Source organism: Kitasatospora sp. NBC_00070 (genome assembly GCF_045041205.1).
Taxonomy (GTDB): domain Bacteria; phylum Actinomycetota; class Actinomycetes; order Streptomycetales; family Streptomycetaceae; genus Kitasatospora.
Window position 1 is genome coordinate 1193724 of the sequence record NZ_CP108247.1, and the last position, 913621, is coordinate 2107344.

At 72.4% G+C, this 913621-nt stretch carries 813 protein-coding genes, 10 tRNA genes, 1 other RNA gene, 9 pseudogenes and 7 riboswitches (2 of these 840 only partly in view); of the genes and pseudogenes, 406 read left to right on the top strand and 427 right to left on the bottom strand.

From position 1 onward, the window contains the following. Positions 1-552 carry the 3' portion of a glycosyltransferase family 2 protein gene (locus OHV05_RS05585; RefSeq protein ID WP_405016626.1) on the top strand. Its footprint begins 438 nt before the window's first position, so only the last 552 of its 990 coding nucleotides appear in the window; its start codon lies off the left edge, out of view; its stop codon occupies positions 550-552. A gap of 25 nt (positions 553-577) precedes the next feature. On the opposite strand, the gene OHV05_RS05590 is transcribed toward OHV05_RS05585, so the two are convergent. From OHV05_RS05590 to OHV05_RS05625, 8 genes are all read right to left on the bottom strand, one after another. After that, positions 578-1765, bottom strand: a complete 1188-nt coding sequence (locus OHV05_RS05590) for an ROK family protein (protein ID WP_405016627.1) — start codon at positions 1763-1765, stop codon at positions 578-580. A gap of 83 nt (positions 1766-1848) precedes the next feature. Beyond that, positions 1849-2607 (bottom strand): NAD-dependent epimerase/dehydratase family protein, encoded by a 759-nt coding sequence (locus tag OHV05_RS05595; protein ID WP_405016628.1) that lies wholly within the window; start codon positions 2605-2607, stop codon positions 1849-1851. A 5-nt stretch (positions 2608-2612) separates the two neighbouring features. Further along, complete coding sequence (locus OHV05_RS05600) at positions 2613-3758, bottom strand: hypothetical protein (RefSeq protein ID WP_405016629.1); 1146 nt, start codon at positions 3756-3758, stop codon at positions 2613-2615. Continuing rightward, a complete protein-coding gene (locus OHV05_RS05605) occupies positions 3752-5008 on the bottom strand; it encodes a glucarate dehydratase family protein (RefSeq protein WP_405016630.1) in 1257 nt (418 codons plus the stop codon). Before OHV05_RS05605 ends, OHV05_RS05600 begins: the two co-directional genes overlap by 7 nt. 2 nt (positions 5009-5010) lie before the next feature. Then, the gene (locus OHV05_RS05610; protein ID WP_405016631.1) at positions 5011-5934 is read right to left on the bottom strand and encodes a 5-dehydro-4-deoxyglucarate dehydratase; all 924 of its coding nucleotides are present in this window, start codon (positions 5932-5934) and stop codon (positions 5011-5013) included. A 33-nt stretch (positions 5935-5967) separates the two neighbouring features. After that, positions 5968-6822, bottom strand: a complete 855-nt coding sequence (locus OHV05_RS05615) for a carbohydrate ABC transporter permease (protein ID WP_405016632.1) — start codon at positions 6820-6822, stop codon at positions 5968-5970. Next, positions 6819-7739, bottom strand: a complete 921-nt coding sequence (locus tag OHV05_RS05620; RefSeq protein ID WP_405016633.1) for a carbohydrate ABC transporter permease — start codon at positions 7737-7739, stop codon at positions 6819-6821. Before OHV05_RS05620 ends, OHV05_RS05615 begins: the two co-directional genes overlap by 4 nt. Further along, entirely contained in the window at positions 7739-9073 is a 1335-nt protein-coding gene (locus tag OHV05_RS05625; RefSeq protein ID WP_405016634.1) for an extracellular solute-binding protein, read from the bottom strand. Before OHV05_RS05625 ends, OHV05_RS05620 begins: the two co-directional genes overlap by 1 nt. A 117-nt stretch (positions 9074-9190) precedes the next feature. On the opposite strand from OHV05_RS05625, the gene OHV05_RS05630 reads away from it, so the two are divergent. After that, entirely contained in the window at positions 9191-9970 is a 780-nt protein-coding gene (locus tag OHV05_RS05630; protein WP_405016635.1) for an IclR family transcriptional regulator, read from the top strand. A 28-nt stretch (positions 9971-9998) separates the two neighbouring features. Here the strand turns inward: OHV05_RS05630 and OHV05_RS05635 are convergent, their stop codons facing one another. Further along, on the bottom strand, positions 9999-11444 hold the full coding sequence (locus OHV05_RS05635; protein ID WP_405016636.1) for a cellulose binding domain-containing protein: 1446 nt from the start codon (positions 11442-11444) through the stop codon (positions 9999-10001). 14 nt (positions 11445-11458) lie between these two features. Next, on the bottom strand, positions 11459-13801 hold the full coding sequence (locus tag OHV05_RS05640; RefSeq protein WP_405016637.1) for a cellulose binding domain-containing protein: 2343 nt from the start codon (positions 13799-13801) through the stop codon (positions 11459-11461). A 169-nt stretch (positions 13802-13970) separates the two neighbouring features. On the opposite strand from OHV05_RS05640, the gene OHV05_RS05645 reads away from it, so the two are divergent. From OHV05_RS05645 to OHV05_RS05655, 3 genes are all read left to right on the top strand, one after another. Then, entirely contained in the window at positions 13971-14300 is a 330-nt protein-coding gene (locus tag OHV05_RS05645) for a hypothetical protein (protein WP_403040865.1), read from the top strand. A 97-nt stretch (positions 14301-14397) separates the two neighbouring features. Continuing rightward, entirely contained in the window at positions 14398-14898 is a 501-nt protein-coding gene (locus tag OHV05_RS05650; RefSeq protein WP_405021398.1) for a methylated-DNA--[protein]-cysteine S-methyltransferase, read from the top strand. 94 nt (positions 14899-14992) lie between these two features. Further along, positions 14993-15790: a DUF4389 domain-containing protein gene (locus OHV05_RS05655; protein WP_405016638.1), complete on the top strand. Its 798-nt coding sequence runs from the start codon at positions 14993-14995 to the stop codon at positions 15788-15790. 7 nt (positions 15791-15797) lie between these two features. Here the strand turns inward: OHV05_RS05655 and OHV05_RS05660 are convergent, their stop codons facing one another. Beyond that, positions 15798-17054, bottom strand: coding sequence for an amidohydrolase (locus OHV05_RS05660; protein ID WP_405016639.1), 1257 nt, complete (start codon positions 17052-17054; stop codon positions 15798-15800). A gap of 181 nt (positions 17055-17235) precedes the next feature. Here OHV05_RS05660 and OHV05_RS05665 point away from each other — a divergent pair, with 181 nt between their 5' ends. After that, on the top strand, positions 17236-18222 hold the full coding sequence (locus tag OHV05_RS05665; RefSeq protein WP_405016640.1) for an aldo/keto reductase: 987 nt from the start codon (positions 17236-17238) through the stop codon (positions 18220-18222). A 7-nt stretch (positions 18223-18229) separates the two neighbouring features. On the opposite strand, the gene OHV05_RS05670 is transcribed toward OHV05_RS05665, so the two are convergent. Together OHV05_RS05670 and OHV05_RS05675 are read right to left on the bottom strand one after the other, a co-directional pair. Then, positions 18230-18859, bottom strand: coding sequence for an MBL fold metallo-hydrolase (locus tag OHV05_RS05670; RefSeq protein ID WP_405016641.1), 630 nt, complete (start codon positions 18857-18859; stop codon positions 18230-18232). A gap of 68 nt (positions 18860-18927) precedes the next feature. Next, positions 18928-19923, bottom strand: a complete 996-nt coding sequence (locus OHV05_RS05675; protein ID WP_405016642.1) for an adenosine deaminase — start codon at positions 19921-19923, stop codon at positions 18928-18930. 103 nt (positions 19924-20026) lie between these two features. Between OHV05_RS05675 and OHV05_RS05680 the strand changes: the two genes are divergently transcribed. From OHV05_RS05680 to OHV05_RS05690, 3 genes are all read left to right on the top strand, one after another. Beyond that, on the top strand, positions 20027-20677 hold the full coding sequence (locus tag OHV05_RS05680; protein ID WP_405016643.1) for a hypothetical protein: 651 nt from the start codon (positions 20027-20029) through the stop codon (positions 20675-20677). 98 nt (positions 20678-20775) lie between these two features. Next, complete coding sequence (locus OHV05_RS05685; protein WP_405016644.1) at positions 20776-21579, top strand: thioredoxin domain-containing protein; 804 nt, start codon at positions 20776-20778, stop codon at positions 21577-21579. Next, positions 21576-22175: a vitamin K epoxide reductase family protein gene (locus tag OHV05_RS05690; protein WP_405016645.1), complete on the top strand. Its 600-nt coding sequence runs from the start codon at positions 21576-21578 to the stop codon at positions 22173-22175. Before OHV05_RS05685 ends, OHV05_RS05690 begins: the two co-directional genes overlap by 4 nt. 38 nt (positions 22176-22213) lie before the next feature. Here OHV05_RS05690 and OHV05_RS05695 read toward each other — a convergent pair whose 3' ends face one another. The 7 genes from OHV05_RS05695 to OHV05_RS05725 all read right to left on the bottom strand — a co-directional run bounded on the left by OHV05_RS05695 (position 22214) and on the right by OHV05_RS05725 (position 27515). Further along, positions 22214-22645: an SRPBCC family protein gene (locus tag OHV05_RS05695; RefSeq protein ID WP_405016646.1), complete on the bottom strand. Its 432-nt coding sequence runs from the start codon at positions 22643-22645 to the stop codon at positions 22214-22216. Positions 22646-22725: 80 nt separating this feature from the next. Further along, entirely contained in the window at positions 22726-23691 is a 966-nt protein-coding gene (locus OHV05_RS05700) for a MerR family transcriptional regulator (RefSeq protein ID WP_405016647.1), read from the bottom strand. Positions 23692-23774: 83 nt separating this feature from the next. Continuing rightward, positions 23775-24218 (bottom strand): hypothetical protein, encoded by a 444-nt coding sequence (locus OHV05_RS05705; RefSeq protein WP_405016648.1) that lies wholly within the window; start codon positions 24216-24218, stop codon positions 23775-23777. Between the two features lie 30 nt (positions 24219-24248). Further along, on the bottom strand, positions 24249-24758 hold the full coding sequence (locus tag OHV05_RS05710; RefSeq protein WP_405016649.1) for a DUF4383 domain-containing protein: 510 nt from the start codon (positions 24756-24758) through the stop codon (positions 24249-24251). A 114-nt stretch (positions 24759-24872) separates the two neighbouring features. Then, the gene (gene sigK / locus OHV05_RS05715) at positions 24873-25535 is read right to left on the bottom strand and encodes an ECF RNA polymerase sigma factor SigK (protein WP_405016650.1); all 663 of its coding nucleotides are present in this window, start codon (positions 25533-25535) and stop codon (positions 24873-24875) included. A 69-nt stretch (positions 25536-25604) separates the two neighbouring features. Beyond that, complete coding sequence (gene ligD, locus OHV05_RS05720; RefSeq protein ID WP_405016651.1) at positions 25605-26486, bottom strand: non-homologous end-joining DNA ligase; 882 nt, start codon at positions 26484-26486, stop codon at positions 25605-25607. After that, positions 26487-27515: a PHP domain-containing protein gene (locus tag OHV05_RS05725; RefSeq protein ID WP_405016652.1), complete on the bottom strand. Its 1029-nt coding sequence runs from the start codon at positions 27513-27515 to the stop codon at positions 26487-26489. A 130-nt stretch (positions 27516-27645) separates the two neighbouring features. On the opposite strand from OHV05_RS05725, the gene OHV05_RS05730 reads away from it, so the two are divergent. Both OHV05_RS05730 and OHV05_RS05735 read left to right on the top strand, forming a co-directional pair. Continuing rightward, positions 27646-27918 (top strand): DUF6158 family protein, encoded by a 273-nt coding sequence (locus tag OHV05_RS05730; RefSeq protein WP_057229164.1) that lies wholly within the window; start codon positions 27646-27648, stop codon positions 27916-27918. A gap of 22 nt (positions 27919-27940) precedes the next feature. Next, on the top strand, positions 27941-29326 hold the full coding sequence (locus OHV05_RS05735) for an NADP-dependent succinic semialdehyde dehydrogenase (protein WP_405016653.1): 1386 nt from the start codon (positions 27941-27943) through the stop codon (positions 29324-29326). Between the two features lie 15 nt (positions 29327-29341). On the opposite strand, the gene OHV05_RS05740 is transcribed toward OHV05_RS05735, so the two are convergent. Together OHV05_RS05740 and OHV05_RS05745 are read right to left on the bottom strand one after the other, a co-directional pair. Next, entirely contained in the window at positions 29342-30316 is a 975-nt protein-coding gene (locus tag OHV05_RS05740) for a Ku protein (protein WP_405016654.1), read from the bottom strand. Positions 30317-30325: 9 nt separating this feature from the next. Further along, on the bottom strand, positions 30326-31255 hold the full coding sequence (locus tag OHV05_RS05745; protein WP_405016655.1) for a LysR substrate-binding domain-containing protein: 930 nt from the start codon (positions 31253-31255) through the stop codon (positions 30326-30328). A 102-nt stretch (positions 31256-31357) separates the two neighbouring features. Here OHV05_RS05745 and OHV05_RS05750 point away from each other — a divergent pair, with 102 nt between their 5' ends. From OHV05_RS05750 to OHV05_RS05785, 8 genes are all read left to right on the top strand, one after another. Next, positions 31358-32080, top strand: a complete 723-nt coding sequence (locus tag OHV05_RS05750; protein WP_405016656.1) for an SDR family oxidoreductase — start codon at positions 31358-31360, stop codon at positions 32078-32080. A 61-nt stretch (positions 32081-32141) separates the two neighbouring features. Continuing rightward, on the top strand, positions 32142-33065 hold the full coding sequence (gene ligD, locus OHV05_RS05755; protein ID WP_405016657.1) for a non-homologous end-joining DNA ligase: 924 nt from the start codon (positions 32142-32144) through the stop codon (positions 33063-33065). Between the two features lie 46 nt (positions 33066-33111). Further along, the gene (locus tag OHV05_RS05760) at positions 33112-33333 is read left to right on the top strand and encodes a hypothetical protein (RefSeq protein WP_403040841.1); all 222 of its coding nucleotides are present in this window, start codon (positions 33112-33114) and stop codon (positions 33331-33333) included. A gap of 95 nt (positions 33334-33428) precedes the next feature. Beyond that, positions 33429-34886: a catalase gene (locus OHV05_RS05765; RefSeq protein WP_405016658.1), complete on the top strand. Its 1458-nt coding sequence runs from the start codon at positions 33429-33431 to the stop codon at positions 34884-34886. Positions 34887-35022: 136 nt separating this feature from the next. Continuing rightward, on the top strand, positions 35023-36051 hold the full coding sequence (locus OHV05_RS05770; RefSeq protein ID WP_405016659.1) for a phosphotransferase family protein: 1029 nt from the start codon (positions 35023-35025) through the stop codon (positions 36049-36051). 2 nt (positions 36052-36053) lie between these two features. Further along, a complete protein-coding gene (locus tag OHV05_RS05775; RefSeq protein WP_405016660.1) occupies positions 36054-37271 on the top strand; it encodes an acyl-CoA dehydrogenase family protein in 1218 nt (405 codons plus the stop codon). A 1-nt stretch (position 37272) separates the two neighbouring features. Further along, positions 37273-38442, top strand: coding sequence for an acyl-CoA dehydrogenase family protein (locus tag OHV05_RS05780; RefSeq protein WP_405016661.1), 1170 nt, complete (start codon positions 37273-37275; stop codon positions 38440-38442). Beyond that, complete coding sequence (locus OHV05_RS05785) at positions 38439-39515, top strand: acyl-CoA dehydrogenase family protein (RefSeq protein ID WP_405016662.1); 1077 nt, start codon at positions 38439-38441, stop codon at positions 39513-39515. Before OHV05_RS05780 ends, OHV05_RS05785 begins: the two co-directional genes overlap by 4 nt. 59 nt (positions 39516-39574) lie before the next feature. Here the strand turns inward: OHV05_RS05785 and OHV05_RS05790 are convergent. Both OHV05_RS05790 and map (OHV05_RS05795) read right to left on the bottom strand, forming a co-directional pair. Further along, positions 39575-39777, bottom strand: a pseudogene (locus OHV05_RS05790) (helix-turn-helix domain-containing protein); the annotation flags it as partial. 45 nt (positions 39778-39822) lie between these two features. After that, a complete protein-coding gene (gene map / locus OHV05_RS05795) occupies positions 39823-40590 on the bottom strand; it encodes a type I methionyl aminopeptidase (protein ID WP_405016663.1) in 768 nt (255 codons plus the stop codon). Positions 40591-40654: 64 nt separating this feature from the next. Between map (OHV05_RS05795) and OHV05_RS05800 the strand changes: the two genes are divergently transcribed. Then, on the top strand, positions 40655-40960 hold the full coding sequence (locus OHV05_RS05800; RefSeq protein ID WP_405016664.1) for a helix-turn-helix domain-containing protein: 306 nt from the start codon (positions 40655-40657) through the stop codon (positions 40958-40960). Positions 40961-41179: 219 nt separating this feature from the next. Here the strand turns inward: OHV05_RS05800 and OHV05_RS05805 are convergent. From OHV05_RS05805 to OHV05_RS05835, 7 genes and pseudogenes are all read right to left on the bottom strand, one after another. Continuing rightward, positions 41180-41470: pseudogene (locus OHV05_RS05805) on the bottom strand (pirin family protein); the annotation flags it as partial. After that, on the bottom strand, positions 41467-41772 hold the full coding sequence (locus OHV05_RS05810; protein ID WP_405016665.1) for a GNAT family N-acetyltransferase: 306 nt from the start codon (positions 41770-41772) through the stop codon (positions 41467-41469). The gene OHV05_RS05810 and the pseudogene OHV05_RS05805, both read right to left, overlap by 4 nt. Positions 41773-41808: 36 nt before the next feature. Then, positions 41809-41937, bottom strand: coding sequence for a hypothetical protein (locus OHV05_RS05815; RefSeq protein ID WP_405016666.1), 129 nt, complete (start codon positions 41935-41937; stop codon positions 41809-41811). Further along, positions 41934-43028, bottom strand: coding sequence for an LLM class flavin-dependent oxidoreductase (locus tag OHV05_RS05820; RefSeq protein WP_405016667.1), 1095 nt, complete (start codon positions 43026-43028; stop codon positions 41934-41936). Before OHV05_RS05820 ends, OHV05_RS05815 begins: the two co-directional genes overlap by 4 nt. A 238-nt stretch (positions 43029-43266) precedes the next feature. After that, positions 43267-44232, bottom strand: a complete 966-nt coding sequence (locus tag OHV05_RS05825) for an NADPH:quinone oxidoreductase family protein (protein ID WP_405016668.1) — start codon at positions 44230-44232, stop codon at positions 43267-43269. A gap of 5 nt (positions 44233-44237) precedes the next feature. Next, complete coding sequence (locus tag OHV05_RS05830; RefSeq protein WP_405016669.1) at positions 44238-44999, bottom strand: SDR family oxidoreductase; 762 nt, start codon at positions 44997-44999, stop codon at positions 44238-44240. Then, positions 44996-45751, bottom strand: a complete 756-nt coding sequence (locus OHV05_RS05835; RefSeq protein ID WP_405016670.1) for an SDR family oxidoreductase — start codon at positions 45749-45751, stop codon at positions 44996-44998. The genes OHV05_RS05830 and OHV05_RS05835 overlap by 4 nt, the downstream gene beginning before the upstream one ends. 127 nt (positions 45752-45878) lie before the next feature. Here OHV05_RS05835 and OHV05_RS05840 point away from each other — a divergent pair, with 127 nt between their 5' ends. Further along, positions 45879-46502 (top strand): TetR/AcrR family transcriptional regulator, encoded by a 624-nt coding sequence (locus OHV05_RS05840; RefSeq protein ID WP_405016671.1) that lies wholly within the window; start codon positions 45879-45881, stop codon positions 46500-46502. 68 nt (positions 46503-46570) lie between these two features. Beyond that, positions 46571-47362, top strand: a complete 792-nt coding sequence (locus OHV05_RS05845; RefSeq protein WP_405016672.1) for a DUF2470 domain-containing protein — start codon at positions 46571-46573, stop codon at positions 47360-47362. A 7-nt stretch (positions 47363-47369) separates the two neighbouring features. On the opposite strand, the gene OHV05_RS05850 is transcribed toward OHV05_RS05845, so the two are convergent. Beyond that, positions 47370-48137 (bottom strand): VOC family protein, encoded by a 768-nt coding sequence (locus tag OHV05_RS05850; RefSeq protein ID WP_405016673.1) that lies wholly within the window; start codon positions 48135-48137, stop codon positions 47370-47372. 120 nt (positions 48138-48257) lie between these two features. Between OHV05_RS05850 and OHV05_RS05855 the strand changes: the two genes are divergently transcribed. Next, positions 48258-49472 (top strand): NAD(P)/FAD-dependent oxidoreductase, encoded by a 1215-nt coding sequence (locus tag OHV05_RS05855; protein WP_405016674.1) that lies wholly within the window; start codon positions 48258-48260, stop codon positions 49470-49472. Positions 49473-49492: 20 nt separating this feature from the next. Here the strand turns inward: OHV05_RS05855 and OHV05_RS05860 are convergent, their stop codons facing one another. Both OHV05_RS05860 and OHV05_RS05865 read right to left on the bottom strand, forming a co-directional pair. Further along, on the bottom strand, positions 49493-49765 hold the full coding sequence (locus OHV05_RS05860) for a DUF1876 domain-containing protein (protein WP_405016675.1): 273 nt from the start codon (positions 49763-49765) through the stop codon (positions 49493-49495). 67 nt (positions 49766-49832) lie between these two features. Beyond that, positions 49833-49964, bottom strand: a complete 132-nt coding sequence (locus OHV05_RS05865; protein WP_405016676.1) for a hypothetical protein — start codon at positions 49962-49964, stop codon at positions 49833-49835. A gap of 123 nt (positions 49965-50087) precedes the next feature. On the opposite strand from OHV05_RS05865, the pseudogene OHV05_RS05870 reads away from it, so the two are divergent. Together OHV05_RS05870 and OHV05_RS05875 are read left to right on the top strand one after the other, a co-directional pair. Further along, positions 50088-50897: pseudogene (locus tag OHV05_RS05870) on the top strand (YndJ family protein); the annotation flags it as partial. A gap of 176 nt (positions 50898-51073) precedes the next feature. Continuing rightward, the gene (locus tag OHV05_RS05875) at positions 51074-51613 is read left to right on the top strand and encodes a DUF1990 family protein (RefSeq protein WP_405016677.1); all 540 of its coding nucleotides are present in this window, start codon (positions 51074-51076) and stop codon (positions 51611-51613) included. Between the two features lie 7 nt (positions 51614-51620). On the opposite strand, the gene OHV05_RS05880 is transcribed toward OHV05_RS05875, so the two are convergent. Both OHV05_RS05880 and OHV05_RS05885 read right to left on the bottom strand, forming a co-directional pair. Continuing rightward, positions 51621-52892: a tetratricopeptide repeat protein gene (locus tag OHV05_RS05880; RefSeq protein ID WP_405016678.1), complete on the bottom strand. Its 1272-nt coding sequence runs from the start codon at positions 52890-52892 to the stop codon at positions 51621-51623. Continuing rightward, a complete protein-coding gene (locus tag OHV05_RS05885) occupies positions 52889-54340 on the bottom strand; it encodes a DUF4331 domain-containing protein (RefSeq protein WP_405016679.1) in 1452 nt (483 codons plus the stop codon). The genes OHV05_RS05880 and OHV05_RS05885 overlap by 4 nt, the downstream gene beginning before the upstream one ends. A gap of 351 nt (positions 54341-54691) precedes the next feature. Here OHV05_RS05885 and OHV05_RS05890 point away from each other — a divergent pair, with 351 nt between their 5' ends. The 3 genes from OHV05_RS05890 to OHV05_RS05900 all read left to right on the top strand — a co-directional run bounded on the left by OHV05_RS05890 (position 54692) and on the right by OHV05_RS05900 (position 56460). Next, positions 54692-55312 carry a hypothetical protein gene (locus OHV05_RS05890; RefSeq protein WP_405016680.1) on the top strand — a complete coding sequence of 207 codons (621 nt, stop codon included), beginning with the start codon at positions 54692-54694 and terminating at the stop codon, positions 55310-55312. Between the two features lie 26 nt (positions 55313-55338). Further along, a complete protein-coding gene (locus OHV05_RS05895; protein WP_405016681.1) occupies positions 55339-55986 on the top strand; it encodes a hypothetical protein in 648 nt (215 codons plus the stop codon). Positions 55987-56061: 75 nt separating this feature from the next. Then, the gene (locus tag OHV05_RS05900) at positions 56062-56460 is read left to right on the top strand and encodes a thioredoxin family protein (protein ID WP_403040818.1); all 399 of its coding nucleotides are present in this window, start codon (positions 56062-56064) and stop codon (positions 56458-56460) included. Positions 56461-56527: 67 nt separating this feature from the next. Here OHV05_RS05900 and OHV05_RS05905 read toward each other — a convergent pair whose 3' ends face one another. After that, positions 56528-57145 (bottom strand): TetR/AcrR family transcriptional regulator C-terminal domain-containing protein, encoded by a 618-nt coding sequence (locus tag OHV05_RS05905; RefSeq protein WP_405016682.1) that lies wholly within the window; start codon positions 57143-57145, stop codon positions 56528-56530. A gap of 222 nt (positions 57146-57367) precedes the next feature. Between OHV05_RS05905 and OHV05_RS05910 the strand changes: the two genes are divergently transcribed. From OHV05_RS05910 to OHV05_RS05920, 3 genes are all read left to right on the top strand, one after another. Then, complete coding sequence (locus OHV05_RS05910) at positions 57368-58591, top strand: GNAT family N-acetyltransferase (protein WP_405016683.1); 1224 nt, start codon at positions 57368-57370, stop codon at positions 58589-58591. Between the two features lie 116 nt (positions 58592-58707). Beyond that, a complete protein-coding gene (locus tag OHV05_RS05915; protein ID WP_405016684.1) occupies positions 58708-59073 on the top strand; it encodes a PRC-barrel domain-containing protein in 366 nt (121 codons plus the stop codon). A gap of 98 nt (positions 59074-59171) precedes the next feature. Next, entirely contained in the window at positions 59172-59600 is a 429-nt protein-coding gene (locus OHV05_RS05920; RefSeq protein ID WP_405016685.1) for a hypothetical protein, read from the top strand. A gap of 171 nt (positions 59601-59771) precedes the next feature. On the opposite strand, the gene OHV05_RS05925 is transcribed toward OHV05_RS05920, so the two are convergent. Together OHV05_RS05925 and OHV05_RS05930 are read right to left on the bottom strand one after the other, a co-directional pair. After that, on the bottom strand, positions 59772-60389 hold the full coding sequence (locus OHV05_RS05925; protein ID WP_405016686.1) for a phosphatase PAP2 family protein: 618 nt from the start codon (positions 60387-60389) through the stop codon (positions 59772-59774). Next, a complete protein-coding gene (locus tag OHV05_RS05930; protein WP_405016687.1) occupies positions 60386-61033 on the bottom strand; it encodes a DedA family protein in 648 nt (215 codons plus the stop codon). The genes OHV05_RS05925 and OHV05_RS05930 overlap by 4 nt, the downstream gene beginning before the upstream one ends. Before the next feature lie 170 nt (positions 61034-61203). On the opposite strand from OHV05_RS05930, the gene OHV05_RS05935 reads away from it, so the two are divergent. From OHV05_RS05935 to OHV05_RS05955, 5 genes are all read left to right on the top strand, one after another. Continuing rightward, on the top strand, positions 61204-61878 hold the full coding sequence (locus OHV05_RS05935; protein ID WP_405016688.1) for a response regulator transcription factor: 675 nt from the start codon (positions 61204-61206) through the stop codon (positions 61876-61878). Next, positions 61871-63364 (top strand): sensor histidine kinase, encoded by a 1494-nt coding sequence (locus OHV05_RS05940; RefSeq protein WP_405016689.1) that lies wholly within the window; start codon positions 61871-61873, stop codon positions 63362-63364. The genes OHV05_RS05935 and OHV05_RS05940 overlap by 8 nt, the downstream gene beginning before the upstream one ends. A gap of 72 nt (positions 63365-63436) precedes the next feature. Next, on the top strand, positions 63437-63826 hold the full coding sequence (locus tag OHV05_RS05945; protein WP_405016690.1) for a BlaI/MecI/CopY family transcriptional regulator: 390 nt from the start codon (positions 63437-63439) through the stop codon (positions 63824-63826). Next, entirely contained in the window at positions 63823-64764 is a 942-nt protein-coding gene (locus tag OHV05_RS05950; protein ID WP_405016691.1) for a M48 family metalloprotease, read from the top strand. Before OHV05_RS05945 ends, OHV05_RS05950 begins: the two co-directional genes overlap by 4 nt. Positions 64765-64981: 217 nt before the next feature. Continuing rightward, positions 64982-66457, top strand: coding sequence for an APC family permease (locus OHV05_RS05955; RefSeq protein WP_405016692.1), 1476 nt, complete (start codon positions 64982-64984; stop codon positions 66455-66457). Between the two features lie 3 nt (positions 66458-66460). On the opposite strand, the gene OHV05_RS05960 is transcribed toward OHV05_RS05955, so the two are convergent. The 4 genes from OHV05_RS05960 to OHV05_RS05975 are packed head-to-tail and all read right to left on the bottom strand — an operon-like array spanning position 66461 to position 70603. Further along, positions 66461-68200 carry an ABC transporter ATP-binding protein gene (locus OHV05_RS05960; RefSeq protein ID WP_405016693.1) on the bottom strand — a complete coding sequence of 580 codons (1740 nt, stop codon included), beginning with the start codon at positions 68198-68200 and terminating at the stop codon, positions 66461-66463. Then, positions 68197-69966 carry an ABC transporter transmembrane domain-containing protein gene (locus OHV05_RS05965; RefSeq protein ID WP_405016694.1) on the bottom strand — a complete coding sequence of 590 codons (1770 nt, stop codon included), beginning with the start codon at positions 69964-69966 and terminating at the stop codon, positions 68197-68199. The genes OHV05_RS05960 and OHV05_RS05965 overlap by 4 nt, the downstream gene beginning before the upstream one ends. Next, complete coding sequence (locus OHV05_RS05970; protein ID WP_405016695.1) at positions 69963-70187, bottom strand: hypothetical protein; 225 nt, start codon at positions 70185-70187, stop codon at positions 69963-69965. Before OHV05_RS05970 ends, OHV05_RS05965 begins: the two co-directional genes overlap by 4 nt. Before the next feature lie 53 nt (positions 70188-70240). Next, a complete protein-coding gene (locus OHV05_RS05975) occupies positions 70241-70603 on the bottom strand; it encodes a hypothetical protein (protein WP_405016696.1) in 363 nt (120 codons plus the stop codon). Positions 70604-70750: 147 nt separating this feature from the next. On the opposite strand from OHV05_RS05975, the gene OHV05_RS05980 reads away from it, so the two are divergent. The 3 genes from OHV05_RS05980 to OHV05_RS05990 all read left to right on the top strand — a co-directional run bounded on the left by OHV05_RS05980 (position 70751) and on the right by OHV05_RS05990 (position 74490). After that, a complete protein-coding gene (locus OHV05_RS05980; RefSeq protein ID WP_405016697.1) occupies positions 70751-72169 on the top strand; it encodes a dihydrolipoyl dehydrogenase family protein in 1419 nt (472 codons plus the stop codon). A gap of 117 nt (positions 72170-72286) precedes the next feature. Continuing rightward, positions 72287-73975 carry a flavin monoamine oxidase family protein gene (locus OHV05_RS05985; protein WP_405016698.1) on the top strand — a complete coding sequence of 563 codons (1689 nt, stop codon included), beginning with the start codon at positions 72287-72289 and terminating at the stop codon, positions 73973-73975. Between the two features lie 62 nt (positions 73976-74037). Then, complete coding sequence (locus tag OHV05_RS05990) at positions 74038-74490, top strand: DUF5990 family protein (RefSeq protein WP_405016699.1); 453 nt, start codon at positions 74038-74040, stop codon at positions 74488-74490. 35 nt (positions 74491-74525) lie between these two features. Here OHV05_RS05990 and OHV05_RS05995 read toward each other — a convergent pair whose 3' ends face one another. After that, positions 74526-75287 (bottom strand): pirin family protein, encoded by a 762-nt coding sequence (locus tag OHV05_RS05995; protein ID WP_405016700.1) that lies wholly within the window; start codon positions 75285-75287, stop codon positions 74526-74528. A 142-nt stretch (positions 75288-75429) separates the two neighbouring features. Here OHV05_RS05995 and OHV05_RS06000 point away from each other — a divergent pair, with 142 nt between their 5' ends. Next, a complete protein-coding gene (locus OHV05_RS06000; RefSeq protein WP_405016701.1) occupies positions 75430-76518 on the top strand; it encodes a WD40/YVTN/BNR-like repeat-containing protein in 1089 nt (362 codons plus the stop codon). Positions 76519-76534: 16 nt separating this feature from the next. Here OHV05_RS06000 and OHV05_RS06005 read toward each other — a convergent pair whose 3' ends face one another. Further along, on the bottom strand, positions 76535-77272 hold the full coding sequence (locus OHV05_RS06005; RefSeq protein WP_405016702.1) for a hypothetical protein: 738 nt from the start codon (positions 77270-77272) through the stop codon (positions 76535-76537). 255 nt (positions 77273-77527) lie between these two features. On the opposite strand from OHV05_RS06005, the gene OHV05_RS06010 reads away from it, so the two are divergent. Beyond that, a complete protein-coding gene (locus OHV05_RS06010; RefSeq protein ID WP_405016703.1) occupies positions 77528-79006 on the top strand; it encodes a PucR family transcriptional regulator in 1479 nt (492 codons plus the stop codon). 6 nt (positions 79007-79012) lie between these two features. Here OHV05_RS06010 and OHV05_RS06015 read toward each other — a convergent pair whose 3' ends face one another. After that, positions 79013-79477 (bottom strand): MarR family winged helix-turn-helix transcriptional regulator, encoded by a 465-nt coding sequence (locus OHV05_RS06015; RefSeq protein WP_403040800.1) that lies wholly within the window; start codon positions 79475-79477, stop codon positions 79013-79015. 95 nt (positions 79478-79572) lie between these two features. Between OHV05_RS06015 and OHV05_RS06020 the strand changes: the two genes are divergently transcribed. Further along, the gene (locus tag OHV05_RS06020; RefSeq protein ID WP_403040799.1) at positions 79573-80070 is read left to right on the top strand and encodes a VOC family protein; all 498 of its coding nucleotides are present in this window, start codon (positions 79573-79575) and stop codon (positions 80068-80070) included. 113 nt (positions 80071-80183) lie between these two features. On the opposite strand, the gene OHV05_RS06025 is transcribed toward OHV05_RS06020, so the two are convergent. Continuing rightward, positions 80184-80534: a hypothetical protein gene (locus OHV05_RS06025; RefSeq protein ID WP_405016704.1), complete on the bottom strand. Its 351-nt coding sequence runs from the start codon at positions 80532-80534 to the stop codon at positions 80184-80186. A gap of 174 nt (positions 80535-80708) precedes the next feature. Here OHV05_RS06025 and OHV05_RS06030 point away from each other — a divergent pair, with 174 nt between their 5' ends. From OHV05_RS06030 to OHV05_RS06045, 4 genes are all read left to right on the top strand, one after another. Continuing rightward, positions 80709-82253: an AMP-binding protein gene (locus OHV05_RS06030; protein ID WP_405016705.1), complete on the top strand. Its 1545-nt coding sequence runs from the start codon at positions 80709-80711 to the stop codon at positions 82251-82253. Positions 82254-82283: 30 nt separating this feature from the next. After that, positions 82284-83060, top strand: coding sequence for a TIGR03084 family metal-binding protein (locus OHV05_RS06035; protein ID WP_405016706.1), 777 nt, complete (start codon positions 82284-82286; stop codon positions 83058-83060). 87 nt (positions 83061-83147) lie between these two features. Continuing rightward, a complete protein-coding gene (locus OHV05_RS06040) occupies positions 83148-83564 on the top strand; it encodes a hypothetical protein (protein WP_405016707.1) in 417 nt (138 codons plus the stop codon). Between the two features lie 87 nt (positions 83565-83651). Further along, entirely contained in the window at positions 83652-84077 is a 426-nt protein-coding gene (locus tag OHV05_RS06045) for an SSI family serine proteinase inhibitor (RefSeq protein WP_405016708.1), read from the top strand. 26 nt (positions 84078-84103) lie between these two features. On the opposite strand, the gene OHV05_RS06050 is transcribed toward OHV05_RS06045, so the two are convergent. After that, positions 84104-84604: a DUF1772 domain-containing protein gene (locus tag OHV05_RS06050; protein ID WP_405016709.1), complete on the bottom strand. Its 501-nt coding sequence runs from the start codon at positions 84602-84604 to the stop codon at positions 84104-84106. 130 nt (positions 84605-84734) lie between these two features. On the opposite strand from OHV05_RS06050, the gene OHV05_RS06055 reads away from it, so the two are divergent. From OHV05_RS06055 to OHV05_RS06065, 3 genes are all read left to right on the top strand, one after another. Next, positions 84735-85664 carry an AraC family transcriptional regulator gene (locus OHV05_RS06055; RefSeq protein ID WP_405016710.1) on the top strand — a complete coding sequence of 310 codons (930 nt, stop codon included), beginning with the start codon at positions 84735-84737 and terminating at the stop codon, positions 85662-85664. A 31-nt stretch (positions 85665-85695) separates the two neighbouring features. After that, positions 85696-86232, top strand: a complete 537-nt coding sequence (locus OHV05_RS06060; RefSeq protein ID WP_405016711.1) for a hypothetical protein — start codon at positions 85696-85698, stop codon at positions 86230-86232. 122 nt (positions 86233-86354) lie between these two features. Beyond that, positions 86355-87623, top strand: coding sequence for an MFS transporter (locus OHV05_RS06065; RefSeq protein WP_405016712.1), 1269 nt, complete (start codon positions 86355-86357; stop codon positions 87621-87623). Positions 87624-87630: 7 nt separating this feature from the next. On the opposite strand, the gene OHV05_RS06070 is transcribed toward OHV05_RS06065, so the two are convergent. Continuing rightward, positions 87631-88968, bottom strand: coding sequence for an NAD(P)/FAD-dependent oxidoreductase (locus tag OHV05_RS06070; RefSeq protein WP_405016713.1), 1338 nt, complete (start codon positions 88966-88968; stop codon positions 87631-87633). A 147-nt stretch (positions 88969-89115) separates the two neighbouring features. After that, a complete protein-coding gene (aspT, locus tag OHV05_RS06075; RefSeq protein ID WP_405016714.1) occupies positions 89116-90795 on the bottom strand; it encodes an aspartate-alanine antiporter in 1680 nt (559 codons plus the stop codon). Between the two features lie 353 nt (positions 90796-91148). Here aspT and OHV05_RS06080 point away from each other — a divergent pair, with 353 nt between their 5' ends. Continuing rightward, entirely contained in the window at positions 91149-91622 is a 474-nt protein-coding gene (locus tag OHV05_RS06080) for a MarR family winged helix-turn-helix transcriptional regulator (protein WP_405016715.1), read from the top strand. 9 nt (positions 91623-91631) lie between these two features. On the opposite strand, the gene OHV05_RS06085 is transcribed toward OHV05_RS06080, so the two are convergent. Together OHV05_RS06085 and OHV05_RS06090 are read right to left on the bottom strand one after the other, a co-directional pair. Beyond that, positions 91632-92015, bottom strand: a complete 384-nt coding sequence (locus OHV05_RS06085; RefSeq protein WP_405016716.1) for a BlaI/MecI/CopY family transcriptional regulator — start codon at positions 92013-92015, stop codon at positions 91632-91634. A gap of 31 nt (positions 92016-92046) precedes the next feature. Further along, positions 92047-92721, bottom strand: coding sequence for a phosphatase PAP2 family protein (locus tag OHV05_RS06090; protein WP_405016717.1), 675 nt, complete (start codon positions 92719-92721; stop codon positions 92047-92049). A gap of 220 nt (positions 92722-92941) precedes the next feature. Then, a riboswitch (cobalamin riboswitch) is annotated at positions 92942-93064 on the top strand. A 99-nt stretch (positions 93065-93163) separates the two neighbouring features. On the opposite strand from OHV05_RS06090, the gene OHV05_RS06095 reads away from it, so the two are divergent. From OHV05_RS06095 to OHV05_RS06145, 11 genes are all read left to right on the top strand, one after another. Further along, on the top strand, positions 93164-94216 hold the full coding sequence (locus OHV05_RS06095) for a peptidase (RefSeq protein WP_405016718.1): 1053 nt from the start codon (positions 93164-93166) through the stop codon (positions 94214-94216). A gap of 18 nt (positions 94217-94234) precedes the next feature. Further along, positions 94235-94678 (top strand): flagellar hook-length control protein FliK, encoded by a 444-nt coding sequence (locus OHV05_RS06100; protein ID WP_405016719.1) that lies wholly within the window; start codon positions 94235-94237, stop codon positions 94676-94678. Between the two features lie 169 nt (positions 94679-94847). After that, positions 94848-94998, top strand: a riboswitch (cobalamin riboswitch). Positions 94999-95156: 158 nt separating this feature from the next. Continuing rightward, positions 95157-97466 (top strand): 5-methyltetrahydropteroyltriglutamate--homocysteine S-methyltransferase, encoded by a 2310-nt coding sequence (gene metE / locus OHV05_RS06105; protein ID WP_405016720.1) that lies wholly within the window; start codon positions 95157-95159, stop codon positions 97464-97466. Positions 97467-97571: 105 nt separating this feature from the next. After that, a riboswitch (cobalamin riboswitch) is annotated at positions 97572-97705 on the top strand. A 107-nt stretch (positions 97706-97812) separates the two neighbouring features. Further along, a complete protein-coding gene (locus OHV05_RS06110; RefSeq protein WP_405016721.1) occupies positions 97813-100620 on the top strand; it encodes a prenyltransferase/squalene oxidase repeat-containing protein in 2808 nt (935 codons plus the stop codon). Further along, a complete protein-coding gene (locus tag OHV05_RS06115) occupies positions 100620-101588 on the top strand; it encodes a hypothetical protein (protein WP_405021399.1) in 969 nt (322 codons plus the stop codon). The genes OHV05_RS06110 and OHV05_RS06115 overlap by 1 nt, the downstream gene beginning before the upstream one ends. Positions 101589-101593: 5 nt before the next feature. Continuing rightward, complete coding sequence (locus OHV05_RS06120; RefSeq protein ID WP_405016722.1) at positions 101594-102775, top strand: energy-coupling factor transporter transmembrane component T; 1182 nt, start codon at positions 101594-101596, stop codon at positions 102773-102775. Beyond that, complete coding sequence (locus OHV05_RS06125; RefSeq protein ID WP_405016723.1) at positions 102772-104415, top strand: ABC transporter ATP-binding protein; 1644 nt, start codon at positions 102772-102774, stop codon at positions 104413-104415. The genes OHV05_RS06120 and OHV05_RS06125 overlap by 4 nt, the downstream gene beginning before the upstream one ends. Next, positions 104412-105221 carry an ECF transporter S component gene (locus OHV05_RS06130; protein ID WP_405016724.1) on the top strand — a complete coding sequence of 270 codons (810 nt, stop codon included), beginning with the start codon at positions 104412-104414 and terminating at the stop codon, positions 105219-105221. Before OHV05_RS06125 ends, OHV05_RS06130 begins: the two co-directional genes overlap by 4 nt. A gap of 130 nt (positions 105222-105351) precedes the next feature. Next, positions 105352-105777 carry a VOC family protein gene (locus tag OHV05_RS06135; protein WP_403040784.1) on the top strand — a complete coding sequence of 142 codons (426 nt, stop codon included), beginning with the start codon at positions 105352-105354 and terminating at the stop codon, positions 105775-105777. Between the two features lie 126 nt (positions 105778-105903). Further along, positions 105904-106914, top strand: coding sequence for an isopenicillin N synthase family dioxygenase (locus tag OHV05_RS06140; RefSeq protein WP_405016725.1), 1011 nt, complete (start codon positions 105904-105906; stop codon positions 106912-106914). A gap of 86 nt (positions 106915-107000) precedes the next feature. After that, positions 107001-107747 (top strand): MerR family transcriptional regulator, encoded by a 747-nt coding sequence (locus OHV05_RS06145; RefSeq protein WP_405016726.1) that lies wholly within the window; start codon positions 107001-107003, stop codon positions 107745-107747. Here OHV05_RS06145 and OHV05_RS06150 read toward each other — a convergent pair. Genes OHV05_RS06150 through OHV05_RS06165 form a run of 4 tightly spaced genes read right to left on the bottom strand, consistent with a single transcriptional unit; the run spans position 107744 to position 113426 of the window. Continuing rightward, entirely contained in the window at positions 107744-109903 is a 2160-nt protein-coding gene (locus tag OHV05_RS06150; RefSeq protein WP_405016727.1) for a 3-hydroxyacyl-CoA dehydrogenase NAD-binding domain-containing protein, read from the bottom strand. The genes OHV05_RS06145 and OHV05_RS06150 overlap by 4 nt on opposite strands. Positions 109904-109932: 29 nt before the next feature. Continuing rightward, the gene (locus OHV05_RS06155; protein ID WP_405016728.1) at positions 109933-111147 is read right to left on the bottom strand and encodes an acetyl-CoA C-acetyltransferase; all 1215 of its coding nucleotides are present in this window, start codon (positions 111145-111147) and stop codon (positions 109933-109935) included. A gap of 11 nt (positions 111148-111158) precedes the next feature. Continuing rightward, complete coding sequence (locus OHV05_RS06160) at positions 111159-112301, bottom strand: acyl-CoA dehydrogenase family protein (protein ID WP_405016729.1); 1143 nt, start codon at positions 112299-112301, stop codon at positions 111159-111161. A gap of 12 nt (positions 112302-112313) precedes the next feature. After that, the gene (locus OHV05_RS06165) at positions 112314-113426 is read right to left on the bottom strand and encodes a CaiB/BaiF CoA transferase family protein (protein WP_405016730.1); all 1113 of its coding nucleotides are present in this window, start codon (positions 113424-113426) and stop codon (positions 112314-112316) included. A gap of 172 nt (positions 113427-113598) precedes the next feature. Here OHV05_RS06165 and OHV05_RS06170 point away from each other — a divergent pair, with 172 nt between their 5' ends. The 7 genes from OHV05_RS06170 to OHV05_RS06200 all read left to right on the top strand — a co-directional run bounded on the left by OHV05_RS06170 (position 113599) and on the right by OHV05_RS06200 (position 119898). Beyond that, the gene (locus OHV05_RS06170; protein WP_403041184.1) at positions 113599-113862 is read left to right on the top strand and encodes a DUF1876 domain-containing protein; all 264 of its coding nucleotides are present in this window, start codon (positions 113599-113601) and stop codon (positions 113860-113862) included. 98 nt (positions 113863-113960) lie between these two features. Continuing rightward, on the top strand, positions 113961-114665 hold the full coding sequence (locus OHV05_RS06175) for a hypothetical protein (protein WP_405016731.1): 705 nt from the start codon (positions 113961-113963) through the stop codon (positions 114663-114665). Positions 114666-114856: 191 nt separating this feature from the next. Next, entirely contained in the window at positions 114857-116233 is a 1377-nt protein-coding gene (locus tag OHV05_RS06180; protein ID WP_405016732.1) for an FAD-dependent oxidoreductase, read from the top strand. An 80-nt stretch (positions 116234-116313) separates the two neighbouring features. Next, positions 116314-117297, top strand: a complete 984-nt coding sequence (locus OHV05_RS06185) for a hypothetical protein (protein ID WP_403041187.1) — start codon at positions 116314-116316, stop codon at positions 117295-117297. Continuing rightward, entirely contained in the window at positions 117294-118505 is a 1212-nt protein-coding gene (locus OHV05_RS06190) for a sensor histidine kinase (RefSeq protein ID WP_405016733.1), read from the top strand. The genes OHV05_RS06185 and OHV05_RS06190 overlap by 4 nt, the downstream gene beginning before the upstream one ends. Then, positions 118502-119146 carry a response regulator gene (locus tag OHV05_RS06195; protein ID WP_405016734.1) on the top strand — a complete coding sequence of 215 codons (645 nt, stop codon included), beginning with the start codon at positions 118502-118504 and terminating at the stop codon, positions 119144-119146. The genes OHV05_RS06190 and OHV05_RS06195 overlap by 4 nt, the downstream gene beginning before the upstream one ends. Positions 119147-119250: 104 nt before the next feature. Beyond that, on the top strand, positions 119251-119898 hold the full coding sequence (locus OHV05_RS06200; RefSeq protein ID WP_405016735.1) for a Pr6Pr family membrane protein: 648 nt from the start codon (positions 119251-119253) through the stop codon (positions 119896-119898). 8 nt (positions 119899-119906) lie between these two features. Here the strand turns inward: OHV05_RS06200 and aroA are convergent, their stop codons facing one another. Further along, positions 119907-121145: a 3-phosphoshikimate 1-carboxyvinyltransferase gene (aroA, locus tag OHV05_RS06205; protein ID WP_405016736.1), complete on the bottom strand. Its 1239-nt coding sequence runs from the start codon at positions 121143-121145 to the stop codon at positions 119907-119909. 355 nt (positions 121146-121500) lie between these two features. On the opposite strand from aroA, the gene OHV05_RS06210 reads away from it, so the two are divergent. Next, entirely contained in the window at positions 121501-124023 is a 2523-nt protein-coding gene (locus tag OHV05_RS06210) for a hypothetical protein (protein WP_405016737.1), read from the top strand. Positions 124024-124084: 61 nt separating this feature from the next. On the opposite strand, the gene OHV05_RS06215 is transcribed toward OHV05_RS06210, so the two are convergent. After that, the gene (locus OHV05_RS06215; protein ID WP_405016738.1) at positions 124085-124855 is read right to left on the bottom strand and encodes an SDR family oxidoreductase; all 771 of its coding nucleotides are present in this window, start codon (positions 124853-124855) and stop codon (positions 124085-124087) included. 96 nt (positions 124856-124951) lie between these two features. On the opposite strand from OHV05_RS06215, the gene OHV05_RS06220 reads away from it, so the two are divergent. Then, positions 124952-125599: a TetR/AcrR family transcriptional regulator gene (locus OHV05_RS06220; RefSeq protein ID WP_405016739.1), complete on the top strand. Its 648-nt coding sequence runs from the start codon at positions 124952-124954 to the stop codon at positions 125597-125599. Here the strand turns inward: OHV05_RS06220 and OHV05_RS06225 are convergent. Then, a complete protein-coding gene (locus OHV05_RS06225) occupies positions 125596-126396 on the bottom strand; it encodes a helix-turn-helix domain-containing protein (protein WP_405016740.1) in 801 nt (266 codons plus the stop codon). The genes OHV05_RS06220 and OHV05_RS06225 overlap by 4 nt on opposite strands. A gap of 49 nt (positions 126397-126445) precedes the next feature. Here OHV05_RS06225 and OHV05_RS06230 point away from each other — a divergent pair, with 49 nt between their 5' ends. Beyond that, entirely contained in the window at positions 126446-126889 is a 444-nt protein-coding gene (locus OHV05_RS06230) for a DUF2000 family protein (RefSeq protein ID WP_405016741.1), read from the top strand. A 26-nt stretch (positions 126890-126915) separates the two neighbouring features. Next, entirely contained in the window at positions 126916-127488 is a 573-nt protein-coding gene (locus tag OHV05_RS06235; RefSeq protein WP_405016742.1) for a YdeI family protein, read from the top strand. Between the two features lie 27 nt (positions 127489-127515). On the opposite strand, the gene OHV05_RS06240 is transcribed toward OHV05_RS06235, so the two are convergent. Beyond that, complete coding sequence (locus tag OHV05_RS06240; RefSeq protein WP_405016743.1) at positions 127516-127902, bottom strand: hypothetical protein; 387 nt, start codon at positions 127900-127902, stop codon at positions 127516-127518. Further along, positions 127899-128267: a hypothetical protein gene (locus tag OHV05_RS06245; protein WP_405016744.1), complete on the bottom strand. Its 369-nt coding sequence runs from the start codon at positions 128265-128267 to the stop codon at positions 127899-127901. The genes OHV05_RS06240 and OHV05_RS06245 overlap by 4 nt, the downstream gene beginning before the upstream one ends. 398 nt (positions 128268-128665) lie before the next feature. Here OHV05_RS06245 and OHV05_RS06250 point away from each other — a divergent pair, with 398 nt between their 5' ends. Further along, complete coding sequence (locus OHV05_RS06250) at positions 128666-130642, top strand: carbohydrate binding domain-containing protein (RefSeq protein ID WP_405016745.1); 1977 nt, start codon at positions 128666-128668, stop codon at positions 130640-130642. A gap of 31 nt (positions 130643-130673) precedes the next feature. Here OHV05_RS06250 and OHV05_RS06255 read toward each other — a convergent pair whose 3' ends face one another. The 3 genes from OHV05_RS06255 to OHV05_RS06265 all read right to left on the bottom strand — a co-directional run bounded on the left by OHV05_RS06255 (position 130674) and on the right by OHV05_RS06265 (position 132989). After that, complete coding sequence (locus tag OHV05_RS06255; RefSeq protein WP_403041199.1) at positions 130674-131051, bottom strand: toxin Doc; 378 nt, start codon at positions 131049-131051, stop codon at positions 130674-130676. Further along, complete coding sequence (locus tag OHV05_RS06260) at positions 131048-131296, bottom strand: hypothetical protein (protein WP_405016746.1); 249 nt, start codon at positions 131294-131296, stop codon at positions 131048-131050. Before OHV05_RS06260 ends, OHV05_RS06255 begins: the two co-directional genes overlap by 4 nt. Before the next feature lie 85 nt (positions 131297-131381). Further along, entirely contained in the window at positions 131382-132989 is a 1608-nt protein-coding gene (locus tag OHV05_RS06265; protein WP_405016747.1) for an ABC-F family ATP-binding cassette domain-containing protein, read from the bottom strand. 281 nt (positions 132990-133270) lie between these two features. Between OHV05_RS06265 and OHV05_RS06270 the strand changes: the two genes are divergently transcribed. From OHV05_RS06270 to OHV05_RS06285, 4 genes are all read left to right on the top strand, one after another. Further along, the gene (locus OHV05_RS06270) at positions 133271-134920 is read left to right on the top strand and encodes an ABC-F family ATP-binding cassette domain-containing protein (RefSeq protein WP_405016748.1); all 1650 of its coding nucleotides are present in this window, start codon (positions 133271-133273) and stop codon (positions 134918-134920) included. 56 nt (positions 134921-134976) lie between these two features. Continuing rightward, positions 134977-135651, top strand: a complete 675-nt coding sequence (locus tag OHV05_RS06275) for a nitroreductase family protein (RefSeq protein WP_405016749.1) — start codon at positions 134977-134979, stop codon at positions 135649-135651. Between the two features lie 108 nt (positions 135652-135759). Continuing rightward, positions 135760-136377 carry a GNAT family N-acetyltransferase gene (locus OHV05_RS06280; RefSeq protein ID WP_405016750.1) on the top strand — a complete coding sequence of 206 codons (618 nt, stop codon included), beginning with the start codon at positions 135760-135762 and terminating at the stop codon, positions 136375-136377. A gap of 110 nt (positions 136378-136487) precedes the next feature. Next, the gene (locus tag OHV05_RS06285) at positions 136488-137462 is read left to right on the top strand and encodes an aldo/keto reductase (RefSeq protein WP_405016751.1); all 975 of its coding nucleotides are present in this window, start codon (positions 136488-136490) and stop codon (positions 137460-137462) included. A gap of 48 nt (positions 137463-137510) precedes the next feature. On the opposite strand, the gene OHV05_RS06290 is transcribed toward OHV05_RS06285, so the two are convergent. Further along, on the bottom strand, positions 137511-138467 hold the full coding sequence (locus OHV05_RS06290; protein WP_405016752.1) for an aldo/keto reductase: 957 nt from the start codon (positions 138465-138467) through the stop codon (positions 137511-137513). 93 nt (positions 138468-138560) lie between these two features. Continuing rightward, positions 138561-139211, bottom strand: coding sequence for an HAD family hydrolase (locus OHV05_RS06295; RefSeq protein ID WP_405016753.1), 651 nt, complete (start codon positions 139209-139211; stop codon positions 138561-138563). Between the two features lie 36 nt (positions 139212-139247). On the opposite strand from OHV05_RS06295, the gene OHV05_RS06300 reads away from it, so the two are divergent. From OHV05_RS06300 to OHV05_RS06320, 5 genes are all read left to right on the top strand, one after another. After that, a tRNA-Trp gene (locus OHV05_RS06300) sits at positions 139248-139323 on the top strand. Between the two features lie 72 nt (positions 139324-139395). Continuing rightward, positions 139396-139471, top strand: a tRNA-Ala gene (locus OHV05_RS06305). A gap of 8 nt (positions 139472-139479) precedes the next feature. Then, positions 139480-139551 (top strand) — tRNA-Gly (locus OHV05_RS06310). 20 nt (positions 139552-139571) lie between these two features. Further along, positions 139572-140930, top strand: a complete 1359-nt coding sequence (locus OHV05_RS06315; RefSeq protein WP_405016754.1) for an SDR family NAD(P)-dependent oxidoreductase — start codon at positions 139572-139574, stop codon at positions 140928-140930. Continuing rightward, on the top strand, positions 140927-141388 hold the full coding sequence (locus OHV05_RS06320; RefSeq protein ID WP_405016755.1) for a hypothetical protein: 462 nt from the start codon (positions 140927-140929) through the stop codon (positions 141386-141388). Before OHV05_RS06315 ends, OHV05_RS06320 begins: the two co-directional genes overlap by 4 nt. On the opposite strand, the gene OHV05_RS06325 is transcribed toward OHV05_RS06320, so the two are convergent. Both OHV05_RS06325 and OHV05_RS06330 read right to left on the bottom strand, forming a co-directional pair. Next, complete coding sequence (locus OHV05_RS06325; RefSeq protein WP_405016756.1) at positions 141372-142412, bottom strand: hypothetical protein; 1041 nt, start codon at positions 142410-142412, stop codon at positions 141372-141374. The two genes, OHV05_RS06320 and OHV05_RS06325, sit on opposite strands and share 17 nt — an antisense overlap. A gap of 39 nt (positions 142413-142451) precedes the next feature. Beyond that, positions 142452-143102 carry a LysE family translocator gene (locus OHV05_RS06330; protein WP_405016757.1) on the bottom strand — a complete coding sequence of 217 codons (651 nt, stop codon included), beginning with the start codon at positions 143100-143102 and terminating at the stop codon, positions 142452-142454. Between the two features lie 248 nt (positions 143103-143350). On the opposite strand from OHV05_RS06330, the gene OHV05_RS06335 reads away from it, so the two are divergent. Further along, the gene (locus tag OHV05_RS06335; RefSeq protein WP_405016758.1) at positions 143351-144178 is read left to right on the top strand and encodes an SDR family oxidoreductase; all 828 of its coding nucleotides are present in this window, start codon (positions 143351-143353) and stop codon (positions 144176-144178) included. 69 nt (positions 144179-144247) lie between these two features. Further along, the gene (locus tag OHV05_RS06340; protein ID WP_405016759.1) at positions 144248-146605 is read left to right on the top strand and encodes a SpoIIE family protein phosphatase; all 2358 of its coding nucleotides are present in this window, start codon (positions 144248-144250) and stop codon (positions 146603-146605) included. Positions 146606-146668: 63 nt separating this feature from the next. On the opposite strand, the gene snpA is transcribed toward OHV05_RS06340, so the two are convergent. Beyond that, positions 146669-147301, bottom strand: coding sequence for a snapalysin (gene snpA / locus OHV05_RS06345; protein WP_405016760.1), 633 nt, complete (start codon positions 147299-147301; stop codon positions 146669-146671). 215 nt (positions 147302-147516) lie between these two features. On the opposite strand from snpA, the gene OHV05_RS06350 reads away from it, so the two are divergent. From OHV05_RS06350 to OHV05_RS06360, 3 genes are all read left to right on the top strand, one after another. Beyond that, the gene (locus tag OHV05_RS06350) at positions 147517-148473 is read left to right on the top strand and encodes a LysR family transcriptional regulator (protein ID WP_405016761.1); all 957 of its coding nucleotides are present in this window, start codon (positions 147517-147519) and stop codon (positions 148471-148473) included. Between the two features lie 74 nt (positions 148474-148547). Then, a complete protein-coding gene (locus OHV05_RS06355; protein ID WP_403041216.1) occupies positions 148548-148979 on the top strand; it encodes an SRPBCC family protein in 432 nt (143 codons plus the stop codon). A 4-nt stretch (positions 148980-148983) separates the two neighbouring features. Next, entirely contained in the window at positions 148984-149406 is a 423-nt protein-coding gene (locus OHV05_RS06360) for a MarR family winged helix-turn-helix transcriptional regulator (protein WP_405016762.1), read from the top strand. A gap of 20 nt (positions 149407-149426) precedes the next feature. Here OHV05_RS06360 and OHV05_RS06365 read toward each other — a convergent pair whose 3' ends face one another. Then, on the bottom strand, positions 149427-150242 hold the full coding sequence (locus tag OHV05_RS06365; RefSeq protein WP_405016763.1) for a hypothetical protein: 816 nt from the start codon (positions 150240-150242) through the stop codon (positions 149427-149429). A gap of 33 nt (positions 150243-150275) precedes the next feature. Further along, positions 150276-150509 (bottom strand): helix-turn-helix transcriptional regulator, encoded by a 234-nt coding sequence (locus tag OHV05_RS06370; RefSeq protein WP_405016764.1) that lies wholly within the window; start codon positions 150507-150509, stop codon positions 150276-150278. A gap of 80 nt (positions 150510-150589) precedes the next feature. Between OHV05_RS06370 and OHV05_RS06375 the strand changes: the two genes are divergently transcribed. Then, positions 150590-151159 (top strand): NUDIX domain-containing protein, encoded by a 570-nt coding sequence (locus tag OHV05_RS06375; protein ID WP_403041220.1) that lies wholly within the window; start codon positions 150590-150592, stop codon positions 151157-151159. Positions 151160-151199: 40 nt separating this feature from the next. Here the strand turns inward: OHV05_RS06375 and OHV05_RS06380 are convergent, their stop codons facing one another. Further along, a complete protein-coding gene (locus OHV05_RS06380; protein WP_405016765.1) occupies positions 151200-151901 on the bottom strand; it encodes a BTAD domain-containing putative transcriptional regulator in 702 nt (233 codons plus the stop codon). Between the two features lie 283 nt (positions 151902-152184). On the opposite strand from OHV05_RS06380, the gene OHV05_RS06385 reads away from it, so the two are divergent. The 6 genes from OHV05_RS06385 to OHV05_RS06410 all read left to right on the top strand — a co-directional run bounded on the left by OHV05_RS06385 (position 152185) and on the right by OHV05_RS06410 (position 156901). Further along, positions 152185-154548: a S8 family serine peptidase gene (locus OHV05_RS06385; RefSeq protein ID WP_405016766.1), complete on the top strand. Its 2364-nt coding sequence runs from the start codon at positions 152185-152187 to the stop codon at positions 154546-154548. A 53-nt stretch (positions 154549-154601) separates the two neighbouring features. Further along, entirely contained in the window at positions 154602-154805 is a 204-nt protein-coding gene (locus tag OHV05_RS06390) for a hypothetical protein (RefSeq protein ID WP_405016767.1), read from the top strand. Between the two features lie 34 nt (positions 154806-154839). Beyond that, complete coding sequence (locus tag OHV05_RS06395) at positions 154840-155052, top strand: hypothetical protein (RefSeq protein WP_405016768.1); 213 nt, start codon at positions 154840-154842, stop codon at positions 155050-155052. A gap of 45 nt (positions 155053-155097) precedes the next feature. After that, a complete protein-coding gene (locus tag OHV05_RS06400) occupies positions 155098-155322 on the top strand; it encodes a hypothetical protein (RefSeq protein ID WP_405016769.1) in 225 nt (74 codons plus the stop codon). Positions 155323-155392: 70 nt separating this feature from the next. Continuing rightward, a complete protein-coding gene (locus tag OHV05_RS06405; RefSeq protein WP_405016770.1) occupies positions 155393-155743 on the top strand; it encodes a hypothetical protein in 351 nt (116 codons plus the stop codon). Between the two features lie 39 nt (positions 155744-155782). Continuing rightward, positions 155783-156901, top strand: coding sequence for a peptidoglycan-binding protein (locus tag OHV05_RS06410; protein ID WP_405016771.1), 1119 nt, complete (start codon positions 155783-155785; stop codon positions 156899-156901). 68 nt (positions 156902-156969) lie between these two features. Here OHV05_RS06410 and OHV05_RS06415 read toward each other — a convergent pair whose 3' ends face one another. From OHV05_RS06415 to OHV05_RS06425, 3 genes are all read right to left on the bottom strand, one after another. After that, positions 156970-159312, bottom strand: coding sequence for a Tex family protein (locus OHV05_RS06415; RefSeq protein ID WP_405021400.1), 2343 nt, complete (start codon positions 159310-159312; stop codon positions 156970-156972). A 175-nt stretch (positions 159313-159487) separates the two neighbouring features. Then, positions 159488-159685, bottom strand: a complete 198-nt coding sequence (locus OHV05_RS06420; RefSeq protein WP_403041221.1) for a ferredoxin — start codon at positions 159683-159685, stop codon at positions 159488-159490. Between the two features lie 6 nt (positions 159686-159691). Beyond that, positions 159692-160924: a cytochrome P450 gene (locus OHV05_RS06425; protein ID WP_405016772.1), complete on the bottom strand. Its 1233-nt coding sequence runs from the start codon at positions 160922-160924 to the stop codon at positions 159692-159694. 355 nt (positions 160925-161279) lie between these two features. Between OHV05_RS06425 and OHV05_RS06430 the strand changes: the two genes are divergently transcribed. Together OHV05_RS06430 and OHV05_RS06435 are read left to right on the top strand one after the other, a co-directional pair. Beyond that, positions 161280-161756, top strand: coding sequence for a MarR family winged helix-turn-helix transcriptional regulator (locus tag OHV05_RS06430; RefSeq protein WP_405016773.1), 477 nt, complete (start codon positions 161280-161282; stop codon positions 161754-161756). 137 nt (positions 161757-161893) lie between these two features. Next, the gene (locus OHV05_RS06435; protein ID WP_405016774.1) at positions 161894-162556 is read left to right on the top strand and encodes an HAD family hydrolase; all 663 of its coding nucleotides are present in this window, start codon (positions 161894-161896) and stop codon (positions 162554-162556) included. Here the strand turns inward: OHV05_RS06435 and OHV05_RS06440 are convergent. From OHV05_RS06440 to OHV05_RS06450, 3 genes are all read right to left on the bottom strand, one after another. Further along, entirely contained in the window at positions 162525-163130 is a 606-nt protein-coding gene (locus OHV05_RS06440) for a hypothetical protein (protein WP_405016775.1), read from the bottom strand. The genes OHV05_RS06435 and OHV05_RS06440 overlap by 32 nt on opposite strands. 161 nt (positions 163131-163291) lie before the next feature. Then, positions 163292-163642 (bottom strand): VOC family protein, encoded by a 351-nt coding sequence (locus tag OHV05_RS06445; protein ID WP_405016776.1) that lies wholly within the window; start codon positions 163640-163642, stop codon positions 163292-163294. Between the two features lie 176 nt (positions 163643-163818). Continuing rightward, a complete protein-coding gene (locus OHV05_RS06450; protein ID WP_403041227.1) occupies positions 163819-164271 on the bottom strand; it encodes a MarR family winged helix-turn-helix transcriptional regulator in 453 nt (150 codons plus the stop codon). 99 nt (positions 164272-164370) lie between these two features. Here OHV05_RS06450 and OHV05_RS06455 point away from each other — a divergent pair, with 99 nt between their 5' ends. Then, entirely contained in the window at positions 164371-164745 is a 375-nt protein-coding gene (locus OHV05_RS06455) for a cupin domain-containing protein (protein ID WP_405016777.1), read from the top strand. A 22-nt stretch (positions 164746-164767) separates the two neighbouring features. On the opposite strand, the gene OHV05_RS06460 is transcribed toward OHV05_RS06455, so the two are convergent. Next, positions 164768-165556 (bottom strand): SGNH/GDSL hydrolase family protein, encoded by a 789-nt coding sequence (locus OHV05_RS06460; RefSeq protein ID WP_405016778.1) that lies wholly within the window; start codon positions 165554-165556, stop codon positions 164768-164770. Between the two features lie 94 nt (positions 165557-165650). On the opposite strand from OHV05_RS06460, the gene OHV05_RS06465 reads away from it, so the two are divergent. Then, positions 165651-166463 (top strand): GNAT family N-acetyltransferase, encoded by an 813-nt coding sequence (locus OHV05_RS06465; protein WP_405016779.1) that lies wholly within the window; start codon positions 165651-165653, stop codon positions 166461-166463. Positions 166464-166523: 60 nt separating this feature from the next. Here the strand turns inward: OHV05_RS06465 and OHV05_RS06470 are convergent, their stop codons facing one another. Together OHV05_RS06470 and OHV05_RS06475 are read right to left on the bottom strand one after the other, a co-directional pair. Continuing rightward, positions 166524-168098, bottom strand: a complete 1575-nt coding sequence (locus OHV05_RS06470) for a S8 family peptidase (protein WP_405016780.1) — start codon at positions 168096-168098, stop codon at positions 166524-166526. Between the two features lie 318 nt (positions 168099-168416). Next, complete coding sequence (locus OHV05_RS06475) at positions 168417-168803, bottom strand: winged helix-turn-helix transcriptional regulator (RefSeq protein WP_403041232.1); 387 nt, start codon at positions 168801-168803, stop codon at positions 168417-168419. 97 nt (positions 168804-168900) lie between these two features. Between OHV05_RS06475 and OHV05_RS06480 the strand changes: the two genes are divergently transcribed. Together OHV05_RS06480 and OHV05_RS06485 are read left to right on the top strand one after the other, a co-directional pair. Beyond that, entirely contained in the window at positions 168901-170112 is a 1212-nt protein-coding gene (locus OHV05_RS06480) for a pyridoxal phosphate-dependent aminotransferase (RefSeq protein ID WP_403041233.1), read from the top strand. 97 nt (positions 170113-170209) lie between these two features. Beyond that, a pseudogene (locus OHV05_RS06485) lies at positions 170210-170608 on the top strand (GNAT family N-acetyltransferase); the annotation flags it as partial. 152 nt (positions 170609-170760) lie between these two features. On the opposite strand, the gene OHV05_RS06490 reads toward OHV05_RS06485, so the two are convergent. After that, positions 170761-171456: a GNAT family N-acetyltransferase gene (locus OHV05_RS06490; protein ID WP_405016781.1), complete on the bottom strand. Its 696-nt coding sequence runs from the start codon at positions 171454-171456 to the stop codon at positions 170761-170763. A gap of 94 nt (positions 171457-171550) precedes the next feature. On the opposite strand from OHV05_RS06490, the gene OHV05_RS06495 reads away from it, so the two are divergent. Both OHV05_RS06495 and OHV05_RS06500 read left to right on the top strand, forming a co-directional pair. Beyond that, on the top strand, positions 171551-171883 hold the full coding sequence (locus OHV05_RS06495) for a YnfA family protein (RefSeq protein WP_403041236.1): 333 nt from the start codon (positions 171551-171553) through the stop codon (positions 171881-171883). A 91-nt stretch (positions 171884-171974) separates the two neighbouring features. Next, positions 171975-172460 carry a peroxiredoxin gene (locus OHV05_RS06500; RefSeq protein WP_405016782.1) on the top strand — a complete coding sequence of 162 codons (486 nt, stop codon included), beginning with the start codon at positions 171975-171977 and terminating at the stop codon, positions 172458-172460. Position 172461: 1 nt separating this feature from the next. Here the strand turns inward: OHV05_RS06500 and OHV05_RS06505 are convergent, their stop codons facing one another. Beyond that, positions 172462-172695 (bottom strand): Uma2 family endonuclease, encoded by a 234-nt coding sequence (locus tag OHV05_RS06505; protein ID WP_405021401.1) that lies wholly within the window; start codon positions 172693-172695, stop codon positions 172462-172464. Positions 172696-172753: 58 nt separating this feature from the next. Continuing rightward, the gene (locus OHV05_RS06510) at positions 172754-173512 is read right to left on the bottom strand and encodes a GNAT family N-acetyltransferase (protein WP_405016783.1); all 759 of its coding nucleotides are present in this window, start codon (positions 173510-173512) and stop codon (positions 172754-172756) included. Positions 173513-173677: 165 nt separating this feature from the next. On the opposite strand from OHV05_RS06510, the gene OHV05_RS06515 reads away from it, so the two are divergent. Beyond that, on the top strand, positions 173678-174151 hold the full coding sequence (locus OHV05_RS06515) for a Dps family protein (protein ID WP_405016784.1): 474 nt from the start codon (positions 173678-173680) through the stop codon (positions 174149-174151). Positions 174152-174293: 142 nt separating this feature from the next. After that, a complete protein-coding gene (locus OHV05_RS06520; protein ID WP_405016785.1) occupies positions 174294-175271 on the top strand; it encodes a hypothetical protein in 978 nt (325 codons plus the stop codon). 53 nt (positions 175272-175324) lie between these two features. Here the strand turns inward: OHV05_RS06520 and OHV05_RS06525 are convergent, their stop codons facing one another. The 3 genes from OHV05_RS06525 to OHV05_RS06535 form a co-directional block, all read right to left on the bottom strand. After that, a complete protein-coding gene (locus OHV05_RS06525) occupies positions 175325-176101 on the bottom strand; it encodes an aminotransferase class IV (RefSeq protein WP_405016786.1) in 777 nt (258 codons plus the stop codon). Between the two features lie 32 nt (positions 176102-176133). After that, positions 176134-176535 carry a (2Fe-2S) ferredoxin domain-containing protein gene (locus tag OHV05_RS06530; RefSeq protein ID WP_403041242.1) on the bottom strand — a complete coding sequence of 134 codons (402 nt, stop codon included), beginning with the start codon at positions 176533-176535 and terminating at the stop codon, positions 176134-176136. A gap of 102 nt (positions 176536-176637) precedes the next feature. Continuing rightward, a complete protein-coding gene (locus OHV05_RS06535; protein ID WP_405016787.1) occupies positions 176638-177354 on the bottom strand; it encodes a CPBP family intramembrane glutamic endopeptidase in 717 nt (238 codons plus the stop codon). Positions 177355-177535: 181 nt separating this feature from the next. Here OHV05_RS06535 and OHV05_RS06540 point away from each other — a divergent pair, with 181 nt between their 5' ends. Then, a complete protein-coding gene (locus OHV05_RS06540; protein ID WP_405016788.1) occupies positions 177536-178024 on the top strand; it encodes a carboxymuconolactone decarboxylase family protein in 489 nt (162 codons plus the stop codon). Between the two features lie 75 nt (positions 178025-178099). On the opposite strand, the gene OHV05_RS06545 is transcribed toward OHV05_RS06540, so the two are convergent. Together OHV05_RS06545 and OHV05_RS06550 are read right to left on the bottom strand one after the other, a co-directional pair. Then, positions 178100-178750 (bottom strand): hypothetical protein, encoded by a 651-nt coding sequence (locus OHV05_RS06545; RefSeq protein WP_405016789.1) that lies wholly within the window; start codon positions 178748-178750, stop codon positions 178100-178102. Between the two features lie 139 nt (positions 178751-178889). Beyond that, complete coding sequence (locus tag OHV05_RS06550) at positions 178890-180545, bottom strand: FAD-binding dehydrogenase (protein ID WP_405016790.1); 1656 nt, start codon at positions 180543-180545, stop codon at positions 178890-178892. A 394-nt stretch (positions 180546-180939) separates the two neighbouring features. Between OHV05_RS06550 and OHV05_RS06555 the strand changes: the two genes are divergently transcribed. The 3 genes from OHV05_RS06555 (at position 180940) to OHV05_RS06565 (ending at position 185630) form a co-directional block, all read left to right on the top strand. After that, on the top strand, positions 180940-182574 hold the full coding sequence (locus tag OHV05_RS06555; RefSeq protein ID WP_405016791.1) for a hypothetical protein: 1635 nt from the start codon (positions 180940-180942) through the stop codon (positions 182572-182574). Between the two features lie 229 nt (positions 182575-182803). Beyond that, positions 182804-184420, top strand: a complete 1617-nt coding sequence (locus OHV05_RS06560; protein ID WP_405016792.1) for a hypothetical protein — start codon at positions 182804-182806, stop codon at positions 184418-184420. 289 nt (positions 184421-184709) lie between these two features. Continuing rightward, positions 184710-185630, top strand: coding sequence for an SGNH/GDSL hydrolase family protein (locus tag OHV05_RS06565; RefSeq protein WP_405016793.1), 921 nt, complete (start codon positions 184710-184712; stop codon positions 185628-185630). A 58-nt stretch (positions 185631-185688) separates the two neighbouring features. Here OHV05_RS06565 and OHV05_RS06570 read toward each other — a convergent pair whose 3' ends face one another. Both OHV05_RS06570 and OHV05_RS06575 read right to left on the bottom strand, forming a co-directional pair. Next, complete coding sequence (locus tag OHV05_RS06570; RefSeq protein ID WP_405016794.1) at positions 185689-188112, bottom strand: endonuclease/exonuclease/phosphatase family protein; 2424 nt, start codon at positions 188110-188112, stop codon at positions 185689-185691. A 281-nt stretch (positions 188113-188393) separates the two neighbouring features. After that, positions 188394-189494, bottom strand: a complete 1101-nt coding sequence (locus OHV05_RS06575; RefSeq protein ID WP_405016795.1) for a HoxN/HupN/NixA family nickel/cobalt transporter — start codon at positions 189492-189494, stop codon at positions 188394-188396. 230 nt (positions 189495-189724) lie between these two features. Between OHV05_RS06575 and OHV05_RS06580 the strand changes: the two genes are divergently transcribed. Together OHV05_RS06580 and OHV05_RS06585 are read left to right on the top strand one after the other, a co-directional pair. Continuing rightward, positions 189725-191212, top strand: coding sequence for a peptide MFS transporter (locus OHV05_RS06580; RefSeq protein WP_405016796.1), 1488 nt, complete (start codon positions 189725-189727; stop codon positions 191210-191212). Between the two features lie 10 nt (positions 191213-191222). Next, complete coding sequence (locus OHV05_RS06585; RefSeq protein ID WP_405016797.1) at positions 191223-193253, top strand: CocE/NonD family hydrolase; 2031 nt, start codon at positions 191223-191225, stop codon at positions 193251-193253. A 10-nt stretch (positions 193254-193263) separates the two neighbouring features. Here the strand turns inward: OHV05_RS06585 and OHV05_RS06590 are convergent, their stop codons facing one another. The 5 genes from OHV05_RS06590 to OHV05_RS06610 all read right to left on the bottom strand — a co-directional run bounded on the left by OHV05_RS06590 (position 193264) and on the right by OHV05_RS06610 (position 198686). Next, positions 193264-194154 carry a hypothetical protein gene (locus OHV05_RS06590; protein ID WP_405016798.1) on the bottom strand — a complete coding sequence of 297 codons (891 nt, stop codon included), beginning with the start codon at positions 194152-194154 and terminating at the stop codon, positions 193264-193266. 91 nt (positions 194155-194245) lie between these two features. Continuing rightward, positions 194246-195583: a GH1 family beta-glucosidase gene (locus tag OHV05_RS06595; RefSeq protein ID WP_405016799.1), complete on the bottom strand. Its 1338-nt coding sequence runs from the start codon at positions 195581-195583 to the stop codon at positions 194246-194248. Positions 195584-195603: 20 nt separating this feature from the next. Then, positions 195604-196446 carry a carbohydrate ABC transporter permease gene (locus tag OHV05_RS06600; protein ID WP_405016800.1) on the bottom strand — a complete coding sequence of 281 codons (843 nt, stop codon included), beginning with the start codon at positions 196444-196446 and terminating at the stop codon, positions 195604-195606. Continuing rightward, positions 196439-197371, bottom strand: coding sequence for a carbohydrate ABC transporter permease (locus tag OHV05_RS06605; protein ID WP_405016801.1), 933 nt, complete (start codon positions 197369-197371; stop codon positions 196439-196441). Before OHV05_RS06605 ends, OHV05_RS06600 begins: the two co-directional genes overlap by 8 nt. A gap of 1 nt (position 197372) precedes the next feature. After that, on the bottom strand, positions 197373-198686 hold the full coding sequence (locus OHV05_RS06610) for an ABC transporter substrate-binding protein (protein WP_405016802.1): 1314 nt from the start codon (positions 198684-198686) through the stop codon (positions 197373-197375). Positions 198687-198830: 144 nt separating this feature from the next. Between OHV05_RS06610 and OHV05_RS06615 the strand changes: the two genes are divergently transcribed. After that, complete coding sequence (locus OHV05_RS06615; RefSeq protein ID WP_405016803.1) at positions 198831-200051, top strand: ROK family protein; 1221 nt, start codon at positions 198831-198833, stop codon at positions 200049-200051. Between the two features lie 325 nt (positions 200052-200376). Continuing rightward, entirely contained in the window at positions 200377-202938 is a 2562-nt protein-coding gene (locus tag OHV05_RS06620; RefSeq protein ID WP_405016804.1) for a discoidin domain-containing protein, read from the top strand. A gap of 45 nt (positions 202939-202983) precedes the next feature. Here the strand turns inward: OHV05_RS06620 and OHV05_RS06625 are convergent, their stop codons facing one another. The 3 genes from OHV05_RS06625 to OHV05_RS06635 all read right to left on the bottom strand — a co-directional run bounded on the left by OHV05_RS06625 (position 202984) and on the right by OHV05_RS06635 (position 206329). Next, the gene (locus tag OHV05_RS06625) at positions 202984-204324 is read right to left on the bottom strand and encodes an acyltransferase (RefSeq protein WP_405016805.1); all 1341 of its coding nucleotides are present in this window, start codon (positions 204322-204324) and stop codon (positions 202984-202986) included. Between the two features lie 45 nt (positions 204325-204369). Next, entirely contained in the window at positions 204370-205245 is an 876-nt protein-coding gene (locus OHV05_RS06630; protein WP_405016806.1) for a polysaccharide deacetylase family protein, read from the bottom strand. A 67-nt stretch (positions 205246-205312) separates the two neighbouring features. Next, positions 205313-206329, bottom strand: coding sequence for a LacI family DNA-binding transcriptional regulator (locus OHV05_RS06635; RefSeq protein WP_405016807.1), 1017 nt, complete (start codon positions 206327-206329; stop codon positions 205313-205315). A 152-nt stretch (positions 206330-206481) separates the two neighbouring features. Between OHV05_RS06635 and OHV05_RS06640 the strand changes: the two genes are divergently transcribed. Next, positions 206482-207600: an alpha/beta hydrolase gene (locus OHV05_RS06640; RefSeq protein ID WP_405016808.1), complete on the top strand. Its 1119-nt coding sequence runs from the start codon at positions 206482-206484 to the stop codon at positions 207598-207600. Positions 207601-207679: 79 nt separating this feature from the next. Further along, positions 207680-209995: a glycosyltransferase family 39 protein gene (locus OHV05_RS06645; RefSeq protein WP_405016809.1), complete on the top strand. Its 2316-nt coding sequence runs from the start codon at positions 207680-207682 to the stop codon at positions 209993-209995. A gap of 61 nt (positions 209996-210056) precedes the next feature. Here the strand turns inward: OHV05_RS06645 and OHV05_RS06650 are convergent, their stop codons facing one another. After that, positions 210057-210677, bottom strand: coding sequence for a TetR/AcrR family transcriptional regulator (locus tag OHV05_RS06650; protein ID WP_405016810.1), 621 nt, complete (start codon positions 210675-210677; stop codon positions 210057-210059). Positions 210678-210714: 37 nt separating this feature from the next. On the opposite strand from OHV05_RS06650, the gene OHV05_RS06655 reads away from it, so the two are divergent. The 4 genes from OHV05_RS06655 to OHV05_RS06670 all read left to right on the top strand — a co-directional run bounded on the left by OHV05_RS06655 (position 210715) and on the right by OHV05_RS06670 (position 213001). Further along, positions 210715-211041 carry a rhodanese-like domain-containing protein gene (locus OHV05_RS06655; protein ID WP_405016811.1) on the top strand — a complete coding sequence of 109 codons (327 nt, stop codon included), beginning with the start codon at positions 210715-210717 and terminating at the stop codon, positions 211039-211041. Between the two features lie 192 nt (positions 211042-211233). After that, positions 211234-211980, top strand: coding sequence for an HNH endonuclease family protein (locus tag OHV05_RS06660; RefSeq protein ID WP_405016812.1), 747 nt, complete (start codon positions 211234-211236; stop codon positions 211978-211980). 71 nt (positions 211981-212051) lie between these two features. After that, a complete protein-coding gene (locus tag OHV05_RS06665) occupies positions 212052-212660 on the top strand; it encodes a helix-turn-helix domain-containing protein (RefSeq protein ID WP_405016813.1) in 609 nt (202 codons plus the stop codon). Next, the gene (locus tag OHV05_RS06670) at positions 212657-213001 is read left to right on the top strand and encodes a hypothetical protein (protein ID WP_405016814.1); all 345 of its coding nucleotides are present in this window, start codon (positions 212657-212659) and stop codon (positions 212999-213001) included. Before OHV05_RS06665 ends, OHV05_RS06670 begins: the two co-directional genes overlap by 4 nt. Positions 213002-213147: 146 nt before the next feature. On the opposite strand, the gene moaA is transcribed toward OHV05_RS06670, so the two are convergent. Beyond that, positions 213148-214143: a GTP 3',8-cyclase MoaA gene (moaA, locus tag OHV05_RS06675; RefSeq protein WP_405016815.1), complete on the bottom strand. Its 996-nt coding sequence runs from the start codon at positions 214141-214143 to the stop codon at positions 213148-213150. A 130-nt stretch (positions 214144-214273) separates the two neighbouring features. Between moaA and OHV05_RS06680 the strand changes: the two genes are divergently transcribed. From OHV05_RS06680 to OHV05_RS06700, 5 genes are all read left to right on the top strand, one after another. Then, positions 214274-214918, top strand: coding sequence for an NTP transferase domain-containing protein (locus OHV05_RS06680; RefSeq protein WP_405016816.1), 645 nt, complete (start codon positions 214274-214276; stop codon positions 214916-214918). Between the two features lie 89 nt (positions 214919-215007). After that, the gene (locus OHV05_RS06685; protein WP_405016817.1) at positions 215008-215868 is read left to right on the top strand and encodes a hypothetical protein; all 861 of its coding nucleotides are present in this window, start codon (positions 215008-215010) and stop codon (positions 215866-215868) included. Positions 215869-216019: 151 nt separating this feature from the next. Beyond that, positions 216020-216805, top strand: a complete 786-nt coding sequence (locus OHV05_RS06690) for a hypothetical protein (protein ID WP_405016818.1) — start codon at positions 216020-216022, stop codon at positions 216803-216805. A 118-nt stretch (positions 216806-216923) separates the two neighbouring features. After that, positions 216924-217733 (top strand): (2Fe-2S)-binding protein, encoded by an 810-nt coding sequence (locus tag OHV05_RS06695; RefSeq protein WP_405016819.1) that lies wholly within the window; start codon positions 216924-216926, stop codon positions 217731-217733. Between the two features lie 170 nt (positions 217734-217903). Further along, complete coding sequence (locus OHV05_RS06700; protein WP_405016820.1) at positions 217904-218935, top strand: DUF2637 domain-containing protein; 1032 nt, start codon at positions 217904-217906, stop codon at positions 218933-218935. 19 nt (positions 218936-218954) lie between these two features. On the opposite strand, the gene OHV05_RS06705 is transcribed toward OHV05_RS06700, so the two are convergent. The 4 genes from OHV05_RS06705 to OHV05_RS06720 all read right to left on the bottom strand — a co-directional run bounded on the left by OHV05_RS06705 (position 218955) and on the right by OHV05_RS06720 (position 223686). Then, positions 218955-221177: a SpoIIE family protein phosphatase gene (locus tag OHV05_RS06705; protein ID WP_405016821.1), complete on the bottom strand. Its 2223-nt coding sequence runs from the start codon at positions 221175-221177 to the stop codon at positions 218955-218957. Positions 221178-221493: 316 nt separating this feature from the next. Continuing rightward, positions 221494-221895 carry an ATP-binding protein gene (locus OHV05_RS06710; protein WP_405016822.1) on the bottom strand — a complete coding sequence of 134 codons (402 nt, stop codon included), beginning with the start codon at positions 221893-221895 and terminating at the stop codon, positions 221494-221496. Between the two features lie 285 nt (positions 221896-222180). Then, positions 222181-222651, bottom strand: coding sequence for a MarR family winged helix-turn-helix transcriptional regulator (locus OHV05_RS06715; protein ID WP_405016823.1), 471 nt, complete (start codon positions 222649-222651; stop codon positions 222181-222183). 69 nt (positions 222652-222720) lie between these two features. Next, positions 222721-223686 carry a zinc-binding alcohol dehydrogenase family protein gene (locus OHV05_RS06720; protein WP_405016824.1) on the bottom strand — a complete coding sequence of 322 codons (966 nt, stop codon included), beginning with the start codon at positions 223684-223686 and terminating at the stop codon, positions 222721-222723. Between the two features lie 231 nt (positions 223687-223917). Here OHV05_RS06720 and OHV05_RS06725 point away from each other — a divergent pair, with 231 nt between their 5' ends. The 3 genes from OHV05_RS06725 to OHV05_RS06735 all read left to right on the top strand — a co-directional run bounded on the left by OHV05_RS06725 (position 223918) and on the right by OHV05_RS06735 (position 227549). After that, entirely contained in the window at positions 223918-224628 is a 711-nt protein-coding gene (locus OHV05_RS06725) for an urease subunit gamma (protein WP_405016825.1), read from the top strand. 141 nt (positions 224629-224769) lie between these two features. Then, complete coding sequence (locus OHV05_RS06730; RefSeq protein ID WP_405016826.1) at positions 224770-226488, top strand: urease subunit alpha; 1719 nt, start codon at positions 224770-224772, stop codon at positions 226486-226488. 20 nt (positions 226489-226508) lie between these two features. Next, the gene (locus OHV05_RS06735; protein WP_405016827.1) at positions 226509-227549 is read left to right on the top strand and encodes an agmatine/peptidylarginine deiminase; all 1041 of its coding nucleotides are present in this window, start codon (positions 226509-226511) and stop codon (positions 227547-227549) included. 252 nt (positions 227550-227801) lie between these two features. On the opposite strand, the gene OHV05_RS06740 is transcribed toward OHV05_RS06735, so the two are convergent. Next, positions 227802-227899: transfer RNA gene (locus OHV05_RS06740), tRNA-Tyr, on the bottom strand. A 228-nt stretch (positions 227900-228127) separates the two neighbouring features. On the opposite strand from OHV05_RS06740, the gene OHV05_RS06745 reads away from it, so the two are divergent. Further along, a complete protein-coding gene (locus tag OHV05_RS06745) occupies positions 228128-228277 on the top strand; it encodes a hypothetical protein (protein WP_405016828.1) in 150 nt (49 codons plus the stop codon). Between the two features lie 50 nt (positions 228278-228327). Here OHV05_RS06745 and OHV05_RS06750 read toward each other — a convergent pair whose 3' ends face one another. Beyond that, positions 228328-229212, bottom strand: a complete 885-nt coding sequence (locus OHV05_RS06750) for a spherulation-specific family 4 protein (protein WP_405016829.1) — start codon at positions 229210-229212, stop codon at positions 228328-228330. Between the two features lie 250 nt (positions 229213-229462). On the opposite strand from OHV05_RS06750, the gene OHV05_RS06755 reads away from it, so the two are divergent. From OHV05_RS06755 to OHV05_RS06765, 3 genes are all read left to right on the top strand, one after another. Next, positions 229463-231898, top strand: coding sequence for a DUF11 domain-containing protein (locus tag OHV05_RS06755; RefSeq protein ID WP_405016830.1), 2436 nt, complete (start codon positions 229463-229465; stop codon positions 231896-231898). A gap of 146 nt (positions 231899-232044) precedes the next feature. Next, positions 232045-234006, top strand: a complete 1962-nt coding sequence (locus OHV05_RS06760; protein ID WP_405016831.1) for a lectin-like domain-containing protein — start codon at positions 232045-232047, stop codon at positions 234004-234006. Positions 234007-234056: 50 nt separating this feature from the next. After that, positions 234057-236117, top strand: a complete 2061-nt coding sequence (locus OHV05_RS06765; RefSeq protein WP_405016832.1) for a hypothetical protein — start codon at positions 234057-234059, stop codon at positions 236115-236117. Between the two features lie 36 nt (positions 236118-236153). Here OHV05_RS06765 and OHV05_RS06770 read toward each other — a convergent pair whose 3' ends face one another. Beyond that, entirely contained in the window at positions 236154-236636 is a 483-nt protein-coding gene (locus OHV05_RS06770; protein ID WP_405016833.1) for a MarR family winged helix-turn-helix transcriptional regulator, read from the bottom strand. Positions 236637-236754: 118 nt separating this feature from the next. On the opposite strand from OHV05_RS06770, the gene OHV05_RS06775 reads away from it, so the two are divergent. Next, positions 236755-237099, top strand: coding sequence for an HGxxPAAW family protein (locus OHV05_RS06775; protein WP_405021402.1), 345 nt, complete (start codon positions 236755-236757; stop codon positions 237097-237099). Here the strand turns inward: OHV05_RS06775 and OHV05_RS06780 are convergent. After that, positions 237084-237530 (bottom strand): DNA-binding protein, encoded by a 447-nt coding sequence (locus OHV05_RS06780; RefSeq protein WP_405016834.1) that lies wholly within the window; start codon positions 237528-237530, stop codon positions 237084-237086. The genes OHV05_RS06775 and OHV05_RS06780 overlap by 16 nt on opposite strands. Before the next feature lie 146 nt (positions 237531-237676). Here OHV05_RS06780 and OHV05_RS06785 point away from each other — a divergent pair, with 146 nt between their 5' ends. Then, positions 237677-238276: a TetR family transcriptional regulator C-terminal domain-containing protein gene (locus tag OHV05_RS06785; RefSeq protein WP_405016835.1), complete on the top strand. Its 600-nt coding sequence runs from the start codon at positions 237677-237679 to the stop codon at positions 238274-238276. A gap of 7 nt (positions 238277-238283) precedes the next feature. Here the strand turns inward: OHV05_RS06785 and OHV05_RS06790 are convergent. Next, positions 238284-238385 (bottom strand): annotated as a pseudogene (locus tag OHV05_RS06790) (deoxyxylulose-5-phosphate synthase); the annotation flags it as partial. Continuing rightward, positions 238386-239861 carry a protein phosphatase 2C domain-containing protein gene (locus tag OHV05_RS06795; RefSeq protein WP_405016836.1) on the bottom strand — a complete coding sequence of 492 codons (1476 nt, stop codon included), beginning with the start codon at positions 239859-239861 and terminating at the stop codon, positions 238386-238388. 293 nt (positions 239862-240154) lie between these two features. Here OHV05_RS06795 and OHV05_RS06800 point away from each other — a divergent pair, with 293 nt between their 5' ends. The 3 genes from OHV05_RS06800 to OHV05_RS06810 all read left to right on the top strand — a co-directional run bounded on the left by OHV05_RS06800 (position 240155) and on the right by OHV05_RS06810 (position 242095). Next, positions 240155-240595, top strand: coding sequence for a hypothetical protein (locus tag OHV05_RS06800; protein ID WP_405016837.1), 441 nt, complete (start codon positions 240155-240157; stop codon positions 240593-240595). Between the two features lie 139 nt (positions 240596-240734). Then, positions 240735-241418 (top strand): DUF3105 domain-containing protein, encoded by a 684-nt coding sequence (locus OHV05_RS06805; protein WP_405016838.1) that lies wholly within the window; start codon positions 240735-240737, stop codon positions 241416-241418. After that, on the top strand, positions 241400-242095 hold the full coding sequence (locus OHV05_RS06810; protein ID WP_405016839.1) for a DUF305 domain-containing protein: 696 nt from the start codon (positions 241400-241402) through the stop codon (positions 242093-242095). The genes OHV05_RS06805 and OHV05_RS06810 overlap by 19 nt, the downstream gene beginning before the upstream one ends. Positions 242096-242183: 88 nt before the next feature. On the opposite strand, the gene OHV05_RS06815 is transcribed toward OHV05_RS06810, so the two are convergent. Beyond that, a complete protein-coding gene (locus OHV05_RS06815) occupies positions 242184-243617 on the bottom strand; it encodes an MFS transporter (protein ID WP_405016840.1) in 1434 nt (477 codons plus the stop codon). Positions 243618-243755: 138 nt separating this feature from the next. Here OHV05_RS06815 and OHV05_RS06820 point away from each other — a divergent pair, with 138 nt between their 5' ends. Then, a complete protein-coding gene (locus tag OHV05_RS06820; RefSeq protein ID WP_405016841.1) occupies positions 243756-244328 on the top strand; it encodes a MarR family winged helix-turn-helix transcriptional regulator in 573 nt (190 codons plus the stop codon). Positions 244329-244356: 28 nt separating this feature from the next. Here the strand turns inward: OHV05_RS06820 and OHV05_RS06825 are convergent, their stop codons facing one another. Next, on the bottom strand, positions 244357-244860 hold the full coding sequence (locus OHV05_RS06825; RefSeq protein ID WP_405016842.1) for a methylated-DNA--[protein]-cysteine S-methyltransferase: 504 nt from the start codon (positions 244858-244860) through the stop codon (positions 244357-244359). Further along, positions 244857-246401, bottom strand: coding sequence for a DNA-3-methyladenine glycosylase 2 family protein (locus OHV05_RS06830; RefSeq protein ID WP_405016843.1), 1545 nt, complete (start codon positions 246399-246401; stop codon positions 244857-244859). The genes OHV05_RS06825 and OHV05_RS06830 overlap by 4 nt, the downstream gene beginning before the upstream one ends. A 201-nt stretch (positions 246402-246602) precedes the next feature. Between OHV05_RS06830 and OHV05_RS06835 the strand changes: the two genes are divergently transcribed. Continuing rightward, complete coding sequence (locus tag OHV05_RS06835) at positions 246603-247661, top strand: LacI family DNA-binding transcriptional regulator (RefSeq protein WP_405016844.1); 1059 nt, start codon at positions 246603-246605, stop codon at positions 247659-247661. A 44-nt stretch (positions 247662-247705) separates the two neighbouring features. On the opposite strand, the gene OHV05_RS06840 is transcribed toward OHV05_RS06835, so the two are convergent. The 4 genes from OHV05_RS06840 to OHV05_RS06855 all read right to left on the bottom strand — a co-directional run bounded on the left by OHV05_RS06840 (position 247706) and on the right by OHV05_RS06855 (position 252610). Further along, positions 247706-248404: an RraA family protein gene (locus tag OHV05_RS06840; RefSeq protein ID WP_405016845.1), complete on the bottom strand. Its 699-nt coding sequence runs from the start codon at positions 248402-248404 to the stop codon at positions 247706-247708. Positions 248405-248429: 25 nt separating this feature from the next. Beyond that, positions 248430-248999: an NADPH-dependent FMN reductase gene (locus tag OHV05_RS06845; protein WP_405016846.1), complete on the bottom strand. Its 570-nt coding sequence runs from the start codon at positions 248997-248999 to the stop codon at positions 248430-248432. A 91-nt stretch (positions 249000-249090) separates the two neighbouring features. After that, complete coding sequence (locus tag OHV05_RS06850; RefSeq protein ID WP_405016847.1) at positions 249091-249633, bottom strand: hypothetical protein; 543 nt, start codon at positions 249631-249633, stop codon at positions 249091-249093. Between the two features lie 97 nt (positions 249634-249730). Beyond that, positions 249731-252610, bottom strand: coding sequence for a glycosyl hydrolase (locus tag OHV05_RS06855; protein WP_405016848.1), 2880 nt, complete (start codon positions 252608-252610; stop codon positions 249731-249733). A 309-nt stretch (positions 252611-252919) separates the two neighbouring features. On the opposite strand from OHV05_RS06855, the gene OHV05_RS06860 reads away from it, so the two are divergent. The 4 genes from OHV05_RS06860 (at position 252920) to OHV05_RS06875 (ending at position 257568) form a co-directional block, all read left to right on the top strand. Beyond that, a complete protein-coding gene (locus tag OHV05_RS06860; protein WP_405016849.1) occupies positions 252920-254224 on the top strand; it encodes an extracellular solute-binding protein in 1305 nt (434 codons plus the stop codon). 65 nt (positions 254225-254289) lie between these two features. Next, positions 254290-255228: a carbohydrate ABC transporter permease gene (locus OHV05_RS06865; RefSeq protein WP_405016850.1), complete on the top strand. Its 939-nt coding sequence runs from the start codon at positions 254290-254292 to the stop codon at positions 255226-255228. A gap of 4 nt (positions 255229-255232) precedes the next feature. After that, on the top strand, positions 255233-256111 hold the full coding sequence (locus OHV05_RS06870) for a carbohydrate ABC transporter permease (protein ID WP_405016851.1): 879 nt from the start codon (positions 255233-255235) through the stop codon (positions 256109-256111). 32 nt (positions 256112-256143) lie between these two features. Further along, a complete protein-coding gene (locus OHV05_RS06875) occupies positions 256144-257568 on the top strand; it encodes a GH1 family beta-glucosidase (RefSeq protein WP_405016852.1) in 1425 nt (474 codons plus the stop codon). Positions 257569-257632: 64 nt separating this feature from the next. Here the strand turns inward: OHV05_RS06875 and rsgA are convergent, their stop codons facing one another. Together rsgA and OHV05_RS06885 are read right to left on the bottom strand one after the other, a co-directional pair. Beyond that, a complete protein-coding gene (rsgA, locus tag OHV05_RS06880) occupies positions 257633-258733 on the bottom strand; it encodes a ribosome small subunit-dependent GTPase A (protein WP_405016853.1) in 1101 nt (366 codons plus the stop codon). Between the two features lie 309 nt (positions 258734-259042). After that, complete coding sequence (locus tag OHV05_RS06885; protein ID WP_403045498.1) at positions 259043-260293, bottom strand: YihY/virulence factor BrkB family protein; 1251 nt, start codon at positions 260291-260293, stop codon at positions 259043-259045. Between the two features lie 168 nt (positions 260294-260461). Here OHV05_RS06885 and OHV05_RS06890 point away from each other — a divergent pair, with 168 nt between their 5' ends. The 11 genes from OHV05_RS06890 (at position 260462) to OHV05_RS06940 (ending at position 270151) form a co-directional block, all read left to right on the top strand. Next, the gene (locus tag OHV05_RS06890) at positions 260462-260545 is read left to right on the top strand and encodes a putative leader peptide (RefSeq protein ID WP_310593185.1); all 84 of its coding nucleotides are present in this window, start codon (positions 260462-260464) and stop codon (positions 260543-260545) included. A 184-nt stretch (positions 260546-260729) separates the two neighbouring features. After that, entirely contained in the window at positions 260730-262454 is a 1725-nt protein-coding gene (locus tag OHV05_RS06895) for a nitrite/sulfite reductase (protein WP_403045500.1), read from the top strand. Next, the gene (locus OHV05_RS06900; protein WP_184921116.1) at positions 262451-262627 is read left to right on the top strand and encodes an IS1 family transposase; all 177 of its coding nucleotides are present in this window, start codon (positions 262451-262453) and stop codon (positions 262625-262627) included. Before OHV05_RS06895 ends, OHV05_RS06900 begins: the two co-directional genes overlap by 4 nt. Continuing rightward, positions 262611-263309, top strand: coding sequence for a phosphoadenylyl-sulfate reductase (locus OHV05_RS06905; protein WP_405016854.1), 699 nt, complete (start codon positions 262611-262613; stop codon positions 263307-263309). Before OHV05_RS06900 ends, OHV05_RS06905 begins: the two co-directional genes overlap by 17 nt. Positions 263310-263349: 40 nt before the next feature. Next, the gene (gene cysC, locus OHV05_RS06910; protein WP_405016855.1) at positions 263350-263949 is read left to right on the top strand and encodes an adenylyl-sulfate kinase; all 600 of its coding nucleotides are present in this window, start codon (positions 263350-263352) and stop codon (positions 263947-263949) included. After that, complete coding sequence (cysD, locus tag OHV05_RS06915) at positions 263946-264881, top strand: sulfate adenylyltransferase subunit CysD (protein ID WP_405016856.1); 936 nt, start codon at positions 263946-263948, stop codon at positions 264879-264881. The genes cysC and cysD overlap by 4 nt, the downstream gene beginning before the upstream one ends. Before the next feature lie 2 nt (positions 264882-264883). After that, entirely contained in the window at positions 264884-266197 is a 1314-nt protein-coding gene (locus tag OHV05_RS06920; protein ID WP_405016857.1) for a sulfate adenylyltransferase subunit 1, read from the top strand. A 228-nt stretch (positions 266198-266425) separates the two neighbouring features. Next, complete coding sequence (locus OHV05_RS06925) at positions 266426-267550, top strand: aliphatic sulfonate ABC transporter substrate-binding protein (RefSeq protein WP_405016858.1); 1125 nt, start codon at positions 266426-266428, stop codon at positions 267548-267550. 130 nt (positions 267551-267680) lie between these two features. Then, positions 267681-268484 (top strand): ABC transporter ATP-binding protein, encoded by an 804-nt coding sequence (locus OHV05_RS06930; protein WP_405016859.1) that lies wholly within the window; start codon positions 267681-267683, stop codon positions 268482-268484. Then, positions 268471-269379 (top strand): ABC transporter permease, encoded by a 909-nt coding sequence (locus OHV05_RS06935; protein ID WP_405016860.1) that lies wholly within the window; start codon positions 268471-268473, stop codon positions 269377-269379. Before OHV05_RS06930 ends, OHV05_RS06935 begins: the two co-directional genes overlap by 14 nt. 10 nt (positions 269380-269389) lie before the next feature. After that, positions 269390-270151, top strand: coding sequence for a sirohydrochlorin chelatase (locus OHV05_RS06940; protein WP_405021403.1), 762 nt, complete (start codon positions 269390-269392; stop codon positions 270149-270151). A gap of 9 nt (positions 270152-270160) precedes the next feature. Here OHV05_RS06940 and OHV05_RS06945 read toward each other — a convergent pair whose 3' ends face one another. Both OHV05_RS06945 and OHV05_RS06950 read right to left on the bottom strand, forming a co-directional pair. Continuing rightward, positions 270161-270532, bottom strand: a complete 372-nt coding sequence (locus tag OHV05_RS06945) for a hypothetical protein (protein WP_405016861.1) — start codon at positions 270530-270532, stop codon at positions 270161-270163. A 3-nt stretch (positions 270533-270535) separates the two neighbouring features. Then, a complete protein-coding gene (locus tag OHV05_RS06950) occupies positions 270536-271525 on the bottom strand; it encodes a hypothetical protein (protein ID WP_405016862.1) in 990 nt (329 codons plus the stop codon). Between the two features lie 149 nt (positions 271526-271674). Between OHV05_RS06950 and OHV05_RS06955 the strand changes: the two genes are divergently transcribed. Further along, the gene (locus tag OHV05_RS06955) at positions 271675-272499 is read left to right on the top strand and encodes a helix-turn-helix transcriptional regulator (RefSeq protein WP_405016863.1); all 825 of its coding nucleotides are present in this window, start codon (positions 271675-271677) and stop codon (positions 272497-272499) included. Here the strand turns inward: OHV05_RS06955 and OHV05_RS06960 are convergent. The 6 genes from OHV05_RS06960 to OHV05_RS06985 form a co-directional block, all read right to left on the bottom strand. Next, positions 272489-273085, bottom strand: a complete 597-nt coding sequence (locus OHV05_RS06960) for a hypothetical protein (protein WP_405016864.1) — start codon at positions 273083-273085, stop codon at positions 272489-272491. The two genes, OHV05_RS06955 and OHV05_RS06960, sit on opposite strands and share 11 nt — an antisense overlap. A gap of 12 nt (positions 273086-273097) precedes the next feature. Beyond that, positions 273098-273970, bottom strand: coding sequence for a WXG100 family type VII secretion target (locus OHV05_RS06965; protein WP_405016865.1), 873 nt, complete (start codon positions 273968-273970; stop codon positions 273098-273100). Beyond that, positions 273967-274293 carry a hypothetical protein gene (locus OHV05_RS06970; protein ID WP_405016866.1) on the bottom strand — a complete coding sequence of 109 codons (327 nt, stop codon included), beginning with the start codon at positions 274291-274293 and terminating at the stop codon, positions 273967-273969. Before OHV05_RS06970 ends, OHV05_RS06965 begins: the two co-directional genes overlap by 4 nt. 185 nt (positions 274294-274478) lie before the next feature. Further along, positions 274479-276152 carry a DEAD/DEAH box helicase gene (locus OHV05_RS06975; protein WP_405016867.1) on the bottom strand — a complete coding sequence of 558 codons (1674 nt, stop codon included), beginning with the start codon at positions 276150-276152 and terminating at the stop codon, positions 274479-274481. Positions 276153-276334: 182 nt separating this feature from the next. Further along, the gene (locus OHV05_RS06980) at positions 276335-276541 is read right to left on the bottom strand and encodes a cold-shock protein (RefSeq protein WP_403045523.1); all 207 of its coding nucleotides are present in this window, start codon (positions 276539-276541) and stop codon (positions 276335-276337) included. Between the two features lie 301 nt (positions 276542-276842). After that, positions 276843-279002 carry an MMPL family transporter gene (locus OHV05_RS06985; RefSeq protein ID WP_405016868.1) on the bottom strand — a complete coding sequence of 720 codons (2160 nt, stop codon included), beginning with the start codon at positions 279000-279002 and terminating at the stop codon, positions 276843-276845. Between the two features lie 328 nt (positions 279003-279330). Between OHV05_RS06985 and OHV05_RS06990 the strand changes: the two genes are divergently transcribed. Then, entirely contained in the window at positions 279331-280215 is an 885-nt protein-coding gene (locus OHV05_RS06990; protein WP_405016869.1) for a phosphotransferase, read from the top strand. A gap of 105 nt (positions 280216-280320) precedes the next feature. Then, on the top strand, positions 280321-281232 hold the full coding sequence (locus OHV05_RS06995; protein WP_405016870.1) for a polysaccharide deacetylase family protein: 912 nt from the start codon (positions 280321-280323) through the stop codon (positions 281230-281232). A 27-nt stretch (positions 281233-281259) separates the two neighbouring features. Here OHV05_RS06995 and OHV05_RS07000 read toward each other — a convergent pair whose 3' ends face one another. The 3 genes from OHV05_RS07000 to OHV05_RS07010 form a co-directional block, all read right to left on the bottom strand. Next, positions 281260-281961 carry an exonuclease domain-containing protein gene (locus tag OHV05_RS07000; protein ID WP_405016871.1) on the bottom strand — a complete coding sequence of 234 codons (702 nt, stop codon included), beginning with the start codon at positions 281959-281961 and terminating at the stop codon, positions 281260-281262. A 104-nt stretch (positions 281962-282065) separates the two neighbouring features. Further along, positions 282066-283298 (bottom strand): Dyp-type peroxidase, encoded by a 1233-nt coding sequence (locus tag OHV05_RS07005; RefSeq protein WP_405016872.1) that lies wholly within the window; start codon positions 283296-283298, stop codon positions 282066-282068. 181 nt (positions 283299-283479) lie between these two features. Next, on the bottom strand, positions 283480-284727 hold the full coding sequence (locus OHV05_RS07010) for an SAV2148 family HEPN domain-containing protein (RefSeq protein WP_403046339.1): 1248 nt from the start codon (positions 284725-284727) through the stop codon (positions 283480-283482). A gap of 391 nt (positions 284728-285118) precedes the next feature. On the opposite strand from OHV05_RS07010, the gene glgX reads away from it, so the two are divergent. From glgX to OHV05_RS07045, 7 genes are all read left to right on the top strand, one after another. Next, the gene (gene glgX / locus OHV05_RS07015) at positions 285119-287236 is read left to right on the top strand and encodes a glycogen debranching protein GlgX (protein ID WP_405016873.1); all 2118 of its coding nucleotides are present in this window, start codon (positions 285119-285121) and stop codon (positions 287234-287236) included. A 173-nt stretch (positions 287237-287409) separates the two neighbouring features. Then, positions 287410-289821: a malto-oligosyltrehalose synthase gene (gene treY / locus OHV05_RS07020; protein WP_405016874.1), complete on the top strand. Its 2412-nt coding sequence runs from the start codon at positions 287410-287412 to the stop codon at positions 289819-289821. A gap of 29 nt (positions 289822-289850) precedes the next feature. After that, positions 289851-291572, top strand: a complete 1722-nt coding sequence (gene treZ, locus OHV05_RS07025; RefSeq protein WP_405016875.1) for a malto-oligosyltrehalose trehalohydrolase — start codon at positions 289851-289853, stop codon at positions 291570-291572. Positions 291573-291644: 72 nt separating this feature from the next. After that, entirely contained in the window at positions 291645-292193 is a 549-nt protein-coding gene (locus OHV05_RS07030) for a DUF6939 family protein (RefSeq protein WP_405016876.1), read from the top strand. A gap of 108 nt (positions 292194-292301) precedes the next feature. Beyond that, positions 292302-293027, top strand: coding sequence for a WXG100 family type VII secretion target (locus tag OHV05_RS07035; RefSeq protein ID WP_405016877.1), 726 nt, complete (start codon positions 292302-292304; stop codon positions 293025-293027). Continuing rightward, positions 293024-296737, top strand: a complete 3714-nt coding sequence (locus OHV05_RS07040) for a DUF6531 domain-containing protein (RefSeq protein ID WP_405016878.1) — start codon at positions 293024-293026, stop codon at positions 296735-296737. The genes OHV05_RS07035 and OHV05_RS07040 overlap by 4 nt, the downstream gene beginning before the upstream one ends. Positions 296738-296809: 72 nt before the next feature. Continuing rightward, entirely contained in the window at positions 296810-297259 is a 450-nt protein-coding gene (locus OHV05_RS07045) for a hypothetical protein (protein ID WP_405016879.1), read from the top strand. Between the two features lie 23 nt (positions 297260-297282). On the opposite strand, the gene OHV05_RS07050 is transcribed toward OHV05_RS07045, so the two are convergent. Together OHV05_RS07050 and OHV05_RS07055 are read right to left on the bottom strand one after the other, a co-directional pair. Beyond that, complete coding sequence (locus OHV05_RS07050; protein WP_405016880.1) at positions 297283-298179, bottom strand: transketolase family protein; 897 nt, start codon at positions 298177-298179, stop codon at positions 297283-297285. 23 nt (positions 298180-298202) lie between these two features. After that, on the bottom strand, positions 298203-298907 hold the full coding sequence (locus OHV05_RS07055) for a thiamine pyrophosphate-dependent enzyme (RefSeq protein WP_405016881.1): 705 nt from the start codon (positions 298905-298907) through the stop codon (positions 298203-298205). A gap of 57 nt (positions 298908-298964) precedes the next feature. Between OHV05_RS07055 and soxR the strand changes: the two genes are divergently transcribed. From soxR to OHV05_RS07075, 4 genes are all read left to right on the top strand, one after another. Continuing rightward, positions 298965-299453, top strand: coding sequence for a redox-sensitive transcriptional activator SoxR (gene soxR / locus OHV05_RS07060; protein ID WP_405016882.1), 489 nt, complete (start codon positions 298965-298967; stop codon positions 299451-299453). A gap of 69 nt (positions 299454-299522) precedes the next feature. After that, positions 299523-300377, top strand: a complete 855-nt coding sequence (locus tag OHV05_RS07065) for an SAM-dependent methyltransferase (RefSeq protein ID WP_403046312.1) — start codon at positions 299523-299525, stop codon at positions 300375-300377. A 100-nt stretch (positions 300378-300477) separates the two neighbouring features. Then, on the top strand, positions 300478-302721 hold the full coding sequence (locus OHV05_RS07070) for a hypothetical protein (RefSeq protein WP_405016883.1): 2244 nt from the start codon (positions 300478-300480) through the stop codon (positions 302719-302721). 14 nt (positions 302722-302735) lie between these two features. After that, entirely contained in the window at positions 302736-303122 is a 387-nt protein-coding gene (locus tag OHV05_RS07075; protein WP_405016884.1) for a DUF5955 family protein, read from the top strand. Here the strand turns inward: OHV05_RS07075 and coaE are convergent, their stop codons facing one another. Together coaE and OHV05_RS07085 are read right to left on the bottom strand one after the other, a co-directional pair. Further along, positions 303123-303713 (bottom strand): dephospho-CoA kinase, encoded by a 591-nt coding sequence (gene coaE / locus OHV05_RS07080; RefSeq protein WP_405016885.1) that lies wholly within the window; start codon positions 303711-303713, stop codon positions 303123-303125. A 4-nt stretch (positions 303714-303717) separates the two neighbouring features. Beyond that, complete coding sequence (locus tag OHV05_RS07085; protein WP_405016886.1) at positions 303718-304362, bottom strand: MBL fold metallo-hydrolase; 645 nt, start codon at positions 304360-304362, stop codon at positions 303718-303720. Between the two features lie 62 nt (positions 304363-304424). On the opposite strand from OHV05_RS07085, the gene OHV05_RS07090 reads away from it, so the two are divergent. Beyond that, complete coding sequence (locus tag OHV05_RS07090; RefSeq protein ID WP_405016887.1) at positions 304425-304841, top strand: MarR family winged helix-turn-helix transcriptional regulator; 417 nt, start codon at positions 304425-304427, stop codon at positions 304839-304841. 87 nt (positions 304842-304928) lie between these two features. Continuing rightward, on the top strand, positions 304929-305081 hold the full coding sequence (locus tag OHV05_RS07095) for a hypothetical protein (protein WP_184921018.1): 153 nt from the start codon (positions 304929-304931) through the stop codon (positions 305079-305081). Here the strand turns inward: OHV05_RS07095 and OHV05_RS07100 are convergent. Together OHV05_RS07100 and rpsA are read right to left on the bottom strand one after the other, a co-directional pair. Further along, on the bottom strand, positions 305071-307308 hold the full coding sequence (locus tag OHV05_RS07100) for an MMPL family transporter (protein ID WP_405016888.1): 2238 nt from the start codon (positions 307306-307308) through the stop codon (positions 305071-305073). The genes OHV05_RS07095 and OHV05_RS07100 overlap by 11 nt on opposite strands. A 161-nt stretch (positions 307309-307469) precedes the next feature. Next, positions 307470-308960, bottom strand: a complete 1491-nt coding sequence (gene rpsA, locus OHV05_RS07105; RefSeq protein WP_403046291.1) for a 30S ribosomal protein S1 — start codon at positions 308958-308960, stop codon at positions 307470-307472. Positions 308961-309373: 413 nt separating this feature from the next. Here rpsA and OHV05_RS07110 point away from each other — a divergent pair, with 413 nt between their 5' ends. Together OHV05_RS07110 and hrpB are read left to right on the top strand one after the other, a co-directional pair. Then, the gene (locus tag OHV05_RS07110; protein ID WP_405016889.1) at positions 309374-310246 is read left to right on the top strand and encodes a class I SAM-dependent methyltransferase; all 873 of its coding nucleotides are present in this window, start codon (positions 309374-309376) and stop codon (positions 310244-310246) included. Between the two features lie 3 nt (positions 310247-310249). After that, the gene (hrpB, locus tag OHV05_RS07115; RefSeq protein WP_405016890.1) at positions 310250-312745 is read left to right on the top strand and encodes an ATP-dependent helicase HrpB; all 2496 of its coding nucleotides are present in this window, start codon (positions 310250-310252) and stop codon (positions 312743-312745) included. A 251-nt stretch (positions 312746-312996) separates the two neighbouring features. On the opposite strand, the gene polA is transcribed toward hrpB, so the two are convergent. Beyond that, entirely contained in the window at positions 312997-315675 is a 2679-nt protein-coding gene (gene polA / locus OHV05_RS07120) for a DNA polymerase I (RefSeq protein ID WP_405021404.1), read from the bottom strand. 202 nt (positions 315676-315877) lie between these two features. Between polA and OHV05_RS07125 the strand changes: the two genes are divergently transcribed. The 7 genes from OHV05_RS07125 (at position 315878) to OHV05_RS07155 (ending at position 322961) form a co-directional block, all read left to right on the top strand. Continuing rightward, positions 315878-316330, top strand: a complete 453-nt coding sequence (locus tag OHV05_RS07125) for a PaaI family thioesterase (RefSeq protein ID WP_403041894.1) — start codon at positions 315878-315880, stop codon at positions 316328-316330. Between the two features lie 314 nt (positions 316331-316644). Beyond that, positions 316645-317067, top strand: coding sequence for a hypothetical protein (locus tag OHV05_RS07130; protein ID WP_405016891.1), 423 nt, complete (start codon positions 316645-316647; stop codon positions 317065-317067). Positions 317068-317355: 288 nt separating this feature from the next. Beyond that, positions 317356-318585, top strand: a complete 1230-nt coding sequence (locus OHV05_RS07135) for a branched-chain amino acid ABC transporter substrate-binding protein (RefSeq protein WP_405016892.1) — start codon at positions 317356-317358, stop codon at positions 318583-318585. Between the two features lie 131 nt (positions 318586-318716). After that, positions 318717-319646, top strand: a complete 930-nt coding sequence (locus tag OHV05_RS07140; RefSeq protein ID WP_405016893.1) for a branched-chain amino acid ABC transporter permease — start codon at positions 318717-318719, stop codon at positions 319644-319646. A 5-nt stretch (positions 319647-319651) separates the two neighbouring features. Beyond that, positions 319652-321403, top strand: coding sequence for a branched-chain amino acid ABC transporter permease (locus OHV05_RS07145; protein WP_405016894.1), 1752 nt, complete (start codon positions 319652-319654; stop codon positions 321401-321403). Positions 321404-321411: 8 nt separating this feature from the next. After that, positions 321412-322248, top strand: a complete 837-nt coding sequence (locus OHV05_RS07150; protein ID WP_405021405.1) for an ABC transporter ATP-binding protein — start codon at positions 321412-321414, stop codon at positions 322246-322248. Then, on the top strand, positions 322245-322961 hold the full coding sequence (locus tag OHV05_RS07155) for an ABC transporter ATP-binding protein (RefSeq protein ID WP_405016895.1): 717 nt from the start codon (positions 322245-322247) through the stop codon (positions 322959-322961). Before OHV05_RS07150 ends, OHV05_RS07155 begins: the two co-directional genes overlap by 4 nt. 56 nt (positions 322962-323017) lie before the next feature. On the opposite strand, the gene OHV05_RS07160 is transcribed toward OHV05_RS07155, so the two are convergent. Further along, the gene (locus tag OHV05_RS07160) at positions 323018-323680 is read right to left on the bottom strand and encodes an ANTAR domain-containing response regulator (RefSeq protein ID WP_405016896.1); all 663 of its coding nucleotides are present in this window, start codon (positions 323678-323680) and stop codon (positions 323018-323020) included. Positions 323681-323778: 98 nt separating this feature from the next. On the opposite strand from OHV05_RS07160, the gene OHV05_RS07165 reads away from it, so the two are divergent. Next, positions 323779-323851, top strand: a tRNA-Leu gene (locus OHV05_RS07165). 177 nt (positions 323852-324028) lie between these two features. On the opposite strand, the gene pyk is transcribed toward OHV05_RS07165, so the two are convergent. Continuing rightward, positions 324029-325459, bottom strand: coding sequence for a pyruvate kinase (gene pyk / locus OHV05_RS07170; RefSeq protein WP_405016897.1), 1431 nt, complete (start codon positions 325457-325459; stop codon positions 324029-324031). 249 nt (positions 325460-325708) lie between these two features. Here pyk and OHV05_RS07175 point away from each other — a divergent pair, with 249 nt between their 5' ends. Genes OHV05_RS07175 through OHV05_RS07185 form a run of 3 tightly spaced genes read left to right on the top strand, consistent with a single transcriptional unit; the run spans position 325709 to position 328848 of the window. Beyond that, positions 325709-326788 carry a hypothetical protein gene (locus tag OHV05_RS07175; RefSeq protein ID WP_405016898.1) on the top strand — a complete coding sequence of 360 codons (1080 nt, stop codon included), beginning with the start codon at positions 325709-325711 and terminating at the stop codon, positions 326786-326788. Between the two features lies 1 nt (position 326789). Further along, positions 326790-328406, top strand: coding sequence for an extracellular solute-binding protein (locus tag OHV05_RS07180; protein ID WP_405016899.1), 1617 nt, complete (start codon positions 326790-326792; stop codon positions 328404-328406). Continuing rightward, on the top strand, positions 328393-328848 hold the full coding sequence (locus OHV05_RS07185; RefSeq protein WP_405016900.1) for a hypothetical protein: 456 nt from the start codon (positions 328393-328395) through the stop codon (positions 328846-328848). The genes OHV05_RS07180 and OHV05_RS07185 overlap by 14 nt, the downstream gene beginning before the upstream one ends. A 10-nt stretch (positions 328849-328858) precedes the next feature. On the opposite strand, the gene OHV05_RS07190 is transcribed toward OHV05_RS07185, so the two are convergent. Next, positions 328859-331627 carry an AAA family ATPase gene (locus OHV05_RS07190; protein WP_405016901.1) on the bottom strand — a complete coding sequence of 923 codons (2769 nt, stop codon included), beginning with the start codon at positions 331625-331627 and terminating at the stop codon, positions 328859-328861. A 224-nt stretch (positions 331628-331851) separates the two neighbouring features. Here OHV05_RS07190 and OHV05_RS07195 point away from each other — a divergent pair, with 224 nt between their 5' ends. The 3 genes from OHV05_RS07195 (at position 331852) to OHV05_RS07205 (ending at position 335456) form a co-directional block, all read left to right on the top strand. Then, positions 331852-332511: a LuxR family transcriptional regulator gene (locus OHV05_RS07195; protein ID WP_403041865.1), complete on the top strand. Its 660-nt coding sequence runs from the start codon at positions 331852-331854 to the stop codon at positions 332509-332511. Positions 332512-332665: 154 nt separating this feature from the next. Further along, positions 332666-334480: a 5'-nucleotidase C-terminal domain-containing protein gene (locus OHV05_RS07200; RefSeq protein WP_331730216.1), complete on the top strand. Its 1815-nt coding sequence runs from the start codon at positions 332666-332668 to the stop codon at positions 334478-334480. Positions 334481-334562: 82 nt separating this feature from the next. Then, positions 334563-335456, top strand: coding sequence for a hypothetical protein (locus OHV05_RS07205; protein ID WP_405016902.1), 894 nt, complete (start codon positions 334563-334565; stop codon positions 335454-335456). Between the two features lie 45 nt (positions 335457-335501). Here OHV05_RS07205 and OHV05_RS07210 read toward each other — a convergent pair whose 3' ends face one another. Both OHV05_RS07210 and OHV05_RS07215 read right to left on the bottom strand, forming a co-directional pair. Continuing rightward, on the bottom strand, positions 335502-336965 hold the full coding sequence (locus tag OHV05_RS07210; protein WP_405016903.1) for a DHA2 family efflux MFS transporter permease subunit: 1464 nt from the start codon (positions 336963-336965) through the stop codon (positions 335502-335504). A 40-nt stretch (positions 336966-337005) separates the two neighbouring features. Then, positions 337006-337416, bottom strand: coding sequence for a DUF3291 domain-containing protein (locus tag OHV05_RS07215; RefSeq protein ID WP_403041905.1), 411 nt, complete (start codon positions 337414-337416; stop codon positions 337006-337008). Between the two features lie 123 nt (positions 337417-337539). Here OHV05_RS07215 and OHV05_RS07220 point away from each other — a divergent pair, with 123 nt between their 5' ends. Beyond that, positions 337540-338166, top strand: a complete 627-nt coding sequence (locus OHV05_RS07220; protein ID WP_405016904.1) for a MerR family transcriptional regulator — start codon at positions 337540-337542, stop codon at positions 338164-338166. Between the two features lie 7 nt (positions 338167-338173). Here OHV05_RS07220 and OHV05_RS07225 read toward each other — a convergent pair whose 3' ends face one another. The 27 genes from OHV05_RS07225 to OHV05_RS07355 form a co-directional block, all read right to left on the bottom strand. Then, positions 338174-339502: an NAD(P)/FAD-dependent oxidoreductase gene (locus tag OHV05_RS07225; RefSeq protein ID WP_405016905.1), complete on the bottom strand. Its 1329-nt coding sequence runs from the start codon at positions 339500-339502 to the stop codon at positions 338174-338176. 85 nt (positions 339503-339587) lie between these two features. Continuing rightward, the gene (locus tag OHV05_RS07230) at positions 339588-340301 is read right to left on the bottom strand and encodes a 4'-phosphopantetheinyl transferase family protein (protein ID WP_405016906.1); all 714 of its coding nucleotides are present in this window, start codon (positions 340299-340301) and stop codon (positions 339588-339590) included. Continuing rightward, positions 340298-340546, bottom strand: coding sequence for a hypothetical protein (locus OHV05_RS07235; protein ID WP_405016907.1), 249 nt, complete (start codon positions 340544-340546; stop codon positions 340298-340300). The genes OHV05_RS07230 and OHV05_RS07235 overlap by 4 nt, the downstream gene beginning before the upstream one ends. Beyond that, on the bottom strand, positions 340533-342320 hold the full coding sequence (locus OHV05_RS07240; protein ID WP_405016908.1) for an acyl-CoA dehydrogenase family protein: 1788 nt from the start codon (positions 342318-342320) through the stop codon (positions 340533-340535). Before OHV05_RS07240 ends, OHV05_RS07235 begins: the two co-directional genes overlap by 14 nt. Before the next feature lie 28 nt (positions 342321-342348). Further along, on the bottom strand, positions 342349-343977 hold the full coding sequence (locus tag OHV05_RS07245; protein ID WP_405016909.1) for an acyl-CoA dehydrogenase family protein: 1629 nt from the start codon (positions 343975-343977) through the stop codon (positions 342349-342351). Beyond that, the gene (locus OHV05_RS07250; RefSeq protein WP_405016910.1) at positions 343974-345584 is read right to left on the bottom strand and encodes a PfaD family polyunsaturated fatty acid/polyketide biosynthesis protein; all 1611 of its coding nucleotides are present in this window, start codon (positions 345582-345584) and stop codon (positions 343974-343976) included. Before OHV05_RS07250 ends, OHV05_RS07245 begins: the two co-directional genes overlap by 4 nt. A 40-nt stretch (positions 345585-345624) precedes the next feature. Continuing rightward, positions 345625-352836, bottom strand: a complete 7212-nt coding sequence (locus tag OHV05_RS07255) for a beta-ketoacyl synthase N-terminal-like domain-containing protein (protein ID WP_405016911.1) — start codon at positions 352834-352836, stop codon at positions 345625-345627. A gap of 91 nt (positions 352837-352927) precedes the next feature. Next, a complete protein-coding gene (locus tag OHV05_RS07260; protein ID WP_405016912.1) occupies positions 352928-359698 on the bottom strand; it encodes an SDR family NAD(P)-dependent oxidoreductase in 6771 nt (2256 codons plus the stop codon). A 173-nt stretch (positions 359699-359871) separates the two neighbouring features. Beyond that, positions 359872-360732 (bottom strand): alpha/beta fold hydrolase, encoded by an 861-nt coding sequence (locus tag OHV05_RS07265; protein ID WP_405016913.1) that lies wholly within the window; start codon positions 360730-360732, stop codon positions 359872-359874. Further along, entirely contained in the window at positions 360719-360973 is a 255-nt protein-coding gene (locus tag OHV05_RS07270; RefSeq protein ID WP_313068733.1) for an acyl carrier protein, read from the bottom strand. The genes OHV05_RS07265 and OHV05_RS07270 overlap by 14 nt, the downstream gene beginning before the upstream one ends. A gap of 578 nt (positions 360974-361551) precedes the next feature. After that, positions 361552-363012 carry a glutamate synthase subunit beta gene (locus tag OHV05_RS07275; protein WP_405016914.1) on the bottom strand — a complete coding sequence of 487 codons (1461 nt, stop codon included), beginning with the start codon at positions 363010-363012 and terminating at the stop codon, positions 361552-361554. Then, entirely contained in the window at positions 363005-367588 is a 4584-nt protein-coding gene (gene gltB, locus OHV05_RS07280; RefSeq protein ID WP_405021406.1) for a glutamate synthase large subunit, read from the bottom strand. Before gltB ends, OHV05_RS07275 begins: the two co-directional genes overlap by 8 nt. Before the next feature lie 431 nt (positions 367589-368019). Beyond that, complete coding sequence (locus OHV05_RS07285) at positions 368020-368721, bottom strand: VIT1/CCC1 transporter family protein (protein WP_403041902.1); 702 nt, start codon at positions 368719-368721, stop codon at positions 368020-368022. Positions 368722-368922: 201 nt separating this feature from the next. After that, positions 368923-369858 carry a prolipoprotein diacylglyceryl transferase gene (lgt, locus tag OHV05_RS07290; RefSeq protein WP_405016915.1) on the bottom strand — a complete coding sequence of 312 codons (936 nt, stop codon included), beginning with the start codon at positions 369856-369858 and terminating at the stop codon, positions 368923-368925. Positions 369859-369932: 74 nt separating this feature from the next. Next, complete coding sequence (locus OHV05_RS07295) at positions 369933-370745, bottom strand: DsbA family protein (RefSeq protein ID WP_405016916.1); 813 nt, start codon at positions 370743-370745, stop codon at positions 369933-369935. A gap of 54 nt (positions 370746-370799) precedes the next feature. Beyond that, the gene (locus tag OHV05_RS07300) at positions 370800-371315 is read right to left on the bottom strand and encodes a MauE/DoxX family redox-associated membrane protein (protein WP_405016917.1); all 516 of its coding nucleotides are present in this window, start codon (positions 371313-371315) and stop codon (positions 370800-370802) included. Between the two features lie 157 nt (positions 371316-371472). Next, entirely contained in the window at positions 371473-371727 is a 255-nt protein-coding gene (locus OHV05_RS07305) for a hypothetical protein (protein ID WP_405016918.1), read from the bottom strand. A 279-nt stretch (positions 371728-372006) separates the two neighbouring features. After that, complete coding sequence (gene trpA / locus OHV05_RS07310; protein ID WP_405016919.1) at positions 372007-372813, bottom strand: tryptophan synthase subunit alpha; 807 nt, start codon at positions 372811-372813, stop codon at positions 372007-372009. Between the two features lie 2 nt (positions 372814-372815). Beyond that, complete coding sequence (trpB, locus tag OHV05_RS07315) at positions 372816-374051, bottom strand: tryptophan synthase subunit beta (protein ID WP_405016920.1); 1236 nt, start codon at positions 374049-374051, stop codon at positions 372816-372818. A gap of 54 nt (positions 374052-374105) precedes the next feature. Further along, positions 374106-374249, bottom strand: coding sequence for a tryptophan biosynthesis modulator TrpM (gene trpM / locus OHV05_RS07320; RefSeq protein WP_405016921.1), 144 nt, complete (start codon positions 374247-374249; stop codon positions 374106-374108). An 8-nt stretch (positions 374250-374257) separates the two neighbouring features. Next, positions 374258-375070 carry an indole-3-glycerol phosphate synthase TrpC gene (gene trpC, locus OHV05_RS07325; RefSeq protein WP_403041809.1) on the bottom strand — a complete coding sequence of 271 codons (813 nt, stop codon included), beginning with the start codon at positions 375068-375070 and terminating at the stop codon, positions 374258-374260. A gap of 198 nt (positions 375071-375268) precedes the next feature. Next, positions 375269-375718 carry a DUF2752 domain-containing protein gene (locus OHV05_RS07330; RefSeq protein WP_405016922.1) on the bottom strand — a complete coding sequence of 150 codons (450 nt, stop codon included), beginning with the start codon at positions 375716-375718 and terminating at the stop codon, positions 375269-375271. Positions 375719-375833: 115 nt separating this feature from the next. Continuing rightward, positions 375834-376088, bottom strand: a complete 255-nt coding sequence (locus OHV05_RS07335; RefSeq protein WP_403041805.1) for an HGxxPAAW family protein — start codon at positions 376086-376088, stop codon at positions 375834-375836. Between the two features lie 111 nt (positions 376089-376199). Continuing rightward, on the bottom strand, positions 376200-376820 hold the full coding sequence (locus OHV05_RS07340; protein WP_405016923.1) for a TIGR02234 family membrane protein: 621 nt from the start codon (positions 376818-376820) through the stop codon (positions 376200-376202). 43 nt (positions 376821-376863) lie between these two features. After that, entirely contained in the window at positions 376864-378375 is a 1512-nt protein-coding gene (locus OHV05_RS07345; protein ID WP_405016924.1) for an anthranilate synthase component I, read from the bottom strand. A gap of 42 nt (positions 378376-378417) precedes the next feature. After that, a complete protein-coding gene (hisI, locus tag OHV05_RS07350; RefSeq protein ID WP_403041800.1) occupies positions 378418-378801 on the bottom strand; it encodes a phosphoribosyl-AMP cyclohydrolase in 384 nt (127 codons plus the stop codon). 38 nt (positions 378802-378839) lie between these two features. Then, complete coding sequence (locus tag OHV05_RS07355) at positions 378840-379313, bottom strand: hypothetical protein (RefSeq protein ID WP_405016925.1); 474 nt, start codon at positions 379311-379313, stop codon at positions 378840-378842. Between the two features lie 135 nt (positions 379314-379448). On the opposite strand from OHV05_RS07355, the gene OHV05_RS07360 reads away from it, so the two are divergent. Beyond that, positions 379449-379991 carry a hypothetical protein gene (locus tag OHV05_RS07360; RefSeq protein ID WP_405016926.1) on the top strand — a complete coding sequence of 181 codons (543 nt, stop codon included), beginning with the start codon at positions 379449-379451 and terminating at the stop codon, positions 379989-379991. 196 nt (positions 379992-380187) lie between these two features. After that, positions 380188-380826, top strand: a complete 639-nt coding sequence (locus OHV05_RS07365; RefSeq protein ID WP_405016927.1) for a TIGR03085 family metal-binding protein — start codon at positions 380188-380190, stop codon at positions 380824-380826. A 285-nt stretch (positions 380827-381111) separates the two neighbouring features. On the opposite strand, the gene hisF is transcribed toward OHV05_RS07365, so the two are convergent. From hisF to hisD, 8 genes are read right to left on the bottom strand one after another with little or no spacing between them, the layout of a single operon-like run. Next, the gene (hisF, locus tag OHV05_RS07370; RefSeq protein WP_405016928.1) at positions 381112-381882 is read right to left on the bottom strand and encodes an imidazole glycerol phosphate synthase subunit HisF; all 771 of its coding nucleotides are present in this window, start codon (positions 381880-381882) and stop codon (positions 381112-381114) included. Further along, positions 381879-382310 (bottom strand): RidA family protein, encoded by a 432-nt coding sequence (locus OHV05_RS07375; protein WP_405016929.1) that lies wholly within the window; start codon positions 382308-382310, stop codon positions 381879-381881. Before OHV05_RS07375 ends, hisF begins: the two co-directional genes overlap by 4 nt. Next, positions 382307-383029 (bottom strand): bifunctional 1-(5-phosphoribosyl)-5-((5-phosphoribosylamino)methylideneamino)imidazole-4-carboxamide isomerase/phosphoribosylanthranilate isomerase PriA, encoded by a 723-nt coding sequence (gene priA / locus OHV05_RS07380; protein ID WP_403041786.1) that lies wholly within the window; start codon positions 383027-383029, stop codon positions 382307-382309. Before priA ends, OHV05_RS07375 begins: the two co-directional genes overlap by 4 nt. Before the next feature lie 31 nt (positions 383030-383060). Continuing rightward, positions 383061-383696, bottom strand: coding sequence for an imidazole glycerol phosphate synthase subunit HisH (gene hisH / locus OHV05_RS07385; protein WP_405016930.1), 636 nt, complete (start codon positions 383694-383696; stop codon positions 383061-383063). 16 nt (positions 383697-383712) lie between these two features. After that, the gene (locus OHV05_RS07390; RefSeq protein WP_403041781.1) at positions 383713-383865 is read right to left on the bottom strand and encodes a hypothetical protein; all 153 of its coding nucleotides are present in this window, start codon (positions 383863-383865) and stop codon (positions 383713-383715) included. Continuing rightward, the gene (hisB, locus tag OHV05_RS07395) at positions 383862-384455 is read right to left on the bottom strand and encodes an imidazoleglycerol-phosphate dehydratase HisB (protein ID WP_184920902.1); all 594 of its coding nucleotides are present in this window, start codon (positions 384453-384455) and stop codon (positions 383862-383864) included. The genes OHV05_RS07390 and hisB overlap by 4 nt, the downstream gene beginning before the upstream one ends. Positions 384456-384460: 5 nt before the next feature. Beyond that, a complete protein-coding gene (locus OHV05_RS07400) occupies positions 384461-385561 on the bottom strand; it encodes a histidinol-phosphate transaminase (protein WP_405016931.1) in 1101 nt (366 codons plus the stop codon). Then, positions 385558-386865, bottom strand: coding sequence for a histidinol dehydrogenase (gene hisD, locus OHV05_RS07405; RefSeq protein ID WP_405016932.1), 1308 nt, complete (start codon positions 386863-386865; stop codon positions 385558-385560). Before hisD ends, OHV05_RS07400 begins: the two co-directional genes overlap by 4 nt. 95 nt (positions 386866-386960) lie before the next feature. On the opposite strand from hisD, the gene OHV05_RS07410 reads away from it, so the two are divergent. From OHV05_RS07410 to ybaK, 3 genes are all read left to right on the top strand, one after another. Beyond that, on the top strand, positions 386961-388538 hold the full coding sequence (locus tag OHV05_RS07410; RefSeq protein WP_405016933.1) for an oxidoreductase: 1578 nt from the start codon (positions 386961-386963) through the stop codon (positions 388536-388538). A gap of 80 nt (positions 388539-388618) precedes the next feature. Next, entirely contained in the window at positions 388619-389347 is a 729-nt protein-coding gene (locus OHV05_RS07415; protein WP_403041771.1) for an LON peptidase substrate-binding domain-containing protein, read from the top strand. 15 nt (positions 389348-389362) lie between these two features. Next, a complete protein-coding gene (ybaK, locus tag OHV05_RS07420) occupies positions 389363-389857 on the top strand; it encodes a Cys-tRNA(Pro) deacylase (RefSeq protein WP_405016934.1) in 495 nt (164 codons plus the stop codon). Between the two features lie 245 nt (positions 389858-390102). Here the strand turns inward: ybaK and OHV05_RS07425 are convergent, their stop codons facing one another. From OHV05_RS07425 to OHV05_RS07450, 6 genes are all read right to left on the bottom strand, one after another. Continuing rightward, positions 390103-390765, bottom strand: a complete 663-nt coding sequence (locus tag OHV05_RS07425) for a hypothetical protein (protein ID WP_405016935.1) — start codon at positions 390763-390765, stop codon at positions 390103-390105. Between the two features lie 49 nt (positions 390766-390814). Continuing rightward, positions 390815-391627: an ABC transporter permease gene (locus OHV05_RS07430; protein WP_403041766.1), complete on the bottom strand. Its 813-nt coding sequence runs from the start codon at positions 391625-391627 to the stop codon at positions 390815-390817. Between the two features lie 49 nt (positions 391628-391676). Then, a complete protein-coding gene (locus OHV05_RS07435; protein WP_405021407.1) occupies positions 391677-392603 on the bottom strand; it encodes an ABC transporter ATP-binding protein in 927 nt (308 codons plus the stop codon). A gap of 168 nt (positions 392604-392771) precedes the next feature. Then, positions 392772-393809: an NYN domain-containing protein gene (locus OHV05_RS07440; protein WP_403041763.1), complete on the bottom strand. Its 1038-nt coding sequence runs from the start codon at positions 393807-393809 to the stop codon at positions 392772-392774. Between the two features lie 199 nt (positions 393810-394008). Next, positions 394009-395046, bottom strand: coding sequence for an aspartate-semialdehyde dehydrogenase (locus OHV05_RS07445; protein WP_405016936.1), 1038 nt, complete (start codon positions 395044-395046; stop codon positions 394009-394011). 224 nt (positions 395047-395270) lie between these two features. Continuing rightward, on the bottom strand, positions 395271-396134 hold the full coding sequence (locus OHV05_RS07450) for a dihydrodipicolinate synthase family protein (RefSeq protein WP_405016937.1): 864 nt from the start codon (positions 396132-396134) through the stop codon (positions 395271-395273). A 71-nt stretch (positions 396135-396205) separates the two neighbouring features. Here OHV05_RS07450 and OHV05_RS07455 point away from each other — a divergent pair, with 71 nt between their 5' ends. Both OHV05_RS07455 and dnaE read left to right on the top strand, forming a co-directional pair. Next, positions 396206-397099, top strand: a complete 894-nt coding sequence (locus tag OHV05_RS07455) for a LysR family transcriptional regulator (RefSeq protein WP_405016938.1) — start codon at positions 396206-396208, stop codon at positions 397097-397099. A 46-nt stretch (positions 397100-397145) separates the two neighbouring features. Then, positions 397146-400703 carry a DNA polymerase III subunit alpha gene (gene dnaE / locus OHV05_RS07460; RefSeq protein ID WP_405016939.1) on the top strand — a complete coding sequence of 1186 codons (3558 nt, stop codon included), beginning with the start codon at positions 397146-397148 and terminating at the stop codon, positions 400701-400703. A gap of 10 nt (positions 400704-400713) precedes the next feature. Here the strand turns inward: dnaE and OHV05_RS07465 are convergent, their stop codons facing one another. Beyond that, positions 400714-401562, bottom strand: coding sequence for a helix-turn-helix transcriptional regulator (locus OHV05_RS07465; protein ID WP_405016940.1), 849 nt, complete (start codon positions 401560-401562; stop codon positions 400714-400716). A 140-nt stretch (positions 401563-401702) separates the two neighbouring features. Between OHV05_RS07465 and OHV05_RS07470 the strand changes: the two genes are divergently transcribed. Then, a complete protein-coding gene (locus OHV05_RS07470) occupies positions 401703-402482 on the top strand; it encodes an NAD(P)H-dependent oxidoreductase (protein ID WP_405016941.1) in 780 nt (259 codons plus the stop codon). A gap of 12 nt (positions 402483-402494) precedes the next feature. Here OHV05_RS07470 and OHV05_RS07475 read toward each other — a convergent pair whose 3' ends face one another. Beyond that, on the bottom strand, positions 402495-402950 hold the full coding sequence (locus tag OHV05_RS07475) for an Lrp/AsnC family transcriptional regulator (protein ID WP_403041744.1): 456 nt from the start codon (positions 402948-402950) through the stop codon (positions 402495-402497). Positions 402951-403119: 169 nt separating this feature from the next. On the opposite strand from OHV05_RS07475, the gene OHV05_RS07480 reads away from it, so the two are divergent. Next, a complete protein-coding gene (locus tag OHV05_RS07480; RefSeq protein WP_405016942.1) occupies positions 403120-404121 on the top strand; it encodes an asparaginase in 1002 nt (333 codons plus the stop codon). A 79-nt stretch (positions 404122-404200) separates the two neighbouring features. Continuing rightward, complete coding sequence (locus OHV05_RS07485) at positions 404201-405538, top strand: DUF2252 domain-containing protein (RefSeq protein WP_405016943.1); 1338 nt, start codon at positions 404201-404203, stop codon at positions 405536-405538. 333 nt (positions 405539-405871) lie between these two features. Here OHV05_RS07485 and OHV05_RS07490 read toward each other — a convergent pair whose 3' ends face one another. Both OHV05_RS07490 and OHV05_RS07495 read right to left on the bottom strand, forming a co-directional pair. Beyond that, positions 405872-406783, bottom strand: coding sequence for a transporter substrate-binding domain-containing protein (locus tag OHV05_RS07490; protein ID WP_405016944.1), 912 nt, complete (start codon positions 406781-406783; stop codon positions 405872-405874). A gap of 238 nt (positions 406784-407021) precedes the next feature. Next, positions 407022-407648, bottom strand: coding sequence for a dienelactone hydrolase family protein (locus OHV05_RS07495; protein ID WP_405016945.1), 627 nt, complete (start codon positions 407646-407648; stop codon positions 407022-407024). A 120-nt stretch (positions 407649-407768) separates the two neighbouring features. Here OHV05_RS07495 and OHV05_RS07500 point away from each other — a divergent pair, with 120 nt between their 5' ends. Beyond that, positions 407769-409421 carry an alkaline phosphatase D family protein gene (locus OHV05_RS07500; protein WP_405016946.1) on the top strand — a complete coding sequence of 551 codons (1653 nt, stop codon included), beginning with the start codon at positions 407769-407771 and terminating at the stop codon, positions 409419-409421. 48 nt (positions 409422-409469) lie between these two features. Here the strand turns inward: OHV05_RS07500 and OHV05_RS07505 are convergent, their stop codons facing one another. The 3 genes from OHV05_RS07505 to OHV05_RS07515 all read right to left on the bottom strand — a co-directional run bounded on the left by OHV05_RS07505 (position 409470) and on the right by OHV05_RS07515 (position 413637). Next, a complete protein-coding gene (locus tag OHV05_RS07505; protein WP_405016947.1) occupies positions 409470-409847 on the bottom strand; it encodes a hypothetical protein in 378 nt (125 codons plus the stop codon). Between the two features lie 134 nt (positions 409848-409981). Next, positions 409982-410836: an ABC transporter permease gene (locus OHV05_RS07510; protein WP_405016948.1), complete on the bottom strand. Its 855-nt coding sequence runs from the start codon at positions 410834-410836 to the stop codon at positions 409982-409984. Then, positions 410833-413637, bottom strand: a complete 2805-nt coding sequence (locus tag OHV05_RS07515; RefSeq protein WP_405016949.1) for an alpha/beta fold hydrolase — start codon at positions 413635-413637, stop codon at positions 410833-410835. The genes OHV05_RS07510 and OHV05_RS07515 overlap by 4 nt, the downstream gene beginning before the upstream one ends. Positions 413638-413755: 118 nt before the next feature. Between OHV05_RS07515 and OHV05_RS07520 the strand changes: the two genes are divergently transcribed. The 3 genes from OHV05_RS07520 to OHV05_RS07530 all read left to right on the top strand — a co-directional run bounded on the left by OHV05_RS07520 (position 413756) and on the right by OHV05_RS07530 (position 415261). Further along, complete coding sequence (locus OHV05_RS07520) at positions 413756-414133, top strand: VOC family protein (RefSeq protein WP_405016950.1); 378 nt, start codon at positions 413756-413758, stop codon at positions 414131-414133. A gap of 59 nt (positions 414134-414192) precedes the next feature. Further along, the gene (locus OHV05_RS07525; protein WP_405016951.1) at positions 414193-414558 is read left to right on the top strand and encodes a DUF488 domain-containing protein; all 366 of its coding nucleotides are present in this window, start codon (positions 414193-414195) and stop codon (positions 414556-414558) included. Positions 414559-414619: 61 nt separating this feature from the next. Beyond that, on the top strand, positions 414620-415261 hold the full coding sequence (locus OHV05_RS07530; protein ID WP_405016952.1) for a DUF6461 domain-containing protein: 642 nt from the start codon (positions 414620-414622) through the stop codon (positions 415259-415261). Positions 415262-415348: 87 nt separating this feature from the next. On the opposite strand, the pseudogene OHV05_RS07535 reads toward OHV05_RS07530, so the two are convergent. Beyond that, a pseudogene (locus tag OHV05_RS07535) lies at positions 415349-415648 on the bottom strand (beta-1,3-glucanase family protein); the annotation flags it as partial. Here OHV05_RS07535 and OHV05_RS07540 point away from each other — a divergent pair. Next, positions 415645-416364: pseudogene (locus OHV05_RS07540) on the top strand (site-specific integrase); the annotation flags it as partial. The pseudogenes OHV05_RS07535 and OHV05_RS07540 overlap by 4 nt on opposite strands. Before the next feature lie 160 nt (positions 416365-416524). On the opposite strand, the gene OHV05_RS07545 reads toward OHV05_RS07540, so the two are convergent. The 5 genes from OHV05_RS07545 to OHV05_RS07565 form a co-directional block, all read right to left on the bottom strand. Then, on the bottom strand, positions 416525-416890 hold the full coding sequence (locus tag OHV05_RS07545) for a hypothetical protein (RefSeq protein ID WP_405016953.1): 366 nt from the start codon (positions 416888-416890) through the stop codon (positions 416525-416527). Between the two features lie 555 nt (positions 416891-417445). Continuing rightward, a complete protein-coding gene (locus OHV05_RS07550) occupies positions 417446-417697 on the bottom strand; it encodes a hypothetical protein (RefSeq protein ID WP_405016954.1) in 252 nt (83 codons plus the stop codon). Next, on the bottom strand, positions 417697-418110 hold the full coding sequence (locus OHV05_RS07555; RefSeq protein ID WP_405016955.1) for a hypothetical protein: 414 nt from the start codon (positions 418108-418110) through the stop codon (positions 417697-417699). The genes OHV05_RS07550 and OHV05_RS07555 overlap by 1 nt, the downstream gene beginning before the upstream one ends. A 128-nt stretch (positions 418111-418238) precedes the next feature. Further along, complete coding sequence (locus OHV05_RS07560; protein WP_405016956.1) at positions 418239-419486, bottom strand: helix-turn-helix domain-containing protein; 1248 nt, start codon at positions 419484-419486, stop codon at positions 418239-418241. Positions 419487-420084: 598 nt separating this feature from the next. Next, positions 420085-421179, bottom strand: coding sequence for a GntR family transcriptional regulator (locus OHV05_RS07565; RefSeq protein ID WP_405016957.1), 1095 nt, complete (start codon positions 421177-421179; stop codon positions 420085-420087). 195 nt (positions 421180-421374) lie between these two features. Between OHV05_RS07565 and OHV05_RS07570 the strand changes: the two genes are divergently transcribed. The 6 genes from OHV05_RS07570 (at position 421375) to OHV05_RS07595 (ending at position 427127) form a co-directional block, all read left to right on the top strand. Next, on the top strand, positions 421375-421707 hold the full coding sequence (locus tag OHV05_RS07570) for a hypothetical protein (protein ID WP_405016958.1): 333 nt from the start codon (positions 421375-421377) through the stop codon (positions 421705-421707). Between the two features lie 97 nt (positions 421708-421804). Next, entirely contained in the window at positions 421805-423214 is a 1410-nt protein-coding gene (locus OHV05_RS07575) for a cell division protein FtsK (RefSeq protein ID WP_405016959.1), read from the top strand. A gap of 41 nt (positions 423215-423255) precedes the next feature. Then, positions 423256-424008, top strand: a complete 753-nt coding sequence (locus OHV05_RS07580) for a DUF2637 domain-containing protein (RefSeq protein WP_405016960.1) — start codon at positions 423256-423258, stop codon at positions 424006-424008. Positions 424009-424147: 139 nt separating this feature from the next. Then, on the top strand, positions 424148-425596 hold the full coding sequence (locus tag OHV05_RS07585; RefSeq protein ID WP_405016961.1) for a replication initiator: 1449 nt from the start codon (positions 424148-424150) through the stop codon (positions 425594-425596). Beyond that, on the top strand, positions 425593-425802 hold the full coding sequence (locus tag OHV05_RS07590; RefSeq protein ID WP_405016962.1) for a helix-turn-helix domain-containing protein: 210 nt from the start codon (positions 425593-425595) through the stop codon (positions 425800-425802). The genes OHV05_RS07585 and OHV05_RS07590 overlap by 4 nt, the downstream gene beginning before the upstream one ends. Then, positions 425802-427127, top strand: coding sequence for a tyrosine-type recombinase/integrase (locus OHV05_RS07595; protein ID WP_405016963.1), 1326 nt, complete (start codon positions 425802-425804; stop codon positions 427125-427127). Before OHV05_RS07590 ends, OHV05_RS07595 begins: the two co-directional genes overlap by 1 nt. A gap of 79 nt (positions 427128-427206) precedes the next feature. On the opposite strand, the gene OHV05_RS07600 is transcribed toward OHV05_RS07595, so the two are convergent. Further along, positions 427207-427749, bottom strand: coding sequence for a DUF4265 domain-containing protein (locus tag OHV05_RS07600; protein WP_405016964.1), 543 nt, complete (start codon positions 427747-427749; stop codon positions 427207-427209). Continuing rightward, complete coding sequence (locus OHV05_RS07605) at positions 427721-435169, bottom strand: RHS repeat-associated core domain-containing protein (protein WP_405016965.1); 7449 nt, start codon at positions 435167-435169, stop codon at positions 427721-427723. Before OHV05_RS07605 ends, OHV05_RS07600 begins: the two co-directional genes overlap by 29 nt. Before the next feature lie 343 nt (positions 435170-435512). Between OHV05_RS07605 and OHV05_RS07610 the strand changes: the two genes are divergently transcribed. Both OHV05_RS07610 and OHV05_RS07615 read left to right on the top strand, forming a co-directional pair. After that, positions 435513-439466 (top strand): LamG-like jellyroll fold domain-containing protein, encoded by a 3954-nt coding sequence (locus OHV05_RS07610; RefSeq protein ID WP_405016966.1) that lies wholly within the window; start codon positions 435513-435515, stop codon positions 439464-439466. Between the two features lie 636 nt (positions 439467-440102). Beyond that, complete coding sequence (locus tag OHV05_RS07615) at positions 440103-440357, top strand: hypothetical protein (RefSeq protein WP_405016967.1); 255 nt, start codon at positions 440103-440105, stop codon at positions 440355-440357. A gap of 197 nt (positions 440358-440554) precedes the next feature. On the opposite strand, the gene OHV05_RS07620 is transcribed toward OHV05_RS07615, so the two are convergent. Together OHV05_RS07620 and OHV05_RS07625 are read right to left on the bottom strand one after the other, a co-directional pair. Beyond that, positions 440555-440845: a hypothetical protein gene (locus tag OHV05_RS07620; protein WP_405016968.1), complete on the bottom strand. Its 291-nt coding sequence runs from the start codon at positions 440843-440845 to the stop codon at positions 440555-440557. After that, complete coding sequence (locus OHV05_RS07625) at positions 440842-441249, bottom strand: hypothetical protein (RefSeq protein WP_405016969.1); 408 nt, start codon at positions 441247-441249, stop codon at positions 440842-440844. The genes OHV05_RS07620 and OHV05_RS07625 overlap by 4 nt, the downstream gene beginning before the upstream one ends. 299 nt (positions 441250-441548) lie before the next feature. On the opposite strand from OHV05_RS07625, the gene OHV05_RS07630 reads away from it, so the two are divergent. The 3 genes from OHV05_RS07630 to OHV05_RS07640 are packed head-to-tail and all read left to right on the top strand — an operon-like array spanning position 441549 to position 442697. Further along, a complete protein-coding gene (locus OHV05_RS07630) occupies positions 441549-441890 on the top strand; it encodes a transposase family protein (protein WP_405016970.1) in 342 nt (113 codons plus the stop codon). Then, a complete protein-coding gene (locus OHV05_RS07635) occupies positions 441887-442429 on the top strand; it encodes an ISAs1 family transposase (RefSeq protein ID WP_405021408.1) in 543 nt (180 codons plus the stop codon). Before OHV05_RS07630 ends, OHV05_RS07635 begins: the two co-directional genes overlap by 4 nt. A 49-nt stretch (positions 442430-442478) precedes the next feature. Continuing rightward, the gene (locus OHV05_RS07640) at positions 442479-442697 is read left to right on the top strand and encodes a hypothetical protein (RefSeq protein ID WP_405016971.1); all 219 of its coding nucleotides are present in this window, start codon (positions 442479-442481) and stop codon (positions 442695-442697) included. A gap of 280 nt (positions 442698-442977) precedes the next feature. Here the strand turns inward: OHV05_RS07640 and OHV05_RS07645 are convergent, their stop codons facing one another. From OHV05_RS07645 to OHV05_RS07660, 4 genes are all read right to left on the bottom strand, one after another. Next, positions 442978-443517, bottom strand: coding sequence for a pentapeptide repeat-containing protein (locus tag OHV05_RS07645; protein WP_405016972.1), 540 nt, complete (start codon positions 443515-443517; stop codon positions 442978-442980). Positions 443518-443599: 82 nt separating this feature from the next. Further along, positions 443600-447706: a toxin glutamine deamidase domain-containing protein gene (locus tag OHV05_RS07650; RefSeq protein WP_405021409.1), complete on the bottom strand. Its 4107-nt coding sequence runs from the start codon at positions 447704-447706 to the stop codon at positions 443600-443602. A gap of 105 nt (positions 447707-447811) precedes the next feature. Further along, the gene (locus OHV05_RS07655; RefSeq protein ID WP_405016973.1) at positions 447812-448195 is read right to left on the bottom strand and encodes a hypothetical protein; all 384 of its coding nucleotides are present in this window, start codon (positions 448193-448195) and stop codon (positions 447812-447814) included. Positions 448196-448239: 44 nt separating this feature from the next. Continuing rightward, positions 448240-448614 carry a hypothetical protein gene (locus OHV05_RS07660; protein WP_405016974.1) on the bottom strand — a complete coding sequence of 125 codons (375 nt, stop codon included), beginning with the start codon at positions 448612-448614 and terminating at the stop codon, positions 448240-448242. Positions 448615-448854: 240 nt separating this feature from the next. Here OHV05_RS07660 and OHV05_RS07665 point away from each other — a divergent pair, with 240 nt between their 5' ends. Further along, complete coding sequence (locus OHV05_RS07665; protein WP_405016975.1) at positions 448855-450099, top strand: SUKH-4 family immunity protein; 1245 nt, start codon at positions 448855-448857, stop codon at positions 450097-450099. Positions 450100-450138: 39 nt separating this feature from the next. Here OHV05_RS07665 and OHV05_RS07670 read toward each other — a convergent pair whose 3' ends face one another. After that, entirely contained in the window at positions 450139-450648 is a 510-nt protein-coding gene (locus OHV05_RS07670) for a GNAT family N-acetyltransferase (RefSeq protein WP_405016976.1), read from the bottom strand. Positions 450649-450799: 151 nt separating this feature from the next. On the opposite strand from OHV05_RS07670, the gene OHV05_RS07675 reads away from it, so the two are divergent. Continuing rightward, entirely contained in the window at positions 450800-451819 is a 1020-nt protein-coding gene (locus OHV05_RS07675; protein ID WP_405016977.1) for a mechanosensitive ion channel family protein, read from the top strand. 13 nt (positions 451820-451832) lie between these two features. Here OHV05_RS07675 and OHV05_RS07680 read toward each other — a convergent pair whose 3' ends face one another. The 10 genes from OHV05_RS07680 to OHV05_RS07725 form a co-directional block, all read right to left on the bottom strand. After that, on the bottom strand, positions 451833-460319 hold the full coding sequence (locus OHV05_RS07680) for a toxin glutamine deamidase domain-containing protein (RefSeq protein ID WP_405016978.1): 8487 nt from the start codon (positions 460317-460319) through the stop codon (positions 451833-451835). Between the two features lie 6 nt (positions 460320-460325). Beyond that, the gene (locus tag OHV05_RS07685; protein WP_405016979.1) at positions 460326-461405 is read right to left on the bottom strand and encodes a hypothetical protein; all 1080 of its coding nucleotides are present in this window, start codon (positions 461403-461405) and stop codon (positions 460326-460328) included. 107 nt (positions 461406-461512) lie between these two features. After that, positions 461513-463357: a hypothetical protein gene (locus OHV05_RS07690; RefSeq protein ID WP_405016980.1), complete on the bottom strand. Its 1845-nt coding sequence runs from the start codon at positions 463355-463357 to the stop codon at positions 461513-461515. Positions 463358-463447: 90 nt separating this feature from the next. Beyond that, complete coding sequence (locus tag OHV05_RS07695) at positions 463448-463939, bottom strand: hypothetical protein (protein ID WP_405016981.1); 492 nt, start codon at positions 463937-463939, stop codon at positions 463448-463450. Between the two features lie 75 nt (positions 463940-464014). Beyond that, positions 464015-466219 (bottom strand): WD40 repeat domain-containing protein, encoded by a 2205-nt coding sequence (locus OHV05_RS07700; protein WP_405016982.1) that lies wholly within the window; start codon positions 466217-466219, stop codon positions 464015-464017. Between the two features lie 75 nt (positions 466220-466294). Next, positions 466295-466855 carry a GNAT family N-acetyltransferase gene (locus OHV05_RS07705; RefSeq protein WP_403038332.1) on the bottom strand — a complete coding sequence of 187 codons (561 nt, stop codon included), beginning with the start codon at positions 466853-466855 and terminating at the stop codon, positions 466295-466297. Positions 466856-467067: 212 nt separating this feature from the next. Then, the gene (locus OHV05_RS07710; protein WP_405016983.1) at positions 467068-467523 is read right to left on the bottom strand and encodes a GNAT family N-acetyltransferase; all 456 of its coding nucleotides are present in this window, start codon (positions 467521-467523) and stop codon (positions 467068-467070) included. Then, positions 467523-468461 carry an RluA family pseudouridine synthase gene (locus OHV05_RS07715; protein WP_405016984.1) on the bottom strand — a complete coding sequence of 313 codons (939 nt, stop codon included), beginning with the start codon at positions 468459-468461 and terminating at the stop codon, positions 467523-467525. The genes OHV05_RS07710 and OHV05_RS07715 overlap by 1 nt, the downstream gene beginning before the upstream one ends. Before the next feature lie 70 nt (positions 468462-468531). Beyond that, positions 468532-469134: a signal peptidase II gene (gene lspA / locus OHV05_RS07720; RefSeq protein ID WP_405016985.1), complete on the bottom strand. Its 603-nt coding sequence runs from the start codon at positions 469132-469134 to the stop codon at positions 468532-468534. Positions 469135-469285: 151 nt separating this feature from the next. Further along, positions 469286-469789: a TraR/DksA family transcriptional regulator gene (locus tag OHV05_RS07725; RefSeq protein ID WP_405016986.1), complete on the bottom strand. Its 504-nt coding sequence runs from the start codon at positions 469787-469789 to the stop codon at positions 469286-469288. Positions 469790-470369: 580 nt separating this feature from the next. Here OHV05_RS07725 and ileS point away from each other — a divergent pair. Next, complete coding sequence (gene ileS, locus OHV05_RS07730) at positions 470370-473498, top strand: isoleucine--tRNA ligase (RefSeq protein WP_405016987.1); 3129 nt, start codon at positions 470370-470372, stop codon at positions 473496-473498. A 212-nt stretch (positions 473499-473710) separates the two neighbouring features. Here the strand turns inward: ileS and OHV05_RS07735 are convergent, their stop codons facing one another. The 15 genes from OHV05_RS07735 to rsmH all read right to left on the bottom strand — a co-directional run bounded on the left by OHV05_RS07735 (position 473711) and on the right by rsmH (position 491275). Further along, positions 473711-475012, bottom strand: coding sequence for a DivIVA domain-containing protein (locus tag OHV05_RS07735; protein WP_405016988.1), 1302 nt, complete (start codon positions 475010-475012; stop codon positions 473711-473713). A 49-nt stretch (positions 475013-475061) separates the two neighbouring features. Beyond that, complete coding sequence (locus tag OHV05_RS07740; RefSeq protein ID WP_057233071.1) at positions 475062-475352, bottom strand: YggT family protein; 291 nt, start codon at positions 475350-475352, stop codon at positions 475062-475064. A gap of 87 nt (positions 475353-475439) precedes the next feature. After that, positions 475440-476048, bottom strand: coding sequence for a cell division protein SepF (locus OHV05_RS07745; protein ID WP_057233070.1), 609 nt, complete (start codon positions 476046-476048; stop codon positions 475440-475442). Between the two features lie 195 nt (positions 476049-476243). Next, entirely contained in the window at positions 476244-476987 is a 744-nt protein-coding gene (locus OHV05_RS07750; protein ID WP_405021410.1) for a YggS family pyridoxal phosphate-dependent enzyme, read from the bottom strand. Between the two features lie 168 nt (positions 476988-477155). Further along, positions 477156-478343 carry a cell division protein FtsZ gene (gene ftsZ / locus OHV05_RS07755; RefSeq protein WP_405016989.1) on the bottom strand — a complete coding sequence of 396 codons (1188 nt, stop codon included), beginning with the start codon at positions 478341-478343 and terminating at the stop codon, positions 477156-477158. Positions 478344-478729: 386 nt separating this feature from the next. Next, positions 478730-479512, bottom strand: coding sequence for a cell division protein FtsQ/DivIB (locus tag OHV05_RS07760; RefSeq protein WP_405016990.1), 783 nt, complete (start codon positions 479510-479512; stop codon positions 478730-478732). Further along, positions 479505-480611 (bottom strand): undecaprenyldiphospho-muramoylpentapeptide beta-N-acetylglucosaminyltransferase, encoded by a 1107-nt coding sequence (gene murG, locus OHV05_RS07765; RefSeq protein ID WP_403038359.1) that lies wholly within the window; start codon positions 480609-480611, stop codon positions 479505-479507. Before murG ends, OHV05_RS07760 begins: the two co-directional genes overlap by 8 nt. Before the next feature lie 6 nt (positions 480612-480617). After that, entirely contained in the window at positions 480618-481991 is a 1374-nt protein-coding gene (gene ftsW / locus OHV05_RS07770) for a putative lipid II flippase FtsW (RefSeq protein WP_405016991.1), read from the bottom strand. Positions 481992-482031: 40 nt separating this feature from the next. Further along, positions 482032-483453 carry a UDP-N-acetylmuramoyl-L-alanine--D-glutamate ligase gene (gene murD, locus OHV05_RS07775; RefSeq protein WP_405016992.1) on the bottom strand — a complete coding sequence of 474 codons (1422 nt, stop codon included), beginning with the start codon at positions 483451-483453 and terminating at the stop codon, positions 482032-482034. Further along, positions 483450-484511: a phospho-N-acetylmuramoyl-pentapeptide-transferase gene (gene mraY, locus OHV05_RS07780; RefSeq protein ID WP_403038368.1), complete on the bottom strand. Its 1062-nt coding sequence runs from the start codon at positions 484509-484511 to the stop codon at positions 483450-483452. Before mraY ends, murD begins: the two co-directional genes overlap by 4 nt. Continuing rightward, positions 484508-485908: a UDP-N-acetylmuramoyl-tripeptide--D-alanyl-D-alanine ligase gene (murF, locus tag OHV05_RS07785; RefSeq protein ID WP_405016993.1), complete on the bottom strand. Its 1401-nt coding sequence runs from the start codon at positions 485906-485908 to the stop codon at positions 484508-484510. The genes mraY and murF overlap by 4 nt, the downstream gene beginning before the upstream one ends. Beyond that, positions 485905-487461 (bottom strand): UDP-N-acetylmuramoyl-L-alanyl-D-glutamate--2,6-diaminopimelate ligase, encoded by a 1557-nt coding sequence (locus tag OHV05_RS07790; RefSeq protein WP_405016994.1) that lies wholly within the window; start codon positions 487459-487461, stop codon positions 485905-485907. Before OHV05_RS07790 ends, murF begins: the two co-directional genes overlap by 4 nt. Before the next feature lie 143 nt (positions 487462-487604). Continuing rightward, complete coding sequence (locus OHV05_RS07795; RefSeq protein WP_405016995.1) at positions 487605-489692, bottom strand: penicillin-binding transpeptidase domain-containing protein; 2088 nt, start codon at positions 489690-489692, stop codon at positions 487605-487607. After that, positions 489689-490264, bottom strand: a complete 576-nt coding sequence (locus tag OHV05_RS07800) for a septum formation initiator family protein (RefSeq protein WP_405016996.1) — start codon at positions 490262-490264, stop codon at positions 489689-489691. Before OHV05_RS07800 ends, OHV05_RS07795 begins: the two co-directional genes overlap by 4 nt. A 39-nt stretch (positions 490265-490303) precedes the next feature. Continuing rightward, positions 490304-491275, bottom strand: coding sequence for a 16S rRNA (cytosine(1402)-N(4))-methyltransferase RsmH (gene rsmH, locus OHV05_RS07805; protein ID WP_405016997.1), 972 nt, complete (start codon positions 491273-491275; stop codon positions 490304-490306). Between the two features lie 611 nt (positions 491276-491886). Here rsmH and OHV05_RS07810 point away from each other — a divergent pair. The 4 genes from OHV05_RS07810 (at position 491887) to OHV05_RS07825 (ending at position 497401) form a co-directional block, all read left to right on the top strand. Continuing rightward, positions 491887-492420 (top strand): beta-class carbonic anhydrase, encoded by a 534-nt coding sequence (locus OHV05_RS07810; RefSeq protein ID WP_403038385.1) that lies wholly within the window; start codon positions 491887-491889, stop codon positions 492418-492420. 230 nt (positions 492421-492650) lie between these two features. Next, positions 492651-493643: an AAA family ATPase gene (locus tag OHV05_RS07815; protein ID WP_405016998.1), complete on the top strand. Its 993-nt coding sequence runs from the start codon at positions 492651-492653 to the stop codon at positions 493641-493643. Position 493644: 1 nt separating this feature from the next. Further along, positions 493645-494967 (top strand): DUF58 domain-containing protein, encoded by a 1323-nt coding sequence (locus tag OHV05_RS07820; RefSeq protein WP_405016999.1) that lies wholly within the window; start codon positions 493645-493647, stop codon positions 494965-494967. A gap of 37 nt (positions 494968-495004) precedes the next feature. Continuing rightward, positions 495005-497401 carry a DUF3488 and DUF4129 domain-containing transglutaminase family protein gene (locus OHV05_RS07825; RefSeq protein WP_405017000.1) on the top strand — a complete coding sequence of 799 codons (2397 nt, stop codon included), beginning with the start codon at positions 495005-495007 and terminating at the stop codon, positions 497399-497401. Between the two features lie 81 nt (positions 497402-497482). Here the strand turns inward: OHV05_RS07825 and OHV05_RS07830 are convergent, their stop codons facing one another. From OHV05_RS07830 to OHV05_RS07840, 3 genes are all read right to left on the bottom strand, one after another. Then, on the bottom strand, positions 497483-497866 hold the full coding sequence (locus tag OHV05_RS07830) for a DUF3040 domain-containing protein (protein WP_403038396.1): 384 nt from the start codon (positions 497864-497866) through the stop codon (positions 497483-497485). A gap of 268 nt (positions 497867-498134) precedes the next feature. Beyond that, on the bottom strand, positions 498135-498887 hold the full coding sequence (locus OHV05_RS07835; RefSeq protein ID WP_403038398.1) for a methyltransferase domain-containing protein: 753 nt from the start codon (positions 498885-498887) through the stop codon (positions 498135-498137). A gap of 70 nt (positions 498888-498957) precedes the next feature. Next, positions 498958-499461 carry an SAV_6107 family HEPN domain-containing protein gene (locus tag OHV05_RS07840; protein ID WP_405017001.1) on the bottom strand — a complete coding sequence of 168 codons (504 nt, stop codon included), beginning with the start codon at positions 499459-499461 and terminating at the stop codon, positions 498958-498960. Positions 499462-500019: 558 nt separating this feature from the next. Between OHV05_RS07840 and OHV05_RS07845 the strand changes: the two genes are divergently transcribed. Then, positions 500020-500652 (top strand): DUF4126 domain-containing protein, encoded by a 633-nt coding sequence (locus tag OHV05_RS07845; protein WP_405017002.1) that lies wholly within the window; start codon positions 500020-500022, stop codon positions 500650-500652. Positions 500653-500659: 7 nt separating this feature from the next. On the opposite strand, the gene OHV05_RS07850 is transcribed toward OHV05_RS07845, so the two are convergent. Beyond that, the gene (locus tag OHV05_RS07850) at positions 500660-501544 is read right to left on the bottom strand and encodes a sigma-70 family RNA polymerase sigma factor (protein ID WP_405017003.1); all 885 of its coding nucleotides are present in this window, start codon (positions 501542-501544) and stop codon (positions 500660-500662) included. A gap of 144 nt (positions 501545-501688) precedes the next feature. Between OHV05_RS07850 and OHV05_RS07855 the strand changes: the two genes are divergently transcribed. Next, positions 501689-503074: a phytoene desaturase family protein gene (locus OHV05_RS07855; protein ID WP_405017004.1), complete on the top strand. Its 1386-nt coding sequence runs from the start codon at positions 501689-501691 to the stop codon at positions 503072-503074. Positions 503075-503081: 7 nt separating this feature from the next. Here the strand turns inward: OHV05_RS07855 and OHV05_RS07860 are convergent, their stop codons facing one another. Further along, positions 503082-503438, bottom strand: coding sequence for a tetratricopeptide repeat protein (locus tag OHV05_RS07860; protein WP_405017005.1), 357 nt, complete (start codon positions 503436-503438; stop codon positions 503082-503084). A 127-nt stretch (positions 503439-503565) separates the two neighbouring features. Here OHV05_RS07860 and OHV05_RS07865 point away from each other — a divergent pair, with 127 nt between their 5' ends. Further along, positions 503566-503820, top strand: coding sequence for a DUF2630 family protein (locus tag OHV05_RS07865; protein ID WP_405017006.1), 255 nt, complete (start codon positions 503566-503568; stop codon positions 503818-503820). 7 nt (positions 503821-503827) lie between these two features. On the opposite strand, the gene OHV05_RS07870 is transcribed toward OHV05_RS07865, so the two are convergent. Continuing rightward, positions 503828-504511 (bottom strand): hypothetical protein, encoded by a 684-nt coding sequence (locus tag OHV05_RS07870; RefSeq protein WP_405017007.1) that lies wholly within the window; start codon positions 504509-504511, stop codon positions 503828-503830. 92 nt (positions 504512-504603) lie between these two features. After that, the gene (gene metF / locus OHV05_RS07875) at positions 504604-505518 is read right to left on the bottom strand and encodes a methylenetetrahydrofolate reductase [NAD(P)H] (RefSeq protein WP_403038418.1); all 915 of its coding nucleotides are present in this window, start codon (positions 505516-505518) and stop codon (positions 504604-504606) included. A gap of 151 nt (positions 505519-505669) precedes the next feature. Between metF and OHV05_RS07880 the strand changes: the two genes are divergently transcribed. Beyond that, a complete protein-coding gene (locus OHV05_RS07880) occupies positions 505670-506776 on the top strand; it encodes a polyprenyl synthetase family protein (RefSeq protein WP_405017008.1) in 1107 nt (368 codons plus the stop codon). 148 nt (positions 506777-506924) lie between these two features. On the opposite strand, the gene thiE is transcribed toward OHV05_RS07880, so the two are convergent. The 3 genes from thiE to OHV05_RS07895 are packed head-to-tail and all read right to left on the bottom strand — an operon-like array spanning position 506925 to position 509137. Continuing rightward, positions 506925-507569 (bottom strand): thiamine phosphate synthase, encoded by a 645-nt coding sequence (gene thiE, locus OHV05_RS07885; protein WP_405017009.1) that lies wholly within the window; start codon positions 507567-507569, stop codon positions 506925-506927. Then, positions 507569-507928, bottom strand: a complete 360-nt coding sequence (locus OHV05_RS07890; RefSeq protein ID WP_184920711.1) for an Rv2175c family DNA-binding protein — start codon at positions 507926-507928, stop codon at positions 507569-507571. Before OHV05_RS07890 ends, thiE begins: the two co-directional genes overlap by 1 nt. Before the next feature lie 21 nt (positions 507929-507949). Continuing rightward, complete coding sequence (locus OHV05_RS07895) at positions 507950-509137, bottom strand: NAD(P)/FAD-dependent oxidoreductase (protein WP_405017010.1); 1188 nt, start codon at positions 509135-509137, stop codon at positions 507950-507952. Between the two features lie 77 nt (positions 509138-509214). Beyond that, positions 509215-509328, top strand: a riboswitch (TPP riboswitch). Between OHV05_RS07895 and thiO the strand changes: the two genes are divergently transcribed. The 5 genes from thiO to OHV05_RS07920 all read left to right on the top strand — a co-directional run bounded on the left by thiO (position 509324) and on the right by OHV05_RS07920 (position 513651). Next, complete coding sequence (gene thiO / locus OHV05_RS07900; protein WP_405017011.1) at positions 509324-510475, top strand: glycine oxidase ThiO; 1152 nt, start codon at positions 509324-509326, stop codon at positions 510473-510475. (Overlaps the previous riboswitch by 5 nt.) Then, on the top strand, positions 510472-510690 hold the full coding sequence (gene thiS, locus OHV05_RS07905) for a sulfur carrier protein ThiS (protein WP_403038432.1): 219 nt from the start codon (positions 510472-510474) through the stop codon (positions 510688-510690). The genes thiO and thiS overlap by 4 nt, the downstream gene beginning before the upstream one ends. 5 nt (positions 510691-510695) lie before the next feature. Then, positions 510696-511493 carry a thiazole synthase gene (locus OHV05_RS07910; protein WP_405017012.1) on the top strand — a complete coding sequence of 266 codons (798 nt, stop codon included), beginning with the start codon at positions 510696-510698 and terminating at the stop codon, positions 511491-511493. A 187-nt stretch (positions 511494-511680) separates the two neighbouring features. After that, a complete protein-coding gene (locus OHV05_RS07915; protein WP_405017013.1) occupies positions 511681-512424 on the top strand; it encodes an endonuclease/exonuclease/phosphatase family protein in 744 nt (247 codons plus the stop codon). Positions 512425-512496: 72 nt separating this feature from the next. Beyond that, positions 512497-513651 carry a low temperature requirement protein A gene (locus tag OHV05_RS07920; RefSeq protein ID WP_405017014.1) on the top strand — a complete coding sequence of 385 codons (1155 nt, stop codon included), beginning with the start codon at positions 512497-512499 and terminating at the stop codon, positions 513649-513651. A 7-nt stretch (positions 513652-513658) separates the two neighbouring features. On the opposite strand, the gene OHV05_RS07925 is transcribed toward OHV05_RS07920, so the two are convergent. After that, on the bottom strand, positions 513659-514225 hold the full coding sequence (locus OHV05_RS07925; protein WP_403038440.1) for a hypothetical protein: 567 nt from the start codon (positions 514223-514225) through the stop codon (positions 513659-513661). A 16-nt stretch (positions 514226-514241) separates the two neighbouring features. Continuing rightward, a complete protein-coding gene (locus tag OHV05_RS07930; protein ID WP_405017015.1) occupies positions 514242-515042 on the bottom strand; it encodes an alpha/beta hydrolase in 801 nt (266 codons plus the stop codon). 204 nt (positions 515043-515246) lie between these two features. Here OHV05_RS07930 and OHV05_RS07935 point away from each other — a divergent pair, with 204 nt between their 5' ends. Genes OHV05_RS07935 through OHV05_RS07945 form a run of 3 tightly spaced genes read left to right on the top strand, consistent with a single transcriptional unit; the run spans position 515247 to position 517933 of the window. Continuing rightward, positions 515247-516053, top strand: a complete 807-nt coding sequence (locus OHV05_RS07935) for a lysophospholipid acyltransferase family protein (RefSeq protein WP_405021411.1) — start codon at positions 515247-515249, stop codon at positions 516051-516053. Between the two features lie 21 nt (positions 516054-516074). Next, the gene (macS, locus tag OHV05_RS07940; RefSeq protein WP_405017016.1) at positions 516075-517238 is read left to right on the top strand and encodes a MacS family sensor histidine kinase; all 1164 of its coding nucleotides are present in this window, start codon (positions 516075-516077) and stop codon (positions 517236-517238) included. A gap of 41 nt (positions 517239-517279) precedes the next feature. Beyond that, positions 517280-517933, top strand: coding sequence for a response regulator (locus tag OHV05_RS07945; RefSeq protein ID WP_405017017.1), 654 nt, complete (start codon positions 517280-517282; stop codon positions 517931-517933). Positions 517934-517945: 12 nt separating this feature from the next. Here OHV05_RS07945 and OHV05_RS07950 read toward each other — a convergent pair whose 3' ends face one another. From OHV05_RS07950 to OHV05_RS07965, 4 genes are all read right to left on the bottom strand, one after another. Beyond that, positions 517946-518986, bottom strand: a complete 1041-nt coding sequence (locus OHV05_RS07950) for a transglycosylase family protein (RefSeq protein ID WP_405017018.1) — start codon at positions 518984-518986, stop codon at positions 517946-517948. Positions 518987-519064: 78 nt separating this feature from the next. Beyond that, positions 519065-520282, bottom strand: a complete 1218-nt coding sequence (locus tag OHV05_RS07955) for a VCBS repeat-containing protein (RefSeq protein ID WP_405017019.1) — start codon at positions 520280-520282, stop codon at positions 519065-519067. 117 nt (positions 520283-520399) lie between these two features. After that, positions 520400-520555 (bottom strand): hypothetical protein, encoded by a 156-nt coding sequence (locus OHV05_RS07960; RefSeq protein ID WP_405017020.1) that lies wholly within the window; start codon positions 520553-520555, stop codon positions 520400-520402. 141 nt (positions 520556-520696) lie between these two features. Next, on the bottom strand, positions 520697-521053 hold the full coding sequence (locus OHV05_RS07965) for a hypothetical protein (RefSeq protein ID WP_405017021.1): 357 nt from the start codon (positions 521051-521053) through the stop codon (positions 520697-520699). Between the two features lie 161 nt (positions 521054-521214). Here OHV05_RS07965 and OHV05_RS07970 point away from each other — a divergent pair, with 161 nt between their 5' ends. Together OHV05_RS07970 and OHV05_RS07975 are read left to right on the top strand one after the other, a co-directional pair. After that, complete coding sequence (locus OHV05_RS07970; RefSeq protein WP_405017022.1) at positions 521215-522210, top strand: LuxR C-terminal-related transcriptional regulator; 996 nt, start codon at positions 521215-521217, stop codon at positions 522208-522210. A 222-nt stretch (positions 522211-522432) separates the two neighbouring features. Beyond that, positions 522433-523800: an FG-GAP-like repeat-containing protein gene (locus OHV05_RS07975; RefSeq protein WP_405017023.1), complete on the top strand. Its 1368-nt coding sequence runs from the start codon at positions 522433-522435 to the stop codon at positions 523798-523800. Between the two features lie 54 nt (positions 523801-523854). Here OHV05_RS07975 and OHV05_RS07980 read toward each other — a convergent pair whose 3' ends face one another. Beyond that, positions 523855-525789, bottom strand: a complete 1935-nt coding sequence (locus OHV05_RS07980; protein WP_405017024.1) for an anthranilate synthase family protein — start codon at positions 525787-525789, stop codon at positions 523855-523857. 301 nt (positions 525790-526090) lie between these two features. On the opposite strand from OHV05_RS07980, the gene OHV05_RS07985 reads away from it, so the two are divergent. Continuing rightward, positions 526091-527425, top strand: coding sequence for a class II 3-deoxy-7-phosphoheptulonate synthase (locus OHV05_RS07985; RefSeq protein ID WP_405017025.1), 1335 nt, complete (start codon positions 526091-526093; stop codon positions 527423-527425). Between the two features lie 128 nt (positions 527426-527553). Continuing rightward, the gene (locus tag OHV05_RS07990) at positions 527554-527793 is read left to right on the top strand and encodes a bacterioferritin-associated ferredoxin (protein WP_405017026.1); all 240 of its coding nucleotides are present in this window, start codon (positions 527554-527556) and stop codon (positions 527791-527793) included. 12 nt (positions 527794-527805) lie between these two features. On the opposite strand, the gene bfr is transcribed toward OHV05_RS07990, so the two are convergent. After that, a complete protein-coding gene (gene bfr / locus OHV05_RS07995; protein WP_403038457.1) occupies positions 527806-528285 on the bottom strand; it encodes a bacterioferritin in 480 nt (159 codons plus the stop codon). Positions 528286-528482: 197 nt separating this feature from the next. On the opposite strand from bfr, the gene OHV05_RS08000 reads away from it, so the two are divergent. Continuing rightward, positions 528483-529112, top strand: coding sequence for a sulfite oxidase-like oxidoreductase (locus tag OHV05_RS08000; RefSeq protein WP_405017027.1), 630 nt, complete (start codon positions 528483-528485; stop codon positions 529110-529112). Positions 529113-529119: 7 nt separating this feature from the next. Here OHV05_RS08000 and pknB read toward each other — a convergent pair whose 3' ends face one another. The 5 genes from pknB to OHV05_RS08025 form a co-directional block, all read right to left on the bottom strand. Beyond that, positions 529120-530844, bottom strand: coding sequence for a Stk1 family PASTA domain-containing Ser/Thr kinase (gene pknB / locus OHV05_RS08005; protein WP_405017028.1), 1725 nt, complete (start codon positions 530842-530844; stop codon positions 529120-529122). A gap of 76 nt (positions 530845-530920) precedes the next feature. Further along, on the bottom strand, positions 530921-531862 hold the full coding sequence (locus tag OHV05_RS08010; RefSeq protein WP_405017029.1) for an ROK family glucokinase: 942 nt from the start codon (positions 531860-531862) through the stop codon (positions 530921-530923). A gap of 194 nt (positions 531863-532056) precedes the next feature. Continuing rightward, complete coding sequence (locus tag OHV05_RS08015; protein ID WP_405017030.1) at positions 532057-532320, bottom strand: DUF5304 family protein; 264 nt, start codon at positions 532318-532320, stop codon at positions 532057-532059. A gap of 66 nt (positions 532321-532386) precedes the next feature. Further along, on the bottom strand, positions 532387-533544 hold the full coding sequence (locus OHV05_RS08020) for an ArsA family ATPase (protein WP_405017031.1): 1158 nt from the start codon (positions 533542-533544) through the stop codon (positions 532387-532389). A gap of 8 nt (positions 533545-533552) precedes the next feature. Then, positions 533553-533984, bottom strand: coding sequence for an SRPBCC family protein (locus tag OHV05_RS08025; RefSeq protein WP_405017032.1), 432 nt, complete (start codon positions 533982-533984; stop codon positions 533553-533555). Positions 533985-534254: 270 nt separating this feature from the next. On the opposite strand from OHV05_RS08025, the gene OHV05_RS08030 reads away from it, so the two are divergent. Beyond that, positions 534255-536048 carry an AMP-dependent synthetase/ligase gene (locus OHV05_RS08030; protein WP_405017033.1) on the top strand — a complete coding sequence of 598 codons (1794 nt, stop codon included), beginning with the start codon at positions 534255-534257 and terminating at the stop codon, positions 536046-536048. Between the two features lie 138 nt (positions 536049-536186). Here OHV05_RS08030 and OHV05_RS08035 read toward each other — a convergent pair whose 3' ends face one another. Next, positions 536187-537326, bottom strand: coding sequence for a glycosyltransferase family 4 protein (locus OHV05_RS08035; RefSeq protein WP_405017034.1), 1140 nt, complete (start codon positions 537324-537326; stop codon positions 536187-536189). 221 nt (positions 537327-537547) lie between these two features. On the opposite strand from OHV05_RS08035, the gene OHV05_RS08040 reads away from it, so the two are divergent. After that, positions 537548-538921, top strand: a complete 1374-nt coding sequence (locus tag OHV05_RS08040; RefSeq protein WP_403038481.1) for a glycosyltransferase 87 family protein — start codon at positions 537548-537550, stop codon at positions 538919-538921. Positions 538922-538930: 9 nt separating this feature from the next. On the opposite strand, the gene OHV05_RS08045 is transcribed toward OHV05_RS08040, so the two are convergent. The 6 genes from OHV05_RS08045 to OHV05_RS08070 all read right to left on the bottom strand — a co-directional run bounded on the left by OHV05_RS08045 (position 538931) and on the right by OHV05_RS08070 (position 546223). Next, complete coding sequence (locus OHV05_RS08045) at positions 538931-540169, bottom strand: hypothetical protein (RefSeq protein ID WP_405017035.1); 1239 nt, start codon at positions 540167-540169, stop codon at positions 538931-538933. A 62-nt stretch (positions 540170-540231) separates the two neighbouring features. Next, positions 540232-541296 carry an NlpC/P60 family protein gene (locus OHV05_RS08050; protein WP_405017036.1) on the bottom strand — a complete coding sequence of 355 codons (1065 nt, stop codon included), beginning with the start codon at positions 541294-541296 and terminating at the stop codon, positions 540232-540234. Positions 541297-541517: 221 nt separating this feature from the next. Beyond that, positions 541518-542603: an NlpC/P60 family protein gene (locus OHV05_RS08055; RefSeq protein ID WP_405017037.1), complete on the bottom strand. Its 1086-nt coding sequence runs from the start codon at positions 542601-542603 to the stop codon at positions 541518-541520. A gap of 10 nt (positions 542604-542613) precedes the next feature. Continuing rightward, positions 542614-542778, bottom strand: a riboswitch (cyclic di-AMP (ydaO/yuaA leader). 367 nt (positions 542779-543145) lie between these two features. After that, positions 543146-544174 carry an NlpC/P60 family protein gene (locus tag OHV05_RS08060; protein WP_405017038.1) on the bottom strand — a complete coding sequence of 343 codons (1029 nt, stop codon included), beginning with the start codon at positions 544172-544174 and terminating at the stop codon, positions 543146-543148. A 198-nt stretch (positions 544175-544372) separates the two neighbouring features. Further along, a complete protein-coding gene (locus OHV05_RS08065; protein ID WP_405017039.1) occupies positions 544373-545815 on the bottom strand; it encodes an NYN domain-containing protein in 1443 nt (480 codons plus the stop codon). 144 nt (positions 545816-545959) lie between these two features. Further along, positions 545960-546223 carry a hypothetical protein gene (locus OHV05_RS08070; protein ID WP_403038498.1) on the bottom strand — a complete coding sequence of 88 codons (264 nt, stop codon included), beginning with the start codon at positions 546221-546223 and terminating at the stop codon, positions 545960-545962. Between the two features lie 182 nt (positions 546224-546405). Here OHV05_RS08070 and OHV05_RS08075 point away from each other — a divergent pair, with 182 nt between their 5' ends. Continuing rightward, positions 546406-547200, top strand: a complete 795-nt coding sequence (locus tag OHV05_RS08075; RefSeq protein ID WP_405017040.1) for a rhomboid family intramembrane serine protease — start codon at positions 546406-546408, stop codon at positions 547198-547200. Beyond that, positions 547197-547478, top strand: coding sequence for an Lrp/AsnC family transcriptional regulator (locus OHV05_RS08080; protein WP_057233015.1), 282 nt, complete (start codon positions 547197-547199; stop codon positions 547476-547478). The genes OHV05_RS08075 and OHV05_RS08080 overlap by 4 nt, the downstream gene beginning before the upstream one ends. A 259-nt stretch (positions 547479-547737) precedes the next feature. On the opposite strand, the gene OHV05_RS08085 is transcribed toward OHV05_RS08080, so the two are convergent. The 3 genes from OHV05_RS08085 to OHV05_RS08095 form a co-directional block, all read right to left on the bottom strand. Beyond that, positions 547738-549099, bottom strand: a complete 1362-nt coding sequence (locus OHV05_RS08085) for an aminotransferase class V-fold PLP-dependent enzyme (RefSeq protein ID WP_405017041.1) — start codon at positions 549097-549099, stop codon at positions 547738-547740. A 53-nt stretch (positions 549100-549152) separates the two neighbouring features. Next, positions 549153-549270: riboswitch (SAM riboswitch) on the bottom strand. A 104-nt stretch (positions 549271-549374) separates the two neighbouring features. Further along, entirely contained in the window at positions 549375-550451 is a 1077-nt protein-coding gene (gene trpD / locus OHV05_RS08090; protein WP_405017042.1) for an anthranilate phosphoribosyltransferase, read from the bottom strand. A 120-nt stretch (positions 550452-550571) separates the two neighbouring features. Then, entirely contained in the window at positions 550572-550997 is a 426-nt protein-coding gene (locus OHV05_RS08095; RefSeq protein ID WP_405017043.1) for a hypothetical protein, read from the bottom strand. A gap of 446 nt (positions 550998-551443) precedes the next feature. Here OHV05_RS08095 and OHV05_RS08100 point away from each other — a divergent pair, with 446 nt between their 5' ends. The 5 genes from OHV05_RS08100 to OHV05_RS08120 all read left to right on the top strand — a co-directional run bounded on the left by OHV05_RS08100 (position 551444) and on the right by OHV05_RS08120 (position 556193). Then, on the top strand, positions 551444-552064 hold the full coding sequence (locus OHV05_RS08100) for a heme-copper oxidase subunit III (protein ID WP_403038511.1): 621 nt from the start codon (positions 551444-551446) through the stop codon (positions 552062-552064). Positions 552065-552203: 139 nt separating this feature from the next. Further along, positions 552204-553013 carry a c-type cytochrome gene (locus tag OHV05_RS08105; RefSeq protein WP_403038514.1) on the top strand — a complete coding sequence of 270 codons (810 nt, stop codon included), beginning with the start codon at positions 552204-552206 and terminating at the stop codon, positions 553011-553013. Then, the gene (locus OHV05_RS08110) at positions 553010-554080 is read left to right on the top strand and encodes a Rieske 2Fe-2S domain-containing protein (RefSeq protein WP_405017044.1); all 1071 of its coding nucleotides are present in this window, start codon (positions 553010-553012) and stop codon (positions 554078-554080) included. Before OHV05_RS08105 ends, OHV05_RS08110 begins: the two co-directional genes overlap by 4 nt. After that, positions 554077-555729 (top strand): cytochrome bc complex cytochrome b subunit, encoded by a 1653-nt coding sequence (locus OHV05_RS08115; RefSeq protein ID WP_403038519.1) that lies wholly within the window; start codon positions 554077-554079, stop codon positions 555727-555729. The genes OHV05_RS08110 and OHV05_RS08115 overlap by 4 nt, the downstream gene beginning before the upstream one ends. Positions 555730-555797: 68 nt before the next feature. Continuing rightward, positions 555798-556193, top strand: coding sequence for a GntR family transcriptional regulator (locus OHV05_RS08120; protein ID WP_405017045.1), 396 nt, complete (start codon positions 555798-555800; stop codon positions 556191-556193). A 177-nt stretch (positions 556194-556370) separates the two neighbouring features. On the opposite strand, the gene OHV05_RS08125 is transcribed toward OHV05_RS08120, so the two are convergent. The 4 genes from OHV05_RS08125 to coxB form a co-directional block, all read right to left on the bottom strand. Further along, positions 556371-557621 carry an Ig-like domain-containing protein gene (locus OHV05_RS08125; protein ID WP_405017046.1) on the bottom strand — a complete coding sequence of 417 codons (1251 nt, stop codon included), beginning with the start codon at positions 557619-557621 and terminating at the stop codon, positions 556371-556373. A 188-nt stretch (positions 557622-557809) separates the two neighbouring features. Beyond that, positions 557810-558226, bottom strand: coding sequence for a cytochrome c oxidase subunit 4 (locus OHV05_RS08130; protein ID WP_405017047.1), 417 nt, complete (start codon positions 558224-558226; stop codon positions 557810-557812). After that, positions 558226-560007, bottom strand: coding sequence for a cytochrome c oxidase subunit I (gene ctaD, locus OHV05_RS08135; protein ID WP_405017048.1), 1782 nt, complete (start codon positions 560005-560007; stop codon positions 558226-558228). Before ctaD ends, OHV05_RS08130 begins: the two co-directional genes overlap by 1 nt. Then, positions 560004-560855, bottom strand: coding sequence for a cytochrome c oxidase subunit II (gene coxB, locus OHV05_RS08140; protein WP_403038532.1), 852 nt, complete (start codon positions 560853-560855; stop codon positions 560004-560006). Before coxB ends, ctaD begins: the two co-directional genes overlap by 4 nt. Positions 560856-561199: 344 nt before the next feature. Here coxB and OHV05_RS08145 point away from each other — a divergent pair, with 344 nt between their 5' ends. Next, positions 561200-562582 carry a cysteine desulfurase/sulfurtransferase TusA family protein gene (locus OHV05_RS08145; protein ID WP_405017049.1) on the top strand — a complete coding sequence of 461 codons (1383 nt, stop codon included), beginning with the start codon at positions 561200-561202 and terminating at the stop codon, positions 562580-562582. Positions 562583-562761: 179 nt separating this feature from the next. On the opposite strand, the gene OHV05_RS08150 is transcribed toward OHV05_RS08145, so the two are convergent. Beyond that, the gene (locus OHV05_RS08150) at positions 562762-563739 is read right to left on the bottom strand and encodes a carbohydrate kinase family protein (RefSeq protein ID WP_405017050.1); all 978 of its coding nucleotides are present in this window, start codon (positions 563737-563739) and stop codon (positions 562762-562764) included. 293 nt (positions 563740-564032) lie between these two features. Between OHV05_RS08150 and OHV05_RS08155 the strand changes: the two genes are divergently transcribed. Further along, entirely contained in the window at positions 564033-564200 is a 168-nt protein-coding gene (locus OHV05_RS08155) for a hypothetical protein (RefSeq protein ID WP_405017051.1), read from the top strand. 86 nt (positions 564201-564286) lie between these two features. Then, positions 564287-564874: a hypothetical protein gene (locus OHV05_RS08160; protein ID WP_405017052.1), complete on the top strand. Its 588-nt coding sequence runs from the start codon at positions 564287-564289 to the stop codon at positions 564872-564874. Between the two features lie 60 nt (positions 564875-564934). Here OHV05_RS08160 and erpA read toward each other — a convergent pair whose 3' ends face one another. Continuing rightward, positions 564935-565288 (bottom strand): iron-sulfur cluster insertion protein ErpA, encoded by a 354-nt coding sequence (gene erpA / locus OHV05_RS08165; RefSeq protein ID WP_057232998.1) that lies wholly within the window; start codon positions 565286-565288, stop codon positions 564935-564937. 218 nt (positions 565289-565506) lie between these two features. Here erpA and OHV05_RS08170 point away from each other — a divergent pair, with 218 nt between their 5' ends. Together OHV05_RS08170 and OHV05_RS08175 are read left to right on the top strand one after the other, a co-directional pair. Then, the gene (locus OHV05_RS08170) at positions 565507-566379 is read left to right on the top strand and encodes a GNAT family N-acetyltransferase (protein WP_405017053.1); all 873 of its coding nucleotides are present in this window, start codon (positions 565507-565509) and stop codon (positions 566377-566379) included. After that, positions 566376-567032 carry a (2Fe-2S)-binding protein gene (locus tag OHV05_RS08175; RefSeq protein WP_405017054.1) on the top strand — a complete coding sequence of 219 codons (657 nt, stop codon included), beginning with the start codon at positions 566376-566378 and terminating at the stop codon, positions 567030-567032. Before OHV05_RS08170 ends, OHV05_RS08175 begins: the two co-directional genes overlap by 4 nt. Here OHV05_RS08175 and OHV05_RS08180 read toward each other — a convergent pair. The 3 genes from OHV05_RS08180 to OHV05_RS08190 form a co-directional block, all read right to left on the bottom strand. Further along, entirely contained in the window at positions 567029-568390 is a 1362-nt protein-coding gene (locus tag OHV05_RS08180) for a pyridoxal phosphate-dependent decarboxylase family protein (RefSeq protein ID WP_405017055.1), read from the bottom strand. The genes OHV05_RS08175 and OHV05_RS08180 overlap by 4 nt on opposite strands. A gap of 212 nt (positions 568391-568602) precedes the next feature. Beyond that, the gene (locus OHV05_RS08185) at positions 568603-569067 is read right to left on the bottom strand and encodes an Lrp/AsnC family transcriptional regulator (protein WP_184920606.1); all 465 of its coding nucleotides are present in this window, start codon (positions 569065-569067) and stop codon (positions 568603-568605) included. 340 nt (positions 569068-569407) lie between these two features. Further along, positions 569408-570334, bottom strand: coding sequence for an NADP-dependent oxidoreductase (locus tag OHV05_RS08190; protein WP_405017056.1), 927 nt, complete (start codon positions 570332-570334; stop codon positions 569408-569410). Positions 570335-570510: 176 nt separating this feature from the next. Between OHV05_RS08190 and nadA the strand changes: the two genes are divergently transcribed. After that, positions 570511-571692 (top strand): quinolinate synthase NadA, encoded by a 1182-nt coding sequence (gene nadA / locus OHV05_RS08195; protein ID WP_405017057.1) that lies wholly within the window; start codon positions 570511-570513, stop codon positions 571690-571692. 63 nt (positions 571693-571755) lie between these two features. On the opposite strand, the gene OHV05_RS08200 is transcribed toward nadA, so the two are convergent. After that, the gene (locus tag OHV05_RS08200) at positions 571756-572049 is read right to left on the bottom strand and encodes a hypothetical protein (RefSeq protein ID WP_405017058.1); all 294 of its coding nucleotides are present in this window, start codon (positions 572047-572049) and stop codon (positions 571756-571758) included. Between the two features lie 25 nt (positions 572050-572074). Continuing rightward, complete coding sequence (locus tag OHV05_RS08205; protein WP_403038562.1) at positions 572075-572860, bottom strand: PspA/IM30 family protein; 786 nt, start codon at positions 572858-572860, stop codon at positions 572075-572077. Positions 572861-573132: 272 nt separating this feature from the next. On the opposite strand from OHV05_RS08205, the gene OHV05_RS08210 reads away from it, so the two are divergent. Both OHV05_RS08210 and OHV05_RS08215 read left to right on the top strand, forming a co-directional pair. Beyond that, complete coding sequence (locus OHV05_RS08210) at positions 573133-573729, top strand: DUF3043 domain-containing protein (RefSeq protein WP_405017059.1); 597 nt, start codon at positions 573133-573135, stop codon at positions 573727-573729. Between the two features lie 170 nt (positions 573730-573899). Beyond that, entirely contained in the window at positions 573900-574610 is a 711-nt protein-coding gene (locus OHV05_RS08215) for a class I SAM-dependent methyltransferase (protein ID WP_405021412.1), read from the top strand. A 7-nt stretch (positions 574611-574617) separates the two neighbouring features. On the opposite strand, the gene OHV05_RS08220 is transcribed toward OHV05_RS08215, so the two are convergent. Then, positions 574618-574818: a hypothetical protein gene (locus OHV05_RS08220; protein WP_405017060.1), complete on the bottom strand. Its 201-nt coding sequence runs from the start codon at positions 574816-574818 to the stop codon at positions 574618-574620. 87 nt (positions 574819-574905) lie between these two features. On the opposite strand from OHV05_RS08220, the gene cobU reads away from it, so the two are divergent. The 8 genes from cobU to OHV05_RS08260 all read left to right on the top strand — a co-directional run bounded on the left by cobU (position 574906) and on the right by OHV05_RS08260 (position 584015). Next, positions 574906-575466: a bifunctional adenosylcobinamide kinase/adenosylcobinamide-phosphate guanylyltransferase gene (cobU, locus tag OHV05_RS08225; RefSeq protein WP_405017061.1), complete on the top strand. Its 561-nt coding sequence runs from the start codon at positions 574906-574908 to the stop codon at positions 575464-575466. Positions 575467-575477: 11 nt separating this feature from the next. Continuing rightward, the gene (gene cobT, locus OHV05_RS08230) at positions 575478-576602 is read left to right on the top strand and encodes a nicotinate-nucleotide--dimethylbenzimidazole phosphoribosyltransferase (RefSeq protein ID WP_403038574.1); all 1125 of its coding nucleotides are present in this window, start codon (positions 575478-575480) and stop codon (positions 576600-576602) included. Beyond that, on the top strand, positions 576602-577342 hold the full coding sequence (locus OHV05_RS08235; protein WP_405017062.1) for an adenosylcobinamide-GDP ribazoletransferase: 741 nt from the start codon (positions 576602-576604) through the stop codon (positions 577340-577342). The genes cobT and OHV05_RS08235 overlap by 1 nt, the downstream gene beginning before the upstream one ends. A 221-nt stretch (positions 577343-577563) precedes the next feature. Next, positions 577564-579063: a leucyl aminopeptidase gene (locus tag OHV05_RS08240; protein WP_403038580.1), complete on the top strand. Its 1500-nt coding sequence runs from the start codon at positions 577564-577566 to the stop codon at positions 579061-579063. Between the two features lie 397 nt (positions 579064-579460). Next, positions 579461-580849, top strand: coding sequence for a dihydrolipoyl dehydrogenase (lpdA, locus tag OHV05_RS08245; RefSeq protein ID WP_403038583.1), 1389 nt, complete (start codon positions 579461-579463; stop codon positions 580847-580849). Between the two features lie 65 nt (positions 580850-580914). Further along, positions 580915-582672 (top strand): 2-oxoglutarate dehydrogenase, E2 component, dihydrolipoamide succinyltransferase, encoded by a 1758-nt coding sequence (gene sucB / locus OHV05_RS08250; RefSeq protein WP_405017063.1) that lies wholly within the window; start codon positions 580915-580917, stop codon positions 582670-582672. Between the two features lie 113 nt (positions 582673-582785). Next, on the top strand, positions 582786-583301 hold the full coding sequence (locus tag OHV05_RS08255; RefSeq protein WP_405017064.1) for a DUF4240 domain-containing protein: 516 nt from the start codon (positions 582786-582788) through the stop codon (positions 583299-583301). 111 nt (positions 583302-583412) lie between these two features. Beyond that, a complete protein-coding gene (locus OHV05_RS08260) occupies positions 583413-584015 on the top strand; it encodes a phosphoribosylanthranilate isomerase (protein WP_405017065.1) in 603 nt (200 codons plus the stop codon). A gap of 36 nt (positions 584016-584051) precedes the next feature. Here OHV05_RS08260 and OHV05_RS08265 read toward each other — a convergent pair whose 3' ends face one another. Further along, positions 584052-584987 carry a DUF2510 domain-containing protein gene (locus tag OHV05_RS08265; protein WP_405017066.1) on the bottom strand — a complete coding sequence of 312 codons (936 nt, stop codon included), beginning with the start codon at positions 584985-584987 and terminating at the stop codon, positions 584052-584054. Between the two features lie 66 nt (positions 584988-585053). Continuing rightward, complete coding sequence (locus OHV05_RS08270; protein ID WP_405017067.1) at positions 585054-585554, bottom strand: GNAT family N-acetyltransferase; 501 nt, start codon at positions 585552-585554, stop codon at positions 585054-585056. 106 nt (positions 585555-585660) lie between these two features. On the opposite strand from OHV05_RS08270, the gene OHV05_RS08275 reads away from it, so the two are divergent. The 3 genes from OHV05_RS08275 to OHV05_RS08285 all read left to right on the top strand — a co-directional run bounded on the left by OHV05_RS08275 (position 585661) and on the right by OHV05_RS08285 (position 589742). Next, on the top strand, positions 585661-586566 hold the full coding sequence (locus tag OHV05_RS08275; protein ID WP_405017068.1) for a TIGR01777 family oxidoreductase: 906 nt from the start codon (positions 585661-585663) through the stop codon (positions 586564-586566). A gap of 320 nt (positions 586567-586886) precedes the next feature. Next, complete coding sequence (locus OHV05_RS08280) at positions 586887-588212, top strand: NAD(P)/FAD-dependent oxidoreductase (RefSeq protein ID WP_405017069.1); 1326 nt, start codon at positions 586887-586889, stop codon at positions 588210-588212. Positions 588213-588518: 306 nt separating this feature from the next. Further along, complete coding sequence (locus OHV05_RS08285; protein ID WP_405017070.1) at positions 588519-589742, top strand: cation:proton antiporter; 1224 nt, start codon at positions 588519-588521, stop codon at positions 589740-589742. A gap of 22 nt (positions 589743-589764) precedes the next feature. Here the strand turns inward: OHV05_RS08285 and OHV05_RS08290 are convergent, their stop codons facing one another. Further along, complete coding sequence (locus OHV05_RS08290; protein WP_405017071.1) at positions 589765-591501, bottom strand: regulator; 1737 nt, start codon at positions 591499-591501, stop codon at positions 589765-589767. A gap of 298 nt (positions 591502-591799) precedes the next feature. On the opposite strand from OHV05_RS08290, the gene OHV05_RS08295 reads away from it, so the two are divergent. The 7 genes from OHV05_RS08295 to OHV05_RS08325 all read left to right on the top strand — a co-directional run bounded on the left by OHV05_RS08295 (position 591800) and on the right by OHV05_RS08325 (position 599192). Beyond that, positions 591800-592561, top strand: coding sequence for a 3-hydroxybutyrate dehydrogenase (locus tag OHV05_RS08295; protein WP_405017072.1), 762 nt, complete (start codon positions 591800-591802; stop codon positions 592559-592561). Positions 592562-592616: 55 nt separating this feature from the next. Further along, positions 592617-593981 carry an MFS transporter gene (locus tag OHV05_RS08300; RefSeq protein WP_405017073.1) on the top strand — a complete coding sequence of 455 codons (1365 nt, stop codon included), beginning with the start codon at positions 592617-592619 and terminating at the stop codon, positions 593979-593981. Between the two features lie 80 nt (positions 593982-594061). After that, the gene (locus tag OHV05_RS08305) at positions 594062-595963 is read left to right on the top strand and encodes a helix-turn-helix domain-containing protein (protein WP_405021413.1); all 1902 of its coding nucleotides are present in this window, start codon (positions 594062-594064) and stop codon (positions 595961-595963) included. Between the two features lie 218 nt (positions 595964-596181). Next, complete coding sequence (gene lipB / locus OHV05_RS08310; protein ID WP_405017074.1) at positions 596182-596979, top strand: lipoyl(octanoyl) transferase LipB; 798 nt, start codon at positions 596182-596184, stop codon at positions 596977-596979. 122 nt (positions 596980-597101) lie between these two features. Continuing rightward, on the top strand, positions 597102-598055 hold the full coding sequence (locus tag OHV05_RS08315) for a lipoyl synthase (protein ID WP_403038630.1): 954 nt from the start codon (positions 597102-597104) through the stop codon (positions 598053-598055). Between the two features lie 114 nt (positions 598056-598169). Continuing rightward, positions 598170-598361, top strand: a complete 192-nt coding sequence (locus tag OHV05_RS08320; RefSeq protein ID WP_405017075.1) for a hypothetical protein — start codon at positions 598170-598172, stop codon at positions 598359-598361. A 141-nt stretch (positions 598362-598502) separates the two neighbouring features. Beyond that, a complete protein-coding gene (locus OHV05_RS08325) occupies positions 598503-599192 on the top strand; it encodes a DUF4191 domain-containing protein (RefSeq protein ID WP_403038633.1) in 690 nt (229 codons plus the stop codon). Positions 599193-599304: 112 nt separating this feature from the next. Here OHV05_RS08325 and OHV05_RS08330 read toward each other — a convergent pair whose 3' ends face one another. Then, positions 599305-599772 (bottom strand): RDD family protein, encoded by a 468-nt coding sequence (locus OHV05_RS08330; RefSeq protein WP_405017076.1) that lies wholly within the window; start codon positions 599770-599772, stop codon positions 599305-599307. Between the two features lie 258 nt (positions 599773-600030). On the opposite strand from OHV05_RS08330, the gene glnA (OHV05_RS08335) reads away from it, so the two are divergent. Together glnA (OHV05_RS08335) and OHV05_RS08340 are read left to right on the top strand one after the other, a co-directional pair. Next, complete coding sequence (gene glnA, locus OHV05_RS08335) at positions 600031-601443, top strand: type I glutamate--ammonia ligase (RefSeq protein WP_403038638.1); 1413 nt, start codon at positions 600031-600033, stop codon at positions 601441-601443. Positions 601444-601698: 255 nt separating this feature from the next. After that, entirely contained in the window at positions 601699-601986 is a 288-nt protein-coding gene (locus OHV05_RS08340; protein WP_405017077.1) for a hypothetical protein, read from the top strand. Position 601987: 1 nt separating this feature from the next. Here the strand turns inward: OHV05_RS08340 and OHV05_RS08345 are convergent, their stop codons facing one another. The 5 genes from OHV05_RS08345 to OHV05_RS08365 all read right to left on the bottom strand — a co-directional run bounded on the left by OHV05_RS08345 (position 601988) and on the right by OHV05_RS08365 (position 606898). Further along, complete coding sequence (locus OHV05_RS08345) at positions 601988-603679, bottom strand: SpoIIE family protein phosphatase (RefSeq protein ID WP_405017078.1); 1692 nt, start codon at positions 603677-603679, stop codon at positions 601988-601990. A gap of 88 nt (positions 603680-603767) precedes the next feature. Next, positions 603768-603998, bottom strand: a complete 231-nt coding sequence (locus tag OHV05_RS08350) for a hypothetical protein (protein ID WP_405017079.1) — start codon at positions 603996-603998, stop codon at positions 603768-603770. 247 nt (positions 603999-604245) lie between these two features. Beyond that, on the bottom strand, positions 604246-604431 hold the full coding sequence (locus tag OHV05_RS08355) for a DUF6011 domain-containing protein (protein ID WP_405017080.1): 186 nt from the start codon (positions 604429-604431) through the stop codon (positions 604246-604248). Positions 604432-604435: 4 nt separating this feature from the next. Beyond that, positions 604436-605560 carry a PP2C family protein-serine/threonine phosphatase gene (locus OHV05_RS08360; protein WP_405017081.1) on the bottom strand — a complete coding sequence of 375 codons (1125 nt, stop codon included), beginning with the start codon at positions 605558-605560 and terminating at the stop codon, positions 604436-604438. A 117-nt stretch (positions 605561-605677) separates the two neighbouring features. Next, positions 605678-606898 (bottom strand): cytochrome P450, encoded by a 1221-nt coding sequence (locus tag OHV05_RS08365; RefSeq protein WP_405017082.1) that lies wholly within the window; start codon positions 606896-606898, stop codon positions 605678-605680. A 125-nt stretch (positions 606899-607023) separates the two neighbouring features. On the opposite strand from OHV05_RS08365, the gene OHV05_RS08370 reads away from it, so the two are divergent. Next, positions 607024-607383, top strand: a complete 360-nt coding sequence (locus OHV05_RS08370) for an arsenate reductase family protein (protein ID WP_405017083.1) — start codon at positions 607024-607026, stop codon at positions 607381-607383. Between the two features lie 33 nt (positions 607384-607416). Here OHV05_RS08370 and OHV05_RS08375 read toward each other — a convergent pair whose 3' ends face one another. Next, on the bottom strand, positions 607417-607887 hold the full coding sequence (locus OHV05_RS08375) for a pyridoxamine 5'-phosphate oxidase family protein (RefSeq protein ID WP_405017084.1): 471 nt from the start codon (positions 607885-607887) through the stop codon (positions 607417-607419). Between the two features lie 51 nt (positions 607888-607938). Here OHV05_RS08375 and OHV05_RS08380 point away from each other — a divergent pair, with 51 nt between their 5' ends. Beyond that, positions 607939-608493, top strand: a complete 555-nt coding sequence (locus OHV05_RS08380) for a DUF1697 domain-containing protein (RefSeq protein ID WP_405017085.1) — start codon at positions 607939-607941, stop codon at positions 608491-608493. Here the strand turns inward: OHV05_RS08380 and OHV05_RS08385 are convergent. From OHV05_RS08385 to OHV05_RS08400, 4 genes are all read right to left on the bottom strand, one after another. Then, positions 608490-609452: a DUF1152 domain-containing protein gene (locus OHV05_RS08385; protein ID WP_405017086.1), complete on the bottom strand. Its 963-nt coding sequence runs from the start codon at positions 609450-609452 to the stop codon at positions 608490-608492. The two genes, OHV05_RS08380 and OHV05_RS08385, sit on opposite strands and share 4 nt — an antisense overlap. 28 nt (positions 609453-609480) lie before the next feature. Further along, a complete protein-coding gene (locus tag OHV05_RS08390; protein ID WP_405017087.1) occupies positions 609481-610209 on the bottom strand; it encodes a hemerythrin domain-containing protein in 729 nt (242 codons plus the stop codon). 152 nt (positions 610210-610361) lie between these two features. Beyond that, positions 610362-611375 (bottom strand): alpha/beta hydrolase, encoded by a 1014-nt coding sequence (locus OHV05_RS08395; RefSeq protein WP_403038666.1) that lies wholly within the window; start codon positions 611373-611375, stop codon positions 610362-610364. Positions 611376-611688: 313 nt separating this feature from the next. Continuing rightward, entirely contained in the window at positions 611689-612945 is a 1257-nt protein-coding gene (locus OHV05_RS08400) for an ROK family protein (RefSeq protein WP_405017088.1), read from the bottom strand. Between the two features lie 198 nt (positions 612946-613143). On the opposite strand from OHV05_RS08400, the gene OHV05_RS08405 reads away from it, so the two are divergent. After that, positions 613144-613890, top strand: a complete 747-nt coding sequence (locus tag OHV05_RS08405) for an SDR family oxidoreductase (RefSeq protein WP_405017089.1) — start codon at positions 613144-613146, stop codon at positions 613888-613890. Between the two features lie 48 nt (positions 613891-613938). On the opposite strand, the gene OHV05_RS08410 is transcribed toward OHV05_RS08405, so the two are convergent. The 3 genes from OHV05_RS08410 to OHV05_RS08420 all read right to left on the bottom strand — a co-directional run bounded on the left by OHV05_RS08410 (position 613939) and on the right by OHV05_RS08420 (position 616820). Next, positions 613939-614033, bottom strand: a tRNA-Tyr gene (locus OHV05_RS08410). 333 nt (positions 614034-614366) lie between these two features. Beyond that, positions 614367-614588 carry a hypothetical protein gene (locus tag OHV05_RS08415; RefSeq protein WP_405017090.1) on the bottom strand — a complete coding sequence of 74 codons (222 nt, stop codon included), beginning with the start codon at positions 614586-614588 and terminating at the stop codon, positions 614367-614369. Between the two features lie 165 nt (positions 614589-614753). Further along, positions 614754-616820 (bottom strand): carbohydrate binding domain-containing protein, encoded by a 2067-nt coding sequence (locus tag OHV05_RS08420; protein WP_405017091.1) that lies wholly within the window; start codon positions 616818-616820, stop codon positions 614754-614756. A gap of 368 nt (positions 616821-617188) precedes the next feature. On the opposite strand from OHV05_RS08420, the gene OHV05_RS08425 reads away from it, so the two are divergent. Together OHV05_RS08425 and OHV05_RS08430 are read left to right on the top strand one after the other, a co-directional pair. Further along, complete coding sequence (locus tag OHV05_RS08425) at positions 617189-617839, top strand: TNT domain-containing protein (protein ID WP_405017092.1); 651 nt, start codon at positions 617189-617191, stop codon at positions 617837-617839. Positions 617840-618085: 246 nt separating this feature from the next. Further along, positions 618086-618784 (top strand): hypothetical protein, encoded by a 699-nt coding sequence (locus tag OHV05_RS08430; protein WP_405017093.1) that lies wholly within the window; start codon positions 618086-618088, stop codon positions 618782-618784. Positions 618785-618799: 15 nt separating this feature from the next. Here the strand turns inward: OHV05_RS08430 and OHV05_RS08435 are convergent, their stop codons facing one another. The 4 genes from OHV05_RS08435 to pulA form a co-directional block, all read right to left on the bottom strand. Further along, on the bottom strand, positions 618800-619138 hold the full coding sequence (locus OHV05_RS08435; protein ID WP_405017094.1) for a P-II family nitrogen regulator: 339 nt from the start codon (positions 619136-619138) through the stop codon (positions 618800-618802). Then, complete coding sequence (locus tag OHV05_RS08440) at positions 619135-620442, bottom strand: ammonium transporter (RefSeq protein WP_405017095.1); 1308 nt, start codon at positions 620440-620442, stop codon at positions 619135-619137. Before OHV05_RS08440 ends, OHV05_RS08435 begins: the two co-directional genes overlap by 4 nt. Positions 620443-620672: 230 nt before the next feature. Continuing rightward, the gene (locus OHV05_RS08445) at positions 620673-623000 is read right to left on the bottom strand and encodes a M4 family metallopeptidase (protein WP_405017096.1); all 2328 of its coding nucleotides are present in this window, start codon (positions 622998-623000) and stop codon (positions 620673-620675) included. A gap of 508 nt (positions 623001-623508) precedes the next feature. Next, positions 623509-629040 carry a pullulanase-type alpha-1,6-glucosidase gene (gene pulA, locus OHV05_RS08450; protein WP_405017097.1) on the bottom strand — a complete coding sequence of 1844 codons (5532 nt, stop codon included), beginning with the start codon at positions 629038-629040 and terminating at the stop codon, positions 623509-623511. Between the two features lie 289 nt (positions 629041-629329). Here pulA and OHV05_RS08455 point away from each other — a divergent pair, with 289 nt between their 5' ends. Beyond that, positions 629330-630280: a phosphatase PAP2 family protein gene (locus OHV05_RS08455; RefSeq protein ID WP_405017098.1), complete on the top strand. Its 951-nt coding sequence runs from the start codon at positions 629330-629332 to the stop codon at positions 630278-630280. 226 nt (positions 630281-630506) lie between these two features. Here OHV05_RS08455 and OHV05_RS08460 read toward each other — a convergent pair whose 3' ends face one another. Continuing rightward, entirely contained in the window at positions 630507-633527 is a 3021-nt protein-coding gene (locus tag OHV05_RS08460) for a bifunctional [glutamine synthetase] adenylyltransferase/[glutamine synthetase]-adenylyl-L-tyrosine phosphorylase (protein ID WP_405017099.1), read from the bottom strand. A gap of 111 nt (positions 633528-633638) precedes the next feature. Here OHV05_RS08460 and OHV05_RS08465 point away from each other — a divergent pair, with 111 nt between their 5' ends. Further along, positions 633639-634754 carry an acyltransferase family protein gene (locus OHV05_RS08465; RefSeq protein WP_405017100.1) on the top strand — a complete coding sequence of 372 codons (1116 nt, stop codon included), beginning with the start codon at positions 633639-633641 and terminating at the stop codon, positions 634752-634754. On the opposite strand, the gene OHV05_RS08470 is transcribed toward OHV05_RS08465, so the two are convergent. Beyond that, the gene (locus OHV05_RS08470; RefSeq protein WP_405017101.1) at positions 634747-635166 is read right to left on the bottom strand and encodes a MerR family transcriptional regulator; all 420 of its coding nucleotides are present in this window, start codon (positions 635164-635166) and stop codon (positions 634747-634749) included. The genes OHV05_RS08465 and OHV05_RS08470 overlap by 8 nt on opposite strands. Positions 635167-635295: 129 nt before the next feature. On the opposite strand from OHV05_RS08470, the gene OHV05_RS08475 reads away from it, so the two are divergent. Together OHV05_RS08475 and OHV05_RS08480 are read left to right on the top strand one after the other, a co-directional pair. Then, positions 635296-635949, top strand: a complete 654-nt coding sequence (locus OHV05_RS08475) for a class II aldolase/adducin family protein (RefSeq protein ID WP_405017102.1) — start codon at positions 635296-635298, stop codon at positions 635947-635949. Next, entirely contained in the window at positions 635946-636365 is a 420-nt protein-coding gene (locus OHV05_RS08480; protein ID WP_405017103.1) for a carboxymuconolactone decarboxylase family protein, read from the top strand. The genes OHV05_RS08475 and OHV05_RS08480 overlap by 4 nt, the downstream gene beginning before the upstream one ends. 79 nt (positions 636366-636444) lie before the next feature. On the opposite strand, the gene OHV05_RS08485 is transcribed toward OHV05_RS08480, so the two are convergent. Next, on the bottom strand, positions 636445-637725 hold the full coding sequence (locus tag OHV05_RS08485) for an ALF repeat-containing protein (protein WP_405017104.1): 1281 nt from the start codon (positions 637723-637725) through the stop codon (positions 636445-636447). Between the two features lie 189 nt (positions 637726-637914). Continuing rightward, positions 637915-639276, bottom strand: coding sequence for a type I glutamate--ammonia ligase (glnA, locus tag OHV05_RS08490; RefSeq protein ID WP_057239125.1), 1362 nt, complete (start codon positions 639274-639276; stop codon positions 637915-637917). A gap of 197 nt (positions 639277-639473) precedes the next feature. Between glnA (OHV05_RS08490) and OHV05_RS08495 the strand changes: the two genes are divergently transcribed. Further along, a complete protein-coding gene (locus OHV05_RS08495; RefSeq protein ID WP_405017105.1) occupies positions 639474-641213 on the top strand; it encodes an NAD+ synthase in 1740 nt (579 codons plus the stop codon). Between the two features lie 31 nt (positions 641214-641244). Here the strand turns inward: OHV05_RS08495 and OHV05_RS08500 are convergent, their stop codons facing one another. The 3 genes from OHV05_RS08500 to OHV05_RS08510 form a co-directional block, all read right to left on the bottom strand. Then, positions 641245-642255 carry an endonuclease/exonuclease/phosphatase family protein gene (locus OHV05_RS08500; protein WP_405017106.1) on the bottom strand — a complete coding sequence of 337 codons (1011 nt, stop codon included), beginning with the start codon at positions 642253-642255 and terminating at the stop codon, positions 641245-641247. A 120-nt stretch (positions 642256-642375) separates the two neighbouring features. Then, the gene (locus OHV05_RS08505) at positions 642376-643029 is read right to left on the bottom strand and encodes a TetR/AcrR family transcriptional regulator (RefSeq protein WP_405017107.1); all 654 of its coding nucleotides are present in this window, start codon (positions 643027-643029) and stop codon (positions 642376-642378) included. A gap of 51 nt (positions 643030-643080) precedes the next feature. Then, positions 643081-644682, bottom strand: a complete 1602-nt coding sequence (locus OHV05_RS08510; RefSeq protein WP_405017108.1) for an MFS transporter — start codon at positions 644680-644682, stop codon at positions 643081-643083. Positions 644683-644901: 219 nt separating this feature from the next. Between OHV05_RS08510 and panB the strand changes: the two genes are divergently transcribed. After that, positions 644902-645777 (top strand): 3-methyl-2-oxobutanoate hydroxymethyltransferase, encoded by an 876-nt coding sequence (gene panB, locus OHV05_RS08515; RefSeq protein WP_405017109.1) that lies wholly within the window; start codon positions 644902-644904, stop codon positions 645775-645777. Between the two features lie 62 nt (positions 645778-645839). On the opposite strand, the gene OHV05_RS08520 is transcribed toward panB, so the two are convergent. After that, on the bottom strand, positions 645840-646271 hold the full coding sequence (locus OHV05_RS08520) for a hypothetical protein (RefSeq protein WP_405017110.1): 432 nt from the start codon (positions 646269-646271) through the stop codon (positions 645840-645842). A gap of 221 nt (positions 646272-646492) precedes the next feature. On the opposite strand from OHV05_RS08520, the gene OHV05_RS08525 reads away from it, so the two are divergent. After that, complete coding sequence (locus tag OHV05_RS08525) at positions 646493-647512, top strand: ATP-binding cassette domain-containing protein (protein ID WP_405017111.1); 1020 nt, start codon at positions 646493-646495, stop codon at positions 647510-647512. After that, positions 647509-648339 carry an ABC transporter permease gene (locus OHV05_RS08530; protein ID WP_405017112.1) on the top strand — a complete coding sequence of 277 codons (831 nt, stop codon included), beginning with the start codon at positions 647509-647511 and terminating at the stop codon, positions 648337-648339. Before OHV05_RS08525 ends, OHV05_RS08530 begins: the two co-directional genes overlap by 4 nt. Before the next feature lie 7 nt (positions 648340-648346). On the opposite strand, the gene OHV05_RS08535 is transcribed toward OHV05_RS08530, so the two are convergent. Further along, entirely contained in the window at positions 648347-651655 is a 3309-nt protein-coding gene (locus tag OHV05_RS08535; protein ID WP_405017113.1) for a BTAD domain-containing putative transcriptional regulator, read from the bottom strand. 145 nt (positions 651656-651800) lie between these two features. Here OHV05_RS08535 and OHV05_RS08540 point away from each other — a divergent pair, with 145 nt between their 5' ends. Beyond that, positions 651801-652616, top strand: coding sequence for a site-2 protease family protein (locus OHV05_RS08540; RefSeq protein WP_405017114.1), 816 nt, complete (start codon positions 651801-651803; stop codon positions 652614-652616). Here OHV05_RS08540 and OHV05_RS08545 read toward each other — a convergent pair. From OHV05_RS08545 to npdG, 4 genes are all read right to left on the bottom strand, one after another. After that, positions 652613-653704: a Gfo/Idh/MocA family protein gene (locus tag OHV05_RS08545; RefSeq protein WP_405017115.1), complete on the bottom strand. Its 1092-nt coding sequence runs from the start codon at positions 653702-653704 to the stop codon at positions 652613-652615. The two genes, OHV05_RS08540 and OHV05_RS08545, sit on opposite strands and share 4 nt — an antisense overlap. Then, positions 653689-654339, bottom strand: a complete 651-nt coding sequence (locus OHV05_RS08550; protein WP_405017116.1) for a ThuA domain-containing protein — start codon at positions 654337-654339, stop codon at positions 653689-653691. Before OHV05_RS08550 ends, OHV05_RS08545 begins: the two co-directional genes overlap by 16 nt. A gap of 55 nt (positions 654340-654394) precedes the next feature. Then, a complete protein-coding gene (locus OHV05_RS08555) occupies positions 654395-654580 on the bottom strand; it encodes a hypothetical protein (RefSeq protein WP_403032851.1) in 186 nt (61 codons plus the stop codon). Between the two features lie 72 nt (positions 654581-654652). After that, positions 654653-655321 carry an NADPH-dependent F420 reductase gene (gene npdG, locus OHV05_RS08560; protein WP_405017117.1) on the bottom strand — a complete coding sequence of 223 codons (669 nt, stop codon included), beginning with the start codon at positions 655319-655321 and terminating at the stop codon, positions 654653-654655. A 66-nt stretch (positions 655322-655387) separates the two neighbouring features. On the opposite strand from npdG, the gene OHV05_RS08565 reads away from it, so the two are divergent. Further along, positions 655388-655960, top strand: coding sequence for a hypothetical protein (locus OHV05_RS08565; RefSeq protein ID WP_405017118.1), 573 nt, complete (start codon positions 655388-655390; stop codon positions 655958-655960). A gap of 43 nt (positions 655961-656003) precedes the next feature. Further along, positions 656004-657311 carry an MFS transporter gene (locus OHV05_RS08570; protein ID WP_405017119.1) on the top strand — a complete coding sequence of 436 codons (1308 nt, stop codon included), beginning with the start codon at positions 656004-656006 and terminating at the stop codon, positions 657309-657311. Between the two features lie 7 nt (positions 657312-657318). Here the strand turns inward: OHV05_RS08570 and OHV05_RS08575 are convergent, their stop codons facing one another. After that, positions 657319-657546, bottom strand: a complete 228-nt coding sequence (locus OHV05_RS08575; RefSeq protein ID WP_405017120.1) for a hypothetical protein — start codon at positions 657544-657546, stop codon at positions 657319-657321. 97 nt (positions 657547-657643) lie between these two features. On the opposite strand from OHV05_RS08575, the gene map (OHV05_RS08580) reads away from it, so the two are divergent. After that, positions 657644-658489, top strand: coding sequence for a type I methionyl aminopeptidase (gene map, locus OHV05_RS08580; RefSeq protein ID WP_403032865.1), 846 nt, complete (start codon positions 657644-657646; stop codon positions 658487-658489). Between the two features lie 18 nt (positions 658490-658507). On the opposite strand, the gene OHV05_RS08585 is transcribed toward map (OHV05_RS08580), so the two are convergent. Continuing rightward, positions 658508-659212 (bottom strand): bifunctional DNA primase/polymerase, encoded by a 705-nt coding sequence (locus OHV05_RS08585; protein ID WP_403032868.1) that lies wholly within the window; start codon positions 659210-659212, stop codon positions 658508-658510. A gap of 388 nt (positions 659213-659600) precedes the next feature. Between OHV05_RS08585 and OHV05_RS08590 the strand changes: the two genes are divergently transcribed. The 3 genes from OHV05_RS08590 to OHV05_RS08600 all read left to right on the top strand — a co-directional run bounded on the left by OHV05_RS08590 (position 659601) and on the right by OHV05_RS08600 (position 661287). Then, a complete protein-coding gene (locus OHV05_RS08590) occupies positions 659601-659816 on the top strand; it encodes a hypothetical protein (protein WP_405017121.1) in 216 nt (71 codons plus the stop codon). Positions 659817-659948: 132 nt separating this feature from the next. Then, entirely contained in the window at positions 659949-660296 is a 348-nt protein-coding gene (locus tag OHV05_RS08595) for a DoxX family protein (protein WP_405017122.1), read from the top strand. 52 nt (positions 660297-660348) lie between these two features. Beyond that, positions 660349-661287 carry a serine/threonine dehydratase gene (locus OHV05_RS08600; RefSeq protein ID WP_405017123.1) on the top strand — a complete coding sequence of 313 codons (939 nt, stop codon included), beginning with the start codon at positions 660349-660351 and terminating at the stop codon, positions 661285-661287. On the opposite strand, the gene OHV05_RS08605 is transcribed toward OHV05_RS08600, so the two are convergent. Further along, positions 661209-662078 carry a sterol desaturase family protein gene (locus OHV05_RS08605; protein ID WP_405017124.1) on the bottom strand — a complete coding sequence of 290 codons (870 nt, stop codon included), beginning with the start codon at positions 662076-662078 and terminating at the stop codon, positions 661209-661211. The two genes, OHV05_RS08600 and OHV05_RS08605, sit on opposite strands and share 79 nt — an antisense overlap. A 113-nt stretch (positions 662079-662191) precedes the next feature. Between OHV05_RS08605 and OHV05_RS08610 the strand changes: the two genes are divergently transcribed. From OHV05_RS08610 to OHV05_RS08620, 3 genes are all read left to right on the top strand, one after another. Then, positions 662192-662572 carry a hypothetical protein gene (locus OHV05_RS08610; protein ID WP_405017125.1) on the top strand — a complete coding sequence of 127 codons (381 nt, stop codon included), beginning with the start codon at positions 662192-662194 and terminating at the stop codon, positions 662570-662572. 49 nt (positions 662573-662621) lie between these two features. After that, positions 662622-663020, top strand: a complete 399-nt coding sequence (locus OHV05_RS08615; RefSeq protein WP_405017126.1) for an ACT domain-containing protein — start codon at positions 662622-662624, stop codon at positions 663018-663020. A 267-nt stretch (positions 663021-663287) separates the two neighbouring features. After that, positions 663288-664346, top strand: coding sequence for a glycoside hydrolase family 19 protein (locus OHV05_RS08620; RefSeq protein WP_405021414.1), 1059 nt, complete (start codon positions 663288-663290; stop codon positions 664344-664346). Between the two features lie 54 nt (positions 664347-664400). On the opposite strand, the gene OHV05_RS08625 is transcribed toward OHV05_RS08620, so the two are convergent. The 3 genes from OHV05_RS08625 to OHV05_RS08635 form a co-directional block, all read right to left on the bottom strand. Further along, positions 664401-665633: a serine hydrolase domain-containing protein gene (locus OHV05_RS08625; protein WP_405017127.1), complete on the bottom strand. Its 1233-nt coding sequence runs from the start codon at positions 665631-665633 to the stop codon at positions 664401-664403. A 239-nt stretch (positions 665634-665872) separates the two neighbouring features. Continuing rightward, a complete protein-coding gene (locus OHV05_RS08630) occupies positions 665873-668191 on the bottom strand; it encodes a glycosyl hydrolase family 18 protein (protein WP_405017128.1) in 2319 nt (772 codons plus the stop codon). A gap of 292 nt (positions 668192-668483) precedes the next feature. Then, positions 668484-668936 (bottom strand): hypothetical protein, encoded by a 453-nt coding sequence (locus OHV05_RS08635; protein WP_405017129.1) that lies wholly within the window; start codon positions 668934-668936, stop codon positions 668484-668486. A 223-nt stretch (positions 668937-669159) separates the two neighbouring features. Here OHV05_RS08635 and OHV05_RS08640 point away from each other — a divergent pair, with 223 nt between their 5' ends. Then, a complete protein-coding gene (locus tag OHV05_RS08640) occupies positions 669160-669717 on the top strand; it encodes a TetR/AcrR family transcriptional regulator (protein ID WP_405017130.1) in 558 nt (185 codons plus the stop codon). Then, complete coding sequence (locus OHV05_RS08645) at positions 669714-671177, top strand: MFS transporter (RefSeq protein ID WP_405017131.1); 1464 nt, start codon at positions 669714-669716, stop codon at positions 671175-671177. The genes OHV05_RS08640 and OHV05_RS08645 overlap by 4 nt, the downstream gene beginning before the upstream one ends. Here the strand turns inward: OHV05_RS08645 and OHV05_RS08650 are convergent. From OHV05_RS08650 to OHV05_RS08660, 3 genes are all read right to left on the bottom strand, one after another. Beyond that, the gene (locus tag OHV05_RS08650) at positions 671115-672479 is read right to left on the bottom strand and encodes an MATE family efflux transporter (protein WP_405017132.1); all 1365 of its coding nucleotides are present in this window, start codon (positions 672477-672479) and stop codon (positions 671115-671117) included. The two genes, OHV05_RS08645 and OHV05_RS08650, sit on opposite strands and share 63 nt — an antisense overlap. Positions 672480-672664: 185 nt before the next feature. Next, positions 672665-674416, bottom strand: coding sequence for an immunity 49 family protein (locus OHV05_RS08655; protein ID WP_405017133.1), 1752 nt, complete (start codon positions 674414-674416; stop codon positions 672665-672667). A 368-nt stretch (positions 674417-674784) separates the two neighbouring features. After that, complete coding sequence (locus OHV05_RS08660) at positions 674785-675231, bottom strand: anthrone oxygenase family protein (protein ID WP_405017134.1); 447 nt, start codon at positions 675229-675231, stop codon at positions 674785-674787. A 91-nt stretch (positions 675232-675322) separates the two neighbouring features. On the opposite strand from OHV05_RS08660, the gene OHV05_RS08665 reads away from it, so the two are divergent. Then, positions 675323-675901, top strand: coding sequence for a TetR/AcrR family transcriptional regulator (locus OHV05_RS08665; RefSeq protein ID WP_405017135.1), 579 nt, complete (start codon positions 675323-675325; stop codon positions 675899-675901). An 87-nt stretch (positions 675902-675988) separates the two neighbouring features. On the opposite strand, the gene OHV05_RS08670 is transcribed toward OHV05_RS08665, so the two are convergent. From OHV05_RS08670 to OHV05_RS08685, 4 genes are all read right to left on the bottom strand, one after another. After that, positions 675989-676669, bottom strand: coding sequence for a VC0807 family protein (locus OHV05_RS08670; RefSeq protein WP_405017136.1), 681 nt, complete (start codon positions 676667-676669; stop codon positions 675989-675991). A 228-nt stretch (positions 676670-676897) separates the two neighbouring features. Continuing rightward, positions 676898-677299, bottom strand: an RNA gene (rnpB, locus tag OHV05_RS08675) — RNase P RNA component class A. Between the two features lie 13 nt (positions 677300-677312). Further along, positions 677313-678806 carry an MFS transporter gene (locus OHV05_RS08680; RefSeq protein WP_405017137.1) on the bottom strand — a complete coding sequence of 498 codons (1494 nt, stop codon included), beginning with the start codon at positions 678804-678806 and terminating at the stop codon, positions 677313-677315. Further along, entirely contained in the window at positions 678806-680257 is a 1452-nt protein-coding gene (locus OHV05_RS08685; protein WP_405017138.1) for an RNB domain-containing ribonuclease, read from the bottom strand. Before OHV05_RS08685 ends, OHV05_RS08680 begins: the two co-directional genes overlap by 1 nt. A gap of 99 nt (positions 680258-680356) precedes the next feature. Here OHV05_RS08685 and yaaA point away from each other — a divergent pair, with 99 nt between their 5' ends. Then, complete coding sequence (yaaA, locus tag OHV05_RS08690; protein ID WP_405017139.1) at positions 680357-681157, top strand: peroxide stress protein YaaA; 801 nt, start codon at positions 680357-680359, stop codon at positions 681155-681157. A gap of 189 nt (positions 681158-681346) precedes the next feature. Here the strand turns inward: yaaA and OHV05_RS08695 are convergent, their stop codons facing one another. The 3 genes from OHV05_RS08695 to OHV05_RS08705 form a co-directional block, all read right to left on the bottom strand. Then, positions 681347-682495, bottom strand: coding sequence for a bifunctional RNase H/acid phosphatase (locus OHV05_RS08695; protein WP_405017140.1), 1149 nt, complete (start codon positions 682493-682495; stop codon positions 681347-681349). A 4-nt stretch (positions 682496-682499) separates the two neighbouring features. After that, on the bottom strand, positions 682500-683243 hold the full coding sequence (locus OHV05_RS08700; RefSeq protein ID WP_403032933.1) for a zinc ribbon domain-containing protein: 744 nt from the start codon (positions 683241-683243) through the stop codon (positions 682500-682502). Positions 683244-683333: 90 nt separating this feature from the next. Continuing rightward, positions 683334-684164 carry a Nif3-like dinuclear metal center hexameric protein gene (locus OHV05_RS08705; protein WP_405017141.1) on the bottom strand — a complete coding sequence of 277 codons (831 nt, stop codon included), beginning with the start codon at positions 684162-684164 and terminating at the stop codon, positions 683334-683336. 415 nt (positions 684165-684579) lie between these two features. Here OHV05_RS08705 and lanL point away from each other — a divergent pair, with 415 nt between their 5' ends. The 6 genes from lanL (at position 684580) to OHV05_RS08735 (ending at position 693340) form a co-directional block, all read left to right on the top strand. After that, positions 684580-687300, top strand: coding sequence for a class IV lanthionine synthetase LanL (gene lanL / locus OHV05_RS08710; RefSeq protein WP_405017142.1), 2721 nt, complete (start codon positions 684580-684582; stop codon positions 687298-687300). A gap of 44 nt (positions 687301-687344) precedes the next feature. After that, positions 687345-689309, top strand: coding sequence for an alpha/beta fold hydrolase (locus OHV05_RS08715; RefSeq protein WP_405017143.1), 1965 nt, complete (start codon positions 687345-687347; stop codon positions 689307-689309). A gap of 96 nt (positions 689310-689405) precedes the next feature. Next, complete coding sequence (locus OHV05_RS08720) at positions 689406-689540, top strand: VenA family class IV lanthipeptide (RefSeq protein WP_350667585.1); 135 nt, start codon at positions 689406-689408, stop codon at positions 689538-689540. A gap of 182 nt (positions 689541-689722) precedes the next feature. Then, entirely contained in the window at positions 689723-691318 is a 1596-nt protein-coding gene (locus tag OHV05_RS08725; RefSeq protein WP_405017144.1) for an ATP-binding cassette domain-containing protein, read from the top strand. Continuing rightward, positions 691315-693090: an ATP-binding cassette domain-containing protein gene (locus OHV05_RS08730; protein WP_405017145.1), complete on the top strand. Its 1776-nt coding sequence runs from the start codon at positions 691315-691317 to the stop codon at positions 693088-693090. Before OHV05_RS08725 ends, OHV05_RS08730 begins: the two co-directional genes overlap by 4 nt. A gap of 94 nt (positions 693091-693184) precedes the next feature. Beyond that, positions 693185-693340 (top strand): hypothetical protein, encoded by a 156-nt coding sequence (locus OHV05_RS08735; protein WP_405017146.1) that lies wholly within the window; start codon positions 693185-693187, stop codon positions 693338-693340. 61 nt (positions 693341-693401) lie between these two features. Here OHV05_RS08735 and OHV05_RS08740 read toward each other — a convergent pair whose 3' ends face one another. After that, entirely contained in the window at positions 693402-694478 is a 1077-nt protein-coding gene (locus OHV05_RS08740) for a Zn-dependent alcohol dehydrogenase (RefSeq protein ID WP_405017147.1), read from the bottom strand. Between the two features lie 196 nt (positions 694479-694674). Here OHV05_RS08740 and OHV05_RS08745 point away from each other — a divergent pair, with 196 nt between their 5' ends. From OHV05_RS08745 to OHV05_RS08760, 4 genes are all read left to right on the top strand, one after another. Then, a complete protein-coding gene (locus OHV05_RS08745) occupies positions 694675-695310 on the top strand; it encodes a class I SAM-dependent methyltransferase (RefSeq protein ID WP_405017148.1) in 636 nt (211 codons plus the stop codon). 194 nt (positions 695311-695504) lie between these two features. Beyond that, positions 695505-696707: a hypothetical protein gene (locus OHV05_RS08750; RefSeq protein WP_405017149.1), complete on the top strand. Its 1203-nt coding sequence runs from the start codon at positions 695505-695507 to the stop codon at positions 696705-696707. A 7-nt stretch (positions 696708-696714) separates the two neighbouring features. Next, positions 696715-697659, top strand: a complete 945-nt coding sequence (locus OHV05_RS08755; RefSeq protein ID WP_405017150.1) for an N-acetylmuramoyl-L-alanine amidase — start codon at positions 696715-696717, stop codon at positions 697657-697659. A 142-nt stretch (positions 697660-697801) separates the two neighbouring features. Continuing rightward, positions 697802-698737, top strand: a complete 936-nt coding sequence (locus OHV05_RS08760) for a hypothetical protein (protein WP_405017151.1) — start codon at positions 697802-697804, stop codon at positions 698735-698737. Between the two features lie 63 nt (positions 698738-698800). Here OHV05_RS08760 and OHV05_RS08765 read toward each other — a convergent pair whose 3' ends face one another. Genes OHV05_RS08765 through OHV05_RS08775 form a run of 3 tightly spaced genes read right to left on the bottom strand, consistent with a single transcriptional unit; the run spans position 698801 to position 701969 of the window. Next, a complete protein-coding gene (locus OHV05_RS08765; protein ID WP_405017152.1) occupies positions 698801-699859 on the bottom strand; it encodes a prenyltransferase in 1059 nt (352 codons plus the stop codon). Beyond that, complete coding sequence (locus tag OHV05_RS08770) at positions 699856-700590, bottom strand: class I SAM-dependent methyltransferase (protein WP_405017153.1); 735 nt, start codon at positions 700588-700590, stop codon at positions 699856-699858. Before OHV05_RS08770 ends, OHV05_RS08765 begins: the two co-directional genes overlap by 4 nt. 59 nt (positions 700591-700649) lie before the next feature. Then, entirely contained in the window at positions 700650-701969 is a 1320-nt protein-coding gene (locus OHV05_RS08775; protein WP_405017154.1) for a glycosyltransferase family 4 protein, read from the bottom strand. 334 nt (positions 701970-702303) lie between these two features. Here OHV05_RS08775 and OHV05_RS08780 point away from each other — a divergent pair, with 334 nt between their 5' ends. From OHV05_RS08780 to OHV05_RS08805, 6 genes are all read left to right on the top strand, one after another. Then, complete coding sequence (locus tag OHV05_RS08780) at positions 702304-702894, top strand: TetR family transcriptional regulator (protein WP_403032973.1); 591 nt, start codon at positions 702304-702306, stop codon at positions 702892-702894. Between the two features lie 114 nt (positions 702895-703008). Further along, positions 703009-703140: riboswitch (cobalamin riboswitch) on the top strand. 82 nt (positions 703141-703222) lie between these two features. Continuing rightward, the gene (locus tag OHV05_RS08785; RefSeq protein WP_405017155.1) at positions 703223-704569 is read left to right on the top strand and encodes a prenyltransferase/squalene oxidase repeat-containing protein; all 1347 of its coding nucleotides are present in this window, start codon (positions 703223-703225) and stop codon (positions 704567-704569) included. Beyond that, entirely contained in the window at positions 704566-705219 is a 654-nt protein-coding gene (locus tag OHV05_RS08790) for an SCO2322 family protein (RefSeq protein ID WP_405017156.1), read from the top strand. Before OHV05_RS08785 ends, OHV05_RS08790 begins: the two co-directional genes overlap by 4 nt. A gap of 1 nt (position 705220) precedes the next feature. After that, a complete protein-coding gene (locus OHV05_RS08795) occupies positions 705221-706366 on the top strand; it encodes an energy-coupling factor transporter transmembrane component T (RefSeq protein ID WP_405017157.1) in 1146 nt (381 codons plus the stop codon). Next, entirely contained in the window at positions 706363-707970 is a 1608-nt protein-coding gene (locus tag OHV05_RS08800) for an ABC transporter ATP-binding protein (RefSeq protein WP_405017158.1), read from the top strand. Before OHV05_RS08795 ends, OHV05_RS08800 begins: the two co-directional genes overlap by 4 nt. Further along, positions 707922-708800 carry an ECF transporter S component gene (locus OHV05_RS08805; protein ID WP_405021415.1) on the top strand — a complete coding sequence of 293 codons (879 nt, stop codon included), beginning with the start codon at positions 707922-707924 and terminating at the stop codon, positions 708798-708800. The genes OHV05_RS08800 and OHV05_RS08805 overlap by 49 nt, the downstream gene beginning before the upstream one ends. A 34-nt stretch (positions 708801-708834) precedes the next feature. Here the strand turns inward: OHV05_RS08805 and OHV05_RS08810 are convergent, their stop codons facing one another. Next, positions 708835-709170: an antibiotic biosynthesis monooxygenase family protein gene (locus OHV05_RS08810; RefSeq protein WP_405017159.1), complete on the bottom strand. Its 336-nt coding sequence runs from the start codon at positions 709168-709170 to the stop codon at positions 708835-708837. Between the two features lie 111 nt (positions 709171-709281). On the opposite strand from OHV05_RS08810, the gene OHV05_RS08815 reads away from it, so the two are divergent. After that, the gene (locus tag OHV05_RS08815) at positions 709282-710133 is read left to right on the top strand and encodes a GNAT family N-acetyltransferase (protein ID WP_405017160.1); all 852 of its coding nucleotides are present in this window, start codon (positions 709282-709284) and stop codon (positions 710131-710133) included. Positions 710134-710145: 12 nt separating this feature from the next. Here OHV05_RS08815 and OHV05_RS08820 read toward each other — a convergent pair whose 3' ends face one another. Both OHV05_RS08820 and OHV05_RS08825 read right to left on the bottom strand, forming a co-directional pair. Beyond that, positions 710146-710574 carry a PPOX class F420-dependent oxidoreductase gene (locus OHV05_RS08820; RefSeq protein WP_405017161.1) on the bottom strand — a complete coding sequence of 143 codons (429 nt, stop codon included), beginning with the start codon at positions 710572-710574 and terminating at the stop codon, positions 710146-710148. A gap of 53 nt (positions 710575-710627) precedes the next feature. Then, positions 710628-712679, bottom strand: coding sequence for a DHA2 family efflux MFS transporter permease subunit (locus OHV05_RS08825; RefSeq protein WP_405017162.1), 2052 nt, complete (start codon positions 712677-712679; stop codon positions 710628-710630). A gap of 249 nt (positions 712680-712928) precedes the next feature. Between OHV05_RS08825 and OHV05_RS08830 the strand changes: the two genes are divergently transcribed. Next, the gene (locus OHV05_RS08830) at positions 712929-713930 is read left to right on the top strand and encodes a peptidoglycan-binding protein (protein WP_405017163.1); all 1002 of its coding nucleotides are present in this window, start codon (positions 712929-712931) and stop codon (positions 713928-713930) included. A 7-nt stretch (positions 713931-713937) separates the two neighbouring features. Further along, positions 713938-714915 (top strand): protein kinase family protein, encoded by a 978-nt coding sequence (locus OHV05_RS08835; RefSeq protein WP_405017164.1) that lies wholly within the window; start codon positions 713938-713940, stop codon positions 714913-714915. 31 nt (positions 714916-714946) lie between these two features. Here OHV05_RS08835 and OHV05_RS08840 read toward each other — a convergent pair whose 3' ends face one another. The 5 genes from OHV05_RS08840 to OHV05_RS08860 all read right to left on the bottom strand — a co-directional run bounded on the left by OHV05_RS08840 (position 714947) and on the right by OHV05_RS08860 (position 720512). Further along, a complete protein-coding gene (locus OHV05_RS08840) occupies positions 714947-715531 on the bottom strand; it encodes a TMEM165/GDT1 family protein (protein ID WP_405017165.1) in 585 nt (194 codons plus the stop codon). A gap of 223 nt (positions 715532-715754) precedes the next feature. Continuing rightward, complete coding sequence (locus OHV05_RS08845) at positions 715755-716141, bottom strand: ABC transporter permease (RefSeq protein WP_405017166.1); 387 nt, start codon at positions 716139-716141, stop codon at positions 715755-715757. Then, the gene (locus OHV05_RS08850) at positions 716120-717679 is read right to left on the bottom strand and encodes a dolichyl-phosphate-mannose--protein mannosyltransferase (protein ID WP_405017167.1); all 1560 of its coding nucleotides are present in this window, start codon (positions 717677-717679) and stop codon (positions 716120-716122) included. Before OHV05_RS08850 ends, OHV05_RS08845 begins: the two co-directional genes overlap by 22 nt. Positions 717680-717753: 74 nt before the next feature. Then, positions 717754-719127 (bottom strand): FAD-binding oxidoreductase, encoded by a 1374-nt coding sequence (locus OHV05_RS08855; protein ID WP_405017168.1) that lies wholly within the window; start codon positions 719125-719127, stop codon positions 717754-717756. A 101-nt stretch (positions 719128-719228) separates the two neighbouring features. Next, positions 719229-720512 carry an MFS transporter gene (locus OHV05_RS08860; RefSeq protein ID WP_405017169.1) on the bottom strand — a complete coding sequence of 428 codons (1284 nt, stop codon included), beginning with the start codon at positions 720510-720512 and terminating at the stop codon, positions 719229-719231. Between the two features lie 122 nt (positions 720513-720634). Here OHV05_RS08860 and OHV05_RS08865 point away from each other — a divergent pair, with 122 nt between their 5' ends. Further along, a complete protein-coding gene (locus tag OHV05_RS08865; RefSeq protein ID WP_405017170.1) occupies positions 720635-721195 on the top strand; it encodes a MarR family winged helix-turn-helix transcriptional regulator in 561 nt (186 codons plus the stop codon). 83 nt (positions 721196-721278) lie between these two features. Here the strand turns inward: OHV05_RS08865 and OHV05_RS08870 are convergent, their stop codons facing one another. Both OHV05_RS08870 and OHV05_RS08875 read right to left on the bottom strand, forming a co-directional pair. Beyond that, complete coding sequence (locus OHV05_RS08870; RefSeq protein WP_405017171.1) at positions 721279-723087, bottom strand: glycosyl hydrolase family 18 protein; 1809 nt, start codon at positions 723085-723087, stop codon at positions 721279-721281. A 327-nt stretch (positions 723088-723414) separates the two neighbouring features. Further along, positions 723415-723906: a hypothetical protein gene (locus OHV05_RS08875; protein ID WP_405017172.1), complete on the bottom strand. Its 492-nt coding sequence runs from the start codon at positions 723904-723906 to the stop codon at positions 723415-723417. A gap of 96 nt (positions 723907-724002) precedes the next feature. Here OHV05_RS08875 and OHV05_RS08880 point away from each other — a divergent pair, with 96 nt between their 5' ends. The 4 genes from OHV05_RS08880 (at position 724003) to OHV05_RS08895 (ending at position 726937) form a co-directional block, all read left to right on the top strand. Next, positions 724003-724395 carry a BlaI/MecI/CopY family transcriptional regulator gene (locus tag OHV05_RS08880; RefSeq protein WP_405017173.1) on the top strand — a complete coding sequence of 131 codons (393 nt, stop codon included), beginning with the start codon at positions 724003-724005 and terminating at the stop codon, positions 724393-724395. Then, positions 724392-725267: a M56 family metallopeptidase gene (locus OHV05_RS08885; RefSeq protein ID WP_405017174.1), complete on the top strand. Its 876-nt coding sequence runs from the start codon at positions 724392-724394 to the stop codon at positions 725265-725267. The genes OHV05_RS08880 and OHV05_RS08885 overlap by 4 nt, the downstream gene beginning before the upstream one ends. 89 nt (positions 725268-725356) lie before the next feature. After that, positions 725357-725848, top strand: coding sequence for a hypothetical protein (locus OHV05_RS08890; RefSeq protein ID WP_405017175.1), 492 nt, complete (start codon positions 725357-725359; stop codon positions 725846-725848). A gap of 87 nt (positions 725849-725935) precedes the next feature. Beyond that, entirely contained in the window at positions 725936-726937 is a 1002-nt protein-coding gene (locus OHV05_RS08895) for an NlpC/P60 family protein (RefSeq protein WP_405017176.1), read from the top strand. Positions 726938-726945: 8 nt separating this feature from the next. Here OHV05_RS08895 and OHV05_RS08900 read toward each other — a convergent pair whose 3' ends face one another. Then, the gene (locus OHV05_RS08900; protein WP_403033037.1) at positions 726946-727503 is read right to left on the bottom strand and encodes a DoxX family protein; all 558 of its coding nucleotides are present in this window, start codon (positions 727501-727503) and stop codon (positions 726946-726948) included. Between the two features lie 98 nt (positions 727504-727601). Between OHV05_RS08900 and OHV05_RS08905 the strand changes: the two genes are divergently transcribed. Further along, positions 727602-727895: a barstar family protein gene (locus tag OHV05_RS08905; RefSeq protein ID WP_403033040.1), complete on the top strand. Its 294-nt coding sequence runs from the start codon at positions 727602-727604 to the stop codon at positions 727893-727895. Here OHV05_RS08905 and OHV05_RS08910 read toward each other — a convergent pair. From OHV05_RS08910 to OHV05_RS08920, 3 genes are read right to left on the bottom strand one after another with little or no spacing between them, the layout of a single operon-like run. After that, positions 727882-728517, bottom strand: coding sequence for a bifunctional 4-hydroxy-2-oxoglutarate aldolase/2-dehydro-3-deoxy-phosphogluconate aldolase (locus OHV05_RS08910; RefSeq protein ID WP_405017177.1), 636 nt, complete (start codon positions 728515-728517; stop codon positions 727882-727884). The genes OHV05_RS08905 and OHV05_RS08910 overlap by 14 nt on opposite strands. Continuing rightward, positions 728514-730112: an amidohydrolase family protein gene (locus tag OHV05_RS08915; protein WP_405017178.1), complete on the bottom strand. Its 1599-nt coding sequence runs from the start codon at positions 730110-730112 to the stop codon at positions 728514-728516. The genes OHV05_RS08910 and OHV05_RS08915 overlap by 4 nt, the downstream gene beginning before the upstream one ends. Then, on the bottom strand, positions 730112-731359 hold the full coding sequence (locus OHV05_RS08920) for an alanine racemase (RefSeq protein ID WP_405017179.1): 1248 nt from the start codon (positions 731357-731359) through the stop codon (positions 730112-730114). The genes OHV05_RS08915 and OHV05_RS08920 overlap by 1 nt, the downstream gene beginning before the upstream one ends. A gap of 127 nt (positions 731360-731486) precedes the next feature. Here OHV05_RS08920 and OHV05_RS08925 point away from each other — a divergent pair, with 127 nt between their 5' ends. The 4 genes from OHV05_RS08925 (at position 731487) to OHV05_RS08940 (ending at position 734366) form a co-directional block, all read left to right on the top strand. Beyond that, positions 731487-732506 carry a sugar kinase gene (locus tag OHV05_RS08925; RefSeq protein ID WP_405017180.1) on the top strand — a complete coding sequence of 340 codons (1020 nt, stop codon included), beginning with the start codon at positions 731487-731489 and terminating at the stop codon, positions 732504-732506. Continuing rightward, entirely contained in the window at positions 732503-733273 is a 771-nt protein-coding gene (locus tag OHV05_RS08930) for an IclR family transcriptional regulator (RefSeq protein ID WP_405017181.1), read from the top strand. The genes OHV05_RS08925 and OHV05_RS08930 overlap by 4 nt, the downstream gene beginning before the upstream one ends. After that, positions 733270-733668 carry a RidA family protein gene (locus OHV05_RS08935; RefSeq protein ID WP_403033057.1) on the top strand — a complete coding sequence of 133 codons (399 nt, stop codon included), beginning with the start codon at positions 733270-733272 and terminating at the stop codon, positions 733666-733668. The genes OHV05_RS08930 and OHV05_RS08935 overlap by 4 nt, the downstream gene beginning before the upstream one ends. Positions 733669-733730: 62 nt before the next feature. Next, positions 733731-734366, top strand: a complete 636-nt coding sequence (locus OHV05_RS08940; RefSeq protein ID WP_405017182.1) for a MarC family protein — start codon at positions 733731-733733, stop codon at positions 734364-734366. Between the two features lie 7 nt (positions 734367-734373). Here the strand turns inward: OHV05_RS08940 and OHV05_RS08945 are convergent, their stop codons facing one another. Next, entirely contained in the window at positions 734374-734808 is a 435-nt protein-coding gene (locus OHV05_RS08945) for an Lrp/AsnC family transcriptional regulator (protein WP_403033063.1), read from the bottom strand. A 156-nt stretch (positions 734809-734964) separates the two neighbouring features. Here OHV05_RS08945 and OHV05_RS08950 point away from each other — a divergent pair, with 156 nt between their 5' ends. Both OHV05_RS08950 and kynU read left to right on the top strand, forming a co-directional pair. After that, positions 734965-735798 carry a tryptophan 2,3-dioxygenase gene (locus tag OHV05_RS08950; RefSeq protein ID WP_405017183.1) on the top strand — a complete coding sequence of 278 codons (834 nt, stop codon included), beginning with the start codon at positions 734965-734967 and terminating at the stop codon, positions 735796-735798. Continuing rightward, positions 735795-737078 (top strand): kynureninase, encoded by a 1284-nt coding sequence (gene kynU / locus OHV05_RS08955; protein ID WP_405017184.1) that lies wholly within the window; start codon positions 735795-735797, stop codon positions 737076-737078. The genes OHV05_RS08950 and kynU overlap by 4 nt, the downstream gene beginning before the upstream one ends. On the opposite strand, the gene OHV05_RS08960 is transcribed toward kynU, so the two are convergent. From OHV05_RS08960 to OHV05_RS08975, 4 genes are read right to left on the bottom strand one after another with little or no spacing between them, the layout of a single operon-like run. After that, positions 737071-739620 carry an SAV_2336 N-terminal domain-related protein gene (locus OHV05_RS08960; protein ID WP_405017185.1) on the bottom strand — a complete coding sequence of 850 codons (2550 nt, stop codon included), beginning with the start codon at positions 739618-739620 and terminating at the stop codon, positions 737071-737073. The genes kynU and OHV05_RS08960 overlap by 8 nt on opposite strands. Then, positions 739610-740617: an AAA family ATPase gene (locus OHV05_RS08965; protein ID WP_405017186.1), complete on the bottom strand. Its 1008-nt coding sequence runs from the start codon at positions 740615-740617 to the stop codon at positions 739610-739612. The genes OHV05_RS08960 and OHV05_RS08965 overlap by 11 nt, the downstream gene beginning before the upstream one ends. A 16-nt stretch (positions 740618-740633) precedes the next feature. Further along, positions 740634-742448 carry a trypsin-like peptidase domain-containing protein gene (locus OHV05_RS08970; RefSeq protein ID WP_405017187.1) on the bottom strand — a complete coding sequence of 605 codons (1815 nt, stop codon included), beginning with the start codon at positions 742446-742448 and terminating at the stop codon, positions 740634-740636. 9 nt (positions 742449-742457) lie between these two features. After that, entirely contained in the window at positions 742458-742805 is a 348-nt protein-coding gene (locus OHV05_RS08975) for a CU044_2847 family protein (protein ID WP_405017188.1), read from the bottom strand. Positions 742806-742959: 154 nt separating this feature from the next. Here OHV05_RS08975 and OHV05_RS08980 point away from each other — a divergent pair, with 154 nt between their 5' ends. Beyond that, positions 742960-743457: a hypothetical protein gene (locus OHV05_RS08980; protein ID WP_405017189.1), complete on the top strand. Its 498-nt coding sequence runs from the start codon at positions 742960-742962 to the stop codon at positions 743455-743457. A 14-nt stretch (positions 743458-743471) separates the two neighbouring features. Here OHV05_RS08980 and OHV05_RS08985 read toward each other — a convergent pair whose 3' ends face one another. Then, entirely contained in the window at positions 743472-744959 is a 1488-nt protein-coding gene (locus tag OHV05_RS08985) for a choice-of-anchor A family protein (RefSeq protein ID WP_405017190.1), read from the bottom strand. Between the two features lie 248 nt (positions 744960-745207). On the opposite strand from OHV05_RS08985, the gene OHV05_RS08990 reads away from it, so the two are divergent. Beyond that, positions 745208-745690, top strand: coding sequence for a DUF2269 family protein (locus tag OHV05_RS08990; protein WP_403033084.1), 483 nt, complete (start codon positions 745208-745210; stop codon positions 745688-745690). 15 nt (positions 745691-745705) lie between these two features. Here the strand turns inward: OHV05_RS08990 and OHV05_RS08995 are convergent, their stop codons facing one another. The 10 genes from OHV05_RS08995 to OHV05_RS09040 form a co-directional block, all read right to left on the bottom strand. Further along, positions 745706-746599: an amidohydrolase family protein gene (locus OHV05_RS08995; RefSeq protein WP_405017191.1), complete on the bottom strand. Its 894-nt coding sequence runs from the start codon at positions 746597-746599 to the stop codon at positions 745706-745708. Then, positions 746592-748229: an acyl-CoA dehydrogenase family protein gene (locus tag OHV05_RS09000; RefSeq protein WP_405017192.1), complete on the bottom strand. Its 1638-nt coding sequence runs from the start codon at positions 748227-748229 to the stop codon at positions 746592-746594. The genes OHV05_RS08995 and OHV05_RS09000 overlap by 8 nt, the downstream gene beginning before the upstream one ends. Continuing rightward, positions 748213-748860, bottom strand: coding sequence for a TetR/AcrR family transcriptional regulator (locus tag OHV05_RS09005; RefSeq protein WP_405017193.1), 648 nt, complete (start codon positions 748858-748860; stop codon positions 748213-748215). The genes OHV05_RS09000 and OHV05_RS09005 overlap by 17 nt, the downstream gene beginning before the upstream one ends. Positions 748861-748917: 57 nt before the next feature. Continuing rightward, on the bottom strand, positions 748918-750138 hold the full coding sequence (locus OHV05_RS09010; RefSeq protein ID WP_405017194.1) for a sensor histidine kinase: 1221 nt from the start codon (positions 750136-750138) through the stop codon (positions 748918-748920). Next, positions 750135-750881, bottom strand: coding sequence for a two-component system response regulator CseB (gene cseB / locus OHV05_RS09015; RefSeq protein WP_405017195.1), 747 nt, complete (start codon positions 750879-750881; stop codon positions 750135-750137). The genes OHV05_RS09010 and cseB overlap by 4 nt, the downstream gene beginning before the upstream one ends. Next, positions 750878-751660 (bottom strand): hypothetical protein, encoded by a 783-nt coding sequence (locus OHV05_RS09020; RefSeq protein WP_405017196.1) that lies wholly within the window; start codon positions 751658-751660, stop codon positions 750878-750880. The genes cseB and OHV05_RS09020 overlap by 4 nt, the downstream gene beginning before the upstream one ends. An 81-nt stretch (positions 751661-751741) precedes the next feature. Next, complete coding sequence (locus OHV05_RS09025; protein WP_405017197.1) at positions 751742-752329, bottom strand: class F sortase; 588 nt, start codon at positions 752327-752329, stop codon at positions 751742-751744. 79 nt (positions 752330-752408) lie between these two features. Continuing rightward, positions 752409-752783 carry a sortase-dependent protein gene (locus OHV05_RS09030; RefSeq protein WP_405017198.1) on the bottom strand — a complete coding sequence of 125 codons (375 nt, stop codon included), beginning with the start codon at positions 752781-752783 and terminating at the stop codon, positions 752409-752411. A 190-nt stretch (positions 752784-752973) separates the two neighbouring features. Next, entirely contained in the window at positions 752974-753816 is an 843-nt protein-coding gene (locus tag OHV05_RS09035; protein WP_405017199.1) for a trypsin-like serine peptidase, read from the bottom strand. Positions 753817-753926: 110 nt separating this feature from the next. Then, the gene (locus OHV05_RS09040) at positions 753927-755780 is read right to left on the bottom strand and encodes a ricin-type beta-trefoil lectin domain protein (protein ID WP_405017200.1); all 1854 of its coding nucleotides are present in this window, start codon (positions 755778-755780) and stop codon (positions 753927-753929) included. 263 nt (positions 755781-756043) lie between these two features. Between OHV05_RS09040 and OHV05_RS09045 the strand changes: the two genes are divergently transcribed. Next, positions 756044-757450: an RICIN domain-containing protein gene (locus tag OHV05_RS09045; RefSeq protein ID WP_405017201.1), complete on the top strand. Its 1407-nt coding sequence runs from the start codon at positions 756044-756046 to the stop codon at positions 757448-757450. A 20-nt stretch (positions 757451-757470) separates the two neighbouring features. Further along, a complete protein-coding gene (locus OHV05_RS09050) occupies positions 757471-758649 on the top strand; it encodes an alginate lyase family protein (protein WP_405017202.1) in 1179 nt (392 codons plus the stop codon). A 60-nt stretch (positions 758650-758709) separates the two neighbouring features. Here OHV05_RS09050 and gcl read toward each other — a convergent pair whose 3' ends face one another. Continuing rightward, entirely contained in the window at positions 758710-760491 is a 1782-nt protein-coding gene (gcl, locus tag OHV05_RS09055) for a glyoxylate carboligase (RefSeq protein WP_405017203.1), read from the bottom strand. A gap of 198 nt (positions 760492-760689) precedes the next feature. Further along, complete coding sequence (locus tag OHV05_RS09060; RefSeq protein WP_405017204.1) at positions 760690-762690, bottom strand: FAD-dependent oxidoreductase; 2001 nt, start codon at positions 762688-762690, stop codon at positions 760690-760692. A gap of 576 nt (positions 762691-763266) precedes the next feature. On the opposite strand from OHV05_RS09060, the gene OHV05_RS09065 reads away from it, so the two are divergent. The 3 genes from OHV05_RS09065 (at position 763267) to OHV05_RS09075 (ending at position 766484) form a co-directional block, all read left to right on the top strand. Further along, a complete protein-coding gene (locus OHV05_RS09065; RefSeq protein WP_405017205.1) occupies positions 763267-764517 on the top strand; it encodes a hypothetical protein in 1251 nt (416 codons plus the stop codon). A 64-nt stretch (positions 764518-764581) separates the two neighbouring features. Further along, positions 764582-765400, top strand: coding sequence for an alcohol dehydrogenase (locus OHV05_RS09070; protein ID WP_405017206.1), 819 nt, complete (start codon positions 764582-764584; stop codon positions 765398-765400). A 52-nt stretch (positions 765401-765452) separates the two neighbouring features. Beyond that, complete coding sequence (locus OHV05_RS09075) at positions 765453-766484, top strand: aldo/keto reductase (RefSeq protein ID WP_405017207.1); 1032 nt, start codon at positions 765453-765455, stop codon at positions 766482-766484. An 87-nt stretch (positions 766485-766571) separates the two neighbouring features. Here OHV05_RS09075 and OHV05_RS09080 read toward each other — a convergent pair whose 3' ends face one another. Next, positions 766572-767006 carry a MarR family winged helix-turn-helix transcriptional regulator gene (locus OHV05_RS09080; protein WP_405017208.1) on the bottom strand — a complete coding sequence of 145 codons (435 nt, stop codon included), beginning with the start codon at positions 767004-767006 and terminating at the stop codon, positions 766572-766574. 229 nt (positions 767007-767235) lie between these two features. On the opposite strand from OHV05_RS09080, the gene OHV05_RS09085 reads away from it, so the two are divergent. From OHV05_RS09085 to OHV05_RS09100, 4 genes are all read left to right on the top strand, one after another. Next, positions 767236-768417: an NADP-dependent malic enzyme gene (locus OHV05_RS09085; RefSeq protein WP_405017209.1), complete on the top strand. Its 1182-nt coding sequence runs from the start codon at positions 767236-767238 to the stop codon at positions 768415-768417. A 64-nt stretch (positions 768418-768481) separates the two neighbouring features. Continuing rightward, complete coding sequence (locus tag OHV05_RS09090; RefSeq protein ID WP_405017210.1) at positions 768482-769525, top strand: aldo/keto reductase; 1044 nt, start codon at positions 768482-768484, stop codon at positions 769523-769525. 147 nt (positions 769526-769672) lie between these two features. Beyond that, positions 769673-770677, top strand: a complete 1005-nt coding sequence (locus OHV05_RS09095; protein ID WP_405017211.1) for a cyclase family protein — start codon at positions 769673-769675, stop codon at positions 770675-770677. A 175-nt stretch (positions 770678-770852) separates the two neighbouring features. Continuing rightward, positions 770853-771731, top strand: coding sequence for a ScbA/BarX family gamma-butyrolactone biosynthesis protein (locus OHV05_RS09100; RefSeq protein ID WP_405017212.1), 879 nt, complete (start codon positions 770853-770855; stop codon positions 771729-771731). A gap of 101 nt (positions 771732-771832) precedes the next feature. On the opposite strand, the gene OHV05_RS09105 is transcribed toward OHV05_RS09100, so the two are convergent. After that, positions 771833-772147, bottom strand: a complete 315-nt coding sequence (locus tag OHV05_RS09105) for a putative quinol monooxygenase (RefSeq protein WP_403033141.1) — start codon at positions 772145-772147, stop codon at positions 771833-771835. Between the two features lie 179 nt (positions 772148-772326). Between OHV05_RS09105 and OHV05_RS09110 the strand changes: the two genes are divergently transcribed. Continuing rightward, a complete protein-coding gene (locus OHV05_RS09110) occupies positions 772327-773589 on the top strand; it encodes an MFS transporter (RefSeq protein WP_405017213.1) in 1263 nt (420 codons plus the stop codon). A gap of 225 nt (positions 773590-773814) precedes the next feature. On the opposite strand, the gene OHV05_RS09115 is transcribed toward OHV05_RS09110, so the two are convergent. The 7 genes from OHV05_RS09115 to OHV05_RS09145 form a co-directional block, all read right to left on the bottom strand. Next, positions 773815-774225: an Atu4866 domain-containing protein gene (locus tag OHV05_RS09115; RefSeq protein WP_405017214.1), complete on the bottom strand. Its 411-nt coding sequence runs from the start codon at positions 774223-774225 to the stop codon at positions 773815-773817. A gap of 72 nt (positions 774226-774297) precedes the next feature. Continuing rightward, a complete protein-coding gene (locus tag OHV05_RS09120; RefSeq protein WP_405017215.1) occupies positions 774298-774513 on the bottom strand; it encodes a hypothetical protein in 216 nt (71 codons plus the stop codon). 110 nt (positions 774514-774623) lie between these two features. After that, positions 774624-775667 carry a 3-oxoacyl-ACP synthase III family protein gene (locus tag OHV05_RS09125; protein ID WP_405017216.1) on the bottom strand — a complete coding sequence of 348 codons (1044 nt, stop codon included), beginning with the start codon at positions 775665-775667 and terminating at the stop codon, positions 774624-774626. Positions 775668-775727: 60 nt separating this feature from the next. Continuing rightward, positions 775728-776423, bottom strand: coding sequence for an HAD family hydrolase (locus OHV05_RS09130; protein ID WP_405017217.1), 696 nt, complete (start codon positions 776421-776423; stop codon positions 775728-775730). After that, positions 776420-777538 (bottom strand): ScbA/BarX family gamma-butyrolactone biosynthesis protein, encoded by a 1119-nt coding sequence (locus tag OHV05_RS09135; protein WP_405017218.1) that lies wholly within the window; start codon positions 777536-777538, stop codon positions 776420-776422. Before OHV05_RS09135 ends, OHV05_RS09130 begins: the two co-directional genes overlap by 4 nt. 211 nt (positions 777539-777749) lie before the next feature. Further along, positions 777750-778817 carry an aldo/keto reductase gene (locus tag OHV05_RS09140; RefSeq protein WP_405017219.1) on the bottom strand — a complete coding sequence of 356 codons (1068 nt, stop codon included), beginning with the start codon at positions 778815-778817 and terminating at the stop codon, positions 777750-777752. A gap of 116 nt (positions 778818-778933) precedes the next feature. After that, entirely contained in the window at positions 778934-780505 is a 1572-nt protein-coding gene (locus tag OHV05_RS09145) for an MFS transporter (protein WP_405017220.1), read from the bottom strand. Between the two features lie 180 nt (positions 780506-780685). On the opposite strand from OHV05_RS09145, the gene OHV05_RS09150 reads away from it, so the two are divergent. After that, positions 780686-782284 carry an FAD-dependent monooxygenase gene (locus OHV05_RS09150; RefSeq protein WP_405017221.1) on the top strand — a complete coding sequence of 533 codons (1599 nt, stop codon included), beginning with the start codon at positions 780686-780688 and terminating at the stop codon, positions 782282-782284. Positions 782285-782422: 138 nt separating this feature from the next. Here OHV05_RS09150 and OHV05_RS09155 read toward each other — a convergent pair whose 3' ends face one another. After that, positions 782423-783079 carry a TetR family transcriptional regulator gene (locus OHV05_RS09155; protein ID WP_405017222.1) on the bottom strand — a complete coding sequence of 219 codons (657 nt, stop codon included), beginning with the start codon at positions 783077-783079 and terminating at the stop codon, positions 782423-782425. Between the two features lie 533 nt (positions 783080-783612). Further along, positions 783613-784554, bottom strand: a complete 942-nt coding sequence (locus tag OHV05_RS09160) for a ScbA/BarX family gamma-butyrolactone biosynthesis protein (RefSeq protein WP_405017223.1) — start codon at positions 784552-784554, stop codon at positions 783613-783615. 289 nt (positions 784555-784843) lie between these two features. On the opposite strand from OHV05_RS09160, the gene OHV05_RS09165 reads away from it, so the two are divergent. Continuing rightward, positions 784844-785494 (top strand): ScbR family autoregulator-binding transcription factor, encoded by a 651-nt coding sequence (locus tag OHV05_RS09165; protein WP_405017224.1) that lies wholly within the window; start codon positions 784844-784846, stop codon positions 785492-785494. A gap of 176 nt (positions 785495-785670) precedes the next feature. On the opposite strand, the gene OHV05_RS09170 is transcribed toward OHV05_RS09165, so the two are convergent. Together OHV05_RS09170 and OHV05_RS09175 are read right to left on the bottom strand one after the other, a co-directional pair. Beyond that, positions 785671-785970, bottom strand: a complete 300-nt coding sequence (locus OHV05_RS09170; RefSeq protein WP_405017225.1) for a hypothetical protein — start codon at positions 785968-785970, stop codon at positions 785671-785673. Positions 785971-786108: 138 nt separating this feature from the next. Further along, positions 786109-786276, bottom strand: a complete 168-nt coding sequence (locus OHV05_RS09175; protein ID WP_405017226.1) for a hypothetical protein — start codon at positions 786274-786276, stop codon at positions 786109-786111. Between the two features lie 80 nt (positions 786277-786356). On the opposite strand from OHV05_RS09175, the gene OHV05_RS09180 reads away from it, so the two are divergent. The 3 genes and pseudogenes from OHV05_RS09180 (at position 786357) to OHV05_RS09190 (ending at position 788377) form a co-directional block, all read left to right on the top strand. Then, positions 786357-787019 (top strand): HAD family hydrolase, encoded by a 663-nt coding sequence (locus tag OHV05_RS09180; protein ID WP_405017227.1) that lies wholly within the window; start codon positions 786357-786359, stop codon positions 787017-787019. Positions 787020-787152: 133 nt separating this feature from the next. Then, a complete protein-coding gene (locus OHV05_RS09185; RefSeq protein ID WP_405017228.1) occupies positions 787153-787635 on the top strand; it encodes a DUF6879 family protein in 483 nt (160 codons plus the stop codon). Further along, a pseudogene (locus OHV05_RS09190) lies at positions 787632-788377 on the top strand (helix-turn-helix domain-containing protein). The gene OHV05_RS09185 and the pseudogene OHV05_RS09190 overlap by 4 nt, the downstream one beginning before the upstream one ends. A 509-nt stretch (positions 788378-788886) precedes the next feature. On the opposite strand, the gene OHV05_RS09195 reads toward OHV05_RS09190, so the two are convergent. The 9 genes from OHV05_RS09195 to OHV05_RS09235 all read right to left on the bottom strand — a co-directional run bounded on the left by OHV05_RS09195 (position 788887) and on the right by OHV05_RS09235 (position 813965). Next, positions 788887-807432, bottom strand: a complete 18546-nt coding sequence (locus OHV05_RS09195; RefSeq protein ID WP_405017229.1) for a hypothetical protein — start codon at positions 807430-807432, stop codon at positions 788887-788889. A 659-nt stretch (positions 807433-808091) separates the two neighbouring features. Further along, the gene (locus OHV05_RS09200; protein ID WP_405017230.1) at positions 808092-808817 is read right to left on the bottom strand and encodes a hypothetical protein; all 726 of its coding nucleotides are present in this window, start codon (positions 808815-808817) and stop codon (positions 808092-808094) included. A gap of 482 nt (positions 808818-809299) precedes the next feature. Further along, the gene (locus OHV05_RS09205) at positions 809300-809641 is read right to left on the bottom strand and encodes a hypothetical protein (protein ID WP_405017231.1); all 342 of its coding nucleotides are present in this window, start codon (positions 809639-809641) and stop codon (positions 809300-809302) included. Between the two features lie 23 nt (positions 809642-809664). Further along, the gene (locus OHV05_RS09210) at positions 809665-810123 is read right to left on the bottom strand and encodes a hypothetical protein (protein ID WP_405017232.1); all 459 of its coding nucleotides are present in this window, start codon (positions 810121-810123) and stop codon (positions 809665-809667) included. Between the two features lie 40 nt (positions 810124-810163). Next, positions 810164-810625: a peptidase inhibitor family I36 protein gene (locus OHV05_RS09215; RefSeq protein ID WP_405017233.1), complete on the bottom strand. Its 462-nt coding sequence runs from the start codon at positions 810623-810625 to the stop codon at positions 810164-810166. A 20-nt stretch (positions 810626-810645) separates the two neighbouring features. Further along, on the bottom strand, positions 810646-811242 hold the full coding sequence (locus tag OHV05_RS09220; RefSeq protein ID WP_405017234.1) for a hypothetical protein: 597 nt from the start codon (positions 811240-811242) through the stop codon (positions 810646-810648). Beyond that, entirely contained in the window at positions 811230-811724 is a 495-nt protein-coding gene (locus tag OHV05_RS09225; RefSeq protein ID WP_405017235.1) for a hypothetical protein, read from the bottom strand. Before OHV05_RS09225 ends, OHV05_RS09220 begins: the two co-directional genes overlap by 13 nt. A 429-nt stretch (positions 811725-812153) precedes the next feature. Then, positions 812154-812693 (bottom strand): NUDIX hydrolase, encoded by a 540-nt coding sequence (locus tag OHV05_RS09230; protein ID WP_405017236.1) that lies wholly within the window; start codon positions 812691-812693, stop codon positions 812154-812156. Between the two features lie 12 nt (positions 812694-812705). Next, entirely contained in the window at positions 812706-813965 is a 1260-nt protein-coding gene (locus OHV05_RS09235) for a hypothetical protein (protein WP_405017237.1), read from the bottom strand. A 141-nt stretch (positions 813966-814106) separates the two neighbouring features. On the opposite strand from OHV05_RS09235, the gene OHV05_RS09240 reads away from it, so the two are divergent. From OHV05_RS09240 to OHV05_RS09265, 6 genes are all read left to right on the top strand, one after another. Continuing rightward, a complete protein-coding gene (locus OHV05_RS09240) occupies positions 814107-814391 on the top strand; it encodes a hypothetical protein (protein WP_405017238.1) in 285 nt (94 codons plus the stop codon). After that, positions 814382-814726, top strand: a complete 345-nt coding sequence (locus OHV05_RS09245) for a hypothetical protein (RefSeq protein ID WP_405017239.1) — start codon at positions 814382-814384, stop codon at positions 814724-814726. Before OHV05_RS09240 ends, OHV05_RS09245 begins: the two co-directional genes overlap by 10 nt. Then, complete coding sequence (locus OHV05_RS09250) at positions 814723-814944, top strand: hypothetical protein (RefSeq protein ID WP_405017240.1); 222 nt, start codon at positions 814723-814725, stop codon at positions 814942-814944. Before OHV05_RS09245 ends, OHV05_RS09250 begins: the two co-directional genes overlap by 4 nt. A gap of 1281 nt (positions 814945-816225) precedes the next feature. Next, the gene (locus OHV05_RS09255; protein ID WP_405017241.1) at positions 816226-817962 is read left to right on the top strand and encodes a hypothetical protein; all 1737 of its coding nucleotides are present in this window, start codon (positions 816226-816228) and stop codon (positions 817960-817962) included. Between the two features lie 196 nt (positions 817963-818158). Next, positions 818159-818614 carry a GntR family transcriptional regulator gene (locus OHV05_RS09260; protein ID WP_405017242.1) on the top strand — a complete coding sequence of 152 codons (456 nt, stop codon included), beginning with the start codon at positions 818159-818161 and terminating at the stop codon, positions 818612-818614. 14 nt (positions 818615-818628) lie between these two features. Then, a complete protein-coding gene (locus OHV05_RS09265; RefSeq protein ID WP_405017243.1) occupies positions 818629-819165 on the top strand; it encodes an HD domain-containing protein in 537 nt (178 codons plus the stop codon). On the opposite strand, the gene OHV05_RS09270 is transcribed toward OHV05_RS09265, so the two are convergent. Together OHV05_RS09270 and OHV05_RS09275 are read right to left on the bottom strand one after the other, a co-directional pair. Further along, positions 819162-819635 (bottom strand): NUDIX domain-containing protein, encoded by a 474-nt coding sequence (locus OHV05_RS09270; RefSeq protein ID WP_405017244.1) that lies wholly within the window; start codon positions 819633-819635, stop codon positions 819162-819164. The two genes, OHV05_RS09265 and OHV05_RS09270, sit on opposite strands and share 4 nt — an antisense overlap. Then, on the bottom strand, positions 819632-820402 hold the full coding sequence (locus OHV05_RS09275) for a helix-turn-helix domain-containing protein (RefSeq protein ID WP_405017245.1): 771 nt from the start codon (positions 820400-820402) through the stop codon (positions 819632-819634). Before OHV05_RS09275 ends, OHV05_RS09270 begins: the two co-directional genes overlap by 4 nt. Positions 820403-820987: 585 nt before the next feature. Here OHV05_RS09275 and OHV05_RS09280 point away from each other — a divergent pair. The 17 genes from OHV05_RS09280 to xerC all read left to right on the top strand — a co-directional run bounded on the left by OHV05_RS09280 (position 820988) and on the right by xerC (position 832989). Continuing rightward, positions 820988-821281 carry a hypothetical protein gene (locus tag OHV05_RS09280; protein WP_405017246.1) on the top strand — a complete coding sequence of 98 codons (294 nt, stop codon included), beginning with the start codon at positions 820988-820990 and terminating at the stop codon, positions 821279-821281. Next, positions 821281-821478 carry a hypothetical protein gene (locus tag OHV05_RS09285; protein WP_405017247.1) on the top strand — a complete coding sequence of 66 codons (198 nt, stop codon included), beginning with the start codon at positions 821281-821283 and terminating at the stop codon, positions 821476-821478. The genes OHV05_RS09280 and OHV05_RS09285 overlap by 1 nt, the downstream gene beginning before the upstream one ends. A gap of 8 nt (positions 821479-821486) precedes the next feature. Beyond that, complete coding sequence (locus OHV05_RS09290) at positions 821487-822413, top strand: DUF2637 domain-containing protein (RefSeq protein WP_405017248.1); 927 nt, start codon at positions 821487-821489, stop codon at positions 822411-822413. Continuing rightward, a complete protein-coding gene (locus OHV05_RS09295; protein ID WP_405017249.1) occupies positions 822410-822802 on the top strand; it encodes an RRQRL motif-containing zinc-binding protein in 393 nt (130 codons plus the stop codon). Before OHV05_RS09290 ends, OHV05_RS09295 begins: the two co-directional genes overlap by 4 nt. A gap of 107 nt (positions 822803-822909) precedes the next feature. Next, positions 822910-823293 (top strand): ATPase, encoded by a 384-nt coding sequence (locus OHV05_RS09300; RefSeq protein ID WP_405017250.1) that lies wholly within the window; start codon positions 822910-822912, stop codon positions 823291-823293. 21 nt (positions 823294-823314) lie between these two features. Continuing rightward, positions 823315-823527 (top strand): hypothetical protein, encoded by a 213-nt coding sequence (locus OHV05_RS09305; RefSeq protein WP_405017251.1) that lies wholly within the window; start codon positions 823315-823317, stop codon positions 823525-823527. Between the two features lie 258 nt (positions 823528-823785). Continuing rightward, the gene (locus OHV05_RS09310) at positions 823786-825999 is read left to right on the top strand and encodes a cell division protein FtsK (RefSeq protein WP_405017252.1); all 2214 of its coding nucleotides are present in this window, start codon (positions 823786-823788) and stop codon (positions 825997-825999) included. A gap of 137 nt (positions 826000-826136) precedes the next feature. Beyond that, complete coding sequence (locus OHV05_RS09315; protein ID WP_405017253.1) at positions 826137-826391, top strand: hypothetical protein; 255 nt, start codon at positions 826137-826139, stop codon at positions 826389-826391. A 56-nt stretch (positions 826392-826447) separates the two neighbouring features. Then, the gene (locus tag OHV05_RS09320) at positions 826448-826639 is read left to right on the top strand and encodes a hypothetical protein (RefSeq protein ID WP_405017254.1); all 192 of its coding nucleotides are present in this window, start codon (positions 826448-826450) and stop codon (positions 826637-826639) included. Next, positions 826639-826860, top strand: coding sequence for a hypothetical protein (locus OHV05_RS09325; protein ID WP_405017255.1), 222 nt, complete (start codon positions 826639-826641; stop codon positions 826858-826860). The genes OHV05_RS09320 and OHV05_RS09325 overlap by 1 nt, the downstream gene beginning before the upstream one ends. Then, positions 826857-827135, top strand: coding sequence for a hypothetical protein (locus tag OHV05_RS09330; RefSeq protein ID WP_405017256.1), 279 nt, complete (start codon positions 826857-826859; stop codon positions 827133-827135). Before OHV05_RS09325 ends, OHV05_RS09330 begins: the two co-directional genes overlap by 4 nt. A gap of 127 nt (positions 827136-827262) precedes the next feature. Continuing rightward, complete coding sequence (locus OHV05_RS09335; protein ID WP_405021416.1) at positions 827263-827874, top strand: SAM-dependent methyltransferase; 612 nt, start codon at positions 827263-827265, stop codon at positions 827872-827874. Between the two features lie 100 nt (positions 827875-827974). Then, the gene (locus OHV05_RS09340; protein WP_405017257.1) at positions 827975-828739 is read left to right on the top strand and encodes a protein phosphatase 2C domain-containing protein; all 765 of its coding nucleotides are present in this window, start codon (positions 827975-827977) and stop codon (positions 828737-828739) included. A gap of 139 nt (positions 828740-828878) precedes the next feature. Continuing rightward, on the top strand, positions 828879-829727 hold the full coding sequence (locus OHV05_RS09345) for a bifunctional DNA primase/polymerase (protein ID WP_405017258.1): 849 nt from the start codon (positions 828879-828881) through the stop codon (positions 829725-829727). A 2-nt stretch (positions 829728-829729) separates the two neighbouring features. Next, complete coding sequence (locus tag OHV05_RS09350) at positions 829730-831205, top strand: ATP-binding protein (RefSeq protein WP_405017259.1); 1476 nt, start codon at positions 829730-829732, stop codon at positions 831203-831205. A 462-nt stretch (positions 831206-831667) separates the two neighbouring features. Then, on the top strand, positions 831668-831856 hold the full coding sequence (locus tag OHV05_RS09355) for a helix-turn-helix domain-containing protein (RefSeq protein ID WP_405017260.1): 189 nt from the start codon (positions 831668-831670) through the stop codon (positions 831854-831856). Next, complete coding sequence (gene xerC, locus OHV05_RS09360; RefSeq protein ID WP_405017261.1) at positions 831856-832989, top strand: tyrosine recombinase XerC; 1134 nt, start codon at positions 831856-831858, stop codon at positions 832987-832989. The genes OHV05_RS09355 and xerC overlap by 1 nt, the downstream gene beginning before the upstream one ends. 68 nt (positions 832990-833057) lie before the next feature. On the opposite strand, the gene OHV05_RS09365 is transcribed toward xerC, so the two are convergent. Beyond that, a tRNA-Val gene (locus OHV05_RS09365) sits at positions 833058-833129 on the bottom strand. Positions 833130-833300: 171 nt separating this feature from the next. Between OHV05_RS09365 and OHV05_RS09370 the strand changes: the two genes are divergently transcribed. The 3 genes from OHV05_RS09370 (at position 833301) to OHV05_RS09380 (ending at position 835373) form a co-directional block, all read left to right on the top strand. Then, positions 833301-834557: a hypothetical protein gene (locus OHV05_RS09370; RefSeq protein ID WP_405017262.1), complete on the top strand. Its 1257-nt coding sequence runs from the start codon at positions 833301-833303 to the stop codon at positions 834555-834557. A gap of 62 nt (positions 834558-834619) precedes the next feature. Beyond that, entirely contained in the window at positions 834620-835108 is a 489-nt protein-coding gene (locus OHV05_RS09375; protein ID WP_405017263.1) for a DUF4442 domain-containing protein, read from the top strand. 46 nt (positions 835109-835154) lie between these two features. Next, a complete protein-coding gene (locus tag OHV05_RS09380; protein WP_405017264.1) occupies positions 835155-835373 on the top strand; it encodes a zinc ribbon domain-containing protein in 219 nt (72 codons plus the stop codon). A 70-nt stretch (positions 835374-835443) separates the two neighbouring features. Here OHV05_RS09380 and OHV05_RS09385 read toward each other — a convergent pair whose 3' ends face one another. The 3 genes from OHV05_RS09385 to OHV05_RS09395 form a co-directional block, all read right to left on the bottom strand. Beyond that, a complete protein-coding gene (locus tag OHV05_RS09385; protein ID WP_405017265.1) occupies positions 835444-836301 on the bottom strand; it encodes an HAD family hydrolase in 858 nt (285 codons plus the stop codon). Next, complete coding sequence (locus OHV05_RS09390; protein WP_405017266.1) at positions 836301-838766, bottom strand: phosphoribosyltransferase; 2466 nt, start codon at positions 838764-838766, stop codon at positions 836301-836303. The genes OHV05_RS09385 and OHV05_RS09390 overlap by 1 nt, the downstream gene beginning before the upstream one ends. Before the next feature lie 109 nt (positions 838767-838875). Further along, complete coding sequence (locus OHV05_RS09395) at positions 838876-840051, bottom strand: HpcH/HpaI aldolase/citrate lyase family protein (RefSeq protein ID WP_405017267.1); 1176 nt, start codon at positions 840049-840051, stop codon at positions 838876-838878. 345 nt (positions 840052-840396) lie between these two features. Between OHV05_RS09395 and OHV05_RS09400 the strand changes: the two genes are divergently transcribed. Then, a complete protein-coding gene (locus OHV05_RS09400; protein ID WP_405017268.1) occupies positions 840397-841206 on the top strand; it encodes a TerD family protein in 810 nt (269 codons plus the stop codon). Positions 841207-841215: 9 nt separating this feature from the next. On the opposite strand, the gene OHV05_RS09405 is transcribed toward OHV05_RS09400, so the two are convergent. Then, entirely contained in the window at positions 841216-841953 is a 738-nt protein-coding gene (locus OHV05_RS09405; protein ID WP_405017269.1) for a Tellurium resistance, read from the bottom strand. A 278-nt stretch (positions 841954-842231) separates the two neighbouring features. On the opposite strand from OHV05_RS09405, the gene OHV05_RS09410 reads away from it, so the two are divergent. After that, positions 842232-843299, top strand: coding sequence for a DUF2637 domain-containing protein (locus OHV05_RS09410; RefSeq protein ID WP_405017270.1), 1068 nt, complete (start codon positions 842232-842234; stop codon positions 843297-843299). A 68-nt stretch (positions 843300-843367) separates the two neighbouring features. Here the strand turns inward: OHV05_RS09410 and OHV05_RS09415 are convergent, their stop codons facing one another. From OHV05_RS09415 to OHV05_RS09435, 5 genes are all read right to left on the bottom strand, one after another. Further along, entirely contained in the window at positions 843368-844447 is a 1080-nt protein-coding gene (locus tag OHV05_RS09415) for a DUF475 domain-containing protein (RefSeq protein ID WP_403033208.1), read from the bottom strand. A 38-nt stretch (positions 844448-844485) separates the two neighbouring features. Further along, a complete protein-coding gene (locus OHV05_RS09420; RefSeq protein ID WP_184920069.1) occupies positions 844486-845061 on the bottom strand; it encodes a TerD family protein in 576 nt (191 codons plus the stop codon). A gap of 278 nt (positions 845062-845339) precedes the next feature. Beyond that, the gene (locus OHV05_RS09425; protein WP_403033211.1) at positions 845340-845915 is read right to left on the bottom strand and encodes a TerD family protein; all 576 of its coding nucleotides are present in this window, start codon (positions 845913-845915) and stop codon (positions 845340-845342) included. A gap of 177 nt (positions 845916-846092) precedes the next feature. Beyond that, positions 846093-846551 (bottom strand): peroxiredoxin, encoded by a 459-nt coding sequence (locus OHV05_RS09430; RefSeq protein ID WP_403033213.1) that lies wholly within the window; start codon positions 846549-846551, stop codon positions 846093-846095. A gap of 219 nt (positions 846552-846770) precedes the next feature. Beyond that, complete coding sequence (locus tag OHV05_RS09435) at positions 846771-847208, bottom strand: DUF3052 domain-containing protein (protein ID WP_403033215.1); 438 nt, start codon at positions 847206-847208, stop codon at positions 846771-846773. Positions 847209-847736: 528 nt separating this feature from the next. On the opposite strand from OHV05_RS09435, the gene aceE reads away from it, so the two are divergent. Both aceE and OHV05_RS09445 read left to right on the top strand, forming a co-directional pair. Then, complete coding sequence (aceE, locus tag OHV05_RS09440; protein WP_405017271.1) at positions 847737-850487, top strand: pyruvate dehydrogenase (acetyl-transferring), homodimeric type; 2751 nt, start codon at positions 847737-847739, stop codon at positions 850485-850487. A 103-nt stretch (positions 850488-850590) separates the two neighbouring features. Then, the gene (locus tag OHV05_RS09445; RefSeq protein ID WP_405017272.1) at positions 850591-851877 is read left to right on the top strand and encodes a cryptochrome/photolyase family protein; all 1287 of its coding nucleotides are present in this window, start codon (positions 850591-850593) and stop codon (positions 851875-851877) included. A gap of 77 nt (positions 851878-851954) precedes the next feature. Here the strand turns inward: OHV05_RS09445 and OHV05_RS09450 are convergent, their stop codons facing one another. Then, positions 851955-853565 (bottom strand): MFS transporter, encoded by a 1611-nt coding sequence (locus tag OHV05_RS09450; protein ID WP_405017273.1) that lies wholly within the window; start codon positions 853563-853565, stop codon positions 851955-851957. Positions 853566-853855: 290 nt separating this feature from the next. Here OHV05_RS09450 and OHV05_RS09455 point away from each other — a divergent pair, with 290 nt between their 5' ends. The 8 genes from OHV05_RS09455 (at position 853856) to OHV05_RS09490 (ending at position 861487) form a co-directional block, all read left to right on the top strand. Further along, a complete protein-coding gene (locus tag OHV05_RS09455) occupies positions 853856-854524 on the top strand; it encodes a TetR/AcrR family transcriptional regulator (protein ID WP_403033225.1) in 669 nt (222 codons plus the stop codon). Between the two features lie 310 nt (positions 854525-854834). Further along, entirely contained in the window at positions 854835-856142 is a 1308-nt protein-coding gene (locus tag OHV05_RS09460) for a histidine kinase (RefSeq protein WP_405017274.1), read from the top strand. Further along, a complete protein-coding gene (locus OHV05_RS09465) occupies positions 856139-856813 on the top strand; it encodes a response regulator (protein ID WP_405017275.1) in 675 nt (224 codons plus the stop codon). Before OHV05_RS09460 ends, OHV05_RS09465 begins: the two co-directional genes overlap by 4 nt. A gap of 107 nt (positions 856814-856920) precedes the next feature. Beyond that, positions 856921-858066: an alpha/beta hydrolase gene (locus OHV05_RS09470; RefSeq protein WP_405017276.1), complete on the top strand. Its 1146-nt coding sequence runs from the start codon at positions 856921-856923 to the stop codon at positions 858064-858066. A 22-nt stretch (positions 858067-858088) separates the two neighbouring features. Beyond that, positions 858089-859306, top strand: a complete 1218-nt coding sequence (locus OHV05_RS09475) for an acyltransferase (protein WP_405017277.1) — start codon at positions 858089-858091, stop codon at positions 859304-859306. 34 nt (positions 859307-859340) lie between these two features. Beyond that, the gene (locus OHV05_RS09480) at positions 859341-859703 is read left to right on the top strand and encodes an MmcQ/YjbR family DNA-binding protein (protein WP_405017278.1); all 363 of its coding nucleotides are present in this window, start codon (positions 859341-859343) and stop codon (positions 859701-859703) included. Positions 859704-859809: 106 nt separating this feature from the next. Further along, positions 859810-861021 carry an alpha/beta hydrolase gene (locus OHV05_RS09485; protein ID WP_405017279.1) on the top strand — a complete coding sequence of 404 codons (1212 nt, stop codon included), beginning with the start codon at positions 859810-859812 and terminating at the stop codon, positions 861019-861021. A 25-nt stretch (positions 861022-861046) separates the two neighbouring features. Beyond that, positions 861047-861487: an RICIN domain-containing protein gene (locus OHV05_RS09490; protein ID WP_405017280.1), complete on the top strand. Its 441-nt coding sequence runs from the start codon at positions 861047-861049 to the stop codon at positions 861485-861487. A gap of 293 nt (positions 861488-861780) precedes the next feature. Here the strand turns inward: OHV05_RS09490 and OHV05_RS09495 are convergent, their stop codons facing one another. Both OHV05_RS09495 and OHV05_RS09500 read right to left on the bottom strand, forming a co-directional pair. Continuing rightward, a complete protein-coding gene (locus tag OHV05_RS09495; RefSeq protein WP_405017281.1) occupies positions 861781-862785 on the bottom strand; it encodes an aldo/keto reductase in 1005 nt (334 codons plus the stop codon). Beyond that, positions 862743-863285: a MerR family transcriptional regulator gene (locus OHV05_RS09500; protein ID WP_405017282.1), complete on the bottom strand. Its 543-nt coding sequence runs from the start codon at positions 863283-863285 to the stop codon at positions 862743-862745. The genes OHV05_RS09495 and OHV05_RS09500 overlap by 43 nt, the downstream gene beginning before the upstream one ends. Positions 863286-863392: 107 nt before the next feature. On the opposite strand from OHV05_RS09500, the gene OHV05_RS09505 reads away from it, so the two are divergent. Continuing rightward, on the top strand, positions 863393-864223 hold the full coding sequence (locus tag OHV05_RS09505) for a serine hydrolase domain-containing protein (protein ID WP_405017283.1): 831 nt from the start codon (positions 863393-863395) through the stop codon (positions 864221-864223). 185 nt (positions 864224-864408) lie between these two features. Here OHV05_RS09505 and OHV05_RS09510 read toward each other — a convergent pair whose 3' ends face one another. Next, positions 864409-865185, bottom strand: coding sequence for a pirin family protein (locus OHV05_RS09510; RefSeq protein WP_405017284.1), 777 nt, complete (start codon positions 865183-865185; stop codon positions 864409-864411). A 230-nt stretch (positions 865186-865415) separates the two neighbouring features. On the opposite strand from OHV05_RS09510, the gene OHV05_RS09515 reads away from it, so the two are divergent. From OHV05_RS09515 to fabF, 5 genes are all read left to right on the top strand, one after another. Beyond that, on the top strand, positions 865416-866612 hold the full coding sequence (locus OHV05_RS09515) for a PucR family transcriptional regulator (protein WP_403033736.1): 1197 nt from the start codon (positions 865416-865418) through the stop codon (positions 866610-866612). Positions 866613-866701: 89 nt separating this feature from the next. Beyond that, positions 866702-867640 (top strand): ACP S-malonyltransferase, encoded by a 939-nt coding sequence (locus tag OHV05_RS09520; protein WP_405017285.1) that lies wholly within the window; start codon positions 866702-866704, stop codon positions 867638-867640. After that, a complete protein-coding gene (locus OHV05_RS09525; protein WP_403033263.1) occupies positions 867637-868668 on the top strand; it encodes a beta-ketoacyl-ACP synthase III in 1032 nt (343 codons plus the stop codon). The genes OHV05_RS09520 and OHV05_RS09525 overlap by 4 nt, the downstream gene beginning before the upstream one ends. A gap of 75 nt (positions 868669-868743) precedes the next feature. Next, positions 868744-868992 carry an acyl carrier protein gene (locus OHV05_RS09530; RefSeq protein ID WP_405017286.1) on the top strand — a complete coding sequence of 83 codons (249 nt, stop codon included), beginning with the start codon at positions 868744-868746 and terminating at the stop codon, positions 868990-868992. A 116-nt stretch (positions 868993-869108) separates the two neighbouring features. After that, positions 869109-870374 carry a beta-ketoacyl-ACP synthase II gene (gene fabF, locus OHV05_RS09535; protein WP_403033269.1) on the top strand — a complete coding sequence of 422 codons (1266 nt, stop codon included), beginning with the start codon at positions 869109-869111 and terminating at the stop codon, positions 870372-870374. A 70-nt stretch (positions 870375-870444) separates the two neighbouring features. On the opposite strand, the gene OHV05_RS09540 is transcribed toward fabF, so the two are convergent. Both OHV05_RS09540 and OHV05_RS09545 read right to left on the bottom strand, forming a co-directional pair. Then, complete coding sequence (locus OHV05_RS09540) at positions 870445-870939, bottom strand: DUF3145 domain-containing protein (protein ID WP_403033271.1); 495 nt, start codon at positions 870937-870939, stop codon at positions 870445-870447. A gap of 374 nt (positions 870940-871313) precedes the next feature. Next, positions 871314-872339 carry an NADP-dependent oxidoreductase gene (locus OHV05_RS09545; RefSeq protein WP_405017287.1) on the bottom strand — a complete coding sequence of 342 codons (1026 nt, stop codon included), beginning with the start codon at positions 872337-872339 and terminating at the stop codon, positions 871314-871316. Positions 872340-872440: 101 nt separating this feature from the next. Here OHV05_RS09545 and OHV05_RS09550 point away from each other — a divergent pair, with 101 nt between their 5' ends. Both OHV05_RS09550 and OHV05_RS09555 read left to right on the top strand, forming a co-directional pair. Next, complete coding sequence (locus OHV05_RS09550) at positions 872441-872911, top strand: MarR family winged helix-turn-helix transcriptional regulator (protein WP_405017288.1); 471 nt, start codon at positions 872441-872443, stop codon at positions 872909-872911. A gap of 176 nt (positions 872912-873087) precedes the next feature. Continuing rightward, on the top strand, positions 873088-874548 hold the full coding sequence (locus OHV05_RS09555; RefSeq protein ID WP_405017289.1) for an LCP family protein: 1461 nt from the start codon (positions 873088-873090) through the stop codon (positions 874546-874548). Positions 874549-874576: 28 nt separating this feature from the next. On the opposite strand, the gene OHV05_RS09560 is transcribed toward OHV05_RS09555, so the two are convergent. Together OHV05_RS09560 and OHV05_RS09565 are read right to left on the bottom strand one after the other, a co-directional pair. Next, entirely contained in the window at positions 874577-875458 is an 882-nt protein-coding gene (locus OHV05_RS09560) for a 1-aminocyclopropane-1-carboxylate deaminase/D-cysteine desulfhydrase (RefSeq protein ID WP_405017290.1), read from the bottom strand. A gap of 223 nt (positions 875459-875681) precedes the next feature. Next, positions 875682-875755 (bottom strand) — tRNA-Ile (locus tag OHV05_RS09565). 223 nt (positions 875756-875978) lie between these two features. On the opposite strand from OHV05_RS09565, the gene OHV05_RS09570 reads away from it, so the two are divergent. Further along, positions 875979-876833 carry a trypsin-like serine peptidase gene (locus OHV05_RS09570; RefSeq protein WP_405017291.1) on the top strand — a complete coding sequence of 285 codons (855 nt, stop codon included), beginning with the start codon at positions 875979-875981 and terminating at the stop codon, positions 876831-876833. A 71-nt stretch (positions 876834-876904) separates the two neighbouring features. After that, a complete protein-coding gene (locus OHV05_RS09575; protein ID WP_403033286.1) occupies positions 876905-877663 on the top strand; it encodes a trypsin-like serine peptidase in 759 nt (252 codons plus the stop codon). A gap of 85 nt (positions 877664-877748) precedes the next feature. Here the strand turns inward: OHV05_RS09575 and OHV05_RS09580 are convergent. Both OHV05_RS09580 and OHV05_RS09585 read right to left on the bottom strand, forming a co-directional pair. After that, a tRNA-Asn gene (locus tag OHV05_RS09580) sits at positions 877749-877821 on the bottom strand. A 34-nt stretch (positions 877822-877855) separates the two neighbouring features. Next, positions 877856-877928 (bottom strand) — tRNA-Asn (locus OHV05_RS09585). A 314-nt stretch (positions 877929-878242) separates the two neighbouring features. Here OHV05_RS09585 and OHV05_RS09590 point away from each other — a divergent pair. Next, positions 878243-878536, top strand: coding sequence for a hypothetical protein (locus tag OHV05_RS09590; protein ID WP_403033289.1), 294 nt, complete (start codon positions 878243-878245; stop codon positions 878534-878536). 90 nt (positions 878537-878626) lie between these two features. Next, positions 878627-880063 carry an FGGY family carbohydrate kinase gene (locus OHV05_RS09595; RefSeq protein ID WP_405017292.1) on the top strand — a complete coding sequence of 479 codons (1437 nt, stop codon included), beginning with the start codon at positions 878627-878629 and terminating at the stop codon, positions 880061-880063. A 2-nt stretch (positions 880064-880065) separates the two neighbouring features. On the opposite strand, the pseudogene OHV05_RS09600 reads toward OHV05_RS09595, so the two are convergent. The 5 genes and pseudogenes from OHV05_RS09600 to OHV05_RS09620 form a co-directional block, all read right to left on the bottom strand. Beyond that, positions 880066-880974: pseudogene (locus OHV05_RS09600) on the bottom strand (RNA polymerase sigma factor); the annotation flags it as partial. Between the two features lie 437 nt (positions 880975-881411). Continuing rightward, complete coding sequence (gene dnaG, locus OHV05_RS09605; RefSeq protein WP_405017293.1) at positions 881412-883313, bottom strand: DNA primase; 1902 nt, start codon at positions 883311-883313, stop codon at positions 881412-881414. A 9-nt stretch (positions 883314-883322) separates the two neighbouring features. Further along, the gene (locus OHV05_RS09610) at positions 883323-884600 is read right to left on the bottom strand and encodes a deoxyguanosinetriphosphate triphosphohydrolase (RefSeq protein WP_405017294.1); all 1278 of its coding nucleotides are present in this window, start codon (positions 884598-884600) and stop codon (positions 883323-883325) included. A gap of 55 nt (positions 884601-884655) precedes the next feature. Next, positions 884656-885459, bottom strand: a complete 804-nt coding sequence (locus tag OHV05_RS09615) for a sirohydrochlorin chelatase (RefSeq protein WP_405017295.1) — start codon at positions 885457-885459, stop codon at positions 884656-884658. Between the two features lie 94 nt (positions 885460-885553). Beyond that, positions 885554-886483, bottom strand: a complete 930-nt coding sequence (locus OHV05_RS09620; protein WP_405017296.1) for an NADP-dependent oxidoreductase — start codon at positions 886481-886483, stop codon at positions 885554-885556. 109 nt (positions 886484-886592) lie between these two features. Here OHV05_RS09620 and OHV05_RS09625 point away from each other — a divergent pair, with 109 nt between their 5' ends. The 6 genes from OHV05_RS09625 (at position 886593) to nirD (ending at position 893301) form a co-directional block, all read left to right on the top strand. Further along, complete coding sequence (locus OHV05_RS09625) at positions 886593-887558, top strand: GlxA family transcriptional regulator (RefSeq protein ID WP_405017297.1); 966 nt, start codon at positions 886593-886595, stop codon at positions 887556-887558. Positions 887559-887684: 126 nt separating this feature from the next. Further along, positions 887685-888839: a ParA family protein gene (locus tag OHV05_RS09630; protein WP_405017298.1), complete on the top strand. Its 1155-nt coding sequence runs from the start codon at positions 887685-887687 to the stop codon at positions 888837-888839. Further along, complete coding sequence (locus OHV05_RS09635; RefSeq protein WP_405017299.1) at positions 888836-889861, top strand: ParB/RepB/Spo0J family partition protein; 1026 nt, start codon at positions 888836-888838, stop codon at positions 889859-889861. Before OHV05_RS09630 ends, OHV05_RS09635 begins: the two co-directional genes overlap by 4 nt. A gap of 136 nt (positions 889862-889997) precedes the next feature. Continuing rightward, complete coding sequence (locus OHV05_RS09640; protein ID WP_405017300.1) at positions 889998-890252, top strand: hypothetical protein; 255 nt, start codon at positions 889998-890000, stop codon at positions 890250-890252. A 77-nt stretch (positions 890253-890329) separates the two neighbouring features. Next, positions 890330-892954 carry a nitrite reductase large subunit NirB gene (gene nirB / locus OHV05_RS09645; RefSeq protein WP_405017301.1) on the top strand — a complete coding sequence of 875 codons (2625 nt, stop codon included), beginning with the start codon at positions 890330-890332 and terminating at the stop codon, positions 892952-892954. Continuing rightward, a complete protein-coding gene (gene nirD / locus OHV05_RS09650; RefSeq protein WP_405017302.1) occupies positions 892951-893301 on the top strand; it encodes a nitrite reductase small subunit NirD in 351 nt (116 codons plus the stop codon). Before nirB ends, nirD begins: the two co-directional genes overlap by 4 nt. A gap of 166 nt (positions 893302-893467) precedes the next feature. Here the strand turns inward: nirD and OHV05_RS09655 are convergent, their stop codons facing one another. The 3 genes from OHV05_RS09655 to OHV05_RS09665 form a co-directional block, all read right to left on the bottom strand. After that, positions 893468-894622, bottom strand: coding sequence for an IS701 family transposase (locus tag OHV05_RS09655; protein ID WP_405017303.1), 1155 nt, complete (start codon positions 894620-894622; stop codon positions 893468-893470). 142 nt (positions 894623-894764) lie between these two features. Beyond that, positions 894765-895640, bottom strand: coding sequence for an SGNH/GDSL hydrolase family protein (locus OHV05_RS09660; RefSeq protein ID WP_405017304.1), 876 nt, complete (start codon positions 895638-895640; stop codon positions 894765-894767). Further along, positions 895640-896584 carry a proteasome assembly chaperone family protein gene (locus OHV05_RS09665; protein WP_405017305.1) on the bottom strand — a complete coding sequence of 315 codons (945 nt, stop codon included), beginning with the start codon at positions 896582-896584 and terminating at the stop codon, positions 895640-895642. Before OHV05_RS09665 ends, OHV05_RS09660 begins: the two co-directional genes overlap by 1 nt. Positions 896585-897228: 644 nt before the next feature. Here OHV05_RS09665 and OHV05_RS09670 point away from each other — a divergent pair. Next, positions 897229-897948 (top strand): GNAT family N-acetyltransferase, encoded by a 720-nt coding sequence (locus tag OHV05_RS09670; protein WP_405017306.1) that lies wholly within the window; start codon positions 897229-897231, stop codon positions 897946-897948. 40 nt (positions 897949-897988) lie between these two features. On the opposite strand, the gene OHV05_RS09675 is transcribed toward OHV05_RS09670, so the two are convergent. From OHV05_RS09675 to OHV05_RS09715, 9 genes are all read right to left on the bottom strand, one after another. Then, positions 897989-898642, bottom strand: a complete 654-nt coding sequence (locus OHV05_RS09675; protein ID WP_405017307.1) for an MOSC domain-containing protein — start codon at positions 898640-898642, stop codon at positions 897989-897991. 43 nt (positions 898643-898685) lie between these two features. Further along, on the bottom strand, positions 898686-899597 hold the full coding sequence (locus OHV05_RS09680) for an ADP-ribosylglycohydrolase family protein (protein ID WP_405017308.1): 912 nt from the start codon (positions 899595-899597) through the stop codon (positions 898686-898688). A 27-nt stretch (positions 899598-899624) separates the two neighbouring features. After that, positions 899625-900458 (bottom strand): alpha/beta fold hydrolase, encoded by an 834-nt coding sequence (locus OHV05_RS09685; protein ID WP_405017309.1) that lies wholly within the window; start codon positions 900456-900458, stop codon positions 899625-899627. A 39-nt stretch (positions 900459-900497) separates the two neighbouring features. Continuing rightward, positions 900498-900800, bottom strand: a complete 303-nt coding sequence (locus OHV05_RS09690; RefSeq protein ID WP_405017310.1) for a transcriptional regulator — start codon at positions 900798-900800, stop codon at positions 900498-900500. Then, positions 900797-901258, bottom strand: coding sequence for a hypothetical protein (locus OHV05_RS09695; protein ID WP_405017311.1), 462 nt, complete (start codon positions 901256-901258; stop codon positions 900797-900799). Before OHV05_RS09695 ends, OHV05_RS09690 begins: the two co-directional genes overlap by 4 nt. A gap of 81 nt (positions 901259-901339) precedes the next feature. Further along, positions 901340-901738 (bottom strand): ribonuclease domain-containing protein, encoded by a 399-nt coding sequence (locus OHV05_RS09700; RefSeq protein ID WP_405017312.1) that lies wholly within the window; start codon positions 901736-901738, stop codon positions 901340-901342. A 184-nt stretch (positions 901739-901922) separates the two neighbouring features. Beyond that, positions 901923-904631, bottom strand: a complete 2709-nt coding sequence (gene ppdK / locus OHV05_RS09705) for a pyruvate, phosphate dikinase (RefSeq protein ID WP_405017313.1) — start codon at positions 904629-904631, stop codon at positions 901923-901925. Between the two features lie 551 nt (positions 904632-905182). Next, positions 905183-906346 (bottom strand): tRNA dihydrouridine synthase DusB, encoded by a 1164-nt coding sequence (dusB, locus tag OHV05_RS09710; RefSeq protein WP_405017314.1) that lies wholly within the window; start codon positions 906344-906346, stop codon positions 905183-905185. Between the two features lie 37 nt (positions 906347-906383). Next, positions 906384-907226, bottom strand: a complete 843-nt coding sequence (locus OHV05_RS09715; RefSeq protein ID WP_405017315.1) for a helix-turn-helix transcriptional regulator — start codon at positions 907224-907226, stop codon at positions 906384-906386. Between the two features lie 54 nt (positions 907227-907280). Here OHV05_RS09715 and OHV05_RS09720 point away from each other — a divergent pair, with 54 nt between their 5' ends. Next, positions 907281-908744 carry an MFS transporter gene (locus tag OHV05_RS09720; RefSeq protein ID WP_405017316.1) on the top strand — a complete coding sequence of 488 codons (1464 nt, stop codon included), beginning with the start codon at positions 907281-907283 and terminating at the stop codon, positions 908742-908744. An 83-nt stretch (positions 908745-908827) separates the two neighbouring features. On the opposite strand, the gene OHV05_RS09725 is transcribed toward OHV05_RS09720, so the two are convergent. Continuing rightward, positions 908828-910150: a hypothetical protein gene (locus tag OHV05_RS09725; protein ID WP_405017317.1), complete on the bottom strand. Its 1323-nt coding sequence runs from the start codon at positions 910148-910150 to the stop codon at positions 908828-908830. Positions 910151-910387: 237 nt separating this feature from the next. On the opposite strand from OHV05_RS09725, the gene OHV05_RS09730 reads away from it, so the two are divergent. After that, a complete protein-coding gene (locus tag OHV05_RS09730; RefSeq protein ID WP_405017318.1) occupies positions 910388-911584 on the top strand; it encodes an MFS transporter in 1197 nt (398 codons plus the stop codon). Between the two features lie 64 nt (positions 911585-911648). Here the strand turns inward: OHV05_RS09730 and OHV05_RS09735 are convergent, their stop codons facing one another. The 3 genes in view from OHV05_RS09735 to OHV05_RS09745 are tightly spaced (at most 44 nt apart) and all read right to left on the bottom strand, a layout consistent with a single transcriptional unit that may run on beyond the window. Beyond that, on the bottom strand, positions 911649-912515 hold the full coding sequence (locus tag OHV05_RS09735; protein WP_403033346.1) for a helix-turn-helix transcriptional regulator: 867 nt from the start codon (positions 912513-912515) through the stop codon (positions 911649-911651). Between the two features lie 44 nt (positions 912516-912559). Further along, positions 912560-913405, bottom strand: a complete 846-nt coding sequence (locus OHV05_RS09740) for a class I SAM-dependent methyltransferase (protein ID WP_405017319.1) — start codon at positions 913403-913405, stop codon at positions 912560-912562. Next, on the bottom strand, positions 913402-913621 hold the 3' portion of the coding sequence (locus tag OHV05_RS09745) for a 4-hydroxyphenylacetate 3-hydroxylase family protein (protein ID WP_405017320.1). It continues 1259 nt past the right edge of the window; only the last 220 of its 1479 coding nucleotides appear in the window; its start codon lies beyond the right edge, outside the window; its stop codon occupies positions 913402-913404. The genes OHV05_RS09740 and OHV05_RS09745 overlap by 4 nt, the downstream gene beginning before the upstream one ends.

Sequence of the window (913621 nt, forward strand, 5' to 3'; positions counted from 1 at the left end):
TACTGGCTGATGCGCCGGCTGACCGGCCCTCAGCTGCCCGCCCAGGCCGGCGACTTCCGGCTGCTCAGCCGGGCCGCGGTGGAGGCCGTCAAGGCGCTGCCGGACCAGCAGCAGGTGTACCGGCTGCTGGTCCCGTGGCTCGGTTTCCCCAGCGGGCAGGTGCACTACGCCCGGGAGGAACGGGTCGCAGGGCGGACCAAGTACCCGGTGAGCAAGATGGTCCGGCTCGCGCTGGACAGCATCACCGGCTTCTCGGCCGCGCCGCTGCGGATCGCCACCTGGCTCGGCGTGGTGAGCTTCGTGGTCTGCCTCGGGCTGCTGGCCTTCTCGGTGACCGCCTACCTGTTCGGCCGCACCGTGCCGGGTTGGACCTCGCTCTTCGTCGGGATGCTCTTCATCGGCGCCGTCCAACTGATCTGCGCCGGGCTGCTGGGCGAGTACATCGGGCGGATCTACACCGCCGTCCAGCACCGGCCGACCTACTACGTCGGGACCGACTCCGCGCTGGACACCCGGTCCGGCGTGACCGAGCAGCGGATCTCCCGGGACTGAGCCGGCCGGTGCCGGGCCGGGCCGGTCAGGTGCCCGTGCGGCGCTCGAACACCTCGGGTCTGGCGGTGTCCAGCGCCGTCGCGACGGCGCCGAGCAGCACCGCCTCGTGCCCGAGCCGGCTCGGCAGCAGTTTCGGCCGCAGCGGGGTGAGGTCGTGCAGTGCCCGCTCCACCGGCTCCAGCAGCAGGTCCGCGCTGCAGCCGATGCCGCCGCCGAGCACCACCAGGTCCGGGTCGAGCACGGCCGAAACCAGCGCGACGGCGTACGCGAGCCGTTCGGCCTCGCCCTGCACCGCCTCGACGGCGGCGGGCAGCCCGTCCCTGGCGGCCTGGAAGACCTGTTCCGCCGTCAGCGGGCCGGTCAGGCCGAGCTCCCGGGCCGAGCGCACCACCGCCGCCGCGCTGACCGTGTCCTCCAGGGTGGCCCGCTGCCCCGGGACCGGGAGCGAGCCGATCTCGCCGGCCGCGCCGTGGGCCCCGGCCACCAGCTCGCCGTCCTTCACCACGCCGACCCCGAGGCCGGTGCCGACCAGCAGGTAGACGAAGACCCGGCCGCCCGCGCCCGCGCCGAAGGCGTACTCGCCCAGGGCCGCCAGGTTGGCGTCGTTGCCGACCGTGACGGTGGTGGCCAGGCCCTCGGCGATCCGGTCGAACAGCCCGGGCCGGCCCCAGCCCGGCAGGTTCCCGGCGTAGCGGACGCTGCGCCGCTGCTCGTCCCAGACGCCCGGGGTGCCGACCACGGCGTGCACGATCCGGTCCGCCGTCAGCCCGGCCTCGGCGGTGGCCTCCCGGGCGGCCGCCACCACCGCGTCGGCCACCTCGTCCGCCGAACTGCCGTGGTTGGGGACGTCCCGACGGGCGATCAGCTCCCCGGTCAGGTCGGCCACCGCGACCCGCAGGCGGCCCCGGCCGATGTCCACGCCGAGCACGTGGCCGGCCGCCGGGTCCGGCTCGTACAGCAGTGCGGTCCGGCCGCGTTCGGGGGCGAACACGCCCGCCTCCCGGACCAGGCCGCCCTGCTCCAGGGTGGCCAGCGCCGCCGACACGGTGGGCTTGGACAGCCCGGTGTCCCGGGCCAGTTGGGCCCGGGAGGAGGGGCCGTCGGTGCGCAGCCGCTCCAGCAGCAGCCACTCGTTGTTGCTGCGCAGCCGTTGCCGGTTCCACGGCTGGGCGGCGGTCTGCCCACCCGGTCCGACGGGCAACTGGCGGCTCATGGCTTCCTCCGGTCCTGATCATCCGATGCAGGAGTAGGAAGTTACCGCACGCCCGGTGGGGCACCGTCGGCTCGGAGTCCGGATCAGAGCGTGGTGAACCAGCCCCCCAGCAGCCGGGCGTCCGCGCTGTCGGGGTCCAGCGGTGGCAGGCGGTCCGCGAACGCCTCGGCGTCGTCCTGCGGCCGGTAGCCGAGCTTCCGGGCGCCGGAGAGGTCCCACCAGGCGCGGGTGTTCGCGCTGATCCCGTTGACGACGGTGTGGCCGACGTCGGGAGCGGTGAGGGCGGCGTGCACCAGTCGGGCGCAGTCGGCGGGGCTGAGCCAGGTGGCGAGCATCCGCGGGCCGCGCGGTTCGGGGAAGCAGGAGCCGATCCGGATCGACACCGTCTGCACGCCGTACTTGTCGGCGTACAACGAGGCCAGGCCCTCACCGAAGACCTTGGACAGGCCGTAGTAGGTGTCGGGCCGGCTGGGGATGTCGGTGCCGATCGGTCCGGACGAGTCGAGCGGGGTGTAGCCCACCGCGTGGTTGCTGCTCGCGTAGACCACCCGCCGGACGCCCTCGGCCCGGACCGCCTCGTACAGCTCGTAGCTGCCCTGGATGTTGGCGCCCAGGATGTTGGCGAAACTGTCCTCCACCGAGATCCCGCCCAGGTGGACGACCGCGTCCACCCCGCGCACGGCCTCCCGCACCGCCGCACCGTCGCGGAGGTCGAACACCAGGGAGTCGGTGTCCGGGATCGGCCGCAGGTCGGCGAGCCGCAGGGTGTGCCCGTGGCCGGGCAGCAGCTCGCGCAGCATGGTGCCGACACCACCGGCGGCTCCGGTCAGCAGGACCTGCATGAACGTCAACTCCTCGGACTGGAAGGATGGTTGCGGAACTCCTCGGCCAGCTCCGCCAGCACCGGCAGCTGCCGGGCGGGGAGCAGGCCGAGGTGGTACAGGCTGAGCCGCTCGGCACCCGCCGCTCGCAGGCGCCGGACGTGCTCCGGCAGTCCGGCCGGGTCGGCGGGTGGCAGCAGGGTCACGTACGCGTCCACCGGACGGCCGAACCCCGCCGCGCTCCGGACCAGTTCGGCACTGGCCGGAGCGGTCGGCCAGCACGGCACCAGCAGCGCGTCCACCTCGGCGGGCGCAGCGGGGGTCAGGCCGGGCGACGGGCCGGTGCCCCAAGGGTCGGGGTGGGCGTGCAGGGTGACGGGCACTCCGGGCAGCAACTCCCTTACCGCTGCGACCACTTCGCGGCGCATGCGGTCGGCGGAGCTCTGCCGGGCGGCCAGCAGGACGGTGGCGACCGGCGCCGGCAGCCACTCCTCATGCTCCACCGCCGCCCGCAGCGACCGGGTCACCTCGATCGGGTCGAGCCCGCCCCAGCCGGCCCGGCAGCCGGGGCAGCAGCACACCGAGAGCGCTCGCAGCGCGGTCGGTGAGTAGGCGCCGTCGGTCTTCTCGTGGCAGCCGAGGTGGCTCGCGCCCAACTGCCCCGCCGACTCCAGCGAGACCCCGCCCAGCGCCCCGGCGGGCAGTCCGCGCAGCGCCTCGACGGCGAGCGTGACGCAGTGCTCGCGCACCTCGGGGCGGCTCGGGCAGAGCGCGTACGGGTAGCGCTCGCCGTAGCAGTTGAGCACCGTCGACTCCGGTGCCAGCAGGCCGAGTCGGGTGTTGTGGGCGAGCACCACCCAGGCGTTCACCGGGATGCCGGCCGCTGCCAGGACCGCGATCGCCTCGCCCGCCGGGTCGGCCTCGGCCAGCCAGTCCGGGCCGAGCGGGGCCAGCCGCCGCCCGGCCCACACCTGCGGTCGGACCGGCCGGTAGAGCGCGGCGTACCGGGCGTCCACCAGCCGCCGGTGCGGGTGCTGCGGGGTGGCGGCCCGGGTGGAGTGGTAGCTGACGGCGAGCGTCACCGCGTCCAGCCCGGCGGCCCTCACCCGATCGGCGAAGGCCGGGTCGCCGAGCACGTCCCAGGGGTAGGCGTGTGCCGAGACGGTCACCATCGCGGCCGCCGCTTCTCGAAGCCCGGGTCGATGCTGCGCAGGTACGCGGTGTCGTCGCGCTCCCGGATGCCGCAGTGCAGGTAGTTCTCGTGCAGCCGGGCCAGCGCGTCCGGGTCCAGCCGGACGCCCAGGCCGGGGGCGTCCGGCACCCGGACGGCGCCGTCGACGATCCGCAGCGGTTCGGCCAGCACGTCCTCGCCGTACTGCCAGGGGGTGTGGGTGTCGGCGGCGTAGGTGAGTTCGGGCAGCGCGGCACCCAGGTGGGTCATCGCGGCCAGGCTGATCCCGAGGTGGCTGTTGGAGTGCATCGAGACCCCGACGCCCCAGGCCCGGCAGGTGGCGGCGAGTTCGGCCGAGCGGCGCAGCCCGCCCCAGTAGTGGTGGTCGGCGAGCACCACGCCCACCACCCGCTGCCCGAAGCCCTCGGGCAGGTCGGCGGAACTGACCACGCACATGTTGGTGGCCAGCGGCATGGTCGCGCCGCGCGCCACCTCGGCCATTCCGGGGATGCCGGGGGTGGGGTCCTCCAGGTACTCCAGCAGCCCTTCGGTCTCGGCCGCGACCCGGAGCGAGGTCTCCACCGTCCAGGCGGCGTTGGGGTCGATCCGGAGCGGGTGGGTCGGGAAGGCCGCGCGCAGCGCGTGCACCGCCTCGACCTCCTGATCCGGCGGCAGCACCCCGCCCTTGAGCTTGATCGAGCCGAAGCCGTACTGCCCGACCATCCGCCTGGCCTGGGCGACGATCCCGTCCGGGTCCAGCGCCGCGCCGTACTCGTCGCCGGCCGCGCCGGGGTGACCCGCCCACTTGTAGAACAGGTAGGCGGAGTACGGGACTTCGTCCCGTACCCGGCCGCCGAGCAGGTCCACCACCGGGCGGCCGACCAGCTGCCCCTGCAGGTCCAGGCAGGCCACCTCGAACGGGCTGAGCACCCGCAGCGCGGTCTTCTGCGGGGTGGAACCGCCGGTCAGACCGTGCTTGTCGGGGGCGTCCGCGTCGCCGAGCACCGCCCGGATCCGGCGCAGCAGCCCGTTGGTGTCGAACGGGTCGAGCCCGGTCAGCGCCGGGGCGACCGCGCGCAGCAGCGCCAGGTGCGGGGCGTCCCCGTAGGTCTCCCCCAGGCCCACCAGGCCGTCGCCGCAGCGCAGTTCGACCACCGCCCGGAGTGCCCAGGGCTGGTGCACCCCCGCCGAGTTGAGCAGTGGGGGGTCGGCGAAGGCGATCGGCGTGACCACCACGTCCCTGATCCGCACGGTCACTCCACCACCGTGGCCAGGGCGGCCCGGCCGCGCGCCAGGATCCGGCCCAACTCGTCGACGTGCTCCGGCGAGGCGTCCACCAGCGGTGGCCGGACCCGGCCCACCGCGAGGCCGGCCAGCCGGGCCCCGGCCTTGACCAGCGCGACGGCGTACCCGGGCACCCGGTCGCGCAGCGCGACCAGCGGCAGGTAGAACTCGGCCAGCAGCAGCCGGACGGTGTCCTGGTCGCCCCGCTCGACCGCCCGGTGGAAGGCGGTGGCCAGGTCGGGGGCGAAGCAGAGCACGGCCGAGGAGTAGCACTCCACGCCGATCGCCCGGTACGCCTGGACGGAGAGTTCGGCGGTCGGCAGACCGTTCAGGAAGCCGAACTCGGCGGCCCTCGGGTGGCCGCTGGTCCGGACGGCGGTGACCAGCCGGAGCATCGCGTCCACGTCGCCCCGGCCGTCCTTGATGCCGGTCACGGTCGGCACGTCGAGCAGCGCCAGCGCGGCGGCCTCGTCCAGGACGGCGTTGGCGCGCTGGTAGACCACCACCGGCAGCGCGGTCGCCGAGGCGACGTAGCGGACGTGCTCGACCAGCCCGCCCGGGGTGGAGGTGACCAGGTAGGGCGGGAGCAGCAGCAGGCCGTCCGCGCCGCACTCGGCGGCCACCACCGCGAACTCCCGGGCCATCCGGGGGCCGCCGCCGCAGCCGGCCACCACCGGCAGCCGGCCGTCGGCGACCCGGACGGCGGTGACCACCAGGTCGCGGTACTCGTCCAGGGCCAGTGCGGTGAACTCGCCGGTGCCGCAGGCCACGAAGAGCGCGGCGGGCCCGGCGGCCACCTGCTGTTCCAGGTGCTCGGCGAAGACGGCCAGGTCCACCTTGTCGTCGTCGGTGAACGGGGTCAGGGGGAACGACAGAAGCCCGTGCAGGCGCATGAAATCTCCTGATCAGAACGATGGTTGACGGTCCTAGCCCTTGACCGCGCCGGAGGTGAGCCCGCGCATGAACTGCCGCTGCATGGCCAGGAAGGCCAGCACGCTGGGCAGCAGGGCGAGCAGCGCGGAGGCCAGCAGCACCCCGACCCCGACCTGTTCGTCGGCGCGCAGGGTGCGCAGCGCGAGCGGCAGGGTGAACTGCCTGGCGTCGGTGGCGACCAGCAGCGGGAGCAGGTACTGGTCCCAGATCATGGTGAAGCCGAAGATGCCGATCACGCCGAGGGCCGGCTTGCACAGCGGCAGCACCACCGACCAGAAGATCCGCAGGTCGCCGGCGCCGTCCAGGCGGGCGGCCTCCTCCAGTTCGAGCGGGATCTCCTTCATGAACTCGGCGGTCACCAGGATCGAGAAGGCCCAGGCACCGACCGGGACGATCATGCCCCAGAGGCTGCCGGTGAGCGAGAGGTCGGACAGCACCAGCGAGAGCGGGATGGCCAGCACCTCCTCCGGCAGCATCATGGTGGACAGGATCAGCAGCAGCACCAGCCGCATCCCCGGGAAGCGCTTGCGGGCCAGGGCGTAGCCGGCCGAGATGCTCACCCCGACCTGGAGCAGCAGGCCACCGCCCACCACCAGGAAGGAGTTGAGCAGGTAGCGCAGCACGTCCCGGTCGAAGGCGGCCCGGAAGTTGGCCAGCGTGAGGTCGGTCGGCAGCAGGGTGAGCCTGGTCGGGTCGCTGACCGGGCTGAACGCGCTGACCAGCAGGGCGAGCAGCGGCCCGGCGAAGACCAGGACCAGCAGCCCGTAGAGGACCAGCTTGCCGATCAGGGCGAGCGGGCCGTTCCGGGCGTCCAGGCCGAGGGCGGTGTCGAGTTGACGGTTCTTCATGGCGCGGCCCTTCCGGATGTCGCGGCCTTCCCGGTTCGGCGACGGCCGAGCCTGACCAGCAGGGTGAGCAGCACCGAGACCACCAACAGCACCATCGAGCCGGCCGCCGCCACGCCCAACTCGCCGCGCTCCAGGCCGAGTCGGTAGATCAGGGTCATCAGCACCTCGGTCGAGCCGTTCGGCCCGCCGTTGGTGAGCAGGTAGATCTCGGTGAACACCCGCAGGCTACGGATCGCGGCCAGCGTGAGCAGGATGACGAAGGCCGGCCGCAGCGCGGGCAGCGTGACGTGCCAGACCCGCCGCCACACCCCCGCACCGTCGGCGGCGGCCGCCTCGTAGAGCGTCCGGTCCACCCCGGCCAGCGCGGCCAGGAAGATCATCATGTCGTAGGGCGCACCGCGCCAGACCCCGACCGTCATGACCGACCAGAGCGCGCTGTCCGGGCTGTTCAGGAACTGCGAGGGCCCCACCCCGACCCAGCTCAGCAGGCCGTTCACCACACCGTCGGGGGCGGGGTAGTAGAGGATCCGCCAGACCTCGGCGACCACCGCCATCGCGGTGACGGTCGGCAGGAACACCGCCGTCCGGACGATCCACAGCCGCCGCGAGCTGCCCTCCAGCACCAGGGCGAGCGCCAGTCCGAGCAGCACCGAGCCGCCGGTCTGACCGACCGCCAGCAGCAGGGTGTGCCCGATCGCGTCGAGGAACGCCTCGTCGGTGACCACCTGCCGGTAGTTCGCCCCGCCGACCCAGCGGTCGCCGAGGTAGGGCCGGACCTCGTGGAAGCTCATCCCGACCGCCCGCCACATCGGCAGGAACTTGAAGAGCCCGAACAGCACCAGCGCCGGGGCCAGGAACAGCCAGGGGGTCAGCCGGCCCCGACGGTTCGGCCACCCGACGGTCGGTCCGAGGTTCATCAGGAGCCGGCTCCCTGCTTGGTCAGCTCGGCCGCGAAGGTGTCCGCCAGCTTGGCGAGCACCGCCTTGGGGTCGGAGCCGCAGTCGGCGACCAGGCCGTTCAGCGCCTCGGCCGAGGCCTGCCGGAACGGGGTCCACTCCTTCACCACCGGCGCGTACCGGCCGGCCTCCCGGAAGACCTGGTCGAAGACCAGCCAGCGCTGGTCCTTGCGGACGGCCGCCAGGTCGACGCCCTTGTTGACGGGCAGCCGGACCACGTTGCCGTCGGTGTCGCCGGCCATCCCGATCGTCTGCCCCTCGGCCGAGACCAGGAACTCGGCGTACTTCTGCTGCCCGGTGCGGTTCTTCGACCCGGCCATCAGGTACGCGTTCTCGCCCTCGGCCAGCGAGACGCTCCGCCCGCCCGGACCGGCGGGCAGCGCGATCACCTCGTACTTGTCCTTGCCCAGGCTCTTGTCGAACCGCGCCATGTTGTACGGGCCGGTGAAGTAGATGCCGCCCTTGCCGGTCTCGAACAGCGGGTGGGCCTGGGTGGTCTCGGCGGTCGCCGCGCCCGGCACCACGGTCTTCGCGGTGCAGAACTGGTCCTTGAGCCGCTGGGCCGCCAGCACCGAGGCGGGGTCGGCGATCGCGGGCGTCCTGCCGTCCTTGCTGAAGTAGTCGCCGCCCGCCGACCACAGGAAGCTGGAGAAGTACCAGTCCAGGTAGCCGCGCTTGGTGGAGCCGGGGACCACGTAGCCGTAGCTGTCGGCCTTGCCGTTGCCGTCCGGGTCCTGCGTGGTGAACGCCTTTGCCAGCGCGTCGAGTTCGTCCCAGCTGGCGGGCTGGGCCAGCCCGAGCTTCTCCCGCCAGTCCTTCCGGATGAACAGCCCGAAGGTCTGGGCCGAGAACGGGACGCCGTAGTACTTGCCGTCGGCGCCCTTGGCCGCGTCCCAGGACGCGGGTATCAGCTGGTCGCCGCCCTTGGTGGCGGGGCGGTCGACCTCGCGGACCAGGCCCTGCTTGACCAGGGTGCCGAGCTGCGCGGTGTCGTTGACGATCAGGTCCGGCAGCTTCTTCTGCGCCGCGGCCTGCTGCAGCTTGGTCTCGAAGTCGTCGAACAGGGCGGTGACATGGGCCGGCACGCCGGTCAACTCGGTGAACCTCGCGGCCAGTTGCCGGTGGGTCTGCTCCGTGTTGGAGCCCGGGGGCTTGCGCACCCAGATCTCCAGCGGCGCCTTGTCGTCGGTGGCGCCCCGGCCGTCACCGGAGCCGGAGCCGCACGCGGTCAGGGTGGTCAGGGCCACGGCGGCGGCCAGAACGGCCGCAAGGGTGGTTGCGGATCTGCGGAGCATCGACGTCCTGTCTACGTATATGGACAGAATCTGAGAATGTGGCAGCACTGCAAGGGAAAGTTAGCGTCCGTTACTATGACGGTCAACACTCCTGCGGCACTTATCTGGATGGTGGACATGCCCTCTGCCCAACCGGACGCTTCGACGGTCAAGTCGGCCGAGCGCACCGTGCGCATCCTGGAGGCACTGGCCGCCTCCCCCGACCGACTGACCGTCAGCGAGCTGCAGGAACGGCTCGGTTACCCCCGCAGCAGCCTGCACGCCCTGATCCGGACCCTGCGCGAGCTCAAGTGGGTGGAGGCCGACGACAGCGGCTCCTCCTTCGGCGTGGGGCCGCACGCGCTGCTCTCCGGCACCGCGTACCTGGACCGCGACCCGGCCCTGCCGTACGCCAACGAGACCCTGGAGGACCTCCGGGCCGAGACCGGCTACACCGTGCACTTCGCCCGCCGGGACGACGCCTACGTGCTCTACCTGGCCAGCCGGGAGGCCCGCGACACCGTCCGGTTGGTCTCCCGGGTGGGCCGCCGGCTGCCGGCCCATCTCACCGCGCTGGGGCAGGCGTTGCTCGCCGAGCTGACCACCGCCGAGGTGGACGCGATACTGCCGGACGAGCTCCCCGCGCTCACCCCGCACACCGTCACCGACCGCGTCGAACTGCACGCCGAACTGGCCCGCTCCCGCGACCGGGGCTGGGCGCTGGAACGCGAGCAGGGCACGCCCGGCGTCAGCTGCGTCTCCGCCCCCGTGCACTACCGGATCCCGGCCACCGACGCGATCAGCTGCTCGATGCCGGTCGACGCCGCCACCGAGCAGGAGGTGGCACGCGTCGCGAGGGCGGTGGTGTCCCACACCACCGCCCTCGCCGGTACGCTCCGCCGGCACGGCATCAGATAGCGACCGCCCGGCCGGCGTTCCCGTCCCGCTACGGCGTGACGGGGACGTTGGTCAGGCCGCTCACCGCCCTGGTGACGGTGTTGGAGGCGTACACCACGTTGGGCCGGGCCGAGCAGCTCGACGGCGAGGTGATCCTGATGGCGTAGGCACCGACCCCGCCCAGGTCCGAGGTGTTGCCCCGCCAGAGGTTGCCGCAGCCGTTCGGGAACGACGGCGTGCTGCTCGGGTTGTGCGTCTCGTACCCGTTGGCGAAGGTGCCCGGGGCCGCGAAGCTGCCGGTGTTGCCCTCGATCAGGTAGTCGATGCCCTTGACGTCGATCCAGGAGTCGGCCGAGTTCTCACCGCTGATCCCGCGACCGTCGAAGGTGTTGCCCCGGATGATCCCGGCGAACGTGCCCTCCTTGACGTCGATCGGCTCGGCCGCGACGTACGGACCGATCCGGTTGTTCTCCACCAGCACCCGGTCGGACCGGTCCACCCCGCCGGAGTTGCCGTGGCAGCCCCAGTTCGAGCCCGCCGAGCCGAGGTAGACCCCTTCGCCGTACCCGGGCTGGACCAGTCCGGTGTACTCGATCACCGAGTTCCGGATCACCCCGTCGGCCGAGGACCGGCGGAAGTGCACGCCCTCCTCCTCGACGTGGTGGACGTACAGCCCATCCACCGTGACGTGGTGCGAACTGTCCAGCACCACACCCTTCTTGGAGTCCTGCACGGTGAAGCCGGTCAGGTTCCAGTACGGCGCCCCGGCCAGCCAGAGGCCGTAGCCGGAGTCCCAGCCGGGCGTCGGCTCCGGGCAGGCGGGCGGGTCACCCGAGGGGCCCTCGTTGACCAGCACGGCGGTGCGCGGGCCGGTCAGCGTGATCCGCTGGGCGGCGGTGCCGGGCCGGGTGGTGGCGAACGCGCCGTGGTACTCGCCCGGCGCCAGCCGGATGGTCTGGCCGGGCGTGGCCGCCGCCAGTGCCGCGCTCAGCTGTGCGGCGGTCGAGACGTCCACCACCGGACCGGCCGGGCCCGTGGGTGTGGGTGTGGGTGTGGGCGTGGGTGAAACGGTAGGCGTGGGCGTCGGGCTCGGGGTGGGCGAACCACCGCTGCACGGCGCCCCGTTGAGGGTGCAGTTCAGCGGCAGGCCGAGACCGGCGGCGTTGAACCCGAAACTCTGGGTGCCCCCGGGCACCACCGTGCCGTTGTAGCCGACGTTGACGAACTTGTAGTGCCGGCCGCTCTGGGTCCGGGTCGACGACCAGCTGCCGGCGACCGTGGTCCCGACCGGCAGGTCGAACTCCACCGTCCAACTCGCCGAAACGGCATCGCCGTTGTTGGCGACCACCACGTCGGCCCCGTAGCCGGTGCTCCACACCGACCCCTGCACCACCTTGGCGGTCAGCCTCGGCGCCGCCGCGTGCGCGGGCAGCGCCAGCAGGCTCGCGGCGGCCAACGCGGCGGCGGTGAAACCGCCCAGTACTGTTCTGCGCATCCCTGCGGCTCCCATCAGCGGGCGGTGAGGTTGGACGGCAGGCCGAGACCCCCGGCGTTGAAGGCGAAGCCCTGCTCCTGACCGGGGGCGATCGCGCCGTTGTAGCCGACGTTGACGAAGGTGTAGTGCAGGCCGCTCTGGGTCCGGGCGGACGACCAGCTGCCGGCGACCGTGGTCCCGGCCGGCAGGTCGAACTCCACCGTCCAACTCGTGCTCTTCACGGCGCAGTTGTTCTTGACGAAGACGTCCATGCCGTAGCCGCTGCTCCAGCTCGACCCCTTGACGGTCCGTGCGCTCAGGCAACCGGTGCCGGTAGGCGACGGGCTGACCGTCGGGCTCGGACTCGGGCTGGGCGACGGACTCACGGTCGGGCTGGGGCTGGACGACGGCGAGGGCGACAAGGACGGCGAGGGCGAAGGAGTGCTCCCGTTAACCGACTTGAGGAAGAGCGAGGCCCCCGGGTCGGTCCGGCTCGCGTCCACCCCGTGCCCGCCGGTGAAGTCCAGCTGCTCCCGGCTCGCCCAGTCCGGGATCGGCGTACCCCCGGTGTCCAGGTGCTGCCAGGCCGTACCGCTCCAGCCGAACTGGTAGATCCGCTGGTGGTCGGCGTAGTAGGGGAGGTACGCGCCACCGGCGGTGACCTGCTTGGTCATGGTGTTGTTGAAGAAGACGTTGCGTGGCCCGCTGGAGCCGGACCACTTCACCGCCTTCTTGCCCGCACCCCACCAGATCGGGAACCAGCTGGAGGCGTCCGGCGCCCCACCGCCCTCCTCCCCGCAGTTGGAACGGCAGTTGGCGGAGCGGTGCTCGTACGGCACGGTCACCGTGTTGAGCTCGATCAGGTTGTTCCGCTCCCACCCGCCGTGCAGGTTGACGTCGGAGTCGAAGTCGTTGCCGATCACCACGTTGCCGGAGGCGGACCACTGGAAGGTGAAGTGCCGCAGGTTGCGCGAGGTGTTGCCCGCGTACAGCGAGTCCCAGACCCGGGAGCCCCGGAAGTACCCGTTGCCGCCCTTGCCCTTGTTCCAGGAGCCGTCCAGCTGGTTGTCCACGATCTGGAGGTGGTACGCCTCCTCGGTGACGATCGGGTGCGACCCGGTCATCTCGGTCCGGATGCCCCGGACCCAGGAGTTGGCGGCCCACTTGAAGACGATGCCGTGCATCTCGTCGGCGGGCGACATGTTGCCGTAGTTGTGCACGGCGTCCGCCTGGTTCAGGCCGGGCATGTCCTGGGTGAGCGCGAAGTTCTCGAAGCCCACCCCGAGCACCGGGTCCACGATCGGTGCGGCCTTGGAGTCGTAGACCACGCCCTCGATCGGGGCCGAGCCGTCCGAGGTCGAGGTGACCGGGACGTCGTACTCCAGCGGCTTGTCCAGCGTGATGGTGCGGTTGGCGGTGTCGACGGCGGTGACGGTGAAGATCTGCTGCCGCATGTGGATGTTCTGCAGCGTGCCGTCGGCCGGCTGGATGTCCTGCTGGGCGTAGAACTTCAGCGAGTTGGCGGCCCGGATGTTGACCAGGCCGCCGACCTGGAGGTTGGTCAGCGCACCGCTGCTCGCCAGCGGCACCACGGTGTCGCCGGTCCTGGCCGCGAATCCGGCACCACCGGTCTTCTCCCGGAGCTTCAGGCCCGCCTTCCAGTGCACGTTGACCGTACCCTCGAACAGGTCCTTCCGGTTGGCCGGCGCCGCCGCGTACTCGCTGGCGTAGGCACTGTTCACCCCGCGCGACTGCACCCGGAACAGCCCGCGCCCGGGCCAGATCCAGCCGCCCTTGGCCGAGCCCGAGGTCATGCCGTCCTCGTCCCAGTCCGACCCGTCCGGCGTCAGCGCGTCGTACCGGGTGTCGGCGTCCGGCCGGAACACGATCCGGCTGCCGCCGGCCCCGCTGCCCGCGCCACGGATCGTCAGGTAGTCGGCGTCGACGCCGAGTTGCTTCGACACCTGGAGCACCCCGGCCGGCAGGGTGATCAGCGACAGCTTGGTGTAGCTCGCACCCGGCGAGCAGGCGGTCCGGATCCGGTCGATCGCGGCCTGCAGCCCCGCCGAGTCGTCCGCCCCGTCGTCGGGACGCACCCCGAACTGGGCGGCCAGCTCGGCCGGGGTGATCTGACAGGCGGCGTCCGGATTGGTGTCGGCGGCGCCGGGCAGGTCCGCGCCGCCTCGGTAGCCCGCCTCGGACCAGTCGTACAGGCCGGCGACGGGCGCCCGGCGGTTGGCCTTCGACAGGTCCGGCGAACCGCCGACCTGTTGCTGAACTCCGTTGGGTGCCATGCCGTTTGCCTCGACCGCGAACCCGCCGGCCGCCAGCAGCACCATCGTCGCGCAGGCGAGCGCGACGAGATTTCTTGTGGACAACGTACCTCCAGAGCAGTGGGGGAGAGGCAGCCGCCCATCATGGTGCTGACAGCGGTCCAGCAGGTCAATAGTTATCCTAAATTACGTATGCCTTCCACATATGTGGACGCGATGATCCCCCCTCGCCTGACGCACCGTCAGGCCCTCGTCCCAGCACTACGATCGGAGCATGTCGATTCTCGCTGACTCGCCGCTCTCGCTCTGGTCCAAGGACTCCGTGCTGTCGATCGGCTCGGTGGGCTCGGTGCTCTCCGTCGGATCGGTCGGCTCCGTGCTGTCGGTCGGGTCGGTCGGCAGTGTGCTGTCGCTCGGCTCGATCGGCTCCGCGCTCTCGGTGCTCTCGACCGCGTCCTGGCTGAGCACCGGCTCGCTGCTGTCCGCGCAGTCGCGCTGGTCGGTGCTCTCCTGGCGTTCCAACGGCGGCTTCCTCGCCGCCGGGGTGGTGGCGGCTGCCGCCGGGGCGGTCCTGGTGGCCGGGGCCCGCCGGCCCGCCCGGTGACCCCGCCAACGCGGCGTCCGATTTCCGCCGGTCGGCCGTCCGGCCACCCGGCAGACTGGGACAGGTACGAACACCCCGATCCCTGGGAGAGACCGTGATCACCGTCTGGACCACCCTCGACAGTCCGCTCGGCGAGCTGCTGCTGGTCGGCGAGGAGTCCGCCACCGCCAGGGGCGGCACCGCGCTCGCCTCGGTCTCGATGACCACGGGGCAGCGGAACGCGGCCGTGGTGCAGCCCGGCTGGATCGAGAAGGCCGAGGCGTTCGAGGAGGTGGCCGAGCAGCTGCGGGCGTACTTCGCGGGCGAGTCGACCACCTTCGACCTGGAGTTCACCGCGCACGGCACCGACTTCCAGCGCCGGGTGTGGGCCGCCCTGGAGCAGGTCCCGCACGGCCGGACGGTCACCTACGGCGAGCTGGCCGAGCAGGCCGGGCTCCCCCGCAAGTCGGCCCGCGCCGTCGGGACGGCCAACGGCTCGAACCCGCTGCTGGTGATCCGGCCCTGCCACCGGGTGATCGGGGCGGACGGCTCGCTGACCGGCTACGCGGGCGGGCTGGAGCGCAAGCAGCAGCTGCTGGAGCTGGAGGGCCGGGCCTGACCGGCTCCCGTTCGGTCCAGCCCGGCGGGCGGGCTGCGGGTGCACCTGGGATCTTCGGAGCAGGGGACTGCTGACGAAGCCTCAGGGAGACACCATGTGGGACGCATCCGCCACGCTGCCGGCGCCCGGCCGTGAGTGGCTTCCGGCGCTGGACGTGCCGGAGCCGAAACAGCAGAGCCGGCTCACCGTGTTCTTCCGGATGCTGCTGCTGATCCCGCAGTTCATCGTGGTCTGGCTGCTCTCGGTCGTGGCCTTCTTCGTGATGGTGATCGGCTGGTTCGGCGCGCTGTTCACCGGGCGCCTGCCGGAGTTCGCGGCGCGCTACCTGACCGGGTACGTCGGGTACTCCACCCGGGTCGAGGCGTACCTGATGCTGCTGGTGGACGCGTACCCGCCGTTCCGGTTCGACGCCCCCGAGTACCCCGTCCGGATCGAGGTCCGGCCCGGTGAGCTGAACCGACTGGCGGTGTTCTTCCGCATCGTCCTGATCATCCCGGCCGCGATCATCCAGGGCGTGCTGGGGCTCGGCTGGTGGGCGGTCTCGTTCATCAGCTGGCTGGTGGTGCTGTTCCTCGGCCGGATGCCGCGCCCGCTGTTCGAGGCGACCGCGGCCATCGTCCGGTACCGGTACCGCTACCAGGCGTACTACCTGATGCTCAGCTCGGCCTACCCGAAGGGCCTGTTCGGCGAGACCGCCGTCGACTCCCCGGTCGGTGGCGGCCCCGTCTCGGCCACCCGGCCGCTGGTGCTCAGCAGTGCGGGGCGCGGGCTGCTGGTGGTGTTCATCGTGATCGGCGCGCTGGCCTACCTGGCCAGCTCGATCACCACGTCGGTCACCTCGGACGACGACGACACCGCCCGGGTCTCCCGCCCGGTCACCTCGACCTACTGAGCCGCCGTCAGGTGCCCAGCCAGGCCAGCGCGACCGTCACCAAGGCGGTGACACCCGTGCCCAGGGTCGGTTCGATCACCGGCGCGTAGTGCGGCGAGTGGTTGGACGGGATGTCCTGGGCCACCCGGCCGGCCGCCTCGGCGCGGGCGTACTCGGCCGGGTCGGTGCCGCCGAGCAGCCAGTAGCAGGTCGGCACCCCGGCCGCCGCGCCGAAGGCGCCGACGTCCTCGCTGCCGGTCACCGGGCCGGGGTCCACCACGGACCGCTCCCCCAGCCGCGCCACCAGTGCCGCCCTGGCCCGGTCCACCGCCGCCCGGTCGTTGACCAGCACCGGGAAGCTGTCCAGCGGCGTGAACTCCGGCTCCCGGGTCGCCCCGGAGGCGGCCGCCTCGGCCCGGACGATCCGTTCGATCCCGGCCAGGGCGGCCGCCCGGACCGCCGGGGTGTAGCTGCGGACGTTGACCGTCAGCTCGGCCTCGGCCGGGATGACGTTGTCCTTGCTCCCGGCGTGCAGCGAACCGACCGTGACCACGGCGGTCTCGGTCGCCGCGATCTCCCGCGACACCACGGTCTGCAGGCGCAGCACGGTGGCGGCGGCCATCACCACCGGGTCGATCCCGGTCTCCGGCCGGGAGCCGTGCGCGCCCTTGCCGAACATCCTGATCCGCAGCGAGTCGGTGGCCGCGAAGGCCGGCCCGGCGTGCAGCCCGACCATCCCCGCCGGGTACGGGACGACGTGCTGGCCGAGCACCACGTCCGGGCGGCCGAACCGCTCGAACAGGGAGTCGTCCACCATCGCCTGCGCGCCCGTCCCGGTCTCCTCGGCCGGCTGGAACACCGCCAACACCGTCCCCGACCAGGCGTCGGGCGACCGGGCCAGCACCCCCAGCGCCCCGACCAGGCAGCTGACGTGCAGGTCGTGACCGCAGGCGTGCATCACCGGCACCTCCCGGCCGTCCGGGTCCACCCCGGTGGCCGTCGAGGCGTACGGCAGCCCGGTCTCCTCCCGGACCGGCAGCCCGTCGAGGTCGGCCCGCAGCAGCACGGTCGGCCCGGGGCCGTTCCGGAGCACCCCGACCACGCCCGTCCCGCCGACCCCGGTGGTCACCCGGTAGCCGAGCCCGGCCACCCGGCGGGCGACCTCGGCGGCGGTCCGGTGCTCGGCCCCGGAGAGCTCCGGGTTGGCGTGCAACTCGCGGTAGAGCGCCGCGAGTTCGGCCAGGTCGGGCTCGTCGGGTACCGCTCGTGTCGTGCCCTCGCCCATGCCCGGGTGCCCCTCGCTGCTCGTCGGATCCGCCGCTGCACTCCTTCCACTCCCCGCCCCACCCGTAACCGGCCGGAGCTCCCGGACCCTCGCCCGGCCGTGCTTGACCTGGAGTGCGCTCCAACGAGCAGACTCCCCGTCACCAGCCCGGAGACCCCGGGCCGTCCGGAGGAGCACCGCCATGAAATACCGCACGATCGGCACCGACCCGCAGCACCGCCGCACCGTCAGCGTGCTGAGCCTGGGCGCGATGCGGTTCGGCACCGACACCGACGAGGCCACCTCGTTCGCCGTCCTGGACCGGTACGTCGAGGCGGGCGGCACCTTCGTCGACACCTCCAACAACTACGCGTTCTGGGTGCACGGCTCCCAGGGCGGCGAGAGCGAGGCGCTGCTCGGCCGCTGGCGGCGCAGCCGGGGCATCGGCGCGGAGGTCACCATCGCCACCAAGCTCGGCGCCCGGCCGCTGGAGCCCACCTCCACCTTCACCCGGAACGTGGAGGGCCTGTCCGCCGCGGTGATCCGCGAGCAGGCCGAGCGCAGCCGGGAGCGCCTGGGCGTGGAGCGGCTGGACCTGCTCTACGCGCACATCGAGGACACCGCCGTGCCGCTGGAGGAGACCGTCGAGGGCTTCGCCGCCGTGGTCGGCGAGGGCACCGTCGGCCTGCTCGGGGTCAGCAACCACTGGACCTGGCGGATCGAGCGGGCCCGCAGCCTGGCGGCCCGGGCGGGCCTGCCCGGGTACGAGGTGGTCCAGGCCCACCACAGCTACCTGCGGCAGCGCACCGACCGGCCGAGCCTGCGCTCGGCCGACGGCACCCAGGGCGTGGTGACCGGCGAGCTGCTCAGCTACCTGCGCGCCGAGCCGCAGCTGGCACTGGTCGCGTACTCGCCGCTGCTCGGCGGCGCGTACGCCAGGACCGACCGGCCGCTCGGCCCCGGCTTCGACCACGTGGGCACCCCGACCCGGCTGGCCGCGCTGCGCGAGGTCGCGGCGGAGACCGGCGCGACCCCGAACCAGGTGGTGCTGTCCTGGCTGATCGGCGCCGAGATCCCGGTGATCCCGCTGGTCGGCGCGAGTTCGGTGGCCCAGCTGGAGGAGAGCCTGGCGGCGGTCGACCTCGACCTGACGGCCGATCAGCGGGCCCGGCTGGACGCGGCCGGCTGACCGGGCGTCAGAACGTCACGGACTCCCCGAGCGGGACCCGGGCGTACTCGGTGCCGCTCTTGAAGTCCATCCAGCCGTCGAAGTTGTCCCGGCCGAGCTCGTTCAGGAAGGCGTCGTGGATCGGGAACGCCCGGACCGGCCGGACCGCCCGGACGAAGTCCAGCGCCTCGCCCAGCTTGAGCCAGGGCGCGGCGGCTGGCACCAGCAGCGTGGTGACCGGCTGCTCGGGGACGAACAGCGAGTCGCCCGGGTGGTAGAGGTCGCCGTCCACCACGAAGCCGACGTTCGCGCAGCCAGGCAGGCCGTCGTAGACCTCGGCGTGGGCGCCGCCCACCACGTCCACGGTGAAGCCGGCCGCGGTGAACCGCTGCCCGGACTCGACCAGCACCGCCGCGTCGCCCAGTTCGGGCAGCTGCTCGGCGGCCTGCGGCGACAGGTACACCCGCAGCCCGGGGTTCCGCTTCCGGGCCGCCAGCAGCTCGGCGAGGTCCACGTGGTCGGCGTGCTCGTGGGTCAGCAGCACGTCCGAGACCGAGTCCAGGGCTTCGGCCTCGGAGAACGTCCCCGGGTCGATCACCAGTACTCGTCCGTCGGTCTCCAGGCGCACGCAGGCGTGGCCGTACTTGATCAGGCGCATCCGGCCACTATGGCAGCCGGGCCGGCGGGGCCGCCGGGAGTTTTCACCACCCGGCGGCCGACGCCTGGTCAGACCGGGACCGCCGCCGCCCAGGCGTCCAGCTCGGCCAGGTAGCGGGCCCGGGTCGGCTCGTCCAGGAAGCTCGCCTCGAAGGAGTTCCGGGCCAGGGTGTACTGCTCCCGCTCGGTCAGCCCGAGGGCGGCGGCGGTCTCGGTGAGGTTCTGGCCGACGTAGCCGCCGAAGTAGGCCGGGTCGTCGGAGTTCACGGTGGCGACCAGCCCGGCGTCCAGCATCCGCCGCAGCGGGTGGTCGGCCAGGGTGTCGACGCAGCGCAGCCGGACGTTGGAGAACGGACAGACCGTCAGCGGGATCCGGTCCCGGACCAGCCGGGCCACCAGCTCCTCGTCCTCCAGGCAGCGCAGCCCGTGGTCGATCCGCTCCACCCCCAGCAGGTCGAGTGCCTCCCACACGTACCCGGGCGGGCCCTCCTCCCCCGCGTGCGCGACCGCCCGCAGGCCCAGCTCGCGGGCCCGCTCGTACACGGCGGTGAACTTGGACGGCGGGTTGCCGACCTCGGCCGAGTCCAGGCCGACGGCAGTGATCCGGTCCAGGTACGGCTTCGCCGACTCCAGGGTGGCGAGCGCCGACTCGGCGCTCAGGTCGCGCAGGAAGCACAGGATCAGCCCGGTGCTGACGCCGTGCACGGCCTCGCTCCGGTCCAGCGCGGCGCCCAGGCCGTTGATCACGGTCTCGATCGGGACGCCCCGCGCGGTGTGCGCCTGCGGGTCGAAGAAGATCTCCGCGTGCCGGACGCCCTGCGCGGCGGCCCGGGTCAGGTACTCCTCGGCCAGGTCGGTGAAGTCCTGCTCGGTGCGGAGCACGTCCATCAGCCGGTAGTAGAGGTCGAGGAAGGACTGCAGGTCGTCGAACCGGTACGCCGCCCGCAGCTCCGCCACGCTCCCGAACGGCAGCGCGACCCCGTTCCGCTCCGCCAGCCGGAAGGCCAGTTCGGGTTCGAGGGTGCCCTCGACGTGCAGGTGGAGTTCGGCCTTGGGTATGGGCATCGGACCATCCTACGTGGACGGAGCACCACCCCCGCCGCCCGCCGGGTGAGGCCGCTCACAGGCTCACCCCGGCCATATGTCGGCTGTGGCAGACTCGGTCGTCATGAAGGGCAGTCAGGAGACCAGGACGGTGCGCGCGGCGGTGTTCGCCGCGCTCGTCGTGCCGCTCGCCGCCCTCGGCCAGGTCGTCCTGACCGGCCGGCCGCTGCCGGTCTCGGTGGTGGCGTTCGCCGGTCTGGCCGCCTTCCTGGTGGCCTTCGCGGTGCTCCGCGCGGGGTGGGGCTTCGGCCGGATCCTCGCGGTCCTGCTGCCGACCCAGCTCGCCGTCGGGGTGCTGTTCGACCTCGGTCAGCTCACCTGTACCGGGCCGACCGGGCCACGGCCGCTGGCCGGCTTCGAGCCGCTGGTCTGCTCCGGCGGGTCCATCGGCGAGTTCCTGCTCAGCCAGGGCTCGGCGCCCGCGCCGCTGGCGGGGCTGCCCGTGCTGCTCGGCCACCTGCTGGTCGCCCTGCTGGCCTCCTGGGCCCTGCGGCACGGCGAGGCCGCGCTGACCGGCCAGGCCACCTCCACCCGGCTGCTCGGCGAACTGCTCGCCGGAGTCTGGCGGTTCCTCCGCCTGCCGGCCCCGCGCCCGGCCCGCCCGGTGCTGCGGCTGCCCATCCCCGAGTCGAGCCGGGCCCTGGTGCCGGCCGACGACATCCTGCTCCGCCCCGCTCTGCGGCGTGGCCCCCCGGTGCTCGCACCGGCCTGCTGACGCACCCCCGCGCACAGGCCGTCCGACCGCCCCCAGGGCCTCCCCCCGAGTACCCGCGCGGCTTCCGCGCGCGCAGCGACAGGATGCGATCCACCGTCATGAGCAGCAACCAGCAGAAGAAGCAGTCCGCCACCTCCCGCCTCAAGGAGCAGCGCGCCCGCGAGGTGCAGGCCGAGAAGCGCCGCCGCCGGATCGTGATCGGCGTCTCCTCCGTCGCCGTGCTCGCCCTGATCGGCGGCGTGGCCTTCGCCGTGAGCGGCAGCGACAGCGGCGGGTCCACCGCCACCGACAGCGCGGCGAGCGGCCCGCTGGTGGTCCCGGCCAACGCGTCCGGCCCCGACGGCACCCTGGTCACCTACGGCAAGGCCGACGCCCCGCACACCCTCAAGGTCTACGAGGACTTCCGCTGCCCGATCTGCGAGAAGCTGGAGAGCAGCGCGGGCAAGACCATGCAGCAGCTCGCGGACGACGGCACCTACAAGATCGAGTACCAGCTCGCCACCTTCCTGGACAAGAACCTCGGCGGCAAGGGTTCGAAGACCGCGCTGAACGCGGCCGGTGCGGCGCTGAACGAGGGCGTGGACAAGTTCAAGGCGTTCCACGACGTGCTCTACGCCAACCAGCCCGACGAGCGCAAGGACGGCTTCGGCGACGTCAACACCATCCTCGACCTGGCCGGCCAGGTACCGGGGCTGAAGACCGACGCCTTCGTCAAGGCGGTCAACGAGGGCACCTACCTGCCCTGGGCCGCCAAGGTCTCCACCGCCTTCGACAACAGCGGCGTCAGCGGCACCCCGACCGTCCAGCTGGACGGCAAGCAGCTGAACGTCTTCCCCGGCAACCAGCCGATCACCGGTGACGCCTTCAAGTCCCTGGTGCAGCAGACCACGGGGGCCAAGTGACCACGCCGGTCCCGGCCGGCCGACGGCTCGGCTGGCTGTTCGTCGTCACCGGCCTGCTCGGGCTGTTCGCCTCGGCCGTGCTGACCCTGGACAAGATCAAGCTGCTGGAGGACCCGTCCTACGTCCCCAGCTGCAGCATCAACCCGATCATCAGCTGCGGTTCGGTGATGCTCAGCGATCAGGCGTCGGTCTTCGGCTTCCCCAACTCGCTGATCGGCCTGGCCGCCTTCGCCGTGGTGGTCGCGGTCGGCGCGGGCATCCTGGCCGGCGCGGTGTACGCCCGCTGGTTCTGGCTCGGGCTCCAGCTCGGCACGCTGTTCGGGATCGGCTTCGTCACCTGGCTGATGACGCAGACCCTGTACTCGATCGGCGCGCTCTGCCCGTACTGCATGGTGGTCTGGGCCGCGATGATCCCGCTGTTCTGGTACACCACCCTGCACAACCTGACGGCCGGTGTGATCCGCGCCCCGGGCGCGCTGCGCCCGGTGGTCCGGGAGGCCGCCCGGTACCACTGGGCGGTGCCGGTGCTCTGGTACGCGGTGATCGCCATCATGATCCTGCAGCGGTTCTGGTACTACTGGCAGACCCTGGTCTGACCTGCGTTCAGGGGCCCGGCCGGGCCCCTGAACGGCCGTCAGCGCGTCCGGAGCACGCGCGGCAGCTGCTCGGCGACGCCGTCGGCGAGCCCCTCGAACGCGGGGCGCAGGAAGGGTGCCGCTAGCCGGGCCAGGCCCTTGAACCGCAGGTGGGCTTGGTAGACCACCACCGTGCGACCGTCCCAGGGGCGGACGGTGATGTCGTCGGTGGCGGTCACCGTGCGGTTCTCCCCGACGAACACCAGCCGGTCGTCCTCGTACCGTTCGAGCCGGTAGGTCAACCGGGTGCGGCGGCCCCGGAAGCGGGAGACGTTGATCCACCGGCTGCCCCGGACCACCGGGCCGTCGTCCACCCGGACGCAGCTCTCGGTGCCCGGGTCCCACTCCGGGGTGTGGCCGAAGTCCGCCAGATACCGCAGGACCTCCTCGGCGGGCCGGTCCACGGTGATGCTGCGCTCCACACTGACCATCGGGTGCTCCTTCCGGCGCTGCGGCGCGCTGCCGACCGCCGACCGGTATTCGGGGCGGACCGGCGATCGGATGGGACGGGTCAGTCGGTCAGCAGCCGTCCGATCCGGTCCAGGGCCCCCGCCAGGTCACGCGGGCGCAGCAGGCCCGGCCCGGTCGGGGTGCCGGTCCAGCCCGGGCCGGCCGTCAGGACCACCGGCCGGCTCCGGGCGCCGCGCCCGCCCCAGGCGGTCTCGGCGGTCCGGCGGGCCAGCACCCGGTCGGCGGTGGGCCTGCTCTGCGACCAGATCATCACGGCGGCCGGACCGGTCCGGCGGACCGCCTCCAGCAGCGCCTCGGCCGGTACGGCAGGGCCGAACATCCGGTACGGCAGGCCCAGTTCGGCCAGTCCGGCGGCGACCGCCTCCAGCGGGAGGGTGTGCTGCTCGCCGGGCATCCCGGCCAGCAGCACGGGCGGCCCCTGCGGTGCCTGCCCGGGCCGGTCGGCGACCCGGCGCAGCGCGGTGGAGACGTGCCAGGAGAGCAGGTGCTCCACCTCGACGTACCGCTCGCCCTCGGCGGCCCACTTCCGGCCGGCGGCGCGCAGGGCGGGAATCATCACCTCGGTCCAGGCGGTCACCGCGCCGAGCCCGTCGGTCGCCCGACGCAGGATCAGCGAGACCTCGGCGGTGTCCAGCCGGACGGCCGCCCGGGCCAGGCCCCGGCACTCGGGCCTGACCTGACCGACCGGCAGTGCGTTGCTGCCCCCGGGCGCCGTCCGGCCACCGGGCTCCTCGGGCTCCGGCACCGGGGGTGCCGCGCCGCGCGCGAGCCTGGCCGCCTCGCCGGGCGGCACCCCACGGGCCGTCAGCCGGCACATCGCCTCCAGCACCGCGACGTCCGCCGGGCTCCAGCGCCGGTGGTGTCCGGACTCCCGCTCGGCCGGGCCGATGCCGTAACGGCGTTCCCAGGAGCGCACGGTGGTCGGCGAGACACCGAGGCGCCGGGCCACCCCGCCGGTGGTCAGGCTGGCTTCGGCGCGCGGCGGGACGCCGGTGGGTTCGGACACGGTTGGGAGCGTACGGCCGCCTGCGGCGGGGCCGCCCACCGGCTCGCCCGGCGCACCGGCCGTCAGCGGAGCGGTCACGACGTTCACCTCCTGGGGCGACCGCACCCGGGCGGCGCCGTGACGAAGTGGTGTGCGGGGACCGGACCCGGTCCGGGCGCCGGTGGCCGGGAACCGAGCAGGCCCGCCACCGACAGGGCGCCCCAGCCGACCGAGACGCCGAGCGCCATCAGACGGTGCCGGCGGCCGGGCAGGGTGCCGGAGAGCAGCGCCGCGTCACCGAAGTCCGAGGCGATCCGGAGCAAGGTGGCGGTGCGCAGACTGCGGTCGTCCGGTGCCAGCAGCATGGCCAGGCCGCAGGCCGCGTCCCGCAGGGCCAGCGGCCGGAGACAGGTGACGGTGGACGCGGCCACCGAGCCGTCCGGGTCGGCCAGTCCGGACGGCCCGGCCAGCAGGGCGGGCCGGGCCGTGACCGCCAGGCCGTACAGCGCGGTCGCGGCGCCGATCGCCCGGAGCAGAGGTCGGTGCATGAGGGAACTCCTGGTCTGGCCGGTGGAGGGTCAGCCGAGGCTGCGCCTGGTGGTGGTCGCGAGGGGAGCAGGCGCGGCCGCGTGCGGGTGCCGGGCCTGCCAGTACGGGTTGTCGCGCGGCAGCCTGGAGCTGACCCGGCCGTACATCCCGAAGGTGGCGATGACGAAGCCCGTCACGAAGCTGAAGATCACGTTGGAGATCCCGAAGGCCAGCACGTTGGCGCCGGAGTCCAGCAGCGTGAGGTTGACGAAACCGCTGAGCACGAAGAGGGTGCCGACCACGATGTTGATCGTCGACGCCGTGTTGCCGCCGATCACCGCGCCGGTGATCAGCACCGCCGCGGTGACGATCGAGACCAGACTCAACAGGCCGTTGCTGGAGAGCCCGGCGACGCGCTCGCCGTCGGTGCTGAAGAAGGCCAGCCCGTCCGCCAGACCGAGGCAGCCGAAGACCAGCAGCGCGGCACCGCAGAGTCCGGCGCCGTACCGGTAGACCCGGGCCAGCCGGTGGTCGAGGGGAAGTTCGTCGCGAAGGTCCATGAGCTCGCTCCGTTCGGTGCGGGAGGCCGATGCCCCTGTCCCCACCGTCGGTCCCCGAGGCGGGTCGGTCGACTCGCAGCGTTCCCGCGTCGCTTGGCCCGGTGTGGCACCTGCTCAGACCGTTCGGCGCCGGAACGCGGCCGGACGGCCCGGTGCCCGCCGCGCCTCGGCGGTCAGGGCGTCCCGCATCCGGATCAGCCCGTCCCTGGTGCGGGTCTTGACCGTGCCGAGCGGGGTGCCGAGCAGCTCGGCGACCTGCGCCTGCGAGTAGCCGCCGTAGTAGGCCAGCGCGATCGACTGGCGCTGCACCTCCGTGAGCTCCCGCAGGCAGCGCCTGACCAGCTCCTGGTCCGCCCGGGCCGCCACCCGCTCGGCCACCTCGTCGTACGGGCGGGTGTACGCGGCGACGGCCTCCCGCCGGTCCCGGTCGACGGCGGCCTGCGCGGCGCGGACCCGGTCCACGGCGCGTCGGTGCGCGATGGTCAGCACCCACGGCAGGACCTGGCCGCGCTCGGGCCGGTAGCGGGCGGCGCCGCGCCAGATCTCCAGCAGCACCTCCTGGGTGACCTCCTCGGCCTGGGCGCGGTCCAGCACCACCCGCCGCACCACGCCGAACACCGGCCCGGCGATCACGTCGTAGAGCCTCCCGAACGCCGCTTCGTCGCCGAGGGCGACCCGGTGCAGCAGTGCGGGCAGGCCCTGACCCGGCGCTCCGGCCTCCGGTCGGCCCTGGCCGGTCTGGTCCTCGGAGCATCGCCGGCGCCATGGTGAAGTCACCCTTCCACGGTGCGCGCCGGGGCAGACCGAGGGAAACTCGCAGCGTTGCTGCATCGTTCCGAGTGCCCGTCATTCCGGCAGCCGCCCCCGGTACCGGGGTTGGGCCAGCCCGGCCATCGGGTCGCGGCGGCGGGCCAGCACCTGCTCCGGGGTGAACTCCAGCTCCTCGGGACGGCGGCAGTCCCGGACGGCCGTCCAGCTCACCGGGGTGGAGACCAGCGGGCGGTCGCCGGCCCGGATCGAGTACGGGGCGACGGTGGTCTTGGCGCTGGTGTTCTGCGACCAGTCGACGAAGACCTTGCCGCGGCGCAGCGACTTGTCCATCCGGTCCACCACCAGCGCCGGGTCGGCCTTCCGCAGCCGCATCGCCAGGTGCCGGGCGTAGCCGGTGGCGACCCGTTCGGGGGTGGGCTGCAGCGGGACCAGCAGGTGCAGTCCCTTGGAGCCAGAGGTCTTGGCCCAGGCGGTCAGCCCGTCCGCCGCCAGCAGCCGGCGGGCGGCCAGGGCGACGGTGCAGCAGTCGACGATCGAGGCACCCGGGCCCGGGTCCAGGTCGATGATCAGGCGGTCGTGCTCGGCGGGCTCCAACTGCCACTGCGGGACGTGCAGTTCGAGCGCACCGAGGTTGGCCGCCCAGACCAGGGTGGGCAGATCGGCCACCACGACATGACGGAGCGTCTCCTCTCGGTGCTCGACGTCCAGCGTGCCGATCCAGTCCGGCGCCCCGGCGGGCACCCGCTTGGCCCAGAACCGCTGGCCCTGGACGCCCTCGGGGAAGCGCAGGAAGGAGGCGGGCCGCCCGGCCAGGTGCGGCAGCAGCCGGGGCGCGATGCTCGCGTAGTAGTGCAGGGCGGCGGCCTTGGTCCAGCCGGTCGCGGGGTAGAGCACCTTCTCCAGGTGGGTCAGCCGCAGCCGCCGGCCCTCCACCTCGGTGAGCGTCACCTCGGGCATCTAGCGTTTCCCCGGGGTGCGCCGGGTGTCCGCCCAGGTGCGGAGTTGCTTCGCGGTCCAGGTGGTGACGATCCGTTCGGCGCCGATGCCCGCGGCGGCGGCCCGGGCGCAGCCGTACGGCTGCCAGGCCAGCTGCCCGGGGGCGTGCGCGTCGGTGTCGATCGAGAACAGGCAGCCCGCCCCGGCCGCGAGGGCGATCAGCCGGGACGGCGGGTCGCGGCGCTCGGGGCGGCAGTTGATCTCGACGGCGGCGCCCGCCTCGGCGCAGGCCGCGAAGACCCGCTCGGCGTCGAACCGGGACTCCGGCCGGGGCTTGTCGCCGAGCAGCCGCCCGGTGCAGTGGCCGAGGATGTCGAGCCGGGGGTTGCGCACCGCGTTCAGCAGCCGACGGGTCATCAGCAGCGGGTCCATCCGCAGCTTGGAGTGCACCGAGCCGACCACCACGTCCACCCGGTCGAGCAGGTCGTCCTCCTGGTCGAGCGAGCCGTCGTCGAGGATGTCGCACTCGATCCCGGTGAGCAGTTCGAACGGGGCCAGCCGGGTGTTCAGCTCGGCCACCACGTCGAGCTGGCGGCGCAGCCGTTCGGGGCTCAGACCGTGCGCGACGGTCAGCCGGGGCGAGTGGTCGGTGAGCACCGCCCACCGGTGGCCGAGCTCGATCGCGGTCCTGGCCATGGTCTCGATCGGGACCTGGCCGTCGGACCAGTCGGAGTGCAGGTGGCAGTCCCCGCGCAGCGCGGCGAACAGTTCCTCGCCGCCGGTGGCCAGCGGCAGGTCGGCCCTGGTCTCCAGCTCGGCCAGGTAGGCCGGGGTCCGGCCGGCCACCGCCTCGGCGATCACCTTGGCGGTGGTCGGGCCGATCCCGGGCAGCCGGCTCGCCCCGGCGGCCAGCGCGGCCGGGTCCGGGTGCTCGGCCAGGTGTGCCCGGGCCGCGGCGGCGGCCTGCCGGAAGGCGCGCACCCGGTACTCGGTCGCGTGCTCGCGCTCCAGCAGGTACGCGATCCGCTCCAGTGCACGGACGGGGTCCATACGGCTGCTGGTCCCCCGTCCGGCCCGCCCGGAAACCGGTTTGGCAGCTCCTCGACCGGTTTGCCCGGTTTCCGCCGCCCGCACGGGGGCACTCGGTAGAACGGGGGGCGACAACCGAGGAGGAGGGACCATGCTGCACTCCGACACCCGCACGGGAGGCATCCCGGCCACCGACCTGGAGACGGACGTGCTGCTCCACGAGCTGGAGCAGCTGCACCGCACCCGGCACGAGACCTTCCTGTACGGCTCCGAGGAGGCGCTCTACCGGCACACCCTGCGCTCCGGCCAGCTGGAGGCGGAGTACCTGCGCCGCTTCCCCTACCGCCACGTCGCCCCCGGCCGGACCAGGACCGGCGCCCGGGCCCGGGAGGCCGCCACCCGGATCGCCGAGCACCCCGCGTGACCCCGACCCCAGGAGGCAGGCCATGCCGATCGCGACCGTGAACCCGGCCACCGAGGAGACCCTGGAGACCTTCGACCCGCTCGGCCAGGACGCCGTCGAACTGGCGCTGGCCAAGGCGGCGGACGCCTTCCGGACGTACCGCGCCACCGGCTTCGAGGAGCGCGCCGAGCTGCTCCGCCGGGCGGCGGGGCTGCTGGACGCCGAGCAGGAGCGGATCGCCCGGACGGTGACCACCGAGATGGGCAAGCCGCTGGCCCAGGCCAGGGCGGAGGCGGCCAAGTGCGCCAAGGCGCTGCGCTGGTACGCCGACCACGGCGCCGCGCTGATCGCCGACGAGCACCCCGACGAGACGGACGTGGCCGACTCCGGGGCCGCGCTGGCCTACGTCAGGTACCGCCCGCTCGGTGCGGTGCTGGCGGTGATGCCGTGGAACTTCCCGCTCTGGCAGGTGGTCCGGTTCCTGGCGCCGGCCCTGATGGCGGGGAACGTGGCACTGCTCAAGCACGCCTCCAACGTGCCGCGCACCGCGCTCGCGCTGGCCGACCTGTTCCGCCGGGCCGGCGCGGCCGAGGGCTGCTTCCAGGCGTTGCTGGTCGGCTCGGACACCGTGCCGCAGCTGATCCGCGACCCCCGGGTGGCGGCCGTGACGCTGACCGGCAGCGAGGGTGCGGGCCGGGCCGTCGGCGCGGCGGCCGGGGAGGCGCTCAAGAAGAGCGTGCTGGAGCTCGGCGGCAGCGACCCGTTCCTGGTGCTGCCGAGCGCCGATCTGTCGGCCGCGGTGAGCACCGCCGTCCGGGCCAGGATCCAGAACAACGGCCAGTCCTGCATCGCCGCCAAGCGGTTCATCGTGCACGAGCAGGTGTACCCGCAGTTCGCGGCCGCCTTCGGCGAGGCGATGCGGACGCTGCGGGTCGGCGACCCGATGGACCCGGACACCGACCTCGGCCCGCTGGCCACCCGGCAGGGCCGGGACGACCTGGCCGCGCTGGTCGCCGACGCACTGGCGCACGGCGCGACCGCCGAGACCGGCGGCACCCTGCCGACCCGCGGCTGGTACCACCCGCCCACCGTGCTCACCGACGTGACGCCGGCGATGCGGGTGCACCGGGAGGAGACCTTCGGGCCGGTCGCGGTGCTCTACCGGGTACGCGACCTGGAGGAGGCGATCGCGCTGGCCAACGCCACGCCGTACGGCCTGAGTTCGAACGTCTGGACCACCGATCCGGGTGAACGCGACCAGTGCCTGCGGGAGTTGGAGGCGGGCGGGATCTTCTTCAACGGGATGACCGCCTCGCACCCGGCGCTGCCGTTCGGCGGCGTCAAGCACTCGGGGTACGGCCGCGAGCTGGCCGGGCACGGCATCCGCGAGTTCTGCAACGTCACCACGGTCTGGCTGGGCCACCCCTGACCCCGCCGGAGCCGGTCAGGAGACCGCCTTCAGCCGGCGCTTGCCGCCGGCGGGGGCGGTCGCCTGCCGCACCGCCTGCCGGAGCTCGTCCCGGGTCATGGTGGAGCGGTGCGGGATCTTCAACTCGCTGGCCTTCTCATAGAGTTGCGCCTTGGTGAGCCCGTCGAGCCCGTCCTCCCCGGTCTCGGCCTCCGCCGGCTTCGCCTTGCCGCCCGCCGCCGCCATGCTCCGGTTCAGCGCGTCCATCAGGTCGACCACGTTGGTGGCGGCCACCGTGCTCTCCGGGCGGACGATCTCCTTGCCCTCCACCTTGGCCTCGACCAGCTCGCGCACCCGGTCCTCGTACTCGTCCCGGTACGCCTGCGGGTCCCAGTCCATCGCGAGCATCTCGACCAGCTGCTCGGCCGCCCTCAACTCCCGCTCCTGGACGGTGACATCGGCCTCCGGCAGGTTGTCCACCTCCTGGTGCGGATCCCGGATCTCGTCGGCGAAGTGCATGGTGTGCAGGGTCAGCGTGTCGCCCTCGGCGTGCACGGCGGTCAGGTACTCCCGGCCACGCATCGAGAACTTGGCGATGCCGGCCTTGCCGGTCCGGCCCAGCGCCTCCCGCAGCAGGGCATAGACCTTGGTGTACTCCTTGCCCTTCGGGCCCAGGTAGTAGGTCTTGTCGAACAGGATCGGCTCCACCTCGCCGAGCTCGACGAAGCCGATGATCTCGATCGTCCGGGAGCGCCCGGGCGCCAGCTCGTCCAGTTCGTGCGGCTCGATCACCACGTACTCGCCCTCGGTGAGCTCGTAGCCCTTGACCACGTCGGAGTACTCGACCTCCTCGCCGGTCCGCTCGTTCACCCGCTGGTTGCGCACCCGGTCGGAGGTGCCGCGCTGGAGCTGGCGGAACCGCACCGAGTGGTCCTCGGTCGCCGAGTACAGCGCCACCGGCACCGTGACCAGCCCGAAGCTCAACGTCCCCGACCACATCGCCCTGGCCATCGGGCCTCCTCAGCGCGTACCGACCCCCGCGCCTCCAGCTTCGTCGCCCGGGGCCGGGATTCCCACCCGGACGTGGCGACCGAGTACCGCGAGGAAGGCCGAGGTGAGCGGATCGGGGCCGGGGCGGCAGTACGCGGCCAGCGCCCGGCGCACCGGGGGCTCCGGGCGCAGCACCCGGCCGTCGAAGCCCGGCGGCAGCAGGTCGGCCGGGACCAGGGCCGGGCCGAGCCCGGCGGCGGCCAGCAGCGGGGCGGCGGCGGTCTGCTCGGTCCGTACCGCCGCCCGGGGGCGGAAGCCGGCCGCCGCGCAGACCCGGTCGAGCAGCTCGGCCAGGCCGTTGCCGGGGGCGTAGTGCACCCAGTCCCGGTCGGCGAAGTCGGCGAGCGCCGCCCGGTCCGCCCCCGGCGCCGCCGCCGGGTCGTCCGCGGCCAGCACCAGCAGGAACTCCTCGGTGCCCAACTCCTGGACCGGGCCGTCCCAGGCACCCGGCACCGGCCCGATCGCCAGGTCGGCCCGGCCCGCCGCCATGGCCGCCGTCAGCGCCTCGGTGTGCGGGAACTCCAGCAGCCGGACCCGGACCTCGGGGTGCCGCTGGCGCCAGGCCCGCAGCACCGGGGGCAGCACCCCGAGGGTGACCGAGTAGACCACCGCGAGCTGGAGCTCGCCGCCGTCCAGCCCGGCGGCCCGGCGGGCGGCGGACCGGGCCCGGTCCGCCTCGGCCAGCGCGGCCCGGGCGTGCGGCAGCATCGCCCGCCCCATCGGGGTGAGCCGGACGGCCCGGGGCAGCCGCTCCAGCAGCCGCCCGCCGGCGTCCCGCTCCAGCGCCCGCACCTGGTGCGAGAGCGCGGGCTGCGAGACGTGCAGCAGCTCGGCGGCCCGGGTGAACGAGCCGGTGTCCACGACGGTGACCAGGTACTCGAGCTGCCGCAGGGTTGCCATGCAGACAGTTTATGGCTGCCCGATAAATCATGTCTTGGACGTATCACCGCAGGTGGGAGCAGGATCGTGGCATCATCCGGAACGGACAAGGACAGACACCCCATGAGCAAGGAAAACCTCGACGGACGCCGCCTGGTCGTGGTCGGCGCAGGCTCCAACATCGGGCGCGCGATCGCCCGCACCGCCTCGGCCGCCGGTGCCGACCTGGTGCTGGCCGGGCCCGATCCCGCCAAGCTGGCGGACACCGCCGCCGGGCTGGCCGGGCCCGCCCTGGTCCAGCCGCTGGACCTGGCCGACGAGACCTCGATCGCGGCACTGGCGGAGCGGGTCGGCCCGTTCGACCACCTGGTGTCCACCGCCGCGATGCCCGCGAACGGCCCGGTCGCCACCCTCGAACTCGCCGCCGTGCAGCGGGCGTTCGCGGCCAAGGTGATCGGCCCGCTGCTGCTCGCCAAGCACCTGGCGGGTCAGGTGAACGAGGGCGGCTCGTTCACCTTCTTCTCCGGCGTGGCCGCCTGGCGCCCCGCCCCCGAGCGGGTCGTGATGGCCACCACCAACGGCGCGCTGGCCTTCCTGGTCGAGGCGCTGGCGGTCGAGCTGGCACCCGTCCGGGTGAACGCGGTCTCCCCCGGCATCGTCGACTCGGGCGCCTGGGACGGCCTGGCCGAGCGCAAGGACGCCTTCCTGCGCGGCGTCGCCGAGCGCAACCCCGCCCGCCGGGTCGGCAGCCCGGACGACCTGGTCCAGGCCGTGCTGTACGCGCTGGGCAACCCCTTCGTCACCGGCACCGTGCTGCACGTGGACGGCGGCCACCGGCTCGTCTGACCGCCCGTCCGCCGCGCTCCCGGCGCACTCTGGAGGGGTGACTCTGCAACAGTTCAGTCCCATGCTGGCCACCCCCAGCGAGCGCCGGACCTTCGGTCCCGGCTGGCTGCTGGAGCGCAAGCTCGACGGCATCCGGGCGCTCGCCTACCGCGACGGCGACGAGGTCCGGCTGTTCTCCCGCACCGGCAAGTCGCTGGAGGCGGGCTACCCGGAGCTGGTCGAGGCGCTCGCCGCCCAGCCGGTCCGCCGGTTCGTGCTGGACGGCGAGATCGTCGCCCTCGACCACGGACGGACCAGCTTCGAGCTGCTCCAGCGCCGGATGCAGCTGCACGACCCGGCCCGGGCCAGGGCCAGCGGGGTGACCGTCACGTACTACCTGTTCGACCTGCTCCAGCTGGAGCACTACGACACCACCGGGCTGCCGCTGCGCGAGCGCAAGGAGGTGCTCCGCCGGGCGGTGCACTACGGCGGTCCGCTGCGGTACACCCTGCACCGGGAGGTGACCGGCCCGGTGCCGCTCGCCGACGCCTGCGCCCGGGGCTGGGAGGGGCTGATCGCCAAGCGCGCGGACGGGCCCTACCTGCAGCGCCGGTCCCCCGACTGGCTCAAGCTCAAGTGCTCGGCCGCCCAGGAGCTGGTGGTCGGCGGTTTCACCGACCCGGCGGGCGCCAGGACCGGCTTCGGCGCCCTGCTGCTCGGCCACTACGAGGGCCCGCAGCTGCGGTACGCGGGCAAGGTCGGCACCGGCTTCGACACCGCCACCCTGGTGCGCCTGCGGGCCCGGCTGGACGAGCTGGCCCGCCCGGACTCCCCGTTCGCCGACGCCGTCCCCGAACGGCACCCGCACTGGGTCGCCCCGGAGCTGGTCGCGCAGCTCGCCTTCACCGGCTGGACCAGGGACGGCCGGCTGCGCCACCCGCGGTTCCTCGGCCTGCGCGAGGACAAGCCCGCCCGCGAGGTGGTCCGCGAGCACAGCGCGGGCTGACCGCCACCGGCTGCTGCTCCGGTGCCGATCGCGCGACACTTGAGGCATGAACGACATCTTCCGTCCGCCGGTGGTGGTCCGGGCCCCGACCAGGGGCGCCCGGCCGTACCGGCGGGTGGAGATCTACGGGCGCCTGGTCGGCAAGGCCACCGACGAGCGGGACGTGGCGGAGTTCGTCCGCCGCGCGGGCGTGGCCGACCCCGACCTGGACGACCCCGACCTGGTGGCCTGGGTCGGTGGCGACCGGACGGTCTGGGCCGCCGAGTAGCGGGTAGGCGCGGTCGGTGTTCGAGTAGGAACCGGCCGCAGCGGGGCCGACCGCCGGCCGGCCGGTACGCGAGTACCTCAAGGAGGCCCTTCCCCATGTCCGAAGCAAGCGTCCCGTACACCACCAACAACGCCGGCGTCCCGGTCGAGAGCGACTCGGATTCGCTGACCGCAGGACCGGTCGGCCCGATCCTGCTGCACGACCACTACCTGATCGAGAAGATGGCCCAGTTCAACCGCGAACGGGTGCCCGAGCGGGTGGTGCACGCCAAGGGCGGCGGTGCCTACGGGTTCTTCCAGGTCACCCAGGACGTCAGCCAGTTCACCAAGGCGGACCTGTTCCAGCCCGGCAAGAAGACCGAGATGCTGGCCCGGTTCTCCACCGTGGCGGGCGAGTTGGGCACCCCCGACAGCTGGCGCGACCCGCGCGGCTTCGCGCTGAAGTTCTACACCGAGCAGGGCAACTACGACCTGGTCGGCAACAACACCCCGGTCTTCTTCGTCCGGGACCCGATCAAGTTCCAGGACTTCATCCGCTCGCAGAAGCGCCGTCCGGACACCCACCTGCGCGACAACGACATGCAGTGGGACTTCTGGACCCTCTCGCCGGAGTCCGCCCACCAGGTCACCTGGCTGATGGGCGACCGGGGCATCCCGAAGACCTGGCGGCACATGAACGGCTACGGCTCGCACACCTACCAGTGGGTGAACGCGGGCGGCGAGCGGTTCTGGGTGAAGTACCACTTCAAGACCGACCAGGGCATCGACTTCCTCACCCAGGCGGACGCCGACACGCTGGCCGGCGTCGACCCGGACGCCCACCTGCGCGACCTCTACGACTCGATCAAGGGCGGCGACCACCCGTCCTGGACCCTGCACGTGCAGGTGATGCCGTTCGAGGACGCCTGGAGCTACCGGTTCAACCCCTTCGACCTCACCAAGGTCTGGCCGCACGGCGACTACCCGCTGCACGAGGTCGGCCGGATGACGCTGAACCGCAACCCCGACAACTACCACGTGCACATCGAGCAGGCCGCCTTCGAGCCGTCCAACCTGGTGCCCGGGATCGGGGTCTCGCCGGACAAGATGCTGCTCGGCCGGATCTTCTCCTACCCGGACACCCACCGGTACCGGATCGGCCCCAACTACGCCCAGCTGCCGCCGAACCGGGCGCACGTGCCGGTGCACTCGTACGCCAAGGACGGCCCGATGCGGTTCGACGCCTCGCGGGCCGAGACGCCCTACGCGCCGAACTCCTACGGCGGCCCGGCCGCGCAGCCGGAGCTGTGGGGCTCGCCGCTGGGCTGGGACGTGGCGGGGCGGATGGTGCGCGAGGCGTACCCGCTGCACGCGGAGGACGACGACTGGGGGCAGGCCGGGACGATGGTGCGCCAGGTGCTGGACGACGCGGCGCGCGAGCGGCTGGTCGGCAACATCAGCGGGCACCTGAAGAACGGCGTCTCGGCGCCGGTGCTGGCCCGGGCGCTGGAGTACTGGCGCAACGTCGACAAGGACCTCGGCGACCGGGTGGCCGCGAAGGTCAACGGGCGGTAGCGGCGGGACCGACGGCCGCCCCGGGAACTCCCGGGGCGGCCGTCGTGCTGCGCGGGGAGCGTTGACACCGGCGGGGCGGCGGGCAATGCTAAGCAAGCGCTTAGTCAGCCGCCCGGCCCACCCGTGAGGACCTCCCTTGAGCGATGACCACGCCGGCCCGCCCGGCCTCGACCCGGACCGCCTGCGGGCCCACCTGGACGCCGCCCTGCCCGGCCTGGTACGCGGACCGCTGCACGCCGAGCTGATCGAGGGCGGGCGGTCCAACCTCACCTACCGGGTGACCGACGGCACCGGCAGCTGGGTGCTCCGACGGCCGCCGCTCGGGCACGTGCTGGCCACCGCGCACGACATGACCCGCGAGTACCGGGTGCTGGCCGCGCTCGGCCCGACCGCCGTGCCGGTGCCCGAGGTGCTGCTGCTGGTCGAGGACCCGGCGGTGCTCGGCGCGCCCTGGTACCTGATGGAGTACGTCGCGGGCACCCCGCACCGCGACCCGGCGGTGCTGGCCGCGCTCGGCGAGCAGCGGGTGCACGGGCTGGGGCTGCGCCTGGTGGACACCCTGGTGGCACTGCACGCCGTCGACCCGGCGGCGGTCGGCCTGGCCGACTTCGGCCGGCCCGAAGGCTTCCTGGAGCGTCAGCTCCGGCGCTGGGAACAGCAGTTGGAGGCGTCCAGGAGCCGGGAGGTGCCGGGCGTCGCCGAGCTGCGGCAGACCCTCACCGATACCCTGCCGGCCTCCCCCGCCCCGGCCCTGGTGCACGGCGACTACCGGCTGGACAACGTGCTGGTCGGCCCCGACGACGAGATCACCGCCGTGCTGGACTGGGAGATGTCCACCCTCGGCGACCCGCTCACCGACCTCGGGCTGTTGGTGATGTACACCGAACTGGCCCGGCAGTACGACGGGATACTGCCCGGCGCCGCGCTCGCCCCGGGCTTCCCCGGCACCGCCGAACTGGTCGGCCGGTACGCCACGGCCTCGGGGCGGGACGTCTCGGAGCTCGGCTGGTACGTCGGCTTCGCCTCGTTCAAGCTCGCCGTGGTGCTGGAGGGCATCCACTACCGGTACAGCCAGGGCCGCACGGTCGGCCGGGGCTTCGACCGGGTGGGTGAACTCGTACCGCTCTTCGTGCAGTTCGGCCTCACCTCGCTGAAGGAGCACTGACCGTGGACTTCTCCTACGACGCCCGGACCGAGGAGCTGCGCGGGCAGCTGCTGGCCTTCCTGGACGAGGCGGTGTACCCGGCCGAGCCGGTACTGGCGGCCCAACTCGCCGACCCGGCCCGGCCGCAGTGGTCGATCCCGCCGGTGGTGCGCGACCTCCAGGCCCAGGCGCGTTCGCGCGGGCTGTGGAACCTCTTCCTGCCCGGTGATCTGGGCGCGGGCCTGACCAACCTGCAGTACGCGCCGCTGGCCGAACTGACCGGCCGCTCCGTCCTGCTGGCCCCCGCCGCGCTCAACTGCGCCGCGCCGGACACCGGGAACATGGAGCTGCTGGCCCAGTTCGGCGACGAGGCCCAGCGCAAGCAGTGGCTGGAGCCGCTGCTGAACGCCGAGATCCGCTCGGCCTTCGCGATGACCGAACCCGAGGTGGCCTCCTCGGACGCCACCAACATCACCACCCGGATCGAGCGGGACGGCGACGACTACCTGGTCACCGGCCGGAAGTGGTACATCACCGGGGCGATGAACCCGGACTGCAGGATCTTCATCGTGATGGGCAAGACCGACCCGACCGCCGACCCGCGCCGCCAGCAGAGCATGATCCTGGTGCCGCGCGACACCCCCGGGGTGACCGTCCGGCGCGGGATGACCGTGTTCGGGTACGGCGACGCGGACCACGGCGGACACGCCGAGATCCTGTTCGAGAACGTCCGGGTGTCGGCCGCCAACCTGATCGGCCCGGAGGGCGACGGCTTCGCGATCGCCCAGGCCCGGCTCGGCCCGGGACGGATCCACCACTGCATGCGCGCGATCGGCATCGCCGAACGCGCCCTGGAGCTGATGTGCCGTCGGGTCACCGAACGGGTCGCGTTCGGGCGGCCGTTGGCCGACCAGGGGGTGGTCCAGGAGTGGATCGCCGAGTCCCGGGTACGGATCGAGCAGGCCCGGTTGCTGGTGCTCAAGACCGCCTGGCTGATGGACACCGTCGGCAACCGGGGCGCGCACACCGAGATCCAGGCCATCAAGATCGCAGTGCCGGCGATGACCGAGTGGGTGCTCGACAAGGCCGTCCAGGCGCACGGCGCGGCCGGGGTCAGCCAGGACACCCCGCTGGCCCAACTCTGGGCGGGCAACCGCACCCTGCGGCTGGCCGACGGCCCGGACGAGGTGCACCGCCGCTCGCTGGCCCGCCGCGAGCTCAAGCGTTACCGGGAGGTCTGAGATGAACGTCCGGGAGCTGACCCGCGCCCTGCTCGCCGAGCACGACCCCGCCCGCACCGACCGGCTCGACTTCCTGCGGGCCCGGTTCGACGCCGGGCTGGCCTGGGTGCACTTCCCGCCCGGCCTCGGCGGGCTCGGCGCCCCGCGTGCCGAACAGGCCGTGGTGGACGCCGAGTTGGCCGCCGCCGGAGCACCCGACAACGACCCGCGCCGGATCGGCATCGGGCTCGGGATGGCCGCGCCGACCATCCTGCGCTACGGCACCGAGGAGCAGCAGCGGCGCTTCCTCCGCCCGCTCTGGACCGGCGAGGAGGTCTGGTGCCAGCTGTTCAGCGAGCCGGGCGCGGGCTCCGACCTGGCCGCGCTCGGCACCCGGGCGGTCCGGGACGGCGACGGCTGGGTGGTGGACGGCCAGAAGGTATGGACCTCGATCGCGCACGCCGCCCGCTGGGCGATCCTGCTCGCCCGCACCGACCCGGACGTGCCGAAGCACCGGGGCATCAGCTACTTCGTCTGTGACATGACCGACCCGGGGGTGGAGGTCCGGCCGCTGCGCCAACTCACCGGCGAGGCCGAGTTCAACGAGGTGTTCCTGACCGGCGTGCGGATCCCCGACGCGCACCGGATCGGCGCGGTCGGCGAGGGCTGGCAGGTCGCCCAGACCACCCTGAACAACGAGCGGGTGGCGATCGGCGGCCAGGCGACCCCGCGCGAGGGCGGCCTGATCGGCGTGGTCGCCGACACCTGGCGGGCCCGGCCCGAACTCCGCACCCACGAGCTGCACCAACGGCTGCTCAAGGGCTGGCTGGACGCCGAGGTGATCCGGCAGACCGGCGAGCGGCTGCGCCAGCAGCTGACCTCCGGTCAGCCGGGGCCCGAAGGCGCCGCGATGAAGCTGGCCTTCGCCCGGCTGGCCCAGGAACTCAGCGGCCTGGAGGTCGAGTTGCTCGGCGAACAGGGTCTCGGCTACGACGACTGGACGATGACCCGCCCCGAAGTGGTCGACTTCACCGGCCGCGAGGCCGGGTACCGCTACCTGCGCGCCAAAGGCAACTCGATCGAGGGCGGCAGCTCGGAGATCCTGCGCAACGTGATCGCCGAACGCGTGCTCGGCCTGCCCGCCGAACCCCGGACCGACAAGGACCTGCCGTGGAAGGAGCTGCCCCGATGAGCGACCTGCTCTACTCGGAGATCGAGGAGGAACTCCGCTCCAGCGTCCGGGATCTGCTCACCGACCACTGCCCGCCCTCGGCGGTGCTGGCCCGCTGCGAGGGCCCGGAACCGTACGACCTACCGCTCTGGCGCAACCTGACGGTCGGGCTCGGCGTGGCCGGGCTCCAGGTGCCGGAGTTGCTCGGCGGCGCGGGCGCCTCAGTACGGGAAGTGGCGGTGGTGCTGGAGGAGTTGGGGCGCTCGGTGGCGCCGGTGCCGTACTTCGGCAGCTCGGTGCTCGGCCTCACGGCGCTGCTCGCCTGCGCGGACGGCGAGTTGCTGCCGGCCGTCGCCGCCGGGGCCCTGACCGCCACGCTGGCGGTGCCGTTCTCCACCGCTCCGGGCGGGCCGCTGCCGACCGTCTCGGTCGGCCCGGACGGCACCATCACCGGGCGGATCACCTCGGTGGCGGACGCCCTCCCGGCCGACGTCCTGCTGGTCCCGGCCGACGGCGGCCTGTACGCGGTCGAGACCGCCACGGTGACCCGCCGGACCTCGCTCGACCTCACCCGGCAGCTCGCCGACGTGACCCTGGACGGTACCCCGGCCCGGAAGTTGACCTCCGACGACGGACCGGTCCGGCAGGCGCTGCTCACCGGCGCGGGACTGCTCGCCTCCGAACAGCTCGGCCTGGCCGAGTGGTGCCTGACCACCACCGTGGCCTATCTGAAGGAGCGTCAGCAGTTCGGCCGCCAGGTCGGGTCGTTCCAGGCGCTCAAGCACCGACTGGCCGACCTCTGGCTGGAGACCGTCGGCGGACGGGCGGTGGCCCGGTACGCCGCCGACGCACTCGCCACCGACAGCCCGGACACCGCCGTCGCGGTGGCCGTCGCCCAGGCCCACTGCGGCGCCCTGGCCGTCCGGGCCGCCGAGGAGTGCGTCCAACTGCACGGCGGTATCGGGATGACCTGGGAGCACCCGGCCCACCTCTACCTCAAGCGCGCCAAGGCCGACCAGCTCGCCCTCGGCACCCCGGGCCACCACCGCAACTCCCTGGCCGCGCTGGCGGATCTGCCGGCCCCGTCGCCCTGAGCACTGGCCTCCGGGGCGCGGATCCCCAAGACGCCGGCACCGTCGACCGCCTCGGCGGTCCGCGGCGACACGCCGCATGCGGCACGGAGGACTCGGCTGAAATGCGCCGGGTTGACCAGCGCTGGGCGACCGCGGACACCGTCGGTGCGCCAAGGCTCCGCCGGGCCAACTCCCGGTCGCAGGACTCCAGTCGGCGCTGCTGGATGAGCCGGCTCACCGTGACCCCTTCTCCTTCGAAGAGCCGGTGCAGGTAGCGCACCGAACTCCGATCACTCGATCAACGGCCCTTACCAGTTCGCTACCCCCTCTACGGTCGGGTGAGAATTTCAGCCCCACTGTCGGTGATGGCAATGGTGTGCTCGCTGTGCGCGGTCCGGCAGCCCGTCGCGCTGCGCAACGTCCATCCGTCGGCGTCGGTGACGAGTGTGGCGGTGTCGGCCATGACCCAGGGCTCCAGGGCGAGCAGCAGTCCGGGGCGCAGCTTGTATCCGCGGCCGGGCCGTCCGGTGTTCGCGACGTGTGGGTCCTGGTGCATGGTCGAGCCGATGCCGTGGCCGCCGAACTCGGTGTTGATCAGGTAGCCCGCCTCACTGAGGACCGTGCCGATGGCGTGGGAGAGGTCGCCGATGCGCGCCCCCGGCCTGGCGGCGGCGATGCCGGCGGCGAGTGCGCGTTCGGTCGTCTCGATCATCGCGACGCTCTCCGCCGGCCGGGCCTGGCCCACCAGAAAGCTGATCGCGGCGTCCGCGGCCACCCCGCCCCTGGCCACCGCGAGGTCGAGAGTCAGCAGATCCCCGTCTGCCAGCGTGTAGTTGTGGGGCCGCCCATGGAGCACTCCGTCGTTGACGGCCGTGCAGATGTAGTGCCCGAACGGGCCGCGCCCGAAGGAAGGCGCGTAATCGACGTAACAGGACTGCGCTCCCGCCTCGGTGATCATCTCCTTGGCCCACTGGTCGATGTCCAGCAGGTTCGTCCCGACCGTGCTGCGCTGCTTCAGCGTGTGCAGGATGTTTCCGACCAGGGCGCCGGTGTCCCTCGCCCGCTCGAGCTGCGCGGAGTTCAGGATCTGGATCATGGGGGCCTCTCATGGACGTCCAATAACTATACCGGTCTAACTGTACCGGTATTAGAATGGGGTCATGGTCAGGTTGCCACTCACCCCCGCCGAGGTAGAACGCGGACAGCGCCTCGGCGCCCTGCTCCGCCGAGCCCGGGGCCACCGCTCGATGCTGGACGTGGCGCTCGCCTCGCACATCTCGCCGGAGACCCTGCGGAAGATCGAATCCGGCCGTGTTGCCACCCCCGCCTTCCCGACCATCGCAGCGATCGCCGACACCCTCGGCCTGTCTCTCGACGCCGTCTGGGCCGAGATCAGCCAGGCGGAGCAAACCGTCGAGGATCGGTCGGCCCTGCCTGTCACACGGCGTCCATTGCTGGTTTCGTAACGCCGCACTCGCGACCTGGCCGCCTGCCGGCTCCGTCGATTCCCACCCAGAGGGCGGCGACCTTGTGGCCGCTGAGCCGACAGAGCCCGCAGCTGCCCACCGGCAGGTGCCGCTGCGCTTCACTCCGGAGGCTGGCACCACTCGTGGACCTTCCCCCTGCGGCCCGGGCGACGGACCTGCGAGGATTTGCCCCCCACTGTCCTCGACCACCCCTCGTCACTCCTCGGAGTGCGAGATGGCCAGGCCGGAGGTCATCAGGCCGAGCTCGCGGGGCCGGACGGTCTGCAGGCTGCCCAGGCTGGCGCGGTGCAGGACGGAACCCTCGTGCAGCCGGCTGGCCGTCTGCAGGCCCATGTGCGGGTGCGGCGGCACCTGCATGCCGGGCTGATCGGCGATGTCGTCCGGGCCGTAGTGGTCGACGAAGCACCAGGCGCCGACCATCCGGCGGCCCAGGTTCGGCAGCAGCCGGCGGACGACGGTGCTGCCGCCGCGCACGGTGAGGGCGGTCACAGGCCGAAGCGGGTGCGCTGGGACACGGGCACCAGGTCGACGTAGTCGGGGTGCTTGGTCAGCCAGCCCCGGATGAACGGGCAGTACGGCAGCACGTCCGCACCCTGCTCGCGCGCGGCGTCGAGGGCGGCCCGGGCCAGCGCCCCGGCCAGGCCGCGGCCCGCGTAGGCGGGGGCGATCTCGGTGTGGATGAAGGCGATCTCGTTCGCGTGCCGGAAGTACTCGGCGAAGCCTGCGAGTTCACCGTCCTCCGTGATCTCGAACCGCGAGTTCTCGGGGCTGTCCGTCACGGTGGCGGTCATCGCTCATCGCCGGCGGCGGGACCGGAGGCCGGCTGTCTACCGTGCCAGGTAGCGGAGTTCGACCGCTTTCAGGTCGACCTCCCGCCCGCTCTGGCGCAGCCGGGTCGACGACGGGACGGAGAGCCCCGCGCTGACCACCACGAGTCGCAGCGCGCCGTCGCTCACTTCGCCCCCGTCACGGTCTCGGCGGCCGCGGCGATCCGGGCGGCGTGGGTGGGACCGTCCGGCACGGTGGCGGGCCGGCCGGCCGCGAACTCCTTGCGCAGCACCGGGATGACCTCCTCGCCGAGCAGGTCGAGCTGCTCCAGGACGCTCTTCAGCGGCAGCCCGGCGTGGTCGATCAGGAAGAGCTGGCGCTGGTAGTCGCCGAAGGTCTCCCGGAAGGTCAGGGTCTTCTCGATGACCTCCTGCGGGCTGCCCACGGTCAGCGGCGTCTGCTCGGTGAACTCCTCCAGCGACGGCCCGTGCCCGTACACCGGCGCGTTGTCGAAGTAGGGCCTGAACTCCCGTACGGCGTCCTGCGAGTTCCGGCGCAGGAACACCTGGCCGCCGAGGCCGACCATGGCCTGCTCGGGCGTGCCGTGGCCGTAGTGGGCGTAGCGCTCGCGGTAGAGGCCGACCAGCTGTTGGAAGTGCTCCTTGGGCCAGAAGATGTGGTTGGCGAAGAAGCCGTCGCCGTAGTACGCGGCCTGCTCGGCGATCTCCGGCGAGCGGATCGAGCCGTGCCAGACGAACGGCGGGACACCGTCCAGCGGGCGCGGGGTGGCGGTGAAGGACTGCAGCGGGGTGCGGAAGCGGCCCTGCCAGTCCACCGTGTCCTCGCGCCAGAGCCTGTGCAGCAGTGCGTAGTTCTCGATCGCGAGCGGGATGCCCTGGCGGATGTCCTGGCCGAACCAGGGGTACACCGGGCCCGTGTTGCCGCGGCCCATCATCAGGTCCACCCGGCCGTCCGCGAGGTGCTGGAGCATCGCGTAGTCCTCGGCGATCTTCACCGGGTCGTTGGTGGTGATCAGCGTGGTGGCGGTGGAGAGGATGATCCGCTCGGTACGGGCGGCGATCCAGCCGAGCATGGTGGTCGGCGAGGACGGCACGAACGGCGGGTTGTGGTGCTCACCCGTCGCGAAGACGTCCAGACCCACCTCCTCCGCCTTGAGCGCGATGGCGACCATGGCCTTGATCCGCTCGTGCTCGCTCGGCGTCCGCCCGGTGGTGGGGTCGGTGGTCACGTCCCCGACGCTGAAAATTCCGAACTGCACTGTCTTCTCGCCCTCTGCGCCGTGTGTCTGCCTGCCCCGTCCCTGCCGACTCTAGGGCCCGCCCGGGTGCTGTCATGCCTGGCTGTACATCCATCCCAGTCCCTGAACGCCCTGCTCACCCACGCTCGCGGTAGCCGTCCCGGCCGACGTCGGCGGCGGCCCCGCCACCCGCCTCGCGCTGCACCGCCGTTGACCCTGGCGTCGGCACGGCCGGCCCGTGCCGACGCCAGGCGGGGGTTCACGGGAGGACGACCACCCGCCCCGTGGTGGTGCCGTCGGCCACCCGCTGGACGCCGTCCGCCGCGCCGTCGAGCGGCAGCCGCTCGCTCACCAGTGGCCGGACCACGCCCTTCGCGGCCAGCGCGGTCAGTTCCGCGTGGGCGGCCACGACTGCGGCCGGCTCGCGCACGCCGTACAGGCCCCAGTGCAGCCCGAGCACCGAGTAGTTCTTCACCAGGGCGTGGTTCAGGCCCGGGGTCGGGATGGTGCCGCTGGCGAAGCCGACCACCACGATCCGGCCCTCGAAGGCGACGCAGCGGGCCGACCCGGTGTACGCGTCGCCGCCGACCGGGTCGAAGACCACGTCGGCGCCGCGCCCGCCGGTGAACTCCTTGACCACCGCCACGAAGTCTTCGGACCGCCGGTCGATCACCACATCGGCGCCCAACTCCCGCGCCGCCACCGCCTTCTCGGGGCCGCCGACGACGCCGATCACGGTCGCCCCGGCCGCCTTGCCGAGCTGGACCGCCGCACTGCCGACGCCGCCGGCCGCCGCGTGCACCAGCAGCGTCTCCCCCGCCCGGAGGGCGGCCCGCCGGTGCAGGGCGAACCAGGCCGTCTGGTAGGCGATGTGCAGCGCCGCCGCCTCCGCGTCGTCCAGCGCCGCCGGGGCCGCGAACGCCGTCCGGGCGTCCATCAGCGCGTACTCGGCGAACGCCCCGGCCGGCAGCAGCGGTGTCCCGATCACCCGTTCCCCGGCCCGATCGCCGCCGACCACCTCGCCGCACAGCTCCACGCCGGGGGTGAACGGCAGCGGCGGCCGCACCTGGTAGTGCCCCCGACACATCAGCGCGTCCGGGAAGTTCACCGCGGCGGCCCGCACCCGGACCAACAACTGCCCCTCGCCCGCCGATGGTTGGTCCACCTCGGCCAACCGCATCACGGCACCGGGCTTGCCCAGCTCGCCGACCTGCCACGCCCGCATCGCGTTCACTCCTTCTCGAGTTGCCGCTGGAGTCGGTTCATCCCGTCCAGCCAGCGGTCCGGATCGGCCGCCCGGGTCGCGTAGTAGTCGGCCACCTCGGGGTGCGGCAGGATCAGGAAGCGCTCCTCGGCGATCCCCCGCAGCACCGAGTCCGCCACCGCAGACGGTTCCAACGCCCCGTCGGCCAGCAGCAGTTGCCCGGCGCGGCCGGACTCGTCCAGCATTCTGGTCCGGACGCCCTGCGGGCAGACCGCGTGCACCCGGACACCCCGGTGCCGGTAGCTGGCGGCCAGCCACTCGGCGAAGGCCAGCGCCCCGTGCTTGCTCACGGCGTACGGCGCGGAGCCGAGCATGGTGAGCAGCCCGGCGGCCGAGACGGTCGCCACGAACCGGCCCTCGCCGCGCTCCAGCCAGTCCGGGAGCAGCAGTTCGGCCGACCGGACATGAGCCATCACGTTGACGTCCCAGGCCGTGGCCCAGGCCGCCGGGCCGGCATCCGCGCCGCCTGCCGTGCCGACGCCCGCGTTGGCACAGTAGACGTCGATCGCGCCGAGCTCCGCGCGGGCGGCGGCGATCAGCTCGGTCGGGTCGGCGGCGTCACCCGGCACGGCGTACGCCCCGATCGGGCCGGCGACGGCCCGGGCGGCCCCGGCGTCGAGGTCGTTGACCACCACCCGGGCCCCGGCGGCGGCGAAGGCGGTGGCCAGTGCCGCGCCGATGCCGTGTCCGGCGCCGGTCACCACCACGCCACGCCCGGCGAGGCTCACAGCCCGCCGACCAGCGAGACGCCGCCGTCCAGGGTCAGGGTCTGGCCGGTGATCCAGGCCGACTCCTCGGAGAGCAGGAAGGCGACCGCGCCGGCCACGTCCTGCGGCACGCCGAGCCGGCCGAGCGGGTAGGCGGCGGCGACCCGCTCCTCCCGGCCGTCGTACAGCGCCTCGGCGAACTTGGTCTTGACGATGGCGGGCGCGACCGCGTTGACCCGGATGCCGGGGGCGAGTTCGAACCCGAGCTGGGCCGTCAGGTGGATCAGCGCGGCCTTGGAGACGGCGTACATGCCGAGCCCCGGCGCGGCCCGCAGGCCCGCCAGCGAGGCGACGTTGACCACCGCACCGCCGTGCTCGCGCATCCAGGCGTCGTACGCCAGCTTCGTCCAGGCGATCGGGGCCAGGAGGTTGACGCCCAGAATCTTCGCGGCCTGCTCGGTGCTGACGTCCAGGACCGGGCCGTACACCGGGTTGATGCCGGTGTTGTTGACCAGGTGGTCGAGCCGGCCGAAGGTCTCGATCGTCCGGGCCACCGTCTCGGCCTGGTGCGCGGGGTCGTCGGCCTTGCCCGCCACGGCGATCGCGTGGTCGGGGCCGCCGAGTTCGCGGACCGCCTCGGCCAGCGGCTCGGCGTTGCGGGCCGTGACGCAGACCTTGGCCCCCCGCTCCACCAGCTCCCGGGCGATACCGAGGCCGATGCCCCGGCTGGCTCCGGTGACCACGGCCACCCGGCCCTTCAACGACGGTGCCATCACGAGTCCCTCTCGACGGAGTTCCCAGGAGTACGGGCTGACTAAGCGCTTGCTTAGCATCCAAGCGGCCGCGCACACTGTCAACCACCCGCCGGGACCTGCGGCACCGTCTGGGAGGATTGCCCGCATGACCGACCGAACCTCCGCCGACCTCTGGCCCGCCGACGGCCTGGGCGAGCGCACCGAGGCGGCCCGACGGCTGCTGCTCGCGGCGGTCGAGTCCTTCGCCCGGCGCGGCTACCACGCGACCACCACCCGGGACATCGCCACCGCCGCCGGGATGAGCCCGGCCGCGCTCTACATCCACTACTCCTCGAAGTCGGCGCTGCTCTCCGAGATCAGCCGCACCGGCCACCAGGCCACCCTGGACCTGGTGGAGCGGGCCGCGGCCGCCGACGGACCACCGGTGGAGCGGATGCGCCGACTGGTCGAGGACTTCACCTGCTGGCACGCCCGGGGCCACACGGTCGGACGGATCGTCAACCACGAACTGCACGCGCTGCCGGAGCAGGACTTCGCGGTGGTCGCCGAGTTGCGGCGACGGATCGAGGAGACCGTCCGCCGGATCATCGAGGACGGGGCGGCGGCCGGCGCGTTCGAGGTGCAGGACGTCCGCACCGCCGCCCGCGCGGTCACCTCGCTCGGCATCGACGTCTCGCGCTGGTACACCGAGCGCAGCAGCGAGACGCCCGAGGAGCTCGGCCGGCGCTACGGCGTGCTGGTGCTGCGGATGCTGGGTGCCGCCGCCTGACCCTCCGACAGAGACTTCCGCCCTCCCCTTGCTTAGGTTAGGCTCCCCTTACCTATCGAGGAGGACGGATGTCCGACAGCCCTGCCCTGCCCCGCCCGGCCGGACCGGCGCCCACCGCCGCCGAACGCGCCCGCACCCTGCTGGAGTTCGGCTCCTCGGTGATCCTCGACGTGCCGGGCATCGACCTGGCCAACCGGCCGGGCGTCCCGCCGCTGGTGCGCTGCGCCGTCCTCCCCGACGGCGCGCTGGCGGTGCTGGCCGCGCACGACTCGCCGCTCTGCCGGATCGCCTCGGTCTCCCGCGCGGAGGAGGTGGCCGCCCTGCTGGAGGCGGTGGACGTCGCCCCGGTCGCGATGCCGCACCGGATCCGCGGCCGGGCCACCGTGCACGGCCGGCTCACCGCGCTCCGGCCGGCCGCGCCTGAGGTGCTGGACGGGCTCTTCCCGGACCGGCCCGCCGGGCAGTACGCGCTGCTCCGGTTCGACCCGGACCACCTCTCGGTCGAGGACCTCTGGGGCGCCGACTGCTGCGTCGACCTGACCGACTTCGGCCGCACCGCGACCGACCCGCTGGCGGCCGAGGAGGCCACCGTGCTCCAGCACCTCGCCTCGGCGCACGCCGACCGGCTCGCGCAGCTCGGCGCCCAGGCCGTCGACCACCCGGCGGGCCCGGCCGACTGGCCGGAGCACGGCCGGTACGAGGTCCGGCCGGTGGCGCTGGACCGGTTCGGGCTGCGGGTCCGGCTGCTGGCCGGGGACCGGGCGCTGGACGCCCGGTTCGAGTTCCACCGGCCGGTCACCGGACCGGAGGAGCTGGCCGAGGCGATGCACCGGCTGTTCTCCCGGGTCCGCACCCACTGAGGGCCCGTCAGGCCGGGGTGATCACCGAGAACAGCCCGCCCTCGCGGTCCCGCAGCCGGGCCACCCGCCCGTACGGGGTGTCGGTCGCGGGGCCCTCCGCCGCGCCGCCGAGCTCCACCGCGCGGCGGACGGCCAGGTCGGTGTCGGCCACCGAGAAGAACACCTCCCAGTGCGAGCCGACGTCCTCGGCCCGCCGCAGGGCCGCCACGCTGCGGTGCTCCGCCCGCAGCACCACCCGCTCGTTCTCGTACCGCACCTCGAACCGGTCCGGGTCGCGCTCGTCCCAGCGGAACACCTCGCCGTAGAACAGCGCCGCCTGGAACGGGTCGCCGGTGCGCAGCTCGATCCAGACCGGCGCGCCGGTCGAGCTGACCCGGGTGTTGCTGCCGAGGGCGCCCTCCCAGATCCCGAACGCCGCCCCGGTCAGGTCCGAGGCCAGCGCCATCCGCCCCGCGTCGAAGGCCAGCGGGCCGATCGCCACCGTGCCGCCGCGCTCCCTGATCCGGGCGGCCGTGTCGTCCGCGCTCTCGGTGCCGAAGTAGCTGGTCCAGGCCACCGGCGGCTGCCACTCCCCCTCGGTGGCCCCGATCCCGGCCACCTCCACCCCGTCCAGCACCACCCGGACGTACGGCCCGAACCCGTGCCGGCCGTCCTGGAACGACCACCCCAGCAACGGTCCGTAGAACTCCTGGGCCACCGTCAGGTCACGCGCCATCAGACTGACCCAGCACGGCGCGGCCGGCACGCATCGGACGGTCACGGTCTGCTCGCTCATTCGGAGCCCTTCCTTCCGGTCGTGGCGTTCTCACCCTAGGCCGAGCCGCCCGAGGAGGGGTGGTTCGGCTCGCGGCGGGCAGATCCTTCGGGTGTGATGGGGCCGACGAGAGGAGCCGCGATGAGGAACGGGTACGTCGTCGTGGGAGCGAGCCTGGCGGGGGCGAAGGCCGTCGAGACGTTGCGGGCGGAGGGGTTCGACGGGCCGATCACGCTGATCGGGGCCGAGTCCGAGCTGCCGTACGAGCGGCCGCCGCTGTCCAAGGGCTACCTGATGGGGAAGACCGCGCGGGAGAAGATCTACGTCCATCCGGCCGAGTGGTACGCCGAGCAGCGGATCGACCTGCGGCTCGGCACCCGGGTCGGCGCGATCGACCCGGCCGGCCACACCGTCGACCTGGCCGACGGGAGCCGGCTCGGGTACACCAAGCTGCTGCTCACCACCGGCTCCTCGCCGCGCCGGCTGACCGTCCCCGGCGCGGACGGCGATCAGGTGCTGTACCTGCGGACCGTCCAGGACAGCGAGCGGATCAAGGCGGTGATCCGTCCGGGCGCCCGGATCGTGGTGATCGGCGCGGGCTGGATCGGCCTGGAGACGGCGGCCGCCGCCCGCGAGGCGGGCGCCGAGGTGACCGTGCTGGAGTCGGCCGAACTGCCGCTGCTGCGGGTGCTCGGCCGGGAGGCGGCGGAGGTGTTCGCCGACCTGCACCGGGCACACGGCGTCGACCTGCGGTTCGGCGTCCAGGTGACCGGGCTGGCCGAGGACGGCGTCCGGTTGGCGGACGGCCCGCCGGTGCCGGCCGACGCGGTGGTGGTGGGCATCGGCATCACCCCGAACACCGAGCTGGCCGAGGCGGCCGGACTGACCGTCGACAACGGCATCCGCACCGACCGGTACCTGGCCACCTCGGCGCCGGACGTCTACGCGGCGGGCGACGTGGCCAACGCGATGCACCCGCTGTACGGCCACCCGATCCGGGTCGAGCACTGGGCCAACGCGCTGCACCAGCCGAGGACCGCCGCACGGTCGATGCTCGGCCAGGACGCGGTGCACGACCGAGTGCCGTACTTCTTCTCCGACCAGTACGACCTCGGCATGGAGTACACCGGCTACGTGCGGCCGGACGGCTTCGACCGGGTGGTGTTCCGGGGCGACCGGGCGGGCCGCGAGTTCATCGCGTTCTGGCTCTCCGAGGGGCGGGTGCTGGCCGGGATGAACGTCAACGTCTGGGACGTCACCGACCCGATCCGCGAGCTGGTCCGCTCCGGCCGCCGGGTGGACCCGGACGAGCTGGCCGACCCGGCCGTGCCGCTGGACCGGGTCGGCCTGGGCTGACCGGTCGCTCCCACGGTCCGTCAGCTGATCGCGTAGTCGGTCGGCCGGGAGCCCTCGCGCAGCTCGCCGTGCGCCTTGGTGAGCAGTTGCATCGCCAGCTCGTTCAGCGCGCGGGCTCCCGCCACCTCCTCGCCGACCCGCAGCTGCGGGCGGTCGGCGTGGTGCCGGGTGCTGTAGCCGTGCGCCCGCAGCTCGGTGCCGTCGGCGAGCCGGACCAGCGCGGCCGCCTTGGTCCGGTCACCCTCTTCGGCGAACTCCAGCTCGACGTGCCAGCCGACGAGTGTCCTGGTCATGGTCACCACCGCCTCCGGGAGGTCCTGTCCCTCCAGCGTGCTCCCGGAGCCGGGGTGCCGGCCAGGGTCAGTCCGGCCGGGGCTCGCACTCCTCCCGGCCGGTCTCGCGGTGCACCACCCTGGCCGGGCGGTCGGGGCCGCCGGGGACGACCTGCTGAGGACGTCCGCAGCGGGGACAGATGAGCGGGATCTTGGGCATGGCGTCCTCCTTGCTCTTCAGTGTGCTCCGGACCACTCCCCACCGGTATTGAACGCGTTCAGGGATGCCGTAGAGTCAGCGGCGAAAGAGCTTTGAACGCGTTCAACAGAGGGGGTGGCCGTCGTGACCGCGCTGGTCGACCTGATCGTGATGCTCGGCATGCTGGTCGTGGTGCCGCTCGGGCTCGGACTGCTCGGCGGACCCGGCAGCGCCGCACTGGCCAGGCTCTGGCCGCTCGCCGCGCTGCCCGGCGCCGTCACGCTCTGGCTGCCGCGCGGGGCCACCGCCACCGCACTGGCCTCGGTCTACGCGGCCGCCACCGTCGCGCTGGCCGCCCTCGCCCCGGCCCGGCTGGCCCGGCACCGCTCGCTCGCCCCCGCCGAACTGGCGGCGCTCACCGCGCTGCTCGCCCCCTCGGTGGCCGGGCTCGCCCTGGTCGCCGAACGCTCGGGCACCCGGCTGTTCGGCTTCGACCTCGACATCCTGGCGCTCACCGTGCCGCACTTCCACTTCGCCGGCTTCACCGCCGCGCTGGTGGCCGGGCTGGTCTGCCGCAGCACCCGGAGCCGCCCCGGCCTGGGCCGGGCGGCGGCGCTCAGCGTGCCGGTCGGCACCCTGCTGGTGCTGGCCGGGTACTTCGTCGACGACTGGGCCGAGCTGGTCGGCGCCGTCGTGCTGACCGCCGGGATGTGGCTGGTCGGCCTGCTCAGCTGGCAGGAGCTCGCCCGCCGGGCACCCGACCGGCTGACCGGGCGGCTGCTGCGCTGCTCGGCGGCCGTCCTGGTGGTCACCATGCTGCTCGCGCTCTGGTGGGCGCTCGGCGAGGCGACCGGCCTGACCCACCCCACCCTGACCTGGATGGCCGCCACCCACGGCCTCGGCAACGCGCTCGGCTTCGCGCTCTGCGCGCTGCTCGCCTGGCGCCGACTCAGACTCTCCGGCGATTGGGGGGTGGGTGAAGGAGCGGTGGTGGGGTGCGTGCCTCGGCGGCGCCGAGGAGGAAGTCCATGCGGAGCATCGGCGACCGACGAGAAGCCGGCGAGGTGCGTGCCCCGGCGCCGCGACGCCGCCCACCCCCCATCGCCGGAGAGTCTCAAGGAACTGGACCGATGACCGGAACTCGCACCAGCACCACCACCACCTTCAACTACCCCGAGGTCGGCGCCACCCGCACCCCCGACCGGCTGCCCGAGGGCTACCACCTCCTCCGCCACCACGAGCTGATCGGCCACGGCCGCGCGGCGCTGGAGGCCGCCGGGGCGATGGTGACCGACTGGCGGATGCACCGGGGCACCGGCGCCACCGTCCGGACCGAGGCCCGGGCGGCGGCGCCCGGAGTCCGGCTGACGGTCGGCCTCGGGATCGGGCGGCTGCGGTTCCAGGCGCCCGCCGAGGTGGTCTGGACGGTCGCCGAGCCGGACCGGATCGGCTTCGCCTACGGCACCGTGGCGAGCCACCCGGAGCGCGGCGAGGAGTCGTTCATCGTGTCGATGGGCCCCGACCGGTCGGTCTGGTTCACCGTCACCGCGTTCAGCCGCCCCGCCTGCTGGTACACCCGGCTGGCCGGTCCGGTGGTCCCGCTGCTGCAACGGCTGTACGCCCGGCGGCTCGGCCTGGTGCTCCGCCGGGGGGTCACCCTGCCCGGCTGAGCACCCGTCAGCCGAGCAGCTCCCGGGCGTCGGCGGCGTACCGGACCGAGAAGTACGGGTTGCGGCGCAGCGCCGTCCGGAGCAGCTCGGCCGCGCCGGGCAGACCGAGTGCGTGCTCGATCACCCCGCCGCGGTACGCGCCGAGCGCCCCGGCGCCGCCCGCCCCGGCGGCGAACCGGATCTGCGGCAGCGCCTCCCCGTCCCGCCCGGCCCGGTGCAGTGCCCAGGCCAACTCCTCGGCCACCAGCGGGCTCTGGCGGCGCTGCCACTCCTCGGTCAGTAGCCGGACGGCCTCCGCCGGGTCGCCGTGGTCGGCCAGGTAGCGGGCCAGCTGCAGGTCGACCGGGCCGGTGGCCAGCCGGGCCTCGGCCGCCAGGGTGGCCAACTGCTGTGCCGCCTCCACCCGGTGGCCGCCGCTCAGCAGCAACTCGGCGTACTCCAGCAGGAACTGCGGCTGCGGCACCCGGGTCACCAGCTCGGCGTACCGGCCCAGCGCCTCCTCGGTCCGGCCGAGCGCGGCGGCCGTCCGGGCCAGCCCGAAGGCGGCGAAGTGGTCGTCCGGCTGTACCGCGAGCGCGTGCCGGTAGTGCTGCTCGGCCTGCTCCGGCCGGCCCTGCTCCCAGGCCAGGTCCCCCAGCCGGTGGGCACTGAACGCCCGTTCACCCGGCGTGACCGCCAGCTCCAGGGCCCGTTCCAGCGCGAGCACCGCCTCCTCGGTCCGCCCGTGCGTCTCCAGGTCGTACGAGGCACGGGTGTACGCGGCCGTGGTGGGGGCCAGGTCCAGCAGGCGCTGGGTGGCGGCGGTGGCGGCCGGGAGGTGGCCGAGCTGGAGCTCGGCGTCCGCCAGCACCGCGTACCCGGCCGCCCGGTCGGGGGCCATGCCGGTGGCCCGCAGGCCGAACTCCCGGGCCGCCGCGAACTCGTGGCGGGCGTTGGCGAGCTGGCCCGAGCCGACCTGCGCCGGGTAGTTCTGCGCCGGACGCAGGTCGAGCGAGCGGGCCAGTGCCCGGTCGGCCTCCGCCAGCTGCCCGCTGTCCAAGGTGGTCCTGGCCCGGTCCACCGCCGCGATGGCCAACTCGGCCCAGGCGGTGGCGTCCTGGGGCCGCTGTCCGGCGGCCTGCCGGGCAGCGGCCAGCGGGTCGGCGGGCGGCGGCGGGACCACCACCGTCGCCGGGCCCGGGGCCGGGCCGCCCGGACCGAGCGTCAGCAGTCCGGCCGCGCAGGCCAGCACCAGCGCGCCCCGGCCGACCGCGCCCGCCAGGCCGTACCGACGGATCACGGTCCCGCGTGCGGCAGGTTGACGTAGGGGAAGACCGTCGAGGCGGGCTTCGGCTGCCAGTTGAAGGAGGGCGGCGGCAGCAGGTGCGCGGCCGAGCGGTCGGAGGGTTCGCCCTCCAGCATCCGCAGCAGCGGCACGTCGATCTCGTCGTTCAGGCGGCGGCCGTTGGGGTAGCCCTGGAGGTCGCCTTCCAGCACGCCGTACGGGTGCGGGTCGGCGCTGACCGGGGTGGTGAGGTTGAGCCGCAGCTGGTCGGCCCAGCGCAGGGCCGCCGGGTCGGCGTCGGCGTTCATCGCCTGGGTGTTCAGGTCGAGGCCGAACCGGGAGCCGTTGTCCCGGCCGAAGCCGCTGAGGAAGAGCGCCCGGATGTCGGTGCGCGGGCCGGCCGGGGCGGTGAAGCCCTGGGCCGCCTCGATCCGCCGGGGCGGCGCGGGGTCGAGCGCCGCGGCCAGGAACTCCTGGTCCTGTGCGTCGAGTTCGGCCGGGCGGGCGTTGAACCGGTCCTCCGGACCGCCCGGCTGGGAGAGCCCGGCGAAGGTGCCCCAGAGCGCGAACACGATGTGCGGGTTGCCCAGCCGGCCGATCTGCCGGTAGCTCGCGGCCTGGGTCCGCAGGTCTCTGGCCAGGTCGGCGCCCTCGCGGGAGACGGTGGCCCAGACGCCGACCACCGGGTTGCGCTCCGGGTCGCCGTTCAGGGCGAGTTCGCGCTTGGGGAGCTGGAGCACCAGCGCGCCGACGTTCAGCGCGGAGAGCGGTCCGGCGGCGGGGAGCGCCCCCGGCACCGGGCCGATGGTGCCGACGGTGAAGAGGCCGAACACCCGGCTGTCGGCGACGAACGGCTCGGCGATCTGGCCCGCCAGCGTCCGGCCGCCGCCGGGCAGGCTGCGGGTGGCCTCGCTGCGCAGCGCGGCGTAGTCGGGCATCAGCGCCAGACCGGTGTGGGTGGGTGCGGCGGTGCCGTCCGGGATCAGCGTCTCGGTCCGGCCGCCGCGGATCCGCTCCAGGGTGTAACGCTGCTTGAACAGCAGCGAGTTGTCCCGGAGCGAGCGCACCGGACCGACCGCGATCGGACCGGCCCCGAACAGCCGTCGGTCCTCGTTCCGGAAGGTCCACCGGTAGGTGGTGTCCGGCTGCCCGGTGCCCCGGCCGTCCAGGTGCAGCTCGTACCTGGCCCGGGTGGCGAAGGGGTAGTTCAGCGGCCCGGCGCCCGGGAGTTGGCCGGGCTGGACGTCGACCACGATGGTCACCTGGTCGGGATCGTCCGGGCTGGTGAAGGCGAACACGTCGGTGATGTTCGCCTGCCCGTCGGCCAGCACGGCGGGCGAGTCGAAGTGACCGCCGGCCTGGCTGCGGCCGAGCAGCGGGCCGCCCAGCGAGGCGGCGGCCAGGGTGGCGACGGCGCCGCCGAGGAACATTCGGCGGCTCGGACGGTGGGCACCGGCGGACATGGCGGCTCCAGGGATTGCGGTGGACCTGCCCAAATGCCCTTCATGGCACCGGCTTTGGGCAGCAAGGGGCCGGCCCGTTGCCCGGACGGCCAGGGCAAACCTAGGCCCGAGTGGATCTTCACGCACTCCACACCCGCCAACTCCCACGGACGAGTCACGCAATTCCTCCGTCCGGCCCAACTTCAGCCACAGGCCGTACCCCTCAAGCGTCATGCGTACACGCATCTACCGGAATCACCGCTAGCCTTCGAGCGCATCCCCCGACCAGGGCCCGTCGGCCCTGACTCGGCGCGCCCGCATGCCCATCACCCTGCTGCGGTCGGCGAGTTGCCCCTTCAGCCAAGGAATCATATGAAACTACGTCAACTCTTCTCGGTGCTCTTCGCGGCGTTGCTGATGACCATGGCCGCCCCCGGCCCGGCGCAGGCGGCCGGCCTCCCGCCCGGCCCGTACGTCTCCCCCTGGGGCACCGCGCAGGTCGAGTGGGCGCCGAGCTTCCGGGCCCGGCTCGCCGAGCAGGCGGTGGAGATCACCCCGATCGCCCCCGTCACCGCACTGCCGGACGACCGGGGCATCATCAGCGACATCGGCTGGACCTCGGGCGACTACATCGACCTGGAGAACTTCGGCCGGGTGTACTACCCGGGCGGGGTGACCCTCAGCAACCCGCAGACCAACGGCAGTTGGACCATGGACGAGTTCTGGCTGCGATTCTGGCCGGAGCGCGGTCTCTCCTCCCAACTGGTGGTCAACGGCGTCAAGTCGCCGACCGAGCAGCTGTTCTGCTCGTACACCCTGCAGGACGCCTTCGGCTCCGGCTGGGGCCTCACCTTCGGCGGTGTCCGGACCGCGAAGGTCCCGCTGACCCTGACCGAGGTCGGCGCCACCACCCTCAACGAGGCGCTCGGCACCTCGTTCTCGGCCGGGGAGCCGTTCGGCGTCCTGTCCGGCACCTTCCGCTACCTCCCCTGACCCGTCACCCTCCTCAGGAGCCCGACATGCGCATCCTCCGCAAGCTCGCCATCGCCGCCACCGCCCTCGCCCTGGCCGCCCCGGTCGCCCTGGCCCCGACCGCGCAGGCGTCCGTACCGGCCGCCCAGGGCGCTGAGCAGCGCGCCAACCGGATCTACATCTCCCCCTGGGGCAGCGCCCAGGTCCGGGTCAGTGACACCACCAAGGCGTGGCTGATCGCCAACGACGTCAAGCTCGGCGCGATCGAGCCGTTCACCCTGGACGCGGACGGGTTCGGCTTCAACATGCCGATCGGCTCCACCGCCGGTGACCACCTGGACGAGAAGGGCCGGATCTTCTACCCCGGCGGGATCACCCTGAAGCAGGAGAGCAGCCAGACCTTCTTCGAGCTGGTGCCGACCTGGATCCGGATCATGCCCCAGCCCGGCTACTCGGCCGGCGTCAAGGTGAACGGGGAGAAGCTCAGCGACGAGACGCTGATCGCCTACACCACCCCGGCCGAGGTGATCGCCAACGGCCGCCCCACGCTGACCGGCTTCAAGCTGGACCGGGTGCCGTTCCACGTCACCGCGGACGCCGCCACCCTGACCAAGGCGTACTTCGGCGACGGCCTCAAGGCGGACTCGATGTTCGGCACCCTGACCCCGAACTTCGACTACGTGCCCACCAACTAGGCCGGAATAGCTCGCCGGACCGGACCGTTGACGCCGACGCAGACCGCACCGGACGAGAAGGGCAGGAAGGCCGATATGAGCACCGTCGAACTGACCACCGAGAACTTCGACGAGGTGATCGGGGGCGCTGACGACAAGAACTTCGTCTTCATCGACTTCTGGGCCGGCTGGTGCGGCCCCTGCGTACGGTTCGCGCCGGTCTACGAGAAGGCCGCCGAGCGACACTCCGACATCGTCTTCGCCAAGGTCGACACCGAGGCGCAGCGCGAGCTGGCGGCGGCCTTCGACATCCAGTCGATCCCGACCCTGGCGATCATCCGGGACGGCACGCTGGTCTTCTCCCAGGCGGGTGCGCTGCCCGCGCCGGTGCTGGAGGACCTGATCGGCAAGGCCCGCGAGCTGGACATGGACGAGGTCCGGGCCAAGGTCGCGGCGGAGAAGGCGGAGACGGCCGAGAAGGCCGAGCAGCACTAGGCCACCGCGAGGAACGTGGGCGGGCCCGGGGACGAGACCGGGCCCGCCCTCCGCCTGCCCGGAGCTCTCAGACCCGGGCGGCCAGCCCGTCCAGCAGCAGCCCGAGCGCCAACTCGAAGCCACGCTCGTCCAGCCCGCCGCCCCGGGCGGCCGACTCGCTGAGCGCCTCGGCCAGGGCCGGGTACTCCGGCCGGTACTCCTCGGCGGGGCGGGCGAACCCGGCGGTGAAGGTCTCCAGCGCGGAGCCGAGCACCAGGTAGTCCAGCGCGGCCGCCGCCTCCGCCGCGTCGGCCGGCCCCAGCCCGGCCCGGCCGAGGGCGGCCAACAGCGCCTCGTACCCCAGCAGTTGGCGGTCGGCCTCGACCCGGCGGCGGGCCAGCAGGGCGATCGTGTTGGGGTGCCGGCGGAAGACCGCGCGGTACCCCCGGGCGTACCCGGCGATACCGTCCCGCCACTGCGGGTCGGCCAACGGGGCGAGGTCGATCTCGGCGTTGACCAGCTCGGCGAGCGAGTCGAGCAGCTCGTCCTTCCCGGCCACGTGGTTGTAGAGCGAGGCGGCCTTGACCCCGAGCCGCTCGGCCAGCGCCCGCATGGTGAGGCCGTCCGGACCGGTCTCGTCCACCACGGTGAGCGCCGCCCTGGCGATGATCTCCCTGCTCAGCAGTGCCCTGCTGGGTCTCCCCACGTCCCCGCCCTCCGCCCGCACCGTCGCCCGCCCCGGCGTCCGTCCGCCGGTCCGGCCACGTTACAGCCTGCCGCCGGGCGGTTTCGGGGCGCAGGCGGCGCCCGCCCGGAGCACGGCGGGCGCCGTGGCGGAAATTCGGTTGACCCGGCGCCCGGGCGGCGCTGCACTGTGCCGGGCAGCACGCGTCGTGGTGCCGGTGTTCCCGGGGAGGCAGCAGCAGCGATGGAAATACGTCCCGTCACCGACCAGGACCTCGACGTCTTCGTCGACACGCTCCACACCGCGTTCGGGCGCTTCCCGGAGACCCCGGCCGAGAGCGGTGGCGGGCTCTGGTGGTCGGCGCTCGAACCGGACCGCTGCCTGCTCGCCGTGACGGCGGACGGCCGCCCGGTCGGCACCGCCGGTGCGTATCCGTTCGAACTCACCCTGCCCGGTGGGGCCTTGGCCCCGGTCTCCGGGGTGACCGCGGTCGGCGTGCTCCCCTCGCACCGACGCCGGGGCGTGCTCAGCGCGATGATGCGGCATCAGCTCGGCGAGCTGCGGGCCCGCGGGGAGTTCCTCTCCGTCCTGCTGGCCTCCGAGGCGCTGATCTACCGTCGGTTCGGCTACGGCCCGGCCACCTACACGGCGCGGATCACGGTGCCGCGCCAGGACGGCGCGTTCGCCGCGCCCCGGGCGCGCGGAGCGGGCGACGCCCCGGCGGCCGGCTCGGTGGAGGTGCTGCGCCGCAGCGAGTGCGGCGAGCTCCTCGAGGAGATCTACGACCGGTACCGCCGCGCCCAGCCCGGCGCGCTCTCCCGGCCGCACCGCTGGTGGAGCCTGGGCGCGGGACAGCCCCCGGTCTCCTCGACACCGCGCCACGTCGCCGTCCACCGCGACACCGACGGCGTCCCGGACGGGTACGCCAGCTACTCGCTCGGCGACGGCGGCACCCTGACGGTCGACGAGACCATCGCCACCGACGACGCGGCCGGCACGGCCCTGACCCGGTTCGCGCTCGACCACGACCTGGTCACCCGGGTGGTGTTCAAGCACCTTCCGACCGGGCACCCGCTGCGCTGGCAGCTCACCGACTTCCGGGCCGCCGAGGTCGGCAACGACACCGACTGGCTCTGGGTGCGCCTGCTGGACGTCCCGCGCGCGCTCACCGCCCGCGACTGGGCCACCGACGGCGAGCTCGTCCTCGACGTCGACGACCCGTTCCTCGGCGAACACGGCCGCTACCTGCTGACCGTCCGGGACGGCAAGGCCGACTGCGGCCCGACCGACCGGGAGCCCGACCTGTCCCTGGACGTGAGCGACCTCGGCTCGGTCTACCTCGGCGGCACCGCCCCGAGCACGCTCGTCCGGGCCGGACACGTCCGGGCTCACCACCCGGGCGCGGCCGCCGTCGCCGACGCCCTGTTCCGCGCCGAGCGCACGCCGCACTGCCTGCACTGGTTCTGACCCCGTTTCGACCCCACCGCGCCGACATGAAGCGGCCGAACCGGGGCAGCCGAACCGGTGAGGACACGTCGGCCAGGGAGCGGCCCGGGGCGGCGCGCGAGTGGAGGGAGATCCGTATGAGCGGCACGGAGATCTGGCAGTTCCGTTCCACCTCCGGCCACATCTCCGGTGGTGACCTGATCGGTTTCCACGTGGAGGCGACGGACGGCCACATCGGCAAGATCGACAAGCTCTCCGAACAGGCCGAATACTCCTACCTGGTGGTCGACACCGGCCCGTGGATCTTCGGCAAGTACGTCCTGCTGCCGGCCGGGACCGTGGTCCGGGTCGACGAGGCGGCCCGGAAGGTGCACGTCGACCGCACCAGGGACGAGATCAAGGGTGGCCCCGAGTTCGACGGGCAGCACCACGAGGTCGACCCCCACTACCGGGAGCGGTTCGCCACCTACTACGGCCCGTTCCACGGCGAGCCGATGCCCTGACCCGCCGTCATGCCATCGCCCGCGTCGGGCCGCCATCGCCTGGCAGCCCCACGACACCTCCGCAGCCGGCCGCAGCCACCCCGCCAGGGAGCACTCCGATGAACCGTTCCGTCCCGCCCCAGCTCTCCACCGCCGAACTGACCTCCGAAGCCGCGGAGTTGATCCGCGCGGCCGGGCTGGCCGCCCAGCCCGGCGGCCCACCCGGCCTGCTCCACCTCGCCGACGCGGCGCACGTGGTCGGCGCGCTGGCCGGCCTGACCGCCCGGCTCCCCGAGCTGCTCGACCAGGTCGCCGCCTTCCTGAGCAGCGAACAGGCGACCGGCCGGATCGGCCCGCAGCCCACCCGGAACGACCACGCCGGTGCGGAGTTCGACGCCATCCGGCTGGCCCGCGACGCCCGCGAGCACCTCTACGAGGCGGGCCGCACCGCCGCCCTCCTCGCCGAGTCGGTCGCGGCAGCCAGCACCGCCCTCTCCCCCATGGGAGCCACCCGCACGGCGGGCGGTCCGACCACCCCGCACATCTGACGTCCTGACGCGTCGGGGCGATCCGCTCGCCCCGGTGCCCGACACGTTCGCGGCGACGGCCCCGCGTTCGGCCGAGAACTCCGGAAGCTCAGCCGTTTCTGACGGATCGTCAGATGTGCAGCTGCCAAGGCGAATGCGCCCCTGGGGGCGAGGGCCGGCAGGCCGGTCTGCTCACCCGGCCGGCCGTCGGCGCAGCCTTCCCTGCCGGACGCGCTCGACCACGGACGCGGCGCGGCCGGCGAGCCGGCCGAGACCGTAGCCGACGGCGGTGCCGAGGACAGCCCCGAGCACGACGTCCTGCGGGTAGTGCACGCCGACCAGCACCCGGGAGGCGCCCATCGCGACCGCCAGCAGCAGCGCGAGCCCGCCGAGGCGGCGGTCGACCTGCCACAGGACGGCCGCGCCCGCGAAGACGACGACGGTGTGGTTGCTGGGCAGCGACCAGTCACCGGCGCCGGGGCAGGCTTCGAGGGTCCGCCCCGCATCCAGCACCTGGCACGGCCGGGGCTCCCGCAGCACCGACTTGAGAAGCGTGTCGGCGGCGAACGCCACGACCACCACGAGTGGGGCGGCCAGGGCCCGCGCCAACGCCGCGCCGTCGGCCCGGCGGGCGCGCCACCAGGCGGCGGTCATCAGCACGGCCAGCAGGACCACGCCACAGGCGGAGAACGCCGCGACGGTGTGCTGCACCGGTACGGGCAACTGCTGGGCCCAGTGGTCGATCCGCAGATACAGGCCGCCGCCGAGCGGACGGCCGTCCAGGGCGAGCGCGCGCACGGGGCCGGTCACCGCGCCCTGGCCTGGCGGCGGGAGCGCAGCACCTCCAGCAGGAGGGGCAGCAGGGAGACGGCGACGACGACCGCGATGATCGGCAGCAGGTACTGGTCGACGTTCGGGATCGAGGACCCGAGTGCGTAGCCGCTCAGCACCAGACCGACCGTCCACACCAGGCCGCCGACGACCTGCCAGAGGGCGAAGGTCCGGGCGCTGACGCCGAGCGCGCCGGCCACCGGGTTGAGGACGGTGCGCACGACCGGGACGAAGCGGGCGAGCACGACGGCCTTGCCGTGACCGTACCGGTCGAGAATCTCCTCGGCGCGCCGGGTGCCTTCGTGCAGGTGCCTGTTGCGGGAGCGGGCGAGCAGGGCGCGCCCGCCCCGGCGTCCCAGCAGGTAGCCGACCTGCGCGCCGGCGAGGGCGCCGACCACGGCGGCGGCCAGGACCTGGGTGAGGTCCAGCCGGGGGCCGCTGTGCGCGCCGGTGGTGCAGAGCAGACCGGCGGTGAACAGCAGCGAGTCGCCGGGCAGGAAGAACCCGACGAGCAGGCCGGTCTCGGCGAACATGACCACGGCGATGCCCAGTGCGCCGAACGCGGCCAGCAGCGACCCGGCGTCCAGCGGGTTCACCGCCGACAGGGTGGAGGAGGAGAGCATCGTGCGGCGCCTTTCCGGGTGGGACGGTACGGCCGGTGGCACGTCCTGCGGTGGTGCGCGGCATCGTGCCGGGGCCGTCGTGTTCAGCATGGCCGGGTCCTGCTGAAGGGTTCCTGAAGACCTGAAGGCGTCTTCAGCTCCCGGCGTCGGCCACCTGACACCCTGGGGGTATGCGCGTACTAGTGGTGGAGGACGAACGGCGGCTGGCCCTGGCGATCAAGCACGGCCTGGAGGTCGAGGGCTTCAGCGTCGACATCGTGCACGACGGCCTCTCCGGGCTGGCCCGCGCCACCGACCACGCCTACGACGTGATCATCCTCGACATCATGCTCCCCGGCCTCAACGGCTACCGGGTCTGCTCCCGCCTACGGGCCGCCGGGAGCGACGCGGGCATCCTGATGCTCACCGCCAAGGACGGCGAGTGGGACGAGGCCGAGGCGCTGGACACCGGCGCCGACGACTACCTCTCCAAGCCGTTCTCCTTCGTCGTCCTGGTCGCCCGCCTCAAGGCGCTCGCCCGCCGCATCGGCTCCCGCGCACCGCGCCGCACCGTCCTCGGCGACCTGGTGGTGGACTCCGCCGCGCGGACCTGCACCCGGGCCGGTACGCCGATCGCCCTGACGCCCCGTGAGTTCGCGCTGCTCGACCAGCTCGCCCGCCGGGCCGGGGAGGTGGTCTCCAAGCGGGACATCCTCGAATTCTGGGACAGCGACCCCGACAGCGACCCGAACACCGTCGAGGTGCACATCAGTGCCCTGCGCCGGAAGATCGACGCTCCGTTCGGACGCTCCGCCGTCCAGACCGCGCGCGGGGCCGGCTACCGGCTGGCGGCCGACGGTGGCTGACGACCCGGCGGGGTTCCGCGCCGTCCGGCGCATCGCGCACCGGGTCTCGGAGCGGGCCCGGCGCAGTCCGCGAGCCGCCGCAGCCCTGCGCCGGCTCGCCCCACGGTCGGTCCGGACCCGCACCACGATCGCGGCCTGCGTGGGCGTCGCCCTGGTCCTGCTGGTCGCCTCCGCGGCCGTGCTGGTCCTGCTGCGCGTCAACCTGGAGCGCACCGTCGAGGCGGGGGCCAGGGAACAGGCCCAGGTGGTCGCCGGGATCGCCGCCGACGGGCACCTGCCCGACCAACTCCCGCTCGGCCACGGCACCGACTTCATCCAGGTCACCGACGCCGCCGGCACCGTCGTCGCCGCCAGCCAGAACCTGACGGGCCGCCCGGCCCTCACCCCGGCCGACGGCGAGGACGGCCACGATGTCCTCGACCTCGACGGGCTCGGCGACGAGCACCGCCAACGCGTCGCCACCCTGACCACCGGCACCCCGACCGGCCCCGTCACCATCCGGGTCGGCGCGTCCCTGCACACCGCCGACACCGCCGAGGACCTCACCACCGCCGCCCTCGCCGCACTCAGCGCCCTGCTGATCGCCACGGTCGGCGCGGTCACCTGGCGGGCGACCGGCCGCGCCCTGCGCCCCGTCGAGTCGCTCCGTGCCGAGGTGGCGGCCATCGGCGACCGCGACCTCGACCGCCGCGTCCCCGATCCGGGCAGCGACGACGAGATCGCCCGGCTCGCCCACACCATGAACGGCATGCTCGACCGCCTCGAAGGCGCCGGGATCCGCCAGCGCCGCTTCATCGCCGACGCCTCCCACGAACTGCGCAGCCCGCTGGCCGTCCTGCGCACCCAACTCGAGGTCGCCCACACCCACCCCGACCCGGCGGTCCGCGCGGACATGGTCGCCGGGGCCCTCCAGGACATCGACCGCCTCCAGTCCCTCGCGGCCGACCTGCTGCTCCTCGCCCGCCTGGACGCCGCCGGCCACGACGGCCGCTCGGAGCCGGTCGACCTCGCCGACCTGGTCGGCACCGCCGCCGGGGCCCGGGCCGGGCAACACCCCGGGATCACGCTCGACCTCGCCGACCGGCCGATCGTCACCGGCAACCCGCTGTGGCTCGGCCGGCTGCTCACCAACCTCCTCGACAACGCCGGGCGCCACGCCCGCAGCCGCGTCACCGTGCACCTCACGTTCGACCCGCGGACCGCGCAGGCCGTCCTGGACGTCGGCAACGACGGCCCCGCCATCGACCCCGCCGACCGCGAGAAGGTCTTCGAGCGGTTCACCCGTCTCGACCACGCCCGCAGCCGCGACGACGGCGGCACCGGCCTCGGTCTCCCCATCGCCCGCGACATCGCCGCCCTCCACGGCGGCACCCTGACCGTCCTCGGCACCCCGGACGGCTGTACGTTCCGCACCCGCCTGCCCGCCCACCTCCAGCCGAAGCGGTTCCGGGCGACCCCGCTCGGTGCTCCGTTCGGAGACCCGTAAGGTTTGCTTAGGCAAACCTAATCAACAGCCCGAGGGCACCCGGGCGGGGACATCGGCAGGGCGGGGAGCGCAATGGAGCACGGCAGCCAGGGGGCCAGGCGCCCGCACGGCGAACTGCTCGCGGACGTGCTGGCGCTGCTCTGGGCGGCCGACGGCCCGATGACGCCCCAGCAGGTCAACGCGGCGCTCGGCCGGAACCTGGCCAGGACCACGGTCACCACCATCCTGATCCGCCTGCACGAGAAGGGCACCCTGGTCCGGGTGCGCTCGGGGCGCGGCTTCGCCTACTCGGCGGCCGACGACGCCGCCGGGCTCGCCGCCGGCCGGATGCGCCGCGAGCTCGACGGCGAGGCCGACCGGGACCTGGTGCTCAAGCGGTTCGTCTCCGCCCTCTCCGAGGGGGACGAGGACGTCCTGCGCCTCCTCCTCCAGCAGCCCGGGACGCCCGAGGACGGCGCATGACCCTCGCCCTGCTGCTCATCCTGCCGGCCCTGGCGTTCCCCTGGGGCGCGGCGGCGGCAGCCCGCCGGCTCGCCGCCGTCCTCCCCCCGCGCGAGGCGTGCGCCGCGATCACCGGGACCGCGGTGCTCGCCGCCGGTGGCACCGGGGCGGCGCTGTTCGGGCTCGCCCAGGTCCCGCTCCTGGCCGGTCTGGAGCAGCTCTCCCTGCCCCAGGTGGCGGCCCAGTGGCCGGCCGCCATCCCCGTCGCCTGCCTCGCCGCGGCAGTGCTGGCGACGCAGCTGTTGCTGGTGGCACGCCGCTGGATCGAGCACCGCGCGCTGCTCGCCCGCGCCTGGGCGGCCACCGCCGACGCCGAGGCCGACGCCGACCTGCTGGTGCTCCCGGGCGAGAGCCCCGACGCCTTCGCCCTGCCCGGCCGGCGGCGCAACACCGGGCGCGTGGTGGTGACCCGGGGCATGCTCCAGGCGCTCAGCACGGAGGAGCGCGAGGTCCTGCTGGCCCACGAGCGCGCCCACCTGACGGGCCGTCACCACCTGCTGTCCGTCACCGTGTACCTGGCCGCCGCCGTCCACCCGGCCCTGCGCTCCCTGCGCCCGGCGCTGGACTTCCACCTGGAGCGCTGGGCGGACGAGGCGGCCGCCGCCTCGGTGGGCGACCGCCGCCTGGCCGCGACCGCCATCGCCCGCGCGGCCCTCGCCGGGGCCTCGGCCGCCCGGCAACGCCGAGGTCCGCTGCTGGCGATGGCCACCGGACCGGTGCCGCAACGCGTCGCGGCCCTGCTCGGGCCGGCGCCCGCCCGTCCCGCCGCACGCGGCGCCCGGGCCGCGGCCCTGGGGCTGGCCCTGTCGGTGGTCGCCTCCGCCCTGGTGGCATCGGGGCTGGCGTACGGGTTGCACGAGTACGTGGAACTGGCCGCCGAGACGATCCGCGGGCGCTGACCGGGCCCAGGCCACCTGAGCTCGGGGCTCTCGGCTGGATCAACCTCACGGCACCGGACCGGTCGGCCGCAGGACCGGCTGCCGGTGATCCCGGCGGCGCCTGTCGTCGGCCGGCGGCGAAAAGTATCAGTCGAGTGTCGACCCCTTCCGTACTCCCCGGTCAGCGGCTACCGTCCCCGACTAACAAAGTTAGTTTTATGACGGCAAGGTGGCCCCGATGACCGAGAGAACCGTCCCCTCCTCCGACGCCGAGCGGCTGGCCGCCCTCGGCTACCGCCAGGAGCTGCGCCGCAGCCTCGGCGTGCTCGGCAACATCTCGATGGGCTTCGCCGTGGTCTCCCCGGTGGTGGGCCTCTACGCGGTGGCCCAGGTCGGCATGAGCATCCGGGGCGGCGCCTGGGTCTGGGCCCTGCCGGTCTGTCTGCTCGGCCAGCTGCTGGTGGTCGCGGTGTACTCCGAGCTCGCCTCGCAGTGGCCGCTGGCCGGTGGCGCGTACCAGTGGGCCCGGCGGCTGGTCGGGCCCGGCTTCGCCTGGATGAGCGGCTGGCTCTGGCAGTTCGCGGTGATGTTCGCCAACACCACGGTCGCCTACCTGGCCGCCCCCTGGCTGTTCGCACTGGTCGGGGCCACCCCCACGCCCGCCGGACTGGTGCTGGTGGCCGCCGGGTTCATGCTCTGCTGCACGCTGGTCAACGCGTACGGGATCAACCTGCTGCGCTGGTTCGTCTCGGCCGGGATCGCGGCCGAACTGATCGCCTCGGTGCTGGTCGGCCTGGCCCTGTTGCTGTTCTTCCGGCAGCACGGCTTCGCGCTGCTCACCGACAGCCTGGACGCCTCCGCCGGCACCGGCACCGGCGGGCTCGGCTCGCTGCTGGCCGTGATCGCGGTCGGCGGCTGGGCCTTCATCGGCTTCGACGCCTGCGTCTCCACCGCCGAGGAGACCAAGGACGCCGCCCGCCAGGTGCCGCGCGCGATGCGCTGGGCGCTGCTCAGCGTCGGCGTGGTGGTGATCCTGAACGCCGTCTCGGTGGTGCTCGCCCATCCCGACCCGGCCGCCGTGGTCTCCGGTGCGGACCTCGACCCGGTCACCACCGCCGTGGTGACCGGCTTCGGCGACTGGGCGGCCAAGCCCTTCGTCCTGGTGGTCGTGGTCAGCTTCACCGCCTGCCTGATGGCCTCCCAGGGCGGGGCCGCCCGCGGCCTCTACTCGCTCGCCCGGGACGGCGTCTTCCCGTTCTCCCGCCAGGTCCGCAAGGTGAACCGCCGGCAGGCCCCGATCGGCGGGCTGGTCGCCGCCACCCTGGTCAGCACCGCCGCTCTGCCGCTCGGCCTGGAGTCCACCGCGATCGGCAGCCTGATCACCTTCGGCAGCGCGGCCACCTTCCTGCCGTTCTTCCTGCTCAGCGTGGCCGCGCTGACCGCCAGGCTGCGCGGCGGCTGGCGCCCGGCCGGCGCCCTCTCGCTCGGCCGCTGGGGCACCCCGGTGAACCTGCTCGCCGTGCTCTGGACCGGCTTCGAGGTGGTCAACATCTGCTGGCCGCGCGCCGTCCTGGTGCCGCCGGGCGCCCCCTGGTACCAGGTCTGGGCCGCCCTGCTCGGGGTCGGGCTGGTCACCCTGGCCGGCTTCGGCTACCTGCTGGTGCGCCGGCCCCAGCGCCTGATGACCGGTCAGCCCGACCCCGTGACGGCCTGACGGTCACTGCTGCCAGGACCGCCAGAGCGCCGCGTACGGACCGTCGGCGGCGACCAGTTCGTGGTGGCTGCCGAGCTCGGTGAGCCGGCCGTCCTCCATCACCGCGACCCGGTCGGCGTCGTGCGCGGTGTGCAGCCGGTGGGCCACCGCGATCACCGTCCGGCCCGCCAGCACGGCGGCCAGCGCGCGTTCGGTGGCCCGGGCGGCGGTCGGGTCCAGCAGGGCGGTGGCCTCGTCCAGGATCAGCGTGTGCGGGTCGGCCAACACCACCCGGGCCAGCGCGAGTTGCTGGGCCTGGGCGCCGCCCAGCCGGTGACCGGCCGGGCCGAGCTCGGTGTCCAGACCGTCCGGCAGCGGGTGCGCCCAGCCCACCGCGTCCAGCGCGGCCAGCAGGTCGCCGTCCCCGGCCTCGGGGGCGGCGATCCGCAGGTTGTCCCGCAGGGTGCCGAGGAAGACGTGGTGCTCCTGGGTGACCAGGACGACCTGGCGGCGCAGCGCCTCCGGGTCGAGGTCGGCGATCGGCACCCCACCGACCGTCACGCTGCCGGTGCGCGGCCGGTCCATGCCGGCCAGCAGCCGGCTCAGCGTGGTCTTGCCCGAGCCGGACGGGCCGACCACGGCGATCCGCTCCCCCGGACGGACCGTCAGTTCCACCCCGTGCAACACGTCCGGGCCGCCGTCGTAGGCGTACCGGACGCCGGTGACCTCGATCCGGTCGTCGACCGGCGTGCCCACGGCGGCGCTCGGAGTCCTGGGCGCCCCGGCGATCCCCTCCACCCGGGCGAACGAGGCGCCGCTGCTCTGGAGTTGCTCGATCTGCATCAGCACGACGTCCACCGGGTCGGCCAGCCGGCGCAGGTACATCGCGGTGGCCACCACACTCCCCAGGCTGAGCACGCCGTGCGCGTGCAGCGGTCCGCCGACCAGCAGGACGATCGCCACCGGCACCAGGTAGGAGGCGTCGATCACCGGGAAGAACACGCTGCGCAGGAACAGCGTCCGGAGCCGGGCCAGGCGGGCGGTGCCGATCGCCAGTTCGGCGGCGGCCGTCCGGCGCTGCTGGAGGCCGAGCGCGTCCACCGTCCGGGCCCCGGCTGCGGTGGCGGCCAGCACCTCGGCGACGACCGAGTTGGCCGAGCCCTCCGCCAGGTAGGCGGCACGAGCGCGGCGCAGGTACCAGCGGGTACCGAACCAGATGCCCGACAGGCCGAGCAGGCCGCAGGCGCCGAGCAGCGGGTTGATCACGAAGACCGCGCCGAAGATGAACGCGACCTCGAGGCCGGCGATGAAGATCTTCGGTACGGAGTCCCGCAGGGTGGTGCCGACGGCCGCCACATCAGTGGTGCCACGGGCCGTCAGATCGCCGGTGCCCGCCTGCTCGACCACGGTCGGCGGCAGGTCCAGGGCCCGGTCGACGAACTGCTCCCGGACCCGGGCGGAGGTCCGCTCGCCGATCCGGTGCCCGAGGTAGCGGGCCTGGCGGGTGAACAGCAGTTGCAGCAGCGCGCAGAGCACCACGGCCGCCGCGAGCCGGTCCACCGCGGCCACGCCGCCACCGTTGCCCACCTGGTCGACGATCCGGCCGAGCAGCGCGGGGCCGGCCAGCCCGGTGGCGGCAGCCAGCACATTGAGCGTCAGCACCCCGCCCAGCGACCGGCGGTCCTGCCGGAGCAGGCCACGGGCGGCCCGGCGCACCTCACGCACGCCGGCGACCGGGAGTTGGTGGTCGGTGGCGGTGCTCATCGGACGGACTCCTCGGCAGGACGCGGCGCGGGCAGGTCGGTGGCAGCCGGCTCTGCGGGCGCCTCCTCCCGGGTGACCAGGGCCCGGTAGCCGGGGTGGTCGCGGAGCAGTTCGCGGTGCGGGCCGGTGGCGGCCACCCGGCCGTCGACCAGGTGCACGACGGTGTCGGCCCGGTCCAGCAGCAGCGGTGAGGTGCTGGTGACCAGGGTGGTACGGCCCGCCCGGAAGGTCCGGAGCCCGGCGGCCATCACCGCCTCGGTGTGCGAGTCGACGGCCGAGGTCGGCTCGACGGCCAGCAGGATCTCCGGGTCGGCCAGCAGCGCCCGGGCCAGCCGCAGCCGCTGCCGCTGCCCGCCGGACAGGTTGCGGCCCTCGGCCTCGACCGGCGACTCCAGCCCGGCGGGCAGCCCGCGCAGCACGTCCAGGGCGGCGGCCGCTTCGAGTGCCTCCAGCAGCGCCTTGTCCTCCCGGTCCTGTCGACCACCGAGCAGCTCCCGGAGCGGGCCGGCGAACAGCGCCGCCTCGTTGTCCGCGATCAGGATCCGCTCGCGCACCGTCGGCAGCTCGACCTGGTCCAGCCGGACGGTTCCCCAACTGGGGCTGTCCGCCGATGAGTCGGTGTCGGCGAACCGGGTCAGCCGGTCCACCACCGCGACGGCATCGGCGGGACGGGCGCAGGCCAGCACGGTGAGCCGGCCGGGCAGCACCTCGACCCCGGAACGGGGGTCGAGGAGCGGCGCGGGGCCGTCCGGGGCGTCCGCTCCGGCGTTGCTCGGACGGGGCGTCAGGGTGAGGAACCGCACCGTACGGCGGGCCGCCACCAGCCCCCGGCTGAGGTCCTGGCCGCCCTCCATCAGGAACCAGACCGGGATGTTCAGCGCCGCCGTGTACCCGAACACCGCGACCAACTCGCCGATGGTGATGGTGCCCTGGGCCGCCAGCCGGGCGGCGGCCCAGGTGACCACGGCCACGAACAGGATCGGCAGCCCGGCCCCGATCGACTGGATCCAGCTGGTCACCGCGCCGACCCGGTAGCCGTCCGCCAGCAGCAGCTGCGAGTCCTGCCGGTACCGGGCGGCGTACATCTCCTTGCCGCCGAGCCCGTGCAGTACCCGAAGACCGCCGACCAGGTCCTCGAACCGGCCGGCCAGCCGACCCTGCCGGTCGCGGTAGCGGGCCTCGGTCTCCTGGAGCCGGCCGAGCAGCGGCCCGATCAGCAGCGCGAGCGCCGGGACACCGAGCAGCACCAGCACCGCCAGCAGCGGGGAGATCTCCAGCAGCAGGTACGCGACCGTCAGGTACGCGATCACCGCACCGACCCCCGGGCCGGTGAAGGTCAGGGCCGCGCTCATCCGCTGGACGTCGGAGACGCCGATGGTCACCAGTTCACCGGCGGCCGCCTGCCGGGACAGCGCCGAGCCGAGCCGGACGGCCTGCCGGACCACCACCCGGACGGTGCGGAAGGTGGCGTCCATCCGGACCTTGGTCATGGTGCGGTGCCGGGCGACACCGACCAGCGCGTTCAGTCCTCCGGCCACCACCAGGGCCAGCGACCAGCCGACCAGCGCACCGGGACGGTCGGCCTTCAGCCCGTCGTCGACCGCGCGGGACAGCAGGTAGGACGGGAGGATCAGCCCCAGCATCCAGAGTGTGCCGAACACCGCCCCCGCCACCGACCGGCCGGGCTGACTGGCCACCAGCCACCAGAGGTACCGCCCGGCGCTGCGCACGTCCGGCTCGCCCGGATCCTGATTTGGTTCGGTCACGGCCGTACCCTAGCCGGGCCGCCCGCCGCCGGGCCCCCGATTTTTCGGCCGGGGCGCTGGTCAGCCCGGCAGCAGCTCGCGCGCCACTCGTTCCCGGGCGGGGCGGGCTCGGCCGCCACCGCAGTCTGCTCGACCTCGCCGAAGGGCACCGGATGCGAGTCGACCGGGCGACGGCCGATCAGCGTGATCCGCAGGTGGGTCGGCGGGTGGGTGGAGTCCACCGCACCTGCCTCCCGGACGGACAACCGCAGTCGGCGCTCCCGCTCGAGCGGGGTCAGGCTGCCGGGCAGTGCACCGAGTTGGGCCCACAGGTCCGCCTCGGGGCGGCCGGCGTTCGGGCCGCTCCGCTGTCCCGGCCGGCCGGCGCCTGGTCGCCGTTCAGCAGGGCGTCGAACAGTCCCTCCGCCCTGGCCTGGGTCCTGCGCTTCCCGGCCTCCGTCCGGCGCTTCTCCCGCTCGGCCCGGCGGCGCTTCTTCGGATCCGACTCCCGGGCGGGTTCGGCCGGTTCGAGGTTCCATTCGCAGCCCGGGCACCAGACCGGGAACCGCTCGTCGGTTTCCAGCACGGCGGCGCAGTCCGGGCAGGAACCCGGGCTCGCGCGGTGGCGCGCGCCGGTCGCGTCGACAGGGGCGGGCATGGGCCGGAATCATGCCAGCGCTCGAGCGGGCACCCTCCGGGGGGGGCACGCACCGTCCGCGACACGCCGGGTCCGGCACTGGCGGGCCGTGCCGCACCCGGCGCAGGATGGGCCCGGTACCGGCCGGTCGAGCGAGAGCGTGAAGCGATGAGCCCCAAGCCCGAGCAGTACGACGTGGTGGTCCTCGGCGGAGGTCCGACCGGTGAGAACCTGGCCGACCGGGCCAAGGCCGCCGGGTTGAGCACCGTGCTGGTGGAGAGTCAGCTGATCGGCGGCGAGTGCTCGTACTGGGCCTGCATGCCGAGCAAGGCGCTGCTCCGCCCCTGGCTGGCGCTGGCGCACGCCCGGGCCCTGCCGGGCACCCGACAGGCCGTCACCGGGGAGCTGGACGCGGCCGCCGTGCTGGCCCGCCGGGACGAGTTCACCTGGCACTGGCACGACGACAGCCAGGTCGAGTGGCTCCGCTCCACCGGGATCGAGCTGGTCCGGGGCCACGGCCGGCTGGCCGGCGAGCGGGCCGTCCTGGTGGACGGCGAACGGCTGCTGACGGCCCGGCACGCGGTGGCGGTCTGCACCGGCACCCGGGCCGGCCTGCCCGAGGTGCCGGGACTGGCCGAGGCCCGCCCGTGGACCAGCCGGGACGCCACCAGCGCGGCCAAGGTGCCGGAGCGGCTCGCGGTGGTCGGCGGCGGCGTGGTGGCGGTCGAGATGGCCACCGCCTGGCAGGGGTTGGGCTCCCGGGTGACCCTGCTGGCGCGGGGCGGCGGACTGCTGGACCGGATGGAGCCGTTCGCCGGCGAGCTGGTCGCAGCGGGGCTGACCGCCGCCGGGGTGGACGTCCGCTTCGGCACCGACGTCACCCGGCTGGCCAGGACCGGCGGCGAGGTGACGCTCACCCTCGCGGACGGCGGCACGGTGGTCGCCGACGAGGTGCTGTACGCGACCGGGCGGGTGCCGCGCACCGACGACATCGGCCTGGAGACCGTCGGGCTGACGCCCGGGTCCTGGCTGGACGTCGACGACTCCTGCCTGGTGCGGGCCGTCGAGGGCGACTGGCTGTACGCCGCCGGGGACGTCAACCACCGGGCGCTGCTGACCCATCAGGGCAAGTACCAGGCCCGGATCGCCGGGGCCGCGATCCGCGCCCGGGCGGCCGGCTCGGCCGTCGACACCTCGCGCTGGGGCCCGCACGCCGCCACCGCCGACACCGCCGGGGCGCCCCAGGTGGTGTTCACCGAACCGGAGGCGGCCGCGGTCGGCCTGAGCCTGGCCGAGGCGGAGCGGGCCGGACTGCGGGTCCGCGCGGTGGACCAGGAGATCGGCAACGTGGCCGGCGCCTCGCTGTACGGCGACGACTACCGGGGCACCGCCCGGCTGGTGGTCGACCTGGACCGGGACGTGATCGTCGGCGCCACCTTCGTCGGCCCCGCCGTCGCCGAGCTGCTGCACTCCGCCACCGTCGCCGTGGTGGGCGAGGTGCCGATCGCCCGGCTCTGGCACGCGGTTCCCGCTTATCCGACCATCAGCGAGGTCTGGCTGCGGCTGCTGGAGAGCCTGCGGGGCTGACCGTTCGCTCGTTGGCAGGAAAAAGTACGTACCCGTATGACTTGACGGTGGTTCGTGTGCTACTCAAGGGAACTGTCGGAACTCGACGCCGAGTTGACACTCCTGGAGGAGCACACGATGCACCAGCCGGACGAGGCCACATCCCGTCGTTCCTTTCTGGGCCTGGCCGGCGCGGCCGCCGCGGGCTCGGCCACCCTGTTGCAGGTCATGACGGGAGCCGTCCCGGCCACGGCGGCGGCCGCCACCGACGGGCTGACCGCACCGGCCCCCCGGGTCGGCGACGGGCGGACGGTGGCGGTCCTCGGGGCCGGTCCGGCCGGCCTGGCGGCCGCGCTCAGGTTCACCGAGGCCGGGTACCGGGTGACCGTGCTGGAGGCGCAGGGCCGGGTCGGCGGGCGCACCCTCACCGCCCGCCCCGGCGACCGGATCAGCGAGGTCTGGGCGGACGGCTCGGTCCGCAGCCAGACCTGCGGGTTCGACCACGGCCTCTACCTCAACCTCGGCGCCGGGCGCATCCCGTACCACCACCAGCGGGTGATCGACTTCTGCCGCAGGCTCAAGGTCCCGCTGGAGCCGTACGTCCACACCTCCACGGCCAACCTGTTCCAGACCGACAAGGCCTGGCGCGGCGCACCGCGCCCCAACCGCCGGATCGCCAACGACACCCGGGGCCACCTGGCCCAGCTGCTGGCCCGGGCCGTCCCGAAGGCCACCCCCGGCGTCGACGCGCTGACCCCGGCCCAGCGTGACCGACTGACCGGCCTGCTGGTCGAGTTCGGCGCGCTCACCGAGCAGGAGAAGGAGTACGTCGGCTCCACCCGGTCCGGCCTGGCGAAGACCCCGACCGTGACGCAGCCGGAGGAGGCGGTCGACCCGCTGCTCCTCAAGGACCTGCTGGCCAGCGGGTTCTGGCAGCACGGCTTCTACCAGGACGCCGAACTGCACTGGCACACCACGTCGTTCCAGCCGGTCGGCGGCATGGACACCACCTGGCGCCGCGCGGCCGCCGCGCTGCCGGCCGGCACGGTCAGGTTCAACGCCCCCGTCAACGCGGTCGAGTTGGACGGCACCGGGGTCAAGGTCGGCTGGACGGAGGACGGCGCCGAGCGGTCCGAGCGGTTCGACTACTGCCTGAGCAACATCCCGGTCTCGGTGCTGCACAGGCAGGTCACCCTGCGGGGGTTCACCGACGACTTCCGCTCGGCCGTCCAGGGCACCCCGTTCGCCGCCGCCTGCAAGGTCGGCTGGCAAGCCAACCGGCGGTTCTGGGAGTCCGAGCGGTACCAGATCTTCGGCGGCATCAGCCGGATCGACCACGAGATCACCCAGATCTGGTACCCGTCCAACGACTACTTCTCCCCCACCGACAAGGGCACCCTGACCGGTGCCTACAACTCGTACCGGAACGGCGAGCGGCTCGGTGACCGGCCGCACGAGGAGCGGCTCGGTGTCGCCCGGGCCGCCGCCACCAAGCTGCACGACGAGATGGCGAGCAACGCGATCGTGCCCGACGCCCTCGGCATGTCGATCGCCTGGCACAAGGTCCCGCACCAGCTCGGCGCCTGGGCGGACTGGACACCGGAGGTGCCGGAGCACAAGAAGCTCTACTCCACGCTGATCTACCCGCAGGGCCAGGACAACTTCTTCGTGATCGGCGATCAGGTCTCCGCCCTCCCCGGCTGGCAGGAGGGCGCCCTGATGTCCGCCGAGTGGGCCTACGAGTGGATCGTCAACGGCAAGCGCGCGGTCCGCGCCCCGGTCCACCAGGTGCCCGACGCCCGGGCGCTGACCACCGGGGAGCGCTGACCACACCCGCCCCGGGCAGCGCAGAATGGGTGCACCAGTCGGCGCAGCAGAACGGGAGTACCGTGCAGATCCGGATCGAGGCCACCGACCTGCCGGGGCTGAACTGCCCCGCCGCACCGGGGTTCCCCGGCTACGCCAACGTCCACGTCGCCGTCCAGCAGCGGCGGCAGCCCGCCGAGCTGCTCGACCCGCAGCCCGGTGACGCCGCCTCGGCCGGCTGGACGCTCGACTGCCGACCCTCCGCCACCGGCGCCGACCTGACGGGCCCGCAGATCCAGGGCGGCCCGGGTGCCAGGTTCGTCTACCTCTCCTGGGGCGGGCTCGGCGCCGACGGGACGTTCACCGTGTTCCGCCGCGCCAAGCTGATGCTCGACGCGGTCGAACCGGCCACCCTCGCCGCCGCCGTCCGGTCCGGCGTCCTGCTCGCCCGCCTCGGCCTGACCGACGCCCTCGGCCGGCCGCTCTGCGCGGCGGTCCGCCCGCCCAGGATCACCTGGTCGGGCGGCCTGTCCTGACTCACCGTCAGTCCGGCCGGCCCCGGCCGCGCCGGTCAGGCGAGGTCGACGGCGGCGTCCATCTCCCAGAGCAGCACCTCGGCGCCCGCCGGCCCCGCCGTGATCCGCTGACCCTCGGCCCCGCCGATCCGGGCGGCGTCGCCCTCGTGGAACAGGCCGCTGCCCTCCAGAGCGAGTTCACCGCGCGCCACGTACAGGTGGGCGAACGGGGCGGTGACGGTGTCGAGGGTCTCGGACGGCCGGAGCCGGGCCACGTGCAGGGCGGCGTGCTGCTGCCGGATACCGATCGCGCGCTGGTTGGCGTGCTTGGCCATCCCGGACGCCAGCGTGGTCCAACCGCCCTGGCCCAGCTGGTCGTTGATGTCGAGCTGCTCGTAGCCGGGGGCGATGCCGGCCGCGTCCGGGATCACCCACATCTGGATCAGCCGGACCGGGTCACGGTGCTCGGGCTCGCCGGTGAGCGTCCAGGAGTCGTTCTTCTCGCTGTGCAGGATGCCCGCGCCCGCGCTCATCCGCTGGGCCAGGCCCGGGTAGATGACGCCGTTGTTGCCCTCGGAGCCCTGGTGGACCAGGCCGCCGTCGAGCACCCAGGTGATGATCTCCATGTCCCGGTGCGGATGGGTGTCGAAACCGGTGCCGGGGGCGATCACGTCGTCGTTGGAGACCAGCAGCAGCCCGAAGTGGGTGTTGGCCGGATCCCAGTGCCGGGAGAAGGAGAACGAGTGGTGCGACTCCAGCCACCCGGCCCTGGTGTGGAACCGCTCGCCCGCCCGGCGGATGTCGATCGTGGAGGCCATCGGACCAACCCTTCTCTCGATGTTGTTGAATCCTAAACCACAACGGTCCCCGTCCGCATTCCCGGCGCGCTCCCGTGCACGGCCGGGCCACCCGGAGCAGACTGGCGAGCGGGATCTGCCCGACACTCACAGGTGGTGCGCCATGACCGAGACGCTGTTGGCCGTCGGTACCCAGAAGGGGCTGTTCCTCTGCCGCAGCCGGGACCGCAGGGAGTGGGACTTCAGCGGGCCGCACTTCGCGATGAACGCGATCTACTCGGTCGCCGTCGACCGTCGCGGCGACCGCCCGCGCATCCTGGTCGGCGCCGACAGCAGCCACTGGGGCCCGTCCGTCTGGTGGTCCGACGACCTCGGCACCACCTGGCAGGAGCCGAGCCGCCCGGCGGTCCGCTTCCCCGAACACACCGGCACCTCGCTGGAACGGGTCTGGCAGCTCCAGCCGGCCGGGCCCGAGGCCCCCGGCGTGGTGTACGCGGGCACCCAGCCCGCCGCGCTGTTCCGCTCCACCGACGGCGGCGAGAGCTTCGCCCTGGACGAGGCGCTCTGGTCGCACCCGCAGCGGGCCGAGTGGGACGCCGGGTTCGGCGGCCAGGGCCTGCACACCATCCTGCCCGACCCGCGCGACCCGGCCGTGCTGACCGTCGCGGTCTCCACCGGCGGCGTCTACCGCACCGAGGACGGCGGCGACAGCTGGCACCCGGCCAACACCGGCATCCGGGTCTCCTTCCTGCCGGACGAGCACCCGGAGTTCGGCCAGTGCGTGCACAAGGTCGCCGCCGACCCGGCCGACCCCGACCGGCTCTACCTGCAGAACCACGGCGGGGTCTACCGCAGCGACGACGCCGGCAAGCACTGGACCGACATCGGCGCCGACCTCCCCGCCACCTTCGGCTTCGGCCTGGCCACCCACCCCCGGCAGTCCGGCACCGCCTACCTCTTCCCGCTCGACGCCGACTACGCCCGGCTCCCGGTCGACCGCCGCTGCCGGATCTTCCGCACCACCGACGCGGGCGCCAGCTGGCAGCCGCTGGCCGCCGGTCTCCCCACCGAGGACCACTACGGCGTGGTGCTCCGCGACGCCATCTGCACCGACGACGGCGAACCGGCCGGGGTCTACTTCGGCAACCGCAACGGCGAGGTGTACGGCTCCGCCGACGCGGGCGACAGCTGGCGCCTGATCGACTCCCACCTGCCGGACGTACTCTGCGTCCGCGCCGTCACCCTGCCCTGAGCCCCGGCCCTGAGCCCTACCCCGGGCCGGGTCGGCCCCGGGCCCGCAGCACCAGCCCGAGCTGGGTGCAGAGCAGCAGGAAGCCGCTGGAGAGGCAGTACAGGCTGGACCACCAGGTCCGGTCGGCCCCGAGCAGTTGGGGCTGCGCCGACAGGTAGACCGTCAGGCAGATCAGGGCGTGCACACTCTGGGCGGCCGGACGCCAGGCGATGTCGTGCATGTCCTCCGGGTCCAGTGAGATCGGCACCAGGATCACCAGCACCGGGATCAGGACCAGGCCCATCGCACCCCACGGGATCCCGCCCGCCTCGACCGCGCCCGCGTACGGGCTCGACGGGATCCGCATCCGGTCGGTCGACAGCATTGCCATCGTCACCAGGGGAAGGAGCAGCCAGACCGCCACCTGACGCGACCTCACCCACCCGGCGCTGCCGTACGCCTCCGGTGGACCCCGGAACCGGCGGGTCGCCGTGAGCCGCCGCCGTGGCGGCCGCCGTACCGGCCGGACGTCAGGCACCCCCCACAGCAGCGGCCGTTCGGGGCCTCCCCGGCTCCACTCCCACTGCCTGACCCAGAGCGCGGCGACCTTCACCCAGAGCAGCCCGATCGCCAGCCAGCCCAGCACCAGGGCGCCGGTCAGCGGCGGGTCCGCCCCACCGGGGGTGGCGAACATCCAGAGGCTCGCCCCCACCGCCGACGCATAGGCGAATGCGGCACTGCCCCGGGCCACCCAGTCGAACGTCGCCTCTGTCACGGTCCCCCGAACTCCGACAAGTCCGGGGAGTATCGCACGGCCGTCCGGTCCGACAGCAGGGAGCGCACCGGGCACCTGCGGCGGCCCCGGCGCAACTGGTCGGACCACCGGTGCCACCCACCCGGTCCACGGCCCGCCCTGGTAGATCGAACAAGAGGCATCAGGGCACTCCTGACTTGCATTTACGATGCATCTGCGCACCTTGCCCTCGCTGAAGCGAGACGCAGGAACGGCGCGGAGCACAGGGAGTGGAACATGATCGTCGGGGATCTGCTGGCACTGGAGGACCTGCACATCGAGCTGGCCTGGGGCCCGGCCGAGCTGCTGGACCGTCAGGTCACCGGGGTCACCTCCACCGACCTGCGCGATCCGGCCCGCTATCTGCAGGCGGGCGAGCTGGTGCTCAGCGGCCTGGTCTGGTGGCGGCCGGACGACGCCTCCGGTGCACTGCGGTTCGCCACCGCGCTGCGCAGCGCCGGCGTCGCGGCGCTACTGGCGGGCGAGGGCACCCACGGCGCGGTGCCGGCCGCCCTGGTCGCGGCCTGCCGGCTGCACGGCATCCCGCTGCTCTCGGTCCCCGCCGACACCAGCTTCCGGGCCGTCACCGACCGGGTGTACCTGCGGCTGTGGGGCGACCTCCAGGCGGGCGACCAGGCCGTGGCGGCGATCCCGGAGACCACCCGGCGCGAACTCCTCGCCCTGCTGCCCGCCGACGGTGCGGCACTGGGCCCGCTGCTCGCCCACGCCGCCACCCGGCTCGGCCTGCCGGACTGCTCCGTGCGCACCACCGGCGGCCGACTGCTGGCCGGACCCCCGGACCAGGGCGCCGGACCGGCCGCGCAGCCCGTACCGGTCGGCGGCCCCGGTGACTCGCCGTTCGACGGCTGGCTGCTCCAGCCGCACACCGGCGACGCCTCCCCCACCCTGCTGCGCGGCCTGGCCGAGCTGCTCGCCCCACTGGCCACCTCGGCCCGGACCGCGGCCGCCGCCCGGCAGCGGGAGGCCCGGCGGCTGCTGGACCTGCTCGGCCAGGACGGGGCCGACCTGACCGAGGCGCTGTCCGGCTGCGGACTGCCCGCCGGCGGACCGCTGGTGCCGGTCCGGGCCGAGGGCGAGGGCCCGTACGTGCTCGCGGCGCTCACCGACGCCCTGGTGGAGTCCGGCCGGCCGTTCGCGGCGGCGGCCGACGCGGGCGGCGCGATCGCCCTGGTGGCGGCCGATCCGGCCACCGTGACGGCCGGGCTGCGACGGGCGGCCCCCCGGCTGCGCCGGATTCTGACGACCCGTCGGACCACGCCGGACCGGGCGCTGCGGATCGGGGTCGGCCCGGCGGCCCGCGCCGTGCCCGACGAGCTGCGGGCCGCGCTGGTGCAGGCCGCGTTCGCGCGCGAGGCGGGCGGCGAGGCGGGGGTCGGCAGCAGTGCCGAACTCGGCACGCTGGCCGCGCTGCTGCGGGGCGTACCGGCCGAGGTGACGGCGGCGTTCCGGCAGCGGCTGCTCGCGCCGCTGGCCGATCACGACCGGGAGCACAGCGTCTCGCTGCTCGGCACGCTGCGCAGCTTCCTGGACCACGACGGCTCCTGGGCCCGCACCTCGGAGGCGCTGCACGTGCACGTCAACACCGTGCACTACCGGGTGCGCCGGATCGAGGAGTTGACCGGGCGCAGCCTGGCCCGGCTGGAGGACCGGCTGGACCTCAGGGCCGCGCTGCTCTGCGGGCCGCTGCCGGTCTGAGCCCGGCTACCGCTCGGCCGCCCGGAGCCGTTCGCTGACCGTGCCGAGGCTCTCGGCGAGCACCACCAGCTGCTCGGGGGTGAGCACGTCGATCAGCACCTCCCGGACGGTGGCGACGTGCCCGGGGGCGGCCTCCCGGAGCACCCGCCAGCCCTTCTCGGTGAGCTCGGCGAAGACGCCGCGGACGTCGCTGGGACAGGACCGGCGGCCGACCAGCCCGCACTTCTCCAGCTGGGTCACCTGATAGGTGAGGCCGCTCTTGGAGGTGACCAGCCGGTCGGCCAGGTCGGTCATCCGGAGCGAGCCGTCCGGCGCGGCGGAGAGCTGCACCAGGATCTCGTACTGGGTGTGGGAGAGCCCGGCGCTCTCCTTGAGCTGCTGTTCGAGGCGGCGCTCGATCAGATTGCTCGCGGCCACGAAGCCCCGCCAGGCCGCCATCTCGCGCTCGTCCAACCACCGGGGCTCGTCCATGTCCCTATCGTACCCAGTTGTTCAAATTCGAACCAAGGTGTACCTTGGGCGACAGACGGTTCGAATTTGAACTAACAGGGACCACAGGAGTAGCCATGTCCGTCCGCCGCCTGAACCACGCCGTGCTGTACGTCCGTGACGTGGCCCGTTCCGTGGCCTTCTACACCGACACCTTCGACTTCAAGGTCGACGTCGAGATCCCCGGCCGCGCGGCCTTCCTGAGCGCCGCCGAGACGCTGAACGACCACGACCTCGGCCTGTTCGCGGTCGGCGCGGACGCCCCGGCGCCGCCGCGCGGCAGCGTCGGGCTCTACCACCTGGCCTGGGAGGTCGGCACGCTCGGCGAGCTGGCCGCGATCGCCGAGAAGCTCACCCGCTCCGGCTCGCTGGTCGGCGCCACCGACCACGGCGTCTCGAAGTCGCTGTACGCCCACGACCCGGACGGCATCGAGTTCGAGGTGATGTGGCGGGTGCCCCGCGAGGAGTGGGCCTCGGTCCAGAAGGCCAAGCTCCAGGGCCTCGACCTGCAGGCCGAGATCGACCGCTGGGGCACCGAGCTGAAGACCGGTGCGGCGGCCGGTTCGGCCACCTGAGACGCCCGAGGCACTTGAGGCACCCGTGCCACCCGGGGCACCGGGCCGCACGCACCGCGGGGCCGGCCGTCGGAACGGCCGGCCCCGCTGACGATCGTTCGGCTGCGGTCCGGTCAGAAGCCGGCCGCGTCGCCGCCCACCGCGAAGGCGTCGTCGCAGAGCGACTCGGCGTCGCCGCCGACCGCCGCCGCCGGGCCCTCCGCCCACGCGTCGCCACCGACCGCGCCCGCGAAGTCGACACCCTTCGCGTCGCCGCCGACCGCAGCGGCCGCACCCGTGGCGTCCACGTCACCGCCGACCGCCAGGGCGTCGCCGCCGCCGTGCGTCACGGCGTTGCCGCCGACCGCCAGCGAACCGTGCGGGTGGTGGTGGTGACCGTGGGCCGAGGCCACGCCGGCGCCGCCGAGCAGCGCGCAGCCACAGAGGGCGGCGGCAGCGGTGATCCTGGCAAGGGTCGTACGCATGAATCCTCCAAGTTGGTACGAGACGCCTGAAGGATCGGCAGTCCACGACCCGACCATGAGGCGGGTTCCGCCCCATCACCCGTCCGGCCCAGATCTTCCCCCCGACCGGAGCACCGCGGATCGCCCGGTGACGCCCTCTGTCGCGCGGCCGGGCCGGGCGGGCAGAGTGATCGCATGCAGACTCCACTCACCGTGCTGGACTTCCTTCGCCGGGCCGAGACGGTCTACGGCGACCGGATCGGCCTGGTCGACGAACCGGACCAACCCGCCCTCTCCTGGGGTGATCTGACCTACCGGCGGATGGCCGAGCTGGCCCGGGCCCAGGCGGCCGGGCTGGACCGGCTGGGCATCGGCCCCGGTGAGCGGGTCGCGATCGTCTCGCACAACTCGGCCCGGCTGATGACCGCGCTGTACGGGGTGAGCGGCTACGGCCGGGTGCTGGTGCCGGTCAACTTCCGGCTGAAGGCCGAAGAAGTGGCGTACATCGTCGAACAGAGCGGCGCCACCGCCCTGTTGGTCGACCCCGAGCTGGACCGGGCGCTGGCCGGGGTGCCGGTGCGGCACCGCTTCGTGCTCGGCGCGGAGAGCGACGCCCTGCTGTACGACTTCGGCAACGCCCCGGTCGAGCACCCGGTGGCCGAGTCGGACACCGCGACGATCAACTACACCAGCGGCACCACCGCCCGCCCCAAGGGCGTCCAGCTCACCCACCGCAACCTCTGGCTGAACGCGGTGCTGATGGGCCTGCACTTCGGGGCGGGCGACCGGGACGTCTACCTGCACACCCTGCCGATGTTCCACGCGAACGGCTGGGGCCTGCCGTTCGCGCTCACCGGGCTCGGCGCCCGGCACGTCGTGCTGCGCAAGGTGGACGGCGCCGAGATCCTGCGCCGGATCGACCGCCACGGCGTCACCTTCCTGTCCGGCGCCCCGGCCGTGGTGACCGCCGTGCTGGACGCCGCCGCCGACTGGGACGGCCCGGTACCGGGCCGCGACCGGGTCCGGATGATCGTCGCCGGGGCGCCGCCACCGACCTCGGTGGTGCAGCGGGTGGAGGCCGAACTCGGCTGGGAGTTCATGCAGTTGTACGGCCTGACCGAGACCGCCCCGATCGTCACGGTGAACCGGGGCCGGGCCGAGTGGGACGACCTGCCGCCCGCCGAGCGGGCCGAGCTGCTGGTGCGCCAAGGTGCCCCCGCGCTCGGCACCGAGCTGCGGGTGGACGAGGAGGGCGAGGTGCTGGTCCGCTCCAACACCGTGCTGGCGGGCTACTGGGAGCAGCCCGAGGAGACCGCGACGGCGCTGCGCGACGGCTGGTTCCACACCGGCGACGGCGGGGTGCTGGCGGACGGCTACCTGAGCATCTCGGACCGGAAGAAGGACGTCATCATCAGCGGTGGCGAGAACGTCTCCTCGATCGAGGTGGAGGACTGCCTGTACGCCCACCCGGCGGTGGCCGAGGTCGCGGTGATCGGGGTGCCGGACACCAAGTGGGGCGAGACGGTCAAGGCCCTGGTGGTGCTCCGGGACGGATCGGCGGGCGAGCAGCCCGAGTTGACCGCCCGGCTGATCGCGCACTGCAAGGAGCGGCTGGCCGGCTACAAGGCGCCGACCTCGGTCGAGTTCCGCACCGAGCTGCCCCGGACCACCACCGGGAAGCTGCAGAAGTTCCGGCTGCGCGAGCCGTACTGGGCCGGCCGGGCCAAGTCCGTCAACTGAGACCGACCCTCTCCGAAGGAGCACCGCACCGTGGTCGACGCCACCGCCGTACTGACCGACCTCCGGGCCGAGAGCGCCGAACTCGACGCCCTGGTCGCCGGACTGGACCCCGCCGGGTTCGCCACCCCGACCCCGGCCGAGGGCTGGACCATCGCCCACCAGGTCGCCCACCTGGCCTGGACGGACCAGTGGTCCCTGCTCGCCTGCCGGGACGGGGACCGGTTCACCGCCGAGGCGACGGCGATCTACGCGAGCGGCGTCGACCCGGTGGACGCCGGGGCCGCCGAGGGCGTGGGCGAGGATCCGGCCGCCCTGCTGGGCCGCTGGCGGGCCGGGAGGGAGGAACTGGCCGCCGAGCTGGCCTCGGTGGCCGGCTCCGGCCGACGGCTGCCGTGGTTCGGGCCGCCGATGAAGGCCGTCTCGATGGCCACGGCCCGCCTGATGGAGACCTGGGCGCACGGCCAGGACGTCGCCGACGCGCTCGGGGTGACCCGGCCGCCGACCGACCGGCTCCGGCACATCGCCCACCTCGGCATCCGGACCGTCGGGTTCGCGTTCGCGCTGCACGGCACACCCGTGCCCGAGGCCCCGATCCGGGTGGAACTGACCTCGCCGTCCGGCGAGTTGTGGACCTGGGGGCCGGCCGACGCGGTGGACTCGGTCCGCGGCCCGGCGCTCGACTTCTGCCTGCTGGTCACCCAGCGGCGGCGGCCGGACGAGCTGGACCTGACGGTCACCGGGCCCGTCGTGGCGGCCTGGCTGCCGATCGCCCAGGCCTTCGCGGGATTTCCCGGGAAAGGGCGATAAACCTTTCCATTCGCATTAATTGACGCTCTATCAATTCACTCTTGCGAGCGATAGGCAGATTCGTCGACGAATGATGGAATCTGCGGCATGAACCGACACCTCGGCATTCCCGTGCTCACCGTCCTGCTCAGCCTCACCGCTCCGTCACCCCTCGCCCAGGCCGCGCCCCGCACGGCCGTCGGGGTGGTGGACGCGTTCTTCGAGGAATACCGCCTGGCGGCCCTCGGCGAAATCGACGAGTTCCCGAAGGAGATCCGCGCCAAGACCCTCCCGCCCCCGCTGAACGCCGAACTCGACCGCTGGTCCGCCACCCACCACGGGGCGGATCCGGTGTTCCGCGCGAAGAACATCCCGCGCACCTGGTCCACCCGCTCCCTCGGCACCGGCACGGTCGCCGTGACCGAGACCTGGTACGAGGGCGGCACCCAGGAGGTCCGCTTCACCGTCCGACCGTCCACCCTGACCATCACGGCCGTCAACGACCCGCCGCCCCCGCGGAGCTGAGCCCCGGGTCGCCCGATCGGGTCGAACCTCACCCCCGTGGGTGGCGGCGGCTTGGTGCCCGGCCCGGCGCGGGTCAGGCTGGGCACCATGACCGCCAGTGCACCGCACCGCCGCCTCTTGCCCGTCACCGTGGGCCTCGGCCTGGCCGCCCTCGGTCTCGCCCTGCCCGCACCCGCCGAGGCGCGGATCTTCCCGACCCGACCCGACCACTCCGCCCTGCTGCTGACGGTCGGTCCGGGTGAGGTGGTCGGCCCCGGCGCGACCACCACCACCCTGACCTGCGACGGCCGGCCCGGCGGCTCGCACCCCGACCCCGCCCCGGCCTGCGCCGCACTCACCGAGGCGGACGGCGACCTCGACCGCCTCACCGGCCTGCCCGGCTCGGCCTGCGCCGCGGTTTACGCCCCGGTCACCGCCACCGCCGAGGGCAGCTGGCACGGGATCCCGGTCAAGTGGGCCAGGACGTTCGGCAACGCCTGTGCCCTCCGGGTCGCCACCGCCCCCGTGTTCTGAGCCCGCGCCGGTCTCCCGACGGAGCGTCAGCCCGCGCTCCGCCCACCCACCACCAGCGCCACCGCCAGGCAGCCGAACCCCGCCGTCCCGGCGACCGCCCGGACGGTGTTCCAGCGCACCCAGGTGGTCTCGAAGGTCTCCCGGACGGCCGCCAGGTCCGGGATCCGGTCCAGTGAACCCGCCGCCGCCAGCTGGTCGTTCAGCGGGACGTTGACCGCACCCGTGACCACCAGCACCACCCCGTACAGCACCGCCGCCGCGATCAGCCACGGCAGCAGGCTCCGGTCACCGCCCCGGTACTGGAGCACCACCGCCAGCAGGGTGAACACGATCGCCCCGAGGAAGACCACCATGAACCACCCGTTCAGGATGGCCACGTTGATCCGCTGCATGGTCTCCACGAAGGTCCGGTCGTCGGCCTTGGCCAGCCCCGGCATCACCGAGCAGGAGTAGGCGAAGAACAGGCCCGCACTGAGCCCCATGGTCAGCGTCGCCGCCAGCAGTACCGCACCTCTGAACCCGGTCATCACACACTCCCCGTCGTCAACTCTCGCCGTCTGCCGCCCAGTCAACCGCCGACACCCACCACCGGGCCATCGTCGGTCCGCTCGATCGCATGCGCGAGCGTCCAGACCGACCGGTCTAGACTCGGGCGCCATGGACGCACTCGCCGGACTGCTCGCCGGACCGAGGGCCCGGGGAGCCTTCCTGCTCCGCTCGGTGCTGGCCCCGCCGTGGGCGATCCGGGTCGAGGACCGGGCACCGCTCACCCTGGTCACCCCGGTCCGCGGCTCCGCCTGGATCCTGCCTGATCACGGCGACCCGGTTCGGCTCGGCACCGGGGACGTGGCGATCGCCCGGGGCCCGGAGGCGTACGTGCTCGCCGACTCCCCCGGCACCCCGCCCCGGGTGGTGATCCACCCCGACCAGAGCTCCACCACCCCGGACGGCGAACCGCTCTGCGAGCCGATGACCCTGGGCACCCGCACCTGGGGCGACGCGCCGGACGGCCCGGACGCGCTGCTCAGCGGGACGTACCTGCTGCGCGGCGAGGTCAGCCGGGGCCTGCTGGAGGCGCTGCCCGCGCTGCTGGTGGTGGCCGCCGACAGCGGGATCGCGCCGCTGACCGACCTGCTCGGCGCGGAGATCGGCCGCGACCTGCCGGGCCAGGACGCCGTACTGGACCGGCTGTTGGACCTGCTGCTGATCGCCACCCTGCGCAGCTGGCTGGCCCGGCCCGAGTCCGACGCCCCGGGGTGGTACCGGGCCCACGGCGACCCGCTGGTCGGCCACGCGCTCCGCCTGCTGCACGGCGACCTGGCCCACCCCTGGACGGTGGCCGGCCTGGCCGCCGAGGTCGGGGTCTCCCGGGCCGCCCTGGCCCGCCGGTTCGCCGAGCTGGTCGGCGAGCCGCCGATGTCCTACCTGACCGGCCGTCGGCTCGCGCTGGCCGCCGACCTGCTGCACGACCCCGCCGCCACCCTGGGCAGCGTCGCCCACCAGGTCGGCTACAGCAGCCCGTTCGCCCTCTCCACCGCCTTCAAACGGGTGCACGGGGTCAGCCCGCAGCAGCACCGCTCGGCCTGACCTGTCGGTGCCCGCCCCTACCTTCGGGCCCATGGGTATCTATCTGGTGAGCACCGACCCGGACGACTGGGCCGACGACGAGGTGCTCCGGCCGACCGCGCTCGCACTCGACGCCGAGCTGGCCCGGCGCGGGCTGGCACCGTTCGCCTTCTCCCCCGGCCGCGGCTTCGAGGAGAAGCTCTACCGCCCGCTGGCGGGCTACGACCGGCTCGCCGACGCGCTGACCCCCGGTCAGTCCCCGTTGGAGTGGGACCTGCTGCTGCCGGTGGACCTGCCCGAGCCCTTCGTGCTGCCGGTGTCGTCCTCCTACTCCGACACCACCACCGTGCGCGGCGCCGGGCAGGTCCTGGCCACGGCCCGGACGCTGGCCGAGGCCCTCGCCCTCCCCCTCGCGCACATCCCGGCCGACTGCGGCAACCTCGACCTCTGCGCCTGGTTCGACAGCCCCGCCGTCTCCGCCCACCCCGGCCCCTGGCAGGACGACCTGGACACCGCCTTCTACGCCGCGCTCTACCTCCGCGCCGCCGAGCACGCCCTCCGCGAGGGCTGCCCGATGCACTACTGCTGACCGGGCCGGCCGAACGAGCCTCACACAGCGGCCCCGCCCCGGAAAACTCGGGCGACAGCGCGCCCCGCACTCCCTAGCATCGGGCTGCCCCCGCCGTGCCCGGTCTGCCGATTGGTCCTCCCGTGAAGAAGCTGGTCCCCGCCGTGCTCCGGGAGGAGCCGCAGTTCGGCCGGCTGTTCGCCGGGCAGTCGCTCTCGATGCTGGGCGACCGGGTCTCGATGGTCGCCCTGCCCTTCGCCGTGCTGTCGATCGGCGGTTCGCCCGCCGACGTCGGGCTGGTGGGCGCGGCCGCGCTGCTGCCGATGCTGCTGTTCACCCTGGTCGGCGGCGTCTGGGCGGACCGGTTCGCCCGGCACCGGATCATGCTGGTCTCCGACCTGGTGCGGTTCGCCGCCCAGGGCGCGGTGGCCGTCCTGCTGATCGCCGGGGTGGCCGAGGTGCCGCACCTGGTGGTGCTGATGGCGGTCTTCGGCTCGGCGAGCGCCTTCTTCATGCCGGCCGCCACCGGCCTGCTCCCGCTCGTCGTCCCGGCCGACCGGCTGCGCGAGGCGAACGCCCTGCGCGGTCTGGTGATGTCCTCGGCACTGGTGGTCGGTCCTGCGGTGGCCGGCCTGCTGGTCTGGCTGGCCGGCCCCGGCGGGGCGCTGGCGCTGGACGCCGTCAGCTTCGCGGTGAGCGCCGCGTTCCTGGTCCGGCTGCGGCCCCGCCCGGCGCAGCGGACCGGCGGCGCGCCCGGCGGCAGCGGTTTCCTCGGCGAGCTGCGGGACGGCTGGCGGCACGTCAGCTCCCGCAGCTGGGTCTGGTCCGGCATGGCGGCGATGAGCGTCTACCACGTGGTGGTGCTGCCGTCGATCTTCGTGCTCGGGCCGGTGCTCGCCGAGCGGGAGTGGGGCGGCGCGGCGGGCTGGTCGGCGGTGACCGCCGCGTTCGGGATCGGCTCGGTGCTCGGTGACCTCTGGGCCTACCGGCTGCGCCCGGCCCGCCCGCTGGCGCTCGCCGCCGCCGCGCTCGCGGTGGCCTCCTGCCAGGCACTGATCATCGGGGCCGGCCCCTCGCTCGCCGTGGTGGCCGTCCTGGAGGCGGTCACCGGGGTGGCCGTCTCGCTGTTCTTCGTCCTCTGGGAGACCAGCCTGCAGACCCACATCCCCGAGCAGGCGCTGTCCCGGGTCAGCTCCTACGACCACCTGCTCTCCTCCGGCCTGATGCCGCTCGGACTGCTGGTGGCCGGCCCGGTCGCGACCGCGTTCGGACTGCGCCCGACCCTCTACGCGATGACCGCGATCGGAGCCCCGGCCGCGCTCATGCTGCTCTGCGTCCCGGCCGTCCGCCGGCTGCCCGGCCGGGCCGAACCGGCCGAGCCCGTGCCGACGGTGGCAGCCGCCGCGGCCTGAGCCCCCGTCAGCGCGGCCCGCGCAGCACCGGGCCGAGCACCGAGGGGTGGAAGAGCGTGGTCGGCGGCGCCACCAGCGACATCACGCGCTGGAACCGGTCGCAGACGTGCGCGTCCGTGGTGGCCCGGGCCAGCACCCGGTCCAGGTAGCGGTGCTGGAACCGGATCAGGGCACCGGACGGGCCGCCCGCCGTGGCGGCGAACCGCACGTCCTCGGTGGAGGACATCACCCACGGGTCCTTGCCGACCCGGGCGATCGCCCGCCGGGCCGCAGCCGCCGCGGCCGGACCGATGCCCCCGTGCCGGGCCACCGCGACGCCCAGCGCGCGGGCGCTCATCGCGGCGACCGTGATGCCCTGGCCGTACACCGGGTTGAAGGTGCAGGCGGCGTCGCCGAGCGCGACCAGCCCCTCCGGGGAGCGGCGCTCGTACCGGCGGCGCACTCCCGGGCCGGGGCGGAACCCCCGGACCTCGCCGTCCGGTTCCGCCTCGGCGAGCAGCTCGCGCAGGGTCGGGTCGCGCAGCAGGCCGAGATGCTTGCGGAAGCCCTCCTCGCCCGGCTCGGGCTCGGCCCCGCGCATGCCGCCGAGACTGACGATCCATCGGTCGCCCTCGACCGGGAGCAGCACCGCGAGGTACGGGTCGTCGGGCGCCTTGGTCTGGATGTAGAGCGCCTGGTGCCGGAACTCCACCCCGGTCGGCCGCTTGAAGATCCGGCTGGAGTACGCCACCCCGGCGTCCACCCGCTCCTCCGGCACGGCCGGGATGCCCAGCGCGGCCAGCCAGCCCGCGACCGAGGTGGACCGCCCGGAGGCGTCCACCACCAGCTCGGCGGCCAGCTCCCTGGTCTCGCCCTCGGTGCCGCGCTCGCGGAGCCGGACGCCGGTCACCCGCCCGGCGGTGCCGAGCAGCCCGACCACCTCCGTCCCCTCCAGGAACTCCACCGAGGAAGCCCCCCGGACCCGGTCGAGCACCACGTGGTCCAGCACCGGCCGGGTGCAGGAGAGGAAGACCAGCTCGCTGCGGTGCTCGGCCATCCAACCCGCCGAGCTGAGCCAGCGCAGGTCACTGGCCAGCGGGACGCCGACCGCCCCGGCCGCCAGCAGCTCGGCCCGGGAGCCGGGCATCAGCTCCTCCAGCACCTGGTGCCCGGCCGCCAGCAGCAGGTGGGCGTGCCGCCCCTGCGGCAGCCCGGAACGGAAGGCCGGCTGCTCGGGGTAGCGGTCGCGCTCGACCACCACCACCCGCTCCGCCGCGTCCCGCAGGGCCCAGGCCGCCAGTGTCCCGGCCAGCCCGCCCCCGATCACCACTGCCGTGCCCCGCCCGGAGACCGCTTCGCCGCCCATCCGGCCATCCAACCGCAGCCGGCCGCCCCGCCGCCAGGGGGCGCCGACGGCGCATTCCCCGGTAGCCGGGCGGCCGTCGGTTCACGACCCTTGACGGTGACTCAGGTGCCGAATCACGTCCCGACTCCAGTCAGGTCCGCAGTCCGGTCAGGTCTGCAGCCCGATCAGGCCGACGAAGATCGGCCCGGTCAGCGGGAGCAGGAAGTTGGAGATGGTGTACGTGATCGTGTAGCCGAGCATCGGCACGCTGCTCTGCGCCACGTTGCTGACGGCCGTGATGGCGGGGGTCGAACACTGCTGCCCCGCGATCGCACCGATCAGGATCGGCTTCTCGATCTTCAGGAACTTGCGCCCGATGAACAGCCCCAGGAAGGCCGGCACCACCACCATCGCGATCCCGGACAGCGGCAGCAGCAGCGGGTACTGCTTGAGCAGCGGCCCGGCGTCCGGCCCTGCCGCCATACCGGTGACGGCGATGAAGATGGACAGGCCGAGGTCCTTCATGGTCTGCGCGGCCACCGGCGGGTACGCGCCGAAGGTCGGGCGCTGGGCCCGCAGCCAGCCGAACACCAGGCCGGAGATCAGGCAGCCGCCGCCGGTGCCGAGCGAGAGGTTGGCGGACCCGGCGTGAATGGTGATCATGCCGAGCAGCACGCCGAGGCAGATGCCCAGGCCGATGTAGATCCAGTCCGCGCTGTCGGTGCGCACCTTGGCGCCGACCGCCTTGGTGAACCGCTCGACCTTGGACCCGGTGCCGACCACGGTCAGCGTGTCGCCCTGGTGCAGCTCGGTCTCGCCGACCGCCGGGATGTCCTGGTCGACCCGCTGGACACCGGTCAGGTAGATGCCCTCGGTGGCGGCGGCCTCGCGCTGGCGCAGCTGGGTGACGGTCTGTCCGGCCACCCGCTTGTCGGTGATCACCACCTGGCGCACCGTCAGCGGGCTGTCCAGCCCGGGCACCCCGGAGGTCTCCGGGCCGAGCTCGTGCCCGGTCTCCCGGACCGCGTCCCGCATGCCGACCACCAGCACCCGGTCACCGCGCTGGAGCTTCAGCCCCGGCGCGACCTTGAGCACCTCGTTCCCCCGCTTGACGCCCTCGATCGAGGCGTCCTGCCGGACCGCGTCCTCCAGCTGCTGCAGGCTGGACCCCTCGCCCTGCGACACCAGGTAGGTCCGGCCCACCAGGCCGGGCAGCGAGGCGGTCTCGCCGGCCTCCAGCCCACCGCCGCTGCCGCGCATCTTGTCCCACAGCTCGCGGGAGGCGTCGGCCAGGTTGATCCGCATCAGCATCGGGAAGAACTGACTGGTCAGCAGGACGATGCTGATCAGACCGAACAGGTAGCAGACCGAGTACGCGGTGGCCACGTGCGCCTGCAGCTCGCTGGACTGGTCCGCGGTGATCCCCGGCAGCTTGGTGATCGCCTCCTGCGCGGTGCCGACCACCGCCGACTCGGTGGCCGAGCCGGCCAGGATGCCGGCCGCCGTACCGACGTCGAGCCCGCCCGCCTTGGCGATGCCGTACGCCATCGCGATGACGATCACGGCCTCCATCACCGAGAGCACGCCGAAGCGCAGGCCCTTGGCGTTCAGGTTCGCGAAGAACTGCGGCCCCGCCAGGTAGCCGAGCGAGAAGATGAACAGCGCGAACGCCACGTTCTTGACGTCCGCGTTCACCCCGACGTGCTGCGCCCCGATCAGCATCGAGACGATCAGCGTCCCGCAGATGCCACCGAGTTGGATCGGGCCGACCTTGAGCTTTCCCACCAGGTAGCCGAGTGCCAGACAGGCGAACAGGGCCAGCACCGCGTTCTCGCGCAGCAGACTCATTCCATGGACCTCCGTACGCCGGGCACTGATGATCGTCTACTGCATCAGAACCCACTCCGGTGCCCGGGGCCCGCCCGTGCTGCCGAACGAGTGACGGTGGATCAGCCGGACGGCCCCGGGCCCCGCGCGGGCCGCTGACCAGCCCTGGTGACGACATCGATGTAGACCGATCAGCCGGGCACCGGTTAAGGTGACCTCGATTTACTTCGCGTATCTGCCGGCGCGGAGCGCCACGTGCGTACGGGGCCCAGACGTCCCGTACCCGGCGCACGGCAGCGGTGTGCCGTGGATGTCGGCGGTCGCGGGCCCTCGGCCGGAGGTGGGACGGCCCTCCCCCAGTGATTGGACGCGGCGTGTACGACCGGAGACAGAGCTCGTCGAAGTCCTCGGAGCAGACCGTGCACCTGCTGTCCGAGGCGGGCCGGGCGGCGGACGCGATGCTGGCGGAGCGGCTCGGTCGGCGCGGGCTCGGCCCCGTCCACCAGCTGGTCCTGTCCACCCTGGCGGAGCACGGACCGCACGCCCGGTTCGACCTCGCCGTGCAGGTCGAGGCGTCGGAGGCGGACGCCTCCCGGATCATCGACGAACTCCTGGCGGCGGGCCTGCTGGACTCGATGGTGGTGCACGCCGGCGGCCGGCGGCAGCTGGTGTCCCTGGCCCCGGCCGGGCAGACGATGCTGACCACCCTGCGGGGAGACGCCACGGCGGCCCAGGACGACCTGCTGGCACCGCTGACCCGTGGGGAGCGCACCGAGCTCAACTACCTGCTGCGGCGGGTCTGCGCCGGCGCCGCGGCGCGCGGCCGGGCCCGGCCGGCCGCCCGGTGACCGCCTGGGTCAGGACCGGTCCCGCTCCTCCCGGGACGACTCCAGCAGTGCGCGCACCAGTCGCTCGTCGTCGGGGCTGAGCCGGGAGACGAACCGGGCGAGCGTGCCTGAGCGGTCGTCACCCCGGTCCAGCTCGCTGTGCATCCGCCGCGCGGACAGCGCGGCGCGGTCCTCCACCGCCGGACGGTAGGCGAAGGCACGCCCCTGGCGGGTCCGCCGGACCGTGCCCTTGTCGTGCAGCCGGGCCAGGATGGTGGCGACGGTGGTGCGGGCCGGGTCACCCGGCAGGGCGCCGCGGACCTCGGGCTCGGTGAGCGGGCGACCGGCGGCCCACAGTGCGCCGAGCACCGCGTCCTCCAGTTCGCCGGCCTGGCGGCGTATCGCCTCTGCCACGGGACCTCGCCTTCCACCCGGTTCGTCTACATCACCGTAGACCACTGCTCCGGGATTGTAGTTCGGTCACCCCCGGCGGTCCCGCCGCCCGGTCGAGCCGGGCGAGCAGGGGCAGCGTGAGCGCCAGCCAGAGCGCCGCGAGCAGCCAGCCGCCGAGCACGTCGAAGGCCCAGTGCACACCGAGGTAGACCCGGCTCGGGCCGACCGCCACCGCCGCCGCGCCCAGCGCGACCACGGCGGGTGCGACCCACGGCCGCCTGGGCCCGCGCAGCAGGGCCCAGGCGAGCAGCCCGGCGGCGACGGCGGAGGTGAAGGTGTGTCCGGAGGGGTAGGAGTACCCGCTCGCCGAGGTGGCCCAGTCCGCCACCGGCGGCCGGCTCCGCCCGAACACCAGCATCAGCCCGGTGCGGACCACCTGCCCGGCGGCCAGCACCACCACCGGCGCGCAGACCCGTACGACGCCGCGCCCTGCGCAGTGGGCCCAGCGGAGACCCGCCGCGACGGCCGCCAGGTAGGGCGGGGCCCCGGTCCCCAGGTCCGTCACGATGCCGACCGTCCGCACCGCCCAGGCCGGACGGTGCGTCAGCAGCCAGGAGTGCAGCTCGGATTCCACCGGGTAGGGGCCCCGGCCGTGCAGCACCAGCACAGTACTGAGCAGGGTGAACAGCAGCAGCGGGACCCCGATCAGCACGCCTCGCCGCGTCATCCGGCACACACGGGCGACGGTCCGCCTGGTCCGGGCATGGGTCGGTGCCTCTCGTCGGGGACGGCTCCGCATCCGTCTACATCACTGTAGACCCCAACCTGACTGACCACCCGTCAGCCGGGCACCCGGTGGAGATCCGGACCGGCCGGCCCCGGTCCCGGGCCGGAGTGTGACGCACGCGGCCTTGACCCCGGCTTTTGCCCGTCGCCATGATGGGCCGTCATCTTGTGACTCCGCCGCTGGGGGAAGTCCGGTTCGAATCCGGCGCTGACCCGCAACGGTAGGCCGTCGACCCCCGGGTCGGCGGCGAGCCCGGTTACCCGGCTGCGGAGGTGTGTTCCCTCCTCCCGTCGTGGTCTGCGGGCCGGAGCCTCGTGGGCTGTCCGGGGTCTCGATCCGGGTGCCTTCCGGGCCCCTGCGTCCAGGCCCGGAAAGGCCGTCCATGCCCACCCTCCGCCGCCCGCTGGGTCTGCTCGCGATATCCGCGCTGGCCCTCGCCGCCGTCCTGCCGACGGCCGCCGCCGCCCAGGCCACCCCGGCGTCCGCCACCACCGTCCGCCCCGACGCCGCCGGGGCCGGCTGGCTCGCCCGCCAGTTGGTGAACGGCGACCACTTCGAGTCGGTCTTCGACGGCACCGCCTACCCCGACCAGGGCCTGACCGTCGACGCCGTGCTGGCCTTCGCCGCCTCCCGCAGCTCCGACCGGGCAGCCGCCCGCGCCACCGCCTGGCTGGCCCGGCCCGCGAACGTCGCCGGCTACCTCGGCGACGGCACCACCGAGGCGTACGCCGGTGCCACCGCCAAGCTGCTGCTGGCGGCCGAGGTGCGCGGCGAGGACCCGGGCAGCTTCGGCGGCGTCGACCTCCCGGCCCGGCTCCGGGGCCTCCAGGCACCGTCCGGCCGGTTCTCGGACCGCTCCCAGTGGGGCGACTACAGCAACAACTTCGGCCAGTCCCTCGCCGTGATCGCGCTCAAGCGCACCCCGGGCGGCGCCCCGGCCGCGGCGGTCGACTTCCTGGCCGGCACCCAGTGCGCCGACGGCGGCTTCCCGGTCTTCTTCGACCGGCCCACCTGCACCGGCGACCCGGACTCCACCGCCCTCGCCGTCCAGGCCCTGGCCGCCACCGGTCGCACCGCCAAGGCCGACGCCGGGCTGGGCTGGCTGACCGCCCATCAGAACACCGACGGTGGCTTCGCGGCCGCCGGAGCGACCGTCTCCAACGCCAACAGCACCGGCCTGGCCACCCAGGCCCTGCTCTCGAACGGCCGCCTGGTCGCCGGCCTGAAGGGCTGGAGCAGCCTGGTCAAGCTCCAGCAGGGCTGCTCCACCACCCCGGCCAACCGGGGCGCGGTGGCGTACGACACCACCGGCTTCACCCCCGCCACCGCCACCCGGGCCACCGCGCAGGCCGTCCTCGGCCTGGCCGGCACCCCGCTGACCACCCTCTCCGCCCACGGCGCCCGCCCGGACGCGCCCACGCTCGCCTGCCGCTGATCCGAAGGAGTACAACCGATGCTCACCAGAAGAACGTTCGGCACCACCGCACTGGCCGCCGGCCTGCTGGCCGCCTCCGTGGTCACCGCCGTCCCCGCCCAGGCGGCCGCCTGCACCGGGACCTCCGGTGTCACCGTAGTGGTCGACTTCACCGCCGTCGGCGGCGGTATCCAGACCGGCTGCGCGCCGGGCGACCCGGCCACCGGCCTGGCCGCGCTGACCGGAGCGGGCTTCAGCTACGCGTTCCACCCGCGCTTCCCCGGCTTCGTCTGCAAGATCAACACCCTGCCCACGGTCTGCACCAACCCCACCGGCTCCGCCTACTGGTCGTACTGGCACGCCCAGCACGGCACCCCGTGGGTCTACAGCAGCCTCGGCGGCGCCTCCTACAACCCGGCCCCCGGCGACGTCGAGGGCTGGGCCTTCGGCGCCGGCACCCAGCCGGGCATCACCGCGCCCTGACGCCCCGTCCGACGCCAGCGCCCCGGCCCTCCGTGGCGGCGGCCGGGGCGCCGGCGGGCCCGGACCGGACCTCCATCCGCCATTCGGACAACGGCGTCCGGAACCGCTCCGGTGGGCCTAGGCTGGGCCTTGCAGTCGGTTCGCCCTGCCAGCCAGGCAGGCGCGTCGCAAGAGGGAACCCGGTGGGAATCCGGGACTGCCCCGCAGCGGTGAGTGGGAACGACCGCCGTCACATGCACTGGGCCCCGTCGGGGTCCGGGAAGCGACGGCCAGTAGGTGTCGGCCTTCCGAGGTCGGCGTGCCCGCGAGTCCGAAGACCTGCCACTGCCCGCGTGCACCCCGCACGCGGTGATCTCGGTGACCTCGTGGGCGGGTCGGCGGAGCGGGCGGGCACATCATGGTGCCGCGTCCGCGCGGCCGTACCTGCACGTCCTCGTGCTCTCCCGGGATCGCAGCGCGACTCGCGAAGGAGAGTTCCGTGACCACGCGTTCCACCGCTCCGCAGGCCACCGTGTACGGCTACCCGAGGCAGGGCCCGAACCGGGAACTGAAGAAGGCGGTCGAGGGCTACTGGGCCGGCCGCGTCGACGCCGACGCCCTGCACGCCACCGCCGCCGGCCTGCGCCGCAACACCTGGCGGCGACTCACCGAGGCCGGTGTCACCGAAGTACCCACCGGGGACTTCTCGTTGTACGACCACATGCTCGACGCGACCGTCGCGGTCGGCGCCATCCCGCCCCGCCACCGGGCCGCCGTGGACGCCGACCCGCTGGCCGGCTACTTCGCCATGGCCCGTGGCACCCAGGACGTCGCGCCGCTGGAGATGACCAAGTGGTTCGACACCAACTACCACTACCTGGTCCCCGAGTTGGGCCCGGACACGGTCTTCGCGGCGAACCCCGCCAAGGCGGTCGCCGAGCTGCGCGAGGCCGTCGTGCTCGGGCACCGCGCGCGACCGGTGCTGGTCGGGCCGCTCACCTACCTGCTGCTCGCCAAGCCGGCCCCGGGCGTGGCCGCGGACTTCCAGCCGATCACCCTGCTCGACCGGCTGCTGCCGGTCTACGCCGAACTGCTGGCCGAGCTGTGGACCGCCGGGGCCGACTGGGTCCAGCTGGACGAACCCGCGCTGGTGCAGGACCGCACCCCCGCCGAACTGGGCGCCGCCGCCCGGGTCTACCGCGAGCTGGGCGCCCTGACGGAGCGTCCGAAGCTGCTGGTGGCCAGCTACTTCGACCGGGCCGGTGAAGCGCTCAAGGTGCTGGCCAAGTCCCCGGTCGAGGGCGTCGGCCTGGACTTCACCGGCCCGGCCGCCGCCAACCTGGCCGAACTCGCCGCCGTCGGCGGCCTGCCCGGCAAGCGGCTGATCGCCGGCGTGGTGGACGGCCGCAACGTCTGGATCAACGACCTGGAGCAGTCCCTCGGCACGCTGGCCACCCTGCTCGGGCTGGCCGACCGGGTCGACGTCGCCCCGTCCTGCTCGCTGCTGCACGTCCCGCTGGACAGCGACCGGGAGCGCGACCTGGACCCGCAGATCTCCCGCTGGCTGGCCTTCGCCGAGCAGAAGACCGCCGAGGTCACCCTGCTCGCCCGGGGCCTGCGCGAGGGCACCGACACCATCGCGGCCGACCTGGCCGCCAACCGTGCCGACCTGGCCTCCCGGGCCGGTTCCGCGGTCACCCGTGACCCGGCGGTCCGGGCCCGGGTCGCGGCGACCACCGCCGAGGACGGCCGCCGCCCGCAGCCGTACGCCGAGCGGACCGTCGCCCAACGGGCCCGGCTCCGCCTGCCGTTGCTGCCGACCACCACGATCGGCTCGTTCCCGCAGACCACCGAGCTGCGCACGGCCCGGGCCGACCTGCGGGCCGGCCGGCTCGACCAGGCCGGCTACCGGGACCGGATGGAATCCGAGGTCCGGGAGGTGATCGCCTACCAGGAGAAGGCGGGCCTGGACGTCCTGGTGCACGGTGAGCCCGAACGCAACGACATGGTGCAGTACTTCGCCGAGCAGCTGACCGGCTACCTGGCCACCCGGCACGGCTGGGTGCAGTCCTACGGCACCCGGTACGTCCGGCCGCCGGTGCTGGCGGGTGACATCTCCCGGCCCGCCCCGATGACCGTCGACTGGTTCCGCTACGCCCAGGAACTGACCGACCGTCCGGTGAAGGGCATGCTCACCGGTCCTGTCACCATGCTGGCCTGGTCGTTCGTCCGCGACGACCAGCCGCTCGGCGACACCGCCCGCCAGGTGGCGCTCGCCCTGCGCGACGAGGTCACCGACCTGGAGGCGGCCGGCGCGGCCGTGATCCAGGTGGACGAGCCCGCCCTGCGGGAGACCCTGCCGCTGCGCACGGCCGACCGTCCGGCGTACCTGGCCTGGGCCACCGAGGCGTTCCGGCTCTCCACCTCCGGGGTCCGGGCGGACACCCAGATCCACACCCACATGTGCTACGCGGAGTTCGGCGCGATCATGACCGCGATCGACGAACTCGACGCCGACGTCATCTCGTTGGAGGCGGCCCGCTCGCACATGGAGGTCGCCCACGAGCTGGCCGAGGCGGGCTACCCGCGCGAGGTCGGCCCGGGTGTCTACGACATCCACTCGCCCCGGGTGCCCAGCACCGCCGAGGCGGCCGACCTGCTCCGCGCGGGCCTGGCGGCGATCCCCGCTGATCGGCTCTGGGTCAACCCCGACTGCGGTCTGAAGACCCGGGGCTGGCCGGAGACCCGGGCTTCACTGGACAGCCTGGTCGCGGCCGCCCACCTGGTCCGGGCCGAACTGACCGACTGAGCCCCGGCGCCCGGGGCGGAGGCGCCTGCCACGGCGCCCCCGCCCCGGGACCGGCGACGATGTGTCGAAGGCGATATGACGCCTCGTTGACTGGCCGCGCGGCCCCATGGTCTGATGAACCGCTTTTCATCCTCACCTGTAGGGGAAGCCGGTCCGAATCCGGCGCTGACCCGCAACCGTGGACCCGCCCCAACCGGGGAGGGTGAGCCGGAATGCCTACGGCGAGGTGCTTGTCAGCACTACGTGCGTCGTCGCGGACTACGACGCGGTCCAGCAGGAACCCTCTCCTCCTCGGAGCCTGTCGGCTGCGCCGTCCCACCCAGCGCCGACCGATCGAGGAGTCGCCGTGAGGGTCAGCAGCATTCGTACGCGTCAGGGAGGCCGGGGACTGGCGTCCCTGCTGCTCACCACCTCCGTCGCGGTCGCCGCGGGCGGCACCGTGCTGCTCGGCCACCCGGACAGCGCCGCCGCCGACCCGATCGAGGACTGCACCGCCGGCACCGGCGCGATCGTCGCCGTGGACTTCGGCCACTGGGGCGGCGGCGTGGTCCGGGGCTGCGACGCCCACCCCACCACCGGCATGGACCTGCTGCACCACGCCGGGTTCACCACCACCGGCACCGAGCACGACGGCCCCGCCTTCGTCTGCCGCCTGGGCACCGGCACCTTCGGCAACGGCGCCCAGTACCCGACCCCGGCCGAGGAGAACTGCGTCAACACCCCGCAGGCCACCGCCTACTGGTCGTACTGGATCGCCGAGCCCGGCCAACAGGGCTGGACCTACAGCCAGTTCGGCGCGGGAACGCAGAGGCCGGAGCCGGGCGAGGTCGAGGCCTGGGTGTACGGCGGCACCGACGTCGGCGGCACCGACGGCGCACCGTCCTTCACCCCGGACTCGGTCCGGGCGAAGAACAGCGCGAGCCCGTCCCCGTCCGCCTCGCCGTCGCCCAGTCCCAGCACTCCGCCTGCGGCCGGGGACCCCGCCGCAGCGGCGGCCTGGCTGGCCGGCCGACTCGTGGGCGGCGACCACCTGGAGAACGTCGCGTTCGAGGGCCCCGACCTCCCCCGGACCTCCTTCACCGCCATCGCGCTGGCGGCGGCCGGCACCCAGGACCCGGCCCTGCGCAAGGTGGTCGCGTACCTCCAGGCACACACGGACGAGTTCCTGTACCCGGACGGCCCGGGCTCCACGCCGGACTCCCGCGCCGCCGCCCTGCTGGCCCTGGTCGCCGAAAGCACCGGCGGCAACCCCCGGGCGTTCGGCGGCCACGACCTGCTCGCTGCGCTGACCGACCACGTGTGCACCGGCCAGGGCGAGAACGGCAAGTGCACCGCCGCAGGCGACTTCCACGGCGCGGCCTCGCCCTGGGTGCAGGCGTTCGGCGTGATCGCCCTGCTGCGCGGCGGGGTGACCCCGCCCGGCTCGACGCTCGCCCGCTTCGACGCGCTCCGGTGCGCGGACGGCGGCATCGCCGGTTCCATGATCGTCGCAGGCGGCCACTGCGAGTCCGACCCGTCCGGCACCTCCCTCGCCGTCCTCGCCCTGCGTGCCGCCGGGGGCCACGACCTGACGGTGCAGCAGGCGGCCGCCCAACTCGGCGCCGGCCAGCAGGCCGACGGCTCGTACGTCCCCTACGTCGGCGCCTCCGGCGACACCGGCAGCACCGCGACGGCGGCCCAGGCCCTCAAGGCCACCGGCCAGGACGCCAAACGGGCCGCCGCCAAGGCGTGGCTGGGCACCCGTCAGAACAAGGACGGCGGCTTCGCCCCCGACGAGTGGACCCCCGACTCGGACGTCCCCGCCACCGAGCAGGCCGTCCTCGCCCTGACCGGCACCGACCTCAGCACCGTCTCGCACAACCCCGGCACCGACACCCCACCCATCCCGAAGCCGGCCAGGACGCCGGACCTCGCCAAGGGCGGCAGCTACCTCACCGACCCGGCCCACCTGCTCGGCGGGCACTACTACGAGGCGTTCCCCGACTCCGGGTTCGCCGACTTCGGGCTCACCGTGGACGGGGCCTACGCGCTGGCCGCCACCGGTACCGACGACACCGCGCTGCGCCGGATCGTCGACTTCCTCGACCAGCAGGGCAAGGACGGCAACGACCGCACCGTCGACGACTGGACCGGCATCGGCACCGAGTACGCGGGCGGCGGCGCCATCGGCAAGGAGGCGCTGCTCGCCGAGATCGTCGGCCGCGACCCGCGCAACTTCGGCGGCCACGACCTGATCGCCGCCCTCGACGCGGCCATCTGCGCCCGCGCCGACGACACCCTCGGCTGCGCGGAGGCCGGCAACTACACCTGGGCCACCTCGGTGTTCTCCCAGTCCCTGGGGGTGCTGGCCCAGTTGCGGGCGGGCGACACGGCGAACGCCGCCGCACCGATCGCCTACCTGCGCGGCCTGCAGACGCCGAACGGCTCCTGGCCCAGCCTGATCCCGGCCACCGGCGACGCCGACGTGGACAGCACCGCGATGGCCGTGATGGCCCTCTCGCTGGTCCCCGGCGACGAGGCGGCCCAGGCCGTCGACAGGGGCCTGGCCTGGCTGGCCGGAAAGCAGGAGACCGACGGTGGCTTCCCCGGCGCGGCCGGGAACTCGACCAACTCGGCCGCGCTGGCCGTGCAGGGGATGACGCTCCGTCAGGCCGCTTACGCCGGACCGATCGCCAAGGCGGTCGAGTTCCTCGCCGACCGGCAGAACGGCGACGGCGGCTTCGACGTCGCGGCCTCCGGCCAGCAGGGTTCGGACGTCCGCGCCTCCACCCAGGCGCTCGGCGGCGTCACCGGGATCTCCTTCGGCACGCTGAAGCGGGACCTCGGCGCCACTCCCCCGTACCCGAGCGGCTCGCCCTCGCCCTCGCCCTCGGCATCGACGTCGCCCTCTCCCTCCGCTTCGACCCCGCCGTCGGCTTCGCCGTCCGAGTCCGCCTCCACTTCCCCCTCGGCAGCCGCTACCAGCACCACCCAACTACCCTCCACCGAAAGCCCCGTGGACAGCACGGCCGGCCCGCAGGACCCGGACCTCGCCTGGACCGGCACCGACGTCCTCGGTCTGGTCGGCCCCGCCGTGCTGCTCACCGTCGCGGGCGGCGCCATCCTGGTCGCCACCCGCCGTCGGACGGCCACCAAGCCCGGGCGTCACCAGTGATCCGCCGACCGGGCAGGCTGCTCGGGGCGGCCGGCACCACCTTCGCGCTGGCCCTCGGCGGGCTCGGCGCGGGCGCGGCCCCGGCCACCGCCTCGCCGCTGCCGATCGACCAGTGCACCACCACCTCCGGGGTGGTGCTCGCGGTGGACTTCGGCCACTGGGGCGGCCCGCTGCTGCGCTCCTGCGGCACCACCCCCACCACCGGCTACGCCCTGCTGAACCAAGGTGGTTGGAAGACCACCGGCACGGGCCACGACGGCCCGGCCTTCATCTGCCGGATCGGCTACAGCGGCCACCAGGGCGGCAAGCAGTACCCGACCCCCGACCAGGACAAGTGCGTGCTCACCCCGCCCGCCGCGGCCTACTGGTCCTACTGGCACGCCGATCCGGGCCAGGACACCTGGTCCTACAGCCAGTTGGGCGCGATGAGCTACAAGCCGAAGCCCGGCAGCGTGGACCTGTGGATCTTCGGTGGCACCGACATCGAAGGGACCGAGGGACGGCCGACCATCTCGCCCGACACCGTCCGCGCCCACAACACCGCCCCCGGCGGCACCACCCCGAGCCCCGCTCCCGAACGGCCCACCACCCCACCCGCCGGTGGCGGCAACGGTGTTACCACCGGCGGTAGTTCGAGCGGCGGCAGCGGCACCAAGCCCGCCACAGCGGGCGCCGGTACCCCGCAGCCCGGCGGGACCACCGCGTCCGACGGTGCGTCACCCACACCCGGCACCTCCACCGAGCCGACGCCGACGCCCACCCCGTCCGGATCGACCGAGGCACCCGGCCCCGTGAGCCCCACCGCGGCACCGAGCCCCGGCACCACGCCCGTGGACGCGGCACCCACCGCCGACGCCCCGCACTCGGCGGGCTCGATCGCCCCGGCCGTCGTCGGCGTCGCCCTGGTGGTGGCGCTCGGCGTCGCCACCGGGCTCACGGCACTGCGCCGACGACGACAGGCCGAGTGATCCGGGTGCCCCGACTCCCCACCTCCGCCGGTCGTCGGGTCCCGCGCGACCTCCATCCGGTCGCCTGGTGGATCTGGGCCCTCGCACTGGGCACCGCCGCCAGCCGGACCACCAACCCGCTGCTGCTGTTCCTGGTGCTGGCCGTGCTCGGCTACGTCGTCACCGCCCGCCGCACCGAGGCCCCGTGGGCCCGAGGCTTCAAGTACTACCTCTGGCTGGCCCTGACCGTGGTGGCGATCCGGGTCACCTTCCGGTGCATCTTCGCCACCGGCATCACCCCGCACGACCACATGCTCTTCTCGCTCCCGCACCTCCCCACCCCCGCCTGGTACGCGGGCATCCAGATCGGCGGCCCGGTCTCCCTGGAGGCCACCCTCTCGGCCGCCACCGACGGACTGCGGCTGGCCTGCCTGCTCTGCTGCATCGGCGCGGCCAACACGCTGGCCAACCCGAAGCGGGCCCTGCGGGTGCTGCCCGGCGCGCTGTACGAGCTGGGCGTCGCCGTCACGGTCTCGCTCAGCGTCGCGCCCCAACTGGTCCAGAGCGTCCAACGCGTGGTCCGGGCACGACGGTTGAGAGCCGGCCGGAGCAAGGGCATCCGCGCTCTGCGCAGCATCGTGGTACCGGTCCTGGAGGACGCGCTGGAGCGCTCGCTGCACCTGGCCGCCGCGATGGACTCGCGCGGCTACGGCCGGGCCGGCACCGCCACCCGGGCGTCCCGCCGGATCACCGGCGCGCTGATGCTGCTCGGCATGACGGGCCTGTGCGCCGGGATGTACGGGCTGCTCGACGGCACCGCGCCCGCCGCGCTCGGGCTGCCCGCGCTGGCCGTCGGCTCGGCGCTCTGCGCCGGGGGTCTGCTGCTCGGCGGCCGCCGGGTGCGGCGCACCAGCTACCGGCCGGACCCGTGGCGGCTCGCCGAGTGGGGCGTCGCGGCCTGCGGGCTGGTCGCCGCGACCCTGCTGTGCGTCACCGTGGGGTACGACGCGACCGACCTCAACCCCTCCCTCTCTCCGCTGACCTGGCCCGGACTGCCGCCCGTGCCGGTGGCCGCCCTGCTGCTGGCGGGCCTCGCCGGGGTCATCGCCCCGCCGCCGGGCCGTCCCGCCGCCCCGGCCGCCCTGCCAGGACCCCGGACGGCCGCCGAGGCCGGTACCGACCGCACGCCCACCGAGGTGACCCAGTGATCCGCTTCGACCAGGTCGGCATCCGCTACGACGGCGCCGACCACCCCGTGCTGCACGAGGTCGACCTCACCGTGCCCGAGGGTGAACTCTGCCTGGTGGTCGGGCGGACCGGCACCGGCAAGTCCACCCTGCTCGGCGCGGTGAACGGCCTGGTGCCGCACTTCACCGGCGGCACCCTCAGCGGCCGGGTCACCGTGGACGGCCGCGACACCGCGCACCACCCGCCGCGTGAACTCGCCGACGTGGTGGGCGTGGTGGGACAGGATCCGCTGGCCGGGTTCGTCACCGACACGGTCGAGGAGGAACTCGCCTACGCGATGGAGCAGTTGGCCATCCCGGCCGAGGTGATGCGGAAGCGCGTCGAGGAGACCCTCGACCTGCTGGGCCTCGCCGACCTGCGGTACCGGGGCCTGCACGAGCTCTCCGGCGGCCAGCAGCAGCGGGTCGCGATCGGTTCCGTGCTCACCGCGCACCCCCGGGTACTGGTCCTGGACGAGCCCACCTCCGCCCTCGACCCGACCGCCGCCGAGGAGGTACTGGCCGCGATCACCCGGCTGGTGCACGACCTCGGCGTCACCGTGCTGCTCGCCGAACACCGCCTGGAGCGGGTCGTCCAGTACGCCGACCGGGTCGTCCACCTGCCCGGCGACGGCACCGTCCGGCACGGCCCGCCGGCCGAGGTCTTCGCCGACACCTCGATCGCCCCACCCGTGGTGGAGCTCGGCCGGCTGGCCGGCTGGCGCCCGCTGCCGCTCTCCGTCCGGGACGCCCGTCGGGCCGCCGGGCCGCTGCGGGATCGGCTGGCCGGGCTGCCCGTCCCGCCCGCCCGCGCCGAACCGGCCCTGGGCGCAGCAGTGTTGTCCGCCGAACGGATCGTGGTGCGGCACGGCCGGGTGGTCGCCGTCCGGGAGGTCTCGCTGGAGCTGCGGGCCGGCCAGGTCACCGCGCTGATGGGCCGCAACGGCTCGGGCAAGTCCTCGCTGCTCTGGGCCCTGCAGGGCTCCGGGCCGCGCCAGGGCGGCAGCGTCCGGGTCACCCGGACGGCCGGGACGAAGCCGGTCGACCCCAAGCGGGTCTCCGCCGCCGAGGCCCGCCGTCTGGTCGGTCTCGTCCCGCAGACCCCGACCGACCTGCTCTACCTGGAGACCGTGGCCCAGGAGCTCGCCCAGGCGGACCTGGACGGGGCGCGGGACGCCGGGTCCACGGCCCGTCAGATCCTGGACCGCCTCGCGCCCGGCATCCCCGACGGCACGCACCCGCGCGACCTCTCCGAGGGGCAGAAACTGGCTCTGGTGCTGGCCATCCAGCTGGCCGCCGCACCCGCCGTCGTCCTGCTGGACGAGCCCACCCGGGGGCTGGACTACCAGGCCAAGGAGGCGCTGACCGGCATCGTCGACCAGCTCGCCGCCGAGGGGCGCGCCGTGCTGGTCTGCACCCACGACGTGGAGTTCGTCGCGGTGGCCGCCGACCGGGTGGTGGTGCTGGCCGAGGGCGAGATCGTCGCCGACGGCCCGACCGCCGAGGTGATCGTCGCCTCCCCCACCTTCGCCCCGCAGACCGCCAAGATCCTCGCCCCGCTCCGCTACCTGACCACCCGTCAGGTCGGCCTGGCGCTCGCCGCGACGGAGGCCGTCCGATGACCGCCGCCGCCCGCGTCGCGGTCCGGCTCCCCGGGCGGGCCCGCCTGGTGGTGGCGCTGGCCGCGTTCATCGGCCTGGTCGCCTTCCTCTGGCCGTTCGTCGTCGCCCCGGGGAAGTTCGGCTCGGCGTACGCACCGCCGCTGATCTTCGGCGCGCTGCTGGTCCTGGTCCTGGCCGTGGTGATCGCCGAGATCTCGGCTGGCGGCATCGACGCCAAGGCGCTCGCCATGCTCGGCGTGCTGTCCGCCGTCAACGCCGGTCTGCGTCCGCTCGGGGCCGGCACCGCCGGGGTGGAGACCGTCTTCTTCGTCCTGGTGCTGGCGGGCCGGGTGTTCGGCCCCGGCTTCGGCTTCACCCTCGGTTGCACCTCGCTGTTCGCCTCCGCCCTGATCACCGGCGGTGTCGGGCCCTGGATGCCGTACCAGATGTTCGGCTGCGCCTTCGTCGGCCTGCTGGCCGGGCTGCTGCCGAAGCTGCGGGGCCGGGCCGAGGCGGTGATGCTGGCGGTCTACGGAGCCGGTTCCGGCTACCTCTTCGGTTTCCTGCTGAACCTCTCGTTCTGGCCGTTCTCGCTCGACCCGAACAGCTCGATCGCCTACCTCCCGGGGCTGCCGTTCACCGAGCAGTGGCACCGCTACCTGCTCTTCGACCTGACCACCTCGCTCGGCTGGGACACCGGGCGGGCCGTCACCACCGGCCTGTGCGTGCTGATCGTCGGCCCGGCCGTCCTGACCGTCTTCCGGCGGGCCGCCCGCCGTGCCAACTTCGAGGCCCCGGTCCACTTCACCCCGGCGGCCGGCGACTGACACCCGGGCGGGCGGCGCCACCTGAATGCTCCGGCGCGGAATCCGCCGGGCCCGCGCGGCCCCGGCCTACCCTGGGCCGGGAACACCCGAGCCCGGACAGCCGACCGCAGGCCCGACCGAGGAGCATCCGATGACCCAGCCGCCCCCGCCCCAGGTCTGGCCCAGCCTGCGGGCGCACGACGCCCACGCGTTGATCGGGTTCCTGACCGAGGCGTTCGGCTTCGAGGCCACCGCCGTCTACGCGGACGGGACGCACGTGCACCACGCCCAGCTCAGCTGGCCGGCCGGTGGCGGGATCATGCTCGGCTCGGCCCGCGAGGAGGACAGCGACGAGGACCCGTGGCCGCTGCGGCCGGGCCACTTCGGCGCGTACGTCGTGGTCACCGAGGACCCGGACGCGCTGTTCGCCCGGGCGGTCGCCGCCGGTGCCACCGTGGTCGCGGAACCGCACGACACCGACTACGGCACGGACGGCTCGCGGGACTTCACCGTGCGCGACCCCGAGGGCAACCTGTGGGCCTTCGGCACCTACCGGGGCGAGCCCCGGAAGGGCTGAGACACCGCCCCGCCCGACGCTCCGAGGCCGGTCGCCGTCGGCTCCCCACCGGGTCAAGGCCCCCTCCGGGCCATAATCTGGTTCTGTGTACGATCCGTGGGGGAATCACCACCTCGGAAGGCAGCCATGACAGCGCAACCCACCGGCCTCCCCGTCATCGACCTCTCGCTCGCCGACGGCACCGCCGACGACCGGGCCCGGCTGCACGACGCGCTGCGCGCCGCCGCCACCGAGGTGGGGTTCTTCCAGCTCATCGGCCACGGCGTGACCACCGGGGAGACCACCGCGCTGACCGACGCCATGCACGCCTTCTTCGCCCTCCCCGAGGCCGACCGGCTGGCCGTCAGCAACCTCAACTCCCCGCACTACCGCGGCTACACCCGCACCGGCACCGAACGCACCGCCGGTGACCGGGACTGGCGCGACCAGCTCGACATCGGCGCCGAGCTGCCGGCCCACGTGCCCGGTCCGGGCGAGCAGCCGTACTGGTGGCTGGAGGGCCCGAACCAGTGGCCCGCCGCCGTCCCGGGGCTGCGCGCCGCCACCCTGCACTGGATCGACCGGCTGGGCTCGGTGGCCGCCCGGCTGCTGCACGAGCTGCTCGCCGCCATCGGCGCCCGCCCCGACTTCTACGACTACGCCTTCGCCGGGCACCCCCACCTGCGGCTCAAGCTGGTGCGCTACCCGGGCACCCCGCCGGAGGGCACCCCGCAGGGCGTCGGCGCGCACAAGGACTACGGCTTCATCACCCTGCTGCTGCAGGACGACGTCGGCGGCCTCGAGGTGCTGCGCTCGGACGGCGGCTACCTCTCCGTCCCGCCGATGCCCGGCGCCTTCGTGGTGAACCTCGGCGAGCTGCTCGAGGTGGCCACCGACGGCTACCTCAAGGCCACCCGGCACCGCGTGGTCAGCCCGCCAGGCGCCCGCGAGCGGTTCTCCGTCCCGTTCTTCTACAACCCCCGCCTGAACGCCCACATCACCCCGCTCGACTTCCCGCACGCCCACCACGCCCCCGGCGCCACCCAGGACCCGGAGAACCCCCTCTTCGCGGAGTTCGGCCGCAACGAACTCAAGGGCTACGCCCGCGCCCACCCCGAGGTCACCCGGCGCCACCACCCCGAACTGCTCACGGTCTGACGGCCCGCCCCCGGACGCGTACTGCTGTCACACTCTTGGTGTCACAGCGGTACTGCCGCGTCCGATCCCGAGCGGGAGGCTTCACCATGACAGCGGCTGCGCCGTCGCAGATGACCGTCGACGAGCTGGCGGCCAGGGCCGGGGTGACGGTCCGGACGCTGCGGTTCTACAGCGCGAAGGGGCTGCTGCCGCCGCCGGAGCTGGGGCCGCGCCGGGTGGGGTGGTACGGGGCCGAGCACCTGGGGCGGCTGGAGCTGATCGAGGAGTTGCAGCGGCAGGGGCTGACGCTGGCCGCGATCGAGCGGTACCTGTCCCAACTCCCGGAGGAAGTCGGCTCGTTGGACCTGGCGATCCACCGTGCGCTGGTCGCCTCCTGGACGCCCGAGGTGGCCGAGGAGGCCACCCGGGAGCAGCTCGGCCGCCGGGCCGGGCGGCCGCTGTCGGAGGCGGACGTGGACCGGCTGGCCGCGATGGGCGCGGTGCACCGCACCGAGGACCCCGAGCTGTTCAAGATCGACCCGGGCCTGCTGCCGCTCGGGGTCCGGGTGCTGGACGTGCCGATCCCGCTGGAGACGCTGGTGGCGGCCCGCGCGGTGGTCCGGCTGCACAGCCGGGCCACCGCGCACGACCTGCACCGGCTGTTCCGCGACACGGTCTGGCGCCCGTACCGGGAGAGCGAGCCGGACGACCGGGAGCTGGAGCGGATGAAGGCGCTGACCGAACGGATCCAGCCCATGGTGGTGCAGGCCCTGGTGACGGCCTTTCAGCGCTCGCTGGCCGAGGAGCTGGCCGCGCGCCCGGAGGAGGACGCGCGGCCGGGGCAGTCCGGCTAGAAGGTCCGCCCGTCGGCGGCCATCTCGGCCAGCAGCGCGGGCGGCTCGAAGCGCGGCCCGTACGCGGCGGCCAACTCGCGGGCCCGGGCGGTGAATCCGGGCAGGCCGCCGTCGTAGCCGTTGATGTACTGGAGCACGCCGCCGGTCCAGGCCGGGAAGCCGATGCCGAGGATGGAGCCGACGTTGGCGTCGGGCACCGAGGTGAGGACGCCCTCGGCGAGGCAGCGGACCGAGTCCAGTGCCTCGGCGAACAGCATCCGCTCCTTCATGTCCTCGAACGGGATCTCCGCGCCCGGCCGGGCGAAGTGCTCCCGCAGGCCGGGCCAGAGCCGGGTGCGGCGGCCGTCCTGGTAGTCGTAGAAGCCCGCGCCGCCGCTCCGGCCCGGGCGCTCGAACTCGTCCAGCATCCGGTCCAGCACGGTGTCGGCGGGGTGCGCGGGCCAGACGCCGCCCGCCTCCTCGATCGCCCGGCGGGTCTCGTCCCGGATCTTGCGCGGCAGGGTCAGGGTCAGCTCGTCCAGCAGCGACAGCACCTTGGCCGGGTAGCCGGCCTGGGCGGCGGCCTGCTCGACCGAGGACGGGTCGAGGCCCTCGCCGATCATCGCCACACCCTCGTTGATGAACTGGCCGATCACCCGCGAGGTGAAGAAGCCGCGCGAGTCGTTCACCACGATCGGGGTCTTGTTGATCTGGCGGACCAGGTCGAACGCCCGGGCCAGCGCCTCGTCCCCGGTCTCCGGGCCCCGGATGATCTCGACCAGCGGCATCTTGTCGACCGGCGAGAAGAAGTGCAGACCGATGAAGTCGGCCCGCCGGGTGACCCCTTCGGCCAGCACGCCGATCGGCAGGGTGGAGGTGTTGGAGCAGAGCAGCGCATCCGGCGCGACCACGTCCTGGACCTCCTGGAACACCTTGTGCTTGAGCTCGGTGTTCTCGAAGACCGCCTCGATCACGGTGTCGCAGCCGGCCAGGTCGGCGGCGTCGGCGGTCGGGGTGATCCGGGCCAGCAGGGCGTCCCGCTCCTCGGGCGTGGTCCGGCCGCGCGCGACCGCCTGGTCCAGCAGCCCGGCCGAGTACGCCTTGCCGCGCTCGGCCGCCTCCTGGGTGACGTCCTTGAGCAGCACCTCGATCCCCGCCCGGGCGCAGGAGTACGCGATGCCCGCGCCCATCATCCCGGCGCCCAGCACGGCGACCCTGACGGCCTTCCGGGCCGGCCCCGCATCCGGGCGGCTGGCACCGGAGTTGACCGCCTGCATGTCGAAGAACAGCGCCTTGATCATGTTCTTCGAGGTCTGCCCGCAGGCCAGCTCGGCGAAGTAACGGGCCTCGATCACCATCGCGGTGTCCACGTGCACCTGGCTGCTCTCCACCGCCGCCGCCAGGATGTTGCGCGGCGCCGGGTAGGGCGCACCGGCCAGCTGCTTGCGCAGGTTGGCCGGGAAGGCGGGCAGGTTGGCGGCGAACGCGGGCGTGCTCGGGGTGCCGCCGGGGATCTTGTACCCCTTGACGTCCCAGGGCTGGACGGCCTCCTCGTGGGCGTCCACCCAGGCCCGCGCCTTCGCGAGCAACTCCTCTGGAGTGGAAGCAAGTTCATCGACCAGTCCGTGCTCCAGCGCCTGTGCCGGCCGGTACTGCCGGCCCTGCAGCAGCACCTTGAGCAGCGCGTCGGTGATGCCGAACATCCGCACCGTACGGACCACTCCGCCCCCGCCCGGGAGCAGACCCAGCGTCACCTCGGGCAGGCCGATCTTGCTGCCGGGGGCGTCCAGTGCGACCCGGTGGTGGCAGGCCAGCGCGAGTTCGAGGCCGCCGCCGAGCGCGGCGCCGTTGATCGCGGCGACCACCGGGCGGCCCAGGGTCTCCAGGGTGCGCAGCGCACGCTTGATCCGCATCGAGTTGTCGAACACCCGCTCGGCGTCCTCGGGACGGGCGGCCGAGATCAGCCGCAGGTCGCCGCCGGCGAAGAAGGTCTTCTTGGCGGAGGTGACGACGACGCCGCGCAGGCCGTCAAGGGCCTTCAGCCGGGCGACGGTTGCCTCCAGCGCGTCGGTGAAGGCGGCGTTCATGGTGTTGGCGGACTGGTCCGGGTCGTCCAGTACCAGGGTGACCACGCCGGTCGCGTCCTGCTCCCAGCGGATGGGGGTGGTGGCAGTCATGAGTCCAGGTCTCCAGGAGTGACGGGTGGTCAGATGCGCTCGACGATGGTGGCGACGCCCATGCCGCCGCCCACGCACAGGGTGATCAGGCCGTAGCGCAGGTCGCGCCGCTCCAGCTCGTCGACGATGGTGCCGAGCAGCATCGCGCCGGTGGCGCCGAGCGGGTGGCCGAGCGCGATCGCGCCGCCGTTGACGTTCACCTGGTCGGGCCGGAAGCCGAGTTCGCGGATGAACCGGAGCGCGACGGCGGCGAACGCCTCGTTGATCTCGACCAGGTCGATGTCGGCGGCGGTCAGCCCGGCCTTGGCCAGCGCCTTGCGGGTGGCGGGGGCGGGACCGGTGAGCATGATGGTGGGCTCGGATCCTGAGACGGCGGCCGAGACGATCCGGGCCCGCGGGCGCAGCCCGTACCGCTCGCCGATCTCCCGGGAGCCGATCGCCACCAGGGCGGCACCGTCCACGATGCCGGAGGAGTTCCCCGCGTGGTGCACGTGGTCGATCCGTTCGACCCAGTGGTACTTCTGCAGCGCCACCGCGTCGAAGCCGCCCGCCTCGCCGATCCCGGCGAACGAGGGCTTGAGCCCGGCCAGCGTCTCGACCGTGGTGCCGGGGCGGATGAACTCGTCCCGGTCCAGCACCACCAGCCCGTTGCGGTCCTTGACCGGGACCACCGAGCGGTCGAACAGGCCGTCGGCCTGGGCCTTGGCGGCGCGGGCCTGGGACTCGGCGGCGAAGGCGTCCACGTCGGCGCGGGACAGGCCCTCGATGGTGGCGATCAGGTCGGCCCCGATGCCCTGCGGGACGAAGTGGGTGTCGTAGGAGGTCATCGGGTCGGCGAACCAGGCGCCGCCGTCGGAGCCCATCTTCACCCGGCTCATCGACTCCACGCCGCCGGCCAGGATCAGGTCCTCCCAGCCCGAACGGACCTTGGCGGCGGCCAGGTTGACCGCCTCCAGGCCGGAGGCGCAGAAGCGGTTCTCCTGCACCCCGGCCACGGTGTCCGGCAGCCCGGCCGCGATCGCGGCGATCCGGGCGATGTCGGAGCCCTGGTCGCCGATCGGGCTGACCACGCCGAGCACGATGTCGTCGATCGCGGCCGGATCCAACCCGGGGAGACGGGCCTGGAGTTCGTGGATCAGACCGACCACCAGGTCGATCGGCTTGGTGCCGTGCAGGCTGCCGTTGCTCTTGCCTCGGCCGCGTGGGGTGCGGATCGCCTCGTAGACGTACGCCTCGGTGGTCACGTGAGTGCCTCTCAGGTCAGCAGGGAGCGGCCGATGATCTCTTTCATGATCTCGGTGGTGCCGCCGTAGATGGTCTGGATCCGGCCGTCGGTGAATGCCTTGGCGACCGGGTACTCCGTCATGTAGCCGTAGCCGCCGTGCAGTTGCAGGCAGCGGTCGGCGGTGCGCTTCTGCAGTTCGGTGGCCCACCACTTGGCCATCGAGGCGTCCACGGGGGTGAGCGCGTAGCGGTTGTGCTCGGTGATGCAGCGGTCCACGAAGGTCCGGGTGACCGCGCACTCGGTGGCCAGCTCGGCGATCTCGAACCGGACGTGCTGGAGCTTGGCCAGCGGCTTCCCGAACGCGGTGCGCTGCTTGACGTACTCAGTGGTCAGCTCGACCAGGTGCTCAGCCCCGGCGATCGCCGAGACCGCGATCGCCAGCCGCTCCTGGGCCAGGTTGCGCATCAGGTACAGGAACGCCTGGTTCTCCTCGCCGAGCAGGTTGGCCTTCGGCACCCGGACGTCCTGGAAGAACAACTCGGCGGTGTCCTGGGCCTTCTGGCCGATCTTGTCCAGGTTCCGGCCGCGCTCGAAGCCCGGCATCCCGCGCTCCACCACCAGCAGGCTGAGGCCGTGCGCGCCGCCCTCGGCGGTGGTCTTCGCCACCACGATCACCAGGTCGGCCAGGATGCCGTTGGAGATGAAGGTCTTGGCGCCGTTCAGCAGGTAGTGGTCGCCCCGGTCCTCGGCCCGGGTGGTGATGCCCTGCAGGTCGGAGCCGGTGCCCGGCTCGGTCATCGCGATCGCGCTGACCAGCTCACCGGAGCAGAAGCCCGGCAGCCAGCGCCGCTTCTGCTCCTCGGTGGACAGCTGGGTCAGGTACGGGCCGATGATGTCGTTGTGCAGGCCGAGTGCCAGCCCGCTGGCCCCGGCCCGGGTGAACTCCTCGGCCAGCACGGCCGGGTAGCGGAAGTCGGCACTGCCTCCGCCGCCGTACTCCTCGGGGACGGCCAGGCCGAGCAGGCCCTGCCGGCCGGCCGCCTGCCAGGCCGAGCGGTCGACGATCCCGGCCTGCTCCCAGCGTTCGTGGTGCGGGAGCACCTCCTTGGCCAGGAAGGCGCGCACGGTCTCCCGGAACGCCTCGTGCTCCTCGGTGTAGATCTCACGCTGCACGGTGTCCTGCCTTCAGCTGGAGAGACTCTTGACGTCCCAGTCCCGGGCCACCTCGGCGGTGTGACCGCCGGGCTGCGCCGGGAGGCGGCGCAGCGCGCCGGGGGTGACGGAGAAGCGCGGGGCGGGTGCGGGCTGGGTGATCCCGCCGGCGGTGACGTACGTGCCGCGCGCCACCAGGTGTTCGTGCTCGGCCGCCTGACCGAGCGTCAGTACGGGGGCGGTGCAGGCGTCGGTGCCCTCGAAGACGGCGGCCCACTCGGCCTGGGTCCTGGTCGCGAACCGGGTGGCGATCAACGCCCGGAGTTCGGGCCAGCGGGCCTGCTCGTACTGGCCGGGGGCGTCCGGGCCGAGCTCCAGCAGCCGGGCGAACTCGGCGTAGAACTGCGGCTCCAGCGCGCCGACGGCCAGGTAGCCGCCGTCGGCCGCCTGGTAGACGGAGTAGCAGGGGGCGCCGCCGTCCAGCAGGTTGACGCCGCGTCCGTCCTGCCAGAGCCCGGCGGCCAGCAGGCCCCAGAGCATGGTGGTCAGGTGGGCCGCGCCGTCCACGATGGCGGCGTCCACCACCTGTCCGGTGCCGGTCCGTTCGGCGTGCCGGAGCGCGGCCAGCAGGCCGGTCACCAGGTAGAGCGAGCCGCCGGCGTAGTCGCCGAGCAGGTTGGCGGGGAAGGCGGGCGGGCCGTCGGCCGCCCCGGCCAGGCCGAGCACGCCGGCGGTGGCCGCGTAGCCGAGGTCGTGCCCGGCCCGCTGGGCGAGCGGGCCGCTCTGGCCCCAGCCGGTCATCCGGCCGTAGACCAGCGCGGGATTGCGGGCCAGGCAGGCGTCGGGGCCGATGCCGAGGCGTTCGGCCACACCCGGGCGGTAGCCCTCGATCAGCAGGTGGGCCCGCTCCGCCAGGTCGAGCACCCGGCCGGGCCCCTCGGGCGCCTTCAGGTCGACCAGCACCGAGCGCTTGTTGCGGTTGGTGACGTCGTACGCCGGGTCGACACCGAGCACCGCCGGGCCCGGCCGGTCCACCCGGACCACGTCGGCGCCGAGGTCGGCGAGCAGCATCGCGGCGAACGGCCCCGGTCCGATCCCGGCCAGCTCCACCACCCTGACCCCGGCCAGTGGCCCGGGACTGGTCATCTGTGCCACCGGCTGTCCTCCAAGTTTGACAGTGGGGCTGTCACAGTCGCGATGATAGACAAGTGACCAGCCGGTAACAAGGGCCCCGACAGCGCGTCGGGGACGGCCTTGCGATCGGCTCCGCGCAGGCGGATTCTGGGGCTGAACGATCGACCGGGAGAGGTGATCGGACATGCAGAACCACTGGATCGTCGACCTCGTCTTCGAGGAGGACGACAACCGCACCGCCTGCACCGCGACGCTCAGCGGCTTCAGCGCCCCGGGCGTCCGGGGAGTCGGCATCGCCCGCCGTAATCCGGGCGACTCCCCCGACTCCACCGTCGGCGAGGAACTGGCCGCCGCCCGCGCCTGCTCCAACCTGGCCCACGAGCTGATCCACCGGGCCGCCGCCGGAATCGAGGACCGCACCCGCACCACCGCCCACCTGATCTTCTGACCCACCGTCAGCCGACCCGACCGCCGGGCCCGGGTGGCCACGGGGGCCCGGTGGTAAAATTTCATAGCTCGGGATGATTCGTCCGGAAGGTCGCGATCATGACGTCATTGCGCGTGGATCCCCATCGCAGCACCATGTCGGCGGTGGTCGCGGGCGTGCTGTCCGCCGGGTTACTGGTGACCGGACAACTGCTCCTGTGGCGGACGCCGGAGTACGACGGAGCGAATGCGGTGCCGCAGCTCACCCGCTTCTACCTCAACCACGGCAACCAGAACCTCGCCGAGGTGTCGGCCCTGATGCACCTCGGTTCGGCCCTGCTGTTCGCCTGGTTCCTGGTGGCGCTGATCCGGACCGTGCGCGGGGCGGAACGGCGGGCCGGCCGGGTCGGCAACCTGTCGACCCTGATGCTGCTGGGCGGCACGGTCTTCATGGTGTTCATCATGCTGGCCGGCACCACCGGGAACCTGTTCGGCATCACCGCCGACAACGCGGACGGCTTCCCGGTCGAGCCCCGCACCGCGGTGATCGCCATCCTGCTGCTGGACATGTCCTACGCCGCCGCGATCGCGGCGATGGTGGGCGTGTCGATCCTGCTGTTCGCCCTCTGGCGCGCGGTGCAGACCGTCCACGCGCTGCCCGCCTGGCTCGGCTGGTTCGCGTTCGTGCTGGCCGTCCTCTGCCTGGCCGGCCCGTTCGGCGCCTGGGTCACCCCGCTGATCTTCGCGCTCTGGATGCTCGCGGCCTGCGTCGCGCTGCTGATGACCACCGAAGCCGCGTCGGAGCAGCCGGGCCCGGCGGCCTGACCCTCCCGCACCGACGCCCCCTCGACTGCGGGGTCCGGACCACCGGGCCCCGCAGTCGGCTGCGCGGACCTGCCTGTTCCCGGCCGGACATAGATCATCCCTATGAGGCCATAACCGCGGAAAGGGTAGCCTAACCAGAAGCCGCCAGCCACCCTGGCGGATAACCGCCGCCCAGCCGAAGGACGCACCGCATGCCTCGCCCCATCCGAGTGGCCATAGTCGGAGCCGGCCCCGCCGGCATCTACGCCGCCGACGCGCTGCTGAAGTCCGAGGTCGCCACCGAACCCGGGGTCTCGATCGACCTGTTCGAGCGGATGCCTGCCCCCTTCGGTCTGATCCGCTACGGCGTCGCCCCCGACCACCCCCGGATCAAGGGCATCGTGTCCGCGCTGAACCAGGTGCTCGACAAGCCGCAGATCCGCCTGTTCGGCAACGTCGACTACGGCACCGACCTCACCCTGGACGACCTGCACCGGTTCTACGACGCCGTGGTCTTCTCCACCGGCGCCGACGCCGACCGCGCGCTGGACATCCCCGGCATCGGTCTGGACGGCTCCTACGGCGCGGCCGACTTCGTCTCCTGGTACGACGGCCACCCGGACGTCCCGCGGACCTGGCCGCTGGAGGCCGAGAAGGTCGCCGTGCTCGGCGTCGGCAACGTCGCGCTGGACGTGGCCCGGATCCTGGCCAAGACCGCCGACGAGCTGCTGCCCACCGAGATCCCGCCGAACGTCCACGCCGGTCTGGCCGCCAACAAGGCCGTGGAGATCCACGTCTTCGGCCGCCGCGGCCCGGCCCAGGCGAAGTTCAGCCCGATGGAGCTGCGCGAGCTCGACCACTCGCCCACCATCGAGGTGATCGTCAACCCCGAGGACATCGACTACGACGACGGCAGCATCGCCACCCGCCGGGGCAACAAGCAGGCCGACATGGTCGCCTCCACCCTGGAGAACTGGGCGATCCGCGACGTCGGCGACCGCCCGCACAAGCTCTTCCTGCACTTCTTCGAGTCCCCGGTCGAGGTGCTCGGCGCGGACGGCAAGGTGGTCGGCCTGCGCACCGAGCGCACCGAGCTGGACGGCACCGGCAACGTCAAGGGCACCGGCACGTACCAGGACTGGGACGTCCAGTCGGTCTACCGCGCGGTCGGCTACCTCTCCCAGGAGCTGGCCAAGCTGCCCTTCGACACCCTCTCCGGCACCGTCCCGCACCAGGCGGGCCGGGTGATCGAGGGCGGGCAGCACCTGCCGTCCACCTACGTCACCGGCTGGATCAAGCGCGGCCCGGTCGGCCTGATCGGCCACACCAAGGGCGACGCCAACGAGACCGTGGCCTGCCTGATCGAGGATTTCCGGGCCGGCGCGCTGCGCTCCCCGGAGGCCCCGGAGCAGGACGCGATCGTCGCGCACCTGACCGCGAACGGCGTCGGCTACACCACCTGGGACGGCTGGAAGCTGCTGGACGCGTACGAGCGGGCGCTCGGCGAGCCGCAGGACCGCGAGCGGGTCAAGGTCGTGGAGCGGGCCGAGATGCTCCGCGCCAGCGGGGTGACCCTCCCTCAGGAGTAGCACGGCTTCCCCCGCCAGGGGGAGCCGGTTCGTGACCACGGTGGACGTGCGGCAGGGGCGCCGGGCGAGAGGGTCGGGGCATGGACCTCACCTCTGCCGGCGCCCTCCGCCGTGGCCTGTGCGCGGCCACCGTCGCGGCGACCCTCCCCTACCTGACCGTCAAACTGCTCTGGCTGTGCGGCAGTACGGTCGGCTTCACCGACCGGGCCGACCTCCCGGTCGGCGACGACGCGCTCTGGCTGGCCAACCTGATCACCTTCGGGATGGACGCCGTCGCCCTGCTGCTCGCGCTCGCCTTCGTCCGCCCCTGGGGCCGGCGGGTGCCGGTCGGCCTGCTGGTCTTCCCGATGTGGGTGGCCACCGGGCTGCTCGGCACCCTGGTGGTCGAGCTGCCGCTGATCTTCGGCGCGCAGCTGGTGCTCGGCGGCGAACCCCCGGCCACCGCGCAGGGGTGGCTGCAGCCCTGGGTGTTCGTCCTGGTCTACGGCGGCTTCGTGCTCCAGGGGCTGACCCTGATCACCGGATTCGTGCTGCACGCCCGGGAGCGTTGGGCCGCGCTGCTCGGCGGCCGGATCGGCGACCTGCCGCGCACCGCCACGCTCCGGCTCCAGCAGGTGCTGAGCTGCGTGGCCGCCGGGCTCGCCCTGCCGGTCGCGGCCGCCAAGCTGTACTGGGCGCTGGGCGGGGACCGCGGCCTGCCGCTCTCCTTCCAGGACGGGCCGCAGCGGCCGACCCGGATCATCGCGGGCGTCACCGCCGTACTGCTGCTCGCGGCCGGCGCGGCCTTCCTCCGGCTGGCCTTCCGGCTCGGCCCGGACCGTCCGCTCCGGCCCACCCTGGTCACCGCCTGGCTGGCGGCCGGTGCGGTGTTCGCCTGGGGCTCCTGGATGCTGTTCGCGGACGGCCTGCGGACCGAGGTGCCGAGCGCGGCCGACGCCGTCCCGCCGGTCACCTCGCTGGTGGGCATCGGACAGGCCGGGGCGGGTCTGCTGCTGCTGGTGGTCGGCGCGGTCGCCCTGCTCGAACACGCCTCCGCCCGGGCTGACGTAGAGTCAGCCGGATGAGTGCACTGATCGGGCGCAGCGCGGCCCTGCGCTGGGTGCATCTGGTGCTCGGCGGCGCGCTGTTGATGCCGTACTGGATGCTCTCGCTGGTCCTGCTCATCTCCCGGTTCGGCGACCAGGACCCCGGGCGGACGGTGCTGCTGCAGTTCCTCGCGCTGGCCCTGGCACTGCCGATGGCCGCGGTCACCGCGCTGGTCCCGCTGGTCCGGGTGCTGGAGAGCACCGCCGCCCGGGCGCTCGGGCTGGGCGGGGCAGCGGAGTTGGCGACCACCGCGTCGCAGTCCTGGGCGGCCCGGCGGCGCACGGCGGCCTGGTACGTCCAGCACCTGCTGCTCGGCGGGATCGTCTCCGGGCTGTCGCTGGCGGTGCCGCCCGCCGTGGTCGTCCTGCTGGCCTTTCCGCACCACGCCGCGATCCCGATCTGGTTCGGCGAGACCGATGTGCCGCTGCCGCTGCTCGCGCTCGGCCTGGCCGCACTCCCCGTGCTCGCCAACGCGGCCGCCGGGGCCTGGCTGGCCAGGACCGCCCCGGCGCTGCTCGGCCCGACGCCCGACGAGAAGCTCGCCGTCGCCGAACGGCGGGCCCTGGAACTGGCCCAACGCAACCTGCTGGCACGGGAGTTGCACGACTCGGTCGGGCACGCGTTGAGCGCGGTCGGCATCCAGGCGGCCGCGGCCGGACGGGTGCTGGCGAGCAGTCCGGAGTTCGTCGCGGAGGCGCTGCGGGCGATCGAGGAGACCGCGCGGGCCGCCGTCGCCGAACTGGACACCGTGCTCGGCCTGCTCCGCGAGGACCAGGTCGCCGATCCGGCCGCCGGTCCGACCCTGGCGGAACTGAGCTCCCTGCTCCGCCAGTTGGAGCTGGCCGGGGTGCCGGTCGAGACCCGGGCCGGGCCGGGGCTGGCCGCCCTGCCCGGCGAGGTGTCCCGGGCCGCGTACCGGATCGTCCAGGAGGGCCTGACCAACGTGCTCCGGCACGCCGGGCAGGTACCCGCCGCGCTTCGGATCGAACTGGCCGACGGAGTACTGGAGTTGGAGTTGAGCAACCCGGTCGGCGCGGAGCGGCCGAGCCGCCCCGGTGGCGGCCGGGGGTTGCCCGGGATGGCCGAGCGGGCCGCCGTGCTGAGCGGCGAGTGCGCCGCCGGACAGACCGGGGACGGCCGGTGGCGACTGGCCGCCCGGCTGCCGATCGAGGGGGAGACGTCATGATCCGGGTGGTGGTGGCCGACGACGAGCGGCTGGTCCGGCTGGGCCTGCGGGCCATCCTGGACGCCGAGGCCGACCTGACCGTGGTGGGTGAGGCGGCGAGCGGCGCCGAGGTGGTGTCGCTGGTGCGCGAGCTGCGGCCGGACGTGGTGCTGATGGACGTCCGGATGCCGGGGATCGACGGCATCCGGGCCACCGAACAGCTGATGACCACCCTCGACCCGGCGCCCCGGGTGCTGGTGGTGACCACCTTCGAGAACGACGACCACGTCTACGGGGCGCTGCGCGCCGGGGCGGCCGGCTTCCTGCTCAAGCGGGCCAGGGCGGAGGAGATGGTGCAGGCGGTCCGGCTGGTCGCGCACGGCGACTCACTGCTCTTCCCGAACGCCATCCGCCAGTTGGCGGCCGGCCGGCGGGCACCCGCCGCCGGCCCCGCGCCGACCGACCGGCTCACCGAACGGGAGGGCCAGGTGCTCCGGCTGATGACCGCCGGCCTCACCAACGGCGAGATCGCCGAACGGCTGGTGGTCAGCCCCGAGACCGTGAAGACGCACGTCGGCAGCGTGCTGGCCAAGCTCGGCGCCCGCGACCGCACCCAGGCGGTGATCACCGCGTACGAGTCCGGCTTCGTCCGGCCGGGCTGACCGGACCGACCCCCGGGCTCTTCTTCCGCACCCGGCTACCCGCGGGTAGAGTGCGGCGACCGGGCCCCTGGGGGGCGAACCGTACGACAAGAACTGGTGAACGCATGTCGGTCTGGACCCGCCCGGCGCTCTGGTTGCGCCTGGCCGTGGTGGTGTCGGCGGGGCTGGGGCTGATCCTCGGCACCGGCTCCCTGGTGTACTTCACCGTGGACAGCAACGTCATCGTGCTCGGCTACTTCATCGGTGCCGTGTACTGGATGGTCAAGCGGGGCACCGTGGACGCCCCCGCGCCCCGGCTGCGCGGCGCCGCGACGCTGTACATCACCATCACCGGGCTGGTCGCGCACATCCTGCTGAACAAGGGCGTCAACCCGCTGCCCGGCCTGGTCGACGGCGCCGACCTGCGGCAGGAGTGGTCGAGTTTCTTCCTGCACTACGTCACGCCCGTGCTGGTGCTGACCGACTGGCTCTGCCTCAAGCCGCGGAACGTCTCGCGCTGGAAGGACCTGCCGCTCTGGCTGGCCTTCCCGCTCGGCTACGCGGCCGTCACGCTGATCCGGGCCGCGGCTTTCCCGGACTTTCCGAACAAGTACCCGTACTTCTTCCTCGACCCGTCCGAGAAGGGCTACGGCTGGGTGTCGCTCCAGGTGGTCCAGCTGACCTTCGAGTTCGTCGCGCTGGCCGCGCTGGTGGTCGGCCTCGACCGGCTCGGCACACTGGTCGCGCGCAGGCTCCGGCCGGTCGAGGCGTAGCGCCGGGATCAGACGCCCCAGGCGGCGCGCAGCCGCGCGAACTCCTGGTGGAACGCCGGGAAGGTCTTCCGCACGCAGCCCGGGTCGTCGAAGGTGGTGCCCGGCGTACGCAGGCCCGCGACCGCGAAGGACATCACGATCCGGTGGTCCCCGTGGGTGGCGATCTCCGCCGCCCGCGGGGTGCCGGGCCGGATCTCGATCCAGTCCCGGCCGGTCTCGACCGCGATCCCCTGACGGCGCAGGTTCTCCGCACACGCCTCCAGGCGGTCGCACTCCTTGACCCGGGTGTTGTAGACGTCCTCGATCCGCACCGGACCGTCGGCGAACGGGGCGATCGCGGCGAGCGTGGGCATGGTGTCGGAGATGTCCCGCATGGTGACCGTCAGCCCGCGCAGCCGGCCGCCCTCGGCGCCGGTGACGGTGACCGCGTCCGCGCCGATCCGCACCGTCGCGCCCATCCGCTCCAGCACGTCGACGAACCGCAGGTCGCCCTGGAGCGCGTCCCGCCCGAGGCCGGGGACGGTCACCTCACGGCCCGTCAGCGCGGCCGCCGCGAACACGTAGCTCGCCGTCGAGGCGTCCGGCTCGACCGGGTAGTCCACCGCCGTGTAGCCACCCGGCGGCACCACGAAGACCTTGCCCTCGCGCCGCACCTGCACGCCGAAGCTGCGCATCATCGCCAGCGTGATCTCGACGTACGGCGCCGAGACCAGGTCGGTGACGGTGATCCGCAGGCCCTCCTCGGTCAGCGGGCCGAGCAGCAGCAGCGCCGTCAGGTACTGCGAGGACAGCCCGGCGTCGAGGGTCAGCTCGCCGCCCCGGACACCCTTCGCGCGGATCCGCAGCGGATGGTGGCCCTCCTGCTCCTCGTGCACCAGCTCGACCCCGAGCTCCCGCAGCGCCTCGGTCAGCGGGCCGAGCGGCCGCCGCCGCATCTGCGCCGAGGCGTCGAACCGGAACTCCCCGTACCCGGCCGCCGCCAGCGCCGGCAGGAACCGCGACGTGGTCGCCCCGTCCCGGCAGTACACCTCGGCGTCGTTGGCCGGCCCCTGCGGCCGCCCCTCGATCACCCAGTCCGCCCCTTCGGCCGTCACCCGGTACCCGAGCCCGGCCAGCCCTTCGGCGAACCCCTCGGTGTCGTCCGAGTGCAGAGGCCGCACCAGCCTGGTGGTCCCCTCCGCCGCAGCCGCCAGGAACAGCGCACGCGCCGTCACCGACTTCGATCCGGGTATCTCGACAACCGTCACAACATCCTCCACGGCGGGCTCATCTCGGGCCGCCCCATCCTCCCCCGCCGCACCCCGACCACCGGGGGCCGTCCCACGACTCGGACCGCAGTCCGTCAGCTCGGGCCCGGGGCGGCCGTCGGCGGTGGCAGCCGAAAGCCGCCCCGATGGTCGGACGCACCGTCAGTTCGATGGCGACCGTACCGTGCACGGTCTTCGACCGTCCGGAATCCCTTTCCTTGCGCATCGTGGTCGAATATTTTCAGTTCGCCATATGTTCGGTAGATCTGCCAAATGGATATCCCGGATTGCCCTAGGGTCGGCCCGGGCAGGCCAGGCACTGTGCCGGCCGCCCGCCGAACAAGGTGGGGAATCCATGCTGAGATGCCTGTTCTCACCCCGAATCAACCTCCTCCTGCGCACCACCGCGGCCGCCTCCCTGACGGCCGCGCTGCTGGTGGGTGTGGGCGCGCCGATGTCCGGTGCGGCCACTGCCGACACGTCACCGTCCGCCCTGGTGAAGTCCGTTCAGAACGTGACCCACCCGGGCGCCGCGGCGGCCGAGCACGGTGACACCGTGAACTGGGCCGTCGGCTACCGCAACGCGGCCGACTCCCCGGCCGCCGCGCCCGCCACCCTCACCGACCTGATCACCGGTGCGGGCACCGCCCAGACCTACCTGCCGGGGTCGCTGCGCACGCCGCCCGGCTGGACGCCCTCCTGGTCCACCGACGGGACCACCTTCACGCCGACCGACCCGGGCACCGCGACCACCGCCGTCCGCGCCGAGACCCCGAACGCCCGCCCCGGCGGCACCGAGCTCTCGGCGCCGCTGCTCGCACCGGTGCGGCCCACCAGCCAGTCCACCGGCGGCGACGGCTTCACGCCGATCCTGCACCGGACGGCGCTGGGCGAGGTGCAGTCCTGGAACATCTACCACCACGCGGCGGCCGCCGCCCGCCAGGTGGTCTGCAGCGACCTCGGCACCGGCCTGCCGTGCAGCGGCGGGCCCTGGCCCCGGCCGCTCAACAGCACACCGGGACCGCTCGGTTCGGGCAACACCGGGGACATCGCCAGCACGCTGGCGCCCCAGTACGTCGAGGACCCGCAGCGGCCTGGCACGGTCTACTACCCCGGCGTCTCGGGCGGCTCCGTCGGCGTCGGCTGCCTGGATCTGGACGCCAAGGCGAACTGCGGGTTCTTCGCCCTGGCCCCGGTGGCCGGATCGGCGTCCGCCGCGAACGGGCTGGCCGGGCTGGTGACCACCGCGGGCAACCTGTACGGCGTGGCCGGCACCGGGCAGGTGCTCTGTCTGACCGTCAGCACCCGCACCCCCTGCGCCGGGCAGCCGTATGCCGCGATCGTCCCGCCCAACCATGACCTCCCCAGCACGCCCGGCGCGCAGTACATGGGCGCCACCACCGTCGCCGACGGCAAGGTGTTCGCCTCCTCGGCGCCGATGACCAGCGGCTCCACCGCCGCGCTGCCGCCCGCCCTGGGCTGCTTCGACCCGGCGACCCGGCTCGCCTGCACCGGCTGGGAGACGCCGCTCCAGGCCGCTCCCACCGCCGCCTACTACACCTACGGCGCCTACACCTCCTACGACACCGCCGGCCACGCCAACGGCGTCTGCACCACCTCCTCCGGCGGCGCGACCCTGACCACGGGCTGCTTCACCCTGGCCGGCGCCCCGTTGAGCCCGCCGAGCAGCCTGGGCGGGCTGAACGGCGGCGTGCTGACCTTCAACCCCGAGGTCGTCACCGCCAACGGCGAGACCCGCAGCTACTTCCCGCTGTGGAGCGGCGGCATCCCGGGCGGCACGATCTGCCACGACTGGACGCACGCCGCGCCGTGCGCCGGATTCCCGCAGCCCGCGCTGCACCCGGGGGTCAACAACGGTGTCACCCGCGACTACGGCTACAGCTACGACGCCACCACCCGGTGCCTGATCGGCCTCGGTGACGCGGGCGTGCTGTTCTCGATGGACCCGGCCACCGGCACCTCGCCCTGCGTGCACAGCGGGGCCACCGTGACGCTCCGTCCGTCGGCCTTCTACTGCGACGGCGGCACCGGCCACGTCCAGGCGTACACCCGGGCCGAGTTGCTGGACATCGACCTCTCGCACGTCGACCTGGCCGCCTCCCGGGTCAGCGTCACCGATCCCGACGGGACGGTGCTCGCCGCCCCGCCGCTGACCTCGGCCGGGACGGTCGACCTCAGCGGGATCAGCGCCACCGCGCACCCGGCCGTCACCGTCTCGGTGCAGCTGGTCCTCACCTCCACCGACGACTTCGGCGGCGGCAAGCACCCGACCCTGACGGTGGAGTACCAGGGTGACGCCCCGCAGCTGTGCTTCCGCACCGTCGCCACCGCCGACTGCGCCACCACCCAGCTGACCAACACCGCCACCGGCGTGGACGTCACCGGGCAGTTCAGCTCCAACACCGTCACGCTGGCCGTCGCCCCCGGGGACGGGTGCCGGCCCAAGATCTCGGTGGTCAAGGAAATCTGCGCCTCCGACCACCCGCACGACTGCGGCCCGGGCGGGCCCGGGCCCTGGGCCAAGACCAGCCCGGTCGGCCTGCTGCGCCTGCTGGGCACCGCGTACTGGCGGATCACCGTCACCAACTCCGGCCAGGTGGCCGCCTCGGGCGTCCAGATCAACGACGCCGTCACCCCCGCCTGCCGGAGCGCGGCCGGCACCTTCGACCTGGCGCCCGGCGCGAGCCGACAGGTGCACTGCAACTCGTTCCTGCTGGCGCTGCCGCTGAAGAACACCGCCTCGGCGTCCTTCGTCCCGGCCGGCTCGCCCCCGGGCACCACGCCCGGCACCAGCGCGCCGTCCTCGGCGGTGGCCTGCTCGCTGCTGTGCATCCTGGCCGGGCCCGACCAGGACTGACCGCCCGTCAGCCGATCGAGGGCGGCCCGGAACACTCCCGGGCCGCCCTCCCCGGTGCGGACTACACGCCCAGCACCGAGCCACCGGTCGCGTCCAGCGTCTGGCCGGTGACCCAGCGGGCGTCCTCGGAGGCCACGAAGGCGACCACGCCGGCTATGTCCGCCGCCTGGCCAACCCGGCCGAAGACGGAGTAGGAGGCCGCCTGGGCGTGTGCGTCGGGGTCGGCCAGCCAGGGGTTGATGTCGGTGGCGACGATCCCCGGGCTGACCGAGTTCACCGTGATCCCACGCGGCCCGAGGTCCTGGGCCAGGGTCAGCGTCAGGACGTCGAGCGCGCCCTTGGTCATCGAGTAGGCGGTGATGCCGGGGAAGGCGATCCGGGTGGCGCCGGAGGAGATGTTGACGATCCGGCCGCCGTCCCGCAGGCGGTCGAGGCCGTGGCGGATGACGAAGAACGGCGCCTTGACGTTGACCGCGAAGACCCGGTCGTAGTCCGCCTCGGTCACCTCGTGGATGCGCCCGAGGGCGTTGACACCGGCGTTGTTGACCAGGATGTCCAGCCCGGTCGCGCCCTCGGTGTGCTCGGCCAGCCCGGCGTCGAACGCCGCCCAGAGCGCCTCCGCGTCACCGGGCACGCCCAGCTCGGCACCGATCGCGAACGCGCTGCCGCCCCCGGCCCTGATCTCCTTGACGACCTGCTCGGCGGCCTCCCGGTTGGTGCCGTAGTGCACCGCGACCCGCGCACCCTCGCGGGCCAGCCGCTCGGCCACGCCCCGACCGATGCCCCGGCTGCCGCCCGTGACCAGTGCCGTCCTACCTGCAAGCGAACCCATGGCTGCGCCCTCGTTCCCCTCGTGGTCAGTTCTGTAGCGATCACTACGGAACGAGACCGTAGCACTTTTCTGTAGTGCCCGATATAGAATTCCGGCATGGCCACCGATCGGACCGCCGAATCACCCGGACAGCCCAGCGACCTGCCCGCCGACCACGCCGCGCCCGCGCGCGGCCGGCCCCGCTCGTTCGACCGCGAGGCCGCCCTGGCGCGGGCCGTCGACCTGTTCTGGGAGCGCGGCTACGAAGCCACCTCGGTCGCCGACCTGACGGCCGCCATGGGCATCCGCCCGCCCAGCCTCTACGCGGCCTTCGGCGACAAGCGCTCGCTGTTCGAGGAGGCGGTGGCCAGCTACGCGCAGAAGTACGGCACCACCCTGCCGCGCGCACTGGACGAGGGGCCGACCGTCCGGGCGGGCATCGCACGGATGCTGCGCACCGCGGCGGCCGAGTACACCGACCCGGCCCACCCCTGGGGCTGCCTGGTGACCAGCTCGACGGTCAACTGCACGGCGCCCGAGCTGGAGCAGGCCATGCGCGAGGTCCGCAACGCCAACGTCCGGACCCTGGAGTCCCGGATCCGGGCCGATGTCGCGGCCGGGCACGAGCCGCCCGGCACCGACGCCGCCGCCCTGGCCGTCTTCGTCGGCACGGTCCTGCAGGGCATGTCCCAGCGGGCCCGCGACGGCGCGACCCGGGCCGAGCTGGAGCAGGTCGCCGAGTTCGCCATGCGGGCCTGGCCCTAACGGGCGGCGCCGGTCCGGGCGTAGCGCCCCGGGGTGACGCCCCAGGTCCGCTTGAAGTGCCGGGTGAAGTGCGACTGGTCGTAGAAGCCGACGGCCACCGCCACCTCGCCGGGCGGCTGCCCGTCCAGCAGCAGCCGCCGGGCCAGGTCCACCCGACGCGACGTCAGGTACCGGTGCGGCGCGATGCCGTACGCGGCGGTGAACGCCCGGACCAGATGGGCGGGGTGGGCGTGCAGCAGGCGTCCGGCCTGGTCCAGCGTGGTGGCCTCGCGGAGCCGGGCGTCGAGCAGGTCCCGCAGGTCCTGGGCCACCCCGCGCGGGGGCTCGCCGGCCGGCACCAGCCGGGGCCGCAGGTGCGTCCGCAGGCGTTCGCCGATCAGCGCGAGCCGGCTCTCCGCCTCCAGCTCGTCCCCGGGGCGGGCCAGCGCCGTGTGCAACTGCCCGATCCGGGCGCGCAGTACGGGGTCGGTGAGGTCCGGACCGTCGACGGCCGGGCCGATGAAGCTGGCGTCCAGCTGGGTGGTGTCCAGGTAGAGCACCCGCTTGCGGAAGCCGTCGGCGGTGGCCGGTGAGCCGTTGTGCGGGACGAGCGGCGGCAACAGGCTGACGGTGTCGCCCGGGGTGCCGCGCCGGTGACGGTCCAGGTCGTAGGAGACCGCGCCGTCGTCGACGATCAGCAGGGTCCAGCTGTCGTGGACGTGCATCGGGTACCTGTGCCCGGTGAAGCGGGCGTGCAGCACCTCGGTGACACCCGGGACCGCCGGGCGCCAAGCGGTGATGTCCTGGCGGGGCGTCATGCAAAGAACGTACAAGACGGCGCCGCCGCCGACCCCGCAGTCTCGACCCATGAGCACCGACCACGAGACCGCCCCCGCCCCCGTCCGCTTCGACACCAAGATCGCCGTACTGCTGCGCACCGACCTCGAGCCCTGGCAGCGGCTGAACGTGACCGCCTTCCTGGTCAGCGGCCTCGGCGCGGCGGCTCCCGAGCTGATCGGCGAGCCGTACGCGGACGCCGACGGGGTCGGGTACCTGCCGATGTTCCGTCAGCCGGTGCTGGTCTTCGAGGGGTCGAAGGAGCTGCTGACCGCCGCGCACGGCCGCGCGCTGTCCCGCGAGGTGCCGGCGGCCGTGTTCACCTCGGACCTGTTCGGCACCGGCAACGACCGCGACAACCGGGCGGCCGTCCGGGCCGTGGGCACCCACCAGCTCGACCTGGTCGGGCTGGCCGTGCACGGGCCGCGGAACGCCGTGGACAAGATCCTCAAGGGCGCGCGGATGCACCCCTGACCCACGGCGGCCCTACCCTGAGCGGCATGGACGAGCGTGACGGTGTGGAGATCGTGGCCTTCCCGGACGGGGCCGCGTTCGAGCGGTGGCTGGCCGAGCACCACGGGCGGCAGGAGGGGGTGTGGGTCAAGGTCGGCAAGAAGAACTCGGGCATCCCGAGCGTCACCGAGGACGAGTTGGTCGACCACGGCCTCTGCTTCGGGTGGATCTCGGGCCAGCGCCGCTCCCTCGACCAGGAGTACTACCTGCAGCGGTACGTGCCCCGCCGCCCCCGGAGCCTCTGGTCCCAGGTCAACGTGGAGAAGGTGGCCGAACTCACCGCCGCCGGCCGGATGCGCGAGCCCGGCCTCGCGGAGGTCCGCCGGGCCCAGGCCGACGGACGGTGGGCCGCCGCGTACGCCTCGCAGCGGAACGCCACGGTGCCGGCCGACCTGGCCGAGGCGCTGGCCGCCGATCCGGCCGCGGCCCGGGCCTTCGAGGCCCTCAACCAGTCCGGGCGCTACCAACTGCTGCTGCCCCTGTTGCAGGCCCTCACCCCCGAGACCCGGCAGGCCCGCCTGGACCGGGCGGTGAAGTCGCTCTCCGGGCAGGTCGACTGACCGGCCGTCGGACCATCCGACGGCCGGTCAGGGGCGGAGCTGGAACGCGGCCGTCAGGGTGTAGCCGACCAGGGCGCCGAAGAAGGCGACGGCGGTCACGTGCCGGGCGGTGAACGGCAGTCCGGCCAGGGCCGGGTAGAGCAGGACGGCGACCGCGGCGCAGCCGTCCGCCGCGTAGAGGCCCAGCGGCGGCAGGATGTTGGTGGTGCGGGCGGCCCAGCCGGTGGCCACCAGGAAGCCGGTGAGCAGCACGAAGCCGGACAGCAGGCCGGAGCCGATGGTCAGCAGGACCGAGTGCGGCTCGGGCACCGGCTCACCCTCGGGGAGGGCGGGGCGCAGCCGGTGGGCGACGGCGAGGCCGGTCACCGCGATCAGCAGGGCGGCGAGGGCGCCGAGCAGGGCGAGCAGGTTCACGTGCGGCTCCCGGGGCGGTGGATGGGGTGGAGCAGGGCCGCCAGCGCGGCCGGGACGAGGACCACCAGCAGCAGCACGACCGACCAGACCACCGGGTCGATCCCGGGCGCGGTGGCACCGGGCGGCACGACGGGCGGCGGGGCGGCGAGCGCGCTGAAGGTCACCGGTGGCGGTGGCGGCACCGACGGCGGTGGGGGCACCACGACCTGAGGGGTCGTCGACTCGGCCGCCACCGCGGGCACCACGGCCGGTGGCTTGGGCCGGGCCGCCTTCGGGGCCGGCGTGCGGGGCGCCGCGTGCACCACGGCGACACTGCTCGCGGGCGCGGCGGGCACGACCGGCACGGCGGGCGTCGGGCTGGGCACCGCGACCGTGGGCGAGGGCGACGGTGAAGCCGAGGGCGACGGCGGTGCGGTGGACGCCGTCGGCGTCGGGGTGGCCGACTCCGACGGGCACGCCGGTGGCGGTGGCGGCGGAGGGCAGCGGGGAACGTCATCCATCCGGCCGATTGTGCGGCCCCACCCTGTTCATCCCACCCCGGACGACTGCGGCGCTACCCGGACGGGTGACGCCACGTCAGTTCCCACGCGCCCCGGGCGCACCCCGGGTCGCCCGGGCGGTGGCAGCTCCGGCCACCGCAGGAGGTTCCCCTTTCCCCGTGCACGGGTCTGTTCCGACCACCCGATCACTTTGTAGCATTCGATCGCCAGTTGATCTAACGGTCTCGATCGATCTCATCGTCGCTCAGGGAGTCACCCCACCCATGCTCCTGCCCCGAATCGCACTCGCCCTCCTGGCGGTCACCGCCGCGGCCCTCCCGGCCCCGGCATCCGCCGCCACCCCCGTCACCAGCTATCTGGACTGCTCCGCGGCGACCAACGGAACCGGTACCGCCGCCAGCCCCTGGAACACTCCGGCCGCCGCCAACGCCCATGTCTTCGGCCCCGGCGACCAGTTGCTGCTCAAGCGCGGCGCCGACTGCCTCGGCACCCTCCGGCCGCAGGGTTCCGGCGCCCCCGGTGCGCCGATCACGCTGGCCGGCTACGGCCCCGGCACCGCCCGCCCGGTGGTGCACGGCGACCCGGCCTCGGCCGAGCAGGCCGCCGTGCACCTCCACAACGTCGAGTACTGGGAGCTGCGCGAACTGGAGATCAGCTTCCCCGATCCCGCCGCCACCAAGCGCGAGCGCAACGGCCTGCTGGTCGAGGTCGCCGACCTGCCCGACGGGGTCGGCTCGCACTACCTGGTCGACGACGTCTACGTGCACGACGTCAACGGCGACGCCACCAAGTGGTCCAACGGCATCCAGTTCCGGGTCTCCGGCACCACCACCCCCACCAACTTCGACGACGTCGTGGTGCAGAACTCCCGGATCACCCGGGTCGACCGCGAGGGCCTGACCAACCGCTCCACCTGGATGTGCCGCCCGAGCTACGGCAGCGGGGACGGCTGCGGCTCCACGGTCAACTGGCGCCCGAGCACCCGGCTGGTGTTCCGGGGCAACACCGTCAGCGACACCGGCGGCGACGGCATCGTGGTCCGCGCCGCCGACCACGCGCTGGTCGAGCACAACACCGCGTACGACATCGCGATGCGCCCGATGGGCTCCAACGCCGGTGTCTGGACCATCAACTCGGACCACACCACCGTCCAGTACAACGAGGTGCACCACGTCCGCCGGCTGTCCGACAACAACGACGGGATGGCCTTCGACTCCGACTACGGCAACACCGGCGCGGTGTTCCAGTACAACTACAGCCACGACAACGAGGGCGGCTTCATGCTGTTCTGCGGAGCCTGCGGCGCGGGCTCCAGCAGCACCGGGACGGTGGTCAGGTACAACCTGAGCCGGGCCGACAGGAGCCGCTGGCTGTTCGCGGTCGGCGAGAAGAACGCCCAGATGTACAACAACACCGTGTACCTGCCCACCGGTTCGACCACCGCGATCATCCAGGACGGCTCCGGCACCACCGCCACCCGGCTGTCCGGCAACCTCTTCCACAACCTCGGCACCGGCGGCTACACGGGCTTCGGCTCCAGCACCTACCAGCCCGCCGACTTCGGCTGGACCGCCAACACCTTCTTCGGCAACCACCCGGCCAACGAGCCGGCCGACCCGGAGAAGCTGACCGCTGACCCGGGCTTCACCAACCCCGGCGGCAGCGCCGCCGAGGACTACCGGATCGGCGCCAACTCCCCCGCCCGCTCCTCCGGTTCGGTGATCGCGGGCAACGGCGGCCGGGACTGGTTCGGCGCCGCCGTACCCGCCGTCTGCCGACCCGACCGGGGCTTCCAGCAGGCCGCCGCCTTCGACGACGCCGCCTGCGCCCCGGCCAACGCCGTCCGCAACCCCGGCTTCGAGACCGGCGCCCTCGCGCCCTGGACCTTCTACGGCGGCGTCACCGTCGACGCCACCGGCGCCCACTCCGGCACCCGCGCCGCCAAGGTCGGCCCGGCCCAGGCCGCCGCCGAGCAGGTGATCACCCTCGCCCCGAACACCACCTACCGGCTCTCCGGCTGGGGCCGGGTCTCCGCCACCGGCACCGAGCTCTCGCTCGGCGTGAAGCAGTACGACACGCTCGGCTCCACCACCCGGGCCGCCTTCACCACCACCGGCTGGACCGAGGGTGCCACCACCTTCACCACCGGACCGAACGCCACCGGCGCCAAGGTCTACTGCTACGCCCGCAGCGGCACCGGCTACGGCTGGTGCGACGACGTGACCGTCGTGCCGGGCTGACCCGGGAGGGCCGCCTCCGGTCCGCGCGGGCTCAGATCCGCCAGGACCGGATGCGGTCCGCCGCCACGAACACGTCGGCCTTGAACTCGGCCACGTCCCGGGCGAGTTCGACCAACGCGCCGTACGGCGGGTCGATGCCCTCCTCGGCCGCGTGCATGTACGCGGCGGTGGCCATGCAGGCGTAGAGGTTGTTGCGCACCGGCAGCGGGCGCAGCTGCACGATGGTGTGCATCAGGGCCGCCGCGCACCAGGACGGGTCGGCGTCGTGGCCGAGCTGGGCGGTGTTCACCCGGTGCCGGGCGACGGCGGCCTGCAGGGCCGAGTAGTCGCGGACGGTCAGGTCCTCCGGGTACGCCTGCTCCTGGACGTCGAGCAGCCAGCGGATGTCCACGTGCAGCACGGTCTTCACGCGGCGGGGCCCCGTTCGGCCGGAGCGTCCCCGGGAAGGGCCGGAGCGTCCTCGGGGAAGGCCGCGTCGAACTCGTCCAGGTGCTCGTGCCAGAACGCCACCGCGTGCTCCACGAAGGTCCGCCGCTGCTGCTCACGGACGCTCAGATCGTGGACGTACGCCTTCACGCTCTTACCGTCCGCGGCGGCGGCCGCGCGGATCGCGGCGAGTTCGAGCTCGGTGTACTCGATGTTGAGCGCTGGCATGAAAGGCACGGTACCGGAGGGGTACCAGGCAGCAGTACCCCTCCGGCGAATCCCGTCACCCGACCCGCCAACGGCTCGCCTCGGCTCACATCGGCTCGACCGGCCGCAGCTCACCGTCGAGTTCGAGCCAGCGGGTGATGCCGATCCCGCGCAGGAACGGCAGGTCGTGGCTGGCCACCACCAGCGCGCCCCGGTACCCGGCCAGCGCCTGGGTGAGCTGGCGCACGCTGGCCAGGTCCAGGTTGTTGGTCGGCTCGTCCAGCAGCAGCAACTGCGGCGGCGGGTCGGCCAGCAGCAGGGCGGCCAGACTGGCCCGGAACCGCTCACCGCCGGAGAGCGTGCCGGCCCGCTGGTCGGCCCGGCCGCCGCGGAACTGGAACCGGGCCAGCCGGGCCCGGATCGCGTTGTCCCCGGCCCCCGGCGCGTACCGCTTGACGTTGCCCACCACCGACAGCTGGTCGTCCAGCAGGTCCAGCCGCTGCGGCAGGTGACGGACCGGCACAGGTACCGACAACTCACCCTCCACTGCCCGGAGTTCACCGGTGATGGTACGCAGCAGGGTGGACTTGCCGGCCCCGTTCCGCCCGACCAGCGCGATCCGCTCGGGGCCCCGGACCTCCAGGCTGACCCGGTTGCCGTACGCGAGCCGGACGTGGTCCAGGCTGAGCACCGTCCGGCCCTCGGGCACGGCCGTCCTGGGCAGGTCGATCCGGATCTCGGCGTCGTCCCTGACCGCCTCCTCGGCGGCGGTCAGCCGCTCCTTGGCCTCGTTCAGGCGCTCGGTGTGCATGCCCTTCAACCGGCCCGCCGTCTCCTCGGCCCGGCGCTTGAAGGCGCCCGCGAGGATCTTCGGGTCGTTGCGCTGGATCGACTTCCGCTTGCCGTAGCTGGCGCTCCGGTCCAGCCGGATCCGGGCGTCCGCCAGGTCCCGCTGCTGCCGATGGACGTCGGACTCGGCCGCCCTGACCAGCCGTTCGGCGGTCTCCTGCTGGGCTGCCACGGTGCGCTCGTAGTCGGCGAAGTTGCCGCCGTACCAGGTGACCGTGCCGTCCCGCAGGTCGGCGATCTGGTCGACGTGGGCGAGCAGCTCGCGGTCGTGGCTGACGATCACCATCACCCCGGGCCAGCCGGCCACCGCCTCGTACAGCAGTGAACGGGCCCGCCGGTCCAGGTTGTTGGTCGGCTCGTCGAGCAGCAGCACGTCCGGCCGGCGCAGCAGCAGGGCGGCCAGGTGCAGCAGCACCGCCTCGCCGCCGGAGAGCCCGCCAACCGTCCGGTCCAGATCGAGCCGGCCGAGGCCGAGCTTGGCCAGGGTGGCCGTCGCGCGCTCCTCGACGTCCCAGTCCTCGCCGATGGCGGTGAAGTGCCGCTCGTCGGTGTCCCCGGACTCGATCGCGTGCAGGGCCCGGCGGGCCGCCGCGATCCCGAGCGCCTGGTCCACCCGCTGGGCGGTGTCCAGGGTCAAGTCCTGTGGCAGGTAGCCGAGTTCGCCACCGATCCGGATGCTTCCGGAGGTCGGGGTGAGCTCCCCGGCGAGCAGCCGGAGCAGGGTGGACTTGCCCGCCCCGTTCAGGCCGATCAGACCGGTGCGGCCGGGGCCGACCACCAGTTGGAAGTCGTGCAGCACGCTGCGGCCGTCCGGCCACTCGAAGCCGAGGTCGGTGCAGCGGATGGAGGAACTGGGTTGTGCCATGGATGGCCTCCCGAAATGTGGTCGCCGTGGTGGGGAACGAGCACGGGGAGACACCGCTGCGCTGCGGAGGAGGGGGAGGGCACCACGAGAAGGGGGCTCGCCACCGAGGTCAACGCACGCACGCCCGCGAAGGATGTCAGCGGGTGAGCGGTGTCTCAGGACCTCAGTAGAGCAACGGCCTTCTCCAGTCTTCGGATCTCTTGCGGTGCGGGATCCACGGTAGGCCGGGGCCGGGACGGCCGCAAAGGGTTTTCCGGCGGGCCCGATAGGATCGGGGCATCATGAGCGCCACTCTCGTAGTCAAGGACCTCAGCGCCGGCCACGGCGACCGCATCCTCTTCTCCGGCCTGGACCTGGTCGTCGCCCCCGGCGACGTGGTCGGCCTGGTCGGGGCCAACGGGGCGGGCAAGTCGACCCTGCTCCGGTTGATGGCCGGTCTGAGCACCCCCGAGAGCGGTTCGCTCAAGCTCAGCCCGCCGAGCGCCAACGTCGGGCACCTGCCGCAGGAGCCGGAGCGCCGCCCCGGCGAGTCGGTCCGCGACTTCCTGGCCCGGCGCACCGGGGTGGCCGCCGCCCAGGCCGCGCTGGACGAGGCCACCGAGGGCCTGGTCGAGGGCCGCCCGGGCGCCGACGACGCGTACGCGACCGGCCTCGACCGCTGGCTCGACCTCGGCGGCGCGGACCTGGAGGAGCGCGCCGAGGAGGTGGCCGGCTCGCTCGGGCTGAAGGTGAGCCTGGACCTGCCGATGACCGCGCTCTCCGGCGGCCAGGCGGCCCGCGCCGGGCTGGCCTCGCTGCTGCTCTCCCGCTACGACGTCTTCCTGCTCGACGAGCCGACCAACGACCTGGACCTGGACGGCCTGGAGCGGCTGGAGTCCTTCGTCAAGGGCCTGCGCGCGGGCACCGTGCTGATCAGCCACGACCGCGAGTTCCTCACCCGCACGGTGACCAGGGTGCTGGAGCTGGACCTCGCCCAGCAGCAGGTGAACCACTTCGGCGGCGGCTACGACGCGTACCTGGAGGAGCGCGCGGTGGCCCGTCGGCACGCGCGCGAGGAGTACGAGGAGTTCGCCGACACCAAGGCCGGGCTCGAGGCCAGGGCCCGGATGCAGCGGGGCTGGATGGAGAGCGGCGTCCGCAACGCCCGCCGGAAGTCCAGCGACAACGACAAGATCGGCCGCGCGACCCGCGCCGAGTCCAGCGAGAAGCAGGCCGCCAAGGCCCGGCAGACCCAGCGCATGATCGAGCGCCTGGACGTGGTCGAGGAGCCGCGCAAGGAGTGGGACCTGCGGATGGAGATCGCCGCCGCGCCGCGTTCCGGCTCGGTGGTGGCCACCCTGCGCGGGGCGAAGGCCGAGCTCGGCGCCTTCTCGTTCGGCCCGGTCGACCTCCAGATCGACTGGGCGGACCGGGTGGCGATCACCGGCGCCAACGGCGCGGGCAAGTCCACCCTGCTGGCCGCCCTGCTCGGCCGGCTCGAACTCACCGACGGCAGCGCCACCCTGGGCTCCGGCGTGCTGGTCGGCGAGGTCGACCAGGCGCGCGGGCTGTTCTTCGGCGAGGAGCCGCTGCTGGACGCCTTCCAGGCCGCGGTGCCCGACCTCGCGCCGGAGGAGGGCCGCACCCTGCTGGCCAAGTTCGGCCTCAAGGCGGCCCACGTGCTGCGCCCGGCCCACACCCTCTCCCCCGGCGAGCGCACCAGGGCCGCCCTGGCCCTGCTCCAGGGGCGCGGGGTGAACCTGCTGGTGCTGGACGAGCCGACCAACCACCTCGACCTGCCCGCCATCGAGCAGTTGGAGTCCGCGCTCGCCTCCTACACCGGCACCCTGCTGCTGGTCACCCACGACCGCCGGATGCTGGAGGCGGTGACGGTCAACCGCCGCCTGGAGGTCGTGGGCGGCCGGGTCCAGGAACTCCAGGGCCGGGTCTGACGGATACGTGGTCCAGACCTTCCGCTGAGGCACCGTCATGTGCTGTGCTGTCGCCCATGGTTGACAGCACAGCGCCAGCGGCCACCTACCCCACCGTGCCGCTCCGCCCGATGACGGTCCCCACCCACGAGGCGGAGACCCGCAGCAGGTCCTTCCACGACGTGATGGCCCTGCGCCGGACCGTCCGCGACTACTCGACCCGCCCGGTCCCGGACGGGGTGATCGACTGGGCGATCCGGACCGCCTCGACCGCCCCCAGCGGGGCGCACGTCCAGCCCTGGCGGTTCGTGGTCATCACCGATCCGGAGCGCAAGCGGCGGCTGCGCGAGGCGGCCGAGGCCGAGGAGCGCGAGTTCTACGCGCACCGGGCCTCGGAAGAGTGGCTGGCCGCGCTGGCCCCGATCGGGACGGACTGGCAGAAGCCGTTCCTGGAGGACGCCCCGGCCGTGATCGTGGTCTTCGAGGTGCACAAGGGGCCGGACTCGCCGCGCCCCTACTACACCAAGGAGTCGGTCGGCATCGCGGTCGGCTTCCTGCTCGCCTCCCTGCACCAGGCCGGTCTGGCCACCCTGACGCACACGCCCAGCCCGATGCGCTTCCTGAACGAGGTCTGCGAGCGGCCGAGCGAGGAGCGGGCCGCGTACGTCATCCCGGTCGGCTACCCGGCGGACGGGACCCTGGTGCCCGACCTGCACCGCAAGCCGCTGGACGACGTGCTGGTCCGACTCTGACCCGCCGTCCGACCCGTCCCGTACCGACCGTCCGGTTATCCGGAAGCGGTCTCCGCTGAGCGAGAAAATACCTGGTCGGGGGCGTGGCACGGAGGGGATAATCCGCGCATGAGCGAGACCACCCACGAGCCCGCCACCGGCCCCGAGGCCGCCACCGCTTCCGAGGTCACCGCCGTCACCTCCGGCCGTCCGCCCGAGCTGATCGCCCTGACCGGCGGGGTGTCCCTGCGCCGCCGGGCCCTGGCCGACGCCGATCCGCTGAACGAGGCGGTGGTCGCCAACCTGGACCACCTGCGGCCGTGGATGGCGTGGGCCGCCGAGGCCCCCACCCCCGAACTCTCCAGAGACCTCGCCCAGGCCGGGGTGACCGCCTGGGACGAGGGCACCGACTTCATGTACCTGGCCGGCCTGGACGGGCAACCCGGCAGCGTGGTGGGCGCGTTCGGCCTGCACGGCCGGATCGGCCCGGGTGCGCTGGAGATCGGCTACTGGGTCTCCGCCGGCCACACCCGCCGGGGCATCGCCACCGCCGCGGCCGCCCGGCTGACCGAGGTCGCCCTCGCGCTGCCCGGCATCACCCGGGTGGAGATCCGCTGCGACGAGGGCAACCAGCTCAGCGCCGCCGTCCCGCAGCGACTCGGCTACCGGCTCGACCGGGTGATCGACTACACCCCGACCGCCCCCGCCGAGACCGGCCGCAAGCTGATCTGGGTCCGGACCGCCTGACCGGCCGCCGCCGTCCCGGCCCAGGTCAGCGGCGGTCCGTGGCATAGGGTGCGGACAGGGCTGACGTGCCGCCGTCACCCCTGTCCCGCCCCGTCGAGAGGACCCCCACCGTGCCGACCACGCCCGCCACCGGACCCACCGTCAGCCCGTCGCCCGGACGGTTCGGCCTGGGCACGGCCGCGGTCGGCCGGCCCGGCTACATCACGCTCGGCCGCGACCTCGACCTGCCTGCCGAGCGCACCGTGGCCGCGCTGCGGGAGCGCACCCACGGCCTGCTGGACGCCGCGTACGCCGCCGGCGTGCGGTACTTCGACGCCGCCAGGTCGTACGGCCGGGCCGAGGAGTTCGTCGGCGAGTGGCTGGCCGCCCACCCGGCGGCCGACGACGTGCTGGTGGGCAGCAAGTGGGGCTACACCTACACCGCCGACTGGCGGACCTCCGGGGTGCCGGTGCACGAGGTCAAGGAGCACTCGGTGGCGGTGTTCGACCGTCAACTCGCCGAGACCCGGGCCCTGTTGGGTGACCGGCTGAACGTCTACCTGGTGCACTCGGTCACCCCGGACAGCCCGGCCCTCACCGACCCCGCCCTGCACGAGCGGCTGGCCGCGCTGACCGACCAGGGCGTCCGGGTCGGCCTCTCCACCAGCGGACCCGCGCAGGCCGAGGCGATCCGGGCCGCCCTGGCCGTGACGGTGGCCGGCCGCCCGGTGTTCGCCGCCGTGCAGTCCACCTGGAACGTGCTGGAGCCGTCCGCCGGGCCGGCGCTGGCCGAGGCGCACGCGGCGGGCTGGTTCGTGGTGGTCAAGGAGGGCATGGCCAACGGCCGGCTGGCCGACCGGAACGCCGCCGACGCCCTGCGCACCCTCGCCGCCGGGACCGGCGCCTCCTGCGACGCCCTCGCCCTGGCGGCGGCCGCCGCCCAGCCCTGGGCGGACGTCGTGCTCTCGGGCGCGGCCACCACCGGGCAGTTGGCCTCCAACCTCACCGCCCCGGCCCTCGACCCCGATCGGCTGGCCGCGCTGGCCGGTCTGGCCGAGCCCGCCGAGGCGTACTGGCGCACCCGGGCCGCCCTGCCCTGGGCCTGATCCGGCCCGGGCCCGGGCCCGGGGTCTCCCCCGGGCCCGGCCGTGCGGTCAGTACCGGTCGCCGACCGGGGCGGGCAGCGCGTCCAGCTCCGCGAGGTCGGCGGCCGACAGCGTGAGGTCGGCCGCACCGGCGTTGTCCGCCAGGTACTTGGGCGTCTTGGTCCCCGGGATCGGCACCACGTACCGCCCCTGGGCGACCACCCAGGCCAGCGCGACCTGCGCCGGGGTCGCGCCGTACCCGTCGGCGATCCGGCGGACGGTGTCCACCAGGACCTGGTTGGCCGCCAACGCGTCCTCCTGGAAGCGCGGCAGGGTGGAGCGCCAGTCGTCCGCCGGGAGGTCGGCGGCCGAGCCGAACCGGCCGGCCAGGAAGCCCCGGCCGAGCGGCGAGAACGGCAGGAACGCGATCCCGTTCGCCTCGGTGTACGGCACCACCTCGGCCAGCGCGTCCCTGGTCCAGAGCGAGAGCTCCGACTGCACCGAGGCCACCGGGTGCACCGCCGCGGCCCGTTGGATCTGCTCCACCGTCACCTCGGAGAGCCCGAGTCGGCGCACCTTGCCCGCCGCTACGGCCTCCGCCATGGCCCCCCAGGTCTCCTCCACCGGTACCGCCGGGTCGACCCGGTGCAGCTGGTACAGGTCCACGTAGTCGGTGCCCAGCCGGCGCAGGCTCTCGTCGATCGACCGCCGCACGTGCTCCGGCCGCCCCTCGTTGCCGACCCTGGCTCCGTCGGTGCCCCGGACCAGGCCGACCTTGGTGGCCAGCACCGCCCGCTCGCGGTACCCGCCGGCCAGACCGGTGCCGACCAACTCCTCGTTGTCGAACGGACCGTAGACGTCCGCCGTGTCGATCAGCGTCACCCCGAGGTCGAGCGCCGACCGCAGCACCTCGACCGAGGCCACGTCGTCGCGCCCGTTCGGGTCGTACGCCCAGGTCATCCCCATGCAGCCGAGGCCGATCACGCCGACCTCGGGGCCGTCGACGCCGAGCTTGGTGGTCCGCACAGTTGTCACTCCTTCAGATCCGGTGAACCGATCGCGCGGGGACCAGCCTGCCTCCTGGAGTGCACTCCAAGTCAACCTCGCCCCGCCGGTCGCCTAGTGAGCCGCGAGCAGCCCGGGCAGCGCACGCATGTCGTGGAAGACCACCGTCCCCGGGCCTTCGAGCCGCTCGGCACGGGTCGGTCCGCCCGCGTAGCCGAACGCCCGCATCCCGGCCGCCCGGGCCGCCCGGACACCGGGGTTGCTGTCCTCGACCACCGCACAGGCGGCCGGGTCGACGCCCATCCGCTCGGCGGCGAGCAGGAAGAGGTCCGGGTCGGGCTTGCCCCGGGCCACCTCCGAGGCGCTGAAGATCCGGCCCGCGAAGTGCTCGTACAGGCCGGTGCGGCCGAGGGTGTGACGCATCTTCTCGTGCGAGCCGCTGGACGCGACGCAGGTCGGCAGGGTGATCGCGGCGAGCGCCTCGGGCAGGCCGTCCACGGCGGTGATCCCGGCGTCCACCGCCACCCGGTGACGCTCGATCAGCTGGTCCCACCAGAGGGCCGCCGTCGGTGCGCCGAGCCGTTCGGCGATCTGCTCCTTGATGGAGGCGCTGGACCGGCCGATGAAGCGGTCGATCACCTCCTCCTCACCGAGCGGCCAGCCGAGTTCGGCGCCGAGCTCGACCTGCAGTCGGAGCGCGATCCGCTCGGTGTCCACCAGCACGCCGTCGCAGTCGAATATCACCAGTTCTATCGGCTTGATCATCTCCGCAGCATAGGACCGGCTACGATCGCCCCAGCTGCCCGGGCGTAGCGCAGAGGCAGGCGCATGGTCTCCAAAACCAACACACGCCGGTTCGAATCCGGCCCCCCGGGCAGCCCCTCGACCACCCTCCCGGACAAACCCGACCGCCCTCCATGTGCCGGTTGGTCTAAGATCGTCGGCAGCTGTCCGGGCGTAGCGCAGAGGCAGGCGCGCCACTACCGCATGGTGGTTCACGCCGGTTCGAATCCGGCCCCCGGGCAGCACCCACGGTCCCGTAGCGCAGAGGCAGGCGCGCCGCTTTGCCAAAGCGGGTACGCCGGTTCGAATCCGGCCGGGACCACCGAGAAGCGGGAGAGAGCAGTGCCGCAGGACGAGTTGACGCAGCAGGAACTGGCCGCGTTCGAGCTGACGCTCGGACGACTGCGTCGGCTGCCCTTCGACCATCCGGTGCGCCTGCGGGCCGAGCACAGCAGCGAGTCCTTCGTCCGGGACGGCCGCAAACGCCGCCGTCGGGCGGGCCTCGCGGGGGACGCCGTGCTGATCGGCAGCACCGCCACCGGTGGTCTGACCCGCCGTGAGGACGCGCCCCTGCCGACCACCCCGGCCGCCGCCCCGCTCGGCGAACTCCGGCGCGCCCAGCACTGCTACGTCTGCAAGTCCGCCTACCGCCAGGTGGACGGCTTCTACCACCGGCTCTGCCCGGACTGTGCCGCCGACAACACCGCCCGGCGCGGCCTCAGCACCGACCTGCGCGGCCGCCGCGCGCTGCTCACCGGCGGCCGGGTGAAGATCGGCTTCCAGCTGGCCCTGATGATGCTCAGGGACGGCGTCGAACTGACCGTCACCAGCCGCTTCCCGCACGACACCCTGCGCCGCTTCGAAGCCGCCCCGGGCAGTGCGCAGTGGCTGGACCGGCTCGACGTGGTCGGCATCGACCTCCGTGACCCCCGCCAGGTCCTCGGCCTGTGCGAGCGGTTGCGCGCCGACGGACGGCCGCTCGACATCCTGGTGAACAACGCCGCCCAGACCCTGCGCCGCCCGCCGGAGGCGTACGCGCTGCTGGCAGCCGGGGAGCACGAGAGCCTGCCGCCCGGCAGCCGGGTCTCGCTCGCACCGGGCTTCCGGCCGATGCCCGCGCTCACCGCCGCCTGGCCCGCCACCGAGCTGGCGGGGCCCGAACTGCCGGGCCGGGTGGCCCCGTCGGCCGACGAGGCCGGGCTGCTGCCGGACACCGCACCCGCCAACTCCTGGTCCGCCCGCCTCGGTGAGCTCGACCCGGCCGAGGTGCTGGAGACCCAGCTGGTCAACTCGCTGGCCCCGGCCCTGCTCTGCGACCGGCTGCTGCCGCTGCTGCTCGCCTCGCCGCACCCGAACCGCTACGTGGTGAACGTCACCGCCGTCGAGGGCCGGTTCGAGGTCCGCAACAAGACCGGCGGCCACCCGCACACCAACATGGCCAAGGCCGCCCTCAACATGCTCACCCGGACCAGCGCGGCCGAACTCGCCCTCCAGGGCGTGCACATGTGCGCGGTGGACACCGGCTGGATCACCGACGAGAACCCGGCCCCGAAGAAGTCCCGGCTGGCCGACCGCGGCTTCCGCACCCCGCTCGACATCGTGGACGGCGCGGCCCGGGTCTACGACCCGATCGTCCGGGGCGAGGCCGGCTCCCCGCTCTCCGGGGTGTTCCTGAAGGACTACCGCGAGGCGGCCTGGTGAGCACAGGACCCGATCTGACCCCGCTGCTCGCCTGGCTGCGGGCCGGCCGCCCCGCCACCGAGCGGATCGACTTCCCCACCGGCACCGCCCTGCCCGACGGCCGACTCGACCTCTGCAAGCAGGACCTCGGCCCGGACGGCGCGGCCCTGGTCGCGGAGTCCCTGCCCCCACGCGGGCACCTGGTGCTGGCCGACACCGGGCTGCGTAGCCGGGAGGCGCACCTCCTGCTGGACGCCGCCCGGCACGCTGTCACCCCGACCCGCTATGTACTCGGCAAGGGCGTCGCCACCACCGTGCGCCGCCGCCTGGACGACCTCGCCGCCCACCGTACCGGACGACGTGGCGGCGGTGGCCAGCGTGCACCGGACCGCAGGCCCGTCCTGACGCCGGATCAGCGGGTCGGCACGGCGACCGGGCCGGCGGCGACGTGCCGAAGGCCGGTCACGACCGTCCGGTGATCCGGCGGACCAGGTCGCCCAGCAGCTGCCAGGCGGTCGGCTCGGCCTCCGGCTCGACCGGAGCCGGCGCCGGGACCTTGCGCTTGACCGAGGCCGGGACTGCCGGGGGGTAGCGCAGCGCCCTGGGTGCCGGCTCCGGCTCGGGCTCCGGCAGCTCCTCGTACTCCGGCTCGTGCTCGGGCGCCGGCCCGGCGGTCGCTCCGGCGGTGGTGACGAGTTGGGGAAGGGTGCCGGTGAAGCCGGGCAGCAGACGCGCGAGCACCGCCCAGGCTTCGCCGTGCCCGCCCAACTCCCGCTCCACCAGTGGCTGGAGGACGGCCTCCACCTCGGCCAGCCGGGTCGGGAAGAGCGTCCGTCCGGCGCCGAGCAGCCGTAGGGTCTCCAGGGCAGGGGCGGACCGCTCCAGCAGGTCCGCCGGACCACCGAGCACACCGGCCTGTCGCAACCGGTGGTCGAACTTGGCGTGGGTTCCGAACGCGGCCCGCAACTCCGGCGGGCAGTCGATCTGTTCGGCCAGCGCCCAGCGCGCGTAGCCGGGGAACGGCTGCTCCTCGTGGGCAGCCATCACCAACGGCCAGTCGGCGCGCCGCAGTTCGCGGGCAGCGGCCTTGGCCTTCCGGAGCGACCCGCGGTCGGTGGCCTGCCGGAGCCGACCGATCACCGCTGCCGGCGCGCCGAGGTCCGAGCGCCGGGTCGGCACCTGGCCCTCCGGGGCCGGCCCGTCCCGGCCCGGGCCGAACAGCAGGCCGCTGCGCAGATCCTCGGTCACGCCCAGGGGCAACAGACCGTACCGGCCGAGGAGTTCGTTCAGCTCGGGCTGGTCCTGCTGGAGCATCCAGAGCCGGACGGCGGGCGACACCGTCCGGACCAGGTAGCTGAGCGAGTGCACCTGGTAGCGCTCCGCCGAGGACGGCCCCACCGGCCCCTCCGGGCGGATCCGCAGCCGCGCACAGATCTGCCGCCGGACCGCTTCCGGGGCCAGCCCCACCAGGTAGCGCACCCCTCGGGTGGTCGACTCGTCCATGATCCCCCTCCAGCTTCGGCCCGCCATCATGCCAGTCGGTCACGGCGCGGCCAGCACCGCCTTCGAACGGTCGGCGGCCAGTCGCAGGGCGAAGCCGGCCAGCAACGTACCCATCGCGTACCGGTGCAGGCGCTGCCAGGTCGGGCGGCGGGCCAGGAAGGCCGCGACCGAGCCGGCCATCAGCACGAAGGCGCCGTCGCAGAGCAGGCAGACGGTGATCTGGGTGAGGCCGAGCAGCAGGCTCTGCAGTGCGACCTGACCCCGCTCGGGCGAGACGAACTGCGGGAGCAGCGAGATGTACAGGATGGCGATCTTGGGGTTGAGCAGGCAGGTGACCAGACCCATCAGGAACAGCTTGCGTGGCCGGTCGGGTGCCAACTCCCTGGGGGTGAACACCGATTCGCCGCCCGGCCGGAGCATCTGCCAGGACAGCCAGAGCAGGTAGCCGGCCCCGGCCAGCTTGAGGGTCAGGTAGACCTCGGGCACCAGCGCGAAGACGGTGGCGATCCCGGCCGTCGCGGCGACCAGGTAGACCGTGAAGCCGACCCCCACCCCGGCCAGCGAGACCAACCCGGCCCGCCGGCCCTGGGCCACCGACCGGGAGACCAGGTAGATCAGATTGGGCCCCGGGGTGAGCGCCATCCCGAACGACACCAGGGCGATCCCCGCCAACGCTCCACCGCTGATCATGTCCGTCTCCTCCGCCCACCACGCCGACCCGCTGCCGAAGCGGTCATGATGGCAGCCGACCCCGCTCCGGCTCGCCCCATTTTCCGGCCGCCCCACCACGCGTCCCCGGGCAGAAGTACGTACCGGGGGCGCATCGCACCGGGCCCCGCACGCCCCCGTGCACCCCGACCGCCCCCTCCTACGGTGCGGCGGCCGGTCGTGGTTTCTGGGAACGTGGGCCGATCGCTTCGGACCGCAGGGGGACACGCATGGCACGTCGTTGGCTGATCACCGGATGCTCCTCGGGCCTCGGCCTGGCCCTGGCGGAGGCCGTCGCCGCGGCGGGCGACACCGTCCTGGCCACCGCCCGCAAGCCCGCCACCCTGGCGGAGCTGAGCCGCCGTCACCCCGACCGGGTGCTCACCGCCGCGCTGGACATCCGCGACCAGGCGCAGGTGGACGAGGCGGTGGCGCTGGCCGCCGACCGGCTCGGCGGGCTGGACGTGCTGGTCAACAACGCGGGCAGCGGCCTGTTCGGCGCGGTCGAGGAGGTCTCCGACGAGGAGCTGCGCGACCAGCTGGAGACCCTGGTGGTCGGCCCCTGGCGGCTGGTCCGGGCCGTGCTGCCGCTGTTCCGGGCCCAGCGCTCCGGGCACGTCGTCAACGTCTCCTCGCTGGCCGGCCGGATGGCCTTCCCCGGGCTGGGCGCGTACGTCACCGGCAAGTACGCCCTGGAGGGCATGAGCCAGGCGCTGGCCGCCGAGGTCGGGCCGTTCGGCATCCGGGTCTCGGTGATCGAGCCCGGCGGCTTCGCCACCCGCTACGGCACCGCCATCGCCGAGACCGCCCGGCGGGTCCCGGTCTACACCGAGCCGCTGGAGCCCATGCGGGAGGCGATGCGGCAGCTGGAGCACACCCCCGGGCTGAACCGGCCCGAGCTGTTCGCCGAGCTGGTCCGGCGGCTGGTCGCGGCCGAGCAGGACACCCCGCTGCGGGTCCCGGCCGGGCCGGACGCCTACGCCTTCCTGGACCAGGTCGAGCAGGCCGCCCGGGACGAACTGGCCGCCGCCAGGGCCTTCGCCGAGCTGGGCGACTGACCGCCGCCCGAGGCCCGCCCCGGCGGGCCTCGGGTTGACTCCCCTGGTCACGCGGCGTACAGAGAGAACATGCGCCGGGAAGAGCCCGTCGAGGCCCTGCTCGCCGAGGCGCTGCTGCGTGCGGTCCGCACCACCTCGGCCTACGGCGGCGTGCTCTACCTGCGCTCGGCGGACGGCCGGTCGCTGGTGCTGAGCACCGTCACCGGGGTCCCACCGCACCTGCTGAGCGCCTTCCGGCACATCCCGGTGGCCGCTCCCCTGCCGGTGGCCGAGGCGTACCGGACCGGCCGCACGGTGCAGGTGGCGGACGCCGACGACACCATGCGGCGGTACCCCCGGCTGGCCGTCGGGCTGCCGTACGTGCACGCCTTCGCCTGCACGCCGATCAGCGTCGACGGGCGGTCGCTCGGGGTGCTGGCGGTGCTCTGGCCCAGCTCGGCGGTGCCGCCGCCGGGGGCCAAGCGGCAGCTGCGGGCCACCGCCAACCGGCTGGCCGCCGCGCTGGGCGGGCGGGTGCCGGCCGTACCGGGCAGCCCGGTGGTGGTACCGCTGCCCACCACCGGCGGCCCAGCGCCCCGGGCCGGTGGCCTGGACTGGCGGCTCGCCGACGGCCGGATCACCGCCGACCCGGCCCTGCTCGCCGTGCTGGGCCTGACCCCGGACGACTTCGGCGGCCGGGCCGAGGACCTCACCGAACGCCTGGAGCCGACGGACGTCGAGCCGCTGCTGGCCGCGCTGGCCGCGGACGCCCCGTTCACCCTCCGGGTCCGGCTGCGGGACGGCCGGCACTGGCTCGACCTGCACGGCCGGCCGGGCCGCCCGGGCACGGTCGGCCTGGTCGCCGTGGACACCGATGCCGCGACCGCCGCGGTGGCCGCGGTGGAGCGGCTGCGCGACGGGGTGGTGGCGCTCGACCCGGATGGGCGGATCAGCTACCTCAACCACGCCGCCGAGCTGCTGCTGGAACTCGGCCGGGAGGAGCTGACGGGCCATCACCCCTGGTCCGCGCTCCCGTGGTTGGCCGAGCCGGCCTACGAGGACCGGTACCGCTCCGCGATGCTCGCCCAGCAGCCCACCGCCTTCCTGGCCTGCCGCCCGCCCGGCCACTGGCTGGCCTTCTCGCTCTACCCCGACGCGCACGGCCTGACCGTACGGATCGTCCCGGCCGGGCCGCCGGGCGCGCACCGCACCGCCCTGCCGGAGGCCCCGCCGGCCACCCCCGCCACCCTCGGGGCCACCTACTACCTGCTCCAGCTGGCCAGCGCGCTGACCGAGGCGGTGACGGTCAAGGAGGTCTGCGACTGCGTGATCGACCAGATCCTGCCGGGCTTCGACGGCCAGGAGATGGCGCTCTACCTGGCCCGCTCGGGCCGGATGCACCTGGTCGCGCAGACCGGCTACCCCGAGGGCTTCCTGACCCCCTTCGAGGGCACCCCGATCCGGGCCCGGCTGCCGGGCACCGAGGTGTTCAGCACCGGTGCGCCCGCCTTCTTCGAGTCGCCGGACGAACTGCTCGCCGCCTACCCGGGCATCAGCCAGGACGAGATGCGGTCCTGGGCCTTCCTGCCGCTGATCGCCTCCGGCCTGCCGGTCGGCAGCTGCATCCTGGGCTTCGACCGGCCCCGGAAGTTCACCAGCGAGGACCGCTCGGTGCTCACCGCACTGGGCGGCCTGATCGCCCAGGCGCTGGAGCGGGCCCGGCTGTACGACGCCGAGTTCGCCCTCGCCCGGGGGCTGCAACAGGCCTTGCTGCCGCACCGGTTGCCGGAGGTGCCCGGACTCGCGGTGGCCGCCCGCTACCTGCCGGGCACCCGGGGGATGGAGATCGGCGGCGACTGGTACGACGCGATCAGCACGCCCGCCGGGGTCTGCCTGGTGATCGGGGACGTCGAGGGGCACAACGTCGGCGCCGCCGCCACCATGGGCCAACTCCGCAGCGCGGTCCGGGCGTTCGTCACCGGCGGCAGCCCGCCGGACGAGGTGCTGACCCGGACCAACCAGCTGCTGCTCGACCTCGATCCAGGGCTGCTGGCCAGCTGCTGCCTGCTCCGCCTCGACCCGGCCACCGGCCGGGTGCTGGCCGTCCGGGCCGGCCACGTGCCGCCGCTGCTGCGCCTCCCCGGCGGCGACACCGAGCCGCTCGACCTGGCCGGCGGTCCGCTGCTCGGCATCGACTCGGACGCCGAGTACCCAGGCACCGCCCTGGAGTTGCCGGTCGGCGCGATCCTGGCGCTGTTCACCGACGGCCTGATCGAGCGGCCCGGCGTCCCGCTCGACGAGGGCCTGGACCAGCTGCGCACCGACCTCGCCCACTCCCCCGCCGCCGGGCTCGACGCACTGGCCGAGCACCTGCTGCGGGACGCCCGGCGGTCCTCGCACCGCGCCGACGACGTCGCCCTGCTACTGGCCCGCCGGACGGCGGGCTGACTCCGCGCACGGCGGCGGCCCGGCCCCGTCGGTACGGGGCCGGGCCGCTGTCGGTGCGTCAGGTCAGCGGGCGGCCACGGCCGCGGCCAGGCCGTTCGCCCAGAGGCTGTTGACCCGGTTCTTCTCGGTCGTGTTCGGGTACGGGTTGGTGCAGGAGGTGCCGGGGCCGCCACCCGACATCAGCTCGCTGCACGGGCCCGAGTAGTGGTCCGGCAGACCGAGCACGTGGCCGGTCTCGTGGGCGGTCACCCGGGTCGAGTTGTACTGCTGGTTCTGCCGGTAGTCGAGGAAGATGTAGCCGCGGCCGTGGCCGTCGGTGCTGGCGTAGGAGCCGCGCGAGTCGTTGCCCTCGTAGTAGCGGAAGTCCGCGTTGGTGCCGGCCCGGAGCTGGACGTTGCGCACCGAGCCGTTCCAGATCGAGGCACTGTTGGCGATCTGGGTGCGGAAGGTCGGCGCGCTGCTGGCGTCGTAGGTGACCGCCACCACCAGCAGGTACGGGTTGGCCGCCTGCTTGGCCAGCGCGGACTTCATCACGGCCTCCTGGAAGGCCTTGACGTCGGCCTGCTCGGAGGCCGATCCGGTGTACTGGGCGACCGCCTGCGGCTGGGGGGCCGCGCTCGCGACGGGTGCGGCCAGCAGGCCCGCGGACAGGCCCAGGGTGACGGCCACCGCGGCGGAGAGCATCGAGCGCTTCATCTGGGGACTCCAGTTCATTTCTTCCAAAACCCCTGTGGGGCAAGAGTTTTGGGAGTGGGGGACGGACTGTCGTGCCACTGAGCTTCGGCCACCGGCACCGGCCGGCGGATGATGCCAGCCGGAGATAGTGCCGCCCTATACCCCCTCCGGGCGTCTCTGACATGTCCCTGGCGTGAATCCCCGGTCGGCCGTATGCTCCCGCTGTGGAGCTCGAGGTGAGACACCTTCGTGTGCTGTGTGCGATCGCCGACACCGGCAGCGTCCGGAAGGCCGCCCGGCAGCTCGGCACGAGCCAGCCCTCCGTCAGCACCCAGCTGCTCCGGATCGAACGGGCCCTCGGCGGACGGCTGTTCACCCGCGAGCGGACCGGCAGCCGGCTCACCCCGCTCGGCCACACCGTGCTGGCCCGGGCCCGGACGATCATCACCGACATGGCCGAACTGGTCAGCGCCGCCCGCCAGGAGGCCGACGACACCGAGCAGATGACGCTGCGGATCGGCAGCGTCGGCAGCCGCGCGGTGGCCAGCTGGCTGCGCCGGGTGCACGCCAGACTGCCGGACACCCGGACCACCATCCGGATCGACATCTCCGCCAACGCCCTGCTCCACCTGGTCGCCGCCGACCAGCTGGACATCGCCCTGGTGCACGAGAGCGAGGGCTTCCCGCTCCGGCTGCCCGCCGAGGCCGAGCACCGGGTGCTGATCGCCCGCGAACCGCAGTTCGTCGCCCTCGCGCTCAGCCACCCGGCGGCCGGCTCGCCGGTGGTGCGACTGGAGGACCTGGCCGCCGACGCCTGGATGGTCGACCCGACCGCCGACCACGAGTACGCGGCGCTCTGCCGGGTGCTCTCCGAGGCCGGGCTCAGCCCCCGGGTGGTCCAGGTCAGGGACAACGCCACCGCCGCCGAGCTGGTCGCCTCGGGCGAGGCCGTCCGCCCCTGCCAGCCCACCTCGCTGCCCGGCCCCGGCACGGTGATCCGCCCGGTCCACGGCAACCCGTTCAGCGTCCGGCTGCTGCTGGTCTGGCGCCCCCGCGCGCTCAGCGCCCCCGCCTTCGACGGCCTGTACGCCGATCTGCGGGCCGCCTACCTGGACCTGGCCGGGACCAACCCCTCCTACCTGGCCTGGCTGCTCAGCAACGACAGCTCGCTGCCCCGGCTGCTGGCACACTGACCCGCCGACCGCCGAGCGGACCCCCCTGGACGAACAGTCTTCGCGCAGATAGTCTTCGCATAGACAATCAAGCCGTGGAGGCCACCATGTGGACGTACCAGCACAGCATCGAGACCGACGCCGCAGCCGAGGCGATCTGGCGGCTCTGGGCCGACGTGGACGGCTGGGGCGGGTGGAACGCCGAGATCGAGAAGATCGACTTCCGGGGCCCGTTCGCCGTCGGCGCCACCATCGCGATGACCCCGCCGGGTGAGGACCCGATCGAGCTGACCGTGGTCGAGCTCGGCGAGGGCGAGCACTTCACCGACGAGGCCCGCTTCGGCGGCCTGGTGCTGCGCACCACCCACCGCCTGGTGCCGCTCGGCGCGGGTCGCACCGAGGTGGTCTACCGGATGGAGATCAGCGGCGAGGGCGCCGACCAGGTCGGCCCGGAGATCGGCCCCGGCATCACGGCCGACTGGCCCGACACGATGGCCGCGCTGGTCGCGCACGCGGCCCGGGGCTGACCCCGTGCAGCCGGCCGAGAGTCCCGGTTTCCTGCTCTGGCACGCCACCCTGCGCTGGCAGCGCGGGATCGCCGCCGCACTGGCCCCGCTCGGCCTGACACACGTTCAGTTCGTGCTGCTCGCCTGCACCTGGTGGCTGAACGGCCAGGGCGAGCACCCCAGTCAGCAGGCGCTGGCCCGGCAGGCGGGCACCGACGTGAAGATGACCTCCCAGGTGCTGCGCACCCTGGAGGCCAAGGGCCTGGTCGGCCGTGAGGTGGACCCGGCCGACAGCCGGGCCAGGCGGCTCCGGGTGACCGCCGCCGGGGCCGAACTGGCCCCGCGCGCGATCGCGGCCGTCGAGCAGGTCGACACCGAGTTCTTCAGCCCGGTGCCGCGGGACACGGCGGTCGCACTGCTCGGCCGGCTCGCCCACCCCGAGGACTGACGGCACCTCAGGACGGCACCTCAGCCCAGCAGGTCGCTCATCGAGGCGGCCATCGCGCGGACGAAGGCGTCCCGGGTCGGCCCGGCCACCAGGTCGAGCGAGAGGTAGGGGTTCAGGTCCTCCAACTCGACCAGCAGCAGGTCGCCTTCGGCCGTCCGGCAGGCGTCCACCCGCTGCACGCCGTGGTCGAGCGAGTTCCAGTCCACGAAGGTCCGGGCGAACGCCAGGTCGGCGGCGGTCGGCCGGTACGGCTCCAGCTGCCAGCGGGCGTCCGGGTCCGGGGCGTACAGCGCGTACTGGAACTCCCGGCCGACGAAGTAGAAGGAGACCTCGTACCGGAAGTCGATCCGGGGCTGCAGCAGGGTCGACCCGTCCAGCTCCAGCTCGGCCAGCGCGGCGGCCGGGAGCACCGTGAGCCCTATCGAGTCGGCCCCGAGCTTCGGCTTGCCGACGTACTCGGCGACCTCGGGCAGCCGGCCGAGGTCGGCCCGGTCCGCCACGGTGGGGATCACCGGGAGGCCGGCGGCGGTCAGGTCGAGCAGGTACTGCTTGCCCGCCATGTCGCCCCGGCCGTGCAGCGGGTTGAAGACCCGGGTGCCGCTCGCCAGCGCCCGGGCCCGGAACGCGTCGTAGCCCTCCTGGTAGTGCAGCACCGGTCCGCTGTTGCGGACCACCGTCAGGTCGAAGCCGTCCATCAGGGCCGCCGCGTCCAGCGGGTGGCAGAGCGCCAGCTCGAACGAGCCGCGCAGCGCGGCCGACAGGGCGATGTCCTCGTCGCAGTAGCGGCGGCCCCGGGCCGGGTAGGTCAGGTCGGTGACGTAGAGGACACGGGACATCGGCGGAGCTCCGTTCGGCAGGTGCGGCCCACCCTACGTCCGGCCGCCGAACGTCCGGTCGTCCGGGCCCGCCGGGTCGTCCGGCTGGAAGATCTCCTCGACCGCCCGGCCGAAGAACCGGGCGAGGGCGAAGGCCAACGGCAGCGCCGGGTTGTACCGGCCGGTCTCGATCGCGTTCACGGTCTGCCGGGAGACCCCGAGGATGGTGGCCAACTTCTGCTGGGAAAGCCCGAGTTCGCGGCGCAGCTCGCGCACCTTGTTGCGCACACCGGAGAACGTAGGGGCGCCCCCGACAGTGCGTCAAGGGTGCTTTACACACCCCACCCCACCGGGACTACCATCTGTGAATGACGGACACCTCGGAGAGAGCACGGGAACTCGCGGACCTGGCGGCCCGGTTCCCGCAGTTGCACGCGCCCCAGCGCTGGGCCTGGGGCGGCATCGACGCACAGTTCTCGGCGGCGCTGCCGCCCGACGAACTCATCACCAACATCCACCTGGTGGGCTTCTCCGGCGACCAGGTGGTGCTCTGCCGGGACGCCCGCGGGCACTGGTTCCTGCCCGGCGGCACCCGGGAGGCGGCCGAGAGCATCGAGAGCTGCCTGGCCCGCGAGCTCCGTGAGGAGGCCGGCGCCCGGCTGCTCGGCGAGCCGGTCTGGATCGGCGCCCACCGCTGCGTCACGGATCACCCGGTGCCGTACCGCCCCTGGCAGCCGCACCCGGAGAAGGCGTGGCTCTGGGGCTGGGCCGAGGTCACCGTGGACTCCGAGCCGAGCAACCCGGACGACGGCGAGCAGGTGGTCGAGGTCCGCGCGATGGACCCGGCCGAGGCGCAGCGGCTGCTCACCCACCACCGCGAGACCTGGTGGCGCGAACTGGTCGCGCTGGCCGTCGAGTCCCGGGTCGGCGCGCACTGACGGCCCCGTCGCCCCGGACGCCCACCGTTTGCCGACCGGGCTAAGTCCGCATCAGGTCCTTGACCAGGCTGGTCATCCGGGGCGACGGGGCGACGTTGAGCTCGCGTTGCAGCAGGCCCCGGTACTGCTGGTAGCACCGCAGGGCGCTGGCGAGGTTGCCCTCCGCGAGGTGGACCTCGATCACGATCCGGTGGGCGGTCTCCCGGATCGGGTCGATCGAGACGGCGGTCAGGGCGGTCTCCAGCGCGGCCAGGTACTGCTCGGCCCGGTGCAGCTGGTGGGCCAGCGCCTCCAGTGCGTGCAGACGGGTCTGGTCCCAGCGCTCGCGTTCGAGCAGCAGCCAGTCCTCCGTCCAGCCCGGCAGCAGCTCGCCGCTCAGGGCGTCGACCAGTGCGGCGCAGCTGGCGGGCAGCGGGTCGAGCCCGGCGAAGATCTGCTGTGCGGCGGCCCCGGCGGTGTGCAGGTCGACCCGGACGGCCGGGGCCAGCCGGAGCCGCTGGCCGACGCTGTCGATCGCGGTGGTGCCGCCCAGCAGGCGGCTGCGGCAGAGTGCCGAGCGCAGGTTGGCGGCGGCCCGCCAGCTGGTGCAGTCGGGCCAGAGCTGTTCCGCCACGGTGATCCGCTGGGCCCCGCCGACGCCCTGTAACGCCAGGAAGGCCAGCAGGTGCTGGGCACCCGCCGGGAGGGGAATCCTGGTTCCGGCGCAGCTGACCTCGAAGCCCCTCAGCAGATCGAGGCACACGCCACTCCACGGCACAACCACCACTGTGCCGCTGCGGGGAGTTGGCCGCACCTGCTCGGCGGCGTGCCGCCCGCGTCGCCGCCGCGTTCCGTCGGCGTTGCGCCGCCGTGCGCCCGGTGTACCACCCGCCACCCGGAGCCGCCCCGCCAAGGGTGCGCCCGGTTCGGCGGGCCGGCTGCGCAGCGCGGGCGGGACGCGCCGGTGACGGACCGTCGACGCGGCCGGAACGCCGCGCCGACCGACCGGACGGAGTTGCCGAACGGGCGGGTCGGACCCTGGTGCCATGACCGACCGTGCAGAAGTCCCCCCGGACGCCGGACCGGTCCTGCCCAGGGCGGTCCTGCGGGACCTGCCGGGACGGGACGGGTGGCTCGGCGACCCCGAGGTGTGCGTCGCCGTGCTGGACGGCCCGGTGGATCTCGACCACCCGTGCTTCGCCGGGGCCGATCTGACCCGCCTGGACACCCTGGTCGGCCAACCGGCCGGTCCGGGGCCGATGTCGCTGCACGGCACCCATGTCGCCAGTCTGCTGTTCGGCCAGCCGGGCAGCCCGGTGGTCGGCGTCGTGCCGCGCTGCCGGGGGCTGCTGCTGCCGGTGTTCACGGACGCGGCGGACGGCCGGGTGCCCCAGCTCGACCTGGCCCGGGCGATCGAACGCGCGGTCCAGGAGGGCGCCCAGGTGATCAACGTCAGTGGCGGTGAGCGCAGCCAGGACGGCCGGGCCGAGGGCGTGTTGGAGCGGGTGCTGCGACGCTGCGCGGAGAGCGGCGTGCTGGTGGTCGCGGCCGTGGGCAACGACGGCGGCGACTTCGTACAGGTGCCCGCCGCGGTGCCCTCGGTGCTCGCGGTCGGCGCCGCCGGGCCCGGTGGCGAGCCGCTGGAGCTGAACAACTACGGCGCCGCGTACGCCGGCAACGGCGTGCTCGCCCCCGGGCAGGACGTGCTCGGGGCCGCCCCGGGCGGTGGCACGGCCGCGCTGACCGGCAGCAGCTTCGCCACCCCGCTGGTGGCCGGCGCCGCCGCCCTGCTGGTGGCGGCCCAGCTGGCCGAGGGGCGGGCCGCCGATCCGGGCGCGGCGGGCCGGGCGGTACTGGCAAGCGCGGCCGGCACGCCGTGCTCGCCCGACGACTCCCCGGCGTGCCGGCGCCGGCTGGTCGGCCACCTGGACATCGCCGCCGCCCACCGGCTGATCTCCACCGGGGCGGACAACTCCCCGGTCGAGCAGCCGAGTTCACCGGCAGAGGCCACCGTCCTGGCACTGTCCGCCCGGCCGGCGCCCCGGCCGGAGCAGCCGATCCCGCCCGAGCCCGGCGTGAACGCGGCCGGCCCGACCGGGACGCCCCCGTCCGTACCGAACCAGGGAGTCACCACCATGGACACCGAGACCCTGCCCGCCACCCCGGCCGAAGCCCCCGTGGCCGCCCCCGAACCACCCGACCGGTCCGGGGTCACCGCCTCCGCACCGTGCAGCTGCGGTGGCGCGGACGCCGCCGCCCGGCCGGAGCCCGCCCCGGTGGCCGTCCAGCCCCCGCCTGCGCCTCCCGACCCGGCTCCCCGCGACCCGGCACCCCGTGATCCGGTGCCCCGCGGCGTCCGGCCGTCCTGCGGCTGCGGCGGTGGCGGGGCCCGACCGCTGGTGTACGCGATCGGGGAGATCGGGGTCGACTTCCAGACCGAGGCCCGCCGGGACACCTTCCGCCAGCAGATGGCCCCCGTCCCCGGCCGGCCGACCGAGGAGGGCGAGTCGACCGAGCTCCCGCCCAACCCGTACGACCCCGGACAGCTCTACGACTACCTGCTCTGGAACCCGTGGGCCTCGGACAAGCTGACCTGGACGCTGACCATGGACAGCACCCCGATCTACGCCCTGGAGGCCGAACCGGCGGCCGGCCTGGACTGGAGCACCCCGGTGCTCGCCCCCGAGGAGCTGGACCAGGACGCCCTGGAGCTCGCGGTCGGCCGCCCGGCCGAACTCGCCCGGATGCTGCGCACCCTGGCCGCCCCGCCGGTCTCCACCGTCTACCGGGTGTTCCGGGACGCGATTGTCGGGCAGGTCCGGCCGAAGCACGACCCGGCCGGGTACGTGTCCCGGGTCTCGGTACCCGGTGTGCTGACCGACCGGACCACCCGGCTGTTCTCCGGGCAGGTGGTGCCGGTGGTCGAGGTGAAGAGCCGGGGCCTCTACACCTGGAACGAGACGGCGCTGATCGACTCGGTCCTCGGGGCGGTCCGGGAGGACTCCAGGGCGCGCGGGGTGACCATCGAGGACGTCTCGCTCGGCAAGACCGTCCGGGCCTTCCTGGACAAGATCTACTACCAGTTCCGCAACCTCGGGCAGAGCTCGGCCGACCGCGCGCTCAACTACGCGGGCACCAACGCCTTCCTGTTCGGCAGTCAGCTGAGCGAGGGCCTGCTCTCCGCCAAGCACGTCCCCGGCCCGGAGGACCGGCTCTACGCGCTGGACTCGATCAGCGTCGCGAAGAGCCCGTACTGCCGGATGGGTTCCGACTGCCAGGACGTGGTGGTCCGCTTCTTCGACCCGGAGGACGAGCGGCGTTCCCGGGTGACCTACCTGTTCACCATCGACGTGAGCGACGAACTCCCGGTCAGCCTGGCGCCGACCCACCAGTTCCTCGGCGACATGTGACGCCCCGGGAGACCCGCCCGCACCGACGCCCCCACCGACAGAGAGGCCCAGCGATGAACACCCCCGTGCGAACGCCGAGCGCGCGAGCACCCGGCACCACCCTTCCGCCGCAGGCCCGGCCGGTCCGCCGGGACGCCTGGACGGCTCCGCAGGCCCACCAGGACGGCGCCGGTGTGGCGGCGGCCGCCAAGTCCCGCTGCGCCGGTCTGCCCGGGCTGGCCCGGCAGATGTGCTACGCCGCCCGGTACGGCGCCTGACCCCCGACCCCGACTCGTGTGAGGACTGATCACCATGACCATCCATCAGACGCCTGCGCTCCAGCTGCCGCCGCAGGCGCTCCCGGTCCACCGCACCCGGGTGGCGGCCACCGCCGCGCTCGGCACCGCGGCGGGCGTCGAGGCCGACGGCATCCTGGAGTGGCTGGGCAAGCAGGCCGACAAGATCCTGCCCATCCCGGACATCGACCCCGGCGGCATCGTCGACTGGATCGGCGGCCTGTTCTGAACGGCCGTCACCCCTACCCGGAAGACCCGATGAAGGAGGTATCCGATGACCATCGAGACCAGCAGGGACGGCGGGCGCCGCCCCGCCACCCTTCAGCTCCCACGGCAGGCACTGCCCGTCGACCGGACCGGCGCGGCGGCGGGTGCCCTCGGCGCCACGGCGGGCGTCGAGGCCGACGGGTTCTTCGACTTCCTGAAGCCCGTCCTGCCCGCCCTGAAGTCCGTCCTGCCCGGGCCGGTCGGCTCGGTGCTCGGGATGCTCGGGCTCTGACCGGCCACCCGCGCCGGTGGCGGTGGCCCGGCCGCTGCCACCGGCGCGCTGAACCAGGAGAGGCGAAGCCATGCCACGCAACCTGCCGCTCCGGCGGCCGATCGACCGCCGGGAGCCGTACCCGCCCTATCTGGTGGTGACGGGCGACCAGTTCGTCCAGCAGGCCGACCCGGTCGGCCCGAGCGGGAACGCCCCGCTCCGTCAGCCCGCGCTGGCCCGGATGATGCGGGCCCGGTCGGCCCCGGCTCCGGGCGCCCCGTCCCTCGCCGCGCCGCCCAGGGCCGTGCTGCCCGGGTTGGCGGAACCGGACGAGGTGGTCCGGATCATGGACGGGGTCGGCGGCATGTTCGGCTCGTCCACCGGTGACCCGAGCCCCTGGACCGGCGGCCTCCGCACCCCGGGCGGCTGTCGCCCGCGCTGAACCACCACCCGGCAGTAGAACGCGTCTCAGGAGGCAGCCATGCTCCGGTCGGAGCTGTTCAGCGGTACCCCGGACCTGGCCCAGGTGGCGGCCGGCGCCCGGAAGATCCAGGCCCCGGAGTCCTCCGCCTCGGTGGCCACCGTCCAGCAGGCGCTGGTGACCGTCGGCGGGGCGCTGCCCACCTTCGGGGTGGACGGCCGGTTCGGCGCCGAGACCGGCGCGGCGGTCGGCACGTTCAAGGCCGACCGCGGCCTCCGTCCCTCCGATCCGGTGGTCGGCCCAGGCACCGTCGGCCGGCTGGACCTCGAACTCACCTTCCTGGACGGCACGGACACTCCCTCGGTGCTCGCCGACCCGGCCCTGCCGGCCCGTGAGCCGTTCACCGCGAGCGTGCTGGACGTCGTCCACCCGGATCTCGACATCACCGGCAAGGTGCTCCAACTCCTGGAGCTGGGCGATGAGTTCTGCTTCTCGATGTCGATGGCGATCCTGGACGCCCCCAAACTCGCCAGCTTCGTCGGGCGGTTCGTGGAGCCGCACATCAACGCGGACTTCTGTGCCAGGAACGGCCCGTGCAGTCCGGTCGACGACTTCTTCGACACCCTCAACAGCCCGGCCCCGTACACCGCGTTCCTGCTCGCCCACAATCCGGCCGTGCCCCCGGCCGTGGTGGCCCAGATCGGCGCGAGCGTGCGACCGGACATCCTGAGCCACCGTCCGGGCCGCCCGGCGGAGTGGTACGAGATCAAGCCGCTCTCGCCGTCGGGGGTGACCGAGGGCATCGCCAAGGGCGTCAAGCTCCGGTCCAACTACGAGAACAACGGCTTCCCGTACCGGCCGGGGAAGACCTACACCCCGAGCCCGACCATCCCGCTGATGCGGTTCATCACCCCCGAGGGCGAGCACCTGGAGCTGGTGATCGAGGCCCGGCGGCTGCTGCCCGGGCTGCTGTTCTACCGGCTGTGCATTCGCGGCGACTACGTGCGCTTCTTCAACCGGGTCCGGCTGGCGGCCGGGATCCTGGCCGTCCTGGCCGCGCTGGCGCCGGAGCTCGCGGCGGCGGGCGCGGTGGCCGAGGAGGTGGCCGCCTTCGTCGCACTGGTCCAGTCGATCGCCGAGGGCCTCGGGGTGCTGCTGCCCGCGCTCACCGCGCTGTGAGCCGGACGCCCCGGGCCCGCTCGTCGGGGCCCGGGGCGTCCGGTTCGGTCAGCCGTGGCCGGCCGGGGTCACTTGCCGGTCAGGCCGGCCCGGCGCAGCGCGTCCGCCATCGCGCTGTTGGCGGCGGGCGCCGGCGCCGGGGTGCTCCGGCGGTCCTGCCGGGGCGGCTTGGCGCCCCGGCCCCGGTCGCGGTTCTGCTCGCGGTCACGGTCACGGTCGCGGTCACGCGGCGCCGCCTGACCGACCTCGTCGTCCAGCCGCAGCGTCAGCCCGATCCGCTTGCGCGGCACGTCCACGGTGACCACCCGGACCTTGACGATGTCACCGGGCTTGACCACCTCGCGCGGGTCCTTGACGAAGTTCTTCGACAGCGCCGAGACGTGCACCAGACCGTCCTGGTGGACGCCCACGTCCACGAACGCGCCGAACGCCGCGACGTTGGTGACCACACCCTCCAGCACCATGCCCACCACCAGGTCGCCGATCTTGTCGACGCCCTCCTTGAAGGTCGCGGTCCGGAACGCGGGGCGCGGGTCGCGGCCCGGCTTGTCCAGCTCGCCGAGGATGTCGGTGACGGTCGGCACGCCGAAGGTGTCGTCGGCGAAATCGGCCGGCCGCAACGCCCGCAGCGCCGCCCCGTTGCCGATCAGCGAGGGCAGGTCGCCACCGGTCGCGGCCAGGATGCGGCGCACCACGGGGTACGCCTCGGGGTGCACCCCGGAGGCGTCCAACGGGTCGTCACCGCCGGGCACCCGCAGGAAGCCCGCGCACTGCTCGAACGCCTTCGGGCCGAGCCGCGCCACGTCCTTGAGCGCCCGCCTGGTCCGGAACGGGCCGTTCGCGTCGCGGTGCGCCACGATGTTGTCGGCCAGCGTGCCGGTCACCCCGGAGACCCGGGTGAGCAGCGGCGCCGAGGCGGTGTTGACGTCCACGCCGACCGCGTTGACGCAGTCCTCGACCACAGCGTCCAGCGAGCGGGACAGCTTCAGCTCGCTCAGGTCGTGCTGGTACTGGCCGACGCCGATCGACTTGGGGTCGATCTTCACCAGCTCGGCCAGCGGGTCCTGGAGCCGCCGGGCGATCGAGACCGCGCCCCGGATCGAGACGTTCAGGTCCGGCAGCTCCTGCGAGGCGAAGGCCGAGGCGGAGTACACCGAAGCACCCGCCTCGGAGACCATCGCCTTGGTGAGCTTCAGCTCGGGGTGACGCGTGATCAGGTCCTCGGCCAGCTTGTCGGTCTCCCGGGAGGCCGTGCCGTTGCCGATCGCGATCAGCTCGACGTCGTGCCGCTTGGCCAGCGCGGCAAGGGTGGCGATCGAGGCGTCCCACTTGTTGGCGGGCTGGTGCGGGTAGATGGTGTCGTACCCGAGCACCTTGCCGGTGGCGTCCACCACGGCGACCTTGACACCGGTGCGGAAGCCCGGGTCCAGGCCCATGGTGGCGCGGGTGCCGGCCGGGGCGGCCAGCAGCAGGTCGCGCAGGTTGGCGGCGAAGACCCGGACCGCCTCGTCCTCGGCCTCCTGGCGCAGCCGGGTGCGCAGGTCGATGCCGAGCCGGACCAGGATCCTGGTCCGCCAGGCCCACCGGACGGTGTCGCCGAGCCACTTGTCGGCCGGCCGGCCCCGGTCGGCGATGCCGAACTTGGCGGCGATCCGCCGCTCGTAGTCGTTCTCGCCGGGCAGGTCGCCGTCGGCGCCCTCGTACGGGGAGAGTTCGAGGTCGAGCACCTCCTCCTTCTCGCCGCGCAGCATTGCCAGGATGCGGTGCGAGGGGAGCTTGCCGTACGGCTCGGCGAAGTCGAAGTAGTCGGCGAACTTGGCGCCGTCCTGCTCCTTGCCGTCCCGCACCGTGGCGACCAGCCGGCCCCGGGTCCACATCCGCTCGCGGAGCGTGCCGACCAGGTCGGCGTCCTCGCCGAACCGCTCGACCAGGATCGACCTGGCCCCGTCCAGCGCCGCCGTGGCGTCGGCCACCGACTCGTTCAGGTAGCCCGCCGCCAGCGCGGCCGGGTCCTTGGACGGGTCGGCGAGCAGGGTGTCGGCGAGCGGTTCGAGACCGGCCTCGCGGGCGATCTGTGCCTTGGTCCGCCGCTTGGGCTTGAACGGGAGGTAGATGTCCTCCAGCCGGGCCTTCGAGTCGGCGGCCAGGACCTGCGCGCGCAGCGCGTCGTCCAGCTTCCCCTGGCTCTCGATCGACTCCAGCACGGCGGCCCGCCGCTCCTCCAACTCCCGCAGGTAGCGCAGCCGCTCCTCGAGCGTGCGCAGCTGGGTGTCGTCGAGTTCGCCGGTGACCTCCTTGCGGTAGCGCGCGATGAAGGGCACGGTGGCGCCGCCGTCGAGGAGCTCGACGGCGGACCGCACCTGCCCCTCCCGTACGCCCAGCTCTTCGGCGATCTTCCGTTCGACTGACATGGTCACGAAGCCGGTCACCTTCTCCTGCGTTCAGCCTGAGTTCCGCCCCGCATTCTGGCAGGTAACCCGGACCGGACGGGTGCGACCTGCTCCCCGGGGTGGCGCGGGCCCGCCGTCGCCGGGGTGCCGCGAGGCGTGGGGGCGCATCGCGGCACCCCGGCCGGGCGGGCCGGGGTCAGTCCTGGTCGAGCGAGATCGCCGCGACGGGGCAGCGCTCGACGGCCGAGCGGACGGACCGTTCGTCCGCCGGGTCGGTACCGTCCGTCAGCAGGGTGACCAGACCGTCCTGCTCGTCCTGGGCGAAGACGTCGGGCGCGGTGTAGACACAGGTCCCCGATCCGATGCAGCGTTCACGATGGACCGACAGCGGCATGGTGGCTCACCAGGTGACCGGTAGTGCGTCCAGGCCCTGGATGAGGGTGGCGCGCTTGAACGGGAGCTCCTCCACCGGCACCGCGAGCCGCAGGCCGGGGATCCGCGCGAAGAGGGTGTCGTAGACGATCTTCAGTTCGACCCGGACCAGGCTGGCGCCCGGGCACTGGTGGACGCCGTGGCCGAACGCCGAGTGCAGGCCGATCTCGCGGAAGATGTCCAGCTGGTCGGCGTTCTCGAAGACGCTCTCGTCCCGGTTGGCCGAGGCGGTCAGGTTGATGATGCCCTCGCCCGCCTTGATCTTGACGCCACCGACCTCCATGTCCTGGGTGGCGACCCGGGAGGGGGCCGAGTCGGCGATGCTGAGGAACCGCAGCAGTTCCTCGATGGCGTTCCGGGTGAGGTCCGGGTCGGCCTTCATCTGGGCGAGCTGCTCCGGGTGTTCGAGCAGCGCGGCCACCCCGAGCACGATCATGTTGGTGAGGGTGTCGAAGCCGCCGGAGATCAGCATCCGGGCCAGCGCGACGATCTCCTTGTGGTTGAGGTTGCCCTCCTCGGCGTTCCGGCTGACCACCCGTCCGACCAGGTCGTCCTCGGTCGGCGTCTCCTCCTTCGAGGTCACCAGCTTGTCGAGGTAGACGTCCATCTGGTGGATCGCCATGCCGACCTCCTGCGGCGTGACGTCGCTGCGCACCGTGACCTCGGCGAAGTCGCGGAACCCGGGGATGTCCTCCGGCGGCACGCCGAGCAGCTCGCACAGCACCAGCGAGGGGACCGGGATGGCGAGTTCGGTCAGCAGGTCGACCGGGCCGCCCTTGGCCAGGATCGCGTCGATGTGCTCGTCCACGATCTTCTGGATGCGCGGGGTGAGGGCCTGCATCCGCTTGAGGGTGAACTCGGGGATGATCTCCTTGCGGTGCCGACCGTGCACCGGCGGGTCCATCGCGACCAGCGGCAGCTCCATGGCCTGCAGGATGTCGTCCGGCACCGGCACCTGGAGCGGGTAGCCGGGGTGCTTGAAGTTGGAGCTCATGGTCGGGTCGGTGAGGACCTGACGCACGTGCTCCTGCCGGCTGACCGCCCACATCTCCTTGCCGGACACCGCGAGCGTGACCTTGGAGACCGGCTCCTCGGCGCGCAGCACGGCGTACTCGGCCGGCGGCTGGAACGGGCACTTCCGCTCCATCGGGAACTGCGGCGGGTCTTGTCTGAGGGGTGAGGTGGTGTCAATTTCGGTCATTTCCGCTCCCGTTGTTCGGTCCCTGGGACCAGTCGAGCACGTTTGCGAAAGGCAAGATATCGACTCCCTACCCGGTTATCGACCCCCTAGTGAACCCCTCACGACGGGCCCGGACCACCCCAGTCACCGGTACCGTTCCTGGACGCACCATCGCATTCTTGGTACTGGCCATGTCAGATCGCCTGCGGCCGAAAACCCCCCGGCGGCTCAGGACGCCCTCTTGACGGATCATCACGCAACCGCATCCGGTACGAAGGGCCGTCGGAGTGCCGTTCCCCCACCGCGCTTGCTCCGGCCGGGTAGTTCGGGACACGAATCGGCCGCCCCCCGCGTCGCCTGCCGTACGCTGACCCGCATGGCGAAATCCGCGACCCGGCGGCCGAGCGTCGTCACCGGCTTGGTGCGCTCCGCATTCCTGGTGAATGCCGTGTACGCCGAGTCCGGCCGTATCTTCGGACTGACGCCCCAGCAGGGGCAGTTGCTGTGCGTCCTGATGGCGCAGCCGTACGGGATGACCGAACTCGGGGCCGTCCTGGGCCTGGCCAAATCCAGCCTGACCGGCCTGGTGGACCGCACCGCCCAGCGCGGCCTGGTGCGCCGCGAACCCGACCCCTCGGACCGCCGCGTCATCCGGGTCGCCCTCACTCCCGAGGGCGCCGTTGCCGCGAAGGACTTCTACGCCGAGACCTGCCGCCGCATCAAAGTCCTGCCGGCCGGCCTCAGCACTCCTGAACGCGGCCAACTCGCGCTGCTGCTGGGCCGGATGACGATCGACAACAAGGTGCCCGCCGTCTTCCTGGAACTCGACGAGAGCCACCCGGAGCACGGATAGGTTCTCCGGTTCGACCACGAACTCCCGCCCGGCAATCCCCGTCAGCCCGTCGTCGTGCCGACGCCGGGCAGCACTCCGGAGCGGCAGCCGTCCCCATTCGGTGGCTCCACCGGGGTACCGGGTGATATCCAGACGGGATGATCCCGATTCCCGCCCCCCGCAGCTCCGCCTTCGACGCCGTCCTGTGCGACCTCGACGGTGTGATCCGCTTCTTCGACCACGCCGAACTGGCCGGGCGGGAACAGGCCGCCGGCCTGCCGCCGGGCAGCACCGCGACGGTGGCCTTCGGCCCGGACACCGCACTGCCGCTGATCCTCGGACAGCTCACCAGGCAGCAGTGGGAGGACTCGATCGCCGCCGGGCTGGCCGGCCGGGTCCGCGCCGACGAGGCCCGCGCACTCGCCACCGCCTTCACCGGCAGCCCGGTCCGGGCCGACCAGGAGGTGGTCGACCTGCTGCGCCGGACCCGGGAGCACTGCCCCGTCCTGCTGGTCACCAACGCGACCCCGTGGCTGGACGAGGACCTGGCCCGGCTCGGCCTCGCCGACCTCGCGGCGGGCGCGGTCAACAGCGCACTGGTGGGCGCCGCGAAGCCGGACCACCGCATCTACCGGGTCGCCGCCGACCGGGCCGGCGTCGCACCCGAGCGCTGCCTCTTCGTCGACGACCGGCCGGAGAACGTCCGGGCGGCCGAGGAACTGGGCATGACGGGCGTGCACTTCCGCAGCCCGGCCGATCTGCGCGCCGCGCTCTCCCCGGTGCTCGGGGTCAGCCCTTCAGACGCAGGTTCCAGATCGTGACCTCGACGTCCAGTTCGCCGTAACTTCCCTGGGAGTAGTGGGTCTTGGTGACCTTGAGCAGGCCGATCGGCGAGGACCCGTCGGCCACGCAGACCCGGTCGCCCGCCACCACGTCCACCTCCTTGTGCTGCTGGGTCAGCAGCAGGTCGCGGCAGCCCTGGGCGGTCGGCTCGCCGGCCTCGGTCCAGAGGGCGGAAGGGCCCCTGACCGCCATGCCGCTGCTGCCGCTGCGCTGTGCGGCCGGCTGGAAGAACGGCAGCGAGTCGCCCTTGGTCGGCGGCACCTGGGCCAGGTCGATGCCCTCCATGCCCAGCACCACCTTCCCGGTCCAGCGCACGGACACCTCGGCGGCCGGCGTCGGAACGGGCTTCGCGGTGGCGGTCGCCACGGTGGCCGGGTCGGGCGCCGGTGCGGGCGCGACCACCGAGGTGGCCGGTGCGGCGGACGGGTGCGGGCTGCCGCCGGTGAAGGCCGCGACGGCGCTGGCCACGCCGGCCGCCGCGCTCACCACGGCCGCCACCACGCCCCAGACCATCACCGGCGACCGCCGGTGGGCCTCCGTCGGCGCCGGCACCCCCGGAGGGGTCGGGCCGCCGAAGGAAGGTGGCTGGTTGTCCATCGAGTCCCCCGATGTTCTGGGCCGCGACCGGGCTCGCGCGGCGTTGGATCACCGGGCACGATAGCAACTCTGACGAGGTGTCGGCGGCCGGGTGCCCGGCCCCCGCCCGAGCGGGCTCAGAGCCCGTGCGCGACCGGGTGGGTGGGCTGGTAGAGCGGCAGCTCGAAACCGCTCGGCAGCGGGATCGCGGTGACCGTGCCCCAGCTCTGCCGGGTCGGCGGTGTGACCGGCCGGACGCCGTGCTCGGCCAGCCGGGCGAGCACGGCGTCCAGGTCGTCGCACATCAGGTAGCACTCGCTGTGCGGCGGGGCTTCGGTCGGATGGAAGGCCAGCTCGGCCGGCGGCAGCTTGAAGATCAGCCACCCGCGGCCGGCGTCGACGTGCGCGAAGCCGAGCACGTCACGGACGAACGCCCGGTCGGCCTCGGCGTCCGAGCTGTGCAGAATCACGTGTGCGCCACTGAACATGACCCGATGGTAGAAGTCGCGCCGCCGACCGCCCGCGCGAACCGCCGGAGCGTCACCCCGGCTTGATCACGGACCCGGGGACGGGCCCCGGCGGCCCCGCCCGGGAGGAGTGCGACCCGGCGGTCCGGCGTGCGCCGGGTGTACCAACCAGCTTCGATCCGTACTCCGCCGATCCGTCACCACACCGGCCGCAACCGGCCCGAGGGGGCCAATCGGGCCAGGTCGTCGTGGAGTTGACGGAGCCGGTCGGGCCCCAGCACGGCGGCCCAGGGGACCACCGCCTCGGCTGCGGCCGCGTCGGCGGCGCGGGTGCACTCCCAGCCGCGACCGGTCAGTTCGATCAGTTTGGCGCGCGCGTCGGTGGGGTGCGGACGGCGTTCGACGTAGCCCTTGCGGACCAGTTCCTCCACCATCTGGCTGGCCGCCTGCTTGCTGACACCGAGGTGTTCGGCCAGCTCGTTGACGGTGGCACCGCCGGGGGCCAGCCGGGCGAAGGCGAAGCCGTGGGCCGGGCGCAGATCGTCGTAACCGCGCCGGCGAACGCCCGCGTCGATCTCGTGGACCACCTCGGCGGTCAGCGCGATCAGCAGCGGAGGGATGCTCAGGGCGATGGGGTCGGGCTCGCTCATGCGCGAGATTGTGCCACTCATTCATGTCGTCCCCTTGACGAAACAGTCAAGTAGCTTGACCATATAGACAAGCAGCTTGTCTATTGAGAGCAGGGACGTATGCCCGTCATCCGCAGCGCCCGGACCACCGTGCACGAGATCCACGGCGCCCGGTTCACCGCCCACGCCAACCCCCGCACCGGCAGCGCCGAGCTCTGCGCCTGGCGGCTGGACGTCCCGGCCGGGACCCGGGGCACCGCACACACCGTCAGCCACGAGGAGATCGTCCACCTGCTCGCGGGCGCGCCCGACGTCGTACTGGACGGCGAGCGGAGCACTCTGGCCCCCGGCGACACCGTGATCGTCCCGGCCGGGTCCAGCTTCTGCCTCGACAACCCTGGTGAGTCGGCCGCCACCGCCTGGGTGACCACCAGCGTCGGCCTCAGCGCCACCCTGGCCGACGGCACGGTGCTCACCCCGCCGTGGGCCAACTGACCGGGCCTCGTCGGACGGGCCGTCAGCCCTCGTACGGGAGCAGCTCGGCCCGCTTCGGCGCCCGCCCGTCGCCGGAGGACCGGCCGGTGAGGCGGCGCCCGATCCACGGGCCCAGGTGCATCCGCAGCCAGCGCAGGTCGGCGCGCAGCTTCGCGCTCCGGCCGCGCGGCGCGGCGGTCGGCAGCGGCGCCCGCCAGTCGAACGGGGCGGGGCGGCCGAGCGCCTCCAGCACGGCGACGGCCACCCGGCGGTGACCCTCCGGCGAGAGGTGCAGCCGGTCCTCGTCCCAGAGCCGGCGGTCGTCGAAGCAGGGGGCGGAGAAGAGGTCCACCACCACCAGGTTGGGGTGGGCCCTGGCCAGCCCCTCCACGAACGCCTTCATCTGCAGGATCGGGGCCAGCAGCCGGGCGCTGCCGCCGAGCCGCCTGGTCGGGTCGGTGCTGGTGAACATCACCACGGTGCCGCCGCCCGCGAGCAGGCGCTCGGCCGACCGGCCGAGCAGGTCCTCCACCTGGGCCACGTCGCAGCCCGGCCGCAGCACGTCGTTCAGCCCGCCCGCCAGGGTGACCAACTCGGCACCCATCGCGGCGGCGGCCGCCAGCTGCTCGTCGTGGATCTGGCCGATCAGCTTGCCGCGCACCGCCAGGTTGGCGTAGCGGAAGCCGGGCCCCTGCTCGGCGGCCAGCACCCGGGCGACCCGGTCGGCCCAGCCGAGGAACTGCCCGTCGGGCAGCAGCTCGTCGCACATGCCCTCGGTGAAGGAGTCCCCGACGGCGACATAGCTGCGGTACATGGTGGTGGTGGTGTCCATAGGGGAACGATCGTACGCGCCGGGTTGCCGGCGGGTGGGCGGCGGTCCGGAATATCCGGTGGCGGATCACCCGGGGTGCTGGTTGCATGCGCGCGTGACCGATCTCCTCGACCGCCTCGAGCGGTACTACGACACCGTGCCCCGCGCCGCCGCCCGAGCCGAGGGCTTCGGGCCGCTCTCGCTCTTCGTCCGGGAGGGCGAGGGCTGGCCCTACTACGGCCGGCCCGCCCTCGGCTGGACCGGGGCGGCCGTGACGGTCGCTGACGTGGACCGGGTCCGGGCCAGGCAGCGCGAGCTCGGCGTGCCGGAGAGCTTCGAGTGGGTCGCCGAGACCACCCCCGCCCTGCGGGCCGCCGTCGAGGGCTCCGGACTCCACGTGCACGAGCACCCGCTGATGGTGCTCGATCCGACCGCGCCGGCCGTCGCCGCCCCGGCCACCACGGCCCGGGTGGTCGGTGCCGACGACCCGGCGCTGGCCGAGGCGCTGGCGGTGGCCTACCTCTCCTTCGGCGAACCCGGCACCGCGATCGGCACCACAGGCCCGGACGAACTCGCCGCCCTGACCGCCCAGTTGACCGCCGATGGCACCGCGGACCGGACCGCCGGACGGATCCGGGACGGCCTGACCGTGGTGGCCGCCGCGTTCGGCCCGGACGGCACCGCCCTGGGCGGCGGTCAGCACCAACTGGTCGGCCCAGTCAGCGAGTTGGTCGGCATCGGCACCCTCCCGTCGGCCCGCCGCCAGGGTGTCGGGTACGCGGTCACCGCCGCCCTGGTCGCGGATGCCCGGGCGCGCGGGGTGGAGACGGTCTTCCTCTCGGCGGGTGACCAGGACGTGGCCCGGATCTACGCCAGGCTCGGCTTCCGGCCGGTCGGCACCGCGCTGATCGCCGAACCCGTCGCGTAGGCGACAGTGAGCCGGGACCGCACCTTGACGGTGCGGCCCCGGCTCACCTCCGAGCAGGCGTCAGAACTGCAGCGCCCAGCGGTCGATCCTGCCGGTGTCGGCGGCGGCGTTGTCGCTGACCCGCAGCTTCCAGACGCCGTTGGCCACCTCGGCGGAGGCGTTCACGGTGAAGGTCCCGATCACGTTGTCGGCGCTGCCGCCGTCCCCGTAGTTCTTGATCGGGTAGGTCGAGCCGTCGGGCGCGACCAGGTCCACCTTCAGGTCGCCCTGGTAGGTGTGCTTGATGTCCACCTCGACGCTCAGCGCGGCCGGGGCGTTGCCGGTCACCCCGCTGACGGTGATCGGCGACTCGACGGTGCTGTTGTCGGCGATCGCGTAGTCGGCGGCGTTCTCGAACTTCGGCCCGGTGGGCGGGGTGGTGGTGCCGGCGCCGACGTTGAGCAGCTTGTTCGGCGAGCCGGTGCCCGGGTTGGTCACCACGCCGCTGGTGGCGTTGGCGACCAGCGCGGTGGCCACCTGGGCCGGGGTGTCGGTGCGGTGGTCGGCCAGCCAGAGGGCGGCCGCGCCGACCACGTGCGGGGTGGCCATCGAGGTGCCGGAGATGGTGTTGGTGGCGGTGTCGTTGGTGTTCCAGGACGACTTGATGCTGGAGCCGGGCGCGAAGACGTCCACCAGGCTGCCGTAGTTGGAGAAGCTGGACCGCGCGTCGGTGTTGGTGGTCGACCCGACCGTGATCGCCTCGGCGACCCTGGCCGGGGAGTGCGTGCTCGCGTTCTGGTTGTCGTTGCCCGCCGCGATCCCGTACGTGACGCCGGAGGCGATCGAGCGGCGGACGGCCGCGTCGAGCACGTCGTCCACCCCGCCGCCGAGGCTCAGGTTGGCCACGGCCGGCTTGACCGCGTGGGCGGTCACCCAGTCGATGCCCGCGACCACCTGCTCGGTGGTGCCGGAGCCGGAGTTGTCGAGCACCCGGACGGCGACGATCTTCGCCTTCTTGGCCACCCCGTACGAGCTGCCCGCGACCGTACCGGCCACATGGGTGCCGTGGCCGTTGCCGTCCTGGGCGACGTTGTCGTTGTCGATGGCGTCGTAGCCGTTGCTGGCCCGGCCGCCGAACTCGCCGTGGCTGATCCGCACCCCGGTGTCGATGATGTAGGCGGTGACGCCCTCCCCCGCGGTGTCGGGGTAGCTGTAACTGCTGTTCAGCGGAAGGGACTTCTGGTCGATCCGGTCCAGCCCCCAGGACGGCGGGTTCGGCTGGGTGGTGTCGGCGTGGAAGGTACGGTTCTGGCTGACCACGGCGACCGCCGGGTCGGCGGCCAGCCGCTTGGCCTGCGCCTCGGAGAGCCGGACGGCGAAGCCGTTCAGTGCGGCCGAGTAGGTCCGGGTGACGGTGCCGCCGTACTTCCCGGCCAGCGCCTTCCCCTGGTCCGAACTCGCCGCCGCGAAGCCCTGGTTGAGCACCACGACATAGCTTCCGGGGATGGTGCCCGGGGCACCGGCGTTGGCGATCACGCCTTCGGCTCCGGCCGAGGCCGCCGCCGGCAGCGCCGCGCCGACGCCGAGGGCGAGCACGGCCGCGGTGGCCGCCGTGGCGGCGGCGAAGCCGCGCCGGGAGGGACGTATCACTGCCATCGGGGGATTCCTCCTAGGTGGGGGCGTACCTGCTCGACTGCCCGTCAGGACCCGGCACTTGGGGCCGGTCAGGGCAGGGCGGCGCAGTGGGCACACCAAATAAGCATGCTCATGACAATGAAGACGACGGATCGGGCCGCGACTGGTGTCCGGCCGCCAGCGAAAGGTTCGCGCATCGGCGACCGGGCACACAAGAGCCGGGCCGGATTGTCACGTGCAGGACACATTCGGGCGGCGTTCAGCCCCTGTCCACACCGACGATGACGGTCCGTCACGGGGCCGGCGATGACCCGGACGGCCGATCGGCCGCCGCCGGCTTCAGCCCTCGACGGCTCCGGCCGGATCGCCGGTCACCCAGTGCTCGCGGACCGCGTCGGTCGGGCGCTGCTCACCCAGCACGCCCAGCCCCCAGTCACCCAGCGCGGCGACCACCCGGCGCAGCATCAGACCGTGCTCGGTGAGCTGGTAGACCACCGCGTTGGCGGGGCGCTCCAGCTTGCGGCGCACCACCACGCCCTCGCCCTCCAGCTGCTTGAGCCGGGTGGCCAGGATGTCGGTCGACACGCCCGGCAGGTCGGCGTGCAGGTCGGTGTAGCGGCGCGGTCCGTCCAGGAGTTCACGGACGATCAGGAGGCTCCAGCGCTCCCCCACCGCGTCCAGGGCGCGGGCGACGGCGCAGTACTGGTCGTAGCTTCGGCGTGGCATGTGGATCAGCATAGCCAAAAGGTTGGACTTTCCAAGTGGTTACTTGGTAGAACAAAGCAACCGAATGATGGCGCGGTGCGACGGTCGGGAGGCCGCAGTGGAGTTTCGGCAGTCCAGCAAGCTGGCGGGCGTGTGTTACGAGATCCGCGGCCCGGTGGTCGAGCAGGCCAACGCGCTCGAGGAGGCCGGGCACAGCGTGCTGCGGCTGAACACCGGCAACCCGGCCCCGTTCGGCTTCGAGGCGCCGGAGGAGATCCTCCAGGACATCATCCGCAACCTCCCCAACGCGCACGGCTACAGCGACTCGCGCGGCATCCTGCCCGCCCGCCGCGCGGTGGTGCAGTACTACCAGCAGCGCGGCGTCAGCGGAGTGACGGTCAATGACGTCTACCTGGGCAACGGCGCCTCCGAGCTGATCCAGATGGCGGTCCAGGCGCTGGTCGACGACGGTGACGAAGTCCTGGTCCCGGCACCGGACTTCCCGCTCTGGACGGCGGTGGTCCGGCTGGCCGGCGGCAAGGCGGTGCACTACCTGTGCGACGAGGAGGCGGAGTGGTACCCCGACCTCGACGACATCGCCTCCAAGATCAACCACCGCACCAAGGCCATCGTGGTGATCAACCCGAACAACCCGACCGGCGCGGTCTACCCGAAGGAACTGCTGCTCGGCATCCTCGAACTCGCCCGCCGGCACGGCCTGATGGTGCTCGCCGACGAGATCTACGACAAGATCCTGTACGACGACGTGGAGCACCACTGCCTCGCCGCGCTCGCCGACGACGTCATCACCCTCACCTTCAACGGCCTCTCCAAGGCGTACCGGGTGGCGGGCTTCCGGAGCGGCTGGCTGGTGGTCTCAGGACCCAAGCAGCACGCCAAGGACTACCTGGAGGGGCTCACCATGCTCGCGGGCATGCGCCTGTGCCCCAACGTCCCGGCCCAGTACGCCGTGCAGGCCGCACTCGGCGGGCACCAGTCGATCCAGGACCTCACCCTGCCGAACGGCCGGCTCACCGAACAGCGCGACGTCACCTGGCGGGCGCTGAACGAGCTTCCCGGCGTCAGCTGCGTCAAGCCCAAGGGGGCGCTGTACGCGTTCGCCAAGCTCGACCCGGCCGTGCACCGGATCGTCGACGACGAGCGCTTCGTGCTCGACCTGCTGCTCCGCGAGAAGATCCACATCGTCCAGGGCACCGGCTTCAACTGGCCCCGCCCGGACCACTTCCGGTTCGTCACCCTCCCCCGGGCCGACGACCTGGAGACCGCGATCAGCCGGATCGGACGCTTCCTCACCACCTACCGGCAGTGACCCGGGCGAAGATCGCCGGCGGGCCGACGGGTCCTTCTGACACGATGCCGCGATGACCACCGTCTGGCCCCCGCCCCCCGTCGTCCCCGCCGGCCGGATGGCCGGGCGCGCACAGCCCGTGCTCGACCTGCCCGGCGGGCTGGAGCTGCGACCCTGGCGGCCGGAGGACGCGGAGAGCCTGCTGACCGCGAGCCTCGACCCGGCGATCCGGCAGTGGAACCTGTTCGCGCTGGGCACCGCCGAGGAGGCGCGCGGCCGGATCGCCCGGATGCACGAGCGCTGGCGCGCCGAGCAGGGCGCGATCTGGGCGGTCGCCCGTTCCGACGGCGGCCCCGCCCTCGGCCTGGCCGGCTGGAACGAGATCGACCTCCAGGGCGGCAGTGCCGAGATCCTCTACTGGCTGCTGCCACCCGCCCGGGGCGGCGGGGTGGCCGTGGCCGCCACCGAGCGGATCAGCCGGTGGGCGCTGGACGAACTCGGCCTGCACCGGCTGGGGCTGCGCCACTCGGTGGCCAATCCGGCCTCCTGCCGGGTGGCCGAGAAGGCCGGCTACCGGTTCGAGGGCACCCTGCGCAGCTCCCAGCTGCACGCCGACGGCTGGCACGACATGCACGCACGCCCTGGTCCAGGGCGACCGCTGAGGCACCGTCACCCGGCCCGGCCCGGGGTTCGGACGCCCGTGAAGGTGATCGGCCGCCGGAGCCGGAAGCCCAGCGCCTCGTACAGCCGGATCGCGTTGGTGTTGTCGCCCGCCGCGTGCAGGAACGGGATCTCGCCGCGCTCCCGGACGCCCGCCGCCACCGCCGGCAGCAGCCGGGAGGCCAGCCCCTCGCCGCGGTGCGCGGGGTCGGTGCAGACCGCGCTGATCTCGGTGTGGCCGGGCGGGTGCATCCGCTCGCCCGCCATCGCGATCAGCGCGCCGTCCCGGCGGATGCCCAGGTAGCCGCCCATCTCGACGGTCCGGCTCAGGAACGGCCCCGGCCTGGTCCGTTCGACCAGCGCGAGCATCTCCGGCACGTCGGCGGGGCCGAGCCGCACCGCCTCGGGATCCGCCTTGCCGAGCACCTGCTCGCCGACCAGCTGCACACCGTCGATCCGGAACGGCACCTCCCAGTCGGCTGGCGGGACGACCGCCGCGTCGATCGCGAGCAGCACCACCGCCCCGGGGCCGGCCAGTTCGGCCAGCTCCGCCCAGTCCGCCGCCTCCGGGCGGTCCGGCAGTCCGTGGAAGGGCGTCATGTCGGCGGGGTACCGCACCGACCGCCCCCGCCACTCGGCGAACCGGGCGTGCGGCCCGGCCAGTGACGCCACGACCGGGTTGTCCAACGGGTGCGACTCGGCCATCAGGTTCCCGTTCCGATCTCCCGCGCCCCCTCGGCACGGCCCGGTCCATCGTAGCCAGAGCGTCCGGGGCCCGGTGATCGTTAGGCTCGCCGCCATGACCGTGCTCCGCTCCGTCGCCCTGTTCGCCGTCGCCGCCGTCGCCGAGATCGGCGGCTGCTGGCTGATCTGGCAGAGCGTCCGCGAATCCCGCCCGTGGTGGCTGGCCGGCCTCGGCATCCTGGTCCTCGGCGGCTACGGCTTCTTCGCCGCCCTCCAGCCCGACTCGAACTTCGGCCGGGTGCTCGCCGCCTACGGCGGGGTCTTCGTGGCCGGCTCGCTGCTCTGGGGCATGGCCGTCGACGGCTTCCGCCCGACCCGGTCCGACGTCCTCGGCGCCGTGATCTGTCTGGCGGGCGTCGCGGTCATCATGTACGGCCCCCGCCGCTGACGCCCCGTGGGCGTCCTCGGCACGGCCACCGGGAGCAAGTACAGTGCCGGGGGTACCGCTTGAGTACCGGAGCCGTCCCGGAGGGAAGTCCATGGCCAAGCCGCCCGAGGTCGGAGCGTCCGCTCCGTCGTTCACCCTGCCCGGCCTGCTGCTGGCCGAGGACATCGCCGAACGGCGCGAGTACCGGCTGGAGGAGGCCAAGGGCCGCCCGCTGGTGCTGGTCTTCTACCCCGGCGACGACACCCCGGTCTGCACCAAGCAGCTCTGCGAGTACACCTCCGACCTGGACCGCTTCAAGAACCTCGGCGCCACCGTCTGGGGCATCAGCCCCCAGGACCTGGACAGCCACGAACGCTTCGCCCGCAAGCACCGCCTGGCCTTCCCGCTGCTCGCCGACCCCGACCGCGCCGTCGCCCGGGCCTACGGCATCAGCGTCCCCGGCCTCGGCCTGCGCCGCTCGGTCTTCATCCTGGACGGCGGCGGCACGGTGACCTGGCGTCACATCGCCCTGGCCGGCCTGACCTTCCAGCACACCGACACCCTGACCACCCAACTCGCCACCCTCACCGAGGGCTGAGTCAGCGCACGTAGTTCTTGAGAATCTCCGTCGGCAGCGTGAACCCGACCGGCGCCGGCAGCTCGACGTCGTTGCCGTACGCCCGGATCACCGTCGTGCGGTACCGGCCTCCGGCCGGCTCGCTGTGGACGGTCACCTCACACCGCTCCCGGTCGATCAGCAGGTAGACCGGAATCCCGGCCTGCGCATAGGCGACCGGCTTCCCGCCCCGGTCCCGCCGGTCGGCTCGGACCAGTCCAGTGCCGGCACCGTACTACCTCCCTACCGAGGTAGCGGTGGCTCTGCGGCCGAGGTCAGGCCCGGGTGAAGGAGTGGCACTCGCCGAGTGCGGTGAAGCCGCGGCGGGTGTACCAGTGCCGGGGCCAGTCGTCGGCGTCGGCGACCAGGAAGCGGAGCGGCTGGTCGGCGGCCAGGTGCAGGGCGGTGGCGAGGACGGTGGCGCCGTGGCCCTGGGCGGTCCGGTCCAGGGCGGTGACCAGGTCCTCGATCTGGGCGATGCCGGTGCCGGGGTCGCGGTAGAGGTCGGCCCAGGCGGCGACCCGGCCGTCGGCGCCGCGGGCGCCCAGGAAGAGCACCTCCGGCGCACCGTTGCGGCGGGCCGCCCGACGGGCGATCAGCTGCTCGACGGTGTCCTCGGAGACCTCCGGCATCCAGTCCCGCAGCCGGGCCCGGTACGGGACGGCCAGGTCGGGGACGTCCACCGGTTCGGCGGGCACCGCGGGGGCCGGGGTCGGGCCCCGGTGGGCGAGCACCACCTCGGTCATGTGCCGGTACCCGGCCGCCTCGAAGAGCGCCACGCAGCCGGCGCCCGACTCCGCGTCGTAGACCGTCAGTTGGCGGTGCCCCGCGTGGGCCAGCGCCCGGTCCGCCAGCGCGAGCAGCTCGGTCGGCCGGGCCGGGCCCTCGATGTGCAGCTGGTTGTGCTCGTAGGACAGCGGGTACGCCTCGTGCAGCGCGAGGAAGCCCCCGGGCAGCTCCCGGACCTCGGTGGCCTGCCGCCGGGCGAAGGCGGTCCGGAAGGCGTTGGCGCGCAACAGCTCACTGGTCGGCATCCGCCGATGGTAGGGCAGGGCGGACGGCGGCCGAAGGGAATTGCACCCGGCCGTCCGCGCCGGGCGGGGTCGGCCGATTCGCCACCACAGCGGAGAAATGACCGACTTGTCCGATTCCTGTGGCATGCTGGCCAGCGGAGTCGAGCCCAGTACCGGAGGCAACCGATGTACGGAATCAAGAGCCCGCTGCCGGACGCCGACCGCAAGGTCGTCGGCGAGGCGTTGCAGGGTGCACTGGTCGACCTGGTCGACCTCTCGCTGGTGGCCAAGCAGTTGCACTGGAACGTGGTCGGTCCGAGGTTCCGCTCGGTCCACCTCCAGCTGGACGAGGTGGTGGCGCTGGCCCGGCTGCACGCCGACACCGTCGCCGAGCGGGCGGCCGCGATCGGCATCTCGCCGGACGGCCGGGCGAAGACCGTCGCCGACACCAGCGGCATCGCCACCTCCCCGGAGGGCCAGGTGGTCGACTCGGCCGCCGTCGGCACCCTGGTCGAGGCGCTGGCCGCCGTGATCACCCGGATGCGCGGCCGGATCGACGCCACCGCCGACGCCGACCCGGTCAGCCAGGACATCCTGATCGGCCTCACCGCCGACCTGGAGAAGTACTCCTGGATGGCCCAGGCGGAGAACTCCGCCTGACCCGTCCGGTCACCGCAGCCCCCGGCCGCCCACCGTGCTCTTCGGTGGGCGGCCGTGCCATGGCAGGATGATTGACCGAACGTCAACACACGGGGTGCGGGCGAAGGTTCGCAGGCGGACCGGGAGCAGGGGGCAGCGGCGTATGAGCGGTGACAGGTTCGGGGTCTCGTTGGGCGAGCTGGCCGAGATCCAGCGGGACTGGCAGCAGATGAGCGAGCGGATGGCCGAGATGAGCGCCAAGCTCGGCCAGATCAAGAGCACGGTGGCCAAGGCGGTCGCCACCGACCTGATGGCCGCGCCGTTCGCCGGGATCGTCGGCTTCGCGGCGGTGGCCGGGCAGGTGGCCGGCGAGGTCGCGGAGATCAACGAGCGGGCCGAGAAGCTCCAGCAGACCAAGGAGAAGCTCACCCAGGCGATCGCCGAGGACGTCCAGAAGCTCCAGTCGGTGATCAAGGCGTACCAGGACGTGGACCACCAGGTCGAGGACGACCAGCACAACCAGGACAAGGACCGCCCGCAGCCGGACAAGCCCAAGCCCGTGGGCGACGACGACAGCGGCGGCAAGGGCAAGGGCAGCGGTCACGGCAGTGGCCAGGGCGGCGACGACTCCGGTGGCCAGGGCGACCACGGCGGCGAACCGGACGCGAAGCCGTCGCAGGAGGGCAAGATCGGGGTCAAGGACGTCCAGTACAGCGGCCGTGGCTCCTGGAAGAGCGGCGAGGCCGCCGTCCGGGACTACATCAGCCAGACCCTGGACCTGATGGGCATCACCGACCCGAAGGCCCGCGAGGACTGGACCAAGGGCCTGCTCACCATGGCCGGCCGGGAGTCCTCCTTCAACTCCCTCCCGCTGGCCAACGGCTGGGACAGCAACGCCACCGGCCCTGAGCAGTCCGACGGCTACCCGGCGGGCTCCTCGCGCGGCCCCTGGCAGTGCGTCCCGGACACCTTCGCCGAGAACCACCAGAAGGGCACCTCGACCAACATCTACGACCCGGTGGCCAGTTGCGCGGCCTCGATGAACTACATGATGAGCCGTTACGACGTCTCCCGGGACGGCCACGACCTGGCCGCCAAGGTCCAGCAGGCCAACCCCGGCAAGAGCGCCCGGGGTTACTGACCCGCCCGGGTCGGCGGCCGGGGCCCGGTGCCCCGGCCGCCGGCCCGCACCGGTCAGACCGGGGTGCCGGGGAGCGCGCGGTAGGCGGCGGCCAGCTCGGCGATCAGCGGGTGCCCCGGCGCCAGTTCGACCCCGTCCACGGCGGCGATCGGACGGACGCCGATCGCCGCGTTGGTGGCGAAGGCGGCGTCGTAGCCGGCCAACCCGGCCACCGGGACGGCTTCGCGCCGCCCCGGCCGCAGCCCGCGCAGCAGCGCCAGCGTGGTCCCGGGCAGGTACGCCGCCTCGGGCCAGACCGGCTCGCCGCCTCGGACCAGCCCGATGTTCCAGGTACCGCCCTCGCTCACCGCACCGGCGTGGTCGACGAACAGCGCGTCGTCGTACCCGGCCAGCTGCGCCGCCCGGCGGTGCCGCAGCGCACCGAACAGTCCGACGCTCTTCACCTCGGGCTGCTCCCGGACGTACCGCACCGAGCGCACCCGCAACGGCGGCGGCACCGCGCCGTCGCCCGCCGGACGGGTCGTCACCAGGACGGCGGGGTCGGCCCGCCCGCCCAGGCTGCCGAGGTCGAGCGCGGGGTCGAAGACCGTCACCCGCAGCAGGACGCCGCCGGCGGCGGGCACCGCCCGGCGGGCGTACGAGCGGACCAGGTCGAGGTCCAGCTCGGTGTCGAACAGGGCCCGGCAGTCCCGCCGCAGCCGGTCCAGATGGAGCGTCAGCCCGCGCACCCGGCCGTCGGTCACCCGCATGGTGGTGAAGTGCCCGTAGTTGGTGAGCGCCAGGGCCTGGAGCTCGGCCGGGCGCACCGGCCTGCCGTTCAGTTCCGTCACGCCCCGAAGCATGCCAGGCCGTCGGCCCGCGCTCAGCCCGGCAGGCCCTCGCGGATCCGCCGGGAGACCGCGAACTCCTGCAGGTCCAGCGTGCCGGGCGACTCCGCCAGGCCCGGGCCGCCGGCCTTCACCCAGTCGGTGATCTCGTCCAGCATGTCGTCCGCCAGCACCCAGCCGAGCCAGACCGGGCGGCCGCCGGCCGCCCGCCCCTCCGCCGACGGGCTGACCACGACCACGTTGGAGTGGTCGCAGGCGTCCAGGCAGGGCACCGCGCGGACCCGGCCGGCCGCGCCGACGCCCTCCTTCAGCCGGACCAGCTGGGCCGCGTGGTCGACCTCCGGGTGCCGTCGCTCCGTCCCGCAGCAGCAGCCCCGGCAGACCGTCACCGTCACCGGTGCGGCGGCGGCCGGCTTCTCGCGCGCCTTACGAGCCATCAGATTCCCTCCCACGCCCTCCGAGCCGGCACCCCGAGCCCCTGACGTGCACCTTACCGCCCGCCCCGGCCGGGCAGCCGGGCCCGGTCGTTCCGGTCCGGGTCAGTCGAGTGCGCCGAGTACGAAGCCCGCCACCAGGCCCAGCGCGTTGGTGGCCCAGTGCAGACCGGCCGGCGCCAGCAGGCTGCCGCTGCGCCGTCGCAGTTCGCAGAACAGCACACCGGCCAGGCCGGTGAACAGGACGGTGCCCAGCTCCACCAGCAGCACGCCGAGCACCGAGCCCCCGAACAGCGGGGTCAGCGCGGGCTTGTCCTCGGAGAGGTGGAGCGAGGGCAGCACGTGCCAGAGCCCGAACAGCAGCGCCGAGCCGGCCGTGGCGACCCGGACGTCCCACTCCTTGCGGAGCAGCCCGTAGAGCACGCCCCGGAACCCGATCTCCTCCAACAGCACGGTGCCCAGCGGAATCCGGACCAGCACCTCGAAGGCCACCGTGCCCGCGCCGTCCCCCTCGGTCCTGCGGTCGGTGAACAGACCCTGGGTCAGCGGCAGCAACCCCGCCACCAGGTAGCCGGCCGCCACCACCCCGATCAGCACGCCCGCCCACCGCGCCCCGCGCTCCCACCCGGCCCGGTCCAGCCCGGCGTCGGCCGCCGTCCCACCGGCCAGCCGGAGCACGCCCAGCAGCACGGCGGCCGTCAGCGGCGCGGTGAGCAGGTACCCGGACGGCGCGATCCGGTTGTTCAGGAGGTTGGCCGGCACCAGCACCAGGACGGTGACCAGCACCCCCGTCCGTCCGGAGATCCGTGCCCCGTCGCCCACCGTCGCCTCCTCATGGCCCGCCCTCATCCTCGGGCCTGCCCGCCCCGTTCGCCCGGGGGCACGACGGGCGGGGCGGGGATCGGCGGCGGGCCGAAACTTTTCTCCGGCGTCCGGTCACGTCCTCCGGCGCCCGTCCGTCGGTGCAGTGAAGACCGCAACCAGGCCGACCCGAGGAGCCACCATGACGAAGAACCCGATCTCCCGGATGCCCGACCCCGGCGAGTTCGTCCCGGAGCTGGCCGACGTCAGCGCCGCGCTGTTCAGGGCCACCGGCAACCGTTCCGTGCCCCGCAGCACCGTCAACCTGATCCACCTGCGGGCCGGACAGATCGTCAGCAACACCTACCTGACGATCCTGAACACCGGATTCCTCCGCAAGGCCGGCGAGACCGAGGAGCGCATCACCGCCGTCGCCTCCTGGCAGGACGCCACCTGTTTCACCGGTCCCGAGCGCGCCGCCCTCGCCCTGCTCGAGGCCACCCTCCAGCCCGCGCCGCACGGCCGCGAGCGGGTCACCGACGAGCTCTACGCCGAGGCCGCCGCACACTACGACGACAAGGCCCTGGCCACCCTGACCGTCGCGATCGGCCAGATCAACTTCTTCATCGCCCTCGCCGTCATCGGCAAGCCCCAGCCCGTGGCCTCCCTCGCCGACCGGCAGTGGGACTGACCCCGGCCCGCTGACGCCGGGCCGGCGCGGGTGAGCGGAGCCGATCCCGTCCGCCCGCGCCGGCCCGGCGGAGGTTCAGGACCGCAGCTTCGGCAGCACGGCCTTGGCGGTCACCGTCATCGCCCCGTACGCCGCCTCCATCTCGGGATCGGTCAGCATGGTGTTGCTCTGCACCTGCACCTCGCACTCCAGGTTGCTGTCCCGGACCACCAGGCGGAGGTCGGCCAGCCACGGGGAGTCCTTGACGTTCTCGTAGCGGTAGGCCGCCTTCCCGAGACCGGACTCCTTGGTGACCCCCTTCTTCGACTCACCGGAGGCGGCCCGGAATCCGCTCTCGTACATCTCGACGGCGGTGGCCACGTTCTTCCAGGCCGTGCACTGCACGATCGACCGCCCGTCCACCGTCCCGGACTTGGCGAACGGCTGCAGGCACGCGGCGCCGCTCGCCACGGTGGGATCGCCGCCCGTCTCCTGTCCCTTCGGCGGCTCCGAGCTCTTGGCCACGGCCGCCGCCAGGGCGCTGAAGTCGATGTTCTTGCAGATGTCGTCCGGCGGCCGGTAGTCGCCCGGCCCGTCCGTCTTCTCCACCGGCGCCGCCGACACCGGCGCACCGTCCGCGGACGAGCCGCCGTCGCTGCCGCACCCCGCGAGCGCGCCGGCGGCGATCACCACACCCAGCGCAACCCCGCCCGCCCGCGTCCCAACTGCCTTACCCCAGCGCTTCATGACGCCCCCTCAGCATCCCATGGTCATCCCGGGCAGGCTAACGGACCACCGCCCGACGGGAGGCCGGATGCCGATCACTGGCCGGTTCTGCCCCCGCGCGACCGCAGCCAGGCATCCACGACGACGAAGTCCGCCGCCGTCACCCCGTGGCCTTCGCCGCTGCCCGGCCGGCCGCGCGGCCGGAGAACAGGCAGCCGCCGAGGAAGGTGCCCTCCAGGGAGCGGTAGCCGTGTACGCCGCCGCCGCCGAACCCGGCCGCCTCGCCCGCCGCGTAGAGGCCGTCCAGGACCGAGCCGTCGGCGCGCAGCACGCGCGAGTCGAGGTCGGTCTCCAGGCCGCCGAGGGACTTGCGGGTGAGGATGTTCAGCCGTACCGCGATCAGCGGGCCGGCCTTGGGGTCGAGCAGGCGGTGCGGGGTGGCGGTGCGGATCAGCTTGTCGCCCAGGTAGCGGCGGGCGCCGTGAATGGCCGTCACCTGGAGGTCCTTGCCGAACGGGTTGGCCATCTCGCGGTCCCTGGCCTCGATCTCGCGGCGCAGCTCCGCCTCGTCTATCAGCGCCTCGGGGGTCTTCGCGTTCATCCCGCGCACCAGCTCGGTCAGCGAGTCGGCGACCACGAAGTCCGCGCCGTGCTTCTTGAACGCCTCGACCGGTGCGGTGGCGCCGGGCAGCGCCCGGCGCAGCACGTCCCGGACGGACTTCCCGGTCAGGTCGGGGTTCTGCTCGGAGCCGGAGAGTGCGAACTCCTTCTCGATGATCTTCTGGGTGAGCACGAACCAGGTGTGGTCGTGACCGGTCGTCATGATGTGCTCCAGCGTGCCCAGGGTGTCGAACCCGGGGAACAGCGGCACCGGCAGCCGCTTGCCGCGCGCGTCCAGCCAGAGCGAGGAGGGACCGGGCAGGATCCGGATGCCGTGCTTGGCCCAGATCGGGTCCCAGTTCTCGATGCCCTCGGTGTAGTGCCACATCCGGTCGCCGTTGATCAGGTGGCCGCCCGCCGCGCCGGCGATGCCGAGCATCAGGCCGTCCACGTGCGCCGGGACCCCGGAGAGCAGCTTCTCGGGGGGTGTGCCCAGCCGGGCCGGCCACGCCTTGCGGACCAGCTCGTGGTTGCCGCCGATGCCGCCCGAGGTGACGATCACCGCCTGCGCCCGCAGCTCGAACGAACCGGCCACCTCCCGCGAACTGCCTTCGCCCCGGGCCACCGTGCTGGGCACCAGCACCTCGCCGGTGACGGTGTCCACGGCGCCCGCCGAGGCGGCCAGGCCGGTCACCCGGTGCCGGAACCGCAGCTCCACCAGCCCGCGCGCCACCGCCGCCCGCACCCGGCGGACGAACGGCTCGACCAGCCCGGGCCCGGTGCCCCAGGTGATGTGGAACCGCGGCACCGAGTTGCCGGGACCGCTGGCCAGCAGGCCGCCGCGCTCCGCCCAGCCGACCACCGGGAAGAACCTGACGCCCTGTCCGTGCAGCCAGGAGCGCTTCTCACCGGCCGCGAAGTCGACGTACGCCTCGGCCCAGCGGCGCGGCCAGGCGTCCTCGGGCCGGTCGAAGCCCGCCGTGCCGAGCCAGTCCTGCCAGGCCAGCTCGTGCGAGTCGTGGATCCGCATCCGGCGCTGTTCGGGTGAGTCGACCAGGAACAGGCCGCCGAACGACCAGTGCGCCTGCCCGCCGAGCGAGGCGGCGGGCTCCTGGTCGAGCAGGATCACCTTCCGTCCGGCGTCGGCCAGTTCGGCGGTGGCGACCAGGCCCGCCAGCCCGGCCCCGATCACGATGACGTCGGCGTCCAGTGCCACGGGGGTCCTCCAGGGAGAGCGGGGTGTGACCGGATTCTGCGGCCTCCGGTCCCCGTGGTCAACCGGCCGGTAACCTCCGGCGGCGGCCGACCGCCGGGGCACCGTGCCGGAAGGCACCGGTCGCCTCCCGCGAGCTGCCCCTCGGCCATCGGGGCACATGAGCCGGCCGGAGCCCGGGGGGCGTCCGTGGACGGAACGGGCCAGGGCCGATTCCGTCCATCCGAACGATCTTCCGTCCACCTTCCGGAGCCGCGAAGCTGGTGCTCGTCCGAAGGAAGAGGGCAACGAGTGGAGGCCAACTTCACTGTTCAGCACGGAACCTGACGACACATCAGCTCAATGCGAGCCCCCGGCAGTGCTGCGCTGCCCGCCACCGTGAAGGAAACCCCCTGCCATGACCAAGCGCCCGCACCGCTCGATCGCCGCCCTGGCGGCCGCCGTCGCCCTGACCGGCGCGATCACCGCCGGTGCCGCGCCGGCGTCCGCCGCCGGCCTGCCCAACGTCACGTGCGGGACGGTCACCGGCGACGACGGCTCGGTGGCCTCCAACCTGAACCAGGTGCTGACCGGCAAGCTGCGCAACGCCATGACCGCCTACCGGGTCTCCTGCGCACGGGCGATCGTCGCCACCGTCCGGGCCAGGGGCCTGCCCGACCAGGCCGCGGTGATCGCCGTCACCACGGCCATCACCGAGTCAACCCTCTACAACAACCCCAACCAGCTGGACCACGACAGCGTGGGACTGTTCCAGCAGCGCGCCTCCTGGGGCAGCACCTCGGACCGCCTGAACCCCACCGTCACCACGAACCTCTTCCTCAACGAGCTGCTCAACCTGTACCCGAACAACTCCTGGCAGGGCAAGCAGGTCGGTGTGGTCTGCCAGACCGTCCAGCGCTCCGCCTACCCCACCCACTACCAGCCCGAGGCCGCCGACGCGCAGCGGATCGTGAACGCCGTGGGTTCGACGCCGGTCAACCCGAACCCGGTGGCGCTGCCGGCCGGAACCCTCGTCAAGTCCCCCGCCGGACCGGACGTGAAGGTCATGATCGCCGGAGCGGGTCTGCCCGTGGCGGCCTCCGACGTCGGCATCGACCACTACGACCTGAGCCGGATCGTGCTCGTCGACGACAGCGCGTTCCGCTCGCTGCCGGGCTCCCCGGCTGCGGGGACCGTGATCCTCGACCAGTCCGGAACCGACGCGGCCCGGTTCGTCGTGGTCGGTGGCGTGGCACTGCCGATCTCGGGCTCGGACTGGGTCGGCGACGGCTACCGGGGCCGTGCCGAGCTGGGTGTTCCGACCAGTTGGCTGCAGAGCGCCCGTCAGCGCAACCTGCCGTCCGGGCTGGTGCTGGCGGCCCAGTCCGGGACCGACCCGAGCCGCTACGTGATGGTGGCCGGCGCGGCCCTGCCCATCGCCGGCTCGGAGTGGAGCGCCAACGGCTACGACTCGCGTCCCCAGATGGGCGTCCCCACGGACTGGCTGCGCGCCGCCGCCGCCCGAACCCCGGATTCGGGGACGGTCGTGATGAACCAGTCCGGGACCGACCCGAGCCGTTACGTGATGGTGGCCGGCGCGGCCCTGCCCATCGCCGGCTCGGAGTGGAGCGCCAACGGCTACGACACCGCCGCCCTGATGGGCGTCCCCGGGGTCTGGCTGCAGAACGCGGCCGCGAAGTCCCCGGCCAACGGAACCGTGGTCAAGAACGTCTCAGGGGCCGACCCGAGCGTCTACGTGATGGCGGGCGGCGCGGCCGTGCCGCTCGGCAGCGCCGACTTCACCGGTCTCGGCTACGACCGGCGTCCGCTGATGGGTGTGCCGGGAACCTGGGAGCAGACCGCCGTAGCGAAGCCCGCACCCGCCCAGGGCACCCTGCTGCTCTCGCCGGGCGACCCGACCGTCTGGCAGGTCACCGCAGCCGGTCAGAAGAAGGCGCTCTCCGCCGCCGACTTCGGCCCCGGCAAGCTCAGCCTCGACGACATGGTCCAGGTCCCGGCGGCGTACACGGCCGGGCTGCCCACCGCCCCGTAGCCGGACCACCGACGGTTCGTCAGATGGCGGGCCGCCGCTCCCCGCCACCGCTCCACCCTTCCCGACCCCGCTGCCCGCTCCCCGCTGCCCGTTCCGGGCAGCCGCAGCCGCCGCCGGCCCGCCGCGCGGCCCTGTCCGCCCCGCATCCTCCGGGCCTCGCTCCCCGCGATCGGCCCAGTCCCCTTCCGCCTTCGGCACCGACCGGTGCCGGCACCCCAGGAGTTCACGCATGTCCGCCACCGTCTCCAAGATCACTCGCTTCGCCCTTGCCGCCGCGATCGCCGCCTCCGGTGCCGTGGCCACCACGGCGGTCACCCTCCCCGCCGCCCACGCCGCCACCGCGGCCGCCAGCTCGGCCGTCAACGGCGACATCACCCGGGGCGAGATCCTGGACCGCGCCCGGTTCTGGTACGGCAAGAGCATCGGCTACAACCAGGGCGGCAGCTACCCGGACTCGTCGGGCCGCAACTACCGCACCGACTGCTCGGGTTACGTCTCGATGGCCTGGCACCTCAATGAGAGCCGCAACACCCGGACGCTGCCCGACGTCTCGCACGAGATCTCCCGCAGCGAGCTCCGGCCCGGCGACATCCTCAACAGCTACTACAACCACGTCATCCTGTTCGAGAAGTGGGACGACGCCGCCCACACCACGTTCTCCTACTACTCGTTCGGGTCGACCCCGGTGGCCCACCGGACCGGCGTCTCGATCAACGCCGCCAAGTTCGACAGCCACCCCAACGGCGAGTACAAGGCGCTGCGCTACGACCGGGTGCTGGAGGGCGCCCCCTCCACCTCGTACCCCAACCCCGCCTCGCTGGCGACCGGCACCCTCATCAAGACCCCGGACGCCCCGGACGTCAAGGTCATGATCAACGGCGCCGGCCTCTACCTGGCGGGCGGCGACGTGGCACCCGGCGGGTACAACCTCGGCGCGGTGGTGACCGTCGACGCGGCCGCCTTCCACGCCCTGCCCACCAGCCCCGCCTCCGGGACCGTGGTGCACGACCAGGCCGGCGGCAACGGCCGCTGGGTCGTCGTGAACGGCGCGGCACTGCCGATCGCCGGCCCGGACTGGGTCGCCGCCGGCTACAACCAGCGCGCCGACCTCGGGGTGCCCAGCTCCTGGCTGGCCGGCGCCCGCGGCAACACCCTCCCGGCCGGCACCGTCGTGCACGACCAGGCCGGCGGCAACGACCGCTACGTCATGGTCGCGGGTGCCGCCCTGCCGATCTCCGGCGCGGAGTGGACCGCCGACGGCTACAACGAGCGCCCCGACCTCGGTGTCCCGGGCGGCTACCTCGCTGCCGCCAAGGCGAACACCGTCCCGACCGGCACCGTGATGACCGGCCAGGGCAACGGCGACCCCAGCGTGTACGTCATCGTCAGCGGCAGCGCGCTGCCACTGACCTACCAGGAGTTCAGCAGCTACGGCTACAGCGACGAGTCGCTGATGGGCGCCCCCGAGACCTGGCTCGCCGCGGCCGCCGCCCGCCCGCTGCCCAACGGCACCGTGGTCAAGAACGTCTCCGGGGCCGACCCGAGCGTCTACGTGATGGCCGGCGGTGCGGCCGTCCCGCTCAGCGGCGCCGACTACACCGGCCTCGGCTACAGCAACCGCTCCCTGATGGGCGTCCCCGGCACCTGGCTCGGCGGCGCGGCGGCCAAGCCGGCCCCCGCCGACGGCACCCTGGTGAAGCACGCGAACTCCCCCACCATCTGGCAGATCAGCGGCGGCAAGCGCAAGGCGCTCACCGCCGACCAGTTCGGCCCCGGCAAGCTCAGCTTCGACGACGTCCTCAACCTCCCCGTCGCCTACGTCAACGGCATCCCCACCACCGCCTGACCCCCACACGCGCCCTCGGGCGGGACCGGGAACACCCGGTCCCGCCCGAGGGCTTTTCGCACTACCCGCACAGGTATCGAAGAATCGCCCCGCTCCACCGCGTAGCGAATTAAAGCATTCATACGATCCACCATGGAGCGTAATTCCAGGGCAACTTGACGGATATTCGGGAATTCCGACCAGGCTCTGGACGGTGCTATTAACCTGCCAGTAACTTACCTGTCAGTAGCTGTGGCCATGGCTTCCACCCACCCCCACCCGCGCGTCTCTCCACCCCTCAGGAGGCACCGTGTTCAGCCATGCCCGAAAGCGCCTTCCCGCCGTGCTCGGCGGCCTGCTGGCCACCGCCGCCCTCGCCGCACTGACCGCCCCGGCCGCCCACGCGGGGACCGGCTCCGGCTCGTACGTCGCCCTCGGCGACTCGTTCGCGGCCGGCGCCCTGGTGCCGAACCAGTCCGGCGGGCTCTGCCTGCGCTCGGACCAGAACTACGGCCACCTGGTGGCCGCCGCACTGAAGAGCACCGCGTACACCGACGTGACCTGCTCGGCTGCCAAGACCAAGCACCTGACCGAGGCCCAGTACGGCGTCTACGCACCGCAGTTGAACGCCCTCAAGGCCGACACCGCACTGGTCACCCTGGGCATCGGCGGCAACGACCTCGGGGTGAGCGACCTCGGCGTGGCCGAGCTGATCGCCACCTGCGTCGGCGGAGCCGTGGTCAACCCGCTCGGCACGCCCTGCAAGGACGTCTACGCCCACGGTCACTGGGCCTGGCAGGACTGGCGGTTCCAGTGGGTCTACGGCGAGGACGACCTGCGGAGCCGGATCGCCGCCGCCGCGCCCCAGCTCGCGGACGGCCTGCGCCGGATCCACGCCAAGTCCCCCGACGCCAAGGTGCTGCTGGTGGGTTACCCCTCGGTGGTGCCCGCGAACGGAGCGAACTGCATCGGCCGCCAGCCGGTCACCCCGGGCGACGTGGAGTACCTGCACGGCGTGCTGGGCGATCTGAACGCCATGCTGGCCAGGACCGCCGCCGCGAACGGCGCCACCTACGTGGACACCGCCACCCCGACCAGGGGCCATGACGCCTGCTCGGACACCCCGTGGATCGAGGGCCTGATCCCGCAGTCCCCCGCCGCCCCGTTCCACCCGAACGCGGCCGGTGAGCGGGCGATGGCCGGAGCGGTGCTCAAGTCGCTCGGGAAATAGCCGGGAACGACGACGGGGCGCGGACCGGAACTCCGGTCCGCGCCCCGTCAGTTCGGCGTCACGGCTTGATGCGGACGATCTGCGGGTCGTGGTCGCTCGCCTGCTGGGCGAACTCGCTGTTGATGTGCACGATGTCGTACTTGGCGTGCTTCACCGCCGGGCTGACCAGGATGTGGTCGAGCACCTGCGAGTTGCCCTGGAAGACGTACGAGTACCGCTGGCGCTCCGGCAGCTCGTTCACCAGGTCGCGCAGCACGCCGTCCTTGGTGAGCGTGGTCAGCGCCGGGGAGAACTGGTAGTCGTTGAAGTCGCCGAGCGAGACCACGGCGGCCTTCGGGTCGGCGGCCAGCAGCTTGGCCAGGAACGCCTGCTCCAGCGTGGCCTGCTTGATCCGCTGCACCTCGGAGCTGCGGGTCGGCTGCTGGAAGCGGCTCTCCAGGCCCTGGTCGCCACCCTTGCTGTTGAAGTGGTTGGCGATCACGAAGACCTTCTTGCCCTTGAAGGCGAACTGACCCACCAGCGGCTTGCGGCTGCTGGCCCAGGCGTCCTCGGCCGGCTCGATCCGGCCGGGCGAGGCGGTCAGCGCGGTGGTCTTCCCGGCGCCGGTGACCCCCACGGCCGTGGTGGCCGAGCCACCGGGGATGTCGGTGAAGGAGACCCTGGCCGGGTTGAACAGGAAGACCTGGCGGATGTTGCCGCCGGGCTCGCCGCCGTCCTTGTTGTTCTCCGGGTTGATGGAGCGCCAGTCGTACGCCGGGCCACCGGCCGCCTTGATCGCGGCGACGAACTTCTGCACGGTCGCGGCGGCGTCCACGGTGCCGTCGTTGACCGCGCCGTTGGCGTCCTGGACCTCCTCCAGGGTGAGGATGTCGGGCGAGCGCAGGTTGGTGACGATCCCGGCCGCCAGCTCGGCGAACTTCGAGTCCGGGTCGGACGGGTCGAGGTTCTCCACGTTGTAGGTGGCGACGGTGAGTTCACCGGCCGCCGCCTCCTTGGTCACCTCGCGCTCCAGGCCGTTGTCCTGGCGGGCGCCGATGGTGTTGGCGATCAGGGTGTAGCCGCCGAAGCGGTTGTAGTCCAGCGGACCGTCGGTGACCCCGGTCAGCTCGTCGCCGACGTTGGCCACCGGGAACGGCCGGTCCGCCTCCAGCGGGGCCGACTGGACCATCAGGCGGCCGGAGTTGGGGTTGTCGTAGCCCAGGTACATCACGCCACCGCGCTTGGACTTCTCGTCCTTGCGGCGGGCCGCCACCCACAGCTCGTGGAACTCGTCGGTGGCCTGGATCACCCGGACGTCCTTGACCTGGACGTTCATGCCCTCCAGCGACTCGTACCGGTCCAGCGCGAAGCTGCCGGGCTGCAGGGTCAGGCCCTCGATCGAGCCGCCCGCCGCGTCCGGGGCGTACGGCACCGGGATCGACTTGTCGTTGAGCACGAACGGCGCGGGCACCGGGTTGCCGGCCGACAGCACCTTGATCGACGGCGCGGTCAGCTGGGTGAGCGACTGCCCGCCCGCGCCGGCGGCCGGGTAGTACTCGGCGACCTTGCCGGTCACCAGCACCGAGTCGCCCACCTTGACGGTCGGGTTGGCGCTGCCGGTGTAGACGAACAGGCCCTCGCTGGTGGCCGGGTCGGCGTCCGGGTTCGGGTCCTGGATCCAGAAGCCCTTGGAGCCGTACGCGCGGACCGCGGTGACCACGCCGGGCACGCCCTGCAGGGTCTGGCCGGCCAGCGGGGAGACCCGGGTGGTGCCCTGGATGTCGTGGATGCGCGCGGTGCCGGGCTCGGTCGGCTCCGGCGGGGTGTCGCCCTCGGGGACCTCGCCCTTGCCGTTCACCGGGCTGGTCGGTCCTGCCACCAGGTCGGCGGCGTTGTCGTCGGTGTCCGGCAGGCCGGCCTTGCGGGCCACCGAGGCGGTGTTGCTCGCCCCGGCGACCGGGCCCGAACCCTCCCGGACCACCGCGGTGCCGAAGCCGACCAGGTCCTTGATCCGGGGCTCGGCGGCGCAGTCGGCGGCGGTCTTGCAGGTCAGCGGCGCGGTGCCGTTCACCAGCGCGACGGTGCCGCTGGTGCCGGAGAGTGCCAGCGTGCCGGTGGCGTCCGGGGTGGGCAGCACCACGGTGCCGCCGGTGCCCGCGGACTCGGCGATCAGGTAGCGGGCGCCGGGGGCGACCGAGCCGGTGAGCGGGGTGACGCCCCACTGCGAGCCGGCGCTCGGGGTGCCGGGCAGGTACTGCACGCTGTACCCGGCCAGGCCGAAGGCTGCGGTGCCCTTGTTGGCCAGCTCGATGAAGTCGTTCTTCAGCGTGGCACCGGAGTTGCCACCGCCGCCGTACACCTCGGAGATCACCGCGTCGGCGGAGGTCGCGGCGAACGCGCCCGGGAGCGGGACGAGCACGAGCGAACCCGCCACGGCGACGGGCAGGACGGCCGCGCGCAGCAGGCTGCGGCGGGAACGGCGGGGAGCGGTGGACTTCGTCACCGGGCAGAACTCCTCGGTTCATGCTCCGACGCTCTTGGGGTCGCCGGGAGCTGAGGGTGGGTCAGGTAGTGCAGGACGGCGCACTACCCGCGTAGATCATCCGCCGGGCTGATCCGGCGGGCCCCAAGATACGCGCGTAGAAAATGACCCGACAAGGGGTTGCCCGTTAACAGTTGGAAACCACCCGGAGACGGTCGGCCACCAGGTACGACGAAGGCCCGGGCCGGGAGCCCGCACCTGGCGGCTGCTCCGACCCGGGCCCCGAGGGACCTGACCCTGCGTCAGTCCTGGACGGCGACCTTCTCCAGGCTCGCCGACCAGCGCTCCTCGACCCGGCCGAACTTCCAGTACCCGACCGCTCCGGCCCAGGTCAGCACGAACAGGCCGACGATCGCGTACCCGACCATGTCGAGCTCGATCGACCCGATCCAGGCCACCGGGCCCGAGGTGATCTCGAGCTTCTCGCCGAGCAGGCCGACCAGCTCGATGGTGCCGATCACCAGCGCGACCAGCACCGAGAGGCCGGTCACGGTGAGGTTGTAGTAGATCTTGCGGATCGGCTTGGAGAAGGCCCACTCGTAGGCGAAGTTCATGAACGAGCCGTCGATGGTGTCCAGCAGGCTCATGCCCGCCGCGAACAGCACCGGCAGTACCAGCAGCGCGTACCAGGGCAGTTGGAAGGCGGCGGCGCCGCCGGCCAGCACCAGCAGCGAGACCTCGGTGGCGGTGTCGAAGCCGAGGCCGAAGAGCAGGCCGACGGGGTACATGTGCCAGGGCTTGGTGACGGCCCTGGTGACCCGGCCGAGGATCCGGTTCAGGAAGCCGCGCTTGTCGAGCTGGCGCTCCAGCTCGGCCTCGTCGAACTCGCCCTGCTTCATCTTCCGGAACACCTTGAGGATGCCGTTGAAGGCCCCCAGGTTGATCAGGCCGATCAGCACCAGGAACACCCCCGAGACGCTGACCCCGATCAGACCGGTCAGGTCGTGCAGGGTGGAGTCGTCCGACTCGACCTGCCCGGCCAGCGACTGGATGCCGAAGGCGAGCAGCGCGCAGAGCCCGAAGACGATCGAGGAGTGGCCGAGCGAGAACCAGAAGCCGACCGACAGCGGACGCTGGCCCTGGCCCATCAGCTTGCGGGTGGTGTTGTCGATCGCCGCGATGTGGTCCGCGTCGAACGCGTGCCGCATCCCGAGGGTGTAGGCGGTCAGGCCCATCCCGACGCCGAAGACCTGCCCACCGACGTCGTACTGCTCCGGGGCCACCAGCGCGATCAGGGTGAACCACCCGATCACGTGCAGCGCCAGGACGAAGCCGCCCATCCCGGCCAGCCGGAACCATTCCTCGCGGGTGAGCCGGTCACGCAGTCTGCCAGGCGCGGCCATGCGGCAGTCCTCCAGTAAGAGTCGTACGAGATACCCGGATCCCCCGAGCTGGACCATCCTTCCCCCAATCCGGCCGCAGTTGCAACCCATTCGCAATTGCGTCATCACGGCGTATCGGGGCACTCGGGTCGCCCGGGCGGCGCCACAGCTCACGTTCCGTCAGGAAATAGGAGTAAAAGTCATCTATTGTCTGATTCGGTGATCATCAGGACCGACCGGAGGCAGTCCCCTTGCTGAACAGCACAGACCTCGACAGCCAGGACGCCCCGCGGCTCGACCACTCCTTCTTCGGTCACCCGCGCGGTCTGCTCACGCTGTCCGGACTGGAGGTCTGGGAGCGGTTCTCGTTCCTCGGCATGCAGGCCATCCTGGTGCTCTACTTCGCCGACCCGGTCGCCAACGGCGGCCTCGGCATGGCCCAGGGCACCGCCGCCTCGGTGGTCTCCGCCTACGGCACCCTGGTCTACCTGACCTCGGTGGTCGGCGGCTGGGTGGCCGACCGGATGCTCGGCTCCTACCGGTCGGTGCTCTACGGCGGGGCGCTGATCGCCTGCGGCCACTACGCGATGTCGGTACCCACCGCCGCCATGACCTGGGTCGGCCTCGGCCTGATCGTGGTCGGCACTGGCTTCCTGAAGCCGAACGCGGCCACCCTGGTCGGCGGGCTCTACGCCACCGACGACGACCGCCGGGACGCGGGCTTCGCCCTCTACTACATGGCCATCAACATCGGCGCCTTCGCCGGACCGCTGATCAGCGGCTGGCTCGGCCAGAACAAGGGCTGGCACTGGGGCTTCTCGGCCGCCGCGGTCGGGATGACCTTCGGCGTGGTCCAGTACGTGCTGGGCCGCTCCACCCTGCACCGGGACCGCGGCCCGGTGCACCCGCTCACCGAGGCCGAGCGGAGCCGCTGGGCCGGCCGCGCGGTGGCGGTGGTGGTCCTGGTGGCCGCCGTCGGGGTGCTGCTGCAGCTGGTCGGCTGGCTCACCATGGACCGGGCCGTCGACCTGATCACGCTGGTCTCGGTGCTGGCCCCGATCGCCTACTTCGCGGTGATGTTCCGCAGCCCCGAGGTGAGCCGGGCGGAGCGCGGCCGGCTGCGGCCGTACGTGGTGCTCTTCCTCGCCTCGGTGGTCTTCAACCTGGTGCTGTTCTCCTCCTACACCACGCTCGCCCTGCTCGCGGTGGACCACGTGGACAACAGCATCTTCGGCTGGCACTTCCCGTCCAGCTGGTGGACCTCCATCCTGGGCGCGATCGAGGTGCTGCTCGCCCCGGTGATCGCCGCGCTCTGGGTCCGCCTCGGCGACCGCCAGCCGCACGCCTCCCGGAAGATCGCCTACTCGCTGTTCGCGGCCGGCCTCTCCTTCCTGGTGCTGGTCCCGGCCACCCTCGGCAAGAGCCGCGACTACCAGGTGGCCGGGCTCTGGCTGCTCGGCTGCTACCTCTTCATGGGCGGCGGCGACATCCTGCTGGAGACCACCGGGATGTCCGCCACCAGCAAGCTGGCGCCCCGTCACTTCGCCAGCCAGACCATGGCGGTCTGGTTCCTCTCGCTGGCCCTCTCCCAGGGCATCGCCGCCCAGCTGACCAAGCTCTACGGCGAGGTCGCCGACTCCGCCTACTACGGCGCGCTCGGACTGTTCGCCGTGGTCGCCGGGATCGCGCTGTACCTCGCGCTCCCCTGGATGCGCCGGACCATGCACCCCGTCCACTAGGAGGTCCTCGATGCAGCACCCCGACAGCTACCCGTACGGGACCACCCGCGAGGACCTGCGCATCCCGCTGGCCGACGGCACCGAGCTGTACGCCCGGATCTGGCGCCCCGTCACCGACGCGCCGGTGCCCGCGCTGCTGGAGTACCTGCCGTACCGGCTCACCGACTGGACGGCGCCGCGCGACGCCCAGCGCCACCCCTGGTACGCGGGCCACGGCTACGCCTCGGTCCGGGTCGACGTGCGCGGCCACGGCAACTCCGGCGGGCTGCCCGGCGACGAGTACTCCGCGCAGGAACTGGCCGACGGCGTCGCGGTGGTGGAGTGGCTCGCCGCGCAGCCGTGGTGCAGCGGCCGGGTCGGCATGTTCGGCATCTCCTGGGGCGGCTTCAACAGCCTGCAGATCGCGGCGCTGGCGCCCGAGGCGCTGAAGGCGGTGGTCACCGTCTGCTCCACCGACGACCGCTACGACAACGACGTGCACTACATGGGCGGCTCACTGCTCGCCGTCGACATGCACGCCTGGTCCGCCACCATGCTCGCCTTCGTCGGCCGCCCGCCGGACCCGAAGTACGTCGGCGAGGACTGGCGGCGCCGGTGGCTCACCCGGCTCGAAGCGGTCGACCCGTTCGTCCACCCCTGGCTCGCGCACCAGACCAGGGACGACTACTGGCGGCACGGCAGCGTCTGCGAGGACTACGGCGCGATCAAGGCCGCCGTACTCGCCGTCGGTGGCTGGGCCGACCCCTACCGGGACACCGTGCTGCGGCTGGTCGAGCACCTGGACGCGCCGGTCCGGGGCATCATCGGCCCCTGGTCGCACCAGTACCCCGACCGGGGCCTGCCGCCCGGCCCGGCGATCGGCTTCCTGCAGGAGACCCTGCGCTGGTGGGACCACTGGCTGAAGGACCTCGACACCGGGGTGCTGGCTGAGCCCGCGCTGCGCAGCTGGATGAACGAGTCGGTGCCGCCCGCGACCTCGTACGCCAACCGGCCGGGCCGCTGGATCGGCGACGACTCCTGGCCCTCCTCGGACGTCCGGGAGATCCACTACGGCCTGGACGACGCGCTGCGCACCGCCGGGACCTCCTCCCCCGACCGCTTCGTCCGGGTCCGCTCCCCGCAGCACACCGGGGTGGACGCCGGGCGGTTCTTCCCGTTCGGCAACGCCGCCGACCTGCCGCCGGACCAGCGCGAGGAGGACGGCCGCTCGGTCTGCTTCGACTCCACCCCGCTGCCCGAGACGGTGGAGATCCTCGGCAACGCCTCCGTCCGGCTGCGGATCCGCTGCGACAGCCGACGCGGGCAGGTGATCGCCCGGCTCTGCGACGTCGCCCCCGACGGCTCCTCCACCCTGGTCACCCGGGGCGTGCTCAACCTGACCGCGCGTCAGGGCCGGGACCGGGTGGTCGAGTGGACCCCGGGCGCGGTCGAGGAGGTCGAGTTCCCGCTGGTCTCGATCGCCCACGCCTTCCCGCCCGGCCACCGGGTCCGGCTCGCCCTGTCCTCCGCCTACTGGCCCTGGATCTGGCCGCAGCCCGACACCGCCGGCTTCGAGGTCGACCCCGGCCACAGCGTGCTCGCGCTGCCCGTCCGCCACCTGGCCGCCGACGCCGGCTCCCCGCCGATCACCTTCGAGCCCCCCGAGCAGTCGGTCGGCCTGGACGTCCGCCCCGTCGAACCGCTCACCGCCCGCCCCGAACGCCTGGTGCTCCGCGACGTCGCCACCGGCGAGTGGCGCCTGGAGGTCGACCCCGGCTACGGCGGCTCCCGCCGCTACCCGGACGGCCTGGTCTTCGACGAGCACGCCGTCGAGGCCTACCGCATCCTCACCGACGACCCGCTCTCCGCCACCACCCGCTCCGACTGGACCGTCCGCCTGCAACGCCCCGACCTCGGCTGGGACGTCACCGTCCACACCCGCTCCGAAATCACCTGCGACGCCACCCACTTCACCACCCACAACCACCTCACCGCCCTGGAGGCCGGCGACGTGCTCTTCGAACGCGACTGGCAGCGGCGGATTCCGCGCACCGCGTCCTGACCCCGGGGGCTCAGACCGACAGGGCGATGACGATCGGACCGATCGTCATCGCCGCGCCCACCAGCGCGGTGGGGAGCGCGAACAGCACCAGGACGGCGGACCGCCCGGCGATCTCCGCCCCGTACCGCGTGCCGGTGTCGACCAGCCGGGTCTGGTCCGGCACGTAGCAGAGCTCGATCCGGTCACCGATCCGGGCGCTCTTGGAGACGATCCGCTCCAGGCTGCGCGGCCGGCCGTCGAGGTCGACGAAGGCGTACTTCCCCTGCAGGTAGCTGCCGTCCCCGTCCGCGTAGGGCTGCTCCCGCAGGCGGTCCAGTCGCGCCATCACCCGGACCCCCCGGAACTGGTAGAGCCAGGGCGCACGCAGGCGCCCGACGCCGTGGACCACCCAGGCCACCCCGGCCGCCAGGACCGGCGGGCCGAAGCCCCAGAGCATGACCAGGGCGAAGCTTTCCGTCGGACGGAGGTCCACCAGCACGGGCAGCACCACGAACCCCAACGCGTAGAGCCAGGCGGCGACCTTCCACCAGGCGTCCACCAGTGGGCGGAGGAAGCGGATCGGGACCACCCACCACCGTCGCGGCCGCACCGTGCTCTCCACCAATGCCACGCCGTCCCGGTCCCGCTCGGCCCGGTCGGCCACCGGCCGCGCCCGGTTCACCGACGCGACGAACGCCGCCACCGCCCGCGCGTTCCGGCATCGCAGCCGGTACTCGGCCCCCTGAGCACCCGTCAGCACCAACCGCGCCCCGCCGGAGACCACCTCCGCCCGCTCGACTGCCGCCACCGGTATCCGGTGCGTGGCCCGCCGCCGCTCGATCACCACGGTGCCGTCGACCAGTCGCGCGCTGCTCCGTCCCGCCCGGAGCACCACCTCGGGCAGGAGTTCTGTTCCGCTCATGGCCGCAGAGTCTAGGTCCCCCCTGGCCGGGCACCGACGCGGCTGCCCTTGCGTCGCGGTCGGGAAGCGACGGAAGGGCAGCCGAACGGTGTTACCGCGTACGGTGGTTACGGATCAGCTCGGCGTAGCGGTGGCCGCTGGTCTTGACGGTGCGTCGCTGGGTCTCGTAGTCGACGTGGATCAGGCCGAAGCGCTTGTCGTAGCCGTACGCCCACTCGAAGTTGTCGAGCAGGGACCAGGCGAAGTAGCCGCCGAGCGGGGCGCCCTGGGCGACCGCGCGGGCGCAGGCGGCCAGGTGCTGCTCGAAGTAGGCGGTGCGCTCCGGGTCGTGGACGGCGCCGTCGGCGGTCACGGTGTCCCGGTAGGCGGAGCCGTTCTCGGTGACGTAGATCTTCCGGGCGCCGTACTCCTGGGTGAGCCGGAGGATCAGCTGTTCCAGGCCGGGGCCGTGCACCTCCCAGTCCATCGCGGTGTGCTCGGCGTTCGGACCGCGGACCTGGCGGAAGCCGGGGGCCGGGGCGGTCGGGTCGTCGGCGACGAACTGGCGGAAGTAGTAGTTGAGTCCGATCCAGTCCAGCGGGGCGCCGATCAGGTCCAGGTCGCCGTCCTGGATGGGGAGTTCGACGCCGTAGAGCTTGACCATGTCCTCGGGGTGGCCCCGGCCGAGCACCGGGTCCAGCCACCAGCGGTTGATGTGGCCGTCGGCGCGGACGGCGGCGGCCCGGTCGGCCTCGCTGTCGGAGGCGGCCTCGATCGGGCTGAGGTTGTTGACAATGCCGATCTGCGCACCGGGGACCGCGGCCCGCAGCGCCCGCACGGCCAGGCCGTGGCCCAGGTGCAGGTGGTACGAGGCCCGGACGGCGGTGGCCAGGTCGGTGATGCCGGGGGCCATCGTGCCGTCCAGGTGGCCGATCCAGGCCGAGCAGAGCGGCTCGTTCAGGGTGGCCCAGTGGGTGACCCGGTCGCCGAGGCGCTCGGCCACCACGGCGGCGTACTCGGCGAACCGTTCCGCCGTCCCCCGGACCGCCCAGCCGCCCCGGTCCTGCTGGGCCTGCGGGAGGTCCCAGTGGTAGAGGGTGGGGAAGGGGGTCATCCCGGCGGCGAGCACCGCGTCGGTGAGGCGGTCGTAGAAGTCCAGCCCGGCCGGGTTCACCACGCCGTCGGCGAGCGGCACCACCCGGGGCCAGGCGATCGAGAACCGGTAGGCGTCCAGGCCGAGTTCACCGGCGAGCCGGAGGTCCTCGGGCCACCGGTGGTAGTGGTCGCACGCCACGTCGCCGGTGTCGCCGTTGTCCACCTTGCCGGGGGTGTGGGAGAAGGTGTCCCAGATCGAGGGCGCCCGGCCGTCCTCGTTCACCGCGCCCTCGATCTGGTAGGCGGCGGTGGCCGCGCCCCAGAGGAAGTCGTCGGGGAGCGCACTGAGATCCATCGTCTGCCTTTCGAAGAGGGTCACTTGACGGCCCCGGCGGTGAGTCCGGCGACCAGGTAGCGCTGAAGCAGCAGGAATCCGGCGACCACCGGCACGCTGACCACCAGGGACGCCGCCATCACCTGGTTCCAGTACACGTCGTTCTGGGTGGCGTACCCCTGGAGCCCGACCGAGAGGGTGCGGGTGGTGTCGTTGGTCATCACCGAGGCGAACAGCACCTCGCCCCAGGCGGTCATGAAGGCGTACACGCTGACCGCGACGATCCCGGGGGTGGCGGCCGGCACCACGATCCGCACCAGGGTGCGCAGCGGGCCGCAGCCGTCCACCGCCGCCGCCTCGTCCAAGTCCCGTGGGATCGAATCGAAGTAGCCGACCAGCATCCAGATCGAGAACGGCAGCGAGAAGGTCAGGTAGGTCAGGATCAGGCTGCCCCGGCTGCCGTACAGCGCGACGCCGGTGGAGTTCCCGATGTTCACGAAGATCAGGAAGAGCGGCAGCAGGAACAGGATGCCGGGGAACATCTGGGTGGAGAGCACCGTGACGGTGAACAACTTCCGCCCCCGGAACCGGTACCGGCTGACCGCGTAGGCGGAGAAGATCGCGATCAGCACCGACAGCACGGTCGCACTCACCGACACGATCAGCGAGTTGACGAAGTAGTCGGCCAGCGGGACGGTGCTCCAGATGTCCAGGTACGGACGGAACGTCAGCTCGCTGGGGATCCACCGGAACGGACCCTGCACGTCGCGGAGCGGCTTGAGCGAGGAACTGACCATCACCAGCACCGGGGTGAGGGTGAAGGCGGTCAGCAGGGTGAGGAAGATCCGACGGGTCCAGAGGAACGAGGCGGGGGGCTTAAGCATCGGCGTCCCTCCGGCGTGAGGTGAAGAAGAGGTAGACCGCCGTCACCAGGAGCAGGAAGAGCAGCAGCAGGACGGACATCGCCGAGCCCGCGCCGAAGTTCCAGGTGACGAAGGACGACTGGTAGATGTGGATCGAGATCAGGTCGGCCGCCTCCGGCGCGGACTTCCCGAACAGCACGTAGGGCGTGTTGAAGTCGTTGAAGGTCCACAGGAAGAGCACCAGCACCAGCACCTGGTTGACCGGCCGGAGCGAGGGCAGGGTGATCTTGCGCAGCTGCTGCCAGACCCCGGCGCCGTCCATCGCGGCGGCCTCGTACAGCTCGCGCGGGATGTTCTGCAGGCCCGCCATCAGGGTGAGGAAGGCGAACGGCCAGGTCTTCCAGACCGCCACCACCACCAGCGCGGTGAAGCTGTTGTCACCGATCAGCCAGAACGGCTTCTCGTCGAACAGGTGCAGTTGGTCCACCAGCAGGTGGTTCACCAGGCCGGTGTCCCGCTGGAACATGAACGACCAGGTGATCACCGCCGCGTACACCGGCAGGGCGTACGGGACCAGGAAGAGCGTCCGGAGCAGCCCACGGCCCCGGAACGACTCCTGCAGGAAGACCGCCGCCGCCGTCCCCAGCAGCCAGGAGAACCCGACGGCCAGGGCGGTGAACAGGCAGGTGACCCAGAACGAGTTCAGCAGCGACCGGCCGATCGGGGCGGAGAAGTCCACCGACACGCGGTAGTTGTCGAGGCCGGACCAGGGAGCGGTCGACCAGTCCCGGATGTAGAACTGGGTGAGCTGTTTGAAGCTCATCACCATGCCGACCACCATCGGGACCAGGTGGATCAGCAACTCCAGGGCGAGCGCCGGGAGCAGGAGCAGGTAGGGCAGGCCGATGCGGCCCAGTTTCGAGCGGCCAGGTCGCTGTCCGGTCATGTCAGCCGGCCGGCATCTGCTGCTGGGCCTTGGTGAGCTCGGCCTTGACCGACTCCTCGGTGACCGGCTTGCCGGCGGCGGCAGCGGCGAGCAGGTTCTTCACCGCCGTGCCGACCAGGGTCTCGAACTGGCTCTCGTTGGCGACCTGGGGCAGCGGGGCAGCGCTGGTGGCGAGCACGTTCGACAGGGTCTTCAGCTCGGGGGTGGCGAAGGCGCTGTCGGCCTGGGCGTCCTTGACCGGGGGGATCGAGCCGTAGGTCTTGTTGAGCTGGATCTGCTCCTCCTTGCCGGTCATGAACTTCACGAACTGCAGCGCACCGTCGGTGTTCTTGCTGTTCTTGAAGACCGCCAGGTTGATGCCCGCGACCATCGAGCTGGTGGCCTTGCTCCCGCTCGCACCGGCGGGCAGCGGGATCGGCGCGACCGCGTAGTCGTCCGGGTTCATCCCGTGCGACTTGAGCGAGGCCCCGGCCGCCTGCCACATCAGCATCGCGGCCTTGCCGCTGGCGAAGTCGGTGACCGACTGGTTGGCGGCGTACTCCGCGTTGCCCGGCGCGGCGATCTTGTCCTTGGCGATGAAGTCGACGTACTGCTTGATCGCCGCGACCGCCTCGGGGGTGTCGAAGGCGGGCTTGCCCGCGGCGTCGAACCAGTCGGCGCCGTGCTGCTTGCCGAAGGCGAAGGCGTGGTGGACGTTCTCCGAGACGTTGCCGCCCTCGATCGCCAGGCCGTACTTGCCGTCCTTGGTCAGCTTCTGACCGTCCGCCACCAGCTCGTCCCAGGTGGCCGGGGGCGTGCTGATGCCGGCCGCGTCGAACAGCTTCTTGTTGTAGTAGAGGCCGTACGCCATCGAGTACAGCGGCACCGCGGCCGGGGCCTGGCCGGCCGCGCCGGCCGAGGCGATGGTCGAGGGGACGAAGCGGTCCTTGCCGCCGATCTTGCCGAAGGTGGCGTCGTCGAACGGCAGCAGCGCGCCGGTCGCCTGCAGCGAGGCCGACCAGGTGTTGCCGATGTTCAGCACGTCGGGGCCCTGCCCGGAGGCGGTGGCGGCCAGGATCCGGTTCAGCAGGTCGGACCAGGGCACCACCTCCAGCTTCACCTTGATGCCGGTCTGCGCCTCGAACTTTCTCAGCTCCGGTTCGAGGACCTGCTTGTCGTTCTCCAGGCTGGTGCCCTGGTTGCTCGCCCAGTAGGTGAGAGTCTTGGGGGCGCTGTTGTCGCCGCCTCCGGAGGTGGAACCGCCGCCGCAGGCGGTGGCGGTCAGGGTGAGGACGGAAACCAGGGCGGTGGCCGCAGCAAGACGGTTGATGCGCATGACCGTGTCCCTCTCGGACGAGTGGGTGGGGATGGGGGTGAAGTCGCTGGCTCTGATGCTTACTTCGGACCGTGATTTAACGTGTGAGAAAAGCTGGCGTCAAGAGTCTGTGCAGCGATAGATTCGGATCAGGAGGGAGACCAGATGGCAGAGCGAGGCAAGCAGACCGTCCGTGACCTGCGACGGGGCAGTCGATCCACCCTGTTGCACCGGCTGTACTTCGAAGGTCCGTTGAGCAGACAGGAGTTGGGTCAGATCAGCGGACTGAGCGGCGGCTCGGTCAGCAACGTGGTGGGCGAACTGATCTCGGACGGGCTGGTCGAGGAGTGCGGATCGGTCGAGTCCGACGGCGGCCGGCCGCGCATCCTGCTCCAGGTCACCCCCGACCGGGCCCACCTGATCGGGGTGGACGTCGGCGAGACCCAGGTCCGGGTGGCGCTGTTCGACCTGGCCCTGACCGAGCTGGCCGCGAGCGACCACCCGCTCTCCGACCACGGCCACGACGTGGACCACGTGGTCGAGTTGATGCTCACCGGGATCAGCGAGGTGCTGAAGCAGACCGGCGTGCCGGAGTCCCAGGTGCTGGGCGTCGGGGTCGGCGTGCCCGGCATCGTCGAGCAGGGCGATCCCGGCCAGGACGGCCTGGGCATCGTGGTGCACAGCCAGACCGTGGACTGGGACGCCGTCCCGCTCGGTCGCCTGCTCCGGGCCGGTACCGACCTGCCGCTCTACGTCGACAACGGCGCCAAGACGCTCGGCCAGGCCGAGATGTGGTTCGGCGCCGGGCAGGGCGCCCGGCACGCGGTGGTCGCCCTGTTCGGCTCCGGCGTCGGCGCCTGCGTGATCGCCGACGGCGCCCGGTTCCGGGGTGCCACCAGCAGCGCGGGCGAGTGGGGCCACACCAAGGTGCACGTCGGCGGCCGGCTCTGCCGGTGCGGCTCCCGGGGCTGCCTGGAGGCGTACGTCGGCGCCGAGGCGCTGGTCGAGCGCTGGGGCGAGGCACCGCCCGGCAGCTCGGAGAAGGAGGGCCTGGCCGCCCTGCTGGCCGCCGCCGAACGTGACGAACCCTCGGCCGTCGAGCTGCTCGCCGAGTCCTCCGAGTACCTCGGCGCGGCCATCGCCGACCTGATCAACCTGTTCAACCCCGAGCGGATCATCATCGGCGGCTGGGCCGGCCTGCTGCTCGGCCCCCGCCTGCTGCCCGCCATCCAGGACGCGGCCGGCTCGTACGCGCTGCGCTTCCCCCGCGCCCAGACCTCCATCGAACTCGGCCGACTCGGCCCCGACGCCGTCACCGTCGGCGCCGCCACCCTCCCGCTCTCCCGCTTCCTCGACTCCGGCGGGGACCTCTCCGCTCGCCCCTAGAGCGCAGCCATGCACCCCGCAGGGGCTCGGGGCTCTGCCGATGTGCGGCTCCGCCGCGTGGGCGACGCCAACCCAGGAAACGTTGCAGGTCCGAGGGTGGTCAGGCACCTTCGCAGGGACCCGAACGCCAGATCTCCTCGCAGTTCCCCGAGCCCCTGGACCGTGCAACTCGATCGTGTGCCGAACGCTCACCAGCGCCTTGACAGCGGGAAGTTGAGCCCTTCACACTCCCCTCGGGGAGCGCTCTCCGAGACTTGTTCCGACGGCGCGTCAGTCCGCCGCTGCGCCTCCCCCACCCCCACCCCACCCAGCGCAGGAGAAGCCCGTGAGGCTCACTTCGGCACGCGGTATTGCCGCGACCACCACCACGCTCGCCCTGCTCTCCGGAGCAGTGCTGGCCCTACCCGGCGCCACCGCCAACGCCGCCGACTCGCTGATCTCGCAGGGGAAGACGGTCACCGCCTCCTCCACCGAGAACGGCGGCACCGGTGCGTCCCTGGCCGTCGACGGCAACAACGGCACCCGCTGGTCCTCGGCCGCGACCGACCAGCAGTGGCTCCAGGTCGACCTGGGCGCCACCGCCACCATCAGCAAGGTCGTGCTCAACTGGGAGGCCGCGTACGGGAAGTCGTACCAGCTCCAGACCTCGGCGGACGGCACCAGCTGGACCACGGTCTACAGCACCAGCACCGGCACCGGCGGCCTGGAGACGGTCAACGTCACCGGTTCCGGACGGTACGTCAGGATGAACGGCATCACCCGGGGCACCGGCTACGGCTACTCGCTCTGGGAGTTCCAGGTCTTCGGCACCACCGGCGCCACACCCCCGACCTGTGGCACCACCAACGCCGCCCAGGGCAAGCCGACCACCGCCTCCTCCACCGAGAACGGCGGCACCGGCGCGGCCCTGGCCACCGACGGCAACACCGGCACCCGCTGGGCCTCGGCGGCCAGCGACCCGCAGTGGCTCCAGGTCGACCTGGGATCGGTCCAGCAGATCTGCCGCGTGGTGCTCAACTGGGAGGCGGCGTACGGGAAGTCGTACCAGCTCCAGACCTCGACCGACGGCGCCACCTGGTCCACCGTGCGCACCACCACCAACGGCACGGGCGGTACCGAGAGCCTGGACGTCAGCGGCTCGGGCCGGTACGTCCGGATGAACGGCCTGACCCGGGGCACCGGTTACGGCTACTCGCTCTGGGAGTTCCAGGTCAACACCGGCGGCGGCAGCGTGCCGCAGCTCCCCGGCGGCGGCGACCTCGGCCCGAACGTGATCGTCTTCGACCCCTCGACGCCGAACATCCAGGCCAAGCTGGACGAGGTCTTCGCCCAGCAGGAGTCGGCGCAGTTCGGCACCGGCCGTTACCAGTTCCTGTTCAAGCCGGGTACCTACAACAACCTGAACGCGCAGATCGGCTTCTACACCTCGATCTCCGGCCTCGGCCTCTCCCCCGACGACACCAACATCAACGGTGACGTCACGGTCGACGCGGGCTGGTTCAACGGCAACGCCACCCAGAACTTCTGGCGCTCGGCCGAGAACCTCGCGGTCAACCCGGTCAACGGGACCGACCGCTGGGCGGTGTCGCAGGCCGCGCCGTTCCGCCGGATGCACGTCAAGGGCGGCCTCAACCTGGCCCCCAGCGGATACGGTTGGGCCTCCGGCGGCTACATCGCGGACAGCAAGATCGACGGCTCGGTGGGCAACTACTCGCAGCAGCAATGGTACACCCGGGACAGCTCGATCCAGGGCTTCAGCAACGGTGTCTGGAACCAGGTCTTCTCCGGTGTCCAGGGCGCCCCGGCCGGCGGCGCGTTCCCGAACCCGCCCTACACCACCCTGGACACCACCCCGGTCTCCCGGGAGAAGCCCTTCCTCTACCTGGACGGCAACGACTACAAGGTCTTCGTCCCGGCCAAGCGCACCAACGCCAGCGGCGTCTCCTGGGCCGGCACCCCGCAGGGCAGCTCGATCCCGCTGAGCCAGTTCTACGTGGTGAAGCCCGGCGCGACCGCCGCGACCATCAACGCGGCGCTGGCCCAGGGCCTCAACCTGCTGTTCACGCCCGGCGTCTACCACGTCGACCAGACCATCAACGTGACCCGCGCGGACACCGTGGTGCTCGGCCTCGGCCTGGCCACCGTGATCCCGGACAACGGGGTGACCGCACTGAAGGTCGCCGACGTGGACGGCGTCAAACTGGCCGGCTTCCTGATCGACGCCGGCCCGGTCAACTCGGCCACCCTGCTGGAGGTCGGCCCGGCCAACTCCTCGGCCGACCACGGTGCCAACCCGACCACCGTCCAGGACGTCTTCGTCCGGGTCGGCGGCGCGGGCGCCGGCAAGGCGACCACCGCCGTGGTGGTGAACAGCGACGACGCGATCATCGACCACACCTGGCTGTGGCGCGCCGACCACGGCGAGGGCTGGGGCTGGGAGACCAACCGCTCGGACTACGGCCTGGTCGTGAACGGTGACGACGTGCTGGCCACCGGCCTGTTCGTCGAGCACTTCAACAAGTACGACGTGCAGTGGTACGGCAACAACGGCAAGACCGTCTTCTTCCAGAACGAGAAGTCCTACGACGCGCCCAACCAGGCCGCCGTGCAGAACGGTTCGGTCCAGGGGTACGCGGCCTACAAGGTCGGTGACAACGTCACCACCCACGAGGGCTGGGGCCTGGGCAGCTACTGCTACTACAACGTGGACCCGACGATCCGTCAGGACCACGGCTTCGAGGCACCGGTCAAGCCGGGCGTGAAGTTCCACGACCTGCTGGTGGTCTCACTGGGCGGCAACGGCCAGTACAACCACGTGATCAACGACATCGGCGCCCCCACCTCGGGCACCGGCACCACCCCCTCGGTGGTGGTCTCCTACCCGTGACGCACCGCCGGTGGCCCCGTCCCGCACCGGGGCCACCGGCTCGGCTCACGCCAACTTCTTCATCTGTACCGCGAGTTCGGGCAGCCGCTCGGCCGGGTCGCGGTACCGGTGCAGGGCCGCCCGCCCCTCCTCCCCGCGCAGCCGGGCGGCGAGGCGGGTCGGCAGCACCACGGTGAGCAGCTGACCGGAGCCCGCGAAGCCCTCCACCATCCAGGCCACCCAGGGCAGTTGGACACTGGCACCGGGACTGAAGGCGAGCGGGCGGCACCCTTCGAAGGCGACCTGGTAGACCCCCGCTTTGCTCCAACTGGACAGGGTGAAGGTCTTGTTGGCCGGGTCGAAGCCGAGTGGTACGCAGTCCCGCAGCCGGTCCCGACCGACCGAGGCCAGGAAGTCCCGGTTGGTCCGCAGGCTCAGGTGCTCGGTGGCGAACCCGTCCACCGCCGCCCGGATCCCGGCGGCCAGCTCGGCCGGCATCCCCGCCGGGGCGCAGCGCAGCATCACCTCGCCCAGCAGGTTGCCGAGCTCCCCGGCCGGGACGCCCAGGTGGCGCCGGACGTTCACCGGCAGCACCAGGTCCCTGGCCTCGCCGTCCTCGTCCAACTGCCGGACGGTGGTGACCACATGCGCGGCCAGCACGTCGTTGGCCGACAGCCGGACCCCGGTGGCCGCGCCGAACTCGGCCTTCATCGCGGCCACTTCGGCGTCGGTGAAGTAGACCTGGACGGTCCGGTTGGCGCGCGGTGCGGTCCGGAACTCGTGGGCCAGCAGCTCGGCCTCGGCCGGCTCCGGGACCCTGAAGCCCAGCCGCCCGGAGTCCACGGCCGGCAGCACCGCGTCCAGGAAGACCTCCCGGTCGGCGGCCATGCCGACCTCGGGCGGCTCGGTGCCCTCGACCGCCGCCGACCAGGCCAGCATCAGCGTCATGAAGCTCTGCACGTCCCCGATCACGTGGTGCCAGGAGCACCCCAACGCCGTTCCGCCGTCGGCCAGTCGGCTGACCTTGACGGTGAACAGCGGCGCCTCGCCGGACTGCGCCCGGTTGGCCTCGACGTGGTCCACGTACCCGGAGGAGCCGAGCGTCATCCGGCTCATCGCCTCCGGCAGGGTCTCGGCGGCGTCGGCCAGCACCAACGGCACACCGGCGTCCGAGCAGACGATCTCCAGGCCGTCCGCGCCCGCCCGCAGCCGACCGCCGAACGGCGGCACCAGGCGGAGCGCCTCGGCCAGCCCGACCGCCAGCCGGTCCGGGTCGAGTTCCCGGTCGTAGAAGAACACGACGGAGACCGGGAGTTCGGCGAGCATCGCGTCGGAGACCCCGCACCGGACCACCGCCCCCGACACGTGTCCGGCATGGATGGTGCGGCTCTGCGCAGAGCGGATCATCGGCCCTCCCGGTGGCTACCGGAACGATAGTGGACTAGACCGGTGTCACTCACCCTTCGAGAGGTGTACGAACTTCCGCCCCTGGTCGAGCAGCCCGGGCAGGGCCGCCGCGAGACCCGCCGCCGTACCGTGGCCGGGCTGGTTGAAGTGCCCGATCACCACATCACCCGGCCGTACCTCGCCGATGGCCCGGCGGACCTGGGCGGCGGTGAAGGTCGCGCCACCGTCCGCGTTCACGGTGAACCCGGCCACCTGCTCGTCCAGTTCGGCGACGATCCGGACGGCCACCTCGTCGTAGTGCGCGGTGCCGGAGCGGAAGAACCGGGGCGGGCGCCCGCGCAGCGCGGCCAGCGCGAGGTGGTTGGCCATCACCTCGTCGTACACGCCGCCCACGTCCCGGGTGCCGTCGATGCCGTACGCGGCCCGGCCGGTGACCGAGAGCGGGCGGTGCGCGGTGCCGTGGTTGCCGAGCTCGAACAGCGGGTCGGCGGCCAGTTCCCGGAGCACGGCCGGATTGGCCTCGGCCCAGCGGGAGTTCACGAAGAGCGTGGCCGGCACGGCGTACCGCCGGAGGGTACCGACCAGCTCCCGGTCGTACCCGCTGCCACCGGGGCCGCCGCAGGCGTCGAAGGTGAGCGCGACGCCCTGCCCGCCCGGCAGCCGGCGGAGCACTCCGGTCACGTCGAGGCCCCACTCGCTGGGCACCGCGCCGGCGTACCCGGCCACCACCTCGTCCCGGCCGCGCGGCCGGGCCGTCGGCGTCACGCTCAGGGAGGGTGACACGCTCGGGGAGGGCGACGCGGCGGGCGGGGAGGGCGACGCGGCCGGGGCGGCCGGGGTCCCGCTCGGGCCGGGGGCGGCGCAGGCGGTCAGGGCCCCGGCCGCCAGCCCGGCCAGCACCGTCCGCCGGGTCGGTGACATCCCGTCAGCCTACGAGCCCGGCCCGGCACTCCCCCGGGCGACGCGCGGGCCGACCGGGGTCGCCGGTTCAGGCCGACTCGCGGATCACCAGCTCCGGGTCGAACAGCACCGAGCTGGGACCGGCCGGCGGATCGGCGATCCGGTCCAGCAGGATCCGGGTCATCTCGGCGGCCATCTCCTCCACCGGCTGCCGCACCGTGGTGAGCCGGGGCAGCCCGACGGTGGCGGCGCTGCTGTCGTCGAAGCCGACCACCGCGACGTCCTCCGGCACCCGGCGGCCGTGCTCGGTGAGCACCGCGACCGCCCCACGGGCCATCAGGTCGTTGGCGGCGAACACCCCGTCCAGATCTGGGTGCTCGGCGAGCAGCCGCTGCATCGCGCGGGCCCCGCTGGCCTGGCCGAAGTCGCCCTCGGCCACCGGGAGGTCGCCGAGCACGGCCCGGGTCCCGGCCAGTCGGTCCGCTCCGGCGGAGATCGCGGCCGGCCCGGCGATGGTGACGATCCGTCGGCAGCCCCGGGCCCGCAGGTGCTCGGCGGCCAGCCGGCCGCCCTCGACGTTGCGCAGGTCCACCCAGCTCAGCCGCCCGGGCAGCGGCTCGGCCGGACGGCCGAACAGCACGGCGGGCAGCCCGGCTTCGAGCAGCCGGCCCGGCAGCGGGTCGTCGGCCCGGGTGGAGACCAGCATCGCCCCGTCCGCGTTGCCCTGCCGCAGGTAGGAGAGCACCTGCTCGCGGGCGGCCGGGTCGTCGGCCAGCATCAGCACGGGGTGCACGCCGAGCGGGCGCAGCGCGCCGATCATCCCGCCCACCACCCGGCCGAAGAACGGGTCGGTGAAGATCTCCTCCTGCCCGGCGGAGCTGGACACCACCAGCGCCACCGCCCCCGCCCGCCGGGTCACCAGGGCGCGCGCGGCGGCGTTCGGGACGTACCCGGTGACGGCCACCGCGTCGCGGACGGTCTGCTGCAACTCCGGGTCGACGTTACGGATGTTGTTGATCACCCGGGACACCGTGGACCGGGAGACGCCCGCGGCTCGGGCCACATCCTCCAGCGTGGCGGCCCGCCGGGCCAGGGCTTCGCTCATGTCGCCGTTTATAGCACGGGCCCGAAGGACCGCCCCGGCCCTTTCCGGCCGCCGATGCCGGGCCGTCACCTCCCCGGCCACGAACGGCCGATCGGGCGGAGATGAGAGGGGGCCGGGCGTGTTCACAGAAATCTCTCATCTACCATCAGCTGGTGCCCAGCCTGACCGGAAACCTGATCCAGATCATCGCCATCCTGCTCGCGGTGGCCGCCTTCGTCACCACGCTCTCGCTCTGGCCGAAACTGGCCGGGCGCGGCTGGCGGTCCTGGACCGGCCGGCTCGCTGCCTTCCTGGTCACCCAGGTCACCGTGCTGGTGGCGATGGGCCTGGTGGCCAACTCCTACTTCGGCTTCTACACCACCTGGAGCGACCTGCTCGGCACCGACGGCGCGCCCGGCACGGTGGTCGAGCAGCAGCCCGGCAAGCCGGTCGCGGTCCGGGGCGAGCAGAAGATGTACTCCTCGCAGGGCTCGGCCCGGGAGCGGGCCGGGGTGATCCAGCAGGTCGAGATCAAGGGCGCGTCCTCCGGGATCAGCAGTGCCGGGTACGTCTACCTGCCGCCGCAGTACTTCCAACCCGGTTACGCCGAGCGGAAGTTCCCGATGGCCCTGGTGCTGGCCGGGTACCCGGGGTCGGCGGAGAAGCTGATCTCGCTGATGGCCTACCCCGCCTCGGCGCTGTCCGCGATCGAGGCCGGGAAGCTGCCGCCGACCGTGCTGGTGATGATGCGTCCGACCGTGAGCGGCAACCGGGACACCGAGTGCGTCGACGTCCCGAACGGCCCCCAGGTGGAGACCTACTTCGCCGAGGACCTGCCGAAGGCGGTCGCGGCCACCTACCGGGTCTCCGACCAGCCAGGGCAGCGGGCGGTGATCGGCAACTCCACCGGTGGCTACTGCGCGCTCAAGTTCGCGCTGCGCAGGCCGGACTCGTACCGCAGCGCGATCTCGCTGTCCGGCTACTACAGCGCGCCGACCGATCCGACCACCGGTGACCTGTTCGGCGGCAACGAGCAGTTGGAGCGGGAGAACGACCTGCTCTGGCGGCTGCGGAACACGCCGCCGCCGACCGTCGCACTGCTGCTGGCCACCAGCTACAACGAGCAGAACTACCCGGCCACCCAGCAGATGGTGGCCGCCTTCAAGGCGCCGACCAGGCTGGCCACCATCACCCTGGACAGCGGCGGCCACAACTTCCACACCTGGACCAGGGAGATCCCCCCGGCGCTGGAGTGGCTCGGCAAGCAGTTGGCACCCGTCCAGCCGGTCTGACGACGCCCCGGCCGATTCCTGACCGGGCTCACAGCTGTGCTTCACGAAAATCTCAGCGGGGCCACCGAGCGTAGCCCCCATGACCACGACCAGTTCCCCTCCTCCCACCAGTGACCCGTGGCCCGAGGCTGCGAACTACCCGCCGCCGGAGATCCCCGCGCCCCCGGCCCGGGCCACGGTCGAACCGCTGTTCCCGCCGGTCGAACTCCCGGCGGCCGGCCCCAAGGGCCCGTCCTCCTGGGCCGGCCGACTGCGCACGCTGCCCACCCGGGCCTGGCGCGGCCGCCCGGACGACCCGGCCTGGGCCCGCCCCGCCCTGCTCGGCCTGCTGGCCGCCACCGCGCTGCTCTACTTCTGGAACCTGAGCTCCTCCGGCTGGGCCAACTCGTTCTACTCGGCCGCCGTCCAGGCCGGCTCGCAGAGCTGGAAGGCGTTCTTCTACGGCTCCTCGGACGCGGCCAACTTCATCACCGTCGACAAGGCGCCGATGTCGCTCTGGCCGATGGCCCTCTCGGTCCGGCTGTTCGGGCTGAACTCCTTCGCCGTGCTGGCCCCGCAGGTCCTGATGGGCGTGGCCACCGTCGGCACCGTGTACGCCACGGTGCGCCGCCGGTTCTCCCCGCTCGGCGGTCTGGTGGCCGGTGCGGTGCTGGCGCTCACGCCGGTCGCCGCGCTGATGTTCCGGTTCAACAACCCGGACGCGCTGCTGGTGCTGCTGCTCACGCTGGCCGCGTACGGGCTGGTGCGGGCCACCGAGACGGCGAGCACCCGGTGGCTGCTGTTCGTGGGCGTGATGCTCGGCTTCGGCTTCCTCACCAAGACCCTGCAGGCGTTCCTGGTGCTGCCCGCCTTCGCGCCGGTGTACCTGCTGGCCGCACCGACCGGGGTCGGCCGTCGGATGCTCCAACTCCTGTACGGTGCCGGGGCGATGATCGCCTCGGCGGGCTGGTGGGTGGCGATCGTCGAGCTCACCCCGGCCTCCGCCCGGCCCTACATCGGCGGCTCGCAGGACAACAGCTTCCTCTCCGTCACCTTCGGCTACAACGGCTTCGGCCGGCTGACCGGCGAGGAGACCGGCAGTGTCGGCGGCGGCGGTCGTGGCGGTGGCCAGGGCGGCGGCTGGGGCGAGACCGGCCTCACCCGGCTGTTCGACGGCGACATCGGCGGCCAGATCTCCTGGCTGCTGCCCGCCGCGCTGCTCCTGCTGCTGGTCGGCCTCTGGGCCACCCGCCGGGCGCCGCGCACCGACGGTGCCAGGACCGCGTTCCTGGTCTGGGGCGGCTGGCTGCTCTGCACCGCGCTGACGTTCAGTTACATGTCCGGCATCTTCCACCAGTACTACACGGTGGCGCTGGCCCCGGCGGTCGCCGCACTGGTCGGCATGGGCGTGGACGGCCTCTGGCGGGCCCGCCGGCGGCTCCCGTACGCGGCACTGCTGGCGCTGACCGTCGGCGGCACTGCGGTCTGGGGCTACGTCCTGCTCGGGCGCAGCACCGACTTCCTGCCCTGGCTGCGCTGGGCGGTGCTGGTCGGCGGTCTGCTCACCACCGTCGCACTGGTCGCCGCCGCCCAGGTGTCCGGCCGGACGGCCGGCCGGATCGGTGCGGCCGCCGGACTGGTCGCGCTGGCCGCCGCGCTGGCCGGCCCGGCCGCGTACGCCGCGGACACCGTCTCGACCGCGCACACCGGGTCGATCCCGACCGCCGGGCCCCGGGTCGCGGGCGCGATGGGCATGGGCGGCCCGGGCGGGATGCGCACCCGGGGCGGCGCGGACGACGGCCGGCTGGCCTTCCCCGGCGGCGGCGCGTTCCCGCCGGGCGGCGGGGCCTTCCCCGGCGGCCAGGCGGGCGGTCAGGCAGGCGGTCGGACGGGTGGTCAGACCGGCGGTCAGGGTGGCGGGATGCCCGCCGGACAGCTCCCGCCGGGCGGCGGCACCGCGCCCGGCGCAACCGGCGGTCGTGGCATGGGCGGCGGCGGGATGGGCGGCCTGATCAACGGCGCCCAGGTCAGCGACGAGCTGGCGAAGCTGCTGAAGCAGGACGCCGACCGGTACACCTGGGCCGCCGCAGCGGTCGGCTCGCAGAACCAGGCGAGCTACCAACTCGCCACCGGAGCACCGGTGATGGCCCTCGGCGGCTTCAACGGCTCCGACCCCTCGCTCACCCTGGACGCGTTCAAGCAGTACGTCCAGGAGGGCAAGGTGCACTGGTTCATCGGCGGTGCGGGCGCGATGGGCGGCGGCACCGAAGGCGGGACGGGCGGCGGCATGGGCGGCGGCGGCATGGGCGGCTCCAACCGGTCCGCCGAGATCGCCACCTGGGTGGCGGCCACCTTCACCGCCCAGACGGTCGGCGGGACCACGGTCTACGACCTGACCGCACCGGCCCAGGGCTGATCACCCCTCAGCCGCCCCCTGGACCGCCCGCCGGAGTTCGCTCCGGCGGGCGGTCCGACGTTCAGCCCGCTCCCAGCCCGGCCGCCAGCCGGGTCACCGCGTCGCGCATCCGCTGCTCGCCCAACTCCGGGAGCAGCGCGGCGACGTGCTCGGCCCCCAGGAGCGCCAGCAGCCCGTGCGCGTCGGCCGCCGGATCGGGTGCGTCCGCGAGCAGCAGCGACAGGTGCCGGTGCCAGAACCGGTACGCGCCGATCCGGTACCTGGCGCCCGGTGCGGCGGTCTCGGACATCCGGACCAGATCCAGGTGCTCGACCAGGTAGTCGAGGTAGGCGCCGGTGAAGGCGGCCAGTCGTTCGGCGTCCGGCGCACCGGGCCCGAGCGGCGGCGGCCCGGACAGGACGGCCTGCTGGAGCTCCCGTTCACGGTCGTCGAGCAGCGCCACGGCGAGCCCGGACTTGTCGCCGAAGCGGCGGAACAGCGTGCCCTTGCCGACCCCGGCCGCAGCCGCCACCTGGTCCATCGACACCGCCTGCACCCCGTGCTCGGCGAACAGCCGGGCCGCGGCGTCGAGCACGGCGGCACGGTTGCGGGCCGCGTCGGCCCGCTCCTTGACCGGCGGCGTGCGCAGCAGTTCCAGCGGGATGGCAGAAGCGGACTGCGGTCCGGTAATGTCTCCAGTCACAGGCGGACTATAGTCCGATTTCTCTGGAGGCTGCCGTATGACCGCACTCATCTCCCGCGAGGACCTGCGGGCGGCGATCGCCGCCGGCTCGGTCACCGTGCTCGACGCCCTCGGCGGCGAGTACTACACCCGGCAACACCTGCCCGGCGCCGTCGCGCTGGTCCGCGCCGACGTGGACACGCTCGCGCCCGCCCTGCTGCCGGACCGCGACGCCCCGATCGTCACCTACTGCTCCAACCCGTCCTGCCCCAACAGCGGCCAGGTGGCCGACCGCCTCACCGCCCTCGGCTACACCGACGTCCGCAAGTACCGCGAAGGCATCGAGGACTGGGCCTCGGCCGGCCTTCCGCTGGAGTCCGCCTGACCCTCCGTCCTCCCCGGGCCTCCGCCCGGGGAGGACGGGCCGGCCTCCGCCACCGCCCCCCACTCCTCCGCGATCCCTCGTGAGTCCCCACGCACCCGCGCGGTGCGCCGTCGCGCCGACTTGACCCCCCGTGAGGCGGCTGGTCTGCTGGTGGACCGTCAGCCGCCCACACCACCACCGGGGGAGAACGCCGTGCGCGCCCGCCGTACCGCCCTGTCCGCGACCGCTCTCCTCCTCCTGCTGGCCTCGCCGGCCCTGGCCGCCTGCACCAGCGTCGGCAGCTCCCAGGACCGGGCCGCCCCCGCCGCCGTCGGCACCAATCCGCTGCAGAACCCGGACGGCACCAAGCCCGGCCTCGGCCCGATCGACTCCCCCGAGGACCGCAAGGCCGCCCGCGACCTGATCGCCAAGGTCGCCACCGCCGAGAGCGGCGGCAAGGCCGGGTACGACCGTGACCAGTTCGGCCCGCCGTGGACGGACAACGTGGACGGCGTCCCGCTCGGCCACAACGACTGCGGCACCCGGGACGACCTGCTCGCCCGGGACGGCAAGTCCCTTGAGCACAAAGACGGTGCGAAGTGCGTGGTGACCGGGATGACCATCTACGACCCGTACACCGGCAAGACCGTGCAGTGGAACAAGCAGCAGGCCAACAAGATCCAGATCGACCACGTGATGGCGCTCTCCTACGACTGGCAGATGGGCGCCGCCAAGTGGGACAAGGCCAAGCGGGTCCAGATCGCGAACGACCCGCTCAACCTGATCCCCGCCGACGGCTCGCAGAACGCCTCCAAGGGCGACTCCGGCCCGGCCGAGTGGCTGCCCGCGAACGAGGCCGTGCGCTGCTCCTACGCCGTCCGGTTCGCCCAGGTCTCGCTGAAGTACCAACTGCCGGTCACGGCGGCCGACAAGAAGGTCATGCTGGCGCAGTGCGCGTGAGGCCGAACCTTTCCCAAAGAAGTTTTGCAAAAATACTTTGGTAAACACTCTCGCCGCCCTACGCTCCTGCCATGACCTCCGATGACGACAGTCACCGCCTGCTCGATCCCGCCCAGGACGCGGCGGCGCTCAAGGCCCTCACCCACCCGCTGCGGATCCGCCTGCTCGGCCTGCTCCGGCAGGACGGCCCCGCCACCGCCAGCGAGCTCGCCGCCAGGACCGGCGAGTCCTCCGCCTCCACCAGCTACCACCTGCGGGTGCTGGCCAAGTACGCGTTCGTCGCCGAGGCCGCGCACCGCGACGGGCGGGAGCGCCGCTGGCAGGCCGTGCACGCGGTGACCTCCTGGAGCAACGAGGCGCTGGCGGCCACCCCGGACGGCCGGGCCTCGCTCGGCCTGCTCCGGCGGCGGCAGGTCGAGCACCTGGAGACCTCGCTCGCCCAGCACGAGCAGGACCTCGCCACCGGGCGGCTCGGCCCCGAGTGGGTGGAGCCGTCCGGGATCAGCGACCTGATGCCCCGGCTGACGCCCGAGTCGCTGACCGAGCTGTGGCAGAGCTTCGAGCAGAAGCTCACCGATCTGACCGCCCGGGACGAGCACGACCCCCGGGCCGCCCAGGTGATGGTGCTCGCCGCCGGCCTGCCGCTCGCCGCGCACGAACCCGCCGCGGATGCCGAATGACCGCGCCGCACCCCCTCCACGCGGCCCGCCGCCGGTATCTGACGGTCAGTTTCCTCTGCCGGCTGCCGGTCGGCCTGACCATCGCCCCGCTGGTCCTGCTGCTCACCGAACGGGGCGTCACCCTGACCGGCGCTGCCGGCCTGGTCGCCGCCTACTCGGTCCAGTCCCTGGCCCCGCAACTGACCGGCGCCGCCGCCGGGTTGCTGGCCGGCGCGTTGCCGGTCGGGCCGCCGCCCTGGCTGCTCGCGGGCGCGATCCTGCCGGCCGGAGCCCTGCTCCGGTCGGGCCGGAACGAGCCCACCCCGACCGCCGCACCGGCCACCCGGACCAGCAACGCCTGACGCCCCACCAGGAGCGGGCACCGCCGGCCCCCGCCGGAGGCGACCCCGGCTGCACCTTGCCCGCCCCCGAGCTTCGCCCGAGCCCCCCCTCGGCCCCAGACCACCCCGGCTGCACGAAGCCCCCGAACCCCGCCGGAGGCGACCCCTCAGCCGCCGATCGCCGACATCGGCCGCTCCGGCTGCACGAAGTCCGCCGAGTTGATGTCGTGCCCCGGCCCCTTGCGGGCGATGGTGTTGCGCCAGGCCCGCTCGATCGCCGCGTCGTCGGCCTCACCGCGCAGCAGCGCCCGCAGGTCCGACTCCTGGGTGGCGAACAGGCAGTTCCGCAGCTGCCCGTCGGCCGTCAGCCTGACCCGGTCGCAGCCGCCGCAGAACGGCCGGGTCACCGAGGCGATCACGCCGACCACGGTGTCCGTCCCGGCGATCCGCCACTCCTCGGCCGGGGCGTTCCCGTGCCGTCCGACCGGGACCAGGTCCCAACGCTCCGTCAGGGTCGCCAGCAGCTCGTCAGCGGTGATCATCTTGTCCCGCTCCCAGGCGCCCTGCGCGTCCAGCGGCATGGACTCGATGAACCGCATCAGGTACCCGTGCCCGGCGGCGAACTCGACCAGGTCGAGGATCTCGTCGTCGTTCACCCCGCGCACCGGCACCGCATTGATCTTCACCGGCGCCAGCCCGGCGGCCTGGGCGGCGGCCAGCCCGGCGAACACGTCGGCGATCCGGTCCCGGCGGGTGATCTCGGCGTAGCGCTCCGGCCGCAGGGTGTCCAGGCTGACGTTCACCCGGTGCAGCCCGGCCTGCTTCAGCTCGACCGCCGTCCGGGCCAGGCCGATGCCGTTGGTGGTGAGCGAGACCTCGGGGCCGAGCCCGGTCAGCCGGGCGACCAGACCGGGCAGTCCGCGCCGCAGCAGCGGTTCGCCGCCGGTCAGCCGGATCGTCCTGATGCCCAGCCGGGTGACCGCGATCCGCACCAGCCGGACGATCTCGTCGTCGGTGAGCACCTCGGCCTTGGGGAGCCAGTTCAGCCCCTCGGCCGGCATGCAGTACGTGCAGCGCAGGTTGCAGCGGTCGGTGAGGGAGACCCGCAGATCGGTGTGGACCCGGCCGTACCGGTCCACCAGCGGGGGAGGTGCGGTGTACATCTGCCCAGTACAGGCCCCGGGCGGGGGAAGAACCAGGGGTGGAAGACCTGGTGGGGAACCCGGCAGCACCCTTCCCCGCTGTACGATCACACAACTCCGCCCCGGCCGGGCCGGGCGGCAGACTGGTCCCATGGCAGCTCTCCCGTACGTTCCGGCCCTGGTGCTCGCCGCAGGCAGCGGGCGGCGACTCGGCGGCCGGCCGAAGGCGCTGATCCGCTACCGGGGCCGCCCGCTGCTCGAACACGCGCTGGCCGTGGTCCGGGCCGGCGGCTGCGCCGACCCGGTCGCGGTGCTGGGCGCCGCCGCCGCCGAGGTACGGGCCGGCGTCGACACCGGTGACTGTCTCCTTGTCGACAATCCCGACTGGGCGAGCGGTATGGGCTCCTCGCTCCGGGTCGGCCTGGCTGCCCTGCCCGCCGGGGCCGACGCCGTCCTGGTGATGCTGGTGGACACCCCCGGCGTCACCCCCGCCGCCGTCGCCCGGCTGCTGGACGCGCACCGGGCCGGCGCCGGACTGGCCGCCGCCGCGTACGACGGCCGGCGGGGCCACCCCGTGCTGATCGCCGCCCGGCACTTCGCCGAGGCCGCCGCCGGTGCGGAGGGCGACGCCGGGGCCCGCGCGCTGCTGGCCGCGCACGCCCCTGACGTGCGTCTGGTCGAGTGCGGCGACGTCGCCGTGCCGGACGATCTGGACACTCCGGCCGACCTGGGCCGCTGGACGGACCGTCAGATCGACCGACCGTGCGCCCCTGACGTGCCCCTGGTCTCTCCCTGAGGATTGCCGCAAATCTCGGCACCGGCCCGGCGGATCGGCGACGATGGGTAACGACCCCGGCCAGGCGACCAGAACGGACGGTGCGAGCAATGCCCGGAGTGCCGCTGCCCGACGACTTCAACGAGCAAGGGGCCGAGCGGCCTTACGGCGCGACCGAGATCCGCTGCCCGGCCTGCCGCCGTGAGCACCTCTACGAGCCGCCCAGCCTGCCCTGCCCCTGCGGCGCCCAGCTGCGCGTGCCGCTGCTGCGCGGCGGCGTGCCGGTCCAGGTCAGGTTCCGGTCCTGGGAGGACTCCTGGCTGAGCATGCGCTGCCCGCACTGCGGGCGCAACGACCAGTGGCCGCAGCCGGAGTTCACCTGCAACTGCGGGGCCACCGTGCGCCTGCCGGTGGACCGCGCGCCCCGGCTGCAGAGCACCGCTCCGCTCGGGCCCGGCCAGTCCCGCCGCCCGCAGGACCAACGGCCGCACACCGCGCGCCCGTTCACCGGCATCGCGGCCGGCGGCGGGCAGACCGTGCCGCCGCAGAGCCCGCAGTGGCAGCCCGCCGCCTGGCACCACCGGCCGCCGTTCCGGCCGCACCCGGTGCGCACCCAGGAGGACGCGGTGCTGACGGCGGCCCGCTACCTCCAGTGGCTCGGCTTCGACGACCTGGAGCTGACGGAGGATCAGGAGAGCACCGCCGTCACCCTGCTGGGCACCCGGATGGTGGCCCAGGTGGACGCGGCCGGGACCCCGGCCGACGTCAAGACGGTGGAGTGCCTCTGGCTGCAGACCCTGCACACCGAGGAGATCGCCGCCGCGCTGTTCACCCTCTCCGGCTTCACCCAGCAGGCCGTGGTCCGGGGCGAGCAACTGCTGGTCGCGCTCTTCCGGTTGGACCCGGCGGGCATACCCCAGCCCGCCAACGGCGCCGCCGAGGCGCTGATGGAGACCGGCTGGACGTTCTGATCCGGGTCGCCCCGACCGGTCTGGACCACTCGATCAGGAGTGGCCGGTTCCGGATCATCTACCGCTCGTGATCTGGTGCACAAGCTCGCCCCCGTGTTGAATTGCCGCCACAGCAGCCCGCTCGCTGGACACCGCACACAAGGAGGTGGCGTTGTCGGAGCACGGTACGGCCCTGGGGGGCAGCAAGACGGACGCGGTGTGGCGACTGCGTTCTCGTGGATGTTGGCAGGAGGCCGCCGAACTGCTCCGTCCGGCCGCTGCGGCCGATCCGTCGGCTGCCCTCGGCAGGGCCGAACTCCTCATCGAGCAGTGCATGTTCACCGCTGCGCACTGGGAGCAGGCCGAACAGGCCCTGCGCCTGGCCGAGGCCGGTGCGACCACGCCCGACCAGCGGGCGGGCGCGGCCTGCGCGCGCGGCTTCCTGGCGTACGTGGCCAGCGTGCTCGGTCCGCGCGACCGGCTGGACGAGGCGCAGGCCGCGCTCGGCCGCACCTCGGCCCTGCTACCGCCGGACGCGCCCGGACGGCCGCTGCTCGACTTCCGTCGGGGCCTGGTCGCGGAGAACCTGCTGCACGACCGCACGGCGGCCTGGATCGCCTACCGCAGGGCGCACGACGGGGCCGACCGGGTCGGGGACGAGCTGCTGCGCTCGTACACCTGGCGCCACCTGGCCTCGCTCTCGCTGGCGGCGGGCGAGCCGGACCGGGCCAGGGAGGGCTTCCGGGCCTCGCTGACCATCCGGGAGGAGCTCGGTTTCACGGTCGGGGTGGCCCCGGCGCTGGCCGCGCTGGCCGAGGTCTCGGAGCCGGCCGAGGCGGTCCGGCTGCGGGCCGAGGCGGCCCGGCTGGTGCAGGCGCTCGGCGGCGTACCGGTCTGGCTCGCACGGCGCCTGAACCCGGTGCCCGCTCCTGCTCCTCCCCTGGACGGCCCCGCCTGACGCGCAGCCGGGGACGGCATCAGCTAAGGTAAGCCTAACCTGCCCGGGGAGCCTCCGGGTCGGCCGACCTTGCCGTCCCCGGGCTCCGTGGAGCTCCGGTCGTCCCGATCGGGCCAGCATGACCGCGAGCAGCGCCGTTCCCCGCCGGTCCGTCAGCACCACACCGCTGCACGGCAGTTACGCCCGCCAGCACGAGGTCTTCCCGAGCCTGCGGATCCGCACCGGGCCGCTGCCCGTGGCGCCGGGGTGGGTCGGTGGGGCCGCGCTGGCCGGGGGCGGGGCGGCGCTCCGGGACATGGTCGCCTTCGACGCCGCACTCGGCCTGGCCGACTACGGGGTGCCGCTCCGCCCGGACGTGGCGGCCGGCTTCTCGCTGCACCGGTACGCCTGGCCGGTCGCGCTGGCCTTCACGCTGCCCTGGTTCCTGGAGCGCCGGGTGCCCCGGCTGCCGGTGGACCGGGTGGCGATCGACCGCGCTGCCGGCGAACTCACCGTCAGGCCCGCCGGGTTCGCCTGCCTGCCGGACGATCCGGCGGCCGGCGCCGCCGACGCCCTGGTGGTCCCGGACGAGCCCGCCCTGCGGGCCGAGCTGCGGGACGCCCTGACCGAACACCTGACCCCGGTGCTGGCCGCCTTCCGCCCGCTGGTCCGGCGCGGCCCGCGCACGCTCTGGGGCATCGTCACCGACGACGTGATCGAGGGCCTGTGGTTCCTCGGCGGCCTGCTCGGCGAGGAGGACCGGGCCGCCGCCGAGGCGTCCGAGCTGCTGCCGGGCCCGGGTGACGCACCGTTCGTCGGCGGGGCGGACTTCCGCCCGGTGACGTCCGCCGGGGCCACCCGGACCAGGACCAGGGTGAGTTGCTGCCTGTTCTACACCGTGCGCCCGGACGAGTTCTGCCGGACCTGTCCGCGCGCCTGCTCGGAATAGGCCGGAAAAGTTCGAATCGGTTCGGTCATTTCATCGGACCTTACGGAGAGAACCAGGTCGGAATTCCCTCTCCTCGGTGCATTGACGGCGAATCAGCCAAATGGACCGCACGCATCCGCCATAGTGGTGGCTCGCCATCACGAGGCAGGAAAGCGAGGCTGGTTCCGGCCATGAAACTGTCCGATATTCCACTGGGCTGGGCGGTCACGGGCGTGACCGGTCTGGTGGTGGTCGCCGTCCTGGTGACCTTCCTGCGGACCAGGGCCGCCGCCGCGGCCGCCGGTTCGGGTGACTCCTGGGAGCGCGGCGAGGAGCGCCGCCGCCGCAAGGAGTCCCTGTACGGGGGCGCCTCGTACACCCTGCTGTTCTGCTGCGCCGGCGTGGCCGCCGCGCTCTCCTTCCACGGCCTGGTCGGCTTCGGGGTGCAGAACCTCGGGCTGTCCGGCGGCTGGGAGTACCTGGTCCCGTTCGGTCTGGACGGCGCCGCGATGTTCTGCTCGGTGCTCGCCGTCCGGGAGGCCAGCCACGGTGATGCCGCGCTCGGCTCCCGGCTGCTGGTCTGGTTCTTCGCCGGGGCCTCCGCCTGGTTCAACTGGGTGCACGCGCCGCGCGGCGGCGGCCACGACGGCGCCCCGCAGTTCTTCGCGGGGATGTCGCTGTCGGCCGCAATCCTGTTCGACCGGGCGCTGAAGCAGACCCGCCGGGCGGCGCTGCGCGAGCAGGGCCTGGTGCCCCGCCCGCTGCCGCAGATCCGGATCGTCCGCTGGCTGAGGGCGCCTCTGGAGACGTACGCCGCCTGGTCGTTGATGCTGCTGGAGGGTGTCCGCAGCCTGGACGAGGCGGTCGACGAGGTCCGCGACGACAAGCGGCAGGCCGCGCTGGACCGCGAGCGGCAGCGGCTGGCCAGCCGCCGGGAGCGGGCCGAGATCCGGGCCATCGGGCGGCAGCCCGGCGGGCACTGGCGGCCGCGCTCGGCCGAGCGGCAGCTCGCCGCCGCGGCCGCGCAGCTGGAGGCGGGCAGCTCGGAGCCCGCCATAGCGGCCGAACCGGTCGAGGAGAAGGCGGTCGAGGGCAAGGCCACCCAGCCCGGGCTGCCGGCCCGCCGCAGCGTCGACCTCACCCCGGAGGAGGACACCATGACGCTGCCCCGGCTGGACTCGCTGGAGCAGAAGCTCAAGGACCTTGAGCAGCAGTTCGGCTGACGCCCGGTCGGGGGCGGTGCTACTCGGCCTGGTCCGGTGTGAGTTCGAACCACATCCGCTTGCCGGTGCCGCGCGGCTCCACGCCCCAGCCGTCGGCCAGCGCCTCGACCAGCATCAGCCCGCGCCCGGAGGAGGCCTGCTCCCCCGGCGTCCGCCGGGTCGGCCAGAGGTCGGACTCGTCCTCCACCTCGACCCGCAGCCTGACCCGGCTCTCGCCGCCGACCGTCTCGCGGTACAGCCGGGCGGTGAACATCGCGTCCCGGTCGGTGTGCCGGATCGCGTTGGTGACCAGCTCGGAGGCGAGCAGCTCGGCGGTGTCCACCAGCTCGCCGACGCCCCAGCGGCGCAGCGCGTCCCGCAGCTCACCGCGCAGCTCGGAGATCCGGGCCAGGTCGGCCTGGCCGATCCGGCGGCGCAGCTGCTGGGCGGCCAGGCCGCCCGCCGGGCCGTCCCAGCGGAGCAGCAGCAGCGCTATGTCGTCCTCGCGCTCGGTGGAGTCGGCGGCCTGCGAGGCGATCCGGTCGGCCAGCTCCTCCAGCTGGTCGCGCGGGCCCTCGTCCCGTCCCGGCAGCTCCTGGGAGACCGCGGCGCAGAGCCGGGCGAAGCCGGTGTCCAGGTCCATCTCGCGGGACTCGACCAGGCCGTCGGTGCAGAGCACCACCGTCTCCCCCGGGTCCAGGCTGAACCGGGTGACCCGGTACTCCTCGTCCGCGGCGACGCCGAGCGGCAGCCCGCCGGCCACCGGCACCACGGTGGCACTGCCGTCGCTGCGCCGGACCACCGGGTCGAGGTGGCCGGCCCGGACGGCGTAGACCACGCCGTAGTCGACGTTCACCTCGGCGTAGGTACAGGTGGCGAAGTGGTCGGTGTCCAGATCGGCCAGGAAGCGGGAGGCCCGGGCCATCACCGCGGCGGGCGGGTGGCCCTCGGCGGCGTACGCCCGGAGCGCGATCCTGAGCTGGCCCATGATGCCGGCCGCGTGCACGTCGTGGCCCTGCACGTCGCCTATCACCAGGCCGACGTGCCCGCCGGGCAGCGGCACCACGTCGTACCAGTCGCCGCCGATCTGCAGGCCGGAGCCGGCCGCCAGGTAGCGCACGGCGGTGGTCACGCCCGGCACCGAGGGCACCGTCCGGGGCAGCATCACCCGCTGCAGACCGGCCGCCAGCTCGTGCTCGGCGTCGTGCAGCCGGGCCCGGGCCAGGGACTGGGCGACCAGGCCGCCGAGGGTGGAGAGCAGGGTGCGCTCGTCCGCGTCCAGCTCCCGGTCGTCGTCGAAGCTGACCAGGCAGACGCCGATCGCCCGCCCGCTGGCGACCAGCGGCAGGAAGGCCCAGGCACTGCGCACGCCCGTCTCGGCCACCTGCGGGTACGCCTCGGGGTAACGCTCGCGGTACTCGTCCCGGCTGGAGATGAAGACCGGCGTCCGGCTGCGGATCGCCTCGGAGGCGGGGTGGGCGGGCGAAACCGGGGTGCGGTCGTACGGCCGCAGCTCGACCTCGCGGTAGCCGCTGGCGCCGAGGATCTGCAGCCGGCCGGCCTCCAGCGAGCTGAGCACCAGGCCGTCCGGCGGCAGGCCGGGCAGCGGGAGCTCGGTGAAGACCCGGGCCACGTCCCGGACGGTGACGGCCTCGGAGAGCGCCCGGGCGGCCTCCTTGATGAAGCGGGAGCGCTCCTCGCGCAGCTGGGCCATCGCCCCGGCCCGCTCGCGTTTGTGCAGCTCGACGGTGGCGTCCCAGACGAAACCGACCATCCGGGACGGCCGCCCGAAGGCGTCCGCCAGCACCCGGCCGCGGAACCGCACCGCGTGCAGGTCACCGCCGGGGAAGACCGTCCGGTAGTAGGCCCCGCACTGGCCCAGCTCGGTGACCGCCCGCTCGACCCGGCGGCGGACCACCGGCGCGTCCTCGGGGTGCAGCATCGCCAGGAAGGCGCCCGAGCTGCGGTCGAACCGGCCGGGCTCCAGGCCGAGGATCGCGCAGGCCCGCTGGTCCCCCTCCAGCCGGTCGCGGCGGATGTCCCAGTCGAACGAGCCGATGCCGTTGGCGGCCATCGCCGGTTCGAGCCAGTCGGGGGTGGAGTCGCCGGTACGGGTGGGCAGGCCCCGGGAGACGGCGGGGACGATCCGCCCGCCCGCCAGGCCGGCGGCGGACCGGAGCGATCCGGCGGCCGCCGCACTGCGGGTGGACTGGGCCGGTGGGGTACGGCGTGCGGGCCCCTGCGGCTCGGGCTCTGTCGCCATGCTTCTCCTGCCGCTGCCGTGCCACGCCGTCCGGGCGGACTGCGATGGACGTGTGCTGAGTGGTGGGCGGTGCGTGCGTCGGGCGGTGCTGGTCGGTCGAGGCTCCGTTCTCCCCGCCGGCTTCCCGGGCACACATTCTCACTATCCTGCCGAAAGATTACTAGTACCGCCTCACCAGCACGGATAGGGCGGGGATTCGGCATCGGCCGCACCTGGCACTGCCAGGTCAGCACACCGGCGCTCGGTCGGCAACGGTGCCGGCGGTTTTCGTGACACCGCCGCCGACACCACCGCCGGGACCGCGGCGCCCTCGGGATCAGGCGGCGCCGAGCTCGAACCAGGTGACCTTCCCGTCGCCGCGCAGCTGCACGCCCCAGTCGTCGGCGAGCGCCTCGACCAGCAGCAGGCCGCGGCCGGAGGTGGCGGTCTCGCTCGGCGTCCGGCGGTTGGGCAGTCTGCTGGTGGTGTCCTGGACCTCGATCCGCAGCCGCTGCTCGGGGGTGAGCACCACGTCCAGCACGGCGCCGCGCTCGGTGTGCAGCAGCGCGTTGGTGACCAGCTCGGAGGCGAGCAGCTCGGCGGTGTCCGCGAGCTCCGGCACGCCCCAGTGGTTGAGCGCGGCCCGCAGCCGGCGGCGGACGGCGCCGACCGCGATCAGGTCGGCGGGGGCCAGCGCCGCGTGCAGTCTGCGGTGCAGGGCGCAGCCGGGCTCGTGCACCGGCGGCGATCCCTCCCCGAGGTTTCCGGACCGAACCTGGTCGCTGCTCGAAGCCGTCCGCTGCCGCGGAAATCTCGCCTGACCGTCCATCACGTACGTCCCCACCCCTCGTTCGGACAGTCGACCGCGCCACGTCCCCCGCCGGCGGCCTGTCCCGATACTGACGACCATCCTCATGCCCAGTGGTCGTGCTACGCAACAGTAGGTACCCGATCACCTGGGGTGAACCGGAGCTCAGCGGGTCAGAAGTGATCCTTCTCGCGGTCCTTCGGAGGTTTGGTTCGACTACGGCTGTTGGAGGGCGGAGACCGCGCGGAGCAGCAGGGCCCGGAGCTGTTCCCGCTCGGCGGGATCGAAGGCGGACCAGAGGGCGGCCTCCACCGCGACCGCGCGGGCGTCCGCCTCGGCGACCAGGGCCCGGCCGGTCTCGCTCAGCCGGGACAGCATCACCTTGCCGTGCACCTCGGACTGCTGACGTTCGATCAGACCCTTGGCCTCCAGGTTCGCCAGCACCCCGGCCATGGTCTGCGGGGTGACGGCGGCACCCCGGGCCAGCTGGGCCCCGGAGCGGTCCGGGCGGTCGGCGAGCTGGAGCAGCACGGCGTACTGCGGCACCGTCAGGTCCAGCCCGCGCAGCGCCTCGGCCTTGGCCGCCATCATGGCCTGCTCGGCCTGCTTGACGGCCAGTCCGAGCCGGAGCTGGGCGCCCTTGGGCCCGGCCAGCAGCTCGGCGGGGTCGTCGGTGCTGCTGCTCATCGGCCGGGGCCTCTCGTCGGCGGTGCGCGGGGCCGGTCGTGGGCGTGCGCGGGACCGGTCCAGTATGGGTCAGGCGGTGCGCAGCACGTACTTCGCCTCGGCGGTCCGGCCCTCCAGCCGGGCGTGTGCCTCGGCGACACCGTCCCAGCCGATCTCCCGGACGTCCAGGGTCAGGGTGCCGTCGGCGACCAGCCGCAGGCCCTCGGCGAGGTGGGCCCGGAGCAGGTCGGGGCGGCGGGCCAGCACGCCGCCCAGGTTGTAACCCGCCAGCGTGAAACTGTCGAACCAGACCTGGTTCGCGCCCAGGCTGATGTCCTGGTCGGCGGCGTTGCCGATCACCACGTGCCGGCCGAGCACCGCGAGCAGGGCCCTGGCCTGAGCACGCGGCTCGCCGCCGACCGAGTCGACGATCACGTCGAAGCCGTGCCCGTCCGTCAGCTCCGGGGTGCGGTCGGCCAGTTCGGCGTAGGTGAACGCGTGCCGGTACCCGTTCGCCCCGGCCCGGGCGGCCCGGTCGGGCGTGCTCGCGGCGCCGACCACCAGGTCCGCGCCGTACGCGGTGGCGAGCCGGCCGAGCAGGCTGCCGAGGCCGCCGGAGGCGCCGAGCACCAGCACCCGGTCGCCCGCCGTGAGCCGGGCCGCACCACGCAGGGTGCCGACGGCGGTGGCGGCGTTGCAGGCGGTGGCGGCCGCCAACAGCGGGTCGAGGCCGTTCAGCGGCAGCGTGGTGACGGCGGGCGCGACCACCCGCTCGGCGTTGCCACCGAAGCCGGTCGGGACCGCCACCACGGGCTCGCCGACCCGAAGCCCCGTCACCCCGGCGCCGAGCGCGGCGACGGTGCCCGCGACCTCGATGCCGGGGACGGCGGGCAGGTCGATCGGGAACTGGCCGCGCCGGAACATCACGTCGGCGAAGTGCACCCCGGCGTGGCTGACGTCGATGGCGACCTCACCGGGCCCGGGCAGCGGGGCGGGCAGGTCGACGAGCTCCAGGACCTCGGGGCCGCCGGTACGGGTGTAGCGGACTGCGCGCATGGTGCGCTCCTCACTTGTGTACGTCCCCATAGTTATAGCAGGGCCCTGCTATCTGACCGCTACCGAATACACGGTTGCGACATCCGACGCGCCGAACGGACCGGGGCGGACAAGGCTGGACATGGCGGCCCGGCCCGGGTTCAATGGCCGGAGATGTTTGAACGGCGTTCTAACTTTCGCGCCGAGTTCCGACTTCTGTACTGACCCACCGGCACGAGCGAGCGAGGCACCGTGCGACTGACCCCCACCGAGCGGGATCGGCTGCTGATCTTCACAGCGGCCGAACTGGCCCGCGCCCGGCGTGCGCGGGGCGTACGCCTCAACATCCCGGAAGCCACCGCGCTGATCGCGGACACCGTCTGCGAGGCGGCCCGGGACGGCCGGCGGCTGGCCGAGGCGATCGAGGCCGGGCGCTCCGTGCTCACCGCCGCCGACGTGCTGCCCGGCGTACCGGACGTGGTCACGGTGGTCCAGGTGGAGGCCGTCTTCGACGACGGCACCCGGCTCGCCGTGGTCAACGACCCGTTCCGGGGCGCCGGTTCACTCGGTGACGACGCTCCCGGCGGCGCGCTGCTGGGCAGCGGCGCGGGCTACGACCCGGTCGAGGAGACCCTGCTGCTCCCGGTGCACAACACCTCGGCGGTGCCGATCTCGGTCACCTCGCACTTCCACTTCTTCGAGGCCAACCCCCGGCTGGCCTTCGACCGCTCCGCCGCCTACGGCACCCACCTGGCCGTCCCGGCCGGTTCCTCGGTCCGCTTCGACCCGGGCGCCACCGTCGAGGTCGGCCTGGTGCCGATCGGCGGCGACCGGGTGGCGATCGGCTTCGCCGGCCTGGTGGACGGCCCACTGGACGCGCCCGGCGCGCGCGAGGCCGCCCTCACCAAGGCCCGCGCCACCGGCTACCTGACCAGCTTCGACGACGCGGAGCTCGAGACGTGAACACCGCCCGCCACGTGAGCCCCGCCCGCCACTTCCGTGAGGTCGCAGCATGAGCGCCATCACCCCCCACACCGCCACCCTGCGGTGGGCGACCCCCGCACCCCCAGCCGCCCACCCGCACGTCTCCAGGGAGGCCGGAGCATGAGCGCCATCACCCCCCACGACTACGTCTCCGTCCACGGTCCCCGCGCCGGTGACCGGATCAGGCTCGGCGACTCCGGTCTGATCATCCGGGTGGAGTCCGACTCGCAGGAGCCCGGCGAGGAGTTCCTGGCCGGCTTCGGCAAGACCGCCCGGGACGGCCTGCACCTCAAAGCCGCCGCCGTCCGGGACACCTGCGACGTGGTGATCAGCAACGTGCTGGTGATCGACGCGGTGCTCGGCATCCGGAAGACCTCGATCGGCCTGATCGACGGCCGGATCGCCTCGATCGGACGGGCCGGCAACCCCGACACCCTGCACGGCGTCGACGTGGTCGTCGGCACCGGCACCACCATCGTCTCCGGCGAGGGCCTGATCGCCACCGCCGGCGCCATCGACACCCACGTGCACCTGCTCTCCCCCCGGATCATGGAAGCCTCCCTCGCCTCCGGCGTCACCACGATCATCGGCCAGGAGTTCGGCCCCGTCTGGGGCGTGGGCGTCAACTCCCCCTGGGCCCTGCGCCACGCCTTCAACGCCTTCGACGCCTGGCCGGTCAACATCGGCTTCCTCGGCCGGGGCTCCTCCTCCGACCCCGCCCCGCTGATCGAAGCCCTCGCCGAAGGCGGCGCCTGCGGCTTCAAGGTCCACGAGGACATGGGCGCCCACACCCGCGCCCTCGACACCGCCCTGCGCGTCGCCGAGGAGTACGACGTCCAGGTCGCCCTCCACACCGACGGCCTCAACGAATGCCTCTCCGTCGAAGACACCCTCCGCGTCCTGGAAGGCCGCACCATCCACGCCTTCCACATCGAAGGCTGCGGCGGCGGACACGTCCCCAACGTCCTCAAAATGGCCGGCGTCGAAAACGTCATCGGCTCCTCCACCAACCCCACCCTCCCCTTCGGCCGCGACGCCCTCGGCGAACACTTCGGCATGATCGTCTCCGCCCACGACCTCAAGGTCGACCTCCCCGGCGACGCCGCCATGGCCCGCGACCGCATCCGCGCCGGCACCATGGGCGCCGAAGACGTCCTCCACGACCTCGGCGTCATCGGCATCACCTCCTCCGACGCCCAAGGCATGGGCCGCGCCGGCGAAACCGTCCGCCGCACCTTCGCCATGGCCGGCAAGATGAAAGCCGAACTCGGCCCCCTCGACGGCGGCTACGGCACAGCGGAGTCCGGCGACGACAACGAACGCGTCCTGCGCTACATCGCCAAACTCACCATCAACCCCGCCATCGCCCACGGCCTCGCCCACGAAGTCGGCTCCCTCGAAATCGGCAAACTCGCCGACATCGTCCTGTGGCGCCCCGACCACTTCGGCGCCAAACCCCAACTCATCCTCAAAGCCGGCTTCCCCGCCTACGGCGTCACCGGCGACCCCAACGCCTCCACCGACCGCTGCGAACCCCTCGTCCTCGGCCCCCAGTTCGGCGCCCACGGCACCACCCCCGCCGACATCTCCGTCGCCTTCGTCGCCCAAGCAGCGGCCGACGGCGCCTATCTGGACCGGATGGCCGACCAACTCCCCACCCGCAGGCGCCGGGTGGGCGTCCGCAACACCCGCGGCATCGGACCACGCGACATGGTCCGGAACGCCCGGATCGGCCAGGTCCAGGTCGAAGCCGACACCGGACTCGTCTCCCTCGACGGCTCCCCGCTGCGCTCCGAACCGGCCGACTCGGTCTCCCTCAGCCGCCTGTACTTCCTCTGATCGCATAGGACTTGACCCTCATGACCAACACCCCCGCCGCCCTCGGTTTCCGGATGCCCGCCGAATGGCACCCGCACGAGCGCACCTGGATGGCGTTCCCCACCGACAACCCGACCTTCGACAGCGCCGAGCACCTGCACGCCGCCCGGGAGGCCTGGGCCCGGGTGGCCAACACCATCGTCCGGTACGAGCCGGTCACCCTGATCGTCAACACCGGCGAACTGGACGCCGCCCGGCGCTACGTCTCCGCCGAGGTCGAATTGGTCGAGCGGCCGCTGGACGACGCCTGGATGCGGGACATCGGCCCGACCTTCCTGATCAACGACTCCGGCGAACTGGCGGCCACCGACTGGGTGTTCAACGGCTGGGGCGCCCAGTCCTGGGCCCGTTGGGAGCACGACCAGCACATCGCCGAGGAGATCACCGGCCTGACCGGCGTGCAGCGCTTCGCCTCCGAGCTGATCAACGAGGGCGGCGGCATCCACGTCGACGGCGAGGGCACCGTCCTGGTCACCGAGACCGTCCAGCTCGGTGAGGGCCGCAACTTCGACTGGACCAAGGAGGCCGTCGAGGCCGAGCTGCACGCCAAGCTGGGCACCACCAAGGCGATCTGGCTGCCGCGTGGACTCACCCGCGACTACGACGAGTTCGGCACCCGGGGCCACATCGACATCGTCGCCGCCTTCGTCCGCCCCGGCGTCGTGGTCGCCCACGTCCAGCCCGACCCGGCGCACCCCGACCACGAGGTCTGCCAGGAGCTGGTCGCCATCCTGCGCGCCGCCACCGACGCCCAGGGCCGCCCGCTCGAGGTCATCGAACTCCCCGCCCCCACCGTCCTCACCGACGAGGACGGCGAGCCGGTCGACTACTCCTACATCAACCACTACGTCGCCAACGGCGCCGTCATCCTCTGCGCCTTCGACGACCCCCGCGACCGCACCGCCGCCGACCTGCTCGCCGAGGCCTACCCCGGCCGCAAGATCGAACTCGTCGACGCCCGCGAGATCTTCGCCAACGGCGGCGGCATCCACTGCATCACCCAGCAGCAGCCGAAGCCCTGACATCTCCGCTGGTCAGTTCCCTTACCTGCCCAGTACTGCAACGGTGCTCATGGTGACGGGGCTTCAGCCTTCGGGCTGTGGCCTCGTCGCTTGCAGTGACCGGTCCGGGCTTGTTGTCGGCGTCGGCGGCGCCAGCGGGACCAGTGCAGGATGTGGTCGGTTCTGCGGTGAACGGGCCGGGTGAGGTGGGCGAGGCCGGTCACCACCTGTTTGCACCAGGACCGGAGACCGGTCAGGCCCAAGGCGGTGAGTTGGCGGAGAGGGCAGGATTCGAACCTGCGCGGACCCCGAGGGATCCTGCTCGGCCGTTACCGGCCAGGCACCCGATCAGCCGCTCCGGGCACCTCTCCCAGCTTCAGGAGCGGCGCGTTGCCCCTTCGGCATGTCACCACCGTGCACGCGGGGCCTGACCCATCCCTGACCTACGGCTGACAGCCGTTGACCTGGTCCCACGAGTGCACGCACCCGAGTGCACCAGCCGCCCCAAGCCCACACCCCAGAAGCCCTGTCCCCAGCGTGCCCCCGGGTTCGGCTCCGGCCGAGCGCGTGCCTTGCTCCCATCGACAGGAGGTGTCCTCGTGGACTGGATCAACCCGAAGTACGCCGAGCTGGTGGCCCGGCACCGGACGCCGCTCGATCCTCAGCAGGTGACCTACGGCCGCCCGTTGCCGGAGGACGCCGAACCCGGCGACCTGCGGGGCTTCGTCCTGGTGGCAGGCGACCGGTAGGGGCGGGGCCCAGGCCCGAGGCGCCCCGCCCCCGACGGCGACCGGAGCCGTCAGCCGATCGTGGCCGCGTACGAGGTCTGGGCGGCGAAGCCCCAACTCGGGGCGGCGTCCCAGGGGTTGGCGAGGACGTCGTCGGTGGCGTAGGCGTAACCCGCGCCGCGGGTGAAGGCGGTGTCGAGGGTGGTGCGCATCTGCGGGGCGCCGGGCACGCCGTAGACGAGGTGCCAGAAGGCGGTGCCGCTCGGGTCGAAGGTCGCGCCCGAGTAGTAGCCGGCGGTGAGGTTGAAGACGTTGCCGCCGAGCCAGCCCGCGCCGGTGTAGCCGGTGTAGGTGCCCTCGTACGTCACGAAGGTGTCGGCGGTGCGGTGGCCGGGCTCCAGGTAGCAGTCGGCGATCGCAGTGCCCGGGTTGTCCACCACCAGCTCCTGGACCGCCGGGTCGAGCGCGTCGACGGTGGTCTGCACGTACTGACGCAGCGCCAGGTAGTAGTCCCGGGAGCTGTTGCCAGGGCCGCAGTCGCGGCTGACCACGTCGAAGAAGATGCCGTCCACGTGGAGCTTGCCGTCGGCGGTCTTCAGGTAGTTGTCGACGGACGCCTTCACGTCGGCCAACGGGCGGGCGGCGTTGTCGGTGTGGACGTAACCGAGCACCTTGGTCTTCGCCCCGGTCGCCGTGGTCCCGCCGCGCAGGGTGTCGGCCTGGGCCTGCCAGGTGACGTTGAACGGGGTGTCCCCGTTGCCCGGGTTGAGCACCACCACGGAGGCCGCGGGTGACGCCGCCTGAAGCCCCGTGAGCATCGGGTCCCCCGGCCACACGTAGGCCGGGACCGCGATCTCCAGCCCCCGGCTGTCGGCCGCGGCACCCGAGGTGCCCGCCGTCAGGGCCAACACCGAGCTGAGCGCCAGGGCCAGCAGGCCCCTGCTGCGCATGCGCATGAAAAATCCCCCCAGTCGTCAGCGATGATCATCACCGCTCGCCACCGGATGGTATCCGCACGGCCCGACGGTCACGGAAACAGCTGACCACCCGCCAGAGACAGGTGCGGAACGACCAGGCGCCCCCGCACGGAGCGCTCGGATACGTCCACACCGGTGATCCACTGACTATTTGTCATATTTACCTACCTTTCCTGGGTACTGGGATAGGCGGCAGTGGAAGAGAGCTCCCTCCTGGAGATGGCGTCTGATGGCAGCAACCGAGCCGAGTCCGCCGCGAAGGTCAGCGACGGCCGACTGGGCGCGCCCGCTCGCGGCAGTGATCGCGGCGGCGGCTCTGGCCGTGGCCGGGCTCTGCTCCGTGCCGAGCGGGGCAGCCGCGCTGGCGGACGCCGACTGCGCGACGAGCGTCGCCGGGCTGACCGGGCGTCAGAGCCGGGTCACGGGAGCCGACGGCCCGGCGCAGCTGATCACCGTGACCAACCACGGCGACGGGCCGGTCACCGGGCTGACGCTGCTCGACGCGTCCGTCGCTGACACCGCACCGGCCCTGGAGGATGCGCCGGTCTACGCCCTGGCGTCCGGGCCCGGCCGAATCGTGTGGCAGGGGGACCTGCCGCCCGGCCATGAGGTGACCCTCACCCGGCCGACGGTCGGATCGCCGGACCGGGACGACAGCGCACTCCGCGCCGAACCCGTCCCACCGGACGGCGCGGCGATCGGTCTGCTGGCCCGTACGCCCCGCTGCCTCGCTCCCCTGCCCGTACCGCTCGCGGACGGTGGGCCGCCCCTGCACCGAAACGCCCAGGTCGTACCGGCGGCGGGCGATCCCGACCGACCGACCGCGCGCCTCCAGGCGCAGGGCCGGCGCTCCGACAACCGGGTTGCTCCCGGGGAGACGTTCCGCTACACGATCACGGTGCTGAACCACGGCCCTTCCTCGGCCCGGGAGGTCATGGTGACGGACAGTCTCCCCAAGGACCTCTCCTTCGTCTCGAGCACCGACGCGTGCACGGCCCGGGGGCAGAAGGTCACCTGCGGGCCGATGCCGCTGCTCGCCCCGGGCGTCACCGCCACCTGGGTCATCCTGGTGCGCCTGAACCCGGCGTACACCGGCACCGGGTCGGAGATCGCCAACCAGGGCACCGTGACCTCCGACACCCCCGACCCCGCCCCCGCGAACAACACCGGCCCCCACCCGGGCGCCGGCCTGCCGAACGGGGACGTGACCGGACCGACGGCGGACCTGGCGATCACCAAGAAACCGTCGGGGCCGGGGCCGGTCGCGCCCGGTGAGACCTTCGAGTACCTGATCACGGCGGTCAACCAGGGGCCCTCGGAGGCGAAGACCGTGGCGGTCACGGACCAACTGCCGCCCGCGCTGGCCTTCGTGGGCTCCCCGAGCGGGTGCACCGGACCGGCCGACACCTACGGTGCGACGCTGACCTGTCCGAGCGTCGACACCCTCGCTCCCACCGCGTCGAAGACCTTCGCCGTCACCGTACGGCTCGATCCCGACTTCCGTGGTGCCGGCTCGGCGGTGGTCAACCGCGCGACGGTGGGCTCGGCCACGCCCGATCCCGACCCGGGCAACAACACCGCTGCGGTGGCCGGCCTGCCCAACCCCGACAACGGCGTCGAACCCGCAGCCCCGATCGCGGACCACACGGTCACCGTCAGCTCCGCCGCAGCCGTCCACCCGGGCCGGGCGAGCAGCGCCCGACTGACCGTCACCAACCTCGGTCCGTCCGGCAGGCGGCAGCCCGCCTCCGTGCTCGTCACGATGCCGCCTGGGACCACCGTGCCGAGTACGGGTCTCCCCCGTGAGTGCACCGCCGAGGACGGCGGACGGCAGTTGCGGTGCACCATCGCCCCGGGGCGTGCCGGGGACGGCCCGTTCTCGGTCACCTTCCCGGTCCTGCTCGCCCCGTCCGTGGCCCCGGGCGCCGAACTGACCGGCGGCAGCGCCGTCGTCCGGAGCCCGGAGGACCGCAACTCCGGTAACGACTCCGCCAGTTGGACCGCTACCGCGCTGGGTGGGAGCGCCGACCTGGAGACCACCAAGCAGGCGATCCTGCCAGCCGGGAAGTCGGCCGTCGCGCCGGGCGATGTCTTCACCTACCGCGTCACCGTGGGCAACCTCGGTCCGTCCGACGCGCGCCGCGTGACGGTCACCGACCCGCTGCCGGCCCCGCTGGCCTTCGTCTCCTCACCGGACGGCTGCACCGCGACCGGACGCACCGTCAGCTGCCCGTCCGTCAGCTCCCTGCCGGCCGGGGGGACGGCCCGGTTCGACCTCGTGGTGCGCCTCGCGGCGGACTTCCGCGGCACCGGTACGGAGGTCGACAACATCGCCACCGCCACCTCGGCCACCGATGACCCCGTACCGGGCAACAACTCCAACCGGTCCGGCACCACCGGGCCGGACGGCGGACCATTGCCCGTCCGGATCCCCCCAGATCCCGTACCGACCCCCACGCCCGTGGTTCCCGTTGTTCCCACCCCCACCCCCACTCCCGTGCCCGTGCCCGTGCCCGACCGGGGACCGCTGCCGGACACCGGGATCCGGCTTCCCGGCTGGCTGCCCCTGGCCACGGCCGGCACGTTCCTCACCGGGGCGGGCAGCCTGCTGCTGTCCCGCAGACTGCGCGGATCGGCCCACGACCGACGGAAGGCAGGCTCGTGAACCGGCCATCGCACCGCACCCAACGCCCGCTCCTGCTAAGGGCTTTGACCGCCTTCCTGTTGACCCTCGCCGCCGCCTCGGCCGCCTTGGCGGCGCCTCGTGCGATATCGGCTCCGCCGCCCGGTGGACCGGCGCACCGGGCGGTCGTGGCGTTCCCCTTCCGCGAGTCCTTCGACTCGTCCGCCAACAGCGGGACGGCCACCAGCTCGGTGACCTTCGACAACGGTTGGATGCGCCTCACCAGCACCAGCACCAGTCAGGCCGGGTCCTGGCAGATGAACGACTCCTTCCCGGCGGACCTGGGCATCATCGCCGAGTTCCAGTACGCCACTTGGGGCGGCACCGCCTTCGACGGCAAGCGCGGCGACGGCATGGCCTTCTTCCTCGCCGACGGCGCGGCGGCCCGCGGTTCGGGGGCCCTCGGCGGGGCCCTGGGGTACGCGTGCAGCAACTCCGGGTCGAGCTGCGGCACCAACGGCGTCCCCGGGGCCTTCCTCGGCGTCGGACTCGACGAGTTCGGCAACTTCTCGTCCTCCACCATCGGCAACGGCGGACCGGGCGCGGCCCCGAACAACATCGCGCTGCGCGGCGGCGGCAACAAGAACACCGGCTACCGCTTCGGCAAGGGTGCCGCCGCACCCGGCAAGACCGTAGAGACCGGCAGCCGGACCAACCTGCGCACCATCCGGGTCTCCCTCCGGCCCTCGGGCACCAAACTGCTGCTCACCCTGTCCTCCGACACCGGCCCGGGCACCGACATGACCGCGCTGATCACCGACTTCGACGTCACCACCATCACCGACCAGCCGAAACTGCCCAGCACCCTGCGGGTCGGCTTCTCGGCCGGCACCGGCGGGGCCACCAACAACCACGAGATCTCCGACCTCACCATCAACGTGCCGGCCAGCCCGTCGGTCGCCGTGACCGGCACACCGGCCACCGTCCGCGCTGGGGCCGACACAGTGACCTACACCGTCACGGTCTCCAACGACGCCACCAACGACGTCACCGGCCTGCGCGTCCGGGACACCGTGCCCGCCCTGACCGGGGTGACCTGGACCTGCACCGCCTCCACCGGCAGCGCCTGCGGGCAGGCGTCCGGCGCCGGCAACGCGCTCGACACCACCGCCGACCTGAAACGCAGCGGCACCGTCACGTACACGATCACCGGCACCGCCCCCACCTCCCCGACCACGATCCGCAACACCGTCACCATCACCCCGCCCGCGGACCGGGTCGACCTGAACCTCACCGACAACTCCGCCGCCGTCGTCACCGAGGTCACCCGGGGGCCCGCCGACGTCTCCACCGCCAAGGAGGCCCTCGGCAAGGGGCCCGTGGTCCCGGGGCAGACCTTCGACTACCGGATCACCGCCACCAACCTCGGTCCGGCCGACACCACCAACCTCACCATGACGGACCTGCTGCCCACCCCGCTGCTGCACGTCTCCTCCCCCGGGTGCAGCGTGAACGGACGGACCATCAGCTGCGGCCCGGTGGCCACCGTGGCGGTGGGGGCGGCGACTTCATGGACCGTCACGGTGCGGCTGGACCCCGCCTACACGGGCAACGGCGGCGACGTCCTGAACACCGCCACCGCCGGCTCGGACGCCGTCGACCCGACCCCCGCCAACAACACCAGCGCCGCCACCGGCCCTCCCGGCGGCGTGGCGGCGGCCCAGGCCGACCTGTCCGCCACCAAGGCGGCCGTCGGCAGCACCCCGGTGGCCGCCGGGGAGACCTTCGCCTACCAGGTGACGGCGACCAACGCGGGCCCGTCCCAGGCCGTCGCGGTACGGGCGCTCGACCCGCTCCCGGCCATGCTGTCGTTCGTCTCCTCGTCCGACGGCTGCACCGCCACGGGCGCGTCCGTGACCTGTACCGGCGCCGGCCCGCTCGCCCCCGGGGCGGCCCGGACGTGGGTGTTCACCGTGCGCCTGGCCCCGGACTACCAGGGCAACGGTTCGGACGTCCGCAACACCGCGACGGTATCGGCGACCACCGCCGATCCGGTCTCCGCGAACAACACCAGCCCGGCCGCCGGACCACCCGGCGGCACGATCCGGACGCCCGAGGCGGACCTGGGCATCGGAAAGACCACACCCTGACAACTCCCGCTGCTGCTCCCGACGTTGACCCCTCCAGGAAACAGGAACCGATGCTCACGACAACCAGCACCACGCGACGGTGGCCGACCCGCCGACTGACGGCGGGCACCCTGGCTGCGGTGATGTCCCTGTGGCCGGTGGCCACGGCGGCCGCCGCCCGACCGGCCGTGGCGCCGGGTGAGACCTTCACGTACACCCTGAGCGCGAAGAACAAGGGCCCCTCGGTGGCCCGGAACGTCATCACCCGCGACACCCTGCCGGACGGCATCAGCTTCGTCTCCTCCGACGACGGGTGCACGGCGGTGGGCCAGAAGGTCACCTGCGGACCGGTGGACCTGGCGGTCGGCGTCACGAAGAACTGGAGCATCCTGGTCAGGCTGAGTCCCTCCTACGAGGGTGACGGTTCGGACCTGGGGAACGTCGCCACCACGGGCTCGGACGCCAAGGACCCGGCCCCCGACAACAACGCCAACCCGCCGGTGCGGCCGGTCGGTCCGTTCGACCGCAAGTCCGACCTGTCCACCACCAAGGTCGGCGTCGGGACCGGTCCCGTCGTCCCCGGGCAGCAGTTCGAGTACCTGATCACCACCAAGAACAACGGGCCGTCGGACGCCCCGAACGCGATGGTCACCGACAACCTGCCCACCGGGCTCTCCTTCGTCTCCTCGGCGGACGGCTGCACGGCCACCGGCCAGAAGGTGACCTGCGGACCCGCCAAGACACTGGCCGCCGGCGCCTCCACCGCCTGGAAGATCAAGGTCCTGCTGGCCTCCTCCTACCGGGGCGACGGCACCGACCTGAAGAACACCGCCACCTCCAAGTCCGACGCGGCGGACCCCGATCCCTCCAACAACACCAGCAAGCCCGCCGACCTGCCGGGCGGCCTCGGCGGCTCGGAAGCCGATCTGTCGGTGGTGAAGAAGGCGGGCTCCGACACCCCGGTCGCCCCCGGTGAGACCTTCGACTACCGGGTGACGGTGACCAACCACGGGCCCTCCGACGCCGTGGTCGTCACGGCGACCGACAAGCTGCCCACCCAACTGAGCTTCGTCTCCTCCCCCGACGGCTGCACCGCCGCCGGAGCCACCGTCAGTTGCGGCCCGCAGCCGAGCGTCGTCACCGGCGACTCGCTGACCTGGACCATCAAGGTCAAGATCGACCCCGGGTACAAGGGCGACGGCTCCGACATCCTCAACACCGCCACCGTGGACTCCGCCACCAAGGACCCCGTCCCGGCGAACAACACCAGCAACGCGGCCGGTCCGCCCGGCGCCAAGGTCAACCCCTCGACCGCCGACCTCTCGCTCACCAAGAAGGCGGTCGGCAACACCGCACCGGCCCCCGGGGCGACCGTCGACTACCTCATCACCATCGTCAACAACGGCCCCTCCGCCGACGCGTACGGCGTGACCCTCGCCGACAAGCTGCCCAAGGAGCTGATCTACGTCTCCTCCACCCCGTCCGGGTGCACCGAGACCGGCAGCGTGGTCACCTGCAAGCGCGCCACCCCGCTCAAGGTCGGCGAGACCGAGCAGTACGTCCTGACCGTCCGGCTCGACCCCGCCTACCGGGGCGACGGCACGGCGCTCAAGAACAGCGCCAAGGTCACCGCCGACAACATCGACCCCAGGACCGACAACGACAGCTCCACCGCCGGGCTGCCCGACGGCAAGGCGGGCACCCCGACCGCCGACGTCTCCACCGCCAAGGAGACCGTCACCTCCACCCCGATCGCCCCCGGCGAGACCTTCCAGTACGTGATCACCGCGACCGACAACGGCCCCTCCGACGCCCTGGGCGTCACGGTCAGCGACTCGCTGCCCGCCCAGCTGCTCTTCGTCTCCTCCGCCGACGGCTGCACCGCCACCGGACAGGCCGTCAGCTGCGGTCCGGCCGCCATCGCCTCCGGCGCCTCCCACCGCTGGGTGTTCACCGTCCAGTTGGACCCCGCCTACACCGGCAACGGCTCCGACATCCGCAACATCGCCACCGCGACCTCCCCCACCAACGACCCCGCCCCCGACAACAACACCAGCAACGCGGCCGGCCCGCCCGGAAACCTCGTCAGGACCCCGGAAGCCGACCTCGAGATCGACAAGAAACCGTCCTGACCCCCGGGGCCTGCGGCACCTCGCCGCAGGCCCCGTTCATGCTCGGCCGGTGGTGCGGATCTCGTCGAGCCGGGTGCCCATCAGGGCGGTGGCCCGGGTGAACCAGTCGGCCAGCACGGCGACTTCGTCGGGGGTGTAGTCGGCGAAGAGCTCGTTCATCCGGAGGTAGAAGGGCTCGTAGACCGCGTACAGCCGGGCGGTGGCCGACTCGTCGGCGACGATCCTGACCCGGCGTCGGTCGGCCGGGTCGGCGGCCCGGTGGGCGTACCCGGCGCGTTCGAGCCGGTTGAGCACGCCGGTGACGGCGCCGGTGGTGAGGCCGGCGCGGTCGGCCAGGTCCCCGGCGGTGATGGGCTGCTCGCCCGCGCCGAGGATGTGGCCCAGGCAGGTGAGGTCGGTGACCCCGAGGCCGAGGCGCTGCGCGATGTCCTGCTGGCTGACCAGGCTGAGGGCGATCAGCTGGTCCATGGCCGCCAGGGCCTGCGCGGGGGATGCGGCCGGACGGGGCTTGCCCTCCACCTGAAATCTCCTTAGAGTCTAAGATACTTAGCACGTGAGATGAATGGATCACGTGCGACTGGTCGGCCGAGCTGGCTCGGCCCTCCCAGCATGACGAAGGAGTGCCCGGATGAGCGGCATGCACGGCCACCACGACATGGGCCACACCGTCGCGGGGTGGACCGGCTCCGCCCTGGTGTTCGCGGGATTCACCACGGCCGGCGTCGCGATGTGCGCGGCCTGGGTGCCGGGCCTCTGGCTCGGCGCCGGGCTGGTCGTCGCGGGCGCGCTGGCCAGCTGGCTGCTGCACCTCGCGGGCTGGGGCAAGCGGAGCGGGCCGCGCCCGGAGGCACAGTGGGACTGGCGCGTCCGGGACACCTCCCGGCACCCCGACTGCCTGGGCTGCCGCCTCGCGGCCAGGCCGCAGACCCTCGACCGGCCCGACCGGCGCGGCGAGCTGACGGCCGCTCAGCCTGCGGACTGACCCGGCGCCCGCTCGCTCAGCCGCAGGTGCCGCTGCCGGGCCGCCTGCGCCGAGCCGAGGCCGAGGTTGACGGCGATCTGCTGCCAGGTCAGCCCCCGGCCCCGGGCCATCTCCAGCAGGCCGAGCTCCCACTCGTCCACCTCTGCCCGGGCCCACTGCACCAGGGCCAGCGCGGCCGCCAGGTCGTCCGCGTCGACCGGCGCCTCGCCCTCCTCGGGGAACGCGCTGCCACCGGCCAGCAGCACCACCCGCCGCCAGGCGTCCACCGGACCGAGCGGCATCCGCCGCTCCTCCCAGCGGGTGCGGGCCTCGCCGTGGGCGTGCCGCTCGGTGATCCGGAGCAGGGCCGGATACTGCCGCTTCTCGTGCGCGGCGGCCGCGTCCGGTACGTCGAACGGGGCGGAGAGCTTCACCTTGCTGTCCTCGGTCATGGCTCCCACGGTAGGCGAACTCGGCACTCGTTGACAACAGGTCATTGCAAACAGTTCGTTCAATCCGCCTGCCGGGACGCGACCGCCTCCGGCCGCCCGACCGTGAGAAGCTGACCTGACCCATCCCCGAGCAGGAGGAACGGCAGATGGCGGAGCCACGGACGCGGCGCCCCGCGCGGCCGCGCGAGGAGGTCTTCGCCACCGCCCGGGCGGCGATCGCCGAGCACGGGCTGGCCAAGCTGACCATGGCCGGGCTGGGCAAGCAGCTGCAGATGAGCGCCGGTCACCTGCTCTACTACTTCGGCAGCAAGGACCAGCTCCTGCTGGAGACCCTGCGCTGGAGCGAGGAGCAGCTCGGCGAGCGGCGCCGCGCCATGCTGGCCGACCGGGAGTCGACGGTGCGTCAGCGACTCGCCGGGTACGCCGGGTTGTACCTGCCCGAAGGCCCCGGCGATCCGCGCTGGATCCTCTGGCTGGAGGTCTGGGGCCGGTCCCCCGCCAGTGCGGAGATCCGGCAGGGCCAGCTGGAGATCGAGGCCCCTTGGCAGGCCGACCTGGTCGCACTGATCGAGGAGGGCGTGGCGGGCGGCGAGTTCACCGCCGGCGACGCGGCCGACCGGGCCGTCCAGCTCCGCGCCCTGCTGGACGGCCTGGCGGTACCGGTCGCGATCGGTCTGCCCGGCGCCGACCGGACCGAGGCCGCCGACCGGCTCGCCGCGGTGGCCCGGGCCCTGCTCGGCGGCTGACCACCCGTCAGGGCAGCTCGGGCCGGACCAGCGCGCGGGCGAACGGCTCCCCCGTCCGCCGGGCGTACGCCATCCGCTCGCGCAGATCCCGGGTCGGCCGGGCGCCGGGTCATTCGGTCCAGAGGGCGGCGGCGGTGCGGTCGGCGGAGTAGCCCTTGGCGCGGACCTGGATCTGGCGGAGGAAGTCGACCGTGCCCGGCGGGTGCGGGTGGGCCCAGTGGTTGGCCAGGAAGTGGGCGACGGCCGGTTCGTCGGCCAGGGGGTCGGCCAGGCCCGGGGTGCAGAGCAGCAGGATGTCGCCAGGCGTGGCCGGTACCAGCCGGAACCGGAACGGCTTGACCAACGGGCCGGTGGGGGTCGGCAGTTGACCGTCCGGGTGGTGCAGCAGCCGGGCGGCGTAGGCGTCGATCCAGTGCCCCGAGCGGAGCAGGTACAGTCCGCTCGGGCCGAGCCCGAAGGCGGCGCGGTGGGTGGCCGCCGGGTCGAGCGAGAGCAGCAGGCAGTGCAGGGCGGCGGCGGACGGTCCGTCGGGCGCGGGGGCGGGGGCGGGGGCGGACGGTCCGTCAGCGCCCTGCTCCGGGGCGGCGGACGGGGTTGCAGCCGGGGCGCGCAGGGGCGCGAACGCGCTGGTGGTGAGGCGCTGGAGCCCGTAGCGGAGGCGGTCGCGCGCACCGTCGCGCAGGTCTGCGGCGAGCTCCGCGCGGCTGCGGCCAATCGCGGCGGCCAGTTGCCGGCAGGCTTCGGCGGCGAGCGGTGAGGGCGGGGCCGAGGCGGAGGTGGTGGCCACCACCGCGAGCAGCAGCCCCTCCGCCCCCTCGCCGAACCGGGTGATCAGCAGGGCGTCCCTGCGCAGTTCACCCCGGTAGCGGGCGGAGTCGCCCCGGACCGAGACCGCGCGCAGCGTGGCCGGGCCGTACTGGGCGCCCTCCAGGACGGTGTCCGGGGTGAGGACCGCGAGCTCCTCCGGGTCGGCGACCGCGACGGCGGTCGGCTCGGGACCATAGGTCGGCGGGCGGTCGCCGACGTGCGGGACCGGCTGCTGGTCGTACGCGCGGCGGGCGGCGGGCGGCAGCGGCTCGACCGAGCTCAGCGCGTCGGCCGGCGGGGGTGTCGGTGCGGCGACGGCAACCACGACCGGCTCGGGCTCGGCCACCTCGACATCCGCGACGTCACCCGGGGCCAGGTCGTCGTCGATCTCGTCGGTCTCGGGCCGCTGCTCCTCGTCCAGATCGTCGTCGTCCGGATCGCCCTCGGCCGCGCGGGTCACCACGGTGACCTCGGTGCTGCGCTGCGTCCCGATCATCCCGAGCGCCGAATCGAACCAGTCGTCCACCGACAGGCCACCGGCGTCCGGTCCGGCGTCGACCTCGGCCTCGATCTCGGCATCCGGCGCCGCTTCGGCGACCGGCACCGCCTCGGCCGTGCGCTGCGCCCCGATCATCCCGGCCGCCGAGTCGAACCAGTCGTCCACCGTGGCGTCGTCGTCCGGGGTCTCCGGTGCGTCCCGCAGGGTGGCGGCCGGGCCCGTGTAGACCTCGTGCCACCAACCGTCGCCGCGCTGCGGTGGTGCGCCCTGGTTGCTCATCCGGCTGCTCCTCGTCCGTGTCTGCCGACTGTCGAGCGGGCCTGGGCCCCGGGCTCGACGTCATTGTCCCCAAGGAGAACGACGGTGTCCGGGAATCGACGACAACCGGTCACCCCGTGAGCGCAGTGCCGCGACAGCCGGTCGGGACCGGCCGAAACCGTGCCGAACTGCACGTACTCGACGTGAACGGCAGGGAACGAGACCCCCCGAGGGGCTCCACCCTCACCCGTTCGGCTGATTAATATGTGCGCATGACCGTGCCGGGGACTTACACACCGCAGCCGGGGAGGGCCGTGATCACCGGCCGCCCGGCGGCCGCGCTGTGGGTCCTGCTGCTGGCGGGTCTGCTCGCGGTACTCCCCTGCGCGGGCCGCGCGCACGCCGTCGCCCGGACCGGCCCGCCGCCGGTGACCACGGTGACGGCGCAGCCCGCCGCCGTGGCGTCCGCGCACGGGCTCCGGCACCACCGCGCGCAGCAGGTCAAGGGCACCGAACGGCCGCCGCTGGTCTGGTGCACGGTGGACGGCGAGCAGCCCACCCCCGGCAGCGGCTGCTCCAGCCACCCGTACTGCGGCCAGGAGTCGCAGCTGCCGAACGCCCCGCCGCAGCCCGTGCCCGCAGTGCCCGCCCGGCTGGTCGCACCGCAGGCCCGACCCGCCCCACCGGTGCTCACACCGCTGAGCGGCCCGGACCTGGCGCCCGACCTGCACGCGCTCCAGATCCAACGGAGCTGAGCGGAACCCACCGTCCGCGTACCGACCGACCACCGCCGGCCAACGGCTGACGGTCGGCCGGGCCCGGACGGCTCCGCTTCCCCTGCCAATCCGTAGACCGCCGAGCGGGCACCGCCCGACGGGGACAAGGACAACTTTCATGGGTTCCGCCGCCAAGCAGCAGCCGACCAAGCAGCCCGGCAAGGGCAAGTCGAACGTCCGCCCGAGCACCGCCGACCGCCGCGCCCGGATCGCCGAGCTGCGCGCCGAGGAGCAGCGCCGCGACCGCCGCAACAAGTTCATCGCGATCGGTGCGGCCGCCGTGCTGCTCGCCGGCATGGTGGGCGGCGGCGCGTGGATCGCACTCGACGCCAAGCAGAAGAAGGACAAGGAGGCCGCCGCCGCCAAGGCGCCGATCGACGGCGTCAAGACCTTCGACAACCTCGCCCGCAACCACGTCACCACCAAGGTGACGTACCCGCAGACCCCGCCGGTCGGCGGTGACCACAACCCGGTCTGGCTGAACTGCATGGGCACCGTCTACGACAAGCCGGTCGAGAACGAGAACGCCGTGCACGCGCTGGAGCACGGCGCGGTCTGGGTGACGTACAACGCGAAGGCCTCGGCCGACGACATCAGCACGCTCTCCAGCCGGGTGAAGACCACCCCGTACTCCTTCATCAGCCCCTACCCGGACGAGCCGGGCACCATCACGCTGACCGCGTGGGGCACCCAGCTGACCGTGGACAGCGCGGCCGACCCCCGGGTGGCGAGCTTCTTCACCAAGTACGTGCAGGGCCCGCAGACCCAGGAGCCGGGGGCGTCGTGCAGCACCGCCCAGTAGTCACCGGCGAGGCGGACACGGTCGAGGGGCCGACCACCGGGGCCGGGCGACGCCGGCTCTGGTGGCCCGCCGCCCTGGCGGCGGCCGTGGCGCTCGGCCTCGGTGTGCCCGCACTGGTGGCCGGCGGTTCGGACGCCAGCGGTTCGGTGGCGTCGGTGCCCGCGCAGGAGTCGGCGGAGGCCGGTTTCGCCCGGGACATGGCGACCCATCACCAGCAGGCCATCGACCTCTCGTTCATCGTCCGGGACCGGACCGAGAGCACCGACATCCGCAACCTGGCCTTCGACATCATCAACACCCAGGCCAACCAGCGGGGCATGATGATGGGCTGGCTCGACCAGTGGGGCCTGACCCAGCACTCGGGTGCCGAGCCGATGGCCTGGATGCGGATGGACCACCGGTACGAGCCGCACGACGGTTCGCTGATGCCCGGGATGGCGACCAACACCGAGCTCGCCAAGCTGCGTTCGCTCAACGGCCAGGAGGCCGAGGTCTACTACCTCCAGCTGATGATCGAGCACCACAAGGGCGGCGTCGCGATGGCGCAGGGCTACGTCGACCTCGGCACCAACGCGGTCGAGAAGCGGCTCGCCCAGACCATGGTGAACGGCCAGCGCTCGGAGATCGACCTGATCACCGACCTGCTGGCGAAGCGCGGTGCCAAGCCGCTCTCCTGACACCCCGTCCGAAGGGTGCGGCCGGACGTCACCGTCCGGCCGCACCCTTCGGCGTTGCCCGGGCGCGAGTCGCTCAGGCCGGGGTCGCTCAGGCCCGTGGTGCGCCGGTCCGGACCCGGGCGGCCAGGTCGGCGGCCGCGACCGCGACCAGGGTGAGCAGGGCGAGGACGGCGCGGCCGCCGTTCTGATGCCCCGCCAGGTGGACGGCCAGCACCGGGAGCGCGGTGCCCAGCGCGGTGCCGAGACCGCGCACCATGTTGACCAGCCCGCCACCGACGGCGGAGCTCGCGGCCGGGATCGCCCGCATCACCAGCGCGTTGTTCGCGGGCAGCAGCAGCCCGAGGCCGTAGCCCGCCAGCACCAGCGGCAGGACGGTGGCCGACGGGGTGGCGGGCACCAGCGCGAGCAGCCCGAGGCCGAGCGCGGCGACCAGCGCGCCGCAGCGGCACCGGACGGCGTCCGACCAGGAGTCGGGGAGCAGCCCGGCCCCGACCGTGGCCGCGACCGCGAAGGCGGCGGGCAGAGCGGTGATCACCAACCCGGCGGTCGCCACCGGTACTCCCGCACCGACCAGCATCACCGGGCCGAGCACCAGCGGGCAGAACAGCAGCAGGTAGCCGACCAGGGCGATCAGCAGCCCGGCCCGGATGCCGGGGGTGTTGATCAGCCCCGGGGGGATCAACGGCCGGTCGGCGCGCTGCTCCTGCCGGGCCAGTGCCAGGGCCAGCACGACGGCTGCGACCAGTAGGACGGCCACCGCCCAAGCCGGGAGCGGCAGGCCGGAGGCGGTGGAGAGCGCCAGCAGCAGGGCGGTCGAACAGCCGGCCAGCAGCACCAGCCCGGCCAGGTCGAACCGGCCGTCCCGGCGCGCTGCCCGCGGCCGCCCCTGCGGGTACGTCCGGGGCAGCAGGAACCAGCCCGCGAGGATGCCGAGCAGCCCGATCGGGACGTTGATCCAGAACACCCAGCGCCAGGAGACGTGCTGCACCAGCAGCCCGCCGAGGGTCGGCCCGAGCGCGAGGCCGAGGGCCTGCGCGGCAGCCTGGACGCCGAGCGCGGTGCGCATCGCGTGCTCGGGAACGCCCCGGGCCACCAGTGCGACGCTGTTCGCCTGCATCATCGCGCCGCCGACCGCCTGGACGGCCCGGCAGGCGACCAGCAGGCCGAGGCTGTCGGCCAGCCCGGCGCCGAGCGAGGCCAGCGCGAAGACCCCGAAGCCGCCGAGGTAGACGGTCTTCCGCCCGACCAGGTCCGACAGCCGTCCGATCGGGGCCAGCAGCGCGACCAGCACCAGCAGGTACGCGAGTGCGACCCACTCGACGGCGGCGAAGTTGGCGTCGAAGGCCCGCTCCAGCTCCGGGAAGACCAGCGCGGTGATGCTCGCGGTGAGCTGCCCGAGGAACGCCCCCAGGCAGACCGTGCCGACGGCCAGCCAGTGCGCGTGCCGCCAGCCGGCCACCGCGCGGGGGCGGGGGCGCTCGGCCAGCAGGCGCTGGGTGAAGCTCGGGTTCAGGGTGCTCACTCGAACAATATATCGGCCACAGAACTGTTCTGTCGTCGAACTGGTCGGCCGGCGATCGGATCGTTACGGGATGTGCTCGCGGGCAGAGCTGGTCACCTACCGACAGGTGTACGGACCCCGCGCGCTACGCTGTCGCCCATGTCGTCGCAGCCCACCCCCGATCCGACCGCCGGCCACCTCCCCGATCCGGCGGACGCCCCGGCGGACGGCGGGTCGGCCCCGGACGGCGGGTCGGCCCTCGAGGAGGCCGCGGCCGTCGCGCGGGCCCGGCGGCTGACCGACGTGATCACCCGGCTCCGCCGCGCCCTGCGCAGCAGCATCCGCACCGACTACCCCTGGGAGTCGCTGCCGATGGCCCAGGTCGAGCTGCTCCAGACACTGGCCACCGCACCGCTCCGGGTCGGCGAGCTGGCGGCCCGTCAGCGCCTCGCCCCCAACACCGTCAGCGGCCTGATCGGCAAGCTCCTGGAGGCCGGCTTCGTCGACCGTCAGCCTGACCCCGGCGACCGCCGCACCGCCCGGATCGCGCTCACCGAGGCCGGGCACCAGCAGCTCCGCGACTGGCAGCACGCCCACGAGCGCCGCCTCGCCGCCGCCCTGGAGAGCCTCCCGACCACCGACCGGGAGGCCGTCATGCACGCCCTGCCCGCCCTGGAGCTGCTCGCCAAGGCCCTCTCCGGCGGCACCGGCGCCCTGACCGAGCCCCGCTGACCCCGGATCGGCTGACGGCGGCTCAGGCTCAGAACAGCGAGCCCCGCTCCAGCGCCAGCAGGTGCCGCTTCCGGTCGATGCCCGCCGCGAAGCCGGTCAGCGCACCGTTCGCGCCGAGCACCCGGTGGCACGGCAGGATCACCAGCAGCGGATTGGCCCCGACCGCACCGCCCACCGCGCGGACTGCCGTCGGCGGTTGGCCCGCCAGCGCGCCCAGTTCGCCGTAGGTGACCGTCTCGCCGTACGGGATCTCGGCCAGCGCGGCCCAGATCCGCCGCCGGAACTCGGTGCCCACCGGTGCCAGCGGCAGGTCGAAGGTGGTCGACTCCCCCGCGAAGTAGGCGTCGAGCTGCTCGATCACGGCCGCGAACGCCTCTGGGTCGTGCAGCCAGCCGTCGGCCGGTTCGTCCCGGGCGCCCTTCTGGCCGGGCGCGGTGACCGCCTGGAGCGCGAACGAACCGTCCGGCTCCAGGGTGCCGGTGAGCAGCAGCCGGCCCAGCGGGCTCTCCATCGTCGTGAACACCGTGGTCATGCCCGCACTCCTTCCGACACGTCGTCAACCTTCGGGCCCGCCACGGGAGTCAGCGAGGCCCACAGCCGGTGCACCGCGTACGAGCGCCACGGCGCCCAGGCCGCACCCGCCAGTGCCGCCGCCCTGGGGTCGCCCGGGTGGCCGAGCCGTTGCAGACCGTGCTTGACGCCGACATCGCTCGGCAGGAAGACGTCCGGATCGGCCAGTGCGCGCATCCGCAGGTAGCCCACCGTCCAGGGGCCGATGCCCGGCAGCGCGAGCAGGTCGGCGGCGGCGGCCTCCCGGTCCACGCCGCCGTCCAGCCGGACGGTGCCCTCGGCCAGCGCCGCGCAGAGTCCGCGCAGGGCGCGGCGGCGGGCGTCCGGCATCGCCAGATCGGCCGAGTCGGCCTCCGCCAGCGCCCCGGCGGCCGGGAACAGCAGCCGCAGACCGCCGCTCGGCTCGGGCAGCGCGACGCCGTACCGCTCGCTCAGCCGGGCGGCCAGGGTCCGGGCGGCCGCCACGGTGATCTGCTGGCCGAGAACGGCGCGGACCGCGAGCTCGTGCGGGTCGACGTGCCCCGGCGAGCGCACGCCGGGGCGGGCCCGCACCAGGTCGCCGAGCAGCGGGTCGGCGCCGAGCTGGCCGTCCACCGCGTCCGGGTCGGCATCCAGGTCGAACAGCGCCCGGAGCCGGTGCACGGCGGTGGTCAGGTCCCGCAGGTCGGTGAGCTGGAGCCGGCAGTCCAGCCAGCCCCGGCGCACCGGGTCACCGCTGGCCAGCCCGTCCACCTCGGCGATCGCGTGTCCGTACGGGAGCGCCAGCGTCCGCCGGTAGGTGCGGACACCGGGCGCGGTGCCGGGCACCACCTCCTCGACACCAGGCACGGCGCGCAGGGCCAGGAAGTCCAGCAGGTGGTCGCTGTCGAGCGCACCCCGGTACGCCAGCCGGAGCCCGATCGAACCGGGTGTCGCGGCGCCCTTGCGATGGCCGTTGGTCTCGGCCCGCAGCCCGCTCGGGGTGCGGTCGTAGACCTCCCGGACGGTGTCGTTGAACTGCCGCACCGAGGAGAAGCCGGCCGCGAACGCGATCTCGGTGACCGGGAGCGCGGTGGTCTGCAGGAGCAGCCGGGCGGTCTGCGCACGCTGCGCCCTGGCCAGCGCGATCGGCCCGGCGCCGAGCTCGGCGGTGAGCTGCCGCTGCACCTGCCGCGAGCTGTACCCGAGCCGCTGGGCCAGGCCGGCGACGCCTTCGCGGTCCACCACGCCGTCCCCGATCAGCCGCATCGCCCGGCCGACCAGGTCGGCCCGGTGGTTCCACTCCGGTGACCCCGGCACCGAGTCGGGGCGGCACCGGCGGCAGGCCCGGTAGCCCGCACCCTGGGCGGCCGCCGCGGTCGGGTAGAAGGTGCAGTTGACCCGCTTCGGAGTCACCGCGGGGCAGCTCGGCCGGCAGTAGATGCCGGTGCTGCTGACGGCCGTGAAGAACACCCCGTCGAAGCGGGAGTCCCGGCTGTCCACCGCCCGGTAGCGGGTGTCGTCGTCGGTCAGAATCTCGGTCACGCACTCCAGTCTGCGGCACTCCGGACCCGTCGACTGGCGGAAATACGACGCCCAGGTCGGAGCTGACGATCATGCGCGCCGACTCCACCAGAACGCACCTGATGTTGTCTGGGAGCGCTCTCAATCATTCCCCCCACCAGATAAGCTCTGCACTGACAAACCCATCGCCCCACCCATCCCCCGTAGCCCGAGGAGTCCGCAGTGGCCCAGCCGCAGCCCGAGGCCCAGCCGGCCGGCGCCCTCCACCGTCCGACCCTGGAGTCCGTCGCCGAACGGGCCGGCGTCTCCCGGGCCACCGCCTCCCGGGTGGTGAACGGCGGCACCGGGGTCCGCGAGGCGCTGCGGGAGAAGGTCCAGCAGGCGGTCGACGAGCTCGGCTACGCCCCGAACCTCGCCGCCCGCACCCTGGTCACCCGGCGGAACCACGCCGTCGCCGTGGTGGTGGCCGAGCCCGAGAGCCGGCTCTTCTCCGACCCGTTCTTCGCCCAGCACCTGCGCGGCATCAGCCGGGAGCTCTCGGCCGCCGACAACCAGATGGTGCTGCTGCTGATCGAGGCCCAGCAGGACTACGAGCGGGTCGGCCGCTACCTGGCGGGCGGCCACGTGGACGGCGCGCTGCTGTTCTCCCTGCACCGGAGCGACCCGCTGCCCGAGATGGCCCGCCGGGTCGGCCTGCCCACCGTGATCGGCGGCCGCCCCGGCTGGCCGGGCGCCGAGTCCGACCGCGAGCTGGTCTACGTCGACAGCGACAACCGGGGCGGCGCCCGGACGGCCGTCCAGCACCTGCGCTCGCTGGGCCGTACCCGGATCGCCACCATCACCGGCCCGCTCGACCAGACCTCCTCCACCGACCGCCTCGACGGCTACCGCGACCTGATCCCCGACGGCGACCCCGCCCTGATCGCCGAGGGCGACTTCACCCCGGACGGCGGCGGCCGCGCGATGACCGAACTCCTGGCCAGACGGCCCGACCTGGACGCCGTCTTCGCCGCCTCCGACGCGATGGCCTCCGGCGCCCTGCGGGTGCTCCGGGCCCACGGCCGCCGGGTCCCCGAGGACGTCGCCCTGGTCGGCTTCGACGACGTCGAGTCGATCGCCGCCTGGACCGACCCGCCGCTCACCACCATCCGCCAGGACATCGAGGAGATGGGCCGGCTGATGGCCCGCCTGCTGCTCCGCCGCCTGGCCACCCCGGCCCAGCCGCTCGCCCCCACCTCGGTGATCACCCCGACCCGGCTGATCCGCCGCGAGTCCGCCTGACGGCGGGTCGGCTCCCTGGGCGTCGGGGGCGGTGGCCTGCCGGCCTAGACCTCGATCGCGCCGCCGAGCTCCCGCAGGTGCCGGCGGAAGGTGTGGGCCGGGTCTGCCGCGCGGCGGGTCAGGTAGTCGTCGAAGGCGGTCTGCCGACGCAGGGTCTCCCCCGCCCTGATCTTGTCGGCCTGCGCGCGTTCGGTGGCGTGGATGCCCGCCGCCGTCTCCAGCACCTCGGCGGCGCGGGCGGCGGGCACGAACAGCACGCCGTCCCGGTCGCCGAAGGCGACGTCCTCGGCGGTCAGCGTGTGCGCGCCGAACCGGGCGCTGAGCAGCGCCTCCGGCTCCCGCTCGGCCAACCGGACCGGGCCGAGCGGGCAGGCGCCGTAGCTGAACACCGGCAGGCCGATCTCGACCAGCTCGGGGGTGTCCCGGTGCTGCCCCCAGATCACCACGCCGGACAGTCCGGCCACCCCGGCCTCCAGCACCGCCAGGTCGCCCACGCAGGCTTCGTCCGTCCGCCCACCGTTGTCGATCACCAGCACGTCCCCGGGGCCGACCTCGCCGAACGCCTCCAGGAAGACGTCCACGCTGCCGTAGTGCCGGACCGGCAGCACCCGGCCGGCCACCCGCTGCCCCGGCACCACCGCTCCGATGCCCGGCGGCGCCACCCGCAGCGGCACTCCGAGCCGGACACAGGCGTCGGCGACCAGCGGCGTGGACAGTGAGGCGAACAGCTCACGGTGCGTCATACCCGAACTCTGCCACGCCGCAAGGTCAGTGGGACGGAAGTACCGTCAACACCCGTTCGACGAAGGTCTTGAAGTCGGCCATGAAGTCGCTGAGGAACTGCTGCGTGTTCGGGTCGGTCACCTCGCCGTCGTCGCCGAACAGGCCCGGGGTGAACTGGATGTACGCCTCCGGGGCGGACATCTGCGGGGCGTTGCAGAAGCTCAGCGTGGACCGCAGGCTCTGCTGCGCCACGGCGGTGCCGATCTTGCCGGGCGAGGCGCCGATCACCGCCGAGGGCTTGTGGGTGAAGGAGTTGGTGCCCCACGGGCGGCTGGCCCAGTCGATCGCGTTCTTCAACGCGCCGGGGATGCCCCGGTTGTACTCGGGGGTGACGAACAGCAGCGCCTGCGAAGCGGCGATCGCCTCCTTGAGCGCCCGGCCCTCCGGCGGGTAGTCCGCGTCGAAGTCGTGGTTGTAGAGCGGCAGGTCCTTGATCGGGATCTCCCGGAACTCCAGCTCCGCAGGCGCCAGCCGGATCAGCGCCCGGGACAGCACCCGGTTGATCGACTTCTCGGACAGACTGCCGACGAAATAACCGACCTGATACGTGGTCACACGAGTCCCTTTCCGGAAGGCCCCCGGAGCATCGTGCCCCAGCACCCTCCCGTCCGGCGACCCGACTCACCCGCCCGGCCCAGCCCGGTCGTCAGCTCTTCGACGGCGCGGGAGGGACGGTGGCACCGTTCTGGTCCACCTTCGCCGATCCGGGGGCGGACACGTTGACGGCGAACAGGTAGACGGTGTCCGAGGCCGGGTCGAGGTACAGCTCCCTGGCGCCCTCCGCAACCACCACCTGCCTGCTCAGCTCCGGATCCGCCACCCATCGGGCACCGGGCGGGAAGGCCGCGACCATCGCGGCCGGGATGGCGCGGTGACCCGTGCCCGAGCGGGGCTGGTCCGGCACCGGCTGCCGACCCGCCGTCAGGGTGGCCACCCCGCCCGGGGTCAGGCGGATCAGCGCATGCAGGAACAGGTCCGTCGGGCCGGGAAGGGACCGGTCCGACCCGCCCTCGTTCGAGGACCGCTCCCGCCAGAGCGCGGTGGCGATCGGGCCCAGCTTCGGCAGCAGCTTCGTCAACTCGTCGGTGCTGGTCCACAGTTCCGGCTCCGCCGACGACTTCGCCGCCCCACTGCCGCCGCAGCCGGCCGCCAGCACCGCCGGTATGACCAGGAACGCCCTGCGTCGCATCGCCCACCCCTCGACTGTCCGAGGCACTATTGGATCATGCCCGAACGAGGGACCGGCCCCCGGCAGCTGCCGGGGGCCGGTCCCAGGGCGGAGCCCGCTAGTTGAACGGAATCCGCAACACCGAGGCGTTCCCCTGCGCCTGGGTGGCGCCGGTCCGGAGCTGGGCCGGGCCGTTGCCGATCGCGGACCAGACCTCCACCCGCACCGTCCCGTTGGCCAGGTTGCCAAGGCTGCCGGTGGCCGAGGCGAGACCGGCGGTCGCCGAGTAGCGCTCCCAGCCCGCCCCCGGGTCGGTGGCGAAGTAGCGGTAGGTCTCGACCCGGTCGAAGCTCCCGTTGCCGGTCAGGTCGTAGGAGATCCGGACCTGCTGGCCGAGACCGACGGCCGTCCCCGCGTCCAGGAAGAGGTCGAACTCCGTTGCGGCGCCCGCCCGCAGGGTCCCGTTGACGTTGCGCAGCTCGTACACGGTGGGTTGGTACGGCGTGCCGTCGTGGTTGGTGCCACCGCCCGAGGCGATGGTGCTGGCGGTGGCGCCGGTGCCGTAGGCGGTGGTCAGGCCGCCGCCGGGCTGGAGATAGAAGGTGCTGCCGCTGGTGGGCGGCACCGACATGGACGGCGAAGGTGAAGGCGAGGGGGAAGAGGAGGGCGACGGCGAGGGCGACGGGGTCCCGCCCGATCCGCCGTCCTGGAAGCTGCCCCGCTCGCTCGCGGTCGACCTGGCGGGCACGGTGAGCGTGTAACCGTCCGAGAAGTGCACCGCCCGGGCCGCCGTCGAGTAGTTGTGCGCGACGTGGGTGCGGGTGCCGCCGTTGACGAAGACCGCCGAGGTCGGCTGGTCGGAGGTGGTCGCCGGGTCGAGGGTGCCGAGGGCGGCGAGGTTGTAGATCCAGTGGTAGGTGTGCGCCTTGGACTCGCCCTCCTCGGGGGTGTAACCGTCCTTGCCCGCATCCCAGTTGGCCTTGGCGGCAGCCGGGTCGGCCAGCGCCTGGAACTCCCAGGCCAGGTCCCGCCAGTCGGTGAACACCCCGCCGTTGTTCGCCTTGTACTCGGCCAGGTTGGCCTTGATGTCGTCCTGCCGACGCGCCAGGTAGAGCGAACCACCGGTGATCGGGAGGTAGTTGATGCCGTGGATCATGCCGGGGCTGGCGGTCCACCAGGTGGAGTACGCGGCGCCGCTGCCCCAGACCATGCCGACCGTCTGGTGCCCGAAGCCGGCCGGGAAGGCGGACTGGTCGGCGTTGAACCAGTACTGCTCGACCGCCCGCGACTCGGTGGTGTACAGGTAGATGCCGAGGTCGCGCAGCGCGGTGTCACCGGTCGCCGAGCCGTAGAGGATCAGCCCGGCACTGAAGTTGAGCGACTCGGAGGAGGACTCCTCGTTGTTCCCGGCGGCGAAGGCGGCATGGCCGGCCGCCCAGCCGTGGCCCGCGTACGGGTCGAAGCTGCGCAGCCACGGGAAGCGGGTGTCGGCCCGGTCGGCGTTGGCGGCGTCCTTGGCGAGCAGCTTGACCATCCCGCCCCAGGCCGAGTCGGCGGCCCAGGCGGCGTCGTAGCGGGCCACCGTGGCGGCGGCCTGGATGTAGTAGCCGTAGTGGAAGTGGTGATCGTTCAGCTCGCCGTCGCTGCCGTACGAGGCGGGGTAGCCGATCAGCGTCTTCCAGACGTTGTCGTACGCGAAGACCGTCGAGCCGGTGCCGGCGAACCAGGTCTGCAACCGGCCCTTCATCAGCCCGAGCAGCTTGTCCCGGGTCGCCGTGTCACCCAACTGGTCGGCGATCGGCACCAGTTGCCCGAGCCGGGCGAGTGCCTTGCCGGTCCAGTAGGTGTCGGTGGCGCCCATGAAGGGATCGGCGGAGTTGGCCACCTCCCGGACCATCGCCCCGAGGGCGGCCTTGTCCTGGCTGCCGACGTCCGGCAGCGAGGGCAGGATGGCGTCGGCCTTCATGGTGGTGCTGAAGCCGCTGCCCTGACGGACCTTCATCTGCCCGCGCGGCGAGGTGTAGGTGAGCGCGGTCAGCGGGTCGGTGCCGGCCTTCCACTGGTGCGGGTAGAGCGCCAGCAGGGTGCCGGTCTGACTGCCCTCCTGGGCGGTCGTGGTGGCGGTGTAACTGGTCGTCACCGAGCCCGCGTTGTAGTTCCAGGCCACCTTGGTGTCGGTGACGAAGCTGTACGCGTAGGTACGGAACAGCGCCAGGTCGTTCGGCGAGGGCAGCACGGCGACCGAGTAGTAGTCCTTGGCGCCGAGCGCGGCGCTCAGCACGGTGCCGTTCACGTTCCAGCTGGTGCCCGTCGGCGCGAACAGGCCGTAGTGGTGGCCCCCGACGGTGATGCCCAGCACGTTGCCCTGGTTGGCGAAGACGGTCGGGGTGCCGGCCGCGGTGATCTGCGCCGCGCCGCCGGTGGCGTGCGCGTAGACGTAGGGCAGGCCGTGGCCGATGGTGGTCGAGAGCGTGTGCGCACCGTCGGTCCACTGCGGGGTGACGGTCCAGTCGGTCCAGCCGTCCACCTTGGCGTCGGGAGCGTTCAGCCCGGCCACGCCGACGGTGAGGTCCTTGGTGTGGGTGAAGTCGTACTGGCGCCCGTCCGGGGTGACGGTTGGGTTGGTGGGGTAGCCGACCTCCAGTCCGCCCGCGACGGCCTTGAACGTGAACGGGTGGGCGTACAGGTTCTCCGAGTAGGGGTTGCCCGCGTAGCGCTGGAAGACCAGCGAGGACCACCAGTCGTTGGTGGGGACGGCCTGGCCGGCCATCCGCGCGGTCACCTTGGGCGTGAGCGGTGCGCCGTCGGAGTTGCTCGGGCCGATGGTGCCCGCCGGGCGGGTGTCGGTGTACCCGCCGAGCCCGACCTTGACGGTGGCGGCGGAGGCGGTGGAGGCACCGACCGTGGCAGTGAGCGCGGCGGCGGTGAGCGCGATCGCGGTGAGGGCGGCGGCCGGGCGGACCAGACGTCTCGGGGACCGAGCGCGTGGCGGCTTCATGTCTGACACCTCGGGGTGGGAGTGGGGGTGTGAGAGCGCTCTCAGTCTGCTCTCAAGACCCGGACGGTAGAGGCGTCCGACAAGGGGTGTCAACGCCCTGAACGCGATCCGGCGAAACCCGGCCGACTTCAGCTCTCGAAAGCAGGACGGGCTCCAGCCCGGAGATTACGTTCAGGTTTCGGGCACTTGACGGGAGTACGGCGCACCCGGCACGCTCCTCCCAGCGATTGAGAGCGCTCTCAGGACGCCTCTCGGATCAGCTCGGCACCACTGCTCGAACTCCACTCAGCCGCGCCAGGAGGCATCCGCATGCGCCCCTTCAGAGCCCGCCGCACCGCCGTGACCGTCGGCAGCGCCGCTCTCGCCGCCACTCTGCTCCTCTCCGCCTGCAGCTCCGGCAGCACCACCGGTGCGCAGGACGCGAACGAGAAGGTGACGCTGACCGTCGACCTGTTCGGCACCTTCGGGTTCAAGGAGGCCGGCCTCTACGACGAGTACATGAAGCTGCACCCGAACATCACCGTCAAGCAGAGCGACACCCAGGACGAGGGCCAGTACTGGCAGGCGCTGCAGACCAAGCTGGCCGGCGGCGGCGGCCTGGCCGACGTGCAGGGCCTGGAGGTCGGCCGGATCGCCAGCGTGATGCAGAAGCAGGCGGACAAGTTCACCGACCTCGGGACGCTCGGCGCCGGTGACGTCAACGACGGCCTGGTGCCGTGGAAGGCCGCCGCCGTGAAGACCGCCGACGGCAAGGTGCTCGGCGCGGGCACCGACATCGGCCCGGAGGCGATCTGCTTCCGCACCGACCTGTTCAAGGAGGCCGGCCTGCCGACCGACCGCACCGAGCTGGCCGCCAAGTGGGCGACCTGGGGCGGTTACCTGGCCCTCGGCAAGGAGTACGTCGCCAAGGCCAAGCCCGGCGACGCCTGGACCGACAGCGCGGCAGGCATGTTCACCGCCGAGGTCGGCCAGCAGAAGGTGCGCTACGCGGACGAGAGCGGCAAGGCCGTGCACGAGAGCAGCCCGGCGGTGCAGACCGCCTGGGCGGACGCCACCAAGCTGGTCGCCGACGGCCTCTCGGCCAAGCTGCCGCAGTGGACCCCGGAGTGGAACAAGGCGTTCAGCACCGGCAAGTTCGCCACCCTGAGCTGCCCGGCCTGGATGATCGGGTACATCAAGGGCCAGGCGGGCGACGCCTTCGCGGGCAAGTGGGACATCGCGGCCGGCCCGGGCAAGACCGGCAACTGGGGCGGCGCCTACCTGGCCGTGCCGAGGACCGCCAAGCACCCGAAGCAGGCCGCCGAGCTGATCAAGTGGCTGAACGGCAAGGACCAGCAGGTCAAGCTGTTCACCAAGCAGGGCTCCTTCCCGTCCAGCACCGGTGCGCAGGGCGAGATCAAGTCGGTCAAGGACGCCTACTTCAACAACGCCCCGATCGGCGAGATCTTCAGCGAGGCGGCCGCCAACATGCCCGCCCAGGTGCTCGGCACCGAGGACGGCGTGGTCGGCAAGGCGTTCACCGACGCCCTCGGCGAGGTGGAGCGGACCAACACCGCTCCGGCCACCGCCTGGCAGCACGCGCTGGACAACGTCAAGAAGGCCAGCGGCAACTGACGTCCGATCAACTCCGGCCCGGGGCGCTGCCCGCCCCGGGCCGGAGTGACCACCGAAGGACCACCATGGCCACTCTCTCCGCCCCGCTGCCCGGCTCGCGGCGCGCGGCCACCCGGCCGCGCCTCGGGGCCCGGCTCGCCCCGTACGGCTTCCTCGCCCCGTTCTTCGTCCTGTTCGCGGCCTTCGGCCTGTTCCCGCTGCTGTACACCGCCTACGTGTCGCTGCACCGGGTGGAACTGCAGACCTCGGAGCGGATGGACTGGCTGGGCTTCCAGAACTACACCCGGCTGTTCGAGGACCCGTTCTTCTGGAACGCGCTGCGCAACACCTTCACCATCGGGCTGCTCTCCACCGTCCCGCAGCTGCTGCTCGCGCTCGGGCTGGCCCACCTGCTCAACTACCGCCTGCGCGGCCGGACCTTCTTCCGGGTCGCGATGCTGATGCCGTACGCGACCTCGGTCGCGGCGGCCACCCTGGTCTTCGCCCAGCTGTTCGGCCGGGACTACGGGCTGATCAACTGGGTGCTCTCCACCGTGGGGTTGAGCCCGGTCGACTGGCAGGCGAACACCTGGGCCTCGCAGTTCGGCGTCTCGCTGATCGTCACCTGGCGGTGGACCGGCTACAACGCGCTGATCTACCTGGCCGGCATGCAGTCCATCCCGCAGGAGCTGTACGAGTCGGCGGCGGTGGACGGCGCCTCGCGCTGGCAGCAGTTCCGGCACATCACGGTGCCCGGGCTGCGGCCGACCATCGTCTTCACCGTGGTGGTCTCCACCATCGGCGCCACCCAGCTGTTCGGCGAACCCCTGCTCTACGAGGGCAACTCGGGCGGCGGCATCTCGCACCAGTACCAGACCCTCGGGCTCTACCTGTACGAGCAGGGCTGGACCTTCTTCCACCTGGGCCGGGCCGCCGCCGTGGCCTGGGTGATGTTCCTGCTGATCGTCGTACTGGCCCTGGCCAACGCGGCCGTCGCGGCCCGGCGCAACCGTACGGACCGGTGACCCGATGACCCACGTCCTGACCAAGCCCGCCGTCCGCGAGCGGAGTTCGGCCCGCAAGGCGCGCTCGCCGCTGCACGGCGGCCCGCTCGCCTACGGCGTGCTGATCGCCGCCACGCTGGCCTTCGTGTTCCCGTTCTACTGGACGCTGGTGGCCGCGAGCCGCTCCAACTCCGAACTCAGCTCGGCCACTCCGGCACTCACCCCGGGCCCGAACCTGTTCCACAACATCGGCGAGGCGCTCGACCAGGCCGCCATCGGCACCGCGCTGGTGAACTCGCTGATCGTCTCGGCGGCGGTCACCGTCGGGGTGGTGCTCTCCTCCACGCTGGCCGGCTTCGCCTTCGCCAAACTCCGCTTCCGGGGACGGGGGTTGCTGCTGGCGATCACGGTCGGCACGATGATGATCCCGCCGCAGCTCGGGGTGATCCCGCTGTTCATGGTGATCGTGCGGCTCGACCTGCAGAACAAGCTGCCCTCGGTGGTCCTGCCCGCGCTGGTCTCCGCCTTCGGGGTCTTCTTCATGCGGCAGTTCCTGGTCCAGGCGCTGCCGGACGAGCTGATCGAGGCGGGCCGGATGGACGGTGCGTCGAGCCTGCGGATCTTCCGGTCGATCGTGCTGCCGGTGGCCCGCCCCGGAATGGCGGTGCTCGGCATGCTCACCTTCATGGCCACCTGGAACGACTTCTTCTGGCCGGTCGTGGCGCTGAGTTCGCAGAACCCCACCGTGCAGGTCGCCCTCAAGTCGCTCGGCCAGGGCTACGTCCCGGACCAGTCGATCATCATGGCCGGCACCCTGATCGGCACCCTCCCGGTGCTGGTGGTGTTCGCGCTGCTGGGCCGTCAGATCGTCGGCGGCATCATGCAGGGCGCCGTCAAGGGCTGACCCACCTACTCTGAGTACCCATGGAAGGCGACATGTCCGTAGAAGCCCTGCCGGCCCCCGTCCGTACCGACTTCCCCACCGGCTTCGTCTGGGGCGCGGCCACCGCCGCGTACCAGATCGAGGGCGCCGCCGCCGAGGGCGGCCGCACCCCGTCGATCTGGGACACCTTCAGCCGGATCCCCGGCAAGGTCCGCAACGGCGACACCGGCGACATCGCCGCGGACCACTACCACCGCTACCGCGAGGACGTCGCGCTGATGGCCGAACTCGGCCTGGGCGCCTACCGGTTCTCGCTGGCCTGGCCGCGGATCCAGCCCGCCGGGAGCGGGCCGGCCAACGAGGCCGGGCTGGACTTCTACGACCGGCTGGTGGACGAACTGCTGGCCAACGGCATCACCCCGGTCGCCACCCTGTACCACTGGGACCTGCCGCAGACCCTGGAGGACCAGGGGGGTTGGCTGAACCGCGACACCGCCCACCGGTTCGCCGAGTACGCGAGCCTGACCGCCCGTCGGCTGGGCGACCGGATCGGCACCTGGACCACCCTCAACGAGCCGTGGTGCAGCGCCTTCCTCGGCTACGGCTCCGGCGTGCACGCCCCCGGCCGGACCAGCCCGGCCGAGGCCCTGACGGCCCATCACCACCTGTTGCTGGCGCACGGCCTGGGCGTCGGCGCACTGCGGGCCGAACTGCCCGCCACCGCGCAGGTCTCGCTCACCCTCAACCTGGCCGCGGTCCGCCCGCTGACCGGGGATCCGGCCGACCTGGACGCGGCCCGCCGGATCGACGGGCTGGCCAACCGGATCTTCCTCGACCCGGTGTTCCACGGCAGCTACCCGGCCGACGTGCTGGCCGACACGGCCGAGGTGACCGACTGGTCCTTCGTCCACGACGGCGATCTGGCCGAGATCTCCCGGCCGATCGACTCGCTCGGCATCAACTACTACACGCCGACCGTGGTGGCCGCCGACGATCCGGAGCACCCGGCACCACGTCAGGACGGCCACGCCGACGAGCTCTCCCCCTGGCCCGCCGACACCGGCGTCCGCTTCCTGCCCGCCGAGGGCAGCCGGACGGCGATGGGCTGGCCGGTGGACGCGGACGGCCTGTACGAGCTGCTCACCCGGCTGCGCGACGACCTGCCCGGGCTGCCGCTGCTGGTCACCGAGAACGGCGCCGCGTACGACGACTACAGCGACCCGTCCGGCGCGGTGCACGACCCGGAGCGGGTGGCGTACCTGCACGGGCACCTGGACGCGGTCCGCCGGGCGGCGGCGGACGGGGTGCCGGTGGGCGGCTACTTCCTCTGGTCGCTGCTGGACAACTTCGAGTGGGCGTACGGCTACGGCAAGCGCTTCGGCATGGTGCACGTCGACTTCGCCAGCCAGCGCCGGACACCGAAGGACAGCGCCCGCTGGTACGCCGAGGTGATCCGCACCGGCCGACTGCCGCGCTGAGGCGGTCACGCACGTGGGCCGCTGCCCCGGATCCCGACTCCGGGGCGGCGGCCCACCGCTGTGCTCACTTCTTCGGCGAACCGCCCATGGCGCGGTGCGTCCGGGTGATCGACTTCCACTTCTTCAGCCGCTCGGCGGCCAGCCGGGCGTCGGTCCGCGAGGCGATCCACTCGTTCTCGCGCTGGAGCTTCTCGTAGCTCTCCCAGCGCCGCTCGGAGATCACCCCGTCGGCGACGGCGGCCCGCACCGCGCAGCCGGGCTCGCTCCGGTGCCCGCAGTCGTGGAACCGGCACTCCTGCGCCAGCTCCTCGATCTCCGCGAACGCCTGGGCCAGCCCCTCGCCGCCGAACAGGCCGACGCCTCGCAGGCCGGGGGTGTCGATCACCACGCCGCCGCCGGGCAGCGGGATGAGCTCCCGGGTGGTGGTGGTGTGCCGGCCCTTCTCGTCCACCGAGCGGGTCTGCTGAACGGCCATCACCTCGGTGCCGATCAGCGCGTTGGTGAGGGTCGACTTGCCCGCACCGGACTGGCCGAGCAGCGCCGTGGAGCTGCCCATGCAGGCCCGCAGCACGTCGATTCCCTCACCGGTCTCGGCGCTGACCACCACCACGGCCACGCCGGGGGCGATCTGCTCGACGTCGGCCTTGACGAACTCGGCGTCGTCCACCAGGTCGGCCTTGGTCAGCGCGACCACCGGCAGGGCGCCGGACTCCCAGGCCAGGGCCAGGAAGCGCTCGATCCGGCCGAGGTCGGGCTCGGCGGCGAGCGAGGAGGCGATCAGGACGGTGTCGACGTTGGCCGCCAGCACCTGCCCCTCGGAGCGGCTGCCCGCGGTCTTGCGGATCACCGCCGTGGAACGCGGCAGCAGGGCCGAGACGGTCGGCATCGGAGCGGCCGTCAGGTCGATGCCCGCCCAGTCGCCGGTGCAGGCCCAGTTGGCCGGGTCCGGATCGCGGACCGGCCGGATGTCGGCGCGGACGGTGCACAGCTCGCCCGACCCGGGGTCGGTGAACAGCACGTCGCACATCCCCCGGTCGACCCGGGTGATCCGCGCAGGGGTGAGCCCGCCCTCGGCGAGGGGGGCGAAGAGCTCGTCGAGCTCGGGAGTCCAGCCGTAGTCGGCGAGGACGGAGGTGTCAGGGGAAATGCTGGATGCGTGAAGCAACGCGGTGGGGCCCTTCGGGAGGAATGCTGTCCCGGTGGGCGGCGGCTGCTGCGTGGAGAGCTGTTACAAGGTCAGCCGACGGCCGGGACGGGGAGGTGTGCGCGCGAGCTGCCCTGGGCAGCCGTGACCTGGGTGACAGCCACGAGGCTCACCTCCTGTTTCCGTACTCGGCCCGCTTCTTCCACAGGCGCCAACAGACGATCACGCTAGTGGACCGGCCCGAGGGCCCGCATCCCATTTTTGACCTGCGGTTCTCCGGGCGGCACGGACGGTAAGACCGTCGTCTCGGATGCTGAGAAGACCGGACGGTCAGATCCCGTCCCACGGGCTGCGCGGGGCCGGCCGGTCGGTGTCCGGGGGCGGCGGCGGGCGGCGACGGCGGTGCGCGCCGCCGGAGGAGATCCGGCCGCGCACGTTGCCCGGCGGCAGGAAGTCGGCCCAGCGCTCGGGGTACTCGGACGGCACGTGGTCGTCGTCGTCCTCGTCCAGGTCCTCCTCCACGCCCTCGGCCAGGCCGAGCTCGCGGGCCAGCCGGGCCCGCTCCACCGCGCGCCGGGCGGTGACCTCGCGGACCACGGCGGCGGCCGCCTCCTCGCTGGCCCGCTCGTTCTCGGCCCGGGCGTCGGCGGTCTGCACGGTCGGCCAGCGGCGGTCTATGGCGGCGTTCATCGCGGCGCCGATCAGCACCGCGAGCGCGACCACGCCGATCCACAGCAGCACCGCCACCGGCGCCGCCAGCGAGCCGTACACCGAGCGCCCCTCGACCGAGCTGACCAGGTAGATCCGCAGCAGGACCGAGCAGAACACCAGCACCACCAGGGCCACCAGCGCGCCGGGGATGTCCTCCCGCCAGGGCGTGGAGACCGGGACGGCCACGTGGTAGAGGGTGGTGAGGAAGACGATCAGCAGGGTGATCGCGACCGGCCAGTACAGCGCGTCGATCAGCCCGGACCACTCGGGGAGCGCGTTCAGCACCAGCCCGGGGCCGGTCAGCAGCAGCGGCAGCACCAGCGAGCCGATCACCAGCGCGCCCAGGTAGAGGCCGAGCGACATCAGCCGGGTCTTCACCAGGCCGCGCTTGCCGTCCAGGCCGTACATCACCGTGATGGTGTCGATGAAGATGTACAGCGCCCGGGAGCCGGACCAGAGCGAGAGCAGGAAGCCGATCGAGATCAGGTCGGGCCGGCCGCCGTCGGCGAACACGCTGTTGAGCAGCGGCCGGACGGTCTGGTTCACCGAGCTGGGCGAGAGCACCGTCCCGGCGGCGGTGATGATGTCCTCCTCCAGCCGCTCGATGGTGCCGGCCCCGAGGATGTCGTCGAGGTAGCCCAGGGTGCCCGCCAGGCAGAGCAGCAGCGGGGGGATGGAGAGCAGGGTGAAGAACGCCGCCTCGGCCGCGAGGCCGGTGACCCGGTACTCGACGCAGGTGTTGGTGGTGTCCTTGATCAGGCTCCAGACCGTCTGACGCCACGTCGACCGCCGCGCCCGCCGCCCGCCCTTGCCCCGTCGTCGCGAGGGCCGCTCGGCTGTTGTCCTGGTGGTTTCCCCTGCTGGCTGCACGCCCCTACGGTATCGGTCGGACGAGGGCGGGCCGACGAGGCGCCTGATGCTCCCTCAACACCGCCCCCGGCGTGCCGCGCAGCGCCGGAGTCTCACTCCGTGAAACCATTCCGTCCACTATGCGGACGATAGTGGACCGGGGACAGTGCGCCGTGCGAATCTCTTGCCATGCCGAGCGCCGGAACCACCCTAGTTGGTCGACTTCACGTCGATCTCCTTCGCGTGTCCAGCGCCATCTGTCCGGTGACCTGAGCCCCACCCCGCCGCCACCACCGCACCCCGGCGCGTACCACCTCGCCGTCCCCGCCGCAGCGGATGTGCGAGCCCCCGGCCAGGTCACTGCTTCCCCGATCCTCGCGGAACACCGCAGGTCACAGCAGGGCCACGCCTGGATGCTCACAGCCGCCACCAGAGCCACTGCCGTAAGGACTTCACCATGGCCCCCACCCCCGAACCGGTCGAGCCCCCGGTCGACGCCGCCCCGGCGCGCCGTCCCGCCGCCGCCCGCAAGGTGACCCGCCACCGTGGCGAGGGCCAGTGGGGGATGGGTCACCGCACCCCGCTCAACCCCAACGAGCAGTTCAAGAAGGACGACGACGGTCTCAACGTGCGGACACGCATTGAGACGATCTACGCCCAGCAGGGCTTCGCCTCGATCGACCCGGCCGACCTGCGCGGCCGGATGCGCTGGTGGGGTCTGTACACCCAGCGCAAGGAGGGGATCGACGGCGGCAAGACCGCGATCCTGGAGCCGCACGAGCTGGACGCCGAGTTCTTCATGCTCCGGGTCCGGATCGACGGCGGCCGCCTGACGGTGGCCCAGCTGAAGGCGATCGCCGAGGTCTCCGAGCAGTACGGCCGGGGCACCGCCGACCTGACCGACCGCCAGAACGTCCAGTACCACTGGATCCGGATCGAGGACATGCCCGCGATCTGGCAGAAGCTGGAAGCGGTCGGCCTCTCCACCACCGAGGCCTGCGGTGACACCCCCCGGGTGATCCTGGGCTCCCCGGTCGCCGGGATCGCCGAGGACGAGATCATCGACGGCACCCCCGCCATCGACGAGATCATGCGGCGCTTCATCGGCAACAAGGACTTCTCCAACCTGCCGCGCAAGTTCAAGTCGGCGGTCTCGGGGTCGCCGCTGCTGGACGTGGCGCACGAGATCAACGACATCGCCTTCGTCGGCGTCGAGCACCCCGAGCACGGCCCCGGCTTCGACCTCTGGGTCGGCGGCGGGCTCTCCACCAACCCCAAGCTGGGCGTCCGGCTCGGTGCCTGGGTCCCGCTGGACGAGGTCGCCGACGTGTACGGCGGCGTGATCGGGATCTTCCGCGACTTCGGCTACCGCCGGCTGCGCAACCGGGCCCGGTTGAAGTTCCTGGTCGCCGACTGGGGCGTGGAGAAGTTCCGCCGGGTGCTGGAGGACGACTACCTCAAGTACCAGCTGATCGACGGCCCCGCGCCGAAGGAGCCCAGCGGCACCTGGCGCGACCACGTCGGCGTGCACCGGCAGAAGGACGGCCGCTTCTACGTCGGCTTCGCACCGCGGGTCGGCCGGGTCAACGGCAAGCTGCTCGGCCAGGTGGCCGACCTGGCCGCCGAGCACGGTTCGGACCGGCTGCGCACCACCGCCGAGCAGAAGATGATCGTGCTGGACATCCCGGCCGACCGGGTCGAGTCCCTGGTGGCCGGCCTGGAGGCGCTGGACCTGCGGGTCAACCCCTCGCCGTTCCGGCGCGGCACGATGGCCTGCACCGGCATCGAGTACTGCAAGCTCGCCATCGTCGAGACCAAGGAGCGCGGCCGCACGCTCATCGACGAGCTGGAGACCCGCCTGCCGGACTTCGCCGAGCCGCTCACCATCAACATCAACGGCTGCCCGAACGCCTGCGCCCGGATCCAGGTCGCGGACATCGGTCTCAAGGGCCAGCTGGTGACCGACGAGAACGGCGAGCAGGTCGAGGGCTACCAGGTGCACCTGGGCGGCGCGTTGGGCCTGGAGGCCGGCTTCGGCCGCAAGGTCCGCGGCCTCAAGGTCACCAAGGACGGCCTGCCCGAGTACGTCGAGCGCGTGCTCACCCGCTACCAGGCGGAGAAGAAGGACGGCGAGCGGTTCGCCCAGTGGACCGCCCGGGCCAGTGAGGAGCAGCTGTCGTGAGCGAGCGCGCCGCCCCCTTCCACTGCCCGTACTGCGGGGACGAGGACCTGCGCCCGTCCGAGGCCGGGCACGGGTCCTGGGAGTGCCACGGCTGCCGCCGGGCGTTCCAGCTGAAGTTCCTCGGTCTGCTGTCAACCACCAACGGGGGTACGGCACATGAGTCTCGCGACTGACTACGAGGCGCTGGCGAACGCCGCCGCCGTCGAGCTGGAGGAGGCACCGGCGCAGGAGATCCTGCGGTGGGCCGCCGAGCACTTCGGCAAGCGGTTCTGCGTCACCTCCTCGATGGAGGACGCGGTGGTGGCCCACCTGGCCTCCTCGGTCTTCCCGGGTGTGGACGTGGTGTTCCTGGACACCGGCTACCACTTCGCCGAGACCATCGGCACCCGGGACGCGGTGGCGGCGGTGCTGCCGGTCAACGTCATCACCCTCAAGCCGCTGCAGACCGTGGCCGAGCAGGACGCCCGGTACGGCGCGAACCTGCACGACCGCGACCCCGACCTGTGCTGCTCGCTGCGCAAGGTCGAGCCGCTCAACCGGGGGCTCGGCGGCTACGACGCCTGGGCCACCGGGCTGCGCCGGGACGAGTCCCCGTCCCGGGCGAACACCCCCGTGGTGGCCTGGGACGCCAAGCGCCGCAAGGTCAAGCTGGCTCCGATCGCCCGCTGGACCCAGGCGGACGTGGACGCGTACGTGGCCGCCAACGGGGTGCTGCTCAACCCGCTGCTGTGGGAGGGCTACACCTCGATCGGCTGCTCGCCGCTGTCCTGCACCGCCAAGCCGGGCGAGGGCGAGCAGGGCCGGGCCGGCCGCTGGGCCGGCTCGGGCAAGACCGAGTGCGGCATCCACCTCTGACCCGCTGATCCACCGTCGACTACTTTCTGGAGATCTCACCGTGAGCACAGCCACCACCCGGGTTGCCGACGGAGCCGCAGAGGCGGCCCCGCAGGCCGCCGTCTGCGAGCGCGGCGCCACTGTGTGGCTGACCGGGCTCCCCAGCGCGGGCAAGACCACGCTGGCCTTCGCGCTGGCCGACCGGCTGCGCGCCGAGGGCCACAAGGTCGAGGTGCTGGACGGTGACGAGATCCGTGAATTCCTGTCCAAGGGACTGGGGTTCAGCAAGGAGGACCGGCACACCAACGTGGCCCGGATCGGCTTCGTGGCCGAGAAGCTGGCCGCCAACGGTGTGAAGGTGCTCGCCCCGGTGATCGCGCCCTACGCCGACTCCCGGGCGGCGGTGCGCGAGCGGCACGCGGCGCTGGGCACCGAGTTCCTGGAGATCCACGTCGCCACCCCGGTGGAGCTCTGCTCGGAGCGCGACGTCAAGGGCCTGTACGCCAAGCAGGCCGCCGGCGAGATCTCCGGTCTCACCGGGGTCGACGACCCGTACGAGGCTCCGGAGCAACCGGAGTTGCGCCTGCAGACCCAGGGCCGCGAGGTGGCCGAGTCGGCCGCCGAGCTGTACGCCTTCCTGACCGAGAGGGGCCTCGCATGACCACCGCCACGGACAGTCTGCCGGCCGTCGACAACCCGTTCACGCTGTCCCACCTGGACGCCCTCGAAGCGGAGTCGGTGCACATCTTCCGCGAGGTGGCGGGTGAGTTCGAGCGGCCGGTGATCCTGTTCTCCGGTGGCAAGGACTCGATCGTCATGCTGCACCTGGCGCTCAAGGCGTTCTGGCCCGCGCCGGTCCCGTTCACCCTGCTGCACGTGGACACCGGCCACAACTTCCCCGAGGTCATCGACTACCGGGACCGCACCGTCGCGAAGCACGGCCTGCGCCTGCACGTCGCGCACGTCCAGGACTTCATCGACGACGGCCGGCTGCGCGAGCGCCCGGACGGCACCCGCAACCCGCTGCAGACCGTCCCGCTGCTGGACGCGATCGAGTCGAACAAGTTCGACGCGGTGTTCGGCGGCGGCCGCCGGGACGAGGAGAAGGCCCGGGCCAAGGAGCGGGTGTTCTCGCTCCGCGACGAGTTCGGCGCCTGGGACCCGCGCCGCCAGCGCCCCGAGCTGTGGAGCCTCTACAACGGCAAGCACGCGGTCGGCGAGCACGTCCGGGTCTTCCCGCTCTCCAACTGGACCGAGCTGGACGTCTGGCAGTACATCCAGCGGGAGGGCATCGAGCTCCCGGAGATCTACTACGCGCACCACCGCGACGTGTTCAAGCGCGACGGCATGTGGCTGACGGCCGGCGAGTGGGGCGGCCCGAAGGAGACCGAGACGGTCGAGAACCGGCTGATCCGCTACCGGACGGTGGGCGACATGTCCTGCACCGGTGCGGTGGACTCGGACGCGGCGACCATCGCCGACGTGATCACCGAGATCGCCGCCAGCCGACTCACCGAACGTGGCGCCACCCGGGCGGACGACAAGATGTCCGAGGCCGCCATGGAAGACCGTAAGCGCGAGGGGTACTTCTAGCCATGAGCACCATCATCCAGACCAGCGCCACCTCGCTGCTCCGCTTCGCCACCGCCGGATCCGTGGACGACGGCAAGTCGACCCTGGTCGGCCGGCTGCTGCACGACTCCAAGTCGGTGCTCACCGACCAGTTGGAGGCCGTCGAGCACGCCTCCCGCAAGCGCGGCCAGGAGGCCCCCGACCTGGCGCTGCTCACCGACGGCCTGCGGGCCGAGCGCGAGCAGGGCATCACCATCGACGTGGCCTACCGCTACTTCGCCACCGCCCGGCGGCGGTTCATCCTGGCCGACACCCCCGGGCACGTGCAGTACACCCGGAACATGGTGACCGGCGCCTCCACCGCCGAGCTGGCCGTGGTGCTGGTGGACGCCCGCAACGGCGTGGTCGAGCAGACCCGCCGGCACGCCGCGGTGGCCGCGCTGCTGCGGGTGCCGCACGTGGTGCTGGCGGTCAACAAGATGGACCTGGTGGAGTACGCCGAGCCGGTCTTCGCCGCCATCGCCGCGGAGTTCACCGCGTACGCGGCCTCGCTGGGCGTCACCGACGTGGTGGCGGTGCCGATCTCGGCGCTGGCCGGGGACAACGTGGTCGAGCCGTCCGCCCACATGGACTGGTACGGCGGCCCGACCCTGCTGGAGCACCTGGAGACGGTGCCGGTGGGCAGCGACCCGAGCGAGCAGCCCGCCCGCTTCCCGGTCCAGTACGTGATCCGCCCGCAGTCCGGCGAGCACCTCGACTACCGGGGCTACGCAGGGCAGTTGGCCTCCGGCGTGCTGCGGGTCGGCGACCCGGTGACGGTGCTGCCGAGCGGCCACACCACCACCGTCGCGGGGATCGACGCGCTCGGCGTCGAGACCGACATCGCCTGGGCACCCCAGTCGGTGACGGTGCGCCTGGCCGAGGACATCGACATCTCGCGCGGCGACCTGATCGCGGGCGGTGCGACCCTGGTCCCCACCAAGGACGTGGTGGCCACCGTCTGCCACCTGAGTGACCGTCCGCTGCACGTCGGGGCGAAGGTGCTGCTCAAGCACACCACCCGGACGGTGCGCGCGCTGGTCAAGGAGATCTCCTACCGGATCGACATCGACACTCTCGAACAGCGCTCCGGCGCCGAGGGGTTGACGGTCAACGAGATCGGCCACGTGGTGCTGCGCACCGCCGAGCCGCTCGCCCTCGACGACTACCGCGTCAACCGCAGGACCGGATCGTTCCTGCTGATCGACCCGGCCGACGGCACCACCCTCACCGCCGGCATGGCGGGCGAGGCGTTCGACACCGTGCGTACCGATGCTGATGGGGAGGACTGGGTCTGATGCCCAGCGAGGCGTTCTCGGGCATGGACAAGGAAGGCGGCCGCATCGGCAGCGGCGTCCTCGGCAGTGGCCAGGGCGGACTGACGCGATGTGCGGGCGGACAGGGGCACTGACCCCCTGTCACCGGGGGTGGCCGCTTCCCACAGCAGAAGCCGCCCCCGGCTTGCCGGCACCGTTCCGTGCCTTCATCCGACTTTCTTTCTTTCCTGCACGAAGAGGACGACTTCCATGACTTCGCACCAGTTCCTCCCGGGTCGCACCAGACGGACCGCCGTCGCCGCGGTGGCCACCGTCACCGCCCTCGGCCTGCTGACCGCCTGCGGCTACGGCTCCGACAGCAAGGACAAGGCGGCCGCTCCGGCCGCCGCCTCCTCCGGCGCGGCCAAGCTCTCCACCGACACGGTGAAGATCGGCTACTTCGCCAACCTGACCCACGGCACCCCGCTGGTCGGCCTCAAGGAGGGCCTGTTCCAGAAGGAGCTGGGCAGCACCCAGATCAAGACCCAGATATTCAACGCCGGACCGGCCGAGATCGAGGCGCTGAACGCGGGCTCGATCGACATCGGCTGGATCGGCCCCTCCCCCGCGATCAACGGCTTCACCAAGTCCAACGGCGAGGCCCTGAAGATCATCAGCGGCTCCGCCTCGGGCGGCGTCCGCCTGGTCGTCAACCCCGACAAGATCAAGTCGGTGGACGACCTCAAGGGCAAGAAGATCGCCACCCCGCAGATCGGCAACACCCAGGACGTGGCGCTGCTCAGCTTCCTGGCGGGCAAGGGCTGGAAGGTCGACCCCAACTCCGGCGCCGGTGACGTCTCGGTGGTCCGCTCGGACAACAAGGTCACCCCGGACGCCTACAAGTCGGGCTCCATCGACGGCGCCTGGGTGCCGGAGCCGACCGCCTCCAAGCTGGTCACGCTGGGCGCCAAGGAGCTGCTGAACGAGAAGTCGCTCTGGCCGGACAAGAAGTTCGTGATCACCAACATCATCGTCTCGCAGAAGTTCCTCAAGGAGCACCCGGACGTGGTGGAGGCCGTGCTGCGCGGCTCGGTGAACACCAACGCCTTCATCAAGGCGAACCCGGCGAAGGCCAAGGAGTCCGCCAACGCCGCGATCAAGGAGGCCGCGGGCAACGCCCTCGAGGCGGCCGTCCTCGACCCGGCCTGGGCCGACATCGACTTCATCGACGACCCGCTGGCCGCCACCCTCCAGACCGAGGCGGACAACGCGGTGACCGCCGGCCTGCTCAAGAAGCCGACCCTCACCGGGATCTACGACCTGACCCTGCTCAACAAGGTGCTCAAGGAGAAGAGCCAGGCCGCCGTGGCGGACGCCGGGCTCGGCACCAAGTAGCGGTTCTCCCAAGCTCCGTGGTCCGTGCCCCCGCCCAGCCCAGTCGATGCCCGTCGCCGGGCCGGGCGGGGCCGGACCCCGGCTCCCGAACTTCCCCTTCCGCCAGACCAGTCACCCAGGAGGTGCCCGGATGACCACGGCACTGACCACCTCGGAGAGCGCCCCGAGCGCCGGGGTCCTCGACGGCGCCCCCGCCGTCCGGATCTCGCACGTCCACAAGTCCTTCGGCCGCCCCGGCGCCGCCACCCACGTGCTCGACGACATCACCCTCGATGTCGCGCCCGGCGAGTTCGTCACCCTGCTGGGTGCCTCCGGCTGCGGGAAGTCGACCCTGCTCAACCTGGTCGCCGGTCTCGACAAGCCCTCCGCCGGCAGCATCGAACTCCCCGGCCACCGGCCCGCGTTGATGTTCCAGGAGCACGCGCTCTTCCCCTGGCTGACGGCCGGCAAGAACATCGAGCTGGCGCTGCGGCTCGGCGGCACCCCGAAGGCCGAACGGCGCGCCGAGGCGGAGCGCCTGCTGGAGCTGGTCCGGCTCACCGGCTCGCACACCAAGCGGGTCCACGAACTCTCCGGCGGCATGCGCCAGCGCGTCGCGCTGGCCCGGGCGCTCGCCCAGGGCAGCGACGTGCTGCTGATGGACGAGCCGTTCGCCGCCCTGGACGCCATCACCCGCGACGTGCTGCACGACGAGCTCACCCGGATCTGGGCCGAACGCAAGCTCACCGTCCTGTTCGTCACCCACAACGTCCGCGAGGCCGTCCGCCTCGCCCAGCGGGTCGTCCTGCTCTCCTCGCGCCCCGGCCGGGTCGCCAAGGAGTGGCGGATCGACCTGCCGCAGCCCCGCCGGATCGAGTCCGCCGGTGTGGCCGACCTGTCCATCGAGATCACTGACGAACTCCGTGGGGAGATCCGCCGCCATGGCCAGCACTGACACCGCCCCCGTCCCGGAGAAGACCGTCCTGGACAAGAACGGCGCGGCCGACGTCGGCGCCGGCCTGGACGCCCTGGACGCCGTGGTCACCCAGCGGACCCCGCTGCTCACCGTCCTCCGGGAGAAGGCCCTCCCCCCGCTGGTCGCGGTCGCGCTGGTGCTCGGGGTCTGGCAGCTCGCCTTCAACCTGGAGCTGACCGACGAGTACAAGCTGCCCAGCCCCGGCATGGTCTGGGCCTCGCTCAGCGACCTGTGGGCCCAGGGCACCCTGTTCAGCATCATCTGGACCAGCCTCTGGCGCGGCCTGTCCGGCTTCGCCGCCGCCGTGGTGATCGGCACCCCGATCGGCCTGCTGGTCGCCCAGGTCAAGTCGGTCCGCGCCGCCATCGGCCCGATCCTCTCCGGCCTCCAGTCGCTGCCTTCGGTGGCCTGGGTCCCCGCCGCGGTGATCTGGCTCGGCGTCAACCCCTCGACCATGTACGCCGTCATCCTGCTGGGCGCGGTGCCCTCGGTCGCCAACGGCCTGGTGGCCGGCATCGACCAGGTCCCGCCGCTGCTGCTGCGGGCCGGCCGGACCATGGGCGCCACCGGCCTCTCCCGGGCCCGGCACGTGCTGCTGCCCGGCGCACTCCCGGGCTACCTGGCCGGGCTCAAGCAGGGCTGGGCCTTCTCCTGGCGCTCGCTGATGGCCGCCGAACTGATCGCCGCCTCCCCCGACCTCGGCGTCGGCCTCGGCCGGTTCCTGGAGAACCAGCGCGAGTTCAACGACATGTCCGGCGTGCTGCTCGGCATCATCCTGATCCTGATCGTCGGCGTCGCCATCGACCTGCTGTTCTTCAGCCCGCTGGAGCGCCTCGTGCTGCGCAACCGCGGCCTGCTGGTCAGCAACCGATAGGACCGTGACCATGCGCCTCGGCCGGCTGCCCGCACCCGCCCGCACCACGGGTGCGGGCAGTCCCGCCCTACTGCTGATCGCCCACGGCAGCCGCGACCCCCGGCACGCCGCGACCGTGGACGAGCTGGTCCGGCTGATCGGCTCGACCCGCCCCGGGCTCCGGGTCGGCGCCGCCTATCTGGAGCACTCGGCTCCCCGGCTGGCCCAGGTGGCCGACCGGTTCCGGACCGCCGTCGCCGTCCCGCTGCTGCTCAACCGGGCCTTCCACGCCCGTACCGACATCCCGGCCGCGCTCACCGAGGCGGGCCTGGACCTGCCGCTTGCCGACGTGCTCGGACCCTCGCCACTGCTGCTGGCCGCCCTGGACCGCCGGCTCGCCGAGGCCGGTTTCGACCCGGCCGAGGCGCACCGCACCGGCCTGGTGCTGGCCGCCGCCGGGTCCTCCGACCGGGCCGCCAACGCCGCCACCCGCGCGGTGGCCGCCGAGTACCGCCGTACCCGCGGCTTCGCCGCCGTCGAGGTCGCACACGCCTCCGCCGCACCCCCCCGGTCGGCCGACGCGGTCGCCGCGCTGCGGGCCCGGGGGCTGCGTCGACTCGCGGTCGCCCCCTACCTGTTGGCACCGGGCCTGCTGCCGGACCGGATCACCGCCGCTGCCCGGGGTGCCGGGATCGAGCTGATCGCACCGGTGCTCGGCGCCGCTCCGGAGATCGCCGACCTGCTGCTCCAGCGCTACGACCGGGCCCGCGCCTCGGCCGCCGTGGCGGCCTGAGACACACCGTCAGAGCCGGGCCCAGCGCAGCGCGTCCGCCGACGCGCCGGCCGCCAGCAGGTCCGCCTCGGCCCGGCGCCGGCCGACCGCGCCGGCCAGCACGGCGACCAGCCAGCGCGGCGAGTTGGCGTCCCGGTCGGCCACCACCGCCCCCAGCACGGCCGGGTAGTGCGCGAGCACCGACCGCCGGTCGTCCTCCAGCGCGCGGAGCACCAACTGCCGCTTGTGGCCGATCCGGTGGAACTGCGGGTAAAGCGGCTGACCCGCCGCGAGCGCCTCGACCCGCCGGTCGGCCGGCTCGTCCAGGACCAGGCCGAGCAGCGCGAGCAGTTCGTCCAGCCGGGCCTCCTGCGCATCGAGGTCTGCCGCGTCGAGTTCCATGGTTCACACCCTACGCAGCGTGAACCGGTCGTCCGGCACCCCCTGGAACAGCAGGTCCATCCGGCCGGACAGCTCGTACACCGAGCCGCCGGGCCCGGCCACCAGCGCGGTCGGTACCGGGTCGGCCGCCGCCCGCACCGTCAGCACCGCGGTGCGCCAGCCGTCGGGCGAGCGCAGGTCCACCAGGCTGTCCGCGCCGGAGCCGCCCAGCGTGTTGGTGACCCCGCGCAGCGTACCCCTGCCGGTGGACAGCAGGCCGTCCAGACCGATCGGGCGCGGGCCCGCCACCGAGACCTGGCGCAGCTCCGTCGGGCGGTCCAGCGCCAGCCGCCACAGCGTGCCGTCGTCGTACTTGCCGATCAGCAGGGTGCTGCCGATCCGGACGATCCCGTTCAGCCCGAACACACCCGCCGGAGCGGCCAGTCGGTCGTCCCGCACCAGCACCGAGGCCCGGCCGTCCGGCCGCACCCGGTAGACCAACGGGGAGAACGAGTCGGTCACGTACACCTCGCCGTCCGGACCCAGCGCCAGGTCGTTGGCGAAATGCCGCCCACCGTCCGCCGCCACCGCGGCCAGATCGGTGTAGAACAGCCGTCGCCCGGTCTCCAGGTCGTACCCGCCGATGCCCGCGACCACCTTCGCCGGGTCGTGCCGCAGGCCCACCCCCGGAGCGGCATTGGCCACCAGCACCCGGCCCCTGGCCCGGTCCAGCTGGATGCCGATCACCGAGACCAGGTGCTCCGGGTCGTCCACCAGGGTGCGCACCGAGCCGTCCGGCCGGACGGCCGAGACGGTCCCGTGCCGCAGCGAGCCGACCAGGAAACGGTGGTGGTCGGCGTCCCAGACCGCGTCCTCGGGGTGCAGAGTGTCCGCGTGCCCGGCCACCACCACCGGGGGCCGGTACGGGTGGGCGGCGGCCGGCAGCGCACCGGCTCCCAGCAGCGCGGCGGCAGCGGCGGTGACGGCGGCGGCGCGGATCGGGCGGATCGTCATATCGGGTTCTCCTCCGGGTGGAACGTCCTTCGGTGGACGTGCTCCAGCCTCCCGTCCGGTGCCGGGGTCCGGCAGTGCGTGGTGATACTGGTAGTCGGACCACCAGGATCACGGCAGGTCGGGCCCGTCCGGCCCGGGGGAGAAGGAAGATGACCACCACCGAGCTGCAGCGCAAGGCGCTGTCCAGCTTCCTGCGCACCCGCCGGGCCCGGCTGACGCCCGAACAGGTCGGGCTGGCCCCCGGCGTACGCCGCCGTACCCCCGGACTGCGCCGGGAGGAGCTGGCGCTGCTGGCCGGGGTCGGGGTCACCTGGTACACCTGGCTGGAGCAGGGGCGTCGGATCAACCCCTCCCCCGAGGTGCTCGGCAGCCTGGCCCGTACCCTGCGGCTGGACCGGGCCGAGACCGCCTATCTGTTCCACCTGGTGGGCGGTGCCGACCCGGCCGCTCCGCCGGTCGAGCCACCTGCCGAAGTCCCGTACCCGCTAAGGCGTCTGATGGAGGCCCAGAGCCCGGCCCCGGCCTTCCTGCTGGACCCGGACTGGGACGTGCTGGCCTGGAACGCCTCGGCCGACGCCCTGTTCGGCTTCTCCGGCTGCGCCGCCGAGGACCGCAACATCGCCTGGCAGGTGTTCGCCAACGAGGCCAACCGTCGGCGCACCGTCGACTGGGAGCGGCACGCCCGGCGCACCCTGGCCCAGCTGCGCACCACTTACGGCGAGCGCCGGACCCCCCGGCTGACCGCGCTGATCGCCCGGCTGCGGACCGAACATCCGGACGCCGCACGCTGGTTGGACGAGCACCAGGTGCAGGAGCGGGCCGGCAGCGCCAAGGACATCGCGCACGAGACAGCCGGCCTGCTGCGGATCGACCAGCTGGTGCTGCGGGCCGAGGAGGACCTCCAGTTGGTGGTCTTCCTGCCGCGGGACCAGGAGACCTCCGACCGGCTCGGCCGGCTGCCGGTCAGCCGCTGAACGCGGTCACCAGCAGATCGGCGTTGGCCGGGTTGGCGGTGTTGACCCCGACCCAGGAGCCGTCCCGGAAGACCAGGTCGACCCGGCCGCGCCGGCGGGTACCCTTCGCGTTGCGGCGGAACTCCGCCAGCTCGGTCCTGGCGGCCGACCACTGCACCACGTGCTTGCTCGAGAACAGCTGCCAGATCGGGGCCTGGTCGACCACCATCAGCACCCGACGGTCCGTCAGCGCGAGCAGACCGCTCGCGGTGCCGGAGTCGTCGTACAGCCGGATCACCAGCCGCCCGGCCGCGCTCTGCCAGCCGCCGGACAGCCCCTCGCCGTGCAGCGCTCCGTTCAGCGCGCCGGTCACCCGGTCCTCGACCCCTTCGGCCGCCGTCGAGAGCGGGTTGACCACCGCGCCCACCCTGGCCAGGAAGCCGATCGGGCCCGCCGGCCGCCCGGCCGCCGCAGTCGGCCGACGGGGTGCCCGCAGCTCGTGCGGAGGCTGCGGTACGCCCGGGAGGAGGCTGACGGCCGCTCCTTCGAGCAGCCGCTCGCCCTCGTCCAGGAACGGCTCGACGGCCATCCGCACCGATTCGAACACGGGCCCCTCCGGTCAGCCGAACGCCTGGTCGAAGCGCTGCCTGCGCTCCTCCGGGGTCAACTCTACGGTCGGGGGCAGCCCTTGGGGGTGGATCTTCTGGTCCACCTCGTCCGCGGCGTACTTCAGGCCCTCCTGCACGGCGGTCTGCGCGGTCTGGCCGATCGGGTCACCGGTGAGGCCGATACCGTGCAGGCCCGCCTTGATCGTCTTCTTGGCGACCTTCTGCACCACGAACGCCTGGGCCAGCTCCGGGTCCTTGAAGGTCGAGGGCTTGAGGATGCTCGCCTTCTTCGCCTTCATCAGGACCTCGAGCCGCTTCAGCGCGGTGGCCAGCCGGGCGACCAGACCGGCGATCCGGGCACTCGCGATCCCGGCCTCGCCGGCGGCCACCGCCGCCTCGGCGGCCATCGAGATCCCCGCCGTCAGCACGCTCATCGCCAGCGAGGCGGCCAGGCTGATCAGCAGCATCTCGATCAGCTCGCGGATGACCGTCTCGACCAGCTCCTGCGCCACCCGGCACTGCTCGGCGGCCTCCTCCAGCTCGAAGGCGGTCTGCTCCATCGCGTCCGCCTCCTCCTCCAGGGTCTTCTCGAACTCCTCGAGTTCGGCCTGGAGCCGGTCGGACGCCTCGCCCTGCCAGTCGTGCTGCAGCGCGGCCCGGTCCCGCCGCTGGTCGGCGATCACCTCGCGGACCTGCCCCGCCCGGTCCTTCCAGACCTCGGCGGCGGCCAGCAGACCCTCCGGGTCGCCGGTGACGCACTCCAGCCACTCGGCCATCGGCTCCACCAGCGGGCGCAGGATCTCGTCGATCACCGAGCTCGCCGGGCTGAGCCAATTGCTGACCTTCTCATAGGCGTTGGCCGCCTGCGAAGCCGGGCCGGTCATCCGCCCAGCCCCTGCGTCATGGCCTGCATGCCACCGGTCAGGCCCTGCTCCACGCCCTCGTAGTTCCGGGCCACGCCCTCGACGTGCTCGGCCAGCCTGGCCATCGACTCCGCGGCGGTACCGAGGTTGGACACCCCGACCTCGGCCCGCCCCTGGTACTCGGCGTACAGCTCGTCCGACTCCGGCAGCTTCCCGAACGAGCCCTGGGAGAGCTGGTGCGCCCCCAACTGCCCACGGATCTCCCGCAGTCGGTCCGCCCGTTGCTCGGCGGTGGCGGCGAACCGCCGGATCGCCTCCGGACTTACCCGGTACTCACCCGACATCGCAGGCTTCCTTCCCCCGTGGCCCGTGGCCGGTCGACCTGACGACGGCCGGGAAGAAGCTAGCACACGCCCCAACTCGCCTGGCAGGGCTTCTCGCTGGCCGAACGCGGCCCGGAGACGCCGCAGGGGCGACCGGCTGTTCGCCGGTCGCCCCTGGGCGGGAACCCTGATCGGGTCGGGTCTGATCAGTCGGACTTGCGGCGCTGCCGGCCGGTGCCGTAGTTGGAACCGCTCTTGGTGCCCGAACCCGGCTTGCTGGCGGCCGACTTGCCGATGAACCCGGCAGCCGTCCGGCCGTTGCCCGCACCGGCCCGGCCGGAGCCGCCACCGGTGGCGGCTCCCGCGCCCATCCGCTGCTTGGCGCGCGGGCGGCGGGCGTTGCCGTTCATGTCCACGTCGGCGGGCAGCCCGGAACGCTTGGGGGCGGCGCGGCGGCGCGGCTGGGCCGGGGCCGGCTCCGTGCCGGGGGCGGCCACCGGGACCAACGTGACCGCGACACCGGTGGGCGTCCGGGCGCCGGTGATCCGGGCCAGCTCGGCGTCGCCGGGGCGGACCTTGGTGGTGGTCGGCCGGATACCGGCGGTGGTCATCAGCCGGGTGACCTCGCGGCGCTGCTCGGGCAGCACCAGCGTCACCACGGTGCCGGACTCGCCGGCCCGGGCGGTCCGGCCGCCACGGTGCAGGTAGTCCTTGTGGTCGATCGGCGGGTCCACGTTCACGACCAGGTCGAGACCGTCGATGTGGATGCCACGGGCCGCCACGTTGGTGGCGATCAGCGCGGAGATCTGGCCGTCCCGGAACTGGTCCAGCACCCGGTTGCGCTGCGGCTGGGACTTGCCGCCGTGCAGCGCCGCCGCCTTGACCCCGGCCGCCAGCAGCTGCTTGGCCAGCCGGTCGGCGCCGTGCTTGGTGTGCACGAACATGATCATCCGGCCCTCGCGGGAGGCGATGTGCGCGGTGACCGAGATCTTGTCCGCCACGTCCAGCTGGAGCACGTGGTGGTCCATCGTGGTGACCGCGCCGGCCGACGGGTCGACCGAGTGGGTCACCGGGTCGGTCAGGAAGCGGCGCACCAGGCGGTCCACGTTCCGGTCCAGGGTGGCCGAGAAGAGCATGGTCTGGCCGCCCTCGGCGACCTGCTCCAGCAGCTTGGTGACCTGGGGCAGGAAGCCCATGTCGGCCATCTGGTCGGCCTCGTCCAGCACGGTGATCTGCACGTCGTCCAGCCGGACGTCCTGACGGTTGATCAGGTCGTCCAGCCGGCCGGGGGTGGCGACCAGGACCTCGGCGCCGCGGCGGACCGCGTTCGCCTGCCGGGTGATCGACATGCCGCCGACCACGGTGGTGATCCGCAGGTTGACCGCGGTGGCGTACGGGGTGAGCGCGTCGGTGACCTGCTGGGCCAGCTCGCGGGTCGGCACCAGCACCAGGGCCAGCGGACGGCGGGCGTCGGCGCGCTTCCCGGCGGTGCGGGCCAGCATCGCCAGGCCGAAGGCGAGGGTCTTGCCGGAGCCGGTGCGGCCACGGCCGAGCACGTCACGGCCGGCCAGCGCGTCCGGCAGGGTGGCGGACTGGATCGGGAAGGGCTCGGTGACGCCCTCCTTGCCGAGGGCGGAGAGCAGGCCCTTGGGCATCTCCAGCTCGGCGAAGGTGGCGGCCGGCGGCTTGGCCGGGGTGCCCTCGACGACGGCGAAGTCGGCGGGCGGCTGCGGCTGGGCGGCGGCACGCTGCGGGCGGCGGTTGCCACCGCCGGTGCGGGCGAGGCCGCCGCTGCTGGTACCGGTGCGCTGCTGCTGCGGGCGGCCGGTGGACTGCTGCGGGCTGCGACGGTTGCGCGGCGGGCGGGCAGGCGTGGTCATGTGTTCTCCGTCCTGGGCGGCCGATGGCCACGGGGTACGTGGCGAAGGACCAGAAAGTGGCACCCCCGGCGTGGAGCTGGGGGAGTTCGGCCGTCAGGAGTCGTGTGCCGCCCCGGCCGTTCGGCGGCATGAGCGAGGGCCCGCACCGTGCGGTGCGGGCCCTCGCTACGCGTTGTTCAGGTTCAGCCGACGAGGCGGATGTTCTCGGCCTGCGGGCCCTTCTGGCCCTGCGTGACGTCGAACTCCACGTGCTGGCCCTCAACGAGCTCACGGAAGCCATTGGCCTGAATGTTGGAGTAGTGGGCGAACACGTCCGGGCCGCCACCCTCCTGCTCGATGAAGCCGAAGCCCTTTTCGCTGTTGAACCACTTCACGGTGCCGGTAGCCATAACCGTCTCCTTCTACTGGGGCAAGGGAACCCACACTTCGTAGGCCCCAAGTAGCCGCGATCCCCATCCGGAGGTTGAAACACCGGACAAAACAAATGCGCCTGTTGGTTGGTACCAGCAGGCGCACACGTACGTTCATGGGAACCAAAACTGCAACTGCTCCGACTGTAGCACGACGGCACCCGAGATGATCGGAGAATTTCCCCCGATCGGCCCACCGACACACGCCGTTCACGGAGCCCGCTCACCTGCGCCGGAGCGGTGGGCGGCATGATCGCCGCCCACCGCTCCGGACACCGGGTCAGTGCCGTCCGGCCGGCTCCGGCTGCTTGCCCGGCGAGGGCTGCGGGTCGTGCCCGGGCAGCGCCGCGTGGCCGGGCCACCAGGCGGCCTTGCCGAGCAGCGCGGTCAGCGCCGGGGTGAAGAACAGCGCCATCACGAAGGCCGACACGATGATGCCGAAGGCCACCGAGAAGCCGATCTCGCTGAAGAAGATGTTGCCCGCGAGCAGCATCGTGCCGAAGGTGCCGGCCAGGATGAAGCCGGCCGCCGCGACGGTCGGACCGCCGTGCTTGACCGCCAGCGCCGCGGCCTCCCGCGGGCTGTGGCCCTCGGCCGCCTCCTCGCGGAGCCGGGCGATCATCAGGATGTTGTAGTCGGTGCCGATCGCCACCACGAACAGGTAGATCAGCATCGGCAGCATGAACATCAGGCCGCTCTCGCCCTGGACGTGCTGGAACATCAGGCTGGTGGCGCCGATGGTGGCGGTGAAGCCGAGGCCGACGGCCACCATCAGGTACCAGGGCGCGACCGCGCTGCGCAGCAGCAGGCCCAGGATCAGCATGATCAGCACGGCCGCGATCGGGAAGACCAGCGAGTAGTCGCGGGCCATCGCGGAGTTGATGTCCTTGTAGACGGAGGTCAGACCGCCGACGTACGCCTCGGTGCCGGCCGGGGCGGAGGCGTGGGCCACCTCGCGCAGACCGGTGACGGTGTCGATCGCCTTGTTGGTGGCCGGGCCGTCCTTGAGCATGACGGTGAAGTCGGCGGTGCCGCCGTCCTGGCTCAGGTTGGGCTTCGGGAAGGCCTGGGCCACCCCGTCGACCTTGCCGAGCGCGGCGGCGTAGCCCTCGAACGAGGCCGGGTCGAGCTTGGCCCCGTCCTTGCCGGTCAGGTAGACGTGGCTCGGGTCGGCGGCGCCGGCCGAGAACGCCGTCATCAGGGTGTCCTGGACGACCATCGACTCCTTGGTCTTCGGCATCGAGCCGGCCGCCAGGTCGAAGGTGCCCTTGTAGCCGAACGCCGCCGCCGAGAAGGCCAGCAGCAGACCGCCGGAGACCAGCGCGACCATCAGCGGACGACGCTTGACGGTCTCGCCGAAGACGGCGAAGCGGGCGTTCTTCGGCTCGCGCTGCCACGCCTTCGAAGGCCAGAACAGCACCTTCTCCGGGATCAGCGACAGGATCGCCGGCACCAGGGTGACCGAGGCGATCGCGGTGACGCCGACCGCGATGGCCAGCGAGGGGCCCATCGCCTTGAACATGCCGAGGCTGGAGAGCAGCAGCACGCTGAACGCCACGATCACGGCGCCGGCGGCGGAGGTGATCGCCTCACCGACCCGGCCGACCGCGTTGGCCACCGCGTCCTTCCGGCTGTCCCCGGCCCGCAACCGCTCGCGGTAACGGAACATCAGGAACAGGAAGTAGTCGGTGCCGACCCCGAACAACACGATGATCAGGATCGCCGAGACCGAGTTGTCGGCCTTCAGGCCGAACGCCTTGACCGCGTACCCGATCAGGCCGTTGGCCACCATCGAGTAGACGAAGACCGAGATGACCGGCAGCAGCGCGATGATCGGACTGCGGAAGATGATGCCGAGCGTGAGCATGATGATCACGATCGTGCCGATCCCGATCAGCGCGTTGGCCAGCTCGGACGAGTCCTTCTGGTCCAGGTTCTGCGCGGCCTGGCCACCCAGCTGGACCTTGAGGGCGCTGCCCTCGGCCAGCTGCTTGGCGTCCTCACGCAGCTCCTTGGCGGAGTCGGCGGCCTCGGGCTTGTAGGCGGCGTCCTTCTCCATGCCGACCATCGAGAGGGCGTACTTGCCGTCCTTCGAGGTGCTCTGCGGGGTCACCGGGGTGACCTGCTCGACGAACTTGATCTTCTTGGCGGTCAGGCCGTCGACGACCTTGGTCATCGCCGCCTTGTCCGCCTCGCCGAGCGGGGCGCCGTCGGTGCGCTCGAAGAGCACCATGGCCGACGGGGTGAAGTTGGCGGGGAACGCCTGCTGCTGCACGACCGAGGCCCGGATGGACTCGTAGTGCCGCGGCAGGAAGTCGCTCGCGTCGCTCTGGGCGGTCAGCTTGGGCGCGGTCGCGACGATGGCGACTGCGGCGACGATCCAGGCGAGGATCACCCACCAGGCGCGCTTGACGACGAATTGTCCGATCCGGTGGAACATGCTCGCTGTGCCTCCTGGGCATGGTTCACCGCAGCCCTTGGGGGACGGGACACTGGGCGACGGCTGTGAGCGGCCGGGCCCTGAGGTCCCTAGCCGGTCGGCAGGTAAGTAAGTGTGAGCATCGTACGTGAGCCGCCCCGCGACCGGGCAGGCGGGCTCCGGTCGGTGCACCCCCCGGACCGTCGAGCGGCCCCTCCCCCCATCCTGACCCGGCCCGGACCCTGCTCACCTCCTGCTCCAGACGGAGACGCCTCCCCCTCAGGGTGGAGTGCCGCCGCCCGGGAGGAGGAGACCGGGCCGACGGGCCCGACTGCGCGATGATGCTCGGATGAGCACTTTCGACGCCGCCACCGCCCGCGCCCTGCTGACCCGCGCCTGCGCGGCCGCCGGACTCCCGGAGCCGACGGCGGCCGAGCTGCTGGCGTTCGGCGAGAACGCCGCCTTCGACCTCGGCGACCCGGCGGTGGTGGCCAAGGTCGGCCGGGGACCCGCCGTGGCCGAGCGGGCCGGCCGGGAGCTGGCCGTCTCCGGCTGGCTCGCCGGGCAGGGCATCCCGGTGGTCCGCCCGTACCTGCCGGAGCCGGTGCTGCCGGACGGACACCCCGTCACCTTCTGGCACCGGCTGGCCCCCGCCGTCCGCCCGGCCCGGCCCGTCGACCTGGCCCCGCTGCTGCGGGCACTGCACGCGCTGCCGGCCCCGCCGTTCCCGCTCGCCCCGCGCGAGCTGCTCGCCCCGGTGGACCGCTGGCTGGCGAGCGCGGACGGTCACGTGGACCCGGCGGACGTCGCGTTCCTGCGCGCCCGCCGGGCCGAGTACCGGGACGCGATCGCCGAACTGGTACCGGAGTCGCCCCCCGGGGTGATCCACGGCGACGCCCTGCCCCGGAACGTCCAGGTCGGCCCGGACGGCCCCGTCCTGCTCGACCTGGAGACCGTCTCCGGTGACCTGCGCGAGCACGACCTGGTGGTGCTCGCGCTCAGCCACGACCGGTACGGCGTCCCCGCCGAGGACTACCTGGCCTTCACCGAGGCGTACGGCCGGGACGTCCGGGACTGGCCGGGCTTCGCGGTGCTGCGCGGGGCCAGGGAGACCGCCAGCGCCTCCTGGGTCGCCCAGCAGGCCCCCGGGAACCCGGCCGCACTGGCCGAGTTCACCCGCCGGGTCGCCTCGCTCCGGGACGGGGCCACGGCGGTGCGCTGGTACCCGTTCTGACCGGGCCGGTTCGTACGCATCTTCGGAACCGGCCCGTACGCTCCTGACGTCAGATCGGGCAGGCGCCCTGCCCGGGCGGCCGGTACGACGTCAGGAGTCGTCGCCATGCGGACCAGCTTCGCCCAGCAGACCCGGTACGGCCTCACCGCACTGCTCGCCGCCGCACTACTGGCCTCCTGCACCAACTCGCCCAAGGCCGAACCGAGTTCGTCCGGGTCGGGCAGCGCCACCGGCTCCCCCTCGGCGACTCCGACCGCGACGCCGACCCCGCCACCGTCGCTGCCGCCGCTGCCCGCCACCAGCCCGTCGGCGAGCAGCGAACCGCCCCGCCCGGCGCCGCCGACCAGCAGGCCCAGCCCGTCCAAGCCCGCGCCGCCCGCCCCGGCCACCCCCAAACCGCCCGCGCCGCCCGGGACTTCGGCCTCGGTGGTGCGCGGCACCGCCTCCGGTGGACGGACCGTGGCGCTCACCTTCGACGACGGCCCCGGCCCGGCGACCGGCCAGGTGCTCGACCTGCTCGCCCGGTACGGCGTCCGGGCCACCTTCTGCCTGACCGGCCGGAACGCCACCGCCTACCCCGCCCTCGTCCAGCGGATCAGGGCCGAGGGGCACCGGCTCTGCGACCACAGCGTGAGCCACCCCCAGCCGTTCGCCGCGCTCTCGTACCAGCGACAGGAGTACGAGATCGTCGCCGCCGAGGAGATGATCCTCAAGGCCGGCGGCGCGGGCACCAGGATCCCGTGGTTCCGGGCCCCGGGCGGCGGCTTCACCGCCGACAACCAGCGGATCGCCGCGGCCAACGGCCTGCGCCCGCTCGGCTGGTCGGTCGACCCGCGCGACTGGAGCCGCCCGGGCGCCGCCGCCATCGTCGGCACCGTCCAGCGCGAGCTGCGCCCGGGTGGGGTGGTGCTGCTGCACGACGCGGGCGGCGACCGCTCGCAGACCGTCGCCGCCCTACGGCAGTTGCTGCCCTGGCTGACCGCCCAGGGGTACGGCTTCGACTTCCCGGCGGTCTGACCGGGAGGCCGAGCACGGCACGACCGGCTAGCGCAGCGGCCAGCTGCCGTCGACCTCGGCGGCCGGGTCCTTCTCCCGGCGCAGCCAGGACTGCAGGTCCTCGGCCCAGCTCCGGTACCAGTCGATCTGACGGGCGTGCAGCTGCTCCGGCGTCAGGCCGCCGACCTCGGCCGGGTAGCGCTCGCCGAGGGCGACCGCGACCCGGACGGCGGCCAGCGCGTCGCTGCCCGCCTCGTGCGCGTCGGTCAGCTCCACGCCGTACACGGCGCAGACGTGCTGCAGGGTGCGCGAGCCGCGCCGGTACTTGTCCACCGCGCGGTCGATCACCAGCGCGTCGACCACCGGGGCGACGCTGCCGCCGAGCCGGGCGGCCAGCGAGCGCAGGCCGTACCTGGCGAGCTCGGCGTCCAGCAGGGAGAGGTCGAACGGCGCGTTGAAGGCCACCACCGGACGGCCCGCCAGCAGCCGCTCACACAGCGCGTCGGCTATCTCCTCCACCGCCAGCGCGGCCGGGCGCCCGTCCCGGCGGGCCTGCTCGTCGCTGATCCCGTGGATCGCCGTCGCCTCGGCGGGCACCGGCACGCCGGGGTCGAGCAGCCAGTTCAGCACCCGCTCGGGCCGGGGCCCGAAGGTGTCCACCAGTGCCGCGGTGACGATCCGGGAGCTCGCCGGGTCGGTGCCCGTGGTCTCCAGGTCGAAGCCGACCAGAGGCTCCTTCCACCAACTCATCCGAGATGTCCTTCCGTCGGTCCGTCGCGAGGTGCCCATCATCGCGCGCACCAGTGACAGCAGGAACCGCCGGGTCCCGGCGAGCAGCCTCCGGAGGGGCCGGCTCACCCGGCCAGCATTCCCCGGCCGAGCCAGTCGTTCTCGTCCCTGACCCCGGGCAGCGCGAAGAAGTAGCCGCCGCCGGTGCAGACCAGGAAGTCGGCCAGCGGCTCGCCCTCCAGCCGCCGTTGCACCGCCTCGAACTGCCGCACCAGGTCCTGCTGGTAGCAGCAGAACGCCAGCCCGGTGTCCAGTCGGCCGTCCGCGGTCAGGCCCCGGTCGTAGGTGTAGCCCCGGCGCAGCACCCGGGAATCGTCGGTCCCGGGGGTGCGCGGGTTGGCCAGCCGGATGTGCGCGTCGAGCGGGATGACCGCCCCGGTCGGGTCCTTGGTGTAGTCCGGCTGGTCGTTCTCGGTGGTCCCGTCCAGCGGGGCGCCGGTGTCGCGGCGGCGGCCGATCACCCGCTCCTGCCGGTCCAGCGGGACCTCCTCCCAGGCTTCGCAGAGCACCCGGATGGTGCGCAGCACCTGGTAGCTGCCGCCCACCGCCCAGGCCGGTTCGGCGCTGCCCGGCTGCACCCAGACCAGCCGGTCCAGCTCCCGGGCCGAGTCCGGGTCGGGGTTGGCGATGCCGTCCTTGAAGCCCAGCACGTTGCGCTGGGCGCCGTCCGGGCGGCCGGGGTTGAGCTGGCCGTCGGTGCGCCAGAGCGGTTGCATCCTGCCCCGGGTCCACCGGCCGAGGTCCCGCAGCGCGTGGACGACCACGTCCCTGCTGTCCGCGCAGAGCTGGAGCGAGAGGTCGCCGTGCAGGTCACCGGCGCGCAGCCGGTCGCCGCGGAAGGTCCGCATCCGGCCGAGCCTGGCCGGTTGCACCGCCGCCAGGCCGTAGCGGCGGTCGAACAGCGTGGCGCCGACCGCGACCGTCACGGTGAGGTTGTCGGCGGGGAGCACCGGGCCGAGCGTGCCGCTGTCACCGGGCGGGGCGCCCGGGGCGTCCGGCGGCGGGGTGCCGCCCGCGGTGAGGAAACGGATCCGGGCCGTCAGCTCGCGCAGCAGCTTCTCCAGCCCGGCCCGGTCGGGCACCGCGACCGCGAAGGAGACGAAGCTCGCGTAGCCCTGGGCGGGGGTGACGATGCCGGCCTGGTGCGGGCCGTGGAACGGGATCACCGCACGCGCCGGGCCGGTCCCGGCGGCGGCGGGTGTCGCCCCGGCCCGCAGGGCGAGGGCGCCGGTGGCGAGGGCGGTGGCCTTGACGAAGCCGCGGCGGCCGAATCCGGCCGGGCAGGTCTGATCGGTCATCAGGCGGACTCCCTGGGGCTCGGGGGCTGGGTGTCGTCCATCGCGCCGGCGGGCCGCGGGGCCCCGCCGGCGACCACCGCCATCCTGGCACCGGGCAGGGCCACCGAGCGGTCCGGCGAGGCCCGCTGACACTCGGTCAGCCGTCCCCCGTTCCGGTACGGCGGCCGGCCGGCCGGCCGGCTCAGGACACCGCCCGGGAGTCCGCCCAGACCCCCTCGAACTCCTCGCGGTAGACCTCCAGCAGCCCGGGCTCCTGCCCGCCCGGCTCCTGCCCGGCGCCACCGCGCAGCACCAGCGCGGGGGACTCGATCCCCCGGGACCGCCGCAGGTACGGCTGCACCACGCCCAGGTCGCCCGAGCGGCGTCGGCCCGGCGGCCGGGCGCCCTCCACCAGGTAGGCGGTGAACCGGGGCATCTCGTCGAACACCCGGATCTCGAAGCCGCCCTGGTCGCGCAGCCGGGCCCGGACCCGGCGGACGTGCATGATGTTCATCTCGATCGAACGGGCCAGCTCGCCCCGCCCGAGCCCGAGCTCGCGCTCCCGGCGGCGGACCGCGCTGCTGGCCGGGTTCAGGAACAGCAGCCGGACCCGGCAGCCGTCGGCGGCCAGCCGGACCAGTCGCTTGCCGGTGTAGTTCTGGCAGAGCATGCCGAGCCCGATGCCGAGCGCGTCCAGCCGCCTGGCGCCCTCCAGCAGGTCCTCCACCGGCAGCTCGCGCTGCAGCCTGACCCGGTCGGCGTGCACCGAGACCACGTCCGCGAACCGGCCGCCGACCAGGTCCTCGACCACGTCGGCGGGCACCCCGCCGGAGCCGCCGTCCAGCAGGGCGAGCAGCCGGGCGGCGGCCCGCTCGGTCTGCGCCAGCACGGTGCCGGACAGGCTGCGGTTGCGGGAGACCACGTGCCGGGCGACCTCCAGCTCGTCCAGCGCGAGCTCGATCTCCCGACGGTCGATCAGATAGGGCTCGAAGCACGGCCAGTGCTGCACCATCAGCTCGCGCAGCTGCGGCAGGGTGAGGAAGACCAGCGGGTCGTCGTCGGCCGGGTCGAGCAGGTAGCCCTTGCGGCGGCTGACCTCGCGGACCGCACCGGCCCGGTGCACCCACTCCTCGCCCGCCGGGCCGGCCGCGGCGGTCACCCAGTCCTCGCCGTGCGCGGGCGCGTAGACCGGCCGGAGCACCTCGTCCACCAGGGCGCGCAGCCGCTGTTCCACCAGGTTGAGCCAGACGTACGCCCGGCCGGCCAGCCGGACCCGGTGGTCGGCCAGCCCCCACTGGTCCGCCGACCAGGCCAGCGGCGCGGGCTCGACCGGCCCGCCCTGGGCCGGGACGGTGGCACGCTTCGGCGGCCGCCCGCGCATCACCACCGTCGGCGCCTCGCTCCGCCCGGAGCCCTCCGGGCCGTCCCGGCCGTCGGCGGGGACCACCATGCGCTACCTCACCTCTCGGCCCACCCCCGGCGGACCGGCGAGATGACGGACCGTCCGCTGACCCTGTCTCAACCATGGCGGCAGGGGCGTGCACAGCCCGATGTCCGCACGGTGTCCGGAGCGCGTGCCGGACGATCAAGGGTACTGCCGGGTCGGCGGGGGCGCAGCCCCTTGTCCGCACAACCATCCGTTCGGAGAAGGTGGATTAGCCACTGGGCGGACACTCGTTCGGGCGAAGTCGCGGCCAATTGCTCGCCCTGGCCCCACCCGGTTGGGGAGGATCCCGGTATGCCGTGCATCACGGTAGGCATGGTCGTACATGGTCCGGCAGCCAGCCGGGCAGATCCTGTACAACGCCAATTCCGGTTGGCACCAGGGAAGTTGAGGCGATATGCAGGTCTGGCCAGGGCAGCCGTACCCCCTCGGCGCCACCTACGACGGGGCCGGCACCAACTTTGCGGTGTTCTCCGAGAGCGCCGATCGGATCGAGCTCTGCCTGCTCGGCGAGGACGACTCCGAGACCTCGGTCGAGCTCCGGGAGACGGACGCCTTCGTCCGACATGCCTTCCTACCCGGCATCCAACCCGGGCAGCGGTACGGATTCCGGGTGCACGGCCCGCACAACCCCGGCCTCGGCCAGCGGCACAACAGCGCCAAGCTGCTGCTGGATCCGTACGCCAAGGCGATGAGCGGCCACATCGACTGGGACGAGTCGGTGTACGGCTACCACTTCGGTGCGCCCGAGCGGCGCAACGACCTGGACTCGGCCCCGCACACCATGCACTCCGTGGTGATCAACCCGTACTTCGACTGGGGCAACGACCGCCCGCCGCGCACCGACTACCACCGCACGGTGCTCTACGAGGCCCACGTGAAGGGCCTGACCCAGCTGCACCCCGGCATCCCGGACGAGATCCGGGGCACCTACGCGGGCATCGGCCACCCGGCCGTGATCGAGCACCTGGCCAAGCTCGGGGTGACCGCGATCGAGCTGATGCCGGTGCACCAGTTCGTCCGGGACCACCGGCTGCGCGACCTCGGGCTGTCCAACTACTGGGGCTACAACACCATCGGCTTCTTCGCCCCGCACTCGTCCTACTCCTCCGGCGGGGACCGCGGGCAGCAGGTGCAGGAGTTCAAGTCGATGGTCAAGGCGCTGCACGCGGCCGGCATCGAGGTGATCCTCGACGTGGTCTACAACCACACCGCGGAGGGCAACCACCTCGGTCCGACGCTCTCCTTCCGGGGCCTGGACAACGCCTCCTACTACCGCCTGGCCAAGGACCAGCGGTTCTACGAGGACACCACGGGCACCGGCAACAGCCTGCTGATGCGCAGTCCGCACGTACTCCAGATGATCATGGATTCGCTGCGCTACTGGGTCACCGAGATGCACGTGGACGGCTTCCGGTTCGACCTGGCCGCCACCCTGGCCCGCCAGTTCCACGAGGTGGACCGGCTCTCCTCGTTCTTCGACCTCTGCCAGCAGGACCCGGTGGTCTCCCAGGCCAAGCTGATCGCCGAGCCGTGGGACTTGGGCGAGGGCGGGTACCAGGTCGGCAACTTCCCCCCGCTCTGGACGGAGTGGAACGGCATGTACCGGGACACCGTCCGCGACCTCTGGCGCGGCGAGGCCGCCACGCTGGCCGAGTTCGGCTCCCGGCTGACCGGCTCCTCCGACCTCTACCAGGACGACGGCCGCCGCCCGATCGCCTCGATCAACTTCGTCACCTGCCACGACGGCTTCACCCTGCGCGACCTGGTCTCCTTCAACGAGAAGCACAACGAGGCCAACGCCGAGGACAGCCGGGACGGCGAGTCCTTCAACCGCTCGTGGAACTGCGGGGCCGAGGGCGACACCGACGACCCCGCCGTGCTGGAGCTGAGAGCCCGTCAGCAGCGGAACTTCATCGCCACCCTGCTGCTCTCCCAGGGCGTGCCGATGCTCTCGCACGGCGACGAGCTGGGCCGCACCCAGCACGGCAACAACAACGCGTACTGCCAGGACAACGAGCTCTCCTGGGTGCACTGGCCGGAGAGCGGCACCCCCGAGTCCGAGCTGCTGGAGTTCACCCAGGGCATGATCTGGCTCCGCCGGGACCACCCCGTCTTCCGCCGCCGCCGGTTCTTCCACGGCCGCCCGGTCTCCGGCACCCACGACGACCTGACCGACATCAACTGGTTCACCCCGGCCGGCGGGGAGATGACCGACCGGGACTGGTCCACCAGCTACGCCAAGTCGCTCACCGTCTTCCTGAACGGCAACGCGATCTCCGAGCCCGACCGGCGCGGCGGCAAGATCGTCGACGACTCCTTCCTGCTGCTCTTCAACGCGCACTCCGAGCCGCTGGAGTTCACCGTCCCGGCCGACCACGGCCAGGAGTGGCAGACCGTGGTGGACACCACCCTGCCGGTGCTGCCCTCCCCGGGCACCGGCACCCGGGTGAAGGCGGGTGACACGCTCTGGCTCACCGACCGCTCGCTGATGGTGCTTCAGCGCCCGGCCTGACCACGCCCCCGGCCACGCCCCTGCGCACGCCCCCGACCGCTCCCCCGCCTACCCCGCACCACCCCTGACCAGCCAGTCCCTAGAGCCACTCCGACCAGCCACTCCGACCACAGGATTGGGCCGTTCGCACCAACACCGCGTTGGCCCGCCGACCGCCCGGGTAGGCATCAGCCATGACCTCCGAGCAGCCACGCCCGGCGGCGGGCGCCGTCGGTCCGCCCACGTCCAGCTACCGGCTCCAGCTCCAGCCCGCCTTCACCCTGCACGACGCCCGCCGCGCCGTCCCCTACCTGGCGGCGCTGGGCGTCTCACACCTGCACCTCTCCCCGCTCCTCGAAGCCACCCCCGGCTCCACCCACGGCTACGACACCGTCGACCACGGCCGGATCAGCGAGCAGCTCGGCGGCGAGCCCGCCCTGCGCGAGCTCGCCGCCGAGGCGCACCGCCACCAGCTGCGGCTGATCGCCGACGTGGTCCCCAACCACATGGCCCTGCCGGTGCCCGAGCAGCTCAACCAACCGCTCTGGGAGGTACTCAGGGACGGCCCCGACTCCCGGTACGCGCACTGGTTCGACATCGACTGGACGGCCCAGCCGGGCCCGGTGGACGCACCCGGGCGCGGCCGGCTGCTGCTGCCGCTGCTCGGCGACCGGCTCGGCGCGGTGCTGGACCAGTTCACCGTGGAGGGCGACACCCTGCGGTACTTCGAGCACGCCTTCCCGCTCCGCCCCGGCACCGCCGGGCTGCCGATCGGGGAGCTGCTCGGCCGTCAGTGGTACCGCCCGGCCTGGTGGCGGCTGGCGGACGGCGAGCTGAACTACCGTCGGTTCTTCACGGTGAACCAACTGATCGCGGTCCGGGTCGAGGTGCCCGAAGTCTTCGAGGCCACCCACCGCACCCTGCTGCGGCTGCACGCCGACGGCGTGCTGGACGGCTTCCGGATCGACCACCCCGACGGTCTGGCCGACCCGCGCGGCTACCTGCGCCGGCTGGCCGAGGCCACCGGCGGGGCGTACACCGTGGTCGAGAAGATCCTCACCGGCCCGGAGCGGCTGCCCGCCGACTGGGCCTGCGCGGGCACCACCGGGTACGACGCGTTGCGCCGGATCGACGGGGTGCTCACCGACCACGCCGGGGCCGAGCGGCTGGTGCACGCCTACCGGCAGGACTGCGGCTCCACCGCCGACCCCGCCGAGGAGGGCCGCCGGGGCCGGGCCGAGCTGACCGCCCCGGGCGGCGAGCTGGCCGCCGAGGTGGCCCGGCTGGTCCGGCTGGTGGAGCGGATCGGCGCCGCCGAGCCGGCCCTCGCCGACCACCCCGCCCCGGCCGTCCGGGCGGTGCTGGCCGAGCTGCTGACGGCCTATCCGGTCTACCGCCCGTACGTGGTGCCCGGCGAGCCCGCCCCGGCCGAGGCGGTCACCGACGTCACCGCCGCGCTGGCCGGCCTGCCGCCGGAGCTGGCTGCGACCGGCGAGCTGGTCCGCGGCCTGGCGCTCGGCGAGCTCGGGCGCGGCCCGGCCAAGGACGAGTTCTGCGCCCGCTTCGGCCAGACCGCCTCGGCGGTGGCGGCCAAGGGCGTGGAGGACACCGCCTTCTACCGGTTCAACGCGCTGCTCAGCCTGAACGAGGTGGGCGGCCACCCGGCCCGGCCCGGCCTGCGCCCGGCCGAGTTCCACGACTGGTGCGGCTACCTCGCCGAGCACTGGCCGCACACCATGACGGCGCTCTCCACCCACGACACCAAGCGCAGCGCCGACGCCCGGGCTCGGCTGACCGTGCTGGCCGAGCTCCCGGAGCGGTGGGCCGCCGAGTGCGCCGCCTGGACCACGGCCGCCGGTCCCTGCCCGGACCGCCCGACCGCCTGGCTGCTCTGGCAGACCCTGATCGCCGCCTGGCCGGTGGAGCCCGACCGGCTGGTCGGGATACTGCTCAAGTCGGTCCGCGAGGCCAAGCGCGCCACCTCCTGGACCAGCCCGGACGAGCGGTTCGAGCGCCGCCTGACCGAGTACGCCCGGGCGGCCCTGGCCAACCCGGGCCTGTGCCCCCGGATCGAGGGCTTCGTGCACTCGATCGCCCCGCACGCCCGCAGCAACTCGCTCGCGGCCGCGCTGCTGCACCTGACCGTGCCGGGCGTGCCCGACCTGTTCCAGGGCAGCGAGGAGCCGCTCTACACCCTGGTCGACCCGGACAACCGGGCCCCGGTGGACCTCGGCTCGCTCGCCGTCCGGCTGACCGACTCCCCCGCCGACCGCCCGGGCGACCTGGCCAGGGAGAAGCTGCACCTGACGGCGACCGCCCTGCGGCTGCGCCGGGCCGGCGAGCTGGGCCGGTACCGGCCGCTGGCGGCGACCGGCCCGGCCGCCGGCCACCTGCTCGCGTTCACCCGCGGCGAGCGGACGGTCAGCGCGGTCACCCGGCTGCCGTACGGGCTCGACCACGGCGGTGGCTGGCGCGACACGATGCTCGAACTCCCGCCGGGCCACTGGACGGACCAGCTGACCGGGCTGCCGGTCGGAGATGGCGAAGTGTCGGTGGCGAGGTTGCTGAAGCACCATCCGGTGGCCCTGCTGGTGCGAGACTCCTGAGACCCCCTTCGGTGATTGGTGGCAGCAGCGTGACGGAGTACCAGGTCTGGGCCCCGGAGGCGTCCCGGGTCGAGGTGGAGGTGGCCGGCTCGGCGCACCCGATGGCCCCGGTGCCGGACCGGGACGGCTGGTGGACCGCGGTCGGCCCGAGCGGCGACTACGGCTTCCGCCTCGACGGCGGCCCGCCGCTGCCCGACCCGCGCTCCCCGCACCAGCCGTTCGGCCCGGACGGGCTGAGCCGCCCGGTGGACCACGCCGCCTTCCACTGGTCCGACACCCCCTGGCAGGGCCGGCCGCTCCCCGGCGCCGTGGTGTACGAGCTGCACGTCGGCACCTTCACCCCGGGCGGCACCTTCGAGGCGGCCGCCACCCGGCTCGACCACCTGGTCGAACTCGGGGTGGACTTCGTGGAGTTGCTGCCGGTCTGCCCGTTCCCCGGCCGGCACGGCTGGGGCTACGACGGGGTCTCGCTCTGGGCCGTGCACGAGCCGTACGGCGGCCCCGAGGGCCTCAAGCGCTTCGTCGACGCCGCGCACCGCAAGGGCCTCGGGGTGATCCTGGACGTGGTGCACAACCACCTAGGCCCGTCCGGCAACTACCTGCCCGCGTTCGGCCCGTACTTCACCGACCGGCACCAGACCCCGTGGGGGTCGGCGGTCAACCTGGACGCCCCCGGCTCCGACGAGGTGCGGTCCTACCTGATCGGCAGCGCGCTCGGCTGGCTGCGCGACTACCGGATCGACGGGCTGCGGCTGGACGCCGTGCACACCCTGGCCGACGACCGGGCGGTGCACTTCCTGGAGGAACTCGCCACCGCCGTCGACCACCTGGCCGCCGCCACCGGGCGGCCGCTGTTCCTGATCGGCGAGTCCGACCTGAACGACCCGCGCACCACCAACCCGCGCCAGGCCGGCGGCCTCGGGCTGACCGCGCAGTGGAGCGACGACTTCCACCACGCCCTGCACGCCACCCTGACCGGCGAGTCCCAGGGCTACTACGCCGACTTCGCCCGGGAGCCGCTGGCCGGGCTGGCCAAGACCCTCACCCAGGGCTTCTTCCACGACGGCAGCTGGTCCTCGTTCCGGGGCCGCAGCCACGGCCGGCCGTTCCCCACCGACTTCGGCCACCGGCTGCTCGGCTACACCCAGACCCACGACCAGATCGGCAACCGCGCCACCGGCGACCGGCTCGCCGCCTCCCTCTCCCCCGGCCGGCTCGCCGCGGGGGCCGCCCTGATGCTCACCTCGCCGTTCACCCCGATGCTCTTCATGGGCGAGGAGTGGGGTGCCGGGACACCCTGGCAGTACTTCACCAGCCACCCGGACCCGGCCCTGGCCGAGGCCGTCCGGCAGGGCCGCCGCCGCGAGTTCACCGCCCACGGCTGGCCCGCCGACGCCATCCCCGACCCGCAGGCACCGGCCACCGTGCTCACCTCGACCCTGGACTGGACCGAGCCGGCCGCCGCACCGCACGCCGAACTGCTCGCCTGGTACCGCAGGTTGATCCAGCTGCGGCGCACCCACCCCGCCCTCACCGACCCCGACCTGGCCCGGATCCGGGTCGACTTCGACGAGTCGGCCCACTGGCTGGTGGTCCACCGCGGCCCCTTCCGCCTGGCGGTCAACCTCGGCCCGGCCGAGCAGCTCCTGCCGCTCACCTGCAGCGAACCCCTGGCCACCTTCGGCCGGGCCGACCCGACCGACGACGGCCTGCTGCTCGGCCCCGACTCCACCATCCTCTTCCGGAGTTGACCGGCAGCCGGAGAATGTCCGTCGCAAGGGGCACACTTGGCAGCTTGTGCCACCCAGGGGGAGAGCTGTCCGATGACGATTCGTATTGCCGGCCGACGCCGTAGTCCGGCCGCACTGGCCACCGCGTTCCCCGGCGCGGAAATCATCGATGTGACGTCCAAGGCCCAGGACCCCTGGGTGCGGCTGAGCCCGTTCTATCCGCACGACGGCCTGCCGGTACCGTACTTCGACGGCCTCACCAGCCAGTCGGTGGAGGGCGTCTGGCAGGCTCTCAAGGTCTTCGAGCACGCCGACATCGATCTCGGAAAGCTCGAGGTCACCACCATGAAGGGACTGAAGCGGACGGTACGCCGGTACGGCCCCGTCCAGGGCCACCGGGCCGGCCCGCAGAGTGCGCAGCTGCTGCCGTACGAGACCGCCAGACGCCGCATCTACCTGCCGACCTACCGCTGGATGCTGGAGCACCGGGCGGCAGACCTGGTCGAACGCCTCCGCGGCATCCCGGACGTGGTGCTCCTCGACTACACCACCAACGGCGACGTGGCCGATCCCCGCAGTCCGCTCTCCCACGCGGCGCTGATTCAGCTGCACCTCGAAGGCCGGTGGCCCGAGGAGAGCTGACCGGCCGACCCACGGTCGGGATCGGTCAAGTTCGGGCAATGTCCGATTTCCCCACCGCAGTCGCGGGCTACATTCGCCTGCGCATGCGTTCGACGGGGGAGGTTTCGCATGGCTATCGAGCTGCCCGACGAGGTGGTCACGTTCCTGTCCATCATCGGGATCAACTGGCCGACGGTGAACGAAGACAAGGTCCGCGAATTCGCCTCTCATATAAGGGAGTTCGCAGACAATGTGGAGGCCGCACACCGGGACTCCACCGCGACGATCCACAGTCTGGGCGAGGCGTACCAGGGGGCCTCGTACGAGGCTCTGCTGGCCAAGTGGGCCGCGCTGTCGGACAGTCACCTCAACGACCTGGTGCAGGCCTGCCAGGTGGTGGCGACCGCGCTGGACGTGGCGGCGGACGTGATCGTGGCGATGAAGGTCGAGACGATCGCCGAACTGGTGGCACTGGCCGCCGCGTTCATCGCGGACCAGGCGGCGGCGGTGGCGACCTTCGGGATCGCGGAGGCGGCGGTGATCCTGATCGAGGAGGCCGCGAAGCGGCTGATCAACTACCTCGAGCAGCAGCTGGAGCAGTACATCATCGGCCAGGTAATCGAGGCGGCGATCGAGCCGCTGATCGAGACCGTGGCGGGGGCCGTGAGCGGACTGGTCTTCGAGGCCGCCGCGAACGCCCTGGGGGTGGACAGCGGTACGGCGGGCGGCACCGGCTTCATGGTCAACCCGGACGCGCTGGAGGCGCACGCGCTCACCATGCACGACCACGCCGAGACCGTGGTCGGCCACGCGCAGGCGTTCCAGTCCAAGATCGCGGGGGTGAGCTTCGAATGAGCAACCAGATCGTCAAGGCCCTGGAGCACGGCGCCGAGAAGCTCGGCAAGACCCTGGCGGAGGACGCCGGCAAGGCGCTGAAGAACTTCTACCGCAAGGCCGGCGACAACCTGAAGAAGGTCGCCAAGAACACCCGCGACACGGACACCAAGCACGCCAAGGACCTGCAGAAGCTCCTGGGCGGCGACCACAAGTCCGTCCCGCACCCCCACTCCCCCGGCGGGCGCGGCCGCCCGGGCAACTCCCACCCCAAGGGCCGCGGCCGCGACCAGGTCAAGAGCCCGCGCACCGAGGGCCGCCCGCTGGACACCCGCAAGTGCCCCGGCGAACCGGTCGACATCGCCACCGGCCGGATGTTCATCGACCAGGTCGACGCCCTCCTCCCCGGCTCCCTGCCACTGGAGTTCACCCGGACCTACGAGTCTGGGCTGGTCACCGGCCGCTGGATGGGCACCAAGTGGCTCTGCACCTTCGACGAACGCCTGGAGCTGGACGAAGCGGGCGTCGTGCACATCCGCCCCGACCGGATCACCCAGGCGTATCCGCACCCCGAACCCGGCGACCCGGTGCACGCCTCGGCCGGCTCCCGCCACGAACTCGACCTGACCGACGGCCTCTTCACCGTCACCGACCGCTCCACCGGCCTGGTCAAGGAGTTCACCCCCACCCGCGACGGCGACGAGGCCCTGCTCACCGCCGTCCGCGACCGGCACGGCCGACGCTACGACCTCGCCTACGACGAGAACGGCGTCCCGCAGTCCATCACGCATTCCGGCGGCTACCGACTCATCGTCACCGTCGACGCCGACCGCATCACCGCCCTACGCCTCGCCAACGCCGGCGACAGCGGGGGCGACGCCCTGCTGATGCGCTACGGCTACACCGAAGGCCACCTCACCTCGGTCTACAACTCCTCCGGCAAGCCGATGCGCTTCACCAACGACGCCACCGGCCGCCTCACCTCCTGGACGGACCGCAACAACTCCCAGTACCTGTACACCTACGACGCCCACGACCGGGTCACCGACGAGGGCGGCGCCGACGGCACCCTCCGCTTCCACTTCAGCTACGGCGACCCCGACCCCGTAACCGGCCTCCGACTCCACACCGAGACCAACGCCCTCGGCCACACCACCAGCTACCACGTCAACGAACACGCCCAGATCACCACCGTTACCGACCCCCTGGGCCACGCCACCCACTACGAACGCGACGAGTACGACCGCCTCCTCAGCGAAACCGATCCCCTCGGCCGCACCACCAGCTATGAGTACGACGGCGCAGGCGACCTGACCACCATCACCCGGCCCGACGGCGAACAGGCCACGACGACCTACACCGACCGCCTCAGCCTTCCGACGCTCATCACCGAACCGGGTGGTGTCGTCTGGCAGCAGACCTACGACGAAGCCGGACGGCGCACCTCCGTCACCGGCCCCACCGGTGCGATCACGCGCTACGGCCACGACGACGCCGGCCACCTCAACAGCATCACCAACGCACTCGGCCACACCACCCGCATCAGCCACAACCCGGCCGGTCTCCCGATCGCGAGCACCGACCCGACCGGGGCCACCACCCGCTGCGAACGTGACGCCTTCGGCCGCATCACAGCTCTCACGGACCCCCTGGGCGCGGTCACCCGGCTCAGCTGGACGGTCGAGGGTCAGCTTGCCTCCCGGACCGCCCCGGACCTGACCACCGAGACCTGGGCGTACGACGGCGAGGGAAACCTCCTCACCCACACCGATCAGCTCGGGCAGGTCAGCAGCTTCGAGTACACCCACTTCGAGAGCATCGCCGCCCGCACCGCACCGGACGGCAGTCGACTGACCTTCGACTACGACACCAACATGCAGCTGGTGGCCGTCACCAACGCCCTCGGCCAGACCTGGAGCTACCGCTACGACCCGGCCGGCCGGTTGGCCGGCGAGAGCGACTTCAACGGACGCGCCATCAGCTACCGCCTGGACGCCGCCGACCAGTTGCTCTCCCGCACCGACCCCCTCGGAAACGAGCTGCTTTACACCTACGACCAGCTCGGCCGCCTTACCTCGAAGGATGCCGACGGGCTGATCACCGGCTATGCCTACAACCAGGCCGGCCACCTGGTCCGAGCCGGCGGTGCGGACACCGAACTGATCCGCACCGTCGACGCGCTGGGCAACCTGCTCACCGAGACGGTCGACGGCCGCACCCTCACCTGCACCTGGGACGTCCTGGGCCGCCGCACCGGCCGGACCACCCCCTCCGGGCACACCAGCCACTGGACCTACGACGAGGCGGACCGGCCGACGGCTCTCCGTACCCAGGTCGGCAGTCTCGACTTCGCCTACGACGCGGCCGGGCGCGAGAGCCGACGAACCGTCAGCGGCCACCTGACCCTGGCAAACACCTGGGACGCCCGCCACCGCCTCACCGGTCAGACCCTGCGCGGCCGACAGTCGGTGCTCCAGCAGCGCAGCTACACCTACCGCGCGGACGACCTCCTCACCGAGGTGGCCGACCTGACGGCCGGCCGGCGCAGTTTCGACCTGGACCAGGTCGGCCGGGTCACCGCCGTCCACGGCTCCGACTGGGCCGAGGCGTACGCCTACGATCCGGTCGGCAACCTCACCGCGGCGGACTGGCCGGCCACCGGGGCGACCCGGGCCGCTCTGGGCGCCCGCACCTACCACGGCACCCAGCTGGCCACCGCCGGGCGGATCCGCTACGAGCACGACGCGGCAGGCCGCATCACGGTCCGTCAGAAGACCAGGCTCTCCAAGAAGCCGGACACCTGGCGCTACACCTGGGACGTCGAGGGCCGACTGGCCGGTGTCACCACGCCCGACGGCTCCCACTGGCGCTACCGCTACGACCCGCTCGGCCGACGCACCGCCAAGCAGCGCCTGGCTGCCGGCGGCAGCAGCGCCGAGGAGCACACCTGCTTCACCTGGGACGGCCCCACCCTCGCCGAGCAGACCACTTCGGCCCCCTATCTCCCCGGTCAGCACACCCTCAGCTGGGACCACCACGGGCTTCACCCGCTGGCCCAGTCCGAGGCCATGACCGCGCCCCTGTCGGAGGCCACACCGCAGGAGCAGATCGACCGCCGCTTCTTCGCGATCGTCACCGATCTGGTCGGCGCTCCCGTCGAACTCGTGGACCCCGCCACCGACGCGATCGCCTGGCGGGCGACGCCCACCCTCTGGGGCAACACCAGTTGGCCCGCCGGAAGTACGACCTACACACCGCTCCGGTTCCCGGGTCAGTACTTCGACCCGGAGAGCCGGCTCAACTACAACGTCAACCGGTACTACGACCCGGAGACCGCCCGCTACACCAGCCCCGACCCGCTCGGCCTGGCTCCCGCCCCGAACCCCGACGCCTACGTCCACAACCCGCACACCTGGTCGGACCCGCTCGGGTTGTCCCCCCATGTCTCCCGGCAGAAGCAGGACCAGCACGTGCTGGGCTCCAAGGAGTACCAGAAGCGGCTCGCACTCGGGACGCCCACGTCAGCCTTCATGTCCCGCGCCGAGGCCGACGCCTATGCGCTGCACGCCTGGGCGCATGGCACACCCGTCCCCGGGCGCCCAGGAGTGAAAGACTTCCAGCACAACCTCCCGGTGGGCCGGGGGCCGAACGGCGGCTGGCAGACCAGGGTCCGCGTGCACGAGGACAGCAGCGGGAACATCCACGCCCATCCCGTCGGGCAAGAGCACTAGGGGACCGTCATCAGCAGAAAATCTCAGCGCCCTGCGGCCCCGGCCTGGCCCTGGCAGGCCGAGGCCGAGCTGATGCAGCGCATCACCACCGCCTACCAGGACCTCCGACACCCTCGGCGGTCGTTCGCCCGCACCATCGCACGCACCGGTCCGTACCGGGACCTGGTCGGCGAACTCGGCTCGCTGGCCGAACTGGTCGACGACACCGACATCGACTGCGATGTCTGCTTCAGCTACCTCCTGGAGGCGGCCGTCCCGGTGCTGGTACGCATCTCCATGGTGGGCCCGTACGCCGTCCTGGCGAGAGCCGGCCAGGACGGCAGGATCGAGCTCATCACCGGTGACCGGGACTGCCGGTCCGATCTCGAACGGTCCGCTCTCCACGTCCTGCTGAGGCACCAGGTGATGGTCCTGTCCGCAGACCAGTTGGAGCATCCCGTGGCGCTCGACCTTCCTGAGATCGACCGGCCGACGGTCCACCACGCGCTGTTCTCGCCGGAGGACGGCATCCGGCCCTGGTGACCCGCCGGTCTCGGAGCTACGGGTCACCACAGGTACGAGGCGATCCGCTCGCGCAGCCCGGCCGCGTCCAGGCCGTAGGCGGTCAGGTGCTCCGGGATCGAGCCGTACTGGCGGTGCTCCTCCTTCGGGACGCCGAGGCCGAGCACCCGGTGCGGGCGGTCGTCCAGGGCCTGGTTGGCCTCGGCGACCGAGGTGCCCGCCAGGTAGGGCTCGACCAGGACCACGCTCGCCGGGCCGTCGCCGACGGCGGCCCGGAGGCCGGCCCGGTCGAAGGGACGGACGGTGGTCGCGTACTGGACCGTCACGTCCAGGCCCTCGGTGGCCGCCAGCACGGCGTCCAGCATCGGGCCGACTGCCAGCACCACCCCCCGGGCGCCCTGGCGGACCGTCAGGAAGCGGCCCGGTACGACCGGCTGGGCGGTCGCGTTCTGGTGCGCCGACAGCCGGACGTACGCCTTCTCGTCGCCGTCCGCCACCGCGTGCCGGAGCAGCTGCTCGGCCTCGTCCGGGTGCCCCGGCACGTGCACCGTCCAGCCCGGCAGGGTGTCCAGCAGCGCGACGTCCCCGGGTGCCATGTGGGTCCGGCCGCCGGCCGGCCAGTCGTACGAGCCGGCCGCGCTGACCAGCACCGCGCCGACGCCCTGGTGGCCGAGGTCCAACTTGATCTGCTCGAAGGGGCGTTCCACCAGGAAGCTGGCGAAGGTGTGGGCGATCGGCCGCAGGCCGGCCAGCGCCAGGCCGCCGGCCACACCGATCAGCAGCTGCTCCCGGATGCCGACGTTGACCACCCGGTCGGGGTGCTCGCGCCGGGCCGCCCTGAAGGCGTCGGCGCCGATGTCGGCCAGCACGACGGCCAGCCTCGGGTCCTGGTCCAGCAGTTCGGTGGTGACGGTGCCGAAGCGCTCGCGCATGGTGTCCATGATGTGTTGACTCCCGACTCGGTTCAGTACTTGGACTCGACCTGGGCGACCACGACGTGCGGCCGGCCCTCGTGCGGCGTGCTGAACGCCCGGTACAGCGCCTCGTGGTCCCGGCCGTCCACCGTGACGGCCGACCAGCCCGCGCCCTCGAACCGGGCCGCGATGCCGCCCTGCCAACCCAGGCTGGCCGAGGAGTTGTCGATCACGACGGTGTGCAGCCGGTCCAGCCCGTAGGCCCCGGCGAAGGCGACCGCCTCGTGGTTGCTGCCCTCGTCGAACTCGGCGTCCCCGATCAGCACCCAGACCGCCGGGTCGGTCAGACCCTGGGCGCGCAGCCCGAGCGCGGTGCCGACCGCCAGCGGCAGACCGTGGCCGAGCGATCCCGAGCCGATTTCGGCGCCGGGCACCAGCAGCCGGTCCGGGTGGTGGCCGAGCGGCGAGTCGTAGGCGCCGAAGCTCGGCAGCACCGCCGGGTCGAGGAAGCCCTTGGCGGCCAGCACGGCGTAGTAGGCCATCGGGCCGTGGCCCTTGGAGAGCAGGAAGCGGTCCCGGTCGGTGGCCGTGACGGTCTCCGGGCCGACCCGGAGCACCCGGTCGTAGAGCACCCAGAGCGCGTCCAGGGTGGAGGTGGCCGCTGGGCCGTGCTTCTCGTCGCCGGTCATCAGGGCCATCAGATGGGCCAGGTCGTCGAAGGCGCCCGGCTGCGGGGTGATCGCTGCGGTGGTCATGGCAGAGATCGTGCAACTTGAAGCCGACTTCAAGTCAAGCCCGGTATCGTTCCGGCCGTGACTCTCTCCCGGCACGACCTGCTCACCATCGGCCAGCTCGCCGAGCGCAGCGGGATGGCCACCTCCGCGCTGCGCTACTACGAGAAGCTCGGGCTGCTGCACGCCGAGCGGACGGCCGGCGGCCAGCGCCGGTACTCCCGCGCCACGCTGCGCCGGGTGGCGTTCATCCGGGCCGCCCAGCGGGTCGGGCTCTCCCTCGACGAGGCCGGGACCGCACTCGACCGGCTGCCCGGTGACCGGGCGCCGAGCAGCCAGGAGTGGAGCGCGGTGGCCGAGTCCTGGCAGTCCAGGATCGACCAGCAGATCGCCGAGTTGGAGCAGCTCAAGCGCAAGCTCACCGGCTGCATCGGCTGCGGCTGCCTGTCCCTCGCCCGCTGCGCGCTGTACAACGCGGACGACCGCGCCGGGGCCGCCGGGCCGGGGGCCCGCTACCTGCTCACCCGCGATCCGGCCGACGGTCCCGAGCCGCACACCACGGAGCTCTGATCCAACTATGCTGCCCTCGACACAAACTCGGCACCCGGCCGACTCGAACAGCCACGGGGGAGAACAGACATGACCGAGCATCAGGACGTCTCGCTGGACTGGATGTCCGGTGACCAGGCCGAACTCCGCCCGCCCACCGACCTGCGCCCGGAAGTACCGCACCCGGCCCGGATGTACGACTACTACCTGGGCGGCAAGGACAACTTCCCGGCCGACCGGGAGGCCGCCGAGAAGGTGCTCTCGCTCAGCCCGCTGGTCCGGATCAGCGCACTCGCCAACCGCGCCTTCCTGCAGCGCGCCGTCCGCACCCTGGCCGCCGAGTACGGCATCCGGCAGTTCCTGGACATCGGCACCGGCATCCCGACCGCGGGCAACACCCACGAGGTCGCCCAGCAGGTGCACCCCGATGCCAAGGTCGCCTACCTGGACAACGACCCGATCGTGCTGGTGCACAGCCGCGCGCTGCTGGCCGGCGCCGGGGTCGGCAACGCCACCGTGGTCCAGGCCGACCTGCGCGACCCCGCGGCCATCCTGGACAACCCCGAGGTCCGCAAGGTGATCGACCTGGGCGAGCCGGTCGCCCTGCTGCTCTTCGCGGTGCTGCACTTCATCGACGACGCCGACGACCCGTGGGCGATCGTCCGCACCCTGGTCGACGCGCTCCCCTCCGGCAGCTTCCTGGCCATCTCGCACGGCACCGGCGACTTCTCCACCCCCGAGGCCGCCGCCAAGGGCCCCGCCATCTACCGGAGCGCCACCGCCCAGCTCAGCATGCGCCCCAAGGCCGAGGTGCTGCGCTTCTTCGACGGCCTCGACCTCCTCGAACCCGGCGTGGTCACCGCCCCGACCTGGCACCCGGACCAGGCCCCCGCCGACACCGACGCCACCACCGGCATCTGGGCCGGCGTCGCCCGCAAGGCCTGAGACTCGGCGTATCCCTGACAGTCACCCCCCCGGCGGCGTAAGGTGCTCGGCACCGGACGCGCTGGGGGGTGCAATGGAACTGGGGCTCTCCGTAACGAAGTTGGCCCGACGCCGACTGCTGGTGCTGTGCCTGGTGCTGGTCGTGCTGGGCAGCCCGTGGATCCAGGATCAGCTGTGGACCTCCTGGGACACCCCGGAGAACCGGGCGCTGGACTGGCTGGAGGGCCGGCTGTTCGCGCTCGGCTGGTGGGTCCACGGCGACCACCCGGACATGGTCTGGGCCTGGAGCCAACTGGCCGGTGGCGTCACCTTCCTGGCCGTGCTGCTGCTCCTGGTGCCCCGGTGCGTACCGCTGCGCCAGGGCCGGCCCGCCCTGCTGGTCGGCTGCCTCGGCGCCGCCGGGCTCGCGGGCCTGGTCTCGGCCCTGCCGGTCTGGGTCGTCCTCTGGCTGGGTGACCGGCTGCACGGCTACGACCGTCCCGACCAGGCCTTCGTGGACCAGCTGACCCTCGGCATGACGGTCGGCCTGCTCACCGGTCTGGTCCTCACCCTCGTCCTGCTCTCCCTGGCGACCCGGCCGGAGAGCGGCGCCCCGACCGTCCGGCAAGCCACCAGCAAGCGTGAACGGAGCACCGGTATGGCCGAGTACCAGCGACCGAACTCCCCGCTGCTGGGCAGCACGCCGGGCGACGCGACCAGGTACGTCAGCGCGGCGACCTACACCCACGACGAACTGGCCGACTCGATCGTCGAGTACGTGGTCCACGACGAGTTCGGCGCCGTCGCCACCTCGCCCGGGTTCGACCTGGTCCCGGTCGCCCGGCACAGCATCGCCGCGCAGGGCCTGCGCCGGAAGCGCGACCTGGCGCTCACGATGGTGTTCGGCGCGATCCTGCTGACCGCACCACTCTGGCTGCTGTTCGCCTGGGGGGCGCTGCGGGCGATGACCGGGTCCTCGCCCGACACCGCCACCCGCTGGACGGCCCGTGGCCGCAAGCTGGTCACCACCCGGTACGCGATGGGCCGGCTGCTGGCCGTCGGCCTCGCGGCCTTCGCGATCGGCCTCACCCTCGCCCTGCTGCTCGGCTCGGCCGACCCGGACGGCCTGCCGAGCTGGCTGCTCGGCAGCTATCTGCTGGGCGTCCCGGCCCTGTTGGTCAGCGTCGGCGGGGTACTGACGGCGTACCTGGTGACCCTGCGTCACGTCCTGGACGTGGACGCCCGGCTGCGCGGTCAGTTCCGTCGCGAGGTGTTCCGCCCCGACCTTCCGGTCTCCCCCTCCGGCACCCGGGAGACCCAGCTCCGACTGGCCGCCGTGGCCAAGGCCCAGCGCGGGAATCTCACCGTCTACAGCGGCTACGACCCGTTCAAGGGCTACTCGGACCGGCACGGCAGCTGGTCGCTCTCGGTGCCGCTGCTGCCTCCTCCGCCGAAGTCGGGCCAACCGCTGGTCAAGCTGCGGGAGTTCGACACCTGGGAGCTGATCGAAGCGGTCCGACGCCGACTCCAGGAGACCTCGGCCCGGCACGCCACCGACAAGCCGGGACCGGACGAGAGCGACCTCACCACCCTTCGGCTCCAGGACCGGATCTTCGCCAACGGCGCCACCCTGGCCGGGATCGACGAACTGCTCCCGCCCCCCGCCCGGAACTCGCCGGCCTTCGCCCTGCCGGAGGAGCGGGTCCGGGAGATCGCGCTCAACCCGACCGGCACCGTACGCCACTACCTGGCCGCCCATCTGCCGCTCTGGGGCGACGACGTGGTGCCCAACCAGTTCCTGCACATGTCCACCGACGGCCGGACGGTGCACATCCAGTTCGAGCAGCGGATCATCGGCCCGGTGCACGCCTGGTACCACGAGATCGACCTGCTGCCCGCCGCCCTGACCCCGAACCGGCTGCGCATCCTGCGGCTGGCCAGTGTCGGCGGCACCGCCCGGGCCCTGTTCGGCGCACCGAAGGCGGCCGTCCGGCAGGTGACCGCGGCCCGGCGGCGGCAACGGCGGCGGCGGCACGAGCTGCTGACGATCGACGAGAGCCCGGGCTTCGACTTCGGGGCCGTGGTCAGCGTGCGGGAGACGGCCGACAGCCGGCAGTACCAGAACTACTTCCAGGAGATCGACGCCAGGCGGGCCTTCGCCACCCTCCAGCGGCACGCCGCTGCGGCGATCGTGGAGTTCCTGGACGAGCACGGGGTGGACACCCACGAGCTGCGGCAGCAGCAACAGACCATCCTGAACCACGGGGTGATCCAGCAGGGCGGCATCAGCATGGTCGGCAACCAGGCGGTCGGCCAGCACGCGACCGCCCAGCAGGGACCCCAGGCCCCCGGCAAGGGCAACTAGCGGAGGAGCAGGCGATGTCGAACGAACCGGTCACCAACCACGGCGTGCAGCAGTTCGGCGGCCACAGCCAGGTCGGCAACCAGGCGGTCGGGCAGCACGCCCGCGCGGTCGGCGGCCCGGTCGGCTTCCAGAACCTGGCCGTCGACCACCGGGCACTGGCGGTCGAACTCCTCGCCACCGTCGAGCGGTTGCTCGCCGAGCACCGGGCCGCACTCCCGGACGGCGACACCCCGGGGGTCGAAGTGCGGCGCCTGCGCGAGGAGTTGGCCGAGCAGAGCCCCGAACCCGGGGTGCTCCGCCGAGGGCTGGACCGGCTGACCGCGATCGCCGCCCCGATCGCCCCGCTGGCCGTCGCGGTGGCCGAACTGACCGGCGCGGTCCGGGGCGTGCTCGGCGGATAGTCAGCCCTTTCGCAGGGCGTCCCACAACTCCTGCACCCGGGGCACAAGTTCGGCCAGCGTTCCACTGTTGTCGATCACCAGGTCGGCGATCGCCAGCCGGGTCTCCCGGTCGGCCTGGGCGGCCATCCGGGCCCGGGCCTCGGCCTCGGTCATGCCGCGCAACCGGACCAGCCGGTCGATCCGGGCCTCGTCGCCGGCGTCCACCACGACCACCTGGTCGTACAGCGGCGCCAGCCCGTTCTCGGCCAGCAGCGGGACGTCGTGCACCACCACGTCCCGCTCCCCGGCCGCGGCCTCCAGCTCGGCGGAGCGGGCCCGGACCAGCGGGTGCACGATCGCGTTCAGCGCCGCCAGCCGCTCGGGGTCGGCGAACACCAGCGCACCGAGCGCGGGCCGGTCCAGCGAACCGTCCGCCCGCAGCACCGTGGGGCCGAACTCGGCCACCACCGCGCGCAGTCCGTCCGTCCCCGGCGCGACCACCTCACGGGCGATCAGGTCGGAGTCCACGATCAGCGCGCCCAGCGCGGCCAGTTGCCTGGACACCTCGCTCTTGCCCGCGCCGATCCCGCCCGTCAGTCCGATCCTCAGCATGACGTCAGGCTACCGCCCCGTCGAGATCGAGCCGCTCGCCGGGCGCGGGCCGCTCGACCACCAGCCCGGCGCCCGCACCGATCATCCGCCCGTGCCCGGCCTGCCCGAGCTCGCTGAGCACCGCCTCGTGCACGGCCAGCGCCCGCCGGGGCGCGACCTCGCGGACATAGTCGATCAGCTCGCCGACCTTCGTCCAGGGGCCGCCCAGCGGCAGCAGCAGCGTCTCCACCGGCTGCGGCGGCACGGTCAGCGCGTCGCCCGGGTGGAACAGTCGGCCGTCCAGCAGGAAGCCGACGTTCCGCACCAGCGGGATGTCCGGGTGGATGACGGCGTGCCACTCGCCGTGCACGCTGACGTCGAGGCCGTTGACCTCGAAGGCGTCACCCTCCCCCACCGCCCGGACCCGGCCGCCGAGGCCGGCCAGCTGCCCGGCCACCGCCACGTTGGCCCAGATCCGCAGCCCGGGATCGGCCTCGGCCGCCGCGCGCAGCCGGTCCTCCACGAAGTGGTCGAAGTGCTCATGGGTGATCAGCACCGCGTCGGCGCCCCGCAGGGCCTCCTCCTCGGTGAACGCTCCGGGGTCGATGACCACGGTGGCCCGGTCGGTCTCGACGCGTACGCAGGCGTGTCCGAACTTGGTGAGTCGCATGCTCAAAACACTACAGCAGAACTGTACAGTTCTGCTGTAGAGAACCCGGATAGACTCGCCCCATGGAGAATCTCGACCCCTTGGAACTCGCCGCCGAGCTGCGCGTCACCATCGGCACCCTGGTCCGCCGGCTGCGGGTCGGCGACGAGCTGCCGCAGAACCAGGCCGCCGTCCTCGGCTGGTTGGTCCGCGAAGGCCCACACACCACCGCCGAGCTGGCGGAGCGTCAGCGGGTCCGCCACCAGTCGATGGCCCGCACCGTCGCGCTGCTCACCGAGGCCGGTCTGGTCGAACCGCAGCGGCACGCCACCGACGGCCGCAAGGTGCTGCACGCCGCCACCACCGAGGGCACCGCCGCCCTGCACGCCCAGCGCAGCCGCCGCGAGGGCGACCTGGCGGCGGCCATCGCGGACCGGCTCACCCCGGCCGAACAGCACCGGCTGCGGGACGGCATCGCGCTGCTCGGCAGGCTCGGCTGATCGGCCGTACGGATGACCCGGCCATGCCCTCCGGGCTCCGGGCGCGTTGAGCAGGTCGCTCCGTACCGCCCCGAAGGGATGCCCGTCATGAAGCTCACCAAGACCAGGCTCGCCGTCCTGCTGATCACCGCCGCCGGCGGTCTGCTGCTGGCCGGCGCCGGCCCGGCCGCCGCCTGCGACGCGCTCGGCGGGCTGTCCGCGCTCAGCGGCGACTTCGGCAACAGCTGCCTCAGCCGCTGACCGCGACCGGCTCCCGCTCGGCCGGTTCCGGTTCCGGTTCCGCAGCGTCCCGCTGCACCGGCAGCACCGCGGTCGGGACCGGCGGCAGCGCGACATGCTCGGTCAGCCCGATCCGCCGGTGCAACCGCCGCAGCGGGGCGGGCGCCCACCAGTTGAACTCGCCGAACAGCGTCATGGTGGCCGGCACCAGCAGACAGCGCACCAGGGTCGCGTCCACCGCGACGGCCACCGCCAGGGCGACGCCCATCTCCTTGACCATCAGCATCTGCCCGGCCGCGAAACCGGCGAAGACGATCACCATCAGCAGCCCGGCCGAGGTGATGATCCGTCCGCTCCGCTGCAGTCCGAGCTCCACCGCGCGGGCACAGCTGTACCCCTCGTCCCGGAGCTCCTTGATCCGGGCCAGCAGGAAGACCTCGTAGTCCATCGAGAGCCCGAACGCGAACGCGAAGACCAGCACGGGTATGAAGGTCTCCAGACCGCCGGTCGGGGTGAAGCCCAACAGACCGCTGAAGTACCCGTGCTGGAACACCAGGGTGAGCGCGCCCAGCGAGGCGCCCAGCGAGAGCACGTTCATCAGCAGCGCCTTGAGCGGCATCACCACCGAACCGGTCATCAGGAACAGCAGCACCAGCGTGCCGATCGCGACCAGCCCCAGCGCCCACGGGCCCCGGGTGGCGATCTCGTGCTGGAAGTCGACCACCGAGGCGGCGTCGCCCGTCACGTGCGTGGTCAGCCCGCCCCGGTGGTCGCGGAGTTCCCCGACCACGGCCTTGGCCCCGGCGCCCTGCGGGTCGCCCGTCACCAGCACCTCGACCGTGGTGAGCCCCGGCGAGACGGGCGTGACCGCCCGGATGCCGGTGACGCCGGGCAGCTTGGCGACCACCTGGTCGGCGTACTGCTGCGTGGCGGCCCGGCCGTCCTCGACCACCACGGTGACCGGGGCGGGGGCGAGTCGGGGGAAGCGCTGGTCGATTGCCTCGGCCACCTGGCGCCCCGCCGAGGAGGCGGGCAGCACCCCGGCGCCGGAGCTGCGCCAGTCCGAGCCGAGGAAGGGAGCGCCCGCCGCCATCAGCAGCGCGACGCAGATCAGCACCACCGGCACCGCGCGACGCTGCACCCGGCGGGCCGTCCGGGCGAAGAACCCGTCGTCCGAGACCGGTCCGCCGGGCGTTCTGACCCGGTGTCCGACGAAGCCGAGCAGCGCGGGGATCAGGGTGAGCGCCGCCGCGACCGCGATCACCACCACGCTCACACCGGCCACCGCGACAGCCCGGAAGACCGGGCTGGTGAAGACGAAGAGACCGGACAGCGCGACGGTGACGGTCAGTCCGGAGAAGGCGACCGTCCGGCCTGCCGTGGCGGCGGTCCGCTCGACGGCGGCCGCGATCGCGGAGCCGTGGCCGCGCTCCTCGCGGAACCGGTTGACCATCAGCAGCGCGTAGTCGATCGAGAGTCCAAGGCCGAGCACGGTGGCGATCGGCAGCACGCTGGTGTCGATGTCCATCAGCCGGCTGAAGCCGAACATCGCCAGCAGCGCCCCGCCGACCGAGGCGACCGCCCCGATCACCGGCAGGCTGGCGGCCGCGAAGCCGCCGAAGACCAGCACCATCACCAGCAGGGTCAGCGGCAGCGTGACGATCTCGCCGAACCGGGTGTCCCGCTCGGTCTGGTCCTTGACCTCCTGCTGGGTCACCAGGTCGCCGCCCACCGTGACGTGGCTGCCGGGGGCGTCGATCGCGGCCAGTTCGGCCGTCACGGCCTTCAGTTGGGCGTCGGTGCTGCCGTCGGCCATCCGCACCGAGACCAGTCCGGCCCTGCCGTCGGTCGAGGTGAGCGCACCGTCGGTGCCGTACGGGTCGGAGACCGAGGTCACCCCGGGCAGTCCGCCGATGTCGGCGGTGGCGGCCGTCACAGCGGCCCGGACCGCCGGATCGTCCACCCGGGCGCCGTCCACCACCGCGGTCACGGTGCCCCGGGCCGGGTCGGCGGCGGCCACCGCGGCCGTACCGGCGGCCGACTCCGAGCCGCCCGCCGCCGTGGTCGACACACTGCTGTCGAACACCCGCCCGCCGATCAGCACCCCCAGCAGCAGCACCACGACCCACAGGCCGAGCACCCAGCGCCGGTGGCGGTGGCAGAACCGGCCGAGAGCCGCGAGCCGCCCGCCGACCTGAGGTCCGACGGGCTGGGAAGTGGGCGGTGCCGCAGTGAGGATGGTGCGCATAAGTGCGTAGCCTTTCGGGCAGTTCCCCTCAAAGCTAGGCGTAAACCCACCAATGCCCTATACCCGTAACCGGAGTTCCATCTCACACGAACGAACCCCCCGTCCCGGGAACCGGGACGGGGGGTTCGTCAGTGACCAACCCTCAGTGAAGAGGGATGAGATCAGCTCTGGCCACCGGCCAGCTTCTCGCGCAGCGCGGCGAGCGCCTCGTCCGAAGCGAGAGCGCCGGAGCCCTCGTCGCTGCTGGACGAGTAGGAGCCACCGGCGGCGGCGACAACGGCCTCGCCACTCTCGGCAGCGGCCTCGGCGTCGGCCTCACGGCTCTTGATGACCTGGGCCTGGTGCTGCTCGAAGCGGGTCTGCGCCTCGGCGTACTGGGCCTCCCACGCCTCACGCTGCTTCTCGAAGCCCTCGAGCCAGTCGTTGGTCTCGGGGTCGAAGCCCTCGGGGTAGATGTAGTTACCCGCGTCGTCGTACGAGGCAGCCATGCCGTACAGGGTCGGGTCGAACTCGACCGTGGCCGGGTCGGCACCGAGCGACTCGTTGGCCTGCTTCAGCGAGAGGCTGATGCGGCGGCGCTCGAGGTCGATGTCGATGACCTTGACGAAGATCTCGTCGCCGACCTGGACGACCTGCTCCGGGATCTCCACGTGGCGCTCGGCCAGCTCGGAGATGTGGACCAGGCCCTCGATGCCCTCGTCGACGCGCACGAACGCACCGAACGGAACGAGCTTGGTGACCTTACCGGGGACGACCTGACCGATCTGGTGCGTCCGGGCGAACTGCTGCCACGGGTCCTCCTGGGTCGCCTTCAGCGACAGGGAGACGCGCTCGCGGTCCATGTCAACGTCGAGAACCTCGACGGTGACCTCCTGGCCGACCTCGACAACCTCGGACGGGTGGTCGATGTGCTTCCAGGACAGCTCGGAGACGTGCACGAGGCCGTCGACGCCACCCAGGTCCACGAAGGCACCGAAGTTGACGATCGAGGAGACGACGCCGGAGCGCACCTGGCCCTTCTGCAGGGTGGTGAGGAAGGTCTGGCGGACCTCGCTCTGGGTCTGCTCCAGCCAGGCACGGCGGGACAGGACCACGTTGTTGCGGTTCTTGTCCAGCTCGATGATCTTGGCCTCGAGCTCCTTGCCCACGTAGGGCTGGAGGTCGCGGACGCGGCGCATCTCGACGAGCGAGGCCGGCAGGAAGCCACGGAGGCCGATGTCGAGGATGAGACCACCCTTGACGACCTCGATGACGGTACCGGTGACGATCCCGTCCTCTTCCTTGATCTTCTCGATCGTGCCCCAGGCGCGCTCGTACTGAGCCCGCTTCTTGGACAGGATCAGACGACCCTCCTTGTCCTCCTTCTGGAGAACCAGGGCCTCGATCTCGTCGCCGACCTTGACGACCTCGTGCGGGTCGACGTCGTGCTTGATCGAGAGCTCACGGGAGGGGATGACACCCTCGGTCTTGTAACCGATGTCGAGGAGAACCTCGTCACGGTCGACCTTCACGATGATGCCCTCGACGATGTCGCCATCGTTGAAGTACTTGATGGTCTCGTCGATCGCCGCGAGGAACGCTTCCGCGTCGCCGATGTCGTTGATCGCGACCTGCGGGGTGGTGCTGACAGAGGTGTCGGTGGGGCTCGTCATTAGGAAAAGGGCTCCGGTACGGACAAGAAGTCGTAGGTAATGCCACGCGGAGGGCCCGTATCGCTCCCACCGAAAGCCGGACAGCCAAGAACACGGCCCACCATTCGTCCAACCGAAGGTGTCCGTCTTGCGACCGTGGGGTCTTCGACAGATGCGAGCGCGACCTGCTCCGTCCGAGGCGCGCAGGCCCGCAGCGCAACTTGTAGCATACGGGGCCAGCCCGGCACGGTCAACGCCGAACAGGGCGAGACGGTGGAGGCCGGGATGGATCAGGCCATATCCTCCGATTGCGCATCTCACGACGGCAGCCGCAGGGGCCTCTCCCCGGATGCCACGGTCACGACCCGGTACCTTGCGGCTCCGGATTCGCGACAGCAGCGCTTCCGCAGTCCATACCCTACGCGACGGGCTCTATGACCTTGGCCACCACCCCCGCCTTCGACCCGGACGATCTTGCTCCCGCCGACCTGCCCGAGGAGGACGAGGACGACGCGCTCCGCCGGGACGCCGAGGCCGGCGAGTCCAGCCGGGCCAGCCGCCTCTGGTGGGACCGGAACGCCGACGAGTACCAGGACGAGCACGGCGCGTTCCTCGGCGACGACCGCTTCACCTGGTGCCCCGAGGGCGTGGACGAGGCCGAGGTCAGGCTCCTCGGGCCCGCCGACGCGCTGAAGGGCGCCCGGGTGCTGGAGATCGGCTCCGGCGCCGCCCAGTGCTCGCGCTGGCTGGCCGCCCAGGGCGCCCGCCCGGTCGCGCTGGACATCTCCTACCGCCAGCTCCAGCACTCCCGCCGGATCGACCTCGGCCGGGGCGCCGAGCCGATCGCGGTGGTGCAGGCCGACGGCTCGGTGCTGCCGTTCGCGGACGGCTCCTTCGACCTGGCCTGCTCGGCGTACGGGGCGGTGCCGTTCAGCGCGGACACCGCCGAACTGATGCGCGAGGTGCACCGGGTGCTGCGACCCGGGGGCCGCTGGGTCTTCTCGGTCACCCACCCGATCCGCTGGGCCTTCCCGGACGAGCCGGGCGAGGAGGGGCTGACCGCGAGCTCCTCGTACTTCGACCGCACCCCGTACGTCGAGCAGGACGCCGAGGGGCGGGCCACCTACGTCGAGCACCACCGGACCCTCGGGGACCGGGTGCGCGAGCTGGTCGGGGCCGGCTTCCGGCTGCTGGACCTGGTCGAGCCGGAGTGGCCGGAGGAGCTGGAACAGACCTGGGGCGGCTGGAGCCCGCTGCGCGGCGAGCTGTTCCCCGGGACCGCGATCTTCGTGGCCGAACGGGGCTGACCGATGCGCTCCGTCGGGCTCGAACTGCCGGTCCGCACCGCTGTCCCCGCCCTCCAGCGGGCACTGGCGGACTCGGGCGTCGCCGTGCTCGCGGCGCCGCCCGGGACGGGCAAGACCACCCTGGTGCCGCTCGCCCTGGCCGGGCTGGTGGACGCCCTGCCGGGCCCGGCCCGGCGGGTGCTGGTGGCCGAGCCCCGGCGGCTCGCGGTGCGGGCCGCCGCGCGGCGGATGGCCTGGCTGCTCGGCACGGCGGTCGGCGAGCAGGTCGGACTGACGGTGCGGGGCGAACGGCGGGCCGGCCCGGACACCGTGGTCGAGGTGGTCACCACCGGCGTCCTGCTGCAACGTCTGCAGCGGGACCAGGAGTTGACCGGGGTGGACGTGGTGGTGCTGGACGAGTGCCACGAACGCCACCTGGACGCCGACACCGCGCTGGCCTTCCTGCTGGACGTCCGGGCCACCCTGCGCCCCGACCTGGGGATCGTCTGCGCCTCGGCCACCTCGGACACCGCCGCCTGGGCCGAACTGCTGGGCGGCGCCCCGGTGGTGGAGGCGCACGGGACCGCCCACCCGGTCGAGGTGGTCTGGGCCCCGCCGCCGCGCGGGGTGAAGCCGCCGCAGGGCACCAGGACCGACCCGCTGCTGCTTGAGCACGTGGCCGGGACGGTGCGGCGCGCCTTGGCAGAGCGGGCCGGGGACGTGCTCTGCTTCCTGCCCGGGGTCGGCGAGATCGCCCGGGTGGCCGGGCAGTTGGGCACCTCGGTGGAGGTGCTGCAGCTGCACGGGCAGGCCCCGCAGGCGGTGCAGGACGCCGCTCTCTCGCCCGGCACCGGGCGGCGGGTGATCCTGGCCACCTCGGTCGCCGAGTCCTCGCTGACCGTGCCGGGCGTCCGGGTGGTGGTGGACTCCGGGCTGGCCCGCGAGCCGCGCACCGACCACGCCCGCGGACTGGCCGGGCTGGTCACCGTACGGGCCTCGCTGGCCGCCGGGCGGCAGCGGGCCGGCCGGGCCGGGCGGGAGGCGCCCGGGGTGGTCTACCGGTGCTGGGCCGAGGCGGAGGACGCCCTCGCCGCCCCGTTCCCCACCCCGGAGATCGCCCAGGCCGAGCTGACCTCCTTCGCACTCCAGGCCGCCTGCTGGGGCGACCCGGACGCCACCGGGCTCGCGCTGCCTGACCGGCCGCCGGGCGGGGCGATGGCCGCCGCCCGACGGGTGCTGGCCGGCCTCGGCGCGGTGGACCAGGACGGCCGGGCCACCCCGCGCGGCCGGCGGATCGTCCGGAGCGGGCTGCACCCCCGGCTGGCGCGCGCCCTGCTGGACGGCGCACGGCTGGTCGGCGCGCGCCGGGCGGCCGAGGTGGTCGCCCTGCTCTCCGAGGAACCGCCCCGGGCCTTCGGCGACGACCTCGCGGAGGTCTGGCGCCGGGTCAGATCGTCCTCGGACGACCCGTACGCGCGCCGTTGGAAGGACGAGACCCGCCGACTGCGGCGACAGGTCGACGAGCCCGACACCGGCCTGCCGGACGCCCGGGCGGCCGGTCTGGTGGTCGCCCTGGCCTACCCGGAGCGGGTGGCCCGGGCGCGCAGCACGGACGGCCCTTACCTGATGGCCTCCGGGACCGCCGCCGAGCTGGGCAGCGGCTCCCGGCAGGCCGGGACGGAGTGGATCGCGGTGGCCGTCGCGGACCGCCCCGCCGGTTCGCCGTCGGCACGGGTCCGGCTGGCGGTCGCGCTGGACGAGGCCACCGCCCGGCAGGCCGGGGCGGCCCTGCTGACGGAGCGCGAGGAGGTCGAGTGGTCGGTCCGGCAGAGCGAACTGACGGCCCGTCGGGTCTCCTCGCTGGGCGCGATCGAACTGGCGGCGGTGCCGCTGGCCAAGCCCGACCGCGCACTGGTCCGGGCCGCCCTGCTGGACGGGCTGGCCCGGGAGGGCGTCGGCACCCTGCTCCGCTGGACGCCGGACGCGGTCTCGCTGCGGGCCCGACTCGCCTTCCTGCACCGGGAGCTGGGCGGGAACTGGCCGGACGTCGGCGACGACGCCCTGGCCGGCGGCGACTGGCTGGAGCCGGAGCTGTCCCGGGCCGGGCGCCGGGCCGACCTCGAACGGATCGACCTGGTCGGGGCGTTGCAGCGGCTGCTGCCGTGGGCGACCGGCGAGGCCGGCCGGCTGGCGGAGCTGGCGCCGGAGCGGATCGCCGTGCCGACCGGCTCGAAGATCCGGGTCGACTACTCCGGGGACCGGCCGGTGCTCGCGGTGAAGCTGCAGGAGCTGTTCGGCTGGCAGGCCGCACCGGCCCTGGCGGGCGGCCGGGTACCGCTGACGGTCCATCTGCTCTCCCCCGCCGGCCGCCCGGCCGCCGTCACCGGCGACCTGGCGACCTTCTGGCGCGAGGGCTACAAGGCCGTCCGGGCCGACCTCCGCGGCCGCTATCCCCGCCACCCCTGGCCCGAGGACCCCACCACCGCCGAAGCGACACGCCGGGCCAACCCGCGCCGCTAGGCAGCCAGGGGCTCTTGGCTGCACTTTCGGCAGGCGCTCAGCCGTCCACGGTCCAGGGGCTCGGGGCTGCGCTCCAGGCAGGCGCTCAGCCGTCGACTACCCAGGGGCTCGGGGCTCTGACTCTCCCGAAGCACCTGCCTAAAAGTCGGCGTCGCCCACGCGGCGGAGCCGCACATCAGCAGTTCCCCGAGCCCGTGACTCTTCCCAAGCGCCTGCCAAAAGCTGAGCCCCGAGCCCCTGCCGGCCGCAGGCTAGTGGGCGGCTTCCTCCCAGTTGAGGCCGATGCCGACCGAGACGTCGAGCGGGGCGCGCAGCGGGTAGGCGTCGGCCATCTGCTGCCGCACCAGCGCCTCAACCCGCTCCCGCTCCCCCGGCGCGAGTTCGAGCACGATTTCGTCGTGCACCTGGAGCAGCATCCGGGTCCTGAGCCCCGCCGCCACCAGCGCCTTGTCGACGTTCAGCATCGCGATCTTGACGATGTCCGCGGCGGAGCCCTGGATCGGCGCGTTGAGCGCCATCCGCTCCGCCATCTCCCGCCGCTGGCGGTTGTCGCTGGTGAGGTCCGGCAGGTAGCGCCGGCGCCCGAGCAGGGTCTCGGTGTAACCGACCGCGCGGGCCTCCTCGACCACCCGGTGCAGGTAGTCGCGGACCCCGCCGAAGCGCTCGAAGTAGGTGTCCATCAGGCCCTGTGCCTCGCCGGGCTTGATGCCGAGCTGCTGCGAGAGCCCGTACGCGGACAGACCGTAGGCCAGCCCGTACGACATCGCCTTGATCTTGCGCCGCATCTCCGCGTCGACCGCCTCCGGCTCGACCTCGAAGACCTGGGAGGCGACCGTGGTGTGCAGGTCCTCGCCGGACTCGAAGGCTTCGATCAGGGCCGCGTCCTCGGAGAGGTGGGCCATGATCCGGAGTTCGATCTGCGAGTAGTCGGCGGTGAGCAGCGCCTCGTAGCCCTCGCCGACCACGAAGGCGCGGCGGATCTGCCGGCCCTCCTCGGTGCGGACCGGGATGTTCTGCAGGTTCGGGTCCTGGGAGGACAGCCTGCCGGTGGCGGCCACCATCTGGTTGAAGGTGGTGTGGATCCGGCCCTTCGGCGAGACGGTCTTGAGCAGGCCCTCGACCGTGGTGCGCAGCTTGGCCTGGTCGCGGTGGCGGAGCAGGATGACCGGCAGCTCGTTGGTGGTCTGGCCGGCCAGCCAGGTCAGCGCGTCGGCGTCCGTGGTGTAGCCGGTCTTGATCTTCTTGGTCTTGGGCAGGGCCAGCTCGCCGAACAGGATCTCCTGGAGCTGCTTGGGCGAGCCGAGGTTGAACTCGTGCCCGGCGGCGGCGTGCGCCTCCCCGACCACCCGCTGGATCTCGGCGGCGAACTGCGACTCGATGGTGGTGAGCCACTCGCCGTCGGCGGCGATGCCGGTGCGCTCCATCCGGGCCAGCAGCTCGGCGATCGGCAGCTCCATCCCGTGCAGCAGCTCGGTCGCGCCGACCTGGGCGAGCCGGGTCTCGAAGAAGGCGGCCAGGTCGAGGACGGCCCGGGCCTGTGCCATCAGGGCCTGGGCGCCGGCCGTCGGGTCGTGCTCGGGGGCGTCGAAGGAGAGCTGGCCGCTCTCGGCCACCTCGGCGGGGGCGAGCGAGCGGGACAGGTACTCCTCGGCCAGCACGTCCAGGGTGAAGGTGCGGCGGCCGGGCTTGTCCAGGTAGGCGGCCAGCGCGGTGTCGGCGACGATGCCGCGGATCGTCCAACTGCGCTCGGCGAAGGCCCGGATGACCTGCTTGGCGATGTGCAGCGCCTTGGGCCGGTCGGCGTCGGCGAGCCAGTCGGCGAAGGCGCGCTCGTCCTGCTCGGCGAGCTGGGTCGGGTCGAACCAGGCGGCCGTCTCGCCGGCGGCCAGCGCGATCTCGCCGACCTCGCCGGTGCCCAGCGACCACTGGTGGACGGCGGCGACCGCGATCAGGCCGGTCGGCCGGTCGGCCAGCCAGCCGGCCAGCGCGCCGGGCTCGGTGAGCAGGGTGCCCTCGACCGCGATGCCGGGGGCGGCGGCGACCTCCTCGGCCAGCTCGGCGCCGGCCGGGTCGACGCCGTAGACCCGCTCGCGGAAGTTGGGATTGCGGAACTCCAGCGACTCCAGCAGCTGGCCGACCGCCTCGCGATCGAACGGGATGCGAGCCAACTCGGGCACGCCCAGCGGGAGTTCGACGGTGCGGACCAGCTCGGTGAGCACCCGGTTGCGCTTGACCGAGTCGAGGTGCTCGCGCAGCTTCTCGCCGATCTTGCCCTTGACCTCGTCGGCCCGGGAGACCAGCTCGTCGAAGGAACCGAACTGGTTGACCCACTTGGCGGCGGTCTTCTCGCCGACCCCGGGGATGCCGGGGAGGTTGTCCGACGGGTCACCGCGCAGCGCCGCCAGGTCGGGGTACTGACTGGGCGTCACACCGTACTTCTCGGCCACCTTCTCCGGGGTGTAGCGGGTGAGCTCGGAGACGCCCTTGGTCGGGTAGAGCACCGTGACGTGCTCGGTGACCAGCTGGAGCGCGTCCCGGTCGCCGGTGACGATCAGCACCTCGAAGCCCTCGGCCGCGGCGGCGGTGGCCAGCGTGGCGATGATGTCGTCGGCCTCGAAGCCCTCGACCGACATCCGGGCGATGTGCATCGCGTCGAGCAGCTCGTGGATCAGACCGATCTGGCTCTTGAACTCGTCCGGTGTCTTGGCCCGGTTGGCCTTGTAGTCCGGGAACTCCTCGGAGCGGAAGGTCTTCCGGGAGAGGTCGAACGCGACCGCGAGGTGGGTGGGTTGCTCGTCCCGCACGGTGTTGGCGAGCATCGAGGCGAAGCCGTAGATCGCGTTGGTGGTCTGGCCGGTGACGGTGGAGAAGTTCTCCGCGGGCAGCGCGAACCAGGCCCGGTAGGCCATCGAATGCCCGTCGAGCAGCATCAGCCGGGGCCGGCCGCCCGAACCGGTGCCACCCGGCGCGCTCTTGTCTGCACTCTGCGTAGCCACGTCAACGTCCGTTCCTGCCGATTTGCTCTGCCGAGAACCGATCCTATGGCCCGCCGCCGACAACCTCTTGCCGCCGCGAGCGACGGTCGTACGATCACGGGAGCACGAGCAGAGACCCTCGACCGGCAGGAGCACCATGACCGACGCGGCCCCGATCCTGAACGTCCCGCAGGACGTCCTCGATCACTTCGCCAAGCTGGGCGTCGACCCCACCACCTTCTCCGGCGGCCACCTCGGCGACCGGCTCGGCATCAAGGTGGTGGAGGCCAGTGCGGACCGGGTGGTCGGCACCATGCCGGTGGAGGGGAACCAGCAGCCGTACGGGCTGCTGCACGGCGGGGCCTCGGCCGCGCTGGCGGAGACGCTGGGCTCGATCGGCGCGATGCTGCACGCCGGCCCCGGCCGGTACGCGGTGGGCGTGGACCTGAACGCGACCCACCACCGCTCCGCCACCTCCGGATTGGTGACCGGGGTGGCCACCGCGGTCTTCAAGGGCCGGACCGCCGCCACCTTCGAGATCGCCATCACCGACGACACCGGCAAGCGGATCACCAGCTGCCGGCTGACCTGCATGCTGCGCGACCTCTGACCGACGCCCCGAGCCCTGCCCGCCCTCTTGTTTGACCGCACCCGCCACTGGGCAGGCCCTGGTCCAGACAAGGGGGCGGCGGCATGTCCGGGGGTGGACGGCGGAGCGAGGGGCCGGGCGACAGCCTGGGCCCGATCGAGGCCGGTTCGGGGACGGCACCACCGGCCGCGCCCGCGCCGCCCCGCCCACGGCTGAGGCACCGTCAACTGTACGTGGCCGCAGCCCTCGTGCTGACGGTGACCGCGGTCATCACCCTCCGCTCCGGGCCCGCCCCGTCCTCGACCGGCGACCCTCCGCCGCCGTACCCTTCGCAGGTGACCGCCTTCAACTACTCCGGGCCCGCCCGGGACGCGGTGCCGGGCGGGCACGACTTCGCGCTCCGGGTGAGCTTCTCGGTGAGCGGCACGCAGCCGGTCGACCTGCTGGAACTCCGCCAGGGGTACCCGGGGCTGACCGTCGCGGCGCGGCGCGGCCTGCCGTACAGCGTGATGCCTGGTCAGAGCGCTCCGCTGGACGTGGAGTACACCGTGGTGGACTGTGCGGCCGCGCCACCCGACGCGGGGCTGCCTTATCTCGATGTAACGCTGCGTAATGCCCGCGCAATCCAGACGCTCAGCGAGATACTGGGCGACCTTTACGCCGCCGACCTGTCCCGGAACCTGCACATCGCCTGCCCGGAGTCCGATATCCGGACATCGGTACCCAAGGACACCGCCCCGGACGGAAGCGTCCGATAATCGGAGAGATCCGCGACCACCTGCCGATTCCGGTGGTTTCACCACTCCGTGACCGTGGACCCCCTCCAGCACATGGTGTCCGGTCACGAGTGACTGTTCAGTATGTGAGATTACGTCGGCATGCCTCATAACAAGAGAATCACAGCATGCCCGCACCCCTGCCCGAGGCGCCAAACACGTTCTAGAGTCACGGCCAGTCACCGCGCCAACGGATCGGGCCTGGCCCGAGCGCGCGACCCGGCACCCCGCCTACTCCGGCCTGGTGTTTTCCTCAGAAAGGGACCCCTCGTGCGTAATCGTTCACTGCTTGTCGTGAGCATCGCAGTCGTCGGCGCGCTCTCCCTCTCCGCCTGCGGCTCGCGCGGTGAGAAGAAGGCCGAAGACGGTGCGGCCGGTACCAGCACCACCGTGACCATCGGCGTCGACGCCCCGCTCACCGGTGACCTCTCGGCCCTCGGCCTCGGCATCAAGAACTCGGTGGACCTGGCCGTCAAGCAGGCCAACGCCAAGAACGAGGTCCCGGGCGTCAAGTTCGAGATCAAGGCCCTGGACGACACCGGCAAGCCGGGCCCCGGCCAGCAGAACGCCACCAACCTGGTCGCCGACAAGAGCATCATCGGCGTGGTCGGCCCGCTCAACTCCAGCGTCGCCCAGTCGATGCAGCAGATCTTCAACGACGCCAACCTGGCGCTGATCTCCCCCGCCAACACCGGTGTCGCGCTGAGCCAGGGCGAGGGCTGGGCCGCCGGCAAGAAGGCCCGCCCGTTCAAGTCCTACTTCCGCACCTCCACCACCGACGCCGTGCAGGGCCCGTTCGCGGCCCAGTACCTGGTGAACGAGGCGAAGAAGAAGAAGGTCTTCCTGATCGACGACCAGAAGACCTACGGCGCCGGTCTCGCCGGTACCTTCAAGGGCGAGTTCACCAAGCTCGGCGGCACCGTCGTCGGCGAGGAGCACGTCAACCCGGACGACCGCGACTTCAACGCGATCGTCACCAAGGTCAAGTCCTCCGGCGCCGAGGCGATCTACTACGGCGGCGAGTACCCGGCCGCGGGTCCGCTCTCGCTCCAGCTCAAGGAGGGTGGCGTCAACATCCCGCTGATGGGCGGCGACGGCATCCAGAGCGGTGACTTCATCAAGCTCAACCCGAAGAGCCAGGGCGACCTGGCCACCGCGGTCGGCCTCCCGGTCGAGCAGCTGCCCTCCGCCGCGAAGTTCATCGCGGACTACAAGGCCGCCGCCTACAAGGACGCCTACGAGACCTACGGCGGCTACTCCTACGACAGCGCCTGGGCCCTCATCCAGGGTGTCAAGGCCGTCGTCGCCGCCAACAACGGCAAGCTCCCCGCGGACGCCCGGGCGAAGGTCGTCGCGGCCGTCCAGGCCACCTCGTTCGAGGGTGTGACCGGCAAGGTCTCGTTCGACGAGTACGGCGACACCACCAACAAGCAGCTCACCGTCTACGCCGTCAAGGACGCCAAGTGGGCCGTGGAGAAGTCCGGCACCTTCAGCGGCTGAATCTGACCGGCCGGGCAACCGGCCGAGCAGCCGTCAACTCCTGAACCACCCGCGCGGGGGCGCCACGAGCGCCCCCGCGCACCCACATCCACCCCACACGCGTACCACGCGCGCACTACGGAGGCCGAGCGGTGCACGAACTACCGCAGCAGCTGGCCAACGGCCTGATCCTGGGAGCCCTCTACGGGCTCGTCGCGATCGGCTACACGATGGTCTACGGCATCGTCCAGCTCATCAACTTCGCCCACGGCGAGATCTTCATGGTCGGCGGCTTCGGAGCCCTCACCGCCTTCCTCGCCCTGCCCGGTGGCACCAGCCTGTGGATCGCCATCCCCCTCATGCTGCTGGCCGGCATCCTGGTCTCCACCCTGGTCGCCGTCGGCGCCGAGCGGTTCGCCTACCGGCCGCTGCGGGGAGCCCCCCGGCTCGCCCCGCTGATCACCGCCATCGGCCTCTCGATCGTCCTGCAGCAGCTGGTCTTCTCCTTCTACCCGGACGCCAAGAAGGCCCGGGTCTTCCCGAAGATCCCCGGTGACCCCTTCGAACTGGGCAGCGTCACCATCCAGCGCAGCGACATATTCCTGCTCGTCGCGGCCCCGCTCTGCATGCTCCTCCTCGGCTGGTTCGTCGCCAAGACCCGCTCCGGCCGGGCCATGCAGGCCACCAGCCAGGACCCGGACACCGCCAAGCTGATGGGCATCGACACCGACCGCATCATCGTGATGGCCTTCGCCATCGGTGCCGCGTTCGCCGCCGTCGCCGCCGTCGCCTACGGCCTGCGCACCGGCCAGGTCGACTCCCGGATGGGCATCCTGCTCGGCCTCAAGGCGTTCACCGCCGCCGTCCTCGGCGGCATCGGCAACATCTACGGCGCGATGCTCGGCGGCCTCGCCCTCGGCCTCACCGAAGGGCTCGCCACCGCCTACATCCAGCACGTCCCCGGCATGGACCTCTTCGGCGGCGCCGCCTGGAAGGACGTCTGGGCCTTCGTACTCCTCATCGTCGTACTGCTCGTCCGGCCACAAGGCCTGCTCGGCGAGCGCGTCGCGGACAGGGCGTGACCACCATGAGCACCGAGACCACCCCGGTCATCCCCCTCCCGCTCGGCGCCGCCCGGGCCATCACCGCCGGCGGCGCGCTGGCCACCGCGGCCTCGGCCTTCCTGGCCTGGACCTGGACCGCCGACTTCCCCGGCGACCTCACCGTCACCGGCTACCCGGGCGGCCTCCAGTGGCTCACCCTCACGGCCGGCCTGCTGACGCTGGTGCTCGCCCTCGCCTCCTACGGCATCCCCGGCCTGCGCTGGACCAGCCCGAGCGGCAGCGACAACGGTCTGCTGTACGCCGCCCTCGGCGGCGCCGCGATCACCTGGTTCACCCTGATCGCGATCGCCGTCGACCTCAACGGCCTGGCCAACCTCGAGGCCGGCGGCTGGGTCGCCGGCGTCGCCTCCCTGATCGCCCTGGTCGGCGCGCTCGGCCTGCCGGTCGACCGCCACCCCAAGGGCACCAGCTGGGGCCTGCGGCTCGCCAAGTCCGACCGGCCGCTGCCGAAGCCCCGTCAGCTGCCCTCCACGGTCGAGGTCCTGCTCATCGTCGTGGCCTTCGCGCTCGGCCTGTTCGCGATCACCTTCGGCATCGACACCGAGTACGGCGAGCTGTTCGCCGGGTACCTGATCCTGGCCGGGTTCGTCATCGCCGCCCTCACCAAGTCGGGGCTGCTGCCCCGGCTGCGGGCCCTGACGATCAAGCACCGCCCGGTCGCCACCGGTGCCGCCTTCGCGGCCGCCGCCGGCTTCCCGTTCACCCAGACCAGCGACCAGTACACCTCGGTCGCGGCGAACATCCTGATCTTCGCCACCGTCGCCCTGGGCCTGAACATCGTGGTCGGCCTGGCCGGTCTGCTCGACCTCGGGTACGTCGCCTTCCTCGGCGTCGGCGCGTACGCCGCCGCCCTGGTCTCCGGCTCCCCCGCGTCCCCGATCCACGTCCAGTTCCCGTTCTGGGCGGCCATGCTGACCGGCGCGGCGGCCTCGATGATCTTCGGCGTACTGATCGGCGCCCCCACCCTGCGGCTGCGCGGCGACTACCTCGCCATCGTCACCCTGGGCTTCGGCGAGATCTTCCGGATCACCATGAACAACCTCAACGGGACCACCGGGCCGAAGATCACCAACGGCTCCAACGGCATCCCGCGGATCCCGGACCTGGAGATCCTCGGCTTCAACCTCGGCCAGAAGCACACCATCGCCGGCGTCGAACTCGGCCGCTTCTCCAACTACTACCTGCTGATGCTGATCGTCACCGCGTTCGTCGTCCTGGTCTTCGCCCGGGTCGGCGACTCCCGGATCGGCCGCGCCTGGGTCGCCATCCGCGAGGACGAGACCGCAGCCGAGGCGATGGGCATCAACGGCTTCCGCCTCAAGCTGCTCGCGTTCGCGCTCGGCGCCTGCCTGGCCGGCCTGGCCGGTACGGTCCAGGCCCACGTCAGCTACACCGTCACTCCCGACCAGTACACCTTCGCCGAGGCGCTGCCGCCGAACTCGGCCTTCCTGCTGGCCGCCGTCATCCTTGGCGGCATGGGCACCATCAGCGGGCCGCTGGTCGGCGCGACGCTGCTCTTCCTGGTCCCGAAGAAGCTCGAATTCCTCTCCAACTACCAGCTGTTGGCGTTCGGCATCACGCTGATCATCCTGATGCGGGTCCGCCCCGAGGGCATGATCGCCAACCGGCGCGCCCAGTTGGAATACCACGAGGCGGACATCCCCGCCCAGGCCTCGCCGCCCAGCGAGCCCGCACTCACCAAGACGGGGGCGTGAACACCCAGATGACCACCTCCACCGCCCCGGCCACCACCGTCGGTGCCGCCCTGCTGGACGTCCGGGGCGTCACCATGCGGTTCGGCGGACTCACCGCCGTCAACGACGTCTCACTGACCGTCAACGCCGGGGAGATCGTCGGCCTGATCGGTCCCAACGGGGCCGGCAAGACCACCTTCTTCAACTGCCTGACCGGGCTGTACGTCCCGACCGAGGGCAGCGTCAGCTACCGGGGCACGGTGCTGCCGCCCAAGCCGCACCTGGTCACCCAGGCCGGCATCGCCCGGACCTTCCAGAACATCCGGCTGTTCGGCAACATGACCGTGCTGGAGAACGTCCTGGTCGGCCGGCACACCCGGACCAAGGAGGGCCTGTTCTCGGCCATCCTGCGCGGCCCCGGCTTCCACCGGGCCGAGGCGGCCAGCCGCCAGCGGGCCATGGAACTCCTGGAGTTCACCGGTCTGGCGAGCAAGGCCGAGCACCTGGCCCGGAACCTCCCGTACGGCGAGCAGCGCAAGCTGGAGATCGCCCGGGCGCTCGCCAGCGACCCCGGTCTGCTGCTGCTGGACGAGCCGACCGCCGGGATGAACCCCCAGGAGACCAACGCCGCCGAGCAGTTGGTGTTCGCCATCCGCGACCTGGGCATCGCGATCCTGGTGATCGAGCACGACATGAAGTTCATCTTCAACCTGTGCGACCGGACGGCCGTCCTGGTCCAGGGCCAGAAGATCGTCGAGGGCGACAAGGAGACCGTCCAGAACGACGAGCGGGTCATCACGGCGTACCTCGGTGCGCCGCTGGAGACCGCGACCAGCACCGACGAGCAGGCGGAGGACGCCACATGACCGCGCTGCTTGAGGTCGAGGACCTCCGCGTCGCCTACGGCAAGATCGAGGCCGTCAAGGGCATCAGCTTCACCGTCAACCAGGGTGAGGTGACCACCCTGATCGGCACCAACGGGGCGGGCAAGACCACCACCCTGCGCACCCTCTCCGGTCTGCTCAAGCCGACCGGCGGCAAGGTGACCTTCGACGGCAGGCCGCTCGGCACGGTGCCCGCCCACAAGATCGTCTCGCTCGGCCTGGCGCACTCCCCCGAGGGCCGGCACATCTTCCCCCGGATGACGATCGAGGAGAACCTCCTCCTCGGCGCCTTCCTCCGGAAGGACGCCGCCGGCATCACCGAGGACGTCGAGCGGGCCTACACGCTCTTCCCGATCCTCGGCGAGCGTCGGAAGCAGGCGGCCGGCACCCTCTCCGGCGGCGAGCAGCAGATGCTCGCGATGGGACGGGCCCTGATGTCCCGTCCGAAGCTGCTGATGCTGGACGAGCCCTCGATGGGCCTCTCCCCGCTGATGATGCAGAAGATCATGGCGACCATCGTCGAGCTCAAGGCGTCCGGCACCACCATCCTGCTGGTCGAGCAGAACGCCCAGGCGGCGCTCTCGCTCTCCGACCAGGGCTACGTGATGGAGACCGGCCGGATCGTGCTCACCGGCACCGGCCGCGACCTGCTCGGCAACGACTCGGTCCGCAAGGCCTACCTCGGCGAGGACTGACCCACCGTCAACGCGAAGGGCCCGGCCGCCTCGGCCGGGCCCTTCGTGCCGCCCGCTCAGCCCTCGGTGGGCTCGGCGGGCTCGGCCTTCTTCTTGTCCTGGGCGACGCCCTCCTCGATCACGGCCTCCGCGACGGCGGCCATGGTCATCCGACGGTCCATCGAGGTCTTCTGGATCCAGCGGAAGGCCGCGGGCTCGGTCAGCCCGAACTTGGTCTGCAGCACGCTCTTCGCGCGGTCGACCAGCTTGCGGGTCTCCAGGCGCTGGGTGAGGTCGGCGATCTCCTCCTCCAGCGTGCGCATCTCGGTGTAGCGCGAGACGGCCATCTCGATCGCCGGCACCAGGTCGCTCTTGCTGAACGGCTTCACGATGTACGCCATCGCGCCGGCGTCCCGGGCCCGGTCGACCAGCTCGCGCTGGGAGAACGCGGTCAGCATCAGGACGGGGGCGAGGTGCGCCTCGTGGATCCGCTCGGCGGCCGACAGCCCGTCCAGGACCGGCATCTTCACGTCCAGGATCGCCAGGTCGGGCCTGAGCTCCTCGACCAGCTTCACCGCCGTCTCGCCGTCACCGGCCTCGCCGACGACGATGTAGCCCTCCTCCTCGAGCATCTCCTTGAGGTCGAGACGGATCAGGGTCTCGTCCTCGGCGATGACAATTCGGGTGATCTGGGGCAAGTCGGTGTCAAGCGGCTGGGCCTGCTCGTCGGCGGTGCTCACGGGGCTCCTCGTTCCGGCGGGGTGCTGCATGCACGAGCCTACCCAGACACGGTATGTTTGGTCGCACAGGGTCGGGGCTCGCCTTCGATTCTGCGGGCGCCCCGGTAGCCCAGCGGTAGAGGCAATGGTCTCAAACACCATCCAGCGTGGGTTCGAATCCCACCCGGGGTACTTTCCTTCCTTTCCAAGGTCGCAGACCTTTTCTCGATCTTCGCCCTTCCGGGTGGCCCGACGGTTGTCCCACGCCGTCCCACCCCGAACCGGCCGCGCCGAACCCCGCGCGCACCGAACCCGCACGCACCGACGGTGCGGCCCCCGCCGGGCACCGCACCGTCAGCCGTCGTGCCGTCAGTTGTCGAGTTCACCCACGTGGTGGACCCGGACCAGGTTGGTGGAGCCGGCCAGGCCGGGCGGGGAGCCGGCCGTGATGACCACGATGTCACCCTTCTGGCACCGGCCGAGGGAGAGCAGCTGGGCGTCCACCTGGGCGACCATCTCGTCGGTGGTGGGGGCGAACGGGCCAAGGAAGGTCTCGGCGCCCCAGGTGACCGACAGCTGGCTGCGGACGGCGGGCTCGTAGGTGAAGGCGAGCACCGGGATCGGCGAGCGGTAGCGGGACAGCCGGCGGGCGGTGTCGCCGGACTGGGTGAAGGCGATCAGGTACTTGGCGTTCAGGAAGTCGCCGATCTCGGCCGCCGCCCGGGCCACCGCGCCGCCCTGGGTGCGGGGCTTGTTCCGCTCGGTGAGCGGGGGCAGGCCGGCCGCGAGGGTGTCCTCCTCGACCGCGGTGATGATCCGGGACATCGTCTTGACCGTCTCGACCGGGTACTTGCCGACCGAGGTCTCGCCGGAGAGCATCACCGCGTCGGTGCCGTCCAGCACCGCGTTGGCGACGTCGGACGCCTCGGCCCTGGTCGGGCGGGAGGCGTTGATCATCGAGTCCAGCATCTGGGTGGCGACGATCACCGGCTTGGCGTTCCGCTTGGCCAGCTTGATGGCCCGCTTCTGCACCAACGGCACCTGCTCCAGCGGCATCTCGACGCCCAGGTCACCACGGGCGACCATGATGCCGTCGAAGGCGTCGACGATGGACTCCAGGTTGTCGACCGCCTGCGGCTTCTCGATCTTGGCGATGACCGGGACCGTCCGGCCCTCCTCGGCCATGATCCGGTGCACGTCCTCGATGTCCTTGCCGCTCCGGACGAAGGAGAGTGCGATGACGTCCGCACCGGTCCGCAGGGCCCAGCGCAGATCGGCGACGTCCTTGTCGCTGAGCGCGGGCACCGAGACGGCGACGCCGGGCAGGTTGAGCCCCTTGTGGTCGGAGATCAGACCGCCCTCGATGACGATGCAGTGCACCCGGGGGCCGTCGACGTGGGTGACCTCCAGGCAGACCCGGCCGTCGTCGACCAGGATGCGTTCGCCCCGGGACACGTCGTTGGCCAGGCCGCGGTAGGTGGTGCCGCAGATGTCCCGGTCTCCGACCACCCCGTCCTCCACCGAGATGGTGAACTCGTCGCCGCGTTCAAGGAGTACGGGCCCCTCGGCGAAGGTGTCGAGTCGGATCTTCGGGCCTTGTAGGTCGACCAGGACGCCGACACTGCGGCCGGTCTCGTCCGAGGCCTTGCGGACCCGGCGGTAGCGCTCCTCGTGTTCGAGCTGGGAGCCGTGGCTGAGATTGAAGCGGGCGACGTCCATGCCGGCCTCGACCAGTGCCTTGATCTGGTCGTACGAGTCGGCGGCGGGCCCGAGGGTACAGACGATTTTTGCTCGGCGCATGGCACCGAGCCTAGGCATTACCGGGACGTAACTTCGACGTTCCGGCCGACTTCACCATGGCGGTTGTTGAACGATTGGGTGAACGAAGTGACACGCCGTGACTTCACTTGGGTGCGGCCGGGGTTGGGAACTTCGATGCGGTTCCGTGAAGGGCTGTTCACCCCTGATTCACCCCTGCTTCGCACCCCGCTCCCGGCCGGGCGGGACCCTCAAGGTCCTGAACTGCCGCTCACGGGGGAAGGGTTGGCGATGAGAAGAGTCATCAGCGTGCTGGTGGCCGTGGTACTGCTGTGCGGGGTGGGCTATGTGGTCGTCCGGAACCTCGACGACCCGGCCGAGCCGAAGCAGGTCCGGGTACTGATCGGATCGGAGAAGGCCGGGTTCTTCAACGACCCGGAGGTCATCGCCGAGTTCAGGGCCAACGGGCTCGACGTCCGGCAGCAGACCATCGGCTCCTGGTCGATGGTCACCGCCGACCTCAAGGACGTCGACCTGGCCTTCCCGGCCAGCCGGGGACCGGCCGAGAAGATCGCGGCCGACCACGGCATCAGCACCGAACTGGTCCGGCCGTTCTACTCGCCGCTGGTGGTGATCGCGCACCGCAAGGTGGCGGAGGTGCTGGCGGCGAAGGGCCTGGCCGAACAGACCGGCGACAACCCGTGGAAGCTGCGGATGGGCGAGTACCTGGCGGCCTTCAAGCGGGGCGCCAAGTGGTCGGAGTTCCAGGGCGCGGCCGGCAACGCCGAGTTGACCGGGGAGATGTACCTGACCACCACCGATCCGCGCACCTCCTCCTCGGGGGCGCTGTTCCTGGCCGCCGCCTCCTACCTGGAGAACCACGAGCAGGTGGTGGCGGACGACGCGGGGGTGAACGCGGTCGGGGCGCTGCTGAAGCGGCTGACGGAGAAGCAGGGCGAGCAGAAGACCAGCAGCGACGGGCCGTTCAGCGACTTCCGGTCCGGGGTCGGCAACGCGCTGGTGCTGGTGTACGAGTCCCAGGTGGCCGCCCTGACGGCGCACGGGACTTCGACGGATGACCTGGTGGTGCTCTATCCGGACACCACCGTTTCGAGTGACCACACCGCCGTCGGGTTGACCCCGGACGGGCGCAGGGTGGCCGACCTGCTGAAGGACAGTCCGAAGCTCCGGGCGCTGGAGGCCAGGCACGGTTTCCGTCCGACGGCCGACCAGGCCGCGTTCGGCAAGGCGCTGGCGGGCCACCCGGGACCGACCTTCGCCCAGGAGCTCGCCGCCGCCGGGGTCAAGCAGGCCCCGGTGGCGACCTTCCCGGTGCTGGCCAAGCTGGTCGAGACGGCGAAGGGCAAGTGAGATGAGAACTGCTGTGTTCCGACGGATGCTCCCGGCCGTGCTGACCCTGGCCCTGGCCGTGACGGCCTGCACCAGCGAGGCGACCCCGCCGCCCGGCCCGAACCCGTCCAAGGACGGCGTGCTGCGGGTGCTGGCGGGCAGTGAACTCCAGGACATGGCCCCGGTGCTGGCCGAGGCGAAGAAGGCCACCGGGGTCAGTGTGGAGTTCACCTGGACCGGTTCGCTGGACGGTGCCGACACCGTCGCGTCCGGGCAGGCGGACGGCAAGTACGACGCGGTCTGGTTCCCGTCCAACCGCTACCTCCGGCTGGACCCGGCGGCCAAGGGCAAGCTGCTCTCCGAGACGCCGGTGATGACCACCCCGGTCGCGGTCGGCATCCGCTCGGGCATGCTCAGCGAGCTGGGCTGGGGCGACGGCTCCCAGGTGACCTGGGGTCAGCTCGGGGACGCGGCGGTGGCCGGGAAGCTCTCCTACGGGATGGCCGACCCGTCCCGGTCCAACTCCGGCTTCTCCGCCCTGGTGGCGCTGGCCTCGGCGTTCTCCGGGGCGGGCGCGGCCCTCACCGACGCCGACGTCACCAAGGCGGCCCCCTCGCTCCAGCGGTTCTTCACCGGCCAGCGGCTCACCTCGGGGTCCTCCGGCTGGCTGGCCGAGGCCTATCGGAAGCCCGGCCAGAACAAGGTCGGGGCGCTGGTGAACTACGAGTCGGTGCTGCTCTCGATGAACCGGACGCTGCCCGAGGCCGACAGGCTGACCGTGGTCCGGCCGACGGACGGGGTGATCTCGGCGGACTACCCGCTCTCGCTGCTGGCCTCGGCCGGGCAGCCCGCCCAGGACGCCTTCCAGCGGCTGGCCCGGTACCTGACCACGGCCGACGCCCAGCAGCGGATCTCGGCGGCGACCCTGCGCCGCCCGGTGACCCCGAACGTCGCCCCGGCCGCCGGGGTGCCGACCGACCTGCGCCGCGAGCTGCCGTTCCCGGGCACCCGGGCGGTGGCCGACGGGCTGCTGTCGGCCTACCAGAACGACCTGCGCCGGCCGTCCAGGACGGTGTACGTGTTGGACACCTCGGGGTCGATGAAGGGCCCCCGGCTGGAGGCGCTGAAGACCGCGATGTCGCGGCTGACCGGTCTGCAGGACCCGCGCGGGGTGCGGCGGTTCCGGGAGCGCGAGGAGGTGACCCTGGTGGAGTTCGCCTCGAAGGTGAAGTCGGAGCGGACGTACACCGTGCCGGACGGCGCACCGGCCGCCGAGCTGGCCCGGATCGAGTCGGACGTCCGGGCGATGCAGGCGAACGAGGGCACGGCGGTCTACAGCTCGCTGCGCGAGGCGTACGAGCTGCTCACCCGGCAGCAGGCGGCGGCCGGTGACGACCGGTTCACCTCGATCGTGCTGATGACCGACGGGGAGAGCAACGAGGGGATGAAGGAGGACGAGTTCCGCAGCTGGTTCGGGACGTTGACCGAGCGTCAGCGCGCGGTGCCGGTCTTCCCGATCCAGTTCGGCGAGGCGGCCAAGGCCCAGTTGCAGGGCATCGCCGAGCTGACCGGCGGCAAGCTGTTCGACGGTACGGGCTCCCTGGACGGGGCGTTCGAGGAGATCCGTGGCTATCAGTAGGGTGCTGAGGTACCTGGAGTCGCGGCGCAACCTGGTCGGGTGCGCCGCGGGTGCCGGCGGCGTGGGGCTGTCCCTGGCCGGGCTGACCGGCGGCTGGGGGCCGGCCGTGATCGTGGCGATGTACCTGGCGGGGGCGATCGTCGTGCCGCCGTCCCCGTCCGCCTCCCCGCCGCCGGCCGCCCTCGGCCCGGGCGTCGAACTGACCGGGCTGGCCGAGCGGGTGGCCGCGATCGGGCTCCCCAGCTCGGTGGGCGCGGAGCAGTTGCTGGTGGCCCTCGGGGCGGCCGATCCGGGCCGGGTGGAGCGGATCGTGCGCTGGGAGCTGCCGGTGGCGCTGGACGGCTACGTCCGGGCCCGCTGCTGGGAGGCCCTGGCGCCGGGCGGGGTGGACCCGACGGCGGCGCTCAAGGCGGAGCTGGACCGGATGTCGGGGCTGCTCTGACCCGGCCGGGTCAGTCGGCCTCGGCCAGCCGGGCGGCGATCTCGGCCCGCCGGCGGATGCCCAACTTGCGGAAGCTGTTGGTCAGATGGGTCTCCACGGTCCGCAGGGCCAGGTGCAGCAGCTCGGCGATCTCGGGGTTGGAGTGGCCCTCGGTGGCCAGCCGGCAGACCCGCTGCTCGCTGTCGGTGAGGGCCTGGGCGCCGGTGTGCGCCTGTTTGACCGGGCGGGCGCCGGACTCCAGCAGCAGTCCGGTGCCGACCGTCACCAGCCGCCGGGCGCCGATCCGTTCGGCCAGCGTGACCGCCTCCCGCAGGGTGTCCCGGGCGGCGGCCCGGCGGCCGCCGCAGAGCAGCAGCCGGCCGAGGCCGAGCAGTGCGGGGATCAGTTCGACCTCCAGGCCGTCCCCGCGCAGCAGCGCGACCGCCTCGCGGGCCGTGGTCAGGCCCTGCCGGCCACCGGTGCTGGCGCCGAGCACCCGCAGCGCCCGGCCGACCACCCGGGGAGTGCCCCAGACCTGGGCCAACCTGAGCTCCTCCGCCGCGAGTTCGGCGGCCGCACCGGGCTGGCCGAGCAGCAGGTGACAGTCGGCGGCGGCGGACCGCCAGGGCGTGACGATCGGGCTGTCGGCACCGCGCTCGCTCTGCCGCCGACCGCACTCCAGCAGGTCGACCAGGGCCTCGGCGGGCTCACCGGTGGCCAGCCGGAGCAGGCCCCGGGCGTAGCGCAGTTCGTTCCACTCCCAGGAGCCCTCGCTGCCCTCGGGCGTCTCCGCCAGGACGGCGTCGGCCAGTTCGCGGGCCTCGGCGGGACGGCCGGTCTCCAGCAGGGCGAGCACCGCCTGCGAGGTCAGGTGCGAGTTGTTCAGGGCGAGCACCCCCCGGTGGTCCTCGGTGCTGTTCAACTCGGCCAGCAGCACGGCGTACTGGCCGCGCATCAGCCGGCTCTCGGTCCGGACGCTGAGCAGGCTCTGGTACGCGGGGTGCAGGGGGGTGCCGCGGTGGGCAGCCAGTCCGTCGGCCACCAGCCGGTCGGCGAGCGGGAGCAGGTCGGCCCACTGCGCCAGGGTGGCGGCGGTGGCGTTGACGTAGCTGCGGGAGAAGGTGTCCGGCGCCTGGGTGGTCAACTGCTCGATCCGGACCGCCGTCTCGGCGGCGGACAGCAGTCCGCTGGTGGCGTCGTACTCGGTCAGCATGCCGAGCGCGGCCGGGGCCAGGCCGCCGGGGGTGCGGGACTCGATCCGGCGCAGCCCCTCGACCACCTGGAGCCAGCTGACGCCGTCGTGCGAGGCGATCAGGGCCGCCGCGGCGTGCACGGCCCGGGCCAGCTCGGGGTGGTCGGCGAAGCGTTCGGCCAGGTCCTCCATCACCTCCACGGCGGCGGCGGTCTCACCTCGCCCGGCCAGCGCCGAGCCGAGCGCGTTGGCGGCCTCGAACACCGTCTCGTCGGACTGGTGCAGCCGGACCGCCTCGGCCAGGTGCCGGGTGCCGGTGACCGACTCGGGCGGGCCCAGGGTGACTTCCTGGCAGCCGAGTTCGACCAGGACGGTACCGCGCCGGTGGCCGGTGAGCGGTTCCCGCAGGGCCCGCCGGAGCAGCCGGACGGCGCGCTCGGTCCGGCCCGCGCGCTGGGCGGTGCGGGCCGCGCCGATCAGGACGTCGGCGGCCCACGCGGTGCCGCCGACCTCGGTGTGCAGCAGCTGATCGGCGATCAGCTCCTCGGGCTCGCCCCGCTCGTAGAGCAGCACGGCGAGCCGGTGGTGCACCTCGACCCGGCGCTCCTGGCTCCAGTCGGCCAGCACGGCGGTGCGCAGCCAGGGGTGGGCGAACTCGTCCAGCCGTCCGGCGCTGCCGTCCTGGAGCATGCCGTGGGCGCGCAGGCCGACCAGCCAGTCGGCGACCCGGCCGGTGCTGTCGCCCGCCAGGGTGGGCAGGTCGGCGCTGCCGGTGCGGTGGCCGGACAGCTGGGCGAGCATCCGGGCGGCGTCGGTGACGGGTTCGCCGGCGGCGCGCAGCCAGTGGCCGACCGCGTCCTGGAACGCCCCGCCGGGGGTGTCGCCGAGCGGGTGTCCCGGCCCGTTCAGGTCGGTGAGCAGTGCGTTCAGCAGGGCGTGCAGCAGCAGCGGGGTGCCGCCGGTGGCGCGCAGGCAGTCGTCGACCAGGTCCTCGGGAGCGGGGCCGCCGAGCCGGGCGGCGAGCAGCTCGGCGACGCCCCGGCGGGTGAGCGGGCCGATCCGGTACGGGTGGACGGCGTCGGCCGGGAGGTCCTGGCCGAATCCGGGGGTACGGCCGGCTCGGCCCGGCTCGCGGCGTTCCGTCACCACGGCCAGCACCGGGAGGCGCTCCAGCCGTCGGCTGAGCTGGCGGAGCCAGCTCAGCGAGGGGGCGTCGGCGTACTGGACGTCGTCGACCAGCAGCAGCAGGGGCCGCCGGACGGCGTGCTCGCGGAGCAGCTCCCAGGGGGTGACACCGTCCGGTCCGGGGCCGAGCTCGTTGCCCGCGCCGACCAGTTGGCGGGCGGCGGCGTACCGGTGGCCCGCCTCGTCGGCGGCGCAGTTGGCGCGCAGGACGGTCATCGGGCGGGCCGCCTCGGACCGGGCGAGGGCGTTCAGCAGGGCGCTGCGGCCGACCCCGGTCGGGCCGGTGAGCAGCAGCAGGCTGCCCCGGCCGTGCCGGGCCTGGTCCGCCAGCCGGGCCGCCTCGTCCAGCACGGAGTGCCGCTCGACCAACTCAGGCCCGAACCCGTGCTGGCCCGCGCACGCGCCGGCGGCACTGCTGATCATCTGTGTTTCACCCTCCGGTCGCACCCGTTCAATGCCACGGGTCGACCGGGCCGCCAGGTTGCCCGGACCGTCGGCAGATCGCTGTGAGCTTGCTCTCACGGGCCGATCTCGTGGTCTACCACGATGGTAGGGCCGCACCGCGCGCGGTGAGCATGGGGCCGGGGTGGGGCCCGGGTGCGACCGTTCTCCCCCTGTCCGGGGACAGACAACAGCAGGGGGAAGCCGTGACCATCGAGTACGTCGCCGAAACGCTCCGAGCGCCGGCCGTGGTCCGGGTGCTGATCCAGGCGACCGACCCGATCTCGCACGCCGGGGCGGTCAGCCAGCTCCGGCGGTGCGCCGGCCTGGAGATCGCCGAGAACGGTGAGGGCTGTCCCGGTTCGGTGGCGGTGCTGGTGGCCGAGACGGTGGACCGGGCGGTGACCGCGACGCTGCGTCGGCTGGTGCACCTGGAGGAGCACCGGGTGGTGCTGGTGGTGGATCAGATCCGGGAGGCGGATCTGCTGGAGGCCGTCGAGTGCGGGGTGTCGGCGATCCTGCGGCGGCGGGAGGCCACGGCGGAGCGGCTGGAGCAGGCGGTGCTGGCGGCCGCGCGCGGCGAGGGCGACCTGCCGGGCGACCTGCTCGGACGGCTGATCACCCAGATGGGACGGTTGCAGCGGAGCGTCCAGGGGCTGCCCGGATTCACGCCGCCGGGCATCTCGGAGCGCGAGTCGGACATCCTGCGGCTGGTGGCCGAGGGCTGGGACACCGGCGAGATCGCGGGCAAGCTCTCCTACTCGGAGCGCACCGTGAAGAACGTGCTGCACGGGCTGACGAGCCGTCTGAACCTGCGCAACCGGGCCCACGCGGTGGCCCACGCCCTGCGTGAGGGCTACATCTAGGCCGTGCCTCCGGGCAGGTCGTCACGTCCGGGACTTCTGGTTCTCACCTGCTGGAAACGTGCCGGGGGCTGTTCCGCGCGGACTTTTGCGGGCAGACTTCTACGCGCGTCACCACCCCTGCTGACGGACCGTCCGCCCCACGTTGGAGTCGTCCATGTCCTTGAACCGTCGTGACTTCGTCGCCCGCTCGGCGGTCACCGCCGCCGGGGCCGCCCTGGCCGGCGGGCTGCCGCTGCTGACGGCCGCCCCGGCCGCCGCCGCGCCCGCCGAGCAGCGCGGCAAGGCCCCGAAGAAGCAGACGTTCACCGTGATGGGCACCACCGACCTGCACGGCCGGGTGCTCAACTGGGACTACTTCACCGACGCCGAGTACGACGACAAGGCGCACAACGACGTCGGCCTGGCCAAGATCGCCACCCTGGTCAAGCAGGTCCGGACCGAGAAGGGCTGCCACCGCACCCTGCTGATCGACGCCGGTGACACCATCCAGGGCACCCAACTCGCTTACTACTACGCCCGGGTGGAGCCGATCACCGGCAAGCGCGGACCGGTCCACCCGATGGCCGCGGTGATGAACGCGCTGGACTACGACGCCGCCGCGCTCGGCAACCACGAGTTCAACTACGGCATCCCGCTGCTCCGCGCCTTCGAGCGCCAGCTGGACTTCCCGCTGCTCGGCGCCAACGCGCTGGACGCCAAGAACGAGCGCCCGGCCTTCCCGCCGTACGTGATCAAGGAGATGCACCTGGGCAGCGGCCGGCCGCTGCGGGTCGGCATCCTCGGCCTGACCAACCCGGGCATCGCGATCTGGGACAAGGCCAACGTGACCGGCCAGCTGGTCTTCCCGGGCATCGTCGAGCAGGCGAAGAAGTACGTGCCCCGGCTCCGCGCGGCCGGTGCCGACGTGGTCGTGGTGGCCTGCCACTCCGGCGTGGACGAGCCCAGCTCCTGGGGCGACCAGCTGCCCTGGGGCGAGAACGTCTCCGGCGAGCTGGCGGCCGCGGTGCCCGGCATCGACGCGATCCTGGTCGGCCACGCGCACAAGGAGATCCCGCAGCGCCTGGTGGTGAACCGGGAGACCGGCAAGACCGTGGTGCTCTCCGAGCCGTTCGCCTGGGGCCAGCGGCTGACCTGCTTCGACTTCGAGGTGGAGTACGCCCGGGGCGAGTGGACGGTGACCGGGGTGACCTCCCGGGTGCTGAACTCCAACACCGTGCCGGAGGACGCCGGGATCGTCCGCCTGATCGACAAGCAGCACAAGAAGACGGTCGCCTACGTCAACCAGGTGATCGGCACCTGCAAGGCCGAACTCTCGATCGCCGAGGCCCCGTTCAAGGACGTGCCGATCATCGACCTGATCGGCCGGGTGCAGGCGGACACCGTGAAGGCCGCCCTGGCGGGCACCTCGTACGCCGCGCTGCCGGTGCTGGCCCAGGCCGCGCCGTTCAACCGCACCGCGGTGATCCCGGCCGGCACCGTCAAGCTGCGGGACGCCGCCGGGCTGTACATCTACGAGAACACCCTGGAGGCCCGGGTGCTGACCGGGGCCCAGGTCAAGGACTACCTGGAGTACTCCGCCAAGTACTTCGCCCAGCTCGCGGTCGGCGCCCCGGTCGACCTGGCCACCCTGACCAACCAGGCGAACACCCCGGACTACAACTACGACTCGATCTACGGCGTCTCCTACGACATCGACCTGACCCAGCCGGTCGGCTCGCGGATCACCAACCTGACCTTCGAGGGCGCCCCGGTGGCCCCGGCCGCGCAGTTCGTGCTGGCGGTGAACAACTACCGGGCCAACGGCGGCGGCAACTTCCCGCACGTGGCCAAGGCCCCGGTGGCGTGGTCCAACTCGGAGGAGATCCGGAACACGATGATCAGCTGGGTGAAGGCCAAGGGTGTCATCGACCCGGCCGAGTTCGGCGGCGGCACCTGGCGCCTGGTCCGGGCCGGGGTCCCGCTGTTCTAGCCTCCGCCCCGCAGCGGAACCGATTGGCGGCACCGGACGTCCCAGTGCCGCCAATTCGGCTTTCCCGTACGGGGGGACGACAGTGAAGAAGACCGTCCTGCTGGGCCTCGCGGCGCTGCTGCTCACCGCCTGCGGCCCGATCCGACCGGACGAGGGCACCGAGTCCTCGCCGGCCCCGCTGCCCTCGGCGTCCTCGGCGTCCTCGGCGGGCACCGGGCAGCAGCGCGCGGCGCAGCTTGCGGCCGCCTGGCCCGGGTCGGCGGCCGAGCAGGTCTGGCGCTCCGGGTACCACCCGCTGGACCCCCGGCAGCAGTGGCTGCCCGCCAACGCCTTCCACGACGAGGGCGACAGACTCGGCTATCTCGGCGGCCAGTTGGACCTGACGGCGGCGCTGCCACCGGCGCCGGCCGGCACCGAGGTGTTCTGGCGGGACGGCGGACGGCTGGCCCTGCCGCTGCTCCCGCCGGAGCAGGTGTTCCGACAGCTGGTCGACGGCAGGTCCTGCCACGACCAGGGGTGCAGGCGGCTCCAGGTCACCGAGGTCCGGGCCGGCACCCGTCCGGTGGCCACCAGCCGGGGCCGGGCCACCGTACCGGTCTGGGAGTTCACCGTCGCCGGGTACACCGAGCCGTTCGCCTACCCGGCGGTCGCCCCGCAGCAGCCGTCCCCACCGGGTGGGCCGGTACCGGACGAGCTGCGCGCCCGCTCCGTCGGCCTGGGCTCGGTCTCCCCCGACGGACTGACCGTCACCGGCAGCCCCCCGCAGGGCGGCTGCGACCGGGTGACCGGCGCGGAGGCGTACGAGACCGACCGGGTGGTGGTGCTGATCGGGCACCTGCTGCCGCCGACCGCCGAGGCGTGCGCGGCGGTGCTCAGGTTCAGCCCGGTGACGGTCCGGCTGGCCCGGCCGCTCGGTGACCGGGTGGTGCTGGACCTCGGCACCGGACTGCCCCAGCTGCCGCCGGAACAGCAGTGAGCGGGCCCGGGGCGCACCTCGCGCCCCGGGCCCGCCGATGATCCGTCAGACCGCGACCGGGGTGGGGGTGTCGACCACCGCGGGGGCGGGCTCGGCGGCGGGCCGGGGGTTGCGCGGGATGGCCAGCGCGCACAGGCCACCGGCCACCACCACGGCCACGCCGACCCAGACCGCCGGGTGCAGGCCGTCCGCGAAGGCGGCCGGGGTGGCCATGCTGCCGTGGGCGGTGAAGACGCTGCTGAGCACCGCGATGCCGAGCGCCCCGCCGATCTCCCGCACGGTGGTGTTGGCACCGGAGGCCTTGCCCCGGTGCTCGGGGCCGACCGCGCCGAGCACCACGGCCGCGGTCGGCGCGATCGCGAAGCCCATACCGGCCCCGGCCACCAGCATCCCGCCGACCAGCTGCGAGTACGGGGTGTCGGCGGAGGCCACCAGGTTGATCCAGGACAGGCCGATCGCCTGCAGGAACAGGCCGAGGGCCATCAGCCGCCCACCGCCCACCCGGTCGGTGATCGCACCGGCGATCGGGGCGATCACCATCGGCATCAGGGTCCAGGAGAGCGTCAGCACACCGGCGTGCAGCGGGGTGCGGGGCGGGGCGATCTGCAGGTACTGGGCCAGGAAGAAGATCGAGCCGAAGACCCCGAAGTACATCGAGGCGGAGACGATGTTGGTGAGCGTGAACGCCCTGACCCGGTAGAACCGCAGCGGCAGCAACGGGTGCTCGACCCGGCGCTCCCAGGCCACGAAGGCCACCAGCAGCACGGCGGCCGCGCCGAACGCGCCCACGATCCGGCCGTCGGTCCAGCCGTCCTCGCTGCCGTTGACGATGCCCCAGACCAGCGCCAGCAGACCGGCGGTGGCCAGCACCATGCCGAGCAGGTCGAGCCGGGCCCGCTCGCCGCGGCTCTCCTTCACCACCACGAGCACCAGCGGGACGGCCACGATGCCGACCGGGATGTTGATCCAGAAGATCCACTCCCAGTCCAGCCCCTCCACCACCGCGCCGCCGACCACCGGGCCGAGCGCGATCGCCAGGCCGCTGACGGCCGACCAGAGGCCGAGCGCCAGGCTGCGCATCTTCTCCGGCACCGCGTTGGACAGCAGGGTCAGCGAGAGCGGCATGACGGCCGCCGCACCGAAGCCCTGGATCGCCCGGGCGGCGATCAACTGGCCGCTGGTGTCGGCGAGTCCGCACCCGATCGAGGACAGCGTGAACAGCGCGATGCCGAGCGTGAAGACCTTGCGGTGCCCGAACCGGTCACCGAGCGCGGCACCGGTCAGCAGCAGGCAGGCGAAGCTCAGCACATAGGCGTTGACGAACCACTGGAGGTCCTGGGTGCCGGCCTTGAGGTCGACCGCCAGGGTGTGCAGCGCGGTGGAGACCACCAGGTTGTCCAGCGCGACCATGAACATCGGCAGGCTGCACGCGACGATCACCAGCCAGAGCGGGAAGGTGCGCCCGGCGGCTGTACCCGCCGGGGCCGGACGGCTTTCGGGGACGGACATGGTGGGGTTCTCCTCGTGAGACGAAGCTGGGCGGTGGGAACTACTTGGCGGCGGCGTCGAGCCGCTGCTGCTCGGCGATCCGGTGCTTGGCATCGGTCCAGGTGATCGGCAGCTGCTCGGCCCCGACCTCGAAGAAGACGAACGTGGACGCCTTGGTCACGGTGCGGAGCGAGGTCATGATCGAGTGGTGCGGTTCGGTCTTGGCGTAGGTGTAGAGGGCCTTGCGGTCCTCCCAGGCGGAGAGCGTCCAGAACACGCCCTTGAGCGGCTGGGCGATCAGCGAGGCGCCCACCGCCCCGGGGGCGCTGCGCACCTGCCGCCAGGCGGCCAGCGACTTGAGGAAGAACCGCGCGGAGTGCTTCAGCGAACCGACCTCCAGGCGCGAGGCCATCACCAGGACCTGCGCGTCGGGCCGGGGGGCGTTCGGGGTGGTCCAGGGGAGCGTGGGCATGGTCACGGCCTTTCGGTGGTACCGGTACGGGCGTCCGCGCAGGGGTGCTGCACACCGTTGGAGTGTGGCACTATCTATATTAGACAGTAGAGCTACCCAATTTTCCAGTGGAGAGCGGAGAAGATGCGGATCTCGGAGTTGAGCCGGCGCAGTGGTGTCCCCGTGGCGACCATCAAGTACTACCTGCGGGAGGAGCTGCTGCCCGCGGGTGTGGCCACCTCGGCCACCCAGGCCGAGTACGACGAGCACCACCTGCGCCGGCTACGGCTGGCCCGGGCCCTGATCGCGGTGCGCGGACTGTCGGTGTCCACCACCCGCGAGGTGCTCCGGGCGCTGGACGAGCACTCCACCGACCTCCACCTGTTGTTCGGCCTGGCCCTCGGGGCCGTCTCCACGGACGAGCCGGACTCCCCCTCGGACCGACCGCAAGAGCCCACCCCCGCGGACGAGTTGATCTCCGCCTTGGGTTGGGAGATCAGCGAGAAGGCTCCTACCCGCACCACCGTCACCGACACCCTGCGCACCCTGCGGGACCTGGGCCTGCCGGCCGACTGGCAGACCCTGGTCCCGTACGCCCGGCTGGCCGAACGGACGGCCGAGCTCGACCTGGCCCAACTGGAGGACACCGAGGATCCGTTGGAGCGGGTCGAGCGGGCCGTCCTGCTCACCATCCTGCTGGAGCCGGTGCTGCTGGCGCTGCGCCGGATGGCCCAGGAGAACGAGTCCGCCAAGCGGCATCCCCGGCCCTGACGGTGGCTCAGCCCTGCCGGCCGTCCAGCTCCCGGAGGAGCTGGGCGGCCGCCTCGGCACCGGAGGAGAAGGCGGCCTCGTGCGAGCCGATCTGGTCGTGGTAGAGCTGCTTGGAGTGGAAGTAGGAGCCCGCCAGCTTGACCCGGGTGCCCTCGTTCACCTGGTAGATGGTCTGCTGCAGCCGGCGCAGGTCGATGTCGATCACCGGGTGCGAGTAGCTCAGCTCCCGGATCACCGACTCCTCGCGCAGCGCCCGGGGGTAGTCCAGCGTGACGAAGTAGTCCTGCTCGGCCTCGAAGCCGTGCAGCCGGTTCATGTAGTACGCCACGTACGGGCGGACCGCCCCGGCCACCGTCACCTTGCCGTAGTTCCAGTTGTCCCAGCGCTCCCGGTCGCCCGGCATCGCGGTCGGGTCGGTGTGCAGGATCGCGGTCGAGGCGTTGTAGCGGATCTTCTCCAGGGTGTTCCGCTGCACGTCGTCCGGGTTGGCGAGCAGCTCCCTGGCCTGGTCGCCGTGGGTGGCCACGATCGCGTAGTCGAACCGCTCGGCGCCGTTCACGGTGGCGATCGTGACGCCGTCCGGCTCCTGGCGCACGCCGGTGACCGGCTCGGCCAGCCGGAGCTTGGGGTCGATCGCGGCGATCGCCTTGCGGACGTAGTTGATCGAACCGCCGCTGACGGTCCGCCACTCCACCCCGCGCCCGCCCAGGCCGCCCTCGTCGTGCGCCATGAAGAAGGCGATCACGGTGGTGGCCGGCATCTCCCAGATCAGCTCGGCGGGCACCGACCAGACGGCGGTGCAGAGCAGGATCACGTAGCCGTACCGGAACTCCTGGCTGTAGCCGCCCCGGTCCAGGTACTCGCCCAGCGGCAGGTCGGTGCGCTTGCGGAAGAAGTCCTTGCGGCCCTCCTCGTGGAACCGCCGGGCCTCCCGCCAGATGGTCCGGAACTCCTCCGAGTAGCGGTTGTTCACCTCCTCCTCCGGCAGGGCCATCTCGGCGGTGCCGTACTGCAGGCCGCTGTCCAGGTCGAAGAAGTTGAAGCCGCCGAGGTGCTGCTTGGTCTCCACCCCGAGCTCGGCGAAGAACCTGGTCAGATTCGGGTAGCTGGGCTGGTTGAAGACCACGAAGGCGGTGTCGATGCCGAGGGTGCGGCCGTTCTCCTCCACCTCGATGGTGTTGGCGTGGCCGCCGGGCCGGTCGTCCTGCTCGAACAGGGTGATCTCGGCGTGCTCCCGCAGCCGGTAGGCGGCGGAGAGGCCGGCCACACCCGCGCCGACCACGGCGACCCGGGGCTTGCGGCCGAGCGGACGGGCGGGGGGAGTGCTGCTGGACATGGAGGCTTCCTCACTGTGAGCGGGGCTTCGGGGCGAGCGGGGTGCGGCGAGGTACGAGGTACGGCGAGGTACGAGGTGCTGCGGGTCAGCCGACCCAGGTGCAGTGCAGGCGGCCGGCGGCTCCGTTCTCGACCACCGCGGCGAGCACGAACCCCGGGGCGGGGTTGACCAGTTCGAACCGCCAGCGGGACGCGTCGCCGGGCGGCAGGGTCGGATCGGTGAGCCGGATCGGCGCCCGCCAGGGGGCGGAGAACGCGAAGCCGTCCAGCTCCCGGCGCAGGCCGGTGCCGATGGCCTTCAGGTAGGCCTCCTTGAGCACCCAGTAGGCGGCCACTCCGGTCGCCAACCCGGCGCTCAGCAGGTCGAGTTCGCCGCGCTCGGCCGGGGCGAACCAGCGCGGCAGGTGGGTCACCGCGTCCGGCCTGGCCGGGGTCCGCTCGACGTCCACCCCGCAGGAGCCGCCCTCGGTGACCAGGCAGGCCACCAGGCCGTCGGTGTGCGAGAGGTTGAACCGCAGCGCGTGGCCGTCCGGTTCGGGCTCGGGGCGGCCGGCCGCGCTGGTCCGGAACCGCCACTCCCCCATCGGCCGGCCGTCCCGGTCGCTGAGCGCGTGCCGGGAGAGCAGCCGGGCCCCGAGGAACCGGCGGCGGGCCGCCTCGGTGCGCTGCCGGGCCATCCGCAGCCGCTCCTCCCGGGTCAGCAGGACGTCGCCGCCGTACCGTTCGGCGAACCGGTCCACCCCCGCCTCGGTCAGCAGGTAGAGGTGGCCGTCGATCCCCACGGGTGCCTGGCCGTTCACGGGCGCACCCGGTAGGGGGCGGCCGGCCGCTGCTCCGGCGGGTTCGCCAGCGCGCCCAGGCCGAGCAGGTGCTTGAGCCACTCGTCCATGGACTGCCGGAAGCCGCTCCGGCAGGCCGGGCAGACCTTCAGGGTGTGGTCCAACTGCTCCTTGGCGAAGCGCTGTTGGCAACCGTTGCAGATCGCGGTGCGGGTCTCGGCACGGGCGTGGGTACGGCGGGCCCGGTCGGTGTCAGCTCTGGGCATGGACGGCTCCGGTGCGGGTCGCGAGCGGGAACTGCCAGTAGGAGAACAGCCGGTTCTCCCGGTGCAGGTGCCGCAGCACCCGCATCACCTCGTCCACCACGGCCGCGTCGGTGATCGACTCGTGCGGGCCGAACAGCCGGTGCAGCCGCTCCAGTTGGAGCAGCAGCAGGGCGCCGCTGGGCAGCGGGTCGTCCAGCGCGGCGCCCGAGTGCACGAAGGTGTGCAGGCAGGCGGCGGTGGCGTGCAGGGTGCTGTACTGCTTGGCCAGGTCGAAGAGTTCGGCCGACTGGCCGTACTCGCGGCCGAGGGCGGCCCGCAGCTCACCGGCCTGCCGGTGGATCGGCTCGGCCCGGCCGAGCAGCCCGGCCGCCACCTCGGCGGCCCGGGTCAGCCAGACCCGCTCGTCGCCCTTGGCCTCGGCGGCCAGCTCGCGCAGCCGGTCCAGCGTGGCCGGCGCGGCCAGCAGCGCGTCGTCCCGGCCCCGGCTGAACAGCTCCTGGTCCCACGGGCGGTAGAGCGGCAGCTCCTGGTCGATGCCGTACAGCTGCGGGACCCGCTGCTCGGCGGCGGCCCGGGCGGCGGTGTCCTGCGCGGCGGTACCGAGCAGGCCGTCCAGCTGGAGGGCGATGTTCTTCAGGTTCACCACGGTGTTGCCGTCGGCGAAGATCGCCACCAGCAGGTCGCGGAGCATCTTCTGGTAGATGCCGTAGTGCGGGTGGGCCCGCAGGTAGAGCCGGGCCCCCAGCACGATGTTCAGCTGGGCCATCGAGCGCTCCAGCAGGGTCGGCACGAAGTACTTGGCCACCGAGGACCAGACGCTGGTCTGCTCGGGCACCACCTGGAGGCTGCGCACCGCGCCCAGGCTGACCGCGTCGGCGATCATCAGATCGGCGAACACCTCGGTCAACTGCCGCCGGGAGTACGGGATGTCACTGACCTTCTTGCCGAAGATCTCGCGCTGTTCGGTGAAGTCCAGGGTCACCCGCAGCGCGGTGTCCACCGCCGCGAGCGCCATCGAGCCGATCGTGGTGCGGGCCACCTGGGCGCTCTTCAGCGCGATCTCCAGACCCTGCCCCTGGTGGCCGAGCCGGGCCTCGTCCGGGACGAAGACGCCGTCCAGCCGGATGCCGCTCATGTCGAGCGCGCGCAGCCCGTGCAGCCGCTCGTTGGGCAGTTCCTCGACCGCGCCGGCCGGGGTGTTGCGCTTCTCCACCAGGAAGATGGAGTAGCCGGCCGGGCCGCCCTTCGGGTCGGTCCGGGCGAACACGCTCACGCCGTCGGCCACCGTGGCGTTGCCGATCAGCCACTTCTCGCCGGTCAGCAGGTAGCCGCCGTCCACCTTCTCGGCGCGCATCTCGTTGCCGAGCACGTCGCTGCCGTGGTGACGCTCCGACAGGCCCCAGGCCAGCTTGCTGCCCTGCTTCATCAGGTCCACCACGTACTGCTTCTGCCGGTCCGTCCCGGCGATCCAGGCGGGCATGAAGCTGAGGCTGGTGAGCATCAGCGCGGTCGCCGAGGTCGGGTCGCGGCGGGCGATCAGGCGCAGCAGGTTGAAGCCGACCTCGACGTCACCCGCCTTGCCGCCCTGGGCCTTCGGGATCACGTACTCGTGCACGCCCCAGCGCTGGAGCAGGTTGACGAAGGCGTAGGGGAACTCCTCCCGTTCGTCGTGGTCGAGGATCTGCTCGAACGGCATCAGGCTGGTCGGGTCGTGCGGGTCTCCGAGGTGCGCTTCCAGCCGCGCGGCGAGCTCGGTCAGGTCTGCCTTCGGCACGGGGTTCTCTCTCCTGTGAGGCTGGACATCAGGCCAGGTGGACCGGGACGGCGGAGAACAGGCGGTTGGCCGCGTGCAGTTCGCGGGCGATCGCCAGCGCGGGCAGCAGCGGCCCGGCCGCCCGGCGCGGCGCGGTGCCGTCGGCCCGGGCCAGCAGATAGCCGAGCACCGCCGCCAACCAGTCGGCCCGGCCGAGCAGTTCGTCGTCCCGGTTGGCCGCGTGCAGGTGCACGCAGGCGGCTGCGGCGTGCAGCCAGGCGAACCGTTCGGCGAGGTCGACCAGGCCGTTGTCCTTCGGGTCGACCCCGGCCAGTTCCTCCGGCAGTCCGGCCAGCGCGGCCCAGAGTCGGGTCACCTGCTCGCTGCCGTCGGCCGTCGGCAGCGGGCCGCCGGTGACCAGGTCGCGGCCCCGGGCGTTCAGGTCCAGCCGGGCCGGGTGGTACGGCGGCAGCTCGGCGTTCAGGTCGAAGACCGTCCGGACCATCGCCGGGTCGGGCTCGGCCGACTTGCCGAGCAGGGCCGGGAGTTGACCGGCGAACGAGCGCAGGTTGGCCACCGTGCTGGTGTCCACCACCCGGACCAGTGCGGCGTCCCGCTGGAGTTTCTGGAACAGGCCGCCACCGGGGCCTTCGGTGCGCAGCACCGAGCGGGTGGCCAGCACCGTGCCGCAGCGCAGCATCAGGTCCTCCACCGCCTCCGCCACCACGTGCTTGGCGGCGCAGCCCCAGACACTGAAGCTCTCCGGTGCCACGTGGATGCCCCGGGCGGCCGCCAGCGCGACCGCGTCGGCGGCCAGCAGCGCCGCCGAGGCGATCGCCAACTCCCGTCGGGGGTAAGGGGAATCCAGCAGTGGGGTGCGGCCGATCCGGCGCCCCGCGGCGAAGTCGAGGGTCAGCCGCAGGGCGGTGTCGGCGCAGCCGAGGCTGCCCGCGGTGCTCATCAGGCGGACCACCTGCTGCGCCTTGACCGCCGCCTCCAGGGCCTCCCCGTCCCGGCCGACCAGGGCGTCGGCCGGGACGGGGTGCCGGTCGAAGGTGAGGTGCGCGAAGTCGATCCCGCGCATCCCACCGGTCGGCACCCGGGGGCCCCGCTCGACCCGGTCGTCGAGGTCGAGCAGGATCGCGGAGAACGCGGCGGGCCCGCGCTCCCCGGTCCGGGCCACCAGGTAGGCGGCCTCGCTGCGGTGGCCGAGACCGACCATCCACTTGGTGCCGCTGAGCTCCCGGCCGTCGCCGGCCGGGGTGAGCCGGGCGGTGTTCGCCAGCAGGTCGCTGCCGTGCTCGGCCTCCGACATCGCGAAGGCCACCGAGCCGCCCCGGCGCAGGATCGCGGCCACCCGCTCCTGCTGCGCGGTCGAGCCGTGCAGCAGGACGCAGGTCGCGGCGGTGATGCTGAACATCGTGCCGGGCATCACGTTCAGGTCCCGGCGGGCGGCGGTCCGCACCAGGGTCAGGCTGTGGTCGAAGGACCGGAAGCTGCCGCCCAGTTCGGCCGGCAGGTAGTTCAGGTGGAAGTCCCGCTTGCGCAGGACGGCGCACAGCTCCTCGGGGAACTCGTCGCGTTCGTCCCGGCCGACGGCCGCCGCGTACCCGAACGGGTTGGCGGCGTCCGTCGGGTCGCCCAGCTCGCGGTCGAGCTCCTCGGCGTGGGTGTTCACAGCGGCACCGGCCGGTAGTCGGCGGCCGAGGCGGGGATCCGGACGCCGGAGGTGCGCAGTTGGGCCACCCGGGTGTGGAAGGCGGCGCCGCGCATCAGGTGCTGGGCGACGTCGGCCACCCGGCGGTTGCCGGGGGTCTTCAGGTAACTGGCCGTCACCCAGTCGTTGAAGCTGCCCATCGCCGGGCCGCACCAGATCTGGTAGTCCAGCGTGCGGTCCGGGTCGCCGACCGTGGACCAGCGCGAGGACATCCCGAGGTACCAGCGGAAGACCAGCGCCATCCGCCGCTTGGGGTTGCCCTCGGCCCGGGCCAGCTGCCCGGGGTCGCGGCGGGAGAAGTAGCCGACGCAGTCCTGCCAGACCTCGTCCAGCGGGCGGCGGAAGATCTGCGTCTCCAGCCGGACCCGCTCCTCGGTGGGCAGCGCCTCCAGGCCGTCGTACGCCTGGTAGAGCTCGTACAGCCGCTTGGCCCGCATCGGGAACAGCGTGCCCTTCTTGAGCACCTGGAGCTCGACGCCCATCTCGAACATGTCGGCGGCCGGGGCCATCTCGCAGTCGGCGATGCCCGCCTCGGCGAGCAGGGTCTTGGCCGCCTTGGAGGCACCCGACTCGACGCAGGACTGGTTGACCGAACCGGTCACCACGTACGCCGCACCCATCGCGAAGGCCGCCGCCACCGCGACCGGGGTGCCCAGGCCGCCCGCCGCGCCGACCCGGATCTGGGCCGGGTAGCGGTGCTCGCGCTGCACGGTGTCGCGCAGCCGCAGGATGCTGGGCAGCAGCGCGGGCAGCGGCCGGCGGTCGGTGTGGCCGCCCGAGTCGGCCTCGACCGTGATGTCGTCGGCCATCGGGACGTACTTGGCCAGTTCGGCCTGCTCGTGGGTGACCAGACCCTGGGTCAGCAGCGCGCTGACCATCGCGGCGGGGGCCGGGCGCATGAAGCGCTCGGCGGTCTCGGTCCGGGAGATCTTGGCGATCAGCCGGTGCTCGGCGAGCACCCGCCCGTCCGGGCCCTGCCGCAGCCCGGCCAGCCGCCAGCGCACCACGTGCGGGGTGAGCGCCATGAAGGCGGACGCCTCCACGCAGCGCACCCCGTGGCGCAGGAACAGCTCGACCGCCTCGCGCTCCAGCCGCTCCTCGCTCGGACTGTGGATCAGGTTGACGGCGTACGGCAGGCCGGGGATCTCCTCGGCGAACCGGGTGAGCGCCGCCTCGATGGTCTCGGGCAGCAGCCCTGCGGCGCCGAAGGAGGCCAGGAAGCCCTCCCTGGCGAGCGCGATCACCAGGTCGGCGGAGGCGATGCCGCCCGCCATCGCGCCGGCCAGGTACGGGTGTCGGACCCCGTGCGCGGCCCGGAACTCGGGCGAGCCCAGCCGGTGGGTGGGCAGGGCCGCGACGGCGGCCAGCAGCGGCAGTCCGGCCGCCCCGCCGCGCCGGGTGCCGCTCGCGGCGGCCCGGCCCTCGGCGACGGCGCCGATGCCCTCGGGAGTGCGGACGATGAAGCAGGGGCGGTCGAGTTCGGCGAGCGCCTGGTAGATGCCCGCCGCGTCGGTGGCGGGGTAACTCTCCCCGTACCAGCGCAACGGGGTGGATTCCAAGGTGTCCATGGGTGGGGTGTCTCTCCTAGCGCGTGGAGGTGGGGGGTCGTCAGGCTTCGGAGCGGACCTCGATGGCCACGTCGGTCAGTTCGTAGATGCGCAGCCCGGGCTTCCACAGGTCCGCGTCGGCGATCACCACCACCCGTCCGGGCTCGCGGCGGATCTCCTTCACGTGCACGTCGAAGCTCAACTCCCGGTCGTGCCGGAGGATCTGACCCCGGTACTTCCAGCTGGTCTCGATCTCGGTGGCCAGCCCGAACCGGGGGTTCGCGACCCCCTCGGCCAGGCCCTGCTCCAGCACGAACAGCCGCAGCGCCTGGAGCACCGCCTCCACCCCGAGCGAACCGGGCATCACCGGGTCGCGGTGGAAGTGGCAGTCGAAGTACCACTCGTCCGGTCGCACCTCGCGGTACCCGTGCAGGTACCCCGCGCCGTGCCGGCCGCCGTCGGCGACCAGGTCGACCCGGTCCACCAGTGCGTAGTGCTCGCCCGGCAGGTGCAGCCGGCCGCCGCTCGGGTCGGTGAACGCCGGTGCGTCCGCCGGGAGTTCGATCCGCCGGACCCGCTCGGCGGCGGGCTTCTGCTGCTCGATCCAGGGGGCGACGAACTTCCCGGCGTCCAGCCCGGCCTGGTTGGCCAGCGCGGCGTCGCTGAAGTAGCCGAACAGCGACTCACCGGTGTAGAACACCTCGCCGTCGGCGGAGAGTTCGTAGCTGAAGTTCTGCAGCACCGCGCCGGACATCGCGCTGGTCATCAGCAGCTTGGAGTGGTGCCGGATGGTCTTCCCGCGCAGGTCCAGGTCCTTGACCAGGGTGGCCCGGCCGTCCAGGTTCCGGATCGCGTACTGCTCCTCGGGCCGCTTGAGGGTGGCGCCGAGGTAGTAGCCGAGCAGGATGGCGGCCTGCAGCGAGCTCTCCATGTACACCGCGTTGGGCATGTGCGGGTGCGAGTTGTGGGTGTAGTACCAGGCGTCGGCCGGGGAGTCGTACTCGGTGACCATCTCGGAGCCCGGGTTCAGGTCGCCCCGGGTGCCCTTGAGGGACATGATCCGGTCGACGAACTGGAAGTCCCCGTTGGGGATGTACGGCGCGCGGCTGTTCGCGTAGACGTCGAACTCGGGGCCCATCGCGGTGCCCAGATCGCCCTTGGCGGCGTGCGCCAGGTGCAGCTCGTTGATCATCGCGGGCTCGCCGGAGCGGTTCCGGCGGCCCAGGAAGACCGGCACACCGCCCTCGCCCGGACGGTACGGGGTGCCCTCCTTCTCCCGGATCTGGATGCCGAAGTTGTGCATCCGGATCACCGGCTTGTCACCGAGGTAGACCAGCACGTCGGCGATCACCGAGGGGCGCGGGAGCAGGGTCAGCTCCATCACCTCGATCTCGTACCGGATCTCCGAGTGCTGCGGGGTGATCTGGCCGCGGACCTGGACCTCGGTCTGCAGGCCGATGATGGTCTGGAAGCGCGCGTCCGGCAGCACCAGGTGCATGCCCTGGTGCAGCAGGTACGCCTGCAGGGCCTGCACCGCACCCTCGGCCACCATCGAGCCGGCCAGCACCGGGTCGTCCGGGAAGTGGCACTCGAAGTACCAGGCGCTCGGCTCCAGTCGCTTGCTCGCGGTGAGCAGACCGAGGCCGCGCGGGCCGCCGGTGCGGTCGACGGTCAGCTCGTCGATCATCCGGAGCTTGGCCACCGGCAGACGCAGCGCCGGGTTCAGCCCGGCGTCCTGGGCGTGGTGCGGCCCGAACACCTCGCCGGGGCGGCCCTGGGCGAGCAGCTCCAGGTCGGCGGCGGTCAGCCGGTTGTGGTCGGTGTCGGCGAGCGGCTTGAACCAGCCCTTGGTCAGGGCGGCCCGGGCGGCCTTCTGCTTCTCGGTGGTCACCACGCCGAGCGGGGTGTCCAGCTCGGCCTGGCTGAAGAAACCGGCCGAGGCGTCCTTGAGCTCGAGGATCAACTCCCCGTCGGCGTAGCAGAGGTAGGAGAAGAAGAAGAGCGTGGTCTCGCCCTGGGTGACGAAGCGGTTGATCGAGATGTCGTAGCGCAGGGTCTGGCCGGCCTTCGGCAGGTCGCCGTGGAAGACCAGGGTGGAGTCAAGCAGGCGGTAGACCCGCTGGCCCTTGTTCCGGAAGTCGATGCCCAGGTAGCTGATCAGCAGCAGGTCGCACTGACCGGCCTCGATCGCCACGGCCGGCGGCACGCCGCCGTCGACGGCGTACCAGGCGTCCTCGGGCACGTCGTACTCGGTGCGGATGAAGGACGGCTGGTAGACGCCGGGCTCCGCCTTCAGGTCGGTGACCCGGGTGACGAAGTGGTACGGCGGGGCGGGCAGTCGGACCCGCTTGCCGTAGCCGTCGATCTCGGCGAAGTCGGCGCCGAAGACCTTGGCCAGGCTGCCGGTGGCGAACTCCAGCAGGTCGGCCTGGTCCCAGATCACCCCGTCCGGCCGGGGCGCCCTGACGTCCTGGGCGGCGGGCGGCAGTTCGGGCCGGGCGGCGGGCGGCGGGGCGGCCGGCAGCGCGGTCTGGACCGAGAAGCTGATCGGCTCGGGCGCCGGGAAGGCGGGCAGCCCGGGGTCGGCGGGGGCCTCGGTGAGCAGCGCCTCGGCCCGGGCGAGGGTGGACTCCTGCAGGACGCGCTGGGTCTCCATCACCACCGAGTGGGTGGCCAGCAGTTGTTCGCGCAGCTCGCGGACCAGCTCGGTGGCGGCGGACCCGCCGACCGGCGCCGGGCGCTCCGGGGCGGCCGCCGCCGGACGGGGGTCGGCCACCGGTTCGGGCTCGGCCCAGGGGAGGAAGGAGATCGGCTCGCCGTCGAAGGCGATGACCTCGGGATCGGCGACTGACGGGTCGACAGGCATCGGGGCGTGGCCCTCCAGCGGGACGGGACCGACTGGTCCGGACGGAGAAGACGAGGGCACCCGCGCGGCAGCGGCGGGCACCGGGGGCACCGGCGCGGCGACGGGTACGGGAGCAGGGGCACCGGCACGGCCGGCACCGGCCATCGCGGGCACCCGGGCCCGGCTGAGCACCGGGCCGGCCGCCGCCGCGACCGCGGCCGGGATGGCCGGGCCACCGCCGACCGGGAAGCGCAGCCGCTTGCGGGCCGGCGCGGGCAGCACGCCCAGCAGGGCGGACAGGTCCAGCGGCACGCCGTGCGCCAGCAGCCGGGCGGCCAGCTGGGCCACCGACTTCGCGGCCGGCACCCCGCGCCGGTCGACCGAGACCGCCACGTGGGCGTCCTGGCCGAGCGACTCGCGCACCCAGCGGGTGCAGGTGGAGCTCGGGCCGACCTCGATGAAGTACCGGAAGCCCTGCTGGTACGCGGTGCGGGTGAGCCGGGGGAAGTCGATGGTGCTGCGCAGCGTGTGCGCGATCCGCTCCGCCACGGTCTCCCGGGACAGCCCGGCCACCGTGTCGTAGTCGTACGCGCTGAACAGCTGCAGATCGCCGGGCGAACCGACCGGGTGGTCGTTCAGCTCGGCCAGACCGGCCAGTTCGCCGTCCACCACCGGGCAGTGCATCACCGAGTTGACCGGGGAGCGGGCCGAGGGGCAGCCCAGCTCGGCGATCAGGGCCCGGCACTGGTCCGGCGCCCCGGCGATCACCACCTCGGTCGGGGTGTTCACATGGGTCAGGAAGAGCCGGTCGTACCGGGCCAGCGCGTCCCGCACCCGGTCCGCGTCGGTGAGCAGCACGAAGCTCGCCCAGACCGCCGAATCCGGGGTGTCGTCCGGCAGTTGCCAGAGCTCACGGACGGTCCGGCGGGCGCCGGTGAGCCGGTCCTTGAACAGCGGGGTGGCGCTGATCCGGTCGTCCCGGCGGGCCTCGCGCTGCCAGCCGCCGGTGGCGAACAGCATGCTGCTCTCCCCCAGGCTGTAGCCGAAGGCGCCGTGCGCCCGGACCCCGAGCAGCTCGCGCACCAGGTCGGTGTAGAGGATCGCGAAGCTGGTGCCGGTGGCCAGCATGAACGGCAGGTCGCCGCCGAGCTTCTCCTCCAGCGCCATCAACTCCCGCTTGCCGAAAGCCTGCTGACCACGCGGGTGGAGCATGGCCGAGCGGAACGCCCGGTCCGGCTGCTCCGCCTCGGTCTCGAACCGGGTGAGCAGTCCGGGGAAGGCCCGGAACAGGTCCCGGCCCAGGCCGGGGTAGGAGTTGAAGGCGCCCGGGTAGACCAGCGCGACCTTGCCGTCCGGACCGATCGGCCGGGCGGTGGCGAAGCTGCCGGCCGGGGTGGCCCACTCCTCGCCACGCTCCAGCACACCCGGCAGGTCGCGGACGGCGGCCTCCAGCTGCCCGCGCAGTCCGGCCGCGTCGGTGGCCACCAGGACCACCCGGGCGGTCTGCCGCTCCGTCAGCCGCTCGGCGGCGGCCACCGCGAGCGCGTACGGGTCGGCGCCGTCCGCCAGCAGCCCCAGCTGCCGGTCGAGTTCGGCGAGCAGCCCCGGGTGGTCCTCGGCGCCGAGTGCGAGCAGCACCGGTCCCGCGGCCCGTCGCCAGTCCCGCTCGACCACGGAGCCCCGGGTCTGCCCGGCGGAGAGCACCAGGTGACCGTGCGCGCCGCCGGCACCGAGGAAGCTGACCCCGGCGTACCGCCGGGCCGAGCGCTCGGTCCGCAGCCAGGGGCGGGAGGTCTCCGGCAGGTAGAAGCCGCCGGCCGCGAACCGCTCGGTGTGCTCCTCGGCCGGCCGCTGCCAGCCGGGGACGCCGGGCAGGTAGCCGTGGTGCAGGGCGAGCACCGCGCGCAGCAGTCCCGCCATGGCGGCGGCGCCCTGGGTGTCGCCGAGCTGGGCCTTGGCGCTGCCGAGCGCGAGCTCGGTCCGCCCGGCCGGGTAGACGGCGGCCAGCGCGGTCAGTTCGGCCGCGTCCAGGGCGGGCGTGCCGCCCGCGTGCGCCTCCAGGTAGCCCACCTGGTCGGCACCGATACCGGCGAGTTCCAGCGCCTCCCGGGCGACGTCCGCGAGCAGGTCCGCGTCCGCCTCCGGCAGCACGCCGTCGACCGGCACGGCGTGCCGGACCACCGAGGCGTCCAGCCGGGCGTACACCGGTCGGTCGCCACCGGGACGGGTGACCACCACCGCGCCCGCGCCCTCGCCGATCCGCCAGCCCTGGCTGCCGGCGCCGAAGCTCAGCCCGGCGCCCGCCACCGGCGGGGCGGACCGGAGCAGCAGCCCGTCCGGCGAACCGGCCAGGTCCACCGCGCCGACCAGCACGGCCTCGATCTCCGGGTCGAGCAGCAGCAGCCGGGCGATGTCGAGCGCCTCGGCGGTGCCCGCGCCGTCGGAGGAGATGGTGAAGGACGGGCCGGTCAGGTTCCACAGCGAGGAGATCCGGCTGGCCATGATGTTGCCGATGTAGCTCAGCACCTCGTTGGCCACGATCGGCTGGTGCACGCCGTCCCGGGCGGCCTGGGCGAGCTCCTCGACCTGACTGTCCGTCAGGTCGAGACCGGCCGCCCGGTACGCCTCGCGCAGCCGGCCCGCCAGGCCGTACCTGGCCAGGTGCAGATGGGCGCTGGGCTCGATCTCCATCGAGACCAGCACCGCGACCCGCCGGGGGTCGGGCCCGGACTGTCCGGCTGGCGCGGTCCGGTCGAAACCGGCGTCGGTCAGCGCCTCGTCGGCGACCTTGGCCATCAGGGCGTGCTGGAGGTTGTAGTTGCGCAGGTCGGCGGGCGGGATCCGGTAGTCGGCCGGGTCGATCGCGACCTGGTCGACGAAGCCGCCCTCGGGCAGCGTCCCGGCGCCCAGACCGGCCTGCTCCAGTGCGCCGCCGGTGGTGGACTCCAGTCCGCGCCAGCGGAGTTCGGGCAGCGGGCGGAAGGCGTCGCCGCCGTCGTGCAGGGCCCGCTCGAACGCGTCCACCGACTCCAGCGAGCCGAAGTGCGCGCCCAGGCCGACGATGTCCAGGGCCGGTGCGGTGACCGGGAGTTCGGCCTGCGCCGGGTCGGCCACAGCGGACAGCACCACGTGGGCGTTGGTGCCGCCGAAGCCGAAGGCGGAGACCGCCGCGCGGCGCGGCCCTTCGTGCGCGGGCCAGCTGGTCCGCTCGCGCACCAGCGCACCGCCGATCGCCGCGTTGACCGGCGCGGACACGCCGATGGTGGGCGGGAGTTCGCCGTGCTGCATGGCCAGCACGACCTTCAGCAGACTGCTCAACCCGGCCACCGTCAGCAGGTGGCCGATGTTGCCCTTGACCGAGCCGAGCAGCGGCACCGAGCCCTGCTCGCCGAACCAGCGGACCACCGAGTCGGCCTCGGTGGTGTCCCCGATCGGGGTGCCGGTGGCGTGGCACTCCAGGTAGTCGATGTCACCCGGGGCCACTCCGGCCTCGGCGTAGGCGAGCTGGTAACTGCGGTGCTGTCCGGCCGCGTTGGGGACCAGCAGATGGCGGCCCGCACCGTCGTTGGAGAGGCCGATGCCGTCGATCACGGCGTGGATCCGGTCACCGTCGCGCTGGGCGTCGGCGAGCCGCTTGACCGCCACCATGCCGGCGCCCTGACCGGTCAGGATGCCGGCCGAGGCGGCGTCGAAGGGCTGGCTGAAGCCGTTCTCGGGGTAGGCGTGCAGATCGGAGAAGGAGAGGTGGATCAGGGTCGGGTCGGGTGCGCAGACCCCGCCCGCCAGCACCAGGTCGGCCTGGCCGGCGGCGAGCTGGTCACAGGCCAGCTTGAGGGCGTAGAGCGCGGAGGAGCAGGCGGCGTCCAGTGCGAACCGCGGACCGCCGAGGCCGAGGGCGGCGCCGGCCACCCGGGCCGGGGCGCCGCTGACCCGGGCGTCCTCCGGTTCGGCGGCCTGGGCCACCGGGGCGGCCAGGCCGTCCAGGCCCGCCAGCCGCAGGCCCGCCAGGACCGCCTGGTCCACCAGCGGCAGGCTGAGCCGGGCCGAACCCGGGGTCGGGAAGGAGTAGTTGCCGAGGATCAGGCCGGTCCGGGCGAGCACCTCGGCGCGGTCGGCGTAGCCGCTGTCGCGCAGCGCCTCCCGGGCCACGTGCAGCGACCAGTGGAAGACCCGGTCCAACCGGGCCAGCCGGTCGGCGTCCAGCAGGTAGCCGCTGGGGTCGAACTCGAAGCCGGTGACGAAACCGCCCTTGCTGCAGTAGATCCGGTGTGCCGGGTCCTCGTCGCGCGGGTCGGCGGCCGGGCCGAAGACCTCGGCCCCGCCCTCCCGACGGCTGTCGACGCCGCCGCTCAGGTTCTGCCAGAACTCCTCGGGCGTCCCGGCCCCGGGGAAGAGGCAGGACAGGCCGACGATGGCGTACTTGCTCACGTTGTGGTCCTTCCGGAGCTTGTCGGCCGGGCCCGGCCGGCCACCACAGGGGAGGTGGCCGACCGGGAACCGGGCCGGGGGGCGAGTACGCCTAGTTGGTGACGAACTTGGCGGCCAGCTGCGGGGTGGAGACCAGGCTCACCCCGCCCAGCCGGGCCAGCACCCGTCCGCCCGGGGCGCAGGCGGTCACGGTCAGGCTGGCCGTGCTGCCGTTGCTGGAGACCGGCTCGACCACGATCAGGAACGGCTCGCCGTCGGGCAGTTCCTGATGGAACTCGGCGCGGGCCACCGAGAGCGGCAGGCTGGCCGTGGCCCGGTACAGCTTCATCCAGACCAGACCGGCCTGCAGCAGCAGGTCCGCCGTGCCGGGGCCGTACAGCTGGCCGCCGAACGCCCCGTTGCCGGGCCGGTGTTCGGGCAGCGCGGCCTCCAGCACCAGCCGCGACTCCTGCTCGGTGAGCACCCGCCGCAGACCGCGCAGCGACTCGCCGTGGAACAGCGTCCCGTCGGTGTAGAAGCCGCTCGCGTCCCGGCCCTGGCCGAGCGCCGGGAGTCCGGCCACGCTCGGCCGGCTGGTCTCGGTCGCCGGGTCGGCGCCGAGCACCACCCCGGCCGCGTAGTGCGGGCGGACGGTGCCGTCGGCGGCGACCGAACGGATCGTCACCTCGGTGGTGGCGCCGTCCCCGGCCGGGGCCGCGCTGAGCTGGAAGCTGCCCTGCTCGGTGCCGTCGAACAGCACCCCCTTGTGCACCGCGAAGTCGCGGACCTGACGGACCGTCCCCCCGCTGAGCCGCTCGACCGCGCCGATCGCCCAGCCCAGGGCCAGCGCGGCCGGCAGCACCGGCACCCCGCCGATCACATGGTCGGCGACGATCGGTTCGGCCGCCAGCACGTCGAGCCTGCGCTCCAGCACGGTCGCGGCCACAACCGCGGTCTCCCGCACCGAGAGCGGCGTGGTCGGGCCGAGCACCGTCACCACGTCGTTGCCGTGCTCCGGCGAGAACTGCCCGGTGAACAGGGCGGTTCCGACCGACTCCGGGATCAGCGTGATGCCGCGCTCCTGGAACACCGCCTTGATCTGCGGGGAGACCATCCCGCTGTCCCAGGCGCCCCAGTTCAGGGCGGTCACCCGGGTCTGCGGGTGCTTGCGCTTCCAGCCCGCCGCCCAGGCGTTCAGCACCTCGTTGGCCATCGCGTAGTCGGACTGGCCCCGGTTGCCGAAGAACCCCGCCACCGAGGTGAACAGCAGCACGTGCCGCAGTCCGTCGGCGGGCAGCGCGTCCAGCACCGAGCGCAGCCCGGTCAGCTTGGGCGCGAAGACCCGCTCGATCTCGGAGGCCTTCTTGACGCTGATCAGCTGGTCGGCCAGCACCCCGGCGCCGTGCACCACACCGGTGACCTGCCCCGCGTACGGGGCGAGCACGGCGGCCGTCGCGGCGGCGTCGGTGATGTCGACGGCCAGGTACTCGACCCGGCTGCCGGCGGCCGCGACCTCGGCCAGCGTGCGGCGGATCTCCCGCTCGCCGACCACGGACTGGAAGAGCTGCTCGACCCGCTTCGGGGTCGGCTTCTCCCCCGCCGTCTTCAGCTGGTCGACCGCGGCGGCCTTCAACTCGGCCGTACCGGTGACCCCGTGGGCCCAGGCGGGCTCGTCGCCGAGCACGGTGCGGCCCAGCAGCAGGAAGCCGGGACGGTGGGCGGTGGCCAGGTCGACCACGCACCGGGCGGTGATGCCGCGGGCTCCGCCGGTGACCACGATCAGGTCCTCGGCGGTCAGCGGGGCGACCTCGCCGGAGTGCGGGGCGGTGGACTGCTCGGTCAGGCCGAGGGCGACCCGGCGGGTGCCGTCGTGCCCGACCTGGACCGGCTCGGTGGCGGCGTCCGAGAGCTCGTCGAGCAGCAGCGCGACGGCGGTGCCGGCGGACAGCCCGGGCGCCAGGTCGACCGCGCGGCAGAACAGTTCGGGTGCCTCGACCGCGAGGGTCTTCACCAGGCCGCCGAAGCCGCCGGAGGGCACGAGCGCCTCCTCGACCCCGTGCAGACCGAAGCCGCCGTCCAGCCGGGTCACGGTCACGAAGCCCGCGCGGCCGGTGCCTGCGGCCCGGGTCAGCGGCTCGACCAGGTGCTTGGCGGTGAGCAGTGCGTGGGACAGCCGGCGGACGCCGTCCGCCCAGTCGCTGTCCGGCCGGGTGGAGAAGGTGACGGCCAGACTGACCGGGGTCAACTGCTCGATCTTCTCGGCCAGTTCGGTGACACCCCAGCCGGTGAGGGCGAAGTCGCGGACCCCCGGCAGCTGCCGGGTCACCCCGGGCAGGCGGAGCAGCTGGACCTGCCAGCCGGTGGCGGTCAGCCGCGCGGCCAGCTCGGGGGCGAGCTCGCCGCCGTCGTCCACCAGCAGGGCGCCGGCACCCGACGGGTACGCACCCACCAGCCGGTCCGGCAGTGGGAGTTCGACCAGCGTGGCCTGGGCCCGGCCGAGCCGGCCGGGGACCACGGCGGTGGGGGCAACGGCAGGAGCAGGGGCGGGGGCCGCCACCGGCTCGGGCTGCGGCGCGGGAGCCGCCGGGACCGTGGTGCCGGACATGAACTCCACGATCTGACCCAGCGTGCGCAGCTCGCCGAGCTGCTCCGGGCCGACGTGCACCTCACTCGGGAACTGCTCCGACAACACACCCAGGATCTCGACCCGCTTGATCGAGTCGATCCCCAAGTCCGCCTCGACATCCATGCCCAGTTCGAGCATCTCCGCCGGGTAGCCGGTCTTGGCGGCGACCACGGCGAGCAGGGCCGACGCGACATCGGCCGCCGAGGGACCGGCCTGCGCCACCGGGGCGGCCGGCGCGGCGGAGGCCGTGGCACCGGCCATGAACTCGACTATCTGACCCAGCGTGCGCAGCTCACCCAGCTGCTCAGGGCCCACGTGCACATCACTCGGGAACTGCTCCGACAACACACCCAGGATCTCGACCCGCTTGATCGAGTCGATCCCCAGATCCGCCTCGACATCCATGCCCAGTTCGAGCATCTCCGCCGGGTAACCGGTCTTCGCCGACACCACCGCCAGCAGTGCGGCAGCCACCTCCGCCGCCGACGGACCGGCGGCAACCACCGGAGCCGGAGCCGAAGCAGCGCCCGCACTCGCCGACATGAACTCGACGATCTGACCCAGCGTGCGCAGCTCGCCGAGCTGCTCCGGGCCCACGTGCACCTCACTCGGGAACTGCTCCGACAACACACCCAGGATCTCGACCCGCTTGATCGAGTCGATCCCCAGATCCGCCTCGACATCCATCTCGAGTTCGAGCATCTCCGCCGGGTAGCCGGTCTTCGCCGACACCACCGCCAGCAGTGCGGCAGCCACCTCCGCCGCCGACGGACCGGCGGCAACCACCGGGGCCGGAGCCGAAACGGGGGCCGGGACCGGAGCCGCCACCGGAGCCGAGGGCGGTGCCACCACCGGGGCAGGGGCGGCGGCCACCGGAGCCGGCGGCAGCGCGACCTGGACCGGCGCCGGGGCCAGCACGGGAGCCGGCGCCGGAGCCGCCACCGGGGCCAGGGCCGGGGCGACGGTCGCGGCGGGAGCCGGAGCACCGCCCAGTTCGAGCGCGGCCAGGTCGCGGAGGATCTCGTTCGCCCGCAGGTGGGTCCGGCCGATGGCGAGGCCGTGCTCCTTGACCGCCGTCACGCCGCCCAGGATCTCGGGCAGGCGGCCCTGGTCGGCGGCGTTCTCCAGCAGTCCGGCCAGCCGCTCGGCGCTCTGCAACTGCCCGTTCAGGTAGTCGTCGTGCAGGGCGAGGTGATCGGTGATCAGCTCGGACAGCCGGTCGGGCTGACGATCGTGGTCCACGGGTTCGGTCTCCTGGACGACGGCGGCCACGGGGGCCGGAACGGGAACGGAAGCGGGTACTTCGACCGGCACCTCGACCGGCACGTGCACCGGCACCTCGACCTGGACCTCGACGGTCGGCAGGGTGACCCGGTAGCCGTTGTCGATGGCCTCCCGGTAGGCGGCCCGCCGGTGCTCGGGGACGTGGTTGATGCCGTTCAGCGGGACGGTCATGCCCTTCACCGGCACGACCGGCTCCGGTACCAGGACGTACCGGTCGGCGACCGACAACGGCAGCCCCAGCACGACGAGTTGGGCCACGGCGCGCTTCAGCGCGAGGTCGGCGTCAGCACCCGGCCCGGGGTCGAGCTGGACCGCGGCGTGCGGCCGGTCGCCCAGGATGCGGCGGACCAGCTGGGTCAGCACGCCCTTGGGCCCGAACTCCACGAAGGTGCGGAACCCGGCCGCGTACATCTCCTCGACCCGGTCGGCGAAGTGCACCGGGTTCACCAACTGCTCGGCCAGCACCCGCCGGTTGGCGGCCGGGTCGGCGCCGTACACCGCACCCGGGGTGTTGGCGTACACCGGGCCGTGCGGCGCGCGGATCTCGACCCGCTCGACACTCGCCCGGAACGCCTCGACCGCGTGCGCCACGTACGGGGTGTGGAAGGCCGCCGAGACCGGCAGCCGGCTCGCCCGGACCCCTGCTGCCTTGGCGGTCGCGACCAGCTGCTCGACCTCCTCGGTGCCGCCGCCGACCACGATCTGGTCGGCCGCGTTGCGGTTGCAGACCGTCAACCCGCCGAACCGGCCGAGCAGTTCGGTGATCTGGTCGTCGGTGGCGCTGAGCGCGGCCATCGCACCCGGGTCGAACCCGGCCTCGGCGGGCGGCGCCATCGCCGCTCCCCGGGCCCGGGCCAGCTCGAAGAAGGCGTCGTCGTCCAGCGCGCCGGAGGCCCAGAGCGCGGTCAACTCGCCGAAGCTGTGGCCGAGGTGGCCGTCGGCCGCGAAGCCCAGCTCGCTCAGGTAGCGGAACTGACCGGCCGCCAGCGCGCCGATCGCGGGCTGCGCGTACTCGGTGCGGCGGAGCGCCTCCTCCTGCCCGGCCTTGGCCGCCGGGTCGAAGGCGGGCGCCGGGAAGGCCACCCGGGAGAGCGGTTCGGCCCCGGTGAACTGCCGGTTGGCGGCGTCGAAGGCGGCCCGCAGCGGAGGTACGGCGAGCACGGCCCGGTGGCCCGGGTTGACGTACTGGCTGCCCTGACCGGCGAACAGCGCGCCGACCTTGCCGGTCTCGCCGGCCCGGCGACGGAAGTACACGCCCTTGGGGTGCGCCCAGTCCGAGGCGTCCGGCTTGGCGGTCAGCTCGGCGACGGCCAGCGCGGTGAGCTCCGCCAGTTCGGCGTCGTTCCTGGCCACCAGCGCCACCCGGGGGTGGTCGGCCGGAGCCGGGCCCGACTGCGCGGGGCCGGCCAGCGCACCGGCCAGCGCCGCCACGGTCGGCGCGTGCCACCGGTGCACCCGGGCGACCGGGAAGACCACCTTGAGGTCGTCGCCGTCGCCGTACTCCTCCAGCACGAAGTGGAAGTTGGTGCCGCCGAAGCCGAACGAGGAGATCGCGGCCCGGCGGTGCTCCCGCTCGGGGTCCCGGATCCACGGGCGGCTCTCGGTGTTGACGTAGAAGGGGCTGTTGGCGAAGTCGATCGCCGGGTTCGGCTCGTCCACGTTGATGGTCGGTGGCAGCAGCTTGTGGTGCAGCGCCATCGAGAGCTTGATCAGCCCGGCCGCGCCGGCCGCCGCCTTGGTGTGCCCGATCTGCGACTTCACGCTGCCGACCGCGGCGTACTGCTTCGCCTCGGTCGCCCCCGACACCACCGCGGCCAGCGCGGACAGTTCGGTCGCGTCGCCGACCGCCGTGCCGGTGCCGTGCGCCTCGAACAGCTCGACGCTCTCCGGTGAGCAGTCGGCGTCCTCGTAGGCCCGCTCCAGGGCGACGATCTGGCCCTCCTTACGGGGGGCGTAGATCGACTTGAACCGGCCGTCGCTGGACGAGCCGATGCCCCGGATCACGGCGTAGATCTCGTTGCCGTCCCGCTCGGCGTCGGACAGCCGGCGCAGCGCCAGCATCCCGATGCCCTCGCCGATCAGCGTGCCGTCGGCGTCCTTGTCGAACGGCCGGATCCGGCCGGCCTTGGAGAACGCCGGGGTCTTGGCGAAGCAGAGGTACATGAAGATGGTGTTCTCGGCGTCGCAGCCGCCCGCCAGCATGGTGTCCGCGCGCCCCTCCAGCAGTTCGCTGACGGCGGTCTTCACGGCGGCGAGCGAGCTGGCGCAGGCGGCGTCGATGGTCATGTTGGTGCCACCGAGGTCGAGCCGGTTGGCGATCCGCCCGGCCACCACGTTGCCCAGCATGCCGGGGAAGGAGTTCTCCTCCCAGGGCGCGAAGGCCAGCTTGAACTTCTCGGCGATCTCCTCGGCGTCCCGCTCGGAGAGGCCGACACTGCGGGCCACCTCCTTGAGCACCGGGGTCTGCAGCCGGGCCGAGAGCGGCTGGGTGAGCTGGTTGGCGCCGGTGATGCCGAGCACCACACCGGTGCGCGAGGCGTCGTACCAGGGCTGTTCGGCCCCGGCGTGCTTGAGCAGGTCGCGGGCGACCACCAGGCTGAGCAGCTGGAGGACGTCGGTGACCTCCAGGGTGGTCGGCGGCAGACCGAACTCCATCGGGTTGAAGTCCACGGTGGGGATGAACCCGCCGTGCCGGGAGTAGGTCTTGTCCGGGGCGGTCGGATCCGGGTCGTAGTGCTCGTCGAGGTCCCAGTGGGTCGACGGGACGTCCTCGATGCAGTCCGCCGCCGCCACCACGTTGCCCCAGAACTCCCGCAGGTCACGGGACTTGGGGTACAGGGCGGACAGGCCGACGATGGCGATCGGATCGCGGGCGAGCCGGCGGTCCAGGTCGCGTTCGCTCGGTCTGGCGGCGCTGTCCTGAGGTGGAACGGTCGGATTGTTCGAGGAGTGCGCAGGCTGCGAAGAGTTCACGGCGGGCTCTCTTGGTCTCGGTGGCCGGAGGCCACCCGGGCACGGCCCGCTGAGGGCACGGGCCGGGCCGGGTGGTGTGCGCGGACCTGGGGCCGGTCCGACGGCAGGCGTCGGAGCGGGCCGGGTCGGGCGGCGAGGGTGCGGGCCGGGCGGGCCGGACCCGACGGGGAAGGTCAGACGGGCCCGGGGGCCGGGTGGACCAGGCGGGCGATGACCTGGGCCGCGTCCGGTCGGGTGAGCATGGTGTAGTGGTCGCCGGGTGCCACCGCCAGGTCGAGCCCGTGCGGGGCGAGCGGCTGCCAGCCGAGCGTGGGGTCCTCGGGGATCAGGCTGCGTTCGGCCTTCACCAGGACCAGCGGGACGCTCGACGGCCTCGGCCGGTACGGCGCGGTGAGCCGGTTGTTGCGCAACAGCCCGTCGACATAGGTGTCGTAGAGCTTGCGGAGCCCGGGCAGCGGGGTGTCGGGGAGGAGCGCCCCGCTCGCGGTGGCGGCGTCCAGGACGAGCGGGAGCCCGTCGTCGACGCCGCGGCCGGCCAGGGCCGCCGGGTCGAGCGGTACCGGGCGGCCGCGTTTGGCACCCAGGTACATCGCGAACCAGCCCAGCAGCAGCGGGGGTTCGAGGGCCTCGTCGGGCTGCTGGTACTCCTCGGTCGGCGCGATGCTGTCCAGCAGCACCAGCCGCTCCGGCCGCCGCTCTGCGGGCAGTCGCTCGACCGCCGCCTGAGCCACCACTCCACCGAACGACCAGCCCACCAACGAGAACTGAGGCTGCGTCAGTTCGGTGGCCAGCCAGTCGGCGAGCGCCTCCACGGTGGTGTCGGCCCGGCCCCCGGTGAGGGCCGCCTCCCCGTACTCGGGGAGGGCCGAGATGTCGAGCACGGTCAGTCCGACACCCTCGGGGAGGGCCTCGGCGAGGGTGCGGTGGACCTGGGCGGCGAGCGCCCCGGGGTGCACCAGGTGGACGGTGGGACCGCCCTCGGCAGCCTGGCGTAACGGGAGGACCGGGACCGGCCCGGGTCTACGCGGAGGCACGCTGACCGCACTCCTCGGCGATGTGCGCCGCCAGGTCCTTGATGGTGGGGTGGTACCAGAGCGTGGTGGTGCCGAGTTCGAAGCCGAGCCAGTTCTCCATCTCGCCGGCCAGGATCAGCGCCTCGGTGGAGTCCAGGTCCAGCTCGTCGAAGTACTGCTCGGGCGAGACCTCCCCGGGCGCCACTCCGAGCCGGTGGGCGATCTTCTCGATCAGCCACTGCTGGGCCTCGACTGCCGTCACTTGAGCCACGGTTGGTCCTTCCTCTGGGGCCGGCCGAGCCTGACCGGCACCGCATCGACGGTTTCGGGTGCGCCGGACGCCCTTGACGGGACGGTCCGTACGCAGTACGAAGAGAGAGCGGGCAGTGGGAAGCGGGCGTTGAGCACCGAAGAGAAGTGGTGCCGGGGGCCGTCGACTTCGAACCCGGGCCCGATCGCCACTGGTTCCACTGTGAGCCCTGGGTGACCTGCTATTCAACCGTCAACTAACTTGACCGGCCCGGATCAGAGCCTGTACCTGACGCAATGTGGCAGATCGTGCCAAAACCCAGGAACGGTACGACAGTTGTTGTCAGATCGGCGCACACCCTCAGCGAACACTCAGGGTCACTCCGTCAGCCCCGCCCGGCCCAACGACCGCTGAACCGGCGCTGAACCGCCGGGGAAGAAACACCCGGAAAACGCGGAACGGCACCTGCCCCCAACTTGGTCGGGGAGGGGGCAGGTGCCGTGAGTACCGCATGAGCCCGGCGGCTCTGACGGGCAAGCGGTTGGTGCGGCCGGACAAACGGGCGTCCGGCGGTATCAGGTGAGGGTCGGTCAGACCACCAGGGGGCGGTCGGTCGGGCGGATCGGGGCGGGCAGCGCGGTCTTGCCGCCCAGGTACCTGTCCACCGCGGCGGCGGCCGAACGGCCCTCCGCGATGGCCCAGACGATCAGCGACTGGCCGCGGCCGGCGTCGCCGCAGACGTACACGCCATCCACGTTGGTGGAGAACTTGGCGTCCCGGTCGATGTTGCCGCGGGCGTCCAGCTCGACGCCGAGCTGCTCGACCAGACCGTTCTTGACGTCGGTACCGGTGAAGCCCATCGCCAGGGTGACCAGCTGGGCCGGGATGGCCCGCTCGGTGCCCGCCACGGGCTGGAACCGGCCCTCCTTGAACTCGACCTCGACCAGGTGCAGTTCCTGGACGTTGCCGTCCTCGTCGCCGGTGAAGTGGGTGGTGTTCACGGCGTACACCCGCTCACCGCCCTCCTCGTGCGCGGAGGTGACCTTGTAGGTCATCGGCATGGTCGGCCAGGGCTGGTTCTCGGGGCGCTCGTCGCTCGGGCGCGGCATGATCTCCAGCTGGGTGACCGAGGCGGCCCCCTGGCGGAGCGCGGTGCCCAGGCAGTCGGCGCCGGTGTCACCGCCGCCGATCACCACGACGTGCTTGCCCTTGGCGCTGATCGGCGGCTCGACGAAGTCGCCCTCCTGCACCTTGTTGGCCAGCGGGAGGTACTCCATCGCCTGGTGGATGCCCTTGAACTCCCGCCCGGGGACCGGGAGATCACGCGCGGTGGTGGCACCGGCGGCGACCACGACGGCGTCGAAGCGCTCGCGCAGCTGCTGCCCGGTGATGTCCTCGCCCACGTGCACGCCGGTACGGAACCGGGTGCCCTCCGCGCGCATCTGCTCGATGCGGCGGTTGATGTGGCGCTTCTCCATCTTGAACTCGGGGATGCCGTACCGGAGCAGGCCGCCGATCCGGTCCGCACGCTCGTACACCACCACGGTGTGCCCGGCCCGGGTGAGCTGCTGGGCCACCGCGAGGCCGGCCGGGCCCGAGCCCACGACCGCGACGGTCTTGCCGGACAGGCGCTCGGGGATCTGGGCGGTGACCCCGCCGTTGTCCCACGCCTTGTCGATGATGGTGACCTCGACGTTCTTGATGGTCACCGCGTCCTGGTTGATGCCCAGCACGCACGCCGACTCACAGGGAGCCGGGCACAGCCGCCCGGTGAACTCCGGGAAGTTGTTGGTCGCGTGCAGCCGCTCGATCGCGCCGCTCCAGTCGTCCCGGAAGGCGAGGTCGTTCCACTCCGGGATCAGGTTCCCGAGCGGGCAGCCGTTGTGGCAGAACGGGATGCCGCAGTCCATGCACCGGCCGGCCTGCTTGGTGATGATCGGCAGGAGGCTGCGCTCGACGTAGACCTCGTTCCAGTCACGGAGCCGGACGTCCACCGGGCGGCGCTCCGCCAGCTGCTTGGGCGTGGTCAGGAAGCCCTTGGGGTCAGCCATTTGCCGCCTCCATCATCTTGCGAGTGATCGCGGTCTCGTCGAGACCGGCGCGCTCAGCGGCGTCCTTGGCGGCGAGCACAGCCTTGTAGTCGGTCGGCATGATCTTGGAGAAGCGGGAGACCCCGCCGGCCCAGTCAGCCAGGAGCTCGGCGGCCACGGTGGAGCCGGTCTCCTCGTAGTGCTGCTGCACGGTCTCGCGCAGCCAGTCGCGGTCGGCGTTGGTCGGGGCCTCGATGGCCACCATGCCGTCGTTCACGTTCGCCGGACGCAGGTCCAGCACGTACGCGATACCGCCGGACATGCCCGCCGCCAGGTTGCGGCCGGTCTCGCCGAGGATGACGACCCGTCCGCCGGTCATGTACTCCAGGCCGTGGTCGCCCACGCCCTCGACCACCAGGGTGGCACCGGAGTTGCGGACGGCGAAGCGCTCGCCGGCCTTGCCGCGCAGGTGGATCCGGCCCGAGGTGGCGCCGTATCCGATGGTGTTGCCGGCGATCACGTGGTTCTGGGCGTCGGCGCCGATGGCGGCCGCGTTGCGCGCCGGGCGGACGATCACCACACCGCCCGACAGGCCCTTGCCGACGTAGTCGTTGGCGTCACCCTCCAGGCGCAGCGTGATGCCGCGCGGCACGAAGGCGCCGAAGGACTGGCCCGCCGAACCGTTGAAGGTGACGTCGATGGTGCCCTCGGGCAGGCCCTCGCCCCGGTAACGCTTCGTCACCTCGTGGCCGAGCATGGTGCCGACCGTCCGGTTGACGTTGCGGATCGGGAGCTGGATCCGGACCGCGTCGCCGCGCACCAGGGCGTCCTCGGCCAGCTCGATCAGCTGGTTGTCGAGCGCCTTGTCCAGCGCGTGGTCCTGCGTGGTGGTGTTGTGCAGCGCGGCGCCCTCGGGCAGCTCCGGCACGTGGAACAGCGGGGCCAGGTCGAGACCGGCCGCCTTCCAGTGCGTGATCGCCTCGGCGGCGTCGATGTGCTCGGCGTGGCCGACCGCCTCCTCGATGGTGCGGAAGCCCAGCTCGGCCAGGATCTCCCGGACCTCCTCCGCGATGAACTCGAAGAAGTTCACCACGAACTCAGGCTTGCCGGAGAAGCGCTCGCGCAGCACCGGGTTCTGGGTGGCGACGCCGACCGGGCAGGTGTCCAGGTGGCAGACCCGCATCATGATGCAGCCGGAGACCACCAGCGGCGCGGTCGCGAAGCCGAACTCCTCGGCGCCCAGCAGGGCGGCGATGACCACGTCGCGGCCGGTCTTGAGCTGACCGTCCGTCTGGACCACGATCCGGTCCCGCAGACCGTTCAGCAGCAGGGTCTGCTGGGTCTCGGCAAGACCGAGCTCCCAGGGACCGCCCGCGTGCTTGAGGCTGGTCAGCGGCGAGGCACCGGTACCGCCGTCGTGGCCGGAGACCAGCACCACGTCCGCGTGCGCCTTGGAGACGCCCGCCGCGACCGTGCCCACGCCGACCTCGGAGACCAGCTTCACGTGGATGCGGGCCGCCGGGTTGGCGTTCTTCAGGTCGTGGATCAGCTGCGCCAGGTCCTCGATCGAGTAGATGTCGTGGTGCGGCGGCGGCGAGATCAGGCCGACACCCGGGGTGGAGTGCCGGGTCTTCGCGACCCACGGGTAGACCTTGTGGCCGGGCAGCTGACCGCCCTCACCGGGCTTGGCGCCCTGGGCCATCTTGATCTGGATGTCGTCCGCGTTCACCAGGTACTCGGAGGTGACGCCGAACCGGCCGGAGGCGACCTGCTTGATCGCCGAGCGGCGGGCCGGGTCGTACAGGCGCTCCGGGTCCTCACCACCCTCACCGGTGTTGGACTTGCCGCCGAGCTGGTTCATCGCGATGGCCAGCGTCTCGTGCGCCTCCATCGAGATGGAGCCGTACGACATGGCGCCGGTGGAGAACCGCTTGACGATCTCGGAGACCGGCTCGACCTCGTCGATGGAGATCGGCGCCCGGCCGAGGCCGTTGAACCTGAACAGGCCGCGCAGCGTCATCAGCCGCTCGGACTGCTCGTTCACCCGCTCGGTGTACTGCTTGAAGATGTCGTAGCGGCGCGACCGGGTGGAGTGCTGCAGGCGGAACACCGTGTCCGGGTCGAACAGGTGCGGCTCGCCCTCGCGGCGCCACTGGTACTCGCCGCCGATGTCCAGCGCGCGGTGCGCGGCGGAGATGCCGGAGGCCGGGTACGCCTTGGCGTGGCGCGCGGCCACCTCCTTGGCGATCTCCGCCAGGCCGATGCCGCCGAGCTTGGTGGTGGTGCCGGAGAAGTAGGTGTCCACGGTCTGCTGGTCGAGGCCGATGACCTCGAAGACCTGGGCGCCGCGGTACGAGGCCACGGTCGAGATGCCCATCTTGGACATCACCTTCAGCACGCCCTTGCCGAGCGCCTTGATCAGGTTCTTGATGGCCTTCTCGGCCTCGATCCCGGTCAGGAAGGTGCCCTGCTCGACCAGGTCCTCGACCGACTCCATCGCCAGGTACGGGTTGACCGCACCGGCGCCGTAGCCGATCAGCAGCGCGACGTGGTGCACCTCGCGGACGTCACCGGCCTCGACGATCAGCGACATCCGGGTGCGCTGCTTGGTCCGGATCAGGTGGTGGTGCACGGCGGAGGTGAGCAGCAGCGACGGGATCGGCGCGTGCTCGGCGTCCGAGTGACGGTCCGACAGCACGATGATCCGGGCGCCGTCGGCGATCGCCGCGTCGGCCTCGGCCGCGATCGCCGCCAGCCGGGCGGCCAGCGCCTCGCCGCCGCCGGAGACCTTGTACAGGCCCGACAGCGTGACGGCCTTCAGACCCTGCTGGTCGCCGTCCGCGTTGATGTGGATCAGCTTGGCGAGCTCGTCGTTGTCGATCACCGGGAAGCTCAGGCCGACCGACCGGCAGTGCGCCGCCTCGGCGACCAGCAGGTTGCCCTCCGGGCCGAGGTTGCTGAGCAGGGAGGTGACCAGCTCCTCCCGGATCGCGTCCAGCGGCGGGTTGGTGACCTGGGCGAACAGCTGGATGAAGTAGTCGAAGAGCAGCCGGGGCTTCTCGGAGAGCGCGGCGATCGGGCTGTCGGTGCCCATCGAACCGAGCGCCTCGCCACCGGACTTCGCCATCGGGGCCAGGATGACCCGCAGCTCCTCCTCGGTGTAGCCGAAGGTCTGCTGACGACGCGTCACCGAGGCGTGGGTGTGGTGGATGTGCTCGCGCTCGGGCAGCTTGCCGAGCTCGATCTGACCCGCCGCGACCCACTCCTGGTACGGGTGCTCCTCGGCCAGCTGGGCCTTGAGCTCCTCGTCCTCGACGATCCGCCCCTCGGCGGTGTCGATCAGGAACATCTTGCCGGGCTGCAGGCGGCCCTTCTTGACCACCTTCTCCTGGTCGATGTCGAGCACGCCGACCTCGGAGGAGAGCACCACCAGACCGTCCTCGGTGACCCAGTACCGGGCCGGCCGCAGGCCGTTGCGGTCGAGCACCGCGCCGATCTGGGTGCCGTCGGTGAAGGTCACACAGGCCGGGCCGTCCCAGGGCTCCATCAGGTTGGAGTGGTACTGGTAGAACGCCCGGCGGGCCGGGTCCATGGTGGCGTGGTTCTCCCACGCCTCCGGGATCATCATCAGCACCGAGTGCGGCAGCGAACGACCACCCAGGTGGAGCAGCTCCAGCACCTCGTCGAACGAGGCCGAGTCGGAGTGGTCCGGGGTGCAGATCGGGAAGATCCGGCTGAGGTCGCCGGGGATCAGGTCGGTGGCGAGCTGGGACTCGCGCGCCGTCATCCAGTTCCGGTTGCCCTTGACCGTGTTGATCTCGCCGTTGTGCGCGACGAACCGGTACGGGTGGGCGAGCGGCCAGCTCGGGAAGGTGTTGGTGGAGAACCGGGAGTGCACCAGACCGATCGCGGAGGCGTACAGCCGGTCCGAGAGGTCGGGGAAGAACGGCTCCAGCTGGCCGGTGGTCAGCATGCCCTTGTAGACGATGGTGCGGGCGGAGAGCGAGGGGAAGTACACCCCGGCCTCCCGCTCGGCACGCTTGCGCAGGACGAAGGCGACCCGGTCCAGCGTGATGCCGGTCTGCCCGCCGCCGGCCACGAAGATCTGCCGGAACCGGGGCATCACCGAGCGGGCGGTCGCGCCCAGCAGGTCCGGGGTGACCGGAACGTCGCGCCAGCCCAGGACGGTGAGGTCCTCCTCGGCGGCGATCGCCTCGATCTGCGCGGCGGCCGCGGCGGCGGCCGCGTCCTCGTCCGGCAGGAAGGCGATACCGACGGCGTAGGAGCCGGCCGCCGGGAGCTCGAAGGAGACCTTGGAGCGCAGGAACGCGTCCGGGACCTGGGTCAGGATGCCGGCGCCGTCACCGGAGTCCGGCTCGGCGCCGGTGGCGCCCCGGTGCTCCAGGTTGCGCAGCACCGTGAGGGCCTGGTCAACGATGGTGTGGTCGGCGATGCCGGTCAGCGTGGCGACGAAACCGACGCCGCAGGCGTCGTGCTCGTTACGCGGGTCGTACAGGCCCTGAGCAGTGGGTCGCGCATCCGGAACGAGCGCGTAGGGCCGGGCTGCGGCCTGCTCGGGCTCGTTGGCGGAGTGCATGGATGCAGACAGCATCGGCTCTCCCGTCGTCGTCTCTGGCAAGGTGCTTGTTGCAGTAGGGACGACGTTGGCCCTCTTGCGATTTCGTGCAGGTTACATGATGCCGGACATCCCGAAAAGTGGAATGTCACGTCCAGATGGCGGACAAGGTGCCCAGGTCACGGGCTATTACCGGCTAGTAACAGAGCTGGCGGGAGGCGAACGCTCGTCCGCATGCTCCCACCAGTGTGCCCCCTGTCGTCGGGAGCGAAACAGGGGCGTAATGCCCCGTCCACATCCTGAGAAGGTCCCCCCTGCGAATCCTTCTCCGATCACCGAGCGCGGCATGAGATTCTGCGGCCTCGCCCTGAATCAGCCGGGATCAGTACAGGTCCGACTGGTGATCCATGTGGGGAAGGTCATATTCATACAGCGCCAGGTCGATGACCCGGTCAGCCGACCTGGCCGCCGATCAGCGCGCCGAGCAGGTAGGTGACCGCGGCGGCGGCCGAACCCAGCAGCAGCTGCCGCAGGCCGCTGTACCACCAGCTGCGGGCGGTCACCCGGGCCACCACCGCGCCGCACAGGAACAGCCCGGCCAGCGCGAGCAGCAGCGCCGGCAGCAGCGAGGTGGCACCGAGCAGGTACGGCAGCAGCGGGAGCAGCGCGCCGAGCGCGAAGCACCCGAACGAGGACACCGCGGCCACCGTCGGGGACGGCAGGTCGTGCGGGTCCACCCCGAGCTCCTCCCGGGCGTGCACCTCCAGCGCCTGCTCCGGGTCGGCGGTGAGCTGCCGGGCCACCTCACGGGCCAGCTCGGGCTCGACGCCCCGGGAGATGTACAGCTCCGACAGCTCGGCCAGCTCGCCCTGCGGGTTGCGGCGCAGCTCCAGCCGCTCGACCTCGATCTCGGCCTCCACCAGCTCGCGCTGGGAGGCCACCGAGGTGTACTCGCCGGCCGCCATCGAGCAGGCACCCGCCGCCAGTCCCGCCAGGCCGGTGATGATCACCGTGCTGGTACTGGCCGCACCGCCGACCACGCCGGTCATCAGCGCGAAGTTGGAGACCAGCCCGTCCATCGCGCCGAACACCGCCGGCCGGAGCCAGCCGCCGTTGACGTCCCGGTGGTGCCCCTCGGCGGGGACGCGAGGCATCGGGTTGTCCTCGGCGATCGGTTCGGCGATGGTCACGGTCACTGCGTGGGCCCCCAGTACGGCGTGCTGCGAAATCTCCTGACGTCCTGAAAGGTAGTCCGATGAAACGATCGTTTCCAGCAAAGTAAGGCTGTCCGAACAGCACTTCGGCCGCCCGCACCGGGACGGTGCAGGGCGGCCGAGGAGTTGGAAGTCAGCAGCTCAGGACGGTTTTCCCGGCTCCGGGTCGGTCGGCGTGGCCGGGTCCTCCGGCCGCTCGGTGCCGGTGGAGACAGACTCCGGCCCGGACAGCGTCAGTTCGCCGACGTGCGCGGCCGGGTCGATCGAGTCCGGGGCCTCCCGGCCGGGGCGCTTCCTCCCGACGATCACCAGGTAGGCGCTGGCACCGAGGAAGGTCACGACCGCGGTCCACTCGTTCAGCCGCAGGCCGAGCACGTGGTGCGCCTCGTCGATCCGCAGGTCCTCGATCCAGAACCGGCCGACGCTGTAGGCGGCGACGTAGACCGCGAAGGCCCGGCCGTGGCCGAGGGTGAACCGCTTGTCCACCCAGATCACCAGCAGCGCCACACCGACGCACCAGAGCGACTCGTACAGGAAGGTCGGGTGGAAGACCCCGTCCACCACCGAGCCGTCCGGCTCCACCTTGTGGATCTCCAGACCCCAGGGCAGGTCGGTGGTCCGGCCGTACAGCTCCTGGTTGAACCAGTTGCCCCAGCGGCCGCAGGCCTGGGCCAGTGCGATGCCGGGGGCGATCGCGTCGGCGTAGGCCGGCAGCGGGACGCCCCGGCGGCGGGCGCCGATCCAGGCACCGACCGCGCCGAGCGCGATCGCGCCCCAGATGCCGAGGCCGCCCTCCCAGATCTTGAAGGCGTTCCACGGGTTCTTCCCGTCACCGAAGTACAGCTGGTGATCGGTGATCACGTGGTAGAGACGGCCGCCGACCAGGCCGAACGGCACCGCCCAGACGGCGATGTCGCCCACGGTGTGCTTGGCACCGCCCCGGGCGACCCAGCGCTTGCTGCCGAGCCAGACGGCCACGACGACACCGATGATGATGCAGAAGGCGTAGGCGCGAAGCGGGACGGGCCCCAGATAGAGGACCCCCCGCGACGGGCTCGGAATGTATGCGAGATCCATGGCAGGGTCGACGCTACCGGACCCCGCCCGACACTCCGGCACCGCGCGGGGTCACAGCTTTCGAACGTTCGGCGTCAGGGTGCCGGGGTGGCGCCGGTGACGGTGCCCAGCGGCTTGCCCGCGTTGGCCGCGTCCACCCACTTCGCCAGGTTCTCCGGGGAGATCTGCTCCTCGCCGTTCTTCGGGTAGATCGGCGTGCCGTTGAGCAGCACGGTCGGCGTCGACTTGTAGCCGGACTTGTCGAAGTCCTGCTGCACGGCGGACACCCAGCCCGCGTACTTGCTGTCGTTGACGCAGCTCTCGAAGGCCGGGCCGTCCAGCCCGGGCACCTGCTTGGCCAGGTCGATCAGGGTGCTCTTGTTGCCGAAGGAGTCGGTGGTCTCGTCCGGCTGGTTCTTGTACAGCACGTCGTGGTACTCGCGGAACTTGCCCGCGTCCTGGGCACAGGCCAGCGCGTTGGCGCCGTACTTGGAACCCTTGCCGCCGAGCGAGCGGTCGATGAACGAGACGATGTGGTAGTTCCCGTAGAGCTTGCCCTGGTTCTCCAACTGGTTGACCGTGGTGGCGAATTCACGCTCGAAGGTGCCACAGGCCGGGCAGCGCGGGTCCTCGTAGACGGTCAGCACCGAGGGTGCGTTGGCCGGGCCGTCCGGGATCACCAGGTTCTTGTCGCCGATGGTGCCGGCCGGGGCGGCCACCGGGGTGTCCGGCTTGGAGCGCTGGTTCTGCACCACCACGCCGGTGATCACGCCCGCCGCGATCACCGCGAGCACCACCCCGCCGATGATCAGCTTCTTCTTCCGCTTCGAACGGGCCTCGTCGGCGGCCCGCTCCTCCAGCATCCGCTCGCGGGCGGTGCGCTTGCCTTCTCGGTTCTTCTCACTCATAGCTCGGTACGTCCAAGGTGGGGGCCGGTGGGTTCGATGGCGGCTGTCGGTCCGTCAAGCGCTCAGCCAGGCATCGGCCGAGAGCTTGGTCCGGGGCCGGTACACCAACCACGCGGCCAGCAGCAGGAAGCCGCTGTCGCGCAGGATCTCCTGCAGGTACTCGGTCTGCGAGGAGTCGACCGCGCCACCGCCGCCGAAGCAGCCGCAGTCGATCGAGATGCCACGGGCCCAGGCGGAGCTGATGCCGCCGATGAAGGTGAGCAGCAGCAGGGCCGAGATCACCGCGACGATCCGCGTCCCGAGACCGATCAACAGCAGCAGGGCGAGGGCCAGTTCGAGGAACGGCAACCCGTACCCGCCCGGCTTGACCAGCGACTCGGGCAGGATCTCGTACGCCCGCACGGCCTGCGCCGCCTCCGCCGGATCGGCCACCTTGGCCAGCCCGGCCCAGGCCCAGACCACGGCCAGGCCGATCCGGGCCGCCAGCCCGAACCACTCCCCCGGCGCGCCGTCGACCGCGTGGCGCAGCGCCCCGCGCTCCGGCGCGGCGGCGGTCTGCTGACTGGCCATCGGGTCCTCCCCCTCGGTACGTCCCTGGCGTGGTGCTACTCACGCTTCCTGATGAACCGTAGGGGATGAATGGCGGTTACTCCACATTCGCGCATTAAGCCGAATGAGTGATGGAATGAGGACAGATGTCCGATCTGGTACCCGCCCTGACCGGACGTCAGCGCGGCGGCCCGCAGTGCACCGCGTCCGCCACCCGGCTGAGCGACGGCCGCCCGTCGTGCTGCGACCGCCCGGCCCGCACCACCGAATCCAACCTCGCCGCCTGGCTGCACACGTACGCGTCCCGCTCGGCCCGCTCCACCCCTCGCCGGGCCAGCACCGGACCGACCGCCGCCTCCGCACCCAGCGTCGCACCGAGCACCAGGGCGGCGGCGGCGGCCCGCAGCAGGACGGCTCGCTGAAGACAGGGCACTTGGCGGACTCCTTCAGTCGGGGGACGAGTCGTACAGCACACGAACTCGTCCCTCCACTCAACGCCACCCAACCGCCCCCGATGCGTCAACCCCCCACACTTCACCCGGACGGCGGGGCAGGGTCGCACTGTCAGGCACCCGGTTCAGCACAACAGGAGCTCGGGGAACTGCGACGCCGACCTCGAAAAGGTCACACGTACGTAGGTGGTCAGGCACTTTCGCCTGTGACCCGCACGCCACGTACCGTCGCTGTTCCCCGAGCCCCTGGATAGGGCAACTCAGCGCCTGCGAACACCTTCTGCCAATTCGGCAGCCAGTCCACGGACCGCCGCCAGGCCGGCCTCGTCGTCAGCCGCGTCGAGGATGCGCTGGACGAACGCGGAGCCGACGATCACCCCGTCCGCGAAGCCGGCCACCTGCGCCGCCTGGTCGGCGTTGGAGACGCCGAGCCCGACGCAGACCGGCAGGTCGGTGGTGGCCCGGGTGCGGGCGACCAGGTCCTCGGCCAGGTTGCCGACGGCCGCCCGGGTGCCGGTCACGCCCATCACGGCGGCCGCGTAGACGAAGCCGGAACCGGCCGCCGTGACCTCCGCGAGGCGCGGGTCCTTGCTGCTCGGGGCGACCACGAAGACGGTGTCGAGACCGTGCTCGCCCGCCGCCTTGCGCCACTCGTCGGACTCCTCGACCGGCAGGTCGGGCAGGATCACGCCCGCGCCCCCGGCCGCCGCCAGCTCCGCGGCGAACCGGGCCACGCCGAAGCGCTCGACCGGGTTCCAGTACGTCATCACCAGCACCGCCGTGCCGGGGTGCGCGGCGGTCGCCTCGGCCACCGTCCGCAGCACGTCCGTGATCCGGACCCCGCCGCGCAGCGCGATGTCGTCGGCGGTCTGGATGGTCGGACCGTCCAGCACCGGGTCGGAGTGCGGCAGGCCGACCTCGACCACGTCGCAGCCGCCCTCGATCAGGGCCTTGACCGCGGCGATGCCGCCGTCGACGGTCGGGAAGCCGGCCGGCAGGTAGCCGATCAGGGCCGCCCGGTTCTCGCTCTTCGCGGCGGCCAGGACCGCGCTCAGCTTCGAAGCCATGGTCACTTACCCCCGTTGTTCTGGTCGTACAGGCCGAAGTACTGGGCGGCGGTGTGCATGTCCTTGTCGCCACGGCCGGAGAGCGACACCAGGATGGTGGCCTCCGGGCCCAGCTCGCGGCCGAGCACCAGCGCGCCGGCCAGCGCGTGCGCGCTCTCGATCGCCGGGATGATGCCCTCGGTGCGGGACAGCAGCCGCAGCGCCTGCATCGCCTGATCGTCCGTCACCGGGCGGTACTCGGCCCGGCCGGTGTCCTTCAGCCAGGCGTGCTCGGGGCCGACGCCGGGGTAGTCCAGACCGGCCGAGATCGAGTGCGACTCGATGGTCTGGCCGTCCTCGTCCTGCAGCACGTAGGTGCGCGAGCCGTGCAGCACGCCGGGGTCGCCCTTGGTCAGGGTGGCCGCGTGCCTCGGGGTGTCGACGCCCTCGCCGGCCGCCTCGCAGCCGATCAGCCGGACACCCGCGTCCGGGATGAACTCGTGGAAGATGCCCATCGCGTTGGAGCCGCCGCCGACACAGGCGACCACGGCGTCCGGGAGCTTGCCGGTGCGCTCCAGCACCTGCTCGCGGGCCTCGATGCCGATCACCTTGTGGAAGTCGCGGACCATCGCCGGGAACGGGTGCGGGCCGGCCACCGTGCCGAACAGGTAGTGGGTGGAGTCGACGTTGGCGACCCAGTCCCGGAACGCCTCGTTGATGGCGTCCTTGAGCGTGCGGCTGCCGGAGGTCACCGGGATCACCTCGGCGCCCAGCATCCGCATCCGGGCCACGTTGAGCGCCTGGCGCTCGGTGTCGACCTCGCCCATGTAGATGGTGCAGTCGAAGCCGAACAGTGCGCAGGCGGTGGCGGTGGCCACGCCGTGCTGGCCGGCGCCGGTCTCGGCGATGATCCGGGTCTTGCCCATCCGGCGGGTCAGCAGCGCCTGGCCCAGCACGTTGTTGATCTTGTGCGAGCCGGTGTGGTTCAGGTCCTCGCGCTTGAGCAGGACCCGCGCCCCGCCCGCCTCGGCGGAGAACCGGTGCACGTCGGTGAGCGGGCTCGGCCGCCCGGTGTAGTCCTTGAGCAGCGCGTCGAGCTCGGCCGCGAAGGCCGGGTCGGCCTTGGCCTTCTCGTACTCCTCGGCGACCTGCTCGACGGCGGCGACCAGCGCCTCCGGGATGAAGCGGCCGCCGTACGCGCCGAAGTAGCCCCGCGCGTCGGGGACCTGAACGCCTGGCAGGTAGTCCTTTTCGGACATGGCTGTAGTCCTCGTGATTGGTGAATGACCGTCAGGAACGCGGCATGGCTGTGCTCAGCCGTTCGTCCTGTGCCATCGGCGGCCCTGCACCTGCCCGGGCTCGCAGCCGATCACGTACCGCACCCGCCGCCCCAGCACCCGGCGCGCGGGCGCGCGGCAGCCGCGCGGGCGGCAGCCGGGGGCGAGACGGGCGCTCATGATCCGGGTCAGCCCCGTCCGTTGTTGCGCAGCGCCGGGTGGGCACCGGCGGCCACCAGGTCGGCCACGGCCGCCTTCGGGTCCTTGCCGGTCACCAGGGACTCGCCCACCAGGACGGCGTCCGCACCCAGGTTGGCGTACGCGATCAGGTCGTGCGGGCCGCGCACCCCGGACTCGGCGACCCGGACGACGTGCGCCGGGATGGCGTCCACCACGTTGCCGAAGGTGTTCCGGTCGACCTCGAGGGTCTTGAGGTTGCGGGCGTTGACGCCGATGATCCTCGCTCCGGCGTCCACCGCGCGGGCGATCTCCTCCTCGTCGTGCACCTCGACCAGGGGCGTGAGCCCGATCGACTCGGCCCGCTCGATCAGCGAGACGAGCGCGGGCTGGTCCAGGGCCGCCACGATCAGCAGCGCGAGGTCGGCGCCGTGGGCGCGGGCCTCCCAGAGCTGGTAGGCGGTGACGATGAAGTCCTTGCGGAGCACCGGGGTGTCGACCGCGGCCCGGACGGCGTCCAGGTCGGCCAGCGAACCGCCGAAGCGGCGCTGTTCGGTCAGCACACTGATCGCGGCGGCACCGCCGGCCGCGTAGTCGAGCGCCAGGGCCGCCGGGTCGGCGATCGCCGCCAGGGCTCCCTTGGACGGGCTGGAGCGCTTGACCTCGCAGATCACCCGGATGCCGTCGCCACGCAGCGCGGCAACGCCGTCCTTGGCGTCGGGAGCCTTGGCGGCCAGCTCCTTGAGCTGGTCCAGGGAGACCCGGGCCTGTCGCTCGGCGAGGTCCTCGCGGACCCCGTCGATGATCTCGTCGAGCACACTCACGCGGGCGCCCCCATCGTTCTGCCGGGCGGTCGCCCGGCTAGTCGGGTGTAACACCGCGGGGACGACCCGGACCGGACCTGTGCAGGTCCGGTGCTGATCTGCCCCCGTCGGCCTCTCGATGGTATCGGGCGCAGGGGGCGCGAACCGCATCCGCCCGGCGCGCGTCTCGCGGAGCGGACCGGCGTACACGCCGGGGAGCTACACCACGGGGGGTGCCAGCCCGGCTCCGGCCGGGAGGTTGCGCAGCACCATGAACAGTCCGAGGACCAGCAGCAGCAGGACCGTACGGGCCGCACCGAAGCCGATCCGGGGGGCCTTCGCCCCGGTCAGGGCGGCCCACAGCCAGCCCACCCAGAGCACCGCCGCGACCACGGCCAGCACCACCACCAGCAGGTTGTCGTGCACCGCCGCGGTCAGGTCGCCGTGGGTCAGCGCGTGCACGGCCCGCAGGCCGCCACAGCCGGGACACCACCAACCGGTGGCCGAGAGCACCGGACAGGTCGGATAGTGGCCGGGCGTGTTCGGGTCCACCGCCGCCACGTACAGGGTCGGCAGGCCGACCGCCACCAGGGCGGCCAGCGGGCGGGCCAGGCGGCGCAGCGGGGAGGGCGGTACGGGCGAGGCGCTGGGCTGCGGTGCGGCGTTCACACCGCCGATTCTGCCCCGGCCGCCGGGGCCCACCCCTCAGGCGGGCGCGCGTGTCATGCGGCAGGGAGCGGCCGGCGCTGCGCGCGCCTGCCGCTCCCTGCCGTCCGACGAAGCGTCAGACCCCGGCCGTGACCGCCTGGCGGGCGGCCGTCTCCTCGGGGGTGTAGAAGTGCGGGCTGGGCTGCTTGCCCATGCCCGCCATGGCCATCGCCTTACCGACGATGCCACCGAGGACCACGACGCCCAGGCCCACGAAGAAGAGCCAGATCGCGGGGATGATCATGGCGACGCCGCTGACCGTGAAGCCGATGAAGGCGATGGTCGAGCCGGTCCAGGCGGCGGGGGTGTTGCCGTGCGCTGCTGCCGACATCTGATGGTGCTCCTTGGTTCTCCGGGGCCCGGCCGGGCTGCGGGCGCCCGTCGGGTTTACCTGTCCATTGTGCCGGGCGCTGACGTCCGGCCCCAAGCGGGGGCCTCCGTTTCAGGTCGGGTCCTCGCCGCGGTCCAGTGCCTGCCACAGCTCGGCCGGGGTCCCGCCGCTCTTCGCCTCCGGCGCCGTCTTGCGCACCGGGGCGTCGTACCGGCTGCCCATCGCGGGCCAGTCCCGGCCGGACCGCACCGTCAGCAGCCCGGCGACGGCCAGCAGCAGACCGCCCAGCGCGGCCACCCAGGGCCAGACCGAGTGGCTCACCTGATCCGCCTGGGCGCTCACCAGCGCGAGCTTCCTGGCCGCCTCGCCGTGCAGCGCACCGGCGTCGGTCGCCCCGAGCACCGCCGCCAGGGCGGCCCCGAGCCCGGCCAGCGTCACCAGCCCGCCGACCACCAGCTTGCCGACCCCACGCACCGCGAAGACCGCCACCGCCGACGCCAGCCCGACCAGCGCCAGGCCGCCCGGCAGCCCCGACACCGCGCTCCCGGTCACCTCGACCGCCAGCCCCCCGGCCGTCCCGGTCGCCCACACCCGGCTCGCGGCGGTCAGCACCAGCACCGCCCCGAGCACGGTCAGCAGCAGCATCACACCGAGGCTCCGACGGCTGTTCTTCTTCACCGGCCCGGCCTCGACGGCGGGCTCGGCGGTACGGGGCGAGGGAAGCGAGGTCACCCGTCCACTATCCCTGACCGCACGACCGGGCCCGCGCCGGGGGCTAACGCTCGCTGCGCAGCGTGTTGGCGGTGGCGACGGCGCGGAGGACGGCGGCGGCCTTGTTGCGGCACTCGGTGTCCTCGGAGTGCGGGTCGGAGTCGGCGACCACGCCCGCGCCGGCCTGGACGTAGGCGGTGCCGTCGCGGAGCAGGGCGGTGCGGATGGCGATCGCGGTGTCGGAGTCGCCGGCGAAGTCCAGGTAGCCGACGCAGCCGCCGTAGAGGCCGCGGCGGGTGGGTTCGAGCTCCTCGATGATCCGCATCGCGCGGGGCTTGGGAGCGCCCGAGAGGGTGCCGGCCGGGAAGCAGGCGGTCAGCACGTCGAAGGCCGAACGGCCCGCCGCCACCTGGCCGGTGACGGTGGAGACGATGTGCATCACGTGGCTGTAGCGCTCGACCGACATGAAGTCGACCACCTCGACGCTGCCGGGCTCGCAGACCCGGCCGAGGTCGTTGCGGCCGAGGTCCACCAGCATCAGGTGCTCGGCCCGCTCCTTGGGGTCGGCGAGCAGCTCGGCGGCCAGCTCGGCGTCCTCGTGCGGGGTGGCGCCCCGGTGCCGGGTGCCGGCGATCGGGTGCAGCATCGCCTGACCCTCCGTCACCTTGACCAGCGCCTCAGGGCTGGAGCCGACCACGTCGAAGCCGCCCTCGGCGGTGCCGTCCGGGCCGGGGAACCGGAACAGGTACATGTACGGGCTGGGGTTGGTGGTGCGCAGGACCCGGTAGACGTCCAACGCGCTGGCCTGGCAGGGTGCTTCGAACCGCTGCGAGGGCACCACCTGGAACGCCTCGCCGGCCCGGATCCGCTCCTTCACCTCCTCGACCGCCGCCCGGTACGGGGCGCCGCCGAAGGGTGAGTGGGCGTCAACCGCCGTGGGGGTGAAGGTCGCCAGGCCCGGGTCGACCGGCCGGGCCAGGTCGGCCTGCATCCGGTCCAGCCGGGCGACGGCGTCGGCGTACGCCTCGTCCGCGCCGCTGGCCAGGTCGTTGTGGTTGACCGCGTTGGCGATCAGCAGCACGGTGCCGTCGGCGTGGTCGAGCACGGCCAGGTCGGTGGCCAGCAGCATGGTCAGCTCGGGGAGCTTCAGGTCGTCCGGGGTGAGGTTCGGCAGCTTCTCCAGCCGGCGGACCACGTCGTACCCGAGGTAGCCGACCAGGCCGCCGGTGAGCGGTGGCAGCCCGTCGTCGGTGCGCCGGGGCGTGTGCAGGGCGTCCAGCGCGGCGCGCAGCACCTCCAGCGGGTCACCGGTGGTGGGGATGCCGACCGGCGGGGTGCCCTGCCAGCGGGCGTTGCCGTCCGGGTCGGCGGTCAGGGTGGCGACGCTGTGCACGCCGACGAAGGAGTACCGGGACCAGTTGCCCTGCTCGGCCGACTCCAGCAGGAAGGTGCCCGGCCGCTCGTCGGCCAGGCTGCGGTACAGCCCGATGGGGGTGAGGCCGTCCGCGAGGAGCCGGCGGGTGACCGGGATGACCCGGGTGTCTACGGCGAGCTTGCGGAAGTCCTCAAGGTCCATCTGGCTTGGCACCGTTCGTCAGTTGGGGCGGGCAGGGACAGGTTAGCGAGCGAGCGGGAGCACGTCGGCGTCGAAGCAGGTCCGGTCGCCGGTGTGGCAGGCCGCGCCGACCTGGTCGACCTTGACCAGCAGGGTGTCGCCGTCGCAGTCCAGCGCCACCTGCTTGACGTGCTGGAAGTGGCCTGAGGTGTCGCCCTTCACCCAGTACTCGCGACGGCTGCGGCTCCAGTACGTGCAGCGGCCGGTGGTCAGGGTGCGGTGCAGCGCCTCGTCGTCCATCCAGCCGAGCATCAGCACCTCGCCGGTGTCGTACTGCTGGGCGACGGCCGGCAGCAGGCCGTCCTCGGTGCGCTTGAGCCGGGCGGCGATGTCCGGGGCGAGGGCGGTGCTGCCGGGGACGGCGGGATTGGTCGACATGGCGCCCATTGTGGCAGCTCAACCCCGCTCCCCCGGTACCGGCCGGGTCATCCCGCCGGGCTCTCGCACCCCTGCGGCCAGACCACCTGTACGTAGAGCCCGGCCCGCTGGGCCGCCCGCACCACCTCGGCGGCGTGGCCCTCGGGGCGGCCGTCCCAGACCGCGATCAGCTCGTCCACCATCCCGACCAGGGCCCGGCAGGTGTCGTCGCCCAGTCCGCCCACCTCGACCGGGGCCAGCCGGTGCACCGCGTTCGCCCGGTTCATCAGCCGCTGCCTGGTCTGCCGGTCCTCGCCGGCGAACGCCCCGGCCCGGCCGGCCGTCGCCGACACGACCACCTCGACCTTGCCGCCGTGCTCCAGCACCGACTGGGCGAACCAGGTCTCGGGGCCCGTCGCGAGGCAGGTCACCCCGACCAGGTCGTAGCTGCCGAACGTGGTGACCAGTCGCCACAGCTCGCCCCGGACCAGCATCTCGCTCAGATCCGAGAGCCCCTCGTGCCCGACGATCCCAACTCGCATAACCAAAGACCCCAGTACCCGCTCAGGGCCGTGCCACCGCCAGCGTATACCCGGCCCGGGACCGGCTTCGCGGAGTGGCTGACGGGACGGGCCGGGACGGCCAGAATGGGCCCGGTCGGAACGAGGGGGTCGGGGATGAGACGGCGACGCGTGGTGGCCACGGCGGTGGTCCTGCTTCTGCTGGCGGCGGGCGCGGTGGTCCTGCTCTGGCCCGAACCTGACCGGGTGACCCCGGCACCGCCGCCGCCGAGCTCGGCGGCGCCCTCTCCCTCGGCGTCGCCCTCGCCCTCGCCCTCGCCGAGCAAGGTGCTGCCGTACCTGTTCTTCCCGCCCGGGACGTGCCTGGACTACCAGCCGCTGAGCAAGACGGCCGCCCCGGCGGAGACCCGGCCCTGCGACCAGGTGCACGACGGCGAGGTGGTCGCCGACATCGTGCTGCCCGAGGGGCTGACCGCGGAGCCGGCGATCCAACAGGCGATCACGACCGCCTGCGAACCGCACCTGGTGGAGTGGGAGACCAAGCAGGGCGGCGGCGGCCCGTACTTCGGGCGCTACCTCGGACCCCGACTGGTGCACTACCAGGCCGGGTTCCGGGACGCGACCTGCGTCATGGCGGTCACCGACCGGCCGGGCGGGCGGCGACTGACGGGGCATCTGAAGGGGCTCGGGCCGAGCTAGTGCCGTGCCCGGCAGGGTTCGCCCCGTCGCGTCGTTCGGTGCGTGCTCTCGGCGTGCCGGACGAAGGCCACGCGTAGCGGACCTACTTGGGCCTCTGACCGGTACGGCGAGAGTGCGTGCCGAACGACGCGACGGGGCGAACCCTGCCGGGCACGGCACCAGTTCGTGGCCGGGCCGGCCCGAGTAGGCTGGCCGCATGTCGAACTTCGCCCGGGCGGAACGCCAGCGGTTGACCGGACTCCTGCGCGCGGCCGGGCCGGACGCGCCCACCCTCTGCACCGGGTGGACCACCCGTGACCTGGCCGCCCACCTGGTGCTGCGCGAGCGGCGGATGGACGCGGCGGCCGGGATCAGGATCGCCCCGCTGGCCGGGTGGACCGCCCGGGTCCAGGAGGGCTACCGGGCGCGCCCGTACGAGGAGCTGCTGCGGCTGTTCCGGACCGGGCCGTCCGCCTTCTCGCCGTTCTCGCTGCCCGGTGCGGACGAGGCGGCCAACGTGGTCGAGTACTTCGTGCACGCGGAGGACGTCCGGCGGGCCGGGGACGACTGGCGGCCGGAGCCGCTCGGGCCCGAGCTGACCGAGGCGCTCTGGCGGCGGCTGCCGATGCTGGCCCGGCTGGAGGCCGGCCGGAAGTCGCCGGCCCGGCTGGTGCTGCGGCGGCCGGACGGCCGGGCGGTGACGGTCACCCGGCGGACCGGGCCGACCGTCGAAGTGACCGGCGAGCCGGGCGAGTTGGTGCTGTTCGCGTTCGGCCGGGGCGAACGGGCGAAGGTCACGGCGGACGGGCCGCAGGAAGCGGTCGAGGCACTCCGGGTGGTACTGCCCTTCGAGTGACCGGGCGGACCGGACGCTGTAGGCAGGCGCGCTACTTTTTGCAGGCTCCCGGGCATCTACGGTCGGGGGCTCGGGGAACTGCGAGGAGATCTGGCGTTCGGGTCACTGCGAAAGTACCTGACCACCTACGCAGCGATCACCTTGAACGAGGCCGGCGTCGCCCACGCGGCGGAGCCACACAACAGCAGAGCCCCGAGCCCCTGAGGGTGCACCACGGGCCAAAAGGTCGGCGTCGCCCACGCGGCGGAGCCACACAACAACAGAGCCCCGAGCCCCGGCGAGGGGTCAGCGGACGGGGTGGCCCGTGGTGCGGAGGGCTTCCTTGACCTGGCTGATGCGGAGGTCGCCGAAGTGGAAGACGCTCGCGGCCAGGACGGCGTCGGCGCCGGCGTCGACCGCGGGGGCGAAGTCGGCGAGACGGCCCGCGCCGCCGGAGGCGATCACCGGGACGGCGACGGTCTTGCGGACGGCGCGGATCAGGTCGAGGTCGTAGCCGTCCTTGGTGCCGTCCGCGTCCATCGAGTTGAGCAGGATCTCGCCCGCGCCCAACTCGGCCGCCCGGCCCGCCCATTCGACCGCGTCCAGGCCGGTGCCGCGGCGACCGCCGTGGGTGGTGACCTCGAAGCCGGAGGCGGTCTCGGTGCCGGGCGGGCAGCGGCGGGCGTCGACCGAGAGCACCAGCACCTGGCGGCCGAACCGCTGGGCGATCTCCCGGATCAGCTCGGGACGGGCGATCGCGGCGGTGTTGACGCCGACCTTGTCCGCGCCGGCCCGGAGCAGCTTGTCGACGTCCTCGACCGCCCGGATGCCGCCGCCCACGGTGAGCGGGATGAAGACCTGCTCGGCGGTGCGGCGCACCACGTCGTAGGTGGTCTCCCGGTCGCCGGACGAGGCGGTGATGTCGAGGAAGGTCAACTCGTCGGCGCCCTCGGCGTCGTAGAGCTTGGCCATCTCGACCGGGTCGCCCGCGTCCCGCAGGTTCTGGAAGTTGACGCCCTTGACCACCCGCCCGTTGTCCACGTCCAGGCAGGGGATCACGCGTACGGCGAGGGTCATTGCGACAAACCTTCCAAGCTGCTGGCGAGCCCGGCGCGGTAGGCGTCGAGCTCGATCTCGACCATCATCCGGGAGTCGATCAGGCCCTCCACCACGACCATGGTGGCGGCGGGCCGGGAGTCGCCGAACAGGGCCTTGTGGGCGCGGCCGACCTCGTCGGCGTCCCGGACGTGGGTGATGTACATCCTGGTGCGGAACACGTCCTCCACCGTCAGACCGTACGCGGCCAGGGCCTGCAGGCCGACACCGAAGGCGGCGAGGGTCTGGTGGTACGGGTCGCCCTCGTGCTCGATCCGCCCGTCCACCCACGCGGTGGTGCCGGCCACGTGGACGTGGTCCCCGGCCGCCACGGCGCGCGAGTAGCCGAAGTCGTCCTCCCAGGGGGAGAATCCGGCGATCCTGCCACGTACGATCCGACGGTCCGTCACGACACGGCCTCCAGGGCCTCTTCGAGGGTGAACTTGCTCTCGTAGAGTGCCTTGCCCACGATCGCGCCCTCGACACCCTCACCGGTCAGGGTGGCGATCGCGCGCAGGTCGTCCAGCGAGGAGACGCCGCCGGAGGCGACCACCGGCCGGTCGGTGGCGGCGCAGACGTTGCGCAGCAGTTCCAGGTTGGGACCGGTCAGGGTGCCGTCCCGGTTGACGTCGGTGACCACGTAGCGGGCGCAGCCCTCGGCGTCCAGGCGGGCCAGCACCTCGTAGAGGTCGCCGCCCTCGCTGGTCCAGCCGCGGCCGCGCAGGGTGGTGCCGACCACGTCCAGGCCGACCGCGATCTTGTCGCCGTGCTCGGCGATCACCTTGGCGACCCACTCCGGCTGCTCCAGTGCGGCGGTGCCCAGGTTGACCCGGCGGCAGCCGGTGGCCAGCGCGGCGGCCAGCGAGGCGTCGTCCCTGATGCCGCCGGAGAGCTCGACCTTGAGCGTCATCTGCTCGCTCAGCTCGCGGATGATCTCGCGGTTGTCACCGGTGCCGAACGCGGCGTCCAGGTCCACCAGATGCAGCCACTCGGCGCCCGCGCTCTGCCAGGCCAGGGCGGCCGCCAGCGGCGTGCCGAAGGAGGTCTCGGTGCCGGAGGCGCCCTTGACCAGGCGGACGGCCTGGCCGTTGCGGATGTCGACGGCGGGCAGGAGTTCGAGGCGGCTCATCGTGCAACTTTCCTGGTACGGAGGGGAGTTGTCAGAGGGTCTGGACCCAGTTGGTCAGCAGCGCGGCACCCGCGTCGCCGGACTTCTCCGGGTGGAACTGGGTGGCCCAGAGCGGGCCGTTCTCCACCGCGGCGACGAACGGCTGCCCGTGGGTGGCCCAACTGACCAGGGGCGCCCGGATGTTCTGGTTGGTGACCTCGAGCTCCCAGCGCCGCACCCCGTAGGAGTGCACGAAGTAGAACCGGGTCTCCGGGTCGAGCCCGGCGAACAGCCGGCTGCCCTCGGGGACGTCCACGGTGTTCCAGCCCATGTGCGGGACGATCGGCGCGTCCAGCGGCTCGACCGTGCCGGGCCACTCGTCGCAGCCGGCCGTCTCGACGCCGTGCTCGACGCCCTTCTCGAACAGGATCTGCATCCCGACGCAGATCCCCAGCACCGGGCGGCCACCGGCCAGTCGGCGGCCGATGATCTGCTCGCCGCGCACCGCCTTGAGGCCGCGCATGCAGGCCTCGAAGGCGCCGACGCCGGGCACCAGCAGGCCGTCGGCGTCCAGCGCGGTCTGGAAGTCGGAGGTGACGGTGACGTTCGCACCGGTGCGCTCGACCGCGCGCTGGGCCGAGCGGAGGTTGCCCGAGCCGTAGTCGAGGACGACAACGTTCTTGGCCATCAGGGGAGTTCCTTCTTCAGAGGCGCATCAGGCCGGAGGCGAGGCAGAGTACGGCGCCGATCGCGAGCACCGCGATCACACTCTTGGACTGCTTCTGCTTCCAGAACGAGAACACGCCGCCGGACAGGAAGAGTCCGGCGATGATCAGCAGCGTGGCGGTGTTGCTCACAGTGCACCCTTGGTCGAGGGAAGGATGCCGGCCGCGCGCGGGTCGCGCTCGGCGGCATAACGGAGTGCCCGGGCCAGCGCCTTGAACTGGCACTCCACGATGTGGTGGGCGTTTCGACCGTACGGTACGTGCACGTGCAGGGCGACGGCGGCCTGGGCCACGAAGGACTCCAGGATGTGCCGGGTCATCGTGGTGTCGTAGCTGCCGATCATCGGCGCCATGTTCTCCGGCTCGGTGTGCACCAGGTACGGGCGGCCGGAGAGGTCGACGGTGACCTGGGCGAGCGACTCGTCCAGCGGCACCGTGCAGTTGCCGAAGCGGTAGATGCCGACCTTGTCGCCGAGCGCCTGCCGGAAGGCGGCACCGAGCGCGAGGGCGGTGTCCTCGATGGTGTGGTGGGTGTCGATGTGCAGGTCGCCCTCGGTCTTGACGGTGAGGTCGAAGAGACCGTGGCGGCCCAGCTGGTCGAGCATGTGGTCGTAGAACCCGACGCCCGTGGAGATGTCGGTCTTGCCGGTGCCGTCGAGGTCGATCTCGACCAGGACCGAGGTCTCCTTGGTGGTGCGCTCAACGCGGCCGATGCGGGACATGAGGGTCAAAGCTCCTTGCTGACAAGACGGACGGCGTCCAGGAAGGCGTCGTTCTCGGCGGGGGTGCCGGCCGTGACGCGCAGCCACCCGGGCACGCCGTTGTCCCGGACCAGGACGCCCTGGTCGAGGATCGCCTGCCACACCGCGTGGGTGTCGGCGAAGCGGCCGAACTGGACGAAGTTGGAGTCGGAGTCGGTGACTTCGAGGCCGAGCCCGCGCAGCGCGTCGACCAGCCGGTCCCGCTCGGCCTTGAGCCGCTCGACGTAGCCGAGCAGCGTGTCGGTGTACTCCAGGCAGGCCAGCGCGGTCGCCTGGGTGACCGCCGACAGGTGGTACGGCAGCCGGACCAGCTGCACGGCGTCCACCACGGCGGGGTCGGCGGCCAGGTAGCCGAGCCGCAGCCCGGCGGCGCCGAACGCCTTGGACATGGTGCGGCTGACCACCAGGTTGGGGCGGCCCACCAGCATCGGCAGCAGCGAGGCGCGGTGCGAGAACTCGACGTACGCCTCGTCCACGATCACCAGGCTCGGCCCGGCGGCCTGCGCCGCCTCGTACAGCGCGAGCACCACGTCGGCCTCGACCGCGGTGCCGGTCGGGTTGTTCGGCGAGCAGACGAAGACCACGTTCGGCTTCTGCTCGGCGATCGCCGCCCTGGCCGCCGCCAGGTCGACGGTGAAGTCCTCGTTGCGCGGCCCGGAGATCCACTCGGTGCCGGTGCCCCGGGAGATCAGCGCGTGCATCGAGTACGAGGGCTCGAAGCCGAGCGCGCTGCGGCCCGGGCCGCCGAAGGTCTGCAGCAGCTGCTGGAGGATCTCGTTGGAGCCGTTGGCGGCCCAGACCTGATCCCTCGTCACCGGGTGCCCGGTGGTCCTGGTCAGGTACGCCGCGAGCCCGGTGCGCAGCTCGACCGCGTCCCGGTCGGGGTAGCGGTTGAGGTTGCGGGCCGCCTCGGCCACCCGTTCGGCGATCCGGGCCACCAGCGGCTCGGGCAGCGGGTACGGGTTCTCGTTCGTGTTCAGCTGGACGGGCACGTCCAACTGCGGGGCGCCGTACGGGGACTGGCCGCGCAGCTCGTCCCGGATCGGCAGGTCGTCGATGTTCGTCATGCGCCCGGGACCGTCCAGTCGAATCGAGCCTTCACGGCGTCGCCGTGACCGGGCAGGTCCTCGGCGTTCGCCAGGTTGACCACGTGCGCGGCGACGTCGGCCAGCGCCTCGCGGGTGTACTCCACCACGTGGATGCCGCGCAGGAAGGACTGCACCGACAGGCCGGACGAGTGGCAGGCGCAACCGCCGGTCGGCAGCACGTGGTTGGAGCCGGCCGCGTAGTCCCCGAGCGAGACCGGGGCGTACGCGCCGATGAAGATCGCGCCCGCGTTGCGGACCTTCGCGGCGACCGCGCGGGCGTCCCTGGTCTGGATCTCCAGGTGCTCGGCGGCGTAGGCGTTCACCACCGCGAGGCCCTGCTCGACGTCGTCCACCAGCACGATGCCGGACTGCTTGCCGGTCAGCGCCTCGGTGACCCGCTCGCGGTGCTTGGTCCTGGCGACCTGCTCGACCAGCTCGGCCTCGACCGCCTCGGCCAGCGCGACCGAGTCGGTGACCAGCACGGAGGCGGCCATCGGGTCGTGCTCGGCCTGGCTGATCAGGTCGGCGGCCACCTCGCGGGCGGACGCCGTGTCGTCGGCGAGCACCGCGATCTCGGTCGGACCGGCCTCGGCGTCGATCCCGATCCGGCCCTTGAGCAGGCGCTTGGCGGCGGCCACGTAGATGTTGCCCGGGCCGGTCACCAGGTTGACCGGGGCGCACTCCTCGGTGCCGTACGCGAACATCGCGACCGCCTGGGCCCCGCCCACGGCGTACACCTCGGTGACGCCGAGCAGCGCGCAGGCCGCCAGGATGGTCGGGTGCACGCTGCCGCCGAAGTCCTTCTGCGGCGGCGAGGTGACCGCGATGCCGGGCACGCCGGCCTCCTGCGCGGGCACCACGTTCATCACCACGGAGGACGGGTAGACCGCCAGGCCGCCCGGCACGTACAGGCCGACCCGGTCGACCGGCACCCAGCGCTCGGCCACCGTGCCGCCCGGCACCACCTGGGTCGTGTGGTCGGTACGGCGCTGCTCGCGGTGGACCAGCCGGGCGCGGCGGATCGACTCCTCCAGCGCGGCGCGCACCTTCGGGTCGAGGGTCTCCAGCGCGGCGGTGATCGCCTGCTCGGGGACCCGGGTGGTCTCCAGCGTCACGCCGTCGAACCGCTCGGTGATCTCGATCAGCGCCGCGACCCCGCGATGGCGTACGTCCTCGCAGATCGGCCGCACCTTCTCCAGGGCGGCTTCCACGTCGAACTCGGCACGGGGCAGCACGTCGCGCAGGTCGGCAACCGAGCCGCGCAGGTCAATTCGAGAGATCACATCGCCCAGTGTAGGGAGTGGCCGGAACCCGAGGCCCCGCATTTCAGTCCGTGATACGAAAGGCGAGACAGTTCAAGATCTTGGGGGAGGCAGCGGTGCAGCAGCCGCCGGACGACTGGACACCGGTCGAGCAGGGGCTCTGGGAGGCGTTCCGCCAGGGCGAGGTGTACGACCTGCGCAGCTGGGACAGCGCCGTGGACCAGGTGAGCGGCCCGCACGACTGGCCCGCCGAGCGGTTCGTCCGGGCCGAGGTGCTGGCCACCCTGCTGCTCAACGGCCCCGACCCGGTGCCGGGCAGGGTCGCCGCGCTCAAGCTCAGCGGCGCCTACGTGACCGGCGCGCTGCTGCTGGCCGGGGCCAGGATCGACCACTACATCGAGCTGCACGACTGCCGGTTCGAGAAGAAGATCCTGATGTCCGAGGCGCAGGCCGGCACCGTCCGGATGATCCGCTGCTGGATACCCCGGCTGGAGGCGTCCAGGCTGGCCACCGACGGAGACCTGCACCTGGCCCGGTGCGTGCTGCCGTTCGGGATGCGGCTCACCGACGCCAAGATCGGCACCGACCTGCTGCTCAACCAGGCCACCATCGGCGGCGACCGGTACGGCCGGGCGCTGGCCGCCGACGGGCTGACGGTGCAGCAGGACTGCGAGGCCGAGCGGATCGACGTGCACGGCGAGCTGAGCCTGCGCACCGGCCGGATCGGCGGCCGGTTCTCGCTCCGCGGCGCCCAGCTGAAGGCCGCCGCCCCGGACCGGTACTGCCTCAACCTGGCGCACATCTCGGTCGGCAACACCATGTACCTGGGCGGCTCGCTGGACGGCGGCTGGGCCGGCTCGCACACCATCTACGGCGACGGCTACGGCGCCCCCATCCCGCCCGGCTCCCCCAGCACCCCGCTGCGGGCGTACGGCGGGGTCCGCCTGGTGGACGGGCGGTTCGAGAACGCGCTGCTGATCACCCACGCCGAGTTCCACCTCGCGGAGGGCCAGGAGCTCTCGCTGCGCCGGATCCAGACCCCCGAGCTCCGCTTCACCTGCCACACCCCGCCCACCGGCAAGGTCTCGCTCTCCCGGGCCAGGATCGGCAATCTGGTCGACAACCCGGCCAGCTGGCCGATGGACGGCCACGTCCGGATGACCGGCTTCACCTACGAGTCGCTCCGGCCCGACCGGCCGTTCAGCGTCCGCCAGCGGATCGCCTGGTTGGAGAGCGCCCTCGGCGAGTACCAGCCGGAGCCGTACGAGCAGCTGGCCACCGCGCTCCGCCGGGACGGCCGGGACGAGGACGCCCGCGAGGTGCTGTACGCCAAGCACCAGCGCCGGCGCTCCACGCTGCCGCTGCCCGGCCGGCTCTGGGGCCTGATCCAGGACGCCGCGGTCGGGTACGGCTACCGCCCGGGGCGGGCGGCGCTCTGGCTGGTGCTGGCCTGGGCGATCGGCGCGCTGTACTTCTCCGAGCACGAGCCGGCCCCGCTGAAGGCGGACGAGAGGCCCACCTGGAACGCGCCGCTGTACGCCCTGAGCAAGGTCCTCCCGGTGGTGAACCTCGGCCCGGACGGCTGGAACCCGGACCGCACCGGCCAGTTCGTGGTGGCGGGCCTGGTGCTCTCCGGCTGGGTGCTCGCCACCACGGTGGTGGCGGGCGCGACCCGGATGCTCCAGCGCGGCTGAGCCGGGGCTCCGCCGCCCGGGCCTTCCGGCTGACGGGTAATCGGAACAGCGGTGGCCGTTGCTGAACTACGCTGTGCGCCGTGACTGAACGGCTCCCGATCTTCCCCCTCAACACGGTCCTGTATCCGGGCCTGGTGCTGCCGCTGCACGTCTTCGAGGAGAGGTACCGGCGGCTGGTGGGCGACCTGATGGCCCAGCCGGAGGACCGGCCCCGCCGGTTCGGGGTGCTGGCGATCAAGGACGGACGGGAGGTCGCGCCGGTCCGGGAGAACGAGGAGCCGGCCGGCCCGCTGGACGGACTCGGGACGGTGACCGGCGATCCGCTGGAGGCGCTGCACCACATCGGGTGCGTGGCCGACGTGGCCTCGGTGCAGGAGCAGCCGGACGGGCAGTACGAGCTGCTGGTGACCGGGACCACCCGGTTCCGGCTGCGCTCGGTCGACGTGACGGGGCCCTACCTGGTCGGCGAGGCCGAGCCGATCGAGGAGCAGACCGGCGAGGGCGCGGGCGCGCTGGCCGCCGGGGTCGAACGGGCCTTCCGGGCGTACCAGAAGCGGCTGGCCGGGGCCCGCGAGGTGAGCCTGACCGGGCAGCACGAACTGCCGGACGATCCTCAGGTGCTGTCCTACCTGGTCGCCGCCGCCGCGATCCTGCCCACCCCGGTGAAGCAGTCGCTGCTGGCCTGCCCCGACACCGCGCAGCGGCTGACCACCGAGCTGGAACTGCTCCGGCGGGAGAGCGCGGTGCTCGCCTGGCTCCCCTCGCTGCCCGGGGTGGAGCTGACCCGGCAGTCCTTCAGCCCGAACTGACGGAGGCTCGGCCCGATGGCCAAGAAGCAGCAGCAGCGCGGTGGCGGCACCCCCGCGACGGTGGCCCTGGAGGCGGCCGGGGTGGCCTTCACCGTGCACGCGTACCAGCACGACCCCGCCGCCGCCTCGTACGGCGGGGAGGCGGCCGAGCTGCTCGGCATCCCGGCGGAGCGGGTGTTCAAGACCCTGGTCGCCGAGGTGGACGGAAAGCTGACGGTCGGCGTGGTCCCGGTCTCCGGACAGCTCGACCTCAAGGCGCTGGCCCACGCGGTCGGCGGCAAACGGGCGGCGATGGCCGACCCGGCGGCGGCCGAACGCAGCAGCGGCTACGTCCTCGGCGGCATCTCCCCGCTCGGGCAGCGGCGACCGCTACGGACCGTCGTCGACGAGACGGCGCTCGCGCATCCGACGGTGTACGTCTCGGCCGGCCGCCGCGGCCTGGAGGTCGAACTGGCCCCGGCCGCCCTGGTCGCCCTGACCTCCGCGGTGGTCGCACCGATCGGTCGCTGACCGCTGCACCTGGCAGGCGCTCAGCTTTTCCAGGGCGTCCGGTTGCACTGTCCAGGGGCTCGGGGCTCTGCTGTTGTGCGGCTCCGCCGCGTGGGCGAGGAGATCTGGTGTGCGGGTCACTGCGAAAGTCCCTGACCACCTACGCGACGATCACCTTGCAAGGGCCGGCGTCGCCCACGCGGCGGAGCCGCAGATCAGCAGAGCCCCTGGCGCCGTAGACCCGGAGCGCCTGCCAAAAAGGCTGCCTAGGCCTGTGGCTGCTGCCATTGGGGGCCGGCCCAGTAGGGCAGGGGGTCCTGTTCGCGTTTGCCGAAGGCGGCGGAGAGGGCGAGGAGGGTGACCATGGCGGCCATCGGCCAGACGAGCAGGGCGCCGTGGGCGCCCAGTTCGAGGGCGGCGCTGAACTCGACGCCCTGGCCGGCCTTCTTGGCGTTGGCGATCACGTCCGTACCGGGGCCGAGCCGGGTGCCGAGCTGCCAGGCCAGGGCCGAACCGGCCAGGCCGCCGATGGCCAGGCCGACCGCGACGGCGATGCCGCCGCCCCGGCGGCGGGTGAGCAGGAAGGCGGCGAGTGCGCAGAGGACACCTGCGGCCAGCGCGATCAGGGCGAAGGTGCCGTCGGCGCCGGCCCGCTGCTCGCCCTCGGGGTCGACGTACCGGATCGCGTCACTGCCGGCCACCAGCATCACCCGGGGTGCCAGCCAGAGCCAGAGCAGGCCGGCCAGCGCCCCGACCGCCACCCCGGCCAGGGTGGTGAGTGCGCCGATCCGCAGCTCGGGCCCGAGCGGGCGCCGTTCGCGGGCGGGCATCGGCGGCGGCAGGTACGGGTCCGGCTGCGCGGGGTACGCCGGGACGGAGTCCCGGGGCGGCTCGGCGGCGGAATCCGCAGGAGTGTTCGGTACGGTCACCGGGCCATCGTTTCACGACTGGCGCGTTCGAGGTCGAACACCGGGGGTCTCAGCGGGTGGCGGCCCGGCGGTAGGCCCAGGTGGCGACGGTCAGCGAGACCAGGCCGACCGCGCCGCAGACCGCCAGGTCACCGAGGACCGCGGCCCAGTCCGGCGCGGTGGCGAAGCTCTCGGCGAAGGCCTCGACCCCGTAGGTGGAGGGCAGCAGGTCGCGCAGCAGCCGGACGAACCCGGGCAGCTGGGCCACCGGCAGCACGCCGAGCAGCAGCGCGGCCGACATGCCGAGCTGGCCGAGCAGGGTGGCGATCTCCTGACGGGGCGCCAGCAGTCCGCAGGCCGCGCCGAGGCCGGCCAGCGCCGCGCCCGCGAGCGGGACGACCGCGAGCAGCACCCAGAGGTGGCCGAACGGGAGCGCGAACATCCAGGCCCCGACCCCGGCGGTGACCAGCGCTCCTGGCACGGTGAAGGAGGCGTACGCGGCAGCCGCGCCGAGCACCACCGCGGCCGGGCGGACCGGCAGCGTCGCGTAGTGGTCCAGGCCGCCGGTGGCGCGCAGCCGGCCGAAGTACTGGGCCAGCAGGTTGAGGGCCACGAAGGCGACCACCAGCACGCTGGAGCCGGCCACCACCGAACGGGCGGCCGGGACGTCCCCCGGGTCCACCACGCCGCGCATCATCAGCAGGATGCCGAGCGACTGGAAGGTCGCCACGAACAGCAGCGGGATCCGGGCCACCTTGGCCCGGGCCAGCTGGGCCCGGTAGACGGCGGCCAGCGAGGGCAGCAGCCGGGCGGCCGGGGCGAGCGGCGCGGCGGTGTCCTCGGCCGGAGCGGTGAGCGCCCAGGGCGCGTCGAGCACGGTCACCGGGGCGGCCTTCCGAGAGGAGTGATCCAGGAACAGAACCGACGGGGGCTCACTTCGCCAGCCCCTCGTGCCGGCCGCCGAGCTTGAGGTACGCGTCCTCCAGGCTCGGGGTGGCCAGGGTGAAGTCGTCCAGGGCCGCGAAGGCCGGTCCGGTGGTGACGGCGGCGACCAGTTCGCGGGCCTCGTCGGGGGTGGTGCGGACGGTCCAGCGGCGGCCGGAGCGGACCGCCCGCTCGGCCAGCCGGGCCACCGCCGGGACGTCGAGCGGGGCCTCGGTGCGCCAGACCAGGTCGAGCCGGACGTCGCCGTCGACCAGGGCCTTGAGGCCGCCGGGGGTGTCGCAGGCGATGATCCGGCCCTCGTCCACCACCGCGACCCGGTCGAGCACGGTCTCCGCCTCGATCACGTTGTGGGTGACCAGCAGCACGGTGGTGCCGTGCTCGGCCCGGCGCCGGTCGAGCGCGGACCAGACCGCCCGGCGGGCCACCGGGTCCATCCCGCTGGTGGGTTCGTCCAGGACCAGCAGCGGCCGCTCCCCCACCAGCACGGCGGCGAAGCAGGCCAGCCGGCGCTGACCGCCGGAGAGCTTGGCGAGCGGGCGGCCGGCGATCGCGGTCAGGCCGAGTTCGGTGAGCACGTCGGCGCTCGCGCTCCGGGCCCTGGCCCGGGTCAGGCCGCGCAACCGTCCGGTGGTCTCGGCCGCCAGCGCGACGGTGAGCTCGTCCAGCGCGGTCGACTCCTGGCCCAGGTAGCCGAGCAGCCGGGCGGCCCGCTCGGGGTGCCGGACGATGTCGTGGCCGAGGATGTCGATGGAGCCCCGGTCCGGCCGGAGCAGCCCGGTGAGCTGGCGGACCAGGGTGGACTTGCCCGCGCCGTTGGGTCCGAGCAGGCCGAAGACCTCGCCGCGTCGGATGTCCAGCGCGATGCCGTCGTTCGCCCGGATCTCGCCGTCCTTGCTGCGGTAGGTCTTGGCCAGGTCTCGTACGGTGCAGCACTGCCCGGCAGGCTGGTGGCCCGGACCGCCGAGGTCGCCCTGCGGCGTGGGCCGTGCTGCCCGCCGGTCGGTGTCGCTCACGGTCGAAGACTCTACGCGCTGGCCCGGAGGAACCGGACAAGGGGGTTGTTTCGACTGCCCCGGCCGGCCCTACTCCTGGGCGACCGCCAGGTCGGGGCGGGGCACCCGGTCGGCGAAGGCCTGCCAGAAACCCGCCCGGATGGCGTACCTGTCTTGCTCGTCGATCTGGTCGTCCTTCGCCGTGAGCAGGCCGAACCGGGCGGCGTAGCGCAGCAGTTCGGCGTCCAGGCGGTGCGGGATGCGCGGGTGGTCGGTCCAGAGCGGGAGCAGTTCGGTGCTCCGGGGCAGCCGGGACAGCCAGCGGCGGGCGAACACCGCGCCGACCTGCTGGGCGTCGCCGGGGACGGCGGCGCTGTCCTCCTCGCGGTCGGACCAGCGCTGTTCGGGGCTGGTGAGCTCGGCCAGCGTGGGCGGCGCGGGGGTGAGCCGGGCCGAGGACCAGCGCAGCACCAGGGCGGGCGGGACGGTGGGGGCGGGCCGGGTGGCCAGGTCCCTGGGGGTGGGAACGACCCGGAGTTCCGGGGCCCGCACCGGGGCCGGTACGGGGGCCGGGCCGGTCTCCCGGAGCTGGGCCCAGCGTTCGACGAAGGCACGGTCCAGCTCCCGCCGCTCGTCCGCCTCGGCGACCAGGTCCTCGGACTGGTTGAAGTCACCGTCCACCGGCTGGACCGCCCAGAGGTGCACCACCACGCCGTGCTCCTTGGCGCACACCATGCCGGGCAGCAGGTCGCCGTCGCCGCTGAGCAGCACCAGGTCGGCGCAGGCCCGATTGTGGGCCAGCTCGGTGAGCTCGGCGTGCATCGCGGCGTCCACGCCCTTCTGCACCCAGCGCCCCTCGGCCCGGGTGAGCGCGCCGAGCCGGACGGTGACCCGGGGCAGGGTGCGCAGCCGGCGGTGTTCGGGCAGCGAGCGCCGGTCCGGGGCGGCGTCGAACCAGTAGATCCGCAGCAGCGGCAGCCCGGTCTCCGCCTCGGCCCGCTCCGCCAGTGCGGTGGCCAGCGCGGCGTGATCCACCGTCAGCCGGGCCCGGACGGGGTCCCCCGCCAGCAGGTTGGCCGCCGCACCGAGCAAGTACCCCGCGTCCACCAGGACGACGCACCGGTCCACTCCACACCACTTCCCTCCGGAGGGCCGCACCGCGCGGGGAAACGATGTGGGGGCCCGCACGGCCGCCGACGTCCCGGCGGTCGGGGCGAGCACCGCCGGTGGGCACTCTCTACCCCCCGATCGGCTGGTGAACCGTTCCGCCGGGCCCGCCCGGCGCGGCCGGAGGTCCCGGGACGCACCGGCCGGGCCGGACGGAGTGTCAGCCCCGGCGCTCGGCCAGCTCGGCCGCGACCAGCTCGGCGATCTGCACCGCGTTCAGCGCGGCGCCCTTGCGCAGGTTGTCGTTGGAGAGGAACAGCGCGAGGCCGTTCTCCACCGTCTCGTCGACCCGGATCCGGCCGACGAAGGACGGGTCCTTGCCGGCCGCCTGGAGCGGGGTCGGGATCTCGGACAGCTCGACGCCCGGGGCCTTGGCGAGCAGCTCGTACGCGCGCTCGACGCTGATCGGGTTGGCGAAACGGGCGTTCACCTGGAGCGAGTGGCCGGAGAACACCGGGACGCGCACGCAGGTGCCGGAGACCTTGAGGTCGGGGATCTCCAGGATCTTGCGGGACTCGTTGCGGAGCTTCTGCTCCTCGTCGGTCTCGAACGAGCCGTCGTCCACCAGGTTGCCCGCGAGCGGGACCACGTTGAAGGCGATCGGCCGCTGGTACACGCCCGGGTCGGTGGCCTGCACGGCCTCGCCGTCGAAGGCCAGCCGGTCGGCCTGCTCGGCGATCTCGCACGCCTGCCGGTGCAGCTCGGCGACGCCGGCCAGGCCGGAGCCGCTGACGGCCTGGTAGGTGGTGGCGACCAGCGCGGTCAGCCCGGCCTCGTCGTGCAGCGGGCGCAGCACCGGCATGGCGGCCATGGTGGTGCAGTTCGGGTTGGCGATGATGCCCTTGGGGCGGTTCGCGATCGCGTCCGGGTTGACCTCGGAGACCACCAGCGGGACCTCGGGGTCACCGCGCCAGGCCGAGGAGTTGTCGATCACGACCGCACCGGCGGCGGCGGCCTTGGGGGCCAGCGCCTTGGAGGTCGAGCCACCGGCAGAGAAGATCACGATGTCCAGGCCGGCGTAGTCGGCGGTCTCCGCGTCCTCGACCGTGACCTCGCCGTCCCCCCAGGGCAGCGTCTTGCCGGCCGACCGCGCCGAGGCGAACAGCCGCAGCTCCGTCACGGGGAACTCACGCTCCGCCAGAATGCTGCGCACCACTCCACCGACCTGGCCGGTGGCGCCCACGATGCCGATCTTCATCGGGTTTCTCCTCCTGTGTTGTGCTCGATCAGAATCCGCACACTCCGCCCATCATGCCTGGTCGGGCGGGTCGGGCGGTACGGCGTTCCAGTGGGTGAACGGGCGGTGCACCGGCCGTCGGCGGCGGCGGGCGGAAATCCGGCGGCCGCCACCACCGGACGCCCCCGATTCGCCGGTGCCGGGCCGGTCGGGAGGGAAGAATCCGACCGGCCCGCGCGGTGCTGTCAGCCCGTCAGTTCCGCCAGTACCGTCAGCGCGGCGGCCACCGACGCCGGCCCGGCGGGCAGCAGCGGCAACCGGACGTCCGGGGTGGGGATCCGGCCCTGGGCGTGCAGCACGCCCTTGATCACGGTCGGGTTGGGCTCGGCGAAGCAGGCGATCGAGAGCCGGGCGAGCCGGTGGCCCAGTTCGCGCGACCCCCGGCCGGTCGCCAGCTCGACGAAGCGGTCGGTGGCCAGGTGGGCCGAGGCCAGGATGCCGCCGGTCGCGCCGAGCGCGAGCAGCGGGGCGAGGAAGGGGTCGTCCCCGGCCAGCACCGCGAACTGCGGCGGCAGGTCGGCCAGCAGCGCGACGGTCTCCTGGTCGATCCCGCCGGCCGCGTACTTGACCCCGGCGACGTTCGGCAGCGCGCCGATCCGGCGCAGCGCGGCGGCGCCCAGGGCCTGACCGGTCCGGTACGGGATGTGATAGACGATCAGCGGCACCGGGCTCCCGGCGGACAGCTGCTCGAAGTGCGCCAGCGCGCCGGCCTCGCCCGGCCGGGTGAAGGCGGGCACGGTGACCAGCGCGGCGTCCGCGACGCCGGCCAGCCCGGCCAGCGCCTCGACGGTGCGCCGGGTGTCGTTGCCGCCGGTGCCGACGGTGAGGACGGCGCCGTACTCGGCGGTGGCCTTGGCGCACACCTCGACCACGGTGCGCCGCTCGGCCTCGTCCAGGGTGGCCACCTCGGCGGTGGTGCCAAGCGCGACCAGCCCGGCCGCGCCGTCGGCCAGCGCCTGCCGGGCCAGCTGCTCCAGGGCGGCCACGGCGAGGGTGCCGTCGGCGGCGAAGGGGGTGACCAGCGGGACGTGGATTCCGTGCAGTTCCATGCCGTCGAGCCTGCCGCCCTTCACTGTGCAGGTCCAGTTCACATCTCCGACGGTTCTCGTAAGCTGAGCCGATGCTCGACGTCCGCCGCCTGCGGCTGCTCCGTGAACTCGCCCACCGCGGCACCATCGCCGCCGTCGCCGAATCGCTCGCCTTCAGCCCGTCCGCCGTCTCCCAGCAGCTCTCGGTGCTGGAGCGGGAGGCCGGCGTGCCGCTGCTGGAGCGGACCGGCCGCCGGGTCGCGCTCACCCCGGCCGGGCGGAACCTGGTCCGGCACGCCGAGGCGGTGCTGGAGCGGCTGGAGCTGGCCGGGGCCGAACTGGCCGACGCCCGGAGCGGGTTGGCGGGCCCGCTGCGGATCGGCACCTATCCCTCGGCGGCCCGGGCGATCATCCCGGCCGCCCTCGCCGCGCTCGCCCGGGAGCACCCCGGGCTGGAGCCGATGGTCACCGAGGTGGACCCGGCGGAGGTCGCGGCGATGCTGCGCTCCGGCGAGCTGGACGTCGCACTGGTGCACGAGTACGACTTCGTGCCGGCCGACCCGCAGCCGGGGCTGGCCACCGAGTCGCTGTTCACCGAGGCGATGTACCTGGCGGCCCCGTCGGCCGGGACGATCGCCGACCACCGGGATTCGCCGTGGATCGTCGCGCCGCACGGCACGCTCTGCCACGCGATGGCCGTCCGGGCCTGCCAGGCGACGGGGTACACCCCCCGGATCCGGCACCAGATCGACGATTTCGGCACGGTTCTGGCGCTCGTCGCGGCGGGCCAGGGAGTGGCTCTCGTCCCCCAGCTGGGAGTGGCCGACGCGCCCTCCGGCGTGGCCCTCAGCAGGCTCCCGATGGCCCGCCGGACCCGGACCGCGTACCGCGCCGGAGCGGCCCGTCACCCGGCCGTGGCGGCCTTCGTCACAGCTCTGCAAACGGCGCTCCCGAGTGGCCTGCGGTGCTCAACGGACCTCTGTTGAGCGGCTAGGGTGGAGCCTTCCTTCGAGCCTGAGGAGCCGTCCCACCGTGGCCGACAGCTTTGTTCACCTGCATGTCCACACCGAGTTCTCGATGCTGGACGGAGCAGCGAAGAACGGCAAGCTGTTCGCGGAAGCGGAGCGGCAGGGCATGCCCGCGATCGCGATGAGCGACCACGGCAACATGTTCGGCGCGTACGAGTTCTTCCAGACCTCGAAGAAGATCGGCAGCGTCAAGCCGATCATCGGCATCGAGGCGTACGTCGCGCCCGGCTCGCGGTTCGAGAAGAAGCCGGTGTTCTGGGCGCCCGGCGGCCAGCGGCAGGTGAGCGCCGACGGCGAGGGCGGCAAGGACGTCTCGGGCGGTGGCCGGTACACCCACATGACCATGTGGGCGCAGAACGCCACCGGGCTGCGCAACCTCTTCAAGCTCTCCTCCCTCGCGTCGATGGAGGGCTACTACATGAAGCCCCGGATGGACCGCGACCTGATCGCCGCGAACGCCACCGGGATCATCGCGACCACCGGCTGCCCGTCCGGCGAGGTGCAGACCCGGCTGCGGCTGGGCCAGTACGAGGAGGCGGTCAAGGCCGCCGACGCCTACCAGCAGATCTTCGGCCGGGAGAACTACTTCCTGGAGCTGATGGACCACGACCTGTCCATCGAGCGGGACGTCCGGGACGGTCTGCTGCGGATCGCCAAGCAGCTGGACATCCCGCTGCTGGCCACCAACGACTCGCACTACGTGACGGCCGATCAGGCCGACGCGCACGACAGCCTGCTCTGCGTCGGCGTGGGCAAGAACAAGGACGACCCGAACCGCTTCAAGTTCAACGGCAGCGGCTACTACATCAAGACCCCGGAGGAGATGCGCGCGCTCTTCTCCGAGCTGCCGGACGCGTGCCGCAACACGCTGGAGATCGCCGACCGGATCGAGCCGTACGACGAGGTCTTCAACTACGTCGACCGGATGCCCCAGTTCGACGTGCCGGAGGGCGAGACCCAGGCGTCGTTCCTGCGGCAGAAGATCAAGGCCGGCCTCCAGCACCGGTACGGCGACAGCCCGAGCCAGGAGGTGCTGGACCGGATCGAGCTGGAGATGGGCGTCATCTCCCCGATGGGCTTCGACGCGTACTTCCTCGTGGTCGCCGACATCTGCCAGTACGCCCGCGACAACGGCATCCCGGTCGGCCCGGGCCGTGGTTCGGCGGCCGGCTCGATGGTCTCGTACCTGACCCGGATCACCGAGCTGGACCCGTTGGAGCACGATCTGCTGTTCGAGCGGTTCCTGAACCCCGAGCGCATCAACCCCCCGGACGTCGACATCGACTTCGACGACCGCCAGCGCGACCAGATGGTGCGGTACGTCACCGACAAGTACGGCGAGGCGTACACCGCCCAGGTGAACACCTTCGGCACCATCAAGGCCAAGGCGGCCGTGAAGGACGCCAACCGCATCCTCGGCTACCCGTTCGCGATGGGCGACCGGATCACCAAGGCGATGCCGCCGGACGTGATGGGCAAGGGCGTGCCGCTGGCCGACCTGTTCAACGAGAAGCACCCGCGCTACAACGAGGGCACAGAGATCCGCTCGCTCTACGCGAACGAGCCGGACGTCAAGAAGATCATCGACACCGGGCTCGGCATCGAGGGCCTGATCCGCGGCACCGGTGTGCACGCGGCCGCGGTGATCCTCTCCTCGACCCCGCTGCTGGAACTGATCCCGCTGCACAAGCGGGACAAGGACGGCGTGATCATCACCGGCTTCGACTACCCGTCGTGCGAAGCCATGGGTCTGATCAAGATGGACTTCCTGGGTCTGCGCAACCTGGGCATCATCGACCACTGCATCAAGATCGTGAAGTCCAACCGCGGCATCGACGTCGACATCGAGAAGATCCCGCTGGACGACCCGACCACCTACCAACTGCTGGCCCGGGGCGACACCCTGGGCGTGTTCCAGCTCGACGGCGGGCCCATGCGGGCGCTGCTGAAGCTGATGAAGCCGACCGAGTTCGCCGACATCTCCGCCGTCTCGGCGCTGTACCGCCCGGGCCCGATGGGCATGAACTCGCACACCAACTACGCACTGCGGAAGAACGCCCAGCAGGAGATCATCCCGATCCACCCCGAGCTGGAGGCCCCGCTCGCCGAGGTGCTCGGCCCCACCTACGGCCTGATCGTCTATCAGGAGCAGGTGCAGCGAGCCGCCCAGGTGCTGGCCGGCTACAGCCTCGGACAGGCCGACCTGCTCCGCCGCGCGATGGGCAAGAAGAAGAAGGAGGTCCTGGAGAAGGAGTTCGTCCCCTTCCACGCGGGCTGCAAGGAGCGCGGCTACTCGGACGAGGCGATCCAGGCCGTCTGGGACGTGCTGGTGCCGTTCGCCGGCTACGCGTTCAACAAATCGCACTCGGCCGCGTACGGCCTGGTCTCGTACCAGACCGCCTACCTGAAGGCGAACTACCCCGCCGAGTACATGGCCGCCCTGCTGACCTCGGTCGCGGACGACAAGGACAAGATGGCCGTCTACCTGGCCGAGTGCCGGTCGATGGGCATCAAGATCCTCTCCCCCGACGTCAACGAGTCGGTGGAGGACTTCACCGCCGTCGGCACCGACGTCCGGTTCGGCCTCAAGGCCGTCCGCAACGTCGGTACCAACGTGATCGACTCGCTGGTCAAGACCCGGAAGGAGAAGGGGAAGTACGCCTCCTTCGCCGACTTCCTGGACAAGGTCGAGCTGGTGGTCTGCAACAAGCGCACCGTCGACTCGCTGATCAAGGCCGGCGCCTTCGACTCGCTCGGCCACACCCGGCTCTCGCTCACCACCGTGCACGAGAACGCGATCGACGCCGTCACCGGCGTCAAGAAGCAGCAGGCGATCGGCCAGGACGACCTGTTCGGCGCGATGGACAACGGCGAGGACGTGCCGACCATCGGGCTGGACTTCGAGCTCTCCGACCGCGAGTGGCCGCGCAAGCAACTCCTCAGTCTGGAGCGGGAGATGCTCGGCCTGTACGTCTCCAGCCACCCGCTGGACGGCGCCGAGCACATCCTCTCCCGCAACCGCGACGTGTCGATCGCCGAACTGCTCGGCTCCGGCCGCACCGAGGGCGAGGTCCGGCTGGCCGGCCTGGTCACCGCGGTCGACCGCCGGATCAACAAGGCGGGCAACGCCTGGGCGATCATCACCCTGGCCGACCGGGACGGCTCGGTCGAGGTGCTGTTCTTCCCGGCTTCCTACAACCTGATGTCCGACCAGATGGTCGAGGACAACGTGATCTCGGTCCGCGGCCGGCTGAACGAACGCGACGGCTCGCTCAGCATCTTCGGCCAGGAGATCACCAGCCTGGACATCTCCTCGGCCGAACACGGCGGCAAGCCCCCGATCCTGATCACCGTCCCGACCGGCCGGGTCAACCCCGAGATGATCGCCGAGTTCAAGACCACCCTCCGCTCCCATCCCGGCGACGTCCCGGTCCGCCTGCTCACCACCGGCCGCGACAAGAACGTCCTCTACGAACTCGGCTTCCTGGTCAGCCCCGACAACGGCGCCTTCGCCTCCGAGGTCAAGACCCTGCTGGGCCCGTCCGCCTGGAGCAACGCCTGACCCGTCCCGGCTACTCGCGGACCCGGGCGTCGGCGGTGGGACGGGCCTCGACGGTGCCCGGGCCCAGGGTGGCGAGCAGGCGGAGGCCGTCCTCGGTGGGGGTGCCGGGGGCGGCGGAGAGGACGATCAGTTCCATGCCCGACTCGTCCGGCAGGGCGAAGTTCTCCTGGTGGAGGTCCAGCGGGCCGACCAGGGGGTGCCGGTAGGTCTTGCGGCCGTGGGTGCGGGTGCGCACGTCGGCGCGGGCCCAGAGGCGGCGGAAGCGTTCGCTGCCCATCGCCAACTCGCCGATGAGGGAGGCGAGTCGGGGGTCCTCGGGGTACTTGCCCGCGGCCAGCCGCAGGTGGCCGACCACGTCGAGGGTGCAGTGCTCCCAGTCCGCGTAGAGGCCGTGCTCGGTCTCCTCCAGGAAGAGGTTCCGGGCGATGTTCAGGCCCGGTATCGACCGGCCGTAGAGCAGTCCGGCGAGGCGGTTGCCGGCGAGCACGTCCAGCCGGTGGTCCATGATCAGCGCGGGTGCGTCGGCGACCAGGCCGAGCACCCGCAGCAGCTCCGGCCGGACCCGGCCGCCCGGGACCTTCGCCCGGCGGCGGCGCTTCCCGGCGAGCCGGCAGAGGTGGTCGCGTTCGGTCCCGTCGAGGCCGAGCACCCGGGCGAGCGCGTCGAGGACCTGCCCGGAGGGCTGGGTCGCGCGGCCCTGCTCCAGGCGGACGTAGTAGTCGACGCTGACCCCGGACAGGTGCGCGACCTCCTCGCGGCGCAGCCCCGCCACCCGGCGGCGGCTGTCGGTGGGGATGCCGACGGCGGCCGGGTCGACCCGGGAACGCCGGGTCCGCAGGAAGCCCGCAAGATCGTCCATGCGTCGAGTATGGCCCCGCCGGCGCTCCGTGAGGGTGGCCCTGCCAGTACCAGGAACCCCGGTCCGACGGAAGCGGCGCCCCTGAACACCGGCCGCCGCAGCGCCCAGGATCGAGAGCACCCGATCCGAAGGAGCACCCCGTGAAGACCCTCATCGTCCACGCCCACCCGGACCCGAAGTCGCTCAACAGCTCGCTGAAGGACCTGGCGGTCTCCACCCTGACGGCCGCCGGGCACGAGGTCCGGGTGAGCGACCTGTACGCGATGGACTGGAAGGCGACCGTGGACGCCGCCGACTACGGCTCCGAAGCCTCCAGCCCGCTGCGGGTCGCCCGGGACTCCGGCCGGGCCTTCGAAGCCGGGACGCTCAGCCCGGACGTCCGCGCCGAGCAGGAGAAGCTGCTCTGGGCCGACACGATCGTCTTCCAGTTCCCGCTCTGGTGGTACACCATGCCCGCGATCCTCAAGGGCTGGGTGGACCGGGTGTTCACCCACCGCTTCGCCTACGGCGTCGGCGAGCACAGCGCCACCAAGTACGGCGAGCGCTTCGGCGAGGGCACCCTCGCGGGCCGGCGGGCCCTGCTCTCGGTGACCCTCGGCGGCCCGGAGTCGCACTACTCCGCGCGCGGGATCAACGGACCGATCGACGACCTGCTGTTCCCGTTCCAGCACGGCGTCCTCTACCACCCGGGCGTCGAGGTGCTGCCGCCGTTCCTGCTGTACAGCGCCGACCGGCTGACCCCCGAGGACTACCCGGACGTCGCCAAGGCGTGGCAGGAGCGCCTGCTCACCCTGGAGTCGACCGAGCCGATCGCGTTCCGGCGGCAGAACTTCGGCGACTACGAGATCCCCTCGCTGCACCTCAAGGAGGGCCTGGAGCCCGTCGGCCGGACGGGTTTCGGGTTGCACGTACGCGGCTGACCGGACGCCCCGTCAGCCGCCGACCGGCAGGCCGCTCGGCTCCTTCACCCGCTTCATGATGATCTGCGAGTTGACCTCGGTGACCCCGGTCAGCGTGGTCAACCGCTCGATCCAGAGCCGCTCGTACGCCTTCAGGTCCTCGACCGCGATCCGCAGCAGGCAGCCCGGGCTGCCGAACAGCCGGTACGCCTCGATCACATCGGGGATCTCCTGGAGCGCGGCCTCGAACGCCTCCACCGCCTCCCGCTCGCGGCGGACCTCGACCGAGACCAGCACCTCGAAGCTGCGGCCGACGGCGGCCGGGTCGATCACCGCGCGGTAGCCCCGGATCACGCCGTCCTGCTCCAGCTGGCGGACCCGGCGCATGCACGGCGAGGGCGTCAGCCCGACCCGCTGGGCCAGCTCCTGGTTGCTCAGTCGGCCGTCGCGCTGGAGCTCGCGCAAGATATCCCTGTCAATCTGATCCATCACGCGCTCATCTTGCGCACTTTCGATCGGGCTGGCAAGAATTCGCGATCGCATTGCGCACCGGTGCCGGTATTCTTGCCGGTGAGCGTTCCGCCACCCGCGGAGACCAACAGACAGCCCGGCCCCGGCAAACAGCCGGTGTCGGGCTGTTCCCCTTCTGGAGGCACCCATGGCACGGATCGTCGTGATCAGCACCGGCGGGACCATAGCCAGCCGGTGGCAGGGCTCCGGCTTCGCCGCCGACGCCGACGGCAGCGAGGTGATGGCGACCGCCGCCGTCCCGGCGGGCGTCACGGTCGAGGTGGTCGACCTGTTCAGCGTGAACAGCCCCCGGCTGACCAGCCTGCACCAGTTGGAACTGCTGCACACCGTGCACCGGGTGCTCGGCGACCCGGGGGTGGACGGCATCGTGGTGACCCACGGCACCGACACCCTGGAGGAGTCGGCCTTCCTGCTCGACCTGCACCACACCGACCAGCGCCCGGTGGTGCTGACCGGCGCGCAGCTCCCGCTGGACGCCGCCGACGGCGACGGGCCCGGCAACCTGCACGACGCCCTGCTGACCGCCGCCACGGCCCGCGGCCTGGGCGTGCTGGTCGTCTTCGACGGCGAGGTGCACGCCGCCCGGGGCACCGTGAAGACCCAGACCGTGGCCCCGAACGCCTTCACCGACCCCTCCGGCGACCGGCTCGGCGACGTCGGCTTCGGCCGCGCCCTGATCATCCGTCAGCCCGAGCGCCCGACCCCGCTCGCACTCCCCGCCGTCACCACCGCGCCGCCCCGGGTGGACATGGTGATGCACCACTCGGACGCCGACCCGGTGCTGTTCCGCGCCGCCGTGGCCGCCGGGGCGCAGGGCGTCGTGCTGGTCGCCACCGGCGCGGGCAACGCCACCCCGGAGTTCGTCGACGCGGTCGCCGACGCCACCGCGCAGGGCGTGCTGGTCGCGCTGACCACCCGGGTGCAGTCCGGTCCGGTCACCGAGATCTACACCCACGGCGGCGCGGTAGACCTGGTCGCCGCCGGCGCCGTACCGACCGGCACGCTGCGGGCCGGGCAGTCCCGGATCGCCGTGCTGGCCGCGCTGCTCGGCGCCACCGACCGGGCCGAGCGCACCGAACTGCTCCGGCACGCGCTGGCGGCCCACCGCAGCGCACTCACCCACGCCTGAGCCCCGGCCGGGGAACCCGTCCGAATACTGTGGCGTCATCCGTTCCAGGACCGACGCACCAGCACAGAGGACGATCACCATGCAGCAGCAGAACGCGGCCGAGCGCGAGCCCGAGCGGGCCGAGACCATCCTGCGGGTCTTCGACCAGGCCTTCGGCCGACTGCTGGCCGAGGACCCGGCCGCGTTCAAGGTGAAGTTCCGCAAGATGGCCGCCTCGGCGTTCGCCTTCTACCGGGGCACCGCCGGGCTGTACTACGCCGACCTGACCACCGCCCCGTTCGAGTCCTTCGGCGCGCCGTACCTGGACGAGCGGACCAGCCGGGTCTGGATCCACGGCGACCTGCACGCGGAGAACTTCGGCACCTACCTGAACGCCGAGGGCCGACTGGTCTTCAACGTCAACGACTTCGACGAGGCGTACGTCGGCGCCTTCACCTGGGACGTCCAGCGGCTGGCCGCCAGCCTGGCCCTGCTCGGCTACGCCAAGGCGCTCTCCGACCACACCATCGCCGAGCTGGTCCGGGCCTTCGCCAACGCCTACCGGTCCCGGATCGCCGCCCTCGCGGCCGGCGCACCGGCCGAGGCGTACACCCTGGACACCGCCGAGGGCCCGCTGCTGGAGACCCTCCGGCAGGCCCGGCTGCAGACCCGGGTGGCACTCCTGGAGCGGGAGACCGTGGTCGAGGGGTACGAGCGCCGGTTCCGCTCCGGCGGCGGCGCGATCCCGCTGGACGACGCCACCCGGGCCGAGGTGCTGACCGCCTTCGAGCAGTACCTGGCCACCCTCCCCCCGGCCACCCGCACCCGCCCGGACGCCCTCCGGGTCAAGGACGTGGTCGGCCGCCGGGGCATCGGCATCGGCAGCGCCGGCCTGCCCTCCTACAACGTGCTCCTGGAGGGCCACACCGACGCCCTGGAGAACGACGTGGTGATCTACCTGAAGCAGGGTCAGACCCCGGCCGTCTCCCGGCACGTCACCGACCCGGAGATCCGCGACTGGTTCACCCACGAGGGCCACCGCACGGTGATCTCCCAGCGCGCCCTGCAGGCCCACAGCGACCCCTGGCTCGGCTGGGCCACCCTGCGCGGCCACGGCATGCTGGTCGCCGAGGTCTCCCCCTACACCGCCGACCTGGACTGGACCGACCTCACCGAGACGGCCGACCTCCGCGACGTGGTCACCCACCTCGGCCGGGCCACCGCGGGCATGCACGCCGCCGCCGACGAGTCCTCCAGCGGGCACGGCCTGGTGCCGTTCTCCACCGAGCACGCGATCGACGCCGCGATCGGCGACGACACCGCCGACTTCGCCGACATGCTGGTCTCCTTCGCCCTCACCTACGGCGACCGCGCCCGCCGGGACCACCAGATCTTCGTCGACCTCTTCCGCAACGACCGCATCCCCGGCCTCGGCTGACCCGCCTTTCGGCAGGTGCCCAGCCCGCAACGGAGTCAGGGGCTCGGGGCTCTGCTGTTGTGCGGCTCCGCCGCGTGGGCGACGCCGGCTTCGGGAGAGGTGATCCGTTCAGGGGTGGTCAGGCACTTTCGTCTGTGACCCGAACGCCAGATCTCCTCGCAGTTCCCCGAGCCCCTGGACCGTAGATGCCCGAGCGCCTGCCAAAGGCTGCGCCTGCCGGAGAGCGGTCCTGACCCGCCGTCCGCTCGGCACCCCGCTACCTCAGGGGTGCCGCCCCACCGATGTCGTACCTTCCAGCGCGCCCGGCCGCCGCCTCCGGCCGGGCGTCCGCACTCACTGGCTGCCGTTCACCACCGAGTTCTGGATCGCACCCGCACCCAGCTGACGCTTCGCCAGCAGCTCGTCGTACGTACCGTTCCTGATCAACGCGTTCATCGCCTTCATCAGCACGTCCCGCAGTTCGCGGTCGCTCTTGCGGACCGCTATCCCGAACGGACGGGACTGGATCTGCGGTCCCGCCAGGTCGTACGTCTTCCCCTCCCCGATGGTGGTGGCGTTGTGCTGCGCCTTCGGGTAGTCGGTCACGTAGACCTCGGCCGTCCCGGTGCGCACCAGCTCCAGCGCCTCCGCGTCGGCGCTCGTCTCGAGCATCTTGAGCAGCTTGCCGGTGTGCTCGCACGCCTTCTGCTGCCTGGCCACCAGGTCGTTGTGGGTGGTGCCCTTCTTCACCGCGACGCTCCGGCCGCACAGGTCGTCGATGGCCGCGACCTTCTTGGGGTTCCCCTTGCTGACCACCATGCCGATACCGGCCATGAAGTAGTCCACGAAGTCGACGCCCTCGTTGATCTGCTGGTCGTTCTTGTCGACGCCCAGCTGGCGCTCGCGGGTGTCGGTGATGCCGGACATCCCGATGTCGTACTTCTTCTCGAACAGCCCGGGCAGCACGTTGGCGAACGGCCCGGCGTCCTCGAACTCGAACCGGACCCCGAGTTCCTTCTCCATCGCGGCCGCGAGGTCGACGTCCAGACCGTCCGGCTGGCCCTGCGCGTTCTGGAAGATGACCGGGGCGGCGGTGAAGGACCCGCCCACCCGGATCACCCCGGCGGTCCTGACCGCCTTGGGCAGCCGGTCGTGCAGCGAGACCTTGTCGCCCTGCGGACCTTCCGAGCCGCAGCCGCTCAGCAGCAACGCGCCCACCACCGCGACGCCCGCCACCTGACCACTACGACTGGTGAATTGGCTCATGTAATCGCTTCTCCCGACTGATCGACGCACCACGCGGCGGGTTCGGGACAGGCGACGGCGACGCACACCGACGGGACCTCGCCGGCCCCGCTCCGGTGAAATCCCACTCCGCGTGCCGAAACGGCCGGGCCGGAGCCCGACGACGCCCCAGGACGGGAATGCCGGTCAGACTATAAGCCACCATGCTCACGCCAGTTCGTACGGGGGCTGTGCACGGCGTACAACGTCGGTTCCGCCGTCAGCCCGCGGCGATCTCGGTCAGGAAGGCCAGCGCGACCGCCCAGGTCCGCTCGGCCGCTTCGGCGTCGTGGTCGGGCAGTTCGGGATCGGTGTACAGGTGACCCGCGCCCCGGTAGCGGTGCACCTCGACGTCGGCGCCCGCCTTGCTCAGGTTCAGGTACCAGGCGTTCAGCCAGTCCTCCGACTCGAACGGGTCCGGGTCGGCCACGTGCAGCTGGACCGGGATCTCGGTGGCGGCGTCCTCCCGGATGTCCGAGGTGCCGTGCAGGAGCAGCAGCCCGAGCGCCTTGTCGTCGGCCAGCGCGAGGTTCTGCGCCAGCGCGCCGCCGAGCGAGAAGCCCGCGTAGACCAGCCGGGCGTCGGCGGTGAGCAGCGGGGCCACCTCGGTCACCGCACGGCGCAGCAGCTCCTCGCTGCCGATCTCCTCCTTGTACGCCATCCCGGCCTCGACGTCGTCGAAGACCCGGCCGTCGTAGAGGTCCGGGGTGTGCACCCGGTGGCCGGCGGCACGCATCCGGTCGGCGGCCTGGTGCACCGCCGGGCGCAGGCCGTACGCGGAGTGGAAGAGGACGATCTGAGCCACGTCTGGTTCCTTCGGAGTCAGCTGTTCGAGGTACCCGACCATCATCACCCACCGGAGCCGCCCGGTCCGGACCGGCCGCGCCCGCGACGCCGGGGTGAAGAGCCGACGAACAGTCAGTCCGCGCTCTGGACAACTACTTACCGTTCAGTAGCCTTGCTGGACGTGACTGAGCCCACCGATGCCCTGTCCCTCGCCCGGCCGCGTCGCCGCCGGGTCCTCCAGGCCGCCGCACTCACCGCCGGTGCCGCCGCCCTTCCGTTCGCCGCCGCGGCACCGGCCACCGCCGCTGCCGCGCCGGAGTTCCTGCACGGGGTCGCCTCGGGCGACCCGCTCCCCGACGGGGTGGTGATCTGGACCCGGCTCACCCCGGCGCCGGACGCCACTCCCGGCTCCGGCAACGGCGCCGACACCCAGCTGACCTGGCAGGTGGCGAGCGACCGCGACTTCGCCACCGTGGTGGTCTCCGGCACGGTGACCACCACCGCGGCCACCGACCACACCGTCAAGGTGGACGTCCGGGGCCTCCGCCCGGCCACCAGCTACTGGTACCGCTTCACCGCCGGCGCAGTCGGCTCCCCGGTCGGCCGCACCGCCACCACTCCGGCCACCGACGCGGCGCTCGGCCGGCTGCGGCTCGGCGTGGCGTCCTGCGCCAACTGGGAGGCCGGCTACTTCTCCGCGTACCGGCACCTGGCGGCCCGGGGCGACCTGGACGCGTTCCTCTTCCTCGGTGACTACATCTACGAGTACGGCACCGGCCAGTTCGCCGCCCGGGGCACCGTGGTGCGGCCGCACGCGCCCGCGCACGAGATCCTGGATCTGGCCGACTACCGCACCCGGCACGGCCGTTACAAGACCGACCCGGACCTCCAGGCGCTGCACGCGACCGTGCCGACGATCGCGATCTGGGACGACCACGAGGTGGCCAACGACGCCTGGTCGGGCGGCGCGGAGAACCACACGCCGGGCACCGAGGGCAACTGGGCGGACCGGGTGGCCGCCGCCAAGCAGGCGTACTTCGAGTGGATGCCGGTCCGGCCGTCGATCGCCGGGACCACCTACCGGCGGCTGCGCTACGGCAAGTTGGCCGACCTCTCGCTGCTCGACCTGCGCTCGTTCCGCAGCGCGCAGGCCAAGGCGGCCACCGGCGAGGTCGACTCGGCCGACCGCACCATCACCGGCCGGGCCCAACTCGACTGGCTGAAGGCCGGGTTGTCCGCCTCGGACACCAGCTGGCGGCTGGTCGGCAACTCGGTGATGATCTCGCCGGTGGCCTTCCTCTCGCTGCCCGGCTACCTGCTCCGGCCGCTCGCCCAGCTGCTCGGCCTGCCCGCCGAGGGCCTGGCGGTGAACCCGGACCAGTGGGACGGCTACACCCACGACCGCCGCGAACTGCTCGGCCACCTGAGCTCGCACGGCATCCGCAACACCGTCTTCCTGACCGGCGACATCCACTCCGCCTGGGCCGCCGACGTCCCCAACGAGGCCGCCACCTACCCGGCCTCGGGCAGCGCGGCGACCGAGTTCGTGGTCACCTCGGTGACCTCGGACAACATCGACGACATCCTCAAGGTGGCCCCGCAGACCGTCTCGCTGCTGGCCGCCGCCGCGATCCAGGGCGCCAACCGGCACGTCAAGTGGGTCGACCTGGACTCGCACGGGTACGGCGTCCTGGACGTCACCCCCGAGCAGGTCCAGATGGACTACTACGTCCTCTCCGACCGCACCCGCCGCGACGCCACCAGCAAGTGGACCCGCGGCTACCGCACCCGCACCGGCACCCAGCAGATCGAACGGGTCTGGTCACCCCGCTGACCGAACGGGCCGGTCACCCCGCCGAGCGGGGGTGACCGGCCCGGCTGCTCACGCCTCCCGCAGGTAGACCTGCACCTCCACCGGCGCGTAGCCGCGGTAGGTCCAGCTGAAGGTCTTCGTGGTCCCCTTCGGGCAGGCCTTCGCCTCGTCCACAGTGCCGCCGTCCCGGAGCGTGGTGTACGCGTAGGCGCACTGCCCGTCCGCGTCCACGTCCTTCACGGAGCCCTGGACGGTGGTGTAACTCGGCGTGCTCTCCAGGTGGTTGCACTCGGTGTAGGAGACCTGTCCACCGCTGGTGCTGATCTTGTAGCTCTGGCAGGAGGCGGCCGCGGTGGCCGCCGGGACGGACAGGCCGGTGCCCGCGAAGGCGAGGGCGGCGGTCAGCAGCGAAACGGCGGCGAGACTCTTCTTGCGGGGACGGTACACGGGGGGCCTTTCGGCTCGCGGAATCCGGCCCGCCACGGATCAGCGGCGGGCGTCAGCCCACCGGCCACCCGGTGAGCTGACGCGATCTTCCTGCCATGTCCTTGCAAAGACCTTGCAGGACCGCCGACCCACCGTCAGGAGACCACGTCCTTGCGGGCGAAGCCCCGGAACGCCAGGGCGACCAGCACCACCGCGTAGCTGACCGAGAGCGTCACGCCCTGGAGCATGCCGCCCCACTCCAGCTTGGGCTGCAGCGCGTCCGCCCAGGCGTACTGCCAGTGCGCGGGCAGCCACTGCCGCAGGTCGCCGAGCGCCGTCACGGCGTCCAGCACACCGGTGATGATGGACAGGAAGACCGCCCCGCCGACCGCGCCCAGCGGTGCGTCGGTCACCGTGGAGAGCCAGAACGCCAGCGCGGCGACGACCAGTTCGGCCAGGAAGACGTACGCCACCGCGATCCCCAGCCGGGGCAGCGCCTCGGCCGCCGGGAGGGTCGCCCCGGTCGGCAGCCGCAGATCGCCCCAGCCGTACGCGGCCGTGCCGACCACCAGCCCGACCAGCGGCAGCAGCAGGACCGCGCCCGCCGAGAAGGCCAGCCCGACCGTCAACTTCCGGGCCAGCAGCCGGGACCGGGGCACGGGTGCGGCCAGCAGGTAGCGCAGCGAGGACCAGCCCGCCTCGGAGGCCACCGTGTCGCCGCAGAACACCGCGACCGGGATCACCAGCAGGAAGCCGGTGCCCATGAACAGCAGGGTGACCGAGAAGTTCACCCCCGAGGCGGTGGCCAACTCGATGAAGCTGGTCCGGCCGTCCCGGCCCGGCGTGTTGCCGCCGAGCTGGAACGCGGCCAGCACGATGAACGGCAGCGCCGCCAGCACCCCGCCCATCACCAGCGTGCGGCGGCGGCGCAGTTGGCGCACCGCCTCCACCCACAGCGGCAGCGTGCGACGGGCCCGGTAGCCCGGGGCGTGCTCCACCACGGTGCTCATGCCGTACCCCCGATCAGTGACAGGAACGCGTCCTCCAGCCGGCGGTGCGGTCCGACACCCTCCACCGGTACGCCCAACCTCACTAGCTCCGCCACCAGTTCACTCGCCGTCATCCCGTCCAGTCGTACCAGCAGACCCTGCTCGACCGCCTCCGCCGCACCCACGCCCGGCAGTTCGGCCACCTTCTCCGCCACCTCGGTGGCCGGGGTGGCCACCAGCAGCAGTTCGCCGCCGCCGATGATCTCGGCCACCGGCCCCGCGCTGACCAGCCGGCCCCGGTCCATCACCACCAGGTGGGTGCAGCTCTGCTCGACCTCGGAGAGCAGGTGGCTGGAGACGATCACGGTGCGCCCGGCGGCCGCGTACCGGATCATCACCTCGCGCATCTCCCGGATCTGCGGCGGGTCGAGACCGTTGGTCGGCTCGTCCAGGATCAGCAACTCCGGCATGCCCAGCATCGCCTGGGCGATCGCCAGCCGCTGCCGCATGCCCTGCGAGTAGGTGCGCACCGCGCGGTCCAGGGCCTCGCCCAGGTCCGCGATGGCCAGCGCCTCCTCGAAGTGCGCGTCCTCGACCGGGCGGCCGGTGGCCTGCCAGTACAGCCGCAGGTTGGCCCGGCCGGTCAGGTGCGGCAGGAAGCCCGCGCCCTCCACGAAGGCGCCCACCCTGGAGAGCACCGGTGCGCCGGGGCGCACCGCGTGGCCGAACAGCCGGATCTCCCCCTCGTCCGGCTGGATCAGCCCCATCAGCATCCGCAGCGTGGTGGTCTTGCCCGCACCGTTCGGCCCGAGCAGACCCAGCACCTGGCCGCGCTCCACCCGGAAGCCCAGCTCCCGGACCGCGTACCGGTCGGCGGAGCCGTGGTAGCGCTTGCTCAACCCGCTGATCCGGAGCGGCACTTCGGCCAGTGCCGGGTCGTACTTGGCCACCTTGGTGCGCCGGAACCTGACCAGCAGCAGGGCGGCCACCGCCAGCGCGAGCAGCGGCAGCACCCAGACCCGGGCGGGCAGTGGCGCCGCCTCGGTCCGCAGCCCGTCCACCGTCGGTACGGTCAGCGGTCCGGCCACCGAGATCCGATAACCGGCCGGCTCGACCGGCGAGGCGTACCCGAGGTCGCTGCTCGCCAGCACCAGCCGCAGTCGGTGTCCGACCGCGAACTCGTGGTCGACTGCGGGCAGTTGGACGGTCACCGACCTCCCGGCCGCCGCGCCGGTGACCCGCAGCGGGGCGGCCAGCTGCTGCGGCAGGGTCTGCTTTCCGTCGGGCCCGAGGTCGTACAGCTTGGCGAACAGCACCGCGTCCGGCCGGTCCGCCTGGACCTGGACCGCGACGGTGGGCGCACCGGTGAGGTGCAGCGTCGAGTCGAGCGGCGCGGAGTCGAAGCTCGCGAACTGGCCCGGGAAGTCGATCGCCAGGCCGGCCCCCACCGAGGAGAGCTGGCTCAGCGCGCCGATGCCGGGCACGGCGGAGATGTTCGGCGGGGCGCCGCCGGGCGGGTTGGCGATGGTCTGCTCACGGCCGGTCAGCTGCACCGTCCGGGCCGCGGTCCCGCCCAGACCCGGGTAGCTGTCGGCGCTCGCGCCGCGCAGCACCGCCTCGAAACCGGTCGAGTCCAGCCCGCCGGTCCGGGTGACCCGGAAGGCCGGGCCGGTGTCGTTGTCCTGCTTCTTCAGGTAGTGGTCGAACCAGGCGGTGACCCGGCCCTCCACCCGCTCACTGCCCTCGGTGCCGCCGTCGTGCCCACCGGCGAACCAGTCCACCGCGACGGGTGCCCCGTTGGCCGCCACCGCCTTGGCGATCCGGTCGCCCTGGTCGAGCGGGAAGAGCGAGTCCTGCTGCCCCTGCACCACCAGGGTCGGCACCTTGATCCGCGCCGCCACCGAGGACGGGCTGGACCGGTCCAGCAGCGCCACCGACTCGGCGTCCGCCCGCCCGGTGGTGGCCACCCGGTCGTACATCGCGCACAGCTCGTCCGAGAACCGGCCACAGCCGACCGGACCGTCCTGCTGCTTCGGCTGACCTCCCGTCAGACCGCCGGCCGAGCCGGTGGTGAAGAAGATCCCGGCCCACAGCTTCTTGAACACCCCGTCGGTGCCACCCGCACCCGCCGGCTGCGGGCTCTGCTCCGTACTTCCCTGCGGGCTCTGCTCGCTGCTTCCCTGCGGGCTCTGCTCGCTGCTTCCCTGCGGGCTCTGCTCGCTGCTTCCCTGCGGGAACAGAGCCTCGTTCAGATTCCACCAGGTGATCTGGCTCGACACCGCGTCGATCCGGGAGTCGTACGCGGCGCCGAGCAGCGCGGCCCCGCCGCCGTACGAGGCGCCGGTGATGCCCACCCTCGGGTCGCCCGGTGCGTCGAGCTGCACCTCGGGGCGCTGGGCCAGCCAGTCCACCAGCCGCTGCACGTCGGCGATCTCCCGGTCCGGCGCGTCCAGGCCGATCTTCCCGGTCGAGGCTCCGAAGCCCCGGGCCGACCAGGTCAGCACCGCGTACCCCTGCCGGGCCAGCCGCTCGGCCTGGTCCCGTTCGCCGTCCTTGCTGCCGCCGAAACCGTGCGCGAGCAGGACCGCCGGGCGCGGGGTGCCACCCGTGGTGAAGAACGAGGTGTCGATACTGACCTGCTCCGCCGAACCGGGCGTCTCGGGCATCGAGAGCCGCTGCTCCTGCTGCCGGACCGCCGTCTGTCCGTCACCGCCGACGGCCACCGCCGCGCCGCCGACCACCAGCACCACACCGGCCGCCGCCCCCGCGATCAGCCGCCTGCGCCCGGGCCGCCACCGACGCCACACCCCACCGAATCCCATGGTCACCGACCCTAGCCGCCCGCGCGGTAGGAAACCTGTAAGTCTCGCGCGCGACCCGCCTCACCACCAGCGGTTTATCCCATGGACGATCATCTGACCAACCGTCATAGTGTCCGCCATGGCATCTCTCATCCATCACGTGACCATCGACTGCGCCGACACCTACCGGCTCGGTTCCTTCTGGGCCGAGGTCCTCAACACCAAGCTCGCCGACGACGACAAGCCCGGTGACCCCGAGGCCCTCATCGTGGGCGACCGGATCGACCTGCTCTTCGTCGCCGTCCCCGAGGGCAAGGCGGCGAAGAACCGCCTCCACTTCGACATCCAGCCCAGCGACCGGACCCGCGACGAGGAGGTCGAGCGCCTGCTCGCCATCGGCGCCACCCTGGTCGCCGACCGTCGCCGCCCCGACGGCTCCGGCTGGGTCACCCTCGCCGACCTCGAGGGCAACGAGTTCTGCGTCGAGCGCAGCGCCGCCGAGCGCGCCGCCGTCTGACACCCCGACGGTCGGAGCGGCACCGCCGCTCCGACCGGACCGGCGCCTACGCTCCCCTCATGCCCACCATCCACCTCGGCCGGGTCCACGACCCCCACCGCCCCGAGGACGGCGCCCGGATCCTGGTCGACCGCCTCTGGCCGCGCGGCCTGAGCAAGGAGCGCGCCGCACTGGACGGCTGGCCGAAGCCGCTCACCCCGTCCACCGAACTGCGCCACTGGTACCACGACGGCGGCGACTTCCCCACCTTCCGCACCCGCTACCTCGCCGAGCTCGCCGCCCCCGAGGCCCAGGCCGAACTCGCCTCCCTGCACACGCGGTCGGCCGCCGGCCCGATCGTCCTGCTGACCGCCGTCAAGGACCTCGACCACAGCCACGCGGCCGTTCTGCGCGAACTGCTGGCCCATCCCCCGACCACGCGCTGACCCCTCGTCCGCGGCGACCCAGGGTGCGGGTGTGTCGGTGTGGTGCGGCAGGATCGCCGGCATGACGGACGGAATCGCCTGGCTCGCGGAGCCACAGAGCATCACCTTCGGCGGCTACAGCGTGACGCTGGCCCGGGGGCTCGGGGTCGAGGCACTGGCGGCGCGGATCGCGGCCTCGGCCCAGTGGTCGAAGCGGACGGTACGGCCGGCCGGGGAGCTCACCGGGGACGGCCTGGTCGAGGCATTGGAATCGGAGTACGGGGACACCTGGGACGGGATCGGCCTGCGCCTGGGTGCGAGCGACGGGTGGACCTTCGCGGTGGCGTACGGCGGCTGGTTCGGGGAGTTCCGGAACGATCCGGCGATCTCCGAGGGCGGGGCCGAGGTCTTCCGGGTCGAGTACGAGGAGGAGAACGGCAAACCGGTGCCGCCGACCTTCCGCTACCACCGCGACGGCCGGACGGTGTGCTCGTTCAACCTCCACCTGGACGACTCCTGGGGCGACGGGCAGGTCGAAGGGGACCCCGAAGTCACCGGCCCGGTCAAGGAGTTGCTGACCGCCGAAGGTCTGCCGAACGACGAGACCGAGAACCGCGAGGTGCACCGGACCACCCTGGCGGTGCTGGAGCGGCACTTCGGTCTGACCCTCCCCCGGGCCCTGGTGCTGGAGGCCCCGCTGCCGGCCGTCCTGCTCACCGACTAGTCGGCCGCCCCTGGCCCGCAGGCTCGGACCACGTCACCGGTCCCGGCCTGACGGACGGGACCGGTGACGGTGGGTCAGTCCAACGGGTCAGCTCAGCGGGTCGAGCGTCATGTACGCCTGCTGCGGGCTGCCGTCGTGGACCAGCGACTCGTGGTGGCCCACGTCGTCGAAGGCGAAGGCGTACGCGTTGCCGTCGGCCATCTGCGCGTGGATCTTGCGCGCGTAGTGGTTGGTGACGGCGTCCTGGTAGAAACCGGCCGCGCTCGTGTCGGGCTGGTTCGGGTTGGTGAGCAGGGTGGAGCGGTTGTACCCCGCGCACAGGGTGCGCGAAATCGGGCCCCGGACCAGGTCGTTGGGGGCGTCCAGCAGCTTGTAGCAGCCGAAGATGCGTCCGTATGGGCACACCCCGACCCCGCCGATTCGAGCCTCTCACCACCGAGGAAGCGCGCGCGTTTCTCACCGCCGTCGACGGCCATCGACTCAGTGGGCTGTTCGAACTCGCCCTGCGCACCGGCCTGCGCAAGGGCGAACTCCTCGGCCTGCGCTGGGAAGACCTCGACCTGGTCGGCGCAACCGCCAGCATCCGCCGCACCCTTCAGCGCACCAACTCCAGCGGCCTGACTGCCCTGCCGACCAAGACCCACAGCTCAGAACGGCGCATCGCTCTGCCCACCGAGTGTCTGCGCTCCCTCGAACAGCACCGCATACGCCAGGCACAGGAGCGCGAAGCGGCAGGGACCGACTGGAAGGCCAGCGGCTACGTCTTCACCCGGCCCGACGGCTCACCGATCGAGGGAGCCACCCTCACTCGGCACTTCAACGCCCTACTCCGCCGGGCCGCCCTGCGACGCATCAGGTTTCATGATCTCAGGCACTCGGCGGCCACCCTGCTTCTGGAGCAGGGCGTGGAACTCGTTGTCATCAAGGAACTCCTCGGCCATGCCCACATCGGGGTGACCGCGACGGTGTACGCCCACGTCCGGCTCCGCCTCCAGCGCGACGCCATCGACCTCCTCGGCCGCGCCCTCCGCAATCCCGTGGAGGCTACCAGCGAACACGACGACGGCGACGGCCCGCCGCTTTGTGCAGCCCTCGTCCGCTGACGTTGCCGTCAGCTACTGCCGTCAAGGGCATGTTGAAGCCCCCTCCCAGCAAACAGGAGGGGGCTTCGCCGCACCATTAAGAGAGAATTAGAGGGTCATTTCTTCGCTCAGTGATGGGCTGCCTTAAAATCTCACCGTCTTCTGCTGTCAGGCGAGCTGGTCACGTCAGCGATCCCCTTGGCAAGCCCCTAATCAAGGCCGCCAATACAAGCTCAACGCTTTCATCAACGAGAACGATGGCGCCAAGCTCACCGGCCCTCACGGACAGCAATCCGACTCGGCAATCCAAATCTTCGAGGACGGAAAAGAAGATTTCCCATCCGATTCGCGAATCTCGAATTTCGTCGATTGAGTATCTGTACCTGTAGACATCAAGCACCTCCTTGGCAGGCAGAAAGGTGACATCGATGAGACTGCCGGACTCGGCCGCCAGCGCGACAACCAATCGATCGACGTCGTCCGCCAGATCTGCAGGTCGGAACACTGACAGCAGCTCCGCGACAGTCGCTACCGTTAGCTGCTTCACGGCATTCCCCTCCATGCCGGAGATGCATCCCCCGTCATTGTTCCCTCGATTTGCACTTCGAACTCACCCCTGAACTCCACCCAAGGCTGGTCATTACTGTGAACGTGTGGCCGTCCGGCAGGAACTTCCGATTTGATTACCACACCAACGCCAGTCGGCCCCTTGGTTGCTGCCCGACGTGCCGCTGCCTCACTTGTCGACCAACTGGTGAATGGACTATCGGTGTTACCAAGATGGTGTGCCATCGCCGAAGCGTCTCCCCCACGGGGTACCGCCACGCCATCTACCGCTGCATCGAAACCTGGGTGCCCCTCGGGGACGCCGCGATAGACAGTGGTGCCACCACCGCAATTGTGCACCAGGACCGGAGTGGTCCCGGCGAGTACATAGTACGTGTGCTACGCGACCCCTCTCCGCCTGCCTTTTCGCAGGTCAATGGTGATTTGACGGTCCGTCGGCGTCCGTCGATGTGCGCTGAAGTACGTGGTTGTTGCCGTCGCTACTGCCGTCAGTGGTGTAGACCACTTGTGCTGTCGCAGCCGCGCGCGCGTGATCCTACTGCCAGGCTCCGGGCTCGGCGCGGACGACGGTGCGCATGGTTTGCTCGTACGACTGGTGACCGGTCTGCGCGCAGTGGCCGGCGATCCAGCGCGTCAGCTCCTCAGGGGTGTGCAGCTCACCGGACGCGGCGGCGCAGTTCCGTTCTTCGCCGGTGACGCAGACCGCCTCGAAGGTCGGCAGCGCCATGGGGTCGGTCGCGGTGGTCACGTGGTACTCGCGGAAGCGGTAGCGGGTGGCCTTGCCCATCAGCCTTCCTCCTGTCCGCCAAGGGGGCTGGCGTTCGCGGGTTCACCCTCCTCGGCCGCCTCCTCCGTCGGCGCCGGGATGCGCTCTCCGCGCGACTGGGCGACCCTGAGCGCGTCCGACAGGGCCTCGGTCAGCCGGCAGGCGAGCCAGCGGTACTCGACGTCCGACTGCGCCTTGGCTCCGGGGGCCAGGATGCCCCGGGCGTACTCCAGCAGCTCCTGACCCATGCCGAGCTGCACGGTTTCGATGCCGTCGGCGAGCGTCGAGATGTAGCCCTTGCCGTCGGTGCTCAGGTAGCAGGGGCGCCCGTCCTCGGTGGTCCATGGCAGCAGGCGGGGTCCCTCCATGCCCGACGCCGCTTCGTGCAACTCCCTGCGACGCAGACGGTCCGCGTCGCTCCTCGGCATGCCCATAGTGGATCTCCGGCCTCGGTCGCTGGAACAGGACACGGCGACCGTAACGACCTGACTACACGTCAATCCACGGGCCCAGCAGGGCAGATTGCAACGCAAGGTCCATGAACTGCCACGCTGCGTAGCAGCTATCCGACGACGCCCAGGTGGGCGGCCATCTCGCGCATGTCGCTGGTCAGGGTGCGCTTGCGCTTACTCAGGATCTCCTGCATGGTCTCGGCCGCCGAGTTCTGGTGCCTCAGCCACTCGGGGGCGGCTTCACGAGCGCGGGTTAGCTCGTTCATGGCGGCAGACAGGTCTCCGGTTCGGGTGTGGGCGCGGGCCATGTCCAGCGTGAAGCGGTTCCCGTCGTTCGTGCTGGGCCTGCCCAGTCGCTTCCACGCCTTCGGCGACAGCTCGGCCTCTTCGCCGGCCTTGCGCACCACCGCGCGGGCGTCGCCGATGACCATGGAGTCTTCGAGCGCCTTGATGGCGGCGGTTACCGGGCCGAAGACGGACCAGTGCCGGGAGACGTTGCGGTGCGCGGTGCCGACGGCGGTTGCCGCCACCCGCGCTGCCCTGCGGTACTCCTTGGCCTCGTCCGGGCGGTTGTTGCGTGCCGCCGCGGCTGCGGCCTCCATGGCCAGACCACCCCACACCGCGTAGTGATCGGGCTCGGCACCGGTGATCTTCGGTTCCACCACATCCATGCTCTGGGCGGCGATCAGCTCCGCCTCCTCCAGCCGCCCTTGCCGCACCAGCAGCCAGCACATACAGCCGACCCCGGAGCCAGCCGCGAGCAGGTCCCCGCCCTCCCGCGCGTCCGCGATGGCTCCTCGCAGGGCCGTGTAGGCGATGTCGTACTGCCTCACCTGCGTGAGGTAGGTACCGGCCAGGCGCAACGCCTCGGCGCGGGCGAGCAGGGCTTGCCGGTGCTCTTCTCCGCTGTCGTAGTGGGCGACGGCCCGCGCGGCGTCCCGCAACAGGCCGGGCAGCTGGGCGGCGACGCTCTTGTAGCTGTCGGAGAAGTACAGCGCCCGCGCGTCTCGAACCGTTCGCGCGTAGGCACGCAGGTTCGGTTCCTCGCCCACGGCTTGGACGTCCTGGTCCACGAGCCCCACCGCCGGGGTGAGCGCGGCGCGAAGCTGGATGAGGTTGAGCCGGTTCGGCTCCTCCGCCCGTCCCACTGGCTCCGGCGCGTCGGACACAACGAGTGCCGCCGTGGGGATGCCCAGAGCGCGGGCCAGCGCGTGGAGCGTCTCCATGCGGACCGTTCCGCCTTGCTCGACCTTCCGGACGGTCGCCGGGGACAGGCCCGCTGCGTGGGCAAGTTCCTCCTGGCTCATCCCGGCGCGGCGCCGGTACTTCCGTACGTTGTCCGCGAGTTCCATCGTCATCTGCTCACCACCTCCAGCGCCACGGTACGCCTGGTAGGCGAACTGACCGGGCTCTCTGGGCAGATACCCACCCATGACGGTGACCCACCGTCACGCGCGGCGTCGGGTGCGCGGTTGACTGGAACGGCGTGGCACCGGAGCCTACGGCAGGCTGCGGGCCTGAGCGGGACGTGTCCCTCGTCGGTCGGGCAGCCTCGCCGGACCAGGGTTCTCCGGGGGCCGCCAAGGCTCACATCGTGACGCTGGCGCTCGGCCTTGGCGGCCCCCGGGGGTTCCTGGTACGCCTCCGGGGACCGGCCGGCGAGGGACACGACCCGCGACCCGCGACCACTCACCCCGACGGCGCCGCACCCGTGCTCGGGCCTCCTGCCCCTCGGAGGGAGGGCTTGGGGTGAGGTAGGGTCCGGCGAACTTCCCTGCTGCCGCTGGCTGTTGTGCGCCCGGACTGGTGGGGCCGCCGCTGAGCGGGGCGGAGACAGGAGCGGGCGGCGGCTCCGCCGGGCCGGAGCGCGCGCGGCCCGCGACAGCGGGCCGCCTTGATCCAGTAAAGAAACTTTGAACAGCTCGGCCCTTCGGCCTCGCTCGTCCTTGGTCTGCTTTACCCGCGTCGCTCAAGTTCCTTGGTCAGACGGCTGACTTCGGCTTCAAGTTGCTTGCGCGTCTTCTGGAGCTGGGCTACCTGCTTCCGCAGGCGGACAACCTCTGCGGCGTCGTGTTCCGCTGTCCGGGGTTCCTTGACACGTTCGAGCAGCACGTCAGCGGCCTGCTCCGAGGGCCTGACGACTGCGGTCTTGCGGACGTAGCTGCCGCGGCCGAGGACGGAGTAGATCAGGTCCTCGCCCTTGAGGAGACGCAGGGCGTTCTGGACAGTTGAACTGGCGACTCCGAAGCGCTCTTGGAGAGCTCGCGCGGCCGGCAGTTGGCTGCCGGGCTTCAACTCACCGTCAAGGATCTCCCTGCGGAGGATGTCGGCGACCTGGATATAGGGCGGCCGGGAGTCCTCCTCCGCCGGCTCGTCGAGCGCGAAGTCGTCGGCCAGCGTTTCGCCCTCGCGCTCGGCGGCGCGCCGTAGCGACTCGACGCGGGCTCGGGCGAGCATCGAGCGCCGCAGGTTGTTGCGCCCGCCGCCGGTGAGGGCGACTGTGAGGGAACCTCGGGGGGTGCGGTGGACGAGACGCTCGAATGCCAGATGGCGCAGGGCTCGTTCGACGGTCTCGCTGTCGGTGGCGAACATCAGTTGGAGCTTGATGAGATCGGGAAGCCTGTCCTCGAACTTCAGGCGGCCTTCGACGATCGCTTCGCGGATCGCCCAGATCGCTTGGAGGACGGGCGTCTCAGCGCTTCCGGGGTCGGCAGGGGCGTCATGAGTGCCGCGCTTGGCCTGCGCCCGCTCTGCCTTGGCCTGGTCGGCGATCTGCTGGATCTCCTCCAGGATGGCCTTCTCCCGGTACTCCTTCTCGTGACTCCGGACGTAGCTGCCGCGCCCTTGGACCGAGTAGACGAGCCCTTCGTCCTTGAGTACGCGCAGGGCGTTCTGGACGGTGGAGCTGGCGATCCCGTACCGCTCCTGAAGCGTGCGCGTGGACGGGAGCTTCTCCCCGGGACGGATCCGCTCTTCGAGGATCTCGGCACGCAGCACATCGGCGGCCTGGAGGTACGGCGGCCTGGGGTCCTCTTCGAGCGGCAACGTCATACACCGAGGGTAGCGGCGGTCCCGCACGGATGACACGCCCGTGCGCTCGCCCGTAGCGGGCGTAGCGCCCATCCGCATTGGGTGTATCGCATCACCAAATTGCTCGACCGTGCGACCGTTGCGGGTGTGCGATCGTCGCGCTATGGTTCTGGCGGGTCGAACAAGTGACCCCCGAACAAGGGAACTGCCATGGCTATGACCAGGATTCGTGTCGGGCTGCTGCCCTCTGCCGTCTGCATGACGGGCACCGACGCAACGCCGAAGATCAAGGACCCGCAGACCGGCGAGATCGCCACCGACCGCGAGACGGGCGAGCACCTGTTCACGGTCACGGTGATGCTCATGGAGGAGGGGCGCGCGGAGATCATGAAGCTCACCGTTGCCCAGTCCGGTCTTCCCGAGGGGCTCAAGCCGGGCGTCATGGTGCGCCCGGTGGACCTGTTCGCCACCCCATGGGCACGGCTCTTCAACGGTCAGCTCTCGGAGGGCATCGCCTACCGGGCGGGCCGACTGGAGAAGGTCAAGTGACCCTCCCTGTAGGGCAGTCGGTGTACCCGCTGCCCGTTCCGACCGGAGCCGACAGCCGGTTCGCCCTCGGGTTCATCTACGACGTGGAAGGCGTGAAGTGAAGGACGTGAACGAGATCGCCCCGGTCCTGATCGGGGCGGTGCTCGCCGTAGCGGCTCTGTGGGCCGTGGTCGGCCTGGTCCGGTACCTACGGGTGGACCGTGAGACCCGGGCGAGCATCCGGCAGGGGGTGCGCATCCGGTTCGGGTGGGAGCGGCTGGCCAAGATGGCGGGCCTGTCGGTGACGGACAAGACGCCGACGTTTCTGGCCGAGTTGGTCAGCCGTGAGGGCGAGGTGCCCAAGCTCCGGGTCCTGGTGCCTCGGATCAAGGTGAAGCCGGACCGGTTCGGGGTGGTGGTGCGGGCCAAGTGCCTGCCCAGGGTTGGGCTGGAGGAGTTCCAGCGCTCGGCGCGGTTTCTCGCCGACGCCTGGCACTGCACGCGGGTGTCCGTGCTGCCGGACGGTCCCGGGCGGGTGGTGATCCGGGCCGTGCGCCTGGACCCGCTCATCACGCCGACCGAGCACACTCCCACCGGAACGGTGCCGGGGAGCCTGGACACGTGGGGTCTCGGGCTGGACGAGTACGCCGACGACGTCAGCCTGCCCCTGGCGAACGTTCCGGGCGTGACCGTGGCCGGCCTGCCCGGCTTCGGCAAGACGTCGCTGATCAACAAGCTCATCTGCGACCTGGCCCCCTCCGACGCGGTCCAGTTCGCCGTGGCGGACGGCAAGGTCTCCACTGCTCACGAAGGGGACTACGCCGATCTGACGCCCCGCCTGTTCGCCTTCGCGGGTGACGACCTGGCGGAAGCCAACACGCTGTTCAAGCGCATGGTGAAGCTACGGCGGGGCCGGTCCTCGTCCATCCGCACCGTCCTGGGCGTGAAGAACATGTGGCACGTCGGGCCCTCCCGCATCTGGCCGCTGACGATCCTGATCATCGACGAAGCGCACACCTACTTCCGCGAGTACAAGGGCAACGACGCCGAGACGAAGAAGCTGGCGGCCCTGTCGGCGGAGAACGCCCGACTGGTCGAGGACCTGGTGAAGAAGGGCCGCAGCGTCGGCATCATGGTCATCCTGGCCACCCAGAAAGCGACCGGCGACGCGATCCCGACGTTCATCCGGGACGTGTGCCCGCTGGGACTGTCCTTCGCGCAGAAGACAGCGGAAGCCTCCGTGGCCGCGCTCGGGGACGACATCCGCAACTGGCCGGACGCGAACCCGGTCAACCTCCAGGACCCGGCCTACGTCGGGGTGGCCTCCATGGGAGTGCAGGGCCGTCCGGGCTTCACCCGCGTGCGCACCCCGTACGTGTCCGACGCCGACGCGGCCCGGATCGCCGACGACACCGCCCACCTGACCGAAGACCCGGCCGCGTACCTCGACGTCTACCCGGGCCCGGTCGACTGGAAGCCCGCCTTCATGGACGACGACGCCGACACCCTGATGACCGAAGCAGCCTGACGACTCATGTAACTCGCCATCAAGAAAGGAGAGTTGGCCTGATGACCGAGGATCGCCTCACACAGCGCACCGTGACCGTGGTCATGGCGGTCATCGCCCTGCTGGCGTTCGTCTTCTCCTTCGGCAACGTCTGGGCACTGGCCCTGCGCCTGGGGGTGCCCCACCCGGTCGCGCCGCTGATCGCCCCCATGGTTGACCTGTCCGTGATCGGACTCCTCGTCGGCCTGCGCTCGCTGTCCCTGCGCGGCGTCCCGCAGGAGGAACTGACGGCCGCAACCCGCCTGATGCACCTTTGCGGCCTGCTGACCCTGGCCCTGAACGTCGCCGAACCCCTGGCAGCCGGACACTACGGCCGCGCCGCCGTCGATGCGGTCGCCCCGCTGCTGCTGCTCGGCTGGGGCCAGGTCGGCCCGCAATTCCTCCGCCACTTCCACGCCCTGAGCGCCCCGACCCCGGCGGAGACCCCGATCCCGGTTCCGGACGTGGAACACCTGCCAGACCCGCTCGCATCGCTCGACCCCAGACCGGAGCCCGTCCGCGTACCGCCCTCCGGGCCGGCGCCTGCCCCGGCTGTGATCCTCGCCGCTGAGCCTGAGCCTGCTCCCGTGCCGGCCAGGCGGACCGCGTCCGCCGCGCCCCCGGCCGTTCCTGAGGCCCTGCTGATCGCTGCCCGGCGTATCGCCGAGACGCACCACGCCGAACAGGGCGAGCACATCACGCCCGGTCAGCTGAAGGCCCGCCTGGGCGTCACGCTGCCGCTGGCCACCGCCGCACACGCTCAGCTCTCCGCCTGAGCCCGCCGGCCCTTCCCCCCTGACCGACCCCGCCCGACCGGGCTCGGCTTCCCATGCCCCGAGCAGCACCAACGCGCCTTCCTGACTGGCTGGTTGCTGCTCGGGGCCACCTCACCCGACAGAAGGGACACGCCCCGACATGTTCGCCCTGGACCTGCGCCACGTGGCAAGCCCCGCCGTGCGGGACCTGATCCACCTGGTCAACCTGCCCGACTTCGACCGCGCACACCAGCAGATCGACCGCCTCGGCGGCTGCACGCAGCCCGTGCGCCTGCTCGGCCAGACCACCACCATCGACACGGCAACCGGTGAAGTACTGCGCTCCTACACCACGGCCGACGAGCCCACGGGCAGCCTGCTGACGGCATGCGGCAACCGCCGCGCCTCGCGTTGCCCGGCCTGCTCCCGCGTCTACGCCGCCGACACCTTCCAACTGATCCGCGCCGGATTGACCGGCGGCAAGAACGTGCCGGACACCGTCCGCACCCACCCCCGCGTGTTCGCCACGCTCACCGCGCCCTCCTTCGGCCCCGTCCACAACCGCCCCACCGACACGGCCGGCGCCCTCCGGCCCTGCCGCTGCGGCAAGCTCCACGAACCCACGGACGCGCTGCTCGGCACCCCGCTGGACCCGAAGACCTACGACTACCCGGGCGCGGTGCTGTTCAACGCGCACGCCGGAGCCTTGTGGGCGCGCTTCACGATCTACCTGCGCCGCGAGATCGCCGCCAGGCTCGGCCTGACCCAGAAAGCCGCCCGCGCGGTGCTACGCGTCTCCTTCGCCAAGGTCGCCGAGTACCAGAAGCGCGGCCTGGTCCACTTCCACGCCGTCATCCGCCTCGACGGCCCGGACGGCAGCACCCAGCCCCCGCCACCGTCCGCCACCGTGACCCTGCTCGCCGACGCCATCCGGGCCGCCACCTCCCGCATCTCGATCAGCGTCGTCTCGGACGCAGTCGGGGAACGCGAACTCACCTGGGGCGAACAGCTCGACGTGCGCGAGATCGCCGCCTTCGGCACCGACACCGAGCTCACCGATCACGCGGTCGCCGCCTACGTGGCCAAGTACGCCACCAAGTCCGCCGACTCATCCGGCGCTCTCGACCGCGCCCTGTTCTGCCGCCCCTGCCAGGGACGCGGCATGACCCTGACCGCACACGGAACCCCGCTCCAGTGCACCGCCTGCGGCGGCACCGGACAGGCCCGGCCGCTGCCCCGCCTCGCCGTCGAACGCCACGTGCGGCAGATGATCCGCACCTGCTGGGAACTGGGCAAGCGCCCGGAGTTCGCCGACCTCAAGCTCTGGAAGTGGGCGCACATGCTCGGCTTCCGGGGCCACTTCTCCACCAAGTCCCGCTGCTACTCCGTCACCCTCGGCACGCTGCGCGACACCCGCCGCGCCTGGCGCACCGAGCAGGCCCGCGCACATGCTGGCCTGCCCGACCTCGACCCGAGCACGACCCTCGTCATCGGCCACTGGGCCTACCACGGATCCGGCTACAGCCCCGGCGCCGAACTCCTCGCCGCCGCCGTCTGGCACCGCAAAGAACTGGCACGGCAGTTCACCGCAGAAGGCGGCCCTTCATGACCGCTCTGCTCCACGGACCGGGCATGAGCGAAGACCTGCTGACGGTCCCCCAGGTCATGGCCCGCCTCCAGCTCGGCCGCTCCGCCGTCTACGACCTGCTCCGCTCCCGGCAACTCGCCTCCATCACCCTCGGCCGCGCCCGCCGCATCCCCACCCGCGCGCTGACCGACTTCATCCGCACCCGACTCGAACAGGACGCCGCCTGATGACCACACCCCGCGACACCCCCGCCTCCCGCCGCACCCGGGCGAACGGCGACGGCACCGTCTACCAGCGCAAGGACGGCCGCTGGGAAGCCGCCGGCTACGTCCTCGCACCCGGCGGCACCCGCAAGCGCGTCCGCGTCTACGGCATCACCCGCAAGGAAGCCCTCGCCAAGCTCACTGAGAAGATCGCCACCAGCAACCGCGGCGTCCCCGTACCCACCGCACAGGGCAGCCTGGCCGCCTACCTGACGTACTGGCTGGACAACGTCGCCATCCACTACCTCCGCGAAAACACCCACACCCGCTACACCGCCTGCGCCAACCAGTACCTCATCCCCGGCCTCGGCAAGAAGAAGCTCGCCAAGCTCGCCGCGAAGGACGTCCGCACCTGGCTGAACGAGCTCCGCGCCGTCTGCCAGTGCTGCGCGCGGGGCATCGACGCCGCCCGCAAGCCAGACGCGCAGGCCGACCGCCGCCCCCGCTGCTGCGCCATCGGCAAGTGCTGCCGCAAGCACCTTTCCCCGCTGACGCTCGCCTACATCCACTCCGTCCTCAAGTCCGCCCTGGAGCACGCTGTCCGTGAGGAGGAGATCCCGCGCAACGTCGCCCGAAACGTCCGCACCGGCACACCCCGGCCCCGCCGGTTCGAACCCCTCACCGCCGACGAAGCCCGGGTCTTCCTCTCTGCCGCACAGGGTCACCGCCTGCACGCTCTGTTCGAACTTGCCCTCCGCACCGGGCTCCGCAAGGGCGAACTCCTCGGCCTGCGCTGGGAAGACCTCGATCTGACGGGCGGCACCGCGAGCGTCCGCCGCACCCTCCAGCGCACCCGCACCGGCGGCCTCACCACCCTCCCCACCAAGACCACCAGCTCCGAACGCCGTATCGCTCTGCCCACTCCCTGCCTGCGCTCACTTCGCACCCACCGAGACCAGCAGGCTCAGGAGCGGGAGAAGGCCGGCGGAGGCTGGAAGGAGGGCGGTCAAGTGTTCACCCGGCCCGACGGTCACCCAATCGAACCCGCCACCCTCACCCGACACTTCAAGGCACTACTCCGCCGAGCAGAACTCCGTCAGATCCGCTTCCACGACCTCCGACACTCGACCGCGACGCTTCTCCTGGAGCAGGGCGTCGAACTCATCGTCATTAAGGAGCTGTTGGGCCATGCCCACATCGGCGTGACCGCGACCGTGTACGCCCACGTCCGGCTCCGCCTCCAGCGCGACGCCATCGATCTCCTCGGGCGCGTCCTCCGCACCCCCACCGAGCCCACCCGTCCCGATGACGGCGACGAACCGCCACTTTGTGCAGCACCCGTCCGCTGACGTTGCCGTCAACTACTGCCGTCAAGACACCCAGGAGCCCCGCCGGAACGAAATCCGGCGGGGCTCCTGGCGAACCCGATTAACGATCGGACTCTGGCAATCCAAGCCCATCGCGATGAGCCCTAGAAATCGCACCCTCTTCGATACCGATTCTCCCTTCGCTGGCAATGCCAAGGAGAGCAGATCTCATGGATGCGTAATCAACATTTGGCGGAACGTCAATTGCCCACAAATACCCCGTCGCATCAATCTCCCAGGAGCACTCAAAACTGCGGAGCATTGTGTCAACCATGCCCACTGCGACGTCATCCTTGATGATTATGCGAACTGTTGAATGCCCCGACTCTGTCACGAAATTCTCGAAAACGAACTCTCTGCGCTCATGATCAGCCCTGACCCGCACAGTGTCCCCATAGGCGACCCCCTTCACATAGAAAGGGGTGTTCCGAACCTGAACCTCCATCTGCACGGAAGTCTTCGCAGTCCAGAGCCGCTCTGCAGAGGCACGGGCCCAATCGGCAGTCTCGTCGGAGAGGTCGAAGGCTACCTTGTACAGTCTCGCAGGCTTACTTTCCGGAGCCGACTCGCCATCGCTAGGGTTCAAGGAATTCTCTGAGCTCATCGTCCCAATCCTCCAAAGTCTTCGTGGACTTGTCCCTGTTGCATCGGCGGCAGGCCACGGCTCCATTGTGGTCGCCACCGTGCCCGCCACTGGCCCTCGGCTCGATGTGATCGATCTGGGCATCGTCGGGCAGCCCCTTGACGGGATTTCCATCGGCGTCTCGCGACGCACGCCGCTCCACCTTCTGCCCACAGTAGTCACACCGATACTCGCCGCCATTCTTCGCAGCATTGGCGTCGTAAACCTTCTGCCTCTCAGCATCAGTGAAGTCCAAACCAGCTCTCTCGCAGTTATGCACGAGGACCGGCGTAGCGCCTGCGAGGACATAGTACGTGTGAAGGTGCTCGACGGTCAGGTTGTAGGCAGTTCGCGGGCCCGTTCGATAGCTACGGGTGTCGATGATTTTGACGGTAGTGCCATCAGCTGCGAGCACTTCGTCGCCGGGGTTCAGGTCAACAGCATCGGTCCAGTGCTTCTTGGTGACCTCCCAATAGGGGTGGTGCTGGGTGGAGGTGATCGTCGAGAAGGATTCTGCGGCGCTCTGGTGCTCGTCTGTTACTGCCAGCGTCAGGTCGGTGAAATCCTGGTCATCCGGAGTAAGGATGGTGGCGGTGACGGTTTCGCCCTGGGTTGAGTGGGTATCGGGGTCGGTGGCGAGGACTTCGTCACCGACCGTCAGCTCCTCGATTGGTATTGTTGATCCGTCGGATTTGAGGACGAGGGTTCCCGGCGGGAAGCTATTTTTGCACGCGGCGCCGAGTGAGTGTTGCTTTGATGCGGTGGAGAGTTTGTGCGGGACGAGACTGTTGAGCGTGGCTCTGAGGTCGTTGTCGCCGGCGAAGTAGCTTCCGGCTGATATGGCCCCGAAGACACTGAACATATCCTTGGGGCAGTGCAGTTCCATGCACAGGTTGAAGACCTTCAGGGTCAGTAGTGCTGCGGTTGCCGCCTTGGTGTGTTCGGGGCCGACCGTGAAGTCCCAGGCGTGGGGGCTGCGCTCCCAGCGTGCCCAGTCCTTGTAGAAGCGGTCAACGAACTCGTACTTTCCGCTCCAGTTGTTGTCGACTTCGACTCCCGGTACCACGGTGGTGGTGCCGTCGGTGTCGTCGATGCTTCCGCCGCTGTCGGTGCTGCCGCCCGGGGCGTCGCCGCCGGCGTGTCCGTCGGTGGGGCAGTCGGCTCGGTCACCGCCGCAGTTGAGGAGCAGGCCGCTGGGGTCGCTGAGGTTGATGGGGTTGTTGTTGCTGTAGGCGTAGCCGTTCCATTGTTGGGGGTCGGCTGGATTGAGGATGGGGTCGGGGTTGATGAAGCGGCCGGTGGTGGGTTGGTATTGGCGGGCGCCGAGGTTGGTGAGGCCGGTGGCGTCGTCCTTGGTTCCGCCGACGTAGCCGTGGGTGCCGGCCCATCCGGTGGGCTGAGCACCGCGGGGGTTGCCGAACGGGTCGGTGGGGCGGCGGGTTTCGGTGAGGGTGGTGGCGTCGAGGGCGAGGTTTCCGGTGCCGTGGTGGTCGTTGATCTGCCAGGTGGCGGTGGTGCCTTGGCGGACCAGGGTGAGGCCGCCGGGCATCTGGTAGTAGCGGGTGCCGGTGGTGGTTGCGGGGTTGGTGGTGGTGTCGTAGGTGAGTTCGTCGCCGCCGAGGGTGATGGTGGTCTTGCCGGGGTTGTGTCGGATGAGCTGGTTGCCGTCGGCGTCGTAGACGTAGGTGGTGGACTGGTCGGGGACGGTCCACTTCTGGCCTGTGGGGACTGGTGTCCCGCAGGCTGCCAGGGTTACGTCGGTTCCGTTGGTGGTGACGTTGCCGGGGACAGCAAGGCACAGGTTGGCAGTCGGGTTGGCGATGCTGCCGTCGGTGCGCGTCGTCCAGGTCTGTGCGGTGGTGCCGTTGCAGGTCTGCAGCTGGATCGCGGAGCCGGCGGTGGTGCCCATGGCGGTCAGGCAGGAGCCGTAGACCTTGAGCTTGTTGCCGCCGGTGGCGAACTTCTGGGCGCTGGTCGCGTCACAGTTCGTGATCTCTGCCGGGGTGTTGTTGGCGCTGCTGCCGCCCTGCAGAGCGAGGCACTTGCCACCGATGCCCTGGATTTGGACGGGCGGGCGGTAGGTGTCGAGTTTGCCCTCGGTGTTCCAGTTCAGGTCGGTGGTGCCGGCCGCGTAGGTGTACTGGGCGGTGGTGTTCCCCGCCTGGTCGTAGGTGTTGGTGGCGTAGGCGGTGGTGTTGCCATTGACGACGGTTGTCTGGGTGGTGAGTGCGTGCGGTCCGCCGCTGCCGTTGCCGTTGTTGACGGTGCCGGGGGCGGTGAACGTCTGGGTCGTGAGGGCGTCCTGGGCGTTGCCGCCGGTCGGGTTGTGCTGGGTGAGGGTCTTGCGGTTGCCGGTGAGGTCGTAGGTGTAGTCCTGCCAGTACGGTGCTCCGCCGCCGACGGTATTGGTCGCTGGTGCGACGGCGCCGCTGGTGGGGGTGGTGTTGGCGCAGGCGCCTCGTCCGCCGACGGCCGGCTGCGGGGCCATGGTGAGCTGGCCGGTGTCGGACCAGGCAGTGGTCAGGCGGCTGAGGTGGTCATAGCTGAAGCACTGCAGGTCGGTCTTGGAAGGGTCGTTGTCGGGGATGTTGCGCAGGGCCGTGATGCGGCCTGAGGCGTCGTAGGCGTAGGTCGTCTGCTGGACGGCGCCGGTCCCGGCGGTCTGCTTGTCGACGAACTGGGACAGGGGCCGTCCGGTGGACTCGTCGTAGGAGTTGGTGACGACGATCTGGGTGCCCCACGGGTTGACCGTGGTGCGGACCGGCCTGCCGTAGGCGTCGTAGTCGTTCGACAGGTCGTAGGTGGAGCCGCCAAAGGCCCCGAACGACTTCAGGAGGCCCCAGGTCTCGTAGTTGTAGTTCACCGTCTCGGCGGCAATGTTGCCCACGGCCGAGCGGTTGTCGAGCGTCAGCAGGCCGGTGACCGGCTCGTAGCCCGCCTGGTAGGTGTAGGTGAACGGCGTGCTGGAGCCGATCTCCGAACCCGGGATCGTCAGCGTCGTCTTCGTGGGGTGGTACGCCGTGTCGTAGGCGAGGACGGCACTGGTGTAGGCCGCCCCGGCTGTTCCGCCTACGTACCGGGTGGAGGAGGAGGGCTGTCCCTTGAGGACGGTGTCGTAGGTGCGTGCGGTCAGTTGCTTGGCGGCGTCGGCTGCCAGGCCGTCGTAGGTGGCGGTGGTACGGCCGAGCAGGTCGTAGGTGGAGGTGATGCTGCGGCCGCGGGCGTCGGTGGTCGAGGCGACCCGGCCCGCGCCGTCGTAGCGGATGGTGCTGGTTCCGGTGTCGGGGTCGGTGGCCGAGGTCTGCCGGCCCCGTACGTCGTAGGCGTAGGACCAGGTGTTGGCGGCCGCGTCCTTGCGGGTGGCCGGCTTACCCGCAAGGTCGTAGGTGTAGGTGGTGACGTCGGCGTCGCCGGGGTTACCGGTGGCGGTGGCCGTCTTGTACTGCCACAGCGCAGTGGTGAGGCCGCGGGCGTCGGTGACCGTGGATGTGGGTGTCGATCCGGTCGGCGGGGAGACGTCGGTGCGGTCCACGCCGGGGTAGGCGGTCGTCGTCGTGCTCTGGACCACCCCGTAGGCCACGAATTCGGTGGTGGTGGGCCGTCCGAGGCCGTCGTAGACGGTGTGGGTATGGTTGGGGGCCTCGGCGGTTGTCGTCTGGTAGAGCGTCGTGCCCGGGGGCGCGGCGTCGTTGTACCAGTTGCCGTTGGAGCGGATGACGCGGCCGAGGGAGTCGTAGGCGGTGTCGGCGAGGATCCGGCCGGTGTTGTAGGCCCGGACCGCCGGAGCGGACTGGGTCTGGATGACCCGGCCGAGGCCGTCCATGATCTGGGTCGAGCTCACCGAGCTGTAAGTGGTACCAGAGCCCACGCCCACCAGGGCCGTCGTTGTCGTACTCGGCGGAACCACCTTGCCGGCCACGACACCTGGGACGGCGTAGGTGTAGGCGGTGTTGGGGGAGAGGCCGGTTGCGCGGCCGGGCAGCCACACGCCGGTGGTGCGGCCCAGGGCGTCGTAGGAGAGGGTTGTGACGCGGTTGTTGGAGTCGGTGTTCGACTTGGGCAGCGACCGGGCACTGTTGAGGGCGGTGACTGTGCTCCGACCTGTCGCCTGGTCGCTCGCTCCCGCTGGTGCCGGGTAATTCACGGTGACGCTTGTGGGCAGTTCACCCGGTTGGGGCGCGGAGTAGCTGGTGGTCACCACGGCCCCGCTGCTGTGAGCGTTGTCGGTCACCTTGGGGTCGGTGATGGTGAGGACGCGCCCGTATGTGTCGTATCCGAAGGTGGAGTCGACCGTGAATACGGGGGTGGTTCCGTTGAACCGATCGAGGCTCTCCCGCGACGTGGGCTCTGTTTTGGTCCCGGCCTGGTTCAGCGGCTTGCCGTCGTAGTAGGCGCGGGTCCATGACGAGGTGTTCTGTTCGGTCAGATCTGCAGTGCAGGCATTCGCACCGCTGACACTTACCTGTTCGGCGACGAGAGCGGATACCTGGGAGTCGGGTCCGGCGGCGTAGGTCGTGCGCTGGCAGATGTCGGGGAGCGCATCGGCGCTGGAGAGCGCGGTCAGCGGCCGGTTGTTGTGCGCCGGGTCAGTTGTCGCGGTCTTGGTGGTCGTGCGCCATGAGCCGTCGGCCTTGAGCGACTTCGCCGTGGACACCGAGCTCGTGGAACCGTAGCGCGCGAGCAGGGCAGGCAGGCCGGTGCGGCTGTGGGTTGCCGTGGGGACTGGCCCGGAGCTGGTGCTGACGGCGTAGGCGGTGATGGTGCCGCCGGCCTTGTCGTAGGTGTCCGTCTCCAGGGCCTGGCCGTTGAGCCAGTCGGAGTCGGTGACCTGAGCACTCATCGGCCCGGCGACCTTCGCGATGCGTGCCGCACCGCTGGCGGTGATGTCGCCGTCCATGCCCTGGTGGTAGGTGACGCTCTTCTGTGACTTGGGGCCGTCACTGCCGCTGCCGGCAGTGGTGGTGACGTTGGCATAGCCGCGGAAGTCGTCCCAGGTGCGGTCCTTGGTGTCGGTGAATGGGGAGTCGTTGCGGTGCCAGGCGGCGTTGCCGTACGAGTACGCCGTGGTCATGGCCGTCGCGCCCGGGGTGTTCGGGTTCAGGGTGACGGTCTTGACGGGGTAGCGCAGGAACCAGTCGTCGACCGGGTCGGCGCCGGATTGCTCGTTCGGGACGTGCCACTTGACGTTGTAACAGGACCGGGTGTTGCTGTCTGCCGAGGCCGGCATGGTGTTGCTGACGCGGGAGCAGTCGGCGGGGTAGTAGTCGACGCCGATGGTGCTGCCGGTCTCGGTGGTGATCAGCTGGATCCGGGGCCGGTTGTAGTCGGGCCGGGAGGGCACCAGGTTGGTGCCGTCGACCCGGTTGCGCAGCAGCATCTCGGTGAAGGAGACCGGTGGCAGGGGGGCAGGGCTATCGGAGGCCTGCTTGTCCTTGCCTGTGCGCTGCACTGAGGCGAGCCAGGGAACCTGGGTGGATTCGGTGGTGTTGACGACGTTGACGAACCGATGGGTGAGCGCGTAAGCGTCGACGTCCTGGTAGGCGCCGTTGTTGCGGACCTTGGTGGTGATGGAGGCCAGCCACTTCGAGGTCCAGTACGTGGGCCCGTAGTTGGTGCAGGTGCCGCTCTGTCCACACTGCTGGTCGATGGGGACGTCGGGCCAGTTGCCGGCGTTGGCCTGGGTGCGGTTGGCCGGGTTGCAGGCGGCGACCGAGGTGACGCAGCGCTCGTCGCTGACGAAGTCGATCTTTGCGGCCGGGTTGTAGGTACCGTTCGCGGTGATCTGGTCGCTCAGGAGCTGGCCGTAGCCGATGGAGGCGAGGACGCCGCCGCGGGTGTAGGAGCTGTTGGCTCCGGTGCCGCTGTTCTGGCCGCCGCCCCGGGCGTAGAAGTTCGCCTCGGGGGTGTAGGTGTAGGTGGTGAGGTTGCCGTGCGGGTCGACGACGTAGTCGAGGTTCCAGCGCCAGGCGCTCTGGCACCAGGACGCCTTGCCCTTGGCCGGGTCGTAGCACGGGTCACCACTGTTGGGTGAGTACACCGGCACGGTCCAGGCAGAACCCGAATCTGGGCCCTTGGTGGACGGGTTGCCCGAGGCGTCGGGCAGGTGGGCCAGGCCGAAGTAGAGGACAGTGCCGGCCGTCTCGGTGACCTTGATGTAGGAGCCGTTCCAGGTCCCGTTGGTGGCACCGGTGAGGAACTGGACCTTGCTGCCGTCGTCACCCTTGATCCGCCATGTGCACGCGGACTGCTCCATCGTGGCGGCCGCTCCTGCCTGGCAGGAGGCATCGTCGGGAACAAGCTCGCCGGAGTGGCCGGTGAGGGCGAGGGTCAGGTTCGCGCCGGCCCAGCACTGGTCACCGGAACCGGTGATGCCGTCCTTCGAGCAGGGCTGGTATCTGCGCTCGATGAAGCCGGGGTTGTAGTCCCAGCCGTCACCGATCCATGACGCTTGCGCGTTCGTCGAGGATGTCTTGCCGTCCACCGACGACGAGTCGTAGGACAACGCGACAGCAGGCGCCTGGCTTCCGAAGGAAGGGGGCACCTGGATCGGCGAGGAGTACGTGAAAGCACCGGAGGATGAACCCGCTGACCAGGCCTGGGAGATGTTCAGCGGGGTCGCGGAGTAGGTACCGGCACCACTGGTGGAACCGGCCACCGCCGCGAGCACCACAGGCTGCGCGGAAGCGGGTGCCGCGGCCGGCGCGGCGTTCAGGGATTGGATCCGGGTCGTGGCCGTGCCGTCGTCGCCTGGCAGCGTCACATCGGCGACGAGCTTCTTGGCGGCAGCGTCGTAGTGGGACGGCACCGGGGCCTGCTGGAGGCAACCAGCGATGTCGGGGGTGGTGAGGGAGCAGGCCGGCAGACTCACGAGTTGGGCGCGTGCGGCCCAGTTCGCGCCATAGCTCTCGGCGAGAGTGCCGGTGTCGAGGGAGAGGCGAACCTGGCCTGCCGCGTGGCTGCCGTCACGGGAGAACTTGAGGACCGGCCCGGGTATGCCCGCAGCGGTCGCGGCCCTTGGGTCCACCAGGTCGACCTTCACCACCTGGTCGACGACGGAGGATCCGGCGAGCGGAGCAAGGGACAGGGGTAGGCCGGTGGCGCCGGCTTCAGGGCCTGCCTGTGGGCTCTGCCCCGCGCTGCGGCCCTGTGTGGCGGCGGCAACCGTTCCGAGGTGAACGTCGGCGTGGCCCTGGGGGGCCGGTCGTGTGGTCTTGGGCGGCTGCCAGGTGGGCGGCACCGGGTGGCTAGGAGCCGTGACCGGGGTGTTGTCGACGTTCTTGCCCCGGACAGAGGTGGTAGTCGGAAGTGCCGTGTTCGACGGCGACCATTTGCGTGAATAGTCCGGTCCGGCCGCGACGGCCACCGACACCGGCGCGAGCAGCGACACGAGAACACCGGCCACGGCGGCGAGGGAAAGATATCCACCTCGCCGCCTTAGCATGAATTGCTGGCGACCCAAAACGGATTTTGATGACACAGGGAATACCCCTCAGGGATCGAATCTCGAATAAGCGATCATGAGAATGGCTGCAAGAGCCTACCAATGACTCGCCTATGCCTGCCGGGCGTTTGATTCCATTACCCTCGGTGATCCATGTCACACTGCCAACATATCGGGGATCAGTACCGTAAAGCGGACCAATTGGCGGCTATTTGGATTGTGGAGATCGACTGATATGGGCGAGCGTGCTGTCGACCTCTGTGCGCACGCACTCGGAGGGTTCCTCAGCATCGGAGTTCCCACTGTGACCAGACGCCGCGGCCCAGCCGCTCAACGCCTGTGGGCGGTCGGCGGGGCCTTCGCCACCGCCCTCAGCCTGACCAGCCCGATCGCGTTCGCCGCAGGCCCGGCCGTGACACCGTCGTCCAGCGAGATCGCGGCATTGGACTCCGAGCGTGCCAAGCAGCGGCCCGAGACGGAGGCCGACCGGGCGTTCGCGAAGGCGAAGAGTACGGGCAAGAACGTCGTGATCGATTCGATGACGAGTGAGTACACCGAAACAGCCGCCACCCCAGGAGGACATCTGGCGGTCACCTCACATCCCGACCAACAGCGCATTCGCCGCGAAACGGGCTGGACAACGCTCGATGCGACGCTGGCGGCGAATGCGGACGGTACGTACTCGCCTAAGTCCTCCGTCTCGGGTCTGACGATGTCGAAGGGCGGCGACGGGCCGCTGGCGACGATGGCCAGCGCGGACGGCAAGAAGCTCTCCCTGGCGGCCCCGTTCCGCTTGCCCGCCCCGACGGTGGACGCCGATGGCGACGGCCTGGTGTACGCGAACGTCGTGCCGGACGTGGACCTCAAGGTCACCGCCACCAAGCTCGGCGGCCTGACCACCGTGTTCGTGGTCAAGACACAGGCCGCCGCGTCCAGCCCCCAGCTGAAGACCCTCCGGTTCGGAACCACCGTGGACGGCGTCACCATCAGCACCGACCAGGCAGGCAACCTCACCGCCGCCGCTTCCGACGGGAAACCGCGCTGGACGGCCCCGGCCCCGCAGATGTGGGACAGCACCACCGCTGCCAACCCCGATGCGCCAGCCGCGAAGAACAGCGCCTCGGCCTTGCAGGCGCCCGCCCAGACCCAAGCCACATCCGACACCGGCGGCAATGACGGCACCCCGAAGGCGGCAACGGTCAGCACCGCCGACGGTCCCGGCGCGAACTCGAAGACCGCCGCGATGGCCGTCACCACGGACGCGGCCGGCGTCAGCCTCACCCCCTCGCAAAACCTGCTCGCGAACGGCACGGCCCCGTACTTCATCGACCCCGCCTGGCTCCCGTGGGGGCCCTCGGCGAATGCCTGGACCTGGGTCCAGTCCGCGCACCCCGACGCCAACAACTGGCAGCGCACCGGCAGCAACGACCAGGACCACCCAGGCGTGGGCATCTGCGGCTACTACGCGGCCGGCGGCAGCTGCAGCCCCGCCGACACGTACCGCACGTTCTACCAGTACGACATCAACCCGCTCAGGGGCGCAGTCGTCCACTACGCGACGATGAACCTTGAGGAGTACGTCTCCGCAGACTGGTCCTGCACCAACACCTACCCCCTGGACCTGTTCCACACCGGCGCCATCGACAGCGGCACCAGGTGGGGCAACCAGCCCGGCAAGATCGGCGGCTCACTGGGCCAGCGGACGATCGGCGGGTCCGGCCACGGCACCTGCCACGACAACGTGCCTTTCCAGTACGACGTCACCGGCACGCTCCAGACGTACGTCAACAACGGCCAGCTCACCTTCGGCCTCTACGGCAACGAGAGCAACCAGAACGCCTTCAAGCGCTTCACCTACCAGCCGTCGCTCTACATCGAGTACGACCGCATCCCCTACCAGCCCACCAACCCCGGCGCCTCACCCGCGCCCCGCATCGTCAACTCGACCAGCGCCTACCAAGCCTGCGACACAAACGACTCCAACGCATGGGCCTGGGAAGGCGCAGGCTCCCAACAGGCCGGCGCCGTCTCCCTGGACGCCACCGTCACCAGCCCCGTCCAGGCCCAGCTCTACTCCTGGACCCACATCTGGGACTACAACCTCCCCGGTGCACCCGACGTCGACGGAGGCTGGTCAGCCCTGGTGGGCAGTGGCACCACCGCGTCCTGGAAGGTCAAAGCCGGTGCGATCCAGGACGGCCACGCCTACGGCTTCAGCATCTTCGCGGGCGACCAACTGGTCGACTGGTCACCCTCCACGGCGACCTGCCACTTCAAAGCCGACCTGACACCCCCGCAGGTGAAGTTCCCGGCAACGGTGACCGACCTCAACACCCAGTTCCCCCCGTCCGGCAACGGCCAGGTCACCAAACTCGCCGTCGGCAAGACGGGCACCATCCCCATCACCGGCACCACCGACCCCAACCCCAGCGGACTCGGTGCCTCCGGCCTGGCCTGCCTGCGCTGGAGCTTCGACCCCCAACTCACGGGCGCGGCATGGCAGTGCGGCACCGCCATGCCCACCAGCCAGATCCCGGTCACCCCCACTCGCTGGGGCACCAACATCCTCTACGTCCAGGCCCAGGACAAGGCTGGCAACCTCTCCCCCGCTGGCCAGTACGCCTTCTACGTCCCCTGGAACCCCAACGGGCCCGCGCCCGTGTTCGGTGACGTCACCGGCGACAGCACTCCCGACATCCTCGCCGCCGACTCACAGGGGAGCCTTCGCGCCTACACCGTCCCCGGCAACCCCAACGCCACCAGCACCCCCAGCGGCATCGCCTCCAGAGACACCAGTGCACCCAACGGCGCCGCGTGGGATACCGACTACCGGATCACCCACCGCGGCAGCCTGCAGGGCGGCAAGAGCGTTGACGAGGTCGTCGTCCACAAGGACGGCGAAGCTGCCCTGAACGTCTACCAGAACCCCGGGAACGCCGGCGTCACCGGCTTCCTCGACAGCTCGATATCCCTGGGCAAGCCGAGCGCGTGCACCGTGACCGGCGCGAGCAGGGACTGTGCAGGTTACTTCGCCACCGACTGGTCCACGACCGCCAGCATCGCCGCCCTCGGGGACCCTTCGACCACCGACCTCAACGCCAGCAAGCAGTTCGAGAACCGCACGGGCCTGCTCACCGTCGAGACCAACCCCGCCGGAGACGGCGCCCTCTGGTACTACCCCAGCATCGGCGACCGCACTTTGGGCAATCCCATCAAGATCTCCCCAACCGGGTGGAAGAACGTCGACCTGATCCCCGCAGGTGACTGGGCCGGACAAGGACACCCCGGCATCTGGGCCCGCAACCGCGCCACCCAGGAACTCTGGGCCTACACCTTCACCCTCGGCACCGACACTGTCAGCGACCCCTTCGGCGGCGGTATCAGCTACCCCGTCATCACAGGAATCGCCACCAGCGTCAAGACCGGCGCCGTCGACTACGACACCTGGCCCCGCATCGGCTCCGACGGCGACCTCACCGGCAGCGGATCCTCCACCCTGTGGGCCATCACCTCCGCCGGCGACATCCAGATCTGGACCGGCAAGCGCACCGGCACCACCACCGCCCCCACCTGGCAGTGGCTCCCCGGCCCCACCACCGTCCTGACCACCCAAAACGGCGCCGACCAATGGCTTCTCAGCAGCGCAAGCACCGTCGGTTCCCAGGCATCCGACAGTGCCGGCATCAACAAGGCAACCGGTGTCGGCTCGCTCAGCTGGACCACCGACCACAAGAACACCGCCAACGGAGCCGCCAACCTCAACGGCACCTACTACAAGACCGAGAAGTCCGCGGTCGACACCAGCAGGAGTTACTCCGTCTCCGCCTGGGTCAAACTCGCCAACACTGACAACTACGAAACCTTCGTCACCCAGAACGGCAAGGACCGCGGCGCCTACTACCTCCAGTACTCCAAGGCCTACAACGCCTGGTCCTTCGTCACCCCTGGCGCGGATGACTACGGGACCGGCATCTACCACCACGCCAGTGCCGCCACCCCGCCCCAGCTGAACACCTGGACCCACCTGGTGGCCGCCTTCGACGCCGACACCAAAGCCATGACGCTCTACGTCAACGGCCAGTACGCCGGCTCCGACACCAACCCCACCCCCTGGAACGCCACCGGCCCCGTCACCATCGGCGCCGACGCCGCGACCAACCACCCCGTCAGCAACGTGACAGCTGGCGCCACCAGTGACATCCGCACCTACCCCTACCCCCTCACCAGCGCACAGGTCACCAACCTCTACAACAGCTGACACCCACCCACCCGCGGGCCTGCACCCACTCCGGGGCAGGCCCGCCGGTGAGTGGGTCGGGGCGGCCATGGCCGAGCCGCCGTAAGGGGCAGCTGTCGGCAACTGCCCCTCCGGCCCGGGCTCGGACGGGGACCACGCCGTTGCCGAGCGCTGGCTGAGCGATCACCCGAGCAAGGCCAAACAAGCAATTCGTGGCGTGCGAAAGTGGCGATTTCACCCCCGGCGCACTCATGCCCGTCGACAATCTCGCGAGCCGCACGGAGCCGTGCAGGAGGGAGTCGGCCAGGACGCCACGACTGAGCAGAATCGTCCAGGCCCACGCCCATCAAGATCGTCAGCGCATCGCCTCCTCTGCACGCGCATGATGCTCTAAGCTGACGACGATCTTGGGGAGGGAACGTCTTGCTCACACGCAAAATATCGGGCCTGACACTTATCGGATCGGCCATCGCAGGGCTGCTGCTGACCGGGTGCTCCCCGGATACCGCAGACCGAGCTGCGCCCGCTCCTACGAGCGCTGGCGCCTCCATACCGAGCAGTGTCTCTGCCACACCGGCCCCTGGGTGCGCGTCACCGAAGCCCGCCTCCAGTGGGTACGGTGGCACCTCGGAGGGCCTCCCTGACGACGTGCGCTGCATGCCCCACGTCCTTGACGGCAACGTCCTCAACGCGTCGGCCCTCGCCGACGGCACGCTGATCGAGGGCCGTTCCATGACCGTCTACACCACCGAGGACACCACGCCCGAGCAGGCGCACGCGCTGTGCCTCAAGATCACCGAAATCGGCTACGGCACAGGCGGACAACGCCAAGTCTCGCTGCTGTCCGTCGGTGGCGGCGACATCTTGTACATGTCGCGGTCCAATGGGCCCGCCTGCGCCAAAATGCGCTGACCTGCGGACCCGACCGCCCCGGACAGCCATGCAGCACCACCGTTCCCACCAGCGTGACGTTGACTGCTGACTTCGGCTTGTCAGGGTGACGTTGGGGTCTCGAGGGTCAGGCCGGTGCCGGCTCCGGGCGGGCCCTCGCGGGCAGCATCGGCGGGTTCGATCAGCGCGCCAGGGGTCGGCGAGGGCCAGAGGTGCGATCAGTGGGGCGCGTTACGCGCTGCCTCACGGATCGCTTCCGCGTAGGGGGTGTCGAAGGCTTGTGTCCGGGCGGGGAGTTCCCGGAAGGGCACGAGTGCGCGGTGGGTGCCGTCCACCGATTGCATCCATGCTGACCAGGCATCGTGGACGTCTTCGTCGGTGACCTGCTCGCCTTTGGCTCGGAGCAGTACGGCGTAGATACGGAAGAGGTCGTCGGAGTCGGCCGGCGGTGCGGCGGTCGGCGGCAGGCAGGAGCGGATGAGATGGGCGAGGTCGTCGAGGTAGGTCATCTGAGCAGTGTGCCCGTGAGGATGAGCAGATAGACCGCGGCGAAGACCCAGGGGACAAGGCGTTCGGAGATGCCGAGCTCGGCGTAGCGTTTGCGCCCTGCTGGGATCGGGTCCTCCTTGAGGTAGTCCCACTCCTCGGCGAAGATCCGGACGGGCAGGCTGTTCTCCAGCTCGTTGATGACCTTGAACTTCGCGGTGTGCAGGTCGCGGTAGCTGCGCAGCTGGAGCCACCAGGCGCCGGACGGGGTGAAGCCGGCCATGGTGACGGCGAGTACCGCCCACCAGGTGGACTCCTCCAGTCGGGGGATGCCGAAGCCAACCACGGTGACCAGGGCGGTCTGGACGGAGAGGAAGAGGGCGTTGGCCGTTCCCCGGCGGGCGGAGACCCGGTCGGCCATCTCCACCGCGAGCTTGTAAAGCTCCAGGAGTTCCGGGGGTCGGTTCGGCGTTGGAGCGGGGGGCGGCGCGGGAGTGGGCTCTGCGGTCACCGGACGCCGCCGGGCTGCGTCGCCTGGGTCTGCCATGTGGTGACCCGCCTGATGACGAGGATGAGCAGCACCAGGGGTGTTTCAAAGTCCCGCTGATCGTGTGAGTCCGCAGGCCAGGGCAGTATGGGGGGTCCGGGTCAGACCGTCACGTACGCATCGAAGCTCCAGTTGAACAAGGTGACCTTGCCAAGTCGCCTTGAACCGCTGGAGCTTCGATGTGCCGTCAGTCTGCCACCGTCTGTCTCGTCAAGTCTCCTGCTCTGGAGAGCGTGGCGGGGCTCTCGCTGGTGGAGCGGTTGCGGGTGCTGCCCGATCCGCGTCGGCGGCGAGGTGTGCGTCACCCGTTCGTGGCGGCGCTGCTGGTTGCCGCCTCGGCGGTGGTCGCCGGCGCGCGTTCGTACGCGGCCATCGGCCAGTGGTCCGCGAACGCTCCGCAGCACGCCCTGGCCCGGCTAGGTGCTCGCGTGGCGGGCGCGCTGAGGGGCGAATCGCACCGAGTGCCGCCACGATCCGACGGGTCGTCAACCTGGTCTGCCCTGGTGGCCTGGCCGACCTGACCGGCGCCGATCCCGGCGGCACGGACTCGGTGGCCGTGGACGGCAAGGCCGCCCGTGGCTCCCGGCACGGCCAGACACCCGCCGCCCACCTGCTGGCCGCGATGACCGGTGACGGCCGGACCGTCACCCAGCTGCGGGTTCCCGACAAGACGAACGAAATCACGTGCTTCGCCGCGCTGCTGGCGCCCTTCGACCTGACCGGGGTCACCGTCACGGCCGACGCCCTGCACACCCAGCGCGCCCACGCGCGGTTCCTGGTGGAGGACAAGAAGGCCCACTACCTGCTGGTGGTCAAGACCAACCAGCCCGGGCTGCACCGCAGGCTCCGGTCACTGCCGTGGAAGGACGTCACCACCCGCCGCTACGACCGCGAGACCGGCCACGGCCGCAAGGAGACCCGCGTGACCAGGGCCCTCACCATCACCGAACTCGCCCTGGACTTCCCCCACGCCGTCCAGGCGTCCGCATCCTGCGCCACCGCACCGACCTCAAGACCGGCACGTGCAGCCGCCAGACCATCTACGCGATCACCGACCTGACCTCGCAACATGCCTCGCCTCAGCGGCTCGGTCAGCTCGCCAGGTCACAGTGGAGCATCGAGAGCCGGCTCCATTCGTCCGCGACACCACCTTCCGCGAGGACGCCTCGAAGATCCACACCGGCCACGGGCCCGACAACATGGCGACCCTGCGCAACCTGGCGATCAACACGCTCCGGCAGCACGGACACCGCAACATCGCCGCCGGCCTCCGCCACGTCTCCTACGACCCCTTCAATAGGCCGCTGGACCTCCTGGGCATTGCCTGACCAGCCGGTCTACATGATCACCGGGACTTTGAAACACCCCTGCCTGGGCCTTCAGCTCATCGAAACGCCCTGGGAGCGACCGGAGTCCGCCCTGGTGCGTTGCCTAATCCTGGCTCCGGTTCAGCAGCCAGTCGGGGCATGCCCGTTCTGTGCTTCGGGCACAAATCGTCGCACCAGTCGGCGGCGAGACGCTTTGCTCCCGCCCGGAGCATCCTGGAAGCGGTCGCAGATCTCACGCACCCCACGGTCGTACGCGGCTGAGCGCCAGCAGCCGGCCGGACTACCGCGCCCTGGGCTGAAGCACTGTCACCTGTCCGCCGCGCTCGGCGATCCACCTCTCGAGCGCCTCACCGCCGAGCTCGGACGACTCGGTTCCGTCCCACAGCGTCACCGGCCCGAAGACCGTCCCCGAGAGCCCACGAACCGAAGTGGCCTCATCCACATGGACCTTGAACGAGTTCTTCTGAAGAACCGCTCCCGAGAGGTCGGCACCTCGCAGATCCGTCCCGAGCAGTGAGGCACCGAGAATCTGCGCGTCACGAAAACTCGCGCCAGTAGCGTCCACGCCGTACAACGAAGCGCCGACCAGATCTGCCCGGTCCAGTCGCGCCGACCTCAGCCGGGCATCGTCCAGGTTGACCTTCACCAGACCGGCATCCGTCAAGTCCGCGCCTTCCAGATCCGCGCCTTCCAGATCCGATCGGTAGAACTCGGTGCCCGCCAATCCGACATGAGACATCGTCGCACCGACAAGATACGACTCGGAGAAGTCCGCCCCCCGAAAATCCCCGCCCCGCAGGTCGATTCCCGGCGCACTCATGGCAGCGGCGTCCGATCCCGCCCACTCCGCGACCACTTGGGCCGCCGCCTGGTCAACGGGCCACACAGCAGGACCCCGCCCATCAGGGATACCAGATGACATCGTCCCCCCAATTGTTCTCGTCGATAATCTTCTTGATGTCATCAATAGCGACCTGATCAGCATTTCGCAGGTCGATGATGACCTTGCGGTCCTTCTCCACGATCTGCTCCGCCAACTTGGCCTGCCATTTCCGGTGATCCCTGTCCGGATTGTAGGCACCCGGGAACGGCGCTGTAGGGTCGCGATGATTGTTGAATGGCGGCCAGTTGGAGTGGACACCCTTGATGTCATAGTACTCGCCAGCACTTGGCGAGTAGAACTCGCCATTGTCCCGCTCCTCCGGACGCTGGATGTCCTCCGGCAGGCGACCTTGTTCACGAAGGTCGAGACCCACCCGGGCTTCGTCCTTTGATGGTTCGGAGATACCGCCGCTCTTGTCCGGGTCCCGCTGCAGTTGGTCGAAGTCTTCCGGGTTCCGCTGCTCGACCTCTCCGAGACGCTCATTGTGAGCTGCCCGGTCCTCCGGTGTCATCTGCCCTATCGGCGTCCCTGCGGCATCTGTCGGTCGGGGCTGCTGCTCATCGTCGGGGCCAGGCGTCCCGTCATCGGGCCGGTCGTCTGCTCCGGCGAGTTCTTCGGGGGCGTGGCGGTCGTGTTCGGGGTTGTGGTCGGGGTCGGTGTGGTGGGTGGGGGTGGTGGGGTTGCGGTCGGGGTCGAGGGGGATGGCGAAGACGCCGTTGTCGCCGTTGTGGAGGGGTTGGTTGCTGTGTTGGCCGGTCTGGGCGTCAATGTAGGTGATGGTGCCGTTGTGGTTGACGGCGTTCCAGGCGTGGGAGCGGCCGTCGTTGTCGGTGGTGATGATGACGGCCTGGGAGCCGTGGCCGTTGTCGCGGAGGGTGTCCTCGATGCGGTGGAACGCCTGGGGGCCGTCGCCCATGTCGTTGAATTTGGTGCCGAGGGCGTTCTCGATGCGGTCGCGGCCGTTGCGTTCGCCGCGGTCGGTGGGGTTGCCGTCGGTGTCGTGGTCGGGGGTGCGGGCGCCGGCGGGGGTGGGGTTGCCGTCGAAGGTGTCGACGGTGGCCAGGGCGGTGTCGACGCAGTTGTTGTTGCGGCCGGGGGCGGTGGGGTCGTCGCCGTTGATGGCGCCGGGCCAGTTGCCGTCGTTGGGGTCGGGGTGGCGGACGGGTGTGCCGTCGGGGTTGTGCGGGGTGGCGTCGTTGACCCGCTGGTGATCGCGTTCGGTGGGGTCGAGGATGCCGCCGGGGCTGCCGGTGGGGCGGTCGGCGGTGGCGGGGCGGTGCGGTTGCCTGCCCGGGGTGTCGTCGGGCCGTGCGTGGTCGGGGCCGTCGGGGTCCAGGCGCGTACCGATGTCGGGGCGCGTCGCGTCGGGGCGGGCCGCGTCCGGACGTGGAGTGTTCGACCCGGTCGGGTCCAGCCGCGTACCGAGGTCGGGGCGCGTCGCGTCGGGGCGGGTGGCGTCCGGGCGGGTGCCGTCGGGGCGGTTCGGGTCCAGGCGTGAGCCGAGGTCGGGGCGGGTGGTGTCGGGGCGGGTGGTGTCGGGGCGGGCCGCGTCCGGGCGGGTGCCGTCGGGGCGGTTCGGGTCCAGGCGCGTACCGATGTCCGGGCGCGTCGCGTCGGGGCGGGCCGCGTCCGGGCGGGTGGGGTTCGCGGTGGTGGGGTTCGCGGTGGTGGGGTTCAGGCGGGAGCCGAGGTCGGGGCGGGTGGTGTCGGGGCGGGCCGCGTCCGGGCGGGTGGGGTTCGCGGTGGTGGGGTTCAGGCGTGAGCCGAGGTCGGGGCGGGTGGTGTCGGGGCGGGTGGGGTTCGCTCCGGTGGGGTTGAGGCGTGCGGGGATGTCCGACCGGGGGGTGTTGGTGTAGGCGGTGCGTGGGTCGGGTCGGTTGGTGGGGTTGCGGTCGGCGGCGGGGCGCGGGCCCAGGGTGGGGCCGTCGTGGTCGGGGCGGCGTTGTGGCTGGACCGGTCCGGTGGTGGGGGTGGGTGGTGCGGTGGGCCGGCTGGTGGTGGGGGTGGCCGGGTTGGAGGTGGTGGGGGTGCCCGCGTGCGGGACACCGCCGGGCACACCACCGGGCGCCGGGGCCGGGGTGGTGGGGGTGGTGTCGGGGGTGGGTCGGTGGTCGGGGCCGGCCTGGGGCGCGGTGGCGGTGGCCCCGCCGGCGGTGTTCAGACGCGGAGCCGTGCCGGTGGTGCCGTCCGTGCCGGTGCCGGTGGGGTCGGCGTAGGCGGTACGGGGGTCGACCCGGGTGGGGGCCGGTTCCGGTGACCCGTGGTCAGGGGTCGGGGTGTGGGCGGGAGTCCGCGCCTCCGGCGTCGCGGCCGTAGCGGGCTGGGGTGCGGCGTCCGGACGGGTCGGGGTCGGGGTGTTCTCGTGCCGGGGCGCGGGAATGTCCGCCTGCGCGGGGGTGTGACTGGGCGTCGGCTCACTGGGACGCACCGGGCCGTAGCTGGGACGACTGTCGTCACCACGCGCCGGCGTGTGCTCAGCCGCAACCGGACGGGAACCGGGATCGTGATCCGGGGTCCGCGACGGACCCTCCGGGGACGACGAGATGGGACGGGCACCCGTATCGCCGTCGGGCGTACGCGACGGCGTGCCGTCCGGCCGGGCACCGCTGTCGTGATCCGGAGTACGGGAGGGCGTGCTGTCCGGACGGGTGCTGGTGTCGCCGTCCGGAGTACGGGAGGGCGTGCTGTCCGGACGGGTGCTGGTGTCGCCGTCCGGAGTACGGGAGGGCGTGCTGTCCGGCCGGGTACCGCTGTCGTGGTCCGGTGTGCGGGACGGGGTGCTGTCGGGGCGGGTGCTGGTGTCGTGGTCGGGGGTGCGGGAGGACTGCTGCGAGTCCGGTCCCAAACGGCCCTCCGGGGACGGGGTGCTGGTGCGGCCCGTGTCGTCGGTACGGCCCGGCGTCGCACCGTCGCCTGCGGGATGCCGGCCCGAACCCGCATCCCCCGACGGCGTGTTCGCCTCCGCACCCACCCGCGTCCCGAACGGGTCCAACGGCGCCGAACCCCGGTCGCTGGACGTCGCCGACGGACCCTGCTGCGTCGAACGCGGCGCCTCGCTCGAACCGGACCCATCACGGCCCGACGAACTGTCCGGCGACGAGCTGGGCGTCCGGCCCGGCGAACTGTCCGGCGACGAGCTGGGCGTATGCGAGGACGGACTGCTACCCGAAGGACCGTGAGAGGACGGACTGTTACCCGACGAGGGACCGCTGCCGGACGGACTGCCGTTGCTGGAGGAGGGTGTGCTGCCCGACGGGCTGCTGCTCGGGGAGGGCGTGCTGCTCGGGGAGGGCGTGCTGCCCGACGGTGACCTGTCACCACTGTTCGACGCGTCACCACCACCACTGCTGCTGTTGCCGGAGGAGTCCGCGTTGCCACCCCCGTGCCCCGCCGCACTGTCCAACCCACTACGCGCATGACCACCAGCGCGCGAACCCACCCCGTCCCGCAACGCCTCCGTGAACGTCTGACCCGAGTTCTTGACCGCCGTCTTGAACTCCTCCGCCCCCGCCTTACCGGTCCGCCCCAGATCAAAACCGTCCTGCGCACCGAAACCCTGGTTCACCGTCTGCGCGATCAGATCACTGATCATCGCCTGCACAGCCGAAACCACCGGCTCCTTCAACGTCTCCAGGATCGCCTCCACCAACGCATCCCGAAGCTCCTTCAACAACCGACGAACAATCATCTTCGTCGCCTGCACCGCCCCCGCGGCACCCAACTCCGACAACCCCAACGTGAACGGCGCAGCCGCCTGAGCAGCGATGATCTCCACCGCCAACACCACCAACTGCGCGATCACCGCGATCTTGCACGCAATCACGATCATCGCCGCCGCATCAAACGCCGCAGCGATCAACCGCGACGCCGTCGCCGCATCCGCCAAATACCCGTCACTACCACCCGCGGAAAACTTCTCCCACGCCTTACCGAACGCCTCGATCGAATCACCCGAATTCGCCGAACGCACATTGTTCGCCGCACCCGCCGCCCGATAATGCAACTCATCGACCGTATCCGCGAAATCCCGCCACACCTGCGCGGACTCCATGAGCTTGTCCTCGTCCGCCTTCGGCCAATCAAAGCCGAGCATCTCCAGAACCCACTCAACACTGTCCGGCAACATCAGCGACACTTCGCCAAACCCCCCGTAACAAAAACCACATCACAACAACACGACACGACACCCACAACAAACCCAGAACACGCCAAACAGAAAACCGACCCGGCCTCAGACCACCTGCGGCCGGAACAACGCGTCCACCCGACCCCCGACCATCCCCTGCGAACCCTCCAACGCCCGGAACGACCCATCCGTCGCCGACTCGTTCGCCTCGTGACCCGCCGCCATCCCCTGCAACTTCTGCCCGATCTCCCCGATCCGCGTCCCCAAAGAAGCCATCGACTCCTTCATCCCATCCCGCAGACCCTCATACACCACACCGAACTTCTCACCCAGATCATCATCACCCCACGGCGGAGTATCACCCTTCTCCAGGGCCTCCAACTTCGCCGACAAATCCTTCACCGCAGCCGAGAAATCATCACCGACCGCCACCAAACTCAACCCCTCAGCCCGAAGACCGACCGGATCAACCACAATCTGCTGCGACATCAATGCCCCCGTTCTCGCCTTTCAGAACCAACCCGGACAGACCGTCAGAAACGGTTCCGGTTCAGTTCCCACTCCTCGGGCTCGTCCGGCCCGTACTCCGCCTCGGTCTCCTCGCGCAGCTTCTCGGCGCGCCCCTCGGAAGCCTTCTGCTCGGCCGGCGACAGGTTCTCGGCGGCCGTACGGATCTGGCCGAGCCGGTCGCCGATCGCGCCGAGGTAGGTGTCGGACTGGACGACGTCGCGCATCCCGACCCGCCCGGCCAGCACGTCCCTGGCCATCCGCTGGAGGGTGTCGCCGACGGCGTCCGAGTCGGCCAGGGTCCGCAGCGCGCGGCGCAGCTCCCGTGCCTGGGCCGGGTTGTCGGCCACGTCGAGCAGTTCGTCGTCCGAGATCTCCGGATTTTCCCGATCTGCAGCCATCTCTCCCCCTGGATCCCGGCTCACCACGCCACGAGGCCAACTGGGCCTCCGGCGAACAGCATTGCTCATGAGATCATAATGTTTAAGGTTGGGACTGTCCTTGTTCGGTCTCGACCTTGCAACAGGTAGCCTCACCAGGTCCGGCCACTGCGCGCCAAAAGGCAGCATGACAGCGGCTCACCGCCCCAACACCAGAACAGTGTGGGCGACCCAACCCCCACAGCACAGCGAGGAGTCTTCGTGATTACCCAGGAGCTTGCGCTCAGCACGGCTGACGCCTGGCTGAACGGCAGCGGCGGCGCGCAGCGTGAGGTGCGTTTCCGGGAGTTCGATCTGGGGTGGGTGGTGTGGGCGGCTCCGGCGCCGTTGGAGCGTGACCCGGTCACCGGGCAGCGGCGTCCTCCGGCCGATCTCGGTGACGCGTGCGGGGTGATCGACCGTCAGAGCGGTGCGCTGAGCGTGTGGTCCTCGATCCCGGTCGACGAGGTGATCGAGGCGTACCGCGAGCGCAGCCGTCCGGCCACCGGTCCGGGCAACACCCTCACCGCGACCTACCCGCACCCCACCACCGGCGAGGACACCGTCGTCGAGCTCGCCTCCGCTCCCGGGCGGCCGCCGGTGGAGCACCAGCTGGTGGCCGAACTGTCGCGCCGCGGTGTGCCCGCAGGCGCCGTGCGCGCCATCCACACCGCGCTGCGCCCGGCCACCCTGCCCGGCGGCTACGGCGCCGCCCTGCTGGAGCAGCACTTCCCCACCGCCACCGTCACGTTCAACCACCCGTACGGCATCACCGCCGCCGAGCGCGCCGAGGGCATCGCCGCGCTCACCGAGCGCGTCCGGCCCGCCACCAGGCCCAACCCGGTCCCCGCGCCCGCACCCGAGACGGTCACTCCGGCCGAGCCGGTCCGCGACGTCGCGCTCGGCCGGCAACTGCCCGCCGCCTTCGGTGAGGTGATCCGCTACGACGCCGACGACCTCGCCGCCAGCGCCCTGCCCGAGAGCACCCGCTCCACCCTCACCTGGGCCGGCCTGCCCGCCGACCTGCCGCTGTTCCTCACCGCCGACCGGCACGACACCCCGCCCCCCGGCGGCCTCTTCGCCGACCTGCGCACCCACCTCACAGCGGCCGGCTCGCCCGTCGAGGCAGCAACCCTGGACGTCCTCGCGGGCTGGACCCGGATCGGCTCCGACGGCCTCTGCGCCATCGCCGTCCAGACCACCGGCGACGAAGCCGGCTCCGTCTGGGCCGTCCACCCCCGCACCGGCAGCGGACGCTTCGTCAACAGTTCCGTCTCCGCCTACATCCGCAGCCTCGCGCTGCTCGCCACCACCCGCCCCACCCTCAGCGGCCTCGACCCCAAGGACGCCGGCACCGCCCTGGCCGCCCTGCAGACCGGCCTCGCCGAGATCGACCCGGACGCCTTCCGCAAGGACACCACCTGGTGGACCGTCGTCACCGAACAGATCTGGCACGGCCTGCTCTGAGCCCGCTCCTGAGCCGGACGCCGTCCAACGGCGTCCGGCTCAGCCGTCGGAGCCACCAGAGCGGTCCCAGCCGATCCGGTAGTACTTAAGCTGCCCGTCCTCCCGGACCAGCCGCATCCCCACCGCCGTCATGACCCGCTGCGACCCGACGTTGCCCAGGTCCGTGTCGCCCTCCACCCCGGCGACGCCCCGCGAGCGCGCCAGGGCCAGCAGCGCGCGCACCGCCTCGGTCGCGTACCCCCACCCCCGCACCGACGGGACCAGGCCGTAGCCGATCGTCACCGTGCCGGTCCGGTCCGGGGCTCCGTGGAAACCCAGGCCGCCGACGACCACGCCGTCCTCGCGCCGCCGGATCTCGTACGCGCCGAACGGTTGCGGATCACCGCTCTCCGCACAGGTGTCGAGGAACCGCCGAGCCCCGGACACGTCCCCCGCATCGGGGTACCCGGGTGCCCAGGCGGCTCCCCGGTTCTCGCCCGCCACCACCTGCTCGGCCTCCGCGACGGTCATCGGATGGAGCAGCAGCCGGGCGGTCAGCAGATCAGTCACCAGTTCGTCCATGACGGACGACCCCATCACGCCGGCCCCCGGAACGCACCCGGATTTCCGCCCCGCCGCCGGGGCTCCGCGCCGAGGACCACCGATCGACATACCGTCACATCAGGGCGCAAACCGCCCCTGCCCTGGTGGAGGTGTGCCCGTGCTCTGGCCGCTCGTCACGCTGCTCGTCGTCGTCCTGGTCACCCTCGCGGTCGGCTGGGTGGCGGACCAGGTGCTGCAACGGGTGGCCGGACGGCACCCCGAAGCGCCCGTCTGGGCGCTGCTCCGGCGCTGTCGCGTCCCGCTCCAACTGGTGGTCTGCTGCAGCCTGCTGATCGGCACCCGGCCGATCGAGCGGCTCTTCGACCTCAAGGGCGACGACGCCCACCACGTGATCCTGCTGGCCCTGCTCGCCGGCGTCGGCTGGCTGGCCATCCGGATCGTGGCCGCCCTGCTGGAGGCGTTCTTCGCCCGGTACCAGGCGGTCGCCGACGACCCCGCCCGGGTCCAGCGGGTGCGGACCCAGCTCGGGATGACCCGACGGGTGGTCAGCGCGCTGATCGCCGTCGTCACCGTGGCCGTGATGCTGCTGACCTTCCAGGCCATGCGCACCATCGGCGCCGGCCTGCTCGCCTCGGCGGGCATCATCGGCATCGTGGCCGGCATCGCCGCGCAGAGCGCCCTCGGCAACTTCTTCGCCGGGCTGCAGATCGCCTTCGGCGACACCGTCCGGCTCGGCGACACCGTCATCGTCGAGGGCCAGCAGGGCACCGTCGAGGAGATCACCCTCTCCTACCTGGTGATCCGCCTCTGGGACTACCGCCGCCTGATCGTCCCGACCTCCTACTTCGTCAGCAAGCCGTTCGAGAACTGGACCCGCAAGGACCCGGGCCTGCTCGGCTCCGTCCTGATCCACCTCGACCACACCACGCCGGTGGACCGACTCCGCGCCGCGCTGGGTGACTTCCTCCCCACCACGCCGCTCTGGGACACCCTCGAATGGGCGCTCCAGGTCACCGACACCACCCCCAGCACCATCGTCGTCCGCGCCACCATGACGGCCCGCACCCCGGACGACGTCGCCGCCCTCCGCTTCGAGGTACGCGAGCACCTGCTCGGGTACCTCCGCGACCACCACCCAACCGCCCTCCCCCGTATCCGGACGGGGGAGGGCGAGTGACGGCGCGCCGCCGCTACGGACGCGGCGATTTCTGAGTGAACCTCGGCGGGTCGGCCACGACGCCCGGGTCTCCCACGCGACCGAAGGCAACACCCGGCTTGCCGAGCGACTCGGCGACCCCCGGGACGGCCGGCTGACCCAACGGCGCCTCATGCTGGCCGACGTGCGAGGTGCCCACCACCACCACGTACCGGCCACCGGCCACCGCCTGGTGAGCCCGAATCACCTCCACTGCGTAGGCGTTCATCCGCTTGGCACGCTCGTGGAGGTGCGGTGCCACCTCGCCCTCCGTAACCGGGCTCATGGGCGGGCGGCGGGCCGGGTAACCGTCGATCAGCTGGACGCCGACGCCGCTGGTCCGAGCGGCGATGAGGGTGTCCCGCACCGAGTTCTCCACGGGCGTGTAGCGCGCCTCGTACTTGACGAGGTACTCGGCAAGCCGGCCTTCCGGCCGGGAGGTGGGATCGGGGTTGTTCATGAACGCGTCCAGCTCGGCCTGCAACGCATCGTCCCGGAAGCTCTCCAGATACAGCGTCTCCATCTGGGCGGCGCGCAGCGCGGGCATCTGCTCGGTGAGGAACGACCAGGTCTCCGGGTCGGTGTGCGTCTCACCGAGGACGAATCCGTCGAAGCCGTTCAACAGGGCAACGGCCTGTCCACCCGCAGTCGGGCTGCCCGCCAGGGCGGCACCCAACAGTTGCCCGTCCACCGGCTCCAGTTGCTCCGCCGCCAGCACCTCGGCGAAGGCGTCGACCTCGGTGTCCCTGAGGTCCTGCTCCGCCCAGTACGCCTGGGTCTCCGGGTTCTGGCGCCCGTACTCCGCCAGGAAGTTGCCGTCGGAGAGCGCCAGGTGCTCGTCCATGTTGGGATAGCCGTCGCGGCGGGACACGCTCCGGATCAGTGTTCGTGCTGCTCCGGCGACCCCGACGTAGCGGTCGTTCAGCGTGGTCGGATCGAGCCTGGACGTGAACCGGCCACTGGCCGGGTCGTAGCTGACGTCGGGGTTGGCGGGGTCACTGCCCAGGTGCCAGACACCCGCGACCTCCCTGCCCCGCCCCAGCGCAACCTGGTTCTTCATCGCGACCTCCAGGCCGACCGTGGCATTCGTCCGCGCAGTGTCGGCCTGCCGGTGATCCTCCATCCGGGTTTCCCAGACGCCGTGGGCCGGGGTGCACGGCAGATACGCAGCCCAGGACCTCGACGGCCTTGGCGGCCCCGGCGGGTAGGTCACGGTGGTGGAGGGCCCGTTCGGGTTGGTGTGCGCCACACCCGGTTCTGCGGGAGCGCGGCGGTCGTCGGCGGGGTTGTGATCGGGGCCGTTCGGGTGTGCGGTCGGCCTGCGCTCGGGGTCGAGGGGGATGGCGAAGACCCCGTTGTCGCCGTTGTGCAGGGGCTGGTCGCTGCGCTGACCGGTCTGGCCGTCGATGTACGTGACCTGGCCGTTGTGGTTGACCGCGTTCCAGGCGTGGGCACGTCCGTCGGCGTCGGTGGTGATGATGACGGCCTGGGAGCCGTGGCCGTTCTGCCGGAGCGTCAGTTCCAGTCGGTCGAACGCCTCCCGGCCGCTCCCGAGGTCGGCGAACTTCGCGCCGAGGGAGCTCTCGATCCGGTCGCGGCCGCCCGCCTCGCCACCCGGAGACGGCGGGGTACGGGGGGCGGCGGCCGTGGGGCGCCCGAGGTAGGTGTCGACGATGGAGAGCGCGACGTCGACGCAGTTGTTCCCGCGCCCCGGGGCCGTGGGACCGTCGCCGTTGACGGCACCGATCCAGCCACCCTCGTACGGGCTCGGGTGCACCACCGGTGCCCCGTCCACGCGCGGTACCGCACCGTCGATCCGGGCCTGATCGGCTTCCGTCGGCTGCATCAGCCCGTCCGAACCGCTCGGCCGGTAGGCCGTGGCCGGGCGGTACTCCGCAGGGGCATCGTGCGCTGCGGGGTGGGCGGTCACCTCGGCCGTCAGCTGGTCCAGCCACCGGTCCTCGGGGGTGAACCACTTGAGCTGCTCGTCCACCGTCTGCTGGCGCTCGCCGGCCTGCTTCCAGTCGTTGCCCAGACCGGCCACGACCTGGGCCGACAGCATCGCCTTGGTGTCCTCCACCACGGCGGTCCGGCGCTGCTTCGCCTGGGCGGCGAGACTCCCGAGGTCGGCGAAGGTGGTGGGCACCCGCTGGTTCCCCGGCGTCTGCTGCGGGGACCCGGCCGGTTGCTGCGGCGGCATCGCCACCGGGTTGGTCCCGGTGAAAGGCGCCGTCGAGTCCATGCCCGCCAGCGTGCGGAGTGCGTCGCGCTGGGCCTCCATCTGCTGCCGGACCAGGCCGAGTTGGTCCGCCACCTCCTGCTTCCCCGCCGGGGTCCAGTACGGCTTCGCGAGCAGCTTCGTCGCGGCCCGGTCGAACTCGCCCAGTTCCTTCTGCGCCAGGCCCGCGTAGATCCGGGCCACCTGCGCGGCCTGGTCGCCCTCGGTACCCGGGGTGAGCTTCAGCGGACGGGTCCGGACCGTGCTCACCTGCTCGTTGCCCTTGTCCTCCCGGTTCTCCTGGCTGACGATGTGCCAGCCACCGTCGCTGTCCTGCCAGAGGGTGTTGGTCACCTCGAAGGTCTTGGTCTTGTCGCTGTCCCCGGTGTCCGCGCTCTCGTACTCCTCCCAGCCGAACCAGTCGGTGGGGCGCTGGTCGCGCCGGAACAGGGCGGCCTTCGTGTTGGCCACGTTGCCGTTCGGCGACTGGTAGTGCCAGGCGGTGAGGTGACCCGGCCGGGCACTCGGGGTCACGGCGAGGGCACACCCGTTCATCGTGGGTGTGACGACGAGCTTCGACGGCCCCGAAGTACCGTCGCCGGACAGCGGGATGTCGGCGTGCCCGATCTTGCCCAGGTCGATCCGTTGGACCCCATCCGAACCGGTCACCGTGGCCGGCAACCCGACCTTGAACGGGATGTACCCGGACTGCAGGTAGTCGGCGTCGGGGCCCACCGGAGGCAGCGGCTTGTTCCCGATCAGCGTCCGGATCTCACTGTTGACCGCGGCGTACTTCTCGAGCGCCGGGGTGAGGACATAGGCCGGTTTGTCGGGGGTGCTCCGGGACGGGTCGGGGACCATGGTGAACCAGTGGTTCGTCTGTCCGTCGACCAGCTTCTGGAGGTTCGCACGGTCGGACGAGCTGAACTGGTCTCCATGGCGCAGGACCAGGCCGGCGTCGACGTTGGTGAAGACCAGGTTGTCGGTGAAGAAGGTCTTCGGGTCGGCCGCGAGCGAGTGCTCGGTCGTCAGCGGCCCTTCCGGTGCGTCCGATCCATCCTGGTCCTGCTCTTGGTCTTGGTCTTGGTCCTGACCGTCCGTCGGGCCGTCCTGGTCGTTCGGCGCACTGTCCGAGCTGGACGATTCCCCGAGATCGGTACCGGCCGGCTCCGCGAAGCTCTTCCGGTGCCGGTCCATCGCCTCCAGCTGCTCGTCGCTGAGCTCGAAGCCGAAACCGTCCGTCTCAGGCTGCACGGGGTCGCGGACCAGGGCGAGCCGCTGCATCAGGCTGTACGGGGTGACCATCTCGAACCGGGGAGCCTGGCCCGACTCCTGAGCACTGGGGCCGACCACGGCGACGCCTTCGTCTCCGAGCCGCTCCAGCAGCGGAATCGACGGATCATGGTCAGGCCAGTCCGACCTTCCGAGGCGCTTGCCCGTCTCCTCCCAAATGACCCGCTCCCGCTCCGGAGACTTCATGTCCCACGTCGCCTTCTCAAAGGTGACGAGGTCGAAACCATCCATGTCCGGGCGGAGTTGCACGTCGAGGAGCTCGTAGTCGGTCGCCTTCTTCTTGCCCATGGGGTTGTAGCGCCCCTGGTTCTGAAGGTTCTCCCTGAACTCGATCTGCGCGTCCAGCTCTACGATCTTCTTCTGGGCAGGCCGGATCTGTTCCTGCGAGGCGCCCTCCTCCATGAGCCTGTTGAGCTCGTTCCTGGGCTCCATCCTGGCCTTCTTGAGGCCCGCGATGTCCTCGGCGATCTGCCAGTCCATGTAGCCGGTGGCATCGTTCGGCGACGAGGCGCTGTAGAACCCGAACCAGTGACGATCTTCGCTCTTCTTGATGGAACTGTCGGGGAACTTTCCAGCCTTGAGGTTTTCGGTCTTCGCCGTGGCACCGGCGTGATAGAAGATCGTCTGGTGCTCCAGCTTCTGGACCCCCTCCTTCGCTGGCTGGAACTCGGACAAGGACGGATGCCCTTCAGGCACCTTCACGTCATCTGCGTGACTGCCTTCGTCAGTGTCGTGCTCGACCTCTTGAACGCTGTTCTCGGCTTCTTCATCGCTGTCGCTGTGCTCGACCTCTTGGTCGCTCTCGCTGTCCTCCGGCTCGTCGCTGTCGCTGTTCTCCGCCTCGTCGTCGCTGTCGCCGTGCTCTACTTCTTCGTCATATTTGCCGTAGTCATAGTTGTCGTAGTCGAAGTCGTCGTCAGTCGACTGCCCCGGGTCGCTGGAAGGCCGGTCCGTGGCGTCGGGCGCCGAGGTACTGGGCCTGCGGTCGGGGTCGAGCGGGATGGCGAAGACGCCGTTCTCGCCGTTGTGCAGTGGCTTGTCGGAGCGGTGGCCGGTCTGGGCGTCGATGTACGTGATCTTGCCGTTGTGGTTGACGACGTTCCAGACGTGGGAGCGGCCGTCCTTGTCGGAGGTGATGATCACCGCCTGGGAACCGTGGCCACTCTGACGGAGCTTGCTCTCCAGCCGGTCGAAGGCAGCGGGGCCGTCGCCGTAGTCCGAGAACTTGGCGCCCAGGGAGTTCTCGATCCGGTCGCGTCCGTTCCGCTCGCCCAGGTTGGAAGGGCGCCCGGCGTCGTCGAGGTCGGAGGTACGCGAGGCTGCGGCCGTCGGGTGGCCGGAGTAGGTGTCGACGGCGGCCAGGCCCACGTCGACGCAGTTGTTGTTACGGCCGGGCGTACGCATGCCGTCGCCGTTGATGCTCGCGTGCCAGTTCCCGCTGTTCGGGTCCGGGTGCACCTGCGGCCGGCCGTCCGGGCCGTGCGGGACCGCATTGTTGATCCGCTGGTGGTCGAGGTCCGACGGATCGACCAGACCACCCGGGCTTCCCTGCGGCCGTCCGTCGGTCGCGGGACGGTACGACGGGTCGGACACGGGTGACGGCCCCGGGGACCCCGTATCCGAGACGACACTGCCCGGCCGGTCGGTGACATGGTCGATCGAACGAGGAGCCGACGGAGCGTCACCGAACGGGGCAGGCGGCGTGTCGGTGCTGCCAGGGATCGACGGTGCGGACCGCGAGACCGCGGAGCTGTCACCGGTCTGTGAGCCCACCGACCCGGAGGACCTCGCCGAGGCACCAGTACCTGGCGGCGGCGGGGGCGGCGGCGGAGGACCACCGAGCCGGCTGCCCGGCGGCGGAGGCGGCGGCGGGGGACCCGACGGACCGCCACCACCCGGCGGCGGGGGCGGCGGCAGCGGAGGACCACCATGACCATGGCCCGGCCCGTTACCCGGCGGGGGCGGCATCGAGGGCTCCGGAGCAAGCGGCCGCTCCCTCGGATGCTTCGTCGCGTACGTCTGAAGGTACGCCTTGGCGAAGTTCTTCCGAGCCTTCGCCCCGACCTTGTCGGCTGCCGGCGTACCCGCGTACGGCGGGGCCCCGAGAGCGGCCGTGATGCCGTCGAACATCCGTTGCTCGTTGGGATTCTTGGGCAGCCGCACCGCTGCATCCCAGTAACCCGCCGGGGCGAGCCGCGCGGGCGGATTGATGTCGAGAGCGAGCTCGATGCTCGTCTTCTGGTCGAGCTGGAGGTTGCCCTGCCCATCGGCTCCGACATAGAAGACCCGAGGGTTCGGCCGATCGAACCTCGCCTCGTTGGTGAGGATGTTGTGGTACTCGATCAACGTGACGTTGTTCGTCCTCGGATCGATGTCGAAACCGTCCAGGACCTGCTGATGGTGTCCCAGCTCGTGCTGGATCACCTCCTCCTGCGTCCAGCCGTCCCGGTTGTCGGGGTGATCGGGGTCCACCGTCTGGTTGATCGCCAGTGCCTCGGGGCGGCCGTCCATGCTCGCGACATAGGCACCTCCGCCCAGACCGGTGAGGGTCTGGGTCGCGTCAACGGTGTTCCCGACCTCGGGACCACCGCTGAGGAGCGAGAGGTTGAGCCGGTGACCGGCCTCGGTCAGCGGAAGGTTGACCACTCCGGACGAGTACCGGGAGAAGGGGGTGGACGCCGTGACGCCGGTCGGTGCGAAGACCATGACCTGGGGAAGCTGATTCGGGTCCATCCCCAGGATCCGCCCGTACTCCGCCATGGCGTCCTTGGTGGGCACCGTGCCGGTGGGAGGCAACGACTCCGACCATTCGGTCAGCGGTGCGTCCGGCGAGGCGTCCGTCTCCGTGTCCGTGCCCGTGCTGGGAGGGACGGCGCCCGGCCTGTTTCCCAGGGTGTTGGCCGGATTCACCGGAGGCGCGGCGGAGTTCGTGGCGACCGGGCTCGCCGGGCGGGACGGCCGGGCTTCGGGCTGCGGGCCGGCCGGACGGGACGTCGACGGCCCGGCACCGGGCGCGGTGTGCTGCGGGGCCGGGGCACCGGGCTGGACCGTGGCGTCAGGAGTGACCTGCGGGGGTGCGAACTCCCCCGCAGGGCTGGGCGCGTAGCCCGGGGTCGACGGCGCGGTCCGCGCTCCGAGGGTTCCCACACCGGCGACCCGGGTGCCCGCCGGCTGGTCGTTCTGGTCGGTGTCCGGGGACTGGCGCTGGTGCGGCACATCGGCGGGCGGACCGTCGGAAGTGGGGCCCGTCCGGGGCGTGGGCGTCGGATCCGGGGTGCTGTCCGGGGTGCGCTGGGTCGGTGGCTCGTACGGGGTGAGCTGCGGGGACGTCTCGCCACGGGTGGGGGCCGGGCCCTGGTACGGGGCGCTGTCGGGGGTCGGAGTGACGGCGTCCCGGTTGGCGGAGAAGGTCCGAGGGGTGTCCTCGGAGTAGTTCTGACGGATGTTGTGCCCGTCGCTGCCGACATCCGACAGGTTGGACTGGTTGCCGGAGTTGCTGTTCGTGTCGGGGGTGGTGCCCTCGGAGTAGTTCTGACGGATGTTGTGCCCGTCGCTGCCGACGTCGGACAGGTTGGGCTGGTTGCCCGAACTGGTGTCCCCGTGGGAGTCGGGCTTGCTCGAACCACCGGATCCGTCGGAGTCCGAACTACTCGGTGTGTCCGAGGAATTGGAGCCGGAGGAGTTGGATCCCTCCCAGCCGTCGGACTTACTGGGACTGCCGGATCCGTTCGAACCGGATGAGCCGGAATCATCCCAGCCGTCGGACCTGCTGGGAGTACCGGAGCCGTTGGAGCCTGAGGAGTTGGAGTTACCCGAACCACTGGAGCCGCCGGAGCCCGACGAGTTGGAACCGCCCGAACCACCAGAGCCGGTGGATCCAGAAGAGGTGGAACCACCCGAACCACTGGAACCACCAGAACTGCCGGAACCGCTGGAACCGCTGGAACCGCTGGAACCGCTGGAACCCGAGGAGTCGGAGCCGCCCGATCCGGTGGAACTTCCGGAACCTCCCGAGGAGTTGGAGCTGCCCGAACCCGGGGTGTCGGAGCCACCCGCGAAGTCGGAAGCATCGGGGATGTCCGAGGAGTTGAACTTCCCCTTCACCGCGGACGCGCCACGCATGATGGCCGGGCTGCCCGCACCGCTCAGGGCGGAACCGCCCAGACCCGAACCGTCCACCTCACCCGTGAGCGCGAGCTGAGTGACCACGTCCGCACCGACATCGGTCAGCGCGCCCTCGACCATCTGCGCGGGCAGGGTGTCCATCTTCTTGCCGATCAGCTTGCCCCCGGCCGCGCCGAGGCCCTTGCCGATCAGGCCACCCGCCGCGCCGCCGATGGCGCCGCCGGCGGCGCTCATCCCGAGCTCCTTGCCGTCCAACTCCTTACGGTTGCCCGCCGCCAACTGGATCGACTGCGCCAGCAGGTTGATGGCGACCTCCTGGAAGGCCTCCTTCAACGCGTACTCGATGATCTCCTTCGCCAGCTTCTTCAGGATCGTCTGGACAGCGGTCTTACTCACCCCGATCGACGCCGGAATGGTACCCAGCGAAGCACCCGCCGTCGCCGGAGCAGCAGCCTCCGCCGTGGCGATCTCGAACGCCAGGATGCCCAGTTGGGCCACGATCGAGATCTTCGCGGTCTCGGTCGAGTTGGCCATCGCCTCCAGGCTGTCGGCCATCGCGTTGCAGGACTTCACCATCCCGGGGAAGAAACCGGGCTTGGACCCGTCCGCCGGCAGCACCAGCTTGTTCCAGTCCTTCTCCAACGCCTCGGCGGCGGAGCCCTGCTGACCGTCGAGCGCCCGTCGCACCGCCGAGTCCGAAGCCCGGCCGGCCTCGTCCAGTGCCTCGGCAGTAGCCCGCCAACGGCGGCCCATGTCCCGCATCAGGTCCTCTTCACCCTCCGGCCACCGCGTACCGGCGAGCAGGAGCAGGACCCACTGGAGGGGCTCGGGGAGTTCGACAGCCATGGTGGTTCAGTGCCTTCCGTTGAGCTTGCCGTTGCCGATGTCCCCGAGGACCACGTCGATCTGGCCGGTGCCGGGGGTCGGCAGTTCGGGCTTGCCGATCGTGCCGAGGCTGAACTCCTCGGAGCTGTCGTAGCTGTCGCCCAGGCCCTTGAGGATCTTGCCGATCCGCTCGACGATCTCCGGGAGCAGCTTCAGACCGTCGAGGATGTCCTTCTCGTTGCCGAGGTAACCCGGCTCCCCGTCCTCACCGTCGGCGAAGGTCTTGCCGTCGTCGTCGTTACCCCAGGGCGCGTTGGCACCCATGCCGTGCAGGTAGCCGCTCAGGCTGGTGTACGTCTCCTTGAGCTGGTCGGCCACGCCCAGAACCGGTCCGGCGGCGGCCCGGTACTGCTCGGGGATGGCGACGAAGCCGGCGCCCGCGCCGCCGCTCGGCGAACCGGCCGACCCTGCCTGCTTGGGGACCACCTTGTCGGCGCCCACCTTCAGCGCCGAGGTCACTCCGTCGCCCGAAGGGGCATCCATCTGCGTTGCGGGGATCGTCCCGTCGGAGCCGGACTTGGGCACCGCCGTCACCAGGTCACGCGCAGGCACACCCGCCTGCATCGCGGGAAACGTCCCGTCAGAGCCGGACTTGGGCACCGCCGTCACCCCCTCCCCCGCAGGCACACCGACCTGCAGGGCGGGGGTGGTTCCGTCCGGTGCGAAGCCCCCGACCCGGGTGGCGGGGAACGTCCCCTCGGGTGCTCCGGCCGCGCTCGACCGCGCCTCCGTCACCGTCCCGAACGGGTCCTGCGCCGCCATCGTGTGCATCTGCCGGGGCATCATCCGCTCGGCCGACTGCTCCACCGGGCTGAACAACGGCTCCGCCGCCTCCTGAACCGGCATCAACCGCTCCGAGGACCGCTCCACCGGCGTGAACAACGGCTCCGCCGCCCCCTGAACCGGCGCCAGCCGCTCGTACGACCGCTCAGCCGCGACCACGTCCTCCCCACCACCCCACAACGGCGCGGCCTGAGGCTCCATCACAGCCCGGCGCAGCGGTGTCCCGACCTGTTCAACCGGCCGGAACTTCGGCTCTTCTTCCATGACGGTCCCTCATCAGGTCTGTGTGGTATGGGTGCTGGGCGAAAAAGGAAGGGCGGCGGAGGGCTGGAGGTCCTCCGCCGCCCGGTCTCAGGGAAACCGGAACCAGGTCACGGCCTGGGCGGGCCACCACCCTCGGCACCGCCACCGGCGGCGATCCGGGTCAACGCCGCACGCAGGAACGGGCTCGGCACGTCGTACCCGCCCTCCTGCCGGATCGGCGCCGGCTCCACGACGGGCGCCGGGGCCTCGGCGACGGCGCCCTCCTCGTCGGGACGCCCCCGCCGCTCGGCCACCGAACGCGCCCGCTCCAGGTACTCCTCCTCCGCCGCGGGCACAGCCGGCGGTGCGGTGGCCGTCCCCTCCGGGGCAGGTGCCCCGACCGTCGTCGATGCGGCCGGGGTGTCGGCGGAGGTCACAGCTCCGCCCGCCTCCACCCCGGCCCCGGCCTCAGCCGGCTCGGCGCCCAGCAGCGCGCCGGCCAACTGGGCCATCAGATCGCCACTACCGCCCACCGCCGGCTGGGCCGCGGCAGCCGCCGCAGCCGCAGCGGCGGCCTCACCGGACGAGCCCCCACGAGCTTCATCCAGCCACTGACGCCGCATCCGTTCGAAATGCGGGTCACCGGCCTCATGGTCGACCTGCTCCCCGCCGACGACCCCACGGTCGCGGCGGCGCTTCTCCTTCTCCTTCTCCTCCTCCGAACCCAGCCGGGTCGGCCGCAGGAAACGATTACCACCGGCACCACCGGCACCCTTGCCGCCACCCGCGCCACCACCCATCGCACCCGCACCCGGCGCACCGGCCGTGCCACGACCCGCCCCGGCCCCCGCCGCCCCGCCCGCCATACCCGCACGGGCACCACCGGCCGCCCCGCCACGAGCACCCGCACCGGCCCCGCCGGCCCCGGCCAGCCCGCCACCGCGCCCGTAACTCCCCGCACCCGGCACACCACCGCCGAACGCGCCACCACCGCCCACGCCACCACCGGCACCACCACCCGCACCACCACCGGAACCCGCGTACGGCGTCAGCGTCGAACCCTCACCCAGACCCTTGTACCCGGGGTGACCGGCCAGGTTCAGACCCGGCGGCTGCACCGCCGGCTTGAACAGCGGCTTCCCGTCCGGACCCAGACCACTACCACCGGCGTACGGGTTCTTGACCGCCGGCGGCTTGTACGGCGCCACCTTCGGCGGCGTGTACGGCTTCGGCTTCGGACCACCACCACCGGCACCGCCGCCACCCGCACCGCCACCACCGGCACCCGAACCGGCGCCCCCACCACCGGCACCCGCCCCGCCACCACCGGCACCCGCACCGGGCGGCGGCGCCGAGTCGATACCCGTCGGCGGCGGCGTCGGCCCACCCGGCGGCGGCGTCTTCCCACCCGCCAGATTCGCGATCTGCGTCGCCGCATCCGTAGCAGCACCGTGATCGGCACCGGCCTTCAGCATCGTGTCGACACTGCCGGTGACATCCTTCACATACGCGTGATACGCCTCCACCGCCGACTTCACACCCGCCGACTTGGCGATGTCCTCCTTCTTGCCCGCCGGGTTCTGCTCGATGTACTTCTTCGCGTACTCCAACTGGTTGATCATCGTCGTCTTGGTGTCGGTGATCGCCGCCGCCGCACCCCGCAGATGCGCCTCGACCATCTTCCCCGCCGTCAGGATCGTCCCCGCGTGCGAACCCTCACCCACCCCGAACTTCTGCAGATAACGCTCGTAACTCTCCGCCGCCTCACCCGACATGTGCTCACACGCCCGCTGCGCGTGCGCCCAGATCGTCCGGATCCGGATGTCGGCGACGTCGTTGAACGTCTTCCACGCCGCCGCCAGGTCGTTGATCCGCTCCTCGTTGCCGTCGGGAAACTGCACATCCCCGCCGTCCGCGTTGCTGTGCAAAGTCTTGAGCACGTCCGCGAGCTCAGGAGGCAGCTCTTTCTTCACCGTTGGTCACTCGATTCCTGGTCGACGCTGTAGCACGGAGCAGTTGCACGGAACGGATCCCCGAAGGGATCACGGAAGGCCCGGACGGCCTCAGGTCAGCAGCGGCCCACGAGGACCCCGCGGCGGCGGCGCAGCCGACGGATCAGGCGTCTTGTGATGGTTGTAGTCCAGATTCGGACCCTTGGCCGGCGACACGTACCCCGGCCCCGTACCCGTCGACGGCGCGGGCGGCAACGGAATGTCAACCTCGAGGTTCTTCAACTTGTCCGCGTGATCGGAGTCGGTGTCCCGGTGACCACCACTCATCATCTTCAGATTCGCCGCCACCTTCGCGGTGTTGTCCAGGAACGCCTTGAAACCCTTCAGCGTGTTCTCCTGCTGCTCCGCCAGCCCGATCACCGACGCGGTCTTCCCACCCAGGGACTGACCCACCAGATCCGTCCCGTAGATCTCCTTGTTGATCGTCTTCACCAACGTGTCCAGCTTGATGAACGCCTCCTCAAGGTCGTCGTGCATCCGCTGGATCATCGTCGCGGAAGTCTCGACCTCCGCCAGGTCGATGCTGAACGAATCCGCTGCCATATATCCCAACCCCCAAGCGACTACACAGAGAACCAACCGAAACCAACCGAAAACCAACCACGACACTCACGACACTCACAGCGTCAACGCACCACCAGGACCCACCACGTACAGACCCGCCGCACCGAACGCGATCGCCAACGGGGTCCGGTCCAACGGCGCCTCGTTCACCAGCGCACCGCTGGCCAGGTGCCAGAGCCGGAGCGTCGAACCGGCGTCGCCGGCCGCCACCAGCACCTCGCCGTCCAGGTCCTGGCAGATCAGCGAGCGGACCGCGGCGGTGCCGCCGGGCAGGTCGGCGATGGCCTGACCGCCGACCACGTCCCAGCCCAGCACCGAACCGTCCGCGCACCCGGCCAGCACCACGGCCCGGCCGTCCAGGGCACCGACGGCCAGCTTCTCGGCCGACTCCCGAAGGCCCGTCAGTACCGGTCCGGCCTGGCCGCCGTCGAGGTCCCAGAGCCGGACGGTACGGTCCCGGCCCGCGCTGGCCAGCACCCGACGGCCGCTCACCTCACCGATCGCCAGCGCGGTCACGCCGTCCTGATGGGCCGCCAACTGCCGCAGCGGGACGCCGTCCCGGGCGTTCCTGATCCGGACCGTGCCGTCCGCGCCACCGGAGACCAGGACGGCCGCCGTACCGGGCACCGGCTCGCCGAACAGCAGCTCGGTGACCGGGCCGGTGTGCGGCGTCGGCACCGAGAGCGGCACGCCGTCGCTCAGCCGGTGGCAGCGCACCGCGCCGGCCACCGTGCCGCAGACCAGCACCGGTTCGCCCTCGACCGGCAGCACGGCCACCGAGCCGACCGGGCCGCCGTCGGAGTCCAGGACGTACAGCTCGGTCCTGGCCGCCGCGTCCCAGAGCCGGACCCGGCCGTCGCCGTAGCCGGCCACCAGCACCGGGCGTCCGTACAGGTCGCCGACGGCCAGCGCGTTGACCGGCACCGGGCCGGTGCCGTCCGCCCGCTCGGGCTCGTAACTGCCCACCGGCCGGCCGCCCTTGGTCTCCCAGAGCCGGATCCGGCCGTGCTCGTCGCCGCTGGCCAGCAGCTCCTGGCCGCCGACCCTGACGGTGACCAGCGCGGTCAGCCAGCTGCCGCCGGCCGGGCGGCCGCCGAGCGCGGTCTCCGTGTAGACGTCCCAGGTGCGCAGCGTGTTGTCGAGCGCGGCGGAGGCCAGCACCGGGCGGCCGTCCAGCTCGGTGAAGGCCAGACCGGTGACGGTGGCCGAGTGGCCGGTGAAGAACGCGACCTCGCGGCCGGTGGCCAGGTCCCAGAGCCGGATGTCCCGGTCCTGTCCGCCGGTGGCGAGCAGGGCCTGCTCGCCGAGCGGGAGCACCGCGAGCGCGGTGACCGGCTCGGAGTGGCCGACCAGCAGGTGGAGTTGGACCCCGGCTCCGGCGTCCCAGACCCGGACGGTGCCGTCCGGGGCGGCCGCCACCACCAGGTCGACCCCGGCGCACCGGGCGTGCAGGATCGACCGGGCACCCTCGCCGCCGAGCTCCAGCAGGCCCAGGCCCTTGCCGTCCTCGGCCCGCCAGGCCCGGACCTCGCCGCGCCGGCCACCGGAGAACACCAGCGGGACGCCCTGGACCAGCCCGGCGGCCACCACCTGTGCGCCCTCGCCGCCCGAAGTGCCGTGCACCAGCGTGCCGTCGGCGGCGTCCCAGACCTGCACCGCACCGTCGGCGGCGCCGACCGCGAACAGCTCCCGGCCGTCCACCACCCCGAGCGCGACCGCGCTCGGCAGCAGGCCGGCCTCGCCGTCGGAGCCGCCCAGCGAACCGCCGTCGGGCAGCCGACCGAGGTCGAAGCCCTGGCCGCCCTCGGCCAGCGCATAGGCGGGCAGGCCGTCCACGGTGCCGATCGCGGCGGCCGGGAGCACCGCGTCGGCGGCTTCCTCGACGATCGCCGACTCGACCACCGCGAGCGGGAGTTGGCCGTACTCCAGCGGCTGGAGCAGCTGGACGGCGAGCGCCTCCAGCAGCCGGGCCACCGGCGGGACGGGGGTCTCGGTGCCGTCGGTCCAGCTCAGCTCACCGACCGTCAGCCGCCGGGCCTCCCGGTCCGCGACCGGCTGCTCGGCGGGGGCGCCGGGGGTGGCGCGCAGGGCGGTCAGCAGTCGCTGCGGGACCGCCGGGTCAAGTCGGCCGTGCCGCACCGTGTCGCCCGCGGGCAGCTGCCGCGCGACCTGCAGCGAACCGTCCTCCTCGATCGTCAACTCCATCCGGCCGACGGCCAGTTGACGCGATCCAGCGGTGAAGCGAATGGTGCCCGACACAATGCCCCCAAAGAACGTCCGGGTCGGAGAATCAGCAGTCAGCGGAAGGGGCCCGCCAGTCGGGCCGGTGGGTGGTCAGCAGAGCTCGCCGGGCACCACGGTGGCGTACACGGCGTCGTGCAGCGTCTGGGTGGAGGAGCTGCGGAAGAGCTGCGGGCGGAAGCCGGCCCGGCGGAAGCCGATGAAGGCTCCGACCACCTGGACGGGCATGTTGTCCGCCGCCGCGTAGGCGTCGATCCGTTCCAGCTCCAGCTGCTCGAAGCCGAACCGGCAGACCAGCCGGAGCGCACAGGAGGCCACCCGGAGACTGCGGGCGGCGGGCAGCAGCCAGACGGCGACCTCGGCCGCACCCTCCTCCGGCCGCAGGTCGGTGAGCTCGGCCCAGCCGACGGCGGGCCCGGGGCCGTCCAGCACCGCGAAGTACGCGGCCCGGTCGGCGGCCCACAGCGCGGGGGCGACCTCGGTGATCCAGCGCACCGCCGACTCCCGGTCCGGGTGCGCCAGGACGCCCTGCATGAACTCCCGCACCAGCGGGTCGCGCGAGCCGGCCAGCAGGGTGTCCGCGTCCTCGACGGTCGGGCGGCGCAGCTCCACCCGACCGTCCAGCAGAGCCGGAACGGTGCCCGACGAACTCAACCGGCGCACCTGACCCCCAGCCCTCATCGCGCGTGTGAGCCGTCATCGAAACATTTCAAACCTCCGCCGCTCAAGCCACGAGGGCCGCCTGCGGGGGTTCTGCGGAAACACTGCCCCTGCGTACACCGGAGAGGGAGCAGGAAGGGCAGAAAAAGGGACCGGGCGGCCCGAAGGCCGCCCGGTCCCGGTGTTCCGTCCGAGGTGTCGGTGCGTCAGAGCTTCCGCGTCATGGTCCGGTGCGGGATGCCTGCGTCGTCGTAGACCGGGCCCTCGGCGACGTAGCCGAGGCGCTCGTAGAAGCCCAGCGCCTGCACCTGCGCGTGCAGCTCCAGCTCGGTGCCGCCGTGCTCGCGCCCGGCCTGCTCCAGCGCCCGGACCAGCTCGGCGCCGAGCCCGGTGCCCCGGGCGGCCTTGCGGACCGCGAGCCGGCCGAGCAGCACCCGCCCGGCGACGCCGGTCTTCCCGAGCGCCTCGGTGCCGTGGATCAGCCGGCCGGTGCCGACCGCCATGCCGTCCGCGAGGGCCAGCACGTGCACCGAGGTGGCGTCGTACTCGTCGTACTCCAGCTCCGCCGGGACGTTCTGCTCGATCACGAAGACCTCGTGCCGGATCAGCCGGACCAGCGCCAGGTCGACGTCCCCGGCGGCGATCCGCAGTTCGGCCGCCATCAGCTCTCCGAGGAGATGATGTCGAGCGCCCGGCGCAGGTCCTCGGGGTACTCGCTGTCGAACTGCACCCACTCGCCGTCGCCGGGGTGCTCGAAGCCGAGCGAGACCGCGTGCAGCCACTGCCGGGTCAGGCCGAGCCGCTTGGAGAGCGTCGGGTCGGCACCGTAGGTGATGTCGCCGACGCAGGGGTGCCGCAGGGCCGACATGTGCACCCGGATCTGGTGGGTGCGGCCGGTCTCCAGCTTGATGTCGAGCAGCGAGGCGGCCCGGTAGGCCTCGATCAGGTCGTAGTGCGTGATCGAGTGCTTGCCGTCCTTGGTGACGGCCCACTTCCAGTCCGAGCTGGGGTGGCGGCCGATCGGCGCGTCCACGGTGCCGCTCATCGGATCGGGGTGGCCCTGGACCAGGGTGTTGTACTTCTTCTCCACGATCCGGTCGTGGAACTGGCGCTTGAGGTCGGTGTACGCGCGCTCGGACTTGGCCACCACCATCAGACCGGAGGTGCCGACGTCCAGCCGGTGCACGACGCCCTGGCGCTCGGCCGCGCCGGAGGTGGAGATCCGGTAGCCCGCTGCGGCGAGGCCGCCGATCACGGTCGGTCCGGTCCAGCCGGGGCTGGGGTGGGCGGCGACGCCGACCGGCTTGTCGACCAGCACGATGTGCTCGTCGTCGTGGACGATCCGCATGCCCTCGACGTGCTCGGCGACCACCCGGAGGGGGGCGGCGGGGGCCGGGATCTCGACCTCCAGCCAGGCGCCGGCCATGACGCGGTCCGACTTGCCGGCCGTCACACCGTCGATGGTGACCTTCCCGTCGGCGGCCAGCTCGGCGGCCTTGGTCCGGGAGAAGCCGAACATCCGGGCCAGGGCGGCGTCGAGGCGCTCACCCTCCAGGCCGTCGGGAACGGGGAGGCTGCGGGTCTGCGCTGCGGTACTCACCCGTACGAGTATGCCGGACCCGGCGCCACCGCCGGACCGCACGGCCTGCGCGCCGGGCGCGGACCCGCCGCTACGCGCTCTTGTCTTCCTTGGTCACCTGGTGCACGGTGCCGTCCGGGTTGCTGCCCCGGAAGGACAGCAGGACCACCAGGATGCCGCCGCAGACGATGGCCGAGTCGGCCAGGTTGAAGACCGCGAAGTGCTGGACCGAGATGAAGTCCACCACGTGCCCGCGGAACACCTCGGGCGAGCGGAACAGCCGGTCGGTCAGGTTGCCCAGCGCGCCGCCGAGCAGCAGCCCGAGCGCGATCGCCCAGGGCAGGCTGTAGAGCTTGCGGGCGATCCGCCAGATCACCACGATCACCGAGGCGGCGATCGCGGTGAAGACCACCGTCATCGCCTGGCCCATCCCGAAGGCGGCCCCCGCGTTCCTGATCACCTGGAAGGTCATCACGTCGCCGACCACCTCGATCGGCTGGTGCCCCTCCAGTCGGGCCACCACCAGCAGCTTGCTGCCCAGGTCGATCAGGTAGGCGAGCAGCGCGACCCCGAGCAGCAGGGCGATCCGGCGCCGCCGCAGCGCCTCCCGGGCGGCCGACTCCGCCGCCGTGCGGGCCGGCTCGGCCGCCCCGCCCGAAGGCTCCTCGCCCGGAGACTCCTCGGAAGTGCTCACCGCGTCCTCCGCGAGCTCGACGGATGCGGGCTGGACGGAGTCGTCCTGGGTCTGGGGAGAGCCTGGAGTGCTGATGATCCGCTCCGCTGCCGAGAGTGAACGAGTACTGGGGTCGAGCGTACGGTACCGCCCGACCCCCGTGGCCGACTCGTTACCTGCGCTCCTGCTTGGCCTTGCAGGTGACGCACAGGGTGGCCCGCGGGAAGGCCTGCAGCCTGGCCTTGCCGACCGCCTGCCCGCAGGACTCGCAGAGCCCGAAGCCGACGCCCTCAAGCCGGGCCAGCGCCCGCTCGGTCTGGGCCAGGCTGTCCCGGGCGTTGTTGGCGAGCGCGAGCTCGCTCTCCCGGCTGATGTTCTTGGTGCCGGCGTCGACCTGGTCGTCGCCCGCGCCGTCGTTGGAGTCCCGCATCAGGCCGTTCAGCGCCTGCTCGGCGGCGGCGATCTCGCTGCGCAGCCGGTCGGCGTCGTCGTTCAGCTCCTGGTGCAGCTCGGCCACCTCGGCCGACGTCCAGGGCTCCTCGCCGGCGCGGACCGGCAGCTCCGCCGGGTCCACCGACTCGGCGCCGCGCGCCCCGCTCCCCGCCGGGGCATGCTTGCGGCTGGTCGCGGCCACCCGTCCGGTGCTGGTGCTGGTCTTCCGCCGTGTAGTACTCACGGTCCCCTCCCCTGAGTCGCCTGCCACGGCCTTCCGCGTCCGCTTGGTGGCGGTAGTGGCGGTAGCACCACTTGCCTTCTCAGCCATGGCTTCGACCTCATCTACGAACGAAACGAACCGCCGGTTCCCGGCGGCCTCCGGTGCCGGAACGATAATCCCCATCGAATCCACCCACAATGGGACATACCGATAAGGCCCTGGGTTCCCACCCGAGCAGCCGCCCGCCCGAGTGCTGACCGTGTTGTGCCCAGATCGTCATCCGCTAACCACGCGCGTGGGCGCGCATAAGGAGTTGCCGGGCCCGATACACTGAGCCTGCAAGGCGCTGATGGGACGAGTACCGACGTACGCAGCCAGGAGCGACCCGGGGATGGTGCGAGCCCGGGGGTGTGCGCGGCGGGAAGATCACCCCGGAGCCACCGGAAGAACGGCTTGACGGCCCATTAGACCCGGTAGCAAGCCCAAACAAGAGGGCCGCAGTCCCCATCCGCGGCCAAGGAGGGTGGTACCGCGGGACGGCCTGCCGTCTCGTCCCTCCGTCGGAACGCTGTCCACGCATCCGTCGGAGGTAGACCCCGCGATGACCACGTACAACTCCGTACCCGCCCAGGTGGACCTGCCGGTCCTGGAGCACCAGATCCTGTCCTTCTGGCAGGACAACAAGATCTTCCAGCGCAGCCTGGAGCAGTCCGAGGGCCGCCCCGAGTGGGTGTTCTACGAGGGCCCGCCAACCGCGAACGGCATGCCCGGCGCGCACCACATCGAGGCCCGGGTCTTCAAGGACGTCTTCCCGCGCTACCGGACCATGAAGGGCTACCACGTCGCCCGCAAGGCCGGCTGGGACTGCCACGGCCTGCCGGTCGAGCTGGCCGTCGAGAAGGAGCTCGGCTTCTCCGGCAAGCAGGACATCGAGAAGTACGGCATCGCCGAGTTCAACGCCAAGTGCCGCGACTCGGTGACCCGGCACACCGACGCGTTCACCGAGCTCACCACGCGGATGGGCTACTGGGTCGACCTCGACCAGGCCTACCGCACCATGGACCCGTCCTACATCGAGTCGGTCTGGTGGTCGCTCCAGCAGATCTTCGACAAGGGCCTGCTGGTCCAGGACCACCGGGTGGCCCCCTGGTGCCCGCGCTGCGGCACCGGCCTGTCCGACCACGAGTTGGCCCAGGGCTACGAGACCGTGGTCGACCCCTCGGTCTTCGTCCGCTTCCCGCTCACCTCGGGCCCGCTGGCCGGCCGGGCAGCGCTGCTGGTGTGGACCACCACCCCGTGGACGCTGGTCTCCAACACCGCCGCCGCCGTGCACCCGGACGTCACCTACGTGGTGGCCACCGACGGCACCGAGCAGCTGGTGGTGGCCGAGCCGCTGCTGGCCAAGGCGCTCGGCGAGGGCTGGGCGGCCACCGGCGAGTCGTTCACCGGCGCCGAGATGGAGCGCTGGGCCTACCGGCGCCCGTTCGACCTGGTGGAGATCCCGGACGCGCACTACGTCCTGAACGCCGAGTACGTGACCACCGAGGACGGCACCGGCATCGTCCACCAGTCCCCCGCCTTCGGCGCGGACGACCTCGCCACCTGCCGCAGGTACGGCCTGCCGGTGGTCAACCCGGTCGAGGCGGACGGCACCTTCGCGGCCGACGTCCCGCTGGTCGGCGGGCAGTTCTTCAAGAAGGCCGACGAGGCGCTGGTGGCCGACCTGGCGGCCCGTGACCTGCTGTTCCGTCACCTCCCGTACGAGCACAGCTACCCGCACTGCTGGCGCTGCCACACCGCGCTGCTCTACTACGCGCAGCCGTCCTGGTACATCCGCACCACCGCCGTCAAGGATGCGCTGATCCGGGAGAACGAGGCCACCAACTGGTTCCCCGAGAACGTCAAGCACGGCCGCTTCGGTGACTGGCTGAACAACAACATCGACTGGGCGCTGTCCCGGAACCGCTACTGGGGCACCCCGCTGCCGATCTGGCGCTGCGAGGACGACCACCTCACCTGCGTCGGCTCGCTGGCCCGGCTCTCCGAGCTGACCGGCACCGACCAGAGCGCGCTGGACCCGCACCGCCCGTTCATCGACGACGTCACCTTCGCCTGCCCGACCTGCTCGGCCACCGCGACCCGGGTGCCCGAGGTGATCGACGCCTGGTACGACTCGGGCTCGATGCCGTTCGCGCAGTACGGCTACCCGTACCAGAACAAGGAGCTGTTCGAGAGCCGCTACCCGGCCCAGTTCATCTCCGAGGCGATCGACCAGACCCGCGGTTGGTTCTACACGCTGATGGCGGTCGGCACCCTGGTGTTCGACAAGAACTCGTACGAGAACGTGGTCTGCCTCGGCCACATCCTGGCCGAGGACGGCCGGAAGATGTCCAAGCACCTGGGCAACACCCTCGACCCGATCCCGCTGATGGACCAGCACGGCGCCGACGCGGTGCGCTGGTTCATGGCCGCGAGCGGCTCGCCGTGGTCGGCCCGCCGGGTCGGGCACGGGGCGATCCAGGAGGTGGTCCGCAAGACGCTGCTGACCTACTGGAACACGGTGGCCTTCCAGGCCCTGTACGCCCGCACCGCCGACTGGTCCCCGTCCGCCTCCGACCCGGCCCCGGCCGACCGCCCGCAGCTGGACAAGTGGGTGCTCTCAGAGCTGAACACCCTGGTCCGGGACGTGGACGCGGCGCTGGAGGCGTACGACACCCACCGGGCCGGCAAGCTGCTCTCCGGCTTCGTCGACGACCTCTCCAACTGGTACGTCCGGCGCGGGCGCCGCCGCTTCTGGCAGGGCGACGGGGCCGCGCTGGCCACCCTGCACGAGGCGCTGGAGACGGTGACCCGGCTGATGGCCCCGCTCACCCCGTTCATCAGCGAGCGGGTCTGGCAGGACCTGGTGGTCCCGGTGGTCCCGGACGCGCCGGTCTCGGTGCACCTGGCCGGCTGGCCGGTCGCCGACGAGGCGCTGATCGACACCGAGCTGTCCCGGAACATGGCGCTGGTCCGGCGGCTGGTCGAGCTCGGCCGGGCGACCCGGGCCGAGTCGGGCGTGAAGACCCGTCAGCCGCTGTCCCGGGCACTGATCGCGGCCCAGGGCTGGGACGAGCTGCCCGGTGACCTGCGGGCGCAGATCGCCGAGGAGCTGAACGTCTCGGTGCTCGAGTCGCTGGCGGAGGTCGGCGGTTCGCTGGTCGACACCTCGGCCAAGGCGAACTTCCGGGCGCTCGGCAAGCGCTTCGGCAAGGGCGTGCAGGACGTCGCCAAGGTGGTCGCCGCCGCGGACGCCGCCGCGCTGGCCGCCTCGCTGCGGGCCTCCGGCACCGCGGCGGTCGAGCTGAACGGCGAGACCGTGGAGCTCACCCCGGACGAGGTGATCATCACCGAGACCCCGCGCGAGGGCTGGGCGGTCGCCAACGAGGCCGGCGCCACCGTGGCGCTGGACCTGCACATCACCCCGGAGCTCAAGCGGCTCGGCATCGCCCGGGACGCCATCCGGCAGATCCAGGAGGCCCGGAAGAACTCCGGCCTCGACGTCGCCGACCGGATCGTGCTGCGGTGGCGGGCCGCGAACGAGGAGACCGCCGAGGCGATCGCCGAGCACGGCCAGCTGGTCGCGGACGAGGTGCTCGCCACCGACTTCCTCGCGGGCGCGGCGGAGTGGACCTCAGAGACCTTCAGCGACGAAGGGCTCGGCCTGAGCTTCCAGCTCCGCAAGGCATAACGAGCCCCGTCAGGGGCTCGGGGAACAGCGACGGTTCGTGGCTGGCGGGTATCACTGCAAGGTGCCTGCCCAGCTACGTACGGATCACCCTCGATGAGGCCGGCGTCGCAGTTCCCCGAGCCCCTGACCGTAGAACCGGAGCACCTGCAGAAACGAGGGCGCCCCCACGGTGACGATTCGTCACGGCGGGGGCGCCCTCGATGGTTACCGCTTTAGTTGTCGCCGTCCTCGTCGATCAGGAAGCCGCGCATCGGAGCGGGCGCCTGCTGCATCGGCTGCGGAGGCTGCGGCCGGACGGCCGCCATCGGCTGGGTCATCCCGGCGGGGGCCATCTGTGCGGCGCCGCTGGGGGCACCGTTCGGCTGGCCGCCGAAGGAGGGCTGACCGTTGCCGCCACCGAAGGAGGACTGACCGCCGAAGGACGGCTGGCCCGCACCGGTGAAGGAGGACTGGCCGCCGAAGGACGGCTGACCGCTCATTGCCGAGGCACCGGCCGGCGGCAGCGAGGCGGTGGCCGGGATCCGCGGCGGGGCGAGCGAGTCGTCCGCCTGCGACTCCAGCTGGCGCAGCTGGGTCTCCAGGTAGGACTTCAGACGGGTACGGTACTCGCGCTCGAAGGCGCGCAGGTCCTCGACCTTGCGCTCCAGGGTGGCGCGGGCGGACTCCAGCGAGCCCATCGCGACCCGGTGCTTCTCCTGCGCGTCCCGCTCCAGGGCGTCCGCCTTGGCACGGGCGTCCCGCTCCAGGCCCTCGGCCCGGCTGCGCGCCTCGCCGACGATCTTGTTGGCCTCGGAACGGGCCTCGGAGATCGCCTGGTCGGCGGTCTGCTGGGCGAGCGCGAGCACCCGGGCGGCACTGTCGCCACCGGGGCTCTGCTGCTGCATCGGGGCACCCATCGGGCCGCCGAGCTGCTGGCCCATCGGGCCGCCCATCGGCTGCAGCTGCTGGCCACCCATGGTCTGGCCCATCTGCTGCTGACCCATCGGCTGCAGCATCTGGCCGCCCATCGGCTGCACCAGCTGCTGCTGGCCGCCCATGGTCTGGCCCATCTGCTGCTGACCCATCGGCTGCTGCATCTGCTGCTGGCCCATCGGCTGCATCTGCTGCTGGTTGGGCTGGCCCATCGGGCCACCCTGACCGGACGGCAGCTGCGGCGCACCGGAGGGCAGGCCCAGCGGCTGGTTGCCCATCTGCTGCATCTGCTGTTGCTGGCCGGGGCCCTGCTGCATCTGACCCTGGCCGGGAACCGGCGGGCCGGATATGGCGGCGGGGACCGGAGCTCCCTGGCGGCCGTCCTGCGGCTGCTGCTCCTTGCGCATGTTGGCCTGGTTCTGCGCGGCGGCACGAGTGGCCGCGGCGAGCTTGGCCCGCAGGTCCTCGTTCTCGCGGAGCAGTCGGGTCAGCTCGGCCTCGACCTCGTCGAGGAAGGCATCGACCTCGTCCTCGTCATAGCCTTCACGCAGCCGGACGGTCGTGAACTGCTTGTTCCGAACGTCCTCGGGGGACAGTGACATCTCTTCACCTCAACGTGATCGTCGGCACACCGGCATCCTGTCGCAGCGCTCAAGACGGCAGAGTCAGCACGAGCGATCTCAGGACAAACACAATGATCATCAGTACGAAGAAGGACAGGTCGAGCGCCACGCCCCCGAAACGCAACGGCGGGATGAATCGCCGAAGAAGCTTGAGCGGCGGATCGGTGACAGTGTACGTGGCCTCCAGGACCACGACCATGGCCTTCCCAGGACGCCACGAGCGGGCGAACTGGAAGACCCAGTCCATGACAAGACGGAAGAGCAGGACCAACAGGAAAGCACTCAGCGCATAGAAGAGCACTCCCCGCACGATCCCCATCGCGTCTCCCTGTTCAAATCCGGCATTCCGGACGATCCGTCAGTCACGTACCACTGCCACGAGATCCACCGAGAAGTCGTGGTCGGGTCAGCTCTGGTTGAAGAACCCACCCTCGGCGATCCGAGCCTTGTCCTCCGCCGTTACATCGACGTTAGCAGGAGACAGCAGGAACACCTTCTGTGTCACTCGCTCGATACTGCCGTGCAGACCGAAGACGAGTCCAGCGGCGAAGTCTACGAGCCGCTTCGCATCCGTGTCGTCCATCTCGGTCAAATTCATGATCACCGGGGTGCCGCCACGGAACTGTTCCCCGATGGTACGGGCCTCGTTGTAGGTCCTCGGGTGCAGCGTGGTGATGCGGTACGGCTCTCGTTCGTTGACGACCTTGGGCATGATCACCGGGGTGCTCTTCTCCAGGTTTTGGCGGCGGTCGGGTGTGATGGACGACACTGGGGCCATCCGCGGCTGCTCCTGCCGGATCGGCACGGCGGCCGGGACGGGCTGAGGCGCGATGTGCGCGACCGGCGCCGGAGCGGCGGGTGCCGCGGCGGGGCGCTCCAGGCCCTCGGTCCGTCCGGTTCGGATCGGCTCGGGGTCCGTGTCGTAGTCGTCGTCGGGGTCGTAACCCTGGCCGTCGTACGTCTCGTCCTCCACGAGGCCGAGGTAGACCGCCATCTTGCGCATTGCGCCGGCCATGCTCCTGTCTCCTCCGCTCTGTGGTGGATCGTCACCGGCGGCCTTCGCCTGCGGGATTCCGCACACCACCCGACGCTCCGTCATAGAGTGGGAGTGGCTGCGGGTTTGCGATCGATCCACGGTTCACTAGCGCTGTAGCCAGCTGCTAGGTTCTGTCCTGTTTTGTCCTGCAGTCTGATCTACTACCCGGTGACGTTACCGGAGCGTCGACCGCACTCCGAGCACCGCCGTACCGACGCGCAGATGTGTCGCTCCGGCGGCCACCGCCTGCTCCAGGTCACCGCTCATGCCCGCCGAGACCATCGTGGCAGCAGGATGGCTCGACCGTAGGGCAGTTGCGATTTCCGCCAGTCGCTCGAAGGCCTTCGCCGGGTCCCCCGCCAGCGGGCCGGCCAGCGGAGCGACGGTCATCACACCGGACAGTCGCAGCCCGGGCGTGTCGGCGATCGCGTCGGCCAGTTCGGCGACCTCGTCGGGGCTCGCCCCGGCCCGGCCCCCGCCCTGGCCGGCCTCCTTGTCCAGTGCCACCTGGACCAGGCAACCCAGCGGCGGGCGCTCCGCGTTGGCCACCGCGGCAGCCAGCGAGGTCACCAGCCGCAGCCGGTCCACCGAGTGCACGTGGTTGGCGTACCGGACCACCGAGCGGACCTTGTTGGTCTGCAGTTGGCCCACGAAGTGCCAGTCCAGCGGCAGTTCACGGCAGAGCTCGGCCTTCGGGGCCGCGTCCTGGTCGCGGTTCTCCGCCACGTCGGTGACGCCCAGCGCGGCCAGCAGGGCGGTGTCCTCGGCCGGGTAGGTCTTGGTGACCACCACCAGCCTGACCTCGCTCCTGGCCCGTCCGGCCGCCGCACAGGCGTCCGCGATCCGGCGCTCCACCACGTCGAGGTTGGCGCCCAGCTCCTCGTACCTGGCCCGCTGACCCTCGGTCAGCCCGGCCAGGAACTCCGGGCCACCCGGCTCCGGTCCGTACACGTCAGTCACAGTCGCCCCATACACGGCTCGCCCCCGAGAAACACAGCAGATGATCGCACCCCGGACCGCACGATGCCCACCGTGTGTTCCCCGTCCGGGAGGACGGGGGCACGGTGGGCATCGGTGCCGTCGGGCTTACTTCAGGAAGTCCGGCACGTCGAGCTCCTCGGCCGGGTTCTCCAGCAGCGGCTGCCGGGCGGGCTGCACCTGCGGGGGAACCGGCGGGGCCGTGGTGGTGGTGCCCTGCTCGTCCTTCGGACGGTCCGTCACCGAACCGATGCTGCCGTAGGACGGGCGGCCCGCCGGGCGCTCCGGGGTCGAGGTGCCGGTGGCCGGGGTGGACTTGACCACCGGGTCACGGACGATCGCGGGCGGCTGACCGCCGTCGAACCCGGCCGCGATCACGGTGACCCGGACCTCGTCGCCGAGCGCGTCGTCGATCACCGCGCCGAAGATGATGTTCGCCTCGGGGTGCGCCGCCTCGCTGACCAGCTGGGCCGACTCGTTGATCTCGAACAGACCGAGGTCGGAGCCGCCGGAGATGGAGAGCAGCACGCCGCGGGCGCCGTCGATGGACGCCTCCAGCAGCGGGGAGGAGATGGCCATGATGGCCGCCGCCTTGGCCCGGTCCTCGCCGCGCGCGGAGCCGATCCCCATCAGGGCCGAACCGGCGTCCGACATGACCGACTTGACGTCGGCGAAGTCGAGGTTGATCAGACCGGGGGTGGTGATCAGATCGGTGATGCCCTGCACGCCGGAGAGCAGCACCTGGTCGGCCGAGCGGAACGCGTCCAGCACGCTGACCTGGCGGTCGGAGATGGAGAGCAGCCGGTCGTTCGGGATCACGATGAGGGTGTCGACCTCCTCGCGCAGGCCGGCGATGCCGTCCTCGGCCTGGTTCGCCCGGCGGCGGCCCTCGAAGGTGAACGGCCGGGTCACCACGCCGATGGTGAGCGCGCCGAGCGAGCGGGCGATGTTCGCCACCACGGGGGCGCCACCGGTACCGGTGCCGCCGCCCTCGCCGGCCGTCACGAAGACCATGTCGGCCCCCTTGAGGACCTCCTCGATCTCCTCGCGGTGGTCCTCGGCGGCCTTCCGGCCGACCTCGGGGTTGGCTCCGGCGCCGAGGCCCCGGGTGAGTTCACGGCCCACGTCGAGCTTGACGTCGGCGTCGCTCATCAGGAGGGCCTGCGCATCGGTGTTGATCGCGATGAACTCGACGCCCTTGAGACCGACCTCGATCATCCGGTTGATGGCGTTCACACCACCGCCGCCGATACCGACGACCTTGATGACTGCGAGGTAGTTCTGCGGTGCTGCCACGTCGAAGGCCTCTCGCCTCGAGATTCCGGGTCGGCTTCTCCTGTTTGTGAGGGCCGACGGATGTCGATGGGTGGGGAGCCCGGGTATTTCCTGACTGTATGTCCGAAATTCCGACCACCGACCCGAACCCTAAACTTGACCTTTAGGGTTGTGGCTGTGCCTGCGTCACATCACCGTGGGACACAGCCTGGTGACACAGGACACTAGGTGGCAACTCATCTGCGTTCAACGAACACGCCGAGCTTCCCGTTTTTCTTTTGAGCCTATGTGATCATCCATCACCTGGTGAAACCGGGGTGACCACCAAGAGTCGGGGCGGAGCCGCTGCTCCGTCAACACCGCCCTCGGGAGGAGAACTTACCGGATCTTCCCGACACGCCGGGCCATCATCCGCCGATACCGGGCGCATCGGGCGCGCTCACGTCGTAGATCTTCGACTTCCGCGGCAGCAGCGCGGCCAGCACCAGCGCCTTGCGCGGAGTCCGCTCCGCACTCCCCCAGCGCACCACCGCACCGTCGGCGAGCTGCAGTTGGATGTCGTCGTAGCTGTGCACCACGACCGCGCCGGCCAGCTTGGCCACCTCCGGCGGGAGCCCCGCCGCCACCGTCACGGCGGCCCGCACCAGCTCCGGCTTGCCGAACACCGCCAGCGCGTCGTTCGCCTGCTGACTGAGCGCCAGCTCCACCACCGGGACCCCGGCCGGCGGGGCGTCCTCGGTGGCGAACCCGAAGCCGGTCGAATCCACCTGGGTGAACTTCCCGTCCTCGGTCTTGACGGCCGCCACCGCGCGCCGCTCCACCACCTTGATCCGCAGGGTGTGCGGCCAGCCCCGCCAGACCTCGACCTTGGCCACCCGGGGCAGCGCCGCCACCCGGCGCTCGGCCTCGGCCAGGTCGACCCGGGCCAGCGGGCCGTGCTGCCCGCCGCCCAGCACCTCGCGGACCTGGTGGGCCGTCAACTTGTCACCGGTCAGCCCCTGCACGGCGACCACCCGGACGTCCAGCACCGAGGAGAAGAACACCAGCCAGCCGAGCGCGCCCAGGAACAGTGCCCCGAGCGCGCTCAGCACCACGATCCCCCGCCGGGAGAGGCGGAGCCGGGGCGCGAACCGCTCCTCGGCCTCCTCCTCGTCCTCCAGGGGATCGTCGAGGACCGGCGTCTCAGCCACGGCGGCGACCACCTCTGGCCGCCTCGATCGCCTCGTACACCATCCCGACCAGCAGGTCGTCGGCGTCCCGGCGGCCGAACTCGGCGGCGGCCCGGCTCATGTCCCAGAGCTTCTGCGGGTTGGTGAGCACCGGCAGGACGTTCTGCAGCACCCAGTCCGTGGTCAGCTCGGCGTCGTCGACCAGCAGGCCGCCGCCCGCCTTGACCATCGGCTGGGCGTTCAGCCGCTGCTCGCCGTTGCCGATCGGCAGCGGCACGAAGGCGGCCGGCAGGCCGACCGCGGCCAGCTCGGCCACCGTCATGGCGCCGGCCCGGCAGAGCATCAGGTCGGCGGCGGCGTACGCGAGGTCCATCCGGTCCACGTACGGCACCGCGCGGTACGGCGGCATGCCGGGGATGTCGTCGATCACCGGCAGCTCGTTCTTCGGCCCGACCGCGTGCAGGATCTGCACGCCGTACTGCTGGAGCCGGGGCGCGATGGCCTGCACGACCTCGTTCAGCCGGCGGGCGCCCTGCGAGCCGCCGGAGACCAGCAGGGTGGGCAGCCGCTGGTCGAGCCCGAAGTAGTGCCGGGCCTCCGGGCGGACCGCGTTCCGGTCCAGGGTGGCGATGGTCCGGCGCAGCGGGATGCCGATGTACCGGGAGTCACGCAGCTTGGAGTCGGGCGTGGAGACCGCGACGAAGTCGCTGTACCGGGCGCCGATCTTGTTGGCCAGACCGGGCCGGGCGTTCGCCTCGTGCACCACGATCGGCACCCCGGCGCGCTTGGCGGCCAGGTAGGCGGGCATCGCGACGTAGCCGCCGAAGCCGACCACCGCGTCCGCCTTGACCCGCTCGATGATCTCCTGGGCGGCCCGGACGGTGCCGCGCAGCCGGCCCGGCACCGTGATCAGCTCCGGGGTGGGCTTGCGCGGCAGCGGTACGGCCGGGATCAGCTCCAGCTGGTAGCCGCGCTCGGGCACCAGCCGGGTCTCCAGACCCCGCTCGGTACCGAGGGCGGTGATCCCGATCGACGGGTCGTGCCTGCGGAGCGCGTCCGCGAGCGCCATGGCCGGCTCGATGTGCCCGGCGGTTCCGCCGCCTGCGAGTACGACATGCACCGAAATTCACCGCTCCCTGCGCTTCGGCTTCGCAGCCTGGCGCGCTGTGGTTCGTCGTGGCAGCACCCGGGTCAGGACAGATCCGAACCGGCTGTTGGCCCATCTTTTCAGTCGTAGGGGCCGGGCGGCCAGGGCCGCCTTCGCCCCCGGTGAGCTGCGTGCGAAGCACAGCAGCACCCCGACGGCGGACATGGCCGACAGCATCGCCGACCCCCCGTAGGAGAACAGCGGGAGCGGGACGCCCGCGATCGGCAGAAGTCCCAGCGCCGACCCCAGGTTGACCATGGCCTGCGCCATGATCCAGGTGGTGGCTGCCCCCGCGGCGTACCTGACGAAGGGGTCCTTCGTACTGCCGGCCACACGGATACCCGCGTAGCCTAGTGCCGCGAAGAGGCCGAGTACCGACAGCGTCCCCACCAGACCGAGTTCCTCGCCCAGTGCGGCGAAGATGAAGTCGGTGTGCGCCTCCGGAAGTTGGCCCCACTTCTCGACCCCCGCGCCGAGGCCGGAGCCGAACGGGCCGCCCGCCGCGAAGGCGTAGAGGCCGTGCAGGGCCTGGTAGCAGTTGACGTTCGGGTCCGATTTGGTGACGCCGATGCAGGCCAGCCGGTCCAGCCGGTGCGGCACCGTGATGATCAGCGCCGTACAGGCCACCACCGCGATGCCCAGGGTGGCGGCGAACAGCCGGAGCGGGGCGCCGACCAGCCAGAGCAGGCCGAACAGCATCGCGATCAGGATCATCGTGGTGCCCATGTCGCCACCGATCATGATCAGCAGGACCAGCAGCAGGGTGCCGGGCACCAGCGGCACCAGCAGGTGCTTCCACTGGTCCAGGGTCCTGGTCCTCTGCTTCCTGGCCAGCAGGTCGGCCGCCCAGAACACCAGCGCCAGCTTGGCGAACTCGGAGGGCTGGATCTGGAACGAGCCCAGGTCCAGCCAGTTCTGGTTGCCGCCGACGTTGGTGCCGATGCCGGGGATGGCGACCAGCACCAGGGCGCCCAGCACCCCGAACAGCACCGGGTAGACCATCGCCCGCATCAGCTTCAGCGGCGTCCGGGCGAACACCACCATCAGCCCGAGCCCGAGCAGCACGGCGATCAGCTGCTTGCGGAAGAAGAAGGTCATCGGCAGGTCCCAGCGCTTGGCCAGGATCTGCGAGGAGGAGAACACCATGCCGAGGCCCAGCACCAGCAGCAGCAGCACCGAGCCCAGGATCAGGTAGTAGGGCGTCAGCGGACGGTCCAGCAGGTACCGGACCCTGGCCCGGAACGCCCGCAGCCGGGTGACCGGGTCGGCCGCCTTGAAGGTGGCGGTACTCGCCGAGATCACCTGGAACTTGGAGGAGCTGCGCTCCGGCCCAGCCGTTCCCTGACCGGCCATCACACAGCTCCCCCGTAGTCGTTCCGTGCCGCCGGCGCCCTCAGAGTGCCCGGACCGCCTCGGCGAAGAAGTCGCCGCGCTGGCCGTAGTTGGTGAACATGTCCATCGAGGCACAGGCCGGCGCCAGCAGGACCGTGTCCCCCGGTCGGGCGAGCCCGGCGGCCACCCGGACCACCTCGGCCATCGCCACCGCGCCAGTCTCACCCTGGGCGGCCTCGATCACCGGAACATCCGGGGCGTGTCGCGCCAGCGCCTCCCGGATCAGCTCCCGGTCGGCACCGATCAGCACGGCGGCCCGCAGCCGCCCCGCCGCGCCCTGCACCAGCTCGTCGAAGGTCGCGCCCTTGGCCAGGCCGCCGGCCACCCAGACGATCGACTCGTACGCGGCCAACGAGGCAGCCGCGGCATGGGTGTTGGTGGCCTTGGAGTCGTCGATCCAGGTGACCTCGCCGACCACCGCGACCTCGGCGATCCGGTGCGCGTCCGGGCGGAACGCCCGCAGGCCCTCCCGGACGGCCGTGGTGTCCACCCCGTACGCCCGGGCCAGCGCCGCCGCCGCCAGGGCGTTGGCGATGTTGTGCGGGGCGGGCGGAGTGACGTCCTCCACCGCGCCGATCTCGGCGGCGTTCTTCTGCCGGTCCGGGACGAACGCGCGGTCCACCAACAGGCCGTCCACCACGCCGAACTGGGACGGGCCGGGAGCGCCGAGGCCGAAGCCGATCGCCCGGCAGCCCTCCTCGACGTCGGCCTCGATCACCAGTTCCTCGGTGGCCGGGTCCGCCAGGTTGTACACGCAGGCCACCTGGTTGCCCTGGTAGATCCGGCCCTTGTCGGCGGCGTACGCCGCCATCGAGCCGTGCCAGTCCAGGTGGTCCGGCGCCAGGTTGAGCACCGCGGCCGAGTGCGGGCGCAGCGAGGGCGCCCAGTGCAACTGGTAGCTGGAGAGCTCGACCGCGAGCACGTCATACGGCTGCTCGGCCAGCACCGCGTCCAGCACCGAGACGCCGACGTTGCCGACGGCGGCGGTGCGCTTGCCGGCCGCGGTCAGGATCGAGGCGAGCATCTGGACGGTGGTGGTCTTGCCGTTGGTGCCGGTGACGGCCAGCCAGGGGGCCGGCTCACCGGTCCCCGGCAGCGGCCTGCGGAGCTGCCAGGCGAGTTCGACGTCGCCCCAGACCGGTACACCGGCCCGCTCGGCGGCCAGGAACAGCGGGCTCTCCGGCGGCCAGCCGGGCGAGGTGACGATCAGTCGGGTGCCCTCGGGCAGGGTGTCGCCGTCGCCGAGCCGGACGGCCACGCCGTCCAGTTCGGCGGCCCGGGCCCGCAGGCCCGCGCCGTCGCCGCCGTCCACCACAGTGACCAGCGCGCCGAGGCCGTGCAGCACCCGGGCGGCCGAGACACCGGAGATGCCCAGCCCCGCGACGACGACCGGCAGGCCGGCGAAGTCGACGGCGGCGGTCACCCGGTCACCCAGCCCGCGTAGAACAGGCCGAGGCCGACCGCGACGCACAGGCCCTGGATGATCCAGAACCGGACCACGATCAGCACTTCGCTCCAGCCCTTGAGCTCGAAGTGGTGCTGGAGCGGTGCCATCTTGAAGACCCGCTTACCGGTCAGCCGGAACGAGCCGACCTGGATGACCACCGAGAGTGTGATGATCACGAACAGGCCGCCGAGCAGCGCGAGCAGCAGCTCGGTCTGCGAGCAGATCGCCAGACCGGCCAGCGCGCCGCCGAGGGCGAGCGAACCGGTGTCACCCATGAAGATCTTGGCGGGTGAGGTGTTCCACCACAGGAAGCCGAAGCAGGAGCCCATCAGCGCCGAGGCGACCACCGCCAGGTCCAGCGGGTCCCGGACGTCGTAGCAGCTGGCGGTGGCGGTGACCTGGACCGCGCAGGTCTGGCCGTACTGCCAGACGCCGATGAAGACGTAGGCGCCGAAGACCATCACCGAGGCACCGGTGGCCAGGCCGTCCAGACCGTCGGTGAGGTTCACGCCGTTCGACATCGCGGCGATCATGAAGTAGGCCCAGATCACGAACAGCACCGGGCCGATCGACCAGCTGAAGTCCTGGACGAAGGAGAGACTGGTGGAGGCCGGGGTGCGCCCCGCCTCGTCCTTGAACTGGAGCGACAGGATCGCGAAGGTCAGGCCGACCAGCGACTGGCCGAGCAGCTTGGCCTTGGCCCGCAGGCCGAGCGACCGCTGCTTGACCACCTTGATGTAGTCGTCCAGGAAGCCGACCAGGCCCAGGCCGGTGGTCAGGAAGAGCACCAACAGACCTGAGGCGGTGGGCTTCTCACCCGTTATCACCTTGGTCGCCGCGTAGGCGATCAGGGTGGCCAGGATGAAGGCGATGCCGCCCATGGTGGGCGTACCGCGCTTGCTGGCGTGCGCCTTGGGACCGTCGTCGCGGATCATCTGACCGTAGCCGTGCTTCGCCAGCAGCCGGATCAGCGCCGGGGTGCCGAGCAGCGTGAGCACCAGCCCGATCATCCCGGAGAAGAGAATCTGCTTCACTTCGCGGCTCCATCAGCCAGCAGGGCCTCGGCCACCCGCTCCAGGCCCACCGAACGGGACGCCTTCACCAACACCACGTCCCCTGGCCGCAGCTGACCCCGCAGCAGCTCGACCGCCGCGTCCGCGTCGGACACCAGCACCGACTCCTCACCCCACGAACCTTCGTTCCTCGCGCCCAGTTCCATACAGGCCGCGTCGCGTCCGCCGACCGCCACCAGCCTGGTGACGTCCAGTCGGACCGCGAGCCGCCCGATGGCGTCGTGCTCGGTGAGGCTGTCCTCGCCGAGCTCCCGCATCTCGCCGAGCACCGCGAAGGTGCGGCGGCGCTCCGGACCACGGCCTCCCATCGACACCAGCGCCCGCAGCGCGGCCCGCATGGACTCCGGGTTCGCGTTGTAGGCGTCGTTGACCACGGTGACGCCGTCGGCCCGTTCGACGACCTCCATGCGCCAGCGGGACAGCGCTTCCGCCTCGCCGAGCGCGGCGGCGGTGTCATCGACGGACATACCGAGCGCCACCGCCACCGCAGCGGCGGCGAGGGCGTTCGAAACGTGGTGCTCACCGTACAGGCGCAGCCGGACCGGTGCGGAACCGGCCGGGGTGGTGAGCGTGAACTGTGGCCGTCCGGCGTCGTCCAGGCGAACTCCGGTGGCCCGGACGTCGGCGTTCGGGCTCTCGCCGAAGTACAGCACCCGGGCCTTGGTGCGCGAGGCCATCGCCTTCACCAGCGGGTCGTCGGCGTTCAGGATCGCGATCCCGTCGCTGGTCAGCGCCTCCACCAACTCGCCCTTGGCCTCGGCGATCGCGGCCTTGGAGCCGAACTCGCCGAGGTGCGCGGTGCCGATGTTCAGCACCACGCCGACGGTGGGCGGGGTGATCGCGGTGAGGTAGTCGATGTCGCCCTTGTGCCGGGCGCCCATCTCCATCACCAGGTGCTTCGTGGTCGGCTCGACCCGCAGCGCGGTCATCGGGTGGCCGATCTCGTTGTTCATCGAGCCGGGCGGGAAGACCGTCTCGCCCCGGTGGGCCAGCAGTTGGGCGATCAGGTCCTTGGTGCTGGTCTTGCCGGCCGAGCCGGTGAGCGCCACCACCTCGGCGTCGGACCGCCGGACCACGGCCCGGGCCAGCCGGCCGAGCGCCAGCTGCACGTCGTCCACCAGCACGGTGGGCACGTCGAGCTGACGGGTCGCCAGCACGGCGACCGAACCGGCCGCGACCGCCTGCCCGGCGAAGTCGTGCCCGTCCACCCGCTCGCCGACGATCGCGACGAACAGGCAGCCCACGGTGAGCTTGCGGGAGTCGTGCTCCACCGAGCCGGTGACCAGGGCGGCCGGGTCGGCGTTGTGCAGGGTGCCGCCGACGGCCTCGGCCACCTCGGCAAGGGTCAGTGCGATCACGGCTGCTCCACTACTCCTCGGCTGACACGGTGCTTGATGGCCTCGCGCAGTACCTGCCGGTCGTCGAAGGGACGGACCTCGCCCCGGACGTACTGGCCCAACTCATGGCCCTTGCCCGCGATCAGCACGGTGTCCCCGGCGTGCGCGTGCCGCACCGCGTCGGCGATCGCCTCGGCCCGGTCCGGCACCACCAGCACCTCGCCGCGCTCGGCCTCGGGCACCTCGGTGGCGCCGGTCAGCATGGTGGCCAGGATCGCCAGCGCGTCCTCGGAGCGCGGGTTGTCACTGGTCAGCACGGCGGTGTCGGCCAGCCGGGCGGCGATCGCGCCCATCGGTCCGCGCTTGTACGGGTCGCGGTCGCCGCCGCAGCCGACCACCACGTGCAGCCGGCCCTTGGTGACCTCGCGCAGCGACTCCAGCACGGCCTGCAGCGCGTCCGGCTTGTGCGCGTAGTCCACCACGGCCACGTACGGCTGCCCGGCGTCCACCCGCTCCAGCCGGCCCGGCACCCCGGGGACGGCGGCCACCCCGGCCACCGCCTGCTCCAGCGGCACCCCGGCGGTGACCAGCGCGGTCAGCGCGCCGAGCGCGTTGGCCACGTTGAACGGGCCCGGCAGCGGCACGCTCGCCTCGGCCGACTGCCCGTCGGGGCCGACCACGGTGAAGGTCGAGCCGAGCGGGCCGAGCTGGACGTTCGATGCCCGCCACTGCGCGGCCGGGTCGCCCTTGGCGGAGAAGCCGGTCATCGGGACCGGCGCCTCGGCGGCCAGCCGGCGGCCGTACGCGTCGTCCAGGTTGACCACGCCGAGCCTGGCCTTGTCGGGCTGGAACAGCTTGGCCTTGGCCCGGAAGTAGTCCTCCATGTCCGGGTGGAAGTCCAGGTGTTCCGGCGTCAGGTTGTTGAACAGCGCGACGTCGTAGACCACGCCGTCCACCCGGCCGTAGCTGAGCGCGTGGCTGGAGACCTCCATCACCACGGCCTCGGCGCCGCGCTCGCGCATCACCGCGAGGATCGCGTGCAGGTCGGTGGACTCGGGGGTGGTCCGCTCGCTCTTGATCCGGTCGGTGCCGACCCGCATCTCCACGGTGCCGATCACGCCGGGGGTCAGTCCCGCGCCCTGCAGGCCGCCCTCGACCAGGTACGCGGTGGTGGTCTTCCCGTTGGTGCCGGTCAGGCCGATCATCCGCAGACCCGCGCTGGGCCGGCCGTAGACCTCGGCGGCCAGCTCGCCCATCCGGGCCCGCGGGCTCGCCACCACCAGCAGCGGGGCGCCGCAGTCGGCGGCCTGCTCGGCGCCGTCCGGGTCGGTCAGCACCGCGACCGCGCCCTGCCGCACCGCCTGCGCGGCGAACTTGGCGCCGTGGTGGTTGGCCCCGGGGAACGCGACGTACACGTCGCCGGGCCGGACCGCCCGGGAGTCGTGGGTGACGCCGCTGACCGGCGCCCCCTCGACCGGCGGCAGGCCGAGCAGACGGGCCACCTCGGCCAGCGGGGTGGCCCGCACGCCGGTGGGTCGGGGCGGGCTCGCGGAGATTTGATCGGGTTTCGGCACGGCCGGAAGGCTATCCGCCACACCCCCCGATGAGCCAAACGCGGGCCCCGACCCGGGATCTGCACCGGACCCGTCCCGGATCTCCCCAGGACCGCCACGCGAGGTGGTAGCGGGCACGGGCTGGGCGGGGCTCTGGCTGTTCATCAGGGCTTCCAGTCGACGGGGAGGTTGGGCGCCTCGCTGCCGCTGGGGGCGACGCGCAGGGACTTCAGGGTGAACTCCATCACCTGCTTGAACACCGGCCCGCAGAGCTGGCCGCCGAAGTGGCCGTTCTTCGGGTCCTGGATCACGCAGGAGACGGTGACCCGGGGCTGCTCGGCGGGGGCGAAGCCGATGAAGGAGGCGGTGTAGCCGTTGTACTTGCCGGTCTTCGGGTCCACCCGGTTGGCCGTGCCGGTCTTCCCGGCCACCCGGTAGCCCTCGATCTTGGCCTTGGCGCCGGTGCCCTGCTCGTCCGAGACCACCGACTCCAGCATCTCGGTCAGGGTCTTCGCGGTCTCCGGCTTGACCACCCGGGTCTCCTGGCCGGGCGCGGCCGGCACGTACCTGCCGTCCGGCCCGGTGGTGCCCGCCAGCAGACCGGGCGTCACCCGGACTCCCCCGTTGGCGATGGTGGAGAACACCGAGGCCGCCTGCAGCGCGTTCACCGACAGGCCCTGACCGAACGGGATGGTGTACTGCTGCGAGCCGTTCCAGTCCTCCGGCTTGGCCAGGATGCCCTTGGTCTCGCCGGGGAAGCCGAGCCCGGTCGGCTTCCCGATGCCGAACCGGCCGAGGTAGTCGGCCAGCACCTTGTTGGCCTCCGGCTGGCTCTTGCCGAGCTGCTCGGCGGCCAGGATGGTGCCGATGTTGGAGGACTTCGCCAGCACGCCCGCCAGGGTCAGGTACCAGGTCGGGTGGTCGATGTCGTCGTGGAAGACCCGGTCCGAGCGCTGCAGCGTGTTGGGCACCGTGACATGGGTGTCCCAGGCGGCCGTCCCGGTGTCCAGCACCGCCGCCATGGTCATCAGCTTCGCGGTCGAGCCCGGCTCGAAGGCGTCGCCGACCGCCGCGTTGCCGAGCTGCTCGGGCTTCGCCTTGCTCAGTTCGTTCGGGTTGAAGCCCGGGGACGCGGCCATCGCCAGGATCTGACCGGTCTTCACGTCCTGGACGATCACGTAGCCCTTCTCCGCCCCGGCGTTGGCCACCTGGTCGGTGATCGCCCGCTGGGCCGCCCACTGGATGTCCCGGTCGATGGTCAGCCGCAGGTCGGTGCCCTCCACCGGGGACTGCTGACTGCCGCCCGCGGTCGGCACCATCCGGCCGTTCACCTGGGCGTACGTGCTCCTGCCCGGCTTGCCGGCCAGCTCCTCCTGGAACTGCTTCTCCAGGCCGCCGGTGCCGATGCCGTCCACGTTCACGTAGCCGAGCAGGTTGGCCGCCAGGCCGCCCGACGGGTAGACCCGGCGCTTGCTGTCCTGGTTGATCACCCCCACCAGCGGGTTGGCGCAGACGTTGTCCACGTACTGCCGTCCGCCCTGGTCCGCGGGCTTGCCGACCAGCTTGCGCTGGGCCCGGCAGGCGGGGGTGTCGGCCTGCTTGGCCAGGGTCGCCTTCAGGTCGGTGATCTGCTTCTTGGTCTCCGGGCTCTGCCGGGGCGCCAGCATCACCCACTTGGTCTTCGGGGTGCGCAGCGCGGCGGCCAGCTGCTCCTTGGTCCGGTCCAGGATCGGGGCCAGCAGCGCGGCCGCCTGCTCCGGCGCGTCCGGCACCAGGGACTTCTCGGCCGGGTACAGCGTGGGGTCGCCGGTGATGTCGTACGCGTCCACCGTGGTGGCCAGCGCGACACCGTCCGAGGACGTTATCGAGCCCCGGTCCGCGGAGAGGACCGCGTCCACGTAGTTGTGGGCCCCGGCGGAGGCGGCCAGCGCGTCCGAGTCGAGCAGTTGAAGCTGGATCAGCCGGCCCGCGAAGACCGAGAACACCAGGGCCAGCGCGACCGTGACCAGCCGCAGCCGGCGACGCTGGTCGGCCAGCTTGATGGTGCGCACCGGTGGCGGGGCGAGGTGCGGGCGGCGGGCGGCCGGACGGCGGGGCGGCTCACCGGTGCGCGGCCGCGGGGCCCGCGGCCGCTCGGCCGGCCGGGCCGTCCGGCCCGGCTGCGGTCGGGCGGACTGCGGACGGCCGGGCTGCGGTCGGGCCGGCCGGCGTGGTCCGGAGCCGCCACGCGGGGGCTGACGGGGCGTACTCATCGCGGCGTACCTCCGGCGGACGGGGCGGGAGCTGACGGGGCGGCGGGCGAGGCCGGGTCGATCTGCACCCCGGTGTCCGCGCCCGGCGCGGCGGGCGGCGAGGTCTGCGGGCTCGGGCTGGGCTGCACCCAGAGCTCCTCGACCGAGCGCTTCACCGGCGGGCTGTCCTGGGCCTGGGCCGGCTTGCCCTTGACCGAACCGTCGGCGGTCTCCAGGAACGCCAGGTCACCGCCGGGCACCATGCCCAGCTCGCGGAGCCTGCGCTCCAGCGCGTCCGGACCGGACTGCTGGTCGATCTGGGCCTGCAGGGTCTGCTGAAGGTCGGTCAGCTCGGTGGACTGCCGCTCCAGCCGGCTGAGCTCGAAGGAGCCCTCGTTCAGCGCGGTGTTCAGCATCAGCAGGCCGAACAGCCCGCCCGAGAGCAGCGCCACCACCAGGACCGCGAACGGCGTCCGGCCCCGGGCCGACCCGCGCCCCGGCCGTACCGTGATCCTCGCCCCACCGCTCCGGCCGGGGAGCGCCCCGCGCTCCCGCTGTGTTCGACCCGTCGGGCCACCACCGGCCACCGGCACCGCGTCTCTCCCTCGCCCGTCCTCGTTCCCCCGCCGGTCCTACTGACCGCGGGGCTCCCTGATCCTCTCCGCCACGCGCAGCCGTACGGGCGCGGCGCGCCGGTTCTCCTCGATCTCCTGCTCGGTGGCCAGCTCCGCACCCCGGGTCAGCAGCTTCAGCCAGGGCTGGTGCTCCTCCGGGATGATCGGCAGGCCGGGCGGTGCGGTGTTGGTGGCCGCCGCGGCGAAGTACTGCTTCACCAGCCGGTCCTCCAGCGACTGGTAGGACATCACCACGATCCGGCCGCCCAGCGCGAGCGAGTCCAGCGCGCCGGGGATGGCCCGGTCCAACACCTCCAGCTCGCCGTTGACCTCGATCCGCAGTGCCTGGAAGGTCCGCTTCGCCGGGTTGCCACCGGTGCGCCGGGTGGCGGCCGGAATGGCGTTGCGCACCAGATCGACCAGACGCGCGCTGTTGCTGAACGGTTCCTTCTCGCGCTCCCGCAGGATCACCGAGGCGATCTTCCCGGCGAACCGCTCCTCACCGTAGACCTTCAGGATCCGGGCCAGCTGACCGTGCGTGTACGTGTTCAGCACCTCGGCGGCGCTGAGGCCCCGGGTCTGGTCCATCCGCATGTCCAGCGGCGCGTCCTGCGCGTACGCGAAGCCCCGGTCGGCCTCGTCCAGCTGCATCGAGGAGACCCCGAGGTCGAACAGGATGCCCTGCGCCTTCGGGATGCCCAGGTCCTCCAGCACCTGCGGGATCTCGTCGTACACCGCGTGCACCAGGGTCGCCCGGTCGCCGAACCGGGCCAGCCGCTCGGCGGAGAGCTTCAGCGCCGCCGGGTCGCGGTCCACCGCGACCAGCCGCACCTCGGGGAACTGGGTGAGCAGCGCCTCACTGTGCCCCCCGAGGCCCAGGGTGGCGTCCACCACCACCGAACCGGGGGCGGTGATCGCCGGGGCCAGCGCATCAACGCAGCGCTGGAGCATCACCGGGACGTGCTTGGGGGCCGGACTGTCGGTGCTCATGCCGACCATTCTGAGCCATCCCCCAGCCCTCCACGGTCAGGGGCTCGGGGCTCCGCCGATCTGCGGCTCCGCCGCGCGGGCGACACCGACCTTCTGGCAGATGGCTCGGCCTCTACGGTCAGGGGCTCGGGGCTCTGGACAGTGCAACTTGAGCGCCCTGCCAAAAGCTGAGCGGCCTCAGGACGGACACAGCCCGTGGTCCCCGCCCGCTCGCCTGGGGAAGGAGTGGCCGCCCGGCACCGGGGAAGGTGCGCCAGGTGGCACGGAGCGGGAGGAGGCCACGGGCTGTGTACGGCCGTGCCCGGCTGGGGAGTTGACGGACCGTACGGCCCGTGCTCCGCTGCGCCGAACTCTACCGCCCGGGCCTGCCCAGTCAATCGTCCGCGACGGCGCACCACCCGGCTGGAGTCATGAATCACCGCAGGTCGGGACGGTTCGGACGGCCCCGTCGCCCGGTCGGCGGTACCGCGCACGGGTGCCACCGTGCGCCGGGACAGACCGGGGCGAAGCAGGCGGGCGGGCCGGACGGCCGATATGCACTGCGTCACACCCACCCCTACCAGTGCCCCCCGCCCCACCACGGCGACCGAAATCCCATTACCGTCTTCCGCATGACAGTGACTCCCGACCGGCCCACGCCGAACGCCGCTGCCGAACCCGCCATCATCGACCGCTTCGTCGAGGCCAACCGTGCCTACGCGGTGACCTTCCGGGACGGCGGGATGGACGCCCGCCCGGTCCAGAAGGTCACCGTGGTGGCCTGTATGGACGCCCGCCTCGACCTGTTCGCCGCGCTCGGCCTGGAGCTCGGCGACGCCCACCTGATCCGGAACGCCGGTGGGGTGGTCACCGACGACACCATCCGTTCGCTGACCATCAGCCAGCGCGCCCTGGGCACCCGCTCGATCGCGCTGATCCACCACACCGGCTGCGGCCTGCTCGGCCTGACCGAGGACTTCCGCCGGGAGCTGGAGCTGGAGGTCGGCCAGCGGCCGACCTGGTCGGTGGAGTCCTTCGTGGACCTGGACGGCGACGTCCGGCAGTCGATGCAGCGGGTCCGCACCTCGCCGTTCATCCCGCACCGCGACGACGTGCGCGGATTCGTCTTCGACGTGCACACCGGTCTGCTCCGCGAGATCCACTGACCCCCCGCTCCGTCCGCAGGGCCCGGCCAGCGTTGTCCGGGCCCGTTCTGCTGCCCGGATCCCGGCCGGGAACCGGATCGCCGCCGGTCGCGTCCCCGGACGAACCGGGACAGTGTGGCGCGTGTCGCCCGGTCGGGTGACGACAGGCCGCCTGACAGGGAAGAATGCGCCTGCGGGCCGACCCGGCAGTGTGGCGGCCAGGTGATTTTTCGGGGCATGGGAGCAATCGGGTGACGACCTACAACGGACAGACCGGCGCGGGCAGTTCGGGCCTGCATGAGCTCGGCGCGGTGGCCGAGCGGGTCCGGGCCTCGGTGGAGAGTGTCATCGAGGGCAAGCCCGAGGCCGTCCGGATCGCGCTGACCGTCCTGCTGGCGGAGGGTCACCTGCTGCTGGAGGACGTGCCCGGCGTCGGCAAGACCATGCTGGCCAAGGCGCTCGCCAAGTCGGTGGACTGCACGGTGCGGCGGATCCAGTTCACCCCCGACCTGCTGCCGTCCGACGTGACCGGCACCAACGTGTTCGACCAGAACCGTCGGGACTTCGAGTTCCGGCCGGGCGCGATCTTCGCCCAGATCGTGGTCGGCGACGAGATCAACCGGGCCTCGCCGAAGACCCAGTCCGCGCTGCTGGAGTCGATGGAGGAGCGCCAGGTCACCATCGACGGCACCAGCTACGAGCTGCCCTCGCCGTTCATGGTGATCGCCACCCAGAACCCGGTCGAGATGGAGGGCACCTACCCGCTGCCCGAGGCCCAGCGCGACCGCTTCATGGCCCGGATCTCGATCGGCTACCCGAGCGCCGAGGCCGAGCTGGCGATGCTGGACATCCACGGCGGGGCCAACCCGCTGGACGACATCACCCCGGTCGCGCACGCCCACGACATCCTCAAGCTGGTCGAGGTGGTCCGCACCGTGCACGTGGCCGACACCGTCCGCCGCTACGCGGTCGAGCTGGTCGGCGCCACCCGGCACCACCAGGAGCTGCGCCTCGGCGCCTCGCCGCGCGCCACCCTGCACCTGGTCCGGGCCGCCCGGGCCGCCGCCGCCCTGGACGGACGCGAGTACGTGCTCCCGGACGACATCCAGGCGCTCGCCGTCCCGGTGCTGGCGCACCGTCTGATCGCCACCGCCGAGACCCAGCTGAGCCGCCGCAGCACCGAGCAGATCGTCACCGACCTGGTGGCCCGGCTGCCGATCCCGCGTCCGCAGGGACGGGGCTGAGGTGCCCCAGGCCGACAGTCCGGCCGGGCTGCGCACCGGCCTGCGCGGGCTGACCACCCGGGGCCGCTCCTTCCTCGCCGCCGGCTGCACCGCCGCGCTCTGCGCCTACGTCTTCGGGCAGGACGCGCTGCTCCAGATCGGCGTGCTGCTCGCCGCCCTGCCGCTGGCCGCCGCCTTCCTGCTGGTCCGCACCCGCTACCGGGTCGCGGGCGGCCGCCGGCTCAGCCCGTACCGGGTGGCGGCCGGGCAGGAGGCCCGGGTGCACCTGCGCCTGGACAACGTCTCCCGGGTGCCCACCGGCCTGCTGCTGCTGGAGGACAAGGTCCCGTACGTGCTCGGGCCGCGCCCGCGCTTCGTGCTGGACCGGGTCGAGCCGCGCGGCTTCCGCGAGGTCTCCTACCGGGTCCGCTCCGACCTGCGCGGGCGCTACCCGCTCGGGCCGCTCCAGCTCCGGGTCGCCGACCCGTTCGGGATGTGCGAGCTGACCAGGTCGTTCGCCGCCTCCGACGTGCTGACCGTGGTGCCGCAGGTGCAGGTCCTGCCCGCGGTCCGGCTGGCCGGCGAGGCGTCCGGGCACGGCGACTCCAACACCCGCACCCTGGCGCTGGCCGGGGACGACGACGTGATCCCGCGCGAGTACCGGCACGGGGACGACCTGCGCCGGGTGCACTGGAAGTCCACCGCCAGGTACGGCGAGCTGATGGTCCGTCGGGAGGAGCAGCCGCTCAAGGCCCGCGCCACCGTCCTGCTGGACACCCGGGAGATCGGGCACCGGGGCAGCGGCCCCGCCTCCTCCTTCGAATGGGCCGTCAGCTGCGCGGCCTCGGTCGGCGTGCACCTGATGGAGCGCGGCTACCGCACCAGGCTGCTGACCGACACCGGCCTCGCCGTGCCCGGCCCGGAGAGCGGCGTGATCGCCTCGGTCGGCGAGGCCGCCGGGCTGCTGCTGGACAGCCTGGCCGTGGTCGAGCAGTCCGACGGCGGCGGGCTGGCCCGCGCCGAGGAGGTGCTCCGGCTCGGCGGTGAGGGCGTCATCGTGGCGATCCTCGGCTCGCTGGACGACGAGCAGGTGGCCCGGCTGGGCCGGCTGCGCCGCCGCGCGGGCGGCGCCGTCGCCATCCTGCTCGACACCGCCACCTGGGCCGGGCTCCGGCACCTCCTGCCGGACGCGCCCGACGAGGACGCCACCGACCAGGTCCGCCGGCTGCGCGAGGCCGGCTGGACCGTCCTGCCCGCCCGGGCCGGCGACTCCGTCCCCGCCCTCTGGCGCCTGGCCGAGCGCACCGCGGGCCCGGCCCCGTACCGGAACGGGGTCGGCTCATGACCAGCTTCCGCACCACCCGCCCCGAGGAGCCCCGCACGTGACCACCCGGGCGAAGTTGACGCTCTACTCGGCGCTGGCCACCACGCTGGTGACGCTCTGTCTGATCCCGCTGGTGCGGCCGAGCGGCTGGGTCGGCGAGGCGTTCGTCATGATCGCCGCCGTCGGCGCGGCCGGGGCCGCCCTGCGCCGGCTCTCGGTGGCCCGCGCCCTGCAGGCCGTGCTCCAACTGCTGGCCGCCCTCTACGTGCTGCTCCTGCTGACCGTGCAGTCCGCGATGGACTTCGCGGTGCTGCCCGGGCCGCGCGCGCTGGACGCCGTCGGCACCCTGATCGCCGCCGGCGCCAAGGACGTCCAGCAGTACACCATCCCGGCCCCCGACTCCGACGGCATCACGCTGATCCTGGTCGGCTCGGTGACCCTGATCGCCGTCCTGGTGGACGCCCTCGCGGTCACCTTCCGCAAGGCCGCGCTGGCCGGGCTGCCGCTGCTCACCCTGTACTCGGTCGGTACCGGCATCGGTGCCCCGGACGCCGCCTGGCTCTGGTTCCTGCTGGCCGCGCTGGGCTACCTGCTGCTGCTCAACGCCGAGGGCCAGGACCGGCTGTCCCGCTGGGGCCGGGTCTTCCACGGCAGCTCGCAGGACGGCTCCGGCGGCCTCTCCCAGAGCGGCCACCGGATCGGCCTGCTGGCGCTGGCGGTCGCCGTGGCGCTGCCGCTGCTGGTGCCGTACACCGACCTCGGCCTGATCGACCGGGGCAACGGCGACGGGCTCGGCAACGGCACCGGCCGCCAGGTCACCTCGCTCAACCCGGTGGTGGCCCTGACGGCCAACCTGAACCGGCGGGACAACGTGGAGATGCTCCGCTACTCCACCGACTCCCCGCAGGGCAACCAGCTCTACCTGCGGATCGGCGCGCTGGACAGCTTCGACGGTGTGCAGTGGAAGTTCTCCGAGCAGCACCTGCAGCCGATCCCGAACCCGATGCCGGCCCCCCAGGGGCTCGGCCAGGACGTCTCGGCCGAGCAGTTCCAGACCTCGGTCAAGATCTCCGACAAGCTCAGCACCGAGTGGCTGCCGATGCCCTACCCGGCCTCCTCGGTCAGCGTCCGGGGCGACTGGCGGTACGAGCCGAGCACCCGCTCGGTGGTCGGCGACCGGGGCCAGAAGAGCGACGGCCTCGCCTACGACGTGACCAGCCTGGGGGTCGAACCGGGCCCGGCCCAGCTGCGGAACGCCGGACCGGCCCCGACCGACTTCGCCAAGCGGTACACCGCACTGCCGGAGACCCTGCCGCCGGTGGTCGCCGAGACCGCCCGCCGGGTGGTCGCGGGCAAGAACAACCCGTACGACCAGGCGGTGGCCCTGCAGACCTGGTTCACCTCGAACGAGTTCACCTACAGCCTGACGCCGAACGCGGGCACCGGGAACGAGGCGATCACCACGTTCCTGCAGAACAAGACCGGCTTCTGCGTGCACTTCGCCGCCACCATGGCCGCGATGGCCCGCTCGCTGGGCATCCCGGCCCGGGTCGCGATCGGTTTCGCCCCCGGCTCCGACCAGGGCCGCGGCAACTTCATCGTGCGCAGCCAGGACTACCACGCCTGGCCGGAGCTGTACTTCCCCGGCTCCGGCTGGCTGCGGTTCGAGCCGACCCCGACCCGGGGCAGCAGCCCCGGCTACACCTCGGAGAAGGTCACCCAGCCGACCACCGCCCCGACCGCCCAGCCCAGTGCCTCGGCCGGCACCGGCGCCTCCGCCGCACCCAGTGCCAGCAGCACCTGCACCGGGGCGCAGCAGCGCCAGGACGCCTGCGCGGACGAGAACGCCGCCGTGTACCAGGCCGCCGAGCCGCTGCCCTGGTGGCTGAGCTGGCCCGCGCTGACCGGGCTGCTGGCGATCCTGGTGGTGCTGGCCCTGCTGGCCACCCCGATGCTCTGGCGGATCGGCCAACGCCGCCGTCGGCTGGGCGGCGGCCGCCATCTGGCCGGCTCCCCGGAGCTGACGGACCAGCAGGTGCTGGCCGCCTGGGAGGAACTGCTGGACACCGCCTGGGACCTGGGCATCCCGCCGGACGACTCGCGGACCCCGCGCGGCACCGCGCACCGGATCGCCGAGGCCGGCCGGCTGGACGCCCCGGCCACCGCCGCGGCCGGCCGGGTGGCGCTGGCCACCGAACGGGTGCTGTACGCGCGGACCGCCGCCCCGGAGCTGCCGCTCGGTCCGGACGTCCGGACCGCCACCGAGGGCCTGCGGGCCGCCGCCGGACGGCGTGGCCGGGCCAGGGCGGTCCTGCTGCCCGCCTCCGCCGCGCGGCTGCGGTGGCGGCTCGCCGACCGGCTGCTGTCCGTCCAGGACGCGGTCCGGGCCGGGGTCGGCCGGGTCTTCGCGCCGGTCCGGCGGCTGGCCGGGCTGCTGCGCCGGAAGGGCTCCTGACCGGGCCCCGGTCCTGGGATGGCTGAGGGCGGGCAGTCGACCCGACTGCCCGCCCTCACCAGCTCCGTACTTCCGGCCGGCTCACACTCCGTCGTGTTCGTCCCGACGGCGTTGCCAGCGTTGCTCCATCCGGTCCATCACACCGGCCTTGCGGCGCGGAGCAGGGGACGCCTTCGGTCCCGCTCCCTGCCCGGCCGGACCACGCTTCCAGCCGGTAACGGCGAGGACCGCGCAGCCCAGCATCACCAGGAACCCGACGACGCTCACCCAGATTTGCTGGGCGACCATGCCGCCCATCAGGAGAGCGATACCCACCACGAACCCTGCGGCGGCCTGGTAGACCCTCCGACGGGTGTAGGTGCGCAGCCCGGTTCCCTCAAGCGCTGACGCGAACTTGGGATCTTCGGCGTACAGCGCTCGCTCCATCTGCTCGAGCAGTCGCTGCTCGTGCTCCGAGAGCGGCACGGAGTCCTCCTACTCGTCGGTCGCGGGGCGACCGGTCCGCCACCCCTGGCTGGGCCTGTGTCGTCCATATGCCCCATGCGCCTGGCTGTCATGCTTTCCGGCTTTACCCAGATCATACGGTCCGAGCGGCCGGATCGGGATGGTCACGCGTCCGTGGCTCCGGCCACGTTCGTTCACCGACCCGCAGGGGACCAACGCGGGAGCGTCCCGACAAGTGCCCGGATCGTCGGAACGACCTGGACCGGGCCGGGTGAGCGGGCCGGGCCGGTCAGACCAGTTCGGCCAGAACGTGCAGCTGGGTGGCCACGGCGTGGAACGCGGGCTGCTCAGCGGCGGCCTGCTCCAGCTTCAGCAGTGCCTCCATCGCGCCCGGCTCGGTGTCCACCAGGACGCCGGGGACCAGGTCGGCGAAGACCCGGACGCCGTGCACCGAGGTGACCGCGAGACCGGCCGCCACGGCCAGCTCGCCGAGCTCCTCGACGCTGAACCGGCGGGGCATCGGGTCCTGCGGGCCCCAGCGGCCGTCGGCCGCGTCCAGGACGGCCCTGGCATCGGTGAAGTGGCCCGCCAGCGCGCGGGCCAGCACGGCGCCGTTGCGGTTCGCGGCCAGCAGGCTGACCACGCCGCCCTTGGCCAGCGTCCCGGCCAGGCTGCGGAGCGACTCGGCGGGGTCGTCCACCATCTCCAGCACGCCGTGGCAGAGCACCGCGTCCACCGTGCCGGGCTCGACCAGCTCCGGCAGGGTCTGGGTGTCGCCCTGGACCGCCCGGACCAGCTCGGTCACCCCGGCCTCGGCGGCCCGGCGCTCCAGCGCGAACAGCGCGTCCGGGCTGGGGTCGACCACCGTCACCCGGTGGCCGAGCCTGGCCACGGGCACGGCGAAGTTGCCCGTGCCGCCGCCGGTGTCGAGCACCTCCAGCACGGGCCGGCCCAGCTGCCCGGCCCGCTGCTCCAGAGCCGCTCGCACCACCTCCCACACCACGGCGGTACGCAGGGCACTGCGAGGACGGGTCGGGTACACGGTGGAGGCTCCTCACCACAGCGGTGTTGTCACTGAACGCCACCACCATAGGCCCTCCGGGGGCCCTGGCTCAGCTGGCGTCGAGCGGCAGCGGCTGCTCGGGGTGCAGGTCGAGCAGGCGCTGGACCAGGCGGAGGTAGAGGGCCGTGTTCCGGATCAGGTCGTCCGCGTCGCGGGCGGTGGCCGCGTGCCGGATGCCCGCCTCGGCGGCGGCCCGGCGGCGGGCCCCGGCGGCGAAGTAGGCGGCCCACTCGGCCAGCTCGGGCGCCACCTCGGGCAGCACGTCCCAGGCGCTGCGGATCGCCTGCCGCCGCCGGGTGCGCTTCTCCGGGCGCCCCCGGACGGCCAGCACGGCGGCGGTGGTGCGCAGTGCGGCGAGGTGCGCGGTGGCGTAGCGCTGGAGCGGGTCCTCGTACTGGCGGGACTGGATCAGCGTCAGCTCGGCGTGCCGGAGCAGGTCCAGTGCGGCGGGCGGGGCGGTGGCCCGGCGCGGGACCGGGTGGATGTCGGCGCCCCGGATCGGGCGGGCGGGTGCGGGCAGCAGTGGGGCGGTCTCGGGCTGACTGATGGTCATGCGATCCCCCGGTCCACAGCGGGTGACCCGGGCCGGCTGACCCGAGCCCCTCCATCGTGTACGGCGGCACTGACAATCCGGCGGCCCACGTGCCGAGGCGCCTCCACCGGGCCGGCCGCCGACCCCCGTCGGTGCCTGCCCGGCGGAGGCGCCTCCACCCGCGGTCCCCCCGCGTTCCCCCGTGCTCCCCGCCGCCGGACATTCCCCCCGTGGCCCCGGTCCGCCGCCCCGTGTCGGCGGTCCGTGGCCGGTGTCCGGCTTCGGTGTCGCGGCCCGAGGTGCCCCCCGGTCCCCCACAGTCCGTGGGCGGGTCGGGCCGCTGCCGGGAGCGGAGTTGACGGTCCGTCGTCCCGGGTGGCCACCACTCTGCCGTTCCCGCAGGTCGGGGGCCATCCGCTGGAGTACTCAAGTGATGATCTGAGTATCCGTACTCAGCTTTCCGCGCCCCGGAACCACCCCGGCCCCCGCGGGCGTCCTGACCCGCCGGGGGAGAGTCGGCGGATACCGTGATCCCCGGACATCGGCAGACCCTCGACAGGGTCCACGGAGGGGGAACGGATGAGCGTCGTCCCGTTGGTCTTCACCAGCGGCTGGGCGAGTGGCGTCAACGCGTACGCGGTGGTGCTGCTGCTCGGGCTGCTGGGCCGGTTCGGCGGCGCCGACTCGGTGCCGCCGACGCTGGAGCGCACCGACGTGCTGATCGCCGCCGCCGTGCTCTTCCTCTGCGAGGCGGTGGCCGACAAGATCCCGTACGTGGACTCGGTCTGGGACGTGATCCACACCGTGATCCGGCCGGTCGCCGGTGCCACCATCGGTGCGCTGCTGGCCGGCCAGGACCCGGGCTCGCTCGGCGAGGTGGCGGCCGGGGCGGTGGGCGGCACCACCGCCCTGGTCAGCCACGGCATCAAGGCCTCGCTCCGGATGGCGATCAACACCTCGCCCGAGCCCGCCAGCAACATCGTGGCCAGCCTCACCGAGGACCTCTCGGTGGCCGGGCTGATCACCCTGGCGATCTTCCACCCGTGGCTGGCCGCCTCGGTGGCCGCCGTGCTGATGCTGGTCGGCGCCCTGCTGGTGTGGTTCGCGGTCTCCCGGATCCGCCGCTTCCTGGTCCGCCGCCGGGAACGGAAGGCGGACCGCGTCGCGGCACCCGGGGCGGGCGGCGGCGGGGCGACCCGGGTGCCGTACTGACGGGGTCTCAGCCGGTCAGGAAGGACACGTCGATCCCGGCCAGCCGGTCGGGGTCGACCAGCAGGTTGATCTCGGTGATCCGGCCGTCCCGGACCGTCACGCCCATCACCGAGTGGGCCCGGTCCGCCGGCACGCCGACCAGGCCGACCGCGCCGTTGACCAGCGCCGGCCGGGAGTACGGAGCCATCGCGGAGAACATCAGCGCCTGGCCCGCCACCGCGTGCGCCCCGCGGATCAGCCTGGACGCACCCGCCAGGCCGACCGCGCCGGTGTCGGCGCGGAGCACCACATCCGGGTCGAGCACCGCGAGCAGCGACTCGAAGTCCCCGGCCCGGGAGGCGGCCAGGAACGCCTCCACCACCACCCGCTGTCGCCCGAGGTCGGCCTCCGGGACGGCCGCGCCCTGCACCCGACGTCGGGCCCGGCTCGCCAGCTGCCGGGTGGCGGCAAGCTCCCGGTCGACGATCGGGGCGATCGCCTCGAACGGCACCGCGAACATGTCGTGCAGCACGAACGCCACCCGCTCGGCGGGCGGCAGGGTGTCCAGCACCACCAGCATCGCCGGCCCGACCGAGTCGGCCAGCAGCGCCTGCTGCTCCGGGTCCGGCACGCCCAGCTCGCCGACCACCGGGTCCGGCACGTGGCACTCCAGCGCGTCCTCCCGCCGGGACCTGCGGGTGCGCAGCTGGTCCAGGCAGACCCGGCCGACCACGGTGGTCAGCCAGGCCGGCAGGTTCCGCACCTCCGTGACGTCGGACCGCCCCAGGCGGAACCAGGCCTCCTGCACGGCGTCCTCGGCCTCGCTCGCCGAGCCCAGCATCCGGTAGGCCACCGCCCTGAGTTGGGCGCGCTCCGCCTCGAACCGCTCGGCCAGCCGGTCCAGGTCGCTCATCGGTCACATCCGCTCGTCGGGATCCGTCGGTACTGTGCGACCACTCGGCCGACGATATGACAATGAAAGCCGCAGGAGGGTGGTTTTCGCCGGTCCCGACCACCCGCCCGACCGGGCCCCGGCGACCGCATAGGATCTTGCCCCATGGCACGGATCGTCATCATCGGCGCTGGAATGAGCGGTTTGGCCGCCGCCGCACGGCTGGCCACCCTGGGGCACCGGGTGACGGTCTGTGAGGCCGGGCCGACGTACGGCGGGGAGGTCGGCCGGTACGAGCGCGACGGGTTCGCCTTCGACACCGGGCCGACCCTGCTGGCGCTGCCCGCCGTCTACCGCGACCTCGCGCTGAAGACCGGCAAGGAGCCGCTGGAGCAGCTGGTCGCGCTCGCCCCGGTCGAGCCGGAGAGCCGCCACCTGTTCCCGGACGGCACCGACCTGCTGCTGCCGAACGCCTCCCGGGGTGGCGTCGCGCAGAGCCTGGACACCGCCTTCGGCCCCGGCACCGGCGAGCGCTGGAGCGAGGTGATGAACCGGGCCCGGACGGTCTGGGAGGCCACCCGCCGTCCGCTGCTGGAGGAACCGCTCCCCGCCGACCCGGCCCCGCTGCACACCGATCCCTACCCCACCGCCCCCCGCCGCGGCCTGGCCCGGCTGCGCCGGCCGGCCCCGCACACGCTGGCCGCGGTGGCGGCCGGCGAGCTCGGCGGCGCCGGCCCGACGGCGCTGCTGTACGAGTACGCGCTGCGCTACGGGCTCGACCCGCGCACCGCGCCGGCCGGGGCGACCGTGCTGGCGTACATGGAGCAGTCCTTCGGCGTCTGGTACGTCGGCGGCGGGATGCGCGCGCTGGCCGACGCGGTGTACCGCCGGTGCGAGCTGCGCGGGGTGGAGTTCCACTTCGGCACCGCCGTCACCGAACTGCTCACCGCCGACGACCGGGTCACCGGCGTGGCCGCCGGTGACCACCGCTTCGAGGCCGACGCCGTGCTGTCCGCCCGCCCCGAGGACACCGCGGGCGGCCGCCCGGGACCGGCCCGGCTGACCGTGCTGCTCGCGCTGCGCGGCGAGCGTCCACCGGGCACCGCCGTCCGCACCGTGGTGCACGCCCGGGACACCGCCGCCGAGCTCGGCACGCTCTTCGATGCCGCCGAGTACCCCCGCCAGCCGACCGTCCAGGTGCACCGGCCGGACGACCCGGCGCTCGCGCCCGAGGGCCACGAGGCGGTCACCCTGACCGTCACCGTCCCGCCGGGCCCGGCCCCCGCGGACTACCCCGGCCACCTGCTCGACCACCTCGCCGCGGCCGGCCTCGACCTGCGCGACCGGGTCGTCCGGAGCGAATCGCTCGCCCCCGGGCGCCCCCAGCCGCTGCCCTCGCTGGCCGGTATGGGCGGCAGCTTCCTCAGCCCGCCGAACGCGGCCGGGCCCGCCGGGCTGTACCGGATCGGCGCGGCCGCCCACCCCGGCGGCGGGCTGGCCCGCGCCGGGATGTCGGCCTCGATCGTGGCGGGCCTGATCGGCCCGGCCTGACCGGCCGCTACTCCACCAGGTTCGCCGCCCGCACCGCGTACACCGCACCCTCGGACCCGGGCTCGCCCATCGCCCGGGCCAGCTTGCGGTAGCGGGCACCCTCGTCGTCCCGGCCCTGGCGCTCCAGCGTCCGGCCCAGCACCTCGTACGCCCAGCCGTTGCCCGGGTCCAGCTCGATCAGCCGCCGGAAGGTCAGCTCCGCCGGGGCGAGCCGGGCGCTGTGGAAGTAGGACCGCCCGAGCAGCTCGACCACGGCCCGGTTGGCCGGGTCGGCCTCGACGATCGGGGCGAGGATCTCGGCCGCGCCGCTGTAGTCCTTCGAGTCGAAGAACAGGGTGGCCCGCTGGAACTCCTGGTAGCTCATGGGGTGGGTCTCCTTCCGATTCCGGCCAGGTCAACCGAGGCGGCCGTCCGGGTGTTCCCGGCATGCGCCGGGCCGGGCCGGGGCCGAGGATGAACCGTGTCCGCAGCCCACACCCCAGGAGGCCCTCATGACCGGCCAGGAGAACGCCGACATCCTCGGCTCGATCGGCGAGCTGGTGGACGCCGAGAAGCTGCTGCGCGCCCGGATCGCGGACGGCACCGCCGACGAGGCCGCCGCCCGGGCCGAGCTGGCCGCGCTGGAGGTCAAGCTGGACCAGTGCTGGGACCTGCTGCGCCAGCGCCGGGCCAGGACCGAGTTCGGCGAGGACCCGGGTACCGCACGGGTCCGCCCGGCCGCCGAGGTCGAGGGCTACGAGTCCTGACCGGTGGTCAGATCTGCTGCTGGTAGTTCCAGTTCTGCTGCTCGGGCTGCTCCGGGTGGTACTGCTGCGGCACGGCCGGCTGCTGCCACTCCTGGTGCTGGTACCCCTGGTCGTAGTACTGCGCCTGCTGCTGAGGCTGCGCGTACTGGTCCTGGTACTGGTACTGCTCGTAGCCGTACTGCGGCTGCTGGTAGCCCTGGTCGTAGGAGGGCTGCTGGTAGTACCCGGCGGCGTAGACGCTCTCCTCCGCGACCGGCTCGGCGGCCAGCTCCTGCATCTGCTCGAACTCGTACGCCACCGGCGCCTGCTCGGGCTCGACCGGGCCGACCTCTCCGACCTGCGGGACCACCTCGGCGGCCTCGGCCGGCTCGCCACCGGTGGCGGCGCTGAGCAGCGGTACCTTCGCCAGCGGTCCGGGCAGCGCGCCGTCGGCCCGGCGCAGCGACCAGCCCGCGACGTAGCCGCGCTTGACCGAGAGGGTGACCAGCACCTGGCCGGCCGCGAACAGGGCGGCTCCGGCGCCGATCACCAGCACCGAGGAGAGCGCCATCCCGGCCACCACGGCGAGGAAACCGCCGAGGGCCAGCGCGCGCCAGTGCAGCGGGGCGCGGTTCTGCAGCAGCAGCTCGGCGACCAGCCAGAGCGCCACCACCGCGAGCGCGGCGTACAGCAACAGGAACCCGATGCCCATACCCGCGACCTCCAACGTCACCGACCCCCGCGCGTTGCGGCGACTGTACAGGCTCGGCGGGCCCGCGGCCCACCTCCCCGGGGCAACCGTGCTCAGCGCTGGTGCAGCCCGAGGTTCTGGTAGATCTCCAGGGTCGCCGTGGAGTGGTTGAGGGTGATGAAGTGCAACCCCGGCGCGCCCTCGGCGAGCAGCCGCTCGGCCATCGCGGTGGCGTGCTCGATGCCGATCGCGCGGACCGCTTCCGGGTCCTCGGCGACCGCCTCGAACCGGCTCTGCAGCTCGGGCGGGAAGGCCGAACCGGAGAGCTGCGGGAAGCGGGTGAGCTGCCGGATGTTGGTGACCGGCATGATCTCCGGGATGATCGGCGTCGAGCAGCCGGCCGCCTCGACCCGGTCGCGCAGCCGCAGGTAGTCCTCGACCTCGAAGAACATCTGGGTGATCGCGTAGTCGGCACCGGCCCGGCACTTGGCCACGAAGTGCCGGATGTCGTCGTCCCAGCTCTCCGAGCGCGGGTGCATCGACGGGAAGGCCGCCACCCCGACGCAGAAGTCGCCGATGCTCCTGATCAGCTCGACCAGCTGGTACGCGTACTCGACCCCCTGCGGGTGCCGGACCCACTCCCCCTCGGGGTCGCCGGGCGGGTCGCCCCGGACCGCCAGCACGTTCCGGACACCCTCGTCCGCGTACTGGCCGATGATGTTGCGCAGCTCGGCGATCGAGTGGTCCACCGCGGTCAGGTGCGCGACCGGGGTCAGCGTGGTCTCGGTGGCGATCCGGCCGACCAGGTTGACGGTCCGTCCGCGCGAGGAGCCGCCCGCGCCGTACGTCATGCAGACGAAGTTGGGGTCCAGCGACTCGACCCGGCGGATGGCGTCCCAGAGCTTGGACTCACCGGCCTCGGTCCGCGGCGGCATGAACTCGAAGGAGAAGGACCGGTCGCCTGCCGCCAGCAGGTCGCGGACGGTCTCCGCCCGGTCTGTTCTGGTGGAGGGGATACCGAGTGCCATGCTGGCAGATTAGCCCGGCACGCGAAGGGCCTGACAATCGAAGTCCACGGGTTGAGACACCCACTCCCCGTTCGGTGGACGGGCACGCTCCGGGCGTTGACCCGGCCCGGTTAGGCTGATCGTCACCCCCTCCTCGACTCCGGAGTCCATCGTGCCCTCGCCCACCGCCCGGCCGGTCAGCCCCATCGACGTGGAGGCCGTCCGCGAGCGCGTCAACGCGGCGCTGGCGGTCTTCATGGCGGAGCAGACCGAGTTGCTCGCCACGGTCTCCGCCCAGCTGACGCCCGCCGCCGACGCACTGCGCGAGTTCCTGCTGGACGGCGGCAAGCGGCTGCGGCCCGCCTTCTGCTACTGGGGCTGGCGCGGAGCGGGCGGCGCCGCCGACTCCACCGGCATCCCCCGGGCGGCCGCCGCCCTGGAACTGCTCCAGGCCAGCGCCCTGGTGCACGACGACCTGATGGACCGCAGCGACACCCGGCGCGGCCTGCCCTCGATCCACCGCAGGTTCGAGGCGCTGCACCGCGAGCGCGGCTGGCGCGGCGACCGGGAGCAGTACGGGGCCTCGGCGGCGGTGCTGCTCGGCGACCTGCTGCTGATCTGGTGCGACGAGCTCTTCCTGCGCTCCGGCCTGCCCGCCGAGCGGGTGCTCGCCGCCAAGCCGGCCTTCGACCTGATGCGCACCGAGGTGATGGTCGGTCAGTACCTGGACGTGCTGGAGCCGGTCGCCGGGGACTCCGCCGACGAGGGTGCGCTGGAGCGGGCGCAGACCGTCCTGCACTACAAGTCGGCGAAGTACACCATCGAGCGCCCGCTCCAGGTCGGCGCCCTGCTGGCCGGGGCGAGCCCCGAACTGGTCGCCGCCTACTCGGCGTTCGGCCTCCCGCTGGGCGAGGCGTTCCAGCTCCGGGACGACCTGCTCGGCGTCTTCGGCGACCCCGCCGTCACCGGCAAGCCGGCCGGTGACGACCTCCGCGAGGGCAAGCGCACCCTGCTGATCGCCCACGCCATGCGGGGCCTCTCCAAGGCGGACGCCGTCCAGCTGGACGAGCGGCTCGGCGCGGCCGACCTGACGGCCGACGAGGTGCCGGTGCTCCGCCGGCTGGTGGAGCGCAGCGGTGCCGCCGAAACCGTCGAACGCCGGATCGACGAACTCATGGCCCAGTCCCTCGACGCCCTCGACGCGGCCCCACTGGCCGCCGGCCCGACCCGGGCCACCCTGCTGGCGCTGGCCGAAGCGGCCACCGTCCGCAAGTACTAGGGCACGAGGTGCACCACCAGGGGCTCGGGGAACTGCGACGCCGGCCCCGAAAATGGAGATCCGTACGTAAGTGTCAGGCACTTTCGCAGTGACCCCGGCGCCAGATCTCCTCGCAGTTCCCCGAGCACCTGGACAGTGCCACCTGGCCTCAGTGGGAACGGATCCGGCGGGACAGTTCGGCGGCGGCTGCGCCCGGGTCGGCGGCGGCGGTGATGGCGCGGACCACGACCACCCGGGTGGCGCCGGCCGCGAGGACCTGGTCGAGGTTGCCCAGGTCGATGCCGCCGATCGCGAACCACGGACGGTCCGTCACGGCCTTGGCCGCGTACGAGACCAGGTCGAGGCCGGGGGCGTGGCGGCCGGGCTTGGTGGGGGTGGGCCAGACGGGGCCGGTGCAGAAGTAGTCGACGCCCGGCTCGGTGAGGGCCGCGTCGACCTCGGACCCGGCGTGGCAGGACCGGCCGAAGATCACCTCGTCGCCGAGGATCGCCCGGGCGGCGGGCACCGGCAGGTCGTCCTGGCCGAGGTGCAGGACGTCGGGGCGGGCGGCGTGCGCGACGTCCGCCCGGTCGTTGACCGAGAAGAGCTTGCCGTGCCGGCGGGCGGCGTCGGCGAAGACCTCCAGGTACTCCAGCTCCTGCTTCGCCTCCAGGCCCTTGTCCCGGAGCTGGACGATGTCCACCCCGTTGGCCAGCACGGCGTCCAGGAACTCCGGCAGGTCGCCCTGCTCGCGGCGGGCGTCGGTGCACAGGTACAGCCGGGCATCGGCCAGCCGCGTGCGGGCGTCCGTCATCAGATCAGCTCCGCCTGGGCGCGGCGCTTGACCTCGGTGCCGCGGTTCTCCACCAGGGCCTCGATCGGGCTGCCGGGCAGCGAGGGCTGCTCGGTGAACAGCCAGTCGATGATCTCGGCGTCGGTGAACTTGGCGTCCCGCAGCAGCGTCAGCGTGCCGGAGAGGTGCTTGACCAGGCCCGGGCCGTCGATGAAGGCGGCGGGCACCTGGAGGGACTTGTTCGGACCGCGGCGGACCGCGATCAGCTTTCCGGACTTCACCATGTCCCGGACCTCGGTGACGGGGACACCCCACTGCTCACTGATGTCGGGCAGGTACATCCACGCGGGGACCAGGGCTTCGATCTTCTCTGACGTCATCTCGCTCACGGCACCAGAATCTCACAGCGGATTCGGGCCGACCGCCGCCTTCAACTGCACCGACGGGTCGGCGGCCGCCACCGGGTCCAGTAGGACCCCGCGTTCGATCAGCTTCCGCGCCTGGTTGACGTCGCGCGGCCGGTCCACCGAGAGCAGCCCGGTCAGCCGCCCGTCCCGGAGCCAGAGCACCGTCCAGGCCGGGTCCTCGGCCGAGCCGCGCCAGAGCATCCGGTCGCCGGGCGCGTGCCGCCCGGCGTACTGCACCATCCGTCCGAACTGCTCCGACCAGAAGTACGGCACCGGGTCGTACGGCGTGCCCGCCCCGAGCACCGAGGCGGCCACCGCCCGGCCGGACTGCAGCGCGTGGTCCCAGTGCTGGACGTTCACCCGGGTGCCCAGCCGGGCGGACGGGTACGCGACGCAGTCGCCGGCCGCCCAGACCCCGGGCAGCGACGTGCGCAGCCGATCGTCCGTCAGGATCGCCCCGGCCCGGTCCAGCTCCACCGGCGAACCGGCCAGCCAGCCGGTGGCGGGGCGGGCGCCGATACCGACCACCACCTCGTCGGCGGCCAGCTCGGTGCCGTCGGCCAGCAGCACCGCGCCCGGCTCGACCGCCGCCACCCCGACCCCGCAGCGCAGTTCGACCCCGGCGTCCGCGTACCACTGCGTCATCAGGCCGCCGAGCTCGGCGGGCAGCGCCCCGGCCAGCGGCGTCGCGGCGGCCTCGACCACCGTCACCTCGCAGCCGAGCTGCCGGGCCACCGTGGCGGTCTCGGCGCCGATCCAGCCCGCGCCGACCAGCACCAGGTGCCGCCCCGGCCGCAGGCCCGCCCGCAGCGTCAGTGCGTCGTCCAGGGTGCGCAGGGTCCGGGCGCCGGGGAGGGTGACCGGCTTGGCACCGGTCGCGATCACCAGGGCGTCGTACCGCAGCGAGCCCCGGTCGGTGTGCAGCAGGCCGGGCTCCAGGCCGGTCGCGCGGTGGCCCGGCAGCAGGTCGACACCGGTCCAGTCGACGTCCAGCACGGTGCTGTCGCGCTGCCCGAGCAGCACGTCCTTGGAGAGCGGCGGCCGGTCGTACGGCAGCTCCCGTTCCGCGCCGAGCAGGGTGACGGGCCCGGCCCAGCCCCCCTGCCGCAGGGCCAGCGCGCTCTGCGCTCCCGCCATGCCGCTGCCGACCACGACCACCTGTCCACCCGTCAGCTCTGCCACGTCGGTCACCCTACCCACCACAGTCGTCCGCCCGTCGAACAGTGGCCGCCGGGCTGCCCGGGGCCGGGGATATGGTGGGTGGCGTTACACGGGAGCCCGGTGCACCGGGCTGAGAGGCGGGCTGCTGCGGCCTGCGACCGTCCGAACCTGATCCGGGTCATTCCGGCGAAGGGAGAGCGAAGTACTGTGACACGCACCGAGAGCGACGTGCTGGTCATCGGCGGCGGCATCATCGGCCTGGCGGTCGCCTGGCGGACCGCGCAGCGCGGACTCCGGGTCACCGTGGTCGACCCGGAGCACGGGCGGGGCGCGGCCCAGGTCGCGGCCGGCATGCTGGCCCCGGTCACCGAGCTGCAGTACGGCGAGGAGCCGCTGCTCCGGCTGGGGATGGCCTCCAACGACCGCTACCGCGACTTCGTCGCCGAGCTGGCCGACCTGACCGAGCTGGACACCGGCTACCGCGAGACCGGCACGCTGGCCGTCGCGCTGGACTCCGACGACCGGGCCGAGCTGCGCGAGCTGCACGCGTTCCAGCAGCGGCTGGGCCTGGAGTCGCACTGGCTGACCGGCCGGGAGTGCCGGCGGCTCGAACCGATGCTGGCCCCGGGTGTCCGGGGCGGCCTGCACGTGACCGGCGACCACCAGGTGGACGGCCGACGGCTGGCCGCCGCCCTGGTGCTGGCCTGCGAACGCTCCGGCGTCACGCTGCAGCGGGCCTCGGTCACCGGGCTACTGGTCAAGGAGGACCGGGCCACCGGCGTCCGGCTGAGCACCGGCGGCGAGCTGACGGCCGCTCAGCTGGTGCTGGCGGCGGGCCCGCAGAGCCACCTGCTGCCCGGACTGCCCGCCGGGGTGCTGCCGCCGGTGCGTCCGGTGAAGGGGCAGGTGCTGCGGCTGCGGATCCCGGAGCGGTACGCGCCGTTCCTGTCCCGCAACGTCCGGGCCGTGGTGCGCGGGCAGCACATCTACCTGGTGCCGCGGGCCGACGGCGAGCTGGTGATCGGCGCGACCAGCGAGGAGCAGGGGTACGACACCACCGTCACGGCGGGCGGTGTCTACGAGCTGCTCCGGGACGCGCACGAGCTGGTCCCCGGGCTGACCGAGCTGCCGCTGGTGGAGACCGGCGCGGGCCTGCGGCCCGGGTCGCCGGACAACGCCCCGCTGCTCGGCCCGACCGCGCTGCCCGGCCTGGTCGCCGCCACCGGCCACTACCGCAACGGCGTGCTGCTCACCCCGGTGACCGCCGACCTGATCGCCGAACACCTGGCCACCGGTGCCGTCCCGGCGCTGGCCGCCCCCTTCTCCCCCAGCCGCTTCACCCCGAAGGCCGCCGCATGAACGACTTGACCGAGCTGACCCTGACCGTCAACGGCACCCCCCGCCAGGTGCCGCCGAGCACCACCCTGGCCGAGCTGGTCGCCACCCTGAGCACCGCCCCGACCGGCGTGGCCGCCGCGCTGAACGAGGCCGTGGTGCCGCGCTCCGTCTGGGCGACCACCGCACTCGACGCCGGCGACCGGGTCGAGATCCTCACCGCAGTCCAGGGAGGCTGACCGCCATGGCCGACGACACCCTCACCATCGCCGGGGTCACCTTCAACTCCCGTCTGATCATGGGCACCGGCGGTGCCCCCAGCCTGGAGGTGCTGGAGCAGGCGCTCCGGGTCTCCGGCACCGAGCTGACCACCGTCGCGATGCGCCGGGTCGACCCGGGCACCCAGGGCTCGGTGCTGGACGTGCTGACCCGCAACAACATCCGGGTGCTGCCCAACACGGCCGGCTGCTACACCGCAGGGGAGGCCGTGCTGACCGCCCGGCTGGCCCGCGAGGCGCTCGGCACCGACTGGGTGAAGCTGGAGGTGATCGCCGACGAGCGGACCCTGCTGCCCGACCCGATCGAGCTGCTGGACGCCGCCGAGACGCTGGTCGACGACGGCTTCACGGTGCTCCCGTACACCAACGACGACCCGGTGCTGGCCCGCAAGCTGGAGGACGTCGGCTGCGCCGCGATCATGCCGCTCGGCTCGCCGATCGGCTCCGGCCTGGGCATCCGCAACCCGCACAACTTCCAGCTGATCGTGGCGGCCGCGGGCGTCCCGGTGATCCTGGACGCGGGCGCGGGCACCGCCTCGGACGTGGCGCTGGCGATGGAGCTGGGCTGCTCGGCGGTGATGCTGGCGTCCGCCGTCACCCGGGCCCAGGAGCCGGTGCTGATGGCCGACGCGATGCGCCGCGCCACCGAGGCGGGCCGGCTCGCCTTCCGGGCCGGCCGCATCCCGCGCCGCTTCCACGCCGAGGCCTCCTCCGCGATGGCGGGCCGCGCCGACCTCGACACCCGCGAACGGCCCGCGTTCTGACGGCGGGGCACCTAGTGCCGTGCCCGGCAAGGGTTACCCCGTCGCGTGGTTCGGTGCGTGCTCTCGGCGTGCCGGGCGGAGGCCACGCGTAGCGGACCTACTCCGGCCTTCGCCCGGTGCGGCGAAAGTGCGTGCCGGGCGGCGTGACGGGGTGAACCTTGCCGGGCGCGGCACTAGCATCGGCCGGGTGGTCCTCCCCGAGTCCGGAACCGAGCCCGACGGGGCGCAGGTGGTCCGGCTGCTCAGTTACAACGTCCGTTCGTTGCGGGACGACCGCGAGGCGCTGGTCCGGGTGATCCGGGCCTGCCGCCCCGACCTGGTCTGCATCCAGGAGTCGCCCCGGTACTGGCGGCCCGAGGGGCAGGCCGCCTGGCTGGCCCGGCGGACCGGCACGGTGGTGCTCTCCGGCGGCGGCCGGGCCGCCGCCGGGCCGCTGCTGCTCGGGCGGCTGGCGGTGGAGGTGCTGGCGGTCCGGGACCGGCTGCTGCCGAAGACCCGGGGCCTGCACGCCCGCGGCTTCGCCACCGCGAAGGTCCGGATCGGCCGCTCGGTGCCGTTCGTGCTGACCAGCTGTCACCTCAGCCTGGACCAGGACGAGCGGCTGAAGCAGTTCGCCCTGCTGCCCGGCCAGGCCGGGCCGGACGAACCCGCCGTGATCGCGGGCGACTTCAACGAGCACCCGGACGGCCCCGGCTGGCAGCGGCTCGCGGCGACCTACCGGGACGGCCATGTGGTGGCGCCCTGGGGCGGCACCAACACCTCGGTGCCGGCCGACCCGTACCAGCGGATCGACGCCGTCTTCGCCTCCCCCGACGTCACCGTGCTGGCCTGCGGCGTCCCGCACGAACTGCCGGGCGTCGCGCCGGCCGACCTGCTGACCGCCACCGACCACCTGCCGCTGCTCGCGGTGCTCAGGCTGCCACCCGGCTAGACGGGTCATTCCGCCCGCCGCCGCCCGTGCGCCTGCCGGGCCCACCGGGCGGGCGGTCCGCACAGTGGGCGGATGAGTGAAGCAGCGGAGCAGGAGGACCACCACGCCGACTGGTTCGAGCTCTTCTTCGACCTGGTCTTCGTGGTGACGGTCAGTGTGCTGGCGCACGGGCTGCACGGCGATCCCGGGGCGAAGGAGTTCGGGACCTTCCTGGTGCTGTTCTTCCCGGCCTGGTGGGCCTGGGTCAACCTGATGGTGACCGTGAACGTGTTCGGCTCCGGCAGCGGCCGGGTCAGGACCGTGCTGCTCGCCGCGATGCCCGGCCTCGGCCTGATGGCGGCCGCCGCCCCCGAGGGCCTGGGCGACCGGGCCTGGGCGTACGCGCTGGGTGCGGCCTGGATCCGGCTGCTGTTCTTCGTGCTCTGGCTCGGCCGGGCCCGGCAGCCGGGCAGCCCGCTGCCGCTCTGGCGGCCGATGCTCTACTGCCTGGTGCCCGCGCTGATCTGGGCGGTCTCGGCGGCGGTGCCCGGCCCCTGGCGGTTCGTGCTCTGGGGCGTGTCGATGGCGCTGGAGGTGGTGCTGCTGGTGGTGCAGACCGGGATGACCGAGGGCTTCTACGACGAGCTGACGGTCGAGCACCTGGTCGAGCGGATCGGCCTGTTCATGGTCATCGTGCTCGGCGAGAGCGTCCTGACCACGGTGTCCGCGCTCGCCGAGCACTTCACCGGACTGTCCGCGCTGGCCGCCCTGTTCGGCTTCCTGGTGGCCGCCGAGCTGGCCCTGATCCTCTTCACCTGGGGCACCGGCACCGCCGCCCGGGGCCTGCTCCGGGCCCAGAGCGGCCACGCCGTCCGGGCGATCCGGGACACCGTGATGTACCTGCCGTTCGTACTGGTCTCCGGCATCGCGGTGATCGCCGCCGCACTCGGCACCGCCGTCGCCGAACCGGACCACCACCTGCCGCCCGGTGCCCGCTGGGCGCTCTGCGGCGGGGTGCTGGCCTTCTACACCGCCAACGCCGCCATCTCGCTGCGCTTCGGCGACGGCCTGGGCACCGTACTGCGCTGGTACGGTCCCTGCCTGGTGCTGACGGTCGGCCTGCTGCTGCCCGCCGCCCTGGCCCTGCCGGCCTGGGGCGCGGTGGGCTGTGCGGCGGGCCTGGTCCTGCTGCTGGCCAAGCTCTCCAAGCTCAGCCGGAACCGGGCGTACGGCGAGGCGACGGCCTGACCGTCCGTCAGACCACCGCGCCGCCGGTCGGGTCCTCCGGCTCGTCCTCGTCACGGTCCTTCATCCGGGCCACCAGGGTGACGAAGCCGCCGAGGAAGGCGCTGACGCCGACCCAGGCCGGCCAGCCGGAGACCTCGCGCCAGACCAGCACGTCGAACAGCAGCAGCGCCGGGCCACCGAGCACCGCGAGCCAGGCGAACCTGGCGGTGGTGTCCATCGGCGGCAGCGGCGGCGGCTCCGGCGGGACGTAGTGGCCCTCGTCCGGGTCCTCGGCGGCCACGTAGCTCCGTGGGTCGCCGGTGGCCGGGCGGGGGCGGGGCTGCGGGGCGAGGTCGTCCAGCTCGGGAGGGCGCTTGACCTCCTTGGCCCGGAGGTTCTCGATCTCCGGCCACTCCGGGTTGTTCAGGTCGACCGGGTCGTCGAACTGCGCCACCAGCGCGGCGAAGATCGCGTCCTGCTCGGCCTGGCTCCCCCCGACCGGGCGGCGTGCGGGCGGGTCGGACTCCCCGGTCGGCTCGGGCTTCGCCCGGCCGTCCAGGGGCAGTTCCTCGTCGTCGCCCGCGGTGTTGTTCATCTGCACTGCCGGCCCTTCAGCCCAGGTGGTCCTCGGCGCTCGCGTCCACGGCACTCGCCTCCGCGTGGGCGGCCGGGGTCAGCCGCCGGACGAAGTCGAGGCTTGCCTCGACGATCAGTCCGGCGTCGTGGTCCAGCGTGGCCACGTGGTAGCTGCGCTCGCAGAGCAGCTCGGTCACATCGGTCGAGGATATCCGGGCCAGCACCAACTCGGAGTTGGCCGGGGAGACCACATGGTCCTGCGGGCTGTGCAGCAGCAGGACCGGACGGCGTACGTCGGGCAGCTCGGCCTGCACGGTCTTCCACAGTCGGGCCAGTGACCAGGCGGCATGCAGCGGCGTCCGGTCGTAGCCGAGCTCGTGCGTGCCGGGCTTGGCGATGTCGTTCGCCACCCCGGGCAGGCTCGGGACCAGGTGCCGGATCACCGGCAACAGCACACTTGCGGGGTTGTCGGAACGCACGGACGGGTTGACGAGCACCAGTCCGGCCACCGCCACGCCCTTGCGGGCGGTCAGCCGCAGGGCGAGCGCACCGCCCATCGAGAGGGCGCAGACGAAGACCTGGTCGCAGTCGGCGGACAGCTCCTCGAAGGCCCGCTCGGCCTCGGCGTACCAGTCCTCCCAGCGGGTCAGCTGCATGTCCTGCCAGCGGGTGCCGTGGCCGGGGAGCAGCGGCACCGAGACCGAGTACCCGGCGGCGGCGAACTCCTCGGCCCAGGGCCGGAGCGACTGCGGCGAGCCGGTGAAGCCGTGCACGAACAGCACGCCGACCCGGCCCCCCAGGTGACGGAACGGTTCGGCTCCGGGCAGCAACGGCATCAGCGGGCTCCTTCGCGGTACGGAGCCGTCCGGGCCCTGACGGGGCATCGGCAGCGGGCTCTGGCAGCGACTTCTGGCACTGGCAGCCGAATCGTCCCATGGTCGGCGTCGACTCGTACAGCCCCGCCGGTGCTGCGGGGCCTGCCGGAAGCATTAGGATCGACCGGTCCGCACAACAGGAGGCCCCGGTTGTTCTACCGACTGATGAAGATGATCGTCGCACCGCTGCTGCGGATCTTCTTCCGGCCTTGGATCGAGGGTGCCGACAACATCCCCGACGACGGCCCCGCGATCATCGCGAGCAACCACCTGTCGTTCTCGGACTCGTTCTTCCTGCCTGCCCTGATGAAGCGTCGGGTGACCTTCATCGCCAAGGCGGAGTACTTCAACACCCCCGGTCTCAAGGGCAAGCTGACCGCCGCCTTCTTCAAGGGCGTCGGCCAGCTCCCGGTGGACCGCTCGGGTGTCCGGGGCGCCGGTGAGGCGGCGATCCGCAGCGCCGTCGCGGTGATCGAGCGGGGCGAGCTGTTCGGGGTCTACCCCGAGGGCACCCGCTCCCCCGACGGCAAGCTCTACCGGGGCAAGGTCGGCGGCCTGGCCCGGGTCGCGCTGGCCACCGGCGCGCCGGTGATCCCGGTCGCGATGATCGACACCGAGAAGGTCCAGCCGCCCGGCCAGGTGGTGCCGAACTTCGGCGTCCGCCCCGGCATCCGGATCGGCCGGCCGCTCGACTTCTCCCGCTACCACGGCATGGAGAACGACCGCTTCATCCTCCGTTCGGTGACGGACGAGGTGATGTACGAGATCATGCGGCTGTCCGGCCAGGAGTACGTCGACATCTACGCGACCGCCGCCAAGCGCCAGATGGCCGAGGACAAGAAGCGCACCGACGCCGAGCGCAAGGCCGAGCAGAAGGCGGTCAAGGCCCAGCAGGAGGCCGAGAAGAAGGCCGCCGAGGCCGAGGCCGCCGAGCAGGCCGAGCAGGACCAGAAGGACACCACGGCCGAGTAGTCGGCCGACCGAGGGGGGACGATGGCCGATCACCGGCCCGGGTACGGCGGCTCGGTGGCCGCCGGGGGCATGTCGGTCGAGATGCCGCTCTGGCGGGCCATCACCTTCTTCCGGATCATGGCGCTGACGTACGCGGTGCTCCGCTACTTCGGCTCCTACCGGGACTTCCTGCACCCGGTCTCCGGCTGGATCTTCCTCGGCGCGCTGACCCTGTGGACGCTGGCCAGCACCCGGTCCTTCGCCGGACCGCAGCGCTGCACCTGGTACGTGCTGGCCACCGACCTGGCCTTCGCGGTCACCGGCATCGTGATGAGCGGGGTGATCGACTCCCCCGCCCGGATCCTGGCCGGCGCCCCCACCCTGCCGACCATCTGGGCGGCGGGCACCGTGCTCGGCTTCGCGGGCAAGGGCGGCTGGCGCTGGGCGGCCTTCGCCGGGGCGGTGGTCGGGGTGGCCAACATCGCCGGGCACGGCGGGATCACCCCGGACAACCTGCACAACATCGTGCTGCTGATGGCCGCGGGCTGCGCCATCGGCTACGTGATCGAACTGGCCCGGGCCAGCGAGGCCGCGCTCACCCAGGCGCTCCAGGTCGAGGCCGCCTCCCGGGAGCGCGAGCGGCTCTCCCGGGACATCCACGACGGGGTGCTCCAGGTGCTCGCCCTGGTCCAGCGCCGCGAGGGCGACCTCGGCGAGCTGGGCCGGCTGGCGGGCGAACAGGAACGCGCCCTGCGCACCCTGATGACGGGCGGTCAGCCGGTGGCCGCCGACGGCGGCGAGCAGGACCTGCTGCCGCTGCTCGGCCGGTACGCCGACGACCGGATCACGCTGTCCGCCCCGGCCTCCCCGGTCCGGCTGCCCGCCCGGGTCGCCGCCGAGCTGTCCGCCGCCGTCGGCGCCGCCGTGGACAACGTCCGCCGGCACGCGGGCGGGTCCGCCCGGGCCTGGATCCTGGTCGAGGACGAGCCGGGGACGGTCACCGTGAGCATCCGCGACGACGGCCCGGGCTACCCGGCCGGCCGGCTGGCCGAGGCGGAGCGGGCCGGCCGGCTCGGCGTCTCGCAGTCCATCCGGGGCCGGCTGCTCGACCTCGGCGGCAGCGCCGAGCTGCACTCCGCCCCGGGCGAGGGCGTCGAGATCGAACTGCGGGTGCCCCGCGCCCGCCGGGCCGGGTCGGCCGGATAGGCTCGGCGCCCGCCGCTTCGCTGCAGAGACCGGGAGGGCCGATGGACGGTCAGGTACGGATCATGGTGGTCGACGACCACCCGATGTGGCGCGAGGCGGTCTCCCGGGACCTGGCCGAGGCCGGCTTCGACGTGGTGGCCACCGCAGGCGACGGCGAGGAGGCGGTCCGCCGGGCCCGCGCCAGCAGCCCCCAGGTGATCGTGCTCGACCTCAACCTGCCCACCCTGCCCGGCGTCGAGGTCTGCCGACAGGCGGTCGCCCAGGACCCGGCGGTCCGGGTACTGGTGCTCTCCGCCAGCGGCGAGCACGCCGACGTGCTGGAGGCGGTGAAGTCCGGCGCCACCGGCTACCTGCTCAAGTCCGCCCACCGGGACGAGCTGATCGACGCCGTCCGCCGGACCGCCCTCGGCGAACCGGTCTTCACCCCGGGCCTGGCCGGCCTGGTGCTCGGCGAGTTCCGCCGGCTGGCCACCGGCCCGTCCGCCCCCTCGGCCCCGCAGCTCACCGCCCGGGAGACCGAGGTGCTCCGGCTGGTCGCCAAGGGCCTGTCGTACCGTCAGATCGCCGACCGCCTGGTGCTCTCCCACCGCACGGTGCAGAACCACGTGCAGAACACCCTCGGCAAGCTCCAGCTGCACAACCGGGTCGAACTGGTCCGCTACGCGATCGAACAGGGCCTGGACGACACGCTCTGACCCCCGCCCAGGTCACCAGGTGCCGGTGATCGGGAGGTCGCCCGGGCTGCCGTAGACGAAGCTGGTCGCGGCGTTCAGGTTGTCGTTGGACAGGTAGAACTTCGACGTCGCCGGGTCGTAAGCACCCACGGTGGAGGTGCCGTTGGCGTCCCAGTCGCCGGTGATCGGCAGCCAGCCCGGGTTGCCGAACTTCGAGACCTTGTAGGTGCCACCGGAGAGGTCGCCCTGGTAGAAGGTCTGGTTGTCCGGGTGGTAGACGCCGACCTCGTCCTTGTTGTCACCGTTCCAGTCGCCGGTGACCGGGAGATCGCCCGGGCTGCCGTAGACGAAGCTGGCGGCGAGCGTGCTGTTGTCGTTGGTCAGGTAGAACTTGGACGTCGACGGGTCGTACGCCCCGATGCTGTCCTTGCCGTCACCGTTCCAGTCGCCGCTGATCGGCACCCAGTTGGGGTTTCCGAACTTCGCCGACGCTGCCGCCGACGCATTGTCGTTGGACAGGTAGAACGTCCCCGTCGAGGCGTCGTACGCCCCGACGCTCGCCGAGCCGACACCGTCCCAGTTGCCCGTCAACGGCTTCCAGCCAGGGTTCCCGAACACCGCCGAACCGACCGTCCCACCGGCGTTGTTGCCCTCGTAGAACGCCTGCGTCTGCGGGTGGTACACACCGACGCGGGTCACCGCGGTGGGGTACGGGTCGGCATGGTCGGTCGCCAGGCCGGTGCCCGGGGAGCAGCTCCAGGCACCCGCGCCCTGGTCGGCGAGGATCTTCTCGGCTATCAGGATCTGCTGCTGCTTGGTCGCCAGGTCGGGGCGGGCGGCGTAGCTGGTGCCCCCGTAGTACTGCCAGTTGTGCAGACTGATCTGCAGGCCGCCGTAGTAGGTGTTGTTGGTGTTGATGTTCCAGACACCACCGCTCTCGCACTGGGCGACCTTGTCCCAGGTCGCGACCGAAGCGGCCTGCGCCGGGGACTGGGCCGCCAGCATCAGACCCGCCACCGCGGCGACGGCGAGCGGACGGGACAGGGCGGTGACGGCATGGGTGGTACGGGACATCGGTGCTGACTCCTCGCAAGGAGCTGCCGGGTGGCGGTACGTCAGCCACCCGGCAGCGGGGAATGAAGGGGGAACGGACTACCAGGCGCCGGTGATCGGGACGTCACCCGGGCTGCCGTAGACGAAGCTGGTCGCGGCGTTCAGGTTGTCGTTCGACAGGTAGAACTTCGACGTCGCCGGGTCGTACGCACCCACGGTGGAGGTGCCGTTGGCGTCCCAGTCGCCCACGACGGGCAGCCAGCCCGGGTTGCCGAAGGTCGTCACGGCGTAGGTGCCGCCGGAGATGTCACCGAGGTAGAAGGTCTGGTTGGCGGGGTGGTAGACACCGACCTCGTCGGCACCGTCGCCGTTCCAGTCACCGGCCACCGGGAGGTCACCCGGGCTGCCGTAGACGAAGCTGGTCGCCAGCGTGCTGTTGTCGTTGGACAGGTAGAACTTCGACGTCGACGGGTCATACGCCCCGATGCTGTCCTTGCCGTCACCGTTCCAGTCGCCGCTGATCGGCACCCAGTTGGGGTTTCCGAACTTCACCGAAACAGCCGCCGACGCATTGTCGTTGGACAGGTAGAACGTCCCCGTCGCCGCGTCGTACGCCCCGACGCTCGCCGAGCCGACACCGTCCCAGTTGCCCGTCAACGGCTTCCACCCGGGGTTCCCGAACATCGCCGAACCAACAGTCCCACCGGCGTTGTTGCCCTCGTAGAACACCTGCGTCTGCGGGTGGTACACACCGGTGCGGGTCGCGGTGTCGTCGATGACCTTGTTGTAGCGCAGGGCCTTGTAGTCGCCGTTGGGGTGCGAGTCGAAGGTGGCGGCGTTGATGGAGATGCCGGTCCGGTGCTTCACCGGGGTGGACCCGAAGGAGTAGTAGGAGAAGGTGGTGTGGGCGGCGTCGTCCCACTTGTCGAACAGGATGACGTGGTCGTTGAAGCTGTTGAGGATGTCGCCGGCCTTGAGGTCGGCGCGGGAGATCTCGTGTGCGTAGCCGGGCAGCTCCCGGGTGCTGGGGTTGGGGTTGGTGCCGAGGTGCCAGGCCATCGAGACGTAACCCGAGCAGTCGGTGCGGTAGTTGCGGCCCGAGGAGTCGGTGTAGTTGCCGCCCTGGTTGTACTGGAGGCCCTTGTCGAGCCAGTACTGGGCCCGGGAGATGATCTCGCTGCGGGTGATCTGGCCGTCCACCGAGGAGGTCGCGGCCTGGGCCACCGTGGTGGTGAACGCGGTGGTGGCGATCGCACCGGAGGCGGCGATCGAGGCGGCGAGAGCGATCCGGACGAACTTGGAGACCTTAGAAGACATGGCAGAACTCCCCATGGAGTACGAGGTGCAGACAAGTGAGGTGGGCCGGCCGCACGTCGGACGGCTGCCCTGCAGGAGCAGCGGTCGGCGCGGCGTAGCGGGGGTGGGACGGCTCGGTCAGCCCCAGATCAGGTCGTTGGCCGTGACCACGACGGGGGCCGGCTTGGCGGCGGTCGTGGCGGCGGTGGCGGTCCCGGCGGCGGTGAGCGGCAGCAGGACGGCGAGGGCGATGGTGGCAGCCGCGGCGGTCTTGGCGATGACGGTGCGAAGCATGATGAATCCTCAAGGATGAGTGCGAGTGCGTGGATTCGGGCTCAGCGGTCCGCGGTGACGCTTCGTCCGATTGCCGTCCGGGTGGTGTTCCCTGCTGGCGAGTACCAGCTTCGTCGCAGGTCAGCCTGGGTGGAAGAGCTTTCAGGTGGACGGAAACGGCCTTGGACCGTTCCGTCCATCGAGGCCGGAAGCGGCCAGCAGTCGCTCGTAGAAGGGCGCGACCATCGGCACCGTGGACGGCTCCGCTCCCCACCCGGCGAACTGCGGCAGGGTGCTCAGGGCGTGGTGGCAGAACAGGGCGGCCCTGCTCTCGGCCTCCGCCAGGCTGTCGGCCAGCAGGTAGGCGCCCAGCACGGCGGCGGACTCGGCGCCGGAGTGGAGCACGAGGTGCTCGATGCGGTCCTCGGGCCTGAGCGCGGCCCGGAGGATCTCGCGGGCCCCGTCCGGCAATGGGCCGCCGGTCCGACCGGGCGTGAGAACGGTGTGCACGAGGTACATGCGCCCAAGAGTCCCGAACTGGGCAAACGTCGTGAAGGGGATCAACCTGGACGGTTCCGGCCCAGGCCCGAAACGGCCAGAACAGGGTGGTCCCCCACCGCCCTCGCGTGTAATGATCGCGTGCGTATCGAACGCAAGTTCTCTACCGGGGGATGGAACGGGTGCTCACCACACTGGGGCTGGACAGTACGTCGGAAGCGGTCTACCGGACGATGCTCGCGCATCCGCAGGACGGTGTGACGGCCCTGTCCGAGCGCCTGGGCCGGCCCGAGGAGGAGATCAGGCACGCCCTGGACACGCTCAGCGAGCTGGCCCTGCTGCGCCCCTCCGGCGAACGGGCTGGCACCCTGCGCGCGGTCTCCCCCGACATCGGGATGGAGATCCTGATGTCCCGTCAGCAGGCCGAGCTCGCCGCCCAGCAGCTCCGCATCGAGGCCTCCCGCGCCGCAGCCGCGCAGCTCATCGCCGAGTACGCGGACCTACGGCCGACCGGCAGCCACCCGGGCGTGGAGCAGCTGGTCGGGATCGACCAGATCCGCGACCGGCTGTCCAGGATCGGCCGTGAGCTCCGCGAGGAGGTGATGACCTTCGCCCCGGAGGGCGCCCAGAAGCCCGAGCACATCGACTCCGCCAGGCCGCTCAACCAGGAACTGCTGGAACGCGGGGTCCGGATGCGCACCGTCTACCTGGACAGCGTCCGCAACAGCCCGCACACCGTGGAGTACGTCAACTGGCTGACCGAACGCGGTGGTCTGGTCAGAACGGCGCCGACCCTGCCGACCCGGATGATCATCGCTGACCGCAGCACCGCCGTCATCCCGGTCAGCAGTGACGACACCGCGGCGGGCGCCGTGGTGCTGACCGGGCAGGGCACCCTGACCGTCCTGTGTGCCCTGTTCGAGTCGGTCTGGGCCGGGGCGCAGCCCCTCGGTGAGGGCGCGTCCGCCGACCGGCACGGGCTCACCGCACAGGAGTCGGCCACCATCCGGCTGCTCGCCGAGGGGCACACCGACGACGCGATCGCCAAGCGCCTGGGGGTCTCGCCGCGCACCGCCCGCCGCCTGGCCACCGACCTGATGGAGCGGCTCGGGGCCCGCAGCCGGTTCGAGGCCGGCGTCCGGGCCGTGCAGGACGGCTGGCTGCCCAGCTCCCGGTAGCCGCCCGGAGCGAGGCCCCGTGGACGGATCGGGCCAGGGCCCGTTCCGTCCACCCAGAAGCTCTTCCAACCCCGTTGAGCTGCGACGAAGCTAGTGATCGCCGCCAGGGAGGCAGGCCGGGAACACCGGCCGAAGCCCCCGGCGCCTGGTCGGACCCGGCTGTTCCTGCAGGACAGCCGTGTCGACCCCACTCACTCGTCTTCGCCACTCAGGGGTATCGCCATGTCTTCGAAGGTCTCCAAGTTCGTCCGGATCGCTCTCGCCGCCTCGATCGCCGCCTCCGGTGCGATCGCCACCACCGCGTTCACCACCACGGTGGCCCAGGCCGCGACCTCCTCGGTGGACGGCCAGATCACCCGCAGCGAGATCATCTCCCGGGCCCAGTACTGGCTCGACAAGGGCCTCCAGTACAACCAGGGCGGCAACTACACCGACTCCTCGGGCCGCAACTACCGCACCGACTGCTCGGGTTACGTCTCGATGGCCTGGCACCTCGGCACCAACCCCAACCCCAGCACCCGGGAGCTGCCCGGCTACGCACACGAGATCTCCCGCGCCGACCTCAAGGCCGGCGACATCCTCAACAGCTTCAACGACCACGTCATCCTGTTCGACAAGTGGGACGACGCCGCCCACACCACCTTCTCCTACTACTCCTTCGGGTCCACCCCGGTGAAGCACCGGACCGGCATCTCCATCAACGCCGCCACCTTCGACTCGCACCCCAACGGCGACTACAAGGCCCTGCGCTACAACAAGGTCATCGACGACGCGGTCACCCCGCCGAACGGCGGTGCCGCCTCCCGCGTCGACTTCAACGGTGACGGCAAGGTGGACATCGCGGGCAAGCTCACCGACGGCCAGCTGCTCCAGTGGTCGGGCAACGGCAACGGCACCATCAGCAGCAGCGGCTACTCCCTGGTCCCGACCGGCAACTTCGCCCCGGTCAGTGACCTGGTCGCCGCCGACTTCAACGGTGACGGCAAGACCGACGTGGCGGGCAAGCTCACCGACGGCCAGCTGCTGATGTGGGCGGGCAACGGCAACGGCACGGTCAGCGCCAGCGGCTACGCCATGTGGCCCGGCACCGGCTTCGCCGCGGTGAGCGGCCTGCTCGCGGCCGACTTCAACGGTGACGGCAAGGTGGACATCGCCGGCAAGCTCACCGACGGCCAGCTGCTGATGTGGGCGGGCAACGGCAACGGCACGGTCAACGGCGCCGCCGGCAACTCGATGGTCTCGACCGGCAACTTCGGCACGGTCAGCGACATGGTGGCCGGGGACTTCAACAACGACGGCAAGGCCGACGTGGCGGGCAAGCTGTCGGACGGTCAGCTGCTCCAGTGGTCGGGCAACGGCAACGGCACCGTGAGCAGCAGCGGCTACTCCATGCTGACCAGCGGCAGCTTCGCCTCGGTCAGCGACCTGGTCGCAGGGGACTACAACAACGACGGCAAGGTGGACATCGCCGGCAAGCTCACCGACGGCCAGCTGCTCCAGTGGTCGGGCAACGGCAACGGCACCATCAGCAGCAGCGGCTACTCCATGCTGACCAGCGGCACCTTCGCCCCGGTCAACAACCTGATCTGACCGAGGCTCGTCCTCGCGGCGCCGGGTGGATCCTCCGCCCGGCGCCGCCGCGCGTCAGACCGCCAACGCGCCCATGCTCTCCAGCAGTTCGGCGACCAGCACCACGCCGTCCCGGGTCAGCACCGACTCGGGGTGGAACTGCAGGGTGACGAAGCCCGGGCCGCGCAGCGCGTGCACGTCGGTGGAGTCGTCGGCCCGGGCCACCTCGATGCCCTCGGCGGCCAGCCGGGCCGCGTCGGCGTCGGTGCAGCGCGAGGTGAAGGTGTTGTAGAAGCCGACCGTCCGGCGGGTGCCGAACAGGTCGATGTTCTCCTGGGCGCCCTGGTAGGGGACGTCCTTGCGGGCCAGCGGCAGGCCGAGTTCGGCCGAGACCAGCTGGTGGCTCAGGCAGACCGCGAGCAGCGGGGCGGTCCGGGCGCCGCTGCGGGCGGCGGCCAGCGCCTCGGCCACGATCGGCCGCAGGATCGCCATCTTGGCGTCCGCCGGGTCGGCCGGGTCGCCCGGGCCGGGGCCGAGCACCAGCGGTCCCTGATGGGCCGCCACCAGCTCGCGCAGGCCGGGGGTGTCGAAGCGGAGCACCCGGACCCGGTGGCCGAGCGAGGTGAGCAGGTGGGACAGCATCGAGGTGAAGGTGTCCTCGCCGTCCACCACCAGGGTCTCCAGCTCGGCGGTGACGGTGGCGGGCTGCTGCATCCGCAGCCAGAACGGGGCGAGCCGGCCGCGCCGGGAGTCCAGCGCCGCCTGCACCCGGTGGTCGTCGGCCAGCACCCTGGCCCCCTTGCGGGCCGCGTGGTGGGCGGGCGCGGGACGGGCCCCGATCGCGGTGAGCACCCCGGCCGCCTTGGCGTGCGTCTCGGCCACCTCGGAGTCGGGGTCGGAGTGCCGGACCAGGGTCGCGCCGGCCCGGACCACCAGGCCGCCGGTGAGGTCGATGTCGACGGTGCGGATGCAGATCGGTGAGTCGAGCTGCTGCCCGCCGCTGGCGGTCCGGCCGATCAGGGCCAGCGCGCCGGAGTAGTAGCCGCGGCCGGTGCGCTCGTAGCGCTTGATCACCCGGGTCGCGTTCTGCACCGGGCTGCCGGTCACGGTGGCGGCGAACATGGTCTCCTTGAGCACCTCCCTGACGTCCAGTGAGGTCCGGCCGCGCAGCTCGTACTCGGTGTGCGCGAGGTGGGCCATCTCCTTGAGCCGGGGGCCGAGCACCTGGCCGCCGAGGTCGCCGACGGTGCACATCATCTTGAGCTCCTCGTCGACCACCATGGTGAGCTCTTCCAGCTCCTTGGGGTCGTTCAGGAACGCCAGCAGCGAGTCGATGCCCGGGCCCGAGGCCGGATACCGGTACGTCCCGGAGATCGGGTTCATCACCACGGTGCCGCCGCTCTGCCGGACGTGGACCTCCGGCGAGGCGCCGACCAGGTACCTCTCCCCCGTGTGCACCAGGAAGGTCCAGTACGCCCCGCGCTCCTGGTCCAGCAGCCGGCCGAACAGGCTGAGCGGGGTGGCCGGGCCGAAGTCGTCCAGCTGCGCGGTGAAGTCACGCCGGATCACGAAGTTGGCGCCCTCGCCCCGGCCGATCTCGTCCGCGATCACGGTGCGGACGATCTCGGCGTACGCCCGGTCGTCGATGTCGAACGAGCCGCCGGTGAGCGAGATCGGCCGCTCCGGCAGTGCGGCCAGCACCTCGGCCAGCGGGAAGGTGTACTGCTCCTCGACCCGGATGCCCTGCAGCGGGGTGCCGTCGTCGTGCGCCTCGAAGCCGCGCTCGCGGATCTGCCGGTACGGGACCAGGGCGAGCAGGTCGTGCCGCGCGCCGCCGACCGGCGCCCCGAGCGGCACCGGCAGGTCGGCCAGCTCGTCGTAGGCGCCCGCCGTGCCGATCAGCACCTCGACGGTGTCCGGCGCGTGCCGGGGGGCGCGGCGGTGCAGCAGCGCGTACGCGGGGGCGTCGGCGGCGGAGAGGCGGTGCAGCAGCGAGGTGAGACTGGTCACGGTTCGACTGGTCCTTCCGGGAGGGGTGCGGGGTGGGAATCCGCTTCCGGGAGGGCCGTCCGACTCCTCAAACGCCGACGGCCGCCCCGAAGGGCGGCCGTCGTGTGCGTCTAGGAACGCTCAACTCGTGGACCACCCAAGGGGTTGGTCCACCACCAGGAGAAGGTGTGCGGTGCGTTCACGGGCCTGAGCCTAACCCAAATCCCGGACAGCTGAGGCTGTTCGGCTCATTGTCCATCAGGTGTCTCACCCATCGGGCGGTGTGCCGGAGTTTCGGTCACAAACCCGTAGCCTTGTCCCCGTGACCGTGACAAATCAGCACTCCTGGCAGTCCCTGCCCGCGGCGCAGCAGCCTGAATGGCCGGATCAAGAGGCGCTGCGCAAGGCTCTTGCGGACCTCGCCTCGTATCCGCCGCTCGTCTTCGCCGGCGAGTGCGACCAGCTGCGCGCCCGGCTCGGTGCCGTCGCGCGTGGTGAGGCGTTCCTGCTGCAGGGCGGCGACTGCGCCGAGGCATTCGACGGCGTCTCCGCCGACCACATCCGAAACAAGTTGAAGACCCTGCTCCAGATGGCCGCCGTACTCACGTACGCGGCCTCGGTGCCGGTCGTGAAGGTCGGCCGGATCGCGGGGCAGTACTCCAAGCCGCGCTCCAAGTCGACCGAGACCCGGGACGGCGTGACCCTCCCGGTCTACCGGGGCGACTCGGTCAACGGCTTCGACTTCACTCCCGAGTCCCGGATCCCGGACCCGGAGCGCCTCAAGCGGATGTACAACGCCTCCGCCGCGACGCTCAACCTGGTCCGGGCCTTCACCACCGGTGGTTACGCCGACCTGCGCCAGGTGCACGCCTGGAACCAGGACTTCGTGCGCAACTCCCCGGCCGGGCAGCGCTACGAGCAGCTGGCGCGTGAGATCGACAACGCGCTGGCCTTCATGAACGCGTGCGGGGTGGCCCCGGAAGAGTTCCGGACGGTCGAGTTCTACTCCTCGCACGAGGCCCTGGTGCTGGACTACGAGACGGCGTTGACCCGCGTCGACTCGCGCACCGGTGACCTGTACGACGTCTCCGGCCACATGGTCTGGATCGGTGAGCGCACCCGTCAGCTCGACCACGCGCACATCGAGTTCGCCTCGAGGATCCGCAACCCGATCGGTGTGAAGCTCGGCCCGACCACCTCGGTCGACGAGGCGCTCACCCTGATCGAGAAGCTCGACCCCGAGCGCGAGCCCGGCCGGCTCACCTTCATCACCCGGATGGGTGCGGGCAAGGTCCGCGAGCACCTGCCCACCCTGGTGGAGAAGGTCACCGCATCCGGCGCCCAGCCGGTGTGGATCTGCGACCCGATGCACGGCAACACGTTCGAGGCGTCCAGCGGTCACAAGACCCGGAAGTTCGACGACGTGCTGGACGAGGTCCAGGGCTTCTTCGAGGTGCACCGCGGCCTCGGCACCCACCCGGGTGGCATCCACGTCGAGCTCACCGGTGACGACGTCACCGAGTGCGTCGGCGGCGGCGACGAGGTGCTGGTCGACGACCTGCACCAGCGCTACGAGACGGCCTGCGACCCGCGGCTGAACCGCAGCCAGTCGCTCGACCTGGCCTTCCAGGTGGCGGAGCTGTACCGGGGTCACTGACCCCCGATGTGACGAAGGCCCCTCCGCTTTCCGGGTTACGGAGAGCGGAGGGGCTTTTTCGTGCCCGCATTATTGGGTAAGGTAAGCCTTAGCTCAATGCGCCGCACCAGACCCCGGGAGTGACCGCGATGTACGTGTGCATGTGCCATGCGGTCACCGAGGCCCAGGTCAAGCAGCAGATCGACGACGGCGCGCAGACCCCCCGCGAGATAGCCAAGGGCTGCAAGGCCGGTACGGACTGCGGCTCGTGCGTCCGCCGGATCCAGGCCCTGCTCGGGGAGCACGGGGCCCGCCCGTGCCCGACAGCCAGGCTGGCCGCCAAGCTCGGTCTGGCCGAGCCCGGGCAGCCGGCCGCCCAGGCGGCCTGACCGGCCCCGGGATCAGCTCTCCGGCTGCTCGATGAGCTGCGCCAGGTAGAGCGCCTCGCCGAGCTTCTCCAGCAGTTCGAGCTGGGTGTCCAGGTAGTCGATGTGGTGCTCCTCGTCCGCCAGGATCGACTCGAAGATGTTGGCCGAGGTGACGTCGTTCTTCGCCCGCATCACCACGATGCCGCGCTTCAGCCGGTCGATCGCCTCGACCTCGACCTGGCGGTCCGCCTCGAACATCTCCTGGACGGTCTGGCCGACCCGGACGTGGAACAGCCGCTGGTAGTTCGGCAGCCCGTCCAGGAACAGGATCCGGTCGGTCAGCGTCTCCGCGTGCTTCATCTCGTCGATGGACTCGTGCCGGGTGTACTTGGCGAGCTTCGTCCAGCCGAAGTTCTCCTGCATCTTGGCGTGCAGGAAGTACTGGTTGATCGCGGTCAACTCGGCGGTGAGCTGCTCGTTGAGGAATTCGATGACCTCGGCGTCGCCCTTCATGGCGGTGCCCTCCTGCTCTTCGTTCTACGTCACGGCGGAACCACGGCTGACCGCATCGTGGCACTGTCCCGGGCGTAATTTCCAGTAAGTTCACACTTACCGGGACATGCTTCGGAATATCCGATTTATACCGTTCGAGTGACCCCCCGCTCAGGGGCGCGCGCGGCGCACCGCCCGCCGTCTGTCACCATGGAGGCATGGGTCAGTCAGAACACGAAGAGCTCCAGCCGGCTGACCCGAGACTCCCTCCCGGCCAGCGCCTGCAGCGCGGCTGGCCGGTGCTGCACTACGGCCCGGTCCCCCGGTTCAAGCCGCTGACCTGGGACTTCCAGGTGTTCGGGGCCACCGCCTCGGCGGAGAAGCACAGTTGGGACTTCGACGGCTTCCACGCCCTCCCCCGGGTCACCGTGCGCGCCGACTTCCACTGCGTCACCCGGTTCTCGATGCTCGACAACGAGTGGAGCGGGATCGCCGCCGCCACCGTGCTCGAACAGGTGCCGCCGGCCGAGCAGGTCAGCCATGTGATGGTCTGGGCCGAGTACGGCTACAGCGCCAACCTCACGCTGGCCGAGTTCGCCGACCCCTCGACGGTCTTCGCCACCCACCACGACGGCCGGCCGCTCACCGTCGAGCACGGCTTCCCGGTCCGGCTGGTGGTCCCCGGCCGGTACGCCTGGAAGGGCCCGAAGTGGGTCCGCGCGGTCGAGTACATGCGGGCCGACCGCCGGGGCTTCTGGGAGGAGCGCGGCTACCACAACCTCGCCGACCCCTGGACCGAGCAGCGCTACTCCTACCAGGAGGAGCCGGGCGACGGCCCGCTGCGCTGACGGCGGGTCAGAACTGCGGGGTGATCGTCACCTCGGTGCCCTGCCGCGCGGGCTGGCCCGCCGCCGGCTCCTGTTTGGTCACCTTGCCCAGGCCCAGCGTCAGGAACGGGAGCCGAGCCTTGAAGCCCGCGTCCTTGAGCGCCTTCTCGGCCTCGTCCCGGCCCAGCCCGACCACGTTCGGCACCGGGCGCATGCCCTTGCTGACCGTCAGCGCCACCGGCGCGTCCACCGCCAGCCGGGCGTCGGCCGCCGGGGCGGTGCCGAGCACCGTGCCCTGCGCCACCGTGTCGCTGAACTCCTCGGTGACCGTCCCCGGCGTCAGCCGGGCGGCGGCCAGCTCCTTCCGGGCGTCCTCCAGCGTCTTCCCGACCAGCCCGGGCACCGTCACCCGTTCGGGGCCCTTGGAGAGCGTCACCCGCACGGGGTCGCTCTTCCGGGCCCGCGCGCCCACCCCGGGGTCGGTCGCCATCACCTGCCCGGCCGGGACGGTCTCGCTGAACTGCTGCACGAAGCTGCCCTGCAGCCCCGCGCCGTCCAGCGTCCGCACCGCCTCCGCCTGGGTCTGCGCGACGATCGCGGGCACCTCGGCGTAGAGCGCGTTGGACAGCGTGTACGTCGTCCCGCCGACCAGCAGCAGCACGGCGGCCAGCACCGCGGCCCAGATCAGCGGCTTGCGCGAACGGCGCGGCCGGGACCGCCTGGCCGGGGCCGGCTCGTCGTACGGGCGGGGCCGGGTGAGCATCATGGTGGGCACGTCCAGCACGCTGGTGCGCTCCACCCGGTCGCGCTGGTCGAGCACCGAGGTGGCCTCGGTGGTCGGGTGCTGCGGGCTCCGGCGGGCCGAGGCGGGCGGCTCGGCGTCCAGCCGAGCGGGTGTCAGCTGCCGCCGGGCCCGCTGCAGCGCGGCCAGCAGCTCCACCGCGTCGTACGGCCGGCCACCGGGGTCGCGCGAGGTGGCGGCGGCGACTATCGCGTCCAGTTCGGCGCCCGCGCCGGGGGCGACCAGGGACGGCGGCGGGACGTCCTCGTGCAGGTGACGGTAGATCACCTGCATCGGGTTCTCGCCCTGGTAGGGCTTGGCGCCGGTGAGCATCTCGTACAGCAGGATGCCCGCCGCGTAGACGTCCACCCGCTGGTCGGTCGGCAGACCCGGCTGGATCTGCTCCGGGGCGAGGTAGGAGACGGTGCCGAGCACGGTGCCGGCCGAGGTGGTCTCGGTGATCCCGTCCGCACCGCTGAGCAGCCGGACCAGGCCGAAGTCGGCCACCTTGACCAGGCCGCCGTCGGTGATCAGCACGTTCTCCGGCTTCACGTCCCGGTGCACCAGGCCCGCCCGGTGCGCGGCGCCGAGCGCGGCGAGCACCGGCTCCAGCACGTCCAGCGTGCCCCGGACGCTCAGCGCCCCGCGGTCCCTGAGCAGGTCCCGCAGGGTCCGCCCGGGCACGTACTCCATCGCCAGGAAGACCGACCGGCCGTCCGCCCCCTGGTCGAAGACGTTCACCACGTTGGGGTGGGCGAGCCGGGCCACCGCCTTGGCCTCCCGGATGAACCGGCCGGTGAACTCGGCGTCCTGGGCCAGCGAAGGGTGCATCACCTTCACCGCCACCACCCGGTCCAGCCGGGTGTCGGTGGCCCGGTAGACGGTGGCCATGCCGCCGACCGCGATCCGCTGCTCCACCCGGTACCGGGCGTCCAGCAGGGTACCGATCAGCGGGTCGGGGGTGGTGTCCATCCGACGAGTCTATGGGCCGCCCGGTGCGGAACACCCCGGTGGGCGGGCACGCCGTGCCCACCGGGGTGACCGTGGGTCAGATCCGGGCCAGGTCGGCCGCGCCGGCGATGCCGGCGGCCGAGCCCATGGTGGCGAGCACCACCTCGGCGCGGGGGCGGTGCACACCCCCGGTGATGTACTTCTCGAAGGCGGCCGCGACCGGGTCGAGCAGCAGGGCGCCGGAGTCGGAGACCCCGCCGCCGAGCACGAAGACGGCCGGGTCGAAGAGCGCGGCCAGGTCGGCCAGGCCGCGGCCGAGCCAGTCGGCCAGCTCCGCGTAGCACTCCAGCGCCAGCGGGTCGCCCTCGGCGGCGGCCTCGGTGATGTGGATGCCCCGGATGGTGTCGGCGGCGCCGTCGTTCAGCTCCAGCATCCGCTTGCCCGCGATCGGGTCGCCGGCCGCCTTCTCCCGGCCGTAGCGGCGCAGCGCCCGGCCGGAGCCGTACTGCTCCCAGCAGCCCTTGCCGCCGCAGCCGCAGAGCAGGCCGTCCGGCACCATGTTGAGGTGGCCGATCTCGCCCGCGACGCCGAACCGGCCGCGGTGCAGCCGCCCGTCCAGCACGATGCCGCCGCCGATGCCGGTGCCGACCGTGATCAGCACGGTGTCCTCGTGCGCGGCCGCCGCGCCGAACCTGAACTCGGCCCAGGCCGCGCAGTTGGCGTCGTTCTCCACCACCGTGCGGAGGCCAGTGAGCTCCTCGATCCGGACCTTGAGCGGCTCGTTCTCCCACGCGATGTTGGGCGCGAAGATCACCGTGGAGCGGTCCCGGTCGACGAAGCCGGGAGCCCCGACCCCGACCGCCGAGACCTCCGGGTGCTGCTCCTTGAGCTCGCGTACGGCCTGCGCGATGGCGTCGACCGCCCACTGGGGGTCGGCCGGGGTGGGTACCCGAGTCCGCGCGAGGATCTCGCCGTTCTCGTCGACCACGCCGGCCGCGATCTTCGTACCGCCGACATCGACGCCGATGGTCAGAGCCATGTGTCCCTCAGCTATTCACTCGTTCCCGCTGAGCGGAAACGGTACCCGCCCAAGGGTGCTCCCGTACACAGCACTGCATACATTATTCGAAGACAATTTCCCCGAAGGCAGTGGACGAGCATTCAGAAGTCGTACGATTTACCGCGCTCGGTCACTCCTCGCAGGCGTCTGGTCACCAGCTCTGACCAGCGGCTTCACGAGTTGTCCGACGCACCGTCAAGGTCGATGGGCTCCACATCGGCAGGTCCGGGCGCGGACCACGTTCGCTCGTGGCCGCTCACGGCCGCGCGGTAGGCGGCCAGCAGTTCGCCACCGGCGGCGGCCAGGTGGCCGTAGACCTCGGGGTTCTGCTCGCGCAGCCGGCCGCCGATCTCCTGGGCCTTCTCCCCCACCACCGCCGCGAACCGGCGCACCTCCTCGACCAGGTCGGCTGTGCGGTCTGACTGCTCGTCGGCCATCGGGTCCTCCTCGGTGCTCGGCTTACCGCTGCGACGCTACCGGATGCCCCAGCCCCGGGGCGGCCCCTAATCTCGCGGCCAGAGATCCCGGTCGGGGGCGAACCTGACCACCAGCTCGCCGTCCGCGAGGGCGGCCCCGCTCACCGTGCAGCGGCGCAGTGCCGCGGGCAGCGGCAGCAGCCTGCGGTAACCGCCCAGGCCGACCACCAACTCGTCGCCGCGCCGGACCAGTTCCAGTTCGGACCGGTCGGCTCCCGGCAGCGCCAGGTGCCAGAGCAGCAGGCCCTCCTCGGCCAGCCGGTCCTCCACCCGCCAGGGGTGCTCGGCCGCCTGTGGGGTGGTGGTGCCGCCGTACAGCTGCTCGGCCACCGCCTCCAGCGCGGGCCCGGGCTGACGGCTGGTCAGCAGCGGGACGTCCAGCTCGGCGGCCAGCCCGGCCAGGGCGTCCCGCTCGCGGGCGGCCTGGCCGGCCAGCCAGGGGTCGACCGAGCCGGCCGCGGCCGCGGGCAGCGCCCGGTGGGCGACCACCGCGTCCAGCCGCAGCCGGTGCAGGGCCAGCCCGGCCCGGATCCGGCGCAGCTCGGCCGGGCGCGGGGCGGCCGCCTCCACCACCAGGCGGACGGTGGTCGAGGGGGCCTCGATCACCGCCCGGGCCTCGGCGAGTGCGGCGGTCGCCCTGGTCCTGGCCTCGAACAGCCACTCGGCGGGCATCGGCACCCCGGCGACGGCGGCCAGCAGCGGGCGGAGCGCCCGGGCGGCCTGCCGCTGCTCGGGCAGCAGCCGGGCCAGGTAGCGGTCGAGCTGCTCGGGCAGCGCGAGCGCGGCGATCAGTTCGGCGGGGCGGGGCGCGGCCACCACCAGCACCTGGGCCCGGACGGTGCGCAGCGAGCGGAGCAGGGCGAGCTGGCCGGTGCCGGGCAGCGGGGTGAGCTCCTCCGGGTCCAGCGGGGTGGCGCCGAGCAGGTCGAAGGCGGGGCCCAGCACACCGGAGAGGCCCTCGACCGCGGCCCGGAAGGCCGTCGGTCCGTCGATCCTCGCCACCGTCAGGGCGTCGGCGTACCGGACCGGCTGGTCGGTCAGCCGGATGCCCAGCACGGTGTCCAGCACCCGGTGCGGGTCGTCGGCGGCCAGCAGACGGGTGGTCAGCCCCTGCCGCGCGTGGTGCAGCGCGGTCGCGGCGGCGACCTCCTCGGCGCCCTCGCCGCTGACCAGGATGGTCCGCATCGCGGGGATCAGCCCTCGACGCGCTTCTTCAGGCCGGCCAGCGCACGGTCGATGATGACCTTCTCGGCCTTGCGCTTGATCATGCCGAGCATCGGGATCTTGACGTCCACGGCCAGCTGGTAGGTGACCTCGGTACCGCTGCCGGCCGGGGCCAGCGCGTACGAGCCGTCCAGCGAGCGCAGCATCTGACTCTTCACCAGGGTCCAGCTGACCTCGCGGTCGCCGTCCCAGGTGTAGGCGAGCACGTGCTCGTCGCGGATCGCGCCGGCGTCCAGCAGCAGGCGCACCTGCGCGGCCCGGCCGTTCCCGGCGGTCTCCAGGACCTCGATCTCCTTGACCTCGCCGGTCCAGGCCGGATACGCGGCGAAGTCCGCGATCACCGCCATGACCTCGGCCGGGGTCGCGTCGATGGTGATGCTCGACCTGGTGTGTTCCGCCATGACACGGCCTCCGCTGTCCTGTTACAGGTGTTGCGCCCAGGGAAGGCTATCGCGCTGCCGCCCCTCTCCCGGCCGGTGCCCCATCGGTCCAGGTCACGGCCGTCCGGGCTACCGGCGGGTCACCCGCGGGCTGTCGTAAGGTGCGAGTCGGGAGCATCGGGCCAGGCCGCCGGTGTGACTCTTCGAACACCGGGCCGGACAACTCTGGTCAATCCACCTACCGGGCAGTAACGTCCTGCCGTCCCGCAGCGTCGCAGACGAGGAGCAGTCTTGCTCGAGTTCAGCCTTCCGGCCCGCTACCAGGTACCGAGCGGCGGTAACCTCTCCGACCTGGTCCACCAGAACGCCGAGCAGCACTCGGACGTGGCGGTTCTCAGCCGCAAGCTGGACGGACAGTGGGTGGATCTGACGGCGGCCCAGTTCCTGACCGAGGTCCGCGCCACCGCCAAGGGCCTGATCGCGGCGGGCGTGGCCCCCGGCGACCGGGTCGGCGTGATGTCCCGCACCCGGTACGAGTGGACCGTGCTGGACTTCGCCATCTGGTGCGCGGGCGCGATCACCGTGCCGGTGTACGAGACCTCCTCCGCCGAGCAGGTCGCCTGGATCCTCGGCGACTCCGGCGCCGTCGCGGTGGTCACCGAGACCGACACCCACGCCGCCGTGGTGGCCGGGCTGCGCGACCGGCTGCCGGAGCTGGCCCACACCTGGCAGATCGAGCGCGGCGCCCTGGCCGAACTGGCGAAGGGCGGCACCCGGGTCACCGACAGCACGGTCACCGAGCGCCGCTCGGTGGCGACCGCCGACTCGATCGCCACCATCGTCTACACCTCGGGCACCACCGGGCGTCCGAAGGGCTGTCAGCTCACCCACGGCAACTTCCTGGCCGAGCTGGGCAACGTGACGGCCCGGCTGGAGCCGCTGTTCCGCACCGGGCACAGCTCGGTGCTGCTCTTCCTGCCGCTCGCCCACGTGCTCGGCCGGATCGCCGAGATCGCCGCCGTGATCGCGCCGATCAAGCTCGGCCACGTATCCGACATCAAGGACGTCACCGCCGAGCTGGCCTCGTTCCGGCCGACCCTGATCCTCGGTGTGCCCCGGGTCTTCGAGAAGGTCTACAACACCGCCAGAGCCAAGGCGCAGGCCGACGGCAAGGGCAAGATCTTCGACCGGGCGGCCGACACCGCGATCGCGTACAGCCGGGCCCTGGACCACGGCGGCCCGAGCCTGGGTCTGCGGCTGAAGCACGCGGTCTTCGACAAGCTGGTCTACAGCAAGCTGCGCGCCGCCCTGGGCGGCCGGGCCACCCACGCGATCTCCGGCGGCGCCCCGCTCGGCGAGCGGCTCGGCCACTTCTACCGGGGCATCGGCTTCACCGTGCTGGAGGGCTACGGCCTTACCGAGACCTGTGCGGCCACCGCCTTCAACCCGCACGACCGGCCGAAGATCGGCACCGTCGGCCAGCCGCTGCCCGGCTCGGCGATCCGGATCGCCGAGGACGGCGAGGTGCTGCTCCAGGGCCCGCAGATCTTCACCGGCTACTGGAACAACCCGGCCGCCACCGCGGAGGCGCTGCGCGACGGCTGGTTCGCCACCGGCGACCTGGGCAGCCTGGACGCCGACGGCTACCTGACCATCACCGGCCGGAAGAAGGAGATCCTGGTCACCGCGGGCGGCAAGAACGTCGCCCCCGCCGTGATCGAGGACCGGATCCGGGCCCACGCGCTGATCGGCGAGGTGATGGTGGTCGGCGACCGCAAGCCGTTCATCGCCTGCCTGGTCACCATCGACGAGGACTTCTTCCCCCGCTGGAAGGAGCTCACCGGCAAGCCGGCCGGCGCCACCCTGGCCGAACTCCGCGAGGACCCCGACCTGCTGACGGCCGTTCAGGCCGCCGTGGACGAGGGCAACCAGGCGGTCTCGCACGCCGAGGCGGTGAAGAAGTTCCACATCCTGGACACCGTCTTCTCCGAGGAGAGCGGCCACCTGACGCCCTCGCTCAAGCTCAAGCGCAACGTCGTCATGAAGGACTTCGCCGCCGAGGTCGAGGGCCTCTACCGCCGGTAAGGCAGACGGCCCGGCTGCACTGTCCAGGGGCTCGGGGAACTGCGAGGAGATCTGGCGCTCGGGTCACTGCGAAAGTGCCTGACCACACACGCACGTCGAACGCTCCCGAGGCCGGCGTCGCCGTTCCCCGAGCCCCTGTCAGTCGTGGCTCAGCAGAGCGGTCAAGCGCCCCGCCAGCAGGTCCCAGCGCCAGGAGCGTTCGACCCAGCGGCGGCCGGCCTCGCCCATGGTGCGGCGGAGTTCGGGGTCGTGCAGCAGGCGGACGGTGCGTTCGGCCACCGCCGCCGGGGAGTTGCCGGGGACGACGTAGCCGGTCTCGCCCTCCAGGACGGCGTCGGGGGCGCCGCCGGAGTCCCCGGCGATCACCGGCAGGCCGGTGGCGCTGGCCTCCAGGTAGACGATGCCCAGGCCCTCCACGTCCAGGCCGCCCCGGCGGGTGCGGCAGGGCATCGCGAAGACGTCCCCCGCGCCGTAGTGGGCGGGCAGCTCGGACCAGGGCACCGCCCCGGTGAAGCGGACCGAGGCGCTGACCCCGCGTGCCTCGGCGAGCTTCTCCAGGTCGCCCTGGTAGGGGCCGCCGCCGACGATCAGCAGCACCGCGTCCGGCACGTCCCGGAGGATCTGCGGCAGTGCGGCGATCAGGGTGTCCTGCCCCTTGCGCGGCACCAGCCGCGAGACGCAGACCACCACCGGACGGTCCGTCAGGCCGAGCCGGGCGCGGACCTCGGCACCGCCGGAGTCCGGCCGGAAGGTCTGCTCGTCCACGCCGGGCGGCAGCTGGACCATCCGGGCGGCCGCCTCGGGGCCGACCGCGGCGGCGATCCGGGAGCGGGTGTACTCGCCGAGGTAGGTCAGGGTGTCGGTGCCAGCGCCGATCCGGCGGAGCAGCTGCCGGGAGACCGGCAGCTGGGCCCAGGCGGCCTCGTGGCCGTGCGTCATGCCGAGCAGCCGGCCCGCACCCGCCCGGCGCAGCGCGGGGGCCATCAGGCCGAGCGGTGCGGCGGCGCCGAACCAGACCGAGTCGCAGCCCTCGGCGCGGAGGATCTCGGCGGCCCGCCGGGTGACCCGGGGCGTCGGCACCATCATCTTCGTCCGGTCCCGGATCACCGGGAACGGCTGCTCGGCGTCGAACTTCGCCACCTCGCTGCCGTCCCGCCAGTTCGAGGCGTACACCACAATGCTGCCGGCCGGCTGGCGCACCGCCATGTTGTGGACGAAGGCCTGGATGCCGCCGGGGCGGGGCGGGAAGTCGTTGGTGACGATCAAAGTCTTGTGCATGCCACGGCTCGCTCGGTCGGGGGGTGCTCGGTGTACCGGTCGCTGATCCGTACCATAGGTCAACGCCCCGGTGTGCCGGGAACGCGACCGGCAGGGGCGGCACGCTTTTGATTAGGGTGGGCAGCCGTGCCGGTCCGGTACGCGGAGACGGTACGGCGAGAACGGACGGGGGCTCGGGGGTGGATCCGCGCGGCGTGCACCAAGGAGAACGAGGGAGTGCGGTGGAGTTGGCCCCGACCGGGAGTACCGGCATCAGTGCGGGCGGTGCCGACCGCGGTCCGGCGGCGTCCCCGGCCGGTGGAGCGCTCTGGGGCCTGGCGGGGGGCTGGCTGGCCACCCGGGTGCTGATCGTGCTGATGGTGCTCGGTGTGATCGGGATCTCCAACACCGACGTGACCGCCGACGTCTCGGTGATCTACCACGGCTGGTACCAGGTGCTGCAGACCGGCACCTTCCCGCTGGACGACGTGACCTGGCAGTACCCGCCGGGCGCCGCCCTGGTGATCCTGCTGCCCGGGCTGCTGCCCTGGTCGTACCTGGTCTCGTTCTGGGTGGTCTGCGGGCTGGTGGACGCGCTCACCATGGCCCTGCTGATGCGGGCCGGGACGCGGCGCGGCCGGAGCTTCACCGGGGCCTGGGTCTGGGTCGCGGGCGTGCCGCTGCTCGGGCCGACGGTCTACTGCCGGTACGACATCATGGTCACCGCGCTGGCGGTGGCCGGGCTCCTGGTGGTGCTGCGGCGCCCCGCGCTCGGCGGTGCGCTGCTCGGTCTCGGCGGGCTGGTCAAGGTCTGGCCGGTGCTGGCCCTGATCGGCACCCCGAAGGGCCGCCGGACCAGACGGTCCTGGACGGCGGCGGTGGCCTCGTTCAGTGCGCTGGGCTTCCTGCTCGCGGCCGGGATGAACGGCGCCTTCGAGTTCCTCAAGTTCCAGCGGGACCGCGGCATCGAGGTGGAGTCGCTCGGCGCGCTGCCGCTGCACTTCGCCCGGCTGGCCGGTGGCTGGCACGGCGAGGTGAAGATGAACTACGGCTCGGTCGAGATGCTCGGGCCCTGGGTCACGGTGATCTCCAAGGTCTCGGTCGGGGCCAGCGTGGTCGGCTTCGCCTGGCTGCTGTTCTGGCGGCTCCGGGCGAAGCGCTGGCAGACCGCGACCAGCTTCGACGCGGCGCTGACCGCGCTGCTGATCTTCACCGTGACCAGCCGGGTGATCAGCCCGCAGTACCTGATCTGGGTGGTCGGCCTGACCGCGGTCTGCCTGACGGTGCGTGGCACCAGCCAGCGGCCGGTGGCCCTGCTGGTGCTGGCCGCGACGCTGTTCACCACGCTGGAGTTCCCGGTGCTGTTCGGCCAGGTGCTGAACAGTCAGCTGTGGGGCGTGGTGGTGCTGAGCGTGCGCAACCTGCTGCTGCTGGCCGCCACGATCCTGTCCTGCGTCCGGCTCTGGCGCTCCACCCGGGTGGTCGAACCGGTCCGCACCCTGGTGCTGCCGCCCGCCCTGGAGGCGCCGGTGCCCGCCGGGTACCCGGTCCGGCCGGGGATCGCGTACGAGCAGGACCTGCTGGACGGCATCGACAGCGCGGGCGTCCGCCAGTGAGGCCCCCGGTCAGTGCGCGAAACGCTGGTGCAGGTCCTCGCCCCACTCGCGGGTGAGGTCGGCCAGTCCGAGGCCCAGCCGGGCCCGGCAGAGCCCGTCCAGCCACTCCTCCCGGTCGCCGGTCGGCCCGGCGGCCCCGGCGGCCCGGTAGAAGCCGACCAGCCGCTGCTCGCCGAACCGGCGGGCGATCAGGTCACAGGCGGACCAGGCGAGTTCGTACGCCAGGCCGATGCCGGCCGAGCCGGCCGCGAAGTCGGTGTCGGCGGGCAGTGCGGCCGTGAAGCCCTTGACCGCGGCGGCCCGGGCGAGTTCCGGCGCGATCTGCTTCGGGCTGCGGCCGGCGCCCCGGTAGCCGGTGTAGTCGGCCACGCCCTCGGAGAGCCAGAGCGGGGTCCACGGCCGGGTGTCGGCCCGGGTCGCGACGTGGGTGGCCTCGTGCACGGTGACCACCCTGCGTCCGAGCTCGCTGAGGCCGGCGTACGCCTGCGGGTTGATCAGCACCCGGTCGGCCGGGCTGTGCAGCGGCGCCCCGGCGGCGGCCGTGGTGACGGCGGCTATGCCCTGGTACCCGGCCTCGGAGACCCCGAGCAGGCGGGCGAACTGCTCCCCGGTGGCCGGGAAGCCGAGCAGCAGCCGGCCGGGCCAGTCCCCGCCCCAGACCTCGGTCACCAGCGGGACCGCCAGGTCGGCCGTGGCCGCCGCGGCGGCCAGCGCGGCCGGGTCGGCCTGACCCAGCACCAGACTGTGCCCGCCCTGCACCGCCCGGACCTCGCCGAGGTCCCAGAGCGCGGCGCCACCGACCGGCTGGTCGGTGGCCAGCAGCCACTCGCCGTCCACCAGCTCGCACCCGATCCGCCGGGTCAGCACGGCCGGGAGGTCGTCGAACTCGGCGATCCGCCAGCCGAGTTCGACGGTCAGGGTGACGGCATCGCCGACCGGCTCGGCGAAGTCGGTGATCCGGTAGGAGAGTTCGGCCAACGGGACGCGGGCCAGCCGGGCCAGCCCGGCGAGTTCGGCGGCCCGGCCGGCCGGGGTCACCCCGGCCGCCAGCGCGCTCCGGTCCAGCCGGAGCAGCGCCCTGGCCCGGTCCGCGAGCAGCGCCTCGATCCGGGGCCGGGCCCGGACCGTCTCGGCGCTCGCCGAACGGACCGGGGGTACCGAGGGCGCCCGGACCGGCCGGGCCACCGGCGGCGAGAGCTGCACCAGCCCGGCCGCCGCGAGCAGCAGCGCGGCCCGGCGGGACAGCACGGGACCGCCGACCCGCGCCCCGCCGTCCGGGGTCGGGCCGGCGGTCGCCCGCCGAGCGCCGCTCAGACCCGCACCACCCCGCTGACCGGCATCGCGTTGACGCTCTCGTAGCGGACCCGGGCGCCGGGGTAGGGCGCGTGGACCACCACACCGCCGCCGGCGTACATCCCGACGTGGTGCATGTCCCTGTAGAAGATCACCAGGTCTCCCGGCCGGGCCTCGGCGAGGCTGATCCGCTGCCCCGCGTTGGCCTGCTGCTGCGAGGTGCGCGGCAGGGTCACTCCGGCCTGCCGCCAGGCCCAGTACATCAGACCCGAGCAGTCGAACGTACGGGGCCCGGTGGAACCGTAGACGTACGGGGAGCCGATCTTGCCGCTGGCGGCGGCCAGCGCGGCGGCGGCCCGTCCGGAGGCGGCGGGCAGGTTGCCGAGGTCGACCCGCTCGGCGCCCCGGGCGGCCCGGCGGGCGGCGTCCCTGGCGTCGTCGTCGGCCATCCTGGCCCGCTCCCCCGCGCCCAGCGAGTTCAGCAGCCGCTGGGCCTTGGTGAGCCGCTGCTGGATCTCCTGCTTGCTCTCGTTCAGGGTGCGCCGGACGGACTCCAGCTCGGCCAGCTTGGCGGTGGTCTCGGCCCGCCGCTGGTCCAGCCGGCGCTGACTGTCGATCACCTGGCGCAGAGTGTCGTTCTGCCGCTCCGCCGTCTGGTCCAGGGTGCGGGCCCGGTACAGGTAGCCGGCCGGGTCGGAGTCCAGCATCAGCTGCACCGCCGGGTCGATGCCGCCCGCCCGGTACTGGGCGGCGGCCACCGAGCCGAGCCCGGAGCGCAGTTGGTTCAGCTCGTCCTGGCCGGCCGCCACCTGGTTCTGCAGCGAGCCGGTGTCGGACTGCAGCTGCCGCTGCTGCTCCTGGGCCGCGTTGAACTTCTCCGAGGCCTGCTCGGCCTCCTCGTACAGCTGGTCGACCTGGGCCTTGACGTCCTTGCGGGTGGGCGGCTCGGCCGGGGCGCCCGGGGTGGCCCCGGCGGCGCCCGCCGAGGCCACCCCGAGCACCGTGGTGGCCGCTGCGGTGAACACCAGCGCCCGGGTGAACCGGCGGGCGCCTGGCAGGGGGGAACGACTGTGCGTCGACATACCGGCGGCTGCTCCGTTCCTGCGCCGGGCCACCGCCGCCGCCCGGTCGGGCGGCCGTCCTTGCGAAGGTCCGGGGGCAGACGTTAGCGAGTCACGGCGATCTAGTCCAAACCCCTACAGTGTCGAATATTTGACCATCAATCGGACATCTGCTCGGCCAGCCGGAAACGCCGCAGGCCCGGCACGTGGCCGGGCCTGCGGGCGTTACGACGGACGGGTGGTCAGACCCGGACGATGCGGGTGATCGGCATGACCGTGGCGGACTCGTGCCGGACCAGGGTGCCGGTGCGCGGCGCGTGCACGATCTGACCGTTGCCCACGTAGAGGCCGACGTGGCCGCCCCCGCGGTAGATGATCAGGTCACCGGGCTTGGCGTCGGCGATGTTGGTGCCGATGTTCTGACCGGCGCCCATCTGCGACTCCGAGGTGCGCGGCAGCGAGATCCCGGCCTTGTTGAAGGCCCAGACCATCAGGCCGGAGCAGTCGAAGCTGTTCGGGCCGACGGAGCCGTAGCCGTACGGCTTGCCGATCTCCGCCTCGGCGGCGGCGATCACGGTGCCCGCGTACGACCCGGCCGGCAGGCCGCTCAGGTCGGTCCTGGTCTCCGTGCGGGAGGCCCGGTCCGGCGCGGCGGTCTTCGACTCGGTGGCCGCCTTGGCGGCCGAGTCGGCGGCGGCCTTGGCCTCGGCGGCCCGCAGCTCGTCCTGCTCCTTGCGGCTGAGCGTGTCGAGCAGCGCCTGCGCGGAGGCCAGCTTGGCCTGGATCTCGTCCTTGCCCGCCCGGAGCTCCTGGGTGGTGCGCTCCAGGTCGGCGAGCTTGTTCTGGGCCTCGGACTTCTGCTGGTCGAGCTTGCCCTGCTCGCCCTTCAGCGTCTTCAGGGTGTCCGCCTGCGAGGCGCCGAGCTGGCTCAACGAGTCGGCCTGGCCCAGGAAGGCGTCCGGGCTGCTGGAGAGCATCAGCTGGACGGTGGGCGATATCCCGCCGGTCCGGTACTGCTCGGCGGCGATCTCGCCGAGCGTGCTCTGCAGGGTGGTCACCTGGGCCTGCTGCCGGGCCACCTCGTCCTGAAGGCCGCTGACCTGCTTCTGCAGGGTCTGCTGCTTCTCCGTGGCCGCGTTGAACTTCTCGGTCGCGTCCTCGGCCTGCTCGTGGAGCTGGTCGACCTGGGACTTGACCTCGTCCTTGGTGGGGTTCGGGTCGGCGTGCGCACCGGTCTGCGCGGACAGCGCCACCGCAGCGGCGGCGGCAGCCGTGATGATCGAGACCCGGGTACGGCCGGCAGGCTTGGGACGACGATGGGACGCCACGAAGGCGGGCTCCTTCTTCCTACGTCCGCCTACCGGGTGAGCTGACGGGTTCGGGCTGGAAGAGATGCCCTACAGCGCCTCACCGTCGGGCCGTCTCGTGACGGTCCGTCGACCTGGCGCCGATTCACCCCGAGGAACGTGGTTCCCCGGCTCCGATCGACAGCGCCCCCGAGAGGGCTTCCCCGTAGGGCAGTCGGAACTGCCCCGCTGCGTCTCGAACTCGGCGGTAACCCCCGCCGCCACCCAGGTTGGGTGATCGACAGTGCGGTGGTTCGAGAAGGACCCTAGTAACCCAACCGTGATCGGTTCAAATCCTTGTAAGAAAAAAGTCGGAATGAAGTCGTGATTCTTCGGTGATTGCGACCGAGCGTGATCGGAAATGCACGCTGCGCCGACGAATTCCCGGGATGCGGACGCGACGGGGCCCGCCGGAGGTGTCCCAGATCACAGGGAGGTTCCGACGGGCCCGGGCGTGTCACGAGGCGTCAGTTGGACGCCTTGATGGGGAGATGTCCGTTATGCCGTATCAGGCTGACGGTGGATCAGACCCGGCGGATGGTCTTGATCGGCATCGCGTCGACCTTCATCACCTTGACCACGTCACCGGTGTGCGGGGCGTGCACCACCAGGCCGTTGCCGATGTAGATCCCGACGTGGTGCGCGTCGGGGTGGTAGATCACCAGGTCGCCCGGCTGCGCGTTGGCCCAGTCCTTGCCGATGTTGGTGCCGACCGAGGCCTGGTCCTGCGAGGTGCGCGGCAGCGAGACGCCCGCCTGCGCGTACGCCCAGACCACCAGGCCGGAGCAGTCGAAGGAGTTCGGTCCGGTGGCGCCCCAGACGTACGGCTTGCCCTGCTTGCCCATCGCGGCGGAGACCGCCGCACCGGCGTAGCCGCTGGCGGGCGGCAGGTTGCCGACGTCGATCCGCTCGCCGCCGCGCGAGGCGCGGTCGCCCAGCACCGCGTTCCGGTCGGCCGCGCTCAGCTGGTTGAGCAGCTTCTGCGCCTCGGCCAGCTTCTTCTGCACCTCGGCCTTGGCGTCGTTCAGCACCTTGGTGTTGCGGTCCAGCTCGGCCAGCGTCTCCGCGGCCTCGATCTTCTGCTGGTCCAGTCGGCGCTGCTGGTCCTGGAGCGTCTTCAGGCTCTGCGCCTGGGTCTGGTTCACCTGGTCGACGCTGGACGCCTTGGTCAGGTAGTTCTCCGGGTCCGAGGAGAGCATCAGGGCGACCGAGGGGTCCACCCCGCCGTCCCGGTACTCCTGCGCCGCCACGGCCGCCAGGCCGCCCTGAAGGGCCGTCATCTGCTCCTGGCCGCGGGCCACCTGGTCCTGCAGCTGCTCGGCCTGCTTGCGCAGCTGGTCGGTCCGCTCCTTGGCGCCGTTGAACCGCTCGGCCGCCTGCTCCTGCTCGTTGAAGAGCGCGTCGACCTGGACCTTGACCTCGTCCTTGCTCGGCTTGGCCGGCGCCGCGTGGGCACCCGCCTGCGCCGAGAGGGCGACCGCGGTCGCTGCGGCAGCGGTCAGCACGGAGACCCGTGCACGGCTCGGCTGCTTGGGGCGGCGGTGGGAAGCCAAAGGAAGAGCTCCTTCATCACTCCTGGACGCGACCTCACCCGATCGGGTGCTTGTCCAGAAAATAGGTTTGACGCCAGACCCTAGTGAAGTTGTCACGGGTGCGCCACTCCCCTACCGCCACGAACTTCCCGCCGGGGACCGGAATTCACCGGACCGACACAACCCGGCCACCCCGCCCTGACCTGCAGTCAGTCACCGTCAGGGCCTGGCCAGCCGCTTCAGCAGCAGCAGTGAGGCCACCGGGCGCGCACCCGCCTTCTTCACGCCGTCGGCGACCTCCTTGTCGGTGGAGACCACCACCACCGGACGCCCCAGCGGCTCGGCCCTGACCAGCCGCCGGATCAGCTCGTCCGCGGTCTCCCCGGTCCGGCTGAACCGGACCCGGACCCCGCGCGGCGGCGCCAGGATCACCGGCACGTCCAGGTCCTGGCCGTCGAAGACACAGGTCACCTCGGCCTGGGTGCGCTGGGCCAGCATCGCCAGACCGCCGAGCAGCCGGATCCGCTGCTGCTCCAGCGGCAGCGTCGGGTACCCGGTCTTGGTCACGTTGTAGCCGTCCACCACCAGGTGGACCTGAGGGATCGCCAGCAGCTGGTCGAGCAGCGCAGGGTCGTCCTCGGCCAGCGCCCGGCGGGCCACGTCGTGCGGCGAGGCGGAGGCCGGTGCCACCGCGTCCACCAGGTCGGCCGGGTGGATCTGCGCCACCGGCAGGGCCAGCTCGCGCTGGAGGCCCTGGGCGGACTGCAGCACGGTGTCCAGCAGCAGTCGCAGCCGCATGTCCTCGACGCTGCGGCCCTCCCGGGCCGAACGGCGGCCGGCCTCCAGGGCGGTCTCCAGCTCGGCGATCCGGTGCCGCAGCCGACGGGCCTCGGCCTCGGCCGCGCTGTGCTCGGTGGCCGCCCCGGCCCGTACCTCGGCCAGCTCGGCCTGCACCTTGCGGGCCTCGGCCTGGGCCCGCCGGGTGTCGCTCTCCAGCGTCCGGACCTTCTTCCGGAGCGACTCCGCCTCGCGCCGGATCCCCTCCGAGTCGGCCCGCTGCCGGTCCAGGTCGGCCCTGGACTGGGCGCGCAGCTCGGCCAGCTCCTCCTGGAGCTTCTCCACCAGCCGGGCCGCCTCGGCCGCCGCGCCCTCGGCGCCGGCCCGCTCGACCTGCTCGCCCGCCTCGGCGACCAGCCGGGCCCAGCCGGCCGGGCGCAGCAGGTAGGCGGCCGCCGCCACGTCCATCGGGTCGGCGGCGCCCGGCACGCTGCCCGCCTCCAGCGCCCTCACCAGATCCGGCTGCCCGAGCCGGAGCCGATCGGCTATCCGCAGCCGGAACGCCGGGTCCGCCTCCAGCGCGGCGGCCAGCGCGGTGGCCGCGTACTTGGCCCGCCGGGCCGGGGTGAACTTCGCGTACTGGCGCAGCGAGACCGGCAGTTCGGCGGCCGGCAGGCCGCCGAGCGCGTCGGCGGCGATGCCCACCACCCGGTGCCTGACCCCCTCGGGGAGCGGTCGGCCGAGCTGTTCGGGGCTGTCACCGGGAGTGGGATCGGTCGGGTCGGCAGGAGCGGGCGGTGCGTCGGCCTGCTCCGGGGCGGCCGGGGTCGCGGCCGCGGGAGGCTGCTCCTGCGACTCGGCCGCCCCCCATGCTGCGTCCACCACGTCCTCGGCTCCGATCCTGCTCCGCGGGGTCCGTACGGCCGGTTGCCGCTGCCCTCAAACACACCGCTCTCTGCAATTGTCGCGGTTACCGTGCCCCGACCCGACCCGCGCCACACTCCGCGCGGGCCCGGGCCGGTGCACCGGTCAGGACTCCTGCTGCTCCGCGGCCGCCTGCTCGGCGTCCGGACGGGCCACCAACTCGACCTGGTCGACCGCGTTGCACCAGCGGCAGCGGACCGACTCCAGCGTCTCGGCCAGCACCTCGGTCTCCTCGACCTTGGAGTCGCCGGCCAGGTCGAAGTGCAGGAACTCCACCACCCGGGACGAGCGCGTCACGTCGAAGCGGGTCAGGTTGCCGCAGAGCGTGCAGCGCCAGCGGGTCTCAGCGGTCGGGGCGGCGATCGTCATTCTGCCAAGTCCTCTCGTTGGTGCCGCCGTACGGCGGTCACCCAGGGTCCGGAAGGTCAAGCCTATTGCCTGCGGGTTCGACCGAGGGCACCTGGTCCGTGATGCGGGCAGACCGCACGGCACTAGGCCACCCGCAGTACCGGGCGGTGTCGGTGGGCCACGCCGGAGGAATGCTCTCCGCTATGGCCATCCCCGTCCTGGACCACCTCGACGCCCCGGGCGGCAGGACACCGGAGCGCCCGCCGGTCGTCACCTACGCGCTGATCGGGCTGAGCGTGCTGACCCTGCTGATCGGCCCGAGCTTCGGCCTCAACCCGCGCTACGGCACCGGGCCGGAGCGGGTCTGCGCCGAGCAGCGGTACGAGCAGCGCTGGGGCGCGATCCCGGCCGAGCTGATGGCCAACCGGCCGCTGCCGGCGGCTCGGCTGGCCGAGCTGCCCCCGTCCACGGCGGACTGCCCGCCGCTGCCGACGCCCCGGAAGATCCCGGTGCTCTCGGTGCTCAGTTCGCTGTTCGTGCACGCGGGCTGGCTGCACCTGCTCGGGAACATGCTGTTCCTGTTCGTCTTCGGCCCCGGGGTCGAGCAACGGTTCGGCCGGGTCCGGTTCCTGCTCGGCTACCTGACGGTCGGTTACCTGGCCACCTACGGCTGGGCGGTGGCGGAGGCCCACGGGGTGGAGTCGGCCCGGACCCTGGTCGGCGCGTCCGGCGCGATCGCCGGGGTGCTCGGCAGCTACCTGCGGCTCTACCCCCGGGCCCGGGTGACCACGTTGGTGCCGCTGCTGCTCTTCCTGCCGCTGCGCTTCCCCGCCTGGCTGGTGCTCGGGCTCTGGTTCCTGCTCCAGTGGCTCTCGGTCCGCCAGGACGGCCCCGGAGTGGCCTACCCCGTGCACGTCATCGGCTTCGCGGTCGGCTACCTGGCCACCTGGGTCACGGTTACGCTGACCCGGAACCCACGGACAGGAGCGACAGAGTGATCACCGCGATCGTGCTCATCAGGACCAGCGTCGACCGGATTCCCGAGATCGCCGAGGCGATCGCCTCGATCGAGGGCGTCAGCGAGGTCTACTCGGTGACGGGTGGCTACGACCTGGTCGCGATGGTCCGGGTCCGGCACCACGACGACCTCGCCGCGGTGATCCCCGGCCGCCTCAACAAGATCCCGGGCGTCGAGCACACCGAGACCCAGATCGCCTTCCGCACCTACTCCAAGCACGACCTCGAAGCCGCCTTCGCCCTCGGCCTCGACGAATAGCTAGGCTCTCGGACCTGCGCTCTGGGCAGATGCTGCACTTTTGCAGGCGCTCCGGGTCTACGGCCCGGGGGCTCGGGGCTCTGCTGTTGTGCGGCTCCGCCGCGTGGGCGAGGAGATCTGGCGGGCGGGTCACTGCGAAAGTGCCTGACCACCCACGGACGGATCACCTGGCAAGGGCCGGCGTCGCCCACGCGGCGGAGCCGCACATCAGCAGGGCCCCGAGCCCCCGACCGTAGACAGCTGAGCACCTGCCGAGAGGTCAGCTGCGGCGGGTGTCCGCGACGCAGCGGCCGCCTTCGTTGCGGTAGCTCCACGCCGCCCCGTCGGAGACGAGCTCGCGGACGGCCCCCAGGAACCGCTCCAGGTGCTCGTCCGGAGTCCCCGCCCCGAAGCTGACCCGGATCGCGTTCAGGCTGCGCTCGCCGGGCAGCGACGGCTCCGGGGCGCCGCACTCGGACGGTGCGGCCTCCTCGCCGCCGAGCAGGGTCCGCACCAGCGGGTGGGCGCAGAACAGCCCGTCCCGGACGCCGATCCCGTACTCGGCCGAGAGCGCCGCCGAGAAGTGCGAGCTGTTCCAGCCCTGCACCACGAAGGAGAGCACGCCGACCCGGGCCGCGCCCTCGCCGAACAGGCTGAGCACCCGGACTTCGGGGATCTCGGCCAGTCCGGCCTGCAGACGGTCGATCAGCTGCTGCTCGCGGGCCTCCAGCGCGTCGAAGCCGGCCTCGGTGAGCGCCCGGCAGGCGGAGGCGATGGAGTAGGCGCCGATCACGTTCGGGGAGCCGGCCTCGTGCCGGGCCGGGCCGGTCTGCCACTCGACCGCGACCGAGCCGTCCAGCTCGCGGGCCACGGTCCGGCTGGCGCCGCCGCCGGCCAGGTACGGCTCGGCCGCGTCCAGCCAGTCGCTCCGGCCGGCCAGCACGCCGGCGCCGAACGGGGCGTACAGCTTGTGGCCGGAGAAGGCGATCCAGTCCACGCCCAACTCCCGCACCGAGACCCGGTGGTGGGGCGCCAGCTGGGCGGCGTCCAGCACCACCCGGGCGCCGTGCCGGTGGGCGACCTCGGTCAGTTCGGCGACCGGCCAGAGCTCGCCGGTGACGTTGGAGGCACCGGTGACGCAGAACAGCCGGTGCTCGGCGGGCTCCGCCGCGAGGGCGGCGTCCAGCGCGGCGACCGCCTCGGCGTGCGAGCGCGGGGCCCGCAGGTAGCTGACGGTCAGGCCGTCCCGGCGCCAGGGCAGCAGCGAGGCGTGGTGCTCGGTCTCGAAGGCGAACACCCGGGTGCCGGCGGGCAGCACCCCGGCCAGCAGGTTGAGCGAGTCGGTGGTGGCCCGGGTGAAGACCACCTGGTCGCCCTCGCGCAGGTCGAGGAACTCCTCGACGGTGCGGCGGCTCTGCTCGAACAGGTCGGTGGAGAGTTGGGAGAGGTACCCGGCGCCCCGGTGCACGCTGCCGTAGTACGGGGCGTAGGCGGCGACGTCGTCCCAGACCCGCTGGAGCGCCGGGGAGCTGGCGGCGTAGTCCAGGGCGGCGTAGGAGACCTTCTCGCCGGAGACCAGCGGGACCTGGACGTCGTGGCCGAGAACGGCGAGCGGGGCGCAGATTTCGGTGGAAACGGACATGGGGGTGCACTCCTCGGAAGGTCCGGGACCTCGGGGTGCAGCTGTGCCGCCGACGTCCGCGCTTGCCACGCGGACGGTTCGCCGCGGAGCCCGGTCCTCACCCAGGGCACCCCGCCACGGACGGAGGGTTGCCGGACAGCAAGCTGGGGCTTGTCGCTGTCACTCATGACCTGCCGAGGACTCTAGGCGAGCCTCCGAGGAGTGGTCAAACACCCGTCCGCCATCCGGACAGTACGAAGGCCCGGCAGTGATCTGCCGGGCCTTCAACTCACCGTTCAAGAACGGGTGGTGGCCGCCGCCCAGTCCTTCAGCAGGGCCTCCGCCGCGCCGGAGTCGACGGCGGCCGCGGTCCGCACCATGCCGGCCGCCAGCTGCTCGGCCAGCGGGGCGTCGGTCAGCTCCAGCGCGGTCAGCGCGGCGGCGCTGTTCAGCAGGACGGCGTCCCGGACCGGGCCGCGCTCCCCCGCCAGCAGGCGGCGGGCGACCTCGGCGTTGAACTGCGGGTCGCCGCCGCGCAGCGCCTCGATGCCGACCGGCTCGATGCCGACCTCGCGCGGGTCGAAGACGGTCTCGGTGACCTGACCGTCCTTCACCAGCCAGACGTGCGAGGTGGTGGAGATGGTCAGCTCGTCCAGGCCGTCGTCGCCCCGGAAGACCAGGGCGGTGGCACCGCGCCGGGCCAGTACGCCGGCGATCAGCCCGGCCAGCCGGGTGTCGAAGCAGCCGATCGCGTGCGCGGTGACCCGGCCCGGGTTGGTCAGCGGGCCGAGGATGTTGAAGGCGGTCGGCACCCCGAGGTCACGGCGGGCCGGGGCGGCGTGCCGCATCGCCGGGTGGAACATCGGCGCCGGGCAGAAGGTCAGGCCGACCTCCGCGGCGATCTCGGCCACCCGGGCGGGCGTGACGTCGGGGCTGATGCCGAGCTTCTCCAGCACGTCGGTGGCACCGCTGGCGGAGGAGGCCGCCCGGTTGCCGTGCTTGACCACCTTCGCCCCGGCGGCGGCCGCGACGATCGCCGACATGGTGGAGATGTTCACCGTCTTGGCCCGGTCGCCGCCGGTGCCCACGATGTCCACTGCGGGGCCCGGGATGTGCAGCGGCGTGGCGTGCGCGTACATCGACTCGACCAGACCGGCGATCTCGTCCACCGTCTCGCCCTTGGCCCGGAGCGCGACCACGAAGCCGGCCACCTGGACGGGGGTGGCCTCGCCGCCCATGATCCGGTCCATCGCCCAGGCGGTGTCGGCCTGGCCGAGGTCCTGCCCGGCCAGCAGCGCGCTCAGCAGGTCCGGCCAGGTGCGGACCACCTGCGCGGGGTCGCTACCGCCGTTCGCAGGTTGTGCGTTCACCATGGCTGACTCCAGCTCTCGATCGGGGATGCTGGAGCCAGCCTAGCGATCCGGGGCGCCCGGACGCGGGGTGCTTCTCTACAGGTGAGACACCGGCTGACGGCCCCTCAGCGGTGCGATCGCTCAGCGGTGGGCCGGGGTGCGCTTGGCCACCCGGGCCCGGAGCAGGGTGGCGGCGGCCTCGGCCAGCGCCACCGGGTCGACCGGGTGCGAGATCGCGGCCTCGGCGCGGCTCCAGGCGGCCAGCCAGGCGTCCTGCGGCCGGCCGATCAGCACCAGCACCGGCGGGCAGCCGTAGATCTCGTCCTTGACCTGCCGGGCCACCCCGAGGCCGCCGGCCGGCACGGCCTCGCCGTCCAGCACGCAGAGGTCGACACCGCCCTTCTCCAGGGCTCGGAGCACCGCGGGCACCGTGGCGCACTCCAGCACGTCGACCTCGGGGAGGTCGGCGGCGGGGCGGCGGCCCAGTGCGAGCGTGACCTGCTCGCGGGTGTTCCGGTCGTCGCTGTAGACGAGAACGGTGAGCGTCTCGTCGGAGGTGTGCGCCATGGGCCCTGCTCCCGGGTACTCGTCCTCTTATATGGCTGTGCTCTTCGTCGTACCGTGCGCGGCTCAACCCGGCCCGGTGTGACCCGGACCACGTTCACCTCCGGATGCTACTCCCGCACACCCCTCGTGGTGACCCCCTGGCGCGATCTCCCTCGGACGAGCCGCGGCCGTACGCCACGCCGATCACTCACGCGGGCGACGGATCGTCACCCCAGAAGTCCGGTTCCACCCGGACGGCCGACCCGCTAGCCGACCCGGGGCGCCGGGCCCGCCGTGACACGCGGGGCGAACGGGTGGACCCGTCGTCAATGAACCGTCAGAAATGGGACACCACCTCCTCGAAGCCCTCGTCCGACGCCCCGTCGGCTGCCAACAGGGCATACCGCACGCACCGGACACTCCGAGGTACACCCCCCGGCGTGAAGACGGAATAAGGGACCGACATAATGTCCGTCGTGGCGACAGCAACAGCAACAGAAACCGGACACGCGCACGGAGCGGTCAACAGGCCGAACCTGGTCAGCGTCGGAACCATCGTCTGGCTGAGCTCGGAGCTGATGTTCTTCGCGGCCCTGTTCGCGATGTACTTCACGCTCCGCTCGGTCAAGGGCGCGGAGTTCTGGACCGAGAAGGCCCACGCGCTCAACGTGCCCTTCTCCTCGGTGAACACCACGATCCTGGTGCTCTCCTCCCTCACCTGCCAGCTCGGCGTCTTCGCCGCCGAGCGCGGTGACGTGAAGAAGCTCCGCTCGTGGTTCATCATCACCTTCGTGATGGGCGCGATCTTCATCGGCGGCCAGATCTTCGAGTACACCGAGCTGGTCAAGAAGGACGGCCTCTCGCTGTCCTCGGACCCGTACGGCACGGTGTTCTACCTGACCACCGGCTTTCACGGCATGCACGTGACGGGTGGTCTGATCGCGTTCCTGCTGGTCCTGGCACGGACGTACGCAGCCAAGCGGTTCACGCACGAGCAGGCCACCGCCGCGATCGTGGTGTCGTACTACTGGCACTTCGTCGACGTCGTGTGGATCGCCCTGTTCGCGACCATCTACCTGATCAAGTAACCAGCTGATCAGGTCGCTGGCCGACGGCCGGAGCCGTACCCGCACCGACCGACCGCGCGCGTCCCCGCAGCCGACCCGGGCAGACCGGGCCGCGAGGCACGCCCACCAGCCGACCAGATCCTGACCCCGGGGTTAATCCGTGAAAAAGCTCTCCGCACGACGGCGCCATCCACTGGCGGCGCTGGTCGTCCTACTCTTCGCCCTGGCGGCCACCGGGGGGCTGTACGCCGCGTTCTTGCCCGCCGAGAAGGCGCAGGCCGACAGCTCGGTGCAGTCGCTCGCGATCGACGAGGGCAAGAAGCTCTTCGCCGTGGGCTGCTCCTCCTGCCACGGTCTGAACGGCGAGGGCAGCTCGGACGGTCCGAGCCTGGTCGGCGTCGGCTCCGCCGCGGTGGACTTCCAGGTCGCCACCGGCCGGATGCCGGCCCAGCAGCCCGGCGCCCAGGTGCCGAAGAAGAAGAACATCTACTCCCAGGCCGAGATCGACCAGATGGCCGCCTTCGTGGCCTCGCTCGGCCCCGGCCCGGTCGCTCCGTCGAAGGAGCAGTACACCTCCACCAACCCGGACGACGTCGCCAAGGGTGGCGAGCTGTTCCGGACCAACTGCTCGCAGTGCCACAACTTCGCGGGCCAGGGCGGTGCCCTGACGAAGGGTAAGTACGCCCCCGCCCTGGACGGCGTGGACCCGAAGCACATCTACGAGGCCATGCAGACCGGCCCGCAGAACATGCCCTCCTTCCCCGACGGCGTGATGCCCGAGGAGCAGAAGCGGCAGATCGTGGCCTTCGTCCGCCACACCACCAACGACGAGCCCAACCCCGGCGGTCTGAGCCTGGGCAGCCTCGGCCCGGTGACCGAGGGTCTGTTCGGTTGGATCTTCGGACTCGGCAGCCTGATCGCGATCGCGATCTGGGTCGCCGCCCACACGACCAAGGCCAAGAAGTCATGAGCCACGACAACATGTCCAAGGACACCCTGCCGGAGTCGCACGACTCCCACGGCGCCGAGCTCGCCGCCCACGGCGACCCGTTCGCCGACCCGGGCCTGCCGGCCCACGAGCCGCGTCGCACCGACATCGACGAGCGGGCCGCCCAGCGGGCCGAGCGTCAGGTCTCGCTGCTCTTCATCCTGTCGATGCTGTCGACCGTCGGGTTCATCGCGTCCTTCGTGATCTTCCCGATCGACAAGATCGTCTACATCTTCCCGATCGGTCACGTCAGCGCGCTGAACTTCTCGCTCGGCCTGACCCTCGGGGTGGCGCTCTTCTGCATCGGCGCGGGCGCGGTCCACTGGGCCCGCACCCTGATGTCGGACCACGAGCTGCCGGCCGAGCGCCACGCGATCGAGGCCGACGACGAGGTCCGCGCGGACGTCATCGAGCAGTTCAAGACCGGCGCCGCCGAGTCCGGCTTCGGCCGCCGCAAGATGATCCGCAACACCCTGATCGGGTCGATGGCCCTGGTGCCGCTCTCCGGTGTGGTGCTGCTCCGCGACCTCGGGCCGCTGCCCGAGGACAAGCTGGAGCACACCGGTTGGAAGGAAGCCACCCAGGCCAAGCCGATCCAGCTGATCAACATGAACACCAACGAGCCGATGAAGCCCGAGGACATCATCGTCGGCTCGCTGAGCTTCGCGAAGCCCGAGGGCCTGGAGGAGGACTCGCACGAGTTCCAGGTCCAGATCGCCAAGGACGCCCTGATGCTGATCCGGATCGCTCCGGAGGACATCAAGGACAAGGAGTCCCGGGAGAAGGGCTTCGAGGGCATCCTCGCCTACTCGAAGATCTGCACCCACGTCGGCTGCCCGATCAGCCTCTACGAGCAGCAGACCCACCACGCGCTCTGCCCCTGCCACCAGTCGACCTTCGACCTGGCGGACGGCGCCCGCGTCATCTTCGGCCCGGCCGGTCACCCGCTGCCGCAGCTGAAGATCACTGTTGACGAGAAGGGCTACCTGGTCGCCACCGGCGACTTCGACGAGCCCGTTGGCCCGAGTTACTGGGAGCGCAGCCGATGACCGCGAGCAGCACCAAGGGTGCCGCAAAGCCGGCCAGCACCCGTGCCAAGCCCGCCAACAAGGCGGAGTCCGCCGCGGACTGGGTGGACGGCCGGCTCGGCCTCTACACCCTGGCCAAGGCCAACCTGCGGAAGATCTTCCCGGACCACTGGTCCTTCATGCTCGGGGAGATCTGCCTCTACACCTTCATCATCATCATCCTGACCGGCGTCTACCTGACGCTGTTCTTCACCCCGAGCATGGGCGAGACCGTCTACCACGGCTCCTACGCCCCGCTCCAGGGCATCAGGATGTCGGAGGCCTACGCCTCCACCCTGGACATCTCGTTCGAGGTCCGTGGTGGCCTGCTGATCCGTCAGATCCACCACTGGGCCGCGCTGGTGTTCGTCGCCGCGATGCTCGTGCACATGATGCGGGTGTTCTTCACCGGCGCGTTCCGCAAGCCGCGCGAGGTCAACTGGCTGTTCGGCTTCCTGCTGCTCTTCCTGGGCATGTTCGACGGCTTCATGGGCTACTCGCTCCCCGACGACCTGCTGTCGGGCACCGGCATCCGGTTCATGGAGGGCGCGGTCCTGGCCGTGCCGCTGGTCGGCACGTACGTCCAGATGTTCCTGTTCGGCGGGGAGTTCCCCGGCACCGACATCGTGCCGCGGTTCTTCACCATCCACGTGCTGCTGATCCCGGGCGTCATGCTGGGCCTGCTGGTGGCCCACCTGATCCTGGTCTTCTACCACAAGCACACCCAGTGGGCGGGCCCGGGCAAGACCGAGAAGAACGTCGTCGGCATGCCGCTGATGCCGGTCTACATGGCCAAGGCCGGTGGCTTCTTCTTCCTGGTCTTCGGCATCATCGCGATGATCTCGGCGATCGCCACCATCAACCCGATCTGGGCGTACGGCCCGTACCGCCCCGACCAGGTCTCCACCGACGCGCAGCCCGACTGGTACATGGGCTTCTCCGAGGGTCTGATCCGCATCATGCCGGGCTGGGAGATCGGCCTCTGGGGCCACACCCTCAACCTGGGTGTGTTCGTGCCGCTGATGATCTTCCCGCTGGTGCTGGTCGCCATCGCGGTCTACCCGTTCATCGAGAGCTGGGTGACCGGCGACAAGCGCGAGCACCACATCCTGGACCGCCCTCGCAACGCCCCGGTCCGCACCGGTCTCGGCGCGGCCTGGATCAGCCTGTACCTGGTGCTGCTGATCGGTGGTGGCAACGACCTGTTCGCCACCCACCTGCACCTCTCGATCAACGACATCACGTACTTCGTGCGGGTCGGGTTCTTCGTGGTGCCGGTGATCACCTTCTTCGTCACCAAGCGCTGGTGCCTGGGTCTCCAGCGCCGCGACAAGGACAAGGTGCTGCACGGTCGCGAGACCGGCGTCATCAAGCGCCTGCCGCACGGTGAGTTCGTCGAGGTGCACGCCCAGCTGCCCGCCGGCGCGCTGCACACCATCACCGCGCACGAGCAGCCGACCCCGATCGAGCTGCCCGCCGAGGTCGACGAGAACGGCGTCAAGCGCAAGGTCGGCGTCCTCGCCAAGACCCGCGCGAAGCTCTCCCAGGGCTTCTACGGCGAGGGGAACCAGATCCCCAAGCCGACCGCCGAGGAGCACCACGAGATCACCAGCGGCCACGGCCACCACTGATTCTCGTACCGCCACAGCCGATGGCCCCCACCGTTCGCGGTGGGGGCCATCGGCCTTGCTGCGGCAGAATGAGCGGTAACGAACCGTCAGGAGAACCCGTGCAGCTGTCCGTCGACCACGAAGCCGCCACTCCCCCGTACGAGCAGGTCCGGGCCCAGATCGCCGACCAGGCCCGGAGCGGGACCCTGCCGGCCGGCCTCAAGCTCCCCACCGTCCGGGCCCTCGCCGAGGAACTCGGCCTGGCCGCCAACACGGTGGCCCGCGCCTACCGCGAACTCGAGGCCGACGGCGTGGTCGAGACCCACGGCCGCCGGGGCACCCTGATCGCCGCCACCGGCGACACCGCCCACCGCCTGGCCGCCGCAGCCGCCACCGACTACGCCGCCCGCGCCCACCGCCTCGGCCTCGACCACGCCGACGCCCTGGCGGCCGTCACGACGGCCCTCGGCGTCACCTACCGCTGACTCCTCGGTAGGTGCTCAACCGGCTACGGTCAGGGGCTCGGGGAACTGCGACGCCGGCCTAGTACAAGGTGATCCGTTCAGGGGTGGTCGGGCACTTTCGCAGTGATACCCGCCGACCACGAACCGTCGCCGTTCCCCGAGCCCCTGGACCGTGGACCCGGACGCCCTGCGAAAAGGTCAGCCGATCAGCGGGGCGTCCGCCGCGGCCACCTGGGTGCCCAGGCCGCCGCTGGTGGTGACGGGTTGGCCGAGGGCGGAGTGCTTCAGCCACTCGTCCCAGGAGACGTTCCAGTCGCCGAACCCGTTGCCGAACGGCTCCATCGCGGCACCCCGGCTGTTCACCACCTGCACCAGATCCCCGATCCGGGTCTGGTCGAAGAACCACTTGGCGTCGTCGGTGCTCATCCCGGTGCAGCCGTGGCTGACGTTGTCGACCCCCTGGGAGCCCACCGACCACGGTGCCGCGTGCACGTACTCGCCGCTCCAGGTGACCCGGGTGGCCCACTTCACCTGGAGGTCGTACGCCTCGGTGCTGCCCTCCTGGATGCCGATCGACTCGCCGTTCATCCGGACCTGGGACTCCTGCCCGAGCACCACCTTGATGCCGTTGCGGGTGGCGAAGCCGGGCTTGCCGGTGGTGACCGGGATGGACTTCACCTCGGCGCCGTTGCGACGGTAGGTCAGGTAGTGCGAGGCGGCGTCGACCACCACCTCGACCCGGTCGCCGGTCCGCAGCGAGCGGGTGACCGCCTCGCCGCCGTACAGGCCGTCGGCGACCGGTACGCCCTGCAGGTCGTAGGCCAGCCGGATCTTGGCGTTGGCGGGCCAGTACTCCTTCGGGCGGAAGTGCAGGTTGCGGTCGTCCACCCAGTACCAGGCACCGGTCACGGCGGGCTCGGAGGCCACCGTCAGGCCCCGCTCGACCGCCTGGCGGGCCGTGGGGTCCTTGACCGCCTCGGAGAGCTGTACGGTGAGCGGCTGGCCCACCCCGTAGACGCCGCTGCCCGAGGAGTCCGGGCCCAGCTCGGCGGTGAGCAGGTGCTGTGCGGCCACGGTGCCGAACTCGCTGCTGGTCTCGCCCCGCCCGCCCTTGCCGTCGTCGGCGGCGACCCGGACGGTGTACCGGGTGCCCGCCTTGAGCCGGCCGGTGCTCTGCCAACTCTGCAGGTCGGCGGCCAGCTGCCCGGCCACCACCCGGCCGTCGGCCCCGGTGACGGTGACGTCGGTGAGCCGGCCGCCCCGGTCCGCGGTCACGGTGAAAGGTTTCGCCGGATCCACCTCGCCACTGGCCGAGACGTGCACCAGCTCGTGCACGTCCACCGGCTCCACCGGCCGTATCGCGGCCGGCGGGCCGCCGGAGGAACACCCGGCGACCGGGACCAGCACCAGCAGTGCGGCCGTCAGTGCGATCCCGTGCCTGGTTTTCACGGCTGCCTCCTCGAACCGACGACGTATCAGATCGTAGGAACAGTCAGCCCCGCGCGGCCCGCCCCCGCAGTCCCGGTTGACCCGACCGGGTGAGCGGACCACCCGGTGAGCCCCAAGGGACGTCCTGACGCGAACGGCCGGACACCCCCGTGAGGGGTGCCCGGCCGCCCGGTGCGGAGGAGGAGGACCTACTGGTTCTGGTCCTCGCCGCGGTAGAACTCGAAGACCCAGCCGAACAGGCCGATCAGGATGATCGGGATCGACCAGTACAGCAGCCACCAGCCGAAGATGACGCCCATGAACGCGAGCGCGCCACCGATCGCCAGCGAGAGCGGCTGCCAGCTGTGCGGGGCGAAGAAGCCCAGCTCGCCGGCGTCGTCCGCGACCTCGGCGTCGGGGTTGTCACCGGCACCGGTGTCGACCCGCTTGGCGGTGTAGGCCAGGTAGTAGCCGACCATCGCGCACAGGCCGAAGGCCAGGAACAGCGCCGTGGTGCCGGCCGCCTCCACACCGTGCTCGGAGTGGTTGGTCCACACGCCGTAGGTGATGGCCATCGCCAGGATGAAGACGGCGAAACCGATGAAGATCTTGCCCTGTTCCTTCATCAGGCGTCACCCTCCTTCTTCAGACCCTTGCCCAGCGCGGGGGCGTCGTACTTCGCGGGCGTGACGCCCTCGAAGTGCTTGGCCGGCTCACCGTGGTACTCGAGGTAGTCGAGCGCGGCGATGTCCGGGTGGTGCAGGTCGAAGGCCGGGGATTCCGAACGGATCCGCGGCAGGGTGAGGAAGTTGTGCCGCGGCGGCGGGCAGGAGGTCGCCCACTCCAGCGAACGGCCGTAGCCCCACGGGTCGTCGACCTCGATCTTCTCGCCGTACTTCGCGGTCTTCCAGACGTTGTAGAGGAACGGCAGGATCGACAGACCGAGCAGGAACGACGCGATGGTCGAGATGGTGTTCAGCGTGGTGAAACCGTCCGAGGCCAGGTAGTCGGCGTAGCGGCGGGGCATGCCCTCCGCGCCGAGCCAGTGCTGGACCAGGAAGGTGCCGTGGAAGCCGATGAACAGCGTCCAGAAGGTGATCTTGCCAAGGCGCTCGTCGAGCATCTTGCCGGTCATCTTCGGCCACCAGAAGTGGAAGCCGGCGAACATCGCGAACACCACGGTGCCGAACACCACGTAGTGGAAGTGCGCCACCACGAAGTAGGAGTCCGAGACGTGGAAGTCGATCGGCGGGGAGGCGAGCAGAACACCCGTCAGACCACCGAACAGGAAGGTGACCAGGAAGCCGACCGTCCAGAGCATCGGGGTCTCGAAGCTCAGCGAGCCCTTCCACATGGTGCCGACCCAGTTGAAGAACTTCACACCGGTCGGGACCGCGATCAGGAAGGTCATGAACGAGAAGAACGGCAGCAGGACCTGTCCCGTGACGTACATGTGGTGCGCCCACACCGTGACCGACAGACCGGCGATCGCGATGGTGGCCGCGATCAGGCCGGAGTAGCCGAACATCGGCTTGCGGCTGAAGACCGGGATGACTTCCGAGACGATGCCGAAGAACGGCAGCGCGATGATGTACACCTCGGGGTGACCGAAGAACCAGAACAGGTGTTGCCAGAGCAACGCCCCGCCGTTGGCCGGGTCGAAGACGTGCGCCCCGAACTTCCGGTCCGCCTCCAGGGCGAACAGCGCGGCCGCGAGGACCGGGAAGGCCAGCAGCACCAGCACGGCGGTCAGCAGGACGTTCCAGACGAAGATCGACATCCGGAACATCGTCATGCCGGGGGCACGCATGCAGATGATGGTGGTGATGAAGTTGACCGAGCCGAGGATGGTGCCGAAGCCGGAGAAGGCCAGGCCCATGATCCACATGTCGGCGCCGATGCCCGGCGAGCGGACCGCGTCGGACAGCGGCGAGTAGGCGAACCAGCCGAAGTCGGCCGCACCCTGCGGGGTGAGGAAGCCGGCCACGGCGATGATCGAGCCGAACAGGTAGAGCCAGTAGGCGAACATGTTCAGTCGCGGGAAGGCGACGTCGGGAGCGCCGATCTGGAGCGGCATGATCCAGTTCGCGAAGCCCGCGAAGAGCGGGGTCGCGAACATCAGCAGCATGATCGTGCCGTGCATGGTGAACGCCTGGTTGAACTGCTCGTTCGAGAGGATCTGGGTCCCCGGACGAGCCAGCTCGGCGCGCATCACCAGCGCGAGCACACCACCGATCAGGAAGAACGCGAACGACGTCCCCAGGTACAGGGTGCCGATCGTCTTGTGGTCGGTGGTGGTCAGCCACTTGATGATGGTGGACCCGGGCTTGCGGGTCCGCTCGGTGCCGGCCGTGACCGTAGCCCCGGCAGCCCCGCCGGCGGCGGCGGGCTCGTTGAGGATAGTCACTTCTCACTTCCCATGGTGGTGATGCCCGAGGGCACCGCGCCCTTCTGGCCCTTGGCCCGAAGCTCCGCCAGGTGCTTGTCGTACTCCGCCCGGTCCACGACCTTGACGTTGAACAGCATCCGGGAGTGGTCCACGCCACAGAGCTCCGCGCACTTGCCGCGGAAGGTGCCGAGCGAGGTCGGGGTGACCTCGAACTTGTTCACCACGCCCGGGACGACGTCCTGCTTCATCAGGAAGTTGACCGGCCAGAAGTCGTGGATGACGTCTCGCGAGGTGAGGCGGAACTGCACCGTCTCGTTGATCGGCAGGTAGAGCGTCGGCGGCTCGGCCGGGGTGCCGACCTCGTACGCGGCCTGGGTGTTGGCCGGGTCCGGGTTCTCGGTGTTCTCGTAGTTGAACGCCCAGCTCCACTGGAAGCCGACCACGTTGACCATGTGGTCCGGCTTGGCGGAGGTCTGGGTCAACCGGGCTTCGTCACGTGCGACGAAGTAGAAGAGCACCGAGACGATGACGAGGGGGACCGCGGTGTACAACGCCTCGATCGGCAGGTTGTACCGGGTCTGCGGGGGGACCTCCACCTTGGTGCGGCTGCGGCGGTGGAAGATCACACTCCAGATGATCAGACCCCACATCAGTGCGCCGACCACCAGAGCCGCGATCCACGAGCCCTGCCACATCCGGAGGACCATCGGGCCCTCGGCGGTGACGGGACTCGGAAGGCCAAGCCTGGGGAGGTCGTTGGCCGAGCAGCCGGTGGCGGTCGCGATGACGAGGCCCAGTGCCAGCGCCTGAGGCAGCTTCCGCCGCATCGTGCGCCGCGGCGAGCGGTCGGAGCCGTTGGGACTCACGTAGCGCCTTCCCGAAGTCTCGCCCGAGATCGCGTCGCTGCCGGGAGTCGCTGTGCGCGCCTCCCCGGCGACCCGGCCACGGGCACGGTTTGAATGCTTATGCGGGCCAAACGCTACTCCATCCTTATGCGGCACTCACGAGCAGCCCCCGGTAACGCGCCGCCCGGCTACCCGATCAGCCCCCAAAGGAGTGGACCCGCAGGTCAATGCAGCCGTTCGAGGCTCGCACGGAGACCCGGACGACGGCCCCTGGACACGCGGGTGACGGACCGTCGGGCACTCGGCCGGGTGCCCATGAACCGGCACAAAAGGGGTGCTGCCTGACGGTGAGTAGGGTGTGCTTCGTGTCCTACTTCGACGTGGCTTCCACCGCACCGCTGCACCCCGTCGCCCGGCAGGCGCTGACCGCCGCCCTGGACGAGGGCTGGGCCGATCCGGCCCGGCTGTACCGGTCCGGGCGGCAGGCCCGGATGCTGCTGGACGCGGCCCGGGAGACCGTCGCCGAGGTGCTCGGCTGCCGCGCCGACGAGGTCTCCTTCACCGGGAGCGGCACCCAGGCCGTCCAGTTGGGGATGCTCGGTGCGCTGACCGGTCGTCGCCGGACGGGACGTCACCTGCTCCATTCGGCCGTCGAGCACTCCAGCGTGCTGCACACCGCCGAACGGGTGGCGGCGGACGGCGGCAGCGTCTCGGTGGCCCCGGTGAACCGCCAGGGTCGGGTCTCCGCCCCCGAGTTCGCCGCCCTGGTGCGGCCGGACACCGCGCTGGCCGTGCTCCAGTCCGCCAACCACGAGGTCGGCACCCGCCAGCCGGTCGAGGAGACCGCCGCCCTGCTCGGCGACGTCCCGCTGCTGGTGGACGCCGCCCAGTCGGTCGGCCGGCTCCCCGTCCCCGGCGGCTGGTCCCTGCTCACCGCGAGCGCCCACAAGTGGGGCGGCCCGGCCGGGGTCGGTGTGCTCGCCGTCCGCAAGGGCGTCCGGTACGCCTCGCCGCTGCCCGCCGACGATCGGGAGAACGGCCGGGTCCCCGGCTACGTCAACGTCCCCGCGATCGTGGCGGCCGCCGCCTCGCTGCGGGCCGTCCGGGCCGAGGCCGAGGCGGAGAACGCCCGGTTGCACGCCCTGGTGGAACGGATCCGCCGTCAGGTGCCGCAGCTGGTACCCGAGGTGGAGGTGGTCGGCGACCCGGTCCACCGCCTCCCCCACCTGGTCACCTTCTCCTGCCTCTACGTCGACGGCGAGGTGCTGCTCACCGAGCTCGACCGGGCCGGCTTCGCGGTCTCCTCCGGCTCCTCCTGCACCTCCAGCACGCTGACGCCCAGCCACGTGCTGGCCGCGATGGGCGTACTGACCGAGGGAAACATCCGGATCTCGCTGCCGAACGGCACCCCCGAGGCGGACGTCACCCGCTTCCTCGACCTGCTCCCCCGCCTGGTCGCCGACGTCCGGGCCCCCCTCGGCCTCGACCTGCCCGCCCCGGTCGGCGGCTCGGACACCCTGGTGCTCGACATGCTCGGGAAGCGCTGCCCCCTGCCGGTGATCGAACTCGCCAAACGGATCACCGAAGTCCCGCCCGGCGGCACCGTCGTGGTCCTCGCCGACGACGAGGCGGCCCGCCTCGACATCCCCGCCTGGTGCCAGATGCGCGCCCAGACCTACGCGGGCGAAGCCCCCCCGACCGACTACGGCTTCACCCACGGCACGGCCTACCTGATCCACCGACGCTGACCAGCCTTTGGCAGGTGCTCATCCGGCTACGGTCCAGGGGCTCGGGGAACTGCGACGCCGGCCTCGTACAAGGTGATCGTCGCGTAAATGGTCAGGCACTTTCGCAGTGACCCGCACGCCAGATCTCCTCGCAGTTCCCCGAGCCCCTGACCGTAGACGCCCGAGCGCCTGCAGAAGCCCTACGCGGTGAGCTTCGCCCGGACCTCCGCCGCCGCCGCTTCGCCGTACGCTGCGGCGAAGCGGTCCAGGAACGCCCCGTGCCGCAGCTCGTACTCCTGGGTGCCGACCGTCTCGATCACCAGCGTGGCGAGCATGCAGCCGATCTGCGCCGACCGCTCCAGCCCGAGGTCCCAGGAGATGCCCGCCAGGAAGCCGGCCCGGAAGCCGTCGCCCACGCCGGTCGGGTCGGCCTTGCGGTCCTCGACCGGGCAGCCGACGGTGACGTCGGGCTCCCCGGCCCGCTGGATCCGGACACCCTTGGCGCCGAGCGTGGTGACCCGGGTGCCGACCCGGGTGAGGATCTCCTCGGGGCTCCAGCCGGTCTTGGTCTCGATCAGGGCGGCCTCGTACTCGTTGGTGAACAGGTACGTGGCGCCGTTCACGATCTCCCGGATGTCGTCGCCCTCCAGCCGCGCGAGCTGCTGCGAGGGGTCGGCGGCGAAGGCGTAGCCTCGGGTGCGGCACTCCTGGGTGTGCCGCACCATCGCCTGCGGGTCGTCCGCACCGATCAGCACCAGGTCGAGGCCGCCGACGCGGTCGTGGATCGGCTTGAGCTCGATGTTGCGGGCCTCGGCCATCGCGCCGGTGTAGAAGGACGCGATCTGGTTGTGGTCCTGGTCCGTGGTGCACATGAACCGGGCGGTGTGCCGGGTCTCCGAGATGTGCACGGAGCCGGTGTCCACGCCGTTCCGCTCCAGCCAGCTGCGGTACTCCTCGAAGTCCGCGCCGGCCGCGCCGACCAGGATCGGCCGCAGGCCCAGCACGCCCATGCCGAAGGCGATGTTCGGGGCGACCCCGCCGCGGCGGATGTCGAGGGTGTCCACCAGGAACGAGAGCGAGACCGTGTGCAGCTGCTCGGCGACCAGCTGGTCGGCGAAACGGCCCGGGAAGGTCGTCAGGTGGTCGGTGGCGATCGAGCCGGCGACGGCGATGCGCACGGGGTCTCCTCAGATGGCCGGGCGAGTGGCCGGCACAGCGGTGAAATGGACCTCCCCACGGTACCGGCCCGGCCGTGGCCCGCCCACCTCGCCTCCGGACTCACCCCACCGAGTACTACCGCGCGGTAGCTCTGGCCCGACGACCGGGCCCGATCTAGGGTCGGGGATACCGGGGCCGGAACAGCCGCCCCGTCCTGGTCCGTGGCACTGCTTCCACGGCCCGCCGATCGGAGCGAAGACCGATGATGCCGAACCGGCCCACCCTGCGTGTCCCTGCCGCCCTGAAGGGTGATGTGGACACCGACTCCCTTGACGCGCTGGTGAGTTCGTCCCGGCGGATGGGCCTGTTCTGGCCCACGCACGCCATCCCCGCCGAGCCGGTGCCGGCCGCCCCCAGCGGCGTCTCGGTGCCGTCCAGGACCCGTCGGCTGGTGGCCGGGATGTCGGAGTACGGCGCCTGACGGAACCGGATTCCTCCGGGGCACGTCAAAGTCGCACAGCGCCGCTGCGGTGGCGGAGTGCTGAGCCCTCGGGAGGAACGCGCACCATGGACCAGAAGACCGCAGCCACCCCAATCCGGTCCCGGCGGGCCGTCGGCGTCGCCGGACTCCTGCTCGCCCTCGCGGCCGCGACCGCCTGCGGATCGGGCGCCTCCGGTACGACCGCCGGAGCGTCCGGCTCACCGAGCGCCCCGGCGTCCGCCCCGGCCGCGAGCCCGTCGGCGAGCCCGTCCAACCCGGATCCCCGGCCGTCCAGCCCGCCGAAGCCGTCCGCCGAACCGACCCCGGCCGAGAGCAGGCCGGGCATCGCGGTGGGCGAACCCGACCCGTCCGGCCGGCTGGTCGGCAGCGCGTACCGGGTGGACGGCCTGCGGCTGGCGGTCACGTTCTACGGCGGGATCTGCGAGAAGTACGGCCTCAAGCTGGACGAGTCCAAGCCCGGCACGGTGCTGGCCAAGGTGGTGGTGACGCAGCCCCAGCAGGCGGGCACCGAGTGCGTCGCGCTGGCCAAGCAGCAGGAGGTGTCGGCCGATCTGAAGACCCCGCTGGGCGGCCGGACGGTCTTCGACCAGACCACCAACCAGGAGCTGCCGAGGTCCCAGGGCCCGGACCCGGTGGGCGGCCCCCAGCACTGAGCAGCCGGCCCCGGACGTGCGAAAGGCCCCCGCCGTGGCGGGGGCCTTTCGCTGGACCGCTTAGCTGAACGAGTCGCCGCAGGCGCAGGAGCCGGTGGCGTTCGGGTTGTCGATCGTGAAGCCCTGCTTCTCGATGGTGTCGACGAAGTCGACGGTCGCGCCGCCGAGGTAGGGGGCGCTCATCCGGTCGGTCACGACCTTGACGCCGTTGAAGTCCTTCACGACGTCGCCGTCGAGCGAACGCTCGTCGAAGAAGAGCTGGTAGCGCAGGCCCGAGCAGCCACCGGGCTGCACGGCGACGCGCAGCGCGAGGTCGTCGCGGCCTTCCTGGTCCAGCAGCCCCTTGACCTTGGCCGCGGCGGCATCGGAGAGGAGCAGACCACTCTCGACGGTGGTCTCGTCCTGGACGCTCATCTGTGTACTCCCGGTCTGTGACGACGATCTGCCGCCAGTACCAACCAGCGGCCACCCGGATTCATTTCCCGAGCAGTGTTCTTCTGAGGTTCTGCGTGGGACGTGGTCGTGCTACCCACTCCCCCACACACCCATGCTCGCACACCGGTGGACCGTGGTCGTCGTCCGATCCTGCCAAACGTGCCGCCCCGGGGCCGCCGCGACGGCAGGATGACGGGGTGATCATTCGTCAACTCCAGGACACCCCCACCGACGCCGCGGCCGTCGAAGCGGTGAGCCGGGCGGCCTTCCGCGACCTGGCCGGCCGGGACGACGGCCCGCCACCGGACCCGGCCCAGCTGGTCCGGGAGCTGGCCAGGGCGGTGCACGCGATCCGGCACGACCAGCCGGGCTGCTGGGTCGCCGAGCAGGACGGCGAGGCGGTCGGGGTGGCACTGTCCATGCGGCGGGAGGGACTGTGGCTGCTGTCACTGTTCGCGGTGCTGCCGAGCGCCCAGGGCCAGGGGGTCGGCCGGCTGCTGCTGGAGCAGGCCGCCGGCCACGGCCGGGGCTGCCTGCGCGGGATGCTCTGCGCCTCGTCCTCCCCCGCCGCCGCCCGCCGCTACCGGCGGGCCGGGTTCACCCTGCACCCGGCGATGAAACTGACCGGGACGGTGGACCGGGGCGGACTGCTCGACCCGGGCGACATCCCGGTGCACCCGGGCAATCCGACCCACCGTCACCTGCTGGACTCGGTCGACCGCCGGGTCCGGGGCGCGGCCCACGGGGTGGACCACGACTTCATGCTGGCGCACTACGACGAGCTGCTGATCGCCGACACCCTGGCGGGCAGCGGCTACTGCTACCGGACCGGCGGCGCGGTGAAGCTGCTGGCCGCCACCTCCAAGCGGATCGCCACCCGGCTGCTGCGCGAGGCGCTGGCCCGCACTCCCGACGGGACGGAGGTGGTGATCGACTACCTGACCGCCGAGCAGGAGTGGGCGGTGGACGTCGGCCTGGAGGTCGGCCTCTCGCTCTCCACCGAGGGCTATCTCGCGGTGCGCGGGATGCGGCCGCCCGCCCCGTACATCCCGAACCCCGCCTTCCTGTGACCGGGGAGCCGGACGCCGGGCAGGCGCTGCGCCGGGCCACCGCGGTCGGCCCGTTCTTCGCCACCGTCGAGGGCCCGCTGCCGGACGGCTTCCGGCCGCTGGCCGAGCTGGCCGCGCCGGAGTTCTGGCGTCGGCGGATCGCCGAGGTCGCCGAGCGGCTCGGGACGGACGAGCCCCGGGTGGCCGCCTCGGTGGCGCAGCTCGGGGTGGCCGCCCGGCTCTGGTCGGTGGCACTGGGCACGGCCGTGCCGGGCGGGGTGGTGCCGGACTACGACCGGTCGTACTGGCGGCTGCCGCCCGGCGGATCGCTGGAGCTCTGGGTGCCGGGGGTGCTGGTGCCCGACGGCCCGACGGCGGCGGCGCTGCACCGGACGGTGGTCGAGCGGCAGCTGACCCCGCTGGCGGCGGGCATCCGGGCGGTGACCCCGGTGGCCGAGGGGCTGCTGTGGGGCAACGCGGCCTCGGCGCTGGCCGGCGCGGTACGGGTACTGCGGTCCGGCGGCGGACTGGCCGCCGAACTGCTGGACCGGCCCCCGCTACGGGGTGCGCTCACCCCGGCGGGGCGCCGGACCAGTTGCTGCCTGTACTACCGGGTGCCGGGGGCGGGCCTGTGCGGCGACTGCGTCTTCGACCGCCCGCCCCGGGCCCGCTAGCGCATGGTGGCGAGGATCTCCTCGACCATCTCCATCGTGGTGCCGGGGTGCAGGAAGGCGAACCGGGCCACCGTCTCGCCGTCCCAGCCGGTCGGGGTGACGAAGCCGATCTGGTCGGCCAGCAGCTGCTGGGACCAGCGGTAGTAGTCCTCCCGGGTCCAGCCGGTGCGGCGGAAGCAGACCGAGGAGAGCTGGGGCTCCATCAGGAGCTCCAGGTGCTCGGTGCGCTCGATCAGCGCGGCGCTCTCCCGGGCCAGCGTGAGGCCGGCCTCGATCGCGTCGGTGTACGCCTGGGTGCCGTGCACCGCGAGCGAGAACCAGAGCGGCAGACCGCGGGCCCGCCGGGTCAGGTGGTAGGCGTAGTCGGTGGGGTTCCACTCGTCGCCGTCGGTGTGCAGCACGTCCAGGTAGGAGGCGTCCTGGGTGTGCACGGCGCGGGCCAGCTGCGGGTTGCGGTAGATCAGCGCGGCGCAGTCGAACGGCGCGAACAGCCACTTGTGCGGGTCCACCACGAACGAGTCGGCGTGCTCGATGCCGTTGTAGCGCTCCCGGACGGACGGGGCGAACAGCCCCGCCCCGCCGTACGCGCCGTCCACGTGGAGCCACAGGCCGTACTCGCGGGTGACCTCGGCGATGCCCGCCAGGTCGTCCACGATGCCCTCGTTGGTGGTGCCCGCGGTGCCGACGGCGGCGATCACGGTCTCGGGGTTCGGGTCGGCGGCCAGCGCGGCGCGCAGGGCCTCGCCGGTGAAGCGGCGGTCGACGGCCGGGACCTTGAACGCCTCGACGCCGATGATGTTGAAGGTGTTCTTGACCGAGGAGTGCACCTGGTCGCAGACCGCGATCCGCAGCTTGGCGTCCGGCCCGAGCCGCCGCCGGGCGGTGTCCCGGGCGACCACCAGCGCGGACAGGTTGCCCGCCGAGCCACCGGAGACGAAGGTGCCGCCCGCGCTGTCGGGCAGGCCGGCCCGGTCCGCTATCAGCCGGAGCACCTGGTTCTCGGCGGCGATCGCGCCGGCCGCCTCCAGCCAGGAGATGCCCTGCAGCGAGGCGCAGGAGACCACCATGTCGAACAGCAGCGCGGCCTTGGTGGGGGCGCACGGGATGAACGACAGGTACCGCGGGCTGTCGGCGGAGATCACCGCGCGGGACAGCTCGTGGTCGTACAGCTTGAGCACGTCGGCCGGGTCGTTGCCGGTCGGGTTCAGCAGACCGGCCAGCTGGGCCTTCAGGTGCTCGCCGTCACCGGGGTGGTCGAGCGGTACGGGGTCGTACTGCAGCCGCTCCCGCATGTAGTTGAACACCAGGTCGACCAGCTCGTTGTCGGGCCGGTGCATGCGGTCGGGGGCTGCGGACATGGCTGTCCCTCTCACTGAGTGGGTGTCATGGGAGGGCCGGGGCAGGTGGAGCCGGCCGGACAAGATCAGCCTAGGCAGCGGGAGTGCGCCCGCGCGCGTCGGAACCCGGCCGGTCGGGCCGGATTCGAGCGCGTTCGACGGGGGCTGCGCAGCTTTCCTGCGCGGTACGGCGGACTGGTCCGTCCGGGTCGGGCGGCGGCTCCGGCGGGCGGTCAGCCGATCAGCCGGGAGAGCACCACGGAGCTGCGGCTGCGCTGGACGCCGGGCTCCTTGCGGATCCGCTCGATGACCGCCTCCAGGTGGCGGGTGTCGACGGCGCGCAGGTGCACCAGGGCGTCCGGGTCACCGGTCACCGTCCAGGCCGCCACCACCTCGGGGAACTGCCGCAGACTGGCCAGGATCTCCTCCGGCGCGGTCCGCTCCCGGCAGTACACCTCGACGAACGCCTCGGTCTGCCAGCCCAGCACGTCGGGGTCCAGCACGACGGTGAACCCGCGGACCACGCCCCGGGCCCGGAGGCGGTCGATCCGGCGGCGGACGGCGGTGGCCGAGAGGTTGGCGAGCAGGCCGATCTCGGCGTACGACGCCCGGCCGTCCCGGCTCAGGTGGGCCAGCAGCAGGCGGTCCGTCTCGTCCAGGGAGGCCCCGCCCGGTTCTGACGGTCTGTTGGTGCTCATGGGGGGAGGCTCTCCATCGGAAGAAACGAAACGCCGCACCATTCTGCACCTTCTCCGCCGGAGCTCAGCCGGAGCCGGCCAGGGACTCGGGGCTGCGCTGTAGGCAGGCGCTCAGCGGTCGACTACCCAGGGGCTCGGGGCTCTGCGAGGAGATCTGGCGTTCGGGTCACTGCGAAAGTGCCTGACCAGCTACGCACGCGTGACCTTTTCCGAGGTCGGCGTCACAGTTCCCCGAGCCCCTGGGGCCGTAGGCGGTGAGCACCTGCCAAAAAGTCGGCGTCGCCGACGCGGCGGAGCCGCACATCAGCAGAGCCCCGAGCCCCTGGTGGCTGATGCCCGGTCAGTCGACCAGGAGGACGATCTTGCCCCGGGTGCGGCCCTCCGCGTTGAGGGCCTGGGCGCTGGCGGCCTGGGCGAGGGGGAAGGTGGAGGCGATCGGGACGGTGAGGCGGCCGGCGTCGGCGAGGCGGGCGAGTTCGGTGAGGTCGGCGGCGTCGGGGCGGACCCAGACGTAGTGGCCGCCCTTGGCGACGACGCCGTAGTCGGCGACGGAGGCGATCCGGGTCGGGTCCTTGAGCAGGGTGGCGGAGACCTCGACCGCGTCGCCGCCGACCAGGTCGAGGGCGGCGTCCACCCCGTCGGGGGCGAGCGCCCGGACCCGGTCGGCCAGCCCGTCCCCGTACTCGACCGGCTCGACGCCGAGCCCGCGCAGGAACGCGTGGTTGCGCTCGCTCGCGGTCCCGATCACCCGGGCCCCGATCGCGCCGGCGATCTGCACCGCGAGCACCCCGACTCCCCCGGCGGCGGCGTGCACCAGCACGGTCTCGCCGGGCTGCACCCCGAGCGCCTTGACCAGCGACTGATAGGCCGTCAGCCCCGCCAGCGGCAGCCCTCCCGCCTGGGCCCAGTCCAGCGCGGCGGGCTTCCGGGCCAGGGTGCGGACCGGGGCGGCGACCAGTTCGGCATACGTGCCGTGCTCGACCCCGTCCTTGCGGACGTAGCCGATCACCTCGTCGCCGGGGCGGAACTCGGTCACCCCGCCACCGACGGCCTGCACCACCCCGGCCAGGTCCCAGCCCATGATCAGCGGGAAGTGCGCGTCCAGGATGCCGTCCAGCAGGCCCTCCCGGATCTTCCAGTCGACCGGGTTGACCCCGGCGGCCTTCACCCGGACCAGGACGGAGTCCGGTCCGACCTTGGGGTCGGGGAGCTCGGTCCACTCGACGACCTCGGGGCCGCCGTACTGCCTGATCGCGATTGCCTTCATGCCCGGTAGCCAACCCGACGACCCGGGGAACACACCGTAGCGGCGCGCGGTTCTCGTCACATCGACACGTTGGCCATCGTCAGAGTGACGCGAACGGGTTATCATAGATAGCGTCAGATAGACGAAAAGGCATGGCCCCCAGCTCAGAGCTCCGCCGCACAGGAGGGCACCCGCCCGTGACCACCACCACCGAGACCTACGGCGTCGATCCCACCCCGACGCCGCTCGCTCTGCTGCTGCTCGGCCGCGAGGCCGACCCGAACAGCGAGCGCGGCGTCGAGTGCCCCGGCGACCTGCCGCCCGCCTCCGACCCCGACCTGGTCGAGCGCGCCCGCGCCGCCAAGGCCGCCCTGGGGGACCGGGTCTTCATCCTCGGCCACCACTACCAGCGCGACGAGGTGATCGAGTTCGCCGACGTGACCGGCGACTCGTTCAAGCTCGCCCGGGACGCCGCCAACAAGCCGGAGGCCGAGTACATCGTCTTCTGCGGCGTGCACTTCATGGCCGAGTCGGCCGACATCCTCACCAGCAGCGCCCAGCAGGTCATCCTGCCGGACCTGGCGGCCGGCTGTTCGATGGCCGACATGGCCACCGCCGAGCAGGTCGCCGAGTGCTGGGACGTGCTCACCGAGGCCGGTATAGCCGACGTGACCGTCCCGGTCTCGTACATGAACTCCTCCGCCGACATCAAGGCGTTCACCGGCAAGCACGGCGGCACCATCTGCACCTCCTCGAACGCCGAGCGCGCGCTCACCTGGGCGTACGAGCAGGGCGAGAAGGTGCTGTTCCTGCCGGACCAGCACCTCGGCCGGAACACCGCCGTCCGCGACCTGGGCTTCTCGCTGGACGACTGCGTGCTCTACAACCCGCACAAGCCGAACGGCGGCCTGACCGTCGAGGAGCTGCGGAACGCCAAGATGATCCTCTGGCGCGGGCACTGCTCGGTGCACGGCCGCTTCACCCCGGACTCGGTGAACGACGTCCGGGCCCGGATCCCCGGCGTGAACGTGCTGGTGCACCCGGAGTGCAAGTACGAGGTGGTCGACGCGGCCGACCTGGTCGGCTCGACCGAGTACATCATCAAGGCGCTGGACGCCGCCGAGCCCGGCTCCAAGTGGGCCATCGGCACCGAGCTCAACCTGGTCCGCCGGCTGGCCAAGGCGCACCCGGACAAGGAGGTCGTCTTCCTGGACCGGGCGGTCTGCTTCTGCTCCACCATGAACCGGATCGACCTGCCGCACCTGGTCTGGGCGCTGGAGTCGCTGGTCGACGGCCGGGTGCCGAACGTGATCACCGTGGACCCGGAGGTCGCCAAGTACTCCAAGGCCGCGCTGGACCGGATGCTGGCCCTGCCGTAGCCGTAGCCGACGCACGACGAAGGGCGGGCCCCCTGGTGGGGGCCCGCCCTTCGTCGTCTCAGTTCACTCCGGGAGACCGGGGATCAGCCCGTCCCCCTCGTCCCGCAGCAGTGCCCGGACCTCGTCCAGCGACGCCTCCGGATCCGGCAGGATCAGGTCGGACGGCTCCAGCGAGTCGTCCGGCAACGGCGTGCCGTACTCCTTGACCGCGTCGAGCAGAGTCCCGAGCGCCGCCCGGAACTGCTGTTCGTCCCCCGACTCGAGTGCGGCGAGGAGTTCGTCGTCCAGCTGGTTGAGCCGGTTGAGGTGACTCTCGGCCACCTGGAACTGGCCCTCGCCCATGACCCGCATGATCATGCCGGTGGTCTCCCTGCGTCGGGGGTTACTTGTTGTAGTTGATCGTGGGAGGAGTGTCCTGCTTGCCCTGCTCGATCGCCTGCTGGGGCGCCGCCGGCGAACCGCCGGTCAGCTCGGCCTTCATCCGGGCCAGCTCCAGCTCGACGTCGCTGCCGCCGGCCACCCGCTCCAGCTCGGCCTCGATGTCGTCCTTGCGGCCGAGACCACTGGCGTCGTCGAGCGCGCCGGAGGCCAGCAGCTCGTCGATCGCCCCGGCCCTGGCCTGCATCTGGGCGGTCTTGTCCTCGGCCCGCTGGATCGCCAGGCCGACGTCGCCCATCTCCTCGGAGATGCCCGAGAACGACTCCGCGATCCGGGTCTGCGCCTGGGCCGCGGTGTAGGTGGCCTTGATGGTCTCCTTCTTGGTCCGGAAGGCGTCCACCTTGGCCTGCAACCGCTGGGAGGCGAGCGTGAGCTTCTCCTCCTCGGCCTGGAGCTGCTGGTACTGCACCTCCAGGTCGGTGATCTGCGACTGCATGTTGGCCTTGCGGGTCAGCGCCTCGCGGGCGAGGTCCTCCCGGCCGAGCGAGAGCGCCTTGCGGCCCTGGTCCTCGTACTTGGCCGACTGCTGCTGCAGCTGGGTGAGCTGGAGCTCCAGCCGCTTGCGCGAGGTGGCCACGTCGGCGACGCCCCTGCGCACCTTCTGCAGCAGTTCGAGCTGCTTCTGGTAGGAGTAGTCGAGCGTCTCGCGGGGGTCCTCCGCGCGGTCCAGGGCCTTGTTCGCCTTGGAGCGGAAAATCAGCCCCATACGCTTCATGATTCCGTCGCTCATGGGCCTCGGGTGCCCCCTTCTCGGGCCTGCGGTTCCGACTCGTGCTGGACAGGATCGAGTCTATGCGCGGCGGCCTGCCCGCCGCAGTGCTCCTGCCTGCAACAAGCCTGCTACAGCCGAAAAGCTCCGGCCTCATCCCCTGGGTGGAGACGACCCTGACCATGATCCGCCGAACGCCCGGGGACGCCTAGGGGACACTCCGACGTCATTCGATATGTGTTTGGGTCCAAGGCCACACCGATTTGCCGGGACCGACCACGTACGCTGGGGGTGTGTTCCGACGCCGCTCAGACGATGCCTCCTCCTCCGCCACCGCGCTGGCCGAGCAGGACGACCACCTGCCCCGTGACCCGCAGGCCCCCAAGGGCCGGCCCACCCCCAAGCGCAGTGAGGCCGAGGCCCACCGCCGCACCCGGGTGACGGTCCCCAAGGACCGCAAGGAGGCCGCCAAGGTCTCCCGCGAGCGGATGCGCTCCGAGCGGGAGAAGCAGCGCACCGCGCTGCTGGAGGGCGACGAGCGCTACCTCCCGGCCCGTGACAAGGGCCCGGTGCGCCGCTTCGCCCGGGACTACATGGACTCGCGCTGGTCGCTCGCCGAGTTCTTCCTGCCGTACGCGGTGGTCGTGCTGATCCTCAGCGTGGTCAAGGTGCCGATGCTGCAGCTGCTCTCGACGCTGCTCTTCCTGCTGTTCTTCGTGCTGGTGATCGCCGACTTCCTGCGCCTCGGCTTCGGCCTGCGCAAGGCGCTGGCCGCCAACTTCCCCGGCCAGAACGCCAAGGGCGCGGTGCCGTACGGCCTGATGCGCACGCTCCAGATGCGCCGCCTGCGACTGCCGAAGCCGCAGGTCAAGCGGGGCGAGAAGCCCTGACCGCCGAGCCCGTGCAGCAGCCGTCCTGGGCCCAGCCCTGGACGGCTGAGGGCTGGTCCGGCGGCCACGGCCTGCCCGGACAGGGCGGCGGGGTGCACGACCGGCTGCCCACCCGGGGCTCGCTGCCCACCGCGGCCACCTGGCTGGAGCGGCAGGGCGGGCTCCGCAACCTGGTCCGGCAGGAGCTGGTGGCCCGTCAGCTGGCCGACCAGCTGACCGGGCTGACCGGCCTGCGGGTGCTGGACGTCGGCTGCGGCCAGGGCACCCAGGCGCTCCGGCTGGCCCGGGCCGGCCACCTGGTGACCGGCCTCGACCCGGACCCCGTGACGCTCGGCGCGGCCCAGGCCGCGCTGGCGGCCGAGCCGCAGGCGGTCCGCGAGCGGGTCCAGCTGCTGGGCGGTGACTGCCACCAGGTCGGGCGCTGGTTCGGCCCGCGCAGCTTCGACGTGGTGCTCTGCCACGGCGTCCTGATGTACCTCTCCGACCCGGACCCGATGCTGGCCTCGCTGGCCCGGCTGCTGGCCCCCGGCGGCGTGCTCTCGCTGGTGGTCCGGAACGCCGACGCGCTGGCCCTGCGCCCCGGGCTGACCGGCGACTGGCGCACCACCCTGGACGCCTTCGACACCACCCGGTACATCAACCGCCTCGGCCTGACCGCCCGCGCCGACCGGCTCTCCGACCTGACCACCACGCTGGCCGAGATCGCCGTCCCGCTGCGCTGCTGGTACGGGGTTCGGGTCTTCACCGACACCACGCCGGACCACCAGGCCCCGGTGGACGGCCGCCAGCTGGCCCAGCTGCTGGACGCCGAGGAGCGCGCCGGGCAGCAGGATCCGTACCGTCAGGTCGCGGCCCTGCTGCACCTGGTCGGCGCGAAGTGACGGACCCTCAGCCTTCCTGAAGGCTCATGGTGTAGATCACCTTGTCGTCGTCCAGCAGGACGACCTGCTCGATGCCCTTCGACAGCAGGTCCTTCCACTCCTCGCCGATCCAGGACTCGGCGTCCCCCTGCCCGGGGAACTCCTCCTGCTCGCCGGGCTGCTGGACGAGAGTGCCGTCCGCCTTCTCGTACCGCCACGTCCAGACCATGCCCGGCTCCTCGCTTCTCGGTTCTGCTGCGCAGGTTAGCGTGCCCGCCCGGCGGCGCCCCATGCCTCGTGGGAGAGGATGGGCGGTATGGCACTCCCCCGCACCCTGATCCTCGGCGGCGCCCGGTCGGGCAAGTCCACCCGGGCCGAGCAGCTGCTGGCCGACCACTCCGACGTGCTGTACGTGGCCACCAGCGGCCGGCGGGACGGCGACCAGGACTGGGCCCGGCGGGTCGAACTGCACCGGGAGCGCCGCCCGGCGAGCTGGCGGACCGCCGAGACCTGCGCGCTGGAGGCCGTACTGGCGGACCGGGCCGACCCGGCGCCGGTGCTGATCGACTGCCTGGCGCTCTGGCTGACCGCCGTGATGGACGAGTGCGGGGCCTGGGACGACGACGCCTGGTACCAGGGCGCGGAGACGGCCGTGCAGCGGCGCTGCGACGCGCTCGCGGCGGCCTGGCGGGTGACCGGCCGTCAGGTGATCGCGGTGAGCAACGAGGTGGGCATGGGTGTGGTCCCGGCCACCGCGGCCGGGCGGCGGTTCCGGGACACCCTGGGCCGGCTGAACATGGCGGTCGCCGACGCCTCGGAGCAGGTCCTGCTGGTGGTCGCGGGGCAGGTACTGACCGTCAAACCCACTGGCGTGTAGCCTTCCGGACGATGGACACCACCGTGGATCTCGACACTTTCTCCTCCCTCGTGGAGCGCCCCGACGAGAGCGCTCGCCGGGCCGGCGAGGAGCGCTGGCAGCAGCTCGACAAGCCGCGCGGCGGCCTCGGGCAGCTGGAGGAACTGGGCAGCTGGCTGGCCTCCGTACAGGGCAGCTCGCCGGTGAAGCCGCTGACCGCCACCAAGGTGCTGCTGTTCGCGGCGGACCACGGGATCGCCGCGGCCGGCGTCTCCCGGCTGCCCGCCGACGGCGGCACCGCCCGCCGGGTGCACGCCGTGCTGGACGGCACCGCCCCGGTGGCCGTGCTGGCCCGCCGGTACGGCGCCGGGCTGCGGGTGGTGGACGTCGCGGTGGACGCCGATCCGGGCGAGTTCCCGGCCGAGGTGAGCCGCTTCCGGGTCCGCCGGGGCTCCGGCCGGATCGACCAGGAGAACGCGCTCAGCGAGGCCGAGGCGATCGAGGCGTTCCGGGCCGGGATGGCGATCGCCGACGAGGAGGCCGACGCCGGGACCGACCTGGTGGTGCTGGGCGACCTCGGGGTCGGCTCCACCACTGTGGCCGCCGTCCTGGTCGGCGCGCTGTGCGGGACGGACGCGGCGGCCGTCACCGGCCGGGGTTCGGGCGTCGACGACCGCACCTGGATGGTCAAGTGCGCGGCCGTCCGCGACTCGCTGCGCCGGGCCCGCCCGGTGCTCGGCGACCAGCTCGCGCTGCTCGCCGCCGTCGGCGGCGCGGACTTCGCCGCGATCACCGGCTTCCTGCTCCAGTCCGCCGCCCGCAAGCTGCCGGTGGTGCTGGACGGCGTGGTCTCGGCCGCCTGCGCGCTGGTCGCCCAGCGGATCGCCTTCCGGGCCCCCGAGTGGTGGCGGGCCGGGCAGTCCACCGGCGAGCCCGCCCAGGCGAAGGCGTACGACCGGCTGACCCTGACACCCCTTCAGGGCCTGGACGTCACGATGGGCGAGGGCGTCGGCGCCCTGCTCGCGCTGCCGCTGCTGCAGGCCGCCGCCGACACCCTGGCCGACCCCGCCGAGGTCCCGGCGATGACCGTGGCCGAGCGCGGCCCGGTCGAGCCGCCCCGGCTGCCGACCGCGGCCGAGCTGCTCACCCGGGGCTGATGTTCGACGGACTGCGGTTCGCCTTCGGCACGCTGTCGGTGCTGCGGGTCCGGGTGGACCGCTGGGACCGGGAGACCGGCGGGCGGGCGATGCTGGCCGCCCCGCTGGTCGGGCTGGTGCTCGGCGCGGTCGCGGCGGGCGCGGGCGCCCTGCTCGCCTGGCGCGGCGGGCCGCTGCTCGGCGCGGTGACGGCGGTGGCCGTCCTGGCCGGGCTGACCCGGGGCCTGCACCTGGACGGCCTGGCGGACGTGGCGGACGGGCTCGGCAGCGGGAAACCGGCCGAGGACGCGCTGCGGATCATGAAGCAGTCGGACATCGGCCCGTTCGGCGTCCTGACGCTGCTGCTGGTGCTGCTGGCTCAGATCGCCGCGCTGGCCGGGCAGTTCGAGCTCTCCCCGTGGCGCGGCGCACTCGCCGTGCTGACCGCCGCACTGGCCGCCCGCGCCGCGCTCACCTGGGGCTGCCTGCACTCGGTCCCGGCCGCCCGGCCGGGCGGCCTCGGCGCGACGGTCGCCGCCACGGTGCGGTGGCCCGCCGCCCTCGGGGTGTCGGCACTCCTGGCCCTCGGCCTGTACCTGCTGTTCCCCACGCTGCCGCTCGCGCTGGCCGTCGGGCTGCTCTGCGCCGGGCTGCTGCTGCGCCGCTGCGTCCGGCGGTTCGGCGGGATCACCGGTGACGTGCTCGGTGCGGCGGCGGAGACCGCCGCCACCGGGGCCCTGATCGCCCTGGCCCTCCTCTGACGTCTCGTCAGACCCCTTGCGGCCGGGGGTCGGTGGCACCCCCTCACGCACCGTGACCGGATCGGATGGGCAGCCGGGGCGGCGGTATCCCAGCATGCGGACTACCATGCGGTGAGCACCGTGACCCCTGCGCCCTGTTCCAGCGGAGCACGCCCGGGGTCGTTGCCGGTGCGGCATCGGCGCCGCACCCGGCTTGGACCGCGAAAGAACAGGATCGTTTAGTGACTGCACTGTCTGTGAGCACCTCCTCCGCCGCCTCGCTGCGCGCGGACGCCCTGGTGATCGGCGTGGCCAAGGGCCCGAAGGGCCTGCTGCTCGCGACCGGCTCGGAGGCCGTGGCCGAGGCGTTCGACGGCAAGCTGGCCGAGCTGCTCGCCACCCTGGGCGCGACGGGTGCCGAGGGCGAGGCGGTCAAGCTTCCCGCTCCCGCAGGGGTCAAGGCTCCGCTCGTGCTCGCGGTCGGCCTCGGCGAGGCCGAGCAGGGCCACTCGCTGGAGACCCTGCGCAAGGCGGCCGGCGTCGCCGCCCGCACCCTCGCGGGCGCCAAGAAGGCCGCGCTGGCGCTGCCCGCCGGCTCCGCCGAGGAGATCGAGGCGGTCGCCCTCGGCGGCCTGCTCGGCGCGTACTCGTACGGCACCTACCGCACCGGCGAGGGCAAGGCGCCGGTCGGCGAGCTGGTCGTGCTGACCGAGCGCAAGGGCAGCAAGGACGCCAAGGCCGCCGTCGAGCGCGCCACCGCCGTCGGCGAGGAGATCAACCGCGCCCGCGACCTGGTCAACGCCGCGCCGAACGACCTCAACCCGAAGTCCTTCGCCGCGATCGCCCAGGCGGCCGGCAAGGAGCACGGCCTCAAGGTCGAGGTGCTGGACGAGAAGGCGCTCGCCAAGGGCGGCTTCGGCGGCCTGCTCGGCGTCGGCACCGGCTCGGCCAACCCGCCCCGGCTGGTGAAGGTGGCGTACACCCACCCGAAGGCCAAGGCCACCCTCGCCTTCGTCGGCAAGGGCATCACCTACGACTCGGGCGGCATCTCGCTCAAGCCGGCCGGCCACAACGAGACCATGAAGTGCGACATGGCCGGCGCCGCCGCCGTGTTCGCCACCGTGGTCGCGGCCAAGCGGCTCGGCCTCCAGGTCAACGTGACCGCCTGGCTCGCGCTGGCCGAGAACATGCCGTCCGGCACCGCCACCCGCCCGGGTGACGTGCTCCGGATGTACGGCGGCAAGACCGTCGAGGTGCTGAACACCGACGCCGAGGGCCGCCTGGTGCTGGCCGACGCGATCGTCCGGGCCGGCGAGGAGCAGCCCGACGTGATCGTCGACGTCGCCACCCTGACCGGCGCCATGGTGCTGGCCCTGGGCAACCGGATCTTCGGTGTGATGGCCAACACCGACGAGCTGCGCGACCGCCTGCACGCCACCGCCGAGGCGGCCGGCGAGCAGTCCTGGCCGATGCCGCTGCCGGTCGAGCTGCGCAAGGGCATGACCGAGACCACCATCGCCGACCTCGCCAACATGGGTGAGCGGATGGGTGGCGGCCTGGTCGCCGGTCTGTTCCTGAAGGAGTTCGTCGCCGAGGGCATCGACTGGGCGCACCTGGACATCGCGGGCCCGGCGTTCCACGAGGGCGGGCCGTTCGGCTACACCCCCCGGGGCGGCACCGGCAGCGCGATCCGCACCCTGCTCCGGTTCGCCGAGGACACCGCCGCCAACGGCGCGGCCTGACCTTCCCGAGCACCAGCGGGGCCCGGCGCCGGGTGGCGCCGGGCCCCGCTGTTTTCGGTTACCGACCGGTAGTGGATTCGACCGTTTCTGACAACACGTGTTCGCCGCGGGCGAAACTTTGTTCCGTACGGTGGAACACCTTGACCTTCCGGCCGTCCCCGCCCGCCCTCCCCCGGTTGGTCGCACGACTGTGAGCTGCGGATATACCCTGGCGTACGGGACCTCCGGCAGCCCTCCTGGCAACCGGCCGTGCTGTCCGGGGCAGCCCCGGCCATCAGCCGCCGCGAACAAGTGCGAGGATGTACTCCCGGACGACTGGGCGCCTTACAAGGGCGCCCTGCCCCACCGGACCGCGACCGGCCCGGCGAACCGCACCCCTTTGCATGGAGGACGTGACGTGGCGAACGACGCCAGCACCGTTTTCGACGTAGTCATTCTCGGAGGCGGAAGCGGCGGTTACGCCGCGGCGCTCCGTGCAGCGCAGCTGGGTCTGAGCGTTGCGCTGATCGAGAAGGGTGAGCTGGGCGGCACCTGCCTTCACCGCGGCTGCATCCCGACCAAGGCCCTGCTGCACGCGGCCGAGATCGCCGACGAGACCAAGGAAGCCGCGGAGTTCGGCGTCCTGGCCACGTTCCAGGGGATCGACATCAACGGCGTCCACAAGTACAAGGACGACGTGATCGCCGGCCTGTACAAGGGCCTGCAGGGCCTGGTGGCCTCCCGCAAGGTCACCTTCATCCAGGGCGAGGGCCGGCTCTCCTCGCAGACCTCGGTGGACGTCAACGGCCAGCGGGTGGAGGGACGTCACATCGTCCTCGCCACCGGCTCGGTGCCGAAGTCGATCCCCGGCCTGAACATCGACGGCGACCGCGTGATCTCCTCGGACCACGCGCTCAAGCTCGACCGCATCCCGAAGTCGGCCGTCATCCTCGGCGGCGGCGTGATCGGTGTCGAGTTCGCCTCGGTCTGGAAGTCCTTCGGCGTCGAGGTCACCATCGTCGAGGCCCTGCCGCACCTGGCCCCGCTAGAGGACGAGAACTCCTCCAAGCTGCTGGAGCGCGCCTTCCGCAAGCGCGGCATCAAGTTCGAGCTGAAGGCCCGCTTCTCCGGTGTCGAGTACACCCAGGACGGCGTTCGGGTCTCCACCGAGAACGGCAAGCAGATCGACGCCGACCTGCTGCTGGTCGCCATCGGCCGCGGCCCGGTCTCGGCCGGTCTCGGCTACGAGGAGGCCGGGGTCGCGATGGACCGCGGCTACGTCCTGGTCGACGAGTACATGCGTACCAACGTGCCGACCATCTCGGCCGTCGGTGACCTGGTCCCGACCCTGCAGCTGGCGCACGTCGGCTTCGCCGAGGGCATCCTGGTCGCCGAGCGGCTGGCCGGCCTCAAGGCCGTGCCGATCGACTACGACGGCGTGCCGCGGGTCACCTACTGCAACCCGGAGGTGGCCTCCGTCGGCATCACCGAGGCCAAGGCCGTCGAGCTGTACGGCAAGGACAAGGTCGTCACGCTCAAGTACAACCTGGCCGGCAACGGCAAGAGCAAGATCCTCAAGACCGCCGGCGAGATCAAGCTGGTCCAGGTCAAGGACGGCGCCGTGGTGGGTGTCCACATGGTCGGCGCCCGCATGGGTGAGCAGGTCGGCGAAGCCCAGCTGATCTACAACTGGGAGGCGCTGCCCTCCGAGGTCGCGCAGCTCATCCACGCGCACCCGTCGCAGTCCGAGGCCCTCGGCGAGGCGCACCTGGCGCTGGCCGGCAAGCCGCTGCACGCGCACGACTGATCCGCGCTCATCCCCGGCAGTTCACCCATTCCTGTACGCAAGACTTGATAGGAGTCGCTGAAACCATGGCGGTCTCAGTAACACTGCCCGCGCTGGGCGAGAGCGTTTCCGAAGGCACCGTCACCCGCTGGCTGAAGGCCGAGGGTGACCGGGTCGAGGTCGACGAGCCGCTGCTCGAGGTCTCGACCGACAAGGTCGACACCGAGATCCCGGCTCCGGCCTCGGGCATCCTGGCCTCGATCAAGGTCGGCGAGGACGAGACCGTCGCGGTCGGCGCCGAGTTGGCGATCATCGACGACGGTTCCGGTGCGCCGGTCGCCGCCGCCGCCCCGGTCGCGGAGGCCGCTCCGGCCGCCCCCGCCCCGGTCGCCGAGGCACCCGTCGCCGCGCCGGCCCCCGTGGCCGCCGCCCCGGCTGCCGCTCCGGCCGCTCCGGCCGCTGCCGCGCCCGCCGCCGACGCCACCCCGGTGCTGCTCCCCGCCCTGGGCGAGTCGGTCGCCGAGGGCACCGTCACCCGCTGGCTGAAGGCCGAGGGTGAGACCGTCGCGATCGACGAGCCGCTGCTCGAGGTCTCCACGGACAAGGTCGACACCGAGATCCCGTCGCCGGTCGCCGGTGTGCTGGTGAAGATCCTGGTCGGCGAGGACGAGACCGCCCTGGTCGGCGCGCAGCTCGCGCTGATCGGTGCGGCGGGTGCGGCTCCGGCCGCCGCCGCTGCCCCGGCCGCCCCGGCTCCGGCCCCGGTCGTCGAGGCCCCGGCCCCGGTCGCCGCCCCCGCGCCCGCTCCGGTGGCCGCTCCGGCCCCCGTGGCCGCTGCCCCGGCTCCCGCCCCGGTCGCCGCCCCGGCCCCCATGGCCGCGCCGGCTCCGGTCGCCGTTCCGGTCGCGCAGGCCGCCCCGGCCGCCGACGGCTCGGACGGCTACGTCACCCCGCTGGTCCGCAAGCTCGCGGCCGAGCAGGGCGTCGTGCTCTCCTCCGTCACCGGCACCGGTGTCGGCGGTCGGATCCGCAAGCAGGACGTGATCGCCGCCGCCGAGGCCGCGAAGGCCGTCCCGGCCGCCGCGCCCGCCGCCGCTCCGAAGGCCGCCGCCGTGGCGTCCCCGCTGCGCGGTCAGACGGTCAAGATGACCCGGATGCGCAAGGTCATCGGCGACAACATGATGAAGGCCCTGCACGAGCAGGCCCAGCTCACCAGCGTGGTCGAGGTGGACGTCACCAAGATCATGCAGCTGCGCGGCAAGGCCAAGGACTCCTTCCTCGCCCGCGAGGGCGTGAAGCTGTCCCCGATGCCGTTCTTCGTCAAGGCCGCCGCCCAGGCGCTGAAGAGCCACCCGGTGGTCAACGCCCGGATCAACGGCGACGAGGGCACCATCACCTACTTCGACTCCGAGAACATCGGGATCGCGGTGGACTCGGAGAAGGGTCTGATGACCCCGGTCATCAAGGGCGCGGGCGACCTCAACATCGCCGGCATCTCCAAGAAGACCGCCGAGCTGGCCGGCAAGGTCCGCGGCAACAAGATCAGCCCGGACGAGCTGTCCGGTGCCACCTTCACCATCAGCAACACCGGCTCGCGCGGTGCGCTGTTCGACACCGTGATCGTGCCGCCGAACCAGGCGGCCATCCTCGGCATCGGCGCCACCGTCAAGCGCCCGGTCGTCATCGAGGTCGACGGCAGCCCCGTCATCGGCATCCGTGACATGACCTACCTCTCGCTCTCCTACGACCACCGCCTGGTGGACGGCGCCGACGCCGCCCGCTTCCTGGTCGCGGTCAAGGAGATCCTCGAGGCCGGCGAGTTCGAGGTCGAGCTCGGCCTGTAAGGGCGTCAGACCACCCGGAACCCCGCGTCGTCCACCCGGACGGCGCGGGGTTCCGCGTTTCGCGGGCCGCCTCGCGTGCGGGAGGCCCGGCGAGCGGCGATGCTGGAGCGGTGATGTACGAGACGGACTTCTGGCAACTGATCGACGAGACCAGGGACGCGGCCGAGGGCGATCCGGACGACCAGGCCGAGGCACTGGTGGAACGGCTGGCGCAGCTGACGCCGGATGACGTGGTGGACTTCGCCCGGCTGTTCGAGGCACGGTTCCAGCGGGCCTACCGCTACGACCTGTGGGCGGCGGCGTACCTGCTGCTGGACGGTGCCTCGGAGGACACCTTCGACTTCTTCCGGTGCTGGCTGATCGGCCAGGGCCGGGAGGTCTTCGAGGGCACGCTGCACCAGCCGGACGACCTGGCGGAGCTGGTGCCGGACTTCGACGAGGAGGAGGACGGCGACGCCGAGGACCTCGGCTACGCCGCCGACGAGGCGCACGAACAGCTGACCGGCCTGCCGCTGCCCGATCTCGGCACGCCGCAGCCGCGCCGGCCGGAGGGCGACAGCTTCGACTTCGAGGACGCCGAGCAGATGGCGAAGCGCTTCCCCCGGCTCTGGGAGCTGTACGGGGGCTGACGCCCGGTCGCGTGGTGTCCCGAACGGCGGTCGGCGCGTACCGTACTCGGGTCGGCGGGGCCGGGGAATGCGCCCCGGCACGGGCCCGGCGGAACGGGAGACACCAGGACAGTGTTCGTCAAGATCTGCGGTCTGAGCACCGCGCAGGACGTCGCGGCCGCCGTCGCGGCCGGTGCCGACGCGATCGGCTTCGTGCTGACCGAGAGCCCCCGCCGGATCGAACCGGCGGCCGCCCGGCGGCTGGCCGAGCTGGTGCCCGAAGGGGTGCTGACCGTGGCGGTGTTCGGCCGGGAGCCGTCGGCCGAGGTCAGGGAGGCCGCCACGGCGGCCGGGGTGCGGGCCGTCCAGCTGCACGGCGACCACCCGCCGGCCGCCTTCGCCGGGCTGCGGGACCTCGGTCTGCAACTGGTCCGGGCCACCTCGGCGGCCGCCGGGGCGGGCGCGGCCTGCGGCGACTTCGGCGAGGACCTCTTGATCCTGGACTCGCCGGTGCCCGGTTCGGGCCGGCCGTGGGACTGGTCCGAGTTGGGCGCCAACCCGCCGAGCGGGTCCTGGATGCTGGCCGGTGGGCTCGGCCCGGCCAATGTGGCCGAGGCGATCGCGGCCGCCCGGCCGTGGGGCGTGGACGTCTCCAGCGGGGTCGAGGTGCGCCGCGGGGTCAAGGCCCCGGAGCTGATCGCGGAGTTCGTCCACCGGGCCAAGGCGGCGGGCTGACGGCCCGTCGGCGGCTCACCGGTGCGGTGCCGAACGCTAGACCGACGTCCCGGTGCCGCCGCCGGAGCCGCTGCCCGGCAGCGGGCGGATGGCGGCGACCAGCTGGTCGAGCAGCTCGGGCGAGGGGGCGTCCGGGTGCTCGTCGGCCGAACCGACCAGCACGGTGAAGCCGCCGCCGGCCGCCCGGACCGCCACCACCAGGACGTAGCCCGGGACACCCTTCACCGGGTCCACCCGGCGGCGTTCGGCGTAGCCGGTCACGCCCGCCACGGTCACGGGGGCCGAGACCACGACGCTGGTCGAGGTGAGGTCCCCGTACAGGACGGGTGCGTAGGTGGCCATCTCGGCCCGGGCCACCGCCTGGGCCGAGGCGCCCTCGGACCGGGCGGCCACCACCGTGAAGTTGGCCCGGACGCAGCTGCCGCTGCCGACGTCGCAGGAGTACGGCTTGGTGGAGAACTGCAGGGTCACCTTGTCGCCGTGGTCGTCGATCCGCCAGCCGGCCGGGACGGGCACCTCCCAGCCGCGCGACAGGTCCTGCACCGAGCGGGTGGAGGACAGCGGGGGGCGGCTGGGCGCCGCCGGGGTCGGACTCGGGCTCGGTGCCGGTGCGGGGCTCGGGCTCGCGCTCGGGCTCGGTGCGGGGCTCGGGCTCGCGCTCGGGCTCGGTGCGGGGGAAGCGCTCGGGCTGCCCGTCACCACCGGCGGTGCGGCCGACGGCCCGGCGGCCGGTCCGTCGTCCCGGTTGACCCAGACCAGCACCCCCGCCGCGCCCGCCAGCACGACCAGCGCCAGCGCGACCACCAGCCCGGCCCGGGCCCCGCGCTTCGGGGCGGCGGCCGGGGCGGGCGGGGTGTCCACGGGACGGACCTCGGCGGTCCACACCGTGCCGTCCCACCAGCGCTCCTGGGCACCCCCGTCCGGTCCCGGGTCGAGCACGGGGTACCAGCCGGGCGGCGTCGAGTAGGTCACGGCGGTACCGTACCGTTCACCTGTTCGCCCCGTCAGCCGCTTGGCACTTGACGGTCCGTCAGGCGGTCAGAGCCGGCGGCCCATCCAGACGTCGTCCACGTACGCGCCGTCCAACCAGAACTCCTCCGGCAGCACGCCGGTCACCTCGAAGCCGCAGCTCTCGTAGACCCGCCGGGCCGGGGCGTTGTGGGCGAGCACCCGGAGCGTCATCCGGCGGATGCCCTCGGCGCGGGCCCGGTCGCAGGCGGCCTCGATCAGGGCCCGGCCGATGCCCCGGCCGCGTGCCTCGGGGTCGACCACGAAGCCCTGGATCTGCCGGACGTGGCTGTTGCTGGCCAGCGGGGTGGCGGGGCCCTGCTGGACGTAGCCGACCACCCGGCCCGCCGACTCCGCCACCAGGAACCGCTTGGGCGGGCGGCGTTCGTCGAAGATCCCGGCGTCCTCGGGGGGCTGTGGGACCACATCGCTGAGCCAGGACCAGGAGACCCGGTCGAGGCGGGCGAGCTCGGGCTCGTCCTGCTGCCGGGCGGTCCGTATGGTCAGGTCAGCTGCACCGTTCACTCCCATGGCCGCCATGGTAGGCGAGCTGCCGGTGCCGCCGCCTGGACATCGGAACGGTCCTCCCGGCGGGCCTGACGGGTCGTCGGACGGGGGCGGCTGCCAGGATGGGGGCATGCGTATCGCGGTGACTGGGTCCACAGGTCTGATCGGTTCGGCGCTCGTCCGCTCGCTGCTCGCGGACGGGCACGAGGTGGTGCGGTTGGTGCGGCAGCGGTCCAGGACCGGGGTGCAGCCGGACGGCACCGTCGGGGTCGGCTGGAACCCGCACCTGCTGCAGATCGACCGGGCCGGGCTGCACGGGGTGGAGGCGGTGGTGCACCTGGCGGGCGCCGGGGTCGGCGACCGCCGCTGGACCGACGCGTACCGGCAGGAGATCCGGGACAGCCGGGTGCTCGGCACCGAGACGCTGGCCGGTGCGCTGGCCGAGCTCGCGGAGCCGCCCCGGGTGCTGGTCAGCGGTTCGGCGGTCGGCTACTACGGGCAGACCGGGGACCGGGTGATCGACGAGGAGGCGCCGCCCGGCGACGACTTCCTGGCCCGGGTCTGCGTGGAGTGGGAGGCCGCCACCCGCCCGGCCGAGGAGGCGGGCATCCGGGTCGCACACGCCCGGACCGGACTGGTGCTCTCCGCCGCGGGCGGCGCGGGCGGACGGCTGTTCCCGCTGTTCCGACTGGGCCTCGGCGGGCGGCTCGGGGACGGGCAGCAGTACTGGAGCGTGATCTCGCTCGCCGACGAGGTGGCCGCACTGCGCCACCTGATCGACACCCCGGAGCTGTCCGGTCCGTTCAACCTGGCGGGCCCCGAGCCGGTCACCAACGGCGAGCTGACCGAGCTGATCGGCCGCGCGCTGGGCCGGCCGACCGTCTTCGCGGTGCCGGAGTTCGCGCTCAAGGCGGCGCTCGGCGACATGACGGTGGAGGTGGTGGGCAGTCACCGGGCGGTCCCGGCCCGGCTGTTGGCCGCGGGCTTCCGGTTCGCGCACCCGACGGCGGAGGCGGCGGTGCGGGCGGCGGTCTGACCGCCCGGCGGAGGCCGGCCAGGCCCGGCGGGACAAGGGTTCGCCGGGCCTGGGGGCCGGGACAGCGCAGGGGGCGCACGGCAGCAGGTGCACGGCGCATTTCGCGCCTCCGGTGACCGTACGCGCCCGGGACCCCGCGAACGCGCCCTTCCGGCGCACGGTCCGTGACCGTGCCCCGTCCGCTGTCCCCGCCCCTCCCCGATTGAGACGGAACTCCCGGCCTGATTCGCCGACTGACGGGGCATCACAAGCGAGGACCGTGTCCCGGCACCCTGCGGCCTGCCCGGCCGCCGCCCCGGGACCAGGGAGGGAGCACACTCGTGCCCGCACATGACTTCACCCGCCGCACCGGCCGCCCGTCCGACCCGGACGTCGTGGTGGTCGGCGCCGGACTCGCCGGTCTGGCCACCGCCCGCGCCCTGACCGGCCGGGGCCTCACCGTCCAGGTGCTGGAGGCCACCGAACGGATCGGCGGCCGGACGGCGGGCCGGGAGCTGGACGGCTTCCGCCTCGACCACGGCGGCCAGCTGCTCAACACCGACTTCCCCGAGCCGGGCCGGGTGCTCGACCTGGGGCGGCTGGCGCTCTGCCCGCTCGCCCCGGGCGTCCTGGTGCACAGCGCGGGGCGGCGCCACCGGTTCGGCGATCCGCAGCAGAACCCGGCCCGGCAGGCCACCGCCCGGGGCCCGCTGGGCAGTCCACTGGACCGGGCCCGGCTCGCCGCCACCTTCGGCCGGCTGGCCGCCACCCCGGTCCCCCGGCTGCTGGCCCGGCCGGAGACCACCACCGCCCGCTCGCTGACCGACCGCGGGCTGCCGCCGCGCACCGTGGACGGCCTGCTCCGCCCGCTGCTCGGCGCCCTGCTCAGTGACCCTGCGCTCGGCACCAGCAGCCGGGTCGCCGACCTGGTGCTGCGCTCGTACGCACGCGGCCGGCTCTGTCTCCCGGCGGCCGGACTGGCCGCCGTACCCCAGCAGTTGGCCGAGGGCCTGCCCGCCGGGACGCTCCGGCTCGGGGTCCGGGTCACCTCGGTCGCCGCCGACGGCGTGCAGACCGCCGCGCACGGCCGGATCACCGCCCGGGCCGTCGTGCTGGCCACCGACCCGCAGTCGGCCGCACTACTGCTCCCCGGGCTGCGGGTGCCGGACTTCCACCCCGTCACCACCTACTTCCACGCCGCCGACCGCTCGCCGCTGGACGAGCCGGTGCTGCTGCTCGACGCCGACCGGCCGGACGGGCGCCCGGTGCTCTCCCACTCGCTGGTGCTCAGCGACCTGCACCCCTCGTACGCACCGCCGGGGCGGGCGCTGATCGCCACCACCGTGCTCGGGCGGCGCCGGTTCGACCAGGGCGGACCGGCCGGGTACGAGCCGGTGCTCCGGCGGCGCCTGGTGCACCTGTACGGCTCCGCCGCGGCGCACTGGGAGTTCCTGACGGTCCGGCACGTACCGGACGCCGTCCCGGCGATGCCGCCGCCGCACAACTTCCGCCGCCCGGTCCGGGTGCTGGCCGGCCTGTACGTCTGCGGCGACCACCGGGACACCAGCACCGTCCAGGGCGCCCTGGTCTCCGGCCGGCGGGCCGCCCAGTCCGTCCTCCGCGACCTCCGGCTCCCGGTCACGGCAACGGCGGCCGAAGCAGCGTAGCCTCCGGCCTGGGGTGTAGGTAGGGGCTCAGCCGCCTACGGCGCCAGGGCTCGGGGCTGCACTGTTGGCAGGCGCTCGGGCATCTACGGTCAGGGGCTCGGGGAACTGCGAGGAGATCTGGCGTGCGGGTCACGGCGAAAGTGCCTGACCACCCACGCAGCGATCATCTTGAACGAGGCCGGCGTCGCAGTTCCCCGAGCCCCTGACTCTTCCGAACCATCTGCCAAACGGGTCGGCGTTGCCGCTGGGGTGGGGCGATTCGGCGTGTCAGTATGCCGATATGACTCATAGTCGGACATTCCGTCGATGACGGGCGACAGCGTGGACGCGGTGGCGCTGGTCCTCATCCCGGCGTGCGCGGTGGCCGCACCGCTGCTCGCCGACCGGCTGCAACGCTGGCTGGCGATCCCGACCGTGGTGTTCGAGATCGTGCTCGGCGTGCTGATCGGCCCGGACGTGCTCGGCTGGGCGGAGGTCGGCGACCTGGTCGACGCGCTGTCCGAGTTCGGCCTGGCGATGCTGATGTTCCTGGCGGGGTACGAGATCGACTTCGCCCGGCTGCGCGGCGGTCCGCTGAAGCGGGCCGTCGGCGCCTGGCTGATCACGCTGGCGGTCGCGCTCGGCGCGGGCGCCCTGATCAACCGTGACCCGCTGAACGGCGCCTTCGCGGGCCTGGCGCTGACCACCACCGCGCTCGGCACCATCCTGCCGATCCTGCGCGACTCCGGTGCGCTGCCCACCCCGTTCGGCGCGATGACGATGGCCACCGGCGCGGTCGGCGAGTTCGGCCCGATCATCGCGATCGCCCTGCTGCTCAGCGGCAACACCCCGGCCAAGTCGGCGGTCATCCTGGGGACGTTCGCGGTCCTCACCGCACTCGCCGTCAGCTACGCCCGGCGCCCCCGGCCGGACGTGGTCACCCGGCTGATCCGGCGCACCCTGCGGACCTCGGGCCAGTTCGCGATCCGGACCGTGATCCTGGTGCTGGCCGTGATGGTCAGCGCCGCGATCTGGCTCAGCCTGGACATGCTGCTGGGTGCCTTCACCGCCGGGATCATCTCCCGACTGCTGCTCTCCGACGTGCCGGAGGCGGAGGAGGAGGTGATCGAGGCCAAGCTCGAAGGCATCGGCTTCGGCTTCCTGGTGCCGGTGTTCTTCGTGGTCAGCGGGATGAACTTCGACCTCGACGCGCTCCTCTCCGATCCCGGGACCCTGCTGCTGGTCCCGGTCTTCCTGCTGCTGTTCGCCGCGCTGCGCGGGGTCCCGGCCGCGCTGCTGGCGCCTCCCGAACTACCGGGCCGGGACCGGCTGGCGCTCGGACTGTTCGGCGCCACCGCGCTGCCGCTGGTGGTGGTGATCACCACCATCGAGGTGGAGGCCGACCACCTGCCGTCGTCCACCGCCGCGGCCCTGGTCGGCGCGGGCATGCTCTCCGTCCTGCTCTTCCCGCTGCTGGCCCAGCGCCTGCGCGGGCAGACCCAGCCGCCTCCCCCGGAGGGCCGTCCCCGGCTCAGCGCGGAGAGCTGGTGACGGCCCCTCGGCCGGCTGGGCCTCAGATCACCCCCGACTGCCGGGCCGCCTCGTCGAAGGCCCGGGCGGACTGGTTGGCCCGGTAGGGCGTCAGCCGGCGGTGGAAGTCCCGCAGGTACTCGACCGTGCGGGCGGAGCGCATCTCCCCGGCCGCCCGGAGCGCCTCGGTGGCCAGCGAGCAGGCGTCGTCGATCTCGCCGAGGCCCAGCCGGGAGCCGGCCAGCACCAGGCGGCAGAGGATCCGGCTGCGGGCGTAGGCGGGTGCCCGCAGCCGGAGCGACTTCTCGGCGTGCTGGGCGGCCGGGCGCCACTGCTGGAGGTCGCGGTAGCAGTGCGCGAACTCGTCGGCCAGCTGCGCCTCGTCGAAGTAGCGGGCCCAGGAGGGCAGTTCGTCGTTGGGGCGGGCGACCCCGAGGGCTCGCTCGCAGCGGACCAGAGCGGTGGTGCAGGAGCGTACGTCGCCGAGCAGGGCGTGGCCACGGGCCTCGGCCGCGTGCATCAGGGACTGCACGGTCGGCGCGGCGGCCGCGCCGACGCCCTGCTGGGCGACCCGGGCCAGCTGGATCGCCTCCCGCCCGTGGCCGAGGTGCACCGCCTGCTGGCTCATGGTGGTGAGCACGTAGCCGCCGAGCACCCGGTCCCCCGCCGCCTGGGAGAGCCGGAGCGCCTGGACGAAGTACCGCTGGGCCAGGCCGTGCGCGGCGATGTCGAAGGACGTCCAGCCGGCCAGCCGGGTCAGGTCGGCGACGGCGCCGAACAGGGCCCGGCCGATCTGCTCGCCGTACCGGCCGCGCAGCATCGGCTCGGCCTCGCTCTCCAGGTATCTGACCAGCGCCTGCCGGGCGTGACCGCCGCCGTAGGCGTGGTCCAGCGCGCGGAACAGGTCGCCGACGGCGCGGATGGCGGCGATGTCGCCCCGGCCGACCCGCAGCGGCGGACGCTGCTCGCGGGCCTCGGCGGCCTCCAGGGCGGACTGCGGCAGCCCGCCGCGACTCTGGGTGGGCACCCGCAGCAGACCGGGCTGAGGGGCCCGTACGGCGCCCCGGGCGGTGGGCGGGCCCGATCGGGCCCCGGGCAGCTGCACGCGCCCTGACGTGGCGTCAGGGGGCCCTGGTGGCAGGCCGGGGACGGAACCGTCCCGGGCCACCCGCTCGTCGGTGCGGCCGATCAGCCAGTCCCGGCTGGGCACCACCAGGCCGGCCGGGGTGAAGGCGATCCGGCGCAGCTCGGACTGCTGGCCGGTGTCCTTGTGCCACATGCTGGCGACGATGTCGACGGCCTCCTGCGGGCTCTCGGCGAACTCCAGGCCCGCGTACACCGGCGCGCACGCCTCCAGGCCGATGTCCAGCGCGGTCAGCCGGCGCCCGAGCCTGCGGGTGAAGACCTCGGCGATCAGCGCGGGGGTGGCGCCCCGGGGCTGCTGGCCGCGCAGCCACCGGGTCACCGAGGTCTTGTCGTAGCGCAGGTCGAGGCCGTGCTCCAGGCCGAGTTGGTCGACCCGACGGGCCAGCCCGGCGTGCGAGAAACCGGCCTCCTCGATCAGCGCGGCGAGCCGGGGGTTCAGAGTCTTGTCCAGGCCGGACGGGCCCGCTGGGCCCGCCGCACCCGAGGGGCCGGCCGCCGCCTCGGCCACCTGCGGTGACACCCCGGGCGACCCGCCGGGCATGGCCCCGGACGGCCCCTCGCGCGGATCGAGGTGCGGGTCGAGCGGGTCGAGCGGTCCGTACGCCGGGCTGTCGGTTGCAGGCCGTTGGGGCATATCAGTCACACCTCTCGAGCGCCTCACCAGTCCCCCCGGTGCATGGAGCGGCGCCCCCTGTCGGGAATCGGCGTGAATGTAGCGAGCATTTCGCCGCTATGGGTGGATCTGGGCGGGCAATCCTCCGAACGGGTGACGCAATGGCGCCCGTTGTAGGGAAGGTGTCGCGACCGGTGTTTGGCCTGGCCGGCCTCCTCGGCCCGCGCAGCCGGGTGGCGTCAGGCCCCATGAAGCGGCCGGGACCTGTGGCTGCCCGGCACATAGGAGTCGGCGCCGCCGGTTCCTACCGTTCTGGGCCATGGACACCACTTCAGCCCACTCGCTGGCCGGCCGCACGGCGCTGGTCACCGGGGCCGCCTCGGGGATCGGCCGGGCCTGCGCCGAGGTCTTCGCCGCCGCCGGCGCCCGGGTCTACGTCGTCGACCTCGCGGCCGAGCCGGCCAAGGAACTCGCCGGACGGCTCGGCGCGGAGGCGATCGTCGCGGACCTCTCCGACCCGGCTGCGGTGGACGCGCTCCCGGACGACGCCGACATCGTCGTCAACAACGCGGGGCTCCAGCACGTCGCACCGGTGCACGAGTTCCCGCCGGACCGGTTCGCGCTGATCCAGCGGGTGATGGTGGAGGCCCCGTTCCGGATCCTGCGCCGCACCCTGCCGCACATGTACGCGCAGGACTGGGGACGGGTCGTCAACATCTCGTCCGTGCACGGCCTGCGGGCCAGTGCCTTCAAGTCCGCGTACGTGACCGCCAAGCACGGGCTCGAAGGGCTGAGCAAGACCGTCGCGCTGGAGGGGGCCCCGTACGGCGTCACCAGCAACTGCATCAACCCCGCCTACGTGCGCACCGCCCTGGTGGAGAAGCAGATCGCCGCCCAGGCCCTGGCGCACGGCATCCGGGAGGACGAGGTGGTGGAGCAGATCATGCTCGACCGCACCGCCGTCAAACGGCTGATCGAGGCCGACGAGGTGGCCCAACTCGCCCTCTGGCTCTGCTCCCCGCACGCCTCCTCCATCACCGGGGCCAGCCTGCCGATGGACGGCGGCTGGACCGCACACTGACCCCCCTCGCCCGCCTCCCCCGCACCGCCCGCCCGCAACCAGACAGGTGACCCCCATGGCCAGTTCTCCCGACGCAGCGAGAACCCGAGGCGCTTCGCTCCGCAAGGTGGTCGGCGCCAGCCTGATCGGCACCACGATCGAGTGGTACGACTACTTCTTGTACGGAACAGCCGCCGCGCTGGTCTTCAACAAGGTCTTCTTCCCCAACTCCGACCCGCTGACCGGCACCCTGCTCTCCTTCCTCACCTACGCGATCGGCTTCGCCGCCCGGCCGATCGGCGCACTGGTCTTCGGGCACTTCGGCGACCGGATAGGCCGCAAGAAGCTGCTGGTGCTGAGCCTGCTGCTGATGGGCGGCTCGACCACCCTGATCGGCTGCCTGCCGACGTACCATCAGGCCGGCGTCGCGGCACCGCTGCTGCTCACCCTGCTGCGGCTGGTGCAGGGCTTCGCGCTCGGCGGCGAGTGGGGCGGCGCGGTGCTGCTGGTCTCCGAGCACGGGGACGCGAAGCGGCGCGGCTTCTGGGCCTCCTGGCCGCAGGGCGGCGCGCCGGCCGGGAACCTGCTGGCGGCCGGGGTGCTCTCGCTGATGACCGCCGTCCAGTCCGACGCGGACTTCGTCGCCTGGGGCTGGCGGGTGCCGTTCCTGCTGTCCGCGCTGCTGGTGATGGTCGGGCTGTGGATCCGGCTGTCGGTGGACGAGTCGCCGCTGTTCAAGCAGGCGCTGGCGGCCTCCGAGGCCCGCAGGAAGCTGGCCCCGGAGCAGCCGCCGCTGGTCGCGGTGCTGCGCCACCACTGGCGCGAGGTGCTGACCGCGATGGGCGCGCGGATGGCGGAGAACATCTCGTACTACGTGATGACCACCTTCGTGCTGGCCTACGCGGTCGGCCACGTGCACCTGCCGAAGCAGACCGCGCTGAACGCGGTGCTGATCGCCTCGGCGATCCAGTTCGCACTGATCCCGCTGTTCGGGGCGCTCTCGGACCGGATCGGCCGCAAGCCGGTCTACCTGTTCGGCGCGGTCGGGGTCGGGATCTGGGCGTTCGTCTTCTTCGGTCTGGTGGACACGAAGAGCTTCGGCTCGATGCTGCTGGCGATCACCGTCGGACTGTTCTTCCACAGCGCGATGTACGCCCCGCAGGCGGCCTTCTTCTCCGAGCTGTTCGCCACCCGGATGCGGTACTCGGGCGCCTCGATCGGCTCCCAGTTCGCCTCGGTGGCGGCCGGCGCCCCGGCTCCGCTGATCGCCACCGCGCTGCTCAAGGACTACGGCAGCTCGACCCCGATCGCCGTCTACGTGGCGATCGCCGCCGCGATCACCGTGGTCGCGGTGGTCTGCGCCCGGGAGACCCGGGGCCGCGACCTGGCCGGGATCGGCGAGGACGCGGCAGCCCCGGCCGGGCAGCCCGTCGGCGTCTGACCCCGTCCCGGAACGCCCGGTACCGGTTCGGTACCGGGCGTTCCTCCACCCCCCGCAGAACTGGCACGATGGCCCGCACCATGGACGACCCGCACCCCCACTCCAGCGCCGCCCCCGCCCTGCGGCGGCTGCTCGACCTGCTCGCCTCCGGCGCCGCCACCGAGGACTTCGCCGAGGTGCTCGCCGAGGCCCGCCGCCAGGGCGCACCGGCCGCCGTGCTGGCCGAGATCGACGACGCCACCTGGCTGGCCCTGCGGGTGCACCGGACGATGCGTCAGCACCGGCGCCGGGAGGCCGAGCTGACCGCGCTCTTCGACACCGCGGGGGACCTGGCCGCCTCCCGCGACCTGGACGCGGTGCTGCAGGCGATCGTCCGCCGGGCCCGGATGCTGCTGGGCACCGACACCGCGTACCTGACCCTGCCGGACCAGGCCGCCGGGGACACCTACATGCGGGTCACCGACGGCTCGGTCTCGGTGCTGTTCCAGACCCTGCGGCTGAGCCTCGGCGACGGCCTCGGCGGCCTGGTGGCGCAGACCGCCCGGCCGTACGCCACCCCGGACTACCGGACCGACGAGCGGTTCCACCACACCGGCAAGATCGACGCCGGGGTGCTGGACGAGGGCCTGGTGGCGATCATCGGCGTCCCGCTGCTGCTCGGCGGCCAGGTGATCGGCGTGCTGTTCGCGGCCGACCGCTCGCCCCGGGCGTTCTCCCCCGACGAGGTGGCGCTGCTCTGCACGCTGGCCGCGCACGCCGCGATCGCACTGGACACCGCCAAGGCGCTGGCCGACACCCGGGCCGCACTGGCCGAACTGAACGCCGCCAACGCGGTGATCCAGGCCCACTCCGCCGCCGTCCAGCGCGCCGAGCGGGCCCACGACCGGCTGACCGACCTGGTGCTGCGCGGCGCCGAAGTCCCCGACGTGGCCGCCGCGGTGGCCGCCCTGCTGGGCGGAGAGGTGGGCGTACGCGACGCCGAGGGGCTCGTCCTGGCCGGGCGCACGCCGGGAGCTGACGGACTGTCGCACGCGGTCGCCGCCTCGCGCGCCGAGGGCCGCGCGGTCCGGGCCGGGGACAGCTGGGTCTGCGCGGTGCTGGCCGGTCAGGAGCCGCTGGGCAGCATCGTGCTGCACGACCGGCCCGACCTGGACGACGCCGACCGTCGGCTGTTCGAACGGGCCGGGGTGGTCACCGCGCTCCTGCTGCTGCTCCGCCGCTCGGTGGCCGAGACCGAGAACCGGGTCCGCGGCGAGCTGCTGGCCGACCTGCTCAGCTCCCCCGACCGCGACCCGGCCGGACTGACCGCCCGGGGCCGCCGGCTCGGCGTCGACCTCGGCCGCCCGCACCTGGTGCTGGTCGCGACGGTCCCGGCCGCCGACCGGGCCCGGCTGGCCGGTGCCGCCTCGCGCTACCTGTTCGGCTCGCGCGGGATCAGCGCCGAGCACGGCGAGGCGGTGGTCCTGCTGCTGCCCGAGGACGGTGCCGGCACCCCGGGCGGCGCGGCCGAGCTGGCCGCCGACCGGCTGGCCCGGCTGGCCGGGGTGCCGGTCACGGTCGGCGCCGGCCGGGTGGCCGCCGGGCCGGTGGCGCTCGCGGCGGCGTACACCGAGGGGCTGCGGTGCGTGCGGGCGCTGCGGGTGCTCGGCCGCGAGGGTGACGGGGCGTCGGCCACCGACCTCGGCTTCCTCGGCGTGCTGCTCGGCGACGGCCACGACGTGGCGGCCTTTGTCGGCGCCGCCCTGGGCCCGCTGCTCGACTACGACGCCCGCCGGGGCACCGAGCTGGTCCGCACCCTGCGCGCCTACTTCGACTGCGGCGGCAGCCTGACCCGGGCCAAGGACGAACTGCACGTCCACGTGAACACCGTGGTCCAGCGCCTCGACCGGGTCGAGATCCTGCTCGGCCACGACTGGAACCACCCGGAACGCTCGCTGGAGCTCCAACTGGCGCTCCGGCTGCAACTTCTCGCCGAGGGGTAGATGGGACGAGCCCCGAAGGGTTCGGGGAACGGCGACGGTTCGTGGTCGGCGAGTACCACTGCGAAGGTGCCTGACCACTGACGTACGGATCACCTGTTCCGAGGCCTGCGTCGCAGTTCCCCGAGCCCTGATGGTGCACCACGTGCCCGGGCTCGGCTCTCCGAACGGGGGGCGTACAGTTTCGGGGTTGGTCTCGAACGCCATGGCAAGGAGCAGCGGTGAGCGAGCAGGTACGTTTCGTGCGGATGGGCATAGGCGAGCGGTCCGTGCCGTACGAGGAGGCCTGGGCGGAGCAGCAGCGGCTGCACGCGCTGCGGGTCGCGGACGAGATCCCGGACACCGTGCTGCTGCTGGAGCACCCGCCGGTGTACACGGCGGGGAAGCGGACCAACCCCGAGGACTTCCCGCTCGACGGCACCCCCGTGGTGCAGGTCAACCGGGGCGGCGAGATCACCTGGCACGGCCCCGGCCAGCTGGTCGGGTACCCGATCGTGAAGCTGCCGGACCCGATCGACGTGGTCGCCTACGTCCGTCGGCTGGAGGAGGCGCTGATCCGGGCCTGCGGCGAGTTCGGGGTGGGCACCACCCGGATCGAGGGCCGCAGCGGGGTCTGGGTACTCGGTGCCGACATCCCGGGCGCCGTGGTGGACCCGTCCCAGGTGGTCGAGATCGGCAAGCTGACGCTGCGGATGGGGCTGCCGCTGGGGATCGACCCCCGGCTGGCCGGGCCCGAGTACGCGGCCTCCAACGCGGGCCAGCGCGGCGACGACCGCAAGCTCGCCGCGATCGGTGTGCGGGTGGCGCGCGGGGTGACGATGCACGGGTTCGCGCTGAACTGCGACCCCGACATGACCTGGTTCGACCGGATCGTGCCCTGCGGCATCCGGGACGCCGGGGTCGGCTCGGTCAGCTCCGAGCTGGGCCGGGATTTCGGGGTCGGCGAGGCCCTGCCGGTGGTCGAGCGCCACCTGCGTGAGGTGCTGGCCGAACTGCCGGAGCCCGCACTCGCCCGCTGAGCGGGAATGCGGGGCGCCGCCGGGGCGCTGTGCCCCCTGCGAATGCAGGGTGCAGGCCCGGTACAAGCCCTATAAGCACAGGCGTACCCTGGGGGTACCCCGTCTAGTTCTAGGAGTCGCACGTGTCCGCTGTCGCGCCCGACGGCAGGAAGCTCCTCCGCCTGGAGGTCCGCAACAGCGAGACCCCCATCGAGCGGAAGCCCGAGTGGATCAAGACCCGGGCCAAGATGGGCCCCGAGTACAACGCCCTCCAGGCGCTGGTGAAGAAGGAGGGGCTGCACACGGTCTGTCAGGAGGCCGGCTGCCCCAACATCTTCGAGTGCTGGGAAGACCGCGAGGCGACCTTCCTGATCGGCGGTGACCAGTGCACCCGCCGCTGCGACTTCTGCCAGATCGACACCGGCAAGCCCGCCGACTTCGACCGGGACGAGCCGCGCCGGGTGGCCGAGTCGATCGTCACGATGGACCTGAACTACGCCACCATCACCGGTGTGGCCCGTGACGACCTGCCGGACGGCGGGGCCTGGCTGTACGCCGAGACGGTCCGCCAGGTGCACGCGCTGACCGCCGACCGGGCCACCGGCCGGACCGGCGTCGAGCTGCTGATCCCGGACTTCAACGCGGTGCCCGAGCAGCTGGCCGAGGTCTTCTCGTCCCGCCCCGAGGTGCTGGCGCACAACGTCGAGACGGTGCCGCGGATCTTCAAGCGGATCCGCCCGGCGTTCCGCTACGAGCGCTCGCTCGACGTCATCACCCAGGCCCGCGCGGCCGGTCTGGTGACCAAGTCCAACCTGATCCTGGGCATGGGCGAGACCCGCGAGGAGGTCAGCCAGGCGCTGGCCGACCTGGTCGGTGCCGGCTGCGAGCTGATCACCATCACCCAGTACCTGCGGCCGTCGGTCCGGCACCACCCCGTCGAGCGCTGGGTGAAGCCGCACGAGTTCGTCGAGCTCCAGCAGGAGGCCGAGGAGCTGGGCTTCGCCGGCGTCATGTCGGGCCCGCTGGTCCGTTCCTCGTACCGGGCCGGGCGGCTGTACCGCCAGGCGCTGGAGCACCGCGAGCGTGCGGGCGTCTGATCCGACGCGTTGTCCCCGGGGCCGGGCGTGCACTGCACGCCCGGCCCCGGTCTTTTCATCCGGCTTTGACCGGCAGGTCACCAGCCGGTAACACCTGTGGGGGACGCTGAGAGCATGCCGAAGAAGACCGGAATCCTGGTTCACGCCCTGCGGCGCACCGAGCGGATGCTGCTGGCGGGCGGCCAGCATCGGGCCCGCCGGAACGCCTGGTCGGCCGTCTGCGAGAACCGTCGGCACGCCACCGACCGCTCCGAGGCCGCCGCGCTCTTCCCTGCCGAGCAGCCGGGCGCGCTCCGCCGCGCCTGACCGCGTGCCCCCCCGGCCGGCCTCGGAACCGTTCGATTCCGTACCGGGCTGCCGCCGGACGGCGGCCCCCGGGGCGCGTCCGGGTTGCAGTTTGGGGGCGCCCTTGGATATCCCGTACCCCCGCCACGTACCATGAGCGTTATGGCGAGGCAAACATCGGAAACACCTGGGCGGCTCAAGCAGATCCGCCAGGCGTACAAAATGACCAAGCAGGTCGACACCAAAATCGGCCTGATCATCGCGGGCGTCGGCCTCATCACCTTCGGCGTCTTCCTCGCCATCGGCTTTGCGATCGACCACCCCATCTACCTGGGCATTCTCGGGTTCATCGTGGGCTTCCTGGCCATGGCGATCGTCTTCGGCCGGCGTGCCGAGAAGGCGGCCTTCGGCCAGATGGAGGGTCAGCCGGGCGCAGTCGCGGCCGTGCTGAACAACATCCGCCGCGGCTGGAGCGCCAACCCGACCCCGGTCGCGGTCACCCGCAACCAGGACGCGGTCTACCGGGCGATCGGCCGTCCCGGCATCGCGCTGATCGGCGAGGGCAACCCGAACCGGGTCCGCGGCCTGCTGGCGGCGGAGAAGAAGAAGATGGCCCGGGTGGTCGGCGACGTCCCGGTGCACGACATCGTGGTGGGCAACGGCGAGGGCGAGGTGCCGCTGAAGAAGCTTCAGGTGCACCTGATGCGTCTGCCGCGCGCGATCACCCCCGGTCAGGTGACCGAGACCAACGACCGGCTGCGCGCCCTGGGCGACCTGCTCTCCAAGGCGCCGATCCCCAAGGGCCCGATGCCCAAGGGTGCCCGGATGCCCAAGGGCGGCCAGGCCCGCTGACCGCTCCCCCACCGACACACCACGGCCCCGCCGCGAGACTCTCGCGGCGGGGCCGTTCGACTTGTACCGACGTTCCGTTCCGGACCCGGGCACCGTCGAGGTCCGGAGGGTGTCAGATCCGGACCTCGACGGTGCCGACGGCCTTGTCGTGCAGACCACGGGTGTCCCGGTCCCAGACCACGGCCGGGACCACCAGGCAGAGCAGCAGGGTGCGCAGCAGCACCTGCGGGATCGAGGCCCGGCCGCCGTCCAGCCGGACCACCCGCAGGCCGAACAGCCGCTTGCCGACCGTGGTGCCGGTGGTCGCCAGCAGCACCACCGTCATCACGTAGAACAGCGGCGTGGACCACATGTTGGCGCTCGCCGCCGCGCCCTGGCTCACCAGCCCGTACGCGACCAGGCTGCACAGCCAGCCGTCGACGCACAGCGCGCCGATCCGCCGGCCCGGCCCGGCCAGCGCGCCGGGGCCCTCCTTGGGCAGACCGAGGCGCTCACCGCGGTAGCCGAACTCGGCACCCATCCGCTCGGCGGCGGTCTTCGGGCCGTCGATCCACGATCCCAACGCATCTCTGGTGTCCACGAATCCACACTATCCGGGCAGTGCGGACGATCTTCGGGCCCCTCCCCCCGTACGGGTGATTCCGCTCCGTCCGGCCTTCCCGAATGGTCCAGACCACTTGCCGGGCATCCCCTCGACAGGGGTGGCGTTTTGCCCGGAACCGTAGGCGTTTGCCGCCCGCCGGAGCAGCGCGGTTAACATTCAGGAAACGGTGGAGTCACCAACCGGAAACGGCAGATTCCTAGGGTGAGCCACCACACGGCCCGCTGAGGAGGATGGATGTTCAACAACGCCGCCGAGGTCAAGCAGTACATCGCGGACAACGACATCAAGTTCGTCGACGTGAGGTTCTGCGACCTGCCGGGCGTCATGCAGCACTTCTCAGTGCCTGCGGCGACCTTCGACCCGTCCGAGACGCTGATGTTCGACGGTTCGTCGATCCGCGGTTTCCAGGCGATCCACGAGTCCGACATGGCACTCGTCCCCGACCTGACCACCGCCCGGCTCGACCCGTTCCGGAAGGAGAAGCACCTCAACATCAACTTCTTCATCCAGGACCCGATCACCGGCGAGGCCTACAGCCGAGACCCGCGCAACGTCGCCAAGAAGGCCGAGGCGTACCTCGCCTCCTCCGGCATCGCCGACACCGCGTACTTCGGGCCCGAGGCCGAGTTCTACGTCTTCGACTCGGTCCGCTTCGAGACCAGCGCGAACGCCTCGTACTACCACATCGACTCCGAGGCCGGCGCCTGGAACTCCGGCTCCGCCGAGGGCGACGCCCGTGGCTACAAGGTCAAGTACAAGGGCGGCTACTTCCCGATCCCGCCGGTCGACCACTTCGCCGACCTGCGCGCCGAGATGTCCCTCGAACTCGCCGCCGCCGGCCTGGAGGTGGAGCGCCAGCACCACGAGGTGGGCACCGCCGGGCAGGCCGAGATCAACTACAAGTTCAACACCCTGCTGCACGCCGCCGACGACCTGATGCTGTTCAAGTACATCATCAAGAACGTGGCCTGGCGGAACGGCAAGACGGCCACCTTCATGCCGAAGCCGATCTTCGGCGACAACGGCTCGGGCATGCACGTCCACCAGTCGCTGTGGACCGAGGGCTCCCCGCTGTTCTACGACGAGCAGGGCTACGCGGGCCTCTCCGACATGGCCCGCTACTACATCGGCGGCCTGCTCAAGCACGCCCCCTCGCTGCTCGCCTTCACCAACCCCTCGGTGAACTCCTACCACCGCCTGGTCCCCGGCTTCGAGGCCCCGGTCAACCTGGTCTACTCGCAGCGCAACCGCTCGGCCGCGATCCGGATCCCGATCACCGGCTCGAACGCCAAGGCCAAGCGCATCGAGTTCCGCGCCCCCGACCCGTCCTCCAACCCCTACCTCGCCTTCGCCGCCATGCTGATGGCCGGCCTGGACGGCATCAAGAACAAGATCGAGCCACTGGAGCCGGTCGACAAGGACCTCTACGAGCTGGCCCCCGACGAGCACGCCTCCGTCCCCCAGGTCCCCGCCTCCCTCGGCGCCGTCCTGGAGGCCCTGGAGGCCGACCACGAGTACCTCCTCGCGGGCGGCGTGTTCACCCCGGACCTGATCGAGACCTGGATCGACTTCAAGCGCAACAACGAGATCGCCCCGATCGCACTGCGGCCGCACCCGCACGAGTTCGAGCTCTACTACGACCTGTAGAGACTCCTGCGACCTGCGGAAACCCAGATCGGTCAACTCCCGCTGCCGCGGGCCGGCGATGCGCCGGCCCGCGGCAGCGGCGCGTCGGGTGGGCGGGGGCACGACCCGGAGTTCCGCATCACCGGGGCGTACCGCTCCGGTCTCGGTTGGGGGCGTGGGCACGACAAGGGTTCTGAGGGGCCGTCAGACTGGCTGCGGCCGGATGCCGACGGGACTCGGGGGAGCGACGTGCGGGGGTACGCAGCGACTGATCGTGTGCACTGGGGGGTGGCCGCCGCGTACGGGGCGGTGCCGTTGGCTCTCGACCTGTGGTGTCTGGTGTTCGTCACCGACGTCGTGTCGGTGCTGGTCCTGCCGGTCCTGTCCGGTGCCGCCATCGGCGTCGACCGGGCGGCGCCGGAGACCGGGGTGGGCACCGCGCAGCGATGGCGGCGGGCGCTGTTCTGGCTGATGGTGACCCATCTGGCCACCGTGGCGCTGGCCGTCCTGGTGGTCGGGCGGTTGCTCTGCGGGCTCGGCCACTCCCCGGGCGGGCAACGGTAGTTCAGCCGGACGCCCGGAAGCGGGCGGCCAGGATGGCGATGTCGTCCTCGGTGACGGTGCCGGGCGGGGTGAGGGTGTGCAGGACGTGGTCGAGGATCTCGGTCAGGGCGGCGCCGGGCAGCGGGCGGAGGGTGTTCAGGCGGTCCAGTGAGACGTCGATGTCCTCGCCCCGGCGCTCGATCAGGCCGTCGGTGTAGAGCAGCAGGGTGCGGCCGGGGCCGCACGGCACCGTGACGGAGGTGTGCCCGCCCCGGCCGACGCCCAGGGGCGGACCGGTCGGCAGGTGGAGCAGGCGGGTGCAGCCGTCGGCTTCGATCAGGAACGGCGGCAGGTGGCCGGCGCTGGCGTAGGTGCACTCGCCCCGGACCGGGTCGGCGAGGACCAGCAGGCAGGTCGCCGGACGTTCGGCGGCGGCCTCGGTCATCAGCGCGTCGAGGGTGTCCAGGATCAGGTGCGGGGCGGGCTGCTGACGGGCGATCACCTTGAGCATCGAGTTGTAGTGGCTCATGTCGACGGCGGCCTGCACGCCGTGGCCCATCACGTCGCCGATCACCAGCAGGGTCCGGCCCTGCGGCAGCGCGATCGCGTCGAACCAGTCCCCGCCGACCAGCGCGCTGGCCCCCGAGGGCAGGTAGCGGGTGGCGATGTCCAGGCCCGGGTGCGGGCGGCCCGGCGCAGCCAGCAGCGCCTGTTGCAGCTCCAGGGCGATGTGGTGCTCGGCGGTGTAGCGGCGGGCGTTGTCCAGGGCGATCGCGGCCCGGCGGGCCAGGTCCTGCGCGGTGGCCACGTCGTCGGTGTCGAAGGCCGGCGAGTCGTCGGCCCGCAGCAGGGTGACGGTGCCGACCGGCTTGTCCCGGCAGGACAGCGGCACCACCAGCGCCGAGTGCAGACCGCTCGCCCGGTACGCGGCGACCCGGTCCGGGTTGGGGGCCGACCGGCTGAGTTCGGCGTCGGTGAAGACGTTGTCGACCATCGGTCGGCCGGACTCCAGGCACCGCTGGATCGAGGACCCCGGCTGGTAGTCGACATAGGTACCTGGCGCGCCGAAGCTGCGCACCCGCGCCAGCAGCCCGGGGACGGCGGCCAGGCCGGCCCGCCGCAGCCGCAGGGTGCCGGCCGGCACCGGACGGGCACCGGGGTCGGCCTCGTGCGGGAAGACCTCCACGGTCGCGGCGTCCGCGAGCTCCGGGACCAGGAAGGCCGCCAGCTCCTGGCAGGTGGTGTCCATGTCGAGGGTGGTGCCGATGACGGTGGCCGCCTGGTCCAGCACGGCCAGCCGGGCCCGGGCGCGCTCCAGGTTGCGCTGCTGCTCGTGCGCCTCCGTGACCTCCACCAGGATGCCCACCAGGCCGACCACCCGGCCGTCCTCCTCGATCCGGTGGTAGGCGGCGTGCCAGAACCGCCGCGGCCGGTCCGAGCCGGCCAGGGTGTGACCGCTGGAGGTGATCTCCCGGGGGATGCCGTCGGCCAGGATCTGCCGCAGGATGTCCTCGCGCGCGTCCAGCCCCGGCAGCACCTCCCGGACCGGGCGGCCGATGTGCTCGGCCGCGGCCAGACCGTTCATCCGCGCCAGGGTGGGGTTGACGTACTGGAAGCAGAGCTCGGGGTCGAAGACCACCACCCCGGCCTCGGTACCGTCCAGCAGCTGCCGCAACAGGGCCTGGGTCCGGCGCGAGGAGGCGTCGTCCAGCACCCTGCGCCCTCATTCCTCGCGCTCCGCCTGCGGTCACCGCCCATCATCCGGTGCCGCACCCGGGCCCGCACCCGCAGCGGGCAGGTGGTCAGAGGTGATCGGTCAGGTAGCCGGAGAGCCTCCGCGACCACTCGGCCAGCTCGTCGCGGCCGAGCCGTCCCTCGCACAGCGCCTCGACCTGCGCGTCCGACAGCCGGCTCCCGCCCGGCTGCGCCAGCAGGGTGGACATCTCCCGCAGTACGGTCGCCAGCCGTTCCGCGTCGGTGTGGCTGAGCATCACCAGCGCGTCCGTGTGGCTGATCGCCATCGAACCGGGCATCACGGCCTCCTCTCGGTGGGCCCCCGTCCACGGTACGACCGCTCCCCCGGAGGTCGCTCCCCGGGACGGGCCGGCCGCGCCCGGAACCGGGCACCAACCGCGCCGCCGCCCGGGTGACAGGACGTTTCCCCTGGTGGGGGTGGGCGTTGGGCATGGCATGACGAAGACTTGGAAGTTCCTCATCGCCACCGTGCTCACCGTCGGAGTGGTCGGCCTGGTCGCCGCCGCCTACAGCCGGGAGTGACCCTCAGAACAGCGGGTCCTGCTCGCCCGGGACGACCTGGGTGACGTCCTCGGGGCCCCGGCAGCCCGGGCCGAGGCGGAGGATCCGGGACTCCGGGTCGTGCAGCGGTCGGCCGCAGCGGCGGCAGCGCAGCAGGGACGGCCGGTCCGGAGGGATCGGCGGGATCAGGGCGGGGTCGTCGGGCTGCACCGGATCAGTCTGACGGACCGTCCGGGCCGGGACCGAACGGGGTCAGGGCCAGGATCGCGAGGTCGTCGGTGAGCAGGCCGCAGCGGGTGCGGACATCCGCGTCGAGGGCGGCCACCAGGTGCTCCGGGTCGGTGCCGGCGAGGACGGCGAGGCGCTCGGCGACGGGGTAGAACTCCCCGACCCGGTCACGGGCCTCGTTGAGGCCGTCGGTGAACAGCAGCAGGGTGTGGCCGGGCTCCAGGGTGAAGCCCGCCGGGGCGGCGGGGGCGGCGGCGGTGAGGCCGCCCAGGCCGAGCGGGAGCTGCTCGGGGGCGTCCACCTCCCGGACCCCGGCCGGTCCGGTCACCAGCGGGGCATGGTGGCCCCGGTTGACCAGCAGGCAGCGGCCGCTCGCGGGGTCGTGCTGGAGCAGCGTGGCGGTGGCGAAGAGCTCCTGGTCGTCCCGGTCGCCGGCGACCCGTTGCAGCTGACGGTCCAGCAGGTCGGCCAGGTCGTTGAGGCTCTCGGTCTCGTCGGCCATCGCCCGGAACGCGCCGAGCAGGTCGGCGACGGTGCGGACGGCGTCCAGGCCCTTGCCCCGGACGTCGCCGAGCAGCACCCGGGTGCCGTACCTGGTCTCGCAGATCGAGTAGAGGTCGCCGCCGATCGGGACCTCGGCCTGGGCCGCCCGGTAGAGACCGGCGGTGCGCAGGCCGCCGCTGCGCGGTGGGACCGGGTGCAGCACGGTGCGTTGCAGGGCTTCGGCGACCGAGCGGACCTGGACCAGGTCGTGCTCCTGTCTGATCCGCTGCCAGGACAGCACGGCGCCCAGGACGCCGGCCACCGCGGTGGCGAGGTAGATCCACAGGTGGTGCTGCTCGGTGAGGTGGCCGACGCGTTCGGCCATCAGGCCCTGCAGGGCCACCGTGCCGAAGGTGCTCAACGCGACCGCGACGGGCCCGTAGCCGAACGCGACCAGGACCGGGAGCACGGTGAGCGGGAAGCCGGCCGCGATGTGGGCCGAGGCGGCGTACTCGGCGGTCAGGTCGACGGCCACCAGCAGGGCCGGCAGGGCCCGGACCCAGCGAGGGGTCCGGGCCCCGCTGAGTGCTCCCACCGGAGCGGTGGTCTGCGGGTCGGGCGTGGACAAGTGGACCTCCGGGGGCGTACCGCTGCCCGTCCATCGTCGCCGACGGAGGCCCCGGGTGCACCGGACCAAAGTCCCGCGCGCCCGGCGGCGGCCCTTCGGGGCCGGGGTTGCCGCGGCTCATCCCCGGAGGGTGACCGGGAGGGTGTGGAAGCCGCGCAGGACCAGGCCGCTGCGGCGGCTCGGCACCCCGGCCGGGGCGAGGTCCGGGAACCGGTCGAGCACCGCGGGCAGCGCCACCGTGGCCTCCAGCCGGGCGAGTTGGGCCCCCAGGCAGAAGTGCGGGCCGCCGCCGAAGCTGACCGGCTGGCTGTCCGTACGGCGCGGGTCGAACCGCTCCGGGTCCGGGTAGCGGGCGGGGTCGCGGTTGGCCGCACCGAGCAGCAGGTAGATCCCGGTGCCGTACGGGGTCGGGACGCCGCCGACCGCGAGCTCGTCGCTGAGCGAGATCCGGGAGGTGAGCTGCACGGGCGAGTCGTACCGGAGCACCTCGTCCACCAGCCCGGCCGGGGTGACCACCCCGGCCCGCAGGGCGGCCCGCTCGGCGGGGTGCTCGAAGAGCAGCGCCAGCCCGTTGCCGAGCAGGTTGGCGGTGGTCTCGAAGCCGGCGGCCAGCAGCAGCACCAGGTTGGCCAGCAGCTCCCGCCCGGACAGCCGCCCGTGGTCGGCGGCGGCGGCCTGCACCAGGGCGCTGACCAGGTCGTCGGTCGGCTCGGCCTGCCGCTTGGCCGCCAACTCCGTGAAGTAGTCGGCGAGTTCGTCGGCGGCCGCGTCGGCCGCCGCCAGCTCCGGGTCGGACGGGAGCAGCTCCAGCGCGGCCGTCAGGTCGTCCGCCAGCGGCCGGAACCGGTGCCGGTCCTCGGCCGGGACGCCGAGCAGCTCGCAGATCACCCCGACCGGCAGCCGGTAGGCGAAGGCGTCCATGAAGTCGACCGGGGCGCCGTCGGCACCGGCCTCGGCCAGCTCGGCCAGCAGCCCGTCGACCGCCGCCAGCACGGCGGGCTCCAGCGCGGCCACCCGGCGGGCGGTGAACACCGAGGCGATCAGTGAGCGCATCCGGCCGTGGTCGGGCGCGTTGGTCTCCAGCATCGAGGCGCCGAGCAGCACCTTGGAGCTGTGCTCCAGGTAGCCGTCCTCCCAGCGCTCCCGCAGCGCCGCGTCCGGGACGTGGAAGGCGGTGGAGCGGAGCACCTGGTTGACCTCCCGGTGGCCGACCGCGAGCACCATGTTGGGCCCCGCCTCGCTCACCGGGCCGAGCCGGTGCGCCCGGGCGTAGAGGGGGTACGGGTCGGCCCGGCCCTCCGCGTCGAGCAACCGGCCGATGATCTCCTCGCCGTTCATCCCCGCCCCTCCCGTCGGCACTTCCCCACTCAACCCCCCGGTGGACCGCCGAGTTCCCGGCCGGGACCGCCGGCCCCCGGACCGTCGTGGCTCGCCGGTCCCGGCTTCCTGAGTAGGCTGGCCGGATGGAGATCTGGATCAACCCGCGCTGCGGGAAGTGCCGTAGCGCGCTCGGCGAGCTGGAAGCGGCCAAGGCCGAGTACACCGTCCGCCGCTATCTGGAGGACCCGCCGAGCGTCGCCGAGCTGGAGCAGGTGCTCGTCCGGCTCGGGCTCGAGCCCTGGGACATCACCCGGCTGGAGGAGCCGATCTCCAAGGAACTCGGCATGAAGCAGTGGAGCCGGACCGACGGTGACCGGGAGCGCTGGATCGCGGCGATGGCCGAGCACCCCGTCCTGCTCCAGCGGCCGATCATCACGGCCGACGACGGTCACGCGGTGGTCGCCCGGACGCCGGAGGCGGTGCGCGCCGTCCTGGCCGGCTGACCCCGGGCCGACGTCGGCCGGGCCGACCCCGGGTCAGCTCCGCCGGACCGTCCGCACCTCCTGGCCGGGACGCCAGGAACGGATCACCAGCTCGTCGCCCGCCACCTCGGTCAGCACCACCTCGGTCGGCTCCAGCCGGAAGGCGTGGAACGGGCCGGGCTGCGGGGCCGGCAGCTCGGCCGCGTACGCGCTCAGCTCGACCTCGTCGGTGAGCTCGCGGGCCAGGCCGGAGACCTTCGCGTCGCCGCCGGCCATGGTCGGGTCGGACGGGTTGCTGTGCAGCGCGAAGCGGCCGTCCCGGCGCAGGTCGAGGGCCTTCACCGCACCGTACATCGAGCCGACGGTCAGATCCGCCCCGATGAACTGCACCTCGGTGCCGCTCACCCGGGGCGCCCCGCCCGCCCGCAGGGTGGCCAGCACATGGTGCCGGTTCGCCTCGAACCGGGCACGCACCGCAGGCGCCAAGTCCGGGGCCTCTCGTTCGAAATCCTGCCAGGTCGTCATCCCCCCAGTGTCCCAGCGGCCGCTGACAGTGGCTGCTGCGACACTGGCGCCATGACCGGGACCACCACGTACATCGCGTTCCTGCGGGCCGTCAACGTCGGCGGGCGGACGGTGAAGATGGAGCGGTTGCGCGCGCTGTTCGCCGAGCTCGGGCTCGGCGAGGTGCGCTCGTACATCCAGAGCGGCAACGTCTTCTTCAGCACCGCCGGGACCGACCGGGCCGCCCTGACCGCCCGGATCGAGCAGCACCTGGAGCAGGCCCTCGGCTACGCCGTGCCGGTGCTGCTGCGCACCGTCGACGAGGTGGCCGAGCTGGTCGGGGCCGACCCGTTCGCGGGCGTCGAGGTGACACCCGAGGTCCGGCTCTGCGTGCTCTTCCTCTCCGAGCCGCTGCCCGCCGAGCTGGAGCTCCCGATCCGCTCCGCCAAGGGCGACTGGGAGATCATCGGCGCCACCCCGGGCGCGGCCTTCACCGTGCTGCACCTGCGGGGCGGCCGGATGACCACCAACCCGGCCACCACCTTCCCCAAGTCCTACCGGGGGCACGCCACTTCGCGGTTCTTCCACACCACCGTCAAGATCCTGGCGGCCGCCCGTAAGCCCTAGTGGGGGAACATCCGGGGCGGTCGCTGCTGGGGCAGGGTGTCGCGGAACTCCTCGATGACGGTGCTGATCTGACGCATCAGGTGGGTGCGCTCGATCCGGTCCAGGTAGCGGTTGCGGGCGGCCAGGGCCTCCACGGTGACCGAGAAGTAGAGCGTCATCAGCGGGTTGACGAAGAGCGCGGCGCCCTTGGTCCGCTCGGTGAACCGGACGTCGCCGAACTCGCCGCGCAGCGCGGCCGCCACCGAGCCCTGCACGATGCTGGGGTGTTCGGGGAAGGCCGCTCGCGCGTGTTCGACGGCGTCCAGGTAGAGGGTGCCCTCCCGGCTGTCCCGGGACAGCGAGAAGGCGCCGAGGTAGCCGCCCGCCCGGTCGAGGGCGGCCAGGTTCTCCAGCACCAGCGAGTGGTTGACGCCGTGGTAGGCGTCGACGCCGAAGCCGAGGCAGCTGACCAGCCGGACGGGAATCTCCGGCATCCCGGCCACCGCCGCCAGGCTGGCCATGTCCTCCTCGGGGGTGCCCAGGCCCGCTTCGTCGCCGCACATCAGGATGTCGGTGCCGCCGTCCACCAGCACGATCGCGTCGATGCCGAGGTGCGCGCAGAGCGCCCGGTAGGCGGCCCGCAGCGGCTGCACGCCGACCGAGCCGAACGCCCAGACGGTGTCGGGCATGCCGTGCAGCCGAAGCCAGCGGGCCAGCGTCCGCTCCGGGAAGTACGGTTCGGCCGAGCGGGTGTCGGGGCGGATCTCCGCCACCTCGGACTCCAGCCAGATGTCGCTGTCCAGGCCGTAGAGGTGACTGAACGACAGGTTGGCCAGGTGGACCTCGCGGCCGGCCGCGCGCAGCGCGAGGGCCAGCGGCAGTCCGGCGTACACGTCGAAGCCGCCGCCCGCCCCGGCGATCAGGATCTTGCGGGCCTGGCCGAGACGGGTGAGCAGCTGCGGTTCGAAGAGCGGGAGCATCCGTGGACGCTACCAACCCGACCGCCGGTCAGGACTGCGGACCCCAGAGTTCGTCGGTGCACCGGGCGTAGGTGTCCCGCCAGTGCGGCCAGTGCCGGGCGGTGCTGTCGTCGCAGTCCGCCAGCAGCCGGTCGACCTGCACCGGGTCCACCCCCTCCAGCAGCCAGACCAGCGCGTCCGAGGTGTTCGGCCCGTCCGCCGCGCGGAGCAGGTCGAGCAGCTCGGGCAGGGTGCCGATCCGCGAGCCGGCCGGGAAGATGCCGTCCAGGCGGGGCAGCAACTGCCGCTCCTCGATCCGCAGATGGGTCTCCAGCCGGGCGGCCAGCTCCTCCACCGCGTACGCCACCGACCAGGCGCTGGCCGGGTCCCTGGTGGCGATCCGGACCAGCGTGGTGACCCGGGTGAAGGAGTGGTCGAGGTTGTGGTGGTCGGACTCCAACCAGTTGAGCAGCAGCCGGAGTTCGGGCGCGAACCGGCGCAGCAGCGGCCAGAGCCGGGTGTCCTGCTGCTCGTGGTGGCAGGTGAGCATCGCGGTGAGGAAGTCCCAGTGCCGCTGGATCGCCTCGGCGGTGGCGGTGTCCTCGGGCTGGAGCAGTCGCAGGGCGTTGGGAAGCCGGACCAGGTCGCGGCGGAGCGCGGCGTGCACCAGCCGCAGCCCGGCGAACGGGATCGCCTCGGCGGCGGGCTGCACCTTGCGCTCCGCGCCCGGCTGGGCGGGGACCTGGGGAGATTCGACGGGCAGCAGGTGGCTGGGCATGGCACTCTCTTCACGACTGGCTGAGACAGGGCCGGTGCGGCGTCGCAGTCGCGGCGCCCCGGCTCGGGTCTCCAGGGTGGTGACAGACCATCAGAGTCGAATCAATGTCTGATTGACGTGCAGGTCAGCAGCCTGCCGCCACTGACGGGCGGTCAGTCGCCCTCCGGCCCGGCCAGGTTCTTGGTCAGCCACTCCAGGGTCACCGGGATCATCTTCTTGAAGTCCGAGGTGAGGTGCTTCCCGCCGGGCTGCTCGTAGTACTCGACCGTGGTCGGGGCCGCCGCCTTGGCCACCCACTTCTTGACCAGCTTGATCTCGTACGCGTTGGCACCGCCCGCGGTGGCCAGCAGCCGGACGTCGGCGCCCTTGGCGACCAGCTCGTCGGGGCTGTTGGCGAGCCGCTCCGCGTCGTGGCCCTTCCAGAGCGGGGAGTCGGGGTTGAAGTAACCGTCGATCGGCACCGCGGCCTTGAACACGTCCGGGTGCTGGAGCGCCAGCTTGGCACTGCAGAACGCACCGGTGGAGGCGCCCATCAGGCCCCAGCCGTCCCGGCCCTTGACGGTGCGGAAGTTGGCCTTGACGAAGTCCGGGATGTCCTGCGCCATCCAGGTGCCGATCTTCGGCTGGCCCGGGATGTCGGCGCACTCCAGTGCCTTGGCCTCGTTGGAGTCCAGGTTCTGCACCGGCATCACCATGATGAACGGGTGGGCCTTGCCCTCCTTCGACAGCTGCGCACCGATCTCCTCGATCGGCAGCTGGTTGTCGGTCCAGGTGTTGTAGCCCGCGCTCTGGCCGCCCGCGTAGAGGGTCAGCACCGGGAAGCCGGTCTTGGCGAACTTCGGGTCGTTGTACTCCGGCGGCAGCCAGACCCAGACCTTGCCGGTGACCCCGGACTTCGCGCCGGTCAGCGTGGTCACCGTGATCGGCCCCGCCGCGGTGTCCCGCACCTTCTTCAGGTCGGCGGCCGGACCGGTGGGCATCAGCACCTTGGTCGGCTTGGGCGGCGGCGTGCTGCTCTGCGCCGCGGACGGCGTCTTGGCACCGTCGCCGGCCGCCTGCCCGCCCGAGCCGGGCGTGCTCGGCTCACTCCCACAGGCCGCCAGACCGAGGGCGAGCGCGAGCACGCTCACGGCGGACAGGGCGGTACGGCTGCGCTTGAGCGGCAAGGTCTCTCTCCGACCGGTCTCTCGTCCGGGCGGACCGGCCAGGACGGTGGCCCCGAGGTGAGGCCGCGGCGGGGTACCAGAGGTCCCGGCCGAGGTCGGCGTCACGACCCCGGAGGGGTGAGTGCGCCGTCCGGAATCCTACGACGCAGGCGCGGGGAGGGGCGGTTGCGATCTTCCGGCCCCATCGCCGACATCCCGCCGGGCGGCGGGGGTCGACCCCCGCCGGACGACCGGACCGTCCGCCGTCAGCCCGGCCCTGGGACAGCCGACCCGGCGCCCTGCCGACGGCACCGGGCGGCACCCGTGACCACTCTCACAGCATCCCGAGCGCGGTGAACGGCTCGGTGATCACCCGCTCCAGCACCGGCACCGCCGAGGAGCGCACCAGCGTCCGGGCCCCGAACACCGCCGGGACGATGTCGTCGGCGACCGCCAGGCCGCGGTGGCTGCGGCGGCCGACCTCGGTGCGCAGCTCGTCCAGGTACTCGTCGGCGACCAGGATGCCGCCCGCCAGCACCACCCGGCTGGGGTTGATCAGGTCCACCAGGCCGGCCACCGCGCGGCCGACCTGGCGGGCCCGGGTCCGCAGCAGTTCCTGGGCCCGCTCGTCGCCGGTGCCCGAGCCGGCCGGGCGGGCCGCCGCGACCAGCCGTTCCAGCGCCAGCGCGGCGCCGTCCGCCGGGTCGTCCGGGATCACCCCGAGGCTGCGGGCCCTGGCCACCAGCGCGGTGTCGGAGGCGACGGCGCTGAGACAGCCCGTACCGCAGACCGGGCAGCGCACCTCGGGGTCGTCGGTGGCGAGCAGGTGCTCGATCGCGCCGGCCGCCGCGCCGGGGCCACGGTGCACGGTGCGGTCGACCACGAGCGCGGCGCCCAGCACGTTGCCGATCATGACCAGCACGAAGTCGTCGACCTCGCGGCCGGCCCCGAACCACAGCTCGGCCCGGGCGATCGCCCGGACGGTCTGCTCCAGCACCAGCGGCCCGGGCAGCCGGTCGGCCAGCAGGGCGGGCAGGTTGACGCCCCGCCAGCCCAGCGGGCCGTGCTCGACCACCAGGCCCCTGGCGCCGTCCACCCAGCCGCCGATGCTGACGCCGGTGCCGACCAGGCGGCGGCCGTCCAGCCGCTCGGCCAGGAAGGTCCGGACACCCTGGACGGCCTGCTCGGTGATCCGGGCCGGGGAGAGGTCGGGCAGCTCGTGGTGCGGGAGCTCGCGCTCGGCGATCACGCTGCCGTCCAGCCCGACCAGGCCGAAGGTGGTCCGGAGCAGCCCGATGTGCAGGCCGAGCGCCACGATCCGGTCGCCGTCCACCCGCAGTGGCACCCGGGGACGGCCCTGGGTGGGCTCCACCGGGGCGAGCTCGTTGAGCAGCTCCACCTCCATCAGCGCGGCGGTCAGCTTGGTGACGCTGGGGGCGGACAGCCCGGTGTGCCGGACGATCTCGGCCCGCGAGACGGGGCCGTGCGCGAGGACGGCGCGCAGCACCGCGGAGGCGTTGCCCTGCCGCATCAGCTGGGCCCGCTGTCCTGCCGTGACCAGGCCCTGCGGCCGGCCGGGTCGGTTCTCCACGTTGACTGCCTCCTTTCGGACACTCTAGCGAGGCGGCGGACTTGGTTTCGGCTAGCAAATAACACCGCCCGCTCCGGTACCGGCGGTTCCGCTCACCCGGAGGGCCGCACTCCGCTCGGTTCCTGGACGCTCCGACAAGTGACGGCCGGTCCGTCCGTGCGCGATCATCGAGGGGCCCGTACCAGCCGAGGAGTGCAGATGTCGCAGCAGGTCGCCGTCGTCACCGGAGCAGGCAGCGGCGTGGGCCGCGCCGTCGCCCTGGAACTGGCCGCCCATGGCTGGCGGCTGGTGCTGGCCGGGCGCCGGGCCGAGCCGCTGGACGCGGTGGCCGCCGAGGCCGGGCCCGGGGCGGCGCTCGCCGTCCCCACCGACGTGACCGACCCGGCCGCCGTGGACGCGCTGTTCGCCGCTACCGCCGAGCACTTCGGCCGGATCGACCTGCTCTTCAACAACGCGGGCACCTTCGGCCCCTCGGTCCCGCTGGAGGACCTCACCGTCGACGGCTGGCGCGCGGTGGTGGACCTCAACCTGACCGGGGCCTTCCTCTGCGCGCAGGGCGCCTTCCGGCTGATGAAGCGTCAGGACCCGCAGGGCGGACGGATCATCAACAACGGATCGATCTCCGCCCACACCCCGCGCCCGGGCAGCATCGCCTACACCGCCACCAAGCACGCCGTCACCGGCCTGACCAAGTCCCTCTCGCTGGACGGCCGTCCGTACCGGATCGCCTGCGGCCAGATCGACATCGGCAACGCCGCCACCGAGATGACCGCCGCGATGTCCACCGGCGTCCGCCAGGCCGACGGCCGGATCGCCGCCGAGCCCACCATGGACGTCGCCGACGTCGCCCGCACCGTCCGGCACATGGCCGAACTCCCGCTGGAGGCCAACGTCCAGTTCGCCACCGTGCTGGCCACCACGATGCCGTACATCGGCCGCGGCTGACCCGGCCGGGTCCTCCCGGCGTGGCGCTGGATCGCGGCATTCGGTCGGCGGAGAGGGCAGGATTCGAACCTGCGCGGACCCCGAGAGGTCCTGCTCGACCGTTACCGGCCAGGCACCCGATCAGCCACTCCGGGCACCTCTCCCAAGCCTCCGGGGCGGTGCGTTGCCCCTTCGGCGTGACACCACTGTGCCCGCCCGGCCTGACCGCGCTCTGACTGCGGCCTGACCGGACGTCGGACTCAGCGGTGCGCCGCGCGGCTCACCAGCCGATTCCGATGGTGAGGCGGCTCGGCGGGTTGCTGTCGGGGAGGATCTTCACCGAGCTCTGGCGCTCCGGGCCAGGGCACCGGAGCAGGCCATCACATCGGCGGCGGTGGGCTTGTCGAGGAAGTACGGAAGGTCTGGTTCAGCCGGGTAAGGGTCAACTGCTGGGCGGTGTACTGGTTCAACTTCGGTCACCAGCAAGGCGGTCGGTCCTACTCGTCGCCCCAGTGCCGGTAGTGCGGAACCGGGCCCTCCACCGCCAGGCGGTAGACGCTGGTGGTCGGCCAGTACTCCCCCACCTCGATCACCGGCAGGTCGGCCCGGAGCGCCATCCGCAGGGACGGCGGCGGCGCCACGGACCTGACGCGCTTGTGGTGGCCGTCCCAACGGCCGCCGTGGAGCTGGAGATCGAGGATGGTGGAGGTGTTGCCCATCCGCCGATGGTCCCGTGGCGCCCGGGTCCCGTGGCGCGCGCCACGGGACCCATCACTCGAACGGGCGGTTTCGCCCCGACGGCCGTGACCGGTCGTTCCCTCTCCCGTACGCCGGGGGCGGGCACGACCGGCCGGTCCTGACGGCGGATCAGCGCTCCGGGGTGCTCAGCTCCGCCAGGTGTCGTTCAGCGTGACCTGCCCGCTCGCCGGGACGGTGGCGGTCCGGTTGGCCCCGCTCTCCCAGGTCACCGCGCCGGCGGCGTCCTTGCGGACGTACTTGTACTCGAACGCGGTGCCGGCGGCCAGTGCGACGTCGAGCTTCCAGACGGGGTAGCCCGCCGAGGAGAGCGCCAGCGCCTTGCCGGTGTCCCAGCCGCCCAACGCCGCGTTGCTGCCGACCAGGTAGACGTTCTGCCCGGTCGCCGTGGTGGCGTTCACCGCGAACGAGGCACCGGAGACGGCGCTGGCGGTCGGGCTCGCGGTGGCCGTGGCGCACGGGTCGCCGCTGCCGACCACGCCGTCCTTGACCGTGACGTTCCCGCTGCCCAACGCGTAGTTGGCGCTGTTGTTGTTGTCCCAGGTGCCGGAGCCGTTGTTGAAGGTGGCGGCCAGGCCGTTCGCACCGCCGAGCGCGACGGTCTTCTTCACCCAGCCGGTGCAGGCGGCGGCCATCGCCACTCCGGGGGCGGTGGTCCAGGTTCCGCCGGTCGGTGCGTAGTGCAGGTTGTAGGCGGCCCAGTTCTTGCCGGTGCTGTAGAAGACGGTGGCCGAGTTGCCGCCGGTCGGCGTCGGGGTCGGGGTGGCCGTACTGCCGCCCTTGGCGTTGACGTGCAGCGCGACCGAGTCGCCCGCACCGACGGTGGCGGTGAACTTCCCGTCCGAGCCGACCGTGTAGGTGACGCCGGAGCAGCTGCCCGCCGCGAAGTCGCCGTGCTCGACGTCGCAGTAGACACCGGCCGGGAGCGCGGTCTGGAAGGTCTGGGTGACCGCACCGCTCTCCCGGTTGATCGCCACGTAGCCCTTGTCGCCCCGGCCGAAGCCGATCGCGTTGTTGCCGTTGGACCACCAGTTGGTGATGCCGGTGCCGCTCACCGCGTTCCGGAAGCCGACCATGTTGGCCACCGGTCGCCAGGCGTGCGTGCAGTTCCAGCCGTCGCTGTAGCAGGAGTTGACGGTGCCGCCGTTCGGCGGGCCGGCGTCGTTGCTGTCGAAGGCGTAGCCGGAGTAGACGTTCGGCGAGCCGTACGGGTGGGCCAGCAGGAAGACGTTGGCCAGCGTGTAGGCGGAGCCGTTCTTGTAGCTGAGGGTCGAGCCGTTGCGCTCGGTGTCCCAGTTGTCGACGAAGGTGCGGGCCTGCGAGCTGCCCAGCAGGCCGCTGCCCCAGGTGCCCAGGTCGGACAGCTTCCCGCCGTTGAAGGCGCTCTTGAGCCAGGTCGCCGAGCGGAACTCGTCCACGTCGCCGACGCCGGTGTACTCCGAGGGCTGGACCGGCTCACCCGCCCCGTAGATGACCTCGCTCACCCAGTAGGCGTTCGGGTTGCTCATCTTCGCCTTGATGCCCGCCAGGTCGGTGGCGGCCATGTGCTTGGCGGCGTCGATCCGGAAGCCGTCCGCGCCGAGCGAGAGCAGGTCGCTCAGGTAGTTGGCGATGGTCTGCTGGACGTACGTGGAGCCGGTGTTGAGGTCGGAGAGGTTGACCAGCTCGCAGTTCTGCACGTTGGCGCGGTCGGCGTAGTTGCTGATCGCCGAGCGGCAGGAGTGGAAGTCCTGGTCCTGGTAGTAGCCCGGGTAGTTGTACTTGGTGTAGGCGGTGCCGCCGGTCCCGGTGCCGGAGCCGGCCGACATGTGGTTGACCACCGAGTCGGCGATCACCTTGACGCCCGCCGCGTGGCAGGTGGTGGTCATGTTCCGGAACGCGGCCCGGTCGCCGAGCCGTCCGGCGATCTGGTAGCTGACGGGCTGGTAGGAGGTCCACCACTGGGCGCCCTGGATGTGCTCCTGGGGCGGTGAGACCTCGACGAAGCCGTAGCCCTTCGGGCCGAGGGTGTCGGTGCAGGCCTTGGCGACGGAGTCGAAGCGCCACTCGAAGAGCGTGGCGGTGACGTCCTTGCTGCCCGGCGGGGTGGCCTGGGCGGTCGGCGCGAGCGAGAGCCCCGTGCCGATCGAGAGCGCGAGGGCGGCCGAGGCGGCGGCGGCGCCGACCGCGCGGCGGCGGGGGGAGGTGGTGACCACGATGTCTCCAGGGGGCTGGGTGGGCAGCCTGGGTTCACCCGCGTGGGCGCGGGTGGGCACGGCAGGGGTGGGGCGGAGCCGGGACGGCGGGGTGGGGTGGGGTGCCGATCCCGTTCCGGGGACGCGCCGGTGATGCACCGTCAGCGTGGGGTGTTTCGTTTCTGCAAGACATTTGAAACTTGCTGGAAACTTGCAACGCGCTGAACCTACGGCCGCCCCGACCCCCCGTCAAGACTCGCCGAGGCAACGGATCGGTCACCCTGGCCGCCTCTCGGCCACATCCGCGCGTTCCGGTTGACGCGGGACCGGCGCCACCGGTTCGATGATCACGTTCCGTATCCGACCGATCACCCGTGGAGCCACCCCGTATGAGGATCCGTCAGACCCTGGCCGCCATCGGCATGACCGCCACCCTGCTCACCGGCACCGTGCTGGTCGACACCGCGACCGCCGCCCCCGCCGCCCTCGGGGCGCACTCCGCCGAGTGCTCCACCGAGGACTTCCACGGCGACAAGCGCCTGGGCCCCGAGCAGCTCCCCCGCACCGGCCCGGTCGGCCGTCAGCTCTGGGGCTACTCGCGCACCGGCACCCTCACCGAGCAGGCCTTCCTCGACACGTACTACGACGCCACGGCCGGCTCCTGGCGCTACCCGCCCGCCGACGGTTACGTCACCGCCCCCGACGGCACCCCGCTGGAGATCCAGCAGACCCTGGGGGCCGGTCAGCGGATCGACCGCTACGGCAGCGAGTACGGCTCCTACCTGGCCCCCGAGGGCCTCCCGTACGCCACCCGCGCGATCCCCCCGCAGAGCCTGGACAGCGACCCCGCCGCCCCCTGCAACTACCACGTGTACAAGGTCACCAAGCCGTTCACCGTCGACGCGGGCCCGATCGCCCCGTGGTTCGGCCAGCCCGGCTACGGCTGGCAGTTCCAGTTGGACGCCCGACACGTCCCCGGCGCACCGGCCCTGCTGAACGTCCTCTGGCTGATCGACAACGGCTACCTGGCCCGCGCCTGACGACCCCTCACCACCGCGACGGCCGATCCCCGCCCGGGGGTCGGCCGTCACGATTTCCGAATCGACGTGATACCTCGGCGGCGGTCGGAGCGTCGATAGGGGTGACGTCGAGCAGGACGATCGACCCGCCGGTGGCCGTCCTGGTGGCCGAGAGCCACCGCCTCGGCCGTCCGCAGGCGGCTGCACCGCCGCCTGCGGACGGCCGGTGACGCCCTGACCGTCGCGGCGCCGGCAGCCACCACGGCGGTGGTGCAGTGGCCCGCGCCCGGCGGCGCGAGCCACACCCTGGCGGTGGCTGCCGACACCGCGTCGGCCTCCGCCGCACCGTCCCCGAGCCCCACCCCGTCCCCCAGCCCCGGCCCCACCGAGCCGTTGTTCAAGGTGACCTCGGAGGCCATGTTCGGGACGCTGGCCGCGATGCTCCCGGCAGGCGGCGGGTTCGCCAACTTCGAGAACGACCGGTTCGACGGCAAGCCGATGTCCGACCATGCCACCCACCTCTACGTGGAGTACGACGACGGTCACGGCGCCTCGACCGTCAGCGTGAGCATCCAGCCGGACTCGCGGTCGCCGCCCGCCTTCGGCTGCCCCGACGTGCCCACCGAAGGCGACACCCCCCGGCCCCCGGGGGCGCTCCCGGCGAGCTGCACCACCCGGGTGCTCCCGGACGGCGGGCAGCTGGAGAGCGTCGTGACCGCCACCGGCGCGAGCGGCCTGTACAGCTTCAACGTGCACGTGCGGCGGCCGGACGGCGTGGTGCTCCGGATCACGGCGGGCACCGGCACGACCAGCGAGCCGATCACGAAGACCCGGCTGGTACCGCCGATCGGCCTCGACAGGCTGGAGGCGATGGTGACCGACCCGCACTGGCAGCTGGAGGTGCCGCAGAGCACCCTCGACACCGGTCAGGCCCTGGCCGACCGGACCAGCCGGATCGAGCACTGACCGCCTGACGGATCCTCAGACCGCGTCCGGGCCACGCTCCCCGGTCCGGACGCGGACGATGCTGTCCACCGGCACCACCCAGACCTTGCCGTCGCCGATCTTCCCGGTCCGGGCCGCCTCGACGATGGCGCCGACCACCACCTCGGCCTCCTCGTCCTCGACCACGACCTCGATCCGGACCTTGGGCACCAGGTCGATCCGGTACTCGGCACCCCGGTAGACCTCGGTGTGACCGTGCTGACGGCCGTACCCACTGGCCTCGGTGACGGTCAGTCCGTGCACCCCGTGCGCCTGCAGCGCGTTCTTGACCTCGTCCAGCTTGAACGGCTTGACGACGGCGGTGATCAGCTTCATGCGACGGGGGCCTTCACAGCAGTGGGAGCGTGGGACGCGGCGCTGCCGTGGCCCAGGACGCCGTGATCGTACGCGGTCTCGGCGTGCACGGCGAGGTCCAGGCCGGTCTGTTCGTGCTCGGCCGAGGCGCGGAAACCCATCACCCGGTCGATCAGCTTGCCGATCCCGTACGAGGCGCAGAACGCGTAGGCGCCCACCACCAGCACCGCGAGCAACTGCTTGCCGATCTGGGTGAATCCGCCGTGCAGCAGACCGGTGGCGCCGCCCGTCATCACGGCGGAGGCGAAGACGCCGATCAGCACCGTGCCGATCACCCCGGCGACCAGGTGCACGCCGACCACGTCCAACGAGTCGTCATAGCCGAACCGGAACTTCCAGCTGACCGCGTAGCAGCAGACCACCCCGGCCACCAGGCCGATCACCAGGGCGCCGAGCAGGTCGACGCTGCCGCAGGACGGGGTGATCGCGACCAGTCCGGCCACCGCGCCGGAGGCGGCGCCCAGCGTGGTGGCGTGGCCGTCGCGGCGCTTCTCCACCAGCAGCCAGCCGAGCAGGCCGGTGCAGCCGGCCGCCTGGGTGTTCAGCAGCACGGCGGCGGCGGTGCCGTTGGCGCCCATCGCGGAGCCCGCGTTGAAGCCGAACCAGCCGAACCAGAGCAGGCCGGCGCCGAGCAGCACCAGCGGCAGGTTGTGCGGGCGCATGGCCTCCTTCCGGAAGCCGAGCCGGGGGCCGAGCACCAGGGCCAGGGCCAGGCCGCTGGCCCCGCAGTTGACCTCGACCACCAGACCGCCGGCGAAGTCCAGCGCGCCCAGCCGGGACAGGATCCAGCCGTCCGGGGCGAACACCCAGTGCGCGACCGGGACGTAGACCAGCAGGGTCCAGACCGCCGTGAAGGCGACCCAGGCGCCGAACCTGGCCCGGTCCGCGACCGCGCCGCTGATCAGTGCGGCGGTGATGATCGCGAAGGTCAGCTGGAAGGTGGCGAACAGCAGGGTGGGCACCCGGCCGGTCAGCGAGGCAGGCGTGATGCCGGTCATCCCGAGGTGGTCGAGCCCGCCGATCAGACCGAGTCCGCCGAGGTCGGGGCCGAAGGCGAGGGTGTACCCGGCGAGCAGCCAGACCACGGTGACCACCGCGATCGAGACGAAGCTCATCATGATCATGTTGAGCGCGCTCTTGGTGCGGACCATGCCGCCGTAGAACAGCGCCAGCCCCGGGGTCATCAGCAGGACCAGCGCGGTGCTGGCCAGCAGCCAGGCCGTGTCGCCGGTGTCGAGCCCGGCGGTGGTGTCAGCGAGGAGCATGTGGAGCCTTCCCGAACCGCGCACCGTGGGTGGGGTGTGTGCGCTGGTGGGAGGGAGTCTGGACGGCACGGATTACCGGTTGCGGACGCCCGTGTTTCGGCCGCGTTTCGTGTTGCGCGGCGGTTTCGGACAGCTCACACGGACGGCCCTGCGCTCCTACGTCGCAGGACGTGGCCGGACCCCGGCTGCTCGCGGCAGCCGGGGTCCGGAGTGTGGTTACCGACCGGGGGTCAGCTGGTGGTGTTGATCGAGGTGTCGTCGATCAGGAAGCTGGTGGCGAGGGAGGAGTCCTCGACGCCGTTGAACTTGACGGTGACGCTCTGGCCGGCGTAGGCCGAGAGGTCGAAGGTGCGCAGGGTGTAGCTGCTGATCGCGTCCACGTTGGAGTACGTCTTCAGCGCGGTGCCGTTCACCGTGACGGTGAGCTTGTCGTACTGGGTGGTGCCGGTCTCGGCGGTGTCGATCCGCAGGTAGAACCCGAGGGTCGCCTTGCAGCCGGTCGGGATGGAGACGGTCTGGGTGATGCTGTCGGTGTGGGCGGAGCCGTAACCGTTCAGCCAGGCCTTGTACGAGCCGGTGCGGGCGGGCTTGCTGGTGCCGTTGTCGATCACACCGGAGGTCTGGGTCCAGGTGGTCGCACCGGACTCGAAGCCCGCGTTACCGAGCAACTGCGCCGGGGTGCAGGTACCGGTGACGTTGTTGACGGTCCAGGTGAAGCTGGCCGTGCCGGTCTTGTTGGCGGCGTCCTTGGCGGTCACGGTCACGTTCGAGGTGCCGAGCGCGGTCGGGGTGCCGGTGATCAGGCCCGAGGAGCTGATCGAGAGGCCGGCCGGCAGGCCGGTGGCGGTGAAGGTCACCGGGGCGGTGCCACCGGTGGCCGCGATCTGCAGGCTGACCGCCGTGTTGATCTTGGTGGTCTGGTTGCCCGGGCTGGTCACGGTGACGCCACCCGGGTTCGGCACGGTGCCGACCGCGACGCCGGCCCACGCGGTGCCGACCGCGGTGAGCTCGGCCGAGCCCGCGCCGTACAGGTCCTTGGCCGCGTTCTCGGTGGCGGTCCGGGCCTGGGCGTAGTTGGTGGTGGAGGTCATGTAGACGGTCAGCGCGCGGTACCAGATCGCGGCGGCCTTGTCCCGGCCGATGCCGGTGACGGCGATGTTGTTCACCGTCGGGCTGTTGTAGCTCACGCCGCCGATGACCTTGGCGCCGCTGCCCTCGGAGAGCAGGTAGAAGAAGTGGTTGGCCGGGCCCGAGGAGTAGTGGACGTCCACGTTGCCGATGCCGGAGTACCAGGAGTCCTTGGACGCGCCGTCCTTGGAGGGCTTGTCCATGTAACGGAGCGGCGTGCCGTCCCCGTTGATGTTGATCTCCTCGCCGATCAGGTAGTCACCCGGGTCGGCGGCGAGGTTGGCGGACCACTCGACCATGGTGCCGAAGATGTCCGAGGTGGCCTCGTTCAGACCGCCGGACTCACCCGAGTAGTTCAGGTTGGCGGTGTTCGAGGTGACGCCGTGGGTCATCTCGTGGCCGGCCACGTCCAGCGCGGTCAGCGGGGCGTTGTTGCCCGAGCCGTCACCGTAGGTCATGCAGAAGCAGGTGTCGTCCCAGAAGGCGTTGACGTAGTTGCTGCCGTAGTGGACCCGGCTGAACGCGCCGACACCGTCGTTGCGGATGCCACTGCGGCCGAAGGTGTTCTTGTAGTAGTCCCAGGTCGCCCCGGCGCCGTAGTGCGCGTCGACCGCGGCCGACTCCTTGTTGCTGGCCAGGCCGTTGCCCCAGGCGTCGGTGGCCTTGGTGAACAGGGTGCCGTTGCCGGAGGTCCCGTTGTTCAGGTTGGTGGTGTACTGCCCGCCGCGGGCGGTGTCCTTCATCTGGTACGTCGAGCCCGACAGCGAGGTGCCGATGGTGACGTTGCCGACGAAGACGCCCTGGCCGGTGCCCTTCTGGATACCCTCGAACTTGCCCAGCACGGCGCCGGACTGAGCGTCCGTCACGATGTGGGTGCGGGCCGGGGTGCCGTCCGCCTCGACGCCCGAGACCACGGTCTCCCAGGCCAGCGTCGGCGTGTTGCTCGCGGTCCAGACGACCAGCCGCGGCGCGGTGTCCAGGCTGCTGCCCTGGGCGGCGGCGAGCGCGGCGGCCTGCGCCTTCGGGGCGGCCAGTGCCGGGGTGGTGGAGACGCCGGCCAGCGAGGCCGAACTGGCCCGGTCCAGGCCCTTGGTGACGCCACCCGCGGTCTGGTGGACCACCAGGTCGCCGCCGAGCACCGGGAGGCCGCCGTAGGTGCGCTCGTAGCGCAGGTGGCGGGAACCGTCGGCGTCGACCACGACGTCCTTCGGGACCAGCTTCTCCTGGCCGGACAGGCCGAGCGACTGGGCCAACCCGGCGCTCTTCTGGCCCGCGTCGGACAGCAGCTGAGCCTTGCCGGCAGCCGCCTGGCTGACCGGCGCGGGGGCCTGGGGGGCCGCCTGCGCCATGGTGGGCAGTGCGGTCACCACCAGTGCGGTGGTGGCCGCGAGGGCGGCCAACGTCACCCGGGCATGGGTGTAGCGGGACATGCGGACTCCTTTTCCGACCGGTCGCGGGGTTCACGAACGGTGGAGAGAACCTGGCCGCGGGGTTGCGGCACAGCGGGGGCCCCGGGCCACTGGTGCGCGGCCCAGGTCGGTGCGTACAAAGGAGTGGTGCTTTGGTAGCGCCTTGCCTGCGCTGGAACTGCTGCAGCGGGGGGTATTGGGGCCCGGCTCGTCTGCAGCCGGGGGAATCGTGGCAGCAAACGAGTGATGAATGACAGATGCATGCCACGGTTTGGCCGATATCCGCCCCAGGCACCCGCGACCTGACGAAGTGTCGGACCGGTCGGTCGGTAGGGTCCATCTGGCGATGGTTGTCATGTTGCCGCTCGCGCTTCGCATCCGCCCCATCGGTGCTGAACAGTGCGCCGATCCACCCCCGGCCGGACGGTCGGTCGGCTGTTCGCACCCCCTCCGGAGGGCTTCCGGAAACAGCGCCGCCCGGGGCTCCGGTGTCACCACCGGAAGCCGCCGGGCGACTGTTTTCGGCCAACTAGCCCTGTACGAACACCGCCACCGTACGAGCGGGAACCGTGAAGGTACCGGTGGAGGCTGTGAAGGAGGCGCTCTTGACCACCGGATCGGCGCCCTGCGCCTGCACCTGGTGCAGTGACTGACGGGTGTCCTTCAGGCCGGCCAGGGTCTGCTGCTGGGCGGTCGGGGTGGCGTTGAACACCACGGTGAGGCCCTTCTCGGCCCCCCGCAGCCCGGTGCCGTCCAGGTGCAGGGTGATCACCCCGGGCGTCTCGGCCGCGGTGCCCGAGAGCGGGAAGGACAGCCGCTGCTGCACCTCCTTCGCGCTGCTCAGCGCGAACAGCGGCGAGGACTGCTTGATCCGCAGGAACTGCCGGAACTGCGCGCCGGTGGCCTGGATCTCGTTGCAGCCCACGGTCAGCCGGGGGTCGGCCAGCAGGGACTTGGCGGTCGGCCACAGCTCCTTGTTGTCGGCCGCCATCGGCAGGCCCCGGCCCCAGCCGTTGCCCTGGGTGCAGTCCCACTGGATCGCGTTGAACCAGTCGCCCGAGTCGAACGAGTTGGCGTCCAGCGACTTGGAACGCAGCAGGTCACTGCCCGCCTGCGCGAAGCCGGGCCCCTGGCTCAGCGCGGTCAGCGAGAGCCCGAGCGCCTGCATCCGGGCCCGGTCCGCCGGGGTGGTCGTGGTCGGCAGCTTGTAGGCCAGCGCGTCGAACAGGTCGGCGTTGTCGTGCGCGTCGACGTACTCGACCGCCTCGCCGGGCTCGGCCGCGTAGCCGGTCGGGGCGCCGTTGTAGTCGACTCCCGCGCCGGTGACGGGCTTTCCGCTGCTGTCGGTGAACGCGAAACCGGCCAGGTTGCCGGTCAGGCCGACCTTGATCTGGTCCATCTGGTGCAGCAACCGGGCCCGCTGCTCGGCCGAAGTGCCGTTCGCCGCCGATCCGTTGGGGTCGGTGTACAGACCCGAGGCGAAGCCCTGCTGGGGCGCCGAGCTCAGCATGAAGTTGCCGCCCCGGGCGGCGTCCCGCACCCGGTCGTTGAAGGTGGCGATCCCGGTACCCGCCATTTCGAGCTGACTCGCCTGCACGAAACGGGAGTTGTTGGCCACCACGCCGAAGTTCCAGCCCTCGCCGTAGAGGAAGACGTCCTTCCCCTCCACCCCGTCCCGCTCCTTGCCGAGCCCGCTCAGCGCCGACCGGACGTCCAGCATGGTCTGCTTCGGGTCCAAGCCCATCAGGTCGAACCGGAAGCCGTCGACCCGGTACTCCTTCGCCCAGGTCAGCACCGAGTCGACCACCAGCTTGTTCATCATCGCGTGCTCCGGCGCGGTGTCCGCGCAGCAGCTGTCGGTGGTCACCGCGCCCGCGTCGCTGAGCCGTTGGTAGTAGCCGGGCACCACCTTGTCGAGCACCGAGTGCTCGGCCTGGCCGGCCGCCGCGGTGTGGTTGTAGACCACGTCCAGCACCACCCGCAGGCCCGCCTCGTGCATCGCCTGCACCATCTCGCGGAACTGCACGGTCCGCGCCGTCCCGTTCGCCTCGGTGGCGTACGAGCCCTCCGGGACGGTGTAGTGCAGCGGGTCGTAGCCCCAGTTGTACGCGTCCTCGGCCTGCACCGCCGCCACGCACTCCTGCTGCTGCTCGCTGTCCGCCGCAAGGGAGTTCAGGTCGCAGGCGGGCAGCTTCTGGTCGGCCCGGTTCTCCCGGACGGTGGCGATGTCGAAGGTCGGCAGCAGGTGGATGGTGGTCACCCCGGCCTTGGCCAGTCCCCGCAGGTGCTGCATGCCGGCCGACTTCGACTCGGTGAACGCCCGGTAGGTGCCCCGCTCGGCGGCCGGCACGGTGGCGTCGGCCGAGGAGAAGTCCCGGACGTGCAGCTCCTGGATCTGCTGCCGGCTCGGCGGCACCGCCTGCGGCGACCGGTGCGCGTCCCAGCCACGCGGCTTGGTGTCACGGTCGGTCAGATCGGCCACCAGGCTGCGCTTGGAGTCCGCCGAGAGCGCCACCGAGTACGGGTCGGTGACCACGTTGGTGACGTTCTGCCGGACGCTCGGCGCCCAGACCTTGACCTGGTACAGGTAGTACTTGCCGTCCAGTTCGTCGGCGTCCCTGGTCAGCGACCAGACACCGGTCGCCTCGTCCCGGCGCAGCGGCACCGTCCGCGCCGTGCCCCCGGTGGCCCGGTCGAAGAGCTGCACCGAGACCTCGGTGGCGGTCGGCGCCCAGAGCGAGAGGGTCACCTCGCGGCCACCGCCCCACCAGCCCCAGCCGTCGGACTTCCGGTAGACCGGGCCGAGTTGGGCCTTCGCGGCCTTGGCCGCGTACAGGTCGTCCAGCACCCCGGGTGTCTGCACGCCGGTGGCGGCCAGCGTGGCGCCGCTCGGCAGGTGCTCGGCGAAGATCAGCTGGCTGCGCAGCGCCTTGCCGATCCGCCCGGCGTCCCGGCCGTCCACCGTGAAGGCGCGGTAACCCGCCAGGTGCGGGTACTTGGCCTTCTGGGCGTCCGTCAGGGTGCCCGGGTTGAGCCGGATCCACCGGCCCGGCTTGGTCAGCACACCCTTGTCGACGGTGAGGCCGCCGTCGGCGTCGTAGATCAGCTGGGCGCTGGTGCCGCCCGCCAACGCGCTGTCCCCCGCACCGTAGTTGGCCGGAACCAGCACCGTCCTCGCGTCGATCCACTGGGCCCGGGCCGAGGAGAGGTCGAGCTGCGCGGAGCTGCCCGCCGCCTGCGGCAGCAGGTGGCCCTCCTGGCCGCCGATGATCCAGATCTCCCGGCCGCTGGTGGCGAAGTCCAGCGACTGGTCGTTCGGCAGGTCCTTGTCGTTGCCGTTGTGCAGGATGTAGCTCAGGCTGGTCGCCCCGGCTGCCAGCGGCACCTCGAAGACCGCGCCGTAGGAGTCCTTCCGGGCCGGCCGCAGCGGGTTGCCCCAGTCGGTCGGGGTGGCCGCGCCGGTCCAGTCGTGCAGGCCCCAGCCGTCGTACTTGCCGTCCGCCCGGTAGTAGTGGATCACCGCCGTGTCGGCGGGCACCGGGACGGCCGGGTCCGGGTTCCTGGTGTGGACGTTCGGGTCGCCCTCCTTGACCCAGACCTCGCCGGTGGCCCCCAGGTCGATGTGCCGGTCGGCCTCGCCGTCCTTGCTTCCGCCCTTCTCGACCACGAAGCCGACGTCGGCCGCGCCGCTCTTCAACTTCACGTAGGCGAAGGCCCCGTAGGCGTCCCGGCCGGTGAAGCCGTGCCCGTCCGGCCAGGGGGTGGACTCGCCGTCGGCCAGGTCGCCCCAGGCGTACATGTTCCAGCCGTCGTAGTCGGCGTTCTTCCGCTGGTAGTGCACGACCGCGTACGGGCGCGAGGTGGCGCTCGGCACGGGCTTGGGAGCGGGGGTGCCGGTGGTGAAACTCCCGGTGGCGGAGCGGAGGTTGCCGCCGGAGTCCTTGACCACCGCCTTGTAGCGGACCACCGTGCCGGGCGCGACCCCGGTCAGGTCCTGGGTGACCTGGTACGTCCCGTTGTCGGCCGAACCGAGCTGCTGCCAGGGGCCGTTGCCGACCTGCGCGGCGAACGAGACCCGGTTGAAGCCACCGCCGGGCACCTCGGCGCCGATCGTGACGGTGCCGGTCGAGCCGTTGTCCGGTGCCTTCAGGGCGAGTTGGGGTGCGGCGGCCGGCTTGGCGAGCTTCCCGGCCGCCTGGTGCACCACCGAGGAGTACGCGGGCACCGTCACGGTGACCTTGCGGTCGGCACCGCTGGTGGCCTTCGCCCCGGCGCTCGGGTAGAGCTGCCTGAACTCCATGCCCGCCGAGAAGGTGTCCAGCGTGACGGTCTTCGGCTCGGCCGAGTTGTTGACCGCGACCAGGTACTCGACCTGCTGCCCGGCGTCGATCCGGGAGAACGCGTACACGCCCGCGCCGTCCGCCGCGTACCGCTCGATCTGTGCGCCGTCGGCCAGCGCCGGGTGCGCCTTGCGGAGCGCGGCCAGCGTGCTGATCCCCTGGTACAGCGCGCCGCCCTGGCCGTACCGGTCGGCGGAGCCCTTGCTGCCGCCGATCACGGTGTCCTGGTTGTAGGAGCCGGTCTTCGAGGCGAACATGTCGTGCCGGGCGTCCTTGTCACCCCCCGCGCCGGTGAAGCCCTGCTCGTCGCCGTAGTAGACCACCGGCTGACCCCGGGTCAGGAACATCAGCTCGTTGGCGAACCGGTCCTTCTGCAGCAGCTGCTCGGCCGACGCCCCCGGGTTGTCGCCCTGCAGGAAGCTGCCGAACCGGCCCATGTCGTGGTTGCCGAGGAAGGTCGGCAGCTCGTACGCGTTGGTGTCGGCCGTGGTGTAGCGGAAGTCCTGGGCGTACAGCTCGGCCAGCCCCTTGGCCGAGCCGCCCTGCGAGACGTACTTGCGGGCGCTCTCCTGGAACGCGAAGTCCAGGGTGGCCTGCAGCTTCCCCTTGGTCACGTACGGCGCGGTGACCGAGGGGTCGCCGGAGTAGACCTCGCCGAACATGAAGAAGTCCTTGTTGCCCCGCTCGGCGGCGTAGCTCTTGAGCGCGGGGGCCCACTGGGACCAGAAGGCCATGTTGACGTGCTTGACGGTGTCGATCCGGAAGCCGTCGACCCCGCTCTCCTTCACCCAGGTCTGGTAGATCTGCTTCATGCCCTCGACCACCCGGGGGTTCTGGGTGTCCAGGTCGTCCAGCCCGGAGAAGTCGCCCTCGGTGGCGGACTCGCCGACGAAGGTCGAGTTGCCCCGGTTGTGGTAGAGCGCAGGGTCGTTCAGCCAGGACGGGGTCTTGGCCTTCCTGTCCGCCTCGCTGCGGAAGGACGGCGTGTAGGGGAACGAGTCCGCGCCGATCTTCGGCCACTGGGCGGCCGCGTCGGCGACGGCGGTCTCGTCCACCGGGTTCCCGTCGGCGTCCAGCGTCGGGTAGGCACCGGCCGAGCGGTAGTCGTACTTCCCCTCGGTGAAGTCGACCACGTCCGCCGTGTGGTTGGTGATGACGTCGAAGAAGACCTTGATGCCCTTCTTGTGCGCCTTCGCGATCAGCTCCTTGAGCTGCGCGTTGGTGCCGAAGTGCGGGTCGACCTGGGTGAAGTCGGTGATCCAGTAGCCGTGGTAGCCGGCCGAGGCGTCCGCGCCGGTGCCCTGCACCGGGCGGTTCTTGAACAGCGGGGCCATCCAGATCGCGGTGGTGCCCAGGCCCTGGACGTAGTCCAGCCTGTCGATCAGACCCTGCAGGTCGCCACCGTGGTAGAAGCCCTTGTCCGCCGGGTCGAGCCCGGTCTCCAGCCGGGTGCCGGTCAGACCGCCGGTGTCGTTCTTCGGGTCACCGTTGGCGAACCGGTCCGGCAGCACGAAGTAGAACTGCTCCCTGGTCAGGTCGTGCCGGTCGGCCGACCCGGCCATCGCCTTGTCCGAGGGCGGCCCGGCCGGCGCCGCGGCCATCGCCAGCGGGGCGGCCCCCAGCCCGGTGGCCAGCAGCGACGCGGCGATCAGTACGGCCGTCCGGCCGGGACGTCGGTAGGGCGTCGTGCTCCGTGGGCGGCGGGGCTGGGCTTCGGCCACTGCGGGCTCCCTTGAGGCGGCTGGTCGTCGTTGGGTGGCTGGACGCTAGCGGCTGCAAAATGTTTCAGCAAGATGCAGAAAAGATTGCGGGCATGGTCTTGACCGAACCGTTGCCTGCCCGCCGCCGAGCCGGGGGTCGCGTCGACCGGCCGCCCCCGAACGAGTCACAATGGACCCCATGTCAGACCCCGGTACCCAGTCCAGTACCCCGGAAGGGGGACAGGCGGTGAAGAATCCACTACCGCAGGATGAGCAGACGGCCACGAGCCGTCTGGCAGACTTCTCGCCCATGGGGGAATCGACCGAGCAGTCCGCAGCCAGTGCCACCGACGGCCAGGCAGCGGCGCAGGCCGGTTCCGTCCAGGGCGAAGGCCGTACGGGCCGTCGGCCGGACGGAGCCACCCGCGCCGCCCAGTCCACCGGCGCCGCCGTGCGCGGCCGCATCCGCGCGCAGCGCCGTACCCCGGCCCGCCCCAGACTGTGGTTCGAGCTCGCCCTGATCGGGGTCAGTTACTGGCTGTACTCGCTGGTCCGCAACGCGGTGCCCGAGCAGGACGTGATCGCCCAGCGGCACGCGAGCTGGATCTGGGACCTCGAACAGCACCTCGGCATCGCGGTCGAGCACGGCGTCAACCACGCGGTCGACTCGGTCACCTGGCTGATCGTCGGGATGAACTACTACTACGCCACGCTGCACTTCATCGTGACCATAGGCGTGCTGGTCTGGCTCTACCGCTCCCACCCCGGCCGCTACGCGGCGGCCCGCACCGTGCTCTTCGTCACCACCGGTCTCGCCCTGGTCGGTTTCTACTTCTACCCGCTGGCCCCGCCCCGCCTGATGACCGGCGGTGGCTTCATCGACACCGTCAAGGTGCACGACACCTGGGGCTCGATGGCCTCCGGCGCGGCGGCCAACGTCTCCAACCAGTACGCGGCGATGCCCTCGATGCACATCGGCTGGTCGCTCTGGTGCGGGCTGACCATCTTCTTCCTGGCCCGCGCACCCTGGGTCCGGGTCCTGGGGCTGCTCTACCCCGCCCTCACCCTGCTGGTGATCGTCTCCACCGCCAACCACTTCTGGATGGACGCGGTCGGCGGCGCACTCTGCCTGGCCCTCGGCTTCGCGGCGGCCCGCGTGGTCTACCACGTCTGGGTCTACCGGCTCCCCCGCACCCGCACCAGCCCCGAACGCGACCTCACCGTCCCCGACGAGTGGTCCCTCACCAAGGTCGACCACTAGCCGTTTCGCAGGCGCTCAGGTTGCACTATCCAGGGGCTCGGGGCTCTGCTGACTTGCGGCTCCGCCGCGCGGGCGAGGAGATCTGGCGCTCGGGTCACTGCGAAAGTCCCTGCCCATTTACGCAACGATCACCTTGCAAGGGCTGGCGTCGCCCACGCGGCGGAGCCGCACAACAGCAGAGCCCCGAGCACCTGGGCCGTAGCACTGGAGCACCTGCCAAAGGGTTTCAGCCGTAGAAGAGCTCCTCCACCACGGCGCGGGCCCGGCGCGTGGTGCGCCGGTACTCGTCGACCAGCTCGCCGGTGTGGCCCGAGCCGTAGCCGAGGTAGCGGGCCACCCCGGCCAGTTCGCGGGCCTCGGAGGGGAAGCTGTCCCCCGCCCGGCCCCGGACCAGCATCACCGCGCTGCGCACCCGCGAGGCCAGCACCCACGCCGCGTCCAGCACCGCCGCGTCCTCCCCCTCGACCAGCCCCGCCTCGACCGCCGCCGCGAGGGCGGCCCTGGTCCGGGTGGTCCGCAGGCCGGGCACCCGGTGCCCGTGCTGCAGCTGGAGCAGCTGCACCGTCCACTCCACGTCCGCCAGGCCGCCCCGGCCGATCTTGGTGTGGGTGGTCGGGTCGGCCCCCCGGGGCAGGCGCTCGGCCTCGATCCGGGCCTTGATCCGGCGGATCTCCAGCAGGTCCTGGGTGGGCACCCCGGCCCCGGGGTAGCGCAGCGGGTCGATCAGGGCCCGGAACCGCTCGCCCAGCTCGGGGTCGCCGGCCACCGGTTCGGCCCGCAGCAGCGCCTGGGACTCCCAGACGTGCGACCAGCGCCGGTAGTACGCCTCGTACGAGCCGAGCGTCCGCGCCAGCGGGCCCTGCCGGCCCTCCGGCCGGAGGTCGGCGTCGACCAGGAGCGGGGGTTCGGTGGACGGCGAGGCCAGCAGCGTCCGCAAGCGGTTGCAGACCTCGTACGCGGCCTTGGCGGCGTCGTGGTCCAGCACGCCGAGCAGCGGCTCGTGCACGAAGAGGACGTCCGCGTCCGAGCCGTAGCCCATCTCGTGCCCGCCGAAGCGGCCCATCGCGATCACCGCGAGCCGGGTCGGCAGCTCGCCGTTGGCCGCCTCCCACTCGGTCACGCAGGCCAGCAGCGCGCCTTCCAGGGTGGCGGCGTTCAGGGCGGTCAGCGCCTCGGCCGCCGCGTCCACGGCGGCGCCCGGCTCCTCGCCGAACCGGCCCAGCACGTCGGCGGCGGAGGTCCGGAACAGCTCCCGGCGGCGGACCCCACGGGCGGCCGCGACCCCGGCGGCCGCCGAGCCGGCCCGGCCGACGGCGGACCGGATCTCCTGGGTCAGCGCGACCCGCCCCCGTGGCAGCAGGCCCTGCGGGTCACCGAGCATGGCCACCGCCTCGGGGGCCCGGAGCAGCAGGTCCGGGGCCAGCCGGCCGGCCGAGAGCACCCGGGCCAGCTGTTCGGCGGCCGCGCTCTCGTCCCGCAGCAGCCGCAGGTACCAGGGGGTACGGCCGAGCGCGTCGGAGACCTGCCGGAAGTTCAGCAGGCCGGCGTCCGGGTCGGCCGAGTCGGCGAACCAGCCGAGCAGCACCGGCAGCAGGGTGCGCTGGATCGCGGCCTTCCGGCTCACCCCGGAGGCCAGCGCGGTCAGGTGGCGCAGCGCGGCCGCCGGGTCGGCGTAGCCGAGCGCCTCCAGCCGGGCCTTGGCCGCCTGGGTGGAGAGCCCGATCGCGCCGGTCGGCAACTCGGCCACGGCGTCCAGCAGCGGGCGGTAGAACAGCTTCTCGTGCAGTCGCCGGACCTCCACGGCGTGCCGCTTCCACTCCCGCTGGAGCGCGGCGACCGGGTCGGCCCGGCCCCCTTGTCCGGACAGGCCGGTGTCGTTGATCTGGGCGGCCAGTGAACGGGCCAGCCGGCGCAGGTCGGCCGGATCGGTGGGCATCAGGTGGGTCCGGCGCAGCCGGTGCAGCTGGATGCGGTGCTCCATCGCGCGCAGGAACCGGTACGCGGCGTCCAGCGAGGCCGCGTCGGCCCGGCCGACGTAGCCGCCGGCGCTGAGCGCCGCCAGGGCGGCCAGGGTGGTGGGGCTGTGCAGCCGGGCGTCGGTCCGGCCGTGCACCAACTGCAGCAGCTGCACCGCGAACTCGACGTCCCGCAGCCCGCCGGGGCCGAGCTTGAGCTGCCGGTCCAGTTCGGTGACGGGGATCGCGTCCACCACCCGGCGGCGCATCTGCTGGACGTCGGCGACGAAGTTGTCCCGCTCGGCGGCCTGCCAGACCAGTGCGCCGGTGGCCTCGGCGTACGCAGCGCCGAGCTCGGCGTCGCCCGCCACCGGACGGGCCTTCAGCAGGGCCTGGAACTCCCAGGTCTTGGCCCAGCGCTGGTAGTACGCCAGGTGGCTGGCCAGGGTGCGGACCAGCGGCCCGTTCCGGCCCTCCGGGCGCAGGTTGGCGTCCACCGGCCAGATGGTGCCCTCGCCGGTGGTGTCCGAGCAGAGCCGCATCATCCGGGCGGCCAACCGGGTGGCGGCCTGCACCGCCTGGAGCTCCTCGACGCCCTCGCGCGGCTCGGCGACGAAGATCACGTCCACGTCGGAGACGTAGTTGAGCTCGCGGCCGCCGCACTTGCCCATGCCGATCACCGCGAGCCGGCACCGGCCGGCCGCCTCCGGGTCCTCCTCGGCGGCGATCTCCAGCGCGGTCTGCAGGGTGGCGCCGGCCAGGTCGGCCAGTTCGGCGGCGGTCTGCGGCAGGTCGGTGGTGCCGCTCAGGTCGCGGGCGGCGATGGTCAGCAGGCAGCGCCGGTAGGCGATCCGCAGCGCGTCCGCCCGGTCGGTGCCCGCGGTGCCCATCCGGCGGTGCAGTTCGCGCCGGAAGTCCTCGGTGCCGGGGTGGATGTCCCGGAGCTCGAAGGTGACCAGGGCGTGCCAGTCCCGGGGGTGCCTGGCCAGGTGGTCGCCGAGCGCGGTGGAGGCGCCGAGCACCGAGAGCAGCCGGTCCCGGAGCGGTTTGGAGCTCGTCAGGGTGTCCCGCAGGGTGTGCCGTTCGGCCGGGTCGAGGGCTTCCAGCAGCCGGCCCAGGCCGAGCAGCGCGAGGTCCGGGTCGGCGGTCGCGCCGAGTGCGTCCAGCAGCACCGGGTCGTCGGCCAGCCCGTGCAACCAGGGCTCGTCGAGCAACCCCACGGCGGCCTGCGGGTCGGAGAACCCGCGCCGCACCAGGCGTATCTCCAGCCGACTGCTCCGCTCCGCCACCACGGTCGCCTCTCTGCCGCTGACAGCTGTTCGGTACGAGCGTACGTGTGCGAGGGCCGGCTGCCTCGGCCGACGTCCCGTCACCCCACCACCCGGTCACCCGTTAACCCCGGTGTGCCCACCCGACTCCCCTCCCTCACCGGGCTGCGCTTCTGGGCCGCCCTGCTCGTGGTGCTCTACCACCTGTCCCGCCAGGTGGGTGAGCTGCCGCTGCTCTCCCCGCTGGTCTGGTACGGCCGGAGCGGGGTGACCTTCTTCTTCGTACTCTCCGGCTTCGTGCTGGCCTGGACGTACGCCGACTCCCCGGTGCCCGCCCTGGTGTTCTACCGTCGAAGGCTGGCCCGGATCTGGCCGCTGCACGTGCTGACCACCGGCCTGTCGCTGGCGGTGTACGCGGCGATCGGCGCCGCCGTCCCGCTGGTGGCCGCCCTCTGGTCGCTGCCGCTGCTGCACCCGTGGCTGCACGGGATGGTGATGGGCGGAAACCCGGCCGGCTGGTCGCTCGGCGACGAGGGCTGGTTCTACCTGCTCTTCCCGCTGCTGCTGCCGGTGCTGACCCGCCGTCGGCCGGGGCCGGTGCTGGCGGGCTGCACGCTGCTCGGCGGGCTGGTCTGGCTGTCCGGCGCCCTGGTGGCCGAACCCGCGCTGCGCAGCTGGCTGTTGGACTACCTGCCACTGGGCCGGACCCCGCAGTTCGTGCTCGGCGCGGCGGCCGCGCTGGCCGTCCGGCGCGGCCTGGTCCGCCCGCTGCCGCTGCGGCCCGCCGTACTGGCGGTGCTCGGCTTCCACGCGGCGCTGGTGCCCTGGCACCGGGCCGTACCGGACAGCCTCTGGTACGGGCCTTACTCCGCCGCCCAGTTGCTCTCCGCACCGCTGTTCGCGCTGCTGATCGCCGCCGCCGCGCAGGCCGATCTGCGTGGCGGCAGCAGATTCGGCCATCGCAGCCAAGTCCGGTTGGGCGACTGGTCGTTCGCCTGGTACCTGGTGCACGAGATCGGTCTCCGGAGCTGGCTGGCGTACTTCGGCCGCCCGGCCCCGGGGGTCGGCACCGCAGCCGTGTGGCTGCTGCTGGCGGTGGGCAGTCTGGTGCTGGCCGGAGCCCTGTTCCGTTGGGTGGAACGGCCGTTGGAGCGTCGCCTGCGCGGCGGGCCGGGCCCGGGCACGCGCCTGCCGCACCCCCGGCAGGCGGCGGAGGGTCAGCCCTCGGTCGACGTGCCGAGGTTCACGTAGGCTCAGAATCCGCCCGGGTCGGATCGGCCTCGGCCGGTGTCCGCCAAGTCGCCATCTGCTCCCGGAACTTCGGGCACCGGACGATGTCCTCCTCGCCGCACTGGAGGGCGTGGGTGAGCAGTTGGTGGGCGTGCTCGAGGTCGACCCTGCGCTGCTCGATCTCGACCAGCTTGCCGCGGATCATCGCCTGCCGGGTGGACTGCTCCAACTGGAACGTCCGGATCTCGGCCAGCGTCAGCCCCGCCTGCTGGCACTTGCGCAGCAGCACGATCCGGCCGGCCGCCTCCGGCGGGTACCGCCGCTGGCCGCCCTGGCGTTCGGGCTCCGGCAGCAGGCCGTGGCGCTCCCAGTACCGGATCGCCGAGGCGGGCACCGCAGTGGCCCTGGCGAGCTGACCGATCGTCAACCGCATGCCCGTGCCCCCTCCACTCCGTCCCGGTCCCACGCTTGACTTGAACCATAGTGCAAGTTGAAGAGTGGGCCCCGCCCGGACGGCGCCGCACCGGCGGCCGCCGCCGGCCGACGTCCCGGAGCTGCCACGATGACCACCGCACCGACCGCCCACCTCCTGGTCGAGGCCGCCGAGAGCCTCTTCGCCGCCGGGGTGATGTCGCACTCCGGCCACGCCAACCTGAGCGCCCGGCTCGACGGCGACCGCTTCCTGCTGACCCCGGGCTTCGTCCGTGGTCTGCGGCCCGAACAGCTCGCCACGGTCGGCCTGGACGGGCGGCTCCTCGACGGCGAACTCCGCTCCGTCAGCACCGAGATCATCGCGATGCACAGCGCCGTCTACCGCGCCCGCCCCGGGGTCGGCACGATCATCCACACCCACTCCCCCGCCGCGACCGCCTTCGCCGTCGCCCACCGGCCGCTGCCCTGCCGCACCGAGCCGATGCTCCGGTTCGGCCAACCCGAGGAGGTCCCGGTGGTCCCCTGGGGCCCGCGCGGCTCGGACGTGTCGGTGCGCGGCATCGCCTCGGTGCTGGCGGACCGTCCGACCACCTCGGCCGTCCTGCTCGCCAACCACGGCCTGCTGGTCTTCGGCCCCGACCCGGCCGCCACCGCCCACCTGCTGGTCGCCATCGAGGAGAGCGCCGAGGCGGAACTCGCCGCCGTGGCCCTCGGCGGCGCCGTGGACTTCCCGGCCGGCGCCCTGGCAGCCGTCCGCAGCTCGATCGCCCGGGCCGCGTCATGACCGACCCCCGGGCCGACTCCAGGGCCGATTCCCGTGCCGACTCCAGGGCCGAGACCGTCCGCGACCGCTACCGGGCCACCCTCGGCACCGTCCCGCAGGGCGTCGAGGACCGGCTCCGACTGGCCCGGCATCTCGGCCGCCTCCCCACCGAGGAGGCGCTGGCCGCCCTGCGCCACGTCGTGCTGACCGACAACCCGCTCGGCTCCCAGGTCCAGCAACTCGTCCACTTCGGGCAGCTGCTGGCCCTCGGCCACCCCGGCCCGGCCCGGATCCACGCCCAGGGTGCCCTGCACGCCGGCGCGACCCTCACCGACCTCGCGGGCGTGGCCGAGACCGCCCTGATCACCGCCGGCGTCCCGGCCTACGCCCTCGGCACCGAGATCATCGCCGAGCTGCTCGCGGACGGCCGGACCTGACACCCGGTCACGGCGACGGCCCGGTCCCCCGTCGGCATGGAAGCCTCCGGGAGCCGGGCCGTCGCCGACGTGGAGCGGGTCAGACCTGCGTACGGCGCCGCGCGGCGACGACCACGCCGGCGCCCAGCACGACGGCCGCGCCACCGAGGCCGGCCAGCTGCCCCAGCGGGGTGGTCGTACCGGTGGAGGCCAGCCGGTTCCCGGTGTCCTGGCCGTCCGTGGTGGTGACGGGGGTGACCGGCACGCCGGTGGTGTCGGCGGCGGGGACCACGGCGGTGTCCGGCTTCGCGCCACCGGAGCCGCCCTGAGCCGCCTCGGCGGCGGCCTTCGCGGCGGCCTCGTCCTTGGCGCGAGCCGTGTACTGACCCTCCTTCAGGAAGGCGCGGACGTCCTCGACGGTGCCGGACATCGCGGTGTTGGCCGCCTTCTTCACCGCCGGGCCACCGACGGACATGATCTGGCTGAGCTTGACCCGGTCGTCACCCTCCGCCGCCCTCGCCAGCCCCACCGCGAGGAACTGCTCGACGTCGGCGGCCGTACCCGCCAGCGCCAGCTGCGCACCCTCGCGCACACCCGGCCCACTGCTCGGGTCGTCGATGAGCCGCTGCAGCTTGGCGCGGTTCTCGTCCTCCGCCCGGGCGACGTACTGACCGGTCTTCAGGAACTCGAGGACGTCCTCGACGGTGCCGGACATCGCGGTGTTGGCGGCCTTCTGCACCGCCGGGCCACCGGCCGACATGATCTGGCTGAGCTTGATCCGGGCGTCGTGCTCGGCGCCGTTGCTGTACCCCGTCGCGAGGAAGCGCTCGACGTCGGCGGCGGTACCCGCGAGCGCCTTCTCCGCACGCTCGCGGACCACCGGCCCGCTGCTCGGGTCGTCGAGGATCCGCTGCACCTTGGCGCGGTTCTCGTCCTCGGTGCGGGCCGTGTACTGACCGACGGCCAGGAAGGCGCGGAACTTCTCGATGTCCTCCGCCTCGAACGCGGCCTCAGCTGCCTTCTTGAGCACCGGGCCACCCGCGCTCATGAGCCGTATGATCGCGATCTGCGCGTCGCCCACACGGATCCGGTCCACCTCCGACGCGAGGAACCGCGCCCGGTCCTCCGGGCTCCCGGCGAGGGCCGCCGCCGCGTGCTCGCGGAGGTAGTTGCTCGGGGCGGTGAGCAGGTAGTCGTTCGGGTAGACGAGCAGCTTCTCGATCGCCGCCCGGTTCTCCTCGTCCTGCTTGGTCCCGGCCTGGTCGGCCTGCTCCTGCCCCGCCGGAGCGCTGTCGGCGAACGCCGGAGTGGTGGCCATGGCAACGGGTGCGGCCGCCGTGGCCAGGAAAACGGCAGCGGCGAGCGAACGACGGATCTTCAACGGTCCCCCGAGATCAGCATGCGAATGAACCCGATCGCGACACAACAGCGATCGGTCGAACGATCGTACAGCGACGAAACCCCCTCGCCGAACACATATTCGTCACACCCCGGCCACCACAGCCGTACGGCCCGACCCCCGGCGGCGTGAAGCCTTCGGGGACCGGGCCGTACAGGGCCTGGAACGCGGTTACAGCACCTGCAGGTTCTTCCGCAGCTCGAACGGGGTGACCTCGGAGCGGTACTCCTCCCACTCCTGGCGCTTGTTGCGCAGGAAGAAGTCGAAGACGTGCTCGCCCAGCGTCTCGGCGACGAGTTCGCTGCGCTGCATCAGGTCGATGGCCTCGCCGAGGTTCTGCGGCATGGGCTGGATCCCCATCGCCCGCCGCTCCGCGTCGGAGAGCGCCCAGACGTCGTCGTCGGCGCCGGGCGGGAGCTCGTAGCCCTCCTCGATGCCCTTCAGGCCGGCCGCCAGGGTGACGGCGTAGGCGAGGTAGGGGTTGCAGCCGGTGTCCAGCGAGCGGACCTCGACCCGGGTGGAGCCCTGCTTGCCGGGCTTGTACATCGGGACCCGGATCAGGGCGGAGCGGTTGTTGTGGCCCCAGCAGATGTACGAGGGGGCCTCGCCGCCGGCGCCGGCCGTGCGCTGCGAGCCGCCCCAGATGCGCTTGTAGGAGTTGACCCACTGGTTGGTGACGGCGGCGGTCTCGGCGGCGTGCCGGAGCAGGCCGGCGATGAAGGAGCGGCCGACCTTGGAGAGCTGGTACTCGGCACCGGACTCGTGGAAGGCGTTGCGGTCGCCCTCGAACAGCGAGAGGTGGGTGTGCATGCCCGACCCGGGGTGGTCGGAGAACGGCTTCGGCATGAAGGTGGCGTGCACGCCCTGCTCGAGCGCGACCTCCTTCATGACCAGACGGAACGTCATGATGTTGTCGGCGGTGGAGAGTGCGTCGGCATAGCGGAGGTCGATCTCCTGCTGGCCGGGGGCGCCCTCGTGGTGGGAGAACTCCACCGAGATGCCCATCGACTCCAGCATGGTGATGGCCTGGCGCCGGAAGTCGTGGCCGACCCCGCGCGGGGTGTGGTCGAAGTAGCCGGACTGGTCGGCGGGGATCGGCGGGGTGCCGTCACCGGGGAGGTTCTTCAGCAGGAAGAACTCGATCTCCGGGTGGGTGTAGAAGGTGAAGCCGAGCGCGGACGCCTTCTCCAGGGTGCGCTTGAGCACGAACCGGGGGTCCGCGTACGAGGGCGAGCCGTCGGGCATCAGGATGTCGCAGAACATCCGGGCGGTGCCGGGGGTCTCCGAACGCCAGGGCAGGATCTGGAACGTGGTCGGGTCCGGCTTGGCGATCATGTCGGACTCGTAGACCCGGGCGAAGCCCTCGATCGCCGAGCCGTCGAACCCGATGCCCTCCTCGAACGCCTGCTCAAGCTCGGCCGGAGCGACGGCGACCGACTTGAGGAACCCGAGCACGTCGGTGAACCACAGCCGGACGAAACGGATGTCACGCTCCTCGAGCGTACGAAGCACGAACTCCTGCTGCTTGCCCATGGGGACAGTCTCACCTCTGCTCTTTACGTTCGTGTTACGTCCCGAAGCCCGCCCGGGGCGGCCTGGCGACAACTGCCCCCATCATGTCGGATCTTCGTCCGGATGGTTAGCTCCGCACGGTGCGAAGCGCTGCGGCGGCACCCCGGATCGCACCCCGGCCGAGACATAGCGTCAGTTTGACGATTACACTGGGCCGCATGCCGAATCTCCGTGTCGCCCTGAGCCAGACCGACCCCTGGGTCGGTGACATCGCGCACAACTGCGACGAGGTGGTGCGCTGGACCGCGCGGGCCGCCGAGGCCGGTGCCCAGCTGGTCGCGTTTCCCGAGATGGCCCTGACCGGGTACCCGGTCGAGGACCTCGCGCTGCGGAGCTCGTTCGTGGAGGCGTCCCGGGCGGCGCTGGTGGAGCTCGCGGCGCGGCTGGCGGCCGAGGGCCTGGGCGAGCTGCCGGTGCTGGTCGGCTACCTGGGACGGTCCGAGCGGCGGACCGCGAACCGGCCGGCCGGCTCGCCGCAGAACTGTGCCGCCGTGCTGCACCGGGGCGCGGTGGTGAACCGGTTCGCCAAGCACTACCTGCCCAACTACGGCGTCTTCGACGAGCACCGGTACTTCGTTCCCGGCGACCAGCTCTCGGTGCTCCGGCTGCACGGCGTCGACGTGGCGCTGGCCGTCTGCGAGGACATCTGGCAGGACGGCGGCCGGGTGAGCGCGGCCCGCGAGGCCGGGGCCGGGCTGCTGCTGGTGATCAACGGTTCGCCGTACGAGCAGGACAAGGACGACGCCCGGCTGGAGCTGGTCCGGCGGCGCGCGGCCGAGGCGGGCTGCCCGCTGGCGTACCTGAACATGGTCGGGGCCCAGGACGAACTGGTCTTCGACGGCGACTCGCTGGTGGTGAGCGCCGAGGGCGAGGTGATCGCGCGGGCGCCGCAGTTCGAGCAGACCCTGCTGGTGGTCGACCTGGAGCTGGCGGCCGCCGACCCCGACCCGGCCGACCGACCGCTGGTGGACGGCCTCCAGCTGGTCCGCACCGACCTGGGCGGCGAGCCCGAACGGCGCGAGCAGCCCGGGTACCCGGTCGCCCCCCGGCTGGACGACGAGGCGGAGATCTACAGCGCGCTGGTCGAGGGCACCCGGGCGTACGTCCGGAAGAACGGCTTCGGCTCGGTGCTGATCGGCCTGTCCGGCGGCATCGACTCCGCCCTGGTGGCGGCGATCGCGGTGGACGCGCTCGGGGCGGCGAACGTGCACTGCGTGTCGATGCCGAGCCGGTACTCCTCCCAGCACTCCCGGGACGACGCGGCCGACCTGGCGGAACGGACCGGCCTCAACTTCCGTACGGTGTCGATCGCCCCGATGTTCGACGCCTACCAGGACGCGCTCGGGCTGACCGGCCTGGCGGAGGAGAACCTGCAGTCCCGGCTGCGCGGCACGCTGCTGATGGCGCTCTCCAACCAGGAGGGCCACCTGGTGCTCGCGCCGGGCAACAAGAGCGAGCTGGCGGTGGGGTACTCGACCCTGTACGGCGACTCGGTGGGCGCCTACGGGCCGATCAAGGACGTCTACAAGTCGCTGGTCTTCCGGCTGGCGAGGTGGCGCAACGCGCTGGCCGAGGAGCGCGGCGAGCGGCCGCCGATCCCGGCCAACACCATCGACAAGCCGCCGTCGGCCGAACTGAGGCCGGATCAGGTGGACACCGACTCGCTGCCCGACTACGAGCTGCTGGACGCGGTGCTCGACCTGTACGTCGAGGGCGACCAGGGCCGGGACGCGATCGTGGCGCAGGGCTACGACCCGGCCGTGGTGGACCGGATCGTCCGGCTGGTCGACACCGCCGAGTACAAGCGGCGGCAGTACCCGCCGGGCCCGAAGATCTCCCGCAAGGGCTTCGGCCGGGACCGCCGGCTCCCCGTCACCAACCGCTGGCGGCAGGGCTGACGGGGGCTCGGGCGGTGGCCGGTGGCGGGGCTCAGTAGCGGTAGTCCGCCGCGACCGCGAGGTGGTCGCTGCCGTCGGCCGGCAGCGCCCGGGAGTCGGTGGGCTGCAGGCCGCCCTTGCTGAGGATCTGGTCGATCCGGGCCAGCGGGAAGCCGGCCGGCCAGCTGAAGCCGAAGCCGTCCCCGGCCGCGCCCTGGGCGGACCGCATCTGCGCGGTGATCGGCGCCAGCGAGCGGTCGTTCATGGTCCCGTTGAGGTCGCCGAGCAGCAGCACCTTCTTCAGCGGCTCGGCCTCGATCGCGTCCCCGAGCGCCTGCGCGCTGACGTCGCGCTGCCCGGCCGTGAACCCGCCGTCGAACTTGACCCGGACCGACGGCAGGTGGGCGACGTAGACCGCGAGCGGGCCCTGACCGGTCGTCACGGTGGTCCGGAACGCCCGGGTCCAGCCGATCTTGATGTCCACCACCCGGGTGTCACTGATCGGGTACTTGGACCAGAGCCCGACGGTGCCCTCCACCACGTGGTACGGGTAACCCGCGGCCAGGCCCTTGCCGTACGTGCCGACGGCGCCGCCCGCCAGCTCCTCCAGCGCGATGACCTGCGCGCCGGAGGCGTTCAGCATCCGCACCGTGCCGGCCGGGTCGGTGTTGCCCGCCGCCACGTTGTGGGTGAGCACGGTGAAGTCGCCCTTGCCGGTGCTCTTGTCGGTCAGCAGGCCGCCGAACAGGTTCAGCCAGACCACGGCGGGGAGCAGCACCGCGACCAGCGCGAGCGCCGAGCGGCGCAGCAGCGCGAGCACCAGCAGCACCGGGACGGCCAGGCCGAGCCAGGGCAGGAAGGTCTCCAGCAGGCTGCCGAGGTTGCCGACGGCATTGGGCACCGAGGAGTGGAAGGCGAGCAGACCCGCCGTCAGCCCGGCCAGCACGGCCAGGACCCAGCCCCGGCGCCAGGTGCCGCGCCGCCGGCCGCCGGTCCGCCAGAACCGACGAGCCGCGGGCCGCCCACCTTCGGTCGGTGCCGCTGTCTCGTCCGTCTGTGCCATGAACCGATCCTCCGTGCTGTTCCGCTTCGTCGGGCTGCCACCGATTTAGTCGGATTCTCGGCTCAGCCTATGACGGGACAGACGCCACCGGAGCCGCGCCGGGTTGCGGCGCGCCCCCGGTCAGTGAGATTCGCCACCGGACGGCCGCACGCCAGCGCCGGCCAGCACCGCGTCGACCATCTGGGCGGGCAGCCGCTCGTCGTCCAGCGGGCCCTCGCCCCAGAGCACGGCCCGGACCAGGATCGGGCCGATCACCATCTCGGTGAGCAGCTCGACGTCGACGTCGTCCCGGAGCAGGCCCTCCGCGACCCCGCGCCGGATGATCTCCCGGGCCAGCTCGCGGCGCGGCTTGATGATCCGCTCCTTGTACAGCTGGCGCAGCTCGGGCCAGGTGTCCAGCTGGCCGAGCGCGGCCTTGAGCGCCCAGCGGGAGCGCTTGGCCAGGCCCCGGCGCCGGATGTCGTCCACCATCGCGATCAGGCTCTCCCGGACGCCCACGTCGGTGAGCACCGGCTCCGGCTGCTCCTCCAGCCGGGCCACCACGTCGACCAGCAGGGCCTCCTTGTTGGGCCAGCGCCGGTAGATGGTGGCCTTGCCGACGCCCGCCGCGGCCGCGATCCGTTCGATGGAGAGCTCGGCGAGGCCGGTGCCCTCCTCCATCAGCCGCTCGACGGCGGCCACGATCGCCTGCTCGGCCGCCTCGCTGCGCGGCCGCCCCCGGCGGGGAGCACAGAGCTCCCCGCCGGAGGTGGGCTCGGTGGTTTCGGTCTGCATGGGGCCATTCTGCCCGCCCCGGCCGCCACCTTGATCATTCATGACGGCCGCTCAGACCCGCTCGACCTGCTCGACGCCCTGCTCGGCACCGGGTTCGGCGGTCGGCGCCGGGCCCGCGGCCGGGGTGACGACCCGGCCGGGCAGCAGGAACCAGGCGAGCAGCACGCCCACCGCGGTCACCCCGGCGGAGAGCCCGGCGACCACGTGCATGGCGTGGATGAAGGACTCCTGGGCCTGGCCGACCAGGGCGGTGTCGCCCGCCCGCCCGGCGATCGCCAGGGTCGCCTCCAGCGACTCGCCGGCCTTGTCCCGCAGCGCGGGCGGCAGCTGGCCGAGCGAGTCGGAGACGCCGTCCCGGTACACGGTGGAGAGCACCGCGCCGAGCACGGCCACCCCGAGCGAGCCGCCGACCTGGCGGAAGGTGTTGTTGAGCGCGGAGCCCGCGCCGGCCTTCTCCCGGGGCAGCGAACCCATGATCGCCACGGTGACCGGCGGCATCACGTGCGCCATGCCGGTGCCCATCAGGAAGCCGAGCACCACCAGCAGCCAGATCGGGGTGGTCTGGCCGAGCAGCAGGTAGCCGAGGAAGGCGACCGCGATCAGGGCCATGCCGGCCGCACAGGTGGCCCGGACGCCGAAGCGGTCCACCACCAGCCGGGCCCGCGGGGCGAACAGCAGCTGGGCGACGGCCAGCGGGAGCATCAGCACACCGGCCTGCAGCGGGCTGTAGCCGCGCACGCTCTGGATGTAGAAGACCCCGAAGAAGGAGACGCCCATCAGTGCGAAGAAGACCAGGCCGATCACCGTGACGGAGGCGCTGAAGACCTTGTTGCGGAACCAGCCGACGTTCATCGCGGGGTGGTCGGTGTGCTTCTCCCACAGCACGAAGCCGGCCAGCACCAGCACACCGCCGAGGGTCGGCACCCAGGCCGCCGCCGCGGTGAAGTCGGCCAGCTCGCCGCCCTTGATGATGCCGTAGATCAGCGCGACCAGGCCGACGATCGAGAGCAGCACGCCGACCGGGTCGAGCCGGCCCGGGTTCGGGTCCTTGGAGTTGGGCACCAGCAGGGCCATCGCGACCAGGGCGATCAGCACGATCGGGACGTTCACCAGGAAGACCGAGCCCCACCAGAAGTGCTCGATCAGCACGCCGCCGGTGATCGGGCCGATCGCGATGGCCAGGCCGACCGCGCCGGCCCAGATGCCGATCGCCTTCGGCTGCTCGCTGCGCTCGAAGACGTTCATGATGATGGCCAGCGTGGCGGGCATCACGAAGGCGCCGCCCAGGCCCATCACCGCGCGGTAGCCGATGAGTTCACCGGGCGAGGCGGCCAGCGCGGAGAGCAGCGACCCGAGGCCGAAGACCACCATGCCGCCGAGCAGCGACCACTTGCGGCCGAGCCGGTCGCCGAGCAGCCCGGCGGTGAACAGCAGCCCGGCGAAGACCAGGGTGTACGAGTTGATGGACCATTCCAGATCGCTCTGGCTGGCCCCGAGCCCGGTGGGGGCGGGCGAGGCGATGGTCTTCATCGCCACGTTGAGGATCGAGTTGTCGAGGACGACGACGAGCAGGGCGAGCACCAGCGTGCCCAGGATCGCCCAGCGGCGGCGATGGACGGCCTCGGGAATCCGGGACGGTGCGGCGGTGGTCATGAGTTGGGTCTCCCCCGGTGAGCGGGCATTACGAGTCGGAAGCGTCTCGGAATCAGAGTATCGAGCTTTACGATACGAGACGGTCCCGTATCGTAAATTCTGGGCAAAGAACCCGGGGCGCGCCCGCCCTTTGCCAAGCGGGGTCGGCGTGCAAGCATGGGAGCAGATCCGGGGACGCCGTACGGCGCCACGAGACGACAACCTTCAGGAGCCTGTTCCATGAACGCTTCTCCGCTTCAGCCTGCCCAGGGCAAGGACAAGGGCGAGGGCCACACCCTCTACGGCGGGGTCACCAACCGCCGGGTGACCGTCCGCGACATCGCCGCCGCCAAGCAGCGCGGTGAGAAGTGGGCGATGCTCACCGCCTACGACGCGCTCACCGCCGGGGTCTTCGACGAGGCCGGCATCCCGGTGCTGCTGGTCGGCGACTCGGCCGGCAACTGCCACCTGGGCTACGAGACCACCGTCCCGGTGACGATGGATCAGATGGTGATGCTGTCGGCCGCCGTGGTGCGCGGCACCCGGCGCGCCCTGGTGATCGGCGACATGCCGTTCGGCTCGTACCAGGAGTCGCCCGCGCAGGCCATGCACAACGCGGCCCGCCTGATGAAGGAGGCGGGGGTGGGCGCGGTCAAGCTGGAGGGCGGCGAGCGCAGCGCCCGCTCGATCGAGCTGCTGGTCGAGGCCGGCATCCCGGTGATGGCCCACATCGGGCTGACCCCGCAGTCGGTGCACGCCTTCGGCGGCTACCCGGTGCAGGGGCGCGGCGACGAGGCCGCGCACCAGCTGCTCCGGGACGCCAAGGCGGTCCAGCAGGCGGGTGCCTTCGCCGTCGTGCTGGAGGCCGTACCGGCCGAGCTGGCCGCGCAGGTCACCGAGCAGCTGGCGGTCCCGACCGTCGGTATCGGCGCGGGGGCGGGCACCGACGCCCAGGTGCTGGTGTGGACCGACATGGCCGGTATGACCGCGGGCCGGGTGCCCAAGTTCGTCAAGCAGTACGCCGACCTGCGGTCGGTGCTCGGCAACGCCGCCCGGGAGTTCGCGGCCGAGGTCGGCGCGGGCACCTTCCCGGCGCCGGAGCACACCTTCAAGTAGTCGGCACAGCAAGGAAGGGCGGTACCGGGGCCCCGGTACCGCCCTTCCTCAGTGACGCGCCATCAGCAGGCGATCGGCAGGTCCAGCGTCACCGGGTTCGGGGACCACGGGTAGGACGCCACCGAGAACGAGGCGTGCACGGTCGAGCCGCACGGCACGGTGCCGCCGACGCCGCGCACCTGGATGGTGGAGGCGGTGAAGGTGCGGTAGGCCTGCACGGTGCCGAGCGAGGCGCCGCCGACGATCTGGCCGTTCAGGTTGACGATGAGCTCCTTCGGCTGCAGCACGGTGCCGGGGCTCGGCGGGCCCGCCAGGCCGACCTGCCCGTACAGCTGCACCTGGTCGCCGGTGACCTCGGCGCACACCTTGGTCTGCAGGCCGGCCTGGAGGCCGGAGTAACCGCAGGTGACCGTGGTGGTCGTGGTGGCCGAAGCCGGGGTGGCGGCGAGCGCCAGCCCGGCCGCGCCGGCGGCGACGAGAAGCTTGCGGAACATTGAAGTTCCCTCCCTCTGAGCAGTGCGAACGGCCCCACGCCGTTCGCTACTGCAATGTGATATTTCACTATAGCCATGAATCTGAGGCATCGTCAGGTTGAACAGTCGCAGCGTGACGGAGGACACTTCGGCGTCGCTCCCGACAGCGGCCCGACAGCGCGCCGGCGGTGGCGACAGCCGGCTGACAGCGGCGTGACAGCGGCCCCCGGCAGGCTGATGCCATGAACCGAAACGACATCGCCCCGAACGACCGGGGGCTCAGCGGCCCGAACGCCGTCGAGGTACGAGGCATCGTCAAGCACTACGGCGAGACCAAGGCCCTGGACGGGGTCGACCTGACCGTCCGCCAGGGCACCGTGCTCGGCGTGCTCGGCCCGAACGGCGCCGGCAAGACCACGCTGGTCCGGGTCCTCTCCACCCTGATCAAGCCGGACGCGGGCACCGCCTTCGTCGGCGGCTACGACGTGCTGCGCCAGCCCAAGCAGCTGCGCCGCACCATCGGCCTGACCGGCCAGTACGCCTCGGTCGACGAGCTGCTCTCCGGGTACGAGAACCTCTACCTGATCGGCCGCCTGCTCGACCTGTCCGCCAAGCAGGCCAAGGCCAGGGCCACCGAGCTGCTGGAGCGGTTCTCGCTCACCGAGGCGGCCGGGCGGCCGGCCAAGACCTACTCCGGCGGCATGCGCCGCCGGCTCGACCTGGCCGCCTCGATGATCGGCAGTCCCAAGGTGCTCTACCTGGACGAGCCGACCACCGGGCTCGACCCGCGCACCCGCAACGAGGTCTGGGACGAGGTGCAGCGGATGGTGGCGGAGGGGGCCACCGTGCTGCTCACCACCCAGTACATGGAGGAGGCGGAGCAGCTCGCCGACGAGCTGACCGTGATCGACCGGGGCAGGGTGATCGCCAACGGCGGGGTCGCCGAACTCAAGTCCCAGGTCGGCGGCCGCACCCTGCAGGTCCGCCCGGTGCACCCGGCCGAGCTGCCGGAGATGGCCCGCTGCCTGCAGGAGAGCGGCCTGACCTCGGTCACCTTCTCCACCGACACCGACCTGCTCTCGGTCCAGCTCACCGACGACGAGCAGCTCACCACCGTGATCGGCGTGCTCGGCTCGCGCGGCTTCGGCATCGCCGGGATCGACACCAAGCTGCCCAGCCTGGACGAGGTCTTCCTGACCATCACCGGCAAGTCCGCCCCCACCGACGCCGTCCCGACCCTGCAGAAGGAGGCCGTGGCATGAGCGCCGCAACCCTCACCCCCGCCGCCCCCGGCCTCGCGCCGCTGACCGCCGACGACGTCCGGATCGGCCCCCGGGCCACCCTCCGGCACATCGGCGCGCTGACCCGGCGCAACCTGATGCGGATCAAGGCCGACCCGGAGTCGATGCTCGACGCCCTGCTGGTGCCGATCATCTTCACCCTGCTGTTCGTCTACGTCTTCGGCGGGGCGCTGTTCCCGACCCGCCAGGAGTACATCCAGTACATGATCCCCGGCCTGCTCGGCACCACCGGGCTGAACCTGGCGATGGCCGTCGGCACCGGGTTGAACAGCGACTTCCAGACCGGTGTGATGGACCGGTTCCGCACCCTGCCGATCGGCCGGTCCGCGGTGCTGGTCTCCAAGATCGCCGCCGAGATGCTGCGCGCGCTGGTGTCCTTCACCATCCTGATCGGCTTCGCGATGATCCTCGGGCTGGAGATCAAGGCCGGCTTCCTGCACCTGTTCGCCGCCGTCGGCCTGTCGCTGATGTTCGGCATGTCGATCATCTGGATCTCGATGCTGCTGGGCATGTCGCTGCGCAGCGTGCAGGCCGTCCAGGGGGTCTCGATGATGGTCATCATGCCGCTCCAGTTCGGCAGCTCGATCTTCGCCCCGACCGGCACCATGCCGGGCTGGCTGCAGACCTTCACCAACTACAACCCGCTCTCCGCGCTGGCCGACGCCTGCCGCAGCCTGATCAACGGCGGGGCGCTCACCCACTCGGTGCTGATCGTGCTGATCTGGTCGGTGGGGGTCACCGCCGTCACCGCCCCGCTGGCCGTGGCCCGGTTCCGCAAGCGGACCTGACGCCGGCTCAGAACTGCTCCACCTCGTCCATCAGGGCGGCGGTCCCGGCCAGGCCGAGACCGCCGCCCTCGGCGTACGCGGCCAGGTACTCGGCCTCGCCGAGCAGCTCCCGGGCGGTCTGCTCGGCCTCCAGCAGCTCCCGCCGCTCGATGAAGGTGCCGCGCGGGCCGTGCAGCCGGTCGTGGGCGCCCAGCAGCACCGTGGCGAACCTGGCCATCCGCAGATCGCCCCGGATCTCGGCGACGATCAGCAGGGTGCCGGTGAACCCGGGCAGCAGCAGCACCGTCATGTGCTCGGCGAACACCCCGGCCGAGCCGTCCGCCTGCCGCATCAGCCCCCGGCCCTGCCGGAGCAGCGCCAGGGCCTGCGTCGGCTCGCCCGACCTGGCCACCACCCAGCCGCGGATGCACAGCAGCATGCCGCCGAACACCTCGGGCACCAGCGGGCCGAGCAACTTCCGTTGTGCCATCAGGAAGTCCAGCCTGGCCAGCGCCTCGGCGTACTCGCCCCGGCGGGTGTGCACCGAGCAGAGCACCAGGTTGCCGAACAGCTGCGCCCCGTCCGCCGACTGGCTGCCCGGCTCCACCTCGGCCAGCGCGGCCCGCACCAGCCGCTCGCCGAGCACCGGATCGCTCTGCAGCACCGCCTCGCCGAGCCGGACCTTGAGCATCGGCACCTCGTGGTGCGCGCCGAGCTCCTCGGCCAGCCCGATCGACTGACGGTACGTCTCGGCGGCCCCCTCGGTGTCCCCCTCGTTGCCCATCGCCTCGGCCTGCGCGGCCAGCGCCTCCGAGCGGCCCCACTTGTCGCCGATCCGGGTGAAGATCTCCAGTGCCTCCGCACTGTCCCGGACGGCCTGCGGCAGACCGCCGACCCAGTCGTTCAGCATCCTGGCCCGGATCTGCAGGACGAACGCCAGGTCGCCCGGGCGGCCGTGCACCCTGGCCCCCGCCACCGCACCGTCCAGCAGGTCCTTCATGGTGTCCATCCGGCCGGCCAGGAAGGCGGCGAACACCCGCATCAGCGCCGGGAACCGGAAGGACTGCGGCAGGTCCGGGGTGTAGACGGTCAGCACCCGCTGGGCGAGGGCGACCGCGTCGGTCTCGCGGAGCTGCTCCATGCTTCCGGTGAAGAAGGTGACCAGCTTGAACAGCTGGACCTGCCGCCGGGCCTCGTCCAGCAGGTCCGCGGACATCGGCAGCGGTGCGTCCAGCGGCCCTTCGGTGAGCGGGACGGGCGGGCGGGCGTCCGCGGCGAAGGCGTCGGGGCCGAGCGCCGCGATCTCCTGGTACCAGCCCTGGGCCTCGCTGCGGTAGTCCCGCAGCTGCCAGAACCAGCTCATCCCGAGCGCCAGGACCAACGCCTCCTGCTCCTCCCGGCGGTCGATCGAACGGCGCAGCGCGGCCCGGATGTTGTCCTGCTCGCGCTCCAGCACGTCCAGCCAGTGCAGCTGCTCGGGGCCGTGCACCCGCAGCTCGGCGTTGCGCACCAGCTCGCGGTAGTACCGGACGTGACGCATCGCCACCTCCGGCTCGTCGGCCTCGGCCAGCCGCTCCGTCGCGTACTCCAGGATGGTCTCCAGCATCCGGTAGCGCGGGTGCGCGCCGAGCCCGGCCACCAGCAGCGACTTGTCGACCAGCGAGAGCAGCAGGTCGGCGACCTCCTCCCGGGGCACCCCGGCCTCGTCGGCGCAGACCTGCTCGGCGCCCTCCAGGCTGCAGCCGCCCGCGAAGACCGCGAGCCTGCGCAGCACCGCGCGCTCGCGCTTGCCCAGCAGGTCCCAGCTCCAGTCCACCACCGCGCGCAGGGTCTGCTGCCGGGGCAGCAGGGTGCGCGAACCCGCTGTCAGCAGGGCGAACCGGCCGTCCAGCCGGTCGGCGATCTGACGCGGGGTCAGACCGCGCAGCCGGGCCGCGGCCAGTTCGACGGCCAGCGGCAGGCCGTCCAGCCGGCGGCAGATCTCGGCGCAGGCGGCCGGGTCCTCGGCCGGGTCGAAGCCGGGCCGGGCGGCGGCGCCGCGCTCGGCGAGCAGCCGCAGCGCGACCTCGCCGGGCAGCGGTTCGACCGGCAGCAGCGCCTCGCCGGGGACGCCGAGCGGCTCCCGGCTGGTGGCCAGCACGGTCAGCCCGGGGCACTCGGCGAGCAGGAGGTCGGCCAGCTCGGCGGCGGCCTGGACCAAGTGCTCGCAGTTGTCCAGCACCAGCAGCATCCGGCGCTGCGCGCAGTGCTCGACCAGCCGCCGGACCGGGTCGTGCACCCGGGCCGCCTCGCCGACCGCGCCGCCGGTGTGCAGCACGGTCTCCCGCAGGCCGAGGGCGGAGAGCACCGCGCCGGGGGTGGCGGCCGGGTCGTCCAGCGAGGCCAGCTCGACCTGCCAGACGCCGTCCGGCCAGCGGCCGGACGCCTGCTCGGCGAGCGCGGCCTCGACCGAGAGCCGGGTCTTGCCGGAGCCGCCGGGGCCGGTCAGCGTGGTCAGCCGCCCGGCGGTCAGGGCGACCCGGACCGCCGCCAGGTCCCCGCCCCGGCCGACGAAGCTGGTCAGCCTCGGGCGCAGGTTGCCGGCCGCCCTGGCCCGCTCGGGGGCCCGCACCGGGGCGGGCTCGGCGCCGTTCAGCAGGTCCCGGTGCAGGGCCCGGAGCGGCTCGCCCGGGTCGGTGCCGAGCTGGTCGGCCAGCGCCCGGCGGGTGCGCTCGTACTGCTGGAGCGCCTCGGCCGTCCGGCCGCCGTCGCGCAGCGCGCGGATCAGCAGGACGGCCAGTGGCTCGTCCAGCGGCCGCAGCTCGCAGAGTTCGGCCAGCTCGGCGGTCACCCCGGCGGCCCGGCCGAGCGCGAGCTCGGCGGTGATCCGGTCCCGGCGGACCTCGTCCCGGTCGGCCTCCAGCCGGGTGGCGGAGCCGCCCCGGTCCGGCAGGTCGGCCAGGGCGGGGCCGCGCCAGAGCGCGAGCGCGGCGGTCAGCCGCTCGGCGGCCGACGCGTGGTCGCCCTGCTCGGCGGCCCGGCGGCCGTCGGCGGCGAGCCGCTGAAAGCCCGTCAGGTCGCTGGCCGGGTCGGTCAGCCAGTACCCGGCCGGGCCGGAGCCGACCTGCTCGCGGCCGACCGTCCGGCGCAGCCGGCCGACCAGGGTCTGCAGCGCGGCGGCCGAGTCCTGCGGCGGGTCGGCGCCCCAGACCTCGTCCACCAGCAGGTCGGCCGGGACGGGCCGGCCCTGGCGCAGCACCAGCGCGGTGAGCAGCGCGCGCAGCCGGGCACCGCCGAGCGGGACCGGGGTGCCGTCGTCGTGGTGGGCGGTGGTGGTTCCGAGGATGCCGTAGTGCACCCGACCATTCTGGGTGACGCCGGGCCCTCCCACGGACGGAACCCCGGCCCCGGACGGTCCGTTCACCTGACACGCCTTGTCCGGGGCACCGCCGTCCAGGCATGATCGACCGTCGGTCCTTCCCACACATCGGAGCCAACCCGCCATGACCTTCGCCGAAACCCAGCGCTCGCGCAGCGAGGACCGCCGGATCAGTCCGGTGTTCTGGGTACTGCTCGCGACCCTCGGCACGGCGAGCTGGGCGCTGGCCACCGGCTACGGCAGCGCCCGGTTCGGCGTCTTCCTGTTCGTGGTGGCCGGCTGGGTGGTCTCGCTCTGCCTGCACGAGTACGCGCACGCCCGCACCGCGCTGCACGGCGGCGACATCTCGATCGGCGCCAAGGGCTACCTGACCCTCAACCCGTTCAAGTACACCCACGCCCTGCTGAGCTTCGTACTCCCGGTGGTCTTCGTGATCCTGGGCGGCATCGGCCTGCCCGGCGGCGCGGTCTACATCGAGCGGCACCGCATCCAGGGCCGCTGGAAGCACAGCCTGGTCTCGGCGGCGGGCCCGCTGGTGAACCTGCTCTGCGCGGCGGTCCTGCTGATCCCGGTCGGGGCCGGCTGGCTGGACGACACCTCGGTCTTCGCCGAGATCGACGGCCACCGGCTGACGGTCTCCCCGCTGGCCGCCGCGTTCGCCTTCCTCGGCCTGCTCCAGATCAGCGCGGCCCTGCTCAACCTGCTGCCCGTCCCGGGCCTGGACGGCTACGGCATCATCGAGCCCTGGCTCTCGCTCAAGACCCGCCGCGCGGTCGAGCCGTTCGCCCCGTACGGGCTGCTCGCGGTCTTCGCCCTGCTCTGGCAGCCCGAGGTGAACCGGTGGTTCTTCGACCTGGTCTACTCGACGGTCGAGCTCTTCGGCGTCGACCCCCGGCTCAGCGCGCTCGGCGACTTCCTGTTCCGCTTCTGGAAGAACTAGCCGAGCGGGACGGCCGCCGGCCGCTCGCAGGTGCTGGACACCTCGACCTGGCGGCCCTCGGTGGTGGCGGTGAGCAGGCACTCCATGACGTCGAGCACGTGGTGGGCCAGCTCGGCGCCCGCCCGGTGCGGGGTGCCGGTGACGAGTGCGCGGGCCAGGTCGGCCACGCCCTGGCCGCGGGCCGCGTCCCGGTAGCCCGCGCTCGGTGCCAGCGTCGACCAGCCGGCCTCGTCGGCGCCGTGCAGCCGGACCGGGCCGTCGAAGTGGTTCGGGTCGGGGACGGAGAGCGAGCCGGCCGTGCCGTACACCTCGATGTCCGGCAGCCGGGCCGCCCAGACGTCGAAGCTCATCAGCAGGGTGGTCAGTGCCCCGCCGACGTGCTCCAGCACGCCGGTGACGTGGGTGGCCACCTCGGCCTCGATCCGGGTGCCGGCCCGGGGGCCGTTGGCGACCGTACGGACCGGGCGCGGGGTGGCGGCCAGGCCGGTCACCCGGCGGACCGGACCGAGCAGGGTGACCAGCGCACTCAGGTGGTACGGGCCCATGTCGAACAGCGGGCCACCACCGGGGCGGTAGTAGAAGTCCGGGTCGGGGTGCCAGAGTTCGTGACCCGGCGTGGTCATGAAGGCGGTGGCGGCCAGCGGGGTGCCGATCCGGCCCGAGTCGAGCACCGCGCGGGCGGTCTGCAGACCGGTACCGAGCACGGTGTCGGGCGCGCAGCCGATCCGGACCCCGGCCGAGGCGGCGGCGGTCAGCAGCTCGCGGGCCTCGCCGGTGGTGGCGGCCAGCGGCTTCTCCCCGTACACGTGCTTGCCGGCGGCGATCGCGCGGTGGGCGACCTCGGCGTGCGCGGCGGGGACGGTCAGGTTGAGCACCAGGTCGACGTCGGCGGCGGTGCAGAGTTCGTCGAGCCCGGCGGCCCGGGCGTCCGGCACGGTACGGGCGGCGGCCTCGGCCCGGGCCGGGTCCAGGTCGGCGACCGCCGTCACCCTGGTGCCGGGCAGGCGGGTGAGGGTGTCCAGGTAGACCGCACTGATCCTCCCCGCGCCGACCACGCCGACCCGGAGCTCCGTCACCTGCTCGCCCATGTCATCCCCTGCCTGGTCATCAGTTCCACCTCGGGGACGGCCAGGTCGGCCGGGGTGTGGCCGATGGTGCTGACGAACACCCGGCCCGCGCCCCACCGTCTGGTCCAGGTCACCGGCATGACGGTGCCCGCGAGTTCGGGGTGGTCCGGGTCCTCGGCGAACACGGTGCTCGCGAGCACCTCGACCGCCGGGTCGACGTGCAGGTAGTACTGCTCGGTGGTCACCTCGAACGGGCTGACCCCGGCCATCGCCGGGTGCCCGGGGGCCACCGGGTCGACCCGGTAGCGGACGAACTCGCGCGGGTGGTGGACGAACTGACCGCCCGTCATCAGCTGGTAGTCCGTGCAGTCCCGGAACGCGTCGACGATCCCGCCGTGCCAGCCCGCGAGCCCGGTCCCGGCCCGGACCGCCCGGGACAGCCCGGCGGCCTGGCCGTCGGTGATCCGGCCCATCGTCCAGCACTGCACCACCAGGTCGGTGGCGGCCAGCAGCCCGTCGTCCAGATAGCTGTCCAAGGAATCGGAGACCAGCACCCGGAAACCGTCCCGTTCGAGCAGCCGCACACACCACTCGGCGGCCTCGACCGGCGCATGTCCCGCCCAGCCGCCGCGCACCACCAGAGCCGTACCTGACATCGCGTCATCCCCCCGTCGGCCGACGGTGAAATGTTACATGGTACGGCCGGTCCGGCTAGCCCTGCGGCGGGACCGCCTTCGCCTGACGGGCCCGGCGCAGGTGGTACCAGGCGATGTTGCTGAAGACGCCGGCCATCAGGATCCAGATCAGCCCCAGCCAGCGGCCCTGGACCAGCGAGACCACGGCGGCGACCAGTGCGAGCACACAGATGATCGAGGCGAAGAGGGCGTTGCGGGGCATGGCGCGGGACTCCTAGGGCCGGGAACGGTCGGCCCCCATTCTCGCCGACCGCTCCGACCGCTCCCGACGGGGTCAGACGTCGGTGATCCGCAGGCCCGCGTGCGCCTTGTACCGGCGGTTCACCGAGATCAGGTTGGCGACCAGCGACTCGACCTGGTGGGCGTTCCGCAGCCGGCCCGCGAAGATACCGCGCATACCCGGGATCCGGTCGGCCAGCGCCTGGACCAGGTCGGTGGCCGCCCGGTCCTCGCCGAGCACCAGCACGTCGGTGTCGATCCGGTCGATCGACGCGTCCTGCAGCAGCACCGCCGAGAGGTGGTGGAAGGCGGCGGTCACCCGGGAGTCCGGCAGCAGGGCGGCGGCCTGCTGGGCGGCGCTGCCCTCCTCCGGCTTGAGCGCGTAGGCGCCCTGCTTGTCGAAGCCGAGCGGGTTGACGCAGTCCACCACGATCTTCCCGGCCAGCTCCTCGCGCAGCCCGGACAGCGTGGCGGCGTGGCCGTCCCACGGCACCGCGACGATCACCAGGTCGCTCTGCCGGGCACACTCCGCGTTGTCGGCGCCCCGCACGCCGAAGCCGATCTCGGCCGCCGCGGCCGCCGCGCGCTCGGCGGTCCGGGAGCCGATCACCACCTGCTGGCCGGCCTGGGCCAGCCGGAAGGCCAGCCCACGCCCCTGGTCGCCGGTGCCGCCGAGGACGCCGACCACCAGACCGGAGACATCGGGCAGCGCGGGCTCAGTCACTGATTCGTGGGTAGTCATGTCGAAGATCCTGCCAAAGCCCGCGGGCCTGCTCCATCCTCTTGGTCCATGGACGCGGTGAGAGTTTCAGCACTACGCGAACGGCTGGCCGGTACCGGCTGGCCCGAGTCCGCCCTGCTCCTCGGCGGGGCGCTGCGCCGCTCGGTGGGCCGCCGCACCGCCCGTGGCCTGCTGCTGGTCGGCACCGAGGCGTACGAACCCTGGCACCTGGCCGCCCATCTGGACGAGGAGGCCACCCGCTCGGGGGTCACCCGGCTGGCCCCGGTCCTGCTGCGCCACCGGGTCGAGTCCGGCGCGCCGGCCCATCTCTCGTACGGGCTGCGCGGTCTGACGGAGGCTCGGCGGGGCGCGACCGTGCTGCTGGTGGCACCCGCCGCGGCGGAGGCCGGGCTGCTGGAGCGGGTGCGGGACGCCCGGCGCGGCGGGGCGACGGTGCTCGCGGTGGACACCGGCGACCCGGAGCTGGCCGGACTGGTGCACGAGCGGCTGACCGTGCCGGGTGCCGGGCCCGAGCCGTTCGACCTGGTCCAACACCTGGTCAGCTCGGCCGCCGGGGCCCCCGCGTCCCGGCTGGCCAGGCTCGCCGAGCGGCTCACCGGCTCGCCCGTCGCGCACTGGTAATTCGGTTGCGGCCGTCCGACGGGCCGCCGCAGGATGGCTTCCCGTGACCACCCCACCCTCCCGCTGGCAGCGGATCCGGCCCGACCTCACCCCGTGGCGGTCCTCCCGGGACTTCCGGCTGCTCTGGAGCTCGGGCTGCGTCTCCTCCTTCGGCAGCTTCCTGACCTACGTCGCGGTGCCGCTGCAGATCAAGCACCTGACCAACTCCTCCTTCGCGGTCGGTCTGATCGGCGCGGTCGAACTCGTCCCGCTGATCGTCTTCGGCCTCTGGGGCGGCGCGCTCGCCGACGCGCTGGACCGGCGCAAGCTGGTGCTCTGCGCCGAGGCCGGGCTGCTGCTGCTCTCCTCGCTGCTGCTGCTGAACGCGCTGCTGCCGAGCCCGGTGCTCTGGCCGATCTACCTGGTGGCCGGGCTGGTCGCCGCCGTGGACGGGCTCCAGCGCCCGGCACTGGACTCGCTCACCCCGCGGATCGTCGCGCACGACCAGCTGACCGCCGCCTTCGCGCTCAACTCGCTCTACCGGAACGCCGCTTCGGTGGCGGGCCCGGCCGTGGCCGGCGTGATCGTCGCGGTGGCGGGGGTGCAGACCGCGTACGCGATGGACGTGCTCACCTTCGGCGTCTCGCTGCTGCTGCTGGCCCGGATGCGGGCCGTCCCGCCGTCGACCGGCGCCGACAAGCCCTCGCTGGGCGCGATCGTCACCGGCATCAAGTACGCCTGGGGCCGCCGCGACCTGCTGAGCACCTATGTCATCGACACCTGCGCGATGCTGTTCGCCTACCCGGTGGCGATCTACGCCTTCTGGGCCTCCGACCTGCGCGCCGACTGGGCGCTCGGCCTGATGTACGGCGCCACCGCCACCGGTGCGCTGGTGGTCTCGGCGACCAGCGGGTGGACCTCGGGGATCCACCGGCACGGCCGGATGCTGGTGCTGGCCGCGCTCGGCTGGGGCGTCTCGATCACGCTGGCCGGACTGGTCGGCGACATCTGGCTGGTGCTGCTCTGCCTGGCCGCCGCCGGGGGCGCGGACCAGATCAGCGGGGTGGCCAGGTCGACCGTCTGGAACCAGTCCATCCCCGACCAACTGCGCGGCCGGCTGGCCGGGGTGGAGCTGCTCAGCTACTCGGTCGGCCCGCAGCTCGGCCAGGTCAGGGCCGGCGGGATGGCCGGTCTGGTCGGCGTCCGCGGCTCGGTCTGGGCCGGCGGCCTGGCCTGTGTGGTCGGCGTGCTCGGGCTGGTCGCGGCGGTGCCGCAGCTGCTGCGCTACGACGACCGGACGGACCCGAACGTCGCGCTGGTCCGGGCCCGGCACGAGGCCGAGGCGGCCACCCGGGAGGCGGCCGCCGCCTGACCCCCGGTCAGCTCTCCGGCCTGGCCCCGTCACCGTCGTTCCAGCGCGGGTCCTGGCGCCACTCCTGGTTGCGCTCGGCGGCGGTCTCCAGCGCGTGGGCCGCCTCCTCCCGGCTGGCGTACGGACCGAGCCGGTCCTTGGCCGGGCACTCCGGGCCCTCCTCGACCTTGGCGTGCTTGATGCACCAGAACCACTCGCCGGGCTTGCCGGTCGGCTTGCTCCTGCCGAACACCATCGACTGCTCCCTCCGTCGTCCTGTGACGATCATGCCCCGCCCAGGGCTTCGCACGCACGGCCGGGTGCTCCGCGACCCGGCCGATAGACTCGCGACCATGGCTCTCGTACCCGGCATCCAGTCCCCCATCCGCAAGGTCCCCGCGCACATCCCGCGCCCGGAGTACGTCGGCAAGCCCAAGCCGACCCCGTACACCGGCCCCGAGGTGCAGACCGCGGAGACCGTCGAGAAGATGCGGATCGCCGGCCGGATCGCGGCCCGGGCGATGGCGGAGGCGGCCAAGCTGATCGCCCCCGGGGTGACCACGGACGAGCTCGACGCGGTCGCCCACGAGTACATGTGCGACCACGACGCCTACCCGTCCGACCTCGGCTACCGTGGCTTCCCCAAGTCGGTCTGCACCTCGATCAACGAGGTGATCTGCCACGGCATCCCGGACTCGACCGTGCTGCAGGACGGCGACATCGTCAACATCGACGCCACCGCCTACATCCACGGCGTGCACGGCGATCTGAACGCCACCTACCTCTGCGGCGAGGTGGACGAGGAGTCCCGGCTGCTGGTCGAGCGCACCCGGGAGTCCCTGGACCGGGCGATCAAGGCGGTCAGGCCGGGCCGGCAGATCAACGTGATCGGCCGGGTGATCGAGTCCTACGCCAAGCGCTTCGACTACGGCGTGGTCCGCGACTTCACCGGCCACGGGATCAACACGTCGTTCCACTCCGGCCTGATCATCCCGCACTACGACAGCGAGCGGGCCACCGAGGTGATCAAGCCCGGGATGACCTTCACCATCGAGCCGATGCTCACCCTGGGCACGTACGACTACGAGATCTGGGCCGACGGCTGGACGGTGGTCACCAAGGACCGCAAGCGCACCGCCCAGTTCGAGCACACCCTGCTGGTCACCGCAGACGGCGCCGAGATCCTGACGCTGCCTTAGCCGACGGCGCGGGCGCGGTCAGCCGATCAGCCACTGCTCCTCGGCGACCGCGCCCACCTCGGTACAGGCGTCGGTCAGCACGTCGAGCACCCGGAGCGCGTCCGGCAGGGCGTACTCCGGGCCGCGCAGCCAGCGCACCTCGGAGCCGTCCGGCAGCGAGGCCGGCGGCAGCAGGGTGTAGGAGCCCCGGCAGTGCCAGCGCAGGCCGGGGTGCTCGGACATGGTGTCGGGCGTGCTGTCCAGCACGCTCGGCCACCACTCGTCCTCGTCCACCGGGGTGCCCCGGGTGGCGGTGAAGAACAGGTAGCGGTCCTCGCCGACCGCGGCCACCGGACCGTGCACGCCGAGCGCGTCGAGCCGCTCCAGCGCCAGCCGACCGGCCTCGGCCGGGACGTCCAGCACGTCGTGGGCGCGGCCGGTCGCGGTGATGAAGTTGGCCTGCGGGTCACGGGACAGCCAGCGGGCCAGCTGCTCGGGATCGACGGTGGCCTGGGACTGCCAGGCGAACGAGACGGGGTGCTGGGCCGGCGCCGGACAGCCGACCCGGTCGCACGAACAACGGTGCCCCGCCGGGTGCGCGGCCGGTGCCAGCGGGAAGCCCGCCCGCACCGCACCGAGCAGCAGATCCAGTCGACCTGCCGCGTCCACCCCGGTCGCGGCGGTGGCACGCTCGCGCTCTCGTCGCTGCCACCAACTGGTCCACCTGCTGCTGCTGGCTTCCATCGGGCCCCTTCCGCACCTGCTGTAGTTGCCGTGCCTGGTGTGACACAGCGACCGACGCAACATCCGACGCAACGCCGGAGCCCGCCCCGTTACTCCCGGGGACGCGGTTGATCCGGCAGCTTCGCCGAAGGCCGGAGCCGGGGTTGCCGGACGGCCGAACGCCCGGGGGCACGGTACGGACACGAGAGTTGAGGCTCGGCGGGCGGGCGCGCCGTGCGCACCTCACCCGGCCCGTACGAGGGCCCGCCGACCCGGGAAACCCCGGGGGCGTACAGAGCAGGATAAGGGTGCCGGGGGGGCCGTTCCGACCGGGGGCGGTGCTGCGCTGGTCACACCGGCTCCCGATCTCCTTCACACCGCCGCCCCAGCGTCCCCGTAGGGTGGAACCGTGAGAAGCACGGACACCGAATTCCACGGCGGCCCGCTGGACGGGCGGGTTCTCCCCATCGCGCTGACCCCGTTCAACAACGTCCCGAAGACCTACCGCGTCCCGGTCCCGGCCCACGGTGAGACCCCCGCCACCACACTGGTCTACCACCGGGCCAAGGAGCACGACCCCAAGGGACGCTGGCGCTGGCGCTACGAGTACGACCCCGAAGCCTGACGTCCCCTCAGCCTCCCGGCGGCCCGGAAAAGTTTTTTCCGGGCCTGTCACACTCGCGTCCCCCACCGGGTCAATGCGGTGAGACGTGCCGGAGCGAACCCGCTCCGGACGCCGCCCACCGAGGAGACCGCCATGCAGAACGCCCACCTCGTCGTCACCGTCCTGGCCGCCGCCATGTCGGGCTTCTCCGCCTACTCGCTGCTGTCCCGGGCCGACTGGGTGGTCCAGGCGATGGTCGAGTACCGGGTGCCGCGGACCTGGTGGACCCCGCTCGGCCTGGCCAAGGCCGCGGGTGCGCTCGGTCTGCTGGCCGGTCTCGTCCTCCCGGTGGTCGGCCTCGCCGCCACCGTCGGCCTGGCCCTCTACTACCTCGGCGCCGTGGTCACCGTGATCCGGGCCCGCTCGTACGCCCACGTCCCGTTCCCGCTGGTGTACCTGGCCCCGGCGGTGGTCGCCTACGGCCTGGGCCTCGCGGCCTGACCCGGGGCGACGGGTACCGTACGAGGCAACCGAGCCGAGCGGAGCACCCTCCATGCAGCAGTCCCTGACCTTCGCCGACGTCGAGCAGGCCGGGCGGCGGATCGCCGGCCGGGCCAGGCCGGTGGCGGTGGCGCCGTACGACTCCGGCCAGGTCTGGGTCGCGACCGAGTTCATGCAGCACACCGGCTCGTTCAAGGCCCGGGGCGCCGTCAACTTCCTGGCCGCGCACCGCGAGGCGGGCACCCTGCCGACAGCCGGGGTCACCATCGCCTCCGGTGGCAACGCCGGTCTGGCCTGTGCCTGGGCCGCCCGGGAGCAGGGGGTGCGGGCCACCGTCTTCGTCCCGGCCACCGCACCCCGCTTCAAGGTCGACAAACTGCGCGGCCTGGACGCGGACGTCCGCCTGGTCGGCACCGAGTACGCCGAGGCGCTGGCCGCCTGCGAGGACTTCGCCCGCTCCGCCGGCGCGCTGGCCTCGCACGCGTACGACCACCCGCTGATCGCCGCCGGCGCCGGCACCCTGGTGGCGGAACTCCTGGGCCTGCTGCCCGGGTTGGACACCGTCGTGGTCGCCGTCGGCGGCGGCGGGCTGTTCGCCGGGGTGGCCACCGCCGCCCGGCGGCACGGCCTGCGCACGGTGGCGGTCGAGCCGTCGGACTGCCGGGCGCTGAACGCCGCGCTGGCGGCGGGCCGGGTGGTGGACGTCCCGGTCTCCTCGGTCGCGGCCGACTCGCTCGGCGCCCGCCGCACCTCCGAGATGGCCCTGCACGCCGCCCGCCAGGACGGCGTCGTCTCGGTCACCGTGCCGGACGGCGAGATCGTGAGGGCCCGTCAACTCCTCTGGGACCAGCGCCGGGTGGTGGTCGAGCACGGCGCGGCCACCGCACTGGCCGCCCTCACGGCGCCGGGCGGCTACCGCCCCGGCCCGGGCGAGCGGGTCGCCGTCGTGCTCTGCGGCGCGAACACCGACCCCTCGGACCTGGTCGGCTGATCGGCGGTGCGCGCGGCGTCGTAGCCCGGGTCGACGGTGCCGAACAGCCGGTCCCAGGCCGTGGTGTAGAAGCCCAGGTTGACGCCGGGGTCGGTGTGGTGCCCGGCGTGGAACATCGGCAGCGCCACCCAGCGGAACAGCCGCCACCGCCGGACCCGGGCCGGGAACGGCTCCACCCCGAGGTGGCCGAGGAGCCCGAAGACCAGGTTGACGACGACGTACCCGCTGACGGCGGTGACCGACATCCCCCACAGGCAGAGCACCGCCAGCCACGTCCCGCCGAAGCCCAGCGCCTCCAGCGGGTGCAGCACGAACAGCGTGGCGGGCCCCGGGTCCGGGAAGCGGTGGTGCGTCTCGTGCACCAGCCGGTACAGGCGGCGCCGGTGCGCCAGCCAGTGCCCGCCGTACATCAGGGCGTCCATCAGCAGGGTGAGCGCCGGCAGTTCGGCCAGCGCCCGTGGCCCGGAGTCGGTCGACAGCCGGATCCACCCGGCCCGCCAGAGCAGCCAGCCGGCCACCCCGACACCGGCGTTGAGGGCCACGGCGGTCGCCATCAGCACCCGCTCCAGCGGACTGACCGGCCCCGGCGGCGGCGTCACCCGCCGCTCCCCGAATCGGCGCACCAGCCGGCCGCCCACCAGCACCGAGACCAGGAACAGCCCCACGTTCACCGCCAGCGCCCCGGCCGCCACTTCGGCCACCGACCGCCGGGCGCCCCACTCCGACAACCAGTCCACGTCCACCCCGCCCTTGTCCGTACCGGCCGGGGCAGCGTACCGGCGCGGACCCACCGGGGCCGGTCCGGCCTCACCGGGTCGAACGGGACCGGTCGCCGGACTGACGGGGCGTCACCTCGGCGTGCCAGGCTGTCGCCCGCAGGGGGAGCATCGGAGGGGGTGGCCGGATGGGAACGGCAGCGCTGATCAGGGAGGCCGGGCGGGCCGGGACGACCACCGCCCGGCTGCGCGAACTGGCAGCCGGGGAGCCGGAGGTGGCCCGGGCGGTGGCGGCCAGGACCGGACTGACCAGCGCGCTGGCCGAGGAGCTGGCGGTGCGCTGGGCCGGGGACGCGACGGGGATCGGGGTGCTGCGCGCACTGGCCGCCCAGCCCGCCACCGGCCCGGAGTGGCTGGCGCTGCTCGCGGTGCACCCCGACGAGTTGGTGCGGCGGGCCGTCGCCGCGCACCGGTCGACCCCCAAGCCGACCGTCCGGGCCCTCGCGGCGGACAGCGCGGTGGGCGTCCGCCGCGCCGTCGCGGCCAGGGAGCCGGACGGGACGGGCTGATCCGTGTCGCCCGCCGCACGGCCCACCCGCACCGGCTACCGTGGCAGCCATGGCCGGTGAGAGTGATCTGCGGAAGCTGCTGAGCGGGATGCGCCCGGAGCTCAACCCCGGGCGGTACGTGTACTGCACGCTGTCGGCCCGGGTGCCGGTCGGACTCCAGCCGATCGTCACGGTGGCCGAACCCGAGGGCCCCACCGTGGTGGTGGCCCAGGAGGAGGCGGACGCACTCGGGCTGCCGTACGAGTACGTGGCCGCCTGGATCACGCTCCGGATCCACTCCGCCCTGGAGGCCGTCGGCCTCACGGCGGCGGTGGCCACCCGGCTGGCCGAGGAGAACATCAGCTGCAACGTGGTGGCGGGCTTCCACCACGACCACCTGTTCGTCGCGGCCGCCGACGCCGAACGCGCCGTCGCCACCCTGGAGCGGCTGGCCGCCTCGCAGTCCTGAGGCGCGGGAGGTCCCGCGCGCTGATCGGGTATCGGTGTACGTACGCTGACGGGCCGTCAGCCGTGCTGCCGGTGGCACGGTCCAATCGCCCGTCCGCTCTTGACAGGTGTAGACCACTGCGGTTGAGTCCCCTCACACAGTCCCGTACCGGCCCCGCTTCCCGGCGGGCCCCCCACACCGGACGCATCTGTAGTCGATCGTGCGGCCCCCACCGCACGTAGGGGTGATGAAGTGTCGACAAAACGACTCCTGGCCCTGCTCACCGCGATGGTCGTCGCGGTCGGCCTGGCTCTCCTGATGCCCGCCGCCGCCTCGGCCGCGAGCTGTACCACCGCCTGGAACTCCTCCGCCGTCTACGTGGGCGGCACCACCGCCTCGTACAACGGGCACAACTGGTCCGCCAAGTGGTGGACCCAGGGCGAGGCCCCGAGCACCGGCGGCTCGGGCGTCTGGGCCGACCAGGGCGCCTGCGGCGGAGGCGGCGGCACGCCGACCCCGACGCCGACCGGCGGCACCTGCAGCTACCCCGCCTGGGTGGCCGGTCAGACCTACACCGCCGGCACCGTGGTCCGGTACACCGACGGCAAGTACTACGTCGCCGAGCACGACAACCCGGGCTACGACCCGGTGATCAGCACCTGGTACTGGGACCCGTACACCTGCGGCGGCGGCTCGACCCCCACCCCGACGCCCACCGTCAACCCCGGCGGATTCCCGGTCAGCGAGGCCCAGTTCAACCAGATGTTCCCGAGCCGGAACTCCTTCTACACCTACAGCGGGCTGACCGCCGCGCTCAGCGCCTACCCGGGCTTCGCGGCCACCGGCAGCGACACCGTCCGCAGGCAGGAGGCCGCCGCCTTCCTGGCCAACGTCAACCACGAGACCGGCGGCCTGGTCTACGTGGTCGAGCAGAACACCGCCAACTACCCGCACTACTGCGACACTTCGCAGTCGTACGGCTGCCCGGCCGGGCAGGCCGCGTACTACGGGCGCGGTCCGATCCAGCTCAGCTGGAACTTCAACTACAAGGCGGCCGGGGACGCGCTCGGCATCAACCTGCTGAACAACCCCAACCTGGTGCAGACCGACGCGGCCGTGGCCTGGAAGACCGCGCTCTGGTACTGGAACACCCAGAGCGGCCCCGGCACCATGACCCCGCACAACGCGATGGTCAACGGCTACGGCTTCGGTGAGACGATCCGCAGCATCAACGGCTCGCTGGAGTGCAACGGCGGCAACCCCGCCCAGGTGCAGAGCCGGATCAACGCGTACCAGAACTTCGTCCAGATCCTCGGCACGGTGGCCGGCTCGAACCTGAGCTGCTGACCCGGTGGGGCGGGTGCGCACCCCCGTCGGGCGCACCCGCCCCTGTCCTCGTCCTCAGCCGAGCTTCGCGCCCGGAGCGGCCGCTGCGGCCGGGGTGCCCGGACCGCAGGCCATCGTCGCGGTCAGCGCCTCGACCACCCGTCCGGTCTGCGCGTTGCCGTCCAGCGGGTTGACCGAGGAGCTGATCTGCCGGCGGCCGGTCGCATCACCCATCAGCAGGGTGGAGTACCCGGGGATGCCACCGTCGTGCCCCCAGAAGTCACCGCACGGCAGGGTGGTCCGGTAGAGCCCCAGACCGTACGCCAGCCCGGCCTCCAGTGCCTGCGGCGAAGGCGTCTTCATCTCCGTCAGCTCGGCCGGGCGGAGCAGCCGGCCACCGAGCAGCGCCGCGTTGAACCTGGCCAGGTCGGCGGTGGTGGAGATCCCCGCGCCCGCCGCACCCGCCATCGACGGGTTCAGCCGGGTCACGTCGGCCCGGGTGTCGCCGACCCTGAGGTAGCCCTTGGCGTGCGGCCCGGGGACCGCCGTCGAGGTCTCCGGCATCGTGGTGTCCCGCAGGCCCAGTGGCCGGATGACCCGCCGCTCCACCTCCTGCTGCCAGCTGCGGCCGGTGACCTTCTCGATCAGCAGCCCGACCACGATGTAGTTGGTGTTCGAGTAGGACCAGGCGGTGCCCGGCGGGAACTCCGGCGGATGCTCGTTGGCGATCGTCAGCAGGTCCTGCGGGCGGTAGCTGGTCCACCGCCCGGTGGCCACCCACTGCGGCAGCGCCTCCTCGCTCAGGCCGAGCCTCGGGTCGCCGGTGTAGTTGTACAGGCCGCTGGTGTGGTTGAGGAGCTGACGCACCGTGATGGTGCCGCCGTTCGGCACCGCACCCGGCAGGTAGCGCTCGATCGGCGCGTCCAGCTGCACCTTCCGCTCGGCGACCAGTTGCAGCGCCACCGTGGCGACGAAGGTCTTGGTGGTGCTGCCGATCCGGAACCGGCCGTCCGCCCGGGCCGGCGCGCCGCTGTCCAGGTCGGCCTTCCCGGCCCCGCCCTGCCAGACCGTCCGGCCGTCCTGCACCACCCGGCCGAGTGCGGCACTGGCCCCGCCGACGGCGACCACGTCGCCCAGCGCCCGGTCGAGCGCCGCGCGGTCGGTCCGGGCGGTAGCCGCCGCCGCGGCCGGCGCCTCCCCGCTTGCCGCGGCCGCCCCCGCGACCGGCGCCAGCACGCCCACCACCGTGGCGGCGGCCAGCGCCACCGCCGCCGCCCGAAGACCCGTCCGGGTCCGTCCGTTGAGCATCACTCAGTTCCCCTCGGTAGTACGCCCGGAGTCCCTTCCGGCTGCTCCACTCTCACAGCCGGGCCCCTGCGTCCGCGTCCGCCCCAGGTCCACCCGCTCTCCTCCCGGAGACCGAACCGCCTCTCCCCCTGCCGGGGGGCGGCACCCCTACCCCGTCTTGGGGTGGTGGCCGAAAACCGATCAGGGACGCCGACGGCCCGCACCCCGGGGAGGGAGTGCGGGCCGCGGCCGCTCATGGGTCAGTTCAGGCTGGTGGACATCGCGTTCAGCAGGCTGCCCGCGTTGTCGTCGTTCTCCAGGGCGAAGGCGAACATTCCGGCCAGCCCCTTGGACTTGGCGTACGCGCCACGGGCCTGGACGGCCTGCGGGGTGTCACCGGTCCAGAAGTTGGTGCCGTCGTAGATCCAGGAGCTCTCGGTCACCGGGTCCCAGTGCGTGGTGGCCGCGGTCGGCGTGAGCTCCCGCCAGGCGGCCAGACCGGCCTCCTGGCTGAGCGGCTTGGCCGGGGTCGGGCCGGTCGCGGTCTGGTAGAGACCGAAGTCGGCACCGGCCGGCACACCGGTCCAGCCCCGCCAGTAGAACGGGATGCCGAGCACCAGCTTGCCGGCCGGGAAGCCGCCCGGGATGCCGTACTCCGGCAGGCCGGTGGTGTACGCGGTGAGCGCGGTGTCCACGTTGTACTTGCGGCTGCCCGGGGTGATCGGCGTGGCCGGGTCGGCCGGGCTGTCGTGCAGCGGGTCCTGGTGGTTGGTCGGGCCCTTGGCGTCCCAGGCGCCGTGCATGTCGTAGGTCATCACGTCGGCGTAGTCCAGGTAGGCGCCGATCTTGTCGGTCTCCAGGTACTGGATCTTGTCCTGCCCGGCCGGCAGTGCGGCGGTGAGCAGGAAGCGCTTGCCGAGCGGGGCGCCGTAGGCGTCCAGCTGCTCGCGGAACTCCTTGAGCAGCAGGGTGAAGTTCTGCTTGTCGGCGGGCGAGGTGTGGTTGCCCGTGTGACCGCCGGCCGAGGCCGGGTACTCCCAGTCCAGGTCGACCCCGTCGAACAGACCGGCCACCGCCGCCACGCCGCCGGACGGGTCGCCCGCGACGTTCTTCGGCAGGTCGCCCTTGAGGAACATGGTCAGGCAGGAGGAGACGAACGCCTTCCGCTTGGCGTCCGTGGAGGCCGCGTCGGAGAAGTACTTCGAGTAGGTCCAGCCGCCGATCGAGATGGTCAGCCGCAGGTTCGGGTACTTGGCCTTGAGCTGGCGGAGCTGGTTGAAGTTGCCCTTGATCGGCTGCTCGTAGACGTCGGTGGTGCCGTCCACGCTGGTCGCCGAGGTGTAGTCCATCTGGTAGTCGGCGTACGCGTCGCCCGCGCCGTCACCCGCGTTGGGGTTGTCCTCGTGACCCGCGTCGGACGCCTTCACGGCCTCGAAGCAGGTGTGCGAGGTGGGGTGGATGTTGGCGAACGCGTAGGTGATCACGTCCAGCTTGGCGGCCGAGCCGCTGGTGTCGACGTTCTTCGCGAAGTAGGTGTTCTCGTACACGCCCCACTGGTCGAAGTAGGCCGAGCGGTACGGGCTGGTGGCCGGGGCCGCCGCCGTGGTCGCGGTGACCGGCACGGACTGGCCGGAGGCGTGGCCCGCCGCGTCGTAGCCCTGCACGCTGAAGCTCGCGGTGGTGCCGGGCAGCAGCGAGCTGACGGTGACCCTGGTGCCCATCGAGGTGGCCACCAACTGCCCCTGGCGGTAGACCTTGTAGGCCGGGACGTTGTCGGTCTGGTCGGTGGACGGCTGCCAGGACAGCACCACCGCGTTGTGCGTGGTCCGCTCCACCTTGAGGCCGGTGGGCGTGCTCACCTTGCCGTCGCCGACCGGGCCGGTCGGGCTGCTCGACGGGCTGGGGCTGCCGCTCGGACTGGCACTGGGGCTGGCACTGCCGGACGGGCTGCCGCTCGGGCTCGAACTCGGGCTGGGGCTGGTGCTGTTGGACGGCGAGACGCTCACGCTGGCGCTCGGCGACGGACTGGACCCACCCGGGCCGGTCAGCGTCAGGTCGTCGGCCCGGTAGGTGCCCTGGCCGTACCAACCGTGCGTGAAGACGGTCACCGAGGTGGTGCCCGCCCCGGTCTTGAAGCTGGTGGAGAGCTGGCTCCAGCCGGTGGCGGCGGGGGTCCAGGTCTGTGCGTTCACCCCGGTGCCGGTGGCGCCCAGGTAGACGTAGCTGCCCTGCACCCAACCCGCCAGCGTGTAGGTGGTGTTGGGCTGGACTGTGACGGTCTGCTGGCACTGCGCGGTGGCACCGGCGGTGGCCGCCGCGCTCAGCGCGTACGAGCCGCCGTGCACGGGGTTGCCGATCACCGACCCGCTGCCGCCCGCACAGCTCCAGCCGGTCAGCGCACCGGCCTCGAAGTCGGCGTTGGACAGCAGATTGACCGTGGCGGCGGAGGCCGAGTCGAGTGACGCGACCACTGCGACGCTGCCGGTGGAGAGCGCGGCGGCGAGCGCGAGCGCGCCCGCTCTGCGCCGTGAGGTGGCCCGGGGCGCGACGGGGCGCCCGGGCAGGGCTCGTTCGAGCATGGGTGACGTTCCTCCGGATGAGTGGGGTTTCCGGCGGTGCAGCGACCCGACTCGGGGAGACGGGCCACCCGGTGGGGGATGGGGAGCCCTCGGGGTCGTACCTGGGTACGACAGGTGACAGATTGGACTGGACCAATGAGGCCGTCAATAGCCCCTGCCGTCACTGATCGGCAGTCAGCAGCCGCTCTTTACCTGATCGATGGACCGTTCCACCTGGTCAGCCGGGTGGCCGCCGCGAAAGGTAAAGAAAGTTTCCATCCTTTCGCGGTGGCCCACCCCGGCAGGTCCGGCGTCAGCGACCGGACGCACCCCGGCGCCCGAACGGGCGTGGATCACCCGTCGGGCTCTCCAACCGACCCGCCGCGAAGCCCAGCCGGCCGACCTCGGCCAGCTCCCGCCGCGCCGCCGACGCCTCGCCCGGCCGCCCCAGGGCCTCCAGCAGACGGCCCTGCTCGCGCAACGCGTCGATGAGCAGCTGGTCCCGGTGCGGCTCCACCGCCGCCAGCCGCCTGGCCACGTCGGCCGCCTCCAGCGCGACGGCGAGCTGCTCCTCCGGCCGGCCGGCGAGCTGCTCCTGACCAAGCGTCAGCAGTGCCCGGGCCAGCCGGGCGAGGTAGGTCAGCGGACTGATCTCCGCAAGTGTCCGGTACGCCGCGATCTCCTGGTGGATTCCGATGCCGGACCCGAGCAGCAGCACCTGTGCTCGGAGAACCGCATCCCGGTCGACGTTCCCGTAGTGATTCATGACGGCGAGTCTGCGGGTCACCGGGCAGGCCGGACAAGATCGTTGAGCTGTGCCCTTGGTCCTACGAAAAGGCCGCCTGAGCTGTCATGATGGACATGTCGTCAACCCCGGCCGGGTGCGGAGCAACACCGCCGGCCCCGCGACCACCCCCTCCCGACCGACCGCCGGGGCCGAGCTCTGCCCGCGAGTAGACACTGTCTACGCGGCCTGGTAGACAGGGTCCATGACGACCGAGGACCTGCGCACCCGGCTGATCGCCGCCGGGGTCGAACTGCTGGACAACGAAGGGGTGCAGGCTCTCTCGCTGCGGGAGATCGCCCGCCGGGCCGGGGTCTCGCACGGCGCCCCGCGCCGGTACTTCCCGACCCACCTGGCGCTGCTCTCCGCGATCGCCCGCGAAGGCTTCGGGCAGCTCGGCGGCCGGGCGGCCCTGGTCACCGGCGGCGCGCCCCGGGCCCACCTGGCCGAACTGGCCCGGGTCTACCTCGACTTCGCCCGGAGCAACCCCGGCATGTACGAGCTGATGTTCCGCCACGACCTGCTGGAGAGCGGTGGGCTCGGCCTGCGCGACACCAGCCTGCCGCTGTTCGGGCTGCTGGTGGAGCTGGTCGCCGAGCTCCGGCCCGACCCGGCCGTGGTGGCGGGCGCGCTCTGGGCCAACCTGCACGGCCTGGCCCAGCTCGGCCGCTGGGGCAGCATCCAACTCGCCACCGGCACCGATGACTTCGAGCCCCTGCTGCGCTCGGTCCTGGATGCCCACCTCGGTCCGGAGTCCCGGTGAACCCGCGCCGCCGACAGCACCTGACCCTGGCCGGGAGCATCACCGGCGCCGTGGTGGTCGCCCTGGACGGCACCGTGCTGACCGTCGCCCAACCGTCCCTGCAGCGCGACCTGGGCGCCGGCTTCGCGCAGGTCCAGTGGACCAGCACCGGTTACCTGATCGCGGTCGCCTCGCTGCTGGTCTTCGCGGGCCGCCTCGGCGACCGGTACGGCCACCGGCGGGTGTTCGCGATCGGGGTGCTCGGCTTCGCCGCCGCCTCGGCGGCCATCGGCCTGGCCCCCGGCATCGGCTGGGTGATCGGCCTGCGGGTGGTCCAGGGCGTCTTCGGCGCCCTGCTGCAGCCCGCCACCCTCGGCATGCTCCGCGCCGCCTATCCGGCCGACCGGCTCGGCCCGCCGATCGCCCTGCGCACCGCCGCGATCGGCCTGGCGGCCGCCGCCGGACCGGTGGCCGGCGGCGCGCTCACCAGCCACCTCGGCTGGCGGGCGGTGGTCCTGCTCGGTGTCGCCCCCGCTCTGCTGGTCGGTCTGCTCGCCCTGGTCGTCCGGCTGCCCGAATCCACCCACCAGGTCCGGCTGGACCTCCCCGGCGCCGCCCTGCTCGCCCTCACCCTGGCCGCCCTGGTGCACACCCTCACCGCCCTGCCGACGGTCAGCCTGCCGGGCGCCGCCGGCTGCCTGGCCGCAGCCCTCCTGCTGGTCCGGCACGAACGCCGGACCGCCCACCCCCTGCTGCCCGCCGGCCTCCTCCGCCGGGCGGCCGCAGGCCCCGCGCTCGGCGTGCTGACCGGCGCCTCGGCCGCGATGTTCGGGACGCTCTTCCTGGCCACCTACTTCCTGCAGAACGTGCTCCTCCTCGACCCGCTGGCCGGTGGGCTGCGCGCGCTGCCTTTGGCCGTGCTGATGGTGCTGTCCGCAGTGGCGGCGCCCGTCCTGACCCGCCGTCACGGCGCCCGGGCGACCGCGGTCACCGGCCTGCTGCTGATCGGCCTGGGCATCCTGCTGCTGGCCCGGCTGGACCGGTCCTCCGGCTGGTACGACACCACCGCCGGCTTCCTGCTGCTGGGCGCCGGCTTCGGCACCGTGATGGTCACCGCGACCGCCGTCATCGTCCACCGGGCCGCCCTGGAGACCGCCGGGGTCGCCGGTGGTCTCCAGCAGACCGCGATGAACCTCGGCCCCACCCTGGGGATCGCCACGGCGGCCACCCTGACCACCCTCGGACTCACCACCGGCGCCGCCCTGCTGCCCCTCGCCGCGCTGGCCGCCGTGACCGCCGCCGTACTGGCCACCCGGCTCCCGGGGCCGACCCGGCACCGGGCCGCCCGACGGTCGGCCGGGGACGACCACGACGAGCCCGACCGTCCGTCGGAGGGCGCCCGCGAGCCCGACCGACCGTCAGACGGCGCCGGTGCGCTCCACCCGCCGGTGCGCGGCGAGCGGAACCGTCGACCGGCGTGAGCGGGGCCGCCGGTGGGCGCCCGGGGCCTTGCGGGGGACGATCCGCAGCAGGTGGTACGCGGCGAGCTGGGTGAGCGCCCCGACGGCCATCGCCAGCCACACGCCGTTCACGCCGATCTGCCGCGACAGCCCGTACCCGGTGGGGAGTTGGACCGCGAAGCCCAGCGCGGTGGCCAGCACCAGGGCCCGGCCCCGCCCGGCCGCCTGGAGGACCCCGCCGAGGCCGACCACCAGTGCGTACGGGAGCAGGTAACAGCACATCAGCCGGAGGAAGGCCCGGGCCTCCGCCGCCACCGCCGGGTCCCGGGTGAAGAGTTCGGTGAGCGGTCCGGCGGCGGTGGCACACAGGACGGTGGCCACCAGGCCGACCAGTGCGGCCAGCGCGGCCGTGTCCCGGGCCAGGACGGGCAGTCGGCCCGCCAGGCCGGCCCCGGCGCACCGCGCGGCCTCGATCCCGGCGACCTGCCGGATGGCGTAGAACGCCATGGTCGCGACCAGCAGCGTCCGGTAGCCGATGCCGTACCCCGCCACCGCCGCGACGCCGAACGAGGCCACCAGACCCAGCTGCACCATGCCGACCGCCATCCGCGCGGTGAAGTCGACGCCGAACGAGAGACCGGCGGACAGGATCTGACGCGCCGTCCGGACCGACGCCCGCCCGGGCACCCGGACCCGGCGGTGCAGCACCAGGGCGGCCGCGAGCGCCACGGCGCGCGAGCCGACCAGCGCCAGCGCGGCACCGGCCACCCCGAGCGTGGGCAGCGGTCCGACGCCGAAGACCAGCAGCGGGTCGAGCGCGAACAGCAGCAGGTTGCCGAGCAGCGCGGTCCGCATCGGCGTCCGGGTGTCCCCCGCCCCCTTGAACAGGTCGTCGGCCACCTTCTGGGCGAAGAACACCAGCAGGCCCGGGAACGCGACGGCCAGGTAGCCGGCGGCCAGGCGGGCGGCCGGCCCGTCGAGGAACAGCCCGGCCACGGACTCGCGGTACAGCGTCCCCGGGACGGCCAGGGCGGCCGAGCCCAGGCCGCACAGCCACCACGCGGTCGAACTCACCCGGCCCACCTCGGCGGTGTCCCCGGCACCGCGGGCCCGGGACAGCCGGAGGCTGGTGCCCGAGCTGACCACCAGGACCAGCCCGAGCAGCAGGTGCTCGATGCCGGTGGCCAGGGTGACCGCGGCCACCGCCGGACCGCCCAGCCGGGCCACCCAGAACGTGGTGATGATCGACGCGATCACGCCCGACAGCAGCTCGACGTAGACCGGCCAGGCCAGTCCGGCCAGCCGTGACACATGTACCCGCACGTCTTCTCTTCCCCCGAAACCTCGTCAATGCGCCTCTGACGAGGGCACATTCACTAGAGGTATCGGTGGCGGGCGAGAGCCGCCTAGGGACGAAAGTACAAGATCGAAAGTGCTGGTCAGGGCCGGGCTTGGCGATCCGTGGCAGACCCGGCCCGCCCCCGGCGGCCGGGCCGCCGTCCGGGCGGTCAGCGGGCCCGGCGGAACAGGCCCACCGGCAGGTACGGCGAGCTGACCGGCACCGGCCAGCCCATCCGGTGCACCAGGCAGGCCAGTGCCAGCACGTCCAGGTCGACCAGGGCGTCCGGTTCGGCGGGCAACTCGCCCACCGTGTAGTGCTCGCGGTGCGCCTCCAGCGCGTCGGCCAGCGCCAGCGCGAAGCCCGCCCGGTCACCCTCCACCAGCTGCGACAGCAGCTTGACCGGCGGGGCGAGGTAGAGCCCGCGCTCGTGCTCCGCGCAGACCGCGAACGCCTTGGTCACCGCGGGCACCGGATCCACCCCGCGCAGATAGTCGTGCAACGCCGCGCCGTACGCGTCGACCGGCCCGAAGTAGCAGCCCACGGTGAAGAATTCGGGGGTCACCAGCACACAGTCCGCCAACTGCCGCCGCTCCCCCGTGATCAGCGCCAGCGCCACCGCCTGCTTCCAGTGCCCGGCCCCCGGACCGTACGAGCCGGTGCAGGCCGGCAGCCGCCGGGTGGTGCCGGCCACCGTCACCTCGTACGCGCTGCCGGGCACCCCGCGCGCCAACCGGAACGCGGCCCCGCCCGCCTCGGCACCGATCCGCAGCATCTCCCACTGCCTGGGATCCCGCCCGTCCGGGTCCAGCACGGACCGCTCCAGGAAGCCCAGCACCTGCCCACGCATCAGCCCCGTCAGCGCCCGCATCACGTGCTGCGGCTTCTGCTCCGGGTCCCGGAACTTCGCCAACTCCCGCCGGGCACAGCCTTCCTGGATCAGCCGACCGGCCTCCTCGGCGTACGGGTGCCCGGGCCGGTGCACCACCAGCGGCCCGGCCGCCAGAGCCGCCAGCGCATCGGCCCGCTTCCGCCGCCCGAACCCGAGCACGCGCGGAGCGGGCTGCCGGAAACCCCCCACCAGCGCGGCCGGCAGGTAGTCCGACTCGACCTCGACCGGCCACCGGTTCCACCGTTCGGCCATCGCGGCCAGAGCGATCGCGTCGAACGGGAGCAGCGTGCGCGGCGCCGGATCGTCTCCCGCCGGACCCGCGTACCGCTGCCGGTGGCACTCCAACTGCCTTGCCAGCGCCTGCCGGAAGCCCGCCCGGTCACCGGCCGCGACCGCCCGCAGGGTGCACAGTGCGGCCCGGTGGCCCGGCCGGTCAGTGCCCTCGCCCAGCTCCTCGACCAGCCCGTCGATCACCGCCACCCGGTCGTCCGAGGACAGCTCGTCCGACGGCTCGCCCCCGCCGTAGACGTACGCCAGCAGCGCGTGTACCAGCACCACGTCGGCCCGCTGCTCCCGGCCGCGCAGCGGCGGGGCCGCCGCGACGAACAACTCGTCGTGCTCGTCCGACAGTCTGGCCACGAAGGCGAGGAAGAACGGCGCCAGCCAGGCGTGCGCGGTCACCTCGCCGGGCTCCTCGGCCTTCCGGTCCTCGCCGTAGGGGACCCCGGTCCCGGTGTACTCGATGAACACGTGCGGCTGTCCGGCCCGGCCGACGCCCAGCGCCAGCGCTCCCACCGCTGCGGCGGCCGCCGACTCACAGGCGATCCTGGCGTCCTTGCCGGCCAGCTCCGGGCTGTCGACCGACCGCGCACCGAGGTAGTCCAGGAACGAGTCCGCCACCAGTTCCCAGCCCCAGGCCGGGGATTCGTCGTGCTGCATCCGGTGCACCTCGCCCCCGACCCGCTCGGCGAAGTTCTCCACCGCGCTGCTCACCGCAGCCTCGCCCACCCGGTGACGCTCGATCCGCACCGTCCCACCCCCATGCCGCGCACCCCGCCCCGTTCGGGCAGCTCCAGGATAGGCAGACGAACTGACTGAGAGTCAGCCAGCCCCCGTCGCTCCCGATCGGAGGCGTTCCCGAGCTGACCAGGTGTCAACTCCTGGCCTGGCCAGGAGGGTTCGATCCGACGGAGGGCTCCGGAACGTCGCGCTCCGTAGTTACCGTCCCCCCATGATTTCTGTGCGGCTCCGACCTTCGTCGTGGGCCTGACCGTGGCCGTCTTCTCGCTCGGCATCATGGTCGGCCGGAGCTGGGGAGACGGCCCCACCGCGACCCTGACCGTCCCGTCGCACACGCCCTGACGGGACGGCGGCCGGCGGGCGGTGGCTCGCGGGGTTCAGGCGAGGGCGGCGGCCAGCAGGGTGAAGGCGGCGACCAGGACGGCGACGCGGGCGTAGTGGTAGCGGTCCCAGCGGTCGCTCTGCTCCCGCCAGTCCGCAGGCCGGTTCTCGGGGGTCCACGACTTGCTCCGGTTGTTGATCGGGACGAGCAGCAGGATCGACATGACCACACTCAGGACCAGCAGCCCGGCGCCGGTGACGACCAGTCCGGTACCGGACTGGTGCCACCGCCCGGCGGCCCAGACGACGGCGAGGACGAGGGAGCCGATGTACCAGAACGGCATCAGGGCGCCGAGCATCCGGCCGCCGTGGGCGCGACCGAGCTGGTAGCTGTCCTCGGGCAGTGCGCCGAGGATCCGGTTGATGATGAAGGCGACCGAGAGCTCGACCCCCACCAGCAGGCCGACGACCACGACGGTGAACACCTCGAGTGCGTTGAGCATGATGACCCCTCCTGGGATCTAGCGCCGCTAGATGACGTGCCTACGGTAGTACTACTGCCGCTCCCCTGTCTAGCAATGCTAGAATCGAGTCATGTCGGTACAGGAACGCAAGGAACGCGAACGGGCGGCCCGCGAACACCTCATCGTGGCGACGGCCCGCGAACTCGCCGAGCAGCAGGGCTGGGACGCGGTCACCACCCGCAGGCTCGCCGAGCGCATCGAGTACAGCCAGCCCGTCCTCTACAGCCACTTCCGCGGCAAACGCGAGATCATCGGCGCCGTCGCCCTCCAGGGCGCCACCGAGATGGCCGCCGCACTGCGAGCCGCGACCGCCGCCGCGGACAGTCCCCACACCAGGGTCACCACTCTCGCCCGCGCCTACCTCGACTACGCCGAACACCACCCGGCGGTCTACGACGCCATGTTCCAGCTCGACGGCGGCCTGGCCTTCGCGCACCAGGACACCCCCGAACCGCTCAAGGACGCCTTCGCCGCACTGCTGGAGACCCTCGCCGCAGTCGCCGGGGACGGCGTCCACCCGGGACTGTTCACCGAGACCTTCTGGGCCGCCCTGCACGGACTGGCCACCCTCACCCGGGCCGGACGGCTCCCCCCGGCCGAAGCCGGGCAGCGGGTGGAACTGCTGGTGAGCCGACTCGCCATCACCTGACACACCGTCCGAGACGACGTCAGCCGGCCCCGGGGCAACCGCCACTGCCGTGCGCGGCGCCCCGGGGTATCCGGGCCAGGGACGGCGCTACACCGTGGCAGGCACCGCTGCCGCCGCTGCCGCCGCCTGGCCACGGGCCCGGGCGCGCTTGGCGTACAGCAGGGTCCAGGCGATCAGCGCGCCCGTGACCGCGTACGAGAGAACGGAGTTGAGCGTCACCATGGCGCCGGTGCTGAGCTCGTACGACAGCGCGACCCGGACCGCCGCCTCGGCGACGTAGACGACACCCCACCCGATGGTCAGATTGCGCTGGACCTTGCGGAAGCCGGGCAGCGCCCAGAGCCCGTTCCAGCGCTCGATCCCCTCCGCCGTCCCGTCCGTGCCGAACTTCCGGCCGAAGTAGAACATCAGCGGCCGGGGCGCGGCGAGTGTCGCCAGGCAGACCACCCCGAACAGCCCGGTGACCAACGACTCCTTCACCAGCAGCAGTTGCGCCGACTGCGGCCCGGCCACGGCCACCAGCGCGGTCAGCCCGAGGAAGATCAGCGACAGCGCGGCGAACTCGTCGATCCGACGGTGCCAGGCCAGATAAATCGCCATGTCGACAACCGGCCACAGCGCCGACACCAGCACGGCGGACACCTCGCTGTGGCCGTGCTCGACCAGCTGGTTGTACGTGATGATCGGCGCGACGATGTTGCACCCGATCGTCAGCGCCCAACCGGCCGCCGCCGACCCGCCCTTCCGAACCGGAACCTGCTCCGACATGGTCTCCCCCGAATGATCTTTCCGATGTGCCGGAGGGGACCCTAGTTGACCGGCTGCCGACCACGCCAGCCTCTTGCGCCCCACCACTACCGCACGAGATCGTCCGGCCGCCCGCAGCCTGCTCCCCAGTCCCCAGGGCGCAGCTCGGTTCGCTACGTTCGAGCCGGGCAGCAGAAGGGCCCCTGACCTGTGACTACACAGGTCAGGGGCCCAACTTCAGCCAGGCGACGGACGAGTCAGCCTGTACGCCGGGTTCTGTCTCCCGGGGTGCTTGCGCGGCCCGGGGAGGCGGTCATCCATCTAGGGCTGCCGTTGCCGACAGCCTCGTGCGGTCTACCCGCGGACTCGGGCGAGCAGCCCTCGTGCATCCGCGCACGGCGCCCGAAGGCACCGATCTTGACCTTGCTCCGGGTGGGGTTTACCGAGCCGGCCGAGTCACCTCGGTCGCTGGTGGTCTCTTACACCACCGTTTCACCCTTACCTCCGGCCGAAGCCGAAGGCGGTCTGTTCTCTGTGGCACTGTCCCGCGGGTCACCCCGGGTGGGCGTTACCCACCACCCTGCTCTGTGGAGCCCGGACGTTCCTCGGCGAGCCCCCGAAGGGACCCGACGCGACCGCCCGGCCGGCTCGTCCGCCGTACTGGTCATCGTAGCCGGTCGGGGACCGCGCCCCGGACAGGCCGTGGCCAGGGACGCGGCCGGGAGGGCTCCCGCAGCTGCGACGGGTCGAGCCCGGCGGCGACCCGGTGTGCGGTGCCGACCGCCCACGGGGTGGTGGTGACCCAGCCGAGCAGCAGGACGGTCAGGCCCAGACCGGTGATGATCCACCAGCCTGCGTGGCTGGCGGCCGGGAGCCCGACCGTGGCGGTGACGGCGCTGGTCACCACGGTGCCGATCACCGCGACGCCGAGCGACTGCCCGATCTGACGGCTCGTCGAGGCGACCGCGGCGGCCACCCCCGCCTGCGCCAGCGGCATGCCGGAGACCGCGGCGTTGGTGATCGGGGCGTTCACCAGCCCGAAGCCCAGCCCGAACAGGGCGTACGCGACCAGGAGCAGCGAAGCGGACGAGTCGGCCGCCAGCCGGGTGAGCAGCAGCCCGCTGGCGGCCAGCGCCGCGCCGGCGCCGAGCAGCGGGTACCGGGGCCCGTACCGGCCGACGATCCGGCCGGAGAACGGGGCGGCGACCAGCGTCAGCCCGGCCATCGGGAGGGTCCAGAGCCCGGCCTCGACCGGGCCGTAGCCCCGGACCTCCTGCAGGTAGAGGGTGTTGACGAAGAGGAAGCCGCCGAGCGCGGCGAACGCGCAGACCGCCGTGACGGTGGCGCCGGTGAACGGGGCGCTGCGGAAGAACCGCAGGTCGATCAGCGGCTCGGGCACCCGCCGCTCCCACCAGGGCAGCACCAGCAGCGAGGCGAGCGCGACCGCCGCCAGGGTGAGGATCAGCGGCGAGGTCCAGCCCTGCCCCGGGCCCTCGATGATCACGGCGGTGCCGGCGCCGAGCAGCAGCACCATCAGCAGCTGCCCGACCGGGTCGAGCCGCCGGGGCCGGGGCGCCCGGGACTCGGGGACGTGACGGAAGGTCAGCAGGCAGGCGGCCAGCCCGATCGGGACGTTGATCAGGAAGATCGACGGCCAGCCCGCGCTGTCCACCAGGAAGCCGCCGATCAGCGGCCCGAGCGCCATGCTGATGCCGACCACGCCGCCCCAGACCCCGATTGCCCTGGCCCGCTCGCCCGGGTCGGTGAAGGTGTTGGTGATGATCGACATGGCCACCGGGTTGAGCATCGAGCCGCCCACCGCCTGGACCGCGCGGAACGCCACCAGCCACTCCAGCGAGGGCGCCAGGCTGCACAGCAGCGAGCCGAGCACGAAGAGCAGCAGCCCGGCCCGGAACACCCGGCGGCGGCCGATCCGGTCGGCGACCGAGCCGGCGAGCATCAGCAGCGAGGCGAGCACCAGGGTGTACGCGTCGATGATCCACTGGAGGCCGGAGGCGGGCGCGTCGAACTCGCGCCGGATGGCGGGCAGCGCGATGTTCACCACCGTGTTGTCCAGCCCGACGATGAACAGGCTCAGGCAGCAGATGCCCAGCACCAGCAGCCGCCCACGGCGGTCCAGCTCCCCCGGGGAGTCCATCAGGCGGGCGCGAAGCGGACGGTCCGGGTGACCGGGTCGGCCAGCGTGAGCCGGACCTTGATCCGTTCGCCGAGCGGCAGCCGGGTGCCCTCGTCCGCCTCGCAGCGGGCCACCACGGCGGGCTCCCGGAGCTGGACGGTGCCGCTGGTGGGCCGCCGTTCGTCGATGTCGACCACCACCGCGTCGAACCGTTCGCCCTCCCGGCCGCGCAGCAGCTCGGCCTCGACCAGGTCGACGCAGGCCCGTTCCACCTCGCGGGCCCGGCGGTCGCCGGCCGCCATCAGGGCCGGTACGCCGAGCAGCTGCTCGCTCACCCAGTGCGGGATGTCGGTGCCCCCGGCCACCGCCGCGCAGATCTCCTGGGCGTAGCGGTCGGCCAGCCGCCGCAGCGGCGCGGTGCAGTGCGCGTACGGGGCGGCCAGCGCGGCGTGCCCCGGGTCGGACGGCGGCGCGACGCCCTGGGCGGCGTCGAAGGCCTGGTACCCGGCGCCGCGCAGCAGGCCGGCGCACTCCTTCAGGAACGCGGCGTGGTTCGACCGGCCCGGGTCCAGCGACCGGATCAGCACGGGGTACGGGGTGCCCTCCGGCCAGTCCACCTCCAGCGCCTTGGCGATCCGCCGGAGCCGGGCGTACGCGCTCTCCGGGGCGGCGGGCAGGGTGCGCAGCAGGCCGACCCCGGCGTCCAGCATCAGCTCGGCGGCGGCCATGCCGGTGAGCAGCGAGATCTGCGCGTTCCAGCCGTCGGCGGCGAGCGGGGCCCGGTACGCCAGCCGGTAGCCGCCGTCCGCCGGCTCCACCTCCTGCTCGGGGATCGGCAGGCTGACGCCGCCGCGGTCCGCCTCCCTGGCCTCCCGCAGCCGGCCGATCTCGGCCAGCAGCCGGAGCTGGTCGTCGGCCGCGCCGGAGTCGATCGCGCCCTGCACGCCCGCGTAGTCCAGCCGGCGGCGGGAGCGGACCAGTGCGCGGCGGACGTCGGCCAGCAGCACCACGCCGTCGGCGTCCAGGTCGAGCTGCCAGAGCAGCGCGGGCCGCAGCTCGCCGGGCAGCAGGCTGGCGGCGGCCTCGGAGAGCCGGGGCGGGTGCAGCGGGATCCGGGTGTCGGGGAAGTAGAGGGTCTGCACCCGGCGCCTGGCCTCGGTGTCGATCGCGCCCTCGGGCTGGACGAAAGCGGCCACGTCGGCGATCGCGTAGTGCACCCGGTAGCCGCTCCCCCGGCGGCTCAGGCCCATCGCCTGGTCCAGGTCCATCGAGCCGGGCGGGTCCAGGGTGAACAGGGCCAGGTCGGTGGCGTCGAACTCGGGCAGCCGAGGCACCCCGGCCACCCGGTCCGCCTCGGCCAGCACCTCGGCGGGCCATGCGGTCCGCAGCCCGAGCCCCTCCCGCAGCTCCGCCAGCTCGCGGTTGATCCGAGCGGTGTCGGCGGCCCTGATCCTCAGCTGTTGACGCGGCATGCTGGCAGCGTACGGCCGCCGGGAGCTGACGGCCTGTCGGACCGGGCGGCACGTACAGTGGGAGCGTTCGTTGCCACAGAGTGTTGAAGGGGTGTCGCCGTGCTGGTGCTGTTGCCGCCGTCGGAGGGGAAGGCTGCTGCGGAGGCCGGGGTGCCGTTGGCGCTGGCGGAGCTGTCGCTGCCCGGGCTGACGGCGGGGCGGCGGGCGGTGTTCGAGGCGCTGGTCGGGCTGTGCGAGGGCGATCCGGAGACGGCGCGCGGGGTGCTCGGGCTGAGCGAGGGGCTGCGCGGCGAGGTGGCGAAGAACGCCGGGCTGCGGACGGCCGGGGCGCTGCCCGCGGGTGAGGTGTACACCGGGGTGCTGTTCGACGCGCTCGGGCTGGCGAAGCTGGACGAGGCGGCGTACGCGCTGGCCGAGCGCACGCTGCTGGTGTTCTCCGGACTGTGGGGCGCGGTGCGGGTCGGCGACCGGATTCCGCCGTACCGGTGCTCGATGGGGGTGAAACTTCCTCCGCTGGGGGCGCTCGGAGCGTACTGGCGGCGTGAGATGGCCGAGGTGCTGCCCGAGGTGGCGGGCCGGGGCCTGGTGCTGGACCTGCGGAGCGCGGCGTACGCCGCCGCCTGGAAGCCGGCCGGGGAGACCGCGGCCCGGACGGCGACCGTGCGGGTGCTCCAGGAGCGTGAGGTGGACGGGGAGTTGAAGCGCTCGGTGGTGAGCCACTTCAACAAGGCCACCAAGGGCAGGCTGGTCCGCGACCTGCTGAACGCCGGCCTCGAACCGGCCTCGCCGGGCGAGCTGGTGGACGCGCTGACCGGGCTCGGCTACCGGGTCGAGGTCTCCGCCCAGGGGTCCGCGCGCAAGGCGTGGCAGCTGGACGTCGTGGTCACCGAGATCCACTGAGTCCCCCCTCGGGGGGCAGATCGCACCGGGTGGCCGACGAACGCACCCCGCTGACCGGGTTCCTGGACCACGAGCGGCAGACCCCGGCGATGAAGTGCGCGGGGCTGACGGCCGGTCAGCTGTGGACCACGGCCGTGCCGCCGTCGGCGATCTCGCTCCGGAGGGGCGGCGGACCGCCCCTCCGGCGGGTCAGCGCAGGTGCGAGGTGTCGTTCAGCAGGCGGACCGAGGCGTTGCCGTCGGCGTAGTACTGCACCGCGCAGAACGAGGCCGCCGAGAGCTCCATCCGGTACAGCGAGTCCGGCGGGGCGCCGAGGGCCAGCCGGACCAGCGTCTTGATCGGGCTGACGTGCGAGACCACCAGCACCGTCTTGCCCGCGTAGCGGGCCAGCACCTTGTCCCGGGCCACCCCGGCCCGGTGGGTCAGCGTGGTGAAGCTCTCGGTGCTGCCGGTCGGCTTCGCCTTGGCCGAGCCGAGCCAGGCGGCCAGGTCCTCGGGGTGGCGCTCCTGCACCTCGGCGAAGGTCAGCCCCTCCCAGTCCCCGAAGTCCAGCTCGCGCAGGCCGTCCTCGTACCGGACCTCCAGGCCCAGCCGGGTGGCCACCGCCTCGGCGGTCTGCCGGGTGCGCTGCATCGGCGAGCTGACGACGGCCTGGACGGTGCCCCGGGCGGCCAGCGACTCGGCGGCCCGGGCGGCCTGCCAGAGGCCCTTCTCGGAGAGCGCCGGGTCGGTGCCGCCACTGCCGGAGAACCGCTTCTCCGGGGTGAGGTGGGTCTCGCCGTGCCGGAGCAGCACGAAGGTGGTCGGCGTGCCGAGGTCGGCCGGGCCGGCCCAGCCCGCCTTCGGCGCGGCGGGCGCGGGCAGCGGCTCGTCCACCGGGGCGACCGGCGCGACCGGGCGGGCCTTGGGCTCCCACTGCCGGCCGGCCTTGCCCGCGTCCATCGCCTCGTTGGCCAGCCGGTCCGCGTCCTTGTTCTTCTCGCGCGGGATCCAGCTGTACTTCACCTGGGAGCGCGGCAGCACGGTGGCGGCCTCGGCGGCCAGCGGCTGCATGTCGGGGTGCTTGATCTTCCAGCGGCCCGACATCTGCTCGACCACCAGCTTGGAGTCCATCCGGACGTCCACCCTGGCCTCCGGGTCCAGCTCGTGCGCCGCCCGCAGGCCCGCGATCAGGCCCTTGTACTCGGCCACGTTGTTGGTCGCGCGCCCGATGTACTCGGCCACCTCGGCGATGATCTGGCCGGTGTCCCCGTCCCGGACCACCGCGCCGTAGCCGGCCGGGCCCGGGTTGCCCCGGGACCCGCCGTCCGCCTCGACGATGAACCTGCGCCCGGCCATCGGATCAGACGCCCGACTCGGCGGTGCGGACCAGGATCCGGCCGCAGTTGTCGCAGCGGACCACGGCGTCCTTGGCCTCGGCCTTGATGCTGTTCAGGTCGGCGGCGGCGAACTCGACCCGGCAGCCCTCGCAGCGGCGCTGGAACAGCCGGGCCGCACCGACGCCGCCCTGCTGCTCGCGCAGCCGGGTGTAGAGCTTGATCAGGTCGGCCGGCAGCACCACGGCCACCGCCTCGCGGTCCCGGGTGACCTTCTCGGCGTCGGCGTCGATCTCGGCGAAGGCGGCGTCCCGGCGCTCCTCGGCCTCCTTGAGCACCACGGTGGAGTGGTCCAGCCGGGCGGACAGCTCGGTCACCCGGGTCTGCGCGGACTCAAGCCGCTCCATGACCTCCAGGACGACGTCCTCCAGGTCGGACTGACGCTTCGCCAGCGAGCCGACCTCGTGCTGGAGGTTCTCCAGGTCACGCGGGGAGCCGACCGCGCCGGAGTCCAGCCGCTGCTGGTTGCGGGCGGTCCTGGCCCGGACCTGCTCCACGTCGCCCTCGGCCTTGGTCAGCTCGCGCTCGGTGTCGCCGAGCTGGGCCTGGGCGGCGATCACCAGGTCCTTGAGGGCGGTGTGGTCGGCGGTGGCCTTGTCGATCTCGGCGTGCTCGGGCAGGCTGCGGCGCCGGTGGGCCAGCTGGTCGAGCCGGGAGTCGAGGGCCTGGAGGTCGAGCAGGCGGATCTGGTCGGCGGGCGCGGCGTTCAAGGCTGGGGGCTCCTGTTTTTTTGTCTGTCAGCAAGTCGGTCGGCGGGTAGCGCCAGGGGCGCGGCAGGCTTCGGGCGACGAAGCCGGACGCTAGGGGTTCATCGGGGCGTGCGCGGTCCACGGGTCGGTGACCCGGTGCGAGACCTTGGTCTCCAGCTGCCAGCCGTGTGCGGCGGCCGCCTCGGTCAGGCCGCGCTCGGCCAGCCGCAGCCAGGGCCACTCGGTGGCCCAGTGCGCGGCGTCCACCAGGGCGACCGGGGAGGCCTCGGTGGCCTCCGAGACCGGGTGGTGCCGCAGGTCGGCGGTGACGTAGGCGTCCACCCCGGCGGCCCGGACCTCGGCGAGGAAGCCGTCGCCCGAGCCACCGCAGACCGCGACCCGGGTGATCACCCGGTCGCCGTCCCCGGCGACCCGGACCCCGGTGGCCGTGGCGGGCAGCCCGGCGGCCACCCGGGCGGCGAAGGCGGTGAGGGTGAGCGGCGGTTCGAGCAGGCCGATCCGGCCGGAACCCCGGCGGCCCGCCGGGTCGGTCGGGTCGGCGACCAGCGGCCCGAGCACCCGCAGGCCGACGGCCTCGGCCAGCGCGTCGGAGACGCCCGGGTCGGCGTGGTCGGCGTTGGTGTGCGCGACGTGCAGCCCGATCCCGGCCCGGATCAGCTCGTGCACCACCCGGCCCTTGAAGCCGGTGGCGGCGACGCTGGTGACCCCGCGCAGATAGAGGGGGTGGTGGGTGACCACCAGGTCCGCACCCCACTCGACGGCCTCGTCCACCACGGTCTGCACCGGGTCGACGGCGAACAGCACCCGGGTGACCTCGGCCTCGGGATCGCCGCACACCAGGCCCACGGCGTCCCAGGACTCGGCCCACCTCGGCGGGTACAGCTCTTCGAGCGCGTTGATGACGTCGGACAGTTTCGGCACCTGTCGAGACTACCGCGCGCGGGCGGCTCCCCCGGCCCCGGGCGCTGCCGGGGGAGCCGCCCGCCGCCCGCCGGGCACCGCCGTCCGGACCGCACCGCCGTCCGTCAACCGGCGCGCGGCGGCAGTTCGGGGTGAACGGGAGGGGAACGGACCGCCTTCACCGGGCGGGTACTGGTCACACCGCCCCGGTCGCACGCATTCGAAAACGATTCGAGATCACCCTTACGAGTGAAGTGACCCGATCCACGTTGAGTCGGTCGGCCACCGAAAGTAACTTCGGTGTTGCGAACGGGAGTTACCCCGACCGGGGGGTCTTGTGGGCGCACTGCCGAAATTGTCCGGCGGTGCGGCCGGGGTGAATTTCCGGACGTCCGTGAAAACCGATGCAGCGACAGAGAAGTGGGGTGCGGAGCAGATGGGGGCGGCCACACCACTGCGCACGGCCGGGGGGACGACGTCGGTCGACGTCGGGCCGGCCGTCGACGGCTCGCTGACGGAGGCGGCCCGGGCCGCCGTGGTCGGCACCGGGCGCCGGGGAGGCGGCGGTGACTGGGAGTTCACCGCCGAGGCGCTCTGGTGCACGGCCCGGCCGGCCGGGGTCGACACGCCCGGGCAGGGCTGGAAGCTGCACGTCAGTGCCGCGTCCGAGGCCGCGGTGGCCGTACTCGCCGCCGTGGCCGGGGTGATCGCCGCGGATCCCTGCGTGTTCAAGTTCGCCGCCGATCAGGAAAAACTCCACCAGGTCAATTCGCGGAACAGCGAGCGCGGCTCGGCCGGGAAATTCGTCACGGTCTATCCGGTGGACGAGGAGCAGTTCCGACGGTTGGCCGCCGAATTACACCTGGCCACCGCGGAATTCCCCGGCCCCTCGGTGCTCTCCGACCGTCCGTACGCCCCCGGCAGCCGGGTGCACTACCGGTACGGGGTCTTCACCCGCCGCGCCGAGCTGGGCAACGACGGTGCGTACCGCTCGATGCTGCACGCACCGGACGGCACCCGGGTCGAGGACGTCCGGGCCGCGAGCTACCGATGTCCGTCCTGGCTGGTCGACCCCTTCGAGGGGAGGGGGTCGACGGCCGCACCCGCCGCCACACGGAAGGCCGGGGGCGTCCTGCTGAGGGGCAGGTACGCGCTGACGGCGGCCGTCCGGCACGGCACCAAGGGCGGCGTCTTCCTCGGGCGGGACACCGAGGCCGACCGCGAGGTGGTGGTGAAGCAGGCCCGGGCCCACATCGAGGTGGACCGGTCCGGTACGGACGCCCGGGCGGCGCTGCGGCACGAGGCCGAGCTGCTCGGCCTGCTGGCGGGAGCGGAGCTGGCGCCCGGGATGATCGACCTGATCGAGCAGGGGGACGCGGTCTACCTGGTGCAGGAGCGGGTGCCCGGGGTGGCGCTCGGGGCCTGGGTGGCGGGGCAGCTGCGGCGGGACGGCAGCCCGGACGTGCCGTGGGCCGAGGCGCGGGGGGTCGCGCTCGGGCTGGTCTCGCTGGTGGCACAGGTCCATGCCAGGGGGCTGGTGCTGCGGGACTTGTCGCCGGGGAACGTTATGGTGCGGCCGGACGGTTCGTTGCGGCTGGTCGACCTCGAGCTGGCGGCGGCGGTCGGGGCGACGGTGGGCACGGCGGGGACGCCGGGGTACCGGGCACCCGAGCAGGAGCCGGCGGTGTGCCGGGCCGGGTTCGCGGCGGATCTGTACGCACTCGGTGGGTTGCTGTTCCTGTTGGCGACGGGGCACGATCCGCTGCTGCCGCCGGGGGAAGGCTCGTTGGAGGCGTGGCTGGCGGCTGCGGGGCGGGCCGGGGAGGCGGCTCGGCGGCTGGGGGCGGTGATCCTCGGGCTTCGTTCACCGGATCCCGAGCTCAGGAAACTTCCGTCCACCGCACCGTTCCTGACCGACGCTGTCGGTGCGACGTACCCGGAGCCGGGGTCGCCTCGCGGCGGAGCCGCGGATCAGCAGGACCTCGAGCCCCTGATCGTGGACGGCGTGGCTCAGTTGATCGCCACCGCGACGCCCGAGCGGGCCGACCGGCTGTGGCCGACGGTGCCCGGGGGGCAGTTGACCGATCCCTGCAACGTGCAGCACGGGGCCGCCGGGGTGCTGGCGCTGCTGGCCCGGGCCACGGTGGCCGGGCTGCCTGCGGGCGGGGCGGCGGCGCTGGCGGCCGACTGGATCGAGCGACGGGTGGCGGCCGAGCCGACCGTGTTGCCCGGGTTGCACTTCGGGCGGTCCGGCACCGCCTGGGCGCTGCTGGACGCCGCCGAGGCGCTGGGCGACCAGGAGCGGGCCGGACGGGCCGTCAGGTCGGCCCGCGAGGTGCCGTTCCGCTGGCCCAACCCCGATGTCTGCCACGGTGCGGCCGGGGCCGGCCTCCTCCAGCTGCGGCTGTACCGGGCGACCGGCGACGACAGCTACCTGGACCGGGCGGCCGACTGCGCCACCACCCTGCTGGCCTCGGCCGAGCGGGAGCCGTACGGGCTCACCTGGCCGGTGCCGAAGGGCTTCGACTCGGTCTTCGCCGGGGCGGGCCAACTCGGCTACGCCCACGGCGTGGCCGGGGTGGGGGCCTTCCTGCTGGCCGCCGGCCTGGCCGCCGAGGACCGGCGGGCGCTGGACGGAGCGGCCGAGGCGGTCCGGACGCTGGCCGCGACGGTCCGTCAGGACGGCGCCGCCGCCTGGTGGCCGCAGGGCGCGGGCGATCCGCCGCACGTCCGGCTGGCGCACTGGTGCAGCGGGTCCTCCGGGGTCGGCAGCTTCCTGGTCCGGTACTGGCGGGCCACCGGCGACGAGACCGCCCACCGGCTGGCGCTGGCCGCCGGGCAGGCGGTGCTGGACGCCCGCTGGCACAGCGGGGTGAGCGCCTGTCACGGCCTGGCGGGGAACGGCGAGTACCTGCTCGATCTGGCCGAGGCCACCGGCGAGCGGCGGTTCCGCACCGGCGCCGAGGAGTTGGCCGGGCTGATCGCGGCCCGCGCGGTGCACCGGGACGGGCGGCTGGTGCTGCCCGACGAGACCGGGCTGAGCTCCACCCCCGCGTACGGGACGGGCACTTCGGGCCCGCTCGCCTTCCTGCTCCGGCTCCGGTACGGCGGCCCCCGACTCTGGCTCGACCCGCTGCCGCTCGCCGACCGGCCCTGAGCCGACCCCGACCGACCGACGACCACCCGAGGAGGTGAGCCCGGATGAACACCGCCACCCGCACCACCGCCCAGGCGCTGCGCCGTCTGAGCTTCACCTTCGCCATCGACGGCTCGCACGCGGCCTGCCTGGCCGCCGGAGCGGACGGCGGCTGGTACGCCGAGAGCTGGCGGCTGCCCGCCGAGGGCCCGGCCGAGCCGACCGCCCTCCCGCTGCCGGGGAACCGCTCGGAGAGCCTGCACTCCCAGCTGGTCAGCCTGCCGAACGGCCAGGTGCTGGTCTGCCGGCACGACGGGGACCGCCACACGCTGCTGCTGCTCTCCGCACCCACTGCCGAACACCCCACCATCGAGCAGGAGTTGACCACCCTCCGGCGCCCCGGCCTGCGGCTGCTGGCGATGCCCGGCGGCCCCCGTCCGGCCGGCGCTCCGGTCGCGGTCGCCCTCGGCACCGACACCCGGCCGGTCACCACGGTCTGGCTGGTCCCGGCCGACGGCACCGCGCCGATGGAGGTGGCCGAGCTGCCCGGCCTGCACGGCGGCGGGGTCTGGCTGGACCACACCGGTCGGCTGCTGGCCCTGGACCGGGTGCACCGGGGGAAGGTCCGCACCGTGCTGCTGGATCTCGAACTCGGCCAGGTCACCCCGCTGTTGGAGATCAGCGAGCAGAGCAACGACCGGCTGGCGCTGTACGACCCGGACACCCGCTTCGCCATGGTGCGCAGTGACGCCACCGGCACCGACCGGCTCGGCTGGGGCCTGCTCGGCGGCCGGGAGCCGCTGCGGTTCCCCGAGACCCTGCACGTCCCCGGCGTCTTCCTGCGACCGATCGCGCTCGACCGGCAGTCCGCGCCGGACGGCCGGCGGGTGGTGCTGCAGGTCGACCACGGCGCCTCCTCCGCCCTCACCCTCTGGCAGCCGGAGCTGAACCGGCTCACCGCGCTGCCGGTACCGCCCGGGCGGCTCGGTGCGGTCGGTCACTGGTCGGCCGCCGGTCTGCGGATGCCGTACTCGGCCCCCGACCACCCCGCCGCGCTGGCCACCATGGACGTGGACGCCCTGGTCGAGCGCGGGCAGCCGGCCCAGGCCGCGGCCGTACCGCTGCCGCTCCAGCTGGCCCCGCTCGGCCGTGGCAGCGACCGTTCGGTGCAGCCGGGCCGGGGCACCGCCGGGCCGGTGGGCTGGCGGCTGGACGGCAGTGCGGGCCCCGGTGACGGCGGTCGCTGGCACCCGGCGCAGAGTCTCCAACTGGCCGGTCCGGCCGGGCCGATCGAGGCGGTGGTCTACGGCGGCGACGCCTGGCTCAGTTCGCCGCACCTGGTGCTGGCCCTGCACGGCGGCCCGGCCGACGCCTGGCGGCTGGAGTTCGACCCCGCGCTGCAGCGGATGGCAGCCGAGGGCCTGGCGGTGCTGGCACCCAATCAGCGCGGCTCCACCGGCTACGGGACGGAGCACGCGATGGCCATCCGGGGCGCCTGGGGCGGTCCCGACCTGGCCGACGTGCTGCACCTGCTGGAGGGCGTGGCGGGCCAGCGGGCGGCGCTCGGGCTGGAACCACCCGCGCTGTTCGGGGTCAGCTACGGGGCCTTCCTGGCCCTGCTGGCCACCGCCCACGCGCCGCCCGGGCAGGTCGCCCGGTGCGCGGTGGTGGCCCCGTTCCTGTCCGGCGCCCGGCTGCTGGCCGAGGCGGCCGCCCCGGTCCGGGCGCTCACCACCCGGCTGGGCGGCGGCGATCCGATCGACGACCGGCGCGGCCCCCGGGACGTGCTCCAGCTGGCGCACCGGATCGGCACTCCGCTGCTGATCCTGCACGGGGACCGGGACGAAGTGGTGCCGGTCAGTCAGTCCCGGGCGCTCCGGCACGAGTTGCTGCGACTGGGCCGGGCCGAGGGATCGGACTTCCGCTACGTCGAGGCCGCCGGGGCCGGGCACGAGGTGCTCGCCGAGGAGGGCGCGGCCGTGCTGCACGAGCTGCTGGCCGCCTTCCTGCGCACCGGCCGGCCCACCTAGTGCCTTCGCGGCACCCACAGACTTCCCCGGCCGGACCGGCCGGGGACGACGTCACCCGCACCTGCGGATGACGGACCATCAAGGGGAGGACCCATCATGGAGAACTTCGAGACCGACCTGGCCGCTCTGCAGGACCTGCCGGAGACCGAGGCCGTGGAGCTGGGCGGCCACGGTGGCGGCTGTCAGTTCACCTGTCTCATCCTGACCTGCCTGATCTTCACCGTCAGCTAGTAGGTCGGCAGTTCGCACCGGGCCGTGCCCGCTCCCTCCCGGGGGGAGCGGGCACGGCTCCCGCCGTGGGGCGGGCCCTGCGGGTCGGCCGGTGACCCCGGGTGGTCACCGGCCGACCCGCAGGACCCGCCCCGGCGCACTCCGCACACGTCTCGGCAGACCCTTCAGGAGGTGGCAGCGCCATGCGCGGCTGGGTGATCGTGCTCTCGGCGGCCGTGCCGGTCGAGGCGGCCGCGACCCTCGCGCTGCCCGGCACGGTGGGCGGCGCGATCGACGGCGGGTCGGCGCTGCCGCTCGCCGGGGTCCTGCTGGTCGGCGCCCTGGCCGGGTCGGTCGCCACCCTGGCCGGACCGGCGGTGGCCGCCGACACCACGGTCGGCCTGCGGCAGCGCCTGCTCCGCCGGGTACTGGCCCGGGGCCCCGTCCCGGGCGGACCGGCCACCGGTGACCTGACCGCCCGGCTGGTCGGCTCGGCCGCCGACGCGGGAGGCGCGCTGCCCTCCCGGATCACCGCCGCCACCGCGCTGCTCACCTCACTCGGGGCCGTGCTCGGCCTGGCGCTGCTCTCGCCCTGGCTGGCCGCCGCGTTCTTCGCCGGGGTGCTGCCCGGTGTGCTGCTGATCCGGCTGTTCCTGCGCGACGTGGCCCAGGCGTTCACCCGCTACCAGCAGGTCCAGGCCGAGCTGGCGGCCCGGCTGACCGGCGCGCTGGCCGGGCTGCGCAGCATCCACGCCGCCGGGGCCCGGGAGGGCGAGACGGCCAGGGTGCTGGCGCCGCTCCCCCGGCTGGCCGAGGCCGGGCACGCGCTCTGGGGGACCCAGCGGCGGACGGTCTGGCAGGCCACCCTGCTGGTCGCGCTGGTCGAACTCAGCGTGCTGGGCACCGCCGGCCTGCAACTCTCGGACGGGACCCTGCGGCCCGGCGAGCTGGCCGCCGCGGCTGGCTGGGCCGCGCTCGGCCTGGGCTTCTTCGAACAGGTCGAGGCGCTGGCCGGGGTGGCCCACGCCCGGGCCGGGCGGGACCGGGTGGCCGAGCTGCTCGACGCCCCGCCACCACCCCCCGGCACCCGTGATCTCCCGGACGGGCCGGGAGAGTTGACCCTGATCGGGGTGAGCGTCGAGGGACTGCTCGGCCCGCTCGACCTCACCGTCCCGGGCGGCCGGACGGTCGCCTTGGTCGGCCGGTCGGGCTCCGGCAAGTCGCTGCTCGCCGCCGTGGCGGGCGGCCTGCGCGCCCCCGACACCGGTCTGGTGCTGATCGACGGCGTCCCACTCGCCGAGCTCACCCCCGGGCAGCGGCGCGCGGCCGTCGGGTACGCCTTCGAGCGCCCGGTGCTGGTCGGCGCCACCGTCGGCGAGGCCCTGGAGGGCGCGGGCGGTGCGGAGACCCGGGCCGCCCGGGCCGACGGCTTCCTGGCCAGGCTGCCGCTCGGCGATGCCACCCCGACCTCCGAACTACGGCTGTCCGGCGGCGAGTTGCAGCGGCTTGGGCTGGCCAGGCTGCTCGCCCAGCGACCCCGGGTGATGATCCTGGACGACGCCACCTCCAGCCTGGACCTGGCCACCGAGCACCAGGTGACCGAGGCGCTGACCCGGGCCACCTCGGGCCGGACCAGGCTGGTGGTGGCGCACCGCCCGGGCGCCGCCGCCCGCGCCGACCTGGTCGCCTGGCTGGACGGCGGCAGGCTGCGCGCGCTGGCTCCGCACAGCACCCTGATCAAGCAGCCGGACTACCGCGCCGCCCTGGCGGCCGTCCCCGCCCCGAGGAGCGCGCCGTGAACCGCTCACCCGGCTGGACCTTGCTGCGGGGCCAACTCGCCACCACCAGGCCGGCCTTGGTCCGGGTGCTGATCTGGTCGGCGGTGGAGGCGCTGCCCTCGCTGCTCTCCGGGCTGCTGATCGCGGCCGCCGCCGACCGGGGCTTCCTGGCCGGCCGCCCCGCCGTCGGCTTCGCCTGGCTGGCCGCCTTCGCGGCCGCGGTCGGGGTCCGCGCGTACGCGGCCCGGGCCGCCTTCCCGTACGTGGCGGCGGTGGTGGAACCGCTCCGGGACGCCCTGGTGCACCGGGTGGTACGGAGCGCCCTGGGCCGGGCCGAGCCGACCGGCGACGGTCCCGCCGAGGTGGCCCGGCTGACCGAACAGGTGGAGTCCGCCCGGCAGTTGACCGCCACCCTGCTGCGTACGCTGCGCAGCGTGGGCATCACCGTGCCGGCCGCCGTGCTCGGCCTGGCCGTGCTCGCCCCGGTGACCCTGCCGCTGGTGCTGCCGCCGCTGGTGATCGGCGGCCTGCTGTTCGCCCGGCTGCTCGGCTCGCTGGTGGCCCGTCAGCGGGCCGTGGTGCTGGCCGACGAACGGGTCGCCGCCGAGGCGGGGCTGGCCTTCGCCGGGGTGCGGGACATCACCGCCTGCGGCGCACAGGACCGGGTGGAGGCTTCGGTGGGTGCCGCCGTGCTGGCCCAGGGCGCGGCGGTCCGCGCGCTCGGCCGGGCCGCCGCACTCCGCACCCTCACGGTCGCGGTCGGCGGTCGGCTGCCGCTGCTGCTGGTGGTCGCGGCCGCACCCTGGCTGGTCGACCACCGGCAGCTGACCACCGGCGAACTCCTGGGCGTCTCCGCCTACTTGCTGCAGCAGCTCGAACCGGCCGTCCGCAGCCTGGCGGGCATGGTCGGCAGCTGGCTGCTGGAGCTGGCCGTGGTGCTCGACCGGCTGGCCACGCTGCCCGATCCGCCCGCCCGGCCGAGCGCGGAGCCGACACCGACACCGACACCGACACCGGGGTTGGAGCCGGCGCCGGCGCCCGCCGTCCTGGTGCGCGGTCTGCACCACACCCACGGGGCGGCCGCCGAGCCCGTGCTGAGCGGGCTCGACCTGACCCTGGCGCCCGGCGAGCACCTCGCGGTGGTCGGCCCGAGCGGCGCGGGCAAGTCCACCCTGGCCGCCCTGCTGGCCGGCCTGGTGCCGCCCCAGCAGGGCGCGGTGACCGTCGGCGGCGCCGCCCCGCACGCCCTGCCGGACCGGGCCAGGGCCGGCCTGGTCGCCCTGCTGCCGCAGGAGGCGTACCTGTTCACCGGCACCGTCGGGGAGAACCTGCGCTGGCTCCGGCCGAAGGCCACGGATCAGCAACTCGCCGAGACTGCGAGGCTGTTGGGTGCGGCGGAGCTGCTGGATCGGCTCGGCGGCCCGGCCGCCGAGCTGCCCGACCCGGCCGCCCTCTCGGCCGGGGAACGCCAGCTGCTCGCCCTGGTCAGGACCTACCTCTCGCCCGCGCCCGTGGTGGTCCTGGACGAGGCGACCTGCCATCTGGGCACCCCCGCCGAGGCGGTGGCCGAGGCCGCGTTCGCCGCCCGGCCCGGCACCCTGGTGGTGGTCGCACACCGGATCGGCTCCGCACTGCGCGCCGACCGGGTGCTCCTGCTCGACGGGGGCCGGGGGCTGATCGCCCGTCACGGCGACCTTCAGGTGCTCTCGCCGCTCTACCGCGAGCTGGTCGGCCACTGGCTCGGCTCGACGCTGCCGCAGCCGGACGGACTGGCAATCGTGCCCGGGCCGTGATCGTGTCAAGGGGTGGCCGACCGGATCACTGGATATGGTGACCCGGGTATCCCTTGCAACACAGAACCGCACCCTCGCACGGAGAAGTAACGACATGTCCGAGACCCGAAGCGACACCACCCGGCACGACGGCACCGGGCCCGGCTCCGACACGGACCGGTCCGAGGGAGCCGTGCACGGCCGCCACCGGGGCGACACCGCCCCGGACGACCGGCCCGACGCGGACCCGCACGGCCGTCACCGCCGCTGAACGGTTCGTCGGCTGACGGTCCGCCACCGCACGGGCAGTGCGGGTGGCGGACCGTCAGCCGTCAGCCCAGCGTGATCACGGTGCGCAGCGCCTCGCCGCTGCGCATCTGGGCGATCGCCTCGTTCACCCCGGCCAGCTCCACCCGGTGCGTGATCATGCCCGCCAGGTCGAGCCGCCCGGCCCGCCAGAGCTCGATCGCCCGCGCGGTGGTGCGCCGGATGTCGCCGCCGCCGTACATCGAGGGCAGCAGGCGCTTCTCGTTGAAGAACAGCTCCCCCATGCTGAACTGCACCAGGTCCTCCTGGGCCCCCGCGCCGATCACCACCACCGCACCGCCGCGCCGGGCCGCGTCGTACGCCGCCCGTACGGTGGCCGACCGGCCGACCGCCTCGAAGACGTAGTCGTAGCCGCCGCCCGAGACGCCCTTGGCGGTGGCCCTCAGCTCCTCCGGGCCGATCGCGTCGGTGGCGCCGAAGCCGAGCGCGCGCTTGCGCCGGGACTCCACCGGGTCGACCACGGTGATCCGGGCCGCGCCGCAGATCCTGGCCCCCTGGACGGCCGCGATGCCGACCCCGCCCGCGCCGATCACCGCGACCGAGCTGCCGGGCTCGACCCGCGCGGTGTTCACGGCGGCGCCGAGACCGGTGGTCACCCCGCAGCCGATCAGTGCGGCGAGCTCGTACGGCAGGTCGGCGGGCAGCACGATGACGCTGTCGGCGGGCACCACCAGCTCCTCGGCAAAGGTGCCGGTGCTGTAGAAGCCGAAGACCTCGGTGCCGCCCTGCCGGAAACCGGCCGAGCCGAGCCGGCGCAGGCTGGCCACGCAGAGCTGGGTCTGTCCCCGGAGGCAGTGCGGGCAGCTGCCGCAGGGCGGCATCCAGCAGAGCACCACCCGGTCGCCGACCGCGACCCCGGTGACGCCCTCACCGGTCTCGATCACGTCCCCGGCCCCCTCGTGGCCGGGCACGAACGGCGCGGGCTGCGGCAGCACGCCGCTCATCGCGGACAGGTCCGAGTGGCACAGGCCGGCGGCCCGGAGCCGGACCCGGACCTTCCCCGGGCCGAAGCCGACCGCCTCGACGTCGTCGCGGACCTCCAGTGTGTCCTGGCCGATCTCGTGCAGGATCGCTGCGCGCATGGGGCTTGCTCCCGGGTTCGCCGATGGGTCGGAGCAGCGTACTCAACGGCTCCGCGGGGCTTCCTGTAGAACGGGTTCCAGAAACGCGTCCAGATATACCCCATCCCCCGGCCTGCGGGAACCCCTCCTACCGTCCAGTAGGGTCCAGGCAGAGACCGGCCACCCCGCCCCCGGCCCCGCGAACAGGAGCAGCACGATGACGGACGCCCGCCCGGCCCCCGAGGTGCTCGCGGCCTTCGAGTCGGCGACCGGCTTCATGCCGGTGGACGAGGGTCTCGCCCTGTACGCCGCCGCGCGCCGGGCCGCCGGCGCGACCGGTCTGCCGCTGCTGGAGATCGGCAGCTACTGCGGGCGGTCGGCGATCCTGCTGGCCGACGCCGCCCGGGCCACCGGGACCGTCGCCCTGACGGTGGACCACCACCGCGGCTCCGAGGAGCAGCAGCCCGGCTGGGAGTACCACGACCCGGAGCTGGTCGACCCGGCGGTCGGGCTGATGGACACCCTGCCGACCTTCCGCCGCACCCTGTTCCGGGCCGGTCTGGAGGACCACGTGGTCGCCCTGGTCGGCCGTTCCCCGCAGATCGCCGCGGTCTGGGGCGGGAAGCTGGCGCTGGTCTTCATCGACGGCGGCCACACCGACGAGCACGCCACCGGCGACTACCTGGGCTGGGCCCCGCACCTGGCCGAACAGGGCCTGCTGGTGATCCACGACGTCTTCCCGGACCCCGCCGACGGCGGCCAGGCCCCCTACCGGGTCTACCTGCGCGCGCTGGCGGAGGGCTTCGAGGAGGTCTCGGTCACCGGCTCGCTCCGGGTGCTGCGCCGCCGCTGACCCGCGCACCGACCGGGCGACACCCGAAGATCGTCGTGGTCCTGCGGGCACCTTCCGCGATGCTCTAACGTCATCCCACATGCCGGGCCGACCGGGTGGCCGCCGTTGGTGCGCCCGGAAACTGCCGGTACGGTGTCGCCGGACGACCGGACGACGTGAATCCAGGACGCACCACAGCGGGGGCGAGGCCAGGCATGACCGAGCAGGAAAACACCGCACCCGCGGTGTGGGACCCGACCGCGCGCGGGGGCGCCGGTGGCTGGGTCCGCCCGGCGGCCACCCGGGCGGCCACACCCCCGCCGCAGCCGCCCGCCCCGCAGTCGGCCGACGACCACCAGCAGACCGAGACCTTCCCGCTCGCCCCGCCGCAACCGCCCCGGCAGGCGTACCAGGCACCGTCCGGGCCCGGCGCGGTCGGCGACCACGGCCCGCCGCTCGGCGCCCGCCCGTACCTGCCGCAGCCGGGCCCGGCCGCCCCGCCGCCGCCGCCGTTCGGCGGACCCGCGCCGCCCCCGGGCGGGTACGGTTTCCCGCCGCCCGCACCGACCGGCGGCTTCCCGGGGGCCCAGCCGCCCGGGGCGTTCCCCGGCCAGGCACCCGGCCACGCACCGGGTCACGCACCGCCGCCCGGCGCGTTCCCCGGCTACCAGCAGTCCGCCGCGCCGCGCCCCTCCTACCCCGAGTACGAGGAGCTGCCCGAGCACCGGCCGCGCCGCCGGGTCCCGCTGCTGGTCGCGATCGGCGTGGTGCTGCTCGTGGTGGTCGGCGTCGGGGTGGCCTGGGCGGTCCGCAACGGTGACGAACCGTCACACGGAGCGGCGCCCGCCGTCTCCTCCCCCGCCGCCCCGCAGCCCGCCCCGGCCCAGAGCACCCCGGCCGGCCAGCCCTCGGCCGACAACTCGGCCTCCCCCTCGGCCGGTTCGGCCAACGGACCGCAGGCGGCCGCCCAGGCCAAGGCGCTGGACGAACTGCTCACCCGGGGCGAGGGCGCCAAGGCGCCGATCGGCAACGCGGTGGCCAAGGTGAACAGCTGCCCGGGCAAGGCCGAGATCACCGGCGCCGTCGAGGTGTTCGAGACCGGGGCGACCCAGCGCGACCAGTTGGTGGCCGACCTGGCCAAGCTGGAGTTCGGCGACCTGCCCGCCGGGGTGGAGGCGGTCGCGCTGCTGAAGACCGCCTGGCAGACCTCCGGCGACATCGACCGGGCGTACGCGGCCTGGGCCCGTACCGTGGGCAGCCAGGGCTGCACCGGCGGCGCCGCTCCCGGCGGCGCCGACCTGAAGCGGGCCAACGAGCTCAACCCGCAGGCGACCCAGGCGAAGAAGGACTTCGTGGCGAAGTGGAACTCGCTGGCCAACACCTTCGGTCTGACGCCCCGTACCTGGGACAGGATCTGAACCACTCGTGACCGGCACCATCGGCGCCCCGCGTCGCTCCCCGCTGTTCCGGCTCTCCGCCCTGCTCTGCGCCGTCCTGCCGCTCTGCGCGGCGGGCTGCGCGGGGCCGTCCGGCCCCGCCTCCGACGCCGCGCGCCCGGCCACCGCCGCCCCGGCCGAGGAGCTGCCGGTGCTGCCGACCTTCTGGCCCACCGCCGGTGCCACGCCCGCCCCGGCCGCCACCCCGTCGGCCGGCCCCGGCAACGCGGCCGCCGCCGGGACCACCGCCGCCCGTCCGCTGACGGGTCGTACGGTGCTGCTGGACGCCGGCCACAACACCGGCAACGCCAAGTACACCCGCGAGATCAACCGGCAGGTGGACATCGGCAACAGCCGGAAGGAGTGCGACACCACCGGCACCTCGACCGACGCGGGCTACAGCGAGGCCGAGTACACGCTCGACGTCTCCCGCCGGGCCCGCACCCTGCTGGCGGAGCGCGGCGCCAAGGTGCTGTTCACCCAGGACGGGGACCGTCCGTGGGGGCCGTGCATCGACGAGCGGGCCAGGATCGGCAACGAGGGCAAGGTGGACGCCGCGGTCTCGGTGCACGGCGACGGGGCGCCGGCCGCCGCCCAGGGGTTCCACGTGATCATGCCTGCCAACGTGAAGGCCGGTAAGGCCGACACCGAGGCGATCGTGGCGTCCTCCCGCCGGCTCGGGCTGCTGCTGCGCGAGCAGTTCAAGGCGGCCACCGGCGAGCCGTACGCCGACTACATCGGCGATCAGGGCCTGGACACCCGCAGCGACCTCGGCGGGCTCAACCTCTCCAAGGTGCCGAAGGTGTTCATCGAGTGCGGCAACATGCGAAACTCGGGCGATGCCAAGCGGATGACGGACCCTCAGTGGCGCCAGCAGGCCGCCCAGGGCATCGCCGACGCGCTGACCGCCTACCTCACCACACCGGCGGGCTGACCGGGGGCCGATCGCGGGTGATTTGCCACGACACCCCCCGATTCGGCAGCCCGCCGTGCACTCCCGAACGGCTTGGCCCTAGGCTTTTGCCCCGTCCGAACCACACTGCCGTCCACGACATACACCGACGAGGGGAACGTTAGTGAATCTGCGCGCTCTCACCAGGGGAGACGCCGCCGTCGCAGGTGCGGCCGTCCTGCTGTTCATCTCTTCCTTCCTGCCGTACTTCAGCGTCGACAGCTGCGTGCTGAAGGTCTGCTCCTCCTACTCGCAGAACGCCTGGACCTCCGACCTCTTCCCGGTGCTGCCCTCGGTCTACCTGCTCGGCCTGATCGCCGCGGCCCTGATCCTGCTGCACCGCTTCCAGGGCGAGGCCGTCGCCGGCCGCCAGGTGCTCGGCCTGCGGCTCGACCAGTGGGGCGTCGCGCTGGCCGTGGCCGCCCTCTGGTCCGGCGTCTGGGCGCTGGCCGGTGGCGGCGGCATCAGCCACGGCTTCGGTGCCTGGCTCGGCGTGCTCGCGCTGCTGGTGCTCGCCGGAGCCGCGGCCGCCGGTCCGCTGGTGCCCGCGCTCCAGGGCCCGCTGCTGACCGACAAGCCCCCGGTCACCCAGGCCCCGTACTCCGGCGCCCCGGTCGGCGGCTTCCAGCCCGCTCCCGGCCAGCCCGGCCAGTACGGCTACCCGGCGCAGGACCAGGGCCTGGCGCAGGGCCAGCCCGGCCAGGGCGGTCTGCCCGGCTACACCGCCCAGCCGGAGCAGCAGCACGGCTACGGCTACCCGACGCCGGGGCAGGCCGCACCGCAGCCCGCCCCCGCGCACCAGGAGCCGACCCAGGTCCAGCCCGCCGTCCCGGTGCCCACCCCGGCCGCCCCGGCCGCGGACTTCGCACCGTTCTGGTTCGCCGTCCCGGCGCCGCGTCAGCTCGCGCCGAAGGACAACCCGGTCGGCCCGCCGGTCGGCGAGCTGGTGCCCGGCACCTGGTACCTGGCGATCGAGCAGCGCGGCAACTCGCTGGTCGCCCAGCTCCAGGACGGCTCGCACGGCCTGCTGAACGACGCCTCCGGCATCCAGCGCGGCTGATCCGGTCCGGTACGTGCGGAGGGGCCCGGGGACATCACGTCCCCGGGCCCCTCCGTCGTCGTGTCAGCAGCAGTCGCCGACGACCAGTCCGGCCGGCAGCTGGTCCCCGCCGAAGACCGCCACCGTCGCGTGGTCGCCGCCCAGCGCCGCCACCGCGAGCAGCAGCGCCCCGGCGGTCCAGGTGGTGCGCTCCTCCGGCCAGATCGCGTCGTCCTCGAAGACGTACCCGGTCCAGTAGGAGCCGTCCTGGTGCCGCAGGTGCTGGATCCAGCGCAGGATCTCCACCGCGCGGTCGGACTGGCCCACCGCCCAGAGCGCGAGCGCGAGTTCGGCGCTCTCCCCGCCGGTCACCCAGGGCCGGTCGCTGACGCAGCGGACCCCGAGGCCGGGCACCACGAAGCGCTCCCAGTCCCGTTCGATCCGGGCCACCGCTTCCGGGCCGCGCAGCGCGGTGCCGAGCACGGGGTAGTACCAGTCCATCGAGTAGCGGTCCTTGTCGAGGAACCGCTCCGGGTGGTGGGTGATCGCGTGCCGGAGTCGTCCGGCCGCCAACTCCCAGTCCGGCTGCGGCTCTTCGAGGTAGTCCGCGATGGCGAGGCCGCACCGCAGGGCGTGCAGGATGCTGGACGAGCCGGTCAGCAGCGCCTCCTGCGGCGCGCTGCCGTCCTCGTCCTGCCGCCAGGCGATCGGGCCGCCCGGCAGCCGCAGCCCGACCGTGAAGTCCAGTGCCCGGCGGACGGTCGGCCAGATCCAGTCCAGGAAGGCGTCGTCGCCCGAGGAGAGGTGGTGGTGCCAGATGCCGACTGCCAGGTAGGCGCAGAAGTTGGTCTCCTTGGCCCGGTTGGTCACCTCGCCGTCCACGTACGCCGCGTACCAGGAGCCGTCGGCGTTCTGCCGGGCCGCCAGCCAGCGGTACGCCGCCTCGGCGGCGGCGTGTTCGCCCGCCGTGTCCAGGGCCATCGCGGCCTCGGTGTGGTCCCACGGGTCCAGGTGGCCGCCGGCGAACCACGGGATGGCGCCGTCGGGCTGCTGGTCGGCCAGGATCGAGCGCACCGTGTCGGCGGCCTGACGGGCGTCCAGCACCCCGTCCAGCAGCAGCGCCTCCGGGATGGCGGCGGTCACGAGCCGGCCCGTCGCGGCTTGCCGGCGTACACCACGAAGCTCTTGCCGAGCACCGGGTTGAGCGCCTTCTCGGCGGCCTTGGTGATCTTCGAGATCACCGGGGTGCCGACGATGTCCCAGACCAGCAGCTGGTGGTAGGCCCGGACCGGCAGCGCCTTGTCGTTGTTGACGCCGACGGCGCACTTGATCCACCAGTACGGCGAGTGCAGCGCGTGCGCGTGGTGCTCGCCGTACGGCTCCAGGCCGGACTCCCGCACCTTCTCGACCAGCTCGTCGCCCTTGTAGATCCGGATGTGCCCGCCCTCGACCTCGTGGTACTCGTCGGAGAGCGCCCAGCAGATCTTCTCCGGCAGGTAGCGCGGCACGGTGACGGCCAGCAGGCCGCCCGGCTTGAGCACCCGGACCATCTCGGCCAGCACGCCCTTGTCGTCCGGGATGTGCTCCATCACCTCGGAGATGATGATCTTGTCGAAGGTGTCGTCGTCGAACGGCAGGTTGAGCGCGTCGCCCTCCATCGCCACCGCCGAGGCCCCGGCCGGCGCCTCCCCGGCCTGCTCCATCGCGGCGAACCACCTCTGCACCTCGGCGATCTCGTCGCCGTTCCGGTCCAGGGCCACCACGTTCGCGCCGCGCCGGTAGCACTCGAAGGCGTGCCGGCCCCCGCCACAGCCCAGGTCGAGCACCCGGTCGCCGGGGGCGAGCGGGAAGCGGGAGAAATCGACGGTCAGCACTGCGGGGCTCCCATTCGTTGGTACTCGGCAAAAAAGTGATCGGCCGTCAGGCGGGCCGGTCAGGCGACGTAGCGCCAGCCCGCGCCGGCCCTGGCGCGCTGCCCGGCCCCGGTGGCGATCGCCGCCCGGTAGCGGTCGACGGTCAGTTCGGCGGCCCGCTGCCAGGTGAACCCGGCCAGCACCCGCTCCCGCCCGGCCGCGCCGAGCTCGGACCGCAGCTCGGGGTCGTCCAGCAGCCGGCCGAGCGCGGCGGCCAGCGCACCCGCGTCGCCGGGCGGCACCGCCAGGCAGGTCTCGCCGTCCGGGCCGGCCACCTCGGGGATCGCGCCGCCGGTGGTGGCGACCAGCGGGGTGCCGGTGGCCATCGCCTCGGCGGCGGGCAGCGAGAAGCCCTCGTACAGCGAGGGCACGCAGGCCACCTCGGCGGAGCGGTACAGGTCGACCAGCTCCTGGTCGGTCAGCCCGGTGCGGAACTCGATCTGCCGCTCCAGGCCGAACCGGCGGACCGCCTCGGCCACCGGGCCCTCGCCGCGCTGCGGCTTGCCGACCACCACCAGGTGCGCGTCCCGCTCGGTACGCAGCTTGGCCAGCGCCTCGACCAGGTGCACCAGGCCCTTCAGCGGGACGTCCGCGCTGGAGGTGGTGACGATCCGTCCGGGCACCCGGGCGATCGCGTCCGAGGGCGACCAGAGCCGGGTGTCGGCGCCGATCGGGACCACCGCGATGTTGCCTGGCGGGGTGCCGAGCTGCTCGGCGATCTCGGCCTTCGAGCTGCCGGAGACGGTGATCACGTGCTCCAGCCGGGCGGCCACCCGGCGCTGCATCCGGGTGAAGGCGTACCAGCGGCGCAGCGACAGCCGCTTCAGCCGGGTCGGCGCGGCGGCCAGTTCCAGCCGGCGGTCCACGGTGATCGGGTGGTGCACGGTGGTGACCAGCGGGAAACCGTGCCTGGCCAGCCCGAGCAGGCCGTAGCCGAGGGTCTGGTTGTCGTGCACCACGTCGTAGCGGCCCTTGTGCGCGGCCAGGTACTGCCGGGCCCGGAGCGAGAAGGTGAGCGGCTCGGGGAAGCCGCCGGTCCGCATCCCGGCCACCTCCAGCAGGTCGACCAGGCCCCGGTACTCGGTCAGCGCGGGGGTGCGGAACGGGTCGTCGGCGCGGTACAGGTCCAGGCTGGGCAGCTCCACCAGCCGGACGCTGCCTGGCCCCTCGACCGGGTCGAGCACCGGGAAGGGCTGGGCCCCGACCACGTCCACGTGGTGCCCGAGCCTGGCCAGCTCGCGGGACAGGTGCCGGACGTAGACGCCCTGGCCGCCGCAGTACGGGTCGCCCCGGTAGGACAGCAGGGCGATCCGCAGCGGTCGCGGCGGCAGCGCGGTCATCCGGGGCTCCTGTCCCCTACTCCCCGGCCTGCGCGGCGGCGGGAAAGTAGATCACGTTTCATGATGGTGGAGCTCGTCATTGGGCTGATCGAACAATGAGAGACCCTGACGATACCGGCCCGCACCCGAGGGCGGCAGATCGCCCCCGCAGAGTGCTACTCACGAGTACGCCGGTACCGGAGGGCTCCATTCTGACCCGTCCGCAGAGCCCGCTCACCCGGCGTTCACTGTGACATAACTCTCGGAGCACCCCCTCACTGACGTGTCCTCATTTCCCACCCCGTGGTTGAATCGCCTCGATCCGGTCACCCACGCGCGCGCTCAGGGAGCCCCCTTGACCACCACCGCCGCCCTCGGAACCGGGCTCACCCCCCGGCAGGCCGAACGCCGCCGCCGGATCCTGCGGGCCGCCACCGCGCTGGCCGCCCGGGGCGGTTACGAGGCGGTCCAGATGCGCGAGGTGGCGGAGACCGCCGAGGTCGCGCTCGGCACCCTCTACCGCTACTTCCCGTCCAAGGTGCACCTGTTGGTGGCGGTGATGCAGGAGCAGCTCCAGCACCTGCACGAGCAGGTCCGCCGCCACCCGCCGACCGGCGAGGACCCGGCCGGCCGGGTGGCCGAGACGCTCACCCAGGCGTTCCACGCGCTCCAGCGCGAACCCCGCCTCGCCGAGGCGATGGTCCGCGCGCTCTCCTTCGCCGACCGCTCGGTCGGCGCCGAGGTGGACGCCGTCTCGGCCGTCACCTCGGCCATCGTGCTGGACGCCGCGCAGCTCGGCCCCACCCCGTCGCCGGCCCAGCAGGCCGCGCTGCGGGTGATCGCGCACACCTGGCACGCCACCCTGCTGGCCTGGCTCTCCGGCCGCGCCTCGCTCGCCGAGGTCCGCGGCGACCTGCACACCGCCGCCCGGCTGCTGGTGCTCTGACGCCCGGCCGGTACCGGAGCGCGTCCGTCCCGTCCCGGCCGGAAGAACTGGTACCGGTTCCGGTCACCGGAGACCCCGCACCGCCCGGACCGTGTCCGGCCGGGGGGAGTCCGGTCGGACGGTTAGAGTCTTGGACGCAGGATCAACAACTTCATCCGCTCCTCGTGCGGGGGAAGCCGGTGCGACTCCGGCGCTGACCACGCAACCGTCACAGTCGGGATGCCCGCCGGGGAGCGAGCGGCAGTGCCGGGCGCCCGGCTCCGTCGAGGTCTACGGGCGGCCCCGCCTCGGGCCGCTGCTCCGCTCACCGAAAGGCACGTCGACCCTCATGCTCACCACCGCCCGCATGGGCGCAGCCGCGCTGGCCGCCGCCCTGCTGACCGGCGCCGCCGCCGTCCCCGCCCTCGCGGACACCCCCACCCCCACCCCCACGCCCGCCGCCGCCCCGGCCGCGCTCTACGGCAAGGGTGACCCGACGTACGACGGCGTCTGGCGGCAGTCGCTGGCCCTCACCGCGCTCGGCTCGGTCAAGGTCGTCCCGTCCGACGCGGCCGTGGTCTGGCTGACGGGTCAGCAGTGCGCGGACGGCGGCTGGGCCCCGTTCCGGTCCGACCCCTCGGTGGCCTGCGACCCCAAGGCCGAGGACAGCAACGCCACCGCAATGGCGATCCAGGCGCTCCAGCAGCTCGGCGGGCACCGGGACGAGGTGACCCGAGGCTCCGACTGGCTGAAGGCCGTGCAGAACGCGGACGGCAGCTGGCCGCTCAACCCCGGCACCCCGGGCGACGCCAACTCCACCGGACTGGCCGTCAACGCGCTGCTGGCCGCCAACATCGACCCGGCCGCGGTGACCAAGAACGGCAAGAACGCCTACGACGGCCTGGCGCTGTTCCAGCTCGGCTGCGCCGCGCCGGTCGAGCAGCGCGGGGCGTTCGCCTACCAGCCGGCCCCGGACGGCACGCTCAAGGCCAACGACCTGGCCGGCTCGCAGGCGCTGCTGGCCGCGGCCGGCGGCAAGCTGCCGGTCACCAACACCAACCGGGTGGACAGCCCGCCCAAGCCGCTGGACTGCGCCACCGCCACGGCCACCGTGCCGCACGCGGACTCCGCCGAGGCGGCGGGCTCGTACCTGGCCGCCGAGCTGGACGCGAACGGGCAGCACCTGATGCAGACCATGCCCGGCGCCGCCGCGACCCCCGACTACACCGCGACCGCCTGGACCGTGCTCGGCCTGGTCCAGTCCGGGCGCCCGGCCACGGCCGCCCCCGCCGCCGAATGGCTGGCCGGCAACGGCCACGACTGGGCCGCCAAGGGCAAGTCCGGCACCGACGCCTCGGCCGCCGCGCTGATGCTGCTGACCGCCGAGGCCGTCCAGCTCGACCCGTACCACTTCGGCGGCACCAACACGGTCCAGCTGCTGATCGACGCGGGCCCGGCGCCGAAGTCCGTCCCGGCCGCCGCCTCCGCGGCCGCGACCGACGCGCAGAACGACAGCGGGGCCGCCCGGGCCGACGACGACAACGGCATCTCCCCGGTCTGGCTGGTCGGCATCGGCCTGCTGGTCGGCATCGGCGGCGGCCTGCTGCTCAGCCTCCAGCGCAAGCGGGCCGGCCGGCCCGCCGGTGGCCCGAACAAGACCGACGGCGGCAAGTCCGAGGGCGACGAGCAGAAGTGACCCTCCCGCTCCCCCGGGCGGCGGTGGCGGCCGCGGCCGTCGCCGCCGTGCTGGCCCTGCTGCTCCCGTTCCTGCTCGCCGCACCCGCGCAGGCCACCGGCTACCGCTACTGGTCGTTCTGGAAGTGGTCCGAGAGCGCCTGGGCCTACCAGCAGCAGGGCCCGGCGGTGTACGTGCCGCCGGACGGCGCGGTGGACGGCTGGCGGTTCGCGGTCAGCCCCGACGGTGGGCAGGGCGCCGCCCGGCCCACCGCGGCGGGCGACTTCGGCGCGGTCTGCGCCGACGTCCCGGCCCAGGCCGGGAAGAAGCGGATCGCCGTGGTGCTGGACTTCGGCACCGCCGCCGACGCACCGGCCGGTGAGGCCCCGCCGGCCGCCCGGACGATCTGCGCGGCGGTCCCCACCGCCGCCAGCTCGGCCGAGGTACTGGCCGCCGTCGCCCCGCCGCTGCGCTACGACTCCGGCGGCATCCTGTGCGCCATCGCCGGCTACCCGCGCACCGGCTGCGGCGACACCGTCGGGGCCGGGGCCGACTCCGGTGCCAAGGGCGGGAGTCCGGGCCCGTCGGTCGGCCTGCTGGCGGGCGGTGCGGTGATCGTGGTCCTCGCCGCCGGCGCGGTCTGGCAGGCCCGGCGCCGTCGCGACTCCTGAGGTGTCACCCGTGCCCACCACCGGCCGGCTGCGGCCCGCCCGCCCCGTCCGCTCGACCCGCTCCGCGATCGGTCCGCGCCACCTGCACCCCGGTGCCTGGTGGCTCTGGGCGATCGGGCTCGGCGCGGCGGCCTCCCGCACCACCAACCCGCTGCTGCTCCTGCTGATCGTGGCGGTCTCCGGCTACGTGGTCGCGGTCCGCCGCAGCACCGAGCCGTGGGCCCGCTCGTACGCCGCCTTCGTCAGGCTGGCGCTGGTGGTGCTCGGCGTCCGGCTGCTCTTCACGGTCTTCCTCGGCTCCGGGGTCGGCGGCACCCACGTGCTCTTCACGCTGCCCCAACTCCCGTTGCCGGACTGGGCGCAGGGGGTGCGGATCGGTGGCGCGGTCACCCTGGAGGGGCTGCTCTTCTCGCTCTACCAGAGCCTGCGGCTGGCCACCCTGCTGATCTGCGTCGGCGCCGCCAACGCGCTGGCCAACCCGGCCCGGCTGCTGCGCGCGCTGCCCGGCGCGCTGTACGAGGCCGGGGTGGCCGCCGTGGTGGCGCTCACCTTCACCCCCAACCTGGTCGCGGACGTCCAGCGGATCAGGTCGGCCCGCCGGCTGCGCGGCCGCTCCGACCGGGGCCTGCGCTCGCTGCTCAGCGTCGGGCTGCCGGTGCTGGAGTCCGCCCTCGAACGGTCCGTCAGCCTGGCCGCCACCATGGACAGCCGGGGCTTCGGCCGCACCGCCGACCTGCCGCGCCGGGTCACCCGCTCGATCGGCGCGCTCACCCTGGCCGGACTGCCGGCGGTCTGCGTGGCCTGCTACGGCCTGCTCACCGAGGGCACCGCGCGCTGGGCGCTGCCGGTCCTGCTCACCGGGCTGGCCGCGCTCGGCGGCGGACTGCTGCTCGGCGGCCGACGGTCGGTCAGGACCCGCTACCGGCCCGACCCGTGGGCCTGGCGGGAGTGGCTGGTGGCGGGCTCCGGCCTGGCCGTCGCGGCGCTGCTGATCTGGCTCTCCGGCCGCGACCCCGGCGCGTTCAACCCGCCGGCCGTACCGCCCACCGCGCCCGAACTCCCGCTGCTGCCCGCGTTCGCCGTGCTGATCGGCCTGCTGCCCGCCTTCGTCGCCCCCGCCCCGCCCCGTCCCGGAGAGCGCCCGTGATCGTCTTCGAACAGGTGTCGGTCCAGTACCACGACGCCGCCGCGCCGGTGCTCGGCGGTCTCGACCTGACCGTCCCCGAAGGGGAACTCTGCCTGGTGGTCGGCCCGTCCGGGGTCGGCAAGTCCACCCTGCTGGGCGCGGTCAACGGCCTGGTGCCGCACTTCACCGGCGGTGTGCTGCACGGCCGGGTCACCGTCGACGGCCGGGACACCCGCGCGCACCGCCCGCGCGAACTCGCCGACCTGGTCGGCATGGTGGGCCAGGACCCGGTGGCGCACTTCGTCACCGACAACGTCGAGGACGAACTCGCCTACGGCATGGAGTCGTTGGGCATCGCCCCGGAGGTGATGCGGCGCCGGGTGGAAGACACCCTGGACCTGCTCGGCCTGGCCGAGCTGCGCGACCGGGCACTCTCCACCCTCTCCGGCGGCCAGCAACAGCGGGTCGCCATCGGCTCGGTGCTCACCAGCCACCCCAAGGTGCTGGTGCTGGACGAACCCACCTCCGCGCTCGACCCCGGCGCGGCCGAGGAGGTGCTCGCGGTGCTGCAACGGCTGGTGCACGACCTCGGCACCACCGTGCTGATGACCGAGCACCGGCTGGAGCGGGTGGTCCAGTACGCCGACCAGGTGCTGCTGCTCACCCCGGACGGGCCGGCCCGGTTCGGCGACCCGGCCGAGCTGATGGCGGTCTCCCCGGTCTACCCGCCGGTGGTCGGGCTCGGCCGGGCGGCCGGCTGGTCCCCGCTCCCGCTGTCGGTCCGGGACGCCCGCCGCCGGGCCGCCCCGCTGCGGGCCGCGCTGGACGGCCGCACCCCGCCGGTGGTACCGCCGGTCACCACCGCGCCGATCGCCGTGGTCTCCCGGCTGACCCTGAGGCGCGGGCCGAACCCGGTGCTGCGCGGGGTCGAACTCGCCGTCCGCCCGGGCGAGATCACCGCCCTGATGGGCCGCAACGGTGCGGGCAAGTCCACCCTGCTCGGCGCCCTGGCCGGTCTGTACAAGCCGGACTCCGGCACCGTCGACGCGGCCGGGCTGACCCCGCACCGGTCCAGGCCGAAGGAGCTGATCCGCCGGGTCGGCCTGGTCCCGCAGGAGCCGCGCGACCTGCTGTACGCCGAGACGGTGACCGCCGAGTGCGCGGGCGCGGACCAGGACTCCGGTTCGGCGCCCGGCAGTTGCCGCGCCCTGGTGGCCCGGCTGCTGCCCGGCATCGACGACGCGCTGCACCCGCGCGACCTCTCCGAGGGCCAACGCCTCACCCTGGCGCTGGCCGTGGTGCTCACCGCCCGCCCCGACCTGATCCTGCTGGACGAGCCGACCCGGGGCCTGGACTACGCCGCCAAGGCCCGGCTGGTCACCGTGCTGCGCGAGCTGGCCGCCGAGGGCCACGCCGTCCTGCTGGCCACCCACGACGTCGAACTCGCCGCCGAACTCGCCCACCGCACCGTGATCCTGGCCGAGGGCGAGATCGTCGCGGACGGCCCGAGCGCCGACGTGGTGGTCTCCTCCCCGGTGTTCGCCCCGCAGGTGGCCAAGGTGCTCGCCCCGCTGCCCTGGCTGACCGTCAGCCAGGTCGCCACTGCCCTGCAGGACCCGGCGTGAAGGCGCTCACGCGGCCGGTGCCGCTCGGCCTGCGCTCGATCGTCCTGCTGCTGCTGATCACCGCGATCGGCGCGGTCGCCTTCGGCTGGCCGCTGCTCGCCGACCCCTCCTCGGCGCTGGCCGGGCACTCCACCGACGCACCGTGGCTGTTCGCCCTGCTGATGCCGCTGCTGCTGGGCGTGGTGATCGCCCAGATCTCCGAGGGCCGTTCGGACGGCGGCTCCGGGCTGGACGCCAAGTCGGTGGCCCTGCTCGGCGTGCTGGCCGCCGCCGGGGCGGCGCTGCGCCCGCTCGGCGCGGGGACGGCCGGTCTCGAGCCGATGTTCTTCCTGATGGTGCTCGCCGGGCGGGTGCTCGGCCCGGGCTTCGGCTTCGTGCTCGGCTCGGTCACCATGTTCGCCTCCGCCCTGCTGACCGGCGGGATCGGGCCCTGGCTGCCGTTCCAGATGCTCAGCATGGGCTGGGTCTGCCTCGGCGCCGGTCTGCTGCCCGGGCCCGCCCGGCTGCGCGGCCGGGCCGAACTCCTGCTGCTGGCGGGCTACGGCGCCGTCGCCGCGGTCGCCTACGGCACCGTGATGAACCTTCAGTTCTGGCCCTACCTCGGCGTCGGCCTGCCCCCGGCGCTGTCCTTCGACCCGGCCGCCGACCTCGGCACCAACCTGGGCCACTTCCTGGCCTACTGCCTGGCCACCTCGCTCGGCTGGGACCTCCCCCGGGCGGTGCTCACCGCCGTGCTCTGCCTCACCGTCGGCGGCCCGATCGTCCGCGCCCTGCGCCGCTCGGTCCGCCGCGCGGCCTTCGACGCCCCGGTCGGCTTCGAGGACGCCTGACCCCCGGTCGGGGGCCGGGCGTCCCCGACCGGGCTCAGCCCTGCTTCGGGCCGGTGGACTGCACCACCTCGAAGGACCACAGCGTCGAACCGGCGGCGGCCGGCTTCGGCTGCCCGCCCTCGGCGCTCGGCGGGCCCTGGCGGTGGGCCGCCTGCATCGGGCCCTCCATCCACGCCTTGAAGTGATCCTCGCTGGCCCAACGGGTGTACACCAGATACTGGTCGGTCCCCTCCACCGGGCGGAGCAGCTCGAACCACTCGAAGCCGTCCGAGCCCTCCACCGACCCGGCCCGGGAGGCGAACCGCTGCTCCAGGGTCTCCCGCATCTCGGTGGGCACCGTCAACACGTTGATCTTCACCACGCTGGCCATCTGACACCTCTTCATCAGGACACGCACGACACGGGGACGACTCCGAACCACCGCCCGGGGCCCAGCGTAAACGGCCTGTGCCCCGACGGTGACCCGGCCTATGGTGACCGGATGAACGCAATGGTCGTGGTGGAACAGAGCAGGTGGCGGGACGGCTTCGAGCAGCGGGCCCTCGCCCGGTACCGGGCGGCGGGGTGCTCCGAGCCGCTGGCCCTGGCGCTGCTGGAGCGGGCGCTGAAGGGGTCCGAGGACTGGACGGTGGCCACCGACGGCACCGGGTGGATCGCGGTCGGGATACGGGACGACGACGGCACACCCGTCGGCCGGATCCACGAGCTGACGGTGGAGCAGGGGCGGGCCTGGGCGGAGCGCTGGTGCGCCGAGCAGGGCGCCCGGCGGGTGGAGGTCCGGCTCACCGGCGGCCCCGGACAGTTCGCCGGCTACCCCGTCCGGGGCCAGACCCGGATGCGGGCCGCCGCCGAGCACCCCGGGCTCCCGCCCGGCCTGACGGTCCGCAGGCTCACCGAGCAGGAGTACCCGGCCTGGTACGCCGCCGAGACGGCCGCGTACGTCGCGGACATCGTCCGGGCCGGCGCCCTCACCCCGGAGCAGGCCCGGCAGAAGTCCGACCAGGACTTCGAGCGCTACCTCCCGCAGGGGTACCTGACCCCGGGTCACGCCATCTACGCCTTCGAGGCCGACGGCGAGGTGGTCGGCACCGGCTGGGTGAACCACGCCTTCCTGCCGGGCGTCACCTTCGGGTTCTCCCTGGAGGTGCACCCCGAGCACCGCGGCAAGGGCTACGGCCGGGCCGCGATGGCGGTCGGCGAGTGGGCCACCCGGCAGGGCGGGGACGACGTGATGATGTTCAACGTCTTCGGCGGCAACGAGGTGGCGATGAAGCTGTACGACGCCACCGGCTTCGCCGTGCTGGACGAGCTCCGCTCGGTCGACCTGCCCTGACCCGCTCTGGGGTCAGGCCCGGGAGCCGTACACGTGGTCGACCGTCATCGTCATCAGCACCCGCCGGTCGGCCACCATCGCGGCCCGGTACTCGTCCCAGTCCGGGTGCTCGCCGGCGGCCAGCCGGTAGTAGCGCACCAGCTCCTCGACCTCGGGACCGTACGGGTCCGTCCCCGGCCCGGTCAGGGTCGCGACGCCCTCGGCGGTGGCCCAGCTCCAGCCGTCCGGGGCGGTGACCTCCAGGGTGGCCCGCGGGTCCCGTCGGAGGTTCGCGGTCTTGGCGCGGCCCTCCGTCATCGACACGTACAGGACCTCGGCCTGCCGGTCGTAGAACGGCATGACGGGGGAGAGCTGCGGGCGGCCGTCCGCCTTGATGGTGGCGAGGACGGCGAGCCGGCTCTCCGCCAGCAGGGTGCGCGGGTCGAGCGGGGTGGTGGTCATGTCGGTTGCCAACTCTCCTCCGGCAGCGGATTGTTCCCGCCCCTGACGGCCGCTCAGTAGGTCCGGCCCTCCCCGGCCTGCCGGTGTTCGGGGCCGGCCCGGTCCGGGCGGTCGCCGCCCAGCTGGGAGCTGAGGCGGGTGAGCAGGTCGGCCAGTTCGCCGAACTGCTTCTCGTCGTAGTCGCCGAGCAGCCGGGCGAGCTGGGCCCGCCGGGCGGCGACCAGCCGGACGGCCACCTCGGCGCCCGGCTCGGTGAGCCGCAGCGGCAGCCCGTTGCGGACCGCCAGGCCCCGGCTCTCCACCTCCCGGACGGCCGCCTCGATCACCGCGATCGGCACGATCCTGTGCTCGGCCAGTTCGGCGGGCTCGACCGAGCCGTGCCGCTGCATCTGCAGGATCAGCCAGCTGGAGGCGGGCAGCAGGTCGAGCCCGGCCTCGACGGTGATCCGGCGGAACAGGTCGCGGCGGGCGTCCCGGGTGCCGAGCACCGCGAGCGCCCGGGCGATCTCGTCCAGCGAGGAGCGCTCCACCGGGTTGAGGCCGATCGACTCGCTGAGGTCCGGGGCGGTGACGGTGGAGCGGAGCTGCTGTTCGCGCAGGAAGAGCGAGAGCACGAAGGCGACCACCACGATCGGCACCGCGTACAGGAACACCTGGGTGATCGACTCCGCGTACGCGTGGTGGATCCCGGCCTGGGCGGAGTCCGGCAGGGCGCCGATCGCCCGGGGGTCCTGGGCGATGCTGTCCGCCCGGAAGCCGGGCGGCAGGTCGGCACCCACCAGGTCCTCGGCGAGCCGACGGTTGAGCCCGCTCGCGAAGACGGTGCCGAAGATCGAGACGCCGAAGGAGGCGCCGATCGAGCGGAAGAAGGTGGCGCCGGCGGTGGCCACACCGAGGTCCTGGTAGCCGACCGAGTTCTGCACGATCAGCACCAGCACCTGCATCACCAGCCCGAGCCCGAGCCCGAAGACCAGGAAGTAGACGCTCATCTCGGTGGTGGAGCTGTGCTCGGTGAGCCGGGACAGCAGCAGCAGACCGACGGCGGTCACGGCGGTGCCCGCGATCGGGAAGACCCGGTAGTGGCCGGTCCGGGCGACGATCTGGCCGGAGCCGATCGAGGTGAACAGCATGCCGAGCACCATCGGCAGCATGTGGATGCCGGACATGGTCGGCGAGACCTGCATGACCACCTGGAGGAAGGTCGGCAGGTAGGTCAGCGCACCGAACATCGCGAAGCCGACCACGAAGGAGATCACCGCGACCAGGCTGAAGGTCCTGGACCGGAACAGCTTGAGCGGCAGCACCGGTTCGACCGCCCTGCGCTCCACCGCGACGAAGAAGCCGAGCAGCACCACCCCCAGCGCCCCGAGGCCGACCACCTGCCAGGAGCCCCACGGCCAGGTCACCCCGCCGAGCGAGGTCATCAGCACCAGGCAGGTGGCCACCGAGGCGATCAGGGCGGTGCCCAGGTAGTCGATGGTGTGCTCGCGCTTGACCTCGGTGCCGTGCAGCACCGTCGCGATCACCGCCAGGGCGACGATCCCGATCGGCAGGTTGATGTAGAACACCCACCGCCAGCTCAGGTTGTCCACGAAGACGCCGCCGAGCAGCGGCCCGAGCACGCTGGTGACGCCGAAGACGGCGCCGAACAGGCCCTGGTACTTGCCCCGCTCCCGGGGTGCCACCAGGTCGCCGACGATCGCCTGCGAGAGCACCATCAGGCCGCCGCCACCGAGCCCCTGAAGCGCCCGGAAGGCGATCAACTCGCCCATGTTCTGCGAGAGTCCGCAGAGCGCGGAGCCGATCAGGAAGATCACGATGGAGGTCTGGAACAGCCGCTTGCGGCCGTACATGTCGCCGAGCTTCCCCCACAGCGGGGTGGCCGCCGTGGAGGCCAGCAGGTAGGCGGTGACCACCCAGGACAGGTGCTCCAGGCCACCGAGGTCGCTCACGATGGTGGGCAGCGCGGTGGAGACGATGGTCTGGTCGAGCGCGGCCAGCAGCATCGCCAGCAGCAGGGCGCCGATCGGGACCCAGAGGTTGTGGACCGTCACCTCCGGGGGTTGCTGCTCCTGGACACCCTCCGGCGCGGCGGCCTCCGCCATACCTGCTCCTCGGTGGGACGACGGGCCTGACCAGCACCCGGGCTGATGATCCTTCAGTCTCACCATAAGTCAGCCATGTCCGATTTGCCGTCAGCTGCCTGCGCCATCCGTACCGTCGGCGGTCATCCATCCTTCACATCTCCGGTATCACCACCAACCGGGACAAGCCTCTCCACGCGCCTGTCCACCCACCGGAACCTGCTGCATAATCAGGTCCCATTCGTCACCGTCACCGAGGAGGACCGGCCCATGTCGGGAGCGCGCTGCCCCGTCTGCGGCACCGTCGGGGGCGCCGACGGCTGTCCCTCCTGTGCCCCCTCGGACGACACCACCGTCCTGCCCGCGCTCGACGCACCCGAGCTGGTCCGGCCGTACGTGGGCGCCCCGGCGCCCGCCGACCCGTTCACCACCCAGGTGGTGCCCGCGCCGAACGACGCCTTCGCCACCCGGCTGATGCCGCCCGTCCCGCCGGCACCGCCCGCCGGGCCGCCGGTCGGACCACCGGTCGCGCCGCCGCAGACCCCGCCCAGCCTCCAGCTGATACCCACCCCGCCCCAGTGGACGCCCGAGCCCGCCCCGACCCCGGACCTCGGCGTCTTCGGCTTCCGCCCCGCCCCCGGCGAGCCCGCTCCGGGCGGCCGGGCCGAGCGGCGGCTCAGCCGGCAGGTCTCGGCCGGGCGCCGACGGACCGTCATCATCGCGGCCGGGGTCGGCGTCGCCGCGATCGGCGCGGGCCTGGCCCTGGTGCTCGGCCCCGACGACACCCCGGTCAACCACGACCGGGCGCTGCCCGTCCCGGTCGGCAGCCACCAGCCCACCGTGTCCCCGCCCGCCGTGGCCGTCGTCGAGTCCCCGTCCGCCTCGGACACCCCCACGCCCTCCGCGAGCCGCAGCAGCGCCAAGCCGAAGCCCAGCCCCTCGGCCACCCCGACCCCCACGCCGAGCCCGAGCCCGAGTCCCACGCCCACCCCGACGCCGTCGGCCACCCCGACACCCCCCGCGCCGGTCCCCACCGGGCCCCGGACCCTCAAGCGGGACATGCACGGCGCCGACGTCAAGGACATGCAGAGCCGGATCGCCGACGTGCTCTGGTGGAAGTACGGCTCCTCGCTCGCCACCGGCGACTTCGACCCGAAGACCGAGAAGGCCGTCAGCGACTTCCAGGCCTACTACGGCCCCTCCAGGCTCGACGACCCGTTGGGCGTCTACGGCCCCGCCACCCGCGCGGCCCTCGAGAGCATGACGGACTGACGCCCCGGTGACCACGCACACCGCCCGCCTCGCCGCCCACCACCGGGTGGCCGACCGGCTCGCCGGGCTGGGCGACCACCAGCTGGCCGGACTGCTCGACGCGGCGGCCCCGCTCGGCACCGGGATCGGCGGCGTGACCTCGCTGCTGGAGGTCGAGGGCGCACAGGTCTTCGTCAAACGCGTCCCGCTGACCGCCCTGGAGCAGCGCCCCGAGCACCTGCACTCCACCGCCAACCTGTTCGACCTCCCCGGGTACTACCAGTACGGCGTCGGCTCGGCCGGGTTCGGGGCCTGGCGCGAGCTGGCCGTGCACGAGCTGACCACCGGATGGGTGCTGGACGGCAGCCGGCCGGACTTCCCGCTGCTCCACCACGCCCGGGTGCTCCCCGCCGATCCGCCGCCCGCCGAGGCCCTGGTCGGTTTCCTCGGCGGACTGGACGGCGCGGTGGCGTACTGGGGCGGCTCCCCGGCCGTCCGGGCCAGGCTCACCGGGCTGCTCGGCGCCGAGGCGGCCGTGGTGCTCTTCCTGGAGTACGTCCCGCACACCCTGGGCAGCTGGCTGGCCGGGCAGGACGCCGCCGCGTACCCGTGGGTGGCGCAGCGACTGGCCGACACCACGGCGTTCCTGCGGGACCGCGGCCTGATCCACTTCGACGCGCACTTCCGCAACGTGCTGACGGACGGTCACCTGCTCTACCTGACCGACTTCGGCCTCGCCCTCGGCGAGACCTTCGAACTCTCCCGCACCGAGCGGGAGTTCCTCGACCGCCACCGGGGCTACGACGCGGCCTACACGGTGGCCCACCTGCTCAACCACCACCTCCCGGAGGGGCTGGCGGCCGCCTGGGCAGACGGACGGCGGCCGGCCGGCACCGCGCCGGAGCTGGCCGCGCTGCTGGACCGGCACGCCGGGACCGCCGTCCGGATGCGCGGCTTCCTCGACGGGCTGCGGGCCGACAAGTCGACCCGCTACCCGCTCGACTGAGCCCCGGCACCCGGTCCGAGGCCGGCCGGGCTCAGCCGGTGATCGCCTTGAACAGGCTGATGCTCGCCATCAGCAGCATGATCCCGGCCGCCACCCGCACGATCACCTTCATCGGCACGTACTGCAGCAGCTTCTGCCCGCCCAGGATGGCGATCCCGCTCACCGCGCAGAGCGCCAGCCAGGCACCGATCCCGACCGAGAGCGGGTCGGCGTACTTGGCCGCCAGGTTGGCCGTCATGATCTGGGTCAGGTCGCCGAACTCGGCCACCGCGACCACCAGGAAGCTGGCGCCGGCCACCTTCCAGAAGCTGGTCGAGGACGGCTCCTTGGCCTCGCCGTCCTCGTCCTCGTCACCCTTGGGCCAGAGCAGCATCAGCGCGCCCGCCAGGAACAGCACGCCGGTCACCCCCTCCACCCAGCGCTGCGGCAGCAGCGCCAGCAGGCTGCCCGCCGCCAGCGCCAGGCCGACCTGGAGCGCGAAGGCGGCGGCGATCCCGGCGAAGACGTAGCTCGCCCGGTAGCGGGTGCCGAGCACCAGGCTGGCCAGCGCGGTCTTGTCCGGAAGTTCGGCCAGGAAGACGATGCCGAAGGTGATCGCGGCAATGGTCAGACTCATCGGAGAGAAAGCCCTTCATCGGGTCGGGCTGCCCGGCCGATGATGGCCCGTCAGGGGACACTCCGGCCCGACAGCACTGGTAAATGATCACAGCACTGCGGCCGAAGGTCTCGCCAACACCCGCAAGCAAACGGATGTCCCGGGCACCGGGCCCCCGCGCGAGTCGCGGGCCAGTATGTCGACGCTCCGGTGGAGGGCTACTCCCCTTCAACAACCGCCAACCCTACCCGGTGACCGCACCACGGCCAACCAGCGCCAGCGCCGGCAGCACCCCGGCCCCGATCGGCAGCACCGCCCACCACCAGCCGGGCCCTTCGGTCATCCGCCGCCCGGCCGTCCGCACCGCGACCACGAACATCACCAGGACGAACAGCGCGGAGGTCCACATCGAACCGACCACCCAGGCGATCACCAGCGCGACCACCGCCAGCTGGACGGCCGCCCTGGCCCCCGCCCGCAGCACCGCCCGACCGTGGCCGAGCAGCCCCCACCCGGCCACCGCCGCACCGGCCGCCAGCAGCAGCGCGGTGGCCGCCCAGAGCGCGGGGCCGACCGGCAGCAGCTGCTGGGCGGTCGGCTGAGTGGCCGTCAGATCCAACTGACGAACCACATCCGGTCCTGCCAGGACGTCATCGGGATCACCTCGGCGGTGTACAGCGGGTAGAAGAACGCGAAGCAGCCGACGATCGCCAGCACGAGCAGGCCCGCAGCCGCCGCACCCCACCGCCGCCGCTCGGCCGAGCAGCCGGGCGGGCCGAGCATCGCCCCCAGCAGCTGGGCCACCGCCAGGCAGAGGAACGGCACCAGCACCACCATGTAGAACGAGAAGGTGGTCCGGTCCTGGAACAGGAACCACGGCAGGTAGATCCCGGCCACCGCGCAGAGCACCGCACCCGAGCGCCAGTCCCGCCGGAAGAACCACCGCCAGAGCACGTACAGCAGCGCGAAGCAGGCGGTCCACCAGAGCAGCGGCGTACCGAGCGCGAGGATCTGCGAGGCGCAGCCGCCCGGTGCCGTGCAGCCCTGCTGACCCTCCGGCACCTGCTGCCAGTACATGCTGACCGGGCGGGCCTGGACCAGCCAGCTCCAGGCCCCGGACTGGTAGGTGTGCGGGGTGCTGAGGCCGGTGTTGAACTCCCGCATCTGGTCCTGGTAGTGCCACCAGCTGCGCACCGACGCGGGGATCCAGCCGACCGCGCTCGACCGGTCGTCGGCCCACTGCCGGTCGTAGCCGCCGCCGGTGAGGAACCAGCCGGCCCAGGACAGCGGGTAGACCACGGCCGCGACGCCGACCAGGGAGACGAGGGCGGGCAGCGCGTCCCGGCGCAGCATGCTCGGCCAGGGGCGGTGGGCACCGGCCCAGCGGCGCCCGGCCTGGTCCCAGAGCACGGTCAGCAAGCCGAAGGCCGCCAGCACCGGCAGGCCGTTCCACTTGGTCGCGCAGGCCAGGCCGAGCAGCAGCCCGGCGGCCACCCGCCAGGGGCGCAGGCCCAGCCGTACGTCGTCACCGGCCCGGCCGCCCTCCGCCCGGGCGGCCGCCAGCAGGCCCCGGGCGTGGTCCCGGTCCACCAGCAGGCAGCCGAAGGCGGCCAGCACGAAGAACATCAGCACGCCGTCGAGCAGCCCGACCCGGCTCATCACGAACTGCAGCCCGTCCACGGCCAGCAGCAGGGCCGCCACGCAGCCCAGCAGCGTCGAGCCGAGCAGCCGCCGCCCGATCCTGGCCAGCATCAGCACCGTCAGGGTGCCCAGCAGCGCGACCGCCACCCGCCAGCCGAACGGGTGCAGCCCGTACGCCCACTCGCCCAGCGAGATGACCCACTTGCCGACCGGCGGGTGCGCCACGAACTCCGGGGCGGGGCCGAGCGGGACCACCTGCGGGACGGCCAGGATCTGCTCGTTGGCGTTGTCCGGCCAGGTTCCCTCGTAGCCCTGCCGGAGCAGCGACCAGGCGTCCTTCGGGTAGTAGGTCTCGTCGAAGACGAAGGCGTTCGGCGAGCCCAGGTCCCAGAACCGCAGCAGCCCGGCGAACAGCGCGACCGCCGACGGGCCCAGCCAGTCGGCCCGCCGGACCACCCACGACCGGGCCCTCGCCTCCGGTGCTGCCGCTTCCTCGACGACGGTCCCGCCCACCACCGCTTGCGTCATGACCTCGCCGATTCATCGCCTGATTACCCGACAGCTTTGTCGTCTTTGTCAGGAATCCTAGCCGTGACGCGCCCTCAGGCCGGGACGATGTTGTGGTTCAGGTGGAAGACGTTCTCCGGATCGTAGGCGGACTTGACCGCCACCAGCCGCCGGGCGTTGCCGGTGCCCAGCCCGGCCGCGACCCGCTCGGCGCCCTCGTCGCCGATGAAGTTCAGGTACACCGCGCCGATCGACCAGGGCTGCAGGTCCGCACAGACGTCGTGCGCCCACTGCCGCCCCCGGGCGTCGTCGGCCGGGTCCTCCCAGACCCCGAACGGGTGCACCGCCCAGGGCGCGGCCCGCCAGGGCACCGGGTGGTCGCCGCCCCGGGCCACCGCGCCGCCCTGCGGGAAGACCGCGTGCATCGAGGCGGAGGGCACCACCATCTCGGCGGCCCGGCCGCAGAACAGGTCGGCGGCCGCCCCGGGGAAGCCGTTCAGGTACTCGGCGGACCAGTAGTTCCGCTCGCCGGGCGGGTCGTCCAGCATGCACTGGAAGTCCGCGTACGGGAGCTCGGCGATCATCTCGCCCGCGTGCCCGTACCCCAGCATCGGCCGGAACACATCCCGGCCCGCCTGCTCGCCGCCCGCGTAGGTGAGCAGCAGCGCCGCCGTGAGCCGCCCGACCAGCCCGGCCGGGACGAACTCCTCCGGCGGTCCGGTGAAGTAGACGAAGGCTCCGCCGACCTCGTCCGGCGCGGTCGCCATGTAGTCCACGTAGTGCCGCAGCACGGTCGGCCCGGACTCCGGCTGCCAGAGCAGCATGGCGATCGTGACGGTCGGCAACTCGTGCAGCCGGAAGGTGAGTTCGGTGGCCACGCCGAAGTTCCCACCGCCGCCGTGCAGAGCCCAGAACAGCTCGGGGTGCCGGTCCTCGTCCACCGCCAGCAGTTCGCCGTCGGCGGTCACCAGCTTCGCCGCCAGCAGGTTGTCGCAGGCCAGTCCGTACTTCCGCTCCAGCCAGCCGGAGCCGCCGCCCAGGGTGAGGCCGGCCACACCGGTGCTGGAGTCGCGCCCGCCGGTGACGGCCAGTCCGTACGGCTGGGTGGCCCGGTCGAAGTCGCTCATGGTGGCGCCGCCGGCGACCCTGGCCACCCCGGCCTCCGGGTCCACCACGACCGAGTTCATCCGCCGCAGGTCGACCACCAGGCCGTCGTTGACCGAGACGCCCGAGACGGCGTGGCCGCCGGCCCGGACCGCGATCTCCAGGCCCTGCTCCCGGCCGAAGGCGATCGCCGCCGCCACGTCCGCCGGGTTCGCGCACTGGGCGATCAGCTGTGGATGTCGGTCGATCATCGCGTTGAAGACCACCCGCGCGCTGTCGTACTCACCGTCCCCCGGCGTGAGCAGCTCCCCGGCGAAGCCGGATCGCAGGTCGGTCAGCAGCTGGGGGTGCAGTGCGGCAGCCATGGTGTCCGCCCTTCTCCAGGGCCGCTCCGGCGCGCTTCGCGCTCTTCTGAGCGTATCCCCGGCCGCCGCACTCCGCGCGGAGTGCGGCGGCCGGGGACGGGTCAGGCCGCGGTCTCCAGCGCCCGGACCGGCACGGCCACCGGAACGGCCGGGCCGGCGTTGTCCTGAGCCGGCGTCAGGTGGCGGCGCAGGCGCACCGCCAGGACCACGATCAGCAGCGTGCAGGCCGCCATCGCGGCCAGGTAGACCGGCCAGGTGCCGGAGCCGACCAGCAGCACACCGACGGCCGGGCCGACCGCGATGGCGATCTGCTTCACCAGCGCGTAGCCGGAGTTGTACGTCCCCAGCAGCCGGGCCGGGGCCAGGTCGGCGACGATCGGGCCCAGGGTCGGCGCGAGCAGCGACTCGCCGACGCCGAACAGGGCGTAGACGGCCACGATCGCGATGGTGGCGACCAGCGCCTCGGACCGGACCAGACCGGCCAGCAGGGCCATCGTCCAGGCGCCGAGCCAGACCAGGCCGGCGGCGGCCATCGCGGTGGTGCGGCGACGGCGCTCGGTGAGCTTCACCATGAACATCTGCAGCACCACGATGGTCAGCGCGTTGGCGCCGATCGCCAGGCCCAGGGTGGACGGCGCGGTGCCGACCGTGTCGGTGGCGAAGGCGGCCACCCCGGACTCGAACTGGCCGTAGCAGGTGAAGAAGATCAGCCCGGCGAGCAGGCAGAGCCGCAGCATCGCCTTGTCGGCCACCAGCGCGCGCAGACCGGTCGGGCCGGTCGCGGCCACCAGGACGGGGGCGGCGGCCGGGATCCGGGCGGTGCCGGTGACCAGGGCCAGGCCGAGGAAGGTGAGCGCCTCGATGGTGAACAGCCGGGTCAGGCTGGCCGGGTCGGCGACGTCCACGATCTGGCCGCCGACCAGCGCGCCGATGCCCATCCCCAGGTTGACCAGGGTGAACTGGAGCGCGAACGCCCGCGAACGGGTGGCCTTGGTCGAGCAGCGCACGATCATCGTGGCCAGGGCCGGCTGACAGGTCGTCACCCCGGCGCCGAACAGGAAGGAGGAGACCAGCAGGGCCGGCGTGCCGGTGGCGTGCCCGAACGCGAAGGCGCCGGTGGCGGCCAGTGCGGCACCGATCAGCAGCACCGGGCGCGGCCCGTACCGGTCGATGCCCCGGCCGGTGAACGGCAGCACGGCGAGCGCGGCCAGCGCGAAGACGGTGAAGACCATCCCGGCGGCCAGCGAGCCCAGGCCGCGCACCTGGTCCACGTAGACGAACATGTACGGCATCGTGAAGCCGCTGCCGAACGCGCTGAGCGCGTTCCCGATCTGGACCCGGCGCAGCGGACCTCCCGCCCCGAGACGCCTGCCCTGCTGCTTCACCGTGCACACCCTTTCACTGGATACTTTTAAGCTCAGAAGATTTCAGAGCTAAACTCTAAGGATCGGAAGCCTTCGCTGTCAAAGCCTTAACTCCTACATCGGCCCGTGGGAGAATGGGGAGCATGAGCACTCCCAGACCCGCGTCACCGAACCCGGGCGAACTGGCCATCGCCGAGCAGGTGGCCGTCTACCAGCGGGAATTCCCCCTGGTCGACCCCCAGGTGGAGACCATCGTGTCGACCCTCGGCCGGGTCGCCCGGCGGATGAACGTCGCCTACGGGCGTCAGCTCACCGTGCTGGGAATCACATCCGCCGAGTGGGAGGTGCTCAAGGCCCTGGTGGTCGCGGGCAGCCCCTACCAGTTGGGCCCGGGCGAGCTGGCCAAGCGGCTCGGCCTGACCCCGGCCGCGATGACCCACCGGATCGACCGGATGGTGGCGGAGGACCTGGTCACCCGTGAGCGGGACGAGGCCAACCGGGTCCGGGTGATCATCGAGCTGACCGCGAACGGCCGGTCCAAGTGGCTGGAGTCGATGCGGATGGCCGCGGTCTTCGAGGAGGAGTTGCTCCAGGACATCACCACCGCCGAGCGCCCGGCCCTGTCCGAGATGCTCGGCCGGATGCTCCGCCGGATCGAGGAGACCCAGCCGGACGCCCTCGGCCGGACCGACGACCTGACCTGACGGCCCGGCAGCCGGCCCCGGACACGACTCTGCCCCGCCGGTCACAGCCCGGCGGGGCAGAGGTCGTTCAGCAGGTCAGGTCATCAGACGCAGGTGCCGTTGTCCGTCCAGACACCCCACTGACCGCTCAGCGAGGGGTCCTCGTTGGTGGTCCACCACTTGCTGGTGTAGTTGTGGCCCTTCCACGAGACCTTGGTCGGCGTGGCGTAGACCGAACCGGCGGCCCAGGAGGCGGCGCAGGCGTTGGCCGGGATGCTCGGGCTGGCCGAGGGGCTGGCCGACTGGGTCGGCGTGACCGAGGGCGACGGCGAGGCCGAGGTGCTCGGCGAGGCCGAGGCGGACGGGCTGGCCGACTGGCTCGGCGACGGGGAGTTGGTCGGCGCGGCCGGGCAGTTGGCGGCGGAGCCGTTGGTGGCCGTGACCATCTTGTCGAACAGCGTGGTCTTGGTGCCCAGGTCGTAGAGCGAGAAGGCGAACGAGCCGCCCAGACCGTTGCAGTGCGCGTAGTCGACCTTGGCCTGGATCGAGCGGGCGTCCTCGCCGGTCCAGAAGGTGGAGCCGTCGTAGAAGTACGTGGTCTTCGCGGTGTCGTCCCAGAAGGTCTTGGCCGGGTTGTCGACGAAGCCCGCGAGCTCCTTGTACATCTGGATGCCGGGCACGTTGCCGGACATCGCGGCACCGGCGGCGGGGCCGGTCGCGCTCTGGAACAGGCCGTTCACACCGTTGTTGGGAACACCGGTCCAACCGCGGTAGTAGAACGGGATACCCATGTTGATCTTCTTGGCCGGGAACCCGCCCGGGATGCCGTACTCGGCGTCACCCACGGTCCAGGCCTTGACGGCGGCGTCGATCGAGTACTTGCCGGTGCCCGGCTTGACCGGGGTCATCGGGTCGTTCGGGCCGGAGTACAGCGGGGCCTGGTGGTTGGTCGGGCCCTTGGCGTCCCAGGCACCGTGCATGTCGTAGGTCATCACGTCGAGGAAGGTCAGGTACTGGCCGACCTTGTCCGTCTCGATGTTCTTGATCTTGTCCTGGCCGGCACCGACCGCGGCCGCGAGGCCGTAGGTCTTGTTGTCGGTGACACCCTGGGCGTCCAGCTGGGTGCGGAACTCCTTGAGCAGCAGCGTGAAGTTCTGCTTGTCGTTCACGCTCTCGTGGTTGCCCGCGTGGCCGCCGCCGCCCGGGTACTCCCAGTCGATGTCGATGCCGTCGAAGATGCCCGCGGCCGAACCGGTGCCGCCGTAACCGGCGTCCACCGGCAGGTTGCCCTTGATGAACATGTCGATGCAGGAGGAGACCAGCTTCTTCCGCGAGGCGTCCGTGGCGGCCGCGTCGGAGAAGTACTTGGAGTAGGTCCAGCCACCGATCGACAGCAGCACCTTGAGGTTGGGGTTCTTCGCCTTCAGCTTCTTCAGCTGGTTGAAGTTGCCCGCGATCGGCTGGCCCCAGACGTCCGCGACACCGTCGACCGAGGTGTTCGCGTCGAAGGTCTTCTGGTAGTCGGCGAACGCGTCGCCCGCACCGTCACCCGCACTGGTGTTGCTCTCGTCCTGGGACGCGGCCTTGGTGGCCTCGAAACAGGAGAGGTTGGTCGGGTGGATGTTGGCGAACGAGTAGATCATGTAGTCCAGGTTCTTGGCGACGCCGGTGTCCTGGATGGTCTTCGGGTAGTACGCGTTGCCGTAGATCGACCACTGGTCGAAGTAGGCGACCTTGATGCCACCGCTGGTCGCCGGGGCGCCCGTGGTGTTGCCGGCGGCGGCCGACGCCGTGGTGCCGGCGCTCAGCGCGAGGGCGGAGCCCAGCAGCAGCGAGGCCGCCGTGCCCGCCGCGAGCGCGGCCAGGCCCTTCGGACGCCGACGGTGCGTCGGCTCCAGGGAAACTCGAGTCATGTCGTGACCCTCCAGGTCGTGGGGGAACTGCCGGGCCACTTGGACGGACGCACGGGGTGGGGCCGCACAACCGGAGGGCACGCCAGTGGAGGTCGAGCAGCGGGGAGGCCGGACCGGCACCGGAGGTCTGGACCACCGATGCCGGCCGGGGGCTCCCTGCACCTGGCCATAAAAATGGACTAGACCAACTCCCCCGTCAAGACCCGGCATTGGACCTTGAGCTCCCGTTAAGGTTCGACTCACCCCTGACCAGCGAAAAGCCGGTCCCGCACTGTGCGGGACCGGCCAAACTCCTGATCACATCTCGTCAACTTCGGTCGGATCGGGTCAGTACCGCAGCGCGCTGCCCACCTTGGCGGTGACGGTGCCGTCCAGCTTGCGGTTGCTCTTCGCGGTCGCCTGGGCCGTCCCGCCCGCCGCCACCTCGGGGACGGTGACCACGGCCGCGTCCAGGAGATTGCCCGAGCCGTCCTCGAAGCTGACCTGGATCGTGTACCGGTACGGCTGCGAGGTCTTGTTGGTGACCGTGAGCGGGACGTCGGACTTGCCGTCCGAGTCGGTCACCACGGTGCCGAGGGCGACGTCGCCCGTGGCGTCCAGACCGCCCTTCACGCTCGCCAGCGCGGACGAGGCGGCCGCCCCCGCCGAAGCGGCGGCCGAGGAGGCCGAGGAGGCGAAGCCGTTCGCCGCACTGCTCGCCGCCGAGGCCAGCGCGGAGGCCCCCGACTGGACCGCCGAGGAGGCCGAGCCCCCGTCCGAGGAGCACCCGGTCAGCACCAGTCCACCCGCCACCACCGCACCCACGACCAACCGACGCATCAACGACCTCCACTCGTCCGGACCTGTCCCCCACCCTTCGGGGGCGGTATCCCCGGGGCCACCAGGACGCGGCATCCGGGTGACTACGATGGCCGCATGGTGGTACGCAGCCTCGGCGAACTCGAAGCCGAAATCATGGACCGGCTCTGGAGCTGGGGCCGCCCGGCCACTGTCCGGGAGGTGGTCGACGACCTCAACGCCAAGCGGCCGGTCGCCTACACCACCGTGATGACGGTGGCCGGAATCCTGCACACCAAGGGCCTGCTGAACCGTCACAAGTCGGGCCGCGCCTGGGTCTACGAACCGGCCCGCAGCCGCGACTCCTACACCGCCACGCTGATGCAGGAGGCGCTCGGCTCGACCTCCGACACCCCGGCCGCGCTGGCCCACTTCGTCGAGCAGATCAGCACCGACGAGGTCGCCGCGCTGCGCCGGGCGCTGGCCGCCCTGGACGCGGCGGAGCACGACGACCGGACCGGCGAGCGGTGAGCGCCGCCGTCCTGCTCGGGCTCTGGGCGGTGCTGACCGCCGTCGCGCTGCCGCCGCTGCTGGCCGGCGCGCGCTGGACCAGGCGGGCGCCGGTGCTCGGCGTGGTCACCTGGCTCGCGCTCGGACTGTCCGCCGTCAGCTCGGTCGCGCTCACCGTCCGTCAGCTGATCGACCCGGCCCCGCACCACCACGCGGGCCTGCTGCACCTGTGCGGGCTCTCCCCCGAGGCGGTCTCCGGCACCGCCCCGGCGGCGGCCGCCCTGGTGCTGCTCTACCCGGCCGCCCGGCTGCTGCACAGCCTGGGCACCGCCCGTCGGGGGCGCCGCCGGCACCGCGCCCTGCTCGACCTGGCCGCGCACCGCGGCCGGGTGCCCGGCGCCCTGCTGCTGGACCACCCGACGCCCACCATCTACTGCCTGCCCGGGCGGCACGCCCGGATCGTGGTCAGCCGGGGCGCGCTGGCCGCGCTCACCCCGCCGCAGCTGGCCGCCGCCCTGGCGCACGAGCGGGCCCATCTGACCGGCCGTCACCACCTGGCCGCCTGCGCCGCCGAGGCGGTGGCCGGCACCTTCGGCCGACTGCCGCTCGGACGGCTGGTCTCCGCCGAGGTCCGCACCCTGCTGGAGATGGCCGCCGACGACCGGGCACTGCGCAGCCACACCCCCCGGGCGCTGGCCACCGCGATGGGCGTGGTGGCCGCCGGTCTGGCGCCCGCCACCGCGCTCACCGCCGGCCACCAGGGACTGGCCAGGATCGAGCGGCTGGCACACCACCACCCGGCCCCCCGCCCGCTGCTGGCGCTCACCGCCGCCGCCCCGGCCGGGCTGGCCGGGCTGCCGCTGCTGCTGGTCTGCCTGCCGCACCTGACCTGACGTGACCTGAGCAGGTGTCACCGGCCCCGTGCCCGGGCAGGTCTCCCTGTGTGGGCCGGCTTCGGCCTGGGCTTCGGGGGGAGTGGGGCATGGCGTTCGTCATGTCGGCGCTGCTGGTCCTGGCGGCGGTCGCCGTCTGGGTCGGCAACCGGCTGCACAGCTACCCGGGCGGCTGGGCCTGCGCCTTCGGCCGGGCGTACGCCGCCGAGCGGGCCGGGCTGGCGGCCGGCCGCCGCCGGGTCCGCGAGGTGGAGCACGACCGGGCCCGGGAGCGGTCCGCCGCCGAGCGGGAGATCCGCGCCACCGAGGCCGAGTACCGCCGCCGGATCACCGAGCTGCAGGACCGGGTGGCCGAGCTCGCCGAGGACGACTGCCTGCTGCACCGGGACGACCGGGCCGACCGGGCCCGCCGCGCGCTGGCACTGGCCCGGTCCGACACCATCCCGCAGCAGACCGCCAGGGCCGACCGGGATCTGCTGCTGGAGCAGCAGCGCGAGGACCGGACCCTGCGCGAGGCCCGCGCCGAGCTGACCGCCGCCCACCTCCGCTGGCAGCGCAGCACCGGGCACCGCCCCGGCTGACGGGCCCGCAGGGGTCGGCACTTGCCCTGACGGCGATCCTCGTACTAATTTCCTTAGGAGATTAGTCGTCAAGCTCGGGAGCACGCCTTGGCCGCCCGCCGTCTGACCGCCCTGACCCTCACCGCCGGGGCCGCACTGCTGCTCACCTCGACCCCCGCGGTGGCGGAGCCGAAGCCCTCGCTGGAGCAGGTCCAGCGCCAGGTGGACGACCTGTACGAGGAGGCCGAGGCCGACACCGAGCTCTACAACGGGCTGAACGAGAAGCAGGAGCAGCTCCAGGCAACGGCCGGCACCCTGCAGCAGCAGGTGGCCACCCGGCAGGACCAGCTCAACCGGCTGCGCGAGACGCTCGGCGCGGTGGCCGCGGAGCAGTACCGCTCGGCCGGGGTCGACCCCACCCTGCGGCTGATGCTGACCGCCGACGCCACCGAGTACCTGGACGGCGCCAGCCTGCAGGACGCGGCCACCGCCACCCAGGCGGACACCCTGCGCCTGCTGACGACCCAGCAGAAACGGTTCGACCAGCTGCGCGACGAGACCGCAGGCCGGCTGGCCGAGCTGGACCAGGCCCGCCGGGCGGCCGCCGCCAAGAAGCAGGAGGTGCAGGCCAAGCTGGCCAAGGTGCAGACCGTCCTGAACGGCCTCAAGGCCGAGGACCGCGCCAAGGTGGTCGCCGGGACCGCCGGGGGCGCCGCCGCCTCCCGGAGCGTCACCGCCCGGCTGCCGTACAGCGGCCCCGCCACCGGCCGGGTCAAGGACATCCTGACCTTCGCCCACGCCCAGCTCGGCAAGCCGTACGTCTACGGCGCGGCCGGCCCGAACTCCTTCGACTGCTCCGGCCTCACCCTGCGCGCCTTCGCGGCCGGCGGCATCTCGCTGCCGCGCACCTCGCAGGCCCAGTACGCGGCGGGCAAGAAGATCGCCCGGGACCAACTCCAGCCCGGCGACCTGGTGTTCTACTACGACGACCTGCACCACGTCGGGATCTACCTGGGCAACGGCCGGCTGCTGCACGCCCCGCGCACCGGCAAGACGGTCGAGATCGTGCCGTACGACGTGATGCCCTTCGCCGGCGCGATGCGCTACTGAGCACCGGGTCAGGACAGGCCGGAGACGCCCGCCTCCTCGTCGGCGGCCCGGGCCTCCCGGCGGCGGACCACGTCCTGACGGCGGGTCACCACGGCCGCCGCGCCGAGCGCGCTCGCGACGAAGGCGAGCAGGCCCAGGCCGGCGCCGTCGAAGCGGTGGCCGACCAGGTGGTCGAGCGAGTAGCGGCCGGCCCCGGCCACGCCGAGGGCCAGGCCGCAGGTGCCGAGCACGGCGGGGTACTCGTAGCCGCCGGCGGTGGCGAAGAAGCCGCCCGGGGCGTGCACCGCGATCGCACCGGCCATGGTGCCCGCCACGATCGCGCCGGCCGCCGGGGTGGCCAGGCCGACCAGCAGCATCGCCCCGCCGCCGGTCTCGCCCAGGCCGGAGGCGATCGCGCTCTGCCGGCCCGGTTCGAAGCCCATGTGCTCCATCGCCTGGGCGGTGCCCTCCAGGCCACCACCGCCGAACCAGCCGAACAACTTCTGCGAGCCGTGCGCCACCAGGACGCCGCCGACCGCCGCGCGCAGCGCGAGCAGCCCTAGGTCCTTACGGTTCGGACAGGTCATGATGGGCCTCAGCTCTCGGGAGGAAGACCGGCCTCCTCATCCCACCCCAGACCCGGCGGGCCTTCGACCCGGGGCCGCCATCCGAGCGAAGGACCCCGATGCCGACCACCTACCACCTGCGTGGTGCCGCGATCACCGACGAGCCGTCGTTCTACGCCGCGCTGGCCACCGCGCTGGCCGCCCCGGACGGCTACTACGGCCGCAACCTGGACGCGCTGGCCGACTGCCTGCGCGGCGGCTACGGCCCCGAGGCGCCGTTCGGCCTGGTCTGGCACGACGCCGCGCGGGCCCGGGCGGCGCTCACCCGGCGCCTGCCCGGGAGCGAGCAGCGGTACTTCGACGCGATCCTGGACGTGCTCCGCGCGGGCGGCGTGACGGTCACCCTGCGATAGCGGCCACGAACTCCCTGGCCCGCAGCTCGACCCCGCTCCAGCCGCCGGCCGCGACCACCGCCGGGGCCACCACCTCGCTGCCCGCGCAGACCGCCAGCGCGCCCGCCGTCAGGAAGTCGGCGGCGTTGCCCGCGTTGACCCCGCCGGAGGCGACCAGCGAGACGTCGGGGTAGGGGCCGCGCAGGTCGCGGAAGTAGCCGGCGCCGAAGGCCCGGGCCGGGAAGATCTTCACGGCCGCCGCCCCGAGGTCCACGGCGGTGGCCACCTCACTGGGCGTCAGGGCGCCCATCACCACCGGCACCCCGCCCGCCGCGTCGGCCAGGCCGGCCCGGACGCCGGGGGTGACCAGGTACTGCGCGCCCGCCGCGACGCCGCGTCTGGCCTGCTCGGCGGTCAGCACGGTCCCGACACCGATCCGGCAGCCGAGCCGGTCGGCCACCTCGGCGGCCCGCCGCAGGTGCAGCTCCACGCCCGGGGTGGTGTAGGTGAACTCGATCCACCGGATGCCGCCGGCCACCAACGCCGCGCACAGCTCCGCCGCGTCCGGGATCACCGGGGCGCGGACCACCGCGATCACCCGGTCCCGCGCCAACCCGTCCAGCCCGTCCGACCCGCTGCTCATCGCACTCCTCCGTCCGCCTGCCGCCGCAGTGCCCGTCCCGGGCGTGCGCCGGTCGCCTTGCCGTCCTCGATCACGCCGACCCCGCCGACCCAGACCCAGGGGATGCCCTCGGCCTGCTGCCTCGGCTGCTCGAAGGTGGCGGTGTCGCGCACCGTCGCCGGGTCGAACAGCACCAGGTCGGCCACGTAGCCGTCCCGGATCAGTCCGCGCCGGGCCAGGCCGAGTCGCCGGGCCGGGCGGCCGGTCATCCTGGCCACCGCCTGCTCCAGCGTCAGCACGCCCAACTCCCGGGCGTAGTGGCCCAGATAGCGCGGGAAGGTGCCCCAGGCCCGGGGGTGCGGGCGGGCGCCGACCAGCAGGCCGTCGCTGCCCACGCAGTGCGCGGGGTGCCGCATGATCTCCCGGACGTTCTGCTCGTGACCGACGTGCTGGAGGATGCCGGTGGCCAGCTCGTCGCGGACCAGCAGCTCCAGGAAGGCGGCGGTGCCGGTGCTCCCCCAGCGGTCGGCGACCTGCTGCACCGTCAGACCGACCGTGTCGGCCAGGTCGGGGTTGCGCACTCCGGAGATCTGGACGGTCCGCCAGTCGGCGACCACGCCGTGGCAGCCGTCGCTGCCGGTCTCCTCCACCGCGACCCGGATCGCCTCCCGGGCGGGCGGCTCCAGCAGCCGGGTCAGCGTGGCGGCCGGGCCGCCCTCGGTGGCCCAGGACGGCAGCAGGGCGGCCAGCGTGGTGGACCCCGGCAGGTAGGGGTAGCTGTCCAGGGTGACGTCCACGCCCTGGCCGAGCGCGGCGTCGACCAGCGCGAGGAACTCGCCGGCCCGGCCCTGGTTCACCCCGAAGTTCATGGTGGCGTGGGTGAGATGGAGCGCGCAGCCGGTCCGCCGGGACAGCTCGATCACCTCGGCGTACGCCTCCAGCGCGCCCGCCCCGTACGAGCGGGTGTGCGGGCAGTGGTAGCCGCCCCGGGCCGCCAGCACCTCGCAGAGCACGGCCAGTTCGGCGGTGTCGGCGTACATGCCGGGGGTGTAGGTCAGTCCGCTGGACATCCCGACCGCACCCTCGGCCAGGCCCTGGTCGAGCAACTCCCGCATCCGGTCGCGCTGTTGCCCGGTGGCCGGGCGGTCGTCCCAGCCGACCACCAGGGCCCGGAGGGTGCCGTGCGGGACCAGGTAGCAGGCGTTGGCGGCCAGGTGCGAGCGGTCCAGCCGGTCCAGGTACTCGCCGACGCTGCGCCAGTCCCAGTCGAAAGCGGCCGGATCGCCGTTCCAGCCCGCGAGTTGGCGGCGCAGCGCGGCCAGCGTCCGGTCGTCCACCGGGGCGTAGGACAGGCCGTCCTGGCCGAGCACCTCGCAGGTGACGCCCTGACTGATCTTCGCCAGGTGGTCGGGCTCGGTGAGCACCGCCAGGTCGGAGTGCGCGTGCAGGTCGATGAACCCGGGGGCGAGCACCAGCCCTTCGGCGTCGATCACCCGGTCGGCGGTGGCGGCGTCGGAGACGATCACGCCGTCCTCCACCGCGACATCGGCCCGGCGGCGGCCCGTCCCGGTGCCGTCGATCACCCAGGCGCCCTTGATCAGCAAGTCGGCCGCCATCAGAAGTACGTCCGCACCAGGTCGACCACACGCGGGAGTTCGACGTCCGCGGAGTCGAGCACCGGCAGCAGCGACCACTTGTCGAAGACCGTGCACGGGTGCGAGAGGCCGACCCGGACAACCTCGCCGACCTGGACCTCGGCGTCCCGGAGGAAGGCGTGCTGGTCGTTCAGCGCGGTGATCCGACCGCCCGACGGGCCGCGCCCGCGGACGAGTTGGGGCTCCGGCAGCCCTTCGTCGAAGGACAGGTCGCGCTTGCCGCCGTCCAGCAGGGCGAGCCCGGGCTCCGGCCGGGAGACCACCCGCAGCCAGCCGTGCAGGGCGGACCTGAAGCCCTCACCGCCGCCCCGGGCCAGCGGCGAGATGCCCCGGTAGAAGCCGTCGTCGTGCGCCAGGTACGCACCGGAGCGGAGCACCAGCCGCCCCCGGCCGCCGACCACGGCGCCCAGCTCCTCGACCACCGTGTCGAAGTAGGCGCTGCCGCCGGCGGTCACCCAGATCTGCTCGGCGGTCGGGTCGAACCGGTCCTCCAACCGGCGGTACAGACCGCCCAGTTCGCGCAGGTACCCGGCCACCGTGCCGAGCGAGCCGGCGCTCGCGTCATGGGCCAGCGCACCTTCGTAGCCGCTCACCCCGACCAGCCGCAGTCCGTCGGCGGCGGCCACCGCGCGGCCCACCTCGACCGCCTCGTCCACCGTGCGGCAGCCCGTCCGGCCGCCGGGGGCGCCGAGTTCGACGCAGACGTCCACCGGCGCGGGGGCGCCGCGCAGGGCCCGCGCCATCAGCTCGACCGAGCGCACCGAGTCCACCCAGCAGGAGAACCGGAACTCCGGGTCGGCGGCCAGTTCGGCGGCCAGCCAGCGCAGACCGGCCGGGTCGAGCAGCGCGTTGGCGAGGTGGATCCGGCGCAGGCCGAAGGCCCGGCCGACCCGGACCTGGGGAAGGTTGGCCAGCGTGATGGCGGCCGCCCCGGCGTCCAGCTGACGCTGCCACAGCACCGGGGCCATGGTGGTCTTGCCGTGCGGGGCGAGGCCGACCCCGGCCTCGGCGCAGTACGCCGCCATGGTGGCCAGGTTGTGGTCGAGCGCGCCCGCGTCCAGGGTGACCAGCGGGGTGCCGAGGTCGTCCAGGGTCGGCGATCCGGCCAGCCACTCGGCGGCCGTCAGGCCCCAGGCAGCGGCCGGGACGGCCTTGAACCGCCAGTCCAGCCGCTCGTCGGCCAGCGCCGCCACCCGTCCACGGTCCATCAGCTCCACCACGGCCCACCGTTCCCTCGTTGCGCCATGCGCAACGGTCGTTGCGATATCTGCCGAGCCTGATCTAACATCAGGTCCAGACCACCGGTCAACGCACCCGCCGATCGAGAGGCCCCGAGTGACTCCCCCGCCCGCCGTCTGCCTCGGTGAGTCGATGGCCGTGCTGATTCCCGAGAGCCCGGGACCACTGGAACACGCCGACGGCTTCCGCCGCAGCTTCGGCGGCGCCGAGTCCAACGTCGCCTGCGGGCTGGCCGCGCTCGGGGTGCCCGCCGCCTGGGTGAGCCGGGTCGGCGCCGACGGCTTCGGGCGGCACCTGGTCGAGCGGATCGCGGCGCACGGGGTGGACACCTCCGCCGTGCTCGCCGACCCCGCCCGGCCGACCGGCCTGTACGTCAAGGAGACCGGTTCGGGCCTGGACCACCCGCACGACCTGGGCGCCGGGCGCAGCCGGATGCACTACTACCGGCGCGGTTCGGCCGCCTCCGCGATGGGGCCCGAGCTGCTCGCCGAGCCGGCCGCCGCACCGCTGCTGGCCGCCGCACCGCTGATCCACCTGACCGGCATCACCCCCGCGCTCTCGGACAGCTGCCACCGGCTGGTGCGCACCCTGCTCGGCGCGCCCGGACGGACCGTCAGCTTCGACCTGAACTGGCGCCCCGCGCTCTGGGCCGGTCGGGACCGGCAGGCACTGCGCTTCCTGATGAACGCCGCCACCATCGTGCTGCTCGGCGCCGACGAGGCCCGCGAGGTGCTCGGCACCGACGACCCGGCCGGGCTGCGCAAGCTGCTCCCCCGCCCCGGGGTGATCGTGCTCAAGGACGACGCGCACCGCTCCACCTCGATCGCCCAGGACGGCTCGACGGTGGCCGAGCCCGCCCTGCGGGTCGCGGTGGTGGAGCCGACCGGCGCGGGCGACGCGTTCGCCGCGGGCTATCTCGCCGGCACCCTGCGGGAGCTGCCGGAGCGTCAGCGGCTGCGGCTCGGCCACCTGTCCGCCGCCGCCGCGCTCACCGTCCGGGGCGACCTGGGCGGGCTGCCGCCCGCCGCCGTGGTCGACGCCCTGCTGGCCGCCGACGAGGCGGCCTGGGCCGCCACCGAGGTCGGCCCGGACGGCTTCCGGACGGCCTCGGCATGAGCAGCTCCACCGTCGCCCGGGCGATGCGCCTGCTGGCCGAGCTCGGCGAGGGCGAGCGCAGCCTGGAACAGTTGGCGGCCGTGCTGGACGTGCACAAGAGCACCGCGCTGCGACTGCTCCGCCCGATGGAGGAGGAGCGGATCGTCCAGCGCGACGCCGCCCACCGCTACCGGCTCGGGCCGCAGCTGTTCGCGCTGGCCGGCCAGGCGCTGGAGCAGCGTGGCATCCGCACCGTCGCCGCCCCGCACCTGCGCGAGCTGAACGCGGCCACCGGTCAGACCGTGCACCTGGCCGCGTACGAGGGCGGCGAGGTGGTCTACATCGACAAGTACGACTCCCGGCACCCCGTCAGGATGTACTCCCGGATCGGCCTGCGGGCCGCCCTGCACTGCGCGGCGGTCTCCAAGGTGCTGCTCGCCGACCTGCCGCGGTCCGAGCGCCGGGCGATCGCCGAGGGCCTGGAGTACACCCCGTACACCGCGCACACCCTGACCACCCCGGCCGCGCTGCTGGCCGAGCTGGAGACGGTGGCGGCGCAGGGGTGGGCACAGGACCACGCCGAGCACGAGTCGTTCATCAACTGCGTGGCCGCCCCGGTCCGGGACGCCACCGGCCGGGTGGTCGCGGCCGCCTCGGTCTCGGTGCCGGACGTGCTGCTGCCGTACGACCAGGTCCTGGCGCTGCTGCCGCGGCTCCGGGCCACCACCACCGCGATCTCAGCCGACTGCGGCTGGACCGACCCCACTGCCCCAGGACGGGACGCATGAAGACCGAAGTCCGTACCACCGACGCCCCCGCACCCGCCTGGGTGTTCTCCCAGGGGGTCCGCAAGGGCCCGATCCTCCAGGTCTCCGGCCAGGGGCCGCAGGACCCGGCCACCTCCGAGTACCTCTACCCGGGTGACGTGAAGGCGCAGACCCTGCGCACCCTGGAGAACGTCCGGGCGGTGCTGGAGGCGGGCGGCGCCACCGTCGAGGACGTGGTGAGCTTCCGGGTCTACCTGACCAAGCGGGCGGACTTCGCCCTGATGAACGAGGTCTACGGCGAGTTCATCGACAAGCACGTGGGCAACGGCGTGAAGCCGTGCCGGACCACGATCTTCGTGGAGCTGCCGCACGAGGCGATGCTGGTGGAGATCGACGCCCAGGCCGTGATCGGCTGAACCGTCGTCAGCGGGGGCGCGGCGCCACGAGCCTGCGTCCCCGCTGACGCATGCTGGGGGGGATGTCCGAAGCCTTCGACCTGAGCAGTGCCTTCATCACCCTGTTCGCGGTGGTGGGGCCGCCCAAGGTGCTGCTGACCTTCGCTCACCTGGCCCGGGACCGGGGGCACCGGGAGCTGGTCCGGCTGACCCTGGTGGCCACCCTGATGGGTGCGGTGATCGGCGTCGCGATGGCCTACTCGGCGGACTTCCTGACCGACCTGTTCCACATCAGCGACTGGTCGCTGCGGCTGGCCGGCGGGGTGATCTTCTTCATCTACGCGGTCGCCCTGGTGCTCGGCATCCACCTGGGCGGCGCCCCCAAGGAGGACGACCACCTGCCCAACCCGCTGGTGGACGGGCTGCGCGAGCTGCTGCTGCCGTACATCGCCAGCCCGCTGGCGATCACCGCCGTGATGGTCGGCTCGCTGCAGAAGGACACCTGGGGCTGGCACACCACGATGGCGCTGGCCTACCTCGCGGTGGTGGCGCTGAACTGCGTCTGCGTCCTGGTGCTCTCCAAGCCGCTGCGGCGCTCGCACCAGACCTCGCTGGAGGTGCTGTCCCGGCTGCTCGGGCTGCTGCTGGCGGCGGTCGGCGTCGAGATGTTCATGTCCGGGCTGGACGAGCTGGTCACCCTGGGCCTCGGGCACGGCTGAGCCAGCGTCAGGGCACCTGCACCGGGCGCCAGGGCACCGGGCTGGAGAGGATCATCGAGCTGGACGGCTGCCCGTACCCGCCGAGCCGGTCGATCAGCTGCTCGAACTCGGCCATCCCGGCCACCGCCACCAGCAGCGCGCAGCAGGCCCCGCCGGTCACCCGGTGCAGCTGGAGCACCTCGGGCCAGCCGGCCACCTCCGGGTCGCGCAGCACGCAGCGCGGGCCGTAGCACTGGATCTGCACCAGCGCGGTGACCTTCAGCCCGGCCCGGTCCGGGTCGACGTGCGCGTGGTAGCCGCTGATCACCCCGTCCGCCTCCAGTCGCCGGACCCGTTCGGCGACCGCCGGCGAGGAGAGTCTGACCCTGCGGGACAGCTCGTTGTAGGAGAGCCTGGCATCAGCCTGCAGTTCGGCCAGCAGCAGTCGGTCCACGGCATCCATGGCGGTCCTTTCCGTTCGGCAGGCCAGAGCGGAAAAGACCTTCCGCCTGAAAGGCCGACCGGCCGATCCCGCATCCGTCGCCCATTCAATCCGGCGGCCCGCCCGCCGCACAATGGGGGCCGCCCAGAGGCGGGTGGTGTGAGCACAGGAGGAACCATGCCGGGTCAGTCCGAGGTCAGTACGCCCAAACTCAGCTTCGGCCCGGCCGACGAGCCCGAGGTCGGCACGCCCTACGCCAACTACGTCCGGCTGGACGTGCTGCACAGCCTGCAGCACCCGCGCAGCAAGGTGGACGCCGAGCTGTCGTTCATCATCAGCACCCAGGTGATGGAGCTGCTGTTCGACCTGCTGCGACACGACTGGACCACCGCCCAGCACGCCCTGCGCGAGGACGACCTGACCTCGGCGCTGGCCGCCCTGCGGCGCGGGCAGCACACCCAGGACGTGCTGGTGAACTCCTGGGACCTGCTGGCCACCATGACCCCGCTGGAGTTCAACGCCTTCCGGCCGGTGCTCGGCGAGGCCAGCGGCTTCCAGTCCTCGGCCTTCCTCCGGCTGGAGTTCCTGCTCGGCAACAAGAGCGAGCGGCTGCTGGCGATGTACCAGGGCGTGCCCACCGTGCACGCCGAGCTGACCGCCGCGCTGGAGACCCCGAGCCTGTACGACGAGGTGCTGGCGCTGCTCTCCCGGCGCGGGCTGGCGGTGGACGTGACCGGCGGCCCGGCCCGCTACCGGCCGACCGAGCAGGTCGAGGCGGCCTGGCGGCAGGTCTACACCGACCCGGCGCTGGCCGACCTGGCCCGGCTCGGCGAATCGCTGCTGGACACCGCCGAGCGGGTGACCCGCTGGCGCCAGCGGCACTACTCGGCCGTCAAGCGCTCGATGGGCGCGAAGCCCGGCACCGGTGGGTCGAGCGGCCTGAGCTGGCTCAAGGAGTCGGCCGACCAGGACGTCTTCCCCGAGCTGTGGACCGTGAGGAACGCCCTGTGAACGCCACCCCCGTGAACGCCACCGCTGCGCCCCGCACCGCCGTGACCCGCACCCGCGAGGAGTGCGCCGCGCTCGACGCCGCCGACCCGCTGGCCCGCTTCCGGGCCGAGTTCGTGCTGCCCGAGGGGGTCGTCTACCTGGACGGCAACTCGCTCGGCGTGCTCCCGGCCCGTACCCCCGAACGGGTGCGGCAGGTGGTCGAGCAGGAGTGGGGGCAGCAGCTGATCCGCAGCTGGAACGAGGCGGGCTGGTTCGCCAAGCCGCACACCCTCGGGGCCAGGGTGGCCCCGCTGCTCGGGGCCGCCGCCGGCCAGGTGGTGGTCTGCGACACCACCTCCGTCAACCTGTTCAAGGTGCTCGCCGCCGCGCTCCGGCTGCGGCCGGGCCGGTCCACCGTGCTGGCCGAGCGGGCCGCCTTCCCGACCGACCTGTACATCGCCGAGGGCGTCGGCTCGCTGACCGACGGCGGCGCCCGCACCGAACTGATCGACTCCGCCGACCGGTTGGCCGACCACCTCGGGCCGGACACCGCCGTGGTGCTGCTCTCGCTGGTCGACTACCGCACCGGCGAGCTGCTCGACCTGCCCGCCGTCACCCGCCAGGTCCAGGCGGCCGGTGCGCTGATGGTCTGGGACGTCTGCCACGCGGTCGGCGCGCTGCCGGTCGAGCTGGACGCGAACGGCGTCGACTTCGCGGTCGGCTGCACCTACAAGTACCTGAACAGCGGCCCCGGTTCACCGGCCTTCCTGTACGTGGCGGAGCGTCACCTCGCCGAGGCGGCGCAGCCGCTCAGCGGCTGGTTCGGCCACGCCCGGCCGTTCGACTTCGAGCCGGGCTACCAGCCGGTGCCGGGCATCGGCCGGTTCCTCACCAGCTCGCCGTCGCTGCTCGGGCAGGCCGCGCTGGAGTCCAGCCTGGAGATCTGGGAGCAGGTGGACCTGGCCGAGGTGCGGGCGAAGAGCCTGGCGCTGACCGAGCTGTTCATCGAACTGGTCGAGCCACTGGCCGAGTACGGCGTCGAGGTGGTCACCCCGCGCGAGCCGGGCAGGCGGGGCAGTCAGGTGGCGCTCCGGCACCCGGACGGCTACCCGGTGGTGCAGGCGCTGATCGCGCGCGGGGTGATCGGCGACTTCCGGGCTCCGGACCTGATGCGGTTCGGCTTCACCCCGCTCTATCTGTCGTACACCGAAGTCTGGGATGCAGCGCGGCAGTTGACCGAGGTTCTGGAGTCCGAGGAGTGGCGCGAGGAGCGGTTCGGGCGGCGCGGCGAGGTCACCTGAACGCGTTCGGGAGGGCGGCCAGCCCGACCGGGTGGCCGGGCGGGATGCGGTGCCGCTCGGCCACCTCGACGATCCGGGCGGCGATCCGGTGCACGGCGAGCTCGTACTGCTGCTGCGGCAGGCCGAACAGGCCGAGCCGGGCGTAGTCGTCCCCGTACTGCTGGTCCCGATAGTTCAGCTGCCGTGCGGTGTACGGCAGTTCGAGGTGGCCGACCGGACGGCCGAAGACCGGGACGAAACCCCGGGACAGGTCCGTCCGGCGGGCGAAGGCGGCCCACTCCCGGCCGCACCGGGAGCTGCGGAAGTACTCCCGCTCGTACAGCGGGACGAACACCTCGCAGCGGGCCACCGCGCCCGGCTGCCGGGTCGCCACCGCCAGGTCGGTCAACTGCCAGACCTCCTCGCCGAGATCGGCCACGAACCGGTCCACGGCGGGGTCGTCGCCGGGTGCCCGGCCCAGGTAGCAGTAGCGCTGCCCGGCCGGGTTGCGGGTGAACAGCATCGGCTCCGGCAGTTCGACCTGGAGCCGTACTCCGGGGTCGGCGCGTTCGGCCAGCTCGGTCGCGAAGTCCCGCAGGTCCAGCTCGGGCGGGCCGCCGAACCGGCCGGTCCTGAGCACCTCGTTGCACACCGCGGCCAGCGAGCGGTCGGACGGCCGGCGGAGCATCACCACCCGGGGCTGGGAGAGTTCCGGTGCGGCGCCGCCGACCAGGTCGAGCATCAGCACCAGCCGGGGGTGCCGGCCGAGCAGCTCCCCCAACAGCCCCTCCACTCCGGCCGGGGTGCCGGAGAGGTAGACCAGCAGGATGCTGTCGGCCTCCTGCTCCGCCCGGCGCAGCGCGCGCCGGAAGTCCGCCACCTCGTCCAGCCCCAGCCAGATGTGGTCGGGGCGCATCCCGACCTGCTCCGGATTGCCCAGGGCGGTGACCAGTTCGCGCAGCTCGGCCGCCCCGGCCCGGTCGGGGGCCAGCGCCAGCAGTACGGCCCGGGCGCCGTGCGGGCCGATCCTGGCCGTCCCGGCGGCGGGGGCGGCGGCCGGCTCGCGCAGTCCGACGATGCCCAGCGCCGCCGGACTGACCAGGGCGAACGGACGGGTCTCGGCGGTGAGCGGGGCGCCCTCGGTGTCGGTGGCGGCGATCGCGGCCAGCTCGTTCGGCACCAGCCCGGCCCGGGCGGCGATCTGTTCGCCGACCCGGATCAGCAGCCCGACCGCCTGGTGGGTGACCGACCTGGGCAGCGTGTGCACCAGCAGGTCCCGGACGCCCGGCCGGAAGTCGAACCGGTCCTGATGGCCGGGCCGTTCGGTCAGCAGCCCGCTCACCACCAGCTCGGCCAGCTGCTGCGGCCGGGGCCGGGCGAACGCGGCCCGTTGCAGCAGCCGCAGCACCGGCAGCGCGGGCGTGGTGAGCGCGGCCAGCCCGGCCAGTGTGTACGCCTCCCGGGAGGCGACCGCCCGGAACCGCCGGACCAGCTCCTCGGCGTCCAGGCCGGTCGGGTCGGCGGTCGGGGCACCCGCGGTACCGGTCGGCACCGGACCGATCCGCAGCGCCGCACCGACCACCTCGGCGCCACCCGAACTGCCGACCAGGGTGGCCCAGTTGGCCAGCCACTCCGGGTCGGCCTCCAGCACCGGCAGCACCGGTCCCGGGCCGACCGGATGCTCCAGCGGCCGGAAGGCGTACCCGGCGTTGGCCACCCCGGCGGCCGGGGCGGCGAGCACCCCGGGCACGGCGGGCAGCGCGGTCAGCGGCCAGAGCCGCTCGGGCAGCGGCTGGACCACCGCCACCGGACCGCGCCGCAGCAGCGCGCCCAGCGTCCGGTACCACCGCTCCCCCGCCGGCCCCGGCCGCCACTGCGGGCCCATGCCGTCGCTGATCAGCAGGGTGACCACCCGTGGGCCGGGCTGCGCCCCGGTCAGCGCGCCGTCGGCGGTCAGCCGGGCCGAGCCGACCTGGCGGAACGCGCCGGTCTGCCGCAGCAGCAGGGCGAACTCGCGGGCCAGCGGCCGCCAGAGCGCCATGGTCGGGCCGCAGTCCAGCACCAGCCGCAGGCTCAGCCAGCGCTCGGTGCTGGGGCGCAGCACCGGCAGCCAGTGCACCGGCGCGGGGCCGCGCAGCGCCTCCGCCAGCCGGTCGGCGGTGGCGTCCTCGTCCAGCAGGGCCCGGTGCGGGTCGGGTACCCGGCGCTTGAGCGGACGCAGCGCCCGCTGCAGGTCGAGCGGGCGGGCCAGCATCGGCGCGCTCGGGGTGGCCACCGTACCGGCGGCGGCCGTGCCGTCGGCCGGGTCGGCGACCGGCAGGTGCAGCGGCAGCAGCGGGCCGGCCGGCTCGGGCCGGCGGCCGGGTGACGGTCCGTCCGGCCCGGGACCGCCGGGTGCGGCCCGCCCGTCCGGCCGGTCGGCCGGGCCGCCGTCCGGGGTGCGCTCGCTCCGGACCGCCAGCCAGAGCAGCTCGGCCAGCTCGACCGGGTCGGGATCGGGGCGGCCCAGACCGGTGAGCAGGGCGGCGAGCCGGTCCAGGGCTCCCCGCCGCTCAGAAGTCATCGTCGTCCCGGCCTCTGCTCAGATAGGGCATCACCCGGGCGGCCAGCGCCGCCCGGTCGGCCTGGTCGGCGAGTTCCGGACGGGCGGTCAGGTAGATCGCGTTCAGCAGCTGGTCGGTGGCCAGCTCGCCCTCGGCCCGCCGGTCCAGGAAGACCTGGAGGATCTCGGCCACCAGGACGTGGTCGGCCGCCGGGAGGTGCGAGCGGACGATCTCCTCCAGCTCGCCGCCCTCGGGCCGGCGCAGCTCCAGCACCACGCAGCGGCGCAGGAAGGCGGCCGGGAACTCCCGCTCGGCGTTGCTGGTCAGCACGGTGAACGGGAACGCCCGGCAGCGCACCCGCCCGCCGCGCACCGGCGCCCGGCTCAGCCCGTCTGCGGTGAGCACCTCGGCCTGGGGCAACTGCGGTGCGGCCCGGACCAGTTCGTCGATCTCGTACTGGCCGTCCTCCAGCACGTGCAGCAGGTCGTTCGGCAGGTCCAGGTCGCCCTTGTCGATCTCGTCGATCAGCAGCACCCGGGGTCGCCGGTACGGCAGCAGCGCGGTGCCCAGCGGGCCGAGCCGCAGGTGTTCCTCCAGGCCGCCGCCCCCGCCGTCCGGGCCCGCCTGGTTGGCGGCGTACAGCCGGGACAGCGGGTCGTACTGGTAGAGGCCGTCGCGCAGGGCGCTGCGGCTGGTGATGTTCCAGCGGAGCACCGGGCCGAGGCCCAACTCCCGGGCCACCGCGTACGGGAGGCTGGACTTGCCGCTGCCGGGCGGGCCGGTGACCAGCAGCGGGCGGCGCAGGTGCAGGGCGGCGTTGACCAGTTCGACGGTCTCCGGGGTGGGGCGGAAGGTGGCGGCCCGGTGTCCGGCCGAGGCGGCGCCCGGATCGGCGGCGGCCGCCGGGGTGTCCAGCTCGGGGCCGCCGTCGAAGGCGCGCCAGGGCGGCGGCCCGGGCAGGTCGGCCAGGCCGTCGTGGGGGTGCTCGGCGCCCCGGTAGATGCGTTGCAGCGGCATCGTGCTGACTCTCCTGCTACTGACCCGCACCGGGGCGGGGCTGACGGTTGGTCGGGGCGACCGGGAACGGTCGGTGCGGGCTGGGCAGCAGCTGCGGATCCTCCCAGAGCAGGACCAGGCCGGCCGCCCAGTGCCCGGCCGGGTCCCCGCTCTCCTCCGCCTGGTGGCGCAATTCCTTGATCCTGGAAGGCAGTTCCCCCGGAGGGGTGCCGGCCAGCTCCACCGCCAGTCTGGCAGTGAAGCGGCTGCCCCGGCAGTTCTGCCCGGGGTGGTGCCGTTCACCGCAGGTCCACTCCGGCCAGATCACCGCGTGCGCCCCGGCGCTCAGCGCGGCGTCCAGCAGCGGGCCGTGCGGCCGCCCCTTCGGCAGGCCGGGCAGGGCCGGCAGGTGCGGGCGTTCGACCGGGCCGAGCAGGTGGTAGAGCACCCGGGGCTCGCCGGGTTCCGCGCAGTCCACCCGGTGCACCACGGTGCTCCGTTCGGCCTGCCGGAGCGCCCAGTTCATCTCCAGCCTGCGGCGGTCCACCGCGCTGTCCCGGCGCTGCCGGTCCACCACCACCACGGCGTGGTCGGCACCGATCGGGCCGAACGACCGCTTCCCGGTCCACCCGTGCACCGGCACGGTGAGCAGGGTGCGCGGCAGCACGAACACGATCAGCTCGGAGTCGTCCGCGGCCAGCAGGCCGAGCTGCCGGTCGATCTCGGCCAGCACCTCGCCCTGCAGCGCCGACCGTCCGAGCGTCCGCAGCCGGGGCGGCCCGTAGTCGCCGCCGCGCACCGTACGGACCCCGACGGTGAACTTGCCCCGGCCCGCGCCGCTGTGGCCGATCTCGACCAGGATCGGCCGCCACCGCTCCCCGGTGGTCCGGCCGCCGTCCGCGCCGGCCGCCAGTCGCTCCAGCCGCTCGCGCTGCGCCGGGTCGGTGGCCGAGGCGGCCAGCAGTCCGGCGAACTCGCGGACCGGGTGGTGGGCGGCGCCCGGTGCGTCGGTGACCTCGGAGAGCAGGTACCAGCAGGTCTCCCAGAGCGTGCCGGGCCGGGTCGGCGGGTCGAGCAGGCCCTGCGCGGCGGTGGCCGCCCGGTACAGCTCCAGCGGGTCGGCCGCCGGCCCGGCCGCCGTCACCAGGGTCCGCAACTCCCGCACCTGGTCGGCCGGGAGGGCGGCCCCCGGGATCAGGTCGGCCAACTCGGGGACGTACCGGGCCAGTACGCCGATCGGCAGCATCTGGCCGAGCCGGACGGCGGGGCGGACCCTGCCGTCCCGGCCCGGCGCCGGCGGACGGTCCAGGGTGTCCTGGGCCGCCGTCACGATGCCGACCAGCTCACCGCTGGCCGAGTCCACCACCGGGCCGCCGCTGAAGCCCGGCGACAGCGGCATGCCGTGGGTGTCGTGCTCCAGCTGGACCAGCTCACCGCCGATCAGCATGCCGCCCCTGGTCGGCCGGATCTCGCTGCTCCGGCCGGCCTCGTGGTCGAGCGGGAAGCCGTGCGCGGTCAGGCCGGGGTAGGGCGGCCGGTCCCAGTGGTGCAACGGGGCGAACGGCGCGGGGCGGGCGACCCGTTCGGGCACCGGGGCGGCCAGCTCCAGCACGGCCACGTCCCCGGTGCCGTCCCGGCCGTGCCGCCCGCTCGGCCACGGACCACGGCGCAGCACGGTGGCCGACAGTTCGGGATGGTCGGGCCGGTTGACCAGCCGGACCTCGGCGGTGGCCCGGCCGTGCACCACGTGCGCGCAGGTCAGCACCAGCCGGTCGGTGACCAGCACCCCCGCGCCCACGGTCGGCTCGGGCCCGCCGACGCTGATCCGGGCCAGCCAGTACGGGTTCGCCATCGGGCGGGCTCAGTCCTGGCGTCCGGGCGCCCAGCTGAGTCTGACGGTGAGATGCGCCTCGGCCGCCGTCCGGGCGATCAACGCCCCGGCCTCGGCCGTGAGTTTGACCCCGAACTCGATCTCCACCGCGTCCGGCTTCAGGCTGCCGTCCCGGAACACCGCGAGCGCGGACCCGGCGGCCGCCCTGACCCCCGCCAGCGCCTGTTCGAAGGTCTCACCCGCCCGCTCGACCCCGGCGGCGGCCGAACCCCGGCCGACCGGCCGCATCCCGTACTCGTCCAGGCCGGCACTCGGGTACTGCCGCTCGACCCGGACCACCGCACCCTCGGCGGTCACGAACTCCGTGTACTCCGACAAGACTTCCCCCACCGAGCGTTGGTCGGACCACCGTACGGACGTCCCGTGATCGTCGCACAGCGTGGCCCCGCGCGCACCGGTTCCGACCGAGCCTTTCCGTACCGGAACTTCCACTCACCGGACATGACGGGACATCAGATCGTAAAGTTCTGGTATGGACATAGACATCGGCCCACTCAACCCGGACAAGGCCACGCTGCTGCTCGGCCTCGCCCTGTTCGCCGTGATCCTGTTGGTGCTCGGCAAGGTGCTGTTCCCGCGCCTGGAGCGGACGTTGGCCGACCGCCGCGAGGCCACCGAGGGCAAGCTCGAACGCGCCGAGGACCTCCGGGCCGAGGCCCGGGAGACCTACGCCGAGTACCGCCGGGTGCTCAACGAAGCCCACCACGAAGCCGCCCGGATCCGCCAGGAGGCCGCCGAGGAGGGCGCCGCCCTGGTCGCGGCGGCCCGGGCCGAGGGGCTGGCCGAACGGGAGTCCCTGGTGGCGGCCGGCCGGGCCGCGCTGTCGGTCGACCGCGAGCTGGCCGAGCTCGAACTCCGCGCCGACGTCGGCATGCTGGCCGTCGAGCTGGCCGGCCGGGTGGTCGGCGAACCCCTCGGTGAGTTCGCCGACCGGCGCGACAGCGTGGAACGGTTCTTCGCGGAGCACTGAGCCTCGCGGGCGGGTCAGCTGTGGCGGCCCCGACGGCGGGCGACCCAGAACGCGACCCCGCCGGCCGTGACCAGCCCACCGGCCGCCAGGCCGAGCGGGGCGGCCGTACCCGCACCGGTACCCGGGAGTTCGGCGCCGCCGCTCGCGCTCGCCGACGTGGAGGTGCTCGGCCCGGTACTGGAAGTCTCCGATGCCGGGCTGGTGCTGCTGGGGGCCGGAGTGCTCCCGGACGGACTGGGCGTGGGTGTCGGCGTCGGCGTGGGAGTCGGCGTCGGGGTGGGTGTCGGGGTCGGCGTGGGAGTCGGGGTCGGGGTGGGTGTCGGCGTCGGGGTGGGTGTCGGCGTCGGGGTCGGCGTCGGCGTCGGCGTGGGAGTCGGGGTGGGAGTCGGGGTCGGCGTGGGAGTCGGCGTGGGAGTCGGGGTGGGAGTCGGGGTCGGCGTGGGCGTGGGCGTCGGCGTCGGCGTGGCGCACTCCGGCAGGTCCCCGTCGAACGGGTAGTTGTGCACCTCGCTCCCGCTGCTCCCGGTCTGCACCAGGTTGCCCGCCAGGTAGACCCGGCCGTTGAAGCCCGGCGTGCTGAGGATCGTGGTCCCGGCCGGGTTGGCGGCCATCATCGAGCCCTGGAACTGGGCGCCGCCCATGATCCGCACGCTGGTGGCGTTCGGGAAGTTCCACATCAGCCGCGGGCGCAGCTCGGTGAACGGGTCACCGGCCAGCCCGGTACCGGTGTTGGTGTTGATGACCGGGGTGGCGCCGAGCATGTTGATCACCACGGTGGCCCCGGCCGGGATGCCCGTGATGACCAGGTCGGCCGCAGTGCCCAACGACCCGATGTTCCCGGGCACGTTGAAGATCTGACGGGCGCTGGTGCCGTCCCCGGTGAAGGTGACCTGGTTGCCGTCGACCGTCACCACGCCGTTGGCGGTCGCGCTGCCCGTACAGGTGGAGAGTTCGCCGATCTGGGCGGTGAGCCCGGCGTACTGGTTCTTGGCGTTCGCGTCCTGGATCTCCTGGCCGGTCGGGACCACGTTGACGTTACCGGTCAGGGTGCCGCCGAAGCGGAGGTTGCCGAAGGCCAGATCGCCGAGTGAGTTGGTGGCCCCGCCGACCTCGACGGTGTCGGTCGGCCCCACCGTGACGTTGCCGCCGACGGTGACGAAGTCGCTGCCGTCCGGCGGCACCACCCGTGAACCGACCCCGGCCACACCCATGTTGAACAGGCCGCCACCCTCCTTGTCGACCGTCAGGTCGCCGATCGTGACCACCTTGCCCTCGACCTCGGCTGCCCGGCCCAGGACCGTGTAGTCGCCACCGACGAAGACGTTGATGGTGGCGTCCCGGCCGACCACGTCGCCGTTGTTCGGCGGCGGCCAGACGCTCGGGCAGTTCGGTCCGCTGCACGGCCCGAGCGGTGGGGCGAGCGGGGCGGCACTCACCAGCACGCTCAGCGCCGCCACCGGCAGCACGGCGGCCGCCGCCACCAGGGCCAGCCGTCGGCCCACGGGCGAGCGGTGCGGAGCCGGTTGGACCGGGACATGGCGCACGTGATTGCTCCGATCGACGGTGCTCCCGCCGGAAGGCGGCTCGACCGGCCTATTCAATGCCCCGTTTCGTCCCGGTTTGATCCGACACGCCGTCAGTCCCCGTCCGGTCCTTCGAACGACCGGACCGGGGACCCGACCCACCGCACGGGACTACGCCGACCGGGTGTTAGGTTCGGCAGTCGATCGGTCTTCGGAAGGAACCCCCCATGGCCAAGCTGCTGCTCAGCCTGCACGTGCTGGCCTCGGTGCTGTTCATCGGCCCGGTGGCCGTCGCGGTGAGCATGTTCCCGCGCCGGGCGCAGGCCGCGCTGACCGAGGGCCCCGAGCAGCTCCAGGCCGCCGCCTCGGTCCGGCTGCTGCACCGGATCACCCAGGTCTACGCACTGCTCGGCCTGGCCGTCCCGCTGCTCGGCATCGGCACCGCCCAGGTGATGGGCGTGATGGGCGACCCCTGGGTGATCGTCTCGACCGTACTGACCGCCGTCGCGGCCGGCCTGATGCTGCTCTCGGTGGTCCCCGGCCAGCAGGCCACCGTGGACGCGTTGGACGCACCGGAGAACCCGGACGAGCGGAGCCGCGCCACCAAGGGCCTGCGCCTGCTGCCGATGACCGCCGGTGTCTTCAACCTGCTGTGGGCCGTGGTGGTGGTCCTGATGGTGATCCGCCCGGGCTCGACGACCGGCGCCTGACCTCCCGACAAAGGATCAGCCCGGCCCGCCGGCTGGGTCCAGCCCGAACAGCCGGGCGGCGTTGTCGTGGCAGACCGCCCGCAGCCAGTCCTCTCCCAGGCCGAGCCCGGCCAGTGCCTGCAACTGGTGCAGATAGCGGTAGGGGATGTTCGGGAAGTCGGTGCCGAGCAGCACCCGGTCCCCCAGCTCGGCCAGCCGGGGCAGCAACTCCCTCGGGAACGGCGAGAGTTCCTCGGTGAAGTCGGTGAACGCCATGGTGGTGTCCAGCCGGACCTCCGGATACCGCTCGGCCAGGTCGAGGAACTCCCGGTACTCGGGCAGGCCCAGGTGGGCCACCACCAGCCGGAGCCGGGGATGCCGGGCCAGCACCTCGCCGATCGGACCGGGACCGGTGTGCTTGCCGGGCACCGGGCCGGAACCGCAGTGCGTGACCACCGGCGTCCCGGCCTCCGCGAGCCGGCCCCAGACCCCGTCCAGCAGCGGATCGGTCGGGTCGTAACCACCCACCTGCAGATGCATCTTGAACACCCGGGCGCCGTCCGCCAGCGCCCGGCCGACGTACTCCTCGGCGGCCGGCTCCGGGAAGCAGGTCGCGGTGTGCAGGCAGTCCGGGGTGCGGGCGGCGAAGTCGGCGGCCCAGCCGTTCAGCCAGGCGGCCATCCCGGGCTTGTGCGGGTAGAGCATCGCGGTGAACGCCCGGACCCCGAACTCCCGCAGCTGGTCCAGCCGTTGCTGCTCCTCGTGCCGGTAGGAGATCGGCCAGGGCCGCCCGGTCAGCGGTCCGGCCGCGTCGAAGTAGGCCCAGACCTTGGCGAGCACCCGCTCCGGCATGAAGTGGGTGTGCACGTCGACCAGCCCCGGCAGGCCCAACTCCCGCCAGAAATCCCGGACTTCGTCCGCCTCAGACACCCGGCACGGCCTCCGCCCTGGCCAGCACCGCCGCGGTGTCCACCCCGGTCGGCAGAGTGCCGAAGGCGCCGCCGTGGTCGCCGCCCAGCCGGGAGGCGCAGAACGCGTCGGCCACCGCCGGGTCGCCGTACCGGACCAGCAGCGAGCCCTGGAAGACCAGCGCGATCCGCTCGACCAGCCGCCGGGTGCGGTACTCGATCTCGGCGGTGTCACCGAGCTCCTTGCGCAGCACGGCCACCGCCTCGTCCAGCCGGCGGTCGGCCCCGGCGGCCGCCGCCAGCTCGGTGAACAGGGCCTGCACCGTCTCCGGGCGGCGGGCCATCGCCCGCAGCGCGTCCAACGCCGCGACGTTGCCGGAGCCCTCCCAGATCGAGACCAGCGGGGCCTCCCGGTAGAGCCGGGGCATCCCGGACTCCTCCACGTACCCGTTGCCGCCGAAGCACTCCAGCGCCTCGGCCGCGTGCATCGGACCGCGCTTGCAGACCCAGTACTTGGCCGCCGCCAGCCCGAGCCGCCGGACCAGCACCTCCTGCTCGTCCCCCGCCAGCGCCCGGTCGGTGGCCTCGGCCAGCCGCAGGGCGACGGCGGTGGCCGCCTCGGACTCGACCACCAGGTCGGCCAGCACGTTGCGCATCAGCGGCTGGTCCACCAGCGCGGCGCCGAACGCCCGCCGGTGGGTGGTGTGGTGCAGCGCGCGGACCGCGCCGAGCCGCATCCCGGAGGCGGCGCCCAGGGTGCAGTCCAGCCGGGTCATGTTGACCATCTCGATGATGGTCGGCACGCCCCGGCCCTCCTCGCCGACCAGCCAGCCGACCGCTCCGTCGTACTCCAGCTCGGCGGAGGCGTTCGAGCGGTTGCCGAGCTTCTCCTTGAGCCGCTGGATCAGCAGCCGGTTCCGGCTCCCGTCCGGCAGCACCCGGGGCAGCAGGAAGCAGCTCAGCCCGCCCGGCGCCTGGGCCAGCGTCAGGAACAGGTCCGACATCGGGGCCGAGGTGAACCACTTGTGGCCGGTGATCCGGTACGTGCCGTCGGAGTGCGGGGTCGCGGTGGTGGTGTTGGACCGGACGTCCGAGCCGCCCTGCTTCTCGGTCATCGACATGCCCGCGATCAGCCCGCGCTTGCCGTGCGGCTCGCGCAGACCGAAGTCGTACGCGGTGGCGGTCAGCAACGGCTCGTACTGCGCGGCCAGTTCGGGGGTGGCCCGGAGGGCGGGGACGGCGGCGTAGGTCATCGAGACCGGGCAGCTGTGCCCGGCCTCGACCTGGCCCCAGACGTAGAACCCGGCGGCTCGGGCGGTGTGCGCGCCGGGCCGGCCGTCCGCCCAGGGGGCGGCGTGCAGGCCGTGCTCGACCGCGACGGTCATCAGCCGGTGCCAGGCGGGGTGGAACTCCACCTCGTCGATCCGGTGCCCGTACCGGTCGTGGGTGCGCAGCACCGGCGGGTTGTCGTTCGCCAACCGGCCCCAGTCGGCGGCCTGTTCGGTGCCGGCCAGCCGCCCCAGGGTGTGCAGCCCGGGCTCGGCCCAGCCCGCGCCGGCCCGGTGCAGGGCGGCCAGCAGGGTCGGATCGGCGGCCACGTCGTGGCCGTACAGGTCGGGCACCTGGTTGGTGACCTCATGCGTGATCGGCACTGTGCCCTCCCGGGGCATCGGCGTTGACGCCCCCGAGGGCGCGCTGGGTGAAGGTGACCAGAGCGGGGATCAGGTCGTCCTGGGCCTGGCCCGCCGCGAGCGGGCCGACCAGCGCCTCGCCGATCGCGCCGACCAGGGCGGCCGCGGTCAACCGGACGTCCTGCTCCGGGAGTCGGCCGTCGGCGACGGCCGGGGCGATCTGGGCGGCGATCAGGTCGCGGAACGCCTGTCGGAAGACCAGCCGCTCGGCGTCCACCACCTGGTCGGCCGGTTCGGCCAGCAGGGCGTAGGCCAGCCGGGGCGACCTGAGCGCCCGAGCCGCGAAGGTCCGCACCACGGCGGCGACCCGCCCGTGCGGCCCCGCGCCGTCCGCCGCCGCCTTGGCGACGGCCAGTTCGACGGCGGCCACCTCGCGGAGCACCACGACCCGGAACAGCTCGACCGCGAGCTCGGCCTTGCCCGCGAAGTAGCGGTACATGCTGCCGGTGGCGATCCCGGCCCGGTCCGCCACGGCGGCCATCGAGCAGCCCGCGTAGCCGCGTTCGGCCAGCAGGTCCACGGCGGCGGCCAGCACGACCACGCGCTGGGCGTCCAGCCGGGCCTGTACGGCGGGGGTGCGTCGGTATGCCACAGCAAGGATTGAAGCACTGATTCACGGCTTCGGCCAGGGCCCCGGCCGGCCGGGGGGTCAGCCCGGCGGCAGCCGCAGCTCGGCGACGGCACCGCCGGCCGGGTCGTTGCGCAGGTGCAGCGTGATGCCGAGGGCCTCGGCGTGGCCCTGCGCGATGGTGAGGCCCAGGCCGTGGCCGTGGCCCCGCTCCCGGGCACCGGTGCGGAACCGCTGCGGGCCCTCCCGGAGGATCGCTTCCGGGAAGCCGGGCCCGTGGTCACGGACCGTCAGGGTGGCACCGTCCACCCGGACCAGGACGGGGGCGCCGCCGTGCCGGTGGGCGTTGGCGACCAGGTTCGCGACGATCCGGTCGAGCCGGCGGACGTCGGTGCTGACCTGCGCGTCCGACTCCACCAGCAGCTCGGTCGGCGATCCGGTGGCCGCCACCATCCGGGCCACCACCGGACCGAGCGGCACCACCGAGAGCTCCGGGCGGTCCGCCCCGGCGTCCAGCCGGGAGACCTCCAGCAGGTCCTCGGTCAGGCTGCGCAGCACCCGGACCCGGCCCTGCACCAACTCGGTCGGACGGCCGGGCGGGAGGAGTTCGGCCGCGGTCAGCAGGCCGGTCAGCGGGGTGCGCAGCTCGTGCGCGACGTCGGCGGTGAAGCGCTGCTCGTTGGCCAGCTTGGTGCTCAGCACCGCCGACATCGAGTCCACCGCCGCCGCGAGTTCGGCCACCTCGTCGCGCGGGCGGCCGAGCGATCCGATCCGGGCCGTCAGGTCGCCCTGGGCGATGCTGCGGGCGGTGACGGCGGCCGTCCGCAGCCGGCTGCTGATCCGGTCGGCGGCGAACACCCCGGCCAGCACGGTGACCGCGACGGACAGCGTGGCCGAGATCAGGATGGTCCGGTCGAGCTGGGCGACGGCCCGCTCGTCGTCGGCGTAGTCCACCCGGACCGAGACCACCTGGACCGGCTGGGCGCCGGTGCCGATCCCGCCGGCGGCCCACATCACGGTGCCGTCGGCGCCGGGTCCGAGCAGCGATCCCCGGTGGCCGCGCTCGGCCAGCCGGCGCAGCTCCGCCGGGAGTCCGGGGTCGTCGACGGCGGCGTTCCAGCCGACCAGGTCACCGTTGCGGGCGTAGCCGGACAGCACCGAGTCGAGGGCGTTCTCGGCCGACTTCCTGGACTGCTCGACGTGCTGGGCGACCGAGGCCCGGTGCACCAGCAGCCCGACGGTGACGGCGACCAGGAAGGAGACCAGGGCGACGGTCGCGGCGATCTGACGGCGCAGGTTCACCCGGACCGCCGCAGCTTGTAGCCGAAGCCCCGGATGGTCTCGATCCTGGCCGCGCCGATCTTGGCGCGCAGGCGCTGCACGTGCACGTCCACCACCCGGCTGTCGGCGCCCCAGGAGTAGTCCCAGACCCGCTCCAGCAGGGTCTGCCGCTCCAGCACGATGCCGGGCGCGGCGGTGAACTCCAGCAGCAGCCGCAGTTCGGTCGGGGTGAGCGGCACCTGACGACCCGCCACCCGGACCTCCATCGCCTCGGTGTCGACCTCCAGCTCGTCGATCACCCGGACGGCGCGCGAGGGTTCGGGCACCGGGGCCTCGGTGGGCGGTTCGGCCACGACGGCCCTGGTGCGGCGCAGCACGGTACGGATCCGGGCCACCAGCACGGCGGTCTCGAAGGGCTTGGTGATGTAGTCGTCGGCCCCGGCCTCCAGACCGGAGACGACGTCGATCGGCTCGGTGCGGGCCGACATCATCAGGATCGGCAGCTGGCTCTCCTCCCGGATCCGCCGGCACAGCCCGACGCCGTCGAGCAGCGGCAGCATCACGTCGAGCAGCAGGATGTCCGGCCGCCGCGCGCGGAAGCTCTCCAGGCCCTCCAGCCCGTCGGCGGCGGTGTCGACCGGGAACCCGTAGCGCTCCAGCGCCATCCGGGTCGCCTCGCGGATCACCTCGTCGTCCTCGACCAGCAGGATGCGCGGGGTGGCGGGGGCGGGGCTGCTCACAGGGGTGCTCACCTGACTGGTCATGAGGTCGGCTTCACCGGGACGGGGCCGGTGCCCTTGACGGAGGTGGGGAACGGGAAGACCGAGACCTTCGGCTCCGGGGTGATCCCCTTCGGACGGCTGGTCGGCGCGGCCGAGGGCAGCACCCCGACCGGCTCGCAGAGGGTGGCGTCGGCCGCCGGGCCGGTGATCCTCCGGTCGACCGGGGCCAGCCGGACGTCCGTCCAGCGGTAGGTGGTGACCGTCCCGTCCTGCGCGCTGTTGGGCTCGTGCACGATCAGGTCCTGCCCCGCCGTCTCGGCCGTGAAGCCGGCCACCACCCGTTGGGCCAGCGCCGCGTACAGCCGCCCGTCCCGCAGGGTGTAGACGTGCAGGTAGCCCGCCTCGGCGCCGGTCAGCACGGCGGTGATCAGCTCCGCCCGGCCGTCCCCGCTCAGGTCGCGGTAGTGCGCGGAGCGCACGGTGCACCCCTGACACCCGGTCAGCGCCTTCCGTTCCTCGTCCCGCAGGGCCGGGTCCTGCTCCAGCACCTGCCGGGGATCGACGGCGCCGATGTCGTCCCCCGGTACGGCGGGCCCCGGCAGGGCCGTCGGCGGCGGCACCGACCCGGACGCCTCGGGCGCCGCGGTCGGGGCCGTCCCGGCGGCGGCCCAGAGCAGTTGGGCGCTCGGACGGATCGCCACCGGGCGGGCCTGGCCGGCGTCGTGCAACTGCCCGGCGGCGCCGCAGCCGGTGACGGCCGCGACCGCCGCCGCTACGACGACGCCCCAGGCCAGGGCGGTGCGGCTGAGCCAGGTCCTCACGTGGGGTGCGCCTTTCGGGGAGCGGCGGGTCGGTGGTCCACAGTCTGCCCGACCGGCGGGGAGCCCCGGCCCGACGGTCCCTCAGGGGATCAGGTCCGCGAGGACGATGATGTTGTCGGTGTAGTGCCCGTTCCCGGCCAGCGAGCCGCCGCAGGTGATCAGCCGCAGCTGCGGGGTGTCGGTCTCGCCGTAGACCAGCTCGGTGGGGAACTCGCTCTTGGGGAACTGCCGCAGCTCGCGCACCCGGAACGAGACGCCGCTGCCGTCCTGGCGGCGGAGGTCGATCCGGTCCCCCGGTCTCAGCTCGCGGATCCGGCCGAAGACCGCCGGGCCCTTGCGGGTGTCCAGGTGGCCGAGCAGCACCGCCGGGCCGGTCTGGCCCGGGGCGGGGCCGTTGCGGTACCAGCCGACCTGGCCGGGGCGGTCCATCGGCGGGACCTCCACGGTGCCGTCCGCGTTCAGGCCGCTCGCCTCGACCGGTGCGTCCACGCCCATCCGGGGGATGGTCAGGTGGACCGGCGGGGCGACCGTCCCGGTCGCGGCCCGGCCGGGAGCGGTACCCGGCGGAGCGGTGCCCGGCGGGACGGTGGCCGGCTGCGGGTCGACCGGGGCCGACAGGGCGGTGCTGATCCGCACCGGCGGCCGGTCGGGGGAACCGCCGAGCAGCACGATCCCGGTGGTCAGAGCGAGGGCGCCGGCCGTGGCCGCCGGCGCCCACAGGGGACGACGGCGGCGACGGCGGCTGCCCCTAGCCCCGTGCGCCGGCACGGCGACGCACGATGGCGAAGCCGATCCCGGCCGCACCCACGGCGGCCAGGCCCGAGCCGGCCACCAGGGTGCCGGTGGAGGTGCCACTGTCGGCCTCACCGGTCTGCGCCCCGCCCTTGGGCACCACCTTGACCTGCGCGTCCCCGCCCTTGGCGGGCGTGCTCGGCGCAGCGGTCGGCTTCACACCGGTGGTCGGCGGAGCCGACACCGCGGGGCCCGAGGGCACCGCGGACGGGGTCGGCGACGGCGAACCGTCGGCGAAGGCGGCCGGACCGGAGAGCGCCAGCACGCCGGCGACGCCGGCCGAGACCAGTGCGAGGCGCAGGGTGCGGCGGACGGTCGTGGTACCTGCCATGAGAGTTCCTCCCGAATGCTCACCACTCCCGGCCCGGTGGCCGGTAGTCGGTACGGCAGACGTTAGGAACCCGACCTCACGGTGCCCGGCCGGAGGTGTAACGGTCCCCGGCCGACTCTGTAACAGTCGGCCGGACCGTCCCGGCTCCGGCCGGGCCGGGGGTCACGGCTTGGGGATCACGGCTTGGGCGTCACGGCTTGGGGAGCGCGCAGCCCGCCTTGGTGAGCGCCAGCACGTTGCCCGGGCCGAAGCAGCCGGGGATGAGGTAGGTCTGCTGGGCGTAGTTGATGCCCTGACGGACCGTCACGGTGCCGTTCTGGTCCACCTCGCAGGGGTTGTTGTCGGTGCAGCGCGCACCGTCCTCGTTGCCGGTGTTGTTCACCGCGACCACCTGCCCGCTGGCGACGTCGACCACCGGGGAACCGGAGGTGCCGCCGATGGTGTTGCAGCTGGAGGTGTAGCGCATGGAGTCCTTCCAGGTCCACGCGCCCTCCTTCAGCCGGTAGACGAAGGCGTCGGCGTTGCAGGAGTAGATCTTCTTCCAGTAGCCGGAGACCACCTTGATCGCGGTCCCCGCGACGGGGTGGGTGGCGGCCACGGTCAGCGGGTTGATCCCGTACGAGCTCTTGATCGCCGCGTAGGTGGTGTTCAGCTGGTAGATCGACACGTCGGTGTCGGTCATCGTGCCGTAGACCATCTTGTTGGCACGCAGGGTGGCGACCTTGCTGCCCGAGGAGTTGAGCAGCGAGAAGGTCCGGCTGGAGCTGCGGTTGGTCAGCACCTGGCCGGCCGCCGGGAAGCCGGTCTCCAGGCAGTGGCCGTTGGAGAGGACCAGCGCCGGGTCGGTGGCGGCCGAACTCGGCATCCGGATCAGCGATCCGGAGCAGTTGCTGAGCGCCACGGTGCCCGCGAAGTCCACCGCGGCGACGGTGGCGGCGGGGGGCTGGGCGGCGAAGGCGGGGGTGAGGCCGGTGAGCCCGGCGGCTCCGGCGAGCAGGAGCGAACAGGATGCTCCGATGAGCGGCTTCCTCATGAGAACTGCCTCTCGGTGTGGGGGTGAAACCAAGCTGGCGTGCACATGACCTTTTGTCAATGCCTCTTCAGGACAAGCCAGTTGGCCGCGCCACCCCCGCACCGGGGCGATCAGGCGGCGGGCCAGGTCCAGCGCTGGTTGGCCCCGCCGAAGCAGGTCCACAGCTGGGTCGGCGTCCCGTTCGCCGAGTTGTTCCCGGTCACGTCCAGGCACTTGCCGAGTGCCCGCAGGGTGCCGTCCGGGTTCGGGGCCCAGGTCTGCGCCGCGCTGCCGTTGCAGTCCCAGAGCTGGACCTTGGCCCCGTCCGCACTGCTCGCGGACGCCACGTCCAGGCACTTGCCGAGCGCGCGCACCGAGCCGTCCGCCCCGGCCGTCCAGGTCTGCGCGGGGGTGCCGTTGCAGTCGTAGAGCTGCACGGCGGTCCCGTTGGCGCTGCTCGCGCCCGCCACGTCCAGGCACTTGCCGGCCAGCCCGGTGATCCGGCCGCCACCGCCGCCGCTCTGCCCGCCGTTCCAGGTGAAGGTCGCCGAGGTCTTCGCCGGGAGCTGGTAACCGAAGCTCTGGCCGCCCCAGTTGACCCGGATGCTCTGGGCGGAGCCGCTGTCGTTGTACGCGATCAGCGCCTTCGAACCGTCCGGATTGCGCCAAGCCACGTTCGGCACCGCCGAGTTGGCGGAGGAGGCGATCCGGTACGCGCCCGGGCGGACGAACTTGGTCAGGTGGCCCATGGTGTAGTACTCCACCGTGTAGTCCACCTGCCCGGCCCGGCTGCCGCCGTTCTGCACCGTGACCAGCCCGGTGCAGGTGCCGCAACCGCCGTAGTGCGGGCCCATGTTCTGGTCCACCGCCAGGCTCCACTTGGTCACCGACTTCGCCCAGTTGCGGGTGTAGTCGATGATGTTGCGCATGTCCTCGCGCTGCTGGTCGGCGATCCAGGTGCCGCCGGAGTGCTCGGTGCCGAAGGCGTCCACCCCGGGGTACTGGTCGTGCACGGCGGTCTGGGTCGCCACGTCACCGCCGTAGCCGTGCCAGGCGATGCCGCCGAAGTTGGGGTGGCTGCGGATCGCCGGATCGTCCACCACCGGGGCGCCGTAGCCCGCGTACTGGTCCCAGTTCCAGTCCAGCGCGAGCACCTTACTGGTCAGCCCGGCCGTCTGCAGGGCGGGCAGCAGGTTGTTCTTGGTGAAGTACGCCAGGCCGGAGCCGTTCCAGCTCATCGACGGGTAACCACCGCAGCAGGTCGGCTCGTTCTGCACGGTGAGGTAGTCCACCGGCACGCCCTGGGCTTGGTACGCCTGCACGTACTTGGTGAAGTACTGGGCGTACGCGGCGTAGTACTCGGACTTCAGCCAGCCGCCGTTCAGGGTGCCGCTGTCCTTCATCCAGGCCGGGGCGGTCCACGGGCTGGCGATCGTGGTGAGGGCCGGGTTGAGCTGCTTGGCCTGCCTGGTCAGCGGCAGCACGTCCGCCAGGTCGTGCGCGACGGAGAAGTTCGCCAGGTTCGGGTCGGTCTGCCCGGCCGGGCGGTCGTCGTAGGTGTACCCGAACCTGGCCAGGTCGGAGGAGCCCATCGGGTTGCGGGTCAGCGACAGGCCGATGCCCTCGGTGGGCGAGAACAGCTTGCGCATGGTGGCGTCCCGGGTGGCCGCCGAGAGCGCGCCGCTGCTGTTCAGCAGCCAGGCGGCGGTGTCGGTGAACGAGGCACCGCCGCCGGTGAACTGCTGGTAGCGGACGTTCTCGTCCACGGTGATCTGCTGACCGGCGCCGCTGCCGGCCGCGAAGGCGACCGCGGCCTGGGGCTGGAGCCCGCGGGTGACGTGGCGGCCGCCGGCGTCGTCGGTGGTGGTGAGCCAGACCGAGACGGACTCTCCGGCGGCGGTGGCGGTGGGGGCGGCGGCCAGCAGGCCGGTGGCGACCAGGGCCCCGGCGAGCAGGCCGGTGGCGGCACGGGGGATTCGGAGCACGGTGAACTCCTTGTGGGGTGGGGGACGGCCGCCGATTCAACTCCTGGAGGCTGATGCCGTCAAGGTCTGGACCATTCGCTGATCTTTCGTCAATTTCCGAACACACACTGCCCCGCACGTCACGACCATGATTCGGGAGTTGACGTCGAGTCGGTAAGGAAACCTTCCAACCGAACTCTTGACGGGCGCCGTTCAGCTCTAGTTGACTCCGTGCCACCCTCCCCGGAGAGCGCTCCCCCCACAAGCCCCCCTGGAGAACCCCGATGCCCCGTACCTCCTGGCGCCTGCCCGCCCTGGCCGCGCTGCTCGCCCTGCTCCCCACCGGTCTGGCCACCACCCAGGCACAGGCCGCCGCCAACCCCGGCCCCGGCTTCCCCGCCCAGTACGCCGCGCCCTACGTGGAGACCTGGAAGTCGCCGTCCGCGATGGCCGACGCCCGGGCCGCCACCGGCCTGAAGTACTTCACCCTGGCGTTCGTGATCAGCGACGGCAGCTGCAACGCCACCCTGAACGGCAACACCCCGATCACCGACGGCGGTTGGCAGTCGGCGATCAACAGCCTGCGGGCGGCCGGCGGTGACGTGATCGCCTCCTTCGGCGGCGCGGCCGGCACCGAGCTCGGCCAGGCCTGTACCTCGGTCGGCAGCCTGAAGGCCCAGTACAAGCGGGTGGTCGACACTCTCAACCTGACCAAGATCGACCTGGACATCGAGGGCGGCTCGCTCAACGACACCGCTGCCAACGACCGCCGCAACCAGGCGCTCGCCCAGCTCCAGCAGGAGTACGCGGCGGCCGGCCGCCGGCTCGCCGTGCACTACACCCTGCCGGTCAACCCGACCGGCCTGGAGGGCAATTCGCTCAGCCTGCTGAACAACGCCAAGAGCCGGGGCCTGGACGTCGGCGTGGTCAACATCATGACCATGGACTACGGCCCCGCGATGGACATGGGCAAGGCCGCCACCGACGCGGCCACCGCCCTGCGCGGCCAGCTCGGGAGCATCTGGACCGGCAAGTCCGACCAGCAGCTCTGGGCGATGGAGGGCAACACCCCGATGATCGGGGTCAACGACACCCAGGCCGAGGTGTTCAGTACCGGCAACGCCGGCACGCTGGCCAACTTCGCCGCCGCCAGGGGCATCCAGCTGCTCGCCTTCTGGGCGCTCGGCCGGGACAAGGCGTGCGCCAGCAACGGCACCCTCTCGGACTCCTGCAGCGGGACCCCGCAGAGCCCGTACCAGTTCGCCCGCACCTTCAACTCGATCACCGGCGGCGGCGGTTCGCCGCAGCCGAGCGGCCGGATCACCGGCTACGGCGGCAAGTGCGTGGACATCGCGGCGGCGAGCAGCGCCAACGGCACCGCCGTCCAGCTCTACGACTGCAACGGCACCGCCGCGCAGACCTGGACGGTGGCGGCGGACGGTTCGCTCCAGGCGCTCGGCAAGTGCCTGGACGTCACCAGCGCCGGCACGGTCAACGGCACCAAGCTCCAACTCTGGGACTGCAACGGCACCGGCGCCCAGAAGTGGCAGGTCGGCGGTAACAGCACCCTGGTGAACCCGGTCTCCGGCCGCTGCCTGGACGCCACCGGCCCGAGCTCCGCCAACGGCACCCGGCTGCAGATCTGGGACTGCTTCGGCGCCGCCAACCAGCAGTGGCTGCTGCCCGCCTGACCCCCGAGAGGACCTCGCCCATGCTCCGCAGAGCCCTCGCCGGGGCCGCCGTCCTGGCCACCGCCCTCGGCCTGCTCCCGGCCGTCGCCGGCCCCGCACAGGCCACCCCCACCACCTTCGCCCACCCCGGAGTCCTGGTCGGCAGCGGGCAGTTGGACTTCGTCCGGGCCAAGGTGCAGGCCGGCGCCGAGCCCTGGAAGGCCGCCTACGACCAGCTGCACGCCGGCAAGTACGCCTCGCTGACCCGGACCGCCAAGCCGCGCGCGGTGGTCGAGTGCGGGTCCTACTCCAATCCCAACTACGGCTGCACCGACGAGCGCGAGGACGCCATCGCGGCGTACACCCTGGCGCTGGAGTGGTACCTGACCCGGGACGGCCGGTACGCCGAGAAGGCGATCCAGATCATGGACGCCTGGTCGGGCACCATCACCGACCACACCAACAGCAACGCCCCGCTGCAGACCGCCTGGGCCGGCTCGGTCTGGCCCAGGGCCGCCGAGATCATCCGGTACGGCTACGGCAACTGGCCCGCCGACCGGGTCACCCGGTTCGGCACCATGCTGCGCACCGTCTACCTCCCCGAGGTGGTCAACGGCTCCCGCTCGAACGGGAACTGGGAGCTCAGCATGGTGGAGGCGACCATCGGCATCGGCGTCTTCCTGAACGACCGCACCGTCTACGACAAGGCGGTGGCCCTCTTCCGGAGCCGGGTGCCCGCCTACGTCTACCTGGCCTCCGACGGCCCGCTCCCCCGCACCGTCCCCGGCAGCGGCCTGGACACCCGGGACGAGATCGTCGGCTACTGGCAGGGCCAGAGCACCTTCGTCGACGGCCTGACCCAGGAGACCTGCCGCGACCTCACCCACACCGGCTACGGCCTCTCCGCCATCTCGCACGTCGCGGAGACCAGCCGACTCCAGGGCCAGGACCTCTACCCCGAGATCGCCGACCGCCTGCGGCACGCGCTGGGCTTCCAGTCCAAGTACCAGCTCGGCACCGCCGTCCCGTCCTGGCTCTGCGGCGGCACCCTGAACCAGTCCCTCGGCCCGGTCACCGAGGTCGGCTTCAACGCCCTGGCCAACCGCCTCGGCTACGGCATGACCAACACCCGGCTCCTCACCGAGAAGCAGCGCCCGGCCGGCACCGACAACCTCTTCACCGCCTGGGAGACCCTGACCCACGCGAACAACCCGGCCTGAGCGCGCCGATGGGCCCGGCACCGCCGAACGGCGGTGCCGGGCCCATCGGTTGAGCCTGCGTCAGACCTTGAGGGCCTTGATCGCGGTGGGGGCGTGGCCGGGCTCGGTGGCCAGGTCCTCCCACTCGTTGACGGCGTCGATGCCGGCGCCGCCCATCGAGATGTTGGTGACCCGCTCCAGGATGGCCTCGACCACGACCGGGACGCGGAACTCGGCGGCCAGCTTCTTGGCCTGCTCGAAGGCGGGCAGCAGCTGGTCGGGCTCGGTGACCCGGATGGCCTTGCAGCCCAGGCCCTCGACGACCTTGACGTGGTCGACGCCGTAGACGCCCAGCTCCGGGGAGTTGATGTTCTCGAACTCCAGGTTGACCTGGAAGTTGATGTCCAGGTTGCGCTGGGCCTGGCGGATCAGGCCGAGGTAGGCGTTGTTGACCAGGACGTGGACGTAGGGGATGCGGTGCTGGGCACCGACCGCCAGCTCCTCCAGCATGAACTGGAAGTCGTAGTCGCCGGAGAGGGCGACCACCGGGGTCTCCGGGTCGGCGGTGGCGGCACCGAGCGCGGCCGGGATGGTCCAGCCGAGCGGGCCGGCCTGGCCGCAGTTGATCCAGTGCCGCGGCTTGTAGACGTGCAGCATCTGCGCACCGGCGATCTGGGACAGACCGATGGTGGTGACGTAGCGGGTCTCCGGGCCGAAGGCCTTGTTCATCTCCTCGTAGACGCGCTGCGGCTTGAGCGGCACGTTGTCGAAGTGGGTGCGGCGCAGCAGGGTGGCCTTGCGCTCCTGGGTGGAGGCGGCCCACGCGCTGCGGTCGGGCAGCTTGCCGGCGGCCTTGAGCTCCTTGGCCACCTCGACGAACAGCTCCAGCGCGGCCTTGGCGTCGGAGGCGATGCCGAAGTCCGGCGCGAAGATCCGGCCGAGCTGGGTCGGCTCGATGTCGACGTGGACGAACTTGCGGTCCTTGGTGTAGACGGCCAGGTCACCGGTGTGGCGGTTGGCCCACCGGTTGCCGATGCCGAGGACGAAGTCCGACGCCAGGAAGTTCGCGTTGCCGTAGCGGTGCGAGGTCTGCAGGCCGACCATGCCCGCGTTCAGCTCGTGGTCGTCCGCGATGATGCCCCAGCCCATCAGGGTCGGGATGACCGGTGTGCCGGTCAGCTCGGCGAACTCGACCAGCAGGTCGGTGGCGTCGGCGTTGATGATGCCGCCACCGGCGACGATCAGCGGACGCTCGGACTCCAACAGGAAGCCGATCGCCTTCTCGATCTGGGCCCGGGTCGCGGCCGGCTTGTAGACCGGCAGCGGCGCGTAGGTCTCCGGGTCGAACTCGATCTCGGTCAGCTGGACGTCGATCGGGAGGTCGATCAGGACCGGGCCCGGCCGGCCGGAGCGCATCAGGTGGAAGGCCTGCTGGAACACGCCGGGGACCTGGGCGGCCTCCAGGACGGTGGTCGCGGCCTTGGTGACCGGCTTGGCGATCGAGGCGATGTCGACGGCCTGGAAGTCCTCCTTGTGGAGCTTCGCGACCGGGGCCTGGCCGGTGATGCACAGGATCGGGATCGAGTCCGCGATCGCCGAGTACAGGCCGGTGATCATGTCGGTGCCGGCCGGTCCCGAGGTACCGATGCAGACACCGATGTTCCCGGCCTTGGCCCGGGTGTAGCCCTCGGCCATGTGCGAGGCGCCCTCGACATGGCGGGCCAGGGTGTGGCTGATGCCGCCACCCTCCTTGAGGGCCTTGTAGAAGGGGTTGATCGCGGCGCCCGGCACGCCGAAAGCGACGTCAACGCCCTCGCGCTTGAGGATCTCAACTGCCGCGCGGGCGGCTGTCATTCGAGGCATCGGCTTACTCCTGCGTCCGTCAGACTTCCACGATACGGAAGGATGATTCTGGTATGCGAAAAGAAAAGTAAGCCGCTTTCAACAAATCGTCAAGGGCGGTCCGCAGGGTGACCCTCCGGTCCCGGCGGGCCGACCCTCCGGTGCCCGGACACGACGAAGGCCCCCGGCAGCAGCCGGGGGCCTTCGGGGGGGCCTGGGTCAGAGTGCGGCCGCGAGCCGGGTGCCCTGGTCGATGGCGCGCTTGGCGTCCAGCTCGGCGGCCACGTCCGCGCCGCCGATCAGGTGCACCGAGGCGCCGCCGGCCTGCAGCTCGGCGTGCAGCTCCCGGCGCGGCTCCTGACCCGCGCAGAGCACCACCGTGTCCACCGGGACGGTGCGGTCCTCGCCGTCCACGGTCAGGTGCAGTCCCTCGTCGTCGATCCGCCGGTAGCTCGCGCCGGAGACGGTCCGCACCCCCCGGTGGGCCAGCTCGGCCCGGTGGATCCAGCCGGTGGTCTTGCCCAGGCCGGCGCCGACCTTGCCGGGCTTGCGCTGGATCAGGTGCACCGTGCGCGGCGACTTCGGCCGCTCGGGGGTGCGCAGCCCGCCGGGGCCCCGGTGCTCGGTGTCGATGCCCCAGCTCGCGTAGAAGTCGCCGTCCTGGTCGGTCAGGAACTCGGCCACGTCGAAGCCGATCCCGCCCGCGCCGATGACCGCCACCCGCTCGCCGGCCACCGCGTCGCCGCGCAGCAGGTCCAGGTAGCCGACCACGCTCGGGTGGTCCACCCCGGGGATCTCAGGGACGCGCGGGGTGACACCGGTGGCGAGCACCACCTCGTCGTACCCCTCGGCCAGCAGCGCGGCCGCGGTGACCACCGTGCCGAGCCGCAACTCGACCTGACGCTCCGCCAGTTGGTGGCGGAAGTAGCGCAGCGTCTCGTCGAACTCCTGCTTGCCCGGCACCTGCCTGGCCACGTTCAGCTGCCCGCCGATCCGGTCCGCGGCGTCGTACAGGGTGACCGCGTGCCCGCGTTCGGCGGCGGCCACCGCGAAGCCCAGGCCGGCCGGGCCCGCGCCGACCACGCCGATCCGCTTGCGGCGCCGGGTCAGGGCGAGCACCAGCTCGGTCTCGTGGCAGGCGCGCGGGTTCACCAGGCAGGAGGTGATCCTCCCGCTGAAGGTGTGGTCCAGGCAGGCCTGGTTGCAGCCGATGCAGGTGTTGATCGCCTCGGGGGTGCCGCGCTCCGCCTTCGCCACGAACTCCGGGTCGGCCAGCAGCGGCCGGGCCAGCGAGACCAGGTCGGCGTGGCCGTCCGCGAGCAGCTGCTCGGCCAGCTCGGGGGTGTTGATCCGGTTGCTGGTCACCAGCGGGATGCCCACCTCGCCCATCAGCCGCTTGGTCACCCAGGCGTACGCCGCCCGCGGCACCGAGGTGGCGATGGTCGGGATCCGGGCCTCGTGCCAGCCGATGCCGGTGTTGATGATGGTGGCCCCGGCCGCCTCGACCGCCTTGGCCAGCTGCACCACCTCGGCGAGGGTGGAGCCGCCGGGGATCAGGTCGAGCATGGAGAGCCGGTAGATCAGGATGAACTCGGCCCCGACCCGCTCGCGCACCCGGCGAACGATCTCCACCGGGAAGCGCATCCGGTTCTCGTAGCTGCCGCCCCATCGGTCCTCGCGCCGGTTGGTCGGCGCGGCGACGAACTCGTTGATCAGGTAGCCCTCGGAGCCCATGATCTCGACGCCGTCGTACCCCGCCGCCTTGGCCAGCTCGGCGGCCCGGGCGAAGTCCTCGATCGTCTGCTCGACCTCGGCCTCGGTGAGCGCGCGCGGCGGGAAGGGGCTGATCGGCGCCTGGATCGCGCTCGGCGCGACCAGCTCGGCGTGGTACGCGTACCGGCCGAAGTGCAGCAGCTGGAGCGCGATCTTCCCGCCCGCCGCGTGCACCGCCCCGGTGATCACCCGGTGCTCGGCCGCCTCCTGCTCGGTGGTCAGCTTGGCGCCGCCCTCCCACGGGCGGCCGGCCTCGTTCGGCGCGATGCCGCCGGTGACGATCAGGCCGACGCCGGCCCTGGTCCGGGTCGCGTAGAACTCGGCCATCCGCTCGAAGCCGTTCTCGGCCTCCTCCAGGCCGACGTGCATCGAGCCCATCAGCACCCGGTTGGGGAGCGTGGTGAAGCCCAGGTCGAGTGGACGCAGCAGGTTCGGGTACGCGGTCATGGCGCCAAGGTAGGGGCCCGTCGCCCACCTATGCAACAAGTTGCACATCTACTGTGCCCGCCGTCACAGCGGGGCCCGTCGGGCCGACTTGCACCTGGACCTACGACCGGACCAGCAGCTGATCGGCCGTCACCCCAACGGCCCGTTTGCCGGACCCCCCGCACTGGTGACACTCCAGGAGATGGGTAGGTGGCAGGGTGAGGCAGGGCCGTGGGAGGGCCGCCCGACGGGCGGCCCTCCCACTCTGCTCCCGCGAGGCGCCGAGCGCCCCCACCAGCCCTGACCGGCCCGCACTCCCTTCCCGGCGGATCGCCGGAGCCACGGGGCGAGCCCTCGGCGACAAAGGACAAGCCCCTGACGGGAGTTGCCTCCCCGGGGGCGAAATCCACCTGGGCCCGCCACCGCCACCACCCCCGGACGGCCGCCACGCCGGCCCGGGCGGGCAGAACGCGACACAGCGGATTCCCGATAGCACTTGATACCTTCGCGGAGGAATGATTAGCTGGACTGGCTGGCGGGCCGGTGCTCCGTCCGGTAACCCGCCGGCGGCTGAGACAGGGGGCGTAGTCGATGGACATGCGTACGGATCGACCCGGTAAGGAGCTATCGGCTCATGCGCCCGAGATCCCTTCGGATCTCCTGGCCGACCTGTTACGACGAGCCGTCCGCCTGCCACTGCTCGCCGCCAAGTACCGGCAGTGGGCGGTGGGTGGGACACCCGCGCTGCACCAGATCCCGGTCTTGCGGCACGACGAGCTGGCCCGCGTCACCGAGGAGGTGCTCGCACTGCGCACGGCGGACGGCACCTCCTCGCTCTGGGCGGTCGGCGGATCCCTGACCGATCCTGAGCTGAGCCTGCTCCCCCACGATCTCGGCGTCAGGCAACTGCGCCACAGCTGGCGGCCGTTGGGCGCCGACGACGTGCTGGCCAATCTGCACCCGCTGGAACGGCTGCGGCCGAACCACCACTTCTTCAACCGCTTCGCCGCCGAGTCCGGCACCCTCGGACTGGCGTTCGGCCGGCTGCCCGAGGGCGGCCACAAGGAGTGGGCGGAGCTGCTCACCAAGGTGGGCGTGACCGCCGTGGCGGCACCGCCCGAGACGGTGACCCAACTGCTCGGGATCGCCACCGCCAACCGACCGCTGCCGTGGCTGCGCACCCTGCTCCTCGGCGGCATGAGCCTGGACTCCACCCCGGACGAGACGCTCGCCGACTGCCTTCCGAACACCCGGGTCTGGCGCCTGTACGGCAGCCCGGCGACCGGAACGGTCGCCCAGCGCGGACCGCGCTGCCTCGACGACGTCTACCACCCGCTGCCGACCCAGCACGTGGAGATCGTCGCCGGACTGCTGGTCGTCACCACGCTGGACCCGGCCCGTAATCCTCCGCTGATCCGCTACGAGACCGAGGAGCGCGGTGAGTTCACCCTCTGCGCCTGCGGTCGACCGGGCCCGGCGGTCCGCCTGTTCGGCGCCGCGTCGCCCTACTTCCGGATGCACGGACACACCGTCAGCGCACAGGAGCTCGCCGACCTCGCCGTGGCCACCGGCGATGTGCGCACCGCCCAGGTCGTGCTGGACGACTCGAGCTGGGACGAGCGGGTTCAACTCCGGGTCCGCCTCGCCCCGGGCGTCCCCGCCGACGAGTACACCCTCCAGTGGATCCGCTACCAGGTCCTGACCAGGCACCTCGTGCTCGCCTCGTGTGTTCTCGAACAGCCGGACGCGTTCGAGGTCGTCACTGCCGACGAGCTCGCCGACACCGCATCGCCCGCCCTGAACGGCAGAGCCACCGTGGGCTCCGTTCTGGTCCGGGACGCGTTCTGACCCTTCCGAACCGATCCGCCAGGGCGGCCGCTTCACGCCCACCTACCCAGGATGAGGAACAACCATGACCGAGATCCAGACCCACCCGCAGGACCAGTCCGTCGCCCAGGCCGAGGACGAGATCGTCATCGCCGTCCGGGCGATAGCCCCCGAGCACGCCGAGACGATCAAGGCGGAGCCGCTGCCCGAGGGCTGGCTGACCGGCTGGGACGTCGCCGGCGTGGTGATGCGCGCCGCCCCCGAGGGGTTCGGCCCGAAGCCGGGCGACCGGGTGGTGGGCGTGGCCACCGGCACCGAGTGGGCGTCGTGCATGGCACTGTCCACCGAGTACGCCGTCGTGCTGCCCGACCACGTCAGCTTCGAGCAGGCCGCGGCGCTGCGGGTCGCGGTGCTCACCGCACTGCGCCTGGTGCGCAGCGCGGGGACCATGGCCGGGCGCAGGGTCCTGGTCACCGGTGCCGAGCAGGGCATCGGCCGGCTCCTCGTCGAACTCGCCGCCACGCTGCGGGCCGAGGTCACCGGGATCGTCGGCCGGGCCTCGGAGGCCGGGCAGGTCGCGGAGCTCGGGGCCACCCACGTGGTGTGCGACGCCACCGAGGCCGAGGGCGCGTTCGACGTGGTGTACGACGCGGTGGCCGGCAGCACGGCGGGCGCGGGGCTGGTCGCGGACGGCGGCGTGGTGTTCCTCTACGAGAGCTTCGCGGCGAACGGCGCGGACACCAGCTTCTTCCGCTTCTTCGGCGGCCCCGCGCAGGCCGGTCTGCGGCACTTCGTCTTCCGTACCGCCACGCCCGAGGACCGCGAACTGGCCCAGCTGCTCGACCTGCTGACGGTCGGCGAGCTTTCGTTCGGCGGCGTCGGCGCCACGGTCCAGCCGGCCTGACCACCGTTCCCTGCTTCTGTTTCCTTCCTTCCCTCTGCACAAAGGAGTTTGCGTGCGTACCGAGATCCTGGGCCGGACCGGTGTCACGGTCAGCCGTATCGCCCTGGGCACGATGATGCTCGGAGCGTGGGGCAACAAGGATCATGCCGAGTGCGAGCGCCTGGTCCACACCGCGCTCGACGCCGGTGTGAACCTCGTGGACACGGCGGACATGTACTCGGCCGGTGAGTCGGAGGAGATCGTCGGCCGGGCCCTGAAGCGGCGCCGGGACGATGTCGTACTGGCGACCAAGGTGCACTTCCCGATGGGCACCGACCCCAACCGGCGTGGCAATTCCCGGCGTTGGATCCGCCAGGCGGTGGAGGGCAGCCTGCGCCGGCTGGACACCGACCGGATCGACCTCTACCAGATCCACCGCCCGGACCCGACGACGGACATCGACGAGACCCTGTCGGTGCTCAGCGACCTGGTCCGCGAGGGCAAGGTGCTGGCCATCGGGTGCTCGGACTTCGCGGCCGAGGAGATCGTCGCGGCGCAGTGGACGGCCAAGGAGCGCGGACACATCGGCTTCCACACCGAGCAGCCGCCGTACTCCGTCTTCATGCGCGGCATCGAGCGCGGGGTGCTGCCCACCGCACAGCGTCACGGGATGGGGGTGCTGACCTGGTCCCCGCTGGCCAGCGGCTGGCTGACCGGGCGCTACCGGAAGCAGAACGGTCTCGAACTCAACGACTTCCGCAAGGACTTCATCGCGCACAAGTTCGACCAGAGCCTGCCGGGCAACGTCCGCAAGTACGAGGTCGTCGAAGAACTCGCGGTGCTCGCCGAGGAGGCCGGCCTCACGCTGACCCACCTGGCGCTGGCGTTCGCCCTGAGCCACCCGGCGGTGACCAGTGCCATCATCGGGCCGCGCACGGTCGAGCAGCTCACCGATCTGCTGGCCGCCGCCGACCTGGTCCTGGACGACGCCGTCCTCGACCGGATCGACGCGTTGGTGCCGCCCGGCACCGACCTCAACCCGGCGGACGCCGACCACACGCCGATCCACCTGACGGATGCCACGTTGCGCCGTCGCCGCGGCTGAGTCGCGGAGCAGGCCCCGTACCCGGCCCGGCCGCGCCGGCGCGCAGCCCGGTCGGGGCCCGGGGGCCCACCGTCCGGACCCCGGGGGCTACTTCTTCGCGTTCAACGCTTCGGAGCAGCGGTCCAGCTGGGCCAGGAACAGCTTGGCCTCCTCCGCCTCGAAGCTGTCCGTCAGCAGCTGCTCCACCTCCTGGACGGCGACGTTCGCGCGGTTGAGCAGCGGCCGACCCGTCCGGGTCAGCCGGGCTTCCAGGATGTGGCCGTGCACCGGGTGCGGCTTGCGCTCCACCAGCCCTCGGCTCTCCAGCGTGGACAGGACGGAGGACATGGTCTGGGGAGTGACCATGCAGCGTCTGGCCAGCACCGCGCCGGACAGGCCGGGCTCCTGGTACAGCGCGTAGAGCACGCTGTACTGCGGGACGTTGATCTTGAAGGGGCGCAACGCAGCGTGCTTGGCGGCTGTGAACTCCTGTTCGACCCGCTTGATGTGCTGCCCCAGGCGTTCATGAGTGGAGGGGTACATGAAGCCAGACTACCCGCATACCTCTTATGGATACAGGGGGCCGCAGGGTCCGGCGAAGTGAGTCGACACCCTCCGCACCGGCAGGTGCGGGCCATATGGCCACGGCACCCGTGGTGCGCAGGGCGGGGCGACCAATTCATAAGGAACCTTGTGCATATCAGATCTCTTATCTCATACTGAGAACGAATGGCCTGCTCCGACTCCCCTCGTCGACCTCCTGGAGCCCCTCATGTCAGTGCCGACCTCGCATCCGCTCGACCAAGACCCCGCCTTCGCCGTGCACATCGGCGGCAAGATGGCGATGCACTCCACCGTCACGGTGGACGACGCCGAGCAGCTGTCCCTCGTCTACACGCCCGGGGTCGCCCGGGTCTGCACCGCGATAGCCGAGGACCCGGCGCTCGCACAGCGCTACACCTGGGCCGCGCGCACCGTGGCCGTGGTGTCCGACGGCACCGCCGTGCTCGGCCTGGGCGACATCGGCCCGGCCGCGGCCATGCCGGTGATGGAGGGCAAGGCCATCCTGTTCAAGAAGTTCGCCGGCCTCGACGCCGTGCCGATCTGCCTGGACACCACCGACGTCGACGCCCTGGTCGAGACCGTCATCCGGCTCGCCCCCTCCTTCGGCGGCATCAACCTGGAGGACATCTCCGCCCCCCGCTGCTTCGAGGTCGAGGACCGGCTCCGGGCGGCCCTGGACATCCCGGTGTTCCACGACGACCAGCACGGCACCGCCATCGTGACGCTGGCCGCGCTGCAGAACGCCGCCCGGTTCACCGGCCGCAGACTGTCCGAGCTGCGCGCCGTGGTGGCGGGCGCGGGCGCCTCCGGGGTCGCCGTCAGCCGGATCCTGCTCGACGCCGGCATCGGCGACCTCGCCGTGGCCGACAGCAAGGGCATGCTGCACCCCAGCCGTTCGGACCTCAACCCGGTCAAGGCGGCACTGGCCGCGGACAGCAACAAGGCGGGCTACACCGGCTCGGTGGAGCAGGCCCTGCGCGGCGCCGACGTCTTCATCGGCCTGTCCGGGGCCACCGTGAGCGAGCAGGCGATCGCCGGCATGGCCGAGGACGCCATCGTCTTCGCGCTCTCCAACCCCACTCCCGAGGTCGCGCCCGAGGTGGCCGCCAGGTACGCCCGGGTGGTCGCCACCGGGCGCAGCGACTTCCCGAACCAGATCAACAACGTGCTGGCCTTCCCCGGAGTCTTCCGGGGCGCCTTCGACGCCCGCGCGACCACCGTGACCGAGGGCATGAAGCTCGCCGCCGCCACGGCCATCGCCGACACGATCGCCCCGGACGAGCTGCGCGCCGACTACATCGTGCCGAGCCCCTTCGACCCCCGGGTCGCCCCCGCCGTGACCGCGGCGGTGGCCGAGCAGGCCCGCCGGGACCGGGTGTCCCGGCGCTGAGCACGACCGCCGATCCTGCGGCGGCCCTTGTCAACCAACCTGTGAAAAAAAGGAATTCATCGCCATGAGGCTGTCGGAACAGTCGTTGAGCATCACCGGCATCACCCTTTCCCGCACCGGCTTCGGCGCCTGGGCCATCGGTGGTGACGGCTGGCGCTACGGCTGGGGCCCCCAGGACGACGCGGCGTCCGTCGCCGCGGTCCAGCACGCCGTCGACGGGGGTGTGAACTGGATCGACACCGCCGCGGTGTACGGCCTCGGTCACTCCGAGGAGGTCATCGGCAAGGCGCTCGCCACGCTGCCGGCGCACGCGCGCCCGTACGTCTTCACCAAGTGCGGCCTGGTCTGGGACCCGTCGGACCCGACTGCGGCGCCGCACCGGATCATGAAGCCCGCGAGCGTCCGCCGGGAACTCGAGGACTCGCTGCGCCGCCTGAACGTCGATCAGATCGACCTGTACCAGGTGCACTACCCGGACACCGGCGAGTCCCTCGACTGGGGCGGCGCCGCGGGTACGGTCTCCCCCAACGCCACGCCGATCGAGGAGTACTGGCAGGTGATGGCGGACCTCAAGGCCGAGGGCAAGGTCCGCGCGATCGGTCTGTCCAACCACTCGGTGGCGGAGCTGGAGCGCGCCGAGCGGATCGCCCACGTCGACGCGATCCAGCCGGCCTTCTCGGCGGTCAACCGGGGCGCCGCCGCCGAGATCGCCTGGGCGAAGGCGCACGGGACCGGCGTCATCGCGTACTCGCCGATGCAGTCCGGCCTGCTGACCGGCACCTTCTCCGCCGAGCGCGCCGCCGCCCTGCCGGCCGACGACTGGCGCACCGGGCACCCGGACTTCACCACCGGCCTGATCACCAACCTCCAACTCGCGGACGCCCTGCGGCCGGTGGCCGATCGACACGGCGTGGGCGTCGGCGCGGTCGCGGTCGCCTGGGTGCTCGCCTGGCCCGGCGTCAGCGGGGCCATCGTCGGGGCCCGGACACCCCAGCAGGTGGACGGCTGGCTGCCGGCCGCCGGCCTGGAGCTGACGGCGCAGGACCTCGCCGAGATCACCGCGGCGATCGAGCGGACCGGGGCCGGCACCGGCCCCAGCCGGGCCTGAGTCGCGGGGCCCGGCGCCAGACCGCGCCGGGCCCCGAATCTCGCTTTCCCCTAGCCATCAGCTCACTGTTAATCGTACGATCTCTTACAGATCTCAGCAGTCGATCAGACCTGCCAGAAAGGGACACCCATGTGCGGATCCGGGCTGATGCAGCTCATCCACGATGCGGACCACGACCGCGCCCATGCGCTCGGTCTCGACCACGACCATGACCACAGCTCCTCCACCTACACGCCCAGCGAAGAGGTGCTGGAGAGAATCGACAAGGCGGCGAAGGCGACCGGAGTCACCGGTCCCACCCGCCGCCGGACCTTGACCGGCATGGCCGCCGCCCTCGGCGGCACCCTGGCGGGCCTCGGCTTCCTCGGCCCGCGCCCGGCCACCGCCGCCGCAGCCGAGGTGCGGGCGGCCGAGGGCACCAAGGTCTCCAACTTCGCGGCCTCCGCACTGGGCGGCGCGCGCACCATCCGGGACCTCAGCCACACCTTCGGCAACGACTTCCCGGTCTACACGCCGTACGTGCTGCTGCCGAACATGCAGCAGTCCGCACACTTCGACGTCGACGGCTTCAACGCCATGAAGCTCGACATCGACGAGCACACCGGCACCCACATGGACGCGCCGGCGCACTTCTCGACGGACTCGGCCGCCTGGCACTCCGACGAGATCCCGGTCAACAACCTGGTGGCCGAGCTCTGTGTCATCCGCATCGCCGACCGGGCCTTCAACAACCCCGAGGCCCTCGTCACCGCCGACGACCTCAGGCGGCACGAGAGCCGCTACGGCACCATCCCCAAGGGTTCGATCGTCGCGATGGACTCCGGCTGGTGCGGCCGCGTGACCCGCCCCGGCGCCTTCATCATCCGTGACTCCGACGGCAACCCGCACTTCCCCGGCTTCGGCTTCGACGCCGCGGAGCTGATGCTGCAGCGCCAGGTCGCCGGTGCCGCCAGCGACACCCCGTCGCTCGACTCCGGTGCCAACAGCCACAACCCGGGCGCACACCGGCAGTTGCTGCCGGCCAACAAGTACGGCATCGAGGGCGCCAACAACCTGCACACCGTGCCGGACCGCGGCGCCGTCGCGATCGTCGGCACCACCAAGCACAAGGGCGGCTTCGGCGGCCCGACCCGCCTGATAGCGGTCTACTGACCGATCGCCCCACCCATTGGGCGGGCCCGCCGCGTCACCGCGTGGCGGGCCCGCCTTCGGCCGTTTCCTTCGGACGAACCGGCCGGCTCCGTACGCCCACCACCGCAGAGGACCGCTCCCGGTCCGTTCCCGAGGGGGATTCATGGCGCAGGCCCTGCTAGCTCACCAGTCCACCGTGTCAAGGACGTTGGTCCACCGCTCGGGCCTCGGGGAGGTCCTGCTCACCGGCTGGCGGGCGACCGGCCAGGACTCCTTCCTGGTCGGCGCCCAGTGGCCCCGGGCGCACGCCTTCTACGAGCCGGTGGCGGGCGCCCACGACCCGCTGCTCGCGGCCGAGACGATCCGTCAGGCCGGGCTGCTGCTGGCGCACGCCGAGTACCAGGTGCCGCTGGACCACCTGCCCCGGCTGCGTGAGCTCTCGTACGACATCGACGTGGCCCGGCTGCCGTTCGGGTCGGCCCCGACCGAGCTGCTGCTCCATGTCGTCGTGGGCGAGGTCGAGCGTGGCAGGGACGACGCGCTCGGGATGCGGCTGCGGGTCGAGGCGTACCTCGACGACGTCGGGATCGGCGGCGGCACGGCCCGGTTCGACTGGCTGGCGCCCGCCCCGCACCCCCGGCCCGCGCTCCCCCGGCGCCCTGCAGCGGCCCTTGCACCGGCCCCGGTGGCGGCCCCGCGCACCGGGCGCAGCCGCGGTTCCGACGTGGTGCTGGCCGCGACCGAGGACCCGGAGGTGTGGGAACTGCGGGTCGACCGCGACCACCCGGTGCTGTTCGACGGGCGCGACACGGACGGCGTCCGCGACTACGCGCCGAGCCAGCTGCTGCTCGAAGCCGTGCGCCAGGTCTGTCACTGCGCGGAGGGCGGCGGCACTCCACTGCTCCCGCTGTCGCTGAGCGCTCGCTTCCCGCACTACGCGGAACTCGACGCCCCCGTACGCCTGTCGGTGACACCGCAGGCCGGCGCTCCCGGCGGCGACCGGGTGCTGCGGGTGCGGGCCGAGCAGCACGGCCGGACGGTGGCCGACGCGACGGTCCGGGTGCGCCGGGGATGACGCGCGGAGCAGCCGAACCGGGCACGGCACCAGCGAGCCCCGGCCGCTGCGCGCGACCGGGGCCCTGCGTTCCGTACCGTCCGGCGCTGCTCGCCGGGGTGTTACTTGCTGGCCACGAGCGCCGGGTCCTCGACCCGGGTGCCCTTGATCAGCCAGGTCGGGCCCTCGGCGAACTTCTCGATGATGGAGAAGAACTTCGCGAAGTGCTCGCCCTGGCAGTGGACGTCGAACGCGGCCTCGTCGTCGTAAGCCTCGTTCAGGTAGAAGCGGTTCGGGTTCTCCGCGTCGGTGATGAGCTCGAAGCGCTGCGTGCCCGGCTCGTCGCGGTCGGAGAGCCGACCGTCCTCGAGGGCGGCGTCGATGAACTCCTGACGCTTGTCGGCCGGGATGTCGAAGGAAACGGCGATGTGGTACACGGGGCTCCTTGGTTGGGATCCTGCGGTGCGGTGCCATTTCAGACTGACATACGAGATCTTAGGTATGCAAGACCACGATGACCCATCTTCCAATTGACTTACGACCACAAGAGTCCTTATGGTCGTCGCAATACGTATGACAGTACGCACTCTGCGTTCTGTCACGAAACGGAGGAATGATGTCCAACCCACGGGCAGAAGTCCGGCCGGCGAGCTCCAGCGTGGTGTGGACGGTGATCGGGCTCTGCCTGCTCGCCGTCAACATGCGTCCCGCGCTCGGCAGCGTCTCCCCGCTGCTCGGCGACATCCAGGACGCGCTGGGGCTGTCGGACGCGGCAGCCAGCGTGCTCACCACCCTTCCGGTGCTCTGCCTCGGCGTGTTCGCCGCGGCCGCGCCCGGTCTCGCACGGCGCCTCGGTCTCGCATCGGCACTGGTGCTCGGCCTGGTGGTTCTGGTGGCCGGTGTGCTGATCCGGCTGGTCCCGTCAACCGCCGCACTGTTCATCGGCACCACCCTGGCCGGGGCGGGCCTGGCCATCGGCAACGTCCTGATGCCGGCCGTCATCAAGACCTCGTTCCCGACCAAGATCAGGCTCTTCACGGGCATCGGCACGGCCATCCTCAGTGGTGGTGCGGCACTCTCGGCCGGTGTCGCGGTCCCGCTGCGGAACGCCGTCGGCGGCGACTGGAACAGCGCGCTCGCCGTCTGGGCGGTGCCTGCGGTGATCGCGCTCGTGCCGTGGTTCGTGCTCGCCCGCCGGTCGGCCAAGCCCGCCGCCCCGGCGGCCGGCGGTGCGGTCGCGCGCGGTTCGCTGCGCGGCGACGCACTGTCTTGGCAGGTGACCGGCTACCTCGCGCTCCGGGCCCTGGTGTTCTTCACCGCGCTGGGCTGGCTGCCGATGGTGCTGTCGGACTTCGGCTACAGCGAGGCCAGTTCGGGCGCCCTGCTGTCGCTGACGATGGCGGTCAGTGTTCCCGGCGCACTGTTCGCCCCGGTGCTGGCGGGCCGGTTCCTCGGGATGCGGGCCGTGGTGGCCATGGTCGCCACGGCGAGTGCGGCCAGCCTGATCGGCCTGCTCGCCGCGCCCGGCATCGCAGCACTCTGGGTGGTCGTGCTCGGCATCTCGCTCGGCGCCGGTCACGCCCTCGCGCTGACCTTCATCGGTCTGCGCTCGCCCGACCCGCAGGTGGCGGCCCAGCTGTCCGGCATGGTCCAGACCGTCGGCTACCTGGTCGGCGCCCTGGCCGGCCCGTTCGCGCTCGGCATCATCAGTGGCGCCACCGGGAGCTGGACCGTCCCGCTGATCCTCCTCGCGGCCTTCACGGTGCCCGAGCTGATCCTCGGTCTGCTGTCCAGCCGTGACCGCTTCGTGCGGCCCCGTACGGACGCGGCCCCGGCGGCGAAGACCCCGGTCCGCGAGGCGGCCCGCGTCGCCGACTGACCCGTGGCGACGGCAGCGCCGAGCCCCCTCTCTCCCCCGCGATCGTGATGCGGCGGCGGGAGGGGGCTCGGCGCTGCCTTCGCGACCGAACGACGACCTCAACTCCCCTGCACAGAAGGGAACTTCGAGCGCCACGAGCCCGGTCGTCCGTCTACCCCCGCACGCAAGTGGGCCGGGACCGGAAACTCCGGTCCCGGCCCACCCGTGTCGGTGCACGGCCGCGGTTCACCCCTGGCGCTTCAGACTCTCCCCGCTGATCCGGATGGCGTCCGCCGACACCGTGCCGTCGGCGCTCGCCCCGGAGCCGGCCCGCAGGCCGAGGACACCGCCCTCGACGGTGTAACGGCCTTCGTAGGCGGCCTTCTTGCCGTTGTAGTCCTCGGTGAAGGTGCCGTCCGCACGCAGTTCGAGGCGCAGGCTGCCGCTGTCGTTCGCCCATACGCCGAGGTGGCCTCCGGCGGCCCCTGGCGCGGAGCCGGACGCGGCGGGGGTGGGAGCGGGCGGTGTGGACGAGACGACGGCCGCGACGCCGGCTCCGGCGTTCTCCGGGCCGTCCGCGCCGCAGGCGGTGAGGGTGGCGGCCAACGAGGCGGCGGTCAGGGCGGTGACGGTCACCAGGCGCAGGAAGGACTTCACGACGTACGTACTCCTTGGATGTCTTGGGTGGGTCGGGGCGCCGGCTTCCGGGCCCCGGTTCGGTCGGGACGGTCAGGCCGACTCGGCCGGGGCGATCGGGTCCGGTGAACTTCCCTGGCCTTCGGGCCAGTTGACCGGCTCGTGGAAGCGGTCCCCGCCGAAGATCAGGGCGTGCAGGGCGGCCTCCGCGTTCTGGCGCAGCCGGGCCCGGCCCTGGGCGCTCGAATACCGGACCACGCTGGCCTGGAGCTCGGGGCCGAGGGCGGTCACCTCGAGGGTCATGTTCATCAGTTCGTCTCCTGTGGGGTGCGAATGAACGTCCGGCGGCGGGCCGCGAAGGGGCCCGGGTACCGCAACGGCCCCGGTCTCCCGGGGCCGTTGTGGTGAGGCGTGGCAGGTCAGCTGAGCCGGATCGCCAGCTCCTGCTCCAGCCGGTCCGGCTGCGCGTAGCGCGTCGGCGCCCAGCGCAGCAGGGTGGCGCCCACGGTCATGCCGCCCCCGAAGCCGGCGAGCAGCACCATGTCGCCGTCGGCCAGCTCGCCGCTCCGGTGGACCACGTCGAGCGTGACCGGCACCGAGGCCGAGCCGGTGTTGGCGTACCGGGCGAGTGCCAGGTGCAACTGCGCCCGGCGCAGGCCGAGTTCCGGCCAGACATCGGCGAGCATCACGCCGTTGGCCTGGTGCGGCACGAAGTGCGCCACCTCGTCGGGGTGCACGTTGGCCTTGGCCAGCAGGTCGGCCAGCGCGACGGGCAGGTGCTCCTGGACGAACCCGCGTACGCCACGCCCGTCCATGGTGAAGAAGTGCCGGCCCTCGGCGACCGTGCGCGCGCTCGCCGGCATCCGGCTGCCGCCGGCGGGCACGCTGATCAGCCGGTACTGGTCGCCACGGGTGAGCAGCGACGTCTCCAGGACTCCCCGGTGGTCCGGGACCCGGCCGAGCACCACGGCTCCGGCACCGTCGCCGAAGAGGATCGCGGTCTTGCGGTCGGAGTAGTCCAGGATGCGGGAGTAGATGTCCGCACCGATGACCACGGCGTACTTGCCGTCGGTCGAGCCCTTGAGCATCCGCTCCGCGACGGTCATCGCGTACACGAATCCGCTGCAGACCGCGTTGACGTCGAACGCCGCGGCGTTCTTCGCCCCGATGAGGTGCTGCACGATGCTGGCCGTGGCCGGCTGCGGGTGGTCCGGGGTCGAGGTCGCGACGACGATGTACGCCACGTCCTCGGCGCGGATGCCGGACTGCTCCAGGGCGCGGGTGGCCGCGCGGGCCGCCAGGTCCGAGGTGGCGTGCCGGTCGTCCGCTCTGCGCCGTTCCCGGATACCGGTCTTGCGCACGATCCACTCGCTGGTCACCCCCGTGCTCTTGGCGATCTCCTCGTTGGTGACCACCTGCTCGGGAAGGAAGGATCCGGTGCCCAGGATTCCAATGGGGTTCATAGTGCCTCCAGTTCTGCGGGGGCTGCCGACTGCGGCCCCGCCCGTTACCTGTCGCGGCTCCTAGATCCCGGCCGCGACCAGTCCCGTCCGCAGCCGGGGCCAGCCGGCGCCCTCGGCGTGGGCACCGAGCTCGGCGTCCTCACCGACGGCCACCGGACGGCCCACCGCCTCCAGCAGGCCGAGATCGCTGATGTGGTCGCCGTACGCCGTGCAGCCGGCGAGATCGACGCCGAGCAGCGCGGCGGTGGCGTGGGCGATCCGGCCCTTGGCCGGGCCGATCAGCGGGAACAGCACCTCACCGGTGAGCCGCCCTCGGCGGATCAGCGGACGGGTGCCGAACGCCCGGGCGGCGCCGACCCGTTCGGCCACCGGGTCGAGACAGGCGAAGAAGGAGCCGGAGACCAGCACGACGGGTTCGCCCGCCGCCCGGTGCCCGGCCAGCGCCCGTTCGACCTGGGGGATGAACAGCGAGCCGCCGCCCTGCTCCTGCTGCTCCTGCTCATGGGCCAGCCAGCGCCGACCGGAGGCGGCCAGGGCGGCGGCCTCCTCCCCCTTGAACAGCTGGTAGTACCGGCGGTTGATCTCCGTGCGCGGGACACCGCTCCGGGCCGCCTCGCGCAGTTCCCCGGTCAGCCGCTCGTACGTGCCGTCCGGTTCGCCGCGCTCGCGCAGCCGGAACCCGAGGAACCGGAACATGCTCTTGACGCTGATCAACGTCTCGTCGACGTCCGAGAACGCGACGGCCTCGACGCTCATGCCCGGCTCCGGTTTCCCCGGTCGTCGGCGGGCCGGGACCGGGCCAGCCGGAAGGTGGCGACGCAGAGCACCTCGCCCTTCTGCCGGGCCTCGACCCGGACCGGGACCCGCTCCGTGCCGTCGTCGTCCGGGAGTTCGAGCACACCGCCGAGCGTGTAGTGCTCGGCGGGCGCCTCGCCCGGAGCCGTCCGCACCCCGGTCTCGGCGGTGAGCACGGTCTCGTCCTCCAGCTCGCCGAAGCGGGTGAAACGGATGTCGATCCCGGTGACGGCGGTCTTCGCGGTCGACATCCCGTGCAGCTCGAGCGTGGCGAACAGCGCCAGCTGACGGGCGCCTTCGGCGATCACCATGCCCGGCAGGTGGTCCTGCGGGTGGTCGAAGAGACTCGCGTGCCTGGCCGGCACCCGCAGCAGCGCGGAGGAGCCGGCGTGGGTGACGGCGGGCTCCACCAGCAGCACGTTCTCCACGTTGGCGCGGCCCACCAGGTGCGGCGGGATGGGAGTGCCCGGCGTGGACCGCGGGTACGTCGCCGAGGTGGGCAGCGCCATGCCGTTGCGGTTGTTCAGACGCAGCGTCAGGTAGCCGTTGGGCGTCTTGAACCGCAGGCCGAGGGTGGCGGTGCCGACCACGGTGCCGTCCACGGCGAGCGTGAACAGGTAGTCGAGCCCGGTGACCCGGCCCTCGCGCTCCTTGCGGGAGGCGATGGTGACGTCCATCGCGAGCTGCGCGGACGCCGGCCCGATGCCCAACCGCTCCGGACGCACGATGTCCAGGCTCAGGTGGGTGAGGATGAACTTGCTGTGCGCGGACACGTCGTAGAGACGGTGCGCGCCGGCCAGCCCGGCCTGGCGGCACGCCTCCAGCACGAGCAGCGGGTCGTACGACTCCGGCCGGAGCAGGTGGTCGCCGTAGTAGGCGTGCGAGCGCGGGAGTTGGGCCCCGGCCAGGTAGCGCCCCTCGTCGATCTGCTGGAGATCGGTGAGGAAGACCTCGCCCAGGGCGTCACGGTGCACCAGCAGCCGGTCGACGGTGCGGGTGTAGTCCAGGGCGGGGATCCGGGCCGCGGCCGAGGGTATGTCGGTGTGCAGCTCCGGTGCGGCTGTTGCTGTGGTCATGGGTGACGTTCACCTTCTGTTCGGTGATACCGGTTCGTTCCAGTGGTTCCGGTGGACGTGTGCGGCCGGGTGCGGCCGCACGGGGCGGTGACGAGTGGAGGGCCGCCCGTGGGGAGCGGCCCTCCACGGGCGGCCGGGACGACGGGTGGGGCCCTGGGGGCGGCCTGCCACCTCGCGTCCGGTTCGCCCGGTCAGTGGGTCACGCGGTGCGTCACGCGGGGTAGACGTCCCCCGGCAGCTTGCGGTCGGCGCCGACGGTGCCGATGTGCCAGTACGGGTACGGGGCGGTGGTCTCGCTGACCTTGTCGAGCCGCTGCAGCTCGTCGGCGGTCAGCTCCCACTCCATGGCGGCCAGGTTGTCGGCCAGCTGGTGCGGCTTGGTCGCGCCGACCACCGCGGAGGTGATCCCCGGCTTGGCGAGCACCCAGTTGAGGGCCACCTGGGCGACGGTGGCGCCGCGCGCCTCGGCGATCGACGACATCTCGTCGACGATGTCGTAGGCCTGGTTCTCGTCGGTCAGCGGCGCCGACTCGGCGGGGGTGCGCTCGGCCAGCCGGCTGCCCTCGGGACGGCCCTCGCCGCGCCGGTACTTGCCGGTCAGGAAGCCGCCGGCCAGCGGCGACCAGGCGGTGATGCCGACCTTCTGGTCGACCGCCAGCGGGATGATCTCGCGCTCCAGGTCGCGCGCGGCGATGTTGTAGTAGCCCTGGTAGACGCAGAACTTGGCGAGGTTGCGCCGCTCCGAGACCGACAGGGCCTTCATCAGCTGCCAACCCGCGTAGTTGGAGACGCCGATGTAGCGGATCTTCCCCGAGCGGATCAGGTCGTCGAGGACGCGCAGCGTCTCGTCGATCGAGGTGCGGGGGTCCCAGCCGTGCAGGTGGTAGACGTCGATGTAGTCGGTGTCGAGGCGGCGCAGGCTGTTCTCCACGGCCTCGTAGAGGTGGTGGCGGGTGGCACCGATGTCGTTCGGGTCGTCAGTGATCCGCCAGCGGCCCTTGGTGCCGATGATGACGCGGTCACGGGCCTTCTTCAGGGTCCGGCCGAAGAACTCCTCGCCCATGCCGTTCTTGTAGACGTCGGCGGTGTCGAAGAAGTTGATGCCGGCGTCGAGCGCCTGCTCCATCATCTTCAGCACGTTGGTGTCCTCGACCGTGCCGAACTCGGACCAGTTGCGGTCATCGGCGCCCAGGAAGGAGGCGCCGCCACCGAAGGTCATGGCGCCGAAGCACAGTTCGGAGACGGACAGGCCGGTGTCGCCGAGGTAGCGGTAACGCATGTTCTCCTGCTCTCTGATGGACGATGTCGATCGGGGCGCACAGGGGCTTGGCGCCCCTGGGGTCTTGAGGGAGGGCCCACGTCGGGGGAGTCGTGGGCCCTCCGGTCTGTGGGGGCTCAGTCGTCGGACGACGAGCCGTCGGCGCTGTCCAGCTCCCGGTCCTTGACGACCAGGAAGGTGACGACGGCGCCGACCAGGGCGAGCACGGTCAGGCCCAGGAAGGCGACGTGCAGGCTGGAGGTGAGGCTGGCCGACACCGCGTCGAACACGCCGGCCCGCTCGGCGGGCGCGAGGTCCGCCAGTGCGGTGTCGAGGCTGCCCTGGGTCGCGGCGCCGGCCAACACTCCGGCCCGGTCGCCGAGTTCGGGGGCACGCTCGGCCAGGTTGGTGCGGGTGAGGGAGGCCAGGAAGCCGCCCGCCGAGGCGATCGCCACGGACTCTCCGGCGATCCGCATGGTGTTGAAGATGCCGGAGGCCATGCCCGCGCGCTCCACCGGTACGACACCGACCGCCGCGTTGTCCATCGCGCCGAACGCGGAGCCCACGCCGAGCCCGAAGACGAGCAGCGGTCCGGCCACCACGTACCAGGGCTGACCCGGCTCCAGGACGACCAGCCACAGCGAGCCGACGGCGATCAGCAGCGAACTCATGGTCAGCAGCAGTCGCGAGGAGACCCGGCCGGCCACCAAGCGGCCGACCAGCAGCGGCAGGACGAAGACGGGCAGGGTGAGCGGGAGCAGCAGGGTGCCGGAGGCGGTGTCGCTCGCGCCGCCGAGGCCGTTGAAGTACGGCGGCAGGAAGTTGAGCAGCACCACGAAGCCGAAGGTGATGGTGAACGGCTGGCAGACCACCACGACGAAGGTGGGGTTGCGGAACAGCGAGAGGTCGAACATCGGCCGGGCGGCGCGCAGTTCGACGGCCACGAACGCCGCCATGAAGAGCACGAACCCGCCGAGCGAGGCCAGCGTCTGGCCGCTCAGCCAGCCGGTCTCACCACCCTTGACGAAGGCGAGGGCGAGGAAGAACAGTCCGCCGCTGAAGGTGACCAGCCCGCCCCAGTCGACCGTGGTGGCGTTGGGGTCGCGCGACTCCCTGATCTTCGACATCAGGCTCAGCGCGATGACGCCGACCACGACGTTCAGCCAGAACACCGCGCGCCAGCCGGCCAGGCCGACCAGGGCGCCGCCGAGGATCGGACCGAGCGCCAGACCGGCGCCGAAGGAGGCGCCGAGCACCCCGAAGGCCTGGGTGCGCTTGCGGCCCTCGAACGAAGCGGCCAGGATCGCCGCACCGCTGGTCAGGACGCCGGCCGCACCGATGCCCTGCAGGGCCCGGGCGAGGTCGAGCACGACGATGTTCGTCGAGAGTGCGGCCACGGCGGACATCGCCATGAAGACGACGGCACCGACGGCCAGGATCCGGCGGCGGCCGAACTGGTCGGCGAGCGCCCCGGCCGCGAGCATGCAGGCGGCGAACGTGACGCCGTACGCGTTCTGCACCCACTGTCCGGCGGAGACGCTGGCGTTGAGGTCGACCACGAGGTCGGGCAGTGCGACCGCGGGGGCGGTGACCGCGAGCGGCAGCAGAACGCTGGCGAGTGCGACCGCGATCAGGACCGGTGCGCCGCTCGGCTCCTTCCGCCCCGTCGTCGTGCGCCCGGCCGCTTGGGCGCGGGGCTTGGTCTCCATGCTCATCCTCTTCACTCTCTGCTCGTCCCGAAACCCTCATCTATCGATGGACCCTAAGGCATCTTATAGGTATCGTCAATGAGAGATTGGCAAGATGCCGTAGCACCAGGTCGCCGACGGACAGGGCGAGTTGGGCAGGGCGTCACCAGGTCGCCGTGACCGTGAGGAAGAGGAAGAGACATGACGAAGGCAGAGCACCACGAGAGCTCCGGACGGGCCTCGGAGGCGTACGACGTGCTGATCGTGGGCGCCGGCCCGACCGGCCTGCTCGCCGCCTGCGAACTGCTCCGAAGGGGCATCCGGGTGCGCATCGTCGACCGCGCGTCCGAGCCCTCACCGTTCCCCAAGGCACTGCTCGTCTGGCCCCGCAGCCTCGACCTCTTCGAGGACCTCGGCGTGCTGCCGCAGCTGCGCGAAGCCGGCCTGCAGATCAACGCGTTCAGCTACTACTCCGACCGTGAGCACCTCTCCACCTTCGGCTTCCCGCAGTCGCTCGCCCCGCTCTGCCTGCCGCAGAACGAGACCGAGCGCGTCCTGCGCGAGCGGCTGCACGAACTCGGCGGCAAGATCGAGCGCGAGGTACGGCTGCTCACCTTCGACGCCCTGGACTACTCCGGCCGGATCGACGCGACCGACGGCGTGACGGCCGTGCTCGAACACTCCGACGGCACGGTCGAGCGCACCCGGGCGTCCTTCGTGATCGGCGCCGACGGCGCGGGCAGCGCGGTCCGCGCCCAGCTGGGCACCGGTTTCGCCGGCTCCACCTACGAGACGGCGTTCGCCTTGGTGGACGCGGAGATCGAGGGATTCCTGCCGCCGGACCGGGCGTTGTACTACCAGTCGCCGGCCGGCGCCCTGGTGATCGTCGCGCTGCCGAACGGCGTCTTCCGGTTCTTCTCCAGCCTGGCCCCCGGCGAGGAGGTCAGCGTCGCCCGGATGCAGGAGATCGTGGACGAGCGCGGCCCCAAGGGCGTGCGGATCGGCACGCCGATCTGGGAGAGCGTCTTCCGGGTGCACGCCCGGCACGCCGACTACTTCCAGCTCGGCCGGGTGTTCATCGCCGGGGACGCCGCACACGTGCACAGCCCGGCCGGCGGCCAGGGTCTCAACACCGGTCTCCAGGACGCCCACAACCTCGCCTGGAAGATCGCCGCGGTGGTGAACGGCCAGGCACCGTCCGAGCTGCTGCTCGACTACGGCGCCGAGCGGGCCGCGGTCGCCGAGCGAGTGGTCCGGGACACCGACATCCAGACCCGCGCCTGGCTGGTGCGCACCCCGGCCAAGGTGCGGCTGCGCGACACCGCGTTCAAACTGGCGGACCGCACCGGCCTGTTCACCCGGTTCTACGCACCGGTGATGGCCGGGCGCAGGCTGGCCTACCCGCCGGTGCGTCCCACCCAGGTGCCGGGCGAGCGCTCCCGCTGCCAGCTCCTGGGCGGGGTGCGGGACACACCGCGGATCGGCGCGGTCTTCCCGCGTGAACTCGCCCTGCCGCACGCGATAGCGGGACCGGCCGCCGACCCGTCGAGCTGGACCCTGGTCGCGGTGTGCCAGGGCGACGCCCCCGGCTGGCGGACCGAGGTCCGTGAACTCGTCTCCGTCAGGCCGCAGTTGCGGGTGGTGGAGCTCGGCACGGACGCCGCCCGGCACACCGGCTGCCGCCGGCAGGGCTATTACCTGGTCCGCCCGGACGGCCACGTCGCGGCCCACGGCCACACCTCGGACCTGCCCAGCCTCCGGGCCGAACTGACCGCGTGGCTGGGGCAGCCGGCCGAGTAGGGGCGGGTCTCCTCCCCGGGCCACCGTCCCGGGGAGGAGACCGACGGCACGGCGGCGCGGAACGCGGCAGCCCCTTCCCGGCGGCCGGGGAACCGGCCGGGAAGGGGCTGCCATCGGAGCACACCCACCGGGGTCGCGTCAGCGCACCGCGCCGTCGGGGGCCCTGACGGCCCCTCCGGTCTCCCTGGCGAGCGCTCCCCAGGTCATCTGCCAGACGGTCTCCATCCAGGCGACCGGGTCGATGCCGGAGGACTTGAGCGTCGCCGACCGTACGGCAGCGACGAAGGCGAGCAGCATCTCGGTGATGTCGGCCGCCGAGTACGACTGGGTGATGTCACCGGATCGCTGGGCCAACCGCACGAGCTCGTTCAGGTGCTCCTGGATCTCGAGCAGCAGGTTGCAGTCCGGCGGCAGCCGCTCGCCGGCAGCCGCGGCGGCCTGCTCGTCGGAGAGCAGGGCGTCCGCCGCGAGGCGGTACGCGGCGCGCAGCCGGATGTCGGTGGCGAGCCGCCGCCCGAGCCTCAGGGTGACCGCACCCACCGGGTCGAGCACCGCACCCACCGGATCGGCGCCGGAGCCGTCCCGGATCGCCTGCCACGCCTCCGCGCCGTGCCGGTTCATCGCCGCGCCCAGGTCGTCCTTGGAGGCGAAGTGCCCGTACAGGGCGCCCTTCGTCATGCCGATGCGCGCCGCCACGTCCGCGATCGTCGTGTGCGCGTACCCGTGTGCGGCGAACTGCTCGGCGGCGGCTTCCAAAATGCGCTCGAAAGTGCGCTTCGAACGTTCCTGCTTCACCTGCCGCCTCCTTGCCGCCGTGGTTCGTCCGGAACCGGTCAACACTCTAACAGTAAAAGATTCCTGTGAGAAGGAATGTTCTGCGAACAGCAGCGCCGTGCGTGACGAACAGTGCGCAGGACGACATCAGCGCACGTCAGCGGCCCGCAACCCGGCGGGTGACGGGCGGAGGCCGCTCGCATCCGGCCGGGCGACGACCCGCGGAGCGCCATGGACGCTCGCCTCGCGGCCCCCGGCCGAGTCGCCCGACACACAGCGAAGCGCCCAAGTAGCAGTGCTACTTGGGCGCTTCGCTCGACGCACAGCGGGACAGTTCGAGGCAGGCCAGATTGAGTTCGGTGCGGCCACCCGTCCGCACCCGTTACGTCAGTACACCGAACTGGTCGGCCGGATCCTGCACTTCAGCCGCCCGTACCCACAACTCCCGTCAGCCCACCGGGAATGCGTGGCTCTTCGGCGCCCCGTCACGTCCACGCCGGTACGTCTTCCATCCATCGGCGCGGCCCCCCGCGCCGATGCTGTGCCCGCCAGCGTCAGGCGGCGTTGCCGAGCGCTCGGCCGCCGGCCACCAGCAGCGGCCTGCCGGTCAGGGTCGCCGAGGCCAGCAGGCGATCGCCCTGGGTGGCATCGGCCTGGACCGAGAAGTGGTGGTCGCCCAGGGTGCGTTCGGCCACCGGTCGGCTCTCGACCAGGACCGGGGCGTCCAACTCGCCGAACGCGTCGAAGGTGACGGCCCCCGAGGTCAGGGCCCAGACCCGCGGAGCGCAGTCGGGCGCCGACCGCCGGCAGCCGGAGAGGGACACGGCTTGCCGGAACGCCTCGACCAGGGCCATGCCGGGCAGGTGGTCGGTGGCGTGGTCGAAGAACACCGGGTGGTACGGATCGAGCGAGAGCTGCCAGGATTCGGCCCGGTCGGGCCAGGCCGCCAGGACGACGTCCCACTCGTGCTGCCGGCCGACCGCCGCAGGCGGCAGCGGGACCGGCGACGGCTGCTCGAACGGGGTGAGGCTCTCGCGCGACGGCGCGTTGCGGCGCCGCAGGACGGCGTAGCGCCGGGCGTCGATCGCCTGACCCCGCATGGTGACCCGGCCGCACCGGCGGCCGTCGATCCGGACCACGGCCGCCAACTCGATGACCAGGTGCCGCTTGTCCTGCGCGGGCGGCTCGAAGGTGATGTCGAGGCTCACCGTGTGCGGCGTGGACCCGTACTGCGGCGCCTGCGGGTCCTCGATGGTGAACTCGGCGCCCGCCAGGACGAACTGATGGCTGATGGGTACGTCGTAGAAGCGGTGCGCGACATAGACGCCGGCCTGGCGGATCGTCTCCAGCCAGAGCACCGGATCACACTTCCCGTCCGCACCGGGACGGTAGAAAACATGGGCACGCGGCCACTGGGCCGCTACGGTGAACCGGTGGTCGCCCAGCCGGTGGGCGTCCGTGATGAAGACCTCGGCCATGGCCGCCTTGTGGACCATGCCCCGGGGAACCCCCCGGTCGTACGAAAGATCGATTAAGTGTGTTGCATCACCAGTGAGTTCGGAGTGCGCCCGGACTGCACCGTCGGTTTGCGTTGAGGCATGCATGAATACTTCCCCCGAAGCGCCGGTGGCGACATGACGAGTTGCGAGCCGCCCACAGACTCAAAATATACCGTTGAGAAGGTATATTGCAAGGGTTGATTAGACTGACGAGCAGTTCTGCTGGCGGCTGTGCCGCAGGCCCTCCCGGGGCACCTGCGACCGGCCGCCCGATCGAGAGGTAGTTGTGTCGACTCCGGCTTTCCAGTGGCCCGCCCTGGCCCGCGGCCCCGAACCGCGACAGGACAGGTCCGCACGCACGCGCGACCTGGTCCTGCTGAAGGCGGCCGAGCTCTTCGCGGAGAAGGGGTATCGCACGGCCTCCATCAAGGAGGTCGCCGAGCGCACCGGGATGACCAAGGGCGCGGTCTATCATCACTTTCCGACCAAGGACGCCCTGGTCATCGCCGTGGTGGAGGCGCAGTACGACCGTTGGCCCGAGATGGTGAAACAGGTGCGGACCGAGACCACGACCGCGCTCGAAGCCGCGTTCAAGGTCACCGACCGGGTGGCCGAAGCCTTCATCACCGACCCGGTGACCCGCGCGGTCGCGCGGCTGCAGGCCGAGCGTTCGTCCGTCCCCTTCGACCTGCCCGCGCCGTACGTCGGCTGGATCTCGCTGATGACGCAGCTGCTCACCGAGGCGGAGCAGGCCGGTGAGCTCCGGGCGGGCGTCTCGCCCGAGCAGATCGCGCACGCCATGGTGGCCTCCTTCTACGGCACCCAGCACATCTCCGACCTGCTGCACGACCGGGCGGACCTGGCCCAGCGCTGGCAGGAGCAGCGGTCCCTGCTCTGGTACGCGATCTCGAGCGAACCCGACAGGCCGGCTTCCTAGTGCCGTGCTGGTGCCGCGCACGGCACCAGCAGGGCGAAGGCGGCCGTTCTCCACGCTTCGGGACGTCGAGGCACGCAGGAGGAGAGAGCGGCCGCCGTCCGTGCCCCGGCGTTCCGACTCGATCACGTCCTCGGGCGGCACCAACGTGTGTACCCCTGGGCAGCCCGCCGACCCCGTCAGTCGGACAGTTCGAGGCGGGCGCGCGTGGCCTCCTCCAGCAGCTCCACCAGGCCGCCGCCCACCGGATGGCCGGGCGAGAACAGACCACGGCGATCGGCCCGGACCACCAGCACGTCGTGACTGTCGATCAGTTCCGAGATGCCCCGGTTCTCGATCGTGTCCCACAGCGCGTCCAGGCTCCGCCCCTGCCACGTCGGCAGAGCCCCGGGAACGGCCACCGCCACCGCGTCCCGGAAGTCCGCCAGGGATTCCAGGCGGTGCCCCCGTACGTCGACCACCAGCTCCGTCGTGTCCATCGCGCCAGGCTAGCCCGCCCACCCACTGCGGCGCCTGGCCATTTCCGCGCCTGCCCGGCCCGCTGCGGAACCCGACCTCGCTCGGGGACGAACCGGCGGTGCCTGAGTGCAGGTCAGGCACCGCCGGCCCGGGCGTAGCTAGTGCTCCCCGTGCTTGACCCACGCCTTCTGGACGACGTTGTTGTACGGAGTCAGCCCGGCGATGCTGCTCACGGACGTGGCCTTGCCTGCGGCGACGGCGGTCGGAGCGGTGACCGCGACGATGGCGGCGGCCGCCGCGACGGCTACGACGGTACGAATTCGCATGATTCCCCCTGCGTTGTACTGGCCTGGCCGGTCGACACAGGCCGCGGAAGATCCTCCCACTCCCCTACCAGGCTGCGGCCGTGACGATTCGCGCAGTGGTCTTCGACGTCGGCGAGTGCCTGGTGGACGAGACCCAGGAGTACGGCACCTGGGCCGACTGGCTCGGCGTCCCTCGGCACACGTTCGTCGCCCAGTTCGGCGCCACCATCGCCCAGGGCAAGGACTACCGCGAGACCTTCCAGGTGTTCCGGCCAGGCTTCGACCTCTACGAGCAGCGTGAAGCCCGCACAGCGGCCGGGCGGCCGGAGTGGCTCGGCGAGGACGACGTGTACCCGGATGTCCGCCCGGCGTTCGCCGAGCTTCGCGCGGCCGGGCTGTGGCCGGCCATCGCGGGCAACCAGACTGTGCGCGCGGGCGGGCTGCTGCGCGAGCTGTTCACCGGCGACGTCGACCTGATCGGCACCTCGGACGACTGGGGTGCCTCGAAGCCGGACCCGCTGTTCTTCGAGCGCGTCGCCGAGGTCACTCCGGCCGCCCTGGACGAGATCCTCTACGTCGGCGACCGCCTCGACAACGACGTGCTCCCCGCCGTCGAAGCCGGGATGCGCACCGCACTGATCCGGCGCGGCCCCTGGGGCTGGATCCAACAGCACGACCCGGCCGCCGACCGGTCGACGTTCCGCATCGACTCGCTCGCCGAACTTCCGGAGCTGATCGCCAAGTTCAACGCTGCATCGCGTTGAGCGTCGCACCCCACGAGTAGAGCCGGTCGTCCACTCGCCGCACCTCGGCCTCGTCCTGCCACGGCGCCAACACCCGCCGGACGTCCCGGACCCGGTCCGTGCCGGTGGCGTAGCAGGTCACCGCGAACTGGCCGTGCAGGCCAAGCAGCTCAGGCCGTCCCGCCGGGGCTACGCGGTCGACGTCGGCACGGAGCGGTACGAGCGATTCCTGTGGGGCGAGGAACTGCCGTTCGAGGCCGGCAACCCGTGGCATGCCAACGTGCGCCGTCAGACTGCTCTCGGTAAGCGATTCGAACGGGTCCGCCTGGTCGACAGCCCACTGACCCCGGGTCAGCAGTTCCTCCTCGCCAGCGGCCTCGGGAACGTCGAGGCCGGGGAGGACATCCGCAACCTGCGCTGCGAAGAAGCCGACCGACTCGGCCTGCCCGACTTCGACTACTGGCTGTTCGGCTCCCGCACCCTGGCGAAGTTCCACTTCGACACCGACGACAACACCCTGGGCGTGGAACTGGTCTCCGACCCGGCAGCCGTACTCGCGGCGTGCCAGGCCCGGGACGCCGCTTGGCACCATGCCGTCCCCACACTGGAGTTCACCCGGGTGGCGTCCGGCGTGTGAGTACCGACTTCCAGCGGGCCCGTGAGGCCCTCGGCGCCCGGTTGCACCAGCTGCGCACCGACTCCCGCCTCACGGGCCGGCAGCTTGCGGCCCAACTCGGCTGGCCGCACTCGAAGATCTCGAAATTGGAGAACGGGCGCCAGACCGCCACGGAGAACGACCTACGAGCGTGGGCCGAGGCCACCGGCAACGCAGGCTTGGCTGCGTCACTGCAGTCCGGCCTCCGAGGTCTGGAGACGCAGTACCAGTCCTGGAAGAGACGCCTCGCAGGCGGCCACCGGCGTGCGCAACGTGAGGCCGGCGAGGAGGAACGCAAGGCCGAAACCGTGAGGGTGTACGAGCCGACCGCCATCCCTGGTGCCCTCCAGACCCCCGACTACGCCCGGCACGTCCTCTCCTCCGGCGCCTTGCTGCATCAGTCGCCCCGAGACACCGAGGATGCGGTGCGGGAACGGATGCGCCGTCAAGAGCTGTTGTACGAGCCCGGCCGCAGGTTCCGGATCGTCCTGTGGGAGGGCGCCCTGCGCGCACTGGTCTGCCCCGAGACGTACTCGCCGCCCAGCTCGACCGCCTCACCGGACTGATCGGCCTGGACACCGTCGAACTCGGCATCATCCCGTTCGCTGCCCAACTGCCCCTGACCGCCCGACACGGCTTCTGGATCCACGATCAGGCGTACGTCACCGTGGAGACCGCCAACGCCGCCTTGTGGCTCGACAGCGCGGGCGACGTGGCCCTATAACACCCGGGCCTGGGAAATGTACGAACAGGTCGCGGTCTACGGCAACGACGCGCACCGGCTGATCACAGTCGGCCGCCGCGCGCTCGGCGCTTTCTGAGAAGCACCGAGAACCGCCGACCGCGCAGCGAGAAACTTCGAGAAACACCGCCGGTCAGAGGAGAACCAGCCGCCTACCGTGGCGCTCATGGCATCCATCGGGAGCGCCGAGCACCTGCGGCCTGCTTCCGGACTTCCTGCCGCCGAGACCCTGATGAATGATCAACTCGCCGGCCGCTCCTGCCGGTACTGCGGCAGCACGACCGGGTCCGCCGCCGCGGGACCGGTGCCAGGGCCGTCGAACCGGAACTGTTCACCTCCGAGGACCGGGTCAACGCCTGGGCCGCCCAACAGAAGTTCAGGAGGAGAAGGTCATAAGCGCCCCGGCACGGATCGCGGCCAGAAGCGTCGGTACGGCCGCAGGCCCGGAACGGCTGCTGCCGTTCCGGGCCTGCGTGGGGGTGGGTCAGGTGTTATGCCGGACCGCTGCGTCCGTTGTTGCGTCGGCGTCGGGCCGCGAGGATGCGGAAGGCGAGTCCGAGCAGGAGCAGGAGTGCTGCGGTGGTGGCTGCGAGGGTGACGGCGGTGCCGGTGTGCGGAAGGGGCTTGGGGGTGGGGATGGCCTTTCCGGTGTGGAGGGGACCGCCGTCGGGGTTGTTGGTGCCGGGCTTGTTGCTGTTGTTGGACTTGTCGGGGTCGGGGGTGTCGGAGGTCGCGGTGGCGATGTTGTCGACGTCGGTGCCGTCGCCCGCGTAGGCGGGGTCGAGCTTGACGAGGATGCGGTGCACCGCCTTGTCGCCCGGCGCGAGCCGTGCGATGGGTCCGCAGGTGACGGTCCGTCCGTCGGCGGTGCAGCCGTCGGGTGAGGAGACGAAGGACAGTGCGGCCGGCAGCGGGTCGGTGACCTTGGCGTTCACCGCGGTGGACGGGCCGTGGTTGGTGGTGGTGAGGGTGTAGGTGAAGGTGTCGCCGGGGTCGACCTGGCTCTTGCCGGCCGGGTAGGCGGCGGACTTGGCCAGGGCGAGGTCGGCGGCGGGCTCGGCGATGCGCAGGCTGTAGGTGTCCTCGTCGTTGGCGGGGTTGCGGTCGATGGGGTCGCTGACGCGGACCGTTCCGGTGAGGGTCTGGCCGCCGGCGGCGTCCGGGGAGACCCGCAGCGCGAATTCGGTGTCGACGTAGCCGTCCTGTGCGGCCCGGCTCTTGGTGCGGGGTTGGGGCAGGATGCCGGCGGGGAGGGTGCAGGTCGCCTTCTGCGGGCTGTCGGCGGTGCAGTTGCCGGGCAGGTTCTGGGCGAAGGAGAGCTGTGCGGGCACGGTGACCGCGAAGGTCGCTCCGCCGGTGTGGGTGGACGGTCCGTGGTTGGTGATCCGGGCGGTCAGGTTCACCGTCTCGCCGGGCACGGCGGTGTCCTTGGCGAGGATGGCCTGCGCTGCCATGTCGCGCTTGAGCGGGGCGGGCTTGCCGCCGTCCGGCAGCAGTGCGGTGTGGGTGTCGTTGGTGGGGTTGGGGTCGATGTTGTCGGCCTGGACCACGGCGCGGTTGACGATGTCGCTGCCGTCGCCCGTGTAGGAGGGGTCGAGGCGGGTGGTGAGGACGTAGGTGAACTTCTCACCGACCTTCAGGCGGCCCTTGGCCGGGCAGGTGACCGCCCGGGTGGCGGTGTCCTGGGTGCAGCCGGCCGGCTGGGAGGAGATGTAGCTCAGCTGCGCGGGTAGCTGGTCGGTGAGGACGACGTGGTAACTGTCGGAGGTGGGGCCGTTGTTGGTGACGGTGATGGTGTAGTCGACGTTCTCGCCGGGGGCGACCGCGGTGCCGCTGGAGGTCTTGTCGACGGCGAGGTCGGACTCGCCGCGGCGGGGCTTGCCGAGGGGCAGTCCTGCGGTGGCCGAGGAGTTGTTCGACAGGTCCGGGTCGGCGGTGGCCGCCGCGACCTTCGCGATGTTGGCGATGTCGGAGCCGTTGCCCTCGTAGTCCTGGTCGAGCCGGACGGTGAAGGTGAACGTCTTCGAGCCCTTGGCGGCCAGTACGGGAAGGGTCGGGCAGGTCACGTCCTGGCCGGTGGCGGTGCAGCCGTCGGTGGAGGAGACGAATGCCAGCGGCGCGGGGAGCGCGTCGGTGGTCTTCACCTCCGATGCCTGGGCCGGGCCGTTGTTGGTGACGGTGACCTGGTACTCGAACGTCTCACCGGGTGCGACCTGCTTGGCCCCGACCGGCTTCTTGGTGACGGCGACGTCGGCCTTGGCCGGGTTGGGCGGGTTCGGACCCGGCCCAGGACCGGGCAGGGTGCCGGTGGAGGCGTCGGAGGTGTTGTTGGCCGGATCGGGGTCGGTGGTGTCGGTGGCGACCTTCGCCTGGTTGCGGACGTCCGAGCCGTCACCGGAGTAGGCCGGGTCGAGCTGCACGGTGATCGTGTAGGTCTTGGATGCCTTCGCTGCGAGGGTGGCCAGCTTGGGGCAGGTCACGTCCTGACCGGTCGCGGTGCAGCCATCGCTCGCCGAGACGAACTTCAGTGCGGCGGGCAGTGCGTCGGTGACGACCAGGCCCTTGGCGTCCGAGGGGCCGTTGTTCGTGACGGTCACGGTGTAGTCGAACGGCTCACCAGCAGCCACCGGGGCCGCCGACGCGGGCTTCTTGGTGATGGCGACGTCGGCCTTCACCGGCGCCGGCGGGTTCGGGGTGGGGTTGGGACCGGGGTTGGGACCCGGGTCCGGGCCAGGCAGACCACCAGTCGATGCGTCCGAGGTGTTGTTGCTCTGGTCGGGGTCGGTGGTGTCGGTCGCGACCTTCGCCTGGTTCTTCACGTCACTGCCGTCACCGGCATAGGCCGGGTCCAGCTGCACCGTGATCGTGTACGTCTTCGACGCCTTGGCCGCCAACGTGGCCAGCTTCGGGCACGTCACGTCCTGACCCGTCACCGTGCAACCATCGCTCGCCGAAACGAACTTCAGCATGGCGGGCAACGCATCGGTCACCACCAGACCCTTCGCCTCCGACGGACCGTTGTTCGTCACCGTGATCGCGTAGTCGAAGGACTCACCAGCAGCCACCGGAGTGGTGCTCGCCGGCTTCTTCGTGATCGCCACGTCGGCCTTCACCGGCGCCGGCGGGTTCGGACCCGGCCCAGGACCAGGCAGAGTGCCCGTGGACGCGTCCGAGGTGTTGTTGCTCAGGTCCGGGTCGGTCGTGTCGGTGGCGACCTTCGCCTGGTTCCGGACATCGCTGCCGTCACCGGAGTACGCCGGGTCCAACTGCACCTTGATGGTGTACGTCTTCGAACCCTTGGCCGCCAACGTCGCCAGCTTCGGGCACGTCACGTCCTGACCCGTCACCGTGCAACCATCGCTCGCCGACACGAACTTCAACGTCACCGGCAGAGCATCCGTGACCACCAGACCCTTCGCCTCCGACGGACCGTTGTTCGTCACCGTGATCGCGTAGTCGAACGACTCACCAGCAGCCACCGGAGTGGTGCTCGCCGGCTTCTTCGTGATCGCCACATCGGCCTTGGCCGGGGTAGGCGGATTCGGCCCAGGGCCCGGACCAGGCAGACCACCGGTCGACGCGTCCGACGTGTTGTTGCTCTGATCCGGGTCGGCGGTGTCCGTAGCCACCTTCGCCTGGTTCCGCACATCGGTCCCGTCACCGGCGTAGGCCGGGTCGAGCTGCACCGTGATGGTGTACGTCTTCGATCCCTTGGCCGCCAACGTGGCCAACTTCGGGCACGTCACGTCCTGACCAGTCGCCGTGCAACCATCGCTCGCCGAAACGAACTTCAGCATGGCGGGCAACGCATCGGTCACCACCAGGCCCGAAGCCTGCGACGGGCCGTTGTTGGTGACGGTCACGGTGTAGTCGAAGGACTCGCCTGCGGCGACCGGTGTGGTCGCTGCGGGCTTCTTCGTGATCGCCACATCGGCCTTCACCGGCGCCGGCGGATTCGGGCCCGGACCGGGGTTGGGACCAGGCAGACCACCGGTCGAAGCATCAGACGTGTTGTTCGACAGATCCGGGTCGGCAGTGTCGGTGGCGACCTTCGCTTGGTTCCGCACGTCCGTTCCGTCACCGGCGTAGGCCGGGTCGAGCTGAACGGTAATCGTGTACGTCTTCGACGCCTTCGCCGCAAGGGTGGCGAGCTTCGGGCAGGACACGTCCTGACCAACCGCCGTGCAACCATCGCTCGCCGAAACGAACTTCAACATGGCGGGCAGGGCATCCGTCACCACCAGACCCTTCGCATCCGACGGACCGTTGTTCGTCACCGTGATCGCGTAGTCGAACGACTCACCAGCAGCCACCGGAGTGGTGCTCGCCGCCTTCTTGGTGATCGCCACATCGGCCTTGGCCGGGGTAGGCGGGTTCGGCCCAGGAGCCGGACCAGGCAGACCACCGGTCGACGCGTCCGACGTGTTGTTGCTCTGATCCGGGTCGGCGGTGTCCGTAGCCACCTTCGCCTGGTTCCGCACATCGGTCCCGTCACCGGCGTAGGCCGGGTCGAGCTGAACGGTGATCGTGTACGTCTTCGAACCCTTCGCCGCCAACGTCGCAAGCTTCGGGCACGTCACGTCCTGACCAACCGCCGTGCAACCATCGCTCGCCGAAACGAACTTCAACATGGCGGGCAACGCATCGGTCACCACCAGACCCTTCGCATCCGACGGACCGTTGTTCGTCACCGTGATCGTGTAGTCGAAGGACTCACCAGCAGCCACCGGAGTGGTGCTCGCCGGCTTCTTCGTGATCGCCACATCGGCCTTGGCCGGGGTGGGCGGGTTCGGACCAGGCCCAGGACCAGGCAGGGTTCCTGTCGATGCATCAGACGTATTGTTCGACAGATCCGGATCAGCCGTGTCGGTGGCGACCTTCGCCTGGTTCCGGACATCGCTGCCGTCACCGGTGTACGCCGGGTCGAGCTGCACCTTGATCGTGTAGGTCTTCGACGCCTTCGCCGCCAAGGACACGAGCTTCGGGCAGGACACGTCCTGACCAACCGCCGTGCAACCATCGCTCGCCGACACGAACTTCAGCGCAGCGGGCAGAGCATCGGTCATCACCAGGCCCTTGGCTTCCGAGGGGCCGTTGTTGGTCACCGTGATCGTGTAGTCGAAGGACTCACCCGCAGCCACCGCAGTAGCCGAAGCGGGCTTCTTGGTGATCGCGACGTCGGCCTTGGCCGGGGTAGGCGGGTTCGGACCGGGCCCCGGACCGGGCAGGGTGCCCGTCGAGGCGTCGGAAGTGTTGTTGGTCGGGTCCGGGTCGGCGGTGTCCGTGGCCACCTTGGCCTGGTTCCGCACGTCCGTGCCGTCACCGACGTAGGCCGGGTCCAGCTGCACCGTGATGGTGTAGGTCTTCGACGCCTTCGCTGCCAACGTCGCGAGCTTCGGGCAGGACACGTCCTGACCCGTCGCCGTGCAACCATCGCTCGCCGAAACGAACTTCAACATGGCGGGCAACGCATCCGTCACCACCAGGCCCTTGGCATCCGAGGGCCCGTTGTTCGTCACCGTCACCGTGTAGTCGAAGGACTCACCAGCCGCGATGGGGGTGGTACTTGCCGGCTTCTTGGTGATCGCCACATCGGCCTTCACCGGGGAGGGCGGATTCGGGCCCGGACCCGGGCCCGGCAGACCACCGGTCGCAGCGTCCGAGGTGTTGTTGCTCTGGTCGGGGTCGGTGGTGTCGGTGGCGACCTTCGCCTGGTTCTTCACGTCAGCGCCGTCACCCGCATACGCCGGGTCCAGCTGCACCTTGATGGTGTACGTCTTCGACGCCTTCGCCGCCAGCGTGGCCAACTTCGGGCAGGACACGTCCTGACCGCTCGCCGTGCAACCATCGCTCGCCGAAACGAACTTCAGCATCGACGGCAGAGCATCCGTGACCACCAGACCCTTCGCCTCCGACGGGCCGTTGTTCGTCACCGTCACCGTGTAGTCAAAGGACTCACCAGCAGCCACCGCAGTAGCCGAAGCAGGCTTCTTCGTGATCGCCACATCGGCCTTCACCGGCGCCGGCGGATTCGGGCCAGGGCCCGGACCAGGCAGGGTGCCCGTGGACGCGTCCGAGGTGTTGTTGCCCAGGTCCGGGTCGGTCGTGTCGGTGGCGACCTTCGCCTGGTTCCGGACATCGCTGCCGTCACCGGTGTACGCCGGGTCCAGCTGCACCTTGATCGTGTAGGTCTTCGAACCCTTCGCCGCCAACGTCGCCAGCTTCGGGCAGGTCACGTCCTGACCGGTCGCGGTGCAACCATCGCTCGCCGAAACGAACTTCAGCGCCACGGGCAGAGCGTCGGTGACGACCAGGCCCTTGGCTTCCGACGGACCGTTGTTGGTGACGGTCACGGTGTAGTCGAAGGACTCACCCGCAGCCACCGCAGTAGCCGAAGCAGGCTTCTTCGTGATCGCCACATCGGCCTTCACCGGCGCCGGCGGGTTCGGGGTGGGGTTGGGACCGGGGTTGGGACCCGGGTCCGGGCCCGGCAGGCCACCAGTCGATGCGTCCGAGGTGTTGTTGGACGGGTCGGGGTCGGTGGTGTCGGTCGCGACCTTCGCCTGGTTCTTCACGTCACTGCCGTCACCGGCATAGGCCGGGTCCAGCTGCACCGTGATCGTGTACGTCTTCGACGCCTTGGCCGCCAACGTGGCCAGCTTCGGGCAGGTCACGTCCTGACCGGTCGCCGTGCAACTGTCACTCGCCGAAACGAACTTCAGCATGGCGGGCAACGCATCGGTCACCACCAGGCCCTTGGCTTCCGAGGGGCCGTTGTTGGTCACCGTGATCGCGTAGTCGAAAGACTCACCAGCAGCCACCGGCGTCGTACCAACCGGCTTCTTGGCAATCGCCACATCGGCCTTCACCGGCGCGGGCGGGTTCGGACCAGGGCCCGGACCAGGCAGGGTGCCCGTGGACGCGTCCGAGGTGTTGTTGCTCAGGTCCGGGTCGGTGGTGTCCGTGGCCACCTTGGCCTGGTTGCGGACGTCCGTACCGTCACCGGCATAGGCCGGGTCCAGCTGCACCTTGATCGTGTACGTCTTCGACGCCTTCGCCGCCAACGTCGCGAGCTTCGGGCAGGTCACGTCCTGACCGGTCGCCGTGCAACTGTCACTCGCCGAAACGAACTTCAACATGGCGGGCAACGCATCCGTCACCACCAGGCCCTTCGCATCCGAGGGCCCGTTGTTCGTCACCGTGATCGTGTAGTCGAAGGACTCACCGGCAGCGACCGGGGCCGCCGAGGCGGGCTTCTTGGTGATCGCGACGTCCGCCTTGACGGGAGTGGGCGGGTTCGGGCCAGGGCCCGGACCAGGCAGACCACCAGTGGCCGCATCCGAGGTGTTGTTGCTCTGATCCGGGTCGGCCGTGTCCGTGGCCACCTTCGCCTGGTTCCGCACATCGCTGCCGTCACCGGCATAGGCCGGGTCCAGCTGCACCGTGATCGTGTACGTCTTCGACGCCTTCGCCGCCAACGTGGCCAGCTTCGGGCAGGTCACGTCCTGACCGCTCGCGGTGCAACCATCGCTCGCTGAAACGAACTTCAGCATCGACGGCAGGGCATCCGTGACGACCAGGCCCTTGGCATCCGAAGGACCGTTGTTCGTCACCGTGACCGTGTAGTCGAAGGACTCACCCGCAGCCACCGCAGTAGCCGAAGCAGGCTTCTTCGTGATCGCGACATCCGCCTTGACGGGCGTGGGCGGGTTCGGGCCAGGGCCCGGACCGGGCAGGGTGCCCGTGGACGCGTCGGAGGTGTTGTTGCTCAGGTCCGGGTCGGTGGTGTCGGTGGCGACCTTCGCCTGGTTGCGGACGTCCGTACCGTCACCGGTGTAGGCCGGGTCGAGCTGCACCTTGATGGTGTACGTCTTCGACGCCTTCGCCGCCAACGTCGCCAGCTTCGGGCAGGACACGTCCTGACCCGTCGCCGTGCAACCATCGCTCGCCGAAACGAACTTCAGCGCCACCGGCAGAGCATCCGTGACGACCAAACCCTTGGCATCCGAAGGACCGTTGTTCGTCACCGTGACCGTGTAGTCGAAGGACTCACCCGCAGCCACCGCAGTAGCCGAAGCGGGCTTCTTGGTGATCGCCACATCGGCCTTCACCGGCGCCGGCGGGTTCGGGGTGGGGTTGGGACCGGGGTTGGGACCCGGGTCCGGGCCCGGCAGACCACCAGTCGACGCATCCGAGGTGTTGTTCGACATGTCCGGATCCGCGGTGTCGGACTTCACCGACGCCTGGTTCCTGATGTCGGAGCCGTCACCGGAGTACGCCGGGTCCAACTGCACCGTGAGCGTGTAGGTGTGCGTGGCCTTCGCCGCCAGGCTCGGCAGTGCCGGGCAGGTGACGACCTGGCCGGAGGCGGTGCAGCCGTCGGAGGCGGACACGAAGACCAGGTGCGCCGGCAGCGTGTCCGTCATGACGACGGCCTCGGCCCGCGACGGCCCGTTGTTCGTCACCGTCACCGTGTAGTCGAACGACTCCCCCGGCGCGACCGGGACCGTCGAGGCCGCCTTCTTCGTGATCGCCACATCAGCCGACGGCTTCAACGGCGGGTTCGGACCAGGACCCGGACCCGGCAGACCACCGGTCGACGCGTCCGAGGTGTTGTTCGACATGTCCGGATCCGTGGTGTCGGACTTCACCGACGCCTGGTTCCTGATGTCGGAGCCATCACCGGAGTACGCCGGGTCCAACTGGACTGTCACCTTGAAGACCTGCGTCTTCCCCGTGTCCAGCGTCGCGACCGGACCACACGTCACCGTCTGACCCGAAGCCGTACAACCCGCCGACGGCTGGAAGATCAGCCCCGCCGGCAGTACATCCGTCACGGTGACGTTCTTCGCCTGCGAGGGGCCGGCGTTCGCCACGGTGATGTCGTAGACGAACGACTGACCCGCGGTGACAGCGGTCGTACCCTCGGCCTTCTTCGTGACCGACAGGTCCGCGCTCGGCTTCGTCGGCGGGTTCGGACCAGGGCCCGGACCCGGCAGACCACCGGTCGACGCGTCCGAGGTGTTGTTCGACATGTCCGGATCCGCGGTGTCGGACTTCACCGACGCCTGGTTCCTGATGTCGGAGCCGTCACCGGAGTACGCCGGGTCCAGCTGAACGGTGAGCTTGACCGTTGTCGTCGCACCCGCGTCCAGCGTCACGACCGGACCACACGTCACCGTCTGACCCGAAGCCGTACAACCCGCATCCGAGGACACGAACTTCAACGCGACCGGGAGACTGTCGGTCACCGTCACGTTCTTCGCCTGCGACGGACCACCGTTCGTGACGGTGATGACATAGACGAACGACTGACCAGGAGCAACGGAAGCCGTACCTTCGGCCCTCTTCGTGACCGACAGATCCGCACTCGGCTTCGTCGGCGGGTTCGGACCAGGGCCCGGACCCGGCAGACCACCGGTCGACGCGTCCGACGTGTTGTTCGACGCGTCCGGGTCGGAGGTGTCGGTGGCGACCTTCGCCTGGTTCCGCACATCCGAACCGTCACCCGCATACGCCGGGTCCAGCTGCACCTTGATCGTGTACGTCTTCGAGCCCTTCGCCGCCAAAGACGCGAGCTTCGGGCACGTGACGTTCTGCCCAGCCGCCGTGCAACCATCGCTCGCCGAAACGAACTTCAGCGCAGCGGGCAGAGCATCCGTCACCACCAGGCCCTTGGCCTCCGAGGGACCGTTGTTGGTGACGGTCACGCTGTAGTCGAAGGTCTCGCCGGCCGCGACCGGGGCCGAGCTCGCCGCCTTCTTGGTGATGGCAACGTCGGCCTTCACCGGCGCGGGCGGATTCGGACCAGGGCCCGGCCCCGGCAGACCACCGGTCGACGCGTCCGAGGTGTTGTTGCTCTGGTCGGGGTCGGTGGTGTCGGTGGCAACCTTCGCCTGGTTCTTCACATCGGTGCCGTCACCGGCGTAGGCGGGGTCCAGCTGGACGGTGATCGTGTAGACCTTCGACGCCTTCGCCGCCAACGAGGCCAGCTTCGGGCAGGTCACGTCCTGACCGCTCGCGGTGCAACCGTCGCTCGCGGAAACGAACTTCAGCGCAGCGGGCAGCGCATCCGTGACGACCAGGCCCTTGGCATCCGAGGGACCGTTGTTCGTCACCGTCACCGTGTACTCGAACGACTCACCCGCAGCCACCGGCGCCGAGGCCGATGCCTTCTTGGTGATCGCCACATCGGCCTTCACCGGAGTGGGCGGGTTCGGACCCGGCCCCGGGCCCGGCAGCGTACCCGTGGCCGCGTCGGAGGTGTTGTTCGTCAGGTCCGGGTCCGTCGTGTCCGTGGCGACCTTCGCCTGGTTCTTCACATCGCTACCGTCACCGGTGTACGCCGGGTCCAGCTGCACCTTGATCGTGTAGGACTTCGACGCCTTCGCCGCCAACGTCGCCAGCTTCGGACACGACACGTCCTGACCGGCAACAGTGCAACCATCGCTCGCCGAGACGAACTTCAGCACCGACGGCAACGCATCCGTCACCACCAGACCCTTGGCCTCCGAGGGACCGTTGTTCGTCACCGTCACCGTGTAGTCGAACGACTCACCGGGAGAAACCGGGTTGGTGCTCGCCGGCTTCTTGGTGACGGCAACGTCGGCCTTCACCGGCGCCGGCGGGTTCGGACCAGGACCCGGACCCGGCAGACCACCGGTCGACGCATCCGACGTGTTGTTCGCCAGATCCGGGTCGGCACTGTCGGTGGCAACCTTCGCCTGGTTCCGCACATCGGTGCCGTCACCCGCATAAGCAGGGTCCAGCTGCACGGTGATCGTGTACGTCTTCGACGCCTTCGCCGCCAACGTCGCCAGCTTCGGGCACGAGACGTTCTGCCCAGCCGCCGTGCAACCGTCGCTCGCGGACACGAACTTCAGAGCAGCGGGCAGCGCATCCGTGACCACCAGGCCCGATGCCTGCGAGGGGCCGTTGTTCGTCACCGTGATCGTGTAGTCGAAGGACTCACCAGCCGCCACCGGAGCGTTACTTGCCGCCTTCTTCGTGATGGCAACGTCGGCCTTCACCGGAGAGGGCGGATTCGGACCCGGCCCAGGACCCGGCAGACCACCGGTCGACGCATCCGAGGTGTTGTTGGTCAGGTCCGGGTCGGCGGTGTCCGTGGCGACCTTCGCCTGGTTCCGCACATCACTGCCGTCACCGGCATAGGCCGGGTCCAGCTGAACGGTGATCGTGTACGTCTTCGACGCCTTCGCCGCCAAGGACGCGAGCTTCGGACAGGTGACGTTCTGATCCGTCGCCGTGCAACCGTCGCTCGCGGACACGAACTTCAGCGCAGCGGGCAGAGCATCCGTCACCACCAGGCCCTTCGCATCCGAGGGGCCGTTGTTCGTCACCGTCACCGTGTAGTCGAACGACTCACCAGCCGCCACCGGAGCGGTACTTGCCGCCTTCTTCGTGATCGCGACATCCGCCTTCACCGGAGAGGGCGGATTCGGACCCGGCCCAGGACCAGGCAGACCACCGGTCGACGCATCCGAGGTGTTGTTCGCCGGATCGGGGTCGGTGGTGTCGGTCGCGACCTTCGCCTGGTTCTTCACGTCACTGCCGTCACCGGCATAGGCCGGGTCCAGCTGAACGGTGATCGTGTACGTCTTCGAACCCTTCGCCGCAAGGGCGGCCAGCTTCGGGCACGACACATCCTGACCAACCGCGGTGCAACCATCGGGAGAGGAGACGAACTTCAACATGGCCGGCAGGGCATCCGTCACCACCAGGCCCTTGGCATCCGAGGGCCCGTTGTTCGTCACCGTCACCGTGTAGTCGAAGGACTCACCAGCCGCGATGGGGGTGGTACTTGCCGGCTTCTTGGTGATCGCCACATCGGCCTTCACCGGGGAGGGCGGATTCGGGCCCGGACCCGGGCCCGGCAGACCACCGGTCGCAGCGTCCGAGGTGTTGTTGCTCTGGTCGGGGTCGGTGGTGTCGGTGGCGACCTTCGCCTGGTTCTTCACATCGCTGCCGTCGCCGGTGTACGCGGGATCGAGCTGCACCTTGATCGTGTACGTCTTCGACGCCTTCGCCGCCAAGGACGCGAGCTTCGGGCACGTGACGTTCTGACCGGCAGCCGTGCAACCATCGCTCGCCGACACGAACTTCAGCGTGGCCGGCAGGGCATCGGTGACCACCAGCCCCTTCGCCTCGGACGGCCCGTTGTTCGTCACCGTCACCGCATAGTCGAACGACTCACCAGCCGCGACCGGCGTCGTACCAACCGGCTTCTTGGTGATCGCGACATCAGCCTTCACCGGCGCGGGCGGGTTCGGACCAGGGCCCGGACCCGGTAGGCCACCGGTCGACGCGTCCGACGTGTTGTTGGTCTGGTCCGGATCGGCACTGTCGGTGGCGACCTTCGCCTGGTTCTTCACATCGCTGCCGTCGCCGGTGTACGCCGGGTCGAGCTGCACCTTGATCGTGTACGTCTTCGACGCCTTCGCCGCCAAGGACGCGAGCTTCGGGCACGTGACGTTCTGACCGGCAGCCGTGCAACCATCGCTCGCCGACACGAACTTCAGCATCGCCGGCAGAGCATCCGTCACCACCAGACCGGACGCCTGCGAGGGACCGTTGTTGGTAACGGTCACGGTGTAGTCAAAGGACTCACCAGCCGCGACCGGCGTCGACGTCGACGCCTTCTTGGTGATCGCCACATCGGCCTTCACCGGAGAGGGCGGGAACGGCCCCGGACCGGGGCCCGGCAGCGTGCCGGTGGCCGCGTCGGAGGTGTTGTTGGTCGGGTCCGGGTCGGCACTGTCGGTGGCGACCTTCGCCTGGTTCTTCACATCGCTGCCGTCGCCGGTGTACGCCGGGTCGAGCTGCACCTTGATCGTGTACGTCTTCGACGCCTTCGCCGCCAACGTGGCCAACTTCGGGCAGGACACGTCCTGACCAACCGCCGTGCAACCATCGCTCGCCGACACGAACTTCAGAGCCACCGGCAACGCATCCGTCACCACCAGCCCCTTCGCATCCGACGGCCCGTTGTTCGTCACCGTCACCGCATAGTCGAACGACTCACCAGCAGCCACCGGCGCCGTACCGGCCGGCTTCTTGGTGATCGCCACATCGGCCTTCACCGGGGAAGGCGGGTTCGGACCCGGCCCAGGACCAGGCAGGCCACCGGTCGACGCGTCCGACGTGTTGTTGGTCAGGTCCGGATCAGTGGTGTCGGTGGCAACCTTCGCCTGGTTCTTCACATCAGTGCCGTCACCCGCATACGCGGGGTCGAGCTGCACCTTGATCGTGTAGACCTTCGAGCCCTTCGCAGCCAACAGCGCCAGCTTCGGGCACGTGACGTTCTGCCCGACAGCAGTACAACCATCGCTCGCCGACACGAACTTCAGAGCTGCGGGAAGTGCATCGGTCACCACCAGGCCCTTGGCCTCGGACGGCCCGTTGTTCGTCACCGTCACCGTGTAGTCGAACGACTCACCCGCAGCCACCGGAGTGGTGCTCGCCGCCTTCTTGGTGATCGCCACATCCGCCTTCACCGGCGCGGGCGGATTCGGACCCGGCCCAGGACCAGGCAGACCACCGGTCGACGCGTCCGACGTGTTGTTGGTCAGGTCCGGATCGGTGGTGTCTGTGGCGACCTTCGCCTGGTTCCGCACATCCGAACCGTCACCCGCATACGCCGGATCCAGCTGCACCTTGATCGTGTAGACCTTCGAGCCCTTCGCCGCCAACAGCGCCAGCTTGGGGCAGGTCACGTTCTGACCCGTCGCCGTACAACCATCGCTCGCCGAAACGAACTTCAGCGCGGCGGGCAACGCATCCGTCACCACCAGGCCCTTCGCATCCGAGGGCCCGTTGTTCGTCACCGTCACCGTGTAGTCGAACGACTCACCAGCCGCCACCGGAGCGGTGCTCGCCGCCTTCTTGGTGATCGCCACATCGGCCTTCACCGGAGAGGGCGGGAACGGCCCCGGACCGGGACCCGGCAGCGTGCCGGTGGCCGCGTCCGAGGTGTTGTTGCTCAGGTCCGGGTCGGCACTGTCGGTGGCGACCTTCGCCTGGTTCTTCACATCGCTGCCGTCACCGGTGTACGCCGGGTCGAGCTGCACCTTGATGGTGTAGGTCTTCGACGCCTTCGCCGCCAACAGCGCCAACTTCGGGCACGTCACGTCCTGCCCGACCGCCGTGCAACCATCGCTCGCCGAAACGAACTTCAGCGCCACCGGCAACGCATCCGTCACCACCAGGCCCTTCGCATCCGAGGGACCGTTGTTCGTCACCGTCACCGCGTAGTCGAAGGACTCACCAGCAGCCACCGGCGCCGTACCGGCCGGCTTCTTGGTGATCGCGACATCGGCCTGCACCGGCGCGGGCGGGTTCGGGCCGGGACCCGGGCCCGGCAGACCACCTGTCGACGCGTCAGAGGTGTTGTTCACCAGGTTCGGGTCGTCCGTGTCCGACTTCACCGACACCTGGTTCTTGATGTCCGAACCATCACCCGCATAGGCCGGGGCAAGCTGGACCTTGATCTTGTAGGTCTTGGTCGCGGCAGCGTCCAGCGTCGCCGGACCCGTGCACGTCACCAACTGTCCCGCAGCCGCACAGCCGTCCGCCGAGGAGACGAACGTCAGCTCCTTCTGCAGGGTGTCCGTCACCACCACGTTCTTCGCCTGCGACGGGCCGGCATTCGCCACCGTCAGCAGGTACTCGTACGTCCCGCCTGGAGCCACCACGGCAGTGCCGACCGGCGCCTTCGTGATCGACAGGTCCGACGACGGCTTCAACGGCGGGTTCGGGCCAGGACCCGGGCCCGGCAGACCACCTGTCGACGCGTCAGAGGTGTTGTTCGCCAGATTCGGGTCCGTCGTGTCCGACTTCACCGACGCCTGGTTCCTGACGTTCGAACCGTCGCCCGCGTACGCCGGGTCCAACTGCACCGTCACCTTGAAGACCTGGGTCTTGCCGGGGTCCAGCGTCGCGAGCGGACCACACGTCACGGTCTGTCCCGACGCCGTGCAGCCCGCCGAAGGCTGGAAGACCAGCATCGACGGCAGGACGTCCGTCACCGTGACGTTCTTCGCCTGCGACAGACCGCCGTTCGTCACCGTCAGGTCGTAGATGAACGACTGACCCGGGGCGACAGCGGTCGCACCCGCGGCCTTCTTCGTGATCGCCAGGTCCGCGCTCGGCTTCGTCGGCGGGTTCGGACCGGGGCTCGGGCCCGGCAGCCCACCGGTGGACGCGTCCGAGGTGTTGTTCACCAGGTTCGGGTCCGTGGCGTCCGACTTCACCGACGCCTGGTTCTTGATGTCCGAACCGTCACCGGAGTACGCCGGGTCCAGCTGGACCGTGATCTTGATGGTCTTCGTCGCACCCACGTTCAGCGTCGCGATCGAACCACAGGTCACCGTCTGACCCGACGCCGTACAACCCGCGTCCGAGGAGACGAACTTCAGCGCGACCGGCAGAGCATCCGTCACCACGACGTTCACCGCCTGCGACGGTCCCGCGTTCGCCACGACGATGTCATAGACGAAGTTTCCACCGGGCACGGCCGGAGCAGTGCCCGCTGCCTTCTTCGTGATCGACAGGTCGGCCGAGCCGGCCGCCGCTGTCTTCAGCGGGATGGCCGCCGAGTTGTTCGTCGCGACCGGATCGTCGGTGTTCGCGACCGTCGCCGTCCCGCCCGACAGCACCGTGTCCAGCGGCGCGGCCGAGTCGACCAGCACCGAGATCGCGAACGAGGCCGTGGCGGCGTTCTTGAGTCCGGCCGCGATCGTGCAGGTCACCGACTTCTTGTCCGACGCCACCGTGCATCCGGAAGGCTGCGTCGCGGCGGCAGTCGTGTTGGCCGGCAGCGTGAACGTCACCGTCGACGCCGACGTGGTGTCCGACGGGCCGCCGTTGGTCACCGTCCCGGTCACGGTGGCCGTCGTGCCCGGGGTCACCGGGGTGGTCGGCACGGTCACCGACATCGCCAGGTCGTTCGACACCTTGGCCGCCGTCGACAGCGTCACGGCCGCCGTGTTGTTCGCCGGCTTCACATCGTCCACGGAGGCCACCACCACCGAACCACCCGTCAGCGCGGTCGACAGCGGCGCGTTCGAGGCGACCACGAGCGGGATCGCGAAGTCGGCCTTGGCGCCGTTGGCGAGCCCTGCGGGGACGGTGCAGGTGACCGTCTTCCCGTCGGCCGCCGCCACGCACCCGGCCGGAAGCGGGGAGCCGGGCGTCGTACGCTGCGGCAGGGTCAACGCGACGGTCGCTGCGGCCACCGTGGCCGACGGACCGTTGTTGGTGACCGTCAGCGTGGCGATGGACGTGCCGCCGGGTGGCACTGGATTCGGGGCGGTCGCCGCCGTCATCACCAGGTCGCTCGAACGCACCGTGATCTTGGCGTTCGGGCAGGTCGAAGGGTCAGCAGTATCCGTGCACAGCGCCTTGGTATTGGTCGAGTCCGAGGTCAGCGCCGTCACGGCGTTGACGTAGTCGCCCTCCGTCGCGCCCTTGACCGTGATCTTCAAGGTCGCGGTCGCGTCCTTGGCGAGCGTGGGGACCGACCAGGCTCCGGTGGCCGGGGTGTACTTGCCGCCGGAGTCGTCCGACACCCAGGTCAGACCGGTCGGAAGTTTGTCCGTCAGGACGATGTTGGTCGCCGCGTTCGGACCGTCGTTCTTCACCGTGAGGGTGAACACCGCCTGACCACCGGTCAGTACCGACGACTTGTCCACGGACTTGGTCACCGTCAGGTTCGCGAGCGGCCCGATCAGCACCGGCGCCACCTGCGACAGCGGCGCGATGCCGTCGCCACCGAAGTCGTTCCTGGCTGTCCCCACGGCCGCGGTGTCTTTCACCTTCGCCTGGAAGGTGAAGGTGAACACCGACGCCGGGTCCGGGGTTCCCCCGGGGTCCGGGCCCTTGGCCAGGGTGAAGAAGCCGCCCCAGGCCACCTTGGAACCGGTGACCGTCGGCTCGTGCATGCCGCTGCTGGCGCCGCTGCCGCTGGTCGAACCGGGTACGTAGTCCAGCCGTGGGTCCAAGGTGTCGGTGAAACCGAAGGTGTTCATCGGAGAGGTGTTGGGGTTGCTGAATCTCACCGTGTAGGTGACCGTTTCACCCGGCTGCACCTTGCTCGGCGTCACGGTCTTCGACGACTCCAACGCCAACACCTTGTCCGGGCGGAACCCGCTGTAGTGGCTGAAGGTCGCGGACGCACCCGCAGGCAGCGAATACGGCCACGAGATGCCCATCCCGCTGTCGAGCTCCGTCGTGCAATCGCATGTGTTGGTCAGCGGTTTGCCGGTCGAGGCCGGGTCCCTGATTTTGTTGAGGGCTCCCTCGGCATACGAGCTCCCGGGAGTGAGCGGCACGAGCAGCATCGCCTGCCCGGTGCCGTCGACCTTCTGCACGCACGCGATGCCGTTGCCCAACCCCGGCGCCGCCGGCAGCACTGCTCCGAAGCTCCTGTCGACTCCCGCCAACAGACAGTCGCCGCCCCGGTACACGTTGCCGGACTGTGTGGAGGTGCTTCGGTTGGTGACCGTGATGTCCACCCGGAAGCCGTTGTCACCGTTGACGTAGGTCTCGGTCTGCGACAGACGCACGGCACCGGACCCGACCGAGAACACCGTCGTCATCGTGAAAGGGTCAGCCGAGGTGCCCGAGCCGGTGGTCGGTGTCTGGCTGATGGCGGTCGGCGCGGACGCGTTGTTGAAGAACGCCGCCCCCCAGAGGTTGCTCCCGGTGTTGATGGCTGTGGCGCAGCTCTGCGGGCTGCCGAAGAACTGCGCCACCTTGTTGAAGAACGCCTGGCACGCACCGGTCATCGTCGTCTGGATCGTGGTCACCGGACTGCCCGTGATGGTACCGGTGGTGACCACGTTGACCGTGACGGTGTCCGTGAGGGGCTGGTTCCCGGTGGACGTCTGGGTCGCGGTGTACACCACGTTGGTTCCCGTCGACTGGGCCGACACCTGGATCGTCCAGGTGCCGTCGGCCGCAACGGTCGCCGCCGAGCCGACGGTCGACCCGCTGCGCGAGAGCGTCACCGTCGACCCCGGCAGGCCGGTTCCGGTGAACGTGACGGGGTTCGACGACCCGAGGACGTCGCCGGCCTTCGGTGATGTGATGTCGACCGTCGGAATCGACCACTCGACCACGGCGGCGCCGGGGGTGTTCGCGTTGCCGTACTTGTCGTTGTCGAAGAACGGGTCGTCGGTCCCGCCGGGATTGCGGCCCGAGCCCCCGGAGGTCGTACCGTCCGGCACCTTCGTGGTGTCCACGAACCCGGTGCCGCCACCACCGCCGGCGCCGGCCCGCTGCGAGCCGCCGATCGACGTGCCGCCGTCACCGCCGGCGCCACCGGCGAAGCCGCCGCCACCACCGCCACCCGGCGTACTGGTACTGGGTCCGGTCAGACCGCCGCCCGCGCCGCCCTTCCCGTCGGGTGAGTTCGCCCCCGCCTTGCCCGAGCGGGTGCCCAGCGCCCCGGCCGTGCCACCGGTGGTACCGGACGCGCCACCGCCACCCTTGGCGTCCGAAGGGGACGCGGCGTCGCCGCCGGGTTCTCCGGCCTCACCGCCGCCGGCCCCACCACTGCCCCCGCCCGTGCCGCGGCCACCACCGCCACCACCGCCGGCCACCATGAGCAGCGCACCCGCGTTGTCCTTGAGATCCGTGCGCCCACCGCCACCGCCTGCTCCAGTGCCGCCGGCGGCACTGGCCTGGTTGAAGGTGGTCGTCCCGATGGTGATCGTGTACGACGACGCCAACGGGGCGGCGACCGTCCCCACGGTGTAGCCGCCGCCACCGCCGAAGCCGGAGCTGGCGGTGTCCGATTGGCCACCGCCGGAACCCCACAGGTGGAACTTCACCGAGGTCGCCCCGGCCGGTGTGGTGAACGTCTGTGCGGCCCCGTTGCTCCGGAAGACCCGGCACTGGTTGAAGCCCGGCGTCTTCGCCACGCAGTTGCCCGCCGCGGCACGCGGCTGCGCGGCACCCGCCGAGCCCCCGCTCGCAAGCGAGGTCGGCGATCCGGCCAGCACCAACACGCTAGCCACTGCCATGACGATCAGGCGCTGAACTCTGCCGGCCATCGGGTTTCCGTTCTATCTAATACAAGACACACGGTGACGTTCGTATGGAAAGCCATTTATGCGGTAGATACGGCGGGACACCCCGGCGGATCGTGATGATCACCAAAGATGAACCCGTCCGGAGCACTGGCACGTCCATGACGGGCAGTCAGGTAGGCGCCCGGAGACCGAGGGTGGCCACGAGTGGTGGCCCCTGGATCGGTGGCGGCGTCGCGACAGGGGCGATGACCTGGCCCTGGACCGCCGACAGAGCAGGCGGTTCCCCGCCCCGGCAAGGGCGCCGGTGAATCGGGAAGCGTGCCGGCGTGGTGTCAGCACACGTCGGCAAGGGCGCGCGGGCGGGAACCGGGAGCGGCACCGGATCAGCCTCGCGGTGGGCAGCCTCAGCAGCCGAGGGAGCGCCCCGGGGGGCGATGTACGGGGGCGTCACGTACGAGCCCTGGCGGCGCGGGGAGCGCGGCGGTGATCAACCGACGGCCGCTCCACGCGCCGCCACCACGGATTCAGTCGTCGCGGCTGGGGAACCTCGGAGGAGTCGGGGACTGTCGCCCCGTCAGGAACGGTCCCCCGAGCACGACTTGGGCGCCGTCAACGGCGCCCGACATACGGGTCTCCGGTGCCGACTACTCCTCCGTACCGCCGGACACGTCGGCGGACCTGCCGCGTCGGCGGAGAACCGTCCGCGCCGTGACGAGCGCCGCGAGGGCGGCCCCGGCGACTCCGGCCCACAGCCACGTGCCGCCGAATCCACCTGACCCGGCGTCATGTCCCTTGGCCAGGTCCGGGTTGACCTGGACGGCTCCCGCATCGGAGGAGCAGCCCAGGAGCTGCTGGGTCTCGCTCTGCTGGACGCAGGCGGTGCTCGACAGCATGTCCGCGGAGTCGTGGGCCCCGTCGGAGTTGGGCTGCTTGACCTGGATGCTCTGGGCGCGGGCGGCGGCGAGCTGGGCACGCGTCCCCAGGTGGCCGGCCACGTGCAGGTCACGGCTCTGGCCGGGGTCCAGGTCGATGTCCCACAGCACCTGCGCTCCGGTGTTCTGGCCACCGTCGGAGATCGCCCCCGGCAGCACCGCCGCCGACAGCATCTGCGCGACCTTCAGGTGCTTCAGGCTGCCGGCCGTGGTGTTGCGAACGGTCACGGTGTAGTCGACATCGGTCCCCTCGGTCAGCGCGGTACCGGAGTGCCGCACCGCCACCTCCACCGGGCGGGACGCGGCAGCGGGCTCAGCGGCGGCGCCGCCCGACGCCGCCACGGCGGAGGCGACCTGCGCCATCGACAGCGGCAGCACCACGACGGCGGCGGCCACAGCGGCACAGGCAAGTCCTGAGGACAGGCGCGGAACGTTCATCGGGCTCCTCGATACGGCATCTCGGCTTCCACCAGCGAACTGATTGTCCGTTATGTCCCACCCAAAAGACGGGAGGCCACCCCAGTCGCAACCTCCGACCGCCCTCCTGGCCGCCCCGGGCCACGGGGCAGGCACCCAAATGGCACAGGCGTCCCCCCTGTCGTGCAGAACTTCTCGAAGTCCCCGACTCGCGTGATGCGGCGGCCACGTCCGGTGGTGGGCAAGGCATGCGGACGGGCGCGGACACCTTCGCAGAGGATTCGAGCGGCACCCGAGGCCCGCCCGGGCGTCCCACCCCCGGCCCGGGGCGATGGAGCACCTCGACCGCATGGAGCACGCCCCCCCACACCCGGACAGTGGCTCGTCCCTGCGCGATGCCGTCAACCGGATCGAGCGGCCCCTCACCACCACCGACCGTTGAACACGGAACCGCCCCCTGCCCGGCCGGAGCCGAACACTGCGGGCCGCGCCGGCGTCGGCGGCTACGGGAGGGCGCGCTTGAGGAGGAAGTTCCAGCGGTCGCCGGTGTATTCGTTGACCGGGGCGACGACCTCCCAGCCCTCCTTGCCGAGTTGCTCCAGGTCCCCGACGGTCCTGCCACCGGGCTGGGCCAACGCCCAGCGGTACTCCCATCGTTGGACGGCAGGCGCGGCGGCCTTGGAGCTCTGGGCCGGAGCGGGAGTGGGGGCGGCCGAGGCGATGGCGGCGGTGCCGGCGGCCCCGATCAGGGCGGTGGCCGCCACGGCGACGAGCGCGCGCCGCAGACCGGGCCGTCGGGTCGGGCGGGTGTCCGGTTCGCCGCTGCTGGTGCTGGTGCTGGTCATCAGGTGTCCGTTCGGGCCGGGCTTCAGGTGATGGTGATCTCGAAGGCGACGCGGGCCTTGGTGCCCGCGCCGGCGGTGACCAGGTCGGGGCCGGGGCTTCCGGATGCCTTGAGGGCCGGGGCGGTGGCGTAGCCGTTCTGGTCGGTGGTGGCGGTGGCATCGTCGCCGCCGTCGGGGAACTTGAGGCCGGGGCCGGGGGTGGAGAAGGTGATGACGGCTCCCTTGACGGGCTTGCGGTTCGCGTCGAACGCCCTGACCTTGAGACGGACCGGGACCTGCTGACCCGCCTTCACCGTCTGCTCGTCGCCCTCGATGGCCCACAGGCGGTCCACTCTGGCGGTGGCGTCCTGGGCGGCCGCGCGGGCGGCGGGCTGTTGGGGGGCGGACGCGGTGGTGTGGGCCTGGCCGGCGGTGGCGCTCAGGGCCACGCCGAGCAGGGCCGTGGCCACGGCCGCCGCAGTGCGCTTGAGGGGGAAGCTCACGAGCGTTCCTTCCAGGGGCTGGGGAGAGTGGCGGGCATGGTCAGCACGGCTTGAAGGACTTGAGCGAATCGCCGGGCGAGGACCCGGCCTTGGCGGGCGCCATGGGATGCGAGGTGCCCGTGTAGCCCTTCCTGTCGAACCAGCAGTACGCGACGGGCGAGTTGTTGACCCAGGTGGAGATCCCCTCCTTCCCGGTGAACGTCCCCCCGTCGGGCAGCTTGATCCTCTCGACGTCGGGGACCTCGGTGCCCGGCAGGACGGCGATCGCCCCGTACGTGGCGTCCACACCGTCGTACACGCACACCCAACCGGCCGGACAGGGCGTGTGCTTGCTGTTCTTGCTGTCGCCGTTGAGGATGTGCACGCCCGGCGGGTAGCCGCCCGGCGGAACCGCGTCCGCCACCGCGCCGGCACCGCAGACGAGCGCCACCGCGCCCGCCAGCGTCACCAGGGCCCTGGCTGCGCGCCTCGCCCCGCCGCCCCGCATCCGGCTGTCCGTCACCGTCGTCCCCTCACGAGTCGTCACTTCGACCCCGGCAGGGTCTCGGTCCACACGGCCTTGCCCGTGAGCGGCGCCTCTTCGGTGGCGGGGCCGATGCGCTGGTACCGCTGGGTGGCCTTGTCGCAGTCGAGGATCCGCTCGTAGAAACCGGTGACCTGCACCGTCTCCAGGCCGACGAAGTACGTGTAGCCGACCCCGGGCCCGGCGGTCAGGCGCACTTCCGTCTCCTTCTCGACCTTGTTCTCCTCGGAGAAGGCGAACCCGTACTCGGCGGAGAACTTCGTGGTCACGCTCGCCGAGAAGACGCCGAAGTCGGAACTGGCCTCGATGGAGGTCTCCAAGCCGAGATTCACCGAATGGGAGAAGGTCTTGGTCAGACTGTTCTTGGTCCGCTCCGTACGGTCCAGCGGCTCCGGTCCGTTGCGGTTGTCCAGCGTGAACTTGTCGGCGATCTGACGCTTGAGCACCGGATCGCCGACCGGCTCGAAGTGCCACTTCCCGTCGCAGTCGATCGTGCTCTGCTGCGCCAGGGCGGCCTGCGGTGTACCGAGCAGCGGCACGGCGGTGGCCAGCAGCAGTGCGGCCAGCGCCGCGCGGGTCGAGGTCAGGAGTTCCACGGCGTCCCCAGCAGCTTGAGGTCGGACGCCTTGTCGGCGTTGTCGGAGGTCCACCACACCTGGGCGTTCGAGCCCTTCCTGATGTCGAAGTCCGCCTCGACGCTCTGCTTCGACTTCACCTGGCGCCAGATGATGTCGGACGAACTCTTAAGCGTCTTCGCGCACTTCGCGGCGTCCACGTTCGGGGCCTTGCCACCGTCGCAGTCGTAGACCACCAGCGACAGGTCCGCGTAGGCCCGGCCGGTGTTGGTGAACGTCAGCCGTCCACCCTCGGGCAGCGCGCACCAGGTCACCGTGCCCCCGGTCACCTGCATCGCGGGACCGGCGGCGGCCGAACACGCCGGCTCGGCCGCACGCGGCTGCGCCCCGGGCGCCGGGGCGGCGGCGCACAGGGCAAGGGCACCGACGCACAGCACGGCTGCCCGGACGGCAGGGGTGCGCCCTCGGGTGCGCGGGCGCGGGTCGGGGGGCGAGGGGGACATGGCTCTCCCAAGTCGTGGGTCCGGCCTCCGGCGCCGGGCCGCTTCCGCACGGCCGGCTGCGGGCAGCAGCGGGCGGCACGGCCTGGCGGGCCGGGATGCCGGAGATGATCACCCTGCTCCAACGCCGAAGATGATCACCAGGCACGCCCTGTCACCCGATCGAGATTCCGCGCCCCACCGTTCCGGGCCTTCTCCCCAAGCAGCCCCGGACGCCACCCACTTGGGAGTCCGGGACAGGCCGGTGGCAGCTCGCGTGGCGACGTGATGCCTGTCGTGGCCCGGCACGTGATGGCGTGTCATCGCAGCCAGAATGCCGGGCCACGTGTGTGCAGCACTCCGGCGAGACACCTTGCCCCGGATGCCGGGACCGTCCGCCGCCCCGGGGACCACCAGCGACACTGAGCCGGTGAGACCGGCGCAGCCGTTCCGCTACTGGGACAGCCGGTACGGGCCGAGGTAGTACGCGAGCGCGGCGAGCGACGGCCCATCCGCCACCTCACCCGAAGCCAGCAGCTTCACGACCTCGGCCTCAGGCAGCCACTCGATCCGGGTCGCTTCGCTGGCATCGGTCGGGACCCCGACCTGCTCGCATTCGGTGGCGTGGAAGCTGTGGAAGCGCATCGTCGAGATCCCGGCCAGCGCGTCGTACTCGACCAGCGGCACGACCCGCCCCGGCCGCCAGCCCGTTTCCTCCTCGATCTCCCGGGTAATCGCCAAAGCCGGGTCCTCACCAGGCTCGGCCCACCCGGCCGGCACCTCCCACCCCCACCTGCCGGTGATGAACCGATGCCGATAGAGGAGCAGGAAGCGGCCCTGATCGTCCGTCACCACGGAGGTGGTGGACGCCTTCGGCATCGTGATGACGTGGTGGTCGACCCGGCCAACGCCAGGAATGTCCACATCGTCCAGCCACACCTCCACGTAGGGGCTGTCGTAGACCCGACGCCGACCGTAGCTTGTCCACTCCACCGGGCAGCCTCCTCACGCGCGTACGAGCTGGTGCTCCGACTCTCTCACGCGAGCGCTGAGTTCCCGCACGGGACCAGCTGCCCGCCACGGGCCCAGCGAAGCCTGGAACGCTCGCGCTCGTAGGACGAGCGGCTGCACAATGCTTCCTCCCGCGATGTCCAGGGCGGTGTGCGCCAGAGCGCACGCGCCATCGATGTCGCCCTGCCCGATGCGGCACTGGGCCAGATCGAACGTCAGGGTGGCCCGGCCCTTCGCATCCGCCTGGTCCCGTCGCTCCAATGCTGTGGTCAGCATGCCGACCGCGAGGTCATGGTGTCCGAGTAGCGCCCGGCTCTCGCCAGTGAGTCCGACCAGCCGCGGGCGAGTGAAGAAGTCGAGCCCGCCGATCGGCTCGCACTCCTCGCCGAGGAGTTCAGCGGAGTGATCGAGTGCTGCCAGTGTGCCACGCACATCTCCCCGGGCAGCGAGCGCGCGACCGAGGTTTGCGGCAATCCACGCGCGGCGCCGCGGGCCCGCTCGGTCTGCCAGTGTGTCGGCTCGGCCGAGCAGGGTCGCGGCCTGGTCGGTCCGTCCGGCGGTGTAGTCCGCGATGCTCTGCATGGTCAGCAGCCAGGCGGTCAGCTCATCGGCCTCGCCTTCATCGGCAGCGACCTGCCCCATGTGGAACACGGCGTCGGAGCGGCCCCGGTCACCGCAGTCGTGGTAGGCCAGGCCGAGCAAGCCCGACAGTACGGTCAGTATCCGCACGCACCGGCGGCGGGCATCGAGTGCTTGCGGCCGGCCGAGGAGCTCGTGCACCGCGGTGAGTTGGCGCTGCATCTGCGGAACACTTTGCGCCGGGGAGGTGACCGGGTACCTGAACGCAGACTCGGCAACGGCCGCTTCCAGGTGCAGCAGCGTGGCGTCGCTCGCGGTCGAGCAGGACAGCATGTCCAGGATCTCCCAGGTCTCGGGGATCGCGGCCGGCCGGTAACTACTGGGTGCTGCATGGGTTTCCCAAGGCCGGTCGGCGAGGCCGAGCATCCGGCCCGGGATGCCGAGGCCGTCCGAGACGCGCTCACAGACGTCCATGCTCGTGGCAACGCGCCCGCTGGTCACGTACTCGGTGACGCGGCTGGTTTGGAGTCCGGTGAGCCGCGCGATCTGAGCTGGATAGATTCCGGCGCGGATCTTGGCGAGGTGGAACACCGTGCCGATCTTGCGGTCAGCGCACGCGGTGATGGACTGGCGGTCGGCCAGCAGGTGCGCGGGCACCTGCTCCGGGCTGGGCACAGCGGTCTCCCGTCGCGGCGATACACCGAGCGTACCGACACTGACTGCTACAGGGTGAGTACCCATGGTGGCCCTAGTCATTGACCTGGCTGGGCTCGAAGCTCGCCCCATGACGACTTCCGGACCTCTGGCCCCACAGCGGTGAGCATCGACCTCGGACCTGTTGTGGTCGAGATCGCCGACATCGCCCCACCCGCGACATTCACTCGACTGCCGGACGCGGTGGCGGCCCTCTGGGAGGCCCTCCACGTCCTACCGCTGGGCTGGACCCAGCACGAGACATTCCGCACCTACCTCGGCGAGGGTGCGGTCGAGCGGATCACCGAACTCCTCGACCGCGATGGGCTACTGACACTCACCATCACGGTGGCCGGCCGCAGCCACGAGGCCCGGATCCGACGCGAGCAGACTGGCGGATGCCGGTGACCCCGGAGGAGCGTTTCCTCGTTGAGGAGTTGGGGTGCGACAAGAAGGGGCGGCGAGGCTGGGGCCTGCGCGACCAGGTCACCGGCAAGCTGGTCACAGCCGGCGGCGAGACAGACCGCTACGGCACCCCCGACCAGGCCCGGATGCACAGGCAGAGCCACTGGTACCACGCCCAACGCGCGGAAGTCACAGCACACATCGAGCAGTTCGTGGCCGACGCCGCGCACCACCGCGACGGCCAACCGGGGTCACGTCCCGAAGGACGGCAGTCCAACGTCGTGCCCCCGAAGGACATCTGGACTCGGGGCACCACCGCGTGGAGGGAGAGCGCATGAGCCGTCCGGATCTGGCGGGCGACCGCTACGAGGCCCGTCGACTGCCGCCGGTCGGCGATACTCCACCGTTGTGGGGCGCGTGGGACCGTCGGCAGCACGACTGGGTCCGCCGTCTCGGGACCGGAGCCCGGGCCGGCGAACCGGAACCGTTCACCTCCGAGGACCGGGTCCGCACCTGGGCCACCCAGCAGACCGCCACGAGAAGGAGCAGAGCATGAGCGGAACCGTCCCCGCCGGAGAATCCAGAGGCTGGCACGAACCCCGGCGCGGCACCCGAGGCCCGACCCGCGCACTCCCACGGCCGACCAAGCACCCGTGCGAACCACAGCCCGACGCCCAGGAGGAACAGACGACCGACGGTCAGCACGACCCCTCCGGCCGGCCCCGCCCCGACGGCGGCCCAACGGCACCGCCCCAGCCGACACCCCCGAAACAACCGCCCGCCGAGTAGGACCCGAACACCCGGCCGGACGCTCCGCCGATCGCGATGTCACGGACAGGTGGACTGTAGGCAGGCAACCCGGCATGACGAAGGCCCAGACCTGGACGTATGTCCTGACCTGGGCCTTCGTCACGTTTTCGCAATTCTGAGGGGTGGGCGCAGACGGTTTCGAACCGCCGACATCCGCCTTGTAAGTTCGACCAGGCACTCGCCCGACCGGAACGGACGTGCACCTGGGGCTGCCCGTCCATGCGTCCATGGACTCAATTGGCTCCCGGCATCTGCCGCCGTTGATGTCAGATTCTGATGTCAGCGAACTGGCCTCGATCGGCTGACGTTTCCTCGTGCGGTGCAACGCCACGGCTCACCAACCCAACGCGTCGCTCTACTGGGCCCCTTCTTGCGCCGCATCCAAGACGATCGGCTAGCACTCACTCTCTCCACGTGGCGTCTGGGCGACTTGGCGCTCTCCTCGCCCACATCGGGCGATCAGCGCTTCCCAGACTCGGCGACGATCACTGGAAGTCTGCGGAACCAGCGTTCGAACGATGCCCAACACCGTGGCTAGCGCAGCATGCATCGCTCCGAGGCCGACACTGCCGGCTGTTGCCCACCACGGAGCATCCATCAACCTAGGAAGAATGGCGCCCACACCAATCAAGGTGGACACAACCGCCCCGTGCACCCCGCTGCCGCTGCCAACCCGCCTTGGCGTGCGGCGTTCAACCAGGCCCCTGTGAACCATCGCTACCTCTTCCCTCAACCTGCCACCGATCTCTCCGGCGATGCGTCAAGATTGCTCAGGCTTATGGCATTGCGGTAAGGGCAACGTGTTGCAGACACCCTGCAACGAACCGGAGGTGAAGCAGTGAGCGGTCTGCCTGGGGGCGCTTCCGAGCGCCGACCCGAGCCACATCGCAGTCCAGCGACACTGCCCGCTCAACGCACCCAGCGGCGCCGCATCGTTTTCAACAGTGACCTACCCGACACACTGACGCCTAGCGCTCGAAGCCTCGCGGTGGCGCTACGGCTTCTCGCGGGCCAGTTGCACACCTCAATGACCGGCTACGCCGCGAGCACACATTGGCATGTTTCCACAGTATCTCGATATTTTTCTGGACTTGAAATCCCAGGAGCAACTTTCGTAGAAACTCTCATTCGGGATTCCGAGGCAGCGTCTGGCCAAATCATGGCGGCTGAGGCACGAGAGGCAATCAAAGAACTTCATCGGGCAGCCCAAAGGGATTCCAGTCCTCAGACGGCAGAAATCCAGTCCCTTCGCGATCAGGTGAGCCTATCGCAGCGTCAAGCCGAGGCAACGGAACACACTGTACATCTACTTGAGGAAGAACTAGAGAAGGCCCGAGAAAACGCCGAGCGAGGCGCCCTTGAAGTTCGTAGGACTGAGTCAAGAATGCACGGCGAGGCCGCCAGACATGCCATTGAGCTAGATCGCCTAGCAGAGGAACGTGACCTTCTCTACGAAGAGCGTATAAATCTGATGGCGTACATCGCGGAATTGGAATACGCTCTAAGCAGGGCAAGAAAGCGTGCGGCCAAGGCGGAAGAAAAGTGCGCCGCATCCGAAAATCTCCTGGAAGCCGCAGAGAGAGAAATTGAGGAAAGCTTCACCAGGAAATCCACCGAAAAAATCGAGCTAGAAACTGCCCTCGCGCAAGAGAAGAGCCTGCGTACTGCAGGACAAAGGAATGAGGCTGAAGTCTGGCTGAGCCTCAGCAAAACATTGATTAGCGTCAGCGAGATTGCAAGAGCGTCAAGTGCTACCGGAGAAGCCGCAGCAATCTACAGAAATCTCGATGACCTACCGAAGGCTGCCCACTGCTGGACTCAATTTGTCATACGAGCCATGAAGATTCACCCAAGAATGCCAACCGATCCGGATGAGATCGCAGAGGCCGCAGCACGAGCCGTCGGCATCTACGAAGAGCTTGGCGACATTATGTCAGCAGCAACTACCTGGCACCATGTCAGCGTTCTCCTAGGTGCGAACAGCCGAGCAGAGAGTGCTCTTGAAATTGCAACAAGGGCGGCCGGCCTATATTCCACAGATTCCAGAGTAGATCTTGCACTGAAACTCTGGGAGGATCTATGCAAGGTACTCCCACCCGGGCAACAGGCGCTCACTGCGTCAAGTAATGCGCTGAGCTTGCACAGATCTTCTGGCAATCTTGAGGGGCAGGCCAGAAGCCTCAGAATAATGGCCTCTTCGCTTGAGCAGATCAAAGAATCTGGAAGGCAAATCGAGGTTTCCGAGGAGGCTGTATCTATTTTCCTAACACTGGATGACAAGGGCGCCGCCGGGCAGGTGCTCTCCCATCTGGCGGGATCTCTCGCGCAGGCTGGAGATCCTAAAGTATTCATCCCCTATGCGCAACGCGCCATCGAGCTTCACGAGGCAGCTTCAGATCAACTGTCCGAGGCACACACCTACGAGCTCATTGGGCGAGGTCTGGCAAGGGGTGGACATGCCAGCCAAGCCATGGACTTCACAGCGCTAGCAGCCGAAGAGTATCGCACCGCTGGCCTATCTAAGCAAGAGGCCGATTTATGGCATTCCCAAGGGGTCGAATTCGCGCGCCACGGGAACATTGATAATTCCTTTGCAGCAATTGAGCAAGCCGTTGATATCTACTGCTCGCTAAATGACATTCCGGATGCCGCAGCCGCTTGGCAGAATCTCGCAAACCAGTTCCGCTCCATGGGCAATATCCTCGAGGAAAAGCATGCCAGGCGGCTTGAAATGGCGCTGCGTGGAGGCGGCAACGTCCCCTAGGATGTCGAGAGTTTCCTATCGTACCTGCAAGCTCTTGGAGTTGGCTGGCGCCCAGCAGTTCTCTCCCTCCGAGACTCCGAGTGGGCGGTGAGCCGCACCACGGCTTGAGCCCTTGTCGCCCCGGCTCTCGATGATGCGCCCCAGGTGAGGCATCCTTCATTGTGACTGGAGAGACACGATCAGGAAGGAGCCGCCAGTGACAGAGCGGAGCCCACGTGGGACCTACCTGCAGATCGCGGAAGCGCTGCGGACCGAGATCAGTACTGGAGCGAAGACAAGCACCTTGCCGTCCGAGGCGGAGCTGATGGCCCAGTACGGCGTGGCCCGAAGCACCGTTGGACGCGCACTTAAGCTGCTGGCCGACGAGGGTCTGATTCGGTCTCAGCAAGGAACTCGCCGCACGGTGGCGGCCGCAGCCCACGCACCCAGTGTCTACGACCAAATCGCAGGCGTGATCAGCAACGATGGGCTGGCCCCAGGTGACGAGTTCCCCTCAGAAAGCGCGCTCTGCAACCGGACTACCGCCTCGCGCGGCACCGTCCGGCGAGCCCTCGCTCAGCTCGAAGGAGCCGGGATCCTGGAAGTCCGGCAAGGCAAGGGCCGCTTCGTTCTCGCCATCCCGAACCCCGATCTCACACCACCCGCCCCCTAGAAACGGATGCTGCTGTGTGGGCCTACGATCTCGCTGAATCCCTTCTCTCAAACGACCTGCCCCGGCGCTGGGCTCACTCCCAGGGCGTGGCCGGCCGGGCACGCGCGCTGGCACCGATCCTTGGGCCGGATGCCGAACTCCTTGAGTTTGCTGCTGTGCTGCACGACATCGGCTACTCGCCGCGCATCAGCGACACCGGGTTCCACCCGCTCGACGGTGCTCGATTCCTGCGCAACGTCGAGCGGGTGGACGAGCGGATCGTACGGCTCGTCGCTCACCACTCCTGTGCGCTACTGGAAGCCGAAGAGCGGGGCCTGCGCGACGAGCTGGAATCCGAATTCCCCTTGGAACAGCCGGAGTTGGTCGACGCATTGATCTTTTGCGACATGACCACCACGCCGGACGGTACGTCGACCACCACGCCGGAGCGGATCGCCGAGATCGTGGGGCGGTACGGCCCCGACAGCCTCGTCGGACGGTTCATCCGCCGAGCCGAACCGGAGATCCACGCTGCGGCCGACCGTGTGCAGCACCGGCTGACCCTGGCCTAACCGATGTACGGCTGAACACGATCCGGGTCAAGGGCGTGCTCAATCCGAAGCCGCATGGACGGATGAATGCTGAGGTCACGAAGGTCCGCTGGGTCCACCCAGCGGACCTCTTTCGATTCCTCGCTAGTCCGAAGTTCTCCACCGACCGGGCGGGCCCGGAAGCAGATGGAGAACTGCTGACGGACCTCGCCGTCCGAGTAAGCCATGCGGTGCCCGGGGTCGGTGTACAGCCCAGTGACAGTGACGACCTGGACGTCGATACCGGTCTCCTCATGCACCTCGCGGACCACCGTCTCGGCAACGAACTCGCCGATGTCGTGGCCGCCCCCCGGAAGCGCCCAGAGCCCGTTGTCCGTCTTGTGGATGAGGAGCACCTGCCCGCGATCGTTTTGGACCACAGCCACGACGGACGGGACAACGGAGTTCGCCGCCGGCGCGCCGGGGTCGTTGATGTAGTCGATCCTGCTCATGCTGTATCTCCTTCAAGCCGCGGCGAGTTGATTCTCCGCGAGCCCTCCCAGATGCGCTCGATGCTCGCCGCGTACGTGCTGAACAGCTCGGCGCCCGGGACCTGCGAGAGATGCATTACAGGCGACAGGTAGGCCCCCATGCCGTAGACGTGGCCGTTGACGAGCATGTTGTCATCGGCCCGGTAGAGCGAGTTGTACAGCGTGGTCGCGTGCAGCCGGAACTCAACTCCCGGCACGCCGAAGAGCGGCCCGTAGTTGGCCAACGCGTTGCGGATCTTCCCTCCCATGGCCGGACCGATCCCCTCGTCTTCACCCCGCTGAGCGACCGGAGCTGAGTCCGGATCGCCGAGCATCAGCCGGACTAGGACACCTGCGTTCGCCTTCTCCCTGATCAGGCGGAAAAAGAGCGGGTCCTCGGAGAGCCAGAAGCCCGCGTAGACGACCAGGTCGAAGTTCCGCGTGGCTCCCGCGTACAACGAGGTCCACAACTCCTTCGGCACGACAGCGCGGTTCGGGTAGAGCTTGACTAGCTCTGCACGGCCGGCCTCAGCCAGTTCGCTGGCGCTTTGCTCGTCTGACCACAGGTCCGAAAGGTCTCGGCGAAGCAAATTCGCAAGCGCGTACTGATGGCGCCGGTACGGCCTGCGCTGGTCCTTCGCCTCAAGCCAGCGGTCCACCGTGCGAGCGCTGACCCCCATCTGTTCTGCAATCTGTTCGACCGTCAGGCCGCTTGCCAGGATCGCTCCTCGAAGCCGCTCATTGGCCATGTCACCCTCCCCTGGACGATCTGGTGGCGCTTGGACGATGCGGGACGACTTGACCGTACCGAAGTTGGCTCTAGGACGTCCATCAGTGCCGTATCTCGCCATGCCCTGACGCGCGAATCTTGTGATGCGCGGTCGGGAGGTCTTCGACTCAAGCAGCAGAGGACTTGACGGAGCGTCGGTCCATTGGCATCGTAAGAGACATGTTCAACATGCATCGCATGGTGGAGCTGGCGAACCGGCCGCCCTTCTTTGGGCTGCTCTGAGCTGCGCAAATGTGCCCGGAGGGGTGGGGTGACATCCCCCTGAAGGAAGTACTCGCTGTTTGAGAACTGAATAGGTCCCGCCGAGAACCCCGCGAGAGGAGGTGTCTGGGGAGAGGCGGAGGCAGACCGAGCGGACGGCCCGTAGTGGGCCCCTGCGGGGGTGAGGGTGCGATTCCTTCCCCGTCCACGCACAGCTGGTGAGCGCCCGATGCGCTGAGCGGCTGTCTGTCATCTGGGCCCAGACAGAACGAGACCGCCGCGCTCCGGCCAAGGAACGCGCGGCGGTCCCTGGGGCCCACACACCCTTGGAGAGGTAGACCCCGTGAAGTCGATTGTTGCAGGACAGTGGGCCGTTTCGGCCCTGGAGTTCGCCGAGCTGGCGTTCGGCGTGGACGCCGACGTGGACCCGTTCGGCTCGTTGTTCGGTGGTGTGCCGGGTGAGTCGGCCGCCGAGTGGGCCGCCCGCACGGACGTGGCCCGGGAGGTGCTGGCGGAGCTGCTGGTGGACGACCCGGAGTCGGCGGAGGTGGCGGCGGAACTGATGCGCTCGGCGCCGGTGCCGTTGGTCCGTCGGGTGGCGGGGCGCCGGCCGGTCTGGTCGGGGGTGGCGGCGTGATGGCCGCCCGTACGGATGTGGAGGAGTCGCTGCGTCGGGTGCGTCTGGCGGCCGAGCTGAACGCGGCTGCGGCGCGGCGGCAGCAGGAGAGGTTGGCTGTTCTGCGGGAGCGGGACCGGGCGGTGCTCACGGCGCTCACGGCCGCTCACCCGGCGCTCACGGTCCACTCGCCGGTGCGGGTGGGGTGGTCGGGGTGAGGGTTCCGGTGACGGCTGAACAGATCCGCTCGGCCGAGCGGGCGTTGACGGCGGGGACGTGGACGATCACGTGCGGCGCGGTGCTCTACAGCGTGCTCACGGTGACTCCGCTGATGCGCTCCCACTCCCCCGAGGGGTGGGAGTGGACGGCGCCGATCCTGCCGCTGGTGGTGGATGCGGCGGTGGTGATCGTGGTCCGGATGGACTCGATCCTGGCCCGTCTCGGCGGGCAGGGCGGCCGGTGGCCGGTCGTGCTGCGCTGGCTGACCGGAGCCATGACGCTGCTGCTCAACATCGGTCTCTCGGCGCTGGACCGTGATCCGGTCGGGGTGGTGGTGCATGCGGTGGCGCCGCTGCTGCTGATCGTCACCGCCGAAGCGTCCCTGTCCTACCGGCGGGCGATCGGCTCCGCGCTGGCCGCCCGTGAGGCCGGTGAGCGCGCTGAGCGAGCCGAGCGTGAGCGGGTCGCGGAGGAGAAGCGGCTGCGGGAACGCACGGAGCGGCTGGCGGAGTTCGATGCGGCCGATCGGCGGGAGCGTGAGCGCCGTGAGCACGAAGCCGCTCTGCTGCGCGAGCAGCGTGAACACGAGCAACAGCTCCTCCTTTCCGAACGCGCCGAGCGGGAGCGGTTGGAGGCTGCCGAGCGGGCCGAGCGCGAGCGCCGTGAGCGTGAGGTGAGCGAGCGTGAGCAGGATGAGCGCGAGCACCTGGCGCGGCTTCGGCACGAGCTGATGACTGCCGAGCCGGCCGCCGTGCGGCTGCTGGAGACGGATGCCCGGATGATCGTGCGGGTGGCGATCGCCACCGAGGTTCCGCAACGCCGGGTGGTGGAGGTGACCGGCTGGTCCGCCGGCTGGGTCGCCAACCGCTTCCAGGAACTCCGCGAACTCATCGACACCGAGGGCCCGCTGGCGGTCGGGATGGCCCTGCGGTGAGCCGCACCCGACACCCAGCCCCGGACACCCCGACCGGCCCCGGGGTCCTGCCGACCTACCGCTGGCGCCAAGCCCCCGACGGGTTCCTCACCCGCCGCCAGCTCCGCGCCCGGGGCCTGCGGCCCGGCGGTCAGCAGGTGGCCGCGCAGATCCTCTGGCCCTCCCGCTTCGGCGGCACCGCCATGGCCCTGCTCTACCGTCCCGAACTCGCCGCCCCTGTAAGGGAGATGACCCCCGGGCGTCGGGCCGCGCTGGACGCCGCGAACCGGGCCCGCCGCACGTGCCCCGACTGCGGGCGCGACGCCGGATACGTCCTGCCCCGGCACCTGGGCACCTGCATCCCCTGCGCCGACGACACCCCGCCAACTGCCCTCATCGCCTCCGCCTGACACGGACTGGAGATCACCGTCATGAGCGACTACAGCACCAACGGCGGCTACGGCTCGCCGAAGATCCCCAACCCCAACCCGCCCACCCCGTCCGAGGGGAAGGGCCAGTGACCAGCATCGAGATCACCAGCTTCGGCTACCTGCACGGCGCACCGCCCGACGGCGCTCACCTGACCCTGGACCTGCGCCACCACTTCCGCGACCCCCACATCAACCCGGCGCTGCGGGAGATGACCGCCCACGACCCGCAGGTCCGCGTCGCGGTGATCGACACCCCCGGCATCACGAGCCTGATCGGCGCCACCGTCTCGGCGGTCGAGGCGTTCGCCTCCGGCCCGAGGCAGGGCCCGGTGCGCGTGGCCGTCGGCTGCGCGGGTGGCCGGCACCGGGCCGCAACCGTCGCCATGGTGCTGGCCCACCGGCTCACCCGCCCCGGCAACACCGTCACCCTCACCCACCTCGACCTCGGCAAAGCCGTCGTCCACCGCTGACCTGAAAGCAGGCACACCACCATGGGCCGCATCTCCAACCTGTTCCACTCCGCCGGCGGCGACGACTCCATGCCGGGCGGTACCGAGGCGGACCACCGCGCCGATGCCGAGGGGTTCCGCCAGTGGGCGGAGAAGCACGACAGCGAGGGCAACACCCGGGCCGCCGCCAACGCGCTGCGTCAGGCCGGATGGTCCGACGCCCTGGCCGACAAGGCCGCCCGCGAAAGCCGCTGACCACCCACATCGACCCGACAGGGGATCCACCATGCGCGACCTGATGAACCGTCTGTCCCACCTGGCCGGTAGCGGCTGGCAGTGCCTCAAGTGCGGCCACTTGCAGAACGGCGGCACCGCGTGCCCGGCCTGCGGCGCCCGCCGTGACCAGCACGGCTCTCGCTGACTTCGCCCCGGGACGGCCACACGGCCTGGCAGCTTGTCCGGCCGTCCCGGGCCCCCTTGCACCCACCAACTTCTGTGAGGAAGGAACCATCAGTGAACCACTTCGACAACCACGAACCCGGCGGTGAGGACGAGCTGTTCGCGCGCCTGGAGGCCGACATGGCCACCGAGAGCGGCGGCGGCGTGCTGGACCTGGGCAAGGCCCGGGCCGAGCGCCGCCCCACCCCGGTCGCCCTCGCCGACCCCGAGCAGGATGGCGACGACGATCTGCCGTCGGTGTACGTCGACCAGCCGCCCACCACCCCGCTGCCGCCGGCGGAGGGGACGCGGCGCCCGATCCTGCCCTCGTGGCTGCTGTCCCGCGCCGAGCTGCGGACCCAACTCACCTACACCGCAGGGCTGTTCGGCCACACGGTGGCCTATCACGCGATCCGCACCCCGCTCTACGCCGCACGCCTGGCCGGCCGTTCGCCGCGTGGGACGGCCCGGCTGGTCAGGTTCCTGGGCCGGTGGGCATCGGACGCGGAGGGGCAGCCGCTGCGGGCGGCGGCCGCCCGGCGCGAGGACGCGGAGCTGTACCTGCGGCTGACCCGCCAGCGGGACGCCCGGGTGCGGCTGCGCGGCCTGATCAGCATCCTGGGTTCGGTGTTCGGCCTGGCGGCCGTTGTCGTGCTGCTGGTGCTGACCAGCCTCACGACGGTGCTGATGCTGGCCGCCGCCGTGATGCTCGGTCTCGGGGTGGTGGGGGCGCCGGCGGATGAGCCGTTGATCGGCCGCGCGGTGACCAAGGCCAAGGCGCCCAGGCTGACCTCGGACATGGTGATCCGGGCTCTGGAGTCGCTGGGGATCGGCGGCATCACCTCGGCCAGGACCAAGGGCACGGCGATCACGTTCCCCGCCCCGATCATGCGCGACGGCCCCGGCTGGCGCGCCGACGTGGAGCTGCCGCACGGCGTCACGGTGGCGGACGTGATGGACCGCCGCGAACGCCTCGCCTCGGGCCTGCGGCGGCCGTTGGGGACGGTGTGGCCGGAGCCGTTCCCCGGTGAGCACACCGGCCGGATGGTCCTGTGGGTCGGGGACCAGGACATGGCTACGGCCAAGCAGCCCGCCTGGCCGCTCGCCAAGGCCGGCACGGTGGACCTGTTCGATCCGGTCCCGTTCGCCACCGACCAGCGCGGCAACTGGGTCACCGCCACGCTCATGTTCATCGCCGGCGTCATCGGAGCGGTGCCCCGGATGGGCAAGACGTTCCTGCTGCGTCTGCTGCTGCTGATCGCGGCCCTCGACCCGAGGGCCGAGCTGCACACCTACGACCTCAAGGGCACCGGCGACCTCGACCCCGTCGGGGACAAGGTCAGCCACCGTCACCGGGCCGGGGACGACGACGAGGACATCGAGTACGCCATCGCCGACCTGCGCGCGCTGCGGGAGGAACTGCGGCGCCGCACCAAGGTGATCCGCTCCCTGCCCCGCGACCTCTGCCCCGAGTCCAAGGTGACCAGCGAACTCGCGAACAACAAGTCGCTGGGGCTGCACCCGGTCGTGGTCGGCGTGGACGAGTGCCAGGTCTGGTTCGAGCACCCCAAGTACGGGGCGGAGTTCGAGGAGATCTGCACCGACCTGGTCAAGCGCGGCCCCGCCACCGGGATCGTGCTGCTGCTGGCCACCCAGCGCCCCGACTCCAAGTCCCTGCCCACCGGCATCAGTGCCAACGCGATCCTGCGGCTGTGTCTGAAGGTCATGGGGCAGATCGAGAACGACATGGTCCTGGGCACCGGCGCCTACAAGCGCGGCATCAAGGCCACCAGCTTCGCCCGATCCGACCGGGGCATCGCCTACTACATCGGCGGTGAGGGAGCGGACGCGCAGATCGTCCGCTCCGTGTTCGTGGACGGCCTGGCCGCCGAGACCATCGCCCAGCGCGGCCGGGTCGCCCGCGAGGCGGCCGGACTGCTGACCGGCCACGCCGCCGGCGCCGCCCAGGGCGAAGCCGCAGCAGCCCCGGCGCACGACCTGCTGGCCGATGTCCTGGCCGTGATGGGCCCGGACGAGGCCAAGGTCTGGTCCGAGACGATCGTGACCCGCCTGGCGGAGCTGCGGCCGGACGCCTACGGGCCGTGGGGTGAGCTGGAGGGCCGGGCCAAGGGCGACCAGATCGCCACCGCGCTGAAGCCCTACGGCGTCACCACCGGCCAGGTCTGGGGCACCACCGACGGCGGGAAGGGCGCCAACCGGCGCGGCATCGAACGGGACGACGTGACCCGCGCAGTTACTGAGCGCAACAAGAAGCGCGACGCCGGATAGGCCCGGAGGGTCGCTAGGTCTAGCAAGCACCCTCGCTAGACCTAGCGACCCCGCTAGCGACCAAAACATCCCCTGATCAGGTTCCTAGCGCCTAGCGTCTGACCTGGCAAAACCCCGGAAACGGCCTGGAGGCCACCGTGGACACCCTCATACCGGCCGCACTCGCCGCCGCTCTCCTCTCCGCCGCCGGTTACGCAGCGTTGTGTGCGGCGTCGCCGTTCGGCGACTGCCGCAAGTGCGACGGCCTCGGCTCCCAGCTCAAGTTCGACCGCCGTGGCAAGCCCAAGCGCGGCAAGACCTGCCGCCGCTGCAAGGGCGCCGGCAAGCGCATCCGCGTCGGCCGCCACCTCTACAACGCCGCCCACCGCACCTGGACCGCCGGCACCCGCTGACCCCCTGTCCCGTCCTGCCCACACCCCACACCACCGACCCGTGAAGGACAACCGCCATGGCCCTGACCGTCTCCCTGGTCGTGCTGTTCGGCATCACCCTCGGCCTGCTGCTGCGCTTCAAGGCCCTCGGCTACGGCTCCGCAACCGTCGCCGTCTTCTTCGGCTTCTTCCTCGCCTCGACCGGCCTGGCCGCACCCATCAACAACCTGGTCCAGAGCGTCATCACCTTCGCCTCGACCCTCGGCTGATGGGCACCAACCCGCCGCTGACGGTGCGCCCGCTGGCCGCCGTCCACCTGCGCGAAGCACTCACCGCCGCAGCCAACGGCCAAGCCCCCGCCGCCCTGGCCGCGCTCATGCACATCGACCCCGAGTCCTGGCAGGCCCTCGAACACCGCCTGAACGCACTCGGGCTGACCGTCCTGGACTCCCTCGCTCTCGCCGCCCGAACCGGAGGAACCACGCCGTGAACACCACCGCCAACCTGGTGACCGCCGCTGTACTGTTCGGCCCCGGCACCGCCCTGGCCGCCGCCGTGCTGCCCTCGATCCGACGCAGCCGCACCGACTCCGCCGCCGTCCGCCGCGTCCTCGCCGAGAGCGCTGCCGCCCGGGCCGCCGCCGAGATGGACGAGGAGGGGCCGACCCCGCCGACGGAGCGGGAGCCCGCACCCGAGGCGGTGCCGGTGCCGGCCGTGCGCCTCGCGACCGTTCTGCCGTTCCCGGCTGCCCGCCGTGCTGCCTGAGCCGCGCGCCGTGGTCGCGCTGCCGGTTCTGGTCCCGGGGGCGCGGCCGGCCGCCGGGTGGCTGCCCGCCCGGCCGTGGAACGGGCTCACCGTGCTGGACGCGTTCTGCTGCCAGGGCGGCGCCAGCATGGGCTTCCACCTCGCCGGGTACCGCGTCCTGGGCGTCGACCTCGCCCAGCAGCCGCGCTACCCCTTCGAGTTCGTGCAGGGCGACGCGGTGGAGTTCATCGCCCGCCACGGGCACCGCTTCGACCTGCTCGCCGGGTCACCGCCGTGCCAGCGCTACAGCCGGGCCCAGAAGATCCGGGGCAACGACCACCCGGACCTGATCGCACCCACCCGGGCAGCGATGCGCGCAACCGGCCGCCCCTACGTCATCGAGAACGTCGAAGAGGCCCGGGACGAACTGATCAGCCCCGTGATGCTCTGCGGCGCACTGTTCGGTCTGCGGACCTACCGGCACCGCCTGTTCGAGACCGGCGGCGGCCTCCGGATCGGCCAGCCCCCGCACCCCGACCACGCGGCCCGCGTCGCGAAGATGGGCCGCCCCGTGGCTGAGGGGGAGTTCATGCACGTCGTCGGCAACTTCTCGAACGTCCCCCTCGCCCGCAGCCCGGAAGTCATGGGCATGCACTGGGCCACCCGCGACGGCCTGCGGGAGGCGATCCCGCCCGCGTACACCGAGCTGATCGGCCGTCAGGCAAGGGCCCTGCTCGGTGCCACCGCTCTCGCCTGCTGACCGGCCCCGTACGGCGGTTGCCCGATCCACCCACCGGCCCGGCTGCGGTGGGTGGTGAGGGGAGCTGGACCGTCCAGCCCACCGGCACAAGGAGCAGCCCGTGTACACCACCAACCACACCGTCTCCCAGCAGCTCGGCGCCCGCACCCACCAGGCCGACGCCACTGCCCACCACCTCGACCCCGACAGCGGCCACCGTGCGTGGGTGCTGCTGGACGGCATCGGCGACCGCGAGCACGTCGCCGACTGGACGCCCCGCACCGCGCTCGCCCTGGCGTCCTCCGCCGCCGGTCTCGGGGACCCGCGCGCGGCGATCGAGCTGGCCCGCCCCGTCCTGCACGCCGAGCGCGCCCACCTCGGCCACCCGAAGAAGTGGCCGGCGGACGCCGCCGCGATCGTCGCCGTCCTCAACCGCGCCGGTGACCTGAGCATCGCGTGGGCCGGGGACTGCCGCGCCTACCTCACCGCTGAGCGCGGCCGGACCGTCCTGCTCACCACCGACCACAACGAGGCCGCCCGCCAGCGCCGTACGGGGCGGACGCCGGGCCCGAACGCGCACGACCGCCTGACCAGCTCCCTGTGCTTCCTGACCGGTGAGATCGGCGGGGCCGAGGTCCGCTTCGGTCCCCGGCGCACCGCCCGGCGTCTCCTGCTCGCCTCCGACGGCGCCTACCTCCCGCACGAGGCGGCCGGCGTCTTCCCCGTCCCCGACGGGAGCAGTTCCCTCACCGGTCGGTCCCGTTTCCTGGCGCCGGTGCTCGCCGGTTCCCGGGAGCGGGCCGCGCAGCGGCTCACCGAGCTGGCCGTGGGCGCCAACCCGGCCAAGGCGGACAACGCCACCGCGCTGGTCATCGACATCGACTGACCGGCGCGACGACCAGCGCCAGCCCTCGCACAAGGTGTGCGCCGAGAGCGCGATGAACAGCAGCGGCGGCCCCCTTTCCGGCAAGAACCGGGGCCGCCGCCAATCCAGCAACCCTCATCGAGAACTGGAGACACCCAGCATGACCGATTCGACCCTCATTTGGGGAGAGTGCCTGTCCGCCGCAATCACTCTGGCGGCGTCCGGTGTGCCCGTGCTGCCGCTGCGAGCCGGGAAGGTGCCGTTCGGCAACTGCCGGGCCTGCACCGGCAACGCGTGCGGCGGCCGGCCGAACATGAAGACCCCCGGCCCCTGCCTCTGCCTGGCCCCGTGCCACGGCTGGGCCGCCGCCAGCACTGACCCCGACGTCATCAACTCCCGGGAGTGGGAGCGGGCGTGGCGCGAGGCGGCCGGGGTGGCCTACCACCCCGGCGGGGCCGTGCTGACCGTCGTGGACCTCGACAACGCGGAAGCCATCTCGTGGGCCCGCGCGGAGCTTCCCGCCACCCGAACCGTGCCCACGACCCGGGGTGAGCACTGGATCTACCAGGGCGCCATGCAGTCGGCGAACGCGGTGCGGCCCGGTGTGGACATCAAGTCGTCCATGTCCTACGCCCGTTGGGTCGGGTCCGGCACCGGAACCACTGTCGCCCTGCCGGACGTCGTCCGGGCGCTGCTGGTACGGGCGCCTTCTCCGGCCCGGTCGGTGACCGTGCCGGTGCTGGTCGGGGGTGGGCGGTGCCCGCACCGCAGCCCGGCGTACCTGGAGCGCGGCATCGCCATGGCCGAGCAGCGCATCACCAACGCCTCCTGCGGCGTGCACGCGGCCGTGTTCGGGGCGTTCCTGTCCGTGCTGGCCACGCACGGCCGGTGCGGCTGCCTGACCGACGCGCACACGGCGCGGTTGTTCGCCGCCGCGCAGGCCAAGGGCGAGAGCCCCCGGCACTGCGCCGACGCGTGGGCGAACGCTGTCCACAGGCTGGGGATGTAACCGTGGCGGAGGACGAGAAGACCCCGGCACGCGAGATCATCACCGACTACGCGCAGGCCCACTTCCGGTACTTCCGCACCGCCGACGGCACCGTCTACGCCCAGAAGACCGGCCACCCGGTGGCCCGGCCGATCCGCTCCCAGGGCACCACCGGCAGCCACCGCCAGGAACTGATGGTCGGTCTGTACCGTGACGGGCTCGGGGTGTTCAACGGCACCGCGCTCAAGGAGGCACTGGACCTGATCGAGGCCCTGGCGCTGACGGAAGAGGTGCAGCCCGTCCACATCCGGGTCGCCCCCGGGTTCGACGGGGCGACGTGGCTGGACCTGGGCCGCTCCGACGGCCTCTCGGTGCGCATCCACCCCACCGGCTGGGACACCGTCGTCCCGGACCCGCGTGAGGTGTGCTGGCGGCGCACCCAGCTCACCGGAGAACTGCCCGTCCCGGTCAAGGACACCGACAGCAAGGGCATCGACCTGCTGATGCGGCTGTGCAACTTCGCCACCGCCCAGACCGAATGCCTGGCCATCGCCTGGCTGATCGGCTGCCTGGGCCCGTCCGTGCCGGTCCCGGCGCCGTTCCTGACCGGGCCGCAAGGCGCGGGCAAGTCCTCCGGCGGCCGGATGCTGGTGCGGATCATCGAAGGCATGAGCGGCGACCTGCGCCGGGCCCCCAAGGACGAGGAAAACCTCATCGCCGCCGTGGCGGCCGGATGGGTCACCGCCCTCGACAACCTGAGCCACATGACCCCCGACCTCTCCGACGCGATGTGCTGCATCGTCACCGGCGCCGAGAGCGTCAAGCGCGCCCTGTTCACCGACGGCGACGTGGTCCGGGCCAGCTACCGCCGGCCGCTGCTGCTGACCGGCATCGACGTCGGCGTCATCCGCCCCGACCTGGCGGAGCGGCTGCTGCCGCTGCGGCTGGAGCGACCCCGAGTGAGGCGTACCGAGGCGGAGCTGTGGGCGGACTACGAACAGGCCCTGCCCATCGTGCTCGGGTCGCTGCTGGACCTGACCGTCAAGGTGCGGGCGGCGCAGGCGGAGACTCCGACCGATCTGCGGATGGCCGACTTCGCGCACCTGTGCGCGCAGCTCGACGCCGCGACCGGCCTCGGGGTGCTGGCCGCGTACCGGGCGAGCCTGGATGACCTGAACGACGACGTGATCGAGGGCGACCTCCTGGCGCAGACCGTCCTGCGGCACGCCGAGACCATCGCCCCCGGCGCGGCGCAGCGCCAGACGTCGACCGAGTGGCTGAGCCGTCTCAGCCGCCTCTACAGCGAACCCGACCTGCGGCCCCTGCCCAAGGGCTGGCCCACCACCGGCAAAGTCCTCTCCGACCGCCTCAAGCGCCTCCAACCCACCCTCGCGGCCCGGGGTGTCCTGGTGGACTCTGGCCGCACCCGCGAGGGCCGGTACCTGGAGATGGCCCGTCCGGCCGTCCCGCCGCCGCACGAACAGCCCCGGCTGCTCTGACCCTCACTACCTGAACAGCAAGAAGAGCACCGGCCCGCCCGGCGATGGGTGCTCCTCTTGTTGTTCGGCGAAGCCGCCCGAAGGTCGTGCCGCGCAGCGGCTCCTCCTTTCGCTCTGAGGGGGCCCGAACTACAACAGACGCCCTTCCTTTTTCCTAAGTAGGAAGACGCTGCGTCACGTTCGTCACGCGGGCCGAAAACCGGCGCCTGACCTGCGCAGACGGCCGTGACGCAGACGGCGGCCGCTTCGTCATCCTGCGTCACGTGCGTCACGGCGTGACGCAGCCCGTGACACACCCATGACGCAGCCCCTTGACGTCGCGTCACGCGAAACCGCAGGTCAGAAGCTCATCTGACGCATGTGACGCAATGACGCAGAAATCCCAGCCTCGGACAGGCACGCCTGCCCAGGCGCCGCGTCCTGCTCTCCACCACATCCGAACCGCTCACCGAAGGGCCGCATGTGACCACAGCCACGCCCGAAGTCCTCACCGTCCCAGAAGTCATGACGGCCCTTCGGATGAGCCGCAGCAAGGTCTACGACCTCATCCGCTCCAAGAAACTCGGCACCTTCACCGAGGGCCGATGCCGCCGTATCCCCACCGACAGCCTCACCGACTACATCCGCAGCAAGATGGAAGAGAGCAACTGATGGCAAAGAAGAAGCCCAACGGCTCCGGCACCGTGACCAGGCGCAAGGACGGCCGCTACCAGGCCGCCGTCTACGTCCCGCAGCCCGACGGCACCCGGGCCCGCAAGTTCGTCTACGGGAAGACCTGGGAGGAGTGCGACCAGAAGCGCCGGGAGTTGGTGGAGCGCGACAAGCAGGGTGTCCCCACCCCGACGCGTTCGGCGAAGCTCTCCGAGTGGCTGCCCTACTGGCTGGAGCACTTCGTGGTCCCGCAGCGCAAGCGCACGACGGCCTCGAAGTACGAGATGCACGTACGGCTCTACCTCGTCCCCCTGCTCGGCTCCAAGGGCCTGGAGTCGCTCAGCCCCCGGGACGTGCGGCTGTTCCTCGCGCAGGTGACGAAGCAGGCGAGCGCCGCCACCGCCAAGGAAGCGCACAAGGTGCTGCGGACCGCACTCACCGCCGCCTGCAGGGACGAGTTGATCAGCCGGAACGTGGCCATGATGGTGCCGCCGCCCCGGGTGGTGAGCAAGGAATCGCAGCCCTGGACGCTGGACCAGACCCTCGCCTTCCTGGCGGAGGCCCGGACGGACCCGCTCTACGCCGCGTTCGTGCTGGCGATCGCCCTCGGCATGCGACGCGGCGAGATCATCGGCCTGCGGTGGTCGGACGTGAACCTCGCCGACCGGTCGCTGGTCGTCAGTGAGCAGCTGCACCGGGTCGATGGCGCGCTTTACGCGGACAGCACGAAGAACGGCAAGCGCAGGCCGATCCCGCTCCCCCGGATCGCCGTGGTCGCGCTGCGCTGGCACCGGCTGCGGCAGGAGGAGACCCGGCAGGCGGCCGGCGCGAAGTGGGTGGAGACGGGCTACATCTTCACCACCCGGTCCGGCCGACCGGTCGAGCCGACCAACGTCTACCGCTCGTTCCGCAGGATCGCGGCCGACGCGAAGGTGCCCGTGGTCCGGCTGCACGACGCTCGGCACGGCACGGCGACGCTGCTGGTCGCCTGCGGGGTGTCGCCCCGGGTGGTGATGGAGATCCTGGGTCACAGCCAGATCGGGCTGACGATGAACGTCTACACCCACGTCACGCAGGACTCCCAGCGGGACGCCCTGGCCAACATGGATCGGCTGCTGCGCAAGCCCCGTTGATGTCAGTTTCTGATGTCAGAAGCCCCGGACCGGGAACGGTTCGGGGCTTCGGTGCAGTTCAAGCACTGTGGGCGCAGACGGTTTCGAACCGCCGACATCCGCCTTGTAAGGGCGGCGCTCTACCGCTGAGCTATGCGCCCCCGTCGCGGCGCGCCGAAGGTCCGGCCGCGTACGACGAGAGGTAAGAGTACCTGGTCCTGGGAGCGCTGCGCCGCAGGTATTCGGGGTGTGGGACCAAAGGGGGTGCCGGGATCGTGGGGTGATCGGCGAGAATGGGGCTGAGGCTGGCGGACCGGACTGGGAGTGTGGGCGTGAGGGTGGCCGGTGGCGGCGGCGGGCGGGGTGGCTGGTGGCGGCGGGCCGACACGCAGCGGGCGGAGGCACAGGCTGCCCGGGACGCGGCGCAGCAGGCGTTCTACGAGCTGGACTCCGCCCAGCGGGAGGTCGAGCTCGCGGTCGAGACGATCCGCGCCGCCGAGGACGACCGGACGGCCCGTCAGGCGCTCACCGACTTCCAGCAGCTGGCCGGCCGGGTGAACGAGGTCAGCGTGGAGTACCTGGCCGCGCTGGACGCGCACGACCTGGAGGACGCGGAGCTCGACGCGGCGACCGCGAACCAGGCCCGGCGGACGCTGGAGCAGGCCAAGCAGAAGCTCACCGGTACGCAGTCCGAGCTCACCGGTTTCCTGGCCCGGTTGCAGCCGCTGATCCAGCACGCCGAGGCCCAGCTGATCCGGGTCACCCCGGCGGTGGAGCGGGCCAAGCGGGCGCTGCTCGGGGCCACCACCGCGCTGGAGACGGTCCGCGCGGCTGGGCTGAAGGCGGACGATCTGGCGGCCCGACTGGCCGAGCTGGCCCCGGAGTTGACCAAGCTGAACGAGGGCGCGGGCCGGCACGGCGTGGCACCGACCCTCAAGCGGGCCGAGGACGTGGCGCTCCGCGCCGAGGCGATCCGGGTCTCGGCCGAGCAGCGGCCGGAGAAGGCCCGGGAGATCGACCGCAGGGTGGGCAGCCTGCGTACAAGGATCGAGGCGCTGGAGACCAAGAGCGGGACCGTCGAGCCCGCGCTGAGCGAGCTGCGCCGACGGTTCAGCCTGGCCTGCTGGCAGGACCTGCAGCACGTGCCGGAGCAGGCGACCGAGGCGGTCACCGCCGCCCGGGCCAAGCTGGCCGAGGCGGTCCGGGCCAGGGACGAGCAGCGCTGGCCGGACGCGACCGGGGCGATCGGGACGGTACGGGCGCTGCTGGAGAGTGCGGACGAGTCGGTCGCGGCGGTGCACGGGCGGCTGCGGCAGCTCAACGAGGTCGCGCACGACCCGCACAAGGAGATCGAGCGGGCCAGGTTCGCGATCCGGGACGCCCAGCGGCTGGCGATGGCCGGCCGGCAGACGCCGGACCCCCGGCACGCCGCTCCGCTGGACGCCGCGGTGGCCCGGCTGGACCGGGCGGTGGCGGCCCTGGAGGAGGCCGGCCGGCACCCCGACTACTGGCACTTCCTGACCGAGCTGACCGCCGTCCGGGAGACCGCCGCCGAGGTGGTCACCCTGATCCGGGGCATCCACCACTGAGCACAGAGCAATGTGACGGCGACCACATTACCCGCCGGTAACTTCCTTGCTAGAGTCGCCCCATGGCACGCAAGCGCACCCTGAGCGCCACCACCTTCCGGCGCGGCATCAACCTCTGGCCACCGTTCCTGTTCGCGGGCATCCGGGTGCTCGCGGTCTCCCCGGACTTCCGCTCCGCGAAGGTCCGGCTGCGGCTGCGCTGGTTCAACCGGAACTGGGTCGGCACCCACTTCGGCGGCTCGATCTTCGCGATGACCGACCCGTTCTGGATGCTGCTGGTGATGCAGAACCTCGGCCCCGGCTACCTGGTCTGGGACGCCGCCGCCGAGATCGACTTCGTCGCCCCCGGGCGTGGCGACATCTTCGCGGAGTTCGAGCTCACCGAGGAGCGGCTGACCGAGATCCGCGAGCTCACGGCGGACGGGAAGAAGGCGCTGGTCTGGTTCCACACCGAGGTACTGGCGGCCGACGGCTCGGTGGTCGCCCGGCTCCGCAAGCAGGTGTACGTCCGGGAGAAGCGCAGGACCGACCGGCCGTCGGACGGGGAGTGACGCAGCGACCGGCGCCAAGTCGGCCGGTACTCGGTACGCTGCGGGCATGCCTCGCTACGACTTCCGCTGCCGCACCTGCGGCGCCACGTTCGAACTCCGCCGCGCCATGGCCCAGGCCAACGACCCGGCCCTCTGCCCGCAGGGGCACACCGACACCGTCAAGCTGCTCTCCGCCGTCGCGGTGACGGGCGGCGGCAGCAGCGCCGGCGCCGCCCCGCAGCAGTCCTCGGGCGGTGGCTGCTGCGGCGGCGGGTGCTGCAGCTAGCCGACGGCCGAAGGGGCGCGCGGACCACCCAGGCCCCGCGCCCCACCAACCCACCGCGGAAGACCCGCCGTCAGAGCTCCGCCTGAGCCACCCCGGCCGGGCGCACCGCGCCCACCGTGGCCAGGAACTGCCGGACGATCTCCTCGCCCGCCGCCACCCCGATCTGGGTCAGCGCGGTCACCCCGGGCGCGGTCCAGCCCGCGTCGGCGAGCTCGCCGTGACCGGGGCGCCAGCCCTGGTCGGCGGCCAGCAGCAGGTCCGCGTCCAGCAGCGAGTCGCCGGCCGAGAGCACGGTGGCCGCGCCCACCCGGCGCTCCACCTCGGCCAGGGCCGAGCTCTTGCTGAGCGGGGTGGGCACCGCGTAGACCTTGCGGCCCTGGAGCGAGACCGACCAGCCGCGCTCGGCGCACCAGCCGGTGAGCTCCTCGATCCAGCCGGCCGGCAGCATCGCCCGCTCGACCACCAGGTACGCGAACAGGTTGTCGGCCACCCGGCGCTTGTGGGTCCACTCCGGGTCGGCGCTCACCGCCAGGTGCTCGACCACCTCGGCCAGCGGCGAACTGCCGTCCTTCAGGCGGGACTTGACCTCACCCTGCCAGTCCTTGTCCGGCACGCCGCCGACCAGCAGCTGCCCGCCGTTGGCGCAGATCGCGTACGGCGGCACCCAACCGGGCGTCGGGCCCGGCAGGTTGACCCGCTCGTACTGGGCCCTGGTCCGGGTGGTGGCGGGTACGAAGACCACCCGCTGGACCAGCTCGACCAGCAGCTCGGCGGCCTGCTCGGTCATGAAGGAGAGCGCCTTGCCGTCGTGCACCTCGACCGAGAGCAGCCGGGGCGCCAGCCGGTCGGGCACGTCCAGGGCGAGCGCCCGGTTGGAGTAGATGAGGGTGCGGTCCAGATCGCTGGCGACTATGAACTGACGGTCCATCAGTGCTCCACCTTGACTGCCGTGCCGTCGGCGCCGGTCGCGCCGCGGCTGAAACGGGGGTGGATCAGACCGACGCAGGAGTACGGCAGGTCGTCCACCTCCTCGACGAACACACCGCGCTGGGCGGCGAGCAGACGGACGTGGTCCAGGTCCGCACCGGTGCCGCGCTTGGCCAGGATCCGCCAGGGCACCCGGCGCAGCAGCACCCGGGTGGTCTCGCCGACCCCGGGCTTGACCAGGTTGACGCTGTCGATGCCGTACTCGGTGCTGATCCGCTCCATCGCGGCCCAGCCCGCCCAGTCCGGCGTGCGGTCGGTGTCGGCCAGCGCGTCGGCGGCCTTGACGGCCTCGGCGCGCACCGCCGCGAACCGGCCGGCCACCGCCTCGACGAAGCTCCGGGAGACGTCCGCCCCGGCCAGCTCGCGGTAGTACTTGGCGCCGTGGAAGTCGTCCGGGCCGATCAGGTCGTCCCGCAGCACGGTGCGCGAGATCAGGCCGGACACCGTGGAGTTGAGGCAGGCGGACGGGATCAGGAAGTCGTCCCTGGTGCCGAAGGTGCGGACGCAGCCGCCCGGGTCGGAGAGCACCGCGAGCTCGGGGTCGAACGGCATCCCCTCCAGCGCGGCCGCCAACTCCCGGGTGATGGCGCCCTTTCCGGTCCAGCCGTCCACGAAGACCACCTGGCGGGAGTCGTGCCGCTCGGCCAGGTAGCGCAGCGCGACCGGGTCGATGCCCTTGCCGCGGATGATCGAGACCGCGTAGTGCGGAGCGTCCAGGCCGTACGCGAAGGCGAACCAGCGGCGCAGCAGGATGCCCACCGGGGTGCCCGCCCTGGCCAGCGAGGCGAACACCAACTCGCTTCCGGCTCCCAGGCGTTCGCGGTGGAGCGTCTCCGCCACGGTGCCGACCGCGAGCGCGATCCGGTCCACCGAGGTGGTCAGCGCCTGCTGGAACAGCTCCTGGTACTCGGGGCTCGGCTGGTACTCGACCGGCAGCGACTCGGCGTAGTGCGCACCGCCGGACTGGACCGCCTCCTCGCGCTCCTCGGTGGGCGCCTCCAGGGCGACCTCGGAGAGGTCGGTGAGCAGCCAGCTCACGTCCTCGGCAGGGTAGGAGGAGAAGGCGGGACCGTGCAGCGGAGCGGGAAGGCTCATCGGACTCACAGACGGTAGAACGGAAGGGACCTGGCATACGGGTTGCACGGACGGCAGCACGGCGAGCACCACCTGGTCGGTGACCCGGCCGAGCTGGCGCAGCAGCGCCCGCTCGCCCTGGTGCAGGGCCGGGGTGTCGGCGGGCTGGTCGACCACCAGCACCACGGCGTCGAAGCGACGTCCGGCGTCGTTGCCGGGCGCGACGTTGTAGGCGTACCGCTCGCCCGGGCCGTCGGCCGGGTCGTCGTGCGCGGGGAAGGCCAGCCGGGTGCGGATCGCGTAGCCGGGGTGGTCGACCGCCAGCACCGGTGAGCGGGTGGTGGTGGAGAACCGGACCCGGTCCTCGCCGATCAGCTCGCCGAGTGCACCGGCGATCCGCAGCGGGGTGTACATCAGCTCCTCGAAGCCCAGCACCAGCACGTTCTGCCGCCCGACCAGGGCCTTGGCCAGCGGGGCCGCCAGCTCCGGCAGCGCGGCGTCCAGGCGGCTCGCGTCGGCGGTGGAGAAGCCGTGCCGGCCGCCCTCGGGCAGTCCGGCGGGCCAGGGCAGCTCGACCCGCTCGACCGGTGCGGACGGGCCGGCCGGCGGGGTCTGGGCCGGGGCGGCGGCGATCAGGCCGGCGGCCAGCTCCAGCACGTCGGCGGGCAGCTCGACGCCGCCGGTGGCGGTGGCCAGCAGGTCGAGCCGGGCGCCGAGCTCGGTGGCGGCCTCGGTCAGCCGGGCCCGGTCGGCCGGGGTGCGCAGGTCGACCAGGGCGACCACCACGTAGTGCGGGCGCGGGTGCCCGGCGTGCAGCGCCCGGATGGTGTTGAGCACGGTGGTGCCGGTGGAGAACTCGTCGTCGACCAGCACCAGCGGCCCGTCCCCGGCCAGGAAGGCCGGGTCGGCGGGCAGCAGCAGGTGCGAGGTGGCGTGCGAGTGCTCCTCCTCGAAGCCGCCGACCGGGGCCACCCCGGCCACCGGTCGCCGGGTGGAGTGCAGGTAGGGCGCACCGAGGCCGTCGGCCACGCTGTGCCCGAGCGCGGTGGCGGTCTCGGCGTACCCGAGCACCACCGCCTGCGCGGCGGCGTCCGGGCCGAGCAGCTCGCGGACCCGGCGGCCCAGCTCCAGCCCGGCGCCGTGCACCACGGCGGGGCGCTGCGGCACGTGCTTGCCGAGCACCCGGGAGACCAGCAGGTGGGCCCGCTTCGGGTTCTCCCGCAGGGCGAGCCCGATCAGCCCGGGCAGTTCGGGCGAGCCGGTGAGCCGGAGACCGAGCCGCTCGGTGACCCAGCCGCCGGTCCACGTCCCTGATACGTCCTGAACTGCCAAAACTCCTGCTTTCTCGGTGCGGACGGACCCGCTGCGAACGGACTCGGGGTGACTCTCGACGGTAACCCAGGGACAGGTCCCCAGGGGCGGTGCCTCAGGGGCAGGTGAATCAGGGGCAGAGGCAGGCGCCGAGCAGCTCCGCGAAGCTGACCTCTTCGCGGGCCACCCCGAACACCTGGGCGCGCAGCATGACCCGCTCGGCCCAGGCCCGGTGCGGCTTCGCCTCGTTCATCTTGTTGGTGTACGCCGAGCGCAGCACCCCGCCGCCGCCCTGGTGCTGCTGCAGGATGTCGCGGGCGTCCGAGTACTCCTCGTGGGTGACCACGGAGAGTGCGTGCACCGCCGGGACGTGGCTGGGGTGGATGCAGGTCTTGCCCAACAGGCCGTTGGCGCGGTCGAGTTCGATCTCGCGGATCAGGCCGTCCAGGTCGTGCTCGATGATCCGCTGGCGCAGCCCCTCGGCCGGCGGGTGCGCCTCCGCGAACGGGGTCCGGCGCAGCTGGGGCTTGAACATCCGCTCCTGGACCGGGAAGTACTCCCAGACCGGCCCGGTCACCGTGTGCCCGGTGCCGTCGGCCCGGCCGAGCACGTTCACCACGTCCCCGATCACGCTCGCGACCAGCGCCACGTCGTACGCGGTCAGGTCCGGCGAGCGGCGCAACCCGTACGCGGAGCACAGGTCGGTGACGCCGAGCCGGACGGCGAGCACCCGCTCGCGGTACTTGTCCAGCAGCCGGGCGATGCCGAACAGCTGCTCGCGCCGGGTCTCCAGGTGGGCGAGCTCGGGCGACTCCAGCACCGGCATGGCGAACAGGCGGTGCCCGGAGGCGGTCTCGGCGGCGGTCAGCGCCTCCAGGAAGGGGCCGCCGCTCTCCTCGGTGAACTTCGGCAGCACGTAGCCGGAGAGCAGGGTGACCGCAGGGCCGAGCCGGTCGGTGAGCTCGGTGATCTGCTCGGGCGTGCGGACCCGGACGAAGAGCATCGGGAGGTCCTCGTCGGGGCCGGCCGCGTGCAGCTCGGTGAGCTGGGCGACCAGGTTGGCCTCGGCGGCCGGGACCTCGTGGTCGGCTATCGCGTCCTCCAGGCAGAGCACCATCGACACCACGCCCCGGGCGGCCTGCTTGCGGACGTCCGCCAGCAGCGTGCTCCGGGTGGCGGGGCTGTAGAGGGTGGCGCCCAGCGCGGTGGAGAGCAGCTCGGCGGGGCTGTCCCGGTGGAATTCGGCGGGCTGTTCCAGGAAGAGGCGGCTGCGGTCGGCTGCAGCGAGATGGCCGAAGTGGCGCATGATGCTCTCCCGGGAAGTTCGGAGGGGTCCGGCTCGGACTGACTCTGGATAGACGGATGGGCCGACCCGATGGTTCGCGGGACGGCTCGACGGGGTAGGAATGACCTTCCGGGCCGGGTGAGTTGGTGCCCGACTCCGCAAGCGGCCATCGTACGGTCGATTTCAGCCACTCCGGACATCTGAAACGTCGAATTCTCGGAAGATTACCGTCCACGTCACACAGCAAGTGTCCCTCGTCCGGCACAGGTGGAGCGGGTGCGGAGAAGCCGTGCGGATCGCGGGCAGACGAACGAAGCCGACCGTCGCGTTGTCCGGACCGGTCGGGAACCGGCAGGATGGTCCGCTATGACGCACGTGATGGCCAAGGGCGCCAACATCTCACTGACGGCCGCGGGCGTCCGTGCCGTGCTGCGCTGGACGACGTCGGCGGGTGCGCCGGACGTGGACGCCTCGGCGCTGCTGGTCGGCGTCGACGGCAAGGTCCGCACGGATGCCGACTTCGTCTTCTACAACCAGCCCCGCCACCCCTCCGGCCTGGTCCGCCACCTGCCGAAGCAGCGCAGCGGCGCCGAGGTCGCCGACACCGTCGAGGTGGAGCTGGGCAAGCTGCCGGCCGACGTGGACCGGGTGGTGCTGGCCGGCTCCGCCGAGGGCGGCGCCTTCCCCGCCGTCACCGACCTGCGGGTGGTGCTGCACGACGCCGCGGCGCCGAACGGGGCCGCGCCGATCGCCCAGTTCTCCTGCACCGACGCGGGCCAGGTCACCGCCCTGGTGGTGGCCGAGCTGTACCGCCGCGGCGGTGGCTGGAAGTTCCGCGCGATCGGCCAGGGGTACGCGGAGGGCCTGGGGGCGCTGGCCACCGACTACGGCATCACGGTCGAGGACGACGCCGCGCACGTGCCCTCGGACCCGCCGACGGTGGTCCCGATCGTCCCGGTCACCCCGGAGCCGGAGAGCTACACGCTGACCCCGGCCGCCCCGCGCCCGATCCCCCCGCCGCCGCCGTACCAGCCGCAGACGGCCCCGCAGCCCCAGCAGCAGCCCGGGTACGGCTACCCGCCGCAGCCCGCCTACCAGCCCCCGGTCGCCCAACCCCAGGTCGCCCAGCCGCCGTTCGTGCTGCCGCCGCAGGGCCCGCAGTTCCAGCCGCGCTGAGCCGGCGGTTCAGCCCTCCGGCGTGCTCGCCTTGTAGCCGCGCTGCCACTGCATCCCGAAGCCGTACAGCCGGTCCAGGTCGGACTGGAATCCGTGCACGTACCGGACCTCCCGACGGACCGTCAACTGCCCGTCCCCGGTGTTCTCGATCAGCACCACCGCACACGAACGGGCCGTCGCGGCCCGCTGGTCCAGCGCGATCTCCAGCCGGGGCCCGGTCTGCGGGACGATGGTCACGGTGGCGTGCGTCCGGTCGAAGGCCGGGGTGTCGTCGTAGATGTAGACGAAGATCAGCAGCCGCCGGAACTGGTCCTTCTTCTCCAGGTTGATGTACATCGTCTCGCCGGACGGCGCCCCGTAGACGTCGTCCCCGCTGAGCTTGATGTACGGCGGCCGCTGCAGGTCGCCGAAGTACTTGCCGAGCGGCTGCACCACTCCCCTGGTGCCGTCGGCCAGTTCGTACATGCAGGCCAGGTCGAGGTCGACGTTCACCTGCGGGCGGGAGTAGCTGTCCGGCTCCATCGGCCGCAGGATGCGCGGGCTGAGCAGCCGCTTGAGCGAGGCGCCCGGGGTGACCGACTCGGCGGTCCTGGTGGTCCAGTGCAGGTTGACGTACAGGTACCCGGTGGTGGCCGCCGGGCCGGTCAGGGCGTGCTGCGGCTGGGACTTGGTCAGGGTGATCTTGTACTGGCTCGCGGTGTCGAAGCTGTCACGATCCTTGCGCAGGTACTCCCAGAACGAGACCATCGCTTCCCTCCCCAGTTCGGCCAGCTCACCGTACCGGACCCATACCCAGCCGGGGGGCCCGAGCCACCGTCAGATCCCCGGTGCGCCGGGCTGGCAGATGGATAGTCACCTCCCGTAGCATGCACGCCTCCTGGACGCGATATCGTCTAGCCGCACATGTGTACCTGCCGTCACGTACGGGTACGCTCGGCCCTTCTGTCGCGGCGCGATCGCCCCGCCGCTCGGTCCGACGCACCCGCCGCTGCCCCGAACTGCGGAAAGCCGAGGCCCACGCCGCGATGAACCTCTCCTCCATACAGCTGGTCTGGACCGTAGTAGGTGGTTCAGCCCTGTTGTTCACCGCCCTGCTGGTGGCCGCCCTGCGGTTCAAGAACAACAAGGCCGAATCCGAAGACTCCTGGGAGCGCGGTGAGGAGCGCCGCCGCCGCAAGGAGCTGGTCTACGGCATCTCCTCGTACGTGCTGCTGTTCTGCTGCGCCGGGGTGGCCGCCGCGCTCTCCTTCCACGGCCTGGTCGGCTTCGGCACCGAGAACCTCGGGCTGTCCGGCGGCTGGGAGTACCTGGTCCCGTTCGGCCTGGACGGCGCCGCGATGTTCTGCTCGGTGCTCGCCGTCCGCGAGGCCAGCCACGGTGACGCCGCGCTCGGCTCCCGCCTGCTGGTCTGGGTCTTCGCGATCGCCTCGGCCTGGTTCAACTGGGTGCACGCCCCGCGCGGCGGCGGCCACGACGGCGCCCCGCAGTTCTTCTCCGGGATGTCGATCTCGGCCGCGATCCTGTTCGACCGGGCCCTGAAGCAGACCCGCAAGGCCGCGCTGCGCGAGCAGGGCCTGGTGCCCCGCCCGCTGCCGCAGATCCGGATCGTCCGCTGGATGCGCGCCCCGCGCGAGACCTACGCGGCCTGGTCGCTGATGCTGCTGGAGAACGTCCGCAGCCTGGACGAGGCGGTCGACGAGGTCCGCGAGGAGCGGCAGGCCAAGCTGGACGCCAAGGTCCGGGCCCGCAGTGCGGACCGCCGCGAGCGGGCCGAGCTGAAGGCGATCTCCCGGGCCAGTGGCGGGGTGCTCAGCCGGAGCCGGGGCGGCCGCCAGGTGCCGGCCCTGACCGCGGGCTCCGGCGACGGCCAGGCCGCTTCGGAGCCTGCGCCAGCGGATGACCCGATGGCCAAGGTCGGCCCGTCCGCCCTGGAGCCGGCCGCGCTGACCGCGGGCCGTCGCCCGCGGGCCGCCGTCGGCGGCGGCTCCACCATCGACCTGACGGTCGACGACGACACCCAGTCGATGCCCAAGCTGGACTCGCTGGACACCCTGGAGCGCAAGCTCCGGGCGATCGAGCAGCGCCTGGGCTGACGCCCGGAACGCAGCAGGAAGGGCCCCCGACCAGTGGTCGGGGGCCCTTCCGCGTACCTGACCGGGGGTCAGCTGCTGCCGGCCTCCACGGCCTGCTCGCGCCGGTTGCGCAGCACCGAGGAGGCGAACGCGGCGGCGATGAAGCCGACGCCCACCAGACCGGTGACCAGCTCCGGCACGTGGTACTCGATCCCGACCAGCAGGATCACCGCCAGCACGCCGATCGCGTAGTGCGCGCCGTGCTCCAGGTAGACGTAGTCGTCCAGGGTGCCCTTGCGGACCAGGTAGACCGTCAGCGAGCGGATGTACATCGCGCCGATGCCCAGGCCGAGCATGATCATGAAGATGTTCTGGGTGATCGCGAACGCGCCCACCACGCCGTCGAAGGAGAACGAGGCGTCGAGGACTTCGAGGTAGAGGAACAGGAAGAACGCCGCCCGGCCGCCGACCTGGATCAGGGTCTTGCCCGACTTCTCGGCCTCCTCCTCGGCTTCGGCGTCCTCGTCCAGACGGTGCTCGAAGACGCTGGAGAGGCCGTTCACCGCGAGGTAGGTGGCCAGGCCGAGCAGACCGGCCAGCAGCACCGTCTCGGCGTTGTCACCGGCGAACACGTTGGCCACCACGGCGATGGTGACCAGGGCGATCACCGAGGAGAACGCGTCGAGCTTGCCGACCTTCTCCAGCGGACGCTCCAGCCAGGAGAGCCAGTTGAAGTCCTTCTCCTCCAGGATGAAGTCCAGGAAGATCATCAGCAGGAAGATGCCGCCGAAGGCCGCGATCGCCGGGTTGGCGAGTTCCAGGTACTGGCCGTAGGTGTGCCCGGCGTACTCCTTGCCCTCGTTGAGCGCCAGGTCGATCACGGTCGCCGGGTTGAGGTGCGCAGTGAGGCCGACCACCAGCAGCGGGAAGACCAGCCGCATGCCGAAGACGGCGATCAGCACGCCGACGGTCAGGAAGATCTTCTGCCAGTACGGGTTCATCCGCTTCAACACGGTGGCGTTGACCACCGCGTTGTCGAAGGAGAGCGAGATCTCCAGGATCGAGAGGATCAGCACGATGCCGAAGCCCTCCCACCCCCAGAGCAGGCCGGCGGCGACCAGGCCGGCGGCGGTGATGCCGAACGACCAGCCGAATGTACGGAGGACCACGGGAGTTGTTTACCTTTCGGGTGACAGGAGGGGCGGGGCTACTGGACGTTGACGCCGAAGTCCAGGGCGATGCCGCGCAGGCCGGAGGCGTAGCCCTGGCCGACCGCGCGGAACTTCCACTCGCCCTGGTAGCGGTAGAGCTCACCGAAGATCATCGCAGTCTCGGTGGACGCGTCCTCGGAGAGGTCGTAGCGGGCGATCTCCTGACCGTCCGCCAGGTTCACCACCCGGATGTACGCGTTGCTGACCTGGCCGAAGTTCTGCAGCCGGGTCTCGGCGTCGTAGATCGAGACCGCGAAGACCACCTTGTCGATGGTGGCGGGCACCAGTTCGAGGTTGACCACCACGGTCTCGTCGTCGCCGTCGCCGTCACCGGTCAGGTTGTCGCCCTGGTGCTCGACCGAGCCCTCCGGGCTGCGCAGGTTGTTGTAGAACACGAAGTGGTTGTCGTCCGGCACCCGGCCGCCGCTGCACAGCAGCGCGCTGGCGTCCAGGTCGAACGCGGCCCCCGTGGTGGAACGGGCGTCCCAGCCCAGACCGATCTGCACCTGCGTCAGATTCGGCGCGGCCTTGGTCAGCGAGACGTTACCGCCCTTGGCGAGCGTGACACTCATGATGCTTCCTCCAGCTCCCCCCGTCGCCGGGGCTCCCGTCCGTACCGCACGCCTTCCACGCGTGCCGCACGGTGCCGCGGGCGACCCTCCCCTGGGCCGTCGACCTCCCAGGTGTACGCCCCCGCGGCGCTCGTAGGGCCCTTACCGGCCCGCTGAACTTCCTGAACTCACCCGCCCGCGCCGCCGAGACGGCGAAGGCCGGGGCCGATCGAAGCGCGTACGCTCCGGCCGGCCCCGGCCTCAAGCCTATTCACCCGGTTCCGGGCGAGGCACTCAGGTCAGACATTGACCCCGAAGTCCTGGGCGATGCCGCGCAGACCGGAGGCGTAGCCCTGGCCGACGGCCCGGAACTTCCACTCCTCGCCGTTGCGGTACAGCTCGCCGAAGACCATCGCGGTCTCGGTCGAGGCGTCCTCGGAGAGGTCGTAGCGCGCGATCTCGGCGCCGCCCGCCTGGTTCACCACCCGGATGAACGCGTTCCGGACCTGGCCGAAGTTCTGCTGGCGGTTCTCGGCGTCGTAGATCGACACCGGGAAGTTGATCCGCAGCACGTCCGCCGGGACGGCGGCCAGGTTGACCTTGATCTGCTCGTCGTCGCCCTCGCCCTCACCGGTGGTGTTGTCACCGGTGTGCTCGACCGAGCCGTCCGCGCTCTTCAGGTTGTTGAAGAAGACGAAGTTGCCGTCCGAACCGACCTTGCCCTCGGCGTTCAGGAGCAGCGCGCTGGCGTCCAGGTCGAAGTCCGAGCCGGTGGTGGTCCGGACGTCCCAGCCGAGGCCGATGACGACCGCGGTCAGGCCCGGGGCCTCCTTGGTGAGCGAGACGTTGCCGCCCTTGCTGAGGCTGACACCCACTTGGTCCTCCATAAGCGCTGATGGTGTTTCACTCTGCCCAACGGCCCGATCGTAGTGCCGGGTTCCCCTTCGTGGGCAGTGACCCGGCCCGGTCGAACGGACGAAGTGTCCGCCGAGCCGTCCGCACCGCGCGCCGAGGCCCTCCGGCGAGCTCGCCGGAGGGCCTCGGAAGGGGTCTCAGAGCGCGTCGACGGCGGCCAGGTAGGCCTGCTCGTCCCGGGCGTCCGGGAGGCCGTTGACGATCGACCAGCGGACCACGCCGGTCTTGTCGATCACGAAGGTGCCGCGCACCGCGCAGCCCTTCTCCTCCTCGAACACGCCGTACGCCCGGGAGACCTCGCCGTGCGGCCAGAAGTCGGAGAGCAGCGGGTACTCCAGGCCCTCCTGGTCGGCGAAGACCCGGAGGGTGAACGGCGAGTCGTTGGAGACCGCGAGCACCTGCACGGAGTCGTTCTGCAGGCGCGGCAGCTCCTTCTGGATCGCGCAGACCTCGCCGGTGCAGACACCGGTGAACGCGAACGGGTAGAAGACCACCACGACGTTCTTCTCGCCCCGGAAGTCGGAGAGCCTGACCAGCTCGCCGTGCTGGTTCTTGAGCTCGAAGTCCGGAGCCTCGGTGCCTACCTCGATAGCCATGCTGGTCCTCCTGCGTGAATGCCCCAGGTCGGGCGACTCAGGCATCCTCGCATCCGATCGGGCCCGTTCCGCCGTACGGGTGAGGGCAGTTGCCCGACCCACCCCCGATTTCGCCCTGGGTGAACACGGTCACCGGCGGCAGCTACAGGCCGGCCGGCGAAACGAACGGGCCCCGCTGGAGTTTCCTCCAGCGGGGCCCGTCCCGAGATGTTCCGAGGTTCAGCGCTTGCCGGTCTTCGCCGCCTTCGGGGTGGCCAGGCGGGTGCCCGCCCAGTCCTTGGCGAGGGCCACCGAGCTGGTCTGGGAGAGTCCGGCGGTCTTGGCGGCGTCGGCGATCTCGTGCGCCTCCACGTGCCCGTCCCGGCCGGTCTTGGGCGTCAGCAGCCAGACCAGGCCGCCCTCTGCGAGGTACTCCAAGGCGTCGACGAGGGCATCGGTCAGGTCCCCGTCCTCCTCGCGGTGCCACAGCAGGACGGCGTCGGCGACGTCGTCGTAGTCCTCGTCGACGAGTTCAGTACCGGTGATCTCCTCGATGCCCTCGCGGAGGTCCTGGTCAGTGTCTTCGTCGTACCCGAGCTCCTGGACGATCTGGCCCGGCTCGAAGCCGAGACGGTGCGCCGGGTTGGACTTGTCCGCGGGGTCCGCGGTCGCGCTCACGGGAATAACCTCCAGTATTCGGCTCGACATCCTTGCCGAGGCTTGGCCGTAGTCCACACGGGACCGGCGGTTCGCGCAAGTACCCGCACCCCGATCCCACCCAAAGGTTGACGTCTCGGGCGGGGACACGCCCGGTTGGCGTGTCAGGAATCACACCGATTTGCCCTTTTCTGTACGGACCCCTGATGCTGCCGGTTGCGACAGGGGTGACCCGAGAGAATGACCGAGATGCGAACGGCATTCGGGCTACACACCCGTGCGGGCGTAAAGTCTCCTGTTGGCCCTCGTCCCGGAGGTCCGCCATCGGACCACCGGGAAGCCTGGAAGAGATTTCAGGTCCAAGGTCGGTCCACCTCTTCGTACCACCCGATGGCGCGTGACGGGCAGCGACGCCCAGCGCTCCATCCGATCGGCCCGCCCACCAGGCGGAACGGTTACCCATCGGTAGATATGACGGATCTCCGAGTTGCGGTACACGATGGAGGCGGCGCGACACACCTCAGTTTCGACCGACAGTGAAGGAACAGCGTGGCTTCCGGAGCAGATCGCAACCCGATCATCATTGGCGGCCTTCCGAGTCAGGTCCCGGACTTCGATCCCGAGGAGACCGCGGAATGGCTCGAGTCGCTTGACGCGGCCATCGACGAGCGGGGCCGCGAGCGCGCCCGCTACCTGATGCTCCGCCTGATCGAGCGCGCCCGCGAGAAGCGTGTCGCCGTGCCCGAGATGCGCAGCACGGACTACGTCAACACCATCGCGACCAAGGACGAGCCGTTCTTCCCCGGCAACGAGGAGATCGAGCGCAAGGTCCTCAACGCGACCCGCTGGAACGCGGCCGTGATGGTCTCCCGGGCCCAGCGCCCGGGCATCGGGGTCGGTGGCCACATCGCCACCTTCGCCTCCTCCGCGTCGCTCTACGACGTGGGCTTCAACTACTTCTTCCGCGGCAAGGACGCCGAGGGCGAGTCGGGCGACCAGATCTTCTTCCAGGGTCACGCCTCCCCCGGCATCTACGCCCGGGCCTTCCTGCTGGACCGGCTGAGCGAGACCCAGCTCGACGCCTTCCGCCAGGAGAAGTCCAAGGCGCCGTACGGCCTCTCCAGCTACCCGCACCCGCGGCTGATGCCGGACTTCTGGGAGTTCCCCACCGTCTCGATGGGCCTCGGCCCGCTCGGTGCGATCTACCAGGCCCGGATGAACCGCTACCTGGAGCACCGGGGCATCAAGGACACCTCGTCCTCACACGTCTACGCCTTCCTCGGCGACGGCGAGATGGACGAGCCCGAGTCGCTCGGCCAGCTCTCGCTGGCCGCCCGTGAGGGCCTGGACAACCTGACCTTCGTGGTGAACTGCAACCTGCAGCGCCTCGACGGCCCGGTCCGTGGCAACGGCAAGATCATCCAGGAGCTGGAGTCGCAGTTCCGCGGCGCCGGCTGGAACGTCATCAAGCTGGTCTGGGACCGCAGCTGGGACCCGCTGCTCGCCCAGGACCGTGACGGCGTGCTGGTGAACAAGCTGAACACCACGGTGGACGGCCAGTTCCAGACCTACGCGACCGAGACCGGCGCGTACATCCGCGAGAACTTCTTCGGCGGTGACCTGCGGCTGCGCAAGATGGTCGAGAGCATGACCGACCAGCAGATCCAGCACCTGGGTCGCGGCGGCCACGACCACGCCAAGGTCTACGCGGCGTACAAGGCGGCCCGCGAGCACAAGGGCCAGCCGACCGTGATCCTGGCCCAGACCGTCAAGGGCTGGACCCTCGGCCCGAACTTCGAGGGCCGCAACGCGACCCACCAGATGAAGAAGCTCACCACCGAGGACCTCAAGCGCTTCCGGGACCGGCTGCACCTGCCGATCACCGACAAGCAGCTCGACGAGGGCTACCCGCCCTACTACCACCCGGGCAAGGACTCCGAAGAGATCCAGTACATGCACGACCGGCGCAGCGAGCTGGGCGGCTACATGCCGACCCGCAAGGTGCGCCCGCGCATGCTGGAGCTCCCGGGCGACGACGCCTACAAGGCGGTCAAGAAGGGTTCGGGCAACCAGACCATCGCGACCACGATGGCCTTCGTCCGCGTCCTGAAGGACCTGATGCGGGACAAGGGGATCGGCGACCGGTTCGTGCCGATCGCCCCCGACGAGTACCGCACCTTCGGCATGGACTCGCTCTTCCCGTCCGCCAAGATCTACAACCCGCTCGGCCAGACCTACGAGTCGGTCGACCGCGAGCTGCTGCTGGCGTACAAGGAGTCCAAGACCGGCCAGATGCTGCACGACGGCATCTCCGAGGCGGGCTGCACCGCCTCGCTGATCGCCGCCGGTTCGTCCTACGCGACGCACGGCGAGCCGCTGATCCCGGTCTACGTCTTCTACTCGATGTTCGGGTTCCAGCGCACGGGTGACCAGTTCTGGCAGATGGCCGACCAGCTGGCCCGCGGTTTCGTGATCGGCGCCACGGCGGGCCGCACCACGCTGACCGGTGAGGGTCTGCAGCACGCGGACGGCCACTCGCAGCTGCTCGCCTCGACCAACCCCGGCGTCGTCGCGTACGACCCGGCGTACGGCTTCGAGATCGCGCACATCATGCAGGACGGCATCAAGCGGATGTACGGCTCGACGGCGGAGCACCCGCACGGCGAGGACGTCTTCTACTACATGACGGTCTACAACGAGCCGATCAAGATGCCGGCCGAGCCCGAGAACGTGGACGTCGAGGGCATCCTCAAGGGCATCCACAAGTACGCCCCGGGCACGGCGGGCCAGATCCCGGCGCAGATCCTCGCCTCCGGCGTGGCGGTGCCGTGGGCCCTGGAGGCCCAGCGGATCCTGGCCGAGCAGTGGAACGTCAAGGCGGACGTCTGGTCGGCGACCTCCTGGAACGAGCTGCGCCGCGACGCGGTGGAGGCCGAGGAGTTCAACCTGCTGCACCCGGAGGAGCCGCAGCGCGTCCCGTACGTGACGAGCAAGCTGTCCGGCTCGGAGGGCCCGTTCGTCGCGGTCTCCGACTGGATGCGTGCGGTGCCGGACCAGATCTCCCGCTGGGTGCCGGGCCAGTACCAGTCGCTCGGTGCCGACGGGTTCGGCTTCGCCGACACCCGTGGCGCGGCGCGCCGCTTCTTCCACATCGACGTGCAGTCGATCGTGCTGGGCGTGCTGACCGAGCTGGCCAAGCAGGGCCGGATCGACCGCTCCGCGCTCAAGGAGGCGATCGACCGCTACCAGCTGCTGGACGTGGCCGCCGCCGACCCGGGTGCCGCGGGCGGCGACGCCTGATCACCGGTTGACCGAAGGGCCGTCCCTCCCGGGGGGCGGCCCTTCGGGCTTTCCCGACGGCGCGTCGGCCCCGCTCCCCGGCGGCGGGGCGGGACCATGGCGGATGCCCGTCGCCATCGCGCTCTTCACCCAGGACCTCCGGCTGCACGACAACCCCGTGCTGCACGCCGCCCTCGCCGCCACCGACCCGGTGGTTCCGCTGTTCGTGCTGGACGACGGGATCGCCGCCACCGGCTTCGCCGTGCCCAACCGGGCCGCCTTCCTCGCCGACTGCCTGCGCGACCTGGACGCCGGGCTGCGCTCGCGCGGCGGGCACCTGGTGCTGCGGCGCGGGGACGTGGTCGCCGAGACCGCCCGGGTGGCGGCCGAGGCCGGCGCCGGGGCGGTGCACGTGGCGGCCGGGGTGACCGCCTTCGCCCAGCGCCGGGAGGCCCGGCTGCGGGCGGAGTTCGGCGACCGGCTGGTGGTGCACGACGCCGTGCTGACGGCGCTGGCGCCCGGCGCGGTCACCCCGGCGGGCAAGGACCACTACGCGGTCTTCACGCCCTATCTGCGGGCCTGGTCGGCCGCCCCGCGACGGAAGCCGCTGCCCGCGCCCCGGCGGGTGCCGGTGCCGGACGGGATCGCGAGCCTGCCCGTTCCCGTCGTACGCCCCGACTCCCCCGAGCTGCCGCCGGGCGGTGAACGCGCCGGCCGGGCCCGGTGGAAGCGCTGGACCCCGGGCGACCGGGACGCGCTCGCGCTCGACGGGACGTCACATCTCTCCCCCTACCTGCACTTCGGCTGCCTGTCGGCGACCGAGCTGGCCGCCGGGACCGCGGACGAGGACTTCGTCCGGCAGCTGGTCTGGCGGGACTTCCACCACCAGGTGCTGGCGGCCCGACCTGCGGCGGCCCGGGCGGACTACCGCCCGCGCGGCGACCGCTGGCACCGGGACGAGAGCGAACTCACCGCCTGGCAGGCCGGGTTGACGGGCTGTCCGATCGTGGACGCCGGGATGCGGCAGCTGGCCGCCCAGGGCTGGATGCACAACCGCGCCCGGCTGATCACCGCGAGCTACCTGGCCAAGACGCTCCACCACGACTGGCGCGAGGGGGCCGCGCACTTCCTCTCCCTGCTGGTCGACGGCGACGTGGCCAACAACCAGCTGAACTGGCAGTGGGTCGCGGGCACCGGCACCGACACCCGCCCCAACCGGGTGCTCAACCCGCTCGCCCAGGCCAAGCGCTTCGACCCGGACGGGGCGTACGTCCGCCGCTGGGTGCCCGAGCTGGCCCACCTGCCGGGCGGCACCGTGCACCGGCCCTGGCTGCTGGCGGAGCGGCCCGACTACCCGGCCCCGCTGGTGGAGCTGCCGACCGACCGGTTCGAGCGGGGACGCCCGAGGTAGGCGAACCGGTACCCGCTCGTCGACGAGCACGGGGAAGGGGGGCGCCGTTCGGCGCCCCCCTTCCCCGTGACAGTGGCTCAGATGTGCACGGCCGGACCGGCGTCGGTCGCGCCCCGCTTGGTGAGCAGGCCGAGCAGGGCCGCCGCGAAGGCGACGGCGGCGGCCACCGCGAAGGCCAGCGACATGCCGCTGACGAAGGACTCGTGGACGGCGGTGGCCATGCCCTGCACCACCTGCTCGGGGGTGCCGGCCGGGGCCGGCGGGGCGATGCCGAGCTGGGCGGCCTGGTCGAGACCGGCCTGCTGGGCCGGGTCGACCGGCGGCAGGCCGGCCGCGGCCCAGTTGCCGGGGAGCACGTTGGTGACCTTGGCGGCCATCACCGCGCCGAGCACCGCGGTGCCGAGCGAGCCGCCGACCTGCATGGCGGCCTGCTGGAGGCCACCGGCCACACCGGACAGCTCCAGCGGGGCGTTGCCGACGATCACCTCGGTCGCGCCGACCATGACCGGGCTGATGCCCAGGCCCATCAGGACGAACCAGAGCGACATGATGCCGGTGCCGGAGTCCGAGGTCAGGGTGGACATCCCGTACATCGCCACGGTGGTGAGCACCATGCCGACCACGATCGGGATCCGCGGACCGACCTTGCCGATCGCGGCGCCGGCCGCCGGGGCGCCGACGATCATCATGCCGGTCATCGGCAGCAGGTGGACGCCCGCCTGAACGGGCGTCATGGCGTGCACGTTCTGCAGGTAGAAGGTCACGAAGAAGATCGCGCCGAAGAACGCGAAGGCCATCAGCACCATCAGCAGGGCACCCGCCGAGAGCGGCACCGAGCGGAACAGGCTGAGCGGGATCAGCGGCTCCTCCGCCTTGGTCTGCCAGAACGCGAACAGCACCAGGGCGAGCACCGCACCACCGAGGAACAGCAGCGTGCTGCTGTCGCCCCAGCCCCAGCTCGGGGCCTTGATGATGCCCCAGACCAGCGCGAACATCGCCACCGAGAGCAGCGCGATGCCGGGCACGTCGAAGGACTTGGCCGCGTTCTCGGCCCGGACGTCCTTGAGGATCCAGATGCCGAGCGCCACGGCGGCGATGCCGACGGGGATGTTGATGAAGAACACCGACTGCCAGCTGACGTGCTCGACCAGCAGACCGCCGACGATCGGACCGGCGGCGGTGGACGCGCCGATCACACCGGCCCAGATGCCGATCGCCATGTTGAGCTTGTCGGCCGGGAACGCACCGCGCAGCAGACCGAGCGCGGCGGGCTGGAGCAGCGCGCCGAACAGGCCCTGGAGCACCCGGAAGGCGATCACCAGCTGGATGTTGCCGGCGAAGCCGATGGCGGCGGAGGTGGCCGCGAAGCCGGCCGCACCGACCAGGAAGGTGGACTTGTGGCCGAACCGGTCGCCGATCTTGCCGGCCGTGATCAGGAAGACCGCCAGCGCCAGCAGGTAGCCGCTGGTCACCCACTGGATGTCGGCGGGCGAGGCGCCCAGGTCGCTCTGGATCACCGGGTTGGCGATCGCCACCACGGTGCCGTCCAGCGCCACCATCATCACGCCGACCGCCACCGTGAGCAGGGTCAGCCAGGGGTGGCCCTGGAACCGTGCGAGACCGGTGAGCGGTGCGCTGCGCTCCGGCGGCACAGCCGCTTTCGCGGTCTTGGTCAGGGGCTGGCTCATCTGACGGACCCTCCGAGGGCTTCGATCAGCAGGACTTCGGCCACCGGGCCGTACGCGGGGCACGGCCGGGGCCAGGGCATGGCGGTGGCGCCCCGGCCCACCCGTCCCCACGAGTCGTCCGGCCTGACGGGCGCCACTGCCGGTTGAGATTATGTCAGCTGCTGACATTAGGCAAACACTGCCTTGTGCTGTTGGCTGACTTCTGCCAATCTCTGCCATTTGTCAGCGCGCTATCGTTATGGACACAGTGCTGATGTGCACAGTCCCGCCCTGTCCCGGAAGGCCCAGCCATGGCCGCGCAGCCCCTCCCGTCCGCCGAACCGGCCGCCTGCCGGGTGCTCGGCCTGCGCGAGCGGAAGAAGCAGCGCACCAGGGACGACCTGGTCTCCGCCGCCCACCGGCTCTTCCTGAGCCAGGGCTACGCGCGCACCACCGTCGACGAGATCGCGGCCGAGGTCGACGTCTCGCAGCGCACCTTCTTCCGGTACTTCTCCAACAAGGAGGAGGTCGCGCTCGCCGTCCTGGCCGACGCCGAGGACTACTTCGTCGCCACCCTCCGGGAGCGGCCCGCCTCGGAGAACCCGCTGCAGGCGCTGCGGAGTTCGATCGTGCTGGCCTGGCGCGACCTGTCCGCCACGGGGACCTCGGACACCGGCGTCACCGCCGCCCTCGAACTCATCCAGCTGATCGAGGAGACCCCCACCCTGCTCGCCGCCCACCTCCGGCGGATCACCGAACAGGAACGCCTGATCACCGAACTGATCGCCCGTCGGGAGGGGCTCGACCCGGCGGTCGACCTGCGGCCCCGGGTACTGGCCGCCGTCTTCGGCGGGGTCCTCCGCTCCGCCCACCTCGCCTGGAGCAGCGACCACTCCGCGCCCGGCCCCGAGGGCATGATCACCGTCATCGAGTCCCACTTCGACCAACTGGGCCCGGCCCTGGCGGGCGACTGGCGCTGACCCTCAGCTTTTTGCAGGGCGTCCGGGGCTACGGTCCAGGGGCTCGGGGCTCTGCTGTTGTGCGGCTCCGCCGCGTGGGCGAGGAGATCTGGCGTTCGGGTCACTGCGAAAGTGCCTGACCACCTACGCGACGATCACCTTGCAAGGGCCGGCGTCGCCCACGCGGCGGAGCCGCACAACAGCAGAGCCCCGAGCCCCTGGTGGTCCACCGCTGAGCGCCTGCAAACAGTGGGTCATACCCAGGTGCTACGCCGAAGTCCGGACTGCGGTACGACTCCCGGTGGGGTGGGGCCGCCTAGGCTTGGCCGGGATGAAGCCTCAACTTCCTTCCGCCGTCCTGAACCTCCTGCAACCGGTGGGTGATCAGCTGGCCGACCTCGGCCGGGCGCTGCTCACCCCCGTCGACGGCCGGGCCCCGCTGATGTCCGGGGCACGGCGCGCCTGGGTGCGCTGGCTGCCGTACCTGGTGGCGGTCTCCGCGGTGGCGACGCTGCTGCCGGTGGGTACGGTGGTGCTGGCCGACAGCTACGGGGTGCCCGGCGGAGTGGCGGGAGCCCTGGCGCTGATGCAGTCCGGACCGCTGCTGCTGGCGATCACCCGGCCGCTGCAGGCGTGGTGGGTGATCACCGGCGGGACGGTGCTCGGGGCGGTGCTGACCGTCGACAGCCCGGAGTCGGCCGGGGCGTGGCCGTGGCCGGTGACCACCCTGCTCTGCTACGTCTTCCTGATGCCCGCGCTGGCCCTGCGGGAGCGGGGGCGGACGCTGGTCGCGGTCTGGCTGGTCACCCTGGCCGCCAGCATCGTGGCCGCCGATCTGCACCAGCCCCGGGCCGGCGAGACCGCCGCCATCGCGGTGACGGTCTCGGGGGCGGTGCTGCTGCTGGGCTGGAGCGTGCGCGGCCGGGGCGAGGCGCAGCGGCTGCTGGCCGAGCAGGAGCAGATCAGCGAGGCGGAGCGGGAGCGCAGCACGCTGCTGGAGGAACGGGCCAGGATCGCCCGGGAGTTGCACGACGTGGTCGCGCACCACATGTCGGTGATCACGGTGCAGGCGGACAGTGCGCCGTACCGGATCGGTGGTCTGCCGCCGGAGGCGGTGGAGGAGTTCGGCACCATCGCGGCGGCGGCCCGGAGTTCGTTGAGCGAGATGCGGCGGCTGCTGGGGGTGCTGCGCAGTGACGGGGCGGCCCCGGACCGGGCGCCGCAGCCGGGGCTGGCGCAGCTCGGGCAGTTGGTGGAGACGGTGGGTCAGGCCGGGGTGCGGGCCGAGCTGACGGTGACTCCTGAGGTGGCCGCGCTGGGTGAACTCCCGTCCGCGGTGGCCCTGTCGGCGTACCGGATCGTGCAGGAGGCGCTGGCCAACGTGGTCCGGCACGCGCCGGGTGCGCGGGCCGAGGTCAGGCTGACCGCCGTCGGGCGGACGCTGCGGGTGACGGTGGAGAACTCGCCGGGCGGCCGCCCGGCCGTGGAGGGCGGCGAGGGCACCGGGCACGGCCTGGTGGGAATGCGTGAGCGGGTCCGTCTGCTGTCCGGCAGGCTGGAGACCGGCGGTACGCCTGCGGGCGGCTTCCTGGTCACCGCCGAACTGCCCGTCACCACCCTTGGAGAGAGCCCCCGATGACCATCCGCGTAATCATCGTCGACGACCAGGCGATGGTCCGGGCCGGGTTCGCCGCACTGCTCAACGCGCAGACCGACATCGACGTGGTCGGCGACGCCGCCGACGGGAAGCAGGCGTTGGAGGTCAGCGGGCGGACCCATCCGGACGTGGTGCTGATGGACGTCCGGATGCCCGAGATGGACGGTCTGGAGGCGGCCCGCCGGCTGCTCGACCCGCCGATCGGCGTGGTGCACCGGCCCAAGGTGCTGATGCTGACCACCTTCGACGTGGACGACTACGTCTACGAGGCGCTCCGGGCCGGGGCCAGCGGCTTCCTGCTCAAGGACGCGCCGCCGGCCGACCTGATCGCCGCCGTCCGGGTGGTGGCCGCCGGGGACGCGCTGCTCGCCCCCTCGGTGACCCGCCGGCTGATCGAGGACTTCGCCCGCACCCGCCCGGCCCCGCGCCGCGATCCCCGGCTGCGACTGAACGGGCTGACGCCCCGGGAGACCGAGGTGCTGGAGCTGATCGCCCGCGGCCTGTCCAACCAGCAGATCGCCGAGCGGCTGGTGGTCGCCGAGCAGACCGTGAAGACCCACATCGGCCGCATCCTGGCCAAGCTCGACCTGCGCGACCGGGCCCAGGCGGTGGTCCTGGCGTACGAGTCCGGACTGGTGACGCCGGGCCAGTAGTACCCCGGTACGACGTGCCGGTTGGCCCCGCGGTGTGACGATCGCGGGGCCTTCTGCTCCTTACCTTCCTCTCCGTCAGCAGCGGTACGACGGAAGGGTTGGAGCGGATGCGAGCACGATTCGGGCGGGCACTGGCCGGGGGTCTCCTGGCGGTACTGGCGGTCGGCGGGGCCGGTGGCTGGGCGGCGGCGGACGGTCAGCGGGCGGTCACCGGGCCGCCGCCCGGCAGCGCGGCCTGGGTCGCCGACGCCACCCTGGGGCTGCGGCTGCCGGAGCCCGGGCGGGCCGACGCCGCCGAGGTGGCGGCCTTCTTCGCCGGGCTGCCGCAGGCGCAGCAGCGGGCGCTGGCGGTCCGCCACCCGCTGGTGGTGGGGAACCTGGACGGCGCCCCGTTCGCCCTGCGGTACTTCGCCAACGCGCTGGCCCTGCGCGAGGAGCGGGACCGGGAGCTGGCGGTGGCCGCCGACGGCACCCTGCCGGAGCGGGACCGGGCCGCCGCCCGGGGCAAGGCGGACCGGTACGCCGCGCTGACCGGCCGTCAGCTGCTGGCCTTCGACCCGCGCGGCCGGGGCCAGCTGGCCGAGGTGTTCGGCGACCTGGCCCGGGCCAAGCGGACGGCGGTGATCGTGCCCGGCGCCGACATCGACCTGATGACCGTCGACCGCACCTCCTCCCCGTACGGCACCCCGACCGGGATGGCCCGGGCGCTCCGCGACCGGGCCGGTGACCGGCTGGCGGTGGTCGCCTGGACCGGCTACACCACCCCCGTCAAGGTCGGCCTGGACGCCGCCACCGCCCGGCTGGCCCGGGCCGGTGCCCCTCGGCTGAGCCACTTCCTGTCCGGCCTGGCGCCCACCACCGGGCCGGTCACGGTGCTCTGCCACAGCTACGGCACCGCCGTCTGCTCGCTCGCCGACCTGGGCCCCGAGCAGGCCACCGGGATCGTCGCGATCGGCTCGCCCGGGATGGACGTGGACCGGGCCGCCGACCTCCGGGTCCCGGTCTGGGTGGCCCAGCGCAACGCCGAGGACTGGATCGACCAGGTCCCGAACGTCTCCTTCCTCGGCCTCGGCCACGGCGCCGACCCCGAGGACCCCGCCTTCGGCGCCCGGACGGTCGCCTCCGCCGGTTCGCACGGCCACAGCGGCTACTTCGCCCCCGGCACCGCCTCGCTGGCCAACTTCGCCGCGATCGCGCTCGGCCGCACCGACCAGGTGACCTGCGCCCCCGGCCGCGACGCCTGCACCCGCTGATCCTTCGTCAGGAGACCCCGCCATGAAGCTCGTCACCACCCTCCGCCGCTCCGCGGCCTCCGTGGACGCCAGGACCCCCGCCACCCGCGACCGCGCCCTGGACGGCCTGCGCGCCCTCGCCCTGCTCTCGGTGCCGATCGGGCACTGGCTGCTCGGCGGCTTCACCAACTCGTCGGACGGCGTGCTGCACAACGCCAGCCCGCTGGCCTCGCTCGGCTTCTTCGCCCCGCTCAGCTGGGTGCTCCAGATGCTCGGGGTGTTCTTCCTGGTCGGCGGCTACGCCTCGGCCAAGTCACTGGCCCGCTCGCAGGAACGCGGTGCCAGCACCGCCGACTGGCTGTGGCAGCGCACCGTCCGGCTGCTCCGCCCGGTGCTGGGGGTGGCGGCGGTCTGGGCCCTGCTGATCCCGCTGCTGACCGCACTCGGCGTCCCCGCCGGGACGGTCAGGACCGGCAGCGTGCTGGTGGTCCAGCCGCTCTGGTACATCGGCATCTACCTGGTGCTCACCGCCCTCACCCCCGGGTGCCTGCGGCTCGGCCGCCGGCTCGGCGGCTGGGCGGCGGCCCCGCTGCTCGGCGTGGTCGCGGTGGTGGACGCACTGCGGTACGGGCCGTGGGCCGACTCGGTGCCGTCCTGGCTGGCGCTGGTCAACCTGCTGCCCGGCTGGCTGTTCGCCTACCAGCTCGGCATCTCCTGGGCCCAGGGCACGCTGCGCAAGGCCGGGGCGAAGCTGCTGCTGCTCGGCGGGGCCGCGCTGTTCACCGTGCTGCTGACGGTCTTCCACTACCCGGCCAGCATGGTCGGCGTGCCCGGGGTGGCCCGGACCAACTCGCACCCGCCGTCCCTGCTGGTGCTGGCGCTGGCCTCGGTGCAGTGCGGCGCGGCGATGCTGCTGCGCGACCGGATCGGCCGGACGCTGCGGCGGCCGCTGCTCTGGCTGCCGGTGGTGGTGGTCAACCTCTCGGCGATGACGATCTTCTGCTGGCACCAGACCGCGATGTTCTCGGTCGGCGCGCTCGGCGGCGCCCTGGGTGCCGTCCCCGGCCTGACCACCGCGCCGGACTCGCTCGGCTGGGTGCTGGCCCGGCTGGCCTGGCTGCCGGTGTTCGGCCTGGTGCTCACCCTGATCGGCCGGTACGCCCGGCGGTTCGACGCCCCCTGGAAGCTGAGCCGGGGCTGGCGGGCCGCGCTGGGCGCGGGGGCGGGGCTGTTCGCGGTGTACGCACTCGGGGTGGTCTGACGTGTCCGACAGTCGTACCGCTTACGCTGACCGCATGGTGACGTTCGATCAGTTCCTGAGCATCGGCCTGGCACTCCCCCGGGCCACCGAGCGGCTGACCTGGGAGACCACGGTCACCCTGCGGGTCGGCGAGAAGATCTTCGCGATGGGGACGCCCGGCTCGGGTGAGGTCACCGTCAAGGCGAGCAAGGCGGACCAGGCCGAACTGCTGGCCGCCGAGCCGGAGGTGTACTCCTCGGCGCCGTACGTCGGGCGGCACGGCTGGGTGCTGGTCAAGCTGGCCGGGGCCGACCCGGAGGAGCTGCGCGATCTGCTCGCCGACGCCTGGCGGAGCGTCGCGCCGAAGAAGCTGGTCCGGGAGTACGAAGCATCCGGGCCAACCCCCGAAACCCTGTGACCCATCCCACAGTTTAGCCGGGCACACCCCGCCTCCCCAGCCCATACGCTGGCTGGGAGTTGCCGGCGGTGGTGCACCCACGCGGGCCCCGAAGGATGGTGACCAGTTGCCGCAGCAGAACGCGCGCTCCGTGCAGCGCCGCAGGCGGATCAAACGAGTACTGATAGGCGTCTTCGCCACCACCGTGGTGCTGGTCGACACCGGCGCCGCCGCCGCGCAGGCCGCCGTGGGCAACGAACAGCTCGCCATCACCACGCCCCCGGCCGGCAGCTCCCAGTGGGTCGCCGACCACTCGCTCGGCCGCGACCTGCCGGACCCGGCGACCGCAGACGCCCGCAGCGTGGCCGCGTTCTTCGCCTCGCTCACCCCCGCGCAGACCGACCGCCTGGTCACCGGCTACCCCCTGGTCGTCGGCAACCTGGACGGCGCCCCGCTCCAGCTCCGCTACCGGGCCAACCGCCTGGCGATCGCCGCCGAACGCGACCGGGCCAGGGCCCGCGCCGACGACCGGCGGCTGGACGCCGACACCCGCGCCCGGGCCGCCGCCCGGGCCGACGACAGCGACCACCTGCTCGCGCCCGAGCGGCAGATCCTGGCCTTCGACCCACGCGGCCGGGGCCTGGTCAGCGAGGTCTACGGCGACCTGGCGACCGCTCAGCGGGTGGCCGTCCTGGTCCCCGGTTCGGACGCCGACCTCGGCCACTTCGACCAGGCCGTCGACCCGCTCCGCTCCCCCGCCGGAATGGGCCGCGCCCTGTACGCCGAGGAGCAGCGCCGGGCGGCCGGCACCCGTACCGCCGTGATCGCCTGGACCGGCTACGTCACGCCCGCCGGCCTCGGTCCCGACGCGGTCACCGACCGCCTCGCCCAGGCCGCCGCCCCCCGGCTCACCCGCCTGCTGGCCGGCCTCGCCGTCACCAGCGACCCGGCCACGCCGCCGACGCTGCTCTGCCACTCGTACGGGACGGTGGTCTGCGGCACCGCCGCCCCCGCCATCCACGACGCCACCCCCACCGACCTGGTGGTCTTCGGCAGCCCCGGGATGGGTGTGACCGACGCCGCCGACCTCGGCACCGGCGTCCGGGTCTGGGCCGCCCGCAACCCCACCGACTGGATCGGCAACGTCCCCTACCTGGAGGTCGGCGGCCTCGGCCACGGCGCCGACCCCACCTCCACCGCCTTCGGCGCCATCCGGGTCTCCTCGACCGGCGCCGACGGCCACACCGGCTACCTCGCCGAGGGCACCGCCAGCCTCCGCAACTTCGCCGACATCGCCCTCGGCGACTACGCGGACGTCACCCGGGCCGCCCGGAGCTGACGGTGGCTGCCCGTACGGTGGGGCCGTGACGGTGATTCAGGAGGGGCTGTACCGGCTGCGCAACGCCGGCAGCGGGCTGCTGCTGGAGGTCGCGGGCGACAAGCAGCGCAGCGGGGCGAAGATCCGGCAGGGCGCGGCGGACGGCTCCGCCGGGCAGCTCTGGCGGATCAGCGCCGTGCACCCCGGCGGTGGCCTCTACCACCTGGAGAGCGAGAGCAGCGGCAAGCGGCTGGACGTCACCGGGGCCCGGACCGACAACGGCGTGCCGCTCCAGCTCTGGGGCCCGAACGGCTTCGGCGCCCAGGAGTGGCTGCTGGAGCAGCACGTCGACGCCCCCGGCACCTACAACCTGGTCAGCTTCGTCAGCGGCCTCACCCTGGAGATCGCCGAGGACGGCACCGCCCGCCAGTGGGAGGACCTGGACCGCCCGACGCAGTGGTGGCACCTGGATCGCGTTGCACCCTAGGCAGACGCTCGGGCAGCTACGGTCAGGGGCTCGGGGCTGCACCTTTGGCAGGCGTTCGGGCAGCTACGGTCAGGGGCTCGGGGAACTGCGAGGAGATCTGGCGTGCGGGTCACAGACGAAAGTGCCTGACCACCCACGCGACGATCACCTTGAACGAGGCCGGCGTCGCAGTTCCCCGAGCCCCTGACCGTAGACGGTTGAGCACCTGCCAAAAAGTCGGCGTCGCCCACGCGGCGGAGCCGCACATCAGCAGAGCCCCGAGCCCCTGACTCCGTAGCGGGCTGAGCACCTGCCTACTCGCGACCTGCGGAGGTGAAGCTCATGTCGGCGTAGCGGTTGCCGGTGACCTGGGCGGCGATCGGCTCCAGGGTGGCGAGTTCGGCCGGGGTGAGGTGCAGGGTCGCGGCGGCGGTGTTCTCCGCGAGGCGGGTGCGCTTGCGGGTGCCCGGGATGGGGACGACCGTGAGGCCGTGGACCTCGGCGCGCTGGTGGACCCAGGCGAGGGCGATCTGGGCGGTGGTGACGCCCCGGTCGGCGGCGATCTTCTGGATCGGGGCGATCAGGGCCGCGTTGGCGGCGGCGTTCGGACCGCTGAACTGCGGGTGGTAGCGCCGGTAGTCACCCTCCGTCAGCTGTTCGGCGGCGGCGAAGGAGCCGGTCAGGAAGCCCCGGCCGAGCGGCGAGTACGGGACGAAGGTGACGCCCAGTTCGGCGGCGGCCGGCACCGCGGTCCGCTCGACGTCCCGGGAGAACAGCGACCACTCGGACTGCAGGGCGGCGATCGGGTGCACCGCGTACGCCTCGCGCAGCTCGTCCCCGGTCACCTCGGACAGGCCCAACTCCCGTACCTTGCCCGCCTGGACGAGCTCGGCCATGGCGCCGACCGACTCGGCCAGCGGGACCGCCGGGTCGCGCCGGTGCATGTAGTAGAGGTCGATCACGTCCACACCGAGGCGGCGCAGCGAGTCGTCCACGGCGGTGCGGATGTAGGCGGGGTCGTTGCGGACGGCCCGGTAGGTCGGGTCGTCGGCGCGGCGCTCGATGGCGAACTTGGTGGCCAGCACGACCTGGTCGCGGTTGGCCCGGACGAACGGGCCGATCAGCTCCTCGTTGGCGCCGGAGCCGTAGATGTCGGCGGTGTCGAACAGGGTGACGCCCGCCTCGAGGGCGGCGTCCAGGGTGGCCAGGGCCTCGGCGGTGTCGGTCGGGCCGTAGAACTCGGACATGCCCATGCAGCCGAGGCCCTGGGCTCCGATCAGCTCGCCGCTGCGGCCGAGGGGGACGGTGGGGAGACGCATTCGGTGTTCCTGCCTTCGAGTGCTTCGGAGGATTCGAGGGATTCGAGGGATTCGAGGGTGTCGCCGTAGAGGTCGATCTTGTAGTCGAGGACCGCCAGGGTCGCGTGCAGGTCGGCCAGCTTCAGCCTGACCTCCTCGCGGTGGACCACCAGCAGGTCCCGGCGGTCCGCCAGGGTGTGTTCACCCTCCCGGACCAGCTCGACGTAGCGGAGCATGTCCGCGACCGACATCCCGGTCAGCCGCAGCCGGCCGAGGAACTCCAGCCGCCGTACGTCGGCGTCGCAGTACCGGCGCTGACCGGAGTGCGTGCGGTCGACCGGGTCGAGCAGGCCGATCCGCTCGTACCAGCGCAGCGTGTGCGCGCTCAGGCCGGTGCTCGCCACCATCTCGCTGATGCTGTGCCGGCCCGTACGGTCGGCGGTCTCGACGGCGACGCCGGAGTAGGCGCCGCAGTTGAGCAGGTTCGGTGCCGTGGTCTGCGGTGCTGCGGTCGTGGTCACGGTGATACCCCCGGTGGAAGTGACGCTCACGAAGCTACTGACTTGGAGCGCACTCTAGGCAAGCCCGACCCACCGGTCGCCGGAGGGTCGACGTTAGAGTCGGGCCCATGCAGAGCTTGCGGATGATCGAGGACTGGCCGGTGCCCACGGCGGCGGCCGCGGTGGTGCGAGGCAGCGACGGGGCGGTGCTGGGCGCGGCGGGGCCGCAGGACCAGCTGTTCCCGCTGGCGTCGGTGACCAAGCCGCTCACCGCGTACACCGTGCTGGTCGCGGTCGAGGAGGGCGTCTTCGAGCTGGACGACCCGGCCGGGCCCGAGGGTTCGACGGTCCGTCACCTGCTGGCGCACACCTCCGGGCTCGCCTTCGACGAGCACCGGGTGATGGCCCCGCCCGGTGACCGGCGGCTCTACTCCAACGCCGGGTTCGACGTGCTGGCCGACACCCTGACCAAGGCGTCCGGGATCAACTTCGCCCAGTACGCCGCCGAGGCGGTCTTCGCTCCGCTCGGGATGACCTCGACCCTGATCAACACCGCCCACCGGACCCCGGCGGGCGCCGGCGGCCTCTCCACCGTCGCGGACCTGGCCCGGTTCGCCGCCGAGCTCCAGGCCCCCCGGCTGCTGGACCCCTCCACCGTGCACGCCGCCACCCGCGAGGTGGCCTGGCCCGGCCTGGGCGGCGTCCTTCCCGGCTTCGGCCACCGGCGGCCCAACGACTGGGGTCTCGGCTTCGAGATCCGCGACGGGAAGTCCCCGCACTGGACCGGCACCCACAGCTCCCCCGCCACCTTCGGCCACTTCGGCCAGTCCGGCACCTTCCTCTGGGTCGACCCGGTCGCGGACCTCGCCTGCGTCGCCCTCACCGACCGCGACTTCGGCCCCTGGGCGGCCGAGGTCTGGCCGGCCTTCACGGACGCGGTCCTCGCCGAACTCCGCTAGCGCAAGGTGCACCGCCAAGGGCCCGGGGAACGGCGGCGCCGACCTCGTACAAGGCGATCGTCGCGTCGGTGGTCGGGCACTTTCGCAGTGACCCGAACGCCAGATCTCCTCGCCCACGCGGCGGAGCCGCACGTCAGCAGAGCCCCGAGCCCCTGGACCGTAGCCCCGAAGCACCTGCGAATGGCTCAGCCGTACGTGACCGGCGAGTGCATCTCCCAGAGCAGCAGCTCGACGCCGTCGGCCCCCGCCGTGGGGTCGGCGAAGGCGTCGTCGGTGGCGCGGACGCTGTCGCCCGGCTCCATCGAGCGGCCGCCGCCCTGCGGGCCCAGGACGGTGCGGTAGCCCAGCGAACCGGTCGTCAGGTGCACGTAGCGGAACGGCGCTTCGGGCAGCGCGGGCAGCGGCTCCCAGGGGCCGGCCGTGACCAGCCAGAGGGCGGCGTCGCCGCGCCGCAGCCGCAGTGCCTCCGAGGCAGCGTCCCGCTCCAGCCCGGAGGCGAGCAGGGTCAGCCCGGTCGACGCCCGGTCGACCCGCCGGAGGCCGTACGCCGGGGGTGCGTCGAAGGTGTCGGGCTGCAGCCACATCTGGACGAAACGGACCGGTTCGGCCGCGCCGCCGATGTTGCGTTCGGTGTGGGTGATGCCGGAGCCGGCGCTCTGCCACTGGAGCATGCCGGGCCGGACCACGCCCGCGTGGCCGTGGCCGTCCCGGTGGGCGAGGGCGCCGGAGAGGACCCAGGTGAGGATCTCGGTGTCCCGGTGCCGGTGTTCGTCGTAGCCGGCGCCGGGGGCGAGGGTCTCCTCGTTGACCGCCAGCAGGGCGCCGAAGTGGACGTTCTTCGGGTCGTAGTGGCCGGCGAAGGAGAAGGCGTGCCGGGTCTCGATGCCCTCGGCCGGGGTGGATCGGTAGCGTTCGGAGGCCCGGCGCAGGTCGGCGCGGGCACGGCTGGCGGCTTGGGTCACGGGGCCACCGTAACGGCTGACCGGCGCCGCTCACGGGAGGCCGGAGGGGCGTCGGTGTGACGTGGGCCACCGGGCCGATCGGCGGGGGCGGGTACGAGCCGCCCCGTACGTGAGGCAGTCTTGTCCCTGTGCCATCCGCTTCAGCGAGTTCCGACAAGAAGACCGCGGCCGAGCAGGCCACCGCGGCTGCCAAGCAGCCCGAGCAGGCCAGACCCCGGCGGGGTGGCCGGCTGACCGCGCAGGAGCGCCGGCTGGCCACCGAGCGGGCCGAGCTGCGCGCCGCCACGCTCAAGCGACTGGAGAAGTCCTCGGGCAAGCTGGCCACCGCCGCGATCGCCCGGATGGACGACCAGCTCGGTTGGTACCGGCGGATGCCGCCGGAGCACCGGTCCTGGATCGGCCTGGTCGCCCAGGCCGGTATCGCCGCGTTCACCGAGTGGTACCGGCATCCCGACGCGCCGCAGGCGATCTCCACCGACGTGTTCGGCACCGCGCCGCGCGAGCTGACCAGGGCCATCACGCTCCGGCAGACCGTGGAGCTGATCCGCACCACGATCGAGGTGATGGAGGAGGCCATCGACGAGGTGGCCGCGCCCGGCGACGAGGCGGGCATGCGCGAGTCGGTGCTGGTCTACGCCCGGGAGATCGCCTTCGCCACCGCGCAGGTGTACGCCCAGGCGGCCGAGGCGCGCGGCGCCTGGGACGCCCGGCTGGAGGCGCTGGTGGTCAACTCGCTGCTCTCCGGCGACGCGGACGAGGGCGTGCTGTCCCGGGCCGCCGCGCTCGGCTGGGGCCAGCCGAGCCAGGTCCGGGTGGTGATGGGCAGTGCCCCGGACGGGGACAGCGAGCTGGTGGTGGAGGCGATCCGACGGGCCGCCAGGTACGCCAAACTGCACGTGCTGACCGGGGTGCTGGGCAAGCGTCTGGTGGTGGTGGTCGGCGGTGACAAGGAGCCGGTGCACGCTGCCCGGGCGCTGATCGGGCAGTTCGCGCCGGGCCCGGTGGTGGTCGGCCCGACGGTCGGCGACCTGCTCTCGGCGACCAGGTCCGCGCATGCGGCGGCGGCCGGGCTGAAGGCGTGTGCGGCCTGGCCGGACGCGCCGCGGCCGGTGCTGGCGGACGACCTGCTGCCCGAACGGGCGCTGGCCGGGGACCAGGCGGCCAGACGGCAGTTGGTGGAGGAGATCTACACACCGCTGGACGAGGCCGGGTCGGCACTCCTGGAGACGTTGAGTGTCTATCTGGAACAGGCCTCCTCGCTGGAGGGCGCCGCACGGATGCTCTTCGTTCACCCAAACACCGTGCGCTACCGGCTTCGACGTGTGACCGACGTCACCGGCTATGCTCCGTCCGACGTGCGTTCGGCCTTCACACTGCGGATCGCGCTGGCCCTGGGCCGACTCGGCTCGGCCGCCACCCACGACTGACACGCTGTAGGGATCCCACAATCCGGCGTGCTTTTCTTCGTTACCGTCGCCTACCCGCCCTTGGGTGCCTGGCGAGAGAGGGTTGAACCGTGCTCGTAATCGTCGCCCCTGGACAGGGTGCCCAGACCCCCGGATTCCTCAACCCCTGGCTTGAGCTGGACGGCGCCGCCGACCGGCTGACGGCCTGGTCCGACGTGGCCGGGCTCGACCTGGTCAGGTACGGCACCGAGGGCTCCGAGGAGGAGATCAAGGACACCGCCGTCGCCCAGCCGCTGCTGGTGGCCGCGGGCCTGCTCACCGCCACCGAGCTGTTCGGCGCGCCCACCGGCGGCCCGTTCGGCGCGGTCGCCGGGCACAGCGTCGGCGAGATCACCGCGGCCGTGCTGGCCGGGGTGCTCGGCGTCGAGGAGGCGCTGGTCTTCGTCCGCGAGCGCAGCCTGGCGATGGCCGAGGCGGCCACCGTGACGGCCACCGGGATGACCGCCCTGCTGGGCGGCGACCCCGAGCTGGTCGCCGCGAAGCTGGCCGAGCACGGTCTGGCCGCCGCCAACAACAACGGCGGCGGCCAGCTGGTCGCGGCCGGCACGCTGGACCAGCTGGCCGCCCTGAAGGCGGACCCGCCGGCCGGGTCCCGGGTGATCCCGCTCAAGGTGGCCGGTGCGTTCCACACCGGGCACATGGCCCCGGGTGTCGAGCGGCTGGCCAAGCTGGCGCCGACCCTGACGGTCCACGATCCGAAGGTCGGCTACCTGTCCAACAAGGACGGTGAGGTCGTACAGTCCGGTACCGAAGTACTGGACCGCCTGGTCACCCAGGTCTCCAACCCGGTCCGCTGGGACCTCTGCATGGAGACCCTGCAGCAGCTCGGTGCCACCGCCGTCATCGAGCTCTCCCCGGCCGGAACCCTCACCAACCTGGTCAAGCGCAACGTCAAGGGTGTCGCGACGCTGGCCCTCAAGACCCCGGCCGACCTCGACAAGGCGCGTGCGCTGATCGAGGAGCACGGCGGGCAGGAGCAGGACGCATGACTTCGCCTCAGATCCAGCCGTCCACCGGTGCCGCGTACGCGCGCATCCACGGTGTCGGCGGCTACCGACCCGTTCGGGTGATCCCCAACTCCGAGGTCCTGAACTGGATCGACTCCTCGGACGAGTGGATCCGCTCCCGCAGCGGGATCACCGAGCGCCGCTGGGCCGGCCCGGAGGAGAGCGTCGCCGAGATGTCGGTGCAGGCCGCCGGCAAGGCGATCGCCCAGGCCGGGATCGGCCCGGAGCAGATCGGTGGCGTGATCGTGGCCACCGTCTCGCACCTCAAGCAGACCCCCGCGATCGCCACCGAGATCGCCCAGCGGCTCGGCTGCGGCACCGCCCCGGCCTTCGACATCTCGGCCGCCTGCGCCGGCTTCGGCTACGGCCTGAGCCTGGCCGACGGCATGGTGCGCGGCGGCAGCGCCGAGTACGTGCTGGTGATCGGCGTCGAGCGGCTCAGCGACCTGACCGACACCTCGGACCGGTCGACCGCGTTCATCTTCGGTGACGGCGCGGGTGCCGCCATCGTCGGCCCGTCCGACACGCCCGGCATCGGCAAGGTGATCTGGGGTTCGGACGGCTCGCAGAAGGACGTCATCTCGCAGACCCAGGCCTGGGACACCGCGTTCGCCAAGGCGGACGCGGTGAACGGGACGGGCGAGGAGGTGAAGTGGCCGGCCCTGCGGATGGAGGGCCAGTCGGTCTTCCGCTGGGCGGTCTGGGAGATGGCCAAGGTGGCCCAACAGGCGCTGGACGCCGCCGGGATCACCGCGGACCAGCTCGGTGCGTTCATCCCGCACCAGGCCAACATGCGGATCACCGACGCCATGATCAAGGCGCTCAAGCTGCCCGCCACGGTCCCGGTCGCCCGCGACATCGCCGAGACCGGCAACACCTCCGCGGCCTCCATCCCGCTGGCCATGGAACGGATGCTGGAGAGCGGCGAGGCCCGCAGCGGGGACCTCGCGCTGATCATCGGCTTCGGGGCGGGTCTCGTGTACGCCGCCGCAGTCGTTACTCTCCCCTAGGCGTCTACGCCCCATCACAAACCTGCGACGGCCCGCCGGGTGGTCGCTGTCAACACCGAATGAGGAGCAGCCAGAATGGCTACCAAGGACGAGGTTCTGACCGGTCTTGCCGAGATCGTCAACGAGATCGCCGGCATCCCGGCCGAGGACGTCGAGCTCGACAAGTCCTTCACCGACGACCTGGACGTCGACTCGCTCTCCATGGTCGAGGTCGTCGTGGCCGCCGAGGAGCGCTTCGACGTGAAGATCCCGGACGACGAGGTCAAGAACCTCAAGACCGTCGGCGACGCGGTGAACTACATCCTCGCGAACGCCGCCGCCTGACCCACGGTCGGTTCCCCAACTGACCGCCCGGGCGGCCGGAGTGCACACCCCGGCCGCCCGGTCACCCCTCCCCCGGCATCGCCGCCACCTGCCACACGTGAGAGAAGAAGAAACCAGTGACCGCTGAAAACCGCACCGTGGTCGTCACGGGTATCGGCGCCTTCACGCCGCTGGGCGGCGACGCCGCCTCGTTCTGGGAGGGCCTGATGGAAGGCCGTTCCGGCGTGGCAGCCCTGACCGAGGAGTGGGCCGCCGACCTGCCCGTCCGGATCGCCGCGCGCGTCGCCGTCGAGCCGGGCGACGTGCTGCCCCGCCCGCTGGCCCGCAAGCTGGACCGCTCGGCGCAGTTCGCGCTGATCGCGGCCCGCGAGGCCTGGGCCGACGCCGGCTTCGAGACCCCCGCCACCGACCTCTCCTCCAAGCTCGCCCCCGAGCGCCTGGGCGCCGTCATCGCCTCCGGCATCGGCGGCGTGACCACCCTGCTCGACCAGTACGACGTGCTGAAGGAGAAGGGCGTCCGCAAGGTCTCCCCGCACACCGTCCCGATGCTGATGCCCAACTCCCCGGCGGCCAACGTCGGTCTGGAGGTCGGCGCCCGCGCGGGTGTGCACACCCCCGTCTCCGCCTGTGCCTCCGGCGCCGAGGCGATCGGCTACGCGATCGAGATGATCCGTACCGGCCGCGCCGACGTCGTGGTGGCCGGTGGCACCGAGGCGGCGATCCACCCGCTGCCGATCGTCGCCTTCTCCAACATGATGGCGATGTCCAAGAACAACGAGCACCCGCAGCAGGCGTCCCGCCCGTACGACAAGGCCCGCGACGGCTTCGTGCTCGGCGAGGGCGCGGGCGTGGTCGTGCTGGAGTCGGCCGAGCACGCCGCAGCGCGCGGTGTCCGGGTCTACTGCGAGGCGGTCGGCCAGGGTCTCTCCTCGGACGCCCACCACATCGCCCAGCCCGAGCCGTCCGGCTCCGGGGTGGCCCGCGCGATCGCCCAGCTGTTCGAGCAGAACGACCTCGACAAGGCCGACATCGTGCACGTCAACGCGCACGCCACCTCCACCCCGCAGGGTGACGTCGCCGAGCTCAAGGCGCTCCGCAAGGAGCTCGGGGACCACCTGGACCACGTCGCCGTCTCGGCCACCAAGTCGATGACCGGCCACCTGCTCGGCGGCGCCGGCGGCATCGAGACCGTCGCCACCGTGCTCGCCCTGCACCACCGGCTGGCCCCGCCGACGGTCAACCTGGACGACCCGGACCCGGAGGTCGAGGCCGACATCGTCCAGGGCGAGCCGCGCAAGCTCCCCGAGGGCCGGATCGCCGCGCTGAACAACTCGTTCGGCTTCGGCGGCCACAACGTGGTGCTGGCCTTCCGCACCATCTGACCGTCCGTCAGCACCGAGGCCCGGCCCGCGAGTTCTTCCGCGGGCCGGGCCTTCGGCGTTCATCGGACGGTCAGACCACCTGGTGCAGCCAGCGGACCGGGGCGCCCTCGCCCGCGTACCGGAACGGCTCCAACTCGTCGTCCCAGGGCTTGCCGAGCAGTCGGCACAGGTCGGCCTCCAGGTCGGTGCCCTCGTTCCTGGCCCGGAGCAGCACGGCCCGGAGCCGGTCCTCGGGGATCAGGATGTCGCCGTGGATGCCGGTGACGGCGTGGAAGATGCCGAGCGCGGGGGTGGAGCTGTAGCGCTCGCCCTCGGTGCTCGTGGTGGGCTCGGCGGTGACCTCGAAGCGGATCAACTGCCAGCCGCGCAGGGCGGATGCCAGCCGCGAGGCGATGCCGGGCTCCCCCTGCCAGGAGAGCTCGGCCCGCCAGTGGCCGGGCGCGGCCGGCTGGCGGATCCAGTCGAGACTGATCCGCACGCCGAGCACGCCCGCCACCGCCCACTCGACGTGCGGGCACAGTGCGCGGGGCGCGGAGTGGATGTACAGAACTCCACGTGTCGTCACCGGGACCTCCAGGCTGTGGACGAGGGTCGCCTTCCCCAGCTGCCTCGTGCCCGTCGCCGGTTGCGCCGCTTCTGTCGTGTCGTACTGCCCCGCACTGCCCAACTTATTCGACATATAGGTAATTAAGTTGAGCAAAACGGACAAGCTTTCACCCAATGCTAGCCCGATCCATCCCGAGGTCTACCCCTCGTCGGGATCTCTCCCCCGAACGGCCCCATCGGGGACGGTTCCCACCGTAGCGCCCCGGCCGGGGCGGCACATGACGGTCCGTCGGATCGGGGCCGCACGCCGTCCCGGACGCGCCCGTACCCAAACCGCCCCCGCCCGGATGGGCGGGGGCGGTGCACAACGGCCGGTCGTCGCCGGGGTGTTCGTCAGCGGGTCAGCCGGACCACCATCTTGCCGGTGTTGGCCCCGCCGAGCAGGCCGATGAAGGCGTCGACGGTGTTCTCCACACCGTCCACCACGGTCTCGTCGTAGCGGAGCTCCCCGCTCTTCAGCCAGCCGGCCGTCTCGGCCAGGAACTGACCCTTGAGCGCGGTGTGGTCGTTGACCAGCATGCCCTGCAGGCGCAGCCGCTTGCCGATCGCCAGCGCCAGGTTGCGCGGCCCGGCCGGGGCGGCGGTGTCGTTGTACTGCGCGATGGCGCCGCACAGGGTGACCCGGCCGTGCACGTTGAGCGCACCGATCGCGGCCTCCAGGTGGTCGCCGCCGACGTTGTCGAAGTAGACGTCGATGCCGTCCGGGGCGGCGGCCGCGAGCTGCTCGCGGACCGGGGCGTCCTTGTAGTTGAAGGCGCTGTCGAAGCCGTAGCCGTCCACCAGGGTGGCCACCTTCTGCGCCGAACCGGCCGAGCCGATCACCTGCTTGGCGCCCTTGAGCCTCGCGAACTGGCCGACCAGCGAGCCGACCGCACCGGCCGCGCCGGAGACGAAGACGGTGTCGCCCTCCTTGAAGTCGGCCACCTCCAGCAGGCCCGCGTACGCGGTCAGGCCGGGCATCCCGAGCACGCCCAGGTAGTAGGAGAGCGGGGCGAGTTCGGCGTCCACCTTGACCGCGTGCTTGGCGTCCAGGGTGGCGTACTCGCGCCAGCCGAGCCCGTGCAGCACCGCGTCGCCGACCTCGAAGCCCTCGGCCGCGGAGGCCACCACGTGGCCGACCGCGCCGCCGTCCATGGTCTGCCCGAGCTGGAACGGCGGGACGTACGACTTCACGTCGTTCATCCGGCCGCGCATGTAGGGGTCGACCGAGAGGTAGTCGTTGCGGACCAGGATCTGCCCCGGGCCGGGCTGCCGGATCGGGGCCTCGACCAACGCGAAGTCGGTCGGCTGCGGCCAGCCGTTCGGGCGGGCGGCCAGCTGCCACTCGCGGCCGGTGGTGGGCGTCGCCTGCTCTGCCATGGCGGTACTCCTCGTCGTGCCGAGCCTGAAAGGTTGACCTACTGAAGCAATCGTGGGCATGAAAGGTTCACCTTGTCAAATATTCAGCTAGACTGATGTCCATGGAGACGAAGCCCACCCAGGACGCCACCGCGCCCGCCGACGCGATCACCCGTGAGGTCGTGGACCTGATGGCCGGCCTGGTCGCGCTCTTCCACCGCGAGTACGAGGAGGCCGCCGCCGCCCGCTCGCTCACCGGCGCCCAGGCCAAGGTGCTGGCCCTGCTCCGGCGCGGCCCGATGCCGATGCGGCACATCGCCCAGACGCTGAGCTGTGAGCCGTCCAACATCACCGGCATCGTGGACCGGCTGGAGGGCCGCGGCTTCGTGACCCGGGAGGCCGATCCGCAGGACCGCCGGGTCAAGCTGGTGGCCGCCACCGACTCCGGCGGCGCCGCCTCCGAGGAGCTCCGCGAGTCGCTCAACTTCGCCCGCGAGCCGCTCGCCGCCCTCGACGACGAGGAGCGCGCCCAGCTCCGCGACCTGCTCCGCCGGATCCTGGAGCACGCGGGCGACGACGACGCCCGGGCCTGACCCGGGCCCGCCCCCACAGGGGGGCGATGGGACTCGTACAGAGCTTCCGGGTTAGATTGCGCATTCGTGTAACCGACCGCCCGTGCCGAACCGTCCTGGAGGTGAGGGCCCCGTTCCGGGCCCCGCACCCGACGGCTTCCCGCCGAGCGGCCGCAGCAGAGAGTGCCTGAGACCCCATGAGCGACCCGAAGATCCGGCCTGCCTCCCGCCGCAGACGGCTGGCCAAGTTCGCCGGCGCGACGGCAGCCGTCCTGGTGCTGGCCACCGCGGGCACCGGCGCCTGGTACTACCACCGCCTCGACGGCAATCTCACCACCTTCGACGCGGGCGGCATCGCCACCAGCCGCCCACCGGCCCCCACCCCGACCAAGGTGGGCGGCGGGCTGCCGGTCAACGTCCTGCTGCTCGGTTCGGACACCCGCAACGACGGCAACGGCGACCTCGGCGGCGGGGACGAGGGCGTCGGGCACTCCGACACCGCGATCCTGCTGCACGTCTACGGTGACCGGCGGCACGCGGTCGCGGTCTCGATACCCCGGGACACCCTGGTCACCATCCCGCCCTGCAAGCAGGCCGACGGCAAGTGGACCACCGCGCGCAGCAACCAGATGTTCAACTCCGCCTTCACCATCGGCGGCTCCGAGCAGGGCAACCCCGCCTGCTCGCAGAACACCGTCGAGGCCCTCACCGGCCTGCGGATCGACCACACCATCGTGGTCGACTTCAAGGGCTTCGCGGCGATGACCGAGGCGGTCAAGGGCGTCGACGTCTGCGTGCCGAACACCGTCGACTCCTACGGCATACACCTGGAGCAGGGCCGGCAGACCCTGGCCGGGCAGCTCGCCCTGGACTACGTCCGGGCCAGGCACGGCTTCGGCGACGGCTCCGACATCGGCCGGATCAAGCGTCAGCAGGCCTTCCTCTCCTCCCTCATCAAGAAGGTGCAGGACCAGGGCTTCAACCTGACCACGCTGCTCCCGCTGGCCGACGCCGCGAGCAGGTCGCTCACCGTCGACCCCGGCCTCGGCACCCCGATGAAGCTGGTCGACTTCGCCCAGTCGCTCCAGGACATCAAGCTCTCCGACATCGAGTTCGTCACCGTCCCCTGGCGCTACCAGGGCGACCGGGTCGCCCTGGTCCACCCGGACGTCGACCAGCTCTGGAACCTGCTCCGGCAGGACCGGACGCTGGACGGCCAGTCCACCGGCCTGGTCACCGCGGCCCCGTCGGAGACCCCCTCGATCCCCGCCGTCACCACCCCCGTGGTGCTGCTGAACGCCACCAGGACCCCCGACCTGGCCGCCCGGACCGCCGAGACCCTCAAGGCCCAGGGCTACACCGCCGTCACCGTCGGCCCCACCCCCACCAGCACCCGCAAGACCACCCTGATCGCCTACCCGCCGGCCCTGCTCGACGCGGCCGAGGCGCTGGCCCGGCACTTCCCCACCGCCGCACTGCAGCCCGACCGGACGGCCGACGGCCTCACCGTCACGCTCGGCCGCGACCTGTCCCCCACCACCCCGGCCGACACCCCGACCACGGCCCCGACCCCCTCGGGCACCGGCGTCCCCACCGGCATCACCGACAACACCCGCACCGCCGACTCCGACCTCTGCTCCAACCTGACGTTCGGTTAGTCCGCCTGGTTCACCGGGCCCGCCGCGCTCAGACCGGGTCGGGCAGGCCGGTGACCACCACCGTGACGCGGGTGCCCGGGGGCAACTGGCCGGTGACGACGGCATGGTGGACGGCGTGCAGGGTCTTGGCGACGTAGCGGCGCTCCAGAGGGAGGCCGTGCCGTTGCTCGAACTCGTCGGCGAAGGCGGTGAGTTCGGGGGTGAGGCGGCCGTAGCCGCCGGCGTGGTGGGCGTGGGTGATCCGCCAGTTGTCGAACTCGCGGGCGTAGGTGGCCCGGTGGAGGGCGGCGACCTCGCGCTCCAGGTAGCCCTCGCCGCGCAGGACGGCCACGCCCAGGGCGCGGGCCCCGGGCGGCAGCCCGGCGGCCAGGCCGGCCAGGGTGCCGCCGGTGCCGACCGGGCAGACGAGCAGGTCGCGGGGCCCGAGGTCGGGGATCTCGGCGGGGACGGTCGCGGCCCCTTGGACGGCGAGCGGGTTGGAACCGCCCTCGGGGAGGACCAGCCAGCCGGGCGCCGGGGGCCGACGGTCGGTCAGCAGGGCGCGGTAGTCGGCCCGGGCGACGAAGCGCAGCTCCATCCCGCACTCCTCCGCCGCCCGCAGCGACCAGTTGCGCGGGGCGGCGGCCAGCTCGTCACCGCGCACCACCCCGATGCTCGGCAGCCCGAGCGCCTGCGCGGCCGCCGCCACCGCCCGCAGGTGCGTGGAGTACGCCCCGCCGTAGGTGAGCAGCCCCCGGGCGCCGGTCTCCCACGCGTACGCCAGGTTGGGCGCGAGCTTGCGCCACTTGTTGCCCGGGACGGTCGGGTGCGCCAGGTCGTCCCGCTTCAGCCGCAGCTCCACCCCGGCCCGCGCGAAGTCGGGGTCGTCGAGCACCTGGAGCGGCGTCGGCAGGTCGGCGGGCAGGAGCACCGGCCCAGCGTACCCAGCACCCGCCGAGCAGGTGCCGACGGTGGTCACCGGACGGCCGGCGGCCGGAGCCTCCCAGGTGCGGTCGGACAGTTCACGCGGGCATGGCCGCTGTCCCCTAACGGGGTGAACTTCTCGGCGGCGCCCTTGGATGTCCGAAGGGATGCTCTAGAGTTCTGGCAGGTAAGGGCGAGGTAAAGGCTGGACCGCTGCACAGCTGAATGGGTGGGGCGGGTGGGACTCGAACCCACGACCAAGGGATTATGAGTCCCCTGCTCTAACCGGCTGAGCTACCGCCCCGGTTCGCCGTGCCTTCGGCCGCGAAGGGCCGGAGCAGCAGCAGACGGCCCATCAGGGCCGTCCTCCGCAGCATAGCCGGTCGGTCCGTCATGCTGCTCGCCGGGGGCGCATCCGAGGAGCCGGGCCGTGCGCTCCCCGTCCGGGTGAGCTGCGGTGGGCACCGGCCCGGGGGCCACCGAAGACTGGAGGCCGGTGGATCCGGTCCCGACGGGCGGTGGTGACGGTGCGCGGCAGGTGGGCAGCCGGTGTGCTGGTGCTCGGGCTGGTGGCGGGCTGCGGGTCGGCGGCGGGCCCGGCCCCGGCGGGTACGCCGAGCGGCAGCCCGAGCCTCCCCACCGCCGGCCCGAGCAGCGCAGCCGCCGCCGCGCACGGCTGGGACAAGGACCGGATCAAGTCCACCATCGCCAAGCACGCGGGCACCACCAGGACCGCCAAGCCCACCCCGCTGAACGCCCTGGTCGGCGCGGTGTTCACGCACAACTCGGACGGCGACCACTTCTGCACCGCCAGCGTGGTGGACAGCGCCGGGCAGAACCTGATCGTGACGGCGGCGCACTGCGTCTACGACCCGCTCGTGGGCCAGCGCAGCGACCTGGTCTTCGTCCCCGGCTACCGGGACGGGGAGACGCCCAGCGGGGTGTGGCCGCTGGCCTCGATCACGGTCGACCGGAGCTGGGCGGACGACGGCGACCAGGACATGGACGTGGCCTTCGCGATCGTCCAGCCGCAGAACGGGCAGCAGGTGCAGCAGGTGCTCGGCGCCAACCGGCTGGGCGTCGACAAGGGGTACCAGCTGACGGTGAAGGTGACGGGCTACCCCAGCAGTGGCGAGGTGCCGATCACCTGCGGCAACCTGACCGTCGAGCAGAGCCCGACCCAGCTGCGGATCGACTGCCCGGACTACACCGGCGGCACCAGCGGCAGCCCCTGGGTGACCGACTTCGACCCGACCACCAAGACCGGCACGGTGGTCGGCGTGATCGGCGGCTACCAGCAGGGCGGGGACACTCCCGACACCTCGTACAGCAGCTACTTCGGCGACCGGGTGCAGGCGCTGTACGACCGCGCGACGGGGTAGGGCTGGCCTTCCGGCGGCCCGGGCTGGTAGATCTTGCCGCAAGGCACTCCCGGCAGCTGAGGACGGACCGCATGACACCCGCACGGCGGCACCGCACGGCCCTCGGACTGCTCCTCGCGCTGCCGCTGGCCCTGGCGGGCTGTGCGCAGCAGCCGGCCGCCACGTCCGCCGCGGACGACACCGCACCGTCGGCCGGCACCGCCCCGCCGAGCCCGGCCGGGGACCGGATCGGCACGCTGTTCATCGGCAGCGAGCACGGCGCCCGGGCCTGCACCGCCAGCGTGGTGGACAGCCCTCGGCGGAATCTGCTGGTGACCGCCGCGCACTGCGTGGAGCCCCCGCTGTTCGGGCGTCTCGGCCGGCTGGTGTTCGCCCCGGGCTACCGCAACGGAAAGCTCCCGTACGGGAGTTGGCAGGTCGACCAGGTGGTGGTCGACCCGGCCTGGACCGACTCGGCGGATCCGGAGTACGACGTGGCGTTCCTCACCGTGGCCCCGGTCGGCGGGCGGGAGATCGCGGACGTGCTGGGCGGCTTCCGGCTCGGGACGGGCCTGGGCTTCGGCCTGCCGGTGTCGGTCACCGGCTACCCGAACGAGTCCGAGGAGCCGATCACCTGCAGCAACCGGACGGCCGAGCAGAGCGCCACCCAGGAGCGGTTCGACTGCCACGGCTACACCAACGGCACCAGCGGCAGCCCCTGGCTGACCGAGGCCGGCGAGGTGGTCGGCGTGATCGGCGGCTACCAGGAGGGCGGGGACACCGACCGGACCTCGTACAGCATCACCTTCGACCACCGGGTGAGCGAGCTCTACCGGCGGGCCACCGGCTGACCCCGGCGGCGCCGGGAAACACGAAGGCCCTTCGGCGATCCGAAGGGCCTTCGCTCTACGCAACTCACCTCAACTGCCGGTGAAGCTCCCCCAATTGGACTCGAACCAATAACCTGCCGATTAACAGTCGGCTGCTCTGCCAATTGAGCTATGGGGGATTGCACGTGTCGGACGGGCCTGGACCCTTCCGCGCTCCCGCAATTGGACTCGAACCAATAACCTGCCGATTAACAGTCGGCTGCTCTGCCAATTGAGCTATGCGGGACCGAGCTTGCGTCCTGACCCGGATCGGTGATCCGGACTTCGGCGCTCGCTGCGGGTCATACATTAGCGCACTCAGGGGGGTGGTCCGCCAATCGCTTTCGCCGGGGCCGTCCGGGAGTGACCGAGGCCACGACCCGTCGCGGCTCCCACGGCGCGCCCGGCGGGCGCCCCGGGCACCGGGCGGGGATGCTGGAGCCTGGCGGCGGACCCGGGTGCCTCGGGCCCGCCTGCCGCCGGGCGGTTCGCCGCCGGGCCGGACGGGTAGGGCACGCAGGGCAACGCGGCAGGGTCCGCAAGGAAGGGTGGAGACCGAGCATGTGGAAGCTGACGTTCGTCGTGGGGGTCGGGGTCGGTTACGTCCTGGGCGCCAAGGCAGGCCGCAAGCGCTACGAGCAGATCGCCGGCGCGGCCCGGCAGGTGGCGCAGAACCCCAAGGTGCAGGACGTGGCGGGCAAGGCCAGGCAGCAGGCCGGCGTGGTCGCCGGGAAGGCGGCCGGAGCGGTCGCGGGCAAGGTCGGCGACCGGCTGCCGAACGCGCTCACCGACCGGGTCCCGTACTTCAGCGCCCGGGGCGCCGAGGACGACAGCTGGGGTACGTACCGTCCGTAGCGCCGGGAAGGACGGGGTTAGGGGCACCGGGTGGGCAACACTTCGCCCGGTCGGCTCCGTCCGGGCGCCGAGCTGAGGCATGATCTCGACATGGCCATCGTCGCGGGCATCGACAGCTCCACCACTCGCACCCGGATCGTCGCGTGCGACGCCGAGACCGGCGCCGTGCTGCGCGACGGCCGGGCGCCGCACCCGACGCCCGAGGGCGGTGATCCCCGGGCCACCGAGACCGACCCCCAGCTCTGGCTGCACTCGCTCGGCGAGGCGGCCACCGGCGGCCTGCTGGAGGGCGTCCGGGCGATCGGGGTCTCCGCCCAGCAGCACGGGCTGATCGGGCTGGACACGGGCGGGGTGCTGGTCCGCCCGGCACTGCTGTGGAACGACCCGAGGTCGGCCGGGGCCGCCGCGCAGCTGATCGACGCCCTGGGCGGCCCCGAGCCGTGGGTCCGGGCGATCGGCTCGGTGCCCGCCCCGACCTACACGGTGGCCAAGCTGCGCTGGCTGGCCGAGTTCGAGCCGGTCTCGGCCAAGCGGATCGCCGAGGTGCTGCTGCCGCACGACTGGCTGGTCTGGCAGCTGCTCGGCCACCCCAAGCGCCGCACCACCGACCGGGGCGACGCCTCCGGCACCGGGTACTGGTCGCCGCTCACCGGCGAGTACCGGCAGGACCTGATCGAGCTGGCCCTCGGGCACCAGCTCCAGGTGCCGGACGTGCTCGGCCCGGCCGAGCCCGCCGGGCACACCCCCGAGGGCCTGCTGATCTCGGCCGGCACCGGCGACAACATGGCCGCCGCGCTCGGCCTCGGACTCGGCCCCGGCGACGCGGTGGTCTCGCTCGGCGGCAACGGCACCGTCTTCGCGGTGCACGACCAGGCCGTGGTGGACGTCACCGGCGCGATCTCCTCGTTCGCCGACGCCACCGGCCGCCACCTGCCGATGGTCGGCACCCTGAACGCCGCCCAGGTGCTCCGCTCGATGGCCGGCCTGCTCGGCACCGACCTGGCCGGGCTGAGCGAGCTGGCCATGCAGTCCTCCCCCGGCGCGTACGGGCTGGTGCTGCTGCCCTACCTGGACGGCGAGCGGACGCCCCGGCTCCCGCACGCCGCCGGCACCCTGACCGGCCTGCGGGCCGAGTCGATGACGCCGCCGCACCTGGCCAGGGCGGCCGTGGAGGGCATGCTCTGCAACGTCGCGGACGCGCTGGACGTGCTGCGCGACAACGGCGTGACGGTCCGTCGGATCTTCCTGCTCGGCGCGGTCGGACGGCTCCCCGCCGTGCGCGAGGCCGCACCGCTGATCTTCGGCGTGCCCGTGGTGATACCGCCGGCCGGCGACCACGCCGCCCGGGGCGCCGCCCGGCAGGCTGCCTGGGCCCTGGCCGGCACCGCCGAACCGCCGCACTGGGAGCTGCCGGAGGCGGTCACCCTGGTCGCCGAGCGCGACAGCGACCTGGCGGTCGGCAGCTCGGTCCGCCAGCAGTACCGGACGGTCCGGGACCAGGTGCACCCGGAGCTGGCCGACGACTGACGTCAGTCGAGGTAGGCCCGCAGCTGGTCGGTGAAGGAGTGCGCGCGCAGCCGGCTCAGGGTCTTGGCCTCGATCTGCCGGATGCGCTCGCGGGTGACGCCGAACAGGTGGCCGATCTCCTCCAGCGTGCGCGGATGTCCGTCGTCCAACCCGTAACGGAGCTGGACGACTTGACGCTCGCGCTCGCCGAGGGTGGCCAGCACCGCGTCCAGGTGTTCGCGGAGCAGCAGGAAGGCGGCCGTCTCCACCGGTGAGGCGGCGTCGGCGTCCTCGATCAGGTCGCCGAGCGCGACCTCGTCCTCCTCGCCGACCGGGGTGTGCAGCGAGACCGGCTCCTGGGCCAGCCTGAGCACCTCCAGCACCCTGGTCTCGGACAGCTCCAGCACCGCACCGACCTCGGCCGGGCTGGGCTCGGCACCGCGCTCCTGGAGCAGCGTGCGCTGCACCCGGATCACCCGGTTGATCAGCTCCACCACGTGCACCGGGACCCGGATCGTCCGGGCCTGGTCCGCCAACGCCCGGCTCATCGCCTGCCGGATCCACCAGGTGGCGTAGGTGGAGAACTTGTAGCCGCGCGCGTAGTCGAACTTCTCCACCGCCCGGATCAGCCCGAGGTTGCCCTCCTGCACCAGGTCGAGCAGGGTCAGGCCGCGGCCGACGTACCGCTTGGCCACCGAGACCACCAGGCGGAGGTTGGCCTCGATCAGGCGGCGTTTGGCTCGCCGCCCGAGCTGCACCAGGTGCTCCAACTCTCTTCGCAGCGGGTCGTCCTGGCCGCCTCGGGCGAGCTTCTGCTCGGCGAACAGGCCGGCCTCGATCTGCCGGGCCAGCTCCACCTCCTCGACGGCGGTGAGCAGCCGGATCCGGCCGATCTCGCGCAGGTACTGGCGGAGCAGGTCGGCCGCAGGGCCGACCGACTCCGGCTCCACCACGGCCAGTTGTGCAGCGGAAAGGTCCACGGGGGCATCCCTCTCTCGGCCGACGCGCGGCTCGTGGGGGAAACCGCGCCACACCAAGGGGGTACCCGGGTGGACAGGTGATCAGCCATCAACCGTCGGGGCTGCACCTTTTGCAGCTACGGCCAGGGGCTCGGGGCTGCGCCATAGGCAGGCGCTCCGGGTCTACGGTCCAGGGGCTCGGGGAACTGCGAGGAGATCTGGCGCCGGGGTCACGTACGAAAGTGCCTGACCACTTACGCGACGATCACCTTGTACGAGGCCGGCGTCGCAGTTCCCCGAGCCCCTGATGGTGCACCACCTGCGCCCGCGCGGCGGAGCCGCACATCAGCAGAGCCCCGAGCCCCTGACTCCGTAGCCGGATGAGCACCTGCCAAAGGTTGAGCAGGTGCCTAGAGGCCGGCGGAGCCGAGGGTGCGGAGGGACTGGGTGTACTGCTGGAGGGCCCAGAGTTCGCCCTGGACGGCGGTGAGTTGTTCGGGGGTGCCGCGGTTGCCCAGGCGCTGGAGCTGGGCGCGGACCTCGGCGACCCGGCGGTCCACCGCCTGGAGCCGGAGCTTGACCAGGAACTCGCCCGCGTAGATGACGTCGGGGGCCCGCCGGGTGCGGATCGGCTCGACGGTCAACTCGGTGACCAGGGAACGGACCTGGTCGTCGGGGCAGGCGTCCCGGACCGTCGTGGTGAAGTCCGGCAGGGTGGCCCCGTACGCGGCGCCACCGGCCTGCCGGACGGCCCGGCGGACGGCGGTGTACGGCGGGGTGGGGAACTCCTCGTCGCCGTAGTTGTCGAAGGCGGGGCTGACCAGGTCGGGGTGCTGGAGGGCGAGCTTGAGCAGCTCGCGCTCGACGAACTGGGCCGGGTCCTTGGGGTCCAGACGGAACAGCGGGCGGACCGTCGCGGTGGGCTCGGGCGGCCCGGGGCGACGGAGCTGCTGCCGCTGCTGCGGCGGGTTGTCGCGCTGCCAGCGGGCCAGCTGGGAGATCCGGCGGACCACGAACTGCTCGTCCAGGATGCCCAGCAGACCGGCCAGTTGGACGGCGTACTCGTGCTGGATCGAGCGGTCCTTGATCTTGGTGATGATCTTCGAGCCCTCCTCCAGCGCCGCCGCCCGGCCCTCGGCGGTGTCCACCCGGTGGCGTTCGACGGCCGAGCGGAGGGCGAACTCGAAGAGCGGGACCGGGTTCTCGATCAGCTCACGGACGGCGTCGTCGCCCTTGGCGAGCCGGAGCTCGCACGGGTCCATCCCGCCCGGGGTGATCGCGATCGAGGTGCGGGCGGCGAACTTCTGGTCGTCCTCGAAGGCCCGCAGGGCGGCCTTCTGCCCGGCGGCGTCGCCGTCGAAGGTGAAGACCGTCTCGCCCCGGTACTGGGAGGTGTCCATCAGCAGCCGACGGATGATCTTGATGTGGTCCTCGCCGAAGGAGGTGCCACAGGTGGCCACCGCGCTGGTGACGCCCGCCAGGTGACAGGCCATCACGTCGGTGTAGCCCTCGACCACCACCGCCCGGCCGGACTTGGCGATCTCCTTCTTCGCCAGGTCGAGGCCGTACAGCACGTTGGACTTCTTGTAGATCGGGGTCTCGGGGGTGTTCAGGTACTTCGGCCCGTTGTCGTCCTCGCGCAGCCGGCGGGCGCCGAAGCCGATCACCTCGCCGGTTGTGTCCCGGATCGGCCAGACCAGCCGGCCCCGGAAGCGGTCGATCAGGCCGCCGCGCTGGCCCTGCGAGGCCAGGCCGCCGGCCAGGATCTCCTTGTCCGAGAAGCCCTTGCCGCGCAGGTAGCGGACCAGGTGCTCCCAGCCCACCGGGGCGTAGCCGACCCCGAAGTGCTTGGCCGCCTCGGCGTCGAAGCCGCGCTCGGCCAGGAAGGTGCGGCCGATCTCCGCCTCGGGGGTCTCCAGCTGCTCCTGGTACCAGGCCGCGGCGATCTTGTGCGCCTCGACCAGCCTGGTCCGCTCGCCCTTCTGGTGCCGGGGTGAGTAGCCGCCCTCCTCGTACCGCAGGGTGATACCCGCCTGGGCGGCCATCCGCTCGACGGCCTCGGCGAAGGAGAAGTGCTCGATCTTCATCAGGAAGGTGATCGAGTCGCCGCTCTCGCCGCAGCCGAAGCAGTGGAAGACGCCCTTGCTCGGGTGCACGTAGAACGAGGCGGACTTCTCGTCGTGGAACGGGCAGACGCCCTTGAGCTGGACCCCGCCCCCGTTGGTCAGCTGGACGTAGTCGTTGACGACAGCGTCGATCGGCAGTGCGTTACGCACCGCTTGTACGTCTTCATCCCTGATCCGCCCGGCCACCTCGGAAGTCTACGGCCCCGGGGGGACAAGGCGGCCGTGCAGGGCGAGCGCGGAGGCGTCGGTGAGGGTGGCGATCTGGTCGATCACCGCACGCAGCGCGCCCCGGTCGTCCTCCGCCTCCTCGTACAACGCGGCGAACACCGGGTCCAGCCCGTACGGCGCCGTCCTGGCCAGGGTGTCGGCCAGCTCGGCGATCACGATCCGCTGCCGGGACCGGAGCTGGGCCTGCTCGTCGCGCTGCATCACGTACCGGACGGCGACCGCCTTGAGCACCGCGCACTCGATCCGCACCCCGGCCGGGACCACCAGCTCGGCGGTGTAGCGGGTGAGCGGGCCCGGGCCGTAGCGGGCCCGGGTGGCCTGCTCGGCGGCCAGGCAGAACCGGCCGATCAGCTTGCTGGTGAGGTCCTTCAGCCCGGCCCGGGCGCGGGCCGAGCCGTCGTACGTCCGGGGCCACCAGTCCTCGGCCTGGAGCCGGTCGAGCGCGGCGCCGAACTCCTCGGGCTCGGCCTCGGCGTACCGCTCGGCGATCTTGAACAGCTCGGCCCGCTCCTCGGCGGAGCGCAGCGCGGCCAGGTCGAGGTGGCCGGCCTGGATGCCGTCCTCGACGTCGTGGGTGGAGTACGCCACGTCGTCGGACCAGTCCATCACGGTGGCCTCGAAGCACTTCCGGTCGGCGGGCGCGCCCGTCCGCAGCCAGCGGAAGACCGGGAGGTCGTCGCCGTAGACCCCGTACTTGGTGGAGCCCGGGTCGGTCGGGTGCGCGCCGCGCGGCCACGGGTACTTGGTGGCGGCGTCCAGGGCGGCCCGGGTGAGGTTGAGGCCGACGCTGCGGCCGGGCCAGGGCGCCAGCCGGGCGGGCTCCTCGTCCAGCGGGGCGAACCGCTTGGGCTCCAGCCGGGTCAGGATGCGCAGCGACTGGGCGTTGCCCTCGAAGCCGCCGCAGGACTCGGCGGCCTGGTCGAGCGCCTCCTCGCCGGTGTGGCCGAACGGCGGGTGCCCGATGTCGTGGGCCAGGCAGCCGGCCTCCACCAGGTCGGGGTCGCAGCCCAGGGCCGCGCCCAACTCCCGCCCCACCTGGGCGCATTCGAGCGAGTGGGTGAGCCTGGTCCGGGGGAAGTCGCTGCGCATCGGGGCGACCACCTGGGTGGTGCCGGCCAGTCGGCGGAGCGCGGCGGAGTGCAGCACGCGGGCGCGGTCACGCTGGAACGCCGTCCGGCCGGGCCGCTTGTCGGGCTCGGGCACCCAGCGGGCTTCGGCGGCGGGGTCGTACGTGGTGTCGTTCATATACCAGCACCGTACGCCGGAGCGCGGACATTCTGGAGGAGGTGCGGCGTACGGGTCAGCGAACAGTGCCTGACCGTTCACGCCGGTCCGACGCTCCCGAGGTCGGCGTCACCGCTCCCCGAGCCCCGGCGAGGCTCGTCGACCGGTAGCGGGTGAGGATCAGGTCCACCATCGTCGGGTGGGCCCCCAGGGGCGCGGCGGTGACCCAGTCGCCGGCCGAGGCGGCGAGCCGGGCGAAGTCGCCCGGGGCGGTGAAGTACGAGGCGACGGCGACCCGGCGGTGGCCCTCGGCGGTGAGGCGGGCGACCGCCTCGGCCACCGAGCGGCCGCCGGTGACCGTGCCGGTGCGGACCGGGACACCGAGCCTGGCGGCCAGCAGCGCCGCCTGGGTCTCGGTGTCCTCGGCCGCCTCCGGGTCCCGGGAGCCGGCCGCGGCGAGCACCACGGCGTCGCCGTCCGGGCCCCAGCCGGCCTCGGTCAGACGGGTGTGCAGCAGTTGGGTGAGCAGCGGGTCGGGGCCGAGCGGGGGTGCGACCCGACCGCTGACCTGGGGTGCGGCGGCCAGCAGCGCGGGCAGGTCGACCTTGACGTGGTAGCCCCGGCTGAGCAGCAGCGGGACCAGCACGGCCGGGCCGCTCAGGCCGTCCAGCACCTCGGACAGCAGCGGGGCGTTCAGGCCCAGGTGGGCCACCCGGATGTCGAGTTCGGGCCGGGCAGCGGCCAGCCGGTCGGCCAGCCGCCGGACCTCGACCCGGGTGCCCGGGTCGCGCGAGCCGTGCGCGACCAGGACCAGGGCGGGACGGCGGCGGGCGTGCAGCACCCGGAGCGGGGCGGCCGGGCCTCGGGTCGGGATCGTCATGGGCCCAGCCTGCCGACCGGCTGTTTCGGCCCCGTTGCCCGGCCGTCACCGTTGATGAAACCGTCCTCACCGCGGCCGGGGCGGCCCCGGGAGGTCAGACCGCGGTCAGCACCAGCTTGCCCTGCGCGCGCCCGGCGTCCAGCAACTCGTGGGCCTTCGAGGCCAGTTCGAGCGGCAGTACGGTGTCCAGCACTGGCCGCAGCCGACCGGCCCCGACCAGCGCGACCAGCTCCCGCAGGCCGGTCTGGTCCGCCTCGACGGCCATGAAGGCGGCCCGCCTGCCGACCGCCGCGGCCTGCTCGGTCAGGTACGCCTCGGCCGGGGAGGCCAGCGAGACCAGGAAGCCGCCCTCCTTGAGCGCCCGCAGCGAGCGGGGGCCGTACCCGCCGCCGATGGTGTCGATCACCACGTCCACCGGCGCGGTCGCGGTCTCGAAGTCGGCCTCGGTGTAGTCGATCAGCTCGTCCGCGCCGAGCCCGCGCAGGAAGTCGTGCTTGGCCGCCCGGGCGGTGCCGATCACGTACGCCCCGCGCGCCTTGGCGATCTGCACCGCGAGGTGGCCGACCCCGCCGGCCGCGGCGTGGATCAGCACCCGCTGCCCGGGCCGGACGTCGGCGGTGTCCACCAGCGCCTGCCAGGCGGTCATCCCGACCAGCGGCAGGGCCGCCGCCTCGGTGTGGTCGAGCCCGGCGGGCTTGCGGACCAGGTGCCGGGCGGGCGAGGTGACGTACTCGGCGTAGGTGCCGGCGGCGACCGGGTGGCGCGGCATGCCGAACACCTCGTCGCCCGGAGCCAGCGTGGTCACCCCGATGCCGACCGCCTCGACCACGCCGGAGACGTCCCAGCCGAGCCGGACGATCCGGCCGTCCAGGCCGCCGCTCCCCCGGTGCCAGGAGTCGGTCGGGTTGACCCCGGCCGCGTGCACCCGCACCAGCACCTCGGCCGGGCGGGGCTCCGGGCGCTCCACCTCCACGATCTTCAGTACCTCGGGGCCGCCGAACTCGTCCTGGCCGATCGCACGCATCGTCATCTCCCTCGTCCCGGGCCGCCGTCCGGCCGCCCGACGACAAGATTTCCGGATCCGGCCGGGCGCAACGAGTGGCAGGAATGCCGATATGTGCAAGGATCTTGCCATGCACCGTGTCGTGGTCCTGGCGCTGGACGGCGTCTACCCGTTCGAACTGAGCATCCCGGTCCGGATCTTCGGCACCGCCGAGGACCCGGCCGGCCGGCCGCTGTACGAGGTGGTCACCTGCAGCCTGGACGGTGCCCCGGTGGCCACCTCCGCCGACTTCACCATCACCGTGCCGCACGGCGCCGAGGTGCTGCGGACCGCCGACACCGTGGTCATCCCGCCGTTCGCCTGCGGCCCGGACGGCCTGCTGGACTGGCTGCCCGACGACCTGGCGGCCGCGCTCGCCCTGCTGCCCGCGCAGGCCAGGATCGTCTCGATCTGCACCGCCTCGTACGTGCTCGCCGCCGCCGGGCTGCTGGACGGCCGCCGGGCCACCACGCACTGGACCGAGGCCGCGCACTTCCAGCGCACCTTCCCGCAGATCGAGGTGGACGCCGACGTGCTGTTCATCGATGACGGCCAGGTGCTGACGGCAGCCGGGGTCGGCGCCGGGGTGGACCTCTGCCTGCACCTGGTCCGTCGCGACCACGGCAGCGAGATCGCCAACCGGGTGGCCCGGCTCTGCGTGGTGCCGCCCTGGCGCGAGGGCGGGCAGGCCCAGTACATCGACCGCCCGCTGCCCGAACCGGCCGCGGCGTCCACCGCCGCCACCCGGGCCTGGGCGCTGGAGCAGCTGCACCGCCCGCTGCCGCTGGCCGAGCTGGCCGGACACGCCCGGATGAGCGTGCGCACCTTCTGCCGCCGGTTCGGCGAGGAGGTCGGCATGCCGCCCGGCCAGTGGCTCACCCAGCGCCGGGTGGACCGGGCCCGCCGCCTGCTGGAGACCACCGACCTGCCGGTCGACCAGGTCGCCACCGAGGCGGGTTTCGGCACCGCCGTCTCGCTCCGCCAGCACCTGACCGGCACCGTCGGGGTCTCCCCGTCCGCCTACCGGACCGCGTTCCGCACCCGCGCGGCCGGCTAGCGCCGGTGTTGTCCGCGGACAACACCGGCCCGGTCGGTAGGCCGAACAGAACAGACAATCAGCCCAATTTCGTACATTGCGGTCGTGTCGCGCGATCTGACCACATCTCAGCGGTTAACTCCCCCCATGACCGCACAGAGTCCGTCCGATGACCGGGACAAGGTAGTCACCAGACTCCCCCCGCAGCTCCGGCGCGAGCTGAAGATCCGTGCCGCGACCGTCGGCGTCGCCGTCCAGGACGCCGTCACCGCAGGCATCCTGGCGTGGCGTCAGACCGCCGGGCCGCTCACCACCGTCGACACCGCCCGGGGCACCTCGTTCTCCACGTACGTGCCCTCCGACCTGTACCGGGGCTTCCGGGCCGACTGCTCCGAGCGGGGCATCCAGTACACCCAGGGCCTCGCCCAGTCGGTCCGGCTCTGGCTCGACAGCCACCCGCTCCCCCGGCGCGAGCGCACCGGCGCCGGGCCCCGCCGGATCGCGCTGGGCAACCAGAAGGGCGGCGTGGGCAAGACCGCGCTGTCCGCCGGGATCGCCGCCGCGCTGGCCGAGACCGGCTTCCGGGTCTGCCTGGTCGACTTCGACCCGCAGGGCCACCTGACCAAGCAGCTCGGCCACACCCACGTCCCGATCAAGGGCTGCAGCCTCACCAAGGCCATGGTCGGCGAGGGCGAGCACGATCTGCGCAGCATCCTGATCCGGATCGAGGGCCCCGGGCTCGGCGACCGGCTGCACCTCCTGCCGGCCTGCACCGACGGCTTCCTGCTCGACGCCAAGCTGGTCACCTCCCGCGAGGTCCGGGTCAAGGAGACCGCCCTGGAGAAGGCGCTGGCCGGTCTGGAGCAGGACTTCGACTTCGTGATCGTCGACTGCCCGCCCAGCCTCGGCTACGCGATGGACACCGCGCTCTACTACGTCCGCACCCGGGAGGCCGAGCCGGGCGGCCTCTCCGGCATCATCGTCCCGGTCCAGGCCGAGGACTCCTCCGCCGACGCCTACGAGCTGCTCCGTGAGCAGATCGACTCGCTCTGCGACGACCTCGACATCGACATCGCCGACCTCGGCTTCATCGTCAACCTCTTCGACTCCCGCAAGGGCTTCGTGGTGAAGTCCGCCCTCGAGGGCTGGGAGTCGATCGGCACCCCGCCCGTGCTGGCGGTCGTCCCGGACCTCAAGGACCAGCGCGAGGCGGTCCGGATGAAGCTCCCGCTGCTCAGCCACGCACCCGACAGCGAGCAGGCCGAACTGATGCGCACCATCGCCCGGAGGATCGCCCCGTGACCAGAGCAGCCGACCGTCTCGGCACCGGCGCCTTCGGCAGCCTGGCCCCCCGGAGCCCCCGCGCCGCCCGGAGCGAGCGGGGCCAGGCCAAGGCCGTCACCGAGGGCCTGATCCCCGCCTACGAGCTGCGCCGCCTCGACCTGGCCCGGGTGGTCCCGGCCGCCACCAACCCCCGGTCGGACTTCGGCAGCCACGAGTCCCAGGTCGCCCTCGGCGACAGCCTGGCCAAGCGCCAGCTGACCGCCTGCGTGGCGGTCACCAGGGAGGCGTACCTGCGGCTCTGGCCGCTGCACGCGGCCGAGCTCGGAGGCGCCGAGTTCGTCATCCTGAACGGCGAACGCCGGTACCGGGCCGCCCTGCTGGTGGGTCTCGCGCAGCTGGACTTCGTGGTCCGGGACGACCTGGCGGCCACCCGTGCCGACTTCGTCGACAACCTGCTGCTGGAGAACGAGGACCGCGAGGACTTCAACGTCATCGAACGGGCCCGGGGCATCAAGCACCTGCTGGACGAGTGCGAGGGCAACGCCGCCGAGGTGGCCCGCCGCCGGGGCCGGGACCGCTCCTGGGTCGGCAACCAGATCGCCCTGCTCACGCTGCCCGACGAGATCCAGCTGATGCTGATCGACGGCCGGATGGCCGAGCGGTACGCCCGCCGGCTGGCCCGGGCCGTCAAGGAGGACGGCGCGCTGACGGCCGCCGACCTGCTGGCCCTGGAGGCGCGGATCAAGGGTGACGAGAAGGCGAAGCGCGAGCAGGACCGGGCCCTGCTCGGCGTCGCCAAGGAGCGGCTGTCCACCGCCGGCCGGCCGGCCGCCCCGGAGGTGGTGTTGTCCGCGGACAACACGGGCCAGGCCGGCGCGCTCCCGCACCAGGGCAGCAGCCCCGCCCCCGGCGGCCCGGCAGCGGCCGAGCTGGTGGCCGCCCTCGGGGCCACCCCGACCGAGCAGGCGGCGGCCCTCCGCCGGGGGCTGGACGCGAAGGCGTTCACCGCCCTGCTGGACGCCCTCTGCGCGCTGGTCTGACAGCGGCCCGGGGGCGGGTCGGTCAGAGCCGGTCGAGGGCCCGGCCGAGCTGCTCCACCGTGTCCGCCCCCGGCGGAACTCGTCCTCGCCGCCCAGCAGTTCGCAGCGCCGGGCGGCGAGCTCCGCATGGCCCGGGGTGATCCGGCGGACGGCGGCGAGGCCCGCCTCGGTCGGCCGGCGCCCGCAGATCGCCGCGACCGGCACCCCGGCCTCGACGAACTCCCGCGCCTTCTTCGCCTACCGGGCCAACTCCTCGCCCTCGTACCGGAGTTCGGCCCCCGGCAGGATCGGCAACGCGCTGTCCCGGTCCGCGATCCGGGCTCACACCCGCCGCCCCCGCCGTTTGAGGCCGAAGTTCCGCCCGCGAAACAGCGCGGCCCTGGTCGGGTAACACCCGGGAACCAAGCTGGTCGGCAGGACAGCGCGAGCACCGCCGGATGCTGTGCGACGACCCCCGGAGGGCCCCCGATGACAACCACCCTGCTGCAAGCCGGCCCGATCACCAGCACCAGGCCCACTGTCGTCCTGGTCGGTTACGGCATGGTCGGCCACCGCTTCCTGGAAGCCCTGGCCGACACCGGTGCCGCCGACCGCTACCGGGTGGTCGTGCTCGCCGAGGAGCCCCGCCCGGCGTACGACCGGGTCGCGCTGACCTCGTACTTCGCCGGGAAGACCCCGGATGACCTGCTGCTCGGCGAGCCCGGCTTCCTGGCCGCACACGGCTTCGAGCTGCACCTCGACTCCCCCGTCACCGAGGTCGACCGGACCGGACGGACCGTCACCACCGCCGCCGGGCACACCGTGCCGTACGACGTCCTGGTGCTGGCCACCGGCTCCTACCCGTTCGTCCCGCCGGTCGCCGGCCGGGACGCCGAGGGCTGCTTCGTCTACCGCACCATCGAGGACCTGCACGCCATCGAGGCGTACGCGGAGGGCCGCAAGGTCGGCGCGGTGGTCGGCGGCGGGCTGCTCGGGCTGGAGGCGGCCGGCGCGCTCAAGGGGCTCGGCCTGGAGACCCACGTGGTCGAGTTCGCCCCGCGCCTGATGCCCGTCCAGGTGGACGCGGGCGGCGGTGCGGCCCTGCGCCGCACCGTCGAGGAGCTGGGCGTCACGGTGCACACCGGGGTCGGCACCGAGGCGATCGTGGTCACCGACGGCGCCGCCGGCGGGATGACCTTCACCGACGGCGGGCGGATCGACACCGACCTGGTGGTCTTCTCGGCTGGCGTCCGCCCGCGCGACCAGCTGGCCAGGGACTGCGGCCTGACGGTCGGTGAGCGCGGCGGCATCGCGGTCGACGCGCTCTGCCGGACCTCGGACGAATCCGTCTACGCGATCGGCGAGTGCGCCCTCGCGGCGGACGGCCGGGTGTACGGCCTGGTCGCCCCCGGCTACGAGATGGCCGCCACGGTGGCGCGGCAGCTCGCCGGGCAGGCCGCGAAGGAGTTCACCGGCGCCGACCTCTCCACCAAGCTCAAGCTGCTCGGGGTGGACGTGGCCAGCTTCGGCGACGCCTTCGGCAGCACCCCGGGCGCGCTCGACGTGGTCTACTCCGACGCCCGCTCCGGCATCTACCGGAAGCTGGTGGTCACCCCCGAGGGCGCGCTGCTCGGCGGCATCCTGGTCGGCGACGCGGAGGCGTACTCCTCGCTCCGCCCGCTGGCCGGCACCGGCACCCCGCTGCCCGTCCCGGCCGAGTCGCTGGTGCTCCCGGCCGGGGTCGGCGCGGCGGTCCCGCTCGGCGGCTCGGCGCTCCCCGACGACGCGGTGGTCTGCAACTGTCACAACGTCACCAAGGGCACCGTCCGGGCGGCGGTGACGGACCACCGGTGCACCACCGTGCCCGAGGTGAAGGGCTGCACCAAGGCGGGCACCGGCTGCGGCTCCTGCCTGAAGCTGCTCTCCACCCTGGTCACCGAGGAGCTGGCGGCGAGCGGCGTCGAGGTCGACAAGGGCCTCTGCCCCTGCTTCGCGCACACCCGCGCCGAGCTGTACGAGATCGTCCGGGTGAAGCGGATCGCGACCCACCGCCGGCTGCTGGCCGAGCACGGCCGGCTGACGGGCGAGGGCTGCGAGGTCTGCAAGCCCACCGTCGGCTCGATCATCGCCTCGCTGGCCCCCGAGCTGGCCGCCTCCGGGCACATCCTGGACGGCGAGCAGGCGGCGCTCCAGGACACCAACGACCACTTCCTGGCCAACCTCCAGCGGAACGGCTCCTACTCGGTCGTCCCGCGCATCCCGGGCGGCGAGATCACCCCCGAGAAGCTGATCGTGATCGGCGAGGTGGCCCGGGACTTCGGGCTCTACACCAAGATCACCGGCGGCCAGCGGATCGACCTGTTCGGCGCCGCCGTCGACCAGCTGCCACTGATCTGGTCCCGGCTGGTGGCGGCCGGCTTCGAGTCCGGCCACGCGTACGGGAAGTCCCTGCGCACCGTCAAGTCCTGTGTCGGGTCCACCTGGTGCCGCTACGGCGTGCAGGACTCGGTGGCGATGGCGATCCACCTGGAGCTGCGCTACCGGGGCCTGCGCTCACCGCACAAGCTCAAGTCGGCGGTCTCCGGCTGCGCCCGCGAGTGCGCCGAGGCCCGGGGCAAGGACTTCGGCGTGATCGCCACCTCGAACGGCTGGAACCTCTACGTCGGCGGCAACGGCGGCGCCACGCCCCGGCACGCCGACCTACTGGCCCAGGACCTCACCGACGAGGAGCTGATCCGGCTGGTCGACCGCTTCCTGATGTTCTACATCCGCACCGCCGACCGGCTGGAGCGCACCTCCGCCTGGCTGGAGCGGATCGACGGCGGCCTGGAGCACGTCCGGCGGGTGGTGGTCGAGGACAGCCTCGGCCTCGCCGCCGACCTGGAGGCCCTGATGGCCCGGCACGTGACCGACTACCAGGACGAGTGGGCCGCCACCCTGGCCGACCAGGACCGCCTGCAGCGCTTCGTCTCCTTCGTCAACGCCCCCGGCGTACCGGACCCGAGCATCCGGTTCACCCCCGAGCGCGACCAGGTCAAGCCCGACCTCGGCGTGCTGGCCACCGCCGAGGACCTGCTCGCCACCCTCTCCGCCGACCTCCTGGAGCTCCGATGACCACCGCCACCGGCACCGCCCGGGTCGAACTGCGGACCCCCGGCGGCTGGGTCCCGGTCTGCGACCGCGACCGCCTCACCCCGGGCCGGGGAGTCGCCGTGCTGCTCCCGGACGGCAGCCAGGCCGCCGTCTTCACCGACCGGCGGGGCGCCCTCTACGCGGTCGCCAACCGGGACCCGTTCACCGGCGCGTACGTGCTCTCCCGGGGCCTGCTCGGCTCCACCCCCGAGGGCCGGGTGTACGTCGCCTCCCCGCTGCTCAAGCAGCGCTTCGACCTCAGCACCGGCGAGTGCCTGGACGACCCGGCGGTCACCGTGACCGTCCACCCCGTCCGGGCCACCCCCTAGTACTGCAACCGCATCTGGGGGGTGTGTCCTCGGCGTTTGTAGTGGGATTTGCGGGCGCGGGCCTGGCTGCGTCGTCGGTAGCGTGACCAGTGCAGATGGTGGTCGTTGGCATGGTGATGGGGCACGACGGTGATGTGTCCCATCAGCCGGCGGATCTCCGGCACGCTCAGCGGTATGAGCTCGTCGCCTTCGCCGTCTCTTCCCCCCTTGCGGCTTCATGGGCGCGCAGGGCGGTCAGGTAGGCGAGGGCGGCCATGGACAGGGTGATGTGTCGGTACCAGGCCCGGTAGAGCCGTACCTGGTAGTGGTCCAGGCCGCACTCGCCCTTCGCGCTCTGGAAGCACTCCTCCACTGCCCACCTGGCCGCGGCAACCTTGACCAGGTCTTTCAGCCGGGTGGCGACCGGTCCGTAGCAGATGTAGTAGGCCAGTTTGGTGGGGTCACTGACGCTGCGTCGGGCCAGGACCCAGTGACCGAAGCCGTTCTCCCACTGGGGGCGGATCGCGATGCGGGCCCAGTCGTAGATCCGCTCACCGTGCGCGCCCTGGCCCGCGGACAGGCGCTTCCATGCCTGCCGGGGCAGGGCTGCGATCAACTGGTCCACCTGCACGTCCGTGTCGTGGGCGGTGACGACCGTGTCGTTGACCTTTGTGGCGAGCACGTGCGCGACCGCTCGTTCCTCCAGCCACGACCGCAGGTGCCTGACCTGCCCGAACGCCTCATCCGCGGTCACCCACGCGAAGGGGACACCAGCGTCGATGGCCCGCTGCAGCATCCACTTGAAGTGCTCGTTCTTGGTCGCGAAGGGGACTTCGTCCCCGATCCCCGCCGCCCGGCAGCGTTCACGGTCGTCGGTCCAGGAGGCCGGAACGTAGAGCTCACGGTCGATCAACGCCCGCCCCCTGCTTGAGGAGTAGGCCAGAAACGTCCCGATCTGACTGTTCTCGGTTCGGCCGGCCGTCCCGGTGTATTGCCTCTGGACACCCGCAGACTTCGTTCCCTTCTTCAGGAACCCGGTGTCGTCGCCGATCAACACACCGTCCCGGGCACCGATGCTCTCCACCACGAAGTCCCGCACATCGTCACGCACCGCATCCGCGTCCCACTCGGAGTGGTTGAGCAGCCGCTGAACGCCATCGGGACGCAACTGCCCGACCTGCTCGGCCACCGTCCAGCCGTTCTTGCGCTCCAACGGCGCGAGCAACCCGTTCAGGTAGTCCAGCGCCCGCTCACGGGGCTCCGACCTGCCGAAATGCCGAGCGAACCGGGCATGGAACCCGGCTATCCCCTCGGACCATGACTCAACCTGCTCAACCGTCAACCCATAGGCACACAGTCAGACCAACGAGCATCCACCCCCACAGTCACACCCAGATGCGGTTGCAGTACTAGACCCCGGTGGCCGTGGACAACGCCCTGATCCACGGCCACCGGTCCTGCCCCCGCCCTCGGACCGACCGGTCCTACTTCCGCCCGAGCTCCGCCAGCACCGCCGCGGCCATCCCTCGCTGGCCCGCCGCGTTCGGGTGCACCGGGGTCAGCCCCGCGGCCGGGAACGGCGGCTCGATCCAGCGGGTGTCCGCCGCCGCGCACATGTCGTGCCCGGCCACCGCGGTGTCCACGTACCGGGCACCGGCGGCCGCCGCCCGGCGCTTCAGCTCGGCGTTCAACTCCTCGGCCTTCCCGGTCAGATAGCTCACGTCGGCGGTCGCGGCCACCCGCCCGAGCGACTTGCCGCAGCCCGCCGGGTCGACCGGGAACAGCGCCGGGTAGCCGACCACGTACACCGCCGCCGCCGGGGCCCGCCGCCGGGTCTCGGCCAGCACCGCACCGAGCCGCTCGCCCGCCGTGGCGATCCGCCCGGTCACCTGGTCCGTCCCGTCGGCCGCCCGGAAGCTCCCCCGGCACCCCGAGCCGGTCAGCCCGGCCATCGCGCAGCGGCTCAGCACGTCCAGGAAACCGACGTCGTTGCCGCCGATCCCGAGCGTCACCAGCTTCGTCCCGGCCGACAGCGCGTCCAGCTGCGGCGGGGCCGAGGAGCCGCCGGACAGCTTCTGGGCCCCCGTCAGATCCGCCGTGGTGGCCGAGCTGCAGCTGACGTCGGTGAACTCCGCCACCCCGAGCTGCTTCGCCACCAGGGCCGGGTAGTTGACCGCCGACCGGCCACACCCGGCCGGGCCGCCGCCCGCCGGCGCGATGCCCGGGCCCGAGGTGTACGAGTCCCCCAGCGCCACGTACGGGCCCACCGTCGGCGGGGCCTGGGCCACCGGGCCGGGCCCGGACGCGGAACAACCGGTCAGCAGGGCCAGGCCCAGCAGACCGGTGAGAACCCGCCGCACTACTCCGCGCCGCGCTCGTGCTCGGCCAGGAACTCCTCGAACCGGCGCCCCAGTTCGTCCGCCGAGGGCAGGTCGCTGCTCTCCGCGAGCAGGCTCTCCCGGTCCTCGGCCCCGGCCACCGCGTCGTACTGGCTCTCCATGCCCCGGATCGCCGAGCTCAGCTCGCCGTCGCCCTGGGCCAGCTGCTCCTCGATGTCCGCGTACACCTCGCCGACCCGGTCGCGCAGCTCGGTGCCGGGCAGCACCAGGCCGCTGGCGGACTGCACCGCCTCCAGGATCAGCACGGCCGCGGCGGGGTACGGCGAGCGGGCCACGTAGTGCGGCACGTGCACCGCGAAGCCCAGCACGTCGTGGCCGGACTCGGCGAGCCGGTACTCCAGCAGCGCCTGGGCGCTGCCGGGCACCTGGGCCTGGTCGAACCACTTCGGGTAGCCCGCGGCCAGGTCGAGCCGGGTGCCGTGCGGGGTGAGGCCGACCGGGCGGGTGTGCGGGACGCCCATCGGGATGCCGTGGAAGTCGATCGCCAGCCGCACCTCGAAGCGGTCCACCAGCTCCCGGACGGCGGCCGCGAACAGCTCCCACTCGGTGTCCGGCTCAGGACCGGTGATCAGCAGGAACGGGGTGCCGACCGCGTCCCGGACCAGCTGGAGCAGGATCTCCGGCGGGTCGTAGGACGTCCAGCGCTCGCGGTCGAAGGTCATCGCCGGACGCCGGGCCCGGTAGTCCACCAGGCGGTCGTGGTCGAACCGGGCGACCACCTGCGGGGAGCCCTGCTCCAGCAGGTGGGTGACCACCTGGCCGCCCGCCTCGCCGGCGTCCATGAAGCCCTCGAAGTGGTACAGCAGCACCAGCCCGGCGGCGTCCGGGCCGGCCTCGGCCTTCGCGGCGGCCAACGCGTCCACGCCCTGCTGCTCCAGCCGGTACAGCTCCTTGGCATCACGCACCGCGCACCCAACCCCGTCCGTCTAGTCGTTCGTCTCGTCCGCTCAGTCCAGCACGTCCCGAACCCTCGGCATTCCCACTCTGCCGGGCCGCCGGTGTACGCGCGTGGCGAACGTCCGAGAATCATCGCATCCCTGAACGAAACCGCAGGTGAGGGCCCTGCCGAGGAGCGCGGGGCGGCATCGGCGGCGCGGGCCGGGAGACTGCGCGCCACGGATGACGCGCCGTGAAGTGACGCACCGCCCTCGGACGGGTATCGTCCTCTCGCTGCCTCGCATCGCCGCGTCGTCGTCACGTCGTTCGTCACGCCGTCGTCACGTCCCGGCCCGGTGCGGTCAGCCACCCCCACCGCACCTTGCCTTCACTTGGCCGCCTGTTTCTCTTCGCACTCTCTTAGCTCTCTCGGCCATCTCGCGGACACACACTGTCCCCTCGCTCATCCCTCGCCGGACCGGCCCCGTGGTTCCGTGTCCGTTCCGGCATCGCGCTGCCCGACTCCGGGCTGTCGCCGTCCCTCCGTACCGCCGGGCGTCTCCGGCGTACGCCGAGACCGGTGGCAGGCCCCCCGGAGCGGGGCGAACGTCCCCGCCCGAGTGCCGCTCCACGGTTCCCGGGCTCCTACGACAGCCGAAGGACCGACGGTTCCGTGCCCGTACCCGTAACCCTCATCGGCCGCACCGTGCGGCTGGAGCCTCTCGCCGAGCACCACGCCGAGGCACTCGCCGACGCCGGCGCCGAGGACCGTACGACCTACGCCTTCACGCCCGTCCCGCACGGCCTGGAGGCCGCCCGGGACTACATCGGGCGGGCGCTCGCCGACCAGGCCGTCGGCCGGTCGCTGCCGTTCGCCACGGTGGCGGTGGCGGACAACCGGGTGGTGGGCTCCACCCGGTTCCTGGAACTCGACTACTGGCAGGGCCCGGTGGTCTGGCCGCCGACCCCCGGTGTGCCGTACGGCGACCCGCAGAGCGCGGTGCCGGACGCGGCCGAGATCGGTGCCACCTGGCTGTCCGCCCGGGCCCAGGGCACCGGGATCAACACCGAGGCCAAGCTGCTGATGCTCCGGTACGCCTTCGAGCACTGGGGGGTGCGCCGGATCTCGCTCCGGGCCGACGCCCGCAACCTGCGCTCGCGCGCGGCCATCGAGCGGCTCGGCGCCACCTCCGAGGGCGTCCGCCGGGCCCACTCGCGCGGCCTGGACGGGGTGGTCAGGTCGACCGCCTTCTACTCGATCCTGGACGAGGAGTGGCCCGCCGTCCGCGACATCGTCGAGCTGCGGATCGCCGCCGCCAACTCGCCGAGCGCGCCGGACCGGGCCATCCCGCAGGAGTGCCTCAGACATGGCGCGCCGCTGATCACCGCCTAGTGCAGTGCCCGGCAAGGGCAGACCTTGCCGGGGCACGGCACTAGCTCTTCGGAGCCGTCCGACGACGGGCCAGCTCCCGGGTCTGCTCCGGGAGTTCGGCCACGTCCACCAGCCTGGGCAGCAGTGCGGGCTCGGTGGTCAGGGCCCGGAAGGTCTCGCCGATGGTCAGGTCGTGGGCCGGCCGGTACTCCACCGTGATCCGGTCCCCGGCCCGGATCACCCCGGGCTCCAGCACCCGCAGGTAGGCCCCGGGCAGCGCCCGCTGGGTGAACCGCTTCACCCAGCGCTGCTCGGCCAGCCAGTCGGCGAAGGTCGAGCAGGGCACCCGGGGCACCGTGACCTCCAGCAGCAGCTGCTCGCCGACCCGCCAGCGCTCCCCGATCAGCGCGTCGTCCACCGCGATCCCCCGGGTCGTCAGGTTCTCCCCGAAGCACCCGTCGGACAGCTCCCGCCCGAGCTCGGTCTCCCAGGCGTCGAGCACCTCCCGGGCGTACGCGTACACCGCCTGCAGGTCCCCGCCGTGGTTGGCGCTGTCGAAGATCGCGTCCCCGGCCAGGCCCGACCCGCTCTCCCCCGGCGCCCGCACCTCCACCGCCAGATCGGTCGGCCGCTTGTCGATTCCGGTGCTCCCGGTCTCCGGCTTGGCCGGGTTCGGTCGCGGGTGGGCGAGATTCACGGAGCGCAGATATCCCATGCGCCGCAGCGTACGGCGACCCTCGGCCCACCCGCAGCGTGATTTACCGGACCGGCGGCCGCCCGGCCGCCGACCCCGGCTCCGGGGTGGCCCAGGCGGGCAACGGTTCGGTGGCGGCCAGCCAGGCCGGCGGGATACCGTCGCTGCCGGTGTGCGCGGCCACGACGCCGCCGACGATCGCGGCGGTGGTGTCCACGTCCCCGCCGGCCGAGACGGTCTCCCAGAGCGCGGCCTCGAAGTCGCCCAGGTTCCGGGCCGCGGCCCAGAGCGCGAACGGCACGGTGTCGGCGGCACTGGTCCGGCTGCCGTTGCCGAGCACCCGAGCGGCGGTGCGGTGGTCCGGCTCCCCCAGCAGCGCGATCGCCTCGCCGAGCCCGGCGTGCACCGCCCCGGCCGGGGTGAGCCGCCGAACGGCCGTCAGGAAGTCGGCGGGGGTGGTGGGTTCGGTCCTGGCCCGGACGGCGTACGCGGCGGCCACCGCGACGGCGACCGCCCCGGCCACACCCTGCGGATGGGTGTGGGTGATCGCGGCACTCACCGTGGCGGGACCGACCACGGCGGCCGGGTCGGCCGCGAAGGCCGCGCCGAGCGGGGCCACCCGCATCGCGGCGCCGTTGCCGAACGAGCCCTGGCCGTCGAACAGTCCGGCGGCCAGCGCCCGGGCGTCGCCGCCCTCCCGGATCAGCCGGAGCAGCCGGTTCGCCGCCGGGCCGTAGCCCCGGTCGAAGTCGTGCCGCGTCGCGAAGGCGTGGGTGAGGTCGGCGCGGTCCAGCTCCCCGCGCTCGGTCCAGCAGGCGTGCACCGAGCAGGCCATCTCGGTGTCGTCGGTCCACGGCCAGGGGGCGGGCGGGGCCTGACGGTCGTTCAGGTACGGGCGGTTGGCGGGGACGAAGAACTGGGCGCCGAAAGCATCGCCGACAGAGAGGCCCAGCAGGGCCTGGTAGGAGGGAGTCATTGCGGACGATCCTGCCAGGCCCCCGGCTCAGCGGTCGAGGAATTCCCGGACGGCGGGCACGAAGCCGGCCGATTCGCCGACCCAGGGGAAGTGGCCGATCGCGGGCAGCACCGTGGACTCGCCGCTCGGGAAGGCGGCGGCGATCCGGGCCGCGAAGGCGGGGTTCGGGCTGCCGTCGTACGCACCGGCCAGCACCAGGACGGGCGCGGCCAGGGCGGCGAGCGCGGGCCGGGTGGCCTCCGGGTCGAAGGCGCCGTCCGCGTAGTAGAGGCCGGCGAGTTCGGGGTGGGCCTGGGTGGCGCGCTGGGCGACGTGCTCCTGTTCGGCGGCGCCCCAGCGGCCGTAGATCAGCGGGGCGAACCCCGCGAAGTCGAACACCCCCTGCTTGGTGGCCTCCAGGGCGGCCAGTGCCGCGGGGTGCCAGGGCTCACCGGCCGTCAGGGCGGCGGCCGCGGCCCGGTCGTCCGGCTCCTCGCCGAGCCCGAGCGAACCCGCCGCGGGGGTGACCAGCACCAGCCGGGAGATCCGCTCGGGGTGCCGGGCGGCGTACAGCGCGGCCAGGTCGCCCGCCGCCGAGTGGGCGAGCAGGTCGAAGGTGTCCAGGCCGAGGTGCTCGCGGAGCGCCTCGACGTCGTCGACCTGACGGTCACAGCGGTAACCGGCCGGATCGGCCGGGACGGCGGAGTCCCCGGTGCCGCGCAGGTCGAGCCGGATCAGGGTGCGGTGGGCGTCGAGGCCGCCCAGGTCGCCGAAGTACGCGGAGTCGCGCATCGGGCCACCGGGCAGGCACACCAGCGGCGCACCGTGGCCGGACTGGTGGTACGTCAGCACGGTGCCGTCGGGAGCGGAGAGAGTTGGCATGACCCGATCCTCTCCCGCGCCGGGAGCTGGGACAATCGACTATCCGCCGGCCGCCTCCGCGGCGGCGGCGGCCAGCTGCTGAAGCGCCGCCAGGTGTCCGGCCAGCGCGGCCCGGCCGGCCCGGGTGGCGGCCAGCCAGGTGCGCGGGCGCTTACCGACGTACCCCTTCTTGGCCTTGACGTAGCCGAGCTCCTCCAGGGTGGCGGCGGTCTTGCTCAGCACCGAGTCGGAGACCTGGCAGTAGTCCCGCACCGCGCCGAACTCGGCCTCCTGGCACCCGCCCAGGAAGGCCAGCACCATCAGCCGGGTGGGGTGGTGCAGGTTCGGGTCCAGTTCCGTCACCGGGTCTGCTCCAGCTCGCGGCGGATCTGCCGGTTGACCTGGAGCATGGCCAGCCAGAACGCCCCACCGGCGGTGGCGCCCGCCACCAGGCCCACCGGCAGCATCGGCAGCCCGCCCCACCAGCCCAGGCCGCCGACCGCCAGATAGGCCGCGGCGATCACCAGCACGGTGACCACCGCCAGCTTGGCGACACCCGGCCTCGGCCGCTGGGCCACCCCGCTGGACCGGGCGGCGATCGCGGCCAGTATCCCGATCAGCGGGGCCGCCATCGCGCAGCCGACGATCCGCAGCCACTCCACCTCGAACTGGATCGCGGCCCCGACGAGCACCCCCTGCACCAGGAAGACGGCACCGATCCCCGGCCCGTACCAGTCGGGCAGCGGTATCGGCCGCTCGGCGGCGGCGGTGGCCCGGCCGGCCAGTGCGAGTGCTTCGGCAGGCGTGAGCGGCTTGTCCATGGAATCCCCCTCGGATCGGCAAGTGGTTCCATAGTGACACTTACTTTCCTCCTTGGAAAGTAGTTTCTCGGCACCGGCCGCTCAGCAGCGCGCGTCGATCTCCTCGAAGCTGTCGTAGTGGTCCGCCGTCCAGTACTGCTCCGCCGCCGAACCGGTGACGATCCGTCGGGCGCCCCGGGTCGGCGAGCCCGGGGTGACCACGGTGTACTCGTGGTAGTAGTCGCCCTTCATCCGGGGCAGCCGCCCCTCCCGGTTCTCGAAGACGATCCCGTCCGAGCGGTAGGGGTACGGGCCGCCCTTGGCGATCAGCGCGAGGGTGTCCCTGGCCTGGACCGGGAGCTTGCTCCGGCAGACATCGGCGTACGCGGCGCCGGTCGGCACCCAGCCGGAGGCCGGCGCGGCGGCCTGCTTTCCGCTGCCGCAGCCGAACAGCCCGAAGGCCAGCAACAGGACGGCGAGCAGACGGTGGCGGCGTTTCATCCGCCCAGCATCCCGCCCCGCCCGTCCCGGAGGCGGACAAAACGCCGCCGGGGCGGGCACGGACGCCATTGTCCGTACCCGCCCCGGCTGCTTACGTACGGCGGCTCTCCTGCGCCGAGCTCCGCCGTACGCCCCTCCCCGTTGGAGGGGGTGCGGTCAGCGATGGGACCGCGCTGATCAGGGATCAGCGCGAGTCGCTGCCCGCGGTCTCGAGGGCGGCGCGGCCTGCCTCCAGGCGCGCCACCGGAATCCGGAAGGGGGAGCAGGACACGTAGTCCAGGCCCACCTCGTGGAAGAAGTGCACCGAGTCCGGGTCGCCGCCGTGCTCGCCGCAGACGCCGAGCTTGAGGTCGGGGCGGGTGGCCCGGCCGGCCTCGACGGCGTGCTTGACCAGCGCGCCGACACCGTCCCGGTCGATGGTCTCGAACGGGCTGACCCCGAAGATGCCCTTCTCCAGGTAGGCCGTGAAGAACGATGCCTCCACGTCGTCCCGGGAGAAGCCCCAGACCGTCTGGGTCAGGTCGTTGGTGCCGAACGAGAAGAACTCGGCGGCCTCGGCGATCTGACCGGCGGTCAGCGCGGCGCGCGGCAGCTCGATCATCGTGCCCAGCTTGATGTCCAGCGCCACCCCGGTGGAGGAGACCACCTCGGCGAGCACCCGCTCGCACTCGTCCCGGACCAGCTCCAGCTCCTGGACGGTGCCGACCAGCGGGATCATCACCTCGGGGCGCGGGTCACCGCCGGCCAGCTTGCGCTCGGCCGCCGCCTCCGCGATCGCCCGGACCTGCATCCCGAACAGGCCGGGGATCACCAGGCCGAGCCGGACGCCGCGCAGACCCAGCATCGGGTTCTGCTCGTGCAGCTTGTGCACCGCCTGGAGCAGCCGCAGGTCGTTCTCGTTCGGGTCCTTGCGGGCCTCGGCGAGCGCGACCCGGACCGACAGCTCGGTGATGTCGGGCAGGAACTCGTGCAGCGGCGGGTCGAGCAGCCGCACCGTCACCGGGAGGCCGTCCATCGACTGGAACAGCTCCAGGAAGTCGCCCTTCTGCAGCGGCAGCAGGGTGGAGAGTGCGAGCTCCCGGTCCTTGTCGTTGTCCGCCAGGATCAGGTGCTCGACCTCCTTGCGGCGCTCCTCACCGAGGAACATGTGCTCGGTGCGGCACAGGCCGATGCCCTGCGCGCCGTACCGGCGGGCGCGGTTGGCGTCCTCGGCGTTGTCGGCGTTGGCGCGGACCGAGAGCCGGCGGCGGACGTCGGCGTGCGACATCAGGCGGTGCACGGCCTGCACCAGACCGCCCTGGACGTCGGCGCCCGCGTGCAGGGTGCCCTCGAAGTACTCCACCACCGGGGAGGGCAGCACCGGCACCTCGCCGAGGTAGACCCGGCCGTTCGCCCCGTCGATCGAGACGATGTCGCCCTCCTCGATCACCTGGCCGTCGGAGGTGGTCATCCGGCGCCGCTTGGTGTCGACCTCGAGCTCCTCGGCGCCGCAGACACAGGTCTTGCCCATGCCACGGGCCACCACGGCCGCGTGCGAGGTCTTGCCGCCGCGCGAGGTGAGGATGCCCTCGGCCGCGATCATGCCCTCCAGGTCGTCCGGGTTGGTCTCCCGGCGGACCAGGATCACCTTCTCGCCCGAGCGGGACCACTTGACGGCGGTGTAGGAGTCGAAGACCACCTTGCCGACCGCCGCGCCCGGCGAGGCCGCGATGCCCCAGCCCACCTGCTTGGACTCGGCGTTCGGCGCGAACCGGGGGAACATCAGCTGGGAGAGCTGGCCGCCGGTCACCCGGTGCAGCGCCTCGTCCAGGTCGATCAAGCCCTGGTCGACCAGCTGGACGGCGATCCGGAACGCGGCGGCGGCGGTGCGCTTGCCGATCCGGGTCTGCAGCATCCAGAGCTTGCCGCGCTCGATGGTGAACTCGATGTCGCACAGGTCGCGGTAGTGCAGTTCGAGCTTCTGCATGATCGCCATCAGCTCGTCGTACGACTTCTTGTCGAGCTGCTCCAGGTCGGCCAGCTGGAGGGTGTTGCGGATGCCCGCCACCACGTCCTCGCCCTGGGCGTTGGAGAGGTAGTCGCCGTAGACGCCGACCGCACCGGTGGAGGGGTCGCGGGTGAACGCGACGCCGGTGCCGGAGTCCTCGCCGAGGTTGCCGAAGACCATCGAGCAGACGTTGACCGCCGTGCCCAGGTCGTTCGGGATCCGCTCCTGGCGGCGGTACAGGCGGGCCCGGTCGCCGTTCCAGGAGTGGAAGACGGCGTGGATCGCCAGGTCCATCTGCTCGCGCGGCTCCTGCGGGAAGTCCCGGCCGGTCTCCGTGCGCACGATGCCCTTGAAGGTCTCCACCAGCGCCTTGAGGTCCTCGGCGGTCAGGTCGAGGTCGTTCTCGGTGCCCTTGGCCCGCTTGGCCTCGTCCAGCGCCTCCTCGAACAGCTCGCCGTCGACGCCCAGCACGGTCTTGCCGAACATCTGGACCAGCCGGCGGTAGGAGTCCCAGGCGAACCGCTCGTTGCCGGACTGCGCGACCAGGCCGAGCACCGAGGCGTCGGAGAGGCCGATGTTCAGGACGGTGTCCATCATGCCGGGCATGGAGAACTTGGCCCCGGAGCGGACGGACACCAGCAGCGGGTTGTCGGCCTGGCCGAGCTGCTTGCCCATCTCGGCTTCGAGCGACTCCAGGTGGCTGCTGATCTCCTGGTGCAGCGAGGAGGGCTCGCTGCCGGTCTCCAGGAAGACCTTGCAGGCCTCGGTCGTGATGGTGAACCCCGGAGGGACGGGGAGGCCCAGGTTGGTCATCTCGGCGAGGTTCGCACCCTTGCCGCCAAGAAGGTCCTTGAGGTCCTTGTTTCCTTCGGTGAAGGAGTAAACAAACTTCTGCTCGGACGGCACGGGTCGTCTCCTCGCACACGGTTGCCCTGACGCCGGAGAACATACCCATTTCGAAGGCGCTGGCGCGCCCCCAACAGGCCCTACATGCCTAGGGGTGGCAGCCGACCCGACAGATCTAATGCCCGTCCAGGCGTTCACCTCTGTTGTCGAAATCGTCCGGCTGACGCTAGCAATCGTTCAATTCTTGAAGCCAACGAAACCTCAAGATCACACGAACCGGACGGAGAGTAGCGACAGATCGTCTGCCGTGTTGCCCCGGTTTGATTTCCTGCAGCCAGTCCGGCGGTTCGGTGCCCGGGCCCTTCGGGAAGCGTTCCACCCCTCCGGCGCCCGCCCGGCCCACCTGATCGGCCGTCAGAACCACGGTATGTGGCCAGCGTCACGGGCGCATCTCAGCCGTCGGTCGTACGAGCCGTCACCCTGTGTCCACTCGCGACTCCCCGGCGTCATCGAAATCTGCCACAAAGGAGCCCTCTTGGCCAGGTTGTCCAAGAGGGCTCGGCCGCGGCGGCCTGTGCGCCCTCGCGGCCCATTTGGCCATTCCGTAGCGATCAGCCGCCCGAGGTGTCCGATTCGGCGTCAGCAGTGGGTACGGCGCAGTCGTACGGATCGTCCAACCAGCCCTCGGGGAGCACCACCCGATTGTTGCCGCTGGTCCGACCGCGCGGACCGTCGGCGCTCTCCGGCCAGAGCTGGGTCTGCTCGACCTGGGCCAGCGTCCCGCTGAGTTCGGCCAGTGAACTCGACATCGCCAGCCTCACCCGGAGCTCGGAGCCGACCGAGAAGCCCTTGGTGTACCAGGCGACGTGCTTGCGGAAGTCGACCACGCCGCGCGTCTCGTCCCCCATCCACTGCCCCAGCAGCTCGGCGTGCCGCACCATCGCGCGGGCCACGTCGGCGAAGGCCGGCCGGGCGTAGTCCACCTCGCCCTCGAAGATCTGCACCAGGTCCTTGAACAGCCACGGGCGCCCCAGGCAGCCACGGCCGACCACCACGCCGTCGCAGCCGGTCTCGCGCATCATCCGGACGGCGTCCTCGGCCGCCCAGATGTCCCCGTTGCCGAGCACCGGGACGTGTGCCGGGACGTGCTCGCGCAGCCGGGCGATCGCCGACCAGTCGGCGGTGCCGCCGTAGTGCTGGGCGGCCGTGCGGCCGTGCAGCGCGATCGCCGCGACACCCTCCTCGGCGCCGATCCGCCCGGCGTCCAGGTAGGTCAGGTGCTCGTCGTTGATGCCCTTGCGCATCTTCATGGTGACCGGCAGGCCGTCCGCGTTGGCCACCGCCTCGCGGAGGATCTCGCGGAGCAGGTTCCGCTTGTACGGCAGCGCCGAGCCGCCGCCCTTGCGGGTCACCTTGGGCACCGGGCAGCCGAAGTTCAGGTCGATGTGGTCGGCCAGGCCCTCGGCCGAGATCATCCGGGCCGCCTTGCCCACCGTGGCCGGGTCCACCCCGTAGAGCTGGATCGAGCGCGGCTTCTCGCTCGGGTCGAAGTGGATCAGCTGCATGGTCTTGGCGTTCCGCTCGACCAGTGCCCGGGTGGTGATCATCTCGCTCACGTACAGGCCCTTGCCGCCGCTCTGCTCCCGGCACAGGGTGCGGAACGGGGCGTTGGTGATCCCTGCCATCGGCGCCAGCACCACCGGCGGCCAGACCTCCATCGGCCCGATGTTCAACGGCTTGAACTCGGACGTCGGTGCAACGGGCGTGGTCGTCATGGCGCGGCAGGTCCTCGGTCGTCGGCGGATGGACTCTTCATTGTCCCCCACCCGGCGCAGCGTCCAGCCGGAGCAGCTTCTCCCGGCTCTCCTGGTCCTGCGGGGTGTAGGTGACCAGCCGGGTGCTGGGCCGGGGGCCGAGCCAGAGGCTGGTGTACTCGAACCGGATCAGCCCGGCCTCCGGCACCAGGAACTGCTTCGCGCCGTTGCCCAGCCCGGCCACCTCGTGCCGCTGCCAGAGCTCCTCGAACTCCGGCGAGGCGGTGCGCAGCCGGTGCAGCAGGGTCTTCCAGGCGGGCTCGGCCCCGTGGTCCGCCATCGCGGCCCGGAACCGGGCGACCATGCTCTGCCGGTCGGTCTCCTGGTCCACCAGCCGCTGCCCGAAAGTGCCGCCGGTGAAGACCAGCCACATCAGGTTGCGGTCCTGGAACGGGAGCTCCTCCAGGTCGCCGGCCAGCCAGGTGTAGGAGCGGTTGAACGCCAGCACGTCGTACCGGCTGTTCAGCACCGCCGCCGGGTAGGGCGCCAGCTGGTCCAGCAGCAGCCGGACCGCCGGGGTGACGGTCGGGCACTCCGGCCGGGCCACCGGGTCCTCGCTGCCCGCCAGCACGAACAGGTGGGACCGCTCGGTCGGGTCGAGCAGCAGCGCCCGGGCCACCGAGTCCAGCACCTGGGCCGAGACCTGGATGCTGCGACCCTGTTCCAGCCAGGTGTACCAGGTCACCCCGACTGCCGAGAGCAGCGCCACCTCCTCCCGGCGCAGCCCGGGCGTCCGGCGCCGGCCGGCCACGGGCAGGCCGACCTGCTCGGGTGAGATCCGTTCCCGGCGGCTGCGCAGGAAGGCGGCCAGTTCGGAGCGGGCGGTGGTGGTCGTGGTCATGGGTACCAGCATGCCGGTACTCCGCTCCTGTTGCCAGGTGGTGCTGATACCAGGATGAAGAGCATCTGGTACCCGGCTCGGCCCGGCGCCAGAGTAGCGGACGTGACTCAGCAACTGACCCTCCCCCGCCTCGCGCCGCCCCGTTCCCTGCTGTCCACCGCAGGACTCGCCACCGTCCTGCTGGGGGCCTTCCTCCCCTCACTGGACTTCTTCGTGGTCAACGTCGCCCTGCCCACCATCGAGCACGACCTGGCGGCCGGGCCCGCCGTGCTGGAGCTGATCGCCGCCGGGTACGGGATCACCTTCGCCGTCCTGCTGGTGCTCGGCGGCAGGCTCGGCGACGCGATCGGCCGCCGCCGGCTCTTCCTGTACGGCGCGGTCGCCTTCGCGGTCACCTCGCTGGCCTGCGGCCTGGCCCCGGACGCCTGGAGCCTGGTGGTCGGCCGGGCCGCCCAGGGCGCGGCCGCCGCGCTGCTGATCCCGCAGGTGCTCGGCACCATCACCGCCGCCACCGAGGGCCACCGCCGGGCCCGGGCGCTGAGCGTGTACGGCGCGGCGGGCGGGGTGGCGGTGGTGGTCGGCCAGGTGCTCGGCGGGCTGCTGGTCGCCGCCGACCTGTTCGGCACCGGCTGGCGTTCGGTGTTCCTGCTGAACGTCCCGTTCGCGCTGCTGGCGGCCCTGCTGGCGCTCCGGCACGTCCCCGAGAACCGCGCCGACCGGGCCACCGGTCTCGACCTGCCGGGCACCGCGCTGCTGACCGTCGCCCTGCTCGCGCTGTTCGTCCCGCTGACCGAGGGGCGGGCGCTGGGGTGGCCGGTGTGGTGCTGGGTGCTGCTGGCCGCGTTCCCCATCCTCGGCTGGGCCTTCGTCGCCGTCGAGCTGCGCACCGAGCGGGCCGGGGCGGTGCCGCTGCTGCCGTTCTCGCTGCTCCGGCTCCCGGAGATGCGGCGCGGTCTGGGCATCGCGCTCCCCTACTTCACCGGCTTCGGCGGCTTCATGTTCGTGATCGCCGTCCTGCTCCAACAGGGCCTCGGGCTGGGCCCGGTGACGGCGGGTTGGGCGCTGGTGCCGATGGCCGTCGGCTACTTCTGCGCCTCGCTGGCCGGCCCCCGGCTGGTCGGCCGGTTCGGCAGCCGGGTGGTCACCCTCGGCGCGGTGGTCCAGGCGCTCGGCCTGACCACCCTGGCCGCCACCGCCCTGACCACCGACCTCACCCCGCTCCGGATGCTCCCCGGCGTCGCCCTCGCGGGCATCGGCCAGGGCCTGATCGGCACCCCGCTGTTCCGGATCGTCCTCTCCCGCGTCCCCGCCACCCGCGCGGGCGTCGGCAGCGGCGTCCTCGCCACCACCCAGCAGTCCAGCCTGGCCCTGGGCGTGGCCACCCTCGGCACCCTCTACCTCACCCTGACCCCCGCCCTCGGCGCCGCCCACGCCCTCACGGTGGTGCTCGCCGTGCAGACCTGCGGGTCGGTGGCGATCCTGCTGCTCAGCCTGCGGCTGCCGCGCTCGGTGGCGTGACCGACGGGGAGCTCACCCGGGCCGTACGGAGCACAACGGCCCGTCGGTCCGCCCGCAGGACTCACGGGCGGGCCGACGGGCGGTCAGAGAGCGGGCACCTGAACGACCTTGCTCACGGCCTTCTCCCACTGCGGGCTGTTGGTGAAGGACGCGCGCCAGTAACCCGCCCCGGCGCTCGGGACGGTGGCCGAGAACGCGTAGCCCTGCCCGTTCCAGTTCGCCGACGGCACGGTGGTCACGGTCGTCCAACCGCCCTTGCCGGTGGCGGAGTACTGGATGTCGACCGCGATGGGGGCGGGTGTCCAGGTCCCGGCGAAGTTCATCTCGCCGGTGACGTCGACGGTCGCGGCGTCGGTACGGGTCGCGGCGAACGCCTGGAACGCGGCCGGCTGCACCACGGTGATCTCGCTGCCGGCGCTGGCTCCGGCCAGGAAGATGTCGTCGCTCGACCAGCCGGAGCTGATGGTGTAGTTGCTCCAGAGCGGCGTGGTAGCGGGGAACTGCACGGTGCCGTTGGCGTCGGTGGTCAACTGGACGTAGTCCGGGAAGGAGTTGGAGCCGAGTCGCTTCCCGGCGAGCGGCTGCCAGCCGATCGGCGACTTCCACAGCAGCGTGGAACTGGTCGAGTCGACGACGCCCTTGAACGGGACCCTCCGCGTGCTGGGCGTCTGCACGACCTTCGTCGGGGTCTGCTTGATGGTGATCGGGAACTCGCGTGACCGGGACTGGCTGTAGAAGATGTGGTTCGGGTCGTAGTCGAAGGACGCCTCGATGGTGTTCTGGTAGATGTCGGTGACCGGCAGCGTCGCGGTGAACCCGCCGTCCACCCCGGTGGTGACCTCGGCGTACTCCATCCGGGAGTTGACGGCGACGGTCAGCCCGCCCATCGGCGTGATGACACCCGAACCGGGCCACTGGCCCATCAGGTGACCGCTGATGGTGACCGTCCGGTGGTCGTAGTCGACCGTCGTCCGGTCGACCTTTGCGTCCTTGAGGTTGGTCTGCACCGAGTAGTAGAAGTAGCCGACACCGGTGGCGGTGAGCGTGTCCCCGCCCGCGTCGGTGGCGGAGACGTCGATGCGGTAGCTGCCCAGGGCGGGCAGTTGGACCCGCCCGACGTTGGTCCAGGTCCCGTCCTCGGCGGTGCCGGAGGTCAGCTCGAACCGGGTCACGGTGGCCGAGGTCTCCGTGGCGGCCATCGAGTAGAGGCTGACCTTGATGTCCTTCACCGCGCTCTGGGCGGTCAGGCCCAGCACCAGCTTGCCGTTGTTGGACCAGTCGTTGTGCGCCTCCCGGACGGTGATGCCGGTGCCGGTGTCCGCCTGTGCGACGGTCGTACCGGACATCACCAGACCCCCGGCCAACAGCGCCGATGCCAGGGCCAGTACCGCACGACGAGATGCCATGAATCCCCCTTGTGGATCAGCTGACCTACCGTCGGATCGTGATCAGCAGGCGGACGCTACCAGCGGACCCGACCGCCCTCAACGGGATTTGTGAGCGCCCGGATGCCGACACCGCGATCCGATGAGGGCGCGACCCTGTGAGCCGGAGTCACAGGATGATTCGCTGTCTGGCTGTCCGTCAGGGCGGGGCACAGGCTGGAGCCTCCGTGTACGTGACACCGAAAGCAGTGATGTCCCATGACCAGCGTCGCCGAGGCGCCACCCGCGACCTTCGACCGCCTGCGGTACGCGGGTGTGTTCGTGTTGCTGTTCCTGTTCGGCACCGAGACCTTCCTGATCTCGCCGTTGCTGCCGACCATCGCCGAGTCGATCGCCGTCAGTGAGTCGGCGGCGGCGGCCAGTGTGACCGCGTACGTGTTGGTGTACGCGGTGTTCGCGCCGTTCCTGGGCTTGTTGAGCGACCGGTTCGGGCGGCGGCGGGCGCTGGTCGCGGGCACCGTGCTGTTCGTGCTGTCGAACGCCGGGGCGGCGCTGTCGAGCGACCTGACCACGCTGGTGCTGTCCCGGGGGCTGGCGGGGCTGGCGGCCGCGGCGGCCGGGCCGGCGATCTGGGCGCACATCGCGGAGACGGCGCCGGACGCCGTCCGGGGGCGGGCGCTCGGGCTGGGGATGGCGCTGTTCTCCACCGGGCAGGTGCTCGGGGTGCCGCTCGGCGGGCTGCTGGCGGGGGCGGCGGGGTGGCGGTCGGCGTTCTGGGCGCTGACCGTCGGCACCGCGCTGGCGATCCCGCTGCTGCTGCGTCAGGTCCCGGCGCAGGAGGCGGTCGGCGTCGCGCCGGGCGGTTCGGTCCGGGCTCTGCTGGCGGGCTGGGGTGACCCGGTGCTGCGGCGGGCGCTGCTGGTGAACACCGCGTTCAACGCGGCCAACCTGGGGGCGTTCACCTTCCTCGGGGCGGTCCTGGTGCAGCGCTTCGACCTCTCGGTGGAGGCGCTCGGCCTGGTCGGCATCCTGGTCGGTGCGGGCAGCATCACCGGTTCGCTGCTCGGCGGGCGGCTCGGCGACCGGGCCAGGGTGGCCGGCCGGAACCACCTGCCGCTGCTGGCGCTCTGGGGCGTCACGCTGGCGGTCGGCATCGCGCTGACGGTGCGCGGGCCCGGCCTGGTGCTCGCGCTGGCCGGGGTGGTGGTCTGGTTCGTGGCCAGCGGCGGCTTCGTGACGGACCAGCAGACGCTGGCCGGCACCGTCGCCCCCGAACTTCGGGCCACCTCCAGCGCCTGGCTGACCTCCACCATGTACGCGGGGACCGGGCTCGGCGCCTGGGCGGTCGGTTCGTTCTCTGACGTCGCGGACGGCACGCTGCTGGTCGGCACCGTGCTGGCGCTGGTCGCGGCGCTCGGCGGACTGCTGGTCAGCGCCACGCTGCGGCGCCGCTGATCCGAGGGAACGCCGGAACGGCCCGGGGCGGGTGCCCCGGGCCGTTCCGGCGTTCCCTCGGATCTCAGCCCGCCTCGCGCTCCACCGCGGCCGGCACCGAGCGCAGCGGGTGCTCGGCCAGCGAGGTCATCCGGGCCCGGTCCTCGGCCCCGGCCGGGGTGAACAGCAGCACCAGCGCCGACGGGTCGTCCACCGGGTGGAAGGACGACAGGGTGAGCCGGACCGGGCCGATCCCGGCCGGCTCCACCAGCACGGCCCGGGCGGTGAGTTCGGCCACCGAGTGGCAGCCCCACCAGTGCCGGAGCTCCGGTGCGTCCTGGTCCAGGTGGCGGTAGACCTCGCCGGTGCGCGGGTCGGCCAGCGCGGGCCCGGCCTGGGCCCGGAAGTGCTGGAAGACGTTCATCGCCAGCGGCTCCCAGTCGTGCAGCACCGTCCGCAGCCGCTGGTCGGCGGCCATCAGCCACATCAGGTTGCGCCGGTCGGCCGGCACCGCCTCGGGCGGCCCCCAGAGCGCGGACCAGGGCGCGTTCCAGCCGAGCAGGTCGAAGTGCCGGTCGAGCAGCACCGCCGGGCTCAACGGCCAGGAGTCCAGCACGGGTTGGACGGCGGCGGCCAGCCCGCCGGCCACCGGGGCGGGGCCGGCCGGCTCGTGGTAGCCGGCCAGCCGCATGGCGTGCCGCAGACCGGCCGCGTCCAGCTGCAACGCCCGGGTGACCGCCTCCAGGACCTGCCGGGAGGCGGTCACCCGGCCCTGCTCCAGCCAGGTGTACCAGGCCAGCCCGACCCCCGAGAGCGAGGCCACCTCCTCCCGTCGCAGGCCCGGGGTCCGGCGCCGGGCCGTGGACCGCAGGCCGACGTCGGCCGGCTTGAGCTGCTCCCGGTGGGCCCGGAGGAAGGCTCCGAGTTCCTGACTGACGAGCGGAGTTGACATGCCGTGCGCTCCTCGGGCGGATGGTTGTTCCGTCGTGCTCCAGCCTAGAGCGGCTTGAGCCGCCACAGCCGGACGGGCATGTGACTCACCCAGCCGAGTTCGTCCTGCCGCCGCTGCGCGGTCTCGCCGATCGCCCGGAAGAACGCGGTGCGCAGCTCCGGCGGCACCAGCCGGCTGTAGTAGTCGCCGAAGGTGGCCGCGTGGAAGTGCTCGTACTGGGCGGCGTCCTCGACGGTGACCACCGCGTCCCGCTCCAGGTACGAGTCCACCGTGAAGTACCGGGCCAGCAGCTCGCCGAGCTCGTCCACCGACCTGGTCCTGGTCCCGATCGGCAGCACCTCGCCGCGCTCGAACACCCCTGGTACGTCCGTGAGTTCGACACCCGTGGCGACCAGGGCGGCCCGCACCAGCTCGTCCTCGCCGCCGAGCCCGAAGGCGTCCCGGGCCGGGTGGTAGGTGGTCAGCAGGAAGCTGCCGCCGGGGGCCAGCCGGTCGGCCACCCAGGAGAAGATCCGGTCCTCCACCGGGTACAGCCAGTGCAGCACCGAGGTCATGGTGACCACGTCGGCGATCAGCGGCAGCGGCTGCGGGTCGGTCAGGTCGGCCTGGTGCAGGGCGGTCCGGCCGGGGAACCGGCCCAGCCGCTCGGTGGCCTCGGCGATCCGGTGCTCGGAGCGCTCCAGGCCGACCGCGAGCCGCAGCGAGGGGTGGCGGTCCAGGGCGGTCTCCAGCAGCTGGCCGATGCCGCTGCCGAGGTCGACCAGGGTCTCGGGGCTGCCGGTCACCTGGTCCAGCACCCAGTCCCGGTCCAGGACTTGGCGCAGTCGGCTGGCATCGGCGTAACCGGCCAGCGTGCTGGCCTGGATCTCGACGTCGGACGCGGTGCTCACTGCTGGGCCTCCTCGGGGGCGGGGGTGTCGATCAGCCGGAGCAGCCTCTCGCGGACGCTGCTCTGGTCGTAGCGGTGGTAGATGTTGATCCGGTTGCGGGTCAGGTCGCCGCGGTGGACGTACTCGTAGAGGTCCTGGCGCTGGCCGAAGCCGTCGCCGGTCAGCTCCCAGGCCAGCCGGAACAGCCGGGACTTGTGCTCGGCGTCGATGCCCTTC

Excerpts from the sequence above, each read along its gene's own strand:
- OHV05_RS05590 (WP_405016627.1), bottom strand. The coding sequence starts at position 1,765 with ATGAGCCGCCAGTTGCCCGTCGGACCGGGTGGGCAGACCGCCGCCCAG.
- OHV05_RS05595 (WP_405016628.1), bottom strand. The coding sequence starts at position 2,607 with ATGCAGGTCCTGCTGACCGGAGCCGCCGGTGGTGTCGGCACCATGCTG.
- OHV05_RS05600 (WP_405016629.1), bottom strand. The coding sequence starts at position 3,758 with ATGGTGACCGTCTCGGCACACGCCTACCCCTGGGACGTGCTCGGCGAC.
- OHV05_RS05610 (WP_405016631.1), bottom strand. The coding sequence starts at position 5,934 with ATGCGCCTGCACGGGCTTCTGTCGTTCCCCCTGACCCCGTTCACCGAC.
- OHV05_RS05615 (WP_405016632.1), bottom strand. The coding sequence starts at position 6,822 with ATGAAGAACCGTCAACTCGACACCGCCCTCGGCCTGGACGCCCGGAAC.
- OHV05_RS05620 (WP_405016633.1), bottom strand. The coding sequence starts at position 7,739 with ATGAACCTCGGACCGACCGTCGGGTGGCCGAACCGTCGGGGCCGGCTG.
- OHV05_RS05625 (WP_405016634.1), bottom strand. The coding sequence starts at position 9,073 with ATGCTCCGCAGATCCGCAACCACCCTTGCGGCCGTTCTGGCCGCCGCC.
- OHV05_RS05630 (WP_405016635.1), top strand. The coding sequence starts at position 9,191 with ATGCCCTCTGCCCAACCGGACGCTTCGACGGTCAAGTCGGCCGAGCGC.
- OHV05_RS05635 (WP_405016636.1), bottom strand. The coding sequence starts at position 11,444 with ATGCGCAGAACAGTACTGGGCGGTTTCACCGCCGCCGCGTTGGCCGCC.
- OHV05_RS05645 (WP_403040865.1), top strand. The coding sequence starts at position 13,971 with ATGTCGATTCTCGCTGACTCGCCGCTCTCGCTCTGGTCCAAGGACTCC.
- OHV05_RS05655 (WP_405016638.1), top strand. The coding sequence starts at position 14,993 with ATGTGGGACGCATCCGCCACGCTGCCGGCGCCCGGCCGTGAGTGGCTT.
- OHV05_RS05660 (WP_405016639.1), bottom strand. The coding sequence starts at position 17,054 with ATGGGCGAGGGCACGACACGAGCGGTACCCGACGAGCCCGACCTGGCC.
- OHV05_RS05665 (WP_405016640.1), top strand. The coding sequence starts at position 17,236 with ATGAAATACCGCACGATCGGCACCGACCCGCAGCACCGCCGCACCGTC.
- OHV05_RS05670 (WP_405016641.1), bottom strand. The coding sequence starts at position 18,859 with ATGCGCCTGATCAAGTACGGCCACGCCTGCGTGCGCCTGGAGACCGAC.
- OHV05_RS05675 (WP_405016642.1), bottom strand. The coding sequence starts at position 19,923 with ATGCCCATACCCAAGGCCGAACTCCACCTGCACGTCGAGGGCACCCTC.
- OHV05_RS05680 (WP_405016643.1), top strand. The coding sequence starts at position 20,027 with ATGAAGGGCAGTCAGGAGACCAGGACGGTGCGCGCGGCGGTGTTCGCC.
- OHV05_RS05685 (WP_405016644.1), top strand. The coding sequence starts at position 20,776 with ATGAGCAGCAACCAGCAGAAGAAGCAGTCCGCCACCTCCCGCCTCAAG.
- OHV05_RS05695 (WP_405016646.1), bottom strand. The coding sequence starts at position 22,645 with ATGGTCAGTGTGGAGCGCAGCATCACCGTGGACCGGCCCGCCGAGGAG.
- OHV05_RS05705 (WP_405016648.1), bottom strand. The coding sequence starts at position 24,218 with ATGCACCGACCTCTGCTCCGGGCGATCGGCGCCGCGACCGCGCTGTAC.
- OHV05_RS05710 (WP_405016649.1), bottom strand. The coding sequence starts at position 24,758 with ATGGACCTTCGCGACGAACTTCCCCTCGACCACCGGCTGGCCCGGGTC.
- ligD (WP_405016651.1), bottom strand. The coding sequence starts at position 26,486 with ATGCCCGAGGTGACGCTCACCGAGGTGGAGGGCCGGCGGCTGCGGCTG.
- OHV05_RS05725 (WP_405016652.1), bottom strand. The coding sequence starts at position 27,515 with ATGGACCCCGTCCGTGCACTGGAGCGGATCGCGTACCTGCTGGAGCGC.
- OHV05_RS05730 (WP_057229164.1), top strand. The coding sequence starts at position 27,646 with ATGCTGCACTCCGACACCCGCACGGGAGGCATCCCGGCCACCGACCTG.
- OHV05_RS05735 (WP_405016653.1), top strand. The coding sequence starts at position 27,941 with ATGCCGATCGCGACCGTGAACCCGGCCACCGAGGAGACCCTGGAGACC.
- OHV05_RS05740 (WP_405016654.1), bottom strand. The coding sequence starts at position 30,316 with ATGGCCAGGGCGATGTGGTCGGGGACGTTGAGCTTCGGGCTGGTCACG.
- OHV05_RS05745 (WP_405016655.1), bottom strand. The coding sequence starts at position 31,255 with ATGGCAACCCTGCGGCAGCTCGAGTACCTGGTCACCGTCGTGGACACC.
- OHV05_RS05750 (WP_405016656.1), top strand. The coding sequence starts at position 31,358 with ATGAGCAAGGAAAACCTCGACGGACGCCGCCTGGTCGTGGTCGGCGCA.
- ligD (WP_405016657.1), top strand. The coding sequence starts at position 32,142 with ATGCTGGCCACCCCCAGCGAGCGCCGGACCTTCGGTCCCGGCTGGCTG.
- OHV05_RS05760 (WP_403040841.1), top strand. The coding sequence starts at position 33,112 with ATGAACGACATCTTCCGTCCGCCGGTGGTGGTCCGGGCCCCGACCAGG.
- OHV05_RS05765 (WP_405016658.1), top strand. The coding sequence starts at position 33,429 with ATGTCCGAAGCAAGCGTCCCGTACACCACCAACAACGCCGGCGTCCCG.
- OHV05_RS05780 (WP_405016661.1), top strand. The coding sequence starts at position 37,273 with ATGAACGTCCGGGAGCTGACCCGCGCCCTGCTCGCCGAGCACGACCCC.
- OHV05_RS05785 (WP_405016662.1), top strand. The coding sequence starts at position 38,439 with ATGAGCGACCTGCTCTACTCGGAGATCGAGGAGGAACTCCGCTCCAGC.
- map (WP_405016663.1), bottom strand. The coding sequence starts at position 40,590 with ATGATCCAGATCCTGAACTCCGCGCAGCTCGAGCGGGCGAGGGACACC.
- OHV05_RS05800 (WP_405016664.1), top strand. The coding sequence starts at position 40,655 with ATGGTCAGGTTGCCACTCACCCCCGCCGAGGTAGAACGCGGACAGCGC.
- OHV05_RS05810 (WP_405016665.1), bottom strand. The coding sequence starts at position 41,772 with ATGACCGCCACCGTGACGGACAGCCCCGAGAACTCGCGGTTCGAGATC.
- OHV05_RS05825 (WP_405016668.1), bottom strand. The coding sequence starts at position 44,232 with ATGCGGGCGTGGCAGGTCGGCGAGCTGGGCAAGCCCGGTGCCGTGATG.
- OHV05_RS05835 (WP_405016670.1), bottom strand. The coding sequence starts at position 45,751 with ATGGCACCGTCGTTGAAGGGCCGGGTGGCCGTGGTCACCGGAGCCAGC.
- OHV05_RS05840 (WP_405016671.1), top strand. The coding sequence starts at position 45,879 with ATGACCGACCGAACCTCCGCCGACCTCTGGCCCGCCGACGGCCTGGGC.
- OHV05_RS05845 (WP_405016672.1), top strand. The coding sequence starts at position 46,571 with ATGTCCGACAGCCCTGCCCTGCCCCGCCCGGCCGGACCGGCGCCCACC.
- OHV05_RS05850 (WP_405016673.1), bottom strand. The coding sequence starts at position 48,137 with ATGAGCGAGCAGACCGTGACCGTCCGATGCGTGCCGGCCGCGCCGTGC.
- OHV05_RS05855 (WP_405016674.1), top strand. The coding sequence starts at position 48,258 with ATGAGGAACGGGTACGTCGTCGTGGGAGCGAGCCTGGCGGGGGCGAAG.
- OHV05_RS05860 (WP_405016675.1), bottom strand. The coding sequence starts at position 49,765 with ATGACCAGGACACTCGTCGGCTGGCACGTCGAGCTGGAGTTCGCCGAA.
- OHV05_RS05865 (WP_405016676.1), bottom strand. The coding sequence starts at position 49,964 with ATGCCCAAGATCCCGCTCATCTGTCCCCGCTGCGGACGTCCTCAGCAG.
- OHV05_RS05875 (WP_405016677.1), top strand. The coding sequence starts at position 51,074 with ATGACCGGAACTCGCACCAGCACCACCACCACCTTCAACTACCCCGAG.
- OHV05_RS05885 (WP_405016679.1), bottom strand. The coding sequence starts at position 54,340 with ATGTCCGCCGGTGCCCACCGTCCGAGCCGCCGAATGTTCCTCGGCGGC.
- OHV05_RS05890 (WP_405016680.1), top strand. The coding sequence starts at position 54,692 with ATGAAACTACGTCAACTCTTCTCGGTGCTCTTCGCGGCGTTGCTGATG.
- OHV05_RS05895 (WP_405016681.1), top strand. The coding sequence starts at position 55,339 with ATGCGCATCCTCCGCAAGCTCGCCATCGCCGCCACCGCCCTCGCCCTG.
- OHV05_RS05900 (WP_403040818.1), top strand. The coding sequence starts at position 56,062 with ATGAGCACCGTCGAACTGACCACCGAGAACTTCGACGAGGTGATCGGG.
- OHV05_RS05910 (WP_405016683.1), top strand. The coding sequence starts at position 57,368 with ATGGAAATACGTCCCGTCACCGACCAGGACCTCGACGTCTTCGTCGAC.
- OHV05_RS05915 (WP_405016684.1), top strand. The coding sequence starts at position 58,708 with ATGAGCGGCACGGAGATCTGGCAGTTCCGTTCCACCTCCGGCCACATC.
- OHV05_RS05920 (WP_405016685.1), top strand. The coding sequence starts at position 59,172 with ATGAACCGTTCCGTCCCGCCCCAGCTCTCCACCGCCGAACTGACCTCC.
- OHV05_RS05930 (WP_405016687.1), bottom strand. The coding sequence starts at position 61,033 with ATGCTCTCCTCCTCCACCCTGTCGGCGGTGAACCCGCTGGACGCCGGG.
- OHV05_RS05935 (WP_405016688.1), top strand. The coding sequence starts at position 61,204 with ATGCGCGTACTAGTGGTGGAGGACGAACGGCGGCTGGCCCTGGCGATC.
- OHV05_RS05945 (WP_405016690.1), top strand. The coding sequence starts at position 63,437 with ATGGAGCACGGCAGCCAGGGGGCCAGGCGCCCGCACGGCGAACTGCTC.
- OHV05_RS05950 (WP_405016691.1), top strand. The coding sequence starts at position 63,823 with ATGACCCTCGCCCTGCTGCTCATCCTGCCGGCCCTGGCGTTCCCCTGG.
- OHV05_RS05955 (WP_405016692.1), top strand. The coding sequence starts at position 64,982 with ATGACCGAGAGAACCGTCCCCTCCTCCGACGCCGAGCGGCTGGCCGCC.
- OHV05_RS05960 (WP_405016693.1), bottom strand. The coding sequence starts at position 68,200 with ATGAGCACCGCCACCGACCACCAACTCCCGGTCGCCGGCGTGCGTGAG.
- OHV05_RS05975 (WP_405016696.1), bottom strand. The coding sequence starts at position 70,603 with ATGCCCGCCCCTGTCGACGCGACCGGCGCGCGCCACCGCGCGAGCCCG.
- OHV05_RS05980 (WP_405016697.1), top strand. The coding sequence starts at position 70,751 with ATGAGCCCCAAGCCCGAGCAGTACGACGTGGTGGTCCTCGGCGGAGGT.
- OHV05_RS05985 (WP_405016698.1), top strand. The coding sequence starts at position 72,287 with ATGCACCAGCCGGACGAGGCCACATCCCGTCGTTCCTTTCTGGGCCTG.
- OHV05_RS05995 (WP_405016700.1), bottom strand. The coding sequence starts at position 75,287 with ATGGCCTCCACGATCGACATCCGCCGGGCGGGCGAGCGGTTCCACACC.
- OHV05_RS06000 (WP_405016701.1), top strand. The coding sequence starts at position 75,430 with ATGACCGAGACGCTGTTGGCCGTCGGTACCCAGAAGGGGCTGTTCCTC.
- OHV05_RS06010 (WP_405016703.1), top strand. The coding sequence starts at position 77,528 with ATGATCGTCGGGGATCTGCTGGCACTGGAGGACCTGCACATCGAGCTG.
- OHV05_RS06015 (WP_403040800.1), bottom strand. The coding sequence starts at position 79,477 with ATGGACGAGCCCCGGTGGTTGGACGAGCGCGAGATGGCGGCCTGGCGG.
- OHV05_RS06020 (WP_403040799.1), top strand. The coding sequence starts at position 79,573 with ATGTCCGTCCGCCGCCTGAACCACGCCGTGCTGTACGTCCGTGACGTG.
- OHV05_RS06025 (WP_405016704.1), bottom strand. The coding sequence starts at position 80,534 with ATGCGTACGACCCTTGCCAGGATCACCGCTGCCGCCGCCCTCTGTGGC.
- OHV05_RS06030 (WP_405016705.1), top strand. The coding sequence starts at position 80,709 with ATGCAGACTCCACTCACCGTGCTGGACTTCCTTCGCCGGGCCGAGACG.
- OHV05_RS06040 (WP_405016707.1), top strand. The coding sequence starts at position 83,148 with ATGAACCGACACCTCGGCATTCCCGTGCTCACCGTCCTGCTCAGCCTC.
- OHV05_RS06045 (WP_405016708.1), top strand. The coding sequence starts at position 83,652 with ATGACCGCCAGTGCACCGCACCGCCGCCTCTTGCCCGTCACCGTGGGC.
- OHV05_RS06050 (WP_405016709.1), bottom strand. The coding sequence starts at position 84,604 with ATGACCGGGTTCAGAGGTGCGGTACTGCTGGCGGCGACGCTGACCATG.
- OHV05_RS06055 (WP_405016710.1), top strand. The coding sequence starts at position 84,735 with ATGGACGCACTCGCCGGACTGCTCGCCGGACCGAGGGCCCGGGGAGCC.
- OHV05_RS06060 (WP_405016711.1), top strand. The coding sequence starts at position 85,696 with ATGGGTATCTATCTGGTGAGCACCGACCCGGACGACTGGGCCGACGAC.
- OHV05_RS06070 (WP_405016713.1), bottom strand. The coding sequence starts at position 88,968 with ATGGGCGGCGAAGCGGTCTCCGGGCGGGGCACGGCAGTGGTGATCGGG.
- aspT (WP_405016714.1), bottom strand. The coding sequence starts at position 90,795 with ATGAGTCTGCTGCGCGAGAACGCGGTGCTGGCCCTGTTCGCCTGTCTG.
- OHV05_RS06090 (WP_405016717.1), bottom strand. The coding sequence starts at position 92,721 with ATGACGCGGCGAGGCGTGCTGATCGGGGTCCCGCTGCTGCTGTTCACC.
- OHV05_RS06095 (WP_405016718.1), top strand. The coding sequence starts at position 93,164 with ATGCCCACCCTCCGCCGCCCGCTGGGTCTGCTCGCGATATCCGCGCTG.
- OHV05_RS06100 (WP_405016719.1), top strand. The coding sequence starts at position 94,235 with ATGCTCACCAGAAGAACGTTCGGCACCACCGCACTGGCCGCCGGCCTG.
- OHV05_RS06130 (WP_405016724.1), top strand. The coding sequence starts at position 104,412 with ATGACCGCCGCCGCCCGCGTCGCGGTCCGGCTCCCCGGGCGGGCCCGC.
- OHV05_RS06135 (WP_403040784.1), top strand. The coding sequence starts at position 105,352 with ATGACCCAGCCGCCCCCGCCCCAGGTCTGGCCCAGCCTGCGGGCGCAC.
- OHV05_RS06140 (WP_405016725.1), top strand. The coding sequence starts at position 105,904 with ATGACAGCGCAACCCACCGGCCTCCCCGTCATCGACCTCTCGCTCGCC.
- OHV05_RS06145 (WP_405016726.1), top strand. The coding sequence starts at position 107,001 with ATGACAGCGGCTGCGCCGTCGCAGATGACCGTCGACGAGCTGGCGGCC.
- OHV05_RS06150 (WP_405016727.1), bottom strand. The coding sequence starts at position 109,903 with ATGACTGCCACCACCCCCATCCGCTGGGAGCAGGACGCGACCGGCGTG.
- OHV05_RS06165 (WP_405016730.1), bottom strand. The coding sequence starts at position 113,426 with ATGACCAGTCCCGGGCCACTGGCCGGGGTCAGGGTGGTGGAGCTGGCC.
- OHV05_RS06170 (WP_403041184.1), top strand. The coding sequence starts at position 113,599 with ATGCAGAACCACTGGATCGTCGACCTCGTCTTCGAGGAGGACGACAAC.
- OHV05_RS06175 (WP_405016731.1), top strand. The coding sequence starts at position 113,961 with ATGACGTCATTGCGCGTGGATCCCCATCGCAGCACCATGTCGGCGGTG.
- OHV05_RS06180 (WP_405016732.1), top strand. The coding sequence starts at position 114,857 with ATGCCTCGCCCCATCCGAGTGGCCATAGTCGGAGCCGGCCCCGCCGGC.
- OHV05_RS06185 (WP_403041187.1), top strand. The coding sequence starts at position 116,314 with ATGGACCTCACCTCTGCCGGCGCCCTCCGCCGTGGCCTGTGCGCGGCC.
- OHV05_RS06190 (WP_405016733.1), top strand. The coding sequence starts at position 117,294 with ATGAGTGCACTGATCGGGCGCAGCGCGGCCCTGCGCTGGGTGCATCTG.
- OHV05_RS06195 (WP_405016734.1), top strand. The coding sequence starts at position 118,502 with ATGATCCGGGTGGTGGTGGCCGACGACGAGCGGCTGGTCCGGCTGGGC.
- OHV05_RS06200 (WP_405016735.1), top strand. The coding sequence starts at position 119,251 with ATGTCGGTCTGGACCCGCCCGGCGCTCTGGTTGCGCCTGGCCGTGGTG.
- OHV05_RS06210 (WP_405016737.1), top strand. The coding sequence starts at position 121,501 with ATGCTGAGATGCCTGTTCTCACCCCGAATCAACCTCCTCCTGCGCACC.
- OHV05_RS06215 (WP_405016738.1), bottom strand. The coding sequence starts at position 124,855 with ATGGGTTCGCTTGCAGGTAGGACGGCACTGGTCACGGGCGGCAGCCGG.
- OHV05_RS06220 (WP_405016739.1), top strand. The coding sequence starts at position 124,952 with ATGGCCACCGATCGGACCGCCGAATCACCCGGACAGCCCAGCGACCTG.
- OHV05_RS06225 (WP_405016740.1), bottom strand. The coding sequence starts at position 126,396 with ATGACGCCCCGCCAGGACATCACCGCTTGGCGCCCGGCGGTCCCGGGT.
- OHV05_RS06230 (WP_405016741.1), top strand. The coding sequence starts at position 126,446 with ATGAGCACCGACCACGAGACCGCCCCCGCCCCCGTCCGCTTCGACACC.
- OHV05_RS06235 (WP_405016742.1), top strand. The coding sequence starts at position 126,916 with ATGGACGAGCGTGACGGTGTGGAGATCGTGGCCTTCCCGGACGGGGCC.
- OHV05_RS06250 (WP_405016745.1), top strand. The coding sequence starts at position 128,666 with ATGCTCCTGCCCCGAATCGCACTCGCCCTCCTGGCGGTCACCGCCGCG.
- OHV05_RS06260 (WP_405016746.1), bottom strand. The coding sequence starts at position 131,296 with ATGCCAGCGCTCAACATCGAGTACACCGAGCTCGAACTCGCCGCGATC.
- OHV05_RS06265 (WP_405016747.1), bottom strand. The coding sequence starts at position 132,989 with ATGGCACAACCCAGTTCCTCCATCCGCTGCACCGACCTCGGCTTCGAG.
- OHV05_RS06270 (WP_405016748.1), top strand. The coding sequence starts at position 133,271 with ATGAGCGCCACTCTCGTAGTCAAGGACCTCAGCGCCGGCCACGGCGAC.
- OHV05_RS06275 (WP_405016749.1), top strand. The coding sequence starts at position 134,977 with ATGGTTGACAGCACAGCGCCAGCGGCCACCTACCCCACCGTGCCGCTC.
- OHV05_RS06280 (WP_405016750.1), top strand. The coding sequence starts at position 135,760 with ATGAGCGAGACCACCCACGAGCCCGCCACCGGCCCCGAGGCCGCCACC.
- OHV05_RS06295 (WP_405016753.1), bottom strand. The coding sequence starts at position 139,211 with ATGATCAAGCCGATAGAACTGGTGATATTCGACTGCGACGGCGTGCTG.
- OHV05_RS06325 (WP_405016756.1), bottom strand. The coding sequence starts at position 142,412 with ATGGACGAGTCGACCACCCGAGGGGTGCGCTACCTGGTGGGGCTGGCC.
- OHV05_RS06330 (WP_405016757.1), bottom strand. The coding sequence starts at position 143,102 with ATGATCAGCGGTGGAGCGTTGGCGGGGATCGCCCTGGTGTCGTTCGGG.
- OHV05_RS06335 (WP_405016758.1), top strand. The coding sequence starts at position 143,351 with ATGGCACGTCGTTGGCTGATCACCGGATGCTCCTCGGGCCTCGGCCTG.
- OHV05_RS06340 (WP_405016759.1), top strand. The coding sequence starts at position 144,248 with ATGCGCCGGGAAGAGCCCGTCGAGGCCCTGCTCGCCGAGGCGCTGCTG.
- snpA (WP_405016760.1), bottom strand. The coding sequence starts at position 147,301 with ATGAAGCGCTCGATGCTCTCCGCCGCGGTGGCCGTCACCCTGGGCCTG.
- OHV05_RS06365 (WP_405016763.1), bottom strand. The coding sequence starts at position 150,242 with ATGTCCCGTGTCCTCTACGTCACCGACCTGACCTACCCGGCCCGGGGC.
- OHV05_RS06375 (WP_403041220.1), top strand. The coding sequence starts at position 150,590 with ATGACGGACACCTCGGAGAGAGCACGGGAACTCGCGGACCTGGCGGCC.
- OHV05_RS06385 (WP_405016766.1), top strand. The coding sequence starts at position 152,185 with ATGACCGACCGTGCAGAAGTCCCCCCGGACGCCGGACCGGTCCTGCCC.
- OHV05_RS06390 (WP_405016767.1), top strand. The coding sequence starts at position 154,602 with ATGAACACCCCCGTGCGAACGCCGAGCGCGCGAGCACCCGGCACCACC.
- OHV05_RS06395 (WP_405016768.1), top strand. The coding sequence starts at position 154,840 with ATGACCATCCATCAGACGCCTGCGCTCCAGCTGCCGCCGCAGGCGCTC.
- OHV05_RS06400 (WP_405016769.1), top strand. The coding sequence starts at position 155,098 with ATGACCATCGAGACCAGCAGGGACGGCGGGCGCCGCCCCGCCACCCTT.
- OHV05_RS06405 (WP_405016770.1), top strand. The coding sequence starts at position 155,393 with ATGCCACGCAACCTGCCGCTCCGGCGGCCGATCGACCGCCGGGAGCCG.
- OHV05_RS06410 (WP_405016771.1), top strand. The coding sequence starts at position 155,783 with ATGCTCCGGTCGGAGCTGTTCAGCGGTACCCCGGACCTGGCCCAGGTG.
- OHV05_RS06415 (WP_405021400.1), bottom strand. The coding sequence starts at position 159,312 with ATGTCAGTCGAACGGAAGATCGCCGAAGAGCTGGGCGTACGGGAGGGG.
- OHV05_RS06420 (WP_403041221.1), bottom strand. The coding sequence starts at position 159,685 with ATGCCGCTGTCGGTCCATCGTGAACGCTGCATCGGATCGGGGACCTGT.
- OHV05_RS06425 (WP_405016772.1), bottom strand. The coding sequence starts at position 160,924 with ATGACCGAAATTGACACCACCTCACCCCTCAGACAAGACCCGCCGCAG.
- OHV05_RS06430 (WP_405016773.1), top strand. The coding sequence starts at position 161,280 with ATGGCGAAATCCGCGACCCGGCGGCCGAGCGTCGTCACCGGCTTGGTG.
- OHV05_RS06435 (WP_405016774.1), top strand. The coding sequence starts at position 161,894 with ATGATCCCGATTCCCGCCCCCCGCAGCTCCGCCTTCGACGCCGTCCTG.
- OHV05_RS06445 (WP_405016776.1), bottom strand. The coding sequence starts at position 163,642 with ATGTTCAGTGGCGCACACGTGATTCTGCACAGCTCGGACGCCGAGGCC.
- OHV05_RS06450 (WP_403041227.1), bottom strand. The coding sequence starts at position 164,271 with ATGAGCGAGCCCGACCCCATCGCCCTGAGCATCCCTCCGCTGCTGATC.
- OHV05_RS06455 (WP_405016777.1), top strand. The coding sequence starts at position 164,371 with ATGCCCGTCATCCGCAGCGCCCGGACCACCGTGCACGAGATCCACGGC.
- OHV05_RS06460 (WP_405016778.1), bottom strand. The coding sequence starts at position 165,556 with ATGGACACCACCACCACCATGTACCGCAGCTATGTCGCCGTCGGGGAC.
- OHV05_RS06470 (WP_405016780.1), bottom strand. The coding sequence starts at position 168,098 with ATGGCAGTGATACGTCCCTCCCGGCGCGGCTTCGCCGCCGCCACGGCG.
- OHV05_RS06475 (WP_403041232.1), bottom strand. The coding sequence starts at position 168,803 with ATGCCACGCCGAAGCTACGACCAGTACTGCGCCGTCGCCCGCGCCCTG.
- OHV05_RS06490 (WP_405016781.1), bottom strand. The coding sequence starts at position 171,456 with ATGGCCGAGTCGCACCCGTTGGACAACCCGGTCGTGGCGTCACTGGCC.
- OHV05_RS06495 (WP_403041236.1), top strand. The coding sequence starts at position 171,551 with ATGACCGTGCTCCGCTCCGTCGCCCTGTTCGCCGTCGCCGCCGTCGCC.
- OHV05_RS06500 (WP_405016782.1), top strand. The coding sequence starts at position 171,975 with ATGGCCAAGCCGCCCGAGGTCGGAGCGTCCGCTCCGTCGTTCACCCTG.
- OHV05_RS06510 (WP_405016783.1), bottom strand. The coding sequence starts at position 173,512 with ATGCCGACCAGTGAGCTGTTGCGCGCCAACGCCTTCCGGACCGCCTTC.
- OHV05_RS06515 (WP_405016784.1), top strand. The coding sequence starts at position 173,678 with ATGTACGGAATCAAGAGCCCGCTGCCGGACGCCGACCGCAAGGTCGTC.
- OHV05_RS06520 (WP_405016785.1), top strand. The coding sequence starts at position 174,294 with ATGAGCGGTGACAGGTTCGGGGTCTCGTTGGGCGAGCTGGCCGAGATC.
- OHV05_RS06530 (WP_403041242.1), bottom strand. The coding sequence starts at position 176,535 with ATGGCTCGTAAGGCGCGCGAGAAGCCGGCCGCCGCCGCACCGGTGACG.
- OHV05_RS06540 (WP_405016788.1), top strand. The coding sequence starts at position 177,536 with ATGACGAAGAACCCGATCTCCCGGATGCCCGACCCCGGCGAGTTCGTC.
- OHV05_RS06545 (WP_405016789.1), bottom strand. The coding sequence starts at position 178,750 with ATGAAGCGCTGGGGTAAGGCAGTTGGGACGCGGGCGGGCGGGGTTGCG.
- OHV05_RS06555 (WP_405016791.1), top strand. The coding sequence starts at position 180,940 with ATGACCAAGCGCCCGCACCGCTCGATCGCCGCCCTGGCGGCCGCCGTC.
- OHV05_RS06560 (WP_405016792.1), top strand. The coding sequence starts at position 182,804 with ATGTCCGCCACCGTCTCCAAGATCACTCGCTTCGCCCTTGCCGCCGCG.
- OHV05_RS06575 (WP_405016795.1), bottom strand. The coding sequence starts at position 189,494 with ATGGCCGCGCCTGGCAGACTGCGTGACCGGCTCACCCGCGAGGAATGG.
- OHV05_RS06585 (WP_405016797.1), top strand. The coding sequence starts at position 191,223 with ATGCAGCACCCCGACAGCTACCCGTACGGGACCACCCGCGAGGACCTG.
- OHV05_RS06590 (WP_405016798.1), bottom strand. The coding sequence starts at position 194,154 with ATGAGCGGAACAGAACTCCTGCCCGAGGTGGTGCTCCGGGCGGGACGG.
- OHV05_RS06595 (WP_405016799.1), bottom strand. The coding sequence starts at position 195,583 with ATGGATCTCAGTGCGCTCCCCGACGACTTCCTCTGGGGCGCGGCCACC.
- OHV05_RS06600 (WP_405016800.1), bottom strand. The coding sequence starts at position 196,446 with ATGCTTAAGCCCCCCGCCTCGTTCCTCTGGACCCGTCGGATCTTCCTC.
- OHV05_RS06605 (WP_405016801.1), bottom strand. The coding sequence starts at position 197,371 with ATGACCGGACAGCGACCTGGCCGCTCGAAACTGGGCCGCATCGGCCTG.
- OHV05_RS06610 (WP_405016802.1), bottom strand. The coding sequence starts at position 198,686 with ATGCGCATCAACCGTCTTGCTGCGGCCACCGCCCTGGTTTCCGTCCTC.
- OHV05_RS06615 (WP_405016803.1), top strand. The coding sequence starts at position 198,831 with ATGGCAGAGCGAGGCAAGCAGACCGTCCGTGACCTGCGACGGGGCAGT.
- OHV05_RS06625 (WP_405016805.1), bottom strand. The coding sequence starts at position 204,324 with ATGATCCGCTCTGCGCAGAGCCGCACCATCCATGCCGGACACGTGTCG.
- OHV05_RS06630 (WP_405016806.1), bottom strand. The coding sequence starts at position 205,245 with ATGTCACCGACCCGGCGGACGGTGCTGGCCGGGCTGGCGGCCGGGGCC.
- OHV05_RS06635 (WP_405016807.1), bottom strand. The coding sequence starts at position 206,329 with ATGAGCGAAGCCCTGGCCCGGCGGGCCGCCACGCTGGAGGATGTGGCC.
- OHV05_RS06645 (WP_405016809.1), top strand. The coding sequence starts at position 207,680 with ATGACCACGACCAGTTCCCCTCCTCCCACCAGTGACCCGTGGCCCGAG.
- OHV05_RS06655 (WP_405016811.1), top strand. The coding sequence starts at position 210,715 with ATGACCGCACTCATCTCCCGCGAGGACCTGCGGGCGGCGATCGCCGCC.
- OHV05_RS06665 (WP_405016813.1), top strand. The coding sequence starts at position 212,052 with ATGACCTCCGATGACGACAGTCACCGCCTGCTCGATCCCGCCCAGGAC.
- OHV05_RS06670 (WP_405016814.1), top strand. The coding sequence starts at position 212,657 with ATGACCGCGCCGCACCCCCTCCACGCGGCCCGCCGCCGGTATCTGACG.
- moaA (WP_405016815.1), bottom strand. The coding sequence starts at position 214,143 with ATGTACACCGCACCTCCCCCGCTGGTGGACCGGTACGGCCGGGTCCAC.
- OHV05_RS06680 (WP_405016816.1), top strand. The coding sequence starts at position 214,274 with ATGGCAGCTCTCCCGTACGTTCCGGCCCTGGTGCTCGCCGCAGGCAGC.
- OHV05_RS06685 (WP_405016817.1), top strand. The coding sequence starts at position 215,008 with ATGCCCGGAGTGCCGCTGCCCGACGACTTCAACGAGCAAGGGGCCGAG.
- OHV05_RS06695 (WP_405016819.1), top strand. The coding sequence starts at position 216,924 with ATGACCGCGAGCAGCGCCGTTCCCCGCCGGTCCGTCAGCACCACACCG.
- OHV05_RS06700 (WP_405016820.1), top strand. The coding sequence starts at position 217,904 with ATGAAACTGTCCGATATTCCACTGGGCTGGGCGGTCACGGGCGTGACC.
- OHV05_RS06705 (WP_405016821.1), bottom strand. The coding sequence starts at position 221,177 with ATGGCGACAGAGCCCGAGCCGCAGGGGCCCGCACGCCGTACCCCACCG.
- OHV05_RS06715 (WP_405016823.1), bottom strand. The coding sequence starts at position 222,651 with ATGAGCAGCAGCACCGACGACCCCGCCGAGCTGCTGGCCGGGCCCAAG.
- OHV05_RS06720 (WP_405016824.1), bottom strand. The coding sequence starts at position 223,686 with ATGCGCGCAGTCCGCTACACCCGTACCGGCGGCCCCGAGGTCCTGGAG.
- OHV05_RS06730 (WP_405016826.1), top strand. The coding sequence starts at position 224,770 with ATGAGCGCCATCACCCCCCACGACTACGTCTCCGTCCACGGTCCCCGC.
- OHV05_RS06735 (WP_405016827.1), top strand. The coding sequence starts at position 226,509 with ATGACCAACACCCCCGCCGCCCTCGGTTTCCGGATGCCCGCCGAATGG.
- OHV05_RS06750 (WP_405016829.1), bottom strand. The coding sequence starts at position 229,212 with ATGCGCATGCGCAGCAGGGGCCTGCTGGCCCTGGCGCTCAGCTCGGTG.
- OHV05_RS06755 (WP_405016830.1), top strand. The coding sequence starts at position 229,463 with ATGGCAGCAACCGAGCCGAGTCCGCCGCGAAGGTCAGCGACGGCCGAC.
- OHV05_RS06765 (WP_405016832.1), top strand. The coding sequence starts at position 234,057 with ATGCTCACGACAACCAGCACCACGCGACGGTGGCCGACCCGCCGACTG.
- OHV05_RS06775 (WP_405021402.1), top strand. The coding sequence starts at position 236,755 with ATGCACGGCCACCACGACATGGGCCACACCGTCGCGGGGTGGACCGGC.
- OHV05_RS06780 (WP_405016834.1), bottom strand. The coding sequence starts at position 237,530 with ATGACCGAGGACAGCAAGGTGAAGCTCTCCGCCCCGTTCGACGTACCG.
- OHV05_RS06785 (WP_405016835.1), top strand. The coding sequence starts at position 237,677 with ATGGCGGAGCCACGGACGCGGCGCCCCGCGCGGCCGCGCGAGGAGGTC.
- OHV05_RS06795 (WP_405016836.1), bottom strand. The coding sequence starts at position 239,861 with ATGAGCAACCAGGGCGCACCACCGCAGCGCGGCGACGGTTGGTGGCAC.
- OHV05_RS06805 (WP_405016838.1), top strand. The coding sequence starts at position 240,735 with ATGGGTTCCGCCGCCAAGCAGCAGCCGACCAAGCAGCCCGGCAAGGGC.
- OHV05_RS06820 (WP_405016841.1), top strand. The coding sequence starts at position 243,756 with ATGTCGTCGCAGCCCACCCCCGATCCGACCGCCGGCCACCTCCCCGAT.
- OHV05_RS06825 (WP_405016842.1), bottom strand. The coding sequence starts at position 244,860 with ATGACCACGGTGTTCACGACGATGGAGAGCCCGCTGGGCCGGCTGCTG.
- OHV05_RS06840 (WP_405016845.1), bottom strand. The coding sequence starts at position 248,404 with ATGACGCACCGTGAGCTGTTCGCCTCACTGTCCACGCCGCTGGTCGCC.
- OHV05_RS06850 (WP_405016847.1), bottom strand. The coding sequence starts at position 249,633 with ATGCGACGCAGGGCGTTCCTGGTCATACCGGCGGTGCTGGCGGCCGGC.
- OHV05_RS06855 (WP_405016848.1), bottom strand. The coding sequence starts at position 252,610 with ATGAAGCCGCCACGCGCTCGGTCCCCGAGACGTCTGGTCCGCCCGGCC.
- OHV05_RS06860 (WP_405016849.1), top strand. The coding sequence starts at position 252,920 with ATGCGCCCCTTCAGAGCCCGCCGCACCGCCGTGACCGTCGGCAGCGCC.
- OHV05_RS06865 (WP_405016850.1), top strand. The coding sequence starts at position 254,290 with ATGGCCACTCTCTCCGCCCCGCTGCCCGGCTCGCGGCGCGCGGCCACC.
- OHV05_RS06870 (WP_405016851.1), top strand. The coding sequence starts at position 255,233 with ATGACCCACGTCCTGACCAAGCCCGCCGTCCGCGAGCGGAGTTCGGCC.
- OHV05_RS06875 (WP_405016852.1), top strand. The coding sequence starts at position 256,144 with ATGTCCGTAGAAGCCCTGCCGGCCCCCGTCCGTACCGACTTCCCCACC.
- OHV05_RS06890 (WP_310593185.1), top strand. The coding sequence starts at position 260,462 with ATGCCGAGCGCCGGAACCACCCTAGTTGGTCGACTTCACGTCGATCTC.
- OHV05_RS06895 (WP_403045500.1), top strand. The coding sequence starts at position 260,730 with ATGGCCCCCACCCCCGAACCGGTCGAGCCCCCGGTCGACGCCGCCCCG.
- OHV05_RS06905 (WP_405016854.1), top strand. The coding sequence starts at position 262,611 with ATGAGTCTCGCGACTGACTACGAGGCGCTGGCGAACGCCGCCGCCGTC.
- cysD (WP_405016856.1), top strand. The coding sequence starts at position 263,946 with ATGACCACCGCCACGGACAGTCTGCCGGCCGTCGACAACCCGTTCACG.
- OHV05_RS06920 (WP_405016857.1), top strand. The coding sequence starts at position 264,884 with ATGAGCACCATCATCCAGACCAGCGCCACCTCGCTGCTCCGCTTCGCC.
- OHV05_RS06925 (WP_405016858.1), top strand. The coding sequence starts at position 266,426 with ATGACTTCGCACCAGTTCCTCCCGGGTCGCACCAGACGGACCGCCGTC.
- OHV05_RS06930 (WP_405016859.1), top strand. The coding sequence starts at position 267,681 with ATGACCACGGCACTGACCACCTCGGAGAGCGCCCCGAGCGCCGGGGTC.
- OHV05_RS06935 (WP_405016860.1), top strand. The coding sequence starts at position 268,471 with ATGGCCAGCACTGACACCGCCCCCGTCCCGGAGAAGACCGTCCTGGAC.
- OHV05_RS06940 (WP_405021403.1), top strand. The coding sequence starts at position 269,390 with ATGCGCCTCGGCCGGCTGCCCGCACCCGCCCGCACCACGGGTGCGGGC.
- OHV05_RS06945 (WP_405016861.1), bottom strand. The coding sequence starts at position 270,532 with ATGGAACTCGACGCGGCAGACCTCGATGCGCAGGAGGCCCGGCTGGAC.
- OHV05_RS06950 (WP_405016862.1), bottom strand. The coding sequence starts at position 271,525 with ATGACGATCCGCCCGATCCGCGCCGCCGCCGTCACCGCCGCTGCCGCC.
- OHV05_RS06955 (WP_405016863.1), top strand. The coding sequence starts at position 271,675 with ATGACCACCACCGAGCTGCAGCGCAAGGCGCTGTCCAGCTTCCTGCGC.
- OHV05_RS06965 (WP_405016865.1), bottom strand. The coding sequence starts at position 273,970 with ATGACCGGCCCGGCTTCGCAGGCGGCCAACGCCTATGAGAAGGTCAGC.
- OHV05_RS06970 (WP_405016866.1), bottom strand. The coding sequence starts at position 274,293 with ATGTCGGGTGAGTACCGGGTAAGTCCGGAGGCGATCCGGCGGTTCGCC.
- OHV05_RS06975 (WP_405016867.1), bottom strand. The coding sequence starts at position 276,152 with ATGACCACGCCTGCCCGCCCGCCGCGCAACCGTCGCAGCCCGCAGCAG.
- OHV05_RS06980 (WP_403045523.1), bottom strand. The coding sequence starts at position 276,541 with ATGGCTACCGGCACCGTGAAGTGGTTCAACAGCGAAAAGGGCTTCGGC.
- OHV05_RS06985 (WP_405016868.1), bottom strand. The coding sequence starts at position 279,002 with ATGTTCCACCGGATCGGACAATTCGTCGTCAAGCGCGCCTGGTGGGTG.
- OHV05_RS06990 (WP_405016869.1), top strand. The coding sequence starts at position 279,331 with ATGAGCACTTTCGACGCCGCCACCGCCCGCGCCCTGCTGACCCGCGCC.
- OHV05_RS06995 (WP_405016870.1), top strand. The coding sequence starts at position 280,321 with ATGCGGACCAGCTTCGCCCAGCAGACCCGGTACGGCCTCACCGCACTG.
- OHV05_RS07000 (WP_405016871.1), bottom strand. The coding sequence starts at position 281,961 with ATGAGTTGGTGGAAGGAGCCTCTGGTCGGCTTCGACCTGGAGACCACG.
- OHV05_RS07005 (WP_405016872.1), bottom strand. The coding sequence starts at position 283,298 with ATGACCGATCAGACCTGCCCGGCCGGATTCGGCCGCCGCGGCTTCGTC.
- OHV05_RS07010 (WP_403046339.1), bottom strand. The coding sequence starts at position 284,727 with ATGGTGGTCCCCGCCGACGGCCGGGACGGCCCGGAGGGCTCCGGGCGG.
- glgX (WP_405016873.1), top strand. The coding sequence starts at position 285,119 with ATGCAGGTCTGGCCAGGGCAGCCGTACCCCCTCGGCGCCACCTACGAC.
- treY (WP_405016874.1), top strand. The coding sequence starts at position 287,410 with ATGACCTCCGAGCAGCCACGCCCGGCGGCGGGCGCCGTCGGTCCGCCC.
- OHV05_RS07030 (WP_405016876.1), top strand. The coding sequence starts at position 291,645 with ATGACGATTCGTATTGCCGGCCGACGCCGTAGTCCGGCCGCACTGGCC.
- OHV05_RS07035 (WP_405016877.1), top strand. The coding sequence starts at position 292,302 with ATGGCTATCGAGCTGCCCGACGAGGTGGTCACGTTCCTGTCCATCATC.
- OHV05_RS07040 (WP_405016878.1), top strand. The coding sequence starts at position 293,024 with ATGAGCAACCAGATCGTCAAGGCCCTGGAGCACGGCGCCGAGAAGCTC.
- OHV05_RS07045 (WP_405016879.1), top strand. The coding sequence starts at position 296,810 with ATGCAGCGCATCACCACCGCCTACCAGGACCTCCGACACCCTCGGCGG.
- OHV05_RS07050 (WP_405016880.1), bottom strand. The coding sequence starts at position 298,179 with ATGGACACCATGCGCGAGCGCTTCGGCACCGTCACCACCGAACTGCTG.
- OHV05_RS07055 (WP_405016881.1), bottom strand. The coding sequence starts at position 298,907 with ATGACCACCGCAGCGATCACCCCGCAGCCGGGCGCCTTCGACGACCTG.
- OHV05_RS07065 (WP_403046312.1), top strand. The coding sequence starts at position 299,523 with ATGACCGAGCATCAGGACGTCTCGCTGGACTGGATGTCCGGTGACCAG.
- OHV05_RS07075 (WP_405016884.1), top strand. The coding sequence starts at position 302,736 with ATGTCGAACGAACCGGTCACCAACCACGGCGTGCAGCAGTTCGGCGGC.
- coaE (WP_405016885.1), bottom strand. The coding sequence starts at position 303,713 with ATGCTGAGGATCGGACTGACGGGCGGGATCGGCGCGGGCAAGAGCGAG.
- OHV05_RS07085 (WP_405016886.1), bottom strand. The coding sequence starts at position 304,362 with ATGCGACTCACCAAGTTCGGACACGCCTGCGTACGCGTCGAGACCGAC.
- OHV05_RS07090 (WP_405016887.1), top strand. The coding sequence starts at position 304,425 with ATGGAGAATCTCGACCCCTTGGAACTCGCCGCCGAGCTGCGCGTCACC.
- OHV05_RS07095 (WP_184921018.1), top strand. The coding sequence starts at position 304,929 with ATGAAGCTCACCAAGACCAGGCTCGCCGTCCTGCTGATCACCGCCGCC.
- OHV05_RS07100 (WP_405016888.1), bottom strand. The coding sequence starts at position 307,308 with ATGCGCACCATCCTCACTGCGGCACCGCCCACTTCCCAGCCCGTCGGA.
- rpsA (WP_403046291.1), bottom strand. The coding sequence starts at position 308,960 with ATGACGAGCCCCACCGACACCTCTGTCAGCACCACCCCGCAGGTCGCG.
- OHV05_RS07110 (WP_405016889.1), top strand. The coding sequence starts at position 309,374 with ATGACCTTGGCCACCACCCCCGCCTTCGACCCGGACGATCTTGCTCCC.
- hrpB (WP_405016890.1), top strand. The coding sequence starts at position 310,250 with ATGCGCTCCGTCGGGCTCGAACTGCCGGTCCGCACCGCTGTCCCCGCC.
- polA (WP_405021404.1), bottom strand. The coding sequence starts at position 315,675 with ATGCTGCTCGACGGGCATTCGATGGCCTACCGGGCCTGGTTCGCGCTG.
- OHV05_RS07125 (WP_403041894.1), top strand. The coding sequence starts at position 315,878 with ATGACCGACGCGGCCCCGATCCTGAACGTCCCGCAGGACGTCCTCGAT.
- OHV05_RS07145 (WP_405016894.1), top strand. The coding sequence starts at position 319,652 with ATGAGCACCGAGACCACCCCGGTCATCCCCCTCCCGCTCGGCGCCGCC.
- OHV05_RS07150 (WP_405021405.1), top strand. The coding sequence starts at position 321,412 with ATGACCACCTCCACCGCCCCGGCCACCACCGTCGGTGCCGCCCTGCTG.
- OHV05_RS07155 (WP_405016895.1), top strand. The coding sequence starts at position 322,245 with ATGACCGCGCTGCTTGAGGTCGAGGACCTCCGCGTCGCCTACGGCAAG.
- pyk (WP_405016897.1), bottom strand. The coding sequence starts at position 325,459 with ATGCGCCGAGCAAAAATCGTCTGTACCCTCGGGCCCGCCGCCGACTCG.
- OHV05_RS07175 (WP_405016898.1), top strand. The coding sequence starts at position 325,709 with ATGAGAAGAGTCATCAGCGTGCTGGTGGCCGTGGTACTGCTGTGCGGG.
- OHV05_RS07180 (WP_405016899.1), top strand. The coding sequence starts at position 326,790 with ATGAGAACTGCTGTGTTCCGACGGATGCTCCCGGCCGTGCTGACCCTG.
- OHV05_RS07190 (WP_405016901.1), bottom strand. The coding sequence starts at position 331,627 with ATGATCAGCAGTGCCGCCGGCGCGTGCGCGGGCCAGCACGGGTTCGGG.
- OHV05_RS07200 (WP_331730216.1), top strand. The coding sequence starts at position 332,666 with ATGTCCTTGAACCGTCGTGACTTCGTCGCCCGCTCGGCGGTCACCGCC.
- OHV05_RS07210 (WP_405016903.1), bottom strand. The coding sequence starts at position 336,965 with ATGTCCGTCCCCGAAAGCCGTCCGGCCCCGGCGGGTACAGCCGCCGGG.
- OHV05_RS07215 (WP_403041905.1), bottom strand. The coding sequence starts at position 337,416 with ATGCCCACGCTCCCCTGGACCACCCCGAACGCCCCCCGGCCCGACGCG.
- OHV05_RS07220 (WP_405016904.1), top strand. The coding sequence starts at position 337,540 with ATGCGGATCTCGGAGTTGAGCCGGCGCAGTGGTGTCCCCGTGGCGACC.
- OHV05_RS07225 (WP_405016905.1), bottom strand. The coding sequence starts at position 339,502 with ATGTCCAGCAGCACTCCCCCCGCCCGTCCGCTCGGCCGCAAGCCCCGG.
- OHV05_RS07235 (WP_405016907.1), bottom strand. The coding sequence starts at position 340,546 with ATGCCCAGAGCTGACACCGACCGGGCCCGCCGTACCCACGCCCGTGCC.
- OHV05_RS07250 (WP_405016910.1), bottom strand. The coding sequence starts at position 345,584 with ATGGACACCTTGGAATCCACCCCGTTGCGCTGGTACGGGGAGAGTTAC.
- OHV05_RS07275 (WP_405016914.1), bottom strand. The coding sequence starts at position 363,012 with ATGGCTGACCCCAAGGGCTTCCTGACCACGCCCAAGCAGCTGGCGGAG.
- gltB (WP_405021406.1), bottom strand. The coding sequence starts at position 367,588 with ATGCACTCCGCCAACGAGCCCGAGCAGGCCGCAGCCCGGCCCTACGCG.
- OHV05_RS07285 (WP_403041902.1), bottom strand. The coding sequence starts at position 368,721 with ATGCCTCGCGTCCCCGCCGAGGGGCACCACCGGGACGTCAACGGCGGC.
- lgt (WP_405016915.1), bottom strand. The coding sequence starts at position 369,858 with ATGGATCTCGCATACATTCCGAGCCCGTCGCGGGGGGTCCTCTATCTG.
- OHV05_RS07295 (WP_405016916.1), bottom strand. The coding sequence starts at position 370,745 with ATGAGTGAGAAGAACCGAGAAGGCAAGCGCACCGCCCGCGAGCGGATG.
- OHV05_RS07300 (WP_405016917.1), bottom strand. The coding sequence starts at position 371,315 with ATGGCCAGTCAGCAGACCGCCGCCGCGCCGGAGCGCGGGGCGCTGCGC.
- trpA (WP_405016919.1), bottom strand. The coding sequence starts at position 372,813 with ATGGCTTCGAAGCTGAGCGCGGTCCTGGCCGCCGCGAAGAGCGAGAAC.
- trpB (WP_405016920.1), bottom strand. The coding sequence starts at position 374,051 with ATGTCCGAAAAGGACTACCTGCCAGGCGTTCAGGTCCCCGACGCGCGG.
- trpM (WP_405016921.1), bottom strand. The coding sequence starts at position 374,249 with ATGAGCGCCCGTCTCGCCCCCGGCTGCCGCCCGCGCGGCTGCCGCGCG.
- OHV05_RS07335 (WP_403041805.1), bottom strand. The coding sequence starts at position 376,088 with ATGTCGGCAGCAGCGCACGGCAACACCCCCGCCGCCTGGACCGGCTCG.
- OHV05_RS07345 (WP_405016924.1), bottom strand. The coding sequence starts at position 378,375 with ATGGACCTTGAGGACTTCCGCAAGCTCGCCGTAGACACCCGGGTCATC.
- hisI (WP_403041800.1), bottom strand. The coding sequence starts at position 378,801 with ATGGGCGCCATGTCGACCAATCCCGCCGTCCCCGGCAGCACCGCCCTC.
- OHV05_RS07355 (WP_405016925.1), bottom strand. The coding sequence starts at position 379,313 with ATGCGAGTTGGGATCGTCGGGCACGAGGGGCTCTCGGATCTGAGCGAG.
- OHV05_RS07360 (WP_405016926.1), top strand. The coding sequence starts at position 379,449 with ATGAGACGGCGACGCGTGGTGGCCACGGCGGTGGTCCTGCTTCTGCTG.
- OHV05_RS07365 (WP_405016927.1), top strand. The coding sequence starts at position 380,188 with ATGTCGAACTTCGCCCGGGCGGAACGCCAGCGGTTGACCGGACTCCTG.
- hisF (WP_405016928.1), bottom strand. The coding sequence starts at position 381,882 with ATGACCCTCGCCGTACGCGTGATCCCCTGCCTGGACGTGGACAACGGG.
- priA (WP_403041786.1), bottom strand. The coding sequence starts at position 383,029 with ATGAGCCGCCTCGAACTCCTGCCCGCCGTCGACATCCGCAACGGCCAG.
- hisH (WP_405016930.1), bottom strand. The coding sequence starts at position 383,696 with ATGGCCAAGAACGTTGTCGTCCTCGACTACGGCTCGGGCAACCTCCGC.
- hisB (WP_184920902.1), bottom strand. The coding sequence starts at position 384,455 with ATGTCCCGCATCGGCCGCGTTGAGCGCACCACCAAGGAGACCTCGGTC.
- OHV05_RS07400 (WP_405016931.1), bottom strand. The coding sequence starts at position 385,561 with ATGACGAACATCGACGACCTGCCGATCCGGGACGAGCTGCGCGGCCAG.
- ybaK (WP_405016934.1), top strand. The coding sequence starts at position 389,363 with ATGGCCAAGAAGCAGCAGCAGCGCGGTGGCGGCACCCCCGCGACGGTG.
- OHV05_RS07445 (WP_405016936.1), bottom strand. The coding sequence starts at position 395,046 with ATGAAGATCGGCATCGTGGGCGCCACCGGCCAGGTCGGTGGAGTGGTG.
- OHV05_RS07450 (WP_405016937.1), bottom strand. The coding sequence starts at position 396,134 with ATGGAACTGCACGGAATCCACGTCCCGCTGGTCACCCCCTTCGCCGCC.
- OHV05_RS07455 (WP_405016938.1), top strand. The coding sequence starts at position 396,206 with ATGCTCGACGTCCGCCGCCTGCGGCTGCTCCGTGAACTCGCCCACCGC.
- OHV05_RS07465 (WP_405016940.1), bottom strand. The coding sequence starts at position 401,562 with ATGGACGATCTTGCGGGCTTCCTGCGGACCCGGCGTTCCCGGGTCGAC.
- OHV05_RS07475 (WP_403041744.1), bottom strand. The coding sequence starts at position 402,950 with ATGGATCAGATTGACAGGGATATCTTGCGCGAGCTCCAGCGCGACGGC.
- OHV05_RS07480 (WP_405016942.1), top strand. The coding sequence starts at position 403,120 with ATGGCACGGATCGTCGTGATCAGCACCGGCGGGACCATAGCCAGCCGG.
- OHV05_RS07485 (WP_405016943.1), top strand. The coding sequence starts at position 404,201 with ATGCAGCAGCAGAACGCGGCCGAGCGCGAGCCCGAGCGGGCCGAGACC.
- OHV05_RS07490 (WP_405016944.1), bottom strand. The coding sequence starts at position 406,783 with ATGAGCCAATTCACCAGTCGTAGTGGTCAGGTGGCGGGCGTCGCGGTG.
- OHV05_RS07495 (WP_405016945.1), bottom strand. The coding sequence starts at position 407,648 with ATGGTCGGGTACCTCGAACAGCTGACTCCGAAGGAACCAGACGTGGCT.
- OHV05_RS07510 (WP_405016948.1), bottom strand. The coding sequence starts at position 410,836 with ATGAGCACCGTGGTGGAGCACGCCCCGGGCTACCGGGCCCGTCGCACG.
- OHV05_RS07515 (WP_405016949.1), bottom strand. The coding sequence starts at position 413,637 with ATGGGATTCGGTGGGGTGTGGCGTCGGTGGCGGCCCGGGCGCAGGCGG.
- OHV05_RS07520 (WP_405016950.1), top strand. The coding sequence starts at position 413,756 with ATGGCATCTCTCATCCATCACGTGACCATCGACTGCGCCGACACCTAC.
- OHV05_RS07525 (WP_405016951.1), top strand. The coding sequence starts at position 414,193 with ATGCCCACCATCCACCTCGGCCGGGTCCACGACCCCCACCGCCCCGAG.
- OHV05_RS07530 (WP_405016952.1), top strand. The coding sequence starts at position 414,620 with ATGACGGACGGAATCGCCTGGCTCGCGGAGCCACAGAGCATCACCTTC.
- OHV05_RS07550 (WP_405016954.1), bottom strand. The coding sequence starts at position 417,697 with ATGGGCAAGGCCACCCGCTACCGCTTCCGCGAGTACCACGTGACCACC.
- OHV05_RS07555 (WP_405016955.1), bottom strand. The coding sequence starts at position 418,110 with ATGGGCATGCCGAGGAGCGACGCGGACCGTCTGCGTCGCAGGGAGTTG.
- OHV05_RS07560 (WP_405016956.1), bottom strand. The coding sequence starts at position 419,486 with ATGACGATGGAACTCGCGGACAACGTACGGAAGTACCGGCGCCGCGCC.
- OHV05_RS07565 (WP_405016957.1), bottom strand. The coding sequence starts at position 421,179 with ATGACGTTGCCGCTCGAAGAGGACCCCAGGCCGCCGTACCTCCAGGCC.
- OHV05_RS07570 (WP_405016958.1), top strand. The coding sequence starts at position 421,375 with ATGACCAGGATTCGTGTCGGGCTGCTGCCCTCTGCCGTCTGCATGACG.
- OHV05_RS07580 (WP_405016960.1), top strand. The coding sequence starts at position 423,256 with ATGACCGAGGATCGCCTCACACAGCGCACCGTGACCGTGGTCATGGCG.
- OHV05_RS07585 (WP_405016961.1), top strand. The coding sequence starts at position 424,148 with ATGTTCGCCCTGGACCTGCGCCACGTGGCAAGCCCCGCCGTGCGGGAC.
- OHV05_RS07590 (WP_405016962.1), top strand. The coding sequence starts at position 425,593 with ATGACCGCTCTGCTCCACGGACCGGGCATGAGCGAAGACCTGCTGACG.
- OHV05_RS07595 (WP_405016963.1), top strand. The coding sequence starts at position 425,802 with ATGACCACACCCCGCGACACCCCCGCCTCCCGCCGCACCCGGGCGAAC.
- OHV05_RS07600 (WP_405016964.1), bottom strand. The coding sequence starts at position 427,749 with ATGAGCTCAGAGAATTCCTTGAACCCTAGCGATGGCGAGTCGGCTCCG.
- OHV05_RS07615 (WP_405016967.1), top strand. The coding sequence starts at position 440,103 with ATGCCCCACGTCCTTGACGGCAACGTCCTCAACGCGTCGGCCCTCGCC.
- OHV05_RS07620 (WP_405016968.1), bottom strand. The coding sequence starts at position 440,845 with ATGACCTACCTCGACGACCTCGCCCATCTCATCCGCTCCTGCCTGCCG.
- OHV05_RS07630 (WP_405016970.1), top strand. The coding sequence starts at position 441,549 with ATGTGCCGTCAGTCTGCCACCGTCTGTCTCGTCAAGTCTCCTGCTCTG.
- OHV05_RS07645 (WP_405016972.1), bottom strand. The coding sequence starts at position 443,517 with ATGAGTGCGCCGGGAATCGACCTGCGGGGCGGGGATTTTCGGGGGGCG.
- OHV05_RS07650 (WP_405021409.1), bottom strand. The coding sequence starts at position 447,706 with ATGTTGCCGGACAGTGTTGAGTGGGTTCTGGAGATGCTCGGCTTTGAT.
- OHV05_RS07655 (WP_405016973.1), bottom strand. The coding sequence starts at position 448,195 with ATGTCGCAGCAGATTGTGGTTGATCCGGTCGGTCTTCGGGCTGAGGGG.
- OHV05_RS07660 (WP_405016974.1), bottom strand. The coding sequence starts at position 448,614 with ATGGCTGCAGATCGGGAAAATCCGGAGATCTCGGACGACGAACTGCTC.
- OHV05_RS07680 (WP_405016978.1), bottom strand. The coding sequence starts at position 460,319 with ATGGCTGTCGAACTCCCCGAGCCCCTCCAGTGGGTCCTGCTCCTGCTC.
- OHV05_RS07685 (WP_405016979.1), bottom strand. The coding sequence starts at position 461,405 with ATGGAAGAAGAGCCGAAGTTCCGGCCGGTTGAACAGGTCGGGACACCG.
- OHV05_RS07695 (WP_405016981.1), bottom strand. The coding sequence starts at position 463,939 with ATGGCAGCGGATTCGTTCAGCATCGACCTGGCGGAGGTCGAGACTTCC.
- OHV05_RS07710 (WP_405016983.1), bottom strand. The coding sequence starts at position 467,523 with ATGGCGGCCGAACTGCGGATCGCCGCCGGGGACGTCGACCTGGCGCTG.
- ileS (WP_405016987.1), top strand. The coding sequence starts at position 470,370 with ATGACCACGTACAACTCCGTACCCGCCCAGGTGGACCTGCCGGTCCTG.
- OHV05_RS07735 (WP_405016988.1), bottom strand. The coding sequence starts at position 475,012 with ATGTCACTGTCCCCCGAGGACGTTCGGAACAAGCAGTTCACGACCGTC.
- OHV05_RS07740 (WP_057233071.1), bottom strand. The coding sequence starts at position 475,352 with ATGGGGATCGTGCGGGGAGTGCTCTTCTATGCGCTGAGTGCTTTCCTG.
- OHV05_RS07745 (WP_057233070.1), bottom strand. The coding sequence starts at position 476,048 with ATGGCCGGCGCAATGCGCAAGATGGCGGTCTACCTCGGCCTCGTGGAG.
- ftsW (WP_405016991.1), bottom strand. The coding sequence starts at position 481,991 with ATGGCCGGTCAGGGAACGGCTGGGCCGGAGCGCAGCTCCTCCAAGTTC.
- OHV05_RS07795 (WP_405016995.1), bottom strand. The coding sequence starts at position 489,692 with ATGAGTACGCCCCGTCAGCCCCCGCGTGGCGGCTCCGGACCACGCCGG.
- rsmH (WP_405016997.1), bottom strand. The coding sequence starts at position 491,275 with ATGAGCACCGACAGTCCGGCCCCCAAGCACGTCCCGGTGATGCTCCAG.
- OHV05_RS07810 (WP_403038385.1), top strand. The coding sequence starts at position 491,887 with ATGACAGTGACTCCCGACCGGCCCACGCCGAACGCCGCTGCCGAACCC.
- OHV05_RS07840 (WP_405017001.1), bottom strand. The coding sequence starts at position 499,461 with ATGACCATCAGTCAGCCCGAGACCGCCCCACTGCTGCCCGCACCCGCC.
- OHV05_RS07845 (WP_405017002.1), top strand. The coding sequence starts at position 500,020 with ATGAGCGTCGTCCCGTTGGTCTTCACCAGCGGCTGGGCGAGTGGCGTC.
- OHV05_RS07850 (WP_405017003.1), bottom strand. The coding sequence starts at position 501,544 with ATGAGCGACCTGGACCGGCTGGCCGAGCGGTTCGAGGCGGAGCGCGCC.
- OHV05_RS07855 (WP_405017004.1), top strand. The coding sequence starts at position 501,689 with ATGGCACGGATCGTCATCATCGGCGCTGGAATGAGCGGTTTGGCCGCC.
- OHV05_RS07860 (WP_405017005.1), bottom strand. The coding sequence starts at position 503,438 with ATGAGCTACCAGGAGTTCCAGCGGGCCACCCTGTTCTTCGACTCGAAG.
- OHV05_RS07865 (WP_405017006.1), top strand. The coding sequence starts at position 503,566 with ATGACCGGCCAGGAGAACGCCGACATCCTCGGCTCGATCGGCGAGCTG.
- OHV05_RS07870 (WP_405017007.1), bottom strand. The coding sequence starts at position 504,511 with ATGGGCATCGGGTTCCTGTTGCTGTACGCCGCGCTCGCGGTGGTGGCG.
- metF (WP_403038418.1), bottom strand. The coding sequence starts at position 505,518 with ATGGCACTCGGTATCCCCTCCACCAGAACAGACCGGGCGGAGACCGTC.
- thiE (WP_405017009.1), bottom strand. The coding sequence starts at position 507,569 with ATGACGGACGCCCGCACGCGGCTGGCCGATGCCCGGCTGTACCTGTGC.
- OHV05_RS07890 (WP_184920711.1), bottom strand. The coding sequence starts at position 507,928 with ATGACGTCAGAGAAGATCGAAGCCCTGGTCCCCGCGTGGATGTACCTG.
- thiS (WP_403038432.1), top strand. The coding sequence starts at position 510,472 with ATGAACGACTTGACCGAGCTGACCCTGACCGTCAACGGCACCCCCCGC.
- OHV05_RS07910 (WP_405017012.1), top strand. The coding sequence starts at position 510,696 with ATGGCCGACGACACCCTCACCATCGCCGGGGTCACCTTCAACTCCCGT.
- OHV05_RS07920 (WP_405017014.1), top strand. The coding sequence starts at position 512,497 with ATGAGTGAAGCAGCGGAGCAGGAGGACCACCACGCCGACTGGTTCGAG.
- OHV05_RS07925 (WP_403038440.1), bottom strand. The coding sequence starts at position 514,225 with ATGAACAACACCGCGGGCGACGACGAGGAACTGCCCCTGGACGGCCGG.
- OHV05_RS07930 (WP_405017015.1), bottom strand. The coding sequence starts at position 515,042 with ATGCCGTTGCTGCCCGGAGCCGAACCGTTCCGTCACCTGGGGGGCCGG.
- OHV05_RS07935 (WP_405021411.1), top strand. The coding sequence starts at position 515,247 with ATGAAGATGATCGTCGCACCGCTGCTGCGGATCTTCTTCCGGCCTTGG.
- macS (WP_405017016.1), top strand. The coding sequence starts at position 516,075 with ATGGCCGATCACCGGCCCGGGTACGGCGGCTCGGTGGCCGCCGGGGGC.
- OHV05_RS07945 (WP_405017017.1), top strand. The coding sequence starts at position 517,280 with ATGGACGGTCAGGTACGGATCATGGTGGTCGACGACCACCCGATGTGG.
- OHV05_RS07950 (WP_405017018.1), bottom strand. The coding sequence starts at position 518,986 with ATGTCCCGTACCACCCATGCCGTCACCGCCCTGTCCCGTCCGCTCGCC.
- OHV05_RS07955 (WP_405017019.1), bottom strand. The coding sequence starts at position 520,282 with ATGTCTTCTAAGGTCTCCAAGTTCGTCCGGATCGCTCTCGCCGCCTCG.
- OHV05_RS07960 (WP_405017020.1), bottom strand. The coding sequence starts at position 520,555 with ATGCTTCGCACCGTCATCGCCAAGACCGCCGCGGCTGCCACCATCGCC.
- OHV05_RS07965 (WP_405017021.1), bottom strand. The coding sequence starts at position 521,053 with ATGTACCTCGTGCACACCGTTCTCACGCCCGGTCGGACCGGCGGCCCA.
- OHV05_RS07975 (WP_405017023.1), top strand. The coding sequence starts at position 522,433 with ATGTCTTCGAAGGTCTCCAAGTTCGTCCGGATCGCTCTCGCCGCCTCG.
- OHV05_RS07990 (WP_405017026.1), top strand. The coding sequence starts at position 527,554 with ATGTACGTGTGCATGTGCCATGCGGTCACCGAGGCCCAGGTCAAGCAG.
- bfr (WP_403038457.1), bottom strand. The coding sequence starts at position 528,285 with ATGAAGGGCGACGCCGAGGTCATCGAATTCCTCAACGAGCAGCTCACC.
- OHV05_RS08000 (WP_405017027.1), top strand. The coding sequence starts at position 528,483 with ATGGGTCAGTCAGAACACGAAGAGCTCCAGCCGGCTGACCCGAGACTC.
- pknB (WP_405017028.1), bottom strand. The coding sequence starts at position 530,844 with ATGGACACCACCCCCGACCCGCTGATCGGTACCCTGCTGGACGCCCGG.
- OHV05_RS08010 (WP_405017029.1), bottom strand. The coding sequence starts at position 531,862 with ATGGCTCTGACCATCGGCGTCGATGTCGGCGGTACGAAGATCGCGGCC.
- OHV05_RS08015 (WP_405017030.1), bottom strand. The coding sequence starts at position 532,320 with ATGGCCGACGAGCAGTCAGACCGCACAGCCGACCTGGTCGAGGAGGTG.
- OHV05_RS08020 (WP_405017031.1), bottom strand. The coding sequence starts at position 533,544 with ATGCGGACCATCCTGGTCAGCGGCGAGGGCGCCGAGGAGGTCGCCGCC.
- OHV05_RS08025 (WP_405017032.1), bottom strand. The coding sequence starts at position 533,984 with ATGGCGGAACACACCAGGTCGAGCATCACCATCGACGCGACCCCGGCC.
- OHV05_RS08035 (WP_405017034.1), bottom strand. The coding sequence starts at position 537,326 with ATGCACAAGACTTTGATCGTCACCAACGACTTCCCGCCCCGCCCCGGC.
- OHV05_RS08050 (WP_405017036.1), bottom strand. The coding sequence starts at position 541,296 with ATGTCGACGCACAGTCGTTCCCCCCTGCCAGGCGCCCGCCGGTTCACC.
- OHV05_RS08070 (WP_403038498.1), bottom strand. The coding sequence starts at position 546,223 with ATGACGATCGCCGCCCCGACCGCTGAGACCCGCTGGCGCTGCACGCTC.
- OHV05_RS08075 (WP_405017040.1), top strand. The coding sequence starts at position 546,406 with ATGGCCATCCCCGTCCTGGACCACCTCGACGCCCCGGGCGGCAGGACA.
- OHV05_RS08085 (WP_405017041.1), bottom strand. The coding sequence starts at position 549,099 with ATGTCCGTTTCCACCGAAATCTGCGCCCCGCTCGCCGTTCTCGGCCAC.
- trpD (WP_405017042.1), bottom strand. The coding sequence starts at position 550,451 with ATGGTGAACGCACAACCTGCGAACGGCGGTAGCGACCCCGCGCAGGTG.
- OHV05_RS08095 (WP_405017043.1), bottom strand. The coding sequence starts at position 550,997 with ATGGCGCACACCTCCGACGAGACGCTCACCGTTCTCGTCTACAGCGAC.
- OHV05_RS08100 (WP_403038511.1), top strand. The coding sequence starts at position 551,444 with ATGTCCGTCGTGGCGACAGCAACAGCAACAGAAACCGGACACGCGCAC.
- OHV05_RS08110 (WP_405017044.1), top strand. The coding sequence starts at position 553,010 with ATGAGCCACGACAACATGTCCAAGGACACCCTGCCGGAGTCGCACGAC.
- OHV05_RS08115 (WP_403038519.1), top strand. The coding sequence starts at position 554,077 with ATGACCGCGAGCAGCACCAAGGGTGCCGCAAAGCCGGCCAGCACCCGT.
- OHV05_RS08120 (WP_405017045.1), top strand. The coding sequence starts at position 555,798 with ATGAGCGGTAACGAACCGTCAGGAGAACCCGTGCAGCTGTCCGTCGAC.
- OHV05_RS08130 (WP_405017047.1), bottom strand. The coding sequence starts at position 558,226 with ATGAAGGAACAGGGCAAGATCTTCATCGGTTTCGCCGTCTTCATCCTG.
- OHV05_RS08160 (WP_405017052.1), top strand. The coding sequence starts at position 564,287 with ATGGACCAGAAGACCGCAGCCACCCCAATCCGGTCCCGGCGGGCCGTC.
- erpA (WP_057232998.1), bottom strand. The coding sequence starts at position 565,288 with ATGAGCGTCCAGGACGAGACCACCGTCGAGAGTGGTCTGCTCCTCTCC.
- OHV05_RS08180 (WP_405017055.1), bottom strand. The coding sequence starts at position 568,390 with ATGTCCGCAGCCCCCGACCGCATGCACCGGCCCGACAACGAGCTGGTC.
- OHV05_RS08185 (WP_184920606.1), bottom strand. The coding sequence starts at position 569,067 with ATGAGCACCAACAGACCGTCAGAACCGGGCGGGGCCTCCCTGGACGAG.
- OHV05_RS08190 (WP_405017056.1), bottom strand. The coding sequence starts at position 570,334 with ATGAAGGCAATCGCGATCAGGCAGTACGGCGGCCCCGAGGTCGTCGAG.
- OHV05_RS08200 (WP_405017058.1), bottom strand. The coding sequence starts at position 572,049 with ATGATCATGCGGGTCATGGGCGAGGGCCAGTTCCAGGTGGCCGAGAGT.
- OHV05_RS08205 (WP_403038562.1), bottom strand. The coding sequence starts at position 572,860 with ATGAGCGACGGAATCATGAAGCGTATGGGGCTGATTTTCCGCTCCAAG.
- OHV05_RS08220 (WP_405017060.1), bottom strand. The coding sequence starts at position 574,818 with ATGGTCTGGACGTGGCGGTACGAGAAGGCGGACGGCACTCTCGTCCAG.
- cobU (WP_405017061.1), top strand. The coding sequence starts at position 574,906 with ATGGCACTCCCCCGCACCCTGATCCTCGGCGGCGCCCGGTCGGGCAAG.
- cobT (WP_403038574.1), top strand. The coding sequence starts at position 575,478 with ATGGACACCACCGTGGATCTCGACACTTTCTCCTCCCTCGTGGAGCGC.
- OHV05_RS08235 (WP_405017062.1), top strand. The coding sequence starts at position 576,602 with ATGTTCGACGGACTGCGGTTCGCCTTCGGCACGCTGTCGGTGCTGCGG.
- sucB (WP_405017063.1), top strand. The coding sequence starts at position 580,915 with ATGGCGGTCTCAGTAACACTGCCCGCGCTGGGCGAGAGCGTTTCCGAA.
- OHV05_RS08255 (WP_405017064.1), top strand. The coding sequence starts at position 582,786 with ATGTACGAGACGGACTTCTGGCAACTGATCGACGAGACCAGGGACGCG.
- OHV05_RS08270 (WP_405017067.1), bottom strand. The coding sequence starts at position 585,554 with ATGGGAGTGAACGGTGCAGCTGACCTGACCATACGGACCGCCCGGCAG.
- OHV05_RS08275 (WP_405017068.1), top strand. The coding sequence starts at position 585,661 with ATGCGTATCGCGGTGACTGGGTCCACAGGTCTGATCGGTTCGGCGCTC.
- OHV05_RS08285 (WP_405017070.1), top strand. The coding sequence starts at position 588,519 with ATGACGGGCGACAGCGTGGACGCGGTGGCGCTGGTCCTCATCCCGGCG.
- OHV05_RS08290 (WP_405017071.1), bottom strand. The coding sequence starts at position 591,501 with ATGCCCCAACGGCCTGCAACCGACAGCCCGGCGTACGGACCGCTCGAC.
- OHV05_RS08295 (WP_405017072.1), top strand. The coding sequence starts at position 591,800 with ATGGACACCACTTCAGCCCACTCGCTGGCCGGCCGCACGGCGCTGGTC.
- OHV05_RS08300 (WP_405017073.1), top strand. The coding sequence starts at position 592,617 with ATGGCCAGTTCTCCCGACGCAGCGAGAACCCGAGGCGCTTCGCTCCGC.
- OHV05_RS08305 (WP_405021413.1), top strand. The coding sequence starts at position 594,062 with ATGGACGACCCGCACCCCCACTCCAGCGCCGCCCCCGCCCTGCGGCGG.
- OHV05_RS08320 (WP_405017075.1), top strand. The coding sequence starts at position 598,170 with ATGCCGAAGAAGACCGGAATCCTGGTTCACGCCCTGCGGCGCACCGAG.
- OHV05_RS08325 (WP_403038633.1), top strand. The coding sequence starts at position 598,503 with ATGGCGAGGCAAACATCGGAAACACCTGGGCGGCTCAAGCAGATCCGC.
- glnA (WP_403038638.1), top strand. The coding sequence starts at position 600,031 with ATGTTCAACAACGCCGCCGAGGTCAAGCAGTACATCGCGGACAACGAC.
- OHV05_RS08350 (WP_405017079.1), bottom strand. The coding sequence starts at position 603,998 with ATGCCCGGTTCGATGGCGATCAGCCACACGGACGCGCTGGTGATGCTC.
- OHV05_RS08365 (WP_405017082.1), bottom strand. The coding sequence starts at position 606,898 with ATGAACGGCGAGGAGATCATCGGCCGGTTGCTCGACGCGGAGGGCCGG.
- OHV05_RS08370 (WP_405017083.1), top strand. The coding sequence starts at position 607,024 with ATGGAGATCTGGATCAACCCGCGCTGCGGGAAGTGCCGTAGCGCGCTC.
- OHV05_RS08375 (WP_405017084.1), bottom strand. The coding sequence starts at position 607,887 with ATGACGACCTGGCAGGATTTCGAACGAGAGGCCCCGGACTTGGCGCCT.
- OHV05_RS08380 (WP_405017085.1), top strand. The coding sequence starts at position 607,939 with ATGACCGGGACCACCACGTACATCGCGTTCCTGCGGGCCGTCAACGTC.
- OHV05_RS08385 (WP_405017086.1), bottom strand. The coding sequence starts at position 609,452 with ATGCTCCCGCTCTTCGAACCGCAGCTGCTCACCCGTCTCGGCCAGGCC.
- OHV05_RS08390 (WP_405017087.1), bottom strand. The coding sequence starts at position 610,209 with ATGCCCAGCCACCTGCTGCCCGTCGAATCTCCCCAGGTCCCCGCCCAG.
- OHV05_RS08405 (WP_405017089.1), top strand. The coding sequence starts at position 613,144 with ATGTCGCAGCAGGTCGCCGTCGTCACCGGAGCAGGCAGCGGCGTGGGC.
- OHV05_RS08415 (WP_405017090.1), bottom strand. The coding sequence starts at position 614,588 with ATGGGCAACACCTCCACCATCCTCGATCTCCAGCTCCACGGCGGCCGT.
- OHV05_RS08425 (WP_405017092.1), top strand. The coding sequence starts at position 617,189 with ATGAGGATCCGTCAGACCCTGGCCGCCATCGGCATGACCGCCACCCTG.
- OHV05_RS08435 (WP_405017094.1), bottom strand. The coding sequence starts at position 619,138 with ATGAAGCTGATCACCGCCGTCGTCAAGCCGTTCAAGCTGGACGAGGTC.
- OHV05_RS08440 (WP_405017095.1), bottom strand. The coding sequence starts at position 620,442 with ATGCTCCTCGCTGACACCACCGCCGGGCTCGACACCGGCGACACGGCC.
- OHV05_RS08445 (WP_405017096.1), bottom strand. The coding sequence starts at position 623,000 with ATGTCCCGCTACACCCATGCCCGGGTGACGTTGGCCGCCCTCGCGGCC.
- OHV05_RS08455 (WP_405017098.1), top strand. The coding sequence starts at position 629,330 with ATGGGGGAATCGACCGAGCAGTCCGCAGCCAGTGCCACCGACGGCCAG.
- OHV05_RS08470 (WP_405017101.1), bottom strand. The coding sequence starts at position 635,166 with ATGCGGTTGACGATCGGTCAGCTCGCCAGGGCCACTGCGGTGCCCGCC.
- OHV05_RS08475 (WP_405017102.1), top strand. The coding sequence starts at position 635,296 with ATGACCACCGCACCGACCGCCCACCTCCTGGTCGAGGCCGCCGAGAGC.
- OHV05_RS08480 (WP_405017103.1), top strand. The coding sequence starts at position 635,946 with ATGACCGACCCCCGGGCCGACTCCAGGGCCGATTCCCGTGCCGACTCC.
- glnA (WP_057239125.1), bottom strand. The coding sequence starts at position 639,276 with ATGGGCAAGCAGCAGGAGTTCGTGCTTCGTACGCTCGAGGAGCGTGAC.
- OHV05_RS08495 (WP_405017105.1), top strand. The coding sequence starts at position 639,474 with ATGCCGAATCTCCGTGTCGCCCTGAGCCAGACCGACCCCTGGGTCGGT.
- OHV05_RS08500 (WP_405017106.1), bottom strand. The coding sequence starts at position 642,255 with ATGGCACAGACGGACGAGACAGCGGCACCGACCGAAGGTGGGCGGCCC.
- OHV05_RS08505 (WP_405017107.1), bottom strand. The coding sequence starts at position 643,029 with ATGCAGACCGAAACCACCGAGCCCACCTCCGGCGGGGAGCTCTGTGCT.
- OHV05_RS08510 (WP_405017108.1), bottom strand. The coding sequence starts at position 644,682 with ATGACCACCGCCGCACCGTCCCGGATTCCCGAGGCCGTCCATCGCCGC.
- panB (WP_405017109.1), top strand. The coding sequence starts at position 644,902 with ATGAACGCTTCTCCGCTTCAGCCTGCCCAGGGCAAGGACAAGGGCGAG.
- OHV05_RS08520 (WP_405017110.1), bottom strand. The coding sequence starts at position 646,271 with ATGTTCCGCAAGCTTCTCGTCGCCGCCGGCGCGGCCGGGCTGGCGCTC.
- OHV05_RS08525 (WP_405017111.1), top strand. The coding sequence starts at position 646,493 with ATGAACCGAAACGACATCGCCCCGAACGACCGGGGGCTCAGCGGCCCG.
- OHV05_RS08530 (WP_405017112.1), top strand. The coding sequence starts at position 647,509 with ATGAGCGCCGCAACCCTCACCCCCGCCGCCCCCGGCCTCGCGCCGCTG.
- OHV05_RS08540 (WP_405017114.1), top strand. The coding sequence starts at position 651,801 with ATGACCTTCGCCGAAACCCAGCGCTCGCGCAGCGAGGACCGCCGGATC.
- OHV05_RS08545 (WP_405017115.1), bottom strand. The coding sequence starts at position 653,704 with ATGGGCGAGCAGGTGACGGAGCTCCGGGTCGGCGTGGTCGGCGCGGGG.
- OHV05_RS08550 (WP_405017116.1), bottom strand. The coding sequence starts at position 654,339 with ATGTCAGGTACGGCTCTGGTGGTGCGCGGCGGCTGGGCGGGACATGCG.
- OHV05_RS08555 (WP_403032851.1), bottom strand. The coding sequence starts at position 654,580 with ATGCCCCGCAACGCCCTCTTCGCCTCGATCATCTGTGTGCTCGCACTG.
- OHV05_RS08565 (WP_405017118.1), top strand. The coding sequence starts at position 655,388 with ATGGACGCGGTGAGAGTTTCAGCACTACGCGAACGGCTGGCCGGTACC.
- OHV05_RS08575 (WP_405017120.1), bottom strand. The coding sequence starts at position 657,546 with ATGGTGTTCGGCAGGAGCAAGCCGACCGGCAAGCCCGGCGAGTGGTTC.
- map (WP_403032865.1), top strand. The coding sequence starts at position 657,644 with ATGGCTCTCGTACCCGGCATCCAGTCCCCCATCCGCAAGGTCCCCGCG.
- OHV05_RS08585 (WP_403032868.1), bottom strand. The coding sequence starts at position 659,212 with ATGGAAGCCAGCAGCAGCAGGTGGACCAGTTGGTGGCAGCGACGAGAG.
- OHV05_RS08595 (WP_405017122.1), top strand. The coding sequence starts at position 659,949 with ATGCAGAACGCCCACCTCGTCGTCACCGTCCTGGCCGCCGCCATGTCG.
- OHV05_RS08600 (WP_405017123.1), top strand. The coding sequence starts at position 660,349 with ATGCAGCAGTCCCTGACCTTCGCCGACGTCGAGCAGGCCGGGCGGCGG.
- OHV05_RS08610 (WP_405017125.1), top strand. The coding sequence starts at position 662,192 with ATGGGAACGGCAGCGCTGATCAGGGAGGCCGGGCGGGCCGGGACGACC.
- OHV05_RS08615 (WP_405017126.1), top strand. The coding sequence starts at position 662,622 with ATGGCCGGTGAGAGTGATCTGCGGAAGCTGCTGAGCGGGATGCGCCCG.
- OHV05_RS08620 (WP_405021414.1), top strand. The coding sequence starts at position 663,288 with ATGGTCGTCGCGGTCGGCCTGGCTCTCCTGATGCCCGCCGCCGCCTCG.
- OHV05_RS08625 (WP_405017127.1), bottom strand. The coding sequence starts at position 665,633 with ATGCTCAACGGACGGACCCGGACGGGTCTTCGGGCGGCGGCGGTGGCG.
- OHV05_RS08630 (WP_405017128.1), bottom strand. The coding sequence starts at position 668,191 with ATGCTCGAACGAGCCCTGCCCGGGCGCCCCGTCGCGCCCCGGGCCACC.
- OHV05_RS08635 (WP_405017129.1), bottom strand. The coding sequence starts at position 668,936 with ATGAATCACTACGGGAACGTCGACCGGGATGCGGTTCTCCGAGCACAG.
- OHV05_RS08640 (WP_405017130.1), top strand. The coding sequence starts at position 669,160 with ATGACGACCGAGGACCTGCGCACCCGGCTGATCGCCGCCGGGGTCGAA.
- OHV05_RS08660 (WP_405017134.1), bottom strand. The coding sequence starts at position 675,231 with ATGCTCAACGCACTCGAGGTGTTCACCGTCGTGGTCGTCGGCCTGCTG.
- OHV05_RS08665 (WP_405017135.1), top strand. The coding sequence starts at position 675,323 with ATGTCGGTACAGGAACGCAAGGAACGCGAACGGGCGGCCCGCGAACAC.
- OHV05_RS08670 (WP_405017136.1), bottom strand. The coding sequence starts at position 676,669 with ATGTCGGAGCAGGTTCCGGTTCGGAAGGGCGGGTCGGCGGCGGCCGGT.
- OHV05_RS08680 (WP_405017137.1), bottom strand. The coding sequence starts at position 678,806 with ATGGACTCCCCGGGGGAGCTGGACCGCCGTGGGCGGCTGCTGGTGCTG.
- OHV05_RS08685 (WP_405017138.1), bottom strand. The coding sequence starts at position 680,257 with ATGCCGCGTCAACAGCTGAGGATCAGGGCCGCCGACACCGCTCGGATC.
- OHV05_RS08695 (WP_405017140.1), bottom strand. The coding sequence starts at position 682,495 with ATGGCCGGGCGCAGGTTCATCGTCGAGGCGGACGGCGGGTCCCGGGGC.
- lanL (WP_405017142.1), top strand. The coding sequence starts at position 684,580 with ATGGGGGCGGCCACACCACTGCGCACGGCCGGGGGGACGACGTCGGTC.
- OHV05_RS08715 (WP_405017143.1), top strand. The coding sequence starts at position 687,345 with ATGAACACCGCCACCCGCACCACCGCCCAGGCGCTGCGCCGTCTGAGC.
- OHV05_RS08720 (WP_350667585.1), top strand. The coding sequence starts at position 689,406 with ATGGAGAACTTCGAGACCGACCTGGCCGCTCTGCAGGACCTGCCGGAG.
- OHV05_RS08725 (WP_405017144.1), top strand. The coding sequence starts at position 689,723 with ATGCGCGGCTGGGTGATCGTGCTCTCGGCGGCCGTGCCGGTCGAGGCG.
- OHV05_RS08735 (WP_405017146.1), top strand. The coding sequence starts at position 693,185 with ATGTCCGAGACCCGAAGCGACACCACCCGGCACGACGGCACCGGGCCC.
- OHV05_RS08740 (WP_405017147.1), bottom strand. The coding sequence starts at position 694,478 with ATGCGCGCAGCGATCCTGCACGAGATCGGCCAGGACACACTGGAGGTC.
- OHV05_RS08745 (WP_405017148.1), top strand. The coding sequence starts at position 694,675 with ATGACGGACGCCCGCCCGGCCCCCGAGGTGCTCGCGGCCTTCGAGTCG.
- OHV05_RS08750 (WP_405017149.1), top strand. The coding sequence starts at position 695,505 with ATGACCGAGCAGGAAAACACCGCACCCGCGGTGTGGGACCCGACCGCG.
- OHV05_RS08775 (WP_405017154.1), bottom strand. The coding sequence starts at position 701,969 with ATGACCGCGCTGCCGCCGCGACCGCTGCGGATCGCCCTGCTGTCCTAC.
- OHV05_RS08785 (WP_405017155.1), top strand. The coding sequence starts at position 703,223 with ATGCTCACCACCGCCCGCATGGGCGCAGCCGCGCTGGCCGCCGCCCTG.
- OHV05_RS08810 (WP_405017159.1), bottom strand. The coding sequence starts at position 709,170 with ATGGCCAGCGTGGTGAAGATCAACGTGTTGACGGTGCCCACCGAGATG.
- OHV05_RS08815 (WP_405017160.1), top strand. The coding sequence starts at position 709,282 with ATGAACGCAATGGTCGTGGTGGAACAGAGCAGGTGGCGGGACGGCTTC.
- OHV05_RS08820 (WP_405017161.1), bottom strand. The coding sequence starts at position 710,574 with ATGACCACCACCCCGCTCGACCCGCGCACCCTGCTGGCGGAGAGCCGG.
- OHV05_RS08825 (WP_405017162.1), bottom strand. The coding sequence starts at position 712,679 with ATGGCGGAGGCCGCCGCGCCGGAGGGTGTCCAGGAGCAGCAACCCCCG.
- OHV05_RS08830 (WP_405017163.1), top strand. The coding sequence starts at position 712,929 with ATGTCGGGAGCGCGCTGCCCCGTCTGCGGCACCGTCGGGGGCGCCGAC.
- OHV05_RS08840 (WP_405017165.1), bottom strand. The coding sequence starts at position 715,531 with ATGAGTCTGACCATTGCCGCGATCACCTTCGGCATCGTCTTCCTGGCC.
- OHV05_RS08850 (WP_405017167.1), bottom strand. The coding sequence starts at position 717,679 with ATGACGCAAGCGGTGGTGGGCGGGACCGTCGTCGAGGAAGCGGCAGCA.
- OHV05_RS08855 (WP_405017168.1), bottom strand. The coding sequence starts at position 719,127 with ATGGCTGCCGCACTGCACCCCCAGCTGCTGACCGACCTGCGATCCGGC.
- OHV05_RS08865 (WP_405017170.1), top strand. The coding sequence starts at position 720,635 with ATGAGCACTCCCAGACCCGCGTCACCGAACCCGGGCGAACTGGCCATC.
- OHV05_RS08870 (WP_405017171.1), bottom strand. The coding sequence starts at position 723,087 with ATGACTCGAGTTTCCCTGGAGCCGACGCACCGTCGGCGTCCGAAGGGC.
- OHV05_RS08875 (WP_405017172.1), bottom strand. The coding sequence starts at position 723,906 with ATGCGTCGGTTGGTCGTGGGTGCGGTGGTGGCGGGTGGACTGGTGCTG.
- OHV05_RS08880 (WP_405017173.1), top strand. The coding sequence starts at position 724,003 with ATGGTGGTACGCAGCCTCGGCGAACTCGAAGCCGAAATCATGGACCGG.
- OHV05_RS08890 (WP_405017175.1), top strand. The coding sequence starts at position 725,357 with ATGGCGTTCGTCATGTCGGCGCTGCTGGTCCTGGCGGCGGTCGCCGTC.
- OHV05_RS08900 (WP_403033037.1), bottom strand. The coding sequence starts at position 727,503 with ATGACCTGTCCGAACCGTAAGGACCTAGGGCTGCTCGCGCTGCGCGCG.
- OHV05_RS08905 (WP_403033040.1), top strand. The coding sequence starts at position 727,602 with ATGCCGACCACCTACCACCTGCGTGGTGCCGCGATCACCGACGAGCCG.
- OHV05_RS08910 (WP_405017177.1), bottom strand. The coding sequence starts at position 728,517 with ATGAGCAGCGGGTCGGACGGGCTGGACGGGTTGGCGCGGGACCGGGTG.
- OHV05_RS08915 (WP_405017178.1), bottom strand. The coding sequence starts at position 730,112 with ATGGCGGCCGACTTGCTGATCAAGGGCGCCTGGGTGATCGACGGCACC.
- OHV05_RS08920 (WP_405017179.1), bottom strand. The coding sequence starts at position 731,359 with ATGGACCGTGGACGGGTGGCGGCGCTGGCCGACGAGCGGCTGGACTGG.
- OHV05_RS08930 (WP_405017181.1), top strand. The coding sequence starts at position 732,503 with ATGAGCAGCTCCACCGTCGCCCGGGCGATGCGCCTGCTGGCCGAGCTC.
- OHV05_RS08935 (WP_403033057.1), top strand. The coding sequence starts at position 733,270 with ATGAAGACCGAAGTCCGTACCACCGACGCCCCCGCACCCGCCTGGGTG.
- OHV05_RS08940 (WP_405017182.1), top strand. The coding sequence starts at position 733,731 with ATGTCCGAAGCCTTCGACCTGAGCAGTGCCTTCATCACCCTGTTCGCG.
- OHV05_RS08945 (WP_403033063.1), bottom strand. The coding sequence starts at position 734,808 with ATGGATGCCGTGGACCGACTGCTGCTGGCCGAACTGCAGGCTGATGCC.
- OHV05_RS08950 (WP_405017183.1), top strand. The coding sequence starts at position 734,965 with ATGCCGGGTCAGTCCGAGGTCAGTACGCCCAAACTCAGCTTCGGCCCG.
- OHV05_RS08960 (WP_405017185.1), bottom strand. The coding sequence starts at position 739,620 with ATGACTTCTGAGCGGCGGGGAGCCCTGGACCGGCTCGCCGCCCTGCTC.
- OHV05_RS08965 (WP_405017186.1), bottom strand. The coding sequence starts at position 740,617 with ATGCCGCTGCAACGCATCTACCGGGGCGCCGAGCACCCCCACGACGGC.
- OHV05_RS08970 (WP_405017187.1), bottom strand. The coding sequence starts at position 742,448 with ATGGCGAACCCGTACTGGCTGGCCCGGATCAGCGTCGGCGGGCCCGAG.
- OHV05_RS08980 (WP_405017189.1), top strand. The coding sequence starts at position 742,960 with ATGGACATAGACATCGGCCCACTCAACCCGGACAAGGCCACGCTGCTG.
- OHV05_RS08990 (WP_403033084.1), top strand. The coding sequence starts at position 745,208 with ATGGCCAAGCTGCTGCTCAGCCTGCACGTGCTGGCCTCGGTGCTGTTC.
- cseB (WP_405017195.1), bottom strand. The coding sequence starts at position 750,881 with ATGACCAGTCAGGTGAGCACCCCTGTGAGCAGCCCCGCCCCCGCCACC.
- OHV05_RS09030 (WP_405017198.1), bottom strand. The coding sequence starts at position 752,783 with ATGGCAGGTACCACGACCGTCCGCCGCACCCTGCGCCTCGCACTGGTC.
- OHV05_RS09035 (WP_405017199.1), bottom strand. The coding sequence starts at position 753,816 with ATGAGGAAGCCGCTCATCGGAGCATCCTGTTCGCTCCTGCTCGCCGGA.
- OHV05_RS09045 (WP_405017201.1), top strand. The coding sequence starts at position 756,044 with ATGCCCCGTACCTCCTGGCGCCTGCCCGCCCTGGCCGCGCTGCTCGCC.
- OHV05_RS09050 (WP_405017202.1), top strand. The coding sequence starts at position 757,471 with ATGCTCCGCAGAGCCCTCGCCGGGGCCGCCGTCCTGGCCACCGCCCTC.
- gcl (WP_405017203.1), bottom strand. The coding sequence starts at position 760,491 with ATGCCTCGAATGACAGCCGCCCGCGCGGCAGTTGAGATCCTCAAGCGC.
- OHV05_RS09060 (WP_405017204.1), bottom strand. The coding sequence starts at position 762,690 with ATGACCGCGTACCCGAACCTGCTGCGTCCACTCGACCTGGGCTTCACC.
- OHV05_RS09065 (WP_405017205.1), top strand. The coding sequence starts at position 763,267 with ATGCGTACGGATCGACCCGGTAAGGAGCTATCGGCTCATGCGCCCGAG.
- OHV05_RS09070 (WP_405017206.1), top strand. The coding sequence starts at position 764,582 with ATGACCGAGATCCAGACCCACCCGCAGGACCAGTCCGTCGCCCAGGCC.
- OHV05_RS09080 (WP_405017208.1), bottom strand. The coding sequence starts at position 767,006 with ATGTACCCCTCCACTCATGAACGCCTGGGGCAGCACATCAAGCGGGTC.
- OHV05_RS09085 (WP_405017209.1), top strand. The coding sequence starts at position 767,236 with ATGTCAGTGCCGACCTCGCATCCGCTCGACCAAGACCCCGCCTTCGCC.
- OHV05_RS09090 (WP_405017210.1), top strand. The coding sequence starts at position 768,482 with ATGAGGCTGTCGGAACAGTCGTTGAGCATCACCGGCATCACCCTTTCC.
- OHV05_RS09095 (WP_405017211.1), top strand. The coding sequence starts at position 769,673 with ATGCAGCTCATCCACGATGCGGACCACGACCGCGCCCATGCGCTCGGT.
- OHV05_RS09110 (WP_405017213.1), top strand. The coding sequence starts at position 772,327 with ATGTCCAACCCACGGGCAGAAGTCCGGCCGGCGAGCTCCAGCGTGGTG.
- OHV05_RS09120 (WP_405017215.1), bottom strand. The coding sequence starts at position 774,513 with ATGAACATGACCCTCGAGGTGACCGCCCTCGGCCCCGAGCTCCAGGCC.
- OHV05_RS09125 (WP_405017216.1), bottom strand. The coding sequence starts at position 775,667 with ATGAACCCCATTGGAATCCTGGGCACCGGATCCTTCCTTCCCGAGCAG.
- OHV05_RS09130 (WP_405017217.1), bottom strand. The coding sequence starts at position 776,423 with ATGAGCGTCGAGGCCGTCGCGTTCTCGGACGTCGACGAGACGTTGATC.
- OHV05_RS09135 (WP_405017218.1), bottom strand. The coding sequence starts at position 777,538 with ATGACCACAGCAACAGCCGCACCGGAGCTGCACACCGACATACCCTCG.
- OHV05_RS09140 (WP_405017219.1), bottom strand. The coding sequence starts at position 778,817 with ATGCGTTACCGCTACCTCGGCGACACCGGCCTGTCCGTCTCCGAACTG.
- OHV05_RS09145 (WP_405017220.1), bottom strand. The coding sequence starts at position 780,505 with ATGGAGACCAAGCCCCGCGCCCAAGCGGCCGGGCGCACGACGACGGGG.
- OHV05_RS09150 (WP_405017221.1), top strand. The coding sequence starts at position 780,686 with ATGACGAAGGCAGAGCACCACGAGAGCTCCGGACGGGCCTCGGAGGCG.
- OHV05_RS09160 (WP_405017223.1), bottom strand. The coding sequence starts at position 784,554 with ATGGTCCACAAGGCGGCCATGGCCGAGGTCTTCATCACGGACGCCCAC.
- OHV05_RS09170 (WP_405017225.1), bottom strand. The coding sequence starts at position 785,970 with ATGGACACGACGGAGCTGGTGGTCGACGTACGGGGGCACCGCCTGGAA.
- OHV05_RS09175 (WP_405017226.1), bottom strand. The coding sequence starts at position 786,276 with ATGCGAATTCGTACCGTCGTAGCCGTCGCGGCGGCCGCCGCCATCGTC.
- OHV05_RS09200 (WP_405017230.1), bottom strand. The coding sequence starts at position 808,817 with ATGAACGTTCCGCGCCTGTCCTCAGGACTTGCCTGTGCCGCTGTGGCC.
- OHV05_RS09205 (WP_405017231.1), bottom strand. The coding sequence starts at position 809,641 with ATGACCAGCACCAGCACCAGCAGCGGCGAACCGGACACCCGCCCGACC.
- OHV05_RS09225 (WP_405017235.1), bottom strand. The coding sequence starts at position 811,724 with ATGTCCCCCTCGCCCCCCGACCCGCGCCCGCGCACCCGAGGGCGCACC.
- OHV05_RS09245 (WP_405017239.1), top strand. The coding sequence starts at position 814,382 with ATGCCGGTGACCCCGGAGGAGCGTTTCCTCGTTGAGGAGTTGGGGTGC.
- OHV05_RS09250 (WP_405017240.1), top strand. The coding sequence starts at position 814,723 with ATGAGCCGTCCGGATCTGGCGGGCGACCGCTACGAGGCCCGTCGACTG.
- OHV05_RS09255 (WP_405017241.1), top strand. The coding sequence starts at position 816,226 with ATGACCGGCTACGCCGCGAGCACACATTGGCATGTTTCCACAGTATCT.
- OHV05_RS09270 (WP_405017244.1), bottom strand. The coding sequence starts at position 819,635 with ATGAGCAGGATCGACTACATCAACGACCCCGGCGCGCCGGCGGCGAAC.
- OHV05_RS09275 (WP_405017245.1), bottom strand. The coding sequence starts at position 820,402 with ATGGCCAATGAGCGGCTTCGAGGAGCGATCCTGGCAAGCGGCCTGACG.
- OHV05_RS09285 (WP_405017247.1), top strand. The coding sequence starts at position 821,281 with ATGGCCGCCCGTACGGATGTGGAGGAGTCGCTGCGTCGGGTGCGTCTG.
- OHV05_RS09305 (WP_405017251.1), top strand. The coding sequence starts at position 823,315 with ATGGGCCGCATCTCCAACCTGTTCCACTCCGCCGGCGGCGACGACTCC.
- OHV05_RS09320 (WP_405017254.1), top strand. The coding sequence starts at position 826,448 with ATGGCCCTGACCGTCTCCCTGGTCGTGCTGTTCGGCATCACCCTCGGC.
- OHV05_RS09325 (WP_405017255.1), top strand. The coding sequence starts at position 826,639 with ATGGGCACCAACCCGCCGCTGACGGTGCGCCCGCTGGCCGCCGTCCAC.
- OHV05_RS09335 (WP_405021416.1), top strand. The coding sequence starts at position 827,263 with ATGGGCTTCCACCTCGCCGGGTACCGCGTCCTGGGCGTCGACCTCGCC.
- OHV05_RS09345 (WP_405017258.1), top strand. The coding sequence starts at position 828,879 with ATGACCGATTCGACCCTCATTTGGGGAGAGTGCCTGTCCGCCGCAATC.
- xerC (WP_405017261.1), top strand. The coding sequence starts at position 831,856 with ATGGCAAAGAAGAAGCCCAACGGCTCCGGCACCGTGACCAGGCGCAAG.
- OHV05_RS09375 (WP_405017263.1), top strand. The coding sequence starts at position 834,620 with ATGGCACGCAAGCGCACCCTGAGCGCCACCACCTTCCGGCGCGGCATC.
- OHV05_RS09380 (WP_405017264.1), top strand. The coding sequence starts at position 835,155 with ATGCCTCGCTACGACTTCCGCTGCCGCACCTGCGGCGCCACGTTCGAA.
- OHV05_RS09385 (WP_405017265.1), bottom strand. The coding sequence starts at position 836,301 with ATGGACCGTCAGTTCATAGTCGCCAGCGATCTGGACCGCACCCTCATC.
- OHV05_RS09395 (WP_405017267.1), bottom strand. The coding sequence starts at position 840,051 with ATGCGCCACTTCGGCCATCTCGCTGCAGCCGACCGCAGCCGCCTCTTC.
- OHV05_RS09400 (WP_405017268.1), top strand. The coding sequence starts at position 840,397 with ATGACGCACGTGATGGCCAAGGGCGCCAACATCTCACTGACGGCCGCG.
- OHV05_RS09405 (WP_405017269.1), bottom strand. The coding sequence starts at position 841,953 with ATGGTCTCGTTCTGGGAGTACCTGCGCAAGGATCGTGACAGCTTCGAC.
- OHV05_RS09410 (WP_405017270.1), top strand. The coding sequence starts at position 842,232 with ATGAACCTCTCCTCCATACAGCTGGTCTGGACCGTAGTAGGTGGTTCA.
- OHV05_RS09420 (WP_184920069.1), bottom strand. The coding sequence starts at position 845,061 with ATGAGTGTCACGCTCGCCAAGGGCGGTAACGTCTCGCTGACCAAGGCC.
- OHV05_RS09430 (WP_403033213.1), bottom strand. The coding sequence starts at position 846,551 with ATGGCTATCGAGGTAGGCACCGAGGCTCCGGACTTCGAGCTCAAGAAC.
- OHV05_RS09445 (WP_405017272.1), top strand. The coding sequence starts at position 850,591 with ATGCCCGTCGCCATCGCGCTCTTCACCCAGGACCTCCGGCTGCACGAC.
- OHV05_RS09450 (WP_405017273.1), bottom strand. The coding sequence starts at position 853,565 with ATGAGCCAGCCCCTGACCAAGACCGCGAAAGCGGCTGTGCCGCCGGAG.
- OHV05_RS09455 (WP_403033225.1), top strand. The coding sequence starts at position 853,856 with ATGGCCGCGCAGCCCCTCCCGTCCGCCGAACCGGCCGCCTGCCGGGTG.
- OHV05_RS09460 (WP_405017274.1), top strand. The coding sequence starts at position 854,835 with ATGAAGCCTCAACTTCCTTCCGCCGTCCTGAACCTCCTGCAACCGGTG.
- OHV05_RS09465 (WP_405017275.1), top strand. The coding sequence starts at position 856,139 with ATGACCATCCGCGTAATCATCGTCGACGACCAGGCGATGGTCCGGGCC.
- OHV05_RS09470 (WP_405017276.1), top strand. The coding sequence starts at position 856,921 with ATGCGAGCACGATTCGGGCGGGCACTGGCCGGGGGTCTCCTGGCGGTA.
- OHV05_RS09475 (WP_405017277.1), top strand. The coding sequence starts at position 858,089 with ATGAAGCTCGTCACCACCCTCCGCCGCTCCGCGGCCTCCGTGGACGCC.
- OHV05_RS09480 (WP_405017278.1), top strand. The coding sequence starts at position 859,341 with ATGGTGACGTTCGATCAGTTCCTGAGCATCGGCCTGGCACTCCCCCGG.
- OHV05_RS09495 (WP_405017281.1), bottom strand. The coding sequence starts at position 862,785 with ATGCGTCTCCCCACCGTCCCCCTCGGCCGCAGCGGCGAGCTGATCGGA.
- OHV05_RS09505 (WP_405017283.1), top strand. The coding sequence starts at position 863,393 with ATGCAGAGCTTGCGGATGATCGAGGACTGGCCGGTGCCCACGGCGGCG.
- OHV05_RS09525 (WP_403033263.1), top strand. The coding sequence starts at position 867,637 with ATGACTTCGCCTCAGATCCAGCCGTCCACCGGTGCCGCGTACGCGCGC.
- OHV05_RS09530 (WP_405017286.1), top strand. The coding sequence starts at position 868,744 with ATGGCTACCAAGGACGAGGTTCTGACCGGTCTTGCCGAGATCGTCAAC.
- OHV05_RS09545 (WP_405017287.1), bottom strand. The coding sequence starts at position 872,339 with ATGGCAGAGCAGGCGACGCCCACCACCGGCCGCGAGTGGCAGCTGGCC.
- OHV05_RS09550 (WP_405017288.1), top strand. The coding sequence starts at position 872,441 with ATGGAGACGAAGCCCACCCAGGACGCCACCGCGCCCGCCGACGCGATC.
- OHV05_RS09555 (WP_405017289.1), top strand. The coding sequence starts at position 873,088 with ATGAGCGACCCGAAGATCCGGCCTGCCTCCCGCCGCAGACGGCTGGCC.
- OHV05_RS09575 (WP_403033286.1), top strand. The coding sequence starts at position 876,905 with ATGACACCCGCACGGCGGCACCGCACGGCCCTCGGACTGCTCCTCGCG.
- OHV05_RS09590 (WP_403033289.1), top strand. The coding sequence starts at position 878,243 with ATGTGGAAGCTGACGTTCGTCGTGGGGGTCGGGGTCGGTTACGTCCTG.
- OHV05_RS09595 (WP_405017292.1), top strand. The coding sequence starts at position 878,627 with ATGGCCATCGTCGCGGGCATCGACAGCTCCACCACTCGCACCCGGATC.
- OHV05_RS09610 (WP_405017294.1), bottom strand. The coding sequence starts at position 884,600 with ATGAACGACACCACGTACGACCCCGCCGCCGAAGCCCGCTGGGTGCCC.
- OHV05_RS09615 (WP_405017295.1), bottom strand. The coding sequence starts at position 885,459 with ATGACGATCCCGACCCGAGGCCCGGCCGCCCCGCTCCGGGTGCTGCAC.
- OHV05_RS09620 (WP_405017296.1), bottom strand. The coding sequence starts at position 886,483 with ATGCGTGCGATCGGCCAGGACGAGTTCGGCGGCCCCGAGGTACTGAAG.
- OHV05_RS09625 (WP_405017297.1), top strand. The coding sequence starts at position 886,593 with ATGCACCGTGTCGTGGTCCTGGCGCTGGACGGCGTCTACCCGTTCGAA.
- OHV05_RS09630 (WP_405017298.1), top strand. The coding sequence starts at position 887,685 with ATGACCGCACAGAGTCCGTCCGATGACCGGGACAAGGTAGTCACCAGA.
- nirB (WP_405017301.1), top strand. The coding sequence starts at position 890,330 with ATGACAACCACCCTGCTGCAAGCCGGCCCGATCACCAGCACCAGGCCC.
- nirD (WP_405017302.1), top strand. The coding sequence starts at position 892,951 with ATGACCACCGCCACCGGCACCGCCCGGGTCGAACTGCGGACCCCCGGC.
- OHV05_RS09675 (WP_405017307.1), bottom strand. The coding sequence starts at position 898,642 with ATGGGATATCTGCGCTCCGTGAATCTCGCCCACCCGCGACCGAACCCG.
- OHV05_RS09680 (WP_405017308.1), bottom strand. The coding sequence starts at position 899,597 with ATGACTCCCTCCTACCAGGCCCTGCTGGGCCTCTCTGTCGGCGATGCT.
- OHV05_RS09685 (WP_405017309.1), bottom strand. The coding sequence starts at position 900,458 with ATGCCAACTCTCTCCGCTCCCGACGGCACCGTGCTGACGTACCACCAG.
- OHV05_RS09695 (WP_405017311.1), bottom strand. The coding sequence starts at position 901,258 with ATGGACAAGCCGCTCACGCCTGCCGAAGCACTCGCACTGGCCGGCCGG.
- OHV05_RS09700 (WP_405017312.1), bottom strand. The coding sequence starts at position 901,738 with ATGAAACGCCGCCACCGTCTGCTCGCCGTCCTGTTGCTGGCCTTCGGG.
- dusB (WP_405017314.1), bottom strand. The coding sequence starts at position 906,346 with ATGACGACCACGCCCGTTGCACCGACGTCCGAGTTCAAGCCGTTGAAC.
- OHV05_RS09715 (WP_405017315.1), bottom strand. The coding sequence starts at position 907,226 with ATGACCACGACCACCACCGCCCGCTCCGAACTGGCCGCCTTCCTGCGC.
- OHV05_RS09720 (WP_405017316.1), top strand. The coding sequence starts at position 907,281 with ATGAAGAGCATCTGGTACCCGGCTCGGCCCGGCGCCAGAGTAGCGGAC.
- OHV05_RS09725 (WP_405017317.1), bottom strand. The coding sequence starts at position 910,150 with ATGGCATCTCGTCGTGCGGTACTGGCCCTGGCATCGGCGCTGTTGGCC.
- OHV05_RS09730 (WP_405017318.1), top strand. The coding sequence starts at position 910,388 with ATGACCAGCGTCGCCGAGGCGCCACCCGCGACCTTCGACCGCCTGCGG.
- OHV05_RS09735 (WP_403033346.1), bottom strand. The coding sequence starts at position 912,515 with ATGTCAACTCCGCTCGTCAGTCAGGAACTCGGAGCCTTCCTCCGGGCC.